Genomic DNA, 915,951 nt, shown 5'->3' with positions numbered 1-915,951 from the left:
GTTCTGGAAATACTGGCGCGGCGCCTTCGAGCGCGACGCGGGTCTCAGGATCGATCATGTCCTCCTCAACCCGGCTGCAGCCAAGCTGCTGGTGGCGGCCGAGGTGGACCGACGAGCACGCGGCTGGGAAAAGACCAGTGATCATGCGCCGGTATGGATCCAGCTCACCGATAAGCCCGTTCGCAGGACTCGGCGCAAAGCTTAGGAGCATCCCATCAACCCGGAGAAATTCCTGCTCGCCCCCAATGACTGGTTGCCCAACAATCAAGGATTGCCGGTACTGATCTACCGAAGCGTGGAAAGCGGTGCGCCGCAACAAATCGCCGACGCCTTCGAAAAGCGCTTCGCAGAGCATGGTTGGCCGCCGAAATGGCGGGACACCATATTCGACTATCATCACTATCACTCGACCGCCCACGAGGCATTGGGCGTCGCGAGCGGCCGCGCCTCCCCGATATTGGGCGGGCCAGGCGCGCTGATCGTGAACGTAGTAGCGGGCGACGCACTCGTATTGCCGGTCGGCACCGGCCATTGCCTGATCGAGGCCAGCGAAGATTTCCTGGTCGTGGGGGCCTACCCTGAGGGACAGGATTGGACCATTTGCCAGGGCCCGCCATCGAAGGATGCGCTCGAGCGCATCCAGACGATGCTCGCAGCAAAACACGATCCCGTTATTGGCGGTTGATAGCGAAGCGGCACTAACAGCAATCGTCCGGCTTCAGTTCTGCAGGTCCCGATTTTTACAGGTCGGGTAGAATCTGGTCGGCGCGGCCCCAATGAGCGAGATTCTTCGACGCCGCGCGCTTCACCATCTCGGCGCCGTCGCCGATATGCCAGCGCGAAGGACTGTCGATGTCGCGCAGTTCCTCCCAGGTCACCGGCACGGCGATCGGCGCAAATTCGCGGCTTCGGGCGCTATAGGGCATGACCGCTGTCGCGCCGCGCTGATTGCGCAAGTAGTCGATAAATATCCTTCCCGTACGCTTGGCTTTTGCAAGGGCGGCGGTGAAGCGTTCGGGGTCTGCCTGGGAAAGCGCCAGGGCAAAGCGGTGGGCGAAGTCTTTCACCTCGGGCCATTCGGCCGAGGGAGTGAGCGGAGCGATGACATGGACGCCCTTCCCGCCCGTGACAATCGGAAAGGTGGTCAGCCCCATCTGGGCAAGCAAGTCCCGGACGTGAAATGCGGCTGAAACGACGTCCTTGAAATCCAGCCCCTCGTCGGGATCGAGATCGAATACGAGCCTATCGGCTTTTTCGATATCCTCGATCCGCGCGCCCCAGCCATGAAACTCGATCGTACCCATCTGAACACAGGTGAGAAGCCCCGCCGGCGTATCGACAAACAGGTACGCCTCTTCGTGCCCGTCTTTCTCGCGAATACCGATCTGCTTGACCTCGCTACCAAAGCTTCCGGCATCATGTTTCTGGAAAAAGCACTTCTTGGCTCGGCCCTGCGGACAGCGGACCAGGCTTATTGGCCTGCTTCCCGCCCATGGCAGCATGATTGGCGCGACGATCTCATAATAATCCGCAAGCTGGCCTTTGGTGAGCTTTCCCTCCGGGAAAATCACACGCTCCCGGTTGCTGATGCGCACGGCGTCTGTCGCCGGAGCGATCGCGGCGGCCACCGGCGCCTCGGTCTCGAGAACGATCGCTTCGGGCTTCTTGTCTTCGCGCAGGCCGAGATAGCTTGGATGGCGAAGGACGCCTTCATCGGTAAACTCGATATAGGCGATTTCGGCCACCAGCTTCGGCTCGATCCAGTGAGCGGAACGAACGGCGGCGCGCGGCGCTTTGACCGTTGCCTCCTTGCGCTCGAGGGGTGCCATGATCTCCATCAATCGGTCGATCTCATCGCCGGTGAAGCCGGTGCCGACCTTGCCGGCGTATCGCAACTTGCCGTTTTCATTGACGCCCAGCAGAAGCGAGCGAAATCCGCGCTGTTTGTCGGACGGCGTCCAACCCACGATCACGAACTCCTGACGGCGAATGCACTTGGTCTTGACCCAGCTGCCGCTGCGCGAGCCGCTGTAGCGCGTGTCGATGCGCTTCGAGATTACGCCTTCGAGCCCTGCGCTGCAGAAGCTGGCAAGAAGCTTCTCGCCATTACCGACGATATGATCCGAATAGCGAAGTCGGCCTCCGCCCTTGCCGATCAGCGCAGCGAGCTTCTCCTTGCGTTCAATGAGCGGGAGACCGGTCAGATCCTCGCCATCGAGTTCGAGAAGATCGAACGCGAAATAATCGATGGCCTCGGGGTTTGCCTTGAGTGCCGCTTGCAGGGCCTGAAAGCTGGTGCGCCCGTCGGGAAGGGTGACGACCGCCTCGCCGTCTATGAGCGCGCTGCGGGCTCCAAGCTTCTGCGCCTCGGCAATGAGCGCTGCGAAACGGTCCGACCAATCGAGACCCGATCGAGTATACGCTCGTCCTTCACCCCCGCCGAGGGCGAGAAGCGTGCGGTAGCCGTCGTATTTAAGTTCATGAAGCCAGCGGCCGCCGGGTGGGACACGGTCGACCAGGGCGGCGAGTTGCACGGGTTGGAAGGGTGGGGGCGAGCTCGCTTTCCTGCCTCGGCCCGGCCCGGCACGATCCCGATTGGGAGCCGCAACGGATTTCCGGTTTTTCGCGTTACGCTTCGGGCCGGCTTTGCCCGCAGCTATCTCCTCCATGGTGCGGCCGGTATCCATGCTGGTGAGGTGGGTGCCGGTCAGGTCATCCGACCCGCCTGCAAATTCATCCTGCACCTTGCGCAATATCCAGTTTTCTCCCTTCTCCTTGCCGCGCGGCTTGAGGCGGAAAAGGATCCATTCGCCCTGCATGCGGCGGCCATGCAGGACGAAATGGAGGTGGCCTTCGGGCAGGGTCTCGCGGGGATCCTTGCCTGGAATCGTTTCCCAAGTGCCATTGTCCCACAGCATCACGGTGCCGCCGCCATACTCGCCTTTGGGGATCGTTCCTTCGAAGCGCGCGTAATCGAGCGGATGGTCCTCGGTGCGGACTGCGAGACGCTTGTCGTCGGGATTGGTGCTCGGCCCCCGCGTAACCGCCCAACTTACCAGCACGCCGTCCAGTTCGAGCCGGAAGTCAAAGTGAAGGCGCGATGCCGCGTGTTTTTGAACGACAAAACCGTTGCCGCTTGTGGGGCCAGTCGCCCCGGAAGGCTCTGCGGTACGCGAAAAATCACGTTTCTCGCGATATTTTCCGAGACGCTCCTCCGCCTGCGTATGCTTTGTCTTGAGGGCTCGTGCCATGTCGGTTCCGATCGATATGCCAGTTAATCGATGCGGAGCCGAACTCGTTCCCTCGCTGCCCTTCCCTATTCGTCGAGGTCGCGGACAAAACGATAGCTTGTTTGTTCAAAGCCGAGCGAGCGAAAGAAATTGTGACTGTTATTGATCGCGATATCGCTAAGCGCCTCGACCTGCTTGCATCCAGCCTTCGCCAGCGCTTTCTGCGCCGCGGCCAGCATGGCCGTTGCAATGCCCCGCCGCCGATGCGCTTTATCGACGACAAGGACGGTCAGGCGGCCCAGCGCACCGCGATGGACAGAGGGAATGATTGACCACTGGCAGAAGCCGATCACCTTGCCGAGCTCGGCGACGATCAACCCGGCCTTCGCCTTTCGGACCATGGCCAGATTTGCTTCCACCTCGCTTGGCTCAATCGCCACCCCGGAAAGCTGATTGAGCAGCGCCGCCAGTTCCTCGCTATCGGCGGTGGCAGCTAAACGCACAACCAGCACTGGGTCGGGTACGGGTACAGGTGAGGACTCGTTCCTTGATCTGGGCTTTTCGGTGGGACGGGATAGTTTCTCTTGCGCCGGTCCGGATTGGGGAACTAGCCTCAAAGCCGGTTTTGGGCGGGTTCCACCTGCTAGGTCCTTTTTGCCAGGCGGCGGATTATCCGCACCAGACGCCGCCCGCCGGCGCAGGCGCTGCCCGGAGCGCCGCCGAACAGGTGCATCTTCATCGTCGGGCTCGGGTTTCGGAGGCTTTTTCGGCGGTCGTGGGCGCTGCTGCGTCGTCTCAGCGGATTGCTTCCATGTGCCAAACTCGCTTTCGCGCAGGAAGTCCTCGATATCCTGCGCGCTCGCGGTTAGCCCGTTTTCGCCGAAACCAAGAAGGGCATTTCCACTTTCATCAGCCAGCCCATACTTCCCGTAGTCACCGACGCCGGGTTTGCGCCGCCGGGAGCGCAGCAGCTTCAGCCCGCGATGCTGCGCCATCGCGCGCAGCTGATCGTCGCTTGCCGACGCCATTTACTGGAAATCCGCGGCGACTAGCCCGAAGTAGGATTTTTGCCGACTTTCGAACTCAGCATTGGCCGTCTTCCCGGCAATGCAGTCGGATCGTGGCTGAGCCGGGAACGAGCCGCTGCCCCGTGCGCTCGGTATGATATGCGCACGCATTGTTTTTCTCAGTCCTCGATCATCGATCAAATCGCCTACGACGACGAGGCAGGGACCCTCAGGATCTCGTTCTACCAGACCGGCGATTATCTTTATTACGACGTGCCTGCATCGCTCTTTGAGGCGTTCTGCGGAGCGCCCTCTGCGGGGACATTCTTCAACGCGCGTATCAAGGACCATTTCCGGCACCTGCGAAATCCCGGGCGCAAGCGCTTCGGGCCAAATGGCTGAGCGATCAGGCTTCACCGAGTGCACGATAAACCGACATCAGATGCCGCGATGCCACCGCGCGGGCGCGCGGCGAGCGGATGGTCTCCTCATTTGCCTCGTGCAGCATGGCAAGCATGTCGAGCACCTCCTGTCTCGGCATGCCTGTCTCGCGAAGATGCGTGCCGATCAGTGTCAGGAGGTTGGCCCAAAGCGTTATCGCCCCTTCGGCAAAAGCGGCATCATCGTCCCCAAGCGCAGGGGCGGGATGGTCGAGGCTTTCCGTCACGGCTCAGGCCCGCTTGCGCGTCGATGGCTTCGCAGCCGATTTGGTGGCCGGTTTCTTGGAGGCGGCCTTCGCAGTTTTCTTAGCGGCTGGCTTCTTGGCAGTCGTTTTGGTCGCCGCCCTGCCCGTGCTGCCGAGCGAGTTTTTGAGCGCCGCCATCAGATCGACGACGTTCGAGCCGCGCGGATCCTTGCCGCTGTCGTCGGAATCGATGTTGAGCGTCTTGCCCTTCTTTTTTCGCTCGATGAGCTCTTTCAGGGCATCGGCATAGCGATCGTGAAATTCGGCTGCGTCGAATTTGCCGGTTTTCTTGTCGATCAGCGTCGTGGCCAGGTCGAGTAACTCCTCGTCGGGATCCGTATCGCCGATGTCGCGAAAATAGCTCGTCGCCTTGTTGACCTCGTCGGCGTAGCGCAGCGTCTCCATCACCATGCCGCGTCCGCAGGCCTTGATGCTGACGACGTACTCCCGGCCGCGCATGGCGAGTTGGCCCAGCCCTATCTTACGGGTGCGCCGCAGCGCTTCGCGAAGGACGATGAACGCCTCCTCCGCCAGATCGTCGGCCGGCACGACGTAATAGGGCTTTTCGAAATAGATCATATCGACGTCATGCGCATCGACGAACTGAGTCAGCTCAAGCGTCTTCTTGCTCTCGAGCTTGACGCCCTCGATCTCCTTCTCGTCAAGCAGGACATACTCTCCCTTGGCATACTCAAACCCTTTGACGATGTCCTCGACGTCCACAGGACCGATGCCGGGCACGACCTTTTCATATTTGATACGCTGTCCCGACGGCTCGTGGATTTGATTGAAGGCAATTGTAGCGCCGCTCTTTGTTGCGGAGTAAATCTCAACAGGGATCGAAACGAGCGCCAGGCGGATCTGGCCTTTCCAGTATGGACGTGCAGCCATCTGTCCTCTCCTTCGGGCAGACTCCTTTAATTCGCGGGCCGCCGCGTCGTTCCGGAGGTTTCGAGAGTGGAATACCGCATCTGCTTCCTCGCCTCGGCATTGCCTGGAGAAATAGAAGCTTATCTTCCACCCGAGAGGGTTATCGGGTGCTGAGCCGGCGACCATTCATTTTCGTTGGTCGCATTTCAGGCGCGTAAACCGCGGAAAATAGATGGTCCGGACAGAAGTCATCTGGCTCTGGACGTTGCTTTCGACTTGGTTGCATCGTCATTGGGGCGATTTGCATCGTTCGGAACGCCTCTTGCGCTCGGCGCTGATGCCATTAGCCGAGGTATTACAGTCAACAGTTCGCGGGCGAGGTAGCCCACCGGCCCGGTCGCCTCCGCACAGTGTCGGCCGGCCTCTCCATGAACCCAGACTGCCCAGAGCGCGGCTTCCAGCGGGGGCAGGCCCCGAGAAAGCAACGCGCCTGCAATTCCTGCCAGCACATCGCCGGATCCGCCGGTCGCAAGCCCGACATTCCCGCCGCTGTACACGAAACATGGGCCTGCCGGGTCCACGATCAGCGTGGTGGCGCCCTTCAGTACGACGACGGCATTGAAGCGAGCCGCTGCCTCGCGTGTGGCGGCGACCCTGTCACGCTCGACATTGGCAGCTTCGCGCTCCAGTAGGGCCGCCATCTCGCCGATGTGCGGCGTGATCACGCTCGGTGTCGCGCGTTCCCGCAAGCTCACTTCGTGATCGCCCAGCGTCATGAGGGCTGAGGCATCGATCACCAGCCCCCCTTCCCCGGCAATCGAACCCGAGCCGGCCCGGCAATCCGCCATCGCATCGAGCACTGCCTCCAGCAGACGCGAGGCATGGCGCTCGCATGTCATCGCCGGCCCGACGACGACCGCGTCGCAGCGCGTCAGATGAGGTGCGAGCACATCGGCTTTGACGTCAATCTCGCCGGTCAATCCCTCGGGTAGCGACAACATGGCAGCTTCGGGAAACATCGTGCCGATGGGAATGACGGCAGACGCTATGGTGGCAATTCGCACCTTGCCCGCGCCCGCCCGCAAGGCCGCCTCCGCCGTCAACCGAATGCCGCCCGGAACCTGCAGGCAGCCGCCTATAACTAGCACTCGCCCACGCGCGTTCTTGTCGACGCCGTCTGAGGGCATCGGCACGGGATGCGCCCGCAGCCAGGGGGCGTCGAGCGGGGCGCACTTCGCCTCTTCTTCGACCGGCTCAGCCACGGGCTGCAATCATGGGATCAGGCTCATGCGTGGCCTGGGTGCCTTCGCGCTCCAGCGGGGCGACGACATTATAGCGTTCCAGCACGAGCCGCCCGGCCTGCGGATCGAAACGGTATTGGGTGACGCTGCAATTGGCCACGTCCCCTTCCGCATCGATCGCGAGGATTTCCTTTTCGCTCAGGTTCTCCAAAACATAGCGCAAGCACAGCACCACCACTTGGTGGGCAATGATCATGACCCGCTGCCCGGCATAGTGCAGCGAAACCGTATCCAGAAGTGCACGAAGGCGGAAAATCACGTCTACCCAACTCTCGCCGCCGGGCGGACGGTGGTAGAACTTGCCCAGCACCTTGCGGAAATTCGCCTGCTCCGGCTGCAATTCGCGAATGCCGACAGTGGTGAGCCCGTCGAGTATCCCGAATTCCTTTTCCCGCAGCCGCTCGTCAAGACAGATCCTGAGCTCGGATCCGCAGCCCCCCGCCTCGCGGAAGATTTCGCCGGTCTGAAGCGCGCGCAAGTAAGGGCTCGAGAGGATCACTTCTGGACGCAGGCCCTCCTCGCCTTGCGCAAACCAATGCCCCAACGCTCGCGCCTGATCCATGCCAAGAGGGGAGAGGGGCACATCGACATCCCGATGATCGAGCGCGATGCGCGGCATTCCGTTCGCATGTGCCATATCGCGCGCGACATTGCCGGCACTCTGGCCATGGCGAATAAGCCAGAGCGCGCTGGGCCAACGCTGGGATTGTCGTGCCGGGCTGTCCATCATCGATAAACGGAGGCCTTTCAGGGTAGTTCCACATTGAGCCCTATCTTGTGGCAAAGCTTCGGCCATGTGCCGTGGCAGCGTGTGGCGGAGCTTGCGCAAAATGGCTTTGTCCCACTCTTCCACGCTCGTGGGTCCCCGCAACGCATCAAACGACGTTCCCGCCCGATCGGCCACCGAACCTGAGTTAATTATCGCGCCGCTGAAATAAAATCCAAAGCGTCGCCAAGATGTTCTCTCCAAAGCGATGAGAAACCTGCACAGCTTAGTTACATCGAGATCGGTAATGACGGCACTGGAAAGCTGACGCAAAGGCGCACTTAATTTTCCTGCTGGGAACGAGTCTGCCCGCGACGGACTTACCTAGGCATTCAGGCAACGGAGAATCCCATGACTCAGTTCACCGATGCAATTGCCTTGTTGAAAGCCGACCATCGGACTGTCGAAGAACTGTTCGAAAAATTCGAAGGAGCCCGCTCGGCTTCCCAGAAGAAATCCATTGCGCACCAGATCTGCGTAGAACTCAAGATCCATACGGCCATTGAAGAAGAAATTTTCTATCCGAGCTTTCGAGGCAAGATCGAGGACGACACTCTCGACGAGGCCTATGTCGAACACGATGGTGCGAAAATTCTGATCAATGACATCGAGGCCGCCGCGCCGGACGACAGCTTCTTTGCAGCCAAGGTCAAGGTGCTGTCGGAAGAGATCAAGCACCATGTCCACGAGGAGGAAATGCCCTCCGAAGGCATGTTCGCGCAGTGTCGCAAAACAGACGTCGATCTCGTTGAACTGCGGGACCGTATGTTGGCACGCAAAACCGAACTCTTGGCGATGGCGAAATCGGGCGGATTGCCGGCAGCCAAGCCCACTGCCGTCAATCTTGTCACCGCATGAAGGAGTGACCTGATGGACGATAACGCCAGCAAGCGGGGCCCCTTGGGCGATGCCCGTCCCGACGCAGTCGATCCCCGTCGCCAGGAAGAAGGTCCGCTCAAGCCCGAAAAGGTGGAAGACCGACCAAACGTGGGAGCAGTCAAGCCTGAGGACTACCCGGAAGACCAGCGCGCCAAAGTCGCTGACAAGCCATGAAGAAGCCCGATCAACCGAGCGAGCGGCGGCTGGGCCGTGCGGGCATTTTCGTGGTCGCGGTTATCCTCGCGGTCATCGTCCTGGTTTTTGCCGGTCGCAACATCTGGCACGCAGAAAAGCTCGGCCAGGATCAGGAAACTGGCGTCAAGGAACAGAATGGCCTCAACTGAGGGTATCGCCGCTCCCTCCGCTTCCAGATCAATTCCCGGTCTTGGCGTGGGGAGCGGCGACAGGTTTCGATTCCTGGGACTCCCGCTGGTGCAGATAGATAGACAGCACCACCAGCACCGCAGTCGAGAAAAACTCGCTTTGTCAGTTCTGGAACAATTCGAACCACAGCTGCGGATCGAAAAGATATTCGAGGAGTGTGGACGGCGCTTGGCCATGGGATAGCGCCTCCTCTGCGGCCACGTGCGCGCTTTGGGTCGAGTGGATCACGAAAGGGATCACGAACAACGCTCCAGAGCCATCCCCCGAGAACGGGCGTAAAGCGCACGCCAGACGTGGCCCCATGTGAGGATCTCGGGCGCACCGGACGTGTTGCCCAGTAGGGCCAGCTCGGCACCGTGCGGCGACTCATCCGAATCTTTCGATTCCGCTGATCACTTCTGAACAAGAAATGCAGTGAGAATAACGCAGGCCTGTATTTGCAGGTATCCGCTCTCCCAGTTCTCGAATACCGACGAGAGAAACTGCGGGCTGCGAGCATAGCCCCAAATATTGTCCGCATGCTGCCCGTGGCGCATCGCTTCTTCGATCGCCACCCTCCAGCCGGTAAGCCACCGACCCAGAATGCTGAATGCAAAGAGCACCAGCAAAACGAACGTAAGGCCGATATTCTTCAGAAAGGCAGGCATTACGCGATCTCACTCCCACCAATGATTGTAAGTGGGGACGAAACCTTGGATTGCTGGCCCAATACAGATGGCATGGAGGAATATTACGCCATTCGTACCGGCTGCGAACCGAATAGAAGTACCGTCTCAGCAGCGGCTTCACGCTGGTTCTCATCTGATATGCGGCAAAAATGCCCTGCGGGCTCAGAATCGACGCGCTAGCCTCGGCGATTTGTGCGCCAACGGCATGATCCAGCGTCGAGAATGGAAGTCCTGAGACAACGCAATCCACTTGCGAAAGGCCGTGATCGCTCAATATTTTTGCAACGTCCTGGGCGAGGCCGCGCACTACGGAAAGGCGCGGGTCACGTATGGAACTTTGCAAGTGTTCCACGAATTCGCCGCCTGGCTCGATCGCGATCAGGCGAGACCCGCGGCGCATCCGCACCAGGGCCGCTGAGGTAAAACGTCCGGTTCCGGGGCCGAACTCCACCAGAACCCCTATCCTCGGCCAGTTTAGCGGCTCGAATACCCGGTCGACCAGACGTACCGTTGCAGGGAACGCCGATCCGACCTTCGCAGGATCCCGAATAAATTCGGCAAACGCGATCCGTGCGCTGCTTTTCGCTGAAGGCCATGGCTTGGTCGGCATCGGCTTTCCTCTTCAGCCACATGCGATTTCAACCGGCGGCAAGGCCTTGCGGTTCCAAAGGCTGACGGCCTTCACAAACCGGGATGGTGCGAGTTCTGCCGCCCAATTTGCCGCGAACCCATCAGCCAGCCAGACGTTGGACTATCAACAGCGACTTTTTGCGGGATGTCGCCTCCAAGGAGAACGTCGATGGCGCTCAAGGCTCTGGCTATCAATTGCACGCTGAAATCCAATCCGGATGAAGCATCATCAAGCGACGCGATGATCTCGGTTCTCAAGAGGGCCTTCGCCGAACAACAGGTGACCATCACCGAAACCGTCCGTGTCACCGCACTCAACATCCTGCCCGGCGTCACCTCCGACGAGGGAGAAGGTGACGACTGGCCCGCGCTTCGCGAGAAGATCCTCGCGCATGATATTCTGATTTTCGGCGGACCGATCTGGATGGGACAGATCGGCAGCATTGCCAAACGCGTGCTCGAACGCATGGATGCGTTTCTCGATGAAACTGACGAGGCCGGACGTATGCCGAGCTATGGCAAAGTCGCAGTCGCGGCAATCGTCGGAAACGAGGACGGCGCGCATTTTTCCTCCGCCCAGCTTTTCCAGGCACTCAACGATGTCGGTTGGACAATCCCTGCGGTAGCCGCATGCTATTGGGTGGGCGAAGCGATGGGCTCCACCGACTTCAAGGACCTGGAAGACACACCTGAAATGGTCGCGAAGACAGCGAAAATGGTGGCCGGGAATGCAGCCCACCTTGCAGGACTTTTAAAGGCTGCCCCCTACCCCGGATAGCGAATGGAAGCTTTGAAGTCCGCAAGGCTTGGGCGCGAAAGGACTTTCCATATGACGGATAGCAAGGACAAGGATGTCGCGGCAGGCATCGGCGCAATCGTCAAGGGCTATGCGAACGGCTTGCCGGAGAAATTGTTCCCCGCCCCGATCTCGTCGTTGAGGGAGAAAAGGAGTAGACTGAGGGCCTGCGTCACATCCGCCGGTCGCGGCAGAAAACAGCGGAACAAAAACCTGACTCACTTCGCGGATGAGCCAAGCAGTGCCCGATCCCTTGCCCGAACAGCGAACCGGAGTGCATATGGAACACCCTGCGACAGGTACCGCCCTGTTGATCATGGACATGATCAACTGCTTCGACTTTCGGGGTGCGGAAACACTCGTGCTCGGGCAAGGACAATCGTACCGGCCATCGGAGGCCTCATCGGGCAATGCAATGCGCTCGATTATCTGGTCATCTATGTGAACGACAATTTCGGTGAATGGCATTCGGACCGTTCCGCGTTGATTGATCGCGCATTGGAACGACACAATCCGATCGCCAAAAAATCTCCGCCCACGGGACAAGGATTATTTCATCCTCAAACCGCAGTTCTCCGGGTTTTACGCGACGAACCTGCTCGTGTCGCTGCCCAAGCTCGGCGTCACGCGCTTGGTGCTGACCGGGATCGCGACAGATATCTGCATTTTGATCACCGCTGCTGACGCCCATATGAGAGATTACACCCTGTGGATTCCGGCCGATGCGGTCGCGGGCGAAGGCGACAACCGGCAAAAATGGGCGCTGGAGATCGCCAAAGTCTCCCGGCATGGGCACTTGCCTGCCATTGGAACGACGTTAAAATCGGAGCAATCGGGCGCGCTCGTGGAGTTATTTTTGGTCAGCGAAAGTCGATGATACAAGAATCGCCAGGTGATGACGAACGACACACCGTGTCCGCCGAGGTCCAGCGCCTGAGGCTGTTCAGCAGCATCGCGCAAACGGTCGCAGGAGATTTTGATCTGGAGGACTTGGTCCAAAAGGTCACCGATGCAGCCACTCAGGCGTCCGGCGGCAAGTTCGGTGCGTTCTTCTACAACCAGATTGACGACCAGGGCGAGATATACAGCCTTTACACACTTTCGGGCGTTTCTCGGTCTCACTTTGCCGGCTTTCCAATGCCGCGCAATACGGCGGTCTTCGCCCCGACTTTTGATGGAACCGGCGTGGTGCGGTCACAAGATATTCGCGCGGACCCGCGGTTTGGGTTTAATAGCCCGTACTTCGGAATGCCGAAGGGGCATCTGCCTGTAGTTAGCTATCTCGCTGTCCCGGTGATTTCCAGAAAGGGCGTCGTCCACGGCGGCCTCTTCATTGCACATGACAAGCCGGCTGTGTTCGATGAAGAAGCAGAGGAAGTCGTGAAGGCGATTGCCGCCCATGCCGCAATCGCCATCGACAACGCCGCACTTATTGCCGAAGCAAGAAAAGAAGCTGAGTTTCGCCGGGTCGCCCAGCACGCCAGCGCAAAACTCGCCGCGATCGTCGACAGTTCGGAAGACGCGATCGTCAGCAAATCGCTCGACGGCACGATCATGAGCTGGAATCAAAGTGCCCAGCGCCTCTTCGGATACACGGCTGACGAGGTGATTGGGCAGCCGATTACGTTGCTCATACCTGAGGATCGACTTCACGAAGAGAACGAGATTCTTGCCCGCATTCGCGTTGGCGAAAGAACCGAACATTTCGAGACTGTGCGCAGGCGAAAGGACGGATCGCCGATCCACGTTTCCCTTACTATTTCCCCCATCCGGGACGACGAAGGCAACGTCATCGGGGCGTCAAAGATAGCCCGTGACATCGGAGAGCGCGTCGAATCACAATCGCGACAGCGGCTGCTGATGGGGGAGATGGACCATCGCATCAAAAACCTGTTCGCGCTGGTTGGCAGCCTCGTTGCCATGAGCGCACGCAGTGCGGAGTCTGCCGACGAATTGGCTCGAACACTCCGCGAGCGCGTGTCTGCATTGGCACAAGCGCACAGCTTGACCATGCATTTTGAGGCGGATGCACCTGCACCGTCGATGGCCAGCCTCGCCGAACTGCTGCGTGCTATTTTGGCCCCGTATCGCTCCTCGCAATCTATTGAAGTGGTGGAAGCGGGTGAAGAAGTCTTGGTTGAAGGCCAGATGTTGAACACTCTGGCCCTCCTCCTCCACGAATATGCCACGAACGCTGCAAAATACGGCGCACTGTCTACGCCGTCGGGCGTTCTCAAGATTGACGTTGAAAGTTCCGATCAGGCGGTCCGTGTGACATGGCGCGAGCAAGGCGGTCCGGCCGTCTTGGAGGCGCCGATACGATCTGGTTTCGGCAGCAAACTCGAGGCAGCGAGCCTCGCGAGCCTCAATGCAACAGTTTCGAAATCATGGCACGCAGATGGGCTCTTCCTGGTGATGACAATTCCAGCCCAGCAAGGCCTGACGGCGTAGCGGACCGCCGCCGTACCGGGCCGCTACGTCATTACTCAGGCGATGCCGGCGCCGCCCGTGACGCCATAGACTTCTCCAGTAATGTAGCTGCCTTCCTGCGAGGCGAGGAGCACATAGACCGGCGCGATTTCAACAGGCTGCCCAGGACGGCCGAATTGGCTTTGCTCGCCGAATTTGGCGACCCTTTCCTTAGGCTGGCCGCCACTCGCCTGAAGCACGGTCCAGAACGGCCCTGGCGCAACCACATTGGCACGGATGCCCTTCTCGATCAGCTGTTTTGCTAGTGCCTTGGTGTAGGCAACGATGCCGGCCTTGGTTGTGGCGTAGTCCAGGAGGATATCCGAAGGCTCGTAGGCCTGCACCGAAGCGGTGGTGATGACGGATGCACCCGCCGGCAGGTGCGGAACGGCGGCCTGCGCGATCCAATGAAGCGCGTAAAGGTTGGTTTTGAGGGTCTTGTCGAAATCTTCAGAGCTGACCGCCCCGATGTCCTCTCGAAACTGCTGGCGCCCGGCGTTGATGACCAGAATGTCGAGCCCGCCAAGACCGTTCACTGCGTCTTCGACCAGCTGCCTGCTCCAGGCTTCGTTGGTGATGTCGCCGGGAAGAGCTACGGCAGTTCGGCCGTCCGCCTCGATGAGGCCAATGACTTCCTGAGCGTCCTGTTCTTCGCTCGGTAGATAGGCGATCGCGACATCGGCACCTTCACGGGCATAAGCAATCGCCGCTGCACGCCCGATCCCGGAATCACCGCCGGTGACGAGAGCCTTGCGGCCCTTGAGTTTGCCCGCGCCCACATAGCTTTCTTCCCCGTGGTCGGGCTTTGGATCCAACTTCGCGGCAATACCGGGCACCGGTTGCGGTTGCTCTGGGAACGGCGGCTTCGGGTACTGGGTGCGAGGATCTTGAACTGTGAGGCGGTCGGTCATCAAAGCTCCTGTCAGTCCAGTTAGGGCCGCTTTTTGAAAGCCGGCAGACAGGAAGCTAAGTTTGGAACGGCGTTTCGGTTCCAAGCCAGGGGGGAAACTCAAGGGGGGTGAGGCGGTTGGGTTCTAGATCAGGATGGGCTGACATTTCTCGTGACCCGGCCGCTACAGTCATACCTACTCGTGCTGCATTTTTCGCTTTAAGAGTTGGTAACGCGTGTCCCACAGCATTGGCGCCACCAGTCTAAACTCCCAACGCTTGCTGCATCCGTTTACAAAAAGCCCTATTGATATTTACGCAAGCCCTCTGCGCCAACTGAGTATTTCGCGGTTTCATGGACGGCAATCGCTATCCAAGCTCTTCATGAAAGCCAGCGAGGTTCACGAGCAATCGCCAAATCGCCCCGCGCGAACGGCAAGGTACCCGGAAACGAGTTGCGTGTCGTGATCCGGACTGACAGTCTCGTCGGCGACTGTCCACGGATACCCTTCGTACCGGTTGGAGCCCTGGATCAGGAGAAATCACCGATGCCGATAGAACGTGCAGCTAGGGCACTTGTGCATTCAGAAAGCGGGCACGATGACTGGGATTGCCTTGGCGCTGACCTAAAGGACGAGCTTTGCGAAAATGTTTGCGCTACGTTTGCCGCCGTGCGGGAAGCTACGCCGAAAATGCTCCTCGCGGGTCAGAACTGTCTTCGCAGACAGCTCGGCTGCAGCATCAGTCAGGACGACCTGCAAAAAGTCTGGTCAGCCATGGTTGATGCCCTGCTCGCAAGCCGGCCCAATCAAACACGACATTGAAGCGAGGGGGTACGAAAAGGCGGCTGGGGGGCATTCCCCGCAGAAAGTAGATACGCGTATGCTTCGCACCTTCGTCAGCCCCCATGAAGGCCCGGTTAGGGTGAACTTAACCGGGAAAACTGGTGGACAAACTAATAGGGCATAGCTCACGGCCGATGGAGATGTCCTAGTCGGCTACCGCCCCAATCCGGACGTTTGACGGCTCGCCCAGCAATCTTGGAACCTGCCGTACGCTAGAGATGGAAATCGGCCACCTCGATGGCGAAAGAGCCCAACAACCTGCAAAATATCTACCGACAACATGATTGATCCGTCGTCAGCGAGTTCCGCTGTGAGACACGGTGGAGCGGTTAGCATCCTGTGCGCGAAGGCCCCTGAGTGCGCGCGGCGACGAAAGCCGTCCGTTGAGGTCGAACTTCTCTCGAAGCTGCGCGGTTGTTACGCAGGATCGGGCAAACCCTAAGGCTGCCCGATCCTCTCCCGTCAGTCGTAAAGGCGGCCAGCCCCATCGGGGGTATCATGCTCGGGATCGGCGAAGATGTAGCCGCCCGGCGATTTCACCACCTTGCGCGGATCGTAGGTGCCTTCGAGCTTGTCGATCACATGGCGGGCGATCTTGCGCACGCCGCGATGATCCTCCTTGGCGGAACGGCGGATCGCGGGCAGGATCGGGCGGGCCTTCTCGCCGCAATATTCGATGGCGGCCAGAGCCTGAAGCCGCAGCGGTCCGTCGTCCTCGACATCAATGATGGTCCCGAGCGTAACCAGCGCATCATGGTCGTTCGCCTGACGGACCAGTGCTTCGCAGAGGACGATGCGCGTCGCCACCGAGGGATCGCCGAGCATCGCCGCCTTGATCGCGACCATGTGCGGCGCGGCGCGTTCCCCAGCGATCAGCAGGCCCATTGCTGCCCAATAGCGCATGACTTCGTTCTCGTGCCCGAGGCCTTCGAGGAACAGCTCCAGCGCCGGACTGCGGGATGCGGCAAGCGCCGCCATCTTCATTGCCTCGCGGATCGGGTAGACGCCCGGCGCCCGGCTGTTGACATAGCCCTCGGCCGCACAGGCTTCGGGGATCAGGCCATTGTCGTTGATCGCCAGCATCTGGGCGTCGAGCGCGCCGCGCAGTTCGTCGAGCTTGGCCAGATGCACTGCCTCTCCGACCAAGTTCGCAACCATGTGCGGATCGGTCGCCACGTCGTAGAGTTCTTCATAGGGTTTTTCGCCCCAGAAGCGATCCTGTACCGGGTTCAGCTTGCCTTCGAGATGCATGGCCTCCCAGTCCTGATATCCGGCCGCCTGCATCATGAATTCTACATGCTGCCCCCAGGGCCGATGCGGATTGTAGTTGCGGATATAGCGGAAGCGCGTGTCGGTGACGGTGCGGGTGAGGTCGTAGCGCTCATCCATGCGATCGCGCCCGCCGAAAGCGTATTGCTGTCGCTCACCCCGATGCGGCCCGAACAGCGCGCGGCCATGGACATGCGCGGGCGGCTGGATGCCGACCATCGACAGCACCGTGGGCATGAGATCGTTGAAGGTGACCGGATCGGTGACCTTGGTGCCCGGTTTCCATGGCGACAGATGCTGCCATTTGGGCGGCACGTAGACCACCAGGGCGCAGCGCAGGCCAAGGTCATAGCAGAAGCGTTTGCCGCGCGGCGTGATGCCGCCGTTGTCGGAATAGTAGAAGACGATGGTATCGTCGGCTAGGCCGGCGTCCTCGATTTCCTTGAGACGGGCAGCGAATTCACCGTCCATCTTCTCCATCGCATTGTAGAACGTCGTGAAATCGCGGCGGACGCCGGGGCTGTCGGGCAAGTATGGCGGGATTTTCTGGCCGACCATCTCGGGTGTGATCTTGCCGTCGAGCGGACGGAACAGGCAGCTTTCGTGCGTGGTGAAAGTGTTGAAGACTGAAAAGAACGGTTGACCAGGCCGCCGCTTGTTCCAGTGGGCTTTTTCACTGGATTCGTCCCACATATCCATCACGTAGTCGAACTGGGAGTTGTAGTTCTTCTTCTGGTTATTCGCGGTGTAATAGCCGAGATCCTTGAAGTACTCCGGATAGCCGCGCACGTAGCGGGGGAGCACCTCGTCGGTCGAGCCGAAATCCTCGGCGGAGCCGCAAGCGGCGGGATTCATTCCCGTCAGGATCGAAAAGCGCGACGGCCCGCACACCGGCGAAACGCAGTACGCCCGGTCGAACAGCACTCCCCTGCTCGCCAGCATGTCTATCGTCGGTGTGCGGGCCAGCGTATCGCCGTAGGCGCCGATGATCGGGAAATTGTCCTCGCTGGTGAACCACAGGAAATTGGGCATCTCGCCCTGCGCGGGCTTTTTTGCGGCTGCGGAAAGCGGGCCAGCAGCGGCCGCCGCTGCGCCGAGGGCGCCGGTGCGTAGGAGGGAGCGTCGGTCAAATGTCATGTCATGGCCTCTTATACAGGCAGAACGATAGGAAGCGGGAAAGCACCGCCACTCACTCGGTCAGCCGTTCGAGATGCTCGCAGCCCTCGGGCATCGGGTAACGGCCGAGCGGCGGCTTGGGCGTCTGCGGATCAGACAAAGTTTTCTTCCCGCGCTTTTCGACCGGGCCTTGCGGCAGCCGGGCGCTGAGCAGAGCAGCGGTAGATGCATAGCGAGGATCATCTGCCAGGTTATGCTGCTCGCGCGGATCACGGAGGTGGTCGTAGAGCTCGCGGCCGCTGCGCCCGCCTTCCCACTCGGTATAACGCCAGCGCTCGGTACGGATCGAGCGACCGCCGAGGATCTGGGAATAGGCCGCGCCGTTCCAGTCCCGCCGAGCCGGATCGTGCAGCAACGGTGCGAGGCTGCGCCCTTCGTTGCGCGGGTTGGCGGGAAGGCCGGCAAGATGAGCAATGGTCGGATAGAGGTCCAGCATCTCGACTGGCTGACGCGCAACGCCGCCTGCCCGCTCGCCCGGCGCACGCACGATCATCGGCACGCGCGTCGACTCTTCCCAAAGCAGTGACTTCTGCCACTGTCCGTGCTCCCCCAGCATATAGCCATGGTCACCGATCAGCACGACCACGGTGTTGCGATCGAGTCTGAGGCGCTTCAGCTCATCAAGCACGCGGCCCACTTGGGCATCCACAAAGCTGGTACTCGCGTGGTAGGCAGCGATCATCTGGCGCTGCTGATCCGCGGTCATGCCCAGGTTCATTATATCGCTGTTGGTGGCGACGGGCAGAACGCGGGAGAGCGTTTCGGGCGTCTCCTTGGCCAGCTTCATTTTCTCTAACGGATAGCGGTTGAAATACTTGGCCGGCGCGATTTCGGGTACGTGTGGGCGATAGAAGCCGACTGCGAGGAAAAATGACTTTGCGGCGTTGGCCTGAAGCATCGCGATGGCGCCGTCTGCGACCTTGCCGTCGGTAAATTCGCCATCCGGCGCATCATGGGCCAGCCACGCATTGGCGCGGCCTAGGCCGGGAATACCCGGCGTCAGGTTGTGCACCTGCCCTTCGAGATCCTTGTCGACTCCGCGCGGATTGACCACCTGATCCCACGACTGTGTATCGTCATCGCCCGAGGTGCCGATGTCCTTCGGCACACCCTGATGGAAGATTTTTCCGACGCGGCCCGCGAAGTAACCGTTTTGGCGGAAGTATTGCGGCAGCGTCACTACATCGGGCAGCGTGCAGCGGAAGCGCTCGAAGACGGCGCCGAGGCCGATGGTGTTGGGCCGCAGTCCGGTCAGGAACGAGGCGCGCGTGGGGCCGCATATCGGGAACTGCGTATAGGCATGTTCGAAACGCACGCCCTCGCGGGCCAGCCGATCGATATTGGGCGTGCTGACAGGAGCGCCATAGCTTCCCAAGTCGATGTTCTGATCGTCCATGATCAGCAACAGGACATTGCGCCGGGTATGCGCCTGCGGAGCCGCCGTGGGCAGTAGCGATGCGGTGTCGGGACCGGGACCGCGGGCGGCGACCGGTGCAGCTGGAAGGTAGGCTACCGCTGCACCGAGAAGGATTGCGGCCAAGCGCATCCTGGGTGTCGTTGTGATCATGCTAGGTCCCTTTAGAAACGATCGAGATCGCGGGCGGCGGTGACGGGGCCGGTGAAGCGGGTGCGAACGCCGGCTTCGTAAGGCGCGACCGATGTTTCGCCGTCGAAACCTGGGAACAAGTGGGTCAGGATCACCCTGCCGACACCGGCGCGGGCGGCCAGTTCGCCGACTTGCGCCGGTGTCAGGTGATCCTCTTCCATGTGCCGCATGAAGGCTTCCGGATCGCCCAACAGCCCCTTGCCGTCGCCCTTGCGCGCCGCGACCTTGCGCATGGCGATCGGATCCATGACCTCCGAAACAAGCACGTCTACCCCTTTGCCCAGTCGCTCGACCGCAGGACATGGGCCGGTATCGCCGGTGTAGACATAGGAGCGATGCGCGGTTTCTACCCGGTAGGCATAGGAGCGCGATTGCAGGGCGGGCAGAGAGCCGGCAGGAAAGTTGTAATGGCAATTCACGACCGCCAGCACTCGCAGGTTGCCGTCACGGTAGACTTCCACTGGATCGGGTGTGGCAAGCGGCAGACCCTTGGCTTGCATCATTGCCGAAAGAGGTGGTTTTTCGCGGGCTTCCTGCACGACTGGGCTCAGTTCGACCGCGCGATTGGCGGCAACGATTCCAGACAGCATGACAATAGTTCCAGGCGGTCCGATCAGGTCCATGCCCGCGCCGCGCCCGTTGATCCAGCGGTGCATGAGGAGGGGCGCCAAACCTGCGTCATGATCGACATGGTGATGCGACACGAACGCCGCACGCACGCTGTCTAGACCGATACCGGCTGCGGCCAGTTGGCGCGTGGTACCTTCGCCCAGGTCGAAGAGATAGGCCTTTCCGTCTATGACCAGCACATTGGCCGGCTCCGAACGCTGCGTGCGGATCAGCGGCCCGCCGCCGGTGCCAAGTGTGATCCACACCGGCTCGGATTGGGCCTGAGCGGGTACTTGTGCATGTCCTGCCACGGGTAGTGCCAGTGCCAGCAGCCCAGCCACTAATTTGCCTGTCATCCTCATCCCTCGCGTCCGAACGGACCGGAGGGTAACTCCCTCCGGCCCGTTTCATCGTCAGAAGTCCATCGAAGCCTGAAGGCCAACCTGCCGCAGACCGGCAGAAGTGTTGAACACACCGTACACGTTGGCTGGAACCCGCGAGCCGTCTTCATTCACGAGCGCAGAAAACTGCTGCGGAGCCGTGTGATCAAACAAATTCTGGACATAGACAGCCACGCGCCAGCGATCGTCGACCTTGGCACCGATCCGCGCGCCGACGGTGGCATAGCCGCCGTAGACGAAGTAGTTCGAAGCGCTGAGATCGGACAGTCGCTCCTTGGTCTTGTAGGACACATCGAAGCCGACGAAGCCGTCGATCTTGTCAGTCAGAGTGAAATCGTAGTCGGAATAGATCGAGGCCGAAAACTTGGGCGCATTGGCAAGTTGCATGCCTCCAAGGTTCGAGCCGTCCTGCGCGAGGAAACCGCCCGGATACTTGACGATGTTGTAGATGAAGTTTGCATTGACCCTGAGATTTGTGCCGATCCGGCCGAAGATATCCCCCTCAATCCCCTTCGAGATCACCTTGGGAATGTTGAAGGGTGTGCAGGTCGTGGCCTGGCTTACATCGATCGCGCACTTCGAGCCCTGATAATCCTTTACACGCGTATAGAACCCGCTGAGGTTGGCCAGCAGCCTGCCTCCCAGCCATGTCGACTTGACGCCCGCTTCGTAGGACGTCGGGATTTCGGGCAAGACGATGGCAGGATTGTCGTTGTTCTGGAGCGGAGCGATCTGCGCATTCTTGTATCCGCGCGAGACCGTCGCGTAGAGCAGAAGGTCTCGGTTGGGCTTATATTCGGCGCCAGCACGCCATGAGAAATCGGTATCGGTGTAACCAAGAGACGCGGTGCGCTCTGTCCCGCCTGCCGAAAGATTCACCGTTTGTCCGTGATGACGCACATCCGAGTAATTCAGGCGGCCGCCCGCGAACACAGTGAAAGCGCCGGTATTGTAGCGAGCCTCGCCGAAGCCAGAGAGGTTCTCGGTCCGCCAATCCTGGAAATTGTTGAACGCACCCGGCGTGATGTAGACGTCACAGAGTGCGCTGGTGGAGACAGGGAAGCAGCTCGCAATCGGCAGGGATCCCTTGCGTGTATAGACCTTGGTCGATGCACCCGCAGCGGGGCCGGCAATGCTGGATACGTTATTGCGGTACCAGAACCCCCCGACTGTGAAAGAGAAGGGCCGCTTGGCATCGGAGGCGAGGCGGATTTCCTGGGTCAGCTGGTTGTAATCTGCTGACTGGCCGGACTGGACACTGGTCAGCGCAAGCGCTTCGGGAATGTTGTCGATGTCGTTGTTAATGGTGCTGGTCAGTTTGCGCCACGCGGTAATCGAAGTGAAGGTCATAAGGTCGTTCAATGCGACATCAAACTGCCCGGAATACCCTTGCGTCTTGTAGGTCTGAAGATCCAACGCATCGCTGCAGCTTTGGAAATTGTTGATACTTGGCTTGAGGCCGCATGCCGTGACACGATCATACGATCCTTGCCCTGCCCCCTGCTTCACGAAGGCTCCGGGCACATAATAGCCGGTGCTGGCATCGTAGGTGAGCGGGATGTAGCCGGTGTCCCGGACCGTCAGGAAATAGCCGTTGCCACGCTTTTCGTCATTGTACTCTGCCGACAGGTTGAGCGTGAAGTCGCCTGCGGTGAGCTTGTAACGCCCGCGGACGCCCCATTCCTTGCGGTAGTCGTCATTACCCTTGAAGATGTTCTCGGTGACGCCCTGGGTCCAGGATCCATAGCCGGTCACCCGTAGTGCCGAATTCTCCGTGACCGGCAGGTTCACCGCTGCGCGCAGGACTTGCTTGCCGAAATTGGAGCCAGCAAAGTCATCGGCGCTAAGGTCGGCTGATACCCTTCCGGAAAAGTGCGATGGATCTGGTGCCACGGTGGTCATGTTAATCACGCCCGCCGAAACCGACTGCCCGAACAGGGTTCCCTGAGGACCACGCAGCACTTCCACACGGGCAATGTCCGATAGGTTGCGGACGTTCGTCAGGCCCTGCACCACGCCGTCGACAACGATACCGACAGAGGGCTCTGCTGCGCGGGAACGCGAAAAGGTCCCAATGCCGCGGATATATCCACCGCCACCCGAGCCACCGGGCTGTTCGGCCAGTTTCAGGGACGAGGCCGTCTTACCCAGATCGCCAATTTCCTGAATGCCCTGCGCCTGGAGCTGGGCTGCGCCAACGACAGTGACCGGGATCGGCACGTCCTGAACGCTTTCCGCGCGGCGCTGGGCGGTAACCATAATTTCGGCCGGAGCAACTTCCGATCCCGACTGCTCGCCGGAGCCGACGTCCTGCGCATAACTGGCGCTGGAAATTGAGACAGCGCTGACAGACAGCAGCAGTGCGCAATGAAACTTCACGAATCGTCCTCCCCAATGCCATTTTCGTGCACTTCAACGTGCATCGACGCGATCAGCATATATCAGAACCACAATTCTAGTTCTAGCATTTTCTTGCATCAAGCGGCAGAGCCATGCATCAAACGACTATCGTTGTCATTCTGACGCACTTTAGATCAATCGAAAATGACAAGGCGTTCGGTAAGTCAGACAGTCGATAACCGCGGAAAACAACCGTTTGGAAGGCGGAATTTGGGGAAGTATGGTGCAATCTATGTTGCGCGAGGCGCGCCAGCTCCGCAGTTCGCAGACACAAAAGCGCGCACTGCTCACCGTAGTCCGTTTGCTGCAAACCAAGCCCGCGCGAGACATCACCTTCGCCGATATCAGCGCCCGGAGCGGTGTGTCGGTGGGCGCCATCACCTTCCGATTCGGCACTCGCGAGGCTTTGATCTCGCAGGCCCTGTCTTCCATCGCCGCCAGCACATCTCGCATAATTGCGCGCAAATGCAGTGCTGCCGCCACAATTCAATCAACCGATACTGCGGTCTCCGCTATCGTCGCGGAACTGTTTTCCGTGTTCCAGCGACATCGCCACCCCCTGCACGACGAGACTGCGGCCGACTTCCGCGATACGTTGCTTGCCCAGGCCACGGCAATGCTCGAACGGCTCCTAGTCCAGCGCTGTCTCAACGAGCAGCCAGATGCCAATTTAACCCACATCCGCCCGCTGGCGCGGATGCTGGTGGAAACGCTGGCGAACCGCCCCAGCGAAGACGATTTGCCGCATTTCGCGGCGCTATGTTCAAGCTACCTGAGGAACACTCTCAATGCCCGTTAAGCCAAATCGGCGGCTGCACGCCCGCCTGAGCGGAATCTCGTTGGTGCTCGCCTGCGCCATGTTTCAGGTGTGGACCTCCCCTGCAGCCGCGTCATCACCACCATCTCGGTCTGCTCAATGGGTAACCCTGGGCACCAGCGGCGGCCCGCAGATACAGGCAATCCGCTCACAGATAGCCAACGCCCTCATCGTCAATGGCGACGTCTACCTTTTCGATGTCGGCGATGGTACTCAGCGCCAGATGGCCAGAGCCGGCATTTCCGAACGGAATATCCGCGCCATCTTCATCAGTCACCATCATCCCGATCATAACGCCAGCCTTGGCTCGTTGATGATGACGCATTGGACCTTCCATCCGGGTGACCTCCCGGTGATCGGGCCCGCGGGCACCAAACACTTGGTGGTCGGCCTCGCTGATGCGAACGCGCCGAGCGTTCTGGCGAGCTATCCCACAGCCGGACCTGCCAAGCCCTCACTTGCCGGCATGTTCATGGCGCGAGATCTGCCGGATCATCTGAACCAGCCCACTCTCGTTTTCGAGGATGCCAATGTGAAAGTCTGGGCGATCGGCGTGGACCATTACCAATCCAAACCTTCGATCATGCTGGAACACATGCCAGACAGCGTCGCCTATCGCGTGGAGGCATCCGGTCGCACTTTCGTTTTCACCGGAGACACTGGCCCTTCGGCGCGGATGGAAGTCCTGGCGAAGGGTGCCGATGTCCTCATCAGCGAAATCGTGGAACCGCAGGCCATTGCCGAGCGCATCCGTGCGACCGCACCTGACACACCGGCCCCGGTACGCGAGGCGATCATTGCCGGAATGTCCCGCAACCATCTGACACCTGCAGAGGTGGGCAAACTGGCCGAAAACGCGCAAGTCGGCGAAGTGGTTTTGACCCATTTCGTCCCTTCGCCCGAAGAGGCGGCGGATCGGGCCGCTTACACCCGTGCCATTTCCGCGCGCTATAAGGGCAAGGTGGTTATGGCGTCAGACCTCGACCGGTTCTAAGCCCGATCAGTCCGTGTCCGCGCAGAAATCGCGGCTGCCGGTAGTCGAGCCGCGCAGCCGCAATTCTTGCCGGAATTCTACGATGCGATCTTCGCCGGCGATGGCCGCATCGACAGCCGCGCGCGCGATCTCGCGAATTGGCTGACGCACTGTGCTGAGCGGGGGAAATACCATGCGACTTTCGGGAGAATCGTCGAAGCCGGCGATCGCGATATCGCCGGGAACTGCGTAACCGAGGCGCGCAGCCACGGCCATGGCCGCCAAAGCCATTCGATCACTGGCCGCGAAGATGGCCGTCGGGCGTTGAGGTAACGCGAAAAGCTGGGTCGCTGCCTGGATGCCCGAGTTGAAATCGAAGCCACCGCGAACCAGCAAGTTCGGCTCGCAATCAATCCCCGCCGCTACCAGTGCGTCACGCCAACCATCCACGCGGGCCTCCGCTGGCTTGCTTGGATTAGGTGGACCGATCATCCCTATGCGGCGGTGGCGGGATTCAATCAGATGCTCGACCATCTCGCGCGCCGATGCCCGGTCCTGCATGACTAAGCGACTTCCGTAGCCTTCCATCGCAGAGCCTATCCGAACCGCAGGTATTTCCTCGCCTTCCAGAAAACCAAGGATGCGCGGATCGTCCGGGAACGGTGGCACAAGTATTACACTGTCCGGCTTTACCAGGAATTGGAGGCGTAGCCCTTCCGGCGCTTGCCAATCCTGCGGTTCCAGCACTTCGGTGGCAAGGTGATATCCTGCGGCGCGGCAATTCGCCGCGATCTCGACCATCAAGCTCGTTACGAAACCGAGAGCCTGCCGAGGGACAACGAGCCCTATCAGGAAATTCCGCTGCCCCGCCAGTTGGCGGGCAGCAAGGCTGGGGCGGTAATTGAGCTGCGCTATCGCGACCTGGACACGCTCGCGCAAATCGGGCGCGACGCTGGCCACGCCGTTGGCCACGCGCGAGACTGTTTTGGTCGATACGCCCGCCAAACGCGCGACGTCTTCAATTTTCGCCAAGGCCACCGCCTCGTCCATGAGGTGCTGCAGCGTCACTCGTCATAGAGATTGGGTCCCAGTTCGCGGTCGCCCGAAGTCGACCCCCGAATGATGAGGTTATGCCGGAAAGCCATGTCTGGCTCTTCGCCCAGAATTGCAACCTGCACAATTGCCCGCGCAATGTCCTCGATCGGGTAGTTCACCGATGTCAACGGAGGGTAAACCGCGCGCGCCACGGGCGAATCCTCGAAACCCGCGATGGCAAGGTCTTCTGGGATCCGGTAGCCCAGCTTCTGAGCCATGGCCTGCACGCCGACAGCAATCGTGTCGCTGCCGGCAAAGATCGCGGTAGGTCGCATTCGTCCGGCCATCATGGCCGCGAGGGCGTCTCCGCCTTCCCGAGACGTATAGCCTGGAGTGGCTACGAATTCGGTTGCCTCGACGATCTCTGCCCGGACCATTGCCTTTCGATAACCGGCCAACCGTTGGTGGGCCATCGGGTTCTGCAAAGGCATGCCGATGTAACCGACGCGCGAATGACCAAGATCAAGCAGGTGCTGAACCATCTGCTGCGCGATTGCCTCGTCCGAGGCAACTATGGCCCTTCCATACCCTTGCGGATGCCCGGCTATACGAACCAGCGGAATTCGCAAGTCCTCGAAATACGCCAAAATCGCCGGGTCATTGCTGAAGCGTGGTGCCGTAACCACGACGTCGGGGGGCAGTGGCGATTGGCGGAAAGCATCCGAGGGCCCCGCATGGTCAACTGCTTCTGTGACCAACTGGTATCCATGGTTCCGGCAAGCCCAGGACAATGCAACAACCAGACGAGGTATGAATCCGACCGCACCGCGCGGCACGATGAGTCCGATAATATAGGATCGCCCCGCTCTTAGCTGCCTCGCTGCAAGGTTGGGCCGATAGCCGAGCTGCTCGACGGCTTGCTCCACCTTCTCACGCGAGGATTTGCGCACCCCCGGATCACGGTTAAGTACCCGCGAGACCGTCTTCAGCGAAACGCCTGCCGATGCGGCTACATCCTTGATCGTCGTCACGCCTGATCGCCCTCCGAAGCGCGGCATAACCGGCTAATGGATTAACAGGAAGACTGGATCGCAGGATGCACAATTTGCCGACCAGGAAAGGCAGCTTTCCTATGGCAGCCTCCCCGAAGCTGCCAGTCTCCTGACGGCCAGACTCAGCTATTCCAACAAATAAAATCGACAACCGCCAAACAGCTTGCGCTCACCGAAGAGCTCACCAGTTATCCACAGGCAGCTCAACCCGCCGCTCGCATAAACCAGTTTGTCGACTTTTGGAAAATCTCGTCCCAATAGGTCCCACTGCAGCCCAATCGATGTTGGCCGGATTTGTTGGCCGCTTCGCATGGCATCAGAAAATGTATAATAGATTCAACAATATGAACTAACCAGGCCAGATCTGTCTCCGCCGACCATTTTCGCAGAAACCGCAGAAATCCGCCATTCTTGAACCGCTAAAAAGCGTCAATTTTGCGGTATTGTTGGCCGAAGTGTTGGCCAATGAAGCTGGAACAAGGCTGGTTCCGGATGGCTTTCCAAAGAGATTGATAGACTTAGAGGTGAAACTCGAATGAGCAGCTACCTCTGTCGTACAACCGGAAGCTGTAACGATTAGCCAATCAAGGAAATTTCCCTTTAAATTCCAAGCGTTGCGCCTTATCGATCCCAAAAATGGAGCTTAGTCCGCACTGAACTTACGACGCTCGGTACCACCACACGGAAACTAAGACATTTCGAAGACCAGCCAGTGGATTACCCGCCCCCAATAAAGACATACGGGGGCTATTCTGGCGAACCTGAAAGGAGACGATCAAGTGTCTGGCGGAATGGCTGGTCGGAGCCAGGAGCCAACGAGCAGCCATGGGCGCGACGCTTAGTAACCTGAAGCGGCGGCCAACCCGCAGCGATCTAACGATGCTTGATCGAAGTTTATCTAGCGATTTCAACCATCAACGATATTTGGAGCGGTTTTCGACCGTTCTGAATCGGCGTGGGATTCCCTTCGGGCGAGATTTCTGATTCAGAAACCGTGCTGGTGAAGGAGGCCGGCATGGATGGCTCTTTCGATGGATTTGCGCACTCGGCTTTTGGCAGCGGTAGATAGTGGATCGAGTTGCCGTGCTGCAGCGGACCGGTTCGGTGTAGCACCATCAACGGCGGTCCGCTGGCGAGCCCGGCAGCGCGAGACGGGTGACATAGCCCCAAAACCGCGCGGCGGGGATATGCGCTCGCGGCGGATGGAAGAGCGGGCAGCGGACATTCTGGCCATTTGGGAGGAGCGCAGGGACATCACCCTCGAAGAACTGCGTCTGGCGCTTGCGGACAAGGGCATGGACGTTTCCGTTGCCGGACTACATCGCTTTTTTGTTCGCCGTGGCCTGACGCGCAAAAAAAGACAGGCCATGCGATAGAGCAAGATCGACCAGACGTCCTGAAACAGCGTCAGGACTGGTTCGAGGGGCAACTCGATCTCGAACCGGAGCGCCTGGTCTTCATCGACGAAACCTGGACCGCGACCAATATGACCCGCAGCCACGGACGTTGCCCGAAAGGCGAGCGGTTGCGGATGGGCTTCCCGCACGGCCACCGCAAAACCACCACCCTGGTCGCCGGCCTGCGCATGACTGGCATGGTTGCACTCATGGTGCTCGATGGGCCGATCAACGGCGCCTGGTTCGAAGCCTATGTCGCTCAGGTCCTCCTCCCCGAACTGCGGCCCGGCGACGTCGTCATCATGGACAACCTGTCGAGCCATAAGCGCGCATCGGTGCAGGTGCTCATCGAGGCTGCAGGCGCAACCCTGCGTTTTCTCCCGCCCTACAGTCCAGACTTCAACCCGATCGAGAAAGCGTTCTCCCGCCTGAAGGCCATGCTCCGTAAAGCGGGCGAGCGAACGGTTAGCGGCCTGTGGAACTTGATCGGCAATCTCGTCGATATCTTCCAGCCTCAAGAATGCGCCAACTACTTCAGATCATGTGGCTACGAACCAGAATGATCGAAAACCGCTCTAAACGCAAAACATGTAAATGTATATCTTGGACTATATATTTATGATTTCTTCTTGAGTCATCATGCAATTTGATATGAATTAAGGCATTGTTTGTTGGCTAACAAGGCTATTAAATACCCAATTAAGTGTAGGTATAAATTCCAAAATAAATCAGCGCCCTCCCGATGAATTAAAATATTTTATCCGTCAGTATTTTTCGCCTCTGCTACGCGAGGCGCCATTGGCAACATTGCACTGCGTCGTCCGCCCGCGGGATGGGAACTTGGGAGACGTTCGATGCAAACCTACGCCAAAAGCTATCGCCTTTGCCTGCTGACGAGCTCCGCCGCTGTTGCCGCAGTCAGTTTGATTTTTCTATCGCAGCCTGCGGCGGCACAATTCATTTGCATGGGGAACGCGACCGGGACGCCCTTTGACAATGCAACGGGCGACGGCGCCACAGCTGCGTCGAATGGTGTAGCTTGCGGAACGACGAGCCAAGCAACTGGCACCGACAGCACCGCTTTGGGATTGAACAGCCAGGCAACCAACGAAGGCGCAACCGCCGCTGGCGCGAATAGCGTCGCGAGTGGCGCTTCATCGACTGCAATTGGCGCAGGTGCGCAGGCTACAGGTGCTAATTCGATAGCAGTTGGCGCGGGTAATATCGTCACAGGCTCGGGAAGCGGAGCGATGGGTGACCCCAATATTGTTAACGGCAATAACAGCTATGCAGTCGGTAACGACAACCTGATCGATGCCAACAATGCTTTCGTGCTCGGCAATAATGTTACCATTGCTGCCGGGCTCGATGGAGCGATCGCTCTTGGCGATGGATCGGCCGTGGCCGCGCCCGTTGCCACTCCTGCCACCATCATTAATGGCACTGCCTATAATTTCGCAGGCACCAATCCGCTGAGCACTGTCAGTGTCGGTGCCCCGAATGCGGAGCGGACCATTACCAACGTGGCAGCGGGACAGATCGATCCGTCGAGTACCGATGGGATCAATGGCTCTCAACTGTTTGCGACGAATAGCGCATTGGAGGACCTGAGCGACAATGCAGTGCTGTACGAGGATGCCAGCAAGAATCGCGTTGTTCTTGGTGGATCCGGAGGCACACTTGTCACCAATGTTGCGGCGGGCTCCATTAATTTCTCGTCAACCGACGCAGTCAACGGTTCCCAGCTTTATGGGCTGTCCGCATCTGTGGCGAACATGGCAGGCGGCGGCACTACCGTCAATGCGGACGGCACAATCACGGCGCCCAACTATTTCGTTCAAGGCTTCACATATAGTGACGTGGGTAGCGCGCTTGGCGCAATCGACGCACAGGTCGCAACTAACACGACCAATATCAACGCATTCAGCAATGGCACGGTCGGTCCGGTGCAGCGCACCGGCACGGATCAACTGTCGCTGATTGCTGCGGGCGGCGATGCATCGGCTCCCGGTGCGGCACAAGTGTTGACCAACGTCGCAAGCGGCGCGGTCAATGTAAGCTCCGTCGATGCCATCAACGGCTCCCAGCTTTACGCTACCGCCAGTCCGATCGCCAGTGCGCTGGGCGGTGGCACTACCGTCAATGCGGACGGCACGATCACAGCGCCCAGCTATACCGTGCAGGGCTCAACATATAACGACGTCGGCAGCGCTCTGGGCGCGGTTGATATCGCGATCAACAACGGCTCGATCGGCCCTGTGCAGCGAACCGGCACCGATCAGCTCTCGCTGATTGCCTCAGGTGGGGACGCAACGGCTCCCGGCGCGGCCCAAATCTTGACCAATGTCGCTGCGGGCGCGGTCAATGCAACCTCGGTCGACGCGGTCAACGGCTCGCAGCTCTATGGTACCGCCAATTCCACCGCCAGTGCACTCGGGGGTGGCTCGACGGTCAACGCGGACGGATCGATCGGCGCGCCGACCTATAATGTTGGCGGGAATGTTTACAATAACGTGGGCGATTCTCTTACCAACCTCGACAATCGCACGACAACCCTCGAGACCAACATCACCGGCATCACCAACGGCACAGTTGGCCTCGTGCAGCAGGCCACTGCCGGTGCCAATCTGACGGTGGGTAAGGACACCGATGGCGCGGCGGTTGACCTTGCAGGTACGGCAGGCGGACGAAAGCTAATCAACGTAGCTGATGGCGCGGTGGCTGCCAGTTCCAACGAAGGCGTGAATGGCGGTCAGCTTTTTGGAGCGTCACAGAGCACGGCCACCGCATTGGGAGGCGGTACTGTCGTAAATCCTGACGGGTCAATTTCCGCGCCCAGCTACACCGTGCAGGGATCCACCTATAACGACGTCGGCGGTGCCCTTGGAGCTATCGACACTCAGGTGGCAACAAATACGAACAATATCACAAACCTTGACCGGCGAGTGGCGACCAACACCACCGACATCGTCAACCTTAACGGCCAAGTTGCAGCCAACACGACCAACATCACCAGTCTCATCGACGGGAAGCTGGGACTGGTTCAACAAGCTGCGCCCGGCGGCGACATCACGGTCGGCGCGGCCACGGACGGCAACCAGGTCAACTTTGCCGGAACCGCAGGCGACCGGAAACTGACCAGCGTGGCGGATGGCACGCTGAGCACCACTTCCTCTGATGCGGTTAACGGTAGCCAACTCAACGCTACCAACGAAGCAGTGCTGGCGGTCACTAATCTAGTCACGGGCGTGAAGGCCGGCGCGTTCGCTTCGGACAATACATCTGCGGGAGTTGCGCCGGAAGCCACGGGAGCCGACGCCTCCGCCGGCGGTAATGGTTCGCGTGCATCGGGCTCTCACTCGCTTGCCGCAGGCAACTACTCGACTGCGTCGGGCTCGACGTCCACGGCGCTTGGCTATGCAGCCCAATCCACTGGTGCCAATTCGGTAGCTCTTGGGGCGGGATCAACCGATGGCGGTGTCGCGAATGTCGTGTCTGTAGGTTCTGTGGGCGGCGAGCGTCGCATCACAAACGTCGCCGCGGGGACGAGCGCTACAGATGCAGTCAACGTGGCTCAGCTCAATTCCGGTCTGAACAAGACGTTGGCGCAGGCAAATTCCTACACCGATACGCAACTCGCGAGCATACGCTTTGACCTGGACGACGTGCGCAAGCGCATCGATTCGGGCGATGCGCGAAATGCGGCACTTGGAGGAATTCCGCAGGCCTTTGAACCCGGACAAGGGCTTGTCGGGGTCGGCGTAGGAGGAACAGGTAGCAGAGTTGCAGTCGCCGTGGGCGCATCCAAGGCGTTTGACGAGCACATCGTGGCGAAAGCCGGTCTGAGCTATGAAGGCTATCAGGACCGCGTAACCTGGCAGGTGGGAGCTGGGTTTGCGTTTTAAAGGCCGGTAAGGGACAGGCGCGACGGGAGCAAATCCAAGCCTTTGCCTCCGTTGCGACCTGCCCGTCACCTGCATTATGGCCATTATCCCACGATGAGGAGTTGGCAATCGACTGCTCAAAGAATTCAGATTATGGGACAACAGGTCGCTGGCCGTCGCTGGTTCCTCTCCGGAGAGATGCCAGCAACGCCACGACAGCTGCGTTCACATTCCAGTCCAAACTCATTCAGGCAGGAAGAGGCCGGAACTGATGGATAAATCGCAGTACGGCCAGCAGATCTGCAACCGCTAGCTTTGCCACCGTTCGATCACCCCATGGCCAATCGCGAATGCGACCGCGCTAATGGTGTGCCGCGAGCCAGCACCGTGTCAGCGAAGCTACGGCGCCAGCCCTAGGAATGAAGCTGCACCGACCTCGGGTTTCCCCCAATCGCCACGGCTAAATTGTCGTCATAGCCTCCACCATGCAGACCTCGATCCCGCACAAGGTCATGCATCCGATCATCGAGGGTGGTCTCTCAAGAGGATGGTACTCTTATGGCTTCTGCGCAATCCAACGCAGCATCCGAATTTCTCCCGGATTCGGCAGTCAGTGATGCCTACATCTATTTGCTCGGCAGGCTGTTGATCACCAGGCAGCAGCAGGCCGACTTTGACGAGGAAGGGTTTGTCTGGAACCAATTGCTCCATCGCAAGCCGGGCCAGGTCGACTGGCCCAACCCCAATCTCGACGTCGCCTATTCCGAGGCATGGGTAACGATTGACGAAGCGAGCACGCTGCTCGTGACCGTGCCCGAGATCACCGGCCGTTACTATACGGTGGAGTTCATCAATGGATGGGGCGAAACGCTGGCCAACCTCAACGAACGTTGCCACCCCGATCATCCGAGCGGGCTGTTCGCCATTTGCTTCCAGGGCAGCAAAGTGGAGGTTCCTAGCGGCGCCTTGCGGGTGGATGTGCCGGCGAAAACCATGCGCGTGCTGCTTCGCGTCGAACTCGGGGCGAATTGGGATGAGGCCATCGCCCTCCAGCACCAGTTCAAATTCGAGATCCAGGGAAACCCGCCGGCGCCTGAAATCCCCCGTACCGTCATGTTCGACATGGCTCATTTACCGGGCGTCGAAGCGTTTGATTCCGCTGAGCTTGCGATGCAGGAAAAGGACCTCAGCCCCTTGGACGACATGCAGGGGAAGGTTCGCGCCGTAGTCAGCGAGATTGCCGATCCTACGCGCCGTGCCGAAGTCGACGAGGTAATTCGGTCGAAAGCGCAGGCCGACTTTGCGGCCGCCGCGCCTTACATCGGGCGGGGCTGGATCCGCAACGGATGGGCCCGGGAAAGCTGTTGCGGGCATTGGGGCACGGATTGGTTGACCCGTACGACCGTTAACTACGGCGGAATCTGGGCCAACGTGATGGACGAAGTGGTCTACTACCGCGGGGCCTTGGACAAGACCCTGAGCTGGGTGGAAGCCGACGGTACCTACTCGCTCACGTTTCCGGCGGATGCACTGCCCGAAAAATTCGCGCGGTATTTCTGGTCGATTATCGCGGTCGATCGGCAGTTCCGCCACGTGCTTCCCAACCCACTCGAACGCTATCTGCTCAACAAGGAGTCCGGCGTCGTTAAAAGCGGCGATGGTTCGCTCACCTTATATTTCGGCCCGGCCAAGCCGGAGGGTGCTCCCGATGCCAACTGGCTGCCTACGGGAGCCGGGAAGCCCTGGAGCCTGACATTTCGTTTCTATGGTCCGCAAGGCGGCGTTGCTGACGGAACTTACTATCCCCCGCCGCTGGTTCGATTGGCATGATGCGGCGGAGCAGGAGCACCAGTTGGGTTATACCTGGTCGCAAATCCCGTAAGCAGCCATAAGCGACTTGCCTGTGGCATCGGCCCGTGCCTTTGCCGTACCTACAGACATTACCACCCATCACATCGGTAGGAGTCTGGGTGTTAACAGCGACGCGCATCGTCATAATCAGGCTATGGACACCACAGTCGATATCGTCGCTACAGCAGCAGCGCTCTCGTTGGAACTGATGGCCATCGTCATCGTCCTGATTGGAGGTGTCGAAGCGCTCTGGCATGTGGCGAACCGACTGATCCGAGGACCGGATTGCGCCTGGTCCCGCCGTACCATTTGGCTTGGCTTTGCCTCCTGGATTCTCCTAGCGCTGGAGTTCGCTTTGGGTGCGGATATCGTCCGAACGGCGGTCGCACCGAGCTGGGACGATATCGGCAAGCTGGCCGCGATCGCGGCGATACGGACAGGTCTGAGTTTCTTCCTCGAACGGGACATTGGGGGCATGAACGAAGACCCGGGCCCTTTGCGCAAGGCTCCAGACAGGGGGTAGGTTTTCACCGCCACGCTAACGAACCCGGTTGACCTCCGGCAGCACATAGCTTCCATTCAAAATCGGTTCGGTCGGCACATAAGCGCGCAATAGCAAGGCGAACTGGTCATCGGGAGCGGGCAGCCAGTTCGCCTTGCCTTCGGCATCGGCAGGCTCCTCATGAGAGAGCACCAGCGTCAACGAGCCGTCAGCGCCGAACGCCAATTCGTTTGCGTCCAGGTTCACGGTGCCGATGTTGTGCCGGCCATTGGGGCTGGTGGGCATCATGAAATAGTCGCGATCGTACATGGTCAGGGACCAGAAGCCGCCTTTGGCCGGATCGATCGGGGGCAGTTGCCCTTTCTCGAAGCGCATCGTGTAGCGGTAGCGGCCTTGCAGGAGCGCCCCTTCGGCATCCGTTCCGCGGATCAGGTAGGTCGCTTCGCGGTAGTGGTTGACGTAGATGTAGATCACCGCCGCAAGTGCCCGCCCGTACCAATCCGTACCCCAGTCGCCGCCATTTTCCTGCCGCTGCCAGCCATTACCGGCATCGGTGCCCACCTGATCGTACCGCGCGCCCTCGTAGAGTTCGGCATCGGCGGTCAGCGCAGCGCGGTCCAACAGCGCTTTCCAGCGCGGATCGCTCTGGCGCAATCCCAGCAGAGTCCGCGCCTGAGCCGCCATGGCCGCATCGTTCACGCCCACCTTGGGATTAGCGTCCAGAGCCTTTTCCAGATCGTCCCAGAAGCTCGCACCGTGGACCGGCCGGATACGCAGCAGATCCGGATCGGCGGCCAGCATCTCAGCGGTCAGCCCAGCGGGGTAGACCTTGTTGCGCGCGCTTGCCTCGCAATCGAACTTGCGCCGGCCCGGCGCATCCGCGCTTAGCGGATAAGCCCCCATCTGGTTGAGCACCGCCCGCGCCCTGGCCTTCCCCTCCGGCGTGCGCGCGGCAAAGCTACGCGCCATGGCCACACCGATGTTCGTCGGCGAGCGCAGCACATCCACGAACCCTTCGGGTGTACTGCCCTGCCAATCGGGCCCTACCCATAGGTACTTACCCGCCGGCGTCGCCGATGCCGAGCCCAATTGGTGCGTCACCGTGGTGAAGGCATCGACGATCTGGATCGTCCAGTAATGCCCCTGGGGCACGTCGTCCGGCGTCTGGATAACCACCGGCTCATCGCCCAGATCGGCGAAGCAGGCGCCGTAGATCGTGTCATTATTGGGCGTCACCACTTTGCGCTGGGCAGCGGGCAGATAGTCGTCGACATAGCCCATCCAGTTCTTGGGGCAGCCGGGAAACAGCCCCATCGCCATACCGGGCCCATGCCCTTCCATAAGCGCCCAAGTGCTGGTCCGCCCCACGGTGTTCACCAGTGGATGCCCCCAGACATAAACGACGCGGGCCAGCGCTTCGACATAGTGCTCGCTGGTCAGGCTGGCGGGCACGCCGGCACCGTTGGCCAGCCCCGGATTGGCCGGCGTGAACTGGCGGACGAGGTATGGTGCCTTTGAACGGGGCGAGGTATCGACCATGACGGAAATCTCCTGGCAATCGCTCGCCGGAGCCTACCCGCCTTCGTTCACACCAATCATTGGGATGAACCCGCAAAACAGGGCGTAATGTCGTGTAGGAAACAGGCAAAGGCGCAAGCTTGTCCCATACTAATTCGCAGACGGCAAAGCGCCTCGGTGCCGAAAAGGGCAATCGTGGAACTCACCTAAACGCGCTGGACCTGGCGGGAGCTGCCGTTGCCGCCGGGTAGCAAACCTTCCTGATCTCGGTACTATCACCAATGGCAGTAGATCCGGTCCGCCCTAGTGTTCTCCGCGGTTCGGAGGATATCGATGACGACAAGCTGGTGGAAAACGAGCGCATTTTTTGGGAAGTGCGTGGTCGTAGCAGTTGGTGGTACTTGCCTCGTTGAACCAAGCCATGCCTCCGAAGGGGGCGCCTCGTTCTATTTACTCGGAGGAAGCGGTCCCGAAGCGGCAATCATGCCACCGGTTGAAGGCGTGTTCTTCGACGACACGATCTACGTTTACGATGGCAAAGCGAAAGCCGATCGGCAGTTTGTGATCGGCGGCAACGTCGTGGCCGGTGCGCATGCAACGCTCGTCGCGGATTTTGGAACAGTCATGTGGGTACCCACCACCAATTTCCTGGGTGGAACATTGGCAATCAGCGGCTCGCTTCCAGTTGGCGCCCCAATGGTCAACGTGAGCGCCGTGGTTACTGGTCCGGCAGGTGGAAGCGCATCCGTTAGCCGACGCGATTCCGCGCTATTGGTAGGCGATCCTGTTGGCGCCATTCTGTTGGGATGGAAAGCAAACAAGCTTCATGCCCAAGTGTCCGCCACCGTAAATGTGCCGGTCGGCAATTACCGCGAAGGGCAACTTGCCAACGTCTCCTTCAATCGCTGGGTCGTCGATACATCGCTCGCAACCACATGGAACGACCCGAAGACGGGATGGGACATTTCTGCTAAGGCGGGCTTCACCTTCAACGGTAAAAATTCTGCGACCGACTATAAGACCGGCACTGAGTTTCACGTTGAAGGCTCGCTGGAAAAGACTTTGTCGCCGGCTTTTTCCGCCGGAGTTCAGAGCTATTACTTCCAGCAGGTGAGTGGTGACAGCGGTGCAGGTGCGATCCTTGGCCCTTTCAAGGGGGAGGTCGCCGCGATCGGCGCTACCATGGCGCTGAACGTCAACATGGCGGGGTTACCAGCGACTTTTCGCGTTCGTGCGTTCAAGGAATTCGACGTAACCAATCGATTGAAGGGCGAAGCATATTTCCTCAGTCTAAGCCTACCCCTGCACATGGTAATGCCTGCCAGCGAAGGGAAATGAGGAAAGGCTTCAACAGAGGCAGCAGCTTGCCGATGAGGCGCCGTATCACCGTGCCTTTGGAGGTACGTACGGATCAGGCGTTCCTGGCGCGATCGGGGGGTAGCGCTTCAGGCTCGCTTCGAAGTCCGCGACGATCTTCATCATCGGGCCGCCGACCCAGGCATTTGGTGTCAGGGTCGCCCCATATTCCTCCTTAGGGTCGTTGAGCAGGTCATAAATCTTGGGGACCCCGAGCTTGATCGGCGAAGACCACCAATCTCGCTCCTGCTCGTAGAAGGCCATCTTCCAGTTGTGCCATTTGACGGCTTCCAACCGGTCGGCGACGAAGACGGGGAAGCCGTCCCTTGCGGAATGATCCGTTCGACCGAACAGAAATGCGCTTTGATCGACACCGTCAATCGCCCGGTCCCCAGGAACCTTTGCGCCGGTTATGCTCGCAAAAGTTGTGAAGGTGTCGACCGAATGGACGATCTCGTTGCTGACGCGCCCTGCCGGCACATTGCCCGGCCATCGGATAATGAAGGGAGTACGGAGCGAACCTTCCATATGCGTGAAATAATACCCGCTCCAGGGGCCGGACGTGCCCTGTGATGGAAACGTGGGATCTGGACCATTGTCGCTGGTAAAGACGACGATCGTGTTCTCCCGAATGCCAAGTTGGTCGATTGTATCAAGCAGCTTTCCAAAATTCGCGTCCATCTCGGCGAGGCAGTCGGCGAAATCTCCATTGCCCGTGCGGCCGGCAAATTCCTGGCTTGGCAAGGCGGGAACATGAACCAGCGTGAAGGGAACGTAGGCGTAGAAAGGCTTCCCTGACTGCGCGGCGCGCTGCATGAAATCAGTGGTCCGCTTGACGATCTCCTGATCGATCCCGCGTCGTTGATCGAGGTCGTAGATGCCCAGCTCTCGGCTTGGCTCGCCCTTGCGGCCCTCCATGACATGCATGAATGGAATGCCTGCAGCGCGCGCGCCGGGCTGTGACGGAAACATCGACTCATCGGTGGTACGCGGAATACCGTACCATTCATCGAAGCCCTGCGCATTGGGCAGCCTTCCCTGTGAACTGCCCAGATGCCACTTGCCGAACGCGCCGGTCATGTACCCTGCGTTCGACAGGGTCTCGGCCAGCGTCACTTCCCATTGCGTCAGCCCGTCCAGCAATCCCGGCAGAGGCACCGAATGCGTGCCAGAGCGGATAGCGAAACGCCCCGTCAAGATGGCGGACCGGCTAGGCGTGCATTGCGCCTCCACATTGAAGTTGGTGAGACGCATGCCTTCGGCGGCCAACCCGTCAATACGCGGTGTCGGGGCCCCCCGCAGCTCGCCTCCGCCATAAACCCCGAGCTCGCCATAACCAAGGTTATCCATGAGCACGAACAGGATGTTCGGCCTGCTTCGAGGCGGTTGCGCGAAACCCTTTTTAGAAAGCGATACGGCCGCGAATGCCCCCAACATTCCGAGAGCACTTCGACGATCTGCTTCCATCCTCGGTTCTCCCTGAAATGATCCCGCAATCATTGCTCGGCAGGCGAGGTGCAGCCATTGGGGATTACCCCAAAGATGAAGCATGATGCCCGCGACTGCAGCTTCTACAACTGCTGGTATTGCTCGCCCATCGGCTCAAGCCTGCCCGTCTCTTCAACGCCAGATCTGGCCGCTTAAGCTTTAGCGAACTGCGAGCTGTGAACATCGGCCTTCGAAAATATCTTGAGCTCACTTTCACCATGATGGCTTTCGATCTGCGATAATCCGAATATTATTCCAATTGCAACCAAGCGGATTATCGAGGGTATTTCACTAGGTATTACCCCCCGGTTGTGGGCTAACGCATCAAACTGGCAGGCTTGATTGAGACGCGACTGGGAGCCGTTGATGCTCGAATGGTGCGAATTCTCAAATCGAACAGATGCGATCTCGACGCGCAAGCAAGCGAGGATCCGTCACGCCTGCCTGCTGCTAAGCACCTCGACGTTGGCGGCGAGCGCGGGGCTTGGAATTCCGCTTTCGCCTATTGCAGCGCAAACATGTCCTACCCCGATTTCGGTTACCGGTACGTCCTGCACCTTGCCTGCTGGGACGACCGTTACAGTGTCGACAGCCAATTCGACCGGAATCGCTGTAGGCGGCGCAACCGGCCGGATCGACGGAGATACCGTAACGATCAATCTTGGAGCAGCAGGAACCACCGGTGAGGCCGCCACAGCCCATGGAACGATCATTCTGACCGGTAGCACGGTAAAGACATCGTCGACGACCGCAGCAGCCAGCTTGGGGCAGACCGGCCTCGTTTCAACCGGCGCGGGAAGCCAGCTGAGCTTTCTAACCGGTACCGTCGCCATGGGGACGCAGACCGGGGCCACAATCATCAACAATCTACTGGCGGTGCACGCCGTCGACGGCGGACTGGTGACACTGACAAGCAGTGCCATATCCACGCGCGGCGGGGCGACCGGCACCGGCAACGATGCCCTTGTTGCGACAGGGCAAGACAGCGTGATCGACATGTCGGGCGGGTCGGCCAGCACGCTGTCGCGCAGTTCGACCGTGGCCCGTGCCGAAGTTGGCGGAGAAATCCGGCTGAACAATGCGGCAGTTTCCACCGCTGCCAGCGCCAACGGTCAGCGCGGGCTGTGGGCCACCGGAAGTGACGCCGCCGCCGTCGCCAGCAAGATCACCATGACCGGCGGATCGCTGACGCTGGGCTTGGGCACAACGGCCGCCAGCGACATGGTGGCGGCTTATGCCGGCGACGGGGGAGACATAACGCTCTCCGGCACAACGGTCCTAGTCCAGGGCGGCAATAGCGGGACAACCAGCTTTTCCGACCACGCCCTCGTTGCGGCGGGAGGCGGCAGTTCCATCACCATGGCCGGCGGATCGGTTACAACCACCTCCCGCGCATCCTTCGGTGCCCGGGCCGAGAATGGCGCACTGGTCTCCATCAGCGGCGGTGCCACCATCGCCACGACCGGGACCACATCATCGGTGGCACCGCTGGCGCCCAACACGGGGAGCTATGCCCTGTCATCAAGCGGAGCTGGCAGCCTCATTGAAGTGCAAGACTCCTCGGTAACGACCGCTGGCGCATTTGCCGATGCCGCGCGCGCGGAAAATGCGGGCTCGATCTCGCTGACGCGGGTGATTCTAGGCAGTAGCGGGAGCACGGCGCAAGGTCTGCTTGCGCTTGGCAGCGGAAGCGCCATCACGGGTTCGGCGGTTACCATCACGACCACGGGCGCTGCAGCAAGCGCGGCGCGAGCAGAAGGCGGTGCCACCATCACTCTAATCGACGGCAGCGGTCTCAACACAGCAGCGGGGGCAAGTCACGGCCTTATCGCTACAGGATCGGGCAGCCGGATCGAGGGTACGGGAACGACAATCGTCGCCGCCGGCACGTCAAGCAACGCAGTGCGCGCCGAGGACGGAGCCAGCGTGTCGCTGACCGGAGGATCGCTTCGCACTACCGGCGCGGGGCCCTCCGAAGCACTCAACACGGCCGCCGCCGACGTGCGGTCGGGCGGCATGCTGGATCTCTCCGGGATTACGATCACGACAACGGGCGCCAGGGCTGATGGGCTACATGCAGAAGGCGCGGGATCGCAAATCCACGGCAGCGATCTTATCGTCTCGACAAGCTGGACCCAAGGCAATGCCGCCGCCAATGCCGTCGATGTGCAGAATGGCGGGACCGTCATTCTGGAACGCAGCCAACTGACTTCGGTCGTCACGGCCGTCAACGTCGGTCTGGCGGCCGATGTGACGCCCGCAACTTTCACCGCAACTGATACGATCATCGTGGCAACCGGGCCGACAGCGCCGGGCCTCAACGCCACTGGAGGAGGGACGGCCCGGCTCACGGGAGGCTCAGTCACCTCCAACGGCATCAACTCGCCCGCGTTGCAAGCAGGAGGCGCTACCATATTCGCAACGGATGTTGCGATCAGGACCACTGGGAATGGTCGCTCCTACGGCGTCCTTTCCGCGGGCAACAGCAACGTGACCGTTGTCGGCGGTTCGATCGCGACCACAGGCGAGCCCGAAAACCCTTTCACCGCAAACGCGCGCAGGCCGGAAGCCTTGGTCGCCACCAATCCCGGTGGCCTGTTGAGCGCGTCGGGCGTCTCTGTCACGACCAGTGGTGTCGAGGGGTTCGGTATAGTGGCCGATGACGGCGGCATCATCACGTTGACAGACAATCACATTGCGACATCAGGGCTGGCGGCGATCGGTCTCTACGCCGGTATCGATCAGGACGGCGCACAATTCCTGGTAAGCGTCACCGGTACCGATCAGGTTGTCGAAACCCAGGGCGAGCGCGCTTATGGCGCCTATGTTTCTCGGGATTTTCTGAGCGGAACGGCTACCATGGATCTCACCGGCGGTTCGATTACGACCGGAGGAGACAATGCAACCGGCCTCAGAGCGATAGGCGGAGGCGTGCTCTCCGCCCGGCAGGGCAGCGTTACCACCAGCGGAGCGCGCGCCTATGGGGTGCAGGCGCGCTACTTCGTTGATGCGATAGTCGCGGATTCTCGAAACGAACCCACCTCGGTATCCCTTGCCGATATGGTGATTCGCACGAGCGGAGCTTCTGCGCACGGCGCCCTTGTCCAGAACGGCGCCTTGCTTGCCGGCACAAACGTCGACATCTCCGCCAGCGGTGCATCGGCGATGGCGCTCTACTCGATTGGCGAACTTGCCGGCACGTCGATCGATTTTGCTGACAGCCGCCTGATCAATGCCGAGGGGCCAACAATTGGGGTAGCAGGTGTCAGCCGGATATCGTTGGTCAGGTCAGTCGTCGGACGGCCACTGGCAGACGGCGGCAATGCCCAATGGCTGCTGGTGGGTGCAACGGCAGACTTTCCCGCTTTGCTCGCCGAACCGCCCATTCGGGGAGATTCAGACGACGATCCAGCTATAACCGCCTTTACTCTCGCGAGCAGTTCGTTGCCGGCTGCGCTCGCATTGCCGGGAACCGCTGACATCGAGATCTATGCCTCTACGCTAACCGGCGCGGCGACTACTCTGCCGGGCAGCACATCGAACGTCACGTTGAACGAACACAGTCACTGGGACATGACCGGCAGTTCGAACGTCACCAATCTGTCAAACATCCAGAGCGGCATTTTCTACACCGCGCCAATCGGCGATCCAACCAGCAGCGCTAGCTACAAGACGCTGAATACCGTGAATTATTCAGGTGGCAACGGACTGATCGGCCTTCACACCTACCTTGCCGGCGACGGTTCGCCCTCGGACCTGCTGGTGATCGATGGAGGTGCAGGCTCGGGTTCGAGCAGGCTGCAAATATCGAACTCCGGGGGGGCTGGCGCCCTGACGGAGGGGAACGGGATCCTCGTCGTCGATGCGATCAATGCGGCGACCACCACAGGCGGGGCCTTCGCGCTAGCCAGCCCCGTGATCGCCGGACCGTACGAATACAATCTGTATCGCGGGAGTGTGGACGCCTCGGCGCCGGAGAGCTGGTTCTTGCGGAATACGCTGCCGACGCCGACGCCCACGCCCACGCCCACGCCCACGCCCACGCCCACGCCCACGCCAACTCCAACGCCGACCCCAACGCCAACTCCTACGCCGACCCCAACGCCAACTCCTACGCCCACGCCAACGCCAACTCCAACGCCGACCCCAACGCCAACTCCTACGCCGACCCCAACGCCAACTCCTACGCCGACCCCAACGCCAACTCCTACGCCGACCCCAACGCCGACCCCAACGCCGACCCCAACGCCGCCTCCTGCACCCCGGCCATATTATCGGCAGGAAACCTCAGTCTACTCGGCGGTGCCAGCGATGCTCGCAATCTACGGCAGGCAAATTCTCGATACGTTGCATGAACGTGTCGGCAACGAGGAGCAGATCCGCGGGAATCCGGCACTCGCCGATTCAAACAAATGGGCTAACGGCATCTGGGGCCGCACGATTCTCCGGCATGGGCACACGAGCGGCGACACGCTTGGGATTTATGGCAATGATGGCCCTTCCTACAAATCGGACTTGATTGCTTTCCAGGCTGGGCTGGACGTCTATCGCCGTACGGAAAAGCGCGACGATGGTACCGAGGGAGACCGCGACCATGCCGGTATCATCGGCAGTTGGGGGACAATGGACGCCGAAATTGATCACAATCTGATCGATTTCAAATTCCGGGCCGGCAAAGTCGATATGCAGAGTTGGTCGCTTGGCGCGTTCTGGACGCATTTCGAACCGAACGGCGCCTATCTGGATCTGGTTGGCCAAGTCACTTGGCACGACATCCGAATGCGTTCGCTCCGGTTTGAGAGGGTCAAGACGAATGGGTTTGGCTTAGCCCTTTCAGCCGAAGGAGGCTATCCGGTGCCGCTCGACGAAGATTGGAAACTGGAGCCGCAAGTCCAGCTGATCTACCAATCTTTTGACATCGACAGCTTCGACGACCCCGCCGCCCATGTCCGCTTCCGCGATCTCGATTCGCTAACCGGACGCGCCGGTTTCCGGCTGGCACATGTGGGTGATCTCGAAGGATGGCTGCGCGGCAATATCTGGCACGAGTTTTTAGGCGGCTTCAGTACCGAATTCTCGTCAGCAGACGGTTATGTCCCGTTTGAAACAAAACCGCCCGTAACGTGGTGGCAAGTGGGCGCAGGCATCAGTTTCCTGCTTCACCCGCAACTCACTTTGTTCGGTCAGGGCAGTTACGAGGAGGCATTTAATGCCGACAGTCACGCCTGGACTGCGAAGATCGGAGTTCGCGTAAATTGGCGATAGCACTGCCTGCGAAATAAACAGAAGACTCTTTGATGGACGATAATCCATTGTTTATAGCGGCATATGCATTGGACCATCCCCATCCTATATTCTACTAGACCGGGAATTTAACGTTTGCAAAAATTTAACCAATGACAATCCTTTAATAGGATTACTTTGGCATAAATTGCTCGCGATGTAATCGCAGTTCAGAAATTGCGGCACTCGAACAACGAGGGAGAGTAAGTCCATGCCACTGATTGAACGCGCTGCACGTGCGCTTGCTGAATCAGAATGCGGTAAAGACGCTTGGCGCAACCTCGACCTCGAACTGAGAGAAGAACTGAAAGAAAATGTGCGTGCCGTAATTAAAGCAATGCGCGTTCCTACGCTGCGCATGTGCATGGCAGGCCACGAATTATTTGAACAAGAGGGGGCAGTAAGGGATTCCGAAAGCATGCAGGATGCGTGGCAAGCTATGATCGACGCAGCCCTTCGGGACCCCATGATTTCTGAAAATGGGGTGTGATCACGTCCTGACAGGGAAAGTAGTTCGGCAGAAAAGCGGCCACAGGTTACCAGCGCCAAGGGGCGAACTAGCACCCGTTCCGGGACCACCGTGGGGATACGATTACCAATTCCGTCACGCAGGCGGGACGTTCTAACTCGAATAGGGCATGGCGGCAATGTCGGCTTTAGTTGGCCGGTTCTCCAAACCGGTCAGGCTACAAACGGCCAGACTCAGCTATTCCAACAAATAAAATCGACAACCGCCAAACAGCTTGCGCTCACCGAAGAGCTCACCAGTTATCCACAGGCAGCTCAACCCGCCGCTCGCATAAACCAGTTTGTCGACTTTTGGAAAATCTCGTCCCAATAGGTCCCACTGCAGCCCAATCGATGTTGGCCGGATTTGTTGGCCGCTTCGCATGGCATCAGAAAATGTATAATAGATTCAACAATATGAACTAACCAGGCCAGATCTGTCTCCCCGACCAACTTCGCAAAGAACCGCAGAAATCCGCCATTTTTGAACCGCCAAAAAGCGCCAATTTAGCGCTATTGTTGGCCGAAGTGTTGGCCAATAAAGCTGAACCAAGGCTGGCTTCGGATGGCTTTCCAAAGAGATTGAAAGACTTAGAGACCAAACTCGAATGCGTAGCACGTCTCCATGGTGACCGGAGGCTGTATGCATCAGGTCGCACACGAAGAATTTCCTTAAAATTCTGAACGTTGTGTTGATAGACGCCACAAATGCGAATTTATAAGAACCTAGCGCTCGACATTCGCCCCTTCCCTTTCGAATTCCTGACCTGTTTCCACAAAAGTTCTCGGCCGCCCCGTCGAACGGGAATGAGCCATTTCGGCGTTAGCGAACGGTCGATATGCGCCCGATTCGAGACGCTCAATGGCTCCTAAAACGATCCCGAAAGCTGACCTTCGGCTTCGCTTACGACCAAACCCGCCCACGCCTGCCGCTGACCGACAAGGAGTGGAGCATGGTCCGGGGCAACATCGCCTCTTACATTGCAGCCCGCCTACTATGAGGCAGTTTAGGTCAAGACATCCTGCTCACGAGCCTTCCTACTTGCGGAAGACGCTTCCCGCGTACCAGACCGGCCGCGATGGCGCGTTAGCAATGTCCAGCGAAAGGGCGACTGCATAGTCATCCAGCCTGACCGCCTCTGCCGGCATGATACCCGGCTGGTCGATATCATCGCCAGGTGCGTGATAGCGACTGGCACGCCAGTCATGCTCCAGCCGGAAAGCTTCGGTGCCCGGCGAGAAGCCGAATTTAAGCGCCAGCGCGGGAATACCCACGCGCACGAAGCTGTACTGGTCGGTGCGCACGAAGCTGTTGCGGTTCGGCAGTGGATCGGGAACCAGTTCCAGCCCCTGCCGCGCAGCGACGGCACGGGCCATGTCGCCAAGGCTGCTTTCGCCATCCCCTTGCGCCAGCACGCTGGTCAGGCGCCAGAGCGGCAATAGCGTATCGAAATTGAGATCTGCCACAAGGCTCTGCTCCGGCACTGTGGGCCTGTGCGCAAACCAGGTCGAGCCGAGCAGGCCGGGTTCTTCCGCCGTAACGATCAGAAACAGGATCGATCGCTTCGGCCTGGCCCCCTTGCCAAGCTGGCTGGCCATATCGAGCACTGTCGCCACGCCGGAACCGTCGTCGATCGCCCCATTGTAAATCGCGTCGCCCGCGATCTTCGGACCGATCCCGACATGGTCCAGATGCGCGGATACCACCAGATATTCGTTGCGCAGCACAGGATCGCTGCCTTCCAGCCGCGCGACCAGATTGGGCGACGTCAGCGGCCGACGCTGCGTTACCAGCGTCGCTTTCAGGCGGAACGGCAGGGCGAAGGTCGGCATCGGCGCCGATGCATCGGAGGCCGCCGCCAAAGCCGCAAAGCTGTGGCCACTGCCGGCGAACAGCCGTTCGCTCGCCGCCGGATCGATGGTGGCGACGAAGAAGCCATCGGGCATGTCGCGTAGCGCGCGATCGGCCAGATACATCTCGCTCTGCCGCGCGAGCAGCTTCTGGCGCTCCCACGGAATTTCGATCTGATTGGGCGCCGTCAGCGTGATGAGGCCGACTGCACCGGCCTGCGCCAGTTGCGCCGCCCGCAGCTTGCGCGCATTGGCCTTGATCGGCCCGGAAATTCCGGAGGGGCCACCGCCTATGACCACGGCAATCTTGCCGCGCAAATCCAGCCCCGCGAAGTCGTCATGCCCCTGCGCCGGCAAATGCAGACCATAGCCAAGGAACACCAAGGGAGCGTCCAGCGCCTGCGGGCGCGGACCTCCCCACGCGGCGACAAGCATTTCGCTGCCAAGCGCAATCGGCGACGCACTGCCGTCCGCCTCGATCAGCGATGCCCTGGACGCCGACTGGTCGACCGTCTGCTCCTCAAGCGGCACTTGCTGGCGGAAAGTGCCGCCCTCACCCGCCGGGACCAGACCGATCTCGAGAAACCGCCGTTCCACATAGTCGGCAGCGCGCAAGTGGCCGGCCGATCCGGTTCGCCGTCCCTGATTGGCGTCGCTGGCGATTTCCTTGATGTCTCCCCACCACTTTTCCGCGCGGGAATTCTCCTGAGCGATCGCGGTCGTCATCGTAACAGACGACGACAACAGCAACATCGCGGCCACTCCTGCGCGCGCCGGGCGGATGGATTTCATGGTCGTGCCTTTCACGCTCGCCCGCCGCCCCAGACGGCTTCCGGGCAGTGGATCAAGCCGGCCTCGTAGATGACGCCGGGAACGGAATCGGATTGCAGGAAAATGGGCCCGTCCAGATCGACGATCCCGCAATATTGGCCAAGCAGGAAAGCCGGCGCCATCGCTAGCGACGTGCCGATCATGTTGCCCACCATCACTTCCAGCCCCAGCGCCCCTGCGCGCTGCGCCATGCGCAGCCCCTCCGTCAGCCCGCCGCACTTGTCGAGCTTGATGTTCACCGCCTGATAGTACGGCACGAGCCGGTCGAGATCCGCGAGGGTCTGGATGCTCTCATCCGCAGCGACAGGAATGGGTAGCTCCAGCCCAGCCAGTTGCGCATCGCTGCCGACTGGAAACGGCTGTTCGAGAAGCCGAACGTCCGCCTCAACCAGGACGGGCAGCAACCGCGCCAGCGACGAGGACGAAAGGCTGCGATTGGCATCGACGCCCAGCCACGCATCGGGCCGCGCGCCGCGGACGGCGCGGACGCGTCCGCTGTCCTCACCGTCATTGCCCAGCTTGATCTTGATCGCCTTTGCCCCGGCATAAGCCAGCGCTTTTTCGGCCATGGCGGAAGGCGCGTCCTTGCCGATCGTGTAGGTCGTCAGCAGCGGCTGCGGCGGCGCCATGCCCAGCAGGCGCCACACCGGCGTCCCCACGCGCTTCGCCTGCAGGTCCCAAAGCGCGCAATCGAGCGCATTTCGCGCGCCACCGGGCGGCATTCTTTCGGCAAGAAGCGAGTGATCGAGGCCCTGCCCGATCCAAGCCTGCGCCTCCGCCAGCTGGAGCAGCATCGCCTCCGGCTCATCGCCGAGATAGAAGACCCCCGCCGCCTCCCCCCGGCCGACATGCCCGTCCGCCTTGAGTTGGATGACCACGCATTCGATATGCTCGAAGAGGTGATCGCTGATCCGGAACGGTTCGCGCAAGGGCAAGCGAACCAGCCGCGCCTCTATTACGGGACGGGAGGGTGGCAGCGCCTTGATGGCGGCATCGATGTCGATCGGCGTCATGCCCAAGGCGTAAGTAGGGACAGTTTTTCTGTCTATGTCAGAATAACTCTCAAAACTAGCATTTCACGACCGTCAATCGAAGCGGGGTTTGGGCGGTTGATGGCCAACATAACCGGTGAAAGACTGATGCAGCCCGGTAAGGCGTTCCAGTCGTTTCTCCACTTTGGGTCCGATCGTCTTGATGACATCATTCACCATCAAGTTCACCGCGCAGACCAGCGCCACCGGCGAACTCCAGAACATCCCGGTCTGCGTCGGCACGGCAAGGACGTGCGGCGTGAAGCGGGCCGCCCAGTCGCAGAACAGGTCGGTCAGCACGATGAGCGGAATGCCCTGCTCGCGCGCCTGTTCGGCGATCAGGTAGGACTGACGCGAATAGCGGCGAATGTCGATCACCACGAGGCAAGCATCCTTCTCCTCGCTGGCGAAGACATCAGCATAGTTGCCCGCGCTCAGATCGACCAACCGCACCCCATCGCGCATGAATTGCAGATGGTTCGCCAGCAGCATCGCAATGCCGCGCTCGGTTTGGAAACCGGCGACATGCACCACACGCGACCGGGCAAGCAGGTCGACAGCCGCCGCCCAGCCGGGACTTTCCGCCAATCGGTAGACCGCCATCAGCGCATTCATTTCGCGCTGCCGGTTACCGTCGCGCCCACTGGGCTGGTCCGGCGCATCCACGAATTCCGCCAGTTCCGCCCCGATCAGCCAGGGCATGGCCTGAACGCTGTTGTCCTTTAGTTCGTTCTTCAGCGCCTTGAAGTTGCGGAAACCCAGCTTGCGCGCGAAACGGCCGATGGTGATTTCGCTGACGCCGACTTTGCCCGCCAGCGTGTCCGCAGTCTCGAACACCAGACTGGCATAATGGGTCAGGATGTGCGCCGCCACTGCCCGCTCGGCCGCCGTGTACCCATCCAGTTCCGCCTGCAAGCGCCGCAGCAGGGGCACATTGGGGATCGTCGAAGGTGCAGCGCCACTATCGGGCACGGCCGGAATATTCGTCATCTCATGTCGTCCTTTCGGCTCGCAATTCCACCACGTAATGACAGTTTTTCAAGCTAAACTATCTATTGACAGAAATATGTCAAACCCAGCTTATGAATGCCATCGGCGGCGCCCGGAAGCGCGCTGCACGATCAGCGACAGCCGGAGCGGCAGTCATGAAGGCATTCAATGTTCAACGGGGGTCGCCACAGATGAAGAGCGGGACAAGACATGCAGCACGACTGGCCGCGCTACTGGCCGGCAGCCTGCCAATCTGGGCGGTCACGGTTCATGCACAAACCGCCACGCAGCCGCCTGCCGAGCCTTCCGCCGGCGATATCATCGTCACCGGCTATCGCTATCTCAGTGAAGATACCAGCGGCACCACCGGCCTGCCCCTGCCCATCGAGGAAGTCCCTCAATCGATCACGCTGGTAAACCAGGACTTCCTGAAAGCCACCGATGTGAAGACGCTGGGCGACGTGGCGCAGTACACCCCGGGCGCGATTTTTGACGGTAACCCGGGCGGAACCGCATCGGTAGTCAAGCTGCGCGGGTTTTCGGCGGGCAATGCCATCGACGGCCTGAATGTCGGCGCGCTGGACTACGAGCCGGACTTCGCCACGCTGGACCGGCTGGAAATCGTCAAAGGCCCGACATCGGTGGTCTATGGCGCGGCCAATCCAGGCGGCATCATCAACCAGGTGACCAAAAGCGCACGGGCGGATACCCCGTCCTACCTGCAGGTCCTTGGCGGATCATGGGGCCGCTGGCGCGTCGAGGGGCAGGTTGCCGGTGCACTCAACGCCGCCGGCACGATCCGCGCCATCGGCGTTGCCGCGCACGAGGAGGCGGACAGCTTCATGAAGCGCGTCGATTCCAGCAAGACGGTGCTCTACGCCGGGTTGGACGCGGATCTTGCGGGCGGCCTTAGCGGCTATGTCCACGGCGGCTATGAGCGCTATCGCCGCACGTCGTTCGACGGGATTCCAACGCTGCCGGACGGTTCGCCCGCACCCGTGGGCCGCTCGTTCTTCATCGGATCAGGCGATTTCGACATGACCACCCCGGTTGCCCGCGTCGATGGCGGGCTGGACTGGCAGGCAACCTCCGCCCTCTCGATCAGCCTGAAGCTCAACTATCTCCATTCGAACACCACGGGAGAGAGCGGCTACGGCTACGATCTTCAGGCGAATGGCGATTTCTTCCTTGCGATCAATGACGTGACGAAAAGCACGCAGGACGCGTTCAGCGCCGGCCTCTCGACGCTCTACAAGCTGGATGAGCTCGGGCTTGCCGAAAGCTTCGTCACCGTGGCCGCGAACTATCAGCGCTATGACACGAAGCAGGCCGGCACCATCCCGGACATGCCCGAAGGCGACGTTGCCAACATCTTCGACGGCGTTTCGGCGATCGAGGACATGTTCAACACGCGGACCTATCCCGGCGTCTACGACTACAGCCTCAACCGGCGGCTGCGTTACCTGACGATTTCCGGGCAGGCTAATATCAAGGTGGCCGAACCGCTGACGCTGCTGGGCGGTATTTCCTGGGCGAAGCCCGATGTGAGCAAGCAATCCGCCGCCGGCGCCTGGCAGGACTTCAGCGGAGACAGCCAGACCAGCCTGCGCCTTGCCGCCACGCTGGAGCCGATCAAGGGCCTCAATGCCTATATCTCCTATAGCGAGAGCTTCCAGCCGCAACTCTACATCGATACCGATGGCAACGTGCTGCCTCCGCTTACCGGCGAACAGTACGAGGTAGGCGTCAAGTACGTCTCGCCCGATCGGCGCATCCTGCTGACCGGCGCGCTGTTCGATGTGCGCCAGTCCAATCAGGCCACGTACGCCGACACCATCGACATGATCGACCGATACCGTGCAGTGGGCAAAGTCCGCCATCGCGGCCTTGAACTGCAGGCCATGGGCGAGATCGTGAAGGGCTGGCAGGTGAACGCCGGCTTCGCCCTGCTAGAACCCAAGATCCGAGAGGATGAGGATCCTGCGCTCGTCGGCAAGACCGTTACCTTCCTGCCGAAGACCACCGCTAGCCTCTATACCAGCTACAGCTTCGACAACGGCCTGCTGCTGGGCGGCGGCGTGCGATACGTGGGATCGGTCAAGACATCCTACGATGCGTCGACGCGCGACATCGCCTCCTACACGCTCGTAGATGCATCGGCAGGTTACACCATCGACAAGTGGCGGCTCCAGCTGAACCTCAAGAACCTGTTCGACAAACACTATTTCGTGAACAACTATCAGACGCTGTTCTACGGCAATGTGGTGGGCGAACCGCGCAGCGTAACCCTGTCGCTGCGGCGGGATTTCTGAGGGTCGGCACGAAGATGCGAATGAAGCAGATTGCCGTGCTGACGGCCGCGACTCTGGCTGTCAGCGGACCCGTCTCTGCCCAGCCTCTCACCCACGACGTCGTCTATATCGGCGCGCGGGTCATCGATCCGGAAACCGGGCTGGACGCGGTGCGCAACATCGCCGTGGACGGAAGCCGGATCGCCGAAGTGACCGCGAAGCCGCTGAAAGGCCATCGGGAGATCGATGCTGATGGCCTGATTGCCGCCCCCGGCTTCATCGACCTGCATTCGCACGCCACCAATGCGGAAACGGCTGGCTATCAGGCGAAGGACGGAGTCACCACCCGGCTGGAACTGGAGATTGGCGCCTTTCCGGTGCGTGATTGGTATGCGCGCCGCGAAGGCAAGGAACTGCTGAACTACGGCACCAGCGTCGGCCATACGCCGATCCGTTATTACCTGCAGAAGGGCGGCGGCGCGGCAGGTCTGGCGGCGTTGACCGCAAAGCCCGAAGCCTACTTTTCCGGCGACGAGATCGACAGTCCCATTCCGGACGCGGCCTACCCGCAACTCGCCCCGCTGCTGGAGCAAGGCCTGCGCGAAGGGGCAATCGGCATCGGCAGCGGCACGCAATATGCCCCCGGCATCACCCACAAGGAGATGCTGGACGTAACCCGCGTCGCCGGCCGGATGAAGACCTGCGTCTTCACCCACGTCCGCTACGGCAGTCTAGTGGAGCCGGACAGCACTCTGGAATCGGTGCAGGAAAGCATCGCCAATGCCGCGATGACCGGTGCCTGCGTCCATGTCGTCCACATCAACAGCATGGCGATGTCGGACTCGCCGCTGATGGTGGACCTGATGCGAAGTGCCCGCGCACGCGGCATCGATGTGTCTACCGAGATCTATCCGTGGGACGGATCGGTGGATGCCATCCGCAGCGTGATCTTCGATCCTGGCTGGGAGAAGCGCTGGGGCGTGACGGTGGGCGACCTGCAATCGCGCAGCACCGGAAAGCGGCTGACACAGGCGGAATTCGATGCCCTGCGCAGCGGCACTGGCGACGACGGCGTGATCATGCACATGAACACGGAAGCCACGATCACCGCCCTGCTGCGCGATCCGCTGGTGATCGTCGCCAGCGACGGCGGCGATATTGCAGGGCCAAACAGCCATCCCCGGTCGGCCGGCAATTTCGCGCGCGTGCTGGGCCACTATGTGCGCGAAGTTCACGCGATCGACTGGAGCGAGGCAATCCGCAAGATGGCACTGATGCCCGCCCAGCGGCTGGAAGCATTCGTTCCCGCGATGCGCCACAAGGGACGGATCCAGCCGGGTGCCGACGCCGATATCGTGGTGTTCGATCCCGCCACGGTGGGCACGCGGGCGACATACGGCGATGCCGCCCGCTATTCGGACGGGTTTCGCTACGTGATGGTGAATGGCGTGCTGGTAGTGGACGGCGGCGCGCTGGTGTCCGGGGTCCATCCCGGCAAGCCGGTCTATTCGGAGTTCAGGAAATGACAGCGGTGATCGACAAGCCCCTCGCGATCGCACCTATCGATCTGCCGCGCCCCTATCTGCTGTTCCTTGGCGATGCCGACGATACCGCCTTCCTCAAGACCGGGCTTGGCCTGCGCGACTGGGCGGCGAACCTGTGCATCGGTGAATATGGCTGCGACGGCGCGCGCGCCACGCTCGGCCTGCCGCGCATGTCCCCGCAAGAGGCCCATGCCGCCGGCGCGCGGGCGCTGGTGCTGGCCGCCGCCTCCATCGGCGGATCGATCCGCCCGGCCTGGATCGACTATCTGCTGGAAGCGCTGGAAGCCGGGCTGGACATCGTCAGCGGCGCGCATGACCGGCTGGCCGCCGATCCGCGTCTCGGCAGCGCCGCGCAGCGGCTGGGTCGCAAGCTGATCGACGTGCGAACGCCGCCGGTCGGCTTGCCCGTCGCCACCGGCCGCCGACGCACCGGCAAGCGCCTGCTGACCGTGGGCACCGACTGCGCGCTGGGCAAGAAATACACCGCCCTCGCCCTCACCCAGGCCTTGCGCGCCTGCGGACTCGCCGCCGATTTCCGGGCCACCGGGCAGACTGGGATCATGATCGCGGGATCGGGCATTCCCATCGATTCGGTCGTCAGCGATTTCGTGGCGGGTGCGGCGGAAGTGCTGAGCCCGGACGCTGCCCCCGGCCATTGGGACGTGATCGAGGGGCAGGGATCGATTTTCCATCCCTCCTACGCCGGCGTGTCTCTGGGCCTGATGCATGGTTCGCAGCCCGACGTACTGGTGCTCTGCCATCAGCACGGCCGGGAGCAGATCGTCGGACTGGAAGGCTATCCCCTGCCATCCATAACCGAAGCGATCGACCTGACCGTCCGCCTTGCCCGGCTTACCAATGCCGATGCGCGCTGTGCGGGCGTCTCGTTAAACACGTCCGGGTTGTCCGATGCCCAGGCGGTCGCGCTGATAGCGCGCCGGACGGAAGAGTGGGGCATTCCGGTCGCGGATCCGATGCGACCCGGCGCGCAGTTCGAAAGGCTGGTCGCAGCATGCATCGCCTGACGCACGTCCTACCCGCGATCTTGCTGGCACTGTCCTTCACCACCGAGGCGCAGGCAGAGCCCGACACGCGTTTCGAAGCGGCGATGGCAGAAGTCCGCACGATGGTCGCCTCCGCGCCCGAAGACTGGGGCCTTTCCGTTACCGTCACCGATCGCGATCATACGTTGATGACGGCAACGCATGGCTATGCCGATATCAACAGGCATGTCCCGATTACCGAAGACACCCGCTTCGCCATCGGATCGATCTCCAAGTCCTTCGCGGCGCTGGTGCTGATGCAGATGGCGGACGAGGGCCGTTTCGATTCCGCCGCACCGATCGCCCGATACCTTCCGGATTTCCACCCGAACTCCAGATTTTCGCCGATCACCGGAGCCAGCCTGCTGACGCACACCTCTGGCCTGCCCAACTACCTCTATAACGCCGCATCGATGCGATACGCCATTGCCGCGCTGAACGAGATCGAGCCGGCCTACGCCCCCGGCACGCACTTCTGGTATTCGAACACCGGGTATCAATTGTTGGGCTATGTGGCCGAGCGGATCGACGGTGCACCCTACCCGCTTATCCTGCAACGCCGCATGTTGGACCGACTGGGCATGGCCGCCAGCTCGCCGCAGATCGATGAGCGGCAGCGCGGTGTCATGGCCCGAAGCTATACCCGCGCTGCCGATGGCAGCCGGCACGAAGCGCCATGGTTCCCCTATCTCTCCGCCGATGGCGGCATCGTCTCCACTGCCAGCGACATGAGCCGCTATGCACGCATGTTGCTGGCACGCGGTGCAACGCCTTCGGGCCGACTGGTCTCGCCCCGCTCATTCGCACAGTTCTCGACGCCGGCACTCGACGATTACGGCTATGGGCTGGAAGTGTTCGACCATGGCGGGGTGCTGGCGCATAGCGGGACCATCGCCGGGTTTCAGGCCTATCTGAACGCCGATCTCGCGCACGGCTTTGCCGTGATCTTCCTCGCCAATGGCCCTCTGGACCGCGTGATGCGAGATCGGATCATTGCCCGCCTGACCGAAGCTGCAGGCGGGCAAGCGCGCTCAATCGCCGCGCCGCTGCGCCCCTTCGCCAAAGCGGCCAGCTTCACCGGCCACTTTCTCGACGCAAGCGGCGCCGCCCTGACTTTCGAGGCGGTCGGTCCCGACGGACTGGCCCTGACCGAGAAGGACGGACGGCAGCCGCTGACCCGACTGGGCCGGGATGTGTGGGCCGCCTACCTCACGCCGCATGGCCCGCGCACCTTCGTGTTCTTCCGCGATGCATCGGGCACTGTCACCGATGTGTCGGAAGGCGCATCGAACTACGCGATGGGCACTGCCACGACCGCGTCGCCCGCTTCATGGCGTGCACTCACGGGCCGCTATCTGGCGCATGGCGAGGAAGGACCAGGTCTGCGCATCTTCGCCCGCAACGGCCGATTGATGATGGCCTATGCCGATTCCAATGCCCCGCCGATCCCTCTGGCGGAGGAACGTCCCAACCGCTTCCGCTTCGCGGAGCCGGACTGGGCGCCCGAGCATCTCGTTTTCGACAGTCCACTTGACGGCAAAACACAGCGCCTGACCCTGAGCGGAGTACCGCTCTATCGGATCGACCTGCCGTGACCGGCTGGCGCTGGCTCCTCCCCGCGTCGGCCTTTCTCCTGCCAGCACCCGCTCACGGGCAATCGTCGGACGCCTTCGTGGACTGGGGCAGTCGGCATACCCTCCCGCTTCCGTCCTGCTCGGCTCAATCCGACACAGCGGCTATGCAAGTCATAGTTCCCATCGTCGACGATGCCCGCGTCGTAGCTCTGGGTGAACCAGCCCACGGCGCGCACGAGCCGCTCGCGCTGCGCAACTGCCTGCTGCGTTATCTCGTGGAACACCAGAGGTTTACCGCGATCGCCATCGAATCCGGCCTCCATGAATCGCGCGGATTGCAGGACTATGTGGCTGGTGGCTCCGGCGATGCCCGGCAATTGGTGCAAAGCAGCCTGACATGGGGCTTCTGGCGCTTCGCGGAAAATGTCGAACTGGTCGAATGGCTACATGCCTACAACGCCAACCCGGCTCACCCGCGTAAAATCCATTTCTACGGCATCGACATGAGCGGCGGAGAGAGTTCCGGCGAATGGCGCAACGCCCGGATCACCCTGGATACCAGCCTGTCGTTTCTGGAGCGATTTGCGCCAGAGGCATCGCGTTCGGTGCGCGCCGCTCTTGCTCGATATCAGGACAGCTTCACCGCGTCCGCCTATTTGACTCTACCCAGCGCCGACCGTGGAAGGCTGGAATCGGCGATCCACCAACTGATCGCCTTTTTCGATCATCATCGTACGTCACTCATATCGGCATCGAACCAAGACGATTTCGCATGGGCACAGCGGAATGCCGTCCTCGCCGCCCAACTCGAAGCAACGTTTCGCGTCTCCCGTCCTGCTGTTTCCGGGCAGGACCTCACCCCCGACGATTATCGCGCCGAAGAAGTGCGCGATGCAGCCATGGCGGACAACCTGCGCTGGGTTATCGGGCGCGAAGGCTCTCTGGGCCGCATCCTGCTGTTTGCCCATAATGGTCATGTCGTGAATGCGCCGGGGCGAGGCGGTATCTGGGCGATCTATCGCAAGCCGCCTCGATCCATGGGCCAGCATCTGCGCGCGGGGCTCGGGCGAAGGCTGCGCATCATTGCAACGAGCGCCACGTTTATCGATCCGCGCCTCCCGACAGACGGACAGCCCTCCGGCTCGATCGATCAGGCTCTGGCCGAAATCTCAGATCGAGCCGGCAAAGCGCCATTTGCTATCGATCTGCGCTCCCCCGACAAGGAAATGGCCAACCAATGGCTGATGCGCGATCAATCGCTGCGAGCCAGTTTTTCCACGCAAAGTATCCTGGTTCCGAAAATCGCGATGGATGCGATCATCTACCTGCCTCAACTGACACAACATCGATAGCGGAGCCGGATTATCATCGGACCTGCGGCAGCTTAGCATTCGCCATATTGATTTCCAACTCGAGCGGTTTGCGACGAACGGCAAGGAACCGTTCGGCCACTTTTGACGTATGCCGCCGGTCGGCAACCGCCCCTTTTCAGTCATTGCCGGATACACTGCATCTCCCTGAAAGCGGTCGCTTATCAGCAGTCAACGCATAGCAGAGAATTCATCACGCTCGCCTCGGCTTAAACAATGAAGAGCCGCGCCAGTCCGACGACAGAGCAAAGCCCAAGGATGGCAAATGTGCCGAAGCGAAACCGGGTAATGGCGACCAACGCAGCGAGGGATAACAGCAAGGCAAACCAGTCGACGGAGGCAAGGTCCGGCACCGGAAGCGTCAGGATGCCAATGCGATGCTCCGCGACATTCCCGAACCAGTAATGGAGGGCGAACCAAAGCGCGAGGTTGAGAATGACGCCGACGACAGCCGCCGTGATTGCCGAAAGCGCTGCAGCAAGGGCACGGTTCGTCCGCAAACGCTCGATGAATGGCGCTCCTGCGAATATCCAGAGGAAGCAGGGAACGAAGGTGACCCACGTGGTCAGCAATCCGCCAAGGGTTCCAGCAAGCAGCGGCGACAGCATCCCCGGCTGGCGATAGGTTGCCAGAAAACCAACGTACTGGGTGACCATGATCAGTGGGCCAGGTGTGCTCTCCGCAAGGCCCAGCCCATCGAGCATCTCCGGCGGCGTAAGCCAGTGATAGTGATCGACGGCGGCCTGCCCGACCCAGGCCAGCACCGCATATGCACCACCGAAGGTGAGCATCGCCATCTTGGAAAAGAACGTGCCGACCTCTGCGAAGGCACTGTCTGCAGGCGCGAAGGCGATCACCGCCAATAGTGGCAGGAACCAGGCAGCGAGCAGCGCGGCGGAAACCCCGAGGATCGATCCAAAACCGGACCTTGCATGATCGGGGATTTCCGCTCCGAGCGCGCTGTCTTCGTCACGCAGCGATCCGGCCTTTGCATGACCGTGCCCGCCGCCCTGAAATGCCTGAACACCGAGCCGACTGGCGCTCCATCCGACTATACCGGCGGCAAGGATGACGATCGGAAACGGCACCTTGAGGAAGAACAGCAATCCGAAAGATGCCACCGCGATGGCCCAGCGCGTTCGATTGGCCAGCGCCCGCGAGCCGATCCTCAGCACCGCCTGGAAAACGATCGCGACGACTGCAGCCTTCAGCCCAAAAAACAGCGCCGCAACCGGCGCAACCTTGCCGAGCAGCACGTAGATCCAAGAAAGGGCCATGATCGACAGCGCGCCAGGCAGCACGAAGAGCACGCCGGCAACGAGACCGCCTTTGACCCGGTGCAACAGCCACCCGATATAGATCGCCAGCTGCTGCGCTTCGGGTCCAGGCAGCAGCATGCAGAAGTTGAGAGCGTGCAGAAAGCGCTCCTCACCGATCCACTTCTTCTCGTCGATCAGGATCCGATGCATCACTGCAATTTGTCCGGCGGGGCCGCCGAAGCTGAGCAAAGCAATCCGCGCCCATACGCGCACGGCCTCGCCAAACGAAATGCCGTGCGGCATCTCGGAAGTACGAGTGTTCTGTGTGGTGAGAGCAATCGTCATGGTGCAGAGGTCCTGACCTTGTCGAGCGCGCCGCGCAGCGCCTTTGCCAGCTTCAGGGCATCGTCATTGGCCCAGAAGTGCATGAAGAAGAGGCGGGGCTCGTCATTGAGCATGTGGTTGTGAAGAGCGGTGATCTCGATCCCTCCCGACTGAAGCGGGCGGATAACGGGATTGACCTCATCGGCGGTCAGCACGAAATCGCCGGTGATCGCGGCCTTGCCGCCGCCGGTGGGCTGGAAGTTGATGGCGATTGCCGATCCCATCGGGTTTGGAAGGGCCATGCCGGCCGAGGTCGGAACTTCCTTACGCGCGATACCGAATTGATAAACACCGCCAGTCGGATTGCCCTTGGCGCACATGATCGCGTCGATCCCAGCAGTATCCAGGTCGAGCGCAGGCATCGGAGTCGAAGAGGCCGGAGGCGTGAATGGCGTTTTGCTGAGACGGAGCGCGACCTGAATCGCTGCTGCCAGCTTCACTGGGTCGCCGTGCCCTTCGATATGCATGTACATCGTCGCCGGACTTGAGCGCAGCAGGTGATTGTGAAGCGCGGTGATCTCCAGACCGCTATCTTCCAGCGCACGCATCACCGGGTTCACTTCGTCATGCGTGAGGACGAGATCGCCCATGACCATGGCCTGATCGCCCATCTCGTGAAAGTCGACCCACGATCCCAGCGCCAGAGCCGGCTTGATCGCGACGCCGTCGAGCGTGACTTTCAGGTCGGACCGAGGAAACGCCACCCGGTAGACGCCGCCGGCCTGGACAGATCCCGGCTTGCCGATCGCCGCGCCCACGGCGTTCCAGTCCGGCGCAGCAAGTGCCGGTGCTGTAAACGACTGTGTAGCGGCTGCCAGGGCCAGGCTGGCCAATCCAATGCGAAAGCGGGACGCAGACACCGATACTCTCCATCTGTCAGGACATCGCAGATGGCTAAATCCGGGGCATTGTCCGTTCAACCTTCCCGGCCGAGGCAGGCCAAGATACGATCGTATCATGACCGCCCATGACATGACCGACTCTGCACATTGGCTCGTTCTGGCCATGCAGCTTCCCTCTCAACCCGCCTATACGCGGGTCAAAATCTGGCGGCGGCTGCGCGAGGCAGGCGCCGTCTCGCTTGCAAGCGGCGCGCACTTGCTGCCTGACGAGCCGAGACACCGCGAAACCTTCGCAGCAGCACTTCGCGAAGTCGTTGCCGGCGGCGGTCAGGCGACGATCGTATCGGGCGCCATCGTCGATGGTAGCGAGGATCCGGAGGCGCTGTTCCGGTCAGCCAGAACCGCCGATTTCGAAAGCTGGGCCGATGAAGCCGCCCAGTTGCTGACAGGCGAAGTAAAGGCGGCCTCCGTGACGCGCATGCGCCGGCGCCTCGACGCCATTCTCGCCATCGAATTCGTCGGCACCGGGTGGCAGGACCGAGCGGAGCAGATCATGCAATCCCTGCTCGATGCCTCGCTACGCCACCCCGACGTCAGCCGTGCCGACCCCGGCCACGCCTACCGCGTAAAAGAACTCCATGGACGCACCTGGGTGACGCGGCGAGGCCTGGGCGTCGACAGGATCGCATCGGCGTGGCTGATCCGCCGTTTTATCGATCCCCGGCCCCACTTCCGGTTCGTCGACGCTGACCGTTATGCGCATCAGCAGCGCGAATTGCGCTTCGACATGGCCGAGGGCGAGTTCACGCATGAAGGCGAAAACTGCTCCTTCGAAACGCTGCTAAATCACAGCGGAATCGCGGCCGATCACGGCCTGATCGAAATCGGAAAGATTATCCACCAACTCGATATTGATGATGGCAAGTACGACTGCCCGGGCACCCCGGACTTCTCAGAGGCCATCGGCCGTATTTGCGCGCTCCATGCCGAGGACGATCACCGACTTGCCGCAGCATCAGCGCTGCTGGACGGCATGTACGAAGCCGCTGCCGTGGTCGGCTGAGGCTTTGGGATCGACGCCTGCCCGCAGGTCGGATATGGGGCCGCTTTGTCGATGGACGGCGCAATCGCCTGACGGCAGCGCATCCGCGGAGACATTTCGGTGAGTATCAAAAACCCCTGCATATCGGTCTGCAAATTCGACGGCCGAACGGGGTGGTGCCGGGGATGCGCCCGCACGCTCGACGAAGTGCGCAAATGGCGCAAGATGCAGCCGCATGGCCGCAAAACCATCGAACGTGAACTGCAGCGACGCCTTCAACGCCTTGGCGCACGCGACGAAAAATAACACTTCCGCACCGTATTAGACCTCTGCCAAGCGGCTCTCACCAGGAGCTCTTATTTGCACTTCAGGGCCCGGAAGCGGCCTGACGGTGATCGGCCCGGACCGGGAGGAACCGGTCGCTTCGGCATCCGTGAGACGGCAATCGCCCTCATCTCGGTAGTTCAGCACAGGGAGGGGAGAACCTGAAAGCCGCCGACCGAGAAGCGGCCGCTAAATCCGGCGCCAGAAAGTGTATTCCCGTTATGCTTCCCTCAAGGAACCTAGTTGAGCCATTGTGCCATCCGGGGCCGCGAGCTTGATGAGGCGAGACAGCAGCTCGATCGCATCTTCATTTTCCTGCCGATGCGGGAGATAGCGCTCGGCAATCGATAAACCGCGCACGGACCACACCATCAGCCTCATGACCGAGCGCGCCAACATCTCGTCACCGCCGAATGCTCCCCGCATCACGACAAGAGCGGATTTCTCTACCTCTTCCTGCATCGGCACAACCAGGGCAGCCAATTCGGCATCGCTGCGCGTAGCTTGAAGAATTTCCAGCACGGCCAGTCCCGAAGGCCGATTCAAAACTGCCCAAAGCACCTTGGGCCAATCATCGAGGCGATCCCCGAGTCCGGTCGCGATCCGGGTTTCCTCGTACTCCGCCATTTCGCGTTCGAAGACGTGCCGCACCACGTCCGCCATAAGCGCCGCACGCGTGCCGAAATGATGCAGCATCGCGCCGCGCGAAACCCCTGCACGCTCGGAGATGATGGCGGTGACCGCACCGGTGTAACCCAGATCGTGAATGGTTGCGATCGCAGCCTCAATTAGCGCGAGGCGCGTCTGCGCCGTGCGCTCTTCCTGAGTGCGCCGTGATTTGGCGATGCGTGTCATCAGCTTTCGTGTTCGCCTTGCATTCCTGCCTCTCCAGCTTCGAGGGGGTATCCAACCGCGAAACCGATAGCCAGTGATTAAAAACATTCATGCTTGACTGTTTGTATGATCGATCCTTATCCCGAGCGTCAAGCGCCGTCCAATCGGCGCATCCGTTGGGAGGGATTTTGGATGAGTAAGGCAGCACTGTTCGTGGGCGTCAGCCTGATCGCGGCAGCAACCCCGGCATGGGCCCAATCCGCGCGTGACAACGCGGCTGCGGTGCAGGATGGCGGTGTTCCCGAAATCGTCGTCAGCGCACAGCGCCGCACGGAACGGCTTCAGGATGTTCCGGTCAGCGTCACCGCACTGAGCGCCGACACGCTGCGCTCCCGCAACGTCAACGATCTGACGCAAGTCGCATTGGCGGCACCCAGCCTTCAGGTGGGCAGCGACAACACCTTTGCCGTTCGCGGGGTCGGCACCCAGGCTTTCGCGACCACTATCGATTCCAGCGTCGCCACCTCTCTCGACGAGGTCAATCTCGGCCGGCCTTTCCTCGCGCAAGGCCTGTTCAACGATGTCGAGCGCGTAGAAGTGCTCAACGGCCCGCAGGGGCTGCTGTTCGGCAAGAATGCCTCCGCCGGCCTGCTCAATGTCGTGTCCGTCCGACCAAAGCTGGGACTGCTGGAGAGCGAGACCAGCCTGGAGCTGGACAACCGTGAAACCCCCGGAAGCGATGCAGCTTCCTGGTCGGCGATTGCGCGCCAGACGATCAATGTGCCCGTCGGCGAGAGCGGCGCCCTGCGCATTAACGGTACTTATTCGCACGAAGAGCCCGGCACCACTTTCGTTGGCCTGCGCGGGGTTCGCAACGATCTTGATCGCGAACAGTACGGCGTACGGGCCAAGTACCTGCAAGAAATCACCCCCTCGCTCGAACTCTACGTGATCGGCGACTATGCGGAATCCCATGGAATCGCCGGAATCTACGACCGGACTTACCGTTCGCTCGGAACCGGCAGCGCAAACGCTGCTCCATTGGCTGCTTCAGGCATCGTGCCGGGCGACGACAACTTCACATTTGCGGGCGATGGAGGGTTCTGGCGCGATCTCAAGCTCGGCGGCGCACAGGCTTCGCTGGCATGGACCAGCCCTAGCGGGGTCGTCATCAGCGACATCGCGGCGTGGAAATTCTACAACTACGATGCCCAGCTGGACACGGACTTCACCAGCAGCAACGGCGCCAGCCGCAACTGGTCTCACGCCGATTACGACCAGTTCTCCAACGAACTGCGCGTTGCCCTGCCGGCCAACAACCCACTCTCCGGGCAGGCCGGCCTCTATTACTTCCATTCGACCATCGATCAGCAGGGCCAGATCGCGGGCAACAACTATCTGCCCGACTTCCTTCTGCCCAGTTTCCCATTCTGTGTGGGAGGAAGTGCGGCGACGGGCTGCGCGACGAGCAACAGCTATTTTCTCGGCCGCGACAACAGCTATCGCATGACGACGGACAGCTACGCGGCGTTCGGGCAACTGACTTATGCCGTTACGGACGCGCTCAAGGTCTTCGCCGGCGGCCGCGTCACACGTGACGAGATATCGATCGATCTCGTCCAGATCCAGGATGCCTACTTCGTGCCTCTGGGCGTTCCGGGCAGTTTCGCCCAGGACTATGGTCATACGAACTTCAGCTGGCGCGCCGGGGGCCAATTCGAGGTGACCCGAGACGCAATGGTCTATGCGTCCTACGGTCGCGGCTACAAGGGGCCGGGCTTCAACGATACGGCGGCCTCATCCGATGCGGATCTGCTGGTTCGCGGCGAAACGTCCGACACGGCCGAAATCGGCTTCAAGACCAGCTGGTTCCAGCGCAAGCTGGTGTTCAACGTCTCGGCATTCCACACCAAGTTCAAGAACTACCAGGTGCAGTCGCTCGATACGGCGCTGCAGGCTTTCGTGGTTCAAAACGCGGCCTCGGTCACCAGTAAGGGCATTGAGGCGACCATCAATGCGGCCCCGCTGCCTGGCCTGACAGTCAATGCCTCGGCAACGCTGCTCGATTCCAAATTCGGCGATTTTGCCGGCGCCGAATGCTATCCGGGCCAGAGCGATGCCAGCTGCGCGGCAACGGGATCGTTCAACGCCAAGGGCTACCGCACGCCCACCGCGCCGAAATTCACCTCCTCGCTTCAAGGTATGTACGAGTTCCAGACTTCGGGCAGCTGGCACCCCTTTATCGAGGCGAACTGGTACCACCGTTCATCGATCAACTACCTGATCAATCGCGCGCCCGGCGCCAGCGTGCCCACACTTGACCTGATCGGTGCCAGCGCTGGCGTCCGCCTTGATAATGGCATGCGGATCTCGGTGTTCTGCAAGAACTGCACAAGCCGATACAACCCGAACTTCATCGGGCTCGATTCCGGAGATTCCGTCGCAGGCATAGCGACTTATCAGCAGCAGTTCGGTTTTGATTCCGTGCGCACAATCGGCGCCTCCATCCAGTTCCGGTTCTGAGGGGAGGGCCGCGTGATCGATCGCATGTCGCGCCGAAGCGTGTTGCAATCCGCCGGCGCAGGGGTGGTTGCCGCCACTGCCTCGCCCCTACTTGGCGCCTCAATAAGCCGCGGGCGCTTGCCTCCCGATTTTCTCTGGGGGGCGGCCACGGCGGGGCACCAGGTCGAGGGCGGCAACGTCAATTCGGACAGTTGGGTTTCGGAGCACCTCACGCCCAGCGCTTTCGCCGAACCATCGGGCGATGCCTGCGATAGTTGGAACCGCTGGCGAGAGGATATCGATATCGTCAAGCGCATCGGCCTCAACACCTATCGCTTCGGTATCGAATGGTCGCGGATAGAGCCCGAACGCGGAGAATGGTCACTCGCCGCGCTCGCGCACTATCGCCGGATGCTGGATTATTGCGCGCAGCTCGGCCTGCGCGCGATAGTCACCTATTCGCATTTCACTGTCCCCCGCTGGTTTGCCGCGGCCGGCGGCTGGGAAGAGCCCGCGAACGTCGATCTTTTCGTCCGGTTCTGCGAGAAAGCGGCGCGAGCGCTGGGCCCAGGGTATAGCCACGCCCTGACGTTCAACGAACCCAACCTTGCCGCGCAGCTTTCCTGGCAACCCGATTTCCGCCAGGCCATGTCGCTATTCGCGATGGGCAATGCGGCTGCTGCAAAACAGGTGGGATCCGATCGTTTTTCTTCGACGCTGACTGCCGCCCCGGCGCGCGTCGTTCCCAATCAGATTGCCGCACATCAACGCGCTGCGGAGGCGATCAAGTCGATCCGGCCTGACCTGCAATTGGGGTTGAGCCTCGCCATGGCGGACGAGCAGGCGGCGTCTGGTAACAGCGCGTTGCAGCGCAAGATCGCCGAAGTCTACGCGCCCTGGTTCGCCGCCGTCGTGAACGACGACTTCGTCGGCGTGCAGACTTATGGCCGCAATATCGTTGGGCGCGACGCCGATGTTCCGCCGCCGGCCGATGTCGAACGCACCCAGACCGGGATGGCGTTCTACCCCGAAGCACTGGAAGCCACGGTGAAATGGGTTGCCAAGGCAACGGGGCGCCCCGTCATCGTCACCGAAAACGGCGTCGCCACCGACGACGACAGCCGCCGCGTCGTCTACATCGATCGCGCCCTGGCCGGTCTCGGCCGGGCAATGGCGGCCGGCGCCGATGTGCGCGGATACATCCATTGGTCGCTGCTCGACAATTTCGAATGGAACCGCGCTTATACCGCGCACTTTGGCCTCGTCGCCGTCGATCGCAAGAGCTTTGCCCGAACCGTCAAGCCCAGCGCCTTGCATCTGGGAAGGTACGCGACGGACAACCGGCTCTGAGGCGTTCGCATACGAGACGGCACCCGCGCGCGATGGGGCGGGTGCCGGTTCTCATCATGCGTCTTCTTCCTCTCGCAGTAGGCGGGCGATGAACTGCCGCGTGTGCCGGCCGCCGGTATCGCTGGCGATATCGATCATCGCATGCCCCGGATCGGCGGAAATTCGCAGTTGCTGCAATTCCAGCACGTCCTGGTCTTCACGGAACGTGCGCGCAGTTTGTTCGAACACCTCGTCAGGGATCCCGTCGCGCAGGATGTTGGTGGCCATCGACCAAAAATAGTGCGTGGTCGTGGCGGTCTCTGGGGTGATCCCGTGAAACCCGCGCATGGAGAACCCGTGTTCGCGCCTGCCCTCGAACGCGCCGGTACCGGCATCGCAGGCACCAGTATGGATGCGGATCAGCACCGGCTCGAACTCGATTTCCTGCCAGCGATCGATGCGCCCCGCAAAGCCTGCGGCATCGACATACGTGGGCGGAGGATCCGAATCCGGCATGTGACGCGTCACCCGGACGCCGTTGGCGAGCTTTTCGGAATGGGTTCTGGTCTTGAAGTGAAGCTCCGGATTTCCGCCAATCGTGTTGGCGTGGATGTAGGGCAAGTGGGAAAGATCCATCAGGTTGTCGACCAGCAGTTGCCAGTTGCCATTCACCGGGAAATGGGCGCTGCGCCACGCGTAATCCGGGTCTTCATGGATCGGATAGTTGGGAACGGGCACGGATAGGGCCTGCTCGGCGTCGCCCATCCATATCCACAGTAGGCCCTGTTGCTCCACCAGCGGATAGGCCCTGACCCGGGCCGTATCGGGAATCCTGTCCTGCGCCGGGATGCGCGAGCAGCGACCGTCTCCGGCGAATTCGAGCCCGTGATAGGGGCATCGCAGGATGGTCCCATCCACTACGCCCGCCGACAGCGGCATGGCGCGATGTATGCAGCGATCTTCCAGCGCCGAGGCAACACCGTCTGCAGCCCGCCAAAGCACCACCGGCCGTTCGAGAAAGGTGCGGCCAATGCGACCGCCCGGCGGAAGCTCACTGCTCCAGCCCGCCACATACCAGGCATTTTCAATGTAAAGCCTCTCGCCCATCCGGCCTCTCCTTATCTTCGTTGTCGACACAAAGTATCGCGGACCAGCTTGATCGGCAGGAGTGTTTATTGTGATATGGCTTATCAGAAATAGGAATATGCTGGCGTGGACTACCGTCGTTTCGACCTGAACCTTCTGGTCGTCCTGGATGCGCTGCTTGACGAGCGCGGCGTCAATGCAACCGCGCGCCGTTTGGGGATGAGCCAACCCAATGTCAGCTTTGCGCTCAGCAAATTGCGAGCGCAATTCGACGACGAACTGCTGGTTCGCAGCGGCAACATCATGCAGCCTACCGCTCTCGGCGCGGCCTTGCGAAACCCGATCCGGCAGATGCTTTCGAGCATCGAAGGAGAGATTTTCGCGACCCGCAGTTTCGATCCATCGACGGCCAAGCGCCGGTTCGTCATCAGCACATCGGATATCGGCGAACTGGTTTTTCTTCCTAGGCTGATGGCCGAATTGGCGAGCCGCGCACCGGGCGTAACGCTTGAATCGCGCTCGATGAGTCCTGACGAATTGGCAGCGGCTATGACCGATGGCGCTGTCGACCTGGCACTGGGATATTTCCCCGATCTAGTCGGAAGCAATTTCCTGACCCAGAAACTGTTCGATCATCCCTTCACCTGCATCTCGCGGGACGGCCATCCGCAGGCTTGCAGCGGGTGGTCACTGGACACTTTCCTGGGGCTCGGGCACATTGTCGTGGCGCAGCGCGGACGCAGCCAGGAGCTGTTCGAGGCGCGTCTCGCTGAGATGGGCCTTTCCCGGCGCGTTCAATTGCAATCGCCCCATTTCATGAGCGTGCCGCTGCTGGTGGCGGGATCCGACCTTATCAGTACGGTACCCGCTGCCGTCGGCGCCATCTTCGCAACGATGGCACCTTTGCGTCTGATCGCGCCGCCGCTGCCGCTTCCCGTAATCAGCTTGCAGCAATTCTGGCACCGCCGGGTCCATGACGATCCGGGCGTGCGATGGTTCCGCGGTCTTATCGCCGATCTGTTTCTCGGTCGAGATCCGTCACCGCAGGCATAATCAATGGCCAATCGCCGCGGAGCAATTCATAGCAGCTCCCGCCCGATTAAAACCGTTCGACAGCGATTTTGCCGCGCTTGGAGGCGGACACTCAGATTTTGACTGAGTCTAGGATCATTGCGGATGGCCCGCTAACAGTAAGGAACTGCCGAGGCACTGCCTGTCAGCTCTGTATCCGCCCCAGCCATCCGATAATCTCGTTGAGCGTTCGCCGCTCCTGATCGGCCTCCATGACGAAGGCAGGCTCTATGTGGGATCGGGGTGCGTGACTGGCGATGACGTCCGGCGCACTTCCAACACCATAGCCGCCATGGGTGATGAAGGGGCGGAGCCTTTTGCCGGCCAGGTCATGTGCTTTGAGAAACGAACGGATCGGCGCCGGTGCGGTGGTTCCCCAGATCGGCAGCCCGAGGAAAATCTCGTCATATGTCGCGATATCCTCGACCCTTGCCGCGAGCGGAGGTTCGACACCAGCTTGTCGTTCGCGTTCCGCCTGGGCAACATGCTGTTCGTAGTCGGCAGGATAGGGGTGCGCCGGCCTGATCTCGAACAGCGTCGCCCCCAGCTTGCGCTGAAGCGTCTCGGCGATCACCCGCGTGTTGCCCGACCGTGTCAGATAGGCGACGAGCGTCCTGCTTCCCGTCATCTTCGTTGATCCTGCTTCCTGTGCGCAGGCGCCAGTGCCGGCAAACGCAAGCACCATCGGCGCGGCTAGCAGTGTGCGACGCGAGAAATCGTCAGACACACTCATGACGGTTCTGGTGGCCCGCATACGGCCGCGTTCATCAACGCTCATTGCTGCCGGTACCTGCTTTCACCGGCCGGAGCAGATGCGAAAATGTAAGCTGGGCCAAGCGCCATTTGCCAGACTGCTTCGAATAGACCTCCGTCACCATGAAGGCATTGGTGACGGTGCGAGGACCGACGACAGCCTCAAGGTCCATGTCCTCCAGAACGATCGCGGTGTCGCCGAACATGCGCACGTCGACCGCATGGATCGACGCCTTCTTGTACCAGATACCGCCGCTTTTGATCGTGGCGAGTTCCTGGGCCTTGCCCCAGGTTCCCCCCATGTGCGTGAACATGGCCCGATCATCAAAGAGCGTCGCCAGGGTGTCGACGTTCTTGTCCGCCATCCAGTCCCACTTGCTGTTCGACAGGTCGATGATCTGCTGCTCGGTCGGCGTGTGGGAGGCGGCGGTCTTGATCGTCTCCGTCGGGGGCGCCGGCGTTTGTTGCGCCAGCAAGGGCTGCATAGGCAGCATCGATAATGTGAGACCGATAGCCAGCTTTCGCATGTAACTCTCCTTTTGAATTCTCGACGTTCAAACGGACCGATCGGTCCGAGCCTCCTCGGTGCCTATGACCCTCGGCTTGGCGCCTCGACGCCAGAGAAGGACAGGACTTGCGGGGGAAGCCGAGCGCCCTGCACCTCGATGGCGCGCACTGCCGCGTTCAGCTCCACGATCTCCTCCGGCGAGAAGCGCACCTGTGCTGCGGCGCTGTTCTCGGTCATGTGCGCCATCTGGGTCGTGCCCGGGATCGGCACGATCCACGGGCGCTGCGCGAGGAGCCAGGCAAGCGCGATCTGACCGGGCGCCGCGTTTTTTCGGGCCGCCCACCGCTTCACGAGTTCGACCAGAGCGAGGTTCTGGGGCACATTCTCAGGGGTGAACCGCCCTTCACCGCCCCTGATGTCGCCCGGGGCGAACCGGGTCTGCGCATCGATCGCGCCATTCAGGAAACCGACCCCTAGCGGGCTCCAGCATACGAAACCGATGCCGAGCTGTTCGCACAGGGGCAGCACCTCGGCCTCGGGGCCGCGCCACAGCATCGAATATTCGTTCTGAACAGCGCTCACCGGCAGCGCGGCGTGGGCGCGACGCAGCGTGCCGAGCCCCATTTCACTCAGGCCCCAGTGGCGGACCTTACCCTGACGCATGAGGTCGCCGACCGCACCGGCGACGTCCTCGATCGGCACCGCAGGGTCGACGCGGTGCTGATACACGAGATCGAGATAGTCGGTGCGAAGCCGCTTGAGCGACCCTTCCACCGCCCGTTTGATGTGATCGGGTCGGCTGTTGAGCGGGTCACCCGTAACGCGCTTGCCGTCGGGATCGATATTCCACCCGAACTTGGAGGTGATCACCACATCCTTGCGGAAGGGCTGCACGGCCTCGCCGAGGATGCGTTCGTCCTCGAACGGGCCGTAAGCCTCCGCTGTGTCGAACAGGGTGATGCCGCGCTCATAAGCCGCGCGTATGATGCGGCTCATCTCCGCCCGGTTTGGAATGGTCGTCTGATAGGTCCGGTGCATATTCTGGACACCGAGACCGACGGCTGAGACCTCAAGTGAACCCAGTTTGCGACGATCGCCAACCTGGACCGCCTTGCCTGTTGGCGTCGCTGCGGTGGCGCTGCTCGCACCGCCTATGCCCGTTCCGAGTGCTGCGACAGCGACGCCCGTACTGGCCAGGCCCAGCAGGCCGCGCCGACTGACATGCCCTGATGCTGCTTCATCTGACATGGTTTTGCCTCTCGATCAGAGCTTGCGGGTGCCGAGCCATTTCACCATCGCCGGATCGCGATGGTCGAAGAAGCTGCTGGCCTTCTGGTCGAGCGTGGCGATCGCGGCGATGTCCTCGTCGTCCAGGGCAAAGTCGAAGATCGCGAAATTCTCGGCCATGCGCTCCTTGCGAACCGACTTGGGGATCGCGACGATACCGCGCTGGTTCAGCCAGCGCAGGACGACCTGGGCGACGCTCTTGCCGTGCTTGGCGCCAATTGAGGCGAGCAATTCGTTGCTGAAGAGCCCGTTCTTGCCTTCGGCAAAAGGCCCCCAAGCTTCCGCCTGAACCTTGTATTCCTCGAGCAGGGCTTGAGCATCGTCCTGCTGGTGGAAGGGATGGATCTCGATCTGGTTGACGGCAGGCGCGATCTCGTTGTGCAGCACGAAATCCAGAAGGCGGTCGGGATAGAAGTTGCTCACGCCGATGGCCCGGATGCGGCCATCGCGATGGAGCTCCTGCATCGCCCGCCATGCGCCATACACGTCACCGTAAGGCTGATGGATCAGCCAGAGGTCGAGATAGTCGAGCTGCAGCTTGTTGAGCGATCGCTCGAAGGCCGCCTTCGCGCCGTCATAGCTGGGGTCCTCGATCCACAGCTTGGTCGTGACGAACAACTCGCTGCGGTCAATGCCGTGTTTGCGGATCGCATGGCCGACGGCTTCCTCGTTTCCGTAGGAGGTGGCGGTATCGAGCAGGCGGTAGCCAACATCGATGGCGTCTTGCACGCTGCGTTCGCATTCTGCCGGGTCGGGAACCTGGAAGACGCCGAAGCCGAGGCTTGGCATTGCGACGCCGTTGTTCAGGGTGACGGTGGGAACGGACTGGGACATGGGAGATCCTTCGGTTCAGATCAGCGATTGACGAGGCTCTGGTTGGCAGCGGAATAGCGCTCGCCCACCAGTTCGATGGCAGTCAGTGCCATGCGAATACGGGCCAGGTCCGGCTCGGTCAGTTCGACCGCCACAGCGCCGAGGTTTTCTTCAAGCCGGTGCAGCTTGGTTGTGCCGGGGATCGGCACGATCGAGGGGCTCTGTGCCAGCAGCCAGGCCAGCGCGACCTGTGCAGGGGTTGCGTTCTTCTCGGCCGCGAGGGTCATCACCAGATCGACGAGAGCCTGGTTGGCATTGAGCGCATCGATCTGGAAGCGAGGAACCGTGCTGCGGAAATCATCCTTGGCGAACACCGTATCGGCGCTCATCTTGCCCGTCAGGAAGCCTTTGCCCAGCGGCGCGAAGGGGACGAAGCCGATACCGAGTTCATCGAGAACCGGAAGGAGTGCGTTCTCCGGCTCACGCCAGAACATCGAATATTCGCTCTGCAGCGCGGCGACCGGCTGCACGGCATGAGCACGGCGGATCGCATCGATGCCGGCTTCGGACATCCCGAAATGCTTGACCTTGCCCTCTGCGATCAGATCTTTGACGGTGCCTGCCACGTCCTCGATCGGCACGTTGGGATCGACGCGGTGCTGATAAAACAGGTCGATGCGATCGGTGCGCAGGCGCGTCAGCGCTTCGTCGGCAACCTGGCGGATACGCTCAGGGCGGCTGTCGAGGCCCTGCGCCGGTACGCCGTTCACGAATCCAAACTTGGTGGCGATTACCACCTCGTCGCGGATTGGCTCGAGAGCTTCGCCTACCACTTCTTCATTCAAACCGGGGCCATAGGCTTCCGCCGTGTCGAAGAAGGTCACACCTAGCTCATGGGCATTGCGGATCAACGCTACCGCCGCGCTGCGCTCCATCGGCGGCCCGTAGCCGAAGCTGAGCCCCATGCAGCCAAAGCCGATTTCCGAAACTTCGAGGCCAGTACGGCCGAGTTCGCGAGTGTTCATGGCGGTGTCCTTTGTTCAAGCGGCGCGCGCGGCGCCCAAGGGTCTCGTGTGCGAAACTTTGTCCGGTGCAACGATCGTGGTCACAGACAGCGGAGGGAATTGTCGGATTGGATATAGCCCGCGCACCTGAATGCGATTAGACGCCATAATCAGCATGTCGCTATAAGGTGATCTAATCAATGGCGGGCGAGAACTACAACGAGCTAGCGGCCTTCGTGATGGTGGCTCGTGAGCGGAGCTTCACTCGCGCGGCGGCTCAGCTGGGTGTTTCGCAGTCGGCGCTCAGCCAGACGATTAGGGGTCTCGAGGAACGACTGGGCCTGCGTCTGCTGACCCGGACGACCCGCAGCGTCTCACCAACCGAGGCAGGGCATCGCCTGTTCGACACGGTGGCGCCACGTTTTGAGGAGATCGCACAGGAACTGGCCTCGCTCAGTCTGCTGCGCGACAAGCCTTCGGGCAAGATCCGCATCAACGCCGGAGAGCATGCGGCTATTTCCGTCCTGCAACCAGCTCTGCGTAAGCTCCTGCCCGACAATCCAGACGTTAGCGTTGAGATCGTCGTCGATCATGGCCTGATCGATATTGTCGCCCAAGGCTATGATGCAGGTGTGCGCCTGGGCGATCAGGTGGCCAAGGACATGATCGCGGTGCGCATCGGGCCAGACTTGCGCATGGCTGTCGTCGGCTCGCCCGACTATTTTACCCGCTATCCCGTGCCACGTTCGCCGCAAGATCTGACCGGTCACAACTGCATCGGCATTCGGCTGCCTACCTATGGCGGCATCTTCCCATGGGATCTCGACAAGGACGGCCATGAGGTCAACGTCCGGATCGAAGGGCAGCTGGTCTTCAACAATTTCAGCCTGCGATTGAACTCGGCCCTGGATGGGCTGGGCCTCACCTATCTCCCGGAAGATCAAGTGCTACCATATATCGAAACTGGCCAGCTGATCCGGGTAATGGACGACTGGTGCGGCCCTTTCCCGGGCTACCACCTCTACTATCCCAGCCGTCGGCATGCATCTCCGGCCTTCGCGATGTTCGTGGAGACCTTGCGTTATCGCGGTTGATGGCCGACCGCGTCCGCGTATTGCGCATCGCTGACAAGTTCCTCCCACGCCACGGACTGGCCATTGCTGCTCTCCGCCAGCGCCACGTGGGTCATTGCTTCGTCGGGCCCTGCGCCGTGCCAATGCTTGATGCCAGGGCCGATCCAGACGACGTCGCCCGGTCCGAAGCGCTCAGCCGGCTGCCCCCATTGCTGTACGAATCCGTGACCGCGCGTGACCACGAGGGTCTGGCCAAGCGGATGCGTGTGCCATGCGGTATGCGCGCCGGGAGCGAAAGTTACAGTCCCGCCACCGACACGCGCCGGCGCCTCGCGCTGGAAGCGGCCCTCGACTTGCGCGGTCCCGGTGAAGTTGGCGGCCGCGCCGGTGGATTTCTCGGTGGAGCCTTCCCGGATCACCGAGACGCCCGGTGCCGTGCTGTGGTCGTCACCTGCCACGGCAGGGATCGGCAAACATGCCGCGCCGATCGTCATCGCCGCCTTGCTCAGTCCGCGCATCACTCAGCCTCGCTCTTGGGATGGAACACCTCGCGGGCGACGCCGACGGCGGTGATCGCGTTGGGCCAGCCCGAATAGAAGGCAAGCTGGGTGATTGCCTCCACGATTTCGGTCTCGGTGACCCCGTTTGTTCGCGCAAGCTGCATGTGCGATCGTAGCTGTTCGGGGCGGTTGAGCGCGATCAGCGCGGCGACAGTGATCAGGCTGCGGTCTCGCTTGGCCAAGCCCGGCCGTTCCCACACGTCACCGAGCAGGACCTCGTCCGTCAGCTCCGCCAGCTTGGGGTCGATGTCTCCCATCAGCTGCTGCGCGCGCGACGGCGCGCTGGCGGTGTTCGCTGCGGGTGTCTGAGCCTGGACCAGACCCGGCATTCCTGAGCCCAGCATTGTACCTGAAACGAGGATGAGGCTGCGCGTGATCGTCTTCATAGCGGTAATCCTATCCTTCTCGAAAATGACGGTGCCCTAGGCAGGAATGCGGGCTGCCGACCGCGACCCTTCAGGCGCCCAACGTGCGTGAAAAGAACGGCACCAGCTTGCCGAGCGCGATCTCGACGTATTCGGGCACCCAATAGGTCTCGATGTGCCGCGCGCCGGGGATCTTGAAGAATTCCTTGTCGCTGGTGCCGGTTGCCTTCGGGAAGGCGTCCTCGGTCATGTAAAGGGTATCTGCCTCGCGGCCCGCCATCATCAGCAGCGGCACGTCGATCAACCCGATCTCGTCGGTCGCATCCCAGCGCATCAGGTCCATCAGGCTGCTCGTGGTGTATTTGAAGGTCGAACCCGGATGGGCATTGGTGCGCCAGTAATAGTGGTAGCCCTGGCGATAAAGATCGAAGGGCAGCGCCGCGATCTGAGCATCGGTCAAGTCCGCATCGCCCGAATAGAGCACGGCGCCCCCTCTCGCCTCCTGCGCGCGTGCAGCCGAAGCCTGCGTGAGACGCTCCTGAATCGTGGCGATCTGGGTGTCATGGAAGCCATTGCGGCGCACGCGGCCCGAGTTGAACATGCTCAGGGTGGCGACCGCCTTGAAACGCTTGTCCGTCTTGGCCGCCGCCAGCGAATACCCGCCCCCACCGCAGATGCCGTAGAGCCCGAGGCGTTCGGCATCGACGCCCGGGAAGCCGGAGATGAAGTCCGCAGCACCGTGGATGTCCTCGATGCGGTGCGTAGGCTTGTCGACGCTACGCGGGGCACCGCCGCTGCCGCCCTGATAGGCCGCATCCATAGCGATGGCGATGAACCCGCGCTCGGCCAGATGCTGGGCATATAAGCCGGCGGTCTGTTCCTTCACCCCTCCGTTGGGGTGAGCGACCACGATCGCCGCATAAGACCGCGCCGGATCGTATCCCGCAGGCGTGTAGACGTTGGCAACAATGTCGAGCCCGTGCAGCTTGTAGCTGGAGGGATGGATATGGACCTTGCCAGGCTCGTTCTTCGTGAGCGCACCGTCATAGACCAGCGTGAAGGGATTATCGCGGTAGTCCAGCGGCTTTGCCGTGGGCGGCGTGGCGGCTTCGCTCATGGTGGGCACTCCTGTCAGTGCGGTTGCGAGGAACAGCGCGGAAGTTCCAAGGAACTCGCGCCGGCTGCGATGTGAAAGATGGTCGGGCATTTCGGGCATTTCGGGCATTCCTGCTCAGTCGAGGTGCTTCTCGGCGAGGAAACGAGAGACCTGATCGGCGATGGCGACGTTGTTGAGGTCGGACATCATGAAATGGGTGTTCCCGCGAATGCCGATCTCGGGGAGATGAACCAGCCTGGCATCGCCCCCATGGCGGTTGACCGCAGCAACCCAGAGCTTGGCCATGGCCAGCCGAACGCGCCAGTTGTCCTTGCCGCGTTCTGGCGTCGGTTCAGTCGGGATATTGTCACCGTAGTAAATGGCGATCGGAAGCCGAGTGAGCCTAGCGAAGTCACTCGGTGCGATTTCGACAGCCTTGAGTGTGCCAGCGGCACTCGGCATGTCTGCCGGTGCCTCACCTTTGGGGAACACGAAGCCACTACCCGGCTCGAACGCGACTACGGCCTTGACGTTGGGGCTGCGGATGGCTGTCAGCCAACCGGGTTCGCCGCCCTGCGAGTGCGTGAACAGGATTGCGGGGCCGGTCCGTTCGAGCAAGGCGGTCATCGCCGAGGAGATGACGCTGGCATCATAAGGACCGGTGTTCGGCGTTACCGACCGGAAGAACTGATCCAGCGCCTCGGGATCGCGATCGAACTGTACGCCATCGAAAAAGTCCGGCCACGCGCCAAGTCGGAACTGGTCGAAGAACAGCTGGTCGTTGGGTGCGGGATCAATCGTCGCGGCAACGGTGCTGTTGCCCGCGCGGCCACGTCGGGGCTGGTCGACGATGTAGGTCGTGAATTGCCGGCGCAAGAACAGGGTCTGGAAGCCCTCGCGCCCATCCGGTGTCGTTTCCCAGCTACGCCCAGACTGATAGGCACCGTGAAGCATCACTATTGGTAAGCGGCGCGGCTTCTCCGGTACTTGGTAAAAGGCGTAGAGATGATCGCCATGCAGGCTCTGGCCTTGGGAGGTTGGAGCATTATTGGTATAAGTGCCGGGCGTCTTCTGGACCGTCCCGCCGGCTGCAAAACTTCCTTGCTCTACGATGACGAGGGGTTTCTGCTCCCTCTCGGCACCAAACACGGGCGATGCCAGCATCGCCGCGGTTACCGCGAGGGTCGGTAGTAATGATCTGAAACGCACCATGGCCGTCCTCCTGCTTCCAGGCGGAGATTAGCGCGGCGCGGTCTTTGCGATTAGACAGCTAAATATGCATGTCGCGATAAGCTGAGCTAATTAAATGGCCTGAGTTGGCCAGCAGCGCCGTCCGCCATTTTGCGGGCGGTAAAGGCGGCTATCCTCTCTGCATCGCCCGACACCTGCCGGTCTCCTTACGGCCAGACCCAGCCATTCCAATGAGCGAATCGACAAATGGCGGACTGCGTACTCGTGCCAACGACACGATAACTTATCCACAGGCACCTCGACCCACCGCTCACACGAGCCAGTTTGTCGACTTTTTGGAACTCTCGTCCCAAAAGGTCCCATTGCAGCCCAATGGATGTTGGCCGGATTTGTTGGCCAATTTGCATGGGCTGGAAAAATGTAATGCAGATTCAATAGCATGATCTGAGTCGGCCGGATCTGTCTCCCCGACCAACTTCGCAAAGAACCGCAGAAATCCGCCCTTTTTGAACCGCTAAAAAGCGCCAATTTAGCGCTATTGTTGGCCGAAGTGTTGGCCAATAAAGCTGAACCAAGGCTGGCTTCGGATGGCTTTCCAAAGAGATTGAAAGACTTAGAGACCAAACTCGAATGCGTACCACGTCTCCATGGTGACCGGAGGCTGTATGCATCACGTCGCACACGAAGAATTTCCTTAAAATTCTGAATGTTGTGTTGATAGACGCCACGAAGGCGAATTTATCAGAACCTAGCGCTCGACATTTCGCCACTTCCCTTTCGAATTCCCTGACCTGTTTCCACGAAAGTTCTGGGCCGCCCCGTCGAACGGGAGTGAGCCTTCGGCGTCAGCGAACGGTCGATATCCGCCCAATGTCGCCGTGGAGCACTCAGATCGCATAGAACTCCGTATTGAATTACCAGGGCCCTCTGGCCCGATGGAAGGGAAATCGCCTCACAGGCCCCTTCACGAGGTGGCTCTTCAACTTTACACGCATCAGTTCGGCGCCTTCCTCCCGAACGCACACCAAGTGCGTCCCTCCGGCTGGAAGGGGTTCAGTGACGCTGATGGTAACGGCAAATTTCTCGCAAAGAGCCACTACTTCGGCTTCGCCGAGGGTCAGATTCATAGCTCGGCTCATCGTGGCAGTCTCCAAATTGTGATAGGATACAGTAATAGGCAAAGCATTGAGGTGCTCCTCACGGCAAACAGCAGCTTGTTGAAACTCTCAGCCGAAGACGCGCACAAATCCTCGGGCGCCGATCTCCCGGTGAGAGTGGCCATAGAGTCTAAGATCGCTTTTCAGGCAGAAGCGAAATTGGGCCCTTTGCGGACGGGTTCGATGCGTTCGGCTTAGGGGGAGCAGGCTTCTTGGGCTTGCGGATTTCCCTGCCGCTCTTTTTTTGGCTCTTTGCCATTTATTGATCCTTTGAGATCGGATGAGACGCCTGTAGTGGGCGCGGGGGGAGAAGCGATGCGGCTCGCAGTGCAGTCCAACTGCACGCGGCGGCTGCACCTAGCCTGAGCTGGTAGTTTTCGATCAGGTTTCCCCGGTTTTGAGCGGATTGCAGGTATCTCGGCCGCACTGCAGCACCGATCCAAGTGTCTGATCACGTCGATGCAAGCTGGTGCTGAAAGTCGGCCGATTGAGGTCCAAATAATCGCTCCACGTCGTAAGCGGGAGCGCAATTGGTCTCTCAGTCGCGGGTGCCTACAGAGAATCCATCCGCGATGAATGTTAGATAGGCACGCAGCCCAGATATTATAAGGGGCCAGGAGTGATGCCAAAAAAACTTTGGTGACACACCAGAGCAGGCATGTCCTGAATATGATCGTCGGTTGAATCGGCGTTCCGCCTCCTCAAGACGTCGTGGAAGCGACCAGGCTGATCTCAATCCATTATTGTTGATAAGAGGCAGCTAGCAGTCCGAAGTCTGCCAGTTCGCAATCAGCGAGAGCCAGGCGCAATTTCACGCATTCGTGAAAGGTTGGCTCAGTGTAAGGCGCCGATGGGCAGAAGTGTCCGCAATCTGGCCGATTGAGGATAACAAGGTGGCCTTCAGAGCCATGGTGTTCAAATTGGCGGTGTTTGGCCCTGTAGGGCTTTCTCAGGCTAAAAGCGCAGCATCGACTGGAAATAAACCGGCCTTCAACGACCAGCCCCTATGACCTCTTGATATTAGTTACCAGTTTGAGCCATGAATCCATGCCGGTGATGATGACGATATGACGAGATTTGGAATAAAATCATTGCTTCTGATGGACTCGACACCAGCGGGCTGCATATGTAAGTGCGACATCAACAGCTCGCCGCTCTTCAAGATACTTCACGTCGTTGGCAAAGAGTGCCCGAGCTTGGCTCTGCCTTGCCTCCATGAGCTGAGCCATGCTTTCGAGAACCATTATTCGGTGATGCGCAAATGCCTGGACATATGCGTTAGCATCCCGGTGTCCTCCGCGGACTAATTCAACAGACCACAACAATCCGGCGCATTCAGAAAGGCGGATTGCCGCATCGCGATCCATCTGGTTTGGCAGCACCAAGGCGCTCGTCATTGCGGAAACTCCGCAGTCAATACCTCTCTTCGCAATGTCTCCACCGCCTGAGTACACGCGGCGCGGCTCTTGTAACCGCCGCAATCCAGAAGGACCCGTCCTGCAGAAATCAGGCGCCAATGCCAATCTCCGCCGCCGGAATGCACTGAAGTGAAGCTCACCCATTCAGCACAGTAGACGTCGAAATACGCGTTTTCGCAAGGCGCATGTTGCTCGCAGGCCAATGCCGCGCGGTCGCTATCGCCACCATGCGCGCCATATCGATAACCCAAATCGCTGCGGTCTTCCAAGATGACATTTCGGAGGGTCATTATTGTTCTCTCACTTGCCTGAGGAGGTACGCTGTCTCAGCCCGGACTAGGTCGGCGATAGAAGCGGAATCGACCAACTGCCCCCTGAATGACATATTCAGCAAACTTTGATCGAAACGCGATAGCGCCCTCCATGGTCGTGCAAACCAAGTGAGTTCCGCCTGAAGGCAAAGGCTCAATTGCGCTTATGGAGATCCCTGACTTCATGCACTGCCGTTGCACATAAGCCTCGGGGAGATGGAGATTCATCGCGCGTGTCATGGCTCAATCCCCACAAGGAGACGAATCCATGCAGGATACTGGGAAACGCCCAGAAACCGCCGCTTGGCTTCGATTTGTTGTCGGCAATCGCGGACATCGTCAATCAACCGATCTCTGCGCGACTGACCTGTTGCTTCGGCCAAGCGCATAAGAGCGATCTGGTGTCGAAACAGGAGCTGGTTGAGGTCCATGAATTTTCTCCCATGAGCGGGAGCACGATGGTCTCTCAGCCGACAAACGCTAAATATATTTAGGTCGGTAAAATCAACAATAACGTCACAACTAAGTTTGTCAAATTAAATTTAAATTTCGTTGATTTTGCTGTATTTTGTTAAAAAACATTATCATGAATCACATTCTTACAGATTATTTTCATTTTATTTTTCAACAGTCGATGCAACGGCCTGCTTCTTGTCTTGAAAATCATGAGAACATCACCATGTGAAATTCATCGCCTCCCCAATTTTGAGCACAGGACGACTGAGAGTTGAATGCTCCCGCTCAAGCGGTGAAGCCAATGTCACATAAATCTTTCAAACGAAGACGCTGCTTCTCCGCGTTCCCCTCGGCAGCGGAAGAGGCTCGATGGCTTCCGGGCGCCCCCAGTTCGGCAGAAAACGCGCCATCCGACTTAGGTTGGCACGGTGCGAATACCACGCCTCGAGAGGTTACCATACTTGAGCGACGAGTGCTCGCTCATGAACGCATCCTCCAGGCGCTGATCAGCCATCTCGCCGATGATGATCCCATAATATTTGAGCAGCTAAATGCCTGCTTTGGGTCGGGACATGAACTTGGGGCCCACGAACAGGACCATGCAACGACAGGCAATTATTGCGACCTTTTCCTCGGGAATATTAAACAACAAATTGCAGCGCGGCGCGCGATAAATTCCAAATCAGCACTTGCCCGCGGAGGTCAAAACGGCGCGCCATTGGGCGCGCCTGCAGCAAAACAAACCGAGGTAGACTGGGCCCCCTGCCAAGCGTGGGAAAACGAAGGTGGTTCCTTCGTAATTCCTCTTGCGCCGCCAGAATCTGCGCATTTCCAGATATTTCGGGCCCAAAACGTCATGTTAACCTCGACGCGGCTCGCGGGTGGTGATTGGCAGTGGCAACTTCACGCAAGCACTGGCGCATTGATAGCCGGAGGTTATGGATTTCGCACCGAAATGGAGTGCCTTACAGCAGTAAACGTCGTAAAAAATCTCAGCCAAGGCGCAAGAATATTTGCCGAATGAAACACAACTGCCAATTCTTTGGGAAATTTCTTTATTTGATGATTGGTGACCGATATGAACATTGATCATATAAATTATCTCTACCGGATCGCACTCATCAACAGCAGGCGACCGTCTCCGCCAAGGCGGCAGGCCGCTTACGCAAAATTGGCGGAATATTACGCAAGCAAGATTCGAACCTACAGGAAGAGACATGGGATAGATGACAAGCCGATTAAAATACATTGATCGATTATCAATTGAGGCAATGCCAAAATTGATGAATTGACATCTTTGAAGGGAGATGATTTTGGAACAGGCCAATTTAAATCGCCATTTCGGTACGACCAGCGAAAGACACATCCTTGCGCTTGAGATGATCGCGGACAAGCTGGCGCTGATTACCGAAGCCTTATCTACTCTGGTCCCCTTATCCGGTTCGGTCCATACGGCCGAAACGGGACGCTTGGACCGGGAAGAACATGAAAATTGGGAAAACGAAGGAGGTCACCTTGTGAACGAAATCATCGTCCCCGGCTTCCCCCAAATTAAGCGCATTTCTGTCGAATATTTTCTGGTTGGCAAGTTCAGATACACCGACCTGACGCAGGCCAAAGAGCAAGTTCGCAGGCAAGCGAACCGAATCCAGACAGGCTTTTAACGATTTTATATAGGGCACACCTAAAGATGACAGTCTTTCTTCACTCCCTCTGATCCGGACGGGCCGCGAAGTTATTCCGGCAATGGTGCCGGAGGGAGCAGCTTTTGCCGGGCTGAGGCGCCCACCTGGACGCCGACAGTTGCCGTGAGCAGGCCCGAGGCGAATAAGCGACTGCCGCTCAAAGTCCTTTCCGTCGATCTGTAATGTCGCCCGTCGAACCGCAATTGCCGGGCCGGTCAATCCACTTCACCTCCGCCCCGTAAATGGGGAGAGTGGAATGGATCGACGTCAAGTTCTGGGGCTGACTGGTGCAGCCGTTTCGGCGATGGCCCTGGGGCACCGGGCGGCAATGGCAGCGATCACCACCACTGCGCAAACGCCTTCCGCTGGGCTCGTGATCGACGGCAACCTGGTGCCTCCCATCGATTCTTCGGCGCCCCTCGACAGCGAGACGGCCGCGATCGTTCGGTCATCCGGCCTCACCGCTTTCAAGATGACGCTCGGAGGCAGCGGGAATCGCAGCAAGGCAGAAACCGACGTGGAAATCGCCGACATTGCCAAGGCCATCGCCATGAACCCGGCCGTCTTCGAACGCGTTTTCACGCCTGCCGATCTCATCGCAGCCAAGCGAAGCGGCAAAATCGGGATCGTCTTTTCCTTCGAGGCGGGCGAGATGCTAGAGGGCAAGCTCGACAATATCGACCATTTCCGAAAGGCCGGAGTGCTCGTCATGGGCCTCACCTACAACCGCGAAACACCTTTCGGCTCCGGCGTTCTGGCAAAGAAGTCTATCGGCCTCACGCCGCTTGGAAGCGAAGCGGTCCGCCGCATGAACAGGCTTGGGGTTTCGGTCGACATCAGCCACTGCGACGAGCCAACCAGCCTCGCCGCTATCGCCGCATCCACACGGCCGGTTCTGGTCACACATGCGGGCTGTGCCGCCGTCTACGAGCATCCCAGAAACAAGTCCGACAAGCTGCTGCGCGCGCTCGCCAGAAAGGGTGGTATCGTCGGGATCTACGAGTTGAGCTTCCTGGTTCCCTACCCGAACCAACCCGATCTCGACGCCTATCTGGCGCACCTCGACCATGCGTTGCGGGTCTGCGGCGAGGATCATGTCGGGATCGGAACGGATGGACTGCTGACGCCGTTCGACACATCGCCGGAGAGTATGACGCAATGGAACGCCGACATCGAACGGCGCAAGAAGGCGGGTGTCTCGGCTCCCGGCGAAGGGCCGCCTCCTTTCGTCACGGGACTAAATCGGCCGGATCGCTACGCAGTGATTGCCAATGCCATGGCCGCGAAAGGCTACAAATCCCGGACAATCGAAAAAGTACTTGGCGAAAACTTCGCTCGGGTCTTCGCGGATACCTGGGCCCCATAGCCCACACGCGGCAACTCTACCTTTTCAGCGCGCTCTGCCTCATCGTTGCGGCAATCGCAGCTTACGATCGGCGAACCTTGGGAACAAGCGTTTGGCAGCCCCAACTTTAGCTAGGGCTGGTGGAGATCGACCGCAGAAATCTTCCCGTTTCGTGCAACCAGCACGGCATAACCGATGCGCTGGTTGAGCCTCAGACTCTCCAGACCGGCTGCCGCCACCGACTCGACGCGGACGAAGCAGTCTGCCCCGCCGTCATCGGGACTTATGAAACCGTAACCCTTTAATTCATTGATGAATGCGACCCTGCCTGTCGGCATGGTTAACTCTCCCCGATATCCCATCATCCAAAGGGTCTCACAGACTATCCCAAAGGGTCAATCTGCGCTTTCGCTTCGTTCCTTTCCGGGACTGTCCAACACGCCGAAATGCCGAATTACTGCCGTTTCTCGGCGTAGTCAGAGTTCTCTGTCCGGGCATGGGAAATGGTTAACCAACCGAACGCCACGGGCGTAATCGACCGCGATCACATGGGCGATTGTCTCGAAATTGACCCAGCACAACGCTAGGGACCCCCATCGCAGCAAGGGCGTTCAAACGACCGGCGCGATGGAGGAGCCTGAATGAACATCTACACGCTGAAGTTTCCGGGGGACGGGAATGCGGGCGCGTTGCGCCTCGACTTCGATGCGGAGGACGCCGCCGAAGCATTGGTGATGGCCCACCGCAAGGCATCGGATGTCAGAAGCGGACGAGCCGCAGAACTTTGGCAGGGAGCCCGCAAGCTCTGCACTATTCGGCACAGCGGGCCTTCTTCCAACGGCGGGCATTCGCCACGCTACCAGACGGCGTAATGCCCTAGCAACGCGGGCGATCAGCCACTCACGGTGCTTGCCGTCTAAAAGGACCGCCTCGGGGCGAGATGGTCCTTCCGTTTGGTTGCGACCCGGACAAAAAGGGGGGAGCCAAGCCGCGAGGCAGCCGCTGCCGCCATCGCCGGGCCGCTCGAGGAAAAAGGCGTCAGCACCGCGACCAAAGTGTCCCAGTCGCTCGGCCATGCGGCGACGGTTCAACTTAAGGCCGGCGAAGAATACCATGCGGGCGGACGTTACCTCAGAGCTTGGGCCGTTTCGGTGAAGGCAGCTGCAGACGAAGCAAGTGGACCCAAGCGGCACTGACGCCAAATCCGGCAGGCGTGGAGCGACCCTGCGCCATGTGACGCCGCCTGCAATAGATGTCGCAGGAGACGACAGTGTATCGGCCGCAGAATTCTGCCGATTTCGACAGGAACCGTTCAGGGGGAATGCTCTCGATAAGCCGCGCGGGACACGGCGCATATCGAAGGAGCATCCTAATATGATATCGATTTTTCTGAGAAGCCTGCGCTGCCGGTTCGACCGGCATCGCCCCGAGGCCGGAAAGGTCTTCTGGGACGGCCTTTGCTACGTCGGAAGGTGCAGGAATTGCCGTGCGGCAATCCGCCGGGCGAGCAAGACGCGCTGGCACCGGGACGCTCTGGGGAATGGCCCCGGCCTCGCGTGAGTTTGGGCTTGAGATTTAGCCTGAGACACGCCCCAAAACGCTATCCATCGTGAAGAGCGGTCCTGTGACGGCGCTTCAATGACGCTTTGTGACGAGGCGAATTTCTCCGCACAGACTGCATGTGGCTTTCCTGCGTTCGAAGCCGTTCGAACCTGCCAGCTCGCGCGCCGCATGGTCGGCGTTTTCAAGCGGCGAAAGGCCAAGCGTCTGGGTGATGCGGTCGTCGCAGACCGGCTCCGGCGAGAACCGGGTGACGAGCTTTTCGATGGAATGTAGTTCGGTGATGGCCCTGCCCCTCATAGTATCGTTATCATGTTCGCGAAGCGGGCCGGGTCGGCCAGCGGCAGGCAACGAACTCTTAGTGTTAGCGGCGGGGTAGCGCCTTTCAGGGCGCGGCCCCGCCGCAGAAATTTCAGCACCCTCAGTAAGGAATAGACCAGAGGCGGAAGGTTCCGGCGATTTGCCGTCCGTCGCCTCCACCTCACCTGAATCCGCCTCAGGCGCCCCGAACCCGGCAACATCGCTGGCTTGTTTGCCTGACTCCGCAGCCTCGGTTTCGGGCCCAGTTTCGGTGCCGCCCTCGATTTCGGGCCCGCCTACCGCTTCGCCTTCGGCTCCGGTCTCGTCTTCCGCCTCGCTCTCGTTCTCTGCCGGGCCTTCGCGTTCAAGAGCGGCGAAAGCCATTGCATGGGCCGCGACCGTGCCGACCCCGCAGCGCGCCGTGTAGTTGGATGGCGGGAAGGCCATCCAACGCGGCACCAAGCCCTCGCGCCGGGCACGCCCGCCCTTGCACTTGGCGATCATGCTCCCACGCATGGAAATGCGTACGCCGGGAGGGAGGATAACGGCATCGGCCCAGCCCTGTTCGAGATAGGCGAGATCCCATGGCAAAGTCTCATGGGGCCTCGGTGCCCTCCGCGTGGGATTAAGGGCGGTCAGCCCATCCGACGCGGGGCATAGAGCGCGGTCCCTCCCATGCGGGAGGCGCCAAATCAATCCTCGATCAGATCGGATCGTCCTTACGCCTCGTCGCCGCGAACGCTTCCACTTCCTCCGGCATTTCCAGCCTCCCGGGCACTTTCCTCTTGCCGACACTGCCGGCCTGGGCGGCCTGAGCGCGGCTACGCTCCAGTAATGGCAGGACACGGCTCCATTCCATGAGGACAGCTCTCTTCACGGGCAGCGCAGTCAAGTCCGCCAGCCGCCTCCCGAGATAGCCCCGGCGCTCCGCCTTCTCCATGATCGAACGCACTTCGCTTTCGCTCCAGCTCGTCCATTCGCCGGCAGGAGCAATCAGATTGGGCGCAAAGGCCGGCAAGACCTCTTCGACAAGGATGCGCTCAAGCTCTGGGATTTCGTAGGGCGCACGGGCCAGAAGGTCGGCAACCCGAACGATGTCGCCTAGCGAAAGCTCGGTATCGAGGAAAAGCTGACTGAGCGCTGTCCAGACCGGCAGCCTCTCATCAATGGGACTGCACAGGTTCATGACACAACCATGCCCGTATCCTGCTCCACACGCCAGCGCGATCTCGGCCCGCAATAACCTCGGCTAATCCCTTTGGCTCATTGCCCAAACTGCCAGGGGGTCCATGGTGACATTCTTCGGTGAAGGTGGAGGGCCAACTTCAGCGAAGAGAAAGGGGCTGGGGCGTGCGACCCGACCCAGCAACGGCGGCCGGCTTAATCTTACCCCTGGGCCCGCCGCCGGCCCTGACTTTCCCGGTCATATCGCCTCCGACAGTCGCATGACCACGCCGGATCGGCGACATCGCCTTGTGTTTCAGCCGTCTTTTGCAAGAATGCTGCGATGCACAATTCGACACGGTCAGCACTGACGCTGGGCTGCCCCCTCCTCTTTGCGGCGTGCGGCGCGATCGGCCGCTTCACCTTACAGATGGTGGAGACACGCTACCAGATCCTGACATTCTGCCTGCTGGCAGCACTCCTGGAATTGTCGGTTTCGTCGAGAGATCCTGCCCCCGCGGTCTGGCGGATCATGGTGAACTCCACTGCGGCGGCTGTAGCGATCATCGCCGTAAAATGGCACCTCGAGGGCATTTCGCCGCTATTGCTGCAGGTCCTGAGCTAACGCTAGGAAGATCGTTCCGCCCGGAAGGCCGTAATCAGCCCCCCGGACGGATGCAATTCGTCAGAAGTCGGTCCAGTAACCATCGTCCTGAGCCGAAACCCGCGACGCGACAGCCCGTAGAGGCGGCCCTGACCGACGAGACGACGCTGCAAGCGCCGACAACCTGCGGACGGAAGCCAGCAGAGCCGGCGCCGATCTTGAAGTCAGTTGCATGCTCGGAGAGCATGGAAATCTCGCTGGAAAGATTGCGCGCAGCGGCCGAGGTTTCTTCGACCATGGCCGTATTCTGCTGCGTGGACTGGTCCATGGCACCAATGGCTGCGCTGATTTCAATAGTCGCCGTCGATTGCGCCGTTATCCGCCGCCCTGGTGCGGAGCAGGCCGTGGACTTCGCCGAGATCGGCGGCGATGGCCTCGAGCGTCCGGTCATCCTCGGGAAGCAGGCTCAACTCAGATGGCAGCTATCTTGTTGGTGCCTGTCAGAACCACACAAACTGGAAGCGGCCAACGAAAGGTACTCCTCGATAGTTTTCCCTTCGGCCACCACCGGCCACAGGAGAAAATCGATGGGAATGTCTGAATATGATCCCCGCGCGGAAGCGCGCAAGGCGTGGAATGCTGGACGTAAGCTTGGCGCAAAACGGCCGCTGAAGCCCAAACAGGTTTGGGCGATCCGCTTCTTCTTGGATCAGCACGGACGCGTTCGGACCGCGCGTTGTTCGATCTCGCGATCGACAGTAAATTGCGAGGCTGCGATGTGGTTAAAATCAAGATCGGCGAGCTCGTCGTGGGCGGACAAATCCGAACACGGGCTATCGTAATCCAACAGAAAACGGGACGACCGGTCCAGTTCGAACTGACCGCCGATGCTCGCGGCAGCCTTGAGTTTTGGCTGGATCGTCGAGGCGGCACTCTTGACGATTTCGCGTTTCCAAGCCGCATAGATCACGCCGCCCATCTGAGCACACGGCAATATGCTCGCCTTGTCGACGAGTGGGTGACCCGCATCGGCCTTCGCCGCGAAGAATATGGTACGCACTCGCTGCGACGTACGAAGGCGTCGATCATCTACAAGGCGACGGGTAACCTGCGGGCGGTTCAGATCCTTCTTGGACACACGAAGATCGAAAACACTGTGCGCTATCTCGGCGTTGATGTGGAGGACGCCCTTGCCCTGGCAGAAGGTACGGAAATCTGAGCGACTGGCTCCTCGTCCTGACGAGGAGCCAGATCAACAGCGATCGCCTAAGTCAAAACGTGCAGCATCCTTTTCGGCGATTTCAAGCTGACGGTCGGCTTTGTAGCTGCGGTCGCCCCCCGCAAAGTTGAGTTACGGTACAGGTCGGATAAACATTCTTTTGAGATCAAACCGATCTGATTGATTGGATATGGAGAGCCACGCGATCAAAGTGTGCATGACCGCAATCGCCGGATTTGCGTCGGCGCTGGCAGCGCAAATCGCCCTCGCGCAGCCGCCGTCCGGGCTGGCCGATCTTATTGGGGCGCGGGCCGCAGGCGGTGAAACGCAAATGAAGGCACACGGCTACCAATTCGTGAAGGGTGAGAAAGGCGACGATCGAAGCTATACGACATGGTGGAATCCCGAAACGCGTCAGTGCGTCACGGTGGCGACGATGAACGGTCGCTATGATTCGATCGCCGAGACGTTGCCTGGCGATTGCGGACAAAGCGCTCGGCGCGCCGGTTCCGACGCACGCCATGATGATCTTGATCATGGCTATCATCCTGACATCGGTTATGGCGCATCATCGGGCGGACAGCGCCAGTCGCCAAGTTTCGTTGAGGATCGTGACCGCTATCAGGTGAACAACCGCTACGTCGACCTTGGCTTGGTATGTTTCGGTGACGGCCAGAGGGCCGGAGTATCCACCACGTATGGCTGGTCTTGGAACGCGCAGACCGACCGGTACGATTATGGTAATCGCACCGAGATGACGGGACAGCAGTTCGATGCCTCTTTGATGCTTCAGTTCTGGGAAGGCGGCGGTCGCATCCGGCTACCCAAGAAGCTGGTTCCGCCAATCAACAGTCGAGGCAATGACGGCTGGTGGGATCTCTATGATGTAGAAATGGGGCCTGACATCATCCGCGCAAAATACCGGCTGAATGGCCTAAACAAACCGTCGGTGACGATTGACCGCCGCAGCGGCCAGATCAGCGTCCAGGGGATGGCGCCTTACGCATTCCGTGGCACTTGTGACCTGATCGACGGTCGGGAGCATCGCCGTTTCTGAGGGGGCCCAACTGCCCATTTACAAAACCCCCGGTCGCGAGCGCCTCGTTTCAGGCACTCAATAGTCGGCTTCCCCTCCCCGTAAGCCGCCACAACCAGCCCGCCTCCTGATCCGAGTTGACCACACACATTCCAGGGCGATGACCTCGACCGAATTTGCTGCATCGGCCGGGGTTAAGACCGACCGATGAAGTGCCTGATCCCTTGTTCTGGCCCGCGTTAAAACCGGACCAGGGTCAAGAGGACGAGATCAGTCGACCATGGTGGCAACTAAGCGCCGAAGGTTGTCTCGGCTAAGAAGGCCGGACGATTTTTGGGCCAAAATGTCGCGCCCTATGAGCTGATGGTATGTGGCATTTTCAGGACGCTTCTGCGCGCCCGAGGTGATGATTTGCATGGTATCCTACGGTGCGGAATTTGTTCCGCCTTTTATCTTCTGAAACCGCCGCGCCGCTTGGGCGGCCCTCCGGCCTGTCCGGGCGTTCTCTCGCGAAATACGATCCGACCTTTGGTCAGATCGTAAGGCGTCATCTCGACATGCACACGGTCGCCGACCACTGACCGGATGCGGTATTTTCGCATCTTGCCTGCCGTGTAGGCGATAATCTTGTGCTCATTGTCGAGCATGACTGCGAAACGTCCATCGGGGAGGATTTCCTCGATGTAACCTTCCATCGTCAGCAATTCTTCCTTGGCCAATCCATGATGTCCCGAATACGAGCGCGCCGGCCGTCATGCATGCGCAAAACGGCGATCATGAAAGGCAAGCTAATGCTTGAGGAAAAGCCCGCATAATATGCAGGTGAGCGCTCGCCAAATACGACGCAGCGATGTTCATATACACGTAAAAATCGATTTTTCAACGGCTGAGCGAAATTTTAATATTTTCCCCGATTTCCGGAATACGCTCGCTGAATCACTGAAAATCGCGTATAAGAATTTTATTGTCGACAATTTTAGCACGTCGACGACTGAGAGACCGAGCGCGCTCCCGCAAAAGGAGAGGCCGCATGGATCTTAATCAGCTACTTTTTCATCATCAGGTTGCACTCATCGACTACGCTATGCGCGACAAAAGTGATGAGCACCGTGGGTCGCGTTTTGATCTGGTAAGACATTACGAGACGCGGATCGCGCGGCTGCGTCATGACATGGGTGTCCCGACATATCCGCGCTGGTCATGAATTGGCCACCGCCAAATTCCTCTGCGTGCCTTCGTTCCCGGCCGACTGGGGTGGCTCCATGCGGGCGGCTTTGGAGTCATAGGTCTAGAGCCGATCGATCTTTGCAGCGACGCAGTGAGATAGTCGGCCTTGCCTTCGCATTGCTTGGCGGTCGCTTAGCTGCGCGGAATTTTCTTTTCAGCCCCGGCCCCGATCTTGGGCAAACAATGCTTGAAACAGCCATCGCTTCTGAAATCGGTCAAATCCAGATCACCTCTCTGCTCTGGAAGTTCGCCGCGCACCGGATGCGGCCCTATCAATAAGGACACCGAAAGTGGACAACCAAGACAAGCCTGCCCCACCGGCGAGGCCGAAAGCGCGTTGGTCGGATAGTACAAAGCTGGCACCTGATGCGGCGAGGCGGCAAGGTCAGGTGACGAAGCTCGCGTTCGAAACTCTCGGTGGGCGAGACGCGGCTATTGCCTATCTCAACACCCCGTGCAGCACGTTGGGCGGCCGTCCGCTCGATCTTGCGATTGGGTCAGCCGATGGCCTGGACCGAGTGGGGCGCGCTCTTTCAAGCTTTAAGCGAGCAAGCTGATCGACCATCGAGTGTTGGGTCGCGTTTATCTGCGTCAAAATGCGGGATGCCGAGTTTTTGGAACCCTCATCGCAGTTGATCTCATTGAAATTGATCGCCTGTGATTAGACGTATGTTTGAACGGGATTTATGGTTTTGCGCATCATATCGATGCGATATTTTGGATCAAAGTCGTAAAGATATCTCGAATATACCTATCTAATTTTCTCTCATGCGCGTAGAAGGGATGGGCTGACACGTCGCCTGCGACGGATATCGGGCCGCCAAGGCTCCCCTTTGTCCCTTACTAGCCTCACGAAGCCGGGATGCGCCAACGTTGGCGCATGCCCGTCATACCTGTATTGGGCAAAGGATTCCCAGATGATTACCGGCACCGTCAAGTTCTTCAACGCCGACAAGGGCTATGGCTTCATCGCTCCAGAAGATGGCAGCGGCGACGCTTTTGTTCACATCAGCGCCGTTGAACGTGCAGGGATGAGCACCCTCACCAAGGACCAGCGTGTTTCTTACGAACTCGAAACGGATCCTCGCGGCAAGACCTCGGCAGTGAACCTCCAGTCGGCCTGATCCAGCATGACCGGCGGGCCCTTTCCAAGGCCCGCCGATTTTAGCCATCAATGCCGGGAGTATTCGAGATGTCATCGCTAACATTCTATCGTGAACAAGCCGAATTCCAGATGATTGCGGCCGATGCAGCAAGCTTGCCGCAAGTACGAGGTCGCTGCCTGAGCGCGGCTTCCGCATGGACAGAACTGGCTGACCGTGCTCAGAGACTTGAAGAAGCCCGCAAGGTGAAGGCCGCGCAAGAGCAACTTCGCCTTAGCGAATTGGCTGGGATGAATTGAGCAGGAACGGCTTTGGGCCTTCGAAATCTCTAACGGCAGCCTGCTTGGCCAGGCATCTGCGCGAACTGGGGCAAACCGGGATCGTCGTCCTGCCAGTTGGCTGACCCCAAGATCGGCCCGTTGATGGCGTATTTGACGCCGCCACAGAGGCAGCTTCCTCTGATTTCTGACATCTTTTACCTCTCAGCGAATACGTTCGACGTTTGGCAGAACATAGCTTCCGCTAAGTATCGCCTCGTTTGGTACGTAAGTGCGCAATAGCAAGGCGAACTGGTCATCGGGAGCGGGGAGCCAATTCGCCCTGCCCTCCGCATCGGCGGGCTCCTCATGCGACAACACCAGCGTCAGCGACCCATCGGCGCCGAACGCCAATTCGTTTGCGTCCAGGTTCACGGTGCCGATGTTGTGCCGCCCGTTGGGGCTGGCGGGCATCATGAAATAGTCGCGATCGTACATGGTCAGGGACCAGAAGCCGCCTTTGGCCGTATCGATCGGCGGCAGTTGCCCTTTCTCGAAGCGCATCGTGTAGCGGTAGCGGCCTTGCAGCAGCGCCCCTTCGGCATCCGTTCCGCGGATCAGGTAGACCGCTTCGCGGTAGTGGTTGACATAGATGTAGATCACCGCCGCCAGTGCCCGCCCGTACCAGTCTGTACCCCAGTCGCCGCCATTTTCCTGCCGCTGCCAGCCATTACCGGCATCGGTGCCCACCTGATCGTACCGCGCCCCCTCGTAGAGTTCGGCATCGGCGGTCAGCGCAGCGCGGTCCAACAGCGCTTTCCAGCGTGGATCGCTCTGGCGCAATCCTAAGAGGGTCCGCGCCTGATCCGCCATGGCTGTATCGTTCAGGCCAACCTTGGGATTAGCGTCCAGAGCCTTTTCCAGATCGTCCCAGAAGCTCGCACCGTGGACCGGGCGGATACGCAGCAGATCCGGGTCAGCCGCCAGCATCTCAGCGGTCAGCCCAGCGGGGTAGACCTTGTTACGCGCGCTTGCCTCACAATCGAACTTGCGCCGGCCCGGCGCATCCGCACTTAGCGGATAAGCCCCCATCTGGTTGAGCACCGCCCGCGCCCTGGCCTTACCCTCCGGCGTGTGCGCGGCAAAGCTGCGCGCCATGGCCACGCCGATGTTCGTAGGGGAGCGCAGTACATCCACGAACCCTTCGGGTGTACTGCCCTGCCAATCGGGCCCCACCCACAGGTACTTGCCCGCCGGCGTCGCCGATGCGGAGCCCAGTTGGTGCGTCACCGTGGTGAAGGCATCGACGATCTGGATCGTCCAGTAATGGCCTTGGGGAACATCGTCCGGCGTCTGGATGACCACCGGCTCATCGCCCAGATCGGCGAAGCAGGCACCGTAGATCGTATCGTTATTGGGCGTTACCACTTTGCGCTGGGCAGCGGGCAGGTAGTCGTCGACATAGCCCATCCAGTTCTTGGGACAGCCGGGAAACAGCCCCATCGCCATTCCGGGCCCGTGCCCTTCCATAAGCGCCCAAGTGCTGGTCCGCCCCACCGTGTTCACCAGTGGATGACCCCAGACATAGACCACGCGGGCCAGCGCTTCGATATAGTGCTCGCTGGTCAGGCTGGCGGGCACGCCGGCACCGTTGGCCAGCCCAGGATTGGCCGGCGTGAACTGGCGGACGAGGTATGGCGTCTTTGAACGGGGCGAGGTGTCGACCATGACGGAAATCTCCTGGCAGTCGCTCGCCGGAACCTACCCGCCTTCATTCGAACCAATCATTGGGATCAACCCGCAAAACGGGGCAAAATGTCGTGTAGGAGACAGGCAAATGCACAAGCCTGCCCCGTGCTGATAGCCAGACGGCAAGGTGACAAACTCCGGGTGAGGAAAGCCAAGGACTGCGCTTCCCGATATCCAGCGATGTTTGCGTTTCTCGTCACGGCAACGCCTGGGCCGTGAGCACGCTTCTCGAACCGCAGCCTTCCCGGCAATGACAATCCAAAGCCTCACCATGGGGAGACGCCTCCATCCGGCCGGAGGTTTTACCCGATGTTTTTCGGGTCGGCAGCGAGGGAAACAAGGCCGAACGCAGGAGAATGTGATGGCCGCTGATTCCACCCGTCCGAACATCGTCGCGATCATGATCGATGACATGGCTCCCATGGACCTATCCGCCTACCACCGCGGCCTCGGCGCCGTGAGCACGCCCAACATGGACCGTCTGGCCCGAGATGGCATGATGGTTTCCGACTACTACGCGCAGCCCAGTTGTACCGCCGGGCGCGCGGCTTTCCTGACGGGTCAGTATCCGATCCGTACCGGTCTCACCTCGGTCGGTCAGCCCGGTGCCAAAGTCGGCCTTCAGGACGGAGACGTGACGCTGGCCGCGCTGCTCAAGGATCTGGGCTATGCCACGGCCCTGTTCGGCAAGAGCCACGTGGGCGATCGCAACGAATTCCTGCCCACGGTCCACGGCTTCGATGAGTTTCGCGGCTTTCTCTATCGCCTCAACATGATGGAGATGCCCGAGCAGCCTGATTTTCCCAAAGACCCGAATTTTGCCGGCCGCCCGCGCAACATGATCCACGCCCGCGCGAGCGATAACGACGATCCGACGGAAGATCCGCGCTGGGGCCGTGTCGGCAAGCAGACGATCGAGGATCTTGGCCCCCTCACCACCGATCGGATGGGCACGATCGATGACGAATTCACCGATGCTTCAATCGAATATATCAAGGCGCAGAAGGGGGCCGGAAATCCGTTCTTCCTCTGGTACTGCCCATCCCGAATGCACCAGCAAATCCACGTGTCACCCGAATGGCTCGGCAAGAGCGGGCATACCCCCTATTTCGATGCGGTGCTGCAGCTCGACAGTCTGGTGGGCAAGCTGCTCGATACCCTCGACGCGGAAGGGCTGGCGGATAACACTATCGTGCTGCTGACTTCCGATAATGGGATCAATCTGGCGCACTGGCCAATGGCCGGCACCGCATCGTTCCGCGGCGAGAAAGGAACGACGTGGGATGGCGGCTTCCGCGTTCCCATGCTGATCCGCTGGCCGGGCAAGATCGCGGCGAACAGCTGGACCGGCGAGTTCATGACCAGCGAGGATTGGGTGCCGACTTTGCTGGCCGCCGTGGGCGAGCCGGATGTGAAGGAGCAACTCGTCGCGGGCAAGAGCATCGGCGGGACCGACTACAAGGTTCATCTGGATGGCTACAACCAGATCGACATGCTGACCAAGCCCGATGGCAAATCGCAACGCCGCGAATTCTTCTTCTTCGCGGAAACCGAACCGACCGCAGTGCGCATCGACGATTGGAAGATCCACATCGCGATCAAGGACAAGTGGCTCGACGCAGCAACCAAGATTCCGGGCGGCCTGGTGATCGACATCAAGGCCGATCCGTTCGAACGCAGCCCTGATACCGGCGGGCAGTTCCTCTGGATGAAAGAGAAGAGCTGGATCATGCCCGAACTGACCGAACCCATCGCCCGGTTCGTACAGAGCTTGCATGACTTCCCGCCATCGCAGAAGGGAACCGGCATCGGCATGGCCGCGGTTCTTGCGGGGATGAAGGAACAAGCGCCAACCGACTGAAGACGCGCAAGAGCGGGGCTCTGGCCAAGGCCAAGCCCCGCCGTCAGGTCAGGTCGAAATCTAAAAAGCAAAGCGTGGTCCGTTCATCCTGAACCGGACCACGCTTTGCTTTTGTCGTCGCGTAGTGCACTGGCAAACTTGAGCCAGCGCTAAACCTCGCTCTTGTGCAACCGCTTGAGAAACGGGATCGCGATCAGCGTATTGACCACCGCCGCCAGGATAATCGCGGCAGGGGCCAGCTTTGCCTCCGGGAAGCTTGTCGTCGCGATGCCGATCGCGACGCCAGGGTGACGGGCAGCGGAAGCCAGCGCCAGCACGATCTGATTGTCCCGATCGTCTCCAGCCAGAAACCAGCCAGCGGCCAGACCGACCAGGCTCATTGCAACCAGCGCCACAATCGTTCCATCACCCAGCAATTTGCCCACCGCCGGCGCCAGCGCGACCAGCAGAGCCAGCACGCTGACCGCAAACAGGACGTTTGCGACTTTGCTGAGCGGCCCCGAGACCGCCGCGGCCCTCGCGTCACCCAGCACGCGCTGGCCAAGCACGCCCAGCAGCAGCGGCAAGGCGATGGTCAGCCCCAGCGTGGTCGCCATGCCGCTGCGGGAGACCTGCGTTTCCACGCCGTAGATCGCTCCTGTCACCGAGAGCCCGATCGGCGCCAGCACCAGCGATGCCAACGCCGCAGCGACCAGAAGACCGGTGATATACGATGCGTCTCCGCCCGCCTTGGCCTGCTTCCTGGGCAAGAGAGGCGGAACCGGCGAGAAGGCCAACGCCACCAGCGCAACTTTCACCGGGCCCTTCAAGTCGAAGACATTCGCCATGAGAATCGCAATAGCTGGCACGACGATGAACATCGCGACCACTGCACGCAAACCAAGGCGCCATTCGCGGAACAGATACAGGAAATCCCCCGCCCTCGCCCGCAACGCGAGGGAAAGGACGGTGAGCATCACGCTCAGCAGCACGAGCAATTTCATGGCCTGCACGAGAGTCATGTCGATCTCCGATCCGGCCCGAAATCGGGTGCGCCGGAATGATTGCCTTTGCGCGTTCCGAAAGCTCACTCGATATGCTGGGCGAAGGACAGATAGCGTTCGTGCAGTTCGTCTTCCTCGCTCTGGCTGAGGTTCCGGGCCGCGAGCTTGATATCCACCCGCTCGATCTTGCCGCCCTTGAAGGCGAACGGCGGCTTGTAAGCGTCCGACACCGGCGATCCGCTGTCCGCGCCGACTCCGAAAGTATCGATCCCGAATCTGCCGGCGACGGTCTGTTCGATGCGGCCCCGACCTACTTCCTCGCCATTGAGCAACAGCACGGCCTCGCCGCCCTTGCCCAGCCCCCCGCCGTCATAGGCGAAGGCCACTTCGATGGTCGACTTGCCCTTGGGAAGCGGTTTGCTCGACACGACGTTCAGCCGGTCCTTTTCGAAGAAGTTGTAATGATACACCGGCTTGCCATCGAGAATGTAGATCGCATACCCGGCCGAACCTCCACCTGCCGCCAGCAGCACGCCTTCGGCTTTGCCGGAGTCGTTATCCACGGCCACCTTGATCGAGTGCGAGCGGTTCTTGGTATTGGGCGATGCCGTTTCCGGCAGGCGCGCAGCCCCCTCGTAATAGGTGAAGTCGGTGCGGTTCGGATCCGCGCCGCCCGGTGACGGCTTGGGTTCGGCCAGACGGCCGGACCCGCGATCGTCGAGCGGGTAGACGTTGTATTTCTCCGCTTCCTCGTCGAAGATCCGCTTCAGTTCCTCCACCTTGTCCGGGTGCTCGGCAGCCAGATTCTTGGCCTCGCTGAAGTCCTCGTCGATGTTGTAGAGTTCCCAGGTGTCGTTTTCCCAGTGGCCCGGCGCGAAGTCCTGCCGCCACGGGAACGTGTGCTGGGCGCAGGCGATCCAGCCCTTGTCGTAGATCGCCCGGTTGGAGAAGACCTCGAAATACTGCCGCTCACGAACCGCATGGGCATCGGCGCTGGCAAACGTCGACTGAATGGAAACGCCGTCCATCGGCTTCTGCTCGACGCCGTTGACGTAATCCGGCGCGGGAATGCCCGCAGCGTCCAGCAGGGTCGGCACGATATCGATCAGGTGGCAGAACTGCGGCCGCATCCCGCCCTTGTCCTTGATCTTGTCCGGCCACGAAATCACCATCGGATTGCGCGATCCGCCGAAGTGGGAGGCCACCTGCTTCACCCACTGGAACGGCGCGTTGCCGCACCACGCCCAGCCCAGCGGATAGTGCGGCTCGGTATCCGGGCCGCCGATCTCGTCATAAGCGGCCAGATTGTCCTCGATCGACGAGGGGATGCCGTTGAGGTTCATCACCTCGTTCACGGTCCCGGTCATGCCGCCTTCGGAACTCGCGCCGTTATCGCCGACGATATAGATGATGATCGTGTTGTCCGCGTCCGGCAGTCCGTGCACGGCGTCGATCAGACGGCCGCATTCGTGATCGGCAAAGGAGAGATAGCCTGCAAAGTTCTCCATGAACCGCGCGAACAGCTTCTTCTCATCGGCCGAGAGGCTGTCCCAGTCCTGCACCCAGTCCGGCTTCGCCGTCAGTTCGGTGTCCGGCGGGATGATGCCGGCGGCGAGCTGCCGCTGGTAGGTTTCCTCGCGGACCTTTTGCCAGCCCTGATCGAACTGGCCCTTGAACTTGTCCCGCCACTCGGCAGGCGCGTGATGCGGCGCGTGGGCCGCGCCCGGCGCGAAGTAGCAGAAATAGGGCTTATCGGGCGCGACCGACTTCGAATAGCGGATCCAGTTGATCGCGCGGTCGGTCATGTCGGTCTGAAAATGGTAGCCTTCCTCGGGCGACTTGTCGGGCTCCACGGCGACGGTGTTCTCGAAGAGGACCGGGTAGTACTGGTGGGTTTCCCCAGCGATGAAGCCGTAGAAATAGTCGAAACCCATGCCGGTGGGCCAACGGTCGAACGGGCCGGCGACGCTGCTCTCCCAATCAGGCGTATTGTGGTTCTTGCCGAACCAGCTGGTGGCGTAGCCGTTTTCCTTCAGGATGCGCCCGACCGTAGAGGTCGATTGCGGAATCATGTTGTTGTAGCTGGGGAAGCCCGTTGCCCATTCCGAAAGGAACCCGGTGCCGCAATTGTGGTGGTTACGCCCTGTAATCAGTGCCGCGCGCGAGGGTCCGCAGATCGCCGTCGTGTGAAACCGGGTATAGCGCAAGCCGCCGCCCGCCAGCTTGTCCAGAGCAGGCGTTGGCACCGGCCCGCCAAACGAACTCGTCTGTCCGAAGCCCACATCGTCGAGCAATATGAGCAGGACGTTGGGCGCACCCTTTGGAGGCTTGGGCAGTTCCGGCCACTGGCTTTCGGAATCCTGGTAGGTCTTGCCGATCTTGCCAGTGAACGGCGGCCGTGGAAGCGGAAGGCGGCTGCGATCGATGATCGTGTCCCAGGACGTGGTGTAGCTGAAGGCTGAGGTGGTCACCGTGATTTTCGGGTAGGTTTGGGTTGCGAAGCTCAAACTTGACGGAAGGAATCACGATGACCGATCCGATGATGCACTTGCGTTCGCTGGTAGAGAAGACCCCGGATGCAGATATTCTGCGCGAGATGATCTCGTTTGCCGCCGAGCGGCTGATGGAGATGGAAGTCGGCAACCTGACCGGTGCCGGCCATGGCGAGAAATCTGCGGCGAGGCTGGTCCAGCGCAACGGCTACCGCGAGCGCGACTGGCAGACGCGAGCAGGGACGGTCGAACTGCGCATCCCCAAGCTCAGGAAGGGAAGCTACTTCCCCGGCTTCCTCGAACCCCGTCGCATGGCCGAGCGGGCGCTGACCGCGGTGATCCAGGAAGCGTATATCCAGGGCATCTCCACCCGCTCGGTAGATGACCTGGTGAAGGCGCTGGGTATGGATGGGATCTCGAAAAGCCAGGTCAGCCGGCTTTGCGAGGAACTCGACGAGAAAGTCGGTGCCTTCCTCGAACGCCCAATCGAAGGCGACTGGCCGTACCTATGGATTGACGCCACCTACGTGAAAGTGCGGCAGAACGGGCGTATCGTCTCGGTGGCGGTGATCGTCGCGGTGGGCGTCAACAGCGATGGCCGCCGCGAGGTGCTAGGTATGGATATCGGTCCTTCCGAGGCCGAGCCGTTCTGGACCGCTTTCCTGCGCAAACTGACGCGCCGAGGACTGCGTGGCGTCAAGCTGGTCATCTCCGATGCGCACGAAGGCATTAAGGCGGCGGTCTCCAAGCTGCTGTGCGCGACCTGGCAGCGCTGCCGCGTCCACTTCATGCGCAATGCACTCGCCCATGCCGGCAAGAGCGGCAGGCGCGTGGTCTCCGCGTTCATCGCCACCGCCTTCGCCCAGGAAACCCCAGAAGCTGCGAGCCAGCAGTGGCGCTCGATCGCCGACCAAGTGCGGCCCAAACTGCCCAAGCTAGCCACGCTGATGGACGACGCTGAGCCCGATGTGTTGGCCTACATGACATTCCCGCGCGAGCATCGCGCCAAACTACACAGCACAAACCCCATCGAGCGCCTCAATGGCGAAATCAAACGGCGGACCGAGGTCGTTGGGATCTTCCCAAACGAAGCCGCCATCACCCGTCTCGTCGGAGCCATCCTCATGGAACAGTCCGACGAATGGGCCGTCCAGCGCGCACGTTACATGACGCTTGAAACGATGGCCCCGCTCAGCGACAATCCTATTGTCATGCTGTCGGCAGTACCTGGCTCATGATCGGCTCAGGCTGAAGCCGAAAAGCAAGGTGGTCCAGAAAAGCTACACCACCTCTGGGGACACGATCCGATCGATGTCGGGCATGGGGCTACTCACATCCTTGGGAAAGAAGACGCATCATGGCGCATTTGACCTTCGCAGGTATCAGGGATGTCCCTAGTGACGTCAGGTACAAGACCTGAAAGCGGTTACTCGCCAACGCGCTCAGAAGGACTCATACGCCCAGTCAAAAATCCAAGCCTTCCCCCTAACCGTAGCAATGGTAACTATTCTCTATAGTTATCCGTACCAGGCAGGAGTCAGCCAATTTCCGACCAACCGCCACCTCAAAATGCCGATTGAGCTGGGATCCTGCCATTGGGAATATCCCAGAGAAAATATCACAAGAGAGGGGCAGCAGAACGGCAGCTATTCCCATGTCGGCATCCAAAAGCTGCCAGACCGTTTACGGCCAGACTCAGCCATTCCGACGAACGAAATCGGCAAACGCCAAACAGCTTGCGCTCGCCGAAGATCTCGCCAGTTATCCACAGACGACTCAACCCGTCGCTCGCATGGACCAGTTTGTCGGCTTTTGGGAAAACTCGTCCCAATAGGTCCCACTGCAGCCCAATCAATGTTGGCCGAATTTGTTGGCCACTTCGCATGGCACCAGAAAATGTATAGTAGATTCAATATGATGGGCAGACACGGCCAGATCTGTCTCCCCGACCAACTTCGCAAAAAACCGCAGAAATCCGCCATTTTTGAACCGCCAAAAAGCGCCAATCCTTGGGAGGTCGTGTGCTGAGCGTTGAGGTGGTCACCGTGATTTTCGCATAGGTTTGGGTTGCGACGCTCGAACCCGTCGGACGGAAACAAGATGACCGATCCGATGGTGCCCCCCGAGCGGAGGGCAATGGAAGCACGATGGTCTCACATTTTGGACAGGATCGCGGCGATACCGTCGCGGGCGCATTTTTCTTCTTCGTAGGCGCTAGCACCGCTGGTTGCGATTGCGCCGAGGAACCGGCCTTCCTTAAAAATTGGCACTCCTCCCGGGAGGAGTGACATGTCGGGCGTTACACGCGCGATCAGGGATGGATCCTTCTCGATCCTGCCCCGAAGTTCGAGAGTCGACATTTTGAACCCGACGACGGTCGCGGTCTTGTGCATGGCCATGTAAATTCCGTTGTCGCGCGTCCCGTCGGCCGCAAGAGCCACCTTGAGATTTCCTGCGGCGTCGGCGACAGCGACTGTCACCGCATAACCATCACGTGCGCACGATTGTTCGGCAACTTGCGCAGCGATTGCAGCGAGCTTCAGGCCGATACCGTGTTCGGGTTCTGTTGGCCGATGATCCGCTTGCTTGTTTGGCCCGGGAGGCGGGCCCAGCGGCACCTTGAGCTGCGCGCTTTGTGGAATGTCAAAATAATCGCCAGCCATCGATTGGGGGCTTGGCGGCGTGGTGTTGCGCTGAACATGAACATCCTGCCCTTCCGCTCCGTTCGAGGCCAGCAGAAGGGCGACGCCCGATAGCACACCAGCCAACGGACAGAGGGTGCGAGCGTTGAATAAAGAAGGCATGGAACTCTCCAGAAACCCCGCCCAACACGCTTGTGCCACGACGGAGTATGATCGGACGTGCAATCGAGTGTGAACGGGATCAGATACCGCCACTCGACGCTGCTGCGAAAAGACGGATGTTCAATGTCGGAAAAAGAAGCCCCGCCGGTCCGGGAGATGCGGGCCGGCGGGGAGTTCGCTCCAACTGGGAGGTCGGGAGCGTTCAGAAGCGCACGCCGAGGCGGACGCCGTAAGTGCGGGGATCGGCGATGCGGGCGAAGACCTGATCGTCATTGCCGGTGCCCATGCCGTTGGGCGCGCCGACAAGCTGGAGCTTGTTCTCCACGTTGCGCACGAAGGCGGTGACATCGAGCTTGCCGTTCTCGGACGTATAGCCCAGCGTCAGGTCGGTACGGGTGAAGCCGCCCTGGCGGTACTGCTGCGGCAGAGTGGTGTATTCGCCGGTGAACGGATTGCCCTGACCGCCAAGGTCGGAGAGGTAATAGCCGTTGGAGAACTTGGTCCCCGCGCGGGCCTTGATGTAACCGCCGCTCGCCAGCGGGAAGCGGTGTTCCCATGAGGCGGTGCCGGAAAATGTCGCCAGACTGTCCGGCCGCTTGCCCGACCAGTCGATGCGGTTGGAATAGATGAAGCCGACATTGGCGCCCTTGCCGAACTCGCCGTCCGCCAGGGCGAAAGTCAGGTTGAGGTCATCGTTGCGGGTCGGCCGCCACTCGATCTCGTTCTCCCAGCCGTAGAACTTGGCAGGCGGGTTGGTGGTATAGATCAGCACTACCGGGGCGCCGCCGGTGACGCTGGGCGTCAGGAAGGTCGATCCGGTAAGCTGGTACTTGGCGTAATCGTAGTAATAGACCGCCGTGTTGTATTGCAGATTGGAGGCGATGCGGCCCTTGTAGCCGATCTCATAGGCGGTCAGCGATTCTGGCCCATACTTGCCGACGCCGCCGTTCACCGGATCGACGTCGTTGAAGCCGCCCTGCTTGTAGCCGGTGGCGATCGAGGCGTAGATCAGCTGGTCCGGCGCCGGGCGGAAATCGATGCCGAGGCGCCAGGTGAACTTGCTGCTCGATTGCTTGCCGCGGCTGTCCGAGCCATTGACGCAGTAGTTGGGCGGGCCGCAGAGGTTGCCGTTCTGGTCCAGCCACCCGCCCGGAGGAGCATCGCCCGCCGCGATCGTGTAGGTCCGGGCGACGGAATCGTCCGAATAGCGGCCGCCGGCGGTAAGCCGGATCAGGTCGGTCACATCGTAGCTCGCCTGCCCGAACACGCCCATGCTTTCATGCTTGGTGGTACCGACGATGCCGGGATTGGGCACGTAGCAGGCCGGATCGAGCGTCGGCTGCGGGCAACCGTCCTTGATCAGCACCTGCCAGTTCATGTCCTTTTCGGGAATGTCCTCCGCATAATAGTTCATGCCCGCAACCCAGGTGAGCCGGCCCGGGGTTGAGTTGGAAAAGCGGATCTCATGGGAATCGCTGCGGATTTTCGCGCGGTAGTCGGTCCACAAGTAGGACGGATTGCCGTTCGATCCGTAAGGATCGGTAACCGAAGGGTTGTAGACGTCCTGCGCGTCGAACTTGATGCGCGACCCTTCGTACGTCATCAGTACAGGCCCGACGTCGACATGCAGGATGCCGGTGATGTTGTAGAAATCGTCGTCCGAACTACCGATATAAGGATTATAGAAGACCTTGAGCGCATCCTTGGTGCTCATGTCCTTCACCCGGTACCAAAGGGCGCTGCTGGTGGCGTTGTTGCCGCCGATGTGGCCGAAGGTGCCGGCCAGGATGAAGTCGGACCCACCGCCAAAGTCCAGCCTGCCGGTGATGCGCGCGGTCCAGTTGTCCTCATCGTCGAGATCACGCGCGGGTTTCAGCGTGCCCGGATTGCCCAGTACGGGCTTGATAAAGCCATCGCGGCTGTTGAAGGCGGCAGCGGCGCGAACCGCGAAGAAGTCGGTGACCGGCACATTGATCATCGCCTCGCCGCGGCGGGTGTTGTAATTGCCCAGTTCGAAGCTGGCGGATGCTTCCAGTTCGTCCTTCGGCTTGGCAGTGACGAGATTGATCGCGCCGCCCGTGCTGCTCTTGCCGTAAAGCGTGCCCTGCGGCCCGCGCAGCACTTCCACGCGTTCCAGATCGAGAAACGCGAGGCTCATAAGCTGCGGGCGGCCGATCGGCACGCCGTCGATATTGAAGCTGACGCCCTGCGTGCCCTTGCTGGTGGTGTCGGTCGAACCGACGCCGCGAATGGTGATGTTGGCGCCGTGCGCGGCGCTGCCGACATTGAGTGAAGGCGCGATGTTCTGAAGGTCGGCCGCGCCGTGGACGCCCTGTTCGGCCAGTTGCGTGCTGCCGATGACGCTGAGCGCGATCGGTGTGTCGTTGGCCGATGTTGCGGACTTCGTGGCGGTGACGATGATTTCCTGGATCGTCTGGTCGGCATCGGGCTGGCCGCTGGCCGCCTCCTGCGCGCGAGCAGCCGAGGGCAGCGCGAGCGCCATGGCGAGAGCGCAGCCTGCAGCCGAATGAAATAGCCTGTTCTTCATGTCCCCTCCTGTATCGTTTTGCCCGGCATGGCCGGGCGCGTCCATCGGGCGCGCGCCATGGCGACGGCGCCTCCCGATTGCGGGCGCCGCTGGCCCCGGCAGTGCCGGGTTCGCGCAAATTCTTTCGATGATCTCCGCCGCGCGCAGGTCTGCGGGCAGTCCGGCGGGGCCGAACGCCAGCGCGTGTCCTGTGCCGTCTTCGATGTTACGACGGCAATCTCTGCGCTAGCGGGCGCACACCGTGCTTTCCGTCATCATTCCAGCCTCTCCCGTTTTGGCCTGGATCGGTAGGTGTCCCTTTGGTCCGGCCCTTGTTTTCGTGGCTAGGGGACATACCCAAACCGAACCTGAACCATTCGCGCTCGGGCTTGGCTGGGGGCATAAGAACCGCGCACAGACCGATAAAAGTCAGGGCCCTAGAGAGTCCTGCAATCATCGCGATTCGGGATACCGTTACGCGCCGGCCTTGCTGCGATATTCGCCTGGCCCTCACCTCCATCTTTTCCGACGAGGTGAAATACTTCCCCGAATCCGGGCGCCTGCGCCGAGCCAAGGGGGGTGAGATCGGACAGCCCCCCGCACCCGCTCCTCGTTCATTTTCGGTTTGGGCAGACCACCTAACAGGTCGGGCAATCGATGCGCGGCCCGCTCACAATCGGGAACGCGTCAATACATCCCCGAACGATAATGGAGGGCAAAGGGAGATGACTGCCGCGCGCCAGCCGCATAGACGCCCTCGAACAATTTCGCCGGGCGCACGATTACTAGCCCCATTGGCACTTACGCTGCTGCTCACTGCGGCAGCTCATGCGGAACCTGACAATCCCCCGGTCAACGCCAGACCGGCGCCCGATCCGAACACCGCTCCCAGCCTGACGCTTGCGAGCGAGGGTATGGAGGTTCGCATTGCCCTGCCCGATAGCCGCAACGGCTTCTATCGAGGCACCCGGTTCGACTGGTCGGGTATGGTTACGCAAGTCACCATGGAGGGTTCCCGCTTCTACGGACCATGGTTCGACGCCGTATCGCCCGAAATACACGATTTCCTCGACCTGCCGGGCGGCATCGTGGTCAATCCGCTCAACGCGGCTACCGGTCCTGTCGAAGAGTTCGCCAACCGCGACGGGGAGACTGTGCCCGGCTACAATGCAGCGCCCGCCGGAGGCACTTTCATCAAGATCGGTGTGGGGCGCCTGCGCAAGCCCGATCTTGAGCGCTACGATCATTTCCGCCCCTACGCGATCGTCGACGGTGGCCAGTGGAAAGTGCGGCCCGCGAAGAACCGGGTCACGTTCGTCCAGCGCCTTCAACCCGACGCTGAAGGGTTCGGCTACGAATACGAAAAGACGATCAGCGTCTCACCCGGCGGGATCATGACCATTGCGCATAGACTGCGCAACATCGGATCCAAGCCGATAGATACACAGGTCTACAACCACAATATCGCGCGGTTCGACGATGCCGAAACCGGGCCGGGCGTGCGCGTGCATTTTCCGTTCTCCATCGCCGGACCGATCTCGGCCCCCACGCTCGCCCGCATCGATACGGACACGCTCCAATATACCGGTGTGCTGAAGCCGGGAGACCGCGTGCAACTGCCCGCCCAGCCCGGCGACGCAAAAACACCGCCCGGGCCGTTCCGCGTCACCGGCGCCAACGGCGCAAGCATTACCATGCAGACCGATACCCCCTTGGTCCGCACCGTTCTGTGGTCGATCCGCCATGCCGTCGCGGTGGAGCCTTTCACCGCGATCCACGTGCCCCCCGGCGGGCAGCAACGCTGGTCCTGGCGCTACACATTCACGCCGGCAAACGCCGCGCGATAAGCAATCGATGGGAGAGATGACAATGAAGTTTCGGCCGAAATTCGGTCTCGGGGCGATTCTAGGCGCGGCACCCATGTTGCTGCTGCTCGCCCAGGCCGCTCATTCGGATCAATCCTCGCCCGCGGCGGCGAGGCCCCCGATTGCCAAGCCTTTGGACCTGGCAATCGTGAAGCCTTTGGTGGATTGCTCTGCCTTGCTCTCCACCGACGTTTCCCACGCGGTTGGCGCCGAGACGCACGTCGATTCCGCCAGCCTTGTCGACGATCACCAGACCAGCCCCTATTGCTCGATCAAGGTCTCGGTCGACAATTACGCCCACTTCGAACTCCATCTGCCGACCACCGGATGGACCCAGCGCCTGCTGTTCGGCGGAGGTCCGGGGGCGCAGACCGCATCCGGCATGAAGCTGGACGGTTTCGCGACGGTCTCCTGGCAAGATCTGGGCCGCCGCGAAAACGAAGACGTCCTGGCAAATGATTATCGCGGCGAGGTCAACGCCGGCTATCGCGGCATGCACCTCCAAGTCCTGGCGACCAAGGCTTTGATCGCAAAGTTCTACGGACAGGCACCCCGGTTTTCCTATTACAACGCCTGTTCGAACCCGGCGCGCGAAGGGATGATCGAGGCGCAACGCTTCCCGCTGGACTTCGACGGTATCGGCGCCGGCTGTCCGCCGATCAACACCACCGTCAACAACGGGCTGTTCACCGCCTGGAACGTCATGACCAACACCGGCCCCAACGGCGAACCGATCCTGACGGCTGACAAACTACCGATCTTGCACAAGGCAGTGCTGGATCAGTGCGACGCAGCTGACGGCGCGAAGGACGGTATCGTCTCGCTGCCTTACGCCTGCCACCCCGACATTACCCTGATCGAATGCAAGCCCGGGCAGGATCCGGCGACTTGCCTGACACCGGCCCAGATCCACGTCGCGCAGGAGATCTACCGCGGCGCGCACGACAAGGAAGGGAACAGGCTGACGCCCGGCGGCGTTCTGCCCGGCTCTGAACTGGCCTGGACCGCGACGATCGTTCCCGGCAATGGCCCGTTCAACGGCCAGGAGGAGGCCCGCAAGGGCACGGAAAAGGCCATCCGCTCACACTACAGCCTGCCCGCGCTACCCGCATCCTGGAAACTGAAGGATCTGACCTTCGATCACGCGACCTTCGAGGCTACCACCAAGTACAGTTACCTCCACGACGGCACCAATCCCGACCTTTCCGCTTATGCAAAGGCAGGCCACAAGCTGATCCTCTGGATGGCGCTGGCCGACACCAATGTCATGGCGCACCAGTCGGTACTGTATTACGAGGCGCTGCAAGCCCAGATGGGCATGAAAACGGTCGATGGCTTTGCGCGGTTTTACGTCCTGCCCGGTGTCTATCACTGCGGAGGCGGCGACGGTCCGGTGATCAGCGACCTGCTGGAGCCGTTGATGCTCTGGGTCGAACGGGGCATCGCGCCGGGAGCGCTGGCAGGTGTGCATCGTCCGCGCGGAGCGGGCATGGAGCAAGGTGCCGGTCCACAAGGCGCCGCCCTCGCCGCCGACCTGACCCGCCCGATCTATCCCTATCCCTATATCGCTCGCTACACTGGCCAAGGTGACGTGAGGGACGCGGCCAGCTTCTTGAAAGGCGCTGCCCACCCGGCGCCGGCCGACCTTGGCAACTGGCCCGGCGCCAGGTTCTACAAGCCCGGCTACATGCGGTGGTGCACGGCAACGGCCAGTTCCATCGATTGCACGACCACCCATCCGTGATTCGAGACGCGAACCCTGCGCAGCGCATCCCTTTGGCGCGCTGCGCAGGGGCAAGGAAAGTGAACCCTGTGCCTGACCTCCATCAAGCAGCCCCGGTGCCGCCCCCCAGGAACCCCACCCCTTCCGCCGCAAAGCGAAAGGGACGCCCCATTGAAATGCGCACCGTGCACCGGGTGCTTTCGCTCATTGCCTGCCTGTTCCTGCTTTATATCGGGATCACCGGCACACTGATCCAGACGCTCGACCTCACCGCGATCTTCAGCGGCAAGCCGGAGAGCGATCCAACCATGCAGTCGATCAACGAGGGCAAGTTCGGCAACGGATTTTACTCCGCCGTCACCCACGCCGACTGGAGCGCGGCCGCGCTGCCGGCCAATGTCGATGTCGCCAAAGCTTTCTCCGTCACGCTTGCCCGGTTTCGTGAGATCCGGCCCGATCTGACGCCGGCCTTCGTCGAACTGCGCATGGTCAACGGCCGGGTCGTCGGCCAGGTGGCCTTCGCCGATCCCAGCGCTCCGCCCGACCCGCGCCGGATGGGCACGCCGGTCTCGGCGCTTGCGTTCGACGTTGGCTCAAGCCGGCAAGTCCCGGCCATCGATGTGCGCGGTGCCTACCCTGCCCCGTCCCTACGTCAGACACTGAAGCAATGGCACCGCTTCTGGGGGCCAAATTTCTTTGGTCTGCGCGATGTGCCCGGCGTTTACGTCGAGCTCCTGTCCGGATTGGCAATGACAGCGCTGATCGTGAGCGGCCTCATCATGTACTTCCGCCTGCTCAAGCAGCGGCGCAAGATCAAGCGCCCCAACATGTTCTGGATGACCTCCGACACGTGGCGATCGTTGCATCGCGGGGTATCAGTCGCCGCCTCGGTGCTTCTTGTCCTGGTCGCTTTAAGCGGCACCTGGATCGGCTTTGAAAGTTCCTACGCCACTTTCAATCGCCACAAGCCCCCCCGCGAGACTCTGGCGATCACCGATAGACAGGCCGCCGCCGTCGCCCACGGCGCAATGGTCGCCTTTCGCGCCGAGGAGCCGGATACGCCGATCCGCGCGATCCGGGCGAGGGTCTGGTTCGGGCAACTCGAGGGCGCCATCGTCACAGCCACCAAGCCGACACGCCAGCGCGTCTTCAATGCCGTAAGCGGTCAGGAACAAAGCCTTAGCTCGCCGCTCTATCCCAAGTCGCCCTTCCCTCTCGGTACCGATGTCCACGAATGGATGAAGCACTTCCATTCGGGCGAGCTGTTTGGGCTGCCCGCGCGGATGCTCAACCTGCTGGCGGGACTGTCGCTCGTTTTCCTCTCCGCCTCGGGGCTCTGGATGTACGTCGATCTCTGGAGGAAGCGCGCGAGGTCGGGGCGAAAAGAACTGTTCTGGAAATAGGAAAACGGCCGCGAAGCACTCACGGCCCGCGCAGGACTGCTCAACCCGGGGAGAGAAAACATGAAATCCCGAAGCGCCAGGACAACAGCCAAGAGGTGAAATGGTGATACGCACTGTCGCAACCGCCTCGCTCGTCATTTTCATCTACGGCATGATGGCCTCGATGCTGGGAACGATCGTTCCTTCACTGGGCCTGAGGCTTGGCCTTGGCACACAGGAACTGACATGGCTGGCCCTGGCGCAAGGACTGGGCCTGGCAGTGACCTCGGTCTGGGCCGGCGCCCTGATGGACAGGCGGGGCAAGAAACCCGGCATCGCAGCAGGCCTGGTGTCGAGCCTTGCCGGCCTCGGCTTGCTCGCCCATCCGAGTGGGCTGGTATCCGCCATGATAGCCATGGGTCTGCTTGGGATCGGCGGCAGCTTGGTCATCGTCGGTGCCAATGCCCTCGTGAACGACGCCAGCGCGCGCAACAAGGCCTCGGCCCTCAACATTCTCAACCTCTTCGTCGGATTGGGAGGCATGGCAACCCCGTGGGTCGCTGCAAACCTGCTGCATTCCGATCCGGTCTCCGTGGCATGGGCCGCCGCCGGCATGGCCGCGTTCGCCCTGCTGGTGACGCTGTCGACCCCGATTGCGCATGCTCCGCCGATTCAAGGCAAGACATTAGAGGAATCCGTGTTCACCTCGCCCGCGCTCTATGTGCTTGCCGGCGTCACGTTCCTGTACACCGCCAGCGAGTTCGCAATGTGGAACTGGCTGCCCAAATTTCTCATCGGGGCCGGGCTGGACCCCACTGACGCCCTAAACCTGCTGTCGCTCGGGTTCGCGGCCGGCATGCTGATCGGCCGCCTCGTCGCAGCGACCGTATTGAGCCGCCTGCCGCCGGTCATGGTCGTGCTGGTGTGCGAGATTGCGGCCGCCCTCACCTCCGGCGCGACGCTGCTCCTGGGCGGCGGCTCCGGAACCGGCGCATTGGTCTTCGCCACCGGCCTCGCCATGGCGCCGGTGTTTCCCACCAGCATCGCGATCATCGGCACGCTGTTTCCGCGCGGTGCCGGAACCGCGATCGGGTTTGCGATCACCTGCGGCTTCAGCGGCCTGGTGGTCAGTTCTCCGATCATCGGCATGATCGCAGGGGACAGCGCGCAGGGCATCGGCCAAGCACTCTGGCTGATCCCCTCGCTTTCTGCCGCAATCGCTCTGCTGGTGCTCGGAAACTGCAAGCGCCTTTCGCTTCCAATTCAAGCACAGGACCAAGACTGATGGACATGATCATCGCAGGGCGGCCGGCCGCATCCCGCAGCGGCGCCTGGATCGAAATACGTAACCCGGAGACAGGCGAGACGATCGACCGGGTTCCGCAAGCGAACGCGGACGACGTCGAACTGGCTATCGAAAGCGCCATTCGCGGGCGTGCCGTTATGCGTGCCCTCCCCCTTCATCGTCGCAGCGAAATTCTCCGCACCGCTGCCGACATCATCGAGGGCCGGCACGAAGAATTGAGCCAGCTGCTGGTGCGGGAAAATGGCAAGACCATCCGCCAATGCCGCGCCGAAATGACCGCGACCGCCCGCCTGTTCCGGGATTTTTCCGAGGAAGCCAAGCGTATCGGTGGCCGCTCGATCCCGATGGATGCGATCCCCGGCCTCGAACACATGATCGCTTACACTTTCCGGCAACCGCTCGGGATCGTCACCGGGATTGTCCCGTTCAACTACCCTGCGGAGCTTTTCGCGCACAAGATTCCCGGAGCGCTCGCTGCCGGCAACGCAGTCATCGTCAAACTACCGGAACAATGCCCGCTCACGGTGCTGGAACTGGGCCGCATCCTGCTGGAGGCTGGACTGCCGGCAGATGCCTTGCAGATGATCACAGGCTATCCTCATGAACTCGGCGATCGCCTTGTGACGCATCCCGAGATTGCGATGGTCAGCTTCACCGGCGGTAGCGTCGCAGCGAAGATCATCGCCGGACAGGCTGCCGCCTCCCTCAAGCGAACAGCCTTCGAACTCGGCGGGGTCGACGCCATGATCGTGCTGGACGATGCCGACATCGGCAAGGCGGCTACCGCAGTGGTGAACGGCCGCCTCACCAATGGAGCGGGACAGATTTCCTGCGCCGTAAAGCAGGTTTGGGTGGCAGGCGCCGTTTACGACGATTTCGTCGAGGAATTACTCCAGCAAGTCGGCAAAATCAGGATGGGCTCGCCCCTTGACGAACATACCGACCTTGGCCCGTTGATTTCGGAAGCGGCAGCGGCGCAAGTAGCCCGCGAGGTTGAGCAATGCATCTCCATGGGGGCTCGCGTCATAGCGGGTGGCAATCGGGTGGGACGCCAATTCTTCGAACCCACGATTCTCACCGGCGTCGCCGCGGATATGCCGTGCATTGTCGGAGAGATTTTCGGCCCGGTGGTTCCGCTCCTACCCTTTGACGACTTGGAGCAAGCGATTTCGGCTGTAAACGGTTCTCCGTTCGGCTTGCAGGCCAGCGTTTTCTCTCAAAGCATTCACAATGCCCTTGATCTTGCGCATCGGCTTGAAGTTGGGGGAGTGGTTGTCAATGGGCCGGGCTCATTCCGCCCGGGGAACCTCCCTTTTGGCGGTGTGAAGCAAAGTGGCATCGGCACGGAAAGCATCGCGGATACCATTCGCGAAATGTCGCATGAGACCGCGATTGCAATCAACTAGAGCATTTTCCAATCAGATGGAATCATCTGACGACTCGGAAAATGCGTGAAACCAGAAGCTTAGAGCAGTTGATCCGATGCAATCGGATCGGAAACTGCTCTAAGTTGGAACTGTCACTTAACTTCTGAAAACCTCGATGCCTTCATAGTCCTTCGCTCCTCCCAGCCAGGGGCGATTGCGGCGAAAAACTCTGACCAGCTGACATAGCCGTCATGATGCTCCCTGAGCATGGAGGGCGAACACCGTTCGATGGGCCGTGGTTTTGAAGCCCGTTCTCCACTCCAGCTTTTGACCCAAACGGAACTTCGCCTGCCTGACGCGGCAAACTTCACCAGTCAACTTGACAGATGTGTGACAGATACCAACCAATCGGTTGGTCCGTACAACTGTTCCAAAAGCACTCTCGAATGCGACCGACATAGCGGGGGCGGGACGGTCGTTCCGACACAAAACAAAAGATAGAAAACAGGAGAGGATATGAACATTCAGCTTTTGCGACTGAAGTCCTGCGCGCTGGCGAGCGTGGCCGTCATGGCTCTGCTGCCAACTCTCGCCTCAGCCCAGTCGACAGACGATGCACAAAAGGATGAGAGTGCCGCCCCGTCGCGTGAAACCGAAATCGTCGTTACCGGCACGCTTATCCGCGGCATAGCACCTGCGGGTTCGAACGTGATCGGCATCAGCGGAGACGATGCCAAGACGACAGGCGCCGTATCAACCAACCAGTTGCTTGCCAGCCTCCCGACCGTAGGCAACTTCTTCAACGCCGCACCATCGGGCGTTTCGCCGACGCCGGGATCCAACGGCAGCGCACCGATCGCCCGCCCGAACCTGCGCAACCTGCCCGGCGCCAATACCAGTGGCGGCGCACAGACACTCGTTCTTCTCGATGGCCATCGCGTTACGCCACTTGGCATAGGACAGCTTGCCGTTGACCCGGATTTCATCGCCCCGCTTGTGATAGACCGCGTGGAAGCCATGACCGATGGCGGTTCGGCCGTCTACGGCTCGGACGCGCTGGGCGGTGTGATCAATTTCATGACGCGCGACCGGTATGACGGTGTTCAGGTCGATGCCAAGGTCGGCATTGCCGACAACTACACATCGTACCAGGCCGGCGGCATCGCCGGCAAGGACTGGGGCACGGGCTCGATCTATATCGCCTACCGATACTCCAGAAACGACGCGCTTTTTGGCTCCGACCGGGACTACGTGCATCGCATCGATCCGGTGACCGGAATTCCCACCGGTCGCAATTGCGCCGAAGGTGTCAACGTTTCGGCCGGCTCTGGCGCGAACGCGCGTTCCTATGTGCTGAACGGCTCCAGCCTTGTGGCTGGTGGGCCTGTCACCTGCGATTACGCGCAGGACGTGGCGATCTATCCCAGCATCAAGATGCACAACGTCTTCGCCAGCCTGATGCAGGACCTGAACGACAGGCTTCGTGTTGACCTGAAGGTCTATTATGCCCGGCGAGAGGTGCAGGGGAACAACGGCACGCTTGGCAATGGCCAGCTCGGCACCGGTTCGGAATCGGTCGTCACGCTTTCCCCCACCAACCCGAACTACCGGCCGCTGCCCGCCGGCGATCCCAATTTCGGTCTGGCCCAGACCGTCAACTTCAGCCTGGCCGACGCACTTGGCGCGCGATCCGCGAAGCAGGAGACCAACCTCGAGACCTGGAACGTCACGCCGCAGCTGACCTGGAAAATGGGCAGCGACTGGCAGATGCGCGCTCTGGCCAACTACGGCCGGGGCACGGTGGACTATCGCAACGTTCAACTGGTGAACACCCGTGCGCTTCCGTGGTTACAGAACGCCGTGAACAATGGCTCGCTCAATCCCTATAATGCCGGCGCGACCAGCCAGTCGGTACTCGACGGCCTTCTTGCCGACGATGTCGGCATCGGTCGCAACGAATATGCCGATTTCCGCGCCATCTTCGACGGCCCGATCGTGTCCCTGCCGGCCGGTGAAGTGCGCGCGGCATTCGGTGCGGAATATTCGACCGATACGATGACCCAGCGCACGACAAGCGCATCCACGTATGCGCTGCTCTCGCCCAAGTCCTACACGCAGACGGTCAAATCGCTTTTCGGCGAACTGCAGGTCCCGGTGCTTGGCGGCGGTGACGATGGCATGTCGCTGGTCCTCGCGGCGTCGGGCCGGTACGACAAGTACAATGACTTCGGCGATACCTTCAATCCGAAGATCGGCGTTACGTTCCAGCCGTTCAGCAGCCTCACCCTGCGTGCGAACTGGGGCAAGTCGTTCAACGCGGCCACGCCGGCCGACCAGTTGGGCGTCTACTCCTCCGTCGCACAGCAGATCCCGGGTGCCTTCCTGCAGTTCCCGCCGTCAACGCCGGGTGTATGCGGCGTTACCGGTCTTCCGGCCTGTTCCGCCTCCGGGGTCGCCGGGATTTACCTGAATGGCGCCGTTCCTGATCTGAAACCACAGAAGGCGACCAACTGGTCGGCCGGGTTCGACTTCACGCCGGTCGATCAGATCAAACTCAGCGCCAGCTACTACAACATCGACCTGAAGGGCACGATCGGCCGCCCGGTTTCCGGTTCGTTGTTGACGGACTTCTATGTCGGCTATCCCGACCTCTGGCTGTTCCAGCCCTCCGGCCAGCAGGTCGCGGCGATCCTGGCGACGGTGCCCAGCAGCGGCGTCGGCGTTGCCCTTGCGAACCCGACGTCGACCGGTCAGGCAATGCTTCTGGGCGCCGGCGGGACGATGACGCCGGTTCAGGTGCTGCTCGATACACGTGTCCAGAACCTAGGCCGCACGAAGCTTTCCGGCATCGACTTCTCGGCGAACTTCACGTTCGATACCAGCTGGGGTTCGATCGACGGGCGCGTTTCGGGCAACTATCGCCTTGAGCAGAAGACCCAGTCCCGCGCGGGAATGGCATGGTTCGATGCGCTGAAGGACAATACATCCAGGTACCAGCTTTCCACCATGGTCGGCACGACGATCGACAAGTTCCGGGCGCAGGTCACCTGGAACCGCACGCCCGGATATTCCCGCACCGAGAATGTTGCCGGCCAGAAGCGGGTTGGGGACTTCAACATCGTCAACCTCTACTTCGGGTATGACTTCAAGGGAGAAGGCGTCACCCGCGACCTGACGCTGTCCCTGAACCTCGACAACGTCTTCGATGAGGATCCGCCAGCCTATCTCGACGCCGGCCAGCCCGGTTACAATCCGGGCAATACCTTCACGCTCGGTCGCATGGTCCAACTGGGCTTGACGAAGAAGTTCTAAGAGTTCGCTTAAAAAATGCCCGCAGGGGCATTTTTGAGGCGGCACCGGCCCTCTCCCGTTCCGAAGAACACGAAAAGGTCCGGGGGACCTTTTCGCTGAGGGGGCCTACCACCCATCGGTAGTATCCTGCGGGTGGTAGGGTGGGGGAGAGGGCCGGTGCCGCAAAATTCGCATTTCGCGAATTTTCAAACGGTCTCTAAGCTCCTGCAATAACAGGGCCACGAAGGGTCTGTCCGGCGCATGCGCGGGGGCAGACCCTTCCAATTCGCCGGGGTACGATGAAGACGAAATCGGATCGCAAGCCAGTGCGCGTGGACGGTGAGAGGCGCCGGGCGCAGATCATGGACGAGGCCCAGCGCCTGATCGGCGAACGCGGCTACAATGGCTTTACCTTGCAGGATCTTGCCGATCGCTGCGAACTCACCAAGGCGGGCCTGTTGCACCATTTCAGCAGCAAGGAACAGATACTCATCGACTTGCTGCAGGACCGCGACGACCGGCACCAACTCGACGTGAAGCAATGGATCGCCCGCCGCACACAGGCCGCACCTGGTCGGCACAGCCGCGATGCCTTCGTGGAATCGCTCCGGATGGTGGTGGAGCGCGACATCGCCGATATCGAAATCATGAAACTGCACACCATGCTGCAGGCAGAGGCGCTTAACGCCGGCCACCCTGCCCATGCCTATTTCGCCACGCGGGAAGCCATGCGGCAGGAGAAACTGGCCTTCGCACTGGAGCCCTTCTGCCGAACGCCGGAAGCCACCGCGCGCATCGTCTTGGCCCTGATGGACGGATTGGAAGCACGGTGGCTGCGTGAAGAGCGAAGTTTCGACCTTGCCGGCCAATTCGTGGCCGCCATCAAATGCCAGCTCGCCGCGATTTAGGCCCGACGCCGAGCATCGCTCAATCGCCTTGGTGAAATCTTCCAGCTGAACGTCAATTAAGCCCCAAGCAGAGTCTTTGGCCGTGCGCGAGGCAAAGAAGAGTAAGCTGATCGCGGCTAATAGCCATTTGGTCGAAGATACGCGGCCATCCGGACCACTCCCATTCGTTCGACCTTCACGCTGGGGTACCTTCCCCTGCGCGCCGGATCGGCGCGATTCGGTGCGGACAATCTGCGCGGATACAATGGGCGTGAACAGGGAGCCCCGGCATGACTCAGGAACAGGTCACGGTCGTCGTGCCCGCGTTTCGCGCGTCGCAGACCATCGAGCGTGCCGTGCGTTCGGTGTTCGGGCAGCCGAAAGTGCAGGTCCGCGTGATCGTCGTTGTCGACGATGACGAAGGCACGACCGAGGCCGCGCTGTCAGATCTTGCGTCCCGCCCGCTCGACGTTCTGACCAATCCCGGCAACATCGGCGCGCAGAAGTCTCGCAATCGCGGGCTGGCGCAAGTCGAGAGCGAATACGTCATGTTTCTGGACAGCGACGATTTCGTGATGGGGGATCTGCTCCACGGCCTTGCCGTGGCGCTGGCGGAGCAAGGCGGCGCGGACATCGCCTTCGGCCCCTGGCTTTTCTATGACGAGGGGCGGAATCAGGCCAGTCGCCGCAAGCCAGGCTATGCCGACGCCGAAGACTTGCTGGACCGCTGGCTGGTTCGCCGGCAGTGGACGCCGCCCTGCGCCCTGCTCTGGCGGACGGAGTTCCTGCGCGGCATCGGCGGGTGGAACGAAGATGTACGCCGCAATCAGGATGGCGAGGTGGTCTGCCGCGGCGTGCTGGCCGGTGCGCGCATCGCCCATTCCTCACTCGGCTGCGGGGTCTATGTGCAGCACGATTCACCGTTTCGGATTTCCGGCAACCGTTCCACGTTCGGCGATCTGATGGCTGTGGCGGATTCGCTGCTGCGCCAGCCGACCGAGGCGGTGACGGAGGACGCGCGCCGCAAGATCATGGGCGACTATTTCTACTGGCTGGCGGACAGCGCCTTTCGCCGGGGCGACCGCGAACAGGGGCGTGAAGCACTGAAACGCGGAGCCGACCTGGGCGGCGAACTCCGCCTGGATGCCCGGATCCCCCGGCTTGGCGCGGCGGTACTGGGCCTGGAGACCTATCGCGGCGTCACGTCATGGGTGCGCGGCGCAAACGACTGAAGAGACGGCCTCCCTCCCCTTTCGGGTGCCTCCTTTCGGGTGATTGCGCCGGACCGGAAAGAATGTTCGGTTCGCCCCTCCGCCATGCAAAGGTTTGCGATGTCGACGTCTTCCTCTCGCGAACATCATTGGGACGCCGTCAGGGGCGGGCTGATGCTGCTTGGTATTCCCTATCATGTCGCCCTTGCCTATCGCCCGGGACGGGCCTGGATGGTGCCGGTGATGGAGGGTGATCCGCTGATGACGGACCTTGCCCATGTGATCCACATCTTCCGGATGCCGGCGTTCTTCCTGATCGCGGGATACTTCAGCGCGCTGTTGCTGGCGCGGCGTGATGCGCGCGAATGGCTGAGCGGGCGGCTGGTGCGCATCGGCGTGCCTCTCACGGTTTCGCTGGTCACCATCGTTCCGGTGTTGAACCTGATCGCCGCGTCCGTGCGCGTGACCGATCCCTGGAGCATTCACGCACTCTATCCGTCGACCGGCACGGTCCTGCGGCACCTGTGGTTTCTGGCAGTTTTGCTGTACCTGCAGTCGCTTACGGCTTTGGGCTGCATGATCTGGCCGGGCTTGCGCACCATGTCGTTGGCCGGCCGATGGGATGACATGGCCGCGCGGCGGTTCATGCCCGTCTTCATCGCGACCGGCATCGCCGTTGCGGGCTATGGTGCGCTGGTGCTTGGAGTGATGCGCTCGACGACGGGCGAGGCGGACATCGTTCAGGGACTGCTTCGGTTGGCGGACTTCGTAGCCGCATTGCCGTTCTACGTCATCGGCATGGCGCTTCACCGCGCGCCCGCGGTTCGCACGGCGTTCGACCGGCCGCGTTGGACCGTTGTGGTGCTGACGCTGATCGCCACCGCCGTCGCCATCCATGCGGACCATCACCGCATCTGGGTAATGGAGCGGTCCTTCGCGGGCTTCGCGGCGCTGGGCTGGTCGCAGACATTGATCGCGCTGGGCCGGACTTTCTTTCACCGCCAGAGTCAGGCGATCCGTACTCTCGTCGATTCTTCGTTAGTGGTTTACTTGTTCCACTTGCCGATCGCGATTGCCCTTACCATTGCGGGATACCGGGTGCAGTGGGGCGTCTGGGTGGAGTGGTCGCTGATCAGCGCCGCCACGTTCCTTGCGGCATTCTCGATCTGGCTGGTTGTGCGGCGCGTTCCGCTGCTCAACTTCCTCTACGCCGGCCTGCGTCCGCCGACGCAGGCAGCGGAGCCCAGCCGCAAACCGGCTGAGGATCCCGCCTAGCCGCTGCCCAGCGGCCTCTGGCGAAACCGTTCGGGCAGCAGGTTGGCGGCCTGTCGCAGCATTTCCGCCATCGCCGCGCGGCCGCCCGGTGTGCAGGCCTGTGCCGCCGCCGCGCCGATGTAACTGGCCGCCACAGCTATCGCGAGCACTGCGATGGTGGGCAGGTTTCCGCCCGCAAGCGACACCACGCCCCAGGCGAACAGTCCGCCCGCCAGCGATGGCAACTGGACCGCGTACATGAAACGCTGCGGCACCGGCGTGCCCAGCGTGGCGTACCAGTAGAGGAAGGGCGATGTGGCGACTTGCCCGATGAAATAGGCGCAGGCCACGCCCACGGCGCCCCAATGGACGCCGATGGTGAAGCTGACGATGCTGACGGCGCTGGAAAAGATGCCCCAGTACATCATGCGCCGCGTGTTGCCGGTGCTGATGTAGAGCCACGCCGCCGTGTTGGGCACGCATTGGACGATCGCGGTCAGGCTGAGCCAGAAGAAGATCGGGCTGGCCGCCGCCCAGCGCTCGCCCAGCAGGAACGGGATCAGCCGGTCGCTGCAGATCGCGGCGGCGAGAATGCCCGGCATAGATCCCAGCGCCAGCGCCCGCAAAGCCAGTTCGTAGACGCGACGATAGCGCTCCGGCTCGTCCCGCACGCGGCTGAGCACCGGCAGCATGATCCGCGCCAGCGGCTGGTTGATGTTCTGGAGCGGGAACAGCATCAGCTTGTAGCTGCGATCGTAGAGGCCCACCGCATCGGCCCCCTCCACTTTGGCGATGATCACATTGTCCAGATTGCGCGCGAAGAAGTTGACCAGGTTGAACCCGGTCAGATTGGCGCCGAACACCACCAGCTTGCGCACGCCGGCGAACGAGGCACCCAGACGCGGGCGCCACCGGCAGGCCTGCCACATCATGGCGGTGCTGACCACGGCATTGAGGAAGATGCCCAGCCAGATCGCCCAGTAATTCCGCAGGATCAGCGCCGCCGCGGTCGTCAGGACCAAGGTCATGATCGAGACGACGATGTCGTTGATGCTCAGCGCATGAAACCGCATCTCGCGATTGAGCAGCGCCTGATGCTGCAGCTTCAATCCGGTGACGAGGATGGTCAGGCCGGTCGCCGCCGTCACGTATCCGGCCCGCGCATCGCCGTAGAACGCACCGGCCAGCGGCGCCACCGCTACCATGGCCAGCGCCGCGACGATGGAGACCACGACGTTCAGCCAGAACAGCGCATTGGAATGTTCGAAATCCAGTTCCCGTGTCTGCACCACGGCCTGGGTGAAACCCAGGTTCTGGAAGGTCAGCACCAGCCCGGTCAGCGGCGCGACCATGGCGGCGACGCCATAGTCGGACGGCGACAGGATCCGCGCGACGACGATGGTGGTTGCCATCGTTCCGAAAACCTTGACGAATTGCGCCAGAGCGGTGGACGCCAGCCCCCTGGTCGCGTGCCGGCCGATGCCCTTTTCTTGCGCCATCGGCCGGCTAGGCCCGCAATGGATCGGGGCGATACATGCCCGGAAAAGCGTCTCGCCGGTCCCCTGCGGGCAGCGGCGGTGACAAGGCGTTCAAGATGGCCACACTCCGAATCTGCGTCCGTGGCGGCGGAGGCCGGCCCGTGCAACCGCATGATAATCATGCGCTTGCACGGGCGCTATCACCCCAAAGAGCTTGGATCGCGGCCTATCGATACTTCGTTCGAATGATCGGCCGTCCTGATGATCGACGGCCAGCGGCGCAAAAAAGGGAGAGCCCGCAGGCCCTCCCTCGATCGCCGCATCGAATGACGGGTCAGGTCAATCCATCGCCCGGTTCGGAAAGCGCCGAACTCTGCGAGCCAATCACCGCCGGCCCCACGCGCAAGTTGTTCTGCACATGGCGCGCGCCGGATACATCGTCGGCCAGATCCTCTGCCCGGCGCTTCTGCGCCCGGCTGTCCACCGTGCCGTCCAGCGTGACTTCGCCGTCCGACACCGTGACCCGGATGCGGCTGGCATCGACGTGCCAGTCGTTGGTCAGGCTATCGTTCACATCCTCACGGATGCGCTCGTCGGACCGCGTATAGTCGCTGGGGCCTCGGCCGCGATGGTCCAGTTCGCGGCGGTGCGCGGCATCCTCATCCCCGAACCAGCTGGCGATTTCGTCACCCGCCCGCTTCAGGAAGCCCCGGCGTTCGCCATAGGCGCGCCAGTCGCCGTAATCTTCCCGGCTGTAATAGTCGCTGCGCGAAAAGCCGAATGTCGGGCGATAGGTGTCGCTGGGATGCATACCTCCACTCACGCCGCCGCTTGGCGGTGAGCGGTCGCGGCCACCATAATCCTCGCTGGTAAAGCTGGAGAAGGTATCGCCATAGGCGGCGTCGTAATTGTGAATGGGATATTCGCCTTCCCTTTCCGCACGCTCGCGCCGGGCCCAGCCGGCCCGCAGGCGCGGGTCGCTGCGATAGTCGGATCCCCGGCCAAGACGGTCCGAAAGCGAACCGCCCTCACTGCGAGAATCGGACGCATACCGTCCTTCGCGTTCCGAACGCCGTGCACGGATCAGGGACTCTTCATTCGGGTCGCGATAGCCGCCGGCCTGCCGCGCCGGGCCATCCTGCCACTGGCCGGCCTGTCGCGGCATATCCCAGCGGTCATCGTCCTGATAGCCACCCGGCTGCTGGCTGCGGGGGTTCGAATCGCGTCGGTTCATCGCTGCTCTCCTAGATGTCGTTTTCGGCGCGAGGTTCGCGGCCGGGGCATCTGCCCAAGGCCGCGAACCTCGCTCCATCTAGGAAACGAAGCAGACCCGTCCTCTATCCACTGTCCACCGCGAACAGAGGCAATTCCATCGCAAGCTTTCGTCCGGCCGCGATTGGGCGCGGCCTGAACCGGGTAAATCAGAAGCCGACCGTGGCCATCACTGCCAGCCGGGTATCCTTGTCCTTGGCGAACGGCGCCTTTTGCAGTTGGCGGCCCAGATCGACCTCCAGATCGAGGTAGCGGCCCAGCGTATAGTGCACCTTGCCGCCAACACTGGCGAGTTCGGCATTCTTGGGCGAATCCGGGAAACGCCGACGCTGCCAGACCTTGCCGTAATCGACGAAGACACCGAACTGGATCTGGTCGGCAAAGTCCCCGCTGGACGCGATCAGATGGAAGGCCGGCGAATTGAGTTCGGTCTTCAGCAGCACGCCCTCGCTGCCCAAAGCGGCGTTGGGATCATAGCCGCGCACGCTGCCAAGGCCGCCGGCCGAAAGCTGCTCGCTATACGGCAGGTTGCTGGTGGCGAACTGCGCCATGCCGCGCACCACCCAGTTGATCCCGTGCGGGAAGTAGGTGGTGCGGGTGATCGAGATCCGGTCATAGGCATAAGTCGCCTTGGCATAAGGCACCAATTGCTGGAGATCGGCATCGGTATTGTGGTTGGTCAGCCCGCCGGGGGAGATCACGGTCTGGTTCTCCAGCACGGTCTGCCCATGGCGATCGTCGATGGTGCCGGTAAAGATCACCGGGAACTGGAACACTTCCACGGCGGTATCGAGCAGGCGGAAGCCCAGGAATTCAAGATTGCTGTCGGCCCGCTTGTAATCCATGCCGAACTGAATGCTGGTCCGCACCGTGCCGGGGCCCCGCATGTTGTGCACGAAGCGCCCGCTGACCTGGCCGGAATGGCCGGTACTGTCGAACAGGTCGGAAAAGTCCGGCTTCTGGGTGGAATAGGCCCCGAAGAAGATCAGCCGGTCATGCGGCGACAGCGGAATGACATCGCTGGCCGAATGCGAGGTATAGGCCCCCTCGAAACTGCGGGTGTACTGGTAGGACAGGATCTGCCCGGTCCCCAGCACATTGCCCCAGTTGAAACCCACGAACCATTCGTCGCGCCCCAGCGTGGGCACGCCCTGATTGTCATAGCCGCCATAGATGCGCACCGGGAACCTGTCCTTCGCCTGCAGCACAAGGTCGGTGGTTCCGGTCTCCTGCCCCGGCCGCACGACGCCGTCCACGGTCAGGAACGGGTTCTGGTTGTAATCGTCCAGCGCGCCGCGCAGGCGCGGCAGGGTCAGGACGTCCCCCGACTTCAGATCGCTCATGCCCTTGATCAGCGGGGTGGAGAAATGCCGGTTCCCGGTAACTTCGATGGCGCCCACGCGGAATTCGGTGACGACGATCTGCACCACGCCGCTCTGCACGTTCTGCGGCGGCGCGCCCACGTCCACGAACGGATGCTCGCCGGCCCGATAGCTGTTCTGGACGATGCGGATGATGGCGTTGAGGTCCCCGCGCGTCAGCGGGCGGCCGAGGTAGGGGCGCACTGCCGCATCGAAGGCAGGATTGGCCAGCATCGGCAGGCCGCGCACCTCCACGCCATTGCCCACGGCATCCGCTGCGATGCCTGCTGGCTGCAAGCCGCCGTTCACGAAGACCAGCCCACGCAGTTCCGGCAAGATCTGCGCGGCATCGTCGGGCGATGCGGTTTCCGGCGGCGGGGTGGGAACTTCGGGTGGCGGCTGGTTCGGTGGCTGCTTGGGCAGGCGTCGTTCGAAATCCTGCGCATGGGCCTGCTCCGGAGCAAGCCCCGGGCCCATCGCAAGCATTCCCATCCCGGCCGCGACCAGCGCGGCCTTCAGTTGTTCTGCCTTCATCATTCTCCCCCGACCGGCCCGCCTGCCGCGTTGCTTTCCGTCGCGGTCAACGGCCCGATTGGCGGAAGCGGCGGGTCATACTGGATCTGGATCTGCATGCTGCCTCCACCCCGGTTCAGGATCTGTTCGGCCGAATTGAGCACCGCGCTGCGCTTGCGGATGGTCCAGCCGTTTGCCGTCCGGTCCACGCCGCCCGCCTCAAGGATGCTCGGCATCGCCGCCATGCCCTGCGTATAGCCCTGATAGCGGGGGAAGACGCTGGGGTAGACTATGTAGAACCGCCCGAAAATTCCTCCAGCCACCTTGCCTTGCAGGTCCGGCAGATCGGGCAGGCACTCCACGATGGAGGCGCAAGGATAGGCATAGAGGATCGTGCCCGGCCCGGTGGCGACGCTGGACAGGTTGTAGTTGTCCAGCAGCGTGCCCTGGTTGGCCTGATAGTCGGACGGCGAAAGCCCCACGGTCACTTCATGCTGGCCGGGATCGGCCGAGGCGTACGTGCCGTGCGTCTGGGTGATGGTGGCGCCTTCACCGGGGACGAAGCCGGTGATCGTGTAATCGCCCGGCTTCAGCGTGGCGTCGGTATTGCCATCCTTCTGCTTGGTGGGATTGCCGGTGATGGAAACGGTGAGATCGGCCTTGGTGATGGTGCCGTCTCCCATCGCGCTGGTGGGCAAAATGTAATTGCTCAGCAGCGTGCCGGAATTGGCGACGAAGTCCGAACCGTCCAGCGCGGCGGTTTCGGTGTGCGCGCCGGCATTGGGGCCGTCATAGATCGCCGAAGTCTCGGTTACGCTTGCCCCCTGTCCGGCGACGAAGCCCGTCAGCACATAGTTCGCGCTGGTCAGCGTGGCGCGGCTGTTGCCGTCATAGGTCTTGGTGGGATTGCCGATGATGCTGGCCTGCAGCACCGCGCGATCGATCGTGCCCGCGCCGCTGGCCGTGGTCGGCAGGATGTAGTTCGACAGCAGCGTTCCCGAATTGGCCGTGAAATCGGCGGCGCCAAGGGCCGCCGTCACCGTCCGCGATCCGGCATTGGGGCTGTCGTAGAGGCCCGATGTCTGCGAGACCGCGGCCCCTTCGCCCGGCGCGAAGCCGGTCAACTGGTAGTTGCCGCCCGTCAGCGTTGCCGAGGTGGTGCTGTCGTAGGTCTTCGTCGGGTTGCCGATGATCGAGGCGGTCAACACCGCGCGGGTGATCGTTCCCGGCCCGAAGACGCGGGTGGGCAGAATGTAGTTGGACAGGAGCGTGGTGCCGGTGGGCGTGTAGTCGGACGGATCGAGCAGCGCCGTGATCAGGTGAAGGCCTACATCCTTGCCGGAATAGGTGCCCACGGTCTGCGTGATGATGGCGCCATCGTTGCCGACCCAGCCCGTCAGTTCGTAATTGGCGGGCGTTAGCGTGGCGACGGTGTTACCGTCATAGACCTTGGTGGGATTGCCGATGATCGCCCCGTCGATCGCGCGACCGTCCAGCGGACGCTGGTTGATCGTGCCTGCTCCGGATGCGCTGGTCGGCAGGACGTAGTTGGAGAGCAAGGTGCCGCTATCGGCCGTAAAATCGCCGCTGCCCAGGCCGGCGGTGACGGTGCGTGCGCCTGCATTGGGGCTGTCATAGGCCCCCACGGTCTGGGTGACAGTGGCGCCTTGCCCGCCGATGAAGCCGGTCAGCGTGTAATTGGCGCTGGTCAGCGTGGCGACGGTGGTGCCGTCATAGGTCTTGGTGGGATTGCCGACGATCGCGGCGGTCAGGATCGCCTGCATGATCGTGCCCAGCCCGCTGGCGCTGGTCGGCAGGATATAGTTGCTGAGCAGCGTGCCGCTGTTGGCGACGAAATCCCCACTGGCAAGGTTCGCCGTCACCGTGCGGATACCGGCATTGGGATCGCCATAGAGGCCGGCGGTCTGCGTGATCGTAGCCCCCTCTCCCGGCGCGAAGCCGAGAAGGCCGAAGTTGGCGCTCGTGAGCGTGGCCGTGGTGGTGCCGTCGTACGTCTTGGTGGGATTATTGATGATTGCCGCGATCAATTGCGCCTGCGTGATCGTGCCGACCCCGATGGCGCTGGTCGGCAGCACGTAGTTCGACAGCAGAGTGCCGCTGTTGGCCACGAAATCGCCGCTGGCGAGGCTTGCGGTGACGCCGTGCAGCCCGACATTGCGATCTGCGTAAGTGCCAAACGTCTGGGTAACGCTGGCCCCCTCACCCGCGATGAAGCCGGTGAGCGTGTAGTTGGCACTGGTCAGAGTGGCATTGGTGTTGCCGTCATAGACCTTGGTCGGATTGCCGACGATCGCCGCCAGCAACGTCGCCTGCGTGATCGTGCCCGCGCCGGTGGCGCTGGCGGGCAGCACGTAATTGGTCAGCAGCGTGCCGGAATTGGCCACGAAATCGGCGCTTCCCAACATCGCGGTAACCGTGCGCGCACCGGCATTGGCACTGTCGTAAGTGCCGGCGGTCTCGGTAATCGTAGCCCCATCGCTGCCGACGAAGCCGGTCAGGCTGTAGCTGGCGCTGGTCAGCACGGCGCTGGTGTTGCCGTCATAGACCTTGGTCGGGTTGTCGATGATGGTGGCGTTCAGCACCGCGCGCAGGATCAGCCCAAAGCCGCGCGCCTCGGTGGGCAGGATGTAGTTGGAAAGCAGCGTGCCGCTGTTCGCCACGAAGTCCCCGCTGCCCAGCGTGGAGACAACCGTCCGGATGCCGGCGTTGGGGGAAGTGGTGAAGCCTTCCGTCTTGGTGATGGTGGCGCCTTCGCCGGCGGCGAACCCGTCGATCGCAAAGTTCGCCGATGTCAGCGGCATCAGCAGGGTGCCGTCATAGGTCTTGGTGGGAACGCCGACGATCGAGGCCAAAAGCGCGGCCTGGGTGATCGTGCCGGTGCCGCTGGCCGTGGTCGGCAGGACGTAGTTGGATAGCAGGGTGCCCGAATTGGCCGTGAAATCCCCGCTGCCCAGCAGCGCCGAGACCGAGTGCGCCCCGGCATTGGGGCCGTCGTAAAGTCCGCGCGTCTGCGTCACCGCGGCGCCTTCACTGCCGATGAAGCCGGTCAGCTGGAAATTCGTGCCCGTCAGGAAAGCGATGGCGGTGCCGTCATAGACCTTGGTGGGGTTATTGACGATCGCGGCCGTCAGCACGGCCTGCGTGATCGTGCCCGCGCCGCTCGCCGTCGTCGGCAGGATATAGTTCGACAGCAGCGTGCCCGAACCGGCCGTGAAATTACCGCCGGCCAAAGCGGCCGTTACGGTGCGCGGTCCGGCATTGGCGCTGTCGTACAAGCCGGCCGTCTGCGTCACCGTCGCGCTATCACTGCCTATGAAGCCGATCAGCTGGTAATTGCCGCTGACAAGCGCGGCCGCAGTGTTGCCGTCGTAAACCTTGGTCGGGTTGTTGATGATGACGGCGGTAAGCGCCGCCTGGCCGATCGTGCCGGCGCCGCTGGCGCTGATCGGCAGGACATAGTTCGACAGCAGCGTGCCCGAATTGGCCGTAAAGTCCCCGCTGCCAAGGCTGGCGGTTACAGTGCGCGGTCCGGCATTGGCGCTATCGTAAAGGCCCGCGGTCTGCGTCACCGTCGCCCCCTCACCCGTGACGAAACCGGTGAGCTGGTAGTTGCCGCTAGCCAGCGTGGCATTGGCGTTGCCGTCATAGGTCTTGGTGGGATTGCCCACGATCGCCGCCGTCAGCACTGCCTGATCGATCGTGCCCGCGCCGCTGGCCGTGGTCGGCAGGATATAGTTCGACAGCAGCGTGCCCGAACCGGCCAGGAAATCGGTGTCGACAAGGCTGGCAGTGACCGTGCGCGGTCCGGCGTTGGCATTGTCGTAGAGCCCGGCCGTTTGCGTAACGGTGGCGCTTTCGCTGCCGATGAAGCCGGTCAGCTGGAAGTTGCCGCTTGTCAGCACGGCAGCGGTATTGCCGTCATAGGTCTTGGTGGGATCGCCGACGATCGCCGCCAGCAGGGTAGCCTGCGTGATCGTGCCACTGCCCGAAGCACCGGTCGCCAGAACATAGTTGTTGAGGTCCGTCCCCACGTTCGCAGCATAGTTGCTCGCCGCCAGCACGGCCGTGACGGTACGCGCCCCGGCGTTGGCGCTGTCATAGGCACCGACCGTCTGGTTGATCGTCGCCCCTTCCCCGCCCATGAAGCCGGTCAGCTGGTAATTGGTGCTGGCAAGGGTGGCAGCCGTGTTGCCGTCGTAAACCTTGGTGGGATTGCCGATGATCACCGCGTTCAGCGTAGCCGGCGTGATCACGCCGATGGGCTGAGCGGTGACGATGCTCGAAATGCTGTAGTTTCCGGCATCCGCGCCGCTGATCGCCAGCCCGTTCAGTGACACGTTGATGGTGTTGCCCACGTTCTTGTCGGCATAGGACCCCGAGATGCCGGTGGTATCGACGCTGACATCATCGCCCGCAACCACCCCGCCCAGCGTATAGGCGGAGGACAGCGTCGGCAGGTTGGTCGTGGCGTCGTAGACCTTGGTCACTCTGGCCAGTTGGATCAACAACTGGGTGATATCCGCGAACAGGCCGGTGGGCTGCTCCAGCACGTAATTGCCCAAAGTGTTGTTATCCAGCGTGTAGCCGGCCGCCGTCACCGGAATATTGGTGCCAACGTTCCTGGTCGCGAAAGTGCCGAACGCACCGGAGGAATTGAGCGCCACGGTATCGCCGCTGACGACATTGTTCAGTGCGGCGGCCGTGCTGTTCAGCGTGGCCGCGGTGGTGCCGTCATAAACCTTGTTGTTCGCCGTTACCCCGGAGACCGTCAGCAGGCGCGCCGTGATGGTGCCCTGACCGGTCGCACTGGTCGGCAGCACATAGTTCGACAGCAGCGTGCCCGAATTGGCCGTGAAGTCGGTATCGAGCAGCCCGGTCGTTACGGTCAGCGCATCGACGTTCGGGCTGTTGTACGTGCCCGTCGTCTTGGTGACGGTGGCACCCTCACCCGTCACGAAGCCGGTCAGCTGGAAGTTGCCGCTGGTCAGCGTGGCATCGGTGGTGCCGTCATAGACCTTGGTGGGATTGCCGATTATCGCAGCGCTCAGAATGGCCTGCGTGATCGTGCCGATAGTGGCGCCGGTTACCGGCTGAACGAAGTAATTGCCCGCCTGCGCGCCGGAGAGGCCAAGGCTGCTGACCGTCACCGGCTTGCCTGTGCCCACGTTCGGATTGCCGCCGTCATATTGACCCACGGCAGCGCCGGCATTGGCCGTGACATCGTCGCCCGCAAGAATGCCGCCAAAGGTATAGCCGGTGGAGGCGGTGGGCAGCACGACGGTGCCGTCATAGACCTTGGTGACCGAGAGCAATGATATGCCCAGCGGGGTGATCGTCGCCTGCAAGCCCTGCGGCTGAACCAATGTGTAGTTCGCCGCATCGGTGCCGGAAATGGAATAGGCGGTCGTCAGCACGTTCCAGGTGCCCGCGTTGGGCGTGGGATTGCCCGAACCGTCCACGAAAGTCCCCGTGGTGGCGTTGGCCAGAACCACGTTGTCGCCGGAATACAAACCGCTCAGCGTCGTGCCGCTGTTGTTGATCTGGGCGATCGAGTTCTGGTCGTACGTCTTGTTCTGCGCCAGCGCGCCGATCACGTTCAGCGTCGCCGGGGTGATCGTGCCGATCGCTTCATTCGTGACGCTGGAAGCGATCGTATAGTTGGCCGCATCCGCGCCGCTGATGGCAAGCCCGGTCAGCGTCACCAGCTTGCCGGTGCCGACGTTCTTGTTGTCATAGGCGCCGGTTATGCCGCCGGCCTCTACATTCACGGTATCGCCCGCGACGACGCCGGACAGAGTGTAGGCGCTGCCCACGGTGGGCAGATTGACGGTGGAATCGTAAACCTTGGTGACGGAGGCAAGCCGCAGCGTCGCCTCGGTAATGTCCGCCGCAAGGCCGGTCGGCTGCAGCACGATGTAGTTGGGCGCGTCCGTTCCCGATGTCGTGTAGCCGGTCGCCGTAACCGGAATGTTCACGCCCACATTCTTGGTGGCGAACTGACCGGTCGCGCCAGTGGAGACGAGGGTGACGGTATCACCGGCGAACACGCCGGAAAGCGAGCCGCCCGAGCTGTTGAGCGTCGCCAGCGTCGTTCCGTCATAGACTTTGTCGTTGGCGGTGATGCCGATCACCTGCAGCGTCGCCTGCGTGATCGTGCCAAGACCGCTTGCGCTGGTAGGCAGCACGTAATTGGCCAGGGTCGTACCCGCCCCTGCCGTGAAATCGCCCGCGCCGAGCGTGGCCGTTACCGTGCGGGAACCCACGTTCTTGCTGTCGTACGTGCCCACCGTCTGCGTGACGTCGGCGCTTTCGCCGGATACGAAGCCGCTCAGCTGGAAATTGGCAGGCGTCAGCGTGGCGGCGGTGGTGGCGTCGTAGACCTTGGTGGGATTGCCCACGATCGCCGCGCTCAGCATGGCCTGCGTGATCGTACCGGGGCCGGAAATGCTGGTGGGCAGTACGTAGTTGGACAGCAATGTCCCGGCGTTGGCCGTAAAGTCGGATACGACCACCGTGGCGGTTACCGTCCGCGCGCCGGCATTCGGGCTGTCATAGGCGGCACCGGCCGACTGGGTGAGCGCGCCGCCCTCTCCCGCAACGAAGCCGGAAATCTGGTAGTTCGCCGCCGTCAGCGAAACCTGCGTGGTGCCGTCATAAGTCTTGGTGGGATTGCCGATAATGCTGCCGGTCAGTGGCAGCGGGTTGATGTCCGCCGTCAGGCCCGAAGGCTGCGACAGCGAGTAATTGCCTGCCTGCGCGCCGGAAATGGCATAGCCGCCGACATCGACGCGCAAGTCGGTGCCCACGTTCACCTGACGGAAAGCGGCTGACGATCCAGAGCCGCTCAGCACCACATCGTCGCCCGAAAGCACGCCGGTCAGCGTGGCGGTGCCAGACAGCGTGGCGGCGGCGGTCCCGTCGTAGAACTTGTCCAGCGCCGTCAGGTTGGCGATGGTGAGGCCGCGCGGCGTGATGTTGGCGGTAAGCCCGGTCGGCTGGGACAGCTGGTAATTGGCAATGTCCGTGCCGGTCACCGTATAGCCCGAAACGATGACCGATATGCCGTTGCCGACATTCGGCGTCACGAAATTGCCGGTGGAGGCGCTGGGATCCAGCGTAACGTCGTCCCCGCTGACAAGGCCGAACAGGGACGGCGTTCCGGCAAGCTGTGCCAGCGTGGTCTGATCGTAGACCTTGTTCTGCGCGGTCATGCCCAGAATCACCAGCGGCGCGGGCGTTATCGTGCCCGGCCCGGCTGCATCCACGGGCAGGACATAGTTGGTCAGCAGCGTATTGGCACCCGCCGTGAAGACCGACGTACCCGGCAGCGCGGCGGTGACCACGCGGCTGCCGGCGTTGCGGCTATCGAAATCACCGGTGCCCACGCCGGTTACGGTCATGGATTCGCCCGCGACAAGGCCGGAAATCTCGAAGTTGGCCGATGTCAGGCCGACACGCGTGGCCCCGTTGTAGACGCGGGTGGGGTTGCCGATGATCGTGGCCGTAAGCGGCGCGCGCAGGATCGTGCCGATGCCCGTCGCTTCGGTGGGCAGCGTGTAGTTGTCCAGATTGGTGTTGGGGTAGGGATCGAAATCGGTGGGTGCCAGTTGGGCGGTCACCGTCCGCAGTCCGGCATCCTTGTTGCCGTAGACGCCCACCGTCTGCGTGATTGTCGCGCCTTCGCCGGTGATGAAGCCGCTCAGCGTGTAATCCGACGGTGTCAGCGTAGCGACGGTGTTGCCGTCATAGACCTTGGTGGGATTGCCGGTGATGTCGACATTGATGACGCCCGGCCCAAGGTTGCGCCGGATGATCGTGCCCAGCCCGGTGACGGGCGAAGGGATGATATAGTTCGACATCAACGTGTTCGAATTGGGATCGAAATTGCTGACGGTCAGATCGGCCGAAACCGTCCAGATGCCGGCGTTGGAAGACGCGTAAGTCCCCTGCGTCTGGTTGATCGTGGCTCCTTCGCCCGTGACGAAGCCGTCCACGAAGAAGTTGGATGGGCCGAGCGAGGCATTGGCATTGCCGTCGTAAACCTTGGTCGGATTGCCGACGATGACGATGGTCAGCGGCGCGGGCGTGATCTCGCCCTGGATCGTGCCGACGGTGGGCAGGATGTAGTTCGACAGCAGCGTGTTCGGCCCGGCCACATAGTCCGACGGGTTGAGGGCCACGTTGATGTCCCAGATGCCGACGTTCTTGGACGCGTAATTGAGCCCGGACGCCTGCGTAACGCCGATGGATTCGCCAGCCACGACGTTGCCGAACGCAACCTGATCGCTGGAGACGATCGCATTGGTGGTGCCGTCATAGAGCTTGGTCGGCATTCCGCTGCCGGTGAGCGTCAACGGCCGGGGCGTGATCGCCGCGGTGAGCGAGGACGAGAAGCTGAGGTTGTAGTTGCCCGCGTCGGTGCCGCTCAGCACAATCCCGCTGATGGTCACGGGAATGTTTTGCCCCACGTCCTTCTGCGCGAAGGCAATCTGCGCGCCGGGCGTGGATACAGGCTCCACGAAATCACCTGAATAAAGCCCGGAAACCTGCAGACCCGCCGTGTTCACGGCCGCGAAAAAGGTGCCGTCATAGACCTTGTCGTTCGCGGTGATCCCGGTCACGACCAGTGGTGCCACGGTGATGTTGGCGGAAAGCCCACTGGGCTGCGCAACCACGTAGTTGCCTGCAGCCGCGCCGCTTAGCGTGATACCGGCGGCGGTAACCGGGATGTTCGTCCCCACGTTCTTGGTCGCGAAGACACCGGTCGCACCCGAAAAGTTCAGCGTGACGTCGTCGCTGCCCACCACACCGAAGATCGAGGCCGACGAGGTATCGATCTGGGCGACGGTGGTGCTGTCGTAAACCTTGTCCTGCGCGACGATGCCGCTGATCAGGATGGAGGCCGGATCGATCGTGCCCGCGCCGGTTGCGGCTGTCGGCAGGATATAGTTGGAAAGGCTGGTCCCCGCCCCCGCGCTGAAGTTGGGTGTCGTGAAGGTTGCATTGACGGTCCGCGCGCCGGCATTGGGCGAATCGTAGGCCGCCGTCGCCGCATTGCCCACGGTGATGGTTTCACCGGCGGCTACGCCCGTCAGTTGGAAATTCCCCGATGTCAGCGAGACGGCCGTGGTGGCGTTGTAGGTCTTGGTGGGATTGCCGATGATCGCCGCGGTCAGCGCCATCGGGTTTATCGTACCGACCGTGTCGGTCACGCTGGGTGTCGTTACGGTATAGCCAAAGACCGGGATGCCGTTGTGCGTCGCCTGGAAATTGGTTGCGGTTACGGCAATGCCGGTGCCGGCGTTCTTGTCGGCATAGGTGCCGTCCAGCGTCCACGGATCGCTGTTGATGATGCCCGTCATGGTGACGTTGCTGTCGTTCAGCGTGGCCGTGGTGGTGCCATCGTAATCCTTGATCACCGGCCCCAAAGTAAAGCTCACACTGGGCGCCACGCGGTAGAACCGGCCATTTCCGGGGGCGGGGAAAGCCGTTACGTTGTTGTAATCATAGGCGTAATAGTCCGGCGTCAGGCCGCCATCGTTATCCGCGGCGGGATCGTTCGAAGCGACGAACCAATTCCCGCCGCTGGAGGTAAGCGCACTCGCCCCCGCATTGTTGATGAACGTGCCCGTTTCCAGGCCAATATTGCCCGTCGCGCTGATCGAGCTTCCGGCCGCCAAAGTAAGCGTTCCCGACACCAGAAACAGGCTCTGCGCCACCGAAATCGGCGCACTGACGGTAACGTCCCGCCCCGCGTCGATCTCCAGTTCGCCCGCGCCGGAGATCATCTGGCCGACGATGACGTCGCGATAGGCATTCAGCGTCAGGTTGCCGCTGCCGGTCCAGACGATCGGTGCGGCAACGGTGATGTCCCCTACGCCGCCGGTGCCGCCGGCCGTGGTCTGCTGGGTGACGTTGGAATTGGCGTTCAGCGCGGCAACGATCGTCGATGCCGCAGTGGCATCGATAAGCAGGTCATCCGGGTCGATCAGCCAGGTGCCGCCGGTTCCTGCCGAAATGCTGGCCGCGCCAACGTCGAAGCTATGGCCGGACGTTTCGATCAGGCCGCCACCCTGGGCGCCGCCCGCCGAAATCCGGGCGCCATCGGCAATCACTGTGGACTGGGCGAGGTCGGCCCCGCTGGCATAGCCCGAAGTGCCGACCAGCACTTCGCCCCCGCTGGTTCCGGTCGCCCGAATATCGGCGCTTCCGGCAAGGTGGACTTGCGCACCATTGACGCCGACCGTGCCGCCGGTGCCATCCGCGCGAGTAGCCGCAAGCGTTCCGCCGACCTCCACCGTTCCGGAGGGCGCCGTCAGCCAGAGCTGTCCGTCGACAGTCGCCGTACCGGTGGCTTTCACCAGCCCGTCGCGATTGCCCGCCAGCGCGAAGATATTGCCGTTTGCCGCCTTCAGCGCGGCTGCAGCGGCTTCGATCCGGCCGGTCTGGGTGATGTCGCCTCCGCCGGCGCCGTAGGATACGTAGATGCCATCGGCCTTGCCATCGGTGGTCGCCAGCAGCACGTCATCGGCCGCCGCCAGTGTCACCCGGCCTTGCGCGGCGCTGATCAGGCCGCTGTTGGCGACCGAGCGCGCGATCAGCACCACGCTGCCGTTCTCGGCGCTGATGGTGCCCTGGTTCTCGATGTTGCCCGCCGAGTGGCCGGTGGCTCGCATAGCCCCGCCGGCCATGAACGCTGCGGAATCGATCTGGCGGGTCGATGCGACGAAGTTGCCGCCGGTCAGCACTTTGCCGCCCGGGCCCACGATCATCCCGTTGGGATTCATCAGATAGACCGAGCCAGTTGCCGAAAGCGCGCCGTCGATCCGCGAAAGCTGCCCGCCCATGACGCGATTCAGCGTCGCACCGGCCGCATTGTTGATCTGTACGGTGCGATCCGCCCCGATCGAGAAGTCCGTCCAGTCGATCACCGCGCGCGTCGATCCCTGCGCGATCGTCATGGTGGTGCCGGACGTGGTGATCGTGCCCGATCCGCCGGCAAATACCCCGCCGCTCGGAAGGGTCGCCGTTTGCGCCAGGCAGGGTGTTGCCAAGGAGAACAGCAATGGTGCCGCCATCATTGCGACAGGCCAGCGGCATCCTGCGGACGGCAAACGCAGGCCGCCACGGTGGCGGGGCGGAACCGCCCCAAGCGTCGTCGTGCTCAGCATCGCAGGGCGAATACGTGCAGATCGCATAATTAAGACCTCGCTGCCCGCCGCCGGACTCGCAGATCCCAGAGAGAAGACATAGAGGTTTCCGCGTAATGTCAATACTTAACACGACGCAGAGCATCATTCTGTCGATTCATAGAATGTGCAAAATTCAACATATAACCATTGCATCTCGACTTCCAGATCAACTAATTTTGTTGATTTTCGGTCCACACGCCATGCCGTTGTTCTTTCGATCGAGGCATCGATCCGGCGAAAAATGACGCGAGGCCACATCTTGCGATCCGCCGTTGCCGGACTGACGAAACAGGCTTGCCGCGGCTCTTGCATACCTTGGCGACTCCCCCTTTCAAGGCGCCCACGACCGAATGCAGGCAGTGCTTCGGCCGTCCCTCGCACACCCACTGCCCGCATATCCCGTCGCTCTTGCGGGAAGCATCGCGACTCATTATGCTACGTATCGTACATTTTAACTACCGCCTCCAAGAGAAGAGGCGATCTCCACCTAAAAAGCGGGACTGATGCCATGACGTTCAAACTGGATCGGCGCACAAGGCGGGACGAAGACCGACGCGAAAGCGTATCCCCGCAGAATTTCTTCGCGGACGAGCTGCCCGCCCGGCTCGCCCTTCATGGCGCGATCGCTGGCACAGCCGCCGCGCACTTTGCGGTAAAGCCGCTGACCATCAAAACGCCGGACGGAGTCTGGTCGCTCGCCCCCGATGGACATGAAATCGCGATCGTGCCGGGGCCGATCGAGGACGCGCTGACGGTGACCCTTTCCGATGGCCAGTTCACCGACTGGGTCCAGAACCAGTTGACGTTCAACGGCATGATGGTCGCCCGTGACTTCACCTTTCGGGGCGGAACGCTGCGCGACGTTTCGATCTGGGATTCGCTGTGGATCGCCATTCTGGAAGGCTGGCCGGTCGTCGATCCCACGCTGACGTTCCGCGATGCCACAGGCCAGCCCATGGACCTGCACCGCGCCTTCACCCCGGATGACGACGCGAAAGAGATCGCCCACTTCCTGCGAGAGGCCGGGTTCGTTCACTTGCGGGGCTGGATCGATCCCGATCTTGTCACGGCGATCTCGCAAGAGATGGATGCCGCACGCGAAGACTATGTCGAAGGCGACGGCAAATCATGGTGGGCGGAAACGGCGGACGGCGCGCGGGTGTGCGTGCGCCTTCAGGAATTCGTCGAAAGATCGCCTTCCACCGCGACCCTGCTGGGCGGCGAGACCTGGGAACGGCTGATCAGCATTCTGGAAGGCAACGAGGAACTGGCCCGAAAGCCGGTGGAAGGCCGGATTATCGAGGCGCTGTTCAAACCCGTCGGCATTGTGTCGGGACCATCGGACCTGCCGTTCCACCGCGATTGCCACCTGGGACGGCACAGTTACGCTTGCGCGCGAATGACCGTCGGCATTGCCGTAACCCCTTCGAACGAAAGCAATGGGCAATTGCGGGTGATCGCCGGTTCTCACCGCCTCGCCATGCCGGTGGAGATCGCGAAGACGGAGCCCTACCTGCCGCGCGTTGCGCTTTCCACCGAACCTGGCGATCTGACAGTGCACCTGTCCTGCACGCTCCACGAAGCGACGGCGCCGGTCTCGTCCGAGCGGCGCGTAATGTACACCGAAATCCCGCTCGCCGGCCGCCCGATCGACACCTCGGTGGGCGAACTGCGCGAACGGGTGAACGATCTGCTTCGCGAGGCAGGGACTTAAACTTGCCGCTTGAAGCCGGTTCGCTATGGGAAAGCACCGGCCACAGGAAAAAATGTGTGACACCAGCAGAAGCGCGCGACACCGCCCCCCGCAAGGATCAGCGGCCGACCGGACGGGGACGCCCTTCCCGCGAACAATCTGCGGCGATTACCGAAGCGATCATCGATGCCGCGGCGGAAATGTTTCTGGCAGACGGGTTTGACGGAACCGCGATGGAGTCCATCGCGGCAGCCGTCCATATCCCCAAGACGACACTGTACAAGCGCTATCCCGACAAGATGGCGCTGCTCCATGCAGTGCTGCAGGATCGCGTCGCCCGGTGGTCGCGGATAACCACGCCGGAGACGGAGAAGCTGGAACCGGATCTGCGCAAGCGGTTGATCCACCATACGGCAACTCTGTTCGAATGGACCACGAAACCCGAAATCCGGGTCTACAGGCGCCTGATACTCAGCGCTGCGGGTCGCGGCCCATCCGAAATGAGTGCCGAGTTCTTCGGCTATCGGGAAATGGTGGACCTGATCGCGGGGGATATCCTCACTTACGGCCCCGCCGCAGGAATACATGCAAAGGATCCGGAAGCGATCGCGCAGGTGGTCATGTCGACGATTTCGGGATGGCGGGATATCCGCGGCCCTGCGGCGCCGCTCAGCCGGACAGAGGCGCATTCCCAAGCGGAATATATCATCGACCTTCTGCTGAGCGGTTCGCGGGCTTGGTAGTGCCCGCATCAAAGGACCAACCAATTCGCGCTAGCCGAGTGACGATCCACGATGCGTGAAACGTCAAGTGATTAAGATAAAGGTATTTTTAAAGACGCCGAGGCACCGTAACGTAATTCCACTTGCCGGCCATTCGCCTCCTGCCACCTCGCTCTCCACGCAGCCGTCACAGCGGCCGACCAAGGAGACAAGAGATGACCGCCACCCAGTTCCGCCCCATCGCCCTTGCAGGCCTACTGGCCGTCAGCGCACACATCGTCGCCTTCGCGATCGCGCTTTCGTGATCGACGCGTGATGTTCAAGCCTTTCATCAGCGGTGAACATGCCCTTACGCTCTGGCTCTGGGCATTCGTGGCGGCAGGAATTGCCGCGGGCGTACTGTCCGGCTTCTTCAAGGCCAGAAAGATTCAGCCACGCGGATTCAAGCTCAAGACCTTCCGCAACGAGGCGATCGTCGCCGTCATCACTCTGGCCATTTCCGGCAAGATCATCGGATCGGCAAGCGCGTGGCTTTCTGCCCATGGGTGGATCGCGTTTCATCGCGAACCCGCCGCCTGGTGGACCATCGCACTGGAATTCGGGGCCTATTTCCTGCTGTTCGATACCTATTTCTATTGGCTCCACCGGGCCATGCACAAGGAACCGTTCTACAGCTGGGTCCACAAGCTGCATCACAAGTCCACCTCGCCCAACCTGCTGACGACGCTTTCGGTCAACCCGCTGGAATCGATGATCAATGGCGGTTTCGTTCCGCTCTTTCTTTCGGTCTTCACGGTTCACGAAGCGACGATGGCGCTGATCCTGCCCACCAACATCATCATGGGCCTCTACGTCCATTCGGGTTACGAGTTCCTGCCCCGCTGGTGGAACCGCAGCTGGGCAACGAAGTGGTTCATCACCGCCACCTTCCATGACCAGCATCATCGTTACTTCAACGGCAACTACGGCGGGTACACCACGATCTGGGACTATCTGTGCGGCACAGTGCGCAAGAAATACGAAAGCGATTTCGTAGCGGTGAAGGATCGTGCGGCTGCCCCAGGGCGCGGCGCAATGCCTACACCCACAGAGGGATTGGCAGCCGAAGCGGCGGAATAACGCGGAAACAGGCAGGTTGGCCGCCCCTCCAGCAAGGAACAGCGGCCAACCTGCAACCTGTCGTCAGGGCATGGCCAGCTTGACGACGAAGCGGACGTTGCGGCCCGGCATGACCACGTCGTCCCTGTTGAGAGCGGCCGCGTCGCGCTGCACATCGTTCGTCAGGTTCTGGCCGACTACGGCGAATTCGATGCCCTGATGGTCCGTGAACGGACGCCATGCGATCTGCGCGCCAAGGTCGTAGTAGCTGGGCGTCGCCGTATCGAATTCGCCGAACTTGTCCTGACGCCCCACGTACTTGAGCATCATTCCGGCATCGAGACGCTTGCTCGTCCAGTCGAATCCGGCGCCGATCCGGTAAGGCGGGATGCGCGGCACGTTGCTGCTGTCATCCAGCGTGGCGCGCACATAGTCCGCCATGGTCTTGAACGTGAAGGTGCCCGAAGCGTCATCGACGATATCGTAACTGGCCTGCCCTTCCACGCCGCGGAAGTGCGCATCCTGCTGGCGATAGAACAGCTCCTTCAGTTCGCCGCCGTCGCCATCCGCGCAGACGCCGTCATCGTCGCAAGTTCTTCCGGTCAGGTCGCCGTAGATGAAGTTGTTGAACCAGGTGCTGTAGACGCTGCCTTCGAACCGGAAACGGCCGCTGTGAACGCGAAGGCTGGCTTCCAGCGAATTGGCGCGTTCGATCTTCAGGTTCGGATCGCCCGTTTCGTAAGTGTTCGGACCGTCGTGCCCGCCACGCGCGAAGAGTTCGGTCTGCGCGGGTGCGCGGCCGGTGCTGGAGAAAGTGAGGCCCAGCTTGATCGCGTCCGATGCCGTCCACAGCGCGCCGATTGCCCCGCTGACCGGCGTGAACGAAGTGCTGGTATGGATATCGTCGGCAGGCGTTCCGGTCACGTCGACATGCTCGATACGGCCGCTGGCCTGAAGCTTGATGGCGTCCGTCACCGGCAGTTCGGTGAACAGGTATCCCGCCTCGTTCTCGGTTCTGGTCGGGAAGAGGTAGGCAGCATCATCGCCGATCGCGGAGAACTTGCGATGGCCATACTCGAAACCGAGCGCCGTGTTTGACAGCGGCCCGATCGGCCCCAGCTTCAGTTCGGCGCGGCCGTCGAATTCCTTGTTCTTGAACGTGGTGTCGACGGTGCCGTCCTGCTCCACTTCGCTGTGCTGGTAATCGACATAGCCCGCATCGACGGTGAGCGAGCGGAGCAGGCCATCGCCAAGGTCGAAGACGTTGCGCGTCAAATACTTGGTCTGCTTCATGACGATATGGGTATCGTCGCTGGGGATGCCGTAGCTGGCGTTGTACTGGTCGATGGCGCCGCCGACATGGCTGTCGCCGAAGAAGTAGGACAGGCCGCCGGATGCACCGTGGCCATGGAACCACGAGTTGTCCTGCGTACCCAGCGGGGTGTCGTAGTCGTCGGCATGGCGATAGAAGGCATCGGCGTGAATGGCGAAATTGCCCACCCGCGCGTCTACCAGGCCCGAAGTCTCGGCCACATTCGCTGCGGTGCTGTAGCCGCCAGTCAGTTCGCCGGTAACCGGCGCATCGGGCAACGTCATCGGCACGCGATTGTTAAGGACGTTGACCACGCCGCCGATCGCCTGGCTGCCGTAGCGCAGCGTGCCCGCGCCGCGCACCACTTCGATGTCGCGAGCGGCCAGCGGGTCGATGGGGACACCGTGATCGGGGCCGATGTCGGAAACGTCGGCGCTGCTGATGCCGTCCTCAAGGATGCGCACGCGCGTTGAATCCATGCCGCGAATGATCGGTCTGCTGGCGCCGGCGGCAAAGCCGGTGGCAGAAATGCCGGGGACGTCCTTCAGCGAATCCGCGATGCTGGCGCCGCCCGTCAGCAGCACTTCCTGCCGCCCGACCTTGGCGGCGATCGCCGGCGTATCGTCGATACGGGAATCGAACGGCGATGCCGTCACGACAATCTGCGTGGGCGCCTTGGTGGAGGCACTGGCCTTGGCATTCGCCGGTGGAGCATCCGCATCGGCGGTCTGCGCGGTGGCGAGCGAGGGTGCGATAGCGGCAACGGCCGCCCCCGCGAGAAGGAGGGTACGCATGATATTGGCTCCGTGAACCTTGTGTCGACCGGGCGCGACCGTGCCCGCCATCGACGTTCGAAATTGGCTATGATTGGTAGGGGTTCAGGCGGAGAAAGCGGGCGGGCCACGTATGCGGAAGCGGGTGATCGGCACCGGCCGGGACAAGGCGGCCGGCATCCTGCGAACCACTATGTCCGGGTATTGCGAAACCGTTGCCAATTCCGGCGCATTGGGCGTGACATAGTGCCCGAAGAACGTGTCCTCCTGGCAGAGCGGGCACGTGGCATCATCATGGCCGGCGCCACGGTGCGGTGTGGTAAGGTGCCGTGCATCGCTGCGAAATGCCCAGGCCGCACGGCCATGCTCGATCGCGTGGATGCGTACGGCCTCACCCTGCCCCAGCAGCAAGGCCATGAGCAGCAGAACAGTGGAAGAGGCAAGGACACGCAGCCGCGAAAGCAGCCTTGCGTTCCGCCATGGACGGGCGGAACTGCGCGTCACCGGCTATCGACCCGGCGGCATTTCAGCCAATGATCCAGAGCGTCGATCACAAGGTGCCCCATCACGGAATCCGGCGCGGCGCCCCGGAATGCGCGCGCTTCGCCGTCAGCTTTGCGATAGGCGTACAGCGCCTCGATACGCGACTGTGCCCCGGCGCCACGTTCGATAATCAGTTCGATCTCGCCAGGACCCCGGTTCGACATTCGGTAATGACATTCGCTAGTGAAGACGGCGGCCGCTATACCCCGTAACAGTGATGATACAACATTTCATTTTCGTAATGTTTCGCCAGCGAGGCCGTCACAAGTACCTGATTCGGGGCGCGGATTCGGCCCCCGGATTCGGGTTGGCCGCGTGATCGCGCCGCAGCAAAGCTTCCGGCTGGTCGACCGCACCATCGCATAACTGTGGCACTTTTGTCGCACATTTTAGACAATCCGTGCGGATATGCGGCGCGGCGACGATGAAATGTTGTACCATCACAAAAGGGCCGTAGGTGTGGTCGCACCATTCGCCGTGACCTGCTCTGCGCGGTAGCGAATTGAGATGTTACAACATTCAGTACAAGGTTTCGTACCCATGAAATTCCATCTTCTGTCAGGCTGTGCGCTGGCCGTTGTCGCATGTCCGATGATCGCAAAGGCGCAATCGACCGAGGAGACGGCATCCGACACCTATCACCAGCCGGCAAGTTCACAGATCGTCATCACCGGCCTGCTCCCCACGAAGCGTGAAGACATGCTATCCAGCGTCGCGGTGGTGGAAGGCAAGGATCTGGCACAGGCAGTCCGCCCCTCGATCGGCGAAACGCTGGCACATCAGCCGGGCGTCTCGGCCACCTCTTTTGGTCCCAGCGCTTCGCGCCCCGTCCTGCGCGGCCTTCAGGGTGAGCGCGTGCGCATGCTGACCAACGGCCTTGGCTCGATCGACGTATCGAATACCTCGGTCGACCATGCTGCGGTGGTGAACCCGTTGCTGGCGGAACGCATCGAAGTGCTGCGCGGCCCACAGTCGCTGCTTTACGGTTCCTCCGCCATCGGCGGCGTCGTCAACGTGATCGACAAGCGCATCCCGACGTCGGTCCCCGACGAGCCGGTCCATATCGATGCCATGGGCACTTACGGTTCGGCGGCCAATGAACGCTCCGGCGCGGGATCGATCGACGTGCCGCTCTCCGGCGGCTGGGTCGCCCATGCCGACGGAAGCTACCTCAAGAGCGACAACATGCGGATCGGCGGCCACGCCCTCACCCGCACGCTGCGCGACGAGGCGCTGGCCAGCAGCCTGCTTCCCGCCGAGCCGGTCGATGACGGCGAGGAACCCATCGATTTCGCCGCCAACGCCGCGGTCAAGGGCAAGCTGCCCAACTCGGCGTCCAAGACCTGGACCGCCGGCGCCGGCCTTGCCTACATCGGCAGCGGCGGCAACATGGGCTTTTCGTACAGCCATTACGACAGCCTCTACGGCGTGCCGATCCGCTTCGCGACGCAGCCGGGCCAGGAACAGGAAGCCCCGCGCCTCAGCCTGAAGCAGGACCGCATCGACATGCGCGCCGAACTGAACGGCGACGGCAATGTGCTGGACAAAGTCTCGCTGCGCCTCGGCTATGCCGACTACACGCATGCAGAGCTTGAGGAAGACGGCTCGGTCGGCACCGCGTTCTACAACAAGGGCATGGAAGGCCGCCTGGAATTCGCCCAGGCCAAGCACGGCGCATGGCGCGGCGTGACCGGCGTGCAGTTCTATAACCGCGACTTCAACGTGATTGGGGAGGAAGCCTTCCTGCCCAAGAACACGACCACCCAAGTCGGCCTGTTCACCCTTCAGCAGCTCGATTACGGCGCGCTGAAGTTCGAAGCCGGCGGCCGTTACGAGCACACGTATCTGTCGTCCAGCCCCGGCAGCGATCAGGACCAGTTCTTCGACGGTTCGCGTAACTTCAATGCTTTCTCGGGGTCGCTCGGTGCCTCTTATGGTCTGGGCGAAAACTGGCGCATCGGGCTCAACTTCTCGCACACCGAGCGCGCTCCGGCGGCCGAGGAACTCTTCGCCAACGGACCGCACGCCGGCACGCAGGCGTTCGAAGTGGGTGATGAGAACTTCAAGCTGGAAAAGGCGAACAGCATCGAAGCCATCCTGCGCGGCAGCGGCGAGAACTACACTTTCGAAGCCTCGGCCTATCACACCTGGTTCTCCAACTTCATCTACGAAGACCTGACCGGCGCGGAAGAGGACGGCCTGCCCGTCTACGCTTTCCGCCAGGCCGATGCCCGGTACTACGGCTTCGAAGCGCAGGGATCGCTCACACTCGCCCGCTTCGGCGACGGCAAGGTGGTGGCGGACGTGCTGGGCGATTATGTCCACGCGCAAGTCAAGAGCGTTGGTCCGGCGCCGCGTATCCCGCCGCTGCGCGTGCTGGGCGGCCTCAGCTACCAGGCCACCAAGTTCGACATTCGCGGCGAAGTGGAACACGCCACCAAGCAGGACCGCGTTGCCGAGTTCGAGACCACGACGTCCAGCTACACGCTGGTCAACGCCGAGGTGAATATCCGCCCCTGGGGCAACGACCGTCCGCTCAGCTTCGCACTGTCGGCGAACAATATCTTCGACGTCGTTGCACGCCGGGCATCGTCGTTCCTCAAGGACTACGCCCCCCTCTCCGGCCGCGACATCCGCGTCACCGCGCGCGTCAGCTTCTAAACGAGACGGCATCCGGGGTGGCCGCAAGCCACCCCGGATTTGCAAAAGTGTCTATTCCCATGGCGCATCGACTATGAAGCGCGGGTCGTCCAATTCCTCGACGTCCAGGTGAAGCATTTATTCCGACGCCCCCATGTTGTGCAACCCTGAACGCTGGGCTTCGCAGTCGTTCTATCGTCGTCAGACCCGCACATGGCATCGTTGCCATCAGTTTGATATTCGCTGTTGTGATCGACGCCGGAGCCACTGATCACCCTGCCTCTTGTGACGACCGACGAGCGCGGGGATCAGCCCGGCCGCGGCCAATCCGGCAGTCGCAACCGCCACTCGCCTGCCGCTCTTTCGCAATTGCCGGGCGCAACACTCTGATGCTCGACCATCGTCGACGGAAGAGCAATGTCTCCCGATGGAGCGCCCAGCCATATTGGCGCGCTTCCATCATCAACCGGCGAAAGTGTAGGAAGGGTATGGTAGCGGAGGAGGGACTCGAACCCCCGACACGCGGATTATGATTCCGCTGCTCTAACCAGCTGAGCTACTCCGCCATACCAAGGCCACCGCGTGGGTGGCTCTGCATGGTGCCTGGGGGAGCGCCCCGGGCAGGTGGCGTCCTCTAGGGTGAAGGCTCGCCCCGGTCAACACCCAAAAAGCACTTCAACCACGAAATTTTACCAGCCGGATATCGCGCCACAATCCGTCTTCCCAGGCATAGAGCCCGAAGCCCCTAAATCGGAAGTTCACGGGTGTTAGACGCTGGCTCAATTCCACTTGCAAGGCACGCGCCTCTGCGGCGGGGACCTTGTTCTGGATCGTTACGTGGAGGCGCAGCGGGCGATTGTCCTGATCGGTGAGCAGGCCGTGCATCCTATCGGCGATTCGTCCGCGCAGTTCGGCCATCGCCGGGCTCTCCACCGCCAGCGCGGTGCCGTTGCCCAGCTTCATCAGGCCTGCGATTCGTGCGGGTGGCGGTACCGCGCGGGCAAGGTCGGCCAGAACATCGATCAATTCCGCCTCCACCGATGGAGGTAGCGCATGGAACAAAGTGACATGCGCCCGCAAGCGGTTGCGCTCAGGAGGATAGTTTGCGCGTCGCAGGGCGTCGGCCCAGCCGAGCACGTCAGGCGGCAGTTCTGCCGTCACCAACAGCGGCGCGCCGGGTTTGCGCGGCCCCGTCAGCGCTTCTCCTTCACGATTCACGCACTCTCCTGCCTCGTTGCGGGACATGCCGCCCATTCACCCGGACGCCCAATTGCGCCGCTCGCGGGCCTGCGACACCATAGCCGCATTATCGGTGGTGCGCCGAGGGAGAAGATCATGCGCACGTTCTGGATTATTGCCACGCTCATCCTCTTGTGGAACCTGCTGGGCGATGCCGCCTATCTGATGCAGGCCAGCGCCGACCTCGACGCACTGGCAAAAAGCGATCCTGTCAGCGCGCGCGCCTTCATGCAGATGCCGGCCTGGGCCTGGGGCGCTTATGCCGTGGCGGTGTGGAGCGGCACGTTCGGCGCCATCCTGCTGCTGATGCGGCGCGGCTGGGCCTGGGCGTTCTTCGCGCTTTCGCTGACTGCCGTGGTGGTCCAGTTCGGCTGGACCTTCCTGGATTTCGGGTTGCTGGGCGCCAAGGGCCCGTCTTCCGCGATCTTCCCGCTGGTGATCGTCGGGATCGCCATCGCCTCGCTGATCTATGCGAGGCGCAAGAAGGCCGACGGCACGCTGCACTGAGGCGGGCGGAGGCTTAGCCCCCTGCCCGCACCCTCAAGCTCAGATTTCGCCGCGGGCGCGGCGGATCGCGAACCACTTCTTCACGTTCTCGTTATGCTCGGCCAGCGTCGAGGCGAAGGCATGGCCGCCGGTCCCGTCCGCCACCATGTAGAGCGCGCCGGTCTTGGCCGGATGCAGCACCGCCTCGATCGAGGCCTTGCCCGGATTGGTGATCGGATACTTCGGCAGCCCGGCCATCGAATAGGTGTTGTAGTCGTTGACCGCGTGGATCTCCGACTGGAGGATGCGGCGGCCGAGCGGCTTGCCCCTGGTGATCGGGTAGATGATCGTTGGATCGGCCTGAAGCGGCATGCCGATGCGCAGACGGTTCGAATAGAGTCCTGCTACCATGCGGCGTTCCGAAGGCTTGCCGGTTTCCTTCTCGACGATCGAGGCGAGGACGAGCGCCTGTTCGGGCGTCTTCACCACCAGCCCGTCGTCCCGCTTATCCCACAGTTCGGCCAGAGTGCGGGTCATAGCCGCCTGCATGCGGCGCAGCACGTCTTCGCGGCTCTCGCCATTGCCGAACGAATAACTGTCCGGCAGCACCGAGCCTTCATCGGGCACGGCGATTTCGCCGGTCAGCTGCGTTTGGGCCATCAGCCGTTCCTGCACCATGATCGAGGGCATGCCCTCCGGCACGGTGACGAAGCGGCGGATCACATCGTCGCTGGAGATGATCGCCATCACGCGTGAGGCGCTGGCGTGGGCGGGGATCGCGAACTCGCCCGCCTTGATGTCGCTGCCGACGCCGAAGACGCGGGCGCGCATCGTGAAGCCGGTGGCGGAGCGGATCACGCCCTGCTTTTCCAGCCGCTGTGCCACGGTGGAAAGGCTCGCCCCGTTGGGAACGATGAAGTGAGAGTCCTTCGCGAGCGGGCCGGAACCGTACCAGCCGCCCACGAAGGACCATAGGACGATCACCGCCGTAAGGCCGATGGCCGCGACGAGAAACCAGTTGCGCCGCGACACCATCGCCCTTCAGCCTTTCGCGATCAGTCGATCTTGCGCATCACCAGGCTGGCGTTGGTACCGCCAAAGCCGAACGAGTTGTTCAGCACGGCGCGCACCTCACGCTTCTTCGCAACGTGCGGCACCAGGTCCACACCCTCGCAGCCCTCGTCGGGGTTATCGAGGTTCAGCGTCGGCGGAACGATCTGGTCACGCATCGCCAGGATGCAGAAGATCGATTCGACCGCACCGGCGCCGCCCAGAAGGTGGCCGATGGCCGACTTGGTAGAGCTCATCGAGACAGTGCCGATGGCATCGCCGAACAGGCGGCGCACGGCGCCGAGTTCGATGGTGTCGGCCATGGTCGAAGTGCCGTGGGCGTTGATGTAGTCGATGTCGGCCGGGGTCATACCCGCCTTCTTCAGCGCCATCTGCATCGAGCGGTAGGCACCGTCACCAGTGGGCTCCGGAGCCGTCACGTGGAAGGCATCGCCCGACAGGCCATAGCCGATCACTTCGCAGTAGATCTTCGCACCGCGGGCCTTGGCATGTTCGTACTCCTCGAGGACGAGAACGCCGGCGCCCTCGCCCATGACGAAGCCGTCACGATCCTTGTCGTAAGGGCGGCTCGCCTGTTCCGGACGATCGTTGAAGCTGCTGTTCAGGGCGCGGGCCTGTGCGAAGCCGGCAATGCCGATTGGGCAGACGGTCGATTCGGCGCCGCCGGCCAGCATGATGTCGGCATCGCCGTCCTTGATCATACGCGCAGCGTCGCCGATCGAGTGCGCGCCGGTCGAACAGGCAGTGACGACCGCGTGGTTCGGACCCTTGAGGCCGTACTTGATCGAGACCTGACCCGAGATCAGGTTGATCAGGCGGCCGTGGACGAAGTGCGGCGAGACGCGGCCCGGGCCCTTTTCGGCCAGCACCAGCGATTCGCTTTCGATGCCCGGCAGGCCGCCGATGCCCGAACCGATCGAGCAGCCGGCCATCAGCTTGTCTTCCTCGCTCATGTCGGTGAGGCCGGCGTCTTCAAGCGCCTGCCCTGCGGCATCGATGCCGAAAACGATGAACGGATCGACCTGACGCTGGATCTTGTGATCGACGCGCTTGTTCGCATCGAAGCCATATTCGTGATCGGCGGGCTTAACCTCGCAGGCGATCTGGCACTTCTGGTCCGAAGCATCGAACTTGGTGATCGGACCCGCACCGCTCTTGCTAGCAAGGATGTTGGCCCAGGTGGTCTCGACATCAGCCCCAAGCGGGGTGACCAGACCAAGACCGGTTACGACGACGCGACGCATTCACGCTCTCCAAAACTCAAACATGCCGAACTTCGTGCCATCAGGTAATACCATCGGCAGAAACGGCAACAGGCCCGCCCCCTTAGAGGTCGAGCCTGTCGATTTCAATCCGTGAGTGATCGTGCAGCGTTCCGACCGAAGTCGGAAACGCCATGACGACCGAAGGGCGGATCAGCCCTTGTTCTCTTCGATGTACTTGATCGCATCGGAAACGGTGCTGATCTTTTCAGCCGCATCGTCCGGGATCTCGACGCCGAATTCTTCTTCGAAGGCCATGACCAGCTCGACGATGTCGAGCGAGTCAGCACCCAGATCGTCGATGAAGCTTGCTTCTTCGGTGACCTTGTCGGCTTCCACGCCGAGGTGCTCGACGACGATCTTCTTAACCCGATCGGCGGTATCGCTCATGTGAATAGACCCCTTCAAAAATCGGTCAGTATTGTATCTCGCCAGCCGCCCTAATGATTGGGCGGGGCGCTGGCAAGCCTCGCGCGCAAGTTGGTGCCGTCGCGCAAGGCATCGCAGGCGTCCTTATCGACCCATCGGGCGCAATTCCAGTCCCTATCGACGGGACTGTGCCGTCAGGACCGAATTCTCCACGATCATCGAAACGCCATATAACCGCAAAGACCCGAAACGGAAAAAGGCTCCGGCGAACCGGAGCCTTTTCCTTATCCGTCCGGAGCAGAACCTCAGTTCTGAGCCGGGGTTGCGGCTGCCGCCTGCGCCGCAGGCTGCGTCGTGGGCTTCTGGGGCTCCACCACACGCATGTGCAGTTCGCGAAGCTGCTTGGGCTCGGCCGGGGTCGGCGCCCCCATCAGCAGATCTTCGGCGCGCTGGTTCATCGGGAACAGCGCCACTTCGCGCAAGTTCTGCGCACCGCAGAGCAGCATCACGATGCGGTCCACACCGGCCGCCATGCCGCCGTGCGGCGGGGCGCCGTACTGGAACGCGCGGTAGAGGCCGCCGAAACGCTCTTCGACGTCGGCCTTGCTCAGACCGACCATCTCGAACGCCTTGACCATCAGTTCGGGCGACTGGTTACGGATCGAGCCCGAGGCGATTTCGAAGCCGTTACAGACGAGGTCGTACTGATAGGCCTTGATCGTCAGCGGATCCTGGCCCTCCAGCGCTTCCATGCCGCCCTGCGGCATCGAGAACGGGTTGTGCGCGAAATCGACCTTCTTGTTGTCTTCATCCCATTCGTAGAACGGGAAGTCGACGATCCAGCACAGCTCGAAGCGGTCCTTGTCGATCAGGTCCAGCTGCTCGCCGGTGCGGATGCGGGCGAGACCGGCCAGCTTGGCAGCCTGCTCTTCCTTGCCGGCGGCGAAGAACACGCCGTCGTTCGGGCCAAGACCCAGCGCTTCGATCAGCGCGGCGGTCTTTTCCTCACCGTGGTTCTTGGCGATCGGGCCGCCGGGGACGCCGTCCTTGATGTTGATGTAGCCAAGGCCGGAGTAGCCTTCGCCGCGTGCCCAGACGTTCATGTCGTCGAAGAACTTGCGGCTGCCTGCACCGGCACCCGGAGCCGGAATCGCGCGGATCACGCCGCCACCAGCAACGATGCCGGCGAAGATGCCGAAGCCCGATTCGACGAAGTGCTCAGTCACGTCCTTGATGATCAGCGGGTTGCGCAGGTCAGGCTTGTCCGAACCGTAATCCAGCATGGACTGGGCATGCGGAATGCGGCGAAACTCACCGGCCGGCGTGACCGGCTTGCCTTCGGCGAAATCGGCGAACACGCTCTGGAGCACCGGCTCCATGGTTTCCCAGATCTCTTCCTGCGTCACGAAGCTCATTTCGAGGTCGAGCTGGTAGAACTCGCCCGGCAGACGGTCTGCGCGCGGGTCTTCGTCGCGGAAGCAGGGGGCGATCTGGAAGTAGCGGTCGAAACCGGCGACCATCAGCAGCTGCTTGTACTGCTGCGGCGCCTGCGGCAGCGCGTAGAACTTGCCCGCGTGGATGCGGCTGGGCACCAGGAAGTCGCGCGCGCCTTCGGGCGACGAAGCGGTCAGGATCGGCGTCGCGTATTCGGTGAAGCCGATGCCTTCCATCTTGCGGCGCATGTCCGAAATGATCTTGGTGCGCTTCACGATGTTGGCGTGCAACGTCTCGCGGCGCAGGTCGAGGAAGCGATAGCGCAGGCGGATATCCTCGGGATATTCCTGCTCGCCGGCGACCGGCATCGGTAGTTCTTCCGCCTTCGACTGGACGGTGACGGCGCGGGCATAGACCTCGATCTCGCCGGTCGGCAGGTTCGGGTTCACGGTGGAGGCACTGCGGGCCTTCACTTCGCCCTCGATGGTCACCACCGATTCGACGCGCAGCGAATCGAGCAGGGCCAGTGCCGGGCTGTCGCTGTCGGTCACGATCTGGGTGATGCCGTAGTGATCGCGCAGATCGACGAAGAGCACGCCGCCGTGATCGCGCTTGCGATGCACCCAGCCCGAGAGGCGGACGGTCTGGCCGACCTCGGCAGCGGTCAGGGCGCCGCAGGTGTGGGAGCGATAGGGATGAGTCATGGCGGGCTCGCGCTTCTCTTCGTCTGAAACAGGTTGCAAGCCGAGCCCCCTAGTCGAGTGGCCGGATTATTTCCAGACATGGAATTGCCGGAACAGGTCACGCCCGCACATTCGCCGCGCTTTTGCGCCGCCGCCTCGCGCCTGCCTTCTGTATCAAAGAGCACATTAACGAACGTGAAGGACTGCACGGTAACGCGGCATCAACCATTGCAGCCTATGCCGGGCCCAAAGGGTCATACGGAGAACGACAATGCTGGCGGACGTCACGATCGACGGCAGGACGGAGAGCCAGTTCCGTCTCGCGATCGAGGCCATGTTGCGCGACGGCGGCGCTGACGAGGCTGCGCGGCTTCTGAAAAGCGAACTGGCGTGGCTGGCCGGCGAAGACCACCCCCTGCCCGGCGCGTTCCGGACCATTTCCGCCGAAGAGCTAGAAGTCACCGGATGGGACAGCCTGATCGCCCGGATCGCTGAACTGGACAGTCCAGGCGATCCGATCACCGCGATCGGCATCGATGTGTGCGGGATGCAGGCCGGCCTTGGCGCCACGCCCGTTCTCGCCTTCGAGACGACCTATTACACCGATCAGGCCTGGGGCTTTTCCCATGCCGATCCCGACGGCATCTGTTCCGGCTATCACGGCACCACCAATGCCTGGCAAGGCGCTGGCGAGGATGTCGACGACGCCTTGCGCGTGGCCGGTCTGGACGACCTGAACGCCGTCATCGCCGCGCTGGAACACCTCTGCCGCGGCGGAGAGGCCAACATCGACGAATGCCGCGCTTTCGTTGTGGGCGCCTGCTATCTTGCGGTGCTGATCCATCAGGCCGTGCGCGACAAGGCCATCAAGGAAGGCCTGCCCAGGCCCATGGCCATACTGGTGGGCAGCAACGAGGCCTATCCCTGGTTCGAGGCGCCCGCAGTCACTGCGCGCAGCGACACTCTCGCACAGGCACCTCGCCGTGAACGCGCCATTCAACCCAGCACGATCGAACAGGCCATGAACCGCACCGCCGCGGCGCCAGCACCACCAATTGCGTTCGGCCAGCAACCGAACCCGCACCGCCGGCCGCTTGACCTCAGCACCCACACACCCGACCTGCCCAAGCCGCTGTTCGAAAGCGAGCGACCGCCTTTCGCGCCGCCCGCCACCCTCGATCCGGCGCCGGTCGATCCCGCATCTTTCGATTCCGCTGCGCATGATCCGGCGCCCTTTATCGCGCAGTCGCCTTTCGCGCCGTCCGCCCTCGCGGGCTACAACGATTCGGACGACGCCGAGGAAGCGGACCCGGCGCCGACCTATATCCAGTTTCCCGACGCCCCTTACGCGGATTCCGGCGACTGGACGGCCGAGGATGATGCTTTTCGCAACGCCGGCTTCCACGAAGCCGAACCCGAGGAAAGCGAGGACGACGCTCCGGTTCAGCAGGATTACGCCGCGCTCAATACGCTTCACTTGCCTCCGCAAGCGCCTGCTGCCGGCAACGGGTCTGCGGATGACGAGGAAGCGCTTCACCTGCCGCCACCCGGCATTCACGTTACCGGCACGCAATTGCGCCGCCGCTTCGTGGACCGCGAAACGATCGCCATCGAGGACGAACGCCGTCCGGGGCTGATCGAACGCCTGTTCCGCCGAAAATAACCACACCTGTCGTAATTCTCCGACAAAACTTGGGGCCCGGGCGGGCTGGGGAGATTGATCCCCTGCCCCGTTCGGCGTAACGCCGCTGTCGCAATGATCATTCACCCGCTTATTACAAAGACGGAAGAGCTCGCCGCTCTGTGCGAACGCCTCGCGAAATCGGATTTCGTGACGGTCGATACCGAGTTCATGCGCGAGAACACCTATTGGCCTGAGCTGTGCCTCGTCCAGATCGCCAATACGGAGGAAGCTGCCGCCGTCGACCCCAAGGCTGAAGGCCTTGATTTGTCTCCGCTTCTCGATCTGCTGACAGACAATGAGGACGTCCTCAAAGTCTTCCACGCAGGTGGGCAGGATGTGGAGATCATCTACAACTTCACCGGCCGCACGCCGCATCCGATCTTCGATACGCAGATCGCGATGATGGCGATCAGCCAGTCCGAACAGATCGGCTATTCCAACCTCGTCGAATCGTGGCAGGGCCTGACGATCGACAAGGGCGCCCGCTTTACCGATTGGTCGCGCCGCCCACTAACCGAACGCCAGATCGAATATGCGATCGGCGACGTGACCCATCTGGCCAAAATCTTCCCGAAGATCCTCAAGCGCCTGATGAAGACCGGGCGCGGCGCGTGGCTCGATCAGGAAATGGAAAAGCTGGCCGATCCGGCCAACTACCGCAACGATCCCACCGAAGCGTGGAAGCGCATCAAGGCCGCCGGCCGCAATGCCGCCATGCTCGGCCGCCTGAAGGGCATCGCCGAATGGCGCGAGATCGAGGCGCAGGGCAAGAACATCCCGCGCGGCCGCATCGCCCGTGACGAAACGCTGGCCGATATCGCCAGCCACCCGCCCAAGCAGCAGTCGGACCTCGCCAAAGTGCGCGGCCTTTCGCAGGGCTGGAAGGACAATGACATCGGCAAGCGCCTGATGGCCACCATCGCCAAGTCCCAGCCGCTGACCGAGGACGAAATGCCGCCGCGCGCACCGCGCGGCGCCCCGCTCGGCAAGGAAGGCTCGCTGGTGGCGGACCTGCTCAAGCTGCTGCTGAAGATCCGCGCGCGTGAGATCGACGTTGCCGCCCGCCTGCTAGCGCGCAGCGAGGATCTGGAACTGCTCGCCGCCGGGGTCCGCAAGAACCTGCCGATTCTGGAAGGCTGGCGCTACGAAGTGTTCGGCCACGACGCGCTTGACCTTGTGGAAGGCAAGCTGGCCTTCGCGGTGGTCGACGGCAAGCTGAAGATGACCCGTGTCGAGGATGCCGAGGACGTGGAGGAAGCGCCCGCCGGCGAATAATTCCCGCTTCTTCAGGAATATCCGCAGGAACCTGCGTTTGCGAAAGGGCGGATCGGCAATGGCCGGTCCGCCCTTTCGCATAGCGGCAACCCTGCGGCGGTTCTTGCGACCCATCGCGAAGGGCCAGGCGAAGCAAACGGTTGGCGAAGCAGGCCTCTTCGTGCGATAGCCCGCGCGTGACCGTCTATCAGCCCACGCTCAAGCAGCTCCAGTATCTCGTCGCGCTTCACGAGCATGGCCACTTCGGCCGTGCCGCGGATGCCTGCTTCGTCTCGCAGTCCACGCTTTCGGCGGGCCTGCGCGATCTGGAGGCGCTGTTGGGCGTTACACTGGTCGAACGCACCAAGCGCGCCGTGCGCTTCACCCCGCTGGGCAATGCCGTGGTCGAAAAGGCCCACCGCATCCTGCGCGAGACGGAGGAACTGTCCGACCTCGTACAGTCCAGCGGCAAGCCGCTTTCCGGCGAAGTGCGGATGAGCGTGATCCCGACGATCGCGCCGTTCCTGCTGCCCCGGATGCTGCCGCGCCTGCGCCGCGAACGCCCGAACCTGCGGCTGTTCCTGCGCGAGGAGCCCAGCCAGGCGGCGATCGAATCGCTTCACCACGGCCGCGCGGACTGCGTGTTGCTCGCCCTGCCCTATGCGACCGGGGAGGTGGAGAAGGAAACCATCGAGCTGGACGCTTTCTTCGTCGCCTTCCCCAACGACGATCCGCGCAATCCGCCCGAGGAAGTCGGCCCCGACATCATCGACGAGCATCGCCTGCTGCTGCTGGAAGACGGACATTGCCTGAAAGACCACGCGCTGGCGGCCTGCAACCGGCCGGAACTGCGCGCCTCTGCGACGATGATCGGCACCAGCCTGCATACGCTGGTGCAGATGGTCGATAACGGACTGGGGCTGACGATGCTGCCGGAAATGGCGATCGACGCGGGTATTCTCAACGGCACCAATGTCGTGGCGCGGCCGCTGATCTCTCCCCATGCCAATCGCGAAATCGCGCTGGTATGGCGCAAAAACTCACCCCGTTCGGAAGAATTCCGGCTGCTGGCGGACGAGCTGCGCGCGGGCTGACCGGGACTGGCTGATCAGGCCCGGCGGCGCAGCCCCTGAAGCGCCATGCCGATCGAGGCGATGGCGATGCCCAGCATGGTCACGCCGGTCCAGCCCCAGTGGTGCCACACCACCGTCGCCGCCCCCGAACTGGCGGCACCGGCCAGGAACATCGATGACATGTAGACGGTGTTGATGCGCGAACGCGCCTCGGGCCGCAGGGCGTAGATGATGCTCTGGTTCGAAATCTGGCTGGCCTGGATCGCGAAATCGAGCAGCAGCACGCCCACCACCAGCCCGACGATCGACGTCCAGAAGGCAAAGACCAGCCAGGACACCAGCGTCAGCGCGCTCGCCGCCACGATCACCATATGAGGGCCGCGACGGTCTGCGATGCGGCCGGCTACCGGCGCCGCCAGCACGCCCGCCGCGCCCAGCACGCCGAACAGCCCCGCCACTTCCGAACCGAGGCCGAAGCGCGGCTCCTGCAGGTGCAGCGCCAGAATGGTCCAGAACACGCTGAACACGCCGAACTGGGTGCACTGGGTGAAAGTGGCAAGGCGCAGCGCGGGAAACTCGCGCCACAGGCCCCAGAGCGAGGCCAGCAGCCCGCCATAGCCCATGCCCGCCGGCTTGGGCTGGCTGCGCGGCAATTGCCATGCCATCAGGCCGGCCGTGCCCAAAGCCAGCGGCACCGCCAGCCAGAACATCGCCCGCCAGCCGAACTGCGCGCCGACGAATCCCGCCAGCGTGCGGCTGAGGAGGATACCGCAGAGCAGCCCCGCCATCACCGTGCCGACCACCGCGCCGCGCTTGTCCTCCGGCGCAAGATTGGCAGCCAGCGGCACGATCTGCTGTGCGACGGAGGCAAGCAGGCCCACCACCAGCGAGGCGGCGAGCACGGTGCCCCCGGTCGGTGCCAGAGCCACCAGCGCCAGACCCACCGCCAGTGCCAGACACTGCAACACGATCAGCCGCTTGCGTTCGAGAAGGTCCCCCAGCGGCACCAACAGCAGCAGGCCGGCGGCATAGCCCAGCTGCGTCGCGGTGGGCACATACGTGATTGCCGCGCCCGGAACCTCGCGCTCCATCAGGCCCAGCATCGGCTGGCCATAATAGATGTTGGCGACGGTCAGCCCTGCCGACGCGGCCAGCGCGAAAACCAGCGCCCGACCGAACCCGCGCGGCTTTGCGGCACGCGGCTTGGGATTGCGGAACTGGGCGGCAAGCAGGCAGAGAGAGGCGGTAATGGGATTCATCCTTACGATTGCATCCCCCCGGATTCACAACAGCCCCTGACGCGCGAGCCCGCTTGAGCCAAACGCAACAAGCTCATGATCGATGGCGTATTTTGCAAGACAGCTCGATTCCAGGCGCTTGGCCGGCGCTCAAGCCGGGATTCTCGACCCCGCCAAGCATGATCCTGCCAAGTTTGAACCTGCCGGCCTCAATTCCGGCAGCTCATCAATCCATGTGCTTGAGGCCGACGCGCAGATAGTCCCAGCCGGTAATCAGCGTCAGCACCGCCGCGCCCCACAGCGTAGTGAGGCCCACGGTGTGCGGCACGTTGACCTCCAGTGCGCCCAGATCGACATTCCACCACGGCATCGCCGCGCCGAGAATCAGCGCGCCGAGCGAGATCAGCTGGAACGTCGTCTTCCACTTGGCCAGTCGGCTGACCGGCACGGAAACCTGCAATCCGCCCAGGAATTCGCGCAGGCCGGACACGGCAATCTCGCGCACCAGAATGATCAGCCCGGCGATGACATGCATGTCGCCCACATAGGGCCCGGTCAGGATTCCCTGCGCCGTCAGCACCAGAATCACCGCCGCGACCATGATCTTGTCGGCGATCGGATCGAGGAAAACCCCCAGCTTTGAAACCGTTCCGCTCGACCGGGCGAGGTAGCCGTCGAAATAATCGGTAATGCCCATCAGGCAGTAGAGCCCGAAGGCCAAGGCATAGCCAAATTCCCACTTCGGCCACCACAGCAGAAAGGCCAGCAGCGGCATGGCGAAGATGCGGGAAAGCGTGAGAATATTCGGCAGAGTCAGCATCGCGCTACAGGCCATAGCCGCGATAGACGCGTTTGAGAATGCAGGAGTGAAACTTCTGGTCCTATTCCCCGATAAGACCCAACAAAACGCCGTTCAGGTTCCGATCAGGGGTTGTGCCCGCGCCTCACAACATTAAGTGTCCCCGCACGAGAGAGCCGAGGCCGCCGATTTTTCCTACGACATGACAACGACGTCCCAACTCATCCGCGCGAAGCGCTTCCTGCCGCTGTTCGTGACTCAGCTGTTAGGCGCGTTCAACGACAACCTGTTCAAGAACGCGATGGTGCTTTTCGTCGTCTACGGGGTCTACAACTCCGAAGCCGCGGAAGCCCGTTTCAGTGCGCTGGCATCCGGCATCTTCGTGATCCCCTTCTTCCTGCTTTCCGCGCTGGCCGGGCAACTTGCCGACATGCGCGACAAGGCAAAGATCATCCGCGTCATCAAGTTCTGCGAAATCCTGATCATGCTGGTGGGCGGCGCGGGGCTTGCGCTGGCCTGGCAGCATATCGCACTGCACACGCTGGCAATTCCGCTGATGCTGGTGGCGCTGTTCGCAATGGGCATCCATTCGACGTTCTTCGGCCCGATCAAGTACGCGATCCTGCCGCAGCACTTGCGCGAAGGCGAAGTGCTGTCCGGCACCGGCCTTGTCGAGGCCGGCACCTATATCGCGGTTCTGGCCGGCACGATCGTGGCGGGCTGGATCAGCGTGGACCATGCCGCGATCCTGGTCGTGATCGTGGCCTGCATCGGCTACCTAGCCGGTCGCAAGGTTCCGCCCGCGCCGCCGATGTGCACGCCGGAACCGCTCGATTTCCACGTGCTGCGCGCCTCTATCCACCTCGTCCGCACGACGATGAGCGATCGGCGCGTGTTCCTCGCCGTCTGCTCGATCAGCTTCTTCTGGGCGATCGGCACCGTGCTGTTCATCCAGTTCCCGCCGCTGACCAAGAACATCCTGATGGCCAGCAAGGAAGTGGCCAGCCTGTTCCTGGTGATCTTCTCGGTGGGCGTGGCGATCGGCTCCATGGCGATCAATGCCCTGCTGAAGGGCACGGTTTCGGCGCGATGGTCGCCCCTGTCGGTGATCGGCATGGGCGGCTTCCTGATCGCCTTCCAGGAAGTCTGTTCGATCTGGCCGCGTCACCACGGCCCCGAAAAGCTGATGAACGTTGCCACTTTCGTGGTCCAGCCGCTGGCGATCCCGCTGCTGGGCACCCTGCTGGGCATCGCGGTTTGCGGGGGCATGTTCGTGGTGCCGCTCTACGCCTTCCTCACCACTTTCGTCGACAAGTCGCAGACGGCGCGCACGATCGCGGCGAACAACATCGTCAATTCGGGGGCGATGGTGGTTGGCGCGGCATTCACCGGCGCGATGACATATCTGGGCCTGCCTGTGGTGCGGCAGATGGTGGTGGTGGCGCTGGCTTGCGGCGCCTCGGCATGGCTCGGCTATCTGCTGTTCCGCGCGGAACGGGCCGCGCGCTCGGCATAAGGGCCTGCTCTCCCCCTCTTGGCGAGGTGGAGCCCCTCTAAATCAGGTGATGAACACCGCGATTGCCGCCAGCGACGCGCAGTAGGCCGAAAGGAAACCGCGCCAGTCGCTGCCGGTCATGCGCCAGGTTCGGCGCGCCTCGGCATTGTCGGCGGCTTCGACGTCGGCCGGGAACGGCGCGGCGAAAGCATGGGGTGGAAGCGAGCGCCGGAACGGATGTCCGGCGGCCTCGCTGGTGAGGACGAGCGCTCGACGTTTGTGCATCATGGATGCGAGATTAAGATTTTGTTTACTTTCATTCCAGCGCCCGAATTGGCACATCCCAAAACGGGACGGACAGGCAGAGCCGCAACCTTTCAAACCTTTAACAACGCTGGAAAACCCAGCGAAAAGGGCCGCCCAATGGACGGCCCTTCACGAGACATCGCCAGCGCTGAGCGAATGCCTCACCTCTCTTTAGAGGGATCGCTTTGGAGTAACGATCAGATCCGGTCGCCTAGGGCGCCCTTGACCTTGCCGATTCCCTGCTGAAGTTCGCCCTTCTTTTCCTGCGCCTTGCCTTCGGCCTGCTGCACCGGATCATTGCGAATCTTGCCCGCAGCCTGCTTGGCATTGCCGGCAATTTCGTTGCCGAGGCCCTTTGCGGTGTCCTTGAGCTGACCCATGTCCATTCTCCTTGGTCGTGCGCGGCTGAACTGCCGCTGCATTCACATCCGAAGAACCGGAGAGGCCTGCTTTCAGTTGCCGCGGCTGCGCCGAAGCGTGCCGCTGCGGCGATACGAGGAGATCAGCCCCCGGCCAGCGAGAGGATGTAATCCCACTCCTCGGGCGTGATCACCGCAACCGACAGGCGCGAGAACTTGACCAGTTCCATGTCGGCCAGCTTCGGATCGGCCTTGACCTGCGCCAGCGTGACCGGACGCTTCAGCTTGCGCACCGGCTTCACTTTCACCGCCGCCCACTTGCCTTCGGGATCGCTGGGGTCGGTGAGGCCCGACTGGCTGACCGCGGCGATGCCGACGATCTCCTTGCCGATGTTCGAATGGTAGAAGAACACCTCGTCCCCCACCTGCATCGCACGCAGGTTGTTGGCCGCGCGGTGGTTGCGCACGCCGTCCCAGGTGCCCTCCCCCTCCGCCACGAGGTCATCCCAACTGTAGGCATCCGGTTCGGATTTCATCAGCCAATAGCGCTTAGCCATGTCGAGCCTTTCGAATTTCGATTTGGGACGGAAACTTCTATGGGGGCGCATAGCGATTCAATCGGCGGAGACAATATCGGTGATTCGGCACCTGCCGATCGCCGTCAGTTTCCCTTGGGCCTTGGCCCCATGTTTGCCGATCCCTGTTTGGAAGATCACGATGAACCTTGCCCAGATTCCCGTCCTCAGCCTTGAATCCGATCGCGCCGAATTTGCGCAGCGGATCGGCGATAGCTTTCGCACTTTCGGTTTCGCCATGGTGCGCGACCACGGCATCGATCAGGACCTGATCGACCGCGCCTGGGCGCTGACCGAACAGTTCTTTGCGCTGCCGGACGATGTGAAGCGCCAGTACTTCATTGCCGGCCAGGGCGGCGCGCGTGGCTACACGCCATTCCGCACCGAAGTCGCCAAGGGTGCGAAGGAAAAGGACCTGAAGGAATTCTGGCACGTCGGCCGCGACCTGCCCGCCGGCTCGCCGCTGGCCGGCTCGATGCCGCCCAACGTCTGGCCCACCGAGATCGAGGGCTTCCAGGAAACCTTCACCGAACTCTACGCCCAGTTCGACAAGGCCGGCGCCGAAATTCTTTCGGCCATCGCCGTGCACCTTGGGATGGACCCGCGCTGGTTCGATCCTGCGATCGATGACGGTAATTCGGTCATGCGCCTGCTGCATTACCCGCCGGTTGGCGAAGGTGCCGGCGGTGCGATCCGTGCGGGCGCGCATGAGGACATCAACCTCATCACCCTGCTGCTGGGCGCGCAGGAGGCCGGCCTTGAACTGCTGGGCAAGAACGGTGAATGGCTTACGGTCGCCCCGCCCGAAGGTGCCGTGGTGATCAATATCGGCGACATGCTGCAGCGCCTGACCAACCACGTGCTGCCGTCCACCACCCACCGCGTCCGCAATCCGGAAGGCGATCGCGCCGCGCACAGCCGCTATTCGATGCCGTTCTTCCTGCACTTGCGTAGCGATTTCCCGTTCAAGACGCTGGAACAGTGCATCACGGATGAAAATCCGGACCGCTATCCCGTCAGCATCACGGCGGACGACTATCTTCAGGAACGCCTGCGAGAAATCGGCCTTAAGGCCTGATTTTACTTATCTTTCTTGAAATATTCAGCCCGGCGCGAAAGTCCCTACGACTTTAGTCTGATCGCGCCGGGTTGAAAAACTTAACCAAAATTTCAGCCCCTCCCGCTATCTGCCCCAGATGGGTAGCCGTTCTGGGGGGACATATCCCGTGAAGATTGCATTGGTCGCACAGCCGGAAAACGCCGGCGATGATTTCGATGGCGACCGCCAGATCGACATCATCGCGCTGGGCATCGTCACGGCCGCGATCCTGCTCTTCATCGCCACCGGCAGCGAAGTCGGCCCGGATGTCGTGAAGTCGCTGCTGGGCCACGGGCCCGGGCCGGACAACTTCATTCTCAACGCCTTCCTGCTGAACGTCGCCATCATCATCTTCGGGTGGAGCCGCTATCGCCAGCTTTGCGAGGAAATCCAGCTTCGCAAGCAGGCCGAACGTCAGGCCCGCCGCCTGGCGGAAACCGATCCGCTGACCGGATTCCTCAACCGCCGCAGCTTCAACGATGCGGTGAACATGATGGTGCATGACGCTGCCGCCTCCGGCGACCGCGCGGTGACGCTGATCATGATCGACCTCGACAATTTCAAGCAGGTCAACGACTTCAACGGCCACAACACGGGGGACCGGCTGCTGCAGGAATGTGCCAAGCGCATCACCGCCTGTCTGCCGGCCCAGGCCCTGGTCAGCCGTATCGGCGGTGATGAGTTCGCCGTGGCCGTGGAGTTCGACCGCAACCGGCCGGACCGGATCGACGGCATCGCCGCATCGCTGGTTGAAGCCATCGCCCAGAGCGCGACGATCAACACCATCAGCATCGAAGTCACCGCCTCGATCGGGCTTGCCCGCAGCGACAGCCACGCCAAGAACGGCACTCCGCCGGATGCCCGCGCACTGCTGGAGATGGCGGATATCGCCATGTACCATTCCAAGCGTCAGGGACGGAACAGCTACTTCTGGTTCGAAGCCCCGATGGCGGACGAGATGCGCTTCCGCAACGAGCTGGAATACGGCATCCGCAAGGGCATCGCGCGAGGTGAGTTCGTACCTTTCTACGAGCAACAGATCGACCTTCAGACCGCCGAACTGACGGGCTTCGAAATGTTGGCCCGCTGGGATTCGCCCCAGTTCGGCATCGTTTCTCCCGATATCTTCATCCCGATTGCCGAAGAAATCGGCGTGATCGCCGAACTTTCGGAAAGCGTGATCGCGCAGGCCCTTGAAGACGCCAAGGCGTGGGATCCGAAGCTGACGCTGGCCGTCAACATCTCTCCGGTGCAGCTGCGCGATCCGTGGTTTGCGCAAAAGCTGCTGAAGATCCTGCTGGAAGCCAATTTCCCGCCGCACCGGCTGGAAATCGAGATCACCGAATCCTGCCTGCACCAGAACATGGCGCAAGTCCGTTCGCTGATCACCAGCCTGAAGAATCAGGGCATCACGATCAGCCTGGACGATTTCGGCACCGGCTACAGCTCGCTGGCGCAGCTGCGCAGCCTGCCGTTCGACCGGATCAAGATCGACCGTTCATTCGTCTCCAGCATTGCCGAGAACAAGGACAGCGCGGCCATCGTCCACGCCATCGCCATGTTGGGCAAGGGCATGGACCTGCCGATCACGGCCGAAGGCATCGAGACCGGCGACGTGCTGGAACAGCTGCTGAAGTACGACAAGATCAAGGGCCAGGGCTATCTCTACGGCCGCCCGCGCCCGGCCAGCGAACTGACCGAATGGCTGGGCAAGATCGGCATCGTCGCCAGCGGCGAAGTGGCCGAGGAAGTGCTCGCGATCACCCAGCACGCCAATGGCGCGGCCAAGGCCAGCCACGGATAACGCAGACTGGACCTGAGGGCGCCGAACGCATACATCGCGCCCATGCGGATCGACTTCACCAAGATGCATGGGCTCGGCAACGATTTCGTCGTGCTCGATGGGCGCACCGGCGCGCTGCCGCCGATTGACGCGACCTTCGCCGCCGCGCTGGCGGACCGCCACACCGGCATCGGCTGCGATCAGTTGATCGTGCTGACCCCGTCCGATCTGGGCGATTTCCAGATGCTGATCTTCAACGCCGATGGCAGTCAGGTGGAAGCCTGCGGCAATGCCACGCGCGCCGTGGGGCTGCTCTATGGCCGCCCCGCCACGATCGAGACGCTGGGCGGTATCGTCTCCACCACGCCCACCGATGCCGGCATTTCCGTGGAAATGGGCAAGCCGCGTTTCGGCTGGCAGGAAATCCCGCTGGGCTACGCGATGGACACGCACGCCATGCCGGTCGCGTGGGAAGAGCTGGTCAACCCCATCGCCGTCAATGTTGGCAATCCGCACGCGATCTTCTTCGTCGACGATCCCTACCGCATCGACATGGCCCGCCTCGGCCCGCTGATCGAGAACGATCCGATCTTCCCCGAGCGGGTGAACGTGAACGTCGCTGCCGTCACCGCGCGCGACGCAATCACCCTGCGCGTGTGGGAGCGCGGCGCCGGCCTTACCCGCGCCTGCGGCACCGGCGCCTGCGCCACGGCCATCGGCGCGATGAAGCGCGGCCTTGTCGACCGCAAGGTCACCGTCACCCTGCCCGGCGGCCCGCTGTCCATCGAATGGCGCGCGGACGACGTGATCGTGATGACCGGGCCGGCCACCGAATCCTTCCGCGGTTCGTTCGAGACTGCCGACTACGGAATTCGAGACAAGGTCCCCGCTTGACCGTCGAAGTCCACTCGCTCGGCTGCCGCCTCAATATCTCCGAAAGCGTAACCCTGCGCGGCCTGCTTGGCGGCGCAGAAGATCTCGTTGTCGTCAATTCCTGCGCGGTTACGGCAGAGGCCGTTCGCCAGACCCGGCAGGCGATCCGCCGCGCCCGCAAGGAGCGCCCGGACGCCCGCCTGATCGTCACCGGCTGCGCGGCGGAAGTCGAGCGCGAGATGCTGGCGGCCATGCCCGAAGTGGACGGCCTGGTCCCCAACACCGTCAAGCTGGACAAGCGCGCCTGGAACGTGCCTGCCGCACCGGTTGTCCGCGAAAACCGCGCCTATACGCGCGGCTTCGTGCAAGTGCAAAACGGTTGCGACCACGCCTGCACTTTCTGCGTGATCCCGCAAGGTCGCGGGCCCAGCCGCTCCTGCTCCATTGCAGAGGTACTGACCGACGTTGCCGTTCATGCGGACAAGGGCGTGCAGGAAATCGTGCTCACCGGCGTCGACCTCACCTCATGGGGCGGCGACCTCGATGGCTCTCCGCGCCTCGGTGCGTTGTGCGAAGCGATCCTCGCCCGCTTCCCCGCCCTGCCCCGCGTGCGGCTGTCCTCGATAGACGGTGCGGAAGTGGACGACAGGCTGTTCGAACTGCTGGCCGATGAAGCGCGCCTGATGCCGCACATCCACCTTTCGCTCCAGCATGGCGACGATCTGATCCTCAAACGCATGAAGCGCCGCCACAGCCGCGCAGATGCAGTGCGGCTGGTCAGCGACCTCAAGGCCCGTCGTTCTGAAATCGCCGTGGGTGCAGACCTTATCGCCGGCTTCCCGACCGAGAGCGAGGAAGCCCACGTCGCCAATCTCTCCATCGTGCGTGAACTGGACGTGGTGCACGGCCACGTGTTCCCCTATTCGCCGCGCCCCGGCACCCCCGCCGCGCGGATGCCGGCGGTGGACGGCACGACGATCCGCCGCCGCGCCGCCGAATTGCGCGATGCGATTGCCGAAACCCGCGCGCGCTGGCTGACCGGCCTGATCGGCCAGCCGCTATCGGTGCTTGCCGAAAGAGGCGGCACCGGCCATGCGCAGAACTACGCGAAAGTCCGCGTGCCCGAGTCTGTTCCGGCCGGCACGCTGGTCCGCGTCACGCCCGCAAGGGTAGTCGAAGGAATACTGGAAGCATGAGTACCGACAGCCAGCAGGCTGAGCGCGACTGGTCAGACCGCCTGTTCGGCGGCTTTCGCAAGACCACCGAACGCCTGAGCGAGAACCTTTCCGGCATCGTCGGCAAGACCACGCTTGAAGAAGCGCAGCTCGACGATATCGAGGATGCGCTGATCATGTCGGACCTCGGCCCCCGCGCCGCCGCCCGCATCCGTGCGCGCCTTGCCAGTGAACGCTTCGAACGCGACGCGGACGAGCGCGCGATCATGGAAGTGGTCGCCCGCGAGATCGCCGAAATCCTGCGCCCGGTGGCCAAGCCGCTGGATGTCGTGGCCTTCCCGCGCCCGCAAGTGATCCTCGTGATCGGGGTCAACGGATCGGGCAAGACGACGACCATCGCCAAGCTGGCGCATCTGTTCCAGGAGCAGGACTATTCGGTCATGCTCGCCGCCGGCGACACCTTCCGCGCGGCAGCCATCGGTCAGCTCGGCGTCTGGGCCGACCGTCTGGGCATTCCATTGGTCAAAGGCCCCGAAGGCGGCGATCCGGCTTCGATCGTGTTCGACGCGGTCAAGGCCGCCACCGAACAGGGCATCGATGCACTGATCGTCGACACCGCCGGCCGCCTGCAGAACAAGCGTGAGCTGATGGACGAACTATCCAAGATCCGCCGCGTGCTCGGCCGCCTCAATCCGGAGGCGCCACATGATGTCGTCCTGGTTCTGGACGCCACCAATGGCCAGAACGCGCTCTCGCAGATCGAGATATTCAAGGAAGTGGCGGGCGTTTCGGGCCTGATCATGACCAAGCTGGACGGCACCGCGCGCGGCGGCGTCCTTGTCGCGGCGGCAGAGCAGTACGGCCTGCCCATCCATGCCATCGGCGTGGGCGAGAAGATCGACGACTTGCGCCCCTTCAACCCGGACCTGCTGGCCCGCGTGATTGCAGGGATCGCCTGATGAACACCGAAGCGACCGCCCCCCAGAAGCCGAAATCGAGCTGGATCAACCTCGTCGTCGATTTCGGCCCGCTGCTGGTCTTCTTCCTGGCTTACAAGCACTTCTCACCGGCGGGCGAAAGCAATCCGATGGCGACCGTCGCTGCCGTCATCCAGGGCACCATTGCCTTCATGGTGGCGACCGTCATCGCGCTGGGCCTGTCCAAGTGGCGGCTGGGCCATATCTCGCCGATGCTCTGGCTGACCACGGTGCTGATTGTGGGCTTCGGCGCGCTCACCGTGATCTTCCACGATGCCTTCTGGATCCAGATCAAGCCCACCGCCGTCTATCTGATGTTCGCGGGCGTGCTGTTCGTCGGCCTCTGGCGCGGCAAGCCCATGCTGAAATACCTGCTGCAGTCCGCGTTCGAAGGACTTAGCGACGAAGGCTGGCTGAAGCTTTCCCGCAATTGGGCGTGGTTCTTCCTGTTTCTGGCCGTGCTGAACACGCTGCTGGTCTTCACCGTCAGCTTCGATGCATGGCTTCAGGCCAAGCTCTGGGGCTTCACCGTGCTGTCCTTCGTCTTCACTTTCTCGCAGCTGCCCATGGTGCTGAAGCACGGCATGGGCGAGGCCTGGAAGGAAGAAGTGATCGAGAACCCGCCGCACGATTGAGCGGCGGGGTTTTTCAAGCGGGATCGGAAAAGACCCGGGCCCAATCCCGCTTCATACTGACGAGCTGAAATCCCAGTTCGTCAGCCCTGTCCAGCGCTTCGGACAGCGGGCTGAGGTGAAATTCCCGGTCGTACGCAAATTCGCGTTCGGCATCGTCATGATGAAGCAGCAGAGCCAGTCGTCTGCCCGGGCCGCTGCGCGCATAGCTGAGCATGGCCAGATCCCCGTCCGAATTGCCGAAGGCCAGCACCGGCCGGCGACCGATATGCAGCGCGATATTCTGCGGCTTCACTTCCCTGTCGTCGAAACTCTGCAATTCCGCGATCTTGACGAGTTCCGATACCCCGTCACGCTGCTCCAACCTTGTCTTCACGGACGACCCGATCACTTGTGAGCGCGGAATTCCATACACCTCCTCTGAAAATCCCCGCATCAAATCGAGGCCTCCGCCCGAAACGATGAAAATCCGGAACTCGTTTGTTCGCAGATAGTTGAGCAATTCGAGTTGCGGCTGATAGACCAATTCGGTGAACAGGCGCCCCAGCTTGGGATGGCGGGCCGTTGCCAACCATTCCCTGGCGAACGCCGCGAATTCGTCCTCCGTCATGCCCGCATGGGCGCTAGCGCCAGCCTCAAGAATGCCGCGCTTGCCCAGCGCCATAATTTCCTGCCGGTCATGATCGAAGAAAGCCTTGAACGGCTGCCGCGTGCGAAGGCCGGGATCCTTTTCTTCAAGCCGCTGCAGCAGCGTGTTGGCGAAAAAGAACTGAACTTGAAGCGGTTGTTCGCACCACAGCGTCCCGTCATTGTCGAAGGTCGCGATACGCTCCGCAGGCGGCAGGAAATCACCGCCGCCCTCCTGGGTTATCGCTTCCACGAAGGAAACGATGGCCCGTTTGGCCGCGCCTTCGCGCCAACTCGGCAGCGGATCTGTCATGCGCTACTCCCTTCAGGTGGTCCTGACCGGGACATTAGCCATACCGGCACATTACCGGCATCAGGCCCATCAGCGATATCTCAGGAATTTTCCTGTAGTCAGCCGGGCTATTCGGCCAGATCACCCGCGGAAGGGGCCAATGCATCGTCCGCTCCGCCATCGGCCGGCATGACGAACTTCATCCGTTCGACACAGCCGCTGGCCCCTTGCGCAGAAGGCGCGAATTTTGCCGTTCGCAGGTTTTGCACAGCCTGAATGCCGAACTGCTCCGAAGGCTGCGCGGCAAGCACGGCAACGTTGCCGATCTCACCCCAGGGTGCGACATCGTAACGAACGACCGCCCAGCCTTCGATCCTTCGGCGGCTATAGGCATCGGGATACCGCCTGAGGGGCGGCGTCGCCCATTTGCGATCCTCCGGGCAGGCAGCGCCATCGGCATCCAGACCGGTCTTGGCCGGCATCATCGGCGCCGGAAGGTTCAGCGGCGCCCGCCAGTAGGGAAACGAGCACCCCGTCCGTTGCCCGCCCGAGAAGCGCGAATCGCTTACCGCCCTCATCGCGGCACGCTCCAGCGCGGCATTGCCGTTGCTCTGATACGGACGGACATGAATCGGCTTGCCGTTCGCATCGTTATCGTAAGCGATGCTGACCCAATCCCTCACTCCAGGGGTTCCCGCCATATTCCGAAAGTCGGGATAGGCCCGCAGCAGCGGCTGCGGCCGGGGCGCTTCTGCGCAATTCCCGTCCAACCGAATGCGCGCCCAGCCTTCGGCCGGCAAAGGGCCGGAAATCGGCGAGATCGAATAGGAGACAAGGTCGGCAACGGCCGCTTCATCCACCGCGTGGGCCGTCCCGGTGTAGGTAATCGAACATCCTCGCTGCGCCGCCGCCGGGAATTTACTGGCCGCAAGGGCTGGACCGAAATCCCCGAACGCGCCCTTGTCGCGGATCGAAATCGCACGGCCGGTCGGATCTATATCGAATTGCAGCGTCACCGAACCGGAAGCGGCAGGAGGATCGACCCGCGCGCCCCAGGTCAGGGTGTTTAGCGGCCTGCGAACAGGATCGCCCGCGACGGTCACGCCCCCATCGCACCTGACCGGGCCCGGCATCCACGTCGTCAAAAGGCGCCGGGTCCCGGGTGCCGAATCGACGACGGGCGCCGGCGGTATCGCTTGAGCCATCGACGCCGCCGCCGAAAGGCCCAGCATCAATACCGACGACAACCAACCTCGAACCGCCATGCAAGCCACTCCTGCTGCCTTGGCGCGAAGCTAACAGGTCGGAAAGGCAGGACAAAGTCGAATAAGGAACGGCTTTGCCCGCCGCCTCAAATTTCCAGCTGGCTGCCCAGTTCCACCACGCGGTTGGTCGGCAGGCGGAAGAATTCCATGGCGCTGGCCGCATTGCGCATCATCCACGCGAACAGCTTTTCGCGCCAGATCGCCATGCCCGGCTTGGCCGAGGGAACCAGCGTCTGGCGAGAGAGGAAGAAGCTGGTCTTCATCATCTCGAACGGGCCACCGCAGACTTCGTAATGGGCCAAAGCGGCGGGAACGTCGGTCTCTTCCATAAAGCCATAGCGCAGCGTCATGCGGTAAAAGCCCTGCCCCAGATCGGTCATCGAATAGCGCTCTGCCGGCTCCACATAGGGCACGTCCTGCACTTCGACCGTCAGCACCACCACACGCTCATGCAGCACCTTGTTGTGCTTGATGTTGTGCAGCAGCGCGGAAGGCACGCCGGCATTGGTGGAGGCCATGAAGATTGCCGTGCCGGGCACGCGCGCGGCCGAACCGTGCGCGCTCTTGGCGAAGACGTTGAGCGGCAGCGCAGCTTCGGTCATGCGTTCGCGCATGAGGCGGCGCCCCTTGTTCCACGTCGTCAGCAGAGTGAAGGCGATGCCGCCGATCATCAGCGGGAACCAGCCACCGTCCTTGATCTTCGTAGCGTTGGCCGCGAAGTAGGCGCCGTCCACCACGAAGAACGTGACGATCACCGGGATCGCCTGCCACGGCTTCCACTTCCACAGCACGAACAGCAGCACCGTCATCAAACAGGTGTCGATCAGCATCGCCCCCGTAACCGCAATGCCGTAGGCCGAGGCGAGGTTGGACGAGTTCTGGAACACCAGAACCAGCACGATCACGCCGGTCATCAGCGCCCAGTTGACGAAGGGGATGTAGATCTGCCCGACTTCGTGCTCGCTGGTGTGGCGGGTCGAAAGACGGGGGATGAAGCCCAGCTGCATCGCCTGATGAGTGATCGAGAACGCGCCGGAGATCACCGCCTGGCTGGCGATGAACGTGGCGCAGGTCGCCAGGATCACCAGCGGCAGGCGCAGGCTTTCGGGGGCGAGGTGGAAGAACGGGTTCTCCATCGCCTCTGCCGCCGCGGCATCGTCCAGGCCGAGGATCATCGCCGCCTGGCCGAAATAGTTGATCAGCAGGCACGGCATCACGAAGCCGAACCACGAAAGGCGCAGCGGGCCACGACCGAAATGGCCCATGTCCGAATAGAGCGCCTCGGCCCCGGTCACGGCCAGCACGACCGAGCCCAGCGCCAGGAAGCCCAGCATCTTGTCAGTCATGAAGAACTGGACCGCGTACCACGGATTCAGCGCCACCAGCACGTGCGGCATCTGCACGAGGTGATAGATGCCCAACACCGCCAGCACGGTGAAATAGGTCACCATCACCGGCGCGAACACCGCGCCCACTTTGGCCGTGCCGCTCTTCTGGATCATGAACAGCGCCACGAGCAGCACCAGCGCGATCGGCAGGACCAGCGGCGACAGGCGCGATTCGACGACCGTCAGACCCTCAACCGCCGAAAGCACCGAAACGGCCGGCGTGATCATCGAATCGCCATAGAACAGCGACGTGGCGAACACGCCCAGCAGCACGACCAGCGGGCCATAGCGCGACTTGCGGATCGCGCCCGAAATCAGCGCCACCAGCGCAAGGCTGCCGCCTTGCCCCTTGTTGTCCGCACGCATCAGGATGCCGACGTACTGGACCGAGACGACCAGCGTCATCGACCAGAAGATCAGGCTGACCACGCCCAGGACGTGCAGTTCGTCGATCGCCAGCGGATGCGGGCCGACGAAGGTTTCGCGGAAAGCGTAAAGCGGGCTGGTGCCGATATCGCCGAAAACGACACCGACGGCGCCCAGCGCCAGCTTCGTGATATTACCGGACCCATGCCCCCCGACAGGCGTTTTCCGGCCTGTGGCCGGATCGATCACTGTCGGGACCTCAGCGGTATCCGAACTTGCATCACTCATTCCAGCGCCCCGTAATGGCCTTGTCGGACCATGTTTTCATGCCGCGACAAGCGCCCGCCGTTAGCAGCATGGCTTGGGGCAGGCAACGATACTTAGTGGGTGGATCATCGCGTTGACAGCGCTGTCCCCAAATCTGATCGCGTCACCGCCCCGACGCATTTCGCTTCATCGAGCGGACTCGGCGGGCGATCCGCCCTGGGTCGCGATAAAGGCGTCGAGCCGACCGATCTGCTGTTCCAGCACCGGCCGCCAGCGGGCATCCTTGGGTGCACGCGCCAGCAGCTTGGCCCAGATTTCCCGGCCTTCGGAAAGGCGCCCGGACTGTGCCAGCGCCAGCCCCATGAAGAACGGCGGGCCGGCCGCCGTCGGATCGGAACGTTCGGCGCGGCGATAGGCATAGGCCGCCGCCGGGGTCAGCTGCCCTTCGGCATGGGCCACCAACGCATTGCCCAGCGAAAGCCACGCGTCCGATCGATAGGCGCGGATATCCGGATCGTTCGAGGGTTCGGCCGGCTCGTTCTCCACCGTTCCGCGCAGGACTTCGGCGGCATCGGCATACTCGCCGTGGCGGGCCAGGCCGTCGGCGATCACAACCCAGCGGTCGCTCGGCGGAATGCCGCTTTCGCTGAACGTGGCGCGCGCCTGCGCGAAGAATTCACCCATTTCGCCCGAACGGCCCTGTTCGGCATCCTTGGGCGCGCCGGGCTGTGCGGGCGTGCCTTGCGCGGCATAGCCGGCGATGCCCAGCGCCAGCGCCGCCGCAACCGCCTCGCGCCCGCCCTTCGGCACCTTGAACACGAAGACCACCAGCGCGAAGACGATCAGCGCCAGCAGGATCACGAAAATCCAGGTCATGCCTGCCCTCCCCGCCGGAAACGCTTGCGCAGCAGCAGGAAGGCCAGCGTCAGCAGCGCCAGCGGCACCGCGAACAACGGCCAGGTCAGCGTCGTTACGCGCGGTGCATAGCTGACGTAATCGCCATAGCGTTCGACCAGCCAACCGCGAATCGCCTCGGGCTCTTCACCCGCGGCGATCCGTTCGCGCACGAGGCTACGCATCGAACCGGCAATCGGTGCGTCCGAATCGGCGATCGACTGCCCCTGACATTGCAGGCAGCGCAGCGTCTCCATCAACGCCTCCGCCTTCTGTTCCTTGGCCGGATCGTCCAACTGGCGATAGGCGTAGGGCGCGGTGGACTGTTCCTCCTGCGCGAACACAGGCGCTATCGCCCACAGACCCAGCAAGGCCACAAGCGCGGCAAAAACGCCCCTCACTGGGCCGCCTCCGCCAGCTTTTCGAGGATCATCGGCACCTGATCCGCCCGGATCTCGCCAATGTGCTGGTAGCGAATCACGCCCTTGCCATCGATCACGTAGGTTTCCGGCACACCCGAGGATCCGAGCGCCAGCTGCACCTTGCCATCGTCATCGGCACCGATGCGGCGGTAGGGATCGCCGTTGATCTTCAGGAAGGTCTGAAGATCTTCCGTCTTGTCGCGCACCGAAATGCCTTCGATGGGGACACCCGCCTTGGCCAGCGCACCAAGCTGGGGCGCTTCCACGCCGCAAGGCACGCACCACGAGGCGAAGATGTTCACCAGATGCGGCTTGCCGTCGGCAAAGGCCTTGCTGTCCAGACCGGGGCGCCCCGGCAGAGCGGGCGGCAGGTTGAACGCCGGCATTGGCTTGCCGATCAACGTACTCGCCACATTGGTATCGGCGGGATTGCGAAGCTGCACCGTCACCAGCACCACGAAGGCGGCGAACAGCACCAGCGGTAGCCAGATGGCCCAACGCGGCGCTTTGGCGCGTGCCTCAGGAGACGAATCGGTGCTCACGAGTACCTTCCTGATCTGCCCTGCCGTTCGCGGCGGTATTCGATCTTGTCCTTGGCAATGATGCGGCGCAGGTCTGCGGCGACGCGGCCGATCAGGGCAAGCAGCCCGCCCAGCGCGATCATCAGCCCGCCCAGCCAGATCAGCGTGACGAAAGGCTTCCACCACAGACGCAGCTGCCAGCGGCCGCCCCCGTTATTGGCGTCCGCCTCGCCGCCCAGCACCGTGTAGAGCTGGCCGTTCCAGCGCGTGAGCAGCGCCGATTCGCTGGTCTGCTGCGGCGGTGCCCAGAAGCTGCGCGATTGCGGGGAAAGCTGGATGACGCGGCCGTCATCGCCATAACGCACCAGCAGGCGGGCTTCCAATGCAGTCCAGTTCGGGCCGGCGACGGGAACCACGGCGTCCAGCTTGATCTGCCATGGGCCTACTTCAGTCGCCTCGCCCGGGCGGATCGCCACCAGCTTCTCGACCGAAAAGGCGCTCTCGCTGCTCATGCCCAGCAGCGATACGGCAATGCCGCAGTGCGCGATCACCATGCCCCAGATCGGCAGCGGCGTGCGACGGAGATTGCGGCCCTTCAGCGGGAGCACACTCGCCCAGATCAGACCCAGACCCAGCGCGAAACCAATCGTCGACAACAGCGATGCGCCGCCCAGCATCACCATCGCGGCCACGCCCACCACCGCCAGCATCGCCGGAATCACCAGCGCCTTGCCCACGCGGCCAAAGCTGTCACGCCGCCAGCGCAGCAGCGGGCCGACTGCCAGCACCATCAGCATCGGCACTGCGAACAGCGCGCTCATCGGATTGAAGTAGGGCGGGCCTACCGAGACTTTGGCCCCCATCGCCTCCGCCAAGAGCGGATAGAGCGTGCCGAACAGCACGATGCCCAGAATGGCCGAGAGCATGACGTTGTTGAACACCAGCGCGCCTTCACGGCTGGTGACGGCAAAGCGCTCGCCCTCGCTCACGGTCGCCGCGCGCAGGCCGAACAGGGTGAGCGCGCCGCCGATGTTGATCGCCAGCAGCGCCAGAATGAACGTCCCGCGCTCCGGATCCACCGCGAAGGCATGGACGCTGGTAAGAATGCCCGAGCGGACGAGGAACGTGCCGATCATCGACATGGAGAAAGCCACCACGCCCAGCATCACCGTCCATGTCCGCAAGGCATCGCGCGATGCCAGCACGCTGACCGAATGGAGCAGCGCCGTCGCCGCCAGCCATGGCATCAGCGAGGCATTCTCAACCGGATCCCAGAACCACCAACCGCCCCAGCCCAATTCGTAATAGGCCCAGTAGGAACCGGCGGTGATGCCCACGGTCAGAAAGATCCACGCGCCCAGCACCCAAGGGCGCATGGCCTTGGCGAAAGCGGGGCCGACCTCGCGCGTCACCAGCGCGCCAATCGCGAAGCTGAAGGCTACCGACAGGCCAACGTAGCCTAGGTAGAGTGTAGGTGGATGGAAGGCGAGGCCAAGGTCCTGCAACAGCGGGTTAAGGCCATTGCCCTCCTGCGGAACGGGCGAAAGCCGCTCGAACGGGTTGGAGGCGATCAGCAGGAAGGCATAGAAGCCAAGGCTGACGAAAGCCTGTCCGGCCAGCGTCGCCAGCATGGTCGGCTCCGGCAGGCGGCGCTCCACCAGCGCGACGAGCCCGCCGGCCAGCCCCATCACCGTGACCCACAGCAGCATGGAGCCTTCGTGATTGCCCCAAGTCCCGGCAACGCGGAAAATCAGCGGCTTCAGCGAATGCGAATTCATCGCCACCAGCTTCACCGAGAGATCGGTGACGGCGAAAAGGTAGATCAGCGCCAGAAACGCCATGAGCGCCAGCAGCCCCTGCAACGCCGCCACCGGCCGCACGATCCCGGCCAGCGAGGCGCCGCGCGATGTCAGCGCCAGCGCGCCCGCCACCAGTTGCAATCCGGCCAGCGCGGCGGCGAGCCACAGCGCGGCAAGTCCCAGTTCCGCGATCATTTCGTTTCGCGCATCACTTGCTGGGCCTGTTCCTTGCTCATGTCCTGCATCTCGCGCGGGACGTAATTCTCATCATGCTTGGCCAGCAGATTGTCGGCCACGAACGTGCCGTCTACGCCCATGTGCCCTTCGGCAACCACGCCCGACCCCTCGACAAAGAGCGACGGAACGATGCCCTTGAAGATGACCGGCACGCGCGCTTTGCCGTCGCCCACGACGAAGGCGATGGTCACGCCGTCCGCCTCGGTCCGCAGCGATCCGCGTTCCACCATGCCGCCAAGGCGCACGCCCCGGTCGGCCTCGGGCGGGTTCGCCATGATCTCGCTCGGCACGTAGAAATAGCTGGCCTGATTACGCAGCGCCCATGCGGCCAGCAGCGCCGCCGCCAGCAGCACCACCAGCGCGATGACCAGCAGCACGAGCCGCTGATGCTTGGCCTTGATTCGCGTTCCCTCCGCCACGATCAGCGCTTCCTCGCCTCGTCCCGGCGCTTTTCGGCGCGCCTCATCGTCAACAGCGACCAGCCGACCATCGCCAGCGCCGCCCCCACACCCACGACATAGGCGGCGACCACGAAGGTCCAGGGGTCCATCGCCTCGCGCATGAAATCAGTATCCTTCCGAGAGCGCCTTGCGCCGCAGCCGCGCCTCGGCCTGCTGGTTGGCCAGGATCGCACGCATGCGGGCCAGCACCACGCCGGCAAACAGCAGCGTGAAGCCCAGCATCGAAAACAGTAGCGGATAGAGGAACGCCCCCGCCATGGCCGACTTGCCCATCGTGATCGAGGGCGCCTGATGCTGGCTCTGCCACCAGATCACCGAATAGTGGATGATCGGAATGTTCACCGCCCCCACCAGGCCGAAGATCGCAGGCGCCTTGTTCTGCCCGCCGTCCGCCGCCTCGCTCGCCTGCGAAAGCGCCATCCAGCCGAAATAGAGGAACAGCAGCACCAGCATGGAGGTCAGCCGGCCGTCCCACACCCACCAGGTGCCCCAGGCCGGACGGCCCCAAAGCGAACCGGTGATCAGGCATACGGCCGTGAACACCGCGCCGGGCACCGCGGCCGCGCGCGCGGCGATGCCGGCAAGCGGATGACGCCAGACCAGTTCGGTGAAGCTTGCCCCGGCGATCGCCATCCAGCCCGCCATGCCCAGCCAGGCGGCGGGAACGTGAAGATAGACGATGCGCACGGTTTCGCCCTGCAGCCGCTCGGCAGGCCCGAAGAACAGCCCCCAGCCCAGCGCGACCGCCGCGATCACCGCGCCGGCACCCATGCAGAGCGGCATCAGCCAGCGGGCGATGCGCAGGAAGCGGGCAGGATTTGCAAAGCCATGCATGACAGTGGCGCTTCTATAGAGCGCGTCAAAAGGAACAAGGGGACTTGATCGTGGACCGGGGCTTATCACCCACCGGATCATTCACTCCACCGGACATCGCTTGGCGGTCCATCGCTGAGAGGAATTTCGATCTGGAAGAAATGGGGCGATTGATGGGGTTCGAACCCACGACCTCCGGTACCACAAACCGGCGCTCTAACCAACTGAGCTACAATCGCCACACTGGGAAGCCAGCTTTTCGGCTGCACTTCGAAGATACCGACCGGAGCGCTGTGCGGCAACCGGTGCGGAGGCGCGCCATTTGCACAAGCTGCGCCTCCTTGCAAAGCAAAAATGCATGAAGGGCGGGAAAAAATCCGAGCACCGCGCAAGTCCTGCAATTTTCCGGAGCGATTGCCGCCGCTAGGGTCCCGCCCATGAAGGCTCCCGGCGAATCATCTCCCGACATCCTGCTGGCCGTTCCCGGCATCCAGCGGTTCCCGTCATCGCGGCTCGACCTGTTCGTGAAGCGCGAATTCCTTTCCGCCACCGAATGCGACGAACTGGTCGCCATGATCGAGACGCAGCATCGCCCCTCTACGATCGCGAACTACAACGGGGACGATGTGTTTCGCACCAGCTCAACCTGCGACCTCGATTCGCAAGCACCAGCGGTGGCCGCGCTGGCCGGGAAGATGGCCGAACTGTCCGGCATCGCCCCTCCCCATGCCGAGCCGCTGCAGGGGCAGCGCTACGAAGTCGGGCAGGAGTTCAAGGCGCATACCGACTATTTCGAGCCGAACAATTCCGATTTCCAGAAGTACTGCGCGGTGGCCGGCCAGCGCACCTGGACCTTCATGGTCTACCTCAACGATGTGGAGGCGGGCGGCGCCACGCGCTTCAAGGTGATCGACAAACTGATCCAGCCGGAACGCGGCAAGCTGGTCGCCTGGAACAATCGCCGGGCGGACGGCAGCCTCAACGCGGCGACGCTCCACCATGCGATGAAAGTGCGCAAGGGCCGCAAGTACGTGATCACGCAGTGGTACCGCGAACGGCCCTGGGGTTAGGAATTTGGGGGAGCGCTACGCCCTCCCCCGAATCAGGATCACTTCGGCGCGCTGAGCACCGCGCAGGCGATTCGGCCACCGGCATTACCGGCTGGCTGGCTGGTGTAGTCGTCGGGATCGGCGTGGATCACCAGCGCCGTGCCATCGGCATCGACGATCGACTTGGCACCCGGCGTAATGGTCACGCCGGTATTCAGCACCTGAGTCTTGAGCACGCCATCGGGGCCGACATGCTGGTTGGGCATGTCACCGCCGTGCGGGCCGCCCATCGACATCAGCCCGTGCACCGGATCGCCCGCGGTGAAGTGGCCGCCGGCCGTCGTGAACTTGGCAGCCGAATCGCACAGTCCCTTTTCATGGAAATGGAACCCGTGATCGCCTTCGGGCAGGCCCTTCAGATCGGTGGTCACCAGAACGCCGGCAGGGGTCTGCTGAACCGTCACAGTGCCCAGCGCTTTCCCGTCGAGGCCGACGACCTGCGCCTGAATCGGCGAGTTGGCAGCCGGCGCGTCGGCAGCCATTGCCGGGCCGGCGGCGAGCGCGGCAAGACCCAGCGCGACAGGAAGGCGGAATGATCGATTGGGGGATCGGTGCATGGCAATTCTCCGTTGCGGCCCACAAGGGCCCTTCTCCCGGCCGGACGCCAACCACGGCCCGCGCCCCTCTGCCGTTGCCACGCAGACTAACCCCCGGGACGTGAAAGGCAATTGCCTGCGAGCCGTTCGCAACAGACAAAATCGGGCGCGACAGCGCACACCGATATCGAGCGGAACTCCGCAGTGATCCGAAGTTAACGATCGCGTGCCACAATGCCGTATCGGAAAGCCGGTCGCCCCAGAAGAACGGTCATCAAGGACGAAACTGCATGAATGCCCCGCTCGCCAGACTCTACTCGAGCGCCCAGATGCGTCAGGAAATCGCCGCGGACGAAAGACGCCGTGAACACCGTCACGCCGTACGCAATAGGGCCAGGATCGAATCGTCGCGCGGCGAGAGCGCCGAAGCCGCCCTGGCCGACGTTTCTCTGCATGGCTGCTGCGTTTCGAGCAGTGCCGATTGGCTGCGACAAGGCGCATTCGTCAGCATCGGCATGGCGGGTGGCCCCGCACTGAAGGCTGTGGTTCGCTGGGTGCGCGGCGATCTGGCGGGGATGGAGTTTCTGCACGCCGTTCCGGCCGATGCCCGCGAATGGCACGCCCTGATGGACATCGCCGGCTAAGCCCTCAGCGCTGATGAAAGGCCGGCACTGCTCCGGCCGACATCGCCCTTCCCATTCGGACAAACAAAAAAGGCGGCCCGTTGGGGCCGCCTTCTTCGTGTTCGTGAAGCTTGCTTCGCGCTCAGTTCTTCTTGAGCGAGAGGCCGCCGAAACGCTTGTTGAACTGGGCCACGCGGCCGCCGTCCTGAAGCTGGGCCTTGCCGCCGGTCCAGGCCGGGTGCGAGGTCGGATCGATGTCCAGAACCAGCGTGTCGCCTTCCGAACCCCAGGTCGAGCGGGTCTGGAAAGTGGTGCCGTCGGTCATCTGAACGGTGATCATGTGGTAGTCGGGATGCGTATCGGCCTTCATGTCGTATCTCTCTTCGCATATGGCCGGTTCCGACCGGCCTGCTTGGGAAAGCGGCGCCCTTACACGGATACCCCCAAAAACGCAAGGGTTCCGGAAAACGGCAATGGAGGGAAGAAGCGCGCTTCTTCCCCGTCCCGTCAGGCGTCGGCGATCATGGCGGTGAAGTTGACCTCACAGGTCACCTTGTCGCCGATCGCAGCCTTGCCCCAGAACTTGCAGACGCGCGAGCGCTTCTGAACGAAGCCGGCACGCAGGTCGAGCAAGTTGCCCGGGGTTACCGGATTGCGGAACTTCGCTTCCTCGATCGCCATGAAATAGACGAGCTTGCCGCTACCGGCGAGCCCGAGCGATTCGATCGCCAGGATCCCCGCCGCCTGCGCCAGCGCTTCGATCTGAAGCACGCCGGGCATGATCGGACGGCCGGGAAAGTGGCCCTGGAAGAAGTCCTCGTTGAAGCTCACGGCCTTGACCGCGTGGATCTCGTTCTCATCGAACGAGACCACACGGTCGACCAGCAGCATCGGGTAGCGATGCGGCAGCGCCGCCAGGATCTTCGCGGTGTCGTACACGAATTCAGCCGGTTCGCTCATCGCCTGCCCGTCCTGCCCTTAACGGCCCGAAGGGGCCGGCTGCTGCGGCGCCTGCTGGGCGGCCGGAGCAGTGGTGTTGATCGTGGTCAGCGCGCCGTTGAGCGCGGTCAGCACGTCGGTGGTGATGTCGAGGGCCGGGTCATAGGCCAGCGTCTGGCCGACTTCGACAAGCACGTTGGCGCCGCGCTTGGTCATCGCCGGCTTGTACAGGCCCTGCAGCTGCTGCTGGATCTGCTGGCCGACATAGGCCTGGTTGCGCTGGATCTGAACCTGCTGGCCCTGCAGTTCCTGACCGGCCTGCTGTTCCTTCTGCTGGTATGCCTGGATGCGGCCCTGCAGCGCGGCGTCGGGCTGCTTGCCGTTCAGTGCCTTCACAGCGGTTTCCAGGCCCTGCGCTTCAGGCTGAAGCTGGGTCGAAAGCTGGTTGCGGCGGGCTTCGAAAGCCTGGATCTGGCCCTGCAGCTGCTGGTTGGCAGTCTTGCAGGCGTTGCATTCCTTGGCGATGCGATCGAGGTCGACGACAGCGACCTTCGATGCCGGAACGGCCTGCGCGAAAGCCGGCGTGGCAAGAGCGGCAAGAGCCAGGCCCGAGGCCAGTGCGGCGGACTTGAGAATCTTGGTCATCAGAATTGCGTTCCCACGTTGAAAGTGAAGGTCTTGGTATCATCGCCGTCCTCCTTGAGGAGGACCTTCGAAATATCGATGCGGAACGGCCCGAAGGGCGAGTTCCAGTTTACGCCGAAACCGACAGCGACGCGCGGATGCCAGGAGTCGCCCACGAAGGTTTCGGAGAAGTGGTACAGGTAATCGCCTGTTGCAACGTTCGCCTGACCGGTAAGCGTATTGGTCGGATCCGTAACGATCGTGGTCGTACCATCGGCCGCGGTCTGCGTATAAGTCGGGATACAGCCCGCCTTACAGTCGTAGAGATCGGGCTTCTTGACCCCCCACACGGCACCTGCGTCGACGAAGATGGAGGGGCGCAGGCCCATTTCACGGGCACCCGAGCCCAGCGGAATCTCCAGTTCGGCGCGGCTCATGTAGTAATAGTTGCCGCCCAGCGCGTCATCGGTCTTGCTGGTCTGATCGGTGTACACGCCGTCACCGTCGTTGTCCGCCAGATAACGACGGATAACGCGCGGGCCGACGCCGCGGATACCGAAGCCGCGAATCTGCGGCTCACCCAGGAAGAAGCGATCGGTCAGGCGGACATCGTCGCCACCCCAACCCTTGATGATCCCGCCTTCGCCCGAAAGCGAGAAGATGAAGCCCTTGCCCAGCGGCCAGTACTTCGCGGCGTTGGCGCGCAGGCGCGCATACTTCACATCGCCGCCCAGACCGGCGATGTCGAAGTTGATAGCGGCGGTCTGACCGCGTGTTGGGCGAACGCGATTGTCGAGAGTGTCGAAAATCAGCGATCCGCCGAGGATCGAACTCAGGCGCTTGCCGATGGCATCGCACAAGTAGCGGCTCGCCTTGATCGGATCGCAGGTGTACGTGCCATCGGAGTTGTAGGTGTAGAACTGCGACTTATCGAGCGACACGTCATCATAGTTGAGCGTGTAGCGGCCGATCGCGGTCAGGTATTCGGTCAGCGGTACGCCGGCGCGAACCTGGAAACCGGTCGTCGTCTGCTCGTAGTTCGTATTGCGATCGGAATTGACGTAATTGAAGTTGTTGTAGTCGCGGCGATAGATGTCCACGCCCAGCGACACGTTCTTGTCGAACAGGTACGGCTCGACGAAGTTGGCTTCTACCGACTTCGAATAGGACGAATAACTGCCCGAGATGCCCACCGTCTGGCCGCGACCGCGGAAGTTGCGCTGCTGGATCGAGGCCTGGAAGATGAAGCGTTCAAGGCTGGAGAAACCGGCCGAAAGCTGAAGCTGTCCGGTGGGCTTTTCTTCCACGTTCGCTTCCAGGATGATGCGGTCATCCGCACTGCCCGGCTTCTGCTCGACCTCGAACTTCTCCTGGAAGTAGCCGAGCGACTTGATGCGGTTGGTGGAGCGCTTGACCTGCAGCGAGTTGAACGCATCGCCTTCGGCAATACGGAATTCGCGGCGGATGACCTTGTCCTGCGTCAGCGTGTTGCCGTTGATGTCGATCCGCTCGACATAGACGCGCGGCGCTTCCTGGATCACGAAGGTCAGCCCCATGGTGAGGTTGTCCTTGTCGCGATCGTACTGTGGACGCACGTCGGCAAAGGCGTAGCCGAAGGCGCCGGCAGTGTCGTTCAAGCCGTCGATGGTGTCTTCGACCGCCTTGGCGTTGTACCAGTCGCCCTTGTGGATCGTCAGGTTCTTCGCCAGCTTGTCGCCGTCGAAGTCGCGCAGCTGGCTCTCGACCTTCACGTCGCCGAACTTGTAGCGCTTACCTTCCTCCACCACATAGGTGATGATGAAGTCCTTCTTGTCCGGCGTCAGCTCGGCCACGGCCGAAACCACGCGGAAGTCGGCATAGCCCTGCGTCAGGTAGAACTGGCGCATCTTCTGCTGGTCGAACGCCATGCGATCGGGATCGTAGGTGGTGTTAGAGCTGAACAGGCGGCTGAAACGCGCCTGCTTGGTCACCATCTGCGCGCGCAGTTCGCCGTCGGAAAACTGCTCGTTGCCCAGAATGTTGATCTGGCGGACCTTGGACTTGTCGCCCTCGGTAATCTCGAAGACGATGTCGACGCGGTTCTGGTCCAGCATGACCATCTTCGGCTCGACCGTCGCGGCGTAGCGGCCCTGACGCTTGTAAAGCTCGATGATGCGGGCCACGTCGGCGCGGATTTTCGAACGCGTGAAGATCTGGCGCGGGGCGACCTTGATCTCCGGCAGAATCTTGTCGTCCTTGATGCGCTTGTTGCCTTCAAGGATGATGCGGTTGACGACCGGGTTTTCCTTCACCGTGATGGTGACGACGCCGTTGTCGTTGGCGATCTGCGCGTCGGCAAAAAGCTCAGTCGCGTAAAGATCCTTCAGCGCGGCGTCCGCGGCAGCCTTGGTGTAGGACTGGCCGACGCGCAGCTGGATGTACGAAAGCACCGTCTGCGGCTCCAGACGTTCCGCGCCGACCACCTGGATCGTCTGGATCGTCTCACCCACTTCGGCCACTGCCGGAGCGGCCACCGGCGTTGCCGGAGCAGCGGCCGCCTTGGGCGCGCTGACAGCCTTCGGCGCGCTGGCCGCCTTCTGCGCGAAAGCGACCGTGGGCACGCCTGCAAGGATCGTGGTTCCCAGCAGCATGGCAGCAAGCTGCGGCGCGCGGCGAGCGTCAAAGCTGCGACCCATTTCCCATCCCATCATTCAAGCAAGTTCCCGTATGCGCTTACGCGAGGCTCTACAGAGTGATCCGCCAGGCACCTGCCTCCCCGGCAGGCAATCGCGCCCGTCTGCCCGATGGACGGCGTCCGATCAAGCAGTCAATCCCGGCAGAAATGTGATCTTGGAAGATTTCTCCAGGCTATCCCCCGAAAATCGGAAGCGAAGCCAGATCGTTGACCGTGACGAACAGCATCAAGGCCAGCACGAATGCCACCCCGGTGCGGATCGCCCATTCCTGACTGCGCACGTCCAGCGGCTTGCGACGCACCAATTCGGCTGCGTAGAAAGCCAGGTGCCCGCCGTCCAGGCCCGGGATTGGCAGGAGATTGATGAATGCCAAGTTAATCGAGATCATGGCCGCAAAGAAGGTGAAAGCGCCCCATCCCAGGCTGAACTGCTCGCCCGAATAGCGGGCGATCTTGATCGGGCCGCCCAGTTCACGAACAGACCGATCACCCGTGAAAATCTGCCGAATTCCGGTGATCATGTTGCCCATGATCATGAAGCTGCGATCCACGCCCAGGCCAAGGGCTTCCACCGGGCCGACCTTTTCAAGCCGACCGATGCCCGACTGGACGCCGATGCGCCCAACGGTCTGATTCACGCCTTTCTCGCCCACCACCGTCTGGCTGGCGACGGTCAATGGCAAAACATGCGCTTCGTCCCCGCGCATCACGGTGACCGTGATCGCCTTGCCGGGGATGCCGACGATAAGGTCCTGGACTTGTCGGAAACTGGTAACGCCGGTCTCTCCGACCGCGACGATGCGATCGCCCACTTGCACGCCGGCCGATCGGGCGGGCGAATCGCCGCCGAAAAAGCCGCTGACTACCGGAGCGGCGAAATCGATGCCGAGATCGCCCAGCGTTGCCTTGTTTCCGAATTCATCACTGACTTCCTGTGATGCCAGCTTGACCGGGAAGGTCAGCGTCGCGCCATCGCGCAGCACGGCCACCTTCACCGTCTTGCCGGGATAGAAATCGGTATGCTGGCCGATATCCGACGCGCTTTCGATCGCCGCCCCGTTGATGGTCACGATGCGGTCCCCCACCTCGACGCCTGCCGCCTGCGCGGCCGAATGCGACGAGAAGCCCGCGACTTCGGGATCGGCGACAAGCTTGCCATTCGCCCATGCGAAAGCTGCCAGGATCAGCACGCAGACCAGGAAATTGGTCAGCGGCCCGGCGAAGACGATCAGCGCGCGCTGCCACAGCGGCTTCACATGGAAAGTCTGCGCCCGCTCCGCCGGCGTCAGCCCGTCATCCGCCGCGCTCGGCGCCGAGGCAGGGTTCATGTCGCCAGCGAACTGGACATAGCCGCCCAAGGGCACGGCGGAGAGCTTCCAGCGCGTACCGCGCCGGTCGGTCCACCCGAACAACTCCTTGCCGAACCCGATCGAGAAGGCATTGGCCTTCACGCCGAACAGGCGGCCTACAAGGTAGTGGCCCAGTTCGTGCACCAGTACCAGCGGGCCGAGCAGCAACAGGAATGCGAAGATCGTCGTCAGCAGATTGGGCGATCCGGTCAAGTCAGGCAAACTCCATCGGACCCGAGCCAACTGGCTACCGATTACCGGCTCAAGCGGGTCCCGCTACCATGCTTGCCCTCGCGCGGGCCTCCGCGTCAACCGCCAGTACGTCGTCAAGGCAGGTAGGCGCGGGCGGTGCATAGGCGCCGAGCACATCCTCCACTTGTGCGGCGATCCGCGTGAACGGGATCTGACCGGCAAGGAATGCGGCCACGGCAACTTCGTTGGCGGCATTGAGCACGGCCGGGATCGCTCCGCCCGCCTCTGCCGCCGCCCGGGCAATACGCGTTGCCGGGAAACGATTTTCGTCGGGCTGGCGGAAAGTGAGTTCGCCGATCGCGGCAAGGTCCAGCGGTGCGCAAGGGGTATCCATGCGCGCGGGCCAGGCCAGTGCCGAGGCAATAGGCACGCGCATGTCGGACGGGCCCAACTGCGCCAGAGTCGACCCATCGCGATATTCGACCATCGAATGCACGACCGACTGCGGATGGACGATAATGCGCAGACGATCGAGCCCGACGGGGAAAAGATGGTACGCCTCGATCAGTTCGAGGCCCTTGTTGAACATGGTCGCCGAATCGACGCTGATCTTCGCGCCCATGTCCCAGTTGGGGTGCTTCACCGCCTCGGCCGGGGTCGCGGCCTGAAGCCGTTCCCAGCTCCATTCGCGGAACGGGCCACCGCTGGCCGTCAGGGTGATGGAGCGGACTTGTGCGATGTCGTTGCCCTGCAGGCACTGGAAGATCGCGTTGTGTTCCGAATCGATGGGCAGCAGCGTCGCGCCATGGCGGGCGACGGCGGCCATCATAACTTCGCCGGCAGAGACCAGCGCTTCCTTGTTGGCAAGCGCGATCGCCTTGCCCTGCTCGATCGCGGCCATGGTCGGCGCAAGGCCCGCGCAGCCGACGATGGCGGCCACGGTCATGTCCGCTCCGCGGGCGGCTGCTTCCACCAGCGCCTGCGGTCCGCCCGCCGTGGCGATCCCGGTTCCGGACAGCGCCTCGCGCAGCGCGGGCAGCCGCGCCTCATCGGCCACGACCGCAAGGTCGATGGCAAATTCGCGCGCCAGCTTCGCCAGCTCGTCCACGTTGGAATGGGCGGTCAGCACACTGACGTGCCACGCAGCCGGGTTCCGCCGCACAAGGTCCAGCGTGGACGCGCCGACGGAGCCGGTGGCGCCAAGAATGCAGATGGTGCGCTGGGTCGTCATCGCACGCTTACCTCGGCTGCAGCAGGATCATGAGCGCCAACAGGAACAGCACTGCCAGCAGCCCGTCCACGCGATCGAAGAAGCCGCCGTGGCCGGGAATGAAATTGCCCGAATCCTTCACGCCCGCGCGGCGCTTCAGCCAGCTTTCGAAAAAGTCGCCCGCCTGCGCGCAGACGGCCACGAACAGCCCGGTCAGCAGGCAGGAGGCAAACAGCGGAAGCGGGTCGGCAGTCAGATACCAGCACGGCTGGGATCCCATGCAGTTCGGGGCGTCGGCCGCATTGCCCTGCACCAGAATGGAGGTCAGGCCTTCCTGCCAGAAGCGCGCCGCGCCGAACAGCACCAGCGTCGCACCCAGCACGCCGCCCAGCAGGCCCGACCAGGTCTTGGACGGACTGATGGCGGGCGCGATCTTCGGGCCACCCAAGGTGCGACCGGTGAAATAGGCACCGACGTCGACGCCGATCACCGTGGCTACCACGGTCAGGACCGGCCCCAGGCTGAAAGCCGGATTGCGCAGGAACAGCAGCATCGCCGCGCCGACGCCGACATAGAACATGCCGGCAAAGTTCATCAGGCCGCGATGCATCGGATCGCGCATCGCGCTGCGCGACAGGCGAACCCATTCCCACAGCACGCCCAACGATACCGCGCAGACGAAGGCCGTCCACACCGCGCCGCCCAGCCAGAGCGCGCCGCCGGCAACCGCCAGCATGACCACGGCCGAAACCGTGCGCACGCCCAGGTCGGACTTCTTGCCGGACTGCCCCGTGGTCGGATCACCGTCCGCCATAGCGACGCTCCCGCTGCGCGAATTCTTCCAGCGCATCGCGCAAATGGTCGACATTGAAGTCCGGCCACAGCACGTCAGTGAACAGCATCTCGGCATAGGCCGCCTGCCACAGCAGGAAGTTGGAAAGGCGCACTTCGCCCGAGGTGCGGATCAGCAGATCGAGCGGCGGCAAGTCCGCCGTGTCCAGCTCGGCTGCGATGGTTTCCGGCGTGATCTGGCCCTTCGCTGCCGCCTTGGTGGCGGCGCGGGCGATCTCGTCCTGCGAACCGTAGTTCAGCGCTACTGCCAGCGTCGTACCGGTATTGCCCGCCGTGCGCGCCACCGCGCCTTCCACCAGTTCGACGACATCCGGCTTGAAGGCCTTGTAATCGCCGATGATCTTCAGCCGCACGCCGGCAGAAGCGAACTCATCCAGGTCGGAAAGAATGAAGCGCTTCATCAGGCTCATGAGGTCGGAAACCTCTTCCTCCGGGCGGCGCCAGTTTTCCGTGGAGAAGGCGTAGAGCGTCAGCGCTTCCAGACCCAGTTCGCGGGCCCCGCGCACGACGCGGCGCACCGCCTCCACGCCGCGCTGGTGACCCAGCGCGCGTGGAAGGTGACGCTTCTTCGCCCAGCGGCCGTTGCCATCCATGATGATGGCAACGTGGCGCACGCGTGCCGGTTCACTCTTGGCCATCAGACATTCCCCCAAGCGCGGCCGAACAGCCTCACTTGCCGAGGATTTCCTTCTCCTTGCGGCCGAATTCCTCGTCAAGCTGCTTGATCAGATCGTCGGTCAGCTTCTGGACTTCGGTTTCGCCGCGCTTGCGCTCGTCTTCCGAGATTTCCTTCTTCTTCTCGTCCGCCTTCAGGTTCTCGATCCCGTCGCGGCGTACGTTGCGCACGGCGACGCGGGCCTTTTCGGCATAGGAGCTGGCCAGCTTGGCCAGTTCCTTGCGACGTTCCTCGGTCAGGTCGGGGATCGGCAGACGCAGCGTGTTGCCGTCATTGATCGGGTTCAGGCCGAGCCCGGCCGAACGGATCGCCTTTTCGACGGGGCCGATGTTCGACTTGTCCCATACCTGCACCGAAAGCATGCGCGGTTCGGGTGCCGAAATCGTGGCGACCTGTGTGATCGGCGTGTTGGCACCATAGACGGTGACCATGATCGGCTCCAGCAGCGCGGTGTTGGCGCGGCCGGTGCGCAGGCCCGAAAGATCGTGCTTCAGCGCATCGATCGCGCCCTTCATGCGGCGTTCGAGATCCGCCTTGTCATACTTCGCCATGGTTCAGGCTCCTTTCTGCACGATCGTCTTGGTTCCGCCCCCGGCGAGAACCGTGGCAAGATTGCCCTTCTCGCGGATCGAGAACACGACGATCGGAATATTGTTGTCGCGACAGAGCGCAACGGCGGATGCGTCCATTACCTGCAGGTTATCTGCAAGAACGGTGTCGTAATCGACGGTATCGTAACGCTTGGCGTCCGGGTTCTTCTTCGGGTCACTGTCGTAGACGCCGTCGACGCTGGTGCCCTTCAGCAGCGCATCGCACTGCATTTCGGCGGCACGCAGCGCGGCGCCCGAATCGGTGGTGAAGTAAGGCGCGCCCACGCCGGCAGCGAAGATCACCACGCGGCCCTTTTCCAGATGGCGCTCTGCGCGGCGGCGGATCACCGGCTCGCAGACCTGATCCATCTGCACGGCGGACTGCACGCGGGTATGAACGCCAAGCTGTTCGAGCGCGTTCTGCATGGCCAGCGCGTTCATGACGGTGGCCAGCATGCCCATGTAATCGGCCTGCGCACGGTCCATGCCGCGCGCAGCGCCGGCCATGCCGCGGAAGATATTGCCGCCACCGATGACGAGGCAGATCTCAAGGCCGGTTTCCTTCGCGGCCTTCACTTCCTTGGCCAGTTCCGCAACGAAATCGGAATCGATCCCGAATTGCTGGTTCCCCATCAAGACTTCGCCCGACAGTTTGAGGAGGACGCGCTTGTAGGGGGATGAACTCATGGCCGCACTTCTCCTCGGGGGCTGGATGGCCCCGGCTTTAGGAGCGCGCGCCGAAATTGCCAAGGGGTTGGCTTGTGGATGAGCGTGGATCGGCGCAACGAAGGCTCCATCGAACGCCCGCCGAAAACGCGGTCAATTCCAGATGCCAGCCAATTCCCGCTCTCGCGCATCGTAAATCCGCTGCGCCTGCGCCACCGCGCCCATGCGCGCTTCGGCCCAGTCGATCATCGCCTGCAAGGCCCCCAGCAATTCGCTGCCCAGCGGGCTGATCGCATAGCTGACCGTCACCGGCACGGTCGGCACCACATGCCGCAAGACCAGCCCATCGCGCTCCAGCGAACGCAGAGTCTGGCTAAGCATCTTTTGCGAAATCCCGTCGATCCGTCGCTTCAGCGCATTGAAGCGCGTTTCGCCCTTGCCGAGCGTCAAGAGGATCAGCACGCTCCACTTGTCGGCCACGCGGTCGAGCAATTGCCGCGTTGGGCAATTGGCGGCGTAGACGTCCGGCGCGCGCGGCTCGGAAGTGTCGGTGGTTTCCTCGGCGTAACCCGGTGCGATCAAGGTGCCTTCTTGCATGGCCACATTCGATAACACACTTGGTCACCATTGGATACCTAGTGGAGAATCGATATGAAGATTGCAGTCCTCGGCGCCAGCGGCCGCGCCGGATCGGAAATCGCCAAGGAAGCAGCGGCGCGCGGCCACGAAGTGCTGGCCATCGCGCGCAATCCGGAAAAGATCGCCGTGACCGACGGTGTTGCCGCCAAGGCTGGCGACGCCTCCGATCCCGAAGCACTCGCCGCACTGATTGCCGGTAGCGACGCCGTTATCAGCGCCCTGCACTTCGACGTGCCCGCCGAAACGCTGCTTGCTGCCCTCCGCAAAGCCGGCGTACCTCGCCTGCTCGTCACCGGCGGTGCCGCCAGTCTTGAAGTCGCGCCGGGCGTGCGCGTGATCGACACGCCGGACTTCCCTGAAGCTTGGAAAGGCGCCGCAATGGGCGGGATCACGTTCCTGGACGCGCTGAAGCAGGTCGACGACGTGGACTGGACGTTCTTCTCCCCCGCGGCGCTTATCTTCGAAGGGCCGCGCACCGGCACCTACCGCCCGGGCACCGACCAGCTCGTCACCGACGAGGCGGGCGAGAGCAAGATCAGCTTCGCCGATTACGCCATCGCCATGGTCGACGAACTGGAAGCCCACAAGCACAGCCGCGCACGGTTTACGGCGGCCTACTGATCTACCGAACGGGCAAAGAAAAAGGGCCGGGAAGCCAAAGCTCCCCGGCCCTTTTCATGTTCGGTGTCCCGAAAGATCAGCCTGCGACAGCAGCAGCCACTTCGGCTGCGAAGTCGGTGACTTCCTTCTCGATGCCTTCGCCGAGCTGGAAGCGGACGTAGTCCTTCAGCACGATCTTGGCACCGGCGTCCTTGCCGGCCTGATCGACGACCTGCTGGATCGGCGTCTTGTTGTCCATGACGAAGACCTGCGAAAGCAGAGCGTTTTCCTTGGCGTACTTGGCGATCGCGCCATCGACCATCTTGGCCTGCACGGCTTCGGGCTTGCCCGATTCGGCGGCCTTTTCTTCGGCGATCTTGCGCTCGCGAGCGATCAGCTCGGCGTCGAGATCGTCGGCGTTGAGGGCCAGCGGGAAGGCAGCGGCGATGTGCATCGCGATCTGCTTGCCGAGGGCTTCCAGAACGTCAGCCGAGGCTTCCGATTCGAGAGCGACGAGAACGCCGATCTTGCCGAGGCCAGGAGCAGCAGCGTTGTGCATGTAGGGAACGACGAGGCCCTGAGCGACTTCGACGGTCTTCATGCGGCGAACCTGCTGGTTCTCACCGATGGTCGCAACGTTGTTGGTCAGCGCGTCGCCAACGGTGCCGCCGCCCGGATAGGCAGCAGCCTTGAGGGCTTCCACGTCGTCACCGGCAACGCCGAGAGCGACTTCGGTGGTCTTGCGGACGAAGTCCTGGAACTGGTCGTTCTTCGCAACGAAGTCCGTTTCCGAGTTCACTTCGACGGCAACGCCCTTGGTGCCGGTGACGGCAACGCCGACCAGACCTTCAGCAGCCGTACGGCTGGACTTCTTGGCGGCAGCGGCCAGACCGCGAGCGCGCAGCGCGTCGACAGCGGCTTCGAGATCGCCACCGGTTTCGTCCAGGGCCTTCTTGCAGTCCATCATGCCGGCGCCAGTGCGCTCGCGCAGGTTCTTCACGTCAGCGGCGGTGTAAGCCATCGCTCAAATCCTCTTGCTTGGGTCGAACCACATTGCTGTGGCCTAAAAATGGATGCGCGCCAGGCCCATTGGACCCGGCGCGCGACAATTCCATGACGAAAAAGTCGTCGCCGGACCTATCAGGCCTCGACAGCTTCCTCGACCGGCACGTCCATGGCGCCGATGTCGGCACCGCTCTGGACGAGCGCGTCACGACCGCCCTTGGTGGCAGCCTGAGCGATCGCGTCGCAGTACAGACGCACGGCGCGGCTGGCGTCGTCGTTGCCCGGGATCGGGAACGCGATGCCGTTCGGGTCGACGTTGGTGTCGAGCACGGCGATGACAGGGATGCCGAGGACGTTGGCTTCCTTGATCGCCAGCGCTTCCTTGTTGGCATCGATCACGAACATCACGTCCGGGATGCCGCCCATGTCGCGGATACCGCCGAGCGACAGCTCAAGCTTGTCACGCTCGCGGGTCAGCTGAAGGACTTCCTTCTTGGTGAGACCGGCGGTGTCACCCGAAAGCTGTTCTTCAAGAGCCTTGAAGCGCTTGATCGAACCCGAGATGGTCTTCCAGTTGGTGAGCATGCCGCCCAGCCAGCGGTGGTTGACGTAGTGCTGACCGCAAGCGCGGGCGGCCTGAGCGATCGGCTCCTGAGCCTGGCGCTTGGTGCCGACGAACAGCACCTTGCCACCGGCCTGAACAGTGGCCTGCACGAACTCGAGAGCGCGCGCGAAGAGCGGCACGGTCTGCGAAAGGTCGATGATGTGGATGCCGTTGCGCGCGCCGAAGATGTACGGCTTCATGCGCGGGTTCCAGCGGTGGGTCTGGTGGCCGAAGTGAGCGCCGGCTTCGATGAGCTGCTGCATGGTGACGACAGGTGCCGCCATAAGGTAATTCCTTCCGGTTTGACCTCTGGGAAGCTGGAACCAAGCGGAAGTCCGTAGACTCTGGCCGCCAAAGGCACCGGTATGTGTGCTTCCCATGTGGATTGCCCGAATCGCGAGAGACCGCGAATTCGATCCCTGCTTCAAGCGGGGCCGCCCTTAGTCCCGTTCGCCCGCGAAATCCAGCCCCAATCGCATCGTTCCGCCGAACGCAGCCCGCGACCGGGCCGTCGCACCCCGGTGATCCCGGTGAAACCACATGCTTCTCACAGCTTTTCCACAGAGAAGCCCACATGCGACCGGCACATCGCCGGCGCACCAAGGCAACCCGCAAATTCCGACGCACATTCCGACAAGGCCCTGAACGCCAGAGATTGAAGCCCTGCCCCCGTGCACCTTCGGGACCATCGGCGCGTGGGCTCATGAAGGGAACGAAATGGATCCCGCCATCAGCAATCCGGGAAGGAAGGCCGACCCCTTCCCTGAGAACTCACAAACGGCGTCGCAGCGCAAAACTGACCCATTATGACACACTATTGGTCAATTTTTGCCGCCCTGGCCGGAAAGCCCCGGCAACGCCCTAAAAAGCACCGTGCTTACAGCCGCTTAGCGGTTCGGCATTTTCGTCTTGACAGCGATCGAACAAAAAGAGAACAAATACCTAGACGGAACATTGATAGAACAAGAGTCGGTTTTCCACAAGCCGGGACTCCCGCCGCATCGGCGTCGACGGCTCGAAAGGATTGATCATGACTGCATTTGCTGCCTGCCTCTTCGCCATCACCGCGCTGGCCTCGGCACTGGCGATCATGGCGACGCTTCGCCGCTACGGGCACAGCGCGCTCGCGCTTCCGGCCCGGCTTGCCGCCTGCCCGGAAACGCTGACGATTCATTGGGCCATGGTGGAACGCGTAACGGTGCCGACGCTCGGCACTCTGCGCCGCGATCGCGTTACGCGTCGCCGTGCGCAGACGGTGCAGCGTCCGGGGCTGGACTGGCCGTGCGGGGAACTCGCCGCCTGACCTTCAGGTAAGTCGAGATCCCGATCGGAATCAGCGCGAGATAGACGATGGTGATCACGCCCAGCGTCCACCACGGCTCAAGCCAGAGCGCCGCCACGGTCATGCCGATCAGGGCTATGACGACCAGGCGCAAGCTTGCCGGCGGCCGCATCCGCGACCAGCTGAGCGTCGGCAGGTTGGAAATCATCAGGAAAGCCATCAGCACCATCCACACGCCAACCAGAACCGGATTGGCGAAGATGGGTTCGCCGCTGGCGATCCACAGATAGAGCGGCAGGAAACCGAGCCCCGCGCCAAGCGGTGCGGGAACGCCGGTCAGGAAGCCAGCCTGCTTGTGCGGCTGGTCCAGCATATCCATCCGCGAATTGAAGCGGGCAAGCCGCAGAACGCAGCAGATCGCGAACGCGAGCGCGGCGATCCAGCCAAGGCTGGGAAGCTGATGCAGCGACCAGAGATAGACGATCAGCGCCGGTGCGACGCCGAACGAAATGGAATCGGCCAGACTGTCCAGTTCGGCACCGAAGCGCGTCTGCGCCTTCAGCATGCGCGCCGCGCGGCCATCGATCCCGTCCAGCACACCTGCCAGGATAACCGCGTAGACCGCCCGCTCATAATCGTTGCCGATCGCGAAACGAATGCCGGTCAGGCCCGAGCACAGCGCCGCAGCCGTAATCGCGTTGGGCACGAAAGCCCGCACCGAAAGCCCGGCGCCAAGGCGGCCGCGGCGTTGCAACCGGGCCATCCTGAGGTCGCCGGACTCGTCGATCACTGCGAAATACCCTCGATCACCGGTGCCGCGCCGATTTCGGCAAGCACGGTTTCGCCGGCGACGATGCGCTGGCCCATCAGCACCTTGGGCTCGGTACCAGCAGGCAGATAAACGTCGACGCGGCTGCCAAAGCGGATCAGGCCGATGCGCTGGCCGGCGGCGATGATGTCGCCCGGCTTCACGAATGGCACGATGCGGCGCGCCACCAGCCCTGCGATCTGCGTGAAGCAGATGCGCTGGCCGTCGCCACGTTCGATCAGGATGTGCTGGCGCTCGTTCTCTTCGCTCGCCTTGTCGAGATCGGCATTCATGAAGCGGCCAGGGATGTAGATCACCCGGCGCACCGTGCCGCCGATTGGCGCACGATTGATGTGCACATCGAACACGCTCATGAAGATCGAGATGCGCGTTACCGGCTCGGTCGACATCGGCTGCGATCCGCTGCCGTCCTCCACGGTCAGTTCGCGCGGCGGCGGCACTTTGCCGATCAGCGTGACCAGACCGTCCGCCGGTGCGACGACGAATCGGTCGTCCTGCGGCGTCACGCGCACGGGATCGCGGAAGAAGGCCAGCACGCAGAGCGTCAGTACCGCGAGCGGCCAACCGACCCACGGGCCGACCAGCAACCACGCGACGAGCGCGACTACGCCGGCGATGGCGCCGAACTTGCGACCCTCGGGATGAATAGAGGGCCAGTTCCAGGACGCTTCACCGCGTCCCTGATTATCAAGAATGTCTCCGGGCATCGCCTTCCTCTAATGACAGTGCACCGCTCCCGCAATGCCGGGGGACCGCGATCCGTTCCCGGCCGGGGAAAGATACGGGCAAGAATGTCAGCGCACTCTCAAGGAGTTCGTGTAACTTGACCGACGATGGAGGGTGGCCCCGAAGGGAAGGCTCTTACCGAGAGAGCAGCTGGTGGTGGACAGGGCTGGATTCGAACCAGCGTACGCTTGCACGGGCAGATTTACAGTCTGCTGCCTTTAACCACTCGGCCACCTGTCCACACCAGTTGCTGGCGGCGGAAAACCGACCCCGAAGGAGCGGAACCCGCAGTGTTTCGAAGCGCTGTTGCCAGTGCCTCGCTGCCGAGGAGGGCGCCTATGTAGAACCTGGCCTTGCCTGTCAATGGGGGTACTGGCAGGAGCGGCACAGATTTTTCGAAAAGGATATTTTTCATGAGCAATCGTAGCGACCGGGACGGCGGAAAGCCCGGAAAGGCGCTGCGCGGGCGCGCCGGCCGTATGAAGAACGGGCGCGGCAGCGGTCGTGCCAGCACGGGAATGGTGCGCCTTTGGGGCCGTCACGCCGTGGAAGCGGCGCTGAAGAACCCCGATCGTACCCATAGAAAGCTGTGGGCAACTCGCGAGGGAGTCGAATCTCTTGATGGCGAACTGCCCTCGGACTTCCCCGTAGAGTGGGCACAGCCCGCCGACCTGGCCCGACTCGTCGCGCGCGATGCGCCGCATCAGGGCCTCGTCCTCGAATGCGAACCGCTGGACGACATCTTTATCGACGACGTTCTCGATGGCGATCCCTCGCGCCCGGTGGTCGTACTCGATCAGGTCACGGACCCGCACAATGTCGGCGCCATCATGCGCTCCGCCGTTGCCTTCAATGCCTGCGCCATCGTCACGCAGGACCGTCACGCCCCGCCCGAATCGGGCACGCTGGCGAAAAGCGCATCGGGTGCGCTGGAAATCCTGCCTTGGGTACGCGTGGTGAACCTTGCGCGCGCGCTCGAAGAGATTGCCGAGGCCGGCTACTGGCGCATCGGCCTGGACGGGAACACGGAAACGACGCTGGGCGACGCCCTGCCCGCCGGCCCGGTCGCGCTCGTCCTCGGTGCCGAAGGCGATGGCATGCGTCACAATATCGCCCAGCACTGCGACGCCATCGCCAAGCTGCCCATCAACGAGGCGATGGAGAGCCTGAACGTCTCCAACGCCGCCGCCATCTCGCTCTACGCCGTGGCCACCAGACCCGGCGACTGATTCGAGGGGCCGCAACTATCGGCAGGAGGGAGCATCGCGCGATGCTCCCTCCCCGGCATCGCCAAGGACAATCGCCTGCGATCATCGCAAGCACACAGGGCAAGTGCACAGGGCAAGTACAGGGGGGCAACGACATGACATCGACCGAACGGCGCAATCCGCAACGACGCTTGCTGGCCGGCCTTGCCGTAACGGCACTGGCGATGCTGGCCGCCGCCTGCATTTTCGTGCCCGGCAAGTTTTCCTCCCAGTTGGACCTCAGGAGCGATCGCAGCTTCCGCTTCGCCTATACGGGGGAGATCGTGATGATCCCCCTGCAAAAGTCCAAGGAGACCGCGTTCGAGCCCGAAGCCTGCCATGACGACAACTATGACGAGCGCGCCTGCACCAAGGACGAACTCGCCGACCAGAAGAAGTCATGGGAGGAATCGCGCGCGCAAAAGGCAAAGAGCGATGCAGAGGCCGCCAAGGCGCTGCTCGGCGGAATCGACCCCAACGATCCCCGCGCGGGCGAGGAACTGGCCGCCAAGCTGCGGCGTCAGGTCGGCTGGACCAAGGCGGTCTACAAGGGCGACGGCCGCTTCGATGTCGATTTCGCGCTGCAGGGCAAGCTGGACCACGATTTCGCCTTCCCGACCATAGAGGGCCTCCCGATGGCCAATGCCTTCGTCCAGCTCTCGCTGCGGCAGGATGGCAGCGTGCGGGTGGATGCCCCCGCATTCGGCCCGTCCAAGGGATCGGGCAACATGATGGGATCGATGCTGTCCGGCTTGGCGAGCGCCAGCGATGCAGCGGATGCCGACACTACGGCCGAAGCGGACGGCACATTCGCGATCACCACCGATGGCCAGATCCTGGCCAACAATACCGATGAAGGCCCGCAGAGCGGCCCCAAAGGCCACGTGCTCACCTGGGCAGTCAATGCCCGCACGCCTGCCGCGCCCACGGCGCTGATCAAGCTGAAGCCCTGATCCGATCCAACGGGGCGTCGATCGGGCGCCCCTTCCCATTTCCAGACGCAAAAACGCCGCGCCAACCCTTGTTGATTGGCGCGGCGTAATTACTTCAGCCTGCGAGGCGTGACAGGCCGCCGGAACAGCTGCTTAGTTGACAGCGTCCTTCAGGCCCTTGCCGGCCTTGAACTTCGGCTGAGCCGAAGCCTTGATTTCCATCGGTTCGCCGGTGCGCGGGTTGCGACCGGTCGAAGCCTTGCGCTTGGCAACCGAGAAGGTGCCGAAACCGACCAGGCGAACTTCATCGCCCTTCTTCAGCGCGCCCGAAATGGCTTCGAAAACGCTTTCCACTGCCTTGGTGGCGTCGCTGCGGGTAAGGCCACTCGAGTCTGCGACCGCGCCGATGAGATCGTTCTTGTTCATTATTGGGTACCCCCTAACCTTTCAGTGGAAACAGGATGTGATGGGATAATTTAGGATTCGCCTCTGAGCGGCACGGAATTGAGCGGTTTTTGCCGACGCTGTCAAAGCCTAAACAAGGCCGAAACGCGCAGTTTATCGTGTTTTTCCGCCACTCAGATGACGTTTTCGACAATTGCGATGCCTAGATACCCGGCGGAGAACCGGCCCACAGGCTCAAGCGCCCGGTCAGGGCAGGCTTTCCCCTGTGATTCCAGAGTGCTCCACGCACTATTTGCGCTGATTCGCCTCATGAAATGAGAGGGGTGAATTTTCCGAATGGTGATAGTCGCATTGCCTGCAGACGCAAAAAAGGCGGTTCGATAAATCGAACCGCCTTTCTGGCTGCCCCGCCCTTTCAGGCGGAGCGATCGGCCAAAGCTTACGCCTTGACTTCGTTGACGCGGCGCTCGGCGATGCGGGCGCGCTTGCCGGTACGACCACGCAGGTAGTACAGCTTCGCACGACGCACGACGCCGCGGCGGACAACGGTGATCGAATCGATGTTCGGCGAGTAAAGCGGGAATACGCGCTCCACGCCTTCACCGAAGCTCATCTTGCGAACGGTGAAGTTCGAACCCATGCCACGGTTCGAACGCGCGATGCACACGCCCTCGTAAGCCTGGACGCGGGTACGGGTGCCTTCAACCACCTTCACGCCGACGCGGACGGTGTCGCCCGGACGGAAGGTAGGGATATCCTTGGCGGCCTTGGCAATTTCCTCGGCCTCGATCTGCTGAATCAGGTTCATGAACCTAAGTCCTCGTTTTTGCGCCGCGCACCAGAGGCAGACTGGCCCCGAACGTCACTGCGACGTTCCCAAAGGTCCGGCCTGCGTGACCGTGTATCTTCCTCCGCCTGTCGTTTCCGCCAGGCGGCGATCTTCGCATGATCCCCCGATCGCAGCACTTCAGGGATCGTGCGCCCTTCCCACTCGGTGGGCCGGGTAAACTGCGGGTATTCGAGAAGACCGTCCTCGAACGATTCCTCGGTCCCGCTGGAAGCCGCGCCCATTACGCCGGGAAGCAGCCGAATGCAAGCGTCTAACAGCAGGATTGCCGCGGGTTCGCCGCCCGAAAGCACCGCATCGCCGACCGACATCTCTTCCACTTGGCGGCCTTCGAAGATGCGCTCGTCAAAACCTTCGAACCGGCCGCAGAGAATGGTGACGCCGGGGCCGTCCGCCAGTTCGCGCACGCGCTGCTGCGAAATCGGCTTGCCGCGCGGGGTCATGGCGATGATCGGGGCGTCGGGGTTGATCGAGCGGGCGTGGTCGATCGCCGCGGCCAGAACGTCCACCTTCAGCACCATGCCGGCGCCGCCGCCGGCGGGCGTGTCGTCCACGGTGCGGTGCTTGTCAGTGGTGAAATCGCGGATGTGGACGGGGTTCATGGCCCACTTACCCTCGGCCAGCGCCCTGCCCGCCAGGCTGATACCGAGCGAGCCGGGAAACATCTCCGGATAGAGGGTGAGGACGGTGGCGTTGAAAGTCATGCCCCCGCGCAAAGCCCAATTCGGCGGTTGCGGCAAGAGGAAAGCGCCGGATTTACGCCCTTCAGAGCGGTTCCCATACCTCGGCCGGCAGGAAACCACGGTCGGCGGCGACCTCCTCTCGCAGCCATTCGCGCAGGCGCTCGATCTTGCGCACGCCCACGCGGCTTTCCGAATGGATCAGCCATTGCGCCGGGCCGGGATAGTAGAGCGTGTCGAAAGGCTGGACGAGCCGCCCCGCTTCCAGATCGGCGCGCCAGAATAGAGGAGACATCAACGCGATGCCGAACCCTTCGCGCATCGCCGTCGCTTCCTGAAGCTGGTTGTCGAACACGATGCCGGTGCGCGGCGGTGGCGGTGTGCCAATCCCGGCGGCGGCAAACCAGCCTGCCCACCAACGGTCGTTCGGCGCGAAGCGCTCCACTGCCAGGAGGTCTTCCGGCTTTTCGATGCGATTCTTTTCGAGGAAGACGGGCGCACAGATCGGAGAGAAGTGCTGGCGGAAGAGAAATTCTGCGCGGAGCCCATCCCACTTGCCGTAGCCGACGCGGATCGCCGCATCGTAGGGTGAGGTCGCCAGATCGACGACTTCGTTGCTGAGCGACATGCGCACCGCCAGATCGGGATGGCGCAGTTGGAACCGGCCGATCCGCTCGCTGATCCACGTCGCGCCGATGGAGACCGAGGCATTGAGCGAAAGCACGTCCTCATCTTCGCTCCACACCGCTGCGAAGGCGTCGGTCATCGACGCGAAGGCGCCGGTCAGGGAGGGCAGCAGGCGGCGCCCGACATCGGAGAGATGCACCCTGCCCTTTTCGCGTACGAACAGCGGCTTGCCGACGCGGTCCTCCAACTGGCGGATCTGGTAGGAGACCGCCGCCTGCGTCATCCCCAGTTCCTCCGCCGCGCGCGAGAAATTCTCGTGGCGGCCGGCAGCCTCGAAAGCGCGGATGGCGGTCAGGGGCGGCAGGCGATCCATGCCGAGATGATAAGCCAGCCTTATAACCCTTGCCAGAGGCTTTGTTGGCGAAATGACGCCCGATCAAGCAGATTCCTTCTCATCCGATGGAGGAACCGGACAATGCAGGATCAACACTTCATGCAGCAGTGGAATGCCGGCCATGGCCGGTTTTCCGAAGATTTCGATAGCCTGGCCCGCAAGCTTTTCGCCGCCATTGGCAGTGGCCTGCGCGGCGGGCAGCGCAAGGACCCAGACGACAAGAACCGGCACCCTGCCCCGCAGGAATGCCCTTTGGCACGCAGGGCGCGGCTGACAGGGATCGGCATCCTCGCCGGCGTTCTGGCGGGGTCAACGCTGGCTATGGTGGCGCCGCTCGTAACCGCGCTGGATTGCCCGCAGCAGGCCAACCAGATCTGCATCAGGGCGGCGCTCGCCTGAAACTTCACAAGAACCTGAAAGCAGAAAGGCCGCCCCGAAGGGCGGCCTTTCCTTTATTCTTCCGCGAAGGCGGCGTTGATGACCAAGCGTTCGTGATCCCACTCGGGGACGGCGGCGGAGGTCATCGGCACCATGAAGCGGCGCCGTTTCCCATCCTCGCCCACCGGACGCTCGATCTCGATCACGTCACCGGCACCGAAGTTTTCGACCCCGATGCAGATGCCGAGTTCGTCACCCGCGTCGGAGACGGCGCGCAGGCCCAGCAGGTCGGCGTGATAGTACTCGCCTTCCTCCAGTTCCGGCATCGACGCGCGCGGAACGGTGAGCGCGGTGCCGCGCAGCTTCTCGGCAGCCGTGCGATCCGGCACTTCCTCGAAACGCGCAATCGCGCCGCCCTTGCCATCATCGCGCAGCTTGGCGAGCGTCAGAGTGGAATCGTTGCCCATTGACTCGTTGAAGGCGCGGTAGCGCTTGAGCGCCGCCACGCCTTCACCGAACAGCTTGAGGCGAACCTCGCCCGTCACGCCGTGCGCGCCGGTAACGGCAGCAAGCGTGACGGGGCGGTCTTGACCAGCCATCTGGATCGAACCTGAAGCTTAGGCTTCGGTCGATTCCTCGGCAGCTGCTTCAGCCGGAGCTTCTTCAGCGGCCGGAGCGGCAGCAGCAGCGGCGGCAGCTTCTTCAGCTTCGCGCAGCTTCTCGGCCTTTTCCTCGGCGCGGTCCTTGGCCTTCTGGCCCGGCTCGCCCTTCTTGGCGTTCACGGTAGCGGCGCGCTCCTTGATACCGGCCTTGTCGAGCAGGCGGGCAACGCGGTCGGTCGGCTGGGCGCCAACGCCGAGCCAGTAGCGCACGCGGTCTTCGACCAGACGGACGCGGTTTTCGTCGTCCTTGGCGAGGATCGGGTTGTAGGTGCCGACCTGCTCAAGATACTTGCCGTCACGCGGAGCGCGCGAGTTGGAGACGACGATCTTGTAGTAAGGACGCTTCTTCGCGCCACCACGCGACAGACGGATCGAAACGGACATTGTTCTACCTTTCCTTCAAATCTTCAAAAATTACTTCTTAAGAAACTTGCTGAGATCGGGACCACCGAGGCCCGGCATACCGCCGCCACCAAGACCGCCGCCCAGTCCGGGCATGGCAGCATCGAGGCCGCCCTTGCCGAACATCGCGGCCAGCCCCTTGAGGCCGCCCATCTTCTTGATCTGCTTCATGGCCTTGGACATCTCCATGTGCATTTTCAGCAGCTTGTTGACGTCCTGAACCTGGGTACCCGAACCGTTGGCGACGCGGATCTTGCGCTTGGCATTCAGCAACGCGGGATTGGCGCGCTCCTTCGGCGTCATCGAGCCGATGATCGCATCCATGCGCAGCAGCACGCGGTCGTCCATACCGGACGCCTGCATTGCCGCCTTGGCCTTCTTCATGCCCGGCATCATGCCGGCCAGAGCGCCAAGGCCGCCCATCTTCTGCATCTGGCTGAGCTGGGTGCGCAGGTCGTTCATGTCGAACTTGCCCTGCTCCATGCGCTTGGCCAGCGCTTCGGCTTCCTCGACCTTGACCGCTTCGGCCGCCTTTTCGACGATCGAGACGATATCGCCCATGCCAAGGATGCGGTTGGCGACACGGCTGGGGTGGAAGACCTCAAGGGCCTCCATCTTTTCGCCGGTGCCCGCGAACTTGATCGGCTTGCCGGTAACGGCCCGCATCGACAGTGCCGCGCCGCCGCGCGCATCACCGTCCATACGGGTGAGCACGACGCCGGTAAGATCGACTTCGCCGGCGAACGACTGCGCGACGTTGACCGCGTCCTGACCCGTCAGCGAGTCGACCACGAGCAGCGTTTCACGGGGGTTCGAGATGGCGGCAACCGCCTTCATCTCGTCCATCAGCTGCGTATCGACGTGGAGACGGCCGGCGGTGTCGAGCAGCAGCACGTCCACGGCCTGAAGGCGGGCGGACTGCATCGCACGGGTGGCGATCTCGGTCGGCTGCTGGCCGGCGATGATCGGCAAGGTGGCAACGCCCACCTGCTCACCCAGAACGCGAAGCTGTTCCTGCGCGGCCGGACGGTTGACGTCCAGCGAGGCCATCAGAACCTTCTTGCCCTGCTTCTCCCTCAGGAGGCGGGCAATTTTGGCCGTGCTGGTGGTCTTACCCGAACCCTGCAGACCGACCATCATGATGACGACCGGCGGAACCGCCTCCAGATCGAGTTCGGCGGTCTGGTCACCACCGAGCATGTCGATCAGTGCGTCATTGACGATCTTGACGACCTGCTGGCCGGGCGTGACCGACTTCAGGACCGACTGGCCAACAGCCTTTTCGGTGACCTGATCGACGAAGCGGCGCACGACGGGGAGCGCGACATCGGCTTCGAGCAGCGCGATGCGCACTTCGCGCATGGCATCGCGAACGTCCTGCTCCTTGAGCGCGCCGCGGCCACGCAGCTTGTCGAAAACGCCACCAAGACGATCCGAAAGGCTGTCGAACATGCCTAACTCCACTTTTGGCCGACCATTGGGCCAGCCAGAACGCCAAAAACGCCGGTGGGCGAAACCTCGCTGACCGGCGTGACGGAAACCTTATGCGAAAAACGCCGGCGGACGAAACCTCGTCGGCCAGCGTATCGCGTTTCCGCGAAACTGATATGTCGAAATAACCGTCTTCGAACAATCTTGGAAGGCTATTTCGGTGAAATGGTGGAGCCTAGCGGGATCGAACCGCTGACCTCCTGCATGCCATGCAGGCGCTCTCCCAGCTGAGCTAAGGCCCCAATCATTTCATCGGATCGACCTGGGAGGTTCGATCCGTTTCCCGTCTTTCGGCCAGTCGCTATGACTTGCCTCCGCTTGGGAGGCCGCCCTCTAGATGGGGTTATCCAGACTGGCAAGAGGAAATTTTCACGGACCTGTCATTTTTCGGATGAGGGGTGGAAAAGTGCTCCACTGCCCCTCCCCATCCACCCCCGCTCATCCTGAGCTTGTCGAAGGATGGAGGTCTGGCGCCACGACGCAGGGGGCTTCGACAAGCTCAGCCTGAGCGGGATTGAGAGCGATTGGCCCACGAGGGTGCGCCTGCCGCAAAAAGAAAGGGCGCGGCCACCGAAGCGCCGCGCCCTTTCCCTTGATGGATGCGTACCGAGACTTACTCGTCGCGATCGCCGTCGTCGTCGCCGCCGCCGATGCCGAGATCGTCGTCACCGCCGAGGTCGACGTCGTTGTCCGGCGAATCGCCGTCCTCATCGATGTCCAGATCCTCTTCGGCGAGATCCGAATCCTCGGTCTCGACGACTTCCTTCTTCTGGATTTCCTCATAGGGAATCGGCTGCTTGGACTTCAGCACCGGCTCCGGGTGCCACGAATGGCCGCACTCGATGCAGGTGACCGGGTCGTCCTTGCCCAGGTCGTAGAAGCGGGTGCCGCATTTCGGGCAGCCGTGCTTGGCGCCCCACTCAGGCTTTGCCATGAAATGTCCTCATACTGCGCGCCCGAAGAGTACGGGCGAGAATTCCGTGTCTTGATGGGAGGGCCGGCGCGCAAAATCAAGCGCCCCGGCACCATCAGGGCGCGCGCCTTGCCATAGGCCGCACCCGCTGTCAAAAGCCCCGCGATTTTGCGCCCCTCCAGTATCGAGAGAAGCACGCCCGTGAGCCACGACACCACCACCCCCATGCGCCCCCGCCGTTTTCTGCCCGCAGGTCCGCTGAAGGGCAGGATTCGCGTGCCGGGCGACAAGTCGATCAGCCACCGCTCGATCATGCTGGGCGCGCTGGCCGTGGGCGAAACCCGCGTGACCGGCCTGCTGGAAGGTGAGGACGTGCTGGCCACCGCCGCCGCCATGCGCGCCATGGGCGCCAGCGTCGAACGCGTCGGAGACGGCGAATGGCGGGTGAACGGCGTGGGTGTCGGCGCCCTGCTCCAGCCCGAAGGCCCGGTGGACATGGGCAATTCCGGCACGTCTACCCGCCTGCTGATGGGCCTTGTCGCCAGCCATCCGATCAATGTCAGCTTCACTGGCGACGCCTCGCTCTCCAAGCGCCCGATGGGCCGCGTGATCGATCCGCTTTCGGAAATGGGCGCCAGCTTCGAAGCCAGCGAGGGAGGCCGCCTGCCGCTGATCGTGCGCGGCGCCTCTCCGGCCGTGCCGATCACTTACCGCCTGCCGGTCGCCTCCGCTCAGGTAAAAAGCGCCATCCTGCTCGCCGGCCTCAACACGCCGGGCGAGACCACCGTGATCGAGCCGGTGCCGACCCGCGATCACTCCGAACGCATGCTCAAGGGCTTCGGCGCCGACCTTTCCGTCACCGTGGAAGCCGATGGCACCCGCGTCATCACCATCAAGGGTGAAGCCGAACTCAAGCCGCAAGTTATCGACGTGCCGGGCGACCCCTCCTCGGCCGCCTTCTTCATCGTGGCCGCACTGGTGACGCCGGGCAGCGAAGTCGTGATCGAGAATGTCGGCCTCAACCCCACCCGCGCCGGCCTTGTCGAAGTGCTGCGCCAGATGGGCGGCCAGATCGAGTTCCTGAACGAACGCGAGGTCGGCGGCGAGCCGGTGGCGGACCTGCTGGTCAAGCACTCGGCGCTCAAGGGCATCGAAGTCGATCCCGCCATCGCGCCGGCCATGATCGACGAATTCCCCGTGCTCTTCGTAGCCGCCTCGCTGGCCGAGGGCGTCACCGTCACCAGCGGTCTGGACGAACTGCGCGTGAAGGAATCGGACCGCCTCTCCGCCATGGCCGCCGCACTGACGCTGGCCGGCGCGCAGATCGAGGAGCGCGAGGATGGCCTGGTCATCACCGGCACCGGCGGCACGCCGCTGCCGGGGACGGCCGGCGACGCGCAAGTCACCACCCACCTCGACCACCGCATCGCCATGTCGATGGCGGTTGCCGGTCTGGTCAGCAGCGGCGGCGTGGAAGTGGACGACACCCGCCCGATCGCCACCAGCTTCCCCAATTTCGAGGACTTGCTGGCCAGCCTCGCCGGATAAGGGCATTCTCGCAGCGGGCAGCTCCGTCCCGGACGCCGCCCGCTGACGGGAGCCCGCATGATCCTCGACCTGCCGGAATGGCTCAGCAACACCCTTGGCTTCACCGGCACGGCGTTCTGCATCATCGCCTATGCCTACATCACCTATGAGGACAACCCGAACCGCTACCTCCAGCACGGGCTGAACTTCGTAGGCGCAGTGCTGCTGCTGATTTCGCTGATGGTGAACGTGAACCTGCCCTCGATCGCGATGGAAGGGCTATGGGCCATCGTGGCCGGCTGGGGGCTGATGAAGGCCTTCCTTTCGCGCCGCGAAAGCACGTGAAACGGCGCATCCCGATTCATCCGGTTACCTTTCGACAAGGATCATGGGCATAGCCTCCGGCGTGAAAGGAGGCTGTCATGGAATCGAATCGGGCGCCCAGCTTGCGCCGATATCTGGGCGCGCTGCCCCTGCCCCTGCTGGCCACGCTTACCCTGATCCTGCCGCTGATCGGCGCCAGCCTTGGCGTCGCGGTGGTGATGGTGGCTTGGCTGGCCCGCGATTCCGGGCGTTTCGAGCAGGAACTGATCGAGATCTATGGTGCGGACAGCCCCGAACTCACCACCCCGGAAGCCTGACCGCCACTTGCCTAGCCCGGCCTGAGGGGCCATGAGCCCCGGATGATTATCGCCGTAGACGGACCTACCGCTTCGGGCAAAGGCACGATTGCCAAGGCCCTCGCCCACCATTTCGGACTGCCTCACCTCGACACCGGCCTTCTCTATCGCGCTGTCGGCCGTCAGTGCTTCCTCGATGGCGGCAATCCCGACGATCCCGTGGACGCCCTTGCCGCCTGCGCCTTCCCCGAAGGCCTTCTGGAAGACCCTGAACTGCGCTCCGAAGCCAGCGGCGGGCTGGCAAGCCGCGTCTCGATCCACCCCACGGTGCGACAGGCGCTCTACGAACGCCAGCACGCCTTCGTCACCCAGCCCGGCGGCGCGGTGCTGGACGGCCGCGACATCGGCACGGTGATCGCGCCGGAGGCAGAGGCCAAGCTGTTCGTCGTCGCCTCGGTCGAAGCACGCGCCCAGCGCCGCTTCCTCGAAATGCAGGCCCATGGCCGCGAGGTCACCCTGGAAGAGATCACCGCCGACCTTGCCGCGCGGGACGAGCGCGACCGCAATCGCAAGGACGCTCCGTTGATGGCTGCCCCTGATGCCATCGAGATCGACACCTCGGAACTGAAGCGCGAGGAAGCGATCGCCGCCGCCATCGCCGCGGTGGATGCGCTGAAGCAGGATTGACCGGCCGAAGAATGCGACGAAACCGCGTCGCATCGGCCTATTTCCTTGCATTTCGCCCCTCATGCGCGTAGGGGCCGCCGGTCTGGAGAACCGCAAGGCTTGAAGGACGCCGTGGACGGCATTCGGCCCCCACGGCGGTCGGCCCTTTTGGCCCGGGTTTCGCAATGGTGCGAAGCGCGGAGGAAAGACCGGCGGATCAAACCGCCAGGCCGGAAAAAACTAAACAGGAATCAACCTTTAATGGCTACTTCTGCCAATCCCACCCGCGACGATTTCGCGAAGATGCTTGACGACCAGCTCGGCGGCGTTGCCGACGACGGTTTCGAAGGCCGCGTCGTCAAGGGTACCGTCACCGCCATCGAAAACGACAAGGCCGTCATCGACGTGGGTCTGAAGAGCGAGGGCCGCGTTGCCCTGCGCGAATTCGCCCGTGGCGAAGGTGAGCATGGTCTCAAGGTCGGTGACGAAGTCGAAGTTTACGTCGACCGCGTCGAGAACGCCGACGGTGAAGCGATGCTGTCGCGCGACCGCGCACGCCGCGAAGCCGCCTGGGACAAGCTCGAAAACGAATTCGGTGAAGGCAAGCGCGTCGAAGGCGTGATCTTCGGCCGCGTCAAGGGCGGCTTCACCGTCGACCTCGACGGCGCCGTTGCGTTCCTCCCCGGCTCGCAGGTCGACATCCGCCCCGTGCGCGACGTCACCCCGCTGATGGATGTGCCGCAGCCCTTCCAGATCCTGAAGATGGACCGTCGCCGCGGCAACATCGTCGTGTCGCGTCGCGCCGTCCTCGAAGAAACGCGCGCCGAACAGCGCAGCGAGCTGATCGACAAGCTGAGCGAAGGCCAGGTTATCGAAGGCGTCGTCAAGAACATCACCGACTACGGTGCGTTCGTTGATCTCGGCGGCATCGACGGCCTGCTCCATGTCACCGACATGAGCTACAAGCGCGTCAACCACCCGAGCGAAGTGATCGCCATCGGCGACACCGTGAAGGTGCAGATCATCCGCATCAACCAGGACACCCAGCGCATCAGCCTCGGCATGAAGCAGCTGGAAAGCGATCCGTGGGAAGGCGCAGCCGTCAAGTACCCCGTGGGCGCCAAGCTCACCGGCACCGTCACCAACATCACCGAATACGGTGCGTTCGTGGAACTGGAAGCCGGCATCGAGGGCCTTGTCCACGTTTCGGAAATGTCCTGGACCAAGAAGAACGTCCACCCCGGCAAGATCGTCTCGACCTCGCAGGAAGTCGAAGTGGTCGTTCTCGAAGTCGATTCGGACAAGCGCCGCATCTCGCTCGGCCTCAAGCAGGCTCAGCAGAACCCCTGGGAAGCCTTCGCTGAGAAGCACCCCGTTGGTTCGACCGTCGAAGGCGAAGTCAAGAACGCGACCGAATTCGGTCTGTTCATCGGCCTCGACGGCGACGTGGACGGCATGGTTCACATGTCGGACATCGCCTGGGGCATCTCGGGCGAAGACGCGCTGGCTCTGCACCGCAAGGGCGAGCAGGTTTCGGCCGTGGTTCTCGACGTCGACGTCGAGAAGGAACGCATCAGCCTCGGCATGAAGCAGCTTGAGCGTGGCGCTCCGGCCGCTGGCGGCGTTGCCTCTTCGACCGGTGGTAGCTCGCTGCGCCGCAACGAAGTCGTCACCGTCACCGTTCTCGAAGTTCGCGACGGCGGCCTGGAAGTCCAGGCTGGCGACGATGGCGCCACCGGCTTCATCAAGCGTTCGGACCTCGGCCGCGACCGCGACGAACAGCGCCCCGACCGCTTCCAGGTCGGCCAGAAGCTGGACGCCATGGTCACCGGTTTCGACCGTTCGAAGAAGCCGACCTTCTCGGTCAAGGCTCGCCAGCTTCACGAAGAAAAGGAAGCTGTCGAACAGTACGGTTCGTCGGACTCGGGCGCTTCGCTCGGCGACATCCTCGGCGAGGCTCTCAAGAACCGTTCGTAAGAACGTTCTGGGCTTCACCGCGAGGTGAAACAGTAAAGGCCCGTCCGGAGCGATCCGGGCGGGCTTTTGCTTTTAGGGGTTCGCGCGGAGTGCGCGGAGAAAGTGAAAAAGGAAGATTCGCGCAAAGGCGCGAAGGCGCAAAGAGGTTCTGCTTTGCCGAAGGCATTCGTCCCGTCGAAAGGTGCGGCATAGGCCCGGCAACAAGACGAAAGCGGCTTCGCCGAAAACGTGCTCCCTTTGCGCCTTCGCGCCTTTGCGCGAATTCTTGATCTCTTCTCCGCGAACTCCGCGCCTCCGCGCGAACCCGTCCCCTCCTGCCCTTTCCCCAACAGCCCCGAGGGTCTACATCCCGCGTCAAGGAGAGACCCCATGCTCGAAGTCCACCAGTTCCCCTGCCTCAGCGACAACTACGGCTATCTGCTGCACGATTCCGCCAGCGGCGAGACCGTGTGCATCGATACTCCGGATGCCGATGAATATCTGAAGCAGGCTGCCGCCAAGGGCTGGCAGATCACCCAGATCTGGAACACCCACTGGCACCCGGACCACGCCGGCGGCAATGGCGCCATCAAGGCGGCGACCGGCTGCACGGTGACCGCGCCCGAAGGCGATGCCGGCAAGATCGCAGGCGTCGACCGCCGTGTCGATCAGGGCGATTCGGTGAAGATCGGCGACTGGACCGCACAAGTCCTCGACGTCGGCGGCCACACGCTGGGCCACTGCGCCTACTGGCTGCCCGAAGCGCAAATCGCTTTCGTGGGCGACTCGGTCTTCGCGCTCGGCTGCGGCCGCATGTTCGAAGGCACTGCGCCGCAGTTCTGGGAAAGCCTCCAGCGGATCAAGGCGCTGCCGGCTGATACCATGCTTTACTGCGCGCACGAGTACACCGCGTCGAACGCAAAGTTTGCGCTGCACGCCGATCCGGACAATGCCGAACTCGCCGCCTATGCCGAGGACATCACCCGCGCCCGCGCCGCCGGCATTCCCACCGTGCCCGCCAAACTCGGCCGCGAACTGCTGACCAACCCGTTCCTGCGCGCCGACGATCCAGCCCTGCAGGCGCGCTGGGGCGGCCATGACGCGGTGGAAACCTTCGCCGCGCTGCGCGAAGCCAAGAACACGTTCTGAGACCGATTAGCCCCCGATGACCTTTCGCAAGTTCGCCCCCCTCCTCGCGCTCGCCACCCTGCTGACGAACGCTGCTCCAGCCATGGCATCGAGCACGATCGTCACCTCTCCGCAGGCCCTGCCCGCCACGCACGACGTGCCGCGCGTGTTCCTGGGCGGCAGCATCGACATGGGCAGCGCCACCGACTGGCAGGCCGATCTGATCAAGGCCCTGTCGAACGAGAACGTGGTGATCCTCAACCCGCGCCGACCGGACTGGAACGCGGCGTGGAAACCCGAGGCGAGCGAGCCGGAATTCCGCCGTCAGGTCGAATGGGAATTGGCCGCGCTGGACAGCGCCGACGTGATCGTCATGTACCTCGCGCCCGGCACGCAGAGCCCGGTGAGCCTGCTCGAACTCGGCCTTCATGCCCGCGACGGCAAGCTGGTGGTGCTCTGCCCCGATGGCTTCTGGCGCAAGGGCAACGTCGACATCACCGCCGCGCGCTATGGCGTCACGCAAGTGGCGACGATGGAGGAACTGCTGGCAACGGTGCGCCAGCGGGTTCACGGCTGGAAAAAGTAAACTCTCACCCTCGTCCTAAAACCCCGTCGCCCCCGCGAAGGCGGGGACCCCGCTTGTTCTTGCGGGCGTGGCGAAAAGGAAGCGGGGCCCCCGCCTTCGCGGGGGCGACGATACAGTTTATCGTCAAGGGCAGGGTTTGGTCGTTGGCGGGAGGTTTGCCCTCTCACCTCACTTGTAAACGATCCGCACCTTGCCCGCTGCCTCAGCCGCAACCCGGCGCGCCGTATCGGTGTCCCCGGCCAGCGCCAGTGCAACGCCCATACGGCGATAGGGGCGCGTTACAGGCTTGGCGAAGACGCGCAGGCCTACTTGAGCACCCGGCGTCGCCAAGGCATCGGAAAGCCCCTCGTAGGCGAAGGAATCGCTATCCCGATCGGCGAGGATCACCGCCGAGGCGCTGGGGCCATGGAGCGTGACTTCCGGAATCGGCAGCCCAAGGATAGCCCGCGCATGGAGGTCGAATTCGGACAGGTTCTGCGAGATCAGCGTGACCATGCCCGTATCGTGCGGACGCGGCGAAAGTTCGGAGAAGATCACCTCCTCACCCTTCACGAAGAACTCGACGCCGAACAGGCCGTAGCCGCCCAGATCGTCCACCACCTTGCGCGCCATGTCCTGCGCGGCAGCAATGGCAGCGGGCGCCATCGGCGTCGGCTGCCACGATTCCTGATAGTCGCCCCGCTCCTGCCGGTGGCCGATGGCCGGGCAGAACGACACGCCCTCACGGCTGCGCACGGTCAGCAGCGTGATCTCGTAATCGAAAGCGACGAATTCCTCGACGATCACCCGCTTGCGGTCGCCGCGCATGTTGGCGACGGCGTAGTCCCACGCCTTCTCCAGATCGGCGGCATCGCGCACCGTGCTCTGGCCCTTGCCCGATGAGGACATCACCGGCTTGATCACGCAGGGCAGCCCGGTGTGCTCGGCACCCGCCAGCACTTCGTCCAGGCTTTCGGCATAGCGATAGCGCGAGGTGCGCAGGCCCAGTTCGACGGCGGCCACTTCGCGGATGGCATCGCGGTTCATGGTCATCTGCGTGGCGCGCGCGGACGGCACGACGCAGAAGCCTTCCGCCTCCACTTCGGCCAGCACTTCGGTGCGGATCGCCTCGACCTCGGGCACGATGAAGTCCGGCTTGTGCTTCTCGATCGCGGCGCGCAGGCGGTCGCCGTCTAGCATCGAGAAGACCTCGAAGCCGTCCGCCATCTGCATCGCCGGCGCGCCTTCATAGGCGTCACAGGCGATGACTTCGCAGCCCAAGCGCTTGGCCGAAATGACGAATTCGCGCCCCAGCTCGCCCGAGCCGAGCAGCAGGATCTTCGCGGTATATGCCATGGCGGCCGTTCCTTTCGGTTGGGGGTATTCCGGAACGCTAGAGCAGCGTCCCGGAGAGAATGGCAAGCGCAATGCTGAAATAGATCACCAGCCCCGTAACATCGACCAGCGTCGCCACGAACGGTGCAGAGGCGCTGGCCGGGTCGAATCCGAGCCGTTGTAGCGCAAACGGCAGCATCGAACCCGCCAGCGACCCGAAGGTGACGATGCCCACCAGCCCCGCCGAAACGGTCGTGGCGATCAGTACCCAGTGCTCGCCATAGTCGTAGAAACCAAGCTGTTGCCACAGCGCAATCCGCGCGAAGCCGACCACGCCCAGAATTCCGCCCAGCACCATGCCGGCGGGCAATTCGCGCAGCGCCACGCGCCACCAGTCGCGCAGGCGCACCTGCCCGACGGCGAGCGCACGGATGATCAGCGAGGTCGCCTGGCTGCCGCTGTTGCCGCCCGAACTCATGATCAGCGGGATGAACAGCGTCAGCACCACGGCGCGCGCCAGCTCGTCCTCGAAATGCTGCATGGCACTGGCGGTGAGCATCTCGGACAGGAACAGCACGCTGAGCCACCCGGCCCGCTTGCGGATCATCGCGAAGAAGCCGGTTTCGAGGTAGGGCTTGTCCAGCGCCTCCACGCCGCCGAACTTCTGCACATCCTCGGTATGCTCCTCGACCAGCGCGTCGAGCACGTCGTCCACGGTGACGATGCCAAGCGGACGCCCCTCCTCGTCCACCACGGGCAGCGCCAGAAGGTCGTGACGGCGGATCAGGTGCGCCACTTCCTCGCGATCGGTATCGGGCGCGACGACCACGGGTTCGCGGTCGCGTCCGAGATCGAGCGCGGGATCGTCAGGCTCTGCGGCAATCAGGCGGCGCAGCGAGATCGTCGATTCGAGCCGCCCCGCCTTGTCGACGAGAAACACCGAATAGACCGTCTCGCGGCTCCGCTCGACCGTGCGGATCAGGCGCAGCACATCGCCCACGGTGGCATCAGCGGGTGCAGCGACGAACTCGGTCGTCATCATGCCGCCGGCGCTATCCTCCGGCCATGCCAGCAGCTTGGAGAGCGAAGTCCGCACATCGGGCGCCAGCGCGGCAAGGAAGCGCGCAGCGACGTCCTCATCCATTTCCGCCAGCACGTCGGCCGCGCGGTCTTCCGCCATCTGCGAGACAAGCCGCACCGCGCGCGGGAACGGCAGCAGTTCCAGCACCTCTGGCGCGCAGGAGAATTCCGGCCGGTCGAGCGCCGCCACGGCGCGCACGTCCGCCATGCGGCCCAGCTTGGCAGCAGCCTCTGCGGGAGACAGCGCCTCCAGCATCTCGACGATATCGGCAATGTAGAGCCCGCGCTTCACGGGCCGGGGGCCGGCCATCACGCCGGCGAGCAGGTCGTTCACCATCATTCAAACCTTTCGTCCGCACGACCCGGGCGGACGATGGCCAGCGAGAACTAGCCAGCGCCCTAGGGGCGTGCGGTCCTACTGGAACTGTCGCTTGACATGTCCTCGCTTCCTGAAACTTGCGCGGCACGAGTGGCCGTGCGGGCGCCCCTCTGATCCCAAAGTGCGCCAAGGTCAACCTCGATTGCACATGACTGCGACACGTTCCCGTTACGGCACGAAAAAGGCCTCCGCGCAGCTGCGCGGAGGCCCTCTCGATCCGACCCGGATCAACCGGGTCGATCCTTCGTCACTGCACGGTGAAATCGAAGATACGCGCGGTCATCGCACCCGAGGAACCGCCGCCGGCCAGCGAGTAGATGAAGCCATATTCGCCGGGCTCAAGCGGCTGCGCGAGTTCGACCTTGTAGACGCCGGGACGCACCAGTTCGTGGCGGAACTCGATGCGATCCTTGTCCATCACGCCGGACTTGGCACCCGCGATGTTCATGCTGCCCACGCGGGCTTCGCGGCGCCCGTCCTTGCGGGTAAGGCGAACCAGCGTCAGTTCGGCCGGCGATGCGACCACAGTGTTGGTGCCGCTGGCCCATGCGCTGGCATCGCTGCCGTTCGATTCAGCCGAGAAGAAGTAGAAGCGCGGCTGGCGCGACACCGGCACGATCGAAGTCTCTTTCTGGATCGCCGCCTTCACGCTCATCGAGGCGATGCCGCCGGTGAGCGCGTAGCCCAGGATGCCCCCTGTCTTGGCCTGATTGGTGACGGTCGGCTCCATCCGCTTCATGTGCGGGCCGCCGATGTCCTGAAGCGCATAGAGCCCGGCCGGATGCGGCACGCGGGGATCGGGCGAATCGAGCGAAAGCTCCGCCTTAGCCTCATAACGGTTGGCGATCATGGACGCGATCACGGCAGACGAAACGCCCTGCTTGCGAAGCGCGATCATGTCGTCGGTCGAAAGATCGAAGTCCACCTTGTCGGCATTGATCTTGGCGACGATGGCGTCGTCTCCCAGCCCGAGCTGGGTCAGTTGCAGCGCGTCCTGCTTGGTCAGCGGATGCGTGGCGGCAAGCACCGGTGTTGCGACCAACATCAAGCCGGCCGCGATAGTCGCAGCAATTTTCATGGTTCCCCCTTGTTGCAAGCCCGATGGGCCTGCCTTCGCTCAATAAGGAGGCGGGGTAATTGTCAACTTAACGGGATCCTGCACTTGCCGCGATTACATCAATTTCATCGCCCCGGATGGCGTCAGACCGACATGAAAAAAGCCCCCGTGCGAACACGAGGGCTTTTGCTTTTCCGGTTACCGGCAAGCGGCGGGATCAGATCCCGGCGATCGCCTTGTCAACCAGTGCCTTGTCGGCATCGGCCGAGTGGTTGGCCTTGATCAGATCGCCGGCGGCCAGTGCAGCAGCAGCAGCGGCCTTGCGGCGCAGATCGGTGATCGTGGCCAATTCCAGCGCCGAGATCTTCTCTTCCACCATCTTGTGGCGGCGGGCGATCAGTTCGGTGGTGTCGGCTTCCGCCTTGGCGACGATCGCTTCGGCTTCATGCTGAGCGTGCTCAAGCATGGCCGCGGCGTCCTTTTCGGCGTTCGCGATCTTGTCGGCATATTCCTTGCGCAGGGCTTCCGCCTCGGCACGCAGGGTCTTGGCCTCTTCGAGGTGCGCCTTGATCTGAGCGATCCGCGAATCCAGACCACCCGAAATCAGCTTGGGCACGCCCTTCCAGATCATGATCAGGATGAGCACCAGCATCGAAGTGCTGACGACGGCAACCGGCGGGGCAACGCCCAGCAGCGCGGGTTCCGCGTGCTCGACGGCGGTGTGCGCCTGATTGCCGGCGGCTTCGTGAGCGACCGGTGCGGCGCCCGCTTCAGCGCCCGTTTCAGCTGCAGTGTTCTCAGCCATGAGCGAGGCTCTCCTTCACGGCGCTGCGCACGGCGGTCTCGTCCAGCGAGAGGCCGGCAACGCGGCTGACGATATCACGCGCGGCGTCGGCGGCAACGCTCTCGATCTCGGCAGCGGCCGAACGGCGCGCCTCGTCGATGCGCTTTTCGGCGGCGGCCAGATCGGCGTCGATGCCGACTTGCGCGGCGTTCAGACGGTCCGCGGTGGCGGCGCCGGCCTTGGCACGGGCCGCGGCGATGAGGCCCTGGGCCTCGGCGCGGTTCGCGTTTTCACGCGTGCGCCAGGCTTCCTCTTCCGCGTCGGCGCTTTCGCGCAGCTTTTCGGCGGTGGCGAGGTCCTCGGCAATCTGCTTGTCGCGCGATGCGACGGTATCCATCACCTTGGGCACCATGCCGCGTCCAACGACGAAGAAGGTGATGGCGAAGAAGATCAGCATCCAGAAGATCTGGCTGGCGTAATATTCGCCTAGCTGTGCGATCTGAGGCATGTGTCAGCCCTGTCCCGAGGTAGCCGGTAAAAATCTTGCATCCGGTGGCCCGGCCGCGGCACCAAAGGGTTCGCGCGGCCGGATCGGATCAGTGCGCTGGATCAGGCGAAGATCAGCAGCGCGGCAACGACGAACGAGAGCAGGCCGAGAAGTTCGGCGCCCGCGAAGCCGATGAAGAGACGGCCCTGCTGGGCGTCGGCAGCGCCGGGGTTGCGCAGCGCGCCTTCGAGGAACTTCGCGAAAACGTTACCCACGCCGATCGAGGCGAGGCCGCAACCGATCGCAGCAAGACCGGCACCAAGCAGCTTTGCAGCATCTGCTTCCATTACAAAAACTCCCTTTGGAAAAGTCTAATAAGAGACTGAAAATCAGTGAAGGTTCTCGGCGTCGTTCAGATAGACGCAGGTGAGAAGAGCGAAAACGTAGGCCTGGATACCGGCAACCAGCAGCTCAAGCGCGCAGATGCCGATCATCAGGATGAAGCTGGGCAGACCGGCGATGGCGAACAGGCCGATACCGGCGTTGCCAGAGCTGATCACGAAGCTCGAAAGCACTTCAAGAAGCACGTGGCCGGCCATCATCGCAACGAAGAGACGAAGGCCAAGGCTGAACGGACGCACGAGGAAGGAGATCAGCTCGACCACGAAGATCAGCGGGATCATCACCACCGGCGTACCGTGCGGCACGAACAGCGAGAAGAAGTGCAGCTTGTGCTTGGCAAAGCCCACGATGAGGACGATCGCGAACGAAAGCACCGCCAGAACACCGGTGGCCGAGAAGTGGCTGGTGAACGTGAAAGCGTGCATGCCCAGGACGCCGAGCGGCAGCAGGCCCAGGAAGTTCGCGAAGAGAATGAACATGAACAGCGAGAAGATGTACGGAACGTACTTCTTGCCGCCGGGGCCGACGTTGGCGGCCAGCATGCCGTCGATGAAGCCGGTGAAGGTTTCCACCGCCATCTGCCAGCGGCCGGGCACCAGCTGGCGCTTCATGCCGCCGGCAACGAACACCATCAGCACCACGGTTGCGATCGCCATCCACAGCGCACTGTTGGTGAAGGCGATGTTGTATCCGGCAATGTTCCAATTCGCACCGGCCAGCGTTTCCAGCTGGAACTGGTGCATCGGATCGAGCTTAGCTTCGGCAGCCACGCGAATATCCCTGTCGCCAATGAACGACAGCGCCCTAATCCACCCCCCTTTGGGTCAATCCGGGCGCTGGTTCGAATTCCGTATGATATTCCTGAAGGCGACGAATATTCCAAGGAACAACATCACCATCAGACCCCAGGGCGATGTTCCGGCGAAGTGATCTATCACCCAGCCGATGAACAGGCCGCCGATGACCCCGCCGAGAAGATCGGCCAGAACACGGTTACCGGCGCGATAGGAATCGTCCGTTTCCGTGCCTGCGTTGGGCTTGTTGCGCTGCTCTTCGCGGCCACGAAGGGCTTTCAGCCTTTCGTCGAGCCGTTCCAGGCGCGCATCCTCGCCAACGGGATCCCGTGCAGAAGGCTCGTCGTTCATGTCAGGTCCTCCTCCATCAAAGGACGATTGACGCGTTCAACGGCTCCCTGCCGAGGGCGCCGCCCCCTTAGGGTGGGGCTTATCCCGAGTCAACCTTGGCCGGGCGCTGCCGGCGCCTCTTGTTCACACGCATTCCCGCGCAATAAGCCTTTGGCCCAAGTGCCCGTGCCGACACAGCATTCGCCAGGAAAAGGAAAAGCGCAAGGGCGATGCGTGGTGCCGTTCGTCAACGACGATTTGCGAATCATGCTGTCAGAGCCCTGTCACAACCCTGTCGAAAGAGTGAAGGAATGTCCCGCCGGCGAGACGGGAGGCGCAGATCACAGCGCTGCCCTCTGCGCGGCACCGGCCCACTCGTCATGGATGTAACGCGCGCACCCGACAAATAACTCGGGCCGGCACCACCTCTTGTGATACCGGCCCGAAAACGGGTCGAGACTGCAGGAGCGACGTTACGGGCAGCGCGGATCGCGCTGGGGCGGCGCGGCCGTGCGGGTCTGCCACGAACCATCGGGGGCCTGATACTTCTCCCCCGGGCTGGTCTGCGAGATCAGACGGCAGGCCGTGGCGAAGGCATATTCCTCGATCGTGCCCTTGCCGGCTGCCTTATCGGTATAGATCGCGCGGCGCTTGTTGTTCAGGTCACGCACCATCGCCTGCACGGCGGCTGACTGGCCGCCGACGACGCCAAGGTAACCATCGCGCTGTTCACCCACCTGCCCGGCGGCGCGCGCGGCGGCATAGGCCGGGTCGCGGGCTTCCTGGGCCACGGCGACACCTGCTGCGCCGAGAACCAGCGCGACTGCACCCATCAGGGCGACGGAATTGCTGAAACGGATCTTGGTCATCAGAATACGCCTTCGTTGTCCTTGATCGTCTTTTCCGCGTCTGCGGAAAGCTGATAGATCACTTCCTGACGGATGTTGACATTGAGTTCGATCACGATCGGCTTGTCGGGCGCCGTAACCTGAATGCAGCCCGCCAGCATCGGGACGAAAATCGCCACCATCCCCGCGGCGCGAACGGCGCGCCTGCCGGACCGGGGGGCGGAATGCTGCGAAAACGATTGGGCGATAGACTTCATCGCCGGGCTTGTCGCAGCCGGAACGCTTCCGGTCAATTGCGGGCCGATCATGGTTTTTTCTCGCTGTCTGAAGGCTGAATGGTGTGTTGCGTGGGATCAACCGTGGTTTTGGCCGCTGCCGCGGCTGCAGCGGCCTTCGCTTTCACCTGCATCGCCGCCTCGACGCTGAGCAGGCGCGGGTCCTTGATGTAAGTGGCGTCGTAGAGAGAGCGCATGTTGCCGAACAGGCTCATGAACGGCGCCTTGATATTGACGATGAAGTGGATCGGCAGCTTCGCCACTTGCTTGGTGATGAAGTTCTTCGACGCCTCCGCCCCCTGGCTGAGCCCGTCGAAACTGATCCGCGTGAGAATGTCGCCGGAGAGCGAACCGTCGAGACCGATCTCCATCTGCTTGTAATCGACCGACTTCAGCGCGCCGAAGGCGAAGTTGCCCATCGCCGACAGGTCCTTGTAGGTCAGCGCACCGATATAGCTGACATTGCCGCCCGGCGCGCGTGAGCGCAGGTAGCCATTGTCGATCCGGCCGCCGTTCTCATCGAACACCAGCGGCAGTTCGCCATCGAACACGCCGGTGGCGTTGACATTGCCCACTTCCAGATGCTGCACGAACGTCGCGGCGTTCAGGCCCTTGACGGTCAGCTTGTAACGCCGCGTTTCCGACGCGCCGATGGTCATCGTCGCGGGTTCCAGCGTCAACTGCCCGTCCATGAACGGCCATTGCGCGCCATTGATGCGGAGCAGGTATTTCGGCTCCATCTGGAACGAGAGCACGCCGTCCGTCACCTCGATACCCGGATTCAGGGAGGCGATCTTCAGCTTCTGGTCCGCCGCGGTGACCATGCCCAGCAGATCGGTGAAGACCACATCGCCGGACAGCCCCTTCACCGGCCCGAACGGCGCGGCGAAGGCCAGTGCATCGGTGGAGAAACGGCCGTGGCTGGTGACCCTGTCCCCATTCCAGTCGATCCGGCCAGTGCCGCGCACCGTGCCGTCGAGGTTGGAGACGATGCCCAGCAGCATCGGCGAAAGCGTTTCGGCCTGCACCTTGTTGTCGAACACGATGCCATCCACCGCGAGGTCGGCATGCCCCTTTGCGGCATTGAGGTCGTGAACGATATCGGCGCGCACGATCCCGCGGTCGCTGGTCGGCTCCCGCAGCAGGGCCTGCGCGGTGATCGTGCCGTTCTGGAGCCGCAAAGTGGCGTCCCGCGCGATCATCGGCTGGAAACGCGGGGCCTGCTGGCGGTCGACCAGCGTGAAGTGCGCATCGTCGACGGTCAGGACGCCGCCGGCATAGCGCCAGCGCCCGGCGGTCTGATGCAGATCAAGCGGCACGGCGGCCAGCATCACATCGCCCTCGTCGAAGGCTCCGCCGATCTCCTTGCCGATGGTTGCGTCGAGGTGGGCGATGCGGAAGCGCGACGGTGCATCCGCCGCACCCAGTTCCACCGCGACGCCCTTGGCCGTCAGCGCGCCCGGCTTTCCGGGGAACTGCGCATAGCCCAGCGGGCCGCTCGCCACGCGGATGCGCGTGCCGCCCATGCGCCCCGCGATGTCCAGCGCGGGAAAACCGGCGGTGACCGAAAGCCCGCGCGCGTCGCTCGCGATGATCGGCCTGCCCTTGGCCGGGCAGACTGACAGCTTACGCCTGTCGATGGTCACATTGGCAAGCGCCAGCCGATCGAACGCGACAGTGGTGCATCGCGGCCAGAGCAGCACTGCCCCGTCCGCCGCCCAGCGCCCCTCGACGGGAAGCGCCAGCCCGTCGGCCCGGCCGCCCGGCAAGGCACCCGAAAGGCGTGCCTCTCCCGCGAAAGTGATCGCGCCATCGGCGGACTGGAGCAGCGAGAGTTGCGGCAGCGCAAGCCGCGCATCGCCAGCCCGGTACTCGGGCATCGAGACGCTGAGCGCGAGGCGACCGTTCGCGCCCGTTTCCATCCGGCCGGAAACGCGTGGCAGCCCTTCCCCGCCGCTGGCGAAGTTGCCGGTGATGACCGGCCGCCCTTTTCCAAATACCGCCTGCACGCGTGAGAGAGTCAGCAGCGAGGCCCCGCTCGTCCCCCGCCAGTTTCCGCGCGGCACCACCAGACTCCAGCGGCCCGCATCGCGGCGCAGGATCACATTGGCATCGAGCTTCGACCCCCGCGCCTCGCGCGCCAGTGCCGAGCGGATGCCGTTCGCCAGCGGAGCAGCCAGCGTCCCCTCCCCGCTCCTGGCCAGATCGGCCAGCGCGCGGTCGGCCATGGCGCCGGGGATCAGGCCGCCGCCAGTGGCGTCACCCTCTATATCGATGTTCGCGAAGCCGGGATCGGTGCGCACCTGCCCGTCGAAGCCCAGCACCGCTGCCGCCGCCTGCGGCGTGGCGACGCCGCGCGCGGCCAGCTTGTAGGTGGCGGTCAGCGCCTGCTTGCGGAAGGTGAAGCGGCTGGAAGCGGTAAGCCCTTCCACGCGGTTCCCGGCCAGCCGCGCCGCGCCGCCTGCAAAGCCCAGCCGGCCTTCCACCCCGTCCAGCCTGCGGTCGACCGTCAGATCCAGCTGCGCAGCCGACTTGCCGACGCGCAAACCCTGCCCTTGGGCCTGCGACGGGCAATCGAGCGCATCCATCCGCAGCGGCCCGGTGAACCTGGGCTTTTCGCCCTCCACGCGCAGTCTGCCGTAAAGCGTGGTGTGCGCCGCCTTGCAGCCCTGATAGGCCACTGCCGGCGACACTGCCGCCAGCACGCCATCGAACCCGCCGCGCAAGCCCCCGACCCCGTCGATCTTCGCGGCGATGCGGCCGTAGTCGCTCTCGATCAGCGCACGGCCGTCAACCAGCGCCACGTCGTAATCGGGCAGCGGGTGATCCTTGTCGCCCCCACCCGATTCGAGCACTTTGTCCAGCGCGCCAAGGCTCAGCTTGCCATTGTGCAGGCTGCCGTAGAGGCGCGGACGCACCAGCGTGATCCGGCCGATGCCGGGGATGCCCCAGGCCAGCCGCGTCGCCACGCGCACTTCCTCTATCGTCAGGTCCGGCCGCCGGGGATCGCCCACCACCACGTTGCGGATCACTTCTTCCGAGGGCGAGATCTTCACGATCTTGTAGCGTGCGGGTAGGCCCAGCTTGTTCAGCTGATCGGCAATCAGGTTGTCGGCAATATGCTCGCGCATCGTCCAGGCCGCGCCCAGAGAGAGCGCGAAGAGGCCCAGCACGCCCAACGCGCTCCCGGCCGCCACGCGGCGACGGGCGCTGGAAGGGCGGTCTTGCTCCGCCGGGGCTTCGGACTGGTCTTGCACCTCAGACATTCAGATCGTTCACTTGCGCGCCCGCGCCGGGAAAGGCAATTGTCCGTGCAGCTTATGCCCGATCAGGACAGTCTCTTCGATGAACCGCCCGCGCCCAGCGCCGGAATTTCCGCGCCGGACGATGGCGCCACGCGGTCGGAAACGGGCAACGACCCCAGCGGCCACCGCGCGCGACTGCGCAAGCGGCTGATCGATGGCGGAACGGAAGCGCTGGCAGATCATGAAGTGATCGAACTCCTGCTGATGCAGGCCGTTCCCCGGCGCGACATGAAACCGCTGGCCCGCAGCCTGATCCAGCGATTCGGCTCCCTCGCGGCGGTTCTGCAAACCGATCCGCGCACTCTGGCCGCCCATCCCGACATGGGCGAGGCGACGGCGGCCGCGCTCAGGATCGTCACCGTCGCCGCCACCCGCCTCGCCCGCCAGCACGTGCGCGAAAAGCCGGTGATCGGATCGTGGCAGATGCTGATCGACTATCTGACCATCGATATGGCGCACCTGACGCGCGAACGCGTGCGCGTACTCTATCTCAATGCCAGAAACATGCTGCTGCTGGACGAGATGGTGGGCGAAGGATCGATAGACGAGGCCGCGATCCATCCGCGCGAAGTGATCCGCCGCGCGCTGGACCTTGGCGCCACCGGGTTGATCCTGGTCCATAACCACCCCTCCGGCTCGCCGGAACCCAGCCGCGCGGATATCGAGATGACGCACCGCATCGCCGCCGCCGGCCGTATCCTTGGCGTGGAGGTTCACGACCATGTGGTGATCGGCCGCGAGGGCCATGTCAGCATGCGCGCGAAAGGCATGCTCTGATGTGCGTCGCCGCCGTCGCCTGGCAGGCGCATCTCGACTGGCCGCTGGTCGTCGCCGGCAATCGCGACGAGTTCCACGCGCGCGCCTCCGCCCCGCTGTCGCATTGGGACGACGGTTCGGGCGTGATTGCCGGGCGCGATCTTGTCGGCCACGGCACGTGGATGGGCCTGACCGAGGGCGGCCGCTTCGTCCTGGTCACCAATTACCGCGTGCCCGAAGGCGCCCAGCCGGGCCGCCCCTCACGCGGCATACTCGTCACCGACCTGCTGGAAGGCCGCACACCGGAGCCGGTGGAGACGATGAACCCGTTCAATCTGGTGGAAGTGGCGGGCGGTGCCGCGCGTTTCCTCACCAATTGCCCGCATACCGAGGCCCGCACCCTCAACCCCGGCATCCATGGCCTGTCCAACGGCGGCTTCGACTTGCCCTGGCCCAAGACGCGCGCGGTCGAACAGGCGGTGGCGAACTGGCTGGAGGCCGGCAGCGAAAACCTCTCCCCAATGCTGGACGCCCTGCGCGTGGAGAAGCCCGACCGGCGAACAGCGCGCCCGGAAGACGGCCCCGAACCGCGCTTCGCCCCGGTGTTCATCCGCGACTTCGTCTATGGCACCCGGTGCAGCACCGTGCTTGCCCTGCATCGCTCCGGCCGGGGCCGGATAGTCGAGCGCAGCTTCGCATCGGACGGCAGCGTGAGCGGAGAAATCTCGATCGATTTCGCATGGCCCCGGGCCACCTTGCCCTGAAGCGCGGACCAGTGGCTGGCTGGCGGCTGGACGATCCGGCACGACGCAATCGCCTGGGCAATGGGATTCGCCATGCTCTCCAACTGGTTCTTCGTGCCATTGCTGAGCGCCCTTATCGACCGCAGCTTCAGATGGGTGAAATAGGCAGCCACCGGCCCAGCCTGCCACCACCGCCGGAACCTGCTTCCGCCCTCCTATAATGAAGGCAAATGCCTTCCAATGGGGATGACCTTTGACCGTTCAGGATGAAACCATCACGGCCGACGACGCCTCTCTCGTCGACGGCACCGTCGCGGCCCATCAGGCCTGCGACCTGATGCTGGATATGCTGAACGACGCGCTGGACCATCCCGAGCTTTGGCCGCTGGTCCCGTCGCTGTTTTCCGAAAACCCGCTTATCGCTGCCGAACTGCGCGACCGGGAAGCCCGCGAAACCAATCAGACGATCCGCATCCGGATTCAGCTGTTGCTCGCGATCTGCCGGCTTGGCATCGAGGATGCCGGAACCGTGCTGGCCGCGCTGCTGCCCTTGACGATCCGCCACAGCCAGAACGTGCAGGTGCAGGGCGCCGCGTTCCATGTCGAAGCGCTGATCGATCCGGAAAACCCGAAGTTCGCCCTGAATGGCAAGGTCTGCCTGGTGCCGTTCACCCAGCTCGACGTTTTGGAAACGTCCACCCACTTGTGCTGTGCAAGCTGGTTGCCGACTTCGGCGGGCAATCTCACTTATGCACCCAGCGAAGCGGTGTGGAACGGGCAGAAGGCCCAGGCCATCCGCGAAAGCGTGCTCGACGGGTCCTACCGTCACTGCAACAAGCGCTCCTGCCCCGTCATACAGAGCAACGACCTGAAGAAAGCGGAGGACCTGACGGCGCAACCCAAATGGCATGACATCGTCACGTCGCGCCAAACGGCAATGCCGCGCGGGCCGGAAACGGTAAACCTCGCCTACGACCGCACCTGCAATCTTTCCTGTCCGTCCTGCCGCACCTCCCGCTACGCAGCGGACGATGCAACCCGCGCGCGCTATCAGGACATGCAGGACAACCGGATCCTGCCGCTGCTGGAAAACGCCCGCTATGTGCATATCACCGGGTCGGGCGATCCCTTTGCCAGCAAGAACTTTCGCCGGCTCATCGAACAGCTGAATGCGGACGACTATCCGGACCTGAAATTCATCGTGATGACCAACGGGATGCTGTTCACGCCCCAGCAGTGGGCGGCCTTCCCCAGCCTGCACGGGCGCGTGGCATCGTTGCGGATCAGTCTGGACGCCGCCACCGGGCCGACGCACGAACTCCTGCGCCGCGGCGCGAAATGGTCGGTCATGCAGGAAAACCTGAAGTTCGCGGGCGAATTGAGAGCGGCCGGCCTGGTCTCCCATTTCACCATCCCCTTCACCGTACAGACCGAAAACTATCGCGAGATGGGCGACGCGGTGGACCTTGCGCGCGAGATCGGGGCGGATCACGTCTTCTTCGCGCGCATGACGAACTGGGGCACATTCAGCGCAGAGGAATATGAGGCCAAGGCCGTTTTCGCAGCCGCCCATCCTGAATACGACGATTTCCTTCAAGCCTGCCGCGACCCGCGCCTTCGCGACCCCATCGTACAGCCCTGCGACCTCAGCGAATTCTTTCACGCCTAAAGCAGTTTCCGATCCGATTGCATCGGATCAACTGCTCTAAGCTTCTGGTTTGACGCATTTTCCGAGTCATCAGATGATTCCATCTGATTGGAAAATGCTCTAGACTGCCGCGAAAGCTGCAGGTTTCGCGGGAAAGCGATCGTTAGTATTTGGCGAATAACCAGGAACGATGAAAAACGTCCCTGGCCTTGCAAGATTACTTGCTTCGATGGTGCTGATTGCCGGAATTTCCGGATGCGCGCGATTTCAACAGGAGGCGGGCGTCGGGCAGGTCAGGCTGACGCCCGCCTGTCCGCTGAAACGCGCGCCTGCTGTGGCCGATTACGGCAAGGCAGGCGTACCGGGCGCCTATCAATTTGTCACACAGGACGCATCCGACAGCGACATGGCGGCTTTCCTGAAGGCAAGCCGTTCCGCCGGTCTCGATGTCATGCTGCTTACCGTGAACATGAACGGCAAGGACACGGTGTTCGCAACCGGCCGCAAAGCTCTGAAAACCCAGGCTGAGGTCGATCATGAATTCGCCGTCGCCTGCGCGCTCGGTCGAGGGAATATCTACCTTACCAATGCCCGCTACAACGAACCGGACGCCGCCGGGACGCGCGTCCGCTAAGGCCCGACCGCTTTCCATTACCGCGCCGAATTTGTAACGGCTTGGCACGAGAGAGCGCCTCACGCATAAGTGACACCTCGCCCCCACCAGCAGGAATACGCCACGCCGGCATGATCGGTCTTCCCCCGTCCCGCCTTTTCGCCGGCCTTGCCGTGCTGCTTGCCACCGGTTGCTCCACGCTTCCTCCGCCGCGCGCCTATGTGAGTTGTGCGGAAACGGCGCCGCCAGCCATCGAATATTCGGCCGACGGCACCATTGCCTCCACGCGGCTGAAAGTGCTGACATACAATATCGAAGGGCTCGGCTGGCCGGCGCGCAGCGGGCGCGCAAAGTATCTGGAGCAGATCGGCGAGCGGCTTTCCACGATGCGCGCGGCCGGAACAGGGCCGGACATCGTGCTGTTCCAGGAAATGTTCAGCGATGCCGCCAAGCAGGCGGTGAAAAGCACCGGCTATCCGGCGATCTATTCGGGCCCGCGTCGCACCACCCGCGCCAAGGGCGCCACCCGCGACCACCTGCCCGGCCATTCCAGCCTGACGCGCGGAGAGATCGGCATCCATCTCTTCGGCAGCGGGCTTGCCATCGCATCGCGCTATTCGATCATCGACTATGCCCGCACCGCCTATGGCCGGCGGTCCTGTGCGGGCTTCGATTGCCTTTCCAACAAGGGCATCGCGCTGGCCCGCATCGAAATTCCGGGCGTCCCCTCGCTGATCGACGTCTATGACACGCACATGAATTCGCGCGGGGCTTCGGGCGCCCCGGCGTCGCGAAATCTTTCCGCGCACGCACGCCAGGCGGGCGAAGCTTCGCGCTTCATCGACGATACGCATGATGACGAGAACCCGCTGATCTTCGGCGGGGATTTCAATATGCGCCGGTCAGAGCCGCGCTGGGAGAATTTCACCCGCTATCAGGCGCTCGATCTGGTGCACCGGATCTGCATGACGCCGACGTCGGGCTGCGACGTGAAGATGTCGTGGGACGGGGACGAGCCGTGGATGGACACGCAGGACCTGCAGTTCCTGTGGACCGGCGAGGACGTGCGCGTCCGCCCGGTGCGGGTGGAGGCGATGTTCGACGGCAGCCCGGGCAGCCCGATGCTGTCCGATCACGATGGCTTCATGGTGACGTACGAATTGCGCTGGAAGGCCGGCCTTACGCGCACGCCGGCCTGCGGGAAGATGGCGGGCCGGGACCGCCGCCCACGCTTTCCTGCCACGCACACCCCCGTCATAAGCTCGAAATGAGGCCGGTTTTCGCGTCGCTTGCCCGGCCCGGAAAACGCCATCGGTCCGCAGTTCGGCAAGGTCCACGCCTCTCGCGCCGCGCCTTCCCCCTTGCCATTGGGCCCCTGCCCGCCTAGCGGCACCCGCGTCAGCCATAGGAGTCGAACATGGTCCCCCGCTACGCCCGCCCCGCGATGACCGCGATCTGGGAGCCCGAAGCCCGTTACCGCATCTGGTTCGAGATCGAGGCCCACGCCGCTGTGAAGATGGGCGAGATGGGCACCGTGCCCGCCAGCGCCGGCCAGGCCCTCTGGGACTGGTGGGCGACCAGCCCGACGATCGACGTTGCCGCGATCGACGCGATCGAAGCCGTGACCAAGCACGACGTCATCGCCTTCCTCGACTGGGTTGCCCAGCAGGTCGGCCCCGAAGCGCGCTTCATGCACCAGGGCATGACCAGCTCCGACGTGCTGGACACCACGCTGAACGTCCAGCTCGTCAAGGCTGCCGACATCCTGCTGGAAGACCTTGATGCCCTGCTCGCCGCGATCAAGCGCCGCGCCGAAGAGCACAAGTACACCCCCACCATCGGCCGCAGCCACGGCATCCATGCCGAACCGGTGACCTTCGGCCTGAAGATGGCCGAAGCCTATGCCGAATTCTCGCGCTGCAAGAAGCGCCTGATCGCCGCTCGCGAAGAAGTCGCCACGTGCGCGATCTCCGGCGCTGTGGGCACGTTCGCCAACGTCGATCCGGCAGTGGAACAGTACGTCGCCGACAAGATGGGCCTGGAAGTGGAGCCGGTCTCCACGCAGGTGATCCCGCGCGACCGTCACGCCATGTTCTTCGCGGTGCTGGGCGTGATCGCCAGCTCGATCGAACGCCTCGCCATCGAAGTGCGCCACCTGCAGCGCACCGAAGTGCTTGAGGCGGAGGAATACTTCTCGCCCGGCCAGAAGGGTTCGTCGGCGATGCCGCACAAGCGCAACCCGGTGCTGACCGAAAACCTGACCGGCCTTGCCCGCGTCGTCCGCTCGTCGGTGACCCCGGCGATGGAAAACGTGGCGCTATGGCATGAGCGTGATATCTCGCATTCCTCGGTCGAACGCTTCATCGGCCCGGACGCGACGATCACGCTCGACTTCGCGCTGGCCCGCCTTACCGGCGTGGTCGACAAGCTGCTCGTCTATCCCGAGCGCATGCAGAAGAACCTCGATCGCATGGGCGGCCTCGTCCACTCGCAGCGCGTGCTGCTGGCGCTGACGCAGGCAGGCCTGACGCGCGACCAGTCGTACCGTCTGGTCCAGCGCAATGCGATGAAGGTGTGGGAATCGGACGGTCAGCTCTCGCTGCTCGAACTTCTCAAGGCCGATCCCGAAGTCACCGCCGCGCTGCCCGTCGAAGTGATCGAGGACAAGTTCAACCTCGACTACCACTTCAAGCAGGTCGATACGATCTTCGCGCGCGTTTTCGGGAACTAAGCACCCCGCCGACACTTCCCATGGCCGCCAATCGCGCTTAGCATCGCGCGCGATTGGCGGACCTACTTGCAGAGCCAACTGCAGGAATTGCCGGAGGAAGCATGAATATCATCCGCACCGTGCTGTGGATTGCGATCACCGCGATCCTCGTCGCTTTCATCGCCATGAACTGGTCCAAGGTGCCGGTGAACTTCTGGCCGCTGGACGACGGCAACTACATCCACTTCGAATGGCCGGTCGGCGTCGTCGCCCTGCTGTTCTTCGGCCTCGGCATGTTGCCGGTGTGGCTCTACCTGCGCGCGGTGCGCTGGCGGCTCAATCGCCGCATCGCCACGCTGGAGAACTCGCTGCGCGCCAGTTCGATGCCGTCGATGACCGCGCCCGCGCCCGAAGCCGCCTCCCCCACCCTAGAACCCTCCCCGGAAGTCTGATCCCATGAACAACAATCCCGTCTATCTCGCCCTCGACCTGCCCCGCCTCGACGCTGCCGAGGCGCTGGCCCGCAAGGTCGCCGGGCATATCGGCGGGATCAAGCTGGGGCTGGAGTTCTTCTGCGCCCACGGCCACCACGGCGTGCACGAACTGCACAAGCTGGGCCTGCCGATCTTCCTCGACCTGAAGCTGCACGACATTCCGAACACCGTGGCCGGCGCGATGCAGGCCATCCACGTGCTGCAGCCCTCGATCGTCACCATCCATGCCGCCGGTGGCCGCGCGATGATGGAAGATGCCAAGGCCGCCGCGGGTGAGAATACCAAGGTGGTGGCCGTCACCGTGCTCACCAGCCTTGACGGGGACGACCTTGCCGCCATCGGCGTGAACGACGAACCCCATGCACAGGCCCTGCGCCTTGCCGAACTGGCGCACTCCGCCGGGCTGGACGGCATCGTCTGCTCGGGCCACGAAGTCGGTGCGGTGCACAAGCAGTGGAAGGACGGCTACTTCGTCGTCCCTGGCCTGCGCCCGGATAACGGAACGAACGGCGACCAGAAGCGCATCGTCACCCCGCGTCAGGCGCGCGATGATGGCGCCAGCGTGCTGGTGATCGGCCGCCCGATCAGCCGCGCCGAAGACCCCCTCGCCGCCGCCCGCGCCATCGAGGCCACGCTCTGACGCAAATGTGGCGCTGGAGCCAAGGCTGACGCGCCACGGCTCCGTCTCTCCGTTCATCCCCCGGAAATGCACGGTTCAGCGCCGGGCAACCTCCGGGGATACAGACCGTTGTTCCGGTCCTGATGGATGGAGAGTGCGACTATATGAAATCCCCCCGACTGCTTACCGCTGCCGCGTTCACCGCTTTGGCGCTGGCTTCCGCCCCAGCCGCGATGGCGCAGCAGACCGTCCCCGCCATCGAGGCCGGGCACACCCTGCTGACCGTCAGCGCCGAAGGCTCCACCACCCGCACGCCGGACATGGCCAGCTATTCGGCCGGCGTCACCACGCAAGGCAAGACCGCCAGCGAAGCGATGGGCGCCAACTCGCAGGCGATGGCCCGCGTGATCGCCGCGCTGAAGAAGGCCGGCGTGGCGGACAAGGACATCCAGACCACCAATCTCAGCCTCAACCCGGTCTATGCCGAACCCAAGCGCCAGCCGGACGGCAGCTTCTCCGGCGAACCGCGTGAGATCGTCGGCTATCAGGCGACAAACACCGTGAACGTGCGCCAGCGCAAGCTGGCCGATACCGGCAAGGTGATCGACGCGCTGGTGACGGCGGGCGCCAATCAGGTAAACGGTCCGGACTTCACCCTGTCGCAGCCCGACGCCGCGCAGGACGAAGCCCGCATGGACGCGATCAAGACCGCCCGCGCCCGCGCTGATCTCTACGCCCGCGCCGCCGGCCTGCGCGTGGTGCGCATCGTCTCGATCAGCGAGAGCGGCGGCTTTTCGCCGATGCCGGTGATGTATGCCCGCAAGGCCTCGATGGACATGGCGGCCGCCGCGCCGCCGGTCGCTGCCGGTGAACTGCAGATGTCGGTGAACGTGACGGTCCAGTTCGAACTGGCGCAGTAAGATAGAATAACGGGTTCGCGCAAAGGCACGAAGGCGCGAAGGAGTCGTTCGGCACCGCAGGTGCCCTTCTCCTTCGCAGGCTTTGCGGCATTCGTTGTCGTGGAACGGCAGAAGGCTTCGCCGACAGAGCAAGCCCTTTGCGCCTCTGCGTCTTTGCGCGAATCAAAAATCCCGAAGCCCCTGCAAAAGTGGCGCAACAGATCAGTTCAGCATCATGTCCTGAGACTGGATGTTGTACCCCACCAGCGCCATGTGCCCGCCGTCGCCCTTGCGATAGACGAACTGCTCGACGCCCGATCCGCGTTCGAAGGTCGTCTCCATCGTCAGCGTCACGAATGTGCCGCCCGTAGTGGCATTGGCGTTCCACCCGGTCTGTTTGCTCGCGCGCACTTTGCCCAGCTTGCCATGAACCGCATCGATCAGCTTTGTGAACTGCGCCTGCTGGGTCGCGCCGCGGAACTGAGGATCGGCGCTGTTCCAGATTTCCTGCGCCCGCCCCGCGTCGAGCGCGCGATGGAACTTGGCCACTTCCACCCCCGCATCCTCGAACGACTCCTTCATGCCGCAGCCGGCCAGCATTGCAGCGGCGGCAAATGGCATTAGATAGCGCCCAAATCGGTTCATCATCGGTCCCCTAAGCTTCGGGACCGCAATCTAGGCCAGAAAAACCCAATGCCAACAGCGGCGATCAAGATCTGCGGGATAAGCACGGCCGACGCGCTGGAAGCCGCGATCCGCGCGCGCGCCGATCATGCCGGCTTCGTGTTCTTCCCCAAGAGCCCGCGCAACGTCACCCCGGCTGAGGCTGCTCAGCTTGCCGAGCGCGCGCAAGGCCGCATCGGCCGCGTGGGTCTGTTCGTCGATGCCGATGACGCGACGATTGCAGAGGCCGTGGCAAGCGCCCGTCTCGACGCGTTCCAGCTTCACGGCAGCGAGAGCCCGGAACGGGCGGCGCAGCTGCGCGCGCGTTATGGTGTGGCCGTGTGGAAGGCCCTCTCCGTCGCCACGGCGGAAGACGCCGCCAAAGCTGCCGCCTATGCCGGCGCGGTCGATCTGGTGCTGTTCGATGCCAAGACGCCCAAGGGCACGCTGCCGGGCGGCATGGGCCTCAGTTTCGACTGGAAGCTGGTCGCGGGCTGGAAAGGCCCGGTGGCATGGGGCCTTGCGGGCGGATTGACGCCTGACAACGTGGCCGAAGCCGTGCGGCTGACCGGCACGCCGCTGGTGGACACTTCTTCGGGCGTGGAAAGCGCTCCGGGCATCAAGGACCTCGACCGGATCGACGCCTTCGCGCGTGCCGTGCGCAGCGGCTGAGTTAGAGAACCCGGCCCAAGCTGGTGTAATCATCAACCTGAACCACAATTCGTCATTGCGAGCGCAGCGAAGCAATCCAGGGCGGTTTACGCGACTCTGGATTGCTTCGCTGCGCTCGCAATGACGAAGGCGGTTATAGTCACCCCGCCAGTCCCATCGGCCTCAAGGCGATACAAACAAGAAAGGGCGGTCCCCTCATGGGCCGCCCTTTCCTGGCTTACGCTCGCAAGCGAGCGATTCCGCTCAGATGCTCCCGGTCCGCAGCCTCGGTGGCAATCGCGGACCGGAAGCAGCCAAATCAGAACTTCACGCCAACGCCAACCAGGCCGACGTCTGCGTCGGGGGTGTTGTCGCCGACGAGCAGGTGCTTGTACTCAGCCTTGGCGTAGAAACGGTCGTTGAGGCCCTGCTCAACACCACCGCCAACAGCAACGGCGCTGTTCCCGTACTTGCTGAACTTCGACTGCCAGGTCGAGTTGGCATAGAGCTTGGTGGTCGGGGTGACCTTGTAGCCAACGCGGCCACCGGCGCCCCACGAAACGCGGGTGTCGTCGGTCAGGATCTTGTCTGCCGAACCTTCGACGCCTGCGAAGAACTTGCTGCCCAGGTCGTAGTCGTAGCCGACTGCGACGCCTGCAACTGCTTCGCTGTCGCTGCCGTCCCAGATGATGCCGGTGCGGGCTTCGATGCGCGCTTCATTGGCCAGAGCGGGGGTGGCAACGGCTGCAGCAACGGCGGCGAGCGAAACGAGTGCGATACGCATTGTATTTTCTCCAGTATTTTCCCCGGCCCTCACCGGGGAGCCGCCCGCTGCGCCTCCTTTCCTTTCGCTCAGATGAACGAAATAATTCATTATTACCTAAAAACGTCATGAAACTACCATTTACAGACACTATATTGCCATTAACGTTTGCGCATTTGCATACTTTGCAATTGAATTCGGCCGGGTCGTCCCCATGCAAACGTTTATCGGCGAAGGCGCTGGACTTGGCCGCCCCGCTCTGCCAATCGCCCCGATCATGACCACGCACGCGCCTGTGAACAGCTTCCGCGCCCTGCCCGACGAGACCGGCCACTTCGGCCAGTTCGGCGGTCGCTACGTCGCCGAAACGCTGATGCCGCTGATCCTCGATCTTGAGAAGGAATACCGCAAGGCACAGCAGGACCCCGCGTTCTGGGCGGAATTCGATGCGCTGATGAAGGACTTCGTCGGCCGCCCCAGCCCGCTCTACTACGCCCCGCGTATGACGGACTATTTCCGCGCCCTCGCCCCCGAAGGCAAAGGCCCGAAAATCTACTTCAAGCGCGAAGAGCTGAACCACACCGGCGCGCACAAGATCAACAACTGCATCGGCCAGATCCTGCTGGCCATCCGCATGGGCAAGACCAAGATCATCGCCGAAACCGGCGCCGGCCAGCACGGAGTCGCCACGGCCACCGTCGCCGCGCGCTTCGGCCTGCCCTGCAAGATCTTCATGGGCGCCAAGGATATCGAGCGCCAGAAGCCCAACGTGTTCCGCATGAAGCTGCTGGGCGCCGAAGTGATCTCTTGCGAGAGCGGATCGCAGTCCCTCAAGGACTCGATGAACGACGCGCTGCGCTACTGGGTCGCGAACGTCCACGACACGTTCTACATCATCGGCACCGCCGCCGGCCCGCACCCCTATCCGGAACTGGTGCGCGATTTCCAGTCGATCATCGGCAAGGAAACGCGCGAACAGATGCTGGAGAAGGAAGGCCGCCTGCCCGATATGCTGGTGGCGGCCGTGGGCGGCGGATCGAACGCGATCGGCCTGTTCCACCCCTTCCTTGACGATCCCGAAGTGCAGATGACCGGTATCGAGGCTGCGGGCCACGGCATCGATACGGACAAGCACGCCGCATCGCTGACCGGCGGCAAGCCCGGCATTCTCCACGGCAACAAGACCTATCTGCTGCAGGACGAGGACGGCCAGATTACCGAGGCGCACTCGATCTCGGCCGGTCTCGACTATCCGGGGCTTGGGCCGGAACACTCCTGGCTGCATGAGAGCGGGCGCGTGAACTACGTGCCGATCACCGATACGCAGGCCCTCGACGCGTTCCAGCTCTGCTGCGAACTGGAAGGCATCATCCCGGCGCTCGAAAGCTCGCACGCGCTGGCCGCGCTGCCGCAGCTGACGGCGGAGATAGACGAGGACAAGCTGCTCGTCGTCAACGTCTCGGGCCGCGGCGACAAGGACATCTTCACCGTCGCCGAAGCGCTGGGCGTGGAGCTTTAATCAATGACCCGCTTCGAAACCGCATTCGCCAAGGGTCCCGCGCTCGTCTGCTTCATCACCGGGGGTGACGGCGACACGGCCGCCAATCTCGACGCGCTGGTCGAAGGCGGTGCCGACGTGATCGAACTCGGCATGCCCTTCACCGATCCGATGGCCGACGGCCCGGCGATCCAGGAAGCGAACATCCGCAGCCTCGACGCCGGCACCAAGACCTCCGACATCTTCCGCATGGCAAGCGAATTCCGCGCCCGCCACAGCCAGGTGCCGCTGGTGCTGATGGGCTATGCCAATCCGATGATCGCCCGAGGTGCCGACTGGTTCGCGGACGAATGTGCCAACGCCGGAGTCGACGGCGTGATCTGCGTGGACATCCCGCCTGAGGAAGATGCCGAACTCGGTCCGGCACTGCGCGACAAGAACGTCTCGCTGATCCGCCTTGCCACACCCACAACCGACGCCACGCGCCTTCCGGCCGTTCTCAGTGGCTCCTCGGGGTTTCTCTACTATGTCTCTGTCGCCGGTGTGACCGGCATGCAGCAGGCGGCGCAGGGCTCGATCGAGGATGCCGTAGCCAAGCTCAAGGCGGCCAGTTCGATCCCCGTAGCCGTCGGCTTCGGCGTGCGCACGCCGCAGCAGGCCAGCGCGATCGCCAAAGTGGCGGACGGCGTGGTCGTCGGCTCGGCGCTGGTCGATCTGGTCAAGCAGCACGGCGCCGATGCCCCCGCGCATCTGCGCGAACTGACCGCCGCGCTGGCCCAGGCAGTTCACGCCGCGCGCTGATCAAGCCAAATTTCGTCCCCAATTTCGTTATTGCGAAACGCGCGATGACGACGCAATCCCATGCATCGCGGCGGCCGCCAAGGCTTGCCGCGATGTGCCTTTCCGGACGGGTGCCATGAAAGACTTCGCCGTTTCCGAAGACCCGCGCGTTCAGGCCCAGCTTGACCGCCTTGCCGCGCTCTCGATCCCGCAGGGCCGCCTTGGGCTGGAAACGATCCACCTGCTGCTCCAACGGCTGGGCGATCCGCACAAGCGCCTGCCGCCGACGTTCCATGTCGCCGGCACCAACGGCAAGGGATCGACCTGCACTTATCTGCGCTTCATGCTGGAGGCACAGGGCCTGAAGGTCCATTCCGCCACCAAGCCGCATCTGGTGCGCTACAACGAGCGCATCCGGCTGGGCGGCAAGCTGATCTCGGACGAAATGCTGGCCGACCTGCTCGCCGAAGTGCTCGACGCGGGCGAGGACCTTGGCCCCAGCTTCTTCGAAGTGACCACGGCGGCGATCTTCCTCGCCTTTGCGCGCGAACCGGCCGACGCCTGCGTGATCGAGGTGGGCCTTGGCGGCCGCCTCGACGCCACCAATGTCATCGATCATCCGGCCGCCTGCGGCATTGTCACGCTCGGCATCGATCACGAAGCCTTCCTGCTGCGCCCCGAGGAAGGTGCGCCGGAAGAGCCACTGGCCCGCATCGCTTTCGAGAAAGCCGGTATCGTCCGCGGCCCCGCGCCGGTGGTCACGCTGGCCTATCCGGAAAGCGCCACGCTCGAAATCGAGCGCGCCGCCATGACTGCCGGTGCCCCGCTGCACATGCGCGGGCGTGACTGGGACGCGGCCGTGGGCGACGTGATCGAATATTCCGACCGTCACGGCGAACTTGCACTGCCGCTGCCCACCCTGCCCGGCACCCATCAGGCGGAGAATGCCGCGCTGGCCGTGGCTATCCTGCGCCATCAGGACCGGGTTGCGGTTTCGCCGGAAGCCATGGCCGAAGGCCTTACCGCCGCACGCTGGCCCGCACGCCTCCAGCATCTTTCCAAAGGCCCGCTGACTCGGCACGCCGGCATGCGCGAGGTCTGGCTGGACGGCGGCCACAACCCCGACGCCGGCCTTGCCATCGCACGCCATTTTGCTGGTCAACGCCTGCACCTCGTCATCGGCATGCTGGCGAACAAGGATCCCCGCGCACTGACCGCGCCGCTGGCGCAGAGCATCGCCAGCATTCGTGCCGTGCCGGTTCCGGGTCATGACTGCCACGGCCCGGAGAGCTTTGGACCTGCTGCCCTCTCCGCCGAAAGCGTAGCGGACGCGCTTTCGGCGCTGCCGGACGATGGCCTGCCGGTACTGATCGCGGGATCGCTCTATCTTTCCGGCGTCGTGCTCAAGGCCAACGCGGAAATTCCCGACTAGAGCGGTTTCCGATCCGATTGCATCGACTCGGCCGCTCTAAGCTTTTGGTTTTAGGTGAGCTTACCAAAGGGCAGCAGCTTCAGCGCCAGCGCCGCCGCGGCCTTCCCGTCGTTGGCACGCAGCGCGGGTAGAATGGCCAGAGCCGCACGCTTTAGCGTGGCGTCCAGAGGTGTCGACGCCTGCGCCGTCGCAGCGGCCTCGGCAAACTTGCGGGCCTGCGCCACCGAACCGTGGTCGCTGCGAATCTGCAGTAACGCTGCAAGCCCCGGATAGAACGCCTGATTGCCACCAAGATCGACCGCACGGGTCATCGCCGCCAGTCCCTGGTCCTTGCGCGCGCCCAGCGCGGTGCGGGCGAGGAAGCCCCCCAGTTCGTCCACGGCGCCAAGGTGCCACGCCGCAATCGCCATCTGCACTTCGGGATCGCGCGGGTTTTGCGCCAGCAGGCGCTGGAAGACATCGAGCGACGCCTTCACGTCGCTGCGGCTGTGCTGCAGCTTCCCGCGATAGCCGATGGCCACGCCGCGCTGGAGGGCGGCCTCCCGGTCGCCGGGGCGCGCGGCGAGCGCACGGTCGGCATTGGCGATGGCTTGCGCGATCAGTTGCAGCGCCCTGGCCTTGTCGTCCGTCTTGAACGCCGCCGTCGTCAGCAGATCCCGTGAACTCTGCGCCATGGCAGGGAGCGGCGCCGTCAGCGCCAGCCCGCAGGCCGCAACGGTGATGGGGCCGCGGATATTCGCCATTGCAAGGAAGACGGTCTTCAGCAGCATCGTTCCGGTATCTCCCCAAAGCAAAGTCCTGCGCCCACAGCCAACGGCCGAATTCCCGGCAGGTTCCTGCCGCGAAAGGCTGCGATCAGTTCACCGCCTCCGCCTCAAGCTCCGCAACATCTTCGCCCGCGGTGCCCATCGCCTGATCGACCAGCCCGGTGCGGCACATCCACCAGAACAGCACGATACCCGGCAGCGAGGCGACGGTGGTGAGGAGGTAGAAGTTCACATAGCCCAATGTCTCGATCAGTGCGCCGGCCGTGGTGCCGGTGAGGAAGCGCCCGACCACGCTGGCACCGGCAGAAATCAGCGCATATTGTGCGGCGGTGTAGCGCAAGTCGCAAAGCGCGGAGAAGTAGGCGATCACCACCACGCCGCCGAAGCCCGAAGCGATGTTCTCGAACCCGATCGCGCCGGCCATGCCCCAGTTACTGTGCCCAGCCGCCGCCAGCGCGGCGAAGCTGAGGTTGGAGGCGCCCATCAGGATCAGCGAAACCATGACCGAGCGCTTGAGGCCCATCTTGGCGAAAGCCACGCCGCCGATGAACACGCCGATCAGGTAAGCCCAGAAGCCGAGGCCGACGTCGTAGAGTGCGATTTCGTCATTGGAGAATTTCAAATCGTCGAACAACAGGCGGAACGTCAGGTTCGCCAGCGTATCGCCGATCTTGTGGACCAGGATGAAAGTCAGCACGAGCCAGGCGCCATTGCGGCGGAAGAACTCGGCGAAAGGTCCGGCGATGGAGTTCCACACTTCCACCACGCCGCGCTTTTCAACCACGACCTTGCGACGTTCCGGCTCCCCCAGCAGGGCCGCCGTCACCATCGCTGGCAGTGCGAAGAAAGCGCATGCCGCATAGCCCGCCGCCCAGCCATAGCGGGCCGAAAGCACCAGTGCCAACGCGCCGGCGCCGGCGGAACCGATGCGCCAGCCATATTGGCTCATGCCCGAACCCGTGCCCAACTGGTAAGGCTTCAGCGTTTCGATGCGATAGGCGTCGATCACGATGTCGAAGCTGGCGCCGGCAACGCCCACCAATACGGCAGCGATGACAGTGGCGCTGATGTCGGCAGCGGGGTTCACGAAAGCCAGGTTCAGCACCGCCGCGATCACGAACAGGCCGCAGACCATCATCCACGATACCCGCTGGCCCATGCTGCCGATAATCGGCAGGCGCACGCCATCGATGATCCAGGCCCAGAAAACTTTGAGGTTGTAGACCAGGAAGGCCAGCGTGAACGCGGTGACGGTCTTCTTGTCGATCCCGTCCTGCGCCAGACGCGTGGTGAGCGTCGCGCCGATCATCGCATAGGGAAAGCCGGAGGACAGCCCCAATGCGAAGGCGGCCAGCGATTCTTTCTCGAAATAGGGTTTTACCGCATCCCAGACGCCGCGACGTTGTTCGATACTTTGGGCGTCCACGCAGTGATCTCCGGTTTCGACACGCGAATATGCTGATTTGCCGCACCCTAACGCGGCCTTGGCGCAAGGGAAGGCTGGATGAAGCGACGATCAACAGGTATGGGCGGGCAAATGTCCAAACCTCCTTTTAAATCCGGCGGCCCGAAGCGTGGCGGCGGCGGTTCGCGCGATGGCTCCTTCCGGGACGGCCCGCGCGGCGGTGGCCCCCGTGACAACAACCAGCGCGGCAACCAGCGCGGCGATGCTCCACGCGGCCACGGCGATGCCCGGCGCGGCGACGATCCCGGCAATTCGCGCCGCGACGACAGGCCCACTTACTCGCGCGGCCCGCGCAAGGCCGATGAAGGCAAATCCTTCGGCGGCCGTCCTTGTGGCGAGCGCAAATCCGGCGATTACCGCAGCGACGATCGCCCCCGCGGCGACCGCAATCGACCAGACTCCAATCACCCAAGCCACAATCGCGATGAGCGCAGCGGCGGTTCACGCGACGGGCAGCGCAATGACCGGCCCGCATACGGCCGGGGTCCGCGCAAGGCCGATGCCGGCAAGCCCTTCGGCGACCGCCCCTATGGCGAGCGCAAATCCGGCGAATACCGCGGCGACGACCGCCCCCGCAGCGACCGCAATCGCCCAGACCGCAATCGAGATGAGCGCGGCGGCGGCCAGCGCGACGACCGGCGCGACGGGCCTACTTACAGCCGTGGTCCGCGCCGCGCCGAGGATGGTAGATCCTTCGGCAGCCGCCCCTACGCCGGCCGGTCAGAGCGTGACGGCGGCGAACGCCCCCGTGGCGAGCGTTTTCGCGACGAGCGCCCCTCTGGCGCCAGCCGCTATGAAGACCGTCGCCATGAAGAGCGGCGCCCCCGCCCGGTCCGCACCGCGCCGCGCGCCGCCGCCCCCACGGCCAAGACGCCCGGAATGCCGGTGCGCGAAGGCGAACGAATCGCCAAGCTGCTGGCCCGCGCCGGTGTCGCCAGTCGCCGCGAGGCGGAACGCCTGATCATCGAAGGCCGTGTGCGCCTGGGTGAGGATGTGATCGAAACGCCCTCCACCGTGCTCCCCAATCTGCGCGGCGTGACTGTCGACGGTAATCCGGTGCGAGAGGCGGAGGAAACCCGCCTCTTCATCTTCCACAAGCCTTCAGGCCTGATCACGGCGGAGCGGGACCCGATGGGCCGCCCGACCATCTACACCGCGCTGGACAATGCCCTGCCCGAAGGCGCCGGCCGTGTGATGCCGATCGGCCGTCTCGACCTCAATACCGAGGGTCTGCTGCTGCTGACCAACGACGGTGAGTTCAAGCGCCAGCTGGAACTGCCCGCCACCGGCGTGCCGCGCACCTATCGCGCGCGCACTTTCGGAGACATCACGCAGAGCCAGCTTGAAGACCTGATCGAAGGCATCGAGATCGAGGGCGTGATCTACGGCAAGATCGACGCCAACATGGAGCGTCGCACCGGGCGCAACCAGTGGATCGAAATGACCCTGACCGAAGGCAAGAACCGCGAAGTGCGCCGCGTGCTCGAACATCTGGGTCTGCAAGTCAGCCGCTTGATCCGCATTTCCTATGGGCCCTTCCGCCTGCTGGACCTGCCCAAGGGTCTGGTCGTCGAAGTCAGCGAGCGCGAACTGGAGAACTTCCGCCGCACGCTGGCCCAGAACAACGCGAAAAACGCCCCGAAGGACAGTCCCAAGGACGGAGACGCCAGGGACGGAGACGAGGCATGAAGCCGGCCAATGCGCGGACCGGCCTGCGCATCGTTGCGGGCGAATGGCGCGGACGCAAGCTGGCGACGCCGGAGGGCGACACCACGCGCCCGACGGCAGACCGCACGCGCGAGACGCTGTTCTCTATGCTGGCGAGCCGCCTTGGCACGCTTGAGGGTCTGAAAGTCGCCGATCTCTTTGCGGGATCGGGAGCACTTGGGCTTGAGGCGCTGTCACGCGGCGCCGCGCACTGCCTGTTCGTCGATCAGGACCCCGGTGCAATCCGGGCGATCCGCACCAATATCGCCAATTTGCGCGCCCAGGGGCAGGCCGACGTGCGGGCAAGTTCGGTGATGTCGCTCGGACAGGCGAAGGAGACCTTGGACCTCGTCCTGCTGGATCCGCCCTACGATACCGGCGCTGGTGCCGTGGCGGTCGACAAGCTGAACCGGCTGGGCTGGATCGGCGAGCAGACGTGGGTCAGCCTCGAAACCGGGCGCGACGAAAGCGTGTCGATCCGCGGTTTCGAGGTCGAGTCCACGCGGGACGTCGGCAAGGCACGGCTGCACATCCTGCGCCGCGTCCCGGACTGATCGCCCGCTACTGATCGGAGTCGATTACTTCTTCTTGTGGCTGGACTTCTTCGGCGCACTGCGCTGCACGCCGATCTGGCTGGGATTGATGCAGCTGTCCTTGATCGTTGCCGAACAGACCTTGTAGGTCTGACCATCGATGGAAACCTCGGTCGGCCGGCCACGGCTGTCACGCGCGGTTACGTCGGCCTTCTGCGGCGCGGCGTCCTGTGCGATGGCAGCGGCTCCAAGCGGGGCCGCGACGGCGGCAGCAGCAAGTATAAGCAAGTAGCGGGACATCCGGATTTCTCCATATGATGAAACGAACCCCGCACGGTGAAATACACTGCGCGGGGTTCGGTTCCAACTATACTTTTACAACGACAATCAGACTCCGCCGCGATTGCGGCAATTGTCCGTCACCGTCTTGCTGCACTTCGGATAGGTCTTGTCCATCGCCGTTGCCGGCGGCGGCGTCAGCGCGCCCTTGTAGGGGCCGCCCTGATAGCTCTGGTCCGCTGGCATCGCGGGGGGCACCGATTGTGCCGCCATCTTGGGATCGGGTACGCCCGTGGTCGGCATCCCCTCCCCCGGCGGATTGGCCTGCCCGGCCGGGGTCGACGGCTTCTGGCCGTTGAGTTGCTGGGCAACCGCGTTCCAGGCGATCTGCTGCTGTTCCGGACTCATCTTGTAGATCTGGCCGCGCTGGTCGGGCGTCAGCGCCCAATAGCCGCGCTGCTGCTCACCCGTGAGGTTCCAGAAATAGGCTTTGTATTCCGGCGTCCACGTATCGTAGTCGGCCTTCATATCGGCGGGCCACGAATCGTACGTCGCCTTCTGCTCGGCCGTCATCGCGCCGGAATCCGAGGGCGCGGCTGGAGCCGGCGGAGCTTCGGGAGTTGGTGCAGGGTCGCCCACGGTGCTTTGGGCAAGGATGGGGCCGGACAGGGCGGCCAGCGAAAGTGCGGCAGCGCCGGCCAGAAGTTTCACACGCATGGCATCTCTCTCCATGTCTATCGCTATGCAAAGGCGACGCCCGGTGCCGGGGATTGTTCCGAAGATGCGACGAAGCGGCCTTGCACCGCGATGCCCCGTTCCCTAGATGTTCACGGGTGAACGATCTGCAATCCTCTCAGCCTGATGCCTCTTCCGACCCGTTGATCGAGGGGCTGAATCCTCCCCAGCGCGAGGCGGTGCTGACTACCGAAGGCCCGGTGCTGATGCTGGCAGGGGCCGGCACGGGGAAGACGGCGGCGCTCACCCGCAGGCTGGCGCACCTCGTCCGCAGCCGCCTGGCCTGGCCCAGCGAGATCCTCTGCGTCACGTTCACCAACAAGGCCGCACGCGAAATGCGCGAGCGTGTGGGCCACCTGATCGGCCCCGCCGTCGAAGGGATGCCCTGGCTCGGCACCTTCCACGCGATCGCCGCCAAGATGCTGCGCCGCCATGCCGAACTGGTGGGGCTGCAACCCAACTTCACGATCATCGATACCGACGATCAGCTTCGCGTCCTGAAGCAGTTGATTCAGGCCGAAGGGCTGGATGAAAAGCGCTGGCCCGCCCGGCAACTGGCCGGTTGCATCGATCGCTGGAAGAACCGCGGGCTCAACCCCGCCGATCTCGATGCCGGCGAAAGCGAAGCCTATGCCAATGGCCGCGGACAGAAGTTCTACCAGCTCTATCAGGATCGCCTGAAGACGCTGAACGCCTGCGATTTCGGCGATCTGCTGCTCCACATGCTCAACATCCTGCGCACCAATCGCGATGTGCTGCAGCAGTACCAGCAGCGCTTCAAATACGTGATGGTGGACGAATATCAGGACACCAATCAGGTCCAGTACCTGTGGCTCCGCCTGATCGCGCAGGAACGCAAGAACATCTGCGTGGTGGGGGATGATGACCAGTCGATCTACTCCTGGCGCGGCGCGGAAGTGGCCAATATCCTGAAGTTCGAGAAGGACTTTCCCGGCGCGAAAGTGATCCGGCTGGAGCAGAACTATCGCTCCACCCCGCAGATCCTCGCCGCCGCCTCTGGCCTGATCGGCGAGAACACGCAGCGCCTGGGCAAGACGCTGTGGACCGAGCGCCATCCCGGCGAAAAGGTGCGCGTGATCGGCGTGTGGGACGCGCCGGAGGAAGCGCGCCGCGTGGGGGACGAGATCGAGCGGTTGGAACGCGAAGGCGCCCCGCTCGACCAGATCGCCATCCTTGTGCGCGCGCAGTACCAGACGCGCGAGTTCGAAGACCGGTTTATCTCGATCGGCATGAAGTACCGCATCGTCGGCGGCTTCCGTTTCTATGAGCGCGCCGAAATCCGCGACGCCCTCGCCTATCTGCGCGTCATCGCGCAGCCGTCGGACGACCTTGCGTTCGAGCGTATCTACAACGCCCCGAAGCGGGGCCTTGGCGCCAAGGCGCTGGAGGCACTGCACACCCTCGCCCGCCGCCGGGGCATTCCGCTCGCGATGGCCGCGATAGAGATTGCCGATACCGACGAACTGCCCGCCCGCGCGCGCAATACGTTCCTGTCGCTGATGCGCGATTTCGCCCGCTGGCGCGACCTGTCGGGCACCGAGAACCCGGCCGATCTCATGCGCACCGTGCTGGACGAAAGCGGCTATACCGACGCGCTGCAGGCCGAAAAGACGCCAGAAGCGGCGGGCCGCCTCGAAAACCTCGTCGAACTCGCGCGCGCCATGGAGGAATATGAAAGCCTCGGCGATTTCCTCGAACACGTCAGCCTCGTGATGGACAACGATGCCGCCGCGGACGAGGAAAAGGTCACGATCATGACCATGCACGCGGCCAAAGGGCTGGAGTTCGACAATGTGTTCCTGCCCGGCTGGGAGGAAGGCGTGTTCCCCTCGCAGCGGGCGATGGACGAAGGCGGGCTTGCCAGCCTGGAGGAGGAACGCCGCCTCGCCTACGTCGCCATCACCCGCGCGCGGCGCAAGTGCACGATCCTTCATGCCGCGAACCGCCGCATCTATGGCCAGTGGACCAGCTCCATCCCGTCACGCTTCATTGCGGAGCTGCCGGACGATCATGTGGATGCGGAAACCACGCTATCCGGCGGCGCCTCGCTCTGGCGGGCGCAGTGGACGGAAATGGCCGATCCTTTCGCCGAAGTGGCCCGCGCGCAGCCGGCTCGCACCTTGACGCGCGGCCCCGGTTGGCAGCGCGCGGCGGCGCAGGAATACGATCCCAAGCCGCGCCGCATTGCCGAATCGACGCGTAGTGCCGCCAGCTTCGCCTCGAAGCCGCGCACCGATATCGCAATCGGTGCGCGCGTGTTCCATGAGAAGTTCGGCTACGGCAAAGTCACCGGCCAGGAAGGCAACAAGCTGGAGATCGATTTCGAACAGGCCGGCGCCAAGCGCGTGCTGGACAGCTTCGTGAAACCCGCCAGCGACGTCTGAGCGGGTTTCCGGCGCCCCTTAGAGCAGGCCGGGAATCAGTCGCGAACGCACTTTCGCTGCGTATTCACGGTAGCCGGGATCGACGTTGAGCATCTTCTCTTCCTCGTCCATGCGCATCCACAGCAGAATCCAGGTCAGCGCATAGATCGCGACGTTCCAGATCGAGAGATAGAGCAGCAGGTATCCGATGTGGTTGACGATATAGGCCATGTACATAGGATGGCGAACGATCCGGTAAAGCCCGCCGCTCTTCACCCCGCGATTGGCCGCAACCAGCCCGAAACTGCGGCGCAGCGAAAGCTTGGCGATGATCGACAAGGCCACGCCGCCGAGGATGAAAGTGGTCGAAACGAAGTCCGGCGCCAGTTGCACGCCGTTCGGCACGATCAGCAGCGCCACGCCGGTGCCGCCGAAGCCCACCAGCACCGGCTTGATGCCCGTGGCCACGTCTCCCGGCCGCTGAAGAATGATCAGCACAACGCCCAGCAACTCGGCGATCAGGAAAACCACAAGTTGCGGATGCTGCGGCACCGCAGGCAGCAGCCGGTTGATCACCAGATAGGCAAGCAGCAGCAGAAACGCGCATTCGGCAAAATGGATCAGGCGAGCCAGCGTCATCGATGTCCCCCGCCCCGCCAAAGCGGCCGGGGCATGCAATCCTTTTAATCAGGAACTGGTAAACAGCCGTTTAAGCGACTTTGGCGATCATCCGAAGGAACGAGTGTTTAGGTTCGGGAAACCATCATGGGCCTAAGGCAGCGTCGATAGGATTTTTTGTCGCAGGCCTGCCCAGATGCATGAAATCACCGTGATCCTGCGCCCGCTGCTGCTGGTTGCGCTCTTCCTGATCCCACTGGAGCGCCTGCTGCCCGCGCGGGGCAGCACCCGCCGCACCCGCGCGGGGCTGGTTGCCGACCTGCTCCACGCCACGATCGGCGCGCTGGTCATCCGCTTCGGCGCCGTCGTCCTGTTGACATGGATTGCCCCGGCCGCGCCACCAGTCAGCCTGATCGGCACCGTGCCGGTATGGCTGCAGGCCATCGTGCTGCTGCTGGTGAGCGACCTGATCATCTGGTGCGTACATCGCAGCTTTCACGCCGTACCGTTCCTCTGGCGCTTTCACCGCATCCACCATTCCAGCCCACATCTCGACTGGCTGGCCACGGCCCGCGTCCATCCGGTGGAGCAAGTGATCTTTGCAACGGCCACGGCGCTACCGATGTGTCTGGTGGCGTTCTCTCCGCTGGCGGTGGCGATCTATCTCGCCTTCTACACGATCCACGCCAACCTGCTGCACGCCGACACGCGCCTGTCGTTCGGCCCGCTGGAAGCGATTTTCACCCCCCCTCGCATCCATCACTGGCACCATGCCGACGAGGTGGAAGCCTACGACACAAACTTCGGTTCGCAACTGGTGATCTGGGACAAGCTGTTCGGCACCGCCTATCGCCCCGAAGCGGAGCGCCCTGCCCGCTTCGGCGTAGATTCGGCGCCGTCCGAAGACTTTGCCGATCATCTGATCGCTCCGTTCCGCAAACAGCCCGACAGCTCGCCCTCGAGCAGGCAGGCCCTGGAAAGCTCTCCGTCCGCCTAGCGGCCCCTCACTCGCACCTACTTACCCTGCGAAGCCGCCTCGATCTGCGACAGCAAGGGATCCGGCACAAAGGCCGCAGCCCCATCGGGCGTTAATTCCAGGATCGCCTCACCCTGCCTTGACCGTGCCTTCCATACCGGCAGACCCGGCCCGTTGGGATCACCGGTCTTGGCGAAGTTCACGATATAACCGCTGGCGATCCTGCCCATCTGGTTGTCCCGCTCACTCGTCCCCTCGCCGTACTTGATCGCCTGGGTGGCCAGGAAGAACGGGATGTCGGTGGCATGACCGGCCCCCTTTCCATCAGCGGCAATCGAACTGGCGACGTAGCCGAAGCGATATTCCCAGACCGGAACACCCTGATCGGCAACCAGCCCGGCGATCTGCCGCGCGCCGGCAATCATGCTGCCCGTCACGCCGCCGATATCGTCACTGGTGGCGCCGATGATCATCGGCACCTGACGGAACTCTGCCGAAGTATAGGCCTTGCGCTGGTCCACCGCGATACGCCCATCGGGGAACGGACTAGCAAAGGTACGCGGTGCATCCGAAGGCGCGAAAAGCGCAGTAAGGTTCAGCCCATCCACCACATCGTCGGCGGAGAGCGCACGCAGCTTGGCCAGTGCCTCGGGATCGTCCTGCGCGATGCCCTTGCCCTCGGCAAACCGCAGGCCGGTGGCCTCTGCCGAGGCAAGATCCTGACCGAGCAGCATCTGGCCGTCGCCGCCGGACATGACGACCGCCTTGTCGAACAATCCGTTGGCCATCGGCGAAGTGACAAGGTTGTGCACCGACATGCCGCCGGCGCTTTCGCCGATGATCGTCACATTATCGGGATCACCACCAAACGCCGCGATATTGCGCTGAACCCAGGTCAGCGCCGCGATCTGGTCCAGATAGCCGTAATTGCCCAGCAGGCCGGCGTCGGCATCTGCGGCGGTCAGCGCGGGATGCGCGAAAGTGCCGAAACGGCCGATGCGATAGTTGAAGCTGAAGAACAGCACGCCCTGCTTCGCCAGCTCGGCACCGGAATAGGTCGGGGGCGAGGCGCCGCCATTGACGAAGCCGCCGCCGTAGATCCACACGACCACCGGCAGCTTGCCGGCCGCCTTCTCGGGCCGCCAGACATTGGCATAGAGGCAATCCTCGGCCGGCGGGGTGCCAAGCGGCGCGGCATCGCCGTCGAACGGCTTCTGCATACAATCATGGCCATATTCGGTCGCCTTGCGGACGCCGTCCCAATCCGCCGCCGATTGCGGCGCACGCCAGCGCAAGTCTCCAACCGGCGGGGCGGCGAAGGGAATGCCCTTCCAGCTCAGGACGCCATCCGTCTCGCTGCCCTCCAGGCTGCCATTCTCAACCTGCACGACGGTTTCCGGGTCGGCGTGCGCCGCACAGGCCGCGCCGAGGCAGAGCGATAGCGCCAGAGCCAGTCTTGCCCCTCTGCCTGCCGCCCATCGCATAAGCCAACTCCTTGTCTTGAAAGACCTAGCTCTGACACAGGCCGACGACGCCCAGCAAGCAAGATGCCGGGAAAAGCGCACCAGAAAAGCAAACGGGGAGCCGTTGGGCTCCCCGCAGACTTGATCAGGATGGCTCGCGATGCGAGCTTCAGGCCAGGGCCGAAACGCCGAGGAATTCCGGGATCGGGCCGTTCCAGCCCATATCCGCCGGTTCTTGGTCACGATGGCGATTGCGGCGGTTGTCGTTGCGCGGTGCCTTTGCAGGCGCCTTCGCCTCGCGTTCCAGAGCGCTTTCGCGCGGGGCCGGAACACTTTCGCGAATGGCCGGTGCGCGTTCGCGGGCTGGGCGACGTGCCGACCGGTCTTCACGATCTTCACGAGCGCGGGGCTCGGGCCGTTCTTCGCGACGTTCGGTACGCTCACGCTTTTCGCGGCGCGGCTTTTCCTCACGCTCGGCAGAACGCGTCGCGGAGCGTGCGGGCGCGGCGTCCTCAAGCGCAACCTCGAACACCGGGATCTTGCCGCCGGTCAGCTTCTCCACGCCCTCGATCGCCTCGGCATCTTCCGGGGCTACCAGCGTGAAGGCACGGCCCGTGGCGCCGCCACGGCCGGTGCGGCCGATACGGTGGACATAGTCGTCCGGATGCCAGGGCGTGTCGAAGTTGAAAACGTGGCTCACGCCCTTCACGTCAAGCCCGCGTGCGGCGACGTCGGAGGCGACCAGGATGTTGATCGCACCGTCCTTGAAGCTCTGCAATTCGGCCAGACGCGCGGGCTGATCCATGTCGCCATGAATTTCGCCGGCGGCAAAACCGTGGCTCTTCAGGCTCTTCGCCAGTTCGCGCACCGTGGTCTTGCGATTGGCGAAGATGATCGCCGTGGTCACATTGTCCGTCCGCAGCAGGTGGCGCAGCACCTCCCGCTTCTTCCTGGACTGCACCGCGACCTTGTGCTGGACGATATTGATGTTGGCGGACGCGGGCCGCGCGACCTCAATGTACTTGGGGTTCGACAGGAAGCGGTCCGCCAGCTTCTTGATCGGCGGCGGCATCGTTGCCGAAAACAACAGGGTCTGCCGGTTGGTCGGCAGCTTCGAACAGATGCTTTCGATGTCCGGAATGAAGCCCATGTCGAGCATGCGGTCGGCTTCGTCGATCACCAGCAGTTCGCAGCCGGTCAGCAGGATCTTGCCGCGTTCGAACAAGTCCATCAGGCGGCCCGGCGTGGCGATCAGCACGTCCACGCCTTCCTGCAGCGCCTTGACCTGATCGCCCATCTGCACGCCGCCGATCAGCAGCGCCATCTTCAGGTCGTGGTTCTTGCCGTACTTCTCGAAATTCTCGGCAACCTGCGCGGCCAGTTCGCGCGTCGGTTCGAGAATCAGCGAGCGCGGCATCAGCGCGCGGCGGCGGCCGTGGGCCAGAATATCGATCATCGGCAGCACGAAGCTGGCCGTCTTCCCGGTACCCGTCTGCGCAATGCCGATAAGGTCCTTCATCATCAGGACCGGAGGAATGGCTTGTGCCTGGATCGGAGTCGGTTCGCTGTAACCCGCGGTTTCCACCGCGTGCAGCAATTCGTCAGACAGGCCGAGATCGGCAAAGCTCATAGGCAGACTGGTTTATCCGAAGTTCAGGGAAGCAAGGGTATTCGCCGATGTAGCCATCAAAGGCATCGCAACGCGTTCAGGCCGGGGCCTTTCGTGCGTACCGAACGTACACCTGCGCGGCCCCTTTGCGCGAACTGCCCCGAAAGTCAAGGAAATCCGCGATGAGGGCGATTCTCTCCCGCCGCGTCAGTGCCCTGTGGCCACCAATTGGCGCAGCCGTGTAAGCTTGCAGTTCGATCCGCTGCGCGAAAGCAGCGTGTCCCGATCCACGCAAAGCTGCCCGTCTGCAGAGCGGGAAAGCAAAAATCCCGAATAGAACGCACCGGCGCGGCAGGCCTTTTCCAGTTCGGCGCTGATGATCCGGCGGTCGCGCATGAAAAGCAGCAGGTTGCGCTGCCCTTCGGGCTGAACCCCGGCGATTCCCGCTATCGGCAGGCACTTGCCGATCTTGCGTTCCGCATAGCGCGGCGGACCAGGGCTGTCGGCGAGCGATTCCGGGCCGTCGGGATCCGGCAACGGCGCGCGGGGAGAAATGCGAATGGTCATGCGCTGTTCGATTCGGATCTGCCATGCCTCATCCGAATCGGGACGCGGAAAGGCGAAGACCGCGATCGGGTGAGCGCCGGCCGAATCGGACCAGTCCGCCGGCCAACCGCCCGGTCCCTCTCCTTCGGGCATGACATAGCGCGGCGAATCGGGCCGCACCGTTTCCGCAGGGTGCGCCGAATCGCTTTTGCCCCGATCGCTTCCGCCTGCCGCCGGGAACAGCAGCATGAGCGGGTAGAGCAGGACTGACGCAAGATTCATGAAAAGAGCTGATCCCCGAACGGCCCGGAGCGCGACAAGACCGTGCCACACCCCCTTAGCCCAGGAGCTTGAACCACCGCTTAACCCAAACGGCAAGTCATCCCGGCAGCAAACCACGTGAAACCGATAAGCGGCTGTGCCATATCGCACGGATGACTACGACCGACAGCCCCGCCGCCGATGTCCGTTCAGCCGATGTCCGCTCCGCCGACGCTTTCCTGACCGAGGCCGAAGCGCTGCTAGGTCCGCGCGGCCTCACCACCGATGCCGACCTGCTGGCCCCCTGGCTGACCGACTGGCGCGGCCGATTCACCGGCAAGGCGCTCGCCATGGCCTCCCCCGCCACCACCGAAGAGCTTTCGGCGCTGGCCCGCCTTTGCACCCGCCACGGCATCGCCATCGTCCCGCAAGGCGGCAACAGCGGCATGTCCGGCGGCGCGACGCCCGACGAAAGCGGCCACGCCCTTCTGCTTTCGCTGCGCCGCATGAGCGCGGTCCGCCATTTCGACGTCGAAGCCCGCCAGATCACCTGCGAGGCTGGCGTCGTCCTCCAGAACCTGCATGAACTGGCCGAAGCGCACGGCCTGCGCTTCCCACTCTCGCTGGGCGGCAAGGGCTCGGCCACGGTCGGCGGCCTGATCTCCACCAATGCCGGCGGCACCCAGGTGCTGCGCCACGGATCGATGCGCGCGCTGGTCTTGGGGCTGGAGGCGGTACTGGCCGATGGGCAGGTCTATTCGATGCTGACGCCGCTGAAGAAGGACAATCGCGGCTTCGACCTCAAGCAGCTTTTCATCGGCTCCGAAGGCACGATGGGCATGGTCACCGCCGCCACGCTGAAGCTGTCGCCTGCCGTGGCGGAGCGGGTGGTGATCTGGGCCGGCGTGCCCACGCTGGGCGCCGCGCGCAAGCTGCTGCTCCATTGCGAAGATGCGGCAGGAGACGCGCTGGAGGGATTCGAGGTAATGCCGCAGGCCTGCCTCGACGCCGTGCTGGAACACCTGCCCGATGCCCGCGCACCGTTGGAAGGCCGCCATGGCTGGCACGTGCTGATCGAAGTCGTGGCCGACCGCACGAGCGCCGACACCCTGCGCGACCGGTGCGAGACGATGATGGCCGACGCTTTCGAGGCCGAACTGCTGGAAGACGCCGCGATGTCCGCCAGCGAGGCACAGGCGGAAGCGATGTGGCTGCTGCGCGAATCGGTCGCCCCGGCAGAGCGCGCGCGCGGCCCGGCCGTGCAGCACGACATTTCCGTGCCCGTGGAGAAGATGCCGGACTTCGTGGAAACCACTGCCCCGATGATCGAGGCGAAGTGGCCCGGCACCGAAGCGGTGGCCTTCGGGCACCTGGGCGACGGCAACGTGCATTACCACGTGATCGCCCCCAGCGTGACCGACGGAGCCGCCTGGCAGATCAAGGAAGGCAAGGAAATCAGCCGTTACGTGCACGACCTCGTCACCGAATGGGGCGGTTCGATCTCGGCCGAGCATGGCATCGGCCAGCTGAAGCGCGACGAACTGGCGCGCCTTGGCGATCCCGTGGCGCTTTCGATCCTGCATTCGGTCAAGCAGGCGCTCGACCCGCAGGGCCTGCTGAACCCAGGCAAGCTGATCTAGGCGACAGGTACACCGACTCGCCGGATATCCCCGTTTCGGCCCGGGAGCGTGCTTGCGTGCGCCCCCTTGGCCTTCTAAAGCCACGCTCTTGGAAATTTCCCAGACTTGCGGAGAGTATCGCAATGGCCACCGCGCCGCAGAATCCTGCCCTGCCCCTGTTCTACAAGGACCTCGTGCCGCTGAATTCCCAGCAGCACGCCAGCTGGAAGACCCGTTCGACCGACAAGGCCACCTGGCTGGTCGGCGTCAATTCGGTGCCGCTGACCGTTGAGGAATTTCCGCAGGCCCAGCGCCACTTCCCGATCATCTTCACCTCGGGCGAGAACCCGGTGCCGCTGATCCTGATGGGCATGAACGAAGGCGTGAACGTTTTCGTGAACGACGAAGGCCTGGTCACCGAACAGGTCTATGTGCCTGCTTATGCGCGCCGCTACCCCTTCATGCTGGCCCGCCTGCGCCCGGACAGCGAAGAGCTGTCGCTGTGCATCGACCCGTCGAGCGACCTCGTCGGCGAGATGGAAGAAGGCGAAGCGCTGTTCAACGAAGGCGAACCGACCGACGCCACGAAGAACATGCTCAAGTTCTGCGAGAACTTCGAGATCGCCGGCACCAAGACCGCCAACTTCATGGCCGAACTGGCCAAGCACAACCTGCTGATGGAAGGCGAGCTGAACATCGACATCGGCACCGGCCAGCCCTTCACCTATCGCGGCTTCCAGATGGTGGACGAAACCAAGCTGCGCGAAATGCGCGGTGACGTGCTGCGCCAGTGGAACCAGAACGGCATGCTGCCGCTGATCTACGCGCACCTCTTCTCGCTCGACCTGGTTCGCGAAATCTTCGGCCGCCAGGTTTCGCAGGGCAAGGGCCCGCAGATCCCGGTCAACGCCTGATCTTTCGGCCGCGCGCGGCCACCGAACTCAATGATGGGGTGGGATTTTTGACATTTTTGTCACAGTCGCACCCCATTCTGCATCAGGTTTTCGACGCAAGCTTGCAATCGGGATGCGGCTTGCTTCATTCTAAGGGTTGAATGTCGCCGAAGGCTTGCTATGTTGGCAATGCCTGATCGGCGCTACCCTCATGGCCCGGTCAGGTTGGTGCACATCGTGCACCTCCTCCCTGAACCTTGGCCACCTCGCGCATCGCGCGAGGTGGTTTTTTAATGTCTTCAGCAAATTAGCGGATTTTGGCGGAAGCTCTGCACGGCTTCTGCCCGCTCCAAGGCATGGCTCGGCGCGAATCGTTTGCGCTACCAGCCGATCACTCGGCGGCCTGCGCCCATTCCTTGCCACCCAGTTCGCTGACACCCGCGGCCAGTCGGCGCACCAGCCCGACCAGAAGCTCGATCGTCCCCGGCAGGCCGGAGCCCGGCTCCGACAAGTGCGAATCGAGATAACAGCTGCGGTCCACCTCAAGCTGCATGGCGTGAATGCCCCCAGCAGGCCCGGCGTGACGTTCCAGCACATAGCCGCCCGCATAAGGTCGATTGTGCGCAGCAACCTGCCCATTGGCGGCAAACCAGGAAAAGGCGCTAGCAATCAGGCTGCCGTGGCAGGTGGCGCCGAAACGGTCCCCCACCACGAATCGCGGCGCTTCGCCGCCCAGCCGGGCCGGTAACGGAGGCATCGAATGCAGGTCGAGCAGCAGCGCTGCCCCCCACCGCTGACGCAGATCGATCAGGCGCTTCCCCAGCGCCTCATGATAGGGCTGGTGGATACCGTCGATGCGCGCAGCAAGGTCGGCGCGCTCATGCCGCCGGCGCCACAATTCGCCCACGCCGGGCAGACGCCGGGGAATCAGCCCCAGCCCGCTTCGCGCGCGCCGGCTTGGCATGCCGGGCGATTCGGGGCGGGCGGAGCGGCCGAACATTTCCCAATCGATGTCATCGGGTGCGCGGTTGAGATCGATCATCGCGCGCGGCGCATGGGCCAGCAGCAGCCCTGCCCCAGTCTCCCGCGCGACCGCTTGGGCGATCCTGTCGACATAGCGATCCTCCAGCCGCAGCGCGACCGAATCGGGATGCCGCAAATCGTCCAGCAAAGCGCGTGGATAGGCGCGGCCCGCATGGGGAACCGCGATCAGAACGGGCAAGACGGAAGGATCTGCCCCCTCGAACGTGAAGGCTGGAATGCCTGGAGCGCCGGGAATCCAGCCGCCCGCCAGTTTCTGCGAATCACTCTCGCCCGAAGCCGATACCATGCCCGAAGGCTGGCGCTTTGGCCCGCGCAAGTCAAAGCGTCCCGTAACCGGTCACCCGCTTTTTCCGGACGAGAATTTTAACCGGTTAAGCGCTATGCCTATGGCCTTAACCAGCGCGACGCGCTGCGCGCGAACGATTCAGGACAGAAAGCCGATGATCCGCATCCTGCTTGCCGAAGACGACCAGGCCATGCGCACCTACCTTGCCAGGGCACTGCAGAACGCCGGATACGACATTACCGCCGTCGATCGCGGCACCGCCGCCTTACCCCTGTTGGAGAGCGAACATTTCGACCTACTCCTCTCCGACATCGTCATGCCCGAAATGGACGGCATCGAACTGGCGCAGCGCTGCGCCGACGTTTCGCCGACCACGAAAGTCATGTTCATCACCGGCTTCGCCGCCGTCACCCTGCGCGCCAGCCGCGAAGCGCCGCATGCCAAGGTGCTGTCGAAGCCCTTCCACTTGCGCGACATCGTGATGGAAGTGCAGCGCGTCTTCGGCCTTTCCGAGCACGCGCAGCTTTAATTCCTTTCATCCACAGGTCATCCACAGCCTGAAAAATCGGGCGGCAAACTTTTTTGCAGAATCAGGTTGCCAACCCCTGAGGTCACCGTTAGAGGGCCACTCCACCGAGCGGCACTACGGCGTCGCAACGGACCAACCGAATGGTGTGGGCGTATAGCTCAGTGGTAGAGCACTATGTTGACATCGTAGGGGTCGCAAGTTCAATCCTTGCTACGCCCACCATTCGAGAAACCCCGGAAATCCTCGGATTTCGCGGGGTTTTTCTTTGCCCATCGCACAGCCACCCGGCGTAAGCCGCAACTGCACCGCCGCTTTTCGCGCTTGCCCGCCGGCTCCCCAGACGGAACATCGACGGGAACGCCAATCGCACGGGGCAGCGGCAGCCATGTTCGACGAGATTCGGAGCGAGATGGCTCGGCGCAGCCGGCCCGAACGCGCCAGCCTGACCGCAGAGATGCACAGCCGCAAGCTGCCGCCGTTCTCCGCCCCTGCCCGCCTGATGCAGTTGGTGCTGCTGGCCTGCGATGCCGAACTGGAAGCCGCCGCAGTTCATTTCGACGCCGGCCGCCTCAATGCCAGCGGCGCCCGCCATGCCGTGATCGATCTGGGCGGCGCGACGCTCGTCTGGGAACGCCACAGCGAGTTCGCCACATACAACTTCATCATCCCCGGCGCATTCGATGCTCCGTTCGATGAGGAAGCCTTCGCCCGCTTCGTCGCGCCATGGCTGGGACGGATGCCGGGCGCGATCATCCGCGCCAGCTTTCTGGCGATCTGCCGCACCGGCGATCCCGGCCGCCTGCCCCAGCAGTGGGAGCAATGGTTCCACGCCGACGATCTGGTCGTCTGCGACGTGCATGACGGCCATGCGCGCATCTGGTCCGACTTTCGCCTTCACGGCGGCTTCGGACGCATGTTCGTGGCCGTGCGCGACGACGATCCCCGCCGCATTCCCGCGCTCGCCCAATCGCTGCTGGAGCTTGGCAACTATCGCAAGCTCGCCCTGCTCGGCCTGCCCGCCGCGCAGGAGCATGGCCCGGAACTGCGCCGGATCGAGGAAGACCTTGCCCAGCTAAGCGGCGATATCGACCGGGAGGCGCGCCCTCGCGAGGAACTGCTCCATGCGATCGGGGGGCTTGGCTCGCGGCTTGCCCAGATCACCGCCGCCACCCGCTATCGCATGAGCGCCACGGCCGCCTATGCCGCGATCTGCGACGATCGCGTGCAATCGCTGGCGGTCAGCGCTGTGGGCGGCGGGCAGACGCTGGTGGGCTTCACACAGCGCCGCCTGCACCCGGCCGTGCAGACTTGCGCCAGCTTCGTGCAGCGGCTCGACGATCTGGCCGGGCGCGTCACCTGGACCGCCGAACTGCTGCGCACACGCATCGATACCGAGATCGCCGCGCAGAATCGCGACCTGCTCGCCTCGCTCGACCGGCGAAATGCCATGCAATTACGTCTTCAGCAGACGGTGGAGGGCCTCTCCGTCGCGGCGATCTCCTACTACTCGGTCAGCCTCGTCGGCTATCTGGCAAAGGCATCGCACGCGGCATGGCATTGGCCGGATTACGAACTGGCCACCGGGATCAGCGTGCCCTTCGTGGTCGCCTTCGTCGCCTGGACCACGCACCGGCTGCGCAAGGCCCACAGCGATCACTAAATCCCGCCAAGGGTTCCTCGGCACAATCGATACCACCGTCGATGCCGTGCCACGCAAGCGCACTGCCGCGCATTGCGCGTCGCCGGGCCGATACCTGCCTTGCTAAGCGCCGCGCCGCTGCCTAAGAGACCGGCAAATCTCATCCCCAGGGGAGTTTTCTGGAATGGCGAAAATCAAGGTCAAGAACCCCATCGTCGAGATGGACGGCGATGAAATGACGCGGATCATCTGGGAATGGATCCGTGAACGACTGATCCTCCCCTACCTCGACGTCGACCTCAAGTACTACGACCTCTCGGTCGAGAAGCGTGACGAGACGAGCGACCAGATCACCGTCGACGCCGCCAACGCCACCAAGGAATATGGCGTTGCCGTGAAGTGCGCGACGATCACTCCTGACGAAGCACGCGTCACCGAATTCAACCTCAAGAAGATGTGGAAGTCGCCCAACGGCACGATCCGCAACATCCTGGGCGGCGTCGTGTTCCGTGAGCCGATCGTGATCTCGAACGTTCCCCGCCTGGTTCCGGGCTGGACCGACCCGATCGTCGTCGGCCGTCACGCTTTCGGCGACCAGTACAAGGCCACCGACACCCTGATCCCGGGCGCCGGCAAGCTGCGCCTGGTGTGGGACGGTGAGAACGGCGAGAAGATCGACCTCGACGTGTTCGACTTCCCGGCTCCGGGCGTCGCCATGGCGATGTACAACCTGGACGAATCGATCCGCGACTTCGCGCGCGCCTCGTTCAACTACGGCCTCAACCTCCGCTGGCCGGTTTACCTGTCGACCAAGAACACCATCCTCAAGGCCTATGACGGCCGCTTCAAGGATCTGTTCCAGGAAGTGTTCGACAACGAAGGCTTCGCCGAGAAGTTCAAGGCTGCCGGCATCCACTACGAACACCGCCTGATCGACGACATGGTCGCCTCGGCGCTCAAGTGGTCGGGCAAGTTCGTCTGGGCCTGCAAGAACTACGATGGCGACGTGCAATCGGACACCGTTGCACAGGGCTTCGGCTCGCTGGGCCTGATGACCTCGGTCCTGCTCTCGCCCGACGGCAAGACCGTCGAAGCAGAAGCCGCCCACGGCACCGTGACCCGTCACTACCGCCAGCACCAGCAGGGCAAGGCGACCTCGACCAACCCGATCGCCTCAATCTTCGCCTGGACGCGCGGCATCGCCTATCGCGGCAAGTTCGACGAGACGCCGGAAGTGGTGAAGTTCGCCGAGACGCTGGAGCAGGTCTGCATCGAAACCGTCGAAAGCGGCAAGATGACCAAGGACCTCGCACTGCTGATCGGTCCGGACCAGAACTGGATGACCACCGAGCAGTTCTTCGAGGCGATCGTGCAGAACCTCGAAGCCAAGATGGCGGCTTGGGGCTGAGCCTTTTCGCCTGACTGGACTTTAGTTCAAGGAAGACCCTCCGCCGCAAGGCGGGGGGTTTTTCTTTGGCCCGAGGTCGGTCCCGGTAGATCGAGGCGCGCGCGGCTTCAGCAACCCGAACTCGTCGCCCCCGCGAAGGCGGGGGCCCCGCTTTTTTTATGTTTTACGCAGAGGGCGCGCGCGGGAACTGAGCCCTCTGCGTCTCCGCGTCTCCGCGTGCTCTAAAGAAAAAGCGGGATCCCCGCCTTCGCGGGGATGACGGAGTTGTTGGAGCTAGGGCGCTATTGGATGGCCTTACGCCGCTCCACCCCATCAACACGCCATCAGGCGAAGGCTTCCTCGCCCTCCAGCTTGGTGCGGTGCATCAGGCGACCGCTGTTGGCCGGATACCAAGTGGCGCGGTGCATGGTGCCGGTGTTGTCCCAGATCACCGTCTCGCCCAGCGACCACTTGTGGCGATAGACGAAGCGCGGCTGCGTCGCCCAGTCGCGCAGGCGCACCAGCAGTTCCTCGCTCTTGGCCCAGTCCATGCCGACCACCTGCTGCGCGGTATTGCCCAGCACCAGCGACTTGCGGCCCGATTCGTGGGTCCAGACCAGCGGCAGCGTGTTCTCCCCGCGCGACTTCCAGCCCATCAGCAGCTCGTAGCTGGGCTCTGGCTGGTGATAGAGTTGCGAGCGCCAGAGCGAGTGGACCACTTGCAGCCCCTCGATCGCGGCCTTGTCCTCATCGGAAAGCGCATCGTAAGCGGCGTAAGTATTGCAGAACTCGGTGTCCCCGCCCTCTTCGGAAAGCTTGCGGCTTGACAGGATCGAGGCGCGGATCGGCACTTGCGACATGGTGCCGTCGATATGCCAGAAGAACGCGCCCTTCAGGTAATCGGCATTGGGATTGATCCGCGTGTCCAGCGTGATCGGATAGACGTTGTCACCGTCTTTGCCCGCCTGCTCATGCACTTCATGCGCGAAAGTACCCAGCGTCTTGGTGAAGGCGATCTGCTCTTCATCGGTGAAGTGCGCATCCTGAAAGACCAGCACGCCGCGCGCTTCCAGCAGATCGCGGATTTCCGCCGCGCGGGCGCCGGACAGAAGCGTCTCCTTGTCCGCCCGGATCACCGCGCCGATCGCGGGCGCGGCATCGGAAACGCTCCAGTGGGTGGATGGAATCGAAGTCGTTGCCATCGAATACTCTCCCAGACGCTCTGTGGCGCTCATTGCTGAACATTCGTACAGCACGCGCGCAAGTAGCGTCAAGAACGACGGCATCCCCTCCCGAACGCAATAAGAAGCCCGCCGGACCTGAGTCCGGCGGGCCGCAAAGGATGACTGGAGGCGCCCCCCAGCGCCTTGATCCCAGCCTTATTCGAAAGGCTCTTCGCCTTCGAGCTTGGTACGGTGCATCATGCGGCCGCAAGTCGGGTCATAGGCCTCGGCACGGTGCATGGTGCCGGTGTTGTCCCACATGACCAGATCGCCGACTTCCCATTCGTGGCTGTAGGTGAACTCTTCACCCGTCGCCCATTCGCGCAGACCGTGAATGATCATCGCGCTTTCCAGCGCCGACTTGCCGACCACCTGCGCGGACGTGCAACCGATCACCAGGCTCTTGCGGCCGGACTTGTGCTTCCACACCAGCGGCAGCTCCTGCTCGCCGATCTGGGCATAGCCCTGCAGCTTGGCCAGGCTGGGTTCCGGCTCGTAATAGAACAGGCTGGCCCAGGGGCCATGCACCACGCGGTACTGTTCGTATTCGGCCTGCTTGTCGGCGGGCAGATCCTCGAACGCAGCGTAAGTATTGGCGAAACCGGTGTTGCCGGTGCCGCGCGGGCTGGGCACGCGGCACGAAAGCAGCGAGGCGAGAATCGGCACGTCGTTGCGGGTGCCGTCGATGTGCCAATAGAGCGAGCCCTTCAAGTACTCGGCGCTCATCGGGTTTTCCTTGGCGTCGAGCGTGATCTTCGAGATCACTTCCTCACCGCCCTTGCGCTCCGGCGCGAACGTGCCCAGCGTCTTGGTGAAGGCGATCTGCTCTTCGTCGCTGAAGTTCACTTGCGGGAACACCAGCACGCCGCGCGCTTCCAGCAGGTCGCGGATTTCCGCCGCGATCTCGCCCGAAAGCAGTTCTTCCCTGGTATTGAGGACGCGGCTGCCGATCTTCGGCTTGAGCGCCTCTGCCTTCAGCTGGGTCTTGGTGGCGACCGACATCGTGCAAACTCTCCAATTGCTTCACGCGCCGCGCGGGGCGGCGGTTCAGGAGAGTAATATCATGCCCTGAACGCCTGTTCAAACAGACGTGGATTGCCGCTGCAATCAATCGCCGACGCGCGTTTGTGCTATTTCGTTTCCAGAAGCTCAGGATTTGGTGTCAGGGCCCAGTGTCAGGGCTTGGCCTCAAGCCGGCTCAACCACGATTCCACGGTCGCCCGCGCCTGCGCGTGGCCGGCAGTGACGCCCAGCCCTTCCTCCATCACGATACAGCGGCCGATCCCTGCCAGCATCACCGCAAGGCCTGCCGGATCGAAGCCCTCCACCGCTTTCAACCGGTCGCCGAACAGATGTTCGATGATTTCCACCTGGCGCGCCCGCATGGCTACGCTGTGCTCCGCCATCTTCTCGCGCACGGCGGGGCGGTGGTTGGCCAGCGCCATGAATTCCAGCGACATCGCGGTGCGACTGGTATCGACGAAAAAGCCCCAGAGCGCACGCACCGGGTCCGGGCTGGCCAATGCATCCTCGATCATGCCGTCGCTGTCCGCAGCACCCTGGCGGCAGACTTCGAGCAGCAGGTCATCGGTGGTGGGGAAGTAATAGTGCACCAGCGACGGCTTCAGCCCAGCGCGTGCGGCCACGCGGCGGGTGCTGGCAGCGGCGTAGCCTTCGTCCCGGATCAGGTCGACCGCCGCTTCCACGATCCGCGCCCGCGTAGCCGAGGTTTCGGCCCCGATCCTGCGCGCCACCGATTTCTGCGGCACCTCCGACTTCTGCTGCCCCCCTGCCATCTGAACTCCTCTGAAGATCGCCATGGCCTAGGGCGGCTGACACGCAAGATCAACCAAGCCCGACCCACTTGCTTTTTGTTCTTGTTATGTTCACAATGTTGGAATGCGAGTCCACAAGGGCAGAGGCGCCGTCTCCGGACAGGCCAGCACGCGCTTCAACCTTCCCCAGCGGGAGGCGGATGGAGATTGGCTGGACGCGTCGGTCGACATTGATGGGGAGCCACCGCCGCTACGCACCACGGTCACCGAACTGACGCCGCGCACGATCCTGTCCTTCAACAAGTCCCCCGACGTGCCGTTCGACCGCTCGATCAATGCTTACAACGGCTGCGAACACGGCTGCATCTATTGCTTCGCCCGGCCCACCCATGCCTATCACGACCTTTCCCCCGGCCTCGATTTCGAAACGAAGCTGTTCGTGAAGCCGCAGGCTGTCCAACTCTTGCGCGAAACGCTGGCCAAACCCGGCTATCGCCCTGCCCCCATCGCCATGGGCACCAATACCGATCCCTACCAGCCGATCGAGGCGCGCTACCGGATTACGCGGCAAGTGCTGGAACTCTGCCTGGAGGTGCGCCATCCGGTGACGATCACCACCAAGTCGGACCGGGTGGTGCGCGATCTGGATATCCTGTCTGAACTGGCGCGGCACAACCTGACCCATGTCGCGGTATCGGTAACGAGCATGGACCCGGCCCTCTCGCGCCTGTTGGAACCGCGCGCCGCCGCGCCGGCGAAGCGCCTTGCTGCACTGGGCAAGCTGGCAGAGGCCGGCGTGCCCACGCATGTATCGGTGGCGCCGGTAATCCCGGCAATCACCGACACCTATATCGAAGGCATCCTGGAAGCGGCGGCCGAGCGTGGGATTCGCAGCGCCTCGTGGATCATCGTGCGCCTGCCCCACGAAGTCGCCCCGCTGTTCCGCGAGTGGTTGAACACGCATTTTCCGGATCGCGCGGGCAAAGTCATGGCCACGATCCAGTCGATGCGCGAAGGGCGCGACAACGATCCGCAGTTCTTCTCCCGCATGCGGCCGGACGGCGTGTGGGCGCAAGTGTTCCGGCAGCGCTTTGCCATTGCGATGCGCCGCCTCGGCTTCGGCAAGCCGCAGCTCTCGCTCGACTGCTCGCAATTCCGGCCGCCCAGCCGCGACGGGCAACTCGCTCTGTTCTAGACAAAAGCACTTTCCCCTGCGGTCGTGTCGGCGCCCGGCCCGCCCGCCTAGGTCTTGCCCTGAAGCAAGGGAGAAGCGCCGATGTCCGATACCGCCATCACCACGGAGCCCATCGCCATCGAAACGCGCGGGAGCGTGGAAATTGTCACTCTGAACCGCGCCGACGTGCTCAACACGTTCGACGAAGGCATGACGTTCGCGCTGCGCGAATACTTCGCTGCCCTGCCCGACCGGCAAGACGTGCGCGTGGTCGTATTGCGCGCCGATGGCCGCCATTTCAGCGCCGGGCTCGATCTGGCCAGTTGGGACAACGACCGTTCCCGCGGCGCCTTACAGCATTGCTGGCATCTCCAGCGCTCGATCGCCGGGTTGCTGGAACTGATGCGCGCCTGCCCGCAACCGATCATCGGACTTGGCCACGGCGCGGCCTGCGGGGCCGGCTTCTCCCTGCTGCTGGCCTGCGACATTCGCTATGGCACGCCGGACCTGCGGATGAATGCGGCCTATATCAAGGTGGGTCTTGGCGGCTGCGATCTGGGGTGCAGCTATTTCCTGCCGCGTATGGTCGGCGCCTCTGTGGCGGCCGAATACATGCTGACCGGGCGCTTCATGGAGGCGGAGACCGCGCTGCGCCACGGGCTGCTGGGCCTGATCGCCCCGCGTGAAGACTTGCTGGACCGGGCGATGGCCGTCGCGGACGAGATGCTGGCCAATGCGCCGATGGGCCTTCGGCTCACCAAGGATGCGATCAACCGCAACCTCGACGCGCGATCGCTTTCCGACGCGATGGCGCTGGAAGACCGGCAGCAAGTGATGATGCTGATGAGCGAGGACTTCGCCGAGGGTGTCTCCGCCTTCCGCGCCCGCCGCGCGCCCGAATACCGGGATCGCTGAAACCGGACGCAGGCTCAGGTGTTCTCTCCTCCATCGAAAGGGACAGGACAGGAGCCCCAAATGGAGGAACGGATCGTAGAGACCGAGCGCGCATCCGAAGCGCCGGTCCATAACACCACCATCATCCGCGAACGCTCATCGGGCGGCACGGGGATCGTCATGGCGCTCGTGCTGCTGGTTGCGGTGGTGGGCGGCATCTATCTCTTCAGCCGCCAGACGGAGAGCCAGAACGCCCGCGACAACGCCGTGGCCAATGCCGCGCAGGATGTCGGCGACGCCGCGAACAAGGTGGGCGACGCGGCGCAGGATGCCGCGAACAACCTTAACCACAAGGATTAAGGACAAAACCCTAAGCCGGCAGCGTGTAATCTGCATAGAGGCGCCGGAGCGCCTTCTTGTCCAACTTACCGCTGCCGGTATGTGGCAGTTCCTCGACAAATTCGATGGCATCGGGCAGCCACCATCGTGCCACTTTGCTGGCGAGATAAGCCTGCAATTCTGACGCGGCGAGCGTAACGCCAGGTCTCCGTATCACTGCCAGCAACGGCCGCTCGTCCCACTTCGGATGCGGAATGCCGATCGCAGCCGCCTCCAGCACATCGGGATGGCCCACGGCGGCGTTTTCCAATTCCACCGAGCTGATCCATTCCCCGCCGGACTTGATCAGGTCCTTGGTCCGGTCAGTCAGATGCAGCGTGCCGTCCGGCGCGATCGTCGCGACATCGCCGGTGCCGAACCACTGATCGTTGTCGACCACGTCGTCTTCCGCGCGGAAATAGCGCTGCACGGTCCAGGGCCCTCGCACCTGCAAGGCGCCCGATGACGTGCCATCATGGGAAAGCTCCCGCGTAGGATCGTCCAGCGCCGTCACGCGGACCTCGGCACCGTAGAGCGGCCGGCCCTGGCTGGACTTCACCGCCACCTGCTGCTCGAAGGTCATTCCATCCCAATCTGCCGGCTCATAGGTGACCGTGGCGATGGGCGAAGTCTCGGTCATCCCCCAGGCCTGCACCACCCGCACGCCGGCGCGCATCAACCGCTCGACCACGCTGGCCGGCACGGATGCACCGCCGGACAGCGCCTGCCGGATCGGCGGCATCTCCCCCCCCGTCCGCTCAAGATGTTCGAACATGGAGAACCACACGGTGGGCACGCCGGCCACGTGCGTGACACCCTCCTCTCGCATCAGCGCGCACAGCGCCTCGGCATCGTTGTTCTGGCTCCAGACCATTTTCGCCCCGGTTGCGGCAGAGGCCCAGGGCAGGCCCCAGTTGTTGGCATGAAACATCGGCACGATCGGCAGCACCACGGATCGCGGAGACAGATCGAGCGCGGAGGGTGCGATCATCGCCAGCGTGTGCAGCACTTGCGAACGGTGCGTATAGACCACGCCCTTCGGCTGCCCGGTGGTGCCGCTGGTGTAGCACAACATGCAGGGCGACCGTTCGCAGCCGGTCGTCCAGTGCGCCTCGCCATCCTCGCAGGCGATCCAGCCTGCGAAATCCATGCCCCATTCGGCCGAATCGAAGCAGATCGCATGTTCCAGCTTCGGGCAGAGCGGCAGCAGCTTCTCGACCATCGGCCGGAAGGCGGCATCGTAGAACAGCACGCGGTCTTCGGCATGGTTGACGATCCAGGCCAGTTGATCGTCGAACAGGCGCGGATTGACGGTGTGGAGCACGCAGCCCGCGCCGGTGATCCCGAACCACGCGGCGAGATGGCGGCCGTGGTTCATGGCCAGAGTGGCGACCCGTTCGCCGGGGTAGATGTCGATCCGGCGCAGCGCCTGCACCAGCTTCAACGCATCATGGCGGATCCCGGCCCAATTCGTGCGCGTGACGGAGCCATCCGCCCACCGCGTGACGATTTCGCGATTGCCGTGCTCCCGCGCGGCATGATCGATCAGACCCGATACGCGCAGGTCCCAGTCCTGCATGTCCCCCGGCATAGCCTTCTCCCGCTATGCCGCCGATTTTATGAGGTCTCATGCCGGTGAGGCAAGACACTCGTTCCACGGCCCGTCGCAAAGTCCCGACACTGTTGTTTCAATTTGGGATTTTTGGGACCTGTTTGGAATTTCGCGGCACCGGCCTGCTCCCCCACCCGGCCTCCCATCAGGACACTCTCGTGGGAGGTCGGGTGGGGGAGCGGGCCGGTGCCGCTCGAAAAATGCCCGCATGGGCATTTTTCAAACTCAAGCCGCCCGGCGCAGTCCTTCCGGCCCCCGCCGCGCGATCAGCGAAACGTTGGACAACCCTTCCACACTCTGCAGTTGCTCGGCAAATTCACCGTCCAGCGCGAAGTCGCGGCCAAGTCGCACTTTCTGCGTCTGCCCGCCGCCAAGATGAAGCGTGGCCATCACCTCGCCCGAACCGGCCGGACCGGGGCGCATCAGCAGCGCCAGTTCCTGCACCGCCTCCACCCGGTGGATGTCGAGCGTCAGGAACATGCGCGCGTCCGCCTTCACTTCGGCCAGAGGGCGCGCACCGCGCACGGTGACGCGCGGCGGCTCATCGGCGTTGGGGCTGTCGAGTTCGACATTGAGCAGCACGCAGGCGCCTTCCTTGCCCCACTTCACGAAGCTTTCGACCATGCTCTCCTCGAAGCAGCATGCCGAGAAGTTGCCCGACGAATCGGAGTAGTCGACCATCACGAAGTCCTTGCCGCGCTTGGTCTTTCGCTTCTGCACGTTCTCCACCATCGCCGCCATGACCGCGCCCGCGCGCCCGCCGCCGCTGCCGCCCGCCATCAGGCTGGAGAACGTACGCGCACCGTTGGCTGATGCCACCGCGCGGTACTGCTCCACCGGATGCGCTGCGAAGTAGAAGCCGAAATTCTCGCGCTCCTTGGCCATCTGGTCGGCGCGGCTCCACGGCTCGGCATCGAACAGGCGCAGGCCCTGCTCCACGTGATCGTCGCCGCCGAACAGGCTGTTCTGATCCGAATTGCGCTCACGCGAGGAACGATCGGCCTCGGCCAGCAACGTGTCCGCGTTGGCGAGGACTTTGGCGCGGTTAGGCTCCAGCCCATCGAATCCGCCCGCCGCGGCAAGGCTTTCCAGCTGGCGGCGGTTCATCGATCCGGCCGGGGCGCGGCGGAACACGTCATCCAGGCTTTCGAACTTGCCGTTCGCCTCACGCTCGGCAACCAGCGCTTCCATCGCCTTTTCACCGACGTTGCGGATGCCCGCCAGGGCATAGCGCACGGCGTGGCTGTCCGGCGTTTCCTCCACACAGAACTCGGCTTCGGACATGTTGATGTCCGGCGGAGCCAGTTCGATGCCGTTGCGTCGCGCATCGTCCACGAAGATTGCCAGCTTTTCCGACTGGTGCATATCGAAGCACATCGATGCGGCGTAGAATTCGTGCGGGTAATGCGCCTTGAACCACGCGGTATGGTAGGCGAGCAGTGCGTAAGCGGCGGCGTGCGACTTGTTGAAGCCGTAGCCGGCGAACTTGTCGATCAAGTCGAACAGCTCGTTGGCCTTGGCCGCATCGATGTTCGACACTTCCTTGCAGCCATCGACGAAGCGCTGGCGCTGCTTGTCCATTTCCGCCTGGACTTTCTTGCCCATCGCGCGGCGCAGAAGGTCAGCGTCACCCAGCGAGTAGCCCGCCAGGATCTGCGCGGCCTGCATGACCTGTTCCTGATAGACGAAGATGCCGTACGTCTCGCTCAGGATGCCCGAGAGCTTGTCGTGCGGATATTCGATCGACTCCAGCCCGTTCTTGCGCCTGCCGAACAGCGGAATGTTGTCCATCGGACCTGGACGGTAGAGCGAGACGAGCGCGATGATGTCGCCGAAATTGGTCGGCTTCACCGCCGCCAGCGTGCGGCGCATGCCTTCCGATTCCAGCTGGAACACGCCGACCGTATCGCCGCGCTTCAGCAGTTCGTATACCGCCGCATCGTCCCATGCCAGGGTCGAAAGGTTGATCGTGATGCCGCGCCGTTCCAGCAGGTCGCAGGCCTTCTTCAGCACCGACAGCGTCTTCAGGCCAAGGAAGTCGAACTTGACGAGGCCGGTGTCTTCCACCGACTTCATATCGAACTGCGTCACCGGCATGTCCGAACGCGGATCGCGGTAGAGCGGCACCAGCTGCGCCAGCGGACGGTCGCCGATCACCACGCCGGCGGCGTGGGTGGACGAGTTGCGCGGCAGGCCTTCCAGCTGCACGGCCAGGTCCACAAGGCGCTTCACCTCATGGTCTACATCGTATTCGCGGCGGAATTCGGCCACCGGCGGATCGGACGTGACGCCGTGCTTCTTGCGGCCGTGCAGTGCCTCGGTCAGCGTCCAGGGGTCGGTCGGATGGTTGGGCACCATCTTGCAGAGGCCGTCGACGCGGCCGTAGCCCATCTGGAGAATACGTCCGCAGTCGCGCAGCACCGCGCGGGCCTTCATCTTACCGAAGGTGATGATCTGGGCGACGTGATCGTGCCCATACTTGCGCTGGACGTAGCGGATCACCTCGCCGCGACGGGTTTCGCAGAAGTCGATATCGAAGTCCGGCATCGAGACGCGTTCGGGATTCAGGAAGCGCTCGAACAGCAGGCCCAGCTTGAGCGGGTCGAGGTCGGTAACGGTCAGCGCCCAGGCCACCAGCGATCCTGCGCCCGAACCACGGCCCGGCCCCACCGGAATATCGTTGTCCTTCGCCCACTTGATGAAGTCGGCAACGATTAGGAAGTAGCCGGGGAAGCCCATACCGACGATGATCTGCACCTCGAAATCGAGGCGCTTGGCATAGTCGAGGAAATCCTCGGTCACGCCGCGTTCGGCCAGTTCCTTGTAGGCAGCCTCGCGCTCCTCGCCCTGAAGGGCCATGGCGGCGTCGAGTTCGTCCTCGGTGACTTCAGGCCAATAAGGCGCAAGGCGTCGGGCGAGGCCGGCGCGCGAATTGTCCGCCAGCATCCGCGCCTCGCCCTCAAGGTCACCCGCAAGGCTGGGCAGCAGCGGCTTGCGGCGCGGCGGCATGTAGGCGCAGCGCTGCGCGACGACGAGCGTGTTGGCCAGCGCCTCTGGCAGGTCCGCGAACAGCTCCTGCATCATTTCGACCGGTTTCACCCAGCGTTCGGATGAGGAGCGCGGACGTTCCGGCGCATCGACTTGCGTGGAGTTGGCGATGCAGAGCATCGCGTCATGCGCGGGGTGGAACTTCGCCTCGGCATATTGCGCGGGGTTGGTGCCGACCAGCGGGATATCGCGTTCGTAGGCGAGCGCGATCAGGTCTTCCTCGCTCTCCTCCTCCACATCCTCACCGGTGCGGGTGATCTCGATATAGAGCCGGTCGCCGAACAGCGATTGCAGCGTGTCGCAATAGCTTTCCGCCGCCTCCACCTTGCCCGCCGCGTAGAGACGGGCAAGCGCGCCCTCCCCGCCGCCGGTCAGGCAGATCAGGCCATCGGTATGGCCGCGCAGGCTGTCCAGTTCGACATGGGCGTCCAGTTCCAGCGGCCGGTCAAGGTGCGCGCGGCTGACAAGATCGCACAAGTTGAGCCAGCCCGCCTCGTTCTGCGCGAACAGGGCCAGCCAGTCGATGGCGCGGTCCTGCCCCTGCGCAACGGCGCCGGGGCGGCCGATGGCCAGGAACGTGCCGACGATCGGCTGCACGCCCGCGCCCTTGCAGGCCTGCGCGTAAGTGGGGGCACCATAGAGGCCATTGCGGTCGCAGATCGCGGCGGCGGGAAACTTGCGCTCCTTCGCCAGCTTGGCCGCGGCCTTGGGATCGATTGCCCCGTCCAGCATCGTGAAACTCGAAAAGATGCGCAGCGGGACAAAGGGAGCATGGGCCATCGAGGGAATTTAGGCGTTGCCCCCCCGCGCGATCAAGACCCCCGCGCGATCAGGCCGAGGGCTGGGGATAAGCCGGGGGATAGCGATAAACCGGACACTCCGACCGAGAGCGGCCAGTGGGCGGTAAAGCGACATAGACGCCCCCTAGAAGGCCTTGAAAGCCACCTAAAACAAGAGCATCGTCCGCTTTCAAGCTTCATCGAGTCCGGCTTGCCTGAATTGCCGCCCCCCATTTCCGGAAGATCGGCCACGGTTCCCGCAAGTCCCATTCATGTTCCCGGCGGCGCGCATTTCGCGCTTTCGCCTTTCGTCCATTTTCGTGGCCGTACTGGAGAGCTTTGAATGAAGTACGCCTATCTTGCGCTGATCCCCCTCTTGCTTGCGCCCGATGGCCTGTTGCCCGACGAGTTCGCCGCCATGGCGCAGCAGAAGCCGCCGGGCCAATCGCAAGGCGCGCGGCCGCCGAGCGGCGGTGGCGGCAATGCGACGCGGCCCCCAAGCGGCGGCGGTAACGTCACCCGGCCGCCCAGCGGTGGCGGCAATGCCACGCGGCCGCCAAGCGGAGGCGGTAACGCGACACGTCCGCCAAGCGGCGGCGGCAACGCCACCCGGCCGCCCAGTGGTGGTGGCAATGCAACGCGGCCCCCAAGTGGAGGCGGCAACGCAACACGCCCGCCAAGCGGCGGCGGCAACAACTATCGGCCGCCGAACAACAACCGCCCACCCGTGGTCAACCAGCCGCACCGTCCGGGCATGGGCCGCCCGCCGACGTTCCGGCCGATGCACGCTCCGCCGTTCCGCTATCCGCACGGCTATTCCTATCGCCGTTGGCGGACGAGCATGATCCTGCCTGCGATTTTCCTGTCGTCGGCCTACCTGTTCCAGGATTACGCCATGATCGGCGTCGGGCCGCCGCCGGCCGGTTACTACTGGGTGCGCTATGGCCCCGACCTGCTGCTGGTCAATCGCTACAACCGCGCGGTCGTCGATGTGATCTACGGCGCCTTCTATTGAGCAAACGAAAGGGGCGCTGCCATCGTGGCAGCGCCCCTTTCCTGTCCGGCTCCGCAGCGCGCTCAGAGCAGCGCGGCGATATCCTTTTCAATCGCTTCGGGCTTGTCGGTAGGCGCATAGCGGCGCACCACCTTGCCATCGCGGCCGATCAGGAACTTGGTGAAGTTCCATTTGATCGACTTGCTGCCCAGCACACCCGGCGCTTCCGCCTTCAGCCACTGCCAGAGCGGCGGCGCATTGTCGCCATTGACCTCCACCTTGCCCATCAGCGGGAAGGAGAGGCCGAAGTTCACCTCGCAGAAGCTGGCGATCTCGTCGGCTTCGCCAGGTTCCTGACCGCCGAACTGGTTGCAGGGGAAGGCGATCACCTCGAAACCCTGCGCGCCATGCTGGCGCCAGAGATCCTCCAGCCCCTTGTACTGCGGCGTGAACCCGCACTTGCTGGCGGTATTGACGACAAGCAACACCTTGCCCGCCCGGTCGGCGAGACTGATCTTCTCGCCATTGGGCAGGCTCGCCGTGAAGTCGGCGATGGTGCGGGGATCGCTGCTCACGCGCTCTTGCTGGGAAAGTCGTCGCGACGGGACAAGGCGCGGATTTCGCCGATGCGGAAGGTGCGATCGCCGTCCTTCTGGATCGCGTAATCGTCCTGCTCGTTTTCCGGCAACGACATGACAAAGCGGATCAGATCGCCCACGCTGCCACGGCGGATGACCTTGAGGTTGTGAAACAGGCCGCCGCCGTCCGCGCACTTGTGAAGCTCTGCCGAGTCTTCCCAGTGAAACCGGTCCGGTCCGGCGCTTTCAGCCCGGATGGTGGACGGAATGTCGCTCATATTCTGCGATCCTTCTGTGCGCTTGTATTCTAATCGTATCTGGTATGCGAAATAGCCGAATTCAACGCGAGTTCCGCTTTCGCTTGCAGGATACCCACAAGGGTAATGTCCCTGACGCGGCAATACCCTCCGGGCGATCTCGTTTGGCTCGGGCCCGTTTGGCTCAGGCCCATTTGACTCAGGTCAGCACGCCTTCGTGAAGGCGCACCACCCGGTCCATCGCCGCCGCCAGCCGCTCGTTATGCGTGGCGACCAGCGCGGCACTGCCCTGCCCGCGCACGAGTTCGAGGAACTGGGCAAAGACCTTGTCCGCCGTCGCCTCATCCAGGTTGCCGGTGGGCTCGTCCGCCAGCACCAGACGCGGCCGGTTCGCCAGCGCGCGGGCGACCGCCACGCGCTGCTGTTCGCCGCCCGAAAGCTTGCTGGGCCGGTGTTCGAGGCGCTGGCCAAGGCCCAGCGCGCCGAGAAGTTCCTTCGCCCGATCCTCACACTCACCGCGCGGCTTGCCGGTAATGAGCTGCGGCAGCACCACGTTCTCGATCGCGTTGAAATCGGGCAGCAGGTGATGGAACTGATAGACGAAGCCGATGTGATCGCGCCGCACCGCCGCGCGGCGGTCCTTGCCCAGCTTCGAGGCATCGATTCCGGCAATCTCGATCACGCCGCCGAAACCGCCTTCCAGCAAGCCGATGGCCTGCAGCATGGTGGACTTGCCCGAGCCCGAGGGGCCCAGCAGCGCCACGATCTCTCCGGGCTGCACGTCCAGATCAACGCCGCGCAGCACATCGATAGTGACGCCGCCCTGTTCGAAGCTGCGTGTGAGCGCCTTCAGGCGAACGACGGGATCACTCATAGCGCAGCACCTGCACGGGATCGGTGCTCGCCGCCTTGTAGGCCGGGTAGAGCGTGGCAAGGAAACTGAAGATCAGCGACATCACGCAGATGACCGCAATCTCCACGGGGTCGGAGCGGGAGGGCAGCTCGGTCAGGAAGCGGATCGACGGATCCCAAAGGTTCTGGCCGGTCACGATCTCCACCGCATGAACGATGGGCTGGCGGAAATAGAGGAAGATGAAGCCGATCACCACGCCGGCCACCGTACCCAATGCCCCGATGCAGAAGCCGGTGGTCACGAAAACCTTCAGCAGCGAGCGCCGCGTGGCGCCCATCGTGCGCAGGATCGCGATGTCGCGCGTCTTGGCGCGCACCAGCATGATCAGCGAGGACAGGATGTTGAACACCGCCACCAGCACGATGATGGAGAGCACCACGAACATCGCCACGCGCTCCACCGCCAGCGCCTCGAACAGGGAGGCGTTGATGGTCTTCCAGTCGGTGACGACGGCGCGGCCGGCCAGCTTGCGCTGGACGGGGGCAAGGATCGTCCCCACGCGATCGGGATCGGTCGTCGTAACCTCGATCATGCCGATGGTATCGCCGGTCAACAGCAGCGTCTGCGCATCCTGCATCGGCATGATGACGAACATATTGTCATAGTCGTAGACGCCGATCTCGAAGATCGCGCCCACCTTGTAGGCTACCTGACGCGGCACGGTGCCGAACGGCGTCGAACGGCCAAGCGGGTTGATCAGCGTGATCGAGTCTCCGACCTGAGCGCCAAGGTTTTTCGCCAGTTCTGAGCCGATCGCAACCGTGCTGCTTCCCGGCACCAGCGAGGCAAGGTTTCCGCTCTTCAGCTTGTTTTGCAGCCGGGCAATATCCTGAGAGGTATTCCCCCGCACCGACACGCCTTCAACACGGCCGTTGAACGTGGTCATTAACGGCTGCTCGATCAGCGGCGACGCCCGAACGACACCCGGTGTATTCTGAACGTCCTTGAGGACGCCCTGCCAGTCGTCGATCCGCCCGCCATAGGCCTGGATGATCGCATGGCCGTTCAGCCCCACGATCTTGTCAAAGAGTTCGGCGCGGAAACCGTTCATGACGCTCATGACGATAACCAGCGCGGCGACGCCGAGCATGACGGCAACAAGGCTGATGCCGGCGACCAATGCGATAAAGCGCTCACCCTTTCCGGGCAGCATGTAGCGCTTTGCAATGGTCCATTCGAAAGGGGACAGGATCAAGCGACGGGTCCGTCTGAGATCGTTGGATGGGGCGGCATTAAGGCTATGCAACAAGACTGGCAAGCACGACCGCGAGCGGCATCTACGGGTGAATTTGCGTGGCTGAACAATACGTGAAGCACTGAACTGTTCCCGGCGCCACCCCCGCCGCCGCGATTCGGGCGGAGATCATGCTTTCGCCCCCTCATCAGACCTGTAATCAGACGGTCATCTGACAGGCGCAGAGGCGGCGCAGAACCCCGTCATACCGGCGCCTTGCCGCGACCCGCGCCATGCCGAGGGCTTCTCCCCTTGCAATTCGGGCCGATCCGATCCAAATGCGCGCCAGATATTGACGCGCCAACGGGCCGGAAAAAACACCCATGAACCTGACTAACCCCTTCCTTGACGCCGACGGGGACAAGCTGCGCGAAGAGTGCGGCATCTTCGGCGTAATCGGCGCTCGTGAGGCCGCGAATATCGCCGCCGCCGGGCTTCACTCCCTGCAGCATCGCGGGCAGGAAGCGGTGGGCATCACCAGCTTCAGCGGATCGGAGTTCCACTCCTACCGCGGCCTTGGCCATGTGGCGCAGGTGTTCTCCCAGCGTGAGCTGGACACCCTGCCCGGCACCATGGCTTCCGGCCACGTCCGCTATGCCACCACCGGCGGTTCGGGCCTGCGCAACGTGCAGCCGCTGTTCGCCGATCTGGCCGACGGCGGCTTCTCGATCGCCCACAACGGCAACATTTCCAATGCGATGACGCTGAAGCGCGATCTCGTGTCGAAGGGTTCGATCTTCCAGTCGACCTCCGATACCGAGGTGATCATCCACCTCGTCGCCACCAGCCGCTATCCCACCCTGCTCGACCGTTTCGTCGATGCGCTGCGCATGGTGGAAGGCGCCTACTCGCTGATCTGCATGACCGCAGAAGGCATGATCGCCTGCCGCGATCCGCTGGGCATCCGTCCCCTCGTGATGGGCCGCATCGGCGACGCCACCGTGTTCGCTTCGGAAACCGTGGCGTTCGACGTGATCGGCGCCGAATTCATCCGCTCGATCGAGCCGGGCGAAATGGTTCAGGTGGACCACAAGGGCACGATCTCCAGCCATCGCCCCTTCGGCAATCCGGCACCGCGCCCCTGCATCTTCGAGCACGTCTACTTCAGCCGTCCCGACTCGGTGATGGACGGTCGCTCGGTCTACGGCGTGCGCAAGCAGATCGGCACGGAACTGGCCAAGGAAGCGCCCGCCGCTGCCGACGTCGTGATCCCCGTTCCGGACAGCGGCGTGCCCGCCGCCATCGGCTATGCCCAGCAGTCGGGCATTCCCTTCGAACTGGGCATCATCCGCTCGCACTATGTCGGCCGCACCTTCATCCAGCCGGGTGACGCGGCCCGCAATGCCGACGTAAAGCGCAAGCACAACGCCAACCGCGCCGTCGTGGAAGGCAAGCGGATCATCCTGATCGACGATTCGATCGTGCGCGGCACCACCTCGCTCAAGATCGTCGAGATGATGCGCGATGCCGGCGCTGCCGAAGTGCACATGCGCATCGCCAGCCCGCCGACCGAGCATTCGTGCTTCTACGGCGTCGACACGCCCGAGCGTTCGAAGCTGCTGGCCGCCAACATGGACATCCAGGCCATGGCGGACTTCATCAAGGCCGACAGCCTGGCCTTCGTTTCGATCGACGGTCTCTACCGCGCGGTTGGCGAGGAAAAGCGCATCAAGAAGTGCCCGCAGTTCTGCGACGCCTGCTTCTCGGGCGAATATCCGACCAAGCTGACCGATTTCACCGACCGCTTTTCGACCGAGCTGACCGCAGCGTGAGCGATACGGCGGGGGAGAAGCCCTTCGACGGGCAGGTGGCGCTTGTCACCGGTTCGAGTCGCGGCATCGGCGCGGCAACGGCCATCGCGCTGGCGCAAGCCGGCGCGCATGTGCTGCTGACCGGGCGCGACACCAAGGCGCTGGAAGCGATCGAGGAACAGATCTACCAGTCGGGCGGCGCGGCCACGATCGCGCCGGTCGATCTGGTGGAGCCGGACGGCATCGCCCGCCTTGCCACCGCCGTCTCGCAGCGGTGGGGCAAGCTGGACATCATGGTCGTCAACGCGGCGATCCTGCCCGAACTGACCAGCGTGGCCGATATCGACCAGCGTGCCTTCAACAAGGCGCTGACCACCAACGTCCTTGCCACGCAGGCGCTGATCGCCAATTTCGATCCGCTGCTGCGCAAGAGCGACGATGCCCGCGTGATCGGCATGACCAGTACGGTGGCCGAAAAGCCCCGCGCGTTCTGGGGCGCCTATGCCGCCAGCAAGGCCGCTGCCGACGTGCTGCTGGATTGCTACGCCGAAGAGACCCGCAACACATCGAAAGTGCGTGTGGCCGTGGTCAATCCCGGCGCCACCCGCACCGCCATGCGCGCCCGCGCCTATCCGGGCGAAGCGCCCGCATCGGTGAAGCCGCCCGAAGTGGTGGCCGATCGGATCGTGGCGCTGCTGGGTGAACAGTTCGAGACGCGGCACCGCGAAACCGTTAACCAGCCTTCGTAACGCGCTGGTAACTGCATTCGGCGATCCTTCGTCCGGACGGCGCCGTGATCCCCGCGCCGTCCAAAACGGGACAGGTATCGGGCCGATGATCAAGACTGAACCGCCGCACCGCTACGAACTGGCTGCGCAGGAAGACCGCAGCGCGCCGCGCGTGCGCATTTCGATTCCGGCCAGCTTTCGCGCGTCTGGCGCGAAGGGATTCCAGACGGCGGTGCGCGACCTTTCGCTCTCCGGCTTTTCCACCACCGCGATCAGCCGCATCCATCCCGGCACTTATTGCTGGCTGACCCTGCCCGGCATGGAAGCCCTGCCCTCCCGCGTGATCTGGTGGCAGGACGGCCTTGTCGGCTGCGCCTTCGAACAGCTGCTGAGCCCGATCATCCTCGAATCGATCCTGGCCCGCTGGAGCGGCGCGGGCGGCTGACGCCCTACCCCCACTCGCCTGCCACCACTCGCCTGCGTCCGCATGTCATTCGTCCGACGCAGTGGCACGTTCGCAGATTAAGCGTCGATCTTTCAGCCATTTGAAGAAGATACGCCTCCCCAAGATGCCGGAGCAATCCGCAACGACAGGGAGACCATGGTGGATCAGCGCGAGGCCGAGGAACTGGCCCGGACCCTGGAAATGTGGGCGTCGCTGGCGGGTTCCGGATCCGCAGACCCTGCCACCGAGGTGATCATGCTGCAGGCCGCTGCCGTGATCCGCGAACAGGCCGCCGTCATCGCCACGCTGCGCGCCACCAACCGCCGCGACAAGCCCGCGACCTGCTGCTGACTGGCAACGAGGCTGAAGCCATCAGTTTAAGAATCGGTTCGCGTGGAGGCGCGGAAGCGCAAAGAAGTCGTTCCTGCGGTAAAGCCGTCCTTCTTTTAAACGCTGCAATTTCCGCTACGCTGAAAGAAGAAAATGGTGTGCTGCGCCATCCAACCCCTTTGCGCCTTCGCGCCTCCGCGCGAACCCTTTCTTTTCTTCCGCCTGATTGCTCCCACATTCAACCTTTCCACCCGCTCAGGCTGAGCTTGTCGAAGCCCCCTGCGGCGCGGCACTCCGGGCCAGTTGGCTGACCAACATCCAGTTCCCTTCTCGGCCGGACTCCAACCCTTGAGTTTGCGTTCCACCGCAAAGGTCTCATCGCGGGCCTGTGGAAGGCCTTGGGGCAGCAAATCTGGTGTTGCGGGCGGGCTTCGACAAGCTCAGCCTGAGCGGGGTGGGCAAGCGCAACGCCCGCGCCGCTACGCCTTCACCAGCGTCACTTGCGCCACGTCGATGCCACCGCCCAGAAAGCCGCCTTCGCAGTACATCAGGTAAAAACGCCAGAGGCGGATGAAGCGTTCGTCGAAGCCGGGGGGTAGCCGTCCGCCTTCCACCGCCGCGTCGAAATTCTCACGCCAGGCGTGCAGCGTGCGGGCATAGTCCTGCCCGAAGCCCTTGCGGTCTTCCCAGGTGAGGCTGCGTTCCTCCGCCAGAGCGCGGAATTCCGGCTCGTTGATCAGCATGCCGCCGGGGAACACGAAAGTCTGGATGAAATCGGCGCTGCGGGCGTAGGATTCGAAAATCCGTTCATCCATCGAGATGTACTGGATCGCCGCGCGGGCCCCGGGCTTCAGGTTCTGCGCCACGCAATCGAGGAAATCGGGCCAGTATTGGCGCCCCACCGCCTCCACCATCTCTACCGAGGCAATGCCGTCGTAGAGCGCGCCGCCGTTCGCAGTGGCAACGTCGCGATAGTCCTGCTTGCGGAAGTCCACCGTCCCGGTCTGCGGCTTCCAGCGCTGGCGCGCATAGGCAAGCTGTTCGTCGGAGAGGCTGATCGCATCTACCGCGACTTGCTCGCAATCGGCCAAGAAGGCCGCCAGCGTGCCCCAGCCGCAGCCGATTTCCAGCACCCGCCCACCGGGCTGCAGCGCCAGACGGCGCGCGATAGCCACGATCTTGTTCGATTGCGCGGCGTCCAGCGGGGTGACGAACTGCGCCAGCGCATTGGGCCCGCTGCCGGGCTTGGTGTAGATCGCGCTGGAATACAGCATGGTGTCGCCCAGCCACGCCTCATAGAAATCGTTGCCCAGATCGTAGTGCGCGTGAATGTTGCGCAGCGAACCGGCGCGGCTGTTGCGGCGCAGCCAGTGCATCAGCCGGGTCGCCAGCCGCCATGGGCCGCGTGCCCGCGCTGTGTCGCCCAGGCTGCGGGCATTGTCCATGAACAGCGCGAACAAAGGCACCGGATCGGGGCTGTCCCACTCGCCCGCTTCCCACGCCTGATACCAGCCGACCGAGCCCGACGTCGCCAGCCGCAGCAAAGCGCGCCAGCTTTTCAGATGCACCACCGCGTCGAATCCGGGCTGCCGGCCGCCCAGCATCCGCGTCTCACCCGAAGGCAGCGTTGCCTCTATCGATCCGCGAATGAGGCCCGCGTCGATCCGGTCGAGAATCTTCGCCACGCCGCCCGACCACAACTTTGCCAGCCATTGCGGACCAACGCCGATCGCCCGTCCGCCATCGACCAGTTCTTCGCCTCTCCCGGGTGCATGCGCGTTCATGGTTCCGGATATGATCCCGTTCTCGGCCGAGGGCAATTGCCTATACTGCCTAGTTGTTTGTCTTAAGCTTCTGCCACGCCGCAAGAGCCCGTTCGCGCCCGTCGCGATGCTCAACCAGCTTGGCGGGATAGCCCTTTGGACGGACCATGGGCGAAGGATCATGGATCTCCGGTTCGGGCAGATCGGCCAGCTCGGGTACCCATTCGCGGATATAGGCGGCAGCGTCGAATTTCTCCGACTGGCTGAGCGGCGCCATGATCCGCACGAACATCTGCGCATCCACGCCGGAGCCGGCGCTCCACTGCCAGTTCACCGCGTTGGAGCCATAGTCGGCATCCACCAGCGTATCCCAGAACCACTGCTCTCCTTCGCGCCAGTCGATCAGAAGATGCTTGATCAGGAAGCTGGCGGCGATCATCCGCACGCGGTTGTGCATCCAGCCCGTGTGCCAGAGCTGGCGCATCCCGGCATCGACGATGGGATAACCGGTCATGCCGCGTTGCCATGCCTTCAGGTCCGCCTCGGCGCCCTTGCCGCTGCGCCAGTGAAGGTGCGCGAAGTCCTCCTTGGCGGAATGGCTGCCATAGTCGGGCAGCGCCAGGATCACGTTCTGCGCATAGTCGCGCCAGCCCAGCTCCCCCAGAAACACGTCCACCGAACCGCCGGCATCAGCCACTGCATGCCAGACCTGCGCGGGCGAAATCTCTCCGAAATGCAGGTGAGGCGAAAGGAACGAGGTGCCCTCCACGGAAGGCAGGTTGCGCTGCGCTTCATAGCGCGCTGCTTCTTCGGCGAAGTCATGGAGGCGCTTCTTCGCGCCCTCCTCGCCCGGCTGCCACATATCGCGCATGCCGCCGGCCCAGTCGGGCTTGCTGGGCAACAGGTTCCAATCCTCCAGCCGGTCGGAGTTCGGCCACATGTGCGGCGCATCGATCTTCTGCGGGCGACGTAGCGGTTCGTGCGGCGGCATCCGCTCGTTCAGCGCCCGCCAGAACGGGGTGTAGATGCGGTAGGGATTGCCCGATCCGTTCAGCACCGAGCCCGGCGGGGCGAGGTAATTGCCGTGGTGGAGGTGCAGGTCCACCGCCTTGCCCACCGCCCTTTCGGCATTGCGCCACCAGGGTTCGTAGTGGTGCAGCGCATGAACTTCCTGTGCGCCGGTCTCCTTGATGAGATCGGCCAGCACATCCTCGCACTTGCCCCGCCGCAGGATCAGGCGTGATCCCTTCTCGCGCAGGCTCTCATCCAGGCTGGCGAGCGAATGGTGCAGCCACCAGCGGGACGCCGCGCCCATGCGCCGGTGGCGGGGCGTCTCGTCGTCCAACACGTAGACCGGGATAACCGGCCCTTTGCTTGCGGCCTCGACAATGGCAGGCTGGTCCGACAGGCGCAGGTCGCGCCGCAGCCAGACGATCACGGGAATTTTCATGGTGCCGGAACGCTTCGTAGTCATCACGGTTTCCTAGCGCCATGAACCCTTTGCCCAAAGCCCCGATCCTGCCCCGCCACCGCATCGATCCGCGCAAGGCGGCGATTGCCGCTGCCGTCTGCTGGGCAGGGTTCGCCGCATTCGTATGGGCCGTTCCCACCGGCCGCACGCAGCACTTCGACCAGTTAGGCCTGCTGTTCTGGCGCGCGGGAGACTTGCGGCCGCTCGGCCCGGTAAAGCTGTTGGAATGGGTGCGCGATCTTACCGCGATGGGCGGATCGCTGCTGATCACGCTGTTCACGACAATCGCGGTGGTCGCGCTGTTCTGGCTGCGCTGCCGCAGGGAGGCGGTGCTGCTGGCGCTGACGGTGCTGACCGGCAGTGTGGTCAACACCCTGCTGAAGGCGCTGTTCGGCCGACCTCGCCCCGAAATCGTGCCCCACCTGACCGAAGCGGGCGGGGCCAGCTTTCCCAGCGGACACAGCTTCAATTCGGCCTCGACCTACATCGCGCTGGCCCTCGCCTTCGCGGCGCTCAACGCGCGGGCGGGCGTGCGGCACACGCTAATCGCCGCCGCCGTGCTGCTCAGCCTGTGCATCGCGTGGAGCCGGGTCTGGCTGGGCGTCCATTGGCCCAGCGACGTGATGGCCGGCTGGCTGGGCGGAGCGGCCTGGGCCTTCACCGCCAGCGCCACGCTCTATCGCCCGGCAAAAGCCGTGGCGGATATCACCGAGGCGGACAGCCCGGAGCACCCGTAGGCACATCGACGGCGACGTTGAAATTGCGTCGCACGGCCGGCCCGGTGTAGCGCGCATCGCCGAAGGTCACCGTAGCAGTGCAGCCATGCCGTTCGATCCGCGCCATCGGCATTTGCGACCAGGCCAGGAACTTCTCCGCTGCCGGAGTGGCCCGGCCCGCCTTTGCCGCCAACGGATCGCCCATATTGTCCGCAATCGGCGCGGTGCTTTCCGTCAACGTGGTGAGATTGCGGAAAGGATCGTAGCGGCCGAAAGCAATCTGCCCCTGCTGCCGCCAGATGACGTCACGGCGCCAGAACGCCAGCGGCTCCGGCGAAGCGAAAACCCGGCCGGGCTGGGCATGAGGCTCGCCCACGGAAGGCGCACGCCATGCGAGAGCGGAGAGGCCGATGTTGAAGATAATGAAGCTCAGTACGCCCGCCAGAGCTGCCAGCGCAGGCCGCCCGGCGTTAGCCCTTCCCCGCTTCGCCCGCCGCCGGCTTCCCCAAATCCCGACGCCCAGCATCGCCAGCAGCCAGGGCGACACGATGAAAAGGCCATCGGTGTGGAACCAATCCCCCCGCATCGGGGAGAGCAACTGGATCGCATAGACATTCTGCAGGTCCAGCATGGGATGGGTCAGCGCGCCCAGATAGGAGAGCGTCAGCAGCCAGCCGAAATGCATCGGCAATCCGCTGCGAAACACTACGCCGCGTCGCTCCTGCCAGCGGTCGAGCAGCCAGAGCAGCCCCGCCAGCAGTGGCGGCATGACCAGCACTCCGCCGACCAGCCCGTGCGTAAATCCGCGATGCATCGCCAGCGGCGCCCATGGCGACCAGCCGAAGAACACATCGATATCCGGCATGTTCGCCGCCAGCACCAAGGCCGCCAGCCCTTTACGCGTGCGGCGCTTCAGCCCGGTTTCGCCGAGTGCCCAGCCGACCAAGCTGTGGGTGAGATTATCCATGGGGAGCAGTGTCTTGCATCGAAGGCGGGATATTGGGCGCGATCGTCGCTTCGGCAAGGGCGCGATGCGCAACCCTCACTCTATCATCAACTTAACCGTCGCCCCCGCGGAGGCGGGGGCCCCACTTTTTGGATTCACGCAGAAGAAGAAAGCGGGATCCCCGCCTTCGCGGGGATGACGGAGTGGGAGGGGGTTATGGTCGTGGGTAATAGGCTGCGCGGATGCGCGCACTTCCGACTTTATCCCGCCTTTTCCTCGACTACCCAGGTCTGGCCCTTGCCCAGCAGCTTGCCGAGATCGGCCGTCTTGCCCGTGATCAGCCTCGCCCGTTCCTCGACCACGGCGCTTTCGAACGTCGGCGCGGGATCGTCGTAGATCACGCCCAGCGCCATGGGGAATGGCCCGAACGGCATTTCCACCAGCATATGCGCCAGCCCCCGATTGCGGACGTTGTGCACGGCCACACCCGCGGCCTGCCAGTCGCCCTCCACGACATCGACGACTTTGAGCGACAGCGTATCAAGATCGAGCGCCAGTCCCTTGGTGTCCTTGGCGAACAACAGGGGCTCGCCATCGCGCACCTGAATCTGGTTGTCCGCCGCCACGGCCTTGGCGGTGAAGTCGTCGAAGCGGTCCTTGTTGTAGACGATGCAGTTCTGGAAGATCTCGATAAACGCCGCGCCGCGATGCTCGTAGGCGGCTTTCAACACATCGGGCAGATCCTTGGAGACGTCATAGCCGCGCGCCACGAAGCGGGCGCCGGCCCCCAGCGCAAAAGCACAGGGCAGCGCGGGGCGGTCCACCGACCCGACCGGCGACGTGGGTGAAGGCGTACCAACGCGGCTCGTGGGTGAATACTGGCCTTTGGTCAGGCCGTAGATCTCGTTGTTGAACAGCAGGATCTGGCAATCGAGATTGCGGCGCAGCACGTGCATCGTGTGGTTGCCGCCGATCGACATGCCATCCCCGTCACCGGTCACCAGCCAGATATCGAGGTGCGGATTGGCCAGCTTGATCCCGGTGGCGACCGCCGGCGCGCGGCCGTGGATCGTGTGGAAGCCATAGCTCTCCACGTAGTAGGGAAAGCGGCTGGAACAGCCGATGCCCGAAACGAACACGGTATTCTTCGGATCCGCGCCCACCATCGGCAGTGTGCGCTGCACCGCCTTCAGGATCGCATAGTCGCCGCAACCGGGACACCAGCGCACTTCCTGATCGGTTTCCCAGTCTTTCAGCGTGGTCACGGGGGTCATGTCATTCATGATCGTCTCCAGGCTTCGTGCCAAGAATCAGGGCTGTTCTATTTCCGGTGCGGGAAGCTGGGTCTCGTTCACCGCGACCTCTCCACCCTCATTCTCCGGCACGCCGTCGAAGAACCGACCTATCGCCGCTTCCAGTTCGGCAATGGCGAAAGGCTGGCCGCTGGTCTTGGAAAGCGGCACTGCGTCGATCAGGAACTGGTCGCGCAGCACCGTCTTGAACTGCCCGGTGTTCATTTCGGGCACGAGAACGTTGTCGTAACCGGCCAGCAATTCACCAAGGTTCGCCGGCAGCGGCCAGATATGGCGCACGTGGATATGGCTGACGTCCAGCCCCTTCTTCCGCGCCCGGCGCACCGCCTGATGGATCGGCCCGAAAGTCGACCCCCAGCCGACAACGGCCAGCTTCCCGCCCGCGTTGCCAAGGCAGACCTCCTGCGCGGGAATGGTCTGCGCCACCCCGTCGATCTTCGCCTTGCGGGCGTCGGTCTGGTGCTGGTGGACATCGGGCGCATAATCGATGTTGCCGGTGTCCACCGCCTTCTCGATCCCGCCGATGCGGTGCATCAGGCCGGGCGTGCCGGGCTTGATCCAAGGTCGCACGCCCCGTTCGTCACGCTTGTAGGGCAGCACTTTGCCTTCGGGATCGTTGCTCTCACCCAGGAACGTGACGGGAAACGGCGCGAAAGTGGCCGGATCGGGCACCTTCCACGGCTCCGACGCATTGCCGATATAGCCGTCCGTCAGCAGGATCACCGGAGTCATGTACTGCGTGGCGATGCGGCAGGCTTCTATCGCGCATTCGAACGCATCGGCGGGGGACCGCGCGGCGACCACCGGCAGCGGCGCATCGCCATTGCGGCCATAGACGGCCTGATAAAGGTCCGACTGCTCGGTCTTGGTGGGCAGCCCGGTGGAAGGCCCACCGCGCTGCGAATTGACGATGACGAGCGGCAGCTCGGTCATGATCGCCAGCCCCATCGCCTCTCCCTTGAGGGCAATGCCGGGGCCGGAGGACGAAGTGACGCCAAGATGCCCGGCGTAACTCGCGCCGATGGCGGCGCAGATCGCGGCGATCTCATCCTCCGCCTGGAAGGTGGTGACGCCGAACTCCTTCATCTTCACCAGATTGTGCAGCACCGCCGATGCCGGCGTGATCGGATAGCCGCCGAAGAACATCGGCAGGCCCGCCAGTTGCGCGCCGGCCACCAGCCCCAGCGAGACCGCCTCGGCCCCGGTGATCGTGCGGTAGAGGCCGGGCTGCGAAGGCACCGGATCGATATGCTGCTTGTGCAGCGGGCCGGCCAGTTCCGCCGTCTCGCCATAGGCATGGCCGGCGTTGAGCGCGGCCACGTTGGCCTCCGCCAGCACCGGGTTCTTGGCGAACTTGGCGGTCAGCCAGTCCACCAGCGGTTGCCGGTCCCGGTCGAACATCCAGAGCGCCAGCCCCAGCGTCCACATGTTCTTGCAGCGCAGCGCTTCCTTGTTGCCAAGGCCAAACGGCTTCACCGCCTCCATCGTCAGCGCTGAAATATCGAAGGCCAGCACGTCCCACTTGGCGAGGCTGCCGTCCTCCACCGGGTTGGTTTCGTACTTCGCCTTTTCCAGGTTGCGCTTGTTGAACTCGCCAGTGTCGACGATCACCAGCCCGCCGGGCTTCAGCGCCTGCACATTGGTCTTCAGCGCGGCCGGGTTCATCGCCACCAACACATCGGGCGCATCGCCCGCCGTGGTGATCTCGCTGGAGCCGAAATTGATCTGGAAGGCGGAAACCCCGAACAGCGTGCCCTGCGGCGCGCGGATTTCGGCAGGGAAGTCCGGAAACGTCGCCAGATCGTTGCCGGCGAGCGCGGTGGACAGGGTGAACTGCCCGCCCGTCAACTGCATGCCATCGCCAGAGTCCCCGGCGAAACGAACGACGACGGCCTCTACGGGGCCACTCTGTGGGGATGCGTCCTGATTCGACGCGCTTTGATTCGACGGGCCTTGATCCGACAACACTGTCGCCATCATCGTCCTCCTCCGGGAGTACCGTTCTGATGCCGGCCGAATTGTCTCCCGCGCCCAGACTATGCCTGCTTACTACCGGTGCAAAACAGAAAAACTCTCAAGGTCGAAATCCCGACCCTGCCTGAATCGTTCCCCAACCCGAAACGTTTCCGGAAGGGTTACCGGGGATGGAACGATAAATCGCGCTGGCTTTGCGCGTGGGCTTGGGCCATTGTGCCCGGCATGCGCTCCGACACAGCGATCCACAAGCAGATCCCGGCGACGAGCCTTCCCCTCACAATCTGGATTTCTCTCCGACGATGAATGATTTCGCGTCCCTTCCCTACCGTCCCTGCGTCGGTGTCATGCTGGTCAATTCCGATGGAAAGGTCTTCGTCGGCAAGCGAATCGACACCAAGGAAGGCGACTGGTGGCAAATGCCCCAGGGCGGCGTCGATGATGGCGAAGACCTGAAGGACGCGGCGCTGCGCGAACTTTGGGAAGAAACCGGCGTGACCGAGCGGGATGTGACCGTCCTGTCCCGCACGCGCGAGGAACTGCTGTACGATCTGCCGGACGAACTGATCGGCAAGCTGTGGAAGGGCAAGTACCGCGGCCAGCGCCAGACCTGGTTCCTGCTGCGCTTCGAGGGCAGCGACGACAATGTCGATCTGGACGCCCACAAACCGGCCGAATTCAACGACTGGAAATGGGTTGAGGCCGAACAGCTGCCCGACCTGATCATCCCCTTCAAGAAGCGCGTCTATCGTGCCGTGCTGGAAGAGTTCCGCGCGCTGATCTGAGGCGTGCTTGCGCCAAGCCCTTCGACAAGCTCAGGGCGAGCGGGGCTTGGCAATACTTCGCAGCTCAGGATGAGCGGATTACACAACATCCGCTCATCCTGAGCTTGTCGAAGGATCGAAGGATCAGTTTTCCGAAACCACCGGCTTGGGCGCAACCGCATCGGCGCTGACCATGCGCGGCGTGCCGATCTTGGAAATCTCGGCCGCAAGCTGCTGCGTTTCCGCGCAATCCTTGCCGCAAAGCGTCAGCAGGCGGGCAAGATTGCGGCCGGCCTTGTCGGTCGCGCCCTTTTCGGCGAGCGCGATCCCTTCGCCGGCGATCGCTTCCAGATTGCGCGGGTCCGAAACCAGCGCCACGCGGTAATAGTGCAAAGCCTTGCCCTGCAGGCCCTGGCGGCGCGTGGCGTCTGCCAGCGCGAGCAGAACCGACACATTGCCGGGGGCGATCGTCAGCGCCGCTTCATAAGAGTCGATAGCCGCATTGATGTCGCCCGAAGCAACGGCGGCATGACCTTCGCCCAGCAGATTGGCCGCGCGCGGATCCATCGGCGCGACAGGCTGCGAGAGGATCGCGCTGGAAGAGACGGCAACAACGAGAGAAAGGGCAATGGCAACAGGCGTGTAACGCATCAACAGGTCCTTGGCCGAGGGCTTGGTCCTCATCATAACGCCCGACGCTATCACAGCCGATGAAAGCGTGCGACGAAAAAGCCGTCGGTCCCATCGTGCCAAGGCGAAAGGCGCAGTCCCTCCCCGCGCGGCGTTCCAGCGGGCAGCACCGGCGTTTCCGCGCCCCAGTCGGAATGGCGGCGCAGGAACCCCGCCGCCTGATCGGCGCCTTCTTCGTCCAGCAACGAACAGGTGACGAAAACCAGCCGTCCGCCCGGTCGCACCAGTTCCGCCGCCACGTCCAGCAGGCGCGACTGGATTGCCGCATAGCGTGCCAATTGCGCTTCGGTCAGCCGCCAGCGCGCCTCCGGATTGCGGCGCCAGGTGCCGGTGCCCGAACAGGGCGCATCGACCAGCACAGCGTCCGCCGCCCCGGCAAAGCGCTGCAGCGCCTGCGCTTCCTTGTTGGGATTGAGCAACACGGTTTCGATTGCCGTGGCCCCGGCGCGCTCCGCTCGCGGCGCAAGGCGCGAAAGGCGCGCACGGTCGGTATCGGCGGCGATCAGCGTGCCGCTGTTTTCCATCGCCGCTGCCAGCGCGAGCGTCTTGCCCCCTGCCCCGGCGCAAAGGTCTATCACCGTCTCGCCCGGCCGTGCGGCCACGGCTTCGCAGGTCAGCTGCGATCCGGTGTCCTGCACTTCGATCGCGCCGTGAACATAGGCGTCAGACTGTTCGATGCTGGTTTCGGGCGGATAGCGCCAGCCATGCGCGGCCACGGACCGCTCACCGCCCTCGGGCAGGTCGAGCCGTCCGGTACGCAGGGTGTTGACGCGAATGTCCAGCGGGGCGCGGTCCAGCAGCGCCATGGCATCGGTTTCGGAAACCGCGCTGGCCGCGAAACGCTCGACCAGCCAATGCGGGGCAAGGCCAGCCTCCGCCACCGGCTCACCGGGAACGATCGTCGCGGGAGAGTGCCCGGTGCCGTCGAACAGCGCGGCAAGCTCCGGATCTTCGGCGGCGATGCGCAGCATGGCCGCACGGCCGGTTTCCGGCACTTCGCCGCAGGCCCGGATCGCGCGATAGGTCAGTTCACGAACCGCGCGCCGGTCTTTGCTGCCGGCGAAGCGGCGGGTGCGGAACCAGTCCCCGATCAGCCGGTCGGCAGGCGCACCATTGGCGCGCGCCGCCGCGATCACCAGGTCCAGAACCTCGATCGCCGCCTGTACGCGCGCACCCGGCGTCATGCCCCTGCCCTACCCGCGTGCGATCAGCGCGAGGGGTAGTTCGGTGCCTCACGCGTGATGGTCACGTCGTGGACATGGCTCTCGCGCAGGCCGGCATTGGTGATGCGCACGAACTGCGCGCCCTTGCGCAGATCCTCGATCGTGGCCGAACCGGTATAGCCCATGGCCGCCTTCACACCGCCGACAAGCTGGTGGATGACGTCCTTGGCCGGGCCCTTGTAAGCGACCTGACCTTCGATGCCTTCGGGAACCAGCTTCATCTGGTCCTTGATGTCGCCCTGGAAGTAGCGGTCGGCCGAACCCCGGCCCATCGCACCCACCGAGCCCATGCCGCGGTACGACTTGTAGGCGCGGCCCTGGTAGAGGAAGGTCTCGCCCGGCGCTTCTTCGGTACCGGCCAGCATCGATCCGACCATGATCGTCGATGCACCGGCGGCCAGCGCCTTGGCAGCGTCGCCCGAAGTGCGCAGACCGCCATCGGCGATCACCGGCACGCCCGACTTGTCGGCCTCTTCGGCAGCTTCCATGATGGCGGTCAGCTGCGGCACGCCGACGCCGGCGACGATGCGCGTGGTGCAGATCGAGCCCGGCCCGATGCCCACCTTCACGCAATCCGCACCCGCATCGATCAGCGCGCGCGCCGCTTCGGCGGTGGCGATGTTGCCGGCAATGACTTGTGCCGAGTTCGACAGCTTCTTCACGCGCTCGACCGCGAGCGCCACGTCCTTGTTGTGGCCGTGGGCGGTATCGATGACGACGACGTCGCACTCGGCAGCCAGCAGCGCCTCGGTACGGGCGAAGCCCTTGTCGCCCACGGTGGTCGCGGCGGCGACGCGCAGGCGGCCGGCGGCGTCCTTGGTGGCGTCCGGATAAGTGACGGCCTTTTCGATGTCCTTCACGGTGATCAGGCCGACGCAGCGGAAATCGTTATCGACCACCAGCAGCTTCTCGATCCGGCGGGCGTGCAGCAGGCGGCGCGCCTCTTCCTGATCGACGCCCAGCTTCACGGTGGCCAGGTTTTCATGCGTCATCAGCTCACGCACCGGCTGCGCCGGGTTGGCAGCGAAGCGCACGTCACGGTTGGTGAGGATGCCGACCAGCTTGCCCGAATTCTCAACCACCGGGATGCCGCTGATCTTGTTGGCCAGCATGATCGCCTGCGCCTCACCCAGCGTGGCGTCCGGGCTGATCGTGATCGGGTTGACCACCATGCCGCTTTCGAAGCGCTTCACGGCGCGGACAGCGGCACACTGTTCCTCGATCGTGAGGTTGCGGTGCAGGACGCCGATGCCGCCCAGCTGGGCCATGACGATCGCCATGTCCGCTTCGGTCACGGTATCCATGGCCGAGGAGATGACCGGGATGTTGAGGGAAATGTCGCGCGTAAGGCGCGTGCGGGTATCGGCCTGGGTGGGGACGATATCGGACTTGGCGGGACGCAGCAGTACGTCGTCGAAAGTAAGTCCGAGGGGAATGTCCATGTGCGCCACCATTATCTTGTCGGGGGAGAATCGTGGCGGCCCATGTAATCAAAGGGTGGCGCCAGTGCTAGCCCCCAATTTGCCCGCCGCGCCTCATTTTCCGGTCGGTGGAACCGGGCTGGATGCCGGCGCCGGCACGGGTGGCGCGGTGCCCTTCGGCAGACTGCTGACGGCGCTGGCCGGCACCTTGCGCAGATCGGCAAACCAGCGGCCAAGTGTCGAAAGAAGCTTAACATCGTCCACCGCGCCGCCCAGTTCCAGCGGATGTGCCATGTGCACCAGATCGTCGCTGGGCCGGTGGTAGTCACTATCGAAAAAGGCGCGCATCCGCGTCATGTCGCCGTAAGCGGTAGACACGAGCACCGCCGGAATATCGTGCTGCGCCAGTGCCCAACCGTCCTGCCGGCGCACGTAATCGTTCGCCTCGTCACTGTTGACCACCTTGAACTTCTCGGCCTTGGCGACTTTGACGATCGCGGCGTCCAGCCCCGTCATCCCGCGCCCGACGATGGCGAACGGCGTGCCGTGCGGGGCGATGGCATTCGAATCAATGTTGAAGGCCGCCACGATCTGCCGCAACGGCAGCGGCGGGTTCTCCGCAAAGGCATGGGCGCCCAGCAGGCCCAGTTCCTCCCCGGTGGTGGCAAGGAAATAGACGTCGCGGTCCAACTGCGGCCCGCGCGAGAGGCGGCGGGCGACTTCGGTGAGCGAGGCGACGCCGCTGGCATTGTCTATCGCGCCGTTGCAGATCACGTCCTCAGCCGGCGGCGCGCCGCACTCTCCGAAATGGTCCCAGTGCGCCAGGAACAGCACCGCGCCGGTTTCCGGGCGGCGGCCGGGCAGCTTGCCGATCAGGTTGTGGGTGCGGATCGTGGTTTCGCGGGTGGTCGCCTCCATCGAGGCGGTCAGGTCCAGCGGGACCGGCGCGAAATCGGGCTTCTCGGCCAGCTTCTCCAAACCGACCAGCGTCTGCCCGGTGCCCTTCAGCAACACGGTCATCGCATCGCGGGTGATGAAGGCTTCCAGATCGCCGCCCAGCGAATCGTTGGACAGCGCATAGCCCGAACGCTTCCGCCGCGCCGCTACCTGATCAAGGCTACGATCACCGTCCAGCACCGTCAGCACGGCAGAGGCGCCCATTTCCAGAAGCTGGTTCTGGCGTTCGCTATCCGGCGTGTTCCCGTCCAGCACCACGGCGATGCGGCCTGCGAGTTCGGTGCGCGAATAGTCGCGACCCCTGCCCTTGCCCACGAACAACAGCGGCACGCTGCGCACCAGACTGCGCTTGCCGGACGTGAGCACCAGTACGTCCTTGGGCGTCACCACTCTTCCCTTGCGCTGGAACTGCGCGGAAGATGTTGCCGGTTCGCGCGCGACCAGGGTTACGGGCGCAAACCATTCATGGCCGGGATCGTTGGTGCCGGACGTCAGCCCGATGTCGAACCACTGCTTGCCCAGATAGCGCAAGGTCTTCGCCTCGCCATCGGTGCCGGGTTCGCGGCCGTCGAAATCGTCGCTGGCTAGCACCGCGATCTGGGCGCGCAGACGGGCGGCGATTTCCTGATCCGCGCGGGACGCCGATGCCGAATGGGCGATTCCGGCGCCAAGCAGGGCGGCAGCCAAAGCCCCACCCAAAGCCACCGCTCCGGCCGTACGGGCCATGCTCGCCTTGAAACCCCTGTTCATCGTTCCGCACCCTATACGCGGGAATTGCCCGGGCGGTTAGCGAATCTCGCCCAGCCATCGGAAGCCACGCGATTTTTCCGGCCAGCGTGCCACAGGAACAACACGGTGCCTTTTCCATTGAACAGGACCGGGGCGGGCGATTACGCTCCCGCCTTGAGGGATCAGACACGAAGGGACACCGGACGGATGCGGCTCGACAGGTTCAACCCCGACAACATCCGCGTAACCCAAGGCGGCAGCCGCTTCCCCGGCGGTGGTGGCGGCAAGCTGGGATGCGGCACGCTGGTGATCGTGCTGATCGGCATGTTCGTCTTCGGCGTAGACCCCCAGCAGATGCTGGGCACGATCGAAAACGTGCAGCAGCAGAGCCCTCAACAGGGCACGCCTGTCCAGCAGGGCGAACAGCAAGACCCGGTCAAGATCTGCGGCCAGAACGAGTATGCCCTGGAAGCCTGCAACGCGCTCAGTTCGCTGAACCAGACGTGGGAACCGCTGTTCAAGCAGGCCAACATCACCTTCGATCAGCCCGAACTCCACTTCTACAACGGCACCGACCGTTCCGGTTGCGGCGCTGCCCAGGCCGCAATGGGGCCGTTCTATTGCCCGGCCGATCAGGGCATTTACATCGACACCAGCTTCTATGACGAACTGGAGCGCAAGCTGGGCGCCAAGGGTGATTTCGCCCGCTATTACGTGGTCGCGCATGAATACGGGCACCATGTGCAGCACCTGCTCGGCCTCGATTCCAAGGTTCGGCAGGCGCAGCAGCAGAACCCGTCTCAGGCCAATGCCTTGCAAGTGCGGATGGAGCTTCAGGCAGACTGCTATGCCGGCGTCTGGGCAGGCAAGAACAAGGCAAGGATCGAGCCGGGCGACATGGAAGAAGGCATGACCGCCGCCAGCGCCATCGGCGACGATACGCTGATGAAGAATGCCGGTCAGCGCGTCAGCCCCGAAAGCTTCACCCACGGTTCCAGCGCCCAGCGCATGAAATGGCTGAAGCGCGGTCTGGACTCAGGGAACGAGGACGCATGCGATACGTTCTCCGACCTGTAAGCATCAGATATTCGGGCGGGTGCGACCGTTCGGGCGCCAGTCATGCGGTGCACTTCGCATGACGGGGTGAGGCACGCCTTCACGCTCTCGCGCACCTCTCCCGCATTCAGGAGATCATCATGCGCCGACTTTGGACTGCCGCTATCTTGACCGGCCTGCTGGCCGCCCCGCTGGCCACTGCGCCCGTCTCGGCAAAGCAGCGCCCGATCACCGATTCGGAGCCCAATGCCGTGGACATCGCCAAGACCCCGGCGACCGACCTGAACCTCGACAAGACCAAGATCCCGCCACTGCTGCAGGCGGCGACGCAGGAACCCTATACGCTGGTCGGCATCAAGACCTGCGCCCAGATATCCTCTGCCGTGCTGGCGCTGGACGATGTGCTGGGGCCGGACGCCGATCTGCCATCGGATCCCGGTGGTTCGATCAGCGCCGGACGCGTGGCAAAATGGGCCGTCGGCTCGCTGGTCCCGTTCCGCGGCCTGATCCGCGAGATATCGGGCGCCAACGCGCAAGACCGTGCCGTGCTCGCCGCGGTGCGCGCGGGCATAGCGCGGCGATCGTTCCTCAAGGGCGTGGGCCATGCCAAGGGCTGCAAGTATCCCGCATCGCCCGCAACGCCTGCGATCATCAAGGCGCACCTGCAGAGCTTACAGGAAAAGGATGGCAAGCGGGACGACAAGCCGCAGGAAAAGGACGGAAGCACCGCCTCCGTCCCCACCACGTCTACCCCCGTGGTCCAGAAAGTGCCCTGACCGCACTGACCGGCGGGCCTTAGAGTCCGTTTGAAAAATGCCCGCAGGGGCATTTTTGAGGCGGCACCGGCCCTCTCCCCCACCCTACCACCCGCAGGATACTACCGATGGGTGGTAGGGTGGGGGCGAGGGCCGGTGCCGCAAAATTCGCGTTTCGCGAATTTTCAAACGGTCTCTTACAGCCCCGCCCAAATCAGTCGTTCCAGGAATTGTCCACTTCGGCGCGGGCCCGATCGGCCTCGGCGCGCGCACGGTCGGCCTCGGCACGGGCCTTCACCATCTCCGCATCGAGGTCCGCCATGATCTCATTGCGCAGTTCGGCCGAGAGGTGACGATTCGCCGCAACCGCGGTGCGGGCGTCAGCCACGGCCCGCACGGATGCTTCGATCGCCTCCTTCGGCACCCCGGTGCAGATCACCGTGGATGTGCCGCTCCTGCCAGAACGCTCCTCGCTGCGAGCGCGGTCCGCCGGACAACGGCTGTCTATCCGCATTTCGCGGTAGCTGCGCGATCCATCCGCGTCACGGGTAACGATGCGGATCGTCTGAACCTTGCCGTCGGCTGAGGTGCTCTGCTTCACTTCGGGCACGCCGCGCATCGCCTGCGCGACGCTGGCCTGGACGCTGCGGGCAATCGCGCGATTGAGCGAGACCGATGCAGGCGGCTCGGGCGGTTGCGGCGGGGCCGGCGGCACGGGCGCTGCGGCGACCTGCGGCGCAGCCGGAGCCTCCGGCGCTGCCGGAGCCGGGGGCGCCATCGGTGCGCCCTGGGCCGCATCGGGCCAGGCCGTATCAGGATCAGTCGCATCGGGATCCACCGCACGGATCGCCGGAACCGCAGGCGCGGCGGGCACGGCCGGGCCGGAAGGGACCGCCGGCACGTTCGGCGCTTCGGGTGCCTCCTCCATGGCGGCATAGGTAACGGTGGCGGTAAACGGCACCGAGACGACGGCCAGCGCGAACAGGCTCCGCGCGGCAACCCGGCGGGCAGGCGAGACTTCGGCGCGGCCCAGCGCCTTCAACCGCTGGATGATCGGCTTGTCCCCCGCCAGGGTGCCCGCCATCGGCGCGGCCAGCGTCAGCCGCGTGCTGGCCGCAAAGCTGGCGATCAGCCGGCCGTAACGGGCCCGCATCTCGCGCCCGCAGCCCGCCATGACGCGTGCGTCGCAAGCGGCCTCCTGATCGGCTCGCAGCGCGCGCCAGGCGGCCCAGCCCAGCGGGTTGAACCAGTGCAGCGCGAACAGCGGCTGCAGCGCCATGATCGCCAGCAGATCGTTGCCGGCATGGTGCTCCAACTCGTGCGCGATGGCGAAATCGGACGATTCGGAGTCCACCGTGGCCAGGAAGCCTTCGGGCAGTGCCACGCACTTCTCGAACACACCGAAGGCCAGCGGCGCAGCGGCCGCCGGGCTTTCGTAGATGCGCACCTCTCCGGAGCGGGCGACAAGCCGCGCATCGCGCAGGATCTCGCGCCGCATCAGTTGATAGTTCCAGGTGCGCCACGCCAGGAAAACCACCGCGCCGCCCAGCCAGACCGCCACCAGCAGCGCCATCCACGGAACGTGCGCGAAGAGGCCCGGATCGGCGAGCGCAGGCACGCTATCGGCCGCCACCGGTATGGCGGCGTCATGCGCGGCGAGTGGAACTTCGCCGACCGCCTGCGCCGGCATCGTCAGCGGCACCGCGGCGGCGGTGATCGGCTCCACATCGAAGGAAAACTCGGGAACCACCCCGCGCGGCAGGGCCAGCGGGGGAAGGATCAGCCGGATCATCGGCAGCGCCCAAAGCGCATAGGCCGCCGCCGGGCCGAACATGCGGGCCACCGGGCGGCGAACGAAGAGGATCAGCGTCATCAGCACGCCCGTCATCACAAGCGTATCGGCAAGCCACTCGATCATGACCTCAACTCCTTCAGGAGGGCCTCGATTTCGGCAATGTCATCTTCGGTCAGCGCATCGGACTCGGCAAGATGCGCGAAAAGCGGCGCGGCGCGGCCACCGAACAGACGGTCGACCAGACGGCGGCTTTCGGTGCCGACATAGGATTCGCGGGCGATGCGCGGGGTATAGAGGAAGCGCTTGCCGTCGGGCTCGGTGGCGACCGCCTGCTTGGCGACCAGACGCGAGAGCAGCGTCTTTACGGTGGCGAGGCTCCAGCCGCGCGGTTCGCAAACCTTTTCGCAGACTTCGGCGGCGGTGAGCGGGCTACGCTCCCACAAAGCCTCCATCACGGCATGTTCCGCTTCCGAAATCCGTTCCGGCGTGTCGGGCTCTTCGGCCACGGCTTCCTCCATCGTTTACACACGTAATCGACTACGTTTGTAAACATGAACGCCAGATGAATGCAATCACGTGCCTTCGGTCAGGATGCCGATCATCACGGCGGCGCCTAGCAGCACCAGAAAGGCATTGAACGTGACCAGAAGCGCAGCGGGCAGACGCGGCGTATCCGTCTCCGGCGGCGGCGCGACCGGCCGCAACTGGCGCCAGATACCAGCGATGAAACTGAACTCTGCAAACAGCAGCAGCATCATCGTCGTCACCATCACCAGCCACTCGCTGACCAGTCCCTGCAACAAGGCGCGCGCGCCGATGCCGGAAGCCAGCGCGCCCAACCCGGTGCGCACCCAGGCCGCGTAAGTGCGTTCTGCGGCCAGGATCGTGCGGTCGGCCGCCAGTACCGTGCGCCGGTCCGCCGTGTCCGCCTGTTTCTCGACATTCTCGGCAACGCGGCGCGCATCCTTGGCGATTTCGCCGGCAAGCGCGCGCTTGCCCTCGTCCTGCCCGCCGTCCTTTTGATCGGGATCCTCGCTCATCGTCGATCTCCCGCTCCGTGTGGATCAGCCGCCCGCCTTGCCCAGCTTGCGCAGGTCCAGCGCGACGGCAATCATGAACACGCCGCGCATGAAGAAGCTGATCGCCACGATGATCGCCAGAAAGCCGGTGGCGGTCGGTACGCTGGAGGTCAGCAGAAGCACGCCCAGCACCACGTCCAGCACGCCCATGAACAGGCGCCAGGCCTTGTCGTTCCGCGCCTTCAGCGCAAAGGCGATCTCGAACCCGCCGGAGATCAGCAGCCATGCGCCGATCGCCCAGACCAGCGTGACCGCCCCGGCGAGCGGGTTGAACAGCACGTAGAGCCCGGCGATCAGCCCGATGGCGCCCAGCAGGATTTCCGTCCAGCGCGCGCGCTTCGACATAGAGTGGAAACCGGCGGCGATCCCGGCCACGCCATAGACGCACAGCATGAAGCCGATCATGAACCCGGTGGCGAAAGTGGCGACCAGCGGGTTGGCGATGACGATGACCGCAACCGCGATGAGCAGCAGCCCATAAGCCAGCACCCAGCCCCAGGCGAGCGGCGGCGTGCCGAGATAAGGAGGGGCCAGAGGATCGGCAAAAGCACTTGGGTCGGTGTGTGAGGTCGTCATGCAATCGACTCCTGTTCCCGTGCAATGTTGCCCAAGTAATGCGACGGAGCGGTTTCGGTTGCAATGCAATTGGTTGGAAGGCCGTCTAGGGATTTTCCCGGTGACATCCCCCTGAAACGAAGAAGGGCGGCACATCGCATTGATGCACCGCCCTTCCCGTTATTTATGCCGAAGCCGTATCAGTACACGCGCGCCTTGGGCTTGATATACTGCGCATCATCGGTGAGCGTGTATTCGTGAACCGGGCGGTAATCGAGACGGATTTCGCCGCCCTTGCCGCCCCAGCCGTTGAACCAGCCCACGGTGTGCTTCATCCAGTTCGCATCGTCGCGGTTCGGGAAATCCTCGTGCGCATGGGCGCCGCGGCTTTCCTTGCGCGCCTGGGCGCCGTGCAGCGTGACCGAGGCCTGCGAGATCAGGTTGTCCAGCTCCATGGTCTCGACCAGGTCCGAGTTCCAGATCAGGCCGCGGTCGGTAACCTTGACGTCCTGGAAGCGCTCGTAGGTCTTGGCGAGCTTTTCCTTGCCTTCGACCATGAGTTCATCGGTGCGGAACACGGCGGCGTGGGCCGACATGGTGCGCTGCATCTCGGTGCGGACTTCGGCCGTCGGCGTGCTGCCGTTGGCGTTGCGGAAGTGGTCGAGGCGGGTCAGCGCGAGGTCGGCCGAATCCTTCGGCAGTTCCTGCTGCGCCGCGCCCGGCTTGACGATTTCCTTGAGGCGGTGGCCGGTCGCGCGGCCGAACACCACGAGGTCGATCAGCGAGTTCGAGCCAAGGCGGTTGGCGCCGTGGACCGAGACGCAAGCCGCCTCACCCACCGCGAACAGGCCCGGCACCACAGTGTCCGGATTGCCATCCGGGCCGATGGTGACGACTTCGCCGTGATAGTTACAGGGGATGCCGCCCATGTTGTAGTGCACGGTCGGGACGACCGGCAGCGGCTGGCGGGTAAGGTCCACGCCGGCGAAGATCTTGCCGCTTTCGGTGATGCCCGGCAGACGCTCGCCCAGCACCTTGGGATCGATGTGATCGAGGTGCAGGTAGATGTGGTCCTTGTGCGGGCCAACGCCGCGGCCTTCGCGGATTTCCAGCGCCATCGAGCGCGAGACGACGTCGCGGCTTGCAAGGTCCTTCGCGGAAGGCGCGTAACGCTCCATGAAGCGCTCGCCCTCGGAGTTGGTGAGGTAGCCGCCCTCGCCGCGCGCGCCTTCGGTGATCAGCACGCCCGCGCCGTAGATGCCGGTGGGGTGGAACTGCACGAATTCCATGTCCTGCAGGGGCAGGCCGGCGCGCAGGACCATGCCGCCGCCGTCGCCGGTGCAGGTATGGGCCGAAGTGGCGGTGAAGTAGCTGCGGCCATAGCCGCCGGTCGCCAGCACCACGGCCTGCGAGCGGAAGCGGTGGATCGAACCGTCATCCATGCAGAGCGCGATCACGCCGACGCACTTGCCGCCGTCCATGATCAGGTCGATGGCGAAGTATTCGATGAAGAAGTCCGCGTCGTACTTCAGCGACTGCTGGTAGAGCGCGTGCAGCATGGCGTGGCCGGTACGGTCCGCGGCGGCGCAAGTGCGCTGCACCGGCGGGCCTTCGCCCATGTTCTGCATGTGGCCGCCGAACGGGCGCTGATAGATCGTACCGTCGGCATTGCGGCTGAAGGGCACGCCGGCGTGCTCCAGCTCGTAAACCGCCGCCGGGGCTTCGCGCACCATGTATTCGATGGCGTCCTGATCGCCCAGCCAGTCCGACCCCTTGACGGTGTCGTACATGTGCCAGGTCCAGTGGTCCGGCGTGTTGTTGCACAGCGAGGCGGCGATGCCGCCCTGCGCCGCGACGGTGTGCGAGCGGGTGGGGAAGACCTTGGTGATGCACGCGGTCTTCAGACCGGCTTCGGCCGAGCCCATGGTGGCGCGCAGACCCGAGCCACCGGCGCCGACGACGACGGTGTCATAGGTATGATCGATAATCTTGTAGGCAGGGGCGGACATTATGCGTGTGCTCCCAGCGCGAGGCGAACGATGCAGAAGACGCCGAAGGCGATGCCACCGCAGGCGGCAAGGTTCAGCGCCGCGATGCAGGCGAACTTGTTGGCATGTTCGTGCACATAGTCCTCGACCAGCACCTGCAGGCCGATGCGGGCGTGCCAGAACGTGGTGACGACCAGCAGGATCATCGCCACGGCCGGAACCGGGCGGACCAGCCATTCGACGACCGAGGCATAGCTCAGGTCAGGCAGGAAAAGGAGCGAGACGGCGAGGAAGATGCCGGTCAGCAGGTTGCCGATCGCGGTGAAGCGCTGCAGCAGCCAGTGATGAACGCCGGTCTTGGCAGAGCCGAGGCCGCGCACGCGGCCGATGGAAGTTCCGTTACCCATGTTCCGTCCCTCAGCGAAGCAGCAGGATCGCCCAAAAGGCGACAGTGACGAGCACACCCATGACCGGGGCGAGGATCGAGAAGGTCTTGTTGGCCTTCAGTTCGAAACCGGCACCGATATCGAGCACGAAGTGGCGCAGGCCGCTCATCATGTGCGTAAAGAACGCCCAGGAAATGCCGACCAGCACGACATAACCCGGAATCGAGGTCATGCACTTGGTGAGCTGCGCGTAAGCTGCGGGTCCGCTGGCCAGCGCCCCGAGCCACCACAGCAGCAGGCCCAGGCCGGCGAATGCCATGCCATCGCCCGTCACGCGGTGCAGAATCGAGACGAACATGTGTGGGCCCCAACGCCAGATCTGGAGATGGGGCGAAAGCGGACGGTTCCTGGTGCCGTCTTTGGCCATGGCTCTTTCGAATCCCTTTTGCCTTTTAGCAGCCCCTGAGGCTGCCCCTGTCGAGAAGTCCCCTTAGACAAATCGCGGCTTGGCGCAAGTTCCGCGAAGCACATCGCGAATGCATCGCACACAAGCGTCTTTTCGGTCGATACATCGGTCGGGTCGCCCGGACCGTCCTGCGCGTGCCCGGGTCAGGGCCCCGTGCCACTGGCCTTGGCGGCGCGCCCGGCCTAAAGCGCAGCCTTATGAATCGCCTGCCGAACATCCTCGCCCCGGCCCTGCTGCTGGCCGCCTGCTCCGCCGCACCCGGTGCCGCGGCCCCGTCGCCAGAAAGCGCCAGCGAAGCGGGCCAGCCTGCGCCCGGCCCCGATGCGGCGCGACTCGTCACTGCCTGCAAGGGGCGCGACGGCTGGGCGGACGCCGCACCGCCCGCGCGGCTTTTCGGCAATACCTGGTATGTCGGCACTTGCGGCATCACCGCGATCCTGATTACCGGCAAACAGGGCCATGTGCTGATCGACGGCGGCGTACCGGCAGCCGCGCCGCTGGTTCTGGCCAATATCAAGGCGGCGGGCTTCAACCCCAAGGACGTGCGCTGGATCCTTTCCACGCATGAGCATTTCGACCATGCCGGCGCCCTCGCCGCGATCCAGCGCGAAACCGGCGCGCGCGTCGCCGCCATGCCCGCCGCCGCACAAGTGCTGGAAAGCGGCAAGGCCGATGCCGCCGATCCGCAGTTCGGCCAGCTCGACGCCTTCCCGCCCGTCCATGTCGACAAGCGGCTGACCGATGGCGAGACGCTGACGCTGGGCGCGATCACCCTCACCGCGCACTCCACCCCGGCCCATGCCGCCGGATCGACAAGCTGGACATGGCGATCCTGCGACGATGCAGGCAAGTGCCTGACCATCGCCTATGCCGACAGCGTCAGCGCGATCTCGGTCAAGGGCTACCGCTTCACCGACCATCCCGAGCGCATCGCCGCCGTCCGCAAGGGCTATGCGCGAATCGCCGATCTTCCCTGCGACCTGCTGGTCTCCCCGCATCCCGGCGCGAGCGATCTTTTCGCGCGCCTTGCGGGCACGGCCCCGCTGGTCGACCCCACCGCGTGCCGCACATATACGGCCGCCGCCACCACCCGCTTCGACCAGCGCCTTGCCGAAGAGGCCGCGCCCGAAGCGAAGGAGACCCATTCGTGAGCTGGAAAATTACCGCCTTCGCCCCGCGCGCCGTGATCGAGGGCGCGCTCGTCGCCCATGAGGACGCTTTCGACTGGGATCCGGAGATCGTCATTTCCGGCAGCGAGATCGCCGAGGACAAACCGGACGACTGGCAACTGGAAGCCTGGATGGAGCAAAAGCCGGGCGAGGCGGAGAAGGACGCCCTCACCGCGCTGTTCACCGGCGACGTGCCCACCTTCGTGATCGAGGAACTGCCCGAGACCGACTGGCTCGTCACCAGCCAGGAAGGCCTTGAGCCGATCCGCGCCGGGCGCTTCTACGTCCATACGCCGGAATACCCGCCGCTGAACGAACCGGGCGTGACCGACTTCGTGATCCCCGCCAGCCAGGCCTTCGGCACCGGCCAGCACGCCACCACGGCGGGCTGCCTGGAAATGCTGACCTACATGAAGTCGCGCGGGATCATCATCCGCAACCATGCCGATATCGGCACCGGCACCGGGTTGCTGGCCTTCGCGGCGATGACGCTCTGGCCACGCGCCCGCGCCACGGCGAGCGACATCGACGCGGTCTGCGCCACGGTGGTGGCCGACAATGCCGATGCCAACGGCGTGCCGCTGGGCGGCCGCCCCGGCGAACTGGTGATGACCATCGCCGATGGCATGGACGCGCCTTTGCTCGACGTGCGCGGGCCTTATGACCTGATCATGGCGAACATTCTGGCCGGGCCGCTCGTCAGTCTGGCGCCGGATTTCGCCAAGTCTTTGACGCCGGGCGGCCATCTGTTGCTGGCGGGGCTGCTGGAAACGCAGGAAGCATCGGTGCGCCGCGCCTGCCGCCGGGCAGGGCTGCGGCTGGTCGCGCGGCTGGTCAAGGGCGACTGGTCGATCCTCTGGATGCGCGCGCGCCGGTTCTGAGAGTCTGTTTGGAAATTCGCGGAGGGCGAATTTCACGGCACCGGCCCACTCCGAAGATGCCCTCATTGGCATCTTCCAAACCGTCTCTGAATTTTGTTATCTCTTGCCGGGTCGCTCAGGCTGGCCCGGCAAGCCTCTCAGGCGCGGCGCAGTTCCAGCCCCGGGCCTTGCGGGCCAAGCCGCATGATCCCCATCAGGTCCGCCGCGATCGGCGCGTCGAATGCGAAGCCGGCGCGATCCTCCACCACCCAGCGCACCGTCCCGGTCACGCGCGGACTGCCGGCCAGCGACAGCACCAGCCGCACGCCCTTTTCCAGCAGATTGCGCTCGACGACGAGCTGGCACCCCTCTGGCGAGACGTGCTTCGCAAGTGCAATCGCATAGGGGGAAAGCCCGAGGGCCACGTTCACTTCTCCATGCCGAACGGCTCGAACCGCTTGATAGGGAAGTGTAATTAAGAGAGGTAAACGCCTCGTTAATATCTGTGCAACTTTTCTGACGTAAAAATACTCAATTCTTACAGTAACTTACCTAGAATCGTCGAATTGAAAATTAACCATGTTCAGTAAGTCGGAATTAGGGATTACAAACAAGAATTAGACCTCAAGGGGGGCTGGTAACAACAGCTCATGAGGCCAAACATGCTTCGTACCGAACTCGACCGCCCTGCGGTTGTCGTGGGACCCCTGGGTGAAGCTCTCGACCGCAAGAGCCTGCCGCCGCGCGATACCCTACGCTGGGTTGCGCGCCGAAAGGCTGAGGTCGTTGCTGCCGTCAATGGGGGCCTGTTGACGATCGCCGAGGCCTGCGAACGCTACGATCTCACGCTCGAGGAACTTGCCTCGTGGCAACGCGCTGTGGAGCGCGAAGGAATGGCAGGGCTGCGCGCCACCCGCGTGCAGCACTACCGACAGGTGCACGAACGCCAGTCCCGTTTCTCCTGAGCGGGCTGGTGCTGCGGCACCCTCGCCGGAAGGACAGGTGTGTCCCCTCCCGGCGTTGACCAATGGGCCCGGTCCGAGAACCGGCGGCCGATACTGCGACCCGTCAGCCGGCGGCTTCGACGATCCGGGCCCATTCAGCTTCATCGATGACCCTGATGCCAAGGTCCGCCGCCTTCTTCAGCTTCGAACCGGCACCCGGCCCGGCAACCAGAATGTCGGTCTTGGCCGAGATCGAGCCCGCAGCCTTGGCGCCCAACCGCTCGGCCTGCGCCTTGGCCTCGTCGCGGCTCATCGTTTCCAGCTTGCCGGTGAAGACCACGGTCTTGCCCGCGACCTCGCTCTCCACCGTTTCCACCACGTAAGGCGGCGGCGCGACTTCCGAGAGGATGTCGTCCCACACCGCGCGGTTGTGGTCTTCATGGAAAAAGTCGCCCAGCGCCTCCACCACGGCCGGGCCGATGCCGTCGATCGACAGCAATTCCTGAAGAGATAACTCGTCGCCTCCACGCGCCTCCTGAGCACACTTTCGCAGCGCGCCCATATCCTCGAACCGCTTCAGCAGATCGCGCGCGGTCACCGCGCCGACATGACGGATGCCAAGCCCGAACAGCAGGCGCGCGGCATCGGGCTGGCGCTTGTTTTCCACCGCTGCCAACAGATTATCCACAGACTTGTCTTTCCACCCGTCCAGCGCGAGGATTTCCTCTCGGCGCTTGCGCAGGCGGAAGATATCGGCCGGGCTTTCCAGCCAGCCCTTGGCGAAGAATTCGTCGATGGTCTTCTCACCCAGCCCCTCGATATCGAGGGCGGCGCGGCTTACGAAGTGCTTCAGGCGCTCGGTCCGCTGCGCCGGGCAGATCAGCCCGCCGGTGCAGCGCACATCGACCTCGCCCTCCTCGGCCACGGCTTCGGAGCCGCATTCCGGGCAGTGATCGGGGAACGCGAAGGCATCGCGCTCCACTTCACGGCTCAGGTTGTCGACGATCTGCGGGATTACGTCGCCCGCGCGCTGCAGCACCACGGTATCGCCGGGACGCACGCCCAGACGGCCGATCTCGTCGCGGTTGTGCAGCGTGACGTTGGTGACGGTGACGCCGCCCACCAGAACCGGCTTCAGGCGCCCCACCGGCGTCAGCTTGCCGGTGCGGCCGACCTGAATGTCGATCGATTCCAGCGTCGTTTCCGCCCGCTCGGCCGGGAACTTGTGCGCCAAGCCCCAGCGCGGTGCCTTGGCCACGAAGCCGAGACGCTGCTGCCAGTCGAGCCGGTCGATCTTGTAGACCACGCCATCGATCTCGAACGGCAGATCGGGCCGCCCATCGCGGATCGCGCGGTAGGCCGTGAGCATTTCCTCGACCGAATGGCAGAGCCGGAACTGCGGCGAGACCGGCAGGCCCCAGCTTTCGATGCGGCGGATCACTTCGTGCTGGCTCGCCCCCGGCACGTGACTGGCCGCGCCCCAGCCATGCGCCCAGAAGCGCAGCGGACGCTTGGCCGTGACCGCCGCGTCCTTCTGGCGCAGCGATCCGGCCGCGGCATTGCGCGGGTTGGCGAACTGGCGAACTTTGCTCTCGTCGAACGCCTCGCCCTTCTCCTCGGCCAAAGCACGCGCTTCGGCCATCAAAGTCTCGTTGAGCGCGTGGAAGGCGCCCTTCTCCATGTAGACTTCGCCGCGCACCTCGAAGACCTCGGGGATATCCTCGCCCTTCAGCTCCTGCACGATGTCGGCAATGTGAGCGACGTTCGGCGTCACGTCCTCACCCACCTGCCCGTCGCCGCGCGTGGCGGCGCGCACCAGCTTGCCGTTCTCGTAGCGCAGCGAGCAGGAGAGACCGTCGATCTTGTCCTCCGCCGTCACCATCACGGGCTCCTCGGCGGAGAGCGACAGAAAACGGCGCACGCGGCCGACGAAGTCTGCCACTTCCTCATCGCTGAACGCGTTGTCGAGGCTCATCATCCGAACCTCGTGCCGCACTTTCCCCAGCGGCGAGGCGGCGACATCGTGGCCAACCTTGTTGGTGGGCGAATCGGGGCGGATCAGATGCGGGAACGCCGCTTCCAGTTCGGCATTGCGGCGCACCAGCGCGTCGTATTCGGCATCCGCGATCTCCGGCGCGTCCTCGGCATGGTAGAGCCGGTTGGCGCGGTTGATCTGGCGCGCCAGACGCATGAGTTCATTGGCGGCTTCGGCCTCATTCGGAAACAGATCGGGAGTGTCGGTCATGGGTTCAGCCTATGCCGCAAGCGCCCGCCAGACGGCAAGGCGGGGCGATCGGGACAGCTTACACGGTCCACCGGAAAAGCCGCCACAAGAAGCCTTCGCTTGACTCATTTCGACGTTTAGCTAATCATCGCATCATGAGTCAGGTGTTCAAAGCCCTCTCCGATCCTACCCGCCGCCGCGTGCTGCAATTGCTGCGCAAGGGGCCGATGAGCGCGGGCGAGATCAGCAATCAGTTCGACGTTTCCAAGCCCACCATGTCCGCACACTTCACGGTGCTGAAGGAAGCCGATCTGGTCCATGCCGAAAAGTCCGGCAAATCGGTGATCTATCACCTCAAGCTCTCGGTACTGGAAGAAGCGCTGCTGGGCTTCGTCCATTCCTTCGGCGGCAACGTCGAAGCGCCGGAAATCCGAAAGGAAGCCGCACGATGACACGCGATGGGAAAGTGGATCTCTACGGCAACCTCGCCTGGGGCGGCCTGATCCTTGCGCTGGCCCTCGGCGCCAGTCTTGCCCGCAAGCTGGGCTATTTGGATGCGGACACCGTCACCCGCCTGGTGATCGGCGCCAATGGGCTGATGATCGCCTGGAACGGCAACCGGATGCCCAAGACATTCGTCCCCCACGCGCAGGCGCGGCAAGCCCGGCGAGTGGCGGGCTGGTCGCTGGCGCTGAGCGGGCTGATCTACTCTGGCCTGTTCATCTTCGCGCCGATCCGGGTGGCGGCATGGGGCGGTGCCGCTGCCGTCGTGACCGGGATCATCGTAACGCTGGGCTATTGCCTTTCGCTGCGCGGCAAGGGCCAGACGAACAACCGCACGAGCGGCTAGAGCGTTTTCTAATCAGGTGGAATCACCTGATGACGCGGAAAACGCGGAAAACCACAAACTTAGAGCAGCTGATCCGATGCAATCGGATCGGAAACTGCTCTAGCGATCGGGGCGCGCACCGCCCGACGGTGCGCGCCCACAACCGTCATTCGCTCACAGTCACATCCACGCGGCGCGCTTGCGCATTGGTGTCACCGGTGCCGGTGGTATCGGCCGGCTTGATCATCTTGATCGACGCAGCCGGGATTCCGGTATCCACCAGCGCCTTGCTGACTTCCTCGGCGCGCCGCTTCGATAGCGCGGCATTGGCAGCGGGATCGCCGGTAGGGTCGTTATATCCCGATACGGCCACGTAGGAACCGGGGTGCGTATCGATATAATCCTTCACGCTGCCGGCCGCAGTGGACAGGTCCTTGGTAACGTCGGACTTGCCCACGGCGAAGAACACCCGCAGCACCGGACGGCCGTTCGCCACTTCGCTGACCATGCCGGAACCCGTGGGGATTTCCACTGCCGGCGTGGGTTCGACCATCGCCGTCGTCGGTTCGGTAACGACGGTTGTCGCTTCCTTGTGGGCGCAGGAGCGCAAGGCCCAGATCAGCGCCAGAATGGCCAGCAAGATCAGCAGGAGCGGCCACCACTTGGCCATCCCGCCGGACGCGGCGCGCACCGGCTCCTCGTAATGCGGCGTTGCCGTTTGCGGACCCAGCAGACCCGATACGCCCGGCGGCAAGGCAGCGGCGATCGACGCCCTCTCTCCATTCAGCAGCGTGGTCACTTCCGGCAGCGACGGCGTGGAGCCCAGCATCTTGCCGATCCCGCCCGCCGCGAACAGTCCGCCGACGCCCAGCAGCGAGCGTACGCTCTGCGGAGCAATCGCGAAGCGATCCGCCAGCGTGTTCACCACACCGCCGAAGTTGGAACCGAACAGATCCACAAAGCCACCGGCATGTTGGGCCAGCGAGGTATCCGCACTCAATCGATCGGTGACGGAGGCCTGATTGTCCAGCGGGTTGCCGCCGACAAGCGCGGTCTTGATCATGCTGAGCACGCCGCCGCCACTCCCGGCAGCGATGCGACCTGACATTGCCGCGAGGATCACGGGAACGATCCCGCCCAGGGCGCTGCTGGTGGCCTGTGGGCTTTCACCCAGTTTCGCCGCCAGATTATCGACAGTGCCGGGCGCAATGGCCCCGCGAATGGTGTCGAGTAGAGACATTTCCTTCTCCTCTTTCGGCACCCCCCATTCCAAGAACCACAGACGTCAGACCGACAAATAACCCATGGCACTAAGTGGGAATATCTATCGGCGCCAATTGAGCAATTGGTAGTTATACCGATCAGAGACGATCTTTATGTGCAAAATTACACACTTTCATTTAAAACAATGAACCGAAGATCTGGAAATTTAACCTGTATCGCGAACTACATAACGCGATATTCCCGCCGTCTTTGACGACCAGGAATTCAAGTCAAACAAAACCGGCGGTTACGCGCGTTCCAGTAGCCGGTTCGCTTGCGCCCTTGCCTCTTCAGTCACTTCCGCGCCGGAGAGCATGCGGGCGATCTCTTCCTGCCGTTCCGCATTGCTGAGCGGCGTCACCGAGGTGCGCGTCACCGTGCCTTGCGAGGATTTGGCGATCATGAAGTGCCGATCCCCGCGCGCGGCGACTTGCGGGCTGTGGGTCACGGCAAGCAATTGGCCGCCCTGCCCGCTGCCATTCGCCAGCCTTGCAAGGCGTTCGCCGATGGCATCCGCCACCGCGCCGCCGACGCCGCGGTCGATTTCGTCGAAAATCACCGTCGCCGCGCCGCCCTCTTCCGCCAGCGCCACCTTGAGCGCGAGGATGAAGCGCGACAATTCGCCGCCCGAGGCGATCTTGGCGAGCGGCGCGAAGTCTGCGCCGGGGTTGGTGCTGATGAGAAATTCCACCAAATCCATGCCGTGCGCGCCCCAGCGTTCCTCCGGCAGTTTCAACACCGAAGTTTGGAACCGCGCGGCATCCAGCTTCAGCGGCGCGAGTTCGGCGGCAACGGCCTTGTCCAGCCGCTTGGCGGCGGAGCGGCGCAAATCATGCAGCGCCTCTGCCTGCTGGCGATAGACCAGCGCCGCCTTCTGCGCAGTGGCCTCCAGCGCGGCGACATGCCCTTCGCCGCCCTCGATCGCGTCCAGCGCCTCGCGCATTTCGCGCATCTTTTCGGGCAGATCGTCGACCGCGCACATGTGCTTGCGGGCGGCGGCGCGCAAATCGAACAGGCGGGTTTCGATGCGGTCCAGTTCGTTGGGATCGAAAGCCAGCGCCTCGGCCGCGCGTTCCAGCTTTTCCTCGGCCTCTCCCGCCTCGATCAGCGCGCGGTCGAGCGCGCCCAGGGCGTCGGCCAGCAGCGGATGCTCGCCGGCGATGCGGTCCAGCCGGCGCGCTGCGCCGCGCAGGTTCGCCAGCGCCGAATCGGATCCGGTCCAGAGGTGTTGCAGGGCCGAAAGATCATCGGCCAGCTTCTCGCCCTTCTGCATGTCCGCGCGGGCATGGGCGAGTTGCTCTTCCTCACCCTCTTCCGGCGACAGGGCGCTGAGTTCGGCCAGATGCGCAAGCAGCAGGTCCTGATCCTCGGCCGCCTTGGCCACTTGCGCGCGGGCGGCGTCCAGCGCGCTCTGCGCCGTGCGCCAGGTCTTCCATGCGGCCTCCACACCGGCCACGTCGCCACCGGCGAAACGGTCCAGCAGCGCGCGGTGGCCCTTGGGGTTCACCAGCCCGCGATCATCGTGCTGACCGTGGATTTCGACGAGAACCGGCGCGATTTCGCGCAGTAGAGAGACGCTGACCGGCTGATCGTTCAGAAACGCGCGGCTGCCGCCATCGGCGCGCAGTTGACGTTTCAGGATCAGCGGTTCGCCGGGTTCGATCTCAAGATCGGCCTCGTCCAGCACCGTGCGCACGGTGGAGGGCAGCGCCGAAAACTCGAAACTGGCGGTGACGCTGGCGCGATCTTCGCCCGCGCGGACGAGTCCGCTGTCGGCGCGGTTGCCGATGACGAGGCCCAGCGCGTCCAGCAGGATCGACTTGCCCGCGCCGGTTTCACCGGTGAGGACGCCGAGCCCACGCGCGAAATCGAGATCCAGCGCCTCGATCAGGACGATATTGCGGATGGCGAGCCGTGTCAGCATGTTCGCGTTGCGTTCTAGCGAAAAGATTTTCGCCCGTCACGCCCTATCGCACACGTATCCAACGAAAACGCCGGCCGGCCACAAGGCCGACCGGCGTTGAATTTCGTTCGAACGCGCTGGATTAGGCCGCGACGTTCTTCGGGGCGTAGCGCGACATCAGCTTGTAGGCGCGCTGATACCACTTGGAATTGGGGTAGTTGGTTTCCAGCACGGCGGCGGCCTTTTGCGCTTCCAGTGGGATACCGAGCGAAAGGTAGCCTTCCACAAGACGGAACAGCGCTTCGGGCGCGTGGCTGGTGGTCTGGAAATTGTCCACCACGTTACGGAAGCGCAGGGTGGCAGCCAGCCACTTGCCGCTGCGTTCGTACGAGCGGCCGATAGTCATTTCCTTGCCGGCCAGGTGATCGTTCACCAGGTCGATCTTCAGCTTGGCGTCGGCCGCGTAGGGCGAATTGGGATAGCGGCGCATCACGTCGGTCAGCGCCTGCTTGGCCTGCTCGGTGGTCTTCTGGTCGCGCGTAACGTCGCTGATCTGCTCGTAGTACGAGATCGCGATCAGGTAGTACGCGTAAGGCGCGTCCTTGTTGCCCGGGTGGATCGAGAGGAAGCGCTGCGCCGACTGGATCGCCTTGTTGTAATCGCGGGCGGCGTAATAGCTGAACGCGCTCATCAACTGGGCGCGGCGGGCCCACGGCGAATAGGGGTGCTGGCGCTCCACTTCATCGAACAGCGCGGCGGCGGCCTTGGTCTGGCCCTTGTTCAGGCGATCCTGCGCCGCTGCATACAGCGTATCGACGTCACGCGCGACATAGGCGGTATCCTTGTTCTTGTTGCCCCGCCCGGCACAGCCGGCGGTGAGAACGAGGGCCCCGGTAGCGGCGGCAAGGAGAGCGATCTTGAAGCGCGAGCGTTCGAACATGGGGCCGGTCTATAGACAGCGCTTTGCTGAACGCCAAGTGAAGTTACACACGCTTACACAGTGATCTGCGTTCGGTGCGTAAATCGAGCGCCCGGCCGGATTTCACGGCGCCTCCCCGCCCCGACCGGCCCCCGCCGGAAGTTTGCCGCAATCGCGCGGTTTGGCACGGAAATGGGCCGATCCCGTCCTAAAATACACCTATCATGCATTTTCAAACAGAGACTTGGCGGATCAACGGGCAGTTCGCCATTGTCTGCCCCGCCCGCGCTGCCATAGTGGCCTGACATGGCCGGCACCAACGCACTTTCCTCCCCCGTCATGTCCGATGCCCTTGTGATCCTGGGCGCTGCGGGCATCGTCATCCCCGTGTTCAACCGATACCGCATCACCCCGGTGATCGGTTTCATTCTGGTGGGCCTGCTGGTCGGCCCGTTCGGCCTTGGCCGGCTGGTGTTCGATCATCCATGGCTTTCCTGGGTGACCATCACCGATCCGGACGGGCTAGAGATATTCGCCGAATTCGGCATCATCCTGCTGCTGTTCTCGATCGGGCTGGAACTCTCTTTCGCGCGCCTCTGGGCGATGCGCCGCTTCGTGTTCGGGCTGGGTTCGCTGGAACTTCTGCTGATCGGCGGATCAATGACTTTCATCTTCGCCACGCTGGGCCAAAGCCTAACCGGCGCGATGGCGCTGGGCCTTGCGCTGGCGCTGTCCTCCACCGCGCTGGTGCTGAAAATCACCGATACCGGCGGGCCGGTGGGACGGGCGGCGCTGTCCATGCTGCTGTTCGAGGATATTGCGCTGGTCCCCATCGTATTCCTGCTGGGTGCGCTGGCGCCCCATGCCAAGGGCGCGGGGATGGACGGGCTGATCCATACGCTCGTCTGGGGCACCGGAGTGGTGATCCTGCTGCTGCTGGCCGGGCGTTACCTGCTGCCGCCGCTGTTCGCGCAGGCGGCCCGCACCAAGAGCCCGGAACTGTTCCTCAGCGCCAGTCTGCTGGTGGTGATCCTTGCCTCCCTGGCAACGGCGGCAACCGGGCTTTCGCCCATCGTCGGCGCGCTGGTGGCCGGCCTGCTGATCGCCGAGACCGAATACCACACCGAAGTCGAAGAGATCACCGAGCCGTTCAAGGGACTGGCGCTCGGGGTGTTCCTGATCACCGTCGGCATGCGGATCGACTTGCGCGTGGTGTGGGAGAATCTGGGCCCGATCCTGGTCGCAACGGTGGGCGTGATCGTGCTGAAGGCGGTCGTCACCAGCCTGCTGCTGCGCCTGATGGGCGCGCGGCGCGGCACCGCGGCGGAAACCGGGATCCTGATGGCCAGCCCTTCGGAAACGACGCTGATCGTGCTGAGCGCGGCCGGCGCAGCGCAACTGATCCAGCCCGGCACCGCGATGTTCTGGCAGATCGTTACCGCGCTGGGCCTGACCATCACCCCCGCGCTGGCCCGAATCGGCAAGATCCTGGCGCGCCGGGTGGAAGGCGTGGAGCACCCCCACCAGCCTGCCGAGGCGAGCGACAAGCCGCCCACGCTGATCGTCGGCTTCGGCCGCGTGGGTCATCTGGTGGCGGACATGCTGACACGCCACGGCCGCCCCTATCTGGCGGTGGACAGCAATTCGGACCTTGTCACCGAAGGCCGCCGGCTAGGCTACACGGTGGCTTTCGCCGATGCCGCGCGCGGCGATGCCCTGCTGCGCCTTGGCGTATCGAGCGCGGCGGCCGTGATCCTGACGATGGACGAGCCCGTCTCCGCCCAACGCATCGTGCGCAAACTGCGCGCGGATTTCCCGGACATGCCGATCATCGCGCGCGCGCGCGATACCGTCCACGCCGGCGTGCTCTACCGCGCCGGAGCGACCCATGCGGTGCCGGAGACGCTGGAAAGCTCTCTCCAACTGTCCGAGGCAGCGCTGGTCGAGATCGGCGTGGCAATGGGCCCGGTAATCGCCTCCATCCACGAAAAGCGCGACGAATTCCGCGAACAGATCATGGAACAGGGCGGCCTTTCGCAGAAGCCGGCGCTTAAATCCGGCCAGCTTCGTCAGGCGGAGAAGACCTGAGGCCGGGGCCGCGGCCTATTGCACCAGCGCATGCAAATACTTGGAGGTATCCATAGGCGACGCCGTTAAAATCAGCGATTACGAAATCGTCGAAGCACATCGCCTCGATAATGGCAAAACACTAATATTATTTACATCTTGCCCTGAAAGCGGAGAAGTTCACGACTCCATTCTGAGTAAAGAAATTTTTCTGTTTGACAAACATGATTGCCCGATATGGCAAATCAATCCGGAACCGGGATCCACAGTCGGATATAGTAGAGTTTTCGACCATTCCAGCACCGACGTTTTCGATTTCGTACATATCTCACACGAAGATGGATTGTATTTCACTGAAAAATACAATGGCGACGTATTTGAGATAGACCTCAACGACGGTTCCGCGAAATTCACCTATTGGAAAAAGACTTAATGAAAGACGACGATCAATCACTGGGGCAATCACTGGGCAGAACGCAAAGACGCCTGCTGCGGCGGGTGTTCAATGGGCGGACTGTGCCCATCGTAGTCAATGAAAAGCCATTCCTCACCTACAAGGAGGCCGCACGCTATCTGCTGTCGCTGCCGGCCGAAGAGCGCGATGCCGCTTATGATGCGATGAAGGTTTTCCCCGATCGGAAGGGCGAAAGTCAGGCGGATTGAGTGCCTATTGCAGGCAGGACTCGATCTGGCGCCACTGTGCCAGCTTGGCGGCCCGCGACATGGCGGCATGGGCGCCGCTGGAAGATGGCAGGTCGATCAGGGTCCAGCGCGCCTCCTGCCCTGCCAGCTGCCGGCGCCCGTCCCGCGCTGCCTTGCCGCCGTTAAAGGCGATTGCGCGCAGCTCTGGCAGCGTGCACGCGAAAGCGGCGAGGTCGCGGTGGGTGGCTTCGCGAATCGCGGTGTCCAGACTGCCCTGCCGGCGGGCGCTCTCGATCACGTCCCACAGGCCGATGCGTTGGCGCAGCAGTGTGTGCAGGCGCTGATCGTAAGGCCTTGATCGCAGGTCGCTTTCGCCCATGACTTCGCCGATCAGCCACCAGAAGGCATTGCCCGGATTGGCGTAGTACTCGCCTGCCGCCAGCGACCTTTCACCGGGCAGCGTGCCCAGCAGCAGAACGCGCGTGCGCGCATCGACGATGGGCGCGAAACTGGTCTTCAAGGGCGCGTCGCGCGGCGCGGCCACGTTCACAGATCGCCGTAGCGCGGCTCGAACACCGACCATCCGGTGCGCTGGACAAGCCGCTCCAGCGCGATCTGGCCAAGCTGCGAATTGCCGCTGGCGTTCAGGCCGGGGGACCATACGGCGATGCTGGCGATGCCCGGCGCCACCGCCAGAATGCCGCCGCCCACGCCGGACTTGCCCGGCAGGCCGATGCGATAGGCGAAATCGCCCGAATTGTCGTAATGCCCGCAGGACATCATCACCGCATTGATGCGCCGCGCGCGCTTGGCGGTGATCACCCGGTGGCCGCCTGATCGGCCGCCGTCCATCAGGTAGCGCCCGGCCAGCGCCAGCTGGTGGCAGCTCATGGCCAGTGCGCAATAGTGGAAGTAAGTGCCCAGCACGAGGTCGACGTCGCCCTGGATATTGCCGAAGGCGCGCATGTAGTTGGCCAGCGCCTTGTTGCGGAAGCCCGTCTCCTGCTCGGCGCGGGCCACTTCCTCGTCGATGGAGATAGTGTCATCGCCCGTCAGTTCGCGCACGAAGCGCAGCATCTGGCCGATCGCCTCCCGCGGCTGGTGGTGGCCCAGCAGCATGTCGGCCACCACGATGGCGCCGGCATTGATGAACGGATTGCGCGGGATGCCATGTTCGTTTTCCAGCTGGACGATCGAGTTGAAAGCGCTGCCCGAAGGCTCCCGCCCCACGCGGTTCCAAAGCTGATCCCCCACCGCGCCCAGTGCCAGCGTCAGCGCGAAAACCTTGGAAATCGACTGGATCGAAAAGGCTTCCTCCGCATCGCCGGCCAGATGGACGGCGCCTTTCGCAGTGACCACGGCGAGGCCGAACTTGTCGACCGGCACTTGCGCCAGCGGGCGGATGTAGTCCGCCACTTTGCCGCGATGCGTCATTCCCCGCATCTCTTCGGCAATGTCAGCCAGGATGCGGTCAAGGCTGTCCATGGTCGATTTTCCCCGCATCGAAAGGATGGCCGGCGGCGGCCATTCGGATCCCTCTGCCGCATGCGGATGCTGCGGGCAAGCGCCAGGGGGCAAAGGAGCTACCTCTAATTGCAGCCGAAATTGCCATGCCGATCCCGTTCGGGATTCCGCCCGGCACGCGGCCATGACCTTCGGGATTATAAGGTCCTGTAGATACTGCCGCCCCCCGAATGCCCGTAGACTTGGCCCTTGAAATGGGAATGTGGGGAGCCGTCCCGCGTGGCGACACAGCTATCGACGACCAGTGATACCCGGCCGGAAACGGCATCGGCCAAGACCAGACGGGACCGCAGGCCCCGGATCGACCTGCTGACGCTTGGCCAGAGCCTGGCGCTGGACGAGGCGACCGTCGTGGATCTCCACGCCGCCCATCTCGACAGATATGCCCTGCAGCTGCGCGATGCGCTGGGCCTGCGCACGATGGACATAGACTGCGCGCAAGGCTGCGAGATCGTGCTGCGCGACGGGCGCCGGGTGCTCGACTTCTCGGGCGGTTTCGGCGCGCTGGGGCTGGGCCACAACCATCCGCGCGTGATCGCGGCGGAGCGTCGCTGCCACGACGATCTGGTGCTGGATTGCATCAAGATCGCCCCGCACAAGCTGCAAGGCGCGCTGGCCTACAACATCGCCCGCTTCCTGCCCGAGCCGCTGGGTGTCTCGTTCCTCGCCGTCTCCGGCAACGAGGCGAACGAGGCAGCGATGAAACTGTGCGAGCGCGTGCAGACGCCCAAGGGCAAGAGCAAGTTCCTCTTCCTGCGGGGCGAAGGCGATGCGGAAGGCAGCGCGCAGCCCGGTTTCCTGATGGGTGTCCCCCAGGACAATGTGATCCACGCGCGCTATGGCGACATCGCCTCGCTGAACGCCGCAATCGAGCGAGAGGGCGGCACGAAAAACGCGATCATTGCGGTGATCGTGGAACCGCTGCGCAGCGGCACCTGCGAATCGCCGCCGCTGGGCTATCTTTCCGATCTGGTAGAGGCCTGCCGCGCCGCGGATATCCTGACCGTCTTCGACGAGACCCGGGTGGGCCTTGGACGCACCGGCCTGTTCTGCGCGTTTCAGCATGAGGATGCCGTGCCCGACGCTGTGACGCTGGCCCGCACGCTGGCCGGCGGCAAGCGTGAGATGGGGGCCATGGTCACTTCCCAGGCTCTGTTCGACAAGGCCTATGGCAACACGCAGGACTGCAACCTCCACAGTTCAAGCTTCTCAGGCATGGGAGAGACCTGCGCCGTCGCGATAGAGGCGCTGAACGTGCTGGCCGAGGAAGGCCTGATGGATCGGGCCGCCGCAATGGGCGCGCACTTGCGCACCGGGCTGGAACGGCTGCGCGCGAAGCATCCCCGCTGCATCGCCTCGCTGCGCGGCAAGGGCTGTTTCCAGGCGGTGGAATTTGCCTTTGGCGCCACCGAGGCCTCGCGGGTCGCGGCTATCGCACGCGAACTCTACGAGCGCCACGGCATTCTGGCCCACTACCTGCCGGATGCCCCCGGCGTCCTCCACTTCATGCCCCCCCTGATCGTGACCGAGGCGCAGATCGACCGGCTGCTGGCCGCGCTCGACGCCGTGCTGGCGGGCATCGAAGGGGCTTCGGCGGAAAGGTTGCTGCACTGATGGACATGACGACATCCGCCGCCGCGATGGAAGGCGCGGCGCGTTTCCGCCGTGATGGAGAGGCTGGCCAATCCGCGCTTCAGGCCGCGATCGCCTGCGCCCTGCTACTGGCGGTGGCGCTGGTGACGTTCGCCCTGAACGTCCATCAGGGTATCGGCGTCTATCCGGACTCCACGCGCTACATGGGCATCAGCCCGGTGCCCTATGACGCGCCGGTCTATCACTGGATGCTGGTGGGCGGCCACGCGCTGGGGCCTTCCCTGTTGGCCGTAGCAATGACGCTGGCGGTGGTGTTCCTGTGCACCAACGTCCTGCTGATCTTCGCGCTGGTGCGGCGCGGCAGTGGGGACTGGCGCATCGCCGCCGTCGCCACCGCGCTGATCATCATGGCCCCGCAGTTCGTCACCCTGCACGCGGGCGCCATGTCCGAAGCGCCGTTCATGACGTTCATGATGGCGACCATGTGGTTCGCCCTGAACTACTTCGAAACGGGCCGCCGGGGGCACCTGCTGCTGGCCTCGCTCCTGCTCGGCGTGGCGACGCTGACGCGCTTTACCGGCCCGCCGCTGGGCCTTGCCATCGCATTGGTGATCCTCGCCCGCCCCGGCGTCCCGTTCGGCCGCCGCATCGCCGATTGCGTGCTGCTGGCGGTGCCCGGTGCTGCGCTGTTCTTCGGCTGGGTGGCATGGAGCACCGAAACCGTGGGCCATTCGATCGGCCGCGATCTGGTGTTCTACGGCAACATGGGGCCGCAGCAGTGGCGCAACAATCTGGAGACGCTTGCCGCCTGGCTGTTCCCCGATCAGGTGCCGCTGCCGCTGCGCGTGGCGGTGCTGCTGGCAGTGCTGGGCTTTGCCGGCTGGCAGACCCTGCGCCAATGGCAGCGCTGGCGCGCGCCGGCCACACCGGCCGGCGTTGCCGCGCCGTTCGACGTGCGGGCCGCGTTTTCGCTGATGCTGGCGATCTTCGTGATCGCCTACCTCGCCTTCGTGTGGCTTTCCACCTCGCTAGAGGCGAACCTTTCGCTCAACGGCCGCTACGCGCTGCCCGCCTATTTCGCCTTCGTGATGCTGCTGGGCGTGCAGGCCGGCGCGCTTGACCGCACCCGCAAGGGCGAAGGCATCGTGCTGGCCGCGCTGGCGGCACTGGCGGTTGTGGTGCTGGGTTCGCACACCATGCGATCGGCCGTGCGCACGCACGAGGTCTATGCCAGCGGTTTCGGCTACAACGCCCGCCTCTGGCATGAATCGCCGACGATCGCGGCGGTACGCACGCTGCCCGCCAACGCGGTGATCGTATCCAACGGCCCAGACTTGATCGCCTTTCTGGACGATCGCCCTGCCCTTCTTTGGCCGCAGGACCGCGAACTGCGCACCGATTTGCCGGATCCGCGCAATCCGGTGAGTAACCAGATCGCTGCCATCGCCGCGCGCGCCGCAGTAGGGGACGTGCCGGTCTACCTGGTGTTCTTCGACAAGGTCGATTGGCGCTTCTACCTCGCGTCAGAGGGCAAGGTGGTGCGAGCGCTGCCTGCCGCCCCCGCCGCCGCGCAGGCGGACGGGCGCATCTACCTCGTCTCGCCATCCGCAGCTGCGCGCGAAAGCCGCCCGTGAAACCCGCGCGGGACCACCGGGCCGATCCCGCTCCGCCGCCCCTTTCGCCCGAAATATCGCCCGAGCCAGCAACCGAAGCCATTCCTCAGGAGACCTCGCAGATGCCCGCTTCCGTGACCCTGGAAAGTCGCACCGCCCGCCTGCGCGACTATCTGAGCCTTGCGCGGTTCGATCACATCTCGAAGCATGTTTTCATCATCCCGGGGCTGATCCTGGCCTATGCCCTGCGCGAACCCTCGCTGCTGGATGCGCCGCAGCGGGTGGTAGTGGGCTTCGTCGTCGCCATCGCGATCGCATCGGCCAACTATGTGATCAACGAATGGCTGGACCGCGAATTCGACGCGCACCACCCGTCCAAGCACCACCGCAAGGCCGTGTCGCTGCAGCTTTCGCCCGCGCTGGTCTATCTGGAATATGCCGCCTTCGCAGCGGCGGGCCTGTTGCTGGCCTACTGGATCGGCGGCGCATTCTTCATCTGCGCGCTGGTGTTCCTGCTGTCCGGCCTCATCTACAACGTGCAGCCGATCCGGTCGAAGGACCGCCCGTTTCTGGACGTGATCTCGGAATCGGTGAACAATCCCATCCGCCTGACGCTGGGCTGGCTGATGCTGGACCCCAGCAGCATGCCGCCGGCCAGCCTGCTGCTGGCCTACTGGACCGGCGGCGCATTCCTGATGGGATCCAAGCGCCTGTCGGAATATCGCGACATCACCGCCAGCGTCGGGATCGAGACGCTGAAGCGCTATCGCAAGTCGTTCGGCGGCTACACCGCGGAAAGCCTGATCGTCAGCTGCCTGACTTACGCGATGCTGTCGTCGTTCTTCCTGGGCGTGTTCCTGATCAAGTACCGGATCGAATACGTGCTGGCCTTCCCGTTCATCACCGGACTGTTCGGCTGCTACCTCTGGCTGTCGATGCTGCCAGATTCCATCGCGCAGCGCCCTGAACGCATGTTTCGTTCGCGCCGCCTGATGACGATGCTGGCCGTGAACATCTGCGTGTTATTGCTGGTGACGTTCATGGACGTGCCAAGCCTTGGAGCGCTTACGGATCGCAGCTTTACCCCGGTAGACATGCTCCATGGATCGGGCAAATAACATGAAGCGGCCTGCTTCCGCTCCGCCCTCATCCTCGGCTTTTGCCCGTGTGATCACCCCTCTGGTGGACCGGCTGGTGGATGACCAGTGCCCCGCCATGCACCCGGCGGAGCGGGTGCAGGTACAGGGCTATGTCCTCGCCACGGTCGCGGGGATGCCGGACTTCTTCCGGCTGGGCTTTCACATGCTGGCATGGCTGTTCGAATATGCGCCGGTGCTGCGCGGGGAACGCCGCTTTTCCCGCCTCGCCGCCCCGCGCCAGAGCCTGCACGTGCTGCGCTGGCGCCGCTCCGCGATCGGCCCGCTGCGATCGATGATCGCGTTCTACGCCAACTTCTCCGCCTATGGCCTCTATTCGGTGGCCTATCCGGGCGGCGAGAGCGAAAGGGGCAGGATCGCCGCATGATCGGGGTGGGGGGCGAAACGATCGACGTTCTGGTAATCGGCTCCGGCCCCGGCGGCGCCGTCAGCGCAACCGAACTGGCCCGCGCCGGCCACGCCGTGCTGATGGTGGAGGAAGGCGGCAACGTCTCCCTTTCCGACGTTCCGCATTTCTCGCGCGAGGAAATGCTGGCGAAGTACCGCAATGCCGGCGTCAGCGTGGCGATGGGCGGCAGCAAGCTGGCCTGGGTGGAAGGCCGCTGCGTGGGCGGCGGCAGCGAGGTCAATCGCGGGCTCTACCACCGCACGCCGGACTATATCCTTGACGACTGGCGCCGCCGCTTCGGCGTGGACGACCTGGACCTTGCCGGGATGACCCCGCATTTCGAGGCGTGCGAACAGGTCGCGCTGGTCGAATATGTGGCCGGGCGGCCGTCCGAAATGTCGCAGATGCTTCACCGCGGCGCGACTGCGAACGGTTGGCACGCGATCGAAACGCCGCGCCTGATCCACTACCGCGGCGATGGCGGCGGGGGTGAGCGCCAGTCGATGTCCGCCACGTTCGTGCCGCGCTTTCTGGCGGCAGGCGGGCAGCTTTCGCCGGCGACGCGGATCGACCGGCTGCGGCGCGAAAACGGGTTGTGGGTCGCGGAGGGAAGCCGCGTCGATGCCGCCGGCATCCGCCATGCCGTCACGTTCCGCGCGCCGGTGGTGATCGCCGCCTGCGGGGCCGTGCAGACCCCTGCCCTGCTGCGCCGATCCGGCCTCACCCGCAATATCGGCAATTCGCTGCGCTTCCACCCGATGGTGAAAGTCGTCGCCGAATTCGACCACGAAGTGAACCGCCCGAACGATGCCGATCCCGTCCACCAGATCAAGGAGTTCGAACCCCGCTTCGGCATGGGCTGCTCGATCAGCAATCCGGCCATGCTGGGCATGGCGCTTACTGGTACATTGCCGGGCGGCGAGGACACCTGGGACCTGATCGCGGAGCGCTGGCGCAACATGGGCATCTACTATGTCCAGAGCGGGGTCGGCACCGCGTCGGTGCGCAATATTCCCGGATTCCGCGATCCGTTCGTGCGGATCCGCTTTGCGCAGGACGAACTGCGCGTTCTGGCGGAGGGTCTGGCACGGCTGGCGCAGGCGCTGTTTGCGGCGGGCGCGCTGCGCGTGCACCCCTGCGTCGCCGGCTATCCCACGCTTCATTCGCCTGCCGACATCGCGCGGCTGCCCGATACTCTGGCCGCGGCGGATGGGGCGCTGACCTCGGTCCACGTCTTCTCTTCCTGCCCGATGGGGGAGGACGAGAGCCGCTGCGCCACTGATTCCCATGGCCGCGTGCATGGCGCCGAAGGGCTCTATATCAACGACGCCTCGCTGCTCTGCACGCCCACGATGGTCAATCCGCAAGGCACCGTCATGGCCGTGGCGCATCGCAATGTGCAGGCGATGATGGCGCGGCGGTTTCACTGATGCTGCACCTGATCACCGGTGGATCCGGCTTTATCGGCGCGCGCCTTGCATTCCGCCTGCGCGCACGCGGCGAACGCGTGCGCGTGCTGGACATGGCGGACGATCCCGCGCGCCCGGTAGAAGTGGAATTCGTGCCCGGCAGCGTCACCGATCCGGCCGCCGTGGCGGCGGCGATGCAGGGCGTGGACGTGGTGCACCACAATGCCGCGCTGGTTGCCCAGTCGGCGGCGGGGCGCGACTATTACCGCGTGAACGAGGGCGGATCGCGCCTTGTCGCCGAAGCCGCCGCGCGCGCAGAGGTGCGGATGGTCATGCATCTCAGCACCACCGCAGTCTATGGCTTGCCGCCCCAAGGCCCGGTCACCGCAGCCACCGAACCGCGCCCGATCGAGGACTATGGCCGATCCAAACTGGCGGGCGAGCGGGCGATGCAGACGATCTGCGACGCAGCGGGCATTCCCGTCGTCACCATCCGCCCGCGCGTGACGCTGGGCGCGGGACGGCTGGGCATCTTCGCCATCCTGTTCGACTGGATCCGCGCCGGCCGCCGGGTCTACGTGATCGGAAACGGCAACCAGCGGCAGCAGTTCATCCATGTCGACGATCTGCTGGACTTTCACCTCCACGCGCTCGACCGCGGGCAGCCCGGTACATGGAACGTGGGCACCGACCGTTTCGGCACCTTGCGGGAGGATCTGGACGCGCTGATCGCCCACGCCAGTTCGCGCTCGCGCGTAACCGGACTGCCGGTGCGGCCGGCGATGGCCCTGCTCCACGCCCTGCACAGCCTCGGCCTCTCGCCCCTGACGGCATGGCACTACCGCACCTACCACCGGGACTGCTATTTCGATGTCGCCCCGCTGCTGGCGACCGGCTGGCGCCCGCGCTACTCGAATTTCGACATGCTGGAAGAGAGCTACGACTGGTTTCTCTCACAAAGCACAACCCAGGGCGACCGCTTCGCCGCCCCCCACCGCCGCATGCTGGAACAGCGGGCGCTGCGAGTGCTGAAAGCCTTTTCCTGAAACGGAAAAGGGCGCCGGCACGGTGTGCTGACGCCCTTTCGAATTATCTGCCTTAAGCGGATCAGCCCGCCAGCACGGCCTTCACGGCCGCGATGGCATCAGCCGCCTTGTCGCCGTCCGGACCGCCACCCTGCGCCATGTCGGCGCGGCCACCGCCGCCCTTGCCGCCCAGCGTTTCCACGCCCTTGCGGACCAGATCGACGGCGCTGATCGTGCCGGTGAGGTCTTCGGTGACGGCAGCGGCGATGCTCGCCTTGCCCTCGTTCACCGCGACGATCGCGGCGACGCCCGAACCCATGCGCTGCTTCGCCTGATCGAGCAACCCGCGCAGTTCCTTGGGATCGAGCCCCTCAAGCACCTGACCTGAGAACTTGACGCCGTTCACTTCCTCGTCGGCCGCTTCGGCCTTGCCCGAACCACCTCCGAGAGCCAGCGCCTTCTTCGCTTCGGCCAGTTCACGCTCCAGCTTCTTACGCTCGTCCATCAGCGCGGTGACGCGGGCTTCGACGTCTTCCGGCGTCGTGCGCAGCACGCTGGCGGTGCTCTTCAGCGCTTCCTCGCGGGCGACAAGCCACTGGCGCGCGCCTTCGCCGGTCAGTGCCTCGACACGGCGCACGCCGGACGAAACCGCGCTTTCCGAAACGATGCGGAACACGCCGATGTCACCGGTGGCGCGCACGTGGGTGCCGCCGCAGAGTTCGACCGAGTAAGTATGCTCGCCCGATGCGTCCTTCGACGAGGTGCCCATCGACAGCACGCGCACTTCGTCGCCGTACTTCTCGCCGAACAGCGCCATGGCGCCGGCCTCGATGGCGTCTTCCGGCGTCATCAGGCGGGTGAGAACCGGGTCGTTGGCGCGGATCTCGGCGTTCACTTCGGCCTCGATCGCGGCAATGTCCTCGGCCGAAAGCGCGGTCGGGTGCGAGAAGTCGAAGCGCAGACGCTCGGCCGCAACCAGCGAGCCCTTCTGGGTGACGTGGCCGCCCAGACGGTTGCGCAGCGCGGCATGCAGCAGGTGCGTGGCCGAGTGGTTGGCGCGCACGGCATCGCGGCGCGCGACGTCCACGGTCAGGTTGACGGCATCGCCCACCTTGATCGTGCCCGCCTCAACCTTGCCGATCATCGCATGCAGACGACCAAGCGGCTTGGCGGTGTCGAGCACGGCGATCTTCAGGCCGGCATTGGTCGTGATCGTGCCGGCATCGCCGACCTGACCGCCCGATTCGCCGTAGAACGGCGTCTGGTTGGTCAGCACGGTCACTTCCTCACCGGCAGCGGCCGATGCGACTTCCTTGCCATCGCGCACCAGCGCCACCACCTGGCCTTCGCCCACGGTTGAGGTGTAGCCGGTGAACTCGCTGGCGCCTTCGCGCTCGGCGATGTCGAACCAGACTTCACTATCGGCCGCGGCGCCCGAACCCTTCCACGCAGCGCGCGCGGCAGCCTTCTGCTGCGCCATCGCGGCCTGGAAGCCAACGTCGTTCACGGTGATGCCGCGCGGACGCAGGGCATCGACGGTGAGGTCGTAAGGGAAGCCGTAGGTGTCGTAGAGCTTGAACGCGGTTTCGCCCGGAAGCTCGCCGCCCTCGCCCATCTGGGCGGTGGCTTCGTCCAGCAGCTTCAGGCCGTTGGCCAGCGTGCGGCGGAACTGCACTTCCTCGCGCTGCAGCGTTTCTTCGATCAGCGGCTGCGCGCGGCCGAGTTCCGGATAGGCCTGGCCCATTTCGGCCACCAGCGACGGCACCAGACGGTGCATCAGGGGCTCCTTGGCGCCCAGCAGGTGCGCGTGGCGCATGGCGCGACGCATGATGCGGCGCAGGACGTAGCCACGGCCCTCGTTCGACGGCAGCACCCCGTCAGCCAGCAGGAAGCTGGTCGAACGCAAGTGGTCCGCAATCACGCGGTGGCTGGCGCGCTGCTCACCCTGCGCGGCAACGCCGGTCAGGCTTTCCGACGCGGCGATCAGCGCCTTGAAGGTGTCGATATCGTAGTTGTCATGCACGCCCTGCATGACCGCCGAGATGCGCTCAAGGCCCATGCCGGTGTCGATCGAGGGCTTCGGCAGGTTACCGACGATTTCGCCGGCCGACTGCTCGAACTGCATGAACACGAGGTTCCAGATTTCGATGAAGCGGTCGCCGTCTTCCTCCGGCGATCCCGGAGGGCCGCCCCAGATGTGGTCGCCGTGGTCGAAGAAGATTTCCGAGCACGGACCGCACGGGCCTTCGTCGCCCATCGCCCAGAAGTTGTCCTTCGTGGGAATGCGGATGATCTTCGATTCCGGCAGGCCGGCGATCTTCTTCCACAGGTCGAAGGCTTCGTCGTCCGTGTGGTACACGGTGACCAGCAGCTTCTCGACCGGAAGGCCCCACTCCTTGGTCAGCAGGGTCCAGGCGTGGGTGATCGCCTGTTCCTTGAAATAGTCGCCGAACGAGAAGTTGCCCAGCATCTCGAAGAAAGTGTGGTGGCGCGCGGTGTAGCCAACGTTGTCGAGATCGTTGTGCTTGCCGCCGGCGCGGACGCACTTCTGCGAGGACGTGGCGCGCGGCGCGAAGGGCGCTTCAAGACCCGTGAACACGTTCTTGAACGGCACCATGCCGGCATTCACGAACATCAGCGTCGGGTCGTTGTACGGCACGAGCGGTGCTGACGGAACGGCCTCATGGCCGTTCTTGGCGAAGTAGTCGAGGAAGGACCGGCGGATCTCGTTGGTCGTGTGCATGAACGCGCCGATAATGCAGCCGCGCGGCGGCGGCAAGCGGGTTGCAACGGTCAGACTGTTCGGGAATTGCGATATCTCGCCCGCCGTGGCGGGAACGCCACCCCGAAAACGCCGGGGAACGCCACCCCGAAAACACCGGGAACGCCACCCCGAAGGCGCCGGGAACGCCACCCCGAAGGCGCCGGGAACGACACCGTATTGGCGCAGGATTGCCTTTCCCCCGGCACCACGCCTAGGCTGGCCGCGACAAGGGTCGCACCACAGTCAAGACACGCCTTTAAAGGGGAAATTTCATGGATCGCCGCTCGTTCCTGGGTCAGGCCAGCGTGGCCGCGGTGGCTGCCGGGCTTCCGTCCGCCGTCTTCGCCGCCACTGCCGCCAAACCCGCAGATCAGAAGCTGAGAACGCTGCTGGATACGATCTTCACCGATCGCCTTGCGGAAAATCCCGAGGGGGCAACACGCCTTGGCCTCGATACCGGCAAGAACGCCGCGCTGAAATCGCAGCTTTCGGGCCGCAGCGCTGCCGATGCCGCGAAGGACCTTGCCCGCTCGCGCACGGAACTGGCCTCTATCAAGGCGATCGGCCGCGCCGGACTGGGCGAGGATGCGGCGCTCGATTACGATGTCGTGACCTATCAGCTGGAACGCTCGATCGCCGGGCAGGAAACGTTCACTTACGGTTCCAGCGGCGGCCGTTTCTCGCCTTATCTGATCAGCCAGCTGACCGGCGCCTATCAGGACGTGCCGGACTTTCTGGACACCCAGCACCGGGTGAGCGACGCCGCCGATGCCGATGCCTATGTGGCGCGTCTTGGCGCTTTCGCGACGGTGCTGGATCAGGAGACCGAGTGCCAGCGCACCGATGCCGCGCGCGGCGTGTTTGCCCCGGACTATATTCTGGATACGACGCTGAAGCAGTTCGCGGCGCTCCGCGACAAGCCGGCGGCCGAGACCGGCCTTGTTACCGGGTTTGCCGCCAAGCTGACCAAGGCGGGCCTGCCGGCGGATCGGGCCAACGAGGCTGTGAAAGTGGTGGTAGAAAAGGTGTTTCCGGCACTCGACCGCCAGCGCGCGCTTGTCACCGAGCTGCGCGGCAAGGCCACGCATGAGGCTGGCGTATGGCGCCTGCCCGATGGCGATGCCTATTACGCATCGGCTGCCGAAGCGGCGACGACGGTGCGCCTCAGCGGCGACGAGATCCACCAGATGGGCCTCGATCAGGTGGCGCAGATCGGCGGGCGGATCGACGGTATCCTGAAGGCGCAGGGCATGACGCAGGGCACCGTGGGCGAGCGGCTTGTCGCGCTCAACCAGCGGCCCGACCAGCTCTTCCCCAATACCGACGAAGGCCGCGCCGCACTGCTGGCCGAACTCAACGCCCAGATCCTCAAGATGCAGCCCCGTCTGCCCGAACAGTTCGCCACGCTCCCCAAGGCCCCGGTGGAAGTGCGCCGCGTGCCGCCCGCCATTCAGGCTGGCGCCCCAGGTGGCTATTATCAGAACGCCTCACTCGATGGCTCACGCCCGGCGATCTACTACATCAATCTTCGCGATACTTTCGACCGCCCGAAGTTCGGGCTTGCCACACTGACCCATCACGAGGCGGTGCCGGGGCATCACCTGCAGGTCATGCTCGCGCTCGAATCGCAGGACATTCCGATGATTCGCCGTCGCGGCGGGTTCAGTGGCTATAGCGAAGGCTGGGCGCTCTATTCGGAGCAGCTGGCCGACGAAATGGGCATGTACGAGGGCGATCCGCTGGGTCAGGTCGGTTACCTGCAATCGCTGCTGTTCCGGGCGACTCGCCTCGTCGTCGATTCGGGGATGCATGCCAAACGCTGGAGCCGCGAGAAGGCAACCGACTACCTGATTGCCACCACCGGCATCGCGCGCGGCCGCAGCCAGGGCGAGATCGACCGCTACACCGTCTGGCCGGGTCAGGCCTGTAGCTACAAGATCGGCCACACCATGTGGGTGAAGCTGCGCGACGAGGCCCGTACCAAGGCCGGGGCCAAGTGGGATCCCAAGGCGTTCCACTCGGTGCTGCTGAAGGGCGCCCTGCCCCTTGCCGTGTTGGAGAAGCTGGTGCGGTCGCGTTACGCTTGAGTTCTGGCCCTGCTTTCTTCGGCGATGTCGCGGAAGGAAGCGGGGCCCCCGCCTTCGCGGGGGCGACGAGTTTTTTTTCGTTCGGACTGGCAGCTCACAGCTCAGTTTTCATCGGACGCGCTGAAAGCAAAGAAAAACCCCGGCCCTTACAGGACCGGGGTTTTTTCATGCCGGAGAATATCGCCGAACTTATTCGACGTCGTCGTCCTCCGAAGGGCCGACCATCATTTCTTCGGCCAGGCCGTCGGTCTTGGCGCGGATGGCCTTTTCCAGACGGTCGCAGACTTCGGGGTTCTGCTTGAGGTAGGTCTTCGCGTTCTCACGACCCTGACCGATGCGGATCGAGTCGTAAGAGAACCACGCGCCCGACTTCTCGACGATGCCGGCCTTCACACCGAGGTCGAGAATTTCGCCAATCTTCGAGACGCCTTCGCCATACATGATGTCGAATTCGACCTGCTTGAACGGCGGGGCCACCTTATTCTTCACGATCTTCACGCGGGTGGCGTTGCCGACGACTTCGTCGCGGTCCTTGATCGCGCCGGTGCGGCGAATGTCGAGGCGAACCGACGCATAGAACTTCAGCGCGTTACCACCGGTGGTCGTTTCCGGGTTACCGTACATGACACCGATCTTCATGCGCAGCTGGTTGATGAAGATCACCATGCAGCGCGAACGGCTGATCGAACCGGTCAGCTTGCGGAGCGACTGGCTCATCAGGCGTGCCTGAAGACCCACGTGGCTATCGCCCATCTCGCCTTCGATTTCGGCGCGGGGAACCAGGGCGGCAACCGAGTCGACCACCAGCACGTCGATCGCGTTCGAACGGACCAGCGTATCGGTGATTTCCAGCGCCTGTTCGCCGGTATCCGGCTGCGAGACGATCAGTTCGTCGATGTTGACGCCCAGCTTCTTGGCATAGACCGGATCGAGCGCGTGTTCGGCGTCGATGAACGCGGCGGTGCCGCCGGTCTTCTGCGCTTCGGCGATGCAGTGCAGCGCCAGCGTCGTCTTGCCCGAGCTTTCCGGCCCGTAGATCTCGATCACGCGGCCGCGCGGCAGGCCGCCGACGCCAAGGGCAATGTCGAGGCCGAGCGAACCAGTGGAGATCGCTTCGACCTGCATAGTCTCCTTGGAGCCCAGCTTCATCGCGCTGCCCTTGCCGAACGCGCGGTCGATCTGCGCGAGAGCGGCTTCCAGCGCCTTCTGACGGTCCATCGCTTCCTTTTCCTTGCCTTCCTGGATCAGCTTGAGCTGAGCAGCCATTTCACTTCCCCTTTGCTACCGGCCTGACCGGAAAGGTCAACGTCACGGGGAACGATGTATCGCCTTTGTTCTCATAGAACAAGAGGGGAACGATGGCTAATTTCCGTTTTTTAATGCCGCGCTGTGCGCGCCAGAACATCCCCGACTTTTTCCGACAGCTGCTGAACGGAGAACGGCTTGGGCATGAACCACGCATTGGCGATGCCGATTTCCTTGCGCAGCTGCTCCTCGGCATAGCCGGACATGAACAGCACCGGCAGGCCCGGGGCGATGCGGCGGATCTCTCGCGCCATCGCCGGGCCGTCCATCGTCGGCATCACCACATCGGACACGACAAGATCGAACTGGCCGCCGGCCTGCACCAGTTCCAGCCCTTCCTCTCCATCGCGGGCGGAGGTGACCTGATAGCCCTGCCGGGTGAGCGCGCGCTCGGCAACGACGCGTACAGGATCCTCATCTTCCACCAGCAGGATCGATCCGCCACCGGCCCACTGACTGGGCGGTGCCTCATCCTTGGCCGCGGGAATCGCGGTCTCTCCAGGCGCCATGTGGTGGACCGGCAGATAGACCACGAAGCGCGTGCCCAGCCCCATCTCGCTTTCCGCGAAGATGAACCCGCCCGACTGCTTGACGATACCGTAAACGGTAGAGAGGCCGAGGCCGGTGCCCTTGCCCTGTTCCTTGGTGGTGAAGAACGGTTCGAAGATCTTGCCGAGGTGCTCGGGCGGGATGCCGCTGCCGGTGTCCTGCACGATCAGCGCGGTATAGTCGCCCGCCGGAATGATCTCGCTGCGCATGGCCCGCACGTCGGTGGTGGTGACGCGGTGGGTGGCGAGCGTCAGCGTGCCGGAACCGTCCGAGCCCTTCTTCATCTGCATCGCATCGCGGGCATTGACCGCGAGATTGACGATCACCTGTTCCAGCTGCGTCGGGTCGGCGCGGACCGGGCCGAGATCGCGGTCATGCGTGACGACCAGCTGGATCTTCTCACCGATCAGGCGGCGCAGCATCTGCGAGACGTCCGCCACCACGTCCGGCAATTGCAGCACTTCGGGCCGCAACGTCTGCTGGCGCGAGAACGCCAGAAGCTGGCGCGTCAGCGAGGCGGCACGGTTCGAATTCGCGCGGATCTGCTGGATGTCGTCATAGTCCGAATCGCCCGGAGTGTGCCGCATCAGCATGAGGTCGCAGGTGCCCAGAATCGCGGTCAGCACATTGTTGAAGTCATGCGCGACGCCGCCCGCGAGCTGCCCCACCGCCTGCATCTTGGTGGCCTGCGCGACCTGCCGTTTCAGGCGGGTTTCCTCGGACGTGTCGGTCAGGCCCAGCAGCACAGCCGCCTCACCCAGCCCGCGCACGCCGGCAAGACTGAGCGACACCGGATCGTCCGGCAGTTCGGCCAGCCGCACGGCAATGTCGCCCGCAGCCGAAGGGCCCTGCGCGAACCGGCGGATCGCTTCGGACAGCGCGCGCTTGTCCTCCCGCGTGACGAGGTCGGTCGGGTAAGTCGGCGGCATGTGCCCTTCACGGCCGGCCGCGCGCATGAAGGCGGGATTGGCGAAAAGCAGGCGCCCATCGCGATCGGCCATGGCAAGCCCCAACGGCAACTGGCTGAGCAGCGCCTCCAGATGCGGCGCGGCGGTGCCGCTGCTGCTGCCCGAACCGATGCCCTGCCCGGCCTCCACCACCAGCATCAGCGAGGGCGTGGTATTGGGATCGGGATCGCCCGGCAGATCGGGATCGGCCACCGGCACGTGATAGAGCACCAGGGGGCCGCCGCGTCCGCCCTCACGCGCCCAGCCGATCCGCTCCCCCTCTTCCTGGCTGAGCAGCGCCACGAAATCGAGCCCGGTGGTGTCCGCCAGCGCATCGCCGGTGGCGCGCTGGGCGAAGCCGGCGCTGGCGGCGCGGATGGTGCCGTCCGGATCGACCAGCGCTGCGGAAATGCCGGATCGCGCCAGCCCCCTGCCCAGCTTGCCGTCCACCTGCTTGACCAGATCGCCCACCAGATCGACCGCGCTGACCGGCTGGATGCGCCAGACCAGAAAGTCCTCGCCCCGCCCTGCGCGGCGTACTTCGATACGCCAGTCGGTTTCCACCCCGTCATTGCCGCCACCGTGCCCGATCGCCGCGCGCAGCTGCGCCACGCCCTGCCCATCGCGCCAGACGGAGCGGACGAGCTCGGCGATATGTTCATGCGCGGCATCGCCCATCGGCAGGCGTGCGGGATCGTTGCCAACGCCGAACCAGTTTTCGTAGCTGGCATTGGCACACGTGAGGCGGCCGGCGCGATCGGTCAGCGCAATGGCCATATCCTCACGATCGATCGCGGCGACCGTAACCGACCAGTCCGGCAATGCGAATTCGGCTTCGGCGATATCCACGCGGCGATTGGAGATCATCCAGGCAAGGCCGGCGAAAACCAGCAGCGTGCCGGCCAGAATGGCCACCAGCAAACCGTCACCGCTTACCAGCCAGACCAGCGCGACGCTCACCGCCAGGGCCAGCCCGATCACTCCCGCTTCGGACAACCTGCCGGTGTGCTGCTGGCCTGCGTTCATGCGATCCCTTCCCTGTCGGCAACCTCTTCTTCAACTTCCGCAGGCGGCGCTGCGCGTAACGGCGTGCGATTGCGGCGCGCGCGGTGCTTGCGGCCAATCCAGTAGCGCCAAAACCAGACAGTGAGGAAATAGCTGACCACGGCGGCGATCACCGACTGGATGAACAGTCCGATCACCACGGCCGGCGCCGTATCGGAAAGCATCCAGTTACGCCACTGCGCCAGGTTTGCCCCCTCCCGCACCATCGCCTCCACCGTCGCGATATCGGCGTGATAGCCGAAGCTGTTGCCGATCGCCACGGCCACCGGAAGGATGATCAGCAGCGTCGTCACCGGATTGGAGATGAACGTGATCGCGGCGGCGAGCGGAATATTGCCGCGCACCGGCACGCACATCAGCGCCGCGCCGACGATCTGCACGCCGGGAATCAGTGCGAAGATTCCGATGAACATGCCAACGGCAACGCCGCGCGGCACCGAGCGGCGGGTGAAGCGGAACAATTCCGGCCGGCGCGTGAACGGCGCGGTGAAGCGGTTCGCCTCCAGCTGCGCATGTGTGGGCATCTGGCCGTGCAGCCACGCGCCCAGCCGGTGGAGCAGCCCGCTCACCCGTGTTCGCGCAGGATGCGGCCCTGCTCCCGCTTCCAGTCGCGCTCCTTGATCGTATTGCGCTTGTCCGCCGCGTTCTTGCCCTTGGCCAGCGCCAGTTCCACCTTGGCCCGCCCGCGGCCGTTGAAATAGACGGACAGTGGCACCAGCGTCATGCCCTTGCGCTCTACAGAGCCTTGCAGGCGCGAAATCTCACGCTCCTTCAGCAGCAACTTGCGCGGGCGCTTCGGCGTGTGGTTGAAGCGGTTGCCGTGGCTGAATTCGGGCACGTTGGAATTGACCAGCCAACATTCGCCGTTCCTGATCTCGGCATAGGCTTCGGCGATCGAGCCCTCGCCAAAGCGCAGCGATTTCACCTCCGTGCCGGTCAGGACGATGCCGGCCTCGAAGGTTTCGTCGATGTGATATTCGAAGCGTGCCCTACGGTTTTCGGCGACGGTCTTCTTCTTGTCGAATGTCGTGTGCTGCGGACGTGCCATATCGAAGCGGCATTTAGGGATTCGCGCGCGAAAAGGAAACGCCCGTTTAAGCGATTTGCGACCGTATGGGCGCAATGATGCATGGAGCGTGGCGGCAAACGGGCGAAATCGGTGATGAAAAAGTCCGTCATCCACCCTCAACTTGGCAAAAGGCCGAGGATAACAAGTATTTAATCATGGCACCCTAGCCGCGCCCTCTTGCCGTTTCACCGGAGCAGCGAAATACCGGCAGAATCGAAGGGGGAATTTTCGAAAATGAAATCACGGAGTGCCTGGGCGCTGACTGCGCTCACTTCGGTCGTGTGCCCGATTCTGGCCGGGCAAGCGGCGATCGCCGCCACGGTGGAACAGCCGGCCGCCGCGCCGCCGGCGGTGGTGGCGGGTCCGCCGCCGCTCGATGCCTATGGCGAGTTGCCGCGCGTGGAAGACGCCGCGATCTCGCCCGATGGCCGCAACATCGCCAGCATCTCCCGCATCGATGGCGATCGCCGCCTCGTCGTCGTGGACGATCAGGGCAAGTTCCTGCGCAACGCCTCGACCGGAGACGGCAAAGTCCGCGCCATCGAATGGGCCGACAACGAGACCATGCTGCTCACCACCAGCGCCACCGTGTCGATGTTCGGATTCGCGGCATCGAAGTACGAGATGAGCGGCACCTTCATCGTACCCGCTGCCGGCGGTACGGCCGAACTCGTCTTCAGCAAGACCAAGGCCGTGGCCGATACCACGCGCGGCCGCTACGGCATCCGTACCATCGAGGGCAAGACCGTCGGCTTCTTCGGCGGCATCGCGCTCGACACCTCCGGACCGGAGCCCGAGTTTACTCATGGCCGCACCACGCTCTACGCCGTGGACATCAAGACCAATCGCCCACGCACCGTCGCCGCCGCCCCGGCCGAGGATCACTGGCGCGACTGGCTGATCGACGGCAACGGGCAAGTCACCGTCGTGCTCGATATCGAAGAGAACAAGGGCTTCTGGAAGATCACCGTGCCCAAGGGCGCCGAACTGGCGCGCGGCATCGCCCCCACCGGGCAGGTCAGCCTGATCTGCTTCGGCAAGGACGGCACCACCGTGATTTACGCCATCAACGACAGCGAAGGCGGCACGCGCTGGTTCGAAGTGCCGCTGACCGGCGGCGAAGCCCAGGAAGTCCTTCCGGGCGACAAGATCGAACGCATTTTCGTCGACCATGCCACCGGCAATCTGCTCGGCTACCGGATCGATGCCGAAAAGCCGAAAACGGTGATGTTCGATCCGGCCAAGCAGACCGCGCTGGACAAGATCTTCAAGGCCTTCGCCGGCCGCGATCCGCACCTGATCGACTGGACGCCGGACTTTTCGAAAGTGCTGCTGAGCACCAGCGGCAACAAGGACAGCGGCACCTGGTACCTCGTCGACGTGCGCGGACGACACGCCGATCCGATCGGCGAGGAACGGCCCGACATCGCGCCCGAACAGGTCGGTGCGATCTCGATGGTCGACTACAAGGCGGCGGACGGGCTGGAGATGGACGGCGTGCTCACCCTGCCGCCGGGCCGGGAAGCGAAGAACCTGCCTATCGTCGTGCTGCCGCACGGCGGCCCGGCTGCCGAGGACAAGCCGGAGTTCGACTGGTGGGCGCAAGCCTTCGCCTCACGCGGCTACGCGGTGTTCCAACCCAATTTCCGCGGCTCCACCGGCCGCACCGATACATTCCAGCATGCAGGTGATGGCCAGTGGGGCCGCAAGATGCAGACCGACATCTCGGACGGGCTGGCCGAACTGGTAAAGCGCGGCGTGGCCGATCCCAAGCGCGCCTGCATCGTCGGCGCCAGCTATGGCGGCTATGCCGCGCTGGCCGGCGTGACGTTGCAACAGGGCCTCTACAAGTGCGCCGTTTCGGTGGCGGGCATCGGCGACGTGAAGCTGATGTACGAAACTGACATCCGGGAAGACGGCGATTCGCAGATGACCCGCAAGGTGCTGCGCAAGCAGTTGGGCGATCCGTCCGGTTACGACGGGATCTCCCCCCGCCGCTTCGCCGCCAAGGCCGATGCGCCGATCATGCTGATCCACGGCAAGGACGATACCGTGGTCGCCTATCGCCAGAGCACGATCATGGCCGATGCGTTGAAGGACGCCGGCAAGCCCTACGAGATGGTGACTCTGGCCAGCGAGGACCACTGGCTTTCGCGTGAGGAGACGAGGAAGCGCATGCTCTCCGAAACGATGCGCTTCGTGCAGAAGTACAACCCGGCGGATTGAGGATTGCGAGCGAGAGAGTCCGCTTCCTGCAATTGCCGAGTGGTAAGCGGACTTTCCGGATACGCCGACATTGCGGACAATTGGCTGTAACTATGCTATTCAAATACCATTCCTACGACGCAGCCTGCTGTCGCAGCCTATAATATTGTGCATCAAGAGATCGTGGCGGGGTTAAATGACTAGAGATTTGGAAATACAGGGGGATATCGCACGTTTGTTAATCGACAAGGCGCCGCATGGAGCCAGATTAATCACGTGTTCCGCTGCAATGCTGGATGGCAATGCGGCGTGCAAACTTCAATATATTTCGAAGTATTCGTCCGGAGAAGAGGTGTATTTTACCGGAGGAGGGAAGTTTAGTGGCGAAATTCACGACCTACTAAACCAACATAGCGACTATTTTGTGCTTCAAGGCCAGCCTCGCTGGACGAGTTGCGCGTTGACAGTCGATCTGGACCGCGAAAAAGTCTCCATGGACTTGAAGTACGATTGAGCCACCTCAGGGCTTTATCCTGAACGATGACATGCGATTTTTCGCGTTTCTCGATCAAGACTATTAGCCTTAGCCTTGGGGTATGTTGTCAATTTTAATACGGCGGCTATCCCCGACCTTGCAGGCACTCCGTCATCCAAACAGATAGCCCCCAAACGGCCGTTCGCGTTTCCAACGGCCGAAGGCTCTTCCCCTTTGCCCCGCCATGGGCGCGCAACGCTTAGGCTTGGCACGAGGTAGGCGCTCCGAGGGTCCGGGGGATCATCTCCCGGGAGTTCTCCTTTTCTGCCCCTTCCCTTCCGAACCGCTCCACGCACACGCAAAGCGATCCCAGCTTGCGCTGGGATGACGATCGCGCGTGAAAAAGGGCGCCGGTTCGCACCGGCGCCCTTTCCTTATCCTGAAAGGCGAACCGCTCAGACCAGCCCGGCGTGAACCAGCGCGTCGTCCACGGCCTTGCGGGCCTTGTCGCCGCAGGGGACCAGCGGCAGGCGCAGTTCGTTCTCGATCCAGTCGTGCACTTGCGCCAGCGCGTACTTGCACGGGCCCGGCGAGCTGTCCTCGAACATCGCGTAGTGCAGCGGGTAGAGCAGGTCGTTGAGGCGGCGCGCTTCCTCAAGGTCGTTGGCCGCGCAGGCCGCCTGGAATTCGGCGCAGAGCTTCGGCGCCACGTTCGCGGTCACCGAAATGCATCCGACGCCACCGGCCGCGTTGAACGGCAGAGCCAGTTCATCGTCACCCGAAAGCTGGCAGAAATCCTTGCCGATGCCCATGCGGTGATCGGTTACGCGGGAAAGGTCGCCGCTGGCGTCCTTGATGGCGACGAAACGGTCCGGATAGCGGCGCGCCAGTTCGATCACCGTTTCGGGCAGCAGGTCGGTCACGGTGCGCCCCGGCACGTTGTAGAGCACGATCGGCAGGTCGTTATGCTCGGCAAGGTAGCTGAAGTGGGCCAGCAGGCCCTCCTGGCTGGGACGGTTGTAGTAGGGCGCCACCAGCAGCGCGGCCGATGCGCCGCACTTCTTGGAGAAGTTCATGTGCAGCAGCGCGTTCATCGTGTCGTTGCTGCCGCAGCCGGCGATCACGGGCACGCGGCCGGCGGCCTGTTCCACGCAAAGTTCGATCACCCGGTGGTGTTCGGCGTTCGACAAAGTCGAGTTTTCACCCGTGGTGCCGCAGGGCACAAGGGCCGACGAACCCGAATCAATCTGCCAGTCCACCAGCCGCCGAAAAGCCTGCTCATCGAACGCTCCGTCGCGAAACGGTGTAACAAGAGCAGGAATAGAGCCGGAGAACATGGACTTTACCTCAGCTGGTGTTCATTCATCGGGTGATCGGTCCCGACGTTCAGCGCCTGATAAGGAGCCTTTTCCCCAAATGTCCAGCATGCAGCGTGCCGCCCCCCTCATCCTGCTTGCTTCGACGTTCCTTTCCACGGCCCCTGCGTTGGCGCAGGACGGCCGGGAATGGGACATCGCCAAGGCCCAGCAGATGCAATCGCACGACATGAGCGTGCACCAGTCCATCGACCGCTGGCGGCAGCTTACCGCCAGCGATCAGCTCGATTTCGGGACTTATGCGAACTTCCTGATGACCTACCCCGGTTATCCGCTGGAAGAACGGGTTCGCCGTTATGCCGAGGGGGCGCTGCTGCGTTATCCGGCGGATGCGAACACCACGGTCGCCTTCTTCACGAAATTTCCGCCACTGACGAGCGAGGCCGCCGGACGCTACGCCGTAGCGCTATCGACGTTGCAACGCTCCGACGCGGCGCAGAAGGCGCTGGCCGCGTGGCGCGGCGGCAGTCTGGCGCCGGACGACGAGGCGCGGCTGCTGTCTATGTACGGATCGCGTTTCTCGCAGGCCGATCACGACGCGCGCATGGATGAACTGCTCTGGCAGGGCCAGACCTCTCAGGCAGAGCGGCAGATTTCCTTCGTCTCCACGACCAATCGCCCGCTGTTCATGGAACGGCTGTCGATGCTGCAGGGCTCCGCGCCCGGCACCATGGGGCTGACCTTGACGCCGCAGATGAATGCGGACCCCGGCTATATCTATGCCCGCGCCGTGCAGGCGCGGAAGTCTGGCAACCTGCCGGGTGAGATTTCGCTGCTTGCGAACCGCCCGCCTCTGTCGAAACCCGTGCCGGAGCCGGAAAAGTGGGTGCGCGAACTGCTGAACGCCGCGCGCAGCGCCGGTTCGGATTCGGCGGTGCGCATCGCCGGTTCGATCGACGACGCCTTCCCGCCGGGCACGGACATCTCGAAGATGTCCTACCGCCTGCGCGACGATTACACGACGCTGGTCTGGCTGGGCGGGACCAAAGCGCTGTGGTCGCTGGGCGATCCGCGCCGCGCGGCACCGCTGTTCTATCGCTATGGCGCCGCCGCGCAGACGCCGGGCACGCGGTCGAAGGGCTTTTACTGGGCGGGTCGCGCACTGTCGCAGGCGGGCGATTCCGCTGGCGCGAACCGCTATTTCGAAATGGCCGCCGCCTATCCGCAGTACTTCTACGGCCAGTTGGCGCTGGAACGGCTGGGCCGCCCTCTGCCCGATCTGGACACAAAGCCGCGCGGGATGCCGACTTCCGCCGAGCGCAGCGCCTTCATGGCCAAGCCGATCACCAAGGCCGTGCGCGATGTTGCCCGCGATGCCGACTGGAAGACCGGCGTGCAGTTCTTTAAGGAAATCTCCGATCAGGCGCAGAGCGAGGCGGATCACGTCCTCGTCGCCGATCTGGCGCGGGAAATCGGCCGCCGCGATCTGGCCGTGATCCTGGGCCAGAGCGCCCATGCCGATGGCTATGGCGACTTCGGCCAGATCGCCTATCCGATGATCCCTACGCCCCCGGGCGCGGATTGGACCATGGTCCATGCGCTGACCCGTCAGGAAAGCCAGTTCGCCCAGAATGCGCTCAGCCATGCCGGCGCGCGCGGGCTGATGCAGCTGATGCCCACCACCGCGCGCGAGCAGGCGGGCAAGCTGGGCCTTTCCTATGACGACAGCCGGCTGGTAAGCGATCCCACCTACAACATCCAACTGGGCGACGCCTATTTCGCGCGGATGCGCAATTATTTCGGCGGGTCGTACCCGCTCGCCATCGGCGCCTACAATGCCGGTGCGGGCAATGTGAACAAGTGGCTGGCCGCCAATGGCGATCCGCGCATGGGATCGGTCGACTGGGTGACCTGGATCGAGCAGATTCCGATCTACGAGACCAAGAACTACATCCAGCGCGTGCTGGAAAACGCCGTGGTCTATCAGGCGATGCATCCTGAAAAGGTAGGCGTGCGCAGCAATACGCCATTGAGCCGGTTGATGGGGAAGAACACGCCGGGTTGAGGGCCGCGCTCGCTCCCTCCACCGCATCACAAAATCTCGTCGCCCCCGCGAAGGCGGGGGCCCCGCTTTTCTTGGATTCCCGCAGAGACGCAGAGGGGCTGTGCGGTATTGTGCCGCCCCTCTGCGTGCTCAAAAAAGAACAAGCGGGATCCCCGCCTTCGCGGGGATGACGGGGATTGGTTAGCCAAATGTCGTGTGTGCTCCGTGGCGTGGCGTAGCCTAACCTAACCGCTTGAGACGAATTACGCCGGCTTTACCCGATACAGCGCCGAAGCATGCGAGCGCAGCTTGGCGCTGACGCGGCCCTCGCTCACGCCAAGGTCTTCGCCCTTCCACAGATCGCGCACCGCCGCGCGCTGGAGGCCCAGTTCGCGCAGCGGCACTGCAACCTCCAGCGGCGCATCGCCAGTGTTGAACAGCGCCAGATAGCGGTCCTCGCTCCCCTCCCCGCGGGCCGACCAGACGCGGGTGTTGTCGGCCAGGAAATGCGGGCGGTTGCCGGTGCTGTGCTGGTTCACCGCCAGCACCTCGCGATTGGTCAGCAGCGCCATGGTCGCCGCGTCGACCCCACGCAGATCGCCGCCCATGATCAGCGGCGAGCGGGCGATGGACCATAGCGTCATCAGGGTCTGCTGCTCGTCCGGCGTGAAGCGGCTGCTACGCTCACCAAGCGCGATGCGGCCGAGTGGCAGCATGTCGGCATCGGGCCAGGAGCCGGGCCCGACGAAGGGAGACCAGTTCTCCAGCCGCGTGAACTGCGCGGCAAGCTGCGGCCATTCGTCCCAGAAATCGTCGGAAATACGCCACATCTGCGCATGCTTGCGCACTTCGGCCCCGCGCGGCACCGGGGTTTCGCCGGGCGAGAGGCTGAGCACGATCGGCCGACCGCAGCGCGAGATGGCCCTGGCCGCGGCCTCGATCTCCGGCGCGTGGGCGTCGTAAGGCCGGCTCATGTCGTCCATCTTCACGAAGTCCACGCCCCACGAGGCATAGAGGCGGAAAATGCTGTCGTAGTATTCCTGCGCGCCGGGTTTGGTCATGTCGACGCCGTACATGTCCGGGTTCCACGGGCAGATGCTGTTCGTGTCGGCAATGTCCTGCGCGCGATAGGCCGTGCCCAGGATCGGCAGGTTCTTCTCGACCGCCAGCCGCGCGATGCCGCGCATGACGTGGATGCCGAACTTCATGCCCATCGCGTGGACCTTGGCCGCCAGCGGCGCGAAGCCCTTCCCGCCCTTGGACGAAGGGAAGCGGTTGGGCGCGGGCACCAGCCGTCCGTTCGCGTCCAGCGCGGGCACCGGGTGGGCGTTGTAGGTATAACTACTCGCCTCGGGCTCGTACCACTGGATGTCGACGGTGAAGACGTCGTAGCCGAAGGGCAGCAGCTTATCCCGCATGATCGCGGCGGTTTCGAGCGCCTGCCCCTCGGTAATGGTGCCGGCGAAGCTGTTCCACGAATTCCAGCCCATCGGCGGACGCGGCGCCAACGTCGCGCCGGGAGCGGCCGGAAGCGCGCCCGAAGCTTCAGCCGCAACGGCGCGCGCGGCCATTCCGGCAAGCGGCGCGGCGGCAGCGGCGATGAGCGCGGAGCGGCGTGAGAGTTCCATGATTTCCTCGATCCCTGATAGATTTGCCCTCTTTTGTCGGACTAATAGATGCAGCGCAAGGTCGTGGAGAAGCGGCCCTGCCCCTTGGCCACGCGAAGCGCGCCGGATAAGGCTCACTCGATGAAACCCGCAGGTCCCCCGATCACGCCCGCCGGAATGGCGAAATTGCGCGCCCGCTACGACCATCTGCTCGGCAAGGAGCGGCCGGAGATCGTCGAGATCGTCTCCTGGGCGGCGGGCAATGGCGATCGTTCGGAAAACGGCGACTATCTCTATGGCCGCAAGCGCATGCGGGAAATCGACCGGGAACTGGCCTTCCTAGCACGCCGCATGAAGGCGCTGCGCGTGGTCGATCCGCGCGAACAGACCGAACGCGCCAAAGTCTTCTTCGGCGCCACCGTCACGATCGCGGACGAGGACGACAACCACAAGACCGTCACCATCGTCGGCGATGACGAGCAGGACGCTGCCAAGGGCCTGATCGGCTGGAGCGCGCCCATCGCCCGCGCCCTGCGTGGTGCGGCCATCGGCGATCTGCGCATGGTGCGCCTGCCTTCCGGCGAGAAGGAATGGGAAGTGATGGAGATCGCCTACCCGACTGCCTGAGGCGGCAAGCGCGGCAAATTCCGCTTGGCCCCGGCGCAAAGGCCATGGCACCATGCTCAGCAAGCTTAGGATCGCGCCGACACGTATCGGCGCGGCCAAAGAGGAGCATGACATGGCTGGCATCGGCATTGAAAACCTTCGGGAAGACCTGAGCTTCGGCGCGCGGGTTTCGGGCGTGACGTTCGAAACGCTGGAGGACGAGTCGGTCCGCCAGCAATTGCGCGATCTGTTCGTGGCGCGCGGCGTCATCGTCTTCACAGACATGGAGCCCAGCTCGAAAATGCAGGTGGCGCTGAGCCGCGTGTTCGGCCCGCTGAAGGACCATCCCACCAAGACCACCAAGCGCGATGACGAGACCGGCGACCAAGCCGAGGGCATGATTGACATGCATTACAAGCCCAGCGACGAGATCGCGCGCGGCGAAGGGCTGGTGGAGATCGACGGGCAGATCGTGGCCCGCTTCTCACCCTGGCATTTCGACCACTGCTACAACGACGAGCTGAACTACGCAGGCGTGCTGCGCGCGCCGGTCAATGCGCCCGAAGGCGGGCGCACCGGGTTCATGGACGGCGTGGAACTTTACCGCCAGTTCCCCGAAGGCCTGCGCCGCCGACTGGAAGGGCACAATGTGGTCTACACGCTGGACACCCGGCTTTCGACGATGAAGTACGGCGTCGATTTCACGCCGCTGACCGAACACAGTTCGACGCCGCAATTGCTGCAGGAAGCCGCGCGCTTTCCGCGCGCGATGCACCCGGCGGTGTGGAAGCGCCAGACCGGGGAGAAAGTGCTGCACTTCGGCCCATGGATGGCCGTGGCGCTGGAGCACCACGAAGATGCGGAGGGCGACGCCCTGCTCGACGAAGCGGCACAGGCGATCAACCGGCTCGGAACGGGAACCAGCGCCTATTGGCACGATTGGAAGCCCACGGACATGGTGATCTGGGACAATCACCGCATGCTCCACGCGGTGGAGGGCTGCGACGCGCGCTATGAACGCCGCACTCTGCGCACCACGATCAAGGGCGACTATGGCCTGGGCTATTTCGAGGACGGCAAGAAGGTCGGCGAGGTTCTGCGCGAAATAGCCTGATCGGCTTGACGCGCAGGAACATGCGCGGCCAGAACCGCGGCATGGGGGTTCGTCCGATACTTGTCGCGCTATGCGGCGCTTCGCTCTTCTTCACCGGGTGCAAGCCGCAGTCCGCGGCCGCATCTGCAGAAGCTGCGACAACGACCTCGCCTGTCGGCAAGGATTTGCGCCTTCAAGGTTACGTCAACGACACAGCCCACATCCTGTCGCCCGATAGCAAAGCCCGTCTTTCGGCAAGCCTGAAGTCATTTGAACAGCGAACGCATCACCAGATGGTTGTCGCCACGACCCCATCGCTGGGCGGCGAGGACATTGCGATTTATGCTCGTGCCTTGGGCAATCGCTGGGGGATTGGCCGCAAGGGTTTGAACGATGGCGTGATCGTCCTTGTTGCCCCGAACGAGCGCAAAGTGCGTATTGCTGTTGGTGATGGCCTGATTGCCCAATTGCCCGACGATCGGAGCCGGACGATCATCGATCATGACATGCTACCCAGCTTCAAGGCGGGGGATTTTGGCGCGGGGATCGAAAAAGGCGTCGCCGCAATCTCCAGCCAACTCCACTGACGTCTTCGCATCCGCCGGAAACCATGCCATGAGCCCGCCTCGATGAAATGCATGTCCGGTCGCACGTTCCGCCTCATCGCCCTGCTCGCAGCTTGCATTGCCGGTGCCGTGCCGGCGCTCGCCCGTGAGAGTCTGGGCCTTTACGCCACTTGGGGCGCATTCCGCGATCCCGTGGTGCCGCGCTGCTACGCCATTGCCATGGCGGAGCCCAATCTGGCCGCGCGCGAATACCAGCCCTTTGTCGCCATCGGTAGCTGGCCGCGCCGTGGTGCGCGCGGGCAGTTCCACATGCGCCTATCCCGCCGGATCGCCCCGCAGTCCACGATCACGGTGAACGTCGGCGGCCGGCGCTGGCAACTGACCGGCGGCGGCGGCGATGCCTGGGCCCGCAACGAGGGCGACAATTCAGCCATCGTCGCTGCCATGCGCTCCGCCCCGCGCATGACCGTCACCGCCACGGACATGAAGGGCAATCGCTTCGTCAACGCGTGGCCGCTGGCGGGCGCCGCCTCTGCCATGGATGCCGCGCTGATCGGCTGCGCGAAGGGGCAGTAAGCAAAGAAAAAGGCGGGAGCCGCAGCCCCCGCCCTTCCCCGCCTCAAGCGAAAATCAGAAGCGCACGCCTACGCCTGCCATGATCTGATGGCGATCGAGGTCGAGGTCGAAGCGCTGGCCGTCCGGAATGTCGTCGCGGTAGTCCAGTTCGCCCTTTTCGTAGTTCGAATAGCGGTATTCGAGCTTCACGAAGGCGTTGTTGCTGATCGCCTGCTCCACACCGGCGCCGATCCGCCAGCCGTCGGCATCGAGGTCGGTCTTGGTATCGACCGTGCCCACCGCGTTGCGCACGTCGAACTTGGCATTGGTGTAGCCGCCCTTCAGGTAGACCATCGTCGTCGGCGCGACGACATAGCCGACGCGCGCACCGACGTAGAGGTCACGGTTGGTCTTCACGTTGCCGATGCCGAAGCCTTCGAAATCACCGTCATCGAACTTGGTCTTGGCGGTGGACCACGTCACTTCCGCTTCGGGGCCGATGACGAAGTTGTTCATCCGCACATCGTAACCGGCGCCCACGCCGAAGGCGAAGCCGTCGATCGACTGGTCGTTGTCGATGTTGGAATCGTCGTCGACGCTGCTGCCGGCCTTGGTCACGTCATAACCGGCCAGCGCTTCGACGTGGAAGCCGTTGAAAGGCTGCGCCGAGGCCGAATCCTGGGCCATGGCGGGGGCCGCGACAAGGGCCGAAACAAGTGCGACGCCGGTACCGAGGCCAAAGAGAGCCTTCTTCATGTGTTCACTCCAATCCGTATTCTTGAGCAGGTCTTGCCTGCCGGGACTGGTCAAATGCCTGTCGCAAAGGCTCGGTTTCCTGAACCTAAGATAACGAAATCATTGATGTTTTTCAGCAACACTAATGCGATGGCCAGAGCGTATCGCACGCCGACCAGGGGGAACCGACAACGCCTTGGAAGTGTTCGCGTACACGCCTGCCCATGCGGGTGCGCATCCGCGTCGCGCGGATGATGATGCGCTGCATCTTCCGTTTTTGGGCGGATTGCCCTATATGGCGCCCCAATCATGACAGACACCATTACCAGCTCTGCCGGGGCCGGCCCGATGCCGATCCCCGGGCACATCGATCCCGTTCCGGTGCCGCGCCCCGGCATCGTCGAAGGCGTGACCCCGCGCGAGGACGGCCGCGTGGACCTGATGGGCCTGCCCAAGAAGCGCATTGCCGACTTGTTCGAAAGCGCCGGGCTGGACCTGAAGGCGGCGAAGCTGCGCGCCAAGCAGGTCTATCACTGGATCTACCACCGCGGCGTCACCGATTTCGAGGCGATGACCGACATCGCCAAGACCATGCGCCCCTGGCTGACCGAACGCTTCGTGATCGGCCGCCCGGAAATCGTCGAGGCCCAGCACTCCAGCGACGGCACCCGCAAGTGGCTGCTGCGCACGGCGGACGCGCACGATTTCGAAATGGTGTTCATCCCCGATGCCGATCGCGGCACGCTCTGCGTGTCTTCACAAGTCGGCTGCACGCTCAACTGCCGCTTCTGCCACACCGGCACGATGCGCCTCGTCCGCAACCTGACGGTGGGCGAGATCGTCGGCCAGGTCATGCTCGCCCGCGACGCACTGGGCGAATGGCCCAAGGGTCGCATGGACTTTGCCTTCGGTGACGGCGTTGATGGTGCCGAGACCGACGACGACGAAGGCGGCTACTCCGCTGACGGCCGCCTGCTCACCAACATCGTGATGATGGGCATGGGTGAGCCGCTCTACAATTTCGACAATGTGCGCGATGCGCTGAAGCTGGTGATGGACGGCGAGGGCCTTGCCCTGTCGAAGCGCCGCATCACCCTCTCCACCTCGGGCGTGATCCCGCAGATGGCCCGCTGCGGCGAGGAAATCGGCGTGAACCTTGCCGTCTCGCTCCACGCGGTGACCAAGGACGTGCGTGACGAGATCGTGCCGATCAACAAGAAGTACGGCATCGAGGATCTGCTGCAGGCCTGTGCCGACTATCCGGGCGCATCGAACGCCCGCCGCATCACCTTCGAATACGTGATGCTGAAGGACAAGAACGACAGCGACGAGGACGCGCGCGAACTGGTGCGCCTGCTCAAGCAGTTCAACCTGCCTGCCAAGGTCAACCTGATCCCGTTCAACCCCTGGCCGGGCGCGCAGTACGAATGCTCGACGCCGGAGCGGATCAGGTCGTTCTCGAACATCGTGTTCGAAGGCGGCATCTCGGCCCCGGTGCGCACCCCGCGCGGGCGCGACATCGATGCGGCCTGCGGCCAGCTCAAGACCGCCGCCGAGAAGAAGAGCCGCGCCGAACTTGAGCGGCTGTATGCCGAGAAGGAAGTCGCGCTCGGCTAAGTCCCTGCCTTCTCAGTTCTTCGTTTAGGGCTGCAAAGAAAATACGCGTTTGGCGTGAGTTCGATGCAGCCCTAAACCGGATGCGATATCCGACAAGAGGACTGCAATGACCGACCCCCTGACCCAAGGCAGCGAAGCCCTGCTCGGCATGATCCACGTGCCCGGCGGCACCTTCACCATGGGGTCTGAGCGCTTCTACCCGGAAGAGGCACCGCTGCGCCGCGTTGCGGTCGATGCCTTCTGGATCGACGAAACCCCGGTGACCAACCGCCAGTTTGCCCGCTTCGTGGAGGAAACCGGCTACGTCACCGTGGCGGAGATCGCGCCCGATCCGAAGGACTATCCCGGCATGCCGCCCGAGATGGCGCAGCCCGGCGCGCTGGTGTTCCACAAGAGCGCGACACCGGTGGACACGTCCAATCCCGGCAACTGGTGGCGTTTCGATTTCGGCGCATCATGGCGGCACCCCTATGGTCCCGGCAGCGATATCGACGCGCTGGACCTTTGGGATCATCCCGTCGTGCAGGTCAGCCACGCCGATGCAGAGGCCTATGCCAGGTGGGCGGGCAAGGACCTGCCAACGGAAGCCGAGTGGGAATATGCCGCGCGCGGCGGTCTGGAAGGCGTGGAATATGCCTGGGGAGACGAACTGGCTCCCGGTGGACAGATGCTGGCGAATTACTGGCAGGGCCTGTTCCCCTTCGCCAACCAGTGCCTGGACGGTTGGGAGCGCACCTCCCCCGTGCGCAGCTTCCCGGCCAACGGCTATGGCCTTCACGACATGATCGGCAACACCTGGGAATGGACGCGCGATTGGTGGTCCGAAAAGCCCGAGGTGAAAAAAGGCGGCGGATCGTGCTGCGCGATCAGCAATCCGAAAGGCGGCAAGCTGAAAGACAGCTTCGACCCCGCCCAGCCGCAAGTGCGCATCGGCCGCAAGGTGATCAAGGGCGGATCGCATCTTTGCGCGGCGAATTACTGCCAGCGCTATCGCCCGGCCGCGCGCCATCCCGAGATGATCGATACGGCCACCAGCCATATCGGCTTTCGCTGCGTAGTCCGCCACCCAGCCTGAAGGCCGGCGACGGAAAGTTCGAACGAACCCCAAAACGCGTCGGCGCGACAGGACGGACCTGCCGCGCCGATAAGCCCCGATAGAGACCCCTGTTGTATATTAGCGCGCGAACGCCAGAGTGGCCGGCCGCGCGATTTCTTCCACGGCGGGAACATAGTCTGCCGCTTCGCGGAAATCGCCGCCTTGGGTGACGAGACCCTGGTTGACTGCCCAGATCGCCGCTTGAGTGCGGTTCTGAACCATCAGCTTGCGCAGGATAGCCTTTACGTGAACCTTCACAGTGGCTTCGCTGATGTCCAGCCGATAGGCGATAACCTTGTTCGGATAGCCCATCACCAGGCAACGCAGCGTATCGATTTCACGGTCAGACAGCAGTTCGCTGAGCTGGACCTGCACATCGGCCTGGCCTTCGGAAATCGCCTGCTTTTGCGGAAGATGCTGCAGCAGCGCGCTGGGCAGGACCTTTTCACCCTGGTTAACCAGTCGCAGCGACTCGATCAGCGGTTCGGCGCCGATTTCCTTCAGTAGATAGGCATGAGCGCCCAGCTGGAAGGCATCGACCATCTGGCCAAATTCGAACTCGTCGGCCAGCAGGACTGCCCGCATGTAGGAATGACGATCCTTCAGCGTGGACAGGCAGCCCAGCAGATCGTCGCAATGTCCCATGTCGAAAATGGTCAGCCCCAGGTTCGCACCGGCACTTTCGGCCAGCAATTCGTCGCAATCCCTGTAAAAGCGGCTGCAACGAAATTCGCATTTATCGAGGATCTTGCAGATCCCCTCACGAACCAGCGAATTGAATCCCACAATGGAGACACATACTTCATCAAATTGCGCCATCGTCTTTATCTCCTGAATCCTGGAAATAGGACGACCCAATGTATGCTTGTTACATTCGGCGATCTTGGCCGCCGACACTCATACAGGGGGAAGGTACGAACGGACTGAACGCCCGACGTAGCCGGAAGAAGACAAAATAGACATTCGGCGGATAACCAGACGGAACTGGTGCCCCCCTCCAATGCCCCTTCATACCCCACAGCATTAGGTGCATTTCCTTAAAACATATCCGGGAGTTCAAGTCGAGGGCTGACGAAGCGCCACAGGACAACAATGCCGGATTGGGACACAACATAAAAAATGCTATCTTTCAGCACCTTAGTTAGTCATTTCAACAAGTTCACTGGCACTAATGCTTGAAATCACGCATTTTTCGGGAGCCCTCTACCTCTAAATAGGTATATGGACGGAAAATGCGTTCTGCATCATAGGTTTACGCTTGTTTGTGCAATTGCGCACACAAGCCGACCGGGTTAGATTGGTGCCCAATTGTGGCTTTTGGGCAACCATTCGCGCCGCTCCTCCCATCCAATCCCGCGAATTCCGGATCGCGAATCGATCCTTCGGACGCTGCCCCTGAGTCCATATGGACGCGAGGCCGATCGCCTTTTCTCCATAAACCCATGAATTGTTTAGACTTATACGCGGATCTCGAAATCGCCGGTTTAAGCAGCGCTGCCATGGCCAACCCGCGACTATCGTTGGGATCGAGGCGATTCCGAGCGCCTGCGCACCGGTCGAGCGGACATTACGCCCCTGCAAAGGCGGAGATCGGCACCCGCGCCATCAGCTAACGGACCGAAATTTTCGTTGCATTGCACAATGTTGAGTGTGCATCGCAGCATCCAACCGAATGCCTCAGGATCGACGCGACCCGCCTTCCCTGGCACCCCGACCGCGGCGGGCCAGAAAGTATTCGACGCGATTTTTAAATGGAAAATTGAGTAACGGTCCGTTTTTCATAAATGCGCCCTACCCCGCCCGGACGATGCCCGGCCGCCGGGTCATCAGCGCTCGATCATGCGCACCAGCATGAAAGCTTCCGCAGCCTCGGCAAACACGGTGGAGCCACGCAAGCGGGCCAAGGCCTCGATCGTCATGATGGAGCGTTCGTCGGGAAACGCCTTCACCTGGCTTTCAAACATCCCGAACGCTTCAAGCTTGCGCGCCAGCGTTCCGGCAATGTCGATATGGACGTTGGGCACGAAGGCCGGTGTCATCGGCGCCGCATACCAGTTGGTTTCGGACAGCGTCTCGTAACACAGGATGCGGGTGGGGACGCGCCGGTCGCGCGGGCGCGCGGCCACCATCGCGGCCAGAAAGGCCAATTGGTGGTCGGCATGGATGTCGCCCAGGAACGGCAGGAACAGTGTGTCAGGGCGCACTTCGCGCACCAGTTGGCCGACGGTGGCATTAAGCTCCGCCGCTGAAAGCGTATCCAGCGCGGCGGCCGGCAGGCCCAGCATGTGCACCTGGCTTACGCCAAGATGCGCATGCGCCCGCCGCATCTCCGCCTGGACTTGCGCCACCGACTCCTCAATGAACTGGGGCGGGCGGCCGCTGGTGACCACGGCCACCTGCACGTCCAGCCCCTCCTCCGCCATGCGCGCCATGGTGCCGCCGCAACCGAGCACTTCGTCGTCCGGATGCGGCGCGATTACCAGCACCTTGCCATAGTGTTGCAGGCCCGCGCCCGCACGCGTGGCCATCGCTATCCCTCCAGTATCGCGTGCAAGGCGGGGCTCGTGCCCTCGATCTCCCAATCGACGAGATCCAGCAGCCCATCGCCGGTCTGCACGGTCAACACATGGCCCTGCCGCGCGACGATCTGGCCCGGCATGGCATGATGACGCTCCGCCCCCGGCATGGGCCGGGATGACCAGACGGTGATGCGGCGATCGCCCTGCCGCGTGAAGGCGCCCGGATAAGGGCGGCCCACCGCGCGCACCAGACGGTCAATCTCAGTGGCGGACCGCCGCCAATCGATCGCGCCATCGGCAGGCGTGCGCCGGGTGGCCCATGTGGCGTAGCGTTCGTCCTGCACGGTGCGCGGCTGCTCCCCGGCGGCAAGCTTCGGCAGCACGTCGCGCAGCATCTCCCGCAGCGCGTCCATGTGCTTGTCGTAAAGCCCCTGCGCCGTCTCGTCCCGCGCAACATGGAAATAGCGCTGCGCCAGGATGTCGCCATCGTCGGTTCCCGCACCGATCCAGAACAGGCTGGAGGCGGAGATCGGCTCGTCCAGCAGGATCGTCCAGGGAATCGCGGCCCGCCCGCGCAGGCGCGGCAGCGGTGCCGGATGGTATCCGATCGAACCCTTCGCGCCGATGCCCAGAAAGTCCGGTCCGCACAACTGGGACCAACCGACCACGAAGACGTAGTCCGGCCGGGCCGCGCGGATCAGTAGCAAGGTTTCGGGATCGTTGGTGCGCGCCACTGCCGCCATCCGCGCGCCCGCGCGCGCCGCATGGGGCCGCAAGTCGACAAGGTCAGAGTGCCGCTTGAACAGTTCTTCGGGCAAAGTCACCACCAGCGGCACTTCCCAGCCCGCGGCGGCGGCAAGTTCCTCCACCAGCACGGCGGTGCTACCCACCGCGCCGACGACGACGGCCCGCAAAACATCTGTAGCCATGTTCGCGCCTTAACCCGTTGCGACCTGGGACGGGCTGGACGCCTTGGCGGCAGCCGTGGTCACTGCGCCGATCTCGGCCGCGAGGTCCCCGCCGGTGCGGCCGGGCACGGCGTCGGAACGGATCCATGGCTCTCGCAACAAATCCATCTCGTCCAGAAGTTGCTGGTTCACCTTGCGCACGTCATAGACCTTTTCCGCCAGATCGCGGGAGCGCATGCCCATCCGCGCGACCAGTTCCGGATTGTCGATGAAGCGCTGCATCGCCGCGCGCAGGCTGCCGGCATCGCGCGGGGCGACGAGGAAGCCGTTCTCCCCTTCGACGATCGGATCGCGGCAGCCGGGCATGTCGGTGGTGATCACCGGGCGGCCAGTGGCCATGGCCTCCAGAATCGTGCGCGGTAGTCCCTCGCGATAATAGGACGGCAGCACGAAGACCGAACAACTGGCCAGATAGGGCCGCACGTCGGACGTGCCGGGAATGAATTGCACCGGGTATTGGCGCGAAAGGCGCGCGCATTCCACTTCATCGATGCCGGTGGGATTGGCATGTTCGTAGTGGCCCAGGATGCAGAATTCGACGTCCGGGTGATCGCGGCGGATCACGGCGGCGGCCTCCAGAAATTCGTGGATGCCCTTGTCGCGCATCAGCCGTCCGACCAGCAGAAACCGCATCCGCCCGCGCGGCAGCGGAGCCAGCGTGAAGCGGTCGAGGTCCACGCCCGATCCCGGCACCCGCACCACGTTGTGCCGGTCGTTGACGATGCCCAGGTCGATCATGTCCTTCCGGTCGTCCGCATTGAACACGAAGACCCCGCGCGAACGACGAACCGCCTCGCGGTAGAGCCGGGCCACCGAACCGCGCAGCAGGCGGCGATGCGCGCTTGCCTCGCTGAATACATAGCCCAGGCCGGACATCATCGCGAAGAAGCGCGGCACGCACATCAAGCGCGCGGCGATGCCGCCGTAGATGATCGGCTTTTGTGTGTAGGCCAGCACCAGATCCGGCTTTTCCGCCACCATCAGCCGCGTATAGGCCGCCAGCAGCGCCATATCCTTGACGATGCTGGTGCCGGTGCGGTCCATCGGCACGACACGGAAGGTGACGCCCCAGCTTGCAAGGTCCGCTTCCACCGCCGCATTGCCATCGGGCGCCACGGCAACGACATGGTGCCCGTTGGCTTTCAGATCACGCAGCAACGCCCCCCGGAAATTGGTGAGCGAATAGGCGAGACTGGACAGGACGAGAACTTTCATGACGATTTTCAATCCCCCCTAGGGTGACTGATCAGTATGAAACGCAAGGCCAATTTTCCGGCCATTCCGAATGCCCCAATCGATCCCCACGATCGCCCCAATGATGGGCGCGACCAGGCCGGCAGCAAAGCATCTAATCGGCTGATAGCCCTTAGAGATGAGTTCCGGCGATTTAGGGGGGAGTTGTACCCGGTCCGTCGGAACCATTTGGAACCTGCCAAATGCCCGCAAGTCGAACCCACCCCCTATTCCTGCGATTTTCGGCAATTCCGGCTGATGACTTCATGAATACATGCAGGCGCATCGGTTCACCGGTAGACAATCGGGACCTGCGAACCGGTTCGGCATAGCCTTTCCCGCCGACGCCGTTTCGCCACGAGAAACACCAGACACTCGCGAAGGCCGATGTCATGAATCAAACCGTCGCAGGAAGTACTGTCTCAAAACTGACCGGTGGATCGTCGAACACGTTCCTGCGCGTACGCAAGCTGGGATCCAGCAATCCGCGTTCGCGTTCGTCCATCGCCCAGTTCAGCCTGCGCCGGACCTTTCGCAACACGCTGCTGATGCTGGTGGACTTCACGATTCTGGCATCGACGCTGGCGCTGTCCTTCACTTTGATCGGCCGCACCGGCTTTCCCAAGTCCGACGGGCATCTGGCCGCCGTGCTGGCCTTCGCCGCACTGGCGATCGGCTGCTTCTACACCACCGGGCTCTATCGCCGCAGCTGGCGCTATTTCAGCTTCTCCCATGCGATGCAGCTGGCATTGCTGACGATTCCGGCCTTCGGGCTGGGCTGGGCGGCGATCCTGCTGGTGCCCGGCGTGCAGGCGGAGCGACCGCAACTGGCCGCCATCGCACTGGCTCAGTGGCTGTTCGCGATCAGCGCCCTGCTGGCCGCACGCGGTTCGCGGCGCGCCCTGCGCGAAAAGCTGTCCGAAACCGCGAAGTCCCAACCTGCTTCCGCACAGGGCCGCGACTTGCGCCGGGCGGTTCTGGTGGGCTCGCCCGACTGGGCACTGTCGATCATCGATGTGCTCAAGCGCGAATCGACGCCCACGCTTTCCGTCGTCGGCATTCTGCTGCCCGCCGCCAACGACACTCTGCTGCAGATCGCCAAGGTGCCCGTACTGGGCACGCATGAAGACCTTGCCCATGCGGTGGACGAACTGGAACTGCAGGGCCGCCGCCCCTCGCTGGTGATCGCCTGCGACGACGGGACCGACCTTTCCAACCGCGAGATGGCGCGCCTTACCTCCCGCTCCCGCCAGATGGGGCTGGAACTGTCGCGCATCCGCGACGGCTGGAGCCACATCCTGCAGCGCGGCCACGGCGCCGCGCCGGACGAGCTATCGGTAAAGGACCTGCTGGGCCGCAGCGAGTTCACGCTGGAGGGGGAGCAGATCACCAGCCAGATCACCGGCAAGTGCGTGCTGGTGACGGGCGCCGGCGGCACCATCGGCGGTGAGCTTTGCTGGCAGCTGGCCAGCTTCCGCCCCTCGCGCCTGGTCCTGCTCGAACATAGTGAATTTCACCTTTACGCGATCGAGATGAAGCTGCGCGAGCAGTACCCCGATCTCGACGTCCAGCCGGAGCTTTGCAACATTCGCGAGCGGGACGACGTGCGCCGCGTGTTCGAAAAGCACCGGCCGACGATCGTCTATCACGCCGCCGCGCTGAAGCATGTGCCGATCGTCGAGACCAACCCCTGCGCCGGGGTGCACACCAATATCATCGGCACGCGCATCGTGGCCGACGCGGTATGCGAATTCTCGGTGAAGGCGATGGTCCAGGTCTCCACCGACAAGGCGGTGAACCCGGTGGGCATGATGGGCGCGACCAAGCGCGTGGGCGAACTCTATGCGCAGGCGCTGGACATGTGCGGCGTGGACGACAGCGAAGCGCCCCGTTTCATGACCGTGCGCTTCGGCAATGTGCTGGGATCGAGCGGCTCCATCGTGCCGCTGTTCCACCGGCAGTTGCGCGAAGGCCGCCCGCTCACCGTCACCCACCCGGATATCGAACGCTTCTTCATGACCGTGCGTGAGGCGGTGCAGTTGATCCTGCAGAGCAGTTCGGCGGCGCTGGCGCAGAACACGCGGCGCGGCACGATCTTCGTGCTCGACATGGGCAAGCCGGTGCGCATCGTCGACCTCGCCTACCGCATGATCCGCCTCTACGGCCTCCAGCCCGAGATCGACGTGCCCGTCGAATTCGTGGGCCTGCGCCCCGGCGAGAAGCTGTTCGAGGAACTGTTCGACATCTGCGAGGAGCAGCTCGCCTCCGGCATCAAGGGCATTTTCGAGGCGCAGTCGAAGCCGATCCCCCTGCCCTTCATCTCGCGCTCGATCGACCGGCTCGCCCGCGCGGTGGAGCTGGGCGACCACGTTGAGGCGCGGCGCATCACCCATACGCTGGTCAAAGTGCCGAGCGGCAGCGCCGGTTTCGAACTGATCCAGAACGAGGCGATGACCGGCCCGCGCGGCTCCGGCGAACCCGTAAAAGTCTGACATTTCCGAGGGAGGCACCATGAGTCTGGCCGATACCGGCGCCGCAACCGGCGCTTTCGCGGCGACGCAGATCGACGTTCGCGAACGCGATCAGGAAGCCCCGCTGCGCAGCCTCTGGCCACGTCACGAGCCGGACGAGATCGAGGCGGTGGTCGCGGTGCTGCGTTCGGGCAAGGTCAATGCGCTGGTGCATGGCGAACACAACCGCGCCTTCGCCGCCGAATTCGCCCGCTATGTCGATGAACGTGCACCACCGGAAGCGCTCTGCATCGCCAACGGCACGCTGACGCTGGAAGTGGCCTTGCGCGCGCTGGGGGTCGGCCCCGGCGACGAGGTGATCGTGCCGGCCCGCAGTTTCTTCGCGACGGCCAGCTGCGTGCTGGCGGTGGGCGCGCTGCCCGTCTTTGCGGACATCGATCCGGTCACCCAGAACATCGATCCCGCCTCGGTCGAACGCATGATCGGCCCGGCGACCCGCGCGGTGATCTGCGTCCATCTGGCCGGCTGGCCTTGCGACATGGACGCGCTGGAATCGCTCTGCACCCGCCATGGACTGAAACTGATCGAGGATTGCGCACAAGCCCACGGCGCGGCGTGGCGCGGGCGGCGCCTGGGATCGTTCGGCGACGCTGCCTCGTTCTCGTTCTGCACGGACAAGATCATGTCCACCGGTGGCGAAGGCGGACTTCTGCTGTTTCGGGGCCGTGACGCCTGGGAACGCGGCTGGGCGATCAAGGACCATGGCAAGGACTATCGCAAGGTGTCCGAGGGCGGCGGCGCGCCCGGCGCGTTCCGCCATATCCACGATCACCTCGGCTCCAATTACCGCATGACCGAGATGCAGGCCGCATTGGGCCGCCGTCAGCTTGGGAAGCTGCCGCTCTGGCTGGCTGCCCGCGCGCGCAATGCCCGGTTGCTGTGCGATGCGCTGGCCGGCCTGCCGGGCCTGCTGCTGCCGGAACCGCCCGACCACGCGCGCCATGCCTGGTACAAGTTCTATGTGCAATTGACCGATGATGCGGCAGACAAGCGCGACCGGGTGCTGCAGCGCATGATCGCAATGGGGCTGCCCGCGGCTACCGGATCCTGCCCGGACATGAGCCGGGAGGGAGCGCTGAATGGCCTGACGATCCGCCGCGACGGCACGCTGGAACAGGCCGCGCGGCTGGGCCGGCGCACGCTGATGTTCCCGGTGGACCATACGCTGGGTGAGGACGCGATGCGCCGCATCGCCGCCGGCCTGCGCACCGCAATGGCGGAGGAAGCATGATCGACCGCACCTGGCGCCCGCAGTTCATCGTCATCGGCGCAGTCAAGGCCGCCACCACCTGGATCCAGGCCCGCCTTGTCGAGAATCCTGCGATCTTCATGCCGCCCCCAGAGCCGCACTACTTCAGCAGCGAGTTCGAACGCGGTGAAGACTGGTACCGCGGCTTCTTCGAAGACCGGCCCGGCGCCGCGCATGTGATCGGCGAAAAGTCGGCCGATTACCTTGCCCATCCGCTGGCCGCCCGGCGCATCGCCGCCACTCTGCCCGATGTGAAGCTGGTGCTGCAGCTGCGCAACCCGATCGAGCGCGCCTATTCGGACTACAAGATGCTCTACCGCCGCGGCACCGTGAAGGGCCCTCCGGAGGAATACCTGGGCAGCACGGACAATGCCTTCCCGCGCTTTCTGGAAGATGGGCTCTATGCGCGCCATCTGGCGCGGTGGTTCGATCTGTTCCCGCGCGAACAGATGCTGATCTACCTCTACGACGATGTGATCTCTCACCCCCATGGCATCATAGAGGCGGTCTCTCGCCATATCGGGGCCGAACCGGTGCTGGAAAACACCGACCGCTCCGCCCGGGAGAACAACAGCCGATCCGCGCTGCTGCCGCTGCCGCTGCGCAAGGCGCTGGCCCCGCTGAAAAGCAGCGTACGCCCGCTGCGCGGCAATCCGGTGTTCGAAGGCGTGCGATCGCTGTTGGCGCGCGAAGTGGCCTATCCGCCGCTTTCCCCGGCCTTGCGCGAAAGGATGTGCGACTTCTATGCGCGCGACATGGAAAGCCTGGAGGCGATGTCCGGTCTGGACCTGACGCGCTGGAAATCCCCCACGCGCGCCGTACCCGCTGCCTGAACGGCTGTTTCAAGCCATCCGGTCAGCTACGCAGATCATCCTAGTGGCCTCTGCCTAGCCCTTAATAACCAAGGAAATTTGACGTATCTTCCGTAATCTGGATGCGATGATTCTGGTCGGACCTGAGGGAGGACCGATCGTTCCAAGGGTGTCGGGGAGCGTTTCATGGCAACACTTCGCAGTCGTCCGCGTTCATGGCAGGCCGCCGTCGCGATTCCGCTGATCTGCTGTCTGGTTCCGGCATCGATGCTGGGCGGCTGTTCGTCGCCCACGTCTTCGATGCCTACGCTCGCATCCACTCCGGCAGGTCCCTACCGGGTGGGTGCGGGCGACAAGCTGCATATCGTCGTGCAGGATCTGGACGCCGCCAATGGCGACTACACGGTGGAAGACACCGGCGCGATCTCGCTGCCTTACGTCAAGCAGATCAACGTCGCAGGCATGACCTATCGCGAAATCGAACAGGGCATCACTGCCGCCCTGCTGCAGCAGGGCATCATGAGCGGCAGCCCGGTGGTCAACGTCGGCGCGGTGGAACTGCGTCCGTTCTACGTCACCGGCGAAGTCAACAAGCCCGGGCAGTTCGCCTATCGTCAGGGGATGACGGTGCTTTCGGCGCTTTCGGCCGCCGGTGGGTACACCTATCGCGCCAAGACCGGCGAAGTGTCGATCACCCGCACGGTGGACGGCAAGGAAATGACCGCGAAGGCGGGCGAAACCACGCCGGTACTGCCGGGCGATACCATCCGCGTCTACGAACGCTGGTTCTAGGCGCGTGAAGCCCCGCACACTTGCGCTCGCCGCTCCGGTGCCGCTGCTGTTCGCGGTTCCGCAGCACGCCTGGGCCCAATCCAACCAGATCGGCTCTACCGCGCCGGCGGTCTATCCGAACGACAAGGACTATCGCGCTCTGCCGCTTCATCTCGGTTCGCTGGATGTGACGCTGGGCGGTGAAGCCAGCGTCCTCTACGACAGCAACATCTACGCCGCGCCCACCAATGCCCGCGACGATGTGCGCTTCGACATTTCACCCCGACTGGGCATCCAGACCGCCCCGGCGCCGGTGACGTTCGAACTCAACGCCAGCGGCTCGATCCGCCGTTTTGTCAACAATCCGACGGAAAATGCCGAAGCCTGGCTGGTGGATGGCGGTGTGAGCTGGCAGACCGGGCAGAATTCCAGCCTTACCGGCAGCGTCTTTTCGCGCCGGGCGATAGAGGATCGCTCCGATCCGGAAGCGCGACGCAATCCCAATTCCGGCCCGCGCCTGATCAACAGCCTGGGCGGCGTCGTTTCGTACCACCGCGTCGCTACCCGCACGCTGCTGGACGTGCAGGCGGACGTGACGAAGTTCAATGCGCTGTCCAGCATCGATGCGGATCGCGATTTCTCCGCCTATTCCGGCCAGGCCACATTCGGTCTGCGGGTGACCGGCCGCGCCTATGCCACGGCCACCGCATTCGTCGCCCGCCGCGACTTCCGGCTGGAATACACGGTGAGCGGAAACAAGCGCAACACGACGACGTATGGCGGCCGACTGGGCATCAATTTCCAGCCCGGCGGCGTGCTGGAGGGCGGCCTGTCCGTCGGTGTGTTCCGCCACGATCCGGATGATCCGTCAACACCGGGCCACACCGGCCTGTCTGTGGCGGGCAATCTCACCTACCATCCATCGCGCCGCACGGCGATCCTGCTCGATGCCTTCAATGGCGACGTCGCGACTTTCCGCGTCGGCGCCACACAGCGTACCGACACGATCACCAAGCTGAGCGTGCAGCAGGAAATCCGCCACAACCTCTATGCCACCGTGTCGGCCGGATACCGCAAGACCAAATATACCGGGTCCGGCATTCGCGAGGAGACGTGGACCGGTGGGGGTGAAGTGGAATACCTGTTCAATCGCCACATGTCGGTCGCCGCCACAGCCAGCTACGGCACGCGCAACAGCGACAGCTCGATACTGCAGTTCGACCGTTTCCGCGGCGGCGTGGCCCTGCGCGTCCGGTTCTGACATTCGGTTCGGACAACGCGGAACTCAACGACGATAAGCGCCCGTTTCCGATGAAACGGGCGCTTATCGCTCGCATATCGTTCAGGTCAGTTCTTCGTATATCGTGCGGATCGCGTCGACATGGCGCGCCTGGGAGAAGCGGCCGCGCGCCGCTACCGTGGCATCCTGTCGCATCGTTCGCGCCCATGTGGGGTCTGCCAGCAGGCCAGCCGCCGCGCGGGCCATTGCTGTCGGATCATCGGGAGGGCACAGCACCCCGCAGCCCTGACGCAGCGCCTCCGGATTGCCGCCGGAATCGGCCGCCACCACCAGCGTGCCCACCAGCATCGCCTCAACCAGCGTGCGCCCCAGTGGCTCGTCCACCGCAGGCACCAGCAGCAGATCGCATCCGGCAAGCCAGGCATGACCCGGCGAGCGATAGCCCATCCGCGTGACGCGCGCGGGCGCCCTCACCGCTGCGATCCGGTCTTCAAGCTGACGATCCAGCGCACTGTCACGGGATTCGCCGAACATCACGCCCAGCACCGGCCGATCGACCAACCGGCCAAGTGCCTCCACCGCCTCTACGAATGCCAGCGGCCGCTTGCGATCGACGAAGCTGCCGAAATAGCCGCAGACCACCGTATCGGGCGGGCTGGCGGTCTCTTCCAATATGCGCGCGTGCATCGCCTCGCGATCGGCGGTGATCGAAACGTCGAAGGGACTGTGGATCACCCGCGCCGTGCGTGCCGCCCCATGGCGTCCGCGCGGCAGCGCGAAGGCAGAGACGGCAACGATCCGATCCGCCAGCACCGGCGCCACATAGCGAAGGCCACGCGCGCCGGGATCGCCGCGATGGTGCCAGACCAGCCGCGCGCCCGCCAGCCGCGCCGCCAATGCCCAACTGGCATGGCTGCGCCCGTCATTGGTGTGAACGATGTCTACCCCGCGCTGCTTCAGGAAGCGTACCCGCCGTGGCAGCCCAGCCAAAGTGCCCAACAGCTTGGCGATGCCGATGCTGCGCCCCGGCACGAAAGGCCGCGTGGGGCGCGCCGGATCCGGGCACTGCTCGATACCGGCGAAGAACGCCGCCAGCCGTCCGTCGGGGACTTCCGGCACCACGATCACCTCGATCTGCGCCGGGTCGAGCCCGTCGATCAGTCCCCGAAGCGAGACATGGCTGCCGCCCAGCGCATCACCGGCAAGCGGATAGCACACCGTGGGCCGCCCCGACCGTTTGGCAACCGGCGCGGCGGCACCAGATGCGGGGCCTTCATGCAGCGCGGATGACGCATCCAACGCCTTCACAGACCCAGCACCTTGTTGCGATAGGCCAGGAACTCCTCGAAGTTGGGAACGCCATTCTTGTTGGCATCCGCCCAGGCGTCAGACACCTTCGGATTGGCGCCCACGCTGACTTCCCAATTGTCGTCCATGCCGTCCTTGTCGGCATCGGGATAGGGTTGGCCGGCGGTCTGCGCGGGCATTACCGGCGCAGGCTGACCGATACGCCCCGTACCGTGCTCCACATCGTAGACGACCTGATCGTCGATCGAATCGCGCGGAAACGCACCGGACTTCTGGAGCACGAGGTTATAGGCATTGGTCGATGAAAGCGGATTGAGCGTCAGCGCGCAGGGCGGCTTGTTGACCAGGACCTGTTCCGCCTCCTGGTTCATGTCCTGAAACGCACCCACGAACCGGTTGTCCCATGCATAGATGATGGCCGCCCCGCCCTTCGACGTGCTGGTATCGCGCGCGATGCCGACCGTCAGGTTGGTGGTGTTCGGCCCGCCGATGAAGCTGTTGCCCACGAACGAGACCGGGGTGCCGCCGAACAGTTCCCACACTTCGGCAAAGCGGGACTGCGCGTTGTAGAACACGTTGTCGACCACTTCGAGGCAGGAATTGCGCGGGAAGTTCACGTCCGGCATGCGATCGCCATTGTGCGCGCACAAGTTGTTGATGAAGCTGAAGTGCTGGGCATCGACCGGGTCGCTGGCCAACAGCGCGCACTTGTCATGCGGGGGGGTGCCCCAGGCGAAGATCGAATTGCTGACGGTGATGTAGTCGTTGTCCGCATAACCGTTGATCAACTCGTCCCGCGCCCACGATGCACTGACGTGATCGACCAGCACGCGGGTCGCATGTTCGATGGTGATGCTATCTTCGGAACCGCGACTGCCTCCGGGACGATCCGCCCGGATCCGGATATTGCGCACGACGACATCGTGCGTGTTCTTGATCACCAACGGCGTGCGGCCGGCCGGCGGCCCCGCATGGGCCAGGACGATACCGCTGCCCGGTGCCGTCTGCCCGGCAATGGTAAGGTAGGGCTGTTCGATGATCGGCGGTGTCGTCGCGAAGCGGATCACGCCGGCCACGCGGAATACACAGACGCGCGGACCAGTGGCGGTGACGCAGGCGCGATAGGATCCGGCCCCGGAATCGGCCAATGTGGTTACATAGATGATCCGTCCGTTGCGCCCACCCACGCTGGATGCGCCCCATCCGACCGCGCCGGGAAAGGACTTTGTGCCGGACGGAGTGGCAACCGTCGGCGGCTGGGCGGCTTCCAGCCGCGCGCCGTCGGTCGGCACCAGTGCATAGGCGATCAACAGAACGATGCCGAGTATCACGATCGGCAAGACCAGCTTGCGAGATGGGCCTGATCCTGGGCCTGCCCCGGCCTTTCCCTTGCGAAATGCCGTCATCTGCCTGCTCCTATGCCCTTGGTTTCGACCAGACCCTTATTTTCGACAAGACTGGGGCGAGAGGACTGTGCCGGGCGGTCTTCCATGCCCGTGCCCGCGTTCGGCGCGTATCCATAGCGCCGCAGCAGCGGCCCGGTGATCCACGATACCAGCCGGCGCGGCTGCTGCGGCATCTGGCGTTGCCACGCGTGATCCTCGCGGATCACCAGACTGTCCTGCATCCGATGGCGGCTGCCCGCAACCTGATGACCGGGCCGCAAGTCGTCGGGCGGAAGCGCGGCGGCGCGACGAGAGGCCAGGTCGGCGGCCAAGTCCGGGGCGCAACGCGTTCGGATCGCCTCCAGCACGGCGGGGGGATCGGCCACGAAGTCTTCATAGCGCACGCGGATCGTCCGCCCCGGGCCGAGCTTTCGGCACAGCCATTCGCAGGCCAGGTTCACCAAGGTCCAGCGCAGCGCGACATAGGCAAAAGGCTTGGGCCGCAACTCGCGCTGCACCCCGGCCTCTATCTGTTTGCGATACGGGCGGGACATCGACCAGGCAACGGCGCGCGGATCGCGTACGAGATGGATGACGCGCAGGTCGATCTCCGGCATCGATGCGAGTGCCAGGCCGCGGCCGGGCAGCTTGCTGGAATCGAGCACATAGACGGGGCCGCTCCCGCCCGCATCGCCGCTCTCTTCCGCGACCGCGCGGAACAGGCGGCGATTGGCCTGGTGATAGCGATCGCGCGTACCCGGCAGGAAGCGCGCCAGCACACGCCGCCAGGATAGCAACGATTCCATGCTTTGTTGCAACCCTGCCAATTCGGCCAGCGCGGCCGAGGCATCCACGTCCGGACCGCCGCCTTCTTGCTCCCCGGCGCGCTTCATCACCGCGCCCCAGAACGGACATGCGCTGACCGTGGCGCCGCAGGCGCAATATTCGCCATTCTTCCAGGCATGGCGGGCAAGCGCGGTGAGTTCCCCGGCGCCGAATACGTCCGGCCGCATTCCAAGGGCGATGTCCAGCAGCGTCGAGCCGCTGCGACCGTAACCGGCGAGATAGATGACCCTAAGCTTGGTCTGGTCGGACGGGTGCTCTGACAAGCCGGCCTCTCGACAATGATGCACACGGGTGGAAGCAGAAGATTGCGACGTTACCGGTGGGTCCAACGGATTCATGCGGTCCGGAAAAGACGCACCTCTTCCCGGCCGCGCCGAAGGATACCGCGCCGCATCGCGCGCTGCTCATGGCCAGAGTATCGATCTGCGGCGCCCCCAGGCAAGTTACCAATTCGGGTTGCCGCACCCGCCGGATGCCCCCGCGGGGGTACCAACTTTGCGCAGGTGCCTGACCATACTTGTCTTTGCCTCCACCGCGCACGCCTACCATCATCATGGCATGGCTATTCCGGTCCCGAACCAGCTGCCTTCCCTGCCGGCACGTGCAGTGCTGGAAGGAACCGGCACGCGCCGTATCCCGCAGTTCGCCACCCGGTGGCTGCCGAGTCTCCTCACGCTGGGGATCACGCTTGCCGCGCTGACCCTGCCGTGGCGCGTGCTGCGGCCGCCGATCGCCAACGTCACCCTTTCCGATGTGCTGCTGGCGGGCTGCACGGCCTTGCTGCTCTTCAAGGGCCGGCTGCGGCTGACGATGCTGGGGCCCTACACCGCCATGTGGATAATGGGGCTGACCATGATGCTGGCGGCGCTGCTGTTCTGCTCGCTCTATCACAGCGAATTCGTCCGCTGGCCGATCGTGGGCTTCCAGTACATCTTCGCGCTGATGATCGTGCCGATGACGTTTTCCAGCTTCAGCAGCAGGGTCCTTCATCGTTGCATCATCGCCTTCATTGCGGGCGTGGCGATCTCGCAAGTGATCGGCTTCTTCACGATGGCGAATTTCGCGCGCTCCACGCTCGATTCGGTGATGGGCGTCGGTTACGTCACCGGCAATGGCCGGCTTGGCGCGATGTCCGGCGAACCCAATCCCAACGGTGCGCAGTGTGCCTATGCCTTGGTGATGATGATCCATGCGGTGATCGCCCGGCGGCTGCACTGGGGCTGGGCTCTCGTCATGCTGGCGCCGATCGGCTGGGGCCTGCTGGCCAGTGCCAGTTTCACCGCCTTCACGGCTGCCGCAATGGGCGTGATGTGCTTTCTGGCGCTGTCGCGCCTGTCGAACCTGATCCGCTTCGGCCTGCCCGTCATTCTTGTCGCCGCTGCCTATTTCAGCTTGGGCGGCCCGGTTCCCGCGATTTTCGAGAAGCGGGTGGGCGATGCGCTGGTCACCGGCAATGCCGACAAGGCCGGCACGTTCGTCGGCCGTGCCGCGCTGATCAAGGAAGCCTGGGGCCTGGCCAATGACAACATGCTGATCGGTCTGGGAACGGACCGTTATCGCAAGGCCAGCGCCTTTTCCGCCCCGGTGCACCAGCTGCACCTCCTTGTCCTGAACGAAGGCGGCATCATCGCCCTGCTGGGGCTGTGGACCCTGCTGGGCGCCCTGGTGATGACGGCGATCATGATCTTGCGCGAAGACCCGCTGGATGGCGGCGCCGCTCTGGCCCAGGTGGCGATCCTGCTGCTCTACACCACCGCGCTGCCCCACATGTACACCCGCGTCTGGTTCACGCCGATGCTGATCTTTCTGGCCTACGCCCTCGCCCACCGATCGGAATCGCGTGAGCGGCGGCGCTTCTTCCCTGGAACGCTGGCACGGACATGAGCGAACATCGGCATGAAGCCGCGGAGGTTGCGCTGAAACTGCCCCTCGCCGCCCGGCTGTGGCAATCCTGGTCCGCGTCCACGCTGGTCCGGCCGCGCATCATCAGCCTGTTCCATTTGCTTTCGGGCAACTTCGGTTCCGGAATGCTGATGGTTGTGGCGCTGTCGCTGGCCACCCATGGGCTGGGCAAGGCGGATTTCGGTGTCATGGTGGTCGTGCTGTCCATCGGCCGCGTTTGCGAACGGCTGGTCCGCTTCGAATCCTGGCAACCGCTGGTCCGCTTCGTCGCCGCGGAGGAGCAGAACGGATCGGCGGAGCGGCTGGCGCAGCTCTACGCCTATGGCCTTAAGCTCGATCTGGCCAGCGCCCTGATCGCCGGCCTGATGGCGATCGCCCTTGCCAAGTTGGCGGGTGCCGCCTTCGGGCTGGGTGAAGGCCACGTCGGGCTGGTGGCGATCTATGCCGTCGCCATCGTCTGCAACCCGCGCGGCATGGCCAGCGCCGCGCTGCGGCTGGGCGGCCGGTTCCGCACACTGGCCTATGTCCAGTTGGCCTCCAGTCTGTTCCGGCTGGGTTTTTCGGTCGTGCTGCTGCACGCCCATGCCGGGCTTACCGCTTTCGTGGTGCTATGGACTCTGGCCCAGGTGCTCGATTCGCTGCTGTTCAACGTGCTGGGCTTCCAGGCACTGCGCAAATCGGGCATCCCCAGCCCGTTCGGGGTCAGTTGGCGCGGCCTTGGCCGTGAGTTTCCCGGCTTCCTGCGATTTGCGATTTCCACCAACGTCTCCTCCACGCTGCGCACACTGACGCACGAGGTGGACACCCTGATGGTCGGCTATTTCGCGGGTGCCAGCGCCGCCGGCCTCTATTACCTGTCACGCCGCATCGCGAAGTTCGCGCAGACTGCGGGGGACATGATCCAGACGGTGATCTATCCGGACCTCGCCCGGATCTGGGCGCGGCTGGATCGCAAGGCCCTGGAACGGCTGGTGCGTATCCTGCAAACGGCGCTGGCCGGCATGGGGCTGGCTTTCATCCTGATCTGCATGGCAATCGGCCGGCCGGCGCTGGTGCTGTTCTTCGGCGACGATTTTACCGACGTCTATCCGATGCTGTTCACCCAGCTTTTCGCCGTCGCGCTGACGCTGCACGCGGCGCCTTCGCGTTCGGGGCTGCTGGCGATGAACCGGCCCACTTACGTGCTGGCGGTGGCGATGTTCTCCACCGTGCTGTTCTTCGCGGTCGCCCTGACGCTGATGCCAAGCCAGGGTGCGATCGCCGCCAACTACGCCCATGTCGTCTTCGGTCTGGCGACGGCGGTGGCCCTGGACGTGGGGTTATGGCGCGGGCTTGCGCGCCAGCGCCGCCTGGAGGCCGGAGAAGATGCGGGAGAAAATGCCCCGGCCGATATCGAAGGGAGGCGCCGCGCATGACGTCGCTGGCCTGTCTTCCAGACGACACGCCGGGCGAGACGGGCGAAAGCGTGTCGGCCGCTGCATCCTCGGACACCCCAAATCCGGTGCCGCGCCTGAAAGTCTGGTCGATCCTCAACAGCCTGACCTCCGGCGGGGCGGAGATGCTGGTGGCCAGCCTCCATGCCAATTTCCCGGCGCAGGGCGCGTCCTCTACGGTCGTCGCGCTGTGCGACGCGCCGACGCTGGGCAACTCGGCACAGACCGAGGCGCGGCTGGCGCAGGAAATCGATGCGAAGGGGCGCTTCGTCTCGCTCGGGCTGGACCACCACCGCCGCCTTTCGGCCGGCGCGTGGGCGTTGCGCCGGCTGCTTCGCCAGGACCGACCCGATGTAATCCACGCCCACACTGCCAGAGCCCTGCCGATGATTGCGCTGGCCGGCTATCGCGGAGCGGTGGTGCTGACCCATCACAACAGCCGCCTGTCGTTTTCGCCGCGCCTGTTTCGCCTGTTCGACCGGGTGGTGACGCATTACGTGGCGATCAGCCCCGAAGTGGCGGACATCTACCGCCGGCATTCGCGGCGTCCGTTCACGCTGATCGCCAATGCGCCCGCCGCCGCCTTCGCCGTTTCCGCCCCGCGCCAGGCAGCAGCCAACCCGCTGCGCATCCTCAGCGTCGGTGCGATTTCGGACCAGAAGAACTACCCCCTTCTCGTCGAAACCGCGCGTACCCTGCGCGAACAGGTGCGCCAGCGCCATGGCGGGTATCCGGACGCCAATCACGCGATGCCGCGTTTTCGCATTGCCGGCGGTGGCAGCGAACTGGCGGAAATGCGCGCGCTGGTCCTGCGTGAAGGGCTGGAGGACGTGGTCGATTTCCTGGGCGAGCGCGACGATGTGCGCATGTTGCTGGCGGACAGCGACGTATTCCTAAACACTTCCAGGTACGAAGGAATGTCCGTTGCCATCCTGGAGGCTTTTGCTTCCGCCCTGCCGGTCATCGCCACCGACGTGCCGGGCAACCGCGATCTGGTGGAGGCGCATCGCAACGGCCTTGTCGCGCCCGAGCGGGCCCATCACCTTGCCGCCGCGATCCTGCGCCTGATGGATATCCCGGGCCTGCACGAGCGGCTGTCCCAAGGCGCTTTGGCTACCAGCCGCGACTACACGATAGAGGCCGCGACCAGCCGCCACGTCGGTCTTTATGCAGCCCTTCTGCCGCAAAACCGGGCCTGAGGCGCTCCAAAGGTATTAGCCTGATTGCCCCGCGCACCCGTCCGATGCGCTTTTTGTTTCACCAGCGCCGGGGGTCATACTCAAATCAATCTGCCGTGGGGGGCGTTCCCCGGGCGTTGCCTATTCGGAGGGCCAATATGACTTCCGCACTCGTTCCCGATGTGCCGCAATACGGCCGGATAAGGCGTCCTCTACCCTACGGCCGATCAAGGAACGATCAGGGCACGGCCCCGGATGGTCAGGTGACGCTGCGCGACCTGCTGCGCATCATCCAGCGCTACCGCACGATGATCCTGGTGATTGTTGGAGTCACGACGCTGGCGGTCGTGGTCCAGCAGATGCTGTCCCCCACGCTCTATCGGTCGAGCACCAACGTACAGGTCGAACTGATCGACCAGGTGGGCACCAACCAGGCGGACGTCAATTCACGCAACGCCGAACGCGTGGCCAACGCCGTGCGCCTGCATCGGTCCGGATCGGCAGCCGAACAGGTGATCAAGGATCTGAACCTGCTGCACAATCCCGATTTCCTGAAGGAAATGGGCAATCCGCAACTGACCGGAAAGCCGCTGCTGCAGGCCGGCATCAACAAGCTCACCTCGATGATCACGATCGATTCCGAAGCCGGATCGGACCTGATCGAAATCGCCGTCGTCGCCCGCTCTCCCGAACTGGCGGCCGACATCGCCAACGAGATTCCGCCGGCCGTCCGCGCGCTGCGCGGTGCCAAGTCGAACGAGCGGCGCGGCGAACTGCTCGCCTCGCTAGAACAGGAACAGCAGGCCCGTGGCCGCACGGCGCAGGCATCGGCCCAACTGGTGGCCGATTTCCGCACGCGCAACCACATGCTGGCCGGCGCCGGCACCGATGAGGATCTGAACCAGATCAACCGAATCGCCGTGCAGAGCGCCGCTGCCACCGCCGCGCGCGATGGTGCTGCCGCCCGCAGCGCCGGCATTGCCCGCGCCGCCGCGATCCAAAGCACCGCAACTGCGACCTCCGCCGCTCTCAACGCGCTGGAACAACGCCGAGGCGAACTGGTGGGCGAAGCCTCGAAACTCAGCACCAGCCTTGGCCCCAACCATCCCGATGTGAAGCGCGTCAATTCGCAGCTTGCGGCCGTTGACCAGAGCATCGCACAGGAACGCAACACCGTTCAGGCCGCCGCCGCAGCAGATGCCGGCGCCAAGGGCGCGCAGATGGCGCAGATCGCCCGTAGCGAGGCCGATGGCGATTCCGCGCAGGCGTCGCGCCTGGAAGGCATCGTCGCCGGCCTCAGTTCGATGGCCTACAAGAACACCGTAAACCGCGTGGAACTGGACAAGCTGCTGCGTCAGGCCGAGCTGGACGACGATGCCTTCAAGTCGATCTCCGCCCGCATCGAACAGGTCCGCGCGCAGATGCAGATGGAAGGCGTGTCCTCCTCCGTCGTTTCGCCGGCCGTGCCCAATTACGATCCGATTGCACCCACCCCGCTCAAGCTGGGTCTTACCGCCTTCGTCGGGTCCGCCATTCTGGCGCTGATGATCGCCTACCTGCGTGACTTCCTGGACGATCGCCTGCGGACCAACGCGCAGATCCGCCGCCAGTTCGGCCTGCCCACGCTGGGCATGCTGCCGCTGCTGCCGCGCGACCTGCCCGTCGATCCCAAGGAAAGCCCGGTCATCACCGAGCCGCAGTCCCTTTTCGCCGAAGTGGCCCGCTCCACTTATACCGAAGTGCGCGGGCTGCAGCGAAGGGCCGGGGTGCAAGTGGTGCTCGTCACCTCGCCCCTGCCGGGCGATGGCAAGTCCACCGTCTCTCTCACGCTTGCCGCCGCCGGCATCGCCCTTGGCGAAAGGACGGTGGTGCTGGACCTCGACTTGCGCAAGCGCGGCGCCCTGCAGCAGTTGCAGAACGAAACCACCGCGCCCGATCTGGTGGATATCGTCTGCGGCCGCGCAGAGCTGGACAGCCTGGCAATCCCGCAGAAGGGCAATCCCTACGATTCGCCCGAAGCGAGCATGTCCGGCGAAAGCGTCGCCAACCAGATCGTGCTGCTCAGCGCCAAGGAACCCGTGGCCGAACCGGCGGTACTGCTCTCTTCCAACCGCCTGCGGACGCTGCTTTCGCAGCTTCGCGAACGGTTCGATCTGGTGATCATCAACGCCCCGGCAACGCTGGCCGTGCGCGATGCCCGCGCCATGTGCAACTTCGCCGACCAGACGGTAATGGTGGCCCGCTGGGGCGTGACCACGGGCGATCAGATGCGGGCCGCGCTGGAATCGCTGGACGACAGCGTCGGCGGCGTGATCTTCGATCAAGTCGACTATGCCGAACATGCCCGCCGCCGTTATGGCGACTCCGTGCAGTACTATGCGGATTCGGCGACCTACTACTCCTCACCGGTTCCCGTGCACGAAGCCTGGGCCGCCCGCGTCCGCCGCTTCTTCCGCGGCCACTCCTGGCGTCCCTCCGAAGTGTGAACGCCCAGGCAAAGTACCGACCCGGAAAGGAACTCGACTCTTATGCGACGCCTCGCGATCCGGGCGCTGGGCGCCGCGCTGCTGATCCCTACCCTGCCACTTCTGGCCTGCCTGGCACTGGGCGTTCGCCTCTCCATGGGCAAGCCGGTGCTGTTCCGCCAGCAGCGCGCGGGTCTGGATGGAAAGCCGTTCACCCTGTTCAAGCTACGCTCCATGCGGGACGCGAACGGGCCGGACGGTCACCCGCTTCCCGATGAGGCACGCGTAACCGGCTTCGGACGGTTTCTACGCCGCAGCCGGTTGGACGAGCTGCCGGGGCTGTGGAACGTCGCGCGCGGAGACATGACTTTCGTCGGCCCCCGCCCGCTGCTGCCCGAAACCATCGCCGGGCTGGGATCAAGGGGCGTGGCACGCGGCAGGGTCCGCCCCGGACTGACCGGTTGGGCTCAGGTGAATGGCAATACCCTGCTCTCGCTGGACGAGAAGATCGCGCTCGATCTCTGGTACGTCGAGCGTGCTTCGGCATGGCTGGACTTGCGGATTCTTGCCCGCACGGTTTGGGTGATGATCGGCGGAGAGCGGCGGCAGCCGGCGATTGCGCTAGCTTCAGGTGCCCCAACTGCGGAGTGATCGGGCCGGCCCGGCTCCCCGTTGCATCCCATCCAGTTCGATCGCATCCAGCGTATCCACCACGGCATCGGCGGCATGGGCGGCGGTAGGCGGATCGCCGCGATGGATGCGCCCTTCCCGCAGAATCTGCACCGTGCGCCACCCGCGCGCACGGGGCCCGACGAAATCCTTGGCCCCGTTGTCGGCGATATAGACATGGTCCTGCGGTGCCCGGCCGGACCATCGCTCCACCAGTGCGAACGGCATCGGGTGCGGCTTTCCGCAACCGGGCGGCAACATGCCGGTCAGCACCAGTCGGCCCAGCCGCGCGGCAATGCCCAGCGCGCCGACCTTGCCGGCCTGCATCCGCGCCGGTCCGTCGGTAATCAGCCCACCCGATCGCCCGTCGATACGATCCAGCAGCCGGGCGGCATCGGGGGCAAGCGTAATTTTCGGCCGATGGCGGCGATAGAGTTCGACCAGATCGGCAATCGCAATTCCAGCGCCTGCGGCGTCCAACGCGGCCAGCGCGTGATCGAAAATGGAACCGCGCACGCCTTCGTCCAGCAACCGCGCGCATTCTTCCGCAAAGCCGGTGATCCCATGCCGCGATTCCAGCCGGCGGCCCACCGCCGCAAATCCGCTCAGCGCGAAATCCCGTTCCAGGTAGAGCGTATCGTCCAGATCGAAAACCACGACGCAATCGCCCGGAAGGACGACGTCAGCCACGGAACACGGCCGCGTCGTAGCGCACCATGGTCACGTCCTCGCGCCAGTCCTGCGTCGCGCATTCGGGGCCGCCCGTCAGGCTGGCCAGCAGGCTTTCGGCATAACGGCCACCGGCGTGATCGGCCAAGGGATAGCCGCCGCCAAAGCGGGCATTGATCTCGAACACGCATGGGCCGCGCTGAGGGTCATCGATCAACTGGAAGCACAGCACGCCCCGCGCCCCGGGCAGCGCTGCCGCCACGCCTTCGGCAATCGCGCCGAACCGGTCATCGCGCGTGGTCACGCCTTTCTCCACTTCCCCGCCGCGCACCGAAAGCCGGCGATGGGGAATGGCTGAAAGCATGCGCCCGGCCGCATCGATGTACATGTTGACCGTATATTCGGGCCCTCGCAGCAGCTCCTGCACCAGCATCGGTTCGGGATAAGCGGCGGCAATATCCTGCGGTCCTTCCAGCACGCCGATGCCCCGGCTGGCACTGCCGCCCACCGGCTTGGCAAAGGCCGGCCAGCGCCATTCGTGGGGCACAGCGCGCACCTCGTCCATCGGCGCGGTGCGCGGCACCGGCACGCCCGCCGCTGCCAGCACATCGATGGTCCGCTGCTTGTCGCGCACCACCGCCACCGTTTCCGGGTTGCTGACATGCACCTGCGTGCCCAGTTCGGCGAAAAGCGCTTTCGCGCCGGCAAGCGCCTCCAGCTCGGTATCGATCGTGGGCACCAGAAGGTCGATCCCCTCCCGCGCGCAATAGCCCAGCAGGTGATCGACGTAAGTAGGATCGGTGCAGCGCGGCACCGCGAAGGCCGCATCGGCATCCATGCAGGCGGCGCTCAGCTCGGGCACGAAATCGCAGGCATGGATGTGCGCGCGCAGCCCCAGCGCGTCGGCCGCGCGGCGGAAGCAGCGCGTGAGTTCGACCCGCCGCCCGGCGGAGGTGAACAGAATGCGGATGTGCCGCGCGGACGTGGTCATCGGCGTGCCTCCGCCGCTCTGCCGGCGACCTGCAGATGTCCCGGGTTCCTGCGCCAGGCCTTGCCCGATGTCGCCACCGCGCCCAGCAACTGATCCCACCGCCCCAGCACGCGTTCGGGCGCGAAACGCGCCATCGCCTCCGCCGCGGCCATGCCCATCCGCTCCCGCGCGGCACGGTCCTCGATCATCTCGCAAATGGCAGCGGCCAATGCCTGCGAATCGTCCGGCGTAACCAGCAGGCCGGTACGTCCGTGCTCCATCATGTCCGCCGGGCCGAAATCGCAGTTGGACGAAACCACCGGCAACCCGGCCGCCATCGCTTCGGCCAGCACATTGGGAAATCCTTCATAACGGGACGAAAGCACGAAGAGGTCACATTCGGCCACCCAACCGCGCGGAACCGGGCTCAGCCCCGGCAGCCGTACGCGTCCTTCCAGCGACAATGTGGCAATGGCCGCTTCCAGGGCCGCGCGATCGGGCCCCTCTCCCCGGATCGTCAGTGTCCATGCAGGATGGCGTGGAGCGATTGCCGCGAAGGCACGCAGCAGCACATCGAATCCCTTCTGATGCGCGAGCCGACCGACCGCGCAGATCCGCCGCGCATCACCAGGCGAAGGAAAGACGTCGGGCGGGGCGACGGGATTGGGAATCGTCACCAGCCTGCGGCGGACCGCCACCGGAAAGCAGCGGCGCACCGACTCGGTCTGGCAAACGATGGCATCCGCGCGGCGATAGAGCAGATCCAGCCCGCGAGTCCAAAGCGGGTGCATGTCCTGCCGTTCGGGATTGTTGCGCTCCGCACAGATCAGGCGCGTGGCGGTGCCCATCGTCGCCAGTGCGGCGATCAGGTTGTTCTTGGTCAGGAAGGAACAGAGGACCGACGGGGCCGATTCCTCCAGCTCCCGGCGCAGCGCCAAGACACGGCCGGCCACCCCCATGGCGCCCCTGCCTCCGCCCAGGCGGCGCACAGCCGCTTCGCGCGGAAGCTGGTGATAGACCGGCACGCCCGGCTGGTCGAAGGCGATTACCGTGACGCGATGCCCCACCGCGCACCAATGCCGCGCGAGCTGGGCGATGACTTGCTCCGCCCCTCCTGCCCCCAACCCGGAAGCAAGGATCGCAACGTGCATCGGTTCGTTCTCTTGCACCAAGTTTGGGCCTGCGCGCTTTGCTTCTGACCGGTCGAAATTAACCCAAGGGCGAGAGGGCGAAATCAGGTCATGCGGTCTAACCCTTTATTGGCGAAGGGAACTCGGCCCCTTCCCGGCATCGGAGGGGATCGTCATCCAGAGTGATTACGCCCTAATCGCGCTCGCCGCGGGCACGGGGGGGAGACAGAATTGGGTGGGATCGAATGTCCGCGGGGAACCCGATGATGCTGGACGAAACGCGCGAAATGCTCGGCGATGACGAGCGGCTGACCGGCCGAAGCCGGGACGCGCAGCCCCCGTTTCCCTCGCTGGCGGGCTTCGCCTTGCTGGCATTTCTGCTGGCCTGCGTGCTGGGCCGCATGATGTCCATGCCGCTGGGACGGGACGAGAACCTGTTCATCGCCGTATCGGCGCTATCCAGCGGGGCCGACATCTACCGGGACCTCGGCTACAATCACCTGCCGCTGCTGCCCTGGCTGCTGGGTGCGCTCTACTGGATCACCGGCGCCGCGCGGTACCTGTTGATGGGGCGCCTGCTGGTTTTCGTCGGGTGGATCGCGGCTCTTTTCGCCCTCTGGTTCGTGGCCCGGGTGACGCGCGCGGGCGCCTGGGGCTTTCTGGCCGCCGCCGTTCTGCTGCTGTGCAATGTCTTGCTGCTGGGCGCGCCGGGCATGCTGGCAACCAACAATTTCCTGCCGGTTCCGCTGACCCTGTTCGCCATCGGTTTCCTGATCCTGGGATTGGACCGCGACCGCCCCTCCGCCCTGTCCTGCCTGGTCGCGGGGATCTTGGCGACGGGCGCCATCGCGCTGAAGGTGAACTACATCTTCCTTGCCCCCTTCCTGGCGCTGGCCACGGTACTGGCCCCCAGTTCGCGCCCGCTCGGCCAGAGGCTGATGCAGGGCACGCTGCCTCTGGCGCTGGGCGGGCTCTTCGCGGGGATGCCGGTATTGCTGGCAATGGCCAGCGACCCGCAGGCATTCTTTGCCCACACGCTGCGCTATTTCACCCAGGTGCAGCCCGAATATTGGGCCATTTCCACAGAACCTAAAGTGATGACCACGGCACAGAAAGTGCTGCTTGGAGAAGACATCTGGACCGCCAACGCCACGTTGCTGACATTGGCGGGCATCGCGATCCTTGCCGCGCTGCCATTCCTGCGCAGCGGCGTGCAGGCCGGGATCGCCACCTTGTTCTCCTGGCCCGTTGTGCTGACGGCATCTCTGGGCGCGATGGGCTTCGTGATCGCCTTCGTCCCCTCACCCTCCTTTCCGCAATACTTCGTGCCGCCGATCCCGTTCCTGCTGTTGCTGCTGCTGCTGCTGCGCGCACGCACGGCGCCGATCGACCGGCCGGCCGCCGATGGCGTGTTGCTGGCGCTGATGCTGGTCGCGCTGCTCTGCGCCCTGTCTCGATTGGGGCCCGGGCTCGTCTCATTGGCCCGGCCGGCACGCTGGGAGCCGGTCTCGCTCCACCGGGACGCGCGCGCCCTGGCGCGCGAGGCAGGATTTCCCGGCGGCGAAGCGGCAGTCACGCTGTCCCCGGCGATCGCACTGGAAGGCGGCTTCACGGTTCCTCGCGAATTCGCTGCCGGCCAATTCGTCTACCGCGTGGGCGACCTGATCGCGCCGACGGACCGCCAATACTATACCACCACGTCGCCGACGCGGCTGGTGGCATTCCTCGACTCTGCGCCCCCGCCGGCAATCCTGGTGAACGGGGACGAGCCGCTGGAGCAGGCCTTTGCCGACTATGCCCGCGCGCGCGGCTATGCCGAGTTCGTCAGCCAGGGCAAACACAAGGAACTGCGCCTGTTCCGCCGACCGGCCCCCAATACCGTGGCGGTGCGATAGGCCCCATCGCAACGGCGCCAAATGCCGCTTCCGACGATTATGGATGCGCGCGCCGTCCGACAATTCCCGACACACCGCCTATCTGGCCAACCCATGTGGTCAGCCCATGTGGACGACCTGCGAACCTCCGGGTCGCCCAGAGTGCCGTTATCGTGCCGTCGCCGCGCAAAAATGCCCTTGGGGGCATTTGCCAAACAGCTTCTTAGCCCTTTGGTGCCCCTGCTGGCTAAAGCTGCCTACCCCCGATGCCCATTTCATCGGACGCGCGCTCTGCCCTTAACCTTGGCCTCATCCAGCGGACAATTTCCTCTGAAATTTCCGTGTCCGGAGAGACTGTTATGAAAGTCGTCCTGCTTGCCGGCGGCCTTGGCTCACGCCTCGCCGAAGAAACGGTTCGGATCCCGAAGCCCATGGTCGAAGTGGCCGGGCGCCCGATCATGCTCCACGTCATGGATATCTACGACCATTGGGGCCATAACGACTTCATCGTCGCCTGTGGCTACAAGGCCATGGCGATAAAGAGTTTCTTCCAGGATCTTCACCTGATGTCGAACGACTTCACGGTGGGCATCGGCAATGGCGAGATGGCGCTGCGGCCCACATCCAAGGTCGATTGGCGGGTCTCCGTGGTGGACACGGGCCTGGCAACCATGACCGGCGGGCGCATCCGCCGGCTGAAATCCTGGCTGGATGACGAGACTTTCATGGTCACCTACTCCGACGGGGTGGGCAACGTGGATATTACCGCGCTGCTGGAATACCACCGCGCGCACGGCAAGCTGGCCACCGTCACCGCCGTGCAGCCGCCCGCGCGCTTCGGCAATCTTGAGCTGGGCGAATGCGCCGGCAAGGGCGGCCAGGTCGTCGAATTCACCGAAAAGGTGGTGAAGTACGAAACCTGGATCAACGGCGGCTTCTTCGTCTTCGAACCGGGCGTGCTGGATTACCTGGTCGGCGACGAGGAACCGCTGGAACAGGCCCCGCTCACCCGCCTTGCCCACGACGGCCAGTTGATGGCCTTCAAGCACAAGGGCTTCTGGCACCCGATGGACACCGTGCGCGATCGCGACACGCTGGAAAAGCTGGCCACCCAGACGCTGCCGCCGTGGATGGATTTCGAAAACGGGCAGCCGGTGCTGAGCACCGATGGCCCCAAACTGCAACATGCCTGACGAAGGCTCTCCGGATCAGGCGCTTGCAGCGGTATACCGTGGCAAGCGGATTCTGGTGACCGGCCATACCGGCTTCAAGGGTGGCTGGCTGTGCCTCCTGCTCAGGCGACTGGGCGCTGAGGTTTCTGGGATCGCCTTGCAACGCCCCCCGCAAGGTCCTGACTTTTTTCACGCGGTCGACCTTGAGGGGCTGGTCGACCACCGAGTGTCGGACATTCGCGACGCCGCCGCCTACCGCGCGGCCTGCGACGGGCTGGCGCCGGACCTTGTGTTCCACTTGGCCGCGCAGGCGCTGGTGCGCCCGTCCTACGACGATCCGGTGGAGACTTTCGCCACCAACGTCACCGGTACCGCCGTCGTGCTCGATACGGTGCGGCGGATGGACACGGTGCGCGGCGTCGTCGTCGTCACCAGCGACAAGTGCTATGACAACCGCGAATGGGAATGGCCCTATCGCGAGAGCGACGCTTTGGGCGGGGCCGATCCCTACAGCGCGTCGAAAGGCTGCACCGAACTGGTGGCCGCCGCGTTCCGCCGTTCGTACTTCGCCGATCCCTACCGCTGCCAGATCGCCACCGCCCGTGCGGGCAACGTGATCGGCGGGGGAGACATGTCGGTGGACCGGCTACTGCCCGACATCGTGCGCGCCACCATGGATGGGGCCGCCGTGACGATCCGCAACCCGGCCAGCGTGCGCCCGTGGCAGCATGTGCTGGAACCGCTCACCGGATACCTGATGCTGGGCGCAAAGCTGCTGGGCGGCGATGCCCTCCGCTACGCCGAAGCGTTCAACTTCGGCCCCAGTGCAGAGGGTTTCATCGACGTGGAGGCACTGGCCCGCCGCTTCCAGCATGCCTGGGGGCCGGGGGTTGCGCAGATCGCTTTCGGCCACCGGCCCGACGATCCGCACGAGGCCGGAATGCTGACGCTCGATTCCAGCAAGGCGCATGCCCGCCTTGGCTGGCGGCCGCGCCTGACGACCGAGCAGGCCGTGGCGATGACGGCCGAATGGTACCGCGCCGCCACCCGCAGCGGACCCGACATGCGCGCCTTCACCGAGGCGCAGATCGCCCGATATTTCGGCACTTTTGCCCGAACCGACCAGCACGAAACCCATCCTCAGGGAGGATCAGCAACGATATGCGCGTGAACTATGGCCAGACCGTCCATGGCGAGGAAGAGATCGCCGCCGTCGTCGAAGTGCTGCGGACGTCGACCCAGATGGGCCCGAAAGTGCGCGCCATGCAGGAACAGGTGGCCGCGCTCTTCGCCAAGGGCCACGGGATCATGGTCAATTCCGGATCCTCGGCAAACTACCTTGCGGTGGAGCTGCTGAACCTGCCCGAAGGCAGCGAAGTGATCACCCCCGCCCTCACCTTCGCGACCACGGTGGCCCCGATCGTCCGTTCGCGGCTGGTGCCGGCCTTCGTGGATTCGGCAGTGGGCACCTACAACATCGATGTCGACCGGATAGAGGCGATGATCGGGCCGAACACCAAGGCGATGATGATCCCCTCGCTGATCGGCAATCTGCCCGACTGGGACCGCATCCGTGCGATTGCCGATGCCCATGGCCTGATCGTGGTGGAGGACAGCGCCGATACGCTGGGCGCCACCTTGCGCGGCACCAGCACCGGCACGCGTTCGCATATCTCCACCACCAGCTTCTACGGATCGCACGTGATCAACGCGGGCGGCAACGGCGGCATGATCTGTGTTTCGGACGAGGATCTGGCCCGCCGCGCGCTGCTGCTGCGCTCTTGGGGGCGGACGAGTTCGCTGCACGTCGATTCCGAAAGCATCGACAAGCGCTTCAACGTCGCGCTCGACGGCATCGACTACGACGCCAAGTTCCTGTTCGACGAACTGGGCTTCAATGTGGAGCCTTCGGAAATGGGCGCGGCCTTCGGTCTGGTCCAGCTGAAGAAGCTGGAAACCAACATCGCCGCGCGCGAACACAATTTCCGCCGCCAGTTCGATTTCTTCAAGACCTATGAGGACTGGTTCGAACTGCCCCGGCAATTGCCGGAATCGCGCACCGGCTGGCTCGCCTTCCCGCTGACCATCCGCGCGAACGCGCCGTTCACGCGCACGCAGATGCAAATCTGGCTCGAACAGCGCGACATCCAGACGCGCCCGGTCTTCACCGGCAATATTCTGCGCCAGCCGGCCATGCAGGGCGTTACCGTCAAGGCCGCGCCCGAGGGTTATCCGGTGGCCGACGCGGTGATGATGGGCGGCATCCTGCTGGCCTGCCACCACGGCCTGACGGAGGCACACATCGATTACATGCACGAATGTTTCGAAGGCTTCGTCGCCTCCCTTTCGTCATCCCCCCGTTTCGAGGAGGCAGCCGATGCTTGAACAACTCCACCGCGCCGATGTCGATGGCAGCGTGCTGCACACCTGCCGGGCCTGTCTGGCGCCCGATCCCTACCTGTTCCTGCCGCTGGGCGATCACGCGCCGGGCCAGATGCTGATCGCACCGGAAGATCTCGACAAGCCGCAGCCGGCCTTCCCGCTGAACACGCAGGTCTGCCTGCAATGCGGGCTGATCGAGATTGCCGATCAGGTTCCGGCCGACTTCTTCCGCCACTACCTCTACGTCCCTTCGGGCGCCACGCGGATGCACAGCCATTTCGCCGGACTGGCCGAAGTGCTGGCAGAGCGCGCCGGTGGCGGGCTGATCGTCGACATCGGCAGCAACGACGGGCTACTGCTTTCCGGCTGCAATGCGCTGGGCTGCCGCACGTTGGGCTTCGACCCGGCCGAGAACATCGCCGCGATGGCGGCCGAGCGCGGAGTGGAGACCTTCGTCGATTACTTCCACCCGCAGTCCGCCGCGCAAGTGCTGGAAGAACGCGGACCGGCCAAGGTGATCGTCACCACCAATACCTTCAATCACATCGGCGACTTGCACCGGTTCATGCAGGCGATCGGCGTGCTGCTGGCCGAAGACGGCACGTTCGTCATCGAAGTGCCACGCGCGATGGAATACATCGATCACACCGAATTCGATAATATCTATCACGAGCATGTGTCCGAATTCAGCCTGCTCTCCATCGCGAAGCTGGCCGGGTTCTTCGACCTTGAAGTGACCCACGCGCAGTCCCTGCCCGATATCCACGGCGGTTCCATGCGCATCTTCATCAACCGCAAGGCGATGGGCCTTGGCCCCAGCGACGAGGCGCAGGCGATGCTGGCGGACGAAGTCGCCGGCGGGATGCTGCTGCGCGAAACCTACGACGAACTGGCCGGGCGCGTCGCGGCGATGGGCACCGACGTGATCGCCATGCTGGACGAAATGAAGGCAAAGGGCCTGAAGATCGCAGGCTACGGCGCCAGCGCGCGCGGCAACACGTTGATCACCCACTACGGGATCGACACGAAGTATCTGGATTTTCTGGTCGACAAGAACCCGCTGAAGCACGGGCTCTATTCGCCGAATACGCGCATCCCGATCCGTCCCGTCGAAGCGATCGAGGAGGAACAGCCCGACGTGCTCTTCGTGCTCGCCTGGAATTTCTTCGACGAGATCTTCGAACAGCAGGCCGCTTTCCGCGCCCGCGGCGGACGGTTCCTGGTGCCGCTGCCGGTGCCGAGGATCGTTGCCTGACGGGAAAGAAAGAACTGCCCGCCACGTTTCCGGGAACGAATGGGCTGGACGGAAAGGGTACCGAGGTGAGCAAATCAGTCTCGCTGGTTACAGGTGCAGCCGGCTTCATCGGCTCGCACCTTTCCGCGCGCCTGTTGGCGGAAGGAGACGAAGTCCACGTCTTCCAGCGCCCAGCCTCCTCCCTGACACGGCTTTCCGCGATCGCGGACAACCTTGTGATCCACCGCCTGGACCTTTCGGACAAGGCCGCCGTGGCCGAGCGCGTGGCCGCGATCCTGCCCGACCGCGTATTCCACCTTGCCGCCGAAACCCGCCTTTCGACCGAGCCGAACTTCGCCAACGCGCGTGAGGCGATCGGGCTTTATGTCGATCCCGCGCTCAATCTGGTGGAAGCGCTGGCCGATCTGCCCGATCCGCCTTCAGTGGTGATCCGCGGCGGCACCATCGCCGAATATGGCCGTGTGGCGCTGCCCTACAGCGAAACCGGCCGGGCCAGTCCGCTGACGCCCTATGGCATGGGAATGCTGGCGGCGACCAACTGCCTGGGAATGCTGGCCCCCGCGCTGCCCTTTCCGGTTATCACCGCAAGGCTGGCGCTGTGCTATGGCCCCCGCCAGTCCTGCAATTTCCTTGTGCCGGCGCTGATCGACGCGGTACTTGCCCAGCGCCAGATCACCGTCCGGCGGCCCGACGACCGGCGCGATTTGCTGCATGTGTCCGACGCGGTCACCGCGTTGGTGCGGATCGCGGAACTGGCCCCCAACGACTGCACGGTCGTCAACGTCAGTTCCGACATGGCGCCGACGATGCGCGAAGTGGCCCGGCGCATAGTCGAGCTGACCGACTGCGATCCCGCACTGATAGCGATGCACCGCGCACTGCCCGGCGAAAGCCCGATGGAACTGCGCTGCTCGGCCGAACTGGCACGCGTGCGCTTTGGCTGGGAACGGCAGATCGGGCTTGAGGAAGGGCTGCGGCAGACGATCGCGGCCGAACAGCGAATGCGCAGCATGGCGGGGTCGGAACGGTGAGCGGAGAACCAAAGACCCTGATATCGATCCTGGTGCCCGCGCTGAACGAGGAACAGAACGTCGTGCGCTGCTACGAGACGATCGTGCGCGTCTTCGAAAAGCTGCCCGAATACAGTTACGAGATCATCGTTACCGACAATCATTCGACCGATCGAACCTTCGAACTGCTTGAAGAACTGGCTGCCAAGGATCGCGGGCTGAAGGTCATCCGCTTTTCGCGCAATTACGGTTATCAACGATCGCTGCTCTGCGCCTACAAGGCGGCAACCGGCGCCTGCTCCATCCAGCTTGACTGCGATCTGCAGGATCCGCCCGAACTGATCCCGGAAATGCTGCAGCTCTGGCGGCTGGGCCATCAGGTCGTCTACGGCATACGCCGCAGCCTGCAGGACAATTTCTTCGTCGCGACCGCGCGGCGCGCTTTCTACCGGTTCATCACCTGGATCAGCGACGACGAACTGCCGGTAAACGCGGGCGAATTCCGGCTGGTCGACCGGCGGATTCTGGTGGAACTGCACAAGGTGGACGATGCCTCCCCCTACCTGCGCGGATTGATCAGTGCGATGGGCTTTTCGCAAATCGGGCTGGAGTACGACCGCGCCGACCGCGCGGCGGGCGAAAGCAAGTTCCCGCTGAAATCGATGATCTCGCTGGCGGTGGACGGCGTGCTCAACCATTCGCTGCTGCCGCTGCGCTTCGCCTCCATCTCAGGCATCCTGATCGGCGCGCTGACGCTGTTGCTGACTTTCGTCTATCTGATCGGCCGGGTGTTTCTGGGCCAGCACTGGCCCGCCGGTTTCGCCACCACCACGATCCTGCTGCTGATGTCGATCGCCATAAATTCGATCTTCATGGGCATCTTGGGCGAATATGTCGGCCGCCTGTTCCTTCAGGCCAAGAGCGCCTCGAATCCCATCGTGGAAAGCCGGCTGAACTTTCCCGAAGTGGTCACGCTGGTCGCCCGCGAAACACGATAAGGCGCGTCAGCACGAACAGCACCGCGGCATACGTGCACACTGCCAGCCCCTGCAACAGCGCCGGCTGCGCCGCGGCGCCGGACGATCCCAATCCGGCCGCTCGGCCCAGCACGATCACGGCAAGGTTGGCGCCATAGGCAGTAAGAAACGCCAGCACATAGCGCACCAGTTCGCCGCCATCCGGCCGGTGCCGCGCGCGAAAGGTCAGCCTGCGGTGCAGCGCCCAGGAAATCGGCAGCCCCATCGCAAAGCCCGCGACATTGGCGGCATAATCGCCCAGCCCGGCGTAGAGCCAGCACAGGATCAGGGCATAGCCGATCGCGGTATTGGCCGCCCCCACCAGCACGAAACGGATCAGCGTGGCCAGTTCGCCGCGCCATGTCGTCGCAGGCGGCAGGCCCTGTCTCATTCGGCTGCGAGCGATGATGGCTCGACCTCGCCGGCCTCGACCTCGCCGCCCCCGACCTCGCTGCCATAAAACCCGCGATACCAGTCGGCAAAGCGCTGGAGCCCTTCCTCCAGCATGACTTGCGGGTGATAGCCGGTCAGCGCGTTGAGGCGGCTGACATCGGCATATGTGGCGGTAACGTCGCCCGGCTGCATCGGCCGCATGATCTTGACTGCATCGCGGCCCAGCGCCGCTTCCAGCGCGGCGATCATGTCCATCAGTCCCACCGGCCGACTGTCCCCGATGTTGAGCACGCGGTGCAGCGGATCGTAGTCTCCACCGCCCGGCGGATTGTCCAGCGCGCCGATCACGCCGTCGACGATGTCGTCGATATACGTGAAGTCGCGCGCCATCTTGCCCTCACCGTAGACCTCGATGGGCTCGCCCGCCATGATCTTTCCGGTGAAGCTGAAATAGGCCATGTCCGGCCGGCCCCAGGGGCCATAGACGGTGAAGAACCGCAGCCCGGTCTGCGCGAAGTGGTAGAGCCCGGCATAGGCGTGGCTCATCAACTCGCACGAACGCTTGGTGGCCGCGTAGAGCGAGACGGGCGAAACGGTGGCGTCATCCTCCGAAAATCCCTGCCCGTTCAGCGGCCGGTCGCCATAGACCGAGCTGGAAGAGGCATAGACCAGATGCTCGAACCCCGGCGCGTGGCGGCAGGCTTCCAGCACCGAAAGATGACCCGCTAGGTTCGAATGCTGATAGGCGAAAGGATGCGAAAGGCTGTAGCGCACGCCTGCCTGCGCGGCCAGATGCACCACCCGCCGCACCCCCGCCTTGCGCATCAGCGCCGCAAACGCATCGGCGTCGGCCACGTCCATACGGTGGAAAGTGAAGCCGGGGTGCCCATCGAACGTCGCCAGCCGCGCTTCCTTCAGCGCGGGGTCGTAGTAGTCGTTGACGATATCGACGCCGATCACCCGCTCGCCGCGCGCCAGCAGCCGGTGCGCAACGGCATGGCCGATAAAGCCGGCTGCACCGGTGACAAGGACAGGGGCCGGTCCCGGCGCGTGTCCGGCGCCTGAGCCAAGGGCAGAGACGGCGTTGTCGAGGCTGGCGTTCACTGGACTGGCTCCCTTCGGCAGCGACGCGGCGCGACTGTGGCACAGGCGCCTGACACTATGCGAAAAGTGCGGGGCGATGCGCGGACGGGCAATCCCTCCTAAGGCGATGGCGACGTGTCATTGGGGAGCGGCCACCATCTCCTTCGGCGTAAGACCCCGTTGGGAGGATGCCCCACGGCGGTTCAAAGCTCACAGGCCCAAAGGACACTGTTCCAGAATCGTCGCCGGGCCCGCCATGGCGGAGGCGTTGGCGCCCTTACGCCGCGCCGATGCCTTGCAGCTTCATGTGCAGGGTGTGGTGATCGAAGGGCTTGATCACATATTCGTCCGCACCCGCTTCGATGCCCTTGCGGATATCGCCGTTTTCGGAGTTGGTGGTGCAGAACACGACCTTGGGCCGGTGCGTGCCCTGCATCCCGCGCAGCGCAGTCACGAATTCCAAGCCGCCCATCAGCGGCATGTTCCAGTCCAGCAGGATCAGATCGGGCATCGCGGCCACGCACTTGCTGAGTGCTTCCTCGCCGTTTTCCGCCTCCGACACGGTATAGCCCAGCGCCTCCAGTATCCGGCGCGACACTTTGCGGATCACGCGCGAATCGTCCACGATCAGACCGCGCCGGCCGCGCGGCGCTTCCGGTGCGGCGGTGGGCGCCGGTTGAGGTACTTGCACGGGCGCAGCCTCGGCCGTGGGACGCGCGGGCGCCTGAGAGCGCTTGATCAGACCTTCAAGAATGACACTTACTCCCTTGCTCACGCGTTCTCGTTGGCCTGAAGGACATTGTCGTGGGACTGGAGGATCTTGGCGACCTTCTTGGCCGTCTCGATCACTTCCTGCTTGTCCTCGGCCACCGGCTCGGGCCGGGGCAGCGATTCGACGTTGAGTTCCGACGGCGTCATGCGGACGTGGATGTAGGGCATCCAGATCTCGCCGAATTCGGCCTTCTGGTACCACAAGTCCACGACATCGTAGGAAACCCAGAATCCGCTGGGATCCTGCAGCCTCACGCCCTCGCCGATGCGGGGCACGGCGGCGAACCGCACGGTCTCCTGCGTCTGGCGCGTCTCGTTCTGGACTTCGATCTCGATCACCGCACGGTCTCCCTCGCTTGCCCGACAGGCTAGGGGGAAATCCTTGCTGAAAAGGAAATTTTACCAAACTTGCGCGCAGAGATCATCGCGAAGCGGCAAAGCGCCGGTTTCCGGTCTCCGCGAATGCGCCCGCCTATACTCTTGGTTAATTTATTGCGCCGCATAAGCCCCCGGGACTGCCTGGGGCGCAGCCTTGGGTTTGGGGGCTCTTTAATGGACGAATTGCTCGAAGACTTCGTCGCCGAAATCCGCGAAATGCTGGAAGCGCTGGGGGGCGAACTGATTTCCTGGGAGGAAGACCCGGGCGATCGCGCGCGCCTCGATTCGATCTTCCGCTTCCTCCACACCGTGAAGGGCAATTGCGGTTTCGTGGACCTGCCGCGCCTGGAAGCGCTCAGCCATGCGGCAGAGGATGCGCTGGCCGATGTGCGCGCCGGGCGCCGCACTGCCGATGCCGCGCTCGTCAGCGGCGTGCTGGCGGTGATCGACCGCGTGGGCGACATGGTGGACGCCATCGAGGCGGGCGAGACATTCCCCGAAGGCGGTGACGAGGCATTGACCGCCGCGCTGCAACCCGCCGCCTCCCCAGTGACCGCGCTGGCGGCGCCTGCTGCTCCGGCCGCCTTGGCCGGATCGCGCACCGCCCAGCCGCAGCGCACGATCCGCATCCCGGTCGAACTGCTGGACAAGGTGATGAGCGGCGTGTCCGACATGGTGCTCGCCCGCAACGAACTCTCCCGCCACTTGCGCGAGAGCCAGGTGGAACCGCAAGTCCACGAGCCGTTCGACCGCCTCTCCGCGATCATCGCCGACGTGCGCGACGCGATGACGCGCACGCGCATGCAGCGGATCGAAAGCCTGTTTTCCGGCCTGCCCCGCATGGTGCGCGATCTGGCCGCCGAACTGGGCAAGCAAGTGCACGTGGAAATCGCCGGCAACGACGTGGAGCTGGACCGCGAGATGGTGGAGATCATCCGCGACCCGCTGACCCACATCGTGCGCAACGCCATCGACCACGGCATCGAAGTCGTGCCGCTGCGCCGTGCCGCGGGCAAGCCGGAAGTCGGCCGCCTGACCGTCTCTGCCCGCCAGACCGGCAACAAGATCCTGATCGACATCGTCGACGACGGACGCGGCATCAACGAAGCACGCCTGATCGAAAAGGCCGTAACTGCCGGAATCATCGGCGCGGAAGAGGCCGCCTGCCTCACCCGCGCCGAAGCCTTCGAACTGATGTTCGAGGCCGGGCTCTCCACGGCCGAGACGGTCACCGCGATATCGGGTCGCGGCGTCGGCATGGATGTGGTGCGCGCCAATATCGAACGCATCGGCGGCTCGATCGAGATCGATTCGACGCCCGGCATGGGCACCCGCGTCACCCTGCGCGTGCCGCTGACGCTGACGATCATTCCCGCCGTCACCCTTGGCATCAGCGGCCAGCGCTTCGCCATCCCGCGCAGTTCGGTGGAGGAGATCGTCCACCTGACCGAAGGCACGCTGGAGATCGACGAAGTGGGCGGCGCCATGCTGGCGCGCATTCGCGATCGCCGCCTGCCCTGCCTCTCGGCCGGGCGCGTGCTGCGCCTGTCGGACGATGCCTGCGACGCATCGCGCCCGGTCATCGTGCTACGTCACGCCGGCGGCGGCTATTTCGCGCTGATGGTGGACGAGGTTTTCGGGCACGAGGAACTCGTCATCAAACCCGCCGCGCCCGCGATCATCGCCACCGGGCTCTACGCCGGCACCACGCTGACCGACGACGGCCATCCGATCCTGCTGCTGGAAGTGAGCGGCATGGCGCGCGCCGGCGGCCTTGGCGTCGACGCCCTGGAACGCCGCGCGCGCCTGCCCGACCTTGGCCCCGCCCTGCCCCGCCGCACGATGCAGGTTCTGCTGTTCGACGCGCTGGACGGCACCCGCCGCGCCATGCCGGTGGGCGTGCTGGACCGGCTGGAGGAAGTCTCCCCCAATGCGATCACCCTGGAGGGCGACCGCAAGCTGGTGGTGATCCGCGAAAGCATCCTGCCGCTGGATGGCCTTACCGCGCTGAGCGAAGTGGGCGAAACCCTGCGCCTGCTGCGCCTGACCGACGGGCGCGGCGCCGACGAGCGGCGCGAGATCGCTTATGCCGTGACCGAAGCGCTGGAAATCCGCGATGTCGATGCCGCCGTGATCGCATCCGGCGGTGCGGAGGATGAAGATCCCATCGTCCTGATCGACGGCGTGGCAACGCGGATCGTGGCGCCCTACCAGCTTTTCGCGCGCCATTCGCGCTCGCCTTCGCGGGTGGTCCGGCCGGTGTGCCGCCTGCCTGCCGACGATGCCTGGATCCAGAATTTCGTGCGCCCGATGGTGGAAGCGGCCGGCTACCGCGTGATCGCGGCAGACACGCCGGACGAAGCCGATCTGGCCATTCTTGCGCACGATCACGGGCTCGACGCCAAACCTGCGCGCGAAGTGATCCGCCTGCGCACGGACCCCGGGGAGACGGGCGATTCCAGCATCTACCGCTACGATCAGGCCGCGCTGATGGGCGCCCTGCGACGCCACGCCGGGAGAGCCTGAGCATGCAAGAGCTTCTCGTCATCGTCACGCTGGCCGGCCGCCGCATTGCGCTGCGTTCGCGCGATGTGCAGTCGGTCATCACGCTGGAAGTCATGACGCCGGTGCCTTGCGCACCGCCGCATATCGCCGGGCTTTCCGGCCTGCGCAGCCGCGTGCTGACCGTGATCGACGGCCGCCGCGCGCTCGATCTGGGCGATAGCGACCGGCGCGGAGCCGGCGCCCCGGCCGCCGTCATCGTCCACGAGGGGCATTCCTATGCCCTGCTGCTGGACGAAGTGGAGGACGTGACCGAGGCTTGGAGCCAGCCGGAACCGGTCCGCGCGCGGATGGACGGCAACTGGGCGGCCATGTCGCACGGTCTTGTCGAAACCGCGCTGGGCCCGCTGTTGGTGGCAAATGTCGCCGCACTGATTGCGGGTCCGGAATATGAAATTCTCGAGTCTTTGTGAGAATGCCAATTGGCATTCTCAGAACGGCACCGGCCCACTCCCCCACCCGACCGCCCACGAGTGTATCCTGATGGGTGGTCGGGTGGTGGAGTGGGCTGGTGCCGCTCAAAATGCGCCTTCAGCGCATTTTTAAATAAAGTCCCGCTTAAACTCTTGGTTACGTAAAACGACTAGTATCGGGCTCTGGGGATAAGGAAGCGTACTATGAAAACCTGCCTGATCGTCGACGACTCGCGGTTGATCCGCAAGTTCTCGCGGCAATCGATGGAGGCGCTGGGCTTCACGGTCAGCGAGGCCTGCGATGGGCAGCAGGCGATGCTCAGCTGCGAAGTGGCCATGCCCGACGTGATCCTGCTGGACTGGAACATGCCGGTGATGAGCGGCATCGAATTCCTGCGCCTGCTGCGCCAGACCGGCCATTCCAATCAGCCCAAGGTGGTGTTCTGCACCACCGAAAGCGATTCCGCGCATATCGAAGCGGCCATTGCCGCCGGTGCCGACGAATATGTGATGAAGCCCTTCGATCACGATACGCTGCACATGAAACTGCAACTGGTCGGCGTCGCCTAAGCGCTGGCGAGAACCGATGCCCCTGCCTTCGCTGCGCCGGCGCAACGCCCGCGTAACGCTGTTGCCGCCCGTGCGGCTGATGATCATCGACGATTCGCTGGTGGCCCGCACCGCGCTGAAGCGCATGGTGGAAGGGGCCGACGGCCTTGAAGTCACCGCCATCGCCAGCAATGCCGAAGCCGCGCTGGACGTGCTGCGCGAAAGCCGCGTCGATGTGATCCTGCTCGATCTGGACATGCCCGGCATGGGTGGGCTGGAGGCACTGCCCCGTTTGATCGAACGCGCGCGCGGGGCCCGCATTCTGGTCGTCTCCTCGCTCACCATCGATGGTGCGGCGGACACGCTTTCCGCATTGGCGCTGGGCGCGGCGGATACCATTCCCAAGCCCGTCGCGCGCGGCTTTCACGGCGATTACCGCGATCTGCTGCTCGGCAAGATCCGCGAACTGGGCCACGCCGCCACCCCCGCGCCCCACACGCTGCGGCGCGAAACACCGCCGCCTGCCAGGCTGCGTAAACCCCTTGGCAGTCCGGCGCACAAACCTGCTGAAGTGCTGGCCATCGGTGCCTCCACCGGCGGCGTCCACGCGCTGGCCAGCCTGTTCGCGGCGCTGCCCCGGCAACTGGGCGTACCCGTGGTCATCACCCAGCACCTGCCGCCGGCGATCATTCCCTATTTCGCGCGCCAGATTCGCACCGCCTCCGGCTGCGAGACCGTGCTGGCCGAAGACGACATGCCGCTGGAACCGAACCGCGTGCTGATCGCGCCCGGCGATGCGCACATGGCGTTCCGCCGCAAGGGCGAAGCGCTGGTCGTGCGGCTGGATCGCACACCGGCCCCCAGCGGCTGCCTGCCTTCTCTGGACGTCATGTTCGCCTCTCTCGCGGAAGAAATGGGTGACTGCACGCTGGGCGTCGTGCTTTCCGGCATGGGCCGCGATGGGGTACTGGGTGCGGCACGCGTGGTCGCAGCCGGCGGCGCGATCCTGGCGCAGGACGAGGCCAGCTCCGCCGTCTGGGGAATGCCGCGCGCGGTGGCGGAAGCCGGGCTTGCCAGCGCCGTGCTGCCACCCGAACAACTGGCCCAGCGCGTGATCGGCGGAATCGGAGCGCTGTCATGCAAGTGAGCCTCGCTTCCGAACGCCTGCTGGCCGATCTGCTGAAGGCGCGCACCGGGCAGGAACTGCCCGACAACCGCCGCTGGCGCATCGGCTCGGCGCTTTCCGGCCTCTGCCGCGAATACGGCATCACCAGCATCGATCAGTTGATCGCCACCTTCTCGCCCACGCGCCAGACCACACTGGCGCGGCAGATGGTGGAAGCGCTGCTGAACAACGAGACCTATTTCTACCGCGACCGCGCGTTCTTCGATTATCTTACCGGCCAAGTCCTGCCCTCGCTGGCCGAAACGCGGGCGGAGACCCGCACTTTGACGATCTGGTCGGTGGGCTGCTCCACCGGGCAGGAGGCACTGACGCTGGCAATGATCTTCGCCAGTCAGGAAGCGCGCTGGGCCGGCTGGACGATTTCCATCCTGGGCACCGACGTTTCCGGATCGGTGATCGAAGTGGCGCGCAAGGGCGTCTACACCCCGTTCCAGATCCAGCGCGGCCTTGCCATGGGCGAGATGATCAAGTGGTTCGAGGAAACGCCGCAAGGCTGGCGCGTGCGCGAACGTCTGCGCCGCATGACGCGGTTTGAGGAGCACAACCTGCTCGATCCCCTGCCCCCGCTGCCCGGCGGCCAATCACCCACATTCGACATCGTGCTGTGTCGCAACGTGCTGCTCTATTTCGATGCCGCCACGCGCGAGCGCGCCTTTGCACGCGTGGCCAATGCGCTGGCGCCCGATGGCTGGCTGATGCTGGGCGCGGGCGAGACGACGCACGGGCTCACCGACCGCCTTGCCCCCGAACGCGGTGCCCCCGGCTTCTTCCGCCATGCGAAGATCGCGCGCCGCACCCGCGCGGCTTAAGTCTTATTTAAGCGTAATTCCCTAGGCACTTGCTCCATAGTTTGCCGCTGTCTTCTAAAGCAGTTTTCGACCCGGCTGCGCCGGATCGACTGCTCTAGGTTTTTGGTTTGACGCATTTTCCGAGTCATCAGGTGATCCCACCTGATTAGAAAATGCTCTAGGGGGAAGAGTGCAATGACCGAAATGGCTGCCGCGCCCAAGCGCGACTGGTTCTGGCGCCGGTCCATCGTCACCAAGATTCGCATTATCATCGGCATTTTCCTCGTCATGTCGGTGACGATCGCCACCGTCGCCTCGATCGCGCTGACCAAGGTGAAGGACGATGCCGCGCTGACCGCGAAACTGCACGGATCCGCACTCAGCGCCGCCGATGCCTGGACCGACGTTGCACAAGCCATGCAGCAGTTGGACAGGGCCCGCGCGAAGGATTCCGGCGTGGACGCCGCGCAGATCGTCGCCACCCGTGCGCTGATCAAGTCCGCTACAGACAAGCTGGGCAAGGCGCGCATCGCGCTGGACAATGCCGATCCCGGCATCGACCTGTTGTTCGATCACCTGACCCCGGCGCTCTCCGGCTTCGACGCGCAACTCGCTGCCAGCCAAGCGCAGGACGCCGCTACCTCGGATCCCTCGGTGGCGATGGCCGACATTTCCGGACAGGTGGCGCAGATCAAGGACGTGCTGGCGCAGCGCACCCAGTCGCTTGAAGGCAGCCGGGACAGCTTTATCGGCTGGAGCGAACTGCTGATGTTCGTCTTCGCCGTGGTCGCCGCGCTGAACGGCGTGTTCGCGCTGATCGTCACCCGCCGCAACATCACCGGCCCGCTGGCCGACATGGCCGACGCCATGGTGAAACTGGCCGAAGGCGACCGCGAGATCGACGTGCCCGGCACCGATCAGGTGAACGAGATCGGCGACATGGCCCGATCGCTGGAAACCTTCCGCCGTGGCTACTTGCGCCTCGACAAGATGCGCAAGGAAGCCGCCGCCGCCGCCGAAGTCGAGATCGCCCGTCAGGAAGACTTGCGCCGCGAGCGTGAGATGGCGCGCGACCAGCGCAAGAAGATCGTGCTCGATCTGGCCGAGAAGTTCGAACAGAGCGTGGGTGAGATCGTCAGCGGCGTCGCCTCCGCCTCCAGCCAGTTGCAGTCCACCGCGACCTCAATGGCGAAGTCGGCCGAACACGCCGCCTCCACCACCAGCGAAGTATCGACCGCGATGGGCGAAGCGTCGGCCGGCGTCACCGCCGCCGCTGCCGCCAGTGACGAGTTCGCCATGTCGATCCACGAGATCAGCCGTCAGGCCGCGACGTCCGCCGAACTGGCGCGGCAGGCCAGCGAGACGACGGCCAATGCCGATGCCACCATCGCCAAGCTGGCCGTCTCCGCCGAGCAGGTGGGGCAGATCGTCAAGCTGATCCATTCGATCGCCCAGCGCACCAACCTGCTGGCGCTCAATGCCTCGATCGAGGCCGCGCGCGGTGGTGAAGCCGGTCGCGGCTTTGCGGTCGTGGCTGCGGAGGTCAAGGAACTGGCCGCGCAGACCAGCAAGGCCACCGACGAAGTGGCCGCGCAGATCGGCGAGATTCAGGCATCGACCACCGGCAGCGTCGCGGCTCTCCGCGCCATTGCCGAGGACGTCGCGCAGCTTGAGGCCACTTCGGTTTCGATCGCCGCCGCCGTCGATCAGCAGTCGGTCGCGGGTCAGGACCTTGCCCGCAGCATTGACCTTGCCGCGCGCAGCACCGACGATGTGACCGGGCGCGTGGAAGACGTGCGTGAAACCTCGCTGGCGACCGGCGCGGCAGCATCGCAAGTGTTGTCTTCCTCCACCGAACTGCAGCTTCAGGCCGCGATCCTGAAGAATCAGGTGGAACGCTTCCTCGGCTCCATCCGCAGCCCGGAAATGCCGGAGGATCGCATTCCTTCCTATCCCGTCCAGCACGACTGGGAACGCGAAGTGGAAGCGGCGGAATAAGCGCCGAAAACGGACCGACGCCGGGCGGGGTCAATGGCCTTGCCCGGCCGGCTTTCGGGCGATAGCTGGAAGCCATGCCGATCACTTCCCCCGCTTTCCGCGCCGCCCTTTTCCTCACCGCTCTGGCATCGCCTATCGCTGCCCATGCTGCCCCTAACGAGATGGCGCGCTGGAAGGCGCAGGCCGCGCGCGTCACCGTGACCCGCGACGACTGGGGCATCGCCCACGTCCACGGCAAGAGCGACGCCGACGCCGTGTTTGGCGCGATCTATACGCAGGCGGAGGACGACTTTCCCCGTATCGAGGCGAACTACCTCACCGCCCTTGGCCGCACCGCGGAAGCCGATGGCGAGAAGGCGATCTGGCAGGACTTGCGTCAGCGCCTCTTCGTCGATCCGGAAGAGCTGAAGGCGCAGTATCGCCAGAGCCCGCAATGGCTGCGCGCGCTGATGGACAGCTGGGCGGACGGGCTGAACTACTACCTGGCCACCCATCCCACCACGAAGCCCAAGGTGCTCACCCGGTTCGAGCCGTGGATGGCGCTTTCCTTTACCGAAGGCAGCATCGGCGGCGATATCGAGCAGGTTTCGTTGACGAAGCTACAGGGCTTTTACGAACACCGCCGCATTCCGCCCACCGCGCTGGAAACCGGCGCGCTGATGAAAGAGCCCAGCGGCTCCAACGGCATCGCCGTTGCGCCCGCCAATACAGCGAATGGCCATGCACTGCTGCTGATCAACCCGCACACCAGCTTCTACTTCCGCGCCGAACTGCAGATGACCAGCGATGCCGGCCTCAACGCCTATGGCGCGTCCACCTGGGGCCAGTTCTTCATCTATCAGGGCTTCAACCCCCAGATCGGCTGGATGCACACCTCCTCCACCGTCGACAATATCGACCAGTTCGCGGAGAGCATCGAGAGCAAGGACGGCCGCACCGTCTACCGCTACGGCAACGAACTTCGCCCCGTGGAAACGCGTGAGATCGCCCTCTCCTTCCGCCAGCCGGACGGCACGATGGCTTCGCGCAGCTTCACCACTTATCGCACCCATCACGGCCCCATCGTCGCCGAAGATGGCGGCAAATGGATTGCCGAGGCGTTGATGTGGAAGCCGATCCCGGCGCTTCAGCAAAGCTGGCTGCGCACCAAGACCAGCGATCTTGCCTCCTACATGAAGGTTGCCAGCGCGCAGGCCAATTCGTCCAACGATACGCTGCTGGCCGATGCCAAGGGGGAGATCGCCTACCTCCACCCGCAATTCGTGCCGCTGCGCGACAATCGCTTCGACTATCGCGATCCGGTGGACGGCGCCGATCCGGCGACCGACTGGAAGGGCCTGCACGCGGTGGATACCCTGCCCAATGTGCTCAATCCCAAAGTCGGCTGGGCCCACAACACCAACGACTGGCCGTGGGACGCCGCCGGGCCGGACAGCCCCAAGGCCGCCGACTTCCCTCGCTACATGGATCAGGTGGGCGCCAACTATCGCGGTGTCCATGCCGACGAAGTGCTGACCGGTAAGAATGATTTCACGCCCGAACGCCTGATCGCGGCCGCTTATGACAGCCACTTGCCCGCCTTCGCCGTGCTGCTGCCCCAGCTTGCCGCCGATTACGACGCCCTGCCCGCCACCGATCCGCTGAAAGCGAAGCTTGCCGCGCCGCTTGCCCTGCTGCGGGGATGGGATTGCCGCTGGGGCTATCCGTCGAAGGAGACGACGCTGGCGGTGTTCTGGGGCGATACGCTGGGCGGCCAGTTCAATGCCGATGCCAAGAAGGCGCGGCTGAACCTGCCGGACTTCATCGCCAAACGCACCACTCCCGCCCAGCGCCTTGCCGCCCTGTCCGAAGCGGTGGACCGGCTGACGCGCGACTTCGGCAGCTGGCAAGTGGCATGGGGAGAGGTCAATCGCTTCCAGCGGCTGGATGCGGCCATCACGCCGCATTTCGACGATGCCCAGCCCTCGCTTCCCGTGCCGTTCACATCGGCGATCTGGGGCTCGCTCGCCTCGTTCGGGGCCAAGCCTTACCCGAATACCACCAAGTACTACGGTACCAGCGGCAACAGCTTCGTCGCCGTGGTGGAGTTCGGACCGAAAGTGCGCGCCTGGGCGGTGAGCGCCGGCGGCCAGAGCGGCGATCCGTCCTCGCCCCATTTCCGCGATCAGGCGCAGCGCTATGCCGATGGCGCGCTGCGGGCGGTGTACTTCTATCCCGAGGATCTGGCCGGGCATGTAACGCGGACGTACCGGCCGGGGGAGTAACCTCGCGCCCGGACCGCTCCCCCTCGTCCCACACCTCGTCGCCCCCGCGAAGGTGGGGGCCCCGCTTTTCTTGAGTTCACGCGGAGGCACGGAGAGACGGCGCAGCAAACCACCTCTCCGCGCCTCCGCGCGCCAAGAAAGGAAGCGGGATCCCCGCCTCCGCGGGGATGACGAGGGTTGTTGTTAGATGACGGAATAGTCGGCGGAGGGCGGCAAATAGAAAGGCCCGCGGATCATAGGATCCGCGGGCCTTTGCTTTACCCGAAGGCTGGAACGGTAACCGTCAGGCCACGTAGGCTAGTCGTGCCGAACCGCGCATATCGCCCGTGTCGAAACGCGCCGCCTGATCATTGAGCGAGGTCGCCTCGGTCGTCAGGTTGCGTGCAGCGGCGGAGGTTTCCTCCACCATCGCAGCGTTCTGCTGGGTCGAGTGGTCCATGGTCGAAACCGCCACGCTGATCTGGCTGATCGCGGTGGATTGCGCCTGGTTGTCCTCCGCCATCTGGCCGAGCAGCTTGTGCACTTCGCCCACGCCGCCCGAGATATGCTCGAACGCACCGTCCACGCGCTGCACGGCGTCGACGGCGGTGACGATGTCGGTCTGGGTCACCGTCAGCTGGTCACGCGCGCGCTTGGCCTCTTCCTCGGCCCGCATGGCGAGCGCGGAGACGAGATCGGCAACCACGGCAAACCCGCGACCGGCATCGCCCGCACGGCCAGCCTCGACTGCCGCGTTCATGGCAAGAACGCGGGTCTGGAAGGCGATCTTGTCGACGCCCTCGATCACCTGATCGATGCCCTTAGCGCTCTGGCTGACGCGGTCCATCGCCGCGACCGCTTCCCCTGCAACCGCGCGGCCGCTGGAAACGGTGGTGAGCGCGTCATCGGCGCGGGTGACGGTCTGCGCTGCGGCAGAAGCCGAAGCCCGGATCCGCTGATCGATCTGCACCAGCGCAGCCGAAGTTTCCTCAAGGCTGGCGGCATTGGCTTCGGTACGGCGGGCAAGGTCTTCCGATGCCTGCGCGATTTCCATCGAGCCCGAACGGATGCCCCCGGCGCTGAGCGCGACGGCACCAATCATCCGGCGCAATTCGCCAAGGGCCGCGTTGAAGTTGTCCTTCAGCGCGGCGTAGCCTGCCGGGAATGGCACCTTGATCTCGGCCGTCAGGTCGCCGCGCGTCAGTGCGTCGAGCCCTGCGCCCACGGCGCTGGTGACGATCTTCTGCTCCTCGGCAGCGCGGTGATCCGCTTCGGCACGGTCGGCCGCAGCCTGACGGAACACGTCGGCGGCGCGGGCCATGGTGCCGATTTCGTCCTCACGGTCGAGTTCGGGGATCGCGCAGTTCTCACCCTTGGCAAGACGGTCCACGGCGTCGCTCAGCTTGGCCATGGGACGGCCGATGATGCCGCCCGCGGCAAAGAACAGGCTGGCGAGAACCGCGCCGACGATGACCAGGCCGCCGATCACCAGCTGCCAGCCGATCGAGCGTGCGGGGGCAGAAACGGTCGCTTCGGGAACGTCGAGCACCAGCGCCCAGGTGGCGTTGAGGTTGTCGAGCGCGATCGGCAGGATCACGCGGCGCGTCGCCACGCCGCCGATTTCCAGATCGGGCAGAACCTTGGTCTGGCCGGTGGAGAGTGCCGCCTTGACATCGTCAAGGCCGGGTTCGGCATAAGTCTTGCCCAGCACGGCGGCGTCGGGGTTCGCCACCCAGGTCGCGGAGGAGGACAGCAGCATGACGCGGCCGGTGCCGAACGGCTTCAGCGCGCCAAGGCGCTGCGAGATCGTGCCCAGTTCCATGTCCACACCGACCACGCCGATCACCTTGTCGCCCGAACGGACCGGCTGGGTGATGGAGGTCATCAGCACCTGCTTGCCGTCCAGATCGTAGGCATAGGGATCGACCAGCGCGCCCTTGCCGCTGTCGAACGCCTGGCGGAAATACGGCTTTTCGAAAGCGCCCGCCTCGTTGTTGGGCTGCATGGTGAGGACGCCGTTGCTCTTCACCCAGTAGGGCGAGAAATTGCCGTTCGGCGCAGAGCCCGGCAGGTTGCCCTTGCCCGCTTCGGGACCGTCCCACTGGCCGGGGGTGATCATCACCCAGCTGCCCAGCGCGGCCTTCGATTCCAGCAGATCGGTCTTCAGCACCGTCACCGCCACGCCGCGATCGCGCGTGCCGCTGGCGTGCATCTTGCCGAGCGCAGAGCTCATGGCGCGGGCCGTGGCTTCGAAAGTGGCGAAGTCGGCCTTCACCTGATTACCTTCGGCTGTGGCCTGGGCGACGGCAGCGTCGTCGGACAGTTTGCCGACGGCGTTGCCCGTCTCGAAGACGACGGCGGAAAAGCCGAGCAGCAGCAGCAGCGCGATCGCCAGCCCGGCGACCGTCATCAGCTTGCCCGCTATGTGCATGCGGCGGAACAGGTCAGTCATTGTTCTAGCTCCTGCAAAACGGAGAATCAGAAGCCGGCGCTGAGGGAAACCAGCGCGGCGCCATCGGCCTGATTGCCGTGGCTGAGGTTGGTATCGATGTAGGAAAGGCCCAAGGTGAGCTTGTCGAACGTAACGTCCGCGCCCAGCGACCAGTCGTAATAGCCGCCCGGCTTGGGGCTGATCGCACCCTTGCTGCGGCCGCCATGGGCCTTTAGCGTGATGGGGGTTCCGGGAACCGGCGCGGCCGCTTCGCCGAACAGGTAGAGGTGGTCGCCGCCCAGCGCGGCCTGATCCCAGCTGTACCCGCTGCCCACCGTCGTGCGGACCGGGCCGAAGTCGTAAGACAGGCGCGTCGTGGTTTCGAAATACTCGATCTTCGCGGCGCCCTGCCCGCCGCGCTTGCCGCCGGGATAGCTGTAATAGGCCACGGTCACGTCAAGACTGGTGCGCTTGGCGATCGTGCCCGCCCAGCCGCCGTAGAGGTCCACCTCGGTCGGGCCATAGCGGTCGCCCAGCCCCAGCGAGGAACCCCAGGTGCCCACATAGAGCCCGCTCTTGTGCGCGAAGTTGATGGTACCCTGGATGGCCGGGTCCTTGCCCGTGAGCGAGATGCCGCGAAAGCGGTAATCACTGATGAGCGTGACACCGCCGGAAACGGTGATGGCGGGGGTTTCTTCCTGAGCGTGAACGGGGGGAGACATCAGAACTACGATCGGGGCGAGCCCCGAAAGAATGGCAAAACGCATGAAGTCCTCTTCTCGGGACGTTGGCAGACTTTGCCATTATAGGATGACATCGTCGGTCATCGGGCTGCGGCGCACCGGAATCCCACGGGTCTGTCCAAAGTTCCAGCGATTACAGGGATATAGGAGATTGATGCGGGATCGCCGCCGGAAGGCCCGGCGGCACTTCCGATGACGGACCCGGCCAATGGCGAATTCTGCCGATTCGAACGCCGGTCCGACGGCCCGGCAACGGCTGCGAACGGCAATGCGGGCATCTTTGCCAACCGCACATCGATTTACGCAGATGGCGTGCAGAAATGCGCACTTTCCGAGCACTTCCCAATGAACTCTTGGGAGTAAATCGAAAGGATGATCCTTACCGAAAAATGCCCCTCAATCCATTGAATGGATTGCGAATCATATATCAGATGACGGACGCGGCGACAAATGCGTAGAGCCCCGCATTTTCACCACTTATTTTCCACCATAACTCATTTGAGACGCAGAAAGTCCGAAAGGATAAAAATCCGACAAATACTTTTATCAATCGAAACCTCTATTGTATTTTTTTGGTAAATACCGATAGAAGACACATGGTGAATGCACCGAAATTTGGAAAAATTTTGGCATAATTGAAGTGGAGAAGAGGTAGCCTGATCGCGTGACTTCGATTGTCGCAACCACGACAGTCGGCGGCTGCCATCGCGCGCCTTTCCCCAGCATGGAGTGCTTTCCAATCAGACGGAATCATCCGATGACGGAAAACATCCTGAAACAGCAACTTAGGTCGGTTGACCCGATGCAACTGGATCGGGAGCCGCTTTGGTCGGAAGGAAACACACCGTGGTGCGATCCTCGGCAACGCAGTGGGACCAGCTGGCGATCGACAGCCTGTTCGATCTGGTCACCCGGCACCTGGATTGCCCCATGGCCGTGGTAACGCTGCACAAGGCCGAAAGCGAACACCCCGAAATCATGGCTCTTTCGCAGATGGCGGACAGCCTGGCCCACGGAATCGCCCATTCGATCCAGCAGGCGGCGGCCTATGATGACTGGCGATCCGAAACCACCACACTGCGCTGCGGGCACTTCGATATCGAGAATGTGCTCCTGCCCGATCGCGTCCGCAGCGCAAGGCGCATCACGTTTTCCTGCCCGGTCGATCCGGCGTCCTTCCTGGCACTATCCGTCTGCCGCTTCGACACCGACGAGTGGGCGATGCGCGCCCTTGCCGCGCAAGGAATCCACGGCTGGGTAGAGGCCTATCTCCGCCTGTTCTGGGAAGCGAAGCTGCATCGCGGCCGCGCCGGCGCTCTGGCCGAAGGGCTGGACCTGTTCGATTTCGGCACTTTCCTGCTGGACGTGGACGGCAACATCATGTTCGCCAATGTCCGCGCGCTGCAATTGCTGGAACTTGGCAATGGCCTGCGCCGGGCGGGCCAATCGGTGACCGCCACCGATTTCGACAACGCGGTGCGCCTGCAGACCGCCATCCATCACCTTGCCCATGACCGCCACAGCCGCCCGGCAGAGATCGACGAAACCTCGCTGATCCTCATAAAGCGCATGAATGCCCGGCCGCTCGTCGCCGTGGTTGCACGGTTGCCGGAAGCGCTGCCCGGCCACGGCCCCGGCCATGGCGGCGCCGCCATGGCGCTCTACGTCCTCGATCCCGATATCGACGCCCGTCCGCTGGCGACGGCACTGTGCCGGGCCCATGGCCTGACAGTATCGGAAACCGAACTGGTCATGCGTCTGGTAAAGGGCCTTACCATCGATGCCGCCGCGCACGACATGCATATCCAGCCGCAGACCGCCCGCGCCTATCTGAAACAGATCTTCGCCAAGACCGATACCCACCGGCAGACCGATCTTGTCCGGATGATCCTGCGCGGGGTGGTGCATATCCGCCCGTTTGCCGCGCCGCCCTCAAATGGGGGTAAGGATTCTACTCATTTGAGGGCGGAGCAAGCACCTGTCTGGGGCTAAGCCGCCCAATCGCTTCGGGTTATATCGCCAAGGCACGGCGTCTTGCGGAAAAGGTGTCGTCTCGATGGCTGGGAGCAGCCGTTCAACGCGAAAGGATTAGCCATGAGATATGCCCTGTTACTGACGGCATCGGCCGGCGTATTCGCCTTGGCTGCAAGCCCAACATTTGCCCAGACAGCCGGTAGTGGCGGCAGTCTTGCGAATGCAACCCGGGGTTCGACTGCAACGTCAACCGACAGTTCGACGAACACCAACACCAATACCACGACGAGCACCCCCACCACTACGACGACGAATACCAACACGCAGACGAGCACCCCCACGGACAATTCGAATTCCAGCGATTCGTCCGGGCTTGGGTCAGCCAATAACGGCGGCACGTCGGCCATTACGACCGACGCGCATGACGCCAGCAACAGCAGCGATTCCAGCGGCGCGAACTCCGCCAACAACGGCAGTTCATCCAGCCTCTCGGTCGCCGCGGCCGGCGCAGGCAGCGATTCCAGTGGCGCGAATTCGGCCAACAATGGCGGAACGTCGAACCTGGCGCTCGACGCCCACGATGCCAGCAACAACAGCGACTCCAGCGGTGCGAACTCCGCCAACAACGGCGGAACGTCGAACCTGGCCGTCGATGCCCATGATGCCAGCAACAACAGCGATTCCAGCGGCCTCGGCTCCGCCAACAACGGCGGCACGTCCAATCTGGCGGTGGATGCCTCCGGCGCGGGCAGCGACTCCAGCGGCGTGGGCTCTGCGAACAATGGCGGCACCTCGACCAGCACTTATACCACCCAAACCACCTATTCGGCTCTGGCCGGCACGGTAACGGGCGGCGAAGTCACCTTCTGGCAGCCCTCCGAAGGCGGCTCCGGCGGCGGCGGCGGCAATGCCAATGCCGGCAACCGTACCGGCGGCGACGGCGGCACCGGTGGCGCTGGCGGCACCAGCGGCAATGGTGGATCGCCAACGATGACCTGGAACGCATCGTTCGATAACGGCGCGTTCTCCAACTTTGCAGGTCTGAATGCGATGAACGTGAACACCGGCGTGTTCGCATCGCAAAACGCCAGCATCAACGTGGGCGCCACCATCGGTACGCTCAGCCTCGGTCAATAAGCAGTGCATGAAAGACCGGCCGCCCGCCCGGGCGGCCGGTCCCCCTCTGGTGCAGTTCCATTCGAAGGAGGCCCTCCTTTGGTCCGCGCTCACACCCTCATCGCCGGCATCATCGCCCCCGGCCTGCTTTACGCTGCACCCGCATTTGCCCTGGACGAGGCCGTCCCGTTAAGCCCGGCCCTATTAAACCCGGCCCCATTAAACCCGACAGCGCCCGCTGACGCGCGTTCGGGGCCCGCGATCCCGTCGCCTGCCTCCCAGCATGACGCGGTCTCTCCCAACACACCGCTGCCGCAGCCGCAGTTCGCAAACGACGCGCCGTTCGCCGATGCCTCCGTCGTTGACGAAACCCGGCTTGCGGACATTACCGGCATGGCCGACGTGAAAGTCATCGAACAAGCGGCGAATGCCGCCAATACCAGCACCATTTCGGGCAACATCATCAACGGCGACCCGACGACCGGGACGATATCGTTCGACGGCGGCGCGTTCGGCGCCTTCAACGGTCTGGCGCTGATCAACACGAACACAGGCAACAACGTGTCCATCAATTCCGCGATGAACGTTAATGTCGCGATCCAATAACGGGACCAGCAAGAGGGCCGGCAATCGCGCTGCCGGCCCTCTTCTGGCGCCCCCCCTAATGATCGTCTTTGCGCTACTCACAGGCTGCGCCAGCCCCGTGCCGCCGACTGGCTCCATGCTCAGTCTTTCCGCCGGCGACTATGCCCTGCCGGTCAAGAGCATGGCGGAACGGCGCTTTCTTACCGTGGTCCGCCAGCGATACGATTTCAGCTGCGGCTCGGCCGCACTCGCTACTCTGCTGCGATACCACTACGGCGACCTGCAGAGCGAACAGAGCATCTTCGTCGGCATGTGGGGCGAAGGCGACCGCGAACAGATCAAGCGGCTCGGCTTTTCCCTGCTGGACATGAAGCGCTACCTCGACGCGCGCGGGATCAAGGCAAATGGCTACATCGTCACGTTGGACGATATACGGCGCACCGGCGTCCCCGGCATCGCCCTGATCAATCTGAAGGGATACAAGCACTTCGTCGTCGTCAAGGGCATAGAGGACGGCAAGGTGCTTGTCGGCGATCCCTCTCTGGGCATCCGTCTGATCGATGCGAAGCAGTTCACCGCGATGTGGAACGGCATCCTCTTCGCGCTGGCGGACGGGCTGGATCGCGGCAAGAGCAGCTTTGGCCGTCAGGAGGAATGGGCCCTGGTCCCGCGAAGCCGGGTGACGCTGATGATGGAACCGGCCAGCCTTCAGGCCCTGGAACTCACCCGAGCCCAGCCATACCCGTTCGTGATGTAGGAGGGCGTGATGGTATCATGGCGCGCAGGCAGTTGGTGGATCGCAGGCGGTCTGCTGCTGGCCGGCGCTGCCAGCCCCTGCCTGGCGGCGACCGAGGGGAATTCCATGCCTCTGTCCGCCTCACCTCCCGTTCGCGATGGCGCGGGCCTGACATCCGCGGCTTATGAAGTAAGCCCGCTGTTCGGCACATCGGCCACGCTGTCCGACCAGCAGCTCGACGCGCTGCGCGGCGGTTTCGAACTGCCCAACGGCATGGACGTGGTCGTCGGCGTGGACATCCAGACCCTTGTGAACGGCACGCTGGCGCTGCGCAGCGTGCTCAATACCGACACCGGCAACCCGGTCGTGTTCGTCGGCGATGGCAGCGGCATTGCCGGTTCGTCGGGCTCCACCGCCGGCGGCGTCGTCGTCCACGTCGGAGGCACAACGACGGCGATCCAGGCAGGGGCCGGGCAGCAGCAGGTCACGCTCACGCCGAACGGCCCGGCGGTCTCGACCCCATCGGGATCGGTGCAACTGGTGCAGGACGGCAGCGGATCGCAAGTAGTCCTGAATGGAAATTCACTTGAATTGCGTCAAATGATAGGTAGCCTCACCGGAAGTATTGTTGCAAATACAGCGAACGACAGAACCATTGACACCGTAGTAACCGTTAATGTCGATGTGCAGAATTCGGGACTGCTCGCCGGCAATGCGGTGCTTCGCGCAAATTCGATTGCTCTTGATACAGCGGGTCGCGGCATCCGTTAGAGACATGCGATTGTGGGGAGGATGGATGAGAGGCTTCCTGGCAAGCACAGTAGTGCTGTTCGCAATACTGCCCCGGCCGGCCTGGGCGCAGGCTGATCCGGAAGGCGCCACGGCCGATGCCGCCAAGCGCACGGCGCCCGATCTCGCAAAGCTGCAGGCCCAGATAGACGCCCAGCGCCGCGCCATCGAGGAACAGCGCCACGTTCTGGACACACAGGAACTGCAGCTTCGCCAGCTTCAGGACTCGTTGCTGGAAGCCATGCGCGGAACCGGCATTCCCGGCCCGCAATACGGCCGATCTCCGCTCTCCTCCTCTTCCGCCTCGTCGCCCAGCCCTGCCACGGCATCGCTGGCCGCTGTGCCGCAATCGAGCGCGCCCCCTGCCCAGCCCGGCGCGCAATCGCCCGATAGCCTGACCAGCGTGGGCGAGAAGCCGACCGAGCGCCCCCGGCCGCAGGAAGTCGCCGTGCTGGCCGCGCAAGGCAGCGTCCTGACCAGAGCCGGCCGCCTGACGCTGGAGCCGACGTTCCAGTACGCCCGCGATGACCGCAATCGCTTCGTGTTCCGCGGCATCGAAATCCCGCAATCCGTACTCGTGGGCGTGTTCGATATCAACGAGAGCCGGCAGGACGTGCTGACGGCGGCAGCCACGGTGCGCTATGGCCTGACCAACCGGATCGAGCTGGGCGTCCAGGTGCCGTGGATCTATCGGGACGACACCGCAGTCCTGGTGCCGCTGGTTCAGAACCCGCCGCAATCGGGCACCGGCACGGTAAACACCTCAGCCCATTCGACGGGGCTTGGCGACATCCAGTTGCTGGGACGATACCAGATCAACAACGGCACGGGCGGCTGGCCGTTCCTGACGGCCAATGTCCAGGTCGTGATGCCCACCGGCACCGATCCCTATGGGGTTCCCCGCGATGTGCTGGGCAACGCCACCAAGGCGGCAACCGGCTTCGGCTTCTGGGGCGTGCAGCCCAGCGTTACGGTCATCATGCCGTCCGACCCGGCCACGATCTTCGGCGTCCTGGGCTATACCCAGAACTTCGGCAAGGACGTGAACACCCGGATCAGCGACGCGCAGATCGATCACGTAAAGCCGGGCTCCGGCCCCAACATGACGCTGGGCGTCGGCCTTGCCCTCAACGAACGGGCATCGATCAGCTTTGCCTATGCGCACAACTGGCTGTTCGGCACCAAGAGCCGGATCCGCCCGATCGAGACCCAGAATGGAATCGAGACGTACGGCGACCCCATCGTCACCTCCACTCGCGACCTCCAGATCGGCCGCTTCCTGTTCGGCATCAGCTACCGCGTGAACCAGCGCACGACGATCAACTGGACGGTAGAAATGGGCGTGACGGACGACGCGACCGACATGCTGACCAGCCTCCGCATCCCGATCACGTTTTTCCGGTAGAAGGCAGCTAAATCCGGCGTTGCGGACCGCCAAAACGGGCAGTTTACCCGCGGCTCGAATCTCGCCGCAATTCAATCAAGCTGGATTTGTTATCAGTGGACGCAGCCCAGCTATTTGGGCGCGATGAGTTCCGCGAACTTTTTGGATATTTCAGGAACCCAACCTGCGTGCATCGCCTGAGCTGCTGACGGAGGTATTAGCGATGTAGAAGATGCCACCGCCGCAAGCAGTTGAAGCGCCACAACACCCGAACCCACCTTTACCGCTGTCTGCACGCCTTTGTTCATAGATCCAAACAGCTCGATACCTGCGCCAAAGACTTTGCTAGTGAGGTTTTCAAGTGCCGTCCAAGCGCCGTAGAGCGCCCGCTTGGATGCCAACTTTGGATCTCTAATGGCCTCAAATAACCAATTGAGCGTCTTAGGAACTTCGGGATCAACGTTCGGGCCCGCCTTCTCCAAAGCCGTTATAAGCGCCCTGCCTGCGTGGTAGACTTGCCTGACGTCGACTGGATTGATGTCCGCTATGGCAGCATGCTCGGTGAACTTTTGCCAATCTGGGTACATCGAAACGTACAGACCTACTGCCGATGAGTATGTTTGGAGCTTAGCAAAGAGAACAGCCGGCGACTCTTCTTTGAACTCGTGAAGCGTCGTTTCGAGCACCATGCGCTTCAGGCCACAGCGGATTATTCCTTCCTCGCTGCCAACTGCCTCTTGAAGCTCAGTCACCAAGCTGGCGACCCGCTGATCCATGTTGGACTCGTGAAAATGTTCGAGGATTTCTTCCCCTATTTCCAAGACCGCTATCCTAGATTGGTCGGCAACCCTTCTGTCGTCAACGAGCGCATCCGCTGGCTCCCGCTGGATCCGCAACACGCCATCCTCTATGGTAAACTTGACAGGTGCAATCTTCTGCTCCGGCAGCGCTTTACGGATAGCCTGGGTGGTTTCAGCTGCAATTGCAGCTTCTTGAAAATCGCGGAAGCTAGCGTATTCATCGAGGACGGACACGAGTTCGTTAGCGAGAAAGTCGCGCCCTCCCCGCTTCCCGCCAAGCCGCCTGCTTCCTAAATGTGTTTGAAAGAACGGGTTGTTGCCAATCGCGACGAACTGCCCGATCGCGTAGTCCAATTCGCCAAACACGATCTTCAATGCGCGGACCGGCTGCGGGCCATCCAGCCTGCGCGTGATGTTTTCAGTCGCCGCCTTCACCGCTCGCCCTTCGCCGCTCGCTGGCCACTTCGAGAGGAGCTCGACAGATTCGGCACCAATCTCGTGGGCGAGCGTCCTCAGTTTGCGACGCGTTATCCGCGTCCAAGTCTGTACATTCGTCTGAGGGCTGGTGGCCACGTCCCGAGTTCCCGCTGTCATCCCGATGCGTGAATCGCGCTCGGATCCAGCCTACTATCACGCCCCTCCACGGCAAGTGGAGCCCATTAACTATGTCGGTCCGAGGCGCGTAATTTGTTCTGGATCTTGGAAAGTGGTGAGCCCTGCTGGGTTCGAACCAGCGACCTACTGATTAAAAGTCAGTTGCTCTACCGACTGAGCTAAGGGCCCCCGTTGCCGGGCGCTGTCGTGAACGGCAGCGGAAGGGGTCACCTAGGGGCAGGTCGGGCCTTGGTCAAGCGGGCATGAAGGTGGTTTATCGTCAGACCTGTCAATGGATCGCGCCAGGTGCCCACAATCCGGCGCGCAGGGCCGAGTACGAAGTCGCGCGAGCGGAATGCAGGATGGGGGATAACCAGGCTTTCATCGCCCTCTCCCGCTGCCCACGGACCGCCGTTCCACAGCACGATATCGAGGTCCAGCACGCGTGAGCCCCAGGCGGCGCCCATGCGGCGGCGGCCGAACTTGTGTTCGATCTTGTGCAGCTTGCGCAGCATCTCGTCCGGCTCTCGCTTGCTGCGCACCAGCGCCACGGCGTTGGCATAGCGCCGGCGCGACGGACCAAGCGGCGCGCTCTCGATCACCGGTGAGGCGGCCAGCACCTCGTACTTGCCCTTGTCCAGCGCATCCAGCGCGGCGGCGAGCACCTTGCGCGGCCCGCCGTGACGCGGATGGCGCATGTTGGAGCCGAGCGCGACAAGATACTTGTGCTTCGCCAAAGTGCCCGGCTCCCCCGTGTTTTGTTCAGATGTCTTGCGCGATGCGCGTGTAGAGCTGCGGCCGGCGATCACGGAAGAAGCCCATGCCGGCGCGGTGCTTGGCCGCACGGGCAAGGTCGAGCGTGGAGACCAGCACGCCGGTTTCGTCCTTGCCGAACTCCGCGACGTAATCCCCCCATTCGTCGGTGATGAACGAGTGGCCGTAGAAGGTCTGCTCCGTCCCGCATTCCGATTCGACGCCGATGCGGTTGGCGGCGATCACCGGCATGCAGTTCGATACCGAGTGGCCCACCATCGCGCGGCGCCACATGCGGCTGGTGTCCAGCGTGGCGTCGTAGGGCTCCGAGCCGATGGCGGTGGGATAGAACAGCAGTTCCGCGCCCATCAGCGCCATCACGCGCGCGCATTCCGGGTACCACTGATCCCAGCACACGCCCACGCCGACCTTGGTGCCGAGCACGTCCCACACCTTGAACCCGTCGTTGCCGGGGCGGAAGTAGTACTTCTCTTCGTAGCCGGGGCCGTCGGGGATGTGGCTCTTGCGATAGGTCCCGATGATCTCGCCATCGGTGCCGATCATCGCCAGCGTGTTGTAGTAGTGGTGGCCGTCGCGTTCGAAGAAGCTGGTGGGGATCACCACCTTCAGCTTCGCCGCCAGCGCCTTCATCGCAATGACAGAGGGATGCTCGGCCGTCGGGCGGGCGATCGCGAAGAGTTCCTCTTCCTCGGTCTTGCAGAAGTAGGGGCCGGAGAACAGTTCGGGCGGCAGAACGATCTGCGCGCCCTTGGCGGCGGCTTCCTCTACCAGCGAGGAGACGGCGGCGATGTTCTCGCCCTCGTCGGCGGAATTGAGCGCGAGCTGGAGCGCGGCAACGGTGATCTGGGTCATTTGCGGGCCCCTATCAGCCTCGCTTGCGGAACAGAAGCGTCATCCGGTCGCTCTCGCCGATGGAGACGTACTTGGCGCGGTCCTGATCCTTCAGCGCCAGCGTGGGCGGCAGCGTCCAGACGCCGTCGGGCCAGTTGGCCGAGTCCTTCGGATTGGCGCTGGTTTCCGACTGGCCGACCAGATCGAAGCCCTGCGCCTCCATGAACTTGATCACGTCCGCCTGCTTCAGATAGCCCTTCGATCCATCCGCATAGGCATCGGGCGCATCTGCCTTGGCACGGTGCTGTTCGATGCCGATCAGCCCGCCGGGCTTCAGCAGATCGCGCATCGCGGCGAATTCGCTGGTGGCGATGTTCCAGCGCAGCAGGTTGTGCAGCATGCGCGGTACGATGATGACGTCGAACGTGCCCTTCTCACCCGCCGGGATCGATCCGGTGGTATAGGCTGCGAAGCGATCCGCCGGCAGGCCGGTGAACTTCGCCACGTCCGCCGCGTATTCGTCCGCGTCCTTGCGGATCTTCGCCTGCGTCTCCGGCTTGAAGGCCGGGCTGTCGGGATTGTAGTAGAGCCCCACCAGATGGCCCTGCTTGCCAAGGTAAAGCCCCAGCAGGCGCGAATACCACTCACCGCCGGGCGCATATTCGCCCACCTTCATCGTCGGGCCCACGCGGAAGAAGCTGAGCGTTTCCACCGGATGGCGATACTTGTCACGCGCGCGGTCCGCCTCGCGCAGTGGATTGGCGGCAGCCAGTTCCAGCAGCGCCTCACACCCCTTGCAGGCCTGCGCCTGCGTCTTTTCGTCCGCAGCGCTGGCGGCAACGGGGGCGGAAATCGGCGCGGCAAGCACGCCAAGGAACGTCGAAAGGGCGATCAAGGCGCGGCGCATGGCGAGTCTCCGGAATGTGAGGCTGAATGTCAGGCGTATCGTTGCCGCGAAGGTAGTTCGCCTTCGCCCAATGACAAGCCATCAAAGTGTACCTATCTAGCGACCAAACTCCCCCTCATGAGGATCAAGGTTACAATGGAAACGGCAATCGTTGCAGGCGGATGCTTCTGGTGCACCGAAGCGGTGTTCCGCGATGTCATCGGCGTGGACTCGGTCGAAAGCGGCTATATCGGCGGCACTGTCGCCAATCCCACCTACAAGCAGGTCTGCGAAGGCACCACCGGCCACGCCGAAGCGATCCGCGTGAATTACGATCCCTCGGTGCTGTCTTACGGCGACCTGCTGGACGTGTTCATGGGCACGCATGACCCGACGCAGCTGAACCGCCAGGGCAACGACGTGGGCACGCAGTACCGCTCCGCCATCTTCCCGCTGGACGATGCGCAGGCCGCCGAGGCCAAGGCAGCCCTCGCCCGTTCGAACGAGGACAACGGCGGCAAGGTCGTCACCACCATCGAAGGCTTCGCCGACGGCAAGCAGAACGATGCATGGTACCCGGCCGAGGACTACCATCAGGAATACTGGGACGGCGAAGGCCAGCGTAACCCCTACTGCCTGGCGGTGATCCCGCCCAAGCTGATGAAGCTGCGCAAGAGCTTCCAGAACAAGGTCAAGGGCTGAGGGTGTGGGGGCTGGTGGGGAGCGCCGCACGGTGTCCCATCGGCCCCTCACTTCGTCATTGCGAGCGTAGCGAAGCAATCCAGGGCCGTCTTGAGCCGCTCTGGATTGCTTCGTCGGCTTCGCCTCCTCGCAATGACGATGCAGAATTGAATGTGCGTGAGATCGCCCACGAGGCCTCAAAACGCCCCCGTCACCGCACCTTCACCCCCCGACTAACAACCTAAAACCCCGTCATCCCCGCGAAGGCGGGGATCCCGCTTCTTCTCCTTGGCGAGCGGGGCGCGAAGAAAGCGGGGCCCCCGCCTTCGCGGGGGCGACGGAGTTTGGTGCTTGCGCTCCTAGAACTATGTTCCCCACCGCTTGCGCACCCCCACCCATCCCCGCAATTAACCCCGCGTTAGCTATCCCCATCCGCCCTGTCTCATCGCGAGACACGGCCAAACACACGGTTTCCAAAGTATTAGGAAACGGTAGGTAGTTCGCTAAACGAACTTACCATTGGCGAATCCCCCAGATGTCTTCCTTCCGCGCACTCACTGGCAAACTTTCCCTCTCCGTCGCTATCGCCGCGGTCGCATTCGCGGCCACGCCAGCGATCGCCTCGTCCGACATTGCCGGGATCGACGTGCTGAAGACCTGGAACCTGGTGGTGCTGGGTGACCTTACCTCGTCCTCCGAAGTGGAAGGCCGCACCTTCGTCGGCGGCAATCTGGACGGCAATGCCTCCAACTACCAGATCACCGCCCTGCCCGCCTCCAGCACCGGCACGCCGGGGCTGACCGTGGTGGGCGACGTCAATGGCGGCTACAAGAACCTGAACAACGGTTCGGGCGCCGTGGTCGGCGGCAACGTCAACAGCGGCCTCAACCTCAACGGCGCGGCGCAGACGGTGCAGGTGGGCGGCACGATCAGCAACACCAACGTCAACAACAACACCGTCACCTCGGGCCTTGCCGCCAGCAATCCGCAGTTCGTGCAGGACCTGACGCAGCAGAAGAGCCTGATCTCCACCTCGATGGAGAGCCTCAGCCATTCGATGAGCACGCAGGCCGCCAACAGCCAGCTGTCGATCAGCGGCAACACCGGCACCTTCACCGCCCAGCCCGACTCCAGCGGCGTGGCCGTGTTCAACATCTCCGCCGCCGACCTCGACAAGATCGGGGAGATCAAGTTCAACCTCAACGGCGCGGATACCGCGATCGTCAATGTCTCCGGCACCTCGATCAAGCTGAACGACAACTTCCTGGGCGGCACCCAGAACCTTGGCGAGCACGTCATCTGGAACTTCTACGAGGCGGACGACCTCTCGCTGACCACTGCTTGGGGCGGATCGGTTCTGGCCCCCGGCGCGGCGGCCACCACGTCGAACTACATCCAGGGTTCGGCGGTGTTCGGCAGCCTTGTCCAGAATGGCGAGATGCACGTCGGCACCTATACCGGCGGCTATACCCCTCCCAGCGATCCGGGCACGCCCTCGACCTCCGGCGGCAGCACTTCGGTGCCGGAACCCGGCATGCTGTCGCTTTTCGCACTGGGTCTGGGCGCGCTGGTGTTCCGCCGCCAGCTTGGCAGCCGTCTGGCACGCCTGCGCAAGGTGGGCTGACCGCGCTAGAGTCGATCGGCTCTAGAGTTGTAGCCAGTCCCGCCGCCAGGCGCCTTGGCCTTCCCGCCGCACGCCGCTGCCGCAACGATGGCAGTTGCCGACGAAATGGGCGCCGTCCCACGTCACATGGTCGTGGACGGGTTCATGGCGATTGAACAGACAACGGAAATTGGCGTGTAACCACTGCACCATCGCGATTACTCCTCTGGAGCGTTCACGTTTCACCGCGTGGCAATTCTGCAGCGCGGAGCAAGCCACCCCAAGCCCACACCGGCTGCATTGATGACAGACTCCGGCGAGTCGGCGCAATCCCCATTCTGGACCCAATTTACGGATCGATGCGTAAATCAACGCGCGCATTGAATAGGGGGGAAGCGGCGGCGGCGATCTCTCGCCGCCGCGCGCCTATGCGCTTCGGGCGTGTTTAGAGCGTTTTCTAATCAGGTGGAATCACCTGATGACTCGGAAAACGCGTAAAACAAAAATCCTAGAGCAGTTGATCCGATGCAATCGGATCAACTGCTCTAGTCCCGCTGCCAGCGCGCCACGAAAAAGCCGTCGAGCCCGCCGTCATCCGCCAGCATGGCCGGATCGGTGCGCAGCCAGCCCTCCGCCGTGGGGGCAAGCCCGGCCGGCAATTCGTCCGCGCCGATCGGCACCGGCGTCAGCGCAACTTTCGCGGCCTGCGCCTCACCCTCTTCAGGTTCCATCGAACAGACCGCGTAAACCAGCGTGCCGCCGGGCTTCAGCCAGCCCGCCGCGCGTTCCAGCATGGCGGTCTGGATTTCGGTCATGTCCGCAATCTGGCGCGGGCCGATGCGGTGCAACACGTCCGGATGACGGCGCGCGGTGCCGGTGGCGGTGCACGGCGCGTCGATCAGGATCGCGTCGAACTTTTCCTCAGGCTCCCACTTCAGCGCATCGGCCTGCACCACTTCGGCAGTGAGGTCGGTGCGCTTCAGATTATCGCGCAGGCGTTCGAGGCGGCGCTTGGACAAGTCCAGCGCAGTCACGTCCCAACCGGCAGCGGCCAGTTGCAGCGTCTTGCCGCCGGGCGCGGCGCAGAGGTCCAGCGCCTTGCGGCCTTCACCGGCCCCCAGCAGGCGCGCAGGCAAGCTGGCGGCAAGATCCTGCACCCACCAGGCACCGTCGCGGAAGCCTTCGAGATGCTCGACCGCGGTGCCGCGCGACAGGCGGACGTGGCCGGGCATCAGCGACTTGCCGCCCAATCGTTCGGCCCATTCCTGCGTCTCGGCCGGATCGCGCAGGGCAAGGTCCAGCGGCGGCGGCTCGGCCAGACCGGCGGCCACGGCCACGCCATGCTCGCCCCAGCGCTCCATCACCGCCTCGGGCAGTGTCGGTGCTTCCGGGAGCGCGATCTCGCGCTTGGTCAAGGTGGAGAACACGCCGTGGGCAAGACGGCGCGGGCCGCCCATCAGCAGCGGCAGGCCGGTGGCGATCACCGCGTGGGCGGGCGTTTCCAGCCGCAGCACTTGCACCAGCATGATTTCCAGCACCGCGCGCGCCTTGGCATCGTCGGCCAGCGGCAGTCGGGTGGCGGAATCGATCAGTTCGTCCAGATCGGTGCGCCAGCGCAGGACCTCGCCCGCGATGGCGCGGGCCAGTGCCCGGTCAGCATCGCCGCTGACGCGGGCAAGCGCAGAGCCCGCCGCCTGATCGAGCGTTTCGCCACGCCGCAGCACGGCATCGATAAGGTTGAGCGCGGCACGGCGCGCGGGAAGGCCGGGAATGTCCATCGATGGCCCCTATAACGGATTGCGTTTTTGCGCCACCCACACCACATGGGCCGAATGACCGAACGCGCCACAAAACGTCCCGAAGGCTTCAAGAAGCCCGCCCACTGGACGAACGACCCCGCGCCCCAGCCCTCCCCGCAAGAGGCAGCCAACGTGGATGAGGAAGATCCCGACGGAATCTCCCCCACCCGTTACGGTGACTGGGTACGCAACGGGATCGCCGTCGATTTCTGAAGCGGGCTGAAGTTACGGGTGTGATTACCGGTGCGTGAGGCTCCGGCTCACCAATTGCGCGCCATCGGCGGCAGGCGCTCCACTAGAAAATCGATCCACGCGCGCGTTTTCGCGGCCGGTCGCCGGGTGCGATGGGTAACGGCATGGACCGCACCCAGATCGATCAGCTCCGCGCCCAGATCCAGTTCGATCAGCCGCCCATCGGCAATCGCGCAATCGACGAAGAAACGCGGGCCGTAGACCAGCCCCATCCCCGCCACCGCCGCTTTCGCCAAGACTTGCCCGTTGTTGGCATGAAGCGATCCGCGCACCGCCACCGGACGGCTGCCATCGGCGCCGAAACCCCAGCGTGTGGTGCCGGTCTCCCCGCTCAGCGTGTAGCCAAGGCAATCGTGCGCGGCCAGATCGTCCACCGAAACCGGCGTGCCCCGCCGCGCCAGATAGGCCGGCGAAGCGCAAATGCACATGCGCACGGGCGCCAGCTTGCGCGCGACAAGGTTGCTGTCCGCCAACCTGCCGATCCGCACGGCAACATCCCACCGCTCCTCCAGCAGATCGACGACGCGGTCGTTGAGGCCCAGTTCGATGGTCACTTGCGGGTAGAGCGCGTGGAAGTCCGTCACGAGATCGACCAGATAGGCATTGCCGAACGCGGCCGGTCCGGAAACGCGCAAGAGCCCCTCGACGGAGGCGGATTGCGCCATGGCCTCGGCGTCCGCATCCTCCAGTTCGGCGAGTACCCGCTCGGCCTTGTCGAGATAGGCCGCGCCTGCCTCGGTCAGGGCGAGCCGCCGCGTGGTTCTGTTCGCCAATGTCGCGCCAAGGCGCTGTTCAAGGGCGTTTAGGTGCTTTGCAGCCATGGCGGGCGACATGGAAAGTTCGCGCGCGGCGGCGGAAAGCCCGCCCAGCCGGATGGCCCGCACGAAAACCTCGATCCCTTTCAGGCGGTCCATTCAACACTCTCGGTTCAAAGTCATTCAATGAAAGGCCATATTATCACCGTAAGGGCGAAGGTCTAGATCGGTGGGCGAAAGGAAAGCCCCCCATGACAACCACTTCCCCGAACACGGCACCCTACGGCGCTCTGGTTCTGCGCGTAACGCTCGGCGCGCTGTTTCTGGCGCATTTCGGCCTGAAGCTCTTCGTCTTCACACCCGCCGGAACTGCTGCCTTCTTCGGCAGTCTCGGCCTTCCGCCTGCCCTTGCCTACGTGACAATGGCGGCCGAATTCCTTGGTGGTCTGGCCCTCATCACCGGTTTCAAGGCGCGCATCGTGGCGCTGGCCTTGATCCCGCTGCTGCTCGGCACGATCCTCACGGTTCACGGAGCCAACGGCTTCTTCTTCGATTCCAAGGGCGGCGGCTGGGAATATCCCGCATTCTGGTCGATCGCTCTCTTCGTTCAGGCCCTGATCGGTGACGGCGCCTTCGCGCTCTCGCCGACCTTCCGCAAGGCTTGAAACAACGCCCGCAAAAGGATTTGATCCCATGACCCGCCAACCCAGTTTCTTCATCCCCCACGGCGGCGGCCCCTGCTTCTTCATGCCCGATCCGCAGGGCAACTGGACGACGATGGCCGGGTTCCTGCAATCGCTGCCCGCCCGCCTGCCCGAACCGCCCAAGGCGATCCTGGTCGTATCCGGCCACTGGGAAACCGAAGGCTTCGCCTTCACGGGCGCGCAGAACCCGGCGCTGCTGTTCGACTATTACGGCTTCCCGCAGCACACCTACGAACTGCGCTTCGATGCCCCCGGCGCACCGGAACTGGCTGCCCGCGCGACCGAACTGCTGCAAGGCGCCGGCTTCACCGCCGGTATCGATACGCAGCGCGGCTATGACCACGGCGTGTTCATCCCGCTGAAGGTGGCATGGCCGGAGGCAGACGTGCCCGTGGTGGAGATGTCGCTGGACCGCTCGCTCGATCCCGCCATGCATATCGCCGCCGGCAAGGCACTGGCCCCGCTGCGCGACGAAGGCGTGCTGATCGTCGGTTCGGGCATGAGCTTCCACAACATGCGCGGTTACGGCAACCCGCAGTCCACCGTGCCGTCGCAAGCCTTCGACGAATGGCTGACCGCTGCCGCAACCGCCGATGCCGATACCCGCGCCGAAGCGCTCTCCCATTGGGCCGAAGCTCCGGGCGGCCGCTTCTCTCACCCGCGTGAGGAACACCTGCTGCCGCTGATGGTCGCCGCAGGCACATCGGAAGCGGCGGGCGAGAAGGTCTGGTCGGACCTCGTGCTCAAGACCGCGATTTCCGCGTTCCGGTTCGATTGATGTGAAGAGAGGGCGGGCTTCGGCCTGCCCTCTTCTTGTCAGTGCAGCATCTCGCAGCGGTTCCGCCCACCGCGCTTGGCCGCATAGAGCGGGCCATCGGCGGCAGCGATCCACTCTTCCACCGTGGCGATCTCATCCGAAAGCGGCGCAATGCCGAAGCTGGCGGTAATGTGGATCACCCGGCCGTCCGGCAGAGGAATCGCCAGACCAGCCAGCGTTTCGCGGAACCGCTCGACCGCCAGCAGAGCCTCGGCAGCTTCGGTTTCCGGCAGGAGAACGGCAAACTCCTCACCGCCAAGGCGGCCCAGCAGATCGACCGGCCGCGACGCGCCGACGACACTCGCCACCATCTCGCGCAGCACCGCATCACCGGCCGGATGACCATAAGTATCGTTCACCGCCTTGAAGTGATCGATATCGACCAGCGCGAGGCAGCAGGGCCGATGATAGCGGCGGAAGCGGGCGATTTCCTGCTCCGCCTTCTCGATGAAACCGCGCCGCGTCAGCGCGCCGGTCAGCTGGTCCCGCTCGGCAATGTGGCGCAGTTGCAGCTCATTCATGACGATCCGCGCGAAGTTGGAGAGAATATCCACTTCGGACGATGAGAACGTGCGCACCTTGTCGTCGATCGCGCAGAGCACGCCGACGTTGTAACCATCGGGCGTCAGCAGCGGGATGCCGGCATAGCTGCGCACATTGGGATCGCCGGTGACGAAGGGATTTTCGGCAAAGCGCGCATCGAGCCGTGCATCGTCGATCAGGAACGGTTCCGACTGGCGGATAGCATGGGTGCAGAACGAGACGTTGCGCGGCGTTTCGCTTACGCCAAGGCCGCTACGCGCCTTGAACCACTGGCGATCCTCGTCGATCAGCGTCACCGCGGCCATCGGCACGCCCAGCACCGTGCGGACGAGCGAGACGACATTCTCGAACGGTTCTTCGGGCGCGGTATCCAGCACCTCAAGACGCCGCAGCGCCGCCAGCCGTCCGGGCTCGTCGTTCAGTTTCGCATCATGCAGCATCGCAGTCCCGATCGCCTCCTGGACCCGACTCCCAGGGGAAACGTCGTCCCCGCAAATTCCCCTACCCCATCCTTAAAAATCTGAAAACACCCGGCTTGCGCCATCGCAATAAGGTTTTGCGATTTCATGGTTTCCCGCAATCGTCAGGGAAGAATTTCAATGGATGTGCCGTCGCCAACCGATTCCCACAACATCTCGATTTCGGCATTGGACACGGCAATGCAGCCATCGGTCCAGTCGCCCGCCGCGCGGCCGGAAATGCCGTTGGGTTGACCGTGGATCATGATCATGCCGCCGGGCGAGCGCCCGCGCTGCGCGGCATAGGCGCTGTCGGCCTCGTTCGGGTAGGAGATGTGGAGCGAGAGGTGATAGGCGCTGGCGGGGTTGCCCCAGTCGATAACGTAACGCCCTTCCGGCGTGCGCTCGTCACCTTCGAAGCGCTTGGGGCCGGCGGGCTGATCGCCCAACTGGATATGTTCGATCACGCGAAACCGCTGCCCGCCGGACCAAAGCTCCATGCGCCGGTCCGCCTTGTGGACGCGGATCAGATCGATTTGTGGAAGTACAGGAAGCGGCTCGGCTTGGGCACCGCCGATGCCAAGCAAAAGCAAAAGCGGCGCGAGAATGATCCCGCGCCGCATTCGATCAGTCCAGGAAAGGATCGCGAACGAGGATTGTGTCCTCGCGCTCGGGGCTGGTCGAAACCAGCGCCACCGGGGTTTCGATCAGTTCCTGCACGCGCTGGATGTACTTGATCGCCTGCGCGGGCAGATCTGCCCAGGAACGGGCGCCGGCGGTGGTGCCCTGCCAGCCGTCCATTTCCTCGTAGATCGGCTCGACATTGGCCTGATCGGCGGCGTGGCTGGGGAAATAGTCCAGCACCTTGCCGTTGAGGCGGTAACCGGTGCAGATCTTCACCTTCTCGAACCCGTCGAGAACGTCCAGCTTGGTCAGCGCAATGCCGGTCACGCCGGAGATCGCGCAGGACTGGCGGGTCAGCACGGCGTCGAACCAGCCGCAGCGGCGCTTGCGGCCGGTGACGGTGCCGAATTCATGACCCCGCTCGCCCAGACGCTGGCCGGTCTCGTCCTCCAGCTCGGTCGGGAACGGGCCCGAACCGACGCGGGTGGTGTAGGCCTTGACTATGCCCAGCACGAAGCCGGTAGCCGAGGGGCCGAGGCCCGAACCCGAAGCCGCCGTGCCCGAAACCGTGTTCGAGCTGGTGACGAAAGGATAAGTGCCGTGATCGACATCGAGCAGCACGCCCTGCGCGCCTTCGAACAGGATACGGGCACCGGCCTTGCGCACCTTGTTCAGGCGCTTCCACACCGGCTGGGCGAACTGGAGCACGAAGGGCGCGATCTCGCGCAGTTCGTTGATCAGCGCCTCACGGTCGACCGGCGGCTGGCCGAAGCCGGCGCGCAGCGCGTCGTGGTGAGCGCAGAGACGGTCCAGCTGCGAATCCAGCGCGTCGAGGTGGGCCAGATCGCAGACGCGGATGGCGCGGCGGCCGACCTTGTCTTCGTAAGCCGGGCCGATCCCGCGGCCGGTGGTGCCGATCTTGCCCGAACCGGCAGCCGTTTCGCGCAGACCGTCAAGGTCGCGGTGAAGCGGCAGGATCAGCGGGCAATTGTCCGCGATCGCGAAGTTCTCGGGATTGATCTCCACGCCCTGGCCGCGAAGCTTCTCGACTTCGGACTTCAGGTGCCAGGGATCGAGCACCACGCCGTTGCCGATGATCGACAGCGTGCCGGTGACGATGCCCGAGGGCAGCAGGGAAAGCTTGTAGACCTGCTCGCCGACGACGAGCGTGTGGCCGGCATTGTGGCCGCCCTGGAAACGGACGACGGCGTCAGCCCGGCTTGCCAGCCAGTCGACGATCTTGCCCTTGCCCTCATCGCCCCACTGGGCGCCGATCACGGTTACGTTGGCCATGGATATACTCCTCCACCCTGCCACGGTGGATCCAATAACGCCCTTCGACAGGACTCGGCGATATGGATTTTTGGAGGGGCAATGGCGCCCCGGCTTTTCGTGGGCGCCCTAAGAGGAAGGCGGGGCGCTAGTCAAGGCCCCGTCGTCCAGCCGTCTCCCACGGATGCCATTCGTTCATGACCAATCATTACACTGGATCGCCGACTCCGCCGAGCCGCGATGGAGCGTCTGCATGCAAGATAATGGAAGTGCGCAACCATGATGAAACCACGGATGCCTGCCCTTTGGCTGATTGGTGCGCTGTTGCTGGCGACGGCAAGCACCGCCCCCGCACAGCAACAGCCTAGGTCCGTCAGCTATGGCGGCGATTCCCTGCAGAATCTCGATTTCTGGCCGGCGGCCCGCAAGGGACCGGCTCCGCTGGTCGTCTTCGTCCACGGCGGCGGATGGAAACGCGGGGACAAGGACAATGCCACCGGCCCGTACAAAGCGGCGCACTTCACCGGACAGGGTTACGCCTTCGCCAGCGTCAACTACCGCCTCGTGCCGGACGCCACAGTGGAGCAGCAGGTGCAGGACATCGCCGACGCGCTGGCCGCCTTGCTCAAGCGCGCCGACGCTCTGGGAATCTCGCGCGGCAAGGTCGTGCTGATGGGGCATAGCGCCGGCGCGCAACTGGTCGCGCTGGTCGGCACCGATCCCCGATATCTGCAAAAAGCGGGACTATCCTACAAGGACTTGCGCGGCGTCATCCCGATCGACGGGGCCGCCTATGACGTGCCCGCGCAGATGGCGGACGGGCCGCGCATCATGCAGGGCACTTACGCGCAGGCCTTTGGCACCGATCCGGCCAGGCAGCGCGCGCTGTCTCCCACCGCACAGGCCGCAGCGCCGAACGCGCCGGCTTTCCTGCTGCTCCATGTCCAGCGCCCGGACGGTGTGCGTCAGGCCGCAGCGCTGGAAGCGGCGCTGCGCAAGGCGGGCACGCCGGTCGAGCGCAAGGGCTTCCCCGGCGAAGGGCTTCGCGGGCACATGGAGATCAATCGCAGCCTGGGCGATCCCGCCTATCCGGCGACCGCCGCCGTCGACCAATGGCTATCACAGGTCTTCGGGAAATAGCCCCTCAGACCGCCACGGCCTCGCCGCCCTGCAGTACGTGCGAGCAGCCGAGTGCCACCGGATCGTCGCTTTCCGAAAGCGCCGCCACCGTCACCCAGCCTACCGCACGCTGGCGCGCAGCGAGCGCGACATCGTGGTCCAGCGGCAGGAACAGGCGCTGCGGCGCCTCGGCCTTAGCGGCCAGCAGGTCCATCAACGGATCGGGATAGAGGGAGAAGCCGGTCGCCGATTCCGGATGATGGCCGGTCTGGCCGAGAATGCGATACGTGCCGCCACGGCCAAGACCGCCGGCAATACCCTCGGCATAGATCGTGAAACCGAACCACGACTGGTACTCGAAGCCATGACGCTCCGAAGGATCGAGCGTGAGGCGGGCCTTGCCGCCAACGCGCGCGGCAATCTCGCGCAGGCCGGCAATGCGGCTGGCCAGCGCGCCGCCGGCGTCGAACGCTGCGAGGCGCTCGATCGCGGTCTCGAACGGGCCCACGGCGTAAAGCAGCGGCAGGTAGGCTTCGCCGCCCACGTCGACCAGACCGCCCGCATCCTTGGCGTCGAGCATCTGGCGCACCGCCTCGATGCTGGCGGCAGGCAGCGGCAGCGCTTCAGCCGAAAGGGTATCGACCAGATCGGGCATGGTGAAATCGACCGAGATGCCGGTGGCCCCGGCGGCGGTCAGCGTCTCGATGGCGAGTTCGACGATCTCGGCCGCGGCAGCGACCGAATCGGTGCCGATCAGTTCCGCGCCAAGCTGAAGCCGTTCACGGCGCGGATCGAGGCCATCGCCCTTGATGGTGCAAACCTGCCCGGAATAGGAGAGGCGCAGCGGGCGCGGCGTCTCCGCTAGGCCGGTGGCCGCAATGCGCGCGACTTGCGCGGTCATGTCCGAACGCAGCGCCAGCATCCGCATCGATACGGGATCGACGAAGCGGAACATGCGGCGCACCTGCACGCCCGCCATGCGGTGCGCGAGGGCCTTCTCGAATTCGATCAACGGCGTTTCAACGCGCTCGTAGCCGTGGCTGGCCAGCACGTCATGCGCGGCACGGCGCACGGTTTGCGAGGCCCAGGCCTGCTGCTGAAGACGGTCGCCCAGTCCTTCGGGCAAGAGATCGCGGTCGTTATCCTGCATAGCGTGGGCGCCCTTAGCCCGAAGGGCACGGAATGTCGAATGCGCGCTGCGATTGTCGCACCGAAACGAATAGCTGCGACAATTTACGTGAAATTTCCTGTCAACATTGGCGGTCCATCGCGTTATTCCCTCCGCCATCGTCTGGCGGGACGAACATTCTAATTCACAGCCCCATCCATTGCCGGGGCCGGACCGTCAGGCGTGCCTGCGGCTCTTTTGCGAGCCGGCTCCGCCTTGCGCCCTGCCCCTTGCCAACATCGGTAGAGCCTGATGCGCAAGATTTCCCTGATTGTCCTTCCGCTGTTGCTGTTGCAGGCGCCCGTTGCCCACGCCCAGATGGGCGGCGACATGGGAGGCATGGGTGGAATGGGCGGCATGGGTGGAGGCGGCGAAGAAGGCGGCCCCGGTGGCGGTGGCGGACATCACGGCGGCGGCCCGGGCGGCCCCGGTGGTGGCGGCGCGCCACGCATGCCCAAGCCGATCTCGCGCGAACATTACGACAAAGTCGTCACCGCGATGTTCAAGGAAGCCGATACCGACCGCAACGGCATCGTGACGCTCGACGAATTCCACGCCTATATCGACGCGCGCCGCGATGCCGCGATCAAGGCACGCTTCACCAAGATCGACGCCAATAGCGACGGCACGATCTCCATGGCGGAATTCACCGCCTGGCAAAAGCAGATGGGCTCTGCCGCCTCGGACGAGCGCAGCGCTTTCGGTGACGGCAACGACCAGATCGCGGACGCCATCTCGCCGCGCTTCGGCAAGGACGACGACGACCGGATGCTCGCCAGCTTGATCGAGCCGATAACGGGGACGGTGATCGCCAAGGCCAACACCAACTACGACGCCGGTGTCTCGCTGGAGGAACTGCTGGCCTACGAGGGCGCGAAGTTCGAGGCGGCGGATACCGACAAGGACGGCTACCTGTCGATGCAGGAACTGCGCCCGCGCGGGCCGCGTGGCGGACCGGGTGGAATGCCCCCGCGTGGCGGGATGCCGCCGATGGGATCGCCGCCCCAGCAGTAAGCCCGGTGAGCAGTGCCGGCGCCACTCCCGCAATTGACCGAAAGCATCAACTGCGGACGGGGCTTCGGACAGTCAGAAGCACCGTAAAGTCGGGATTTTCGACAAGTTCATCCGCATCGGACAGCTGGTAGACGCCGGGCTCCCCTGGCTGGATGGCGTCCAGAATAGGGGCAATCGTGACCGGCTCGTTGCTGGATCGGCAACGCACAGCAATGCCATTGTTCCTGTCGACGGCTTCAACCTTTCCGAAGATCTGCCGCCGCTGGATCAATTGGTCGTCGTGATCGACGTAAGTCAGGCCTACCAGAAGAGTGCAGCCGACGAGATCGTCGGCGAATTGCTCATCCCAGTCATCGTCGCCATCGAGATTTTCGAATTCTGCCATCCGGCGGGAATGCCTGACCGTCAGCAGGTCGGCAAGGCGCATCTCCAATACGAAAAGGGGCCGGCACCCGAAGATACCGGCCCCTTCCGTTGGGAGCTGTAAATCCGTCCGATCAGACGAACTTGAGCGCCTTGACCGTCTTCACGCCCGGGAGCGCGGTGGCCGCCTTAAGGACGTCCTCCGGCACGGCGCTGTCGACCGAGAGCAGCAGCACCGCCTCGCCGCCGGCATCGCGGCGACCGAGGTTGAAGGTGCCGATGTTGATCGCGTTTTCACCCAGCAGGGTGCCGATGCGGCCGATGAAGCCCGGTGCGTCCTCGTTGACGATGTACATCATGTCACCGGCGAGTTCCGCTTCGACCTTGATGCCGAACAGTTCGACCAGACGCGGCTCGACGTTGTTGAACAGCGTGCCGGCCACCGAACGCTCACCCGCTTCGGTCTTCACCGAAACGCGTACCAGCGTGTGGTAGTCGCCTTCACGCTCGGTCTTCACTTCGCGCACTTCAAGGCCGCGCTCCTTGGCGAGGAACGGCGCGTTGACCATGTTCACGGTGTCCGACTGGACGCGCATGAAACCGGCCAGCACGGCAGCGGTGATCGGCTTCTGGTTCAGTTCGGCGGCTGCGCCCTCGACGTGGATCGAGATGCGGGGAACCGAATCGCGGGTCAGCTGGCCGACCATCGAGCCCAGCATTTCGGCGAGCTTCATGTAAGGCTTCAGCTTCGGCGCTTCCTCGGCCGAGAGCGAGGGCATGTTCAGCGCGTTGGTGACGCCGCCGTTGACCAGGAAGTCGGCCAGCTGCTCGGCAACCTGCAGCGCCACGTTGACCTGCGCTTCGGTGGTCGATGCGCCGAGGTGCGGGGTGCAGATGAAGTTCGGCGTGCCGAACAGCGGCGAGTCCTTGGCGGGCTCGGTCTGGAACACGTCGAGCGCGGCACCGGCGACATGGCCGTTGTCGAGCATGGTCTTCAGCGCGGCTTCGTCGATCAACCCGCCACGCGCGCAGTTGACGATGCGCACGCCCTTCTTGGTCTTGGCCAGGTTCTCGGCCGAGAGGATGTTGCGGGTCTGGTCGGTCAGCGGCGTGTGCAGCGTGATGAAGTCCGCCTTCTCGAGCAGGGTGTCGAGATCGGCCTTCTCCACGCCCATTTCCACAGCGCGTTCCGGGGTCAGGAACGGGTCGAACGCAACGACCTTCATCTTCAGGCCCAGCGCGCGGCTGGCGACGATCGAGCCGATGTTGCCGGCGCCGATCAGGCCGAGGGTCTTGCCGGTGACTTCAACGCCCATGAAACCGTTCTTCGGCCACAGGCCCTGCTGGGTCTGGGCATTGGCTTCGGGGATCTGGCGAGCCAGCGCGAAAATCATGGCGATGGCGTGTTCGGCGGTGGTGATCGAGTTGCCGAACGGCGTGTTCATCACGACGACGCCCTGGGCCGAAGCGGCCGGGATATCGACGTTGTCGACGCCGATACCGGCGCGGCCGATCACCTTCAGGTTCTTCGCGGCGGCGAGGATTTCCTTGGTGACCTTGGTCGACGAACGGATCGCGAGGCCGTCATAATCGCCGATGCGGGCGATCAGCTGCTCGGGGGTTTCGCCGGTGATGACGTCTACGTCGCAGCCGCGGATCTCGAAGATACGGGCGGCGTTGGGGTCCATTTTGTCCGAAATGAGGACGCGGGGCTTGGTCATGACGAATCTTCCTATTCGTCATCCTGACGAAAGTCAGGATCGCTGGCGGTTTACGCGAGGTAAGTATCAGCTTGCCAGCGATCCCAGCTTTCGCTGGGATGACGGTTAAACTCAGGGTTCAGATCAGGCAGCAGCCTTGACGGTGGCGTAGGCCCAGTCGAGCCACGGTCCCAGCGCCTCGATATCGGCCGTATCGACGGTCGCGCCGCACCAGATGCGCAGGCCCGGAGGGGCATCGCGATATCCGGCGACGTCGTAAGCCGCGCCTTCCTTTTCGAGGACGGCTGCGAACTTCTTGATGAAGTCGGCATCGGCACCCTCGACGGAGAGGCAGACCGAGGTCTTGGAGCGAGTGCCGCTGTCGATTGCGAGGTGCGAAAGCCAGTCACGCTCGGCAACGATCTTGTCCAGCGCGTGGGCATTGGCGTTCGAACGGGCCTTCAGCCCTTCGAGACCGCCCAGACCCTTGGCCCATTCCAGAGCGAAAATCGCATCCTCGACGGCCAGCATCGAGGGGGTGTTGATGGTTTCGCCCTTGAACACGCCCTCTGCCAGCTTGCCCTTCGACACAAGGCGGAACACCTTGGGAAGCGGCCAGCTGGGGGTGTAGTTTTCCAGACGCTCTACCGCGCGGGGGCCGAGGATCAGCACGCCGTGGCCGCCCTCGCCGCCCAGAACCTTCTGCCAGGAGAAGGTGGCAACGTCGATCTTGGACCAGTCGATGTCGTAGGCGAAGACCGCCGAAGTGGCGTCTGCGAAGGACAGGCCTTCACGGTCTGCCGGGATCCAGTTGGCATCCGGAACGCGCACGCCCGAGGTGGTGCCGTTCCAGGTGAAGAGCACGTCGTCGGACCAGTCGATCTTGTCGAGGTCGGGCAGCTGGCCGTAGTCGGCGCGGAACACGGTGGGTTCCAGCTTCAGCTGCTTGACGGCGTCGGTAACCCAGCCCTCACCGAAGCTTTCCCAGGCCAGCGCGGTCACGCCGCGGGCACCAAGCATGGTCCACATGGCCATCTCGAAGGCGCCGGTATCCGAACCGGGGACGATACCGATGCGATGCGTGTCGGGCAGCTGCAGAACTTCGCGCATCAGATCGATGCAGTACGCAAGGCGCGTCTTGCCGATCTTGGCGCGGTGCGAGCGGCCGAGGGCTTCGGTATTCAGTTTTTCGGGGGCATATCCGGGCGGCTTGGCGCAGGGACCGGAAGAGAAGTGCGGACGCGCAGGTTTGCGCGCGGGAACGCTAATAATATCAGTCATTTCTGACTCTCCTTACAGAGAGCACGCGCGGCGTTGGGACCGCGTGGCCCGGAGCCGCGTCTAAAGAGGCCCGGAAATTTGTCAAACGATTCTCCCGGCGCTTGCGATAGATCGTTGCGCCAGATCGCCATAGCGTAGCGGTTTCGCGCGAGAATCCGCCGGTTCCGCGACTTTCCGGCCGGAACAATCGTCGGTGGAAAACTCGACTCACCCGATTCCGGCGGCGCCCAAGGGCGGGCTAATCTGAGGTTCACCAAAGGATCGGATGCTAGGCGGGACCATGAAAGCCCTTCCCAGACTGATACTTGCGCTGCCGTTGATCGCAGTGATCGCCGGCTGCGTCGGCTCGTCCGATAAACCTGAGCGGCGCGGATCGCGTCCGTCGCAAACGTCGGCGCGGCCGGCAACGCCGATGCCCTCGCCCGAGGCGCGGCAGTGCATGGCGATGCTGGGCAGCCAGCACGCGGTCTTTTCTCCGGTGACGGATCGCTATTACGGCAACGGCTGTTCGACGGTGGGCACCGTGAAGCTTTCCGCGCTGAATACCGATAACTCGACGGTCACCGTCACCAACCTCGGCCCGGTTACCTGCACGACGGCAACGCCTTTCGCGGCATGGGCCCGTTTCGGGGTAGACCGTGCGGCGCAGCAGATTCTCGGCAGCCGGATCATCAGCATCGAGACTTACGGCAGCTACAACTGCCGCAACGTCGCCGGAACCGCGCGGCGTTCCGGCCATGCCACCGCCAATGCCATCGACGTGTCCGGCTTCGTGCTGGCCGATGGCCGCCGCGTGACTGTTCTTGAAGACTGGAACGGCGGCACCCCGGCTGAGCGGCGCTTCCTGCGCGTGGTGCATGACAGCGCCTGCAAGCGCTTCGGCACTACGCTGGGGCCGGACTACAATTCCGCCCACGCCAACCACTTCCATCTGGAAGGGGACGGCAAGAGTTTCTGCCGCTAATTCAATCCGCTATTTCGGAGCATCGGGCTGGTCGTCTGGATGGGCAGCGATGAAGGCCGGCACATCGGAGCAAGCATTGTCGATACGCACGAGGCGGGGATAGGCCGAAAGATCGAGCGAGAACCGCCGCGCATTGTAGAACTGCGGCACCAGCACGCATTCGAACAGACCCGGCGCATCGAACAGGAAATCGCCCGCGCCGCGCTGGGCGAGCCGCGCTTCAAGCCCCGCGAACGTGCGGGCCAGCCAGTGGCGATACCAGGCGTCCACCCGATCCTGCGAATGGCCGAGATCGTGCTTGAGGTATTGCAGCACCGGCAGATTGAGCGGGGCGTGAAGCTCGGTGGCGATCGCCGTGGCCAGTTCGCGCGAAACGAAGCGATCCTCGGTATCGCGCGGCAGCAGCGGGCGATCCGGAAAGCGCTCGTCCAGCCATTCCAGTATCGCCATTGACTGGGCGTAAGTGCGCCCATCGAACTCCAGCAGGGGAACACCGCCGAAGGGGTTCAGGCGGCGATATTCGTCCGATCGCTGCTCCGCGCCCAGCAGGTTCACGGAAACCTGCTCGTATTCCAGCCCCTTCAGGTTCAGCGCGATGCGCAGGCGGTAGCTGGTGGAACTGCGCCAGTAGCCGTGGAGGCGCATCGCCTCAGGACTCCGCCGCGATCTTCTCGTGCAGCCAGGCCGCGTGGCGGGGTGCCCGCTTGGTGCGCGACCATTCTTCCAGCATATCGTCGGCCACAGCCTTCAACTGCGCCATCTGGCTGGATGTGCCGAACTGCCACGCCAGTTCGAGGCGGTGGCCGTTGGGATCGAAGAAGTAGATCGACTTGAACACGCCGTGGTGGATCGGGCCGATCACTTGCAGCCCGCGCGCTTCGGCGCGTTCCTTGGCGGCCAGCAGGCCCTCTTCGCTCTCCACCTTGAAGGCGATGTGCTGCACCCATGCCGGCGTTGCCTCGTCACGGCCCATGTCGGGTGAGTTCGGCAGCTCGAAGAAAGCCAGCACGTTGCCGCCGCCGCAGTCGAGGAACACGTGCATGTAGGGATCGGGCGCGCCGGTGGAGGGCACCTTGTCCTCGGCAATGGCCAGCATGAAATCCATGCCCATGACATCGCGATAGAACTCCACGGTCTCCTTGGCGTCGCGGCAGCGATAGGCGACGTGGTGGATTCCGCCGAGTTTCGGGCCCACTTGTGGAGTCTGTTCAATCATCTTCACTCTCCCGGGATTTGGGGGCAGGCCTGCGTGGACCCGCCCCTCTCTCCCAACCTGATTATTCCGCTGGTTCTTCCACCCCTTCGACAGGGCTCAGGGCAGGCTTCAGCACGCCGCGACGGATCTGGTCGCGCTCCATGCTTTCGAACAGCGCCTTGAAGTTTCCGTTCCCGAAACCGTCGTCGCCCTTGCGCTGGATGAATTCGAAGAACACCGGGCCGACGCGCGCTTCGGCGAAGATCTGCAGCAGCAGGCGCGGCTGGCCACCATCGGTCGTACCGTCAAGCAGGATGCCGCGCATCTTCAGCTCGTCGGCCGGTTCGCCGTGGCCGGGCAGACGCTCATCGAGCATCTCGTAATAGGTTTCCGGCGGCGCGGTCATGAAAGGCACGCCGAGCGCTTGCAGCTTGTCCCACGCGGCGACGAGATCGTTGCAGATCAGCGCGATATGCTGGATGCCCTCACCATTGAAGGCGCGCAGGAATTCATCGATCTGGCCCTTGCCGCCTTCGGCCTCTTCGTTGAGCGGGATGCGGATCTTGCCGTCCGGCGCGGTCAGCGCCTTGGAGGTCAGGCCGGTATATTCGCCCTTGATGTCAAAGAAGCGGATTTCGCGGAAGTTGAACAGCTTCTCGTAATAATCCGCCCAATAGGCCATGCGGCCGCCGTAAACGTTGTGGGTCAGGTGATCGATCAGATCGAAGCCCGCGCCGACCGGGTGACGGTCCACGCCCGGCAGATATTCGAAGTCGATATCGTAGATGGTGAGCGCACCGTCGCCATCGCGCTCGTAGCGGTCGATCAGGTAGATGATCGAATTGCCGATGCCGCGAATGCCGGGAAGGTGCAGTTCCATCGGGCCGGTCGCCACCTGCACCGGTTCGGCCGAGCGGGCGAGCAGTTCGGCATAAGCCGCGCGGGCGTCCTTCACGCGGAAACCCATGCCGCAAGCCGAGGGGCCATGCTCGCGGCTGAAGAACCACGCCGGGCTGTGCGGCTCGTAATTGGTGATGAAGTTGATGCCGCCCTGGCGCCACAGCTCCACGTCCTTCGAACGGTGGCGGGCGATCTTCGTGAAGCCCATCGCTTCGAACACGGGTTCCAGCACGCCCTTTTCGGGGGCAGAGAACTCGACGAACTCGAAACCGTCAAGGCCGATGGGATTGTCGAAGATATCGGTCATGGAATCATTTCTCCGAAGGGGGCTTCGCCGGCGAGCAGTGCTCCGGCGGGGATCGGCGTCTCAGCGCGCCAGTTTTCGTAGACCGGGCCAAAATCGAGCCCGACAAGGTCCTCGATCAGCTGCGGCAGGCTTTCGAGGACGAAATAAGTCTTCTGGAACGAGTCGATCATGTAGCCGGTGCGCATCACCCGCTCGGCATCGAACGGCAGGCGCAGCACATCGCGATCTTCCAGCGAGTAACGCGTTTCGCCCGAAGAAGAGATGATCCCCGCGCCGAATACGCGCAGACCACCATCCTCACGCACAAGGCCGAATTCGATCGTGTACCAGTAGATCCGCGCCAGCATCGGCAGCGCATCCATCGCCATCGCCCGCTCTCCGGCCTTGCCGTAAAGCTCCAGGAAATCGGCGATCGTCGGGTCCAGCAGCATAGGCACATGGCCGAAGAAATCGTGGAAGATGTCGGGCTCGACCAGATAGTCCAGCTCGTGCTCTTCACGCAGCCAGCGCGTCACCGGGAAGCGGCGATGGGCGAGGTGATCGAAGAACACCGCATCGGGAATGAAGCCGGGCACGCCCACCAGCGTCCAACCCGTCGCCGGCCCAAGGATCGCATTGGCATCCTCGAACCGGGGGATACCGTCCGCGCAGTCCAGCCGCTTCAGCCCTTCGCGGAAGGCCGCGCAAGCGTGGGTTTCGACCAATGCCGACTGGCGCGCATAAAGCCGGCGCCAGCGGTCGTGCATCTCCGGGGTATAGGCATGCCAATGCTGGCCGACGGTGTAGTCGTCAGCCGCGCCTTCGTACTCTCCCCGAAGGCCGCTAGTCGATGTTTCGGTGCACGGCGTCTTCATGTGCTGGAAGAATAGCACGGGGCGCGCGTCAGTTCCGTGCGATTGCGCCCGCGATTTACAGTGCTATTGGTGACTTTCACTAAAAACATAAGGCCTGAGAGGCGATTCATGCAGATCGACGAATTTGACCGCAGGATCATCGCTGCCTTGCTGGAAGATGCGCGCATGCCCGTCGCCCAGGTCGCCGAGCGCGCCGCGCTGTCCGCCACGCCCGTCAGCCGCCGGATCAAACGGCTGGAGGACGAAGGCGTGATCCGTGGCTACGTGCCGGTGCTGGACCCGCGCAAGCTGGGGTTCGAACTGGAAGCCTATGTGCTGATCAACCTCAACGCCCATGTCGATGAGATCATCCAGCGCTTCGAACAGGCGATCCGCGAGCATCCTTATGTTATTGCGTGCAATGCGGTGACGGGGGACATGGACTATCTGGTCCATGTCGTCGCCCGGAACGTCGATCACCTGTCGCAGATCACGCTCAAGACGCTGCTGCGCATCCCCGGCGTGCGCGATGTGAAATCGATCATCGTGCTGGAGGCTGTGAAGGAATCGCACGCGCTGCCCTTGGAGTAATGCCTTTGCCTGGACTGAACCCAGCCGCCCGCCCTGCCCCGCTGCGCTGGCTGCTGCTGTTCGCACTCTCCGTGGTCTTTGCGGGCGGGCTGGAGTGGCTGGGGCTACCCGCCGGGCAATTGCTGGGGCCGATGCTGGCGGCGATCATCTTCGCCACCAGAGGCGTGCCGCTGTCCACGCCTTCCGCCGTGTTCAACGCATCGCAATCGCTGATCGGCTGCCTGATCGCCTCTTCGTTCGGGCCGGACCTGCTGCCCCGGTTCGTGGCGGAATGGCCGATCTTTGTTTTCGTATCAGTAGCCACGCTGTTCGTCGCCTATGGCGCTGGCTTCCTGCTGGCGCGGCTGAAAGTGCTGCCGGGCGCGGTGGCGGTCTGGGGATCGGCACCGGGGCTGGCCACCGCGATGGTCATCATGGCGCGTGACTATGGCGAGGATCATCGCCTCGTCGCCTTCATGACCTATCTGCGCGTGCTGATGGTGGCGGTGGGCGCATCGGCGCTGGCCATGCTGCTCGGTTCCGGCAGTGGCGGACATGCGATCCGGCCGGGAATGAGCTGGTTCGCGGCGGTCGACTTGCATGGGCTCGCCACGACCTTGGTGGTCGCCGTCGTCGGTGCGGTTGGCGGGCGGCTGGTGCGCCTGCCCGCGCCCAATATCCTTGGCCCGATGGTGGTGGGCTGCATCCTGCAAGCCAGCGGCCTTGTCAGCGGCTTCGAGTTTCCGCCTCTGTTGATGGCAGCCGCCTACATGATCGTCGGCTGGGGCATCGGCATGCGCTTCACGCGCGAGACGGAGGAGCGTGCCCGCCGTGCCCTGCCCGCTGTGGTCGCCTCGATCGCGGCGATGATGACGGCCTGTTTCCTGCTGGCCCTGCTGCTGACGCGGATCGCCCATGTCAGCCTTGCCACCGCCTATCTGGCAACCAGCCCGGGCGGCATGGATTCCATCGCGATCATCGCCGCGAACTCACCGGTAGACATGGGCTTCGTGATGACGATGCAGACGATGCGCATGTTCGCGATCCTGCTGCTGGGCCCAACGATCGCCCGCACCGTGGCCCGCCGCGTGGCGCCGCCGGTCGGGTAAGGCCCGTTTCCCTCGTCATTGCGAGCGTAGCGAAGCAATCCAAGGCAGTCCTGAACCGCTCTGGATTGCTTCGCTACGCTCGCAATGACGAGATGGTCGGAAAAAAGAGGGAGCCCGAAGGCTCCCTCTCCATTCATTAGCGGCCCAAATTACCGGCCTAGCAGGTTCCGCGCCTGGCTGGCGATCTGTGCCAGCATCGCCGGGGTCAGCGGCACGGTCTTTTCCGCGCGCTGGACCATGCCACGGAAGGTGCGGATCGCGGCCGTGTGGGTGCGGCCCCATTCCTCGGCAGCGGCGGCGGGATCGGCCTTGCCGGTTTCCGTGCGCGCCAGGGTCTTGAGGAAGTCCAGACGCATCTGCTGGAAATCGCGGGCAAGGCCGGCGACCAGCAGGCGCTCCCACGGGTCCGACGGGTTCATCGTCGCCGCATTGGCCTGCGCCCAGTCGAGCCCCAGCCCCGCACCGATGCGCGAGAAGGCCCCGACCAGACGGCGCGCGTCGATCCCGGTTTCAGCGGCGAGGTCGGCAATGCCGACGGCCCCGTCCAGGTCGTAGAGACCCGCGACCATGACCGCCTCCGCCTCGGGCGCGCCCAGTTCCAGCAGGCCGTCACGCAGGCGATGCGAGTGCTGGGCCACGCGTTCGCCCAGCAGTTCCTCGGTATCCACCGAAAGCGCGGCGACTTGCTTGCCGATCCGGGCGATCAGCTCGGTCGGGGCGATACGGCCGGCACCGGCGCGCAGCAGGTCCGCCATGTGGCTGCGCACGGCGACCGCCACCTTGGCGAACAGCGCAATGCGAGCGCCCTCACTCATCGGCGCGGTTTCAAGGCGCGACCACAGCGTATCGAGATCGAACAGTTGCACCGCCAGCGCGAAGGCTGCCGCCACTTGCGCCAGTTCCGCGCCTTCTTCCTCGGCCAGTTCGAAGGGATGGACGATGCCCAGACGGTTGACGATGCGGTTCGCCAGCTTGGTGGCGATGATCTCTCCGGCAAGGCGGTGCCCTTCGATGAAGGAAGCGAAACGCTCCTGCATCGGCTTCGGGAACGAGGCGAGCAGCAGCGCCTGAAGGCTCTGGTCGGCGGCAAGGTCGCTCTTTTCGATCGCATCCTGCAGCACCAGCTTGCCGCTGGAGAGCAGCACCGCCAGCTCCGGCCGTGTCAGCCCGCGCCCGTCCTGCGCACGGCGGGCGAGCACTTCGTTGTCGGCAAGGCCTTCGGTGCGGCGATCCAGATTGCCGCCTTCCTCCAGCGTTTCGATCAGGCGCACTTGCGCCGGCATGGCAGAGGCACCGCCGCGTTCAGCGATGGAGAGCGCCAATGCCTGCAGGCGGTTGTCCTCCAGCACCAGATGCGCGACTTCGTCGGTCATCTGCGCCAGCAGTTCGACGCGCTGCGGCTCGGTCAGCGCCCCGGCCCGCTTGGCGGCGGCAAGGGCGATCTTGATGTTCACCTCATTGTCCGAGCAGTCGACGCCCGCCGAATTGTCGATGAAGTCGGCATTGATGCGCCCGCCGCGCGCGGCGAACTCAATGCGGCCGGCCTGGGTAACGCCAAGGTTCGCGCCTTCGCCGATCACCCGCGCGCCCACTTCGTTGGCACTGACGCGCAGCGTGTCGTTGGCGGGATCGCCGACGACCGCGTTGTTCTCGCTCGACGCCTTCACATAGGTACCGATGCCGCCGAACCACAGCAGGTCCACCTTGGCCCAGAGGATCGCCGAAATCAGCGAATCCGGATCGAGTTCGGTGGCGGAAATACCCAGCGCCTCACGCACTTCGGGCGTCAGCGGGATCGACTTCGACTTGCGCGAGAACACGCCGCCGCCCTGCGAGATCAGCGACTTGTCATAGTCGTCCCAGCTGGAATGCGACAAGTCGAACAGGCGCTTGCGCTCTGCCCAGCTCGCCGCCGGATCGGGATTGGGGTCAAGGAAGATGTGGCGGTGATCGAAAGCGGCAACGATCTTCAGCACTTTCGACAGCAACATGCCGTTGCCGAAGACGTCGCCCGACATGTCTCCGCAGCCGACGACGCGCACCGGATCGACCTGCACGTCCACGCCCTGCTCAAGGAAGTGGCGCTGGACCGAGAGCCACGCGCCCTTGGCGGTGATGCCCATGGCCTTGTGATCGTACCCGTTCGAGCCGCCGCTGGCGAACGCATCGTCCAGCCAGAAGCCGTGCGATTCCGCAATGCCATTGGCCACGTCGGAGAACTTGGCCGTGCCCTTGTCCGCCGCGACGACGAAGTAGGGATCCTCGCCATCAAGGATCACCACGCCCTCCGGATGGATGACGGTGGTGTCGTCAATATTGTCGGTGATCGACAGCAGCGTGGAGATGAAGATCTCGTAGCTGGCCTGACCCTCGGCCGCCCAGCCCGCGCGGTCCAGCGCGGCATCGGGAAGCTGCTTGGGATAGAAGCCGCCCTTGGCGCCGGTCGGCACGATCACCGCGTTCTTCACGCGCTGCGCCTTCATCAGGCCCAGGATTTCGGTGCGATAGTCGTCGCGGCGGTCGGACCAGCGCAGGCCGCCACGCGCGACCGGGCCGGCGCGCAAGTGGATGCCTTCCACGCGGTGCGAATAGACGAAGATCTCGCGCCACGGCAGCGGCTTCGGCAGGCCCGGCACGAGCGCCGAATCCAGCTTGAAAGCAAGCGCCAGCTGGCCCGCCGGCACGAAGGCATTGGTACGCAGCATCGCGCCGACAAGGTCGCGATAGGCGCGCAGCAGGCGGTCGTCGTTGATCGCGCTGACGCCGGCCAGCCCTTCGCGGATCGCTTCCTGCGCGGCCGCCTTGGCGACGTTGCGATCGCCCTTGAACTCCGGATCGTGGATCGCGCGGAACAGGTCGATCAGGCCCAGCGACACGCGAGGCGCGCTCTGCAGCGCATCGACCACGGTGCCGATGCCATAATTGCTGCCGGCCTGACGCAGATAGCGATACCAGGCGCGCAGCCAGTTCGCCTCCCGCTTGGAGAGGCCAAGGCCGGGGACGAGGCGGTTGAACGGGTCGTCCTCACCCTGCCCATTGAGCACGCCGCCCAGCGCATCCTCGATCATCGCCGAAAGCTTGAGCACGTCCGCCGCGTCACGCCCGGCGGGCAGTTCCAGCGTGAAATCGTGGATGGTGCCGATGCGGCCCTTTTCCAGCGGCGTGGGGATTTCGGAGATCACGCGGAAGCCGAAATTTTCCAGCGCCGGCACCGCGTCGGACAATTGCAGGCTGCCCTCCGCCTGATAGATCTTCAGGCGCAGCTGGCCCTCACCGTCGCTGTCATGCGCATAGAGGCGCACGTCGCGGTGGCCCTGAAAGCGCTCCGCCTCGGCCGCTTCGCCGATCACGATCTTGCGCATGTGGGCGATGTCGATCGCGGCTTCGGCCGGGCCGTAATCGCTGCGATAGGCCATCGGGAAGGCATCGGCATAGCGGGCGGCGATAGCGGCGGCACGTGCGGGTTCCAGCGTCTGGCCCAGCGCGGCTTCCACCGCCTCTCCCCAACCGCGCAGCATGACTTGCAGGCGGTTGTCCAGCGCGGTTTCGTCAAGGTCCTGCGCGCCGTCGCGAATGTCCAGCGTGTAGCGCATCATCACCAGATTGCCGGCCTCGACCGTCAGCGCCCAGTCCAGCGTAGGCGCCTGCGCGGCGTCTTCGATCACCGTCTGGATACGCTTGCGCATCTGCGTCGAAAGCGTGTCGCGGGTGATCCACACGAAGGCGAACAAGTGGCGCGACAGCGGCGAACTGGTGACGATCAGGCGCGGGCGCGGCCGATCGACCAGACTGCTCATCGTCGTCGCCAGACGTTCCACGTCGGCTTCGTCCAGACCGAGCACCAAGTCGTGCGGCAGGCTGGTCAGCGCATGGGCCAGCGCCTTGCCGGTGTGGCCGGTGGGATCCAGCCCCAGCTTGGCACCCATGCCCGCCAGCAGCGTGCGCAGGCGCGGAACGCGGTCCGGCGTGGCGGCCAGCGCGGCGCTGGTCCAGATGCCGGCATGGACCGAAAGCGCGGCAACCTTGCCGTCTTCCAGCACCGGAACCAGGAACAGGTCCATCGGCACGCGGCGGTGAACGGTCGCCATCCGGTTGGCCTTGATGACCATCGGCGCGCGAATGTCGTTGGCGGCAAGCTGCGCGTCGAAAGCATCGAACGCGCGCTGATAGCTGGCTTCGGACAGCAGATCGCGCTCGCCCCGGCGGCAGACGCCCAGCAGGTCGGAATGCGTACCGTCACGACGGCGGGTGACGTGGCCCAGCTGGGTCAACATGCCGGTGGCGAACCAGCGCAGCAATTCCGCGCCTTCCACATCGCTGACTTGTGCGGAATCGGCCGTCATCGCCGCAACCATCTGCGGCCAGTCGGCAACGGCGGCGCGAACGTCCTTCAGAGTCTCTTCAAGCCGGCGATGCAGTTCACCGCGCTGGCGAGCGTCCACGCGCTCGGTCTCGATATAGATCATCGATTCGCGCATCGCGCCTTCGGTGCCGACATCGGGCAGCGCGATCAGGCTGCCCTCGTCATCGCGCTCCACCGAAATGACCGGGTGGGCAAGGCGGTCGATCACCAGGCCCGCCTCGGCAATCGCGGAGGCGACCGAATCGACCAGGAACGGCATGTCGTCGTTGATCAGGGCAATGCGCAAATAGCGACGCTCATCGCTGGTCGATGCCATTTCGATCACGGCAGTACCGGGCTTGCGCCGCGCGGCAGCGGTCAGCAGCACCCCGGCAGCCCCTTCCACCCAGCCGAAATCGCCATCGGCCTCTGCCGGCAACAGCGAGTCGCGGATGCGCGAGACGATCGCTGCTTGAAGCGCCGCTCCCCCCGGTCCTTCGTCCGACCGGGCTTGTGCTGCGACCTTCACTTCGTCTGCGCTCATGACATACTCCCGCAATCCATAAGGCTTGCGGCGCGTGCGCCCGATGAGGCGCGCAGCGCCTGCCTCGTCAATATAGGACCGGTCGTGAATTCAGGCATCCACCTTGCTCCGGAATTTCACGCGGAGGAAAGTGCAACCTTTTCAACGATACCGAAGCATCGCTAGCCCCCGAGCGACCGGCTCGAGCCCGTGGGCGTGACGCAGCTTTGTAACGAGGTTTCCCGAACGCGCAACATTCGATTAGCCTCGCGAAATTGCATAATTTACACCCCGACAAATGGCGCGCGCAGCCCAGCCGATTTGGCGGTCAGAGCGCGCCCGAGCCCACGATGAGCGCACCCATTGGCCCGGCATCGTCTCCCAGTGCGGGAGGCACGCAGATCCTTGCCAGCGTCCCCGGCGTGCAGTCCCGCAAATAGCCGCCCAGAAGGTCGGGCAGGCGCGCCACGGCGGCAGGCAACACATGCGGCTGCCGATTGGCGACGCCCCCGCCCACGACGATCCGCTGCGCCGAAAGCGTCAGCAGCAGGGCAGCCAGCAATTGCGCCAGATCCTGCGAAACGGCTTCCCATACCGGATCATCCGCCGCGACAGTGGACGGATGCCGGCCAAATCGCGTGGCAAGCGCCGGGCCGCTCAGCAGGCCCTCCACGCAGTCGCCATGGAACGGGCAGGCCCCGGCAAAGTCATCCCCGGCCGCCCGGCGCAGGCGCACGTGCCCCACTTCCGGATGCATCAGGCCATGCACCGGCGCGCCATTGGCCAGAACGCCCACGCCCACCCCGGTGCCGACCGTGATATAGGCCATCGTCGGGCAGTCTTTCGCCGCGCCGAAACGGTGCTCTGCCAGCGCCGCGGCATTGACGTCGGTATCGAGCCCCAGCGGGCAGCCTAATTCCGCTTTCAGCCTGCCGGCAACGTCTGCCCCCGCCCAACCGGGCTTGGGGGTATCGAGCATCACACCAAAGTCCGCAGCCGCGCGGTCCACGCGAATGGGGCCGAAGCTGGCTACGCCGACGGCCACCGGCGCACCGGCTCCACCCTGCCATGCACGGACCGTGGCGATCGCGCGAGAGAGCGTTTCGTCGGGCGTGGTAGTGGGAAACTCCTCCCGCGCCTCGATAGCGCCGGGATGTCCCAGCACGACGACGGTCTTGGTGCCGCCCAGTTCAATACCCGCAATGCCTGCCATGCGCTTGTCCCTGCCACCCGCACGCGCGGGCCGCAAGCGCCGAACCATACACCGCAGATATCCCTAAGGTCGGCGGAGCAGCGTGATGACGAATTTGCGCCAGAAACGGGAGATGACCGCTTTCTTGCTTCGGGAACCTTGAGACGCGAACCGGCACCAGCCTCTCCACAAAACCAATCGTCCCCACGCGCAATCGATTTCATCGCAACCACGCGCAAGATCAAACCGTTGATGGAGATCGCCCGGTACGATGGGGAAACGGTGTCGCGCCCATGAAGCCAAAGTTGCCCTTCCTCCGGATTCTAGAGATGAACCTGGGGTTCTTCGGCCTGCAGTTCAGCTTCGGGCTGCAGCAGGCCAACATGGCGCCGATCTACGCATACCTGGGCGCCAGCGAGGCAATCATGCCGCTGCTCTGGCTGGCCGGCCCCGTTACCGGGCTGGTCGTGCAGCCATTGGTGGGAGCGCTAAGCGATCGCACCCGCTCCCGCCTCGGTCGGCGCAGTCCATGGTTCCTGGCGGGCGCGCTGGTCTGTTCCGCCTGCCTTCTGGCCATGCCGCTCAGCCCCACCCTGTGGATGGCGGCGGGGCTGCTCTGGGTGCTGGATGCGGCCAACAACGTGACGATGGAGCCGTACCGCGCCTATGTCGCAGACCGATTGCCGCGCGACCAGCACGCGCTGGGTTTTCTTACGCAAAGCGCGTTTACCGGGCTGGCGCAGACATTATCGTACCTCGCGCCCTCCCTGCTGGCGGCGGTGATCGCGCGGGACCTGCTGGACGCCAACGGCATTCCCGTGGTGGTACGCGCGGCATTCGTCATCGGCGCGATCCTCTCGCTCTCCACCGTGGTCTGGTCCATCCTCCGCGTGCCGGAGCTTCCGCCCGCCGATGATGAACCCCCGCCACCCCGCAGGATGCTGCTCCGCGAGGTGGCGCAGGCCATCGTCGAGATGCCACGGCCAATGCGCCGGCTTGCCCCCGCAATGCTGTGCCAATGGTATGCGATGTTCGTCTATTGGCAGTACGTCGCCTTCGCGCTGGCGCGATCGCTCCACGGCACCTCGGATCCGCATGGCCCGGCCTTCCGGGCGGCGGTCATGACGGCGCAGCAACTGGGTGCGCTTTACAACCTTGTGGCCTTCTTCGCGGCACTCGCACTGGTACCGGCGGTGCGCCGGATCGGGGCGCCTCGCGCCCATGCGATCTGCCTTGCGGCCGCCGGGATCGGCATGGCCGCGCTGCCGCTGATCACGCCGCAAATCGCCTCCCCCTGGCTGCTGGCATTGCCGATGCTGGGAATCGGCCTGGGCTGGGCCGGCATGATGGGCAATCCCTACGTCATGCTGGCCGCCGCGATACCGCCCGAAAGGACCGGAATCTACATGGGACTTTTCAATATTTTAATCGTGGTACCCATGCTGCTCGAAACCCTGACCATGCCCCTCATCTACACCCCCTTGCTGGGAGGCGATCCGCGCGGCGCATTGGCTCTGGCCGGGCTTCTTCTGCTGGTTGGCGCCCTGTTGACACTGTTGGTCGAAAGGCATCCCCTATTGGTTGAAAACCCCGTTTCCTGACCGACTTGCCCCGCCCACAAGGCGCTTCCGCCCGGCTGTTCATACTGTTAATGCCGGCACGACGAATGGGGGGGCCATGGTCATCAAACGCGAACAGGACAAGCCGTTGCTGCACACCGGCGCCGATACGGGCGCCGATACGGGCGAAGTGCGCACGCTTGCCGATATTGCACGTATAGCCGGCGTCTCCGCGGGCACCGTTTCACGTGCGCTTGCGGGCAAGTCGCTGGTTAATGCCGAAACCCGCGAACGCATTCGCGCCATTGCCCGGCAGCACGGCTTTCGTCCCAATCAGATGGCCAGCCGCCTGCGGTCCCGCCGCACCGGCGTCGTTGGCGTGGTGATCCCCCTGGGGCATGAAAAGCGCCAGCACATTTCCGATCCGTTCTTCCTCACGCTGCTGGGGCACCTGGCGGACGAGCTGACCGAGAGCGGCTACGACCTGATGCTCAGCCGCGCCATTCCCGATGGGACGGGCGACTGGCTGGAACGCATGACCGGATCGGGCATGGTCGACGGCGTGATCGTCATCGGCCAGTCCAACCAGTTCGACGTGATCGAGCAGGTTGCGGCCACCTATCGCCCGATGGTGGTGTGGGGCCATTGCCGCCCCGGCCAGACGCATTGCGCTGTGGGTACCGATAACGAGGCTGGCGGCCGCTTGGCGGCCCGCCACCTGATCGACGCCGGCGCGCGCCGGCTGGTATTCCTGGGCGATACGTCCGGACTGGAAATCGCCATGCGCTTTCGCGGGGCGGCAGACGAGGCGCAGGCCGCGCGCGTTCCGCTTTCGCACCTTTCCGCCGGCCTTGCCGGAGAGGACATGGGCCCCGGCATCCGCAGCGTCCTTTCGGAAATGGACATGGGCGTGGACGGCATCGTTGCCGCCACCGATCTGATCGCCATGTCCGCCCTGCGCACGCTGCACGAAATCGGCCGCCGCGTGCCCGATCAGGTGCAGATCGTCGGCTTCGACGATCTGCCGCTGGCCGCGCAGACCATGCCGCCGCTCACCACGATCCGGCAGGAAATCGCCGCAGGGGCCAAGGCCATGGTCGAACGGTTACGCGCGCGGATCGAAGGAGAAGGCACCAGCAGTCTGGTCATGGCGCCGCAGCTGATCCGCAGGGGCAGCACGCGCACTTGATCCCCGTCCGCGGATGCAAGCGAACGCCGCCGCCCATACATCCATAAACACGCACTTCGCCCTTTCGATCGCCCGTGCTTGCCGCTAAGCACGGGCGCCGAGGGCGAACCGGCGGACGGTATCGCCGGATTCAGCCGATCGGATGCGACTGCCTGGCAGCAATCGGGTGGCTGCAGTCGGACGAAGAGTTTTAGGGAAGGGCCAGCGTGACTCGGGACCTTGGCGGCGGGGCGCTATGCTGATCGGCATCGATCTCGGGACGACCAACAGTGCAGTGGCCATCTGGCGGGATGGCGCGGCCGAACTCGTCCCCAATGCTCTGGGCGAACTGCTGACCCCGTCGGCCGTCAGCATCGCTCGCGACGGGCAAGTGTGGATCGGGCGCCCCGCGCTGGACCGGCTGGCTACGCATCCGCAGGACACCGCCACCAGCTTCAAGCGCCGCATGGGCACCGCAGCGACCACCAAACTGGGCGGCAAGGAATACAAGGCCGAAGACCTTTCGGCACTGGTGCTGCAGGCACTGGTAAAGGATGTGGAGGCCCTGACCGGCGAGACGCCGACCGAGGCCGTCATCACCGTCCCCGCCTATTTCAACGACCGCCAGCGCAAAGCCACGCGCCGCGCGGGCGAGCTGGCGGGCCTGACCGTGCGCCGCCTGATCAACGAGCCGACCGCCGCCGCGCTGGCTTTCGGGCTGCAGGATCAGGGCGACCGTGAGGCGTTTCTTGTTTTCGACCTTGGCGGCGGCACGTTCGACGTTTCGATCGTCGAAATGTTCGAGGGCATCGTGGAAGTGCGCGCCTCCGCCGGCGACAACCGGCTTGGCGGGGATGATTTCGACGATGTGCTGGCCGCGCTGATGGCGCCGCGTATCGATCCCGAGAACCTACTGGCCGCCCTGCCCGCCGAACGGCGCGACGCCTTGCTGAAGCGCGCCGCCGAAAGCTGCCGCCGCGCGCTGTCCAACGCTTCGGAAGCCGAATTCGCGGTGGTGGTTGAGGAAACGCGCCTGGCCGCCACGGTGACCGATGCCGAGTTCGAGACCGCGTGCGACACCCTGCTGCGCCGCCTGCGCGAACCGGTAGTGCGCGCGCTGCGCGACTGCGCGATCGATGCCGCCGAACTTTCGGACGTGGTGCTGGTGGGCGGCGCCACGCGGATGCCGGTCGTCCGCCGGGCGATCACGCGCCTGTTCGGCCGTTTTCCCAATTCCACCGTCCATCCCGATCACGCCGTGGCGCTGGGCGCGGCGATTCAGGCCGGGCTCGCGGGCCGCGATGCCGCACTGGAAGAGATCCGCATCACCGACGTCTGCCCCTTTACGCTAGGCATCGAAGTGGCCGAGCGGGACGGCTACGGCGGGCTTCAGCGCGGGCTGTTTTCCCCGATCATCGACCGTAACACGCCGGTGCCGGTCAGCCGCGTAAACACCTATTCCACTCTGGCGGACAACCAGAAGAAGCTGGAATTCGGCATCTATCAGGGCGAGGCCCGCGAAGTGCGCGGGAACGTGAAGCTGGGCGACATGACCGTGCCCGTCCCGCCGCGCGCCGCGGGCGAGATCTCGGTAGAGGTCCGCTTTTCGTACGACAGTTCGGGTCTGCTGGAGATCGACGTCCACGTTCCCGAAAGCGGTGCAAGCCGCAATCTGGTGATCGTGGACGAGGAGGATCGACCCGACCGCAAGCAGATCGAGCAGCGCCGTGCTGCGCTTGCCCAGCTGAAGCACCACCCGCGTGAGGATGCGGGCAATGTCGCGCTGATGGCCCGGGCGGAGCGGTGCTACGAAGACCACATTGGCGAATTGCGCCAGATGATCGGCCACTGGATCACGCACTTCGTCGGCGCGCTGGACAGTCAGGACCCGCGCCGCATCGCCGATGCCCGCGCAATGCTTTCGGCAAGGCTGAACGATGTCGAAAGCGTAAGCCCGCTATGAGCCGTCATCCCTGGTCGCTGCTGGGCATCGAGCCCACGGCCGAGACCTCCGCGATCCGCAAGGCCTATGCGGAACAGCTCAAGGCAATGAATGTCGACCGCGACGTTGCCGGCTTTGCCCGGCTGCGTCAGGCGCGAGACCTTGCCTTGCGACTGGCGCGAACGATGGAGGAAAGCGATCCGGATGGCGCGGCAGAGGCCGTCGCCGCCCCGGACGCTGCGGAGCCCGAAACCTTCGAACCCGAAACGCCGGCCGCGACACCTGCCGCACCCCCGCGCTGGACCTTCGCCGCGCCGGAACTGCCGGGCGAATGGCAGGATTTCGAGGATCCCGCCGCCCGCCCGCTGGCAACCCGCCCGGGCGAGCCGGATGCATCCACCATGCTCGAACGCATGGCCTGGGCCGCCGCCGCCGCGCGTGAGGCAGGCCAGGGCGGCGTCAGCGGCGCCGGTATTCCGCTCACCACCATCGACCCCTTCACCGCGCCGTTGCTGTCGGGCAGCCTTGTCGGCGACGATGCGTTGGGCCTGCGGCCCGGAGAAACCCCGGCCGAGCGCCTGACGATCCTGCTCGATCCCGAACGCGACAATGCCGGCGATCCGCTGACCGAGGCGGAAACCCGGCAGGCGACACGGGCCTTGCGCACGATCCTGGACGAAGTGGCGCAATCGCATGTCTCCCGCCAGCAGCAGATCGAGGATTGGCTGGCGGAAATCCTTGCCCGCGGCTGGCCCCGCTCCGCCCCGCTGCTGGAAGACGCTAGCCGTGCCTTTGGCTGGGAACGCGAATGGAGCGCCCACGATGCCCGTCCGGCCGTGCAGTTCCTGGGCGCGCGCCTGCGCGGCTATCGTTTCCAGCAGAACGCGCTGCAGCCCGATCACCGGTTCCACAAGGCATGGAACGAACTGGCGAAGCCCGGCAAGGCCGGTCCGCTACGATTCGTGGGTGGGCCGGCGCAGAGCGACGTCGACGCCCTGCTGCGCGGTGTCCGCAAGCATTTCCCGGAATTGGAATCGCACTTCGCCGCCGAGCGCGTGGCATCGTGGGAAGGCGGCAATCCGGTTCTGACCGGGTTGCTGGTGCTGCTGGGCATCATCGCTTTCGCCATTATCGTCACGATTGCCAATTCATCCTCCCCGCCACCGCCGCAGCCGTCCTCTGCAAACTCCTACGAAGCCGCCCCCTCGGGAGAAGTCTCACAGGTGATGAACGGGGCCGCGAAGGAGGCCTTCGGCGAAGGCCACGATGCCGACTGGCTGTGGAAGGTGCAGCCCGATCTGGCCCGGACGATCAACGCCAATGTCTCCCGCGGCGTACGCGCGGGCGAGGATCAGGGGGCATTGATCGACAAGGCCGTGGCGATCGTCCGCATGCGCAGCTACCTCAACGGGCGCGAGCTTTCGGGCGGTCTGTTCGAAACCGCCATGCAACTGCGCCTCGCCCAGCTTCGCGCCGGGCGCAGCCACAGCGTCGGGGCCTGCCAGCAATTGGGCAATTCCGGCTGGTTCGACGGCCCCCTGCCACTCTCGCCCGACGATCGCGCGCGGGAGCGGGATTTCGCCCTCCGCCTTGCACAGCAGAATGCGCTGGGCCAACCCAAGGGCATGGGCGATCACAGCGCGATGGTCCCCGGCGAACTCATCGGCAAAGTGATCAAGGCCACAAAGCTGAGCCAAAAGGATGTGTTGGCCGCTATGCAAGGCAAAGGCAGCGATGCCGATCGTTGCGCCGTCACCATCGCCCTGCTGGAGCAGACGCTAGACTGGCAGGGCAGCAACCGCCGCGAGATCCTGATGACGCTTTGAACGGCGTTGTAACCATAGAGCGGAGCGGCGCGAATTCCCTTTCACGAGCGATACGGGAGTGTCCGCGATGCCCATCCGCCCTGTTTCCTTTGCCATGCTGGCAACCGCCGGCCTTGCCGCAGTGACCCTAGCCCTGACCGGCCCGCGTGGAGAGCCCGCGAACGCTGCCGCCCTGCCCCCGCCCCCTGCGGAAACGGTGCGGCCGTCCGGCCAGCAAGTCGCCATTCTCGCGGGTGGATGTTTCTGGGGCATGGAAGGCGTGTTCGAGCATGTGCGCGGCGTTGCCTCGGTAACCTCGGGCTATGCGGGCGGCACGCGCACGAATGCCAATTACGAGGCCGTATCCAGCGAGACCACCGGCCACGCCGAAGCGGTGCGGATCGTCTACGATCCCGCCAAGGTCTCTTACGGCCAGATCCTGCAGGTCTACTTCGGGGCCGCACACGATCCCACGCAAGTGGACGGCCAGTATCCGGATCGCGGGCCCAGCTACCGCTCGGCGATCTTTCCGCAGAATGCCGCGCAGAAGCAGCTGGCAGGCGCCTATATCGCCCAGCTGAACAAGGCCCATGCCTTCGCCAAGCCGATCGCGACGAAGATCGAGACCGGCGCGTTCTTCCCCGCCGAAGCCTACCATCAGGACTTCATGCGCAGGAACCCGAACAACGGTTATATCCAGCGCTGGGACAAGCCCCGGCTGGCTCGCTTCAAGGCCGAATTCCCGCAGCTCTACGTCGGGTAGAATTAGGTGGGGCTAGATCGCCAGCCCCGCCGCGCGGGCGCTGGCCCAGGCCCACTGGAAGTTATAGCCGCCTAGCCAGCCGGTAACGTCCACCGCTTCGCCGATGGCATAGAGCCCCGGCACCTTGCGCGCCTCCATGGACTTGGACGAGAGTCCGCCGGTATCGATGCCGCCCGCCGTCACTTCCGCCTTGGCAAAGCCTTCGGAGCCATCGGGCACGAATGGCCAGCGGGCCAGCTTCGCCTCGGCAGCGGCCAGCGCCTTGTCCGACATCGCGCCAAGTTCGCCATTGAGCCCCAAGCGTTCGCCAAGCACGTCCACAAGACGTTCCGGCAGGCCTTCGCCCAGCACCTTGCGCAAAGTGGCGCGCGGGCGTTCGCGCTTGGCATCCTTTAGCCAGCCCTCGGCCCGATCGGGAAGGAACTGCGTCGTCACCGTCTGGCCGCGCTGCCAATAGCTGGAAATCTGCAGGATCGCCGGGCCGGAAAGGCCGCGATGGGTGAACAGCGCCGCCTCGCGGAACGCCGCCTTGCCGCATCTTACGATCACTTCGGTGGAGACGCCGGAAAGCTCGCGGAACAACGCCTCGTCCCCCGAAAGCGTCAGCGGCACCAGCGCCGGGCGCGGCTGCACGACCTTCAGGCCGAACTTGCGTGCAAGGTCATAGGCAAAGCCGGTGGCGCCCATCTTGGGAATCGAAGGCCCGCCGGTGGCGATCACCAGCGCCGGCGCGGTGGCCACACGGTTGCCGAAAGCGACACGGTACTGGCCGTCGGCATGGTCGATCTCGCCCAGCGCATCGCCGCAGTTCAGCTCGACGCCGCCCTTGGCGCATTCCTCCAGCAGCATGGCGACAATCTGCTTGGCCGATCCGTCGCAGAACAATTGCCCCAAGGTCTTTTCATGCCAGGCGATGCCATAGACCTCGACCATTTCCAGAAAATCCGCAGCCGTGTAGCGGCTCAGCGCCGACTTCGCGAAGTGCGGGTTGCTGGAAAGATAGCGGTCCGGCGCGGTGTGGATATTCGTGAAGTTGCAGCGCCCGCCGCCGGAGATCAGGATCTTCTTGCCCGGTTGATCGGCATGGTCGAGCAGCAGCACTCGCTTGCCGCGCTGCCCGGCGGTGGCGGCGCAGAACAGCCCGGCGGCACCCGCGCCGAGCACGATGGCATCGTAGGCGTCGCTCACGATTGGACCGGAGCCAGTTCCAAGGCCAGCGCCTCTGCCACGCGAATACCGTCGACCGCGGCCGAGAGAATGCCGCCGGCATAGCCCGCGCCCTCACCCGCCGGATAAAGCCCGCGCGTATTGAGGCTCTGGAAATCCTTGCCGCGCGTGATGCGCACGGGCGAGGATGTGCGCGTTTCCACCCCGGTCATCACCACATCCGGATGGTCGTAACCCGGCACCTGTCGGCCGAATACCGGCAGAGCCTCTCGAATCGCGTCCACCACGAAGTCCGGCAGGCACTGCTTCAGTTCGGTCAGGTGCACGCCCGGCTGATAGCTGGGGATCACTTCGCCGAACTCGGTCGAGGGACGGTCCGCCAGGAAATCGCCCAGCTTCTGCCCCGGCGCCTTGTAGTTCGATCCGCCGGCCTTGAAGGCCAGTTCCTCGAACTTGCGCTGGAATGCCACGCCCGCCAGCGGATCGCCGGGGTAGTCCTCTTCCGGATTGATATCGACGACAAGGCCGGAGTTGGCGTTGAATTCGGCGCGCGAATACTGGCTCATGCCGTTGGTGACGACGCGGCCCTCCTCGCTGGCCGCCGCCACCACGCGCCCGCCTGGGCACATGCAGAAGCTGTAGACGGTGCGCCCGTTCGAAGCCTTGTGCGCGATCGAATAGGCCGCCGCGCCCAGAATCTTGTTGCCCGCATTGGGACCGTACCGCGCCGTGTCGATCCAGCTTTGCGGATGTTCGATGCGCACGCCGATGGCGAAGGGCTTGGCCTCCATGAAGACGCCGCGATCATGCAGCACCTGAAAGGTATCGCGGGCAGAGTGGCCGACTGCCATGATCACGTGGCTGGCGGGCAGGAACTCGCCGGTGGACAAGTGCAGGCCGATAAGGCGGCGGTTGCCCTCGGCATCTTCCTCCACCTCGAAATCGTCGACGCGGGTGCTGAAGCGGTATTCGCCGCCAAGCCGCTCGATCGTTTCGCGCATGGACATCACCATGGTAACAAGGCGGAACGTGCCGATGTGCGGGTGCGCTTCGGTCAGGATATCGTCCGGCGCGCCGGCCTTCACGAATTCGGTCAGAACCTTGCGCCCCAAATGACGCGAGTCCTTGATGCGGCTGTAGAGCTTGCCGTCGGAAAACGTGCCCGCGCCGCCTTCGCCGTATTGCACATTGCTTTCCGGATCGAGCACGGAACGACGCCACAGGCCCCAGGTATCCTTGGTGCGTTCGCGCACGGCCTTGCCGCGCTCGACGATGATCGGCCTGAAGCCCATCTGCGCCAGAATCAGCGCGGCCAGCAGCCCGCAGGGCCCAGTGCCGATCACCACCGGGCGCTGGCCGGACCAGCCCTCCGGCGCATGGGTGACGAACTTGTAGCTGGTGTCGGGCGTGGGGCGCACGTGCTGGTCGTCATGAAAACGCGCCAGCAGTTCGGCTTCGTCCTTCACGTCCAGATCGAGGGTGTAGACCAGCTTGATCGCGGTCTTGCGGCGCGCGTCGTTCCCGCGGCGCACCACGGTCAGGCGTTCGATCTGGTCGGGCGCGATACCAAGGCGTTCGCAGACGGCAGCCTCAAGGGCGGCCGGGGCGTGGTCTAGCGGCAGAGCAAGGTCGGAAAGGCGGATCATCCGCGCGCCCTTATACCCGATCGGCCGGTAAAGCCACGGTCGATGCCGCCGGCTGCGAGTTTACGGGCTATCCCGCTTCGCGCGGGTATACCCCCGCCAGCACGCGGTCGAAATGATTGCGCACTTGCGCATTGCACGAACAGGCCTTGCTCGCCAGCCCGCCGCGATCGAGCACGGTGATGCCGCCGCGCCGCGTGCGCAACAGGCCGTCGCGCTTGAAACGCTGCAGTACGCGGCTGGCGTAACTGCGGCCGATGCCCATCATCGATGCAAGCTGCTCCTGCGTCATCGTCACATCATCGCACCCGATGCGGTCCACGGCGGCACCCAGCCAGCGCGCGGCGCGCTGTTCGATGGTGTGCACCGCATTGCAGGCGATCGACTGGAACACCTGAGCCATCACGCAATCGGCATAGCGCGCGAATAGGTTGGCCACGGCGGGCGATCGGTCCTTGATCTCTTCCAGCTGGCGCGTGGGAATGCGCCAGAACCGCCCGGCATGGAGCACACCGGAACGGGCATAGGCCGGAAGGTGGCCCATGCTCACCACCCCGCCAAGCGCCCCTTCGCGGCCGACGAGAATGGTTTCCACCTCGATCCCGTTGTCCAGTTCGATGAAGTAGGAACAGACCGCGGCCCCGCGCGGGAGGTAGCAATATTCCACCTGATCACCCGGCCGGTAGATCACTTCTCCAGCCGCCATCCTGACGTCGACGAGGTGGGGGTCCAGCAGCCCCCGGTCCCCCGGACGAAGCGCCCGGAGTAGATCGCTGTCTTCCTGAACGATCTGCACATCCATTCGTGAAATCCCGAAATCTGTTCACCGGACCGCGCTTCTGGCTACTTTTGCCAGCCGCCGGCCCCTCACGAGCCAGACAACCCCACAAAACCGCTCCGGTTCCGTGCACATGTGAACAGACGGTTCCACTTCGGATTGCTAAGACCGTATTTCGCCGCGGCAGGTGGTCCGAACCAGGCGCGGTTTCGATGTGCGGCCAATGTGTGGGCCGATTGCCGAACACGTGTTAATCGGGAACACAGGGTCGTGGGGAGAGTTGACAGGCGCTGGAGGGGCGGTGTCTGGAATGGCCGAAGCGCTCCGATATATATTATTGTGAATCAGAGCCTTCCGCCCCAGAGCGAGTAGCCGATGCGAACCGAGGACAAGATGACCGGACACGCCAGTTTCACGATGCCTGGGCTCACCGATGCCGGGCGGGATGACAGAACGCACCTTGATGGCTGACGGCGGCGAAATGTCCGGCAACACGGTCAGTCTGGACACCTGCGCGCTGGAACCGATCCACGTGATCGGCAGAATCCAGAGCTTTGGCTGGCTCGTCTCGTTTTCCAGCGACTGGATCGTCAACCACGTCTCGCTCAACTGCGCCGACCTGTTCGGGCAGGACCCGCATGCGATGATCGGGATGCCTGCCGTCCAGTTCCTTTCGCCCAGCGCCATGCATGACGTCCGCTCCCGCGTGCAGGTGCTGGGCGGCGGTGCCGGCGTCGAGCGCGTGTTCGAGGTGGACCTTGTCGGCGATGGACGGCTGTTCGACCTGGCGCTCCACGTTTCCGGCCGATCCTATGTGCTGGAGATCGAACCGCGCGAGGCAGGCCGCCGGCGCGATTTCGTCAGCTATGTACGGCCGATGATAGAGCGCCTGCGCGAAGCGCCATCGCTGGAAAAGCTCTGCGCCAGCGCCGCGCGGCACTTGCGTGCGTTGACCGGGTTCGACCGGGTCATGATCTACCGATTCGATGCCGATGGCGCGGGCGAGGTGATCGCCGAAAGCCTGAACGGCATGGTGGACAGTTTCCAGGGCCTGCATTTCCCCGCCTCTGACATTCCGGCACAGGCACGCCGCCTCTATTCGCGCAACTTGCTGCGCATCATTTCGGATATCGACGATCCTACCGTGCCGATCTACCCGGCTACGGGCCCCAGCGGCGATCCGCTGGATCTTTCGATGTCCGGCCTCCGCGCGGTTTCGCCGATCCATATCGAATACTTGCGCAACATGGGGGTGAAGGCCTCCATGTCGGTTTCGATCATGCGCCGGGGCAAGTTGTGGGGCCTGATGGCATGCCATCATTATGCGCCGCTTACCCTCTCCTATTCCGCACGCACGGCCAGCGAACTGTTCGGCGAGTTCTTCGCCTATCTGCTGGAGCAGAAGGAAACCGATTTCACGCTGGCCCGCCGATCCGCTTCGGTGCGTTTGCATGACGAGATCATGGCGCGCGTCGCCGGCGGCGGATCGCTGCTTGAGGCGTTCGAAGATTTCGGAGAGGCGATCGGCCGCGTCATCCCCTTCGACGGCGTCATCGGCTGGGTGGACGGGCGTTTCGTTTCCCGCGGGGCCACGCCGGATGAAGCGCAGTTTCGGGAACTTGCAAGGTTTCTCAACACCGCAGGCGCCAGCACGATCTGGTCTACCGACACGATTGCCCGCCTGTTCGAACCAGCCGACGAATGGGCGGACAAGGCGGCCGGCCTGTTGGCCCTGCCCGTCAGCCGTACGCCAAGGGACTACATCGTGCTGTTCCGGCGGGAACAGCTGCGCGAGGTCAACTGGGCGGGAAATCCGGAAAAGGCGATGGAACTCGGCCCCAATGGCCCGCGCCTCACGCCCCGCAAAAGTTTCGAGATCTGGAAGGAAGAGCGCCGCGGCCAGTGCCGAGCGTGGAGCGCGGACGAGATCCAAGCCGCGGAATCGCTGCGCGTCACCCTGCTGGAGGTGGTCCTGCGGCTGGCCGATGCCGCCCATGCAGAACGCGAGAGAGCCAATCGCCAGCAGGACATGCTGATCGCCGAGCTGAACCACCGGGTGCGCAACATCCTCAATCTTATTCGCGGGCTGGTGACGCAAAGCCGCGAAGGGGCGCACTCCATCGACGAATTTGCCGATATCGTCGGCAGCCGCATCCATGCGCTGGCTCGCGCCCACGATCAGGTTACGCTGAAGGACTGGACGCCATCCTCGCTCTATGAACTGATCCGGACCGAGGCCGCCGCCTATGCCGGCCCCGACAGCGGCAGCAGCATGGATAGAATAGTGATCGAAGGCCCTGACGCACTGATCGCGCCCGGGGCATTCACCACGCTGGCCCTGGTGTTCCATGAACTGACGACCAACTCGGTAAAATATGGCGCACTGTCCGTGCCGCGCGGAACCGTGATGGTCAAACTTCGCCGGGATGACGACGGCGCACTGGAAATAGACTGGCGCGAAACGGATGGCCCTGAGGTGGCGCCGCCCACCCGACGCGGTTTCGGATCGACGATCATCGAACGCACGATCCCGCACGAATTGTCAGGATCGGCGACGGTGGAGTTCCCGGAATCAGGTCTCTGCGCAAGGTTCCTGCTACCTGCCGAACATATTGCCGCGTTCGAAAAACCGACGCAGGCCACCGGCCGCCCGCGTGTCGAAACCGTACATGCCGCCAAGTTCGATGCCGCCGTGCACAACGGCGCCGCGCTGGTGGTGGAGGATAATGTAATTATCGCCATGGAAGCGGAAGACGCGCTGCGCGAACTGGGCTTCGATGATTGCCGGATTGCTGGCACCGTGGCCGATGCGCTGGCCCTCGTGGCGACAGGAGAGATTTCCTTCGCGATGCTTGACGTCAATCTGGGCAAGCACACCAGCGAGGACGTTGCCCATGCGCTGCGCGACAGGAAAACACCCTTCATCTTCGCCAGCGGCTATGGCGAACGATCGGCGCTGGCGGAAACCTTTGCCGATGTGCCGATCGTGACCAAACCTTACGGCCTGCGCGACATCAAGGCCGCACTGGCGCAGCTGGCGGAACGATAGTCCGCCGGTTCGCATCCAGCTTCGGGAGGCCCGCCTATCCCCAACTGGCGGCCGGTGGAGCGCCCTCCAGGAAAGCGATCAGGCCCCGCTCCTCACGCGTCAGCCATTGGGTCCGCCGGGGTAGCCTTGCGGGCAGTTCGGGCACAGGATCGTCCTTGCGCACGAAGGCGATCAAGGCCGGGTGGACGTAAGACTTGCGCGCAATCGCGGGGGTGTTGCCAAGCCGATCGGCCACTTCTTCCAGCACCGTTTTCAGATTCGATCCCGGCTGCTCCCACAGGCGGGCAAAAGCGATCGCGCTGGCCGCGAAAGTGCGGAAATCCTTGGCGGAGAATTCCTCCCCCATCGTTTCGTGCAAGTAGGCGTTCACATCCTGCGATCCGACCGGGATCGCGCAGCCTTCGTCATCAAGGTACTGGAACAAGTGCTGGCCCGGCAGGTCCTGCATACGCCGCACGCAGGACACCAGCGCACGATCGGCACTGACCACTTCACGCAGCTTGCCATGCTTGCCACGAAACCGCAGGCGCAGCTTGCGGCCCTGAAGCGTGGCATGGCGCGTGCGAAGCGTGGTCGCGCCGAAACTCTTGTTGGTCGCGGCATAGCATTCGTTGCCGATGCGGATCGCCTCGGCATCCAGCAATGCCACGATCGAGGCTACGGCGCGTTCGCGGCACAGGCCATGCCCCGCCAGATCGCGGGCGACGCGTTCCCGCAGCGCCGGCAAGGCGCGCCCGAACGGTGCGCAGCGATCGAACTTGCGCGCATCGCGGTCCGCGCGCCAATCGGGGTGGTAACGATACTGCTTTCGCCCGCGCGCATCGAATCCGGTCGCCAGCAGATGCACTTCGGCCAGAGGCGAGAACCAGCAATCGACATAGGCGGGCGGCAGCGCGATGCGGTTCAGGCGGTCGATTTCGTCCCGGTCGGTGATCCGCGCGCCGTCGGGGCCAAAATAGGCCCATTTCCCCGCTCGCGTGCGACTGCGCGTAATTCCGGGCGTGTCGGGATCGGCAAAGCTGAGGCGCGGCATCGGCGTGATCGTGCTTTCTTGTCGTTTGCCTGCAAACGCACCAGTCGCCCCGTGGTTGTCTCCGATCCGGAAACCTTGCGGCGTGCCCGCCCGTTTCACCGCCATACGCAGCATCCGAAGGATAGAGACACATGGCCGATGCCCGCATCTTCAAGGTTCTGAAGCAGGATCACGACCGCCAGCGCCAGATGCTGGAGCAATTGGGTGAAACCCATGGCGACAGTCCCGAACGCCGCGCCCAGTTCGAGGCGCTACGCCGCGAACTTCAGGCCCATGCGGCGGCCGAGGAAGAGACTCTCTACGCCACGATGCTGGCCAAGCCGGATCTTCGCGACGATGCACGCCATTCGGTTTCCGAACACAAGGAAATCGACGATTTCCTGGGCGAACTGGTTCAAACCGAAATGAGTTCGCCCGGCTGGCTGGTGAAGTTCAAGGAGATGCGCCACCGCTACCTCCACCACATCGACGAGGAGGAGGAAGACATGTTCCCCACCGCCGCAAAGGCCCTTTCGGCTGAGGAGGAACGCCACATGGCCAAGCAGTTCGCAACCCGCAAGCCACGCGAACTGGAAGCCGCGGTTACCGAACTGCCCGGCGACGCACGCGAATAAAAAAGGCCTGCCGCCTGACAAACAGAAGTCTACGCCGGCTTTCCACGTTTGACGCGCGGGGAATTACCATGACCTTTTCTTCCCGGCCCCCTGTAATCCGGGAACGCCCCTAGTCTTCGCGGCGTTTGATCTATGACCGAGAGGAGACCGTCATGGACCACAATGTGCGCGAGACGTTCTGGAAAGCTTTTGCAATCAGCCCAGTAGCCATGATCCGGCTGGAAAATTCCCCCGGACATGCTGAACCGATGACGGCCCTGCTCGACAAGGAAGCCCATCACGCGGTCTGGTTCGTTTGCCGGCGAGACAACCGCATCGGCAAAGGCGGCCGCGCCATGGCCCAGGTCGTTACGCTGGGCCACGAAGTTTTCGCCTGTGTGGCCGGCACGCTGGTCCCCGAAACCGACCCCGCTGCGCGCGAGAAGCATTGGAACAACGCGGTAGAAAGCTGGTTTCCTGGCGGCAGACACGACCCCAACGTGGTCATGCTGCGTTTCGAGGTGGATGATGCGGAAGTCTGGACCATGGACATCGGCTTGAAGGGCCTGTTCAGGCTGGCCACCGGCGGCACGATCGATCCAGCCAGAGTGGGCGAACACGAAACCGGCGTGGTCTGAACGCGCCTATCCCGTTATTTCCAAACCAGATCGACTTGCACAAAGAGACCGTCCGGAAATTCGCGCCTTGCAAATTTCCGGAAGGTTTCTGATTTGGCACGGGTTTCTAGAGCAGCGACTTGGACTGCTTCAACACCATGTCGCAGGCCTTCTGGCGAACCTGCTTCGGCGCCTTGTCCAGCGAGAAAGTCTTGCCGTCGCTGCCGAGAATATTGCCAGCGGCGCCCGAGGTGTAGCTTGGACTATCCTGTGCAACATCGGGCTTCTTGCTGAGCGCGGAATAGACCGAATTGCCCTGCACCTGATCGGTGAGCTTGTTCTTCACGCAGTAGGACAGGACGCCCGCTGCATTACTGCCCCCGATAGAGGAGACGTCTGGCAAGGCTGAAGACATGCCAGGAATTTGACCCGAACTTTGTGTGGCTGTGGCCATCGCCATGACGGCCACAAGGGAAATCGGAATAAGCGCGATAGCGCGACGATTTTTGAACGGCTTCATGAGCAACTCCCGTCACGGAAGTGGAAAGCCCCCCACAATCTTTGCTATCAAGGCATCGACAGGCAATGGCAACCATTTCTCGACGCCAGACGCACTGGGTCAGCTGCAATGAGCCCGCCTTTCAGACTCGCTGCTGCAATGGCTCCAGTTCGCGTGGCCGCCCTGCTTCGGGACAACCCGCCAGCGCATAGGCTACCGCATTGAGTATCGCCTCGCGTGAGAACGGCTTCTGCACCACACCCACCGCTGTGGGTGCCGGACTATCGATCTGTCCGGGGTTCGCAGTGACATAAATCACCCGAGACCCGAACTTCACTGCGATCTCCCTGGCAATCGCCGGACCTGTCAATCCGTCGCGCAAGTTGAGATCGATCAGTGCGACGTCCGGAGCCACCCCCAGCGATGCAATCGAAGCTGCATCGGGATAAGTGCCCAGCACATCGTGCCCGCCATCGGAAAGGATGTCTTCCAGTTGCAGCGCCACCAGAAATTCATCCTCTACGATGAGAACTTTGGCTGCCCCCGTGACTTCCAACGCAGCCCCCCCTGAAATCATCTGGCCCAAGACACGGCATTCCTTGTCATGCGGCGAGTTCGGCATCCTCGTCGACGTTGGCGATCCTGACCAGCTCTTCGAAGAAGGCATCCACGGCGTCTCCGGTCAAGACAAAATTGTGACGGAAATCCGGGAGCTGTCCGGATTCGAGAACTTTGGCCAGCATGGCGCGGGCCCGGCAGATGCGGCTCTTCACCGTACCAAGCGCAATGCCGCAGATCCGTGCGATTTCCTCATAGGAAAGGTTGCCGGCGGCCACCAGGATCAGGGCCTCCCGATAAGTCTCGGGAATGGTGGTCAGCGCGCGCAGCACATCGGCCAGTTCCACGCTGCTTTCCTGGCTGGCTTCGGCGCAAAGGATGCGTTCAGCCGCAACCTCATCATAATCGCCATGGAAGCGGGCGCGGCGCGCCTCGCTATAGAAATGATTGCGCAGGATCGTGAACGTCCAGGCCTTGAAATTGGTGCCGGCCGCGTAGCGATCGCGTGCAGCCCAGGCGCGCAGCATGGTTTCCTGCGCAAGATCGTCCGCGCGATCGCGGCAGCCGCACAAACCGCGCGCAAATGCACGCAGGTGCGGCGCCACTTCTGCGAGCGCACGCTTGAAGTCGCGGTCGTTGAGGCGAGCCACCGGAGCAGCCTTTACCGACGCCTCGTGATGCGTCTCGGTTTCGGCCCCTGCTTCGATCGTTCCAGCCATCGCGATACCCTCCATTTTATCCGCCCACCCCGGACCAAGCCGGGATCAGTGACGGGGTAACGCAGCCAACTTGCGGAAAGTTCCCGGAAAGACGCAAATGCAAGCCACCCTGTCGCACAAGAGCACCGGACCGACGCACCGGCGGCGCCGAGCCGAAAAGGCAGATATGCGAAAAAATACGCAGAGCGTGGGAACAAGCATGCCGCAAAACGATTGAGGCCTCCGTTCACTTCTTTCGGTGAACGGAGGCCTTCGGGATCGGATCACCACCGGTTTGCGGGGGGTGGGGGAGCCAGTGGTGATGTCCGTGAAACGTGCAAACGTTTGGTTGGTTCCCGTCACGAAGCGCCGCGCGAAAAAAATTTTGATGTTGCCCTGCCCTCCCGCGGTTGCCAGACATTGCAACGTGGTCGGGGTGCAAAACCGGTTTCGCCGGGTAAGAATACAACGGGAACCATTGTTCCAGGAGCCGAGGAATTTCGATGTCCGTCTCTGACCAGATCGCATCCCAACTGCCCTACCTGCGCCGCTACGCGCGTGCGCTGACCGGCTCTCAGCATTCGGGCGACGCCTATGTCCGCACCACGCTGGAGGCCGCGCTTGCGGACCGCGCGCTGCGCGAGGAGATCGCCCAGAGCCGCGCCGCACTCTACGCCAGCTTCACCCGCATCTGGGCGACCGGGCATGTCGAGGATCCCTCACCGCTGCTTTCCGCCGATGTGGAAGGCGCCGAACAGGCGGCCCAGACGCGGCTCGCCCGCGTTGCGCCGACGCATCGGCAGGCCCTGCTGCTGACCACCGTGGAAGAATTCTCTCGCGAAGAGACGGCCGCCATCCTGGGCGTCACGCCGGAAGAGGTGGATGCGCTGGTCATGCAGGCGGTGATCGAAATCGAAAGCGAAAGCACGACCGACGTGCTGATCATCGAGGATGAGCCGCTGATTTCGATGCAGCTGGAAGGCCTGGTGACCGAGCTTGGCCACAATGTGGTCGGCACCGCTGCCACGCACGCCCAGGCGCTGCAGATCTTCGAGCGGAGCCCTGCCGGGCTGGTGCTGGCCGATATCCAGCTGGCCGACGGCAGTTCGGGGATCGATGCGGTGGAAGATCTGCTGCGCTTCGGCGACGTGCCGGTGATCTTCATCACCGCCTATCCGGAACGCCTGCTGACCGGTGAACGGCCGGAGCCGACCTACCTCGTCACCAAGCCGTTCCAGGAAGCCACGGTGCGGGCGGCGATCAGCCAGGCGCTGTTCTTCGCGCCGGGCCGCACTTTGGCCTGACATCCCCGGGGCCTGACATCCATCGGCGGCCTGACATCCATCGGGAAATCCGTCGCTTGCGGATTTCCCGATCTTTTCAGTACAGCGCCGGGCGTTCACCCGCGTCGATCGGGGGCAGCACCCTGCCGAACCGGTCACGCGGAGCCTGCGCCTCAAAATCGAGTTCGGGCGGATTGAAGCCCAGATGGCGGACCACCGCTTCATGAAGCGGCGTATCGAAGCGAACGCCGGCGCAGCCGTCGTGAGCCCATACCACCAAACCGCTGCTCCGCTGAATGCCGCCGAAGGAAACTTCGACCGCGTCCCCCACCGTCATCGGCAGTTGCGCGACGTCGAGCATCCCACCGCCGACCGAGAGGTTGTAGAGGAAAACGCTGCCGATCCGCTCCCCGACGCGGCACTCTACCTTCTTTTCCACGATATGCCGGTTCCAGGCACGCGAATCCATGATTTGACCCCCCGAAGAACTCGTTCGGGGACGGATTACAGGCCGTTCACTTAAATAAGAGTGAAATAATACGAAAGAACGAGCCCCACAAAACCGCGTAGCATTGCTCTATTGCGGGCACCGGGCGCCTCGTTATCGGCGCTCATTGCGAAGCGCGAATTCGCGACTGGAACGAACCGGCACTTTCAGACGGCACTCCACGCCGGCGGGCAGGAATGCCAAGTCTACTTCCGCCTTCAACTCGTGCGCCACGATCTTTTCGATCAGGTCGCGGCCGAAGCCGCGCTTTGCGGGCTCGCTCACCACCGGTCCACCTTCTTCGCGCCAGTGAACCACCGCGAGTTCCGGCGTCACGATCGACCAGTTGACGTGGATCCGCCCCTCGGCCCGCGTCAGCGCGCCGTACTTGGCGGCGTTGGTGGCCAGTTCATGGATCGCCAGCCCCAGCGACATCGCATCGTTGGGGGCCAGCTTGATGTCGGGGCCCGACATTTCGACATGCCGCTCGCTGCCTTCCATGTAGGGAGCAAGCTCGGAGCGGACCACATCGCCCAGCGCCGCGTGCCGCCAATCCGACTGCGAAAGCAGGTCGTGCGTGGCCGACAGGGCGCGAATACGCGCGGTCAGGCTGTCGGTGAAATCGTCGATATCGGTTGCCCGCCGCCGCGTGAGCGCGGCGATCGACAGAACGTTGGCCAGCGTGTTCTTCACCCGGTGGTTGAGTTCGCGGGTCAACGAATTGCGGATCGCCGCCTGCCCCTGCAGCCATTCCAGCACGCGCCGGTCCTCCGCCGCGCGGCGTGTGATGAAGCGTCCGATCGCCATGACCATCAGCGAGGTGAGCGCCCCGAAGAACAGCGTGATGCGCGATGCGGTGGACAGCAGCCCCACTTTGCGATCGCTGATCGCCACCACCCAGACATGGCTTCCCACGTCGATCTTGCGCTCCATCGCCGGCCCGGTCAGCCCATCGGTCTGCCGCTCCGCCAACAGGTTCTCTGGTGCTACCGAACCGTCGTAGACCGCCACGTCGATCTGATCGTTGCGATAGAGTTCGGATGCCGATGTCAGGAACTGTTCGGCACGGAACGGGCTATAGACGAAACCCTTCACCTGCCGGTGGCCGGCACCGCCGACTATGATCGGCATGTAGATCAGGAACCCCGCCGTCGCCGGCTTGCCCATGTCCTGTACAAGCTGCACCTTGCCGGAAGCCACCGGCTTGCCCAGCGCCATTGCCCGCTCCATCGCCGCCCTGCGCGTGGGATCGGAGAACATGTCATAGGCCATCGCCGTCCGGTTGGCAGTGTCCTGCGGTTCGAGATAGACGATCGGCGTCGCATATTCCTGCCCGACGCCGGGACGCGGATGGACCAGCCAATCGGGGTCTCGCCTCTCCTGGATGGCCACTTCCAGTTCGGAAAGATGGTCCACCGGCACCAGCGGAGCCCAGCCCATACCCAACGAACCGTAAAGATTGCCCTTGCCCTGCAGATCCTGAGCAAAGGCGCGGAACTGCTCCTCGCTGACATCCTGCTGGCTGGCGAACAAGGCGCCGCCCGCCCGCAGCAGGGCGATATTCTCGGTCACCCGGCGCTCCAGCGCTGATGCGATCTCGGTAAGGTTGCGGTCCAGTTCCACGCGGCGGGTCTGGCGATCCGCCCGCTCGATGGCCATAACCGATACCGCCGTCGTGATCGACGCGATCACGAAGAGCAGGAAGGGCCACCCGCGCGGATACTTGTGAAACCACGCTTGCTTCTGGACCCTGTCCAGCAGAGCCTGGTCAATCACCCGGAAATCCCCGCAGTTTCAAATCCGGTTCCCGATAAGCGTGCGCGGCGCAAACGACAATGTGAAAGGAATACCCGGGGGCGCATCTGGCAAGTCATCGCATGTCAGGGAACCATGAGCGGGGCGGTTTGTTCCAGCCAAAACGATGCTTGCCCTTCATGATCCGTTCACGACGTTCAGATTTGCGGAAATGCCATCGTCTCGCCCGGACCGCGCTTCGGCTGGCGAGACGTCCCGCATCCTCGGTTCGGCGCGCAGGACGGACCGATCATGCCCGGCAAGCAGTTTTCCAGGCCGGCAGGCGGGAAAGCGGTCTTGACCGCATACCGCTCTGCACGCAAGTGCGCAGTTCGAAAGGGAGTTTGCATTGAATCAGCCTCCAGAACAAGGCAAGCCGGACGAGCCCGGAATGCCACCGGAAACCGCCCCCGATGCGCCGCGCGCCATCGGTCTTGGCGCCGAAGGTGGCATGACCGGCAGCGTCGGCGGAACCGCCCCGGCCGGAGCCGGGCCGGGCGAGCCTGGCTGGGCCAAGGGGCTGAGAAAGCTGTACAACTCCGTGGTTGAAGAGCCGCTTCCGGACAGCTTTACGGATCTCCTCCGAAAGCTCGATGGAAGCGACGATGACTGACCGGCTGCGCGTCTCGCCCGCCGAGCAGGCCTTTCGCACTGAATTGCTGGGCGTGCTGCCGCACTTGCGCGCCTTTGCCCGCGGGCTTTCGGGCAGGCCCGATTTTGCCGACGATCTGGTGCAGGAAGCGCTGATCAAGGCGTGGACGGCGCGCGATCGCTATACGCCCGGCACCAATATGCGGGCCTGGACTTTCGCCATCCTGCGCAATCATTACCTGTCGGAACTGCGCAAGAGCCGCCGCCAGACCGACCTGGACGAGGGCACGGCCGAGCGCCTGCTGGTGATGGAGGCCGATCAGGAAAGCCCCCTGCACCTTGGCGATATGGAAACGGCCCTGCAAAAGCTGGCGCCGGAGCGGCGCGAAGCCGTGCTTCTGGTCGGTGCTTCGGGTTTCAGCTATGAGGAAGCCGCCGATATTGCTGGCTGCCCGATCGGCACGATGAAAAGCCGCGTCGCCCGCGCGCGCGGCGATCTGGCGCGACTGTTGGACGGTGATCCCGAACAAATCGCGAAAGCGCGCCGGCCGGAATAACGCGCCCCGCAGCAGTCGATCGAACTGCTGCGGCGCGCCATTCGATTTTTGCAGTGGCTCTTTCCCGCGCTTGCCCGCACCTACCCGCCCGACTAGGCCGCCAGCCTAAGCCGAGCGCCTGACATCGGGGAGAAGAGCATGGATCTCGGCATATCGGGACGCAAGGCGATCGTCTGCGCATCCTCACGTGGGCTGGGGCTTGCCTGTGCCACCTCGCTGGCGCGCGAGGGTGTGGAAGTATGGATCAACGGCCGCGATGCAGGGCGGCTGGACGAAGCCGCCGATCACATCGCCGCCGCCACCGGCGCGCAGGTCCATCGCGTGCTCGGGGACATGAGCCGTGCCGAAGGCCGCGCCGCCCTGCTCGCCGCCTGTCCCGATCCCGACATTCTGGTCAACAACAACCACGGCCCCCGCTCGGGCCGGCTCGCGGATCTGGAACCGGCCGACTGGGAGGCCGCGGTTGCCGCCAACATGATCGCGCCGATCGAAATGATGCGCGCGGTGCTGCCCGGCATGCGCGCGCGTCGCTTCGGGCGAGTGGTCAACATCACTTCCGCCCAAGTGAAATCGCCGACGGTAGACATGGGCCTGTCGGTCGCCGCGCGCGCCGGGCTTATGGCGATGACCAAGTCCGCGCAGGCCGAATGCGTGGCGGACAACGTCACGATCAACAACCTGCTGCCCGGCCCCTTCCGCACCGATCGGCTGATGGAACTGGCCCGGCGCCGTTCCGCCGCCGAAGGAATCGATATCGAGGAAGCCTTTGCCCGGATCGGCCGACGCGGCCCGGCAGGGCGCATCGGCGATCCAAGCGAGTTCGGAGATGCCTGCGCCTTCCTGTGCGCGGCGCAGGCCGGATTCATCTCCGGCCAGCACCTGGCACTGGACGGCGGCGCCTACACCGGACTGATCTGAGCGATCATCCCTTGGCCTGTTCGATCGTGAAATCCGCCATCGAGGCCCAGTCACGCGCGGCATAGCCGCCCTCCACCGTCGCACCCATCTGGGCATGCACGGCATCAAGCATCGGCAGGTGGCCTTGCGTGCCCGGCGCCGTCTCGGCCGCGAGTTCCTTGGCAAGACGCAAGTCCTTCAGGCCCAGGGTCGCCTTGAAGCCGGGCTCGTACTTGCCCTCTGCAATGATGCCCGAATAGTTCTGGTAGATGCGACCGCCGAACAGCGTACCGGTCAGCAGGTCGAACAGCGCTTCACGCTCCACGCCCAGCCCCTCGGTCAGCACAACGGCCTCGGCCATGCCTTCGATGGCCATGGTGATCAGCATGTTGCAGGCAATCTTGGCAGCATTGGCGCGCGGCGCTTCCTCGCCCATGTCCCACACTTTGCCGGCGATTGCCGCGAACACGGGATCGAGCCCGCCGCGAAGGGCAGAGGGGCCGCCAAGGATCACGTTGAGCTGCCCCGCCGCCGCCACGTCCGGCCGGCCAAGCACCGGGGCCGACAGGTACCCCACGCCCGCCGCTTCGTGCCGCTCGACCAGTTCACGCGCGAAGGCGACCGAGATGGTCGAGCAGACGAGATGGACCACGCCCTGCGGCGCCCCGTCCAGCACGCCGCTGTCCAGCAGGACGTCACGGATCGCGCCGTCTTCCGAAAGCATCGTCAACACCACATCGCTGGCGAAGGCTTCGGCCGGGGTGGAAACCATCTCCACACCCTCCACCGTGCCGCCCGAACGGTTCCACGCACGCACACGGTGCCCTGCCTTCGCCAGATTGCGCGCCATCGCGCTACCCATCGCGCCCAGCCCGATGAATCCGATATCCATGTCAGAAATGTCCTTTTGAGGGGAAGCAAGCGATGAGCGCAGGATCGCCCCTGCCCTCACCGCTTAATCCGGAAAATGCGAAAGGGCCGGACCGCCCGTGGCGACCCGACCCTTTCATAAACCTGCGACGAGGCTTGGCTTACGCCGGGTAGGTCCAGGCCGTGCCACGGTCGAAGTTTTCGCCCGCGAAGTCCCAGTTGATCAGGTTCTCAAGCACGGCCTTCACATAGGCCGGGCGCTTGTTCATCTGGTCGATGTAGTAGGCGTGCTCCCACACGTCGATGGTGAGCAGCGGGTTCACATCGGTGGTGATCGGGCAGCCGGCGTCATGGGTCGAGATGACCTTGAGCGTGCCGCCGTCGACGACCAGCCAGGCCCAGCCCGAAGCGAAGTGGTTCACCGCTTCGTTCGAAAGCGCTTCCAGCAGCGCGTCGAGCGAACCGAAGTCCTTTTCGATAGCAGCGGCCAGCGCACCGCTCGGCGCGGTCTTGGTCGGGCTCATCGAGTACCAGTAGAAACCGTGGTTCCAGATCTGCGCCGCGTTGTTGAACATCGGGCCCGATGCCGACTTGGTGATTTCCTCAACCGACTTGTCGGCGTTGGGCGTGCCTTCGATGGCAGCGTTCAGCTTGTCGACATAGGTCTTGTGGTGGGCGCCGTGGTGGATTTCCAGCGTCTTGGCCGAGATATGCGGTTCGAGAGCGTCCTGCGCATAGGGCAGCGGCATCAGGGAAATGGTCATGGCTGTCTTCCTGTTTCGGTTATCGAGAACGTGGTTCAGATCATCTGGCCGTCCCCCGCGCGCCGACAAACGGCGGTGGACTCATCAAACGGGTCGCGGGCTATGTCTGTCTTATTGCCCGACAATTCAAGCACGGATTGTCGGGCAAAACGAAGGCACCGTGCAAAGCCCCCGTTGTACCGCGAAAACGACAAAGGATGGCGGCATGGCCGCCATCCTTTCCTTTGCCCATTTGGCCCGATGCTTCCGATGGAAGCCCAGCGCCCGGCACCAGCGCAATCGCTTTTATTGCGGGTGCTGGGCAGTCTCGTTGTCCGCCTTGTTTTCCAGCGCATCGGACTTGGCCTCACCCGCCTTTTCGACGGCATCCGCCTTGGCGTCCATGGCATCGGCGGCGGCGCCGGTCATCTGGTCGGCCTGGTCGTGCATGGCGTCGGCCGCGTTGTCGGACGACTGCTCGACCGCGTCGGCCTGCTTCTCGGTAGCGTCGTCCGCCTTGTTGTTGCAGGCGGCAAGGCCAAGCGAGGCGGCGGCAATCGCCGCAACGGCGGCGGTCATACGGATCGGTTTCATAGGCTTTGCATCCTTTCCCTGTTTATCGCTCCGGAGAGGGTTCGCTCCTGAGAGCCGGGCCCTCTCCGGTCACCGTTGGACTCAGCGGATTGAGCCGCGGCGGAAGAGGTTGACGATCGCCAGCAGGATCACCGCACCCAGGAACGAGGCGAACAGCGACATGATATCGAACGCGCCGCTGGTAATCGGTGCGCCGCCGATCAGCGGGGTGATCAGAACGCCTGCAATCAGCGCGCCCACGACGCCGACGACGACGTTGAGGAAAAGCCCTTGCTGCGCATCGGTGCGCATCAGGATCGAAGCGAGCCAGCCGATTACGCCGCCGACCACCAGAATGAGAAGAAGAGTCATTGTTGCATCTCCGTAATGGGTCGTAGTGATCAGGATAACGGGCTGGCGAAGCGGCGGTTCCTGCACGCCTGCAACATTTTGTCGTATTCAGACCGACTTCAGCAATTGGCGAACCCAGCGAAACCAATTGGGTCGGCAACTTGTTCCATGGGACATGAGGCAGCCGTACGACAGATCGCATAACCCCCTTGCGGCCTTGGCATCGGCGGCGGTCGTGGCGGCGGGATTCGTGGGTTTGCTGCATGGGCTTACCCTGCGAATGCCCCCCGTCGGCGCCGATGCCGCGCTGGTGGCGATCGTTACCGTGCCGGAAGCCTCTCCGCCGCCACCTCCACCACCTCCTCCTCCTCCTGTGCCAGCACCAGCCCGGCATAACGGATCCAAAGCAGCCTCGGCCCCATCGGCCCCTGTGGGTGCCAGGGGCGCCCCGGTCGTCGCCCCCGCAGCGCCCCTTGTGCTGGCTCCTTCGCCGCCCATCACGACCGCGCCCGTGGCCGGTACCGGCGGCACGGGATCAACGGGCACGGGAAGCGGCGCCGGGGGCAGCGGCCATGGATCGGGCGGGGGCGGGGGCGGGGGCGGTGGCGATGGCGGCGGTGCAGGCGGAGGCGGCGTCAACGCCGGCGTCGCCACCCAGCCTCGGCAGGTTTCGGGACGCATGCTCTATTCGGACTTGCCCCCGGACTTGCGCAAGGCCCGGGCGGGCGCCGAGATCACCGTGCGTTATCGCATTGGCGTCGATGGGCTGGTCAGCGGTTGCACGGTGATCACCTCCAGCGGCCGACCCGATCTCGACGCCGCCACTTGCGACCATATTTCCCGCCGGTTTCGCTTCCGTCCGGCCCGTGATGCATCGGGGCATCCGATCCCCTTCGTCATGACCGAGACGCAAGGATGGAATAACACGGCGCAACAATCTGATTGAATGGCCGTGACCTTGCCCAATCCAGCGGCTACAGACGCTGCACGAATAATCGCGAAAGAGAGGAAACCCATGCCCCCCGTCGACCGCACCCACGCGCCCGCGCTGCGTTCTTGGGTGGAAAGCGCCAACAGCCATCGCGATTTCCCGATCCAGAACCTGCCGCTGGGCGTGTTTTCCCGTCCCGATGAAACCCCACGCGGCGGCATGGCGATTGGCGACTGGATTCTCGACCTCGCCGCCCTGGCGCAAACCGGCCTGCTTGAGGGCGAGGCGCTCGCCGCGGCGCAGGCGGCATCGGGCGATAGCCTGAACCCGCTGCTGGCGATGGGCTCCGACCCGCGCATGGCACTGCGCCACCGCGTTTCGGCATTGCTCGCAGAAGGCGCGGTCGAGCGTGAGGCCGTGGAGCCGCTGCTGGTGCCGATGCACCAAACCACACTGCACTTGCCCGCCCGCATTGGCGACTACACGGACTTCTACGTGGGCATCCACCACGCGACCAATATCGGCACGCTGTTCCGGCCCGACAATCCACTGCTGCCCAATTACAAGCACGTGCCCATCGGCTATCACGGCCGTGCTTCCACCGTGCGCCCCAGCGGTGCGCCGGTGATCCGTCCGCAGGGCCAGACCAAGGCGCCGGACGCCGAGGGGCCCTCGTTCGGACCGATCAAGCGGCTCGACTACGAGTTGGAAGTGGGCGTGTGGATGGGCTCGGGCAACGAACTGGGCCAGCCGATCCCGATCGCGCAGGCACTGGACCATGTGGCCGGCCTGACCCTGCTCAACGACTGGTCCGCCCGCGATGTGCAGGCCTGGGAATACCAGCCGCTCGGGCCGTTCCTGTCCAAAAGCTTCCTCACCACCGTTTCCCCCTGGCTGGTGACGATGGAGGCCCTCGCCCCGTTCCGCACCGCGCAGCCGCCGCGCCCGGCCGGCGATCCCCGGCCGCTGCCCTATCTTTGGGATGACGCGGATCAGGCAGAGGGCGCGTTTTCGCTGGAACTGGAAGTTTTCCTCTCCACCGCCCAAATGCGCCAAGCCGGCATGCCCCCGGTGCGCCTGAGCCACGGCCCTGCCGCGAACATGTACTGGACCGTCGCCCAGATGGTGACCCATCACGCATCGAACGGCTGTGCGATGAATACGGGGGACCTGCTGGGCACCGGCACGATCTCCGGCCCCGAAGACGGCACGCAGGGCAGCCTGATGGAGATCACCCGCGCCGGTCGCCAGCCCATCACGCTGCCTACGGGCGAGACCCGCACCTTCCTGGAAGATGGCGACGAACTGACCCTCGCCGGCCGCTTCAATGCCGAAGGTGCGGTGTCGATCGGGTTCGGTCCCTGCATCGGCGTGATCCAGGGATAGGGCGGAAAAGCCCTAGAGCATTTTCTAATCAGGTGGAAACACCTGATGACTCGGAAAATGCGCCAAACCAAAACCTTAGAGCAGTCCATCCGACGCAGTCGGGTGGGTACTGCTCTAGAACTCCGACCAATCAGCCTCGTCGGACGGCGCAAGCGCCGCTGGCGAGGCTGATGGAGGGGGCAGGACGGCACGCGGCATCGGTTTCGATTGCGGGGTGGACGCCGGAAGGGCACGACCCGCAAGCGCCCGGCGCGGCGCGGCGAACGCCACCACGCTGCCCTCGCCGATCCGGAACCCGTCCACCAGATCGGCCAGCCTGTCCGCCTCCGCAGCAAGACTGCGCGCAGCGGCCGTCGCCTGCTCTACCATAGCGGCGTTCTGCTGGGTCACCACGTCCATCTGGCCGACGGTATTTTCCGTCTGGCGCAAGCGCTCGGCCTGCACGGAGGAGTCCTGCGCAATTCGGGTGACGACATCGGTCGCGGTATCGATCCGGGCAATGATCGCGTCCAGCGCCTGCCCCGTCCGCCGCACCATGTCGGCTCCGGCGGAAACTTGTGCGGAACTCGCCTCTATCAACCGACGAATGTCCTTCGCGGCATCGGCCGATCGCTGCGCCAGAGCGCGAACCTCCGTCGCCACCACGGCAAAGCCCTTGCCCGCCTCCCCCGCACGCGCGGCCTCCACGCCGGCGTTAAGCGCCAGCAGGTTGGTCTGGAAGGCAATGGCGTCGATCACCGCGATAATGCTGCCGATCTCCGCCGTAGACCCTTCGATCTGCGCCATTGCGCCCACCGCCTGCCCTACCACTGCGCCGCCCCGCCGGGCCTCGCTGACCGCCGCATCGACGCCGCGCCGGGCCTCTGCCGCGCCGTCTGCCGTCACTTGCAGCGCTTGCGACAATTCGCGCACGGCCTGGGCAGTCGTGCCGATCTCTGTGGCATGGAGTTCGGTACGGCGCGCCAAGTCGTCCGACGCATGGCTGATTTCCCCTGCCCCGGCGCGGATCGTCTGGGTCGACGCGGCCACCGACTGCATCGCCTGCCGAAGCCGCGACGCGGTGACGTTGAAATCGTCCCGCAACCCGCAATAGGCCGGGGCCAGTGGTGGCAGTTCAACGGTGAGATCGCCGCCCGCCATGCCTTTCAGCCGATCGCCAACCAGTTCGATCATCTCCCCCGTCTCGGCATTGGCCTGCGCCCGCGCCGCCAGTGCTTCACGCAACCGCGCAGCGGCCCGGGCGAGATCGCCGATCTCGTCGTCCCGCTCGCGATAGGGAATGTGCAGATCGAACTGGCCCGCCTCGATATCGGCGATGGTCCGGCACAGGCTGCCCAGTTCCTCGCTGATGCTGGATCGGATTGCACGGGCGAACAGATAGGAAATCACGCCAGAGGCCACCGCCAGGCCGACCGTGATCGCCATGATCCGCAGTAGCACCGCACGCTGGTCCGCCGCGATCGTGTCGCTACGCGCAATGGCCGGGGTGCGGATCTTCTCGATGGCATCGTCGACCTCGTTGCCATGCGCGATGATCCCGGCGAGCACCTGTGGCGACGGCTTCGGCCCGGCAAAGGCGGCCGCAACGGTTTCGTCATAGCCCTTCGCCAGCCCGGACATTCGCTCGAACGGCGCGATCTCGTCCGGTTCCAACCGCTTACGGGTCTGCGCCATCGACGAAGCCAGATCGCGGGCATTGCCCTTCCAGCCCTGCTCGGTCGCCGTAGTGCCGATCAGGGCATGGCGAAACACATCGCGTTCGAGCGAGGCGAAGTCCTTTTCCAGCAGAACGGCATAGAGCGCCTGATCCGATGTCCTGTCGTCCAAGGCGTTGATGCGCAGCGATTCCACCGAACCGACGACCGCCGTCGCCACCAGGCACAGCCCCAAGGCAACCGCGACCATCGCCTGTATCGACAGCCGGCGCCTGATCGATTGCCGCCGCAGCCAGCCGCTGCCCTGCCCGGACGCGAAATCCATCCCTGAACCCTTTCACTGCCACCGCCTGCGGTAGAGGCGCAACGTGAAGATCGGGATGCAGGTGGACTAAGCGTTGCTCCGGATCAGAGCATTGTCCAATCAGGCGGAATCACCCGATGACTCGGAAAATGCGGCAAACCAGAAGCTTGCAGCGGTTGATCCGATGCAATCGGATCGCAAGCCGCTCTAGAGCCAGCCTTCGCCGCGATACCATTCGGCGGTGGCGCGCAGCCCGTCCTCGGTGGCGATCCGGGGCTGCCACAAGGTTTCGGGCACGCGCGCCTCTGCACCCACCACCCAGTCAGGGTGGCTGAAATAGGAAGCGCGATCGGGCGTCATCTTGGCATTGGCGCCGCGCAGGAAGTTGTCCGCCTTGGCCACCATCATCAGCACGCCGCGCGAAAGGCCGACGACGCGCACGCGCTTGCCCACGGCGATACCGATGGCGCGTGCCGTTTCGGCATGGCTCCAGCCGTTCGGGCGGCCATCGTCGGGCTCCACGATGCGGCCGGTGACAGGCTCGCCCGCCGGCACCAGCGCCACCAGCAGCCGCGCCAGATCCTCGACATGGATCATCGACGCACGGCCATGCCCGGGCACCGGCACCACGCCCCAGCGGGCGGCGCGAAACAGTTCGAACATTTCCTTGTCGCGCGGGCCATAGATCGCCGGCGGACGCACGATCGTCCACTCCAGCGGGCTCGCCATAACCAGCTTTTCCGCCCGCGCCTTGGAGGCGCCATAGGCCGAAAGCTGCGGCTCCCGCGCGGAGAGCGACGAAACGTAGATGAACCGGGCAATGCCCTTCACCACCGCCGTCTCGATCAGGTTCAGCGTGCCGGCGACGTTGCCCGCCTCGAACCCGGCGGCATCGGGCGCGTTGACCACGCCGGCGACATGGACGATCGCCTCCGCCCCGCGCGTCAGTAGCGAGAGCGATGCGGTATCGCGCAGTTCGCCGCGCACCCAGGTGACATGCGGATCGAGCAGCGGGTTCGGCCCCTGCTCGCGCCGGGTAAGCGCGCGCACGTGATAGCCGGCGCGCACCGCCTCCTCGATCACGGATTGGCCGACGAAGCCGGTGGCGCCGGTAAGCGCGATTACGGGACGGTCGCTCTGGTTCATGCTCTTTCCGGTCGGGCCTTCAGTACCATCTGGTCGCGGTGGACCACGGACGAGCGCGGGGCATAGCCAAGCACGGCTGCCTGTTCGCTCGAATGAAGCCCCTTGATCGCCGCGCATTCCCCCGCGGCATATTCGGACAGGCCGTGCGCGATCACGTGGCCGCGCGCGTCGGTAACGGCAATGGCGTCGCCGCGATCGAACGCGCCGTCCACGGCGGTAACGCCCTTGGCCAGCAGGCTGGAGCCGCGCAGCAGCGCCGCCACCGCGCCGTCGTCCACGTGGATCGTGCCGGTAAGCCGCAGGCGCCCGCCCAGCCAGGCCTTACGTGCGCCGGCTTTACCCAGCGGCAGGAACAGCGTGCCGACGTTGCCGGCAACGATCCGTTCGATCGGCCGCTCCACCTGTCCATTGCCGATCACCATGGCGATTCCGGCCAGTTCGGCAATCTCGGCCGCCTGAAGCTTGGAAATCATCCCGCCCGAACCCATGCCGGAATTCGATTCCGCGCTGGCCATGGCGCGCACTGCCGGGGTGATGCCTTCCACTACCGGGATCATCGCCGCGCCGGACAGCTTGGGATGGCGATCGTAAAGCCCGTCGATATCGGAAAGCAGCACCACTGCGTTCGCCTGCGCCGCCTGGGCGACGCGCGCAGCAAGGCGATCGTTGTCGCCGAAGCGGATTTCCTCGGTCGCCACCGAATCGTTTTCGTTGATCACCGGCACCGCGCCCGCATCGAGCAGGCGGCCGAGCGTGGCGGTTACGTTCAGGTAACGACGGCGCTCCTCCAGATCCTCCAGCGTCAGCAGCATCTGCGCGGCGGTAAGGCCATGCGTGCCAAGCAGCTCGGCCCAGAGGCCGGACAGCGCGATCTGCCCCACGGCGGCGCTGGCCTGCGCATCGGCCAGCGATCCGCGCCCGCCCTTTTCCAGCCCCAAAGTCGCCGCCCCCAGCGCGATCGCGCCGGATGAGACAACGATGACCTGCTGCCCGCGTCCACGCGCGGCGGCGATCTCTTCCACCAGAGCCGTCAGCCAGGCGCGGCGAACGCCGCCGGTTCCCACAAGCAAGGCGGAGCCCACCTTGACGACAAGGCGGGGGCACAAGCTGGGATCGGCAAGGTCTGTCAAGCGTGCGATGGGCATTTGCGGCTAGCCTCTAGGAGAAATGCCGCGCGCTGAAAAGCGCTCGCTTGCGAAACAGTCCGCGCCCTGTCCCGCGATAGGAACGATGGGCCGAATGCGAGGGCGATAGACAGGCGCGTCAGCCGGTTACGGCACGTCGCGCCTTGCGCGCGCGGAACATCTCGTGGCCGCTGACCAGCAGGATTCCGGCAATCACCATGACCGCACCGGCGATGAAGGCCGGCTCCAGCCGCTCGCCCAGCAGCACCACGCCGAAAGCCACGCCGAACAGGGGCGTCATGAACGAAAGCACGCCCAGACGCGACGCCAGATAGACGCGCAACATGCCGAACCACACCAGCAGGCTCACCAGCGAGACGCCGATAGTCTGAAACGCAAAGCTCACCCCCAGCAGCGGCGTGATCGTGACATGCGTCTGTCCGGTCGCCAGCGCCAGAACCGCCAGCAGCACGAAAGCGCCCAGAAGCTGGTAGAGCGTCGTCACCGTGCTCGGCGCGTGGGAGAGCTTGGAAAAGCGCAGCGTCAACGTCGTCGCGCCCCAGGATGCGCCGGCACCGACGCCCATGAGATCGCCGATCCAGGCCGAACCGTGCTGCGGCCCGCCACTCGCACCGCCCAGAAAGGACACTGCCACCCCGGCAAAGGCCGTGGCGATGCCCAGCCACTGCAACGAGCTCAGCCGCTCTTCAGGCAAGCGAAAATGCAGCCCCAGCGCGGTGAAGATCGGGGCGGTGTAGAGAAATATGCCCATGTGCGAGGCACTGGTGAAACGCAGCCCTTCACCCATGAACAAGTATTCGAGCGCAAACAGCACGCCGATCGCAAGACCCGCCTTCCACGTGCCGCCACGCAGCGCATGGGCCTCGCCGCGCAGGAATACCAGCGCAGCGATCACCACGGCAGCAAGCCCCGAACGCAGCGAGATCTGCAATACCGGCGCCATGTCCGGCGCGGCCGCCTTCAGCGCCGTCTGCTGCATCCCCCAGATCGCACAGAGCCCGACCATCATCATGGCCGCGCGCCCGTCCACGGGCCTGCGCTGGTTTACGTTCGAATCCGTCATGGCCGGTGCCTTAAATCTGCCATTTCACGCGATCCATCTGGATCGCGGACATCCCGCGCGCCTGACCAAGCGCCGCTGTCAGGGTGGACCTGCCGCTGTTGGACGGCCCCGATAATGCAGATGCGCAACCCCAGATCGTCAAGCGCCATGGCCGCGCTTTCGCCGGTCAGATCGGCGACCAGGGCTTCTCGTCCGCCTCTTCCTGCTCGCCTTCCGGACGTTCGGTTACGGTGGCGGCGGGCAGGTAGTCGATCACCGCATCGAGCAGCTTCGACATGCCCTTTCCGGTTGCGCCGGAAATCGGGAACACTTCGTGGGCGCCTGCCTTCAGAAGTTCCTTGGCATATTCGGCGGCAAGGGCGTCATCGACAAGGTCGATCTTGTTGAGCGCGACCAGGCGCGGCTTGCCTTCCAAACCGCCGCCATAGGCTTCCAGCTCTTCCTCGACGATGTGCATCGCCTCGACAGGATCGGTGTTGGAGATATCGATCAGGTGCACCAGCACGCGGCAGCGCTCGATATGGCCCAGGAAACGGTCGCCGATGCCGGCGCCGTCCGCCGCACCGGCGATCAGGCCGGGAATGTCCGCCAGCACGAACTCGCGGTTCTTGTGGGTGACGACGCCCAGCTGCGGGCGCAGCGTGGTGAAGGCATAGTCGCCCACCTTCGCCTTCGCGTTCGACAGCTTGTTGATGAAAGTGGATTTGCCCGCGTTCGGCATGCCGACCAGGCCAACGTCAGCCAGCAGCTTCAGCCGCAGCCAGACCCACATTTCCTGCGCGGGAATGCCCGGCTGGTGCTGGCGCGGGGCGCGGTTGGTGCTGGTCTTGTAGCTGGCATTGCCGCGGCCGCCCATGCCGCCTTCCATCAGCGTCACGCGCTGGCCGGCTTCGGTAAGATCGGCCAGAACCGTTTCGCGGTCCTCGTCATCGACGATCTGGGTGCCGACCGGAACCTTGATGACAAGATCCTTGCCCGCCGCACCATTGCGGTTCTTGCCCATGCCGTGGCCGCCGCGCGGGGCCTTGAAGTGCTGGGTGTAGCGGAAATCGATCAGGGTGTTCAGGCCGGCCACCGCTTCGAACACGATGTCCGCGCCCTTGCCGCCGTTGCCGCCGTCCGGGCCGCCGTACTCCACGTACTTCTCGCGACGGAACGAGACCGCGCCCGGGCCGCCGGCGCCGGAACGGATATAGATTTTCGCCTGATCAAGAAAGTGCATGGGTTCGGTCCAGCGGATTCAAAGACGGCCACGGGCGATGCTGCGACACGCGCGGCACCTCTGGCCAGATAAACAAAAAACCCGACCTTGTCGCGCATCCACGCCTCGGGCCGGGGTAGAACCGGTTCATCCGGCTCAGGTCAGACATGTAAGGATTGGTGGAGCCGAGGGGGATCGAACCCCTGACCTCGTCATTGCGAACGACGCGCTCTCCCATCTGAGCTACGGCCCCGTTCCAGTCCTTTCCCAAGGCGAGTTACCGCATCGGGAGCGCTCCCTTAGCGAGAAGGAACGCCCGTTGAAAGAGCAAAAGTGGCGGCGCCGGAATTTTCGCCCGCGCCAAGCGAACGGTCGCGCCGGTTACCCGGTCCGCTGAAACGACAGAGCCGGCGCCCCGCTCTGGCGGGGCACCGGCTTCTGCAAAGACTGATCGGCAGACTTACTGCGCGTAAGCCTGCTGCTGCGGCTTGGTGGCCGGTGCCGTCGCCACCGGAGTGACGCCTGCCGGGCTGCCCGCCTGCGGTGCCGCCAGCATCGGAGCCGGCTGGCCCGCGCCATAGCGCGCATTCCAGGCGGTCAGATCGGCGCGATACTGGTCGTAGCTGTTGAAGAACTCCATGTAGGGAGCCTCCGCCTTGGCCAGGCCGCTCACCGCATAGGCATTCAGCTGGCTGGCCGGAACCGCCTGCATTTCGGCGGCAAGGCCGATCATGGCGTTGCACAGCGCGGGAACCACCGGCGGCAGCGCGAAGAAATTGTAGACCTGCGTCTGATATGTCTCGCGCGCCTTGGTCCCGCCCTTGCCGTACTTGGCGGCAAATTCCTTATCGACCGCCTTGTTCGTGGCGGTCAGTTCCTTTGCATGGCGTACAAGGAAGTCCTTGTAGCCGGCCAGGATCGGCCCGTGATCCGGCCCCATGCAGTTCAGCGCGGCCACGTTGTAGGCCGAACGCAGGTTCCACAGCGTCTGGGCCTGCGAAATGCCCGAATTCACCGTGGTACGCGAACCGTTCACGGCCAGCGCCGGGATCACCATGTTGGTCTGCGCGCCCATCGGCGGCATCGGCCGCGGCGGGATCACGACCGCTGCCGGCGGCGGCGGCGGCGCAACGGCCACCTTCTCCGGCCCGCAGCCAGCCAAAGTCACGGCGAGCGAACCTGCTGCCAGCGAAAGGCCCCATGCCAGGCCGCGATTCTTCAGGTTTACCACCCCGATCACTCCAAATTTCCTCGATCTTTACTAACTACAGCGACCGGGCAGCAAAGAAAATGCCCGGTGCGACGAATCGAACCGGGCATAGCAACCGTCAAATGTGGAAAACGGTGGATTACCTGCGATCGCCCAGGAAGCTCAGCAGGAACTGGAACATGTTGATGAAGTCCAGATAGAGCCGCAGAGCACCCATGACCACGGCCTTGCCCACGAACTCGGTACCGCGAACGCTGTAATACTGGTTCTTCAGCGCCTGGGTATCGTAAGCCGTCAGGCCCGCGAAGATCAGCACGCCCAGGATCGAGATCCCCAGCTGCAGCGCCGTGGACTGGACGAACATGCCGATCAGCATGGCGATCAGAATGCCGAACAGGCCCATCGTCAGGAACGTGCCGAAGCCCGAAAGATCCTTCTTGGTGGTGTAGCCCACCAGGCTGAGGCCCGCGAAGGCGGCGGCGGTCGCGAAGAAAGTCGTCGCGATCGAGGCGCCGGTGAAGACCAGGAAGATCGAGGCCATCGACAGGCCCATGATCACGCAGAAGCCCCAGTAGAGCATTTGCAGGGTGGAGGTCTTCATCCGCTGGAAGCCGAAGCTCATCGCCATCACGAAACCGAGCGGCGCCAGCATGACCAGCCAGCGCAGCGGGCTGCTCAGCACCTGCACGGCAAGGCCCGAAGTCGCAAAGCCCAGCGCCACGACGCCCGAGAGCAGAACGCCCGAGGCCATGTAGTTGTAGATCGACAGCATGTAGCGACGCAGGCCCGTATCGTACGCGACCTTGCCGCCAGTCCTGCTATCGAGGCTCGGAGACGCTCCGAAGCCCGTACCGGGCTGGGGGTCGTTCCAATTCGCCATGTCACACTCCCTTAGACGGGCTCGCCGCCAAACGCGGGAACCCGGACCAACCGAATATCGCCTTCGCCGCACCGCTTTTCAAGGAAAACCGGCTCCGGCTCTTTGTGTCAAAGTGTAAAAGGAACCGAAATTACCAATCGGGCGGATCGGCATTCCGGCCCGATCAGCCGCGGCGGGCCTCTGCCGCCATCTCCGCATTGCGATCGTTGGAGGCCTTCATGGTGGCGGCGATCAGCGACGCCAGCGCGCCATCGGCATCCAGCACGTTCATGCCCGCACGCGTCGATCCGCCCGGGCTGGCTACCTTGTCGGCCAGTTCGCCGGGCGAAAACGGCGAGGCTGCCGCCAGTTGCGAGGCGCCCTCCACCATCGCCACTGCAAGGCGTTGCGCCTGCGCCGGCTCGATCCCCAGCGCCACACCGCCTGCTGCCAGAGCATCGATAAAGCGATAGACGAAAGCCGGCCCGCAACCGGTCAGCGCGGTCACCGCGTCGAACTGGCCTTCGTTGTCCAGCCACTCGGGGGTGCCGAGGTGATCCATCAGCGCCGTCACGTCGGCGCGGCCATCATCGTCCAGCCCACGCGAATCGAGCGCCACCGGCGACTTGCCGATCGCCACCGCCAGATTGGGCATGATGCGCAGCATCGCGCCGGCTTCGGGGAAGCGCGCGGCCAGGCTGTCGAATTCCACGCCGGCAAGGATGGAGAACAGCACGGTGTGCCGCCCCACCAGCGGCGCGATCGCCGGTGCCGCACCGTCCAACCCCTGCGGCTTGATGCCCAACATGACGGCATCGAAGCGGCCCTCTGCCGGCAGGTCCTGCAGCAGCGTCACGCCTTCGGGAACGGATTCGCGCTTGGGATCGACCACGGTGAAGCGCGACGCGGGAACACCGCCCTTCAGCCAACCTTCCAGCATGGACCCGGCCATGTTGCCGCAGCCGACGAGAAGGATGTTCTGAAAGCGGTCCATGTCATTTCCTCAAGCCGTAACGCGCCGCATCATGCAGCAAACGCGGGCGGCTTAGGGCACCCCTTAATGCGTGCCAAGACCCCAGCACGCAATCTCGAACCGGGCTCGAACCGGGCCAGCGGCTGCCAGCCCGGCAATCATGTATTCAAATCCGGATCACGCCTCGCCAGCGGCGTCGATCAGAGCAGCGGCCAGCGCTTCCGTGGGGGTCTTGTCGCCCCAGAGGATGAACTGGAAAACCGGATAGAAACGATCGCATTCCTCGATCGCGGCTTCCACCACGGTCTGCGCCTGGTCGAGGCCAAGCAGCCCGTCCTCGCCCAGCATCAGGCCGTGGCGATAAAGCACCACGCCGCCGTTCGACCAGACATCGAAATGGCCGACCCAAAGCTGTTCGTTGATAAGCGCCAACGCTTCGTACACGGCCGAGCGCTTCGCATCGGTGATGCGCACGTCCGGCAGGCAGAGCAACTGGAGCACCCGGTCTTCGGGACGCCAGATGGCCTGGAATTGATAGGTAGCCCAGGCGCCCTTTACCTCGCCCGAAAGCTCATCCTCGCTGGCAAGTTCAAAGGGCCAGTCACGCGCCTCGAAAAGTGCGGCCAGCATCTCCACGGGAGCGCTGTCCTCTTCGTCTCGGCCGATATCGTCCTGAACCGTTCTCATGATCTCCGACATTCGACCTCCGCAACGCTTGGCCGCATGGATGCTTTGCCTTGCCCCTCCTGCACAACCCGGACGCCACGATCGCCTGCGCAAAACTGCACTGGGCTGTTAACAGCGTGTGGATAAGATCAGGCGGGCGGCAGCACCACCGCGGCTTCGGACGGTTACTTGGCCGAAAGCGGGTCGACTACCTGGCCTGCCGGACTTGTCCAGGGCAGAGCATCGTCAAAGCCTTGCTTCTTGGCGTCGGCAATAAACGCATTGGCGGCCTTTTGGGTTTCGAACGGCCCCACAAGCACGCGATTGGTGCGCCCCATGTCGCTCACGTAAGGCTGGCGCCCCTTGAGCAACGTGGGAGACTGCTTGAGGTAGCGGCGCCAATCGAAGGCGATGGCATCCTTGTCACGCCCCACGCCGATCTGCACCCAGATGCGGCTTGGATGGGCGGGAGCGGCAGGCTTCTTGCCCTTGGCGGGCGCATCGGCCTTGGTGCCCGGCTTGCCCTCGGCCTTGGGATCGGCCTTCGGATCGCCCTTCCCTGGGCCCTTGGCCTCAGGCTTACCTGTCTTGGGGTCAATTCTGCCCGCCTTGGGATCAGGCTTCGTAGTGCCCTTGGCGTCGGGCTTACCTTCCACGACATCGTCGGGCTTGACCTCGGGCTTCGCGGAGACCTTGGGCGCCGGCGGCGGTGCCGGACGAGCGGGCTCGATCTGGCGAATATCCACGGCGCCGGCGGTGGGGACGATCTGCATCCCCGGCTTGCCGAGGTCCGCGAATATCTCGGCCAGCGACGGCTGGTGTGCGCTAGGCTCGGGCGGCGCTTCCGCGACAGGGCGCGCTGGCGGCGCAGTGATCGGAGCAGTTGCCGGCGCCGCTGCTGTCGGCGGGGTCTGCACGCGCGAAATGTTGAACCCCTGCCCGCTTGCAGTCGCGGCCGAGGACGGCAGCGTGGGCGGCGTCGGCGGAATCGAAGTCCGGGGAGCCGAAGTTGGCGGAACGGAAGTCGCGGCCATCGAAGTTGGGGGCGCCGTAACGGGCGGCGTAGTGCGGGTGACGGTCGGCGCCAGTGCAGAAGGAGCAGGCGCAGCCGCCTTGCCGCCTACGGCCGGCAGCTCGCCCGAGGCATCGCGTTCGATGGTGGGCATGGGCTCGGGCGGAGCGACGCGCGCCGGCTGGGTCGGCACCGAGGTATGCGACATGTTGCCGGCCGAGGCGAGATGCGTTGACGTGCCGCTGGAAAGCGGTGCGGTCTGCGCCACCGTAGCCGGCGCCGGGAGCGATGGCGCCGCGGCGGACGATGTCTTGCGACCGCCGCGCGTGCCTGACTTGCCGGCGGCCGGCGGGTTCGCCGCAATGCGCGCCTGCGACGCCATGGCCGCCTCGGTCGCGGCAAGTTGCGTTGCGTAGGCCGAGATGCGCGGATCGTCGTGGCCGATTTCGGACGCACGCGGGAACTTGCCCAGATTGGCGGCCGCCGCCTGCTGCGCCCGCGTCAGGCGCGGCATGTAACGCAAGTAGGGGGCGATATTCTGCGCCAGTTGCGGCGGCAGGATCGAGTTCGATACTTCCACCGCCTGCTGCGTGTCTCCGCCGATCGCCAATGCGAAGGCCCGGGTACGCCAGCCCGGCTTGTCCTGCTTTTGCAGCAGCGGCATCAGTGTGGCCTGCGCTGCCGCACCGTCACCGGCGATCGCCTGGCTGACGGCAAGACGCATCCGCGCGTCCTCATCCGCCGCGCCGCCAAGTGCCGCCGCATAGTAATGCTGGGCCGTCGCGTTCGCGCCCACGAGATCGTAAGCCAACCCGCGATCTGCCGCGATCTGGCTGGGCGTGGCCCCGGCCTTCTCGGCCTCTGCGAACAGCGGAATGGCCGATACCGGGTCGCCGCTCAACGCCAGGGCGCCAGCGAGGCCCGCCTTGATATGCGCATTGCCCGGCGTGATTTCGTCGGCGCGGCGGTAGAAGCCGATGGCAGCGTCATAATCGGCCAGCGACTTGGCCGCATCGGCCGCGTCGACAAGCGCCGCCGCATCGCGCGGATTGCGCCCGAGACGCGCCAGTGCGGCGCTCAGCCGCTGCGACTGCGCCCCCGGCAGCGCCTGAACCACCGGCCGTGCGACAACGGGAGCATTCTGCGCGGCAGACACCTGCGGCACCAGCAATGCAGGCAACACCAGCGTGACCGACGCAAGCATGGGAAAACCAAGCGAAGCCCGAACGCCATGAACGGCCCGCGGCTTGATGCCCGATTGCTTCTGCCTCACCGCCACTGCTGCGATATCCTTGCTATCCGGCGCGCGGGTCGGGCCATGCAGGCCTGACCGTTCCATTCGCGCCACTGATCTTGTCCGGCGGGCCTATGGCGCCCAACACCTGAACCTCGGGCTAACACACGCTAGCATGATGCGCGCGGGCCGTTCCGAAAATAGCGACGGGGCGGGCGGCCCGAAAGCCGCCCGCCCCGTCCGATACCGAATTACTGGTTGTTCTGGCGGCCGAGGAAACGCGGGATCGAGATCGATGCCGAGTCCTCGTCGTCGGCCGACGGCTCGGGAGCCGCTGCCTTCGGACGCGAAAGACTGGTCATGCGTTCGAACAGCGTGCTGCCGCCGCCAACCGGACGGGCCGGAGCCGCCGTCGGAGCAGGTTCTGCCGGGCGACGCTGACGCAGCGGCGAGTTCGGCACGGTCTGCCCGCCATCCAGCAGCAATTCGTCCTGCGGTACACCCGGTGCTTCGAGACCGCCCGACAGGTCGAGCGGCGCACGCTGGCCGTGCAGGCCGGTCAGGCTGCCGTAGGCGTCATTGGCCGGTTCGTCGACATGCGCTTCCAACTCTTCACCCGCACCCAGTTCGAGTTCGAACGGCTCGGCCTCAGGCGCGGCGGCGTGAACCGGCGCGGGTTCTGGGGCCGGGGACGACAGATCGAGCGGCGCCGGGGCTGCGGCCGGTTGGGGAGTAAAGGCCGACGGCGTCTGGATCGCCGGACGCGAAGGCGCATGATGCTCCACCGGGGCCGGACGCGAAACCATCGGGCGAACAGGGCCCCGTCCGGCACTCAGCGACACCGGACGCGCGGCGATTTCAGCCATTTCGCTGGTCTGCTCGATACCCGTGGCGACTACCGAGACACGAATCTTGCCCTGCAGGTCCGGGTTGAACGCCGAACCCCAGATGATGTTCGCATCGGGATCGACCAGTTCGCGAATGTGGTTAGCCGCTTCGTCGACTTCCAGCAGCTTCATGTCGTCGCCGCCGATGATCGAGATGATCACGCCCTTGGCGCCCTGCATCGAGACGCCGTCGAGCAGCGGGTTCGCTATGGCGCGTTCGGCCGCTTCGAGCGCGCGGTTCGGGCCTTCGCCCTCGCCCGTGCCCATCATCGCCTTGCCCATCTCGCCCATGACCGAGCGGACGTCCGCGAAGTCGAGGTTGATGAGGCCCGGCATGATCATCAGGTCGGTGATCGAACGCACGCCCTGCTGAAGCACTTCGTCGGCCAGCGAGAACGCTTCCTTGAAAGTGGTGTCCGCCTTGGCGACCAGGAACAGGTTCTGGTTCGGGATGACGATCAGCGTATCGACGTGCTTCTGCAGCTCTTCGATGCCCGCATCGGCAGAGCGCATGCGGCGCGTGCCTTCGAACATGAACGGCTTGGAAACCACGCCCACCGTCAGCACGCCCTTGGCGCGTGCGGCCTGCGCGATGATCGGCGCGGCGCCAGTGCCGGTGCCGCCGCCCATGCCGGCGGCGATGAAGACCATGTGCACGCCATCGAGCAGACGCTCGATGTCAGGCAGGGTTTCCTCTGCCGCCGCGCGGCCCACTTCGGGGCGAGCGCCGGCGCCGAGGCCCTGCGTGATATCGGGCCCCAGCTGAATGCGGGTTTCCGCGATCGAATTGTTCAGCGCCTGCGCGTCGGTATTGGCGACGACGAAGTCGACACCCTCGATCTGCGCCTGGATCATGTTGGCGATGGCGTTTCCGCCCGCCCCGCCAACGCCGATGACGACGATGCGCGGACGAAGCTCTTCGATTGCCGGCGGTCCGATGTTGATGCTCATTTCGTTCTCCTGGCAGGCCCGTGCGCGAAGAAATTTACCTTGACTAGTTTGATTGCACGCTTCGCTTCATCGAGGCAAAGCGTGCCGGCTCTTTGTCCACAGCAGAAACCGCCGTTTGCGGCCAATCGTGCCGGTTTTGCCATGGCCCCAATGGACCCGGCACCCTGTCGGCACGACTGGTCAGAAGTATTCCCTCAGTGCTCTATAGACGCGATTGATCACGCCCAGGCCCGAATAACTTATTGTCTGCTGCCGGTTCTTTCCGAAGCTGCGAATATCCACGGGGTCCGCGCCAGCGTAGAGAACCAGGCCGGCAAGCGTGGAAAATCCGGGTTTCACGTGCGCCTCGGCCAATCCGGTCAAGTGCGGCACGCTGCCCACGCGCACCGGCTTGCCCAGCGCGGCCTGCGCATAATCGGCGAGTCCCACCAATTCCGCGCCGCCGCCAGTAAACACCACCTGTTTGCCGCGCTGCGCATTGAAACGCATGGCCTTCAAGGCCTTGTTTATTTCTTCCATCAGCACGCCCAACTGGCCGGTGATGACGCCGATCAGCTCGGCACGCGGGATGCGATTCTTGTCATCGGCATGGCGGGCGACAGGGCCGGCATGTTCCTCCCCCGGCGCGTTGACCGGGATCATCTCGCGGTGATCGTGCGGGCTGGCGATTGCCGATCCGTTCACGCATTTCAGGCGTTCGGCCTGGAAGCGGCGGATGCCGAAAGCCGAAGCGATCGCGTCGGTGATATCGGCAGAGCCCATCGGGATCGAGATCATGTCGATCAGCAAGCCGTGCGAATAGACGGCCACATTCGTCACTTCCGCGCCGAATTCGACCAGCGCCACGCCCAGATCGCGCTCTTCCGGCGAAAGGCACGCCTGCCCCGCCGCGATGGGCGATCCGACGATCGCCTCCACCTCAAGATGCGCGCTCTGCACCGCCTCGGTCAGATTGCGGATCGGCGCGCCGTCGGCCAGCATGATGTGGATGTCCACGCCCAGGCGCTCGGCATGAAGACCCTTGGGATTGCCCACGCCATGCGCACCGTCGAGCCGATACTGCGCGGGCTGCGCGTGCAGCACCATGCGCCCGTCCGGCTGGATCACCTCCCGCGCGGAAACGAGGAGCTGATCGATATCCTCCTGCTCGATCCGTCGGCCGCCGATCTCGGCATCGAACTGGTCGATCCGGCTGGCGAGCCCCGCGCCGGAGCAGCCGATCCAGACCTTGGAGACGCTGGTATCGGCCATCTTCTCGGCCCGGTCGATGGCATCGCGCACGGCATAAGTCGCGGCGGCCATGTCGGTGACGTAGCCGCGCTTGATACCCTGGCTGGCACGGTGGCCGGAGCCGAGCACGATCATGTCGCCCATTTCGGACATGCCGGCGACGATCGCGGAAATGCGGAAGGAACCGATGTTGACGGCGCCGAATACGCGGGTGATCCGGGGGCCTGCCATCACTGCTCCTCCGCGTCGGCGGGTACTAAAGTCTTGGGCGCCTTGTCGGCGGCATCGGCGGCGGTCTGTCCATGCGGCACGGCGCCGGCGCTGGAGGCGATCTCCTGCCCTTCGCCTTCCGGCACGCGCATATAGATGCGATCCGGCGCACGCATGTCGAAGGCCATGACTTTGCCGCCCAGCAGGCGATTGGTGCCATCGAGCCGCGCGAAAGTGACCAGCGCGCCGGCGGCTTCCTTGTCGCCTTCCGGCAGGGCCAGCACTTGTCCGGTGCGGAAAGTCAGGTTCCAGCGGCGGTTGCCGATCCATTCGGCCTCCTGCACGCCGGGCTGCAACGCGGGCGCTGCCTGCAGCAGATTGGCCAGCTCCGTCACTTGCTGGCCTGCACCGGGCCCGGAGACGATCAGCTTGCCGCCGGTATCCTTGCGGCTGACCTGTTCCAGCTCATGCCCGGTCTCGTCGATCAGCACGAACTGATCGTCCTTGCGCAGCACCGCATGGGCCTCGCGCTCGACGATATCGATCACCAGCGTATCGGGAAGCTGGCGCGATACGCGCGCATCCTTGACCCAAGAGAGGCCCAGCAATTCGGCGCGCAGCGCATCGAGGTCGACCTCGGTCATCGCCCGGTCCCGCTCGGCCAGCGCCTTTTCGTAGACCTTCAACTCATTCAGGTGCTTCACGCCGCGCACTTCCACGCGTTTCACCTCGAAACCAGCATCGGCCGAAACCCGGGCGAATTGGGCGTTCGCCAACATCGGCACGCCAGCGGCATTGGCCACCACGCAGGCAAGCCCCACCGCGCCGCCGAGAATGGTGACGAGGAAGATCTTGTGCAGCTGCTCTTCGGTGAACGGCAGCCACGACATCGCCGCGTCGAGCGTCGATCCCGTGGTCGCCTTCGCCTTGCGAACCTTGGCCTTGGTGCCTTGCCGGGCGGCGACTTTCCTTGCGCTCTTCGGCTTGCGCCGGATCGTCTGGCTCATCCGCCCTCCTTGGCCGCCTTGCGGGCGCGCGCATCTTCGAGCGCTTCGGCAATAATCGCCTCGACCAGATCGGGGTATTCCATGCCGCAGGCGCGGGCCTGTTCGGGCACGAGGCTGAGCGGGGTCATGCCCGGCTGGGTGTTCACTTCCAACAGGAACAGCCCTTCGACGCCCTGCGTATCATCCCAGCGGAAGTCCGAACGGCTGGTGCCCTTGCAGCCCAGCAACTGGTGCGCGCGCAGGGCCAGATCCTTGCACGCCGCCGTGATCTCGTCGGGGATTTCGGCCGGGCAGATGTGCTGCGTCATGCCGTCGGTGTACTTGGAATCGAAGTCGTAGAAGCCGGACTTGGGCCTCAGCTCGGTAACCAGCAGAGCGCGGTCGCCGATCACGGCGGTGGTCAGTTCAAGTCCGCGAATATAGGGTTCGGCCAGAAGGCGGTCGAAATGCTGCCAGGGGCCTTCGGTCTCGCGGCCGATCGGATTGCCGTAATTGCCATCGGCCGTGACGATGGCGACGCCGACGGACGACCCTTCGTTGACCGGCTTCAGCACATAGGGGCGCGGCAGCGGATCGCGCTCGAAAATCTCGGCGCTTTCGACGATGCGGCCGCCGGGCATCGGAATGCCGTGCGGGACCAGCGCCTGCTTGGTCAGTTCCTTGTCGATGGCGATCACCGAAGTGGCAAGGCCCGAATGGGTGTACGTGAGGCCCATCAGGTCCATCATGCCCTGCACCGTGCCATCCTCGCCCGGCGCGCCGTGGAGTGCGTTGAACACCACGTCCGGCTTCGCTTCCGCAAGACGCAGCGCGACATCGCGGTCCATGTCGATGCGGGTGACCTTGTGCCCCTTGGACTCGAGCGCCTTGGCCACGCCCTCACCGCTCATCAGCGAGACCGGCCGCTCGTTCGACCAACCGCCCATCAGGACTGCGACGTGGAGTTTGGGAAGGGTCACTTCTGAATACCTACTCGTTCTTGATCTGGCGCTCCGGCAAACATGCCTACGCGCTGGATTTCCCATTCGAGCGTGACGCCCGACTTTTCCTTGACCCGGCGGCGCACTTCTTCGCCCAAGGCCTCGATATCGCTGCTGGTGGCGTCGGCCACGTTGAGCAGGAAATTGGTGTGCTTCTCGCTCACTTGCGCGCCGCCGATGGTCAGGCCCCGGCAGCCGGCTTCGTCCACCAGAGCCCAGGCCTTGTGACCTTCGGGGTTCTTGAAGGTCGAACCGCCGGTCTTGCTGCGCAGCGGCTGGCTGGCCTCGCGGCTGGCGGAGATGCGGTCCATCTCGGCCTGGATCGCCGCTGGATCGCCGGGCTGACCTTTGAATCGGGCGGAAACGACCACCGCGCCCTCGGGCAGTTCCGAATGGCGGTAAGTGTAGCCAAGGTCGGCATTGACCAGCGTGACCAGTTCGCCGGAGCGCAGGACGACATCGCAATCGACCAGCACGTCCTTGACCTCACCGCCATAAGCGCCGCCGTTCATCCGCACGAAGCCCCCCACAGTGCCGGGGATGGAGCGCAGGAACTCGACGCCGGCAATGCCGTTGTCGCGCGCGGTGGAGGAAACGAGGATGCCGCTGGCGCCGCCGCCGCATTCCAGCGTCACGTCGTCCACTTTCGTCACTTTGGCGAAAGGCTTGCCAAGCCGGATCACCACGCCGGGAACGCCGCCGTCGCGCACGATCATGTTGGAGCCCAGGCCCAGCGCCATGACCGGCACGGCGGGATCGAGATCGCGCAGGAATGCCTGCAAGTCGGCCAGGTCCTTCGGCTCGAACAGCCACTGCGCCGCACCGCCGGACTTGAACCAGACGAGCGGGGCCAGCGGCGCATCAGCCGTCAGCTTGCCGCGCGTTTCCGGGAGGAGAGGTTGCGCCACGTCCATCATCCTTCGACAGGCTCAGGATGAGCGGTCTTGAAGTGACCGAGGATATAAAATCCCGCTCGTGCTGAGCTTGTCGAAGCACTAGGGTGAGGCGCGGGATAGCCAGTCACGCAGCCCTCCGCTTGGCCACGGCATCCGCCAGACCGGCCGCCCACTTGGTGATGTCCCCCGCGCCCAGGCAGACGACCATGTCGCCCGGCTGGATCGAGGTTGCCAGCGCATCGGCCAGCGCGTCCGGCCCGGCGATCACTTGCGCGGAACGGTGCCCGCGCGCCTTCATGCCCGAAACCATGTGATCGGAATCGACGCCTTCGATCGGCTGCTCGCCCGCCGCATAGACCGGCGCGGCATAGACCACGTCGGCATCGTTGAACGCGCCTTCGAAGTCTTCCATGTGATCGCGCAGGCGCGTGAAGCGGTGCGGCTGGACCACGGCGATGACGCGGCCCTTCACGCCTTCACGCGCGGCGGCCAGCACCGCGCGAATTTCCACCGGATGGTGGCCGTAGTCGTCGATCACCGTCACGCTACCGCCCTCGACCGCGATCTCGCCCACCTTGGTGAAGCGGCGCTTAACGCCGCCGAACTTGGAAAAGCCGGTCTGGATGCAGGCGTCCGAGCAGCCCATCTCCACCGCGACGCCGATGGCGGCGAGCGCATTCTGGACGTTGTGACGGCCCGGCATCGGCAATTCGATACCCTCGATCCGGCGGAACGAGCCGTCCCGCTGGCGCAGCGCCACATCGAAACGGTTGCCGCCCGGAACCGGCGTCACATTCTCGCCGCGAATGTCCGCCTGCGCGGAGAAACCGTATGTCACCACGCGGCGGTCGCGCACCTTGGGGATCACCGCCTGCACTTCGGGGTGATCGATGCAGAGCAGCGCGCAGCCGTAGAACGGCACGTTTTCGATGAATTCGACAAAGGCGTCCTTCACCTTGTCGAACGAACCGTAGTGATCGAGATGCTCGGGATCGATGTTCGTGACGACGGCGATGGTGCCGTCCAGACGCAGGAACGAACCATCGCTCTCGTCCGCTTCCACGACCATCCAGTCGCTCTCGCCAAGTCGCGCGTTGGAGCCGTAGGCATTGATGATGCCGCCGTTGATCACGGTGGGATCGACCCCACCCGCGTCGAGCAGCGCCGCGACCATCGACGTCGTGGTGGTCTTGCCGTGCGTGCCCGCCACCGCGACGGTGTTCTTCAGGCGCATCAGTTCGGCCAGCATCTCGGCGCGGCGCACAACGGGGATGCGGTGTTCGAGCGCGTAGACCACTTCCGGGTTCTCACGCTTCACGGCTGTGGAGGTGACGACCACGGCCGCGCCCTCGACGTTCTCCGCCGCATGACCGATCGAGACCTTGATGCCCCGCTTGCGCAGGCCTTCAACCACATAGCCCTCGGCAATGTCGGAACCCTGCACGGCGTAGCCAAGGTTGTGCATCACCTCGGCAATGCCGGACATGCCGATGCCGCCGATGCCGACGAAGTGGATCGTGCCGATTTCAGTGCCGACGCCCTTCATGCGGCCGTACCCTTGCGTGCGAGGGCTTCGCCGCCCTTGGCGGGCACGGTCTTGTCCATTCGAATTACGTCCATGATCGGGCTGGCGCCGAAGCTTTCTACAAGGTCGGCAAGGTCAGCCGCGGCATTGGGATAGCCGCAGTTCCACGAGGCATGCGCGGCATTGGCCAGCGTCTCCGGATGGAGCGCCATGGCCTGAATCTGCTTGGCCAGCGTGGATGCGGTGAAGCTTTCCTGACGGATCGCACGCGCGCCGCCGGCGGCCACGATCTCCCGCGTGTTGGCGGCCTGATGGTCGTCGGTGGCGATCGGCAGCGGGATCAGGATCGCCGGGCGGCCCACATCGGTCAGTTCGGCAATCGTCGAAGCGCCAGAGCGGCCGATGAAGAGGTGCGCACCGGCCAGACGCTCGGCCATGTCCTCGAAATAGGTCGCCAGTTCGGCCGGGATGCCGTGGCTGGCATAGCGGGCGCGAACCGCCTCGATATCCTCGGGACGGCACTGCTGGATCACCTGAAGGCGGGAACGCAGCGCGGGGGGCAGCATGGCAAGGCCATCGGGCACCACTTCGGAGAGCACGCGCGCGCCCTGGCTGCCGCCGGTGACGAGGATGCGCAGCAGGCTGTCCTCGGTGAATTCGGGGAACGGCGCATCGCGCAGCGCCAGCACTTCGTCCCGCACCGGATTGCCGACCAGCGTGACCTTGCCGGAGAGCTTGGGGTCGAGCCGGTCGACCTGCTCGAAAGCGGTGGCGATGGCATCGACCTTGCCCGCAAAGTAACGGTTCACGCGGCCTAATACCGAGTTCTGCTCATGCAGGATCGTCGGAATACGGGCCGAACGCGCGGCGAGCATCGTCGGCAGCGCCGGATAGCCGCCGAAGCCGATCACGGCGGTGGGCTGGAAGCTTTCGAACAGGCGCAGCGCCATGCGCTTGCCTTCCAGAATGCCGCGCAGGCCCTTCAGCCAGTTCAGCGGATTCTTGCCCGCGATGCGCCCCTGCGGCAGCACATGCGCGGGCAGATAGTCAGGCTTGCCCGGAATCGCGGCGCCGCGCTCATCGGTGATGAGCGCGACGTGATGCCCGCGGCGGTCCAGTTCGGCAGCAAGCGCGAAGGCGGGGATGAGGTGTCCGCCCGTCCCGCCCGCGGCAAGAACGTAATGACGGCTGACCAGACTCATGAAGAAACGTCTCCGATGGCGCGCAGCGAGAAGCCCTCGCGCTTGATGAAGGGATTGCGCCGCGTGATTGCGAGGAGAAGGCCGACCGTCAAGCACATGGCGACAGTCGACGAGCCGCCGTAGCTGATCAGCGGCAAGGTCATGCCCTTCGAGGGGAAGAGCTGCAGGTTGACGAGGATGTTGATGAACGCCTGCCCGCCGAACTGGGAGGCGATTCCCGAGGCGGCGAGCACCGTGAACAGGTCCTCCTCCTCGGTCAGGCGCAGCATCACCCGCACCAGCAGCGCAAGGTAGAGACCCACGATCACCATGCAGGCGATCAGGCCGAATTCCTCACCGATGACGGAGAAGATGTAGTCGGTATGCGCTTCGGGCAGCGCCATCTTGCGAATGCCCATCCAGAAGCCCTGCCCGAACCAGCCGCCGTTCAGCAGCGTACGCTGGGCAAGGTCCACCTGATCGAAGGCATTGCCGCCGGACAGGAACGAATCGATGCGATTCCGGCCGTTGGCATAGGTGAAATACATCAGGACGATGCCGGCCACGCCCGCGCCGGCGAACATGCCGATGCGCTTCAGCGGAATGCCCGCCAGCAGGATCATCACGAAGAAGGTGCCGGAAAACAGCATGGTCGATCCGAAGTCCGGCTGCGCCATCAGCAGAGCGCCGATCAGGCCCATCAGGCAGAAGCACAGCGCCACCACCGGAATGTTGGGATCGCGTGCACGCCACGAGAGGATCCATGCCAGCAGGATCGGGAAGCCGGTGCCCAGGAACTGAGAGGGCTGGAGCGAAATGCCGAAGTGCAGCCAGCGCTTGGCGCCGTTCACTTCCGAACCCACCACCGGCACCAGCAGCAGGCCAAAGATCATCATGCCCGCAATCAGGATGCCCAGTCGCCGTGCGCTGTCTTTCGACAGGCTGGAGGCCCAGAACATCGCGCAGAGCCCCACGAACTGCCAGCGCAAGTGCAGCCAGAAGAAGTAGAGCGATGGCAGATGTTCCTGCGAGGTCGACAGGCGGCGCGCACTCGCCGGGGAGCCGGCCGCAACAGCAATCGCGCCGATCCCCATCAGGATCAGCACGAGGGCCAGAAACGTACGGTCAATCTCCTGCCACCAGATCGCCAGCTGACCGCGACGGTTGCGGTTGTAGCGCGTATTGGCGGGCGATGCCCCCGGCGCGGCGGTTGCCATCCTAGTGCTTCTCCCCTGCGGCCGCCGCTTCGCCCTGCGTTTCCAGCAGAGCCTCGACGATCTGACGGAAGGCCAGCCCGCGCGCTTCGTAATCGCGGAACTGGTCGAAGCTGGCGCAGGCGGGGGAGAGCATGACGATATCGCCGGGGACGGCTTCGGCCATGGCTTCGCGGATGGCCTCTGCCATCATCTCGCTGCGGTGGACGCGCGTGTAGGGCGCAAGGATTTCGGCAAAGCGCGGGCCGGCATCGCCAATGGTGTAGGCGGCGGCGATATTGCCGAAGAACGGAGCACACTCGTCAAGGTCGTCGCCCTTGGGCAGACCGCCGAGGATCCAGTGGATGCGCGGGTTCGGATCGGGCGGAAACGCAGCAATGGCCGGCGCGGCCGAGGCGGGGTTGGTGGCCTTGGAATCGTTGATGTAGACGACACCGTTCGCCTCCGCCACGCGCTCCATGCGGTGCGGCAGGCCCCGGAACTTGCGCAGCGCGGGCTTCCACTTGGCGGCCGGAATGCCCAGCGCCTCGACAATGGCGACAGCAACGGCAGCGTTCTGCAGATTGTGCGGGCCTTGCAGCGAGGGCCAGTTCTTCTGCAGCGCCGCAAGTTCATGCCCGTCCACCTCGCGCACGACACCGGGTTCGCGGCGCGCGGTCTCGACGGCGGCGATATCGGCGGTCTCGACATCGCCCTTGCCGAACACGGCGGGGCGGTTCGCGCTTTGCATTTCGAACAGCCGCGCCTTGGAGGCAGCATAGGCGGCAAAGTTCTCGTACCGATCGAGGTGATCGGGGGTGATGTTCAGCAGCGCGGCCACATCGCAGTCTAGGCTGCGGGTGAGGTCGATCTGGTAGCTCGACAGTTCGAGCACATAGACGCCGCCCTCCGGCAGCGGTTTGGCGGAAAGCACCGGCACGCCGATGTTGCCGCCGACACGTGCCTCGACACCGGCCGACTTCAGCAGGTGCTGGACCAGCGAGGTCGTTGTCGACTTGCCGTTGGTGCCGGTGATGCCCACCACGCGGTGCGCGGGCAGGCTTTCGCGGGCCAGCGCGAAGAGCTCGATATCGCCGATCACAGGAACGCCATAGCGGCGCGCGGCTTCGGCGATGGGATGGGTGTTGAGCGGAACGCCGGGCGAGACGATCACACCGTCATAGCCGGTGAGATCGGCGGTCACCGGATCGGCCAGTTCCACGCGGCCGGCCATCTGCTGGCGCGGCTCATCGCGCGAATCCCAGGCCATGACGTGCGCGCCGCTGGCGAGCAGCGTTTCCACGGCAGCAAGGCCCGAGCGCGCAAGGCCGAGGACCGCGTAACGCTTTCCGGCGAAGGCGGGAGAGACGATCACGCGCTTATCGCAGCTTGAGCGTGGACAGCCCGATCACCGCAAGGACGATCGAGATAATCCAGAAGCGGATGACGACGGTCGATTCCTTCCAGCCCTTCTGTTCGAAGTGGTGATGGATCGGCGCCATGCGGAACACACGGCGCCCGGTACGTTTGAACCAAAAAACCTGAATGATGACCGATGCCGCTTCCAGCACGAAGAGGCCGCCAACGATGGCCAGCACGATTTCATGATGCGCGGCAACGGCGATGCAACCGAGTGCGCCGCCGAGCGCGAGGCTGCCGGTATCGCCCATGAATACGGCGGCGGGCGGCGCGTTGAACCACAGGAAGGCCAGGCAGGCGCCGATGATGCCCGCGCAGAACACCGCAAGCTCACCCGCGCGCGGCACGTGGGGAATGCCCAGATAGTTGGCGTAGTCGACGCGGCCGGCGAGGTAGCAGATGATCGCGAATGTGCCCGCCGCGATGATGACCGGCATCGTCGCCAGCCCGTCCAAACCGTCGGTCAGGTTCACTGCGTTGCCCGCGCCCACGATCACGAAGGCAGCGAAGACGTAGTAGAACGGCCCGAGCGGAATGTAGCGGCCCGAAAGGAAAGGCACGTAGAGGTTCGTGTTGAGCTGGCTGACGATGATGTAGGCGGCGATGCCCGCCACCACGAACTCCAGCCCCAGCCGCAGCTTGCTGGAAAGCCCGGCGGTGCTGCGCTTGGAAACCTTGTCGTAATCGTCGAGGAAACCGATGATTCCGAAGCCCACGGTAACGGCGATGCAGGCCCAGACGAACGGGTTGGTCACATCCATGAACAGGATCATCGACGCGACCAGCGCGGTCAGGATCATCAACCCGCCCATGGTCGGCGTGCCGCGCTTGGCCAGATGGCTCTGCGGGCCGTCCTCGCGGATCGGCTGTCCTTTGCCCTGGCGCACGCGCAGCATGTTGATGAAGCGCGGCCCGATCAGCAGGCCGATGCCCAGCGCCGTCATCAGCGCAGCGCCGGAACGGAAGGATTGGTAGCGGAAGAGGTTGGACAGTCCCTCGAAGTGGAACCATTCTGCGATCAGATACAGCATCTTGCGGGGGAGCCCCCCTACCCTTCCTGTTTACCGAGTTCCGTTACCAGAGAAGCCAAGCCAACCGAGTTCGAGCCCTTGACCAGGATCACATCGCCCTGCTCCAGCCCGAACGCGCGCAGCGCATCGACGGCTTCCCGCACAGTCAGGCAATGCGCGAAGGGCACGCGCTTGCCAAGCGGAACGCTGCCCGTTTTCCCCGATCCCGGGGATTCCGACGCATTCGCAAGCACATCGACCAGCGGGCTCATCTCGTCACCCACCAGAACCGCGTAATCTACCTTGGCGGCGGCGAGCGGCGCGGCCAGTTCGGCGTGGAAGGCGGGACCATGCGCGCCCAGTTCCTTCATCGAACCCAGCACCGCGATCCGGCGCGTGGCGGCGGTGCGGCCAAGCTGTTCCAGCGTTGCCCGCATGGAAGCGGGGTTGGCATTATAACTTTCGTCAATGAGCAAGGCGCGGCGGCGGCCCTCGGCGTCGGGCTCCCCACCCGGAACGTCGATCTGGAGCCGCGCGCCGCGTCCCGGCAACCCGCCCATTTCGGCGAGCGCCACGCCAGCGGCGCCGAGGTCCCCCTTGACCGCGCGCACCGCGGCCATGACCGCGAGAGAATTGATCACGTGATGCTCGCCCGGCGCGGCCACAGTGTAGCAGACGCGCCGATCGCGCATGTCCACCGTCACCAGCGAACCGCCGCCGATGGCCGGCACGGTATCGAGCAGGCGCACCCCGGCATCGGCCGCCTTGCCGAACGAGACGACTTCGAAGCCCAGCGCCTCGGCCGCTTCCTTCAGGCGATGGAAATAGGGGCTGTCCGCCGGAATCACAGCCACGCCGCCGGGTTCGAGCCCCTCGAAAATCTCGGCCTTGGCGTCGGCGATGGCCTCCATCGATCCCAGCATCTCGATATGCGCGGGCGCGATGGTGGTGATGACGGCAACGTTCGGCCGCACCTGACGGGTCAGCGCGGCGATCTCGCCAGCGTGGTTCATACCCATCTCGAAAATGCCGAAACGCGCGCGAGAGGGCATACGCGCAAGGCTGAGCGGCACGCCGACGTGGTTGTTGTAGCTCTTCACCGATCGGTGCGCATCGCCGCGGCTCGCACGGTCCAGCGCGTCGAAGATCGCTTCCTTTACGCCGGTCTTGCCCACCGATCCGGTAACGCCGATGATCGGGCCGCGCGCACGGGCCCGCGATGCCGCGCCCAGCCGCTCCAGCGCCTCGGTCGTGTTCTCGACCAGGATGTGCGGGCCATCGATCGGACGATCCACCACGACGGCGGCGGCGCCCTTGGCGAATGCGCCTTCCACGAAGCGATGGCCGTCCATCGCCTCACCCTTCAGGGCAAAGAACAAGTCGCCGGGCTGGACGTCGCGGCTGTCGATCTCGACGCCGGACACGGTGAAGTCACCACTTGCCTTGCCCTGCATCACCCGCGCGAGTGTGGCCGAATCCCACAATGCTTGGGTCAAGTCCTCGGCGGCGTCAGCGGGCCATTCGAGAATCCGGGCGTGAGCGTTCATGGCATTCCTACCTTCCAACCGTACCGGCCATTTCCCTGGCAACGGTAACGTCGTCGAATGGCAGCACGCGAACGCTGTCGCCGCTGCCGATGATTTGCCCCTGTTCGTGCCCCTTGCCGGCGACGAGGACGATGTCCCCGCGCTTGGCTTCGGCCACCGCCGCGCGGATAGCCTCGCGCCGGTCGCCGATTTCGCGTCCCTTTCCGTCCATGCCGGCAAGCACCATGGCACGGATCGCGGCGGGGTCTTCGCCGCGCGGGTTGTCGTCGGTGACGATGGCGAGGTCTGCCCCCTCTGCCGCCACCTTGCCCATTTCGGGGCGCTTGCCCTGATCGCGATCGCCACCGGCGCCGAACACCACGATCAGGCGTCCTTCAACATGCGGCCGAAGCGCGGCAATCGCCGCCTCCAGCGCATCGGGTGTGTGCGCATAGTCGACATAGACCGGCGCGCCAACCGGAGAGATTGCCGCGCGCTCAAGCCGTCCGCGCACGGTAACAAGGCGCTTCAGCGCATCGAAAGTCGTGTGGGCATCGCCGCCCGTCGCCAGCACCAGCCCTGCCGCGACCAACGCGTTGGCTGCCTGATAGGCCCCGATAAGCGGCAGCTCGAGCACGCGGGATTTCCCGTCATGCTCGAGCTCCAGCTTCTGGCCGAGTCCGCCCGGCGTGCGACCCGAGAGGCGGATGCTGGTGCCATTGGCACCCACGGTGAAAGTCTTGAGCCCGCGCTTTTCGGCTTGGGCAATCGCCTTGGCCGACCATTCATCGTCGGCCCAGATCACGGCGGTGCCGCCATCAACGACCACTTCGTCGAACAGGCGCATCTTGGCCGCGAAATAGTCGTCCATGTCGGCATGGTAATCGAGGTGATCGCGCGACAGGTTGGTGAAGGCACCCGCCGCCACGCGCGGCCCTTCGATGCGGAATTGCGAAAGGCCGTGGCTCGACGCTTCATAGGCCACATGAGTCACGCCTTCGCGCGCCAAACCGGTCAGGTTCGCCAGGAACGTGACGATATCGGGCGTGGTCAGGCCGGTCGAAACCGTCTCGTCGCTGGTGGTGACGCCCAAGGTGCCGATGGAGGCGGCGCGCTGGCCGGCCATGCGCCAAATCTGGCGGGTCAGTTCGACGGTAGAGGTCTTGCCGTTGGTGCCGGTGACGGCCACCAGCGTTTCGGGCACCGGCTGATAGAACGGCGCGGCAAGGCGCGCGAACAAGTGGCGCGGCTCGTCGGCGGCGAAGTGGACAGCGCCTTCTACTTTGGCATCAGGGCTGGCGACGATGGCCACGGCGCCAGCCTCGATCGCAGCAGCGATGTAGTCCTCGCCATTGAACTTCGCGCCCTTGAAGGCGCCGAACACGGTTCCCGGCGCGACCTTGCGGTGATCGATGGCAAATCCGGTCACGTTCACATCCGCGCCTGCCGGGGCAGCAATGTCAGCAGCAGCGCAGAGGGCATTCAGCTTCATTCGTCAGGGCTCACTCTTCAGCACCACCAGCCGGAATCAGCGGCTTGAGGTCGGAAACGTCGATATCGCGGGTCTCGTCCGGCATGATGCCGAGCAGAGGCCCGATACGGGGGATCACGCGCGCAATCACCGGCGCGGCGTTCCAGGCGGCGGTGCGCTGGAACGAGGTCGCCTCGGTCGCCTGCGGCTCGTCCATCATGGAAATGACGACGTAGCGCGGGCGGTCCATCGGGAAGGCGGCGGCAAAGGTGGCAATCAGCGAGTGGTGGCGATAACCACCCGCACCCGGCTTTTCGGCCGAGCCGGTCTTGCCGCCCACGCGAAAACCGGGCGCGTCGGCCTTGCGACCGGTGCCGTAGGATACGATCATGCGCAGAAGCTGGCGGATACGCGCGCTGGTGGCGGCGGTGAACACGCGGCGCCCTTGCGGAACCTGCGATGCGTCCAGCTTCTTCAGCGTCGCCGGGCGCCAGATGCCGCCATTGACCAGCGCCGCATAGGCCGAGGCAAGGTGCAGAGGCGTCACCGCGATGCCGTGGCCGTAGGACACCGTCATCGTGCGCAGGCGCGGCCATTCGCCACGCGGCCAGAGCGGGAAACCGCGCGCCGGCAGCTCGACATAAGGACGCTCGTTCATGCCGAGCGATTCCATCGTCTTCTTCAGCCGCACGCCGCCCAGTTCGTCGGCAATCTGCGCGGTGACGACGTTCGATGAGTGGATCAGCGTTTCCAGCACGTTCAGCGAACTGCCGTAGTTGTGCAGGTCGTGGATCGTGAAGCCCGCCACATGCAGCGGCGATGCCGGCCAGCGGCGACGCAGATCGGTGATCGTGCCTGCATCGAGCGCGGCGGCGACGGTGATCGGCTTGAAGGTCGAACCCAGTTCGTAGACCTGGTTGGTCACGCGGTTGAAGCCGTGCGGCACATCGCCCTGCGCGGCCTGTTCCGGCGTGATCATCAGGTCCGAAGGCTGGACATGATTGGGATCGAACGAGGGCAGCGATGCCAGCGCGAGGATCTCACCCGAATCGACATCGAGGATGACGCCCGCCGCGCCCTTCGCCTTGCTGAGCGCCATGCCGCGCGCCAGTTCGTCTTCCAGCGCGCTCTGCACGCGGAAGTCGATCGACAGGACGGAGGGTTGTGCGCGGCCTTCGGGGCTCGTCAATTGCTTGTCGAACGCCTCTTCCATGCCGACCTGGCCCTTGCCGAAGGTATCGACATAGCCCAGCACCGATGCCGCCATCGACCCTTGCGGGTAATAGCGGGTGGCCTCCATCGGATATTCCAGCGCCGGCTCACCCAGCGCATGAACCTTGTTGGCGTCTTCCGGCAGGATCGACTTGCGCAGATAGCCGGGCTTGTCGGAGGACAGCTTGCCGATCAGTTCGGCGCGATTGAGATCGGGGAAGATGCGGATCAGCCCGTCCGCCACCTGCTGCGGCGTGTGGATCAGGGCAGAGCCTTCGCTCATCGCCTTGGGGTTGAACCACAGCGAATAGGTATTGAACTCACGCGCCAGCGGCACGCCGTTACGGTCCACGATTTCGCCGCGGTTCGGCACCAGCAGGCCGGACAGGTCGCCATCGCGGCCGCCCGGTCCGGTAACGCCCAGCCAGCAGATACGCGTCAGTGCCAGCATCCCCACCAGCGCGAAAACCCCAAGAATCCACAGCGTGCGCAGCTTGGCGACGATCAGCGAGCGCTGTCGTACGTTCACCAGCTTGCGCCGCCCGGTGGATACCGTGGTGGGGATCGCGCCCATGGGGAAGGCGGGAGCGTTCACTGCTGGGCAGCCTCCGCCACTTCGACGCGCGCCAGACGCTTGCCGAGACCGGCGGCATCACGCAGCATTTCCTCGCGCTCCGGATCGCGGTTCTTCGCGCCCGCGCCCGAAGTGGCCGAAGGCGTTGCCGCGTGCGCGGGATCGACCGGCGAGACCATCGCCAGCAAGCCGGTGCCCTGCTTCTCCTCAGCCGCGTCGCTGCCGCCCTGCTCTGCATTGGCATAGCGGATCGGCTGCGGCGCGCCCGGCCCCATCGGCTTGCCCAGCGCGGCAAGCTGGCGCTCGCCTTCGATATACTGGCCGGCGGATGGCGCCTTGTAGCCGAACTCCAGTTCGTTGAGCTGGTTCAGCGCCTGCTGGTTGGAGCGGGTCTGGAACTCGGTCTCAAGGAAGTTGATCGACTGCTGCACGCGCACGATGCGGTTCTCGGTCGAGTGGACCTCGCTTTTCACCGCGTTGACCCGAAGCGTGAGCGCAAGCGTGGCCGCGCCGCAAACCAGCAGCACGGAAATCCACCCGATCGAATGGACGCGATCGCGCGTGAGGTTCATGCCGGACTCCTGTCTTTTTGCCGCTTCTGCGTTCTGGGGGGGGCTTGGGTACGCACGGCGCTGCGAAGCGTGGCAGAGCGCGAACGGGGGTTGGCCTCCAGCTCGGCCTCGCCGGGGCGGATGGCCTTGGAAAGCTTTTCGAATGTCGGCTGCACGCCGCCGATTTGCGGCAGGTGGCGCGAGGTCGTACCCCCCTGCCCCGCCGCATCGCGCAGGAAACGCTTGGCCATGCGGTCTTCCAGACTGTGGAATGTGACGATGGCAAGCCGGCCGCCTTCGCGCAGCACGGTTTCGGAGCCGGCCATGCATTCTTCCAGCTCGTCCAGTTCGCCGTTCACATGGATGCGGATCGCCTGGAAGGTGCGGATCGCCGGGTCCTTCGGCGCATTGCTGCCCTTGTAGGCCGGGTTGTAGCCGATGGCCTTGCGCACCACACGGGCCAGATCGCCGGTGGTTTCCAGCGGACGCGCGGCCACGATGGCGCGGGCGACGCGGCGCGACTGGCGCTCTTCGCCATACTGGAACAGCACGTCGGCGATTTCGGCTTCGTCCCCCTCGTTCACGAAATCCGCGGCCGAACGGCCGTCCTGGCTCATGCGCATGTCCAGCGGCCCGTCGGCACCGAACGAGAAGCCTCGCTCCGCCTGATCGAGCTGCATGGAGGATACGCCGATATCCATGACGACGCCGTCCACGCTGGTGACTCCGGCTTCTTCAAGGCCTGCGACGATTTCGGAGAACCGGCGGGCGTGCAACACGAGACGCGGCGGGCTGAGGTCCAGCTCCGGCCATTTTCCCCGGTTTTCCTCGATCGCGGCAATCGCGTCGGGATCGCGGTCGAACGCATGGACGGTGGCACCCGCGTCGAGCAGGCGGCGTGTATAGCCGCCCGCGCCCAGCGTGCAGTCGACGATGACGTCGCCGCCCTGGGGGTTCAGGGCGGCGACGACCTCCTCAAGGAGCACGGGCACGTGGGGCACGCCCACTGGAATGGTGCGCGATCCGGTCATTTGCGGCCTGCTTTCGCCAGATCCTTGGCGGCAAGGCTCTTGCAGGCGGTCTGCGCCGCCTTCCAGCTATCATCCATTTCGTTCAGGCTCTCGGGCGACCAGACGGTGAAGAACCGTCCGTTGCCGCGGAAATAAAGTTGGTCGGTCACGCCGGCGAGCGCGGCCAGGTCTTCAGGCAGGACGAAGCGGCCCGAACCGTCGAACGGCACTTCGTAGGAGGCGTAGATGTCGCTGGCGCGCTTGTCGGCATCGAATTCCTTGCCGGCGCGGATGGCGAGGTCCTGCTGTTCCTTGAGTTCGTCCTCGAACTCCTCGATGCGCGAAAGGCCGAAGCCCACGAGGCAGGGCCAGCGATCGTGGGTGGTCAGGCAGAGCAGATCCTTGCCGCTCGATTCGCGCACGGTGGGGCGGAAGGCATTGGGCAGCACGAACCGGTTCTTGTCGCGCAGAAGCGAGAAGCCCTGTCCGTTGTATATGTATGGCCGCCCCGCCATGACGATGCCGCCTGCCCCTTCTTGCCCTGTTGCAGCCGCTCTGCGGCCACTCGCCCCGGAACGTCCGGATCCGCCCGGCATGACCGATAGCGCCCCCGCCGCAGCAAATGCCGCAGGGTCCGGCCCCCTCCTGCGGGAGCACGGCAAGACTCAGCCATTCCGATTGCCTTCCTATGTATAGTGGGAAGACGGGGGATTAAAGGGAAATTTGGGGATCGATGGGAAGAATTCGCGGAATTCTCTCCGATTTGGGGCACGGCTCACCCACGGGGATCCGGGGATTAACCTGGTATTAACTCCATAAGTGATTGAAATTAAATAGATTATACTCAGGGAAATTACGTATCCCGGATCGTCCCCAAAACGCCCCGCTCAATCCCCACTTTTCAGCCGGGCCCCACTTTTCAGCCGGGAAAGCAGCGCGGTCAGCGCCTTGCGGCGCGGAACAGGGCCGGCGGGGCCGCCCGGATCCTCAAATAGCGCCGCATCGGCCACAGCCAGCACCCTGCCGCGCCCGATGCGGCAACCGGCAAGGATTTCCGCCGATTCCAGCGCACAGGATGCGGAACCGCCACCGGAATTCCCCAAGGATCCCGGATTGCGGCCCATCCCGCGATTTCCCCGATCGGATGTTCCATCCCCGGAAATCCCCAATAGGCGGAAATGCCCCGGCAGGTTCAACGGCAGAGCCAATTCCTCTGGCCCGGCCTTGAACGCGACATCCCGCTCTCCGGCCTGCTCAGCCGGGTCGAACCACAGTTCCAGCCCCCAATGGGCAAGGATCGGGGACAGCATGGCCATGTCCTGCGGCCGCCGCGGATCGCCCAGCGGATAGCGCGAGGGCTGGGTGAGCATCGGATCGACGAACAGCAGCAAACGCCCACCCGCGCGCACCCAGGTATCGAGCGCCAGGTTCTCCTGCGGCGTCAGCGGGCGTGGCTGCGCCATCACCAGCACTGCATCCGTCGGCAGCGGCAGGCGCCCTTGCGCATCGGCAAGACTGTCCAGAGGCTGGATTTCGCCCTGCTCCGCCAGAGCCCCGGCCGCCCACGAACGCGGCGCGCCGTCCGCCAGCAATTCGCGCGGATCGTCGCTCTCGCCCCAGAGGATGGGAAGACTGGTGCTGAGCCCGATCCGCTGCGCCCGCAGCGATGGATCGTCCCCGCGATGGCAGGCGGCCAGCAGCGCAAGCAGCACACAGGATACGGCCAACCATACGCCGGCCAACCACACGCCAGCAAGCCGCGCGGCGGCCCGCCTCACGCCAATGGCCCGCTTACTGCGCTTCCGGCGGCGCAGTTCCGGTGCTGTCCGTGGCGTCGCCAGTGGCGCTGGGGGTCGGTGAGGGATCGGCGGCCGGCACAACGCCGATATCCGCCAAGGGATCGGCCACCTGCCGCTTGGGCTTGGCATCGGCGGCGACGACCTGCTGGATCGGATCGGCCGCGTCCACCAGCCGCGCACGATCCATGATGATGTTCGCCAGCCCCACGATCAGCAGCATCGCGCAGAGGCCGAACAGGCCGACCTGCAGCCGATGCACCGCCTGCGCGCGCAGTTCGCGCGTGGAAGGCGGCACGAAATGCTGAGGAGCAGCGGCCGGCTCTATCAGATCGGGCGGAATGTTCCCTGCCATCGGCAGACCGTTTACCTCAGCTTGCCAGCCAAGGGAAGACGGGCAGACCTTTCGCTTCCAGCCATTCGCGATTGAAGAGCGAGGAGAGGTAGCGGAAACCCGTATCGCACAGGATGGTCGCCACGCGAACGTCGCGCTTTCCTTCGGCCACCAGCTTGCGGCCCAGTTCCACCGCGCCGGCCACATTGATACCGGATGACAGGCCAAGGCACAGCCCCTCTTCCGACAACAGGCGGCGGACCCATTCAAGGCCCTCCTCGTCGGAAATGCGGAACTGGGTATCGATCGGCGCCCCGTCCAGATTGGCGGTGATGCGGCCCTGCCCGATGCCCTCGGCCACCGAATTGCCTTCGGCCTTCAACTCGCCATGCGCGTAATAGTTGTACAGCGCGGCGCCGTAGGGATCGGTGAGCGCGATCGTGATGCCCTCATCGAACGCCTTCAGCCCCATGCCGGTGCCGGCGATCGTGCCGCCAGTACCCGCCGCGCAAGTGAAGCCGTCGATCCGGCCGTCCATCTGCTGCCAGATTTCCGGCGCGGTGCTTTCGATGTGCGACTTGCGGTTGGCGATATTGTCGAACTGGTTGGCCCAGATCGCCCCTCCCGTCTCGGCCGCCAGGCGGCGCGAAGTGTGGACGAAGTGGTTGGGGTCCGAGAACTTCGTGGGCGGCACCGTCACCAGCTGGGCGCCGAGCGCGCGCAGCGTGTCCATCTTTTCCTTGGACTGGTTATCCGGCATGACGATCACGGACTTGTAGCCGAGCGCGTTGCAGACCAGCGCAATGCCGATGCCGGTGTTGCCCGCAGTTCCTTCGATCACCGTGCCGCCGGGCTTCAGCTCGCCGCGTGCTTCTGCATCGCGCACGATCCACAGGGCCGCGCGGTCCTTCACCGATGCGCCGGGATTGGCGAATTCGCACTTGCCCCAGATCTCGCAACCCGCAGCTTCGCTAGGGCCCTTGAGCAGGACGAGCGGAGTATTGCCGATAAGGTCGAGGGTGGAGCGCTGGGGTGCAGGAGCTGTCATGCCCGCACAACTAGGAACGCGAAGGCCCCGGCGCAAATGATTTGCGCTTTGGATCGCTAAAGTCGGCGTGAATTTTCACCTCCAACACATGGTCCGGACACGAGAACGGCAGGTTTGCGCGATCCGCAAACCTGCCGTTCTCGTGTCCGCCCGAAGGCGGAAAATTCACGGGAGCTCAGTCTTCCTGCGCGATCGTGACCTTGCAGCCTTCCAGCGCATCGGTGATCGGCACCTGGCACGACAGGCGCGAATATTCGTTGCGGTGGTCGGAACTGTCGAGCAGGTCGTTCTCGTCCTCGCTCATCGCCGGCAGCTTGTCCGCGAAGGAGGGATCGATGTGGACGTGGCAGGTCGCGCAGGAGCAGCAACCGCCGCACAGTGCCAGAAGTTCATCAAAGCCGCTGTCACGAATCGTTTCCATCAGCGTGCGGCCCACTGTGGCCTCGACGGTCGATTCTTCACCCGACTGGTTGACGACAATAATCTGCGGCATTCCCGTCCATCCTTTTTCTGATCCAGCATGTATCATAACATGCCCATTCCGGCCTTTGCCTGCGGCTGCTAAAGGCTGCAACCCCCTTTGGCAAGAAAGACGCATGATGGGCTTGAGCGCCGACGCACTGAAATTTGGGCTGGACGAAATCGCCGCGCGCGAACCGGCCATGGCGCGCGCACTGGAACGCGCCGGCTATCCTGAGCCGCGAATCCGCGCGACCGGCTATGCCACGCTGCTGCGCACGATCGTCGGCCAACAGGTTTCAGTGGCGGCGGCAGCTTCGGTATGGGCGCGGATGGAGGCATTGCTGGGCACCGGCATCGCGCCGGAGACCTTGCTCGCCGCCGATTTCGACGCGCTGCGCGCCTGCGGCCTTTCGCGGCAGAAGCAGGGCTATGCCCGCTCGCTATGCGAACTGGTGGTGGCCGGGACGCTGGACCTTGAAAACCTGCCCAAGGACGATGAGGAAGCGATCGCCCAGCTGGTGCAGATCAAGGGCATCGGCCGCTGGTCCGCGGAAATTTACCTGCTCTTTGCGGAGGGGCGGCCGGACATCTGGCCCGCCGGCGATCTGGCCGTGCAGGCGGGTATTCACAAGATCCTGGCGCTGGATGCGCGGCCCAGCGAACAGGAAGCCCGCGAACTGGCGGAACAGTGGCGCCCGCATCGCGGCGCGGCGGCGATCTTCACCTGGCACTGCTACAACAATCCGGCGCTCTAGAGCGTAGATTCAGGCGCCCCGCTCTTCCGTTTTGCCGGCCGCCGGTGCGAACATCCGCGCTTCCATCCAGCGCCGCAGCCGGGGCGACTGGCGCTCGGTCAGCAGCGAGATCAGGGCGCTGGCAGCCACCACCAGCCCCAGCAGCGCCACGAAGGCCGCCGGGCTGCGCCCCGCGACCAGCCCGTGGGAGCGGGCCAGTTGCAGCAGCGGCCAGTGGAACAGATAGAGCGTGAAGGAGAACCCGGCGAGCAGGCCGGCCATGTCCTTTAGCCGCATCATCGGTTGCGCAAAGCGCTCCGCCAACGGTCGCAGCGCCGTCAGCGCAAGGACCATGATCAGCCCCATCGCAAAGTCCGCGAAGGCCCATTGCGACCACTGCGCCTTCCCCGGCCACCATGCCTTGAGCAGCGGATTGAGCACCGCGCGGTCCACCTCGAACAGCGCAAGCGCCAGCCCCAGGCAGGCCGCCAGAACCACCGGCGCGGCCACGGACGGCAGGCGGCGGGCCACCGGCGCATGGGTCAGCGCCACGCCCATCAGCCATACCGGCATCAGCAGCAGGATCGCCCCACCAGCAGTGAAACAGGCCACCGCGACGGTCGCCACCCGCGCCCAGCCGCGCAGGAACACCGCCAGCGCGAAGATCGCATAGAACCAGACTTCATAGCAGAGCGACCAATACGGCGGATTCCACACCGGCGCGGGCATTCCCGGCCAGGCACTGACGAACGCCATCGGCGGCAGCAGACGCGTCGCCACTTCCAGCGGATCATCGGGGCTGTTGTCGATATAGACGCGCATGGGCCCGGCGAAGACATAGGCCGCCAGCACCGCGAACAGCAGCGCCGGGATCGCAACCGGCAGAATGCGGGAGACGCGCGCGACGAAATAGCGTGGTAGGCTGGACCGTCCGCCCAGCACTGAGGTGCTGATCACAAGGCCGGAAAGCACGAAGAACACGATCACGCAGTAATGCTGCATCCGCAGGCCGAACGGGAACGGCCCGCGATAGATGCCCAGTTGCACCGCATGGCCCACCGCCACCAGCAGCGCGGCGCCAAAACGCGCGAAATCGAGCACGACCGAAAGCGGCCGCGTGAGGAACCGGTCCTCACCCACGATCAGGCGGCCGGGGCGACGCCGTCGATAAAGCGGGCCAGTGCGACGTCGCGCTGGCTCAGCCCTCCGGCATCGTGGGTGGTCAGAGTGATTTCAACGCGATTGTAGACGTTGAACCATTCGGGATGGTGATCGCGCTTTTCCGCCTCGATGGCGACGCGCGCCATGAAGCCGAACGCTTCGTTGAAATCATGGAATTTCAATGTGCGCACGATGGCCAGGCCATCCTCGCGCAAGGTCCAACCGGGCAAAGTGCCCAGTACCGCGGTGCACTCTGCATCGGTGAGGCGGGCGATCGACATTGTGTGCTCCTCTGCCCTGTTTAAGCCGGCTTCGGCCCTGTTTTGACTTCGCTTGGCAGTCCCGCGCCTTTCCACTATCGCCGGGCCTCATGCAAGGGGCATCCATCGCTATCGAAGATCTCGCGTGCCGGCGTGGCGACAGGGTGCTGTTCCGCGGCCTATCGCTGCGTCTCGACGGCGGAGAGGCGCTGCACGTCACCGGCAGCAACGGGATCGGCAAATCCAGCCTTCTGCGCATCGTCGCCGGCCTTGCCCCCGCATTCGCCGGACGCGTGGAGACCAACGGCCTGATCGGCCTTGTCGATGAACGGCACGCACTGGATCACGCCCTGCCGCTTGGCCGCGCGCTGGAGTTCTGGCGCAAGCTGGATCGCGCGGCTGACGGCGAACTGGATCGGCTTGGCCTGACCGCCCTGCTGGACGTGCCGGTGCGTTATCTGTCCACCGGCCAGAAGAAACGTGCCGCCCTCGCCCGCCTGATCCGCCAGCGCGCGGCGATCTGGCTTCTAGATGAGCCGCTGAACGGGCTGGACGGCGATGCGGCTGCATTGGCCGAAGCGCTCGTGGCCGATCATTGCGCCGCTGGCGGGATTGCCCTGATCGCCTCCCACCAGCCCTTCACACTCACGCACAAGCGCACGCTGGCCCTTGGCGAGCACGCGGCATGAGCGGACGTCTCGTTATCCTGCTCAAGCGCGATCTCGCCCGCCTGCTGCTGGGCGGACGCGGGGGCGGTGCGGCCATGCCGGTGCTGTTCTTCCTTTCGGTGGCGATGCTCTATCCTTTTGCCGTTGGCCCCGACGCGCCTCTGCTGGCGCGAACCGGCGGCGGCGTGATCTGGGTGGCCGCGCTGCTGGCGGCGATCCTGCCGCTCGACCGGCTTGTCGAGCCGGACATCGAGGGCGGGCTGTTCGATCAATGGGCGCTGCGCGGCATTTCGGAGGAGATGGTGCTGGCGGTGCGTGTGCTGGCCCACTGGCTCAGCTTCGGCCCGCCCCTCATGCTCGCCGCCCTGCCCGCCGCCGCACTGCTGGGGATCGACGGAGCGACACTGAGAACCGTGGAACTGGGCCTGCTGGCGGGAACGCCCGGCCTTGCCGCGCTGGGCGTGACGGTGGCCGCACTCACGGCGGGCCTGCGCGGCGGCGCTGCCTTGGGCGGACTGCTGGTGATCCCGCTGGCCGTGCCGGTCCTGATCTTCGGCGCGGGAAGCCTTGGCTCCGGCGGGCCGAGCGGGTTGGCGCTGGCGGCTGCATCCAGCCTTGTCCTGCTGGCCATCGCTCCGTTCGCGGGCGGCGCAGCCGTGCGCGCCGCGCGGGGATAGCCCTTTCCATCATCGCCCCGGCGGTTGGCACGCTCCCCTCCCGGCCCGCATAGTCGCTCGCGGAACGATCCGGCCAAAGCCGGGCACCCGATGTTGGGGATGAGCGATGCAGGACCACAGGGAACTGATCGAGGAAGCGCAACGCCAGACCGGCCTGACCGACTTCGGCCCGGACGGCTTCCGCGAAGGGCTGGAAATTCTGGCCGACTCGCTGGAACGCGAGGCCCGGCTCAATGCCGTGGGCGAACGCGCGCTGACCGAACGCATCGTGCTGCACCTGAAGCAGCGCCTGCTGGTGGAGGACTGGTACCGCCGCCATCCGGAGATCGACGAGGAAGAGATCGTCGCCCCCCTGTTCGGCGTCAGCCTGCCGCGCACCGGGTCTTCGGCGCTTTCCTTCCTGCTCGCGAGCGATCCGGCGATCCGGTACTTGCGCGTCTGGGAAAGCTCGCAGCCCTGCCCGCCGCCTTCGACAGTGGAAGGCCCCGATCCGCGCCGCGGCGTCGCCGTCACCAGCGGCGACGAATTGCTGAAGAACGGCAAGCGCACCCCATCGGGAATCGACGGCGCGATGGAGTGCCAGGACCTGATGGCGCTCGATTTCAAGAGCCAGATCTTCCAGGCCTTCGCGCAGATCCCGCGCTATTCGGACTGGCTGCTGAACGCCGATCTTTCCGCCACTTACGCTTATGAAAAGCGGGTGCTGAAGCTGCTGCAATGGGGTGCCCCGGCACGGCCATGGCGCCTGAAAGCGCCCACGCACATGCTCTATCTCGATGCGCTGACATCGGCCTTCCCGGGCGCGCGCTTCGTGATGACGCACCGCGATCCGGCCGACGTGATCCTGTCGGTGGCGACCGTCTATGCCGACATCATCGGCAAGTTCAGCGACCATGTGGACATGGCCTACCTTGGCGCGCTCAACTTGCGCTGCTGGTCGGAAGCGATGAACCGCGCCATCGCCTTTCGCGAAAAGGGCAACGACCACCGCTTCTTCGACATCCATTTTCGAGCCATGCACAAGGACCCGTTGGGCGAAGTGCGCGCGCTCTACGAATGGCTGGGCGAAGTCGTCTCGCCGCCTTTCGCGCAGGCCATGGCGGACTGGTGGGAAAGCAACAGCAGCGCCGAACGCATGAGCAAGCCCGATCCAGCCCATTTCGGCCTCGATCCGGCAGCAGTGCGCCAGCGCTTCACCCCCTACCTTGAGCGCATGGAGCGCTGGGCCCCGTTCGACGCGGCGGCATGACCCTTTCCCAACATACAGGTGAGCGAAGATGAGTAAGGCGAACAGCGGCCGGGTGGAATTCGATGAGGCCGCACGCATGGCACAGACGGTGGAAAGCGGCCCCCGCTATGCCCCGCTGCGGCTGAACGAAGTCAGCCCGGAGGGTCAGGAGCAGGTCGATGCGATTCGCGCCGCCTTCCATATTCCCGAAAGCCGCCCCTTCCCCGATGTCAGCCTGATCACGCTGCGCCATCCCGGCATGTTCAAGGGGCAGATGGTGCTGGGCATCGAACTGGCCGCGCGCGGGGCGATTCCGGGGCGCGAGCGCGAACTGATGATCCTGCGCCTGGCCCGCCTTGCCGGCGCGCCGTTCGAATGGTGCGAGCATGTCGATATCGGCAAGGCCTTCGGCATCACGGTCGAGGAAATCGAACGCGTGCTGGAAGGATCCGCCGCCGCCGGATGGACCGAGCACGAATCGGCGATGCTGCGCGCGGTGGAGGAACTGGTTGCCGATCACTGCATGGCCGATTCGACCTGGGACACGCTGGCGAAGACCTGGGACGAGAAACAGATGCTGGAAGTGCCCATGCTGGTCGGTTCTTACCTGATGACGGCGCTTCAGCAGAACACGCTGAAAATCCAGCCGAAGGGCGGTTTCGACTACCGCTGAGGGCCGTCCCGCCCACCGCTTTTTACTCGAATCGCTGAAAATCGAACGCGCGCTGCCCCATGGGCGGCGCGCGTTGACATGTCTGTGGACAAGTCCTGCACAAATTCGGGAAACAATGGGGATCGGCGGTGCACGATCTGTGCATTCCAGCGGGACATCCCTGTGGATGATCCTGACGAAATCTGCCGGATAACTGCGGGAAAGGCCGGAAAAAAATGGGCCGGACGGATCTCTGCAAAAGCGAAATACGGTCCGGCCCAGTTGGACAGGAAGGGCAGTCTCGGCGCCCCATGACAAGCGCCGAACCTGGGTCCTCGGGTGCAGGCTTGACGGCCAGGACAAGCTGCGTATCAATGGCTAATGATAATCATTCGCAAGTTCAAGCCCCTTTTCACGTAACCCTGATTTCGCCACCTGGAGACCCTGCCATGTACCAGTATGTCGACCGCCCCCTGAGCACCCTTGATGAGGGCTGCCGCTTCCTCGTCTGGTCGATGCGCGCCTGGGTTACCACGCTGGCTCAGCGCCGCTGCCCGGCCGAGGCACTGGCCCCTGCCTTCGCGCGCTGGCGGATGATCGGCGGCCTTCAGCCCTTCCACCGGGCTATGCTGATCTTCAACCGCGACGCACTGGAAACCTTCGCTTTCTGCCCGATGGCCTGCGACCATGTTTCAGAGCACGAGGCAGTGATCCTCGAACTCGTTACCTCGCTGCGCGACCGCGGCGCGCAGGAAACGCGGGGAACGCTGGAGCTGGTGGTGCAGGAAGACGCCGTGGGTGACGTGCTGGAAACCCTGTCCAAGCTGGGCGCGGCGCTGGCGATCGCGGGCATCTTCCCCGGCCAGCCGGTGGCCGCACGCGGGGCGCACGACTGCGGCTGAGCTGCGAATCGCTACCAGTACCGCGATGGGCGTTTCAGGGGGCGCCCATCGCCCAGAACGCAGCGCCGGCCAATGCCAGGCACTGAAGGCACAGGATGGCGCGCAGGTAATTCACGAAGGGCTGCTTGCGGGTCTTGTGCCGGAACAGGCTGCGCGCCAGCAGCGCACCGGGCGACCCGCCTATGGCAGCGAGCGTCAGCAGGCGACGCTCCGGCACACGCCCGCCACCCCGCCGGGACTGCGCCTTGTCATAGCCATAGACGGCGAAAGTCCAGAGATTGATCGCGGCGAGGACAGCGGCGGCAATGAGCGGCGTATTCATGCGCCGCACCTAGAGTGCGAGAGCGCTGGTTTGAACCGCAAAACCAATGCTGGCCCCGGCCCCATGCAACCTTTCCCGTCATCCCCGCGAAGGCGGGGATCCCGCTTGTTCTTCGCGAGCGTGACAAAAGGAAGCGGGGCCCCCGCCTTCGCGGGGGCGACGAATGTGGTTTTCGCTACCGGTACGCCTTTGGCGGCATCTTGAGGTACGGCCTCAAGCATCCACCACAGCTCAATCCAGCGGCGCCACATCCACCGAAAACAACATCTTCTGCTGCGAGGAACCGCGAAACGTACCGTCCAGCGGGGCGACGTCCGAATAATCCCGTCCCATGCCGATGAAGATATGGTCGGTATCGGCCAGCATGTCGTTGGTGGGATCGAAGCCGATCCAGCCCAGATCGTCGCCGCACCACAAGTTGACCCAGGCGTGCATGGCATCCGCCCCCACCAGCCGTGCCTGCCCCGGTGGCGGCAATGTGCGCAGATAACCACTGACATAGGCGGCCGGAATGCCATGCGCGCGCGCCGCGATGATCATGATATGGCTGAAATCCTGACAGACGCCATGCCGCGCGCGGAACGCCTCGATCGGCGGCGTATCGGCAACGGTCGCGCCCGATTCGTAGGCGAACTGCTCATGGATCGCCGCCATCAGCCGCCGCCCCGCCTCCACCACCGGCGTCGATTCGCTGAGGAACCCGCTGGCCCACATGGCAATGTCGCGCTCCGGCGCGGCGATAGGCGAGGCAAAGCTGTACGACGCCGGACCAAGCGCCGAAAGGTCCGGCTTCTGCATGGCCCGTTCACGCAAATCAGCAAGGCCCGGTCCGCTGGAGTCGGTGACGAAGAACGGCAACGGCTCCTTCTGCACGGTGAATCGGCTCTCTATCTGAAGCTGCGAGATCGGCTCTCGCAGGGAAAACCGCGCTTCGTTGACGTAGTACCCCCCCTCGCGCTCGGCCACGGTGGCGGGCTGGGGGTCGACCGTCAGGGCATAATCGCTGAGCTTCTGCCCCGGCCAGGCCATGGGCCGCAGGCGCGCGTTGAATTGTGCCAACCGCACGGGCGCGGCATATTCCAACGTGGTGATATGGCTGATCGAATAGCGCATCACAGCAGCGCAGTCCGCCGCTCGGCCTGTTCCGGATCGAACTGGAGGAAGTAGCGCGCCGAAACCGAGTCGGAGAGGCTGTAGAGTTCCTGCTCGATCTCGGCCAGCGCCAGACTGGTCATGTCCTGCGCCACGGCCGCCTGGAGCCGGCCCAGCAGCGCGCGAGCGAGCCTGAGCGGCGGTTCGGGCAGATTGTCATCACGTCCGCTCGGCAACGCGGCCAGATGCTCGACGATACCCGCGATCTGGAACACCAGCGCGCGCGGATTGTCGGGATCGAGCAGCAGAAGGTCGCGCACAGGCCCTGCCATCGGCCCGGTAAGATAGCGCGTGCGGTAGATGATCTGGCTGTCGCACAAGTCCAGCAGCACACCCAGCGCGCCGCCATCATGCCCGATACCATCCCCGTCCGGCGCATTCGTCAGCGTGGCATCGCCCAACTGGCGCACCATGCGGCAGATGCCCTGCGCGCGTTCGATCCGCTGGCCAATTTCCAGGAAACGCCATGCCGCGGAACGCACCATGTTTTCGGAAACGAGCCCGGCCAAGGCGCTGAAGTGCTCGGTCAGCCGACGCACCGCGCCCAGCAGGGTGGCCGGGCGGTGAGCGTCCACTTGCGGCACGCCCTGACTAACCAGGCGCCAGAAATCGCGCGCGAACCGCTCGCGCAAGCCAAGGCCCACCGCCTGCCGCCGCCGCATCAGCGCGGTGATGCCGCCGGGCAGCGTAGCCTCAGCCAGGACCGCCGCGCAGATAGCATGTACATCCGCCGCCTCGTCGGGCGCTTCCTCAAGCGTTGCAATGCTGCCGGATTCGCCCAGCAGGCCGACCAGCGCCTGGACCACACCATCCTGATCCGCCGGCCCACCGTCGATCTCCACCGATCCGTCAAGCAACGCCCGCAGCACGCGGGTGACCAGTTGCGCACGCTCGTTGTAGCGGCCGAACCAGTAGAGGTTGTCCGCCGCCTGACTGGCCAGGATGCCGCCCCCGCGCGAGATCGGCGGCTCGGCGAGCGTGCGCACGGTGAACTGCGCGGCGCTGGGCGCTTCATCGACCACCCAGACGTCGGCGGAAATCTCGCCCTCGCCCATAAGCGAGGTCGGCAGCGCCTGACTGGCGGCAAGGCGGGCGAAACCGCCGGGCATGACGGTCCAGTTGCCATCGGCATCGCGGGCGACGAAAGCGCGCACGGTGAAGGGGCGCGGCACGACCTCTCCCTCGACGATGGCAGGTGCGGTGGAAAGGTGAACGATCTCCTGCCCGCAATAGTCCATGGGGCGGCGTGCCAGCGCATCGAGCAAGGCAGACCGCTGCGCCCCGTCCAGATCGGCCCCGGCCACCGGCTCGCGCCGTTCCAGTGCCTCCACCGCCTGACCGAAGGCCGGCAGCACCGCCAGATCGGAAAGCCGCGCAGCAACGGTCGCGCTTTCGGCGGCCTGCCCGCACCACCATGTGGCCACATTGGGCAGGACCGGATCCTCGCCGAGCAGGACTTTGCAAAGGCGCGGCATGAAGGCGGCGAAGGCCGGGCTTTCCAGCACTTCGGTGCCCGGCCAGTTGATCATGCCGACACCGCCACGCGCCCATGCCTCGAACAGATTGGCGACGCCCAGTTGCGAGCGGGCATCGAAGGCCAGCGGATCGAGCGAGGTGGTATTGATCCAGCGCCAGATCGAATCGACCCGCTTGGGTCCGGCGATGGTGCCAACCCACAGGCGATCGTCCACCACCGAAAGGTCGCGCCCCTCCACAAGTGGAAAGCCAAGGTAGCGCGCAAGGTGGGCCTGTTCGGCGTAAGTCTGGTTGAAGCGTCCCGGCGTCAGCAGGGCGATGCGCGGCGCCTCGCGCCCGCAGGCGGCGATCATGCCTTCACGCATGACCGAGAAGAAATCGACGATGCGGCGAACCTGCTGGTCGGCCAGCAGATGACCGGCAAGGCGCGTCATCGCCAGTCGGTTTTCCAGCGCATAGCCGATGCCGGCGGCGATGCGCACGCGGTCCTGCAGGACACGCCATTGCCCGCGCGGCCCGCGCGCGAGGTCGGCCGAATAGACCTGGATGAAGTGCGGGTGTGCCTGCTCCGCCCCCAGCCGCCGCGCCGGATCGAGCATCTTGCGGGCAAAGAACGGGCTTCCGGCGATGACGGCGGCCGGCAGATGCCCCTCCCGCACCATCCGCTGGTCGCCGTAGATATCGGCCGCGAGGTGTTCGAACAGTTCCGCGCGCTGGATCAACCCACGCTCGATCGTCGCCCATTCGCCGGCACCGATTACCACCGGCATGGCGTTGAGCGGCCACGCGCGTTCCTCCTCCTCGCCCGTGACGCGGAACGTCAGGCCAAGATCGGCGGCATTGCGCGTGGCGGCTTCCTGCAAGCCGATCGGATCGCCCTCGGACAGTGCGGCGAGGCCCGCGGCGACCGCCCGCCAGCGTGCGGCGACGGGATCGGCAGCATCGCCGAACAGATCGCCGCCAGACACCGCAACCGGATAGGCATCGAGCCAGCGCCCAAAAGTTTCGGAGGGCGCGCTTTCGGTCAGTCCAGGAGGCGGAACGGCAGCCATGGCATCAGATTGTGCCCGTTGGGCGCCGCAAGTCGAGCGAATAAGGAAATTCACCCGGAACTTCTTCGGGCGGGGTCTGCATCGGCCCCGGCGAATGACCGTGGGGCTGGAACCGCGCCTTGCGCCGCGCCTCAGCCTCGTAACCGTTGATCGGCACATCGTCGTAATGGCGGCCGCCCGGATGGGCGACGTGATAGACGCAGCCGCCCAGCGAACGGCCGTTCCACAAGTCCATGATATCGAACGTCAACGGCGCATTGGCGGCCAGCATGGGGTGAAGACACTCGGCCGGGGCCCAGGCCTTGTAGCGCACACCACCGACGCCTTCGGAAGGGCCGGTCATCGTCAGCGGCACACGCCGGCCGTTGCAGGAGATGACATGGCGGCCTGAGACCAGCCCGCTGGCCCTGATCTGCAAACGCTCGGTCGAACTGTCGACATAACGCACGGTGCCGCCGATCGCGCCGGTTTCACCCAGCACGTTCCATGGCTCCAGCGCATGGCTGATCTCCAGCGCGACGCCCCCGCCCTCGACTTCGCCATGGACGGGGAAGCGGAACATGCGCTGCGCCTCGAACCACGCGGGATCGAAGTGGTATCCCGCGCGGCCCAGATCGGCGAGCACGTCCAGAAAATCCGCCCAGACGAAGTGGCCAAGCATGAACTTGTCGTGCAGTTGCGTGCCCCAGCGCACCAGCCCGCCGCCCTGCGGTTCCTTCCAGAACCACGCCGTAAGCGCGCGCAACAGCAGTTGCTGGGCCAGGCTCATCTTCGCATCCGGCGGCATCTCGAAACCCCGGAACTCCACAAGGCCCAGTCGGCCCGTCGGCCCGTCGGGGCTGAACAGCTTGTCGATGCAGATTTCGGTGCGGTGCGTATTGCCCGTCACGTCCACCAGCAAGTTACGGAACAGGCGGTCCACCACCCACGGCGCGGGCTGGTCATGCTCCGGACCCGCAACTTGCGAGAGCGCAATCTCCAACTCGTAAAGCGCATCATGCCGCGCCTCGTCGATGCGCGGGGCCTGACTGGTCGGGCCGATGAACAGCCCGGAGAACAAATAGCTGAGCGAGGGATGCCGCTGCCAGTACGTGACGAAGCTTTTCAGCAGGTCCGCCCGGCGAATGAACGGGCTTTCCAGCAGGCTGGGCCCGCCCAGCACGATATGATTGCCCCCGCCGGTGCCGATCGAGCGGCCATCGACCATGAACTTGTCCGCCGTAAGCCCCACTTCGCGGGCCACGTCGTAGAGCGTCTCGGTGATCTCCACGGTTTCGCGCCAGGAAGCGGAGGGGTGGATGTTCACTTCGATCACGCCGGGATCGGGGGTGACTTTCAGCACTTGCAGGCGGGGGTCCGGCGGCGGCGGATAGCCCTCTATCCGTACCGGCACGCGCTGCTTTTCCGCCACCGCCTCGATCGCGGAAACGAGTTCGAGATAATCTTCCAGACGCTCGGTGGGCGGGATGAACACCGCCAGATAGTCTCCGCGCGGCTCAACGGTCACCGCCGTACGCACCGCGCCTTCGATCAAGTGCTGCTCCACGCGCTCACCCGCCGATCCGACCTGCGGTTGGGCGACAAGTTCCACCCGCTGCGCCTCGCTGCTGGCGGCAAGCCGCGCCTGCGTGCCCGGCGCAGGCGCCTGCTCGCGATAATCGGCCAGCGGCTCGCGCGGCTCGGCGGTGTCGCGCGGGTGGATATAGGGATAATCCGATGGCGGCACATAAGGCAGCGATCCCAGCGGCAGCCGGTATCCCAGCGCCGAATCCCCGGACACGGCGGTAAGGAGCCCGCGCCGCACCTGCCATACCTCGCTCTTCCAGCGCGGCGCCTGCTGCACGGAAGCGTTCCAGCGCTGCACCGGCAGCACGAACCCGGTCGGCCGCTCCAGCCCGCGCCGGTAAGTGCGGCGAAAGCGGCGGGCCAGTTCCTCATCGTCCAGATGCGACTCTTCGGGCGTGGTGTTGATCGGAAGCTCTGCCTCGCGAAACGCCCACCAGTCCTTGTCCTCGAATACGGGCTGCACGAAATCGCTGCCAAGCCCCAGCGCAACCGCCGCTTCGCGCAGCAGGTGTTCGGCGGCGGTGGGATCGATGCTGGGCACCGGATCGGGATCGCCGCCCTTTTCCAGCGGCTTTTCACCGGCGATCAGGCTCTCGTCGCGCCAGATCGGCACGCCGTCCTTGCGCCAATAGATCGAATAGCCCCAGCGCGGCAGCGTCTCGCCCGGATACCACTTGCCCTGCCCGTGATGCAGCAGCGATCCGGGCGCGAATTTCTGCCGCAGCAGGCGAATCAGCCGATCCGCATAGGCCGCCTTGGTGGGGCCGACTGCCGCCCCGTTCCATTCGGGCGCCTCGAAATCGTCATCGGCAATGAAGGTCGGCTCGCCGCCCATCGTCAGGTTCGCGCCCCCCGCGTCGAGATCGGCGTCCACCCGGTCGCCCAGTTCCAGCAGCGCCTGCCAGCGATCCTCGGTAAAGGGCTTGGTGATCCGCACCGCTTCGGCAATGCGGGAAACGCTCATCTCGAACTCGAAATCGACTTCGGCCGGCTCGGCCATACCCTCGATCGGCGTTGCGGAGCGATAGTGCGGTGCAGCACAGAGCGGGATATGCCCTTCCCCCGCGAACATGCCGGAAGTGGCGTCGAGCGCGATCCAGCCGGCGCCGGGCACGTAAGCCTCTGCCCAGGCGTGGAGATCGGTCACATCTTCCAGCACGCCCTTGGGGCCTTCCTTGGGGGTGACGTCCGCCACCAGTTGGATCGAATACCCCGAAACGAACCGCGCCGCGAAGCCCAGCCGGCGTAGCAGCTGGACCAGTAGCCAGGCCGAATCGCGGCACGACCCGATGCCCACGTCCAGCGTCTCTTCCGGGCTCATCACCCCGGTCTCCATGCGGATCACATAGCCGATGCGCTGTTGCAGGCGGCTGTTGATATCGACCAGGAAATCGACCGTACGGCCTTCGTATCCGGCATGTTCGGCCACCAGCGCCTCGAACAGCGGGCCCTGTTCCTCCAGTTCGAAATAGGCGGCCAGATCGGATTGCATCGCGTCCGAATAGGCGAAGGGATAAGTCTCGGCCTCCGGCTCCACGAAGAAGTCGAACGGGTTGATGACGGCGAGTTCCGCCAGCAGGTCCACCTCGATGGAAAAGTGATCGACCGGATCGGGAAACACCACCCGCGCCTGCCAGTTGCCGTGCGGATCCTGCTGCCAATTCAGGAAATGCTCCGGCGGGCTGATCTTCAGCGAATAGTTGGGAACCGCCGTGCGACTGTGCGGTGCCGGACGCAGCCGTATGACTTGGGGACCGAGGCGCACCCGCCGGGAATAACGGTAGCGCGTGAGATGGTGGAGAGCCGCCTTGATCATCGGCCATGACTGTGCGCGAATCTATGCTGCACTGCAATGATCTTCCATTGGTCTTGCATCCAGAACTTGATAGATTGCGCGAAACACCGTCACGATTGCAGCAAAACTGTCATCGTGGCATGCAAGGGGGTCCAACGAAGGTTCGTGCGGAACTCTCCCCCACTCGCTCATATGAAGACGTAGGACATGCTGGACATTCACGAAGACACGCCCGCCGGTGAAAACAGCCCGGTGACCGATGTCGCCACGCTGCCCAATCGCTACTTCAACCGCGAGCAGAGCTGGCTGGCCTTCAACGAGCGTGTGCTCGCCGAAGCGACCAATCCCAATTATCCGCTGCTGGAACGGCTGCGCTTCCTGTCGATCTCGGGCAGCAATATCGACGAGTTCCTGATGGTGCGCGTCGCCGGCATCGCCGGGCAGGTGCGTCGCCAGATCGAGGAAATCTCGATAGACGGCCTCACCCCCACGCAGGCAATCGCCGTCACCCACGAAAAGGTGCTGGAACTCGAAGCTATCCAGCAGGAAACCTGGGCGGGTCTGAAGGTCCAGCTGGCCGAGGAAGGCATCCGCGTGGTGGGCGAGGAACCGCTGGATGCGGAGCGGCAGGACTGGCTGCGCAACTATTTCCTCGAACATGTGATGCCGGTGATCACCCCGCAGGCGATCGATCCGGCGCACCCGTTCCCCTTCGTGGCCAACCAGGGCATCGGCATCCTGTTCTCGCTGACCCGCGTGGCGGACGACGCCCCGGTCATGGAAATGGTGCTGATCCCCGCCCCCCTCCCGCGTTTCGTGCGCATTCCGGGTGAGGAAGCGGCGTGGATCTCCATGGAGGACCTGATCTGCCGCAACGTGGACGAGCTGTTCCCCGGCTTCGTGCCCCACGGCCACGGCGTGTTCCGCATCCTGCGCGACAGCGATATCGAGATCGAGGAAGATGCTGAGGATCTGGTGCGTTACTACCGCACCGCGATCCAGCGCCGCCGCCGCGGCCTGGTCATCGTGCTGCAATTGCAGGGCAAGTTCGACCCGGCGGCAGAAGAACTGCTGCGCAACCAGCTTGGCCTCGACAAGGCGCTGATCATGAAGACCGAGGGGTTGATCGGCTTCTCCGGCCTGTCGACGATCTGCGACGAGGATCGCCCCGAACTGAAGTTCGAGCCCTATACCCCGCGCTATCCCGAACGCATTCTGGAGCACGATGGCGACATTTTCGCGGCGATCCGCGAGAAGGACATCGTCGTCCAGCACCCCTACGAAAGCTTCGAGGTGGTGATCGACTTCCTGCGCCAGGCCGCGCGCGATCCGGACGTGATCGCGATCAAGCAGACGCTCTACCGCGCCGGCAAGCAGTCCGCAATCATCTCCGCGCTCATCGGCGCGGCGGAACAGGGCAAGTCGGTAACGGCGGTGGTCGAGCTGAAGGCCCGCTTCGACGAGGAGCAGAACCTGCTCTGGGCCAGCCAGCTGGAACGCGCGGGCGTTCAGGTGATCTACGGCTTCGTGGACTGGAAGACCCACGCCAAGACATCGATGATCGTGCGCCGCGAAGGGGATGGCTACCGCACCTACTGCCACTTCGGCACCGGCAACTATCACCCGGTCACCGCGCGCATCTATACCGACTTGTCCTACTTCACCGCCGATCCGGCGATGGGGCGCGATGTGGGCCGCCTGTTCAACTTCATCACCGGCTATGTCGAGCCCAAGGGCACCGAGTGCCTGTCGATCTCGCCCATCTCGCTGCGCTCCACCCTCTATGCGAATATAGAGGGCGAGATCGCCAATGCCCGCGCCGGCAAGCCCGCGCAGATCTGGGCGAAGATGAACTCGCTGACCGACCCCGACCTGATCGACAAGCTCTATGCCGCCAGCGAGGCGGGCGTGGACATCGAACTGGTGGTGCGCGGCATCTGCTGCCTGCGCCCCGGCATCACCGGGCTGTCGGAGAACATCACGGTGAAGTCGGTGATCGGCCGCTTCCTCGAACATTGCCGCATCTGGACCTTCGCCAACGGTTCCGAACTGCCCAACCGCAAGGCCAAGGTCTACATCACCTCTGCCGACGCGATGAGCCGCAATCTGGACCGCCGCGTCGAGGTCATGGTGCCGATCACCAACAAGACCGTGCACGATCAGGTGCTGGATCAGGTGATGCTGGCCAATCTGCTGGACACCGAACAATCCTGGGTGCTGCATCCGGACGGCAGCTACGATCGGGTGGGCGAAGTGGACAACCCCTTCAATCTCCACCGCTATTTCATGACCAACCCGTCGCTCTCCGGGCGCGGTGCGTCACTTGCCAGTGGACGGAAGGTGCCAAAGCTCTCGCTAAGACGCGGCAACATCTGACATAAGGGGGCGTACCGCCCGAGTCTCGGGCCGAGAGGCAATCGACCAAAGACCCCCTATGATCGGCATCAGCCTGGTTTTCTTATGATCGGCATCAGCCTCAGGAGCGAAAAGCGCGCGATCATCGACATCGGTTCGAACACCGTGCGTCTGGTGATCTACAACGGGCCACCCCGTGCGCCCGTTGTCGTGCTCAATGAAAAAGTCAGCGCGCGCCTTGGCCGCGATCTCGGCAAGACCGGGGCGATTGCCGACAAGGCGATGCGCAGCGCCCTGGTTGCGCTTGGCCGCTTTGCCGGCCTGCTGCGGCTGTTCGAGGTGAAGAACGTCGAATGCGTGGCCACTGCCGCCGCGCGCGACGCCACCAACGGGCCGGAATTCCTGGACGCGGTGCGCGCGCTGGGCCTTCGCCCGCGCCTCCTCACCGGTGAGGAGGAAGCCCGCGCCAGCGCCACCGGCGTGATCGCCGCCTTCCCCGGCGCGCGCGGCGTCGCCGCCGACCTTGGCGGCGGCAGCCTCGAACTCGTGGAGATTGCCGACGGCGAAAGCTGGCACGGCATCACCCTGCCCTTCGGCACCCTGCGCCTGCCCGACTTGCGGGCGGAAGGCGTGACCGAATTCTCCGAAACCGTGCGTGACGGGCTGAGGCGCGCGGGATGGGAACAGGGCCGCGGCCTGCCGCTCTACATCGTCGGCGGATCGTGGCGCGCGCTGGCGCTGCAGGCAATGCGCGTGCTCGATTGGCCAGTGGACGATCCGCACGGCTTCGAACTGCCCGCCTCCGAAGCGCTGCACCTCGCCCGCGATTTCGCCAAGGGAAAGCTGGGCGAGATCGATGGACGTATCTCGGCCTCCCGCCTGGCCTCGCTGCCCGATGCGGCGGCACTGATGGTGGAGGTAATCACCCGCATCAAGCCGTCCAAGCTGGTGTTCTCCTCCTGGGGCCTTCGTGAAGGCCTGCTCCACGCCCAACTCGACGCCGATGTGCAGGCGGAAGACCCGATGCTGGCCAGCGTCGCCGGCTTCTCCGCCAGCGCGCGGGTCACGGCCGACGATGCCGTCGAACTGGCCAAGTGGACAACGCCGGTCTGCCGCGAGGAACCGCAGGACCGCCAGTTGCGTCAAGCCTCCGGCCTGCTTGCCCTTGCCGCCATGCGGACCGAGCCGAACCTGCGGACCGAGGAAGCGATGACCTGGGCCCTGCGCAAGCGCTGGATCGGGCTGGACATGCATGGCCGCGCGATGATGGCGATGACCGTCTTCGCCAATTCCGGCCAAACTGCCGTGCCCGATGCCTTCGCCCGCCTCGCCTCCAAGGAGGATCTGGACCGCGCGATTGGCTGGGGCCTTGCCGTGCGCCTGTGCCGCCGCCTGACCGGCTGCGCCGAAAGCGGCCTGTCGCAAACCTCGATCCGGATCGAGAAGGGCACGCTGATGCTCACACTGTCGGAAGCGATGCGCCCGCTCTACAGCCCCGGCGTCGCCAAGGATCACAAGGCGCTGGCCGACTGGCTGGGGCTGGATTGTCAGGTCCGCGATCCAGCGGGACTGGCCATCGTCGATTAGGGAACAGGGATAAAGCAGGGAGCCCTTGGGGGAAGCTCAGGACCTCGCCCCCTCCCCCAGAATCCCTTGTCTTCTACCCTACCAGCGTCGCGCTCTCGGCAATCTGGCTGATCCCGCGCTTGCCGTCCCGGCGGTCCAGCTGCACGACGATGTCGATCACCGATGCTGCATATTCCAGCGTTTCCGCGCGGGTCAGCCCGATCCCGGTCTGCATAGACATCAGCGCGATCTGCTCCAGCGCACCGCGCGGCGTATTGGCGTGAACGGTCGAGAACGAGCCGGGATGGCCGGTGTTGATCGCGCGGAGGAAGGACACGGTCTCGCTGCCGCGCAATTCGCCCAGCACGATACGGTCCGGACGCAGGCGCAGCGCGGCCTGAAGCAGATCGTTGGCGGAAACCTTGGCCTCGCCCAGTTCGCCCTTCACCGCGATCAGGCCCACGCCGTTGGCGCCGGGCAAGTGCAGTTCGGCGGTATCCTCCACCAGCACCACACGTTCCTGCACCGGGATTTCGCCCAGCATGGCATTGAGGAAGGTGGTCTTTCCGGTCGAAGTGCCGCCCGAAATCAGGATCGTGCGGCGTCGGCGAATGGCATCGCGCAGAAAGGCGATGGGTTCGGCCATCGGATCGGGCGTCGGCTCTTCCACCGGCGGTGTGATCGGCCCGCGATCGTAAGCGTCCAGCGGCAGTTCAAGCAGGCGATGCCGACGGATCGCCATCGCCCAATCCGAACGCGTGGCCGGCGGGCCGACCAGCTGGATACGCGCGCCACCTCCATTATGCCCCCCGTTCTGGCCTCCATAACCGGACAGCGTGGCGGAGAGCAGCGGGTGTTCGCGGTTGATGCCCTGATGGCTGATCCGCGCCACCTGCTCGGCAAGGCGCTGCAGCAGCCGGTTGTCCAGCGTGGGCAGCGCCACGCGCTGCATGCCTGAAAGCGCGGCATCCTCGATCCAGACCTCACCCGGCCGATTGACGAGGATTTCGGTCACCGTCTCCTTGTCGAGCCAGGGACGCAGCGGCGCGAGATAGGCGTCGAGGTAGACGCTGCGCGCCGCACCCTGCTGTTGCTCGCCATCACTCACCGGCGTGCCCGCCGGCCCGCCTTGCAGGGAAAGAACGTCCGCCATCGTCTCACTGGGCCTGGCTGAAATCGAGGTCCTTGGCGGTGAACACGCGGATCGGTTCGCCCTGCCGCACGCGGATCGTCGGGCCGACGCTGCCGCTCTGCTGGATCGCTGCCGCCGCTGCCGACTGGCCGCCGCCAACCACCACGCTCGCCCCGCTGGATGCGATGGTGGAAAGGCCGCCGACGACCGAAAGCAGCATGGCCGATCCGAAGCGTTCGAAGAAGTGCGTGTTCACCTTGCCCGGCAGGCCCGTCTCGCCGCCGAAGGCGATGGCGGGGGAGCCGAGGTTCACCGAAACCCCGTCCGGCCGGATCAGGCGGCTCCAGATCACATAGGCGCGCTTTTGTCCGGCGGTCAGTCCGCTCTTGTACTGGCCGATCAGGCGCGAGGAGCGCGGGATCAGCACGCGCTTGCCGTCAAAGCTGCGCACGTCGGCCGAAACGATGGCGCGCACATAGCCGGGCACGTCGGTATCGATCGCGGTTTCCAGCACCGCCGGGATCAAGGTGCCCTGCGTGACCGTGGTGGCCGGATCGAAATTGCGCGTGGCCGCCGCCGTGGAGCCGGTGCCGCCGATGCGGGCGGCGAAATCGTCGTTGCCATTGCCACTCGCCTTGGCCTCGCCCGCCGGACCCACCAGCGGGGCCACGCCGGTGGCGCCACCGACATCGAAGACCACGGTGGGGCTGGCATAGGGATTGGCCGCAGGCGCCGCCGCCGTGCCGGGGGCGGCCGCCAGAACCGGCGCCGGCGCGGGCGCGGGCAGCGGCGTGGGGCTGCCTTCGGGTTGCGGAACCTGTTGCGGCACGGTGATCGCGACAGCCGGAACCGCCGGGGCCGCTGCCGGCTGCGGCGCGGGCTGGAGGTTGGCGGCCGACTCGTTACGGGACGAATCCATGGTCCAGAGCGTCAGCCCGCCCAGCGCCATCACGAAGACGATGCCGGCGGCAAGACCCAGCCCGTCCGCCTTCTTGCGCTGGGTAACCTGCGGAAGGACATTGCGGGTGGTAAGGTCGATAACCTCTGCGCCCTGCCCATCACGCGGATCGGTAGCGGCGGCGGGTGCGATCCGTTCACGCAGCGATGAATTGGGCGCCATGTGTCAGTTCCCCTGTGAAGCAGCAGCGGCGGGAGCGGTGCCGACCGTATTGGCCGCAACGGCGGCCGGCGGCGGCGCGACGGCAGGCGCCGGGCTGGCGGCAGCGGCGCCGGCCGGGCGGTTGTTCTCCAGCGTGGCGCTGGCCTTGCCCGAGCGCAGGATGATCAGCCGGGGCACTTCGGCCACGACGATGGTCTGGCCGCGCACGGCATAGTTCACCGGGCCTTCCTCTCCCTTCTCGTTCTGCACGAGGATGGCGGGAACGGCGGTGTTTTCGGGCCAGAGGAGGTACGTGGACAGGCCATCGTCATAGACCCGCGCCGGCAGCAGCTTGGGCGCGCCGGCCGTCTTCCAGGAGAAATTCAGTGCTGCCGCATCCGACGGCATGGCCAGCGGATCGCCCTCTGCAATCGCCCGCTCCGACGCGTCCAGCGAAGCCAGCGCCGCCCCCGCGGGAACCGCATTGGGCGCCGCCGCTGGCTCGTCCTTGTAGGTGAAGCGCAGCATGTAGAGCGGCCGCGCCTTGGACGAGGCGACAAGATCGAAGAAATAGGTGTGGCGGTTGGTCACCACCGTCATGTTGGTGCGCGCGGACGGCTCCAGCGGCTTCACGAACAGCAGGTCCGCCCGCTTGTTCGGGGTGATTTGCCAGGTCTGGGAATCGCCCACCGCCACGTTCTCGATCGATTCACCCTTGCCGAAGGCGATCGTCGCCTGAACACCGGCGTGACCGTCGATCCGCACGACCTCGTTCTCGGAAAAGAGGTGGCTGACAAGGCGCTCATCCGCCTGGGCGGGAGCGGCGATTGCCACCAGCGCCGGGGTAACGGTCGCTGCCAGGGCAAGAACCTTGCGGCGGATCATCACGAATTCTCCTTCGCCGGCCGTGAGCCGGTATGTCCGGACGCGGAGCGCCCGCTATCGTTGGAAGCACTGCGGAACCGGCTGCCGATGCCGCGCGCGCGCGATGCCGCGCTCTGGCCCATCGGCTCCAGACCGCCGCCCGAAACTTGCGTCACCACGGTGCGTCGTTCGCTGGAATGGGTTGCCGAAGCACCTTCGCCCGAGGGGGCGGCCGCCATGGCCGCTGCGCTCGCGACCGAAACCGCCGGTGCGCGGGAGGCAGCCTGCGCCGGCACGAAGGGCTGCACCTGCACCGAAGCCGGCGGCGGCGCGGCGGCCTGCGAGGCTCCATCACCCCGGCCGCGCGAACGTTCCGTATCGGCCAGCCCAAAGACCCGCCAGCCGGAAACCAGCGTGCCCGCAACCTTGAGCACCATGCCCATCAGCGCCAGATGCACGGCGGCAACGACGAACAGCGCCATCGCGGCGCGCCCGTCGATCTCGCCCATCTGCGCCCCTTGCACCAGCGCGGAGACGATGGGCACCAGCAGTTCCAGCGTGATCCCGCCGCCCAGCACCACGAACAGCGGGGTAATCGCCGTCAACACCACGCCGCGCAGCCAGCCGGCGGTCAATCCGCGCGTGCCGCCGAAAAGGCCCATGACGACGAAGATCGGCCCCAGCGCGACCAGCACGCCCAGCGCAATCCGCGCGGTCAGCAGCACGCCCACCGTGCCGAGCAGCAGCATCAATGCGCCCATCCACATCACGCTGTCGGGCGAGAAAAGTCCCGCACCGCCTGCCGACGCCGCCGCCTTGATGCCGGTTCCAGCAGCCGCGCCGGCGGCTCCAGCCTGTGCGGCACCGTCAGCCGCGCCTTGCGCCGCGTCACCCGCCTGCCCGCTGGCCGCCTGAGAGGCTTCGGCTATGGCATTGAACACGATATCGATCCGGTCGCCGAAGATCTGCGTGGCCGATCCCTTCGCGCCCATCAGCACGCCCGCAATCCAGTCCGGCCCGCCGATGGCCAAGTTCCAGACCACGCTCTGGTAGGCGATCCAGCTGGTGGCGAAAGTCAGCACGAAGCCGATCGTCAACATGCGCGGCGTCAGTGCCGATACGCTCAGGCTCGACCGGCCCGAAAGGAGCGAGAAGCCAAGGAAAGCGATATAGAGCGTCAGGACAAGGATCAGCACCGGGGCCATCGCCCCGTTGGCGCCGAACAGGCGGCCGAACGCAGCCGCCGCCATCTCGTTGGAAACGCAATCGACCGCGCGCAGCGCCGGCGCGACGCCCGAGGAGGCCAGTTCGGTAAGCTGTTCGCAGGCGGCGCTCATCCGCCCTACTCCGCCGCCTGGCCCCAGGCGGCATCTTCGTCATGCTCGCCGTCTTCGAATTCGCCGGGCCATTGGAAGCCGGTCAGCACGGGATACCAGGCCGAGGGTTCGTCGCCATAGCGTTCGCGCAGCTGGTCAAGCTTGCGCACGGTGCTCTCGCGGCCCGAAAGCACGGTGAGCACCTCTGGCATGCCCGAAAGGTCGAGGCGGACCACTACCGAGGCGTCGGACTGGCGGATCAGGAAGCAGCGCGAATGCGCGGGCAGCGTCTTGATGACGTCCAGCTCGTGCTGGGAAAGGCCGAAGCCCTCGCAATAATCCTCGTACCGGGCGCGGGCGTTGGGCATGAACACCATCGTCGCGGTCTGTTCGACCAGCGCGGTGGCGATCTTGCTGTCCAGCGCGTCGCGGGCGGACTGGGTGGCGAAACCGACCAGCGCGTTGCGCTTGCGCAGCGTCTTCAGCCAGTCGCGAATGCGCGCTGCGAAGACTTCGTCGTCCAGTGCCTTCCAGCCCTCGTCGATCAGGATCATCGTCGGTTCGCCATCGAGGCGCTCGTCGATGCGGTGGAACAGATACATCATGACCGGCGTGCGCAGCCGCGGGCTTTCCAGCAGCGCGGTCATGTCGAAGCCCAGCACGCGGGCCGAAAGGTCGAGCCGATCCTGCTGGTTATCGAACAGCCAGCCATGCTCGCCACCCTGAATCCACGCATCGAGACGGCTCGCAAGGTCGCCCGGCTCCGGACGGCGTGCGCCTGCCAGCAATTCGCGGAAGTGCGAGAGGCGGCGCAGCGAGGGATCGTTGTGATAGGCCGCATCGACCGCGCTTGCGATCGTCGCCAGTTCCTCCGGCCCCTTGGCTTCCAGTAACACGCCCAGCCAGTCGCGCAGAAACGCACGGTTGGCGGCCGTGTCGGGCAGCGAGAGCGGGTTGAACCCGGTCGGGTGCCCGGCGGCGACGCGGCTGTACATGCCGCCGATGCCGCGCAGGAAAACTTCGGCGCCGCGATCCTTGTCGAACAGCACGGTGCGGGGGCTGAACTTCTGCGCCTGCGCGGCCAGGAAGTTCATGACCACGGTCTTGCCGGAACCCGACGGACCGATGACGGTGAAGTTACCGAGATCGCCCTGATGGAAGTTGAAGAAGAACGGCGTCGAGCTGGTGGTGGCCAGCAGCGTGACCGCATCGCCCCAGTGGTTGCCGCTGGCCTGCCCCATCGCGAAGCCGTGGAGCGAGCCGAAACAGGCCATGTTGGCGCTGGAAATCAGCGCGCGCCGGACGATGTAGGCCTCGTTCCCGGGGAACTGGCCCCAGAAGCCGGGCTCCATGTTCACGTCCTCGCGCACCGCGACGGCGCCGGCATCGGCCAGCGCGGCGGCGCAGGAGGCGGTGACTTCGTCCAGCCCTTCCAGCGAAGGCGCACGGACAAGCACCGAAAGATGATGATCGCCGAAGCCGACGGCGCCGGTGCCCAGCGCATCGCGCGCGGCGCTCATTTCGCGTCGTTCGGCCATCGCCTCTTCGTCTGCCGAGCGCAGGCGGCGGATGGCAAGATCGATACGCTCACGGGCGATCTGGCGGTCGCACGGGGCATAAGTCTCGGTCAGGACCAGCTCGGTCGGCAGGCGCAGCAACGCGTCGGTCAGGCCCGGCGAAGTCGAATCCGGATAGTCCTTCAGGCTCACCAGCGAGGCGAAGCTGGAGCCTTCGGCGCCGCGCAGTTCCAGCGCATCCATGCCGAAGCTCACGCGGCGGTACGGCAGCATGTGGCCAAGGTCGGTGCCCTCCACCGGGCGCCGCACCGGGCGCATCTCGCCATTGTAGAGCGCGGAGATCAGCTCCAGCACTTCGGAACAGTTGCCCGCGCCGCCCTCGTAATCGCCAAGGATGCGGGCACCGTAGGAGCCGAGCGAGGCCACCATCGCCGTCGCCGCGGCGCGCAGGGCGCGCACGTCGGACACATCGGCTTCGGCCGGCGTCTTGCCGTTGTTCTTCATGAAGCGGGCAAGCTTGTCTGCCCAGCCCGCCTTGCCGCGCGCGGGGCGGCGAACCAGCGTGATGAACTGGTCGTTGACGAACAGCGCGCCCGATCCGGTGCGCGCCTTCCAGCGCGCATCGATATGCGCGGCCAGCGGATCGTCGAACTGGCCGTCCATCGCGATTTCGACGCGGCGGCGGATCACATGGTGATAGAGCACGAAACGCGCATCGAGCGAGGAGCGCAGCAGCACTTCGCGGGTGGCGACGTGGGCGTTCAGTTCCTCGCTATCGGCCGTCTCGAACGCAAGGCCGGGCACGACGAGCGAGAGCATGACCGAACCGTCGCGCAGCAGCACGACGTTCTCGTCGACGAAAGACTGGTAGGGCAGCCGGTCTCCGACCAGCGTTTCCTTGCCTCCCCAACCCTTCAGCACCGATTTCCTGTTCGCCGACATCGTACCCATTCCCCCGGGTAGCCCACTCAGGGCGAGTAGCTGTTGCAGCCCCAGCGCTGCCAGTTCGGCACGCGCGGGCACTTGCTGACCTTGGCGAGCCAGAGGTCGAAGATTCTCGGTTCACGCAGGCAGGCGACGTAGCCGATGCCGTGCACCAGCAGCGCCACCGGCAAAGCCCAGAAGCTCTTGGTGATGAGGAACGCTTCCGTCGTCACCAGGCCATTGATGATGAAGAACGTGAACGTCACCCCCGCGAACATCTGCGGGCGGGTGAGCGCGCGATGGACCGGGAAGCGAGCGAGGCTCATCAGCCTGCTGCCGACTGAATGCCGGACACGATCGCGCCCGCACCGAACAGCACGAAGCAGCCGATGATGACGGTCGCGCCGAAGCGCCAGTTCATGCGGCCGGTCAGCATCATGAAGCCCACGGCGGCGACGGCCATCACCGCGACGGCGGTGGCGACATGTCCCAGCAGCGTGCCCTGCAGCCATCCAAGAGCCGCCACAATCGGGCCGGAGCCGGCGGGATCCGCCCGCGTCACTTGCTGCGCCTGCGCCGCTGTGGCTGCCAAGCTGCCGAAAACACCAGCAAAAACCGAAAGAAGACCCCGCATCGCGCGGGTCCGAATCTGAGTGTGTCGAATCACCATGCCCTCCGTATGACGGCCCAGTGCGCCACCCAGATGACAGAAGTGTGACGAAGAGACGACCTATTCCGGAATCAACCGGGTTGCCCGATCTCCCTGTTGCCCCGCGCAAGGGGCTCCTGTCTCCGTCCGGCACACAGGCCGCATCCCCTCCGCGAATGGAGAGGACGGCCGCAATCACACGGCTGGCAGCATGCCGCCAACCCAGCGATCCAGGTGCCCGATCTACCGCAGGGGTGGGGCCTTATACGCTATTCCGCCCCGTTATGGCCACAAGTGATCTTCCTGCACCGCCGGCCACTCAGCGTGACGCCTGCGCGGTGGCGCGCATCATCTTCTGCATGGCCATCCGCGCGGCATCGCGCGAGTCAGCCCAAGTGCCGTCGGCAAGCTGCAGATCGTAGCGATCCTGGCTATTGATGGCGGCGCGATAGGCCAGCAAAGCCTTATCGCTGCGGCCCGTGGCGGCGTAAGCGGCAGCCAGATTGATCAGCGTTGCCGGGTCGCTCGACCGGGCGGCACCGTTCGCTTCCAGCTTGCGTAGAGCCTCTTCGGCACGGCCGGCGGAAAGATCCTGATAGGCCACGTCCACGGTATCACGCGCAGGCACGTCCACGGCCAGCGCGGCGGGCGTCTGAGCAAGGAGGACCGATGCGAATACGGCGGTGAGCGACATGATTTTTCTCCCGGACAAGATGCTGTTGATTGCCTGCAACATCCGCCGGAATTTCGTCGCCCGCAAGAAAATGACGAGAGTGTCATAAAACTGCAATTTACCTGTGAACCGCCCGCAATCTGACGAGTCGAGCGACGGAGCGAACCTCCGCCGCAGGGTTTCGTCATATTACGGTTATAAAACCGTACATTTCTGTCATGGTTTCGCCAACAAACTGTCACCCCCTCCCCCTAGACGCCCCTGACAGCGAAGGCGGACTCGCCGTCTCGTACCGACCTGTCCAACGGGGGAAATCACGTGAAGACTATCCATGGCATGATGCTGCTCGGCTGCAGCGCTCTTGCACTTGCCGGTTGCGGCGCCGACGACATCTCCTCGCCTGGCGCGGGCAGCATCGTGATCAACAATCCGACGCCGACCCCCACGCCGACGCCGACCCCGACTTCGGGCACCGTCGTCGCGGCGGCCAGCTGCCCCAGCTTCAACGCCACCGGCGGCCTGACCAACAGCGGCACCATCAGCGGCCCCGAAGGCACCTGGCGCGTCTGCACGCTGCCGGCGCTGGTTGACGTCAGCTCCAGCCTGCCCAAGGTTGCCGGCGTGCTCTATCGCCTGAACGGCCGTGTCGACGTCGGCTGTGATGGCGGCTTCGCGGCTCCGACCGCGACTTCGACCTTCACCACCACCACCGCCAGCTGCAACAGCAAGGTTCTCTCGGCCGACACCAACGTCACGCTGACGATCGATCCGGGCGTGATCCTCTACGGTGAAAACGGCGCCGAGCCGGCCTGGCTCGCCGTGAACCGCGGCAACAAGATCAACGCCACCGGCACCGCCGCGCTGCCGATCATCTTCACCAGCCGCGACAACGTCGTCGGCACCAACAACGACAGCTCGCAGGGCCAGTGGGGCGGCGTCGTGCTGCTCGGCCGTGGCCAGGTGACGGACTGCAACTACGGCGCGGCGCCGACCGTTGCCGGCGGTTCCACCACTTGCGAACGCGACACCGAAGGCGCGGTCAACAAGGCCGTCTTCGGCGGCAGCGACAACACCTACAACGCCGGCACGATGAAGTACGTGCAGATCCGTTATTCGGGCTACGTGCTCAGCAACGGCAAGGAACTGCAGTCGCTGACCACCGAAGGCACCGGCACCGGCACCACGCTGGAATACTTCCAGTCGGTCAACAGCTCGGACGACGGCGCCGAATTCTTCGGCGGCGCGGTGAACTTCAAGCACTACATCGCCGTCAACGCCGACGATGACAGCCTTGACGTCGACACCGGCCTGCAGGGCAACTTCCAGTACGTCCTCCTGCTCCAGCGCAGCGGCGGCGGCGATGCCATGGTCGAAGCCGACTCGAACGGCGCCGAAGACCAGTTCCCGCGCCAGAAGACCAACATCGCGAACTTCACGATGGTCCAGCCGGCCGTCAGCTCGAACAACGAAGCCAACGACCTTGCTTCGCTGCTGATCCGCGGCAATGCCGACGTCACCCTTGCCAACGGCATCATCAACACGCCGAACAACGAATGCCTTCGTCTGAACGGCAGCGGCACCGTGCCGGCGACGCTGACGGCCTATTCGGTGGTGATGAGCTGCAACTCGGCCAAGTACCTGGGCTCGGGCAGCTACACCGCCACCAACACCCAGTCGCAGTTCGCTGCAGGCACGAACAACAACGACGCCTTCACCTCGACGCTGACGAGCACTTTCGTCAACGGCACGAACGAGGCGGCGGTTCCGGCCTATGCCAGCATCACCTCGCTTTCGAGCTACTTCGACAACGTCGCCTACATCGGCGCCGTCAAGGACGCTTCGGACACCTGGTACAAGGGCTGGACCTGCAACAACGCGACTGCCGCGTTCGGTTCGGCCACCAGCTGCACCGCGCTGCCGACCACCTGAACGGGCCGCCCGTGACTTCGGGGGGGCGGCCCATCGCGGCCGCTCCCCCTTTGTCACGCTTCGGGCCCGAACCGAGGGTCAAGAAATGAAATTCGTGTTCCAGGGGGACCAATCATGACCAAGCCGCGGCTCGCCTCGCTGCTGCTGCTTTCCACGTCGATCCTCACGCCGGCCATGGCGTGGGCGCAGGACAGCACCACTTCTACCGCTTCTGACGACAGCGCCCCGCCGGCTGACGCCGCTGAGGAGCCTGCGGCGCCCGAGATTTCGGTGCCCGGCGGCGCCATCATCGTGACCGGCCAGCGCAGCCGCAACGCCATGCGCACCGCCCCGGAAGTGATCTCGGTCCTTTCCAGCGAGGAAATCGCCCGCACCGGCGAAGGCGACATTGCCGGCGCGCTGGGCCGCGTCACCGGTCTTTCGGTGGTGGGCAACGGTTACGTCTACGTGCGCGGCCTGGGCGATCGCTATTCGCTGGCCCTGCTCAACGGCTCCCCCCTGCCCAGCCCCGAACCGCTCAAGCGCGTGGTTCCGCTGGACCTGTTCCCCACCAGCATCGTCGCGTCGTCGATGGTGCAGAAGAGCTATTCGGCCAACTTCCCCGGTGAATTCGGCGGCGGCGTGATCAACCTCACGACCAAGGCGATCCCGGCGGAAAGCTTCATCGAATTCGGCGGCGGCATCGGCTGGGATACCGAGAGCACCAACCAGCTGAGCTACACCTACTACGGTTCGAAGACGGACTGGACGGGCTGGGACAACGGCAACAGGTCGATACCGTCGGACCTGCAGGCCTATTTCAACAGCGATCAGGTGATCAACCCGACCAGCGAGCTGGCCAAGCAATTGGGCGGGCTGCTGGTGAACAGCCGCAACGCGGTGGTCCAGAAGGACAACCACACGCAGCCGAACTGGTCCGCCGATTTCTCCGCGGGCACCAAGTTCGAATTCGATGGAGCCACGCTGGGCGTGATCGCCGCCGCCGGCTATTCGAACAAGACGCAGACCAAGCAGATCACGCAGCAGCGCGCCCAAGGCGTTACCGCCGATCCGGACCAGCTGTTCGAGAACTTTACCGCGGTCAACACCGACAACCGCATCGTCGGCAATGCACTGCTGGGCCTTGGTTTGGAGTGGGGCGAGAACTCGATCCGCTGGACCAACGTCTACATCCACGACACCGACAAGCACACCGGCCTGCGCCTGGGTAAGCGGGAAAACAACCCGAATGCCGATTACATGGAGCAGACCACCGCGTGGTACGAGCGCCAGCTGATCGACACCCAGTTCGTGGGCGAATTCAAGCCGGCCGACAACACCACGATCGACTTGCGAGCCGGTTACGCAAACTCCAAGCGCCTCGCCCCGTTCGAGATCAACGCCGAGTACTTGCGCACTAACACCGCTTCCGACCAGTACGGCGACGATTTCGTCAACCGCCTGGGCAACGGCAACCAGGATCCGACCACAGTCACCTTCTCACGCCTGAACGAGGATGTCTGGTCGGCCGGTGCCGACGTCAGCCACCTTTTCGCGCCGGGCTGGACGGGCACGGTGGGCTATGCCTACCAGATCAACTCGCGCACCAACTCGCGCCGTTCCTTCGCGATCTACGCCAATGGCGACCAGACCCAGATCTCGAACTTCGGCCTGCTGCGGCTTGACGTGCTGCTGCAGCCGGGCAGCTGGTACCTGTCGGACAACGGCGTCAACTACGGCCTCGAACTGCGTGAGCCGGATGCCTCCACGGCGATCTTCGACTCGCGCCTGCTGAACCACGCGTTCTACGGCAAGGTCGATGGCCAGATTACCGATGCGCTGTCGTTCGACCTTGGCGTGCGCTGGGAATATGCCAAGGAATCGACGATCCTGCGCCCGATCGGCCAGCCTGCGACCAAGGCGACCGACCTGAAGAACGAATACTTCCTGCCCGCGCTGACGCTCACTTACGAGATTCAGCCCGGCATGCAGCTGCGTGCGAGCGCGTCGAAGACGATCGCCCGCCCGCAGTTCCGCGAACTGCTGTACCAACCCTACTTCGATCCGGACACCAACCGCACCTATCAGGGCAACCCGTTCCTTGTGGACAGCCAGCTCTACAACGCCGAAGCGCGCTGGGAATGGTACTTCGCGCCGGAACAGCGCATTGCCTTGGGCGGCTTCTACAAGCGGCTGAACAATCCGATCGAATCGTACCTGACCGGCACCGAGACGTTCGTCACGTCTTACGCCAACGCGCCCAGGGCGAACCTTTATGGTTTCGAACTGGAAGCGCAGAAGTACGTGCCCCTCGATAGCATGGGCAAGTTCTTCGAAACGCGCCGCCTGCTGCTGGTGGGCAACTACACCTTCACCAAGTCCGAACTGAAGGTCTCCGATACCGATACCGTGCGCATCTACGGCGCCGGCACCGGCACTTCGCTTGCCACCGACTACTTCACGAACGGCGCGCCGCTGACCGGTCAGTCGAAGCATATCGGCAACGTGCAGATCGGGCTTGAGGATACCGACGGCCTCTCGCAGCAGACGATCCTGTTCAACTATGCCAGCAAACGCGCGGTCAGCCGCGGTCTTGCCAACTCCGGCCAGCCGGACGTGGTCGAGAACCCCGGCCTGACCATCGATCTGGTGATCCGCCAGGGCTTCAAGCTGTCCGACAGCAAGGAAATCGAGCTGAAGTTCGAAGGCCGCAACCTCACCGGCCGCGGCCATCAGGAATACCAGCAAATGGAAGACGGCCGGGTGGACTACAACACCTACGATCTGGGCCGCGTCTTCACGATTTCCGGTTCGATCAAGTTCTAACTTTTCCTCACCCCGGGGGCCCTGACCCCCGGCTCATCCTTGAAGGGCCCGGCCGCGACCACGCAGCCGGGCTCTCTTTTTGTTTGCCGGGCCGGATGGCCTGCGGTATGGGCCGCGCGTCATCTGGGGAGTAGCCGCCCGCAACCCCTGCGGGATCCGTCGTCAACACACTTGGCCGAGAGGCCGTGGCGCACGGAAGGACGGAGCACCGTTCGGGCGAGACCAATGGCGTTGCAGCTCCGTCCGGCCGGGTGGGTTCTGCCACGCTATTGTCTTGTCTGTCGCCCGGCCCGGAGAATTCGCCTTGGAAGCCTTGCTTACATCGACTGCCGTGGTCGCCCTTGCCGAGATCGGCGACAAGACCCAGCTTCTCGCCATCGTCCTGGCCACCCGCTTCAAGCGCCCCTGGCCGATCGTCGGCGGCATCTTCGTGGCGACGCTGGCCAACCACTTCCTGGCTGCGCTGGTGGGCGAGCAGGCCTCCGCCTTCCTCAGCGGCCAGTGGTTCCGCTACCTGATCGCCTTCAGTTTCATCGCCATGGCCGCCTGGACGCTGATTCCGGACAAGTTCGACGATGACGATGCGCCCAAGCCCAGCCGCTTCGGCCCCTTCGTCGCCACCGCCATCGCCTTCTTCCTGGTGGAAATGGGCGACAAGACGCAGCTTGCCACCATCGCGCTGGGCGCCCGTTTCCAGAGCGTGCTGCCGGTCATGGCGGGCACCACCATCGGCATGATGATCGCCAACGTCCCGGCCGTGTTCCTGGGCGATGCGCTGATCAAGCGGGTGCCGCTGACCGTGGTGCGCACCGTGGCCGCGCTGCTGTTCCTCGTGATCGGCCTATGGCTGCTGGCCCAGACCGCCGGCTGGCTGGGCTGACGGCTGAAAACCACCGCAAGGTGACAGTTCGGTTGACACAGTTGACACGGTCCAGGGCAAAAACCGTCACCTTGCGCCGGAGTGTCACCTTGCACCGAATGCGTCACCTTGCGGGCTGATTGAGCGAATGGGATGGAACGTCCTGTCATCCCGCCAGATCTATTCCATCGGCACCGGGTAGGAAAACGCAGCCATCCGCCTTCGGCTCGGTTATTGACGCATCGCCCATTTGCCCCAAGTATTTACGGCGCGCTTTTGCGCCCGGGCTGGAGAGAGAGTCGCGCATGAATTCCGCAAAGCTGGCCTGCATCGCTGCCGCCGCGCCCTTGGCACTCCTGCCCGTCGCTGCCGACGCGGGGTTCTACACCGGCAACGATCTCTATGAGATCTGCACGGTGCAGAAGGGCGAGAAGGAGTATCTTGAGCGCTCCTACGAATGCATCGCCTACATCACCGGCGCGGTCGACGCCCTGAACACCACGCGCGAAGCCGCCAAGCTTAAAAGCTGCATCCCCTCCGGCGTGACGATCAGCCAGTTGAAGGACGTGACGGTCGGCTACCTGCGTGACAATCCGGAAACCCGCAACGATGCGGCCTCATCCCTCGTCTTCGCCGCAACCCGCAAGGCGTGGTCGTGCCCGCCCGCACCGGCAGCGCCGAAACCAGCGGTGAAGAAGAAGCGTTAAGGCTCAAATTACCCCGCGCCGAAAAGATCGGCGTACAGGCCACCCCCCGATAGGCCGATAGCGGCCGCTTGCCCGCCAAGGAGACCTGCCATGACCGCTCTAGCCCAAGCCGGTACGTTTCAGCTTGCCGACCGTATCGTCAATCGCATGGGCTATGGCGCGATGCAGCTTGCGGGCCCAGGCGTCTTCGGCCCACCCCGCGATCGCGAGGCTGCCCTCGCGGTGCTGCGCGCGGCCGTGGAAGCCGGGGTCAATCATATCGACACCAGCGATTTCTACGGCCCGCACGTGACCAACCAGATCATCCGCGAGGCGCTCCATCCCTATGCGGACGACCTCGTCATCGTCACCAAAGTGGGTGCCTTGCGCGGCGAGGACGGCTCCTGGCTGCCCGCGCAGAGCGCCGAGGATCTGACCCGTGCCGTGCATGACAACTTGCGCAATCTGGGTCTCGACCGCCTGGAAGTCGTCAACTTGCGCCTGATGGGCGACATTCACGCCCCCAGCGAAGGCTCGCTGGAACCGCAGTTCTCCGCCCTTGCCGAGTTGCGAGAGCAGGGTCTGATCCGTCATCTGGGCCTCAGCAATGTGACAGCAAGGCAAGTGGCGCAGGCGCAGGCCATCGCCCCGGTCGCCTGCGTGCAGAACCAGTACAATCTGGTTCACCGGCACGACGATGCGCTGGTCGATTCGCTCGCCGCGCAGGGCATCGCCTACGTTCCATTCTTCCCGCTGGGCGGTTTCAGCCCGATCCAATCGGATGCCTTGTCCGACATCGCGGCCGGTATCGGGGCCACGCCGATGCAGGTGGCCTTGGCCTGGCTGCTGGCGCGATCGCCCAACCTCCTGCTGATTCCGGGAACATCGAGCACCGCGCATCTGGCCGAAAACCTTGCCGCGGCGACGCTGGACCTGCCGCCCCCGGTCAAGGCCCGGCTGGACGCCATCGCCGGGGCCTAGGCCGCCACCCAACGCGGCTTGATTTCCCCAATTCCCGCACCATGTTACGGGCATGCAGCCCCATACTCGCGCGATGATCGCCGCCACCGCCTATGCCTTCATCACCGGCAGGAAAGTCGCCGGCGTCTTCGATCATTCTGCCGTGCGGGAACTGCTGATCGCAGCCGAAGCGCGGGAAAACCGGTTGAAGGGCTTCGACGGCAACCGTCAGGCGGAGTTCGGCGGCACGCTTCCCGATCTTTATGACGCCGGTGCCAAGGCGGTATTCTCGGTGGAGATCGAGGGCGCCGAAGTGCGCGGCTACGACCGGGGCTCGTCACACCACTACACGGCCAAAGTCACCGACCAGCTCGTGCAGGTCTATGACCACGGGCAAGGCGCATGGTTTGCCTTCGACATTCGCGACGAACAGACCGCCTTCGATTCGCGCGCCGGCGTCGACGCCAGCAACTGAAATTCAGGCAGCCACCTGCCTGACCAGCGCCGTGTCGGCGAACTGGACGAAAGACTGGATCTTGCCCTGATCGTTCAGCGTGATCAGGTCGAAAAGCTGGGTGTTCACCGGGTTCTTGCCTTCGGTGGCCACCGTCACTTTCCAGTGCGCGGCGATCTTGTCACCTTCGACCACGGCATCCAGAAGTTCCAGATCGCTGAATTGAAAGCGATCCATCAACTTGCCGATACCTTCCATACAGGAATCGGCAGCCAGACCCACGGAATGCAATAGAGCCGACTCACCCACGAATTCGAAACGGGCATCCTCCGCCCAATACTGTGCCACGTCTTCCTTGTTACCCGACACGCGGGCGGCGTAGACTTCCCGAACCGTTTGCAATGCAGCGTCGCGGTCAAGCATGTTCACCTCCAAAGGGCAGTGAGGAGGACCGGACCATACTGCAAAACCGCGCCGCACGCGACGGACATCGGCGGCGCTACCGCGCTTGGAGTCCGTTTGAAAAATGCCCGCAGGGGCATTTTTGAGGCGGCACCAGCCCTCTCCCCCACCCTACCACCCGCAGGATACTACCGATGGGTGGTAGGGTGGGGGAGAGGGCTGGTGCCGCAAAATTCGCATTTTGCGAATTTTCAAACGGTCTCTTACGCCGTGTCGAAAACGTACCCCAGCGATCGCACGGTACGCAGCGGATTGCCCGCGCCCACGCCCTTCAGCGCGCGGCGCAGGCGGCCGATCCACACGTCCACCGTGCGTTCGTCCACCGCCGGTTCCTGCTTGCCCAGCGCGGCGATCAGCTGCGTGCGGGTGAACACGCGGCCGGGATGTTCGATGAAATAGCGTAGCAGGCGCAGTTCGTTGGGCATCAGCGAGATCGGCTTGCCCTGCCAGCGTGCCTGGAATGCGGCGACGTCCACGGTTAATTCGCCCTGTGCCAGCACACGCAGCCCGGTCGCTTCCTGTTCGCCGATATTCGCGCCCAGCACCCGGTCCAGCAGCGCGGCGCGGGTCAGCGGGCCGACGATATAGTCGTCCGCGCCCATGCGCAGCGCGCGCTTGCGGTCTTCCTGGTTGTCTTCCTCAAGCACCATCGTCACGTGCGCATTCTGCGTCAGCGCGTCGGCGCGCAGGCGGCGGCACAGTTCCAGGCCGGACATTTCGGGCATCACCCAGTCGATGAAGATCCAGAGCGCGCCTTCGATCAGCGGAAGCTCGGCAAAGTCGCTCCAGCGGTGCAGCACGACGTCGAAATCGTCATGCCGGAAGGCGGCAATCCCTCCGGAAAGCTCGCTGGTGAGGAAGATGTCGATCCGCTGCATGGCCCCCTGACCCTGATAACCTGCGCGGCTACTTGCCGCCCCAGTGTGACGAACAGGTGACATATCGATGACATCGCGGGGTTTTGGTTCAAGAAATTGACTCGCGGATGGAATCGGCCCGGCCCGCTGCCGCCAGTGTCATCGAAGTGACCCGCAACCGTCACGGCCGCGCAACGCGACAATGCGAAATATGACAGGAGCAAAACGGGGGTTCGGACCGATGCGGAACGACATGCAGGCTCTTCTCGAACGCGCGACTGGCAGCGATATCGGCGGCAATATTCCGGCCTGGCTGGACTTGCCCGATCCCAAGGGCTTTCGCCCCAAACGCAAATACGAAACCGTGTGGATCTCCGACGTCCACCTGGGCACGCGCGGCTGCAATGCCGAAATGCTGGTCGATTTCCTGCGCTCCATCGAGTGCAAGACGCTCTATCTGGTGGGCGACATCGTCGACGGCTGGCGGCTTTCCAAGGGCTGGTACTGGCCGGACGCGCACAACGAAGTGATCCGCCGCATCCTGAAGATGGCGCATCGCGGCACCCGCGTGGTCTTCGTCGCCGGCAATCATGACGAGATGCTGCGCGATTACGCCGGCCTCACCTTCGGCGGCGTGGAACTGGTGCTGGAAGCGGTGCACGAAACCAAGGACGGCCGCCGCCTGCTGGTAACGCATGGCGACGCGTTCGACGGCGTGGTGCTCTACGCCAAGTGGCTCGCCTTCCTGGGCGACAAGGCCTACGGCGCGCTGCTGCGGGCAAACATCGTGTTCAACGCGGTGCGGCGCAAGCTGAAGATGCCGTACTGGTCGCTCTCGGCCTACATGAAGAAGAAGGTCAAGAACGCCGTCCAGTACGTCTGCAGCTACGAGGAAGCCGTGGCGAACGAGGCGATCTCGCGCGGGTTCGACGGCGTGGTCTGCGGCCACATCCACTGCGCGGAAATCCGCCAGTTCGGCGGCATCACCTACTATAACGACGGCGACTGGGTGGAAAGCTGCACCGCACTGGTGGAAGACGCGGCGGGCGACATCACTATCATCGACTGGATCGCCGAGACCGGCGGCCACACCGTCGGCGCGGATACGGCGGCCGCCATGGCAGAGGCCGCCGAGTGAAGCTTACTCTGGCGACCGACGCCTGGCTTCCCCAAGTCAACGGCGTCGTCCGTTCGCTCTCGGCCACGCTAGAGGAACTGACCCGGCGCGGCCATCAGGTGGATACGCTGACGCCGGACCAGTTCCTGACCGTGCCGATGCCCGGCTATGCCTCGATCCGCCTCGCCATGGCCCCCCGTTTCGGGGTGCGCCGGATGCTCGACCGGACCCGGCCGGAGATCGTCCACATCGCCACCGAAGGGCCGATCGGCTGGGCCGCGCGCGGCTGGTGCCTCGCTCGCGGCGTGCCGTTCACGTCCGCCTTCCACACGCGCTTTCCCGAATATGCCTCGGTGCGAACCGGGATCAGCGCCGAACGCTTCTGGCCGATCATGCAGCGCTTCCACGCGCCCAGTCAGGCCGTGCTGGTGTCCACCGCCAGCCTTTCCGAGGAACTGGCGGGGCGCAGCATCGGCCATACGCGGCGCTGGAGCCGGGGCATCGATCATGGCCTGTTCCGTCCCGAAGGCCCGCGCCATCCGGCGATGGCGGCGCTGCCGGGCCCGGTGCTGCTGAACGTCGGCCGCGTCGCGCCCGAAAAGAACCTTGAGGCGTTCCTCGATGCCGATGTGCCCGGCAGCAAGGTGGTGGTGGGAGACGGCCCGGCGTTGGAAACGCTGAAGCGACGCTATCCGCAAGTGCTGTTCCTCGGCGCGCTGGGCGGCGAGGAACTGGCCAGCGCCTATCGCGCGGCGGATTGCTTCGTGTTTCCCAGCCTCACCGATACGTTCGGCCTCGTCGTGATCGAGGCGCTGGCCTGCGGCACGCCGGTGGCGGCGTTCCCGGTCACCGGCCCGGTCGACATTCTGGGCCGCGACGGATGCGGGGTGGAAGATCGCCTGCGGCATCCGGCGGGGGCGGTGGACGACGATCTGGCCGTGGCGATCCGCACCGCCCTGCGCATCGAACGCGCGGATGCAGCGGCGCTTGGTGCGCTGTTCTCGTGGGAACGGGCGACCGACCAGTTCCTCGCGGCATTGACCGCCGCTCTGGAAGGCGATCGCGGGCTGCTCAGCGCGGCGTAAGGCCTGTCCTCCCCGGCACGGGGAGGGGGACCGCCCGAAAGGGTGGTGGAGGGGAGTCTCGGCCTGCCGCGACATTGCTTGAGGACGCCAGCCCCCTCCGTCAGCCCTGCGGGCCGCCACCTCCCCTTGCAGGGGAGGATAGTCCGTTATCGGAACCCCAGACTGCGCGAAATCAGTGCCGCTTCCGCCACCACCAGCTCCGCCAGTTCCGCCAGCCGATCCCGAGCCCGAGCAGTCGGCGCCGCAATCACCAGCGCGCCGACGACCTGCCCCGCCGCATCGCGGATCACCGCCGCCGTGCCGGTAACGCCCTCGGCGGCCTGATCGACGGTCTGCGCATAGCCCTGCTCGCGCGCGGCCTCGATCTCTGCCCGCAGCCCGGCCCGGTCAACCAGCGTGGTCGGCGCAAGGCGCTGGGCGTTGAGGCGCTTCAGATAGCTGTCCACCGCCTCGGCCGAGCATGTCGCCAGCAGTGCCCGGCCGCCTGCCGTGGCGTAGAACGGCCGGCGATCTCCGATCGAGACCAGATAGCGCACCACATGCGCGCTCTCCACCAGATCGACGTAGGTCATGCTCTCGCCCTGCGTGTCACCCACGCCCAGCAACACCGTCTCGCCGCTGGCTGCGCTGAGGCGGCGCATGCCGTCGCGGATCAGGTCCGAACTCTGGAGCCGCCGCCGCGCCTCGGTCAGCGCGCTGCCCAGCCCGAAGGCACCGGGGCCGAGCCGCCACGCACCGTCCGTGCCGATCACGAAGCCCTCGTCCGCCAGCCCGCGCAGCAATGCCGCAAGGCTGCTCTTCGGCGTGGCAAGGCGGCGACTGAGATCCGCCAGCGAAACCGGCTCGCTGCTGGCGCACAGCACCTCCAGCAGCCGGATCACCCGCGTTACCGACTGCGGCGAGGCCGCCCGCCGTTCACTGATCTGCGCACCCTGCTCCAAGCTCTGGTCCTGCCCTACCGAAACGCGGGAATGACTTCGTCCGCGAAAACCTTGGCATAGGCAAGGAAACGCTCGGCCGGAAGCCCGGGCGGCTTCATCATCGTCACATGCTCTATCGGCGCCTTGTCCCGCAGGCGCCGGAAATGGTCGATCGCCTCGTCCGGGGTGAGAATGCGCAGCGCGCCGCTGGCCTTGAAGGTATCGAGATCCATCGCCTTCATCGCCGGATCGTCGATGCCGATCGCGCTGTCCTCCGCCATCCACGCCGCATAGGAATTGCTGACATGGAGGAAGTGGGGTGCCAGTTCCTCCATTGCCGCCGCCTTGTCATGCGCGACCACCAGCATCAGTTCCTGAATCCAGACTTTCGCCGCCGCCGGATCCTTGCCCTGTTCCTCCAGCTTTTGCCGGTAGAGCGGCCAGACCTCCGTATTGCCGAAATAGCCATCGCCATACCGGGCCACGCGCTCCATCGCCTTGGGCGCGAATCCGCCGATATAGAGCGGCACCTGCCCCCGGCTCGACAATGCCGAAACCCGCGCACCTTCCAGCCGGAAATGATCGCCCGCGAAATCGACCGTCTCGCCGGCCCAGAGCCGCCGCACCACGTCCAGAAACTCGTCGAAGCGCGCACCGCGCTTGCGGAAATCCAGCCCGTGCGCCGCATATTCCCGCGCGCGATAGCCAATGGCGAGCCCCATCCGCAGCCGCCCGCCAGACAGTGCATCCAGCACCGCACAATCTTCCGCAAAGCGCAGCGGCTCATAGAGCGGCGCCAGCGCGATGCCCGATCCGATCGCCATCCGCTTCGTGCGCGCGGCGATCGCCGCCAGCATGACCATGGGCGAGGTCATGTAGCCGTCCTCTGCCAGATGGTGCTCGGGCACCCAGGCGCCATCGAAGCCCAAGGCCTCGGTCTCGGCAATCACATCCAGCACTTCGGCCTGCAGCGCCTCGGGCGACTGCCGCCAAGGCGCCGGATTGCGCATGTCGTAAAGATAGCCGAAGCCCAATTCGCCCACTGCCTGCCTCTCCTTCCCGGTTCAGCGAAACCCTAACCGGGCGAGGGCAGGCGGCATACCGGGCGACGAGGCGCCGGGGCGATCATATCGTTCTGGTGGCTTGATCCCGGACGGGTTGCCGCGGGGGTGTGCCCCCTGCCCCCCATTGCCATCCGTCGTCGACCCCCGCCCGGAAATACTCCCCTCAGTCGAGGTACATCGCGCGCAGCTTTACGATCTGCGCCTGATCCATGCCCATTTCGGTCTTGAAGTAGCCCATCGCGCCGCCCGGATAGGCGTCCAGCTTGTTCAGCGCCGCCTCGATGTAACTGCGATCGGCGCGCATGAAGGCGCCCTGCACGGCCTGCGGCAGCGACAGGAAAGCCTGGCCGGTGGCGGCGTTCGGGCTGGTCTTCGCCTTGGCCATCGCGGCCGGCAGGTAGGTGTTGGTCAGCAGGTAGTCCTGGATTACCGTCTCACGCGGAACGCCCAGCGCGGTCAGCAACAGCGCCGCCGAAACGCCGGTGCGGTCCTTGCCGGCCGAGCAGTTGAACGCCAGCGGTGCGTTGCCGGCGAGCAGCTGCGCGAACATGCGCTTGAACTGCGGCGCGAAAGTCTTGAGCATCATCGGATAGCTGGTGGCCATCATCGCGGTCGCCTGTTCCGGGGTGATCTTGCCCAGATCCTTCGGCATCAGGCCGATCGCCATGCCGTCGTAATCGTCGGCAAAGACGCTGGGGCCGGTGCCGGCGGCCCAGGGCATCGGTTCCGCCTTGCGCTCGTTCTTGTCGCGATAGTCGCACACGGTCTTCAGGCCCAGCTTGTTCAGGTAGGCCAGGTCAGCGGCGGTCAAGTCCACCATCGAGCCCGAGCGGAACAGCAGCCCCCACTTCGTCGTGTGGCCGTCAGCGGTGCGATAGCCGCCAAGGTCTCGGAAATTGCGGCCGCCTTCCAGCGGCAGCAGGCGCTGGTGCGCGGGCGCCGCAACCGCAGCGGGTGCCTCGTTCGCCGCTTGCGCGGCGAAGAAGGCGGGGGTGGACAGCGCGACGACGACACCGCCGAGCATGGCGATCTGACGGAACTTCATGTTTTTATCCTTTGTCCGGGCCGATCAGAACTTGACGGTGGCCGAGCCGCCGAACGTGCGCGGATCGTTGAAGATGCCGTAGTAGCCGAGCGACGATCCGCCGTTCGCCTTCACGAAAGTATAGGCTTCGTTGAACAAGTTGCGGGCCCAGACCGAGAGTTCCAGCTTGGCGCCGGTGGCGGGCATGGCGATATCGGCCAGCGCGATGCGGCCGTTGACGATGAAGGACGAACCGGTCTTGGTCGGATCGCTGGCCATCGAATACTGGCTGCCGGCGTAGTTCCCGTCGATGTGGAAGCGCAGGGTGGCGTCGGCCACCGGCAGTTCGTAATCGATCGCACCGCTGGCGGCATGGCCGGGCGTGTAGACCGTGTAGACCTGCACCAGCGCGTTGTTCTGGAACGGGTTCGGCGCGGGCGGCAGGTGCACGTCGGTATAGGCGTAGGATCCGGTCAGCGTCAGGCCCTGCAGCGGGGTGACGGTCAGATCGGCCTCGATGCCCTTGATGCGGCCGTTACCATCGGCGTTCGTGGTTTCCAGCGTGGTGCGCGTGGTGTTCAGGACCGGCGCGATGAAGTCGATCTGCATGTCCTTGTAGGCGGACGTATAGGCGGCCACGTTGAAGCGGGCATGGTTGTCGAAGAATTCGGTCTTGGCGCCGATTTCGAAGGTCGAGACCGATTCCGGATTGAACTTGCGGTAGGTGAGCGAACGGCTGTTGGCGCCGCCCGCCTTGTAGCCGGTGCTCCACTTGCCATAGACGTGGACGTCGTGCGTCACGTCGACCGCAAGGTTCACCATCGGGTCGAACCGGTTCCACGAGGCATCCAGCGTGTAATCGGTGGAAACGCCGTTCACCTTGTCCAACCCGCCGGTCTTGGCGTCATGCGTAAAGCGGCCGCCGGCGGTGAGGTGGACGATCTCGTTCAGCATCTCGGGCGTCCAGGTGGCCTGGCCGAACACGCCGATGCTCTCGGTCTTGGCGTGGCTGGCGCGGTCCGGGAACGGGATCGACGACGTGGGCGTGGCAAGAATGGTGTAGCTGGTGCCGTCCGCGTTCCACTTGTTGGTGTACGGCGTCCAGGCGTTGTCGTTCACCTTCTCGTGATAATAGAAGCCGCCGACGACGAAGTTCACCTGCTTCATCGTGCCGATCAACTGGACTTCCTGGCTGTACTGCTTCTGCCACGTGTCGGCGAGGCTGAAGCGGCTGAAGTTGGTGTTGTTGCTGTAGCCCGGGATGAACACGCCCAGATTGCTGGAGCCGTTATCGTTCTGGGTCTGGCTCAGCTGGCGGTACGAAGTGATCGACTTCACTTCCAGTTCGGGCGCGACGTTCCAGTCCAGCGTCAGCAGGTGGCCGTGCGTCTTGCCGACGGCCCAGGGCTGCGGCACGCCGATATTGGCGGTCTTGGCGCGGTCGTCCTGCATCTGCAGCAGCGGGCCGGTGGTCTTGGTCAGCAGCTGGAGGTAGTAGGGCGTGCTCTCATCGCGCGAGATGTCGAACGAATAGAGCGCGCTGAAGTTGCTGCTCGGCTGCCACAGCACGCCGGCGTGGAAGCCCTTCTTGTTGTAGGCATTGAAGTCGTGCTGACCGGCCAGCGGGTTGTCCACGGTGCCGTCACGCGTGGTGATCAACCCGTCCAACTTGACCGAGATGTTGGCGAAGCTGGGCAGGTCCAGGTGCACGCTGGCTTCGCGCGAACCGTAGTTGCCAAGGCCGACGCTGGCGCTGCCGCCGAATTCGCCGCTGGGCTTCTTGGTCACGATGCTGATCGCGCCGCCTTCGGTGTTGCGGCCGAACAACGTGCCCTGCGGGCCCTTCAGCACTTCGATGCGCTCGACGTCATAGAGCGCCGAGCCCAGGCCCTGTGCGCGGCCCATGAACACGCCGTCGATATAGACGCCCACGCCTTGGTCGCGGGCGGGCTGGTTGGCATCGCCCAGGGTGCCGACGCCGCGCATGCCCACCGTGAGGGCTGAACTGCGCGAGAACATCGGCGCAATGCGCAGCGAGGGGATCGAACCGTCGCCCAGCGATTCCAGGCTGACGACGTGGCGGTTGGCAAGGTCCTGAGCGCCGACGACCGAGATCGAGATCGGCGTGGACTGCAGGTTGGTCTCGCGCTTCTGGGCGGTCACGACGATATCGGTCAGGCCCGAACCGCCGTCGGCAGCGCCGTCCGCAACGGGATCGGCGGCGGCAGCAGGTTCAGCGGCGACGGGCTCGGCGGCATGCGCAACACCGGCGACAGTAAGCGCGACAAGCGCAGTGCCGGCAAGCGCGGCGGTACGGACGGAATCGGCGATACGAACGAACATGGGCAACCCCTGTGATGTCTTCGGGGCGCCGACTAAAACGCTTGTATGGCATGCTTGTTACGTTTGTATGGAAGTTCAAAGACAGTGTGATCGTCGTAATTGTCATAACTCCGTCGTCCATGGCATGCTAAGCCCCAGGCAACATGGCGGGGATGCAGGAACAGGTCTTTTGGCGTGATGGATGCAAATTTTCAGGACTTTTCTACGCAGGAGCGTTTAATCGGAACGGTCCTGGACCTTTGGGCGACGCAGGGGCATGCGGCGATTTCCGCGCGCCTGCTCAGCCGCATGACCGGCGTGCCGACATCCAGCATCTATCATCACTTCGGATCGATGGAACACTTGTTCCATTCCGCGCAAACCCATGCCCTGGAAGTGGCGCAGACATGGTGCGCCGATCGGCTGGCCGATCTGGTCGACTGGCCCGAGGATGACGGCGCCGCCGCCCTTGCGCCGGTTCTGGCCACGCTGATCGATGACTGGGCCACAGGGGCCCGCACGCTAGCCTTCGCATGGGCACAGTGCCATCTGCTGGCGCTGCGCGATCCCACGTATGTCTCCGCGCTGGACGGCTGGCGCGACTTGTGGAGCGGGTTCTGGCGTGCGGTCTGCACCCGCGCCGGGCTGGGCCAGTTCGCGCAGGCCACGGCCCATGTCTTCGACGGCACCGTGCCGCTGCACCTGATCCGTTGGCGCCGATCGATAGACCGTGCCGCGCTGGACGATCTGTGCCGGGGCTGGAGCCGCTGGCTGGACGGCGATCTGGCCGGCGAAGGTTTATGGCGGCGCCTTGCCCACGGCATCGCGCTGGGCGCCGAACCGCCGCGCCAGAGCCGCAACAATATCGTCGACGCCATCGCCCATGCCGCTGCCGGGGTGGTGGAGGATGGCGGGATCGCCGCCCTCACCCACCGCGCCGTCGCCGCGCGCGCCGGGGTAACGCTGGGCGTCGTCTCCTACAACGTGCGAACCAGCGCCGAGCTGGCCGAACTGGCGTTCGAGACGATCTACCGCAACATTACCGCGCCCTCGCGCGATTCCGCCCGGCCGGTGCCGGGGCTGGATGAGGCGCTGGTCGCGCTGCGCGATTTCCCTTCGCAGCCCAGTGCCATGGTGGCGATGGAGGAGCTGACGCTGGCCGTGGCGCGCGATCCGGCGCTGGCCGCCTTCGGGCCGCAGTTGCGCTATCTGCGCGGGCGGACCAGCGGGCTGCATCTGGCCGCCCTGCTGGGGCCGGACGTGCCGCTCTCCCCGCTCGACACCGCGATCTACTCAAGCCTCGTCAGCGGGCAGCGGCGCGCATTGATCGGGCGCGATCCGGCCGAGATCCGCGCCAGCCTGGAAGAGACCGACCGCGTGGTTGCCGGACTGCGACGCAGCTAGAGCGGTTTCCGATCCGCAAAACGATCCGGACAGCAAAAAGGCAGCGTTTCCGCTGCCTTCGTGCTTTCGGTATGTTCGAACCGGCCGATCAGAACGGGATATCGTCGTCCAGATCGTCGCCGAAGCCGCCGCCCGAGGACGAGGGCGTGCGGCCCCATTCGTCGCCGCCGCCCGAGGACGAACCACCCGACGATCCGCCCGAACGGCCCCAGTCGCCGCCGCCCGACGCGCCACCGCCCGAACGGCCACCGCCGCTGAAGCCGCCGCCCGAGGAACCGCCTTCGTTCCAGCCACCGCCGGAACCGCCACGGGCTCCGCCGCCGCCACCGCCGCCCTGCGCGCCGTCGAGCATCGTCAGCACGCCGCCGACGCCGCCGACCGAGACTTCGGTGGTGTAGCGGTCGTTACCGTTCTGGTCCTGCCACTTGCGCGTGCGCAGCTGGCCTTCGATGTAGATCTTCGAACCCTTGCGCAGGAACCGTTCGACCACGCCGACCAGACCTTCGCTCTGGATCACGACCGAGTGCCACTCGGTGCGTTCCTTGCGCTCGCCCGTGGCGCGGTCCTTCCAGTTTTCCGAGGTCGCGATGCGCAGGTTTGCGATGCGGCCGCCGTTCTGGAACGACTTCACCTCGGGATCGGCACCCAGGTTGCCGATCAGAATGACCTTGTTGACACTGCCTGCCATGATGGAATCGCTTTCTTCTGAATCTTGGCGAATGGGGTAGCGAATGGGGGCCGGCGATGCCAGTTGAAGTTCCGTGGATTTCCCCAGCGCGCTGCTCATACTTCGACAGGCTCAGCATGGGCGGGAAAGGAAAGCTTCGCATCCCGGTCATCCTGAGCTTGTCGAAGGGCTTGGCTACAACCCCGCGCTCACCGCGATCCAATACGTCGCGCCCGCCGCGATGTAGGCAAGGCCGAACAGGTAGGCGAGCATGAAGATCGGCCACTTCCAGCCGTTGGTCTCACGCCGGGTCACGGCGATGGTGGACATGCACTGCGGCGCGAAGACGAACCATGCCAGGAACGCCAGCGCCATCGGCAGGGTCCAGCGGCCCTTCAGACGGTCACCCAGTTCGACGGACTGCCGATCCTCATCATCGCCGGCGTCCACTGCATAAGTCGTCGCCAGCGAGGAGACGGCCACTTCGCGCGCGGCCATGGCCGGGATGAGCGCCAGCGCCATGTCGCGGTTGAAGCCGATCGGTTCCACCACCACGGCCAGGCCATTGGCGATCTTGCCGGCGATCGAGGCATCGACCTGGCTCTCGCCCGGCTTGGCCTGCGGGAAGTTCAGCAGGACCCACAGTACCACGGTGACGGTGAAAATGATCGTGCCGGCGCGGCGCAGGAAGATCCACGCGCGCTGCCACAGGCCGATCGCCATGTCCTTCAGCCGGGGCATCTGGTATTTCGGCAGCTCCATGATGAAGCCCGAGGCCGCGCCCTTGGTCACCGAATGGCGCAGCACCAGCGCCACGACCATGGCGCCGACGATGCCCGCGACATAGAGCGCGAAGAGCACGAGGCCCTGCAGATGCACGCCCCAGCCGATGTCGTTGTTGGGGATGAAGGCGCCGATGATCACGGCATAGACCGGCAGGCGGGCCGAACAGGTCATCATCGGCGCGATCAGGATCGTGGTCAGCCGGTCCTTGGGATCGGTGATCGAGCGCGTGGCCATGATGCCGGGAATGGCGCAGGCGAAGCTGGAGAGCAGCGGGATGAAGCTGCGGCCCGAAAGCCCGACGAACGACATCAGCCGGTCCATCAGGAAGGCCGCGCGGGCCATGTAGCCGGAGGCTTCCAGCGCCAGGATGAAGGCGAAGAGGATGACGATCTGCGGCAGGAACACGATCACCGCGCCGACGCCGGAGATCACACCGTCAGTCAGCAGACCGCGCAGCAGGCTGGGCGCCATCGCCCCCTTCACGGTATCGTGCAGGTACCCGGCGCTGGCATCCAGCGCATCGGCGAAAGGCGCCGCCCAGGCGAAGACCGCCTGGAACATCACGAAGAACACGCCCATCATGATCAGGAAGCCGAGCCAGGGGTGCAGCAGCACCTTGTCCAGCCGCGCATGCAGGCGGTGTCGCTTCGATTCGGACAGGATCGCCGCATCGGCCATGGCATGGGCGGCGACGCGGCGCTCGGTCGGCCCCAGTGCGGTCAGCCCCGGCCCCGGATGACGGGTTTCGGCAGAGGCGATGGCTTCGGCCAGCTCGACAAGCCCGCGCCGGCGCACGGCGACAGTGGAGATCACCCGCACGCCCAGTTCTTCCTCCAGCACCGCGGGATCGAGCACCAGCCCGTCCCGCTCGGCAAGATCGACCATGTTGAGCGCGACGACGGTGGGCTTGCCCAGCGCCAGCACTTCCTGCGCGAAGACCAAGTGCTGTTCGAGGTTGGAAGCATCCAGCACCACCACCAGAACGTCCGGCGCGGCCTCTCCTGTAAAGTGGCCGGCGATGACCTTGGCGGTCACTTCCTCGTCCGGGCTGGTCGCGTCCAGGCTGTAGGCGCCCGGAAGGTCGGTCATTTCCACGGGCTCGCCCGTCGGCAGCACCATGCGGCCTGACTTGCGCTCCACGGTGACGCCCGGATAGTTCGCGATCTTCTGGCGTGCGCCGGTCAGCGCGTTGAACAACGCGCTCTTGCCCGCATTGGGATTGCCGACGAGGGCGACTTTACGCTGGCGGCTCATGCGGCGATCCCCGGATTACCAGAGTTTTCGGCACGCTTTTCGTCGTCCTTCTCGGCCGACTCGCCCTTCACCCCGCCGTTCTCGATCACTTCTACATGCATGGCCGAGGCATGGGCGCGGCGCACGGCCACGGTCATGCGGCCTATGGCGATGGCGATAGGATCGCGCCCCACGAAAACGCCGCGATGCGCGACCGAGACTCGCGCCCCTTCCTCAAGGCCGAGCGCGCGCAACCGGCGCGCTTCTTCTTCCACGAGGGCATTCCAGTCCACGGAAACAATGCGCGCAGACTGGCCGATAGGGAGCTTGTCGAGAGTCATGAGGGCTGCGCTGCCAGATATGACCATCGATTGCAACTGGTTCGCAATAGCCCGGCGATTCCCGTAAGATAACGAAGGCGTTTACCGTGCAAAGCCGCAGGGAGCGGCTTATCTTGCCGGATAGCGCAGGCGGCCCATCAGGCGAACGAGGCTGATCCGCTCATCACGCGGGCGGAACAGCTGCGCCTTGGTCTTTTCGAACCGCATGATCCCTTCGATCCGGCGATCGAGAAAGGCGCGAGTCTCTGCCTTGGGGCCGGTCGCATCCTCGCTGGTATCGGCCGCGAAGACCTTCAGCGTGGCGGCGTAGATCGCCCCCAGAGTGGCACGCTTGGTATAGTGGTTGTAATCGGTCGCGGTATCGCCGGCCAAGCGCCACATGGCATCGGCGCTGCGCCAGCCCAGCCGGGTGGCGGCCAGCACATTGCGCGGCATCGCCATCACGGCGAGCGCGCGGCTCAGCGCTTCCTCGCGCCCGGCCACGGCATCGAGGCGGGCCATGACAAGGCGGCGAATTCGTTCGCGGATCGGCAGGCCGGCCAGCGAGGATGCCGGCGTGGTGCGGGCCATTTCGGCGTCGACATGGGCGATCCACGCCTCGATCATCGCCATCTGGGCGCTGTGCGCGGAATCGGCGCGGAAGGCATAGCTGGCAAGCTCCGGGTCGACGCCGGCAAGGCGCGCGGCTTCGGCCACGGCCTTGGGACTCCACCCGTCGAACGCCGCCGCCTCCGCGATGGCGGGGGCAAGCTGGCGACGCAGCGCTTCCAGCGTCTGGGGCTCTTCCATATCCATACCTTTCCGCAGCCGCTTCCTGCCTTACAGCACCGGACCGTAGACGGCCTTGGCCTTGCCGCCCTTCACGCCGTAAGTCTCCACGGTCTGTGCCAGCTGGCTACCCTTGCCACCTTCGGTATTGGCATAGTCGCGCGCGCTGCGGCCGGAATTGTCCGCCCGGTCGGCATTGGCGCCGGCCTGAAGCAGCGCCTTCACCATATCGATATCCTTGCGGTGCACCGCGAAGATCAGCGGGGTTTCGCCGGCATCGTTGGAAACGTCGGTATTGGCCTTGGCGTCCAGCAGGATCAGCAGGCCGTCGCGCCAGCCCAGGCTGACCGCCATCTGCAGCGGTGTGCGGCCGTGATCGTCGGCCAGATTGACGTTGGCGCCCTTGCCGATCAGGAAGTTCAGCCAGGTGGCATCGCGGCGCTGGGTAACGATCATCAGCGCGGTTTCACCAGTCGTCACGTCCTTCGCGTTGACGATCTGGCTGTTGTCCATCAGCTGCTTCTCGACCTTGTCGCCTTCCTTCTTCTTCACCGATTCGAGGAACTTGTAGCCTTCGGAATAGTCGGCATAGGCGGGTGACGCGATCGTCATGCCGGCCGCCAGTGCGGCCAGACCCGACGCGAGGATCCGGCGCGAAAACCTGCTGGCGTTCCCGGAGATCGTCTTCGACACGTTTGAATTTCCTTCCAGACGCTGATCGTCATTACTGGGCCTTCGGCGCCATCCGGGCGGCCCGTCCGTCTCCGACGCCTGCCCCGATGCGCCGTGTAAATCGCACCCTTGCACGCGCGGCTCTAGCAGAGCATGAAGCGCGGCGCCATGACCTACCTTGCCAAGTTCCGCCGCCCGTTTGCACTCGCCGCAATTGCGCTGGCCATCTCCATGCCGCTTGCCTCCTGCGGGAAGTCCGGCGGGGAAGCACCGCCACTGGAAGGGGCGGAGATCGGCGGGCCGTTCACGCTGGTGGACAAGGCCGGGAAGGCCCACACCTGGGATTCGTTCAAGGGCCAGTGGCGCATCGTCTACTTCGGCTACACCTTCTGCCCCGACGCCTGCCCGATGGACGTTCAGGCGATGATGCGCGGCTTCTCCCTGTTCGAGAAGGAGCACACCAAGGCGGCCGAAAAGGTGCAGCCGATCTTCATCACCATCGATCCCGCGCGCGACACGCCGGAAATCGTCGGCCAGTGGACCGCCGCCTTCGGCCCGCGCCTGCTGGGGCTGACCGGCAGCGCCGCGCAAGTGAAGCAGGCGGCCGATGCCTTCGCCGTCTATTACAAGAAGGGTGAGAACACGCCCGGCGGCTATCTGATGGACCACAGCCGCATTGCCTTCCTGATGGACCCGGATGGAGAGCCGATCGCGATGCTTCCGGTGGACAAGGGGCCGGAAGCCGTCGCCGCCGAACTCGCCAAATGGGTAAGCTGACGTTAGAATTGCCGACATCGTGACGAAGGAAAGGCCCTTCTGGGAGCGGCCGCTCCACACCCTGAACCGTACCGAGTGGGAAGCCCTCTGTGACGGCTGCGGACAGTGCTGCCTGCACAAGGTGGAAGATGCCGACACCGGCGAGATCTATCACACCAATGTCGCCTGCAAGCTGCTGAACCTGAAGACGGCGCAGTGCAGCGACTACCCCAACCGCCGCAAGTTCGTGCCCGATTGCCTGAAGCTGACACCGGCAACGGCGGGCAACCTTTCGTGGCTGCCGCCCAGCTGCGCCTATCGCCTGCGCGCGGACGGCGATCCGCTGCCCGAATGGCACTACCTCGTCTGCGGCGATCGCAATGCGGTGCATGAGGCAGGCATGTCCGTGGCGGGCAAGGCGATCAGCGAGACGGTGGCTGGCCCGCTCGAAAACCATATCGTCTGGCCCTATGGCGAGGACGAGATGGAAGACTGGGAGATCGAGGCCGAGGGGCCCGCGCCCTGGGCCAGCGAGCGGGAGAGCGAATAGGCGTGCTCGATTGGCTGCGCCGCGCTCCCGATGAAGACCCGGCGATAGAGATCGCCGGCAGGCAAGTGCCCATCCTGATCCGCCGCCTGTCCAACGCGCGGCGCATGACCATGCGGCTGGCGCCCGACGGCAGCGAGATCCGCATCTCTGTCCCGCGCTGGACAAGGACCGAGGATGCGGTTGCCTTCGCCCGCTCCAAGCAATCCTGGCTGGCAATCCAGATCGAGGCGCTGCCCGAGGCGAAGCCGCTGGCGGACGGCACCACGCTCTCTTTCCGGGGCGAAACCTTGGTGGTGCGCCACGATCCCTCCTATCCCCGCCGTCCGGTGCCCGACGATGGCGAACTGCTGCTGGGCGGGCCGGAATCCTCGCTACCCGCGCGGCTCAAGCGCTGGCTGGAGGCCGAGGCGCGCACTTTGCTGGCGGACGATCTGGAGCACTACTGCGCGGTGGCCGGGCAGGCGGTGCCGGGGCTCGGCCTGTCGAGCGCGAAACGCCGTTGGGGCTCCTGCGCGCCGGACGGGTCTATCCGCATCAACTGGCGGCTGATCATGGCCCCCGATTCGGTGCGCCGCTCGGTGGTGGCGCATGAGGTGGCGCACTTGGTGCACTTCGATCACTCGCCGGCGTTCCATGCCTTTCTGGCAAAAATCTTCGAGGGCAGCGTGCCTTCGGCCAATCGCTGGCTGAAAGAGAACGGTAGGTCACTCTATGTGCCGTTCGGGTAGCGTTCTGGGTAAATTTGTTTGATGCGCTCGTCACATCCGTGACGAGCTTGCGGCACCGGCCCACTCCCCACCCGACCACCCATCAGGATACACTCGTGGGTGGTCGGGTGGGGGAGTGGGCCGGTGCCGCTAAAATCCGCCCACGGCGGATTTTCAAATTGACCAATAACGCCTACATAGCGGCCCATGGGTCTATTAAAGCGCACCGGATACTGGAAAGACGTCAATCCCGTCGGCATGATCGCGGATTTCCGCGAGGTGTGGAAGCAGGCCGGGCACAACCGCTGGCGCATCGCCGCGGTTTCCGCCGCCTGTACTTTCGGCGTGTTCTTTCTGATGGTCCATCAGGAGGCCAAGGGCCCGCACCTGCCGCCCAAAGTGACGTGGATCACCGTGCTACCCGAACATCGCAGTGATGCGGAGATCATGGATTCCAACCTTGCCAACCAGAAGCGCAAGGAAGCCTGGGCCGCCGAACTCGCCCGCCGGGACAAGGACGTGCGCGAGATGTACAAGGTGATCGGTCGCTATTCCGGCATGGACGTGGACAAGATCGCCCGCGAGGCGGAGGCCGACGATGCCGCCCGCAAGGCCGCAGAGGCCAAGCGCATCGGCGCGCCGAAGTTGCCCGAAGGCGTGACGATGCCGAAGTACGACGATCAGCCGGCATCGCCCGGCACTTCGGCACAATCCCAGACCCAACAACAGCAGTGAGCGACGCCCGCTGGCTCGCGGCGGCGGCGGCGCTGGCCGCGCGGGCGCGCCCGATGAGCCGCCCCAATCCCGGCGTCGGTGCGATTCTGGTGAAGCAGGGCAAAGTCATCGCCCGCGGCTGGACCCAGCCCGGCGGCCGCCCCCATGCCGAAGCCGTGGCACTCGCCGCCGCCGGGGAGGCAGCACACGGCGCCACGCTCTACGTCACGCTGGAACCCTGCGCCCATCGGTCCGCGCGCGGGCCCGCCTGTGCCGACCTCGTCTGCGCCTCCGGCGTGGCGCGGGTGGTGATCGGCTGCATGGACCCCGATCTGCGCACCTCCGGCGAAGGCCTTGCCCGCATCCGCGCGGCCGGGATCGACGGGGAATACCTGCCCTCCCCCGTCTGCGACCGCAGCCTGTCCGGCTACCTCATTTCAAAGCGCCTCGGCCGGCCCGAAGTGACGCTGAAGCTGGCGCTCTCGCTCGACGGCTGCATGGCCATGGCGAATGGCGAGAGCCAATGGATCACCGGCGCTGAGGCCCGCGCCCACACCCACGCCATGCGCGCCCAGGCGGACGCCATCCTTGTCGGCGGTGGCACCTTGCGCGCCGACAACCCGCGCCTCGACGTGCGCCTGCCCGGCCTTGCCGAGCGCAGCCCCGAACGCTGGGTGCTGACCCACGGCGCCGCCCCCGAAGGCTGGCGCGCCCTGCCCTCGCCCGAGGCGATTTCCGCGATGGAAGGCGTGCAGTACCTCTTCGTCGAAGGCGGCGCGGTCACGGCCACCGCCTTTCTTGCCGCCGGACTGGTCGATCGCCTGCTGCTCTACCGCGCACCCATCCTCGTCGGCGGCCGCCCGGCTTTGGGCGACTACGGCCTTGCCCGCCTTGCCGATGCCCACAACCGCTGGCGCCTGACCGAGCGGCGCCAGCTTGGCAGCGACACACTCGAAGTCTACGAGAGCACCCTATGTTTACCGGAATAGTCACCGCCGTCGGCGAAATCCGCGAAGCGCGCCAGTCGGGCGACCTGCGCGCCGTCATCACTTGCCCCTGGGATCCCGCCGGGATCGCCATGGGCGCCTCGATCGCCTGCTCGGGCGTGTGCCTCACTGTCGTCGACAAGGGCGGCGCGGCGGGCGATGCGTGGTTCGCGGTCGACATTTCGGCCGAATCGGTCTCCCGCACCGTCAACGGCCGCTGGGCCGAGGGTACGCCGCTCAATCTGGAACAGGCATTGAAGCTGGGCGACGAACTGGGCGGGCACATCGTCACCGGCCATGTCGACGGCGTCGGTACCGTGGTCAGCATCACCCCGGAAGGCGATTCGCTGCGCTTCGTGATCGCCGCGCCGGCGGAACTGGCCCCCTACCTCGCCCCCAAGGGATCGATCACGGTGGACGGCGTCTCGCTGACCGTGAACGACGTGGCCGACCAGAGCGATGGCACCTGCCACTTCATGCTCAACATCATCCCCCACACCGCCGAAGTGACCACCATCGGCGCGCTCAAGGCCGGGTCCGGGGTGAATCTGGAGATCGACGTGCTGGCGCGGTATCTGCAGCGGATGCAGTCGCTGCGGGGTTGATTGGGTCGCGCAAAGGCGCGGAGGCGCAAAGGGGTCGCGTCAGGCCGCCCCGGGGCGCCCAAATCGCCACCCTTAAACCATCAAACTCGTCGCCCCCGCGAAGGCGGGGGCCCCGCTTCCTTCCGCCACGCCCTCCAAGAAAAAGCGGGATCCCCGCCTTCGCGAGGATGACGAAGTCTGTTGAATAACGGACAAAGTTAGGGAGATGAGCACTTCCGGGCCGATTACGCGCCCCCTTTGCGCCTTCGCGCCTTCGCGCCTTCGCGCCTTTGCGCGAATCCCTATTCCGTCACCAGAGGCCCCGTCGCGAAACTCTCGCGCGTAATCTCGAACAGCACATGCGGCACGATCACGCCGCACATCTCCCGCTGGAAGGTACGATCGGTCAACCGCCCGCCGATATGCCCCATGGCTTTGCGGGAAATCACATTATCCGCGCCAACCATGAAGACCACGCGATCGAAATGCGCGAGGGCGTGCGCCAGCATCAGGCGCTTCATCTCGGCATTGAAGCCGCCGCCCCAGTAAGCGCGGGCCAGGAAAGTCCAGCCGATCTCGATCTCGTCGCCCTCGGGCGGGCCATAGCGGCTGGAGCCGATCACGGCGCCGCTCTGCTTTTCGACTATGGCTAAAGCGCCGCCGCCTTCCAGCGCGTCGGCGAAAAACTGGCGGAACACAGGCTCCTGCCAGCGATCGTGGGCGGGATGAGCCGCCCAGATCTCGCGGTCCGAAGCGACCGCGTAGAGTTCTTCCCAATCGTCCGCACGAAGCGGGCGGAGGACCAGCCGGTCCCCTTCGAGGACCGGCTGACGATCCATCAGGCCGTCACGTCCGCAACGGCGGCGATGAACTTGTCGATGTTGCCCATCGTCAGGCCCGCCACGTTGATGCGGCCCGAACCGGCCATGTAGACGCCGTGCTTGGTGCGCATGGCAAGGACCTGGTCCTTGTTCAGCGGCACGATCGAGAACAGGCCGTTCTGGCCGCCCATCGGCGTCAGGTCGGCCGAACCGGCGGTACCGGCAGCAGCCAGCTTGGCGCGGACTTCGCGCATACGGTCGCGCATCTCATCCAGCTCGGCGAGCCAGTCGGCGGTTAGTGCTTCGTCTTCGAGGACGAGGCGGACAGCGGCGCCGCCGTGATCTGGCGGCTGCGACCAGTTGGCGCGGGCAAGGTTGTGGCCGTTCGACATGACCTTGGCGAGGTCGGCCGGATCGGCAACCATCGCGTAGAGCGCGCCGACGCGGTCACGATAGAGGCCGAAGTTCTTGTCGCACGAATAGCAGATCAGCGCTTCCGGCACGACAGCGAGCACGCGGCGCAGGCCATAGGCGTCTTCTTCCATGCCCTTGCCCAGGCCCTGGTAGGCGAGGTCGAGGATGGGCAGGATCTTCGAAGCGGCGATCAGGCCGGCGATCTCGTCCCACTCGGCGTTGCTGTAATCGATGCCGGTGGGGTTGTGGCAGCAGCCGTGCAGCAGGATGGCGTCGCCGTCCTGGGCATTGGCAATGGCGCCGCGCAGCGCGTCCATATCGGTGGTGCCGGAAGCGAGCGCGTGTTTGAATTCAACGACTTCAAGGCCGAGGTCGGCACAGATCTGGGCGTGGTTGGGCCAGCTGGGGACGCCGACGATGATGCGCTTGTAACCAGCGCGCTTCACCATGGCGAGCGCGAGGCGCAGCGAGCCGGTGCCGCCGGGGGTCTGCATGCCTTCGATGCGGCCGCCCATCGAGGGGTCGGCCTTGCCGAACACGTAGGGCATCAGCGCTTCGACGAAGCCCATGTCACCCTCGGGCCCGAGGTAGGCTTTCGAATCCTGCTCGGCGACGAGTTTGGCCTCTGCGGCCTTGATCGAGCGGAACACAGGCGTGTCGCCCTCACCGGTGCGGTACACGCCGACACCAAGGTCGATCTTGTCCGCGCGCGGATCGTCGTTGTGGAGCTTGATCAGCGCAAGAAGCGCGTCGGCGGGCTGTTGCTGAAGGTTCGTAAGCATGGCGGGCGGGCCTTACTCCGGCCTGCCCCGCCGCGCAACCGGGATTGACAGGGAATTACCGCAAGTGCCGCGCGGAGTGTTGCAACGGCCACAAAACCTATGGCTTGAAGCAATTTTCTTGGTGCAAGAGAGGGCTTTGCCCGCCCCTTCAAAGCGAGAAGGCAGGACACAAGTTAAACCGCTCCGCTATTCCCAGCCTACTCATTCGTCATCCCCGCAAAGGCGGGGATCCCGCTTTTCTTGCGGCACACGAGAGGTTGCAGAAGGAAGCGGGGCCCCCGCCTGCGCGGGGGCGACGATGGATTAATGCAGGCCGTATGTCTTACGAACACGTCCCTGAAACGGAACGCCTATATTCTTAGAACGGCAGCCAGTTCTGCTTGTGCGAGAACTTCATGTAGCCGATGTTCGCACCCAAACGCAGACCGGCGCCGGCACGAACCGGGATCAGAACCACGTTGCCGCGGCGCAGATAGCTGACGGTGAACCCGCCCACGAGATAGGCCTGCCCCTCACCCGCGCCGAAGCGATGGTAAAGGTCTTCGCTGTCATAGAGGTTGTACACCAGCACGAAGGCATTGCCCGCATTCGCGCCCGCATCGAAGCCCAGCGACGGGCCGGTCCAGTAGACCGGCTGTTCGCCCTCCACTTTGTGATAGAGCGTGCCCGAACCATAACGCAGGCCCACGGCGAAAGCGCCGCCCGCCTCTCGGCCGACGATATAGCCGTTGGGCTCGCCCTGCTTCTTGAGCAGATCCTGGATCAGCCCGGCCAGACCCTTGGCGCCCTTGCCGAACACGCCTTCGGCAGCACCGATCAGATCGTCCTGATGATAGGTATCCGAACTGCTGGCAGGCCCCGGCGCGGTGACAGGCGCGGCCGGCGCGGTACGCCCTTGATCCACCGGCATGCCGTTGCCCTGCGGTTCCACCGGCGTCTGTTCCGGCACCTGCTGCGTCTGCGAATAGGTGGTCGGCGGCGTGCCGATATCGGAATCGATCGCCGCGTCGGGATCGACCGTGGTCACTTGCGCCATGGCCGATCCGAGCGGCGCGGCGAGCCCCGCCACCATCATGGCGATCCCCACGGCGACGCGCATGCGGCGTCCTTCTGCTGGCGTTTTGACTGGCATTTCCCTCGCTCCCCTGAATATGCGAACCCGGCACGCAAGCACCGGGGGCGGCGCATTGCGGCAGCTCACAAGAGAATCCACCCCGCCTGACCCTGCAATGAACGGGCGGCAGGGCGAGTCCAAATCACGGCAGACCGAATCGGCGCACTGGCGCGCGGAAACAATCCGCCGCCGCAAACAGTCCACAGGCATTTGGCCAAGCATTTCGGGAAATGCGCAAATACGGCAAAAGCCCCCCTTGCCCGACCGAAATCCCCTCGTTATAGGGCGCCTCCTAGCCGCATCACGGAGACGTGGGTGAGTGGCTGAAACCAGCGGTTTGCTAAACCGTCGTACCCTTAAGGGGGTACCGAGGGTTCGAATCCCTCCGTCTCCGCCATGCGGCATTCGGTTTCAGCCTTTTCCCTTCATACAGACAGCGTAAGACAACCCCTCCCGGGGGAAGCGAAAAATCCCGCTCGCGCAAGTGTGTTGCTGAACTGTTTCTGATAGTTTCGCGCCAGCAATGCTTCGTTACAAACGGGTACGAAGCAAGACACGCGCCTCCCCCACATTCAGGCCCATCGCACGTCTTTGGAGACCTGAAAAGTGACCAAGTTCCCCGTTTTCGCCGCTATTGCCGCTCTCTCGCTCGCCCTGCCGGGCGCTGCGATTGCCAATGAGACCGTTGCCCATCTGAAGGGCAACCTTGCCGTTCCCGCCCCCAAGGCGAAGACCACCTCTTCGGCGCCCGCCGCCTGCCATCCGGAACCCAGCAAGGGCCGCGATTGCCGCCACCGCACTGCGCAGGCCAATGCCAAGGCCGAAGCGCTGGCCCAGACCGAGGCCGCCGCCGGTACCCAGACACTGGCCGCCAACGAGCGCGCCCGGTGATTTCGCTCCGCGCGGGCATAACCGGCATTCTGGGCGTGCCCGCGCTTTTCCTCGCGGGACAGGCCACCGCACGTGACGTCGTGACGCCGAATGCGCAGGACTTTGCCGCGCAGGCCGCGGTCATCGACGATCCCGCCCTGCCCCACGTGCTGGCCAGCACCCATCGGCCCGGCAAGCCCGGCCACGGCTGGGCGGCATCACGCTCGGTGGAAGTCGGCCCCGCCCATCTGCGCGCCCATGTCGACCGCGAAAGCGGCACGGTGCGCTGGCAGCTCTGGCAGGAAATGACGCACGCGGGCCTTGCCCGGTCGCTGACCGGGCTTGCCTTCGAAGTGGACGGCACGCCGGCCGAAGCCACGCTCGCCCATGTCGAGCGTCAGCCGGAACGCTGCCCCGCGCAGGACGCGCTGGTCACGGCCTGCACCACCCGCGTGCACTATGCCTTCGACGTGCCGACCGACGCCGTTGCGCGCATGGCCGAAAGCACCACTCCGGTGCCGCTGGCCTTCCGCGACAGCATCGGCCGCACGTTCCACGCCTCCATCCACCCGGCCGAGTTTGCCGGTCTCTCCTCCGTGGTAGAGACGCTGCAACCCCGGCCCGCCTTACTGGCAAATGGCGGGGAAGCGGTTCGCTGACCGTTTCCCACGCCGTTGGATTTGCCAATCGTCGCCCCTCCCCCTACAGTCATCAGACGACGAGATCATGACCCAGAGTGTCGCCCCGATTTACCGCCACCTCGACGAAGCACCCATGTCCACCCCCACGATCCTGCTAGTCGAGGACGACGGCCCGCTGCGGACCCTGACCGCTCGCGCGCTGCGGCAGACCGGCTTCAACGTCCTCACCGCCGCCACCGGCGCCGAAATGTGGGTCACGCTGCGCGAAGGCCCCGTCAGCCTTGTAGTGCTGGACGTCATGCTGCCCGGCACCAGCGGCTTTGACCTGTTCCGCCGCCTGCGCCGCGAAAGCGATGTCCCCGTGATCTTCGTCAGCGCCCGTGGCAGCGAAGAAGACCGCGTGCTGGGCCTTGAACTGGGCGCGGACGATTACCTTGCCAAGCCGTTCAGCACCCGCGAACTGGCGGCACGTGTCAGCGCCGTGCTGCGACGCGGCGGCAACAATACCGGTATGGACGCCCCGACCGCCGATGGCGTGGCCGACGGCCGCATGCCCGAAGCAATTTACTTCGATGGCTGGACGCTCTCCATGGCGCGGCGCGAATTGCGTTCGCCCACCGGCGCGATGGTCGACCTGACCGGCGCGGAGTTCGACCTGCTGGCCACTTTCCTGGCCTATCCGCAGCGCGTGCTGGGCCGTGAGCGTCTGATCGAACTCTCCCGCGCGCGTCTGGGCGACAGTTCGGACCGTAGCGTGGACGTGTTGGTCAGCCGCCTGCGCCGCAAGCTGCAGGCCGACGGCGCCGAACCGCCGATCGTCACCGTGCGCGGCGTCGGCTACATGTTCAAGGCCGAGGTCACGCGCGCCTGATGAATAAGCCCGGATCACGCCGTTTCGGGCGATTCGGGCTGGTCGAGCGCCTGATCGCGGTCCTGCTGCTGGTCGTCGCGGTCGATTTCATCGCCAATACCGTGCTGTTCGAGCGGGCCAGCTCGTTCGAACTGCACCGTGACGACGCGGAGCGTATTGCCGAAAACCTTGTCCTCGCCCGCCGCGCCATAGAGCGTGCGCCGGGCAGCGAGCGCGCCCATGTGACGCAAGCGCTCTCCACCAAGCGCTTCGTGCTGGAATGGTCGGCCCCGTCGCAGCGCCATCGCGGATCGCTGGGGCTGGCGAACTTGCGCGCGCAAGTCGTCGCCATCCAGCCCGAGCTGGCCCACGCAGACCTTGAACTGCATCTCGAAACCATTCCGGGGCGCGGCAATATCGGCGGATCGCTGCGGCTCAACGACGACAGCCTCGTCTCGTTCCGCACCCATGCCCGCGCCGCCTGGACGCTGACCGCCGGCCGCATGGCCAGCCTGCTGGTGCCGACGCTGCTGCTGATCTCGCTCGCCTGGCTGCTGCTGCGCGCCGCGCTCAATCCGCTGCGCTCACTGGTGCGCGCCACCCGCCATCTCGGCGCCGGACCGCCCAAGCTGGTGCCGGAGCACGGGCCTGAGGAAATGCGCGAGCTGATCCGGGCGATGAACGAGATGCAGGAGCGCATCCACCAATCCCTGCAGGACCGCACGCATACGATGCTGGCGATCGGGCATGACCTGAAGACCCCGCTCGCCCGTATGCGGCTGCGGCTGGACGACGGCGATGTCGATCCCGAAGTGCGCGAAGGACTGGACCACGATATCGAGGAGATGCGTCTGCTGCTCGATTCGATTCAGGCCTATGTCGATACCGGCGGCGCCAATATCCCGGCCGAGCGCATCGACCTTGCGGTCATGGCCGAAACGCTGGTCGACACCGCCGCCGATCGCGGCGCGGACGCGACCTATTCGGGCCTGCCCAGCCTTGAGATCATGGCCCGCCCGGTCTCGATTCGCCGCGCGCTGTCCAACCTGATCGAGAATGCGCTGCATTACGGCGGCAACGTCCGCGTCTCGCTGCGGCGCGACGGCGGAGCGGCCGAGATCACCGTAGAGGATGACGGCCCCGGCATTCCCGAGGACCGCATTCCCGACGCGCTGCAACCTTTCGTCCGCCTCGACACTGCCCGCGCCCGCGACACTGCCGGCATGGGCCTCGGCCTGCCGATCGTGCGCAAGGCGGTGCGGCTGGAAGGAGGCACGCTGGACTTGCGCAACCGCGCCGAAGGCGGGTTGAGAGCGACGATCAGGTTGCCGCTGGAGGCGGCTTAGCCCCGTGTAAGCGAAGCGCGATCACCAACTTCGCCAGAATGATTACTCAGCGTTCGTAATGGCCCCATGAACCGGCCAGTTGTCAGCGAGGTGTATCTGGCATAACGAACGGACTCGGAAAAACGAGCGATTCAGCCCTGTCCGCTTCCGCCACGGGATAAGACGCCCATACCCGCTCATCCCCATCAGGGTCCTTCCAAAAATAGATCACCCATAGCTCCCCGACTTTGGCGATGGGGTGCCAATCGTCGCAATCGGTCAACTCGTCATGAAAGCGAACAGTCTTCGCCGGATACGAACCCTTGCGATGTTTTTCGACCGTTGCAGTGGCGACCCACGGCCCGACTTCCCCGACAACATCCCCCGTATATGTTGCCTCAGTGACGCGAACGAGTACGACCGAAGAAACTGCGCCAGTTCGATAAGCGTTAGCCAAGCGTTCTTCCGGCTGCAACTTATAGCGACAAGCCCCAGCTGGTACGGCAAGCGCCGTCAGCCCACCCATGAGTATTATGGCTATAGGCCTGAACTTCATCCGCCCACGGTACGGTGCGCTCAAATAATTACAATGGTGTCGGCATTCGCAAGCCCGAGGTCCAAGCCGCCCTCCCCGCACGACGAACCCGCTCCTGCTGCACCGCAGCAACATTTCCTGACAAACGCGCACGATGGCCGAAAACGACCATCCATACCTTTCCTACAAGCTTCGCGCGCGTCTCCACCCCCTTCGATGCGCGCGGGGCGCCCTGTCTGGAAAGGTAACGAGAGTGAACGAGCTGATTGGCCGCGTCTTCCATTTCGAGAAGACCATTTTCCCCGCGAGCAGCGAGCTGTTCGGCAAGCTGACCACGCACGGTCAGGAGCCGAAGGCGCTGATGATCTCCTGCGCCGATTCGCGAATCGTGCCCGAGCAGATCATGCAGGCGCAGCCCGGTGACTTGTTCGTCTGCCGCAACGCCGGCAACATGGTCCCGCCCTATGCCACGCAGAATGGCGGCGTCACCTCGACGGTGGAATATGCCGTTGCGGCGCTGGGCGTGCGTGACATCATCATCAGCGGCCACTCGGGCTGCGGCGCGATGAAGGCGCTGAGCGATCCGACCGGCCTGGAAGCCATGCCGAACGTCGCCGCCTGGCTGAAGCACGGCGCCGCTGCCGAGCACATCGTGAGCACCTGCCACGGCCACCTCGACGGCGAAGAGCGCGCGCGCGCCATCAGCCTTGAGAACATCATTGCCCAGATCGCGCACCTGCGCACCCACCCCTCGGTCGCCGCTGCCATCGCCCGCGGCGAAATGACGCTGCACGGCTGGTTCGTGGACATCCACGCCGGTCAGGTCCTTGGCCTCGACGGTGACACCGGCCAGTTCGTGCCGCTGCGCGAAGGCAGCCCGCTGCCGGTCGCGCTGGCTGCCAAGACCCGCACCGCCACCGAATTCGCAGAGGCGGCAGAGTGAACTCCGCCGCCACCACGGAACGGAGTGGGCTTTTCGCCCACTTCGGCCGGGACTTCACCGCGTCCATCGTGGTGTTCCTGGTCGCGATGCCGCTCTGCATGGGCATCGCCATCGCCTCTGGCGTGCCGCCTGAAAAGGGCCTCGTCACCGGCATCATCGGCGGCCTTGTGGTCGGCCTTCTGGCCGGCTCGCCGCTTCAGGTCAGCGGCCCCGCCGCTGGCCTTGCCGTCATTGTCTTCGAATTCGTGCGTGAGCACGGCCTCGAAGCGCTCGGCCCCGTGCTGCTGCTGGCCGGCGTGTTGCAGATCGTTGCCGGCGTCCTGCGCTTGGGCGGCCTGTTCCGCGCGATCAGCCCGGCAGTGGTCCACGGCATGCTTGCCGGTATCGGCGCGCTGATCGTGATCGGCCAGTTTCACATCCTCTTCGACCAGAAGCCGATGTCGAGCGGGCTGGAAAACATCGCGATGATGCCTGCACGCGTCCTCGGCCTCGATCCCACCAACATCGCTTCCACCGAACTGGCCTTGATGCTCGGCCTGCTGACCATCGGCGTGATGATCGGCTGGGAAAAGCTGCGCCCGAAGAACCTCGGCCTCGTCCCCGGCGCGCTGTTGGGCGTGATGGCGGCAACGCTCGTTGCCTGGGGCCTTGGCCTCAACGTCGCACGCATCGCCGTGCCCGAATCGATCGGCGCCGCTTTCGCGCTGCCCACCAGCACCGCGTGGTTCGCCCCGCTCGCGCAGCCCGCGCTGATCGTGGCGGCCCTTGCCATCGCCTTCATCGCCAGCGCCGAAACGCTGCTTTCGGCCGCCGCGGTTGACCGGATGCACGATGGTGAGCGCACCAAGTATGACAAGGAACTGCGCGCACAGGGCATCGGCAACCTGCTCTGCGGCATTTTCGGCGCCCTGCCGATGACCGGCGTGATCGTCCGCAGCTCCGCCAACGTACAGGCCGGCGCGAAGACCCGTCTTTCGACGATTCTTCACGGCGTCTGGATCCTCGCCTTCGTCGCGCTGCTGCCCTGGCTGCTGCGCGAAGTGCCGATGGCGGCGCTGGGCGGCGTGCTGGTCGTCACCGGCTGGAAGCTCGTGAACCTCACCCACGTGCGTCACTTGTTCCACTCCTACGGCGCATTCCCCGCCGTGATCTGGGCCGTGACTTTCGTGCTGGTGGTGACGACCGACCTGCTCACCGGCGTTCTCGCGGGCCTTGCCCTGACGCTGGTGGAACTGCTGCCCCATGCCAAGAACCTGCGCCTGAAGGTGCAGGAGCATGACAGCGACGAGCAGACCCGCCTTGAACTGGGCGGCGGCGCGACGTTCCTGGGCCTTACCCGCCTGAACAACGTGCTGGAGAAGATGCCGCACCACAAGCCGGTCCACCTCGACCTGCATCAGGTGAAGGTGATGGACCACACGACGGCGGAAACCATCCGCGAATGGCTCGGCCGCCGTCGCCAGAGTGGACAGGCCGATACAGTGACCGGGCCCGAGGCCATCCTGCGGCCGCTGCCGATCGCGGCGTGATGCGCTGATGGCCTGACGGCCCGACCAGACAGACCGGTGGAGACCCTCACTCTCCACTACTCCTTACCGGGCGGCCTTTCCCATTCGGGCCGTCCGGTTTTTTTGCGCCCTCCGCACCCGTCTCACAGCCCGGCCATCAGCAATACTTTGTCACGAAACGGCAAGCCGCCGGACACCCCCCGCCGGTAAGCAGCAATTTCCGGCACGAAACGGGCCCGCCACGCATGCGCGGTCCGGCTGCCGGACGCAGGAAGGAACGCGACCAAATCGAAACATGAGGGCGTTCCGATTATGAATTACCGTCTTGCCACCGGCCTGCTGGGCCTGTTGGGCGCCGCTTGCGCCACCCCCGCTTTCGCGCAGGAAGAAGCACCCAAGGCGATCACCGTCTCGGGCAGCGCCGCGCTCGTCACCGATTACCGCTTCCGCGGCGTCTCGCAGACGGACAAGGAAATGGCCGTGCAGGCCGGCGCCACCGTCACCCATGAAAGCGGCATCTACGTCGGCACCTGGGGTTCGAACCTTTCGGGCTGGGGCACCTTCGGCGGTTCCAACATGGAACTGGACCTGATCGCCGGTTACTCGACCGAGGTGATGAGCGGCCTGAAGGTGGACGTGGGCCTCACCTGGTACATGTATCCGGGCGGCGCCAGCAAGACGGACTTCGCAGAGCCTTACGTGAAGCTTTCCGGCGATCTGGGCCCGGCCAGCGTGCTGGTGGGTGTGGCCTATGCGCCCAAGCAGGAAGCGCTGGGCAAAGTCTACGCCAGCGGGGCGGACTATGCGGACGGTATCGGCAACCCCGGCGCCAAGTCGGACAACTTCTACATGTGGGCAGACGCCAGCGCCGGCATTCCGGACACGCCGCTGACCGTGAAGGGCCACTTCGGCTATTCCAACGGCAACTCAGGCCTTGGCCCCAACGGCACCAGCGTGGCGCCCACGGGCGAGTATCTGGACTGGCTGATCGGCGCCGACCTGGCGCTGGGCCCGGTAACGCTGGGCGTGGCCTATGTCGATACCGACATCTCGAAGTCGGAAAGCGCGTACCTCTACCCCAACTTCTCCTCGACCAAGAACGGATCGTCGATCGCCGGATCGACCGTGTTGTTCTCGGCCACCGCGGCCTTCTGAGGCGCGGCTATCGGCGGGTGATCGGGGCTTCGCGCCCCGTCACTCTCCCCGCTGCTTCGCGCCAGCCATGCCGCGAAACCGGCATGGCACCTTTCCGCGCCGAAATGATCTACGACAACTTGCCGCGCCGCATCGGCTAACGCCTGCCGCGCCGCCGGATCGCCGTCCAGCGCGATCACTGCCGCGGCGAACTGTTCCGGCGTATCGGCCACGCGCACCGCGCCTGAACAGATCGCCTCCACCCCCTCCAGAGTCACCGGCGTGGCGACTATCGCCTTGCCCTGAGCCATCGCCTCCACCAGCTTGATCTTCAGCCCGGAACCGAAGGTAAGTGGCGAAATCACGACCGCAGCGCGCGCATAGAGCGGGCCAAGATCGTCCACCAGCCCCAAAAGGCGCACGCCTTCCGGCACAAGGCCCGTGACCCCGCGTGCCACCGTACCGGCGACATTCAACACCGCGCCCGGTCGTGCAGCCCTGACTTGCGGCCAGACATGCCGGCAGAACCATTCCAGCCCGACCACGTTCGGCGCGGTGTTGCTGCCCACGAACAACAAGTGCCCGCTTTCGCCGGGCGCTCCCACCGGTACCGGCCGCGCGGCCATTGGGGTCAGGATGGTTTCGATACCGGGCAGGTTGCGTCGCAGGAATTCCGCCTCGCTCGCCTGTATCGCCAGCACCGCCTCGGCACGCGCCAGCAGCGCAATTTCGACCTCCCTATCGACAATCGGTACGGAATCCGTCGTTCCGCCGGTTCGGGCGTGAAACAGGTCGTGCATAACGATTGCGGTAGGCACGCCGGGCACATCGCCGAAGCCTTCCGTGCAGAACATGTAGTCGGCAATGGCAAGGTGCGGCCCCGCGCCATTGCCCACCTTCCGGGCCGCGCCGCGCAGCCAGCGATGGTCGGCCATGGTCCATGGCTGGGCGATGGCATAGGGCATAGGCCGATCGGTGGTCCAGCCGGCATCGACTCCCAACATGCGCGCCAGCCGCCGCAACAGAGCCAGCGCGATCACCAGATAAACACCCGGCTGCAATACCGCGAAATGGCGTCCCACGCGCGCCAGCCCGCGGATGCGATGACTTTCGAACACCGCCATCTCCGGCCGCATCGACAGCACCGGCCAGCGCCCCGCCACACCGGGCGACGGCTGAAGCAGGTGCGGCACCATGCCCGCCTTGCGCACTGCCCGGGCCAGGTCCAGCAGATACGTGGAACTGCCGTTGGTCGCCCCGACAATGCGCTGGCGACTGATGAAAACGACATGCCTGTCCCTCATCGCTTTTCGCTGATCCTCCACGACACGAGCCGGAGATGCCCGCCACCATGCGCGCAATGTGCCCGGGATCGGCGGCATTGCGCTGGACAATGCCTCCGATCCGGAGGTTTTCGCGTCTTCCACCCTTCGCTATCCTTCCCACGCCAATCCGCCCTCTGAGCACGCACCGGCACTCCGATCCGCATGGATCGGTATCGCCCACGGCGATGCGCGGGTCCCATGCCTTGGCGCGACAGTCCCGGTTCCCCGCCACAACGGACTCAGTCGCCCGCACGCGGCATCCCGCGCCGCCTATCATCGCCCCACGAGAGCGATGGAGGCCGCCGACCATGAACAATCCCGCCTTGGCCGCACCCTGCCCCTTCACCGACATATCTCTTGCCGCGGCTATCGATGCGCCAGAGCCGGACGAGGTGCCACTGACCTACATCGTCCACGACCTTGGCGATGCAGCCGTCCGGCGCCGTATCGACCTGTTGCGTTCGGCCGGTGCGGCCGTTCGGCTGGCGGGCTTCCATCGGGTCCGAAAACCTCCCGCCGACGTGGAGGGGTTGGCGGCGGAGCCGCTAGGCCACACGCGCGACGGCGCCTTGCTGGCGCGATTGTGCAGCGTCCTGCGTCAATGGCTGACCCCGGCCCGATTGCGGCGGGTGACAACCGACGCGCATGTAATCGTTGCCCGCAATCTGGAAACGCTGGTGCTTGCGGCGCGGGTCAGGCGGCCGGATCAGCGGCTCGTCTACGAATGCCTGGACATTCACCGGTTGCTGCTGGGGCACGGCCCGGCTTCGCGTCTGCTGCGCAGCGTGGAGGGCTGGGCGATGCGCGGCGTCGATCTGGTAGTTGTCAGCGCACCGGCCTTCCGCGACCGCTATTTTCGCGAACGGCGTGGCTGGACGGGGGAGATCGCCCTCGTCGAAAACCTTGTCCCCTGCGGATTGCCCGCATCGGGCCGGACAGCCGAACCGACTGCCATACCGGCGGCGATGGGCCCGCCATGGCGAATCGGCTGGTTCGGGATGCTCCGCTGCCGCCGTTCGCTCGATTTGCTCCGCGCAATTGCGTCCGCCTGCCCCGGAACAGTGGAAGTGTTGATCGCCGGTCGCCCCTCCCCGGATATATTCCACGACTTCGCGGCCGAAATCGCGGGCGCGCCGGGGGTCTCCTTCCTTGGGGGCTACCGCGCGGAGGATCTGCCGGGCCTTTATGGGCAGGTCCATTTTGCATGGTCGATCGATTATTTCGAGGAGGGGCTAAATTCCGCCTGGCTTCTGCCGAACCGACTTTACGAAAGCCTCGCCCACGGTGCCGTGCCCATCGCGCTGGCGAACGTGGCCACGGGCGAATGGCTGGCCCGGCATGACGCGGGAGTCCTGACCAAGGCGCCGGAACGCGAACTGCCCGATTGGTTGGCCAGTCTCTCTGCAGAGGGCTTCGCCCGTCTGCGCGAGACGGCGGCACGGATCCCGCGCCAGGCCGTGGTCATGGATGACGCGCAGGCCCGCGCCATCGGCAAAACCGTTCTGGGGGTGGCATGATGGGTGTTCTGATCGTCATCCCGTGCCTCAACGAAGAAGATCATCTGCCTGCGCTGCTGGACACTCTTCTGCGCGAGAACCCGGGCGCCACGGTGATCGTCGCCGATGGCGGCAGCACCGATGCCAGCCGTGCGATCGTGGCCCGCCATGCTGCCACCCACACGAACCTTATCCTGCTGGACAATCCTGGACGTGTGCAAAGTGCAGGAATGAATCTGGCGGCCGCGCGCCATTCCGCCGGGCACCGATGGCTGGTGCGGATCGATGCGCATTGTATTTACCCCTCCGGCTACGTTGCCGGCCTGATCGATACCGCGCTGCGGCAGGGCGCCGCATCGGTCGTCGTGCCGATGGTCACACAGGGCAGCGGATGCTTCCAGAAGGCGGCGGCGGCGGCGCAGAATTCGGTGCTGGGCAACGGCGGTTCGGCGCATCGCAGGATCGGGGCGGGCCGTTTCGTCGATCATGGTCATCACGCCCTCGTCGACCTTGCACTGTTCCGGCAGATCGGCGGTTACGACGAGAGCTTTTCACACAATGAGGATGCCGAATTCGATTTGCGCCTTGCCGCGACAGGCGGACGGATCTGGCTGGAGCCCTCGCTGGCGCTGGGGTACTGGCCGCGCGGAACGCCTGTCGCGCTGTTCCGCCAATATCGCGGCTATGGCCGGGGACGGGCGATGACGCTGACACGCCACGCCGTGTCCATCAAACCGCGACAGGCCATCCCGATCGGTATTGCTCCGATCGTGCTGCTCGGCCTTGTCGGCCTGTGCCTTGCCCCGATCCTGCCGCTGGCGGCGATACTGGCGATCCCCATGGGGATCTGGGCCGCACTCTGCCTGGGCTACGGACTGACGCTGGGCCTCTTGCAGCGGTGTTTCTGTTCGGCTGGGGCCGGGTTGGCAGCCATGGTGATGCACCTTGCCTGGTCGATCGGCTTTCTCCGCCAACGGTTGATCGGCCCTCGCCCCGGCCAACCTCCGCGCGCGATCGAGGCATTGACCCAGCCCCGCCCCGTCAGTTCATGAACGCGCCATCGGATTTACGGCCCGGGCTGGGGGGGTAGGGGCATGGCGGGCCCCAGCGCCGTCTCCGCCGCGGCATCCCGCACGGCGCGCTCCCCCCGCAAATTGCCATTGGGGAAAGAATCCAGTCCGGCAAGGATCGGCGTTATCAGCGGAATATCCCCCTGATCGCGCACGCGCTCGAAATGAGCATCCGCATCGTAGGGCGCAATGTCCACGACCAGCCGTGGGCCTTCCAGCAATCCCGCCGCCGCCAGCAGGTTGGCGCGCGTGATCAGCTCATCGGCCTGGGTGACGTTGTAGCTGTTGCGCAATGTCAGCAGATCGCGCGCCAGGTCCAGTACGTCGAGAGTGTTGAGATCACCGGTCTTCTGCTGGATCAACGCCCCCTGATAGGCTTCTTCCGCCGCCGTGATCGCCAGACCGTACCTGACAAGTGCCGCGCGCAACGATGCCAGCTGATCCCAGGAGGAACCCACGGCCTCCCGCGTGTCACGATAGGCGGAATCGAGCAGACGCCAGTCCGCCTGATTGGCCTCCTGCGCGGCGCGGGTCCGTGCATGGCGCAGGCCGCTGTCGAACAGCGTCTGGCGCACCACCACCTGCCCAACGAACTCGCTGTACCGCAATTCATCGTTGTATGGCGACTGCGAGGCATAAGCGAACGTGCCCTGCAGCCCGACGCTTGGGCCATATTCCGCCTTTTCCGCCGTGGCCTGTGCCCGCGAAATCCGCTCCTTCGCGCGCGCCGCGCCGATTACGCCGCTGTTGACCTCTGCATAGGCATAGGCGTCTTCAAGCGAAGCGAAGCCGATCTCCAGCGCATCGGGTGCAGCCAGTTCGCCCGGCGGCGCCCCCACATATTGCAGGAACTGCTTTTGCGAGAGGCCAAGTTGCCCCTGCGCCTGCAGCAGCTGGGCACGCCCCAGCTCAAGCCGAGTGCGCGTCTGATCCAGTTCGGTCAACGTCAGATCGCGGACGCCAAAGCGGGCCCGATTTTCTTCCAGTTGCTGTTCCAGCAGCTGCAAATTCTCATGCGCGATCGTCACCGACTGGGTATCGCGCCGTACCGCCACGTAGGCGGAAACGACATTTCCCAGCACTTGCGCTTCCGTCAGCCGCAGGGCCTCGCGCCGGTACTGCGACGTTGCCAGCGCCGCCTCCTGCCCGGCGGCGAGACGGCCCGAGCTCCAGATCGGTTGCGACAGCACCAGATTCGCGCCGCTGGCCCATCCTTGCGCGCCCCTGAAGGGCCCGGACGCCGTCTCTTCACGCAACCGGGTGAAGGCATAGTTGGCGGAGGCGGACAACACCGGCCCGAAGGCGGAACGCGCCTGCGCAAAGCCATAATCCGCTGATCGCGCTTCCGCCCGTGCGGCAAGAAGCTGCGGGTTGGTTGCATAAGCCAACGCAACCGCCGCACGCAGCGTGGTGACTTGAGCGGGAATCTCCGGCTGCGCCGCGCCCCCATCGAGCCGGTAAAGGGGTGCGGGATAGAGGCCAGGCGATTGCGGCGCGGGAACAGCGATGGTCGTGGCGGCGGTGCCGGTGGCGCCGGCCGGCATAGCGGGATCGGCCGATCTCGCGCCCGATGCTTCCCCCGATGCTTTCATCGCTTCAACTATCGCGTCGGGGCGTACTGTTCGCACTGTCCCGAATGTCGCCCCGGAACGGATCGGGTTAGGCGAACTGGCCGATGCCTGCGTAGATGCCTCGGGCGATGGTCCATGCAGCGCGCATGGCGATGCCGTCGACAGGCAAGTGGCCACCCCCGCCGTGCAAACCCGCAGGATCGGCCTGATGGCCATGATCGTCACGCCGCTTCCCCCCAGAAAGTCTTTGCGCCCCGACACGGCCCGAGGACGTGAGGACACACGGAAAATAACTTTCACGTGTATATCCGGTCACCGGCTCGATTTCAGGGAACATGCTGAAACGGGCTCACGAATAGCCCGCCACTACGCGAAGACATCAAGCATCGACCAACTAACGGCAAGAAATGTTAGCTTCAAAATCGACCAATCAATTTGTCGATTCATAGACTATATTTGGCGCGGACGGCGCGCGACCGCCATCGATTCCCACGACCCAGCGCCCTACGTTCTTTCCGGACGGCGCCATCGAGGCGGAATTTCCGCCGCCGCGTGCTTCCCGCGATGCGTCGCCCGGCCGCGCACTTTGCCCAACGATCTCACCGGCCTGGTCCAGAACGGGGCGTGCACCACTGCCTGCATCGGCAAGCGGGGCAGGCAGGATCGCCGCATCGTCCATACCCGCCAGCGCGGCGGCCATTCCGAAGGCCTCATGCGGCTCCGCTTGCGCATAGCGCGACACGAAGGCGGCAGGACGCCCATAGCCTTCAGGCATCCGGTAAAATGCATGCTGGCCGATCACCGCGGTCTTGACCAGCATCGCGGACCAATAAGGGACGACATAGTCGGCATGGTAATGTGTCGACAGTCCGGCTTCGGGCACGACCCATCCGGCAAGCGCCCGTTGCGCCACGGCGCGCGCGCGCGCCCAGACGGCGGGAACCGGTGCCCTCGCCAACGAACCGTCGCAAGTGAACGTGAACTGGCACCCGGTGGCGCGCTCCGCCCCCTGGAACACGACGCCGCAGACCGTATGCGGATAGAGTGGATGGCGCACGCGATTGAGCACGACTTGTGCCACCGCGCGCTGCCCGTCGACGGGCTCATAGGCGGCCTCGTAATAGACCGCAGCAGTCAGGCAAGCGAGTGCGCGAGCATAACCGGGCGCATCGCCGGCCAGAATGAATGCCCGCGCGGGCGGATTGGGCAGTGTGGAAACCGGTCGCGCGGCGTTCAGCCCAAGCGCCTGCGACCGGGTCAATGCCTCGATCTGGGCGGGATCGGCCACGATCAGGCCTTCGGGATCGAGCGGTCGCACTGCTTGCAGAGCGCGCACGACCGGCTTGCCCTTTACCGGCGCATCCCCCGGCCAGAACCCGCCCGAAACCGTAAGCATCGCCCCTAACAGACCCAGCGCCAGCAGCAACGCCATCGCCAGTGCCGGCGCCAACTCCAGTCGGGCCCTACGGAATGCGCGTCCCACTGGCGGCGCCGCAGCATCAGCGATATTCAGCGATCCGACGTGGTACAAGGCCAAGCCTCCTTCATCGCCACCACCGCGACCGAGGAGGCCAGACCATCGCGATATTCCGGATGCGCCGCCACGAATGCCAGGAAGGCGTTACCAAGATCGCGCTGCTTGACGGCCTGCGGCGCGCAGAACTCGCGCTGGCCCAGCCATTGCTCATAAGCACGCATGGAATCATGCACACCGGCCAGAAAGGCCAGACAATAGGTGATCGAGAAGGCCGTCCCCTCGCGGCATTGGCGGGCCAGCTGATCGGCCGTCAGAAATCCGATCGACGCTGCATCATGCGAACCCGAGGTGGCATCCGCCGCCACAGCCGGTACCGCAAGCGCCTGCGCCCCGGCGCCGTTGCCCAGCAACAGGCCAATGACTCCAAGCGACAGGCCAAGGGCCCGGATCATACGGCCTCCGCATCGGACAGACGCCCGTGCGACGACATTTTCCCCCTGCGATCCGCCATTGCAGCCTCCGTTTCCATGGCGATGAGCCGCCTGGACCGTCGGGAACGCTTCCCGGGCAGCCCCCGCCTGTATCGGCAGGTCCGCCCCTTGCGACAACCGTATGACTCGTTCGAATCAGGGCATTCTTAGGCCGTTTCGGATCAATTGCCCGGCCCGGCCCGAGCCGGCGCCTGGATGCACGGGGCGTGCTTTTCCGTGCCGGACGACTGGCGCCGGGCCACCATTCCGGCAGCGCGAGCCAACCCGCAGCAAAGCCGATCCATGCAGAGATACGGAAAGGTGCGTTTCCGATCCTTCAACGGTAACCGCGCTTGGCGCCCATCCCTATGCAACACATCGGGAAGCCGCGCATCGCCGCCTGCAAGGGGCGATGCGCGGCCCGGAACGGGGATCTGGAACTTATGCGGCGACGGGGCTGGTTCAGCATATTTGCGTTTTTGGTTCCGGCCACCTCCGCATTCGGTCAATCCGCGTTCGGTCAATCCACCTCAGGCCATGCCGCAATCTTGCCGGAAGGCACCAGCGTGGCCGATCGCCTTCGTCCCGAATATGCACCGATCGGTGGGCGGATCGGCTCTTTCTTCGTCTACCCCGAATTCGGTTTGGCCACCGAAGCTACCGACAACGTACTGGCCACCGGTGAGGATCGGCGATCCGATCTTGCCGCATTGCTGACGTCGAAAGTCTCCCTGCGGTCCGGCTTTACCCGCCACGCGCTGGGCCTTTCGGCGCATTACGACCAGTCTCTCCACCTGCGGCAGACATCGGAAGACGTCTCGCGCTATGGCGCGCGGCTGGAGGGGCGATACGACATTGCCGCCGACAGCTGGATCGCCGGATCGGGCACCGCAGATCGAGAAGCGGAACCGCGTGCCAGCTTCAACAGCCCGACGGGCGCATCGGAGCCGTCCCGCTTCACGCGCGAAGGGGTAACGCTGAATGCGCAGCGAACCGCCGGTCGCCTTACACTGGGCGTGGGTGGATCGATCACGGCCCTGCGCTTCTCCTCGGTGGCTTATCCGGACGGGCAAAGCCTGTCGCAACGCTATCGCGACAGCAACGACTACGCCGGCAACCTTCTGATCGGCTACGAATTCCGGCCCGGCATACGTGCCATCGCGCGCGCGGCATTGGGGCGGATCGACTACACGCTGGCGGCCGGCGATCCGCGCCAGCCTACCCATCTTGACCGGGATTCCCGCGGCCTTCGCGTGGAAGGCGGGCTGCGCTTCGAACTGACCAGCCTGCTGACCGGAGAAGCGCGCATCGGCTATCTGCGGCGCAACTACAGATCCCCCCAGCTGCGCGACACTTCGGGCCTTTCCTTCGGTGCGGACCTGCTATGGAACCTCACCAGCCTGACATCGCTGCGCTTCAGCGCCGACAGGCGGGTGGACGAAGCCGCTTCAACCACGATTGCCGGCAACCGCATCACCGAGTTCAGCCTGGGCGCAGACCACGAATATCGCCGCAATCTGATCCTTTCCGCCGGAGCCCGTCACCTGACCATCGCGCCCCTCGGCCCCTCCCCTTCCAGCCGAGAGATCCGCGCGGAAGCGGGCGCACGCCTGCTGGTGAGCCGCCGCCTCTCTGTTCGGGTGGGTTATCGGTTCAGCGACAGAACCTCTTCCGAGGCAGAACACGTCTATCGCGAAAACCGCGTCACTATCGCCGCGCTGGTCACGCTCTGAATGGCATCCCATGGCGGTTGGTGCGGCGCCAACGGGAATCGGACGCGGAAATCGGCCCGGATGCCCCGCCACCGAACACGGCAAAGGCGATCAGCACGACCGCGATCGTGCCGTAGGCATAGAACGGCTGGAAAAACGTCTCTCCGAACGAGCGGATGACAAGGCTGGCCACCGATACTGCCAGAAATATGTCGGGCACCTCGCAAAAGCGGACAGCGCGATTGAGGGCGGCGATCAATCCCGTCGCCAGCGTTGCCGCCACGATCACCAGTCCGCCCAATCCCAGATCCAGCCAGGCCTCCAGATAAGTCTGGTGAAGGCTGAACGTGCGCGGATCCGCGATCCCCTGCGATCGCAAGAGACCGATGGAATCTGCCGATCCACTCATCCAGAATGCCTTGTAGCCATACCCTTGCAACGGCCGTTCAGCGATCTTCTGCCAGGCCACCGTCCAAAGATAGGCACGGCCGGTAAGCCCCTTGTCCTTGTTGAAAGTCTTGAGCGTTACCTCTTCGGCCCGCTCCGCCACCCGTCCCGCGACGGTACCACTCGCCACGGTGCCGAGCAGCAGTACCGCCATCAGAAAGGGGCGGATCTTTGCCGGACACGAATGCAGGGCCACCACGCCGATGCACAGCAAAGGCATCGCCAAAGTCAAAATCTTGATCGTGGCAGCCTGCGTGATCGCCACGATCCATCCGCCCAGCGGCAGGCCCAATGCGCCGGCCATGCGCCATAAGGCCGGCTGCCGCGGGTCCATCGCCACGGCAAGACCACAGAACACCAGGCATTGGCCTGCCGCGGCCATGGCATTCTTGCTTCCGGTAATGCCCACCAACACCGGCCCCGCCATCGAAGGACCGGTCTGCCCCGCGGCCAGCGATACCAGGCAAATCGCCAGCGACGCCGTGAACAATTGCCGGATGAAGCCGCGCAAATCGGTCGACAGCCAGACGGAAACGGCGCCCAGCACCGTGACCGCCAGTTGCGTGGAATAATAGAGCGTCACCATGGGCGTGCGGGACCAAGCCGTCGACGCCAGCGCGAAGCAGGGCAGAAGCAAAAGCCAGCCGAACGGCAGCAGCCGCCGATCGATGCGGTTTCTCAGCAACAGCAATATCGCCAGCGACGCACAGAGCGAAATCACCGGAACCGCCGGCCCCAACGCGCTGCCCATATGGGCGAAGAGGATGAGTGCCGCCAGAATGGAGGATATGGCCTTGGCCGCGACGCCTTCTTCAAGACTAACCTCGGTTGCAGGGACGGACTGGCCGCAGTCTGGGGTATCTGTTCCGCGCATCGTCATCCGGATCGAGGGAGCGCGTCGCGAAATGCGCCGCCTTGCCGAATTCGTACAGCATCGCCGAACAGTCAGGGGATCGGAATGGACCGTAATGGTGCCAAACACGGCAGCCGGAATCATAGCATAGACCTGCTGCGCGCCGTTCTGGTGTTGGGCGTGATGGCATTCCACTACACCATCCGCTGGGCCCCCCCCGATTTTCCTTACGACATTCTGCACTACGACACGCTCTGGTCGCGCGACTGGGCGATCGGCAGCTTCGGCGTGCACATGTTCTTCGTGATATCGGGCTATGTCATCACCTTGAGCGTACTGCGCGCCGGATCGGCAACGCGATTTGCCATTAGCCGGTTCCTCCGCATCTACCCTGCGTTCCTGATCGCCGCCGTGGGCGCGTTCATCGTGCCGCTGGTGTTCGGGCCATGGCAATTGCACTCGTCTCCGCGCGATCTGCTGCTGACGCTGCTGCTGGTACCGACCGAATTCGGCGCGCGCTATACGGACGGGGCGTTCTGGACGCTCAGCGTGGAAGCCAAGTTCTATTTCTATGTCGCGGTCGGCTATCTGATCGCCCGCGAACGGTTCTGGATCGCGCTGGCGGCGCTGGGTGTGCTGGGGCCGCTGGTATATCCAGCGGCACCGGGCCTGGGCGACAAGCTGATGATCTCACCCTACATCGGCTTCTTCCTGGTAGGCATGGCCGCCTGGTACGCGATGAACGCGCGCGAACGCGTTCCGGCCCTGGTGCTTGGCGTCAGCGGCATTTTCGCCTGGATCATGAATTTCGGGACCATCGCCTATGATGGCAAAACCTCCGTCCTCACTCACGGCCTGCTGGCGCTGGGAACGGTCGCAGTGTTCGCGCTGGCGTATTTCAACCCCAGGCTGAGGCTGCCGCCGCTGGGCTTCATCGGCAGCATTTCCTATGAACTCTACCTGGTACACCAAGTGCCGGGGATCAGCCTGATTGCCCGGATCAAGGCCGCGACGGGCCTGCCTGACGCGGCGTGCATAGTGCTGGCGGGCTTAACGATGATCGGAATTGCACTGATGCTGCAGCGCTGGGCAAGCCCGCCTGTCCGCAGCGCCTTCGCCGCCGGTCTGCGAAAGCTTGCAGATCGGGTCGCTACCTGGAAACCACGATCGGTGGCGTTCCAATCCTTGCCTTCCGATGTGACCTGAGCGGATGTGAACCCGCGGCTGCCTTTTACAGGCGGTCGGCAATGCCATAGCGGGCAAGCAGCCGATTGGGCGCCATGCGCGCCCAGCGGTGCCTGAATTCCTGCAGGACATCCGCTTGCATCCTGACATTCGATCCCGAACGACCGATGCTGAGCCCTTCTTGCGAATCGCGCTTGTAGGTCGCGGCCAGCGCATGTTTCTGGGGTTCCGAAATGTCCAAATCCGCGCCCACGGCCCGCAGGAGGGTGGCGGGATCGCGCAGCATGTCTTCATACCATATCAGATGTGGCCGCCGGCCAGCGCGGGTGAGCGCGTCGAAAATCTTGATGGCGTTGGCATAGCGCCATGCCAGTTCGTCAGGCCGATTGTCCGGCCATTGCCCGAAGGCCCGATAGGTGGATAGGGCCCAAGGTTCCAGCGCGCGCAGAATCATGGCGCAGCGCCCCTGAGTGACCGCCGCGATCTCCGGCGCCACTATGGTACACTGCGCGCGCAGTTTCACCGCCAATGGCGCACCGAAGAAGGCGCAGAGGGCCTGCGTGGTCGCGCGGATCACCCGCGCCCGGTCGCGACGGTTCAGCCACGAGCGGCGATGCCCTTCCACCAACTGTTCGTAGACGCCGGGTTCGGATACGCCGGAAATGTCCACGGCACCCAGAAGATCCGCCGCCAGCGTGGAACCGCACCGCCCCACCGAAAACAGAAACGTGGCCTTCGCGGGCGCGGCCGAGGCCGGAAACAAAGCGTCCAACGCATCGAAGGAAATCAGCACTCCCTGCCGCGCCTGCTCACGCTGCGCCTGATAGAGGAAGGCATATCCTGCCGCGAAGTCGTTCGATGGGTGCAGCGTGAAAAGCATCCGCCGCCGCCGCCAATCCACGGCATAGGGCACCATTGATTCGCGCCAGGCCTGATCGTGCGGGGCTTCGATTCGCGAGGGGGCCCCGGATGGCGCGCCCGAAATCGAAAAATCATTCATGGAAACAAAAGCATAGGCGTCCGCATCGGGGCGAAGGACCAAGTCTACCAATTCGGTCTGGCGGGAGTGGAGCCCCATTCTGAACCTCTCGAACGCGCGCGCGAATCGCTGCTAAAGTCCGCCCAAGCCTATGAAAAAAATGGATTGCGGCAAATGGAGCGGCCGCAAATGACCGCCATTACCACCTCCATAGTGGTTCATCTTCCGTCATTTCCGGTCGCAGTGCCCGCAACGCATGCAGGTGCACATTTTTTTTGGAGGCACCACGGAAAGGATCGCGCGGTCCGTCCGGCAAAGACGGCAATCCTTTGCAATAAAGCCGCCCTCCACTCCCACTTCGCGTAATAAAAATACGCGACCAAGCGTGCGGCTCTCAAGCGCTCAAGGCAAGAACCTCAAAATAAAACTCGGAACAATAGACACTTATTCGCCGCAATAAGGATCAACACATAAAACAAGTAAAATACATTATTATCATTTCTAACAGGTTAAAATTGTTACCACGCCGGAAACCAAAGGCGTTGCAGGTTCGATTAATTCGACCGGCTATTTCCATGATCACACCGAGCCGCTGGCTCTTTGATCAGGAATAAATGCCATGGGTATTCAGACTTCCTATTTGAACGCTTTTGGACTGAGCATCGGCAATCAGGCCGCAAGCAATTCTTCGATCTACGGCACCACTGCCGCCGATGTACTGACCGGTTCTGCCAAGAATGACTGGTTTTTCGGCAACGATGGTGCCGACAAGATGGCCGGCGGCCTGGGCGACGATACCTATCAGGTCTACAGCAAGAATAGCGTGATCACCGAACTGGCCGGTGGCGGCACCGACATGATCCGCTCCACCGTCAGCTATGTCCTGCCCGACAATGTTGAAATTCTCTCGCTTTCGCTCACCAACACCTCCGCCTTTGGCAATTCGCTCGACAACGTGCTGATCGGCCAGACCGGCCACCAGACGCTGAACGGCATGGCCGGCAACGACGTGCTGGTGGGTGGCGACGGTGACGACATCTTCGTCATGTCCAGGGGCGGCGGCACCGATGTCGTCGTCGATTTCCAGAACGGCGTGGACACTGCGCGCCTCGACGGCTTCGGCCTTACGTCGTTCGATCAGGTTCGCTCGCTGCTCACCCAGGTCGGCAGCGACGTGAAGCTGACGCTGGCCAGCGGTGAAGCCCTGCTGTTCCGCAACCACTCGGTCGGCGATTTCACCGCCAACGATTTCCAGCTGCAGATCGACACCGCCAAGATGAAGCTGACGTTCGATGACGAATTCAACAGCCTCTCGCTGAAATCGGCCGGCGGCCTTTGGAACACCAATTTCGGCTATGCGGGCCTTGCCAAGTACACGCTGACCTCCAATCAGGAACGGCAGCTTTACGTCGATGCCGATTTCAAGGGATCGAGCAGCACCTCGCTGGGCCTGAACCCCTTCAAGATCCACGACGGCGTGCTGGATATCACCGCCGCACCGGTAAGCAGCGATCAGGCCAATTCGATGTGGGGTTACAACTACGCTTCGGGCCTGCTGACCACCAAGGGTACTTTCTCGCAGCTTTATGGTTATTTTGAAGTAAACGCCAAGCTACCGGCTGGCCAGGGCCTGTGGCCTGCCTTCTGGCTGCTGCCGGAAGACGGTTCGTGGCCGCCCGAACTCGACGTGTTCGAACAGCTGGGCCGTGATCCCACGGCGCTGTGGATGAGCACGGTTTCCAAGGCGACCGGCCCTGCGACCTACACGCACAACATCATCGACGTGCCCACTGCCACCACCGAATTCCACAAGTACGGCGTGTTGTGGGACAAGGATCATCTGACGTTCTACATCGACGGTGTGGAAGTTGGTCAGGTGGCAACCCCGGCCGACATGAACAAGCCGATGTACATGCTGCTCAACCTTGCGGTCGGCGGCAGCTGGGCGGGCGCGCCGTCCGCCGGCATGACCGGCACCTATTCGATCGACTATGTCCACGCCTATTCGCTGGATCAGGCTGCCACCGCGATCAGCGCTGGCGGGTCGACCGGCTCCACCGGCGGCGCGACGGCAGGTACTGGTACTGGGACTGGAACGGGGACGGCCACCGGAACAACCCCTGACACCGCGGCCCCCACGCCGACCGCTACGTTGAAGCTGGGCACCGATGGCGCCGACTCGCTCAGCGGATTGGGCGGCGAGTTCAAGATGGTGGGCGGACTGGGCAACGACTTCTACCGCGTGGACAGCGCCGGCGATGTCGTGGTCGAACAGCTCAATCAAGGCACCGACACGGCCTGCGCCAGCATCTCCTATGCCTTGACCGCTAATGTCGAGAACCTGTCCCTGGCGGGAACTGCAGCCATCAATGGCACCGGCAACGAACTGGCCAACGTGATCACCGGCAATGCCGCCAACAACGTGCTTTCCGGCCTCGACGGCAATGACAACATCAATGCCGGCGCCGGGGACGACACGATCGTCGGCGGCAAGGGCAACGATTTCCTGCTCGGCGCCGCCGGCAACGACACCTTCGTGTTCGATGCCAGCGACATCGGCGCGGACAACAAGACGCTGGACCGCATCTATGACTTCGAAGGCGCCGGCGCGGCCGGTGGCGACATGCTGCGCTTCGAAGGGTTCGGCGCCGGCTCCACGCTGACGCTGGACACTAGCACCTACAAGAACGGCACTTATCTCGATGGCGCCGGGCACAGCGTGTTCGTCTACAAGCTTTATGACGCGGCCAGCCAGCGCTTCGAAACGGTTCACCTTACCTCGATGTCGGGCGCTCCGCTCAGCAGCGGCGATTACACCTTCGTCGACCGCACCGTCGCCTCCACGGCCGTGAAGACCGGCACCGATGGCGCCGACTCGCTCAGCGGATTGGGCGGCGAGTTCAAGATGGTGGGCGGACTGGGCAACGACTTCTACCGCGTGGACAGCGCCGGCGATGCGGTGGTCGAACAGCTCAATCAAGGCACCGACACCGCCTGCGCCAGCATCTCCTACACCTTGACTGCCAATGTCGAGAACCTGTCCCTGGCGGGAACTGCAGCCATCAACGGCACCGGCAACGAACTGGCCAACGTGATCACCGGCAATGCCGCCAACAACGTGCTTTTCGGCCTCGACGGCAATGACAACATCAATGCCGGCGCCGGGGACGACACGATCGTCGGCGGCAAGGGCAATGACTTCCTGCTCGGCGATGCAGGTAACGACATGTTCAAGTTCGCGGCAGGCGACATCGGCGCGGACAACAAGACCGTGGATCGCATCTACGACTTCGAAGGCGCCGGCAAGGCTGGCGGCGACGTACTGCGCTTCGAAGGCTTCGGCGCCGGTTCCACGCTGACGCTGGACACCAGCACCTACAAGAACGGGGCCTATCTCGACGGGGCCGGGCACAGCGTGTTCGTCTACAAGCTCTTCGACACCACCACCCAGCACTACGAAACGCTGCATGTGACTTCCATGTCCGGATCGGCGCTTTCTTCGGATGACTTCAGCTTCTTCGGCTGATCCAAGAACGTCCGGGACGAATGCTCGGGGCTCCCGCAAGGGGGCCCCGCTTCATTTGCCGACACTTGCTTTGGTCTCAGCCCCATGTCTTCGGAATCTTCACCGGAATCGCCTTCGACACCCCAGGTCTCTTTGCTGATGGTGGCGCGCAACACCGCCCCATTCATCGGCGCAGCCTTGCGTTCGGCCTGCGCGCAGAGTTTCGCCGATATCGAAGTCATCGTCGTCGATGACGGATCGACCGACGAGACCCGCGCCATCGCCCTTTCCCATGCGGCCAGCGACCCGCGCATTCGCGTGATCGACGGCCCCCGCGCAGGACTTTCCGCTGTGCGCAACACCAGCCTTGCCGCCGCGCGCGGACGTTGGGCGGCGATTCTGGACAGCGACGACCTGCTCCATTTCCGTCATATCGAAAGACTGGTGGCGCATGGCCAGGAAAGCGGCGCCGAGATCGTCGCCACCAACATGATCGGCTTTTCCATCGCGCAGGGTATCGCCCGAACCACGCTTTTCGCCGACACCCCGGCATGGCGGACGGCGCGGCAGATCGGGCTGGCCGAATATGTGCGCGCAAACAGCGCGTTCGGCGATCCGGTCTGCGCGGGCTATCTCAAACCTCTGCTGGATCTGGAATTCCTGCGCCTTCACAACCTGACTTACGATTCCCGCCTGCGTATTGCCGAGGATTACGATCTTGTCGCCCGAATGATGGCGCGCGGCGCACGATACGCCTATCTTCCGCGGCCGACTTATTTCTACCGCCGGCATGAGGCGTCCACGTCCCATCGCCAGAGCGAGGCCGACCTTTCGGCAATGCTGGCCGCGGCCGACGCCATTCTCGACCATGACAGCGCGGCGGAGGTCCGCTCCGCCGTCCGGCGAAGAACAGCCGGCATCCGGACCTCGCTTCGCCACACCCGCGCGATCGGCCACATCAAGGCGCGGCGCCCGGCCCCTGCTCTTCGCGCATTGGGTGGCGACTGGCGCGCATGGTGGTTGCTTGCGACCTCGGCCCGGGAAGGCGCTGGTCGCAGGCTGCGATCGCGGCGCGATCCGCATGTCGGATCAGAGCCGGTCGCCCTGGTAATCGGCACGATTGAGCCGAATTCGGCACTTCATGCACAAGTCGCGCGGCTGGCCGCCACCGGCACGCAAATCGTTACGCGCCCCGCACCTGCGGACGATGTCGCGCGGGCCACATTGACCGATGGGCTACCTGCACTCACCGCCACGTTCATCGCTCCACCTGCGTCCGCCGACGATGGCGGATATGCCATCGTTCATGCGGGCGTTCAGGCGGGCGCGGCGACAGGAGCCCCAAAGGCGGACGTTTCCCCGGCGTCGGCGGCCCTCTCCCGGATGGCCATCGCTGCCCAGGCATTGTCGCCAGGACCATGACCGCGAGACCGGTTCCGGTGCACGGGCCCTCTTGGCGAAGCAAGGCAGTGGCGGCTGCCGGCCGCCATCCCCGAACACTGCAATTGGCCAGCGGGTTGCTGGTCTGCTTGTCGGTGCTGGCATTGTTGCTGGTGCTGGTGCCCGATCTTGTGCCGCCCCCTGCAACCGGGCCAATCGACGTTGCCCCCCCGTCCGGCGCCCTGCCGATAGATCGCGACCACCCATCCTTCGCGGAAGAGTTCGACCAGCTACGTCTGCAAGACCAGGGCGGGCCTTGGCGCACCAGCTTCGACTACGCCGGCGTCGCTGCCTTCACGCTTCCCACGAATGGTGAAAAGCAACTCTACGTCGATCGCGATTTCCGCGGGACAGCATCGCAACCGCTGGGCCTGAATCCCTTCCGGATCGCGCGCGGGATGCTGACGATCACCGCGGCCCCCGTCTCCGACACACAAGCGGGCAGAATGTGGGGCTATCGCTATGCTTCGGGCCTGCTGACCACCCGGCACAGTTTCGCCCAGCGCTACGGCTACTTCGAAATCCGCGCGCGATTGACCGATAGCGCATCCCTATGGCCCGCGTTCTGGCTGCTTCCCGCAGACGGGTCGTGGCCACCGGAAATAGACATATTCGAACAATTGGGCCGGGATCCCACGAAGATTACCATGAGCACCGTCTCCCACACGTCCGCGTCCGGTGAGAAGCCGCGCGCCTATACGCATGCCGTTGCCACCGTGCCCACGGCAGCCCGCACATTCCATGATTACGGCCTGCTATGGACCCCGCAGATGATTGCCTTTTATGTGGACGGTCGCGAAATAGACCGCACGCCCACGCCCGCAGACATGCACAAGCCGATGTACCTGCTGGTAAACCTTGCCGTAGGCGGACCTTGGGCACACGACCCCGACCCGGCACATCCACCCAGCGGCACTATCGGCATCGATTATATACGCGTTTACCCGCTTCTACTTGGAAAATCGCCGAACAATTCTTCACATCACCTCTGAAGGAAGCCGGACTGATCGAATTCGGATCGGGTTATTCTTTCCGCGAAACCGTCGGCAGCTTATGCGCAAGGCTCGACCGACGCGTTAACCGCATGCTTTACCTAATGCGGCACCCTTCACTGCAAGGCGCTGGAGAGATGGGAAATCTGAATACGGATACGCAACCCGACGATTTCGTGGCACTGGCGCGCCACGAAGCGCGTTGCATGGAAAACGCCGTTGCCCACGCGGCGAACGATGCCTGCGTATCCATACCTGCCCATCAGTTCCGCAAACTGGCCCTGCTGATCGATGCTTTGTCGGCGCGGTTGGAACAGTGCGATTGCGCCGAAGGCCAGCTGGGCGATCCGCGCTATTGGGTCCCGCTGCAAAGCTTCGAGGATTTGCGGATGCGATATAATCGGATCCGCTCGATGATCTCGGCCAACACTCACGATTTTCTTGAATTTCATAATCCCGCAGCGTGAACTCGCCACGCAGGCGCCCCATCCTGGGGCGCCACAAACGATGTAATGATCGGGTCTCCCCATAAAAAAACGCGACGCTGAACGCAGACATTCGAGGTTATCGAACAACTGCTTCTGTGAGCGCAATTCTACAGCCACGTAATAATACGCTGGCCAATGATCACCCGAATATAAATTCAATCAGTTAGCAAACAATATTAAAATGTTAACCATCCAAAATCGTGAGCGACCTGAACAGGGGGTCTGAACGATCAACTTCAGAATGGAGCTATACAATGGCAGACAATATCTACGCCACCGGTAGCAAGTTTTACGTCGTCGGCACCACCGGCAACGATGTTCTCGTGGCGCTGGCAGGAGGTAGCCAACTCGACGGCGGAGCGGGCAAGGACAATCTGAACGGCAGTTCCGGCCATGACGTGCTGACGGGCGGCAAGGGTAATGACTTCCTGTGGGGCGGGGGCGGCAACGACACTTTCCTATGGCATGCGTCGGATCTCAGTGCCGATAATGCGACTGTCGACATGGTCTATGATTTCGCGGGGGCCGGCGCGGCCGGCGGCGATGATCTGGTGTTCTACGGCATGGGTGAGGGATCGACATTCACGGCCGACCCGCGTGGGCAGGTCCTGCCGGATGGACGGGGCACGATCTACAAGTACACCTTGCATGATGCGGCAACGGGCTACTCGGAAACCATCTACGTTACGTCAACCAATGGTAGCCTACTGACCACGGACGATTTTCACTTCTATTCGTCAGTGCCGGTCAGCGTCTGAACGGATCTCGGTAGGGCCCGCATGTCGCGGGCTCTACCCTTCCACGTCCGCCTGCTCAGAAGAGCAAAAATCTGGCGGCGGCGTAGAACAAGGCCCACGAGCCGAGTGCGCCGGAAAGCAAAAGGGCAAGGCGTACCGAACCCGGCCATCTCGTCACCTGCGGTTCCGGCGCCTGGCTTGTACCAGCGGGCACCTTCCCGCGCGTGCCCCGGGCATGACTGAAGGCACTGGCCATGCGATCACGCGGCAACGGGGTCAGAAACTCACATCCGTAGATGGCGCCCGACCGCCAGACGACGGCCGCCTTTTGCAATCCCGCACCATCCAGGCCAACGCTGACCACCGTGCCAACTTCAAGATCACAGCGGCGCGATGCGAAGCGAAATCCCCGTGAAGAGAAGTTCTCTATCCGGATATCTACCGCTTCACCGTCGGGTTTGCGCAGCGTTCCGTCGTGATCGACGGGAATCCGCGTATCATTCTGGCTGCGCCGATCATCTTCATCGGTATCGTGACAGACCTTGATCGTCGCATTGAGCATCGTAATTCTCCAGTCACGCGACGATTAGGTCGGCCGAAGTATATAAGTCGTTATATTTTGATCCATTTACGGTCGCAGTAATTCTTGCCGGGGCCAACGCCGGGCCAGTCGCCAAAAGCTTTGTTCCAGCACGCCTCGGCATGGTTCGAACAAAATGGCAGACAGGTGCAAACCACCCTTCCATCCCGCTCTCGAGCCGGTTTTGCGCATGTTTCCCGTGCATTATCGCCGATCTCATGGCTCCGCGAGATAATAGCAAGGGCAACACGCAGGAAAAATGCCGCAGGATGGAAACTCCGCCTCTCACCATGACGCGTGCAGAATCGCCACGTCTTAACCAATCGTCGGACAGAAATAACATCCGAATTGGCAGCAACAGTCGATCGGCAATAATACTTACCACCTGCTCGGGAAATAGTGCTCGGCAAATTCCCTGAAAGGCCCCGGCCCACTCGGACAAAACGCGAAGTACACGCATGGCCGCCAGACGGCGGAGTGGGATTCGCGCCCGATTGTGAAACGCATCGCGCTGCCGCGTATCAGCGGGAAGCGCCTGCCCCCATCCCTATCCAAAGCTTGAAATTTCCCAGCGCCGCCGCGTCAAGCCATGCCCCAACGGGCGATCAGGCTATCATCGCCAGGTCCCGCTGCGCCGCAAGGATTGACCGGTTGAGGACAAGCGCCAGCATCGCGCCGCCGCTCGCGCAGAAAGCGCCCACGGCAACCAGCGGAATGCCGGTCGCTCCGGACACCTCGCGAAATGCGGCCAGAGCGGCCATCGAAAAGGCCGCCGCAACCAGCGTCAGCACGACCATGCCCAGATAGGTGCGTTGCGGCAAGGGAAGCACATCCCGTAGCGAAAGGACCATCAGGGGGCCGCCGATAAGGTATGCGCATCCAGTGCCAGCGGCGATGCCCACCGCCCCCCCCAACGCACCCACTGCCGCGAAGATCACCCAGAGCAGAGTAAGTTGCATGGTCTGCCGTAACTGCCGGTCGGGCCGCCCAAGCGCGACGAGGCATGGCATGACCAGGAAGACGACTGCCTGAATCGCCGCGCCGGGTACGAGCGCGGCATAGACGATCCCCGCCCCGCGCCATCTTTCAGACAGCATCACGGCAAAGATATCCGGCGCGATCAGGGCCGCACAGGCCGTGGTCGGCACGACCAGCGCCGCCATCACGGTGGAAACTTTGACCAGCATCGCCGCCACCTGCTCCGGGCTGTCCTTGATCCGCACGAGATGCGACAGGAATACGCCTTGAAATGGCCCGAGGATAACGTTGGCCGGCAGCCGCGCGACCTGCAGCGCCATCGCATAGAGCCCTACCTGGACACTGTCCCGAACCACGCCCAGCAACACGACGTCGAGCGAGCGTGTGGCGAAATTGACAAGGTTCACTTTCAACACCGACCAGCCGAACGCCAGATCCTGCGCAATGAGGCTGAAATCGTAATACCGCTGGGGCCGCCAGCGCGCCAGAATCGTCACGCTGCCGATCCGCAGCAGCCAGTACGTCAGTTGCTGAGCCACCAGCGACCATGCCCCCGCGCCGTGCAGCGCAAAGGCGAAAGTGGTCGCCACGCTCGCCAGAGTTGCGCAGATTTCCACCAAGCTGAGACTTCGAAAATCCTGCGCCTTTTGCAGGCGCGCGGCAGGCACGGCGCCCAGCCCTTGCAGCACCAGCGTGGAAGCCAGCGCCATCACTACTGGCGCCAGGTCCGGCTGGCCGCACAGCCATGCCAGGGGAACCGCCGCCATCACCACCAGCAATGCCAGCCCCAATCCGCTGGCGCATATCGTCCAGTGCGCGGTGGCCCAGACCCTCTCATCATCTTCCGACCGCCGCATCAAAGGCGCGGGCAGACCGCCATCGCACAGGACCATGGACAGGATGACGATCGGCATGGCCAAGGCCACCAATCCGTATTCGTGTGGCCCGAGTATGCGGGCAAGGATCGGCAAGACCAGCGTCTGCAGTCCCACGCGGACGATTCCAGCGATCGACATCGCCGCCGCCCCGCCCAGCAACCGCTTTTCGCTCATGCGTCGAAGCCGCCAGGAGACTGCAAGTAATACGCGAAAGTTCCGGACGGCATCCCGAACCGCAATAGCGCAGCCCGCAGCTTGTCTCCGGCGATCGCCCCGGCAACATCCCAGCCCTGCCGCCCCGGCAGCGACAGCGCGCCCGCTACACCGGAAAGCACACCCTGCTGCTGCCGAAGCGCCAGCGTCCTCATATGGTTGGCCTTGCAGCGCGTTTCCCGCAATCGCCGTGCGAATGCCCTTTCCGCGCCATCGCCCCGTGGACAGTCGCGCGACAAGCGCTCTTCTGCGGCGAGCAAGCGTTCGACATCGGCAAGGCTGTGGACCGCACTGAGTGAATTCGATCGCTCTATCGCCACGTAGCCACAGCGGCGAGTGAAGCGGAACCGGGCGCCGGCCATAAGAAGGCCCAGCACGAGCACGAAGTCCTCGCCCAGCCGCAGCTCCTCGTCGTACCGCGCGCCGCAAGCGCGGAAAAAGTCCGTGCCGAACACCGGCTTGCAAAAGCCGAGCTGATGCCGCCGCTGCAGAAAGTTGCCGAGATTGCCCAGCAGAAAGCGTTCAAGATCGATGGCTTCGCCTTCGGCACGAGCTTTCGCCGTGCCAGGGGCGCCTGTCAGCCGATCCGGCCGATCGGTGAACAGGATATTATCGGCCCAAAGATCGAAATCACATGTCGCCGGCATGGCTTCAAAGCGCTCCGGCAGAAAGAAATCGTCACTGTCCAGGATCGCGAACCACGGTGCTTCCACCCGATCGATCGCCCGGTTGCGAGCCCGGGCAGGCCCCGCATTGCATTCCGCCCGCAGCACGATCACCGAAGCGTTGCACCGATAGTGACGCTCCACGAGATCGGCAGTACCGTCATTCGAAGCATCGTCCGCCACGATCACGGATCGCACTTGCGGGCAGATCAGCGCGGAATCGATAGCCCGCACTATTGTGGCGGCAGCATCGTGGCAGGCGATGATGACGTCGATCGACGCCGGCGCGATCCCCATGGCTCAGAAGAACCGCTCAGGAATGGTGATGGTGTCGCCCGGCTCGATCGAGAGGCCACCGATATCCTCTATGGAGACGAGTTGATCCTGCGGCGCACCGTCATGGCGAACATGCACTTTCGACTTGCGCGCGCGATAGGTGTAGCCGCCCGCCGTCGCCACCGCCTGCCCCAGCGTGAGGCCGGCGGTGAACGGATAGGCGCCGGGGCGGTTCACTTCGCCCAGAATGAAGAAAGTGCGATACTCCAGCAAGTCTATCGCAACGCGGGGGTCGTTCAGATAGCCATCCAGCAGGCGCTTGCGAATGTTCTGCCCCACCTCGTCCAACGTATGGCCGCGTGCGTCCACGGTTCCGATCAGCGGGAACGATATCTCCCCATTCGGTGCCACGGCATAATCGCCCGTCATCGCCGCTTCGCCAAACACTGTGATCCGCACCTTGTCGCCAGCACCCAGCTTGTACCGATCGTCCCGCCGGGCGATTGCCGTTGCAGCCGCGCCGGGGGCAGTACTGTCCAGTGGTGCGGACGCCAGTGGCAAAGTGGCCGCGAGCGACGGCGCCGATTGCGCCCACGCGCCGTTCGGCACAGCGCTTGCCATCAGGATTGCCATCAGAATTACCGGGGCCATCGCGAAGGTCGGCAATCGGCAATGGGTTCTCACCGGGCAACAGGTCGTCATCATTCGATCCTTTCCACCGATGGGCGGCGCGTTCGATCGCAGGGTTTGCGCTGAATCGGCCGAGCCCCCCGGCAACGGCACTTTTCTGTTGGCAAGCTAACACGGATTATCGGCCGGTCCCGTCATCCCCCCATTTCGGACGAAACTTTCCGCCCCGTCCCGGCACGCTCAATCTGCCAGGGCGGACGCGATGGTCCTGCGGCCGGCCAACGGCTCGATGATCGGCCTTTGAGCAATGCCGAAATTGCAATCGGCGGCGGAAGCCGGCTGCCCTGCCCTGCCCAGCCCCGGCGCGCCGGCCATCCGGCGCGAAAGCACCTCCCCCAGCCGCCGGGATACCGCGGCCGCGCCCCGGGCATTGAGGTGATGGACATCGTGCCAATAGTCGCGGTGGGCCAGCAGATCGTTCAGCGCCAACATCGGCCGCCTGCCGTAGTAGCTCATGTCATAGGGGCGATCCGGCTTGCCGTAGCCCGGCAGGTACAGCAGATAGACGGGCACACCGCGCCGGTCGGCAAGGTCCAGAATGGCGGCGACATAGCGCCTGGGCATCGCGTATTCGTAATCTTCCAGCACTTTCGGCAGGTAATTGAGGCGCTTGTCCGCTCGCAATGCGGCGGCATCCGCTTGCAGCTTGGCGGAATCGATCGCTGTATCGAGCGGCGGTGTAAGCGCGCGACCGTTGACATTGACCACGCGCGTATTGTCCACGGTGGATCCGTCGTAATTCGCGGGATCGAAACGGGGCCTGAGCCCGAACTCGGCCGGAACAAGGCTCTCTATCCCCAGCACCACCTGGCGATATGGCAGTCGCGCAAGGTCCGACAGGTAGTTCACATTGCCGATGCGCGGCGCATCGATCAGATCCGCCGTTCCGGCGATGTGCGAATAGAGCGGATGGGCCTTGCGCGTCTCGTTCTCCAGCACTTCCAGTACGATGGCGCGCGGCTTGCGGGTGGAGAGCAACTCGCGTGCCAGCAGGTAGTGGAGATTGCGCCCGTAATTGGGGATCGCAAGGTTCGTCACCGTCAGACACCGCCCGCCGGCATCGCGCAAGCCGCTGGCCGCCATTGTCTGCGCAACTGCCAGGCCGTCGATCCCGTTCATGGTGTGAGAGGTGCCGATCAGCGCAATGTCGAGCGGCGCAGGATCGTCGTGAATGCGTTCGTAAGACCAGCCCAGCCGGGCATAGGCTTCGGTTTGCACCGATTGCCAGCGAATGTAGTCGCTGTGCGGCAGCGCCACCATCAGTGCCAGCGTGGCGACGAACGTCGCCAGCCCGATCGCGAAAAGCGGGATGGTTCTGGGGCCGGTTTGGTCGGGTCCGGTCATCTCTGTCAGGCTCCGCGCGCTAGAGCATTTTCGAGTTGACCGATTGCGGACAAGGCCTCGGAAAATGCGGAAAAAGGGGCCGAGCATCTTCGCTCAACGCGATGACGCTCTAGAAGTTGAAGTAAAGGAACACGCCCGGATCGGGCAGGCGGGCGAAGGCCAGCGCCGCCACCGCGCCCAAAGCAGCGGCCGCCGCCCAGGGCCGCGTCTGACGTCGCACGGGGACGATGCCGTCATGCTCGATCGGCAGGCCCGGCGTGGATTGCGGATAGCGCGCCAGTTCCAGCACACTTGGCAATCGAGTGACGACGATCCAGCCAGCGATCACGGCCGCCCAACCCAGTGGCCGCGCGAACAGGAACCCGTCCACTGTACCCGTCCCGTGCCACCCGCCCATGCTCAGCAGAACCGATGCCGCACCGGCGAACGATTCCGCACGGAACAGCACCCAGGCAACCACTACCGCCAACATCGTCAAGCACCAGCCCAGCGCGCGCGACGTTACGGTTCCCGATCGTCGGGGCATCGCCGCGTTCCAGGCGTGATTGACGATCAGATAGAGGCCATGCAGCGTGCCCCAAAGCACGAACGTCCAACTCGCCCCATGCCACAACCCGCCAAGCGCCATCGTCGCCAGGAGGTTGCCATAACGGCGCACCGTCCCGTGCCGATTTCCGCCCAGCGGGATGTAGAGATAGTTCCGCAGAAAGCGCGAGAGCGAGATGTGCCAGCGCCGCCAGAACTCGACCACGCTGGTGGACTTGTATGGCGATGCGAAATTGACGGGGAGCAGGATGCCGAACATCAGCCCCAGGCCGATCGCCATGTCCGAATAGCCCGAAAAATCGAAGTAGAGCTGCAAGGTATAGCCCAAGGCCCCCAGCCAGGCGTCCGCCGTACCGAGCACCGCGCCGTCGCGAACCGCGTTGAACGCCGGATCCGCCAACAGCGCGAAGCCGTCCGCCATCAGCACTTTCTTGGCGAGGCCGAGAACAAAGATCGTGGTTCCGATCCGCACATAAGACGCCGGCAGGCGTCCGCGGCCAGCCACCGCGAATTGCGGCAGCATCTCCTTGTGATGGGTGATCGGTCCCGCAATCAGGTGCGGAAAGAAAAGGACGAAAAGCGCGTAATCGACGAAGCTGTCGGCCGCTTTTCCATCCCGCCGGCTTTCGACGAGATAAGCGATCTGCTGAAAGGTGTAGAAGCTGATCGCCAGGGGCAACACGATCCGCCCCACCTGCCATTCCAGCCCGGTCAGCCTATCGACCGCCTGAACGAAAAAGTTCGCATACTTGTAATAGCCCAGCAGCAACAGGTTGCCCGCAACCCCCGCGCCCAGCATCCAGCGACCGTGCGGATGCCGTTCCATGACCCGGCTCCACTGGAAGTTGGCGATTATGGAAATGCCGACCAGCAACAGATAACGCCAATCCCACCAACCGTAGAATACCAGCGAGCAGGCCACCATCCAGGCCTTCGCTCCGCCCTGCCGGCCGGACAGGCGCAAGGCGTGATAACCCAGCAGCGCCACCGGCAGGAACGCGAAGATGAAAACGAGCGATCCGAATAACATCGCGTCTTGTCACTCCTGGGACGATTGGCGAGAGGACGGCAGACAAGCTTGGGAAAAACGGCGATGCCGCCGCGTGCACCGACGGCGCGCTCAGTGCTCCCGGCCGCTGCGCCACAGCACCTGGTTGAGCGGCTCGACAAGATACTGCATCAGCGTGCGCTTCTTCAGCGGCACCAGCACCAGCGCGGGCAAGCCGGGCTTGATGCCGTCCGCGCTGCCCTTGATATCCCGCAAGACGTGCAAGGCCTCCACCGGCACCGTCACTTCGCCGGTGTAGTAGCGCGCGCCAGTATGCTCATCGGTAAAACTATCCGCCGAAAAGCGGGTCACCGTCCCCTCGAAAACGGGAATGTCGCGCTCGTGCATAGTAGTGAACCGGATTTCCGCAGTCTGTCCGACATGGACATCGTCGGCATCATTAGGACTGAAGCGCGCCTCTATCACCAGCGGCGCGGCATCGGGCACGATCTCCATCAGGCTCTGCCCCGCGGGCACTACGCCGCCCACGGTGAAGACTTTCAACCCGACTACCTGCCCGGTGGCCGGCGCGCGGATCAGCGTCTGATCGCGTTGGCGGCGCAGGGCCTGCCACTTGGGCAATGCTTCGCCCAGCTGCTGCTCGTTCTCGCGCAAAGCCTGCGACACGTCCTGAAGCGTCCTGGCGTCTATCGTCAGCGCCTGCATCCGCAACTCACCGATCTGTTCGCGCGCGCCAGCGCTGGATGAGGCCAGGTTGGCCCGGTCGCTGGCGACATTGGCGCGGGCGCGCTCCAGCTCGCGCACGCGGTTGATGCTGGCGTATCCTTTCTCGACAAGCAGATTCATGCCTTCCAGCTGATCGTCGAACAGCACGCTCTGCTTGCGGTTTTCGACCAACTGGTTGCCGATGCCAGAAATTCGCTCGCGCAGTTGCGCCGCCTGCTGGCCCAGTACGTCCTTCTGCGCCACCACCGAACGCCGTTGACTGCCCAGCAACCCGGTCTGAAGGCGCATCGCCTCGTCCGCCAGCAATCTGTCCTCCCCCGCCAGCGAGCGAAATTCCACAGGCTCGGCCACGGTCTGCGCGCCGGCACGCTGCGCCAGCAGCCGAGCACGCTCCGCCTGAAGGTTGATTGCCTGCGAAGCCGCTGCCCGTTCGTTGGCGGCCACTTCCGCGCCGGCCAGCTCGATCAGCACATCGCCCGCCTTCACGTGCTGCCCCTCATGCACATGAAGCGCCGCCACCACGCCGCCATCGCGGTGCTGCACCGCCTGCCGACTGCCCGCCACGCTGACCATCGCATCGGCATAGGCCGCCGCATCCAGCCTGACGACCAGGGCAAAGCCCATGAACACGCCGAAGAAAAGCACTACCACGATCCAGCCCAGCCGGCTGTCACGCGCCTCGCCGTCCTCCAGCGGCGCGGTTGAAGCCGCATTCCATGGCACCAAGCCGCCATCGATCGTCGCAACATGGCTAGCCATGCTCCATCCCCTCCGTTTCGACCGGGCGCGATGCTGCGTTGCCCCTGCCGTCCTTTTGCTCATCGCTTTCCGGTTGCTTGCCCTGATGCGCCGGCGGCGCCACGAACGGGCGCGCCCCGGCGCCCGCCACCTCTTCCGCAGCAGCGCGCGCTTTCGGCGCGTTCAGATGGGCCACCACTTCGTTGCGCTCTCCGAATATCTCGACGCGCCCGCCGCGCAGCACCAGCAGTTTGTCCGCGCTCTGCAGGATGCCCGCGCGATGGGCGATCACCACCAGCGTCACGCCTTTCTGCCTGAGGCTGTCCAGCGCCTGCCCCAGGCGCATCTCCCCCTCGGCATCGAGTGCGGCGTTGGGCTCATCCAGCACGACCAGTACCGGATCGCCGAACAGGGCACGCGCCAAAGCGATGCGCTGGGCCTGGCCCACGGAAAGTCCCCCGCCGGCCCAACCCAATTCGGTATCGTAGCCTTGAGGCAGACGGACGATGAAGTCATGCGCCCCACAAAGCTGCGCGGCCTGAATCACCCGTTCGTCCAGCGCGCCGGCAGCGACGCCTTCGGTGGCGAAACGCGCGATGTTTTCCTTGATCGTGCCGCGAAACAGCACCGGTTCCTGCGGAACGTAGCCGATCGCTTGCCCCAGTTGCCCCTCCGGCCAGTTGCGCAAGTCCGATCCATCCAGCCGTACCGCACCTTGCGCGGGCGGGAGGATACCTACCAACGCCCGTGCCAGCGTGGATTTTCCCGCGCCACTCGGGCCGATCACGCCAAGCAACTCACCCGGATCAAGCACGAAACTGACGCCGCCGATCAGCAAACGGTCCCGGCTGGGCGCGGCAATGCCGAGGTTTTCGGCGGAAATCGCACCGCTCGGCGAGGGTAGCGCGGTCGCCGTGTGGTTATCGCCGCGCTGGCCGAACAGCTCGACGATGTGGGCATAGGCAGCCCGCGCCTGGAGCAGGTTCTTCCAGGCCCCATTCACCAGTTCGATCGGCTGCAAGGCCCGCGCGATCAAGAGCGAGGACGCGAAGATCGCGCCGCCCGAAATCTGCTGTTCGATGGCCAGCAAGGCCCCCATACCCAGCGCCAGCGATTGCAACAGCAAGCGCGCCGCCTTGATAGTCGCGCTGTATCGCGTCGCTGCCAGTCCGGCGCGGTTCACCATGCCATTGGCTTCGAGCCGTTCGCGCAGATGCCGTTGCACCATCGCATCGCGCATTCCCAGCGCGCCGATCATGCCCGACGCGCCCAACGAGAGTTCGAGACTGGAATAGGCCGACTGTTCGTGCCGAACCGCCTCCTTCATCGGTGCGCTGCTGCTGCGTTCGCTCAGCCAGCTCAAAAGCGACAGGGCCAGTGCGCCACCGATGCAGAGAAGCCCGATGGCCGGACGGATCAGAAAGCAGACGAGGATATAGATCGGCGCCCAGGGTGCATCGAACAGCGCCAACACGCCGACGCCGGTGATCGTCTGCCGCAGTACGTCGAACTCCCGTAGGGTCGCCGCGTTGACCTGCCCCCCTCTCTCGGCGGAAACTTCCAGCAGCGCCGCCATGATCGGGCCTGCCAGCTGCCGATCCAGCCGGGTACTCGCCCGCAACAGCAGCCGGCTGCGCACCAGGTCAAGCAATCCCACCGACAGGATCGCCACGATGAAGATCAGCGTCAGCCCCGCCAACGTCAACACGCCGCGCGTGGGCACGACCCGGTCGTAGACCTGAAGCATGTAGATCGACGGCGCGAGGTAAAGCACGTTCAGGAAGGCGCTGAACAGACCGGCGTTTATGAAGTGTCGCCGGCATTGCGCGATCGCGTGCCGGATCGGCCGGGCTTCAGGCGTGTCGGGAAAGGCGATCATGTGATTTCTCCCTGCGCTCTGCGCCATCAGCTCACGTAGTAGCCGGCGAATTTCTGCTGATAGCCATAGACATCGTTGTGCCCGGCACTGGCGTATTGGCGGATGTTCACCTGGGAAAGGCTGACAGCCAGCGTTCGCACGCCGGCCTGATCGAGAATGTCGATGGCGGCCTGGGCAGCCCGGATCGCAGTCTTTCGCCAGCGGCATAGCATTATCGTGGCATCGGCATGGGTCGCCAACCGGCGCGTATCGACGACGCCGAGCGCTGGTGCGGTATCGACAATCACCACTTCGAAGCGTTCGCGCAGCGCGGCGTATAGCGCCTGGACACGCTCGTCGGTCAGGTAGTCTTCGGTCCCTGTGGGGCCGGACGTCGGCAGGATCATCAACGGCACCAGCGGATCGCGGACCAGCGCTTCGTCCAGCGGCAACTTTCCTTCGAGCACCGAAAGCAGTCGTTCGTCCTCACCCAGTTCGGGCAGCAACGCGGCGGTGACCGAATGGCGCCGCAAGTCTCCATCCACCAACACCACCCTGCGCCCACCCGCCGCCAGAATCCGGGCCAGGCAGATGGAAAAGGTGGTCTTGCCCTCACGCGGGAGAGCGGACGTCACCGCGATCACCTGGCCGCCCCGCCCCGTCGGCCTGACGACCGCGGCACCGGCCGCACGCACCGCTTCTGCAAAGATCGAGAACGGCCGCTCCAGAATGTAGAGGTGCGGCGCAGTCTGGCGGTATTCGCGTCCGACCGAGGTCTTGAGATCCGGCAGGGCACCGGCATACGTCGCCCCCAGTTGGCCCTCAACATCCTCACGCGTCACGATGCTGCCGTCGAGATATTCGGCAAGACCCACCGCCAGCAGGCCAAGCGCGATCGCCGCCACGGCGCCCAAGGCCAGCCCAAGCCGGTAGTTCGGCCAGGCGGGATAGTCGGGCAGCCGCGCCAGTGATGAGATGCTGGCATCCGCCTGCGGCAGGTTGGCCGCCGCCGAGGTTTCTTTCGCCCGTTGCAGAAAAGCGGAATAGATCGCACGGCTGGCTTCCGCCTTGCGCTGCAGTTCCAGCAGGCCGACTTGCGCGGTGCCATTCGTCGCCAGCGCCCCGCGTGCCCGCGATCGGCTGGCCAGCAGCGATTCAAGCCCGCTCTGGGCAACCTGTACATTGGCCTGCAAGGTGGAGATGATGCGTTCCTGTTCGGCGCCGATCTGGCCGCGAATGTCCGCCAGGTTCTGGCGGCCACGTTTCATCTCCGGGTGACTTTCGCCATAATGGGACGCGAGAGAGGCCACTTCCGCGCTGGCGACGGCCTCTTGCGAACGCAGCGCCCGGATCGTTTCCGACGCAAGGACGGCCCCGATATCCGAACCGCCGCCCCGGCTGAGTTGCGCGCGGGCGGCGGCAAGCTTGCCGCGCTCTTGCGCCAAAGTGGCCTGAGCCTGCGTGATCTGCTGGTTCAGCTGCGATGCCTCCTGCTCGGCCATGGTGGCGCCTTCGGCGCTCATCAGGTTGTGCGCGATCATGTAGTTCTGCACCGCTGCATCGTCGGTCACCGCCTGCTGGCGTAGTTCCTCCGCCCGGCGAGTCACGAATTGCGATGCCTGTTCGGTCATGCCGGCGCGGTGTGCGGCCTGCATCGCGATATATTGCGACGCATAGGCATTGGCGATGTTCGTCGCCCGTCGCGGATCGCCCGATCGCGCGGCGATATCGATCACGTAGGTCAAGCCTTGTCGCCGCACCGTAACGATCTTTTGCAGGATGGCGGACGCGCGCCGTTCGGCAGCAGTCATTGTTTGGTCGGCGTTCCGGTTCGAAACCGCCCCCTCTGCGGGCGGACCTTTTGACCCGCCACGCAGCCCCGCGTCGCCGTTGAAGCCAGGTTCCCGATCGAGGTGAAGCTGGCGTACCACCGCCAGCGCCGTCGCGGGCGAGGCCATGATCTGCGTCTGCGTATCGACCACGTTGGTATCGGCGGGAAGTCCCTGCACCACCGATTGCAGATCGATCGTGTCCGCCTTGCGCGGTTCGATCAGCACGCTGGCCGTGGCGATGTAGACCGGTCGCGCCAGCAGCACGGCAACGGCGACGGCCGAAAAGGCAAGGCAAGCGACGGCGGCAAACAGCCATTGCCGACGTCGGAACACCATCCACACGTGCAGGGGATCGGGCAGCAGGCGCGCGCGCCTGGTTTCAATCGAGGCACGATTGAAACCCATACCGTCACCGGACGCGATGCTTGCCATCAAAAATCCCTCAACAATCCATCGGGCGATCAGGGATCCAACGCAGTGGTACCGACGGAAATGCGTTTCCCGTCACCCCGGCGCTTCATCCCCACATCCGCATTGCAACAAGTAACGGTCAGATGATCAAGTTATGTATTATTCCGATTTCATTCATTTTGTTGAGATTTACGTCTGCATCGGATGTTGTTTTTGGTAAATTCAAAGAAAAATGAGCAATCCTGTGAAAATATCAGTCCAATACGGAACACCATCCGGCAAATTCGCCTGGTTCCGGTTTTAGTGGCCCAGTGCTCTCGATCGGTTTTGAGGCAAGTTCTGAGTGGGTTCTGGGTCGCCAACCTGCGATGAACCACTCAAGAATGATCCGATATTGCGTCAACTTGGCCCAAAATTCGCAATACTCCACCGATTCCGAGAAGTTCCATTTCGAACGCTCCGAAATGGAAAAAACGAATTTTCTAAAAAAGCAGGAATCAAGCCGCATCGACGAAAAAAGTAAATGATCAAGACACATTTTACATGCAATATGGATCATTTATCCATGATGCGTCGCAACATGGAAGTATTGACGACCATACAACTTCATTTACGATGACACCATCAAAACAAGTCGGTCGCTTCCCAAAACTGTTTCTTCTTCAGTTGGATGGATCGATGGACGCCATATCTTCCCGAACAGACTTGCCCCTTTCCGAAACACGCGGCACCCGCTGTGCAATTCCTTTGCTGCCGAAGGAATCCGCACCGGACGAAGCGGTGTGGATCGATACACATTCAAGCCGGCCAGCCCCCGCGCCACCACGCAGGGCTCCAACCGACACGGTCGCTACCGGAACCCCGCTCGTCGCGCCGCCGGACCGCGCGCGATCAGCCCGCTTTGGCCACCCGCCGGACGTCACCGACGCGCCCAGAGGGCATATCCCGGCACCGCCGCTGGCACCCTCCGCGGCCGAACGCGCGTTGATCCAGCTGTCGCAGGCCCCGGCTTTCGACGAAACACCATCTCATGAGCGCCCCTCCCCGATTTGCCGTAGTTTCGACATCATGGGCTCGGCGCTGGCACTGTTGGCGCTTCTGCCGATGATTCTGCTCGTCGCGCTTCTGGTGCGGCTGTCCAGCCGGGGTCCGGTGCTGTTCGTGCAGCAACGCGTCGGCCACGGCGGCCGCCTTTTTCCCTGTTTCAAGTTCCGCAGCATGGTCTGCAACGCACAGGAAGTACTGGAAAGGCTACTGGCGGAATCACAGGATGCGCGTGACGAATGGGCACGTGACCAGAAGCTGCGGCGCGACCCGCGTATCACGGCCGTCGGTCGGTTCCTGCGCAAGAGCAGCCTCGACGAGCTGCCGCAACTGTTCAACGTGCTGTTGGGCCATATGAGCATTGTCGGCCCGCGCCCGATCGTGGCGGCGGAGATCGATCGCTATGGGCGGCGCTTCGATGCCTATTGCTCCGTGCGCCCCGGATTGACGGGCCTGTGGCAGGTCAGCGGCCGCAACGAAGTGTCTTACGAGGCGCGCGTTCGCCTTGACGCAAGGTATGCTCAACGCAAGTCGCTTTACTACGATCTGGCGATCTGCCTCCGTACCGTTCCCGCCGTGCTGGGTTCACGCGGCTGTTATTGAACGGATTTTCGAAGAGCGTAAGCCACGATGACAATGTTTGAAGATGACGGAACGCACTCCCGCGCCTTGCGCACCGCCGTCCACCTTGCCCGCAAGTTGCGACTGGCCACATTGGCGCGAGAAGGCGAGCAACCACGCCGAAAGCGCACGGCAGCCGTGGATGCTCGCAAGCCCTGCTGACGTTCAGGCGGTTGGCGGTCGTACCGTTACGATGACTTGCCGACACTCGCGATCGATCTGCACCTCCAACGGCGCCGCAGGATCTGAATCGGACCAGCCCAGCCAGTCCTCGCCCGGACGTTCCCAGGCGGCCACGGTCATGCTCTGACCATCGCGGGCGCACCACGTGCTAAGATCGTCGAAACGCTGGAATCGGATCAGGTTCTTTGAACGCAGTTCGGCAAGCATCGCCACATGGGCTTCCAACTCGCGATCGCGGTGGTCCCAGTCCACCCAGCCGATCGCATTGTCCTGACAATAGGCGTTGTTGTTGCCGTGCTGGGTGCGGCCGAACTCGTCGCCCGCGGTCAGCATGATCGTGCCGGTGGAGGCGAAGAGCGTGCCCAGCATGGCCTTCAGATCGGCCTTACGGGCGGCGAGGATTTGGGGGTCGTCCGTCGCGCCCTCCACGCCGTGGTTCCAGCTGAAGTTTTCGCCATGGCCGTCCCGATTGTTCTCGCCATTGGCCCAGTTGTGGCGGTTTTCGTAGGACACCGTATCCGCCAGAGTGAAACCGTCGTGCGCGGCAAGGAAGTTGACCGAGCGGCACGCGGCGCCGGGCTGCACCGGGCCGAACACGTCGGACGATCCGGCCAGCCGGGTTGCCAACCTGCCGATGCCCTCATCCCCGCGCCAGAACCGGCGCACGTCGTCGCGGAAGCGGTCGTTCCATTCCAGCCAGTTCACCGGAAAGTTGCCCAGTTGATAGCCGCCGGGGCCGACGTCCCACGGCTCGGCAATCATGACGCGGGTGGAGAGCACCGGGTCGGCCGCGATCTCCGCAAAGATCGGGGCGGCCGGATCGAAGCCGGGGCCGCGCGCCAGCACCGGTGCCAGATCGAAGCGGAAGCCGTCTACTCCGCACGCCGTCACGAAGTGCCGCATCGCATCCAGCGCCAGATCGCGCACCGCCAGATTGGCGAAATCGAGCGTATTGCCGCAGCCGGTGTCGTTGATCAGCGTGCCGTCGGGCGCGTGAGCGTAGGCGGCATTGTCCAACCCGCGCAACGAAACCACGCCGCCCTGCACGTCGCTTTCGCCCGTATGGTTGAACACCAGATCGAGCAGCACGCCGATCCCTTCGGCATGGAGCGCCGCCACCGTCGCGCGCAATTCCGCCACGCCGCCAGGGCACAGGCCGGGGTCGAGCGCCATCATCGCCACCGGGTTGTAGCCCCAGGCATTGACGAGGCCGAGCGGCGGCAGGTGCCGCTCATCGATCCAGGCCACGATGGGCATCAGTTCGACGGCGGAGACATGCAGCTTCTTCAGGTGCGCGAGGACCGCCGGGTGGGCGAGCGCGGCGACGGTGCCGCGCATCTCATCGGGCACATCGGGGTGCAGTTTCGTGAAGGCGCGGACGTTGATTTCGTAGACCAGGCCGCCGGGCGCGAAATGCGCGGGTCCCGGCAGCACCGGCTCCTGCAGCGCGGGCGCCACGGCGCGGGGCACGATGTCGGCGGTATCCTCCCCGAACCGGGCCAGTCGGGGATCCTGCACGAAGCGGCGGTCGAGTTCGACGGCGTAGGGGTCTACCAGCAGCTTGGCCGGATCGAACCACAGCCCGCGCGCCGGATCCCATTCGCCGGCAGCGCGGTAGCCATAATGCAGCCCGGTCAGGTCGCCCGGCAGCACCACGGTCCAATCGGGCCCGTTGCGGGCCATGGGATGGCGCGTTTCACCGCTGTCGTCGAAGCAGCAAAGCCAGACCATGTCGGCCAGCGGCGAACGCACCGTGAAGCGCGTTCCGTCCGGCCCGATCGCGACGCCCAAAGCGCTCATCCTGCAATCTTGTGGTAGAGCCGTGCGTAAGCCGCGCCGCTGGCCGTCCATGAAAAGTCGGCCTTCATGGCATTGCGTTGCAGCGTGCTCCACGTGGCCTGATCCTGCCATAGCTCCAGCGTGCGAGTGAGTGCGGCGGCCATCGCGTCGTAATGCACTCCGTCGAACTGCACGCCGGTGGCCACGCCCGCCGCCAGCGCGGCCGGGTTGGCGTCGATCACCGTATCGGCCAGCCCGCCAGTCCGCGCCACCACGGGGATGCAACCATAGGCAAGGCCGTATAGCTGCGTCAGCCCGCAGGGTTCGAAGCGGGAGGGGATCAGGATCGCATCGCCGCCGCCCTGCATCCGGTGCGACAGATCCTCGTCATAGCCGAAGCGCAGGCCGATCCGCCCCGGATGGCGGGCGGCGCCTTCGCGCAATTGGCGTTCGATGGCGCGGTCTCCGGCACCGAGCAGCGCCAGCCTGCCGCCGATACCGGCAAGATGGTCCAGCACTTCGGGCAGCACGTCCATGCCCTTCTGCCAGGTGAGGCGGCTGACGGCGATGAACAGCGGTCCGTCGTCCTCGTCCAGCCCGAACTCCGCCTCCAGCGCGCGCTTGTTGGCCTTGCGCTTGTCCAGCGTGCGGGCGGAGTAACGCGCGGCGAGTGCGGGGTCCGTCGCGGGGTTCCACAGTTCGGTGTCGATGCCGTTGAGAATGCCGCTGACGGCATTTCCCCGCGCGATCACCAGCCCTTCCAGCCCCATGCCGAAGTTCGAGGAGCGGATTTCGCGCGCATATGTGGGGCTGACGGTGGTGACGGCATCGGCGCAGGCCAGCCCCGCCTTCAACATGCCAAGGCCGCCGTGGTATTCCACGCCGTCCATCGTCCACGCCGCTGTCGGCAGGCCGACGCTGGGGAATATCTCGGCGCCAAACCAGCCCTGAAACGCCATGTTGTGCACCGTGACCACCGAGGGCACCCGACCGCTTTCGCCGCCCAACGGAGCGAAACGCAGATAGGCGCAGGCCATGGCCGCCTGCCAGTCATGCGCATGGAGCACGTCATAGCGAACCGGCTTGCCCCGGCTGGCGACCACCCCGCCCGCGATATCGGCAGCGGCCCGGCCGAAGGCGGAGAAGCGCCGCCAATTGTCGCCCCAGTCGCGACCGGCTCCGTCGGTGTAGGGCGCGCCGTCGCGGGTGAAGAGTGCCGGCGCATCGAGCACCAGCAGCGGATAACCGTCGATCTTTGCCGAGAGCAGCCGCGCCGGCACGCCCAACAGCGATTCCCACGCGTGCACCGCCTTGGCCCGGCCGATCGCCTTCAGCACCGAGGGATAGCCCGGCAGCAGCGTGGTCACTTCCACCCCATTGGGTGCGAGCGCGGCGGGGAGAGCCCCGGCAACGTCAGCCAAACCGCCAGTCTTGATCAGGGGAACCGCTTCGGATGCGACCGACAGAACCTTCAATTGCTTACCCTTTTTCGGCCGATCACAGTTCCAAACGCTCGATCATGCGCTTGGTGATCAAGCATACGCCATTGTCGGTGCGGCGAAAACGCTGCCCGTCCAGAACGGGGTCTTCTCCCACCACCAGCCCTTCGGGAATGCGCACGCCGGAATCGATGATGACACGGCTCAGCCGCGCGTGGCGGCCGATGTTGCAGTAAGGCAGGATCACCGCTTCGTTGACGGAGGAGTAACTACCCATCTTCACCCCCGTGAACAGCAGCGAGCGCCGCGCCAGCGATCCGGAGACGATGCAGTCCTGACTGATCAGCGACGAGATCGCCTCGCCCCGCCGGCCTTCCTCGTCGTGCACGAACTTGGCGGGCGCGGCGACGACGGTGTCGGTCCAGATCGGCCAGTCGCGATCGTACATGTTGAGCTTGGGCACGGTGTCGGTGAGGTCGAGATTGGCGTCGAAATAGGCGTCCACAGTGCCGACGTCGCGCCAGTATTCCTCGATCTCTTCCGCCGCGCGGATGCAGGAGTTGGTGAAGCGGTGGGCCTGCGCCTTCCCGTGCTTGACGATGTAGGGGATGATGTCGCCCCCGAAATCGCGCTTGGAATCGGGTTCGGCGGCATCGCGGCGGAGTTGTTCGAACAGGAACTCCGTATCGAAGACGTAGATGCCCATGGAGGCCAGGCAATTGTCCGGATCGCCGGGGATCGTCGGCGGATCCTTCGGCTTTTCCAGGAACGAGGTGATCACGTCGTCCTTGTCGACATGCATCACGCCGAACGCGGTCGCCTCCTTCTTGGGGACGACGAGACAGCCCACCGTCACATCCGCGCCGGAATTGACGTGCTGCTGCAGCATCAACTCGTAATCCATCTTGTAGATGTGGTCGCCCGCCAGGATCACCATGTATTTCGGGCTGTAGGAGGCGATGATGTCGATGTTCTGGAACACCGCGTCCGCCGTGCCTTCGTACCACAGCATTTCGGAAATGCGCTGGCTGGCGGGCAGGATGTCGAAGCTTTCGTTGCGTTCCGGCCGCATGAAGTTCCACGCACGGTTCATGTGGCGGATCAGGCTATGCGCCTTGTACTGCGTGGCCACGCCGATGCGGCGGATGCCCGAATTGATCGCGTTGGACAGCGCGAAATCGATGATGCGGCTCATGCCCCCGAAATAGACCGCCGGCTTGGCCCGATTGTCGGTCAGTTCGGCAAGGCGGCTGCCCCTCCCCCCCGCGAGCACATAGGCCATAGCGTCGCGTGCAAGCGGCGATCCGGAGGTACGCATCTAAATCTCTCTCCCTTGCAGATCGCGGGCCCGAACAGGAGCCCGCGCGGTCAGTCTTCGAATTCCAGCATGATCGTGGCCAATGGCGGCAGCGTAACCGTGGCATGACCATCAACCGCCATGACCTGTCCAAGGTTGCCCTTGCCGCTGCCGCCATAGGCCAGCGCATCGGTGTTCAACACTTCGTTCCATGTGCCCGCCAGCGGCAGCGGCAGGCGATAGCCGGTCAGCAGCGCCGGGGTCATGTTGGAGATCACCGCGATGGGCTTCGCATCAGGCGCTTTCCGCAGCCACGCGAAGACCGAGTTCTCCGCATCGTCCACCACCAGCCATTCGAACCCATTGCCATCGCAATCGCCGGCGTGGAGCGCAGGCCGGGCGCGGTAGAGCGCGTTCAGGTCCTTCACCAGATTACGCACGCCTTCGTGCGCCGGAGCCTCGCGCAGTTCCCAATCGAGCGCGCGTTCCTCGCTCCATTCGCGGCGCTGGGCGAATTCCTGGCCCATGAACAGCAGCTTCTTGCCGGGATAGCCCCACATCATCCCGTAATAGGCACGCAAGTTGGCGAACTGCTGCCAATCGTCGCCGCTCATCTTGCCCAGCAGCGAGCCCTTGCCGTGAACCACTTCGTCATGGCTGAGCGGCAGCACATAGTTCTCGCTGAACGCATACGTCAGCCCGAAGGTGATGTCGTTGTGGTGATAGCGGCGATGCACCGGATCGCGGCCCATGTAGCGCAGCGTATCGTGCATGAAGCCCATGTTCCACTTGAAGCCGAAGCCTAGCGAACTTGCGCGCTTCCCGTCGTCCACTTCGTAAGCCGGCTGGGTGACGCCGGGCCATGCCGTCGATTCCTCGGCAATGGTGATGACGCCGGGATGCTGGCCATAGATCGCGCGGTTGACGGCGCGCAGGAAGTCCACCGCCTCCCAGTTCTCTCGCCCGCCCTGCGCATTGGGGACCCACTCGCCCTCCTTGCGCGAATAGTCGCGGTATAGCATCGAGGCGACGGCATCCACGCGCAGCCCGTCCAAGTGATAACGGTCCGCCCAGAACAGCGCGTTGTTGACCAGGAAGCTCACCACCTCACGCCGGCCGAAGTTATAGATCAGCGTGTTCCAGTCCGGCTGGAATCCCATGCGCGGATCGGCATGTTCGTAAAGCGCCGTGCCGTCGAAGCGGACGAGGCCATGCTGGTCGGTGGGGAAGTGCGCCGGCACCCAATCGAGAATGACGCCGATCCCGGCCCGATGCGCGCCATCGACGAAGCGCGCGAAGCCTGCCGGTTCGCCGAAGCGGGCGCTGGGCGCATAGAGCCCGGTGGTCTGGTATCCCCATGACGGATCGTAGGGATGCTCGCTAATCGGCAGGAACTCGATATGGGTGAAGCCCATCTCCACCACATAGGGGATCAGCCGGTCGGCCAGATCATCCCAATTGAGGAACCAGTTCCAGCGGTCGCGCTGCCACGATCCTGCGTGAACCTCGTAGATCGAGACCGGCACCTTGCGCGGATCGATGGAAGCCCAGTGCGCGCGGTGCGCATCATCCCCCCAGTCCAGCTTGGCCGGGTGCGCGGTCATCGAGGCGGTGGCCGGGCGGATTTCCGACATGAAGGCGAAAGGATCGGCCTTCAGCGGCTGCTCCGCGCCGTCCGCGCCGATGATGTGGTACTTGTAGGCGCGGTAGTCGGCGATGTCGGGGATGAAGATCTCCCACACGCCGATGTCCTTTCGATCGCGCATGACATGGCGGCGCGGATCCCAATCGTTGAAATCGCCGACGACGCTGACCAACCGGGCATTCGGTGCCCAGACTGCGAAGTGGACGCCGCCCGCGCCCTCATGCGTGATGATGTGGGCGCCCAGCTTGTCGAACAGGCGAAAATGCGTGCCCTGCGCGATCAGCAGATCGTCGAGCGGCCCCAGCACCGGCCCGAAGGTGTAGGGGTCGGTCACCAGCCATTGATGATGGCCGTCCGAACAGCGGTAGCGGATCGGCTGCGGCTTGGCGATCAGCCGCCCCTCGAACAGGCCGCGATCGTCCACTTTGCCCAGCACGCCCAGCCGCCGCCCGTCCAGGCTGAACGCCTCTACCTCCTCAGCGCCGGGCAGGATGGCGCGCACGAACGTGCCGTCTGGCCCGGGCAGCACGCCCAGAAGCGAGAACGGGTCGGCATGAACGCCTTGTAGGAGAGCCTCTATCGCACTTTCCGGTGGTTTCAGACTGTCCCTTGGCGTCACAGAACCTTCCAGATCTCTCTCGCATATTCGGCGATCGTCCGGTCGGACGAAAACCACCCGACATTCGCAATATTGCGTATCGTCGCCGCACGCCAGCGCGAAGTATCTTCCCACCACGCATCAACCGAACGCTGCGCAGCGGCATAACCGTCGAAGTCGGCCGCGCACATGAACCAGTCATGGTCATAGATGCCGCCGATCAGATCCTTGTAACGGTTCGGATCGTCGGGCGAGAATACGCCGGAGGAAATTGCCGTCAGCGCCTGGCTCAATTCGCGCGAGCATTCGATCACTTCGCGGGGATTGTAGCCATTGGCGCGCTTGTGGGCGACTTCCTCCGCCGTCAGGCCGAAGATCACGATATTGTCGCTGCCCACATGATCGCGGATCTCGACATTGGCGCCATCGAGCGTGCCGATGGTGAGCGCGCCATTCATCGCGAACTTCATGTTGCCGGTGCCGGATGCCTCCATGCCCGCCGTGGAGATCTGTTCGGACAAGTCCGCCGCCGGGAAGATCCGCTCACCTAGACTGACGTTGTAGTTGGGCACGAAGACGACCTTCAGCAGCCCGCCCACCGAAGGATCGGCATTGACGCGCCGGGCGATGTCGTTGGCCAGTTTGATGATGAGCTTGGCGTTGTGATAGCTGGGCGCGGCCTTGCCCGCGAAGATCTTCACGCGCGGCACCCAGTTCCGCTCCGGATGGCTGCGGATCTGGTCGTAGAGCGCCACCGTCTCGATCAGGTTGAGCAACTGGCGCTTGTATTCGTGGATGCGCTTGATCTGCACGTCGAACAGCGCATCGGGATCGAGCCGCACGCCCATCGTCTTCTTGATGTAGTCCGCCAGCGCCACCTTGTTGGCGCGCTTCACTTCGGCCACGCGCTCGCCCAGTTGCTTGTCGTCGGCATGGGCGTTGAGATCCGAGAGCTTTTCCGCGTCGTCCAGAAAGCCATCGCCGATGGCGTCGCGGATCACGCGGGTCAGGCCCGGATTGCACTGCTGCAGCCAGCGGCGCGGCGTGACGCCGTTGGTCTTGTTGTTGATCCGCGTCGGATAGAGGCGGTGGAGATCGGCGAAGACCGTCTCCTTCATCAGTTCCGTGTGCAGCGCGGCCACGCCGTTCACCGAATGCGACCCCACGAAGGCGAGGTTCGCCATGCGCACGCGGCGCTCGCCGCCCTCATCGATCAGCGAGATCGCCGCGATCTGCGCATCGTCGCAGCCCGCTTTGCGCGCTTCGCGCAGCACGCGGCTGTTGATCGCGTAGATGATCTGCATGTGGCGCGGCAGCATCCGCTCGAACAGCGGCAGCGGCCAGGATTCCAGCGCTTCGGGCAGCAGGGTGTGATTGGTGTAGGACACCGTCTGGCGGCAGATGTCCCAGGCTTCGTTGAACTCCAGCCCCAGCGTATCGACCAGCAGACGCATCAGTTCGGCCACCGCGACCGAAGGATGCGTGTCGTTCAGCTGGATCGCCACCTTCTCGGGCAAAGTGCGGATATCGCCTTCGTACTGGACGTGGCGGCGCACGATGTCTTGGATCGAGGCGGCGGTGAAGAAATACTCCTGCCGCAGCCGCAGTTCCTGACCGGCCGGGCTGGAATCGGCGGGGTAGAGCACGCGCACGAGGCTATCCGCCCGCACTTGCTCCGCCAGCGCGCCGAAGTGGTCGCCCGCGTTGAAGGCATCCAGCTTGATCGGATCGAGCGGGCTGGCCGTCCACAGCCGCAGCGTGTTCACGCGCTTGCCGCGCCAGCCGACGATCGGGGTGTCGATGGCGGTCGCCTCGACCTGCTCGGCCGGGTGCCAGAACACGCCTTCACCTTCTGCCACCACTTCGCCGCCGAAGCCGATGCGATAGGTGCTTTCCACCCGCTCGAACTCCCACGGGTTGCCGTGGGCCAACCATGTCTCGGGCAGTTCGACCTGCCAGCCATCGTCGACGCGCTGGCGGAACATGCCGTTCTTGTAGCGGATGCCATAGCCGTAGGCCGGGATGTCCAGCGTGGCGAGGCTCTCCATGAAGCACGCCGCCAGACGGCCGAGCCCGCCATTGCCCAGCGCCGCGTCGGGCTCAAGCTCTTCCAGCGCGGCAAGGTCCAGCCCGTGCGCGGCCAGCGCCTTCTCGAACTCGCGCGTCATGCCCATGTTCGAAAGCGCGTCGCGCAGCAGGCGACCGATCAGGAACTCCATCGAGAGGTAATAGACCCGCTTGCCGCCCGTATCGTACGTGCGGCGCGTGGATTCGAACCAGCTGTCGATGATCTTGTCGCGCAGTGCGTAGATCGAGGCGGTGTACCAGTCGTACTGCTTGGCCGCGCGCTCATCCTTGCCGACGCGGTTACGCAGCACGCGAACGATGTGCTGATCCATTTCGGACGGGGTTTGCACGGACGCCAGCGGAGAAGTGTCTGACACAGGATCGGTAGCCACGGGCACACTCCTGAACGGGCCGACCGCTGGATCCAGAAAATCGCCCAGCGCCAGCGGTTTACGCCATTGTCAGGATGCCTGCCTGCGCGGGGCATCCCCATCCCTTCCCGACTTCCTTCCCCATGGCTAGCACAGCGTTGCAGAGCGGCAAGAGCCATTGTGCGCTGCCGCAAAAAATTCGCCAGCCCGTCCCGCCGATGCTATAGCGGCACGCTCCGCCAGCCTTCGCGAAAGGTGCGCATGACCCTGGACCATACCCCTGCGGATACCCCTCTGGGCGAGCCTGCCGAAACATCGCCGGACTCGCCTGCCCGCCCGTGGTGGCAGGGCGCGGCGATCTATCAGATCTATCCCCGCAGCTTTCAGGACAGCGATGGAGACGGCGTGGGCGATCTGGCCGGGATCACCCGCCGGCTGGACTATGTGGCAGCGCTGGGCGTCGATGCGATCTGGATATCGCCCTTCTTCACATCCCCGATGCGCGATTTCGGCTATGACGTGGCCGATTACTGCGGGATCGATCCGGTGTTCGGCACGATGGCGGACTTCGACGCGCTGGTCGCCCGCGCGCACGAACTGGGCCTGAAAGTGCTGATCGATCAGGTCTACGCCCATACCTCAGACCTGCACGCATGGTTTGCGGAGAGCCGCCAGAATCGCGATAATCCGAAGGCCGACTGGTACGTCTGGCACGATCCCAATGAAGACGGCACCCCGCCCAACAACTGGCAATCGGTGTTCGGCGGCCCGGCCTGGACATGGGACGCGCGGCGGCGGCAATACTACATGCACACGTTCCTGAAGGAGCAGCCGCAACTCAATATGCACAATCTGGAAGTGCAGGACGCGATCATGGGCGTCGCCCGTTTCTGGCTGGAACGCGGGGTAGACGGCTTCCGGCTAGACGCGCTGAACCACGCGATGCACGATCCCGAACTGCGCGACAATCCGCCCGCGCCGGAAGACGGCCGCACGCGCAGCCGACCGTTCGACTATCAGATCAAGAAGTACAGCCAGTCCCACCCCGGCATGGTCGCCGTGGTCGAAAAACTGCGCGCGGTCTGCGATGCCTTTCCCGGCATCCACACCGTGGCCGAGATCGGCGGCGACCACCCGCAGGCCGACCGCCGCGCCTATACGGCGGGCGACCACCGGCTGAACAGCGCCTATGGCTTCGACTTCCTCTATGCCCCGGCCCTGACCGCGGATTTCGTGGCAGAAGTGCTGCAACGCTGGGAACTCCAACCCGGAGAGACCGGCGGCTGGCCGAGCTGGGCCTTCGAGAATCACGACGCCCCCCGCGCCGTCTCCCGCTGGTCCGCCCCCGAAGACCGTGCCGCCTTCGCCCGCGTGAAGATGGCCCTGCTCACGGCACTGCGCGGCAACGTGATCGTCTATCAGGGCGAGGAACTGGGGCTGGTGCAGGACGATATTCCCTACGAACAGCTTCAGGACCCGGAAGCCATCGCCAACTGGCCGCTCACCCTCTCTCGCGACGGCGTGCGCACGCCCTTCCCGTGGGACGCCGTGCCGCTGGGCGGTTTCACCACCGGCACACCATGGCTGCCAATGTCGGACGAAAACCTCTCGCGCGCGGCGGGCGCGCAGGAGGCGGACAGCACTTCGCTGCTGCACTTCACCCGCCACGTCCTCTCGCTGCGCAAGGCGATCCCGGCCCTGCACCACGGCAGCCTGATCGATTGCAAGGCGGAGGGCGCGCTGCTCACCTTCGAGCGCGACGCCGGCACCGCTCGCGTACGCTGCCTGTTCAACCTCTCGCCCGAGCCTATCGACCTTGATGAATCTGCCGAGGGTATGGTGATCCTATCCGTAAACGACGCCGATCATGAGCGGCTGCCAGCCTATGGGGCGCTGTGGCTGGGGGTTTAGGCGGCGATCGCACAACTTCGACGCAAACGGTGCAATTCGATCGGATTCCCGAACAGGCAAGCAGACTGTCCACATCCGCCGACATTGCTGCCATCAGGAAACGCGCTTAGGAAGTAATCAGCCGAGACTGAGGGAGTGTTCGCCGTGGAGAAGCAGGCCCGTAGTGTACCCCTTCCGCCTGAGATGCAGGGGCACTGGGTAGATGTGGACGAGTCCACCTCCGAACTATTCATAACTGGAAGCGAGGTCATGTTCGGCGGGCAAGTAGTGAATTACGATCACAAGGTGATTGATATCGTCGATGGTGCGATTGCCGTTAGCCTCAAGGTGGACGACGAGGCGCATGAAGACAGCTTTCAACGCTCCAACATCACCGAATTAGTCATTACGCCCGAGGGTGAATTCCACGCTTACAACACAAGATTTGCAAGCCAGTTCACGCGAGTTGGCGGTTAGCGATGCGACCATAACGTCCGCCCCCCTAACATTCCAGACATTCATCCTCGGCGCCCAAATCCCAACAAACCCGTTGATCCATCACGCTTGAATGTCCCCGCCGCCGCGCTAGGCTGACAGCCATGCGCACGTTCCCCCCGTTCGCCCCGGCCCTTTCGCCGGCCGGAGTATCGCCCGCATGACCGGCGACACGCCTCCATCCGCAGAGCCGGACAACGCCGCCGCCGTCCGCCGCACCGCGCCGCCGTGGCTGCGCGCGCGGCTCCACCGCCTACGCACGCGCTTCGTTCATGCCGTGCTGCTGCCCGAACTGACGCCCGATCAGGCCTTCGACTTGCGCCAGACCGTGCGCAAGGAGGGCGAGCTGACCAACGGCTATATGCTGATGTGCACGCTGGCGGCGGGGATCGCCATTCTGGGCCTGCTGCAATCGTCCACCGCTGTGGTGATCGGGGCGATGCTGGTCTCTCCGCTGATGAGCCCGATCGCTGCGCTGGGCATCGGCTTCGCCTCTCTGGACGGCCAGCGCATTCGTGAAGCGGCGCGCGTGGTGGCGGTGGGCGCGGCCATCGGCATCATCACCGGACTGTTGCTGACGCTGCTTTCCCCGATCCGCAATGCCACGCCCGAAATCCTGGCGCGCACCGAGCCGACCCTGCTGGACCTTGCCGTCGCGCTGTTTTCCGGGGTTGCGGGCGGCTATGCCACCGTCACCGGTAAGGGCGGAACCGCCATCGGCGTGGCCATCGCCACCGCATTGATGCCGCCGCTGACCGTCGTCGGCTATGGCATCGCCGTGTTGCAGCCGATGTTCGCGCTGGGCGCGCTGCTGCTGTTCTTCACCAACCTTGCCGCCATCACGTTCAGCGTCGCGCTGGTCACACGGCTGTCCCGCGCGGCGCGGCCGCTGGGGAAAGTGGAGTGGACCCCGCGCTACGTGGTGGCATTGGTCGTGGCCTTCCTGGTGCTGGCCACGCCGCTGTCGATGACGCTGACGCGGCTTTCGCAGGAAGGCCGCGTGCGCCTTGCCGCGCGATCGGCGGTTCTGGCGGCTGCCGGCGACGGCTCGACCATCGCCCAGCTCGATGTGCAATCGGCCCTGTTCGGGGAGCCTTCGGTGAAGGCCGTGGTGGTAACGCCCAGTTATGCCGCCAATGCCCAGGCCAATGCCGAAACCCGGCTGCAGCAGGCTTTGGGCGAGCATGTGGGCGTCACCCTTCAACAAGTGCTCGCCGCCGATGTGCAGGCGCAGACGCGCGCCATGGTCGATGCGGCGATGGAGCGCACCGCTGCCGGCATCGCCGCCGATGTGCCGCCCTACAACGCGATCCGCACCGCCATCGGCCTGCCGACGCGCAGCCTGTGGGCCGATCGGGCGCAGCGGCAGGTCTATCTGGAGCCCGTGACCCTGCCCGGATGGTCGCTGGCCGACTATCGCGCCACCGAGGCACGCGTGAGCGGATCGACGCAGGGCTGGACCGTGCGACTGGTGCCGCCCGCGCAACCGGTGCTGGCGGTCTGGACCGGCACGGACGGCACCGGCCGGCCCGCCGATGCGATTGCGCCGGACCTTGCGCTGTGGGCGCTGCAACGCTGGGGCATGGCGAGAGTCACGCTCTCGGGCGAAGACCCGCAGGCGCTGGCGGCAGTGGCCCGCCAGTTCACCGACGCCGGAATTTCGGCGCAATACCAGCCGCCTGCTCCGGCGCCCGAACCCTCCACCAGCCCCACCCCGACGAGCGAGGCGACCGTGCCGCTCGTCACCGTGCAGGTCTATCCGGCCAGCCCCTCCGCCCAACAGCCCTGACGGATTTAACCTGCGCTGTCCTCCGGTTACCGGCCGCTACCCTCTATAATACGGTAACATACGGATCCCCCCGCGAACGCCAGCACAGCCATGTTCACGTTATCGCGAGAGGGGGCTTCTCCAGATCGCGGGTTCGGCATGGTTCTCAAGCGCATATCTCCATCGCAGGTGGAAATGGGGATGTTCATCCAGTCCTTTCATGGCAACTGGCTGCGCCATCCCTTCTGGCGCGCGCAGTTCCTGATCGAGGATCGGGAGCGGCTGGTCGCCGTGCGCAACAGCGATCTGGAAGCGGTGGTGATCGATACCGAACGCGGCGGCGACCTGCCGAACGGCGGGGCCGATGCGGCGCAAGTTGCACCTCCTGTCACCCAGTTGCGAACAGCAACGCAACGATCGGCCCAACACCATCCGATCCAACAGCACACCCTACCCCACCCGCCCCCTTTCCGCAGGCCGATCATCGCCAATGGCGCTTCGCTACGCTCCGGCCCGATCCCGATCAGCCGCGAATTCGGCAATGCCCGGCTGGTGGCGGGCAAGGCGCGCAAGGCGGTGTCCAAGGTCTTTCTGGAAGCGCGACTGGGCAAGGCCCCGCGGGTGGTGGAAGTGGCCCCGGTGGTGGACGATATCCACGCCTCCATCGAGCGCAACCCTTACGCTTTTTCGGGCCTGATGCGCTGCAAGTCGGACAGCGAGCCGGTCTATCGCCACATGCTGGCGACCAGCGCTCTGATGGTCTCGCTTGCCCGGCAGATGCGCCTTCCGCCGGCGGAATCGCGGGTTGCGGGCATGGCCGGGCTGCTGCTGGACGTCGGCGTCAGCCATCTGGACGTGGAGATCGCAGAGGAAGCCGGCGGCGTCGGGCGGCTCGATCCCAAACTGTGGGACCGCCACACCTTCATCGGCCGCGATCTGCTGGAAGCGGCGGGCGACATGCCCGAAGAGGTGCTGCGCGCCGTGTCCCGCCATCACGAAGCGCTGGACGGTTCCGGTCGGCCGCTGGGGCTGAAAGGACAGGACATCGACCTGTTCTCCCGCATGGCGGCGATTTGCGACTTCTACGATCTGGCCTGCTGCGGCGCGTTGACCGGGCATGTGCAAGACCCCTCCAGCGTGCTCACCCAGCTGATCGATCAGCCGGACCGCTACGATGCGGAGATCGTCGGCCGCTTCGTCGAGGCCATGGGCGTCTATCCGATCGGCTCCTTCGTGCTGCTGCGCTCCGGCCGGATCGCCATGGTGGTCGATCAGGATCCGGAAGAGCCCGAATTGCCGACCGTGCATGCCTTCTATTCCACCGAGACCGAGCGCCACATCGGCGGCCACACGATCCCCCTGGCGCACTGCTTCGGGGAGGATGCGATTCTCGGCGTGGCGCGGCTGGAAAGCTATGCCCTGCCGCCTGCCAGCAGCCTGCGCGAACGGATCGCCGCGCAGATTTCGCGGATGGTATAGGGCGGCGGCGGGCTGTGCTCTCCGCTCTCCCTGCCCGAACTCAGACGCCCGAAGCACTCCGTCGCCGCCGCGAAGGCGGGGGCCCCGCTTCTTTCGTGGCAGGCCGCAAGAACAAGCGGGATCCCCGCCTTCGCGGGGATGACGGGAGAATTTGCGGTGGGTACTACCAGCTTCGGTGCGCCCGCCTCACCTTGCCTGCTTACCCCGCCCGCCTCACCCCGCCTGCTGGGTCCACTCTACGCGGTAGAGGTCGAAGCGGCGGTCCTTCAGGTTCTGCACCGCGCCGGACTGGCGCGCGGTCAACAGCGCATCCAGGCTGAGGTCGGCAATCGCGATCGTCTCGGTATTGGGTGCGGTATCCGCCGCCACGCCGTCACGCGCGAAGGGGAAGTCCGAAGGCGTCAGGATCGCGCTTTCGGCGTAGTGCACGTCCATGTTCTCCACGTTCGGCAGGTTCCCAACCACGCCGGAAGTGACGACGTAGCACTGGTTCTCCACCGCGCGGGCCTGGCAGCAATAGCGCACGCGCAGGAAGCCGCGCCGCTCGTCGGTGCAGAACGGCACGAACAGCATCAGCGCGCCCTGATTGACGAGGTGGCGGGAAAGTTCCGGAAACTCGCTGTCGTAACAGATCATCACCCCGATCGGCCCGCAGTCGGTGGGGATCACGTTGGCGCCGTAGCCGCCCTTGATGTTCCACCACTTCCGTTCGGACGGGGTGGGGTGCAGCTTCTGCGTCTCATGAACCGCGCCGTCGCGCAGGAAGGTATAGGCGATGTTGCGGATCTCGCTCTTGCCGCCGCCCAGCTTCACGCGCGTGGGATGCGAGCCGCCGATCACGTTGATGTTGTAGCTGACCGCCATGCGCTGCATGAATTCGACGAAGCGCTCGGTATAGTCGGCAATCTTCTCGATCGCTTGTGCCGGTTCCAGCTTGGTTTCCTCGATCGAGAGCAGTTCCAGCGTGAACAGTTCGGGGAACACCACGAAGTCGCTCTCGTAATCCGAGGCGACGTCGATCCAGTATTCCACCTGTTCCTCGAACTGGTCGATGGTCTCGATCTTGCGCATCATGAACTGCACGGTGGCGACGCGCACGCTGGAGGGCACGCGCTCCTTGAAGCCGGGAATGGCCTTCCCCGTATCGCGCGGGGCCAGCGGATTGGTCCAGTACATGATCACGGCGTTGCCGCCGCTTTCCTTGTCGTTCGGGATATAGTCCGGCAGGATTCCGCGCGGCTCGTACCCCTCGTTCATCTGGAACTGAATGACGGTATCGCGAACCTTCTTGTTCTTCACCGCCTCCAGATAGTCCGCCGGGTTCGGATACTGCCGCTTGCGCCGCGAATAGCCGGGCATGCGACCGGCGAAGGCAATGCCCTTCAGCTCGAAATACTGGCAGACTTCCTTGCGCTTGCGATAGAGGCGCTGGCCGATGCGCAGGCGGCGATAGTCGGGATCGACGCAGACCTCGAAGCCATAGAGCACGTCGCCATCGTCGGCCGGCGGGCGGCCGTAACCGCCGTTGCTGATCTCTTCCCAGGTATGCGGGCGAAAGGCCTGATCGGCGGTGACGATCATCGTCGCGCAGTGGCCCACCACTTTGCCTTCGTATTCCGCCACGAACTGGCCTTCGGGGAAGTTGATCACCTGCCCCCGGATCTCGGCGCGGGTAAAGCCGTCTGCCTTGCCATAGACCTTGGTGGAAAGCCGGGCGATCGCGGGCGCATCGGCGACGGTGGCGGGACGGATGATGAGCTTGGCTTTGATCTTGTCCATAAGCGTTGCTTTACGCTTGGGACGGCGGGAGGTTCCAGCCCCGAAACGGACTCTTTTTTCGCCACTTGGCGGGATATTTCCGGCAGTTCGCCCGTTGTATGGGGCGAAAGGAGAGAGACTTGAGCGTCACCCTCATCGCCCTTGCCCTGTTCGGCTGCAGCGACGACGGCACTGCATGCCAGCGCCTTTCCACCCCCGTGCAGACTTATCAGAGCCGCGAGGCATGCGCCGCGCGGCTTGAAGATGCGCTGGGATCGCAGGCTGCGCTCGGTGCCGATGCGCCCACGGTGCAGGCCCAGTGCCTGACCACGCGCCAGCTGGCGGCGATGGGCAATCGCCCGGTCAATCTCACGAAAATCGCGGCAATACGCTGACTGGAACTTGGGAGAGAGGATCCAAGGCAAACGTCACCCGACGCGGACTTCCGGGGAAACGGCCGAAAAGGTCGTCTGGAGGGAAAGTTCGGGGATACGGGAGCGCCGGGACGGACCCGGCGCTCCTGTTTCATTTTCAGGGCCAAATCCTCCCCTGCAAGGGGAGGGGGACCACCCCCGCTCATCCTGAGCTTGTCGAAGGAAGGGTGGTGGAGGGGTGTCAGCCCCTCGATAGAGCGCCTCGCCGACAGCGAGATACCCCTCCGTCAGCACTTCGTGCTGCCACCTCCCCTTGCAGGGGAGGGTTTCTTTGGCCTCAACCGCGGCCGCGGTAGCCGGGTACGCCCTGATCGGGCACCCACAGGCCTTCCGGCGCCGCGCCGGACTGCCAGAACACGTCGATGGGAATGCCGCCGCGCGGGTACCAATAGCCGCCGATGCGCAGCCAACGGGGCTTCATCTCGTCGAACAGGCGCTGGCCGATGCCGACGGTGACGTCCTCGTGAAAACCGTTGTGGTTGCGGAACGAGCCGAGAAACAGCTTCAGGCTCTTCGATTCGACGATGGTCGCTTCCGGCGCATAGTCGATCACCAGATGCGCGAAATCGGGCTGGCCGGTCACCGGGCAGAGCGAGGTGAATTCAGGCGCGGCGAAGCGCACCAGATAGAGGCTGCCCTGGCGCGGATTGGGAACGTAATCCAGCACGGCCGCTTCGGGCGAAGTCGGCAGCGGCACGTTCTGCCCCAGATGCAGGGGGGAATGGGAAGTATCGGTCATGCCCGCCTTGATAAGTGGCCTGCCCCCTTCCTTCAAGCTTTCCCCTTCCTTCAAGCTTTCCGGGCCCTTCCCGCTTTCCACGGGTTCAAGGGCAGCGGTGTTTCGGCTATGATCGCTTTCAATTCGTCGCGGTGACGACCTATATTAAGACAAGGTTCAGCGCGTGCCCGCTTTCCGCGCTGAGGGATGATGCGGGGCGATATGACCAGAACACGAATTCTTTTTGCAACCACGGCGCTGGCGGGCGCCCTTATCGGCACGGGCGCGGCAGTGCCGGCGATGGCACAGGAGACCTGGAGCCTCCCGCCGGGCGCCGACAGCACGCAGGCGCAGCGCCCCTCCGGCCCGGTGGACGCGCAGAATCCTGTCGTCTCACACCCAAGCAATGCGCCAGACGATGCGCCCAGCCCGCAAGTTACGCTGCCCGCCGCCCCGCCTCCCACGGTGAAGGCCCCAGTGGTCAAGGCCCCGGCCGAAAAGGCGCCCGAGGCTACCGCCCCTGCGGCCCGCCCCACGGCGACGCCCGCACAAGCTGCGCCGCGCGCGGCGGCTACGCCGACACCGGCCGCCTCTTCACCCGCTGCCGCCAGCCCGGTTCCGCAGCCTGCGGCCTCGCAGGCTCCCACCGCCGTTGTACCCGCGCCTGAGGCATCGAGCGCGGCGCCTGTCGCGCCGGCCGCCCCCGCAACCACGGCCAGCCATTGGCCCGAATGGTGGCTGGCGATTCCGGTTGCACTGCTGCTGGCCGCACTGGGCGTGTTCGCCCTACTCCGCCGCCGCGCCGCGCCCGCCACGGCATGGGAAGAAGCCGGTCTGGAACCGGAGCCCGAGGACGAGGACGACGTGCCCGAAGCGGTACAGCCCGTCGCGCCCCCGCGCCCGGTCGTTACCGCCGTGCCGACGCCTTCCGCAACTCCTGCAGTCGCCCGCACGCCTGTCACCCCGCCCCCCAGCCCACCCGCGCCGAAACCGCTGGTGTCACCGATCGCCAGCCCGCGCCCTGCCCCGATCGCAGTCGAGCGCGCGGAAGTCGTCTTCGAACCCATGCTGATGCGCCAGTCGCTCGTCTATGCCACGCTGGTTTACCGCATGACGCTGACCGCGCCGGTGGAAGGCCTGCCCGATGGCGCGGTGATCGCGGCCGACATGATCTCCGCCCACGCCTCGCTCTCGCAGGCCGAACAGCTTGCACCGGATCCGACCTCGGTGCCGCCGCGTCACCGCTTCGAAACGATGGCGCCGGGCGAAACCCGCGAAGTGAAGGGCGAAATCCAGCTTCCGCTCAACGCCATCCGCCCGGTGCGGCAGGGCAATGCCATGCTGTTCGTGCCGCTGCTGCGCCTGTTCCTGGCGCTGCCGGACGGCTCGATCGAGCGGCGCGTGTTCTCGCTCGGCCTGCCGGGCGACGGTGCCGGGCTCGCCCCGGTCCGCATCGACACCGGCCCGCGCGATCATGCACCGATCCAGGCGCGCGAGATCGACGGAGCCCGCTCCTACAGCGGCCCGCACGTTCCGCAGGCTGCGGAGTAACACTGCCTCTCGACCGGCAATCGCCGCACGACTAGGGTTCGTCGCAAGACCGAGCGGCACCGGCCCGCTCCCCCACCCGACTTCCCAACGGGATATACTCTGGGAGGTCGGGTGGGGGAGCGGGCCGGTGCCGCTGAAATTCGGCCTCCGGCCGGATTTCCAAACGGACAACTGGAGATTCCCTTGAGCGATTTCGAAAATATCGACGACCTTTCCCCCGCCACCAAGCTGGTTGCCGGGGGGCGGCGCAAGGACTGGACTGGCGCGGTCGTCAATCCGCCGGTCTGGCGCGCCAGCACGCATCTCTACGAGAATACCGCCGCACTGGCCGAAGGGCCGCGCCATAACGAGGATGGCCGCTTCTTCTACGGCCGCCGCGGCGCGCCGACGCAGTGGGCGCTCTGCGATGCCCTCACCCAGCTGGAACCCGGCGCCGCGGGCACGGTGATCTATCCTTCGGGCGTGGCCGCCATTGTCGGCGTCATGCTGACGCTGCTGCGCCCCGGCGACGAACTATTGATCACCGACAATGCCTATGACCCGACCCGATCGATGGGCCTTGGCTTGCTGACCGACTTCGGCGTGACCACCAGGTTCTTCGATCCGCTCAACCTTCCCGCCTATGAGGCGCTGTTCACCGAACGCACCCGCGCGGTGATGCTGGAAGTGCCGGGCAGCCTGTCGATGGAAGTCTGCGATGTGCCGGCGCTGACCCGGATCGCCCGCGAAAAGGGCGCGATCTCGGTTCTGGACAATACCTGGGCCAGCCCGCTCGGCTTCCACGGGCTGACCAAGGGCGCGGACGTGGTGGTGATGGCGCTGACCAAGCATGTCGGCGGCCATTCGGACCTGATGATGGGCTCTGCCAGTGCCGGGGCGGACCTCTACGCCAAGCTGCGTAACCGCGCGCAGCAGCTGGGCAATATCGTCTCTCCCGACGACGCGGCGCTGGCGCTGCGCGGCCTGCGTACACTGGGCGTCCGTTTGAAGCAGGGCACCGAGACGGCGCTGAAGATCGCCCAATTCCTCTCCGACCGGCCAGAGGTGGCGCAAGTGCTCTGCCCGATGCTGCCGGAGGCGCCGGGCCATGACTTGTGGCAGCGCGATTTCATCGGCGGCAGCGGGCTGATGAGCGTGGTGTTCAAGGACGTGACGATGGCCCAGCGCAATCGCTTCGTCGACGCGCTGAAGCTGTTCGGGATCGGCTATTCGTGGGGCGGCTTCGAAAGCCTGTGCATCCCGATCACGCCGAGCTGCTATCGTTCGATCATGCCCTGGCCGCCGGAAGCGGAGAACCCTGCCGACATCTACGGCGTGCGCTTCTCCATCGGCCTGGAAGACGCGGGCGACCTGATCGCGGACATCGAGCAGGCGCTGGATGCAATGACGGCGGGTTAAATCCCGCCAGAGAAAGTCACGCCGCCACGCGGCGTGGCTTCTCCATCTCAAGCCGGTTACGGCCCTTGGCCTTGGCGAAGAACAACGCCAGCTCCGCGCGCTCGATCGTGCTGTCCAGACTGTCGGCAATTTGGGCGACGCTGCCGCTGGCGGTGATCGCCATGCGGCTTTCGCCCACGGTCTGGCGCAAGTCTGCCAGCGTCGCCACCACACGGCTGCAGATCGCCTGCGCCTGCGAGGGGCTGGTGCGGGGCAGCAGCACGGCGAACCGTTCCGAGCCGATGCGAGAGATCAGGTCATCACTCCGCAGCATCTCGCGCAGCAGGTCGGCAAAGACGCGCAGCACATCGTCGCCGGTGTTCTGGCCGTATTTCATGTTGATGGTGCGGAAGAAGTCGATGGAGAACATCGCCAGGCACCCATCCATCTGCGCATCCACCATGTGTTCCAGCATGGAGATGAAAGCGGCGCGATTGGTCAGGCGGGTCAGCGGATCAGTGTAGGTCGCGGCGAAAAGCTGGTCTTTCAGCACGCGCTTTTCATCGATGCTGCGCATCACCGCCAGCGCGCCGTAAACCGTGCCCTGCTCATCGCGCAGCGCGCGCGCCTGCAGTTCGAACCAGGTATCGCGCTCGTCGGTCGAGACGGCGGGGAACTCCACCCAGCGTCCTGTTTGCCCCTCCGCGTCCCGGCCCGAAAGCGCTGCGTCCAGTTCGCCCGCCACAGCGGCGCGGGCGCTTTCGGACACGAGATCGAGCAGGCGCGGCGCCGCCGCGATCCGCACGCCCAGCCGCTCTATCGCGGGCGAGGCATGCACGATCACACCCTCAAGATCCGTCTTGAGGATGATGTCCGACGTGGTCTCCGCAAGAAGACCGTACAACGTGCAAGATTCGCGGAATGTGAATTCCATTCCCATGCTCATAGTGCCCCGGTGCCGATGGATCGCGAGACGATCCCAAGGAACAAGTGGCCACTCGAACTTGCCGGTTAGCAGACGCGCACCCACGCAAATGAGTAAACGCAGCCACCAACCAAACGCACTCAAAGCGACCCAAACAATTATTCAACCGCAAAGAAAGTTAGCCCTGTTACCTAACCTGCTTTGTATTAAGTAATTGTTATTCCTGCATTTACCATTTGATTACCGAGTCGCAAAGACGATTCTCGAAAACAGCCGATCTTGAAATTTGCGACCCCAAACGGGATCACAATTCGATCATGATCTTGATCTTGTCCGGCGTGGTCTCGACCGCCGATGCGATCTGTTCGCGGCAGCGGGCGATCAGTTCCGGCAGGCCGGCAACCGTGCGTCCCGGACGAAGCTCCGTCGTGGCGACACCCAGTTCGCGGGCGATCGCCTCCAGCCGGTCCTCGATCGGACGCGCGCGCCCCTGCTCCCAGGCCCAGACGGTCGGCTTGCTGACGCCCAGACGCGATGCCAGTTCGCCCTGCGTCAGCCCGCGCTCCTTGCGCAGCCGGTGCAGGCGTTCACCCAGGCTTTCGCCGCCGATCGCGGCAGGCGCATTACCACCTGCAGGCGCATCCGAAGCACTCCGGCCGGCTGCCGGCAGATCGATCCCCGGCTGCGAAACACCGCGCAGCTGCGCTGCACTCAGCGCCGCCTTGGGCAACATCCGGTCGAACGCGCAGCCGTAAAGGTTGCCGCTGGACCAGACCACGCGCGCGGGCGTCAGGCCGGCCTGCGGTAAATCCAGTTCGATCGTTTCGTCGATCGTCAGCAGCGCCGTGCTTTCCAGAAGCAGCCCGGATTCGGAAAAATTGTGAACCAGTACAGGCAGATCCACCCCGCCGGCGTTCGATCCCTGCGTCTCGAACATCAGTTTGCGGCGCGGTGCGCGTACACGGTCGCTGCCATAGGTGACAGCTTCGGGGTTTACTTCGAAATGTGCCTCGATGGGCATTGCGCGATCTCCAAGAGGATCAAAAGTCACCTCCTTGGGTTAAGATTTGGTTAGCGCACCGGTTAGTCGTCACCCAACTGCGGCAACCACTTACCCCACCCGTCTACCTGCGATCGCAGCTTTAACACCCACAATTCACTTATAGACAGAACAGATAAGCAGGAACAGCGTCTTGCGACCACTTGCACGGCACTTGCGCCAGATTAATTGACATCAATTGACGATTACTTTGCGACACTCATCCTGTTTTATTACTAATATATATCTACCATCACCCGAAATTGCATCGCTATATCAACGCGTTAACCCGCCGCGCATCCAAAATATCCATCGATTTCAAAACCATGGCGCAAGCCATCGCTCTTAAATCGCGTCAGGACGCCACCTAAACAGCAACGACCTCTTTTTCCTTTATGGGACATTCGGCATGCGCGCGCGCATTTCTTGTCGAATTTGCGACGACCTGAGCGCTTGCATGGGGAATGCCCCAATCAGGACATTTTCGTGCGGATCGGCCTGAGAGACCGTTTGAAAATTCGCGTAATGCGAATTTTGCGGCACCGGCCCTCTCCCCCCTAAAGTCGCCCTTGCCCCCTGCAAAGCCATTCTGGCTGGTATCCCCGGTCCTGCGGTATCATGTGCGCCACCATGCAACCGAATCCCGCCTCCATTGGCCGAGTCTTTCTGGTCGGCGCCGGTCCCGGCGATCCGGACCTGCTGACCCTGCGCGCCGCGCGGCTGGTGATGAACGCCGCGCTGATCGTGCATGACGGGCTCGTCGATCCGGCGATCCTCTCCATGGCGCGTCCGTCGGCACGCCTGATCTCGGTGGCGAAGGCCCGTTCGCGCCACACCATGAAGCAGGAGGAGATCAACGCCCTCCTCGTGCGTGAGGCACTGGCCGGCAACGACGTCGTGCGCCTGAAGGGCGGCGATCCCTTCGTGTTCGGCCGCGGGGGCGAGGAAGCCGAAGCCTGCCGCGCCGCCGGGGTTCCGGTGGAAGTGGTGCCCGGCATCTCGTCCGCGCTGGGCGCTGCCGCCGCCGCGCAAATCCCGCTGACGCACCGCGACCATGCCTCGATCGTCACGTTCGTGGCCGGCCAGTGCAAGGGCCTGACCGACCAGGACTGGTCCGGCCTTGCCGGCAAGGGCCGGACCTTGGTGATCTTCATGGGCCTTGCGACTGCCGCCCAGATCACCGAAAAGCTGATCGCGGACGGCCTGACGCCCGACGTTCCCGTCGCGGTGATCGAAAAGGCGACGCGAAGCGACATGCGCGTGCTGCGCGCGTCGCTTGCGGGACTTGCAGAGCTTGTTGAGCGGGAACGGGTGGCCAGCCCCGCGCTCATCGTCATCGGTGCTGTTACCGCGCAGCCCGATACCATCGTAAGCGCAACAGCGCTGGAGGCAGTACAACAGTGAAGATCCTGACGGGCAACGACCTCAAGACCGGGGCGGTCATCTGGTGGACCGGCGTAAGCTGGTCGCTGGATGTCAACGATTCCGCCGACGTCGGCGACCATGGCGCCGCCCTTGCCGCGCGCGAGGAAGGCGCCCGCAACGTCGTCGGCGCCTATATCGTCGATGGCGCGAAGACCGATGAAGGCGTTCGTCCCGCCCATATCAAGGAGCGTATCCGCGCGCTTGGGCCGACCGTCCGCCTGGACCTGACGCTGAAGCCGTCCGACCCCGCAGCCGCAGACTGGGTGATCTGATGTACAAGTATGACGAATACGACCAGCAGATGGTCGATACCCGCGTCGCGGAATTCCGCGATCAGGTGCGCCGCCGCCTTGCCGGCGACCTTACCGAGGACCAGTTCAAGCCGCTGCGCCTGCAGAACGGCCTCTACCTCCAGCTGCATGCCTACATGCTGCGCGTCGCGGTGCCCTATGGCACGCTGAATTCCGCGCAGATGACGCTGCTGGGCGATATCGCGGACAAGTACGACCGCGGCTACGGCCACTTCACCACGCGCCAGAACATCCAGTACAACTGGATCAAGCTGGAAGACACGCCCGACATCCTGGCCGAACTGGCCAAGGTGGAAATGCATGCCATCCAGACCAGCGGCAACTGCATCCGCAACATCTCGTCCGACCAGTATGCGGGCGCGGCTGCGGAAGAAATCGTCGATCCGCGTCCCTACGCCGAACTGCTGCGCCAGTGGTCCAGCTTCCACCCGGAATTCCTGGTGCTGCCGCGCAAGTTCAAGATCGCCGTCATCGCGTCGGAAACCGACCGCGCGGCGATGCGCCTGCACGACATCGGCATCAAGATGGTGCGTAACGACGCGGGCGAGATCGGCGCCCAGTTCTACGCCGGTGGCGGCATGGGCCGTACCCCGATGATCGCCCCGCTGATCCGCGACTTCGTGCCGCTGGACCAGCTGATTACGTATGCCGAAGCCTGCCTGCGCGTGTACAACCGCTATGGCCGCCGCGACAACAAGTACAAGGCGCGCATCAAGATCCTCGTCCACGAACTGGGCCGTGACGAATACGTCCGCCAGGTGGAGGAAGAGTTCGCGCACCTGCTGACCCAGCCGATCGAGCCGCCGCTGGCCGAGCTGGAGCGGATCAAGACGCACTTCGTCGATCCCGGCTTCGATCCCGGCGCCCCGGACGATCTGGACCTGACCGATCCCGACTTCCGCCTTTGGGTGGAGCGCAACACGCATGCCCACAAGCAATCGGGCTATGTGATCGCCACGGTTTCGCTGAAGCCCGTGGGCGGCATCCCCGGTGACGCCACCGCCGACCAGATCCGCCTGATGGCAAAGCTGGCGAAGGACTACAGCTTCGACGAACTGCGCGTGACCCACGCCCAGAACATCGTCTTCCCGCACGTGAAGAAGGCCGACCTCTACACCGTGTGGCAGGCGCTGGACGAAGCGGGCCTTGCCACTGCCAATCTCGACACCGTGGGCGACATCATCGCCTGCCCGGGCCTCGACTATTGCGCGCTGGCCAATGCCCGTTCGATCCCGGTGGCGCAGAAGATCTCCGAACGTTTCGGCAGCGCCGAGCGTCAGGCCGAGATCGGCGAGTTGAAGCTGAAGATCTCCGGCTGCATCAATGCCTGCGGGCACCACCACGCGGGCCACATCGGCATCCTCGGCGTCGACAAGAAGGGTCTGGAAAACTACCAGCTCCTGCTGGGCGGCAGCGAGGGCGCGGATACCTCGCTCGGCCAGATCACCGGCCCCGGCTTTACCGAGGACGGCGTGGTCGATGCCATCGAAAAGGCCACCGAAGTCTATCTCGCCAACAAGCAGGGCGAGGAACGCTTCCTCGACACCTATCGCCGTATCGGCATGGCTCCGTTCAAGGAAGCGATCTATGGTTGAAGTCCAATTCCGCTTTCGTGAAGACGAAGCGGTCAACGATCCGGCGGTGACCGTCGATTCCTTCGGCGAGCAGACCAATGCCAGCGCCGTCCGCATCGAACCGGGCGACGACGCGCGCGACCTGCTGCCGCATCTCGACCGTCTCTCGCTGGTGGAAGTCAGCTTCCCGGCCTGGACCGACGGACGCGGCTATTCCTCCGCCCGTATCCTGCGCGAAGCGGGCTACGACGGCGAGATGCGTGCGGTGGGCGATCTGGTGATCGACATGCTCCACCACCTGCGGCGCTGCGGCTTCGATGCCTTCGCGCCCGACAAGGCCCTCAACGAACAGGACGCGCAGACCGCGTTCGACCGTTGGGAAAACGTCTACCAGGCCACCGTCGTCGACGGTCGCCAGGCGATCTGGGCCAAGCGCCACGGCTGATTTCCGCCTCGATAACCGGAAAATCGCCGTCAAAAGGGACCACCCGATGACCCGTACCGAAGTGACTCGCATTCGCGACCTGATCGACACCGGCCCTCGTTTCGACGAGGCCGATGCCGTACGCCTGAACCGCCTGTTCCGCGGCACCGATACGAACGAAATGCTCGAAACGGTGCTCAAGGAAGGCATGGCCGGCGATATCGCGATCGTGTCCAGCTTCGGTGCGGAATCGGCGGTTCTGCTGCATCTGGTCGCCTCGGTCGATCCTTCGGTGGCGGTGCTGTTCCTGGAAACGGGCAAGCACTTCCCCGAAACGCTGGCCTATCGCGACCAGCTGGCCGATCGGCTGGGCCTGACCAACCTGATCAACCTGCTGCCCGATGCGGAGGAACTGGCGAAGAAGGACGAGAGCGGGCTGCGCTGGTCCTACGACCCGGACGGCTGCTGCGAGATCCGCAAAGTGAAGCCGCTGGAAAAGGCGCTGCTGAACTACGATGCCTCCTTCACCGGCCGCAAAGCGTTCCAGAACTCGACCCGCGCCACCCTGCCGCGCTTCGAGATCGACACGACCGACGCGCAGGGGCGCCTGAAGATCAACCCGCTGATCGACTGGAACCCGGACCGCATCGCCGCCTATATCGCCGAGCACGACCTGCCCCCGCACCCGCTGGTGGCGCAGGGCTATCCGTCGATCGGCTGCATGCCCTGCACCAGCAAGGTGGCGGCAGGCGAAGACCCCCGCTCCGGCCGCTGGCGCGGGTGGGACAAGACCGAATGCGGCATCCACGTCGCCCATCCCACCTCCGACCACACCGACCAGAACGCGCCCGAGTTCGGCCTGGATCTGTAAGATTTGGTTTTCAGGCAGCCGGTCAATTTGATCCCGGCTGCCTGGCAACTTTCATCTTGTCGGGAAGGATATAGGCTGCATCTGCGACAACTTGGCCGGCACACCACGAGACTGCCTCCTGCAAGCCGGAATTGTCGATCCGATAGCGCTTTTGCTGCCACCCCTCAGGCAATTGGTTTGCGGGCTCGTTCCTGTCTACGACTTTCCAGTCTCGCGACTTGAACCCCCAGGCAACATCTTTTGCAGTGATGAGGCGATCGTAGAACAGCTTGAGATTCAACCATGGCTGGCTCTCGTCTTTCCGAACCGCCTCAATTCCCCGCCAGATCGGAATGATGATCCCATCCTGTTTCAGGACTGGGTATCCAACATTCGTAAACTCCCACGAATGCTTCGGAATATGCGCGTATTCCCACCGTTCTCCATCGATATACAGCCACAGATGGTCGCCCAGAGCCGTGATGAATTCGAGATCCGATCCGTCGGCGGCGTCAGAGAGAAAATCCACGCGCAGAAAAGTTACTTGCGCGGATTCATCCATCGAAAATGAGATCTGGCGGCTGCGGCCCTTGCATTCCACACCCTCAACGATGGGCCTTTGAAGCGTTGGGTGCCATCGGACGCTCGTGGAGGCGGCAGCGTCCCATGTTTCCGTGTGGAGCTTGGCAAAATCAAAACTGCCAGCGCTTTGCCCCCACGATGACGACGGCATTCCAAGCGAGATGCAGCCAAGCAACCAATGCACGATTGCCCGTGCTCTCATTGCCTGCCCCCCATCCGATCCACCACCCACCACTTCGGCAGATAAGGCCGCTCCACCAGTTTCTCGGCGGCGTAGGGCCACCAGCCCGGGCCGAAGGGCCAGTAAAGCCGCACCGGCACGCCGAGTTCGCCGGCCACTCGGCTGCTGCGCTTCATGGGAAGGCCGCGCAACTGCTCCAGTTCGCAGGGAGTGCCTGAGGCCCTCAGGATCTCCAGCGCCGCGCGGGCGAGTGCCGGGTCGTGCGTGGCCACGCCCACCGGCGCGGAGCGGCCGGCGAGCAGGTGCACTAGTTCGAGAAACGCCTCCGAAAGGTCGCCCGCATCACCTTCCGGATCGGCCCACTCACCCTTGACCAGACGGATGCGCACGGGGGCGTCGCGCAGGCGGTCGGCATCGGCCGTGCTTCGTCGCCAGCGGGCGGGGAGCGCGGTGCCGCTTGTGCCGTATTCACCGGCCAGCCACTCGACCAGATCGAGCGTCGGCCCCGCCTGTGCGTGGGTCAGCGCGTCGAACACCACGGTCATGCCCGCCCCGCGCGCCGGGCCGGCCACGGCGCGCAGCAGGTCCTTGTCGAAGTACAGCGGGGAGGCCTTGATCGCCAGACAGGTGCCCGGAACCGCGCCGTTCAAGGTGCGAGACAGGGCCTCACAGGCAGTCACGATGCCATCCGGCACGCCATCCCATGCTGGGAAATAACTGAGCGTCGCCGCCATGCCCTGTTCGCGCAGGGAAAGCGCCGCCCGTGCTGCCGCCGCCGCGTCCGGCGCGGGGGCCACAGCCTCGACGGTGCGCGAAAGAGCCACGCGCAGCTTCGTGCCGACGCCTGCACTCATGCCTGCACCGCCCGCCCTTGCGCCATCCATCCCGGTCGCCGCTGCCACAGCCAGTTGGCCGCCTCCACCGCCAGCGCGGCAAGGCCATGGAGGTTGAACGGATAGGTCTGCAGCCGCACGCAGGCCATCGCCTCCCGCGTCCAGACATCCATGATCCACGGCTCCACTTCGCCCAGCAATTCGATGCCCAGCAGCCCGCGCCCGGTGGCATCGGCCAGCGCATGAAGCATCAGCAGATTACCCGGAGACACCCGCGAAAAGGCCGTGTCGAACCCGATCTTGAACAGCCAGTAGCGGCGCTGGAATTCCACCGCGAGTTGCATCGCCACCGCCTTGCCGCCGATCCGCATGAAGGCGATGCGGCAGGCCCCTTCCCCACTCGCGCGGCCGAGGAAATCGCGGAAGAATGCAGCCTTCACCGGATCGCAGCCCAGCGCGGAGCCGGTCTCTCCCTTCCAGCCGCGTCGTTCGATCTCCACCGCTTCGTCGAACAGGGTGTCGAATTCCTCCCGACACGGGGCGTGCATCTCGAACGTCACCGCGCCTTCGGCCTCGGCCCGGCGGCGGGCGCGGCGGAAATCCGAACGCCGGCCGGAATTGAAGCGCGCCTCGGGATCGGTGGCGCCGGGGTCGATGGCGATGGTCGGGCAACCGGTGGCCGGCCGCACGACCAGCAGCCCCCGCCGCCGCATAGCCCTGCGCAGCCCCCGCACCAGTGGCGAATCCGCCGGGACCCGCTCCAGCCGCAAGGGGCGCTTCAGCCGCGCCAGATCGCCCGCCAGCGCGGTGGCCGCCGCATCGTCGCGGCAGAGGGCATCAACCGGCTCGTAGACCTGCCGCTCCCCGGCAGCGTGCCAGCGCCCCAGCCAGCCCTTGCGACGGCAAAGCGGCAGCAGCGCGATCACGCGCCCCATCTCCCGCACCGCCACCAGCCGCTGCACCCGGCCGGCCAGCATCGTTGCAGCCAGCGCACCGTGGAACGCCAGCATCTGCGACGGCAATCGCGCCTGCGATTCCAGATCGCGCCACTCGCTTTCGGCTATCTCTCCGGACGGCTGCCGACTGCGCGCGCGCCGGTTCGACGCGGGCCCAGCAGGCCCGGCGGCGCGTTCCACCATCGGTGCTTCATGGCGCAAGGCCGATTCCCTTCACGACGCAACTGTCGTCCCCGCGCGAGTGAATAGCCGAAATCTGCTTATTCGAAGTTAAAAGGCAGTCAGTTAGACCGACATCGATGTCTGCAAGTTGCGCGGCATGAATTTTTACATGCAAAAAACACACCCATCATAGGCCTTGGCTTTGCGCCGTGGGGTACTAAGTGCCAAATGCCCCCAATATTGCAGTGCAACATGAACCCGAACCAGAAACACACCCACCCTGCCCTCGTCACGCTTGCGCTGGCTATGGGCGCTTTCGCGATCGGCACCACCGAATTCGCGGCGATGAGCCTCGTGCCCTATTTCGCGCGCGACCTTCATCTGACGGAGCCGCAGGCGGGCCACGCCATCAGCGCCTATGCATTGGGCGTCTTCGTCGGCGCGCCGGTGATCGCGGTGCTGGCGGCGAAAGTGGGGCGGCGAGCGCTGCTGATCGGGCTGATGGCAATGTTCGCACTGGGCAACGGGCTTTCGGCCATGGCGCCCAGCTATCCGCTGCTGATCCTGTTCCGCTTCCTTTCCGGCCTGCCGCATGGCGCCTATTTCGGCGTGGCGGCGCTGGTGGCGGCATCGATGGTGCCGGAAAACCGGCGCGCGCAGGCCGTGGCCATGGTGATGTCGGGGCTGACCGTCGCCACGATCATCGGCGTTCCCGCCGCCAACTGGCTGGGGCAGGCGCTGGGCTGGCGCGCGGGCTTTGCCGTGGTTTCGGTGCTGGCGCTGATGACCATGGCCTCCGTCGCGCTGTTCGCGCCGCACCAGCCGCCGTCGGAAGGCGCCAGCGCCGCGCGGGAACTGAGCGCCCTGCGCCGCCCGCAAGTGCTGCTGACGCTGCTGACCGGCGCCATCGGTTTTGGCGGCCTCTTCGCGGTCTATACCTACGTCGCCTCCACGATGATCGAAGTGACCAAGGTGTCCGAAGGGCTGGTGCCGGTGGTGCTGGCGGTGTTCGGCGTGGGCATGACCGTAGGCAACTTGTTCTGGGCCTGGGCCGCCGACCGCGCGCAGAGCCGCGCGGCGATCGGCGCGCTGCTGTTCAGCGCCTTTTCGCTCGCCCTGTTCCCCTTCGCGGCGGGCAATATCTGGACGCTGGTTCCGGTGATCCTGATGGTGGGCTTCTCCGGCGGCCTGGGCACGATCCTGCAGACGCGCCTGATGGACGTTGCGGGCGAGGCGCAGGCACTGGCCGCCGCCGCGCACCACAGCGCCTTCAACTTCGCCAATGCGCTGGGCCCGTGGCTGGGCGGTCTGGCCATCTCGGCCGGCTGGGGCCTCACCTCCACCGGCTGGATCGGCGCAGCACTGTCGCTGGGCGGTCTGGCGGTGTTCCTGCTGACCCTGGCCCATCACAAGCGCGGCGTGGAACTGGAAGCGGTGCCGGTCTGCGCCTGAGGCGCTCGGTACACTACCTGCCCCCAAATTCCTCGTCATCCCCGCGTAGGCGGGGATCCCGCTTCCATTTAAAGCACGCGGAGACGCGGAGACGCAGAGGGGGCAGCTTCGGCACGCCCCATCTGCGTCTCCGCGTCTCTGCGTGAACCACAAAAAGCGGGGCCCCCGCCTTCGCGGGGGCGACGAAGTGGTTTTACGATAGGGAAAAAGCAGCCAACACCCAGCCTAGTTCTGATCCCGCCGCTCCAGCCGCATGTGCACGGCGCTGGGCGTGTTCTCCATCTCGGAAACGAAATAGTCCTCGAACGGCATGTCGTCATCGAACAGCGGCGCGCCCTTGCCCAGCGCGCGCGACATCACGCGCAGCCAGATCTCGTCCGCCTTGCCGGTGCTGAGCGCGGCGCTGACCGTCCGGGCCCCGCCAATCACCAGCACTGCCTTGTCGCCCGCCACTTTCTGGGCAGCGGAAAAGGCAGAGGCAAAATCGGCGTGGAAGTGGAAGTGCAGCCGCGCATTCTCCCGCGGGGCGGGAACGGGCGCATGATCGGTGACGACGAAGATCGGCACCTGAAGCTCGTAATTGTCGGCATACCAGTCCGGATCGCCGCCTGCCGCAAAGGCCTTGGCGCTCATCACCACGGCGCCGCAGGTATCGGCCAGCCGCGCAACCATCTTGGCGCGCCGCGCGTCATCGACCGGGAAAACGGTCACGCCATCGGCATCGGTCCAATATCCGTCGATGCTCGTGGCAGCCTCTACGATCATCCTGCCCATGGGTGTTTCTCCACCTGACAACTTACACCTGTGCCGCTCGGTCGCAAAGATGTGAAGAACACCGCGATGAGGGAGTTTCCCGAAAGCGGACGAGCCGGGCTTCTGCCGGGACGCGGCGACTGTTTCCGGCCTGTTTCGTTTTCCTACAAGCGTGCGATTTGAGACTCTTGCGCCATGAATGGGGGCGCGACTCGAAATGCAGGCAGGATCAGCGACTTGGCCTCACGAGGCGCCACAAGGTGACACTCGCGCGTTTTTCACTGGACCGTGTCAACTGTGTCAACCGACCTGTCACCTTGTGCGCAAACGGCAGCGGGCCGCCCCCACGAGGGGGACGGCCCGCCCGAGTCGCAGCGATGACGGCCGCGATGATGAAGCCTGCGTCAGCCGATCATCATCAGGCTGGCATTGCCGCCTGCCGCAGTGGTGTTGATCGAGGTGGAAACCTCTTCCAGCAGCCAGGCGCCATTCGGCCCCGCACTGACGTGCACGGGCACGATCGGGCCGGACATGCCCGCCACCGCCTCGCAAGCCGCGCGCACGGCGGCGGCGTCACCCTCGACCAGGCAGGCCGCGAAAGCCTCCCCGGCGTGCGGGTGGAAGCGCGCCTCGATCTCGGCAGGCAGACCGCCGGGGACCGCCATGCCCTCGACAGTCGCGGTATTGCCGGTAGCCAGCACCGCCGCCATCTGCGCGAAGAGGCCGGCGCGGGTCGCCGGGCGCAGCAGCACGCGGCCACGCGGATGCAGCGCGTAGAGGTTGCGCTCGCCCACCGGGCCGGTCAGTTCGGTCTCGGTGCCGAGCGCCGATGCCGCCCCGATCTTGCGCGCCTGGGCAGCCGCGCTCGCCTCGCCCACGCTCTCCAGCCATGCGGCAAAGGCTTCCACGAGCGGCGCGCCGTGCCCGGCCGGGCCGAGCACTTCGGGTGCCTTGGTGACCAGACGGCCAAGGTAGAGCGGGCCGCCCGCCTTGGGGCCGGTGCCCGAAAGCCCGCGCCCGCCAAACGGCTGCACGCCGACGACGGCGCCGATGGTGTTGCGGTTGACGTAAAGGTTGCCCGCCTTCACCGCCGCAGTCACGCGCTCCACCGTGGCGTCGAGGCGGGTGTGCAGGCCGAAGGTCAGGCCATAGCCGGTGCCGTTGATCGCATCGATCAGGCCCGGCAGATCGTCGCGGCGGAAGCGGACGACATGGAGCACGGGGCCGAAGACCTCACGGCCAAGCTGGGCGATGCTGTCGATCTCGACGATGGTGGGTGCCACGAACGTACCACGCGCGCAGTCGGCGGGGATCGCCACCTGTTCCACCTTGCAGCCGCGTGCCTTCATCGTCTCGATATGCGCGGAAATATTGGTCTGCGCCTCTGCGGTGATGACCGGACCGATGTCCGTCGCCAGCGTCTGGGTATTGCCGACGGAGAGTTCGGCCAGCGCGCCCTTCAGCATCTTCAAGGTGCGGTCGGCCACGTCTTCCTGCAGACACAGCACGCGCAGTGCCGAGCAGCGCTGGCCGGCGGAGTCGAAGGCAGAGGCGATGACGTCTGCCACCACTTGCTCAGCAAGCGCGGAGGAGTCGACTATCATCGCGTTCTGGCCGCCGGTCTCGGCAATCAGCGGAATGGCGCGGCCATCCGCCGAGGTGCGACCCGCAAGCTGCTTCTGGATCAGGCGGGCGACTTCGGTGGAGCCCGTGAACATCACGGCGGCCACTTGCGGCGCGGCCACCAGCGCGGCGCCGACCTTGCCGTCGCCCGGAACCAGCTGCAGCGCGTCGGCCGGAACGCCGGCCTCATGCAGGATGCGCACGGCTTCGGCGGCGATCAGCGGGGTCTCTTCGGCGGGCTTGGCCAACACGGTGTTGCCGGCGACAAGCGCGGCGGCGACTTGCCCGGCGAAGATCGCCAGCGGGAAGTTCCACGGGCTGATGCAGACCACCGGGCCGAGGGCGACTTGCTCCGCACCGAACGTCGCGCGGGCCTGCTGCGCGTAATAGCGCAGGAAGTCGATCGCCTCGCGCACTTCAGCAATGGCGTTGGCGGCGGACTTGCCGGCTTCGCGGATGACAAGACCCATCAGCTCGCCGATCCGCGCCTGCATGGCGTCGGCGGCGGCATCGAGCATGGCGGCACGGTCGGCCACCGGCGTACCGCCCCAGCGGCTGATCGCGGCGCGCGCGACCATGACTGCGGCGGCTTCGGGTGCCACTTCCATCACCTTGCCCACCACGTCGCGGTGGTCGGCGGGGTTCAGCACGTCGCGCACCTTGCCCTGCGCATTGGCAGGCATGGCGAACCACTCACGCGTCACGGAGGCCTGCAGCGCGGCGGTGAGCGCGGTCAGCGCGGTCTCGTCGGCCAGATCGATACCGGCGGAGTTGCGGCGACCGGTGTAGAGGCCGGCAGGTGCGGCAATCTCGCTGTGGCGCGCGCCGGGGTCCGGCATGGCGCGGACGATATCGACCGGATCGGCAACCATCTCGTCCACCGGCACCGCCGGATCGGCAATGCGGTTCACGAACGAAGAGTTCGCGCCGTTCTCCAGCAGGCGGCGCACGAGGTAGGCCAGCAGCGTCTCATGCGTGCCGACCGGTGCGTAGATGCGGCAGGGACGGTCCAGCTTGTCGGCACCGACGACCTGCGAATAGAGCGGCTCACCCATGCCGTGCAGGCACTGGAATTCGTACTTGCCGATGGCGAAGTCCGGCCCGGCAAGCTGGTAGATTGTCGCCAGCGTCTGCGCGTTGTGGGTGGCGAACTGCGGGAACACCGCGTCCGGCGCGGCCAGCAGCTTCTGCGCGCAGGCGACGTAGGACACGTCGGTATGGACCTTGCGCGTGAACACCGGGAAATCGGCGAGGCCATCGACTTGCGCGCGCTTGATCTCGGCATCCCAGTAGGCGCCCTTGACCAGACGCACCATCATGCGGCGGCCGGCGCGGCGGGCCAGATCGATGATCCAGTCCAGCACATAGGGGCAGCGCTTGCCGTAGGCCTGCACCACGAAGCCAAGGCCATCCCAGCCCGCCAGATCGGGATCGAGCGCCAGGCTTTCCAGCAGATCGAGCGAGAGTTCGAGGCGGTCCGCTTCCTCGGCATCGATGTTGAGGCCGATGTCGTAGCCCTTGGCGATCACCGCCAGCGCCTTCACGCGCGGCAGCAGTTCGCCCATCACCCGGTCCGCCTGCGCGCGAACATAGCGCGGGTGCAGCGCGGAAAGCTTGATCGAGATGCCCGGCCCGCCATAGACGCCGCGCCCGGCGCTGGCCTTACCGATGGCGTGGATGGCGTTGACGTAATCGGTGTTGTAGCGGTCCGCGTCGGCCGCCGTGGTGGCCGCCTCGCCTAGCATGTCGTAGCTGTACTGGAAGCCCTGCGCTTCCAGTTCGCGGGCGCGCTTCACCGCTTCGTCGATGGTTTCGCCGGTGACGAACTGTTCGCCCATCAGGCGCATCGCCATGTCGACACCGCGACGGATCACCGGTTCACCGGCGCGGGCGACAAGGCGCGTCAGCGCAGCGCCAAGGCCCTTGTCATCGACGCTGCCGACCAGCTTGCCGGTAACGACAAGGCCCCAGGTGGCGGCATTGACGAACAGCGACTTGCCGTTGCCCAAGTGTGCGCCCCAGTCGCCGCCGGCGATCTTGTCGCGGATCAGCGCATCGCGGGTTGCATCGTCGGGAATGCGCAGCAGCGCCTCGGCCAGACACATGAGCGCGACGCCCTCCTCGCTCGACAGCGAGTATTCCTGCACCAGACCCTCGACGCCGGTGCCCTTGTGGTTGGCGCGCAGCGTGGTGACGAGGTTGCTGGCGGTGGCGCGGACGGCGGCGCGGGTGGCGTCGGGCAGCGTCGCGGCGGCCAGCAGCGGGGCCATGCATTCGGCCTCATCGCGGCGGAAGGCATCGGTGATGGCGCTGCGAAGCGCGGTCGGCTCGCTGACGGCGGGGGCGAAAGCGGCGAATGGCGGGGTCTGGGTCATGCGCGCACAATATCGCGGGCCCGCGTGGCGATCCGCCTTATCATGGCGCCAAAACAGGCCATATGGACTTATGTTGTGGCCATACCTAGTCTGTTCGGATGGCCAAACTGATCAAATCAGTCGATCTGGACGAACATGACCGCAAGATCGTCGCAGCCCTCAGAAATGACGGGCGAATGAGCGTCACCGAACTGGCGCGCGTTGTCGGCCTGTCCAAGACGCCCTGCCAGGTGCGGCTGCGGCGGCTGATCGATTCGGGAGTGATCCGGGGCTTTCACGCGGCGGTCGATCCGGCCGCGCTGGGGCTGGATCACGTGGCCTTCACAGAAGTGAAACTGTCCGACACGCGCGAACAGGCGCTGAAGGAATTCAACGCGGCGGTGCGCCGCATTCCCGAAGTCGAGGAGTGCCACATGCTGGCCAGCCACTTCGACTATCTGCTGAAAGTGCGCACCCGCGATATCCGCCGCTATCGCGAGGTGCTGGGGGAAAAGCTGTCCAACCTGCCGCATGTTGCCAGCACATCGACTTACGTGGCGATGGAGACGGTGAAGGATACGGGGAACGTGTGAGGTTGGACTCGGCTTGAGCTTGAGCCGAGCATCCACCAACCCTGCCCAAAACACCCCGTCGTTCCCGCGAAGGCGGTAACCCCGCTTTTCTTGAGGCGTGGCGAGAAGGAAGCGGGGCCCCCGCCTTCGCGGGGGCGACGGATTGTTTGATTGGTCGGTCTGCGGAGGATCGAGAGGCCGGTCGGTGATCGGAACTTGAAGCGGCCCCTCAGGCCGCGCGAAGGCCCGGTTTGCGCCCTTCCTCGATCTGGAACAGGCCCGCCTGCGCCGCCAACGCGGTGGCATCGGACGAGAGCGAGCGCGTCGCTGCCGAAGTCTGCTCCACCATGGCCGCGTTCTGCTGGGTCGAACGGTCCATCATGCCGACCGTGGTGTTGATCTCACTGATGGCGATGGCCTGCGCATCGTTGTCGCGCGCCATGGAGCCGACCAGCTTGTGCACGCGGTCCACCTCGCCCGCGATCCGTTCCAGTTCCTGATCGACGCGCATAACGGCCGAAGCCGCTTCCTCGATCTCGTTGCGGGTGGCCGAAAGCCCGTCGCGCGCGCGGCGTGCCTCTTCCTCGGACCGCATGGCCAGCGAGCTGACGAGATCGGCCACGACCGCGAAACCGCGCCCCGCCTCACCCGCGCGGCCGGCTTCCACCGCCGCGTTCATGGCCAGAACCCGGGTCTGGAAGGCGATCTTGTCCAGCCCCTCGATCACGCCGTCGATCCCGCGCGCGCTTTCCAGCACGGTGCGCATGGCCTGCACGGCATCCACCGCGACATTGCGCCCATCGGTCACCGCCTCCAACGCGCCGCCGGCAATTTCCAGCGTTTCCTGCGCGCCGCCGGCGGTTACCTTCACACGGTCTTCCACCTGCTGCAGCGTTGCTGCCGCCTGCTCCAGACTGGCGGCATTGCTCTCGGTACGGCGGGCCAGATCCTCGGAAGCGCGCGCGATCTCGCCCGCGCCGCCCTGGATGGCGCTGGAGGTCTGCACCACCGAACCGATCGTTCCGCGCAAGTTGGCAAGGCTCTTGTTGTAGGACTGGGTGAGCGAAATGTAGGTGTGCGGCAGATCGTCGATGTCATGCACCAGATCGCCAGCCGCCAGCCGCGACATCGCTCGGTCCAGCGCCCCGATGGCCTGCGTACGCTCAGCCTCGGCCTCGCGGAAATAGATCGAGATGGACAGATCCATGTCCAGCATCGCCGCCTTCACCAGCGCGCGGCTGATCTTGCCGGCATCGGCGCCGGGCCGGAACAGACGGCGCCAGGGGCTGGCGGTGCGCTCCACGGCGGCCATGATCTCTTCCAGAATCATCGCATAGCCGCCGATGTACCAGCGCGGTTCCAGTCCGATGGTCGCGTGGACTTTGCCGATGCGCGAAACGGCGTCGTAGTAATCCTGATCGAACTTGCCGGTGGCGATCCGCATCCAGTGGCCCACCTGCGCGGACTTGGCGGAATCGATATGGCTGTCACCCCGGAACATGCGCGCCATTTCGGGCGTCGCGCGGACACGGGCATAAAAACGGTCGAGAGCGGGGCCGATGCACTTGCGCAGGAGCGGCTGGGCAGACGCGAGCACACGGCGCTGCGCAGCATTGAACTCAAGGAACGCGAGCCGTTCCTCGATGGTCTTGATGGTCAACTTCATCTCCTTCGCGGGCGGCCGCTCAGACCGGATTACAAATCCCCCACGAAGGCTATCTTAGGACGAAAACGCGCCTTTCCGGCGGCGACGGCCGGGAATATTTGGCGGAACTGCGGTGGGTTAAACGATTGCAGCAGGCTTCAGAAAAAAGCGATGCGGGCAATCACTCGCCCTTGGGAAGTACCTTGGCCCACCGCGCGTCCAGGCCGGCCTGCGCAACCGCGCCCTTGCCGCGCGATACGAGCGAGACACCGCGCAGGGTAACGCTATGGCCGCTCAGCCAATGGCCCGAAATGCTGTAGCCGATGTCGTAGAGCGCGGCATCCTCATGCACGTCCCCATCGACCAGAAAGCGGGTCCTGATCACCACCGGCAGCCGCTCGTCCCCCCGGCTGTCATCGGGCAGCTTCGCCGCGCTGCGGGCCTTTTCCAGTTCGCGTTCGAACCACTTGGCCTCGATCCTCGGCTCCCCGGTGGTTTCGGCCGGTGCCACGCCCAGCGCAGTGGGGAACACCACCGTCTGGCTCTGCACCGACTGTTCGGGAGAGGCGGGCTTCAGGATCAGCGTCTGACTGCCGGAACCGCTCGCCACCAGCACCAGCGTCGCCGCGCGGGTGGAGGCGCGCCGGGCGTCAGCCTGCTTCACCGCATCGCTGTCACTGCGTTCGGACCAGTTGTTCCACAGGGTCAGCGCGGAAATCACCACCGCGACCACCGCCAAGACTTCGCCCAGCGTGATCCATCGCCGCCGGATCGCCGCCGCCTCCGCCGCGCGCGCTTCGGCCTTTGCCTCGGCTTTGGCCCCGGGTTTGGCCCCGAGTTTGGGTTGAGAAGGTGATTCCGGGCGGGGGGTATCGTCGCTCACGCGCCCGTTCCATCATTTTCGCCGGCCATGGTCAAGCGGAAGCGAAATGGCGCACGGGTTGCCGAGACACGGCTTGCCGATGCACAGTTCCTCCGCCACAGCGCCACCCGACAGTATTCGCCGACACACCGGAGCCCGACGCCATGACCGCCCCCGTTTCCGCCCCCACTGGCACTCTGGCCGGCAAGCAATCCATCGGTCGGGACACGCAGCTGTGCATGTCGCTCTCCGGCCGGCCCGGCAATGCCGGATCGCGCCTGCACAACACGCTCTATGGGCGGCTGGGGCTGGACTATGTCTACAAGTCCTTCACCACCACCGACCTGCCCGCCGCGATCGGCGGCATCCGCGCACTGGGCATTCGCGGCTGCGCGATCTCCATGCCGTTCAAGGAAGCGGTGATCCCCCTGCTCGACGGTCTTGAAGATTCGGCCCGCGCGATCGACAGCGTGAACACCATCGTCAACGACGACGGCGTGCTGACCGGGTACAACACCGATTACACCGCCGTGCGCGATCTCGTCGCCCGGCGCGACATCGATCCCGCCACGCCCTTCGTGCTGCGCGGCAGCGGCGGCATGGCCAAGGCGGTCGTCGCCGCGCTGCGCGACCTTGGCTTCCGCGACGGTACCGTGGTCGCCCGCAATGCCGCGGCCGGCCCCGCCCTCGCCCAGCAGTACGGCTACCGCTGGCTGCCCGAACTGCCCGAACAGGGCGCGCCGATGCTGATCAACGTGACGCCGCTGGGCATGGAAGGCCCGCAGGCGGACGAACTGGCCTTCCCCGCCGAACAGATCGCCGCGTGCCAGATCGCCTTCGACGTGGTGGCCCAGCCCGCCGAAACGCCCTTCATCAAGGCCGCGCTGGCCGCCGGCAAGACCGTCATCTCCGGTGCGGAAGTGATCGTGCTTCAGGCGGTGGAGCAATTCGTGCTCTATACCGGCATTCGCCCGGACGCCGATGCCATCATGGATGCCGCCACCTTTGCCCACGGCCCCAACGTCGCTGCGCGCCTGCGCGATGCCGTTTGAGCCGGCTGCCCCAGAAACTCCATCCAGCTTCACCATAGTTGCCCGATCTTCGGTAAGGACCCTGTCATGACAAGAACCACGCTCACGCGCTTCCTCCTTGAAAAGCAACGCGAACCGAACTCCACTTGCCCGGCCGAACTGCGCCTGCTGATCGAAACGGTGGCGCGCGCGTGCAAGGCGATCAACCACGCCATCGGCAAGGGCGCGCTGGGCGATGTGCTGGGCAGCCTCGACACGGAAAACATCCAGGGCGAAGTCCAGAAGAAGCTGGACGTTCTGGCCAACGAACTGCTGGTGGACGCCAACGAATGGGGCGGCCACCTTGCCGGCATGGCGTCGGAAGAAATGGACACGATCCATCCGATCCCGAACCGCTATCCCAAGGGCGAATATCTGCTGGTCTACGATCCGATCGACGGATCCAGCAACGTGGACGTGAACCTTTCGGTGGGCACGATCTTCTCCGTCCTGCGTGCACCCGCGAACAGTTCGGGCCGCGAAGTGCGGGAGGAAGACTTCCTCCAGCCCGGAACCGCGCAGGCCGCCGCCGGCTATGCGATCTACGGCCCACAAACGCTGCTGGTGCTGACGATCGGCTCGGGCGTCTACGAATTCACGCTGGACCGCGAACTGGGCGCCTGGGTGATGACCGACGGGCCGATGCAGATCCCCACGGGCACGTGCGAGATCGCGATCAACATGGCGCGCCGCCCGCAGTGGTCCCCCGCCGTAACCCGCTATATCGACGAGCGCCTGACCGCCGGCGAAGGGCCCTGCGGCCGCCCCTACAACATGCGCTGGACCGCATCGATGGTGGCGGACGTCCACCGCATCCTGAAGCGCGGCGGCGTGTTCCTCTACCCGGCAGACAGCCGCACGACAGGCAAGGCACGCCTGCGCCTGCTCTACGAAGCCAACCCGATGAGCTTTCTGATCGAACAGGCCGGCGGTGTCTCGATCGACGGGTACAGCCGCGTGATGGACGTGCAGCCGGTCGGCCTGCACCAGCGTATCGGCCTGATCCTGGGCGACCCCGAAGAGGTGGCGGCGCTGCAGGAAACTGCGACGGCCTGACGAAAACGGCTGCGGGGCTGTCGAAAACATCGGCCTGCCCCGCAGGCCCAGCGCCCTCATTCGCGATCGGATGGCGCGCTACAAAATCGCATCCTCTCCCCGGGGTGATGCTGCCCCGACAAGTGCGCGGCGGGTGCCGGAGGGCCGCCAGCCGAGAGCGGCGATGCTCTGCCCGGCGGCATAGTCCCGCGCAGACAGAAGCGGGGCATCAAAGACAGGCTGGAAGAGGACAGCCTATTGATCTTCCACTGTAACTGGAAGAATTCTGGACAGAAATCTGCGAGTTGATTGCAGCGCCAGATCGGATCAAATCGTCATTGGGTGCACGTCAAGGGCCGCCTTGTAGAAGGATTCGGCATGTCGAAGACTCTGTCTGAGAAAATCTTGAACCGCTTGGGTGACAAACCGGCACAATTTGCATTTAATTTATCGAATACTCCGCTGATCCGTCGTCGAATGGGGCGGCGTTACATCAAAGCTCTCGACCGGCATCGGCCCTCGCTGCCGCTGCTTGACGGCTTGGACCGCGAAATCGTGGCTGGTCTCGAACGCGACGGGGTCTACGTCACCTCGCTGGAGGCGTTGGGGCTGCCGGGCTCTGCGCAGATGCTGCGTGCGGCCCAAAAGGTCGCGCAGGAATGCGCCGAAAGCGCCCGGCGCGACGCGAGCGCCGGCCGTGAATTCATCAGCGCGCCAGCCTCCGCAACGGTGGACAATCCGGAGATATTCCACTGGGGTCTTAACGAGCGCCTGCTCGACATTGCAGAGGCTTATATCGGCCTGCCGGCTGCCTATGACGGCATGGCGCTGCTCTACACGGTGGCGGACGGAAACGAACTCGGCACCCGCAAGTGGCATCGCGACCGCGAAGATCGCAAGATGATCAAGATCGCCGTCTACTGCAACGACGTGACCGACCAAGGCGGGCCGTTCGAACTGATCAGCCGGGTAGACAAATCGCAGGGCGTGGATGACCTCTATTGCTTCGAATTCGGTACCGATGACGTGCTGCAAAAGCGTCTTGGCGCCGAGTATTCGCGTGACATCGTAAGCTGCACGGGCCCTACCGGCACAGTGGTATTCGCCGATACCGCCCGGTTTTTCCATCGCGGCGCACCGGCTTACGACAAAGACCGCGCGGCGTTGTTCTACGGCTATTTCGCCAACCAAACGCGGCACCCCTATTTCTGCGAGCGATCGGGTTTGAAACGGCGGGAGATCGCTGGTTTGGCGCAAGGCCTGTCGCCACGTCAGCGTGCAAGCGCGCTGTGGTATCAGCGCTTGCCGGCCTTGCTGCGGCTGATTCCGCCAGCTCCGGTTTGAAGCGCCGTCCTCTTTTCCGGGCGTGGGAGCACAAGTGCATGTCCCAAGGAAGCGGACGCCAATAAGCCGGATGCCAAAGAATTGGATGATTGCCCGATGTCGAACATTCAGACTGCGGCCATCGATCGGGATCTCCCACTGGACGCGGCTGTCGGCATTGTGGTGATCGGGCGCAATGAAGGCGAAAGATTGCGGCCTTCCCTGCAGTCGGCATCACGGGACAGCCACCGCGTCATCTACGTGGATTCCGGTTCGAAGGACGGCAGCGCCGATCTGGCACGCAGTTTCGGCATCGAAGTGATCGAACTCGATTCCACCTTGCCCTTCACAGCAGCACGGGGCCGCAATGCAGGGTTTGAGCGCATAATAGCGCTTTGGCCCGATACGCAGTTCGTCCAGTTCGTCGATGGCGACTGCGAACTCTCCTCCGGATGGATAGAGGCCGCATTGGCGCAAATTGCAGATGCCCCGCGCACGGCCATCGTTTTCGGCAGGCGGCGCGAACGTCATCCGGACAAGACCTACTTCAACTACGTCTGTGATATCGAGTGGGATGGCGTCGCGGGGCCCGCCGAAGAATGCGGTGGAGATGCACTTGTACGGGTCGAGGCCATGCGGGCGATCGGCGGCTATGACCCAGGGCTTATCGCCGGCGAGGATCACGATCTATGCCTCCGGATCCGGCTCCGCCAATGGCAGATCATCCGCCTGCCCGATGAGATGACCCTGCACGATGTGGCCATGACCTCATGGTGGCAATGGTGGCAGAGAAACCGGCGGAGCGGCCACGCCGGGGCAGAGGCATGGCACCGTCGCGGCAGGGAGGACCCGACGCTCATCAAGCACGTACTAAGCAATCTTCTATGGGGATTGCCGCCCTTCTGGCTCCTTTGGCCCGTGCTGTGGTGGCGGGTCTATCGCCGCTTCGACGCGATCTACGCGACGCATATCGTATTGGGCAAAGTGCCCCACTGTGCCGGGCAACTCGGCTTTTGGTGGAGCATTCTTAGCGCACACAAGAAAGTGCTGATCGAATACAAATAGCCACGAAGCCGTGCATGACGCGCGCGGCGATAAGCAACCTGCTCAACCGCAATACAGTTCAAGGCATAAACCAAGGAAATCCTTGGGTTTATGAGACTTAATCGTGATGTGGTGGGATAGTCCCTTGGCGGAGAGGGTGGGATTCGAACCCACGGTACGGTTGCCCGTACACTGCATTTCGAGTGCAGCGCATTCGACCACTCTGCCACCTCTCCGCTAGAGATGCGATAGCGATGGAAGGTCTCCATCGGGTCGGGAAGCGCGCCTCTAGCTGGCACAATCGCACTTGCCAAGCCCTCTTTTTGCAAAATGTGGGGAACAATCCACAGGCCAGCTTGTGAGCCCCCGGCTCCAAACCTATATTGAGCACATGAACAGGGCATCGTTCTTCTCACCACAGGCCGGCCGCATCATCGATGCACCGCGCCAGACCCGGGCTCGTTTCGCCATTGGCGATGTGGTCCGCCACCGTAATCACGACTTTCGCGGTGTCGTCTTCGATATCGATCCCGTCTTCGCCAATAGTGAGGAATGGTACGAATCGATTCCCGTCGACGTGCGGCCGAAGCGAGACCAGCCTTATTACCACCTCCTCGCCGAGAATGAGGATTCCAGCTACGTCGCCTACGTCAGCCAGCAGAACCTGATGGAAGACGCCGACGGCGGGCCGGTGGAGCACCCTTCCGTGCCGCAGCTGTTCGAAGCGTTCCACGATGGGCACTACCGCCTGAGGCGCGGCCTGGCGCACTGAGCTACCGCCTCCTCAGGAAGGCAACAAAAAAGCCGGCGGGGTTGGACCCACGCCGGCTTTTCCATGTCGTTCGTTCGGGAAATCAGCCCTTCAGCTTCCAGCCCGAGCGCAGCACCAGATAGACCACCAGCGCGAAGGCCGCGTTCAGCAGGCCAAGGCCGAGGGCGCTGTGCAGCACGGCCAGATTGGAATTGCCGATGTCGCTCTGGCCCAGGAAGCCGAAGCGGAAGCCGGAGATCACGTAGAAGAACGGGTTGAACCGGCTGACCGTCTGGAACGCCGGCGCAAGGTTGTCGATCACGTAGAACGTGCCCGACAGCAGCGAGAGCGGCGCGATCACGAAGTTGGTGACGGCGGCGTTGTGGTCGAACTTCTCCGCCCAGATCGACGAGAGCAGGCCGAGCAGAGAGAGGAACACCGATCCGTTCAGGCCGAACCACACCACCGCCCAGGGATGGTGCACGGTCAGGTCGACGCCGGGCCACAGCAGCATCGCGGCGGAGAGGGCCAGGCCCACCAGCAGCGCGCGGGTAACGGCGGCGCCGGTCATCGCCAGCATCAGTTCGCCCTCGCTCAGCGGCGGCATCAGATAGTCGATGATGGTGCCCTGGATCTTGCCGGCCAGGAACGAGAAACTGGAATTGGCGAAAGCGTTCTGCATCATCCCCATGACGATCAGGCCCGGCGCGACGAAGGTGGCGAAGTTCACGCCCAGCACTTCGCGACCGCCGCGGCCCAGCGCCACGGTAAAGATCACCAGAAACAGCATCGTGGTGATCGCCGGTGCCCAGATCGTCTGGGTCTGGACCTTGAAGAAGCGCTTCACCTCCTTCATATAAAGGGTCTTGAGCCCCAGCCAGTTCACCTGGTGGATCAGGGGCTCTCCCTTTGCCGGGAAGTGGCGGGGCTGCACGATCCGCTCGGGGGACTGCAGAGCGGTCGAATTCGTTTGATCGGCCATGCCCCCGCGAGTATCGGCTGCGGCTTTCCAAGGCAAGCCGTGCAACGGAATTTCGGGGCGATTCTCTGTCGAATCGCTCCCTGCAAGAAGATGGAACTGGAATGAGCTGGACGGACGAGCGGATCGAGAAGCTGACCAAGATGTGGGAGGGCGGTGCCACCGCCAGCCAGATCGCGGACGAGCTTGGCGGCGTCAGCCGCAACGCGGTGATCGGCAAGGCCCATCGCCTCGGCCTCAAGGCACGCCCCTCTCCCGTGAAGGCGAATGAGAAGCCGGCGCGCCCGGCTCCCGCGCCGAAGAAGGCCAAGCCGGCCGAGGAACGGCCCGCCGCGCCCGCACCGCAGGCGGCTGAGGCCCCTGTCGCGCGCCCCGCGCCGACGCCGCCCGCCGCCCCGGCCCCGCGCGCGCCCGAACCCGCCGCGCCGCCGTTTGCGGCCGATGACGAAGCGCCCGTGGCGCCCAAGGGTCCGCGCGTGGTTTCGGTCGGCCCCGGCGGCTTCCTGCGTCAGGGCCCCGGCGATCAGCAGCAGCCGATCCCGCCCGCTCCGCCGCGCCGCCTGGTGCCCGCCAAGCCGAGCGCGGAAATCGCCGACAAGACCAGCCTGCTGGACCTGAACGACCGCGTCTGCCGCTGGCCGATGGGCCACCCGGGCGAGCCGGACTTCCACTTCTGCGGTGACAAGGTGAACCCCGGCTTCCCGTACTGCGTCGAGCATTGCGGCCGGGCCTATCAGGCCCAGCTGCCGCGCGGCGCCCGCCGTCCCCCTCCGCCGCTGCCCTTCGGCGGACCGCGGGTTCGCTGATCCGATGACTATCGCGGCACGACAAGGCGTTCAGCGCAGCTGGCGCTTTGCCGTGCCGTTGCTTTCCAGCGTGGCTCTGGCCCTTACGGCCTTTCCGGCCTCGGCCCAGCAGGCACCCGCCGTGCCCCCTGCCGCTGCTCCGGCCGCCCCGGCCCCGGCGGCGGTCCCGGTCGAATATGTCTATGTGGCGATGACCACTACCGAAGGCACGATCGTCTTCGCTCTCGACAAGACGCACGCGCCGCTGACCACCGCCAATTTCCTGAAGTACGTGGACGCGAAGAAGCTGGACGGCACCACGTTCTACCGCGCCATGCATCTGGACTGGGGCGACACGCCCAGCGGCCTGCTGCAAGGCGGCCTGCAGGGCATCAAGGTGCTGCCGCCGGTCGCCCATGAGCCGACCAGCCAGACCGGGCTGCATCACACGTCCGGTACGATCTCCATGGCGCGCTATGCGCCGGGCACCGCCACGGCGGACTTCACGATCATGATCGGCGACGTAACCTCGCTGGACGCCAACCCCGCCTCCGACAATCCCGAGTTCAAGGCCGGCTTTGCCGCCTTCGGCCATGTCGTTTCCGGCATGGACGTGGTTCGCAAGATCTGGGACGCACCGCGCTCGGCCACCAAGGGCGAAGGCGTGATGCGTGGGCAGATGCTGGAGCCGCCAGTGAAGATTCTCACCGCCCGGCGCACCACCGCCCCGGCGCAATAGCGCTTCCCGCACCGACAAAATCGTCATCCCCGATTCGGTCGGCGCCGCCTGAAATGGCGTGCGCGCCTTGGCTGTGCGCCCGCGATTCAGGTCGGTCGCGACAGCTAACCCGGCCAACGCTGAGTAACACCGTGGTTAACAGAAGTACTCGCAAATCCTTCGACACCAGCTTGATAATTATGATTTTGTAATCGGTTTGCGCCGGTTACGAGAGTTACCGTTTCTTAGTGAATCCTACCTAGGTTCTTTCCAAATCGAACCTGGATGAACAATGGTGCAGCACGAAAGTATCCTGTCGCCAAACAGAACGGTCACTTTCGTCCGTCGCGTTGTCGTGCACGTCATCCAGGCGATCTGCACCGTCTGTGCTCTGGCGGCGATGTTCGCCGAGGGTACCACGGCCCGCTCGCTCGCCACCGTGGCCGCCGCCTGCGCCCTGTTCACGCTCTTCGTCGGCGTGCTGTTCGGCCGCCGCGCCGTTGCCGAACTGGGCGACCACATCCGCCTGATCGATGAGGCACGCGATGCCCGCGGACAGGTGGAAGAACTTTTCGCCATGACCGACATGCTGCAGGCGGCCGAGGATCACGACGACGCCGGCGCCATCCTGATGGCGACCGCGCAACGCCTGTTGCCGGACTTCGGCGGCGCGCTCTACGTCTTCAACAACTCGCGCGACCGGCTGGACCTTGCCAAGTCCTGGGGCCGCTCACCCTCGTTCGAGCCGGCCGGCACCCTGCTGCCCGGCAATTGCTGGGCCCTGAAGCGCGGCAAGCCGCATACCAACGATCCGGAGAGCGGCGGCCTGTGCTGCATGCACCAGATCGGCGAAGGCACCACCATCGAAGTGCCGATGATGGCGCGGGGGCAGGTGTTCGGGCTGCTGCTGCTGGCAAGCGATGTAGACGCCGGCCCGGTACAATTGACCGACATTCGCCGCACCGCGCAGGCGCTGGCCGATTCGATGTCCCTGGCGCTTTCCAACATCGCCCTGCGCGAAAAGTTGCGCACGCAGTCGCTGCGCGATCCGCTGACCGGGCTCTACAACCGCCGCTACATGGAAGATGCGCTGGAACGCTATATCAGCCTGGCCGAGCGGACCGGCACCGCCACATCGGTGCTGATGGTGGACCTCGACAACTTCAAGCGCATCAACGACGAATTCGGCCATGCCAAGGGTGACGCCGTGCTGCGCGACGTGGCCGCGCAACTGGTCGGCACCCTGCGCCCCTCCGACGTCGTGGCGCGCTACGGCGGTGAGGAACTGGTCGTCATCATGCCCAAGTGCGGGCTCGACAACGCCGCCGCCAAGGCGGAAATCCTCCGCAAGCGGATCGAGAGCCTGTCCGAAGCGCACGGCGCGGCGATCAGCGCCTCGTTCGGCGTGGCCACCGTGCCCGAAACCGCCACCAATGCCGCCGACGTCGTGCCCGGTGCCGACAGCGCGCTCTATGCCGCCAAGCAAAGCGGCAAGAACCGGGTGATCCTCTGCGAGCGTCGCTCCAAGCGGGACGACAAGCAGGCACCCCGGCTGGCGGTTACGGGCTGATTTCTGGCCCCTTGCTGAGGATCGGGCGCTTGCCTAATCCCTTCCCACGCTCGCAATGACGAACGTGGGGGTTCTTGCCGGTCCACTCACTCACCAACTTCGTCGCCCCCGCGCAGGCGGGGGCCCCGCTTCCTTCCTGCCAAGCGCGCAAGGACAAGCGGGATCCCCGGCTTCGCGGGGATGACGGGGTTCTGGAGTCCATATCCGCGCACAAAAAGAAAAGGAGCCGCATCGCTGCGGCCCCTTCTCATTTCAGCTCATGCGAACCCTGAAGAATCAGTCTTCCTTCAGGCCGCTGATCGCTATGCGATCAGTCCTCCTTGAGGAACGCCGGCATGTGGTCGGGGTCACCGCCACCGTTGCCGCCGTCACGCGGGCCGCGCGGACCACGGTCGCCACGGGGACCACGGTCGTTGCCGCCACGGCCGCCGTCACGGCGGGGCCCCCGACGGTCGCCGCCGCGGTCACCACCACGATCGCCGCGCGGTTCGCGCGGTTCGCGGGCCGGACGGGTGTCTTCCAGCTCGGCGCCGGTTTCCTGGTCGACGACGCGCATCGACAGGCGAACCTTGCCGCGCGGATCGATCTCGAGGACCTTGACCTTAACTTCCTGGCCTTCCTTGACGACATCGGTCGGCTTTTCGACGCGCTCGTTCTTCATTTCGGAGACGTGGACGAGGCCGTCCTTGCCGCCCATGAAGTTCACGAAGGCACCGAAATCGACGATGTTGACGACCTTGCCGGTGTAGATCTTGCCGACTTCCGCTTCCTCGACGATGCCGAGGATCCACTTCTTGGCGGCTTCGATCTGGTTCACGTCCGAGGACGAGATCTTGATCACGCCTTCGTCGTCGATGTCGACCTTGGCGCCGGTTTCGGCCACGATCTCGCGGATCACCTTGCCGCCGGTGCCGATGACGTCACGGATCTTCGACTTGTCGATCTGGATCGTCTCGATACGCGGTGCGTGGGCCGAAAGTTCGGTACGGGCCGAACCCAGGGCCTTGTTCATCTCACCCAGGATGTGCGCACGGCCGGCCTTCGCCTGCTCCAGCGCCTTGCCCATGATTTCCTTGGTGATGCCGGCGATCTTGATGTCCATCTGCATCGTGGTGATGCCGAGTTCGGTGCCAGCCACCTTGAAGTCCATGTCGCCGAGGTGATCCTCGTCACCCAGGATGTCCGAGAGGACCGCGAACTCGTCGCCTTCCAGGATCAGGCCCATGGCGATGCCCGAAACCGGACGGGCCAGCGGCACGCCGGCGTCCATCATCGAAAGGCAGCCGCCGCAGATCGTCGCCATCGAGGACGAGCCGTTGGACTCGGTGATGTCCGACAGGATGCGGATGGTGTAGGGGAAGTCTTCCTTGGCGGGCAGCACCGGGTGCAGCGCGCGCCATGCCAGCTTGCCGTGGCCGATCTCGCGGCGGCCCGGAGCGCCGAAACGACCCACTTCGCCGACCGAGTAGGGCGGGAAGTTGTAGTGCAGCATGAACGACGAGTACGACAGGCCTTCCAGGCCGTCGATCATCTGCTCGGCGTCCTTGGTGCCCAGCGTGGTGGTGCAGATCGCCTGCGTTTCACCGCGGGTGAACAGCGCCGAACCGTGGGTGCGCGGCAGGAAGCCGACCATCGATTCGATCGGGCGAACCTGATCGAGCTTGCGGCCGTCGATGCGCTTGCCGTCCTTGAGGATGGCGCCGCGAACGATTTCCGCTTCCAGCTTCTTCATGGTCTTGATGGCGACCATCTGCAGCTGCGGGGTTTCGCCGGCGAAAGCTTCCTTGGCCTTGGCGCGGGCAGCGTTCAGCGCGTTCGAGCGGGCCGACTTGTCGGTCAGCTTGTAGGCAGCGGTAACGTCCTTGCCGACGGCCTTCTTTAGCTTCGCCTTGATGTCGGCCGTGTTGTCCGACAGGTCGATTTCCCAGGGATCCTTGGCAGCCTGCTCGGCCAGGTCGATCACGAGGTTCACGACCTTGCGGCATTCGTCATGCGCGAACATGACGGCGCCCAGCATCTCTTCCTCGGTCAGCTCCTTGGCTTCCGATTCCACCATCATCACGGCATCGCCGGTGGCGGCGACGACGAGATCGAGGCGGCCATCGGTGAGCGCAGCGGTCTGCTTCGGGTTCAGCGTGTATTCGCCATCGACGAAGCCGACGCGGCAAGCGCCGATCGGGCCCATGAACGGCACGCCCGAGATGGTGAGCGCGGCCGAAGCGGCGATCATCGCAACGATGTCGGCCTCGGTCTCGCCGTCAAAGCTCAGGACCTGGGCGATGACGTTGATTTCGTTGTAGAAACCTTCGGGGAACAGCGGACGGACCGGACGGTCGATCAGGCGGCTGGTCAGCGTTTCCTTTTCGGTGGCGCCGCGTTCACGCTTGAAGAAGCCACCCGGAATGCGGCCGGCGGCCGAAAACTTTTCCTGGTAGTGCACGGTCAGCGGGAAGAAGTCCTGGCCTTCCTTCACCGACTTGGCGGCGGTAACCGCGCAGAGCACGACCGTTTCGCCATAGGTGGCAAGGACGGCGCCGTCGGCCTGACGGGCCACGCGGCCGGTTTCGAGAGTGAGCGTCTTGCCGCCCCACTCCATGCTTACGGTTTTGACGTCGAACATAAGAGGTTTTCCTCAGCCCACCGGCCCTATTGCGCGGCGGGGTTTACTGCCGGGTATGCCGTCCCGGTCCGGTGCGGAGCCGCTTCGGGCCCCTGGGTCTGCCGCCGGATTGCGGACCGACCCCTGATGCAAGAAGCGGCCCGCTGAGGGGCCGCTTCCCGTTAAGTCTTACTTACGCAGACCCAGCTTCTGGATCAGTGCGTTGTACCGCGCGACGTCCTTCTTCTTAAGGTAGTCGAGCAGCGAGCGGCGCTTGTTGACCATGGCCAGCAGACCGCGACGCGAGTGGTTGTCCTTGTGGTGAGCCTTGAAGTGCTCGGTCAGGTTGCGGATGCGCTCGGTGAGGATCGCGACCTGAACTTCCGGGCTGCCCGTGTCGCCAGCGACGCGTGCGTTGTCCGAAATGATGTCCTGCTTCTTTTCAGCGGTAACCGACATAGTACTTTACTCCGCGACATCCGATAGATTGAATCCCCTGACGACGCGGGCTTCTCCGCCCGAAAGCTCCATCAGCGCGACGGGAGTGTTTCCCTCTCGCGCCCAGTAGAGCCCGTCTTCATGGGGCAGTTCGGTCAGAACGCGGCCCTGTCGGACCGCTCTTGCCTGCTCCGAACCGAGATCGATGGCCGGGATGTCGTCCAGCCCCACCTCTAGTGGCAAGAGTATCTGTTCAAGCGGTGCGCCCTTGCCGATTTCGTTCAATTTGTCCAGCGAAATCGCGTGAGACAGGTCGAACGGACCCGCCTTTACGCGGCGCAGCATGGTGACTGTTCCGCAAGTTCCAAGGGCATGCGCGATGTCACGTGCGAGCGAGCGGATATAGGTGCCCTTGGAGACGTGGGCCCGCAAAGTCGCCCCCTCCTCCGCATCGAATCGCTCGAGGCTCAGTTCATGGATCGTCACGCTGCGCGACTTCAGTTCGACCTCCTGCCCGGCCCGCGCCAGATCGTAGGCGCGCTCGCCATCGACCTTCAGCGCCGAATAGATCGGCGGCACCTGCTCGATCGGGCCGGTGAAGCGCGGCAGCACGGCGGCCACTTCGTCCTGCGAGGGGCGCACGTCGCTGGCGGCGATGACTTTGCCTTCAAGGTCCAGCGTATCGGTCTCTTCGCCGAAGCGCACGGAGAAGAGGTAGGTCTTGCTGGCATCGAGCATGCGGCCGGTCAGCTTGGTCGCCTCCCCCAGCGCGACGGGCAGGATGCCGGTGGCCAGCGGATCGAGCGTGCCGCCGTGGCCGACCTTGACCTTCTTGCCATACCCGGCCTCGCGCAAGTTACGCTTCACGGCGGCGACGGCCTGCGTCGAGCCAAGGCCCAGCGGCTTGTCGAGGATGATCCAGCCATGGGGCGCCGGGCGGGTTGCGGGAGTGGAAGTCATGCCCTCCCCCAAGTCGCGCCGCGCCGATTTGTCAACTTTGCAGGATCAGACGCCCGCCACCGCGTTCGCCAGCATTTCGTAGTGACCGAGCATCCACAGCGCCGGCGGCACGACCACGCGGCCCACGATCCCCAGTTCCGGCGAGATCCACGGCAGCACCACAACAATCAGCAGGATCAGCGGGAAACCGTAAGGGCGAAGACGCGAATACTGGCGCGCCATATTATCCGGCAACAACCCCTCGACGATTTGCGATCCATCGAAAGGCGGAATCGGCAGGAGGTTGAACAGGGCCAGAAACACATTGATCATGATGAAGAAGCCAAGGCTCATCGTCGCAAACGACACCACCCCACCCGTGCTGTCCCCGGCAATGCGCATCATCAAGCCCCACAAGATCGCCCCGATCGCGGCCAGGACCAGATTGGTGAGCGGGCCGGCCGCCGCCACCACCATCATGCCCGCGCGCGGGTTGCGCAGCCGCCAGTGGCTTACCGGAACCGGCTTCGCCCAGCCCAGCACCGGTGCACCGGAAAGCGCCAGGAAGCCGGGCAGGATCAGCGTACCGAACGGATCGACATGCCGCAGCGGATTGAGCGACAACCGCCGCTGCTCCTTCGCGGTCGGATCGCCGAGTGCGAGAGCGGTCCAACCGTGCGCCACCTCGTGAAAGACGATGGCCAGGATCAGGGGAATGATGAGCGCCGCGGCTTGCAGCAGGGTCTGGTTCATTCCGCCGATCTAGGAAGCGGAACGGCTTACCGCAATGAGATGGGCCCGAATCCACGCAAACGCACGGCAACGGATGCCTCATCATCACCATCCCTCGTCATGGCGAGCGTAGCGTAGCGTAGCGAAGCAAACCAGAGCAGCGCAAACCGCCGCTGGATTGCTTCGCTACGCTCGCAATGACGAAAGGCAGGTCAGGCCTTCAGACCGGGTAACCCAGTTCCGCCAGCGGCAGGTCGCGCAAGTCCATCAGCCGCCGGTTGCTCTCCGGATAGTGCTCGGCGATGCGGTCGCGCAGACGGGGAGAGAGGCGCGCGGGGCGATCGTTGAGCACCGGCATCCGCCCGGCCAGCCACTTGGCACCGTGGCGCAGCACCTGTCCGCCCGGCAGGTCGACGATATGGTCCTTGTTGATCACCGACTGGCGCGTGAACAGGTTCACACCGCGCATCATCGCCAGTCCCGCGGTTCCCAGCGAGGTATTCGCGCGAGACTCTTCGGGCGGCAGATCCTCGATCGAGAGGCCCAGGTCCTGCTGCATCCGCTCGATCAGGGCGCTCCGTTCGCGCAGCCACTCGTAAGGATAGACGTGGACATGCTCGCGCCCGAACAGATCGTCGTAATGGGCGACGAGGCGGTCGTATTCGAAATGCTCGAACTCGAACACCGGCGCCTTCCACGGCCGCGTCAGCGCGCCGTGGACCATGCGCGCGGTCTCGAAATAGCGCTGCTGGCCCCAGGTTCCCCCGCCCGAGACGTACTGCGCATATGTCGCGCGGCAGACCTCGAACTGATTGCGGATGAAGATCACGATATGCGCGTCCGGCAGCACCGCCTTGATGCGCCGCGCGACTTCGGGGGCAAGGAAGCCGTGGAGGCCGCCGTTGTGGAGATAGCCGGAAAGGTTTTCCTCGCTCAGCAGCACCGGCCGGTTGCGGCCGCGCAGCGACAGCACCTCGCTCGCCTGCTTGGGGCAGAAGTGCATGCCGGCCGGCTTGAGGAACGCGTCCTGCACGGTCTGCCGGGGAATGTAGTCGTGGCTGGTGGCGTTAGGGAACAACTGTTGCTGCAGCCAGGTCGTGGCCGTCTTGTGGTAGCCCAGATGTACTATCGCATTCTGCATTTCTACCCGTCTGCACCCGTTGTCGCACTGCCAACGAGGGGACGATGGAAAAGTTGCCTACCAATATCGCGCAGTTTGCGCCCAAATGACAGGTTGCAGCGAGGAAGTGCCCGGCGGGCGGGATGGTTGGAGGAAGGGAATATTGAGCAAGCCGTCCCGGCTGCCCCAATCAACACCTACCTAATTTTGCGCGGGCGAAATGCATATCCAAGCCCAACCAGAATTACCCAAGGCACTTCAACCAACGTCGCAATGAATGCCACTTCAGCCAGGTCGTTCCAAAAAAGCCGGGAATAACCGGCACGCCAGATCCGAGCGAAATCCAGGCAAGAGGCGAAGAAAAAGTACATGCTCGGCACGCAGCAACTCAGCAGAAGTGCGAGACGACGGGCACGAGGGTTTATGACCACGCCCGAAACCCACCCAAGGATTAGCGGCGCCACGACTTCCAAAGACAACATCGAATCGCCCCCTCTGCCAAACGACGTTTGCTTATGCCCGCGCCGACATTGGGACGTCCGTTACATCCTATTCATCGATCGGAGCGCCACCCGAGGCGATGCACCGTGGCTCAGCCCCCGCCCCTTCGCCGTACAAATGCTGTAGAGGCGCGAAATCGCCTGCCCCTAAAACCCCAGCGATTCCGAGAAATGCCGGCGGCACAGCGCCACGTAGCGGTCGTTGCCGCCGATCTCGGTCTGCTGCCCCTCCCGCACGCCCGCGCCGGAGGCATCGACGCGCAAGTTCATCGTCGCCTTGCGGCCGCAGTGGCACACCGCCTTCAACTCGATCAAAGCATCGGCAATTCCCAGCAGTACCGCAGAACCGGGGAACAGTTCGCCCCGAAAGTCCGTGCGCAGGCCATAGCAGACCACCGGAATGTCGTGCCGGTCAGCGATCCGCGCGCATTGCCAGACTTGTTCGGGGGTGAGGAACTGCGCCTCGTCGATCAGCACGCAGGCGAGTGGCTCCACCGCATGGACGGCGGCGACCCGGGCGACAAGATCGGTTTCCGGCACGAAACGATGCGCGGCGGCATGAAGGCCGATGCGGCTTTCGATCGCATGATCGTCCCCGCCCTCACCGCTGCTGCGGTCGTCCAGCGCGGCGGTCCACAGCATCGTGCGCATGCCGCGTTCGTGATAGTTGAAGTTCGCCTGAAGCAGGGTCGCCGACTTTCCGGCGTTCATGCTGGCATAGTAAAAATAGAGTTTCGCCATCAAACTGGGGATAACATGCCCACTTGCCCTCCGCACGGGCATGAACTGCATTTGTCCCCGCTTGAATGGACGCGATCAAGGTATTCTAACGAAGCATGGCGACAACTCGAAGCTGACGGTGGCCGAGGCCGGGTTGGCCCATGCTGGAGGTGGTGATGAGGAGATGGATCGCCGTCTTCGCGGTCTTTGCACTGGCCGCGATCGTTGCTGGCTACGCCGCATTGTTTCCATTCGCATCGCAGGGCTCCGCAGCGCTGCGCCCCACGCTCGAACGGCTGGATGAAACCGCCGCGCGCGCCGTGGCGCTGGGCGGACGCGGGCCTGCCGTGATCGTACCGCTGGCGACAGGCGCCGTGCTCGCCTTGCTGGTGGCGGTGGTGGGCCGCAGCGGCGACCGTGCCGGGCTCGTCCCCGCCGATGGCAGACCCTCGGCCCCGCGCGACACCTCGCGGCCCGGCGCATCGCGGCAGGGCCGCCGGCGCAAGCTGGTGCATCCCGATCCCGAACTCGTGTGGCGCCCCGAACCCGATCCGGTGGCGCCGGACATGGACCATGTGCCCGGCCTGCTGCGCGAGCGGGACGTACCGCCGGTGGAAGAGTTCCCCGCGGACACGGCCGAAGACTACGCCGATGCCACCGTCTTCGCGCCCGAAGACGTCGGGCCCTTGCGATACCCGCTGCTCCCCTCGGTGGTGCTGGTGCGCCACCCGCGCGAGCGCGGCACCGACGAACAGAGCTGGTTCGACAGCGCCAGCTGGCTGGGCGGCCTGCCGCGCCTGGGCGACCGCATCTGGCCGCACGACGAATATGGCGCCCTGCCCTTCGCGGCGCAGATCGATCTGGCCGAACTGGCCGCCGCCTTCCCCGAAAGCCCGCTGCCGCTGTCCGGCACGCTGGCCTTCTTCCTGGGCAGCGGGGCAGTGATCGAAGTGCCCGAGGCGAACAACCCGTTCACCGCCCCGCCGGCGGACCTGCCGCCGGCCTTCGACGAAGGCGGCCATCCGCTGCCTGCCCATGCCTCGCGCCTGTCGCGCCCCTACTTCCCGTTCTGGCCGGTCAGTCCGCTGCCCTCCAACGCCAACGAGCCGATCGACGAGCCATCGGCCGATGCGGACGAGAATGCCTGGCTTGATACGCGCATCGCCCGGCGCAACGAAGGCTATGCCGCGAAGGAGCCGGTTACCCGGCTGTGGTGGCATGGCGCCATGCATCTTGCCGATTGCCTGCACATCGCTCTGGACGGTGCGGCACATCTGGTGGCGACCGAGCAGGACCGCCTGCACCATGCACGGGCGCGCCTTGCAGCCTTGGCGGAAAATCCCCACGCTACCGCCGCCGACCATGACGAGGCGCACGCGGCACTGGCCGCCAGCGAAGCCGAAATCCCCGCGCTGGAGGCCGAGCAGGCGGAACTGGGCCGCATGATAGAGGCCATGGAAGGTTTCGTCTCCGGCCGCGACCCCTGGGCCCCGCTGAGCGAGGACGAGGTCGAAGTGATGGGAGAAGTGCTGGCCCAGGTCCATCACGACTGTGCGCGGCTGGTGCGGTTCTGCGTGCCGCAGTCGCTGGAGGCCTTGGCCACCGTCTCACTGCGCGCGATGGTGACCGGCGATCTCGGCGCCTTCGCGCAAGTGCCGCAGACGGAGCTGGACCGGATCAATTCCGCCAACCTGCTGGCGATCGGCGATCAGCACCAGCTGTTCGGTACCGGGGCGAACCATGCGGACCGGCCGGACGACATCCTGCTGCTGCAACTGGCGAACGACGATCTGGTCGAATGGAATTGGGGCGAGGGCGGCGTGTTCCAGTTCCGGATCGCGCCCGAAGACCTTGCAGCCGCCCGTTGGGACCGCGTGACGCTGACGTTCGAAGCGGCCTGACGATCGGCGATCGGGCGATCCCGGTTGAACCGGAATCGCCCGCATATTCATTGACCGTCAGATCAGTCGTCGGTCAGATCGATATCCTGATCGTCGAGATCGCGCTTCACGCGCGGATCGTTGAGCAGCGCGTCGATGCGGCCTGCCTCGTCGAACGTCTCGTCGGAGCGGAAGCGGATCTTGGCCGCGAACCTCAGCTTCAGACGCTGGGCCACCTCGCGCTGGAAGAACGCGGTATTGGTGCGCAGCGCCTTCAGCACGGCCTCCTCATCCTCGCCCAGCAGCGGCTTCACATAGACCGTGGCCTGGCGCAGATCCGGCGACATGCGCACTTCGGTGACGGAAACCGAGTGCGCAGTCAGCGTGGCATCGTGCACTTGCTGGCGCGTGAGAATCTCGGAAATGACGTGGCGCACCTGCTCACCCACCTTGAGAAGGCGGACGGATTGCTGCTCGGGAGTGATCTGCTGACGGGACATGATGATCCCCATGTGGGCCAGACGCGACAATTTGCAACAATTGATTATGGCACCATTCATCCGCCCTTTGGTTAAGGCAGGGTTCCCCCCACGCTTCAAGGAGCTGAAAGAATGCGCAAGTTTACCGCCACCCTGCTCGCCGCCACGCTTGTCGTGCCTGCTTTCGCGGCGCCCGCTCTCGCCCAACAGGGCCATCCGCAGCAGGGACATGCGCAGCAGAATCACGGCCCCAGCAAGAAGCCGGCCCCCAGCCCGCATCGCTTCCAGAAGGGCGAGAAGTTCGACCGCAGCCGCGCCACGAACTACCAGACGGTCGATTACCGCAAGTATCGCAACGTGAAGGCGCCGCCGCGCGGCTATCACTACGTGCGTTCGGGCAATGACCTGCTGCTGGTCGGCATCACCAGCGGCATCGTCGCTGCCATTACCATGAACATGTTCCACTGATCACTCAGCGGATCTGAAAATCGAGAAAGGGCGGCGCGCTTGGCGGAGCGTCGCCCTTTTTTTTACATCTTGGCGAGAATCCGCGCCAGCGAGCGTACGTTGCGCACCGTGCCCCGACAGCCAAGCCGTTTCGCCATGAACTCACCCGTCAGCAGGCTTTCCGCCGGCGGCCGCGCGTAATCGACGAACAGGCACCGCGTCCCCAACGCCAGACGCTCGCCCCCATGCGGGCCGTGATCGGCGACGAGCCGGTCGAACTGCTGCTGGGTCGGCTGCTTTTCCAGCAGCACGGTGTGGACGAAGCTGTCCCCGCTCTCTCCCGCAAACGGGTTTTCCTCCACCGCCGCGCGGATCTCCTCGCGCGTGCGCACGGCCACGAAGGCGGTCAGGTCGAAACGATCGCGCATCAGGTAGGCCAGCAGATCCTCCAGCCCCTCGCTCGGCCGAGCCTCGTAATCGAACAGGACATTGCCGCTGGAGATCACCGTTTCGGCATTCTCCAGTTCCTCACGGTCGAAGGCATAGCGCAAGTCCGCCATCGACAGGCGATCGCCGCGAACGGTCAGCGATTCGAAAAAGGCGCAGTAGCGAGTCATCGCAGTATCATCAGTCCCATTGGCAGCAGCGTCAAACCGGCCAGAATCCAGAAGCATCCGATCACTTCGAACGCCGTTTCACCCAGACAGCCCCGCGCCAGATTCGCATCTTCCGAGCGGCGCTGGATCGTTTCGTCGTTTGGTTCCTGACCGCCCATAGCCCCCTCTTCGGGCAAGCCGCTACCGCAGCGCTCCGAAAAAGCAAACACCGCAAATACTGAGCGACGCCATCGTCCCCCGGCAGTCGCAACCGGCGCGCGTTGCCGCTTCGTCGATCAATGCATGCACGAAAGTCCGTCCTGCTCCGAAACGGCGACGGCCACCGCCGGGCTTTTCGCCCGACGATGGCCGTACTTGACCTTTCGGCCGGCGCCCGCACGAAACGGGCGCCTGCTATCAGCCCAGCGTACGCTCGCGGTGGCTGACTTCGAAGACTTCCAGGTGGTCGCCCGCCTTGATGTCGTTCGTGTCGGCCAGCACCACGCCGCATTCCAGACCGGCGCGCACTTCGTCCACGTCGTCCTTGAACCGGCGCAGCGAGGAGATCGTCGTTGCCGAAACGATGACGTCGTTGCGGGTGAGACGGGCGCTGAGACCCTTGCGGATGAAGCCTTCGACCACCAGCAGGCCTGCCGCCTTGTCGCGCTTGCCGGCCGGGAAGACCTGCTTGACTTCGGCGCGGCCGACGACGGTTTCGATCCGTTCGGGGCCCCAGATACCGGCCATCTGCTTCGCGACCTCTGCGGTCAGCTCGTAGATGACGTCGTAGTACATCATCGGCGTCTTGGTCTTCTCGATCTGCTCGCGCGCCTTGGCGTTCGGGCGGACGTTGAAGCCCACGATCGGCGCACCCGAGGCAGAAGCCAGCGCAACGTCGGATTCGGTGATGGCACCGACGCCCGAGTTGAGGATGCGAACCTTGATCTCGTCGTTCGAGAGGTTGTGCAGCGCCGCGTTGATCGCTTCGACGGAACCCTGCACGTCCGCCTTGACCACCACCGGGTACTCGATGACGTTCTGCTTGGCAGCCAGTGCCGAGAACATCGTGTCGAGGCTGGCGGGTGCCATGGCGGTACGCTTGGCGGTCGCCTGTTCCTGACGGTAGGCCGAAACCTCGCGGGCACGCTGTTCGCTTTCGACGACGGTCAGCTTGTCACCGGCCATCGGCACGCCGCCGATACCCAGGACTTCCACCGGCATCGAAGGCGGAGCCGCCTTCACCTGACGGCCCTTGTCGTCCAGCATGGCGCGCACGCGGCCGCTTTCGGTGCCGACGACGAGGATGTCGCCGACCTTCAGCGTGCCGCGGTTCACCAGCACGGTCGCCAGCGGGCCCTTGCCCTTGTCCAGCTTGGCCTCGATCACGGTCGCCTCGGCTTCGCGGTCGGGGTTGGCCTTCAGTTCCATCAGTTCGGCCTGGAGCAGGATCTTCTCGATCAGTTCGTCCAGACCGGCACCGGTCTTGGCCGAGACTTCCACGTCCTGCACGTCGCCCGACATGGCTTCCACGACGATCTCATGCTCCAGCAGGCGCTCACGCACGCGCTGGGGATTGGCTTCGTGCTTGTCCATCTTGTTGATGGCCACGATCATGGGAACGCCGGCAGCCTTGGTGTGATTGATGGCTTCGATCGTCTGCGGCATGATGCCGTCGTCGGCCGCAACCACCAGGATCACGATGTCGGTCACGTTGGCACCGCGCATACGCATCTGCGTGAAGGCGGCGTGGCCCGGCGTATCAAGGAAGGTGACGAGATCGCCGCCCTTGGTCTTGATCTGATAGGCGCCCATGTGCTGCGTGATGCCGCCGGCTTCGCCCTTCACCACGTCGGTGCCGCGCAGGGCATCGAGCAGCGAGGTCTTGCCGTGATCGACGTGGCCCATGATGGCGACGACGGGCGGACGCGGCTTCAGGGTTTCGGGTGCATCGACGTCGGTCGAGGTATCGATGTCGACATCGCTTTCCGAAACGCGCTGGATGTTGTGACCGAATTCGGTGACGAGCAGTTCGGCGGTATCCTGGTCGATCGTCTGGTTGACGGTGACCATCATGCCCATCTTGAACATCGCCTTCACCAGGTCGGCGCCCTTTTCGGCCATGCGGTTCGCCAGTTCCTGCACAGTGATCGCCTCGGGGACGATCACGTCGCGGACCTGCTTTTCACGCTGCTGGTTGTGGCCGGAGAAGTGCGCGCGGCGCTCCTTCTCGCGGGCACGCTTCAGCGCGGCCAGCGAACGGGCGCGTGCGCCCTCGTCGTCGTTCAGCGCACGGTTGACCGTGAGCTTGCCCGACTGGCGACGATCGCCGCCCTTGCGGTCGCGATCGGCATTGGGGCGGGCGGGCGGCGGAGCGGCACTCTTCTTGGCGCCGGCCGGAGCCTTGGGCGCGCTGGACGAAGGGGCCGAGGCACCGGCGTTGTTGCTGCTGGCAGCGGCTTCCGGACGGCGCACCGGTTCGGGACGCTGGACCGGGGTGAAGCGGCGCGGCGCGGGGGCCGGAGCGGCGGCAGCGGCCGGCGCAGGCGCAGCGGCCGGAGCAGGGGTCGGGGCAGCGACGGGCGCCTTGGCGACCGGCGCGGCAGCGGGTTCCGCAGCGGCAGGCTCGGCCGCGACCGGTTCAGCGGCGGCAGCTTCGGGTTGGGCCGCGGGCGCCGAAGCCGGTTCGGCCGGTGCGGCAGCCGCTTCCTCGGCCGCGCGGGCCTTGGCAGCTTCTTCCTCGGCGCGCTTGCTTTCCTGGGCGCGATTGTCGTCGGCGCGGCGCTTTTCTTCCTCGATCGCGCGCAGCTTTTCTTCCTGCTCGCGGCGGTTGGCTTCTTCAAGCGCGGCAAAACGGGCAGCCTCGGCCTCGCGCTGGAGGCGGGCAACGCGCTCCTGCGGGGTTTCGCCGGGGATGATCGTCGGCTTGGGCGCGGGCGGCGGCGGAGCAGCGCGCTGCGGCGCGGGCGCGGCGGCCTGCGGTGCGGGCGCAGCCTGCGGCGCCGGAGCGGCCTGCTCGTGCCCACCTTCGACGGCGCCTTCGGACCCGGGCTTGCCGATCAGCTTCTTACGCTTCACCTCGACCACCACCTTGTTGGTGCGGCCGTGGCTGAAGGTCTGCTTGACCTCACCCGTCTCCACCGAGCGCTTAAGCCCAAGCGGCTTGCGGCCCAGGGTCGGTTTGTTGTCGGTCTCGCTCATATCTCTCGTTTTGCCCTTCGGTCTCAATTCGTCGTCGCGGGCGCGGCAGCATGTGCCGGCCCGTCGCGATCATCCATACCACCCCCGGCCTGATCGGCGTGGGGTTGCCCCTGGAAATGCAGGAGGCGCTGCAACTGCGCCGCGACTCGGTTGGCCGAGCCGCGATCGTTGAGCGCCAGGTGAACGACGTTGTCGCGGCCCAATGCCACAGACAGCGTCTCCCGGTCCAGTGGCAAGCGTGTGCCCTTGAGACCGCTTCCTTCCGCCTCGCTCCCGACTCTCCAGGCCTGGTCGAGCTTGCGCGAGCCGTCTTCGCTCGCATCGGCGGAATGGGCAAGCCACGTGACCCGGCCCTCACGCGCGTTCTGCGCGATGCGGTCCGAGCCCATGAGCAACCTGCCCGATTTCAGTTCGAGGCCCAGCCGGTCGGTCAGCGCGCGAATCAGCGCCTGTTCGATCCTGTCGGCAAGGTCGTCCGGAATGGTGAGTGTCGCGCCTTTATAAGCGCGCGCCATCGCTCCCTTTAATTTGCCCTTCGTCAGGGCATTTTCAAGGGTCGTGCGCGAAACGCCGATCCACGCGCCGCGCCCGGGGGCACGCGCGTGGACGTCGGGAAGGACCAGACCGTCCGGCGAAATAGCCAGACGGATGAAGTCTTCACGCGCACCGGTCTCGCCGGAGAGGATGCAGGTCCTCTCCGGGCCGGAGCCGTCGATGTCGGAGCTTACGCGCTCATTGCGAGGATTCCGCATCGGCGGCCTCCTCAGTTTGCTGGCCGGCTTCGGGTTCGTCATCGAACCAGTGGGCACGAGCAGCCATGATGATCTCGTTGCCCTGTTCTTCGTTCAGGCCGTATTCGCCGAGCACGCCGCCCTTGTCTTCGTCGCGGGCGCGCTTGTTCACCGAACCGTCGCGGCGACGCTGTTCGGTGCGCTTCTTGGCGATCAGCTCGTCGGTGGCGAGGTCCGCCAGATCGTCGAGCGTCTTGATCCCGGCCTTGCCGAGCACGACCAACATCGCTTCGGTCAGGTGCGGCAGTTCGGCCAGTGCGTCCTCGACGCCAAGGCCACGGCGTTCCTCGCGGCTCGCTTCCTCGCGGCGCTCAAGCGCTTCCTGGGCGCGGCTCTGGAGTTCTTCACCCAGTTCCTCGTCGAAGCCTTCGATCGCGGCCAGTTCGGCCAGATCGATGTAGGCGACTTCTTCCAGTTCGCTGAAGCCTTCGGCCACCAGCAGCTGCGAAAGCGTTTCGTCGACGTCCAGCTCTTCCTCGAACATCTTCGAGCGCTCGGTGAATTCCTTCTGGCGCTTCTCCGAGGCTTCGGCCTCGGTCATGATGTCGATCTGCGAGCCGGTCAGCTGCGAGGCAAGGCGCACGTTCTGGCCGCGACGGCCGATCGCCAGCGAAAGCTGGTCATCGGGCACGACGACTTCGATGCGGCTTTCTTCCTCGTCGATGACGACGCGGCTGACGGTCGCGGGCTGCAGCGCGTTGACCACGAACGTCGCGGTGTCTTCGCTCCAGGGAATGATGTCGATCTTCTCGCCCTGCATTTCCTGCACGACGGCCTGCACGCGGCTGCCCTTCATGCCGACGCAGGCGCCGACCGGGTCGATCGAGTGATCGTGGCTGATCACGCCGATCTTCGCGCGCGAGCCCGGATCGCGGGCAGCGGCCTTGATCTCGATCACGCCGTCGTAGATTTCGGGCACTTCCTGCGCGAACAGCTTCTTCATGAAGTCCGGATGCGCACGGCTGAGGAAGATCTGCGGACCGCGGTTCTGGCGCTCCACGCGCAGGACCAGCGCCCGCACGCGCTCACCGACGCGGGCGGCTTCGCGGGGGATCTGCTGATCGCGGCGGATCACGCCCTCGGCGCGGCCGAGGTTGACGATCACGTGGCCGAATTCGACCGACTTGATCACGCCGGTGATGATCTCACCCACGCGGTCCTTGAATTCTTCGTACTGACGGTCACGCTCGGCATCGCGGACCTTCTGGAAGATCACCTGCTTGGCCGACTGCGCATCGATGCGGCCGAGGTCCACCGGGGGCAGCGGGTCGACGATGAAGTCGCCGATCGCGGCGCCCTTCTGCAGCTTTTCGGCCTGCTTGAGATCGACTTGCTTGAAGTAGTCCTCAACATGCTCGACCACCTCGACGACGCGCCACAGGCGCAGGTCGCCGGTCCGCGGATCGAGCTTGGCGCGAATGTCGTTCTCGGCGCCGTAACGGTTACGGGCCGACTTCTGGATGGCTTCCTCCATCGCCTCGATGACGATCGACTTGTCGATCATCTTCTCCGAAGCGACGGAATTCGCGATTGCAAGCAGCTCGGCGCGGTTGGCGGAAATCGCACTGGCCATGGCTTAGTCTTCCTGTTCCTCGACGATCTCGTCGGCCCCGCTGACATCCAGCGGGCGGGTTGCGGCGATCAGCTTGTCCGTCAGGACCAGCCTTGCGGAATGAATATTGCCCAGCGGGAACGAGACCCGGCCGGATTTCTTGTCATCGACCGTGACCTGATCGCCGTCGATGCCGACGAGTTCACCGGTCAGCCCCTTGCGGTTGCCGTCCACCGGCTCCGTCAGGTTCACCTTGACCTCATGGCCGGCCCAGTTGGCAAAGTCCTTCGGGCGGGTCAGCGGACGATCGATGCCGGGCGAGCTGACTTCGAGACGATAGGCTTCCTCGATCAGCACGTCGCCGGCTTCTTCAAGCGCGTCCATGCGATCGGAAATGCGGTGCGAGAGCTTCACGCAGTCTTCGATCACGAGCTGGCCCGTCGCCGGATTTTCGGCCATGATCTGCAGCGCGATCTCATCGTCGCCCACTTCGCTCTTGCCGAAAATCCGCACGCGCACGAGATCGAAGCCGAGGGCGGTGACCTCCGGTTCGATGACTTCGGTAATGCGTGCGATGTCGGCCAAGCCCTGTCCTTCCGAATCGATTCGTGTCTGTGCAACCGAACACTGGAGCAACGCAGTTTCGCGCCGGCCCCTTCCGGCGCCAGCCCGAACCTTGTTTCACCAATGTCGGGATGAGGCGCAGATAAGCGCATTGCCGGAAAAAGGCAAGGGGTCCCGCGCGAGAGTTCGATGGTGCTCGAACCGCCTGCCGCACGAATATGCATGACGACGAATATTTAGTCGGGTGCCTCTCTGACATCTGCCGAACGCTCGCAACAGAGTCTTTTATCCGGACTGACGTCCGGAAGCGGCACCAGCCCACTCCCCCACCCGACCACCCATCAGGATACACTCGTGGGCGGTCGGGTGGGGGAGTGGGCTGGTGCCGCAAGCCTTCGACGGATGTCGAAGGCGCACCCAACAAAGACTCGGGCTGGTGCCGCGCAAAACGGGCGGATGCCCGTTTTGCCAGACCGCCCGGTCACAAAAACAGTGCAGGCCGGGCGGGATAGTGTGGGGGGGGTGGGGCCCACCCGGCCTGCGTTCGACAGCGGAGGGAGTGCCGCCGAACCTCGTCGTCGGTGATACGAACGGACCGATCAGGCAGGCTGGGCTTGTGCCGTTCCCGCGATCAGTCCGGCATGGCGCATACTCGCAACGCTGCGCCCGCCGATCACCAGATGGTCGAACAATTCCAGGTCTACCGCCCGACACACCGCCGCCAGTTGTCTGGTCGCGAGCACATCGGCCCTGCTAGGCCGGTGGCTGCCGGAAGGATGGTTATGCGCAAGTACGATGCCCACCGCGTCGCGTTCCAACGCGCGCTGGACAAGCATCCGGTAACTGCCGCTGATCGAATCGACGCCGCCGGTGATGCACACCGCCTCTCCGGCAAGCCGACCGTCGCGGTCGAAAGGCAATTCCACCAGAATCTCGCGGCCAAGGCGGCCCAGCTGGATTACCAGTGTCTCGAGAAGCTGGCGCGAAAGGGGTCTGACCCGGCAGTATCCCGGGACCAATCCTGCCAGGAGCGATCGCTGCCATGGCGACGCTGCCGGCGCAGGTGGAGTATCGTCCCGAAGATCAACGCCAGCAGCGCGAAGGCCGTGGGCGTTCCACGCATCACTGCGTAGACCAGCGGCGGGATGCCCAGGTCCGCCCATCGCGCAAAATGTGCGCTCAGGCTCAGCAGTTGCAGGGAGGTTGCCCATAGCGGCCAGATCCTAAGCGCCTGGATGGCAAGCCAGCCGAAGCCCAGCGTGCCGACAAGATCGGTGAGCAGCGAGAAGGGATCGACCCGCCTGAAGCCGCTGGGAAGCACAACTTCCGCCAGAGCTTCGATGCCGAGCATGGCCAGAAGGACGACGGCGCCCCACCTTTCGGGAGCACCGCCCTTCCAAAGCGCCAGCCCGATCGAGACGATCAGGAGCAGGAAGAACACCACCTGTTCGGTATTGATCACGCCTGCTCCCTCCGCTGGGATCACGCAGCGATTGCTGCCTCCGCCGTCGCCGGTTCATCGGCCACACGAGCCTGATCGGGGCAACGGATCGGAATGTCCATAGTTTCGGCAACCTTCGTCAGGTCGCGGTGCGCCTTCACCAGTTCAAGGCGGGCATCCATCAGCGTGCGCTGCACGTTGGCGACGCGGGCCATCGGCTGGTGCACCAGACGGGCGGCCTCTTCGGTGGCGACACGGGCGCGGGCGATTTCCGCCAGCAGCTCGCCGGCCTTGGCCAGCAGTTCGTCCATGTCGTCCTCAACCGAACGGATGCTACGGGTAATGCGCAGGCCGGCAATTTCTGGTGTCATCGCTTCGATTCCCTGTTGCGCCCCGATCTGCGGGATGCGCTGAGTGCGGACCGAAGGCTTCGCAGCGATAAACCGGACCGGCGCGCCGCTAGATCAAACGCCCCAGGGCATCGGCGATGGAGAGTGCTGCAGCCAGTGTCAGCGCCATCATCAATGCCAGGGCGATCACTGCGACCAAGCGCCCGGCACGGCCGAACTTCGCATCGAAAGCCTCCAGGCCTGCCATTGCCGAAGGTCGCATCTCCGCCCATTCCGAATGCCCGACCAAGGGGCGTGCATCCGAGAGAACGAAGACCGGATCGACCGGCAGGTCCTGATCGACTTCTTCCGTCTGCTCGGCCCGATCGTCGACACGGGAAAACTCATATGGGGGTTTGCCACATAGCTCCACCAGCCGACCGTAGAGGCGGGCGGTGTCCTTGCGGTTGATCGTGCCCCACTTGTCGCGCACGCCGGTAATGCGCTGATCGACGGTATTCGGGGCGATCGCCAGCTCTCGCGCGATCTCCTTGGTCGTGCGATGCAGCACAAGCCGGTCGAGAACCTCGACTTGCTTGTCGGTCAGGCTGTCCAGCATGGCCCTGGCCTGTGCAATGTCGGTCACGTGGTACACGCCGGCCCTCTAAAACAACAACTGGCAAGGACTATAACAAACCAGCCCGCTGCGCGAGCAGCCCCTAAAGCAAAATTTCTTGTCGAATTGAAGTCGGCACCCGCAGACTTTCGACAATCACGGCGTTTACGGCACTGCATTTTCAGGACGATATTTCGAATCGTCGGCCGCAAAGGCTGCCGGAAAAACGATTGCGCGGGTTGTGAGCGGGCACATCGCACATCCGCCCCGCCGATTCGAAGTGCGGTGATTCGAATCATCGCACAACATCGATCGAGACAGAATCGGGAAGCCCCGAAGCCGCAGACAGGCAATGCCGCTTCATCGCATGGCGCAACTGGTCGTAGGTCAGCCCCAGCGCGGCGGCGGCACGGCGCTGGTTCCAGCGATGCCGCTGCAGCACTTCGGTCATCAGCCGCCGCTCGAAACCATCCACCGCCGCGCGCAGACTGCCACCGGCAAGCGGATCGTCGTTATCGGCTGCCGCAGGAATCGAAGCCGCTGCCATCGCAGCCGGAGCCCCAGCCGGCACCGATTTGGACTCCGACGCCTTGCGCCACGGATAATCGAACGGATCGAAGACGATTCGCCCGATCGGCTCCTCGGCAAATCCCCAGCGATAGACCGCCCGCTCCACCACATTGCGCAATTCGCGCACGTTGCCCGGCCAGTCGTGCGCCTCCAGCGCCGCCATGGCCTCCGCCGAGAAGCCCGGCCAGCGATCCCATTCCAGTTCGCTTGCCATGCGCCGGCCGTAATAGTCGGCCAGTTCGAACACGTCCCCTTCCCGCGCGCGCAGCGGCGGCAGGTTGATCACCTCGAAGCTCAGCCGGTCCAGCAAGTCGGCGCGGAAAGCGCCTTCCTCCACCATGCGCGGAAGATCGGCATTGGTGGCGCCGACGATGCGCACATCCACCTGCACCGGGCGAGAGGCGCCGATCCGGGCCACTTCACCATATTCGATCACCCGCAGCAGCCGCTCCTGCGCGGCCATGGACAAGGTGCCGAGTTCGTCGAGGAACAGCGTGCCGCGATCGGCCTCCTCGAACCGCCCTGCCCTGGCCCGCACCGCACCGGTGAAAGCGCCCGCCTCGTGCCCGAAGAGTTCGGCCTCGATCAGCGTTTCCGGCAGCGCCGCGCAATTGAGCGTGATCAGCGGCTCCCCCCAGCGCGGCGAAAGGTGGTGCAGGCGCTGGGCGATCAGTTCCTTGCCGGTGCCCCGCTCGCCGATGACGAGCACCGGACGGCGGACGGCAGCGGCGCGGCTGGCCCGCTCAACCGCGTCGAGAAAGGGACTCGATTGCCCGATGAATTGGACTTCGCGCTCCATTCCCAAATATTAGCGTAATTTCCCATTCATTGGCAATTCATATTTCGAGCGCGGTTCCGCCAAACCGCTGAAATCGCGCAATTCCGCCATTCGTGCAATTTGGCACACCCCTTGCGGAGCATTGGTCAATCACACCGAATACCAACCGAAGGACCGATGCCATGCCGTTCCATGAAGCTCCCGCAGCCAACAGCGCCTCCGGCCTCTCCGCCGGCCGCGCCCCGGTTCGCAGCAAGCTCGACTGGGCGATCCTCATCAGCATCCTGGCGATGGGCACGCTGAACCTTGTCGCGATGAGCGACCAGTTCGCGACCAAGGCCTATGCCGCCGCCCCCGTCTGCACGGGAGCACATCTGCAATGAGCAGGCTCGACGCGGAGATCGAAATTCTCCAGACTTCTGCTAACGGCACCGGCCAGGGCTTCGCAGGCCGCGCCCGCCCCTTCGATCCGTCCACCCTGGGCTTCGAAGGCGCGGCGCGCCCCCGCCAGTTCTCCAGCTTCGGTACGGCCAGCACCAAAGGAATGACCACGATGGGTATCTTCTCCCGCACCCGCGACATCATCGCCGCCAACTTCAACGACATGCTCGACAAGGCCGAGGATCCGGCCAAGATGATCCGCCTGATCATCCTCGAGATGGAAGAGACGCTGGTGGAAGTGCGCACCAGCAGCGCGCGGACCATTGCGGACCAGAAGGAACTGCGCCGCCACGTCGGCAAGCTGGACAAGCTGCAGGCCGACTGGGGCGACAAGGCGCAGCTGGCGCTCAGCAAGAACCGCGAGGATCTGGCCCGCGCCGCGCTTCTGGAAAAGAAGAAGGCCGCCGACATGGGCGAACAGCTCAATGCCGAGATCGCCGTGCTCGACGATGCGCTGCGCGCCTATGAGGAAGACATCGAGAAGCTGCAGAGCCGCCTGCGCGAAGCCCGCAGCCGCCAGTCTTCGATTGCCGCCCGCTTGCAGAGCGCCGAAAATCGCGTCAAACTGCGCACCTTGCTGTCGAACGAGCGGGTGGACGAGGCGCTAGTGCGCTTCGAACAGCTCGAACGCCGCGTCGACTATGCCGAAGGCCGCGCCGAGGCGATGAGCCTGGCCGACAAGCGCCAGCCGACGCTCGCCGAAGAGATCGCCGCTCTTGCCGATGGCGACACGATCGAGGCCGAACTTGCCGAGATGAAGCGCGCGATGGGCACGCCTGCCCCCGCCGCTGCCGCCCCGGCAACCAAGACCCCGGAAGGCGACCAGTTCTAATCCTGTCGGCGCGCGCCTGGCCTCCCGGCATGTGCGCGCCGCCCGGCCCCTTCCACGGGGCGTGTGACCGGGAGCGGAGGCCCCTCGCCTCCAACAGTTTCAGGGGAAGGAAACGACAGTGTCACGCGGACATTTCTATATCGACAAGTCGAACGCCAAGGTTTCCGGCGTCTGCGCCGGGATCGCCGAATACACCGGGGTCGACGCTTTCTGGGTGCGCCTTGCCGCCGTGCTGCTCACCTGCTTCGGCTTCTATCTGACGATCCCGATCTACATCGCGCTGGCCTGGCTGGCCGACAAGAAGCCGATGTACATCTATTCGGAGGAAGAGGAGGATCGCCTGCTGCGCCGCATGGAACGCCGCCGGGTGCGCCAGGGGCGCGGCCTTGACCGCGGGCTCGGCCTGGGCGGCTTCGGCACCGATCGCCGCTCCACCCGCTTGCGTTCGGACATTTCGGATATCGACCGCCGCGTCGCCGAGATGGAAGAGCACTACAAGAGCAGCAATTCGCGCCTCGCCGCCGAAATCGACAGCCTGCGCTGATCGCCGAAGAACCGGGACAAGACATCATGGACAACGGCTCTATCGCCCTCCTCATCCCGCTGGCCCCGTTCATCGTCGGCGGTATCGCGATCTGGACGCGCCACCAGCACAAGATGGCCGAACTGCAGATCAAGGCGACTGCCGAGAAGGCCGCCCAATACGCGTCCAACTCGCGCGAGCTGGAAGAACGCGTGCGCGTGCTGGAACGCATCATCACCGATGGCGGCTATGACACCGCGCTGCAGATCGAGGCGCTCCGTGATACGCGTTTGGGCGATCAGCGCGCGGTGGAGGAAACCACCAGCGAGAAGGAAACCCGCCAGTGAGCTTCGGAGACGTCATGGGCCTTGCGGCCGTGATGGGCGCAATGATCGCCATCGTCGCGATCCTGGCAGGCGTTTACAAGCGCCGCCTTGCCTATCTGGAGCGCAAGCTGGAACTGACCGCCGGCATCGCCGCGAAGACCGCCGCCGAAAAGGCCGCGCAATACGCGACGCACAATGCCGAAATGGAAAACCGCCTGCGCGCGCTGGAAACCATCGTCACCGACGGCGCCTGGGACACCGCCCGCCAGATCGAAACGCTGCGCGATACCGATCCGCGCGCGAACTGAACCATTCCACTTAAGGACTCCACCCTCATGGCCGTAGACTTCGTCATGATCGAAGCCCTTGCCCCCGTGATCATTTCCGCAACGGCAGTGATCACCGTCGGCTGGGTGGTCAACAACTGGCTGCGCATGCGCAACGGCTATCCGCTGGAGAATTCCTGGGGCAAGGCCGTCTACCCCAAGGACAACGGCGAAGCGCAGGCCCGCGTGCAATTGCTGACGCAGGAAAACGCCCAGCTGCGCGCCGAAGTGGGCGCGATCAAGGACCGTCTCGCCAGCGTCGAACGGATTGTCACCGACCAGGGTTATGATGTAGCCCGCCAGATCGAAGGCCTGCGGGAAGCGCGACATGAGGCCCGGCACGAGGTAACGCAACAATGAGCTTCTGGACTGCCATAGTCGTCATGTTCGCGATCGCCTGCGGCGTCTGGCTGCGCGCGCAGAAGTTGCGCGGCGAACGACTGGGCTTCGGCGAAGACGGCCACGGCCAGCGCGAACACGAGCTTGAGGCCGAAGTGGAGAACCTGCGCAAGCGCATCGCCGTGCTGGAACGCATCGCCACCGACGACAAGCGCGGCGTGGAACTCGCCCGCCAGATCGAAGCCCTGCGCGACTGACCCGTCTGGCCGGAACGCCACCGGCCAGACGCCCCCCCCCAACCAGCCGCACTCTTAGGCAGCGACCCCGCTTCATCCCACAGCTCAATTGCGAACCGGCGCGATCGCTCCCGCAATAGTTCGAAAAGCCGAATCCTCCCCGGCGGGATTTTGGACTATTCTCCCATCATGGGAGAGGAAAGGCGCACCCGATCGGGCGCCGCTCACCTGAAAGAAAGCGGGCCATGGCTATTGGCGGCGGCGGACATTGGCACATGCGTGACCTGATCGTGCTTGGCGGCGCGCTGGCGCTGAGCCTTGCCACGGCCTTCGCCTGCCCCGGCGCCTCCGCGCATGGTGAGGATATCGCCACGCTGCGCAATGTCAGCAGCCTGCTGTTCGGCATTCTGGCAGGCTTCTTCGTCGCCTTCCTGCTCAACCGCTTCACCGCGATCCGATCCCTGCTCTCACGCGAGAGTTCGATGCTGATGGAACTCTACCGGCTGTCGCAGCCGTTCGGCCCGGAGTTCACGGCCAGAACCGTGGACCTGATCGACACCTACCTGATCGATCGCTTCGATGGAGACAATTACTTCAGCTTCACCATGCGCGGCCGCGATTCCCTGTTCGGCCTGTTCGACAATCTCGACACGCTGCCGCCGCTGACATCGCAGAACCTCACATCGATGCACCGCAATTTCGTGGCATCGCTGCGGGAAACGATCGCCCTGCGGCGCGAGACCATCGTCACCGGCAAGATCACCGTCAGCCTGCTGCAGTGGCTGCCCCTGCTGCTGCTGGCGACGATCCTGATCACCAGCATTCTGGCGCTGAAATCGGACACCGTGCTGTCGTCATTCCTCAGCGGGATGCTGGTCTTCACGATCTTCACCGTGCTTTACGTGATCAAGGACCTCAGCGACCTCAACCTCGGCGGCGAATTCCTGAAGTTCGAAACGATCGAGCGCGTCTTCGATTTCATGGGGCGGCCGCGATACTACCCCCTCTGCCACGTCCGCGAGGGCCTGGTGCCGCCGGGCGTCGAGCGATTCCGGCTGGGCATAGGCAAAGGGCGGATCTATTCGACCCACATCGTGGAAGTATCGCGCGAACAGGCACTGCGGCAGGCGCGGGGTATTCCGGAGGCGGCCACTCCTATCTAGCATCAATGTCCAAAGCCAGGAGGATAGCCGGTGTTCTCTGGCAGGCAGGAACCACGAGTTCCGCGGGAGAGCAGACCATGTTGAGGCTTGCTGGGCCTTAACCACGCCGCTCAGGCTGAGCCTGTCGAAGCCCGCCCGCAACGCTGGTCAACCAACTGGCCCGCAGCGCCACGCCGCAGGGGGCTTCGACAAGCTCAGCCTGAGCGGGGTTGGAAGGACGGCTTTGGGTGGTTTGCAGTCATTGCCGCAATCGGGAACGAAGGTCTGCAATGCGAGATTTCGGTTCAAAAGCAGCCTTTCCGGTACGCCGACATTGCGGACAGCCACTATTGGCTGCAAACTCGCAGTATGAAACTCATTGTCGCTTCAATGCTATTTATCGCATTAACAGGTGCCACTACAGTGCCGGTATCCGAACAGCAGGCTCTAATGGTACGGATTGAGAGCAGCGTGAAATTGCCCGTGGGAGCAAGTTCCATCGATCAATATTCGCGGAATTATGCTTTGAGACCGGACGGGAAGGTTGTCGCGGTCTTTGTCATTCCTCCGGAGCCAACGTGGAATGATAGCGAAGGTTTCGGCTGCGAAGTAATGCTTGAAGACCTTACCAGCCGGCCTTGTACCGAGGAAGAAATAGCCGAAAGTAAGCAGCAGGACGCAGCCACTGCGGCGAGGTTTGGTGCCGCCGATGAGGCTCGTTGGTTTGATGATTATCGCGAGCTGCCGATTATCTTAGACGGCGGCTGCATGCAGGTTGAAATTATCTTCGATCCGCGCTCAAAACAGATCGAACGTGCCGAATGCAACGGATTTGCTTAGGCCCGCTCACCCCGATATTGATGCCATAGCCCTCGAAGCTGGGACGGCTTGAAAGCCGCCGTTCATTCCCTACGAGTTGAATGACCGACTTGGGGGGTAAAACGGACGATCCGGTTCCATTTTCCTACACGAACCCGCGCACTTAAATTAGCCCGCGTGACCGCCCGCCCCACCTCTCGCATATTCCATGCAAGTGTCACCTTGTGACACCGCAAGGTGACACTCCGCCGTGCAAGGTGACACTTTCACGCTCAAAACCGTCACCTTGCACCCGCAAGGCGACGGTTTTTTCCTCTGGACGGTGTCAACTGTGTCAACCGCCGCTTCAGCGGATCGGCACGCGGGTTTCCAGTTCCGCCAGCCACACCGCCGCGCTCGCGTCGGACGGCGCGCGCCAGTCACCGCGCGGGCTGAGCGCGCCGCCCGAAGAGACCTTCGGCCCGTTCGGCACGGCGGAGCGCTTGAACTGGCTGAAGGCGAAGAAGCGCCGCAGGAACTTCTCCAGCCACGAACGGATCGTGGCGAGGTCGTACTCGTTCTTGCGATCTTCCGGGAAGCCCGCGGGCCACGTGCCTACCGCCGCATCGCGCCAGGCATGGAGCGCGAGGAAGGCGACTTTCGACGGCTTCTGCCCGAAGCGCATGACGTGATGGAGGAAGAAGTCGTTGAGTTCGTAAGGCCCGATCTTCGCCTCGGTGCTCTGAATCGCGCCGTCCGCGCCGGCGGGCACCAGTTCGGGCGAGATCTCGGTGCCGAGGATGGCGAGCAGCACCTCCTCGGTCTCGGCGCCGAACTGGTCGGTCGTCGCGCACCAGCGGATCAGGTACTGGATCAGCGTCTTGGGCACACCGGCGTTGACCGTGTAGTGGCTCATCTGATCGCCGACGCCGTATGTGCACCAGCCGAGGGCAAGTTCGGACAAGTCGCCGGTGCCGATCACGAAACCGTCGTGCTGGTTGGCCAGGCGGAACAGGTAATCGGTGCGCAGGCCGGCCTGCACGTTCTCGAAGGTCACGTCATAGACGGGCTCTCCGTTCGAGAAGGCGTGGCCGATGTTCTGGAGCATCGTCGTCGCCGTGGGACGAATGTCGATCTCTTCGGCGGTGATGCCGACGGCGTTCATCAACTTCCAGGCGTTGGACTTGGTGCCGTCGCTGGTGGCGAAACCGGGCATCGTGTAGCCGCGAATGAACGTGCGCGGCAGGCCCAGCCGATCGCAGGCGCGGGCGGCGACGATCAGGGCGTGGGTCGAATCAAGCCCGCCCGAAATGCCGATCACCATCGACTTCGCCCCGGTCGCCTCGATGCGGCGCATCAGGCCGTCGACCTGGATATTGAAGGCCTCGTAACAGTCGGCATCGAGCTTGTCCGCGCGAGAGGGCACGAAGGGGAAGCGCGAGACCGGGCGGATCAGGCCGATGTCGCCCCCCGCCGGGGCATGGCGGAAGCGCACGGTGCGGAAGGTTTCGTCGGGATTGCCCGCCACTTCGGCCGCGTCGTTGAAAGTCGGCACGCGCATCCGGTCGTTGACGATGCGGTCCACATCGACGTCGGCGATGCAGAGTTCCGCTTCCAGCGAAAAGCGCTCGCTCTCCGCCAGCAGGTCGCCCAGTTCGTAGACGATGCCCTGCCCGTCCCACGCAAGGTCGGTCGTGCTCTCGCCATGGCCGGCGGCGGAGTAGATGTAGGCCGCCGTGGCGCGGGCGGACTGCGAGCGGCAGAGCAAGTGCCGTTCGTCCGACTTGCCGATGACGATGTTGGAGGCGGAAAGGTTGCACAGGATCGTCGCCCCGGCGAGCGCGCCGTGCGAGCTGGGCGGGGTGGCGGCCCAGATATCCTCGCAGATCTCGATGAAGAAGCGGAAGTTCGGCAACACTTCGGAGGCGAAGACCAGATCGACGCCGAAGGGCACGTCCTGCCCGTTCACGCGGATGGTCTGGCCCTTCAGCGTCTTGCCGCTGGCGAACCAGCGCTTTTCGTAGAACTCGCGGTAGTTGGGCAGGTAGGACTTGGGCACCACGCCCAGCAGCCGCCCATGCGCGATGGCGAGCGCACAGTTGTAGAGCCGCCCCTTGTGCGGCAGTGCCGCGCCGACCAGCAGCACGGGCGAGAGATCGGCGCTGACGTGGACGATTTCCGCCACCGCGGCTTCAACCGCCTCGATCATCGCCGCCTGCAAGTGCAGATCGTCGATCGCGTAGGAGGAGAGGCACAGTTCGGGGAAGACCAAGAGGTCCACATGCGCCTCATGCGCGCGCTGCGCCTCTGCCAGCACGGCGTCGCGATTGAAGGCGACATCGGCAGTGCGAACCTTGGGCGTGGACGTGGCGACGCGCACGAAGCCGTGTTCGTGCATGGAGAAAAAGGGATGTGCACTCATGGGCAAATCCCTGACAGGAACGAGAGCGAGAGGCAACTTCCCCTTGCCCTCCCCCGTGTCGCGCTTAAATGGCAGGTCATGCGCAGCCTCGACGACATCCGCGAAGAATACGAGTTTTCCGAAGGCGATGAACGCTATCGCCTGTTGATCGGCCTCGGTTTCGAACTCGATCCCATGCCTGACGCGCTGAAGACGGACGCGACCAAGGTGCGCGGCTGCTCGGCCAGCGTCTGGGTCTATCCGATGGCGCGCGAAGACGGCACGCTGCACTTTCTGGCGGACAGCAACGCGGCGATCACCAAGGGTATCGTCTCGCTGGTGATCTCCGCCGTGCAGGACCGCCCTGCCGCCGAAGTGGCCGAAACCGACATCGCCGCCGCGCTGGAGCCGTTCGATCTGAAGAACCAGCTTTCGTCCAACCGCACGCAGGGTGTGCCGAACATGATCGCGCTGATCCGCGAGACGGCGGCGCGTTATGCGCAAGATGCAGGAAGCGCGAGCACCGCATGAAGCACGTCAGCCGCCATGCATGGATGGCGGGGGGGCTGTTCTTCGTGGCCCTTGGCACGATCGGCATCTTCCTGCCGGTGATGCCCACGGTGGTGTTCTATCTTCTTGCGGCGTGGTGCTTCGGCAAAAGCCACCCGGAATGGGCGGAGCGGCTCTATAATCACCCGCATTACGGCCACAACTTGCGCGAATGGCGCGACCGGCGGGCGATCAGCCGCAAGGGCAAGATCTCCGCGATTCTGGCGATGAGCGCCTCGATCCCGTTCACCTGGCTCACGGTGGGCTGGCCCTGGGTGCTGGTCCCGGCGGGCGTGCTGGCGGTGATCGGCCCGTGGATCTGGACGCGGGCGGAGTAGGACTAGACCGTTTCGCGCAGGCGCGCCGCACCGCTTTCCAGCTGCCGGCGCAATTCCCGGCTCAACACCGCCGGATCGCGCGCGACAAGAAAGCCGAAGCTGACACCGCCCTCACGGCCCAATGTCGCATGATGCAGCCGGTGCGCCTGTACCAGACGCTTGGCATAACCGCGTCGGGGCACCCAGGTGAAATAGCGCTGGTGGACCAAGCCGTCGTGGATCAGCGTATAAATCACCCCATAGATCAGCACGCCAAGGCCCATCCAGGTTCCTGCCTCCCATGCGCTGGCCCCCATGATCATCGGCGAACCCGAGGCGAAAAGCGCGATGCTCAGCGCGGCGCCGAACAGCGCGAAGCGGTCGTTCTTTTCCAGCAGCCGGTCATGCGGTTCGTGGTGATCGCGGTGCCAGCCCCAGGCGAAGCCATGCATGATGTATTTGTGGCTGGCCCAGGCCACCCACTCCATCGCCGCGACGGTGGCAAGTACGATAAGGATGATGGCGATCACGGACATGCCGCCCAATCTATCCGCCCCGGCCGCGTTTGTCAGCGCCCGGAAATATTCCGCATCTGCGGCATCACGTGTGCGACAGGCAAAAAAAGGGCCGGTCGCTAGGACCGGCCTTTGGAAAGTTTTTGGGAGAGGATGCCTGAAAGGCCCGATCCTTTTGCGTCATGTTGCGCCGCGGCACAAATGAGCAGAACGAATGGGGTGTTGCATAACATGCAACATACTCGCACGCACTTCCTGCAACTCCCGGCCATTGCCTTGAAAACCAGGGAAACGGCAGCGGTTTTTCGGGAAAATGGATCGATCGAATGCAGAGGCAGCCGGGCCCACGTCAGGGGGGCACGGCTGCGCCTGCATTCTCATTCCTTCCGGCACCCTCTCCCGTGGGTCGCGATGCCACCGTACCCAAGCACACCTGCGACACTTAGTTACAAATGCCGACAGGACTGTGACCTTTCAGTCGTCTGGCGTTCAGGTTCATCGAACTAAATCTGAATGCACCGGGCAAGTTCCGGAAAAGACGAGACGAAAAGAAGGAAACGTCCTCATGCGCAAGATCGCCCGCATCATCGCCCCCGCCCTGGTCGCCACGTTGGGTATCTCGGCCATCGCCCCCGGCATTGCCGAGGCCGCCGCGCCCCATCGCGAGGCCGCCCGCATCACGCCGAACCGCGAAGCCTCGATCCGTGCGGACATCGCCGGCCTGCGCGGCCAGATCGATCGCGCCGCCGCCCGCCGCACGATCAGCCAGCGCGAAGCCACCGGCCTGCGCCGCGATGCCGCCGATATCCAGCGCATGCACACCGCCTATGCCCGCGGCGGCCTGAACGCCCGTGAGATGCAGACGCTGCAGAGCCGCATCGACAAGGTCCACTTCGCCCTGCGGGCCGAGCGTAACGACCGCAACGGCCATCGCGGCTAAAGCTAGCGGCCGCCGGAATGCGCCAACCGGCGGATTCCGGCGGCAGGCATCGCTCTGCCTATCAAGGCAAACAAATAAAGTTGCGCCAAAAGCCGCGCCGAACCCCCTTGAATTGCCGGACGGCCACGCCTAATCGCCCTTTCATCATGACCAAACAGCCGCGCACCCTCTACCAGAAGATCTGGGATGCCCACGTTATCGACACGCGCGATGACGGCACCAGCCTCATTTATATCGACCGGCACCTCGTTCACGAGGTTACCAGCCCGCAGGCCTTTGAAAGCCTTCGCGTTGCCGGCCGCCCGGTGCGCCGCCCCGACCTTACGCTTGCGGTGCCGGACCACAACCTGCCCACCACCGCGCGCAAAGATGCCGCAGGGCACATCCTGCCCATCGCGGATCCCGAAAGCGCCCAGCAGCTGGCCGCGCTGAAGAAGAACGCGCCGGAATTCGGCATCCGCTACATCGATTCGACCGATGCCGAACAGGGCATCGTCCACGTCGTCGGCCCGGAACAGGGCTTCTCGCTCCCCGGCGCGACGATCGTCTGTGGTGACAGCCATACCGCCTGCCACGGCGGCCTGGGCGCACTCGCCTTCGGCATCGGCACCAGCGAGGTGGAGCACGTGCTCGCCACGCAGACCCTGCTGCTGAAGCGTTCGAAGACCATGGAAGTGCGCGTGGAAGGCCAGCTTGGCGCCGGCGTCACGTCCAAGGACGTGGTCCTCCACGTGATCGGCGTGATCGGCACCGCCGGCGGCACCGGCCACGTGATCGAATTCTGCGGCAACGTCTTCGAGGAAATGACCGTCGAAGGCCGCCTGACCGTCTGCAACATGGCCATCGAGGGCGGCGCCCGCGCCGGCCTGATCGCGCCGGACGAGACGACTTTCGCCTATGTGCAGGGCCGCCCCTATGCGCCCACCGGCGAGGACTGGGACAAGGCCCTGGCCTGGTGGAAGAGCCTGGCGACCGACGAAGGCGCCACGTTCGACAAGTCCGTCCACATTCGTGCCGAAGACATCCAGCCCACCGTCACCTGGGGCACCAGCCCCGAGGATACATCGGCGATCGGCGGCATCGTGCCCGCGCCGGACGACTTCGCCGACGCTTCCAAGCGCGAAGCGGTGAAGGTGAGCCTGGACTACATGGGCCTGACGCCCGGCACCCGGCTGACCGACGTGGAAGTGCAGAACGTCTTCATCGGTTCGTGCACCAACAGCCGGATCGAAGACATCCGCGCCGCCGCCGAAGTGCTGAAGGGCCGCCACAAGGCGGACAACGTGAAGTGGGCGATCGTCGTCCCCGGATCGGGCCTGGTGAAAGCGCAGGCGGAAGCCGAAGGTCTCGACAAGATCATCATCGACGCCGGCCTCGAATGGCGCGAACCGGGCTGTTCGGCCTGCCTCGCCATGAACCCGGACAAGGTGCCGGCGGGCGAACGCTGCGCCTCTACCAGCAATCGTAACTTTACCGGCCGCCAGGGGCCCGGTAGCCGTACTCACCTGATGAGCCCCGCCATGGCCGCCGCTGCCGCGGTAACCGGCAAGCTCACCGACGTACGCGAACTGATGGGATAAGCACGACATGACTGACGAAACCAAGGATCTGGCCGGCAAGGCTGCCATCGCTGCCGGTGCCGCCATCGGTTCGGCCGCCATTGCCGCTGCATTGCTTTTCGTGAAGCGCCGTAAGGCCCGCGCCAACGACAAGCCGCTCCACCCCGAGAAGGCCGCCGAGACCGATTGATGGAACCGATTTCCCACGTCGCCGGGCGGGCCATCCCGTTCGGCCGCAAGAACGTCGACACCGACGTCGTGATCCCGGCCCACTGGCTGAAGACGATCACCCGCGAAGGCCTTGGCAAAGGCGCGTTCGAAGCGGTGAAGAAAGAGCCGGGCAACGTCTTCACCGATCCCGAATATGCGGGCGCCCCGATCCTGATCGCGGGTGACAACTTCGGCTGCGGATCGAGCCGCGAGCACGCCGCATGGGCGCTGCTCGACATGGGCGTATCCTGCGTGATCGCGCCCAGCTTCTCCGACATCTTCTCCGGCAATGCGTTCAAGAACGGCATCCTTACCGTGGCGCTTCCGCAGGAGGCGATCGACCGCCTGATGGAAGTTGCGCGCGAACAGCCGATCGACGTGGACCTTGAAACCCAGTCGGTAACGACGCCGTTTCAGGACCGCTGGACGTTCGAGATTGACGCTTTCCGCAAGCACTGCCTGCTCGAAGGACTGGACGAAGTCGGCCTGACGATGGCGCAGGATACGGCGATTGCGGGCTATGAGGCGAAGGCGAAAGCGGATCTGCCGTTCCTGGCGAAGACGCCGGCAACGGCGGCCTGAACCACGCGCCGCGAACCGACAATATCGGCTCGCCCTTCCAACGGAGGGCGGGCCGATATCGTTTCGGGCCTCCGCGCAGAACCGTAGCAGCGGGGCGCTTTTGCGACTCATTCTGCGAAACAGGATTGAACCGGATCCATCCGCGCCCTATCGGCACGTGCTAATCCGTGCGGCCCGGTGTATTGACTGGGTATTGACAGAGGGTGCTTGATGACGACTTTCCAGGATCGCGAGCGGGCTGAGGAGGCCAAATTCGTGCATGACGCCGATATCCAGTTCCGCATCCAGGCTCGCCGCAACCGTCTGTTGGGCGAATGGGCGGCAGAGCGCATGGCGCTTTCCCATGCCGAGACCGAGGCTTATGCCAAGGCCGTTGTCCAGGCCGACTTCGAGGAAGCCGGTGACGAGGACGTAATCCGCAAGCTGATCGGCGACCTTACCGCCGCCGGAGTGGACACCAGCGAAGCCGAAGTGCGCGCCGCGCTTGAGGCCAAGCAGGTCGAAGCTCGCCGCGCTTTTCTGGGCTGAGGATTTAATACGATGGCCATGTCCGCCCCCGAAATCGAGGCTCTCATCCGGGAGGCCCTGCCCGACGCCTTGGTCGAAATTACCGACCTTGCCGGCGACGGCGATCACTACGCCGCGCGCGTGACCAGCGCTGCCTTTGCCGGCAAGCCGCGTGTCGCGCAGCACAAGATGGTCTACGAAGCACTGGGCGGCCGCATGGGCGGCGTGCTCCATGCCTTGCAACTCACCACCGCCGTTCCCAACTGAGGTCGGTACGTTTCTGAAGGTTTCTAAAAATGTCCGACGTCAACGCCCGCATCGGCGAGATTGTAAACAATAACGACATCGTCCTTTTCATGAAAGGCACGCCGCTGTTCCCGCAGTGCGGTTTCTCCAGCCGCGCGGTCGCCATTCTTGAGCGCCTTGGCGCGCCTTACGAGAGCGTCGACGTGCTGCAGGACATGGAAATCCGCCAAGGCATCAAGGGCTTTTCGGATTGGCCGACGATCCCGCAGCTCTATGTGAAGGGCGAATTCGTCGGCGGCAGCGATATCATGATGGAGATGTACGAGGCCGGCGAACTCTCGCAGCTGTTCATCGACGCAGGCCTCGCAACCCAGGGCTGAGTAGGCAGGGCTAAGCCCGCCAGCGCTACGAATTCGGAACGCCCGGTGGGAAACCGCCGGGCGTTTTCGCATGCGCGCGGCAAAGCTTTGCCCTGTGCGGCTGACGGAATTTTGCGATTTTCGGGGAGGAGAGAGGCTCGGGGAGGCGGGGCCGGGAGACATTCGGCCCCGCCTCAGTCGAGACTACTCGGGGGTACGAAAATATATAAGCACGAGGCGTGCCAAACTTGAAATAATACCGAAATCTGCCGTTCCCGCCCAATCGCCCCGCGCCCCATTCTGCGTGAGTGTAAAGTCAGCCGACACCACGATCGCATGGGCTTGCCGGATAGGGTTGCCGCCACGGCGGCGAATTGCCGGTTTGCCGGCCGGGGCACGTAATTCGGCTTGCCACCCCGCCCTGCCCGCGCAAGATCGGGTGATGAGCACGACACCGCCCAGCGATCAGCCGATGCCGGCCGATGGCCCCAAGGTCATCCCGGCAGCCACTCTCGTCATTTTCCGCACGGCCGCAACGGGCGGTCCGCCCGAACTGCTGATGGTCCAGCGCGCCAAGGAAATGCGCTTTGCCGGCGGCGCGGCGGTGTTTCCCGGTGGCCGCGTGGACGAAGCCGATCGCGAACTCGCCCGCGCGATCCTGCCGAACGAGGCGGAAGAAATCGCTGCTGCCCGCGTGGCCGCCATTCGCGAGACGCTGGAGGAAACCGGCCTGATGGTCGCCACTGCCGAGCCGGTCTCCGCCGCACAGGCGGCCGAGGCGCGGCGGATGCTGCTGGAAGACGGCAAGCTGGCACCGGTGCTGTCGCACTTCGGCTGGCATCTCATGCCCGAACGACTGGCGCTCTACGCACACTGGTGCCCGCCATGGGAAGGCGCGTTCGATACGCGGTTCTTCGTGATTGATCTTGGTACTGGCGCGGTCGATATCGAGGTGGACGCGACCGAGAACACCCGCCTGTTCTGGGCCAGCGCGACCGAAGCTCTGGCGATGGCGGATCGCGGGGAGATTTCGGTGATCTTCCCGACGCGGCGCAATCTTGAACGCCTCGCCCGCTTCGGCAGCCATGCAGAGGCGGTGGAGGACATCGCCCGCCACCCGGTCCGCCGCATTCATCCCCGGATAGAGATTCGCGACGGGGCCGAATGGCTGACGATCCCGGCCGACCTTGGCTACCCGGTAGACGGGCAGCCAAGAGCGACAGCGCAGCGCGGATAATTAAGCGGGCGCTGCTTCCGCCGGGTCAGGGTGCGCGATGCGCCCTCCGGCGGCGTAGAGGCCCAGCAGCATGGCCACTACGAAGAATGCCGCCATCGTGGTGATGGCGCCGTCATAGCTGTGCGTCTGCGTGTAGACTTTGGCCGATCCAATCACCGAAATCGCGATGAACGGCAGGCCGATGAGGGTATTGAGCCCGAAACCGCGGCTATAGCTCGCCTGCCCGAAGGCGTCCGAAAGCCCGCGGCCCAGCGTCGGGATCGCGCCCGCCCCATGCAGGCCGATCAGTCCGATCACCACGGCAGTCACCGCGAACGGCGGATGAAGCAGCAGCACGGCCCAGAGCACCGCACAGTCGAAGCCGATCAGCGCCAGCGAGCGCCCGCCGCCCAGTTTGTCCGCCACCCAGCCGAACAACACCGAACCGGCAATGCCGACCAGCGACATCATCGACTGCAGCAACGCCGATTCCGCGCGGGTGAAGCCCCAGGACTGGCCCATCGGCACCAGCAGCGATCCCAGCATGACCGAACTGGCCATGCTGGCAACGGCGGCGATGCACAGCGCCCAGAAGCGCGGGCGGGCCAACAGTTGTGCAACGCTGAGCGAACCGTCCGCCGTGCGCTTTTCCGTGCCGACCGGCGCCTTGCTTTCGCCGCCCGGCGGATGGTCGATCGCCATAAGGCAGGCCGGGACCAGCACCAGCGCGATCACCGCGCCGATGGTAAGGTAGATCGTCGAGGGCGAGAACACCCGCAGCCCGCGTTCGGCCAGCCACGGCGTGATCGCGATCACCACCGGCAGGTGGACAAGGCCAAGGGCCAGCCCGCGATTGCGCACGAACCAGCGCGTGACCAGCGTTGCCGGGGCGATCGAACCCGCCAGGCTCAGCGCCGGCCCCAACAGCAGACCATAGGCGACCAGATAGAGCGCATAGCTCTGCGTCAGCCCGAGCATGACGAAGCCGCCCGCCGCCAGCAGCGCGCCAATCAGCATCAGCAGCCGCAGCGATACTTTGGCGATCAGCACGCCCACGAAAGGTGCCAGCACGGACGATCCCACCAGCACCAGCGGAATGCCTGCGGCGGCCGCCTCGGCGCTGACGCCCAGACGCTGCTCGGCGGGGGCCAGCATGATGCTGAAAGCCCCCATGATCGTGCCGATCACGAAGTTATGCGAAAGCCCCGCGATAACGCCCATGCGCTTCGCCAGGGGGTTGTTTGGCGCCATGTCGGCGGGGGAGCCCCCGGCGTTGTCGGCAGCAAATGCCATCTCTCTCTCCCGACTCGCCGGCCGTTTGCCGGACTTCTTGCCTTGGAAGCGGAGAGCCTAGGCGCTGATCGGGGAGTGGCGAGCATGTTCGGGCGGGCGGCAGCAAATACCGCCATAGCGAAGCAACAGTGTTGATCATATCTTTGGCCGGACCGCAGAAAGGCGCGGTTCGTGGGCGCGTGGGCTGGGGGGCCCTAGTCGAGCACCCATTCGACGGTGGTGAGGCCGTGCAAGCGGATCAGGTGATCGACCACCGGCTGATAGATGGCCCGGTCGAACTCCACGCCGGCAAAGTCGCCATCGACCCAGCGTACGACGCCGGTCAGCCCTTCCAACCCCTGCGGACGCACCACGACGCGGGTGCCGACGCGGAAGAGCAAGCCGCGCACACGCAGACAGCAGCCTTGGGCCGAGATGTCGGAAATTCGCCCTGATCGCGGAGCCCGTTCTGCGTGCGACACTGTGCCGTCAGCGAGACGGAACGCCGATATACCTGCCGGGGGACGTCTGAGCGGGACATGGCCCGAACACTAACCCTGCCGCAGTTTAACAAGCGTTAAATTGCGGAATTTCTTCAGTATTCCGGATAGCGATTACTTGCCACCGAGACAACAAATTGAATGAAAAGACAAATTCCAGATTGCGTTCACAAGTGAACGGTCTGGCCGTTATTGTCCAAGCGGCCGCCGAGCATACCAACCGAACAGACCGATCACGGCATAGCACATCGCCGGCAGGGCCAGGGCCAGCGAAAGACTTCCCGAAGAGTCGGCCAGCAGGCCCGTCAACGGCGGGATCACCGCGCCGCCCACCACCATCGTACAGAGCACGCCCGATCCATCGGGCGCCCGTTCGCCCAGCCCTTCGCAGGCAAGGCTGAAGATCGTGGGGTACATGATCGCGTTCGCCAGCCCCACCGCCAGAAAGGCGACGCCGGCCATGGTGCCTGCGCTCCAGACCGCCAGGGCCAGCAGCAACATGGCCGCCACCGCCACGCTAGCCAGCGCCTTGCCGGGGCTCACCTTACGCAGCACCCAGGATCCCACGAAGCGCCCCACCAGCGCGCCGCCCCAGTACCAGGGCAGCAACTTGCCGGCGGTCATCTCGTCCAGCCCCAGCACGCGCGGCTGCACCATCCAGCTGACCACCAGCGATGCCATGGCGTTTTCGACGCCCACGTAGAGGAAGATGCACAGCGCGCCGAAGGCGAAGCGCGGGCGCAGCAGCAAGTTGAAGCTGCGGAAGATCGGCCCGCCTTCGCGCTTTTAGCCGGCGATGCGGTTGCGATTGAACCACACCACCGCCACGATCACTGCCAATGCGGCGGCGACCATAAGGTAGCCGTGGGCGATCGCCTGCGTCGAGGCCGAGCGATAGCCTTCCAGCGCCGCGCCGGACAGCGCGCCTTCGATCACATCGGCAAGTCCGCCCAGCATCAGCATTGCGCCGAAGTGCGGGAAAAGCGTGGCGCCCAGCGCATTGAAGCCTTGCGCGAACGTCAGGCGCGAGGATGCCGTACGCTCCGGCCCCAATAGCGAGATCAGCGGATTCGCCACCACCTGGATCAGCGTCACCCCGCTCGCCAACACGAACAGCGCGAGCAGGAACATGGCGAACGTCGCACCGGTGGCCGCCGGCACGAACAGCAGGCATCCGGCCAGCATCGCGAACAGCCCCAGCGCCGCCCCGCGCATATAGCCGATGCGTTTGACCAGCGCCGCGCCGGGCACGCTCAGCACTGCATAAGCGGCGAAGAACGCCGTGTTGACCAGCATCGCCTCTGCATAGTCGAGCGCGAAGATCGCCTTCAGCTTGGGCATCAGCACGCCGTTGAGCGCGGTGACGCCGCCGAAGATGAAGAACAGCGCGAAGACGAAGACCTGAAGCCCAGGTGCGTCGATATGGACGGATGTGGCGACGGCCGTGTCCGAAGCGGGCTCCGGATCGGTGCTGGTCGGAACCATGTCCTTCACATCCATCGGTGCCTGCCTCGAATTGGGGGATTCGTCTCAGAACTCCTGTGTGATCATTTCCGGAACGGGGGGCAAGTCGGGGCGGTCCGCATCATTGCGCCCTCCCCTGCCCCATACTCTTCGTCGCCCCCGCGCAGGCGGGGGCCCCGCTTTACTTCTGCAACCTCTCGTATGCCGCAAGATAAGCGGGATCCCCGCCTGCGCGGGGATGACGGGATTGAGGTGGCGAGTTGAAATGACAGCCCCCACCCTCCCCGCTCATCCTGAGCTTGTCGAAGGATGGAAGGCCTCCCGCCCCGTTTCAAGGGGCTTCGACAAGCTCAGCCTGAGCGGGATTGGAGGGTTGAGCGGGATCGGCTGAGACCGTATGCGCTTTGGCTTGAGCCTCCGCCTGCGCCGCCAACCTGCGCGCAAGCACGGCGCAGACCATCAACTGAATCTGGTGGAAGAACATCAGCGGCAGGATGATCGCCCCCACTTGTGCCGGCGGGAACAGCACGCCCGCCAGCGGCACCCCGGTCGCGAGGCTCTTCTTCGATCCACAGAACAGGATGACGATCCGGTCCTGATGATTGAACCCCAGCACCCGGCCCAGCACATTGCCCACCACCATGATCACCGCCAGAATCCCCAGCGAGAGCGCCGCAATCAGGCCCAGTTCGGCCACCGTCACCTTATGCCACAGCCCCTCCAGCACGGCCGCGCCGAAGGCGGTGTAGACCACCAGCAGAATCGATCCCCGGTCGGTATAGCCCAGCAGCTTCTTGTGGCGGCTGACGAAGCCGCCGATCCACGGCCGCAGCAAGTGCCCGGCGATGAACGGCAGCAGCAATTGCACGGCAATCGCGATGATCGGATCGGTGGAGAAGCCCTGCGTCTTGCCGGTGATGAACAGCGCGGTCAGCACCGGGGTGATGAAAATGCCGGCAAGATTGGAGAACGAGGCACTGCATACCGCCGCTGCCACATTGCCCCCGGCAATCGCCGTGAAGGCGATGGACGACTGCACCGTCGAAGGCAGTAGGGTCAGATAGAGCACGCCCATCGCCAGCGAGGGCTCCAGCCCCGGAATGGCCGCAACGCCAAGACCGACGATCGGGAACAGCACGAAAGTCAGGCAAGCGACCGTCAGGTGCAGCTTCCACGCCTTCGCGCCGTCGACGATCGCCTCGCGCGAGAGTTTGGCGCCGTGGAGGAAGAACAGCAGCGCAATGCCCGCATCCGCCACCCCGCCGGCAATCCCCGCCCAGGCCCCGCGCGCCGGGAACAGCGAGGCGAGCCCCACGGTCGAGACCAGCAGCAAGAGGTAGGGATCGATGTTCAGGCGGGCGAGAAGGCGGTTCATGCCCGCACCTCTAGGCCCATCCGGCCGCCGGCAAAAGCCCCTGCTTTCGGGGCTTTGCCATTGCCCCCTTTGCCATGTATCCTGCCGGTCCCCCGCCACCCCAAGATGGCGGTGTCTTCACGGATCCAAGACCGGGAGAACGACATGCGGCCCAAGGCTCGACTGGATCACCCCGCTTTCCTGAGGTCGGGAGACGGCGAGAGCGGCTAGGCGTGCGCCGCCCTCGATCCCTGCCTGCGTTCTTTGCTGCGTGGACGACACTTGCCCGGCTAGGGACGCTTCGGACCTTTGCTCCATCGCCTTCACCCTTTCCCCCGGGGGGTCATGCCATGCCGACAGATTCGGGCTTTCACATCGGTCCGCGCGCTCTGGTGCTCCTCGGCGCATGGGCGCTTGCCGCGTGCGGCGGTGAGAAACAGCAGGGCGAGATGCCGCCCGTGCCGGTGGAATCGATGGTGATCCGCGCCCAGCCCGTGCCCAACATCGCCGAACTGCCCGGCCGCATCGAAGCCGTGCGCTCCGCCGAAGTACGCGCGCGGACGGACGGGATCGTGCTGCGCCGGCTCTATGACGAAGGCGCGTTCGTGAACGCCGGCACGCCGCTGTTCCAGATCGATCCGCGCGACTATCAGGCGCAGGTCAAGTCGGCGTCCGCCTCGCTCCAGCGCGCGATCGCGGCGGAGCAGAACGCCCGCTCCATCGTCACCCGCTATGGCCCCCTGATTCAGGAACGTGCGGTTTCCGCGCAGGAATACGATTCCGCCCAGTCGGATTATCGGCAGGCCAGCGCGCAAGTGGCCGAAGCCCGCGCCGCGCTGGACCGCGCCAAGCTGCAATTGAGCTACACCACCGTCGATGCGCCGATCGCTGGCCGCGTCGCCGCTGCCGAAGTGACCGAGGGCGCGCTGGTCAGCGGCGCGTCGGGCACGCTGATGACGCGGGTGGACCAGACCAGCCCAGTCTACGCGGTGTTCTCCGCCTCCAACGCCTCCATCCTCGACCTGTTCGCCAAGCGGCGCAGCGGCGAACTCAACCTGCCCGCGCTGGAGAAGATCGAAGTCAGGCTGGTGCTGGAAAACGGGCAGGAATACGGGCCGGTTGGCCATCTCGATTTCGCCAGCCCCGTGGTCGCGCCCGAAACCGGTAGTCAGACGGTGCGCGCGACCTTCGTGAACAATTCACAGGGGTTGCTGTTCCCCGGCCAGTTCGTGCGCGGGCGGCTGGAACTGGGCACGCTGGAAGGCGGCATCGTCGTCCCCGCGCGCGCCATCCAGTTCAAAGGCGATGACGCGCAAGTCTCGATCATGGCCAAGGACGGCACGGTGACCACCCGCACCGTCCGGCTGGGCACCCTGCTGGGCAAGAACTGGATCGTGACATCCGGCCTGAAACCGGGCGAGCGCATCGTCGTCGACGGCTGGGCCAAGCTGCGCCCGGGCCAGAAGGCCGTGGACGCGGCGGAGATGAAGGAACAGGCGGCTCAACAGCCCCAAACCCAGCCTCAAACCCAACAGGGGCGCTGAGGCATGGACCGCTTCTTCGTCTACCGGCCGGTGTTCGGCTGGGTCATCGCCGCATTCATCGCGCTGGGCGGCCTCATCGCCCTGCTCAACCTGCCGATCGAGCAATACCCTTCGGTGGCGCCGCCCGCGCTGAACTTGTCGTACACCTATACCGGCGCCGATTCCGAGACGCTGGACAAGAACGTCACGTCGGTGATCGAGCGTGAGATGAACGGCATCGACGGGTTCCTCTACATGAACTCCGCCAGCCGTTCGAACGGCACCGGGCAGATCACGCTTACCTTCAAGTCGGGCACCGACCTCAACGCCGCGCGCGTGGAAGTGCAGGACCGGCTGAACCGCGCCGAATCCCGCCTGCCCGCCGAAGTGCGCGCGCTGGGCATTCAGGTGACCGACAATACCGCCGGCTTCCTGATGGTGCTGGGCGTGTCTTCCGATGACGGTTCGCTCAGCCCGCTAGAGATCGGCAACTACACCAACAACAACATCGTCAACGAGATCCGCCGCGTATCGGGCGTGGGCGATGTGCAGCTGTTCGGTTCGCAATATGCGATGCGCATCTGGCTCGATCCCGCCAAGCTGACGTCCTATTCGCTGACGCCGGGCGAAGTGCTGAACGCGGTGCAGGAACAGAACAGCCAAGTGGCCGGCGGCGGCATCGGTGAACAGCCGATCACGCAGGATACCGAATTCACCGCCAAGATCGTCACCCGTGGCCGCTTCTCCACCCCCAGCCAATTTGAGGAGATCATCGTCAAGTCCAACCAGGACGGATCCACCGTGCGCCTGGGCGACGTGGCCCGCGTTGAGCTGGGCGCGGAGAACTACACCTTCAAGGCGCGGCTCAACGGCAAGGAAATCGCCGGCATGGGCGTGCAACTGGCCTCCGGCGCGAATGCCGTTGCCACCGCGACCGCCGTGCGCGAACGCATGAAGCAGCTGCAGGCGAACTTCCCGCCGGGCATGGAATGGCACGTCGCCTTCGATTCCACGCCGTTTATCAACGCCTCGATCGAATCGGTGATGCACACCCTGGTTGAGGCCATGGTGCTGGTTTTCCTGGTGATGTACCTGTTCCTGCAATCTTGGCGGGCGACGATCATCCCCGCCGTGGTGGTGCCGATCGCGCTGCTGGGCGCCTGCCTTGGCCTGCTGCTGTTCGGGTTTTCCATCAACACCCTCTCGCTGTTCGCCATGGTGGTGGCGATCGGTATCCTGGTGGATGACGCCATCGTCGTGGTCGAAAACGTCGAACGCATCATGACCGAGGAACACCTTCCCCCCCGGCTCGCCACGATCAAGGCGATGGGGCAGATCCGCGGCGCGATCATCGGCATCACGCTGGTGCTGATCGCGGTGTTCATTCCGATGGCGTTCTTCCCGGGATCGACCGGCGGCATCTACCGCCAGTTCTCGGTAACGCTGGCAGTCTCCATCTTCTGTTCGGCGCTGCTGGCGCTGACGTTCACCCCCGCGCTCTGCGCCACGCTGCTGAAGCACCGGACGGAGGCGGAGCACCGCGCCTCGCCTCCGCCGGGCTGGCGCGGCGCCCTGCCCCGCTTCTTCCGCTGGTTCAACGATCGCTTCGGCCGCGCGACCGACAGCTATACCCACCGCGTGGACGGCATGATGCGCGCACCGGTGCGCTGGCTGGCGGTCTTCGCGGTGATGGCGGTGTTGACCGTTCTGCTGTTCACCCGCCTGCCCGGCGGCTTCCTGCCGGACGAGGATCAGGGCTACTTCATGATCAATTTCGACGCCCCCGTCGGTGCCACCATGCAGCGCACGCAGGCGGTGGTGGAAGAGACCGAGGCGTTCCTGAAGAAGCAGCCGCAAGTGCGCGGCGTCGTCTCGCTGATCGGCTTCAACTTCTATGGCCAGAGCCAGGGCGCGGCGCTGTCCTTCGTCGACCTCAAGCCATGGGAAGATCGCAAGGATTCCGCCGACAAGGTGACCACGCTGATCGGCAAGACCCAGCAGTTCGTCTCCGGCCTGACCGGGGCGACCGTCTTCGCGCTGAACCCGCCCGCGATTCAGGCGCTGGGGAATGCCACCGGCTTTTCGATGAAGATCGAGGACCGTTCGGGCACGGACCGCGCCGGGCTGGTTGCCGCACGCGATGCGATCATTGCCGAGGCGGCGCAGAACAAGGTTCTGGCACAAGTCCGCCCCGATGGTCAGGGCGACGCGCCCGAACTCTACGTCGATATCGACCGGGTGAAGGCGCGCGCCATGGGCCTTTCGATCAACGACGTGAACCAGACTTTGGCGATCAGCTTCGGCTCCTACTACGCCAACGACTTCACGCGCGACGGCAATACCCTGCGCGTCTATTTGCAGGCCGATGCCGATGCGCGCATGACGCCGGACGACATCATGGCCCTGCAAGTGCGCGGCAGCGATGGGCAGATGGTGCCGTTCAGCGCCTTTGCCCGCGCCGCATGGGAATCGGGCCCGATTCAGGTGGAACGCTACAACGGCTACCCCTCGCTGACGATCTCCGGCACCGCCGCCCCCGGCCAGTCTTCGGGCAAGGCGCTGGAAGTGATGGAGGAGATCGCGGGCCGGCACCTTTCCGGCAATTTCAGCTTCGAATGGACCGGCACCGCCTATGAGGAAAAGCAGGCGGGCGGGCAGGTCGGCGCGCTGCTGGGGCTTTCGGTGATCGTCGTGTTCCTGCTGCTGGCAGCGCTCTACAACTCGTGGGGCATTCCGGTGTCAGTGCTGATGGTGGTGCCGTTCGGCATTCTGGGTGCGGTGGTCTTTACCTTGCTGCGGGGGCTCTCGGCAGACGTCTACTTCAACATCGGCATGATCACGATCATCGGGCTTGCCGCCAAGAACGCGATCCTGATCGTCGAATTCGCGATCGAGGATGAGGACGCGGGCAGTTCGCCCGATCAGGCCACTGTGGAAGCGGCCCGCCAGCGCCTGCGGCCGATCCTGATGACCAGCCTGGCCTTTATCCTGGGCATGGTGCCACTGGTGATCGCCAGCGGCGCCGGCGCGGCCAGCCGTCAGGCGGTGGGAACCGGCGTAATGGGCGGCATGATCGCGGCCACGCTGCTGGGCGTGTTTTTCACCCCGGTGTTCTACAACTTCGCGCGCAAGCACCTGAGCAAGCGGCGCGATCCCGCAGGGGAAGACGCGATCTGGCTGGAACAGCGCGAGCGCGAGGGAGGCGACCATGCGTAAGCGCGCGCTTCTCCTGACCGCTGCCGCTGTAGCCACGTTGGCAGGCTGCAATTTCGCGCCGCAGTACCACCAGCCGGTCGCCCCGATTTCGGACGCCTTTCCCAATGCCCCGTCGAGCGAGGAACTGACCCCGCTCGCCACCGAACTGGGTTGGCGGGAGTTCTTTCGCGATCCCCGCCTGCAGGCGCTGATCGCGGCATCGCTGCAACGCAATCGCGATCTGGCGCAGTCCTATGCCCGCATCGAACAAGCGCGCGCGCAGTACCGCATTCAGGCGGCGGATCGCCTTCCCGCGATCGACGCCAGTGGATCCGCGACGCGGCGGCGCACGCCGACATCGGTATTGGGCGCCACCGGGCAGACCACCGGTGCGGACCTGCCCGACGGTATCGACTATTCCGAATACGGCGCCAACATTGGCGTCACTTCGTTCGAACTCGACCTGTGGGGCCGGGTGCGCAACCTGACCGAAGCGCAGCGCCAGTCCTGGCTGGCCTCGGTGGAAGGGGCGCGGGCGTTCCGCATCTCTCTGATCGCACAAGTGGCTGCCACTTACTTCGACATCCGCAGCGGAGAGGACCGGATCGACCTTGCCCGCCGCAGCATAGAAGTTCGCCGCGAAGGCGCGCGCATTGCCAAGCTGCGACTGGATGCGGGCGTCACCTCCACGGTCGATTACGATCAGGCGGTGCTGCTGCAGACGCAGGCGGAAAGCGAACTGGCCGACATCCAGCGCACCACCGAACAAGCGCAGAACCTGCTGGACGTGCTGGTCGGCGGGCCGATCGCCACCCCACTGCCGACCGGGCTTGCCCTTTCGGACCAATTGCTGCCGATCGCGCCGGGGCTGCCATCCGCCCTGCTGCTGAACCGGCCGGACGTGCTTCAGGCCGAGCACAACTTGCGCGGGGCCAACGCCAATATCGGCGCGGCGCGGGCAGCGTTCTTCCCCACGATTTCCTTGACCGCAGCGTTCGGCTTCGGCTCCACCGCGCTGTCCGAACTGTTCAAGGGCGCGAACCAGAGCTGGAGTTATGGTGGGGCGATCGACCTGCCGATCTTCAACTGGGGCAAGCGCGAAGCCCAGCTTAAGCTGAGCAAGGCTCAGGCCGAGGAACTGACCGCCGCCTACCAGAAGACGGTGCAGACCGCCTTTCGCGAAGTGGCCGACGGCCTGGTCGGTCGCCAGCGCTATGCCGAACAGATCGAGACGCAACAACGCACGGTGGAGGCGCAGCAGCGCCTCGCTCACACCGCCCGGCTGCGGTACGACAACGGCATTTCGATCTACCTTGAAGTGCTGGATGCCGAACGCAACTTGTTCTCGGCCAACCAGACGCTGATCCAATTGCGGGCGACCGAATTGCAGAACGCCGTCAGCCTCTATGCCGCATTGGGTGGCGGCCAGGAGGAAATGGTCCAGAGCGTGCCAAGCGACACCCCGTAACCGGGCAGGACCACGCCCGCACAAGTTGACGCTTTGGTTGACACAGTTGACACGGTTCAGGGCATGAACCGTCACCTTGTGCAAAAGTGTCACCTTACCCTGCAAAACCGTCACCTTGCCGCCGCCGCTGTCGCAAGGCGCCGCCGACCTCTCTCCAGAACGACGATAGGCTTCAAAAGCAAGGATATCCGCGCGATTCATGCCGCACGGTACGCCCAATTGCCCGGTGTAGGAAAATGCGCCCCGCCCGCTGCGGCCACAAATCCGCCTCAATCCGGGGCCGGCCATGACGAGCCTGTCACATTTGTGAACGCCGACACACCGCGCCATTAATTTTGAGTACACCCTTGCTCTACCATAGCAAATTCCATCCAAGGCGTTGCTCGATAAACATATCACCCCCCGAAATGCCCGAGCAACACGACAGACATGATTGCCGCAACGCACGATAAATCGAAATAATATCGATTTATTGAACGATGAACGTCACCTTGGTGGATTTATATTTATAATATATAGTTTCAGATGAGGACTATTATGAAGTACATCGTTCTTTCGGCTGCTGCCGCTCTCGCTGCTTCGGCTTCGGTTCCTGCCTTCGCGCAGGACGGTGAGCCTTTCACGGGCCCGCGCGCCGGAATCACCATGGGTTTCGACAAGATCCAAGGCGATGAAGGCTTCTCGTATGGCGTGAACGCCGGTTACGACATCGGCGTGGCCCCGCGCATCACCATCGGCCCCGAAGTGACCCTGGGCGATTCCACCGCCGACAGCGCGACCACCGACGTCAGCCGTGACCTCACCGCCTCGCTGCGCGCCGGTTACGTGGTGACGCCGAAGGTCCTCGCCTTCGCCAAGGTGGGCTACACCAACACCCGCTTCGAGCCCAATGCCGGCGGCAACTACTCGCTGGAAGGCGTGCGCTACGGCGGCGGTCTTGAGTATGCAGTGACGCCGAAGACCTACATCTCGGCCGAATACCAGCGCACCGAATATGAAGCCAACTTCGGCGGCCGCGACGCCGGCGTGGTCGGCATCGGCTACCGCTTCTAAGGCTTCCAACCCGCCACCGAGACGGGAAGGCTGAAATGACGGGGAGGGTTGTCCTGCGGGATGGCCCTCCCCGTTTCGTTTCGGCAGAGCGTGGAACACCGGAACACGCTCTGCTAGAGCAGTTTTCAACCCGACTGCGTCGGATCGACTGCTCTAAGTTTTTGGTTTGTAGCATTTTCCGAGTCATCAGGTGATTCCACCTGATTAGAAAATGCTATAAAAAAAGGGCCCGGCACGCTCCGTCCTGAACGCACCGGGCCCTCCCCTGTCGCCCATCCGCCCGCTGCGGCCGGCCAAGCCCCCTCAAGCCGGCGCGGCAGGTGTGTTCGCGATCAGGCCATCAGCACTTTGTCCAGCGCCAGACGGAACTTCTGCATGTCTTCCGCCGAGCCCACCGTCACGCGCGACATCGAGGGATAGGCGCTCCACGAGCGGCCGATCTGCACGTTCTGAGCGAGCAGTGCTTCCATCATCGCCTTGGGCGCCTTGCCGCCCCAATCGACCATGAACATGTTCGCGTGGCTGCCGGGAAGGACCTTCAGCCCGCGCTTCTCGATATGGGCGATGGTTGCCTCACGCGCGGCGATCATCTGGTCGCGGCGGGCCTTGATCTGATCGGCCAAGGTCAGCGAGGCAGTGCCGCAGGCCACGGCGGTCATCGGCAGCATCGCAGTGACCTGCCCGCCGTCGTAGCGCATCATCTTTTCGTGCAGCGCCTTGGAACCGAGGGTCAGGCCAAGGCGCATGCCGGCCATGCCGAACAGCTTGGAGAACGTGCGCATCACCAGCACATCGTCGCGCGAAGCGGCCAGTTTCGCGGCGTTTTCGGTGCCGGCGAAGTGGATATAGGCCTCATCCACCAGCAGGATCGCGTCCTTGGGCTTGTTCTCGGCCAGCCAGGTGATGTCGGCAATCGGGGTCAGCGTGCCGGTGGGGTTGTTGGGCGAGCAGATGTAGTAGAGCCCGGCATTGGGATCGGCCGCCAGCATCGCCTTCACGTCGTGGCGATAGTCCGAGGTGAGCGGCACTTTGGTTACCTTTGCGCCGATCCATGCGCCGGTGCGCCAGATCGCTTCGTAGGTCGGGTCCGCCGTCACGATCCCGCGCGAGGGCGAGGCGAAAGTGATCGCGGTGCGGCTGAGCGGATCGCTCGATCCCGGCCAAGCGACCACCCGGTCCTGCGGAATGCCTTCGACCTGAGCGACGGCGGCGAACAACTTCTCATGTTCGCCATTCGGTTCGTAGCGGTTGCCTTCGGTGACGATGGCCATGGCGGCCTGCGCGCCGGCGGGCAGCGGGCCTGTCCAGCACTCGTTGGCGCCGATGCGCACGGCGCCGGCCACGGCCTTGGCCGCCTGCTGGGCCCCGGCCGGCATCGCTTGTGCCACCGCCATGCCGCCGCCCAGCAGCGCCGCGATCTTGCCCAGGTTGCGGCGCGAATAGCCGCGCGCCAGCAGGTCCTGCGTTACCTCTTCACCGCCGATACGCTCGGCCAGCATCTCTTGCTCAAGCTGCATCTTTCAAACTCCTTCTCGAAACAGGTGGTTGGCAGTTTTCCGGGATTTCATCAGATTTTCAGGGCCCTAGATTTTCAGAGCATTGTGGAACATCACCATGGAGATCACGATCAGGTAGATGCCGAAGACGCGCTTCAGCATGCGAGGCTCCAGCCAGTGCGCGGCGGCGACGCCCAGCGGCGCGGTGAGGATCGACATCGAGGCGATAGCCAGCGTCGCGGGCATGTTCACGAAGCCGAGCGAGCCCCAGGGCAGGCCCTTTTCGTGCATCCCGATGATCGCGAAACCGATGGCGCTGGGGATGGCGATCAGCGTGCCCACGCCCGAAGCGGTGCCTACCGCGCGGTGGATGGAACGGCCGCAGAGCGTCATCACCATGATCGCGATGGTGCCGCCGCCGATGCCGAGCAGCGAGGAAAACGTGCCAAGCCCGCCGGCGATGCCCACGCGCAGCATGCCGGTGGGCATCTGGTCGGTGATCACCTTGTCACCCACGCGCGGCAGCAGGAAGTTCAGGCTCATCAGCAGCACGCCGGAGGCGAAGACCATGGTCAGCACTTTGCCGTCGACATGGCTGGCGAGCACGACGCCCACGCCGTCGCCCAGTATCACCCAGGGCGCCCAGGATTTGAGGATTTCGAAGTCCACCGATCCACGCTTGGCATGGCTCATGACCGATCGGATCGAGGTGACGATGATGGTCGCCGCCGAAGTGCCGATGGCGACATGCGCGTATTGCGCATGGTCGCCGCCCAGCAGCGGCAGCATCAGCAGCAAAGCGGGCACGACGATGAAACCGCCGCCAATCCCGAAGACGCCGCCGGCGAAACCGGCGACGAGGCCGGCCACCAGCAGCCCGACTGCGGGGATCAGCCAGCCCATTTCAGATAGCATCACTATCGCAACTCCCTGAAAAATCAAATAAACGGCACTGCTTCCGTATTTCTGCGGAAGCAGTGCCAGGACTTTATCGATCAGAACTTCACGGTGACGCGGCCGTAGTAGTATCCACCATTGATACCGTAAGGCGAAATGGTGGGATATACGTTGGACGCATAAGAACTTGAGCCTGACGCCAATTGCGCGGCACGGATATTCTCGTAGGACCGCTTGGTCGGATACTTGTTGAACAGGTTGTTCGCGCCGATCGAGAGCTTGATGTTCTCGGTAGCCTTCAGTCCCAGTTCCAGATCGGTGATGAAGGCGGACTTGACCGGCACCTTCAGGTCCTGCCCGGCGATGGGGCTGCCGCCCGGCGCGGTTTCCAGCGCGTAGACCTTCGAATAGAAGCTTTCCCGCAAGTTCACGCTGAACAGGCTCGATTCCCAATAGCCGCCCAGCGTCGCGCGGAATTTCGGCGTGCTGTGCTCCAGCGTGACGACGTTGTACTTGCTGATCAGCGCCGACTTCGAAGGATCGACCGTGCTGGTGTAGAGCGCGTCGGGCAGATCGGCGATCTTCTTCACCTTGTTGTCGTTGTAGTTCGCCGAAAGCGTCCAGTTGATCTCGCCAATGCCGGTGGGCATGTCGTAACTGGCCATGAAGTCCACGCCGCGCGTGCGCATATCGGCGCCGTTGACGAAGGTCTGCACCGCCACGGTGCCGCTGGTGTTGCGCGCGCCGTTCACGTCCGTCAGCACATAACTTGGGATCTCGCCGCCCAGCGCGCTGGCGACCGCGTCGTAGACCGCCTGCTGGTTGTAGAGGTTGTAGTTGTCCGAAGTGTAGGGAACGCAGCTAGCGGCGCTCGATCCTGCATAGCCGGCCGGACAGTATTGACCGTAGAAGCCGTAGAACGAGCTGGAGATCATGATGCGATCGCGGATCTCGATCCAGTAGGCATCGATAGTGACGCTGACGCGCGGGCTGGGCGTGAAGACGATGCCGGCGCTGAAGTTGGTGGACTTTTCAGGCTTCAACCCACCGAATCCGAGCGAGGCCGCCGCCGGGGAGTTGGCGGGAAGCACGCCCGAAACCGAGCTGGGGCCGACGTTGATGCCCGAATAGAACCCTTCCGCCAGCGTCGGCGCGCGGAAGCCGGTGGACACCGTGCCGCGCACCGCGAACATCTCCGAAATGTCGTAGCGCGATGTCAGCTTGAACACGGTGGTGTCGCCGAAATCGCTGTAGTGTTCGTGGCGGACCGCGCCATCGACCAGCCATGCCTCGACCGGCTTCAGCGAAATGTCGAGGTATTGCGAGAAGTTGGTGCGGTGATAGTTGCCCGCGTCGTTCGGGCTATAGCCGAAGAACGACTGCGCGCCGCTGCCGTAGTACGAGGCCGGATCGCCGGCAACGATGCCGTACGTCTCGCGCCGCCATTCCAGACCGCCGGCGATGTTCATCGGTTCCGCCAGCCCGATGTCGACCGGGTAGGTCAGGTCGAGCGTGTTGCTCCACTGCGATGCCTTGAAATCGCCGTTGTGGAATTCGGTCGGCGTGAAGCCGGTGGCCTTGTAGAGCGCGGCATTGGCCGAATTCTCGACATAGACCTTCACCAGATCGTTGCCGTAGGTGGAGGCAAGGTCGAAATCGAGATCGCCGAACTTGCCCTTTACCCCGCCAGACACCGAGTAATCGGTCTCGCGCACGGCTTCCAGCGGCGCGAAACCGGTGGGGAACAGCGGCACGCCCGCTGCCGAAACGACGATGCCCGGCGTGCGGTAATTCTCGTAAGCGCGGGCGTACTTGTGGCCGTAGCTGCCGAAGCTGTAGAGTTCGAAATCGCCCGAGGTCCAACCGGCATTGTACATCGCGGTGGTCTGTTCGATCTGCGGATCGCCAGCGATGCGGTTGACGTAAGGATAGTTGTCGGCGTTGACCACGTCGGGATACCTGGCAAGGTTGCCCCGGGCCACCGCATTGTCGCCATAGACGCGCGGATCGATGTCGCCGCGGAAGCTGAAGCCCTTCTTCTTCTTCTGGACGGTCAGATTGACGTAGGAATCCTCGATCGGGGCGAAGCCGACATTGCCCGATACGCTGTAGGTGTCGCCGCCCTCATCCATGTATTGACCGGCGGTGCCGCTGATCAGGCCGCCGTGGTCGTTGTCCTTGAGGATGATGTTGATGACGCCGGCGATGGCATCGGTGCCATATTGCGCGGCGGCGCCGTCCTGAAGAACTTCGATGTGGCCGATCGCATCGTTCGGAATGAAGCTCATGTCCGGCGCGGCGCTGCCGCCGTAAGGGCCGCCGGCGACCGAGACGTTGGCGGTGCCGTGGCGGCGCTTGCCGTTGATCAGGATCAGCGTGTGGTTGGGCGAAAGGCCGCGCAGCTTCATCTGCAGGTTGTGCGCCTGAAGATCGCTGCCGAAGGCCTGCGCCTGGATCGAAGGCAGGTTCTGGGCAAGGCTCTGGATCAGGTCCGGTTGGCCGGTTCGCGCCAGAACTTCCGCGCTCATCAGCTGGATCGGCGCCGGGCTTTCGGTGGCCTTCATGCCGATCGTGCGCGTGCCGGTGACGATGATCGCGCCGCCGGAACCGTCTGCCGCCGCCTCTGCCGCGGCCGGTTCGGCGGGCTCATCCGCCCGTGCCGAAACCGATCCCAATAAAAGCGCTGCCCCCAGCGCGCCTGTCGATACGGATACCCTGTATTTCATCTAGGCCCCCTTGCCTGGTTTTCATCCACGGTTGCGGCCTCTCCCTGGATTCTCGCGATCGTCGGCGCCTGCGCACGGTGCAGGCATGCGCTTCCCCGTCCGGCACGCCGTCATGGGTGGCGGCCGGCAAGCGGCTGTGAGCCGCTTTGGAACAGGCGTGCGCGCGAACACTCCCCAGCCCACCCCCCCGGCGACTGGAAATGCATGTGCCCGGGCAGCAACGCCGCGAGTTTCAGTTCATTTGGGAAACGGTGCGACCCGCAGGCGATCCTTGCGCACAGCGATGCGCAAGAGCGGCTTGGCGGCGATCACATTACCTGCAGGATCCTGACGCGCAGGACACACCCGAGCAGCGTCGGCCAAAGCCGGCAACTCTATTGCCGGGGTGACAAACCCCGCCCCGCAGACACACTAAAATGCGACCACGTTTCCAAAATTAAAATTCTGTAGGATTAAAATGCACCAAGAAACGATTTAGAGAATGCGTTCTTCGGATCACAACAGGTACGCGAATGCATTTTGAACATCGACCAGCCCCCTCATAAGTTGGTCTAACGCGTTCCTATCGGACACCGCCCCCGGAAATTATGTTTCGTTTCTGTTACACGACCGTATTTGAATTCATCCCGGTGTCAACGCCGCCTCGTGCGATTTTCGCACGCTCAAGTTTATGTGCGCCGTTCGTCAATTTTGCATCTCGCGCATGAGGTGGGCGGCAATGGCGGAAATCCGCCCAATCCCTATTTTGGACTGGATAGTTCGTCTCATGAATGGGACAGTCGTCCCGCGTGAAGGACTCGTTCCGCATTGCGTCCACCCCCGCCGGTCACAGCTTCGGCAGGCCGGCAACGGACGAGACGGGCCTTCAAGGCAGCAGGATTCGTACCGGCGGAGAGGACGATGACGATGGCCAGCGACAAGCTGACGCATAGCGACCGGGTCTTGAATACCGTGCAGCAGGGCAATGCCGCAGCCACATCCTCGCTGGCGGCGTCCTGGTGCCGTTCGGCCTTGCACCACGGCCTCGATCCCGCCGCCTCGCGCAAGCAGGAGCGGCTGGGTGCCGCCTCTCTGGCGGGTCTGCGCGAAAGCAATGGCGAGTTGATCGCCGCCGCCGCGCCGGTGCTGGACCAGCTGTTCGGCAATGTCGGCCGCACCGGCTGCTGCGTGATCCTGTCCGATATCGACGGCGTAGTGCTGGAGGCGCGATCGACCGCCGGCGATTCACCGCTGTTCGATGCCATCGGGCTGGTTCCGGGCGGTCGCTGGGGCGAATCGGCGGAAGGCACCAACGGCATCGGCACCTGTCTTGTCGAACAGCGCCCGGTAACGATCCTGCGCGGCGAACATTTCGCCAGCCGCAACATCGGCGTCAGTTGCATGGACGCTCCGGTGTTCGATCCCGAAGGGCGGCTGGTCGCCGCGCTGGACGTGTCGAGCGCGCGCGCCGAACATGGCGAAGCGCTGGCCGCGCTGGTCGCCGCGTTGGTGCAGGACGCCGCCCGCCAGATCGAGCGGGACTTCTTCTGCATGCGCTATGCCGATGCGCGGATCGTCTATAGCCCGGATCGGCCGGACAGCCAGCGACGCGGACGCGGCGTGGCCTTGCTGGCCGTCGACCGCGACGATCTGGTGATCGGCGCCACCCGCGCCGCACGGCTGAACTTTGGGCTGGGCAATCGCCCCTTCGACCGGCCGCGCCCGCTGGCCGATGTGATCGGCGACGGTTCCAGCAGCTTCGACGACAGCGAGCGCGCGATCCTGCGGCAGGCATTGGCCCGGTCCGGCGGCAACGTGACGCAGGCCGCTCGCGAACTGGGGATCGGCCGAGCGACGATGTACCGGCGCATGGAGCGCGTGGGGATGTCTCCGGGGCAATAGGCGGACTTTCGCGGTAGAGGACGTTACCCCTCCTTCGTCATTGCGAGCGCAGCGAAGCAATCCAGGGGCGGTGAGCGCCGCTCTGGATTGCTTCGCTGCGCTCGCAATGACGAAGGGTGGGGTTTGAGGATCGCTCAGAGCAAGACCCTTCCGCGATGCCCCGGCAGCGGCCGAATATGCCCAGCGCAATTCCCATGTCTCACCTTCGAGACACTGGACGCGGCGGCTTGCGCCCTCCCACTGTCGGACCGGCTCCGGCGCTGACACCTTGATCCCAAGGCCGGGCATCCCGCCGGACCATAGAGAGAGGATCACGCCATGTCGGAAGCACAAGTCACTGAACGCCCCTCGGTGCTGGTGGCACCCTTCGCCAAGAGCTATGACAACTTCATCGGCGGCAAGTGGGTCGCCCCCGTCGCTGGCCGCTATTTCGACAATGTCAGTCCGATCACCGGCCTGCCCGTCTGCCGCGTCGCCCGTTCGGATGCGGACGATATCGAACTCGCGCTCGATGCCGCCCATGCAGCGAAGGACGGCTGGGGCCGCACGCCGGCCGCAGAACGCTCGCTGATCCTGCTGCGCATTGCCGACCGGATGGAGCAGAACCTCGCCAAGCTGGCCACGGCCGAGACGTGGGACAACGGCAAGCCGATCCGCGAGACGACCGCCGCCGACATTCCGCTGGCCATCGATCACTTCCGCTATTTCGCCGGCTGCATCCGCGCGCAGGAAGGCTCCATCGGCGAGATCGACGATGACACCATGGCTTATCACATCCACGAGCCGCTGGGCGTGGTCGGCCAGATCATCCCGTGGAACTTCCCGATCCTGATGGCCGCGTGGAAGCTGGCCCCCGCGCTGGCCGCCGGCAACTGCGTGGTGCTGAAGCCGGCCGAACAGACCCCGGCATCGATCCTCGTCCTGGCCGAATTGATCGCCGATATCCTGCCGCCGGGCGTGCTCAACATCGTCAACGGCTTTGGCATCGAGGCAGGCAAGCCGCTCGCCAGTTCGAAGCGTATCGCCAAGATCGCCTTCACCGGCGAAACCTCCACCGGCCGCCTTATCATGCAATACGCCAGCGAGAATCTGATCCCGGTCTCTCTGGAGCTGGGCGGCAAGAGCCCGAACATCTTCTTTGCCGACGTCTGCGCGGAAGATGACGATTTCCTCGACAAGGCGATCGAGGGCTTCGTGATGTTCGCGCTCAATCAGGGGGAAGTCTGCACTTGCCCCAGCCGCGCGCTGATCCAGGAATCGATCTACGACAAGTTCATGGAAAAGGCGCTGAAGCGCGTCGCCGCGATCCGGCAGGGCAGCCCGCTGGAAATGGAGACGATGATCGGCGCGCAGGCATCGCAGGAACAGCAGGAAAAGATCCTGCGCTACCTCGACATCGGGCGCGACGAAGGGGCCGAGGTGCTGATCGGCGGCGCGGCGGCGCAACTGGGCGGCGATCTTTCGGGCGGCTTCTATGTCCAGCCCACGGTGTTCAAGGGCCACAACAAGATGCGCATCTTCCAGGAGGAGATCTTCGGCCCGGTCGTCTCCACCACCACTTTCCGCACGCAGGAAGAGGCGCTGGAGATCGCCAATGACACGATGTTCGGCCTGGGCGCGGGCGTGTGGAGCCGTGACATCAACACCTGCTACCGTTTCGGCCGCGCCATTCAGGCCGGGCGCGTCTGGACCAATTGCTATCACGCCTATCCCGCGCATGCGGCCTTCGGCGGCTACAAGCAATCCGGCATCGGGCGGGAGACGCACAAGATGATGCTCGATCACTATCAGCAGACCAAGAACCTGCTTGTCTCGTATAGCCCGAAGAAGCTTGGCTTCTTTTAAGGGTCGCACCCGTCCGGCGCGCGGCGATTGCCCGCGCCGGACGGCAAACCTTCAGGGGCGCCTTCAGGGGCGTGGATCGAGCAAAGGCGGAGCCGCAACGTGGACCGGCTGCGTCCTGACGCGGGAGCGGACGCTGCGTGCCAGCCGGTGCGAAGGCCGCTCCACCGTCCAGTAAAGCACCCAGGCGCCGGCGATGCACACGACCATGATCAGGCCCAGGCAGGCGAAATCCGCCATCAGCCCCTGCCCGGCCAGCCGGTGCACGACGAAGTCCGCCCCCTGCATCAGCGGCACATGGATCAGGTAGAGGCTGTAGGAAATGGTGCCCAGGAACTGCAGCCAGCGCCAGTTGAGGCCCGTCTCCGCCCAGCCCGTCCACGCCGCGCCGAACAGCAGCAGCGCCACCAGCGCGGGCATCTTTTCGAAGCCCGTGCCCGTCATCAAGGCCAACACCAGCACGATAAGCCCCAGCAGCGCGACTTCCGAATCCAGGGCCCGGCGCGCCATGACGCCGACGTAGAACACCGCCCAGTGTTCCACGAAAAGGCCGTGCCACCCGCTGCCCACCAACCTCAGTGCCGAAGCCATCGCCAGTGCCCAGGCCGCCACGGCCATCCACCGCGCGGGCACCGTCAGGATCAGCGCGAAGACGAGGTAGAACTGGAACTCGTAAGTCAGCGTCCAGTAGACGATGTTGATTTCCGGAACGCGCAGGATTTCCTGCAGGTAGAATACATGCGCCAGCACATCGCCCACCGAGGGGGGATTGAACGGCCGATGGTGGTAAAGCGCGGTCAGCAGCACGAAAGCGATCGTCGCCAACATCGATGCCCAGTAGGCCGGATCGAGCCGGATCGACCGCCCCAGCATGAACATGCCCACTTTGCCCGGCGTCATCGTCACCCCGGCAAGCCCGTGCGCGATGACGAAGCCGCTCAGCGTGAAGAACACCGATACCGCGAAATAGTCGTTGAACATCGAAAACGGCATCGCGGCCAGGATACTGGGGACATGGCCGCCCTGAATGGCGTGGAACAGCAGCACTGCGATCGACGTAAGTCCCCGCAGTCCTTGGACAATGGTATAATTCACCCGTTTTTCCGCCATCTCGCCATCATGACAGCGCGGCCATGCCAAGCGCAACGAAGCGGACCGAGGACGTTGATCGCGGACCTGAAAAATCGCCATCCACCGCAATGCGCGGCCGGAGGAGTCTCGGCCTGCCGCAGCTAACTGGCCGGATCGTACATGAATTCGCGCAGTTCCTGCGCACATCGGCACGCCACCGCAATCCTGCGCGCCCACTCCACCGCCGCTTCGCGCGTGGGCAGTTCCAGTACTGTGAAACCGCCCTTCAGATGGCTGCCCGGATAGATCTGCGACGAAACCGATCCATTGGCCGAAACCAGCACCGGATCGACGCTTTCCTCGATCCCGCCGCCGAAGACATAGACGCCGGCGGACTTCGCCTCCTCGATCACTGCACGCGCTGCCGCCGCGACGATCGGGAATTCCTCATCCGTCAGCACCATGGCTTCGCTGGGAAAGGAGATGAGGTACTTGGTCATCCCGTGATTATGCGCCCGCTCCCGAATGCCAACAAGAGGACGGCGATGCGGTGATTTTCGGGGAAATTGGCGCGCCCGACAGGGTTCGAACCTGTGACCCCAAGCTTAGAAGGCTCGTGCTCTATCCAGCTGAGCTACGGGCGCGCGCCGCGTCCCCATAGCGCGGTTCTCCGCACACGCAAACCGGGCATCGGAATGATCCCCGCACAACTTGTGCTTTGCCGAACGATCCCGGCAGGTTACGCATGGCCCCCGATGAGCGAAGTAGACCTTACAGGACGGGGCCTTTCCCGTATCGACGGCATGGCCGGCGCCCGGCGCCATTTCCGCTATTTCGACTATGTGATGGTCGCCTTCGTGGTGATCCTGCTGCTCTCCAACCTGATCGGCGCGGCGAAGCAGGCGGAAGTGAATTTCCCCGTGTTCGGCCCCATCACCTTCGGCGCGGGCGTGCTGTTCTTCCCGGTATCCTACATCATCGGCGACGTGCTGACCGAGGTTTACGGCTACGCGAACGCCCGCCGCTGCATCTGGGTGGGCTTCTTCGCGCTGCTGTTCATGGTGCTGATGAGCGTGGTGGTGGTGAACATCCCCGCCAATGCCGAATGGGCCCTAGCCTCCTCGACCTACATCGTGGAGGGCAAGCAGGTGACGGCGCCGAACCAGGCCGCCTATTACTCGATCTTCGGCCAGACGCCGCGCATCGTCTTCGCCTCCGTCTGCGCGTTCTGGGCGGGTGAGTTCGTCAACTCCTTCGTCCTTGCCCGCATGAAGATCATGACGCAGGGCAAGCACTTGTGGACGCGCACCATCGGTTCGACGATCTTCGGCGAAGGCGTGGACAGCGCGCTGTTCTACCCCCTCGCCTTCCTGGGCGTGGCAGGCTTCACGCCGCATTCGATCGTGCTGCTGGCGCTGACGCAGTGGGCGATCAAGACCGGCTGGGAAGTGGTGCTGACCCCGGTGACGTATGTGGTGGTCGGCTGGCTGAAGAAGCGCGAAGGCGTGGACGTGTTCGACAGCAATGTGGACTTCTCCCCCTTCGCCAAGGCGCGCAAGGCGGCTGCTGCAACCACCGAATAAGCCGCGCGCGCGACTTGGCATCACCGGTTGGCCCCGGTAGGTCCGCCGCAGCCATGCTCGACCGCATCCTCCTGTCCCGTTTCCGCAACCACCGTGAGACCGCGGTGGAAGGCACGGCGCAGTTCAACCTGCTGGTGGGCGAAAACGGCGCGGGCAAGACCAATGTGCTGGAGGCGATCTCACTGCTTTCGCCCGGCCGCGGCCTCCGCCGCGCCGCGCTGGCGGACATGCCAGGCCAGCAATTCGACGGCGGCTTCGCGGTCAGCGCATCGCTGATCGTGCCCGGCAGCGAACCCGTCCGCCTCGGCACCGGCGTCGCGCCCGAACGGCCCGGACGGCGGCTGGTGCAAGTAAACGGCGCGGAGGCCCCGGCCGTGCGGCTGGCCGAATGGCTCTCGATCGGCTGGCTGACCCCGGCGATGGACCGGCTCTTCGTGGAAGGCGCCGGCGCAAGGCGGCGCTTCCTCGACCGGATGGTCATGGCGGTGCGCCCCGATCACGCCAGCCACGCCACCCGCCTCGAAAACGCCCTGCGCGAACGCAACCGCCTGCTCTCGGACGAGTACGCCCCCGATCCGCGCTGGCTGGACGCCATCGAGACCCAGCTTGCCGAAAGCGGCGCGATGGTCGCCGCCGCCCGCGCCGAACTGGTGGAGCGACTGGAAACGACGCTGGCCGCGCTACCGGACTCTCCCTTCGCACGCCCCTCGCTGGCCTATCAGGCAGGCGGGCCGATCGAAGCCGAAGCCCTCGCTCGCGCCCTGCGCGATGGCCGCCCGCGCGAACGCGCCGCCCAGCGCACGCTCACCGGCCCGCACCGCGACGAAGTGCTGGTGACGATGGCGGGCAAGCGCCAGCCTGCCGCCGAATGCTCGACCGGCGAGCAGAAGGCGATGCTGATCGCGATCACGCTGGCGCACTCGCAATTGCTGGAGGGCGACACCGAACAACGCCCGCGCCTGCTGCTGCTGGACGAAGTGGCCGCCCACCTCGACCCGCTGCGCCGCGAAGCCCTGTTTGACCGCCTGCGCGCCGGATCGGCGCAAGTCTGGCTGACCGGCACCGAACTGGCCCCGTTCGACGCCATCGCGAAAGAAGCGGCAATATGGGAAGTCAGCGCGGGCGCGGTGCGGCGGCTGGGTTAACATTCAGTCGTACTAGCCTCGCAAGGTATTCCCTCGCTTGACGCCGCGCTGCCGATCTTGGCAGAGGAAGGTCGACTTTTTAGGGGGTTAACTTGCGTTATAAATTCCTGATCCTCGCGGCGACTGCCGCGTGGAGCGTTTCTGCTTCGGCTCAAGCGGCGCCGGCCGGCATCACCTACGACTGCGACACGGCGGCAGATCACTATTCCGAACTCGTGCTTCCCGCGCCGGCAGGGCAGTTCGTTGTAAAGGGGAAGGTCAAAATTCTTACGACTGAGAAGAACACGACTTTCGTTCCGCAGACCCGGCTCGTCATCGGCAATCCGCCGGCCAGTCCCGGCTCTGCATCCACCACCAGCGCCGGCTTTTCGCTGACCGCACTTCCGGCGAAGGCGCTGGGCATCAAGACCGCTGCCAAGGACGCGATTGTCCAGTTCACTCAGCTGGAAAACACGCGAGACGGCAAGCGGACCGAAGCCGACCCGACCGGCATGGGCGCGCCTGCGGAAATTCCATTCGCTGTGACTTATGACGGGGCCGCAGTCACCACCAAGGCTTCCGAGAATTCAGGCGCAACCCCGCTGCAACTGGGCGGCGCAGTCGTGCGGATCACCTGCTCCACGGGCGAATTTCTCTACACCGATCTCGTGATCGAAGCCCTTCCCGCAAAGGCGGGCTGATCCCGCTAGAGAGCGGCGGGCGGAGGATGACTTCCGACCGCCGCTTTTGCCGCGTGACCACCTTCCAATCCCGCTCAGGCTGAGCTTGTCGAAGCCCCCTGAGCCGTGGCGCAACATCATCATGCTTCGACAGGCTCAGCATGAGCGGCAGTGAAAGAGCCAAATTCGCTTAATCACACGCTCATTTCCTCCCATCCCCGCGAAGGCGAGCGACGGAATTGGAAGCTGGCTTATTGCGGCTATCCCGCCGACTATTTCGCCCCCGCCGTCTTCGGCAGTGCGTCCGCCACATCGTCAACCGTTGCCGTCACGATCTCCTCGACGCCGATGGCAGTGGGATGCACGTGATCCTTCTGCAGCAGGTCCGGCTTGTCGATCACCGGCTGGAGGAAGAACGGCACCAGCACCGCGCCGTATTTCTGCGCGAGCTGCGGATAGATCGGGTTGAACTGCGCGGCATAGTCCTTGCCCAGATTGGGCGCGGCCATCATGCCCAGCAGCACCACGCGAATGCCGTCGCCCTTGAGCCGCTTGAGGATCGCCTCAAGGTTCTGGCGCGTCTGTTCGGGCGGGAGGGAGCGCAGCATGTCATTGCCGCCAAGGCTGACGATCGCCAGTTCGGGCTTTACCGGCTGGCTTTTCAGCGTGAAGTCCAGCCGCTCCAGCCCGGCCGCGGTAGTGTCTCCCGAGACGCCGGCATTGGTGATCCGGGCATTGATCCCCTTCGCGCGCAGGGCGTTTTCCAGCCGCGCGGGATAGCTCTCGCCGTCTTCCAGACCGTAGCCTGCCAGCAGCGAATCCCCGAAGGCCAGGATCGGCCGCTCCGGCCCCATCACCGGGATCGGCGGCGGCGCGTCGAGCGCACTGGTGCTCTGTTCGGAGGCCGGCGGCGCGGCCTTGTCGCAGGCGGCCAGGGCCAGCGGCAGGATCAGGGAAGCCCCGAGGAGGACGATCGCTTTGGCGCGCAAGGGTTTCTCCGGTGAAATGACTTGTGGAACGGCAAGCTGCACACCCATATGGGGCACGTGACCGATCCTGCCCAGCCCCGCATCGCCCTTTCCGTCCACGCGCAAGACCTGCGGCTCACGCTGGGAAGCGGCGAGAGCGCGGTGGAAATCCTGAAGGGCATCGACCTGGCCGTGCCGCAGGGGCAGACGCTGGCGCTGCTGGGGCCGTCCGGATCGGGCAAATCCTCGCTGATGTCCGTGCTTTCCGGGCTGGAGCGGGCCTCGTCCGGCGCGCTGCATGTCGCGGATCAGGACTTTTCGGCAATGGACGAGGATGCGCTGGCCCGTTCGCGGCGCGGCCGGATCGGCGTGGTGCTGCAGGCCTTCCACCTGCTGCCGACGATGACCGCGCTGGAAAACGTGATGACCCCGCTGGAACTCGCCGGGATCGACGGCGCGCGCGAGCGAGCGGAGGCGGAACTGGCCGCCGTTGGCCTTGGCCACCGCCTCCACCATTACCCGGCGCAGCTTTCGGGCGGCGAGCAGCAGCGCGTGGCGATTGCCCGCGCGCTCGCGCCGCGCCCCTCGCTGGTCTTTGCCGACGAGCCGACCGGCAATCTGGACGCCGCGACCGGCCACACGATCATCGATCTGCTGTTTGCTCGCCGTGCGGAGGCCGGCGCGACGCTGCTGATCATCACTCACGACGAAAGCCTCGCCCACCGCTGCGAGCGTGTGGTGACTTTGGCCGATGGCCGGATCGCGAGCGACACCCTTGCGGCCTGAGCGCACGATTTCATGGCGGACCGCGTGGACGCTGGCCCGGCGTGACCTGTCGGCCCGCTTCAAGGGCCTGCGTCTGCTGCTGGTCTGTCTGTTCCTGGGCGTTGGCGCTCTGGCCGCCATCGGCAGCCTGACCGGATCGATCGAGCACGAACTGGTCGCGCGCGGGCGGCAGGTGCTGGGTGGCGATCTGGAATTGCGGACGTGGCAGCGGACGCTGTCCGACGCGGAACTGAAGGCGCTCGGCACTTACGGCACGGTGTCGCGGGGCTATCGCCTGCAAGCCATCGTCCGCAAGGGCGAGCTGACCGCGCCGGTCGCACTGAAATCGGTGGACGCGAATTGGCCGCTCTATGGCCGCCTGACCTTGAAGGATGGGCGCCAAGTCGGCGCTCCGCCGGAAGGGACGATCTGGCTGGCCGAAGGCACCGCAGCGCGGCTCGAAGTGAAGCCGGGCGACACCGTGACGGTGGCCGAAGTGCCGCAGAAAGTCGGCGGGATCATCGATTCCGACCCCGAAACGCTGTCGGAGGGCTTCTCCTTCGGCGACACTGCGATCACCACGCTTTACCTGCCCGACCGCGCCGGGCTGACTACTACGGGCGCGATGTATCGCGGCGCGGTGCGCGTGAAGTTCGCCGATCCCGCGCGCGATCCCGACGCGGTTTTCGATGCGATGAAGCGCAAGTTCGGCGAATCCACGTTCGACGCCCGCACCCGCAAGGCCGCCTCTCCTTCCACGCAGCGTTTCGTCAGCCGGATGGGGCAGTTCCTCTCACTGGTCGGGCTTGCCGCACTGGCAATTGCCGGGATCGGTATCGGCGGCGGGGTGTCGTCCTACCTCGAAGCGCGGCGCACCAGCATAGCCACGCTGAAGGTTCTCGGCGCAACGAGCCGTGACATTGCGCGGGTCTACCTGCTCCAGGTGGGCGCGGCGGCGCTGGCGGGCAGCCTTGCCGGCCTGCTGGTGGGCGTGGCGGTGACACCCTTGCTCGCCCATGCGCTGGGCACTCTGCTGCCGGTGGAGGCGGGCTTCACGCTCTCCCCCTTCGCGCTGCTGACCGCTGCAGCCTATGGCCTGCTGGTGGCGCTGGTCTTCGCCGCCCCGCCGCTGGCCCGCGCGCGGAGTTTCCCGGCGATGGCGCTGATGCGCGCCCGCGTTTCGCCGCTGGCCGCCCGCCGCAGGGCATGGGTGATCCCTGTCGGGCTCGGCCTTGCCGCCATCGTCGCGCTGGCCATGCTCAATGCCACGCAGCCACTGGTGACGGCGGGGTTCCTTGGCGGCGCGGCGCTGATGCTTGGCCTGCTGGCGCTGCTGGGCACCGGCATTCGCTCGCTTGCCGCCCGCCTGCCGCGTCCGCGCAATCCGCTGTTGCGCTCCGGGCTCGCCAATCTCCACCGCCCCGGCGCGCAGACCGGCGCACTGGTGACGGCGCTGGGCTTCGGGCTTTCGGCTTTCGTGCTGATCGCCGGCGTGCAGACCAGCCTGGACGCCAATATCCGCAAAACCGTGCCGGACCGCGCGCCCGACTACTTCGTGCTCGATATCCCGCAGGACGGCGCGCAGGCCTTTCACGATCTGGTCGCGCAGGAAATTCCCGGCGCGACCTCGCACATCGTCCCCAACTTGCGCGGCCGCATCCTCGCCTATGGGCCGAAGGACCACATGACGCGCGTGGCCGATCTGAAGGACATTCCCGATGAGGCCTGGGCGCTGAAGGGCGAGCGCGGGCTCACCTACTCCGCCTACCTTCCCGAAGGCAGCACCGTCACCTCCGGCCAATGGTGGCCGGCGATCTGGCGCGGTGAACCGCTGGTTTCGCTGGACGAGAAGTTCGCCCAATCGGTCGGCCTGAAAGTGGGCGACTATGTGACCGTCAGCCTGCTCGGGGTGGAGCGCACCGCGAAAGTGGCCGCGCTGCGCAGGATCGACTGGGACACGATGGGACTGAACTTCGTGCTGGTGTTCTCCCCCAACACGCTGGCCGATGCCCCGCACAAGCTGGCCGCGACCATTCAGGCGCCGCCGGGACACGCGAACACGAAACTGCTGCCGCGCCTTGCCCGCATGTTCCCGTCAAGCTCGGTGATCGAGACCGGCACCGTGCTCAGCGAAGCGCGCGACCTGCTCGATCAGATGAGCGTGGCGATCCTTGCCACCGCATCGGTCGCGGTGCTGGCAGGCCTCGCCGTGCTGCTGGGCGCCATCGCCGCCGCGCGGGCCAGCCGGACTTACGACAATGTGATCCTGCGCGTGCTGGGCGCGAGCCGGGGGCAGTTGCTGACGATCCAGTTGGTCGAATACGGTGTGTTGTCAGTGGTGCTGGCAGCGGTCGCGCTCGCTCTTGGCAGCGCGATGGCCTGGGCGGTGATCGTCAAGCTGTTCGAATTCGACTGGCTGCCCGACTGGCCGCGCGTGTTCGCGGTGCTGGGCGCCGGCCTTGTGCTGGTGCTGGCCTTCGCCCTCGCCGGATCGCTGCCGCTGTTGCGGGCGAAACCGGCAAGGGCGCTCAGGGAGCTTTAGGCGAACACGCCTTCGTCGACATGCTGTGCTTCGCGCGGATCGCGCGTCTTGTAGACGAGTGTGCTGGCAATGACGTCGTGCAGGCCCTGCTTGCGTTCGGTGACGCCCACCATGATGTAGCCGATGAAGAGGATCAGGCCGGACAGGATCTTGGCGAAGTAACGACCCGTGGCGCGCAGGAAGCTGATCCGGTTTCCGTGCAGGTCGGTAACCACCAGCCCGACCGCCAGCTTGCCAATCGTGCCTTGCCATGGCGAGCTTTCGAGCCCGGCAAAGTAGAGCCACTGTAGGACCAACGATACGGACAAATTGAGCATCAGGATACCGAACATGGCGCCCGGATTGCTTTCCAGGGCCATCATCGAAGCCATGCCAAAACCGAAGATCGCCGATATCACATTCGTCACGATCGACAGGACCACGACATCGATCACGTAGGCGAGCACTCGCCACCAGAAGCCGCCGAAAGGTACCACGATTTCCCCCTTTGAAATTTCGGAGGCACAATAACGCCCGGTTGCGGGACCGCAACCGCCAGTGGTTTCAGAAAAAGCCAACTCTGCAGAGCACGATACGGCCAATAAAATGGGGCGCGCATTGCTGCGCGCCCCTTGCCAGTTTGCAATCCTCCGCGTCTCCTCCCCGCCGCGTAAGGACCGCTTTCACGTTCCGGACTTGCGCCGGTAGCGTGCCGCCACGTCCTGCAACGCGGCTGGTTCCTCCTGATGTTCGCAAGCCTGAAGAATAACCGCCGCGAAGAATCCGACTCCATCGGACAATTCGTTCGGTGGGAAACCCCAGTCTTCCTCTCAACCGGCGCCCGGAACTTTTTCGCTGTTCCGATCCGCCCTTAACTCTGCACCGGAGCTTAGCGGATTGCATAGCAGTTACAATGACTCGAAAGTGTGATTGCGCGACATTCCATCCTCTGTGTCGGGAATGTCACAAATCGCGTGATCGTCGTTGCGCTTGCCGCAAAGCATGGTTTCGGGTAAGGGCGCCCCAATTTTGCGGTGCAGCATGTACCGCTCGCCAACTCCTCGAACCGATAGGCAAAGCATGTCCGCCCCGCTTCCCTTGCGCAATATCGCAATTATTGCGCACGTCGACCATGGCAAGACCACCCTCGTCGACCAGCTTTTCCGCCAGTCCGGCACCTTCCGTGACAACCAGCGCATCGAAGAACGCGCGATGGACTCGAACGACCTCGAAAAGGAACGCGGGATCACCATCCTTGCGAAGCCGACTTCGATCGAGTGGAACGGCCACCGCATCAACATCGTCGACACGCCGGGTCACGCCGACTTCGGCGCCGAAGTGGAACGCATCCTCTCGATGGTCGACGGCGTCGTCCTGCTGGTCGACAGCTCTGAAGGCGCGATGCCGCAGACCAAGTTCGTCACCGGCAAGGCGCTGGGCCTCGGCCTGAAGCCGATCGTCGTCGTCAACAAGATCGACCGTCCCGACGGCCGCCACGCCGAAGTGCTGGACGAAGTGTTCGACCTGTTCGTCAGCCTCGACGCCAACGACGAACAGCTGGACTTCCCCGTGCTCTACGCTTCGGGCCGTAACGGCTACGCCAGCTACGATCCGGACCTGCGCGAAGGCACGCTGACGCCGCTGTTCGAAAAGATCGTCGAGCACGTTCCCGCGCCGAACCTCGACGTCGACGCGCCGTTCTCGTTCCTCGCCACCCTGCTTGACCGCGACAACTTCATGGGCCGCGTCCTCACCGGCCGCGTCCAGTCGGGCACGCTGAAGGTGAACGACCCGATCCGCGCCATCGACGCCGAAGGCAAGGTCATCGAAGTCGGCCGCGCCTCCAAGGTGCTGTCGTTCCGCGGCCTGGACCGCGTTCCGGTGGAAGAAGCCCGCGCCGGTGACATCATCGCGCTGGCCGGCCTGGAAAAGGCCACCGTGTCGAACACCATCGCTTCGCCCGAAGTGACCGTGCCGATCAAGGCCCAGCCGATCGATCCGCCGACCCTGGCGATGCGCTTTGCCGTGAACGACTCGCCGCTGGCGGGCCGTGAAGGCGACAAGGTGACCAGCCGCATGATCCGCGACCGCCTGATGCGCGAAGCGGAAACCAACGTTGCCATCCGCGTCACCGAATCGGCTGACCGTGACAGCTTCGAAGTGGCCGGTCGCGGCGAACTTCAGCTGGGCGTCGTGATCGAAACGATGCGCCGCGAAGGCTTCGAGCTGGGCATCAGCCGCCCGCGCGTGCTGTTCGGCAAGGACGAAAACGGTGGCCGCACCGAACCGTACGAAACCGTCGTGATCGACGTGGACGACGAATTCTCGGGCACCGTCGTCGAGAAGATGCAGCGCCGCAAGGCAGAGCTTACCGACATGCGTCCTTCGGGCGCCGGCAAGACCCGCATCACCTTCTCGGCCCCTTCGCGCGGCCTGATCGGCTACCACGGCGAGTTCCTTTCGGACACCCGCGGCACCGGCATCATGAACCGCCTGTTCGAGAAGTACGACAGCCACAAGGGTCCGATCGAAGGCCGCCTGAACGGCGTGCTGATCTCGAACGGCACCGGCGAAGCCGTCGGCTACGCGCTGAACAGCCTTGAAGATCGCGGCATCCTGTTCGTGAAGCCGCAGGAAAAGATCTACGAGGGCATGATCATCGGCGAAAACGCCAAGCCCGACGATCTTGAAGTGAACCCGATGAAGTCGAAGCAGCTGACGAACTTCCGTTCGACCGGCAAGGACGACGCCATCCGCCTCACGCCGCCGAAGGTGATGACGCTGGAACAGGCGATCGCCTATATCGACGACGACGAAATGGTCGAAGTGACGCCGCAGTCGATCCGTCTGCGCAAGGCGATCCTCGATCCGAACGAGCGCAAGAAGGCCAGCCGCAAGAAGGACGTGGCCTGATTGAAGACCCCGCCGCAGCGATGCGGCGGGGTTTTTCGTTTGGGGGAGTGTCTTTCGTTCGCCTCCTGCGACGGAGGCTCTCCGGTTACAGCCCTCCCCTCCCTCGTCATTGCGAGCGTAGCGAAGCAATCCAGAGCGGCGTGGTGCTGCCCTGGATTGCTTCGCTACGCTCGCAATGACGAAAGGGGTGTTAGCGCCTCACGGCGTCGCAACGGCAAAGCACCGCGCCAAACGGGCACCCGCAACCGGCCTAAAGCCGCGTGCCGCCCTTCACCCAGCCCTGCGCCACTTCGCGCAGCATGTCGCTGTCGCGCGGCAGGTGCGAGGTATCGTCCAGATCGCGCGTGGCGATCAGCACCGGCGGCGCGATCATGTCGAAGAACGAGATCCCGCAATATTGGCCGCGGATCCACACGACTTCGCCGAACGCCTCGAACTTGCCCCATTCCAGCACCACTTCGCCGCCCAGCTTCAGTTCGGCAGTGGTGGAGACCTTGGCCCCGGTCAGCGACAGATCGGCAAGGATGGCCTGCGCCGTCTGCGTGCGGGTGATGATCCGTGCCGGAAGGCGCACGCGCAGGCGGCTGCGGCCGCGTCTGCCGGCATTTGCGCTGTCCGAACCCGAAGGACTGTTCATTTCTATTCCTTGCGACCATGCTGCCTACCGTGCTTGCGCGGGGCGCGGCGCACTCGCCTGGGCAACGCGGACTTCTGCCCTGCGGTTCGCCCGAAAACGGTCGGCAATTCATTATAAAGGATGATGTGCCCGGCCGGTTGCACGCACCCGGGAAAAAATGTGCGGTGAGAGGCGCTTCCATCCCGCCGGGGAACCGCTAGACCTTGTGCTTTCGGGTGCAAGCAAGGCCGTGAAGATGATCGAATATTGGCCGCTGGCCGGCATCCTGGTGGTGATCGCGGGCTTCGCGTTGCGGTTCAATCCGCTGCTGGTGGTGGCCGCCGCCGCGCTGGCGACCGGGTTGCTGGGGCACATGGGCTTGGTCCAGATCATCTCGCTGCTGGGCAAGGGCTTCAACGATAACCGCTTTATTACCGTCGTTTACATCGTCCTTCCGGTGATCGGCCTGCTCGAACGCTTCGGCCTGCAGCAGCGGGCGCGCACGATGATCGAGGAAATGCGCGGGGCGACCGTGGGGCGCCTGCTCACCGCCTATCTCGCGTTCCGGCAGATCATGGCCGCGCTGGGCCTCACGTCCATCGCCGGACACCCGCAAACCGTGCGCCCGCTGGTCGCGCCGATGGCCGAAGCCGCCGCGCGCAAGCAGAACCCTAACGTCACAGAAGATGACGTTGAAGCCACCAAGGCCATGGCTGCCGCCACGGACAATGTCGGCGTGTTCTTCGGGGAAGACGTGTTCATCGCCATCGGTTCGATCCTGCTGATCCAGGGCGTGCTGAAGGGCGAAGGGATCGACATCGCGCCGATCCACCTTTCGCTCTGGGCGATCCCGACCGCGATCTGCGCCTTCCTGATCCACGCCTTCCGGCTATGGCGGTTCGACCGCCGGTTGCGCGCCAAAGGAGCACCCACGGCATGATCGGCATCGGCACCATCTATGCCCTCGCCGGCATCCTGTTCGCCGCCTTCGCCGTGGCAACCGCGCGGGACCGGGCCAATCCCAAGCGCTGGGGCAGCGCCCTGTTCTGGGGGCTGATCGCCGTCAGCTTCCTGGCCGGCGACCGACTGGGGGACTTCGGCAACGGGCTGCTCGTCCTCGCCTTGGTCACGATTGCCGGCACCCGCCTGCTGGGCCAGGGCAAGCCGCGCACCACCGACACTGCCGAGCGGGAGGCGTTCGCCCGCAAGCTCGGCTCCCGCCTGTTCCTGCCCGCGCTGGTGATCCCGGTCACCGCGTTCTGCGGCACGCTGCTGTTCAGCTATGCCGGGCTGGAGCGGCTTGGCCTTGTCGATCCGCGCTGGATCACGCTGGTGCTGCTGGCGCTGGGGGTGATCATCGCGCTGGCCGCGACAATGCTCTGGCTGAAGCCGCCGCTTGCCGCCCCGGTGGAGGAAGGCCGCAGGCTGATGGATGCGATCGGCTGGGTCGTGCTGCTGCCGCAAATGCTCGCCGCGTTGGGCGTGGTCTTCGGTGCGGCCGGCGTCGGCACCGCGGTGGGCGCCATCGCGCAGGGCCTGCTGCCGGAGGGCAACGTGTTCATGGCGGTGGTCGTCTTCGCGCTGGGCATGGCGCTGTTCACCGTGGTGATGGGCAATGCCTTCGCCGCCTTCCCGGTGATGGCCGGCGCAGTGGGCGTGCCGATCCTGATCCGCCTGCACGGCGGCGACCCTGCCGTGGTCGGCGCAGTCGGCATGCTCTCCGGCTTCTGCGGCACGCTGCTCACGCCGATGGCCGCCAATTTCAACATGCTCCCCGCCGCCCTGCTCGAACTGAAGGATGAGCACGCGGTGATCCGCCGTCAGGTCGGCACGGCCCTGCCGCTGCTCGCCTGCAACATCCTGATCCTCTACATCGCCGGATTCCTGCTGTGACCCCATCTGCCGAGACCGCTACCCAGTTCATCCGCATCGCGCTTGGCCATGTCGGCCGTGAATACCCGCACAAGCTGGACCATGTGATGTCGTCCGACGCGGACGTGCTGCCCCCGCGCGTGCTGCACCCCGCCTTCCACGGCAGCTTCGACTGGCATTCCTGCGTCCACGGCTGGTGGACCGCGCTGACCCTCACGCGCCTTCACCCCGCCCTTCCCGAAGCGGCCGAGGCCGTGGCGCGCGCCAACGAAACCTTCACCGAGGAAAAGCTGGCCGCCGAACTGGCCTATCTGGACCGGCCGCTGTCGGGCGGGTTCGAACGCCCCTATGGCTGGGGCTGGCTGCTCTACCTCCACCTCGAAGCCAGCCGCCATGCGGACCAGCCCTGGGCCGCGCGTCTGGAGCCGCTGGCCCGCGCCTTCGCGGCGCGGCTCGCGCATTACCTGTCGATCCTGACGTACCCGATCCGCACCGGCACCCATTTCAACAGCGCCTTTGCCCTCGCGCTCTCGCTGGAATGGGCCGAGACTTTCGATACTGCGCTGGCAGACCAGATTCGCGGCAAGGCCGTAAACTGGTTCGCCGGCGATGCCGACTGTCAGGCCTGGGAGCCGGGCGGGGACGAATTCCTCTCCTCCGCGCTCAGCGAGGCGCTGCTGATGCGCCGCGCGCTGGATGGCGCCGCGTTCACGGACTGGTTCAGCCGCTTCCTGCCGCATCTGACGCAGCGCCGCCCAGCCTCACTGTTCACGCCCGCACATGTCAGTGACCGCAGCGACGGCAAGATCGCGCATCTGGACGGGCTGAACCTCAGCCGTGCCTGGGCCTGGCGTGAAATCGCCTCGGCCACGCCGGAACTGTCGCAGATCGCGGGGGAGGCTGCCGAAGCCCACCTCGCCGCCGCGCTCGACCATGTCGAGGGCGACTATATGGGCGAACACTGGCTGGCCAGCTTCGCCCTGCTGGCGATGCTGGCGCAGTAAGCGGAAAGACCGCGCCCGTTAGCGCATGGCTAACGGGTGGTGGCCATATATTGAATTGAAATGTGGCGGAAAATCGTTCCGCCGTGCCGAAATCGGCCGGTCAGCTCAGCCAGGCGGTGACGTCGGAACAGCCGATCACCGCAGCAATGGTGACGCCCCAGAAGAACACGCTACCCATGACGATCGACATGTCGAGCTTGCCGCCTTCCTTGCCGTTTTCGGCGACGGAAGCGACGCTTTCGCTATAGGGAATCATCTGGCATCCTCGTTCGTCTTTTGTTGTCGCCGCAACGGGATATGCCCGGCGAACCCGTGAGGCAAGCCTTAGTAACTAATTATTAATCATTCCATTTTGGATGCGATCGAATGTGCGCCGGGCAAGCCGGGCCGAACGTAATGGGCGCTGCCTGGAGAATGAGCCGGGATACGGGGAGCACTCGCGGGCCCGCTTGGGGCGACGGGCAAGGAATGGTGCCGGCTACAGGATTCGAACCCGTGGCCCCCTGATTACAAATCAGGTGCTCTACCAACTGAGCTAAGCCGGCACTCGCCGTGGCAAGTCCGGCGCCCTTACAGCGTGGCAGGGGCGCCGGTCCAGCATTTTAATCAGAACACCGCGTGCGGTGCGTCTTCCTTCATCATCGCTTGGCGAACCAGCGGGATCGGCGGGCCGCCGTAGCTGAGGAATTCATCGTGGAATGCCTTCCAGCCGGCGCGGCCGCCGCGTGTGGCGGTCCAGTCGTCGCGCAGCTTGCGGATCATCAGCTTACCCAGCGTGTAGTTGAGGTAGGCCGGATCGTAGGTGCCGCGCGCGGCCTGTTGTTCGGCGGTGCCTTCGTCCTGATAGCACTCGGTCATGAACATCTGCTTCGACTGCTGCTGCGTCATGCCGCGCGCGTGCAGGCCGATGGCCGAGAGATAGCGGCAATTGCGCAGCAGCGCGTTGGACAGCTGGCCGACGTGGACGCCCGCGTCTCCGTTGCCGACGCCCGCATCCCACATCATTTCCTCGGCATAGTGGGCCCAGCCCTCGGCAAAGGCGTAGCCGACGAAGAGGCGGCCCACCCATGAGGGCGATCGGTTCGAATGCAGGAACTGCAGGAAGTGGCCCGGCATCACCTCGTGCACGGACGTGAACAGCAGGTCGTTCTTCCCGGGAATATAGTCCTGCTGCATCTGCTGCGACCACGCCGGATCGGGCGGCGAGATATAGTAGACCGAGGCGATGCCCTTATCGAGCGGGCCGGCCGGATCGATATAGGCCGAATTCTGGCGGTTGTAGGGCGGGCTTTCCTCCACCTTCGCCTGTTCGGTGCCGGGGATCGTCACGATGTCATGCTGGCGCACGAAGGCGGTAAGATCGGGGATCTCCTTGCGCGCCTCTACCACCGGGCCGCCATCGGGCTTGTCGCTGCGCATCTTGTCGAAGCAGCCCTGGATATCCTTGCCCGGCGCATATTCGGCGCAGGCGGCCTTCAGCAGATCCTGATTGCGCTTCAGGTCGGCGCGGCCGACGGCTTCGAGTTCGTCGAGCGGAGCGTCGACTGCCTCGGTCGCCGCCACCATGCGTGAGAAGCGCTCCGCCCCCATCGCGAAGTCCTGCGTCGGCGTCGCCTTGGATAGCCAATCGGCAAGGCCCTGCATGGACGTGGCGGCTGCTTCGGAACTCGCCTTGAATTCGGCCTGCAGCTTGGCGTCCTTCACATCGGCGAAGGCGGCGCGGGCATCGCCGCGGTAGTATTCGGCAAAGCCCGAGAACCCGGCGACGCCCAGCTTGATGAAGCTGGCGGGCATCGCGGTCTTCAAGTTACCGCGGATCTGGGTGGCGGCGGTCGGCACGGCCTTGAAGAACGCGATCATCGCCTTCATCCGCGTCGGCTTGTCGGCATAATCGCGGCTGACGTAGACGTTGGGGTCCAGGCCGTTCTCGATGTAGTAGCCGGGATTGTTGTGCGGCTTGTCGGCATCGACCAACCAGAACAGCTGGCCCTTCGCGACTTGCACCAGATAGTCACGCTCGAACCGGTCGGCGGCGGAAAGGTCGGTGAACTTGCCCGCGTCCGCGATCACCCCGCGCAGGAAATCGGCACGGGCCTTGAGGCCGGCGGCGCTCCAATCGGGCAGGCGGCCATCGAACTGGTGCGCGCCCTGATAGATTGCGAAGGACGGATCCTGCGCCATCCACGCGTCCAGCGTCTTGCCGACATAGGCCTTCCACGGCGTGGCGGGCGTGCCCATCGCGGCGCTTACTGGAGTCGGATTGGCGGGCGCCTTCGTCGGCGCGGCGCCCGCGCCAACGGCGAGAGCGAGGCAGGCCATGCCTGCCAGCAGCGTGTGTTTCATATGGTCTTGCGATCCCTGTCCCTTGAAGGCGCTGCCCGGCCGGGCGCGCCGCGATGGGCAAGGTTGTGCGTCAGACCGCGCCGAAGGTCCAGCCCTCGGTACGGGCCAGTTCGGGGGTCATTTCAGCGGGTTTCCACAAGTCTGCGCGCGGCGCGGCAGTGCGCAACCAGGCGGCAGTGAGCAAGGCATCGGCGCTGTGATCGTCGATGGGCCCTTCTCCTGCCACCGGTGGCGATCCCAGGACGGAGAGCGCCGCATTGAGCGCCGCGTAATCGGTCATCTTCGCGCGCCCGGCCGAGCGTCCGGCGGCCACGGCGGCGAGCGTGGTGTAGATCTCTGTCACCACCGATCCGCTTTCGGGCAGCGGGTCGATCGGCCAGACCGAGACGGCCCCGCCCAGCCGGTGCAGCAGGCGCATGCCGGTGAGGCTGGACTTGCCGACTTGCGCCGCGCCGACGAGGTTGAAGTTGGAGTAAGGCTTGCACCCGGCGCGCGCCTGCGCCTCCTCCGTCACGCGCATCCGGCCGCGCCGGTGCAGGGCTTCCGGCAGATGAAACCGCGTCCCCTCGCGGCCGCCGTGGCGGCGAAAGTAGGCGCTGAGCTGCGGGTGATCGACGAAGCTCGCGGCGGAAAGGTGCTGGTCCCCGGCGCAAATGCCGTCGATCAATGCCCAGAGCGCGCGGGCATCGGCCGGGCTCTGCGCCCAGCCGGGAAAGAATGCCCCGGCATCGGCGAAAGGCAGCGAGATGCCGAGATCGAGCCCGACCAGCGTGTCCTGCGGCAAGCCGTCGCGCAGCAGGCGGAGCACATCCTCACGCGACCAGTGCGCATGGCCTTCGGGGCGCAGCAGTTCCGGCGCGCCTTCAAGGCCGCAGAGCGCGACGGCGATCCCCTTCTGGCGCGGGCCGAGCGCGCCGGACCAGTCGATCGCCATGAAGTGCCGGAAACGCGGGATCACTTCTTCGGTCGTGCGGGCTTGCGCGCTGCCGCCTGATCGCGGGCCAGCGCAATCATCGCCGCCACGCGCTCAGGATCGGCGGGGGCGAAGCGCACCAGCACGGCGGGCCAGCCCTGATAGTGCGGCGTCTGCCAATAGGTTTCCGGCTCGGTCGCCATCAGTATCTCGGCGGTATCAAGGTCGACCTGAAGCACGAACGAAGTATCCGGCTCATGCCCCAGGGCCAGAAACGAGCGGCCGTTCGCCGCCACTTTCACCGCCGGTTTGCCATAACTGGTGGCGAGCACCGTGCCCTCCAGCGTCAGCGCATGGGCGACGACCGCGTCCCAGTCGGCAAAGGCGCTCACTCTTCCCGCCGTTCCGCGCGCTTTCGGTCCCACCACTCGATGCGCTTGCGCAAGTCGCGCTCGAACCCGCGTTCGACCGGCTCGTAGAAAGTCTGCGGCGGCATGCCTTCGGGCCAGTAGTTGTCGCCGGAAAAACCGTCCGGCGCATCGTGATCGTAGGCATAGTCCTTGCCGTAGCCGATGTCCTTCATCAGCTTGGTCGGCGCGTTCAGGATGTTGGCGGGGGGCGGCAGCGAACCGGTTTCCTTCGCGCTCTGCCACGCGGCCTTCTGCGCCATGTAGGCGGCGTTCGATTTGGGCGCGGTGGCGAGGTAGAGGCAGGCCTGCACGATCGCGCCCTCCCCTTCCGGGCTGCCCAGGAACTCATAGGTCTGCTTGGCGGCAATGCACTGGAGCAGCGCCTGCGGATCGGCGAGGCCGATGTCCTCACTCGCCATGCGCGTCAGGCGGCGGAGCAGGTAGAGCGGCTCCTCCCCCGCCGTCAGCATGCGCGCGAGGTAATAGAGCGCGGCCTGCGGGTCCGACCCGCGCACCGATTTGTGCAGGGCGGAGATCAGGTTGTAATGGCCGTCGCGATCCTTGTCGTAGACCGCGACGCGGCGCTGGAGGAAGGCCCCCAGCCCCGCCGGATCGAGCGGCTCCGGGATTTTCGCGGCATAGAGCGTCTCTGCCTGATTGAGCAGGAAGCGCCCATCGCCATCGGCCGAAGCGACCAGCGCGGCGCGGGCATCGGCGTTCAGCGGCAGCGGGCCTTCCAGCGCCTCCGCCTTGTCCAGCAAGGTCTCCAGCGCGTCCGGGCCCAGCCGGTGAAGGATCAGCACTTGCGCACGGCTGAGCAGCGCCGCGTTGAGCGCGAAACTGGGGTTCTCCGTCGTCGCACCCACCAAGGTTACGGTGCCGCGTTCGACGAAGGGCAAGAAACCATCCTGCTGCGCGCGGTTGAAGCGGTGGATCTCGTCCACGAACAGCAAGGTGCGCTGACCGGCGCGCGCCGCAAGGTCCGCCTCGGCAAAAGCCTTCTTGAGATCGGCCACACCCGAGAATACGGCGGAGATCGCCGCGAAACGCATGCCCACAGCATCGGCGAGCAATCGCGCGGTACTGGTCTTGCCGGTGCCCGGCGGGCCCCAGAGGATCATCGAGGACAAGCGCCCCGCCGCCACCATGCGCCCGATCGCGCCTTCGGGGCCGGTCAGGTGCTCCTGCCCCACCACATCGGCCAGGGTGCGCGGGCGCAGCCGGTCGGCCAGCGGGGCATCCTCACCCGGCAGATCGGGGGCGTTGGAGAGCGGAAGATCGTCGGCAAAAAGGTCGGCCATGGGCGCTATCTAGCGACTATGGCGCACAATTGCATCGGTTCCGCGCCGGGAGTAGCCTTGGGCCCGCAAGAAATCGGAGTGGGAGCAAGGGCATGATCGGAACCACGCTGGGCCGGGTGGCCCGGCATCTGTGGCTGGTAGGCATTGTCGCGCTGCTGTGGAACGCCTTTGGCTGCGTGGACTTTTCGATGACCGTCACGCGCAATCCCGTATGGATGGCGCCGCTTTCGCCGCAAGTGATCGACTGGCTGGACGAGGCGCCGGGCTGGGCCGTGGTCGCCTGGGCCATGGGCGTCTGGGGCGGATTGCTGGGTGCGCTGTTGCTGCTTCTGCGATCCCGCTGGGCAGTTGCCGCTTTCGCGCTGTCACTGCTGGGGCTGGCGATCAACCAGACTTATCAGGTTCTGGTACCGATGCCGAATGGCGGGGTGAACACCGCCACTATCGCGCTGACCGCGACGATCTGGATCGTGGCGCTGTTCCTGCTCTTCTACGCGATCCGGATGCGCAAGCGCCGCGTCCTACGCTGAGGGGAACCGGCGATGGACTGGAATCTGGTCATCCACGCACTGGATGAACTGCGGGATGGGCCGCGGCCACTGCTCGAATTCGCGAACATCGCATCCCGCCACGATCGCGCCGCCTGCCTGCAGACCGCGCAGTATCTCACCGACCGGGAGCTGGTTGCCCTGTCGGCGGTCCAGTATCCTTTCACCTCCGTGGCCAGAGAGGAATGGCCGGAACGGCTGCGCGCCGCCTTTGCGGGCCAAGGCGGCGATCCCGTGCTCGCCGCGAACACCGCCATCGACCTGACCGAACAGGGCAGGCAGGTGCTTCAACTCTTCGGCATCGGCTATCCTTAGCGAAAAGCCGCATCCTGTCTGCGTACTTGCCCTTCGCGCACGCTCGCCATATGGATCATATATGATTCGTATATTCGAGATAGCGTAATGGGCATCGTCAATATCGAGGACGAGCTGCACGAGCAGCTGCGCAAGGCCAGCAAGGCCTCCTATCGATCGATCAATGCCCAGGCGGCGTTCTGGATCCGGATCGGCATGCTCTGCGAATTGAGCCCGGGGCTGACCTTTCAGGAGATCGTGATCCGCGAATTGCGCGATGCGGGCGTAAATCCGGGGGTGGATCCCGGCGGGGTCGAACCGGCAGCTTTGGACATGCCCGCAAAATGATCAAGACGCCCGAAGAAATCGAACTGATGGCCGAATCCGGCCGTCTTCTCGCCTCCGTGTTCACCCATCTCGACACGCTGCCGCTGGCCGGCCGGTCAACGATGGAGATCAACGATCTGGTGGAAGACCTGATCGTCCGCCAGTTGCACGCGCGCCCGGCCAGCAAGGGGCAGTACGGCTATGGCTTCGTGCTGAACTGTTCGCCCAATCAGGTGGTGTGCCACGGCGTCCCTTCTGTCGACGCGATCCTGCGCGATGGCGACATCGTCAATTTCGACATCACGCTGGAAAAGAACGGGTTCATCGCCGATTCCAGCAAGACCTACATGATCGGCGAAGTGGCGCCGGCCGCGCGGCGGCTGGTGCAGACGACTTATGAGGCGATGTGGAAGGGCATCCGCACCGTGCGCCCCGGCGCGCGGCTGGGCGACATTGGCCATGCCATCGAAAGCCATGCCAAGCGCGCCGGCTATTCGATCGTGCGCGACTACTGCGGCCACGGCATCGGCCGCGAAATGCACGAGGCGCCCGAAGTGCTGCACTTCGGCAAACCGGGCACCGGCCTTGTGCTGAAAGAAGGCATGGTCTTCACCATCGAACCGATGGTGAACCAGGGCCGCCGCATGGTGGAGACGGAGGATGACGGCTGGACCGTCGTGACCGTGGACGGCAAGCTATCCGCCCAGTTCGAACATACCGTGGCGGTTACCGCCAATGGCGTGCGCGTGCTCACCCTGCGGCCGGACGAAATGCCGGCCCGCCGCTGAGCCCGCACAGGAATGTGCACTTTCATTCATACAACTTTGTACAAACCTGAACCGAATCTGCCAGTCCCGCTTCGATCCGGTTCAGCCACGCTCCTGTAGAACCGGTTTCAACGATGGCGGAAATGCTCCGGATAACCGGGTGCTTCCGCCGCTACAGGAGCACTAACCATGACCATCATGCGCAAGATCGGCCTTACCGGCGCGCTCGCTGCGACGGCGCTTGCCGCCGCGAGCCCGGCCATGGCCCAGGACTATCGCGGCTATCACCGTGGCGGCGACAATACCGCGGCCGTTGCCATCGGCGCCGGCGTCGTCGGCCTGGCACTCGGCGCGATCATCGCGTCGAACAACAACGACCGCTATCGCGACAGTTATCCCGGTTACTACACCAGCGGCTGGGAATATCGCGACGGCTGGTACTGGGACCGTGACGGCGGCCGCCACAGCCGCGACGAATATGCCCGTTACCACCGCGACAATCGCGGCGACTACCGTAACGATTATCGGGGCGGCAGCTACGGTGCAGACCGGGTCGACTACCGTCGCGGTTACGACCGCAACCGGGATGACTTCCGCCGCGGTTACTGACGCCATCAAGAGCCACCGAGTGGCGGGATAAACCCCTCTCCCGCCGCAACGAGACGCCCGGCCCCTCCTCCTTGGCCGGGCGTCTTTTCGTGTTCGTTGGAGGCCGCCGAATAATGCCCCTCGCATCGTCGTCGCGCCGCCTCCGATCACCGCAAACACAGCATTTCCAAACGGATCACAACGGGAAGTTCACAGGCGGTTCAGTGGAAACATTGCAGAAATGTTGCACGTGCCCGCTGGAACCGCCGTTGACTGGTTGGCCCGGAAAGGGAGTTCAATCGAGATGAATATCAGGATCAGGAATTTCGCCCTGGGCGCAGCGCTTGCGGCCTGCGCCGTCACCGCTTCGTCACCGGCGATGGCGCGTGGCGGCTATGGCGACGACACGGCAGCCGTGGCCATCGGCGCCGGCGTCATCGGGCTTGCCCTGGGTGCGGCGATCGCCGACCGGGGCGACCGCTACTACTACGATCGCGGCTATTACGGGTCGCGCCGCTACGTCACCGTGCGCGGCCGGCCGGGGTATTATTACTACTACGACGGCTATCCCAACCGGTACTATCAGGACCGCTATTACGATCGCTACTACGCGCCGTATTACCGCGAACACTATGGCCGTCCCGGCTGGGGCCGCCCTGGCTATGGCCGACCGGTTTATGGCCGTCCGGGCTATGCCCCGGGCCCCAACCGCTGGAACGATCATCGCGGCTGGGATGACCGGCGCGATTATGGGCACCGCGACTACGGCCGTCATGACGACCGTGGACGCCACGACAACGGGCACCGCGATAACGGTCGCCACGACGATCACGGGCGCGGCTGGCGCCGCTAAGCGGCGAACGGATACGACCGAACCATATCGTACCTGAAATCACAGGGCGGCGATCGAGCTTCGATCGCCGCCCTGTGCACGTCCGGTTCCGTCATCCGCACTCGCCAAGCCCTGCATGGGCGGCTATGGGGCGCCCATCATGGATATCGCCGACCTTCGGATCGCCCTGTTTTCGGGCAACTACAATTACGTGCGCGACGGCGCCAATCAGGCCCTCAATCGTCTGGTGGGATACCTGTTGAAGCAAGGCGCCCAAGTGCGCGTCTATGCGCCGGTGGTGGCCGAGCCCGCCTTTGCGCCGACCGGCGATCTGGTGGGCGTGTGCGCGGTGCCGATTCCAGGGCGTCCCGAATACCGCATTCCGCTTTCGATCGGCGCCAAGGCGCGCCGCGATCTCAATGCCTTCGCCCCCAACGTCATCCACCTTTCCTCCCCCGATCCGGTGGGGCATCAGGCGCTGAAGTGGGCGCGCAGCCGCAACCTGCCGGTGCTGTCCTCCGTCCACACGCGTTTCGAAACCTATCTGCGCTATTACAACATGGCCTGGGGCGAGCCGGTGATCGAGGCGATCCTGCGACGGTTCTACCGCCGCTGCGACGCGCTGGTGGCGCCGTCCGAATCGATGGCCCAGCTGCTGCGCGAACAGCGCATGAACTATGACGTGTCGATCTGGTCGCGCGGCGTCGATCGTGAGATCTTCCACCCGGACCGGCGCGATCTGGACTGGCGCCGCGCCCATGGCATCGCCGACAACGAGGTGACGATCGGCTTCCTCGGCCGTCTGGTGATGGAAAAGGGGCTGGACGTCTTTTCGGACACTCTGGACGAACTGACGCGGCGCGGCGTTGCCCACCGCGTGCTGGTGGTGGGCGAAGGCCCGGCCCGCGAATGGTTCGAGGAACGCCTGCCGCAGGCCGTCTTCGTCGGTTTCCAGCAGGGTGCCGACCTTGCCCGCGCAGTCGCCAGCATGGACATATTGTTCAACCCCTCGGTCACCGAAACGTTCGGCAACGTCACGCTGGAGGCGATGGCCTGCCGCCTGCCCGTGGTCGCCGCCGCCGCCACCGGCAGCCAGAGCCTTGTCGACGATCGCCAGTCCGGACGGCTGCTGCCGCCGGGCGCGATCCACCAGTTCGCCGAGGCGCTGAAGGCCTACATCGAAAATCCCGCCCTGCGCGAAGCGCACGGCGCCGCCGGGGAAGAGCGTGCGCTGGAATTCAGCTGGGATCGCATCAACAAGGAAGTGGCCGATACTTACGTGCGACTGGTACGCCGGAAGACCCGCGCCTGAAGCCGCCTCACACCTGAATCCGCTTCATACCGGCGCCGGCTCGGCAAGGCCCACCTCGTCAAAGTAGCGGCCCAAAGCGTCCACCGCCTTGTCGGTCAATTCGATGAAGGCGCGCCGGCGGTCGCTGTCGTCGCATACGCGGCGGAACAGCCCGCCGGTGACCATCTGGCCGATCCAGCGCAAGGCGGTCGTCGGCGGCACCGCCGCGGCGATGCAGAGCGAGGTGACAGAAACCTGTTTGCCCTCCTCACGCGCGGCGGCAAGGTCCAGCAGCATGTCCCAGGCCGGATCGGCAAACAGATCGCCCTCGATATAGCGCGCGCGCAGCTGTCGCTGGCGCAGGATCTTGCGCACCAGCCGCGGTTCCGGGAGGGCCATCGACGCCAGGCGCGAGGGCGCGACGGCCGGTTCGGCGGGGCGTTCGCGCGGTTCCGGCTCGCCGGTCGGTGCCAGCCGCTCGATCCGCCCGGCGATCTGGCCCACCTGTTCGGTCAGACGCAGGATCATCAGCCGATCGTCTTCCGACAGTTCGCGCACGCGGCTCTGCGGCAGCCCCGCCAGCACCCGCCCCAAGGCCACCAGCCGCTCCGCCGGCGTAGGATCGACCAGCAGCAGCGGATCCGAACTGTCCATGCAGGCGAAGACATCGTCGAGAGCGTCGACACTGGTCGAAACGATCAGCCGCACGCCTGACCGTGCGGCACGCAAGTCCAGCCGCGTCAGTGCGGCAATGGTCCCCAGGTCGGCAGTCGGGCAATCGACCAGTACGATTTCACCCAGCAGCAGATCCTGCGCGCTGGCATCGTCATCCAGCAGATCCGCCAGCGATCCGGCCCTGACGCGGAGCCCCGCTGCAACCGCGTCCTCGCGCATGGCGGCGTGGACGTGGGGACGCTCGGCAAAGATCGTGGCCAGAACCGATGGCCCCTGCGACGCTACCCCGCCGCGCCGATCCCCGCCGTAATTGAAATTCATCTCATCCATGCGCTCGCCTTCCGCATTTTCACGTGCGTGTAGAGAACATGGTCCACCGGAAAACCGGGCGTTAAATCCTTGTTAAGTGTAAGCCGCGTGGTTCCAGAGGCTCTCTCACCAGCCCGACAGTTCGCGGCGGACCAGTGCCTCCAGCATGTCGATCCCTGCAGGCGTGTCATTGAGGCAGGACAGCACCGCGAAATCGCTGCCGCCCGCACCCTCGAACACTTCGCGCGCGCGGATCGCCAGTTCCTCCAGCGTTTCCACGCAGTCGGCCGAAAAGCCCGGCGCGGCGATGGCGATGCGGCGGGTGCCTGCCTTCGCCTCGGTTTCGAGCAAGTGCTCGGTCGACGGCTCCAGCCACTTGGCGCGGCCGAAGCGGGACTGGAAGCTGGTTTCGATGCGCAGCGCCGGGAAACGCGGCTGCAGCCGTTCGACCAGCAGATGCGATGTCTCGCGGCAATGCCAGTAGTAGGGATCGCCAAGGTCGGTCGTACGCTGCGGCATGCCGTGGAACGACAGCACCAGCACTTCGGGCACGAAGGCCAGCGCTTCCAGCTGCCGGGAAAGATCGGTTTCCAGAGCGTCGATATGCACGCGATCGGCGTAGTAGGGCGGTAGAGTGCGCAGCGTCGGTTGCGCGCGCATGGCCGCCATCGCCTGCCCCACCTTGTCCGCCACCGACGCCGTCGTCGCGCCCGAATATTGCGGATAGAGCGGTGCGATCAGGATGCGGTCGCAGCCCGCCGCCTTCATCGCGGCAAGACGCGCGGGGATGGCGGGATTACCATAGCGCATTGCCCAGTCGACCGTGATGTCCGCCCCCAACCGCTGCTGCAGCTTTTCCGCCTGCGCGGCGGTGATGGCGGCCAAGGGAGAGCCCTTGTCGGTCCAGACTTGTCCATAGGCATGGGCGGACTTCGCCGGCCGCGTGCGCAGGATCACCCCGTGAAGGATCGGCTTCCACGCGATCGCCGGGATTTCCACCACGCGCGGGTCGGACAGGAATTCCGCCAGATAGCGGCGCACCGCCGGCGCGGTAGGGGCATCGGGGGTGCCAAGGTTCACCAGCAGCACGCCGATGCGCGGATCGGAAGTGGCCATCAGAACTCCTCGGCAAACAGGGGAAGGCGACGGAAGCGGAGCCCGGTCGCCGAGTAAAGCGCATTGGCGACGGCGGGAGCGACGGCGGCGGTGCCCAGTTCGCCGGGGTCGGCCGGATCGGCCTTGCTCTCGATGAAGTCCACTTCGATGCGCGGGCAATCGGCCAGCGCGGGCAGCGCCATGTCGCCCAGCCGGTCGCTGTCCGGCCGCCCGCCGACATAGCGCGGCGCGCAGCCCAGGGTCAGGCCCAGCCCGAACACCAGACCGCCCTCGATCTGCTGGCGGGCGATGTCGTAATTGACGATCCGGCCGATGTCGGCAACCGCGCTCAGCCGGTCCACCCGCACACCGTTCTCGTCCCGCCGGGCGCTGGCGATCACCGCGATGCGCCCCGCGCCGATCACGTGGCAGGCGATGCCCTGCCCGCTGTTGTCTCCCCCGCCGCCCCATTCGGCCAGCGCCGCCACCCGCTGCAGGCATTCGGCCAGACGCGGATCGCCGCCCAGCATCGCCATGCGATAGGACAGCGGCTCCCGCCCGGCGCGATGGGCCAATTCGTCCACGAAGCTCTCGTTGAAGAACGCGGTATAGCCATGCGCATTGCCGCGCATCCGCGCCGTCGGCAGGTCGATGGTCGCGGTGATGTGGTCGACGGCGAGCGCGGGGATGGCATAGGCGGGAACCGCACCCTCCAGCGCCATCGGATCGGCCTTGCCCGCCACGGCGGCTATCGCGTCTCCGGCGCTGTCCCCGTCGAAGAAGCGGCGGCCAAATTCGCGGGCGCTGGCCGGCACGGCGATGCGCGCGCGCCAGCCGGCGATGCCGCCTTCGGCATTGGGGCGCGCGGCCATTACCGCCACTGCAGGCGTGCGCGGGAAAGCGGCGCGGAATTCTTCTCCGCGCGGCCAGGTCAGTTGCACCGGCCGTTCCATCGTCTTCGCCAGCTGTGCGACTTGCGCGGCGTGCTGGCATTCCAGCCGCAAGTCGAAGCTGCCGCCCAGCGCCACGGGATAGAGCACGACCGCGCGCGGGCCGATGCCCACGGCCTCTGCCGCCGCTGCGCGCACCGCTTCGGGGGCCTGCGTGCCGATCCAGAGTTCCAGCTTGCCGTCCGCGAAGCGCGCCGTGGCGCTGGCAGTTTCTATCGTCGCATGGGTGGCCGGCGCGACTTCGTAGCGGACCTGGAACGGCAGCAAGCCGTCCACGGTAGCCTCATCGCCGGTCCGGTGAATCCGCTCCCCCGCGCCGGTGCGCATCGCCGCGTCCAGCGCGTTGTCCACCACGTCGCTATCCAGCGCGCCGATCACGCGGTAGCGCGGCCGGGCGCGGACCAGTGCCGTCTCCGCGCTCCACCAGTCATCCGCAACGGCGGCGACCCAGCCGGGCCCGTGCACGAACCGATGGAACCCGCGCACGGACTTGCCCGCCTGCTCGTCCAGCGCGGAGACTTCGGCCATCGCCCCTTTGCCGCCGACCAGCGGGGCATGGCGGATGGAGGCACGCAACATGTCCGGCAGGCGGACGTCGCCGGCGAATATCCACGATCCATCGACCTTGGAAGGCAGGTCCAGCCGGGGATAGTGCAGCTTCGCGCCGGGCGGGAACTCGCCGGGCTTTTCTGCGGGAAAATCGGGCCGCAGCGGCGGCGGATTGGGCGGCGAGAGTGCCGCCGCCTCCGCTGCCAACACGCCGAAAGGCAGCACTTTGCCGGCATGGTGGACCAGCCCCGCGCCCACTTCGCATTCCTCTGCAGCGATGCCCCAGCGCGCGGCGGCGGCCTGCGCCAGCAGGGCCCGCGCCGAAGCCGCTGCGGCGCGCGCCGGCTCCTCATAGGCGGCCAGCGCAGTGCCGTTCGCGGTCACATTGAAACGATGGTCCTGCGCCCAGCGGCGAGTGACGAACGCGTCGGGGGCTTCGGCCAGCGAGGGCGCCAGCGGCATCCACAGCGGCGCCCATTCGGCCGCCAGCACGGTGTTCGCATAAAGCCCGCTGACCGGCGCGGGCTCCACCGCCACCTGCCGCCAGTCCGCGCCCAGTTCCCAGGCGACCACTTGCGGCAGCAGCGTGGTCACGCCCTGCCCCATCTCCACTTGCGGCACTGCGACGCTGACCACGCCGTCCGCGCCGATCTTGATCCAGGCACCGAAAGCATATTCGTCCGGCCCGGGTTCCAGCGGCAGCGCAAAGCGATGCGGGCGCAGCAGATAACCGACGGCAAGGCCGCCGCCCGCCAGCGCACCGATCAGGACGCCGCGCCGCGAAACCTGCATCAGATCTGGTCCAGCCAATCCGATATGCGGCGGCCCAGCGCCACGAAAGCTTCCGCCTGCGGGCCGGTTCCGGCGGCCGGCGGGGTGCCGGCATCGCTGTCCCGCCGGATCGCGATGTCCAGCGGAATGCGGCCCAGGAAGTCCAGCCCCATCGTTCGCGCCGCTGCCTCCGCGCCGCCCACGCCGAAGGGATCGCTCACTTCGCCGCAGTGCGGGCAGGCATAGCCGGCCATGTTCTCCACCACGCCGACCACCGGCACGCCGCTCTTTTCGAACAGAGACACCGCGCGGGCGGCGTCCATCAGCGCCAGATCCTGCGGGGTGGAGACGATCACCGCACCGGCCGGCTTGAACTTCTGCAGCATGGTCAGTTGCACGTCGCCGGTGCCGGGCGGCAGATCGACCACGATGACTTCCGCATTTTCCCAGTGCGCCTCAAGAAACTGGGTGACCGCGCCCGCCACCATCGATCCGCGCCAGGCAATCGCCTGACCGGGTTCGGACAGTTGCGCCATCGACAGCACCGGCACGCCCCACTGGCTGGCCACCGGCACGAGCCGGCTTTCATGCGCGACCGGGCGCTGCCCCTCGGTGCCGAGCAGCCGCGCCTGCGACGGGCCGGAAATATCCGCGTCCACCAGACCGACCCGGCGGCCCAGCCGGGCCAGCGCCACCGCCAGATTGGCCGCCAGCGTGGACTTGCCGACGCCGCCCTTGCCCGATCCCACCGCCAGGATGTGCTGGCGCGGCTTTTCGCCCATGACTGCGACGTGGACTTCGCCGACACCTTCCGCCGTTTTCAGCGCCGCCGTCACCGCCGGTTCGATCGCGGCCTGTTCCTGCACGGACAGGCCGGTGCCGTCGATCACCACGACCGCGCGCCCATCGGTCAGCCGCAACGATCGCACGCGCGGCGCCAAGTCCGGCGAAATCAGCGATTTCAGGCGATCGGCATCGTGGCCGGAAGCATCGGGGGTAGTCATGAAGTCCTGCAAAGAATGTGGGGAGAATGGGGCATGAACAGGGTTCAGGTGGCCCAGTCGAGGAAAAAGGGCAAGAGAGGCACTGTTTTTGATGAAAAAGGCTTCCTATAGATGGGGACATGACAGCATTCGGTGACGCCATCTCACGCGCCGGCCTTGGTGCCGCACAAGATACAGGCTCCGGCGGAGCACTCGCCATGACCGGCCGCAAGAGCCCTTGGGGTTCAGGCGGCGATGGAGACGGTCAGGGCGGGGACGATGGACACGGTTCCGGGAACCCCGGTGCTGACGGCGGTGCTGAAGGCGGCTCTGATGCCCCCGGCCCGGAAGGCGCCGCGCCGGGTGGACCCGATGGCAATGCCCCCGGCAACAGCGAAGGCGCGAAGGGCGGATCGGCTCCCACTGGAAAGGGCGGCGACAGGCCTGACGACAGGCCTGGCCCCAACGATCCGCGCGGGCCGCGCAATCCCTGGCTGCCCAGCGGCGGCACGCCGCCGCGCCGCTCCGCCAGCATCGAAGACATTTTCCGCCCGCGCGATCCGCGCCGCGGCGGCGGCGGTTCCGGCGGTGGCGGCCTGGGCGGCGGTTTCCCCAACCTGCCGCGCCGCGCCGATGGCACCTCGTGGCTGCCGCTGGGCATCGGCGTGGCGGTATTGGGCGTAGTGCTCCTGTCCTGCATCCACTCGCTCAGCCCGCAGGAACAGGGCGTTGTCACGCGCTTCGGCCATTTCTCGCGCGTGATCGATTCCGGCGTCTCGCTGACCTTGCCCTGGCCGATCGAGCAGGTGGACAAGACCGACGTGCGCTCTTTCGCGGTGGACACGATCCCCGACGGAGAGAGCGAGAAGCTGATGCTGACCAGCGACAAGAACCTTGTCGACCTCAGCTATCTGGTCCGCTGGAACATCAAGGACCTGACGGACTATTCCTATCGCCTGATCGATCCCAAGGACACCGTGCGCGAAGTGGCGGAGGCCGCCATGCGCGCCTCCATCGCCCAAGTGTCTCTGAACGAGGCGCTGTCCGGCGCCGGCCGCGCGAGCGTGGAACGCGACGTGCGCGAGCGGACGCAGCGCATCCTCGATTACTATCGTTCCGGCGTGTCGATCCAGGGCATAGAGATCAAAAAGGCGGACCCGCCATCGAAGACCCGCGCGGCGTTCGATCAGGTCAACGTCGCCCAGCAGGAAGCCGATCGCGACCGTTCCAACGCACGCGCCAACGCGCAGCAGACGCTGGCGATCGCACAAGGTGAGGCTGCCGCGTTCGACAAGGTTTACGAGGAATACAAGCTGGCACCCGAAGTGACGCGGCGGCGCATGTATTACGAGACGATGGAGCGCGTGATCTCCCAGAACGATACGGTCGTGGCCGAACCCAAGAACATGACGAGCTACCTGCCGCTTCCGGAAATGAAGCGCCGCATCGATCCCGCGCCGGGCGACATCACCGTCACCGCCGGCCCGGCCGCCACGCAGGGAGGCCAGTGATGGGCGTGTGGCAGAACTACAAGGCCGCCTGGATCGCCGGGGGCGTCGTCGCCGTCGCGGTGCTGATGAGCGTCATCGTGGTGCCGGAGACCGAACAGGTCGTGGTCGTGCGCACCGGCCGGCCCGACCGCGTGTACAACGGCTATGTTCCCGGCGCACCGTTCGGCGCCACCGATGCCGGCATCCACTGGCGCATCCCCGGTCTTGAGCGCGCCGTGCGCATCGACAAGCGTCTGCTTTCGGTGGACATGCAGCAGGAACAGGTACTCTCCACCGATCAGCTTCGCCTGAACGTGGATGCATTCGCCCGCTACCGGATCATCGATCCGGTAAAGATGGTACAGACGGCGCGAACCACCGAGAACGTGACCGAGCAGCTTCAGCCCATCCTCTCCTCCGTCGTGCGGCAGGAACTGGGCAAGCGCACCTTCCAGTCGCTGCTGACGGCGGAACGGGGCGAGGCCATGGCCCATATCCGTGACGGGCTGGACCGCGAGGCCCGCGAATATGGCGCGCAAGTGGTTGACGTACGGATCAAGCGGGCGGACCTGCCAGAAGGCGCGCTGGAAAGCGCTTTCGCCCGCATGCAGGCCACGCGCCAGGAAGAAGCCAAGACGATCGCCGCGCAGGGCAACAAGGATGCGCAGATCATCCGCGCCGATGCCGAGGCGCAGGCCGCGCGCATCTATGCCGAAGCTTTTGGCAAGGATCCCAAGTTCTACGACTTCTACCGCGCGATGAAGAGCTATTCGATCTCGTTCGCCAAGGGCGAGTCCGGCAAGACCATTCTGCTTTCGCCCGACAACGCCTATCTTCAGCATTTCCGGGAACCGTAAGGCTTTCCGAACGATCAACGGATCGGCGCGCGTTTGCACCGGCCCGACGCGAGAGCGCCATTCAAATCCGGTTAAGCTCGCGGAGCGTCAACCGGGGGCGATGACGACAGGATGTGACCCTGCACCGCCAGGACGGAGGAATCAAAGGACGTGAAGCCCGTGCGATACGCTTATGGATTGACCACAGCGCTCCTGCTGGGAGGCGCGACCGCCACTCTGCTCGCCGGCTATCCGGCTGGCGCCCAGGTCGCCCAGAACGAAGCCAGCCAGATGGCCCGCGTGGTGCCCCGATCGGGCGCCCCGGCAAGCTTCGCGGACCTGACCGAGCAGCTGGCGCCCTCCGTGGTCAACATCTCCACCCGCCAGCGCGTGCAAGTGCAAGGCGGCGGCGCCAATCCCTTCGCGGGCACGCCCTTCGAGGGCCTGTTCGGCGGTGGCGGCGGCGGCTCCGGCCCGCAGACGCGTGAGGCGCAGTCGCTCGGTTCGGGCTTCATCGTCTCGGCCGACGGCTACATCGTCACCAACAACCACGTGATCACCGCAGAGGGCAAGGGCGAGGTCGAATCGATCACCGTCATCATGCCCGATGGTACCGAGTATCCGGCCAAGCTGATCGGCAAGGACGCTGCTTCGGACCTTGCGGTGCTGAAGATCACCGCCCCCAAGGCGCTGCCCTTCGTGAAGTTCGGAGACAGCTCCAAGGCGCGCGTGGGTGACTGGGTGGTGGCCATCGGCAACCCCTTCGGCCTGGGCGGCACGGTCACCGCGGGCATCGTTTCCGCCGTGTACCGCAACACCGGTGCCGGCGGTGCCTACGACCGCTATCTCCAGACCGACGCCTCGATCAACCGCGGCAACTCGGGCGGCCCGATGTTCGACATGAGCGGGCAGGTGATCGGCATCAACAACGCCATCTTCTCCCCCACCGGCGGCAGCGTCGGCATCGGCTTTGCGATTCCTTCGGAAATCGCCTCGCCCATCGTCGAGAAACTGATCAAGGGTGAAAAGATCCAGCGCGGCTATCTGGGCGTGCAGATCCAGGCGCTGAACGAAGATCTGGCGGATTCGCTTGGCCTTGAACACAACAAGGGCGAATTCATCCAGAGCGTCGTCGCCGATGGCGCCGCCGCCAAGGCCGGCATCCAGGCTGGTGACGTGGTGGTGAAGGTCGCCGGCAAGGAAGTGACGCGCGACCAGAGCCTCTCGTTCATCGTCGCCAATACGACGCCGGGCACCAAGGTTCCGGTCGAACTGATCCGCAACGGCCGCCGCATGACGGTGACCGCCACGGTAGCCCAGCGCCCGAGCGAGGACGATCTGGCCCAAAGCTTCGACAGCAGCGGCGACGATCAGGACACCGACGCCTTCAACAACCCGCCGGCGCAGCAGGAGCAGGGCGTGATCGAAAAGGCCACCGGCCTTTCGGTGACCCCGCTGACCTCTACGATCGCCCGCCAGCTGGGCGCGGCGGAAGGTACCAAGGGCCTGGTCATCATCTCGGTCGATCCCAGCTCGGACGCCGGCCAGAAGGGCTTTGCCCGCGGCTTCATCATCCTTTCGGCAAACAACCAGCCGGTGACGTCGAAGGCCGATTTCGAAAACGTGATCAAGGCGGCCAAGGCCGACAATCGCGCCGCGATCCTACTGCGCGTTCAGCCGCGTGGCCAGCCCGCCGCCTTCGTGCCGGTGCGCCTGCGTTAAGAGCGTTGTTTGGGAAATGCCCGAAAGGGCATTTCCTAAGCGGCACCGACCCTCTCCCCCACCCGACCACCCACTAGTGTACCCTGATGGGTGGTCGGGTGGGGGAGAGGGCCGGTGCCGCCAAAATCCGCCTGCGGCGGATTTTCAAACGAACCCTGAATCGAAGCGCCCGCCGGGAAACCCGCGGGCGTTTTCGCATCTGGAGCCTGTCGGTCGCCTCGCTATAACGGGCCCATGTCATCGGCCGATCATGAACGCGAAGAGGAAGCGGACGGCCTGCGCAAGATAATCCATGTCGACATGGATGCCTTCTACGCCAGCGTCGAACAGCGCGACGAGCCTTCGCTGAAGGGCCAGCCGGTCGCCGTGGGCGGATCCTCCCAGCGCGGCGTGGTGGCCGCCGCCAGTTACGAGGCGCGCAAGTTCGGCGTGCGGTCCGCCATGCCATCGGCCCGGGCAATACGGCTCTGCCCGGACCTGATCTTCCGCAAGCCCCGCTTCGACGTCTACCGCCAGGTGAGCGATCAGATCCGCGCGATCTTCCTGGACTACACCCCCCACGTGGAGCCGCTCTCGCTGGACGAGGCCTATCTGGACGTCACGGCGGACCTCAAGGGCATCGGCTCCGCCACCCGCATTGCCGAGGAGATCCGCCGCCGCATCAAGGCGGAGACCGGCCTTACCGCCAGCGCGGGCGTCTCCTACAACAAGTTCCTGGCAAAACTGGCCAGCGACCAGAACAAGCCCGACGGGCTCTGCGTGATCCGCCCGGGCGAAGGCGCGCAGTTCGTGGCAGGGCTGCCGGTGCGGCGCTTTCACGGCGTGGGCCCGCGCGGGGCGGAGAAGATGGCGCGGCTGGGGATCGAGACCGGCGCAGACCTCGTCGCCAAGGATCTGGCCTTCCTGCGCGCCAACTTCGGCAGTTTCGCCGAGTACCTGTTCCGTGCCGCGCGGGGCGTGGACTTGCGCCAGGTCCGCGCCGACCGGCCGCGAAAGTCCGTTGGCGGGGAACGCACCTTTTTCGAGAATATCGCGGGTGCCGACACCCTGCGCGCGACGATGGACGAGATCGTCGAGATCGTCTGGGCCCGCATCGAACGCGCCGATACGCGGGGGCGCACGGTGACGCTGAAGCTGCGCTATGCCGATTTCACCACGCTGACGCGCGCGCGATCGCTCCACCATTTCGTGGCGGACAAGGCGGAATTCTCCGCCATCGGCCATGCCCTGCTGGACGATCTTATGCCCCTGCCCCAGCCGATCCGGCTGATGGGCTTGACGCTATCGGCACTGGAACGGGGCGAGGACGAGGTACGCCCCGCGAAGGACGGGCAACTTACCCTTCTCTAACCCGCGTTCATGCGCTCCACCCATTCGCCGATCTTGCGGGCGAGCCCCGTCGGCATCGCTTCCGGCAGGGCATCGAGCGGGAACAGCGCGATCTCCACGATCTCTCGCCCATCCCACCGGGGTGTACCCTCCACCCGGCCGACGACCATGTGCACGCGGTTGCTGGCGCCCTGCAGATCCTCATCCACCGCCAGCAGTTCGCGGCCGTTCAGCAGCGGGCGGCCGGTCTCTTCCTCGAACTCGCGCATTCCGGCGGCCAGCGCGCTTTCGGCGCGGTTCATGCCGCCGCCGGGCGGCATCCACTTGCCCGATCCGTAGGAGTGGCGCAGCAGCAGCAATCGTCCCTCCGGATCGAAAGCCAAGACCCGCACGCCTTCAAGCTTCGGGCGCCGCACCCGCCAGACCGCCATGCGCACGCGGTGGGCGATGCGGTAGAGGGCCCGGTGCAGGCTGGCGGGCAGAAGGTTCAGCAGAAGCACGTCACCTTGTGGCGGGCCGCGCGCAGCAGGCGGGCGATGGGCAGGTCATGCTCGCCCTTCGTCGCCGCCTCGAAGATCGCGCGCTTGTCCTCGCCGCGGATCACGAAAACGATCTCGTCGCTGTCTACCAGTGCCGGGATGGTCAGGCTCACGCGGTCGAACGGCGCTTCGGGCGGCAGCGGATCGGGCGTCAGGCGGCGGACCGGATAAGGATCGTCCGCCTGCGGATCGGTGTTGGGGAATAGAGAGGCGATGTGCCCGTCGCCGCCCATGCCCATCCAGGCGATGGCGAAGTGCGGCGGCTGCGCATCTTCGGTCAACGGCACGATCTGCGCGCCCACCGGCTCCAGCCGGGCGCGGATCTTGCCCACGTTGCTGGCGGGGTGATCCTCATCGACGATGCGGTCGTCCCCCGGCCAGACCGCGATGCGGTGCCAGGGCAGGTCTTCCTTCGCCAGCAGGTCGAAGATCGGGAACGGCGTGGAGCCGCCGGGAACGGTGATCGCGATATCGTCCGGACTGGTGGCAAGCGCGGCCTTCAGGCGCGCGGCGAACCACTGGGCGATGGCGGCGTTATCGGCGTTTTCGATGATTTCCAGCTTGGGCATGGAGGGAGCATTAGCACTCCCGCCCGCCCAAGAGCCAGTAGCAGAGTTGGTTTAAAATTCGCCTCAGGCGAAATTGGCGGCACCGGCCCGCTCCCCCGCCCGATCTCCCCTACCGGGTAGAATCTGGGAGGTCGGGCGGGGGAGCGGGCCGGTGCCGCCGGGAAAATGCCCTTGCGGGCATTTTCCTCAAACCAATACCTTATGCGAGAATTTCGCGCAGGAACCAGGCACGCTGTTCGGCCTGGTCGGTCCAGTCGTCGATGATGCCGTCGGTGGCATTGTCGCCCGCGTCGCCGGCCAGTTCCTTGGTCGCCTTCAGCGAGGCGACGTAGGAGGAATTGTCCTCGAACAGTTCCTTCACCATCGCCATCGCGTCCAGCGAGGTCTTGTCCTGATCGGCGATCGAGGTCTTGGCGCCGATCGAACCGATCGAGGTAAGCGTGGTGCCGCCCAGCTTGCGCACGCGTTCGGCGATCAGGTCGGTCAGGCCGAAGATTTCCGTCGCCTGCGTATCGAACAGCAGGTGCAGGTCGTGGAACTGCGGGCCCTTGACGTGCCAATGGAAGTTCTTGGTCTTCACATAGAGCGCGAAGGTATCGGCCAGCAGCCCGTTAAGGCTATCGATCAGCGCTGCCTTCGAATTGTCGTTCTTGGAAGTCATGCCTTGGTTCCTTGATTGGACAGTCATGGGGGGATGTCGGGGTGAAGTGTAGAGTGGTGAACGGATGAATTGAAGACTGGTTCGAATGCGAAATTTCGATCAGACTAGTGAGAATTCCCGAAGGAACAGCACCGCTGCCGCCAGCAGGAGCAGCAGGCCGATCAGCCGCCGGCCCCAGCGCAGCCATGGCCGCTGGAACATCTCTGGCGCCGCCCAGGCCGCCCCCGCCAGCACCGCGCCGCCCAATGCACCGCCAGCCCCGGCCGCAAAGGGTGCCGCCAGTCCTACGCCCAGCCCGAAGACCAGAAAGCGCGCGGCGTCGGTCAGTTCCTGGGCGAAAAGCACAAGCGCCAGTGCGCCCAGCGAATTGGTCGGCTCTTTCGGCGCGCGGCGCGGCACCAGCACCATCAGTTCGGCGCCCGCCAGCGCCAGCGCAATTCCCGCGAAAATCGCGCGCGCCGGCAGCGGCAGTTGTACCAGCAAGAGACTGGCCGCCCATGCGGCCACGCCTGCGGTCAGCACCGCGCAGGCCAGCGCCACCAGCAGCACACCCGGCCGTGCGCCCTGACGCCGGGACAGCCCCGCCACGGTCGCCTGATCGCGCGCGCCGAACCCGGCCAGCAGCACCGCGATCCATGTCAGGTAAAAGGCGGACATCGGGGCCTTCCAGGAAATTCCACTTGTTACCGGCTAGTTAGACCAGTTTCCCGAAATTGTCTTGCGCAAGCTCACCGTGTGTCTGCCCGCGCAATCAGCGCGTCCAGCGCGGCGCGGCCCTGCCGCAGCTCGGTCAGGATCTTGCCCAGTTCGTGCCGGGTAATCCGCTTGCCGCCCTCGCTATCCACCGCCTGCGCCTCTACCAGCCGGTGCAGCGCCTCCACCAGTGCCAGGATGGGGTCGACGCCCAGCATCCGTTCGGGCAAGGCCACCGCGCGGACTTGCGCCAGCCCAAGGCAACGGTCTATGGCTCCGGGGCCGAAGATCCTTTCGATGCCCAGCAGCATCATCGGATCCAGGCTGGTCGCTTCGGACTTCGCATTGCGAATCGTTCCCGGCGAACATCCCAGCCTTTCGGCGAGCTGGCGATCATTGAGGGCCTGGCTCTTCTGGATCTGTCGGATAATTGCCGAAACTGCCTTGCGATACTCATCGCTGGTGGGTGCGCCGGAGCGGGTTGCAGTCATGCGGAACGCTTTCCTGACGATGAACGCGAATACAGCACGTTGTGACGATTTATGAGAATCACTCCAAGACCTTGTCGACGAATCTGCCCTAATGGGGCGACGATATGAATTTCAGCCGACGTAACTTCATTGTCGCCGCGACGGCATTTGCGGCGAGTTCCTCGACTGCGGCCAGCGCCATTTCCTCCTCGCCCTTCGGCGTGGGCGGCGTGCTGCCCGAACTGCCGCGCGCACCGCTGCCCGGCCCCGGCGTGGCGCCCACCGCTCCGGCGGCGCTGCCCGCCGTGCGTGCCGGGGTGAACCCCGCGCTGTTCGATGCCGCGATGGCTGCGCTGGACCGCCATGGCGGCCGGGTGATGCGGGATCGAATCGGCATCGTCGATTTCTCCTCCTCCTCGTCCGACCCGCGTCTGCACCTCGTGGACCTGGTGGGAGGCACCACCTCCACGCTGCATGTCGCCCATGGCAGCGGTTCGGATCCGAGCCACACCGGATGGTTGCAACGCTTCTCCAACAGCCCCGGTTCCAACGCGACCAGTGAAGGCGCCTATCTGACGTCCGATTACTACTTCGGCCGCCACGGCCGTTCGCAGCGACTGATCGGGCTGGACGCCAGCAACAGCAACGCGCTGGAACGTGCCATCGTGATCCACGGGGCCTGGTATGCGGAACCGTCGATGATCGCGGTGCACGGCAAGCTGGGCCGTAGCCAAGGCTGCCTTGCGGTAGGCGACAGCCTGCTGAACCGCGCGTTCGACCACCTCGGTTCGGGCCGGATGATCTACGCCGCCAAGGTGGCCTGAGGTTTGAGCCGACCTTGGGGTTGGCTACGAAATCTTCAGGGATACTGCGCCCGGATCGCGCACGCCGGGATCGACCAGCGCCGCCGGGCGAGACCACTTGCCCGCGCCGCGCCGGCCGGTGACGCGCACGTCACGCACCGATCCCGCCGCCACTACCCCGGCCCGCGCGCCGAGGCCTAGGCCATCGATCTCCAGGTCCGATACAGTCACCCCCTGCGTGGAGCAGGCGATGGCGTCCGCACCGGCGCGTTGCACGCTGCAATCGGGCCGGCCCTGGATATGCACCGCGCCCTGATTGATGCCCTTGCGCGTCACGCAGTCCACCAGCGTCACGCGCTGGGCGGTAATGCGCGCATTGCCGAAGGTGCCGTAGCTACGCTCCGAATTGAGGTAGAGCCCCGCACAGGCTGAGCGCACCACGCGCACGTCGGACACGGTTACGTCCGCACCGCCCACCACCGCCACGCCGCGCGCATGGCCGTCGGTGATCGTCAGCCGGCTCGCCCGGACGTTGGTGACGCGGCGGCCCTTCTGGTTCGGCCGGTCATAGCTGACCACGGCAAAGCCATCGTCGCCGGTATTGATCGCCTGATAGTCGCTCACCGCGATGTCCGACGATCCGTTGGTGATATGCAGCCCGTCCGCCATCGTATCGCGCACCAGAATGCGGCGCAGCGTGCCGCCATGCGCATCGTCCAGCGCAATGCCCGCCGTCGCCGCGCCGCGCACGGTCACATTGGTCAACGTGAAGCCATGCGCCGCCTGCACCAGCAGGCCGAAGCCCGAATAGGCCTGAATGCGCTTGGTCGCCGGGGAGGTCAGCGTCAGGTCGCTGACCCGCGCGCCGCTGCCGGTTAGGCGCAGACGGCCCTTGTTGGGGTCGAGCGCCTTAAGGGTCGCGCCCATGCCCTCGATCGCGCCGCCGTCGAGGGCGAGCATGTCCGAATGGCAATAAGTGCCGCCCTTCTCCAGCCGCAGCACGCCCTTCGCCTGCGAGCACCAGTCCAGCGCACGCTGGAGTGCGGCCTGCTGGTCGCGTGCCGGGTCGGAAATCGCGCCAAACTCGCGAATGTCGCGCACCGGTGCGGCCGCTGCGGCGCGCGCCGCGACCGGCAGCAGGGCCAGCGCGGCAACCATGGCGCGGCGGGAGAGGACGGGTCTGGTCATCGGATCACTCCGGCTCCAGCGAAAGGTTTCGCGTATCGAGTACGGGCGCCCGCCCGGCGCCCTCGCGCAAGTGCAGCAGCACCAGCTTCGAGACGACGACGCCGATCGTCACGCTCAGCACCAGATTCTGCAGCAGCACCGCCACGGCCACGGTCTGCGCCGCGCCCAGCAGCGGCGCCAGCATCAGTGTGGCCGCGAAGCTGGCTACACCGAGGAAGCCGCCGATCACCCACCACTTCTCGCTATTGAGCGCCGCCACCGCCATGCCGAACGGCGCGGCGACGCACGTGACGAAGGCGCTGGCGAACAGCGGCAGGGCAAGGTCGAACGAAACGCTGGCATGGATCCAGCCGAGCCGGCCGAGGATCAGCACCGCCGCCACCGCCAACGGCAGGTAGACGGCTGCGAAAGCCACCGAAAGCTGCGTGTTGCGCCAGATCGTGCCGCGTACGGCGGTCCAGTCCTGCTCGGCCGCTGCCTTTATCAGCCGCGGGGCGAAGGCGATCGACAGGCCATGGAGGAACACCGAGACGGCGGAGGACAGCTTGCGCACCAGTTCGAAGGTCGCCACCGCCTGCGGCACGCCCAGCGCGGTCAGCGCCAGGGTGGGCAGGCTTTCGGTGGCGGACATGACAATGCCGCTGACCAGAAACGTGCGGCTCTCGCTCCACAGCAGGCGCACGTGTTCCATCCGCATCGGCTGCATGGTCAGCGCCGCCAGTCCCCGGCGCAACGCGATCGACAGCAGCGAGGGCACCATATAGGCGGCGGACATCGCCAGCGAGATCGCCATCCAGTCTGGATGCAGCGCGAAGAACCACGATGCCGCGAACAGCAGTGTCAGCATCACCGGCGGCACCACGTAGAACAGGCATACCGCCAGCAATTGCCGGTCCAGCGCAACCTGCCGCACTTCCTCGATCCGCGCGATTGCCAGCGAGCACACTGCCACGAAGATCGCCGCCAGCGCCATCAGGGGCACGCCCATGGCGACATGGCTGACCGCCATGCCCGTCGTGACCAGCGCGAGAAACACCAGCAGGATGTGCCAGGCCGAAATGTCCGGCCGGTCCGGCAGCAGGATCGATCGCAGATAGCCCTGCTTGGCATACTGGGCGACCGGGCCGATCACCAGCATCCCCACCGCGAAGGAACTGGCGCCCAGCCCGTATTGCAACCCGTCCAGCAGCGATGCCGCCACCAGCGGGGGCAGGAAGCCCACTCCGCCCGCCATCAGGCGCGCCAGCAGCAGCCAGGAAAGCTTCATGCGGAGGCTCCTGCCGAGGGCGCCAGCATCTCGTCCACCACGCGGTCCCAGGTGCGCGGGGCCGCCAGCGCGGCTTTGGGCGCATCCAGCGCGGCGCGCATGGCCGCGACGATGGAGGCCGGATCGCCGACGCGGTAGCCGTGCCGCGTGGGCTTGCCGCCTTGCACGAAGTCCGGGCAGACCGCCGGAAGCCCCGCCGCCTCGAACTGCAGCAGCTTCATGGAGGTATCGATCAGATAGTCCGACGCCAGCGCAGAGCGATAAGGCGCGATTCCCAGGGTGGCGTGGCGGATATAGGGAATGGTGTCGCGGAACGGCATTTCCGGCAGCCAGTGCAGATTGGCGCGGTCGGTGCCCTGATGCCCCGATCCGATCACGGTGAACTGCAGATCGGGAAAGGCCTGCGCGGCGACGTCGAACACTTGCGGATCGAACAGCATCGATCCCACCGAAACCGCCGCCCGCGCGCCTTCATAGGGATCGGGCAGGGAACCGGCGAAGAACGCATCGTCCAGCCCATGCGCGATCACGCGGTGCTCGGCGATGCTGCGGTGATCGGGGATCATCAACGCGGAGGGCAACCGGGCGTAAGCGATGGCGGGCGCCGCTTCCGCAAGCTGATCGTCGTAATAGCGGCTGAGGCCGATGGTCCCCAGCGTGTCCGACGCGTTGTAGATCACTTTCGCCGCCGGGTTCAGGCGGCGGATTTCCGAGAGCAGCGCCACTGCACTGCCGGACTCGACGACGATGGTGGCGGCCTTGCGGATCATGGCGCGCACGATTGGCGGCATCCGCCGGCGGTAGACCGCGCTCGCCAGTGGGTTCCACACGCGCCCCGCTGCCGAGGCCACGTTCACCGGGTGCAGCAGCGAGTGCCAGAGGTAGCAGGAAACGCCATTGGCGGTCAGCCCCATCTCCGGAAACTGCCGATGCCGGGTATCGCGCCCTTTCAGCTTCGACAGCGCGCTGGAATGGGTGCTGAGGAACATCGTCTCACCGCGCGCGGCCAGCGCGTCGGTGATGAAATGAATATTGGCGCGCTTCTTCGAACGATAATCGTGCGCGGAACTGATCACCAGATAGGGGGCCGGAAAGGCGCTCATGCCCGCAGGCTCCGCTTCAGGTCGGCAAGATAGGCGGCGTGGCGCGCGACGACGGCGGCCTTGGCACTGGCGGCGGCATGGCGTCGGCGAATGCTCACGTGATCGGGGCGCGGTTCCTGCCGCAATTGCCGGATCATCGCATCCGCCAGCGCATCGGGATCGCCGGGTTCGGCCAAGATGCCCAGTTCGGGGGCGACGATCAGGTCCTCCGGCCCGAAATCGCACTTGGCGGCCACCACCGGCAGGCCCACGCTAAGCGCCTCGACAATGGCGACGCCGAAGCCTTCCCAGCGCGACGCGGTAACGAAGGCGCGCGCGGCGGAGAGTTCGGCCGACGGATCCGCCACCATGCCGGCAAGGCGCACATTGTCCTGCAATCCCAGCCGTTCGATCAGCGCCTCCAGCTTGGGACGTTCCGGCCCCTCGCCCACGATCGTCAGCCGAGCATCGGGAAATTCATCGACCACGCGGCGGAAGGCGGTGATCGCGATATCGTGCCCCTTCTGATAGGCCAGCCGCGCCACCGTGACGAAGTTTCGGCTGGCCAGCGCGGTTTCGCCCACCTGCACATGGTCGCCCAACTGGCGGACCGGGTTGGGCATGTGCTCCACCGCTACCCCGCCGCCCATCATCGCAGCGGCATGGCGCGCCAATCCCGGAGAAACCGCGATTACGCCCGCGAACCGGGGCGCGGCCGGTTTCAGGAAGGCAAACAGCACCCGCGATTTCAGCGATACGGCGCGCTCGATCTCCGGATTGCCGTGCAGGTGAAGCACGATGTTCGTCCGCCGCCCGCGCAGGCGATCCTGCAGCAGGCAGAGGAAGGCGATTTCGAACTGGGGGACCACGACGATGTCGAAACCCTGCCGGTCCAGCACGCGCTGGACGGCGGCGGGAATGTGCCGCGTGCGCTCGGCCTCCCCGCGAATGACCGCATAGGCGGGGTCGACGACTTCGGGATAGTCGCGAAAATAGAGCACACTGACATCGAAACGTGGGTTTTCGAAAGTCGCGAGCGCCGATGCGATCTCGTCGGTCACCCGCTCGATCCCCGCGAACTGCTTTGACGGCGGGACCACATAGAGCACCCTAAGCGGCATCCGATCCGCTGCCATATCCGTCATCTGCCTGTCGCTTTGATCCATGCCGAATTGTCCTAGATAGTCGCGGGCGGGCGGCCGGGCGGCGATCACGCCGCAGCCAGATCGCGATAAAGCCCCAGCAGTTCCTCGTTCATCCGTTCCGCGCGGAACCGCGTTTCGAAGTGCTCGCGCGCGGCAATGCCCATGCGGCGGAACTCGGCGACCCCGTAGCGTTCGAGCACGGCGGCCAGGAAATCCGGATCCGCATTGTCCACCAGCACCCCGGTCACGCCGTCGGCCACCAGATGCGGAAAAGCGCCGCCATTGGTGGCGATCAGCGCGCGGCCGGCGCGCATCGTTTCCAGTGCGACCAGCGGCAGACCCTCCCAGCGGCTGGGCATGACCACCGCATCCGCCTCCACGATCGCCTGCGCCACGCTTTCGCGCGGCAGCCAGCCTTTGAACTCGATAGGCAACCCTTCCGCGCTGGGCCGCCGGTCGCCGCGTACGACGTCGCCCACCACGGTCAATTTCGCCTTGCCCTGCGGCAGACGCGCGCAGGCGTCCAGCAGCAGATCGAAGCCCTTTTGATGGTCCAGCCGCCCGATGAACAGCAGGTGGACAGGCCCCCCGGGCGCCTCGGCTGGCCGTAGCGGCGGCGCGGCGGGCAAATCGCCGATGCCGGAGACGACAAGGCCCAGCTTGTCCTCCGGAAACCCGCTATGGCGCAGGAAGTCCGCCTCATGCGGGGAGATATTGACGATCCGATCGGTGACGTGGCTGAGCGAACGCTCGATCGCGGCGACCACCGATCGGCCGGTCAGCGGCTTGTCCGGATCGATCATCCAGCCATGCGCGCAATAGACCGTCTTGGGGCGCGGACGCGTGCCGATCACCGCCAGCCGCCCGATGGCGCCGGCCAGAGTGCTGTGCAGATGCACGACATCGGGGCGATAGCGCTGGACGATCCGCCGCACGGCGCTGGCCAGCCGCAAGGTGGCGGGCACGGTACGCTGCTGCTGTTCGTAGGAGAATGCCAGCAGGCCCGGGCTGTCCGGCAGCAAGTGCATCTGGCTCTGCGGCACCAGGATAGCCACCTTGCGCTTGCCCAACTGGCTGATCTGCGCGGGCAGCACTTCCTGCAGATAGCTGGCCGGCCCGCCGGGCAGGCATTCGCACACGTGCAGGACCTTGATGTCCAGATCGGTCATGCGGCGATATCCTTGAGCGCGGCGTTCTTGCGTGCGGCGTTCTTGACGCTGGCGTCCTTCAACAGGGCGACCATGGTGCGGGCAGAGTGCTCCCAACTGTAGCGGGCCGCGCGTTCGTGGCCCTTGCGGACCAGTTCGTCCCGCAGGCCCGGCTCGTCCCGGATGCGCAGGATCGCGTCCAGCCATTGCCGGGCATCGGTGGGATCGGCCAGAATCGCCGCATCGCCCACCACCTCGGGCAGCGCCGAAGTGTTGGAAACGATCGCCGGGCAGGCCATCTGCATCGCCTCCACCGCCGGCACACCGAACCCTTCGAAGAACGACGGGAAGACGAAAGCCAGCGCGCGAGCATAAAGCGCCTTCAACTGGCCGTCGGACACGCGGCCAAGATCGACGACATCGCCGCCATAGCCGTCGCGCGAACCGAAGATGCTGCTGATTCCGCCGCCGGCCACGACAACGGCAATGCCGTGAGAACGCAGTTCGTCCGCCAGCCCCGCGATCAGCCCGATGTTCTTGTTGGCCGACTGGCTGCCCAGGCACAGCACGAAACTTCCGCGCACCGCATCGGGCAGGCCGTCCAGACTTTCGGGCGCGATCGCCGCAAAATTGTCCGCCGCGTTGTAAGTGATCGCATCGGGCGGGCGCCGCGCGATCTTCAGGTCCTGCAATTTCTGCGCGGAGAATTGGGAAACCGTGGTCCAGCGGGCACTGCGCCGCAGCACCAGCGGGATCATCAGATCGTACCAGCGGCGAAACGCGGCGGAAAAATTCTCCGGCATCAGCCAGGGATGCGCATCGTGCACGCAAGTCACCTGCGCGCGGGCAAGCAACGGCGCCATGTTGCACAAGTTCAGGATCGCGGCGCCACCGGCGATGCGGGGCAAGGTGGTCTGTTCCCACACCACCCCGCGCGACGGACCGCCCCGCACTTCGGGAATGGCGCTGGTGAAGGCAGCGGCATCGGACTGCGGGCGGGCGACGACGAACTGCATCCCCCGCACCTGTGGATCGTCCGCCGCGACCATCCCGTCGATAGCCCGCACGATTTCGCGGGCATAGCGCTCGACCCCGGTGGTGGCCTTGTCGAGAAAGCGGCCATTGATGACTACGCGCATGTTGGGATCCTTAGACGCGGGAGGCCGCGTTCAGCGCGACGGCGCGTGGCGGCATCGGGCCGGTCGCTTTGGTCTTTCGCGGAATTTTCGGATTGGCCGGCACCCATTTGCCCCAGACCACGGCGCAGACGATGATGCCGATCAGCACCGAGACGGCGCGCCCATCGTAGATGTAGCCGATCCGTGTCATTTCGAGCATCGAATAGAGAAACACCGGATAGATATAGCGCATCGGCCCTAATCCGCTTTTCAATGACGAATAGGATATTCCGGCAATCGCGCCGTAGATGATCATCAGAAATATCGCGAGAACCCAGCCCCAGTCATAGATCACGGTCAGAATACCGGTGGTATTATTGTATTCCGGCGTGGCGTAAACCGACAGGAAGCTGAGGAACCACGATCCATCCTTGGTCGCGGGCCGCGTCGGCAGCAATTGGCCGATCACCGGAAACTTGTAGAGCCAGTTGAGCGTCCATTCCCCGCGAAACGTGGGATTGGGCGAATAGCGCAGCAGTGCGCAGATATTGTTGATTGACGTTGCGTAGTAGAGCGCGAAACGATCGGCAATGAAGTGCCAGAAGTTATCGTAGATGTTCACGTAGTGATTGATCCACGACCGCGGGTATTCGAAAATCGCGAAGAATATCGGCGCCCCGGCGTAGAGAAGGTAAGGGAAGAACCGGAAACCCAGATCGGTCACCCGCGCGCGCGGCGCCTTGGACGTGGCATAGACGGCGAACAGCGGCACCACGAGTTCGACAATGGCGATGCGTTCCGAAAACACTATTGCCCGGAACACGGCCAAGCCGATGATGCCCCAGAGCATCCGGTGATAACGGCGCGGAATCTTCTGCCCGTCCTGAAACACCTTCATCCCGTAGATGATTGCATAGGCGATGCCGAACTGGGTGGCGGTGGTGATGCCCGAGATATTCGGCGCTGACTCACGCACTTCGTACATGGCCCCGCGAGAGGCGGACATCGTCGCCATGATCACATCGGGATGCAGGACGATGAGCGGGCCGAACCAGATCAGGTAGGCAGCCAGCGTCATGAAGAACAGGAAGTCCAGCGCGCGGTTGCGGATCACCAGCTTGCGCCGGAACGGAAACCGTTCGGTCAGCACCGCGCCGACCATCAGCGCCAGCAGCAGCGAAACGCCCTGCACCAGGTTCTCGAACGTGACGTAGACCCGGTGCGACTGCAGCACAGGCGCGGTGCGGATCACGGCCGGCGTCACCAGAGCCAGCAGGATAAAGAAAGGCATGACGAAAAAAGCGGTCAGCGCAGCGGGCGAATGCCACCACCTGATGCCTTTGAGCCTTGCCAAGGAACTCGCAACCATTACCGCGCCTCGCCAATATTCATTGTTATGAACAGCGCTTTTTGAATACGCGACAATATTCAAAATTATTCATGGACTGGCAGTATTGAAACCGACCCGAGCCAATCCATGAACATCAAAATCAGTCAGACCCGAACAAGTCGCGGGTAAATACCTTGTCCACCACGTCCTCGATCTCTGCCGTCATGCGATTGGCGATGATCACGTCCGCCTCCTGCTTGAAGACATCCAGATCGCGCACCACGCGGGAGTTGTAGAATTCGTTCTCGACCATGGCCGGTTCGTAGATCACGACCTCGATACCCTTGGCCTTGATCCGCTTCATGATGCCCTGGATGGAAGACTGGCGGAAATTGTCCGACCCCGCCTTCATCACCAGGCGGAACACGCCCACCTTGCGCGGGCGCCGCGCGATGATCTGGTCCGACAGGAAATCCTTGCGCGTGCGGTTCGCATCCACGATCGCGCGGATCAGGTTCTGCGGAACCTCCGAATAGTTCGCCAACAGCTGCTTGGTGTCCTTCGGCAGGCAATAGCCGCCGTAGCCGAAGCTGGGGTTGTTGTAGTGCATGCCGATGCGCGGATCGAGGCCGACGCCTTCGATGATCTGGCGCGTGTCCATGCCGCCGGCGATGGCGTAGCTATCCAGTTCGTTGAAGAAGGCGACGCGCATTGCAAGGTAGGTGTTGGCGAAAAGCTTGATCGCCTCCGCCTCGCGCGTGTCGGTGAAGAGGATTTCGACGTCCTTCTTCTCCGCGCCGCCCAGCAGCAGGTCCGCGAACACGCGCGCGCGTTCCGACTGCTCGCCCACGATGATGCGCGAAGGATGGAGGTTGTCGTAGAGTGCACGGCCTTCGCGCAGGAATTCGGGGCTGAAGATCACGTTTTCGGTGCGATAGCGTAGCCGCACATCGTCCACGAAGCCGACCGGGATCGTAGATTTCACCACGATCGTCGCCGCAGGATTGAGCTGCGTGGCAAGCTGGATCACCGTTTCCACCGAGGACGTGTCGAACTTGTCGGTGTTCACATCGTAGTTGGTGGGCGTCGCCACGATGACGTAGTCAGCCCCTGCCAGCGCCTCGGCCGGGTCCAGCGTGGCAGTGAGATCGAGATCGCGCGTCGCCAGGAAAGTTTCCAGCTCCGCATCGACGATCGGAGACTTGCGCGCCTCCAGCAAGGCCACCCGGTCCGCCGAAATGTCCACCGCGAAAACCGTGTTGTGCTGCGCCAGAAGCACCGCGTTGGAAAGGCCAACGTAACCCAGTCCGAAAACGGCGATCTTCATAAACTCGCTCTCATGCTAAACGATGTATCCAGCCGTAACTATGCGGCTTTCTGCTGCAGTCGCAATCTACTCCGAAGGCGACGATCGGACCCATTCGGCTACCCCGTGGCTAAGTCTATTGAGGGCCCGAGCGACGCCGTCAAACGAGATCGTGCTGCAACTGCACATAACGGGATAAACTGAATGATTTCAGCTGATGAAACGAATTTCGGATTCGTATAAATCGGCTGACGGAAAGCTATCGGGACGGATTGCCAGTAAAGAGCCCCTTCTCTGGCAATCCGTCGAATCCGAAACGCTAATATTAATAGGTCGTTCATCAACCAGATGACCCCGCCTAATAGGCGAGGCCAATTCACGGTAATGCCGCCTTACTTCTGGCAGGCGACGATAGCGTCGATCACGTTCAGGGTATCGGCCGGATCGCGTACGCAGATCGTGTCTAGACCCATCGCCTTTGCCGGATAGTCGTTGCCGCCCGGGAAAATGGCGTCCCCGATGAACAGCATGTCCTCATGCGCGAAGTTGCCGCGTTCGGACAGGCGCTGCAGGCCCCAGGCCTTGTCCACGCCCGGTTGCGTCACGTCCACCGAAGTGGCGCCGCCCAGATTGACCGACACGCCCGGCAGGCGCGCCATCAGGTCGGCCTGGATCACCTTGCGCTTGGCGAAATCCGGATCCCAGACTTCCTTGGCCTCCAGCGGCGCTTCCTGGCCGAGCGCGGAGAACGTGATCTGGCTGCCGCGATCCTCGATCCGCTCACCCCAGGTTTCCTCGGGCGTGAAGCCGGTGGCCGCCAGCGCGGCGTCGAAAGCGTCGAGGATTTCGCGCTTCTGCGCGTCGGTGAAAAGCTCGGCATAGACGGCGTTCCAGCCGCCATCGCCGTGGACATAGAGCTTGGCGCCGCTGGTGGGCATCAGCCACAGGCGCGAGCGGTCGGCATGGGCGGGCAGCCGGCTGGCCACCTGCTTGTCGAACTGCGGCCAGTCCCCGCCGGAGATCACCGCCACGTCGGCAACCGTCAGCAGCCGGGCAATAGCCTCTGCCATCTCTTCGGTCATCGGCTGCTTACTCTTGGCCAGCGTACCGTCGAGATCGAAGGCAACGAGTTTCTTCATGTCCGGTCAATCCCTGCAATCACATCGAAATGGTGCGCGCCCTGCCACCGGGCGCATGACTTGGAAATCCCCCCTGCCGCCGCATCCGTGGCAATCCGGGGACAACGAGCGCTTGCAGGCGCTATTGATTTGCGGCGCCGTGAAGCTTTCCGACCTTCTGCACGCCTTGGGCCGTAGTGACCAGCACCTCGTTCCCGTCCACCACAACTATGACGTCGGAAAGCCCGATTACCGAGACGCGCGGCCCGTCGCTGTCGACCAGCACATTGCTGCAATCGACGAGTTCCGCCGCGCCCGGCCCGCGTACCGAATTGCCGGTTTCGTCACGCTCCAGCGCGTCGTGCAGGGCCTGCCAGTTGCCGATGTCGGACCAGTCCATGTCCGCCGGCACCATGGCCGCGCGACTGGTGTTCTCCATCACCGCATAGTCCACCGAATCGCTGGGCACTGCGGCAAACGTCGCGGCATCGGGGTGGAAGCGGCGGCCATCCTCGGCGCCCTTCACCACCGCCTCACGCACTTTGGCGGCGATCTCGGGACGGTGGGCGGCGAGTTCGGCCATGAAGTCACCGACGCGGAAGGCGAAGATGCCGCCGTTCCAGGCATAACCGCCGTTTTCAAGGAAGCTCTTGGCGCGCTCAAGGTCCGGCTTCTCGACGAACTGCGCAGTGCGATAGCCGGGGGTGCCGTCGATCGCCTCGCCGCGCTTCAGGTAACCGAAGCCGGTTTCCGGTCCGGTCGCCTCGATACCGAAGGAGACCAGCCAGCCATCGGTCGCCAGTGCGGCAGCGGCGCAGGCGGCTTCGGCGAAGACTTCGGGGCGGCCGATGTGATGGTCGCTGGGGCAGACGAGCATCACCGCATCCTCGGGCAGCCGGCAGGCGGCCAGCGCGATGGCGGCGGCGGTGTTGCGCGCGGCAGGTTCGACGATGACGCTGGCACCGGGGGCGCCGGAAAGCTGCGCCTCGACATGGTCGAGATGCATGGCGCCGGTCACCACCACCGGCGCGGCAAAGCCCAGATGCGCCGGGCAGCGGGCAAGACTTGCCTCGAACAGCGTGCTGTCACCCACCAGCGGCAGGAACGGCTTGGGCCGGGCCGCACGACTGCGCGGCCACAGCCGCGTGCCGCTGCCGCCGCACAGGATTACCGGAACTATCGTGGGCATGGGGCGCGATGAACTCGTCGAAGTCTTCGGATATGTCCTAAGGTGATACTTGCTGCCTTGCTTGTTGCAACCGCGAATTGGCGCGAATGGCGCCGCTTGTCGCACGTGGATGTAGACGGAACCTATTCCGGTTCAGCGCGTTGCCCCTGCATGGCCTCCCCCACGCCTCCCTGCTTCTCATCCGTCCCCGTCGGGGCTGGTGTTCGCTGCTGCAAAGTGCAAGACTGATCGCAATGACCGGCCCGAGCGAACGCATTCCTCCGGCGGAACATGGCGCCTCCGTGCGCGATCTGCCGCCGCCGCCGCCCTTGCGTCCTGCCCGCTTCGGTGAACAGGCGCGCATCGGCGAACCGCCGCCCGCGCTCTTTCTCGATTTCGACGGCACACTGGTTGAGATCGCCGATCATCCCGATGCGGTAGTCGTGCCGGGCACTCTGCCCGGCCTGATCGCGCGCCTGTCCGATCAGTTGGACGGGCGGCTGGCGCTGGTGACCGGCCGTTCGATCGCCGCGCTGGAAGCACTGGTCGGCCCGCTCGGCGTGGCGGTGGCCGGATCGCATGGCGGCGAGTTCCGTCCGGCAGGCCATGCCACGGCGCAAGCTCTGGCCGATCCACTGCCTTCGGTGGCGATCGCCCGGCTGACGACTTTCGCGAAGGACAACGGCGGCCTGCTGGTGGAGCCCAAGCCCTTTTCCATCGCCGTCCATTACCGCCGCCATCCCGAAGCGCTGACCGGCCTGATCGCCTGTGCCGAGGGGGTTCGGCAGGAACTGGGTCTGGCACTGAAGCACGGCAAGCAAGTGATCGAACTGGCCATGCCCGGCTCTGACAAGGGCAGCGCCGTCACCCGCTTCATGGAAATGGAGCCTTTCGCCGGTTCGCGGCCCTTCTTCATCGGCGACGACGTGACCGACGAGGATGCCTTTGCCGCCATCACGCGGCTGGGCGGAGACGGCGTTCTGGTGGGCCCGATGCGCAAGACCGCGGCCCGCTGGCGGCTGGAGTCCGTCGCATCCGTCCATCGCTGGCTTGAACAGGCGCTTGCCGCCGCAAACGAGGAGTCCCGCCCGGCATGAGCACGCTTGAACTCTGGCCCATCGGCAATTGTCAGGTTTCCGGCCTGATCGACCGTTCCGGCGCGATCGTCTGGGGCTGTGTGCCGCGTGTCGACGGCGATCCCACCTTCTGCGCGCTGCTGCGCGGGGCGGATGGTCAGGATGCCGGAACCTGGCGTTTCGAGCTGGAGAACCAGACGACGGTGCACCAGTCCTACATGCGCAACACGCCGATCCTGGTCACCCGGCTGGAGGATGCGACCGGCGGCGCGGTGGAAATCTACGACTTTTGCCCGCGCCACGAACGACTGGGCCGCATGTACCGCCCGGTCGCCTATGCGCGCATCGTCCGCCCCGTGGCCGGATCGCCGCGCATCCGCTGCGTGCTGACGCCGATGAGCGGCTATGGCGCACAGCTCGCCGCCACCACGCGCGGCTCCAACCACATCCGCTATCTTGTCGAGCGCAACACTCTGCGCCTCACCACCAATGCGCCGATCGGCTATGTGTTCGACGAGCGGTTCTTCCGCCTTGAAACATCGCTGCACTTCTTCCTCGGCCCGGACGAGCCTTTCGACGGCGAGGTGGAGCACCGGCTGGAAGCCATGCTGCGCCATACCTGCGAATACTGGCGCCTGTGGGTGCGCGGCCTTGCCACCCCGCTGGACTGGCAGGACGCGGTGATCCGGGCGGCGATCACGCTGAAGCTGTGCCAGCATGAGGAAACCGGCGCCATCGTCGCCGCGCTCACCACCTCGATCCCCGAAGCGGCGGGTAGCCAACGCAACTGGGACTATCGCTACTGCTGGATCCGCGACGCCTATTACACGGTGCAGGCGCTGAACCATCTGGGCGCGCTGGACGTGCTGGAAAAGTACCTCGCCTATCTGCGCAACATCGTGGACGATGCGGAAGGCGGCGCGATCCAGCCGCTCTATGCCGTCAGCGGCGGGCGCGAGATCATCGAGTGGGAAGCGCCCGACCTGCCCGGCTATCGCGGCATGGGGCCTGTGCGCGTGGGCAATGCCGCCTATTATCAGGTGCAGAACGACTGCTATGGCCAGATCGTCCTGCCCTCTATCCAGGCCTTTTCCGACCAGCGCCTGCTGCGCATGGCCTCGGCCGAGGATTTCACCAGCCTTGAGCAAGTGGGCGAACTGGCCTGGCAGACGCACGACCAGCCCGACGCCGGCCTGTGGGAACTGCGCACGCGCACTGCGGTACATACTTATTCCAGCGTGATGAGCTGGGCCGCCTGCGACCGCCTGGCCAATGCCGCCGAGCATCTTGGCCTGCACGACCGCGCCGCGCTCTGGCGCGAACGGGCCGACACGGTGCGCGCCAGAATCGATGCCGAGGCTTGGCACGCGATCGAGGGGGCCGATTTCGACGATGGCGGCGCTGGCGGCCACTATGCCGCATCGTTCGGCGGCAACCAGCTGGATGCCAGCCTGCTGCAGATGGTGGAGCTGCGCTTCGTGGAGGCAGACGATCCGCGCTTCAAGGCCACGCTCGCCGCCGTGCAGAAAGCGCTGCGGCGGGGCGAACACATGCTGCGCTATGACAGCGAGGACGACTTCGGCCTGCCCGAAACCGCGTTCAACATCTGCACCTTCTGGCTGATCGAGGCGCTGCACCGATCCGGCCAGGACGAGGAGGCGCGGCGGCTGTTCGCCGCCATGCTGGCCCACCGCACGCAATCGGGCCTGCTGTCCGAAGACATGGATTTCGAGACCGGCGAGTTGTGGGGGAACTTTCCGCAGACCTATTCGCTGGTGGGTATCATCAACTGCGCCGGGCAGCTGTCCCGGTCATGGCGGGACTGGCGCTGAGCGTCCGTTCCGCAAAACGCGCGTCAGGAGGCGCGCCACAGGGGAATTTGAATGGGTAGATTGATCGTCATCTCGAACCGGGTCTCGGTGCCCAAGGCGGCCGGTGCCGCCGGCGCGCAAGGCGGACTGGCGGTGGCGCTCAATTCCGCGCTGCGCGAACACGGCGGCATCTGGTTCGGCTGGTCCGGGCAGGAAACCGAGGAGTTCACCGGCCATCTGGACATGCAGCGCAACGAAGGCGTCACAACTGCGACCATCGACCTGGAACCGCAGGACATCGAGGAATACTACAACGGCTATGCCAACCGCACGCTCTGGCCGCTGTTCCACTATCGCATCGACCTGACCGAGTACGATCGCAATTTCGGCGAAGGCTACGAACGCGTGAACGAGCGTTTCGCCGATTCCGTGCTGCCGCTGATCGAGCGGGACGATCTGGTCTGGGTGCACGACTATCACCTGCTGCCGCTGGGTTCGATGCTGCGGCAGAAGGGCGTGAAAAACCGCATGGGCCTGTTCCTGCACACACCCTGGCCGCCGACGCGCCTGCTGGTCTCGCTGCCGCTGCATGAGCGGCTGGTCGCCTCCATGCTGGAATACGACGTGCTCGGCTTCCAGAACGCCGAATGGCTGGAGAGCTTTCTGCATTACGTGCAGAAGGAAATGGGCCTGAAGGTCAACGCCGACAATTCGATCGATTACGAGGGCCGCCGCGTCGTCGCCCGCGCCTTCCCCATCGGCATCGACTACGAAGAATTCACCGAGGCTTCCGGCGGCGCCGAAGCCCGCGCCGCACATGACCGGCTGAAGCAGAGCGTGCGCGGCCGCAAGATCCTGATCGGCGTGGACCGGCTGGACTATTCCAAAGGTCTTGGCGAACGGTTCGAGGCCTATGGCCGCTTTCTGGCGGACAATCCCGAACTGGCGGCACGGGCGGTCCTGCTGCAGATCGCCCCGCCTTCGCGCGAGGATGTCGCCAGCTACCAGCAGATCCGCGAGGATCTGGAACGCAAGACCGGGCATATCAACGGCGCCCACGCCGATGTCGCCTTCGTACCGATCCGCTATGTCAACCGCGGCTATCCGCGTGCGCAACTGGCCGGATTCTACCGCGCGGCGGATATCGGCCTGGTCACCCCGCTGCGCGACGGCATGAACCTTGTCGCCAAGGAATATGTCGCCGCGCAGGATCCGGAAGACCCCGGCGTGCTGATCCTGTCGCAGTTTGCCGGCGCGGCGGACCAGTTGAAGGATGCGCTGCTGGTGAACCCGCACTCGATCGAACATGTGAGCGAGGCGATCAAGCGCGCGCTGGAAATGCCGCTGGAGGAACGCCGCGAGCGCCATGGCAAGCTGCTTGCCTCGGTCCGCGACCACGATGTGCGGCGCTGGCGGGAGGATTTCGTCACCGCCCTGTTCGGCCCGTCCGAGGAGCAGGAAGCCGGGGAAGCGAGTGGCACGCCGAAAAGCGCCCCGGCCGACGAAACGGCATGACGCAGGCGGGATTTGCAACCCGTCCTACGCGGACGGGTAATCAACCGGAAATTCCGGATCGTTCGCAAATCGTCACTCGCCTGCAACCAATCTGACCTCTAAGGCAGGTAATCAGAGGATGTGGACGGCGGAGACTCGCCCTTCGCGGCAGAAGAGGCTCCGTACCGTCCTATAATAGTACACTGGAAAGCCCGGATAACCGGGCGACAGGGTGAGTTGATGAGCCAAGTTCTTTACGGCGAATGCGTTCGCTCCGGCGAAGCCATGGCCGTGCGCATTCTGGACCTTGCACGCATTGGCTGCGCGGTCGAAACGGATGCAACCGCCATGGATCTGGAAGGCGAACTGACAGTGTGGATCGGTGCCATGGGGCCGTTTGCCGCCACCGCGACACGCAGCGACGACCGGCATCATTCGCTGCGTTTCACGCAGCCGCTGGACGATCAGATCGTCCACCATTTCGCGCCTGACGGGGCCTGACCGGCCCCGTCATCGCCCTTTATTGCGCAACGATGCTCACCCGGCGGATGCGGCCCTCGCCCCGTCCGGTCAGCAGCGCCAGATCCTGGGTCCGGCACTCGTCGGCGGGGATGGCGAATTCGCCAGCTTCCGCCGGCGCTTCTGCACCCGATACGGTTCGCGCGCCGGTGCCGATCGCGATGTCGGCCAGCCGGTGCTCCTCCCCGCGCGCGGAATAGCAGGTGATCCGCAGCAGTAGCGGCCTGACGCCTGCCTCGCCTTCGGTGTCGGCATCGGCGGCAGCAGTGTAGCGGCCCGCCGCCAGCACTGCACTGCGCCGGGCGATCGGGCTGCGCACTGCCGTGCGGTTGGAATAGACGATGACGGTGCCGCCTTTATCAAACGTCCGTTCGATCCCTTCGACTTCCGGGTATTGCCAGTCGAACGGGCCGGGCAGCCTGCCATCGGCCATCGGCTGGAACCGGAAATCATCGGGCGCGGTCATCCGTCCGCCCGCGCAGAGTTCGCCCCATAGCACGCCCGCCGCAGCCGGACGGCCTGACCGAACAAGCGCCGGAAGCCGCGTCGCCAGCGCGGCGCAGTCCACCCGCGCACCGTGGCGGGCCATGGCCCCCACCGTGCGCTGCAGCGCATCCTGCTCCAGCGTCGCCCCGGCCCAGGCGATGAACCCGTTCGACCAGTACTTTTCCTGCCCCAGTTGTCCGGCAAAGGCCGCCGCGCCCTGCGGCTGCTCCAGCAGGTGTTCGGTCATCGCCTTCAGCCGGTCATCGCCCAGCCCCACGCGCCACAGCGCGACGAGGCGCTGCGCGGCGACGTTCCAGTCCTGCGCCTGGAACGCCATGACCACCAGCATGTCCTGCGTGAAGCGGTTGCGCCAGCCGCGCTGCCCGGCAAGCAGCAGCGAATGGACGGCGGCATCCTCGTCCCCCCGCTGCACCTGACCATAGGCCATCAGCGCCAGCCCATCCGAAGGGATCGGCCGGCGGCGGACATATTCGCGCGAAAGGGCCAAGCCCTGCTCGTCGTCCTGCCGCGCGTAAGCCTGCTCGATCAGCGGCTCCAGCGCGAAGTATCGGAACGGCGCCGGCACCAGCGCGACGACCGTATCGTCGCGCCGCGCCTGCCGGTCCAGTTCCATGCCCACCACCGGCACCGCGATCACGGCGGCAAGTGCGAACCAGGCGGCCTTTCCGATCACCGACGGCATCGCCCCTTACCCCTGCTTGCTGCCATAGCTGTAGTAGTCGTTGGTGTAATAGCTGTAGTCTTCCCCGCCCACGCGCGGATCGAAGCGGTTCAGCACCACGCCAAGCACGTTGGCCTTGATCAGCGCCAGACGGCGCAACGCGGACTTCACCGCGCCGCGATGGAATTCGGACGCATCGATCACGAACAGCACGCCGTCCGCATGGTTCGCCAGCAGCGCCGCGTCCGACAGGCCCAGCAGCGGCGGACAGTCGATCACCACGATATCGAACCGCTGCCGCGCCTGCTCCACGAAGCCTGCCATCCCCTCGCCCGCCAGGATCAGCGCCGGATCGGGCGGCACCGGCAGTGCGGACATGTAGCTGAGCGTTTCCAAGTCGCTGCCATGGACCGCCTCTTCGAAGGCCTTCTGCCCGGTCAGCACATCGGTCAGGCCGGTCGCCTTCTGGTTCTTCATCAGGCGGTGCAAGGTGGGGCGGCGCAAGTCGGCATCGACCAGCAGCACGCGCTTGCCCAGAAGCGCGATGTCGTTCGCCACGGCCCGCGCGGTGGTGGACTTGCCTTCGGATTCGCGCGAACTCGTCACCATCAGCACATGCGGCAGGCCCGATGCGGTGGAATAGCGCAAGTTGGTGACCAGCGACCGGAACGCCTCGCTGACTTTGGAGCGATGGTCGCTGAAGTGGTTCTGGACGTCGCCGTCCTTCTCCAGCGGGATCAGCCCCAGCAGCGGCATGCCCAGCTTGCGTTCGACATCCTCGGGCGAGCGGATCGTGTCATCGAACAGTTCGCGCAGGAACACCACGCCGGCGGCGACGATGAGGCCGATCACCAACGCGATGATGATGTTCACCAGAAGGCGCGGCGAATAAGGCTTGGTGGGCACTTCCGCCCGGTCCACCAGCGTCAGGTTGTTGGACGAGGCGCCGGCCGCCGCGTTGAGCTGGTTATAGCGTGACAGCAATGTGTCGTAGAGCGTGCGATTGGTATCCGCCACACGCTTCAGCACGGCGTACTGCACACCCCGGTCCTGTTCCTTCAGCGCATCGCCGCGCAGCCCGCCGACCCGTGCGGTCAGCGACTTTTCCTGCTCCAGCGCGGCCTGATATTCCAGATAGGCCGTCTTCTTCAGCGATTGCGCGATCGTATCGATCCGGCGGTCGTACTCCGCGACTTCGGCCTTCTTCGACTTCACCGTGACGAAATCGTCCAGATGGCGGGATTGTTCTTCGGCCAGATCGGCCTCCACTTTGGCCTTTTCGCTCAGCAGCGTGGAGATCGCCGGATTGCCGTTGACTTCGGGAATCGAAAGCGGGTCCTGCTTCGCCAGCGTGCGCCAGCGGTCTTCCGCCGCGATGCGCGTGGCGGTCGCCTTGGAGGCCGCGTCGGTCAGCTGGACCAGCGTGCTGTTGGTGACGGACAGCACCGATTCCGAATCGCCGTTCTCGCCCTGACTTGTCACGCGGATCAGCCCGGCGGCGCGGGCGTATTGGTTGAGGTCGCGCTCCGACTGGGTGACCTTGTCGCGCGCTTCGTCAAGCTGATCGGAAAGGAAGCGGCGCGCGTAAGAGGAACTGTTGTACTTCTGGTCCAGATTGCGATCGATGAAGCGTTCGCCGTAAAGCTGGGCCAGCTTCGCCGAATAGCTGGGGCTGCGGCTGGAAACGCTGATCGAGACGATGCGGCTATCCGGCGGCAAGTCCACGCTGACATTTTCCAGCAGCGCCTCGATCGCGGCATCCTTGCGGACCTGATCCAGCGTCTTGCCGCCGCCCAGGTCGGACACGGTATCCGCCGTGGGCATGTCCTGCCCCATCGCATCGAAGAACGCCGCGTCACGGTCCAGCTTGCCGCTTTCCACCACACTCTGCGCCAGCGAGCGGCTCTGGATGATGCCCACCTGCGTCTGCAGGAAGCGATCGGTATCCTGCACGTTGTTGACCTTCTGCAGGTCCGTACCCTCGATGATCTGGTCGGCCTGATCCTCGATCAGCACGCGCACTTGCGCGCGGTATTTCGGCGCGACCAGCAAGGTCATGGCCACGCCCAGCAGCACGATCCCGCCGACGATTCCGGCGATCAGCGCCCAGTTGCGGCGCACGGCGCCCACCACGGCCTTGACCATGGCGGATAGATCGGGGCCGCTTTCCTCCACGGCGGAGTAACCCTCCATATCGTCCCGTTCCAAATATGCGTCGTTCAAGGTTTCATCCCGCCATGTTGTCCGACCCGGTCGAAACCCGGGCCGCAGCCATTGTTCCCGTCAGCAGGTCGATCACGCGCAATGCCCCGCCTTCCGGGCCCTGCGCAGTGCCTGCCGCCGACGCGGACGGTTCCGTCCGCACCGTGGCAGGATTCGAATTTCAATCGCGATGCGACCCGCTGCCGTGTTGCGCCCTGTTGTGTTCCCGTTCTGCCTTTCCCGTTCCGATCAGCAGCGCCAGCACCAGTGCGGCAACGCACAGCAAGGTCTGGCTCCGCAAGGGATAGTCGGTGATGGACTGGAGCGCGATGAGCGCGAAGATGCCCAGCGCCGCAAGGCCGATTGCGCCATGCCGCCCCTGGTGGCGGGCGGCCCGCACGGTGCGCAGGCCCAGCATGGCCACGGCCACCGCCCAACCCGCCACCAGCGCGATCCCGGCCAGGCCGGATTCGAGTGCGATCTCCAGAAAATCGTTATGCGCGCGGCCCGCGCGGCCATAGCTGAGGTTCTCCAGCGCCTCGTCCACCTGGAACACTTCGTCGAAAGAACCCACGCCGCTGCCCACCGGCCAATAGCGGCCGACGGCCTCCATGGTATCCTTCCAGATGATCGGGCGCTGTTCGTCCTCCACGGAATGGAAGCGCGCCATGCTCTGCTGAATGCGGTGGTTGCCGCTGAGCAGGGCGCCGCCTGCCACAAGCGCCAGCAAGGCGCCCGCCAGGATCAACGCAGCCTTCCTGCGATTGCGGCCAAAACCATGTGCGCTCCACCCCATCCCCACGGCAAGCAAGACCGGCACGGCCAGCAGCATCATGCCCGAGCGGGAGCGAGTCAACACTACGCCCGTCACCAGCAGGATCGCCACCGCTACGGCGCCCAGCTTCCACGAGGGCGAGACCCGGCGCCACGGTACCGCGCCGATCAGCGCAACCAGGGCGATATCCAGCATCAGCGCGCCGCTGTTGCGGTTGGAGAAGGTGCCCTGCAAGTCGGCAGATCCGGCGACTTCTTCGTAGAATACGAAAAGCCGGTTGCCGCTGGCCAGCTGCTGCGCACCCACAATCGCAAGGATCACCCCGCCCGCTGCCACTGCCAGCAGCAGCATCCGCCGGTCGCGCTCCCCAAGGTCCCACGCAAGGGTCAGGATGGCGAGCGGGGCCAGCAGGGAAAAGAATGCGATCGCGGTGCGGGCCGCGCTGAGGGTGAACGGTTGCCAGACGCCCTTCACCCCGATCAGGTCGAAGGACTGGACAACCAGATCGCGCCCGGGCAGTGCCTGCCAGATCGCTGGCGGCAGCGGCACCAGTTGCAGCAGCGGCAGCGCAAGCGTGGCCGCCACCAGCACGACCGGCAGGCGCGGCGCTCTCACGAAGAAGTCGAACACCGCGTCGCGATGGAATGCCAGCACGGCCAGCCCCGCCAGTTGCACGACCATGTTGGCCAGCCCGGCGCCGGATCCTCCGCCACCGAACACAAGGCCGACAAGCAGCAGAGAAGCGGCAACGCCCGCCCGGCCGCGCAGCGCCGCACCGAACCCGGCACGGGTACCGTGCGGCCCCTGCCCGCGCGATGCGGGCCGCCGGCTCAGAATTTCAGCCCGCAATATAAGGCGATCCTGTTACAGAAAATCCATTCACGGGCACGACCTTTATATATGACGCCTGCAGCAGCTACGAAGCCGTTTACATCCTTTGGATTCATGGGCGCGCCTGAACAGTGGAAGACTTGGCCCAATGGAATGGAAAACGACCGTAGAATGCACGGCATTCGTATTTCTGTATTTTTCCGATGGTTAGCGCGATCTTTCCGCAGCGCAACCCGACTCGCCGGAACTTGCGGCTTCTCGTCGCAATTCCTGCGCTGCCTGGCGCATTAGCTTTTTATACCGCCCGGTCGGGTTGTTGCAGTGCAGCGAGGCTTTTTATTCTACCCTAAGGGAAACACCGCATAGTCAACCGCGCGCAAATGAGATCAAGCGAGAGCAGCAAGCTTGGAACCGATTTTCAGAGTATTGCACAGGCCTTTCCGCCCGATTACCCCCTCGAATTACCGGACAATTCCTCATTATCTTACTGGTCAGGGAGACACTTGAAGGTGCGCAGATCGAACAAGACCCCTGCCCTTTTCCGTCTGATTACCGGCGCGTTGCTTGCCGGAACCGCACTCGCCGGCTGCACATCGACCACGCATAATCCGAACCTGCCCACCGGCGCCGCAGCATATCAGGTGGTCCCGCCCACAGTGCCCGCCCCCAGCGTCTACGCCATCACTCCGCGCGACGTGCTGCAAGTGCGCGTCTACGGCGAGCCTGACCTTTCGGTGGAGAAGGCGGTGGTTGACGATGCCGGCTTCGTTCAGCTTCCCATGGCCGGCCCGGTCAAGGTGGCGGGGCTCAGCGCGGCGGAGGCGACCACGCAAGTGGCAACGCTGCTGGGCAACAAATACCTGCGCGATCCGCAAGTGGCGGTTTCGGTGGACGTTCCGGCGCCGCGCTACGTCTCGGTCGAAGGCGAAGTGAAGATGCCGGGGGTCTACGAACTGACCTCCAACATGACGCTGCTGGGCGCGCTGGCCAAGGCGCAGAGCCCGTCGGTGACCGCCAAGCTGGACGAGATCGTGATCTTCCGCACCATCGACGGCAAACGCATGGCCGCGCGCTTCAACGTGAAGGACATCCGCACCGGCGTCAGCCCCGATCCCGTGATCATGGACGGCGACATCGTGATGGTGGGCTATTCGCGGATCAGGGGCCTGTGGCAGGACTTCCTGAAGATGGCGCCGATCTTCAACATCTTCGCGGTGATCAGCACGAACAGTTGAGTTTGGAAAATGCTCATCCGGGCATTTTCAAACATCACATATGGTAAGCGCGGTACCATTCCACGAAGCGCGGTATGCCCACCTCGATAGGCGTACTGGGCGCGTAGCCGGTATCGCGCGTCAGCGCGGTGATGTCCGCATACGTCGCCGGAACGTCGCCCGGCTGCATCGGCAGCAGGGTGAGTTCCGCCTTCACGCCGCAGGCTTCTTCCAGCACCTCGATCATGCGCAGCAGGCGTTCGCTACGGTTGTTGCCGATGTTGTAAAGCGCATGCGGCTTCACGCTGCCACCCGCCTTGGCCTGCCCGTCGTCGGCCGGCGGCCGGTCCAGACAGGCCAGCACGCCGGCGACGATATCATCGATATACGTGAAGTCCCGGTACATATCGCCGTGGTTGTAGACTTCGATCGGGCGGCCCGAGAGCATGCGCTCGGTAAACTTCCAAAGCGCCATGTCCGGGCGGCCCCAGGGCCCATAGACCGTGAAGAACCGCAGTCCCGTCAGCGGAATCCGAAACAGGTGCGCATAAGTCTCGCTCATCAGTTCGTCCGCCTTCTTGGTGGCGGCGTAGAGCGAGACGGGGTGATCGACGCGGTCCTCCACGGCGAAGGGCAGCTTCTCGTTGCCGCCGTAGACCGAGCTGGAGCTGGCATAGACCATGTGCGCCACCTGCCGCGCGCGGGCGATTTCCAACATGTTGACGTGGCCCGCCAGATTGGACGACACATAGGCCTGCGGGTTCTCCAGCGAATAGCGCACCCCGGCCTGCGCGCCGAGATGGACGATCGTGTCGAACCGGTGCGACTCCAATGCCATGGTCAGCGCCGCCATGTCCGCGAAGTCCAGCCGGTGGAATGTGAACAGGTTGCCGTGCCGCGCGGTAAGCCCGTCCAGCCGTGCCTGCTTGAGCGCGACGGGGTAATAGTCGTTCATGCTGTCGATGCCGATCACCGGCGTTCCGCGCGCCATCAGCGCCTCTGCCACGGCAGCGCCGATGAAACCGGCGGCACCGGTGACGAGAACGGGGTGCGGCGACGGGGAATGGGGCACGCTAGATATCTCCGGTCTGGTGCCATTGTGGACGTGACAGCCTTTGCGCCACGCATCATGGTGCAGCAAGACTTAGCTTTGTGACAACAGCGGTTAGCGGCAAATGCTTGCGATCGGTTGCCTTTTTATGGCGGCGGAAGCGTTTGACGCCTTGCGGCAAGACCCATATCGCGGAGCCCCTGACGACCGGGCTTCAGACCCGGCCCGACCGAGCGGAGACCCATGACCACCAAGCTTCCCGTCCTCGTCACCGGCGGTGCCGGTTACATCGGCAGCCACGCCGTGCTCGCGCTGAAAGACGCGGGCTGGCCCGTCACCGTCATCGACAATCTGACCACCGGCTTCCGCTTCGCAATTCCCGAAGGCGTGCCACTTTACGAAGGCGATATCGAGGATCCGGACCTGCTCGCCCGCGTATTCGCCGAACAGGGCATCCGCGCGGTGATGCATTTCGCCGGGTCGATCATCGTGCCGGAATCGGTCGAAAATCCCCTGAAATATTATCACAACAACACCGCCAAGAGCCGCGCCCTGATCGAGGCGGCGGTCAAGGCGGGGGTTTCCCACTTCATCTTCAGCTCGACGGCGGCGACTTACGGCATTCCCGAAGTCTCGCCGGTGACCGAGGACAGCCCCAAGCTGCCGATCAATCCCTACGGCATGTCGAAGCTGATGACCGAGATCATGCTGGGCGACGTGGCAAAGGCCCATCCGCTCAACTTCTGCGCGCTGCGCTATTTCAACGTGGCGGGCGCCGATCCGCAGGCGCGCACCGGCCAATCGACGGCGGGGGCAACGCACCTGATCAAGGTCGCGGTCGAGGCGGCGCTTGGCAAGCGCAGCCATGTCGGCGTGTTCGGCACCGATTTCGACACGCCGGACGGCACCGGCGTGCGCGATTACATCCATGTGTCGGACCTTGCCGCCGCGCACGTGCTGGCGCTGGAGGCGCTGATCGCCGATCCCGCCCGATCGCTGACGATGAACTGCGGCTATGGCCAGGGCTTCTCCGTGCTGGACGTGCTGGACGCGGTGGACCGCGTGACCAACCGTACCATCGAGCGCCGCCTGGAAGGGCGCCGCGCGGGCGATCCGGATTCTCTCATCTCCGACAATCGCCGCATCAAGGCGACTTTGCCGTGGGAACCGAAATACGCGGACCTGCCCACCATCGTGCAGCACGCCCTCGCCTGGGAGCGCAAGCTGGGCGACATTCGCGGCGTGTAACGAAAAAGGCGTGGCCGGACCGAAATCCGACCACGCCCCATCGATCAGGCTATGATGCCAATCGTCAGAACGCGACGCTGAGCGAGGCGCGGGCCGACAGATCGGTAGACCAGGTGGTCTGCTCCGCACGGGCGGAGATCTTCCAGGTGAAGTCGTAACCACCCGCCAGCATCGAAACTTCGCCGATCCACGCACCCTTCAGGCTTTCCGGTGCGATCGTGAAGCTGGAACCCGCGTCGTACGTATCGCCGCCGTTGAAGTAGGCAGTGGTGTCGCCCAACTGGCCAGAGATCACCTCGCGGCGGCCGGCTTCCAGCTGGAAGGTCAGCGGGCGCCAGTCGGGCGAGATCGTGCCCAGCGAATAGGCCGCCGTCAGCGTTGGCGTAAGGGTGGTTTCCTTGCTCGTGCGGCTGGCGACGGTCAGCGCGATGGCTTCGCTGGTGCCGGTTTCGCTGTAGCCGTCTTCCTTCAGCCAGTACTGCTGCAGTTCGACCTTCGGCTTCAGGCTGAAGCGGCGCGAGGCCTGATACTTGTAGGAAGCGCCGGCCAGGCCCGAAAGCAGCCAGCCATCCCACTTGCCGCTGGCGGTATAGGTGAAATCGGTATCGTCGACCGTGCCGGTGAAAGTACGCTTCGAATCGACCGAGATGCGCGAGGCGCCGATCCGCGCCCAGGCCATGAACGGCCCCTTCGCGGTGCGCCAGAATGCGCCGAAGTCATGCTGGCCGACGTCGAGGTCACCCGTGCCGCCATTGTCCTTCACGTTGCCCTTGAGCCATGCGTAGGACACACCGAAGTAGCCAAGATCGGTGTGCCGTTCGAACCCGGCGGAAAGGCCCCAGCCGCTGGTCTTGTAGCTGGCGGTGCTGCCCGCATCCTTGCTGGTGCGCCAGTAGATCGGTTCGAACCAGCCGCCGACGTCGGAAATGTCGAACATCGTCGTTTCGTCCGACAAGTGCTGCGATGCCAGACGATCGGCCGTGGTCACCGCATCGAACACGCCGCCGGCGTGATCGGGCAGCAGGCCGGAAACCTGCGACTTCAGCGTGCTGGAATCGGTGACCTGCAGCAGGCTCTCGGTCAGCGAGGTATCGTTCTGCGCGGTGGCATAGACCGCATCCCAGGCGGATGCCTGGCTGCGCGTCAGGCCCAGTTCGTCGGTCGTCTTGCGCGCGATCGTCAGGTATACGTTGTTGGCATCGTTGCTGACTTCGCCGTTGTAGATGAACGGCAGGTCGGTATCGCTGGAATCCAGCGTGCCTTCGACGTTCAGGTTGGCGGCGGTCAGCACGGTATAGGTGCCTTCCGCATCGCCCAGCGAGGTGACCGTGGCGGTGACTTTCGCACCCGATTCCAGCGTGGCATTGGCCACGTTGAACAGCGAACTCGTGCCTGCCGAAGTATCGATATAGACACCCAGCGAACCACCGGACTTCACGGTGAGCGAGCCGAAGTCGATCGTCTCGGCCGCCTGCGCGGTCAGCTTCGAACCGCTGTTCACGGTGACTGCAAGATTGTCTGCATTGGTGAAGTTGCCGGTATAGACCGACGATCCGGACAACGTCAGCGTTCCCGCCTCACCCGCGAAGTCCATCGTGCCGGTGAACGCCGCGGTGTCCGCCAGCGATGCGGTGGCAAGGCCGGTGCCGAAGTAGACATCGCCCTTGTAGACCGTGTTGCCCGACAGCGTCAGCGTATCGTCGCCCGCGCCGAACAGCGTGTTGCCGCTGATCGTGCCGGTCGACGCGTTCAGCGTATCATTGCCCGATCCCAGCAGGATATTGCCGGAAATGCTGGCATAGACCGTCGGGTCGGTATCGACGTCGTTCTCATCCAGATAGTTGGCGCTGGTCTTGATGTCGTCCGAATTGAGGTACTGGTTGATGGTGACGCCAGTGGTATTCGCCGAAAGGTCGATGGCGGAAAGCGTGTCCGTGCTCGACCCCGATGCGGTGATATAGCCGGTGTTGTTGATCGTCGTCAGCGTGCCGGAAAGATCCTGGATCGCCGTGGCCACCCCCTCGCCCGGGGAGGAAATCACCGCCGAAATCGTGCCCGAGTTGTAAAGGCTGCTGACCGTGCTGCCGGCATTGATGACAAGGCCGTAGGCGGCCGTGTCGTAAGTCGTCGCGCGCAGCGTGCCGGTTACGCCGATCCCGTCGGTCAGCGTCACGTTGCCGCCCTGCCCGCCGATCACCACGCCATAGGCATTGGTGTTCGAGTAATAGGCGTTGGAGGTGACGGTGCCGTCGATCGCCAGCGAATAGGTGCCCGAATTGCTGGAGACGCCGCCCACGGTGATGTCACTGGTGCCGCCGATCTGGATCGCCGGCGAATTGCCGTAAGCAGTGACGATGCCGGTGCCTTCATCCGAATCGGTGACGCCGTCGCCATCCTCGTCGGAGTTGGAGCTGTCCTCGTCCACCGGCGGGGCGGCGATATAGATGCCGCCCGCGACGTTGCCGGTGATCTCCACCGCCGCCTTGCCGGTGCGAAGCGCCGTGCGCGACAGGACGATCGTGGCGCTGTCGTCGTCGGTGTAGGACGCCGCCTGCGCGACGGTGCCCTGGATGGTAACCGTGCCAGACACGTCGCCAGCCACCACCAGCCCTTGCGCGCCGGCGCCCACCGTGGTGACGGTGCCTTCCACCGTCACGTCGCCGTCTACCGCCTGAGTCTTGATGCCTACCGAACCGTCGCCGATCACCTTGATCGTCCCGGTGTTGGTGATGTTGCCGGTGTAGTTCGAATCGACGACGATGCCGCCCGAATTGAGCCCTTCTACCGTGATCGCGCCCGCGTTCGAGATTGAGCCGCTGGTGGCCGCGCCCGAAAGCACGTGGATGCCGTAACGGTTGCTGGCCGATGCGATGGCGCCATCGGCAATGCCGTTGGCGTCCGCGTCGGTCGGCACGTAGCTTTCGGTGACCGAGATCGTCGCATCCTCACCCACCGTGACGGTGGAACTGGTTCCCGCATTGACGACCACGCCCGCCGCGTCGTTCGCCCCGCCAACGGCAATGCCGCCTTCCACGTCCACGCCGTTGGCGCTGTCCACCGTCACCGCCTTGCCGCTGGACAACGTGATGGTGCCGGCGGTGCTGACCGTAACGTCGCCCGCAGTGGAGGTGACCAGCGGCGTGGTCGTGGCGGTGGAAACGGTGGTTGCTGCGAAAACGGGGCTGGCAGCCAGAGCCAGAGCCAACGCGCCCGCGCTGGCTGACGAATGCAGAGATTTCATGAGTTATCGCACTCTTTTGAAAAGGAAGACGGGGGCGCGGGAATGCCGCGGCGTCAGCCGGCGATGCCGATCAGGGCAGAGCCGGTGTAGCCGGAGGTAACCGTGCCGGTGAGGCTGGGGGTCATCTGCGCGATCTGCGCGGATGTGTTGTCGCCGAACACGTTGTCGGACGAGAGGGTGATCGCGTTGTAGTTCGCGATGCTGGCGGTGTAGCGGCTGTCGCCGGTGAACACCGCGGTGTTGGTGGCCGCCGGCATCGCCAATTGCGAGATCAGGCTGGCGGTGCGGCCGGTGCTGGCGGAGGTAAGCCCGTCCAGAAACACCTCGAAATGAATGTGCGGCCAGCGCCCCGAATAGCAGGCGGGGTAGATCGTCGTGAAAGTGACCTTGCCCTCGCTGTCGGTAACCTGCACGCCGCGCAGGTAGCTTTCGGTGGTCACCCCGCTGGAATAGAGCGAGTAGCGGCCATAGGCATCGCAGTGCCACACATAGATCGCTGCCCCGGCAATTGCCGCGCAGCCATTGTTGACGTCCACCAGTTGCAGCGTGATTTCCAGCGGGACGCCGGTTGCCGTGGTGGTCGAGCCGATGAAGCTGGCGGTGATGTCCGAACGCACCACGCCGCTGACGGTCAGCACGTTGGAGGTCGATCCGCTGGCGCTGTTGGTGCCGTCCGCCGGATAGGGTCCGTTGGTCTCGGTAGGATCGGCGATGCAGCTGGCGCTGGACGATCCGCCCGATGTCGAGCTGGTGGTCGACGATGTGCTGGACGACGTGGAGGAAGTCGTGCCGCCCGATGTCGTCGTACTGCTGGAGGACGATGTGGTGGACCCGGTCGATCCGGTCGAGGAATCGTCGCCCCCGCAGGCCGCCACCGTCACAGCAGTTCCGGCACTGGCTAGGAAGGCCAGCGCGCGGCGGCGCCCCATCAACCGTTCGGCGATCACGCCCAGATCGTGGTTCAAACCGCGATCGTGGTCGTCGTCATCCCGGTGATGAAGGTCCATGGCAGTCTCCCTCGCACTCGCACCGCCCCGGCCGTTTGGCGGCGGGTACGGGAGTTCAGGGCTGCAGGACTGGAAGCCCGCGTTTGCAGCGGGATTTCAGATCGATTTCAGGGTTGTAGCCGATTGTTGCAGAAGATCGCAGCGCCTCAGGCAACGACCGAAGGCACGAACAGATAGCCTTCGTTGCGCACCGTGCGGATGATATCGCCGCCCCCGTCACCGTCGGACAGCTTGCGACGCAGGCGAGAGAGCTGGACGTCGATCGCCCGGTCGTAGAGTTCGCTGTCCTCTCCGCGCGACCAGTCGAGCAATTGATCGCGCGTGAGCACGCGACGCGGATGCTGGGCAAAGGCGCGCAGCAGGCGGAATTCGCCATCGGACAGGGAAATCAGCCGGTTTTGCGGATCGAACAGTAGGCGCAGACCCAGATCCATGCGCCAGCCGGCGAAGCGCAGCACTTCGCCCGATTGCACGTCCCCGTCCGACAAGGGCTGTTCCACCGGCAGCGAAACCACCGTACCGCCCGCGACCGGCGCGGCAGCCACCGCCGCGCGGCGGCGCAGCACGGTGCGGATGCGGGCCAGCAGTTCGCGCGGATTGCAAGGCTTGGCCAGATAGTCGTCGGCGCCCATTTCCAGCCCGACGATCCGGTCGACATCGCTGCCTACTGCCGAAAGCATGATGACCGGCGGGGCATCCGGACCAAGCTGGCGCAGCGCCGTCAGCCCGTCCTCGCGCGGCATCATCACGTCCAGCACGATCAGATCGAACCGTTGCTGCGCCAACAAGGCGCGCATGGCGTCCGGATCGGCCGCCGTCTCGGTGGCATAACCGTGCTTGCCAAGGAATTCGCCGATCAGCGAACGAATACCCTCGTCGTCGTCGACGATGAGAATGCGGGTCTGCAGGTCCATCGCGGGATGTTCTAGGATCATTGACGCCCGATAGAAAGCCCGTGTTCCGCGCACATTTCAGCAAGGCGCCTCATTTCCGATTTATTGCAACATGGCCGCAAACTCCGCGAAATCGCCCCGCAAACTCGGACGCCGACCTAGCCGTTCATGAACAGTCGAGTTCGCCAGGTTCTGCCAAGGGCGACAGGCGGCTTCGGTCCCATGGCATCCCCCGCCCGGATCGAAAGCCGATTCCCTGTACCCGTGGTGGCCGGCAACGCCGTCCGTTACGCTACCGCCAAGGCGCCGGACGGTGCCGGGGCCATCGGCGCCGCAGGTCACGTAGTCGCACCCGCCCTGCCCGCCGATGGTCCCGGATCATCAGATCCCGAGACGCCGGTCACACAGCGTTCAGCTTCGCGCCGGCACCAATCTGCCTGTGCCGCCGGTCCGCCAGGCGGTCCGCGAAATGTCACACACGGCTGCTACCCGGCAGCGCAAGACGACTCCGCTTTCTTAGGGTACACTGCGTGCTCTGGTCGAAAGCGACTCAGAGATTTCCTTCCAGCCCCGGATCAGGGGACACGGCTGCTGGACAGGACCCGGGGTGACCGTCTCCGCCGAACGGCTTCGTGCCGCGCGGTGGGGACGCGGAGCGGGTTCGGAAGAGCAGTGTCCCTCTCTTTCGAGCCCGCTCCGCAATATTCGGCCCATGCCTTCGATCGCGTTTCGCCCGCCCGCTGTTTCCGCGGCGCCGCGATGCCTCGAATTCGCCGCGGAATCGTGGCAAGGGCGCTGCCATGACGCCGCCCCGCCTTACCAACCGAATCGGCATGCCCCTGGCGATCCAGATGATCGCCATCCTTGTCTGCGCACTGATCGGCGCCCAGCTGGTGACGCTGGCCCTGACCGTCGTCCTGCCACCCAGCCCGGCTGCGCGCTGGAACATGGACGAAGTCGCTGCCGCGCTCAGCGGCAGCGAAGGCGGAGACCGGAGCGAGCGGCTGGAACGCAAGACGATGATCGGCCCGCCCGACGTTACCGGACAAGGCTGGCTGGTCTCCGAATCCTCACGCGAGGCACTGGCCACCCGCCTTGGCCGTGCCCGCACGGACGTGGTGCTGGCCTTCTATACCCAGCTTCCTGTCGGCGGCGTTGCCGTGCCGAGCGGATCGCGCTCCCCACTGGCGCTGCGCGACAATCCGGCCGCGCCTTCCGCGCTTTCGACCATGCTGGTGGGCAAGGCCGATGCCCAGTCGATCCCCGGCGGCCCGCCCGCAGGTGGCATGCCCGGCCCGTCCGGAATGCCCGGCGGCCATTTCCCCGGCGGGCAATTCCCCGGCGGACGCCCCGGCGGCCAGATGCCGGGCGGACACATTCCCGGCGGCCGAATGCCCGGCGTCCATGTTCCCGGTGGCCAAGGCCCGGGCGGACACGCCGGCGGCCAGCCCGGCAATCCTGGTGCCGGCCGTCCCGGCGGTAACCAACCGGGCGCTCCGTCTGGCGGAACCGGCGGGTCCACTTCGCCGGGAACGGGCGCGGGAGCCGGAACAGGAACCGGCACCGGAACCGGAACCGGCGGCAATTGGGGCAGCGGCACTCCGGGCTCGCTTCCCGGCCAGGGCGTAGGCCAGGGCACCGGCCAGCCCGGCGGGATCGAGGGCATCCGCCCCGGCGGCAACGCCGGCTTCGGCGGCGCATTCGGACGCCCGGGCGGCCAGATTCCGCTGTTCCCGGCCATGAACGACCTCCCCCGCATCACTTTGCCGCCACAGGCGACGGCAACGCCGGTGGCCGCCCCCAGCCCCGCCGAAACGGCAACCGTCCCGCGCACCGTTTCGATGCCGACGCAAGCCCCCATCGCCATCGCGATCCCTACGCCCACGCCGCAAGTGACGCTCTCGCCCGCCGCACCGGCGGCCGCGACGGTGGCTCCGCTGCCGGCCGTGCCGGGCACGCCGCAGCCGATCCCGTTCCGCCATGCCACCGGCAACATCTTCGCGCTGACTTCCCCTCCGTTCATTGAGGGCGACTTCGTGGCAGCCCTGCGGCGGAGCGACGGCCAATGGGTCGCCGTGGCCCCCCGCGCCGAACCGTTCCCCAATGCCTGGCAGAAGCGGGTGATGCTGTGGTTCGCCTTGAGCCTGGCGATCATCAGCCCGTTCGCCTGGCTGTTCGCGCGGCGTATCGTGGTTCCCTTGCGCGACTTCGCCCATGCGGCGGAGCAGCTGGGCCGCGATCCTTCGGCCACGATCCTGCCGCTTTCCGGCCCGGCCGAGATCGGCCGCGCCGCCAATGCCTTCAACCAGATGCGCAACCGCCTGCGCGCCTTCGTGGACGATCGCACCGCCATGGTCGGCGCGATCAGCCATGACTTGCGCACACCGCTGACGCGCCTGCGCTTCCGGATCGAGGACGTGCCCGACGAACAGCGCGACGGGCTGCTGAAGGAAGTGACCGAGATGGAAGCGATGATCAGTCAGGTCATCGGCTTCATCCGCGACGCCTCCACCCCCGGCCCGCGCGAACGGACGGACTTTGCCGAACTGATCGCCAGCAGCGTGGCCGATGCCCGCCTGGTCGGCGGTGACGTAACGATCGAACGCAACACCCATATCCCGGTGGACGTGGACCCAGTGGGCATCCGCCGCCTGCTCGACAACCTGCTGGAAAACGCCGTGAAGTACGGCGAATGCGCGAAGGTGCGCGTCAGCCTGAACGAGGGCGAGGCGGTGGCCGAAATCGTCGACACCGGCCCGGGCATTCCCGAGGAAGAATACGATCGCGCATTCGAACCGTTCTACCGCACCGATTCCGCCCGCAAATCCGGCCAGCGCGGATCGGGGCTGGGCCTCGCGGTATGCCGCTCGATCGCGCGTGCGCATGGCGGCGATGTCAGCTTTGCCCATGCGGGCGACGGCTTCGTCGTGCGCCTTGCCGTCCCCGCCGCCTACGACCAGAGCCTCAAGGCCGTAGCCTGATGAACCCAACTTTTGCGGCACGCCCGCTGCTGGCGGGCATGGCGGCGGCATTCGTGATGGCGGGCCCTGCGTTGGCGCAGGACGAGACGGCTCCCGTGGTGACGACGACGATCGGCGATACCGCGCAGAAGGCGGATGCAGCGGCGCCCGACGCGCAGGCCTCCCCCGCTACTTCCACCGCCGACACCGCACCGAAGCTCTGGAGCCTGGCCGCCGCCGCCGGCATCAGCAATCGCGATGATGGGCCCAACGGATCGTGGCAATCGCTGGCGCTGACCCGGCAGATCGGGCGCGGCTATCTGCGCGGATCGCTGATGCGCTATCACGGCACCCTACTGCAGGCCGATACCGCGCTGCCGTCCGACTATCTGGTCGGCACGATCGGCGGCGGCGGCAATTTCGACAATTGGGTGGTGGATGGCTGGGCCAGCTATGGCTGGCAGGACTATGGCCGCATCAGCACCGATGCCGGCAAGCGCGCCAGCACCGGTGCCAAGGGCAGCCCCTACTATTCGCTGGGCGGCGATTTCGGCCGGGTTCTGCCGCTGGGCAACCGCCTGTTCGCGACGCCCACGATGACGATGTCCTATGCCCACGGCCGGCTGCTTCACCCCGCGCCCGAGGAAGCCGGCGTCGTCGATCTGGAAACCAACGAGCCCACCTGGAACGCGGCCGCGACGATGCGCATCGATCATGCCTTCGGCCGCGAAGGCAAACAATACGTCGGGCTTTCGATCGCCCGCGCCTGGACCAGCAATGCAGTGTCCGAAGTGCTGGTGCGCAGCCGGGAAGATGCGATCAAAGCGGAACTCACCGGCGTGATGCCCGCGCGGCATATCGACGATGGCTGGTGGGAAGTGGGCGCCACCGCCAACATGCGGATCACCGACAGTCTGGGCCTGGATATCTACGCCACGCGCAGCTTCGACGCGCTGGCCGGCAATACGACCTCCGCAGGCATTTCACTGCGGCAGTCTTTTTAGAGCAAATTCCGATCCGACTGCGTCGGCTCGGCTGCTCTAAATTATTGGTTGGACGCGTTTTCCGAGTCATCAGGTGATTCCACCTGATTAGAAAACGCTCTAGACATGCCTGGAAATTCTTTGCGCGCGCACGCACGCCGCGCTCGCTGCGTAGATCCATCGCGACCAAAAGAGGACTACTTGCACATCGCAAGGAACGTTGCGGTGACATAAAATCGCTCACCAGGAAGCACAGGCCTTTCGGCAGCAAACCGGGACCGAAACCGTAGCCACGGCGAGGGGCGCGTTTTTTGCGGATTTCTGGGATCTTGCGACCCGATTATCGGCACCAAACCGTAGCAGAATGAGTTTGGGGGACCATCTTGCGATGATCCCCCAACATTCTCAATCGCTTGAGAAGCGATGACGCCTAAAATAAAACTCGAAAAAATCACTATCTTAATTATATTTATCTAACCTGTCGCCACATAGACAAATCAGCATCATTATTGATGCCAAAATGTTTTCACATATAAGTTAAAATTCTAGAAGGAGATTTCCGAAATCCAGAACGTTATTTCGACTATCCCATAATTACTAAAACTTCAAGATTGATAGGCCTTCAATCATGCTAGAAATCTGATCCTCAGCATACAGCCGTGGATCAGCGCGGAGCACGGCGGACGATCCAGCGGCTCTCTCCAGCCAAGCTCTCGCCAACTGCGACCATCCAGCTTTGCCTATCCGAATGTGAGCTGATGGCGCCCACAGTCACCCAGCTTCAGCGAAATCCGGGTGTCCAGAAAACGCTGGGCGATTTCAATTGCCGTCAACAGATGGCCGCTTGGTTTCACGGTCGTGAAGGTTCCCCCGCCCGCAAGGGCAAACGGGAGGAGCAACTGATCAGCAAGGTATGGCCCTGCGAATGCGCCCGACGCGACGTAGCCTTTGAGCCGCCGCGCCGCCGTCTTTGCCAGACGCTCTGCGGGAACGCCGAGTTGTCCGAATCCGCTGGCGATTTCGGTCACCGCGTCCTTGCGCGCCTCGATCATCAGAATGATCCCCGGCCCCTGATCGGCCGGCAGCTCGCGCAGTGAGAAGGCTTCCTCCGGCCAATCCGGAAAATCCTTGCGGAGCCGCGCCATCATTCGCAGGGCGATTTCGCCGGGCAGACCCGCGAACACCACCTGAGCCGAGGCATTGCTCAAATCACCGGATTCAAGGCACTCGATCGGGCCAAGTGGGCCAGGCGTGATATCCACTTCGATACGGCCGCCGCCGCGCGGGTAGAAACCATGCCGCACCAGCCGGGCCGCCACCTTGGGCCCCATTCGGTTGATGACCGGCAGGAAGGTTCGCTCGATGAAATCGAACGGCGGTGCGAGCATGTTGTGGGTGCCGCCTTCCAGCACCAGCCGCGAAGGCCGGTCGGCCATAACCAGAGGCATCAGCACGGTCTGGAGGACCAGACCGGTGCTGCCCGCCGTGCCCACCGAGAAATGGTATTCGCCCGGCTCGACCCGGCCCGGCCGGAACTCGATTTCTTGCGAGCCGACCTCAAGGCCCTGCACATCGGCATTGCCGATCCGCGCCGCAGCGTCGATCGCGGTTACATGTTGGCGCATCAGGCCGGGCTTCGAGCGATTTCCGCGCACCTTGGTGATGCGGAAAGGCTTTCCGGTGACGAGCGAGAGCGCGCAGGAATTGCGCACGACCTGCCCGCCACCCTCGCCTTCGGATCCATCGATTTCGATCATGAGTTTACTAAGTCCAGAAAAATGTCTTCCGCCGTCCGGAATGCGTCGGACGGCATGGGTCGCTCGGGCAATTCGCCCCCGCGCCCCAGCTCGTCGCGGATCAGAGCGTCGAGTTCGGGATAGCGCCGGGCATTGCCCTGCTCTCGCGTTTCGCGCTTGGCTGCGACGAGATCCTCGATCATCGCCACAGTGGCGAATGAAAGATCGGTCACCGCCATGAGCTGCTGGAGATTCATCGGCGGCCGCCGCGACGGATCAAGCCGCAAGGCACGGATCGCGAGCGCCGGACGAAGCGCATAAAAATAGCGCTTCACGGGCACCGGCGCCTCGTCTTCGGGCCAACGATCCACCGCATTGCGGCCAAGACTGGCATAGTGCCGGGCAACGCCGCGCGGGTCGAAAACCATGTCTGCTAAGGCCGCCACCCGCGTCATCGCCGGATGGTCCGCGCGATAGCGGATTGGCGATTGCAGCCACTCACTGCCAGTCGCGTTCGACTTCAGCATCAGACCAAGCAGCTTGCGCAGATCCCAGCCGTTGACGTCGATCTCGTCGACGATGGGCCGCTCGACCACGTCGCGCGGCGGCCGCAGCGCCAAATAGGCATCGCGGGCCCGCACATAGACAAAGCGCACATCGTAGTCGCTGTCGGGCGAGGGAAAGCCCCAGGCCCGCGAGCCCGATTCCACCGCCAGCAACAGGTGCGCACCGTCGTCCGCCTCGATTGCGGCAAGGCGCCGGTCGATTTCAGCCTTTACGGTCGGGTCGATTGGCCCGGTCACGGTATTCACTCCATTCGATTTCGGGTGCGTTGGCCCGCGTGAAGGGATCACCCCTTCACGCAGACCACCTGCTTCAAGGTATGGACGATCTCGACGAGGTCGGCCTGGGCCGCCATCACCGCCTCGATCGGCTTGTAGGCGCGCGGCGTCTCATCGATGACGCCCGCATCCTTGCGGCATTCGACGCCGGCCGTGTCAGCCACATGCTCGGCCAGTGACACTTGCCGCTTGGCCTCGTTGCGGCTCATCACCCGCCCAGCCCCGTGCGAGCAGCTGTGGAAGCTCTCCGGGTTGCCGAGCCCGCGCACGATGAAGCTCTTCGCGCCCATCGAACCCGGGATGATCCCCAAGGTGCCCTTGGCGGCCCGCACCGCACCCTTGCGGGTAACCAGCACGTTTTCACCGAAGTGGTTTTCCCGCGTCACATAGTTGTGATGGCAGTTCACAGCCTCCAGTTCGGCATCGAAAGGCTTGGCGATCTTCAGACGCAGCGCGGCGATGACTTGCGCCATCATCATGCGCCGGTTGAGCGCCGCGAAGTCCTGCGCCCATTCCACCGCCTCGACATAGTCGTCGAAGTGATCGGTTCCTTCCGGAAAGTAGGCAAGGTCCTCGTCCGGCAGGTTGATATGCCACTTGCGCATATCCTGCTTGGCCAGTTCGATGAAGAACGTGCCGATGGCGTTGCCGACCCCGCGCGAGCCCGAATGCAGCATAATCCAGACCCGCGCCTCCTCGTCGAGGCAAAGCTCGATGAAGTGGTTGCCCGTCCCCAGCGTGCCGAGATGCGTGAGGTTGTTGGTGTTCTTCAGACGCGGGTGCTTGTCGCACAGCCGTTCGAAACGCACGGCAAGCGTCGCCCAGGCCTCGACAATGGCGGGCGGCGGAGAACCCCACGAACCGTGGTCGCGCTTGCCGCGCCCAACTACGCGCCCGTGCGGCACCGCCTGCTCGATGGCCGAACGGATGCCGTCCAGACTGTCCGGCAGGTCATGCGCCATCAGCGAAGTACGCGCGGCCATCATGCCGCAGCCGATGTCAACGCCGACAGCCGCCGGGATCACTGCCCCTTTGGTCGGGATAACCGATCCCACGGTGGCGCCAATACCGACATGCACGTCGGGCATGGCCGCCACATGGCGGAAGATGAACGGCATCTTCGAGGCGGCGGCAAGCTGGTCCTTCGCCTTCTCGTCCACGGGCACGCCGCGGGTCCACATCTTGATGGGCACGCCGCCTTCGACCTGCCGGAATTCGAAACTGGTGTCGGTCATGGCCGATCTCCTTGAAAATACGTCATAGGTGCCGGCGACGAGGTTTGGCGAGACATCCCGGTGAAATCCTTTCGGCTTCATCCGGGGCGGAATCGAACCGCTCGGCCTTTCGGCCTTTACCGATGTAGTCCCGCCGGCATTCGCCAGCGTTGGATTGGGTCACGGCGACGAGGATTGGGAAGGACATTGCCCACAAGGGGCGCCGCTCTACCGCTAAGCTACAGGCCCGCCGAATGGTGGACCTGGCGGGATTCGAACCCGCGCCTGCATCGTGACAGGATGTAGTCCTTGCCCGGCATTCGCCGTGAAAAATGGGTCGGCCGTGGCGACGAGAAATGGCGAGACGCGGTCCTTAAGCTACATGGCAAGGCGGGATTCGAACCCGCATCTCCCTTCTCCATCCCATCGCGAAGAAGGGACGGATCGGGGCGCTTTACTCGTCGGACCTATGTGTGGAGCCAATGTAGTCCCACCGGCATTCGCCACGGCCTGAAGGGATGCATCCCGGCGACGAGGTATGGCAAAGACCGCTCTACCAGCTGAGCTACCGTCCGTTTCCGAACGGGCAGGAGTCGAACCTGCGACACGTGTAGTCCTTGCCGCATTCGCCGAGAATGCAATCGCTTCGTTTCTTCAAACCTCCGTTTCGTTCACGATTTCGACCCAGTCGCGCGTCTGCCCGGAGGCGAAACGCGCCATTGCGTCGAAGACCGCATCGGTGAAGCCGCCGACATTCAGGATGTCCGCCCGGCTTTTTGCCTGCGTGGTGCCGTAAGGCGCGATGTCGATGCAGATCAGCTTCGCGCCCGGGTTGCGGGCCTTCAGCCGGCTCCACTCGTCCATCGTCGCCGTGGCGCCGTGCCGTGAGGGATCGACCCAGGACTCGTTATCCGAGACGATCACCACGGTATCGACCTTCGCCCGCTCACGATTGAGCAGAGCCAGCGGTGCCGAGACATTGGTGCCGCCCCCGCAAATCCCGGCCAGCTTCGCGGCATTCACCGCGACGCGGGCCTTAGGATCGAGCTTCAGCGAAACCACGTTGAACTCGAAAGGCAGTACGCGGGCCTGACGGTTGCCGCGCAGCATCGCCGCCGCGACCAGCGCCGCAACATCGATACACCGCACTTTCGAACTCGCGCCCTTGCGATAGCCGGTGACCGGCGACGACATCGAGCCCGAGACGTCGGGACAGACCACGACATTGCCGGCAAGGACCGGAACCTTCGCAAGCGAAGCTTCCAGCGCCTTTTCCAGCGCCGCCTGCACCTCCAGCGGCACGCCATCCCCTACCTGCCCCATGGCGACCATGAGTTGGTATGGCATGACCCGCGCACGGGAGAGCGCCTCGACATCGCCGAGCCGGCTGGCCACCGCCTCGCTCACCCCCGGCACCGTGAAGGCGCCGTTGCGGGCAAGCGTGTTCAGGTTCATGCGCAGCGCCTGCCAGCCCATCCGTCCGGCCAATTCGCCCCACTGCTCCGCAGAGAGCGAGTGCGCGGTCAGCCATTCGAACGGCACCGGGGGCAGCGGCAGCGAGGTATCCCGCTTCCACGCCTCGAACGCGGTGATTTCGGCCGGCAGCGCGGCGGTGTCGTAGGGCTTGCCGATCAGCCAGCCGTAAAACGCGCGCCGCTCTGCCGACGCCGGCGCCGGGTGAACCATCTTGACGATATCCGCCAGAGAGGGGTCGTTGCCAGTTGCCGCCGCCATCAGGCGCTGCATCGATGCTGCCTCCAGCCACTCGCGCACGAGCCGCTTGGGACGCGAACCCAGCGAACGCCGCCCGACCTGCCCGGAGCGCATGATCTGCACAAAAGTGCGCAGCATGCGGCCGTTGTCGATCACGCGCCCGAAAACGCGGGGCGCAAGATCGGGATCGGCCGTGGTCAGGTAGGCCGTCAGCAAAGCCGGCATATCCTTCATCGCGCCGGACTTGCGGGCATAGACCGCAGCCTTCGCCACAAACTCGGGCGAAATGTCCGCAGCGGCAGCCAGCACATCGGCAAGCTGCGCTTCGGCGCCGGAGTAGAACCCGTCGGACAGCGAACCGGTGGCGGCCAGCTGAGCGAGCTTCGCTTCGGGACCATAGGCATAAGCCACGCCGCCTGCATGGTTCACCACATCGGCGCGCGGCAGAAACCGCGAAGCGGTGCCAGCAAAGAGGCGCTTGAGAGCCATGGTTGCAATTCCTTGTTCCGGGAGTGGAGGCAGCCGGCCCATTCCGGCCGCCCCGCTTTCCCGCTTCATCGTGCCGGAGTGTTCGACCGCTCCGACGGAACAGTAATTGCAGGCACCGTGCCAAATTCGATTTTGCGCCGAAGAAAAATTTGAAAATCCCGGAAATCTGCCAAATTTCCAGAGTCCGTCGCCGCTCCTGCCTGATATTGCCAAAAGATGGCGACCTAGATTTGTATCTATTTATATAAACTGATATCCAATCATATATGCGATCAACTACCGTCATCGGTTTCCTCGGCTCCACGCTTGATGCGTCCAAGTTCGGCCCCTCGCGCTGGATGAAGTGGCGCCCCTCGGTGGCGCTGGCCATGCATGAAGACTTGCGCGTCGACCGCTTCGTGATGATGCACGGCACGGGGCACAGCCGCCTTGCCGACTATGTCAGCGAGGATATCGCCTCCGTCTCACCCGAAACCACGGTCGAGCGCCACGTCGTCGATTTTCAGGACCCCTGGGATTTCGAGGAAGTCTACGGGAAGCTGCTGGATTTCACCCGCACCCTGAAGATCGACCCCGAAGCGGAAGACCTGCTGGTCCACATCACCACCGGCACCCACGTTGCGCAAATCTGCCTGTTCTTGCTGACCGAGGCACATTACCTGCCCGGCCGCCTGCTCCAGACACAGCCCAGCCGGCGCGAGGGCGGCACCGCACCGGGCACTTGGAGCGTGATCGATCTCGACCTGTCGCGCTATGATTCCATCGCCACCCGCTTCGCCGAAGACAGCCGGGAAAGCGCGTCATTCCTGAAGTCGGGAATCGAAACCCGCAACGCTGCCTTCAACGCGATGATCGAGGAAATCGAACAGGTCGCATCGCGTACCCGCGCGCCGATCCTGCTGATGGGACCGACCGGCGCCGGCAAGAGCCAGCTCGCCCGCCGCATCCACGACCTCAAGAAAGTGAAGCGGCAGGTCTCCGGTCCTTTCGTGGAGGTAAACTGCGCCACCTTGCGCGGCGACAGCGCAATGTCGGCCCTGTTCGGTCACAAGAAGGGCGCCTTCACCGGCGCCGCAGCCGACCGCGCCGGCCTGCTCCGCAGCGCCGATGGCGGGATGCTGTTCCTTGACGAGATCGGCGAACTCGGGCTGGACGAACAGGCGATGATCCTGCGCGCGATCGAGGACAAGCGCTTCCTGCCCGTGGGCGCCGACAGCGAGGCGTCCAGCGACTTTCAGCTTATCGCCGGCACCAACCGCGATCTGGCACGCTGCGTGGCGGACGGAACCTTTCGCGAGGACCTGTTTGCGCGTCTCAACCTCTGGACGTTCTCGCTGCCCGGCCTCGCCGACCGGCGCGAGGATATCGCCCCCAATCTGGACTACGAACTGGATCGCCACGCCGAGCGCGAAGGCGAAAGGATTTCGTTCAACAAGGAAGCGCGCGGCCGCTATCTGACCTTTGCGATGTCCCGAGAGGCACAATGGAACGGCAACTTCCGCGACCTCGCCGCGAGCGTCACGCGGATGGCAACTTTTGCGCCGAAAGGCCGCATCGATCTGGCGACGGTCGACAACGAAGTCGCCAGACTTGGGCGCCTCTGGTCAGGCAACACCGCCAACAGGGAGGTCGGACTGGCAACAGTCCTCGACGCGGCAAGACTGGACGAGATCGATCCCTTTGACCGCGTTCAGCTGGCCTACGTCGTGGAGACTTGCCGCGAGAGCACGTCGCTATCCGAGGCCGGACGACGCCTTTTCTCCGCCTCTCGCGCGCGCCGCAACAGCACCAATGATGCCGACCGGCTCAAGAAGTATCTAGCTCGCTTCGGGTTGGATTTCGCTACGCTGTAATGGACGATATTTGCGCACGCCGCATTCATCCTCGGAGCACGATAGACGATCAAACGCCCAATGGCGCAACTTGACCGTTAAGCAAGTGTCCAGTTCTGAAGCGCGAGGCTGGGATAGCCGCAACTCCCACGGCGGCGGCCGCGAGCAACTCTCGCCGTTCCGGCGAAGACCTCAAGGTCAACCAGACGGTGCGGCGCAAAGGCGGGTATCGAGGCATGAGCCTCGGCATCTGCCTCGTCTCAAACCGCATCCGTGGGATCATTCTCGGGCGAGAGCCCCTGCCTTTTCGAGTTGGTTGAGAGAACGCCTGCGCCGGAGGTGTGGATAAGGATCGGCGTCGTCCCCGTGCTGCTGGCGCGCTAAGACAAGCCGCGAACGATCGCAGCTGCGCTTGGTTGATGGTCGCAGTTTGCATTGTTCAGCACGACGTGCGCCGCTGCGGCTTCCCGGGAGATCAATTCGGTGTCGTCGAGACTGCCCAGCACCGGATTAATTCCCAGAGCGCACATAGCATCTGCATCTGCCCAGCGGCGAACAAGTACGGTGATGTCGAACCGGGCAAGGTAGCCACGTTCCAACATCAGATGGATGATGGATCCGGCGATGTACCCGGTGCCGCCGGTGACGAAAATCTTGACCTTGTCGGATTGGCCAGTTGTCATTGCCAACTCTCCGCTTGAGCGGCGTAGGACGCCGCCTACCAATGTCAAATAGTCGCACCCCGGTTCGGGAAGCGTAGGACGAAGATTGGGTTCAGCCGATCAACTGAAAACGGCAGGTCATGCCTGCTTCACGATCGGCAAGCGCTGCCTGATAGGCTGGCGAATTGCACCAAGCGAGCACCTGCTCGCGATCAGGAAAGCCGATGATCGCGCCGTTCTTCAATCCTGGCTCCCCCGCCAGCTGATGCCACGCGCCACTGGCAATGAATTCGCCGCAAAATTCTTTGATGGCCGGGCCGGCCTGCTTGGAGTAGCGATCCTTTGCGTCCGGATCCTTCACTTCCATTTCGACATTGACATAGGCTGCCATGATGATTTCTCCGGCACTACCGAAAATGGGGGCGTCATTTCTAACGACTTTCGGTTTCGGTAGGGGAATTTACATGTCGCCAAGTCGATGATGAAGGCATCGACTTCAAATCACACTGTTATTCGGTCGGCTAACAATACACTCCCGATTGTCGCTCAAAGCTGACGGAGCCGAGGAAGTTTGCGGCGATCTTGTCGTATCGTGTGGCGATGCGCCGCCATTACTTGAGCTTTGCAAAGAAGCCTTCGATACCCTAACGCTGTTTGTAGGCGATGAGGTCGTGCAGGCTGTCGGCATCATAGGCGCGATCGGCCAGCACCTTGCCGGCCGGGATGCCCCGGATCAGGTCGCAGGCCGGCGCCATGTCGTTTTGCTGGCCAGGGCCGAGGATGAAGCGGATCGGCAGGCCGAGGGCATCGACTACGGCGTGGATTTTGGTTCCGAACCCGCCTCTGGACCGGCCGAGCGCGCCAGCCACAGCAACGCATCGAGAAAACGCCTGCCGTCGCTACCCGGCCCCCGCTTGCCCTTACGCCCGCCAGGTACAAACTCCCGCGGCCGATCCCACTGATCATCCCGAAGAACCCCGCCTTCCACACCAGCCTCCAAAAGCCGGTGTTGAATCAGATACTCGAACTCATGTGAATCCCTAAAATGTCACTACGGCCTAGTGTAAGGTTACAAACTCTGGAATGAGCACGGTATTCATACTCCAGCACGAACCTCCTGAAACTGAAAGCATGATGGAGGACGTAAAATTCACCGGCGCCTACTCATCACGGGCAGCCGCACAGGCAGCAATTGAGCGCCTTCGAACCCAACCGGGATTTTGTGACGATCCTGAAGACTTCAGCATTGACGAGTATGAAATCGACAAAGACCATTGGAGAGACGGGTTTATATTCTGCTCGGAGTGATATCCGCTCCCTCCCACAGCCCGGCCGTAATGACGGTTTGCCCCTGGTTCACGAAACCGGAATGGCAAAATTGCAATATTTTCATCCGAAATCTGCCCGCCACTACCACCGCCATAGCGGACTGGTCGGCTTAAGCGTAAAGCGATAACATGCAGCCACAGACGAACGATAAATCCCGCATCTGCCTAAACTTCGCCGAGGATGGGTTGACGGCATACTGCAATCGAGAGGCCCTTATCGATCTTCGCAATCAATTGGATTGGCTTATTTCGTCGCCACCCGAAAAGTATTACCACTGCCACGTCCTGATGGCCCTTGAAAATGATGCCAGCAAGTTTGACGGCAAAAGGCCCCGGAATGCAGGCGTGAAGTTCTCGGAGGGTGTCGAACGGATGAAGGATAAGGATCTTGCAGGCGGAGAATGCGTGGATTTGACTTTCGTGGTCGTTCCCGAAGAGGCTCTCGACGACATGCAGCAGCATCAAGAGCCAGGCTTCGAATTCCGCAGCTAACCCCGCCCCGAACTAATTGAGGGCCTTCCCTCAAGCCTGAAACACCACCTTGGTCCCTGCCGAAACCATCTGCGCCAGCCTTGCCGCATCCCAATTGGTCAAGCGCACGCAGCCGTGGCTTTCGGTCTTGCCGATGTTCTGCGGTTCCGGCGTGCCGTGGATGCCGTAGTGCTCCTTGGACAAGTCCAGCCAGACCACGCCCACCGGCCCATTCGGCCCCGGCGGCAGCAGCTTGTCCTTGGCGTTCTTCTTGGCATCCCAGAACAAGTCCGGATTGAAGTGATAGTCGGGATTGCGCGCCTCTCCCACGATCTTCCAGGCGCCGAGCGGCAGCGGATCGTGGCCGCTGCCGGTGGTGACGGGGAACTGCGCGATCAGGCGGTTCTGCGCGTCGTAGGCACGGAGCGCGCCGTCGGACTTGTCGACGACCAGATGATCGGCGCGCGGCTGGTCGCCGGCGATGCCCAGACGCACCAGCGTGTCGGACCAGCCGGTCTTGTCGTCCGGAATCGAAACCGGCGCAGCATCGGGGATGTCGGGCACGCGGATCGCCCTGCCCGCACCCAGCACAGTGCCGGGGCCGTTGAGTTCCAGCAGCATTTCGGGCGAGGTGTGGAACCGTTCGGCCAGAGCCTCGCTCATGCTGCGATAGCCGAGATGGTCGAACTTGGCCTGCCCGGCCATGTCCTTGGGCAGATCGGGATAGAACGGCCCGCGCGCGAAGGCGATGGGGATCAGTACCTTACGCGTGCCGGATCCGCCCAGCCCGGCGAACAGCGCCTGCTGCGTGGCGGGATCGAGCTTGCCGCTTTCGGGCAAGTCGCGGGCCTGCTGGAATCCCCGCAGCGCCAGCGCATAGGCGGCGCTCTGCTTGCCGTCGATCACGCCGGGCGAAAAGCCGCGCCGGTCCAGCGCGACTTGCGCGCGCAACACGGGATTGTTCGGCGCCCCTTTGTCATCGCCCGCATCGGCGAAAGCCAAGGGGGCGGCAGCGGATGCGGAGGCCGTCTGCGACGGCGCGGCATCCGTCTCGCGCCGCTCCGATCCGCAGGCGGACAGCAGGGTAAGGATGGTCAGCGAGACGGGGAGAAAAGGCTTCAAGCGACACCGTGATTTTGCTGGTTCGGGTGATGGCTAAACGCCCGAACGGCCTTACGGCTGCAAAATACACCTCGGTCAGAGGTGAAACCTTTTCGGATTGGAAAGCGCCGGCGAGGCCCGCTGCGGGGGGATGGGAGAGAGGTACAGGCCTCGCCAGCGCCTGAGCTTCACCGAGACGGCGGAGGGAGGAGGCCCCGGAGAAGCTGCAATGCCAAACTATGATTCGTCCGGCGGAGGGGCAAGGGGAGCGCGGTGCCCGATCGGCAAACCTGTCTCGCCAGCGGGACAGGTTTGGTCGATTCCGGACCGATCAGGCGGTGAGCCCCACCCGGTCCATCCGGCGATAGAACGTCGCGCGGCCGATTCCCAGCAGCCGGGCTGCAGCGGAGACATTGCCTCCAGCCCGCGCCAGCGCCTGACGCAGCACGGTGCGGTCGCCATCGTCGAACCCGCCCGCGGCCGGCTGGCCCAGAATGTCGCCCAGCGGCCGTGGATCCAGCGCGCCGCCGATCTCAAGCCGCAACCTTCGCCGCGCCGCGCGGGTGGCGCCGATCACCAGATCATCCCGGTCCACGGCCAGCAGCGCCGGGCCGCTGCCCGCGCGCTCTCCGGGGGCCAGCACGATCCGCGCATCGGCAAAGCGGTGGCAGAACACCTCGCGCTCGATCGAACGGGCGGCATCCTGCACCAGCGCGGCCACCAGCAACGCCATCGGCTCGTCCAGATCGCGGCGCGCGCTGGAAACGTTCAGCGCGGCCATGACCTGCCCGTCCGGATCGAAGACCGGCGCCGCCATGCAGGAAACCCCGGTGTTGCGGCTGGCAAAGTGCTCGTCACGCCGGATCGTCACCGCGCGCTGTTCCACCAGACAGGTACCGATGCCGTTAGTGCCCTGCCGCGCCTCGCTCCATCCCGCGCCGATCGCCAGACCGTGGGCCACGAAAACGTCCTGCTCCGCATCGCTGGCCCGCATGTCCAGCACCACGCCATCGCCATTGGCCAGCAGCAGACAGGCTCCGCTCCGCCCGACGCTGCCGAACAGCGCATCGATCACGGGTTTGGCGATCAAGGGAAGCTCTCCGCTGGCTTCGCGGATCATCGCTATCGACGCCGCGCCCAATCGCTCCGCAGCACGCAAGTTATCGGGATCCAGCCCATAGTGCAGCGCGGAGCGGCACCAGGATGCCGCCACAGGCGACAGGGCGGCCGCGGTTTCGGACCGCACCGTGCGAAGGACAATTTCACCGTGACGGAAACCCTCTGCCGCCATCGCTTTCCCCTGTTCCGGACGTGGAATCTACCTGCATTTCAACGCCCCGTCGATCATCCAATTGATCGGGAAAAACACTGAGATACGCGTCAGTTGGGAAGATTCTCGCGGAGGGGGTGCTGCGGCGGATCGCCTTTCCCGCAAGGCGCGCTTCGGCGGCGGCCATGCGATCGCCCATTGTCTCGGCCGGCCGCTTGCCATACCGGCGAGCGCGATGAAGAGGCTCGATTCCTTCCTCGCAGCGTCACTGGCGCGGATCGACGGCGCTGGGCAGCGGCGCGTGCTGCGCCCCGCCGCGCTTGCCGCCGCCGGGCGCATCCGGCGTGACGGACGCGAACTCGTCGATTTTTCCAGCAACGACTATCTCGGCCTGGCGAGTCATCCGCTGCTGGCGGAGCGTGCCGGCGAATGGGCACGCGACCACGGCGCGGGTTCCGGCGCATCGCGGCTGGTGACGGGCACCAGCCCGGCGCACCTTGCCCTGGAGGCGCGGATAGCCCGGTTCAAGCATGCGGAAGCCGCGCTGGTCTTCGCCAGCGGCTGGCAGGCCAATGCGGCGACTATCCCGGCGCTTATCGCCGCCATGCCCGGCGTCGCGGTGTTCGCGGACCGGCTGATCCATGCGAGCATGCATGCCGGCATCGCCATGTCCGGCGCGCGGCAGCATCGGTTCCGGCACAACGACCTCGACCATCTCGAACAGTTGCTCGCCAGCAAGGGCGTGGAAGCACCGGCGCGGCTGATCCTGACCGAGAGCGTGTTCTCGATGGACGGCGACCGTGCCGATGTGGTCCGCCTTGCCCAGATCGCCGAGAAGTACGACGCCGTGCTCTACATCGACGAGGCCCATGCGACCGGCGTGCTGGGCCCGGACGGCGCGGGCCTTTCCGCGCTCGCGCCGGGCAAGGTGGATGTGATCATGGGCACGTTCAGCAAGGCGCTGGGCGGGTTCGGCGCCTATATCGCCGGATCGCAAGTGCTGATCGACTACCTCGTCAACGCGGCGAGCGGGATGATCTTCACCACCGCGCCGCCGCCCGCCGTGCTGGGCGCGGTCGATGCCGCGCTGGATCTGGTGCCGACGATGGAGGCCGAGCGCGCGCACCTTTCCGCGCTGGGCGACCGGTTGCGTGCGGGGCTGGCAAAGCTGGGCTTGGATCACGGCGAGTCCTCTACCCAGATCGTGCCCGCCGTGATCGGCGCGGAAGCCGATGCCATGGCGCTCTCCCGCAAGCTGGAGGACGCGGGCTTCCTCGCCTCCGCGATCCGGCCGCCGACAGTGCCGCCCGGCACCAGCCGGTTACGCATCGCCCTACGCGCGACGCATTCCGAAAGCGATATCGACGCCCTGATCGCCGCTATCGAGGCGCATCGGTGAAGTTGCTTTACGCCCATGGCTGGGGTTTCGATCGAAGCTTCTGGCAGCCGCTCGCCGCACTGCTGGCCGATTTCGACAGCGTGATCGACGATCGCGGCTACTTCGGCGCGCCTTTGGCACCTGAAGTAGACGGCCCCTGCATCGCGGTGACGCACAGCTTCGGCACGATCCGCGTACTCAGCGATCCGCCGCCGAGCCTTGTGGGCGTGGTCGCCATCAACGGGTTCGCGCGCTTCACCGCGCCGCTCGGCCAGGCGGGCGTGCCGGTGCGCGTGGTCGAGCACATGATCCGCCGTTTCGGACAGATGCCGGCGGGCGTGCTCGCCAGCTTCCACCAGCAGATCGGCGGCACCGTGCCCGAGGGAAAGATCGACGCCGAGCTGCTCCGCCGCGACCTGCTGCGCCTGCGCGATGCCCGCGCGCCGCTGCCCAAGGTTCCGGTGATCTCGCTGCAAGGCGGTCAGGATCCGCTGCTGCCCGGCCGGATGCGCGCCACCACCTTCGAAGGCGGCGACGTCCGCCGGATCGAGAGTGAGGCAGGCGGCCATCTCCTGCCGATCCAGGACCCCGAACTCTGCGCCGAAGCGGTGCGCGGGCTGGCAGCCATGGTAACACCGGGCCTGCTGGCATGAACGTCCCGCGCGAGAAAGTCCGCCGCGCCTTCGCCGCCGCGCCCGACTATGACGGTCATGCCCGCGTGCAGCGCGAAGTGGCCGAAGCACTGGCCGCGCGGATCGCCACGCTGGACCTGCCTGAAGCGCCCCGCGTTTTGGAAATCGGCTGCGGCACCGGCTTTCTCACCGAGGCGCTGGGCAATGTCGGCATCGGCGGCGGCTGGCTGATTACCGACCTCGCGCCCGAGATGCTGGAGCGCTGCCGCGCCCGCCTTGGAGAGAATGCGCACCGCCGCTTCGCTGTGCTCGACGGCGAATATGGCGCCCCTGAAGGCGGGCCGTTCGACCTGATCTGTTCCAGCCTTGCCGTGCAGTGGTTCGACGATGCGCCCGCCGCGCTTGCCCGCATGGCCGGATGGCTGGCGCCCGGCGGACACCTGATGGTCACCACGCTCGGCCCCGGCAGCTTTGCCGAATGGCGCGCCGCCCATGCGGCCGAGGGGCTGAGCGCCGGAACCCCCGCTTTCGCGCCGGTCGAAGCGTTCACAGACTGCACCGTCACGGTCGAAAATCACGTGGAGCGCCACGAAGACCCTCTGGCCTTCCTACGCGGCCTCAAGGCCATCGGCGCGCAGGCGGCGGACGCCAATCACCGCCCGCTGACGCCGGGACAATTGCGCCGCACGCTGGGTCGATTTGCCCAAAGCGGATGCGAAGTGACTTACGAGGTCGTGACCTGTCACGTATGCCGCGCTAGTTGAGCGGCTTATGAGCACCATCATCGTAACCGGCACCGATACCGAAATCGGCAAGACCGTCTTCGCCGCCGCCCTCGCAGGCGCGCTGGGCGCGTATTACTGGAAGCCGGTGCAGGCCGGGCTGGAAGAAGACGGCGGTGATGCCGACCGCGTCGCCCGCCTCTCCGGCCTGCCGCGCGAAAAGGTGCTGGCGGAAGCCTATCGCCTCACCACCCCCTGCTCGCCCCATCGCGCAGCCGAGATCGATGGGGTGGAAATTGACCCCGCCCGCCTCGCCCTGCCGCGCGTCGATGGCCCGTTGGTGGTCGAAGGCGCAGGCGGCGCGCTGGTGCCGCTTTCGCGCAGCATGACCTATTCCGATCAGTTCGCGCGCTGGAACGCGCCGGTGATCGTGGTGGCGCGCACGGTGCTAGGCACGATCAACCACTCGCTACTGACCATCGAAGCGCTGCGCGCGCGCGGCGTCGAAGTGCTGGGCGTGGCCTTCGTCGGCGAGGCTCAGGAAGACAGCGAGGCGACGATCTGCGCGATGGGCAAAGTCCGCCGCCTGGGCCGCCTCCCACATGTCTCGCCGCTGACGCCCGAGGCGCTGCGCGAGGCGTTCGCCGCGAATTTCGACCTCAACGATTTCGTCGCGCAAACGGGGGCAGCATGACCTCTTCGATCTGGCATCCCTTCACCCAGCACGGCCTTCAGGAGCCAGTGCCGCTGGTCACCCGATCCGAAGGCGCGCTGTTGCACACGGCGGACGGGCGCGCGGTGGTGGACGCGATCTCCTCCTGGTGGGTGACGACGCACGGCCACTGCCACCCGCGCATCATGGGCGCGATTGCCGAGCAGGCGGGCAAGCTGGACCAGCTGATCTTCGCGGGCTGGACGCACGAACCCGCCGAGCAGGTCGCCGCGGGCCTGCGCGCGCTGATGCCCGAGAGCCTGACGCGCGTGTTCTTCTCGGATTCGGGCTCCACCAGTGTCGAAGTGGCGCTGAAGATGGCGCTCGGCTTCTGGCACTGGCGCGGCGAAAACCGCCACCGCATCGTGGTGATGGACCATTCCTACCACGGCGACACCATCGGCGCGATGTCCGTGGGCGCGCGCGGCGTGTTCAACCGGCCCTACGACCCGCTGCTGTTCGACGTGGGCCGCATCCCCTTCCCCGCCGCCGGTGCCGAGCAGGAAACGCTGGACGCGCTGGAGGCGCTCTGCCGCCAGCCGGATACCGCCGCGCTGATCGTCGAGCCGCTGGTGCTCGGATCCGGCGGGATGCTGTTCTACGGGCCGGAAACGCTCGCGGCGATGCGAGACATTTGCGCCAAGTACGGCGTGCTGTTCATCGCCGACGAAGTGATGACCGCATGGGGCCGCACCGGCACCTTGCTCGCCTGCGAACAGGCGGGCGTGGTGCCCGATATCCTCTGCCTGTCGAAAGGCCTGACCGGCGGCGCGATCCCGCTGGCGGTGACGATGGCCAGCGAGCCGATCTTCGAGGCGCATTACTCGACCGACCGGGCGCGGATGTTCTTCCATTCCTCCAGCTACACCGCCAACCCGATCGCTTGCGCGGCGGCGGCAGCGAACCTTGCCATCTGGCGCGAGGAGCCGGTGCTGGAACGCGTGAAGGCACTGGCTGAAAAGCAGGTGGCGTGGATCGAGAAGCTGGGCCGGTTCTGCCACTTCGACAATCCGCGCACGCTTGGCACCCTGGCCGCGCTGGACCTCAAGACCAGCGGCGAAACCGGGTACATGAGCGACCTTGCACCGCGCCTGATGGCCTTCTTCCGGGAACGCGACGTGCTTCTGCGTCCGCTGGGCAACACGGTCTACGTCATGCCGCCCTACTGCATCACCGACGACGAACTGGCCCGTGTATGGGATGCCATCGGTGAAGCGGTGATCTCCTTCTAACGCGGCAAACCAAAAAAGCCCCGCCTCGTCGCCCATTCGGGCGACCTAGATGAAGAAGTGTTCACCACTGCACAAAAGGTTCTGTCCAGCTTCCGACGAATCGGATACTCACTCGCGCGAATAATGCTTCTCGAATTCGACGTTTCACTTGTTCGGGAAGCACCAAGGTCTTCCCGACGCCGAGAGGAAAGACCGCGATGACGCTCCGCATCAATTCCGAAGCCCCCAATTTCAGGGCAGAGACCACCGAGGGTCCGATCAATTTCCACGAATGGATCGGGGATAGCTGGGCGATCCTGTTTTCGCACCCCAAGGACTTCACGCCGGTCTGCACTACCGAGCTGGGCTACATGGCCAGCCTGAAGCCCGAATTCGACAAGCGCAACACCAAGGTGATCGGCCTCAGCGTCGATCCCGTCGACAACCACGCGCGCTGGGCGCAGGACATCGCGGAAACGCAGGGTACCGGGCCGAACTTCCCGATGATCGCCGACACCGAACTGACCGTCGCCAAGCTCTACAACATGCTGCCCGAAGCGATCGAGGGCGGCGCCGAGGGGCGTACGGCCGCCGATAACGCCACCGTGCGCACCGTCTTCGTGATCGGCCCGGACAAGCGGATCAAGCTGATGATCAGCTATCCCATGACCACCGGCCGCAACTTCGACGAGATCCTGCGCGTGCTCGATTCGATGCAGCTCACCGCCCGCCACCGCGTGGCGACGCCGGTGAACTGGCAGGACGGCGAGAAGGTGATCATCGTTCCCGCCGTTTCCGATGACGAAGCCGCGAAGATCTATCCGGACGGTTGGGAGACGCTGAAGCCCTACCTGCGACTGGTAGCGCAGCCGGAGTAAGCCGTCTCAAGATCCTCCCCCACCGGGGGAGGTGGCAGCGCGAAGCGCTGACGGAGGGGGCTTTCGGCAGCACTGCGCCATTCCCCCTCCACCACCCTTCGGGCGGTCCCCCTCCCCCGGTGGGGGAGGATCGCTTGGCCGCGATCAAACCGCCTCGATCGTCACCGTATCGATGGTGAACGAGCCATCCGCCTCGATCCCGAACCACGCCGCCACTTCCGCCGGAGCGACCGCCTGAAGCCCCCGGATCGTCGCCACCCGCTCAGGCGGCGTGCGCATGCGGGCGGTCCAGGTCGCGAAGTCCATCCGCAAGCGCCCGGTTCGCACCTCTCGCGCCGCAAACCCGGCCCGATCCAGCATCGCGATCCACTGCGCCACCGTGTAATCGCGCACGTGGCTGACATCCCGCAGCAGTTCCACTGCCTGCAGATGCGTGTCCGCCGAAGCATCGCCCGGCGCCACCACATCCACGAAGATCGCCGGCGATCCCGCCTTCAGCACCCGCCGAGCCTCGCGCAGACCGGCCTCGGCATCGCGCCAGTGGTGTGTGGAGAAACGGCAGGCGAGGAAATCGAACGCGTCGTCCGCAAACGGCAGCGCTTCGGCTGGCGCAGCTTCCACGGCGATGTTCGCAAGGCCTCGCCGCGCTGCCTCGGCGGCAACCTGCTCCAGCATCTCCGGTGACAGATCGCAGGCCATCACCTGCTCCGCATGCGGCGCCATCGCATAAGCGACATGCCCGCCCCCCGCGCCGAGATCGATCGCATGGCGCGGCGCGGCGACGAGTGCGCGCGCGGCGATGGTTTCGAGATCCGCGCCAGAGGCGTGGACGGCGCTGGTCACATAAGCAGCGGACATTTCGCCGAACTGGCTTTGCGCCAGCCCATGCTGCGTGGGGGCATATTGTGTCTGATCGGTCATGGTCGATCTCCTTTCGGCGCTCCACATGAACGCAATTTAGCCTGTTACAATGGACATAATTATCCTGTTATAAATGCTGCCATGTCCACCGAGGAACAACGCCGCCTGCTGGGCGCCTTCGTCCGCGCCCGCCGCGAAGGACTCGCCCCCGAAGGTCATGCCCGTCGTCGCCGCACGCCCGGCTTGCGACGTGAGGAACTGGCTGCGCGCGCCGCCATTGGCTCCACATGGGTCGCCTGGATCGAACAGGGCCGCGAGGTGCGCCCTTCCGCCGAAACGCTCGGCCGCCTTGCCGGTGCCCTCAGCCTGTCACCGGCCGAGCGCGACTACCTCTTTTCCCTCGCCGAACGCCGCGACCCCGCCGATCCCTTCGCCGCTTCGCGCGAGGCCGCGCCGCCCGCAATCACCGCGGCCGTGGCCGCGCTGCCCTTCCCGGCCTATGCGCTGGATCCCGCATGGTCGGTCTGCGCCGCCAATCCCGCCGCGCGGCGCTTGTTCACCGGGCTGTTCGACAGCGAGAGCGCGCCCAATCTGCTGCGTTACGTCTTCACCTACCCCGCCGCGCGCACGCTACTGCCCGACTGGCACACCCGCGCCATGCGTCTGCTCGCCGAGTTCCGCCGCGACTACGGCCGCGTGATGAGCGATCCGCGCGTGGGCGCCGTGGTGGAATGGCTCCAGAACGAGAGCCCGGAATTCCGAGAGGGATGGGAGAGCCAGTCGGTGCTCGCGCGCGAAGGCGGAGCGCGCGATTTCCTGCACCCGGAGGACGGGTTGCTGCACTTCACCCAGCACACTCTGGCGGATGTAGAGCGAGAGGATTTTCGCTTGGTGTTTCTGGAACCGGCTGCCGCGACCGAGCCCTGAGCTAAGCACCAATCAGACCTGCTGCGATTGTCGCAGCCACACACACTCCGTCGCCCCCGCGAAGGCGGGGGCCCGCTGCCTTCGCGCTACGCTTCAAGAAAGCGGGGTCCCCGCCTTCGCGGGGACGACGGGGGGTATTGATCTGGACTAGCTCTTGGTCGGCCCGAGCGGCGCGGTTTAGCCAACCGCGCGTTGCCGCGCCCTAAAGCTCCATCACACTCGGCTTGCTCGACCGCTCGATCATGCCGGTCGTCCGCTCGCCATCCCAGGTGTAGAAAGCATGGCTCTGCTGCACGAGCGGGAAGTCCTTCGGCCAGTCCGGCGGCAGCACATGCCCGCCACGAGAGCGGGTGTTGGTGAAAGTCTCGCCCGCGATCTCCACACGGCGGCCGTCGATGGTTTCGAGCACGAAGGACACGTCCTCTCCCCCGGTCAGGAAGCGGCGCAGCCACGGCACCTGCACCGGACGCGCCGGGGTGCGCGTGCCGTCGGCATCGATGATCCAGCCCTCGGCATAGTTGAGGCCGCCATCTTCTCTCGGGGGGTAGATATTGAACCCGAAGGCGCGGCCGCTGGGGAAAGTGGCGGATTGCCAGCAGTGGCCCCAGAACCCGGCGAAAGCGCGGAAACCGGTGCGACGGATGCGCAACCCGTTGGCCTTGAACGGACGGCTCTCGCCATTGACGGTCAGCGTGCCGGCGCAACGGAAAAGCTGTTCGTAGCGCGGGCTCATGAAACTGCCCTGCTCGCCGCCCAGCGCCTCGGCCGCTTCGGGGAGCAGCGATCCCGGCACCCACGGCGGCGCGGCCATTTCCATGTCGACGGCGATTTCAAGGTCGGCCCAGGCCGTTTCCTCGAAGCCGGGGTTGTCGATGATTTCCTGCGCCGTGGTTTCGGCGACCTGGCCCTTGTAGGTCGCGGTCCAGCGGCGGAACGGTTCCACGCATTCGAAGCGGACAGGCCCGGTGCCGCGCACGGTGGGGCGGCCGTCGGCCCCGTAAGGCGCGTGCGTCTCGCCATCGCCGCGCTTGGAGAGCAGGCGGCCGTCGGCAAAGGCAACGTCCAGCCAGAACTCGTGACGATCCCAGTGCGATCCCACCGCCTCGACGCCGATGCGCATGGCGAAGAGGCCGTTTTCTTCCTCGATCCAGACGTTTACCGCATCGCGCAGGCCGTTATCTGGCTTTTCGGCAACGACGAATTCGCGATCTTCAGGAACGCCGCCGGTCAGGTCCATCGCTGTGGTGGCCATGGCAATCTCTCCCTCGTTTTGCCGGGGAGGCTGTCATGGCCTGCGCGTCAGGTCACGCCCCGGCACATGCGCCGGGGCGATATCCTGCCTGCCTTAATCGGTTTTTTGAAAATGCGCAGAAAGCGCATTTTACGCGGCACCAGCCCACTCCCCCACCCGACCTCCCATCAGGATACACTCGTGGGAGGTCGGGTGGGGGAGTGGGCTGGTGCCGCAAATCCGGCCTACGGCCGGATTTCAATCAAGCGTAAGGGGGCTTGTGCAGGCCCTTGAGACTCGTGGTGAAGATCTCGCAGCCGGTCTCGGTGATACCGATCGAGTGCTCGAACTGGGCCGAAAGCGACTTGTCGCGCGTTACCGCCGTCCAGCCGTCCGACAGCAGCTTCACCGGCGGCTTGCCGAGGTTGATCATCGGTTCGATGGTCATGAACATGCCGGGCTTCAGCAGCGGACCGGTGCCGGGGCGGCCGGCATGCACCACTTCGGGCGCATCATGGAACAGGCGGCCGAGGCCGTGGCCGCAGAACTCCCGCACGACGCCGTAGCGGAACGACTCGGCATAGGCCTGAATGGCCGCGCCGATGTCACCCACGCGGTTGCCGGGCTTGGCCTGCTCGATGCCGATCATCAGGCATTCGTAAGTCACGTCGACAAGGCGGCGGGCCTTCAGCGAGACGTCGCCGGCCAGGTACATGCGGCTGGTGTCGCCGTGCCAGCCATCGAGCAGCGGGGTCACGTCGATATTGACGATATCGCCGTCCTTGATCGTCTTGTCGGACGGAATGCCGTGGCAGACCACGTGGTTGATCGAGATACAGCACGAATGCGCATAGCCGCGATAGCCCAGCGTGGCGGGCACCGCGCCGCCGTCCAGCGTCAGTTCGCGCACCTTGTCGTCGATCTCGGCGGTCGACACGCCGGGCTGCACCATCGGCGCGATCTCGTCGAGAATCGAAGCGGCAAGGCGGCCGGCCTTGCGCATGCCTTCGAAGCCCTCAGGGCCGTGCAGCTTGATGGTGCCGTCGCGCAGGACGGTTTCACTTCCGGGTTCTACGGTCTGGTATTCGGTCATGGCGACAAGATAGCGAGCATGGATTGAAAATGCGAATCAGGACTGCGCAGGTGCGGTTGCGTTTCCTCGATGCATCACTTTCCAAGCGAGAAACTGGCCCGATATTGGGGCTTCAACGCCGCCGTCACGGCGCCCGTCACCGGCAAGGTGATCTCATAGCTGCCCTCTGCATAGGGCCCGGCATTGTACGGCGGCACCAGCACGCCGATGCGGTCGAACGTCTGCCCGTTGGTGGAGCCCAGGATCACCACCTGATCGAGCGGATCGATGCATTCGGAGAACATCTCGTCGCTCTTGTCGATGGGGCCGCCCCGGCGCTTGACCCGCTCCTTGTCGAGCGCGGCGCAGAACGGCGTGCGCAGGGCCTTGGACAAGGCCGCCTTGCTGACGAAAAGATCGACCGGCTTACGGACGGTCTCTGCATGCCGGTCCCAGAGCAGCGTGTCCGATCCGCTCATGCCATGCGCGCCGCCGGAGTACGTGTAGAATTCAGAGGAGATCGACAGCCAGCCGGGCAGACTGGCGACGACCTTCCAGTCTTCCTGATAGCTGTGCGCGTGGTAGGGGAAATCGTTCTTCTTGGCCTCGGCGCGGTCGTCCTTGGCGGAGCCGATCAGTTCCGTCCGCTGCTGGTCGAGTTGCTTGTCCAGTTCAGCCTTCAGGCCCGGAATCGCGCCCGCCGCATCAGGGTAGGAATAGTCGAACTCATAGAGATCGTTCGCCACCTTTTCCTTGCGGGCCCCACCCACGGGCACGGCGCTGGCATCGTCGGTGGGGGTGCCGGCATCCTCGGTAGCCACTGCCTGCACGGGCGCTTCGGAAGCGGTTGCGCTGGGCGAAGGCGCGGGATCGCCCTTGCAGCCCGCCAGCATAAGCATCGCTGTTGCAACGGACGCCATCAACCAACCACGATTTCGCATCATTTTCCTCTCGGCTACCGCTCTCAGGAAGGCTAGAGAATCTGGCCATGAGCGACAAGAACGCATTGATTCAGCCCGACCGTGGCCAGAAGGCCGTGACCATCCACCTTGTGAACAAGGATGGACTGGACCAATTCCTCAAGTGCCTTTCGGTTCCGCAGCGCGCCGCACTGGATGCGCAGAAATTCGCGGGCGACGCGGGCACCCATGCGATCTTTGCCGAGGGCGATGGCTGGGCAGTTGTGGCCGGAGTTGCCGATCCCGCGGCGCTGACCAGCTGGTGCCTCGGCAAGCTGGCCGATGTGCTGCCTGAAGGCACCTACCGTTGCTCAGGCGGGCCCTCTGAATCTTGGGGGCCGGGCAAGGCGCTGCTGGGCTGGGTCACCGGACAGTACCGGTTCGACCGCTATCGCTCCGACCCTTCCGACGAAGGCCCGCGCATTCTCCTCACCAGCGAGGTCAAGGCCATCGACGCGATGATCGCCGCGGCCGAGGCGACCGAACTCGTGCGCGATCTGGTCAATACGCCGGCAGAAGACATGGGGCCGGGTCAGCTTGAGGCGGAGGCCGAAGGCCTGGCCAAGGCGTTCCGTGCGGAAATCCATGTGACGCGCGGCGAAATGCTGGAACGCGAATATCCGATGGTCCACGCCGTCGGCCGCGCGGCGGGCCGTTCCCACGTCCCGCGCCTGATCGAGCTGGAATGGGGCGACCCCAAGCACCCGAAGATCGCTGTGATCGGCAAGGGCGTCTGCTTCGATTCGGGCGGGCTGGACATCAAGCCCGGTGCCGGGATGCTGCTGATGAAGAAGGACATGGGCGGCGCCGCGCATGCCCTCGCCCTCGCCCGCCTGATCATGGGCGCGAAGCTGCCGGTGCGCCTGCACCTGCTGATCCCGGCGGTGGAGAACGCCATCGCCGGCAACTCCTTCCGCCCCGGAGACGTGCTCAAGAGCCGCGCCGGGATCACCGTCGAGATTGGCAATACCGATGCCGAGGGCCGTCTGGTGCTGGGCGATGCCCTCACCCGCGCGGGCGAGAAGGAGCCGGAACTGGTGATCGACTTCGCCACCCTGACCGGCGCCGCGCGCGTCGCCGTTGGCCCGGACCTTCCGGCGCTGTTCACGCGGCAGGACGGCACCGCGCAGGAGATTCTCGATGCCGGCCTCGCCGTGGACGATCCGTGCTGGCGCCTGCCGCTCTACGACGGGTACCGCGAATATCTGAAGTCCGACATTGCCGACATCAACAATGCCGGATCGAGCGGCTTTGCCGGGTCGAGCACTGCCGCACTGTTCCTCGATCGCTTCGTGCCGGCCGGAACCGACTGGATTCACTTCGACACTTTCGCATGGCGCCCCGCCACCAAGCCGGGCCGTCCCAAGGGCGGCGACGCGCTGGGGCTGCGTGCCGCGTGGCACGTGTTGCAGCAGCGCTACACCCCGTCTGGCGGCTAATGTTGCGAAATGGGCGAAGCACCGCTAAGCGCGCGCATCTTTGCTTTTGGAGATTCCCCCGCGTTGGCCACTGAGGATTCCTATACCCGCCCCCAGACGGAAGGCACGCTTGCCGGAAAGCAGCTTGCCATGACGGGGCCGAGCGTGACCGCGGATCCCGGCTGCCTGCCCGTTCGCGGCGACCTTGCGCATATCAAGCTCGCCGGTCGCTACTTCGTGCCGCACTATGCGGTGCCGATGCCGCACAAGGTTCTGGACGGCGCCGTGCTGCGCACCTTCGGACGTGACGAGGCAGAGGCGATTCGCGAGTTGCCCGTGGGCGAGACGTTCAACGTGCTGGACATCGCCGGTCAGTGGGCCTGGGGCCAGCTGGGCGAAGACGGCCAGGTCGGCTATGTTTCGCTGAGCCAGATCGAGGCTCTGAAGTGATGGCAAAGAGCGTCTTCATCGACGGTGCCGCCGGCACCACCGGGCTTGAAATCGCCGAACGGCTTGCCGGCCGCAGCGAATTCGAACTGATCGTCCTCGACGAAGCCCGTCGCAAGGACGATGCCGCCCGCGCCGAAGCGCTCAATGCCGCAGACTTCGTGATCCTCTGCCTGCCCGACGATGCCGCCAAGGCCGCCGTCAGCATGATCCGCAACGACACCACCCGCGTGATCGATGCCTCTTCCGCGCACCGCGTTGCGCCGGACTGGACTTACGGCTTCCCCGAAGTGGTGGGGCGTGAGACCGTGGCCGCCGCGCGGTTCGTCAGCAATCCGGGCTGCTATCCCACCGGCTTCATCGCACTGGTCGCGCCGCTGGTGCGCGCCGGGTTGCTGCCGGCCGACTGGCCTTATGTGTGCCATGCCGTCTCCGGCTATTCGGGCGGCGGCAAAGCCCTGATCGCCCGCTTCGAGGAAGACCGCGACATCGCCTTCCGCGCCTATGGCCTGGCGATGGGCCACAAGCACGTGCCGGAAATGACCGCGCATGTCGGCCTGACCCACGCACCGATTTTCGCCCCCGCCGTGGTGCCCGCGCATCGCGGCATGCTGGTCGAAGTGCCGCTGCATCTTTCGATGATGCCCAAGGCCGGCACTGCCGCCGACCTGCGCGCCGCGCTGGCCGAGTTCTATGCAGGCAGCGAAATCGTCACCGTGGTTGACGATCAGCCTGACGAACTGCTGCTGCGCGCCTCGATGGAGCCGGTCGATACGCTGACGCTGCGTGTTCTCGGCGCCCAGGACGGATCGCAGGCCCGCATGGTCGCCATGCTCGACAATCTCGGCAAGGGTGCGAGCGGCGCGGCGGTGCAGAACCTCAATCTGATGGCGGGCCTTCCGGAGACCGCAGGTTTGCGCCTCTAAGAGTCTGATTGAAAAATGCGCGAAAGCGCATTTTCGTAGCGGCCCCAGCCCTCTCCCCCACCCGACCACCCATGAAAGTACCCTGTCGGGTGGTCGGGTGGGGGAGAGGGCTGGGGCCGCGAAATCCGCCCACGGCGGATTTCCAAACAGCTAGACAAACACCTTCCTCTCAACGAACATGAGCGCCGCAGATCGCCAACCGGATCCGCGGCGTTTTTCGTTTACCCTCAGGAGCGGTGTTAACCACGCCGCTAACGACAGCGCCCTGCCGCCTTGTTCGCAGGCAGCACTTGCACAATTTTCAGGCACCCCCTGCCCACTTCTTGAACAGATGTTGTGCCTCCTCCGGCATTGACCCTTATAAGACTGCTTAACGGCTATCGAAAAGGTGCAATTCCGGGCTTTTCGCGCCTGCACACTTCGCCTAGGACTTTCGCAACCGCATTGGCACGATTCTTGATGGGAGTCGCGCGCGAGGCAGCTGGTTCCCGGGACCGGACTCCTCATCGGAAGAAGCCGGGAAACAAGCGCAGGGGTCTAGACAGGCGTGAAGAAAATCGAAGCGATCATCAAGCCGTTCAAACTCGACGAAGTGAAGGAAGCGCTGCATGAAGTGGGCGTCTCGGGCATCACGGTTACCGAGGCGAAGGGCTTCGGCCGCCAGAAGGGCCACACGGAACTCTATCGCGGCGCCGAGTACGTGGTCGACTTCCTGCCCAAGGTGAAGCTTGAGGTGGTAGTTCCTGATGCCCTGGCCGAACGCGTTGTCGAAGCGATCGCCGACGCCGCGCAGACCGGCCGCATCGGCGACGGCAAGATTTTCGTCGTGCCGATCGAGACCGCCGTCCGCATCCGCACCGGCGAGCGTGACGACGACGCGCTCTAAGGCGCGACCGATTTGATAGGAGGGGTCGTCCGTCGCCTGACGGGCACGCCTTCCCGCACAGAGATTTTCCGGGCCCGTCCCCTAGCGGAGACTGGACCGGATCGGGAATGGACGGTCGGGGGGCCGTCCATTCCCGAAAGACACGAAATGCCCAAACTCAAAGTCTCTTTCGGGATCGGAAGAGCATCACTGGAGAACCAAGATAATGGCTAGTGCAAAGGACGTCCTCAAGAAGATCAAGGACGAGGAAATCGAGTGGGTTGATCTGCGTTTCACCGACCCGAAGGGCAAGTGGCAGCACCTCACCATGGTTTCTTCGGTCCTGGGTGAGGACGAGCTGGAAGACGGCCTGATGTTCGACGGTTCGTCGATCGAAGGCTGGAAGGCCATCAACGAGTCGGACATGATCCTCAAGCCCGACCTCGACGCCGTCTACGTCGATCCGTTCTCGGCCACGCCGATGCTGATCCTGTTCTGCGACATCGTCGAACCCTCGACCGGCGAACTCTATGCCCGCGACCCGCGCTCGACCGCGAAGCGCGCTGAATCGTTCGTGAAGTCGGCCGGCTTCGGCGACACCGTCTACGTCGGCCCCGAAGCCGAATTCTTCATGTTCGACGACGTGAAGTTCTACGACGGTTACGAAGGCAACGGCTTCAAGATCGACGACATCGAACTGCCCGGCAACTCGGACAAGTCGTACGACCAGGGCAACCTGGGCCACCGTCCGCGCGCCAAGGGCGGCTACTTCCCGGTCGCTCCGGTCGACTCGGCTGTCGACATCCGCGCCGAGATGGTCACCACCATGCTCGAAATGGGCCTGCCCTGCGACAAGCACCACCACGAAGTGGCGGCTGCCCAGCACGAACTCGGCCTGACCTTCGGCACGCTGGTCACCACCGCCGACCGCATGCAGATCTACAAGTACGTCGTGCACATGGTCGCGCAGGCTTACGGCAAGACCGCCACGTTCATGCCGAAGCCGATCATGAAGGACAACGGATCGGGCATGCACACGCATATCTCGATCTGGGACAAGGGCAGCCCGCTGTTCGCCGGTAACGGCTATGCCGGTCTCTCCGACATGTGCCTGTACTTCATCGGCGGCGTCATCAAGCACGCCAAGGCCCTCAACGCCTTCACCAACCCGACCACCAACAGCTACAAGCGTCTGGTGCCGGGCTACGAAGCCCCCGTGCTGCTCGCCTACTCGGCGCGCAACCGTTCGGCTTCGTGCCGCATCCCCTACGGTGCGGGCGACAAGGCAAAGCGCGTGGAATTCCGCTTCCCCGACGCGATGGCCAACCCGTACCTGTGCTACGCCTCGCTGCTGATGGCTGGCCTGGACGGCATCAAGAACAAGATCCACCCTGGCGACGCCATGGACAAGAACCTCTACGATCTGCCGCCGGCCGAACTCGCCGAAGTGCCGACCGTTTGCGGTTCGCTCCGTGAAGCGCTCGACTCGCTGGCCGCCGACCACGACTTCCTTCTCGAAGGCGGCGTGTTCACCAAGGACCAGATCGAAGCCTATCTCGAACTCAAGTGGCCGGAAGTGCTGCGCTGGGAAACCACGCCGTCGGCCGTCGAATTCGACATGTACTACAGCGCCTAACCCGCGCTGCCTCTCGCGGGGAGAGGGTATCTCGGTTCACCGAGTGGGGCCTCCGGACTTGTCCGGGGGCCCTTTTTCTTTACCCTCCCCACCGGCCGCCCTCTCGCCCCTGTTTGCCCAACTATGTGGCCGTTGCGACCATTGGCGACATGACGGGGGGAACAGCGGCCGGTATGCAACCGTTGCCTTTTCCCGAAGGAGACCCTGCATGGCCCGCACGCGCAGCACATTGACCAAGGCAACCGCCCCCCTTGCCCTGCTGGCGCTTTCGGCTTCCGTCAGCGCGCAACAACCCGGCCACGATCAGGGCCCGCAGCAGGGTGGCGACCGGCCCGGACAACCTTCCGCCCCCCGCGATACCGGTCGGCCCAATCCGTCCGGCGATCGCCCGCAAGTCCATCCCGAAGCGGGGCAAACCCGGCCCGATGCGCCGGAACGCAATGCGCAGCGTGCGAATGCCCCCCGCGATCAGGGACCGCCTGAGCAGGGATCTCACCAGCAGGGCCCTCATGAACAGAACCCCCGTGATCCGGGGCCCGATAATTCAAGACCGCGCGATCCCGGCCGCGACACCGGTCGCGATCCCCGCCCGGATGGCGACCGTCCCGCGCCGAAAGATGCCGGCCCCGGCAGAGGCCCAGGCCAACCCCCGCAGCAGGAAGCATCCCGTCGCCGCGAACAGGAGCAGCAATGGCAGCAGCAATGGCAGCAGCAACGCGGCCAACAGCAGCGCCCGATCCGCGACGATGTGCGCGACATCGCGCATCGTGATCCGCAGGGCCGGTCGTTCGAGGTGCCCACCAACGACCGGGTGAATATCGTCACCGCCTCCGGCCATTCCTATTGGGCCGCGCAGCCCCCGCGCCAAAGCTTCGGCGGCTGCCCGCCCGGCATCGCCAAGCGCTATGCGAACTGTGCCCCGCCAGCCCTGAGCGAGCCTGCGCCCAACCGCTGGAAACTGCCGGGCTGGTACGGGGACTACACCCGCGACGCCGGATACCGCTACACGGAAGGCTATCTGCTCCGCCTTGGCCCGGACAGCGCGGTCGCCAGCTATATCCCCCTGCTCGGCGGTGCACTGGCGGTGGGTCAGGTATGGCCGGCAACCTATGGCGCCGCGCCGCTGCCCGATTACTATTCGCGCTATTACGACCTCGGCCCGGCCAGCGGCTATCGCTATTACGACGATGTGATCTACCGCATCGATCCCGACGATGCCGCCATTACCGCCGTGGCCGCGCTGTTGACCGGGAACGCGATCGAGGTCGGCGGCACGATGCCTGCCGGCTATGACGTCTACAATGTGCCCTACCGCTATCGAGACCAGTATTTCGATGGGCCCAAGGCGTTATACCGCTATTCAGATGGCACGATCTACCAGATCGATCCCGCCACGCGCCTGGTGCAGGCGGCCATCGAACTGCTCGCCTGATCCGTACCGCCACCTGATCCACCCTCTGCCCCGCCAGCTACCACGGAAAACCGCCGCCATGCGCAAAGCCATCCTAGCCGCACCGCTGCTTGCCACCGCGCTGATCCTTGCCGCCTGCTCCGGCAAGTCCCCCTCGGCAGATGCCTCCAGCGAGATCGCCGCGGTTACGCCCGCCAGCGAGACCCTGCCCGAAATGCTGGACGATGCGGACGGGATGCAGACGATGGCCGAGGCGCTGAAGACCACCGGGATCGAAGGCGCCTTCAACGACCGGGGCAGCTACACCCTGCTGGCCCCGGAAGACGATGCCTTCGATGCGCTGGGAGACAAGGCCAAGGCACTCGTCACCGCCAACGATCACGCCGCCCTCGCCGCGCTGGTCCGCAACCACATGTTGACCGGCTACATGACGCCGGAGGACATTTCCTCCGCCATCGCCGCCAGCAAGACCGGCAAAGTGGCGATGCCCACGCTGGGCGGCGGTTCGGTGACGTTCACCAAGGCGGGCGACGCGATCACGGTTACCGCCGACGATGGCTCTCAGGCGACGCTGGAGGACAATCCCGTGGCCGGCGGCGCCAGCATCGCCATTCCGATCAGCGGCGTGCTGCGCAAGCTCTGACGCCTGCCGCCTGGCGCCGGCTGCGCACAAACCATTTTCCTACCGGCCCGCATCCGGCTTACTTGATCGGCCTTCCCGCCATTACGGAGAGGCCTGATGCTGGATCGCAAGCCGATTTTCGATGAAGTCCGCCACCTGATCGGACGCAGTTTCACCCCGCAGGACGTCACCCGTCTCGACAGCGCGATAGACCTTGCGCTCGGCATCGCGCCGGTTCCGGCACATACGCTGGGCGACGCCGGCAAGGCGCTGATCAAGACCTGGGAAGGTTGCGGCAGGAAGCGCCCCGATGGCCGCTTCGGCGCCTATCCCGATCCGGGCAGCCGCGACGGGCTCCCCTGGACGATCGGCTGGGGATCGACCGGCGCGGACATCGGGCCGGGTACGGTCTGGACGCAGGCGGAATGCGATGCCCGTTTCGATCGCGACGTGCAGCGCTATGTCGATGCGGTCGCAAGGTTCCTGGGCTCGGCCGCGACCACGCCCAACCAGTTCGATGCGCTGGTCTCGTTCCACTACAACACCGGGGCCATCGCCAGTTCCACGCTGGGCAAGCTGCACCTGCAGGGCCGGTTTGCCGAGGCGCAGCAGGAATTCGGCAAATGGATCCGCAACGACGGCAAAGTGCTGGAAGGCCTGGAGAAACGCCGCGCGGAGGAAGCGCGGCTCTACGCGGCGCCCTGACCTGTCATACTCAGCCGGGTGGCGGAATGACGACGCCGGTGTCCACCTTCACCCGGTCGAGCGCGATCAGCGAGCCGTAGCTGGCGATGCAGTCGTTCTCTGCGAACAGTTCGCGGGTCAGCGCTTCGTAGGCGCGCATGTCGCTGGTGACGATGACCAGCACGAAACTGACGCCGCCGGTGACATAGTAACACTGCTGCACTTCCGGTCGCGCCCGAAACAGCGCCTTCGCGGCATCGACCGTGGGCGCGCGTTCGTCGCGCAGATTCACCTGCACGATCGAGGTGATGTCCTGCCCCAATGCCGCGGGATCGACCAGCGCGACGTTGCGGGTGATCACCCCCGCTGCCTCCATCGCCGCGATGCGCCGCTGCACCGCCGCCGCCGAAAGGTTCACTGCCTCTGCAATGCGGCGCTGCGGCGTGCGCGCGTCCTGCTGGACGATGCGCAGGATCGCGCGATCGAACGAATCGAGTCGGGGAGAGGTGCGGGGCGAAGATTTGCTGCTGGATCGGGTCACGCTGAGAGCTTTTGTTGCGTTCAGGGGGCAAATCAAGAGCGCATGCCTCATTCACATGATGATATGTCCCGCCTGACTGGCACGATGGAGCGCGAAGATGGAATTGGCGGGAAGCATGACGGCGGGCACCGCGGGCACGCGGACGACGCTGCTGGGTGTGCTTTGCGGGGCCGGGGCGGGCGCGCTCTGGGGCCTCGTCTTCCTTGCCCCGGAACTGGTGCGCGCCTTCGGTCCGCTGGAACTGACGATCGGGCGCTATGTCAGCTATGGCCTCATTTCCGCGCTGCTGCTGGCGCCGCGCTGGAAATCCATCACCGCCCATCTGCCGCGAGACGCGTGGATCGCGCTCTGCTGGCTCGCGCTGACGGGCAACACGCTCTACTTCGTGCTGCTGGTAAACGCCGTGCATATCGGCGGGATCGCCATGACCTCGATCATCGTCGGCTTCCTGCCGGTGACCGTCACCCTCGTCGGCAGCCGCGACCATGGCGCCGTGCCGCTGATCAGGCTGGCGCCGTCGCTGCTGCTCTGCGCGGCGGGCGTGCTGTGCATCGGCTGGCAGGCGATTGCCGCGCCCGGCACGGCGCCGATGGCCTCCCGCCTTGTCGGCTTGGCCTGCGCCGTGGGCGCGCTTGCTTCATGGAGCGCCTTTGCCGTGGGCAATAGCCGTTGGCTCGCCCGGCTCGATGCGGTTTCATCTCACGACTGGAACCTGCTGCTGGGGGTCGTGACCGGCCTGCAAGGTGCGGCGCTGATCCCGCTGGCGATCTGGCAGGCCGACGCGGTGCGCACGACCAACCAGTGGACCGGCTTCCTGACCGTCTCGGTCGGCATCGCCCTGCTGGCCTCGATCGCTGGCAATGCGCTGTGGAACCGGGCCAGCCGCCTGCTGCCGCTGACGCTGGTGGGCCAGATGATCCTGTTCGAAACGCTGTTCGCGCTGGCCTATGCGCTGATCTGGGAGCACCGCCTGCCCACCGTGTTCGAGATCGCCGCCTTCGGGCTGCTGGTGGCGGCGGTGCTGACCTGCCTGGCCGCGCATCGCAAGCCGGCGGACGAGGATCTGGCGGCGCTCAACGAAGGCGCCGCGCACTAGAAACGCGCTGCCTCAAGGAACGTCCAAGGTAGATTATTCCGCCGGCGGCTCCCACAGCTCAACGGGATTACCCTCCGGATCATGGATGCGGGCGAACCTGCCCGTCTCGGGCGTGTCCCAATCGGGATTGGTGATCACCTCGATCCCCGCATCATGAAGGCGGGCGAGCAAGGCATCCAGCCCGGTCACGCGGAAATTGATCATCCACTGCCGGTCGGCCGGAAAATAGTCCGTGTCCTGCGAAAACGGCATGAACACCGTGGGCCCGGCCTGCTGCATCCACTGATAGGGATCGTCCGCCGCAATGCCGAGGTGGGTGCGATACCAGGCCTGCAGAGCCTCCGGTTCTCGCGCCCGGAAGAAGACACCGCCGATACCCACCGCAGACATGCCGTTCTCCCGAATAGTATGCCGGAGGCTTCCTCAGCCGGTGATCGAGGGGACGCCGTCCTTGCGGCCCTTGCCGCCAAGGTCGTCGGGCCCGCGCGGATTGGCCACGGCAGAGGCGATCAGGCGCTCCTGCTCTTCGCTGCTGAAGCGTTCCCAGCCGGCGCGGCCCAGCTTTTCCATCGGCCGGAAGCGCACCTTGTACTGCATCCGCGGCGATCCTTCGACCCAGTAGCCGAGGTAGACGTAGGACAGGTCCATCTCGCGCGCGCGGCTGATGTGGTCCAGAATGATGTAGGTGCCCAGCCCCTGCCGCTCATGATGCGGATCATAGAAGCTGTAGATCATCGAAAGACCGTCGCACTGGCGGTCGGTCAGGCAGGCGCCGACGAGGCGGCCCGGCGTCACGCCGTCCGCCGAAGGCTCCCGATATTCGACGACGTAGCTGGTGACCGGGGTGTGCTCCACCATGTCGGCAAAATCCACCTCGTCCATCGAGGTCATGCCGCCTTCGGGATGGCGCACGGCCAGATAGCGCTGCAGCAGTTCGAACTGCTCACTGGTCGACCACGGACGGCAGACGGTGGCGACGAGATCGCTGTTGCGCTTGATCAGTCGCTTCTGCGTGCCCGATGGAACGAATTCGTCCGCCACCACGCGCACGGAGATGCAGGCGCTACAATCGAGGCAGGAGGGGCGATAGGCCACCGTCTGGCTGCGGCGAAAACCGATGCGGCCCAGCGCATCGTTCAGCGAATCGGCGTGGGGGCCCTTCAGCTCAGTAAAGACCTTCCGCTCGCTGCGGCCCGGCAGATAGGGGCACGGCGCCGGGCTGGTCACGAAAAACCGGGGAAAGCGAACGGGTGCCGTCACGGGCGCAATCTATCCTCTGGCTGGCGGAGAGGCGGCGCTTTGTTAAGCGACCTATCCGTGTCTGCCCTGAATATGCATACGGCTTGGCAACGTTGAAAGCGTTTTAACCACAAATCTGGACCTGTCGGCAACGGAATCGGACGAAGGGGCCCGAGTTAACCCTTTATTGTCCCGGAACGGGCCGAGTCCGCGGCCGATGATTTTTTTGAAAGCGGTAGATCGTCGGTCGTAAAAATGCCTTTCGGCATTTTCCTGCGGCACCGGCCCACTCCTTCACCCTACCACCCGATGGTAGTATCTTGCGGGTGGTAGGGTGAGGGAGTGGGCCGGTGCCGCAAAATCCGCCTGCGGCGGATTTCAAACGACTCTTAGAGCATTTTCTAATCAGGTGGAATCACCTGATGACTCGGAAAATGCGCCAAACCAAAAGCTTAGAGCAGTCGATCCGACCCAGTCGGGTCGAAAACTGCTCTAATCGGTTTCCACCTGACGCACTTCGTACCCTTCGCGGCGCAGCGCGGAGACCAGGGCGTCCAGTTGTTCCTTGTCGCGCGCCTCGCACTCGATCTCGGTGACGAGGCCCTTGGCCGGCAGATGGGTGAAGATGCGCTGATGGAACACCTCGATGATGTTCACATTGTGCTCTTGGAACACCTTGGCCACCTTGAACAGCGCGCCGGCGCGGTCCTGCAGCCCGATCTTCAGGCGTGCGAGGCGGCCGGAGCGAGCAAGATCGCGCAGCAGCACATTCGCCAGCAGGCGCGTGTCGATATTGCCGCCGGACAGCACGATGCCCACCTTGCGGCCCGCGAACAGTTCGCGATTGGCCATGACGGCGGCCAGCCCGGTCGCGCCGGCGCCCTCCACCAGCGTCTTCTCGATCTGGAGAAGCAGCGCCAGCGCGCTTTCGATCCCCGATTCGCTGACCAGCAGGAACTCGTCGAGCAACCCGCGCAGCACGGTGGAGGTCATCTGCCCCGGCGCGAAGACGGCAATGCCCTCGGCCAGCGTATCGCCGCCGATCGGCAGGCTGGTGCCCTTCAGCAGGTTGTACATCGAAGGATAGAGCTGCGCCTCCACGCCAACCAGGCGGATGTCCGGATTGATCGCGCGCGCCGCGGTGCCCATGCCGGTGGCAAGGCCGCCGCCGCCGATCGGCAGCACCAGGGTATCGAGATCCGGCACGTCCTCCAGCATTTCCAGCGCGACCGTGCCCTGCCCGGCAGCGACGTGCGGATCGTCGAAGGGGTGGATGAAGGTCAGCCCCAGCTCACCTTCCAGCTTGCGCGCGTGGGCATAGGCCTCATCAAAGCTTTCGCCTTCCAGCACGACCTTGCCGCCCACGCTTTCGGTCTGCATGACCTTCACCGTCGGCGTGGTGCGCGGCATGACGATGGTCACCGGCACGCCAAGGCGGGTGCCGTGGTAGGACAGGCCCTGCGCATGGTTGCCCGCCGAAGCGGCGATCACGCCGCGCGACTTGCGTTCTTCATCCAGCAGCAAAAGGGCATTGAGCGCGCCGCGTTCCTTGTAGGCGGCGGTGAATTGAAGGTTTTCGAACTTGAGCCAGATGTCGGCGCCGGTGATCGCGCTCAGCGTGGTAGACCGGAGCGTGGGCGTGCGGACCACCTTGCCAATAATCCGCCCCGCCGCCGCGCGAACGTCTTCGGCAGTCAGGAGCGCGCGTTCGGGCTCCTCGGCGATCTTGAGCATTGGCTGTTCCATAGAGGGCCGCGCCTAACGGAATGCGGTGCGATTGGGAAGGCTCGTGTCATGAAAAAGCGCAAGAAGCCGCATCATGGCAATTTTATTGCAGAAACATGGTTGCAAACGTTGCACCTTGTCCTGCCTCAGGCGACTGCAAAGCGCGGCGTAATGCGCGGGATAAGCGCTCCGGCGTGGTTTGCTTTCGTGCAAAACGCGCTAGAAAGAACACCATGAGCGAGCGACGCAAGGTTACCTTCATCGGCCTCGGCGTAATGGGCGGCGCGATCGCGCGGCACATTGCGCTCGCGGGCCACGAACTCACCATCTACAACCGTTCGCCGGAGCGGGCGCGGAAATGGGCGGACGACAACCCCGGCCTGGCCCACCGCATCGCCGCCAATCCGGCGCATGCGGCGCAAGATGCCGAAGTGGTGATCACCTGCGTCGGCAATGACGACGACCTTTCCGAAGTGGTGCTGGGCCCCAACGGCGTGTTCCGCATGCTGAAGAAGGGCGCCACCTTCATCGATCACACCACCGTCTCCGCCCGCATCGCCCGGCAGATCTCGGTAGAGGCGCGGGACCTGCGCATTCACTGCGTGGACGCACCGATGACCGGATCGCAGATCGGCGCCGAACAGGGCACGCTCACGCTGATGTGCGGCGGGCGGGACGAAGCGATAGAGGCGGCGCGCCCGGTGATGGAGGCGTACTCCGCCCGCATCGTCCACGTCGGCAAGGCAGGCTCCGGCCAGATCGCCAAGATGGCCAACCAGATCTGCATCGCCGGCAACGTTGCCGCGCTGGCAGAAGCGGTGCGCTTCGCGCAGGCCTCCCATCTCGACATGGACAAGGTCTATGAGGCGATCTCCGGCGGGGCCGCGCAATCGTGGCAGATGGACAACCGCTGGCACTCGATGAATGCGGACGATTTCGATTTCGGCTTCGCGATCGACTGGATGCGCAAGGACCTTGGCCTCAGCCTCGACGAAGGGCGTGGGCTTGGCGTCTCGCTGCCGGTGGCGGCGCTGATCGACCAGTTCTTCGCCGACATCCAGGCACAGGGCGGCGGCCGGCTCGATACCAGCGCTATCATCAAGCGCCTGCCGAAAAAGGGTAATCCGTGAATTTCAGGAACGGCGCAGGACTTGCCCTGCTGCTCGCATCGACCGTGCTCGCCCAGCCGGCGCTGGCCGACGTGCTGGTCGACAACGTCAACGGCGTCACCGGAGACGGCAAGGGCGGCGTGGAGCATTTCGAAGGCTTCCTAATCGACGATCAGGGCCGCATCGCGCAAGTCTTCCACCACGGTGAAAAGCGGCCGAAGAAGGTCGCCTATCAGGTGGACGGCAAGGGCCGCAACGTGGTGCCCGGCATGATCGACGCGCACGGCCACGTCATGGCGACGGGCTTTGCGAAGATGACGCTGGACCTCTCGATGGCGAAGACGCTGGACGAGGCACTGTCGCGCATCACTGCGTGGTCCGCCGCGCATCCGGACCTGCCGTGGATCCTGGGCTCGGGCTGGAACCAGATGCAGTGGGGGCTGGATCGCATGCCCACCGCAGCCGAACTGGACCGCGCCACCGGCGGCAAGCCTGCGTGGCTCAGCCGCGTGGACGGCCATGCCGGTTGGGCCAATTCCGCCGCCATCGCCGCTGCCGGGGTGACCGCCGCGACGGCCGACCCCAAGGGCGGCGAGATCGTGCGCAGCGCCGGCTCCAAGGCGCCTGCAGGCGTGTTCGTGGACGGTGCGATGGCGCTGATCGAGGCGAAAGTACCCAAGCCCCGGCCTGAGGACCGCGACACCGCCTTTGGCGAGGCGCAACTCGCGCTGCTGGCGCAAGGCGTCACCGCGATTGCCGACATGGGCACCTCGATCGAGGACTGGCAGGCTTTCCGCCGCGCCGCCGACCTTGGCAACATGCGCATCCGCGTGGTCTCTTACGCCGATAGCATCGACAACATGGTGCTGATCGGCGGCCCGCACCCGACACCGTGGCTCTATGCGGACCGGCTGAAGATGAACGGGCTGAAGCTCTTTCTCGACGGCGCGCTGGGTTCGCGCGGCGCTTGGCTGAAGGCGCCTTATGCCGATGCGCCGGGCACCAAGGGCCTGCCGCGCATGGACCAGACGCAGCTTGGCAACCTGATGAGCCGCGCCGCGATCGACAACTTCCAGATCGCCGTCCACGCCATCGGTGACGAGGCCAACGCCACCGTGCTCGATTCGATTGCCGAGCTTTCCGCCACCTACAAGGGTGATCGGCGCTGGCGTATCGAGCACGCGCAGATCGTCGATCCTGCCGACATTCCGCGCTTCGGCCAGTTCGGCACGATCGCCTCCATGCAGCCGCAGCACGAAGCCTCCGACCGGACGATGGCGGAAGCCCGACTCGGCCCGCAGCGGCTTGCCGGGGCCTATGCGTGGAAATCGATCGCCGCGACGGGGGCGAAGCTGGCCTTCGGGTCGGACACGCCGGTAGAGCCTTCCGAGCCCTTCGTGGGCATGGCAGTTGCCATCTCGCGCCAAGGTGCGGATGGGCAGCCGTTCAATGGCTGGCAGCCGCAGGAGATCATCTCACGCGAGGCGGCGCTCAACGCCTATACGACCGGCGCTGCCTACGCGATGTTCGCCGAGGACCGCCTTGGCCGCATCGCCAAGGGATACCGCGCGGACTTCCTGTTCGTTGATGTGGACCCCATGCTGGCAACGCCGCAGCAGCTGCGCGCGACCAAGGTGATGGAGACCTGGATCGGCGGGCAGATGGCCTGGTCCGCCGCGAAGGATCGGGTGATTCCGGAGAAGAAGGTGGATAGTGAGGCCGGGCGGTAAGGCAGAAGTCTTCCGCCCCGGTCTCGCCATGCGTCGCCAGCGTTTGCGACGTTACCGGCACTGGCCACCGACCAAACTTTGCCAAAGTCCGTCATCCCCGCGAAGGCGGGGATCCCGCTTGTTCTTGCGGCATACGAGAGGTTGCAGGAGAAAGCGGGGGCCCCGCCTTCGCGGGGGCGACGAGGGTTGGGATTAACGGGGGTTTGAGAACGCGGGGGCGGTGGCACAAACGGCGGCCCAAGCGCCAGCCCCTCTCAGCTTCCTCGCTTACTCAGCAACGACCTCGATCGGCGCTTCCGCCTCGGCTTTGGCCTTCTCACGCTCGGCGGAGCGTTCGGTGAACCACATCAGCACCAGCGTGCCCTCGTAGAGCGCCAGCAGCGGCACCGCGAGCAGAAGCTGCGAAACCACGTCCGGCGGGGTGGCCACGGCGGCGATGATGAAGATGCCGACGATGGCATAGCGACGCGCGCCCACGCACTGCTTGCGGGTGATGATCCCCGCGCGGTTGAGCAGCATCAGCAGCACCGGCAGCAGGAACGAGATGCCGAAAGCGAGGATGAACTGCATGACGAGCGCGAGGTAATCGCCCGTGCCCGGCAGCGCTTCCAGCTTCAGACCGCCCTTCTCGCCCTCGAACTGGAGGAAGAAGTGGAACGCGGTGGGCATCACCACGTAATAGGCCAGCGCCGCACCCATCGTGAACAGGATCGGCGTTGCGACCAGGAACGGCAGGAACGCCTTCTTTTCCTTGGCGTAGAGGCCTGGCGCCACGAAAGCCCAGATCTGGTTGGCGATCACCGGGAACGAGACGAAGAACGCTGCGAACAGCGCGATCTTCACTTCCACGAAGAAAGCTTCGTACAGCTTGGTGTAGATCAGCTTGCCCTGCCCCGGCGGGAACGCTTCGGTCAGCGGCCGCACCAGGAAGGCGAAGATGTCGCCCGAGAAGTAGAAACACACACCGAACGCCACCGCGAACGCCAGGAAGGCGCGCAGCAGGCGGGCGCGCAACTCGATCAGGTGATCGAGCAGCGGCGCCTGGGTGTCGTCGATATCGGAGATGCGGAAAGGCTGCATGCGGGCGGCTTTACAACAGAGTGCCGGGAAACGGTGGGCCGAAAATCATGGCGGCGGCGGCGGCAGATGGAATTCCGCCTGCTGGGCGCTTTTCTGCTCGGCCACCACCGGCTCCGCACCGTCCGTGACGACCGCCGGCTTGTCTTCCGAAAGGATGTCGGCCGGGGTTACCCGCGCGGGCGGCGGCAGCATTTCCTCGGCCGTGGGCAGAACGGGATTGGCCTTCATGATGGCCTCGTTCTGCTCACGCCATTTGCGCTCCATCTCCTCCAGCTCGGCCTCGCGCACCATGGCGTCGATACCGGCGCGGAAGTGCCCGGAGACCTTGCGCATCTTGCCGATCCACCGGCCGGCCGTGCGCATCGCCAAGGGCATATCCTTGGGGCCGATGACCACGACCGCCACGATGACGATCATCAGAAGTTCGGATGCACCGACGTCGAACATGGCGGCGCCCTACCTTGCGCTCAGACCTGTTCGGACTTGTTCTCGGTGGGCGCCGGTGTGACCGGAGCATCCTGAGTCGCCGTGATCTGCGGGGCGGGAGCAGCCGGGGTCGACGCCTTCTTGGCCTCGTCCTCGTTCATGCCTTCCTTGAAGCTCTTGATGCCCTTGCCGAAGTCACCCATGATTTCGGACACGCGGCCGCGACCGAACAGCACGAGCACGATGACCAGCACGATCATCCAGTGCCAGATCGAGAAGCTACCCATAACCTCAACTCCAAAAACCCTGGCCTGATCGGCGCCAATAGCCGTTGGCCGATTCAGACCCTATCGATCCCATCTAGGGACTTTCATCCCAAGTTGCCAGCCTGTCATCGTCCTGACCCGCGCCGGTCGTCTATTCGTCGCAGTCGGCCGTGTCGTCATCTTCCGGCGGCTCGTCTGAAGTGCCGACCGGCTGAGGCCGCAGCGCAGATTCGATCATCTCGTCATCCACCGGATCGAGCAACCCCGCCGCGCGCAATTCGTCTATCCCCGGCAGTTCCTTCAAGGAGCCGAGCCCGAAATGGGCAAGGAAGTCGGGCGTGGTCGCATAGATCACCGGACGGCCCGGCACTTCGCGGCGCCCGGCGACACGCACCCAGCCCGCCTCCATCAGCACGTCCAGCGTACCCTTGGCGGTCTGCACGCCGCGGATCGCCTCGATCTCGTTGCGGCTCACCGGTTCGTGATAGGCGATGATGGCCAGCACTTCGGTCGCGGCACGGGTCAGCCGGCGCGCCTCTTCCTTTTCCCGCCGTAGGAGGTGCGCAAGATCGGGCGCGGTTTCGAAGTGCCAGCGCTTGCCCCGCTCCACCAGATGGATGCCGCGCCCTTGGTAATGCCCGGCCAGTTCGGCCAGCGCGGCGCGGACCTCCGCTTTGCCGAGGTGATTGGAAATCTGATCGACGGTCAGCGGCTCCTCGGCCGCGAACAGCGTCGCCTCCACGGCGCGGACGAGATCATCTGGCCCCTGCTCATCCTGAAGAGTCACGAGCGCATCGCCTTCAGGCGCAGCGGGCCAAAAGTCTCTTCCTGCGCGATTTCCGCCTTGCCGGTGCGTGCCAGTTCCAGCGCGGCCACGAAGCTGGAGGCCAGCGCCGAGCGGCGCAGTTGCGGATTGGCCCAGGCCTCATGCGCGGGCGGCAGAAAGTCCCGCAAGTCCATCCAGTCCAGCGAGACGCCCAGCATCGAGGAGACGCGGGCGATGGCGCTGTCCAGCGTCATTACCATGCGTTCGCGCACCATGTGTACCACTGGCTGGCTGCGCACTTTCACGTCGCCATAAGCACGCACGAGATCGTACCACGAACATTGCCAGAGCGCCTTGCGCTCCACCCGCAGCCCTTCGGGTGCGCCGCGCAGGAACACGTCGCGGCCGAGGCGGTCGCGCGCCATCAGCCGCGCCGCCGCTTCCCGCATCGCGCCCAGCCGCTGGAGCCGAAATTGCAGGCGTAGCGCCAGTTCCTCGGGGCTGGGATCGGGCTGCTCTTCCTTCGGCAGCAGCAGCGCGGACTTGAGGTAGGCCAGCCAGGCGGCCATCACCAGATAGTCCGCCGCCAGTTCCAGCCGCAGCGCCTCTGCCTCCTCGACATACGTCAGATAGGCGTCGACCAGTTCGAGGATGGAGATCCGGCGCAAGTCGATCTTCTGCCGGCGCGCAAGGTCCAGCAGCAGGTCGAGCGGGCCTTCCCAGCCGTCGATTTCCAGATGCAGCGTTTCCTTGCGGGCTTCGGCACGGTCCTCGCCGTCCCACGCGTCGCCCTCATCGGCCGGAATGTCTGCCGGAAGATCGGCAGGCAGGTCCATCGGTTCAGGCCGCCAGCGCCAGCAGCGCGTCGCGCCGGGCGACGAGTTCGCCGTGGGTGCCGGTGCCTGCCACGCCATCGACGGAAGCCAGCGCCCGCTCCAGCCGTGCCGCCGCTTCGCCGCCCAGCGCGGGCAGCAGATTGGCGATGCCGACCATGTCGTTCATCTTCGCCCAGCAGTTCAGCGCGATGTCGCAGCCCGCCGCGATGGCCTGCGCGGCAAGGTCCGGCACGCTGCCCGAAAGTGCCTGCATGTCGAGGTCATCGCTCAGCAGCAGCCCGGTAAAGCCGATGCGCTGGCGGATCACCTCTTCGATCACGAAGGGCGAAAGTGTGCCCGGATTCTCGGCATCCCACGCGGTGTAGCGCACATGCGCGGTCATGCCGATCGGCGTGTCGTTGAGCGTGCGGAACGGCTCGATATCGAGTTCCAGTTCTTCCTCGCTGGCGGTGACAGTCGGCAGTTCCTTGTGGCTGTCCGCCATCGCGCGGCCATGGCCGGGAATATGCTTGATGCATCCGACCACACCGGCGCGGGCAAGGCCCTGCAAGGTCGCGCGGCCAAGCGCGGCGACGCGCATCGGTTCGAAGCCGAAGGCGCGATCGCCGATCACATCGTGCGCGCCCTTCTGGCGCACATCGAGCGTCGGGTGGCAATCGACGGTGATGCCCACTTCGGCCAGGTCCTGCCCCAGCGCTTCCGCATTGTCGCGCGCCGCTTCGATGGCGCTGGCGGGGGCGAGGTCATAGAGCCGGTCGAACGCCTCGCCCGGCGGGTAGGCCTGCCATACCGGCGGCTTCATCCGGGCGACGCGGCCGCCTTCCTGGTCGATGCTGATCAGCAGCCGATCGCGCCCGTGGATCGCACGCAGATCGTCGGTCAGCGCGCGGATCTGGTCGCGGCTTTCGACATTGCGGCCGAACAGGATGTAGCCGGCGGGATCGGCCTCTTTGAAGAAGGCGCGCTCGTCGTCGCTGAGGGTCAGCCCGGAAAGGCCGAAGATCGCGGGTGTCATGCCGGTTTGCTCGCAAAGTTCGGGCCCGTTCGCAAGGAAAGGCCGATCGGAAATGTGGAAAGGGCGGCCTCTGGAGCCGCCCTTTCCGGTATCGTCACTGCTTGACCTGGCACCCCAGCCCGGCCGACTTCATGCCGGAGCACAAGGCCTTCGCCGCCGCGAGATCGCCGGGAACGGCCTGAAGGCGGAAGACCTTGCCGATATCGGCCTGCCCTTCGACCACGCGGTGGCTGACGCCCGAAAGCGCCGGATACTGCACCTTCAGCGTGGCCCAGCCGGCCTCTGCCGCGGCCTTGTTGGCATAAGCGCCGACCTGCACGCCCACGCCGGAAACGACCGGCTCCGGCTTGGCGGCCGGGGTGGCGGTCGCGGCAGGCTTGGCGCTGGCCTTATCGGCAGGCTTGTCCGCAGCGGCCGGCGCCTTGGCGGCCGAATCGAAGCCCGGTGCCGGCGCGTCAGGCTGGCCCTGGCCGATCTGCGGCGTGCGGCTCTGCCCTTCGGCAACCGCAAAGCTGGTGTCTCCGGTACCGGCAACGACATCGCCGCCCGGATTTTCGGGACGGACCTTGTACGGTTCCTTCGGCGCCTCGATCACGCCGCCGCTGGCGACCAGCGGCTCTTCGCCCTTGTGCCGCGTGGCCCAGAACACGCCGCCGACGATGGCGCCGATGGCGACAAGCGCCAGCACCACCAGCAGCGCCGTCTGGCTGGTGCCGCCGCCCCGCTGCGGTTCGAACTCCTCGTCCTCGCCTTCCAGCCAGGGCAGGCGCACGTCCTCGTCGCCCAGGTTGAGCTGCGCCGGCCGCTCATAGCTCTGCGCGGCGGAACGGGACGCATCGCGTTCACCTTCACCGAAGGCGCCCTCACCGGCATTGCCGCGCGGTTCGTCCCGATCGTCACCCCAACCCATCATCGATTACATTTCCTCCACGGCTTCGACGCCAAGCAGCGCCAGACCGTTGCGCACAATTTGCCCGATCTGCGCGGCCAGGAATAGCCGCGCGGAGGTCAGGTTACCATCTTCGGCGTTAATAAAGCGCTTTTCCACGCGGTCATTGCCCAGGTTCCAGTAACCATGGAACGCGGCCGCCATGTCGCCCAGGAAGAAGGCGATGCGGTGCGGTTCGCGCGCGGCGGCGGCGGCTTCGACGATGCGCGGGAACTGCGCGGCCAGCTTGACCAGCTCCAGCTCTTCCTCGCCCAGCGCTTCGAGATGATCCGAACCGGGTGCGAAACCTTCACCGGCGCCCTTGCGCAGCGTCGAATGGACGCGGGCATTGGCGTACTGCACGTAGAACACCGGGTTGTCCTTCGACGCTTCCACCACCTTGGCGAAGTCGAAGTCCATCTGCGCTTCCGGCTTGCGGGTCAGCATGGTGAAGCGCACCACGTCCTTGCCCACTTCGGTAACGACTTCGGCCAGCGTGACGAAGTTGCCCGAACGCTTGGACATCTTCACCGGCTCGCCATCGCGCAGCAGCTGAACCATCTGGACCAGCTTGATCTCGAACGTAGTCGGCTCGCCATCGGCGCCGGTCATGGCGGCAACGGCGGCCTTGATGCGCTTGACGGTGCCCGCGTGGTCCGCGCCCCAGATGTCGACGAGCGCGTCGGCGGTCTGGGCCTTCTGAAAGTGGTAGGCAAGGTCGGCACCGAAGTAGGTCCAGGTGCCGTCGGACTTCTTGATCGGGCGGTCCTGATCGTCGCCGAATGCGGTCGACTTGAACAGCGGCAGCTCCACCGGCTCCCAGTCCTCGGGCGTCTTGCCCTTGGGCGCTTCGAGCACGCCGTCATAGACCAGCCCCTTCGCGCGCAGCCACGCCTCGGCCTCGTCCGGCTTGCCCGAAGCTTGAAGTTCGGCTTCCGAAGAGAACAGGTCGTGGTGGATGCCCAGCAGGCCAAGGTCCTGCTTGATCATCACCAGCATGGCGGCGACGGCCTTTTCGCGGAACAGCGTCAGCCATTCCGATTCGGGAGCCTTGGCATACTTGTCGCCGAATTCGGCCGCGAGCTGCTGACCCACCGGCACCAGATAGTCGCCCGGGTACAGCCCCTCAGGGATCGCGCCGACGTCTTCGCCCAGCGCTTCGCGGTAACGGACATGCGCCGAACGGGCGAGCACCTGCACCTGCGCGCCAGCGTCGTTGACGTAGTATTCCTTGATGACCTTGTGGCCGGCGTATTCGAGCAGCGTCGCCAGCGCATCGCCGACCACCGCGCCGCGGCAGTGGCCCATGTGCATCGGGCCGGTCGGGTTGGCCGAGACATATTCGATGTTCACGGTCGTGCCGCCGCCGACGGTCGAGCGGCCATAGTCCGCGCCCAGCGCCGCGATGGCGCGCAGTTCGGCCAGCCATGCCGCGGCCGAGAGGCGCAAGTTGATAAAGCCGGGCCCGGCGATCTCTGCCGAAGTCACCGAATCGAGCTTCGACAGTTCCGCCACCAGCGCTTCGGCCAGATCGCGCGGCTTCAGGCCGGCCGGCTTGGACAGGACCATCGCCGCATTGGTCGAGAGGTCACCGTGCGAGGCATCGCGCGGCGGCTCGACCGTGATCGCGCTTCGCTTCAGCCCACCGGGCAGCGTGCCGGCTGCTTCAAGCGCATCGAGCGCGGCGTTGAGGTGGCCTGCGAAGGCGGCGTAAAGGGTCTGGTTATCGCTCATGACGCGCGCGGATAGCCGAAGTGCGGCAAAAGGGAAACAGGCTGCAAGGTGACAGGCCGGTTGACACAGTTGACACGGTCCAGGGCAAAAACCGTCACCTTGCGGCGAAGTGTCACCTTATCGGCCCTCAAGTGTCACCTTGCGCGTCGCAGCCAGATGCTGCGCTTCATCCCAAACCTCGGCAAAACCCTCCCCCAGCCGCTCGCGCAGGCGATAGGCCGATTGCCGGCTCATCCCCACCTCCCGCGCCGCCGCCGCGACCGAGCGGCCATCACGCAGGGCGTAGAGAAAGGCGAGCGCCTTGTATCGGGTCCAGCGATACTGGGAATTGGGGCGACGGGTGCGGGGTTGGGTCATGACGCGCAGGGTATCGCGGCAGCGCGGGTGTAGGAAATGGTTGGGCGGAAAGAAAGCGGACTTTCCAGTGCCGCCCGCATGCCGCCGTTCGCTTCGTCAGGAGTAAATGAGGTTCGCGCAAAGGCGCGGAGGCGCAAAGAGGGCATTCTTGCGGCAAAGCCGCTTATCCTATCGACGCCGCGACTTGCGCAACGCCTGAACGGGGAAAGGGGTGGCGCCCTTACGCAACACCTTTGCGCCTCCGCGCCTCTGCGCGAACCTCCTTATTTCTTCTGTCACTCAAAGCTGCCCCCGCCACCCGCTCAGGCTGAGCTTGTCGAAGCCCCCAAAGACGTGGCGCAAGGCCTCCCATCCTTCGACAAGCTCAGGATGAGCGGGGCGGGTGGGGCGATGCCCGCTTCCCCTCGCTTCCTGCCGTGAAACACCCGATGGCGCGCGATTGCAGAGTTTTAATCCCAACGCACTCCCGTAGATCGCGGCCATTCCCGGCATTGCCCTGCCGCTCCGGATACAAAACGCAGCAAACCTGGATCGCCGCGACAACAATTCCTTAGCCAATTCCCGCGAGTTGCCATAACCGGACGGGGATCGGGGGAATTGGGCACTTACATGAATCGGAAACTGTGGAAGCGGATCGCGTCTGTTCTGGCGCTGTCGGCGGGTAGCCTTGGTGGGCCGGGGGTGGCACACGCCGCATGGATCGAAGCATCGAGCGACCATTTCGTCATCTACGCGGACGATAATGCAAGCGAAATCCGGCGGTTTGCCGGGCAACTGGAAAGCTATCAGGCTGCCATGGCGCTGGCGCTGGGATCGAACGCGCCGGTGCCCAGTCCATCCAACCGGGTCACGGTTTACGTCGTGCGCAATGAGACTGCCGTAAGGGCACTCTATCGCAGCGACGGGGACACGAAAGCCAGCCGCAACGTTGCCGGCTTCTACTTCCCCAATGCCGGTGGTTCGGTGGCAGTCGTGTCCAGCATCCAGACGAGCAATGGCCAGCTCGACTTTTCGATGATCGCGCTCCTGCACGAATATGCGCATCATTTCCTGATCTCGTCGAACGCCTCGTCACGGCCGCGCTGGTTCAACGAAGGGGCCGCCGAATTCTTCGCATCAAGTCGGTTCGATACGGATGGCAGCGTTTGGCTGGGCCGGCCCGCGCAACACCGCGCGGCCGAGCTGTATGAGGCTATGGACGTGCGGGCGTCCGAACTTCTCGATCCGGCCGAATACGACAAGCGCAAGCATGACGGGTTTGACGCCTTCTACGGCAAGAGCTGGCTTCTCTACCACTACCTGACCTTCGAGCCTTCACGCAAAGGTCAGCTTGAAAAATACCTGACCCTGCTCGACGCGGGCAAGGGCCAGCGTGAGGCCGGGCTGGAAGCCTTCGGCGATTTCAAGGAGCTGGAGCGCGGGCTCGACCGCTATCTGGCGGCCAACAAGATGTCGACGCTGAAATTCCCCGCGTCCCTGCTGAAGATCGGCACCGTGAACCTGCGTCCGCTCACGGCGGGCGAAGCTGCGATAATGCCCGCGCTTGTCCGTTCCAAGCGCGGTATCCATTCGCCCGAGGAAGCCGATATGGTGGTGGCTATGGCCCGCCCCCTTGCGGCCCAATATCCGCGTGACGCCATGGTGCTTTCCGAACTGGCCGAGGCCGAATACGACGCCGGGCATGACAAGGAAGCGATCGCCGCCGCCGACGCGGCCCTCGCGGTCGATCCGCGGCGGGTGAACGCCTATGTCCAGAAAGGCTATGCGCTGTTCCGCATGGCAAAGGATGCGGATGATCAGCAGGCGGCCTTTGCCAAGGCCGTGACTCCCTTCATCAAGCTCAACCGGATCGAAAACGACAATCCGATCCCGCTGATCTACTTTTACCGCAGCTTTGTAGAGCAGGGTAAGAAGCCCACCGATCTGGCGCTGTCCGGTCTGATCCGGGCGATGGAACTGGCACCGTTCGACATGGGCCTGCGCATGAATCTGGGACAGGCCTTTCTGGCACGTGGCCAGATGGCCGACGCGCGGATCGTCCTGCTGCCGGTGGCAAACGACCCGCACGAGAGCGGCATGAGCAAGGCTGCCCGCGCCGTCGTCGCCCGGATAGATGCCGACCCGAACTGGAAGGGCGACGGGGCGGCCGCCGTCATGGCGGGCGCGGACTGACCCTGCTTATTCCGCGCGGGACAGCACTTCTCCCGCGCGGATTGTCATCGCCACTTTTGCGAAGGCTGCGGCGTCCACCGCCGGATCGCCGTCGAGCAGCACCATGTCGGCGGCGAATCCGCGCGCGATGCGGCCGCGCTGGGCGGACTGGCCGAAGCGGCGGGCGGGGGTGGTGGTGAGCGCAGCCAGCACGTGGCGCCAGTCCATCGCCTGCGCCATCAGCCGATATTCGGCGCTGGGATCGAACACATCCATGAAGCCGGCGTCGGTGCCGAACAGGACATCGCCGCCTCCGTCGCTCAGCGCGCGGACCTGCTGGACCACGCCGGACACCGGCGTGGCCTCCGCCGGATAGACCTCGAACAGCATCATCGTCGGCACCAGCGCGACATGCTTCTTCACCAGCTTGCGGACTTGCGCGGCATCCCAGGGGCCGGCGAGCGGCGCGCTGTGGGCGAGCACGTCGACGCCGTTCTCCACCGCCGCGTCCAGCCCCGCACGATTGGTGGGATGGGCGAAGACCGGCAGATGGTGGCGGTGCGCCTCCGCCGTCAGCGCGCGGATCTGGTCGGCGGGCATGACCATGACTTCGTCTTCGCCCAGGATCGCGCCGGTGAACAGTTTCACGCCGTCCACGCCTTCCCGCGCCTGCCGGTCCAGCCGCGCAACGGCTTCGGGGGTCGAGCGGATTTCGGGGATGGCGATATGCTCCGCCTCATAGACCGGGCGGGCGTAGACCGGAGTGCCGTCCTTCGGGAAGAACGGATCGCCCACGGTCAGGATCTGCGGCCCGGCGAACTTGCCCTCCCCGATCATCCGCCGCAGTGTGGTGGCGCTGGCAGTGCTCGAGGCAAGGTCGAACACGGTGGTGAAGCCCCAGCGCGTGAACATGTCGCGCAGCTGCCCCTCCAGCTTGGCAGGATCGGCCGCCTCCGGGTGGAGCAGGTCGTGCGTCATCAGATGGACATGGCTGTTCCAGAACCCGGCGACGAGCGTGCGTCCGGTGCCTGAAACCTGGCGCATGCCCTGCGGCACCACGACTTTCGCGCGCGGCCCCACGGCGGCGATGCGGCCATCGCGCACGATCACGACGCTATCGTCCAGCGCCTTCGCCTGCGGATCGGCGTAGACCCTCGCGCCGACGATGGCGAAATCGTCTGCAACAGCCGGTTCGCCCAAACCCATCGCAGCCAGACACGCCGCGACCACTGCCAGCCTTTTCATGCACACCCCCTTCAGTCGCCGCACCGCGACCGGCGCGCAATGGAGCGCAATGCGCAGCCCGGCGCAAGGGCCGCGCCCTCCCCCTTCAAAACCGCCCGAAACGCGTGTATCGGGCCGGTCATGCGCTCCACCCAGATTCCCAAGACCTACCGCGTCAAGAGCTTCGGCTGCCAGATGAACGTCTATGATGGCGAGCGTATGGCCGAACTTCTGGCCGAGCAGGGCATCACCGCCGCGCCGGAAGGCGAGGAGGCCGATCTTGTCGTGCTCAACACCTGCCATATCCGTGAAAAGGCAGCGGAAAAGGTCTATTCCGACATCGGCCGCCTGCGGCGTGAGGACGGCTCCTCACCGCTGATCGCCGTCGCCGGTTGCGTCGCGCAGGCGGAAGGGGACGAGATCATGGCCCGTGCCCCGGCGGTGAAGATGGTCGTGGGCCCGCAGGCCTATCACCGCCTGCCGGACATGATCCGCGAGGCGACCGAGGGCAAGCGCGTCACCGATACCGATATGCCGGCGGAGACCAAGTTCGACGCGCTCCCCCGCCGTCGCCGCTCCGGCCCGGCCGCCTTCCTCACCGTGCAGGAAGGCTGCGACAAGTTCTGCACATATTGCGTCGTGCCCTATACGCGCGGCGCCGAGGTTTCGCGCCCGCATGCCGATCTGATCGACGAGGCCAAGCGGCTGGTCGATGCCGGCGCGCGGGAGATCACGCTGCTGGGGCAGAATGTGAATGCCTGGTATGGCGAGGATGCCAGGGGCCGCAAGGTCGGCCTGGACGGGCTGATCCGCGAACTGGCGGAAATTCCTGATCTCGCCCGTATCCGCTACACCACCAGCCACCCCAACGACATGACCGAGGGGCTGATCGCCGCGCATGGCGACGTGGCCAAACTGATGCCATTCCTCCATCTGCCGGTGCAGGCGGGCAATGACCGCGTGCTGAAGGCGATGAACCGCAGCCACACGGCCGAAAGCTATCTGAAGATCCTGGACCGCGTACGCGCGGTGCGGCCTGACATCGCGCTTTCGGGCGACTTCATCGTCGGCTTCCCCGGCGAAACCGATGCCGAGTTCGAGGATACGCTCAAGCTGGTCGATACGGTCGGCTACGCGCAGTGCTTCAGCTTCAAGTACAGCCCCCGCGCCGGCACGCCCGCCGCGACGATGGCGGACCAGATCCCCGTCGCCGTGATGGACGAGCGGCTCCAGCGCCTTCAGGCCGCGCTGCTGCGCGATCAGTTCGCCTTCAACACGGCTTCGGTGGGCAAGACCTGCGAAGTGCTGGTGGAGCGCAAGGGCAAGCATCCGGGGCAATGGGTCGGCAAGTCGCCCTGGCTGCAATCGGTTCACTTCACTGGTGAGGTGGCGATCGGCGATCTGGTCACCGTCGAACTGAGCGAGGCCATCGCCAACTCGATCTCCGCGCGATTGCTGAGCCCGGTCGCGGCGTGAGCGACCGGCAAGCGCTGGTTCTCGTCCCGGGACTGTCCTGCGACCGCCACGTCTGGCAGGCGCAAGTCGCCGGGCTGGCGGACATCGCGGACATCACCATCGGCGATACGCTGAAGGACGATTCGATCGCGCTGATGGCCAGCCGCGTGCTGGACGCCGCGCCGGAACGGTTCGCGATCGCCGGCTTCTCGATGGGCGGCTATGTCGCGATGGAAGTGTGGCGCCGCGCGCCGGAGCGGGTGATCCGCCTCGCCCTCGTCGATACCAATGCCCGCGCCGATACCGAGGAACAGGCCGCGCTGCGCCGCGCCGCCATCGCCACCGCCCGCTCGCGCGGGTTCGAGCATGTGCTGCGCGGATCGCTGCGCCAGCTGGTCGCGCCGGACTGTCCCGAGCCGCTGTTCGAGGACGTGGTGCAGATGGCCCTGCGCGTCGGTTTCGGCACCTACATGGACCAGCAGGCCGCCATCATCGACCGCGAAGATTCGCTGGAGACTTTGGGCACGGTGACGGTCCCCACGATGGTCATGGTGGGCGACGTGGACGCCCTCACCCCGCCTCGTCTTGCCGAAGAAATGGTGCAGGCGTTACCTGGAGCGATCTACGAACTGATCGCCGACGCCGGGCACATGGCGCCGATGGAGCAGCCGGAGGCGGTCAATGCCGCCTTCCGGCGCTGGCTGGCTCGCTGAGCTGGAGCATTTTCTAATCAGGTGGAATCACCTGATGACTCGGAAAATGCGCCAAACTTAAAACCGACGAAGTCGTGTCGAAAACTGCTCTATTCGAACGGCTTGAGGTCGTCGGCGGAGATCAGTTCCTTGCCGATCGTGTCCGAATCGCTGGCGGGCTGCACGGTGGCGTTTTCGGGATAGACCTTGCCGTCGAACGGCAGCCGCTTCGTGCCTTCGGGCATGCCGCCGCCGGATACGGTGACCGCCAGATCGCGCCAGCCGTGGCTCTTGCTGTCCAGCACGCCGACGGGAAGCTGCACCACGCTGACTTCGCCGACCTTCTTGAAGCCGCCGTTATCGCGCTTCAGCACCAGCAGGTTGCAGCCGCCGGTGCCGCACATCATCGGCCCGCCCAGATAGGCCAGCGTTTCGGGCGTGCCGTCGCCGTCCAGATCGACTTCGGCAGTGGCATATTGCAGCGTGCCCAGATCGCTGGAGACCGCATCCTTGTAATTGGTGCGGATCCAGTCCTCCACGCTCATCTCCGCCACTTCGGTCGCTTCCGAAGTCTCGCTGGCGGTGGCGGCCACTTCGGGCGGAGCCGCGTCCTTCTTGCAGGCGGCGAGCGAAAGCGCGAGGGCGGCGACAGCCAGCACGGCCGGAGCAGTGCGCAGCGCCTTGACGGAATCAGACCCGGTGGAAGCACGTTTTGTCATAGGGATAGGCTAGCCGCAGTGGCGCAGTGCCCGCAAGATCGGCCTGTCGCATAGGTGGCGGTACCCATCTTGCGCCGACGTGATCCGTATGGACGAGACGAAAGAGGCACATGTGAAGAGGGGTTCCGGCGCCTCACGCTCCGGAACCCCTCCCGCGACCCGCCGGGCGGCGGGGGCTATCTCCTGTTGGGGTCGACCCTTACCAGAAGAAGCCATTGAAGACGGTGGCGACGCGGCCGCTCCGCATGTTCACCATGACGACGTCATTGCCGTAACGGACCCAGCGGTGACCGGCGTTCGGCGCCGGCAGGCGATAGCGGGCGTAGTCGTTCACCCAGTAACGGTTGTTGTAATAGGCCGGCTGGAAGCGGTAGCCGACGGCGACCGGGCGATAGGCGTAGCCACGCGGGCCCTGATAGGCCGGGCGGTGATAGTCGTTGCGGTGCGCGCGGCGATAGTCGCGCCAATCCTCGTTACGCTCGCGGCGATCCTCGCGCGCCTCGCGGTAGTCGCCGCGGCGCACGTCGCGATTGATCTCGCGCTGATCCTGCCGCACTTCACGCATGGACTGGGCCGACGCCATGGTGGGGATAGCCACGCTGGGAACTGCAACGCTTGCCGCCAGCACTGCCATGATGATCTTGCGCATTCTATTTCTCCTTGATTCGGCTCACCTTCTTCCGGGCGACCCGAGTGGCCCTTGGGGTGAGTTCATGTTTGAACCCCCGTGGCTGAACGGGGTTGCAATAAGTCCTTCAGGAATCGGTCAGAAGTGTCGCCGGCTTGCGACAAACCGTTCAAACCGCGCCGGAAAGCCGGATTATCCACCGTGAAGCGGGCAACTTTCGCATAGGCCCGCCTTGCGCGGCGCGATGTGCGGAGCCATCTTCAAGGCAGGACGAAAGAAGCATCCTCACCTGAAAGGAGCGCATGGCCCGTAAAGCAGCCCGTGCCGGAGATCCGGCGCAGTTCCGCCCCGAAAGCCAACGTCGGGCGCGTACCGAAGTCGAGTTCGACGAACAGACGCTGCTGGGAGCCGTGTTCGGCCAATTCGATTCCAATCTCGTACAGGTCGAAAACAGGCTCGGCGTCTATATCTCGGCGCGCGGCAACCGTATCCAGATCGAAGGACCGGAAGACGCCGTGGCCCGCGCACGCGACACTCTCAAAGGCATGTATCATCGCTTGGAAATGGGCCAGGACCTCGATTCCGGCGCCATCGAATCGCTGATCGCGATGTCTTCCGAACCGACGCTGGAAGGCATCATCAGCGGCGATGCCGGCACGCCGCCGATCATGATCCGCACCCGCCGCAAGACGATCGTGCCGCGCTCCCCCACGCAGATCGAATATATGCGTGCGCTGGCCCGTTCGGACGTGATCTTTGCCCTCGGCCCGGCAGGCACTGGCAAGACTTATCTTGCGGTGGCGCAGGCGGTTTCGCAGCTGATGACCGGTTCGGTCCAGCGCCTGATCCTCTCCCGCCCGGCCGTGGAAGCGGGCGAGAAGCTGGGCTTCCTGCCCGGCGACATGAAGGACAAGGTCGACCCCTATCTGCGCCCGCTCTACGACGCGCTTTACGACTGCATGCCGCCCGAACAGGTGGAACGCCGTCTGGCCAGCGGCGAGATCGAGATCGCGCCCATCGCCTTCATGCGCGGCCGTACGCTGGCCGACGCTTTCGTCATCCTCGACGAAGCGCAGAACACCACGCGCGAACAGATGAAGATGTTTCTTACCCGCTTCGGCCAGAACAGCCGCATGGTCGTCTGCGGCGACCCCCGGCAGGTCGACATCCCCGGCGGCGACCGCATGAGCGGGTTGGCCGACGCGGTAAATCGGCTGGAAGGCGTGGACGGCATCGACGTGACGCGGTTCACCGTGGCCGACGTGGTGCGCCACCCGATCGTCGGGCGGATCGTCGAGGCTTACGAGGGGCCGCTTAGCCAGTACGAGGCTGGGTGAGAAGGAATTAAGCGGGGTCCCCGCCTTCGCGGGGACGACGGGGGTTTGTTGGGCTGGCCTTATTCTGTGACGCTCTCGCTTTCAAACGAGAGATCTCCAAATAAGACACCGTCGCCCCCGCGAAGGCGGGGGCCCCGCTGTTCTTGCGTCATAGCACCCCGCCCAGCCGATCGAACATGTCCTCCCAATCCGGATTCAGCGTTTCGATCAGCCGGATCTTCCACTCCCGCCGCCATTTCTTGACCGCTTTTTCGCGGCGTATGGCGTCCTCGATTTCATCGTACCGTTCGGCGTAGACCAGCCGCGTAAAGCCGTATTCGCGCACGAAAGCGGAGCCTATACCTTCGCGATGTTGCCAGATGCGACGCTGGAGATGTGCGGTTACGCCGGTGTAGATGCCGCCGCGATAGCGGTCGCTGGTCATGTAGAGCCAGCCGCCTTTCTCCATGTCGATGGCTCCGAAAGAAAAGCGGGGCCCCCGCCTTCGCGGGGGCGACGAGGTTTGGGGTTGAGGGATTGGGGTAAGACGTCAATCGATTGCCAGTTAACTTCCGTCCAACCCACTCCGTCATCCCCGCGAAGGCGGGGATCCCGCTTCCTTTTTCTCCCACCTCCCGGCTCGACCCCGCCCGCAACCCGGCGTAAAGCGCCCCGATGGATCTCGAAATCGACATCGAAGCCCCTTGGCCCGCCGAAACCGACTGGGCCGATCTTGCCGAACGCGCGCTGGAAGCGTTGGTCGAGGTAGCGCCGGAGCTGGACAATCCCCGCCTGATCACCAGCCTGCTGTTTACTTCGGACGAGGAAGTCCACGTGCTCAACCGCGAATGGCGGGCCAAGGACAAGCCGACCAACGTGCTCTCCTTCCCGATGTTGGAGCGCGCCGACCTGCTGGCGCTTGCCGAAGACGGGCCGCCGGAGATGCTGGGCGACCTTGCCCTCGCCGCCGAGACTTGCACGCGCGAGGCGGCCGAAAAGGGCATTTCGGTGGAGAACCACGCCACCCACCTGATCATCCACGGCCTGCTCCATCTGGCCGGACACGATCACGAAATCTCCGACGCCGATGCGGAGGCGATGGAAGCGCTGGAAACAAAGGCTCTTGCCCTGATCGGCATTCCCGACCCATATGGGGACCGCACTTAAACCTCAGGGGTAACCAAGCACGATGGCCGACAATGGCCGCCACACCGAGTCCGGCTCGGGAGATGGGGACAGTACCGGCACGCTATGGCGTGTAATCCGGCGACTTTTCCAGAACGACGTCGATCAATCCCTGCGCGCGCAGATCGAAGGCGTCATCAACGAACACGAAGGCGACGCCGATGAGGCGAGCGCCGCGAACGGCGACCTTTCGCCGCTGGAACGGCAGATGCTGCGCAATCTGCTGCACTTCAGCGAGCACGATGCGGACGACGTGGCAGTGCCGCGCAGCGAGATCGTGGCGATTCCCGCATCGGCCAAATGGGCCGACGTGGTGGAGGCCTTTGCCGAGCATGGCCACAGCCGCATGCCGGTTTACGGGGACTCGCTGGACGCCATCAAGGGCATGATCCACATCAAGGACGTGTTCCCGATCCTGGCGCGCGGCGAACAGCCGCCCGAGGATTGGTGCACCCTGCTGCGCCAGCCGCTCTACGTGCCGCAAGCGCGCGGCGCGCTGGACGTGCTGGTCGACATGCGCGCCCAGCGCACGCACCTGGCCGTGGTGATCGACGAGTATTCCGGCACCGACGGGATCATCACGATCGAGGATCTGGTCGAGGAAATCGTGGGCAACATCGAGGATGAGCACGACGATGCCCCCGAAGAGTTGCTAATTTCGCAAGAGGGCGGTATCTGGGACGCCGACGCCCGTGTCGAGCTTGAGGATGTGGCGGAACGGATCGACCCGCGCCTCGCCGAAGTCGAGGAAGCGGTGGATACGCTGGGCGGGCTTGCCTTCGTGCTGGCCGGCGGCGTTCCCGAAGTTGGCACCATCCTTGAGCATGACAGCGGCTGGCGGATCGAGGTCACCGACGGCGACGAACGGCGCGTGACGAGGCTTCGGCTCCACCCGCCATCCGAACAGGCGGAAGACCAACCCGAGTAGCTTCCGGCGCCGCCATTCCGGCCACGTCGTACTCAAAAAAGAAAAGACTTGGACATTGCCAGTACGCCGTCTCCCCCCGCTGCGCGCACTTGAAGCCTTCGTCCGCGTCGTCCGCCTTGGTTCTGCCAAGGCGGCGGCGAACGAACTGGCGCTTTCCCCCTCCGCCCTCTCGCGCCGCGTCGCCGCGCTGGAGGATTTCACCGGCAAGCGCCTGTTCACGCGCCAGCACCAGTCGATGAAGCTGACCGACGAGGGCATGGCCTTCTACAACGTGGTCGGCCCGAAGCTGGAAGAACTGGCGGAAGCGGTGGAATCGCAGATCGATCGCGGGCAGGTGCTGCGCCTGCACCTTGGCGTGCCTTCGCTGTTCGGCGGTCAGCGCCTGTTCCCGCGCCTGCCCGAACTGCGCAAGCTGCACCCGCGCCTGCATATCGACATCGATACCGGCACGCATCTTGAAGACCGCGTGGGCGACACGCTGGACGCCGCCATCATCCTGGCGAAGGAGCCGGACCCGGCCTATTACCGGATCCAGCTGGACCACAACAAGGTCTATGCCATCACCTCCAAGGAGATGGCGGCCGAGATCGGCAATGTCCCGGACGAGGGGATCCTGTCCAAGCAGACCTTCCTGATCCATCAGGACCTGCCCGAAAGCCTGGACGCCTGGAAGCAGGCGATGGGCATGACCAAGCTGGAGCCGGCCTCGGTAGACCGCTTCGATTCCGGCCAGCTGGTGCTGGAAGCGGCGGCGCAGGGCCTTGGCATCGCCATCATGCACGACGATCACTTCCGCCGCAGCCACGACAACCGTCTGGCCCGGCTGTTCGACGTCGATGTCGAAAGCCCCTACCGCTACTGGTTCGTGTGTAAGCCCAAGGCGCTGGAAAGCCGCCCGGTGCGCATCTTCCACGAGTGGCTGCTGCAGGCGGGGCTCTAAGAGACCGTTTGAAAATTCGCGAAATGCGAATTTTGCGGCACCGGCCCTCTCCCCCACCCTACCACCCGCAGGATACTACCGATGGGTGGTAGGGTGGGGGAGAGGGCCGGTGCCGCCTCAAAAATGCCCCTGCGGGCATTTTTCAAAACGGGCTCTAAAAACTCACTTCCGTGCAGGATGGGCCGCCAGCCACGCCAGCGCTTCGGCGGCGGCGGCCCTTGTGGATGCCCCCAACAGGGGCGTCGCGCCGATAATGTGAACCGAGCCGCCAAGGTCCAACTTGCCGGCTCGGGTCAACTGGTCCGCCAGCGCCGGGCCTACGCCGCTCAGGTAGAGCGCCCCGCCGGCCCCGGCGATCTCGTCGGCATAGCGGTCCAGCACTTCGATGAAGGTCGCCCCGGCCGGGCTGTAGCCGCGCAGCCGCAGGATCGCCACGGGCGCGATCGATTGCGCGGGATCGGGCAGCTTTTCGCCCAGCGTGCGCGCGCCGGCGAAGAACAGGCTGCCGCGCACTTCCAGTATGGTGACAGCGTGCGATGGCAGACGCGCCGGCGGGGCATCCTCGCGAATGCCGCCGTCGCTCTGGTGGGTCAGCGCGGCAAGCGAGATGTCCGACGCGGCGGAGAGCAGGAAAGTCACCACCGTCACCGCCACGCCTACCGCCACGGCATTGGGGATCGAGGTGAGCAGGGTTGCCGCGAAAGTCACCACGATGGCCCAGCGCGCGCCGCCGCCCACGCGCCAGACGCTCAGCGCCTCGCGCCAGTTGAGCGCGCCGATCCCCGCCACTACCATCAAAGCGGCCAGCACCGGCATCGGCACTTTCGCCACCAGATGCGGGATCAGCACCACGAAGACCAGCATCCATAGGCCGGAGAATATCGCCGCCCAACGGCTGCGCGCGCCAAGGCTGATATTGAGCGCGGTCTGCCCCACCGATCCGCCGGCGGGAATCGTGCCGAACAGGCTGCCGGCGAGATTGGCGGCGCCTTGCGCGATCATGTCACGCGAGACGTTCGGCTTCGAACCGTCAAGATTGAACGCCCCCTGGCTTACGCCCGCCCCCTGCACCGCGATCACCAGCGCTATCGCCAGCGCCGTTCCGGCAAGCTGCGGGGTCACGATGGCAAGATGCGGGATCTGCGGCAGCGGCAAGCCGCTCTCCCCTTGCGGGCCCACCGTCGCCACATCGCTCCAGCCTAGCCAGGCCAGCAGCACCGTGGGCACCAGCAGCGCGATCAGCGGCGCCCAGTTGCCCAGCCGCGTGGGGCGGAGCAACAGCAGGATCGCCAGTGCCAGTCCGCCGATCGCCGCCGCCTTCGGCACGATGGCATCGAGATGGGCAAACAGCGCCACCGTCTGCATCACCAGATTGCCCGGCGGCGGATGATAGCCCAGCAGTTGCGGCAACTGGTCCAGCACCAGCGCCGCCGCCACGCCGAGCAGAAAGCCGGTCATCACCGCGTGCGAGACGAAGCGCACCAGCCGCCCGGCCCGCAGCAGCCCCAGCAAGACCAGAAATCCGCCGATCAGCAGCACCAGCGCGGTCAATGCCTGCGCCCGCATCGCAGCGGGATAGGCGGACAGCGCCTCTGCCGCGGCAATGGCGGACGCGCTGGTGGCGCTGATCAGCAGGCGCTGGGTGCTGACAAACGCGCCGCCCACGGCCGGCGCGATGGCACCGGTATAGAGCCCCAGCACCGGATTGACCCCGACCATCGCCGCCGCCGCCAGACCATCGGGAATGGCCACGACCGCCGCAATCAGGCCCGCGATCGGTTCACGCCCCAGCCGCCGCCAATTCCCGCGCGATCCGCTGTCGTCTGGAGAAGGCCCCGCGCTCATGCTCAATGAATGCGCTGTGCCGGCGACGATGGATATACAGACTATCCCCGGTTCGGCAGGGCGACGGCCCCGGACGCAAAAAGGGCGGCCCCTTGCGGAGCCGCCCTTTCGTATTGTCAGGCGTCCGGAAAGGATCAGCCTTCCGAAATGGTCGCCTTCACGATCTTGCCCGGCTCACGCGGCGGCTCACCCTTGGGCAGCGCGTCGACGTTTTCCATGCCTTCGACCACCTGGCCCCACACGGTGTACTGCTTGTCCAGGAAGCGCGCATCGTCGAAGCAGATGAAGAACTGGCTGTTGGCCGAGTGCGGATAGCTGGTGCGGGCCATCGAGCAGACGCCGCGCACGTGCGGTTCGGCGTTGAATTCGGCCTGCAGGTCCGGCTTGTCCGAACCGCCCATGCCGGTGCCGTTGGGGCAGCCGCCCTGCGCCATGAAGCCGGGGATTACGCGGTGGAACTTGATGCCGTCGTAAAAGCCCTCGCCCACCAGTTCCTTGATGCGCTCAACGTGGCCGGGGGCCAGATCGGGACGCAGCTTGATCTTGACGTCGCCGCCTTCGCCGTTGCCGGTGTCCAGAGTGAGGGTCAGAAATTCGTCGGCCATCGATAGTCTCCTGTTGTCCGCCACCATTCTTTTGCATCCGGCGGAACTGGCTTGGCCCCCGATATAGGGCAGATCATGGCAAAGTCACGCGCCGGGCATCGGAAGGGGCGCTGTAACCATCATTTTTCGCGCCGAGCTTTGCCCCTGCCGCTTGCCCCTGTTGCAATTGCGAAATTGGCGCGTAGACCGGCCATCATGACGGAACCGGATATCGACGAAGAGCTGAAGGATCGCGCGTTCGACGCGCCGGACGGCGCTTCCGATTCCGAGAGCGAAAGCCACAAGGATTCGGGCAAAGATTCCGGCAAGGAATCCGGAAGCCTGGACGAGGACAACCACCTGAAGTCCGAATTCGTGCGCAGCGTGAAGGATGCGCTGCACGATGAGGATTTCGAGCGGGTCTACGACCTTGTCGAGCCGCTCCACCCGGCCGACATCGCCGACCTTTTCGAGCTGTTCGACGAACGCGAACGCCTGGACCTTGCCCGCGCCATCCGCGACCTGATGAGCGTCGAGGTGATCGCGGAACTCAACGACTGGGTGCGCGAGGCGCTGATGGAGGCGCTGCCCGCCGAAGTCGTCGCCGAAATCGCCGAGCAGCTGGACACCGACGACGCCGTCGCCATGCTGGAAGACCTCGACGAGGAGGACCAGCAGGCCGTTCTGGCCGAGATGGAGCCGGAAGACCGCGCCGCCATCGAATCGGCGCTGTCCTACCCCGAGGAATCCGCCGGCCGCCTGATGAGCCGCGATTTCGTCGCGGTGCCCGAGTCGATGACGGTGGGCGACCTCATCGATTTCCTGCGCGAACATCGCGAGCTGCCCACCGAGTTCTGGGAAGTGTTCATCGTCGATCCGATGCACCGCCCGATCGGCACTTGCGCGCTCTCGTGGATCCTGCGCACCCCGCGCAACATCCCGCTCTACGATGTGATGTCGCGCGACCAGACGCTGATCCCGGTGGACATGGATCAGGAAGAAGTCGCACTGCGCTTCCAGAAATACGCGCTGATCTCCGCCGCCGTGGTGGACGACGCCGGACGGCTGATCGGCCAGATCACCGTCGACGATATCGTCCACATCATTCAGGAAGAGGCGAGCGAGGATATCCTGCGCCTGTCCGGCGCCGGCGATGGAGACATCAACGAGCCGATCCTGGTCACCGTGCGCACGCGTCTGGCGTGGCTGGTGGTGAACCTGGGCACGGCGATGATCGCGTCATCGGTGGTCGGGCTGTTCCAGGGCGCGATCGCCAAGTTCGCGATCCTGGCGGTGCTGATGCCGATCGTTTCGGGCATGGGCGGCAATGCCGGCACCCAGACGCTGGCCGTGGTGGTGCGCGCCATCGCCACCAACCAGCTGACCGATTCCAACACCGTGCGCATGATCTTCCGCGAATTGCGCATCGCCCTGACCAACGGCTTTGCGCTCGGCGCGCTGATCGGCACGGGCACGTGGCTGCTGTTCCAGAACCCCCTGCTGGGCGCGGTGATCGCGACGGCCATGGTGGTGAACAACCTGACTGCGGGCCTTGCCGGCATCCTCGTCCCCGTCACGCTCGACCGCTTCCGTATCGACCCCGCCGTCTCTTCGGCCGTGTTCGTGACGACGGCGACGGATACGATGGGCTTCTTCTCGTTCCTCGGCCTCGCGGTACTGACCGGGCTGGCCTGAGGCTGGCCTACCCGTCAATCCTCCCCTGCAAGGGGAGGTGGCATCGCGCAGCGATGACGGAGGGGTGTCATGCTATCGAGAGGGCGATACCCCTCCACCGCCTGCGGCGGTCCCCCTCCCCTTGCAGGGGAGGATCGAAAGCAGTTTAGAGAATATGCCCCGTGCGATCCCGCTTGGTATCGAGATAGCGGGCGTTGTGCGGGTTCGGCGGCAGCTTATGCGGCACGCGCTCTGCCACGGTCACGCCCACGCCTTCCAGCGCGGCGACTTTGGCCGGGTTGTTGGTCATCAGCCGGATCGCGTGGACGCCCAGCAGCTGCAGCATCCGCGCCGCCACCGGGAAGTCGCGCGCCTCGGTCGGCAGGCCAAGGCGGTTGTTGGCGTCCACCGTGTCGAAGCCCTGATCCTGCAACTGATAGGCGCGCAGCTTGTTGACGAGGCCGATGCCGCGCCCTTCCTGCCGCAGATAGAGCAGCACGCCCCAGCCGCCGTTCGCCGCCTCATCCGCCATCGCCCGCAGCGCCGCGTCCAGTTGCGGGCCGCAGTCGCACTTCAGGCTGCCGAGGATGTCGCCGGTCAGGCATTCGGAGTGGAGCCGCACCAGCGGCGCGCGGTCGCCGTCCTGCGTGCCGATCACCAGCGCGACATGTTCGCGCAAATCGTCCAGCGCGCGGAAGGCGACGATCTCCGCATCCTCCGCCGCCGCGACGGGCAGCCGCGCGCGGGACGCGATCACGAGATTGCCCACTTCCTTCCACGCGGCCAGATCTTCGGCCGAAACCTGCTGCGCCTCGCCCACCGGCTGCGGCGCGACGAGGAAAGCCGGCAGGATGCCGGCGAGCCGCGCCAGTTCCATGGCCGTGCGCGCCGCCTCTCCATCGTCGATATGTTCGGCCGCGAAAGGGCCTTTCATCGGATGGACCAGATCGAGCGCGGGATCGGCAATGGCGCGCGCGGCGGCCAGATCGAAAGGCTCTGCCGCGCGGATCAGCACCGGCGCTTCCGGCACGGCCGCCTCGCGCTGGTTGGCCAGCTTCAGCGTCACCGCGCGCGCGGCGGAGATCAGCATGCGCGGGGCGGTCACGCCGGGAGCAAAGCCGGTCTCGGCGGGCAGGAGTATGGAATGCTCGCCCACCCGGATCGGCCAACCATGACGCAGCGCATCGAGCGCCAGCGCCACGCGGCGGGAGGAGCCCTGCCCGCTCAGAGTTCGAACTCGGAGATCAGCGGAATGTGGTCGCTCGGCTGCTCCCAGCGCCGCGTTTCCTCCACGAAGCTATGCGCGCGCGCCTGCTTGGCAAGGTCGGGGGAGGCCCACATGTGGTCCAGACGGCGCCCCTGGTCCTTCTGGCGCCAGTAGCTGCGGTAGGACCACCAGGAGTAATTGCGCTCCGGCGCGGGGATGAACTGGCGGCCAAGGTCAACCCAGCCATGCGCGTCCTGAAAGCGGGTGAGCGTCTCCACCTCGATCGGGGTGTGGCTGACGACCTTGAGCAGCGCCTTGTGGTCGTAGACGTCCGATGCCAGCGGGGCAATGTTGAAGTCGCCGACGATCAGCGTGGGGCGGTCGATCTTGTCCGCCCAGCGCGTCATGCGCTCCAGAAAGTCCAGCTTCTGGCCGAACTTGGGATTGACCGTGCGATCGGCAATGTCGCCGCCGGCGGGGATGTAGACGTTTTCGAGGATCAGGCCCTGCCCTGCGCCTTGCAGTTCGACGCCGACATGGCGAGCCTCGCCATTGTCCTGCCAGTCGTGGCGGCTGAATTCGGTGAAGGGCACTTTCGAGACGGTGGCGACGCCGTGATAGCCCTTCTGCCCATGGATCGCGCGGTGCGTGTAGCCAAGGCGTTCGAACATCTCATGCGGGAAGAGATGCTCGGCAACCTTGATCTCCTGAAGGCAGAGGACGTCGGGGGCCTGCTCGGTAAGGAAACGCTCTACCTGATCGAGACGCAGGCGGACCGAATTGATGTTCCAGGTGGCAATTTTCATGGCCCTGGCTTTAGGGACGCCACCCGCGAATTGCCAGAGGTGCGCATGACGCGCGGGCGGTTGGGCGAAGAAAAAAGGAAGCGGGGCCCCCGCCTTCGCGGGGGCGACGGTGGATTTTGATTCGATCGGGTCGTTGTCAAATGTGCGGAATGGCGCAGCGCTTGTGTGGCTGTGGTTTGGCTCAGGCCGGAGCGAGAATGGTGCCGGTCGAGAACCGGAGCGGAGCGGCCTTTCTGGCCGTGAGCACCGGAAGCGCAGAACGGTGCCGTTCGCAGCCCGGCATGGGCCGAACCACAGCCACACAAACAAAAACCCTCGGTCCGGGGGCAGAGGACCGAGGGTTCCTGTAAGCGTTCGTCACGCTAATATCAGAGCGGTTCACTCAGGAGGCGTGGGCAACAGGGGGGAAACCCGCCTCGAACCGTTCTGACCATTCCTATCTAGGTGCTCTTGGCTTTCTGCCAAGTGAACGGGCTGAAAGAAACTGTCACAGTTTGTCGCTAAGGACGGTCAAAACTCGGCCAAGCGTTTTCCCGTATAGATGAAATACACCAAGCCTTTCCGACTCGGTTCAGCGACGATTGCGCGGACGGGGATCGTTGAAGCGGAAATCGTTATCCGTCACCGGAACGCCGTACCGGTGGTTCGAAAGCGCGATAGTAGTGCGCTGATTCTGCGAATCGAGCGCCACCCAGTAGGACAGCTCCAGCCCGCCGGGGGCAGAGGCCTTGCGCGTGAAGATCAGGGTGATCACGCCGTATTCGGGGTGCGACCGATCGCGCACTTCCACCGAGATCACGTTGGGATTGCCGGTGGGGCGCACGGTGCCGAACCTGGCCACGTCGCGCTTGGGGTCGAGCAGCGCGCCCAGCGGGCTGTTACCGATCGGCCAGCGCTGCACCTGGTTCACGGCATAGTCGATCATCGTCAGCGCCTTGCCGTCGCCAACGATGAGCATGCGCGCGCTCTTCTCGTACTGGAAGCGGATCCGCCCCGGACGGGCGAGCGTGAGCTGGCCGCTGACCGACTGGCCATTGCGGTCGGTCTGCACGAAATCGGCCTTCAGCGTGGTGATCGCGCGCAGCGCGGCCACGGCGGAATCGAGCTGCTGCTGCTCTGCGGGCGATGCCGCGAGCGCAGGGCTGGCCGGAAGGAGGGCAGGAACGGAAAGCGCGGCCAAAGTGGCCGCGCCTACGCAAGAGCGAAAGATCTTGAAGGTGCGGGTCATAAGCCTCCCATTGGGTTCACAGCCTTGAACCGCACCTGAAGCGCTTCGGTTCCGATTCGCATCGGAACCAGCGAATTACTTGATCTTGGCTTCCTTGAACTCGACGTGCTTGCGCACGACCGGGTCGTACTTGCGGAAGGTCATCTTCTCGGTCGTGTTGCGCGGGTTCTTCTTGGTGACGTAGAAGAAGCCGGTGTCGGCGGTCGAGACAAGACGGATCTTGACGGTTGCGGGCTTCGCCATGGCGGTTTCCTAATTCTCTCGTTTCAGCCGCCCTGGCAGGCCGGCATCGTTGAAAAAGCATAGAGGCGGTACGAGACCGCCCCTCAAGGCTGGGCCCCATGCTTTAGATGTCGGCCAGAGTCAAGGCCAACGAGCGATTCGGGGCTGCAAGTTTGGACCGTTCGGGGCAGCCGGAAGCCCCGCGCGCGGTGATCGCGTCAATCGACGTCGAAGTCCTTGATCGGCTTCAGCACGCCGTATTTCTCGTTGTAGGGGGCGTGCGCCAGCCGCTCCATGCGAATCGCTGCAGGATCCACCTTGGTATCGGGCAACCGGTCCAGCAGATCGCGCACGAGTGTGAGGCGGCCCAGGCGCTGATCGTTGAAGTCCACCAGCGTCCACGGCGCATGCTTCTTGTGCGTGGCCTTCAGCATGTCCTCGCGCGCCTTGGTGTAATCCTCGTACTTCTCGCGCGCGGCGACGTCGATCGGGGAGAGCTTCCAGCGCTTCAGCGGATCGATCAGCCGTTCGTTCAGCCGTTCCTCCTGCTTGTCCTGATCGCAGGTCAGCCAGTACTTGAACAGCAGGATGCCGTCGTCGACCAGCATCCGTTCGAACACCGGAACCTGCTCCAGGAAGCGCTTCACCTCGCCGGCAGTGGCGAAGCCCATGACTTTCTCCACGCCGGCGCGGTTGTACCAGCTGCGATCGAACAGCACGATCTCTCCGCGGCTGGGCAGGTGTTCGACATAGCGCTGGAAATACCACTGCCCGCGCTCGCGCTCGCTGGGGGCACCCAGAGCGACCGTGCGGCACTGACGGGGATTGAGCTGGCCGGACACCGCCTTGATCGCCCCGCCCTTGCCCGCAGTGTCGCGCCCTTCGAACAGCACGACGAGCCGCGCGCCGGTGGTCGAGGCCCAGCGGGCCATGCCCACCAGTTCCTCGAGCATCGGCTCCAGCAGGTTTTCGTAGGGCTTGCGGCCGAGTTTCTTTTGCTTGTCCTCGGCCATGGTCGTTCAGCCTTTCTCAGACCCGCGAAAGCAGGAACAGCGCCAATGCGCCAGCAACGATACGATACCACGCAAAAGGCGCAAAGCCCGAACGGCTTACGAAAGCCATGAACGCCTTGATGACGACCAGCGCCACCACGAAGGCGACCGCGAAGCCAATGCCGATCTCGCCCCAGCCCACCGGGCCGGTGCCCGCCATCAGTTCATGGCGCGCGCCCAGCAGTTCCAGCGTGGTGGCGCCCAGCATCGTCGGCACGGCCAGGAAGAAGCTGAATTCGGCCGCCGTGCGGCGCTCCACGCCCATCGCCAGCGCCCCCATGATCGTCGCGCCGGAGCGGCTCACACCCGGCACCATCGCCAGGCACTGCGCCAGGCCGACGCCGAGGCAGGTCTTGACCGGAAGCTGGGCGACACCGCTGGGGGCACCGGGCTTGGCCACCTTCTCGATGCCGAGGATGGCAATGCCGCCGACGATCAGCGCCCAGGCCACCACCATCGGCTGGCCGAGCAGACCCTCGATATAGTGCTTCAGCAGCAGGCCCAGCACGGCAGAGGGCAGGAACGCCAGCAGAATGTTGCGCACGAAGCGGACGGAAACCGGATCCAGCCGCAGCAGGCCCGCGCCCACCGCCGTGAATGTGCGCCAGAACTGCACGATCACCGCCAGGATCGCGCCCAGCTGGATGACGATATTGAACGTCGCCCATTGCGACGCATCGTATCCGAACAGCTCGGTGGCCAGGATGAGGTGCCCGGTCGAGGAGACCGGCAGAAACTCGGTGACGCCCTCGACGATGCCGAGGAGGATTGCGGTAAGGGTAAGGTCCATCGGCGCAAGGTCATGCCGCACGGGCGAGCCAAGTCAAGCCGGTGCGGGGGAAGCGAGCCTCTATAATCGCTGGAAAAACGCGGCTTGGCGTATTTTCCCCTAAAGGAGGACCTTGCGCAGCGATTTCTCGATCTGCCCGCCGCAATAGCCATCGCCATAGTCCCGCCGGGAATCGCGGGCGAGCGCGGCCAGCGGCGGCATATCCTGCATCCGCCGCACCAGTGCCGCCACATGCGGCGCCGCCTCTTCCAGCAGGGAAGCGATGGGGGCGAAGCGATCAGCCATCGTCGACCAGAGAATGGCCGTGACGATATCGGCGACGCCGGGCGTTTCGGTGCCCAGCATCGTGCCGCCCTCGTCCGTCAGACCATGGGCGCTTCCGGTCGCCTCCCAGATCTCCATCCAGCGACGCAGACGCGGCGTGAAATCGCGCCATTTCTCGGCCGTCCACATCTCGCGCCCGCCGTCGAGTGTGATCTCATCGATCACATCGTTGGCATCGTTGACCACCTTCAGCGAAAGCGCACGGCCTTCGGGAGAGGACGGCAAGAGCTTCAGCCGCTCACCCAGATAGAGCGCGATCGCCGGCATTTCGGCCACGGCAAAGCCGCTGGCGCCGTCGATCAGCACTGGCGGGCCCATGAAGGGCACGGGCTGGTCGGCCGGCGCCTTCGCCATCAGTGCGCCGATCTCGTCGCTGTCATGCTCGGCCCAGGTCTTGCCCGCGAAGGCCAGGATGCCGCGGATGAACTGCCCGCGAAAAGGAACGGGCCAATAATAGAGATCGAAGTCGGGCAACGGGTTACTCCTCGCGGCGGGTCGCGTAGGGAAAGCGCCGCGCCGGGCAGTCGTTCCCGAGGGCTCAAACGGAGGCGGCCCAAACGGAAGCGGCCCGACCCGGATGGTTCCGGATCGGGCCGCGTCTGTCGTTCAGGCCGTAGCGGCTTACCAGATGCGCACGCGGTCCGCAGGCGCCTGATAGAGCTTGTCGCCCGGCTTCACGTCGAAGGCCTTGTACCACTCGTCGAAGTTACGGACGAGGCCGTTGATGCGGTAGTGTGCGGGCGAGTGCGGGTCGGTCTTCAGCTGCTGGCGCACCGCTTCCTCGCGGTACTTGCTGCGCCACACTTGCGCCCAGGCCATGAAGAAGCGCTGGTCGCCGGTCAGGCCGTCGATCACCGGGGCTTCCTTGCCGTTTAGCGACAGCTTGTAGGCACGGTAGGCGAGGCTGAGGCCGCCGAGGTCGCCGATGTTCTCACCCATGGTCAGCTTGCCGTTCACGCAGGTCTTGCCGTCGTCGAACGGGCAGAAGCTATTGTACTGGGCTTCCAAACGGTCCTGCAGCTTCTGGAAGTTGGCCTTGTCGGCCGCGGTCCACCAGTCGCGCAAGTTGCCCTGACCGTCGAACTTGGCGCCCTGATCGTCGAAGCCATGGCCCATTTCGTGGCCGATCACCGCGCCGATACCGCCGTAGTTGACCGCAGGGTCGGCCGAGACGTTGAAGAACGGCGGCTGCAGGATCGCGGCGGGGAAGACGATCTCGTTGAACGAAGGGTTGTAGTAGGCGTTGATCGTCTGCGGCAGCATGAACCATTCGGCACGGTCCACCGGCTGGCCGAGACGGCGCATCTGGTCACCGTTTTCCCACTTTTCGGAGGCCATCATGTTGCCCAGCGGATCGGTGGCGGAGAACGCCAGCCCTTCGTATTCCTTGAACTTGGCCGGCTGGCCGATCTTTGGCGTGAAGGCGTCCAGCTTGGCCACGGCGGCCTTGCGGGTATCGGCGCTCATCCACGAAAGGTCGGCCAGATTGGCGGCCATCGCCTTGCGCAGGTTGCCGACAAGCGCTTCCATCGCCGCCTTGGCTTCGGGCGGATAGTACTTTTCGGCGTAGATCTTGCCGAGCAGTTCGCCCGACATGCCTTCCACCGCCGCGATGCCGCGCTTCCAGCGGGCGCGCTGTTCGGGCTGGCCGCTCATCACCTTGCCGTAGAAGGCGAAGTTGGCGTCATCGATGTCGCTGGGCAGGACGGCGGCGTGGGTGCGCAGGAACTGCGCGGCCAGCCAGGCCTGCCAGGTGGCGATCGGCACGCTTTCGATCAGCTTGGCCGCTTCGGGCACGCCGCCACCAAACCAGGCAGCCGCCTGCGCCGCGTCGATGCGCGCGTCCTTCAGTTCCTCGGCCGAAGGCGGCATCTGGTCGACCAGCACGTAGCCGGCCTTGCTGGCGCCCATGGTGTCGACGAAGGTCTTCATCAGGCCGGGCGAGGCCAGCCCTTCGAACTCGGCGAGCGAGAGCTTGTTGTAGGTCAGGTCCGGGTTGCGGCTGGCAGCGCGATCCCAGTCGGCCTGCGCCAGACGGGTTTCCAGCGAGAGCACGGCCTTGGCCGAAGCCGCCGGATCGGTGTAGCCCGCCTTGCCGAGCAGGAAGGTCAGGTAATCGAGGTACTTGGCGCGGATTTCCTGCGAACGGGCATCGCTCTTCAGGTAGTAATCGCGGTCGGGCAGACCAAGGCCGCCGAGGCCCACCTGAAAGGCGTTGACGTCGCTGGCCTTGGCGTCGGGCGAGATATAGGCGCCCAGCGGCGAGGCATATCCCGGCGAAGCGAACAGCTTCATCAGGTCATCCGGCGTCTGCGCGGCGTAGATGCGCTGAAGGTAGGGCTGTGCGGGAGCGAGACCGGCCTTGTTGATCGCGTCCACGTCCATGAAGGCGCGATAGGCATCGGCCACGCGCGCCGCGTCGCTGCCCGGTGCCGGGTTCGAGGCGAGCAGTTCGTCCATGATGCCGTGCAGGCGCTGTTCGGAAAGATCGCGCAGCGCGGTGAACGAGCCCCAGTTGGTGCGATCGCTGGGCAGCACCACGGCGTCGGACCACTTGCCGCTGACATAGCGGTCGAAGTCGTCACCCGGCTTCACGCTCTTGTCTTCCCACTGCGTCTGGATGCCCGCACCGCCCCACGAGACCTTGGCGGGATCGACTTCCATCGGGTTCGACGTGGCGGCGGCGGGCGCCGCCTGCTGGGCGAAAGCCGGGACCGAAAGAACGGTTGCAGAGACGAGCGCCGTGGTGGCGAGCGCCCTCAAAAGGGTGCGAGGCATGAGCAAGCCTTTCCGAATTTTGTAACACGCATGGAATACGGAACGGGTCAGGACGACCCGCATATGGCGCAACATAATTGCCAGCGCGGGCAACGCCAGCCCCTCGTTGCAGTTCGTCGGCGCCTGTCAGCCGTTCGTCGATTGCGACGAATCGAGAAAATGCCCATCCGGGCATTTTCGTGCGGCACCAGCCCGCTCCCCCACCCGGCCTCCCATCGAGGATACACTTGTGGGAGGCCGGGTGGGGGAGCGGGCTGGTGCCGCCAAAATCCGCCTGCGGCGGATTTTCAAACAGATCCGATCACCATGTCGAACTGCAGCGCTGCAAGCCTTGCATAGAGACCGCCGGCGCGCGTCAGGCTCTCGTGATTGCCCTCTTCGACGATACGGCCACCATCCATCACGATGATACGATCCGCCTGCCGCACGGTGGCAAGGCGATGCGCGATCACCAGCGTGGTGCGGCTGGCCATCAGTTTGTCCAGCGCATCCTGCACCAGACGTTCGCTTTCGGCATCGAGCGCGCTGGTCGCCTCGTCCAGCAGCAGGATCGGCGCATCGCGCAGCAGCGCGCGGGCAATGGCAAGGCGCTGGCGCTGGCCGCCGGACAGGCGCGCGCCGTCTTCGCCCAGGAACGTGTCGAGCCCCTCGGGAAGCGCAAGCAGGAACTGTTCGGCATTGGCGGCGCGGGCGGCGTCCCAGATCGCGGCGTCATTGGCATTGGGGTTGCCATAGCGGAGGTTGTCGCGTGCGGAGGCGGCGAACAGCACACCCTCCTGCGGCACCAGCGCAATGCGGCGGCGAATTTCGGAAGGATCGGCGGACGTCAGCTGCACGCCGTCGATCTTCACGACGCCGCTCTGCGGATCGTAGAAACGCTCGGCCAGCTGAAACAGCGTGGACTTGCCCGCGCCGGAGGGGCCGACGATGGCGACGGTCTCGCCCGGCTCCACGGTCAGGCTGAAATCGTGCAGCGCGGCAGTGTCCGGCCGGGCAGGATAGCGGAAAGTCACGCGTTCGAAGGCGATCTTGCCGCGCGCCGGCTGCGGCAGCACTTGCGGACGCGTCGGCGCGGTGATCGCGGGCCGCTCGCCCAGCAGTTCGGCCAGACGGCTGGCCGCCCCTGCCCCGCGCACTAGATCGCCGTAGACCTCAGTGAGCGAGCCGAAGGCGCCGGCCACGATGCCCGCCGTCACCACGAATGCAGCGATAGTGCCGCCGCTGATCGTGCCTTCGGCCACGGCGATGGCACCGCGCCAGAGGATCACGGTGATCGCCCCGAACACCAGGAACATGATCACCGCCGTCATCGCCGCGCGCAGGATGATGCGGTGCTTGCCGGTTTCGAACGTGCGCTCCACCGTGGCGGCGAAGCGGTTCATTTCGTGGCCTTCCTGATTGAACGCCTGCACCACGCGCAGCGCGCCGAAGACCTCGCTGGTCATCGCGCCGATATCCGCCACGCGGTCCTGACTCGATCGGGCGACCGCGCGCAAACGGCGGCCGAAGGCGGCGATCGGCAGGATCACCACGGGAATCGCGATGACGAGGCCCAGCGTCAGATGCGGGGCCAGCATGAACAGGTAGATCACCCCGCCCACCGCCATGATCGCGTTGCGCAGCGCGACCGAGACGGTGGTGCCGACCACCGTTTCGATGATCGCGGTATCTGCGGTCATGCGTGAGGCAATCTCCTTCGGGCTGTTTTCCTCGAAGAAGCTGGGGGACAGGGTGACGAGGTGGCGCTGCACGCGCAGGCGAATGTCGGCCACCACGCGCTCACCCAGCCAGGACACCGAGTAGAAGCGGATCGCGGTGGCGACGGAGAGCACGGTGACGACGCCCATCAGCATCGCGAACCACCAGCGGATCGCCGAAGGATCGGCCCCTTGCGCGAAGCCCTGATCGACGATCTGGCGGAAACCATAGGGAATCGCGAGAGTGGAGGTGGCGGTGGTCACCAGCGCGGCGCCAGCGATCCCCATCCGGCCGGGGTAATGGAACAGCTCTCGCCAGACCATGGCCAGCGCGCCTAGGCTCTTGCCCCGGCTGCTCCGGCTTTCCTTCATCGCGGCGCCGATTTCCTGCGCCTCATTCTGATCCACATCGGCTTGCATGGCCGTGCGCATTATCGTGTTGCAGGCTCCGGGAAAAGGCCCGCCACGCCGGCCTACCGATGGATGTTCCGGATAGTATGATCGGGGTTTTTACGCGGTGCAAAACGGGACGACCCACTAATGCCGCATTGCACAAGTAGGTTTGCAGGCCCAAATGGGATCCGCAAACCCACGAAAGAACGGCCCAAAAAGAGGCCGTCGGGCACGTCGCGCAGGAGAATTCGCTTGCTTTACAACGCTTATGAACTGCAGCGCACCATGCTGAGCGGCGCCGCCGCCTGGGCATCGGTGGGCGCAGAAATGCTGACGAATCCGTCGATGCCGTTCAGCCATTTCGGATTCGGCCCGGTCATGGCCTCCGCGCTCGACGTTTTCGCGCATGCCACGATGTCGCGCGGCAAGCCGGAGTTCGACATCGAGGAAACGACGGTCGGCGGCAAGACCTACCCCGTCACCGAAGCGATCGTGATGCACCGCCCTTACGGCAACCTGCTGCGCTTCGATCACCCCGGCCTGCCCAAGAACGCGCCGAAGCTGTTGATCGTCGCGCCGATGAGCGGCCACTTCGCCACGCTGCTGCGCGGCACCGTGGCGCGCATGGTGGAAAGCTGCGAGGTCTACATCACCGACTGGGCCGATGCGAAGATGGTGCCGCAGAGCGCCGGCCGCTTCGATCTGGATGACTATATCGACTACCTGATCGCCTTCCTTGAGCACATCGGCCCCGGCACGCACATGCTGGCGGTGTGCCAGCCCTCGGTCCCCGCTTTCGCCGCCGCCGCGATCATGGGCAAGCAGGGCAACCCCTGCCGCCCCGCTACGCTCACGATGATGGGCGGCCCGATCGACACGCGTGAGGCGCCCACCAGCGTCAACGACGTGGCGATGAACCAGCCGCTTTCGTGGTTCGAGCATAATGTCGTCGCCACCGTGCCGCTCACTTATCCGGGCGGCGGCCGCAAGGTCTATCCCGGTTTCCTGCAGCTGGCGGGCTTCATGGCGATGAACCTGGGCAGCCACGTGATGAGCCACTACGGCATGTTCAAGCATCTGGTGGAAGGCGACGACGAGAGCGCCGCCTCCACCAAGGCGTTCTACGACGAATACCGCGCCGTCTGCGACATGACCGCGGAATACTATCTCCAGACCGTGGAGCACGTGTTCCAGAAGCACTCGCTGCCCAACGGCGAATTCGTCCACCGCGGCGAGCGCATCGATCTGGGCGCGATCCGCGACACCGCGCTGCTCTCGGTAGAAGGCGAGCGCGACGATATCTCGGGCATTGGGCAGACCAAGGCGGCGCTGCACCTTGCCACCAACCTGCCCGAGGATCGCAAGAAGTACCTGCTCGCCGAAGGCGTGGGCCACTATGGCATCTTCAACGGCAGCAAGTGGCGCAATCGGATCGCGCCGGTGGTGGAAGACTGGATCCGCCAGCACCAGCACAAGCCGCTGAAGGTGGTTGCCTGAATGAGACTCGCGGCATCGGGGGCTTCGTCCGCCGATGCCGCTGGCCTCCGGGCCGAGCCGCAAACTGCGCGCAGCTGCGCCATCACGGGCCATTCCACTTTTCCCTTGCCCTCGGACCCGCCGGGCTGAACGCGCCCGCCAACTGTTTTCCACCGCAATCCTTCCCCAAGAGATCCAAGCTTTTCAGTTCGTTAACTCCAACGGCGCGCCGCAGCGCGACGAACCGTTTTCCATGCGCGATAACCTGACGTTTCTCCGAAATTCGACGGAGTGGTTCGTATGGCGCCGTTAACCGAAATCGGTTAATCTACGGGCATGGAACACACGTTGGGTCGGCGTGCTGTCCTCATGGGTGGACTGGCGGCGGGGGCAAGCCTCGCGCTTCCAACCCGCGTGCTGGCAGCAGGGAACACTTCAGTTGACGGGGCATCCTCCGGGGTGACGGCGGGGTACGGCGTGGGCACATATGTCCGCACGCCTTACGAGCGCCGGATTCTGGACGTTGCCGCGCGGCAGGTTGGCCGCGTGGGCAATACGCTGTGGCGCACCGATCTGGTTGGCATCGCCGACTTCTCGCAACCCTCATGGAAGCCGCGCCTGCATTTCGCCAATCTGGAAAGCGGCACCGTCCGCTCCTTCCTGCTGGCGCATGGGCGCGGGTCGGACCCGATGCACAGCGGCTGGCTGCAGAGCTTTTCCAACCTGCCGGGATCCGAAGCCACCTCGCGCGGGGCCTTCCTCACGTGCGAATGGTATCAGGGCAAGTACGGCACCTCGATCCGGCTCAAGGGGCTGGACGCAGACAATTCGGCCGCGCTGGAACGTGCCATCGTCATGCATCCGGCGTGGTACGTCGATGCGACGATGATCGCCAAGTGGGGCAAGATCGGCCGCAGCGAAGGCTGCTTCGCGATGAGCCCTGAGGATTTCAACGAGGCGCTGATCCACTTGTCCGGCGGCCGCCTGCTGTTTTCGGATCGCATCGGCGAAGGGTGAACGCGCCGCCCGCCAATCGCGGGCGATAATTAGACACCGCCGCGACAGGGTGTTACGGAACAGTCATGGATGGTCATCTCGCGGGGTTCAGGAAAGACGCGCCCACCGATGCGCGGCAAGTGCGTTCGCGCAAGGCGCTGAACGCAACCATGCTTGCGCTGCTGGAAGAACGCCCGTTCGACCAGATCACCATTCGCGAAATCGCCGCCCATGCCGGGATCGGCTATGCCACCTTCTTCCGTCATTATCCCACCAAGGAAGCGCTGCTGGGCGATGTCGCCTCGGAAGAGATCGCCGGGCTGCTGGCGATGACCATTCCGGTGCTGCGCGATGCCGACAGCTTCGAATCTACGCTGGCGCTGTGCCGCTATGTCGATGGGCATCGGGGCCTGTGGTCTGCCCTGCTGGCGGGCGGGGCCGCCGCCATCGTGCGGGACGAGTTCATTCGCCAGGCGCGCGGACTTGTCGGCCAGGTGGAAAATCCGGTGCAATGGCTGCCCTCCGATCTCGGCGTCGTCCACGGGACCGGCGCCACCTTCGACATTCTTGCCTGGTGGCTGGGCCACGGCCCGGACATGCCGCCAGAGGAAATCGCGCCGATCCTGCATCGGTTGGTGATCGCGCCGGTGCTGGGTGCAAGCGATGCCGCCCACGATGCCGACCGCCCGCTGACCAAGGCCCCCGCCACGGCGGTCTGACATGGTTACGGCCGAAATCCTCGGCGAAATCGCGAATGCGGACTGGCCGCTGTTCGGCTGGATCGACGATATCCGCGCCCCGCTGGCCGCTGCCCGTGCCGCCGGACTGCCTTGCGCGCTGGCCACGCTGCACCGCGTGGAAGGCAGCGCGCCGCGCGGGCCCGGCGCGCAGATGCTGTTCACCGCATCGGCGGACGGCACGATCGAGGCGAGCGGCTATTTCTCCGGCGACTGCATAGAGGGCGACGTTGCCCACCACGCCGCGCAAGTGCTGGCGGACGGCCATCCGCGCCAGCTTCACTATGGCATGGGCAGCCCGTGGATCGATATCCGCCTGCGCTGCGGCGGCGCGCTTTACGTGATGGTGGAGCGGGTGCCGGCGGACTGCCCGGCCGTCGCCGAACTCCTGCGCCATGGCGCGGAGCGTCGCCCCTGCCGCTGGCACAGCGATGGCACCAGCCGCCGCGTCACGACTGAAGACGGCCCATTGCTCGAAACCACGGCAGAGCCCTTTTCGCTCACCCGCCGTTTCGATCCGCTGCGCCGGCTGATTGTTTCCGGCGGCGATCCGGGCGCTTTGGCGGCGGCGCAATTGGCAGCGCTGGCTCGTTTCGAAACCGTGCTGGTGCGGCCTGACGGACCGCACTCTCCGCCGCCCTTCCCGCTCGCCCGCTACATCCGGGCGCAGCCGGCAAACGCCGTGGCCGAACTCGGCATCGATCGCTGGACCGCCTACCTCGGCGCCACGCATGAGGATCATCACGATCTTGGCGGCTGTCTGGCCGCGCTGCGCGGCGGCGCCGCGTGGGTGGGCATGATCGGCGCGAAATCGCGGACGGAGGGGCGCATGGCGGCGCTCCGCACGCTGGGTGCAGGCGAGGACGAACTGGCGCGGCTTCACCTCTCTCCCGGTGTGACCGGGCTGGGCAAATCGCCGTTCGAAGTCGCGACCGGCATTATCGCCCAGATCATGCAGGCCATGAACCCGGCGGCGGAGCGCGCGTGACCTACGCCGCGCTGGTGCTGGCCGCGGGACGTGCCAGCCGGTTCGGCAGCGACAAGCTTTCGGCCCTGCTCGACGGCGAACCGCTGCTGTTCCACGCCATCCGCGCTGCGCGGGCCGCGCCGGTCTCACGCGTGATCGTGGTGACGAAGCCCGGCATCGATATCGGCGCATGGCCGGGCGAACCGGTGGTGGAGGTGCTGCGGATCGACAGCGCGGCGTTGTCGCAATCGTTGCAGGCCGGGATCGCTGCGGCGGATGGGGCGGAGGGGGTCTTCGTCTTCCTGGGCGATATGCCGCGCGTGCCGGATGGGGTGGCTGCCGAATTGGCGGCGATTATCGGGGACGGCATCGCCGCCCTGCCCCGCTGCGCCGGACGGCCGGGCCATCCGGCGCTGCTGTCCGCGCGGCTGTTTGCGGAGATCGCGACGCTTTCGGGCGATGAAGGCGCCGGGCGACTGCTTAGGTCGCGGAACGATGTGGTGTTTTGCGAGGTAGATGATCCGGCGATCCTGCTGGACGTCGATCGGCCCGAAGACTTGCAGGCCCTTCAGAACCAAACGCTGTCCTGACTTGCCGCTCTCAAAATAACCCCGTCGCCCCCGCGAAGGCGGGGGTCCCGCTTTCTTGAGCGGTATCGCCCCGTATCGAGGAACAAGCGGGATCCCCGCCTTCGCGGGGATGACGAGGATAGGAGGTCAACCAAATGTATGCGGGTTAGGATAGGCGGCCCGTCACGCCCGCCCCGTCTCGCTCGCCAGTAGCGAGGGATCGATCCCCTCCGCCCGCCACGTCGCGCTCCAGCGGGCATCGACCGGAGTGTCGAACAGGATCTCGGGATGCGGATCGGCGGCGTACCAGCCGTGGTGGCGCATCTCGCCTTCCAACTGCCCCGCGCCCCAACCGGCATAGCCCAGCGCCATCAGCCAGCGGCTGGGCCCGCGCCCTTCGGCAATGGCGCGCAGCACGTCCATGGAGGCGGACAGCGCGCAGAGCGGGTGAACCTGCAAGGTATCCGTGCCGCCCCAATCGGTGGAATGGAGGATGAAGCCGCGCCCCGGCTCCACCGGACCGCCTTCGTGCACTTCGCAATTCGGGGCCTTGCCCGGATCGATATCGAGTTCTTCCAGGATATCGTGGAAGCGAACGCCTTCGCGCAATCGGCCGATGCCGATGCCCAGCGCGCCGTTCTCGTCATGCACGCACATCACGCTTACCGTGCGTTCGAAGCGGGGGTCGAACATGCCGGGCATCGCCAGCAGCAACCTCCCGGCAAGGTATTGTTTCTCGGTCACGCCGCGATTGTAGGCGCTTGGGCCGTAACGGCAATACGCTTGCGCCTTTTCGCGCCGGTCCGAGCGCTCTATGCGGTGGCGAAACCACTGGAGACATTCGATCGTGAGCCTGCTTTTCGAACTGCCCGCAACGCCATCGGTCCCCGTGGTCGGTGAGGAAGCCCGCTATCCCGTGCGCCGCATTTTCTGCGTGGGCCGCAACTATGCCGCGCACGCCCGCGAACTGGGCAACGCGGTCGACCGCGAGGCGCCGATCTGGTTCAACAAGGCCCCTGCCGCACTCTGCAATTCTCCCGCGTCGATCCCCTATCCGCCGGGCACGCAGGATTGCCATTACGAGATGGAACTGGTGATCGCCCTGGGTGGCGAGGGCTTCCAAGTCTCCACCGATACGGCGATGAGCCTGGTCTACGGCTATGCCTGCGGGATCGATCTGACCCGCCGCGACCTGCAGAACGCATCGAAGGCCAAGGGCTACCCCTGGGACACCGGCAAGGATTTCGAAAACGCCGCAATCATCGCCCCGATCACCCGCGCTGCCGATTTCGGCACGCCCGGCACCCAGCGCATCGCGCTTTCGCAGAACGGCAGGGTAAAACAGGACGCACCGCTGGACGAGATGATCTGGTCGATCCCCGAACTGATCGCGGACCTTTCGCGCATGTACCACCTTGCCCCCGGCGACCTGATCTACACAGGCACCCCCGCCGGCGTCGGCCCGATCGCGCCCGGCGACAGACTGGAAGGCACCGTGGAAGGGCTGGAGCCGCTGGTTCTGGACATCGCGGCTGCCTGATCCCATGCGCAAGACTCTCAAGATTGCCCTGCTGGCGAGCGTCTCCTTCGCCACCCCCGCATTAGCCGGCGAACCAGCCAGTCCGATCATCGTCAGCGGCCACGGCCTCGACGATGGCCCGGCCACACCTGCCTACGACGTGCAGATCATCGACCGCGATGCGGTGACCGCCAGCGCATCGGGCCGGATCGAGGATGTGCTGTCCTCCGTCGCCGGCTTCTCGCAGTTCCGCCGGTCGGACAGCCGCTCCGCCAATCCATCGGCCCAGAGCGCGAACTTGCGCGCGCTTGGCGGCAATGCGGCCAGCCGCACACTCGTGCTGCTGGACGGCGTGCCGGTCGCCAACCCGTTCTTCGGCTACATCCCCTACAGCGCCATCGCGCCCGAGCGGATCGGCTCCGTGCGCGTGACGCGCGGCGGCGGTTCCGGTGCGTTCGGATCGGGCGCGGTGGCCGGTACGATCGAGATGAGCAGCGCCGGGCCGGACCAGATCGGGCTGCTGCAGGGTGAGGCTCTGGTGGATGACCGGGGCGAAACGCAGGCCTCGCTCACCGCCGCGCCGAAGCTGGGCAGCGGCTTCCTGGTCGCCAGCGTGCAGTGGGACCGGGGCGACGGCTTCTGGACGACCCCGAAGGACCAGCGCGTCGCCGCCTCCGCCCGCGCCGCGTTCGAAACGCTGTCGGGTTCCTTGCGCGCCGTCGCGCCGATTTCGGAGGATATCGAAGTGCAGGCTGCTGTGCTTGCCTACGACGATTCGCGCACCTTGCGCTTCAAGGGCGCGGATTCGACCTCCGAGGGCCAGCAGGCCTCGCTGCGCTTCGTCGGCCGGAGCAAGTGGCAGTTCGATGTGCTGGGCTATGTGCAGGCGCAGGACTTCTCCAACGTGGTCATCAGCTCGACGAGCTACAAGAAGACGCTCGACCAGCACCGCACGCCGACGACCGCAATCGGTGGCAAGGCCGAACTGCGCCCTCCTGTGGGCAGCGATCATGTGCTGCGGATCGGCACCGACGTGAAGCTGGCCTCCGGCCACTTGCTGGAATTGCCCTATTCCGCCGTAACCGGCCGCGCCACCGCGGTGCGCCACGCGGGCGGCGACCAGTCCGACCTAGGCTTCTACGTCCAGGACGACTGGACCATCGGCAACGTCGTGCTCACCGCCGGGGGCCGGGCCGACCGCTGGACGATCCGCAACGGCTTCTACACCTCCGCCACGCCTGGCACCGGCGCGGTGACGCAGGATGACAGCTATGCCAATCGCTCCGGCTGGGAAGGCAATGCCCGCGGCGGGATCGTCTGGAAGGCAAGCCAGGCGATCAGCCTGCGCGCCGCCGCCTATACCGGCATGCGCCTGCCGACGCTGAACGAACTCTACCGCCCCTACGTGGTCTTCCCGGTGACGACCAATGCCAATCCGAACCTCAAGCCCGAACGTCTGCGCGGGTATGAGGCCGGCATCGATGTCACCCCGATTGCCCCGCTGACGCTCTCGCTCACCGCCTTCGACAACCGCCTGAAGGACGCCATCGCCAACGTCACCGTGGCCACCAATGTCCAGCAGCGCCAGAACGTCGATGCAATCCGTGCGAAAGGCATCGAGGCGAGCGCCGCCCTCGATCTGGGCACGGTCAAGCTCGACGGATCGCTGGCATGGACCGATTCCAAAGTGAAGGCGGAAGGTCTGGCGCTGGACGGGATGCGCCCGGCGCAAGTGCCCAAGCTCTCCGCCACTGCGACGCTGGCGTGGCTGCCGCGCGAAGGCTGGCGCTTTGCCGCGACGGTCAGCCACACCGGTGCGCAGTTCGAGGACGATCTGGAGCAATACGTGCTGCCTGCCGCCACGACGCTGGACGCCTATGTGCAAATGCCCGTCGCCGGCCCCGTATCGCTGGTGCTGCGCGGCGAGAATCTGACCGACGAGACGATCGTCACGCGCAATCAGGCCGGGTCGATGGACCTTGGCGTGCCGCGCACGGTCTGGGCCGGTGTAAAGGTCATGCTCTGATGCAGATCGCCGTCGTCTCCGACATCCACGGCAACTTGCGCGCGCTGGACGCGGTGCTGGCGGATGCGGAGCGGCGCGGGATCGGGCGGATCGTCAATCTGGGCGACATTCTCAGCGGCCCGCTTGATCCGGCGGGCACGGCGGACCGGCTGATGGCGCTCGGCCTCGAAACCATTCGCGGCAATCATGAGCGACAACTGCTCGATCTGCCCCCCGAGCGGATGGGCCTTTCCGACGCCGCCACCATCGGCCGGCTGGAACCGCGCCACCTTACGTGGCTGGCCGCCCTGCCCGAGACCTTGTGGCTGGAGAGCGACCTCTACGCCTGCCACGGCTCGCCGGGATCAGACCTCGAATATCTGCTGGAAACGGTCGAGCCCGACGGGTGCCGCCCGGCGCGGGAGGAGGAAGTTGTCGAGCGGCTTGGCGATATCCGCGCGCCGATGATCCTTTGCGGTCATACCCATCAGCCGCGCCATGTGCAGCTCGGCGACGGGCGGCAGGTGGTCAATCCCGGCTCGGTCGGCCTGCCCGCCTATGCCGACGACCATCCTTTCCCGCATGTGATGGAGACCGGCGCGCCGCACGCGCGCTACGCCGTGATCGAGCGCGGGGCGGAAGGCTGGAGCGCCGAACTGATCGCCGTCACCTACGACTGGCAGGCCGCCGCAGCCGATGCCGCCGTCGGACGCGACGACTGGGCCCGCGCGCTTGCCACCGGCTTCGCATGACCGTGGACAGCTTGTTGTTGCCGCACTGGAATCCCGCCCGCACCATGGTTAAGGAAAGCCGATGGCGCGCCTGACCCTTAACGACCACCCGGTCGAGATCCGCATGGATCCGCAGACACCGCTGCTCTGGGCCCTGCGTGAAGGCGCTAATCTTACCGGCACCAAGTATGGCTGCGGCACCGGCGATTGCGGGGCCTGCACGGTGATGGTCGATGGCGCCGCGCTGCGATCCTGCCTCGTCACCTTGGGCGAGTGCGAAGGGCGCTTCGTCACCACGATCGAAGGGCTGTCGCAGGATCGCTCGCACCCGGTGCAGCAGGCCATGGTGGCAGAGCAGGCGATCCAGTGCGGGTTCTGCACGCCGGGCATCGTCCTTTCCGCCGCCGCGCTGCTGGCGCGCAATGCCAACCCGAGCGAGGCAGAGATCGGCGCCGCCATTCCGAACCTCTGCCGCTGCGGCGTGCAGCCGCGCCTGCTTGCCGCCGTGCAACGCGCCGGGCGGGTGCTGCGGCGAGAGGAAACCATCAGCGCCGCCCCTGCCCCCGGCATCGCCCCGCAGGATGCGGCACGGGCGGTTCCGGCGCTGAATCCGAATCCATCCGGTTCCAATCCATCAGGCCGGGAACCCGCAGCGGGTCTGACCGCTTCACCTGAATAAAGAGGACAAGGCCATGAAGGCGACCATCTGGCACAACCCCAAGTGCGGCACATCGCGCAATACGCTTGCCGCGCTGGAGGAAGCGCCCGGCGTGGAGGTTACCGTGATCGAATACCTCAAGACCCCGCCCAGCGCCGAAAAGCTGGCGCAGCTTTATAAGGATGCGGGAATCACGCCGCAGCAGGGCCTCCGCATGCGCGGCACCGACGCGGCGGAGCGCGGGCTTCCCGATGCGGACGATGCCACGGTTCTGGCCGCGATGGCCGCAGAGCCGATCCTGATCGAACGCCCGCTGGTTGAGACGGACAAGGGCGTGCGCCTGTGCCGTCCGATGGAAAAGGTCCACGAGATTTTGTAATCGCTCTGCAACATTGCGCAGCGGCTTGCTTGCAATGTGCACCTTGATCTGCCACGCCTTCGCCCTTCGCAGGACGACAACAACGCGAGAGTCTTCGCCAGCATGACCAGTACCGAGCTTGCCCGAGAGGCGCTCCCCCAGCGAATCAAGCGAAAGATCAAGCACAGCCTCGGACCCTGGGGCGTGTTCATCGAGGGGTTCCTGCGCAACCCGGTGATGGTCGGTTCGATCGTCCCCTCGTCGCGCTTCACGATCAATCGCATGTTGGCGCCCGTCGATTGGGCGAACACCAAGCTTTTCGTCGAATACGGCCCCGGCGTCGGCACCTTCTGCCGCCCGGTGCTGGATCGCCTTGGCCGCGACGGACAGCTGATCGTGATCGACACGAACCCGCTGTTCATCGACTACCTTCGCCGCACGATCACCGACAGCCGCTTCATCGCGGTGCTCGGTTCGGCCGCGGACGTGGAAGAGATCGTGCGCGCGCACGGGCATGAGAAGGCGGACTATGTGCTTTCGGGCCTGCCCTTCTCCACCCTGCCCGACGGTGTCGGCCCGGCCATCGCCGCCGCCACCTACCGCGTGATCCGCAAGGGCGGCGCGTTCCTGGTCTACCAGTTCACGCCCAAGGCCAAGAGCTTCATGGCCCGCCACTTCAAGCGGATCGACGATGCGATCGAGCCGATCAACGTTCCCCCCTGCTTCATGTGGTGGGGCTGGAAGGACGAGGATTGAAAAGTCCCGCCATCGGCAAAACAAAAAAGGCCGGCGTTGCGAACGCCGGCCTTTTTTGTTTGCGGGTCAGAGGGGAAACTCCCCCCGTATCGTCATTGGTTCAGGCCGATGCCATCACGCTCTGGGTGAAGCCCGTCACTCGAACGGGCTGGTGAGCGTTTCCGCCGAAGCGCCGGAAAGCTGGCGGTGGACCTGCCCGATCACCGCCACGAAATAGAGCGCCATGATCGCGGCCAGCATCGATTCGATCACCGCGCCGATCAGCCCGGCAATGTGCTTCGGCGCCAGCAGCCCGATCGGCAGCGTAACGACATTGGCCAGGATCATCAGCGCCATCATTGCCAGGAACAGCAGCGCATAGAAGCCGAAGATCCGCGCCGTATGCCCGTGCGTCAGCCGCCAGGAACGCACCAGCGCACCGATCGGATTGCGCAGCTTGTCCACCGCGATCACCGGCCCCACCAGCGAGAGTCGCACGCCCACCGGGATCACCAGGAACAGGCCCACGGCAAGGCCGATCACCGCCCCCACCATGCCGCCCGCCGCTGCGAACAGGGTCGCCGCCGCAAGGCCGATGGTCATCAGCCCGAAGCCCATCAGGATCTGCGCGAGGAGGTAAGCCAGCAGACCCTTGAGACCATTGCCGATCGCTTCTCCCACGGTGGGGCGGCGGTCGGTATCCAGCACGCTCAGCAACGACAGCGTGCCCAGCGCCTGACACAGCGCCACGGGAATCATCACCGGCAGAATCGAGGCGTAATAGGCGCTCACCGCGTCCATCACTTGTTTCTCGCTCAGCCCCGTGCCCATTTCCGGGGCCGGGAAGAAGAAGGTGAAGATCAGCTGCGGCAGCAGGAAAAAGACCCCCGCGATGGCGAGAACCACTTCCTTGTTGGCGGAAACCGCGCGGCTTGCCTCGTTCCAGGCCCGATTGCTGTCGAACGTCATTGCTGCTCCTGGCACCGCCATGAAGGGGCGGTCAACTCAAAGTGGCTTGATAACCGCAGGGAATGACGCCACGCAACGCAACATGACTTTCCCTACGACTTTGGCCGGTGATATCGAACTGCGCATCAGCAGCGAACCGGTCCCCTACCGCGCCGCCCTTGAGGAAATGACCACCCGCAACGCCGCCATCGCCGCGGGCGAGGCGCGCGAGTTGATCTGGCTGCTGGAACATCCGCCCGTCTACACCGCCGGTACCAGTGCCGATCTGACCGAACTGCTCGATCCGCGCTTCGAAGTGGTCGAGGCCGGGCGCGGCGGGCGCTATACCTACCACGGCCCCGGCCAGCGCATCGGCTATGTCCTGCTGGACTTGCGCAAGCGCGCGCGCGACGCGCGCGGCTTCGTCCATGGCCTCGAAGGCTGGGTGATGGATACGCTCAAGGACTTCGGCGTGGACAGCTTCCGCAGCGAAGGCCGCATCGGCATCTGGACCAAGGACGTCGACGGGCGCGAGGCGAAGATCGGCGCGATCGGCGTGCGCATCCGCAAGTGGGTGACGATGCACGGCTTTTCGGTGAACATTCACCCGGATCTGGGCCATTTCACCGGCATCGTCCCTTGCGGGATCGACGAATTCGGCGTCACCAGCCTGAAGCGGCTGGGCCACGATACCGACTATGCCCGCTGGGACGAGGCGCTGCTGGCCCATGCCGATGCCTTCCTGTCCGCACTGGACCGTCCATGCCCGCCCGTAACGCCCCCGGAGACTTCTGCATGAGCCTGCCGTTCCGCCCCGCTGCCGCGCTGCTGCCTGCTCTGGCGGTGCTGGCCCTTGCAGGCTGCAACAAGCAGGAGCCGACTAACAACAAGGCCGCTGCCGGTGCCGCGCTGCTGCCACGTTCGGTGAGCGACGACATGCCGCCTTACGATACCGTGCGTTCGCAGAACGACCATGCCGCGCCGGAGGCCGATCTGCCTTCGCGGCGTGACAGCGGGCGCGGCTCTGCCAGCCAGGCGGCGGTCGATGCCGATGCGGACGCTGCGGCGGCTGCGGCCGCCGATGTCGAGGAAGCCGCAGGAACCGCCCCGGTCAAGCCGGCCGGAGAATAGCGCCCCGCTTGGCATCCTCGCCCAGGGGACCGGGAATGGTCCCGCCGCCGGGAATTCGTTCGAGAGGCGCGTGGCCCGGAACCGCCGCGTTTTGGGCCAGAGCGTGGCGTGCCAGCGTGTTCTGCGCCAGCGCCAGATCGGCGCGATCCACCATGCGGCCGGCGACCGCCAGCGAACCGAGATGCGGGCTGGCGGCGAAGGCGGCAACCACCTCGCGCGCGTCGTCCAGTTCATCCGCCCCTAGCGCGAAGGCCCGGTTGATCACCGCGACTTGCGCCGGGTGGACGGCGAACATGCCGGTGAAACCTTCGGCCCGCGCGCGCAGTGCGGCGCGTTCCAGCCCGACTTCATCCTCGAAATGATCGAACGGTGCTTCCACCGCGCGGATGCCGCCGGCATGGGCGGTGAGCAGGACCTGTGCGCGCACGAAGCTGCAGGGATCACCCCAGCCGCCCTGCCCGTCCCGGCGGAGCCGAACGCCCAGCGCCGCGCTCAGTCCGCCCGCACCCCATGCCAGGCCGTCCAGCCGCTGGTGCGCCGATTCGAGGTAGCGAGGAATCTGCAGCGCGGCAGTGGCCGTTTCCCCCGCGACCGGCATGATCCGGGTGGCCCCGGCGACGATGCCGTTGCGTTCCTCATGATTGTAAATCTCGCTGGCGAGTTCGCGCACTGCGTCCGGCCCGGTCGCCTTCGGCAGGATCACCCCTTCCGGCGCGGAGGGCATGACGGCGGCCAGATCGTCGCGCCACAGACCCGATTCGAAGCTGTTGATCCGCACCCAGCGCGCGCTGTGCCGGGCACCGCCCGCCGCGCGGCTGGCGGCCAGCCATTGCCCGGCCAGCCGGCAGCCCATCTCCCGCCCTTCGCGGGGGATGGTGTCCGACAGGTCCACCACCACGACATCAGCCCCGACGCCCTGCGTCATGGCCAGTCGCTTCTCGTTGTTGCCGGGCACGATCAGCCAGGATCGATACTTCATCGCGCGCCCTCTTCCTTCCTTTCCGGAAAGCCTAGGGGGCGAGCGATTAAGAAAATGCTGTGCGGTGCCGGGCGCGACGGTGAAAATACGTTCACGGAGGAGCGGCACACCGGCAGTACCAAGAGCCGCCACAAGCCACTACCCGTCATCCCCGCGACGGCGGGGATCCCGCTTCCTCATCCAACGGCAGAGCTGTAGCGGTAGGTGACGGAAGCTCGCCGCACCTACCGCTTGACCGTTCTCAGAGCGCCTTTTCGTAAACCGCGTATTCGCGGTTGATCTTGCTGTCGATGGCGTCGGCGATGGCGACCATCCCCTGGTTGTCGTCCAGAATCCAGCCGATCTCCCCGCGCTTGGCGCCGAACTTGGCGGTGGCGGAGCGGCGGATGTATTCGATCATCATGAAGGCCAGCTGGCTGGCGAGGCGCGAGGATTGCAGCTTCTTGCGCACGCCCATCAGCGGCACGCGCATGTCCGCCGGGTTCGGCTTGCGCAGCCACAACAGCAGCTTGATCAGGCCGAACAGGCCCGGCTTGCCCTTGGGCCCGTTGAACCGCTTCTGCGCCTGGTTGAGATCGGGCCAGGTCATCATGAAGGCCACCGGCTCGCCCTCGTACTCGGCGATGCGGATCAGGCTGGGGTGGACCAGCGGCTTCAGCGCCTTGCCGGTATATTCGATTTCCTTCTCGGTGAAGGGCACGAAGCCCCAGTTGTCCGACCAGGCATCGTTCAGGATGTCGCAGATCAGCGCCGCTTCCTCGTCGAAGCGCTTGGGATCGACTTCGCGGATGCGGATCTTGGCATTCTTCTCGCCCGAGGAAACGATGCGCTGGACCAGCGGCGGGAACTGCTTCGTAACGTCGAGATCGTAGGTGTAGAGCGTCTTCACCCGATCGTACCCGGCGCCTTCGATCCACGGCTGGTAGGCCGAATCGTGGTGCGCCATCATCACCATCGGCGCATGGTCGAACCCGCGCACCTGCAGGCCCGGCTCTTCCCAGACGGACAGGTTCATCGGCGCCAGCACGCGCGTCATGCCCTGCCCGCGCAGCCAGTCCTCGGCCGTGGCGATCAGCGCCTTGGCGACGTCCTCGTCCTCCGCCTCGATCGCGCCCCAGTTGCCGGTGCCCGGGCCCATGCCCTGCTCCAGCGGCTGTTTCAGCGCCAGTTCATCGATGTGCGCGGATATGCGGCCGACAACCTCACCCCCGCGCTTTGCCAGGAAAAGCTGGCCGCGCGCGTGATCCCAGAACGGGTTCTTGCCCGGGGTGAACTTGGAGATTTCCTCCGAGCGGAGGTTCGCGACCCAGTTTTGATCTGACGCATTGTGCCGATAAGCGTAATCGACAAAGGCAGCGCGGTCGGCCTTGCTGGAAACGGGTGTGATGACTAGTTCGGCTTTGGCCACGATCCTGCCTTTGTTCCGCATTATGGGGAAAATCAGGATCGCGACCTGCGGCCGCACCCGCCACCTTGTCAAGCGGATGCAAGCGCAGGCACTCGCAAAACCCGTACCCGGCCGGATTTATGCCCGGAGACTATGGAACCAGACGTATGATTGCCCAGGATGCCACCACCCTGTCCCCCGCTGCACCACGTGACGTGGCCGGACACGTGCGCTCGTCCGAAATCCCCGACGACAAGGAGATGCTGCGCGCCGCCGTCGAGCTGACGCGCGACATCGCCAAGGCCCGTCCGGAAATCTATTGGCCCGACATGCTGGCCTCCACCGTGGTCGGCTATGCCGCGCTGGCGGGCGCCATTCTGGCGAGCAATCCCTGGGTTGCCGTGGCCTGCGGCCTGCTTTCGGCGCTCACCCTCTACCGCGCGCTGCTGTTCATTCATGAGTTGACGCACATCCACCGCGATGCGCTGCCCGGCTTCCGCTTCGCGTGGAACCTGCTGGTGGGCATCCCGATGCTGATCCCCTCGCTGATGTATGAAGGCGTGCACACGATCCACCACACCCGCACCCGCTACGGCACCGTGGAAGACCCGGAATACCTGCCGCTGGCGCTGATGAAGCCGTGGAGCCTGCCGGTCTTCGCGCTCACCGCGATCCTGCTGCCGGTGGCGCTGCTGATCCGTTCCGCCGTGCTGGTGCCGCTAGGCGTGATCGTGCCGCCGCTGCGCAAGCTGGTGTGGGAACGCGCCTCCGCCCTCGCCATCAACCCGCAGTTCGGCCGCCGCCCGCCCGAGGGCAAGTTCGCGCGCATGGTGTTCTGGCAGGAACTGGGCTGCTCGGTCTGGGCGATCGCCGTGCTGGCCGCCAGCTACGCCTACGGCTGGCGCCCGCTGCTCATCGCGATCTGCGTGATGTCGCTCACCGCCTTCCTCAATCAGGTCCGCACGCTGGTCGCGCACCTTTGGGAGAACGACGGCGATCCGATGACCGTCACCGCGCAGTACCTCGATTCGGTGAACGTGCCGCCGCCGGCGAAGTATTCCGAACTCTGGGCGCCGGTGGGCCTGCGTTACCACGCGCTGCATCACCTGCTGCCCTCGATGCCCTATCACTCGCTGGCAGAGGCGCACCGCCGTCTGGCCAAGCAGTTCGGTTCGGGATCGACCTATTCCAAGGCGAACTACCCCGGCCTGATGCCGCTGCTGGAACGGCTCGCCAAGAGCACCATGAAGGCGCACTGATCGGCGCTGGATATGAAAAAGGCCTCGCGGAATGCGGGGCCTTTTTTTGTTTCGGGGAAGGAAGAAGAGAAGTCCTGGGGGATGATCCCCCAGACCCTCGAAATGTCTGCGTCGCGCCCCGTCTATCCGTAGTGCGCTCCTTGCGGTGCAGCCAATCGGTCTCCCCGACGCTGTTGGCCTGCGCGACCTTTTTCTACTCTTCCGTCCGTATCAGCACCGTCTCACCGATCAGCGCAAAGAGCACGAAAGGCGCCCAGGCGGCGATCAGCGGCGGGTAGCCACCGAAATTCCCCATGGCCAAGGCGGCATTGTCGATCACGAAATAGGCGAAGCCCAGCGCCATGCCGATCACGGCACGGATCAGCAGCTGGCCGGAGCGGGCAAGGCCGAACGCGGTCACCGCGCCGAGCAGCGGCATCAGCACGGAGGAGAACGGCCCGGAAAGCTTGTGCCACCATGCAGCCTCAAGCTCGCTGGTGCGCCGGCCGGCAATCTTCATCGCCTCTATCGAGCGGGTCAGTTCGATGATGTTCTGCGAATCGGCATCGACCTTGGAGATCAGAATCTTCGCCGGCGTGATCCCCGGCGCCAGAGTGACCGAGGCTACGCGAGTTACCGTCGTGCGCGGCACGTCGAAAACCGTGGGGTTCTCAAAGCGCCAGCCCGGATTGGCGAAAGTCGCCCGGTCGGCGCGGACCATCTCGGTGATGATCCCCGCGTCGTCGCGGCGGTAGAAGGTGATGTTGTGCAGCACCATGCCGTTGTCCGGCCCGTCGATACTGCCCGCCATCATCAGGTCGCGCCCATCGGCCAGATAGAGGTTGGCCCTGCCCCCCGGATCCTTCGGGATCGGCCCGTATTTCACCCCCTGCCATGCATTCAGCATCGCGCTGGCGCGGGTCACCACGCGTTCGTTGAAGGCCAGGCTGCCCGTCGAAATGATGAAAGCGGCCAGAATCAGCGGCGCCAGCACCTGATGGGCGGAAAGTCCCGCCGCCTTCATCGAAATGACTTCGCTGTTCTGGTTCAGCGTGGCCAAGGTGATGATCGTCGCCAGCAGCACCGAATAAGGCAGGAAACGTGCCACCAGCTGCGGCACGCGCAGGGTGACGTAGTAGAACAACTGCGCCTGACCATTGCCGGGATAGGCCAGAATGTCCCCGCTCTCGCCCAGCAGGTCCAGCACCTGAAGCACCAGCACCAGCATCAGCAGCACCGCGAAAATGCGGGTGACGAACAGGCGCGCAAGGTACCAGGTCAGTGTGCGCGAAGGGAAAAATTCCATCTGCATCCCAGGTCAGGCCCCGCTTTCCGAGGCGGGTTCGGGCAGGATCGGGCCTTGCCGGTGGCGCTTGAGCAGCGACTTGAGCCGCTTGATGACGATGTCCGAACCCTTTTCGAGCCAGCCCAGCGGCTGCCCGCCCGGCACGTAGGCGACGCGCCAGTACATCCACACGATCAGTGCGGCAAACAGCGCAAACGGGCCCCACAGGCCGATGATCGGGTTCATCTTGCCCAGCGAGGCAACGTCGGCCGCGTACTGGTTGACCTTGTGATAGGCCACCACCATCACGATCGAGACGAACAGGCCGAGCGCCGATGTCGATCGCTTGGGGGGGATCGCCAGCGCCACCGCCAGCAAAGGCAGCAGCAGCATCATGATCACTTCGACCATGCGATAGTTGAAGTTTGCCTGGCTGGAGACGCGCTCTTCCTTCGGAAGGCTGTTGTTCCAGCCCAGCTTCATCAGTTCGGGCAGCAGGTATTCGCGATCCTGCCCGCCGCGCTGGCGGAATTTTTCCACCTGCGGCAGCTCGATCGGCAAATCATGCCGCGTGAAGGTCAGCACGCGCGGGTCCTTGCCCGGCATGTCCTGGATGATCTGGCCGTTGTCCAGCCGCAGGATGATCGTATCGGGCGCGCCCTTCAGCGCCAGGAACTGCCCCTCGCGCGCGGAGATCGATAGCACCTGTCCCTTGTCGTTGGCCACGCGCGCGAAGATACCGTTCAGCCGGCGGCCGTCGTCGCGGCTTTGATCGATGCGCAGGGCGATGCGATCCTTCAGCGCGGTGAACTCTCCCACCTTGATCGAGGCGCCCAGCGCACCCGACTTCAGCTCGTAATTGAGTTCCTCGTAATAATAGCGCGCCAGCGGCTGCAGGTAGCCGACGATGGCGAAGTTCACGCCCGCCAGCAGGATCGCCAGTATATAAGGCACGCGCAGCAGCCGCGTGTAGCTGAGCCCAACGGCGCGCATCACGTCCAGTTCGCTGGACGTGGCCAGTTTGCGGAAGGCCAGCAGGATGCCCAGCATCAGCCCCAGCGGAATCGCCAGGCTGGCATATTCGGGCAGCAGATTCGCCAGCATCTTGAAGACGACGCCGATCGGGCCGCCCTCCGTCGCGACGAAGTCGAACAGCCGCAGCATCTTGTCGAGCACGAGCAGAGAGGCCGCCAGCAGGAAGATGCCAAGCATGGGCATCACCACCAGGCGGAGGATGTATCGATCGATGGCGCTGAGGAATTTCACGCTGAAGGGTTCACCGGAATGTCGTCACAAAACCGTGCATCTGAGGCCCTTAAACGCTTGCCGCAGGTGGGCAAAGCGAATTGTCCACGATGATGTGAAGAACGCGGCGGCGCGAGACCCCAAAGCGGCGGAAGGCGGCACCCGCGCGCCGGGCGGAGAACACGGGGAACGGCGCCGGACGGCGGTTTTCCAAATTCCGCCAAGTCACGGCAATTGCTGGATTTCACCGTTAAACGGGATCGTTTCACGATTGCGCGCGGAGGCCAAGTCTCGAACAGCGGCCGGCGAATTGGCCGATCTCGCAAATCGCAGGCGGCACTCCCCTTCCTCCATTTTGTTAACATGGATCCCCCGCCATGCTGCCCGACCACTTCGATACCCGCGTCTTCTTCATGGCCGATGACATCCTGCGCACCGATGCCTTGGGCTTTGCGCAGGACCTGGAACGCTTCGCCCAGCGCGCCGAAGCGGCCGAACGCGCGCAGGCAGGCATCATCGTGCTGGAGGCGCTGGTGGTGTTCGGCGAAGCGGGACGGCGCATCGATGAAGCCGGCTGGACCTTGCTCTCCACCGGCATTGCCGCATCGGTTCGCAAGGGTGAGGAGGAGAACGCGGCGCGGTTGCTGATCCCCCACGGTGCGCTGGCGATCATCGATACGCTGTCGCCCACGGCTGAAAGCGTCCGGATCGTGAAGGAAGACGCGGCGATCGATTCGGAAGCCGTCGCACGGTCGCGCTGCGCAGCCATTGTGGCTGCCCTGTTCCGCGCCCTGTCGCAGCACTTCGAGGACGAGGTTGTTCCAACCGATGACGTGGAGCCGGAACACGCCGAAGAGACTGCGGCGGGGACCGCCGGCTAGGCCGTAATCGCGGGTATCGCGTAAAGGGGCCTCAGCCGAGACCCCGAAAAGCCCGAATCAGGCCTTTTCCAGCGTGCACTGAAGCGGGTGCTGGTTCTGCCGGGCGAAATCCATCACCTGGTTCACCTTGGTTTCGGCGATCTCGTAAGGGAAGATGCCGCAGACGCCCACGCCCTTCTGGTGAACGTGGAGCATCACCCGCGTCGCCTGCTCCAGATCCATATGGAAGAAACGCTTGAGGACCATCACCACGAATTCCATCGGGGTGTAATCGTCGTTCAGCATCAAGACCTTGAACTGGCTAGGCTTCTTCGGCTTGGCGCGGGTCTTGGTGGCGATGCCGACCTGTTCGCTACCGTCACCGTCATGGCCGTCCGAATCGGGGCCGGCTTTCACACGACCGGCGATTCCCTCCATCCCCACTGAACCATCGTCCCGGAAATCGGCACGCAGGGTTTCAGGGCACAGGCATTCAGCGCGCAGAGGCGCCGGAAAGCTCGGAAAGGAATCGAAATTCGGGGAGTACATGGCAGCAGAATATCGTATCGACCGCCCGGGAAACAAGGTCTGCGTCGAACATTGTCGCGCCGGAGCGGCTACAGGCCGCAACACGGCCCCGCAGGAACCACCCGAAAGACCGCCAATTATCGGCCGGTGACCGGACATCGGCCGGGTGAACCGCTCCACCCGGCCGACGGATCGACCTCTCTCAGGACTGTCCGGGAGATCTGCCGGCGCCCGAACCGGGCGCGGGCAAAAGATCAAACAGCCGCGTGACGGGCCTTTTCCATGGCGATGCTGACGCGGCCCGAAATCGGGGCGGCCACATCGCTGAACAGCTTCAGCATGGTTTCGCTGTTCTTCGAGCTGTAGGCGACGGCCGTGTCGAAGTTCTTGCGCAGGATGTCGCCCTGCAGCTTGAAGAAGTCGGTCGGCGACTTCACGGCAGCCAGTTCCTTGATGTCGCCGGTCATGGTCGCGAACGAGCTACGGCCTTCCGTAACCAGTTCCGAACCCAGGCCCTGCAGGCCTTCGGCGAGGATCTTGCCCGATTCAACCACGGCTTCAACGTTGCCCTTGGTGAAATCGCCCAGCTCGCCGAACAGGCTGGAGCTCTTTTCGAAGGCAGCCTTGGCCTTGGTCTGGGCTTCCGTCACGGCATCCTGAAAAGCAGAGAAATTAGCGCTCATGTCCATCGTCGTATCCTCGAGCATGAAGTTGGATATCAGTCCTGCGAAGCTTGTTTTTGAAGCGCCCGTCTTCGCTGCGGGGCCTGTCTTTGCGGCGCTGGCGGGTGCGGCTTTCGCCGTGCCCGTTCCGGCCGCGAGGGCCGGCTTGAGAACGGCAGGCGCGCGCGCAGCGACTGCCGGTTTGGTAATGGTCTTCCGGGCCGCCGCCACCTTGAGAGCGGTGGCAGGAGCAGTGGGCTTGGGTGCGGACTTGGCGGCAACCTTCGGCGCCACCACTTTCGCTGCCACTGCAGGCTTGGCCGCAGGTTTCGGCGCGATCTTTGCCGCCGGCTTGGCCGCAACTTTCGCAGCCACCTTGACCGGAGCCTTCGCCTTCGCGGCCACCTTCGCCTTCGCGGGCTTGGCTACCGGCTTCGGGGCAACCTTGATCGCGGGCTTGGCAACCACCGGTTCCGGCTTCGCGGCAACGACCGGGGCCGAAACCACCGGAGCCGAAACCACCGGCTTCGGTGTGGCGGCAGGCGCAGGCGCCGCCTTCGCCTCTTCCTTCGCTTCTGCGGCAGGAGCGGCTGTCGGCACGGCCTTCACCGCATCACCAACGGGTCCTGAGACCGCATCGGCCTTGGCAGTCGCCGCCTTCGCAGGCGCAACTTTGCCGGTTTCAGTCTTGTTCGTTGCGGAAGGTATCACGGGTTTGCTTTCAGCCGCTGCCGCGTAGGCCTTTTCGGCGAGGGCGTCATCCTTGTCTTCGTTGCCGGCCATCTGACTGTTCCTGCGTTCCTGGCGAGAATCGTAGCGATAGACGATGTTCGAGCCATTCGTGCCGCAGGACCGTCAAAGCGATCCGCCGACCCTTCAGGCTCTCCGTAAAACCAAGTCTGGAAATTCCTGCGATTCGTAGAATTCTTTTGCTGCGTTGCACAATATGCGGTCACAGCATCGAAGTCAATCGGGTCTTGCTGCACCGCATCATGAAAATGTTGCACTGCAACATGTACGCGCGCGAACAAGCCCGCGACACCACCGGCGGAATGCTCCGTTAAGGCGCGCGGCCTCGGAAGCCCAGACGTAAGGCATTGAAGTCAGGTGTATAGTACGACTGCATCGGAAATGGACCGCAGCGGCCTATGTTCCCGCGGGCGCCGGCAGAATGGCACATCGATCCCGTGCGCACCGGCCAGGAACGGCAGCCGGCTGCGTTTTAACCGCTGGATCTCGAAAGAGATTGCGCCGGAAACTTTGGAGCAACTTCGGTGTACCGGTGGCGGCGCAGGCCAAAGCGTTGGCCCGCCACCCCACTCAGCGCGTCATGACGTAGCGGCCCGGCGCATCCTCGATCACCTTGTCACCACGGCCGCCGGGACGGCGCTTGCCGCGTGCCGGCACTTCGGTTCCGTCCAGCCCGCGCAGCCAGTCGATCCAGTGCGGCCACCAGCTGCCCTGATGCGCCTCCGCCCCGTCCACGAAGCTTTCCAGCGTGTCGGCCTTCGCCGGATTGGTCCAGTACTGATACTTGTTCGCGGACGGCGGATTGACGACGCCGGCGATATGGCCGGAACCTGCCAGCACGAACGTCCACGGCCCGGCCAGATAATGCGTCAGCTTCCACACGCTGCCGGGCGGGGCGATGTGATCCTCTCGCCCGGCCTGGATATAAGTGGGCGTGGCAATCCGGTGCAGGTCGATCGGCACGCCGCAAGCCTGCAGCGAATCCGCCACTACCAGCCGGTTGTCGCGATAGAGATCGCGCAGATAGCTGCGGTGCCACTTCGCCGGCAGGTTGGTGACGTCGCCATTCCAGTGCAGCAGGTCGAAGGCGGGATACTGCTCGCCCATCAGGTAGTTCTTTTCGACCGTGCTCCAGATCAGATCGTTGCCGCGCAGGATATTGAAGGTGGCGGCAAGGTAGCGCCCGTCCAGATAGCCTTCGGGGGACAGCTTGCCGATCGTCTCGATCTGCTGGTCGTCCACGAAGGCCTTGAGGTCGCCCGCATCCTCGAAATCGACTTGCGCGGTAAAGAAGGTGGCGCTGGCCACTTTGTCCGCCTCCCCCTTGCGCGCCAGCACGGCCAGCGTGGCGGCCAGCGTGGTACCGGCAACGCAATAACCGATGGTGTGGACCGAAGGCACATCCAGCCGATCGCGCACCACGTCGATCGCCTGGACCTGCGCGGCGATATAGTCGTCCCACGCAAGGTCGGCCATCGAGGCATCGGCCGACTTCCAGGAGACCATGAACACTGTCGTGCCCTGCTCCACCGCCCAGCGCACGAAGCTCTTCTTCGCGTTCAGGTCCAGAATGTAGAAGCGGTTGATCCACGGCGGGAAGATCAGCAGCGGCGTCTTCAGCACATCGTCCGTGGTCGGCGTGTACTGGATCAGCTGATAGAGCGGCGTTTCGAACACCACCTTGCCCGGCGTCACCGCGATATTCTCACCCAGCACGAAGGCGCCGGGGCGAACGTGGGTCAGCTGGCCCTTGCGCATATCGTCCAGCAGGTTCTCGAACCCGCGGATCAGGCTTTCGCCCTGAGACCGGCGCGCAGCCTCCAGCGCGACCGGGTTGGTCATCGGGAAGTTGGCCGGGCTCAGCCCGTCGACGATCGCGCGGGTGGCGAAGATCAGTTGCGCCTTGCGGGCCGCTTCCAGCCCTTCGGCCTTTTCCGCCATGCCGACGATTTGCTCGGCCAGCATCAGGTAAAGCTGGTGCAGCACCGCGAAGAACGGCTGGCGACGCCATTCGGGATCGGCAAAGCGGCCGTCCGATCGCGGCAGCGCGGGGTCTGCTTCCGCCTTGCCCGCTTCCTTCGCGTCCGGCCCCAGCCCGTATTGCGCCAGCACCCCGTTGATCAGCCCGGCCGCGTCGTTCCACAGCCGCTGCTGCACTTCAGGATCGGAGAGCGGAAGCTGGCGCGCCACGGATTCGGCGGTGGCGATCCATTTCAGCGGGTCCGACCAGTGCCCCTGCCCGTCCTTCGCCTTGCCGATCTGCTCCACCTGAAAATCGGTCCAGATCGAATGCATGCGGCTGGCGATTTCCGCCCAGTGCACCGCGCTTTCGGCCTCCGGCGTGCCTTCCTTGGGGACTAGCCCGCCGAACAGGCCGGTTACCTGGCTGGCGTGATCCTGAAAAAGCTTGGCCATAAGGTCGGTGGCGTCGGTCGCCATGTGCGGTCGAACTCCGAAGGGAAGGATCCGATGCGAATCCCCTCGATCACTTTCCTATCGAGTGCCCCGCCCGCCGCCAACTGGCAAAGCCGATCGGACAAAACTTGCGCATGTCCCCCGCTTTCCCGTCACACGATTGCGCATCGGCCATTTGCGCGAGGGCTTTATTCCCCTACAGGGACCGGCGCGGCACTTTTCGCCGCGTGTTTTATGGATTCACAGAGGTCATGGAAGACGAGTTCTACCGCATCAAGCGACTGCCGCCCTACGTTATCGCCGAAGTCAACGCGATGCGTCATGCGGCACGCCAGGCGGGCAAGGACATCATCGACCTCGGCATGGGCAATCCGGACCTGCCGCCGCCCGCCCACGTGATCGACAAGCTGTGCGAAGTGGCCCGCAAGGAAGACGCCCACGGCTACTCGGCTTCGTCGGGCATTCCCGGCCTGCGCAAGGCCCAGGCCAACTATTACGGCCGCCGCTTCAACGTCGATCTCGATCCCGAGACCGAAGTGGTGATGACGATGGGTTCCAAGGAAGGCCTCGCCAGCCTCGCCACCGCGATCACCGCGCCGGGCGACGTGGTGCTGGCCCCCAACCCCAGCTACCCGATCCACACGTTCGGCTTCATCATCGCCGGCGCGACGATCCGTTCGGTGCCGACCACGCCGGACGAACGCTATTGGGAATCGCTCAACCGCGCGATGGCCTTCACGGTGCCGCGCCCGTCGATCCTGATCGTCAACTACCCCTCGAACCCCACGGCTGAGACGGTGGATCTCGCGTTCTACGAGCGCCTGGTCGCCTGGGCGAAGGAGAACAAGGTCTGGATCCTGTCCGACCTTGCCTATTCGGAACTCTATTTCGACGGCAACCCGACGCGTTCGATCCTCGAAGTGCCGGGCGCCAAGGACGTGGCGGTGGAATTCACCTCGATGTCGAAGACGTTCTCGATGGCCGGCTGGCGCGTCGGCTTCGCGGTGGGCAACCCGAAGCTGATCGCCGCGCTGAAGCGCGTGAAGTCCTACCTCGACTACGGCGCCTTCACGCCGATCCAGGCGGCGGCCTGCGCCGCGCTGAACGGCCCGCAGGACATCGTCGAGAAGAACCGCAACCTCTACCAGAAGCGCCGCGACGTGATGGTGGAGGCGTTCGGCCGCGCCGGTTGGGAAATCCCCAGCCCCAAGGCATCGATGTTCGCCTGGGCTCCGCTGCCGCCGGCCCTGAAGGAAATGGGCAGCCTGGAATTCTCCAAGCAGCTGCTCACCCATGCCGAAGTCGCGGTGGCGCCGGGCGTCGGTTATGGCGAGGACGGCGAAGGCTTCGTCCGTATCGCCATGGTGGAGAACGAACAGCGCCTTCGCCAGGCGGCGCGCAACATCAAGCGCTATCTCACGTCGATGGGCGTCAACACGCCGGCGGCCTGAGAGTCCGTTTGGAAAATGCCCGCAGGGGCATTTTTGAGGCGGCACCGGCCCTCTCCTCCGCACGCGAATCCGGCTGCGGCCGGATTCGCGGCATGGGGCCGCTGCCTCACTACGAATCGTTGATGGCCTCGCCCGCCTCCAAACCGTCAGGCGATGGGCCGGCCGATGACTATGGGAAAAACCCTATAGGGATTTTTCCAACTGCCTGATACCAGTCGAAAATCAACGCTATAGTAGTTTAGGCGCGGAAAACTGGGGAATTTTACCCTGGCATTACCTCGTACTGTAAAAATATACGTATTGTTCCGCGGCCGACATCCGCCCAAGGATACCGGTTACCGGACCACCATCAATCTTGCAGAATAGGGGGGGGAATGACCTATCTGGGCAAGAGCGAATGTCACGCACCACGTTTTCGCTGGCTAACGCAACATACAATACCCTCGCAGCTGGACCTGCGCCGCTGCGGCTGGATACTCGAACCCGAGCATGAGGCCTCGATCGACTGCGTCGGGATGATCGACGCGCTCGGCCTGGATGCCGGGCAATGGCTGGCGCTGCTGGAAACACTGCCGCAGGACCAGCGCCGCACCGTGCTGGTCACGGGTGTCAGTACCGCGTGCGAGCGCGCTTCACTGCTCCATGTCGGTTTTGGCGATGTCGTCACCGACGCCATCGAGCTGGAAGAACTGGACGCCCGCGCCAGCCGCCTGTCGCAACTGGCGCAGTGCCTGCCGCGTCGCCGCCGCCTGGGCCGCCTGACGCTGGACCTTCTGGCGCGGGAGGCGTTCGGCGATGGCGAACCGCTCAATCTCAACCCCCGCGAATTCGCGCTGATCTGGCGCTTGGCCGATTCGGTTAACACCACGGTGAGCAAGGAAACGCTGATCTACGACGTGTGGCGGATGGGCTTCGTGCCCGAAACCAACAGCGTTGCCGTCCACATGTCGCGCCTCCGCCGCAAGCTGGCCTTCGTGGGCCTTGCCGGCGTGATCGAGACTTCGTCGAACGGCGGCTACCGGCTGATCATGCCCGCCGAAGTTCCACCGGTTGAGCGGTCCGTCCGCGCCAAAGCCGAAACGCTGTCACACTGAACCACGCCCCCGCGGCTATCGTCGTTCCACAAGGGCGGCGAGATCGGCGGGGGTGTTGATATTGGCGATCGGCGCCAGCAGTTCGATCGCCCGCGCGCCCACCAATTCCGCAAAACGCCGCATCGAATGGCTTTCTTCGCTGTGGAGCAGGGTTTCCAACGTGGCGGTCGCGGATACGGGCCAGATGCCGATGATCGGCTGCACCGCCACGCAGGCCGGCGCATCGCCCAACCGTTCTAGCAGATCGTCGGGCAGCAGCCCGCCATCGACGCCGCAGGACAGGACCTGGGTGTAGCCCTCATCCTGCGCCAGCCGCATCGCGGCAGCCAGCCCACCCAGCGGCCCCATGTCGGCATGCGGCCAATCCGGCAGGGTAGAGGCCGGCGCGGTTTCCCGCCCGGTGACCACGACCTGCTCGCACCAGCCCGACAGCGCATCCACGGCCAGCGACAGCAGGGTATGACCGCCAAGCTCCGCCAATGCCTTGTCGCTGCCGAACCGGCTAGACCGCCCGCCTGCTAGAACCGCTCCGAGAATCATGGCCAGGCTCCATCGCAGGGGAGTGGGATCGTACCGGTAATGCTACCGCACTCCGGCGCGGATACAAACGGATCCGCCCTGAACCCGGTTCCCGCCCCGGTCCCGCGCGCACGAAGCTGTCGATGAAATTCACCGGAAACGTGAATCCCGGTTGCGCCCGAGCGAATCCGTTGATAGTGGCCCACTCCACCACACCGGATGGCCCGATGGCGGAGTGGTTACGCACCGGACTGCAAATCCGTTTACGCCGGTTCGATTCCGGCTCGGGCCTCCACCTTCCTACATCGCAAAGCGCTGCAATCGCCCTTCCGGGCGGCAGATTTGCCCGCGTCAGCGCCGCCGTGCCTTCCTTTCGGGAAAACGCGGGGCCGTATTCAGGTCGTCGATATCGAACGGGGCCCCGGCCGCCTCGCGGAAGCGGCCGATGAACTGTCTTCCTCGCGGATTCACGTGACCCTGCTGTGCTTCATGCCGACCTTTCCGTCGTGAGCGGCGCCTATCGTTTCTCGAATGCAAGGAAGGTCAGGCGGCTGTCGCGACCCGTGTTCCAGGGGGCGCAATTGTAGTGCTCGTACTCGTGCTTGGCGTAATCGACGAGGTTGAAGCCCAGCTGCTGCATCAGGTGGATGTAGATTTCGGGATCGCGATTGAAGACCGGCGGATTGCCCTCGCGGCGCCACCGCTGGTCCATGAGTTCGGCGATGACCACCCGTTCGCGGCCCTTCGTCGCCTCCACCATCATCGGCACCAGCGCATTGTCTGCCACGTGCAGCAGCACCGTGTAGATCAGCACCGTCGGCGCGGCCGGGTAGGTGTAGCCGTGGTCGTGGATGCGAAAGTTGTGATCGGGCAGCGCCGCGCGGGCCTGCCGCAGCGAGTTCGGGTTCACGTCGACGCCGATATAGCCCTCCGGCGTGAACAGCGAGGCGATACGGCCGACACCGCAGCCGATCTCCAGAACCGGAAAGCGCGTGCCCAGCGCCTTGCCGAGGGCGGCGCCAACGTCGAAGCCTTCGGGGAACTGATAGCCGTTGCTGGGGATGATGTGGTCGACGCCTTCCTTGATCCAGAAGGCCTCTTCAGGCGTCCTCCAGAGGCGATTTTCCGCCCGATCACGCACACCGTCCTCGGTCACCTGCTGCGGTTCCGCAATGATCTTGCGTCCGTCCGCCTTGGCCTGACGCGATGCCTGCCAGTGGCGGATCACCGCGGTTTCCGCACCGGGCGCGCCATCGATATGCAGATAATCGCGCGGCAGCCACGTCGTCTTGAGCGGCCGGATGCTGGCGATATCACACCATGCAGAGGAGAGATGGACCTGATCCCAGGTCAGCGGATCCGCCTGGCAGCGCAGCACCCATTGGCGCAGCAGTTCGCCGGCCAGCTCGGTCTTGCCGAAATAGAGCGTGCCGGAGCAGAACTCCCAGCCGCGATCCTGCTCGGCATGGTTCCAGGTCCACTTGTGCAGGGCCACATCCGCGTCCAGTGCCGAAAACAGATCCGGCGTGGCCTCCACCGTGGCATCGGCATCGAGCCAGACGATGGGCCGATCGGAAATCAGCCATTGTTCGTAGATGAATTGCGCCTTGTAGGCGCAGTTCATCTCCCAGCCGCCGACGCTGTCGATCGGCTGCAGCACATGATCGATCCCGAACCCATCCAGCGTCGCGCGCAGACGGGCGGCGTGATCGGCATATTCGTTGTCGGCGGTGAAGAACGACACCACGCGGAACGGATGCGCGCCGGGCGCAAGAACGTCGGCCGTGCCGCGCGGCTCCATGCCTCGGTCGAGGTCGCGGCCGATGAAGCTCTTCACGGCAAAGTCGGCGGTGCTGGCGGCACGCGGTACGGCGGTCTGGAGATTCATCGCAGGCGATCCATCGAAGAGGCCGCCGCCGGACCGAAACCGACGCGCGGACGAGGCGAACAGGAGCAGAGCGTCGGCGCGCCCGGCGGTTATGGCATTATAGAATGGCCGGACCGGCCGGCGTGGCAGCGGCGCAATTGCCCACTTAGGGGCGCAACAGGTCGTAGCTCTGGATCATCCCGACCAGCCGCCCTTCCCGGTCCACCACCGGAACCACCGAAAGCGGGCGTCCCGCGTCCTGCATCAGCAGCAGCACATCGGCGACCACCGCGCTGTCCGGCGCGACGATCGGCCCCGTCTTCATCACATCGGCCGTGCGGATCGCGTAAATGTCGTGCCGGGATTCGATCAGCCGGCGCACGTCGCCGTCCACCACCAGTCCCTGCAGACGCCCCGCCGCATCGGTCACGCAAGCTGCGCCCATGCGCCCGGCAGAGATCACCGCGATCATCTCCGCCACGCTGGCATCGGCCCCCACCGTGGGAAGGTCGGCGCCCTTGCGCATCAGGTGGCGGATCGGAATCATGTGCCGGCCCAGCAGGCCCGCCGGGTGATGCCGCAGGAAATCCTCCCGCGTGAAACCGCGTGCGCGGCTGACGGCGACCGCAAGGGCATCGCCGATCGCCATCTGCAAGGTCGTGCTGGAGGTCGGCGCCATGCCGATATGATCGGCCTCCCTGGCGATATCCATCAGGATGCAATGTTCGACCACATGCGCCAGCGGCGATTCCGCTCGGCCGATCACCCCGATCAGGCGGCACTTGCGCGCCTTCAGGATCGGCAGGATGCGCATGATCTCCTCGGTCGATCCGCTGTTCGAGAACAGCAGCACCACGTTCTCGGTCTGCACCGCGCCAAGGTCGCCATGCGCGGCCTCCGCCGCGTTGAGGAAGAAGGCCGAGGTGCCCAGGCTGGAAAAGGTCGCCGCCACTTTCGCCGCGACCAGCCCGGACTTGCCGATGCCCAGACACACGATCGGCCGTTCCTGCGCCGCGATCAGCGATACGGCGGCAGGGATCGCGCTGTGGGCGCCCTGCAGGAATCCGTCCAACGCGTCGCGCTCGGCCGCCAGAACATCGCGAAACCAGCGGGTTTCCCGCTCGTCCTGCTCCTGAAACCGCGCGACCTTGTAATTCAGCATTCGATGACTCCGGCTATTCCATTCATGCGGGATGTCAGGCCTGCGCTGCCCGCAACTCGCGGTTTTCCCGCTCCAGATCGAGGTTCCATGTCGCCAGGCCGAACCGGCGCACATCCACCTGCTGCCAGAACAGTCCGGGATCGCGTTCGAGCAGGTGGAACTTGGCCAGCGCGCTCGCGCACTGCGATCCCATGTCGATCACTTCGGCCAGTTCGGTAAGATAGAAGGGGACCGGCCGTTCGGGATCGCCCATATGATCGCGATGGGCGCAGGCCGCCGCACGCAAGGCGATGTCGACCCCTTGCTGGAACGCCCCCCGCGCCGCCGCGTGATTGCCGCCCGCGATATGCAGTCGCGCCGCGTAGAATGCCGCCGCGACCGATTTGGTGGCCAGGATCGGCGCGAAAGCCTGCCAGTCCGCCGCTGCCGTGGCGCTGTACCAGCGCAGCGCGCCGGCGTGATCGCCAGCCATCTCACACAGCCGCCCCGCCAGGAACGCGTGCGAGATCTTCCACCGCGCCACATGCGCGGGCGGATTGTCGCCCGCCGCGATGGCATAGCCCTGGATCGCGTCCAGCAAGCCCGGCACTGCCGCGCGCTCCCGCGCCTCCAGCGCGCGGTAGCCATAGACGGTAAGCGCCGCGCCCTGATCGGCCGATCCCAGTCGCGCATTGCCGATCACATATTCGGCAAGGCGGCACAGCGTATCCTCGTTGCCCAGCCGTTCCCCCATCTGGACCATCGTGCGATAGAGCCAGGGATTGTCATAGGCCCCGAAATCGGCGAGCGCGGGAAGGCTTTCCGCTGCCCCCGCGAAGGCGGGATGAGCATAGGCTGCGGTGTCCGATGCCCCTGCCAGCGGATTGGCGGAAACCACCGCCAGCAGCCACGGCCCTTCCGCTTCCCCGTCCAGCACGGCGGGAATGATATGGCGCGCGCCCATCGGATCCCGCGTGAGAGGAAGTTGCTCGTAACGGCATTCCACCAGAAAGCGGCTGGAAAGCGCTTCGTTCAGCGCCGCCCAACTGGCCGGCAACGAAGCATCCCCTGGCTCCGCTTGGCGGAGGGCAAGGATCAGGCGGCCGTCGCACTTCAGCACCCGCACGTAATCGTCCAGCCGCGCCTGCCAGCCGCCCGGCATCGCCGGCTGGAACGCCACGAGCGTATCGAGCGAACGGTCCGCGATCTCAGCCAACGGCAGGTTGGCGCGGACCGAGGCAGCCTGCGACAGTGCCCCAACGATGCTGGCCCCGTCGGCGGCAAAGGCACCCTCTATCAGTACGGCATCACCCGGGCGCACATGGCTGGCCGCCAGCGCATAGCGCGCGATCGCGGCATCGGCGTCCACCCCGCCGCTTGCAAGAAGCCCCTCATGCAGTTCGGCCTGCGATCCGGCTGGGGCACGGCGATAGAAGCTGAGCGGCGGCATCGCCCGGCCATTCCACTGCGGATAGTCGTAATGCGTCATGCCGCCGGGATGGCGGATCCAGCCTGCAGCAAACAGATCGGCTTCGATCGTCTCGCGCGGTCTGCCAAGGGATTGCAGCGCCAGCACGCCGGCGCCGGCATAAGGCCGGATCGCCTCCGCCAGCGTTTCGGCCCCGCCGACGCGGGGCCATTGGAGGTAAGCGGCGGCGCCGCCCTTGCCCGGTCCATCGTGCGGCCGGCAGCCCAGCAGCGCCAGTTCCTGCGCCAGTCGGCCATGGGCAGCGAGATCCATCGCGATCCGGCAGGGGCCCAGCCGCCTGACGATGGCGGCGGCGTCATGAATGCTCATGGAAGGCTGATTTCCCGCTTGTAGTTTGATGCAGGCTACGCCCGCCGTGCCGTACAATTATAGGATAACGGCACCCCATCCGAACGGCCGACGGGGAAAATTTTGCCGGGGGTGGGTACCGCCGCCGGATGGCTTCGCTTCCCCTCTATATTGGGCACATGGCCGTAGCCCGGCTGCCTGAAAACCTGCGTTTCGCCATTTCCCGAGGGATGCCATGTCCAAGACCTCCATCCGTACCGCAGCCCTTCCCGATTTCCTGGGCGCGCTGCCTGCGGAGTTGAAGATCGACACTCTCTCGCTGGACTGTTTCGATACGCTGATCTGGCGCAACACGCAGGCCCCCTATGACCTGTTCGCCGATCTGCCGGTAACCGGCGGAGCCCTGTACCCGCGCCGCCACGCCGAAAGCAACGCGCGGCTCAACGCCCCGCACCGTCAGCGCCGTTTCGAAGTGACGCTGGACGAAATCCACGCCGAACTGCTGCCCCACCAGGGCGACGCCGAACGGGCGGCCATGGTTCAAGCCGAACTGGATGCGGAAGCACGCCACTGCTTCGCCTTTGCGCCCACCCGCGACCTGATCCTGGATGCCAAGCGTCGCGGCATGAAGGTCGTCATCGTTTCCGACACCTACCTGTCCGAACCGCGCCTACGTAATCTGATCGCGGATGTCGCCGGGGAAGAGCTGGCCGGCATGATCGATCGCATCTTCTGCTCGTGCGAATACGGCATCGGCAAGGCGGGCGGCCTGTTCAAGCTGGTGCTGAAGGAACTGGGCATCAAGCCGCAGCAGATGGTGCATCTGGGCGACAATATCGTCGCCGACATGCAGGCCCCGCGCATGCTGGGCATTCCCAGCATGCACATCACGCAGTTCGACACCGCGGCCACGCAGCGCCTGCGCATGGAGGCTGCCGCGGCCAGCATGATCGATCCGGCCACGCGCATTTCCGTGCCGGTCTATCAGCCGCACCGCGCACAGATTTCGCTGCGCACCAACGACGATCCGACATTCGCTTTCGGCCACGACGTACTTGGCCCGCTGATGCACGGCTTCGCCACATGGATCCGCGAGGAGGCCGAAGCGCTTGAACGGGCCACCGGCCGCCGCGCGAAGCTGCTGTTCCTGCAGCGCGACGGGCATCTGCCCGCCCGCGCCTTCGCCGCGCTCTATCCCGAATGGGCGGATCGCGTCACCGAACCGGCAATCAGCCGCGTCATCGCCGTCGCCGCCAGCTTCGTCGACAAGGAAGCCATCCGCAAGCACATGGCGCCCTGGCTGTCGCCGAACATCGAGAAGACGCTGACCAAGGCCCGCATCTGCGCCCGCCAGTTGCTGTTCGACGAGCGCGAGACGGCAAAGCTGCTGGAAGGCGGCGACCTGGAAGGCTTCGGTGCGCGGGTGATGAAGCCCGGCAATGTCGAAAAAATCCTGCGCCGTTCGGCCAGGATGGGTGAGCGTCTGTTCCGCCAGCTGCGCAATCTCGGCGTCGAACAGGGCGACGCGGTCATGCTGATCGATCTTGGCTACAACGGATCGGTGCAGAACGCGGTGGAAGCACGCCTGCGCGCGGGCATGGATCTGGATGTGGCCGGCCGCTATCTGCTGCTGCGCGAAGTGCTGCCCTCCGGCCTCGACAAGCGCGGCTATTTCGATACCCGCAATTACGACTACAACGTGTTGTCGACCATTTTCAGCTCGATCGCGGTGGTGGAACAGTTCTGCACGATGGCGATCGGCTCCGCAGTCGACATTGCCGAGGACGGAACGCCGATCCGCGAGGCCGTCGGCGTCGAAAACGCCCAGAGCGACGTTCGCGAAGCGGCGCAGGCCGCCTGCCTGGAATTCCTGAGCGCCGTCGGCAGCGCCTTCGTGCGCACGCCCCGTTCGGACGATGTCGAAACCCGTCGCCGCGCGGCGATGGGCGTGCTCGCCCGCCTGCTGATGATGCCGATCGACCAGGAAGTGCAGATGCTGCAGCACTTCAACCACGATGCGAACTTCGGCGTGAAGGACATGATCCAGATGTCCGATCTGGAATCCGCCCAGCACAGCATCAAGCGGCGCGGCTTCTTCTACGTCCGCAATGCCGAACGCATGTACCTGCCGGGCGAACTTCAGCAGTTCGGCCTGCCGCTGAACCTGTCGGTCTTCAGCATGCGCCGCTTCAATCTGGATTTCGCGAAGGGTGACGTCGATATCGAGACGCTGCAGTTGCCGATCCAGGTCTATGGCGACGGCCAATCCACGGCCCGAACGGTGGGCGCGCATCGCACCGCGGATGGCTATTACCGCGCGATCGTGCCGGTCGGCACCGGCCAGTTTTCGATCGGCCTGTTCCTCGGCCGCCTGTTCGAATATGTGCAGGTCGAGGAAATCAGCGTGCAGCCCCTCACCACCGTGACCGGTGAGGATGCCACCCCCGCGCAAGTGGTGACCGACGGTATGGAGGAAGTGGCGCCCGGCCTGTACCGGATCGACGGCCCGCAGGGCTTCATGGTCGTTCCCGCCGTGCCGAGCGACGAGCAGATGCTGCTCAGCATCGTCCTGCGCCCCATCGTGGCCCGCAACCAGACCGTGGCAGAGGCGAACCGCGCGGCGGCCTGACCCGCCCCCCGCTGCACGAAGAGCGACCACCAGGCCGGGGCGCGTTCCCGAAGGACGCTTCCCGGCCCTGCCCCGCTGCGCGCGGGTGAGGTGTTCCAGCAATAGACGGACATCGTACAGCAATGGGCAAGACGCTGCCGCCTGCGCTATTCCGGCGCTACCTTTGACGATCACTGCGATTGGCTGCGATTGCTCCCGCCAGACTTGATCGATTGGTATATCGTTTCAATGTGGCACGCATTTTACGATCATACATCTGTTTCACTGCCCCGGCGCCCCGCAAGCGGCCCTGCCGGGCCGGGCACCGGCGCGACTATGGCCGAAAGCAGTTTTCAGCCCCCGATTCGCGACTAGGAAAAATCCCCATACGGCCTTTGTAATCAGCTGAAATCAGGGGTTTTTTCCGAACCCCCATTCCCGCGAAAAACCCATACGGGAAATCCCTTAGTTGGTAGCTTAGTATACGAAAGCCATTGGTCGTCAGGTGAACATTTCCCGCGTCCTGGGGCGCGGACACATCAAGCAATGCGGGCAGTATTCTTGAGAGTTCGATGACGGAAAATTTACCTTTGGGTCGCGCGGAAAAGATCGACAGACATGCAATGTCGCAGACTGAATACAGCTTCTCTCTCAAACTGAGGGTGGATTCACCTGGCAAGCTCTGGCAGGCGGCGGCTCTCCGCTGCCTGGCGCAACCGGGGATTTGCGAGGATGACGTCGCCGAGATGATCGGCCCGTTCGACGATCCCTCGATCGTCGACTGCCTCATGGTGCTGGCCCTGCCCGATCACATGCCCGGCTGCACGCGGCTGGATGTGTCATTGGGGAACCACGGGCCGGACTATTCCGCGGACCTCGCGGCGATCCTGGCCGGATGCCATAGCGCCAGCCGCAACTGAAACACGCCGGCGCGATCGCGCGCCGGGTTTCGCGCCCATTGCCGCCCTGCGAGCGGCCGGCGCCCGCTTTTCCCTATTCAGTTTCGGGCAGGCGCATCGGGCCATCAAGGCCGCCGCAGTGTCCCAAAACGCAGGCACCCGAAACAAAAGCGGCGGCGGGGCCCGCCAACCCCGCCGCCGCTGCCGCTCTCACAGGAAGTGCGTTCAGATTTCGCTGTCGGTGGCTGCCAGCGCGACCAGCCCGTCCACCGACATGCGGATGCCGTTGACACCCAGCATGATCGTCGAGCCGTCGGTGACGACGTCCGAAACCTTCGCTACCGAATTGATCGTGGTGTCCAACTCGTTGCCGGCCGCGTCCGTCGCCGTGATCGCCATGGTATAGGCGCCGCTGGCGGCCGTGGTGCCATCCGCCTGGGTGCCGTCCCACTTGTATTCGCCCTGCGAGGTGGGATCGAGCTCCACCGTCTGCACGACCTTGCCATTGGCGTCGGTGATCGTCGCGGTGACAGACGCGGGCGTGCCGTCCACGTAGTAGGTCCAGTGCGCCGGGTCGCTGCCGAGGCCGGCCACCGGGGAGTCGAAGCGCGCTTCCTTGCCGATGAAGCTGGAATACTGCGACATCTGCGAGGAGGTGAGCTGCGACAGGATATCGCTGAGCGTGCCGTTCTGCTGGATCTGCTGTTCCACCTGCGAATACTGCACCAGCTGCTGGGTGTATTCCGAGGTATCGGTGGGGTTGAGCGGATCCTGGTTCGTCATCTGCGTGGTCAGCAGCTTGAGGAACAGGTTGTAGTCCGACAGCAGGCTGGTGGTGGCCGCCGAAGTGCCGTCACTCGACGTGGACGACGAGGACGAAGTACCGGAAACTGTAGTCATGTGCTGCTGGTGTCCTATGCCATGAGATCGACGTGGCCGCTGCTTCCAAGCGACCGGTAGACCGGGTCGTCGCCCCCGCTGAAATCGTCTGTACTGGCCTGCTGGCCCTGCCAGCGCTGCCCGCCCTGACTGCCCTGGCCGCCATTGCCCTGCCCGGCTCCCTGACCACCGGCGCGCGTATCGAAACGCAGCGACTGGCCATCCGCGCGGATGCCGGCATCGGCCAGCGCGCGATTGAGATCGGTGCTTTCGCGGCGCAGCAGATCGGCCGCGGTCGAGCTGTCCGCCGACATCACCGCGCGCAGGACGCCGTCGTGATCGAACGACAGGCGCACGTCGATGCGGCCCATGTGCTGGGGATCGAGCTTGATGAGCAGGTCGCCCGCACCCTTGTCGAGCGCGCGGGCGATCTGGACGCCGATGTCGTTGCCGAACTGGCCTTCCTGCACCGAAACCGTGGCGGTCGGCGTGGTGGCAGCGGCAGTGGCGTAAGGCAGTGCCGCCGGCCGCATGGCCGTGGTGGCAAAAGTCTGCGTCAACACCGGGCTGGACAGCGTGGAGTCATCCGCGCCCGTCGAGGCCGGGTCGGAAGTGGTCAGCGCAGCGTCATGCGTGGCTGAGCCCTCCCCTGCGGCGTGGGCCCCACCGCTCGATGCGGTGCTTTCGGCGGCCGGGGTGAAGGCGGTGTGCTTGCCGGCGCCGCCGCGCGTCGAAGCGGCGGCGGCGAAGGTTGCCGTGCCGCTGGCTGCGGCCTGCCCCTTGCTGTCGACGCGGGTCGCCGCATCCGCCTTGGCATTTTCGCCGGTGGCGCCTTCGGTGGTGGCCTGCGCGCCAGCCAGGGCCACTTGCGCCGTCGCGGCGGGCGTGGCCGCCGGCGTAGCGGGCGTAGCGGCCTGCTGGATCGGGAGCGGCACGGCCTGATCGTCCGCATCGGCGGTACGCTCCCGGTCGCTTGCCTTGGCGGGTTCGCCGGTCGCGGCGGGGTCGGCCTCGGTCGTCGCAGCGGTGTCGCCCGGCGTCGCCTTCGCAGTGTCGGCGGCGGCAGCTGGCAATGCAGTCTTGCCCGCGCCATCCGCCTTGTTCGCGGCGAGGTGCGAGGCAAGGTTCATCGGCTTGGCGGGCACCGGCACAGGCAGCGTTTCCGCCACGGGTGCCGTCACTGCCTGCGCGGCGTCGGTGACCGATGCGGGATCGGCATCGACGGGCGGAAGCGCATCCGCCAGCGCGTCGGTGGCAGAATCAACGGCGGTCTCGGCGGCAGTCTCGGCCGTCGCCTGGGCGTCGCCCTGACCGTTGGCGGCATCGGTGGCCGGCGTTTCGGCCGCGCTCGCGTCTTCGGCGGTGTTGGCCTGCCCCTTGTCCGTCGGTGCCTTGTCGGTCTTGTCGGCCTGAGTCTTGTGAGAGGCCGTCCTATCAGCCGTGCCATCGCTGGCCTTGCCCGACGGGCTCTTGGCCGACTGGTCTCTGCCGGACGGGCTCTGCGGCCTCTCCGCGCGCGTGCCGGCTGCGTCGTCGACCATCGACCCGAAGGACGAAGCCCCGCCGTCATCACTGCCAAATGCACTCGCCGCCGGCGAACTTGCGGCAGGCGCCGCCATCGGAAGCACGGCATTGATGGAAACTGTCATGTATCGCTACCCTCTCCGGGGTTTACCCGGCCACATCCTATCATAGAGCGATTTGCGCCTTCCCGGTCTCGCCCCGCTTCACCTCATCCGCGCCCTCACCCGATCGCGCCAAGGCTGCGCAGCCGTGCGCGTGGGTGGATCTCGTTCTGCGAAAGCACCACCGTCGCCGGGCGCACGCGCTCGATGATGGAGCGCACGTAGGGCCGCAGCGGCGGGCTGGTGAGCAGGCACGGGATCTCACCCTGCGCGGCAAAGCGGTCATACGTCTCACGCACCGAGGCGATGAACTGCTGCAGATTGGACGGCGCCATCGCCAGATGGCGGTCATCGCCCTGCCCGACGATCGCCTCGTTGAAGGCTTCGTCCCAGTCGCCGCTGAGCGTGACGATGGGAATCGTGCCGTCGAAAGTCTGCTGCGCCGAAATCTGGCGGGCCAGTCGCGCACGCACATGCTCGGTCACCAGCGTCAGGTTGTTGGTCATCGCGGTGGCTTCGGCGATGCCCTCCAGGATCGTCGGCACGTCGCGGATCGAAACGCCTTCGGACAGCAGGTTCTGCAGGATGCGCTGCACGCCGGAGATCGAGATCTTTGCCGGAATCAGGTCGCCGATCAGCTTTTCGGTGTCCTTGTGGACTTCGCTCAGCAGCTTCTGCGTCTCGGTGTAGGAGAGCAGATCGGCGATGTTGTCCTTGACGATCTCGGTCAGGTGGGTGGTGACGACGGTGCCGCAGTCCACCACGGTCAACCCGCGGAAGCCCGCTTCCTCACGCATTTCACGGTCGATCCACAGCGCCGGCAGCTGGAACACCGGCTCCTTGGTGGGCTCTCCGCGCAGACCGGTCTCGCCGCCGGCGGCATTGATCAGCAGCAGCTTGCCGATGCGCAGTTCGCCGCGCGCGATCTCGGTCTCCTTGACGAAGACGATGTACTCGTTGGGCTGCAGCGCCATGTTGTCGAGGATGCGGACGGCGGGCAGCACGAAGCCGAAGTCGATCGCCATCTGCCGGCGCAGCGCCTTGACCTGATCGTCCAGACGCGGCTCGGCCGTGGCATCGTTGATCAGCGGCAGCAGGCCATAGCCCAGTTCGATGCGCAGCGCGTCGATGGCCAGCGTGCGGGCGATCGGCTCTTCCGCCGTCGCCGCCTCGCGCTGCTTGGCCTGCGCGGCCGCGGTGCGTTCGCGGATGACTTCGGCCTCGGCCTTCTTGGTCATCGTCCACGCCGCCCAGCCGCAAAGGCCGCCCAGCGAGGCAAAGGGGATGAACGGCAGGCCGGGCACCAGCGAGAGCAGGCCCATCAGCACCGCGACGATGCCGAACGCCTTCGGGTAACGGCCCAGCTGCTCGCCCAGCGCCGCACCGGTCTTGCCGGAAATACCGCCCTTGGAGACCAGCAGGCCCGCCGCGGTGGAGACGATCAGCGCCGGAATCTGGCTGACCAGACCATCGCCCACGGTGAGGATCGTGTAGGTCTTGAACGCTTCGCCAAACGGCACGCCATGGATGGCGACGCCGATGATCAGGCCGACGACCACGTTGATCCCGGTGATCAGCAGGCCGGCGACCGCATCGCCCTTCACGAACTTCGAGGCACCGTCCATGGCGCCGTAGAAGCCGCTTTCGGCCTCGATCTCGGCACGGCGTTCGCGCGCCTCGGCTTCGGTGATGGTGCCGGCGTTAAGGTCAGCGTCGATCGCCATCTGCTTGCCGGGCATGGCGTCAAGGCTGAAGCGCGCCGCCACTTCGGCGATACGGCCGGCACCCTTGGTGATGACGACGAAGTTGATGACGATCAGGATTGCGAAGATGGTAAGGCCGATGACGGTCTCACCGCCCATCAGGAACTCGCCGAAGGCCGCGATCACGCCGCCTGCCGCGTGATGCCCCTCATGCCCGTGACCGAGGATCAGGCGGGTGGAGGCGAGGTTCAGGCCCAGACGCAGCATCGTGACGATCAGCAGGATCGTTGGGAAGCTGGACAGCTGCAGCGGCTTTTCGATGAACAGCGCCGTCATCAGGATCAGCACCGAAGCGGTGATCGACAGCGCCAGGCCCATGTCCAGCATCCAGCCGGGCATCGGCAGGATGAGCATGGCGATGATCGCGGTGACGCCCAGTGCCAGCGCAAGGTCGCGGCTGGGCCCAAGCCGGGTCAGGAACTGGTTCAGCCTGGGAGCGGCCCCGGCAAAGGTTGGAGCATTCATCGCGTCATCCGAAATCTGTTACGGCGTTCGAAGGCGTATTCGGCGCATCGGCCCGGGCTATCCGCCCCTCGGCGGGCCGATAGCCCGGCACCATCAGTGGCGCAGAAGGCCCGGCGGCAGTACCTGCCCGTCGGACAGGAAAGTGCGCAGCTTGTTGCGCATGGTCCGCACGGAAATGCCCAGCATCGACGCTGCGCTGGTGCGGTTGCCCGAACAGCGCTCCAGCGTCTGCAGGATCAGCTCACGCTCGACATGATCGAGACTGTGGCCGACCAGCCCGCTGACCGCGCGGCGGAACGTGAGCTTGCCGCTGCGCTCGCCGCGCAGGCGGGCGATCACATCGGGCATGTCTACGGCGATTTCCACCACCGCGACTTCGCCGCCGCAACGCCAGGTCTCGCGGATCGCGCCGCCGGCAGTGCCGACCGCGATGCTGGCGGCGGAACCGCGCACCATCTCCACCGCCAGCCCCATCGCCGGGCCCAGTTCGCCCACCAGCATCAGCCGTGTGGCATCGGGCTGCGTGCCGTCCTCGATCCCCATCCCTGCCGCGACCGGTGCATCGATGCCCCTTCCAATTGCGGGTTCGATCCTCGGCTCGATGCCCGGTTCGATGCCTGCCTCTCGCCCCGGCTCCGGGCCGGCTTTGGGTTTGCCGACGGGGATCATCCCTCCTGCCTCACGATTTCGGTCAGGGTCACGCCCAGCGTGCTGTCGATCAGCACCACTTCGCCGCGCGCGATCAGACGGTTGTTGACGAAGATGTCCACCGGCTCGCCGACGCGGCGATCCAGTTCGACCACCATGCCCGGCTTCAGGCGCAGCAGGTCGCCGATGTCCATGCGCGAGCGGCCCAGCACGGCCTGGACCTTCACCGGCACGTCGAACACGGCCTGAAGATCGTCGGGCGTGGGCGGCGTGGTCGGGCGCGGCGACCAGGGGCGCGCTTCGGAATCGTCCAGCGGCTCGTCGTCGTTCAGGAACGCCGGGGCAAGCTGGCGGGGTTCGAGTTCGTCGCTCATCTGGGGGCCTTTCAAGAGTTCATCCATTGACGGATCACCGATGCGGATTCGGCAGGACTGGAGGAGATGGCATCACCGATGCGCCGCAGGGCGGAGAGTTTGATGCGGCCATCGACCTGGGCCAGCGCGATTTCCTGGTCGAGCAGCGGCTCGCCATTCTCGCCGCGCAGCTGTTCGAGGCGGCGCATGGCTTCCTCGTCGCCATCGGCGGCACGCTCGCCCAGCGCCAGCATCTCGCTATCCAGCGCAGACTTTTCCACCACGCCTTCCAGCAGCTGCGGCGCCGGGGCCGGCAGCGCCAGCTTGGGCTTCAACATGCGCAGGCCGATCAGGGCGATACCGCCGACGAGCACGATCTTCAGCACGTCGAACAGACGGTCCCAGGTCAGGCCGAACGGCAGGCCGGCAGAGGCGCCGTCGATATCCGCCGGGGCGCTGAACGTCATGTTCTCGACCACGACGCTGTCACCGCGGGCGGCATCGAAGCCCACTGCGTTTTCGACCAGGCGCTGGAGGCGCTGCACTTGCGGAGCAGGCAGGCCCTGCGGGCCGCCGTCCACCATCACCGCCACGGTCAGGCGCTTGACCTGGCCGGGCGTGCGCACCGCCACCTTGTTGGTGCGGCTGTTCTGGTAGGTGGTGTCTTCGGAGGTTTCGTTGCGGGCGGAGCGACGGCTGTCGCCACCGGTGCCGTTGACGTTCCCCTGATTGTCGGGAAGCTGCGTGGCGACCGAAGCGCCGCGTGCACCGGCGGCGTTTTCATCGTTCTGGTCGTTCGATTCCACCGTCACCTGATGGGCGACGACTTGCGTATCGGGATCGTAGACTTCCGATTCCTCGCGCACCTGATCGCGTTCCAGCACGGCGGCCACTTCGGCGCGGACCTTGCCCTGGCCGACGATCGGTTCGATCATGGCCTCGATCTCGTCGCGCAGGCGCGCTTCCATCGCCGACTGGCGATCCTCGATATCGCCCGAACCACCGGCCCCGCCGTCACCCGCGCGCGCCAGCAGCGCGCCGGTCTGATCGACGATGGAAACCGCTTCGGGCGCCAGATCGGGCACCGAGGAGGATACGAGGTAGCGGATCGCCTGCACCGTCTCGTTCGGCAGGCGGCCGGCCGTCTTCACGGTGACGGCGGCGCTGGCCTTGCGCGGTTCGGTTTCGAACATCGCGCGCTCAGGCATGACGATGTGGACGCGCGCCTTGCTGACCTTTTCCAGCGTCTCGATCGAGCGGGCGAGTTCGCCTTCGATCGCGCGGGTCTCGTTCAGCTTCGCGCGTGAGGAGGACACGCCGAAGGGCTCTTCCGCATCCAGCACTTCGTAGCCGATCTTGCCGCCCAGCTGCTCGCCGGCCAGCGACATGCGCAGTTCGGCCAGCTTGTCGACCGGGGCCATGACCGCCGTGCCGTCCGGCGAGATCTGATACGGCACGTTCTGCGCCTTCAGCTTCTCGGTGATGGACTGCGCGGCAGCAGGATCGAGATCGGAGTAGAGGTAGCCCATCTCGCTGGCAGGTGTGCGGAACGCCACCCAGGCGAGGGCTCCCAGCATGGCGAGGGCCACACCGCCCATCAGCAGGGCACGGCGCGCGCCGATCTGCTCGATAAAGTTGCGCAACGCGTTCAAGATCGCCTCTTATTCCGGACGAGACCCCCCTGGTCTCGCTCGGGTCCATTATAGGATAAGAGACTAGGCAACTCTTGCCGGTCGCCGGAAAAGTTTACGCTGCGGCGGTAAGCCCGGTTTCCGGCCGCATTTCGGCATCCTCGGCACGTGCTTCGATGACGTCGGAAGCCCCATCGCGTGCCACATCAATGGCTTCCAATACAGGAGAAGCCATGGGCGCTTCCGCCTCCTGCGGACTGGCCAGCAGGCCTGCGAGTTCCGCCAGCACCGCGGTACGGCGCGCCTCTGCACTCACGCCCAGGCCGCCTTCGGCCCAGCCGATGCGGGCATCGGCGGGCGGCATGGCCGGATCGTCCATGACGACGATCGACAGCGTCCGGCGTTCGCTGGCCTGACGCGCGGCAACGACGCCTTCCAGCGCCTCCCGCATGGTCGGATGGACGCGCACGGTGATGCGGGTGCCGCGGGCAACCTGATCCAGCGCACGCGACAGCGCCTCCTCGATGGCGCGCGCGGGCTCCAGCGCGACGGCGTGGCCGGCCAGCATTTCCGCCGCCAGCAGAGCCACTGATCCGGCTTCGCAGGCGACCAGATCGGCCATGTCCTCGAAACGGCGGGCAATATCGTCAAGCCCGGCGTGCAGGGCGTCTGTGGCGGCCAGCAGCGCGGCATCGCGTTCGTGCCGCGCCTGCTCCAGTCCTGCGTCGAAACCGTCTGCACGGGCGCGGACCAGTTCGGCCGCGTGTTCCTCACGCAGACGCTCGATCCGTGCCTCCAGTGCGGCAAGCTGTTCATGTACGGCATCGCCGCCGGTCTTCTCCTCCGCCTCTGCCGAGGCAAAGCGGAAGACCCGATCGAAACCGAAAGGCTCAATGGCCATGGTTGTCTCCATTTGCGCGCACCCTGGGTTCGTCTACCGCCCTAGACCGTCCAAGTCTCAGTAAATCATCGCATCGTCGCTCTTGGGATCGACCAGCATGATTTCGCCCCGATCGCCCAGCGACTTGGCAAGGCGCACCAGCGCGGTCTGCGCTTCCTCGCACTCGCGCGCACGGACCGGGCCCATCGCGGCCATGTCGTCGCGCATCAGCTTGGCCGCACGCTCGGTCATGGCGTTGAAGAACACCTTCTTCATGTCGTCCGGCGCGCCCTTCAGGGCCAGCGCCAGTTCGCGCTTGTTGCAATTGCGCACGATCGTCTGGATCGCGCCCGGCAGCAGGTTGGCCAGATCCTCGAAGGTGAACATCAGCGCGCGGATGCGTTCGGCCGATTCCGGGGCCTTGTCGTCCAGCGCGTCCAGCATCGCTTCCTCGGTCGAGCGGTCCAGCGCGTTGAACAGTTCGGCCATCGTCTCGTGGGGATCGCGGCGCTGCGCGCGCGAGAGATTGGTCATGAACTCGCTCTTCAGCGTCTGCTCCACCTGGACCAGCACGTCCTTCTGCACCGTGTCCATCCGCAACATGCGCATCACGACGTCGGTGGCGAAATCGCGCGGCAGTTCGGACAGCACGCGCGCGGCGTGATCGGGCCGCAGCTTGTGCAGGATCACCGCCACCGTCTGCGGATATTCGTTCTTGAGGTAGCCCGCGAGCACCGCCTCGCTGACGTTGGACAGCTTATCCCACATCGTGCGACCGGAAGGACCGCGGATATCCTCCATGATTTCCTTGACCTTGTCGGACGGCATGATGCCTTCCAGCAGGCGCTCGGTCGTCTCGTAAGAGCCGTGGAGCGTCGCCATGCTGGAGACTTCGCCCGAGAACTGCACCAGCAGATATTCGACCACCACCGACGGCACGCGGCCGAGCTGGGCGATCGTGGCGGACAGTTCCTTTATTTCCTCGGTCGTGAGCTGATCCCAGATCGGGCCGCCCTGCTCGTGGCCGAGCGAGAGCATCAACGCGGCAGCGCGTTGCATTCCCGAAAATTTCTTAAGCTCGGGCGGTTCGCCCACCGCGGCCATCATCGTCACGTCTTTCATCCCCAAAAAAGTCCGCGATGCCGACCTGTCGGCGCCTGCGACCGTCTATCTTATAGGATGATAGCGGGCGGGTGCGAAGCCCGGGAGGCAGATTTGACGATAAACTACAGCAGCGGGCTCATCGGACTGTCGATTCTTGGCGGGACCAGCGCTTACTCCAGCGCCATTTCGACGAGCACGTCCACCGACAGCGCCGCGGTCACCGCGGCGAAGAAGGCTTTCACCATGCCGGCGACCACGCCGCCGTGGAAGCTGGCGGACACCGATACCTCGTCGACCAGCTCGCAGGTGTCGGCGATCAAGAAGATGCTGTCGGTCATCGACAATTCGTACAGCCGCGACAGCTCGCTGGACGATCTGCCCGACGTGAAGGCCACCTTCACGATCTACAAGGCGCTCACCCGCCTGCAGACCCTGGCCGAAAGCGCCGCCAAGTCCGGCACATCGGCCACCGAGCGCGCGGCGCTGGAAAAGGCCTTCGCCAAGGGGCTGTCCGATATTCAGTCCTATATCGGTTCGACAGATACCGATCTGCTGACGTTGAACTTCGGCACCTCGGCCAGCCGCGTGCAGACCGTTGCGGTAGACAAGCCGGATGTCACCGGCGCCATTACCGGCGAGACCGTCTCCACCAAGGAGGGTGACGCGATTTCGGGCCTGACCGGCAGCGAAGTGTTCCAGATCACCCTGGCCAAAGGCACGACCACGCAGACGGTCAATGTCGACCTGTCGCAATCGACCCAGCCGCCCACGCTCGATTCCGTTGCCGCCGCGCTGAATGCCGCAATTTCGGCGCAGCCGCAGCTCGACGCCAACGGCGATCCCGTGCTCGATGCCGATGGCAACCCCGTCAGCGAGTGGAAATCCAAGTTCACGGTGGCTTACGACAGCGATGCCGAGAAGTGGGGGCTGGTATTCAAGCCCTCCGGCATCGAGAAAGTCTCGCTGGAACAGGTGGATGCCGGCGATGCGATCATGGTCGCCAGCGGCGAGACCCGCACCGATTCCACCACCGATGCGGAAATCTACAAGTTCGGCGACATTGCCGGTTCGCTGACCTGGGAACGCCTGAGTTCGATCAACGGCGTGGACGCCACCGCCACCGCGCAGGCCGTGGCAGCGGCCGACGACGATGACGACGAGGATACCGACTATACCGTCGATGCCAGCACCAGCGCCCGCGCCATGGTGACGGATTCCGATGGTTTCAGCTATATCGTCGGCACCACCGACGGCGATCTGGGCAGCCAGGTTTCGGACGGATCGAACGATCTTTTCCTTACCAAGGTCGATTCCGAGGGGAATGTGGTCTGGAAGCGCAATCTGGGCGCGGCCGGATCCGCATCGGGCTCCGCGATCAGCCTTGCACCCAATGGCGACATCGTCGTCGCCGGTTCGGTCAGCGGCGAATTCAACAACAGCGATCCGGACCAGACCGACCTGCTGGTGGCGCGCTTCAGCGCCGCGGGTGAGGAACTTTCGGCCACCGCGATCCGCCAGGTCGGCAACGAGACCGCCAGCGCGGTGACGGTGGGCAACGACGGCAGCATCTATGTCGCCGGGCGCGCCTCCACCGGCGGCGGCGATGCGGTGATCGTCAAGCTCGATTCCAGCGGCCAGTTCGTGGAACGCCGGACGATCGACAGCGGCAGCAACGACCTTGTCAACTCGCTCGCCATCGACGGTTCGGGCAACCTGCTGGCCCTGACCAACGAGGGCGGCGTCGCCAAGCTGCGCCAGATCGATGCCAGTTCGCTGTCCAACGATCTCGGCTCGATCACCCTGGGCAGCAATGTCGAAGCGCGCGCCATTGCGGTTTCGGACAGCGGAGAGATCGCCGTAGTCGGTGCCGCCAGCAGCGCGGTTGCCGGCGATCAGGTCAATTCCATCACCGGATCCCGCGACGCCTTCGTCACCCGGATCGACGCCGGCCTGACCTCCGCCAGCACCACCTATATCGGCACTTCCGACGACGACCAGGGCGACAGCGTTACCTGGCTGGGCAACACGCTCTATGTCGGCGGCCGCACCGCCGGCACGCTGGAAGGCACCAAGGCCGGCACCGTGGACGGCTTCATCGCCCGCGTCGACGGCGATACCGGCGAAGTGCAGACGGTCTCGCAATGGGGCCTCGTCGCAACCACCGTGGAGCCGGTGCGCATCACCACCCTGTCGGGCGGCGACAATGCGCTGGACGCGCTGGGCCTGCACAGCGGCCTGCTGAACCCGACCACCTCGGCCACGCTGGTTTCGCAGACCAGCCTGCGCGCGGGCGACGAATTCTCGATCGCGGTCGATGGCGAGGATGCGCGCAAGATCACGATCGACAAGAACGAGACGATGACCACGCTGGCGGCCAAGATCAAGAAGATCACCGGCACCGACGCCACCGTCACCACCTCGCTGGTCGATGGGCAGACGACGCTGAAAATCACCGTCGCCGCCGGTCACACTTTGGTTCTGAGCGCCGGCGGAGACGGCAAGGACGCACTGGCCAAGCTGGGGCTCACGCCGGTAAAGCTCAGCACGCCCAAGGTGAAAGGCAAGAACGATCCCAAGGTCACGCCCGGCGGATCCTACAGCCTTTCGCTCAGCAATGCGCTGAGCCTGTCCACCAAGGCTGCGGCGACCGAGGCGCTGACCAAGATCAAGTCCGCCGCATCGATGATCCAGAGCGCCTATCGCTCGCTCTACTGGGATTCGACGAAGACTGCGCTGGTGGACGGCGTCACGTCGTCCAACGGCGGCTCGGCGTACCAGAAGGCACAGCTTGCCAACTATCAGGCCGCGCTGTCGCGCCTGACCGGTTCTTCCTGATCCTTCCTTCCCGAAAGGAACATTCGATGTCTTCGCTTCCCCCGCTGCTGGACGGCATGGCCGCCTCGATGAAGGCGATGGCCGAACATCAGCGCGTCATTTCCGAGAATATCGCCAACAGCGAGACGCCCGGATACAAGGCGCGCACCGTTTCCGCGCCGGACTTCTCATCGCTCGTCTCGCAATATGGCGAGGCGACCGGCGCCCCGCACGTCGCCCGCCCGCAAGTGGCGCTATCCGCTTCGATGACGGCGCTTGGCGCCCGTCCTCCGCAGGCCGGCGGCCGCATCGTGCTGGATAGCGACACCAGCGAGACCAAGCCGGACGGCAACAACGTCACCCTGGAAGACCAGCTGATGTCGCTGGGCCAGGTCCAGGCCGACTACACGGCGATGACCAATATCTACAAGAAGCAGATCGGCCTGCTGAAGCTTGCGCTTGGCCGCAACTGATCATGCGGTCCGCGCCGAATCGACGGCCTTGGCCACCGAACACCCCCGTCCAAGCATCCCCAGATAGAATCGGACGGGAATAGACTGGGCGCGCGCTTTCGGGTGCGCGCCTTCCTTTTGCCGAATCGCCTTGTTCGCCAGCAATACAGGAACCCTACGCCGTTTCAGGCGTTTATCCCGGAACATGCGGGATTTCCAGAAATCGCCTCGATATCCGAACGGTCTCCGGCCACGCTGGCAGCGACCGAAAAGCCGTTACCTGCGGTTTCCCGATATGCAATTATCCTGAAATTTTGTGATTAATTTCAATATTTTGCAAAATCTCAGCTATTCCCGAAAACCTGCACCGCGGCAGCGTTACATGTCCCAGGTAACGGTTAAAAACCTGCAATCGGGGCGATACAATGCTCATTCATCGTTAAGCAATCATAATAAAGAGAGAACCCGGGTTTCCGGATAGCCATCCAGTTCTGACCCGTTTTGGACCATCATCCCAAGTGCGATATTGACCACCTCGGTGCTTCATGAAACATCTTGGGCATTGCAATGAAATTCGAGCTTCGATGACAGAAAAACCAGTTCGATCCGGCAGGCGGGCAAGGAAGGCGACTGCCTCCGGTTTCGCAGCCCTTCAGATCGACGCCTGCCGCAGCCTGGTATTTCCAAACGGGATAAGGAAGTTTCGCAAGCAACGAAATATAGGTTCACTGCTGGAACTGGCCGAACAGCTTCCCGACATTACCTATATTCGACTTTCCAAGATCGAACGGGGCGAAGTATTTGCCCGCGCCGCAGAGATGCGCGCGATCGCCGCCGCACTCCACGTCGATCCGCTGGACCTGCTTGTCGACATCGACGATCCCGCTTTCGATATCGAGGCCTGGGCAGAGCCGATCCTGGGTGCCGACCGCACCGATCCCGAAGCGGACCGCCTGGCCGTGGTGATCGCCGCTGCCGTGCGCGCGCGCCGTGCCGCCGACGATACGCTGACGATCGCCGTGCTGGAGGATGAATACGCGATCGCGCCCGTCATCCTCTCGCGCATCGAAAACGCCCACAAGCCTCTCGATCGCTGGAACGAGGAAGTGCGTGCCTCGCTGCGCCGGCTGTTCGGCGCGGCGGACGATGCGGCGCTGGCAGCACTCGCCACCGATGCCTGCGATCGCGGCGAACTGGATGCCTTCCTGCCGATGATCGCCAACCCGCAACTGCGCATCGCCAAGACCCGCGCCCGCACCGCGGCACTGCGCGCGGAACTGAGCGGACCCTCCCCGGCTGCCGCGCCGGCGCCTGCAAATACCCGCACGGTGCGCGAAAAGGCCGCCCGCCCCTCGCTGGAGACTTCCGTGCTCGAACGCCCCGTTCCCGTGCTGGACGCTCCTACGCCGCGCACTTTCGCGGCAGAAGATATCGCTGCCGACGCCTGCGCCACGGCCACCGTGCGGCTGGTGCCGGTCTTCGGATCGCCGCTGCCCGGCGGGCTGCTGGCGCGCACGCCGACCGATACCCATGTCGAAGCGCCGCGCAGTGCCGGCCCGCGTTCCTATGGCCTGCGGATCGGCCGCTCCACGCTGGGAGCCGGCCTGCCCGGCCGCGCGGTGCTGGTGGTCGATCCCGATCGCTTCCCCTCGGCCGGCGGCCTTGCCGTGGTCGAACTGGACGAAGGCCTGCGGGTTATCGCCATTACTTTCGATCGCCAGGGCCAGACGCTGGGCTTTTGCCTCAATCCCGAGTTCGAAGTCGCAATCGATGCGATCGATCCCGCGCGCGTCGCCACGGTATTGTCGGCCGTATTCGAATAGTCGGCAATTTGCAGGACTTTCGGGGCCGCTCTTCACTCCAATCCGATATAATGGGATATAGGAGAAGAGCGGACCGACAATGCGCAGCGCTGGCCAGTTAGAATCGATTGCAGGGCAACTATTGCGGCCGGCGAGCGATGCCGATTCCAGCGACCTTTCGCTCAAAGGGCACGAACCGCCACTGCGCGGGGTTGAACGCGCTGTGGCCTCGCTGCGCGGCAGCGACGGGCCGCCTCAGCCCCTGTCCCTGCTGATCCTCGACCTCGACCGTTTCAAGCTGATCAACGATTTGTGCGGTCACGCCGCCGGGGACGAAGTGATCGCCATCGCCGCCGATCGCTGCTCCCGCATCGCTGCGCGTTTTTCAGGCCGCGTGGTTCATGTGGGCGGGGACGAATTCGCCTGCGTGCTGCCCTTCGTCGATGGCGCCGATGTGTCCGACGGGGTCGCCACCAGCCTGCTGGACGTCCTGGCCTCTCCCATCATGCTCGGCCGGCACATGATCCACCTTACCGCTTCGATCGGGATTGCCAGTGATTCAACCGGCATCGAGGCGCCCGAACGGCTGCTGCGCGCCGCCTCGATCGCCATGTCACGCGCCAAGGCCTCCGGCGGAGCCGCCTTGCGCCGCTTCACGCCGGACATGCTGGCCAGCCTGACCGACCGCGCGGCATTGGAGGAGGCGTTGCGCTCCGGCCTTCTGCGCGGAGAGCTGGTGCCTTACTACCAACCCATCGTCACCCTGCCCTCGCGCCGGATCGCGCGCTTCGAGGTGCTGGCGCGCTGGCAGCACCCCGATCGCGGGCTATTGGGCCCCGACCTGTTCCTGCAACTAAGCGAAGACCTGCGCCTGATCGACGAGATGCTGTTCGCGCTGCTGCGTCAGGCCTGCCGCGACGCGCGCGACTGGCCGGACGATGTCGGCCTTGCCGTCAACATGTCCCCCCGGCAGGTCTGCGACCCGGGCCTGGCCGGCCGGCTGCTGCAGATCGTCTTCGCCTGCGGCTTGCCGCCAGAGCGGCTGACGGTGGAAATTACCGAGAACGCCATGATGAACAGTCTGGCCGATGCGCGCGCGACCATCGATTCCCTGCGCCGGGCCGGAGCAAGGATCGCGCTGGACGATTTCGGCACCGGCTACGCCAGCCTGGCACGGCTGTGTCACCTGCCGCTCGACACCATCAAGATCGACCGCACCCTGATCCAGGCACTGGATCACGACGCCGGACGCAAGCTGGTGAACACGGTGCTGGACCTTGGCCGCAGTCTGGCGATGCCGGTGACGGCCGAAGGGATCGAGACCGAGGAGCAGGCACGCTTCCTGATCGAGCGGGACTGTGCCTTCGGTCAGGGCTTCCTGTTCGGCCGCCCGGCCCCCGCTTCCGTCGCGGCCGAGCTTGTAAGAGACGATGCCAAGCCGCGCGCGGACAGCGACGGCTGAGAGGCCGCCCGAAATTCGCCCAGAGCGATTTAGCGGCACCGATCCCGCCTGCCGCAATCGGCCGTGCGCCGCACCACGGGATCGCCATTCTATAATGCCGATAACGCGAACGAATTACTGGAGAGCCTTGTGGGAAATCATCTGTCCGATGATGAAATCGCCAAATGTCGATATCATAACGTCGCGATAGATCCGCTGTCGCAGATTGGCTTCGGCCCCAAAAAATCGATGTTGATCGAACACAATGTGGAACTTCGAAAAAGGTGTCTACGACATCGATTTCATCGGAGCCTACACGTTCCTGGGCGGACGGGACACGTTCATAAGGCACGTTTCATCGATCGGCCGGTTCTGCTCCATCGCAAGCAATATCGTGGCGGGTGAAATTGAACACCCGACGGACTTTATCTCCGCCGCCCCTCTGTTCACCGGATCGCCCTTGCCCGCTGCAACCCCCGGCGAGCGATGCGAATTCGGCGAAGCCAACCGGCCCATGCTGGACAAGTCGGCATGCGCGCTGGAAGCCTCGCTGGCCGGACGGGTATCCAAGATCACGATCGGAAACGATGTCTGGATCGGGGAAGGCGTCTTTATCCGGCGCGGAGTCACGATCGGCGATGGCGCCGTGGTGGCAGCCCGATCGGTTGTGACGCGCGATGTTCCACCTTACGCCATCGTCGGTGGGGCGCCCGCAAAAATCATTCGCTACCGGTTCGAACCCGCCATCGTCGACGATTTGCTGAGCCTGCAATGGTGGAAATATGGGTTGAGCGCCGTGAACGGTGCCGATTTCACTGACATCGGCTCATGCCTCGACACGATCGCGAGCAATATTGCATCGGGCCAGGCGCAAATTCACAATGGGACATTGATGTCCATTGATGAGGATCTGGTCGCAACGCCGGTTCGGTATGACGCCTCAAGCAACATGTTTGAGCTCGTTTAACAGCGGCCCCCAAGGGCCCAAGCACCGCAGGGGCGGTGCCATGCCGGAAATGCCCGCTAAAGGCAATTCCGGCATGGCACCGGCCCTGCTTTCATTCTCAATTCGCTCAGTATTCGCCGTTGAACGAGATCGGCGTCGCGGCGTCCACGCGGGCCAGATCGCCACTGGCGACGTAAGTATAGGACCGGTTGCCGCTGAGGCGCTTCGCCTCGTCGGCGATGGCGGTCATCATTTCCATCGACAGCTCGATCTGGCGTTCCAGCAGCGCGGCATTGGCGATCGAGGCGGCGCGCAGCTCGGCAAGGCATTCGGTCAGCCGCTCGCGCGTCTCTTCGTTCATCGCCGCCTGCCATTCCGGCTCGCGGCGATTGCGGCGGGCCAGCACTTCCTCAAGCTGCGCGACCAGACGCGCCTTGGCCGCCGCCAGCGCGGCAAGATCCAGCACGCGTTCACGCCGCTGCAGCCGCTCGGTCTCTTCCCGCATGACCAGCGAGAGCGAGGTCATGATCTCGATCATTTCATTCGGCATCGCCGCTATCCCCTTGGTCGTAACCGGCCTGCGCGGCGATCGCTTCTGCCGCCGCCGCCTGCCTGGCCGCTGTCTGTGTCGCACCACTTTGAACGGTGTTGGGCTGCGTATTCCCTGCGCCGCCACTGGCCGGACGGGCCATCGCGGTCTGGGGGTTGCCCCCCTGCATCCGGATGATCTGCGCCTCCACGGCGGAGGCGATGCCGAGGCCCTTGCCCTTGGCGATCTGATTGCCGATCTGCTCGGCCATCATGCCGCGGAACATCTCCTCGCCATGGCCGCCGCCGAATTTCTCGTCCACATCGACGGTCTCCAGCATGATCTTGGCGATCTGGCCGGCGAACACGCCTTCGAACTGGCGGGCGACAGCGGCAGGAGACTTGTCCTGCGCGGTCACCGTCTGGCGCGCGGGCTGCGAAGTGATGGCGGAGGCGGTTGTGGTATCGGTCATCGCCGCGCCCTTACTGAACGGTGATCTCGGCCTGGAGCGCGCCGGCGCTCTGCAGGGCCTGGAGGATGGTGATCAGGTCACGCGGGCTGACGCCCAGCGAGTTGAGGCCCGAAACCAGCGTGCGCAGCGAGGTACCCTCGGTCAGCATCGCCAACGACGCACCGTTGCCGTCGTTCGCCTCGACCCGCGTGCGCGGCACGGTGGTGGTCTGGCCGTTGGAGAACGGCGCCGGCTGCGAGACGACCGGGCTTTCGGTAACGCTGATGGTCAACCCGCCCTGCGCGATGGCCACGGGGCTGACGCGCACGTCCGCGCCCATGACCACGGTGCCCGCCGCCTCGTTGATGACGATCCGCGCCGGCTGGTCGACCGGGACGGTCAGGTTCTCGATCCGGGTGACCATCTCGATCACGTTGCCGCCGCGCGGGGTGATCTGCACGGTGGCGGGATCGAGCACTTCGGCGGAGCCCGAGCCTTCATCGTTGATCCGTGCGGCGATCCGCTGCGCCGTGGTGAAATCGGGGTTTTTCAGGGCAAGTTTCAGGTTCTGGGCGGTGCGCAGATCATAAGGCACTTCCCGCTCGACGATGCCGCCGCCGGCGATGCGCGCGGTGGTCATCACGCCGCGGCTCAGCTTGGCCGCCGCGCCCTGCGCCTTGAAGCCCGATACCGCGACCGGGCCCTGCGCCACGGCATAGATCTCGCCATCCAGCGCGCGCAGCGAGGAGACGAGCAGGATGCCGCCCTGCAGGCTGGTGGCGTCGCCCAGGGCGGATACCTGCACGTCGATGGTGGAGCCGGAGCGCGCGAAGGGTGGCATCGTCGCCGTCACCGTCACCGCCGCCACGTTCTGGGTCAGCATCTGGTCGCCGCGAATGTTGACGCCCATGCGTTCGAGCATCGCCTGCAGCGTTTCCTCGGTGAAGGGCACGTTGCGGATGCGGTCTCCGGTGCCCTGCAGGCCGACCACCAGGCCATAGCCCACCAATTGGTTCGGGCGCACGTTCTCGACATCGACGATGTCCTTGATACGTGGCTGCGCGTCCGCAAGGGCGGTGCCGGGCACGGCCAGCGCCAGCATCGCCGCAAGGGCGACCAGCGGCGTGCGCTTCCTCGATTTCAGGGGCATCTTCATCACTGTCCTTATAGGAAGGTGGAACGGCGCCTTGGCGCGGGCCGTCGGCCTTTTTGCCGTCAGCAGCTCCGTCATCGGGCGCCTCGCTTGGCAAGGCGCATGACGTAGCCGATGATCTCGGCCACGGCGGCGTAGTGTTCGATCGGGATGGGCCGGTCGATCTCGACCGAGGCAAACAGCGCGCGGGCCAGCGGCGGGCTTTCGACGATGGGCACGTTCGCCTCTTTCGCGATCTCCCGGATCCGCAGCGCGATGGCGTCCACGCCCTTGGCGACGACCAGCGGCGCGGCCATCTGCCCGTGATCGTACTTCAGCGCCACGGCATAGTGCGTGGGGTTGGTGACGATCACGCTGGCAGTGGGCACCGCCGCCATCATGCGCTGGCGCGAACGCTGCCTCTGGATCTGGCGGATCTTGCCCTTGATCTTGGGATCGCCCTCGCTCTGCTTGTGCTCGTCCTTCACTTCCTGAAGCGACATGCGCATGCGCTGGAAGAAGGACCGGCGCTGGTAGAAGAAGTCGGCCATGGCCAGCACCGCCACGGATAGCGCCGCGGCACGCACCGCCTCGAACACCAGCGTGCCGGCTGCATGGGCCAGCGCGCCGGGGGTGTAGCCAACCAGTTGGTCCAGCCCCACCATGCGCGGACGCAGCACCGTCATCACCACGAAGGCGATGCCGGCGAACTTCGCCAGCGTCTTGCTGAATTCCACCAGCGATCGCTTGCCGAAGATGCGGCCCAGACCGGACATCGGATTGAACTTGGACCACTTGGGCGCCAGACGGTGCCAGCTGATCGTGAAGCGGCCCTGCAGGAAACCGATGCCCAGCGCGCAGCCCACCAGCACGGCCAGCACCGGCAGCAGCGACCAGAAGAAATGCAGCGCCAGCCCGGTCATCAGGTTCTGCGCGCCATCGGGATCCATGCGGAAATCATCCGCATTGCCCCAGAGGCGCACCAGCATCGTGCTCAGGCCCGCGAAAGCGCTGGCGCCCAGCCCGCCAGTGACGATCAGGCCGCCCAGCAGCATCGCCGCGTGGCGCATTTCGGGCGACATCGCCACTTCGCCGCGCTTGCGCGCTTCATCGAGGCGCTTGGGCGTAGCCTCGTGTGTACGTTGGTCCTTGTCGGTATCGGCCATGGCGTCAGAACTTCCATCCGTCCTGCATGAACGAGGTCATGGCGGTGGCGAAGGCGGTGAGCATGCTGCCCAGCACCACGCTGAAGACCGAGATGCCCAGCATCAGGTTCAGCGGCTGGGTGATGAAGAAAACCTGGATCTGCGGTGCCACGCGCGCCGAAAGGCCCAGCGCCAGATTGAACAGCGCACCGTAGAGGATCAGCGGCGCGGCCAGACTGATGCCCAGTGACATGGCCTGACCGGTCACATGCACGGCCAGCTGCGCGAAGTCCGCCGCCGGCGGCAGCCCGCCAACCGGGAAGGTGGAGTAGGACTGCACGATGCCGCCGATCCACAAGTGATGGACGCCCAGCGACATACAGACGATCAGCGCCGCCAACCCGAACAGCCGCGCCAGCAGCGGCGACTGTCCGCCCATGGACGGGTCGTTCACCAGGGCCGAGGACAGGCCCACTTGCTGCGTGACCATCGAACCGGCGATGGCGGCGGCGCTGAACATGATCTTGATGATGGTGCCGAAGGCCAGCCCCACCAGCATTTCGGAAATGACCAGGATCGGCAGGTCCGCCCCGCCCTTCACCGCCGGCGCCACATGCGGCGCCAGCAGGCCGTAGAGGCCCAGCGTCATGCCCAGCGCCATGACCAGGCGGATCTGCATCGGCACCGAATCCTCCGAAAAGGCCGGCAGCAGTATGATCACCGCCCCCACGCGCGTGAACACGATCAGGAAGGTCGCCACATCGATCGGCAACGCGGCAAGAACGGCGGCGTCCATCGCGGGCTATCCGGTCACGATGATGTCGGCAATGCGCTCCATGAACGCGGCAAGCGCATGGCCGATCATCGGCAGGGAGAGCAGCAGGACAGTGCCCAGCACCAGCAGCTTCGGCACGAAAGTCAGCGTCATTTCCTGCACTTGCGTCAGGGCCTGAAGCAAGCCGACGGTGACGCCGACGATCAGCCCGGCGATCAGCATGGGCCCGGCGATGGTCAGCACCAGCACCATTGCGGCGCGGGTCAGCTCGATGGCGGAAGCCGCATCCATGGCGCCCCCTCCCCTTTCTGGACTAGATCTGCATCCGCATGATTTCGGAATAGGCGTTGACCACCTTATCCCGCACCGAAACCACGGTATCCAGCGCCGTTTCGGCCGCGCCGATGGCGGTGACGACGTCGATCAGGTCACCCTTGCCGGCCACTTGCTTGGCGCTTTCGCTCTCCGCCGTGCGCAGCGCGCCGGCCGCGTTGCCGACCATCGATTCCACCATCGATCCAAAGCTGCTGCCGCCGCCGGCCGCGCCGGTGATCGAGGTGGAGGAATCGTCCGAAGCGCCCGACGAGGGCGCAGTGGTCTTGATCGCGCGGCCATAGGCGGCCGCGGCGTCGAGGGCTCCGATTGCCATGGAGAGTGTTCCTTACTTGAGCAGGTCGATCGTGCGCATGGTCATGCCGCGCGCGGATTCGATGGCGTTGAGATTGGCTTCGTAGGACCGCTGCGCCGCCTTCATGTCGGCCGCTTCGATCAGCGGGTTGACGTTGGGCTGCTCGATATAGCCGGCCGCATCCGCCGCCGGGCTGTTCGGCTGGTAGACGCGGGTGAACTGGCTCTGGTCGCCCTCAATCGATTTGACGCCCACTTTGGTGGCGCCAGTGGCGCGATCGACTTCGGCCGCGAACGTGGCGACGCGGCGGCGATAGGGATCGCCGCCCGGCGTGGTGGCCACCGAGTCCGAGTTGGCGAGGTTTTCCGCGATCACGCGCATACGCAGCGACTGTGCGCGCAGGCCCGAGGCCGAAACGTCGATCGAGTCTTGCAATTCCATCGTCTTAGCTCCCCTGTCCGCAGGTCCACCTGCGGTGCAGACAGCTTCCTTATAGGCATTTTTTGCCTAGTTCGGATCACTCCTATATTTTTCTTTCCTATAACGAGGGCGAAAGGAGACGCACTGCGATGTCCGTCCTCGAAGGAATTCCCATCGACCTGCAGATCGTGCTGGGTTCAACCAGCATTCCCATCCGTCAGGTGCTGAAAATGAGCCGTGGCGCGATGATCCCGCTGGACTGCGGGCACAGCGATCCCACCCGCGTCTATGTGAACGACGAACTGGTGGCCGAAGGCAAGATCCTGGTGAATGGAGAGCATATGTCGCTCGAAATCACCAAGGTCGTCCAGCGCGAGCGCTGAGCGGTGGAGATCCTCGCCGTATTGCGCACGCTGGGGGCGCTGGGCGTTGTGCTGGGCATCCTGGTCGGCGCGCTCTGGGTGGTGCGCCGCTATGATCTGCGCCTGCCGCAGAAGTGGCTGGCCAATCTGGGCGACAAGGACACCCCGCGCCGGCTGGAACTGGTGGAGCGCCTGTCGCTCGATCCGCGCCGCCAGATCGTGATGATCCGCCGCGACTACAAGGAAATCAGCCTGCTGATTGCGCCTGAGGGCGTGATCATGCTGGATTCGGCACCGTGCAGCGGTTCCGTGCGAACAAAGGATATCGCTGAATGAACCGGCGTTTCGCTCTTGCCGCGGCGCTGGGCTGCGCCGCGATCGTTGCCCTGGTGCCCGAACTGGCGATGGCCAAGGCAGCCGCCGCCGCGCCCGACGCGCTGGGCGGTCTTGGTGGCGCCAGCGGCGGTGCGGTGTCGGGCCGGGTGATCCAGCTGGTCCTGCTGATGACGGTGCTGAGCCTTGCGCCCGGCATCCTGATGACGATCACCTCGTTCACCCGCATCGTCGTTGCGCTCTCGCTGCTGCGTTCGGGCCTTGGCGCGCAGGGCGTGCCGCCGAACCCGGTGATCATCAGCCTGGCGCTGTTCCTCAGCTTCTTCGTCATGGCGCCGACTTTCGACGCCGCGTGGAAGGATGCCATGGTCCCGTACAACCAGGGCCGCATCAACGAGACGCAGGCACTGGAAGCAGGCTCCAAGCCGTTCCACACCTTCATGCTGAAGCAAGTGCGGGACGAGGACGTGAAGCTGTTCGTCTCGCTCTCCGGCAAAGTCCCCGCCTCTCGCGAGGCGCTGCCGATGTCGACCCTGATGCCGGCGTTCATGATCTCCGAACTGCGCCGCGCGTTCGAGATCGGCTTCCTGCTGCTGCTCCCGTTCCTGGTCATCGACCTTGCCGTGGCGGCCGTGCTGATGGCCATGGGCATGATGATGTTGCCGCCGGCGACCATATCCCTGCCGATGAAGATCATCTTCTTCGTGCTGGTGGATGGCTGGGCACTGGTGGCGGGTTCCCTGGTCAAAAGCTTCGGTGGCCCGGGTTAAAACCGAGGTGCGCCTTCGACATTCGTCGAAGGCTTGCGCCACCGGCCCACTCCCCCACCCGATCTGCCACAACAGTGTATCCTGGATGGGAGGTCGGGTGGGGGAGTGGGCCGGTGCCGCATTCGGCCATCAGGCCGACGTACCGAAACGCGCACGCATATCGAGGAGCCAAGGGCCAAGGTCGGCAAAGGAGATGGGTTCGAGGAACACGAGCCCGCAGGAATCCTCGCCGACCCAGCGCACCGCAGCCTCGCGCTCGCCAAGGCCGGGGATGGAAACGCCCAGCAACTGGTCACGCGGCATGGCGCTGGCAACGGTGACGCGGGCCCCGCCCTGCGAGATGTCGACCAGACGGGCCGGATGGCGATAGCCGACCACCAGCAGCGCCACCGGGCAATCGGTGGTAAAGCGCGGGCCACGCGCGATGCCCTCGATGCCGGTGCGCATCGCCGCGTGGGCCAGCAGTTCGGGCACGTCGACGCGGCCGTCGAACGCCACGCCGATCCGTCCGGCGCGGTTCCAGCGCACGGTTCCGGCCAGCGTATCGCCGGCTTTCAGCGTCACCTCCACCGCTTCGTCGACGATGAAAGTGCCGTGGACTTCGGCCATCATGCCGGTTTCGGAGATGTTGCGCACACGGCACAGCGTCTCGCGGTTGCCCGCGGCCAGCTTGCCGATCAGCAGGATCGTGGTGACGCGCGGGGCGCGGGCGACCAGATCGCGGGACGTCAGTTCGGGGCCGGAAGGGTCGAACGACGGCGATGCCTCTAGCCCGCCGGACAATTCGCCGGCGGCACCAAGGCGGTAGGAAGGCGGCAACGACATGGGGGCTCGTTTCCTTGGTGCTTGCAGGTCAGATCGGCGCGGCCTGGGTGATCACGGCGCGGCGCACGATGTCTGGTCCGTAGACTTCGCGCGCGGCGTCCATCATCACCCGGCGAAACAGGTCCAGATTGGGGATCATCCCATCCGGCCCGCTGGCCAGCGGTTGGCGATAGCTGCGCATGTTGACCGCGTTCAGCAGCACCGGCAGTTGCTGCGTCACTTCCGCGGCCTTGCCCTGCGGCACTTCCAGCTGGCATTCGAAAGAGACATAGCCGGAAAGGCGGCCATCCGCGAATGTAACTGGCGCCAGAATGGTTCCGGTTGCCACGAATTCGCTGGCCTCGCGCGGCTTGGGAATGCCGGGCAGCAATTGCGGCGCGAAATGCACCACGGCGAAGGCCGCGCCGCCGCCGATGGCCGTTCCGCCAACCAGCGCCGCGGCCGCGATCATGATCTTTCTGATCACCTGATGCTCCAAATCTGCATGTGTCTGCCCCGGTTCATCATCAGAACTGGAAGCTCGCGTCCTGCGGCAGAGCCGAAGGCTCGGCCATCACGACGATGGTGATGCGGCGGTTCTCGGGCCGCTCGGGATGGTCGGGGTAGACCGGCTCGGTTCCCGCCTTGGCCACCACTTCGGCGAAGCGGTCTGCCGGCAGGCCTGCGTCCACCATCGCCGCGCGCGCGGCCAGCCCGCGCTGGGCGGAAAGCGACCAGTTGGCCTCGCTCTGCCCGCCGGTGGAATCGGTATGCCCTTCGATGGCGATCTGCGCCCCGGTGCCCGCCAGCTTGCGGGCGATGCGCACCAGCATGTCGCGCGCATAGGCGTTGAGCTGGGCAGTGCCGCCCTTGAACATCGAACGGTCTGCCGTGTCGACCAGGTGGATGCGCATCCCGTCGCGCGAGGGTTCGACATCGACGTTGCGCTTGCCCTGCGTGGGATCGACCGGCTGCTCCAGCGAAAGCTGCATTTCCTGCGCCATCACCCGCAGCGCCGCTTCCGGCACATTGGCCGTGCCGCCGCGCGCCGCGCCCTTGACGCCGGCTTCGGCGGACGGTTCGCCCACGGCCTTTTCATCTTCCGACTGCGCCTTGCGGCTGTGGCCGCCAAGGCCCGGCTGCGGACCGGGATTCTGGGTCAGCGCCGAAGGCACGGCATCGCGATCGGCGGCGGGCGAGAAGTATTCGGCCAGCCCCTTCAGCTGCTGCTTGTCCGGATTGGCGAGGAGCCAGAGCAGCATGAAGAAGGCCATCATCGCGGTCACGAAGTCGGCATAGGCCACCTTCCACGCGCCGCCGTGGTGCGCGTGCTTGGCATGTTTCTTGACCTTGCGGATGACGATCGTCGCATCGCCGTGCCCCTGCGCCACCGGCCGCTCCTCAGTCGAAAGCGGCGCGAAGCCGCTCTTGCATCACGTTGAGCCGCACTTGCCCCAACGCCTCGCCCAGCGCCGATCCACCGGCCATCCGGTCGAGCAGCGCCGCGCTCTCGTCCACGTGCTGGACGATGAGGTCGAAGGCCTGAAGCTGGTCGAGATAGTCGGTCACGAACCGCTCGTCGGACACCAGCACGCCGGCCAGTTCCTCCAGCAGTTCGCGCGCCACGCGCATCTCCTGCGCGATCGCCTGGCACAGCGAGGCTCCGTGGCCTTCCAACATCATCGTCACTTGGTCGCTTCCCCTGTAGTCGTTTTGTGCCCCGACATGGTCAGAACAGTTCGAGTTCGCCGGTGCGCTGCGGCGCCGCGACCGGTGCCGGCCTGACGATCACCGGCAATGGCTCGTCCTTGACCGTCTTCGCCCGCACGCGGCCCTCGAAAGGCATGAATTCCACCTTGCGCGCCTGCGTGCCGCCAAGATCGCAGTGGTCGAGAGGGATGCTCTCGGTCCGCAGGAAATTGCGCGCAAATTCGCCGTTCTTGGTGCCGATGCCGCCAAGCCCGGCGACGATGTTCGCGCCGCCGTAAAGGTGGCAGCGCAGCCGCGAACGCTGGGCCCCGCGCTGCATCAGCGCATTGATCAAAAGCTCCATCGCGTGAATGCCGTAGCGCTGCATTTCCGTGGGCGAGACCGGGCTGTCGGCGCCCGGCTCCCCCAGCAGGAAATGGTTCATGCCGCCCACGCGCGCCACCGGGTCCTGCAGGCAGGCGGCGACGCACGATCCCAGCAGCGTGGAGATGACCACGCCCTGCTGGTTGGCGACATGATATTCGCCCTGAACGATGGCGACCCGGCGCATCGGTTCAGACGAGCTCGCCGAAGACGCGCTCGATCTTTTCCTTCAGCGCGGCCGGCGCGAAAGGCTTGACCACGTAGTTGTTGACGCCCAGCGCGGCCGCCTTCTGGACCACTTCCTTGTCGGCCGATCCCGTGAGCATGATGAACACGGTCTTCCCGATCACCGGATCCTGTCGCACCGCTTCCAGGAACTCCAGCCCGTCCATTTCGGGCATGTTGTAGTCCGAGATGATCAGATGGACCCGGTCCGCCTTGACCGCGGCCAGAGCCTCGGTCGCGGCGCCCTTGTCGCGAATGTCCTTGAAACCCAGATCCTGCAGGGCGCGACGGATCATCGCGCGCATGCTCGTCTGGTCGTCGACCACCATTACCTTGATTGCAGCCGCTGCCGGCATTTGACCCGCTCCAAATTACCGCCGGCAGGCCCCGAGGATCGCCTCGGGGAGTGCCGACAAATTCACTTCCTTCTCGACCGCGCCCAGCTCGAAAGCCGCGCGCGGCATGCCGTAGACCACGCAGGTCTCCCGGCTCTGGCCCAGCGTGCGCGCACCAGCTGCGCGCATTGCCGCCAGTCCCGCGGCCCCGTCCGAACCCATGCCGGTGAGGATGACCCCCACCGCGCGCGAGCCCATCTTGGAAACCGAGTGGAACAGCACATCCACCGAAGGCCGATGGCCGCCGACGGGATCGCTCTCGATCAGCCGCACATGGCCGCTGGTCCCGCCAACGAGTTCCATGTGGTGGCTGCCGCCGGGCGCGAGGTAGACGGTGCCGCGCTTCAGCTGCATGCCGTCCTTCGCCTCGACCACGGTGACGCGCGCCTCACGGTCCAGCCTTGCAGCGAAACCGCCGGTGAAGATCGCCGGCATGTGCTGGACAACCAGCACTGGCGGGCAATCGACCGGCAAGGCGCCGATGATCGAAAACAGGGCTTCGACGCCGCCGGTGGAGGCGCCGATGGCGATGACCACGTCGCGCATCGGCCCCGCAGAGGGCGCCGGTGCCGGCGCGGCCTGTCCGGGGCGCGGCGCCGCCGGACGGGCAACCGCCGCGCGGACCGACGATCTTGCCGCCGTGCGCACCATCTTGCGCAGCAGCGCACCGTCCTGCGCGATCTCCAGCGGATTGCCCGAAGGCTTGGCGATGCAGTCCACCGCGCCCAGGCGCAGCGCCTCGATCGTGGCTTCGGTGCCCCGCGCGGTCAGCGTGGAGCACATGACCACCGGCATCGGCCGCAGGCGCATGATGCGTTCCAGGAACGATAGCCCGTCCATCCCGGGCATCTCCACGTCGAGCGTGACGACATCGGGGTTGAGCGCCTTGATCATTTCCCGCGCCGCGTGCGGTTCGGGGGCCTGGCCGACCACCTCGATCATCGGATCGTGATTGAGCAGCTTGGTCAGCAGCGCCCGCATCGCCGCGCTGTCGTCGACGACGACGACGCGGACCTTCTCGTTCGTAGCGTCCGTCATGCCGCACCTGCCCCGTCGATCCGCGCATAGGCGGTCTGGGCGACCGGCTTCATGCGGGTGGCAGCGGGGCCGATCAGGCGTTCGGAATGGCCGATGTAGAGCGTGCCGCCGGGGTGCAGCATCTCCACGAGACGCGCCTCCAGCTCGGCCTTGGCGGTATCGTCGAAATAGATCATCACGTTACGGCAGAAAATCACATCGTACTTCTGGCGCATGGGCCACTTGTCGAAGAGGTTGAGCACGCGCGCGGCCACCAGCTTGCGCAGCGGTTCGGCCACCACGTTGTATCCGGTGCCCGCCGGCTTCAGCCAACGCTGGCGGTAGGCGGCCGGAATCGGCTCCACCGCACTGTCCGGATAAGTCGCCAGCGAGACCGCCTCCACCACCGGGGGCGAGATGTCGGTCGCCAGCAGACGCACGTCGCCCTGTTCCAGCCACGCCGCGCTCGCCTGGCTTTCGCCGGCAAGGCACATGGCGATGGTGTAGACTTCCTCGCCGCTGGAACAGCCGGCCGACCAGATGCGCACTTTCTCGCCCCGGCGCGCACGCTCCTGCAGCTGCGGCAGCACGTGGCTGCGCAGATGATCGAAGTGATGCGCCTCGCGGAAGAAGTGCGTGTGGTTGGTGGTCAGCGCCACCACCATGGCATGCCGCTCCTGCGCATCGCGCTGCACCAGCGAGACATAGTCGGCAAAGCTGCTCAAACCGTGTTCGCGCAGGCGACGGCTGAGGCGCGAATGCACCAGCGTCGTCTTCGCCTCTACCAGATGGATGCGTGCCTCCCGCTGCATGATCGCGGCGATCTCGCGGAACTGCGCGGGGCGCAGCTCCGCGTTCGCCGTGAGCGTGCCGGCAGAGGCCAGTTCGGTGCTCACGCAGCCAGTTCCGGGATATGGCGCGTCAGGCTCAGCGCTTCGAGGTCGAGCAGCAGGCACATGGCTTCGGGGTTCGAGGCATCAGAGGTGCGACGCTCGATCTTCACCAGACCGGCAATGGCGCTCTGTTCGTTGACTTCGGTATCCGGCGCGGGCTGGATCTCGCTGCCCTTGATCGAGACGATGTCCTGCACTTCGTCCACCAGGAAGCCGGCATTGCGGCCGCCGATGGTGACGACCAGCACGCAGGAACGGGCATGAAGCACGCTCGGCTCCCAGCCCAGACGTTCGGACAGGCCGACGATCGGGATCACCGAACCGCGCAAGTTGGCAACGCCCAGCACATAGGACGGCACGCTGGGCAGCGGCGTCGGCGCTTCCCACTCGCGGATCTCGATCAGCGAGGCCATCTCGATGCCGAAAAGCTGGTTGCCCAGCGTGAAAGTCACGATCTTGCGTTCGTCGTTAGCAATCGCGTCGGTGCTCATGCCGCCAGTCCTTTCAGTGCAAATTTGGAAGCGCCGCCGGTCGCGACCAGCGCGTCGATGTCGAGGATCAGCGCGATGGCGCCGTCGCCCAGGATGGTTGCGCCGCCCAGGCCCCGGATCGGGTGGAGGTTGTCCTCCAGGCTCTTGATCACGACTTCGCGGCGGTTATCGATCGTATCGACCATCAGGCCGACATGGCCCGCCGTCTCGCTTTCGACGATGATGACCAGCGAGTCCTCGGGCGGACGGGTGGAGCGCGCGCCGAACATCTCGCCCACGCGGCGTACCGGCAGGTACTGGCCGCGCAGCTCGATCACTTCGGAGGTGGGCGACGTGGCCTGAACCTGCCCCGGTTCGGGCTGGACGGTCTCGATCACATTGGCCAGCGGCAGCACGAAGCGCTGGTCGCCCAGGCGCACGATCATGCCGTCCAGAATGGCCAAGGTCAGCGGCAGCGCCATCGAGAAGGTGGTCCCCTCGCCCGGCACCGAGGTGATTTCCAGTCGGCCGCCCAGCGCCTCGACGTTGGAACGCACCACGTCCATGCCGACGCCGCGGCCGGAAATGTTCGAGATGGTTTCCGCCGTGGAGAAGCCCGGCGCGCAGATCAGGCTGTCGATCTCTTCGTCCGAAAGCTGCGCGTCGGCGGCGATGATGCCGCGCTGCACGGCGATGGAACGCACGCGTTCGCGATTGATGCCGCGGCCGTCGTCACGCACCTTCACCAGGATGCGGCCGCCCTTCTGCTCGGCGGACAAGTGGATCGTGCCTTCGGCGGACTTGCCGGCGGCAAGGCGATCCTCGGGCATTTCGATGCCGTGATCGACCGCGTTGCGGATCATGTGCGTCAGCGGATCGCCGATCTTCTCGATCACGCCCTTGTCGACTTCGGTCATCTCGCCGATCGTCTCAAGCACGACCTTCTTGCCGGTTTCGGCGGCCAGATCGCGGAGCATACGCGGCACGCGCGAGAACGCCTGCTTGATCGGCTGCGCACGCAGCGACATCACATTGTCCTGAATCTGACGCGTGAGGCGCGAGAGTTCGGGCAGTTCGACGCGTTCCTGATCGGCGGGCGAAAGGCGGTCCGACAGGATCGAGCCGCGGATCACCAGTTCGCCGACAAGGTTCAGAAGCTGGTCCAGCTTGCCCAGATCGACGCGGATCGTCTGCGCGACTTCGACTGCCTGTTTCGGTTCGGACTTGGGTGCCTCCGCCTTCTTCGGCGCTGCCGCCACGGGCGCAGCGACCGGCGCGAGGATAGGTGCCGGCTCGACCGGCAGCGGCAGTTCCGCCACCATGTCGTCCAGCACGACCGCGATCGGCTCGAACCCGAAGGGATCGGCCTCGGCAACAACCTCAGCCACGACAGGCGTTTCGGGCACCACCGGCGCGACCGCTTCGGCCTGCGTAACCTCGATCAGCGAATCCGGCGCCACGAAATCGAAGCAGTCGCGAATGTCGCGTTCGTCCACGCTGGCGGGAAGCGTCAGCGTCCAGATGAAGTAGCTGTCCTCGGGATCGAGTTCGGCCAGTGGCGGCAATGCATCGGCATCGATGCCGACGACTTCGCCGCCCATCGATTCCAGCTCGCGGATCACCAGCAGCGGTTCGCCGCCATTGGCCATGGCCGCGCGCGAGGGGCCGAAACGCACGGTCCAGCCTGCCGGTTCGGCCGGGGCTGCGGGCGCATCGAAATCGTCGAGCACAACGGCCACTGGCTCGAAGCCGAAAGGATCGAAGTCCGCGTCCAGATCGACGATCGGCGCGGCCACCGGCACGAAGCCGAATTCGTCTTCCGCTGCGGCGACGGGTTCCGGCACCGCGACAGGTTCAGGCGCAGCGGCCGGTGCGGCACCAGCGCCGCCATTGGCCAGGATCGCGTCGAGTTGTTCCAGCATGTGCCCGTCGGCCGGCGTATCGCCGCCGGTCTGTGCAGCGGAAACGTGGTCCGACAGAATATCGAAGGCACCCAGCAGGCACTGGGTCACCTCGGGCGTCGGCGCGATGCGGCCGGCGCGCACTTCGTCCAGCACGTTCTCGAACCGGTGCGAAAAGCCCAGCAGCGCGGTGTGCCCGAACGCGCCCGATCCACCCTTGATCGAGTGGACGGCGCGGAACACGCCGGCGATCACGCCCGCCGAAGTATCGCCGGCGGCCATGGCGGACAGGCCTTCCTCGGCCATCGCCAGACCTTCGGCGCACTCCTCGAAGAAGATCGCCTGGATTTCGTCGAGTTCGTCGCTCACGGGCAGACGCGGCGGATCGCCGCCCCCAGACGGTCTGCGTCGAAGGGCTTGGTGATCCAGCCGGTGGCCCCGGCCTCACGGGCGCGGGTCTTCTTCTCGTCCGAGAATTCGGTCGAGAGCACCAGGATCGGCGTGCCCTTGAACTCGCTGGTCTTGCGCACGGCCTCGATCAGTTCGAACCCGTCCATCTTGGGCATATTGATGTCGGTGATCAGCAGGTCCGGCTTGACCTCATGCATGCGCTCCAGCCCGTGTTCGCCGTCATTGGCGCTTTCGATGCGGAAGCCCTGCGCGCTCAGCGATGCCTTCAGCAGCATGCGGATCGTGGCGGAATCGTCGACAGTCAGGATGAGTTTGCTCACGCGGGAAATTCCTCTTCAACAAGCCCCAGCGGCGCCGCCAGTCCGCAAGCGCGGACGCGGTCCACGAAGGGCCGGCTGGGATTGACGATGGCGAACGGACGGCCGCCGGCCTCCGCTTCGTTCCGGGCGGCGAGAAGCAGCTGGAGCACAGCCTGCCCCACCGATTCCACGTTTCCGGCATCGATCTGGATGGTGCCGACGGCGGCGACCAGACGGTCGCGCAAGTCTTCGGCGGTAACGGTGGATGCGTGCGTCGGCAGCGCCAGCACGCCTTCTTCAGTTGCGACTTCAGGCTGGCTTGGCATTAAGCTGGTCCTTCACTTCGTCGAGCGCGGTTTCGAGCTGGGTGAACGTGGGCGCATAGGGCGACGGCGTCATGCGGCGCGCCAGTTCGATCGCCACTTCGGTGGGCTGACCCTGCGCGTGGCCGATGATCGCGGTCTTCACGATCAGGTAGGGCTTGAAGTCCTCATCGATCACCTGATGCAGCTTCTGCGCGATCGGGCCGACCAGGCAGTAGGCCAGCAGAACGCCCAGGAACGTGCCGACCAGCGCGCCGCCGATCATCGCGCCCAGGATTTCCGTGGGCTGGTCGATCGAGCTCATGGTCTTGATCACGCCCAGAACGGCGGCGACGATGCCCAGCGCGGGCAGGCCGTCGGCCATCATCTGCAAGGCGGTTTGCGGGGCCAGTTCCTCGGCATGGTGGCGTTCGATATCGCCTTCCATCGCTTCGGCCAGCTGGTGCGGATCCTCGAAGTTGACGGTCATCATGCGCAAGTAGTCGCAGATGAATTCGACCAGGCCCTTGTCCGCCAACAGGTTCGGATAACGCTTGAACAGCTCGCTCTCTTCCGGCTGGTCAAGGTGCGGTTCGATGGCGTTGGCGCCGCTCTTGCGGAAGGTCGCCAGCAGGGTGAACAGCAGCGCCAGCAGATCGCGGAAGTCGGTTTCCTTCCAGTGCGATCCCTTGAACACGCGGATCACGCCCTTCCAGGCCTTCTTGCACGTCTCTACCGAGTTGCCGAGGATGAAGGCGCCGATGGCGGCGCCGGCGATCGCCATCATTTCATGCGGCAGGGCATGGAAGATGACCATGATATTGCCGCCCGACATCAGGAAGCTGCCGAAGACGCACAGCAGGATGACGACAAGGCCGATGGCGTTGAGCATGAATGGATCCGCGAATGGTGAATGGCGTAAGGCCGTATGCCGTGATTATAGGAAAAAGATCGCAGCCCCCGGATGCGGCGCACCGCTTTTTGCAGGAGAGGCCCCTCAACATGGCATCGGGAGAGCATGACGCGACCGTTCGCGGCAATTCCGTCCTATATTTGAGGGGCGCCCATCGGCGCGGACGATTTCGTTGGAGCCACCATGTCGATCAATGCCTATCGCCGTGTGCAGGAGGTCGCCGCCTCGCCGCGGAGCACCGAGTACCGGTTGATGACCCAGGTCACCGCGGAAATGATCGCGGCACGCGACGCGGGCCTGAAGGGTTCGCAACTGATGCCCGCCCTGCACCGCAACCGCGTGGTCTGGAGCACTTTCGCAAACCTTTGTGCAATACCGGGAAATCGCCTTCCCGACGACTTGCGGGCCACGATCATCTCGATCGGCCTGTGGGTCGGCAAGCATACGTCGGGGGTGATGAGCGGGCGATCCGCCATCGACGATCTGATCGAGGTGAACCGCGCGATTCTCGACGGCCTTTCGAACGAGAACGGGCGCGTCGGCCAGGCTGCCGTCCTGCGCTGAAAATCGGCGGCCTTAGTCACAGTTTTTAGAAACTGATTTTCAACCGGTTATCCGCAATGCGGGGGTCATGCCTTGGCTCCCGCGCACCCTGTCTATTTACAATCACGCACGAAGCGATAATGCGACCCTCGCCTTCGAGCCTGAGTTTCTAGGCACAGACAGCGGACCCGGATGCAGGAATTGAATCCACCGCCGCCGCACCCGGGCGGGTCGCCTCCAGCCAACTTGGCATCGACCATTCCAGCCCTTGTCGCGGTGGCGCAAGTCATCGGCGCGATTGTCCTTTTGGGCTGGTTCTCGGGGAACCTGGGCCTGACCGGACAGCCGGCCACCGGCTATCTCATGCAGCCGCTGACGGCGGTTTCCTGCATGGCGATCGGCATGGCCGTATGGGCAACCGCGCGCGGCCACCGTTCCGCTGCCCGCGCCATTCTGGCGATTCCGGTGCTTATAGGACTGGTCGCGCTGATAGAGGAGGCCTGCGGCCGCAACCTCGGGCTGGACCTGCTGCTGTTTCCCGATGCCGTCGGCATGCAGCCGCGCCATGCGCCGGGCCGCCCCGGCGTATTGCCCGCTGTGGCCATTCTGTTGCTTGCCATGGGCACTTACTCGGTGGCTGCGCCCTACCGCGCGGTGCGCCGCATCACCGTGACCTTCGCCTGCGTCGCCATCGCCGTGGCGGGCATCGCCGGCACCCTGCTGCCGGCCGGCGTCAGTCTTCCGGACATGGAAACGCGCCACGCACTGATGTCGGTGCCGACGATGCTTTCGGTCGGCGCGCTGGCACTGGCCATCATCCTGCTCCGCCGCGAATATGCCTGGCCGGTGAAGCCGCTGTGCGGTTTCAGCGCCTCCACGCTGCAATGGACGCTGGGGCTGTCGGTGGCGCTGCCGGTATCCTCTGCGATCATCCAGTTCTGGGCACGCAAGCACACCGGCCTTGCGCCGGAAACCGTGGTGATCTTTCTGGCGGCGCTACAAGTGACGGCATCCTGCGCGCTGATCGCCTGGGCGTGGCTGCGCATCGGCCGCGAAAGCAACGCGCGCTGGGCGATCAATGTCGCGCTCGATTCCGCGCCGATCGCCATCACCGACCTGGAAGGGCGGATCCTGCGCTGGTCGGACGGCGCAGCCCGGCTCTATGGCTGGACCGCCGAACAGGCAATGGGGCTGGACAAGCACGCGCTGACCGGCGCCACCAAAGTCGCCGGCCGCGATTACGAACGCACCCACGCCCTGGCTCCGGAAGAGACCGAACTGGACGAAATGCGCAGCGACGGCACCCGCCTGCGCGTGTTCGAGACGCGCCAAGTGGTGCAGCCGCGCAGCGACCTGCCGCCGATGGTCGTCCTGTCGATGACCGACGTCACCGCGCGCCAGCGGGCCGAACAGGCGATGCTGGCCAGCGAGGCCCGGCTGGCGCTGGCGGTGGACCTCCACGGGCTGGGCATCTTCGAATGGTCCAGCGAGGACGACCGCTTCTGCTTCCACGGTCAGGCCGAAACGCTGTTCGGCATCGCGCCGGGCACGTTCCCCGGCGGCGTCGAGGACTGGCGCCGGCATCTGGCCGACGCCTTCGACCGCAAGGTGGGCCCGCCGACGGAATGGCTGCCCGGGCGCTATGCCTTCCGCCTGCAGGCCCGCGATGCCGACCAGCCGCGCGTGATCGAAGGTACCGTGCTGATCCACAGCGACACGGCCACCGGCGCGCTGGGGATGATCGGCATCGTCATGGACGCCACCGAGCGCGAACAGCGCGCCGAAATGCTGGAATCGCGCGAATCCGAACTGCGCTCGATCCTGGAAACCGTGCCGGAAGCGATGATCACCATCGACGAGCATGGCCAGGTTCGCAGCTTTTCGGCCACTGCCGAAGCCCTGTTCGGCTATGCCGCCGGTGAAGTGCTGGGCGAAGATATCCGCCTGGTCCTGCCGCAATACTTCCATCAGGCGGCCGAGCCGGACGCCCAGCCCAACAAGGCGGAGCGCTGGCAGAACCGTCCGACGCGCACGCGCATCACCGCAGGGATCGACCGCGCCGGCAATCAGGTGCCGGTCGAACTGGCCGTGGGCGCCGCCAATATCGGCAACGAGCAGATTTCCATCGCCTTCGTGCGCAACTTGCGCGAGCAGTTGGATACCGAGGCACGCATCCACGAACTGCGCGAACAGTTCCTCCACGCCTCCCGCGTCAGCGCCATGGGCGAAATGAGCGCGGGCCTTGCGCACGAATTGAACCAGCCGCTGACCGCCACGTCGAACTTCCTCGGCGCGATCGAACTGCAATTGCAGCGCGAATGGCGGCAGGACCAGCTGCGCCGCCTGCTGCGCCTCGCCAGCCAGGAAGTGCTGCGCGCGGGCGATATCATCCGCCGCATGCGCGCCTTCGTCTCCAAGGGGGAGATGGACATTCGCGCCGAGCCGCTGGACGATCTGGTCGCCGATACGCTGCAACTGACCCGCGCGCGCAGCCGCGCGCCGGGGGTGCGGCTGGACTATCGGCCCAGCGTCGCCACCTCCGGCGCTTCTCCGCTGGTGCTGGCGGACCGCATTCATATCCAGCAGGTGCTCGTCAACCTGATCAACAATGCCTTCGACGCGCTGGAAGCGCACGAGGTGCCGACGCCGGCCGTGACCATCACTACCCAACGGGCGGGCGGGCAGGCTGGTGAGAGCCTGATCACCATCCGCGTCGTGGACAATGGCCCGGGCTTTCCCGAGCAGGTCATCAATCGTCCGTTCGAGGCTTTTGCCTCGACCAAGGCCAACGGCATGGGCTTGGGCCTGTCGATCTGCCGCCGTATCGTGGAAACGCATGGCGGCACCCTGTCGCTGCGCAACATCGAAGGCGGCGGCGCGGCGATCGAGTTCACCTTGCCGACTTACTGCGAGCAGGAGATGAAGGCCGGATGACCACGCGGCGGATCTATATCGTCGATGACGATTACGCGGTGCGCACTTCGCTGGAGTACCTGCTGTCGTTGATCGTCGACAGCCGCATCACCTGCTTCGAATCCGGCGACGCCTTTCTGGAGGCCGCTCCCTCGCTGGAACCCGGCTGCCTGCTTCTCGACTTGCACATGCCCGGCACGCCCGGCCTGCAAGTGCTGGCCGCGATCGGCGACGCCCCCTCGCGCTTCGTGCCGATCGTGCTGACCGGCGAAGGTGACGTTTCGGTGGCGGTGCAGGCGATGAAGCTGGGCGCGGCGGACTTCATCGAAAAGCCCTGCGATCACCTGAAGCTGATCGCCGCGCTGGAAGCCGCGTTCTCGCACCAGGCCGCGTCGCGCGCGGCGGCGCAGCGCAAGGAACAGGCGATCACCATGCTGGAGCAATTGTCTCCGCGGGAACGCGATGTGCTGATGGGGCTGATCGAAGGGCAATCGAACAAGGTGATCGCGCACGATCTGGATATCAGCCCGCGCACGGTGGAGATCTATCGCGCCAAGCTGATGGAAAAGCTGGGCGTGCGCAGCCTGTCCGAAGCGCTGCGCATCGCCTTTGCCGCCGGTCTGGTACCGATGGACTGAGTATTCGGGAGCGGCCCGGAATTCTGGCAACCGCTCCCGCTATCTTCAAAAATCGAAATACATGTCGAAGTAGCCGTACTTCGTGTCGCCCGTCTGCGGCGCATTGGGCGCGTCGTTCAGGAACCGGCCCTTGTCGAGATAGGCGACGCCGGTATCGAAGTGCAGCACGTTCGGCACCAGCGTGCGGCGGTAGCGGAAATCGAACTGGTTGCCGGCGAAGCGACCGCTCTCGCCGCTCGCATCCTTCACGCTGGTGGACGCGAATGTATCGGTGCGCGAGGCCAGCCATAGCGCGCGATAGGTGAACATCACGTCCGACTTCTTATCAGGCTTGGCCTCTGCCCGCACGCCGCCCGAAAGCAGGTTGGAGCGTCCCACCGGACCATAGAGCGCGGTCGGCCCGAAATCGAACCGGCGCGCGCCGTAAAGCGTATCGAAGCGGTTGTAGGTCTTCGATCCGGCCTGATCGCCGCTGGCAAGGTCGAACAGGGCCGAAAGGCGCGGCTGCCAACCAGTCTTGAAGGTCTTCCCCGCTTCCGCGTGGATCAGGTAGGCAGAGACCTGCACGTCCTTCAGGTCGGTGGCCGCCGTGGTCAAGCGGGTCGATCCGAACTGGTAGGCCCCCTCCAGATCGTAATCGAGCTTCCCGGCCTTGGGCTTGCGGTAGAAGCGCATGCCGGGGGTGAACAGGTGGCGGTTTCGGGTCAGCACATCGGGGCTGTCGCGTTCATCCAGGCCGAAGCCGTAGAATTCCATCACGCCGCCGAATACGCCCGCCTTGGTGAAGTGCGCGCCCCAGAGCTGGAGATCGGTGCTCTCCCGGTCCCACACCACCTTGTTGTCGTGGATGCCGTCCGGATCGTCGGGCAGGCGCTGTTGCGGCATCGACCAGAGCGCGATCAGCTGGTCGCCATTGCCGCCCTTCCACACGAAGTTCACGCCGGTATAGGCATTGGTCGAATTGCGGAACTGCTGGCGGGCGACCAGACGGCGCGAACCGATGTTCATCGTGAAGCGGCCCGCCGTCAGCTTCGCCTCGCCCCTGGTGCCGGTCTTGAAATCCAGCCCGACATAGGCCTGCACCAGTTCCATTGCGTTGACTTCGGTGGTGCCGGCCGATGAATTGTCATGCTCGCCATAGGCGCGCGCGTCCCACAGTTCGCCGCCGATGCGGAAAGGGCCGCCATCGTATTCGACCGCCAGCGTGGTCTTCAGCGAGAACATCACGTCGTCCTCCGCCACCTTCGGGCGGAACTGGCCGTCGATCCCCTCGACACGCGCGCGCACGCCGCCGGTGATGGTCAGGCCGTCCGGCCCGCCGATCGCCTGCTTCAGCAGACCGTCATCGCCGTCTGCGGCAAGGGCGGTGCCGGAAGTGCCGGCCAGCAGCGCCGCCGCGCCGATCAGAGCGCCCGCTCCGCATGCGGCGCGGCGCAGACGCCGTTTCGCAGTCGGAACGATCGCCGGGGTTGTCCCGTAGGCGATGGCCGGGTGGCCGCTAGAACGGATCATGATTACGTTGAAACTCCCTCACTCGCGTCCGGCACCAGTTGTCTGGTTTCGCGCCGGGCTAACCGCAATCTAGCATCGATTGCAGAGGTTCGAACGAACATCGGGGAATTTTCGGAGATTTTGCGGCGAAAATCGCCAGCGGGAAAATTCCGCGCGCAAACGCAAACGGGAGAAGACGCCGCGGCATCTTCTCCCGGAAGCCTCGCATAAGGCTGCGGCGAAACGCCGGCCTGCGAGGTGGTGCGACCCGATTGCCCCGCCCAAGAGAGCGGGCGGAGCAGGCGAGTTTCCTTGTAATCTTAGTGGGCGGAGAGCAGTTGGCCGTATTCCGCCATCATCGCAAAGCGCGGATCGAGCCCGGCCAGTTCGCACATCGTGCGCGCGGCACGCTTGGCGATCTGCCGCGCACGTTCGCGCAGCAGGCCCGTCTCGTCGTCGAACAGGTCCCCCGGCACCAGATCGAACAGGCGGTTTTCAACCACCTGGCGATTGTGGCGCAGGCGTTCTTCCAGTTCGGCGAGGTCGGCCGGATCGATCGGCGCGCTCTCGGCGCGCCATACGCGGCGGGCCTGGCGGTCGGCCGGCGTCGCCTCGGCCACGTCGCCGCCTTCGACCACGGCCTTGCGGCCCTTCTTCGGCCGGGCCTGACGGCGCAGGCGATCCATCCCGATCTTGCGCAGATGCTCGATATAGGTGTCGGTCAGCGAGAGCATGGCTTCGCGGGCCAGATAGTCCGACGCTGCCGATTCCGTGCGCGGCAGGGCGTCCTCGTCCTCGATCGAGGCGACGATGGAAATTTCCTCGCCATCCTCGCCCATGCCGACCGCGTCTAGCGAGACGGTCACCGCCTCCACCTTCTTCGCCGAGGGCCGCTGGTCGGTCATCAGGCGAAAGCGCAGGCTCTGCAGCTCACCGCGGATCTGCCAGTTCACGAAGGTGGTGAACTGCGCCTTCTCCGGATCGTAAGCCTGAATGGCGCGATGAACGGCAATGGCGCAGGCCTGTTCGGCATCGTCCCAGTGGGCGGCAAGGCCATACTGGCGAATGAAGTGCCGGATGCGCGGTGCGATCAGGCGCAGGATATGCGCGAAGGCGCGGTCCACCTCGGCACGCTGACGTGCGCTAGGCGACTTGCCTTCGACAGGTGTATTGGCCTTCACGCCGGCCACGGCGGATTCCAGAGCAATAGTGATCTTCGACATGTTGAGCCCCCAAGCACCGGACGGACCGCACCCCTGCAGCCGCCGTCCTTCAACCAGTCCAATCTGTGCCCGGCATTCTTAACGCGTCATCAATCCTATAACAAGAAATCTTTTATCCTATATTTTTTGAAAGTTCCGCGACAGTCCGGAAAGCCTCGGCCAGTCGCGCGTAGAGCCCGTCAGGCCGCGAAAACCGCGGGTTTTATGGTGCGACCGACATAGTCCATCAACCACGAACGGTGCGCGGCAACCGCACTTCCGGCCGCTTCGATGCGACGATTCGCCTGTGCCGAGCCGATCTGCGCGTCGAGCAAGCGGCGCGCGCGCACCGGGTCCAGATTGCCGGTCAGGAAGCGCACAGCGTCTCCGCGCCCCAGGTGGTGGCCGATATAGGCGGTCTTCGCCAGATCCTCCACGCCCTCACCAATGCGCACGCCAGCGCGGCGCAGGCCGTCCAGATTGGCGCGGGCATAGTCGGCGGTGGTCTCGATGGCGGCCTGCGGGTCATAGCGCAGCGACAGCAGCTCCGCGCGGGCATCGCCGCGCACGTGGCCGCGATCGTCCAGCCAGCCATTGGCGCGGGCCGTGGCGTTGAGCCAGGTGCCTTCGCGTTCGGCCTCGCCTTCCCAGGTGCCGGAAAGAAACTGGCCAAGGCCGGCCGCGCTGGAACGCGGGTTACGCGAATAGGGCATCCAGCGACCCTCGCCGTCCTTTGCCGCTTCGGCATGGACGATCGTCGCCAGTACCGGCGCGGGAAGCCCGGTGCGCGAAGCGGCGGCGCTCAGCATCGGCGCGTAGCGAGCATTGGGCCCGTTGCCGAGCGAGAGCGAACCGACGCTCTCATTCGATCCATCGCCCTGCGAGCCGTCGCGCCGCTTGCCGTCGCCGGCATCGCTGGACATGTCGGACTGCCCATGTGCGTGCGGCACGATTGGCGCGGTCGGATTCTTGTCGCCTTCCAGCATGCCGATCAGCGCTTCAAGGCTGAAAGGCAGCCCGTGCCGGTCGGTGCCACGCGCGCCATCCGTCTGGGCATTGCCGTCGGAACTGCCGTCGCCCAGCGCCGCGCGCCAGAGCCGGTCGGACATCTCGCTGCGCGCCTGCGCATAGATCACGCGGGCCTTCTGCGCCGCGTCCAGCCCGCGCATCTGCGACGGCGTATGGGAAACCTGCCCGACCGGATCGCTCATGTGCGGTCCTCGCTCTGACCGGCTGCAGCCTGCGCGGCGCGGCGGGCCTTGATGAAGGCCAGCGCGGCGAGATCGTCGATCCCCGCCTGTTCGGCATTGGCCAGTGCCCGCTCGGCCTCCTGCCGGAAGGAGTCAGCGGCGCTTTCGATGGCGCGGAACGTGCCGAAGGCCTCCACCGCCTCTGCCCGCAGCGTTTCAAGCCGCGCGCTCAGCTCGGTCTGCAGGCCGGTAAGCTGGCGCCGCTCCGCCCTCAGGCGCGCGAAATAGCCATGAGAGGAATAGCCGAGATCAGCCCCCGCCAGATCGGCCTCGCGGCGCAAGGCCGCGCCGGTATCCGCCTGCGCCTGCTCCACGGCGGCGAGCACGCCCGCCTCGCGGCTGATGGCAACGCTCATCTCGTCGATCTCGCGCTGCTGCACGCGCAGCGCGGCGTCATACGGTGTCTGCACTGGAAGCCTCCATTTCCGGCTCCGCCTGAACCGGCGCCGTCGGTGCCGGTTCGCCCATGATTTCCGCCAGCGCCGCGAAACTCTCGTCCGCGTGGCCGCGCTCGTTCTTGCCCTGTTTCAACAGTTCCTCGATCCGGGGCGCGAGGGTGACGGCACGGTCCACCTGCTCGCTCGATCCGGCGCGATAAGCGCCAAGGCGGACCATTTCCTCCATGTCGCCGAACGTCGAAAGCTCCCGCCGCGCAGCAAGGCGCAGGTGGTTCTCGTCATCGCCCAAGGCATGGGGCAATGTGCGGGAGACGGACTTGAGCACGTCGATCGCCGGATAGCGGCCACGTTCGGCAATCTTGCGGGTGATCACCACGTGCCCGTCCAGAATGCCGCGCACGGCGTCGGCCACGGGTTCGTTGTGATCGTCACCATCCACCAGCACGGTGAACAGCCCGGTGATCGTCCCCTGCCCCGGCAGCCCCGGCCCCGCACGCTCCAACAGGCGCGGCAGTTCGGCGAAGACGGTGGGGGTGTAGCCCTTGGTGGCAGGCGGCTCGCCGCTGGCCAGGCCAATCTCGCGCTGCGCCATGGCAAAGCGCGTCACCGAGTCCATCAGGCACAGCACATTGAGCCCCTGATCGCGGAAATGCTCGGCCACGCTGAGCGTGGTCCAGGCCGCCTGACGACGCATCAGCGCCGGCTCGTCAGAGGTGGCGACGACGACGACGCTGCGGGCAAGGCCCTCCTCGCCCAGATCGTCCTGCACGAATTCCTGCACCTCGCGCCCGCGCTCACCGATCAGGCCGATCACCGCGACATCGCATTCGGTCCAGCGCGCCAGCATCGAAAGCAGCACCGACTTGCCGACGCCCGAACCGGCGAACAGGCCCAGTCGCTGCCCCTTGCAGAGCGGCGCGAAGATATCGAGCGCGCGCACGCCGGTGGAGAGGCAAGTGCCGACACGCGCCCGCGCCGATGCGGAGGGCGGAGAGGCCTTGATCTTGCGCAGGATCGCGCCCTGCGGCAGTGGCCCCTTGCCGTCCACCGGGCGGCCGAGGCCATCGACCATGCGGCCCAGCCACCCTTCGGATGGACGCAGGCCGAACTGGCTGGCGGAGAGATGGGCGCGAGAGCCGGTGGCGATGCCCTGCGGATCGCTGAACGGCAGGCAGTGGGCGATCCCGCGATCGAGGCCGGTGACTTCGGCCTCCACGGTCTCCGCACCGATGCCGCCGCCCTGCGCCTGAAGGCTGACGCGCGACCCGATCTGGGCGGCCCCGGCCAGCCCTTCCACCTCGATCAGCGCGCCGCGCACCGCGACCACGCGGCCATGCCGCTGGTCGGGTGTCAGCAGGCGCAAGCCTGCGGCAGCGGCAGCAAGACTGGCCATCGCGGCAGCTCAGGCGGCGGAAACGGGTTCGGCAGGCCTGCCGGCGGCCACCGCATCGGCGGCTTCACCAGCGGCTTCACCATCGGGCGCGAAGCGGGCCAGCGCATCGCTTTCGTAGGCGATCAGCCAGCGGCAATCAGCCAGCGCGGCGTAGAACTGGCCCACTGCGATCTTCTGGGCGAAGCGGATGCAGACGGCCTTGGCCTCATGCGATTCCAGCGCGACCATCAGCGCTTCCAGTCGTTCCAGAACGGTCTGCTGGTGGCGGGTGAGATCGGCCTCATCGATATAGGCCATCATGCAGGCGAAATAGAGCGCGCGTGCCGGGGTCACGGCTTCTTCGGGCTTCATCACTTCGCGGCCGCGCAGGATCGTGGCGGTGTTTTCCACCACCAGATCGGTGCGCGACTGCGCGCGCAAAACCGCGCCGTTGACGATCACCGGCTCGCCCTTCTTGAGCGAAATGCGAAGAGTCATGTGTGCAGCCCCCGAGACACTTTCCGAAATTATAGGATGAAGGATGTCATCCCGGTGACGGCGCTGCGGGTTTTTTCACGCACATCCGCACGGTTGAGGGTCGCTTTCATCCTACAATGGCTTGTCCATATGCCGGAACCGCCATTTTCCGGCCCGGACGCACAGGAGAATGACATGAGCCTCTATTCAGCTCTATACGCTGGCGTGTCCGGCCTCGGCGCTCAAGCGAGCGCGATGGCGACCGTCGCGGACAACATCACCAACGTCAACACCGTCGGCTACAAGGGCGTTTCGGCGCAGTTCCAGACCCTCGTCACCGACG

At 64.5% G+C, this 915,951-nt stretch carries 815 protein-coding genes, 12 tRNA genes, 6 pseudogenes and 1 riboswitch (2 of these 834 only partly in view); of the genes and pseudogenes, 373 read left to right on the top strand and 460 right to left on the bottom strand.

What is annotated here, in order from left to right; genetic code table 11:
- Positions 1–205 carry the 3' portion of an exodeoxyribonuclease III gene (gene xth / locus ACZ1JV_RS15735; RefSeq protein WP_465152292.1) on the top strand. The gene continues 599 nt to the left of window position 1, outside the view, so 205 of the gene's 804 nt are visible here — the last part of the coding sequence; the start codon falls outside the window, past its left edge; its stop codon occupies positions 203–205.
- 66 nt (positions 206–271) lie between these two features.
- On the top strand, positions 272–685 hold the full coding sequence (locus ACZ1JV_RS15730) for a cupin (RefSeq protein WP_465152291.1): 414 nt from the start codon (positions 272–274) through the stop codon (positions 683–685).
- 55 nt (positions 686–740) lie between these two features.
- Here the strand turns inward: ACZ1JV_RS15730 and ligD are convergent, their stop codons facing one another.
- Together ligD and ACZ1JV_RS15720 are read right to left on the bottom strand one after the other, a co-directional pair.
- Positions 741–3,251: a DNA ligase D gene (ligD, locus tag ACZ1JV_RS15725; RefSeq protein ID WP_465152290.1), complete on the bottom strand. Its 2,511-nt coding sequence runs from the start codon at positions 3,249–3,251 to the stop codon at positions 741–743.
- 65 nt (positions 3,252–3,316) lie between these two features.
- A complete protein-coding gene (locus ACZ1JV_RS15720) occupies positions 3,317–4,258 on the bottom strand; it encodes an N-acetyltransferase family protein (protein ID WP_465152289.1) in 942 nt (313 codons plus the stop codon).
- 39 nt (positions 4,259–4,297) lie between these two features.
- Here ACZ1JV_RS15720 and ACZ1JV_RS15715 point away from each other — a divergent pair, with 39 nt between their 5' ends.
- Complete coding sequence (locus ACZ1JV_RS15715) at positions 4,298–4,639, top strand: KTSC domain-containing protein (RefSeq protein ID WP_465152288.1); 342 nt, start codon at positions 4,298–4,300, stop codon at positions 4,637–4,639.
- A gap of 4 nt (positions 4,640–4,643) precedes the next feature.
- On the opposite strand, the gene ACZ1JV_RS15710 is transcribed toward ACZ1JV_RS15715, so the two are convergent.
- The 4 genes from ACZ1JV_RS15710 to ACZ1JV_RS15695 form a co-directional block, all read right to left on the bottom strand.
- Entirely contained in the window at positions 4,644–4,904 is a 261-nt protein-coding gene (locus ACZ1JV_RS15710; RefSeq protein ID WP_465138035.1) for a hypothetical protein, read from the bottom strand.
- A 3-nt stretch (positions 4,905–4,907) separates the two neighbouring features.
- The gene (gene ku / locus ACZ1JV_RS15705; protein WP_465152287.1) at positions 4,908–5,813 is read right to left on the bottom strand and encodes a non-homologous end joining protein Ku; all 906 of its coding nucleotides are present in this window, start codon (positions 5,811–5,813) and stop codon (positions 4,908–4,910) included.
- Positions 5,814–6,040: 227 nt separating this feature from the next.
- A complete protein-coding gene (locus ACZ1JV_RS15700; protein WP_465152286.1) occupies positions 6,041–7,054 on the bottom strand; it encodes an NAD(P)H-hydrate dehydratase in 1,014 nt (337 codons plus the stop codon).
- The gene (locus ACZ1JV_RS15695) at positions 7,047–8,132 is read right to left on the bottom strand and encodes a histidine phosphatase family protein (protein ID WP_465152285.1); all 1,086 of its coding nucleotides are present in this window, start codon (positions 8,130–8,132) and stop codon (positions 7,047–7,049) included. Before ACZ1JV_RS15695 ends, ACZ1JV_RS15700 begins: the two co-directional genes overlap by 8 nt.
- Before the next feature lie 78 nt (positions 8,133–8,210).
- Between ACZ1JV_RS15695 and ACZ1JV_RS15690 the strand changes: the two genes are divergently transcribed.
- Genes ACZ1JV_RS15690 through ACZ1JV_RS15680 form a run of 3 tightly spaced genes read left to right on the top strand, consistent with a single transcriptional unit; the run spans position 8,211 to position 9,082 of the window.
- Complete coding sequence (locus ACZ1JV_RS15690) at positions 8,211–8,717, top strand: hemerythrin domain-containing protein (RefSeq protein ID WP_465152284.1); 507 nt, start codon at positions 8,211–8,213, stop codon at positions 8,715–8,717.
- 12 nt (positions 8,718–8,729) lie between these two features.
- Entirely contained in the window at positions 8,730–8,912 is a 183-nt protein-coding gene (locus tag ACZ1JV_RS15685) for a hypothetical protein (RefSeq protein ID WP_465152283.1), read from the top strand.
- Positions 8,909–9,082 carry a hypothetical protein gene (locus tag ACZ1JV_RS15680; protein WP_465152282.1) on the top strand — a complete coding sequence of 58 codons (174 nt, stop codon included), beginning with the start codon at positions 8,909–8,911 and terminating at the stop codon, positions 9,080–9,082. Before ACZ1JV_RS15685 ends, ACZ1JV_RS15680 begins: the two co-directional genes overlap by 4 nt.
- Positions 9,083–9,110: 28 nt before the next feature.
- Here the strand turns inward: ACZ1JV_RS15680 and ACZ1JV_RS15675 are convergent.
- Positions 9,111–9,425, bottom strand: a pseudogene (locus tag ACZ1JV_RS15675) (DUF6766 family protein).
- 63 nt (positions 9,426–9,488) lie between these two features.
- Positions 9,489–10,400, bottom strand: a complete 912-nt coding sequence (locus ACZ1JV_RS15670; protein ID WP_465152281.1) for a class I SAM-dependent methyltransferase — start codon at positions 10,398–10,400, stop codon at positions 9,489–9,491.
- Between the two features lie 189 nt (positions 10,401–10,589).
- Between ACZ1JV_RS15670 and ACZ1JV_RS15665 the strand changes: the two genes are divergently transcribed.
- The 3 genes from ACZ1JV_RS15665 (at position 10,590) to ACZ1JV_RS15655 (ending at position 13,667) form a co-directional block, all read left to right on the top strand.
- Positions 10,590–11,198 (top strand): flavodoxin family protein, encoded by a 609-nt coding sequence (locus tag ACZ1JV_RS15665; protein WP_465152280.1) that lies wholly within the window; start codon positions 10,590–10,592, stop codon positions 11,196–11,198.
- A gap of 505 nt (positions 11,199–11,703) precedes the next feature.
- Entirely contained in the window at positions 11,704–12,093 is a 390-nt protein-coding gene (locus tag ACZ1JV_RS15660; RefSeq protein ID WP_465152279.1) for a cysteine hydrolase family protein, read from the top strand.
- The gene (locus tag ACZ1JV_RS15655; RefSeq protein WP_465152278.1) at positions 12,090–13,667 is read left to right on the top strand and encodes a PAS domain S-box protein; all 1,578 of its coding nucleotides are present in this window, start codon (positions 12,090–12,092) and stop codon (positions 13,665–13,667) included. The genes ACZ1JV_RS15660 and ACZ1JV_RS15655 overlap by 4 nt, the downstream gene beginning before the upstream one ends.
- Positions 13,668–13,702: 35 nt before the next feature.
- On the opposite strand, the gene ACZ1JV_RS15650 is transcribed toward ACZ1JV_RS15655, so the two are convergent.
- The 5 genes from ACZ1JV_RS15650 to ACZ1JV_RS15630 all read right to left on the bottom strand — a co-directional run bounded on the left by ACZ1JV_RS15650 (position 13,703) and on the right by ACZ1JV_RS15630 (position 22,858).
- On the bottom strand, positions 13,703–14,596 hold the full coding sequence (locus tag ACZ1JV_RS15650) for an SDR family oxidoreductase (RefSeq protein WP_465152277.1): 894 nt from the start codon (positions 14,594–14,596) through the stop codon (positions 13,703–13,705).
- Between the two features lie 1,284 nt (positions 14,597–15,880).
- The gene (locus ACZ1JV_RS15645; RefSeq protein WP_465152276.1) at positions 15,881–17,824 is read right to left on the bottom strand and encodes a sulfatase-like hydrolase/transferase; all 1,944 of its coding nucleotides are present in this window, start codon (positions 17,822–17,824) and stop codon (positions 15,881–15,883) included.
- Between the two features lie 52 nt (positions 17,825–17,876).
- Positions 17,877–19,268 carry a sulfatase gene (locus ACZ1JV_RS15640; protein WP_465152275.1) on the bottom strand — a complete coding sequence of 464 codons (1,392 nt, stop codon included), beginning with the start codon at positions 19,266–19,268 and terminating at the stop codon, positions 17,877–17,879.
- Positions 19,269–19,441: 173 nt separating this feature from the next.
- On the bottom strand, positions 19,442–20,434 hold the full coding sequence (locus ACZ1JV_RS15635) for an MBL fold metallo-hydrolase (protein WP_465152274.1): 993 nt from the start codon (positions 20,432–20,434) through the stop codon (positions 19,442–19,444).
- 57 nt (positions 20,435–20,491) lie between these two features.
- Positions 20,492–22,858, bottom strand: coding sequence for a TonB-dependent receptor (locus ACZ1JV_RS15630; protein WP_465152273.1), 2,367 nt, complete (start codon positions 22,856–22,858; stop codon positions 20,492–20,494).
- Positions 22,859–23,099: 241 nt separating this feature from the next.
- Between ACZ1JV_RS15630 and ACZ1JV_RS15625 the strand changes: the two genes are divergently transcribed.
- Together ACZ1JV_RS15625 and ACZ1JV_RS15620 are read left to right on the top strand one after the other, a co-directional pair.
- A complete protein-coding gene (locus ACZ1JV_RS15625; protein WP_465152272.1) occupies positions 23,100–23,678 on the top strand; it encodes a TetR/AcrR family transcriptional regulator in 579 nt (192 codons plus the stop codon).
- Positions 23,668–24,690, top strand: coding sequence for an MBL fold metallo-hydrolase (locus ACZ1JV_RS15620; protein ID WP_465152271.1), 1,023 nt, complete (start codon positions 23,668–23,670; stop codon positions 24,688–24,690). The genes ACZ1JV_RS15625 and ACZ1JV_RS15620 overlap by 11 nt, the downstream gene beginning before the upstream one ends.
- Before the next feature lie 6 nt (positions 24,691–24,696).
- Here ACZ1JV_RS15620 and ACZ1JV_RS15615 read toward each other — a convergent pair whose 3' ends face one another.
- Complete coding sequence (locus tag ACZ1JV_RS15615; protein ID WP_465152270.1) at positions 24,697–25,719, bottom strand: LacI family DNA-binding transcriptional regulator; 1,023 nt, start codon at positions 25,717–25,719, stop codon at positions 24,697–24,699.
- A 14-nt stretch (positions 25,720–25,733) separates the two neighbouring features.
- Positions 25,734–26,735 carry a LacI family DNA-binding transcriptional regulator gene (locus ACZ1JV_RS15610; RefSeq protein ID WP_465152269.1) on the bottom strand — a complete coding sequence of 334 codons (1,002 nt, stop codon included), beginning with the start codon at positions 26,733–26,735 and terminating at the stop codon, positions 25,734–25,736.
- Positions 26,736–27,775: 1,040 nt separating this feature from the next.
- Between ACZ1JV_RS15610 and ACZ1JV_RS15605 the strand changes: the two genes are divergently transcribed.
- The 4 genes from ACZ1JV_RS15605 to ACZ1JV_RS15590 all read left to right on the top strand — a co-directional run bounded on the left by ACZ1JV_RS15605 (position 27,776) and on the right by ACZ1JV_RS15590 (position 34,411).
- Positions 27,776–28,716 (top strand): IS630 family transposase gene (locus tag ACZ1JV_RS15605; RefSeq protein ID WP_465152268.1). Its coding sequence is split into 2 segments (ribosomal slippage): positions 27,776–28,121 and positions 28,121–28,716, totalling 942 coding nucleotides; the frame shifts between segments, so codons are not numbered across the junction.
- A 291-nt stretch (positions 28,717–29,007) separates the two neighbouring features.
- Positions 29,008–32,058: a beta strand repeat-containing protein gene (locus ACZ1JV_RS15600; RefSeq protein ID WP_465152267.1), complete on the top strand. Its 3,051-nt coding sequence runs from the start codon at positions 29,008–29,010 to the stop codon at positions 32,056–32,058.
- Positions 32,059–32,595: 537 nt separating this feature from the next.
- Positions 32,596–33,867 (top strand): DUF1214 domain-containing protein, encoded by a 1,272-nt coding sequence (locus tag ACZ1JV_RS15595; protein ID WP_465152266.1) that lies wholly within the window; start codon positions 32,596–32,598, stop codon positions 33,865–33,867.
- A 175-nt stretch (positions 33,868–34,042) separates the two neighbouring features.
- Complete coding sequence (locus ACZ1JV_RS15590) at positions 34,043–34,411, top strand: DUF1622 domain-containing protein (RefSeq protein WP_465152265.1); 369 nt, start codon at positions 34,043–34,045, stop codon at positions 34,409–34,411.
- 15 nt (positions 34,412–34,426) lie between these two features.
- Here the strand turns inward: ACZ1JV_RS15590 and ACZ1JV_RS15585 are convergent, their stop codons facing one another.
- Positions 34,427–35,929, bottom strand: a complete 1,503-nt coding sequence (locus tag ACZ1JV_RS15585) for a DUF1254 domain-containing protein (protein ID WP_465152264.1) — start codon at positions 35,927–35,929, stop codon at positions 34,427–34,429.
- 312 nt (positions 35,930–36,241) lie between these two features.
- On the opposite strand from ACZ1JV_RS15585, the gene ACZ1JV_RS15580 reads away from it, so the two are divergent.
- On the top strand, positions 36,242–37,246 hold the full coding sequence (locus tag ACZ1JV_RS15580) for a SphA family protein (protein WP_465152263.1): 1,005 nt from the start codon (positions 36,242–36,244) through the stop codon (positions 37,244–37,246).
- A gap of 45 nt (positions 37,247–37,291) precedes the next feature.
- Here the strand turns inward: ACZ1JV_RS15580 and ACZ1JV_RS15575 are convergent, their stop codons facing one another.
- Positions 37,292–38,731: an arylsulfatase gene (locus ACZ1JV_RS15575; protein WP_465152262.1), complete on the bottom strand. Its 1,440-nt coding sequence runs from the start codon at positions 38,729–38,731 to the stop codon at positions 37,292–37,294.
- Positions 38,732–39,118: 387 nt separating this feature from the next.
- Here ACZ1JV_RS15575 and ACZ1JV_RS15570 point away from each other — a divergent pair, with 387 nt between their 5' ends.
- Positions 39,119–44,017 (top strand): autotransporter outer membrane beta-barrel domain-containing protein, encoded by a 4,899-nt coding sequence (locus tag ACZ1JV_RS15570; RefSeq protein WP_465152261.1) that lies wholly within the window; start codon positions 39,119–39,121, stop codon positions 44,015–44,017.
- Between the two features lie 229 nt (positions 44,018–44,246).
- Positions 44,247–44,525: a hypothetical protein gene (locus ACZ1JV_RS15565; protein WP_465152260.1), complete on the top strand. Its 279-nt coding sequence runs from the start codon at positions 44,247–44,249 to the stop codon at positions 44,523–44,525.
- 1,055 nt (positions 44,526–45,580) lie between these two features.
- Here ACZ1JV_RS15565 and ACZ1JV_RS15560 read toward each other — a convergent pair.
- The 3 genes from ACZ1JV_RS15560 to ACZ1JV_RS15550 all read right to left on the bottom strand — a co-directional run bounded on the left by ACZ1JV_RS15560 (position 45,581) and on the right by ACZ1JV_RS15550 (position 49,245).
- The gene (locus ACZ1JV_RS15560) at positions 45,581–47,146 is read right to left on the bottom strand and encodes a M28 family metallopeptidase (RefSeq protein WP_465152259.1); all 1,566 of its coding nucleotides are present in this window, start codon (positions 47,144–47,146) and stop codon (positions 45,581–45,583) included.
- Positions 47,147–47,196: 50 nt separating this feature from the next.
- The gene (locus ACZ1JV_RS15555) at positions 47,197–48,237 is read right to left on the bottom strand and encodes a dipeptide epimerase (protein ID WP_465152258.1); all 1,041 of its coding nucleotides are present in this window, start codon (positions 48,235–48,237) and stop codon (positions 47,197–47,199) included.
- A gap of 72 nt (positions 48,238–48,309) precedes the next feature.
- Complete coding sequence (locus ACZ1JV_RS15550; protein ID WP_465152257.1) at positions 48,310–49,245, bottom strand: MurR/RpiR family transcriptional regulator; 936 nt, start codon at positions 49,243–49,245, stop codon at positions 48,310–48,312.
- Positions 49,246–49,436: 191 nt separating this feature from the next.
- On the opposite strand from ACZ1JV_RS15550, the gene ACZ1JV_RS15545 reads away from it, so the two are divergent.
- The 5 genes from ACZ1JV_RS15545 to ACZ1JV_RS15525 all read left to right on the top strand — a co-directional run bounded on the left by ACZ1JV_RS15545 (position 49,437) and on the right by ACZ1JV_RS15525 (position 57,049).
- Positions 49,437–51,557, top strand: a complete 2,121-nt coding sequence (locus tag ACZ1JV_RS15545; protein WP_465152256.1) for a TonB-dependent siderophore receptor — start codon at positions 49,437–49,439, stop codon at positions 51,555–51,557.
- A gap of 20 nt (positions 51,558–51,577) precedes the next feature.
- Complete coding sequence (locus ACZ1JV_RS15540; protein ID WP_465152255.1) at positions 51,578–53,062, top strand: amidohydrolase family protein; 1,485 nt, start codon at positions 51,578–51,580, stop codon at positions 53,060–53,062.
- 5 nt (positions 53,063–53,067) lie between these two features.
- Positions 53,068–54,105 carry a DUF1611 domain-containing protein gene (locus ACZ1JV_RS15535; RefSeq protein ID WP_465152254.1) on the top strand — a complete coding sequence of 346 codons (1,038 nt, stop codon included), beginning with the start codon at positions 53,068–53,070 and terminating at the stop codon, positions 54,103–54,105.
- Complete coding sequence (locus ACZ1JV_RS15530) at positions 54,093–55,718, top strand: serine hydrolase domain-containing protein (protein ID WP_465152253.1); 1,626 nt, start codon at positions 54,093–54,095, stop codon at positions 55,716–55,718. The genes ACZ1JV_RS15535 and ACZ1JV_RS15530 overlap by 13 nt, the downstream gene beginning before the upstream one ends.
- 143 nt (positions 55,719–55,861) lie before the next feature.
- The gene (locus ACZ1JV_RS15525; protein WP_465152252.1) at positions 55,862–57,049 is read left to right on the top strand and encodes an erythromycin esterase family protein; all 1,188 of its coding nucleotides are present in this window, start codon (positions 55,862–55,864) and stop codon (positions 57,047–57,049) included.
- A gap of 227 nt (positions 57,050–57,276) precedes the next feature.
- Here ACZ1JV_RS15525 and chrA read toward each other — a convergent pair whose 3' ends face one another.
- Positions 57,277–58,671 (bottom strand): chromate efflux transporter, encoded by a 1,395-nt coding sequence (gene chrA, locus ACZ1JV_RS15520; RefSeq protein ID WP_465152251.1) that lies wholly within the window; start codon positions 58,669–58,671, stop codon positions 57,277–57,279.
- On the bottom strand, positions 58,668–59,570 hold the full coding sequence (locus ACZ1JV_RS15515) for a DUF1259 domain-containing protein (RefSeq protein WP_465152250.1): 903 nt from the start codon (positions 59,568–59,570) through the stop codon (positions 58,668–58,670). Before ACZ1JV_RS15515 ends, chrA begins: the two co-directional genes overlap by 4 nt.
- A gap of 97 nt (positions 59,571–59,667) precedes the next feature.
- On the opposite strand from ACZ1JV_RS15515, the gene ACZ1JV_RS15510 reads away from it, so the two are divergent.
- On the top strand, positions 59,668–60,615 hold the full coding sequence (locus tag ACZ1JV_RS15510; protein ID WP_465152249.1) for a chromate resistance protein ChrB domain-containing protein: 948 nt from the start codon (positions 59,668–59,670) through the stop codon (positions 60,613–60,615).
- A gap of 99 nt (positions 60,616–60,714) precedes the next feature.
- The gene (locus tag ACZ1JV_RS15505; protein ID WP_465152248.1) at positions 60,715–60,900 is read left to right on the top strand and encodes a DUF1289 domain-containing protein; all 186 of its coding nucleotides are present in this window, start codon (positions 60,715–60,717) and stop codon (positions 60,898–60,900) included.
- Positions 60,901–61,137: 237 nt separating this feature from the next.
- On the opposite strand, the gene ACZ1JV_RS15500 is transcribed toward ACZ1JV_RS15505, so the two are convergent.
- Positions 61,138–61,773, bottom strand: coding sequence for a TetR/AcrR family transcriptional regulator (locus ACZ1JV_RS15500; protein ID WP_465152247.1), 636 nt, complete (start codon positions 61,771–61,773; stop codon positions 61,138–61,140).
- 171 nt (positions 61,774–61,944) lie between these two features.
- Here ACZ1JV_RS15500 and ACZ1JV_RS15495 point away from each other — a divergent pair, with 171 nt between their 5' ends.
- Complete coding sequence (locus tag ACZ1JV_RS15495) at positions 61,945–64,275, top strand: TonB-dependent receptor (protein WP_465152246.1); 2,331 nt, start codon at positions 61,945–61,947, stop codon at positions 64,273–64,275.
- A 12-nt stretch (positions 64,276–64,287) separates the two neighbouring features.
- Positions 64,288–65,604, top strand: a complete 1,317-nt coding sequence (locus ACZ1JV_RS15490; protein ID WP_465152245.1) for a glycoside hydrolase family 1 protein — start codon at positions 64,288–64,290, stop codon at positions 65,602–65,604.
- A gap of 54 nt (positions 65,605–65,658) precedes the next feature.
- On the opposite strand, the gene ACZ1JV_RS15485 is transcribed toward ACZ1JV_RS15490, so the two are convergent.
- On the bottom strand, positions 65,659–66,690 hold the full coding sequence (locus tag ACZ1JV_RS15485; protein WP_465152244.1) for a Rieske 2Fe-2S domain-containing protein: 1,032 nt from the start codon (positions 66,688–66,690) through the stop codon (positions 65,659–65,661).
- Positions 66,691–66,795: 105 nt separating this feature from the next.
- On the opposite strand from ACZ1JV_RS15485, the gene ACZ1JV_RS15480 reads away from it, so the two are divergent.
- Positions 66,796–67,722, top strand: coding sequence for a LysR family transcriptional regulator (locus tag ACZ1JV_RS15480; RefSeq protein ID WP_465152243.1), 927 nt, complete (start codon positions 66,796–66,798; stop codon positions 67,720–67,722).
- Between the two features lie 163 nt (positions 67,723–67,885).
- Here ACZ1JV_RS15480 and ACZ1JV_RS15475 read toward each other — a convergent pair whose 3' ends face one another.
- The 5 genes from ACZ1JV_RS15475 to ACZ1JV_RS15455 form a co-directional block, all read right to left on the bottom strand.
- Positions 67,886–68,518 (bottom strand): flavodoxin, encoded by a 633-nt coding sequence (locus tag ACZ1JV_RS15475; RefSeq protein ID WP_465152242.1) that lies wholly within the window; start codon positions 68,516–68,518, stop codon positions 67,886–67,888.
- Positions 68,508–69,020 carry a nuclear transport factor 2 family protein gene (locus ACZ1JV_RS15470; RefSeq protein WP_465152241.1) on the bottom strand — a complete coding sequence of 171 codons (513 nt, stop codon included), beginning with the start codon at positions 69,018–69,020 and terminating at the stop codon, positions 68,508–68,510. Before ACZ1JV_RS15470 ends, ACZ1JV_RS15475 begins: the two co-directional genes overlap by 11 nt.
- A 62-nt stretch (positions 69,021–69,082) precedes the next feature.
- The gene (locus ACZ1JV_RS15465) at positions 69,083–70,249 is read right to left on the bottom strand and encodes an aldo/keto reductase (protein ID WP_465152240.1); all 1,167 of its coding nucleotides are present in this window, start codon (positions 70,247–70,249) and stop codon (positions 69,083–69,085) included.
- A gap of 15 nt (positions 70,250–70,264) precedes the next feature.
- Positions 70,265–71,122 (bottom strand): aldo/keto reductase, encoded by an 858-nt coding sequence (locus ACZ1JV_RS15460; RefSeq protein WP_465152239.1) that lies wholly within the window; start codon positions 71,120–71,122, stop codon positions 70,265–70,267.
- A gap of 20 nt (positions 71,123–71,142) precedes the next feature.
- On the bottom strand, positions 71,143–72,126 hold the full coding sequence (locus ACZ1JV_RS15455) for an aldo/keto reductase (protein ID WP_465152238.1): 984 nt from the start codon (positions 72,124–72,126) through the stop codon (positions 71,143–71,145).
- Between the two features lie 179 nt (positions 72,127–72,305).
- Between ACZ1JV_RS15455 and ACZ1JV_RS15450 the strand changes: the two genes are divergently transcribed.
- Positions 72,306–73,199, top strand: a complete 894-nt coding sequence (locus tag ACZ1JV_RS15450) for a LysR family transcriptional regulator (RefSeq protein ID WP_465152237.1) — start codon at positions 72,306–72,308, stop codon at positions 73,197–73,199.
- On the opposite strand, the gene ACZ1JV_RS15445 is transcribed toward ACZ1JV_RS15450, so the two are convergent.
- The 7 genes from ACZ1JV_RS15445 to ACZ1JV_RS15415 all read right to left on the bottom strand — a co-directional run bounded on the left by ACZ1JV_RS15445 (position 73,187) and on the right by ACZ1JV_RS15415 (position 79,707).
- Positions 73,187–73,696 carry a (R)-mandelonitrile lyase gene (locus ACZ1JV_RS15445; RefSeq protein WP_465152236.1) on the bottom strand — a complete coding sequence of 170 codons (510 nt, stop codon included), beginning with the start codon at positions 73,694–73,696 and terminating at the stop codon, positions 73,187–73,189. The genes ACZ1JV_RS15450 and ACZ1JV_RS15445 overlap by 13 nt on opposite strands.
- Positions 73,696–74,124: a carboxymuconolactone decarboxylase family protein gene (locus ACZ1JV_RS15440; RefSeq protein WP_465152235.1), complete on the bottom strand. Its 429-nt coding sequence runs from the start codon at positions 74,122–74,124 to the stop codon at positions 73,696–73,698. Before ACZ1JV_RS15440 ends, ACZ1JV_RS15445 begins: the two co-directional genes overlap by 1 nt.
- 70 nt (positions 74,125–74,194) lie before the next feature.
- Positions 74,195–75,220 (bottom strand): alpha/beta hydrolase, encoded by a 1,026-nt coding sequence (locus ACZ1JV_RS15435; protein WP_465152234.1) that lies wholly within the window; start codon positions 75,218–75,220, stop codon positions 74,195–74,197.
- Between the two features lie 114 nt (positions 75,221–75,334).
- A complete protein-coding gene (locus tag ACZ1JV_RS15430; protein ID WP_465152233.1) occupies positions 75,335–76,411 on the bottom strand; it encodes an alpha/beta hydrolase in 1,077 nt (358 codons plus the stop codon).
- A gap of 2,224 nt (positions 76,412–78,635) precedes the next feature.
- Positions 78,636–78,944, bottom strand: a complete 309-nt coding sequence (locus ACZ1JV_RS15425) for a P-loop NTPase family protein (RefSeq protein WP_465152232.1) — start codon at positions 78,942–78,944, stop codon at positions 78,636–78,638.
- Positions 78,941–79,255, bottom strand: a complete 315-nt coding sequence (locus ACZ1JV_RS15420; RefSeq protein WP_465152231.1) for a YegP family protein — start codon at positions 79,253–79,255, stop codon at positions 78,941–78,943. The genes ACZ1JV_RS15425 and ACZ1JV_RS15420 overlap by 4 nt, the downstream gene beginning before the upstream one ends.
- A 257-nt stretch (positions 79,256–79,512) precedes the next feature.
- A complete protein-coding gene (locus ACZ1JV_RS15415; RefSeq protein WP_465152230.1) occupies positions 79,513–79,707 on the bottom strand; it encodes a hypothetical protein in 195 nt (64 codons plus the stop codon).
- A 497-nt stretch (positions 79,708–80,204) separates the two neighbouring features.
- Here ACZ1JV_RS15415 and ACZ1JV_RS15410 point away from each other — a divergent pair, with 497 nt between their 5' ends.
- The 3 genes from ACZ1JV_RS15410 (at position 80,205) to ACZ1JV_RS15400 (ending at position 82,783) form a co-directional block, all read left to right on the top strand.
- Positions 80,205–80,756: a hypothetical protein gene (locus ACZ1JV_RS15410; RefSeq protein ID WP_465152229.1), complete on the top strand. Its 552-nt coding sequence runs from the start codon at positions 80,205–80,207 to the stop codon at positions 80,754–80,756.
- A gap of 289 nt (positions 80,757–81,045) precedes the next feature.
- Positions 81,046–81,396 carry a hypothetical protein gene (locus ACZ1JV_RS15405; protein WP_465152228.1) on the top strand — a complete coding sequence of 117 codons (351 nt, stop codon included), beginning with the start codon at positions 81,046–81,048 and terminating at the stop codon, positions 81,394–81,396.
- Positions 81,397–81,673: 277 nt separating this feature from the next.
- Positions 81,674–82,783 carry a dipeptidase gene (locus ACZ1JV_RS15400; protein WP_465152227.1) on the top strand — a complete coding sequence of 370 codons (1,110 nt, stop codon included), beginning with the start codon at positions 81,674–81,676 and terminating at the stop codon, positions 82,781–82,783.
- Between the two features lie 110 nt (positions 82,784–82,893).
- Here the strand turns inward: ACZ1JV_RS15400 and ACZ1JV_RS15395 are convergent, their stop codons facing one another.
- The gene (locus ACZ1JV_RS15395) at positions 82,894–83,100 is read right to left on the bottom strand and encodes a cold-shock protein (protein WP_465152226.1); all 207 of its coding nucleotides are present in this window, start codon (positions 83,098–83,100) and stop codon (positions 82,894–82,896) included.
- Positions 83,101–83,403: 303 nt separating this feature from the next.
- On the opposite strand from ACZ1JV_RS15395, the gene ACZ1JV_RS15390 reads away from it, so the two are divergent.
- Complete coding sequence (locus ACZ1JV_RS15390) at positions 83,404–83,634, top strand: hypothetical protein (protein WP_465152225.1); 231 nt, start codon at positions 83,404–83,406, stop codon at positions 83,632–83,634.
- Positions 83,635–84,397: 763 nt separating this feature from the next.
- Here the strand turns inward: ACZ1JV_RS15390 and ACZ1JV_RS15385 are convergent.
- Positions 84,398–85,213, bottom strand: a complete 816-nt coding sequence (locus ACZ1JV_RS15385; protein ID WP_465152224.1) for a hypothetical protein — start codon at positions 85,211–85,213, stop codon at positions 84,398–84,400.
- Positions 85,214–85,325: 112 nt separating this feature from the next.
- Positions 85,326–85,862: a DUF7079 family protein gene (locus ACZ1JV_RS15380; protein ID WP_465152223.1), complete on the bottom strand. Its 537-nt coding sequence runs from the start codon at positions 85,860–85,862 to the stop codon at positions 85,326–85,328.
- A gap of 267 nt (positions 85,863–86,129) precedes the next feature.
- Between ACZ1JV_RS15380 and ACZ1JV_RS15375 the strand changes: the two genes are divergently transcribed.
- Positions 86,130–86,411: a hypothetical protein gene (locus tag ACZ1JV_RS15375; protein WP_465152222.1), complete on the top strand. Its 282-nt coding sequence runs from the start codon at positions 86,130–86,132 to the stop codon at positions 86,409–86,411.
- Between the two features lie 34 nt (positions 86,412–86,445).
- Here ACZ1JV_RS15375 and ACZ1JV_RS15370 read toward each other — a convergent pair whose 3' ends face one another.
- Entirely contained in the window at positions 86,446–86,688 is a 243-nt protein-coding gene (locus tag ACZ1JV_RS15370) for a hypothetical protein (protein ID WP_465152662.1), read from the bottom strand.
- A gap of 289 nt (positions 86,689–86,977) precedes the next feature.
- Here ACZ1JV_RS15370 and ACZ1JV_RS15365 point away from each other — a divergent pair.
- Positions 86,978–87,609 (top strand): annotated as a pseudogene (locus tag ACZ1JV_RS15365) (tyrosine-type recombinase/integrase).
- A gap of 217 nt (positions 87,610–87,826) precedes the next feature.
- Positions 87,827–88,666 carry a hypothetical protein gene (locus ACZ1JV_RS15360; protein WP_465152221.1) on the top strand — a complete coding sequence of 280 codons (840 nt, stop codon included), beginning with the start codon at positions 87,827–87,829 and terminating at the stop codon, positions 88,664–88,666.
- Positions 88,667–88,915: 249 nt separating this feature from the next.
- On the opposite strand, the gene ACZ1JV_RS15355 is transcribed toward ACZ1JV_RS15360, so the two are convergent.
- Together ACZ1JV_RS15355 and infA are read right to left on the bottom strand one after the other, a co-directional pair.
- Positions 88,916–89,062, bottom strand: a complete 147-nt coding sequence (locus ACZ1JV_RS15355; protein WP_465152220.1) for a hypothetical protein — start codon at positions 89,060–89,062, stop codon at positions 88,916–88,918.
- Between the two features lie 32 nt (positions 89,063–89,094).
- Positions 89,095–89,364 (bottom strand): translation initiation factor IF-1, encoded by a 270-nt coding sequence (infA, locus tag ACZ1JV_RS15350; protein WP_465152219.1) that lies wholly within the window; start codon positions 89,362–89,364, stop codon positions 89,095–89,097.
- Positions 89,365–89,675: 311 nt separating this feature from the next.
- Here infA and ACZ1JV_RS15345 point away from each other — a divergent pair, with 311 nt between their 5' ends.
- The 4 genes from ACZ1JV_RS15345 to ACZ1JV_RS15330 all read left to right on the top strand — a co-directional run bounded on the left by ACZ1JV_RS15345 (position 89,676) and on the right by ACZ1JV_RS15330 (position 91,274).
- Positions 89,676–89,849: a hypothetical protein gene (locus tag ACZ1JV_RS15345; protein WP_465152218.1), complete on the top strand. Its 174-nt coding sequence runs from the start codon at positions 89,676–89,678 to the stop codon at positions 89,847–89,849.
- Between the two features lie 313 nt (positions 89,850–90,162).
- Entirely contained in the window at positions 90,163–90,429 is a 267-nt protein-coding gene (locus tag ACZ1JV_RS15340; protein ID WP_465152217.1) for an antitoxin Xre/MbcA/ParS toxin-binding domain-containing protein, read from the top strand.
- Positions 90,430–90,789: 360 nt separating this feature from the next.
- Positions 90,790–90,996 carry a cold-shock protein gene (locus ACZ1JV_RS15335; protein WP_465139686.1) on the top strand — a complete coding sequence of 69 codons (207 nt, stop codon included), beginning with the start codon at positions 90,790–90,792 and terminating at the stop codon, positions 90,994–90,996.
- A gap of 68 nt (positions 90,997–91,064) precedes the next feature.
- A complete protein-coding gene (locus ACZ1JV_RS15330) occupies positions 91,065–91,274 on the top strand; it encodes a hypothetical protein (protein ID WP_465152216.1) in 210 nt (69 codons plus the stop codon).
- Positions 91,275–91,457: 183 nt separating this feature from the next.
- Here ACZ1JV_RS15330 and ACZ1JV_RS15325 read toward each other — a convergent pair whose 3' ends face one another.
- Positions 91,458–92,960 carry a DUF1254 domain-containing protein gene (locus tag ACZ1JV_RS15325; RefSeq protein WP_465152215.1) on the bottom strand — a complete coding sequence of 501 codons (1,503 nt, stop codon included), beginning with the start codon at positions 92,958–92,960 and terminating at the stop codon, positions 91,458–91,460.
- Positions 92,961–93,342: 382 nt separating this feature from the next.
- Here ACZ1JV_RS15325 and ACZ1JV_RS15320 point away from each other — a divergent pair, with 382 nt between their 5' ends.
- On the top strand, positions 93,343–94,842 hold the full coding sequence (locus tag ACZ1JV_RS15320; RefSeq protein WP_465152214.1) for an arylsulfatase: 1,500 nt from the start codon (positions 93,343–93,345) through the stop codon (positions 94,840–94,842).
- 149 nt (positions 94,843–94,991) lie between these two features.
- Here ACZ1JV_RS15320 and ACZ1JV_RS15315 read toward each other — a convergent pair whose 3' ends face one another.
- Both ACZ1JV_RS15315 and ACZ1JV_RS15310 read right to left on the bottom strand, forming a co-directional pair.
- Entirely contained in the window at positions 94,992–95,843 is an 852-nt protein-coding gene (locus ACZ1JV_RS15315) for a hypothetical protein (RefSeq protein ID WP_465152213.1), read from the bottom strand.
- A gap of 65 nt (positions 95,844–95,908) precedes the next feature.
- On the bottom strand, positions 95,909–98,296 hold the full coding sequence (locus ACZ1JV_RS15310; RefSeq protein ID WP_465152212.1) for an arylsulfatase: 2,388 nt from the start codon (positions 98,294–98,296) through the stop codon (positions 95,909–95,911).
- A 56-nt stretch (positions 98,297–98,352) separates the two neighbouring features.
- Between ACZ1JV_RS15310 and ACZ1JV_RS15305 the strand changes: the two genes are divergently transcribed.
- A complete protein-coding gene (locus ACZ1JV_RS15305) occupies positions 98,353–99,555 on the top strand; it encodes an IS256 family transposase (RefSeq protein ID WP_465149753.1) in 1,203 nt (400 codons plus the stop codon).
- Between the two features lie 915 nt (positions 99,556–100,470).
- Here the strand turns inward: ACZ1JV_RS15305 and ACZ1JV_RS15300 are convergent.
- Together ACZ1JV_RS15300 and ACZ1JV_RS15295 are read right to left on the bottom strand one after the other, a co-directional pair.
- Entirely contained in the window at positions 100,471–101,121 is a 651-nt protein-coding gene (locus ACZ1JV_RS15300) for a GlcG/HbpS family heme-binding protein (RefSeq protein WP_465137952.1), read from the bottom strand.
- Positions 101,122–101,323: 202 nt separating this feature from the next.
- Positions 101,324–103,669: a TonB-dependent receptor gene (locus tag ACZ1JV_RS15295; RefSeq protein WP_465152211.1), complete on the bottom strand. Its 2,346-nt coding sequence runs from the start codon at positions 103,667–103,669 to the stop codon at positions 101,324–101,326.
- Between the two features lie 773 nt (positions 103,670–104,442).
- Here ACZ1JV_RS15295 and ACZ1JV_RS15290 point away from each other — a divergent pair.
- The 9 genes from ACZ1JV_RS15290 (at position 104,443) to ACZ1JV_RS15250 (ending at position 117,955) form a co-directional block, all read left to right on the top strand.
- Positions 104,443–105,495, top strand: a complete 1,053-nt coding sequence (locus tag ACZ1JV_RS15290; RefSeq protein WP_465152210.1) for a hypothetical protein — start codon at positions 104,443–104,445, stop codon at positions 105,493–105,495.
- A 166-nt stretch (positions 105,496–105,661) separates the two neighbouring features.
- Positions 105,662–107,257, top strand: coding sequence for a tannase/feruloyl esterase family alpha/beta hydrolase (locus tag ACZ1JV_RS15285; protein WP_465152209.1), 1,596 nt, complete (start codon positions 105,662–105,664; stop codon positions 107,255–107,257).
- Positions 107,258–107,412: 155 nt separating this feature from the next.
- Positions 107,413–108,639 carry a PepSY-associated TM helix domain-containing protein gene (locus tag ACZ1JV_RS15280; RefSeq protein WP_465152208.1) on the top strand — a complete coding sequence of 409 codons (1,227 nt, stop codon included), beginning with the start codon at positions 107,413–107,415 and terminating at the stop codon, positions 108,637–108,639.
- Between the two features lie 100 nt (positions 108,640–108,739).
- The gene (locus ACZ1JV_RS15275) at positions 108,740–109,903 is read left to right on the top strand and encodes an MFS transporter (protein WP_465152207.1); all 1,164 of its coding nucleotides are present in this window, start codon (positions 108,740–108,742) and stop codon (positions 109,901–109,903) included.
- Positions 109,903–111,330 (top strand): aldehyde dehydrogenase family protein, encoded by a 1,428-nt coding sequence (locus ACZ1JV_RS15270; RefSeq protein ID WP_465152206.1) that lies wholly within the window; start codon positions 109,903–109,905, stop codon positions 111,328–111,330. Before ACZ1JV_RS15275 ends, ACZ1JV_RS15270 begins: the two co-directional genes overlap by 1 nt.
- A gap of 477 nt (positions 111,331–111,807) precedes the next feature.
- The gene (locus tag ACZ1JV_RS15265; RefSeq protein ID WP_465152205.1) at positions 111,808–114,603 is read left to right on the top strand and encodes a TonB-dependent receptor domain-containing protein; all 2,796 of its coding nucleotides are present in this window, start codon (positions 111,808–111,810) and stop codon (positions 114,601–114,603) included.
- Positions 114,604–114,881: 278 nt separating this feature from the next.
- The gene (locus tag ACZ1JV_RS15260; RefSeq protein WP_465152204.1) at positions 114,882–115,490 is read left to right on the top strand and encodes a TetR/AcrR family transcriptional regulator; all 609 of its coding nucleotides are present in this window, start codon (positions 114,882–114,884) and stop codon (positions 115,488–115,490) included.
- A 269-nt stretch (positions 115,491–115,759) separates the two neighbouring features.
- On the top strand, positions 115,760–116,701 hold the full coding sequence (locus ACZ1JV_RS15255) for a glycosyltransferase family 2 protein (RefSeq protein WP_465152203.1): 942 nt from the start codon (positions 115,760–115,762) through the stop codon (positions 116,699–116,701).
- A gap of 84 nt (positions 116,702–116,785) precedes the next feature.
- On the top strand, positions 116,786–117,955 hold the full coding sequence (locus tag ACZ1JV_RS15250) for an acyltransferase family protein (protein WP_465152202.1): 1,170 nt from the start codon (positions 116,786–116,788) through the stop codon (positions 117,953–117,955).
- Here the strand turns inward: ACZ1JV_RS15250 and ACZ1JV_RS15245 are convergent.
- The 4 genes from ACZ1JV_RS15245 to ACZ1JV_RS15230 all read right to left on the bottom strand — a co-directional run bounded on the left by ACZ1JV_RS15245 (position 117,952) and on the right by ACZ1JV_RS15230 (position 133,633).
- Positions 117,952–119,433, bottom strand: coding sequence for a lipopolysaccharide biosynthesis protein (locus ACZ1JV_RS15245; RefSeq protein WP_465152201.1), 1,482 nt, complete (start codon positions 119,431–119,433; stop codon positions 117,952–117,954). The two genes, ACZ1JV_RS15250 and ACZ1JV_RS15245, sit on opposite strands and share 4 nt — an antisense overlap.
- Positions 119,434–119,746: 313 nt before the next feature.
- Positions 119,747–120,646, bottom strand: coding sequence for a BON domain-containing protein (locus tag ACZ1JV_RS15240; RefSeq protein ID WP_465152200.1), 900 nt, complete (start codon positions 120,644–120,646; stop codon positions 119,747–119,749).
- 187 nt (positions 120,647–120,833) lie between these two features.
- Complete coding sequence (locus ACZ1JV_RS15235; RefSeq protein WP_465152199.1) at positions 120,834–122,582, bottom strand: ShlB/FhaC/HecB family hemolysin secretion/activation protein; 1,749 nt, start codon at positions 122,580–122,582, stop codon at positions 120,834–120,836.
- Positions 122,579–133,633, bottom strand: coding sequence for a YDG domain-containing protein (locus ACZ1JV_RS15230; RefSeq protein WP_465152198.1), 11,055 nt, complete (start codon positions 133,631–133,633; stop codon positions 122,579–122,581). The genes ACZ1JV_RS15235 and ACZ1JV_RS15230 overlap by 4 nt, the downstream gene beginning before the upstream one ends.
- A gap of 646 nt (positions 133,634–134,279) precedes the next feature.
- On the opposite strand from ACZ1JV_RS15230, the gene ACZ1JV_RS15225 reads away from it, so the two are divergent.
- From ACZ1JV_RS15225 to ACZ1JV_RS15215, 3 genes are all read left to right on the top strand, one after another.
- Positions 134,280–135,485, top strand: a complete 1,206-nt coding sequence (locus tag ACZ1JV_RS15225; protein WP_465152197.1) for a phytanoyl-CoA dioxygenase family protein — start codon at positions 134,280–134,282, stop codon at positions 135,483–135,485.
- Between the two features lie 56 nt (positions 135,486–135,541).
- The gene (locus ACZ1JV_RS15220) at positions 135,542–136,207 is read left to right on the top strand and encodes a TetR/AcrR family transcriptional regulator (RefSeq protein ID WP_465152196.1); all 666 of its coding nucleotides are present in this window, start codon (positions 135,542–135,544) and stop codon (positions 136,205–136,207) included.
- A 294-nt stretch (positions 136,208–136,501) separates the two neighbouring features.
- Positions 136,502–137,305, top strand: a complete 804-nt coding sequence (locus tag ACZ1JV_RS15215; protein WP_465152580.1) for a sterol desaturase family protein — start codon at positions 136,502–136,504, stop codon at positions 137,303–137,305.
- Between the two features lie 63 nt (positions 137,306–137,368).
- On the opposite strand, the gene ACZ1JV_RS15210 is transcribed toward ACZ1JV_RS15215, so the two are convergent.
- The 3 genes from ACZ1JV_RS15210 to ACZ1JV_RS15200 form a co-directional block, all read right to left on the bottom strand.
- Entirely contained in the window at positions 137,369–139,390 is a 2,022-nt protein-coding gene (locus tag ACZ1JV_RS15210) for a TonB-dependent receptor (protein ID WP_465152195.1), read from the bottom strand.
- Between the two features lie 84 nt (positions 139,391–139,474).
- Positions 139,475–139,873, bottom strand: coding sequence for a hypothetical protein (locus ACZ1JV_RS15205; protein ID WP_465137933.1), 399 nt, complete (start codon positions 139,871–139,873; stop codon positions 139,475–139,477).
- The gene (locus ACZ1JV_RS15200; RefSeq protein ID WP_465137932.1) at positions 139,870–140,076 is read right to left on the bottom strand and encodes a hypothetical protein; all 207 of its coding nucleotides are present in this window, start codon (positions 140,074–140,076) and stop codon (positions 139,870–139,872) included. Before ACZ1JV_RS15200 ends, ACZ1JV_RS15205 begins: the two co-directional genes overlap by 4 nt.
- A gap of 376 nt (positions 140,077–140,452) precedes the next feature.
- Here ACZ1JV_RS15200 and ACZ1JV_RS15195 point away from each other — a divergent pair, with 376 nt between their 5' ends.
- Positions 140,453–142,573 (top strand): TonB-dependent receptor, encoded by a 2,121-nt coding sequence (locus ACZ1JV_RS15195; protein WP_465152194.1) that lies wholly within the window; start codon positions 140,453–140,455, stop codon positions 142,571–142,573.
- Positions 142,574–143,041: 468 nt separating this feature from the next.
- Here the strand turns inward: ACZ1JV_RS15195 and ACZ1JV_RS15190 are convergent.
- A tRNA-Met gene (locus tag ACZ1JV_RS15190) sits at positions 143,042–143,118 on the bottom strand.
- Positions 143,119–143,227: 109 nt separating this feature from the next.
- Positions 143,228–143,770 carry a 2'-5' RNA ligase family protein gene (locus tag ACZ1JV_RS15185; RefSeq protein ID WP_465152193.1) on the bottom strand — a complete coding sequence of 181 codons (543 nt, stop codon included), beginning with the start codon at positions 143,768–143,770 and terminating at the stop codon, positions 143,228–143,230.
- Positions 143,771–143,887: 117 nt separating this feature from the next.
- Between ACZ1JV_RS15185 and ACZ1JV_RS15180 the strand changes: the two genes are divergently transcribed.
- Positions 143,888–144,298, top strand: a complete 411-nt coding sequence (locus tag ACZ1JV_RS15180) for a sugar transporter (RefSeq protein WP_465137930.1) — start codon at positions 143,888–143,890, stop codon at positions 144,296–144,298.
- A gap of 39 nt (positions 144,299–144,337) precedes the next feature.
- Here the strand turns inward: ACZ1JV_RS15180 and mltG are convergent, their stop codons facing one another.
- The 4 genes from mltG to aspS form a co-directional block, all read right to left on the bottom strand.
- Positions 144,338–145,312, bottom strand: a complete 975-nt coding sequence (mltG, locus tag ACZ1JV_RS15175) for an endolytic transglycosylase MltG (protein ID WP_465152192.1) — start codon at positions 145,310–145,312, stop codon at positions 144,338–144,340.
- A gap of 20 nt (positions 145,313–145,332) precedes the next feature.
- Positions 145,333–146,592, bottom strand: coding sequence for a beta-ketoacyl-ACP synthase II (gene fabF, locus ACZ1JV_RS15170; protein ID WP_465152191.1), 1,260 nt, complete (start codon positions 146,590–146,592; stop codon positions 145,333–145,335).
- Positions 146,593–146,763: 171 nt separating this feature from the next.
- Positions 146,764–147,000 (bottom strand): acyl carrier protein, encoded by a 237-nt coding sequence (locus ACZ1JV_RS15165; protein WP_007013838.1) that lies wholly within the window; start codon positions 146,998–147,000, stop codon positions 146,764–146,766.
- A gap of 284 nt (positions 147,001–147,284) precedes the next feature.
- Positions 147,285–149,117, bottom strand: coding sequence for an aspartate--tRNA ligase (gene aspS, locus ACZ1JV_RS15160; protein WP_465152190.1), 1,833 nt, complete (start codon positions 149,115–149,117; stop codon positions 147,285–147,287).
- Between the two features lie 250 nt (positions 149,118–149,367).
- Between aspS and ACZ1JV_RS15155 the strand changes: the two genes are divergently transcribed.
- From ACZ1JV_RS15155 to ACZ1JV_RS15145, 3 genes are all read left to right on the top strand, one after another.
- Entirely contained in the window at positions 149,368–150,759 is a 1,392-nt protein-coding gene (locus tag ACZ1JV_RS15155; protein WP_465152189.1) for a hypothetical protein, read from the top strand.
- Between the two features lie 93 nt (positions 150,760–150,852).
- Positions 150,853–152,055: a ribonuclease D gene (gene rnd / locus ACZ1JV_RS15150; RefSeq protein WP_465152188.1), complete on the top strand. Its 1,203-nt coding sequence runs from the start codon at positions 150,853–150,855 to the stop codon at positions 152,053–152,055.
- Positions 152,056–152,231: 176 nt separating this feature from the next.
- Entirely contained in the window at positions 152,232–153,128 is an 897-nt protein-coding gene (locus tag ACZ1JV_RS15145; RefSeq protein WP_465137924.1) for a hydrogen peroxide-inducible genes activator, read from the top strand.
- A 14-nt stretch (positions 153,129–153,142) separates the two neighbouring features.
- On the opposite strand, the gene ACZ1JV_RS15140 is transcribed toward ACZ1JV_RS15145, so the two are convergent.
- Complete coding sequence (locus ACZ1JV_RS15140) at positions 153,143–154,366, bottom strand: MFS transporter (protein WP_465152187.1); 1,224 nt, start codon at positions 154,364–154,366, stop codon at positions 153,143–153,145.
- A gap of 205 nt (positions 154,367–154,571) precedes the next feature.
- Positions 154,572–155,165, bottom strand: coding sequence for a CDP-diacylglycerol--glycerol-3-phosphate 3-phosphatidyltransferase (gene pgsA / locus ACZ1JV_RS15135; protein ID WP_395327028.1), 594 nt, complete (start codon positions 155,163–155,165; stop codon positions 154,572–154,574).
- Between the two features lie 181 nt (positions 155,166–155,346).
- Between pgsA and ACZ1JV_RS15130 the strand changes: the two genes are divergently transcribed.
- Positions 155,347–156,660, top strand: a complete 1,314-nt coding sequence (locus tag ACZ1JV_RS15130) for an MFS transporter (protein ID WP_465152186.1) — start codon at positions 155,347–155,349, stop codon at positions 156,658–156,660.
- A gap of 42 nt (positions 156,661–156,702) precedes the next feature.
- Here ACZ1JV_RS15130 and ACZ1JV_RS15125 read toward each other — a convergent pair whose 3' ends face one another.
- From ACZ1JV_RS15125 to ACZ1JV_RS15115, 3 genes are all read right to left on the bottom strand, one after another.
- A complete protein-coding gene (locus ACZ1JV_RS15125; RefSeq protein ID WP_465152185.1) occupies positions 156,703–156,927 on the bottom strand; it encodes a hypothetical protein in 225 nt (74 codons plus the stop codon).
- Between the two features lie 215 nt (positions 156,928–157,142).
- Positions 157,143–157,325, bottom strand: coding sequence for a CsbD family protein (locus tag ACZ1JV_RS15120; RefSeq protein ID WP_465137920.1), 183 nt, complete (start codon positions 157,323–157,325; stop codon positions 157,143–157,145).
- Between the two features lie 122 nt (positions 157,326–157,447).
- Entirely contained in the window at positions 157,448–157,861 is a 414-nt protein-coding gene (locus ACZ1JV_RS15115; RefSeq protein WP_465152184.1) for an EVE domain-containing protein, read from the bottom strand.
- Between the two features lie 160 nt (positions 157,862–158,021).
- Here ACZ1JV_RS15115 and ACZ1JV_RS15110 point away from each other — a divergent pair, with 160 nt between their 5' ends.
- The 6 genes from ACZ1JV_RS15110 (at position 158,022) to ACZ1JV_RS15085 (ending at position 164,421) form a co-directional block, all read left to right on the top strand.
- Positions 158,022–158,957 carry an isopenicillin N synthase family dioxygenase gene (locus ACZ1JV_RS15110; protein WP_465152183.1) on the top strand — a complete coding sequence of 312 codons (936 nt, stop codon included), beginning with the start codon at positions 158,022–158,024 and terminating at the stop codon, positions 158,955–158,957.
- A gap of 148 nt (positions 158,958–159,105) precedes the next feature.
- Positions 159,106–160,782 (top strand): putative bifunctional diguanylate cyclase/phosphodiesterase, encoded by a 1,677-nt coding sequence (locus tag ACZ1JV_RS15105; protein ID WP_465137917.1) that lies wholly within the window; start codon positions 159,106–159,108, stop codon positions 160,780–160,782.
- Positions 160,783–160,824: 42 nt separating this feature from the next.
- The gene (dapF, locus tag ACZ1JV_RS15100; RefSeq protein WP_465137916.1) at positions 160,825–161,655 is read left to right on the top strand and encodes a diaminopimelate epimerase; all 831 of its coding nucleotides are present in this window, start codon (positions 160,825–160,827) and stop codon (positions 161,653–161,655) included.
- Positions 161,652–162,830 (top strand): MiaB/RimO family radical SAM methylthiotransferase, encoded by a 1,179-nt coding sequence (locus ACZ1JV_RS15095; RefSeq protein WP_465152182.1) that lies wholly within the window; start codon positions 161,652–161,654, stop codon positions 162,828–162,830. Before dapF ends, ACZ1JV_RS15095 begins: the two co-directional genes overlap by 4 nt.
- The gene (ftsY, locus tag ACZ1JV_RS15090) at positions 162,827–163,768 is read left to right on the top strand and encodes a signal recognition particle-docking protein FtsY (protein ID WP_465137914.1); all 942 of its coding nucleotides are present in this window, start codon (positions 162,827–162,829) and stop codon (positions 163,766–163,768) included. The genes ACZ1JV_RS15095 and ftsY overlap by 4 nt, the downstream gene beginning before the upstream one ends.
- Positions 163,768–164,421, top strand: a complete 654-nt coding sequence (locus ACZ1JV_RS15085; RefSeq protein WP_465137913.1) for an inner membrane-spanning protein YciB — start codon at positions 163,768–163,770, stop codon at positions 164,419–164,421. The genes ftsY and ACZ1JV_RS15085 overlap by 1 nt, the downstream gene beginning before the upstream one ends.
- Before the next feature lie 13 nt (positions 164,422–164,434).
- Here the strand turns inward: ACZ1JV_RS15085 and ACZ1JV_RS15080 are convergent, their stop codons facing one another.
- The 11 genes from ACZ1JV_RS15080 to ACZ1JV_RS15030 all read right to left on the bottom strand — a co-directional run bounded on the left by ACZ1JV_RS15080 (position 164,435) and on the right by ACZ1JV_RS15030 (position 174,009).
- Positions 164,435–165,358 (bottom strand): HAD family hydrolase, encoded by a 924-nt coding sequence (locus ACZ1JV_RS15080; RefSeq protein ID WP_465152181.1) that lies wholly within the window; start codon positions 165,356–165,358, stop codon positions 164,435–164,437.
- Positions 165,359–165,465: 107 nt separating this feature from the next.
- A complete protein-coding gene (locus tag ACZ1JV_RS15075; RefSeq protein ID WP_465152180.1) occupies positions 165,466–166,440 on the bottom strand; it encodes a TonB family protein in 975 nt (324 codons plus the stop codon).
- 248 nt (positions 166,441–166,688) lie between these two features.
- Positions 166,689–168,644 carry a potassium transporter Kup gene (locus ACZ1JV_RS15070; RefSeq protein ID WP_465137910.1) on the bottom strand — a complete coding sequence of 652 codons (1,956 nt, stop codon included), beginning with the start codon at positions 168,642–168,644 and terminating at the stop codon, positions 166,689–166,691.
- Positions 168,645–168,809: 165 nt separating this feature from the next.
- Positions 168,810–169,499, bottom strand: a complete 690-nt coding sequence (locus tag ACZ1JV_RS15065; RefSeq protein WP_465152179.1) for a tetratricopeptide repeat protein — start codon at positions 169,497–169,499, stop codon at positions 168,810–168,812.
- Complete coding sequence (locus tag ACZ1JV_RS15060; protein WP_465152178.1) at positions 169,496–169,918, bottom strand: cytochrome c-type biogenesis protein; 423 nt, start codon at positions 169,916–169,918, stop codon at positions 169,496–169,498. The genes ACZ1JV_RS15065 and ACZ1JV_RS15060 overlap by 4 nt, the downstream gene beginning before the upstream one ends.
- A complete protein-coding gene (locus ACZ1JV_RS15055) occupies positions 169,915–170,481 on the bottom strand; it encodes a DsbE family thiol:disulfide interchange protein (protein WP_465152177.1) in 567 nt (188 codons plus the stop codon). The genes ACZ1JV_RS15060 and ACZ1JV_RS15055 overlap by 4 nt, the downstream gene beginning before the upstream one ends.
- Complete coding sequence (locus tag ACZ1JV_RS15050; protein WP_465152176.1) at positions 170,478–172,454, bottom strand: heme lyase CcmF/NrfE family subunit; 1,977 nt, start codon at positions 172,452–172,454, stop codon at positions 170,478–170,480. The genes ACZ1JV_RS15055 and ACZ1JV_RS15050 overlap by 4 nt, the downstream gene beginning before the upstream one ends.
- Entirely contained in the window at positions 172,451–172,918 is a 468-nt protein-coding gene (ccmE, locus tag ACZ1JV_RS15045) for a cytochrome c maturation protein CcmE (RefSeq protein ID WP_465152579.1), read from the bottom strand. The genes ACZ1JV_RS15050 and ccmE overlap by 4 nt, the downstream gene beginning before the upstream one ends.
- Entirely contained in the window at positions 172,918–173,058 is a 141-nt protein-coding gene (locus ACZ1JV_RS15040; protein WP_465152175.1) for a hypothetical protein, read from the bottom strand. Before ACZ1JV_RS15040 ends, ccmE begins: the two co-directional genes overlap by 1 nt.
- 4 nt (positions 173,059–173,062) lie before the next feature.
- Entirely contained in the window at positions 173,063–173,791 is a 729-nt protein-coding gene (gene ccmC, locus ACZ1JV_RS15035) for a heme ABC transporter permease CcmC (protein ID WP_465137904.1), read from the bottom strand.
- 141 nt (positions 173,792–173,932) lie between these two features.
- A tRNA-His gene (locus tag ACZ1JV_RS15030) sits at positions 173,933–174,009 on the bottom strand.
- Between the two features lie 198 nt (positions 174,010–174,207).
- On the opposite strand from ACZ1JV_RS15030, the gene ACZ1JV_RS15025 reads away from it, so the two are divergent.
- Positions 174,208–174,840, top strand: coding sequence for a prolyl hydroxylase family protein (locus ACZ1JV_RS15025; protein WP_465152174.1), 633 nt, complete (start codon positions 174,208–174,210; stop codon positions 174,838–174,840).
- Positions 174,841–174,878: 38 nt separating this feature from the next.
- Here the strand turns inward: ACZ1JV_RS15025 and ACZ1JV_RS15020 are convergent, their stop codons facing one another.
- Complete coding sequence (locus tag ACZ1JV_RS15020) at positions 174,879–175,436, bottom strand: superoxide dismutase family protein (protein WP_465152173.1); 558 nt, start codon at positions 175,434–175,436, stop codon at positions 174,879–174,881.
- Between the two features lie 269 nt (positions 175,437–175,705).
- Here ACZ1JV_RS15020 and ACZ1JV_RS15015 point away from each other — a divergent pair, with 269 nt between their 5' ends.
- A complete protein-coding gene (locus ACZ1JV_RS15015) occupies positions 175,706–176,059 on the top strand; it encodes a PilZ domain-containing protein (RefSeq protein ID WP_465137901.1) in 354 nt (117 codons plus the stop codon).
- Between the two features lie 121 nt (positions 176,060–176,180).
- Here the strand turns inward: ACZ1JV_RS15015 and rpmE are convergent, their stop codons facing one another.
- The 11 genes from rpmE to ACZ1JV_RS14960 form a co-directional block, all read right to left on the bottom strand.
- Positions 176,181–176,408 carry a 50S ribosomal protein L31 gene (gene rpmE, locus ACZ1JV_RS15010; RefSeq protein WP_353983239.1) on the bottom strand — a complete coding sequence of 76 codons (228 nt, stop codon included), beginning with the start codon at positions 176,406–176,408 and terminating at the stop codon, positions 176,181–176,183.
- A 137-nt stretch (positions 176,409–176,545) separates the two neighbouring features.
- Positions 176,546–176,998: a 3-hydroxyacyl-ACP dehydratase FabZ gene (fabZ, locus tag ACZ1JV_RS15005; protein WP_465152172.1), complete on the bottom strand. Its 453-nt coding sequence runs from the start codon at positions 176,996–176,998 to the stop codon at positions 176,546–176,548.
- Positions 176,999–177,016: 18 nt separating this feature from the next.
- A complete protein-coding gene (locus tag ACZ1JV_RS15000) occupies positions 177,017–177,622 on the bottom strand; it encodes an OmpH/Skp family outer membrane protein (RefSeq protein WP_465137899.1) in 606 nt (201 codons plus the stop codon).
- Positions 177,622–180,276, bottom strand: a complete 2,655-nt coding sequence (gene bamA / locus ACZ1JV_RS14995; protein ID WP_465152171.1) for an outer membrane protein assembly factor BamA — start codon at positions 180,274–180,276, stop codon at positions 177,622–177,624. Before bamA ends, ACZ1JV_RS15000 begins: the two co-directional genes overlap by 1 nt.
- Positions 180,277–180,448: 172 nt before the next feature.
- Complete coding sequence (rseP, locus tag ACZ1JV_RS14990) at positions 180,449–181,837, bottom strand: RIP metalloprotease RseP (protein ID WP_465152170.1); 1,389 nt, start codon at positions 181,835–181,837, stop codon at positions 180,449–180,451.
- A 49-nt stretch (positions 181,838–181,886) separates the two neighbouring features.
- The gene (locus ACZ1JV_RS14985; protein ID WP_465152169.1) at positions 181,887–183,047 is read right to left on the bottom strand and encodes a 1-deoxy-D-xylulose-5-phosphate reductoisomerase; all 1,161 of its coding nucleotides are present in this window, start codon (positions 183,045–183,047) and stop codon (positions 181,887–181,889) included.
- A 7-nt stretch (positions 183,048–183,054) separates the two neighbouring features.
- A complete protein-coding gene (locus ACZ1JV_RS14980) occupies positions 183,055–183,840 on the bottom strand; it encodes a phosphatidate cytidylyltransferase (RefSeq protein ID WP_465152168.1) in 786 nt (261 codons plus the stop codon).
- Positions 183,827–184,516 carry a polyprenyl diphosphate synthase gene (gene uppS / locus ACZ1JV_RS14975; protein ID WP_465152167.1) on the bottom strand — a complete coding sequence of 230 codons (690 nt, stop codon included), beginning with the start codon at positions 184,514–184,516 and terminating at the stop codon, positions 183,827–183,829. Before uppS ends, ACZ1JV_RS14980 begins: the two co-directional genes overlap by 14 nt.
- 31 nt (positions 184,517–184,547) lie before the next feature.
- Entirely contained in the window at positions 184,548–185,105 is a 558-nt protein-coding gene (gene frr / locus ACZ1JV_RS14970) for a ribosome recycling factor (RefSeq protein ID WP_465152166.1), read from the bottom strand.
- Positions 185,106–185,108: 3 nt separating this feature from the next.
- Entirely contained in the window at positions 185,109–185,831 is a 723-nt protein-coding gene (gene pyrH, locus ACZ1JV_RS14965) for a UMP kinase (RefSeq protein WP_395327081.1), read from the bottom strand.
- Between the two features lie 132 nt (positions 185,832–185,963).
- Positions 185,964–186,407: a winged helix-turn-helix transcriptional regulator gene (locus tag ACZ1JV_RS14960; RefSeq protein WP_465152165.1), complete on the bottom strand. Its 444-nt coding sequence runs from the start codon at positions 186,405–186,407 to the stop codon at positions 185,964–185,966.
- 54 nt (positions 186,408–186,461) lie between these two features.
- On the opposite strand from ACZ1JV_RS14960, the gene ACZ1JV_RS14955 reads away from it, so the two are divergent.
- Positions 186,462–187,070, top strand: coding sequence for an NAD(P)-dependent oxidoreductase (locus ACZ1JV_RS14955; protein WP_465152164.1), 609 nt, complete (start codon positions 186,462–186,464; stop codon positions 187,068–187,070).
- Between the two features lie 76 nt (positions 187,071–187,146).
- Here ACZ1JV_RS14955 and tsf read toward each other — a convergent pair whose 3' ends face one another.
- Positions 187,147–188,070 carry a translation elongation factor Ts gene (tsf, locus tag ACZ1JV_RS14950; protein WP_465137890.1) on the bottom strand — a complete coding sequence of 308 codons (924 nt, stop codon included), beginning with the start codon at positions 188,068–188,070 and terminating at the stop codon, positions 187,147–187,149.
- 119 nt (positions 188,071–188,189) lie between these two features.
- Complete coding sequence (rpsB, locus tag ACZ1JV_RS14945; RefSeq protein WP_142632790.1) at positions 188,190–188,942, bottom strand: 30S ribosomal protein S2; 753 nt, start codon at positions 188,940–188,942, stop codon at positions 188,190–188,192.
- 746 nt (positions 188,943–189,688) lie between these two features.
- Here rpsB and ACZ1JV_RS14940 point away from each other — a divergent pair.
- A complete protein-coding gene (locus tag ACZ1JV_RS14940; protein ID WP_465152163.1) occupies positions 189,689–189,961 on the top strand; it encodes a hypothetical protein in 273 nt (90 codons plus the stop codon).
- On the opposite strand, the gene ACZ1JV_RS14935 is transcribed toward ACZ1JV_RS14940, so the two are convergent.
- The 3 genes from ACZ1JV_RS14935 to ACZ1JV_RS14925 all read right to left on the bottom strand — a co-directional run bounded on the left by ACZ1JV_RS14935 (position 189,891) and on the right by ACZ1JV_RS14925 (position 191,735).
- On the bottom strand, positions 189,891–190,730 hold the full coding sequence (locus tag ACZ1JV_RS14935) for a CDP-alcohol phosphatidyltransferase family protein (RefSeq protein ID WP_465152162.1): 840 nt from the start codon (positions 190,728–190,730) through the stop codon (positions 189,891–189,893). The genes ACZ1JV_RS14940 and ACZ1JV_RS14935 overlap by 71 nt on opposite strands.
- Positions 190,727–191,476 (bottom strand): phosphatidylserine decarboxylase, encoded by a 750-nt coding sequence (locus ACZ1JV_RS14930; RefSeq protein WP_395394313.1) that lies wholly within the window; start codon positions 191,474–191,476, stop codon positions 190,727–190,729. Before ACZ1JV_RS14930 ends, ACZ1JV_RS14935 begins: the two co-directional genes overlap by 4 nt.
- A 173-nt stretch (positions 191,477–191,649) precedes the next feature.
- A tRNA-Tyr gene (locus tag ACZ1JV_RS14925) sits at positions 191,650–191,735 on the bottom strand.
- Between the two features lie 173 nt (positions 191,736–191,908).
- On the opposite strand from ACZ1JV_RS14925, the gene ACZ1JV_RS14920 reads away from it, so the two are divergent.
- The gene (locus tag ACZ1JV_RS14920; protein WP_465137887.1) at positions 191,909–192,724 is read left to right on the top strand and encodes a TrmH family RNA methyltransferase; all 816 of its coding nucleotides are present in this window, start codon (positions 191,909–191,911) and stop codon (positions 192,722–192,724) included.
- A gap of 134 nt (positions 192,725–192,858) precedes the next feature.
- Complete coding sequence (locus tag ACZ1JV_RS14915) at positions 192,859–193,695, top strand: hypothetical protein (RefSeq protein ID WP_465152161.1); 837 nt, start codon at positions 192,859–192,861, stop codon at positions 193,693–193,695.
- Between the two features lie 132 nt (positions 193,696–193,827).
- Here the strand turns inward: ACZ1JV_RS14915 and ACZ1JV_RS14910 are convergent, their stop codons facing one another.
- From ACZ1JV_RS14910 to ACZ1JV_RS14895, 4 genes are all read right to left on the bottom strand, one after another.
- A complete protein-coding gene (locus ACZ1JV_RS14910) occupies positions 193,828–194,100 on the bottom strand; it encodes an HU family DNA-binding protein (RefSeq protein WP_465137885.1) in 273 nt (90 codons plus the stop codon).
- A 418-nt stretch (positions 194,101–194,518) separates the two neighbouring features.
- A complete protein-coding gene (rplS, locus tag ACZ1JV_RS14905) occupies positions 194,519–194,887 on the bottom strand; it encodes a 50S ribosomal protein L19 (protein WP_465137884.1) in 369 nt (122 codons plus the stop codon).
- The gene (gene trmD / locus ACZ1JV_RS14900) at positions 194,884–195,630 is read right to left on the bottom strand and encodes a tRNA (guanosine(37)-N1)-methyltransferase TrmD (RefSeq protein ID WP_465152160.1); all 747 of its coding nucleotides are present in this window, start codon (positions 195,628–195,630) and stop codon (positions 194,884–194,886) included. Before trmD ends, rplS begins: the two co-directional genes overlap by 4 nt.
- A 61-nt stretch (positions 195,631–195,691) precedes the next feature.
- Positions 195,692–196,606: a LysR substrate-binding domain-containing protein gene (locus tag ACZ1JV_RS14895; protein ID WP_465152159.1), complete on the bottom strand. Its 915-nt coding sequence runs from the start codon at positions 196,604–196,606 to the stop codon at positions 195,692–195,694.
- A 102-nt stretch (positions 196,607–196,708) separates the two neighbouring features.
- Between ACZ1JV_RS14895 and ACZ1JV_RS14890 the strand changes: the two genes are divergently transcribed.
- A complete protein-coding gene (locus tag ACZ1JV_RS14890; RefSeq protein WP_465152158.1) occupies positions 196,709–197,026 on the top strand; it encodes a hypothetical protein in 318 nt (105 codons plus the stop codon).
- A 53-nt stretch (positions 197,027–197,079) separates the two neighbouring features.
- Here ACZ1JV_RS14890 and rimM read toward each other — a convergent pair whose 3' ends face one another.
- The 5 genes from rimM to ACZ1JV_RS14865 form a co-directional block, all read right to left on the bottom strand.
- A complete protein-coding gene (gene rimM, locus ACZ1JV_RS14885; protein WP_465152157.1) occupies positions 197,080–197,604 on the bottom strand; it encodes a ribosome maturation factor RimM in 525 nt (174 codons plus the stop codon).
- An 18-nt stretch (positions 197,605–197,622) separates the two neighbouring features.
- A complete protein-coding gene (rpsP, locus tag ACZ1JV_RS14880; RefSeq protein WP_086493416.1) occupies positions 197,623–198,051 on the bottom strand; it encodes a 30S ribosomal protein S16 in 429 nt (142 codons plus the stop codon).
- Between the two features lie 30 nt (positions 198,052–198,081).
- Complete coding sequence (gene ffh / locus ACZ1JV_RS14875) at positions 198,082–199,521, bottom strand: signal recognition particle protein (protein ID WP_465152156.1); 1,440 nt, start codon at positions 199,519–199,521, stop codon at positions 198,082–198,084.
- A 205-nt stretch (positions 199,522–199,726) separates the two neighbouring features.
- Positions 199,727–199,802, bottom strand: a tRNA-Ala gene (locus ACZ1JV_RS14870).
- A gap of 371 nt (positions 199,803–200,173) precedes the next feature.
- Positions 200,174–200,494, bottom strand: coding sequence for a TIGR02300 family protein (locus tag ACZ1JV_RS14865; protein WP_465137878.1), 321 nt, complete (start codon positions 200,492–200,494; stop codon positions 200,174–200,176).
- Positions 200,495–200,698: 204 nt separating this feature from the next.
- On the opposite strand from ACZ1JV_RS14865, the gene aroA reads away from it, so the two are divergent.
- The 7 genes from aroA (at position 200,699) to ACZ1JV_RS14830 (ending at position 206,956) form a co-directional block, all read left to right on the top strand.
- On the top strand, positions 200,699–202,021 hold the full coding sequence (gene aroA / locus ACZ1JV_RS14860; protein WP_465152578.1) for a 3-phosphoshikimate 1-carboxyvinyltransferase: 1,323 nt from the start codon (positions 200,699–200,701) through the stop codon (positions 202,019–202,021).
- Positions 202,022–202,078: 57 nt separating this feature from the next.
- Complete coding sequence (locus ACZ1JV_RS14855) at positions 202,079–202,345, top strand: CBU_0592 family membrane protein (RefSeq protein WP_465137877.1); 267 nt, start codon at positions 202,079–202,081, stop codon at positions 202,343–202,345.
- A 77-nt stretch (positions 202,346–202,422) separates the two neighbouring features.
- Entirely contained in the window at positions 202,423–202,641 is a 219-nt protein-coding gene (locus tag ACZ1JV_RS14850) for a hypothetical protein (protein WP_465152155.1), read from the top strand.
- Positions 202,642–202,683: 42 nt separating this feature from the next.
- Positions 202,684–203,307, top strand: a complete 624-nt coding sequence (locus tag ACZ1JV_RS14845; RefSeq protein ID WP_465152154.1) for a (d)CMP kinase — start codon at positions 202,684–202,686, stop codon at positions 203,305–203,307.
- A 240-nt stretch (positions 203,308–203,547) separates the two neighbouring features.
- A complete protein-coding gene (rpsA, locus tag ACZ1JV_RS14840; RefSeq protein ID WP_465137874.1) occupies positions 203,548–205,263 on the top strand; it encodes a 30S ribosomal protein S1 in 1,716 nt (571 codons plus the stop codon).
- Between the two features lie 369 nt (positions 205,264–205,632).
- Entirely contained in the window at positions 205,633–206,391 is a 759-nt protein-coding gene (gloB, locus tag ACZ1JV_RS14835) for a hydroxyacylglutathione hydrolase (RefSeq protein WP_465137873.1), read from the top strand.
- 16 nt (positions 206,392–206,407) lie between these two features.
- On the top strand, positions 206,408–206,956 hold the full coding sequence (locus ACZ1JV_RS14830; protein ID WP_465152153.1) for a nucleoside 2-deoxyribosyltransferase domain-containing protein: 549 nt from the start codon (positions 206,408–206,410) through the stop codon (positions 206,954–206,956).
- 168 nt (positions 206,957–207,124) lie between these two features.
- Here the strand turns inward: ACZ1JV_RS14830 and purT are convergent, their stop codons facing one another.
- From purT to ACZ1JV_RS14775, 11 genes are all read right to left on the bottom strand, one after another.
- A complete protein-coding gene (gene purT, locus ACZ1JV_RS14825; protein ID WP_465152152.1) occupies positions 207,125–208,291 on the bottom strand; it encodes a formate-dependent phosphoribosylglycinamide formyltransferase in 1,167 nt (388 codons plus the stop codon).
- Between the two features lie 37 nt (positions 208,292–208,328).
- Positions 208,329–209,690: a magnesium transporter gene (mgtE, locus tag ACZ1JV_RS14820; RefSeq protein WP_465152151.1), complete on the bottom strand. Its 1,362-nt coding sequence runs from the start codon at positions 209,688–209,690 to the stop codon at positions 208,329–208,331.
- A 286-nt stretch (positions 209,691–209,976) separates the two neighbouring features.
- Positions 209,977–210,807, bottom strand: coding sequence for a hypothetical protein (locus ACZ1JV_RS14815; RefSeq protein WP_465152150.1), 831 nt, complete (start codon positions 210,805–210,807; stop codon positions 209,977–209,979).
- A gap of 196 nt (positions 210,808–211,003) precedes the next feature.
- Entirely contained in the window at positions 211,004–211,591 is a 588-nt protein-coding gene (locus ACZ1JV_RS14810) for a F0F1 ATP synthase subunit B family protein (RefSeq protein WP_465152149.1), read from the bottom strand.
- Entirely contained in the window at positions 211,584–212,078 is a 495-nt protein-coding gene (locus ACZ1JV_RS14805) for a F0F1 ATP synthase subunit B family protein (protein ID WP_465152148.1), read from the bottom strand. The genes ACZ1JV_RS14810 and ACZ1JV_RS14805 overlap by 8 nt, the downstream gene beginning before the upstream one ends.
- 101 nt (positions 212,079–212,179) lie before the next feature.
- The gene (locus ACZ1JV_RS14800; RefSeq protein WP_142632765.1) at positions 212,180–212,404 is read right to left on the bottom strand and encodes a F0F1 ATP synthase subunit C; all 225 of its coding nucleotides are present in this window, start codon (positions 212,402–212,404) and stop codon (positions 212,180–212,182) included.
- 42 nt (positions 212,405–212,446) lie between these two features.
- Positions 212,447–213,229, bottom strand: coding sequence for a F0F1 ATP synthase subunit A (locus tag ACZ1JV_RS14795; RefSeq protein WP_465137866.1), 783 nt, complete (start codon positions 213,227–213,229; stop codon positions 212,447–212,449).
- Between the two features lie 54 nt (positions 213,230–213,283).
- A complete protein-coding gene (locus tag ACZ1JV_RS14790; protein ID WP_465152147.1) occupies positions 213,284–213,604 on the bottom strand; it encodes an AtpZ/AtpI family protein in 321 nt (106 codons plus the stop codon).
- Between the two features lie 452 nt (positions 213,605–214,056).
- On the bottom strand, positions 214,057–214,452 hold the full coding sequence (locus ACZ1JV_RS14785; protein ID WP_465152146.1) for a YdbL family probable chaperone protein: 396 nt from the start codon (positions 214,450–214,452) through the stop codon (positions 214,057–214,059).
- Positions 214,452–214,739 carry a YnbE family lipoprotein gene (locus tag ACZ1JV_RS14780; RefSeq protein ID WP_465152145.1) on the bottom strand — a complete coding sequence of 96 codons (288 nt, stop codon included), beginning with the start codon at positions 214,737–214,739 and terminating at the stop codon, positions 214,452–214,454. Before ACZ1JV_RS14780 ends, ACZ1JV_RS14785 begins: the two co-directional genes overlap by 1 nt.
- The gene (locus ACZ1JV_RS14775) at positions 214,736–217,972 is read right to left on the bottom strand and encodes an intermembrane phospholipid transport YdbH family protein (RefSeq protein ID WP_465152144.1); all 3,237 of its coding nucleotides are present in this window, start codon (positions 217,970–217,972) and stop codon (positions 214,736–214,738) included. The genes ACZ1JV_RS14780 and ACZ1JV_RS14775 overlap by 4 nt, the downstream gene beginning before the upstream one ends.
- A gap of 54 nt (positions 217,973–218,026) precedes the next feature.
- On the opposite strand from ACZ1JV_RS14775, the gene radC reads away from it, so the two are divergent.
- From radC to ACZ1JV_RS14730, 9 genes are all read left to right on the top strand, one after another.
- Entirely contained in the window at positions 218,027–218,788 is a 762-nt protein-coding gene (radC, locus tag ACZ1JV_RS14770; RefSeq protein WP_465152577.1) for a RadC family protein, read from the top strand.
- On the top strand, positions 218,788–219,531 hold the full coding sequence (locus ACZ1JV_RS14765; RefSeq protein WP_465152143.1) for an NRDE family protein: 744 nt from the start codon (positions 218,788–218,790) through the stop codon (positions 219,529–219,531). The genes radC and ACZ1JV_RS14765 overlap by 1 nt, the downstream gene beginning before the upstream one ends.
- A gap of 232 nt (positions 219,532–219,763) precedes the next feature.
- On the top strand, positions 219,764–221,179 hold the full coding sequence (locus ACZ1JV_RS14760; RefSeq protein ID WP_465152142.1) for a radical SAM/SPASM domain-containing protein: 1,416 nt from the start codon (positions 219,764–219,766) through the stop codon (positions 221,177–221,179).
- Positions 221,180–221,387: 208 nt separating this feature from the next.
- Positions 221,388–221,792 (top strand): hypothetical protein, encoded by a 405-nt coding sequence (locus tag ACZ1JV_RS14755; protein ID WP_465152141.1) that lies wholly within the window; start codon positions 221,388–221,390, stop codon positions 221,790–221,792.
- Between the two features lie 110 nt (positions 221,793–221,902).
- A complete protein-coding gene (locus tag ACZ1JV_RS14750; protein ID WP_465152140.1) occupies positions 221,903–223,042 on the top strand; it encodes an endonuclease/exonuclease/phosphatase family protein in 1,140 nt (379 codons plus the stop codon).
- A gap of 146 nt (positions 223,043–223,188) precedes the next feature.
- Positions 223,189–224,502 (top strand): adenylosuccinate lyase, encoded by a 1,314-nt coding sequence (gene purB / locus ACZ1JV_RS14745; RefSeq protein WP_465152139.1) that lies wholly within the window; start codon positions 223,189–223,191, stop codon positions 224,500–224,502.
- A gap of 101 nt (positions 224,503–224,603) precedes the next feature.
- Positions 224,604–224,933, top strand: a complete 330-nt coding sequence (locus tag ACZ1JV_RS14740; RefSeq protein WP_465152138.1) for a LapA family protein — start codon at positions 224,604–224,606, stop codon at positions 224,931–224,933.
- 4 nt (positions 224,934–224,937) lie between these two features.
- Positions 224,938–225,615, top strand: a complete 678-nt coding sequence (gene pyrF / locus ACZ1JV_RS14735; RefSeq protein ID WP_465152137.1) for an orotidine-5'-phosphate decarboxylase — start codon at positions 224,938–224,940, stop codon at positions 225,613–225,615.
- Positions 225,616–225,758: 143 nt separating this feature from the next.
- Positions 225,759–226,514 carry an SIMPL domain-containing protein gene (locus tag ACZ1JV_RS14730; RefSeq protein ID WP_465152136.1) on the top strand — a complete coding sequence of 252 codons (756 nt, stop codon included), beginning with the start codon at positions 225,759–225,761 and terminating at the stop codon, positions 226,512–226,514.
- Between the two features lie 201 nt (positions 226,515–226,715).
- Here the strand turns inward: ACZ1JV_RS14730 and ACZ1JV_RS14725 are convergent, their stop codons facing one another.
- Complete coding sequence (locus tag ACZ1JV_RS14725) at positions 226,716–227,114, bottom strand: DUF4019 domain-containing protein (protein WP_465152135.1); 399 nt, start codon at positions 227,112–227,114, stop codon at positions 226,716–226,718.
- A gap of 72 nt (positions 227,115–227,186) precedes the next feature.
- Here ACZ1JV_RS14725 and ACZ1JV_RS14720 point away from each other — a divergent pair, with 72 nt between their 5' ends.
- The gene (locus ACZ1JV_RS14720) at positions 227,187–227,828 is read left to right on the top strand and encodes a phosphoribosylanthranilate isomerase (RefSeq protein ID WP_465152134.1); all 642 of its coding nucleotides are present in this window, start codon (positions 227,187–227,189) and stop codon (positions 227,826–227,828) included.
- A gap of 298 nt (positions 227,829–228,126) precedes the next feature.
- On the opposite strand, the gene ACZ1JV_RS14715 is transcribed toward ACZ1JV_RS14720, so the two are convergent.
- The gene (locus tag ACZ1JV_RS14715; RefSeq protein ID WP_465137851.1) at positions 228,127–228,591 is read right to left on the bottom strand and encodes an outer membrane protein; all 465 of its coding nucleotides are present in this window, start codon (positions 228,589–228,591) and stop codon (positions 228,127–228,129) included.
- A gap of 256 nt (positions 228,592–228,847) precedes the next feature.
- Between ACZ1JV_RS14715 and trpB the strand changes: the two genes are divergently transcribed.
- From trpB to ACZ1JV_RS14700, 3 genes are all read left to right on the top strand, one after another.
- Positions 228,848–230,089, top strand: a complete 1,242-nt coding sequence (gene trpB, locus ACZ1JV_RS14710; RefSeq protein ID WP_465152576.1) for a tryptophan synthase subunit beta — start codon at positions 228,848–228,850, stop codon at positions 230,087–230,089.
- A 3-nt stretch (positions 230,090–230,092) separates the two neighbouring features.
- The gene (gene trpA / locus ACZ1JV_RS14705) at positions 230,093–230,869 is read left to right on the top strand and encodes a tryptophan synthase subunit alpha (protein WP_465152133.1); all 777 of its coding nucleotides are present in this window, start codon (positions 230,093–230,095) and stop codon (positions 230,867–230,869) included.
- A gap of 115 nt (positions 230,870–230,984) precedes the next feature.
- A complete protein-coding gene (locus tag ACZ1JV_RS14700) occupies positions 230,985–232,280 on the top strand; it encodes a bifunctional folylpolyglutamate synthase/dihydrofolate synthase (protein ID WP_465152132.1) in 1,296 nt (431 codons plus the stop codon).
- Between the two features lie 50 nt (positions 232,281–232,330).
- Here ACZ1JV_RS14700 and ACZ1JV_RS14695 read toward each other — a convergent pair whose 3' ends face one another.
- Together ACZ1JV_RS14695 and ACZ1JV_RS14690 are read right to left on the bottom strand one after the other, a co-directional pair.
- Positions 232,331–233,050, bottom strand: a complete 720-nt coding sequence (locus ACZ1JV_RS14695; protein WP_465152131.1) for a hypothetical protein — start codon at positions 233,048–233,050, stop codon at positions 232,331–232,333.
- Positions 233,051–233,135: 85 nt separating this feature from the next.
- Positions 233,136–234,473 carry an MFS transporter gene (locus tag ACZ1JV_RS14690; RefSeq protein WP_465152130.1) on the bottom strand — a complete coding sequence of 446 codons (1,338 nt, stop codon included), beginning with the start codon at positions 234,471–234,473 and terminating at the stop codon, positions 233,136–233,138.
- A 111-nt stretch (positions 234,474–234,584) separates the two neighbouring features.
- Here ACZ1JV_RS14690 and ACZ1JV_RS14685 point away from each other — a divergent pair, with 111 nt between their 5' ends.
- Both ACZ1JV_RS14685 and rsmD read left to right on the top strand, forming a co-directional pair.
- Complete coding sequence (locus ACZ1JV_RS14685) at positions 234,585–236,201, top strand: pseudouridine synthase (protein WP_465152129.1); 1,617 nt, start codon at positions 234,585–234,587, stop codon at positions 236,199–236,201.
- Positions 236,198–236,773: a 16S rRNA (guanine(966)-N(2))-methyltransferase RsmD gene (rsmD, locus tag ACZ1JV_RS14680; protein ID WP_465152128.1), complete on the top strand. Its 576-nt coding sequence runs from the start codon at positions 236,198–236,200 to the stop codon at positions 236,771–236,773. Before ACZ1JV_RS14685 ends, rsmD begins: the two co-directional genes overlap by 4 nt.
- 24 nt (positions 236,774–236,797) lie before the next feature.
- Here rsmD and ACZ1JV_RS14675 read toward each other — a convergent pair whose 3' ends face one another.
- Positions 236,798–237,052: a hypothetical protein gene (locus tag ACZ1JV_RS14675; protein WP_465137844.1), complete on the bottom strand. Its 255-nt coding sequence runs from the start codon at positions 237,050–237,052 to the stop codon at positions 236,798–236,800.
- A gap of 87 nt (positions 237,053–237,139) precedes the next feature.
- Positions 237,140–237,748, bottom strand: coding sequence for a hypothetical protein (locus tag ACZ1JV_RS14670; RefSeq protein WP_465152127.1), 609 nt, complete (start codon positions 237,746–237,748; stop codon positions 237,140–237,142).
- A 116-nt stretch (positions 237,749–237,864) separates the two neighbouring features.
- On the opposite strand from ACZ1JV_RS14670, the gene ACZ1JV_RS14665 reads away from it, so the two are divergent.
- Positions 237,865–240,171, top strand: coding sequence for an ATP-dependent helicase (locus tag ACZ1JV_RS14665; protein WP_465152126.1), 2,307 nt, complete (start codon positions 237,865–237,867; stop codon positions 240,169–240,171).
- Between the two features lie 18 nt (positions 240,172–240,189).
- Here the strand turns inward: ACZ1JV_RS14665 and ACZ1JV_RS14660 are convergent, their stop codons facing one another.
- Complete coding sequence (locus tag ACZ1JV_RS14660) at positions 240,190–240,789, bottom strand: methyltransferase family protein (RefSeq protein WP_465152125.1); 600 nt, start codon at positions 240,787–240,789, stop codon at positions 240,190–240,192.
- A gap of 175 nt (positions 240,790–240,964) precedes the next feature.
- Here ACZ1JV_RS14660 and ACZ1JV_RS14655 point away from each other — a divergent pair, with 175 nt between their 5' ends.
- On the top strand, positions 240,965–241,765 hold the full coding sequence (locus tag ACZ1JV_RS14655) for a sterol desaturase family protein (RefSeq protein WP_465152124.1): 801 nt from the start codon (positions 240,965–240,967) through the stop codon (positions 241,763–241,765).
- Positions 241,766–241,782: 17 nt separating this feature from the next.
- Here ACZ1JV_RS14655 and ACZ1JV_RS14650 read toward each other — a convergent pair whose 3' ends face one another.
- The 3 genes from ACZ1JV_RS14650 to ACZ1JV_RS14640 all read right to left on the bottom strand — a co-directional run bounded on the left by ACZ1JV_RS14650 (position 241,783) and on the right by ACZ1JV_RS14640 (position 245,644).
- Positions 241,783–243,228: a carboxylesterase/lipase family protein gene (locus tag ACZ1JV_RS14650; protein WP_465152123.1), complete on the bottom strand. Its 1,446-nt coding sequence runs from the start codon at positions 243,226–243,228 to the stop codon at positions 241,783–241,785.
- A gap of 148 nt (positions 243,229–243,376) precedes the next feature.
- The gene (locus ACZ1JV_RS14645) at positions 243,377–244,837 is read right to left on the bottom strand and encodes a DEAD/DEAH box helicase (protein ID WP_465152122.1); all 1,461 of its coding nucleotides are present in this window, start codon (positions 244,835–244,837) and stop codon (positions 243,377–243,379) included.
- Positions 244,838–245,023: 186 nt separating this feature from the next.
- A complete protein-coding gene (locus ACZ1JV_RS14640; RefSeq protein WP_465152121.1) occupies positions 245,024–245,644 on the bottom strand; it encodes a hypothetical protein in 621 nt (206 codons plus the stop codon).
- Between the two features lie 152 nt (positions 245,645–245,796).
- Between ACZ1JV_RS14640 and ACZ1JV_RS14635 the strand changes: the two genes are divergently transcribed.
- Both ACZ1JV_RS14635 and ACZ1JV_RS14630 read left to right on the top strand, forming a co-directional pair.
- Positions 245,797–247,263, top strand: a complete 1,467-nt coding sequence (locus ACZ1JV_RS14635; protein ID WP_465152120.1) for an FAD-binding oxidoreductase — start codon at positions 245,797–245,799, stop codon at positions 247,261–247,263.
- A gap of 122 nt (positions 247,264–247,385) precedes the next feature.
- On the top strand, positions 247,386–248,156 hold the full coding sequence (locus ACZ1JV_RS14630) for a SapC family protein (protein WP_465137835.1): 771 nt from the start codon (positions 247,386–247,388) through the stop codon (positions 248,154–248,156).
- Between the two features lie 370 nt (positions 248,157–248,526).
- Here the strand turns inward: ACZ1JV_RS14630 and ACZ1JV_RS14625 are convergent, their stop codons facing one another.
- Complete coding sequence (locus ACZ1JV_RS14625) at positions 248,527–249,465, bottom strand: N-formylglutamate amidohydrolase (protein ID WP_465152575.1); 939 nt, start codon at positions 249,463–249,465, stop codon at positions 248,527–248,529.
- A gap of 154 nt (positions 249,466–249,619) precedes the next feature.
- Here ACZ1JV_RS14625 and cpdR point away from each other — a divergent pair, with 154 nt between their 5' ends.
- The 4 genes from cpdR to ACZ1JV_RS14605 all read left to right on the top strand — a co-directional run bounded on the left by cpdR (position 249,620) and on the right by ACZ1JV_RS14605 (position 253,041).
- A complete protein-coding gene (gene cpdR, locus ACZ1JV_RS14620; RefSeq protein WP_465137833.1) occupies positions 249,620–249,994 on the top strand; it encodes a cell cycle two-component system response regulator CpdR in 375 nt (124 codons plus the stop codon).
- Between the two features lie 147 nt (positions 249,995–250,141).
- A tRNA-Val gene (locus tag ACZ1JV_RS14615) sits at positions 250,142–250,216 on the top strand.
- Positions 250,217–250,379: 163 nt separating this feature from the next.
- Positions 250,380–251,654 (top strand): DUF3422 family protein, encoded by a 1,275-nt coding sequence (locus tag ACZ1JV_RS14610; protein WP_465152119.1) that lies wholly within the window; start codon positions 250,380–250,382, stop codon positions 251,652–251,654.
- Positions 251,655–251,817: 163 nt separating this feature from the next.
- Entirely contained in the window at positions 251,818–253,041 is a 1,224-nt protein-coding gene (locus ACZ1JV_RS14605; protein ID WP_465152118.1) for an NADP-dependent isocitrate dehydrogenase, read from the top strand.
- 323 nt (positions 253,042–253,364) lie between these two features.
- Here ACZ1JV_RS14605 and ACZ1JV_RS14600 read toward each other — a convergent pair whose 3' ends face one another.
- The 3 genes from ACZ1JV_RS14600 to ACZ1JV_RS14590 form a co-directional block, all read right to left on the bottom strand.
- Positions 253,365–254,222, bottom strand: coding sequence for a TauD/TfdA dioxygenase family protein (locus ACZ1JV_RS14600; RefSeq protein WP_465137830.1), 858 nt, complete (start codon positions 254,220–254,222; stop codon positions 253,365–253,367).
- Positions 254,223–254,399: 177 nt separating this feature from the next.
- The gene (locus ACZ1JV_RS14595; protein ID WP_395327191.1) at positions 254,400–255,245 is read right to left on the bottom strand and encodes a TauD/TfdA dioxygenase family protein; all 846 of its coding nucleotides are present in this window, start codon (positions 255,243–255,245) and stop codon (positions 254,400–254,402) included.
- Between the two features lie 173 nt (positions 255,246–255,418).
- Complete coding sequence (locus ACZ1JV_RS14590; protein ID WP_465152117.1) at positions 255,419–256,039, bottom strand: TetR/AcrR family transcriptional regulator; 621 nt, start codon at positions 256,037–256,039, stop codon at positions 255,419–255,421.
- 103 nt (positions 256,040–256,142) lie between these two features.
- Here ACZ1JV_RS14590 and ACZ1JV_RS14585 point away from each other — a divergent pair, with 103 nt between their 5' ends.
- The 3 genes from ACZ1JV_RS14585 (at position 256,143) to ACZ1JV_RS14575 (ending at position 258,446) form a co-directional block, all read left to right on the top strand.
- Positions 256,143–257,213, top strand: a complete 1,071-nt coding sequence (locus ACZ1JV_RS14585; protein ID WP_465152116.1) for a PA0069 family radical SAM protein — start codon at positions 256,143–256,145, stop codon at positions 257,211–257,213.
- Positions 257,214–257,294: 81 nt separating this feature from the next.
- Positions 257,295–258,107, top strand: a complete 813-nt coding sequence (locus ACZ1JV_RS14580; RefSeq protein ID WP_465152115.1) for an enoyl-CoA hydratase/isomerase family protein — start codon at positions 257,295–257,297, stop codon at positions 258,105–258,107.
- Between the two features lie 60 nt (positions 258,108–258,167).
- A complete protein-coding gene (locus ACZ1JV_RS14575) occupies positions 258,168–258,446 on the top strand; it encodes a hypothetical protein (protein ID WP_465152114.1) in 279 nt (92 codons plus the stop codon).
- A gap of 10 nt (positions 258,447–258,456) precedes the next feature.
- Here the strand turns inward: ACZ1JV_RS14575 and ACZ1JV_RS14570 are convergent, their stop codons facing one another.
- Positions 258,457–260,055, bottom strand: a complete 1,599-nt coding sequence (locus tag ACZ1JV_RS14570; RefSeq protein ID WP_465152113.1) for a long-chain fatty acid--CoA ligase — start codon at positions 260,053–260,055, stop codon at positions 258,457–258,459.
- A gap of 246 nt (positions 260,056–260,301) precedes the next feature.
- Positions 260,302–263,904: a DNA polymerase III subunit alpha gene (gene dnaE, locus ACZ1JV_RS14565; RefSeq protein WP_465152112.1), complete on the bottom strand. Its 3,603-nt coding sequence runs from the start codon at positions 263,902–263,904 to the stop codon at positions 260,302–260,304.
- Between the two features lie 342 nt (positions 263,905–264,246).
- Here dnaE and ACZ1JV_RS14560 point away from each other — a divergent pair, with 342 nt between their 5' ends.
- Positions 264,247–264,918 (top strand): RcnB family protein, encoded by a 672-nt coding sequence (locus tag ACZ1JV_RS14560; RefSeq protein WP_465152111.1) that lies wholly within the window; start codon positions 264,247–264,249, stop codon positions 264,916–264,918.
- A gap of 62 nt (positions 264,919–264,980) precedes the next feature.
- On the opposite strand, the gene ACZ1JV_RS14555 is transcribed toward ACZ1JV_RS14560, so the two are convergent.
- From ACZ1JV_RS14555 to ACZ1JV_RS14540, 4 genes are all read right to left on the bottom strand, one after another.
- Positions 264,981–265,472, bottom strand: a complete 492-nt coding sequence (locus ACZ1JV_RS14555) for a glutathione peroxidase (RefSeq protein WP_465137822.1) — start codon at positions 265,470–265,472, stop codon at positions 264,981–264,983.
- Positions 265,469–265,753: a hypothetical protein gene (locus tag ACZ1JV_RS14550; RefSeq protein ID WP_465152110.1), complete on the bottom strand. Its 285-nt coding sequence runs from the start codon at positions 265,751–265,753 to the stop codon at positions 265,469–265,471. Before ACZ1JV_RS14550 ends, ACZ1JV_RS14555 begins: the two co-directional genes overlap by 4 nt.
- A 178-nt stretch (positions 265,754–265,931) precedes the next feature.
- Positions 265,932–266,606, bottom strand: coding sequence for an ABC transporter ATP-binding protein (locus tag ACZ1JV_RS14545; protein ID WP_465152109.1), 675 nt, complete (start codon positions 266,604–266,606; stop codon positions 265,932–265,934).
- Positions 266,599–267,840 (bottom strand): lipoprotein-releasing ABC transporter permease subunit, encoded by a 1,242-nt coding sequence (locus tag ACZ1JV_RS14540; RefSeq protein WP_465152108.1) that lies wholly within the window; start codon positions 267,838–267,840, stop codon positions 266,599–266,601. Before ACZ1JV_RS14540 ends, ACZ1JV_RS14545 begins: the two co-directional genes overlap by 8 nt.
- 362 nt (positions 267,841–268,202) lie before the next feature.
- Here ACZ1JV_RS14540 and purF point away from each other — a divergent pair, with 362 nt between their 5' ends.
- The 4 genes from purF (at position 268,203) to ACZ1JV_RS14520 (ending at position 271,154) form a co-directional block, all read left to right on the top strand.
- A complete protein-coding gene (gene purF, locus ACZ1JV_RS14535) occupies positions 268,203–269,651 on the top strand; it encodes an amidophosphoribosyltransferase (RefSeq protein WP_465152107.1) in 1,449 nt (482 codons plus the stop codon).
- Complete coding sequence (locus tag ACZ1JV_RS14530) at positions 269,648–270,379, top strand: SDR family NAD(P)-dependent oxidoreductase (protein WP_465152106.1); 732 nt, start codon at positions 269,648–269,650, stop codon at positions 270,377–270,379. The genes purF and ACZ1JV_RS14530 overlap by 4 nt, the downstream gene beginning before the upstream one ends.
- Before the next feature lie 85 nt (positions 270,380–270,464).
- Positions 270,465–270,803, top strand: coding sequence for a PilZ domain-containing protein (locus ACZ1JV_RS14525; RefSeq protein ID WP_465152105.1), 339 nt, complete (start codon positions 270,465–270,467; stop codon positions 270,801–270,803).
- A 156-nt stretch (positions 270,804–270,959) separates the two neighbouring features.
- On the top strand, positions 270,960–271,154 hold the full coding sequence (locus ACZ1JV_RS14520) for a hypothetical protein (RefSeq protein WP_465152104.1): 195 nt from the start codon (positions 270,960–270,962) through the stop codon (positions 271,152–271,154).
- A 458-nt stretch (positions 271,155–271,612) separates the two neighbouring features.
- Here the strand turns inward: ACZ1JV_RS14520 and ACZ1JV_RS14515 are convergent, their stop codons facing one another.
- Both ACZ1JV_RS14515 and ACZ1JV_RS14510 read right to left on the bottom strand, forming a co-directional pair.
- Positions 271,613–272,917, bottom strand: a complete 1,305-nt coding sequence (locus ACZ1JV_RS14515; RefSeq protein ID WP_465152103.1) for a class I SAM-dependent methyltransferase — start codon at positions 272,915–272,917, stop codon at positions 271,613–271,615.
- Between the two features lie 49 nt (positions 272,918–272,966).
- Complete coding sequence (locus tag ACZ1JV_RS14510) at positions 272,967–274,346, bottom strand: cryptochrome/photolyase family protein (RefSeq protein ID WP_465152574.1); 1,380 nt, start codon at positions 274,344–274,346, stop codon at positions 272,967–272,969.
- A 41-nt stretch (positions 274,347–274,387) separates the two neighbouring features.
- On the opposite strand from ACZ1JV_RS14510, the gene ACZ1JV_RS14505 reads away from it, so the two are divergent.
- Positions 274,388–275,104: a phosphatase PAP2 family protein gene (locus ACZ1JV_RS14505; protein WP_465152102.1), complete on the top strand. Its 717-nt coding sequence runs from the start codon at positions 274,388–274,390 to the stop codon at positions 275,102–275,104.
- Here ACZ1JV_RS14505 and ACZ1JV_RS14500 read toward each other — a convergent pair.
- The 3 genes from ACZ1JV_RS14500 to ACZ1JV_RS14490 form a co-directional block, all read right to left on the bottom strand.
- Positions 275,073–276,050: a metal-dependent hydrolase gene (locus ACZ1JV_RS14500; protein ID WP_465152101.1), complete on the bottom strand. Its 978-nt coding sequence runs from the start codon at positions 276,048–276,050 to the stop codon at positions 275,073–275,075. The two genes, ACZ1JV_RS14505 and ACZ1JV_RS14500, sit on opposite strands and share 32 nt — an antisense overlap.
- A gap of 239 nt (positions 276,051–276,289) precedes the next feature.
- Entirely contained in the window at positions 276,290–277,312 is a 1,023-nt protein-coding gene (locus ACZ1JV_RS14495) for a 2-oxoacid:ferredoxin oxidoreductase subunit beta (RefSeq protein WP_465152100.1), read from the bottom strand.
- A gap of 27 nt (positions 277,313–277,339) precedes the next feature.
- Positions 277,340–279,319: a 2-oxoacid:acceptor oxidoreductase subunit alpha gene (locus ACZ1JV_RS14490; protein WP_465152099.1), complete on the bottom strand. Its 1,980-nt coding sequence runs from the start codon at positions 279,317–279,319 to the stop codon at positions 277,340–277,342.
- Positions 279,320–279,618: 299 nt separating this feature from the next.
- On the opposite strand from ACZ1JV_RS14490, the gene ACZ1JV_RS14485 reads away from it, so the two are divergent.
- Positions 279,619–280,101 (top strand): RNA pyrophosphohydrolase, encoded by a 483-nt coding sequence (locus ACZ1JV_RS14485; protein ID WP_465152098.1) that lies wholly within the window; start codon positions 279,619–279,621, stop codon positions 280,099–280,101.
- 123 nt (positions 280,102–280,224) lie between these two features.
- Here ACZ1JV_RS14485 and ACZ1JV_RS14480 read toward each other — a convergent pair whose 3' ends face one another.
- From ACZ1JV_RS14480 to ACZ1JV_RS14465, 4 genes are all read right to left on the bottom strand, one after another.
- Positions 280,225–280,767 carry a tetratricopeptide repeat protein gene (locus tag ACZ1JV_RS14480; protein WP_465152097.1) on the bottom strand — a complete coding sequence of 181 codons (543 nt, stop codon included), beginning with the start codon at positions 280,765–280,767 and terminating at the stop codon, positions 280,225–280,227.
- Between the two features lie 14 nt (positions 280,768–280,781).
- The gene (locus ACZ1JV_RS14475) at positions 280,782–281,954 is read right to left on the bottom strand and encodes an RsmB/NOP family class I SAM-dependent RNA methyltransferase (RefSeq protein WP_465152096.1); all 1,173 of its coding nucleotides are present in this window, start codon (positions 281,952–281,954) and stop codon (positions 280,782–280,784) included.
- Between the two features lie 23 nt (positions 281,955–281,977).
- The gene (gene guaB, locus ACZ1JV_RS14470; RefSeq protein WP_465137807.1) at positions 281,978–283,435 is read right to left on the bottom strand and encodes an IMP dehydrogenase; all 1,458 of its coding nucleotides are present in this window, start codon (positions 283,433–283,435) and stop codon (positions 281,978–281,980) included.
- A 93-nt stretch (positions 283,436–283,528) separates the two neighbouring features.
- Positions 283,529–285,121: a M28 family peptidase gene (locus ACZ1JV_RS14465; protein WP_465152095.1), complete on the bottom strand. Its 1,593-nt coding sequence runs from the start codon at positions 285,119–285,121 to the stop codon at positions 283,529–283,531.
- A gap of 186 nt (positions 285,122–285,307) precedes the next feature.
- Here ACZ1JV_RS14465 and ypfJ point away from each other — a divergent pair, with 186 nt between their 5' ends.
- Positions 285,308–286,177 carry a KPN_02809 family neutral zinc metallopeptidase gene (ypfJ, locus tag ACZ1JV_RS14460; protein ID WP_465137805.1) on the top strand — a complete coding sequence of 290 codons (870 nt, stop codon included), beginning with the start codon at positions 285,308–285,310 and terminating at the stop codon, positions 286,175–286,177.
- 119 nt (positions 286,178–286,296) lie between these two features.
- The gene (locus ACZ1JV_RS14455; RefSeq protein WP_465137804.1) at positions 286,297–286,932 is read left to right on the top strand and encodes a hypothetical protein; all 636 of its coding nucleotides are present in this window, start codon (positions 286,297–286,299) and stop codon (positions 286,930–286,932) included.
- Positions 286,933–287,125: 193 nt separating this feature from the next.
- On the opposite strand, the gene ACZ1JV_RS14450 is transcribed toward ACZ1JV_RS14455, so the two are convergent.
- The 7 genes from ACZ1JV_RS14450 to sdhC all read right to left on the bottom strand — a co-directional run bounded on the left by ACZ1JV_RS14450 (position 287,126) and on the right by sdhC (position 293,141).
- The gene (locus ACZ1JV_RS14450) at positions 287,126–288,829 is read right to left on the bottom strand and encodes a M56 family metallopeptidase (protein ID WP_465152094.1); all 1,704 of its coding nucleotides are present in this window, start codon (positions 288,827–288,829) and stop codon (positions 287,126–287,128) included.
- The gene (locus ACZ1JV_RS14445; RefSeq protein ID WP_465137802.1) at positions 288,826–289,224 is read right to left on the bottom strand and encodes a BlaI/MecI/CopY family transcriptional regulator; all 399 of its coding nucleotides are present in this window, start codon (positions 289,222–289,224) and stop codon (positions 288,826–288,828) included. Before ACZ1JV_RS14445 ends, ACZ1JV_RS14450 begins: the two co-directional genes overlap by 4 nt.
- Positions 289,225–289,278: 54 nt before the next feature.
- Positions 289,279–289,746 (bottom strand): YidH family protein, encoded by a 468-nt coding sequence (locus ACZ1JV_RS14440; RefSeq protein ID WP_465152093.1) that lies wholly within the window; start codon positions 289,744–289,746, stop codon positions 289,279–289,281.
- A 24-nt stretch (positions 289,747–289,770) separates the two neighbouring features.
- On the bottom strand, positions 289,771–290,361 hold the full coding sequence (locus ACZ1JV_RS14435) for an HdeD family acid-resistance protein (RefSeq protein ID WP_465152092.1): 591 nt from the start codon (positions 290,359–290,361) through the stop codon (positions 289,771–289,773).
- Positions 290,362–290,540: 179 nt separating this feature from the next.
- Positions 290,541–292,349, bottom strand: a complete 1,809-nt coding sequence (sdhA, locus tag ACZ1JV_RS14430; RefSeq protein WP_465137799.1) for a succinate dehydrogenase flavoprotein subunit — start codon at positions 292,347–292,349, stop codon at positions 290,541–290,543.
- Positions 292,349–292,735: a succinate dehydrogenase, hydrophobic membrane anchor protein gene (gene sdhD, locus ACZ1JV_RS14425; protein ID WP_465137798.1), complete on the bottom strand. Its 387-nt coding sequence runs from the start codon at positions 292,733–292,735 to the stop codon at positions 292,349–292,351. The genes sdhA and sdhD overlap by 1 nt, the downstream gene beginning before the upstream one ends.
- Positions 292,736–292,745: 10 nt before the next feature.
- Positions 292,746–293,141, bottom strand: coding sequence for a succinate dehydrogenase, cytochrome b556 subunit (gene sdhC, locus ACZ1JV_RS14420; RefSeq protein WP_465137797.1), 396 nt, complete (start codon positions 293,139–293,141; stop codon positions 292,746–292,748).
- Positions 293,142–293,377: 236 nt separating this feature from the next.
- Between sdhC and bla the strand changes: the two genes are divergently transcribed.
- Both bla and ACZ1JV_RS14410 read left to right on the top strand, forming a co-directional pair.
- Positions 293,378–294,331: a subclass B3 metallo-beta-lactamase gene (bla, locus tag ACZ1JV_RS14415; protein ID WP_465152091.1), complete on the top strand. Its 954-nt coding sequence runs from the start codon at positions 293,378–293,380 to the stop codon at positions 294,329–294,331.
- Complete coding sequence (locus tag ACZ1JV_RS14410; RefSeq protein WP_465152090.1) at positions 294,328–295,230, top strand: 50S ribosomal protein L11 methyltransferase; 903 nt, start codon at positions 294,328–294,330, stop codon at positions 295,228–295,230. The genes bla and ACZ1JV_RS14410 overlap by 4 nt, the downstream gene beginning before the upstream one ends.
- A 137-nt stretch (positions 295,231–295,367) precedes the next feature.
- Here ACZ1JV_RS14410 and ACZ1JV_RS14405 read toward each other — a convergent pair whose 3' ends face one another.
- The gene (locus ACZ1JV_RS14405; protein ID WP_465137794.1) at positions 295,368–295,634 is read right to left on the bottom strand and encodes a PilZ domain-containing protein; all 267 of its coding nucleotides are present in this window, start codon (positions 295,632–295,634) and stop codon (positions 295,368–295,370) included.
- Between the two features lie 237 nt (positions 295,635–295,871).
- Here ACZ1JV_RS14405 and sciP point away from each other — a divergent pair, with 237 nt between their 5' ends.
- A complete protein-coding gene (sciP, locus tag ACZ1JV_RS14400; protein WP_465152089.1) occupies positions 295,872–296,174 on the top strand; it encodes a CtrA inhibitor SciP in 303 nt (100 codons plus the stop codon).
- Positions 296,175–296,277: 103 nt separating this feature from the next.
- Here the strand turns inward: sciP and ligA are convergent, their stop codons facing one another.
- A complete protein-coding gene (gene ligA / locus ACZ1JV_RS14395) occupies positions 296,278–298,398 on the bottom strand; it encodes an NAD-dependent DNA ligase LigA (RefSeq protein WP_465152088.1) in 2,121 nt (706 codons plus the stop codon).
- Between the two features lie 134 nt (positions 298,399–298,532).
- Here ligA and ACZ1JV_RS14390 point away from each other — a divergent pair, with 134 nt between their 5' ends.
- Together ACZ1JV_RS14390 and ACZ1JV_RS14385 are read left to right on the top strand one after the other, a co-directional pair.
- Positions 298,533–298,829 (top strand): autorepressor SdpR family transcription factor, encoded by a 297-nt coding sequence (locus ACZ1JV_RS14390; protein ID WP_465152087.1) that lies wholly within the window; start codon positions 298,533–298,535, stop codon positions 298,827–298,829.
- Positions 298,826–299,227 carry an ammonium transporter gene (locus ACZ1JV_RS14385; RefSeq protein ID WP_465152086.1) on the top strand — a complete coding sequence of 134 codons (402 nt, stop codon included), beginning with the start codon at positions 298,826–298,828 and terminating at the stop codon, positions 299,225–299,227. Before ACZ1JV_RS14390 ends, ACZ1JV_RS14385 begins: the two co-directional genes overlap by 4 nt.
- 145 nt (positions 299,228–299,372) lie before the next feature.
- Here ACZ1JV_RS14385 and ACZ1JV_RS14380 read toward each other — a convergent pair whose 3' ends face one another.
- The 3 genes from ACZ1JV_RS14380 to ACZ1JV_RS14370 form a co-directional block, all read right to left on the bottom strand.
- The gene (locus ACZ1JV_RS14380; protein WP_465152085.1) at positions 299,373–300,446 is read right to left on the bottom strand and encodes an OmpA family protein; all 1,074 of its coding nucleotides are present in this window, start codon (positions 300,444–300,446) and stop codon (positions 299,373–299,375) included.
- A gap of 270 nt (positions 300,447–300,716) precedes the next feature.
- Positions 300,717–302,393, bottom strand: coding sequence for a DNA repair protein RecN (gene recN / locus ACZ1JV_RS14375; RefSeq protein WP_465152084.1), 1,677 nt, complete (start codon positions 302,391–302,393; stop codon positions 300,717–300,719).
- A 121-nt stretch (positions 302,394–302,514) separates the two neighbouring features.
- Complete coding sequence (locus tag ACZ1JV_RS14370) at positions 302,515–303,312, bottom strand: outer membrane protein assembly factor BamD (RefSeq protein ID WP_465152083.1); 798 nt, start codon at positions 303,310–303,312, stop codon at positions 302,515–302,517.
- 285 nt (positions 303,313–303,597) lie between these two features.
- Here ACZ1JV_RS14370 and ACZ1JV_RS14365 point away from each other — a divergent pair, with 285 nt between their 5' ends.
- Positions 303,598–305,379, top strand: a complete 1,782-nt coding sequence (locus ACZ1JV_RS14365) for a cation:proton antiporter domain-containing protein (protein WP_465137787.1) — start codon at positions 303,598–303,600, stop codon at positions 305,377–305,379.
- Positions 305,380–305,790: 411 nt separating this feature from the next.
- On the top strand, positions 305,791–306,021 hold the full coding sequence (locus tag ACZ1JV_RS14360; protein ID WP_465152082.1) for a hypothetical protein: 231 nt from the start codon (positions 305,791–305,793) through the stop codon (positions 306,019–306,021).
- Between the two features lie 4 nt (positions 306,022–306,025).
- Here ACZ1JV_RS14360 and ACZ1JV_RS14355 read toward each other — a convergent pair whose 3' ends face one another.
- Together ACZ1JV_RS14355 and ACZ1JV_RS14350 are read right to left on the bottom strand one after the other, a co-directional pair.
- Entirely contained in the window at positions 306,026–306,544 is a 519-nt protein-coding gene (locus ACZ1JV_RS14355; RefSeq protein WP_465152081.1) for a DNA-deoxyinosine glycosylase, read from the bottom strand.
- 2 nt (positions 306,545–306,546) lie between these two features.
- A complete protein-coding gene (locus ACZ1JV_RS14350; RefSeq protein ID WP_465152080.1) occupies positions 306,547–307,485 on the bottom strand; it encodes a glutaminase in 939 nt (312 codons plus the stop codon).
- A gap of 258 nt (positions 307,486–307,743) precedes the next feature.
- Here ACZ1JV_RS14350 and ACZ1JV_RS14345 point away from each other — a divergent pair, with 258 nt between their 5' ends.
- The 6 genes from ACZ1JV_RS14345 (at position 307,744) to ACZ1JV_RS14320 (ending at position 314,730) form a co-directional block, all read left to right on the top strand.
- Positions 307,744–309,138 (top strand): aminotransferase class III-fold pyridoxal phosphate-dependent enzyme, encoded by a 1,395-nt coding sequence (locus ACZ1JV_RS14345; RefSeq protein ID WP_465152079.1) that lies wholly within the window; start codon positions 307,744–307,746, stop codon positions 309,136–309,138.
- Positions 309,138–310,751, top strand: a complete 1,614-nt coding sequence (locus ACZ1JV_RS14340; protein WP_465152078.1) for an ArnT family glycosyltransferase — start codon at positions 309,138–309,140, stop codon at positions 310,749–310,751. Before ACZ1JV_RS14345 ends, ACZ1JV_RS14340 begins: the two co-directional genes overlap by 1 nt.
- Before the next feature lie 101 nt (positions 310,752–310,852).
- Positions 310,853–311,848 carry a UbiA family prenyltransferase gene (locus tag ACZ1JV_RS14335; protein ID WP_465152077.1) on the top strand — a complete coding sequence of 332 codons (996 nt, stop codon included), beginning with the start codon at positions 310,853–310,855 and terminating at the stop codon, positions 311,846–311,848.
- A 1-nt stretch (position 311,849) separates the two neighbouring features.
- On the top strand, positions 311,850–312,254 hold the full coding sequence (locus ACZ1JV_RS14330) for a hypothetical protein (protein ID WP_465152076.1): 405 nt from the start codon (positions 311,850–311,852) through the stop codon (positions 312,252–312,254).
- Positions 312,251–313,705 carry a GMC family oxidoreductase N-terminal domain-containing protein gene (locus tag ACZ1JV_RS14325; RefSeq protein WP_465152075.1) on the top strand — a complete coding sequence of 485 codons (1,455 nt, stop codon included), beginning with the start codon at positions 312,251–312,253 and terminating at the stop codon, positions 313,703–313,705. Before ACZ1JV_RS14330 ends, ACZ1JV_RS14325 begins: the two co-directional genes overlap by 4 nt.
- Positions 313,705–314,730: an NAD-dependent epimerase/dehydratase family protein gene (locus tag ACZ1JV_RS14320; RefSeq protein WP_465152074.1), complete on the top strand. Its 1,026-nt coding sequence runs from the start codon at positions 313,705–313,707 to the stop codon at positions 314,728–314,730. The genes ACZ1JV_RS14325 and ACZ1JV_RS14320 overlap by 1 nt, the downstream gene beginning before the upstream one ends.
- 61 nt (positions 314,731–314,791) lie before the next feature.
- Here the strand turns inward: ACZ1JV_RS14320 and alaS are convergent, their stop codons facing one another.
- Positions 314,792–317,452 carry an alanine--tRNA ligase gene (gene alaS / locus ACZ1JV_RS14315; protein ID WP_465152073.1) on the bottom strand — a complete coding sequence of 887 codons (2,661 nt, stop codon included), beginning with the start codon at positions 317,450–317,452 and terminating at the stop codon, positions 314,792–314,794.
- 293 nt (positions 317,453–317,745) lie between these two features.
- Here alaS and ACZ1JV_RS14310 point away from each other — a divergent pair, with 293 nt between their 5' ends.
- Positions 317,746–319,560 carry a DUF885 domain-containing protein gene (locus tag ACZ1JV_RS14310; protein ID WP_465152072.1) on the top strand — a complete coding sequence of 605 codons (1,815 nt, stop codon included), beginning with the start codon at positions 317,746–317,748 and terminating at the stop codon, positions 319,558–319,560.
- Between the two features lie 189 nt (positions 319,561–319,749).
- Here the strand turns inward: ACZ1JV_RS14310 and recA are convergent, their stop codons facing one another.
- The 4 genes from recA to smpB form a co-directional block, all read right to left on the bottom strand.
- On the bottom strand, positions 319,750–320,826 hold the full coding sequence (gene recA / locus ACZ1JV_RS14305) for a recombinase RecA (protein WP_395327290.1): 1,077 nt from the start codon (positions 320,824–320,826) through the stop codon (positions 319,750–319,752).
- Between the two features lie 110 nt (positions 320,827–320,936).
- Positions 320,937–323,387 carry a hybrid sensor histidine kinase/response regulator gene (locus ACZ1JV_RS14300; RefSeq protein ID WP_465152071.1) on the bottom strand — a complete coding sequence of 817 codons (2,451 nt, stop codon included), beginning with the start codon at positions 323,385–323,387 and terminating at the stop codon, positions 320,937–320,939.
- Positions 323,384–323,995: a DUF2062 domain-containing protein gene (locus ACZ1JV_RS14295; protein WP_465152070.1), complete on the bottom strand. Its 612-nt coding sequence runs from the start codon at positions 323,993–323,995 to the stop codon at positions 323,384–323,386. The genes ACZ1JV_RS14300 and ACZ1JV_RS14295 overlap by 4 nt, the downstream gene beginning before the upstream one ends.
- Complete coding sequence (gene smpB, locus ACZ1JV_RS14290) at positions 323,992–324,474, bottom strand: SsrA-binding protein SmpB (protein ID WP_465152069.1); 483 nt, start codon at positions 324,472–324,474, stop codon at positions 323,992–323,994. The genes ACZ1JV_RS14295 and smpB overlap by 4 nt, the downstream gene beginning before the upstream one ends.
- A 255-nt stretch (positions 324,475–324,729) precedes the next feature.
- Between smpB and ACZ1JV_RS14285 the strand changes: the two genes are divergently transcribed.
- The gene (locus tag ACZ1JV_RS14285) at positions 324,730–326,721 is read left to right on the top strand and encodes a S9 family peptidase (protein WP_465152068.1); all 1,992 of its coding nucleotides are present in this window, start codon (positions 324,730–324,732) and stop codon (positions 326,719–326,721) included.
- Positions 326,722–326,896: 175 nt separating this feature from the next.
- Positions 326,897–327,214, top strand: a complete 318-nt coding sequence (locus tag ACZ1JV_RS14280; protein WP_465152067.1) for a hypothetical protein — start codon at positions 326,897–326,899, stop codon at positions 327,212–327,214.
- A gap of 416 nt (positions 327,215–327,630) precedes the next feature.
- On the opposite strand, the gene dapA is transcribed toward ACZ1JV_RS14280, so the two are convergent.
- Complete coding sequence (gene dapA / locus ACZ1JV_RS14275) at positions 327,631–328,512, bottom strand: 4-hydroxy-tetrahydrodipicolinate synthase (RefSeq protein WP_395327300.1); 882 nt, start codon at positions 328,510–328,512, stop codon at positions 327,631–327,633.
- Positions 328,513–328,591: 79 nt separating this feature from the next.
- Here dapA and ACZ1JV_RS14270 point away from each other — a divergent pair, with 79 nt between their 5' ends.
- A complete protein-coding gene (locus ACZ1JV_RS14270) occupies positions 328,592–330,556 on the top strand; it encodes a lytic transglycosylase domain-containing protein (protein WP_465152066.1) in 1,965 nt (654 codons plus the stop codon).
- 242 nt (positions 330,557–330,798) lie between these two features.
- Here the strand turns inward: ACZ1JV_RS14270 and ACZ1JV_RS14265 are convergent, their stop codons facing one another.
- The gene (locus ACZ1JV_RS14265; protein WP_465152065.1) at positions 330,799–332,163 is read right to left on the bottom strand and encodes a glycoside hydrolase family 27 protein; all 1,365 of its coding nucleotides are present in this window, start codon (positions 332,161–332,163) and stop codon (positions 330,799–330,801) included.
- A gap of 120 nt (positions 332,164–332,283) precedes the next feature.
- Between ACZ1JV_RS14265 and greB the strand changes: the two genes are divergently transcribed.
- Genes greB through ACZ1JV_RS14245 form a run of 4 tightly spaced genes read left to right on the top strand, consistent with a single transcriptional unit; the run spans position 332,284 to position 334,983 of the window.
- A complete protein-coding gene (greB, locus tag ACZ1JV_RS14260; RefSeq protein ID WP_132384748.1) occupies positions 332,284–332,769 on the top strand; it encodes a transcription elongation factor GreB in 486 nt (161 codons plus the stop codon).
- A gap of 52 nt (positions 332,770–332,821) precedes the next feature.
- Positions 332,822–333,862, top strand: coding sequence for a TauD/TfdA dioxygenase family protein (locus tag ACZ1JV_RS14255; protein ID WP_465152064.1), 1,041 nt, complete (start codon positions 332,822–332,824; stop codon positions 333,860–333,862).
- A 20-nt stretch (positions 333,863–333,882) separates the two neighbouring features.
- Complete coding sequence (locus tag ACZ1JV_RS14250; protein WP_465152063.1) at positions 333,883–334,428, top strand: TPM domain-containing protein; 546 nt, start codon at positions 333,883–333,885, stop codon at positions 334,426–334,428.
- Between the two features lie 51 nt (positions 334,429–334,479).
- On the top strand, positions 334,480–334,983 hold the full coding sequence (locus ACZ1JV_RS14245) for a hypothetical protein (protein ID WP_465152062.1): 504 nt from the start codon (positions 334,480–334,482) through the stop codon (positions 334,981–334,983).
- A 54-nt stretch (positions 334,984–335,037) separates the two neighbouring features.
- Here ACZ1JV_RS14245 and ACZ1JV_RS14240 read toward each other — a convergent pair whose 3' ends face one another.
- The gene (locus ACZ1JV_RS14240) at positions 335,038–335,718 is read right to left on the bottom strand and encodes an outer membrane protein (RefSeq protein WP_465152061.1); all 681 of its coding nucleotides are present in this window, start codon (positions 335,716–335,718) and stop codon (positions 335,038–335,040) included.
- A gap of 288 nt (positions 335,719–336,006) precedes the next feature.
- Here ACZ1JV_RS14240 and rlmN point away from each other — a divergent pair, with 288 nt between their 5' ends.
- A complete protein-coding gene (rlmN, locus tag ACZ1JV_RS14235) occupies positions 336,007–337,314 on the top strand; it encodes a 23S rRNA (adenine(2503)-C(2))-methyltransferase RlmN (protein WP_465152060.1) in 1,308 nt (435 codons plus the stop codon).
- A gap of 148 nt (positions 337,315–337,462) precedes the next feature.
- Positions 337,463–338,389, top strand: coding sequence for a formylglycine-generating enzyme family protein (locus ACZ1JV_RS14230; RefSeq protein ID WP_465152573.1), 927 nt, complete (start codon positions 337,463–337,465; stop codon positions 338,387–338,389).
- Between the two features lie 99 nt (positions 338,390–338,488).
- Here the strand turns inward: ACZ1JV_RS14230 and ACZ1JV_RS14225 are convergent, their stop codons facing one another.
- From ACZ1JV_RS14225 to ACZ1JV_RS14210, 4 genes are all read right to left on the bottom strand, one after another.
- Positions 338,489–339,268 (bottom strand): LuxR C-terminal-related transcriptional regulator, encoded by a 780-nt coding sequence (locus ACZ1JV_RS14225; RefSeq protein ID WP_465152059.1) that lies wholly within the window; start codon positions 339,266–339,268, stop codon positions 338,489–338,491.
- 968 nt (positions 339,269–340,236) lie between these two features.
- On the bottom strand, positions 340,237–340,938 hold the full coding sequence (locus ACZ1JV_RS14220) for a PIG-L deacetylase family protein (RefSeq protein WP_465137759.1): 702 nt from the start codon (positions 340,936–340,938) through the stop codon (positions 340,237–340,239).
- Between the two features lie 2 nt (positions 340,939–340,940).
- A complete protein-coding gene (locus tag ACZ1JV_RS14215) occupies positions 340,941–341,858 on the bottom strand; it encodes a methionyl-tRNA formyltransferase (protein ID WP_465152058.1) in 918 nt (305 codons plus the stop codon).
- A gap of 9 nt (positions 341,859–341,867) precedes the next feature.
- On the bottom strand, positions 341,868–343,112 hold the full coding sequence (locus ACZ1JV_RS14210) for a glycosyltransferase family 4 protein (protein WP_465152057.1): 1,245 nt from the start codon (positions 343,110–343,112) through the stop codon (positions 341,868–341,870).
- A 410-nt stretch (positions 343,113–343,522) separates the two neighbouring features.
- On the opposite strand from ACZ1JV_RS14210, the gene ACZ1JV_RS14205 reads away from it, so the two are divergent.
- The 5 genes from ACZ1JV_RS14205 (at position 343,523) to ACZ1JV_RS14185 (ending at position 349,754) form a co-directional block, all read left to right on the top strand.
- Positions 343,523–345,622 carry a polysaccharide biosynthesis protein gene (locus ACZ1JV_RS14205; protein ID WP_465152056.1) on the top strand — a complete coding sequence of 700 codons (2,100 nt, stop codon included), beginning with the start codon at positions 343,523–343,525 and terminating at the stop codon, positions 345,620–345,622.
- Between the two features lie 19 nt (positions 345,623–345,641).
- Positions 345,642–346,892 carry a DegT/DnrJ/EryC1/StrS family aminotransferase gene (locus ACZ1JV_RS14200; RefSeq protein ID WP_465152055.1) on the top strand — a complete coding sequence of 417 codons (1,251 nt, stop codon included), beginning with the start codon at positions 345,642–345,644 and terminating at the stop codon, positions 346,890–346,892.
- Complete coding sequence (locus tag ACZ1JV_RS14195) at positions 346,889–347,743, top strand: sulfotransferase family protein (protein ID WP_465152054.1); 855 nt, start codon at positions 346,889–346,891, stop codon at positions 347,741–347,743. Before ACZ1JV_RS14200 ends, ACZ1JV_RS14195 begins: the two co-directional genes overlap by 4 nt.
- A 165-nt stretch (positions 347,744–347,908) precedes the next feature.
- Positions 347,909–348,514: a polysaccharide biosynthesis/export family protein gene (locus ACZ1JV_RS14190; RefSeq protein ID WP_465137753.1), complete on the top strand. Its 606-nt coding sequence runs from the start codon at positions 347,909–347,911 to the stop codon at positions 348,512–348,514.
- A 4-nt stretch (positions 348,515–348,518) separates the two neighbouring features.
- Complete coding sequence (locus ACZ1JV_RS14185) at positions 348,519–349,754, top strand: outer membrane beta-barrel protein (protein WP_465152053.1); 1,236 nt, start codon at positions 348,519–348,521, stop codon at positions 349,752–349,754.
- 81 nt (positions 349,755–349,835) lie between these two features.
- Here ACZ1JV_RS14185 and ACZ1JV_RS14180 read toward each other — a convergent pair whose 3' ends face one another.
- Genes ACZ1JV_RS14180 through ACZ1JV_RS14170 form a run of 3 tightly spaced genes read right to left on the bottom strand, consistent with a single transcriptional unit; the run spans position 349,836 to position 353,535 of the window.
- Entirely contained in the window at positions 349,836–351,041 is a 1,206-nt protein-coding gene (locus ACZ1JV_RS14180) for a glycosyltransferase family 4 protein (RefSeq protein ID WP_465152052.1), read from the bottom strand.
- Positions 351,038–352,447, bottom strand: a complete 1,410-nt coding sequence (locus ACZ1JV_RS14175) for a pectate lyase family protein (protein ID WP_465152051.1) — start codon at positions 352,445–352,447, stop codon at positions 351,038–351,040. Before ACZ1JV_RS14175 ends, ACZ1JV_RS14180 begins: the two co-directional genes overlap by 4 nt.
- Positions 352,444–353,535: a sulfotransferase family protein gene (locus ACZ1JV_RS14170; protein WP_465152050.1), complete on the bottom strand. Its 1,092-nt coding sequence runs from the start codon at positions 353,533–353,535 to the stop codon at positions 352,444–352,446. Before ACZ1JV_RS14170 ends, ACZ1JV_RS14175 begins: the two co-directional genes overlap by 4 nt.
- Positions 353,536–353,830: 295 nt before the next feature.
- Between ACZ1JV_RS14170 and ACZ1JV_RS14165 the strand changes: the two genes are divergently transcribed.
- From ACZ1JV_RS14165 to ACZ1JV_RS14145, 5 genes are all read left to right on the top strand, one after another.
- Positions 353,831–355,156, top strand: a complete 1,326-nt coding sequence (locus tag ACZ1JV_RS14165; protein ID WP_465152049.1) for a hypothetical protein — start codon at positions 353,831–353,833, stop codon at positions 355,154–355,156.
- Entirely contained in the window at positions 355,153–356,589 is a 1,437-nt protein-coding gene (locus ACZ1JV_RS14160; protein ID WP_465152048.1) for a lipopolysaccharide biosynthesis protein, read from the top strand. The genes ACZ1JV_RS14165 and ACZ1JV_RS14160 overlap by 4 nt, the downstream gene beginning before the upstream one ends.
- On the top strand, positions 356,586–357,806 hold the full coding sequence (locus ACZ1JV_RS14155) for a glycosyltransferase (protein WP_465152047.1): 1,221 nt from the start codon (positions 356,586–356,588) through the stop codon (positions 357,804–357,806). Before ACZ1JV_RS14160 ends, ACZ1JV_RS14155 begins: the two co-directional genes overlap by 4 nt.
- A gap of 137 nt (positions 357,807–357,943) precedes the next feature.
- Entirely contained in the window at positions 357,944–360,271 is a 2,328-nt protein-coding gene (locus tag ACZ1JV_RS14150) for a GumC family protein (RefSeq protein WP_465152046.1), read from the top strand.
- 42 nt (positions 360,272–360,313) lie between these two features.
- On the top strand, positions 360,314–360,901 hold the full coding sequence (locus ACZ1JV_RS14145; RefSeq protein WP_465152045.1) for a sugar transferase: 588 nt from the start codon (positions 360,314–360,316) through the stop codon (positions 360,899–360,901).
- Here ACZ1JV_RS14145 and ACZ1JV_RS14140 read toward each other — a convergent pair.
- From ACZ1JV_RS14140 to ACZ1JV_RS14130, 3 genes are read right to left on the bottom strand one after another with little or no spacing between them, the layout of a single operon-like run.
- The gene (locus ACZ1JV_RS14140; RefSeq protein ID WP_465152044.1) at positions 360,878–361,609 is read right to left on the bottom strand and encodes an HAD family hydrolase; all 732 of its coding nucleotides are present in this window, start codon (positions 361,607–361,609) and stop codon (positions 360,878–360,880) included. The genes ACZ1JV_RS14145 and ACZ1JV_RS14140 overlap by 24 nt on opposite strands.
- Positions 361,602–362,579, bottom strand: coding sequence for an ATP-grasp domain-containing protein (locus ACZ1JV_RS14135; RefSeq protein ID WP_465152043.1), 978 nt, complete (start codon positions 362,577–362,579; stop codon positions 361,602–361,604). Before ACZ1JV_RS14135 ends, ACZ1JV_RS14140 begins: the two co-directional genes overlap by 8 nt.
- A complete protein-coding gene (locus ACZ1JV_RS14130) occupies positions 362,576–363,709 on the bottom strand; it encodes a glycosyltransferase family 4 protein (protein WP_465152042.1) in 1,134 nt (377 codons plus the stop codon). The genes ACZ1JV_RS14135 and ACZ1JV_RS14130 overlap by 4 nt, the downstream gene beginning before the upstream one ends.
- A 224-nt stretch (positions 363,710–363,933) precedes the next feature.
- Here ACZ1JV_RS14130 and ACZ1JV_RS14125 point away from each other — a divergent pair, with 224 nt between their 5' ends.
- From ACZ1JV_RS14125 to ACZ1JV_RS14095, 7 genes are all read left to right on the top strand, one after another.
- The gene (locus ACZ1JV_RS14125) at positions 363,934–365,583 is read left to right on the top strand and encodes a glycosyltransferase family protein (protein ID WP_465152041.1); all 1,650 of its coding nucleotides are present in this window, start codon (positions 363,934–363,936) and stop codon (positions 365,581–365,583) included.
- Between the two features lie 338 nt (positions 365,584–365,921).
- A complete protein-coding gene (gene rfbF, locus ACZ1JV_RS14120) occupies positions 365,922–366,755 on the top strand; it encodes a glucose-1-phosphate cytidylyltransferase (RefSeq protein WP_465152040.1) in 834 nt (277 codons plus the stop codon).
- Entirely contained in the window at positions 366,748–367,905 is a 1,158-nt protein-coding gene (rfbG, locus tag ACZ1JV_RS14115; RefSeq protein WP_465152039.1) for a CDP-glucose 4,6-dehydratase, read from the top strand. The genes rfbF and rfbG overlap by 8 nt, the downstream gene beginning before the upstream one ends.
- The gene (locus tag ACZ1JV_RS14110) at positions 367,896–369,119 is read left to right on the top strand and encodes a DegT/DnrJ/EryC1/StrS family aminotransferase (protein WP_465152038.1); all 1,224 of its coding nucleotides are present in this window, start codon (positions 367,896–367,898) and stop codon (positions 369,117–369,119) included. The genes rfbG and ACZ1JV_RS14110 overlap by 10 nt, the downstream gene beginning before the upstream one ends.
- Positions 369,112–370,371 (top strand): class I SAM-dependent methyltransferase, encoded by a 1,260-nt coding sequence (locus ACZ1JV_RS14105; RefSeq protein WP_465152037.1) that lies wholly within the window; start codon positions 369,112–369,114, stop codon positions 370,369–370,371. Before ACZ1JV_RS14110 ends, ACZ1JV_RS14105 begins: the two co-directional genes overlap by 8 nt.
- 65 nt (positions 370,372–370,436) lie before the next feature.
- On the top strand, positions 370,437–371,402 hold the full coding sequence (locus tag ACZ1JV_RS14100) for an NAD-dependent epimerase/dehydratase family protein (RefSeq protein WP_465152036.1): 966 nt from the start codon (positions 370,437–370,439) through the stop codon (positions 371,400–371,402).
- Positions 371,399–372,379, top strand: coding sequence for a glycosyltransferase family 2 protein (locus tag ACZ1JV_RS14095; protein WP_465152035.1), 981 nt, complete (start codon positions 371,399–371,401; stop codon positions 372,377–372,379). The genes ACZ1JV_RS14100 and ACZ1JV_RS14095 overlap by 4 nt, the downstream gene beginning before the upstream one ends.
- On the opposite strand, the gene ACZ1JV_RS14090 is transcribed toward ACZ1JV_RS14095, so the two are convergent.
- The 4 genes from ACZ1JV_RS14090 to ACZ1JV_RS14075 all read right to left on the bottom strand — a co-directional run bounded on the left by ACZ1JV_RS14090 (position 372,351) and on the right by ACZ1JV_RS14075 (position 374,983).
- Complete coding sequence (locus tag ACZ1JV_RS14090; protein WP_465152034.1) at positions 372,351–372,788, bottom strand: GtrA family protein; 438 nt, start codon at positions 372,786–372,788, stop codon at positions 372,351–372,353. The genes ACZ1JV_RS14095 and ACZ1JV_RS14090 overlap by 29 nt on opposite strands.
- A complete protein-coding gene (locus ACZ1JV_RS14085) occupies positions 372,785–373,894 on the bottom strand; it encodes an SDR family NAD(P)-dependent oxidoreductase (protein WP_465152033.1) in 1,110 nt (369 codons plus the stop codon). The genes ACZ1JV_RS14090 and ACZ1JV_RS14085 overlap by 4 nt, the downstream gene beginning before the upstream one ends.
- Before the next feature lie 256 nt (positions 373,895–374,150).
- Positions 374,151–374,564 (bottom strand): response regulator, encoded by a 414-nt coding sequence (locus ACZ1JV_RS14080; protein WP_465138503.1) that lies wholly within the window; start codon positions 374,562–374,564, stop codon positions 374,151–374,153.
- A gap of 80 nt (positions 374,565–374,644) precedes the next feature.
- Positions 374,645–374,983, bottom strand: coding sequence for a hypothetical protein (locus ACZ1JV_RS14075; RefSeq protein ID WP_465137732.1), 339 nt, complete (start codon positions 374,981–374,983; stop codon positions 374,645–374,647).
- 213 nt (positions 374,984–375,196) lie between these two features.
- Here ACZ1JV_RS14075 and ACZ1JV_RS14070 point away from each other — a divergent pair, with 213 nt between their 5' ends.
- From ACZ1JV_RS14070 to ACZ1JV_RS14040, 7 genes are all read left to right on the top strand, one after another.
- Positions 375,197–377,548, top strand: coding sequence for a chemotaxis protein CheA (locus ACZ1JV_RS14070; protein ID WP_465152032.1), 2,352 nt, complete (start codon positions 375,197–375,199; stop codon positions 377,546–377,548).
- Positions 377,549–377,550: 2 nt separating this feature from the next.
- The gene (locus tag ACZ1JV_RS14065; protein ID WP_465152031.1) at positions 377,551–377,997 is read left to right on the top strand and encodes a chemotaxis protein CheW; all 447 of its coding nucleotides are present in this window, start codon (positions 377,551–377,553) and stop codon (positions 377,995–377,997) included.
- Between the two features lie 204 nt (positions 377,998–378,201).
- Positions 378,202–378,567, top strand: coding sequence for a response regulator (locus tag ACZ1JV_RS14060; RefSeq protein ID WP_395327372.1), 366 nt, complete (start codon positions 378,202–378,204; stop codon positions 378,565–378,567).
- Positions 378,568–378,583: 16 nt separating this feature from the next.
- Positions 378,584–379,693 carry a chemotaxis-specific protein-glutamate methyltransferase CheB gene (gene cheB / locus ACZ1JV_RS14055; protein WP_465152030.1) on the top strand — a complete coding sequence of 370 codons (1,110 nt, stop codon included), beginning with the start codon at positions 378,584–378,586 and terminating at the stop codon, positions 379,691–379,693.
- Positions 379,684–380,541 carry a CheR family methyltransferase gene (locus ACZ1JV_RS14050; protein WP_465152029.1) on the top strand — a complete coding sequence of 286 codons (858 nt, stop codon included), beginning with the start codon at positions 379,684–379,686 and terminating at the stop codon, positions 380,539–380,541. Before cheB ends, ACZ1JV_RS14050 begins: the two co-directional genes overlap by 10 nt.
- Positions 380,542–380,715: 174 nt before the next feature.
- Entirely contained in the window at positions 380,716–382,518 is a 1,803-nt protein-coding gene (locus tag ACZ1JV_RS14045) for a methyl-accepting chemotaxis protein (RefSeq protein ID WP_465152028.1), read from the top strand.
- Between the two features lie 74 nt (positions 382,519–382,592).
- Complete coding sequence (locus ACZ1JV_RS14040) at positions 382,593–384,782, top strand: penicillin acylase family protein (RefSeq protein WP_465152027.1); 2,190 nt, start codon at positions 382,593–382,595, stop codon at positions 384,780–384,782.
- A gap of 283 nt (positions 384,783–385,065) precedes the next feature.
- Here ACZ1JV_RS14040 and ACZ1JV_RS14035 read toward each other — a convergent pair whose 3' ends face one another.
- Together ACZ1JV_RS14035 and ACZ1JV_RS14030 are read right to left on the bottom strand one after the other, a co-directional pair.
- The gene (locus tag ACZ1JV_RS14035) at positions 385,066–387,213 is read right to left on the bottom strand and encodes a methyl-accepting chemotaxis protein (RefSeq protein WP_465152026.1); all 2,148 of its coding nucleotides are present in this window, start codon (positions 387,211–387,213) and stop codon (positions 385,066–385,068) included.
- Positions 387,214–387,239: 26 nt separating this feature from the next.
- On the bottom strand, positions 387,240–387,959 hold the full coding sequence (locus tag ACZ1JV_RS14030) for a TorF family putative porin (RefSeq protein ID WP_465152025.1): 720 nt from the start codon (positions 387,957–387,959) through the stop codon (positions 387,240–387,242).
- Positions 387,960–388,781: 822 nt separating this feature from the next.
- Here ACZ1JV_RS14030 and ACZ1JV_RS14025 point away from each other — a divergent pair.
- From ACZ1JV_RS14025 to ACZ1JV_RS14000, 6 genes are all read left to right on the top strand, one after another.
- A complete protein-coding gene (locus tag ACZ1JV_RS14025) occupies positions 388,782–389,927 on the top strand; it encodes a helix-turn-helix transcriptional regulator (protein ID WP_465152024.1) in 1,146 nt (381 codons plus the stop codon).
- A 102-nt stretch (positions 389,928–390,029) separates the two neighbouring features.
- Positions 390,030–391,046, top strand: a complete 1,017-nt coding sequence (locus ACZ1JV_RS14020) for a hypothetical protein (protein ID WP_465152023.1) — start codon at positions 390,030–390,032, stop codon at positions 391,044–391,046.
- Between the two features lie 78 nt (positions 391,047–391,124).
- Entirely contained in the window at positions 391,125–391,631 is a 507-nt protein-coding gene (locus ACZ1JV_RS14015; RefSeq protein ID WP_465152022.1) for a hypothetical protein, read from the top strand.
- A gap of 115 nt (positions 391,632–391,746) precedes the next feature.
- Positions 391,747–392,367 carry a C39 family peptidase gene (locus ACZ1JV_RS14010; protein WP_465152021.1) on the top strand — a complete coding sequence of 207 codons (621 nt, stop codon included), beginning with the start codon at positions 391,747–391,749 and terminating at the stop codon, positions 392,365–392,367.
- A 9-nt stretch (positions 392,368–392,376) separates the two neighbouring features.
- Complete coding sequence (locus ACZ1JV_RS14005) at positions 392,377–393,117, top strand: hypothetical protein (RefSeq protein ID WP_465152020.1); 741 nt, start codon at positions 392,377–392,379, stop codon at positions 393,115–393,117.
- A 25-nt stretch (positions 393,118–393,142) separates the two neighbouring features.
- Positions 393,143–394,540: a transporter gene (locus ACZ1JV_RS14000; protein ID WP_465152019.1), complete on the top strand. Its 1,398-nt coding sequence runs from the start codon at positions 393,143–393,145 to the stop codon at positions 394,538–394,540.
- 110 nt (positions 394,541–394,650) lie between these two features.
- Here the strand turns inward: ACZ1JV_RS14000 and ACZ1JV_RS13995 are convergent, their stop codons facing one another.
- The 5 genes from ACZ1JV_RS13995 to ACZ1JV_RS13975 all read right to left on the bottom strand — a co-directional run bounded on the left by ACZ1JV_RS13995 (position 394,651) and on the right by ACZ1JV_RS13975 (position 398,425).
- Complete coding sequence (locus ACZ1JV_RS13995) at positions 394,651–395,892, bottom strand: hypothetical protein (protein ID WP_465152018.1); 1,242 nt, start codon at positions 395,890–395,892, stop codon at positions 394,651–394,653.
- A gap of 134 nt (positions 395,893–396,026) precedes the next feature.
- Positions 396,027–396,102 (bottom strand) — tRNA-Lys (locus ACZ1JV_RS13990).
- A gap of 38 nt (positions 396,103–396,140) precedes the next feature.
- Positions 396,141–396,650 (bottom strand): 2-amino-4-hydroxy-6-hydroxymethyldihydropteridine diphosphokinase, encoded by a 510-nt coding sequence (gene folK / locus ACZ1JV_RS13985; RefSeq protein WP_465152017.1) that lies wholly within the window; start codon positions 396,648–396,650, stop codon positions 396,141–396,143.
- Positions 396,651–396,675: 25 nt separating this feature from the next.
- Positions 396,676–397,539 carry an N-carbamoylputrescine amidase gene (gene aguB, locus ACZ1JV_RS13980; protein WP_465152016.1) on the bottom strand — a complete coding sequence of 288 codons (864 nt, stop codon included), beginning with the start codon at positions 397,537–397,539 and terminating at the stop codon, positions 396,676–396,678.
- Positions 397,540–397,552: 13 nt separating this feature from the next.
- On the bottom strand, positions 397,553–398,425 hold the full coding sequence (locus ACZ1JV_RS13975; RefSeq protein ID WP_465152015.1) for a class I SAM-dependent methyltransferase: 873 nt from the start codon (positions 398,423–398,425) through the stop codon (positions 397,553–397,555).
- A gap of 135 nt (positions 398,426–398,560) precedes the next feature.
- On the opposite strand from ACZ1JV_RS13975, the gene msrA (ACZ1JV_RS13970) reads away from it, so the two are divergent.
- On the top strand, positions 398,561–399,106 hold the full coding sequence (gene msrA, locus ACZ1JV_RS13970) for a peptide-methionine (S)-S-oxide reductase MsrA (RefSeq protein ID WP_465152014.1): 546 nt from the start codon (positions 398,561–398,563) through the stop codon (positions 399,104–399,106).
- 514 nt (positions 399,107–399,620) lie between these two features.
- The gene (locus ACZ1JV_RS13965) at positions 399,621–400,709 is read left to right on the top strand and encodes a choice-of-anchor A family protein (protein WP_465152013.1); all 1,089 of its coding nucleotides are present in this window, start codon (positions 399,621–399,623) and stop codon (positions 400,707–400,709) included.
- 524 nt (positions 400,710–401,233) lie between these two features.
- Here the strand turns inward: ACZ1JV_RS13965 and ACZ1JV_RS13960 are convergent.
- Positions 401,234–402,466 (bottom strand): RsmB/NOP family class I SAM-dependent RNA methyltransferase, encoded by a 1,233-nt coding sequence (locus ACZ1JV_RS13960; RefSeq protein ID WP_465152012.1) that lies wholly within the window; start codon positions 402,464–402,466, stop codon positions 401,234–401,236.
- A gap of 54 nt (positions 402,467–402,520) precedes the next feature.
- On the opposite strand from ACZ1JV_RS13960, the gene ACZ1JV_RS13955 reads away from it, so the two are divergent.
- Positions 402,521–402,700, top strand: a complete 180-nt coding sequence (locus ACZ1JV_RS13955; protein WP_465138502.1) for a DUF1674 domain-containing protein — start codon at positions 402,521–402,523, stop codon at positions 402,698–402,700.
- 47 nt (positions 402,701–402,747) lie between these two features.
- Here ACZ1JV_RS13955 and ACZ1JV_RS13950 read toward each other — a convergent pair whose 3' ends face one another.
- Positions 402,748–403,653, bottom strand: a complete 906-nt coding sequence (locus ACZ1JV_RS13950) for a LysR family transcriptional regulator (protein ID WP_465152011.1) — start codon at positions 403,651–403,653, stop codon at positions 402,748–402,750.
- Between the two features lie 92 nt (positions 403,654–403,745).
- On the opposite strand from ACZ1JV_RS13950, the gene ACZ1JV_RS13945 reads away from it, so the two are divergent.
- Positions 403,746–404,159 (top strand): DoxX family protein, encoded by a 414-nt coding sequence (locus ACZ1JV_RS13945; protein WP_465152010.1) that lies wholly within the window; start codon positions 403,746–403,748, stop codon positions 404,157–404,159.
- Between the two features lie 28 nt (positions 404,160–404,187).
- Positions 404,188–404,976, top strand: a complete 789-nt coding sequence (locus ACZ1JV_RS13940; protein WP_465152009.1) for a DODA-type extradiol aromatic ring-opening family dioxygenase — start codon at positions 404,188–404,190, stop codon at positions 404,974–404,976.
- Positions 404,977–405,014: 38 nt separating this feature from the next.
- Here the strand turns inward: ACZ1JV_RS13940 and ACZ1JV_RS13935 are convergent, their stop codons facing one another.
- The 3 genes from ACZ1JV_RS13935 to ACZ1JV_RS13925 all read right to left on the bottom strand — a co-directional run bounded on the left by ACZ1JV_RS13935 (position 405,015) and on the right by ACZ1JV_RS13925 (position 407,933).
- Complete coding sequence (locus tag ACZ1JV_RS13935) at positions 405,015–405,995, bottom strand: GGDEF domain-containing protein (protein ID WP_465152572.1); 981 nt, start codon at positions 405,993–405,995, stop codon at positions 405,015–405,017.
- A 146-nt stretch (positions 405,996–406,141) separates the two neighbouring features.
- Positions 406,142–406,639, bottom strand: coding sequence for a L,D-transpeptidase family protein (locus tag ACZ1JV_RS13930; protein ID WP_465152008.1), 498 nt, complete (start codon positions 406,637–406,639; stop codon positions 406,142–406,144).
- A gap of 4 nt (positions 406,640–406,643) precedes the next feature.
- Positions 406,644–407,933 carry an adenylosuccinate synthase gene (locus tag ACZ1JV_RS13925; protein ID WP_465152007.1) on the bottom strand — a complete coding sequence of 430 codons (1,290 nt, stop codon included), beginning with the start codon at positions 407,931–407,933 and terminating at the stop codon, positions 406,644–406,646.
- A 273-nt stretch (positions 407,934–408,206) separates the two neighbouring features.
- Here ACZ1JV_RS13925 and ACZ1JV_RS13920 point away from each other — a divergent pair, with 273 nt between their 5' ends.
- Positions 408,207–409,052: an alpha/beta hydrolase gene (locus ACZ1JV_RS13920; RefSeq protein WP_465152006.1), complete on the top strand. Its 846-nt coding sequence runs from the start codon at positions 408,207–408,209 to the stop codon at positions 409,050–409,052.
- A gap of 4 nt (positions 409,053–409,056) precedes the next feature.
- Here ACZ1JV_RS13920 and ACZ1JV_RS13915 read toward each other — a convergent pair whose 3' ends face one another.
- Positions 409,057–410,181, bottom strand: coding sequence for an ATP phosphoribosyltransferase regulatory subunit (locus ACZ1JV_RS13915; RefSeq protein WP_465152005.1), 1,125 nt, complete (start codon positions 410,179–410,181; stop codon positions 409,057–409,059).
- A 270-nt stretch (positions 410,182–410,451) separates the two neighbouring features.
- Here ACZ1JV_RS13915 and ACZ1JV_RS13910 point away from each other — a divergent pair, with 270 nt between their 5' ends.
- The gene (locus ACZ1JV_RS13910; protein ID WP_465152004.1) at positions 410,452–411,213 is read left to right on the top strand and encodes an EF-hand domain-containing protein; all 762 of its coding nucleotides are present in this window, start codon (positions 410,452–410,454) and stop codon (positions 411,211–411,213) included.
- 46 nt (positions 411,214–411,259) lie between these two features.
- Here the strand turns inward: ACZ1JV_RS13910 and ACZ1JV_RS13905 are convergent, their stop codons facing one another.
- The 3 genes from ACZ1JV_RS13905 to ACZ1JV_RS13895 form a co-directional block, all read right to left on the bottom strand.
- Entirely contained in the window at positions 411,260–411,640 is a 381-nt protein-coding gene (locus ACZ1JV_RS13905) for a hypothetical protein (RefSeq protein WP_465152003.1), read from the bottom strand.
- A 70-nt stretch (positions 411,641–411,710) separates the two neighbouring features.
- A complete protein-coding gene (serA, locus tag ACZ1JV_RS13900) occupies positions 411,711–413,297 on the bottom strand; it encodes a phosphoglycerate dehydrogenase (protein ID WP_465137702.1) in 1,587 nt (528 codons plus the stop codon).
- A gap of 123 nt (positions 413,298–413,420) precedes the next feature.
- Entirely contained in the window at positions 413,421–414,557 is a 1,137-nt protein-coding gene (locus tag ACZ1JV_RS13895) for a phosphoserine transaminase (RefSeq protein ID WP_465152002.1), read from the bottom strand.
- A gap of 280 nt (positions 414,558–414,837) precedes the next feature.
- On the opposite strand from ACZ1JV_RS13895, the gene ACZ1JV_RS13890 reads away from it, so the two are divergent.
- Positions 414,838–415,521 carry an extensin-like domain-containing protein gene (locus tag ACZ1JV_RS13890; protein ID WP_465152001.1) on the top strand — a complete coding sequence of 228 codons (684 nt, stop codon included), beginning with the start codon at positions 414,838–414,840 and terminating at the stop codon, positions 415,519–415,521.
- 9 nt (positions 415,522–415,530) lie between these two features.
- On the opposite strand, the gene maiA is transcribed toward ACZ1JV_RS13890, so the two are convergent.
- From maiA to phhA, 4 genes are all read right to left on the bottom strand, one after another.
- Positions 415,531–416,166 (bottom strand): maleylacetoacetate isomerase, encoded by a 636-nt coding sequence (gene maiA, locus ACZ1JV_RS13885; protein ID WP_465152000.1) that lies wholly within the window; start codon positions 416,164–416,166, stop codon positions 415,531–415,533.
- A gap of 4 nt (positions 416,167–416,170) precedes the next feature.
- Complete coding sequence (locus ACZ1JV_RS13880) at positions 416,171–416,737, bottom strand: VOC family protein (protein WP_465151999.1); 567 nt, start codon at positions 416,735–416,737, stop codon at positions 416,171–416,173.
- Between the two features lie 61 nt (positions 416,738–416,798).
- Positions 416,799–417,923, bottom strand: coding sequence for a 4-hydroxyphenylpyruvate dioxygenase (gene hppD, locus ACZ1JV_RS13875; protein WP_465151998.1), 1,125 nt, complete (start codon positions 417,921–417,923; stop codon positions 416,799–416,801).
- On the bottom strand, positions 417,920–418,777 hold the full coding sequence (gene phhA / locus ACZ1JV_RS13870; protein ID WP_465137696.1) for a phenylalanine 4-monooxygenase: 858 nt from the start codon (positions 418,775–418,777) through the stop codon (positions 417,920–417,922). The genes hppD and phhA overlap by 4 nt, the downstream gene beginning before the upstream one ends.
- Before the next feature lie 108 nt (positions 418,778–418,885).
- On the opposite strand from phhA, the gene ACZ1JV_RS13865 reads away from it, so the two are divergent.
- Both ACZ1JV_RS13865 and ACZ1JV_RS13860 read left to right on the top strand, forming a co-directional pair.
- A complete protein-coding gene (locus ACZ1JV_RS13865; RefSeq protein ID WP_465137695.1) occupies positions 418,886–419,347 on the top strand; it encodes an Lrp/AsnC family transcriptional regulator in 462 nt (153 codons plus the stop codon).
- A 5-nt stretch (positions 419,348–419,352) separates the two neighbouring features.
- On the top strand, positions 419,353–420,435 hold the full coding sequence (locus ACZ1JV_RS13860; RefSeq protein WP_465151997.1) for an AbrB family transcriptional regulator: 1,083 nt from the start codon (positions 419,353–419,355) through the stop codon (positions 420,433–420,435).
- 149 nt (positions 420,436–420,584) lie between these two features.
- On the opposite strand, the gene ACZ1JV_RS13855 is transcribed toward ACZ1JV_RS13860, so the two are convergent.
- Positions 420,585–425,321, bottom strand: coding sequence for an NAD-glutamate dehydrogenase domain-containing protein (locus ACZ1JV_RS13855; RefSeq protein WP_465151996.1), 4,737 nt, complete (start codon positions 425,319–425,321; stop codon positions 420,585–420,587).
- 307 nt (positions 425,322–425,628) lie between these two features.
- Positions 425,629–426,513: an ROK family protein gene (locus ACZ1JV_RS13850; protein WP_465151995.1), complete on the bottom strand. Its 885-nt coding sequence runs from the start codon at positions 426,511–426,513 to the stop codon at positions 425,629–425,631.
- A 308-nt stretch (positions 426,514–426,821) separates the two neighbouring features.
- On the opposite strand from ACZ1JV_RS13850, the gene ACZ1JV_RS13845 reads away from it, so the two are divergent.
- The 5 genes from ACZ1JV_RS13845 to msrA (ACZ1JV_RS13825) all read left to right on the top strand — a co-directional run bounded on the left by ACZ1JV_RS13845 (position 426,822) and on the right by msrA (ACZ1JV_RS13825) (position 433,729).
- A complete protein-coding gene (locus tag ACZ1JV_RS13845) occupies positions 426,822–428,093 on the top strand; it encodes an MFS transporter (RefSeq protein WP_465151994.1) in 1,272 nt (423 codons plus the stop codon).
- A gap of 76 nt (positions 428,094–428,169) precedes the next feature.
- Positions 428,170–429,240: a LacI family DNA-binding transcriptional regulator gene (locus ACZ1JV_RS13840; RefSeq protein WP_465151993.1), complete on the top strand. Its 1,071-nt coding sequence runs from the start codon at positions 428,170–428,172 to the stop codon at positions 429,238–429,240.
- Positions 429,241–429,475: 235 nt separating this feature from the next.
- Entirely contained in the window at positions 429,476–431,182 is a 1,707-nt protein-coding gene (locus ACZ1JV_RS13835) for an Hsp70 family protein (RefSeq protein ID WP_465151992.1), read from the top strand.
- Positions 431,179–432,987 carry a hypothetical protein gene (locus ACZ1JV_RS13830; RefSeq protein WP_465151991.1) on the top strand — a complete coding sequence of 603 codons (1,809 nt, stop codon included), beginning with the start codon at positions 431,179–431,181 and terminating at the stop codon, positions 432,985–432,987. The genes ACZ1JV_RS13835 and ACZ1JV_RS13830 overlap by 4 nt, the downstream gene beginning before the upstream one ends.
- A 67-nt stretch (positions 432,988–433,054) precedes the next feature.
- Positions 433,055–433,729 (top strand): peptide-methionine (S)-S-oxide reductase MsrA, encoded by a 675-nt coding sequence (gene msrA / locus ACZ1JV_RS13825; RefSeq protein ID WP_465151990.1) that lies wholly within the window; start codon positions 433,055–433,057, stop codon positions 433,727–433,729.
- Positions 433,730–433,741: 12 nt separating this feature from the next.
- Here the strand turns inward: msrA (ACZ1JV_RS13825) and ACZ1JV_RS13820 are convergent, their stop codons facing one another.
- From ACZ1JV_RS13820 to ACZ1JV_RS13810, 3 genes are all read right to left on the bottom strand, one after another.
- Positions 433,742–434,917, bottom strand: a complete 1,176-nt coding sequence (locus ACZ1JV_RS13820; protein WP_465151989.1) for a BaiN/RdsA family NAD(P)/FAD-dependent oxidoreductase — start codon at positions 434,915–434,917, stop codon at positions 433,742–433,744.
- Positions 434,914–436,542, bottom strand: a complete 1,629-nt coding sequence (locus tag ACZ1JV_RS13815) for an NAD(P)/FAD-dependent oxidoreductase (protein ID WP_465151988.1) — start codon at positions 436,540–436,542, stop codon at positions 434,914–434,916. The genes ACZ1JV_RS13820 and ACZ1JV_RS13815 overlap by 4 nt, the downstream gene beginning before the upstream one ends.
- Positions 436,543–436,609: 67 nt before the next feature.
- Positions 436,610–437,341 carry a Crp/Fnr family transcriptional regulator gene (locus ACZ1JV_RS13810; RefSeq protein ID WP_465137684.1) on the bottom strand — a complete coding sequence of 244 codons (732 nt, stop codon included), beginning with the start codon at positions 437,339–437,341 and terminating at the stop codon, positions 436,610–436,612.
- A gap of 421 nt (positions 437,342–437,762) precedes the next feature.
- Between ACZ1JV_RS13810 and ACZ1JV_RS13805 the strand changes: the two genes are divergently transcribed.
- Positions 437,763–440,366 (top strand): HWE histidine kinase domain-containing protein, encoded by a 2,604-nt coding sequence (locus ACZ1JV_RS13805; RefSeq protein ID WP_465151987.1) that lies wholly within the window; start codon positions 437,763–437,765, stop codon positions 440,364–440,366.
- Between the two features lie 34 nt (positions 440,367–440,400).
- Here ACZ1JV_RS13805 and ACZ1JV_RS13800 read toward each other — a convergent pair whose 3' ends face one another.
- A complete protein-coding gene (locus ACZ1JV_RS13800) occupies positions 440,401–441,399 on the bottom strand; it encodes a DNA topoisomerase IB (RefSeq protein WP_465152571.1) in 999 nt (332 codons plus the stop codon).
- Between the two features lie 131 nt (positions 441,400–441,530).
- Between ACZ1JV_RS13800 and ACZ1JV_RS13795 the strand changes: the two genes are divergently transcribed.
- Together ACZ1JV_RS13795 and ACZ1JV_RS13790 are read left to right on the top strand one after the other, a co-directional pair.
- Complete coding sequence (locus tag ACZ1JV_RS13795; protein WP_465137682.1) at positions 441,531–442,013, top strand: hemerythrin domain-containing protein; 483 nt, start codon at positions 441,531–441,533, stop codon at positions 442,011–442,013.
- Between the two features lie 152 nt (positions 442,014–442,165).
- A complete protein-coding gene (locus ACZ1JV_RS13790; protein ID WP_465137681.1) occupies positions 442,166–442,630 on the top strand; it encodes a pyridoxamine 5'-phosphate oxidase family protein in 465 nt (154 codons plus the stop codon).
- Positions 442,631–442,736: 106 nt separating this feature from the next.
- Here the strand turns inward: ACZ1JV_RS13790 and ACZ1JV_RS13785 are convergent, their stop codons facing one another.
- From ACZ1JV_RS13785 to ACZ1JV_RS13775, 3 genes are all read right to left on the bottom strand, one after another.
- Positions 442,737–443,129 carry a DUF2501 domain-containing protein gene (locus ACZ1JV_RS13785; protein ID WP_465151986.1) on the bottom strand — a complete coding sequence of 131 codons (393 nt, stop codon included), beginning with the start codon at positions 443,127–443,129 and terminating at the stop codon, positions 442,737–442,739.
- Positions 443,130–443,250: 121 nt separating this feature from the next.
- On the bottom strand, positions 443,251–443,685 hold the full coding sequence (locus ACZ1JV_RS13780) for a response regulator (protein WP_465152570.1): 435 nt from the start codon (positions 443,683–443,685) through the stop codon (positions 443,251–443,253).
- 25 nt (positions 443,686–443,710) lie between these two features.
- Positions 443,711–444,385, bottom strand: a complete 675-nt coding sequence (locus ACZ1JV_RS13775; RefSeq protein WP_465137679.1) for a sigma-70 family RNA polymerase sigma factor — start codon at positions 444,383–444,385, stop codon at positions 443,711–443,713.
- Positions 444,386–444,867: 482 nt separating this feature from the next.
- Between ACZ1JV_RS13775 and ACZ1JV_RS13770 the strand changes: the two genes are divergently transcribed.
- Positions 444,868–445,668 carry a response regulator gene (locus tag ACZ1JV_RS13770; RefSeq protein WP_465151985.1) on the top strand — a complete coding sequence of 267 codons (801 nt, stop codon included), beginning with the start codon at positions 444,868–444,870 and terminating at the stop codon, positions 445,666–445,668.
- 76 nt (positions 445,669–445,744) lie between these two features.
- On the opposite strand, the gene ACZ1JV_RS13765 is transcribed toward ACZ1JV_RS13770, so the two are convergent.
- Together ACZ1JV_RS13765 and ACZ1JV_RS13760 are read right to left on the bottom strand one after the other, a co-directional pair.
- Positions 445,745–446,116 carry a PilZ domain-containing protein gene (locus ACZ1JV_RS13765; protein ID WP_465137677.1) on the bottom strand — a complete coding sequence of 124 codons (372 nt, stop codon included), beginning with the start codon at positions 446,114–446,116 and terminating at the stop codon, positions 445,745–445,747.
- Positions 446,117–446,248: 132 nt separating this feature from the next.
- Complete coding sequence (locus tag ACZ1JV_RS13760) at positions 446,249–447,910, bottom strand: CHASE domain-containing protein (protein WP_465151984.1); 1,662 nt, start codon at positions 447,908–447,910, stop codon at positions 446,249–446,251.
- A gap of 367 nt (positions 447,911–448,277) precedes the next feature.
- On the opposite strand from ACZ1JV_RS13760, the gene ACZ1JV_RS13755 reads away from it, so the two are divergent.
- From ACZ1JV_RS13755 to ACZ1JV_RS13745, 3 genes are all read left to right on the top strand, one after another.
- Entirely contained in the window at positions 448,278–448,541 is a 264-nt protein-coding gene (locus tag ACZ1JV_RS13755; RefSeq protein ID WP_465137675.1) for a NepR family anti-sigma factor, read from the top strand.
- Positions 448,534–449,076, top strand: a complete 543-nt coding sequence (locus tag ACZ1JV_RS13750; RefSeq protein ID WP_465151983.1) for a sigma-70 family RNA polymerase sigma factor — start codon at positions 448,534–448,536, stop codon at positions 449,074–449,076. The genes ACZ1JV_RS13755 and ACZ1JV_RS13750 overlap by 8 nt, the downstream gene beginning before the upstream one ends.
- A gap of 138 nt (positions 449,077–449,214) precedes the next feature.
- Positions 449,215–449,994 carry an SDR family oxidoreductase gene (locus tag ACZ1JV_RS13745; RefSeq protein ID WP_465151982.1) on the top strand — a complete coding sequence of 260 codons (780 nt, stop codon included), beginning with the start codon at positions 449,215–449,217 and terminating at the stop codon, positions 449,992–449,994.
- A gap of 4 nt (positions 449,995–449,998) precedes the next feature.
- Here ACZ1JV_RS13745 and ACZ1JV_RS13740 read toward each other — a convergent pair whose 3' ends face one another.
- The 4 genes from ACZ1JV_RS13740 to ACZ1JV_RS13725 all read right to left on the bottom strand — a co-directional run bounded on the left by ACZ1JV_RS13740 (position 449,999) and on the right by ACZ1JV_RS13725 (position 452,531).
- The gene (locus ACZ1JV_RS13740; protein WP_465151981.1) at positions 449,999–450,925 is read right to left on the bottom strand and encodes an NAD(P)-dependent oxidoreductase; all 927 of its coding nucleotides are present in this window, start codon (positions 450,923–450,925) and stop codon (positions 449,999–450,001) included.
- Positions 450,926–451,004: 79 nt separating this feature from the next.
- Complete coding sequence (locus ACZ1JV_RS13735) at positions 451,005–451,607, bottom strand: superoxide dismutase (protein WP_465137671.1); 603 nt, start codon at positions 451,605–451,607, stop codon at positions 451,005–451,007.
- Positions 451,608–451,892: 285 nt separating this feature from the next.
- On the bottom strand, positions 451,893–452,180 hold the full coding sequence (locus tag ACZ1JV_RS13730) for a hypothetical protein (protein ID WP_465137670.1): 288 nt from the start codon (positions 452,178–452,180) through the stop codon (positions 451,893–451,895).
- 81 nt (positions 452,181–452,261) lie between these two features.
- The gene (locus ACZ1JV_RS13725) at positions 452,262–452,531 is read right to left on the bottom strand and encodes a GlsB/YeaQ/YmgE family stress response membrane protein (protein ID WP_395394026.1); all 270 of its coding nucleotides are present in this window, start codon (positions 452,529–452,531) and stop codon (positions 452,262–452,264) included.
- Between the two features lie 454 nt (positions 452,532–452,985).
- Between ACZ1JV_RS13725 and ACZ1JV_RS13720 the strand changes: the two genes are divergently transcribed.
- Both ACZ1JV_RS13720 and fahA read left to right on the top strand, forming a co-directional pair.
- Positions 452,986–453,456, top strand: coding sequence for a TonB family protein (locus ACZ1JV_RS13720; RefSeq protein WP_465151980.1), 471 nt, complete (start codon positions 452,986–452,988; stop codon positions 453,454–453,456).
- A gap of 69 nt (positions 453,457–453,525) precedes the next feature.
- On the top strand, positions 453,526–454,827 hold the full coding sequence (fahA, locus tag ACZ1JV_RS13715; protein ID WP_465151979.1) for a fumarylacetoacetase: 1,302 nt from the start codon (positions 453,526–453,528) through the stop codon (positions 454,825–454,827).
- Positions 454,828–454,941: 114 nt separating this feature from the next.
- Here the strand turns inward: fahA and ACZ1JV_RS13710 are convergent, their stop codons facing one another.
- The 31 genes from ACZ1JV_RS13710 to ACZ1JV_RS13560 form a co-directional block, all read right to left on the bottom strand.
- The gene (locus tag ACZ1JV_RS13710; RefSeq protein WP_465151978.1) at positions 454,942–456,807 is read right to left on the bottom strand and encodes a methyl-accepting chemotaxis protein; all 1,866 of its coding nucleotides are present in this window, start codon (positions 456,805–456,807) and stop codon (positions 454,942–454,944) included.
- A gap of 186 nt (positions 456,808–456,993) precedes the next feature.
- On the bottom strand, positions 456,994–457,932 hold the full coding sequence (locus ACZ1JV_RS13705) for an NAD-dependent epimerase/dehydratase family protein (RefSeq protein ID WP_465137666.1): 939 nt from the start codon (positions 457,930–457,932) through the stop codon (positions 456,994–456,996).
- Complete coding sequence (gene proB / locus ACZ1JV_RS13700) at positions 457,929–459,077, bottom strand: glutamate 5-kinase (protein WP_465151977.1); 1,149 nt, start codon at positions 459,075–459,077, stop codon at positions 457,929–457,931. Before proB ends, ACZ1JV_RS13705 begins: the two co-directional genes overlap by 4 nt.
- 118 nt (positions 459,078–459,195) lie before the next feature.
- On the bottom strand, positions 459,196–460,140 hold the full coding sequence (locus ACZ1JV_RS13695) for a DMT family transporter (protein WP_465151976.1): 945 nt from the start codon (positions 460,138–460,140) through the stop codon (positions 459,196–459,198).
- 166 nt (positions 460,141–460,306) lie between these two features.
- The gene (gene obgE / locus ACZ1JV_RS13690) at positions 460,307–461,362 is read right to left on the bottom strand and encodes a GTPase ObgE (RefSeq protein ID WP_465137662.1); all 1,056 of its coding nucleotides are present in this window, start codon (positions 461,360–461,362) and stop codon (positions 460,307–460,309) included.
- A gap of 156 nt (positions 461,363–461,518) precedes the next feature.
- A tRNA-Ala gene (locus ACZ1JV_RS13685) sits at positions 461,519–461,594 on the bottom strand.
- A gap of 207 nt (positions 461,595–461,801) precedes the next feature.
- Entirely contained in the window at positions 461,802–462,581 is a 780-nt protein-coding gene (locus ACZ1JV_RS13680) for a hypothetical protein (RefSeq protein WP_465151975.1), read from the bottom strand.
- Between the two features lie 109 nt (positions 462,582–462,690).
- Positions 462,691–463,431 (bottom strand): Bax inhibitor-1/YccA family protein, encoded by a 741-nt coding sequence (locus tag ACZ1JV_RS13675; RefSeq protein WP_465137660.1) that lies wholly within the window; start codon positions 463,429–463,431, stop codon positions 462,691–462,693.
- 163 nt (positions 463,432–463,594) lie between these two features.
- On the bottom strand, positions 463,595–464,404 hold the full coding sequence (locus ACZ1JV_RS13670; RefSeq protein ID WP_465151974.1) for a pyrroline-5-carboxylate reductase family protein: 810 nt from the start codon (positions 464,402–464,404) through the stop codon (positions 463,595–463,597).
- A gap of 156 nt (positions 464,405–464,560) precedes the next feature.
- Entirely contained in the window at positions 464,561–465,070 is a 510-nt protein-coding gene (locus ACZ1JV_RS13665; RefSeq protein ID WP_465137658.1) for a type III secretion system chaperone family protein, read from the bottom strand.
- A 164-nt stretch (positions 465,071–465,234) separates the two neighbouring features.
- Positions 465,235–467,265 carry an SPOR domain-containing protein gene (locus ACZ1JV_RS13660; protein ID WP_465151973.1) on the bottom strand — a complete coding sequence of 677 codons (2,031 nt, stop codon included), beginning with the start codon at positions 467,263–467,265 and terminating at the stop codon, positions 465,235–465,237.
- 281 nt (positions 467,266–467,546) lie between these two features.
- On the bottom strand, positions 467,547–469,133 hold the full coding sequence (gene ftsZ, locus ACZ1JV_RS13655) for a cell division protein FtsZ (protein ID WP_465151972.1): 1,587 nt from the start codon (positions 469,131–469,133) through the stop codon (positions 467,547–467,549).
- Positions 469,134–469,313: 180 nt separating this feature from the next.
- Positions 469,314–470,594: a cell division protein FtsA gene (gene ftsA, locus ACZ1JV_RS13650; protein WP_465151971.1), complete on the bottom strand. Its 1,281-nt coding sequence runs from the start codon at positions 470,592–470,594 to the stop codon at positions 469,314–469,316.
- Positions 470,594–471,580 (bottom strand): cell division protein FtsQ/DivIB, encoded by a 987-nt coding sequence (locus ACZ1JV_RS13645; RefSeq protein WP_465151970.1) that lies wholly within the window; start codon positions 471,578–471,580, stop codon positions 470,594–470,596. Before ACZ1JV_RS13645 ends, ftsA begins: the two co-directional genes overlap by 1 nt.
- A complete protein-coding gene (locus tag ACZ1JV_RS13640) occupies positions 471,577–472,539 on the bottom strand; it encodes a D-alanine--D-alanine ligase (protein ID WP_465151969.1) in 963 nt (320 codons plus the stop codon). The genes ACZ1JV_RS13645 and ACZ1JV_RS13640 overlap by 4 nt, the downstream gene beginning before the upstream one ends.
- Positions 472,536–473,468, bottom strand: a complete 933-nt coding sequence (gene murB, locus ACZ1JV_RS13635) for a UDP-N-acetylmuramate dehydrogenase (RefSeq protein WP_465151968.1) — start codon at positions 473,466–473,468, stop codon at positions 472,536–472,538. The genes ACZ1JV_RS13640 and murB overlap by 4 nt, the downstream gene beginning before the upstream one ends.
- A 112-nt stretch (positions 473,469–473,580) precedes the next feature.
- Positions 473,581–475,002 (bottom strand): UDP-N-acetylmuramate--L-alanine ligase, encoded by a 1,422-nt coding sequence (murC, locus tag ACZ1JV_RS13630; RefSeq protein ID WP_465151967.1) that lies wholly within the window; start codon positions 475,000–475,002, stop codon positions 473,581–473,583.
- Entirely contained in the window at positions 474,999–476,183 is a 1,185-nt protein-coding gene (gene murG / locus ACZ1JV_RS13625) for an undecaprenyldiphospho-muramoylpentapeptide beta-N-acetylglucosaminyltransferase (RefSeq protein ID WP_465151966.1), read from the bottom strand. Before murG ends, murC begins: the two co-directional genes overlap by 4 nt.
- Positions 476,180–477,379 carry an FtsW/RodA/SpoVE family cell cycle protein gene (locus ACZ1JV_RS13620; protein WP_465151965.1) on the bottom strand — a complete coding sequence of 400 codons (1,200 nt, stop codon included), beginning with the start codon at positions 477,377–477,379 and terminating at the stop codon, positions 476,180–476,182. The genes murG and ACZ1JV_RS13620 overlap by 4 nt, the downstream gene beginning before the upstream one ends.
- A 1-nt stretch (position 477,380) precedes the next feature.
- Positions 477,381–478,730 carry a UDP-N-acetylmuramoyl-L-alanine--D-glutamate ligase gene (gene murD, locus ACZ1JV_RS13615; RefSeq protein ID WP_465151964.1) on the bottom strand — a complete coding sequence of 450 codons (1,350 nt, stop codon included), beginning with the start codon at positions 478,728–478,730 and terminating at the stop codon, positions 477,381–477,383.
- 4 nt (positions 478,731–478,734) lie between these two features.
- Positions 478,735–479,805: a phospho-N-acetylmuramoyl-pentapeptide-transferase gene (gene mraY / locus ACZ1JV_RS13610; RefSeq protein ID WP_465151963.1), complete on the bottom strand. Its 1,071-nt coding sequence runs from the start codon at positions 479,803–479,805 to the stop codon at positions 478,735–478,737.
- Between the two features lie 17 nt (positions 479,806–479,822).
- Positions 479,823–481,331, bottom strand: a complete 1,509-nt coding sequence (locus tag ACZ1JV_RS13605) for a UDP-N-acetylmuramoyl-tripeptide--D-alanyl-D-alanine ligase (RefSeq protein WP_465151962.1) — start codon at positions 481,329–481,331, stop codon at positions 479,823–479,825.
- A 7-nt stretch (positions 481,332–481,338) separates the two neighbouring features.
- Positions 481,339–482,802 (bottom strand): UDP-N-acetylmuramoyl-L-alanyl-D-glutamate--2,6-diaminopimelate ligase, encoded by a 1,464-nt coding sequence (locus ACZ1JV_RS13600; protein ID WP_465151961.1) that lies wholly within the window; start codon positions 482,800–482,802, stop codon positions 481,339–481,341.
- Positions 482,803–482,812: 10 nt separating this feature from the next.
- A complete protein-coding gene (locus ACZ1JV_RS13595; RefSeq protein WP_465152569.1) occupies positions 482,813–484,567 on the bottom strand; it encodes a peptidoglycan D,D-transpeptidase FtsI family protein in 1,755 nt (584 codons plus the stop codon).
- A 17-nt stretch (positions 484,568–484,584) separates the two neighbouring features.
- Complete coding sequence (locus ACZ1JV_RS13590; protein ID WP_465151960.1) at positions 484,585–485,139, bottom strand: hypothetical protein; 555 nt, start codon at positions 485,137–485,139, stop codon at positions 484,585–484,587.
- Positions 485,136–486,149: a 16S rRNA (cytosine(1402)-N(4))-methyltransferase RsmH gene (rsmH, locus tag ACZ1JV_RS13585; RefSeq protein ID WP_465151959.1), complete on the bottom strand. Its 1,014-nt coding sequence runs from the start codon at positions 486,147–486,149 to the stop codon at positions 485,136–485,138. Before rsmH ends, ACZ1JV_RS13590 begins: the two co-directional genes overlap by 4 nt.
- On the bottom strand, positions 486,146–486,643 hold the full coding sequence (locus ACZ1JV_RS13580; RefSeq protein WP_465137642.1) for a division/cell wall cluster transcriptional repressor MraZ: 498 nt from the start codon (positions 486,641–486,643) through the stop codon (positions 486,146–486,148). The genes rsmH and ACZ1JV_RS13580 overlap by 4 nt, the downstream gene beginning before the upstream one ends.
- A gap of 372 nt (positions 486,644–487,015) precedes the next feature.
- The gene (locus tag ACZ1JV_RS13575) at positions 487,016–487,906 is read right to left on the bottom strand and encodes a Gldg family protein (RefSeq protein ID WP_465151958.1); all 891 of its coding nucleotides are present in this window, start codon (positions 487,904–487,906) and stop codon (positions 487,016–487,018) included.
- A 13-nt stretch (positions 487,907–487,919) separates the two neighbouring features.
- Complete coding sequence (locus ACZ1JV_RS13570) at positions 487,920–488,279, bottom strand: hypothetical protein (protein ID WP_465151957.1); 360 nt, start codon at positions 488,277–488,279, stop codon at positions 487,920–487,922.
- A 16-nt stretch (positions 488,280–488,295) separates the two neighbouring features.
- Positions 488,296–489,306, bottom strand: a complete 1,011-nt coding sequence (locus ACZ1JV_RS13565) for a cysteine synthase A (RefSeq protein ID WP_465151956.1) — start codon at positions 489,304–489,306, stop codon at positions 488,296–488,298.
- A 175-nt stretch (positions 489,307–489,481) separates the two neighbouring features.
- Complete coding sequence (locus ACZ1JV_RS13560; RefSeq protein ID WP_465137638.1) at positions 489,482–489,799, bottom strand: 2Fe-2S iron-sulfur cluster-binding protein; 318 nt, start codon at positions 489,797–489,799, stop codon at positions 489,482–489,484.
- A 106-nt stretch (positions 489,800–489,905) separates the two neighbouring features.
- Between ACZ1JV_RS13560 and ACZ1JV_RS13555 the strand changes: the two genes are divergently transcribed.
- Entirely contained in the window at positions 489,906–490,523 is a 618-nt protein-coding gene (locus ACZ1JV_RS13555) for a DNA-3-methyladenine glycosylase family protein (RefSeq protein ID WP_465152568.1), read from the top strand.
- Positions 490,524–490,532: 9 nt separating this feature from the next.
- Here the strand turns inward: ACZ1JV_RS13555 and ACZ1JV_RS13550 are convergent, their stop codons facing one another.
- Together ACZ1JV_RS13550 and ACZ1JV_RS13545 are read right to left on the bottom strand one after the other, a co-directional pair.
- Positions 490,533–491,642 (bottom strand): acyltransferase family protein, encoded by a 1,110-nt coding sequence (locus ACZ1JV_RS13550; RefSeq protein ID WP_465151955.1) that lies wholly within the window; start codon positions 491,640–491,642, stop codon positions 490,533–490,535.
- Between the two features lie 2 nt (positions 491,643–491,644).
- Positions 491,645–491,953 (bottom strand): annotated as a pseudogene (locus tag ACZ1JV_RS13545) (4a-hydroxytetrahydrobiopterin dehydratase); the annotation flags it as partial.
- Between the two features lie 80 nt (positions 491,954–492,033).
- On the opposite strand from ACZ1JV_RS13545, the gene ccmA reads away from it, so the two are divergent.
- From ccmA to ACZ1JV_RS13520, 5 genes are all read left to right on the top strand, one after another.
- On the top strand, positions 492,034–492,612 hold the full coding sequence (ccmA, locus tag ACZ1JV_RS13540; RefSeq protein ID WP_465151954.1) for a heme ABC exporter ATP-binding protein CcmA: 579 nt from the start codon (positions 492,034–492,036) through the stop codon (positions 492,610–492,612).
- Positions 492,609–493,268: a heme exporter protein CcmB gene (locus ACZ1JV_RS13535; protein ID WP_465151953.1), complete on the top strand. Its 660-nt coding sequence runs from the start codon at positions 492,609–492,611 to the stop codon at positions 493,266–493,268. The genes ccmA and ACZ1JV_RS13535 overlap by 4 nt, the downstream gene beginning before the upstream one ends.
- Before the next feature lie 106 nt (positions 493,269–493,374).
- Positions 493,375–494,517 (top strand): sulfotransferase family protein, encoded by a 1,143-nt coding sequence (locus ACZ1JV_RS13530; RefSeq protein ID WP_465151952.1) that lies wholly within the window; start codon positions 493,375–493,377, stop codon positions 494,515–494,517.
- Positions 494,518–494,545: 28 nt separating this feature from the next.
- A complete protein-coding gene (locus tag ACZ1JV_RS13525) occupies positions 494,546–495,169 on the top strand; it encodes a carboxymuconolactone decarboxylase family protein (RefSeq protein WP_465151951.1) in 624 nt (207 codons plus the stop codon).
- A gap of 428 nt (positions 495,170–495,597) precedes the next feature.
- A complete protein-coding gene (locus tag ACZ1JV_RS13520) occupies positions 495,598–496,050 on the top strand; it encodes a hypothetical protein (protein ID WP_465151950.1) in 453 nt (150 codons plus the stop codon).
- Between the two features lie 34 nt (positions 496,051–496,084).
- Here ACZ1JV_RS13520 and ACZ1JV_RS13515 read toward each other — a convergent pair whose 3' ends face one another.
- The 4 genes from ACZ1JV_RS13515 to ACZ1JV_RS13500 form a co-directional block, all read right to left on the bottom strand.
- A complete protein-coding gene (locus ACZ1JV_RS13515) occupies positions 496,085–496,372 on the bottom strand; it encodes a DUF1294 domain-containing protein (protein WP_465151949.1) in 288 nt (95 codons plus the stop codon).
- 231 nt (positions 496,373–496,603) lie between these two features.
- On the bottom strand, positions 496,604–497,485 hold the full coding sequence (locus ACZ1JV_RS13510; RefSeq protein ID WP_465152567.1) for a transglutaminase family protein: 882 nt from the start codon (positions 497,483–497,485) through the stop codon (positions 496,604–496,606).
- Positions 497,485–500,052, bottom strand: coding sequence for a circularly permuted type 2 ATP-grasp protein (locus tag ACZ1JV_RS13505; RefSeq protein WP_465151948.1), 2,568 nt, complete (start codon positions 500,050–500,052; stop codon positions 497,485–497,487). The genes ACZ1JV_RS13510 and ACZ1JV_RS13505 overlap by 1 nt, the downstream gene beginning before the upstream one ends.
- Positions 500,053–500,056: 4 nt before the next feature.
- On the bottom strand, positions 500,057–503,434 hold the full coding sequence (locus ACZ1JV_RS13500) for a transglutaminase family protein (protein WP_465151947.1): 3,378 nt from the start codon (positions 503,432–503,434) through the stop codon (positions 500,057–500,059).
- A gap of 186 nt (positions 503,435–503,620) precedes the next feature.
- On the opposite strand from ACZ1JV_RS13500, the gene ACZ1JV_RS13495 reads away from it, so the two are divergent.
- Entirely contained in the window at positions 503,621–505,789 is a 2,169-nt protein-coding gene (locus ACZ1JV_RS13495; protein WP_465151946.1) for an RNA degradosome polyphosphate kinase, read from the top strand.
- A gap of 84 nt (positions 505,790–505,873) precedes the next feature.
- A complete protein-coding gene (locus ACZ1JV_RS13490; RefSeq protein ID WP_465151945.1) occupies positions 505,874–507,355 on the top strand; it encodes a Ppx/GppA phosphatase family protein in 1,482 nt (493 codons plus the stop codon).
- 73 nt (positions 507,356–507,428) lie between these two features.
- On the opposite strand, the gene virB11 is transcribed toward ACZ1JV_RS13490, so the two are convergent.
- The 8 genes from virB11 to ACZ1JV_RS13450 form a co-directional block, all read right to left on the bottom strand.
- Entirely contained in the window at positions 507,429–508,487 is a 1,059-nt protein-coding gene (gene virB11 / locus ACZ1JV_RS13485; RefSeq protein WP_465151944.1) for a P-type DNA transfer ATPase VirB11, read from the bottom strand.
- Between the two features lie 4 nt (positions 508,488–508,491).
- Positions 508,492–509,586 carry a TrbI/VirB10 family protein gene (locus ACZ1JV_RS13480; protein WP_465151943.1) on the bottom strand — a complete coding sequence of 365 codons (1,095 nt, stop codon included), beginning with the start codon at positions 509,584–509,586 and terminating at the stop codon, positions 508,492–508,494.
- A gap of 3 nt (positions 509,587–509,589) precedes the next feature.
- Positions 509,590–510,450, bottom strand: coding sequence for a TrbG/VirB9 family P-type conjugative transfer protein (locus tag ACZ1JV_RS13475; RefSeq protein WP_465137623.1), 861 nt, complete (start codon positions 510,448–510,450; stop codon positions 509,590–509,592).
- Positions 510,450–511,766: a TrbL/VirB6 family protein gene (locus tag ACZ1JV_RS13470; protein WP_465151942.1), complete on the bottom strand. Its 1,317-nt coding sequence runs from the start codon at positions 511,764–511,766 to the stop codon at positions 510,450–510,452. Before ACZ1JV_RS13470 ends, ACZ1JV_RS13475 begins: the two co-directional genes overlap by 1 nt.
- A 5-nt stretch (positions 511,767–511,771) precedes the next feature.
- Positions 511,772–514,204: a VirB4 family type IV secretion/conjugal transfer ATPase gene (locus tag ACZ1JV_RS13465; RefSeq protein WP_465151941.1), complete on the bottom strand. Its 2,433-nt coding sequence runs from the start codon at positions 514,202–514,204 to the stop codon at positions 511,772–511,774.
- A gap of 26 nt (positions 514,205–514,230) precedes the next feature.
- The gene (locus ACZ1JV_RS13460; protein ID WP_142632556.1) at positions 514,231–514,512 is read right to left on the bottom strand and encodes a VirB3 family type IV secretion system protein; all 282 of its coding nucleotides are present in this window, start codon (positions 514,510–514,512) and stop codon (positions 514,231–514,233) included.
- Complete coding sequence (locus ACZ1JV_RS13455) at positions 514,512–514,820, bottom strand: TrbC/VirB2 family protein (RefSeq protein ID WP_465151940.1); 309 nt, start codon at positions 514,818–514,820, stop codon at positions 514,512–514,514. The genes ACZ1JV_RS13460 and ACZ1JV_RS13455 overlap by 1 nt, the downstream gene beginning before the upstream one ends.
- A 334-nt stretch (positions 514,821–515,154) precedes the next feature.
- Positions 515,155–515,529 (bottom strand): hypothetical protein, encoded by a 375-nt coding sequence (locus tag ACZ1JV_RS13450; RefSeq protein ID WP_465151939.1) that lies wholly within the window; start codon positions 515,527–515,529, stop codon positions 515,155–515,157.
- A 297-nt stretch (positions 515,530–515,826) separates the two neighbouring features.
- Between ACZ1JV_RS13450 and ACZ1JV_RS13445 the strand changes: the two genes are divergently transcribed.
- The 6 genes from ACZ1JV_RS13445 to ACZ1JV_RS13420 all read left to right on the top strand — a co-directional run bounded on the left by ACZ1JV_RS13445 (position 515,827) and on the right by ACZ1JV_RS13420 (position 523,222).
- Positions 515,827–517,437: a hypothetical protein gene (locus ACZ1JV_RS13445; protein WP_465151938.1), complete on the top strand. Its 1,611-nt coding sequence runs from the start codon at positions 515,827–515,829 to the stop codon at positions 517,435–517,437.
- A 114-nt stretch (positions 517,438–517,551) separates the two neighbouring features.
- Positions 517,552–520,242 (top strand): TonB-dependent receptor domain-containing protein, encoded by a 2,691-nt coding sequence (locus ACZ1JV_RS13440; protein ID WP_465151937.1) that lies wholly within the window; start codon positions 517,552–517,554, stop codon positions 520,240–520,242.
- Positions 520,243–520,354: 112 nt separating this feature from the next.
- A riboswitch (yybP-ykoY riboswitch) is annotated at positions 520,355–520,487 on the top strand.
- A gap of 59 nt (positions 520,488–520,546) precedes the next feature.
- Positions 520,547–521,122, top strand: a complete 576-nt coding sequence (locus ACZ1JV_RS13435; protein WP_465151936.1) for a TMEM165/GDT1 family protein — start codon at positions 520,547–520,549, stop codon at positions 521,120–521,122.
- Positions 521,123–521,406: 284 nt separating this feature from the next.
- Positions 521,407–521,808, top strand: a complete 402-nt coding sequence (locus ACZ1JV_RS13430) for a Rap1a/Tai family immunity protein (protein WP_465137615.1) — start codon at positions 521,407–521,409, stop codon at positions 521,806–521,808.
- A 90-nt stretch (positions 521,809–521,898) separates the two neighbouring features.
- Positions 521,899–522,768 carry an aldo/keto reductase family oxidoreductase gene (locus tag ACZ1JV_RS13425; RefSeq protein WP_465151935.1) on the top strand — a complete coding sequence of 290 codons (870 nt, stop codon included), beginning with the start codon at positions 521,899–521,901 and terminating at the stop codon, positions 522,766–522,768.
- Positions 522,769–522,820: 52 nt separating this feature from the next.
- The gene (locus ACZ1JV_RS13420; RefSeq protein ID WP_465151934.1) at positions 522,821–523,222 is read left to right on the top strand and encodes a hypothetical protein; all 402 of its coding nucleotides are present in this window, start codon (positions 522,821–522,823) and stop codon (positions 523,220–523,222) included.
- Between the two features lie 3 nt (positions 523,223–523,225).
- On the opposite strand, the gene ACZ1JV_RS13415 is transcribed toward ACZ1JV_RS13420, so the two are convergent.
- Both ACZ1JV_RS13415 and ACZ1JV_RS13410 read right to left on the bottom strand, forming a co-directional pair.
- Positions 523,226–523,624 carry a nuclear transport factor 2 family protein gene (locus ACZ1JV_RS13415; protein WP_465137612.1) on the bottom strand — a complete coding sequence of 133 codons (399 nt, stop codon included), beginning with the start codon at positions 523,622–523,624 and terminating at the stop codon, positions 523,226–523,228.
- A gap of 242 nt (positions 523,625–523,866) precedes the next feature.
- Positions 523,867–524,541: a response regulator transcription factor gene (locus tag ACZ1JV_RS13410; protein ID WP_465137611.1), complete on the bottom strand. Its 675-nt coding sequence runs from the start codon at positions 524,539–524,541 to the stop codon at positions 523,867–523,869.
- 220 nt (positions 524,542–524,761) lie between these two features.
- Between ACZ1JV_RS13410 and ACZ1JV_RS13405 the strand changes: the two genes are divergently transcribed.
- Both ACZ1JV_RS13405 and ACZ1JV_RS13400 read left to right on the top strand, forming a co-directional pair.
- Positions 524,762–525,658 (top strand): UDP-2,3-diacylglucosamine diphosphatase, encoded by an 897-nt coding sequence (locus ACZ1JV_RS13405; protein ID WP_465137610.1) that lies wholly within the window; start codon positions 524,762–524,764, stop codon positions 525,656–525,658.
- On the top strand, positions 525,655–526,722 hold the full coding sequence (locus ACZ1JV_RS13400) for a glycosyltransferase family 4 protein (protein ID WP_465151933.1): 1,068 nt from the start codon (positions 525,655–525,657) through the stop codon (positions 526,720–526,722). Before ACZ1JV_RS13405 ends, ACZ1JV_RS13400 begins: the two co-directional genes overlap by 4 nt.
- A gap of 146 nt (positions 526,723–526,868) precedes the next feature.
- On the opposite strand, the gene ACZ1JV_RS13395 is transcribed toward ACZ1JV_RS13400, so the two are convergent.
- From ACZ1JV_RS13395 to ACZ1JV_RS13380, 4 genes are all read right to left on the bottom strand, one after another.
- Complete coding sequence (locus tag ACZ1JV_RS13395; protein ID WP_465151932.1) at positions 526,869–527,663, bottom strand: IclR family transcriptional regulator; 795 nt, start codon at positions 527,661–527,663, stop codon at positions 526,869–526,871.
- Positions 527,664–527,677: 14 nt separating this feature from the next.
- Entirely contained in the window at positions 527,678–528,685 is a 1,008-nt protein-coding gene (locus ACZ1JV_RS13390) for an LLM class flavin-dependent oxidoreductase (RefSeq protein WP_465151931.1), read from the bottom strand.
- 184 nt (positions 528,686–528,869) lie between these two features.
- Complete coding sequence (locus ACZ1JV_RS13385; RefSeq protein ID WP_465151930.1) at positions 528,870–529,751, bottom strand: tyrosine-protein phosphatase; 882 nt, start codon at positions 529,749–529,751, stop codon at positions 528,870–528,872.
- 24 nt (positions 529,752–529,775) lie between these two features.
- Positions 529,776–532,073, bottom strand: a complete 2,298-nt coding sequence (locus ACZ1JV_RS13380) for a TonB-dependent receptor (protein WP_465151929.1) — start codon at positions 532,071–532,073, stop codon at positions 529,776–529,778.
- Between the two features lie 177 nt (positions 532,074–532,250).
- On the opposite strand from ACZ1JV_RS13380, the gene ACZ1JV_RS13375 reads away from it, so the two are divergent.
- Positions 532,251–533,456, top strand: a complete 1,206-nt coding sequence (locus tag ACZ1JV_RS13375) for a TetR/AcrR family transcriptional regulator (protein WP_465152566.1) — start codon at positions 532,251–532,253, stop codon at positions 533,454–533,456.
- Between the two features lie 88 nt (positions 533,457–533,544).
- Here ACZ1JV_RS13375 and ssb read toward each other — a convergent pair whose 3' ends face one another.
- The 5 genes and pseudogenes from ssb to ACZ1JV_RS13350 all read right to left on the bottom strand — a co-directional run bounded on the left by ssb (position 533,545) and on the right by ACZ1JV_RS13350 (position 537,944).
- The gene (gene ssb, locus ACZ1JV_RS13370) at positions 533,545–534,144 is read right to left on the bottom strand and encodes a single-stranded DNA-binding protein (protein WP_465151928.1); all 600 of its coding nucleotides are present in this window, start codon (positions 534,142–534,144) and stop codon (positions 533,545–533,547) included.
- 174 nt (positions 534,145–534,318) lie between these two features.
- The gene (gene feoB, locus ACZ1JV_RS13365; RefSeq protein WP_465151927.1) at positions 534,319–536,163 is read right to left on the bottom strand and encodes a ferrous iron transporter B; all 1,845 of its coding nucleotides are present in this window, start codon (positions 536,161–536,163) and stop codon (positions 534,319–534,321) included.
- Between the two features lie 83 nt (positions 536,164–536,246).
- A pseudogene (locus tag ACZ1JV_RS13360) lies at positions 536,247–536,483 on the bottom strand (FeoA family protein); the annotation flags it as partial.
- Positions 536,484–536,591: 108 nt separating this feature from the next.
- Complete coding sequence (locus ACZ1JV_RS13355) at positions 536,592–537,272, bottom strand: COQ9 family protein (RefSeq protein WP_465137600.1); 681 nt, start codon at positions 537,270–537,272, stop codon at positions 536,592–536,594.
- Positions 537,273–537,302: 30 nt separating this feature from the next.
- Positions 537,303–537,944, bottom strand: coding sequence for an ankyrin repeat domain-containing protein (locus ACZ1JV_RS13350; protein ID WP_465151926.1), 642 nt, complete (start codon positions 537,942–537,944; stop codon positions 537,303–537,305).
- Between the two features lie 132 nt (positions 537,945–538,076).
- On the opposite strand from ACZ1JV_RS13350, the gene ACZ1JV_RS13345 reads away from it, so the two are divergent.
- The 6 genes from ACZ1JV_RS13345 (at position 538,077) to ACZ1JV_RS13320 (ending at position 542,241) form a co-directional block, all read left to right on the top strand.
- Positions 538,077–538,700 carry an SCO family protein gene (locus ACZ1JV_RS13345; protein WP_465151925.1) on the top strand — a complete coding sequence of 208 codons (624 nt, stop codon included), beginning with the start codon at positions 538,077–538,079 and terminating at the stop codon, positions 538,698–538,700.
- A 19-nt stretch (positions 538,701–538,719) separates the two neighbouring features.
- Entirely contained in the window at positions 538,720–539,229 is a 510-nt protein-coding gene (locus ACZ1JV_RS13340; RefSeq protein ID WP_465151924.1) for a YcgN family cysteine cluster protein, read from the top strand.
- Positions 539,230–539,231: 2 nt separating this feature from the next.
- Positions 539,232–539,957: a M48 family metallopeptidase gene (locus ACZ1JV_RS13335; protein WP_465151923.1), complete on the top strand. Its 726-nt coding sequence runs from the start codon at positions 539,232–539,234 to the stop codon at positions 539,955–539,957.
- Positions 539,958–540,143: 186 nt separating this feature from the next.
- Entirely contained in the window at positions 540,144–540,671 is a 528-nt protein-coding gene (locus tag ACZ1JV_RS13330) for a hypothetical protein (protein WP_465151922.1), read from the top strand.
- Positions 540,668–541,639 (top strand): bifunctional diaminohydroxyphosphoribosylaminopyrimidine deaminase/5-amino-6-(5-phosphoribosylamino)uracil reductase RibD, encoded by a 972-nt coding sequence (gene ribD / locus ACZ1JV_RS13325; protein WP_465151921.1) that lies wholly within the window; start codon positions 540,668–540,670, stop codon positions 541,637–541,639. The genes ACZ1JV_RS13330 and ribD overlap by 4 nt, the downstream gene beginning before the upstream one ends.
- Positions 541,624–542,241: a riboflavin synthase gene (locus ACZ1JV_RS13320; RefSeq protein WP_465151920.1), complete on the top strand. Its 618-nt coding sequence runs from the start codon at positions 541,624–541,626 to the stop codon at positions 542,239–542,241. The genes ribD and ACZ1JV_RS13320 overlap by 16 nt, the downstream gene beginning before the upstream one ends.
- Positions 542,242–542,522: 281 nt before the next feature.
- Here the strand turns inward: ACZ1JV_RS13320 and ACZ1JV_RS13315 are convergent, their stop codons facing one another.
- The 3 genes from ACZ1JV_RS13315 to ACZ1JV_RS13305 form a co-directional block, all read right to left on the bottom strand.
- A complete protein-coding gene (locus tag ACZ1JV_RS13315) occupies positions 542,523–543,059 on the bottom strand; it encodes a GNAT family N-acetyltransferase (protein ID WP_465151919.1) in 537 nt (178 codons plus the stop codon).
- Positions 543,059–544,237, bottom strand: a complete 1,179-nt coding sequence (locus tag ACZ1JV_RS13310; protein ID WP_465151918.1) for an amino acid aminotransferase — start codon at positions 544,235–544,237, stop codon at positions 543,059–543,061. The genes ACZ1JV_RS13315 and ACZ1JV_RS13310 overlap by 1 nt, the downstream gene beginning before the upstream one ends.
- Before the next feature lie 358 nt (positions 544,238–544,595).
- On the bottom strand, positions 544,596–545,336 hold the full coding sequence (locus tag ACZ1JV_RS13305) for a DUF1134 domain-containing protein (RefSeq protein ID WP_465137592.1): 741 nt from the start codon (positions 545,334–545,336) through the stop codon (positions 544,596–544,598).
- A gap of 320 nt (positions 545,337–545,656) precedes the next feature.
- On the opposite strand from ACZ1JV_RS13305, the gene ACZ1JV_RS13300 reads away from it, so the two are divergent.
- The 8 genes from ACZ1JV_RS13300 to ACZ1JV_RS13265 all read left to right on the top strand — a co-directional run bounded on the left by ACZ1JV_RS13300 (position 545,657) and on the right by ACZ1JV_RS13265 (position 553,178).
- Positions 545,657–545,748: transfer RNA gene (locus tag ACZ1JV_RS13300), tRNA-Ser, on the top strand.
- A 209-nt stretch (positions 545,749–545,957) separates the two neighbouring features.
- Positions 545,958–546,242, top strand: a complete 285-nt coding sequence (locus ACZ1JV_RS13295) for a hypothetical protein (RefSeq protein ID WP_465151917.1) — start codon at positions 545,958–545,960, stop codon at positions 546,240–546,242.
- Positions 546,239–546,880, top strand: a complete 642-nt coding sequence (locus ACZ1JV_RS13290) for a hypothetical protein (protein WP_465151916.1) — start codon at positions 546,239–546,241, stop codon at positions 546,878–546,880. Before ACZ1JV_RS13295 ends, ACZ1JV_RS13290 begins: the two co-directional genes overlap by 4 nt.
- Before the next feature lie 115 nt (positions 546,881–546,995).
- On the top strand, positions 546,996–547,733 hold the full coding sequence (locus tag ACZ1JV_RS13285) for a response regulator transcription factor (protein WP_465152565.1): 738 nt from the start codon (positions 546,996–546,998) through the stop codon (positions 547,731–547,733).
- Entirely contained in the window at positions 547,733–549,058 is a 1,326-nt protein-coding gene (locus ACZ1JV_RS13280) for an ATP-binding protein (RefSeq protein ID WP_465151915.1), read from the top strand. The genes ACZ1JV_RS13285 and ACZ1JV_RS13280 overlap by 1 nt, the downstream gene beginning before the upstream one ends.
- A 767-nt stretch (positions 549,059–549,825) precedes the next feature.
- On the top strand, positions 549,826–550,515 hold the full coding sequence (locus ACZ1JV_RS13275) for a carbonic anhydrase (protein WP_465151914.1): 690 nt from the start codon (positions 549,826–549,828) through the stop codon (positions 550,513–550,515).
- Positions 550,512–552,044: a SulP family inorganic anion transporter gene (locus ACZ1JV_RS13270; protein WP_465151913.1), complete on the top strand. Its 1,533-nt coding sequence runs from the start codon at positions 550,512–550,514 to the stop codon at positions 552,042–552,044. The genes ACZ1JV_RS13275 and ACZ1JV_RS13270 overlap by 4 nt, the downstream gene beginning before the upstream one ends.
- A 291-nt stretch (positions 552,045–552,335) precedes the next feature.
- Positions 552,336–553,178, top strand: a complete 843-nt coding sequence (locus tag ACZ1JV_RS13265) for a TorF family putative porin (protein WP_465151912.1) — start codon at positions 552,336–552,338, stop codon at positions 553,176–553,178.
- Here ACZ1JV_RS13265 and ACZ1JV_RS13260 read toward each other — a convergent pair.
- A complete protein-coding gene (locus ACZ1JV_RS13260; protein WP_465151911.1) occupies positions 553,097–554,461 on the bottom strand; it encodes a glycosyltransferase in 1,365 nt (454 codons plus the stop codon). The genes ACZ1JV_RS13265 and ACZ1JV_RS13260 overlap by 82 nt on opposite strands.
- Before the next feature lie 329 nt (positions 554,462–554,790).
- On the opposite strand from ACZ1JV_RS13260, the gene ACZ1JV_RS13255 reads away from it, so the two are divergent.
- Together ACZ1JV_RS13255 and ACZ1JV_RS13250 are read left to right on the top strand one after the other, a co-directional pair.
- Positions 554,791–555,999, top strand: coding sequence for a glycosyltransferase family protein (locus ACZ1JV_RS13255; protein WP_465151910.1), 1,209 nt, complete (start codon positions 554,791–554,793; stop codon positions 555,997–555,999).
- Positions 555,996–557,030, top strand: coding sequence for a glycosyltransferase family 2 protein (locus tag ACZ1JV_RS13250; RefSeq protein WP_465151909.1), 1,035 nt, complete (start codon positions 555,996–555,998; stop codon positions 557,028–557,030). The genes ACZ1JV_RS13255 and ACZ1JV_RS13250 overlap by 4 nt, the downstream gene beginning before the upstream one ends.
- 14 nt (positions 557,031–557,044) lie before the next feature.
- Here ACZ1JV_RS13250 and ACZ1JV_RS13245 read toward each other — a convergent pair whose 3' ends face one another.
- The 3 genes from ACZ1JV_RS13245 to ACZ1JV_RS13235 form a co-directional block, all read right to left on the bottom strand.
- Positions 557,045–558,640, bottom strand: a complete 1,596-nt coding sequence (locus tag ACZ1JV_RS13245; RefSeq protein ID WP_465151908.1) for a TolC family protein — start codon at positions 558,638–558,640, stop codon at positions 557,045–557,047.
- A gap of 409 nt (positions 558,641–559,049) precedes the next feature.
- Positions 559,050–560,150 carry a cell wall hydrolase gene (locus ACZ1JV_RS13240; protein WP_465151907.1) on the bottom strand — a complete coding sequence of 367 codons (1,101 nt, stop codon included), beginning with the start codon at positions 560,148–560,150 and terminating at the stop codon, positions 559,050–559,052.
- The gene (locus tag ACZ1JV_RS13235; protein WP_465151906.1) at positions 560,129–560,548 is read right to left on the bottom strand and encodes a Rap1a/Tai family immunity protein; all 420 of its coding nucleotides are present in this window, start codon (positions 560,546–560,548) and stop codon (positions 560,129–560,131) included. Before ACZ1JV_RS13235 ends, ACZ1JV_RS13240 begins: the two co-directional genes overlap by 22 nt.
- A gap of 584 nt (positions 560,549–561,132) precedes the next feature.
- Between ACZ1JV_RS13235 and ACZ1JV_RS13230 the strand changes: the two genes are divergently transcribed.
- Positions 561,133–562,299 carry an outer membrane beta-barrel protein gene (locus ACZ1JV_RS13230; RefSeq protein WP_465151905.1) on the top strand — a complete coding sequence of 389 codons (1,167 nt, stop codon included), beginning with the start codon at positions 561,133–561,135 and terminating at the stop codon, positions 562,297–562,299.
- On the opposite strand, the gene ACZ1JV_RS13225 is transcribed toward ACZ1JV_RS13230, so the two are convergent.
- Entirely contained in the window at positions 562,289–563,599 is a 1,311-nt protein-coding gene (locus ACZ1JV_RS13225; protein ID WP_465151904.1) for an O-antigen ligase family protein, read from the bottom strand. The two genes, ACZ1JV_RS13230 and ACZ1JV_RS13225, sit on opposite strands and share 11 nt — an antisense overlap.
- Positions 563,600–563,683: 84 nt before the next feature.
- On the opposite strand from ACZ1JV_RS13225, the gene ACZ1JV_RS13220 reads away from it, so the two are divergent.
- Positions 563,684–564,784, top strand: a complete 1,101-nt coding sequence (locus ACZ1JV_RS13220) for an acyltransferase family protein (protein WP_465151903.1) — start codon at positions 563,684–563,686, stop codon at positions 564,782–564,784.
- Positions 564,785–564,809: 25 nt separating this feature from the next.
- Here ACZ1JV_RS13220 and ACZ1JV_RS13215 read toward each other — a convergent pair whose 3' ends face one another.
- Positions 564,810–565,643: a hypothetical protein gene (locus ACZ1JV_RS13215; protein WP_465151902.1), complete on the bottom strand. Its 834-nt coding sequence runs from the start codon at positions 565,641–565,643 to the stop codon at positions 564,810–564,812.
- 718 nt (positions 565,644–566,361) lie between these two features.
- Here ACZ1JV_RS13215 and ACZ1JV_RS13210 point away from each other — a divergent pair.
- The 5 genes from ACZ1JV_RS13210 (at position 566,362) to ACZ1JV_RS13190 (ending at position 572,925) form a co-directional block, all read left to right on the top strand.
- Positions 566,362–569,268 (top strand): family 16 glycosylhydrolase, encoded by a 2,907-nt coding sequence (locus ACZ1JV_RS13210; RefSeq protein ID WP_465151901.1) that lies wholly within the window; start codon positions 566,362–566,364, stop codon positions 569,266–569,268.
- A gap of 84 nt (positions 569,269–569,352) precedes the next feature.
- On the top strand, positions 569,353–570,669 hold the full coding sequence (locus tag ACZ1JV_RS13205) for a glycosyltransferase family 2 protein (protein WP_465151900.1): 1,317 nt from the start codon (positions 569,353–569,355) through the stop codon (positions 570,667–570,669).
- 47 nt (positions 570,670–570,716) lie between these two features.
- Complete coding sequence (locus tag ACZ1JV_RS13200) at positions 570,717–571,679, top strand: glycoside hydrolase family 16 protein (protein WP_465151899.1); 963 nt, start codon at positions 570,717–570,719, stop codon at positions 571,677–571,679.
- 206 nt (positions 571,680–571,885) lie between these two features.
- The gene (locus ACZ1JV_RS13195) at positions 571,886–572,146 is read left to right on the top strand and encodes a hypothetical protein (protein ID WP_465151898.1); all 261 of its coding nucleotides are present in this window, start codon (positions 571,886–571,888) and stop codon (positions 572,144–572,146) included.
- Between the two features lie 275 nt (positions 572,147–572,421).
- Positions 572,422–572,925, top strand: coding sequence for a hypothetical protein (locus ACZ1JV_RS13190; protein WP_465137569.1), 504 nt, complete (start codon positions 572,422–572,424; stop codon positions 572,923–572,925).
- 55 nt (positions 572,926–572,980) lie between these two features.
- Here the strand turns inward: ACZ1JV_RS13190 and ACZ1JV_RS13185 are convergent, their stop codons facing one another.
- The 9 genes from ACZ1JV_RS13185 to ACZ1JV_RS13145 form a co-directional block, all read right to left on the bottom strand.
- Positions 572,981–573,466 (bottom strand): PilZ domain-containing protein, encoded by a 486-nt coding sequence (locus ACZ1JV_RS13185; RefSeq protein WP_465137568.1) that lies wholly within the window; start codon positions 573,464–573,466, stop codon positions 572,981–572,983.
- 623 nt (positions 573,467–574,089) lie between these two features.
- Positions 574,090–575,514: a lipopolysaccharide biosynthesis protein gene (locus ACZ1JV_RS13180; protein WP_465151897.1), complete on the bottom strand. Its 1,425-nt coding sequence runs from the start codon at positions 575,512–575,514 to the stop codon at positions 574,090–574,092.
- Positions 575,511–576,515, bottom strand: a complete 1,005-nt coding sequence (locus tag ACZ1JV_RS13175) for a glycosyltransferase family 2 protein (protein ID WP_465151896.1) — start codon at positions 576,513–576,515, stop codon at positions 575,511–575,513. The genes ACZ1JV_RS13180 and ACZ1JV_RS13175 overlap by 4 nt, the downstream gene beginning before the upstream one ends.
- Positions 576,516–576,518: 3 nt before the next feature.
- Entirely contained in the window at positions 576,519–577,115 is a 597-nt protein-coding gene (locus ACZ1JV_RS13170; RefSeq protein ID WP_465151895.1) for a polysaccharide biosynthesis/export family protein, read from the bottom strand.
- 249 nt (positions 577,116–577,364) lie between these two features.
- Positions 577,365–578,528 (bottom strand): hypothetical protein, encoded by a 1,164-nt coding sequence (locus ACZ1JV_RS13165; RefSeq protein WP_465151894.1) that lies wholly within the window; start codon positions 578,526–578,528, stop codon positions 577,365–577,367.
- Positions 578,529–578,637: 109 nt separating this feature from the next.
- Entirely contained in the window at positions 578,638–580,104 is a 1,467-nt protein-coding gene (locus tag ACZ1JV_RS13160) for an MBOAT family O-acyltransferase (protein ID WP_465151893.1), read from the bottom strand.
- A gap of 90 nt (positions 580,105–580,194) precedes the next feature.
- Positions 580,195–581,568, bottom strand: coding sequence for an HlyD family type I secretion periplasmic adaptor subunit (locus tag ACZ1JV_RS13155; RefSeq protein ID WP_465151892.1), 1,374 nt, complete (start codon positions 581,566–581,568; stop codon positions 580,195–580,197).
- On the bottom strand, positions 581,561–583,426 hold the full coding sequence (locus ACZ1JV_RS13150; RefSeq protein WP_465151891.1) for a type I secretion system permease/ATPase: 1,866 nt from the start codon (positions 583,424–583,426) through the stop codon (positions 581,561–581,563). The genes ACZ1JV_RS13155 and ACZ1JV_RS13150 overlap by 8 nt, the downstream gene beginning before the upstream one ends.
- A gap of 26 nt (positions 583,427–583,452) precedes the next feature.
- A complete protein-coding gene (locus tag ACZ1JV_RS13145) occupies positions 583,453–585,669 on the bottom strand; it encodes a GumC family protein (RefSeq protein WP_465151890.1) in 2,217 nt (738 codons plus the stop codon).
- 522 nt (positions 585,670–586,191) lie between these two features.
- Here ACZ1JV_RS13145 and ACZ1JV_RS13140 point away from each other — a divergent pair.
- The gene (locus ACZ1JV_RS13140; protein ID WP_465151889.1) at positions 586,192–587,295 is read left to right on the top strand and encodes a sugar transferase; all 1,104 of its coding nucleotides are present in this window, start codon (positions 586,192–586,194) and stop codon (positions 587,293–587,295) included.
- 183 nt (positions 587,296–587,478) lie between these two features.
- Here the strand turns inward: ACZ1JV_RS13140 and glgX are convergent, their stop codons facing one another.
- From glgX to ACZ1JV_RS13115, 5 genes are read right to left on the bottom strand one after another with little or no spacing between them, the layout of a single operon-like run.
- Positions 587,479–589,296 carry a glycogen debranching protein GlgX gene (gene glgX, locus ACZ1JV_RS13135; RefSeq protein WP_465151888.1) on the bottom strand — a complete coding sequence of 606 codons (1,818 nt, stop codon included), beginning with the start codon at positions 589,294–589,296 and terminating at the stop codon, positions 587,479–587,481.
- A complete protein-coding gene (gene glgA / locus ACZ1JV_RS13130) occupies positions 589,293–590,750 on the bottom strand; it encodes a glycogen synthase GlgA (protein ID WP_465151887.1) in 1,458 nt (485 codons plus the stop codon). Before glgA ends, glgX begins: the two co-directional genes overlap by 4 nt.
- Before the next feature lie 22 nt (positions 590,751–590,772).
- Positions 590,773–592,032 (bottom strand): glucose-1-phosphate adenylyltransferase, encoded by a 1,260-nt coding sequence (gene glgC, locus ACZ1JV_RS13125; protein WP_465137556.1) that lies wholly within the window; start codon positions 592,030–592,032, stop codon positions 590,773–590,775.
- Between the two features lie 50 nt (positions 592,033–592,082).
- A complete protein-coding gene (gene glgB / locus ACZ1JV_RS13120) occupies positions 592,083–594,257 on the bottom strand; it encodes a 1,4-alpha-glucan branching protein GlgB (protein WP_465152564.1) in 2,175 nt (724 codons plus the stop codon).
- Positions 594,258–594,271: 14 nt separating this feature from the next.
- Positions 594,272–596,653 carry a glycogen/starch/alpha-glucan phosphorylase gene (locus ACZ1JV_RS13115; protein WP_465152563.1) on the bottom strand — a complete coding sequence of 794 codons (2,382 nt, stop codon included), beginning with the start codon at positions 596,651–596,653 and terminating at the stop codon, positions 594,272–594,274.
- A 300-nt stretch (positions 596,654–596,953) separates the two neighbouring features.
- Between ACZ1JV_RS13115 and ACZ1JV_RS13110 the strand changes: the two genes are divergently transcribed.
- From ACZ1JV_RS13110 to ACZ1JV_RS13095, 4 genes are all read left to right on the top strand, one after another.
- The gene (locus tag ACZ1JV_RS13110) at positions 596,954–598,603 is read left to right on the top strand and encodes an alpha-amylase family glycosyl hydrolase (RefSeq protein ID WP_465151886.1); all 1,650 of its coding nucleotides are present in this window, start codon (positions 596,954–596,956) and stop codon (positions 598,601–598,603) included.
- Between the two features lie 144 nt (positions 598,604–598,747).
- A complete protein-coding gene (locus ACZ1JV_RS13105; protein ID WP_465151885.1) occupies positions 598,748–599,059 on the top strand; it encodes a hypothetical protein in 312 nt (103 codons plus the stop codon).
- Between the two features lie 178 nt (positions 599,060–599,237).
- Positions 599,238–600,866, top strand: a complete 1,629-nt coding sequence (locus tag ACZ1JV_RS13100) for a DUF389 domain-containing protein (protein ID WP_465151884.1) — start codon at positions 599,238–599,240, stop codon at positions 600,864–600,866.
- Between the two features lie 90 nt (positions 600,867–600,956).
- Positions 600,957–602,324: an HD-GYP domain-containing protein gene (locus ACZ1JV_RS13095; protein ID WP_465151883.1), complete on the top strand. Its 1,368-nt coding sequence runs from the start codon at positions 600,957–600,959 to the stop codon at positions 602,322–602,324.
- 213 nt (positions 602,325–602,537) lie between these two features.
- Here the strand turns inward: ACZ1JV_RS13095 and ACZ1JV_RS13090 are convergent, their stop codons facing one another.
- Positions 602,538–604,103 carry a GNAT family N-acetyltransferase gene (locus tag ACZ1JV_RS13090; RefSeq protein ID WP_465137551.1) on the bottom strand — a complete coding sequence of 522 codons (1,566 nt, stop codon included), beginning with the start codon at positions 604,101–604,103 and terminating at the stop codon, positions 602,538–602,540.
- Positions 604,104–604,222: 119 nt separating this feature from the next.
- Between ACZ1JV_RS13090 and ACZ1JV_RS13085 the strand changes: the two genes are divergently transcribed.
- Positions 604,223–604,477 carry a hypothetical protein gene (locus ACZ1JV_RS13085; RefSeq protein ID WP_465137550.1) on the top strand — a complete coding sequence of 85 codons (255 nt, stop codon included), beginning with the start codon at positions 604,223–604,225 and terminating at the stop codon, positions 604,475–604,477.
- Between the two features lie 316 nt (positions 604,478–604,793).
- On the opposite strand, the gene queF is transcribed toward ACZ1JV_RS13085, so the two are convergent.
- Positions 604,794–605,255: a preQ(1) synthase gene (gene queF / locus ACZ1JV_RS13080; protein ID WP_465137549.1), complete on the bottom strand. Its 462-nt coding sequence runs from the start codon at positions 605,253–605,255 to the stop codon at positions 604,794–604,796.
- Positions 605,256–605,456: 201 nt separating this feature from the next.
- Between queF and ACZ1JV_RS13075 the strand changes: the two genes are divergently transcribed.
- Together ACZ1JV_RS13075 and metC are read left to right on the top strand one after the other, a co-directional pair.
- Positions 605,457–606,785, top strand: coding sequence for a hypothetical protein (locus ACZ1JV_RS13075; protein ID WP_465151882.1), 1,329 nt, complete (start codon positions 605,457–605,459; stop codon positions 606,783–606,785).
- Between the two features lie 177 nt (positions 606,786–606,962).
- The gene (metC, locus tag ACZ1JV_RS13070) at positions 606,963–608,183 is read left to right on the top strand and encodes a cystathionine beta-lyase (RefSeq protein WP_465152562.1); all 1,221 of its coding nucleotides are present in this window, start codon (positions 606,963–606,965) and stop codon (positions 608,181–608,183) included.
- 16 nt (positions 608,184–608,199) lie between these two features.
- Here metC and ACZ1JV_RS13065 read toward each other — a convergent pair whose 3' ends face one another.
- Complete coding sequence (locus tag ACZ1JV_RS13065; protein WP_465151881.1) at positions 608,200–609,066, bottom strand: GGDEF domain-containing protein; 867 nt, start codon at positions 609,064–609,066, stop codon at positions 608,200–608,202.
- A 325-nt stretch (positions 609,067–609,391) separates the two neighbouring features.
- On the bottom strand, positions 609,392–610,108 hold the full coding sequence (locus tag ACZ1JV_RS13060) for a helix-turn-helix domain-containing protein (protein WP_465151880.1): 717 nt from the start codon (positions 610,106–610,108) through the stop codon (positions 609,392–609,394).
- Positions 610,109–610,756: 648 nt separating this feature from the next.
- Here ACZ1JV_RS13060 and cobA point away from each other — a divergent pair.
- From cobA to ACZ1JV_RS13035, 5 genes are read left to right on the top strand one after another with little or no spacing between them, the layout of a single operon-like run.
- A complete protein-coding gene (cobA, locus tag ACZ1JV_RS13055) occupies positions 610,757–611,530 on the top strand; it encodes a uroporphyrinogen-III C-methyltransferase (RefSeq protein ID WP_465151879.1) in 774 nt (257 codons plus the stop codon).
- A complete protein-coding gene (locus ACZ1JV_RS13050) occupies positions 611,527–611,823 on the top strand; it encodes a DUF2849 domain-containing protein (protein WP_465151878.1) in 297 nt (98 codons plus the stop codon). Before cobA ends, ACZ1JV_RS13050 begins: the two co-directional genes overlap by 4 nt.
- Positions 611,823–613,457, top strand: coding sequence for a nitrite/sulfite reductase (locus tag ACZ1JV_RS13045; RefSeq protein ID WP_465151877.1), 1,635 nt, complete (start codon positions 611,823–611,825; stop codon positions 613,455–613,457). The genes ACZ1JV_RS13050 and ACZ1JV_RS13045 overlap by 1 nt, the downstream gene beginning before the upstream one ends.
- Entirely contained in the window at positions 613,450–613,881 is a 432-nt protein-coding gene (locus ACZ1JV_RS13040; RefSeq protein WP_465151876.1) for a DUF934 domain-containing protein, read from the top strand. The genes ACZ1JV_RS13045 and ACZ1JV_RS13040 overlap by 8 nt, the downstream gene beginning before the upstream one ends.
- A gap of 46 nt (positions 613,882–613,927) precedes the next feature.
- On the top strand, positions 613,928–614,731 hold the full coding sequence (locus ACZ1JV_RS13035; RefSeq protein WP_465137540.1) for a phosphoadenylyl-sulfate reductase: 804 nt from the start codon (positions 613,928–613,930) through the stop codon (positions 614,729–614,731).
- 22 nt (positions 614,732–614,753) lie between these two features.
- Here ACZ1JV_RS13035 and ACZ1JV_RS13030 read toward each other — a convergent pair whose 3' ends face one another.
- From ACZ1JV_RS13030 to ACZ1JV_RS13020, 3 genes are read right to left on the bottom strand one after another with little or no spacing between them, the layout of a single operon-like run.
- The gene (locus ACZ1JV_RS13030) at positions 614,754–615,494 is read right to left on the bottom strand and encodes a hypothetical protein (RefSeq protein ID WP_465151875.1); all 741 of its coding nucleotides are present in this window, start codon (positions 615,492–615,494) and stop codon (positions 614,754–614,756) included.
- Positions 615,491–616,327, bottom strand: coding sequence for a proline dehydrogenase (locus tag ACZ1JV_RS13025; protein ID WP_465151874.1), 837 nt, complete (start codon positions 616,325–616,327; stop codon positions 615,491–615,493). The genes ACZ1JV_RS13030 and ACZ1JV_RS13025 overlap by 4 nt, the downstream gene beginning before the upstream one ends.
- The gene (locus ACZ1JV_RS13020; protein WP_465151873.1) at positions 616,324–617,463 is read right to left on the bottom strand and encodes a GNAT family N-acetyltransferase; all 1,140 of its coding nucleotides are present in this window, start codon (positions 617,461–617,463) and stop codon (positions 616,324–616,326) included. The genes ACZ1JV_RS13025 and ACZ1JV_RS13020 overlap by 4 nt, the downstream gene beginning before the upstream one ends.
- Before the next feature lie 213 nt (positions 617,464–617,676).
- Here ACZ1JV_RS13020 and ACZ1JV_RS13015 point away from each other — a divergent pair, with 213 nt between their 5' ends.
- The gene (locus ACZ1JV_RS13015; RefSeq protein ID WP_465151872.1) at positions 617,677–618,876 is read left to right on the top strand and encodes an MFS transporter; all 1,200 of its coding nucleotides are present in this window, start codon (positions 617,677–617,679) and stop codon (positions 618,874–618,876) included.
- 225 nt (positions 618,877–619,101) lie between these two features.
- On the opposite strand, the gene ACZ1JV_RS13010 is transcribed toward ACZ1JV_RS13015, so the two are convergent.
- Positions 619,102–619,650: a dihydrofolate reductase family protein gene (locus ACZ1JV_RS13010; protein ID WP_465137535.1), complete on the bottom strand. Its 549-nt coding sequence runs from the start codon at positions 619,648–619,650 to the stop codon at positions 619,102–619,104.
- Between the two features lie 383 nt (positions 619,651–620,033).
- On the bottom strand, positions 620,034–623,627 hold the full coding sequence (gene putA / locus ACZ1JV_RS13005; protein ID WP_465151871.1) for a trifunctional transcriptional regulator/proline dehydrogenase/L-glutamate gamma-semialdehyde dehydrogenase: 3,594 nt from the start codon (positions 623,625–623,627) through the stop codon (positions 620,034–620,036).
- Positions 623,628–623,725: 98 nt separating this feature from the next.
- Between putA and ACZ1JV_RS13000 the strand changes: the two genes are divergently transcribed.
- On the top strand, positions 623,726–624,199 hold the full coding sequence (locus ACZ1JV_RS13000; protein WP_465151870.1) for an Lrp/AsnC family transcriptional regulator: 474 nt from the start codon (positions 623,726–623,728) through the stop codon (positions 624,197–624,199).
- Positions 624,200–624,407: 208 nt separating this feature from the next.
- Here the strand turns inward: ACZ1JV_RS13000 and ACZ1JV_RS12995 are convergent, their stop codons facing one another.
- Together ACZ1JV_RS12995 and ACZ1JV_RS12990 are read right to left on the bottom strand one after the other, a co-directional pair.
- Complete coding sequence (locus ACZ1JV_RS12995) at positions 624,408–625,838, bottom strand: protoglobin domain-containing protein (protein ID WP_465151869.1); 1,431 nt, start codon at positions 625,836–625,838, stop codon at positions 624,408–624,410.
- A gap of 166 nt (positions 625,839–626,004) precedes the next feature.
- Positions 626,005–626,706, bottom strand: a complete 702-nt coding sequence (locus ACZ1JV_RS12990) for a hypothetical protein (RefSeq protein ID WP_465151868.1) — start codon at positions 626,704–626,706, stop codon at positions 626,005–626,007.
- 143 nt (positions 626,707–626,849) lie between these two features.
- Between ACZ1JV_RS12990 and ACZ1JV_RS12985 the strand changes: the two genes are divergently transcribed.
- The 4 genes from ACZ1JV_RS12985 to ACZ1JV_RS12970 all read left to right on the top strand — a co-directional run bounded on the left by ACZ1JV_RS12985 (position 626,850) and on the right by ACZ1JV_RS12970 (position 631,178).
- Positions 626,850–627,737, top strand: a complete 888-nt coding sequence (locus ACZ1JV_RS12985) for a shikimate 5-dehydrogenase (protein WP_465151867.1) — start codon at positions 626,850–626,852, stop codon at positions 627,735–627,737.
- A gap of 66 nt (positions 627,738–627,803) precedes the next feature.
- Complete coding sequence (locus tag ACZ1JV_RS12980; protein ID WP_465151866.1) at positions 627,804–628,811, top strand: class 1 fructose-bisphosphatase; 1,008 nt, start codon at positions 627,804–627,806, stop codon at positions 628,809–628,811.
- A 357-nt stretch (positions 628,812–629,168) separates the two neighbouring features.
- The gene (locus ACZ1JV_RS12975; protein WP_465151865.1) at positions 629,169–630,134 is read left to right on the top strand and encodes a hypothetical protein; all 966 of its coding nucleotides are present in this window, start codon (positions 629,169–629,171) and stop codon (positions 630,132–630,134) included.
- A 96-nt stretch (positions 630,135–630,230) separates the two neighbouring features.
- Complete coding sequence (locus ACZ1JV_RS12970; RefSeq protein WP_465151864.1) at positions 630,231–631,178, top strand: glycosyltransferase family 2 protein; 948 nt, start codon at positions 630,231–630,233, stop codon at positions 631,176–631,178.
- A gap of 125 nt (positions 631,179–631,303) precedes the next feature.
- Here ACZ1JV_RS12970 and ACZ1JV_RS12965 read toward each other — a convergent pair.
- Positions 631,304–631,393: transfer RNA gene (locus ACZ1JV_RS12965), tRNA-Ser, on the bottom strand.
- 155 nt (positions 631,394–631,548) lie between these two features.
- Between ACZ1JV_RS12965 and hspQ the strand changes: the two genes are divergently transcribed.
- The gene (hspQ, locus tag ACZ1JV_RS12960; protein ID WP_465151863.1) at positions 631,549–631,929 is read left to right on the top strand and encodes a heat shock protein HspQ; all 381 of its coding nucleotides are present in this window, start codon (positions 631,549–631,551) and stop codon (positions 631,927–631,929) included.
- Between the two features lie 82 nt (positions 631,930–632,011).
- Here hspQ and ACZ1JV_RS12955 read toward each other — a convergent pair whose 3' ends face one another.
- On the bottom strand, positions 632,012–632,890 hold the full coding sequence (locus ACZ1JV_RS12955) for an ABC transporter permease (protein WP_465151862.1): 879 nt from the start codon (positions 632,888–632,890) through the stop codon (positions 632,012–632,014).
- 101 nt (positions 632,891–632,991) lie between these two features.
- On the opposite strand from ACZ1JV_RS12955, the gene ACZ1JV_RS12950 reads away from it, so the two are divergent.
- The 3 genes from ACZ1JV_RS12950 to ACZ1JV_RS12940 all read left to right on the top strand — a co-directional run bounded on the left by ACZ1JV_RS12950 (position 632,992) and on the right by ACZ1JV_RS12940 (position 635,960).
- Positions 632,992–633,693, top strand: a complete 702-nt coding sequence (locus ACZ1JV_RS12950; RefSeq protein WP_465151861.1) for a GcrA family cell cycle regulator — start codon at positions 632,992–632,994, stop codon at positions 633,691–633,693.
- 4 nt (positions 633,694–633,697) lie between these two features.
- Positions 633,698–634,411 carry a peptidylprolyl isomerase gene (locus tag ACZ1JV_RS12945; RefSeq protein WP_465151860.1) on the top strand — a complete coding sequence of 238 codons (714 nt, stop codon included), beginning with the start codon at positions 633,698–633,700 and terminating at the stop codon, positions 634,409–634,411.
- A gap of 271 nt (positions 634,412–634,682) precedes the next feature.
- Positions 634,683–635,960 carry a sensor domain-containing diguanylate cyclase gene (locus ACZ1JV_RS12940; protein WP_465151859.1) on the top strand — a complete coding sequence of 426 codons (1,278 nt, stop codon included), beginning with the start codon at positions 634,683–634,685 and terminating at the stop codon, positions 635,958–635,960.
- 310 nt (positions 635,961–636,270) lie between these two features.
- Here ACZ1JV_RS12940 and pnp read toward each other — a convergent pair whose 3' ends face one another.
- From pnp to ACZ1JV_RS12910, 6 genes are all read right to left on the bottom strand, one after another.
- Positions 636,271–638,580 carry a polyribonucleotide nucleotidyltransferase gene (gene pnp / locus ACZ1JV_RS12935; RefSeq protein ID WP_465151858.1) on the bottom strand — a complete coding sequence of 770 codons (2,310 nt, stop codon included), beginning with the start codon at positions 638,578–638,580 and terminating at the stop codon, positions 636,271–636,273.
- 168 nt (positions 638,581–638,748) lie between these two features.
- The gene (gene rpsO / locus ACZ1JV_RS12930; protein ID WP_021232261.1) at positions 638,749–639,018 is read right to left on the bottom strand and encodes a 30S ribosomal protein S15; all 270 of its coding nucleotides are present in this window, start codon (positions 639,016–639,018) and stop codon (positions 638,749–638,751) included.
- A gap of 6 nt (positions 639,019–639,024) precedes the next feature.
- Complete coding sequence (gene truB / locus ACZ1JV_RS12925; RefSeq protein ID WP_465151857.1) at positions 639,025–639,957, bottom strand: tRNA pseudouridine(55) synthase TruB; 933 nt, start codon at positions 639,955–639,957, stop codon at positions 639,025–639,027.
- A gap of 45 nt (positions 639,958–640,002) precedes the next feature.
- Positions 640,003–640,689: a site-2 protease family protein gene (locus ACZ1JV_RS12920; RefSeq protein WP_465151856.1), complete on the bottom strand. Its 687-nt coding sequence runs from the start codon at positions 640,687–640,689 to the stop codon at positions 640,003–640,005.
- 199 nt (positions 640,690–640,888) lie between these two features.
- Positions 640,889–641,809: a hypothetical protein gene (locus tag ACZ1JV_RS12915; protein ID WP_465151855.1), complete on the bottom strand. Its 921-nt coding sequence runs from the start codon at positions 641,807–641,809 to the stop codon at positions 640,889–640,891.
- Between the two features lie 626 nt (positions 641,810–642,435).
- Complete coding sequence (locus ACZ1JV_RS12910; protein WP_465137481.1) at positions 642,436–643,029, bottom strand: thymidine kinase; 594 nt, start codon at positions 643,027–643,029, stop codon at positions 642,436–642,438.
- A 155-nt stretch (positions 643,030–643,184) separates the two neighbouring features.
- Here ACZ1JV_RS12910 and ACZ1JV_RS12905 point away from each other — a divergent pair, with 155 nt between their 5' ends.
- On the top strand, positions 643,185–644,909 hold the full coding sequence (locus ACZ1JV_RS12905) for a DUF1963 domain-containing protein (protein WP_465151854.1): 1,725 nt from the start codon (positions 643,185–643,187) through the stop codon (positions 644,907–644,909).
- 62 nt (positions 644,910–644,971) lie between these two features.
- On the opposite strand, the gene rbfA is transcribed toward ACZ1JV_RS12905, so the two are convergent.
- Positions 644,972–645,388 carry a 30S ribosome-binding factor RbfA gene (gene rbfA, locus ACZ1JV_RS12900; protein WP_465137479.1) on the bottom strand — a complete coding sequence of 139 codons (417 nt, stop codon included), beginning with the start codon at positions 645,386–645,388 and terminating at the stop codon, positions 644,972–644,974.
- 111 nt (positions 645,389–645,499) lie between these two features.
- Here rbfA and ACZ1JV_RS12895 point away from each other — a divergent pair, with 111 nt between their 5' ends.
- On the top strand, positions 645,500–645,835 hold the full coding sequence (locus tag ACZ1JV_RS12895; protein ID WP_465151853.1) for an RcnB family protein: 336 nt from the start codon (positions 645,500–645,502) through the stop codon (positions 645,833–645,835).
- A 62-nt stretch (positions 645,836–645,897) separates the two neighbouring features.
- Here the strand turns inward: ACZ1JV_RS12895 and ACZ1JV_RS12890 are convergent, their stop codons facing one another.
- The 11 genes from ACZ1JV_RS12890 to pspF all read right to left on the bottom strand — a co-directional run bounded on the left by ACZ1JV_RS12890 (position 645,898) and on the right by pspF (position 656,270).
- On the bottom strand, positions 645,898–646,431 hold the full coding sequence (locus ACZ1JV_RS12890; protein WP_465151852.1) for a DUF1697 domain-containing protein: 534 nt from the start codon (positions 646,429–646,431) through the stop codon (positions 645,898–645,900).
- A complete protein-coding gene (locus tag ACZ1JV_RS12885) occupies positions 646,428–646,589 on the bottom strand; it encodes a hypothetical protein (RefSeq protein ID WP_465151851.1) in 162 nt (53 codons plus the stop codon). The genes ACZ1JV_RS12890 and ACZ1JV_RS12885 overlap by 4 nt, the downstream gene beginning before the upstream one ends.
- A 238-nt stretch (positions 646,590–646,827) precedes the next feature.
- Positions 646,828–649,608: a translation initiation factor IF-2 gene (gene infB, locus ACZ1JV_RS12880; RefSeq protein ID WP_465151850.1), complete on the bottom strand. Its 2,781-nt coding sequence runs from the start codon at positions 649,606–649,608 to the stop codon at positions 646,828–646,830.
- Positions 649,609–649,631: 23 nt separating this feature from the next.
- The gene (locus ACZ1JV_RS12875; RefSeq protein WP_465151849.1) at positions 649,632–650,360 is read right to left on the bottom strand and encodes a DUF448 domain-containing protein; all 729 of its coding nucleotides are present in this window, start codon (positions 650,358–650,360) and stop codon (positions 649,632–649,634) included.
- Entirely contained in the window at positions 650,341–651,972 is a 1,632-nt protein-coding gene (gene nusA / locus ACZ1JV_RS12870) for a transcription termination factor NusA (RefSeq protein ID WP_465137473.1), read from the bottom strand. Before nusA ends, ACZ1JV_RS12875 begins: the two co-directional genes overlap by 20 nt.
- Before the next feature lie 3 nt (positions 651,973–651,975).
- Positions 651,976–652,536: a ribosome maturation protein RimP gene (gene rimP / locus ACZ1JV_RS12865; protein ID WP_465151848.1), complete on the bottom strand. Its 561-nt coding sequence runs from the start codon at positions 652,534–652,536 to the stop codon at positions 651,976–651,978.
- A gap of 578 nt (positions 652,537–653,114) precedes the next feature.
- A complete protein-coding gene (locus tag ACZ1JV_RS12860) occupies positions 653,115–653,441 on the bottom strand; it encodes a JAB domain-containing protein (RefSeq protein ID WP_465137471.1) in 327 nt (108 codons plus the stop codon).
- Between the two features lie 32 nt (positions 653,442–653,473).
- Entirely contained in the window at positions 653,474–653,977 is a 504-nt protein-coding gene (locus ACZ1JV_RS12855; protein WP_465137470.1) for a hypothetical protein, read from the bottom strand.
- A 20-nt stretch (positions 653,978–653,997) separates the two neighbouring features.
- The gene (locus ACZ1JV_RS12850) at positions 653,998–654,327 is read right to left on the bottom strand and encodes a hypothetical protein (RefSeq protein WP_395330999.1); all 330 of its coding nucleotides are present in this window, start codon (positions 654,325–654,327) and stop codon (positions 653,998–654,000) included.
- An 88-nt stretch (positions 654,328–654,415) separates the two neighbouring features.
- Positions 654,416–654,931: a LuxR C-terminal-related transcriptional regulator gene (locus ACZ1JV_RS12845; RefSeq protein ID WP_465137469.1), complete on the bottom strand. Its 516-nt coding sequence runs from the start codon at positions 654,929–654,931 to the stop codon at positions 654,416–654,418.
- Between the two features lie 265 nt (positions 654,932–655,196).
- On the bottom strand, positions 655,197–656,270 hold the full coding sequence (pspF, locus tag ACZ1JV_RS12840; protein WP_465151847.1) for a phage shock protein operon transcriptional activator: 1,074 nt from the start codon (positions 656,268–656,270) through the stop codon (positions 655,197–655,199).
- Positions 656,271–656,431: 161 nt separating this feature from the next.
- Here pspF and ACZ1JV_RS12835 point away from each other — a divergent pair, with 161 nt between their 5' ends.
- The 9 genes from ACZ1JV_RS12835 to ACZ1JV_RS12795 all read left to right on the top strand — a co-directional run bounded on the left by ACZ1JV_RS12835 (position 656,432) and on the right by ACZ1JV_RS12795 (position 661,254).
- Entirely contained in the window at positions 656,432–656,632 is a 201-nt protein-coding gene (locus tag ACZ1JV_RS12835) for a hypothetical protein (RefSeq protein WP_465137467.1), read from the top strand.
- Positions 656,629–657,522: a phage shock protein PspA gene (gene pspA / locus ACZ1JV_RS12830; protein ID WP_465137466.1), complete on the top strand. Its 894-nt coding sequence runs from the start codon at positions 656,629–656,631 to the stop codon at positions 657,520–657,522. Before ACZ1JV_RS12835 ends, pspA begins: the two co-directional genes overlap by 4 nt.
- 118 nt (positions 657,523–657,640) lie before the next feature.
- Positions 657,641–658,066 carry a PspC domain-containing protein gene (locus tag ACZ1JV_RS12825; protein WP_465151846.1) on the top strand — a complete coding sequence of 142 codons (426 nt, stop codon included), beginning with the start codon at positions 657,641–657,643 and terminating at the stop codon, positions 658,064–658,066.
- A 26-nt stretch (positions 658,067–658,092) separates the two neighbouring features.
- On the top strand, positions 658,093–658,392 hold the full coding sequence (locus ACZ1JV_RS12820) for a hypothetical protein (RefSeq protein WP_465151845.1): 300 nt from the start codon (positions 658,093–658,095) through the stop codon (positions 658,390–658,392).
- Complete coding sequence (locus ACZ1JV_RS12815; protein ID WP_465137463.1) at positions 658,389–658,679, top strand: hypothetical protein; 291 nt, start codon at positions 658,389–658,391, stop codon at positions 658,677–658,679. Before ACZ1JV_RS12820 ends, ACZ1JV_RS12815 begins: the two co-directional genes overlap by 4 nt.
- A 27-nt stretch (positions 658,680–658,706) precedes the next feature.
- Positions 658,707–659,057, top strand: a complete 351-nt coding sequence (locus ACZ1JV_RS12810) for a hypothetical protein (protein WP_465137462.1) — start codon at positions 658,707–658,709, stop codon at positions 659,055–659,057.
- Positions 659,054–659,293 carry a hypothetical protein gene (locus ACZ1JV_RS12805; protein WP_465137461.1) on the top strand — a complete coding sequence of 80 codons (240 nt, stop codon included), beginning with the start codon at positions 659,054–659,056 and terminating at the stop codon, positions 659,291–659,293. Before ACZ1JV_RS12810 ends, ACZ1JV_RS12805 begins: the two co-directional genes overlap by 4 nt.
- Before the next feature lie 224 nt (positions 659,294–659,517).
- Positions 659,518–660,435 carry a bestrophin-like domain gene (locus tag ACZ1JV_RS12800; RefSeq protein ID WP_465151844.1) on the top strand — a complete coding sequence of 306 codons (918 nt, stop codon included), beginning with the start codon at positions 659,518–659,520 and terminating at the stop codon, positions 660,433–660,435.
- Positions 660,436–660,522: 87 nt separating this feature from the next.
- Positions 660,523–661,254, top strand: coding sequence for a hypothetical protein (locus ACZ1JV_RS12795; protein WP_465151843.1), 732 nt, complete (start codon positions 660,523–660,525; stop codon positions 661,252–661,254).
- Positions 661,255–661,579: 325 nt separating this feature from the next.
- Here ACZ1JV_RS12795 and ACZ1JV_RS12790 read toward each other — a convergent pair whose 3' ends face one another.
- Entirely contained in the window at positions 661,580–663,634 is a 2,055-nt protein-coding gene (locus tag ACZ1JV_RS12790) for an NAD(+) synthase (protein ID WP_465151842.1), read from the bottom strand.
- Between the two features lie 78 nt (positions 663,635–663,712).
- On the opposite strand from ACZ1JV_RS12790, the gene ACZ1JV_RS12785 reads away from it, so the two are divergent.
- Together ACZ1JV_RS12785 and ACZ1JV_RS12780 are read left to right on the top strand one after the other, a co-directional pair.
- The gene (locus ACZ1JV_RS12785; RefSeq protein WP_465151841.1) at positions 663,713–664,144 is read left to right on the top strand and encodes a SufE family protein; all 432 of its coding nucleotides are present in this window, start codon (positions 663,713–663,715) and stop codon (positions 664,142–664,144) included.
- Positions 664,141–664,500: a YbaN family protein gene (locus ACZ1JV_RS12780; RefSeq protein ID WP_465151840.1), complete on the top strand. Its 360-nt coding sequence runs from the start codon at positions 664,141–664,143 to the stop codon at positions 664,498–664,500. The genes ACZ1JV_RS12785 and ACZ1JV_RS12780 overlap by 4 nt, the downstream gene beginning before the upstream one ends.
- Before the next feature lie 2 nt (positions 664,501–664,502).
- On the opposite strand, the gene ACZ1JV_RS12775 is transcribed toward ACZ1JV_RS12780, so the two are convergent.
- Entirely contained in the window at positions 664,503–665,015 is a 513-nt protein-coding gene (locus ACZ1JV_RS12775; RefSeq protein WP_465151839.1) for a sterol desaturase family protein, read from the bottom strand.
- A 544-nt stretch (positions 665,016–665,559) separates the two neighbouring features.
- Between ACZ1JV_RS12775 and ACZ1JV_RS12770 the strand changes: the two genes are divergently transcribed.
- From ACZ1JV_RS12770 to ACZ1JV_RS12735, 8 genes are all read left to right on the top strand, one after another.
- A complete protein-coding gene (locus ACZ1JV_RS12770) occupies positions 665,560–665,934 on the top strand; it encodes a hypothetical protein (protein ID WP_465151838.1) in 375 nt (124 codons plus the stop codon).
- 146 nt (positions 665,935–666,080) lie between these two features.
- Positions 666,081–667,514 (top strand): 3-isopropylmalate dehydratase large subunit, encoded by a 1,434-nt coding sequence (gene leuC / locus ACZ1JV_RS12765; RefSeq protein ID WP_465151837.1) that lies wholly within the window; start codon positions 666,081–666,083, stop codon positions 667,512–667,514.
- 7 nt (positions 667,515–667,521) lie between these two features.
- A complete protein-coding gene (locus ACZ1JV_RS12760) occupies positions 667,522–667,683 on the top strand; it encodes a hypothetical protein (protein ID WP_465135999.1) in 162 nt (53 codons plus the stop codon).
- Entirely contained in the window at positions 667,683–668,285 is a 603-nt protein-coding gene (leuD, locus tag ACZ1JV_RS12755; protein WP_465151836.1) for a 3-isopropylmalate dehydratase small subunit, read from the top strand. Before ACZ1JV_RS12760 ends, leuD begins: the two co-directional genes overlap by 1 nt.
- Before the next feature lie 210 nt (positions 668,286–668,495).
- Positions 668,496–668,813, top strand: a complete 318-nt coding sequence (locus ACZ1JV_RS12750) for a DUF1476 domain-containing protein (RefSeq protein ID WP_395330959.1) — start codon at positions 668,496–668,498, stop codon at positions 668,811–668,813.
- A gap of 12 nt (positions 668,814–668,825) precedes the next feature.
- Positions 668,826–669,059 carry a BolA/IbaG family iron-sulfur metabolism protein gene (locus tag ACZ1JV_RS12745; RefSeq protein WP_465136001.1) on the top strand — a complete coding sequence of 78 codons (234 nt, stop codon included), beginning with the start codon at positions 668,826–668,828 and terminating at the stop codon, positions 669,057–669,059.
- A 29-nt stretch (positions 669,060–669,088) separates the two neighbouring features.
- Positions 669,089–669,418 (top strand): Grx4 family monothiol glutaredoxin, encoded by a 330-nt coding sequence (grxD, locus tag ACZ1JV_RS12740; protein ID WP_395330955.1) that lies wholly within the window; start codon positions 669,089–669,091, stop codon positions 669,416–669,418.
- 421 nt (positions 669,419–669,839) lie between these two features.
- On the top strand, positions 669,840–670,634 hold the full coding sequence (locus ACZ1JV_RS12735) for an NUDIX hydrolase (RefSeq protein ID WP_465151835.1): 795 nt from the start codon (positions 669,840–669,842) through the stop codon (positions 670,632–670,634).
- On the opposite strand, the gene ACZ1JV_RS12730 is transcribed toward ACZ1JV_RS12735, so the two are convergent.
- The 4 genes and pseudogenes from ACZ1JV_RS12730 to ACZ1JV_RS12715 all read right to left on the bottom strand — a co-directional run bounded on the left by ACZ1JV_RS12730 (position 670,635) and on the right by ACZ1JV_RS12715 (position 675,224).
- A complete protein-coding gene (locus ACZ1JV_RS12730) occupies positions 670,635–671,906 on the bottom strand; it encodes an MFS transporter (protein WP_465151834.1) in 1,272 nt (423 codons plus the stop codon).
- Positions 671,907–672,100: 194 nt separating this feature from the next.
- Complete coding sequence (locus tag ACZ1JV_RS12725) at positions 672,101–672,367, bottom strand: PilZ domain-containing protein (RefSeq protein WP_465151833.1); 267 nt, start codon at positions 672,365–672,367, stop codon at positions 672,101–672,103.
- Between the two features lie 207 nt (positions 672,368–672,574).
- Positions 672,575–673,870 (bottom strand): annotated as a pseudogene (locus tag ACZ1JV_RS12720) (sugar MFS transporter).
- Between the two features lie 310 nt (positions 673,871–674,180).
- On the bottom strand, positions 674,181–675,224 hold the full coding sequence (locus ACZ1JV_RS12715) for a bile acid:sodium symporter family protein (RefSeq protein ID WP_465151832.1): 1,044 nt from the start codon (positions 675,222–675,224) through the stop codon (positions 674,181–674,183).
- 329 nt (positions 675,225–675,553) lie between these two features.
- Here ACZ1JV_RS12715 and ACZ1JV_RS12710 point away from each other — a divergent pair, with 329 nt between their 5' ends.
- From ACZ1JV_RS12710 to ACZ1JV_RS12695, 4 genes are all read left to right on the top strand, one after another.
- Positions 675,554–676,747, top strand: a complete 1,194-nt coding sequence (locus tag ACZ1JV_RS12710; RefSeq protein WP_465151831.1) for an efflux RND transporter periplasmic adaptor subunit — start codon at positions 675,554–675,556, stop codon at positions 676,745–676,747.
- A 3-nt stretch (positions 676,748–676,750) separates the two neighbouring features.
- On the top strand, positions 676,751–679,942 hold the full coding sequence (locus tag ACZ1JV_RS12705) for a multidrug efflux RND transporter permease subunit (RefSeq protein WP_465136008.1): 3,192 nt from the start codon (positions 676,751–676,753) through the stop codon (positions 679,940–679,942).
- Positions 679,935–681,389 carry an efflux transporter outer membrane subunit gene (locus tag ACZ1JV_RS12700; RefSeq protein ID WP_465151830.1) on the top strand — a complete coding sequence of 485 codons (1,455 nt, stop codon included), beginning with the start codon at positions 679,935–679,937 and terminating at the stop codon, positions 681,387–681,389. The genes ACZ1JV_RS12705 and ACZ1JV_RS12700 overlap by 8 nt, the downstream gene beginning before the upstream one ends.
- 537 nt (positions 681,390–681,926) lie before the next feature.
- A complete protein-coding gene (locus ACZ1JV_RS12695; RefSeq protein WP_465151829.1) occupies positions 681,927–682,442 on the top strand; it encodes a porin family protein in 516 nt (171 codons plus the stop codon).
- A gap of 332 nt (positions 682,443–682,774) precedes the next feature.
- On the opposite strand, the gene ACZ1JV_RS12690 is transcribed toward ACZ1JV_RS12695, so the two are convergent.
- The 3 genes from ACZ1JV_RS12690 to ACZ1JV_RS12680 form a co-directional block, all read right to left on the bottom strand.
- On the bottom strand, positions 682,775–683,959 hold the full coding sequence (locus ACZ1JV_RS12690) for a pyridoxal phosphate-dependent aminotransferase (protein ID WP_465151828.1): 1,185 nt from the start codon (positions 683,957–683,959) through the stop codon (positions 682,775–682,777).
- A gap of 66 nt (positions 683,960–684,025) precedes the next feature.
- Positions 684,026–684,853: a sulfite exporter TauE/SafE family protein gene (locus ACZ1JV_RS12685; RefSeq protein ID WP_465138579.1), complete on the bottom strand. Its 828-nt coding sequence runs from the start codon at positions 684,851–684,853 to the stop codon at positions 684,026–684,028.
- Positions 684,854–684,933: 80 nt separating this feature from the next.
- Positions 684,934–687,561 (bottom strand): TonB-dependent receptor plug domain-containing protein, encoded by a 2,628-nt coding sequence (locus tag ACZ1JV_RS12680; RefSeq protein WP_465151827.1) that lies wholly within the window; start codon positions 687,559–687,561, stop codon positions 684,934–684,936.
- A 900-nt stretch (positions 687,562–688,461) separates the two neighbouring features.
- On the opposite strand from ACZ1JV_RS12680, the gene ACZ1JV_RS12675 reads away from it, so the two are divergent.
- Entirely contained in the window at positions 688,462–689,442 is a 981-nt protein-coding gene (locus tag ACZ1JV_RS12675; RefSeq protein ID WP_465151826.1) for a helix-turn-helix domain-containing protein, read from the top strand.
- A gap of 318 nt (positions 689,443–689,760) precedes the next feature.
- Positions 689,761–691,287, top strand: coding sequence for an aldehyde dehydrogenase (gene adh / locus ACZ1JV_RS12670; protein ID WP_465151825.1), 1,527 nt, complete (start codon positions 689,761–689,763; stop codon positions 691,285–691,287).
- Between the two features lie 63 nt (positions 691,288–691,350).
- Here the strand turns inward: adh and ACZ1JV_RS12665 are convergent, their stop codons facing one another.
- The 3 genes from ACZ1JV_RS12665 to ACZ1JV_RS12655 form a co-directional block, all read right to left on the bottom strand.
- Positions 691,351–692,379, bottom strand: coding sequence for an acyltransferase family protein (locus tag ACZ1JV_RS12665; RefSeq protein ID WP_465151824.1), 1,029 nt, complete (start codon positions 692,377–692,379; stop codon positions 691,351–691,353).
- A gap of 137 nt (positions 692,380–692,516) precedes the next feature.
- Positions 692,517–692,855: a YciI family protein gene (locus tag ACZ1JV_RS12660; protein ID WP_465151823.1), complete on the bottom strand. Its 339-nt coding sequence runs from the start codon at positions 692,853–692,855 to the stop codon at positions 692,517–692,519.
- 67 nt (positions 692,856–692,922) lie between these two features.
- Positions 692,923–692,999 (bottom strand) — tRNA-Arg (locus ACZ1JV_RS12655).
- A gap of 111 nt (positions 693,000–693,110) precedes the next feature.
- Between ACZ1JV_RS12655 and ACZ1JV_RS12650 the strand changes: the two genes are divergently transcribed.
- The 3 genes from ACZ1JV_RS12650 to ACZ1JV_RS12640 all read left to right on the top strand — a co-directional run bounded on the left by ACZ1JV_RS12650 (position 693,111) and on the right by ACZ1JV_RS12640 (position 695,763).
- Positions 693,111–693,938, top strand: a complete 828-nt coding sequence (locus ACZ1JV_RS12650) for a queuosine precursor transporter (protein WP_465151822.1) — start codon at positions 693,111–693,113, stop codon at positions 693,936–693,938.
- A gap of 53 nt (positions 693,939–693,991) precedes the next feature.
- Positions 693,992–695,083 carry a DNA replication/repair protein RecF gene (gene recF / locus ACZ1JV_RS12645; protein ID WP_465151821.1) on the top strand — a complete coding sequence of 364 codons (1,092 nt, stop codon included), beginning with the start codon at positions 693,992–693,994 and terminating at the stop codon, positions 695,081–695,083.
- Positions 695,084–695,175: 92 nt separating this feature from the next.
- Positions 695,176–695,763 (top strand): hypothetical protein, encoded by a 588-nt coding sequence (locus ACZ1JV_RS12640; protein ID WP_465151820.1) that lies wholly within the window; start codon positions 695,176–695,178, stop codon positions 695,761–695,763.
- Between the two features lie 251 nt (positions 695,764–696,014).
- On the opposite strand, the gene ACZ1JV_RS12635 is transcribed toward ACZ1JV_RS12640, so the two are convergent.
- Positions 696,015–696,779, bottom strand: a complete 765-nt coding sequence (locus ACZ1JV_RS12635) for an arylesterase (RefSeq protein ID WP_465152561.1) — start codon at positions 696,777–696,779, stop codon at positions 696,015–696,017.
- On the opposite strand from ACZ1JV_RS12635, the gene ACZ1JV_RS12630 reads away from it, so the two are divergent.
- Both ACZ1JV_RS12630 and ACZ1JV_RS12625 read left to right on the top strand, forming a co-directional pair.
- Positions 696,780–697,496, top strand: a complete 717-nt coding sequence (locus tag ACZ1JV_RS12630; RefSeq protein WP_465151819.1) for an ABC transporter ATP-binding protein — start codon at positions 696,780–696,782, stop codon at positions 697,494–697,496.
- A complete protein-coding gene (locus tag ACZ1JV_RS12625; protein ID WP_465151818.1) occupies positions 697,462–700,017 on the top strand; it encodes an ABC transporter permease in 2,556 nt (851 codons plus the stop codon). Before ACZ1JV_RS12630 ends, ACZ1JV_RS12625 begins: the two co-directional genes overlap by 35 nt.
- Here ACZ1JV_RS12625 and ACZ1JV_RS12620 read toward each other — a convergent pair.
- The gene (locus ACZ1JV_RS12620; RefSeq protein ID WP_465151817.1) at positions 700,014–700,493 is read right to left on the bottom strand and encodes an RDD family protein; all 480 of its coding nucleotides are present in this window, start codon (positions 700,491–700,493) and stop codon (positions 700,014–700,016) included. The genes ACZ1JV_RS12625 and ACZ1JV_RS12620 overlap by 4 nt on opposite strands.
- A gap of 583 nt (positions 700,494–701,076) precedes the next feature.
- Here ACZ1JV_RS12620 and typA point away from each other — a divergent pair.
- On the top strand, positions 701,077–702,909 hold the full coding sequence (typA, locus tag ACZ1JV_RS12615) for a translational GTPase TypA (RefSeq protein ID WP_465151816.1): 1,833 nt from the start codon (positions 701,077–701,079) through the stop codon (positions 702,907–702,909).
- 250 nt (positions 702,910–703,159) lie between these two features.
- On the opposite strand, the gene ACZ1JV_RS12610 is transcribed toward typA, so the two are convergent.
- Positions 703,160–703,546 (bottom strand): PilZ domain-containing protein, encoded by a 387-nt coding sequence (locus ACZ1JV_RS12610; RefSeq protein WP_465136024.1) that lies wholly within the window; start codon positions 703,544–703,546, stop codon positions 703,160–703,162.
- Positions 703,547–703,781: 235 nt separating this feature from the next.
- Between ACZ1JV_RS12610 and ACZ1JV_RS12605 the strand changes: the two genes are divergently transcribed.
- Genes ACZ1JV_RS12605 through ACZ1JV_RS12595 form a run of 3 tightly spaced genes read left to right on the top strand, consistent with a single transcriptional unit; the run spans position 703,782 to position 706,401 of the window.
- Positions 703,782–704,465 carry a DUF969 domain-containing protein gene (locus ACZ1JV_RS12605; protein WP_465152560.1) on the top strand — a complete coding sequence of 228 codons (684 nt, stop codon included), beginning with the start codon at positions 703,782–703,784 and terminating at the stop codon, positions 704,463–704,465.
- Positions 704,462–705,418 carry a DUF979 domain-containing protein gene (locus ACZ1JV_RS12600; protein ID WP_465151815.1) on the top strand — a complete coding sequence of 319 codons (957 nt, stop codon included), beginning with the start codon at positions 704,462–704,464 and terminating at the stop codon, positions 705,416–705,418. The genes ACZ1JV_RS12605 and ACZ1JV_RS12600 overlap by 4 nt, the downstream gene beginning before the upstream one ends.
- A complete protein-coding gene (locus ACZ1JV_RS12595; RefSeq protein WP_465152559.1) occupies positions 705,406–706,401 on the top strand; it encodes a DUF2891 domain-containing protein in 996 nt (331 codons plus the stop codon). The genes ACZ1JV_RS12600 and ACZ1JV_RS12595 overlap by 13 nt, the downstream gene beginning before the upstream one ends.
- 100 nt (positions 706,402–706,501) lie before the next feature.
- On the opposite strand, the gene ACZ1JV_RS12590 is transcribed toward ACZ1JV_RS12595, so the two are convergent.
- From ACZ1JV_RS12590 to ACZ1JV_RS12565, 6 genes are all read right to left on the bottom strand, one after another.
- Complete coding sequence (locus ACZ1JV_RS12590; protein WP_465151814.1) at positions 706,502–706,657, bottom strand: hypothetical protein; 156 nt, start codon at positions 706,655–706,657, stop codon at positions 706,502–706,504.
- Positions 706,658–706,870: 213 nt separating this feature from the next.
- Positions 706,871–706,946 (bottom strand) — tRNA-Thr (locus ACZ1JV_RS12585).
- A gap of 61 nt (positions 706,947–707,007) precedes the next feature.
- Positions 707,008–708,744 carry a DUF885 domain-containing protein gene (locus ACZ1JV_RS12580; RefSeq protein ID WP_465151813.1) on the bottom strand — a complete coding sequence of 579 codons (1,737 nt, stop codon included), beginning with the start codon at positions 708,742–708,744 and terminating at the stop codon, positions 707,008–707,010.
- Positions 708,745–708,814: 70 nt separating this feature from the next.
- A complete protein-coding gene (locus ACZ1JV_RS12575; RefSeq protein ID WP_465152558.1) occupies positions 708,815–709,678 on the bottom strand; it encodes a hypothetical protein in 864 nt (287 codons plus the stop codon).
- A 20-nt stretch (positions 709,679–709,698) separates the two neighbouring features.
- Entirely contained in the window at positions 709,699–710,049 is a 351-nt protein-coding gene (locus tag ACZ1JV_RS12570; RefSeq protein WP_465151812.1) for an MmcQ/YjbR family DNA-binding protein, read from the bottom strand.
- The gene (locus tag ACZ1JV_RS12565) at positions 710,046–711,368 is read right to left on the bottom strand and encodes a replication-associated recombination protein A (RefSeq protein ID WP_465151811.1); all 1,323 of its coding nucleotides are present in this window, start codon (positions 711,366–711,368) and stop codon (positions 710,046–710,048) included. Before ACZ1JV_RS12565 ends, ACZ1JV_RS12570 begins: the two co-directional genes overlap by 4 nt.
- 92 nt (positions 711,369–711,460) lie before the next feature.
- Between ACZ1JV_RS12565 and ACZ1JV_RS12560 the strand changes: the two genes are divergently transcribed.
- The 7 genes from ACZ1JV_RS12560 (at position 711,461) to ACZ1JV_RS12530 (ending at position 716,036) form a co-directional block, all read left to right on the top strand.
- Positions 711,461–711,898, top strand: coding sequence for a hypothetical protein (locus tag ACZ1JV_RS12560; protein ID WP_465151810.1), 438 nt, complete (start codon positions 711,461–711,463; stop codon positions 711,896–711,898).
- Between the two features lie 12 nt (positions 711,899–711,910).
- Positions 711,911–712,231 (top strand): hypothetical protein, encoded by a 321-nt coding sequence (locus ACZ1JV_RS12555; RefSeq protein ID WP_465151809.1) that lies wholly within the window; start codon positions 711,911–711,913, stop codon positions 712,229–712,231.
- An 87-nt stretch (positions 712,232–712,318) separates the two neighbouring features.
- The gene (locus ACZ1JV_RS12550) at positions 712,319–712,558 is read left to right on the top strand and encodes a ParD-like family protein (RefSeq protein ID WP_465136050.1); all 240 of its coding nucleotides are present in this window, start codon (positions 712,319–712,321) and stop codon (positions 712,556–712,558) included.
- Complete coding sequence (map, locus tag ACZ1JV_RS12545; protein ID WP_465151808.1) at positions 712,555–713,325, top strand: type I methionyl aminopeptidase; 771 nt, start codon at positions 712,555–712,557, stop codon at positions 713,323–713,325. The genes ACZ1JV_RS12550 and map (ACZ1JV_RS12545) overlap by 4 nt, the downstream gene beginning before the upstream one ends.
- 168 nt (positions 713,326–713,493) lie before the next feature.
- Entirely contained in the window at positions 713,494–713,913 is a 420-nt protein-coding gene (locus tag ACZ1JV_RS12540; RefSeq protein ID WP_465151807.1) for a hypothetical protein, read from the top strand.
- 283 nt (positions 713,914–714,196) lie between these two features.
- Positions 714,197–714,745, top strand: a complete 549-nt coding sequence (locus ACZ1JV_RS12535; RefSeq protein WP_465151806.1) for a hypothetical protein — start codon at positions 714,197–714,199, stop codon at positions 714,743–714,745.
- 139 nt (positions 714,746–714,884) lie between these two features.
- Positions 714,885–716,036, top strand: a complete 1,152-nt coding sequence (locus ACZ1JV_RS12530) for a glycosyltransferase family 4 protein (RefSeq protein WP_465136054.1) — start codon at positions 714,885–714,887, stop codon at positions 716,034–716,036.
- 24 nt (positions 716,037–716,060) lie between these two features.
- On the opposite strand, the gene ACZ1JV_RS12525 is transcribed toward ACZ1JV_RS12530, so the two are convergent.
- The 4 genes from ACZ1JV_RS12525 to ACZ1JV_RS12510 form a co-directional block, all read right to left on the bottom strand.
- A complete protein-coding gene (locus tag ACZ1JV_RS12525) occupies positions 716,061–717,011 on the bottom strand; it encodes a MarR family transcriptional regulator (protein ID WP_465152557.1) in 951 nt (316 codons plus the stop codon).
- Between the two features lie 114 nt (positions 717,012–717,125).
- On the bottom strand, positions 717,126–718,115 hold the full coding sequence (gene hemH / locus ACZ1JV_RS12520; protein ID WP_465151805.1) for a ferrochelatase: 990 nt from the start codon (positions 718,113–718,115) through the stop codon (positions 717,126–717,128).
- Positions 718,115–720,385 (bottom strand): molybdopterin cofactor-binding domain-containing protein, encoded by a 2,271-nt coding sequence (locus ACZ1JV_RS12515; protein WP_465152556.1) that lies wholly within the window; start codon positions 720,383–720,385, stop codon positions 718,115–718,117. Before ACZ1JV_RS12515 ends, hemH begins: the two co-directional genes overlap by 1 nt.
- Complete coding sequence (locus ACZ1JV_RS12510) at positions 720,385–721,368, bottom strand: P-loop NTPase (RefSeq protein ID WP_465151804.1); 984 nt, start codon at positions 721,366–721,368, stop codon at positions 720,385–720,387. Before ACZ1JV_RS12510 ends, ACZ1JV_RS12515 begins: the two co-directional genes overlap by 1 nt.
- Before the next feature lie 197 nt (positions 721,369–721,565).
- Here ACZ1JV_RS12510 and hflK point away from each other — a divergent pair, with 197 nt between their 5' ends.
- From hflK to dinB, 4 genes are all read left to right on the top strand, one after another.
- Positions 721,566–722,858: a protease modulator HflK gene (hflK, locus tag ACZ1JV_RS12505; protein ID WP_465152555.1), complete on the top strand. Its 1,293-nt coding sequence runs from the start codon at positions 721,566–721,568 to the stop codon at positions 722,856–722,858.
- The gene (hflC, locus tag ACZ1JV_RS12500; protein WP_465151803.1) at positions 722,858–723,694 is read left to right on the top strand and encodes a protease modulator HflC; all 837 of its coding nucleotides are present in this window, start codon (positions 722,858–722,860) and stop codon (positions 723,692–723,694) included. Before hflK ends, hflC begins: the two co-directional genes overlap by 1 nt.
- Positions 723,695–723,853: 159 nt before the next feature.
- On the top strand, positions 723,854–725,395 hold the full coding sequence (locus tag ACZ1JV_RS12495; protein WP_465152554.1) for a Do family serine endopeptidase: 1,542 nt from the start codon (positions 723,854–723,856) through the stop codon (positions 725,393–725,395).
- A 234-nt stretch (positions 725,396–725,629) separates the two neighbouring features.
- Positions 725,630–726,745: a DNA polymerase IV gene (gene dinB, locus ACZ1JV_RS12490; protein WP_465151802.1), complete on the top strand. Its 1,116-nt coding sequence runs from the start codon at positions 725,630–725,632 to the stop codon at positions 726,743–726,745.
- On the opposite strand, the gene ACZ1JV_RS12485 is transcribed toward dinB, so the two are convergent.
- The 5 genes from ACZ1JV_RS12485 to ACZ1JV_RS12465 all read right to left on the bottom strand — a co-directional run bounded on the left by ACZ1JV_RS12485 (position 726,742) and on the right by ACZ1JV_RS12465 (position 729,677).
- Positions 726,742–727,224 carry an NUDIX domain-containing protein gene (locus tag ACZ1JV_RS12485; RefSeq protein ID WP_465151801.1) on the bottom strand — a complete coding sequence of 161 codons (483 nt, stop codon included), beginning with the start codon at positions 727,222–727,224 and terminating at the stop codon, positions 726,742–726,744. The two genes, dinB and ACZ1JV_RS12485, sit on opposite strands and share 4 nt — an antisense overlap.
- Positions 727,212–727,832 carry a 6-phosphogluconolactonase gene (locus ACZ1JV_RS12480; RefSeq protein ID WP_465151800.1) on the bottom strand — a complete coding sequence of 207 codons (621 nt, stop codon included), beginning with the start codon at positions 727,830–727,832 and terminating at the stop codon, positions 727,212–727,214. The genes ACZ1JV_RS12485 and ACZ1JV_RS12480 overlap by 13 nt, the downstream gene beginning before the upstream one ends.
- A 199-nt stretch (positions 727,833–728,031) precedes the next feature.
- Positions 728,032–728,493 (bottom strand): Dps family protein, encoded by a 462-nt coding sequence (locus tag ACZ1JV_RS12475; protein WP_465136063.1) that lies wholly within the window; start codon positions 728,491–728,493, stop codon positions 728,032–728,034.
- Positions 728,494–728,592: 99 nt separating this feature from the next.
- Positions 728,593–729,150, bottom strand: coding sequence for a hypothetical protein (locus ACZ1JV_RS12470; protein ID WP_465151799.1), 558 nt, complete (start codon positions 729,148–729,150; stop codon positions 728,593–728,595).
- Positions 729,151–729,221: 71 nt separating this feature from the next.
- Positions 729,222–729,677, bottom strand: coding sequence for an XRE family transcriptional regulator (locus ACZ1JV_RS12465; RefSeq protein ID WP_465136065.1), 456 nt, complete (start codon positions 729,675–729,677; stop codon positions 729,222–729,224).
- Between the two features lie 104 nt (positions 729,678–729,781).
- On the opposite strand from ACZ1JV_RS12465, the gene ACZ1JV_RS12460 reads away from it, so the two are divergent.
- Positions 729,782–730,480, top strand: a complete 699-nt coding sequence (locus tag ACZ1JV_RS12460) for a murein L,D-transpeptidase catalytic domain family protein (RefSeq protein WP_465136066.1) — start codon at positions 729,782–729,784, stop codon at positions 730,478–730,480.
- Between the two features lie 24 nt (positions 730,481–730,504).
- On the opposite strand, the gene ACZ1JV_RS12455 is transcribed toward ACZ1JV_RS12460, so the two are convergent.
- From ACZ1JV_RS12455 to ACZ1JV_RS12410, 10 genes are all read right to left on the bottom strand, one after another.
- Entirely contained in the window at positions 730,505–731,647 is a 1,143-nt protein-coding gene (locus tag ACZ1JV_RS12455) for a glycosyl hydrolase family 28 protein (RefSeq protein WP_465151798.1), read from the bottom strand.
- A gap of 4 nt (positions 731,648–731,651) precedes the next feature.
- Positions 731,652–732,914 carry a polysaccharide biosynthesis protein gene (locus tag ACZ1JV_RS12450; RefSeq protein WP_465151797.1) on the bottom strand — a complete coding sequence of 421 codons (1,263 nt, stop codon included), beginning with the start codon at positions 732,912–732,914 and terminating at the stop codon, positions 731,652–731,654.
- Positions 732,911–734,017, bottom strand: a complete 1,107-nt coding sequence (locus tag ACZ1JV_RS12445) for a GumK N-terminal domain-containing glycosyltransferase (protein ID WP_465151796.1) — start codon at positions 734,015–734,017, stop codon at positions 732,911–732,913. The genes ACZ1JV_RS12450 and ACZ1JV_RS12445 overlap by 4 nt, the downstream gene beginning before the upstream one ends.
- Positions 734,014–735,141: a glycosyltransferase gene (locus tag ACZ1JV_RS12440; protein ID WP_465151795.1), complete on the bottom strand. Its 1,128-nt coding sequence runs from the start codon at positions 735,139–735,141 to the stop codon at positions 734,014–734,016. The genes ACZ1JV_RS12445 and ACZ1JV_RS12440 overlap by 4 nt, the downstream gene beginning before the upstream one ends.
- A 65-nt stretch (positions 735,142–735,206) precedes the next feature.
- Positions 735,207–736,310 carry a glycosyltransferase gene (locus ACZ1JV_RS12435; protein WP_465151794.1) on the bottom strand — a complete coding sequence of 368 codons (1,104 nt, stop codon included), beginning with the start codon at positions 736,308–736,310 and terminating at the stop codon, positions 735,207–735,209.
- Complete coding sequence (locus ACZ1JV_RS12430; protein ID WP_465151793.1) at positions 736,307–737,428, bottom strand: glycosyltransferase family 4 protein; 1,122 nt, start codon at positions 737,426–737,428, stop codon at positions 736,307–736,309. The genes ACZ1JV_RS12435 and ACZ1JV_RS12430 overlap by 4 nt, the downstream gene beginning before the upstream one ends.
- A 10-nt stretch (positions 737,429–737,438) precedes the next feature.
- Positions 737,439–738,698, bottom strand: coding sequence for an oligosaccharide repeat unit polymerase (locus tag ACZ1JV_RS12425; protein ID WP_465151792.1), 1,260 nt, complete (start codon positions 738,696–738,698; stop codon positions 737,439–737,441).
- 199 nt (positions 738,699–738,897) lie between these two features.
- The gene (locus ACZ1JV_RS12420; RefSeq protein ID WP_465151791.1) at positions 738,898–740,064 is read right to left on the bottom strand and encodes a nucleotide sugar dehydrogenase; all 1,167 of its coding nucleotides are present in this window, start codon (positions 740,062–740,064) and stop codon (positions 738,898–738,900) included.
- Positions 740,065–740,435: 371 nt separating this feature from the next.
- Entirely contained in the window at positions 740,436–741,182 is a 747-nt protein-coding gene (locus ACZ1JV_RS12415; RefSeq protein ID WP_465151790.1) for an HAD-IIB family hydrolase, read from the bottom strand.
- A 121-nt stretch (positions 741,183–741,303) separates the two neighbouring features.
- Positions 741,304–742,350, bottom strand: a complete 1,047-nt coding sequence (locus tag ACZ1JV_RS12410) for a mannose-1-phosphate guanylyltransferase (RefSeq protein ID WP_465151789.1) — start codon at positions 742,348–742,350, stop codon at positions 741,304–741,306.
- Between the two features lie 233 nt (positions 742,351–742,583).
- Here ACZ1JV_RS12410 and otsB point away from each other — a divergent pair, with 233 nt between their 5' ends.
- The 4 genes from otsB to ACZ1JV_RS12390 all read left to right on the top strand — a co-directional run bounded on the left by otsB (position 742,584) and on the right by ACZ1JV_RS12390 (position 747,211).
- Positions 742,584–743,426, top strand: a complete 843-nt coding sequence (gene otsB, locus ACZ1JV_RS12405) for a trehalose-phosphatase (protein ID WP_465151788.1) — start codon at positions 742,584–742,586, stop codon at positions 743,424–743,426.
- Positions 743,423–745,237, top strand: a complete 1,815-nt coding sequence (locus ACZ1JV_RS12400) for a glycoside hydrolase family 15 protein (RefSeq protein ID WP_465151787.1) — start codon at positions 743,423–743,425, stop codon at positions 745,235–745,237. Before otsB ends, ACZ1JV_RS12400 begins: the two co-directional genes overlap by 4 nt.
- A 51-nt stretch (positions 745,238–745,288) precedes the next feature.
- Complete coding sequence (gene otsA, locus ACZ1JV_RS12395) at positions 745,289–746,731, top strand: alpha,alpha-trehalose-phosphate synthase (UDP-forming) (protein WP_465151786.1); 1,443 nt, start codon at positions 745,289–745,291, stop codon at positions 746,729–746,731.
- A gap of 219 nt (positions 746,732–746,950) precedes the next feature.
- The gene (locus ACZ1JV_RS12390; RefSeq protein WP_465151785.1) at positions 746,951–747,211 is read left to right on the top strand and encodes a hypothetical protein; all 261 of its coding nucleotides are present in this window, start codon (positions 746,951–746,953) and stop codon (positions 747,209–747,211) included.
- A 19-nt stretch (positions 747,212–747,230) separates the two neighbouring features.
- Here the strand turns inward: ACZ1JV_RS12390 and ACZ1JV_RS12385 are convergent, their stop codons facing one another.
- From ACZ1JV_RS12385 to ACZ1JV_RS12375, 3 genes are all read right to left on the bottom strand, one after another.
- Complete coding sequence (locus ACZ1JV_RS12385) at positions 747,231–748,409, bottom strand: hypothetical protein (protein WP_465151784.1); 1,179 nt, start codon at positions 748,407–748,409, stop codon at positions 747,231–747,233.
- Positions 748,410–748,424: 15 nt separating this feature from the next.
- Positions 748,425–750,620 (bottom strand): GumC family protein, encoded by a 2,196-nt coding sequence (locus ACZ1JV_RS12380; RefSeq protein WP_465151783.1) that lies wholly within the window; start codon positions 750,618–750,620, stop codon positions 748,425–748,427.
- 160 nt (positions 750,621–750,780) lie between these two features.
- Positions 750,781–752,223 (bottom strand): O-antigen ligase family protein, encoded by a 1,443-nt coding sequence (locus ACZ1JV_RS12375; RefSeq protein ID WP_465151782.1) that lies wholly within the window; start codon positions 752,221–752,223, stop codon positions 750,781–750,783.
- Positions 752,224–752,714: 491 nt separating this feature from the next.
- Between ACZ1JV_RS12375 and ACZ1JV_RS12370 the strand changes: the two genes are divergently transcribed.
- Positions 752,715–753,440: a polysaccharide biosynthesis/export family protein gene (locus ACZ1JV_RS12370; RefSeq protein WP_465151781.1), complete on the top strand. Its 726-nt coding sequence runs from the start codon at positions 752,715–752,717 to the stop codon at positions 753,438–753,440.
- 34 nt (positions 753,441–753,474) lie between these two features.
- Here ACZ1JV_RS12370 and ACZ1JV_RS12365 read toward each other — a convergent pair whose 3' ends face one another.
- On the bottom strand, positions 753,475–754,491 hold the full coding sequence (locus tag ACZ1JV_RS12365; RefSeq protein ID WP_465151780.1) for an NAD-dependent epimerase/dehydratase family protein: 1,017 nt from the start codon (positions 754,489–754,491) through the stop codon (positions 753,475–753,477).
- 222 nt (positions 754,492–754,713) lie between these two features.
- Between ACZ1JV_RS12365 and galE the strand changes: the two genes are divergently transcribed.
- Positions 754,714–755,718, top strand: coding sequence for a UDP-glucose 4-epimerase GalE (gene galE / locus ACZ1JV_RS12360; protein ID WP_465151779.1), 1,005 nt, complete (start codon positions 754,714–754,716; stop codon positions 755,716–755,718).
- A gap of 64 nt (positions 755,719–755,782) precedes the next feature.
- On the opposite strand, the gene ACZ1JV_RS12355 is transcribed toward galE, so the two are convergent.
- From ACZ1JV_RS12355 to ACZ1JV_RS12345, 3 genes are all read right to left on the bottom strand, one after another.
- A complete protein-coding gene (locus tag ACZ1JV_RS12355; protein WP_465151778.1) occupies positions 755,783–758,959 on the bottom strand; it encodes an autotransporter domain-containing protein in 3,177 nt (1,058 codons plus the stop codon).
- Positions 758,960–759,012: 53 nt separating this feature from the next.
- On the bottom strand, positions 759,013–759,966 hold the full coding sequence (locus ACZ1JV_RS12350; RefSeq protein WP_465151777.1) for a dioxygenase family protein: 954 nt from the start codon (positions 759,964–759,966) through the stop codon (positions 759,013–759,015).
- A gap of 146 nt (positions 759,967–760,112) precedes the next feature.
- On the bottom strand, positions 760,113–760,880 hold the full coding sequence (locus ACZ1JV_RS12345; RefSeq protein ID WP_465151776.1) for a response regulator: 768 nt from the start codon (positions 760,878–760,880) through the stop codon (positions 760,113–760,115).
- 779 nt (positions 760,881–761,659) lie between these two features.
- Between ACZ1JV_RS12345 and ACZ1JV_RS12340 the strand changes: the two genes are divergently transcribed.
- Together ACZ1JV_RS12340 and ACZ1JV_RS12335 are read left to right on the top strand one after the other, a co-directional pair.
- Positions 761,660–763,840 carry an ATP-binding protein gene (locus ACZ1JV_RS12340; protein ID WP_465136089.1) on the top strand — a complete coding sequence of 727 codons (2,181 nt, stop codon included), beginning with the start codon at positions 761,660–761,662 and terminating at the stop codon, positions 763,838–763,840.
- On the top strand, positions 763,840–764,823 hold the full coding sequence (locus ACZ1JV_RS12335) for an autotransporter domain-containing protein (protein WP_465151775.1): 984 nt from the start codon (positions 763,840–763,842) through the stop codon (positions 764,821–764,823). The genes ACZ1JV_RS12340 and ACZ1JV_RS12335 overlap by 1 nt, the downstream gene beginning before the upstream one ends.
- Positions 764,824–765,542: 719 nt before the next feature.
- Here the strand turns inward: ACZ1JV_RS12335 and rtcA are convergent.
- From rtcA to ACZ1JV_RS12315, 4 genes are all read right to left on the bottom strand, one after another.
- On the bottom strand, positions 765,543–766,559 hold the full coding sequence (rtcA, locus tag ACZ1JV_RS12330) for an RNA 3'-terminal phosphate cyclase (RefSeq protein WP_465151774.1): 1,017 nt from the start codon (positions 766,557–766,559) through the stop codon (positions 765,543–765,545).
- A complete protein-coding gene (locus tag ACZ1JV_RS12325; RefSeq protein ID WP_465151773.1) occupies positions 766,556–767,341 on the bottom strand; it encodes a nucleotidyltransferase domain-containing protein in 786 nt (261 codons plus the stop codon). The genes rtcA and ACZ1JV_RS12325 overlap by 4 nt, the downstream gene beginning before the upstream one ends.
- A 47-nt stretch (positions 767,342–767,388) precedes the next feature.
- On the bottom strand, positions 767,389–768,615 hold the full coding sequence (locus ACZ1JV_RS12320) for an RtcB family protein (protein ID WP_465151772.1): 1,227 nt from the start codon (positions 768,613–768,615) through the stop codon (positions 767,389–767,391).
- A 633-nt stretch (positions 768,616–769,248) separates the two neighbouring features.
- Positions 769,249–770,796 (bottom strand): vWA domain-containing protein, encoded by a 1,548-nt coding sequence (locus ACZ1JV_RS12315; RefSeq protein ID WP_465151771.1) that lies wholly within the window; start codon positions 770,794–770,796, stop codon positions 769,249–769,251.
- A 266-nt stretch (positions 770,797–771,062) separates the two neighbouring features.
- On the opposite strand from ACZ1JV_RS12315, the gene rtcR reads away from it, so the two are divergent.
- Entirely contained in the window at positions 771,063–772,649 is a 1,587-nt protein-coding gene (gene rtcR, locus ACZ1JV_RS12310) for an RNA repair transcriptional activator RtcR (RefSeq protein WP_465151770.1), read from the top strand.
- A 359-nt stretch (positions 772,650–773,008) separates the two neighbouring features.
- Here rtcR and ACZ1JV_RS12305 read toward each other — a convergent pair whose 3' ends face one another.
- The 3 genes and pseudogenes from ACZ1JV_RS12305 to ACZ1JV_RS12295 all read right to left on the bottom strand — a co-directional run bounded on the left by ACZ1JV_RS12305 (position 773,009) and on the right by ACZ1JV_RS12295 (position 774,278).
- A complete protein-coding gene (locus tag ACZ1JV_RS12305) occupies positions 773,009–773,311 on the bottom strand; it encodes an NmrA family NAD(P)-binding protein (RefSeq protein ID WP_465151769.1) in 303 nt (100 codons plus the stop codon).
- A gap of 91 nt (positions 773,312–773,402) precedes the next feature.
- The gene (locus ACZ1JV_RS12300; protein WP_465151768.1) at positions 773,403–773,681 is read right to left on the bottom strand and encodes a DUF1330 domain-containing protein; all 279 of its coding nucleotides are present in this window, start codon (positions 773,679–773,681) and stop codon (positions 773,403–773,405) included.
- A gap of 130 nt (positions 773,682–773,811) precedes the next feature.
- A pseudogene (locus ACZ1JV_RS12295) lies at positions 773,812–774,278 on the bottom strand (transposase).
- A 95-nt stretch (positions 774,279–774,373) separates the two neighbouring features.
- Between ACZ1JV_RS12295 and ACZ1JV_RS12290 the strand changes: the two are divergent.
- Positions 774,374–774,598 carry a DUF7336 domain-containing protein gene (locus ACZ1JV_RS12290; protein WP_465151767.1) on the top strand — a complete coding sequence of 75 codons (225 nt, stop codon included), beginning with the start codon at positions 774,374–774,376 and terminating at the stop codon, positions 774,596–774,598.
- Between the two features lie 149 nt (positions 774,599–774,747).
- The gene (locus ACZ1JV_RS12285; protein WP_465151766.1) at positions 774,748–775,110 is read left to right on the top strand and encodes a hypothetical protein; all 363 of its coding nucleotides are present in this window, start codon (positions 774,748–774,750) and stop codon (positions 775,108–775,110) included.
- Between the two features lie 30 nt (positions 775,111–775,140).
- Here the strand turns inward: ACZ1JV_RS12285 and ACZ1JV_RS12280 are convergent, their stop codons facing one another.
- Together ACZ1JV_RS12280 and ACZ1JV_RS12275 are read right to left on the bottom strand one after the other, a co-directional pair.
- A complete protein-coding gene (locus tag ACZ1JV_RS12280; protein ID WP_465151765.1) occupies positions 775,141–776,211 on the bottom strand; it encodes a L,D-transpeptidase family protein in 1,071 nt (356 codons plus the stop codon).
- Between the two features lie 310 nt (positions 776,212–776,521).
- Positions 776,522–777,481, bottom strand: coding sequence for a GAF domain-containing protein (locus ACZ1JV_RS12275; protein ID WP_465151764.1), 960 nt, complete (start codon positions 777,479–777,481; stop codon positions 776,522–776,524).
- Positions 777,482–777,695: 214 nt separating this feature from the next.
- On the opposite strand from ACZ1JV_RS12275, the gene bioF reads away from it, so the two are divergent.
- The 6 genes from bioF (at position 777,696) to ACZ1JV_RS12245 (ending at position 782,993) form a co-directional block, all read left to right on the top strand.
- A complete protein-coding gene (gene bioF, locus ACZ1JV_RS12270; RefSeq protein ID WP_465151763.1) occupies positions 777,696–778,859 on the top strand; it encodes an 8-amino-7-oxononanoate synthase in 1,164 nt (387 codons plus the stop codon).
- Positions 778,856–779,491 carry an alpha/beta fold hydrolase gene (locus tag ACZ1JV_RS12265; RefSeq protein ID WP_465151762.1) on the top strand — a complete coding sequence of 212 codons (636 nt, stop codon included), beginning with the start codon at positions 778,856–778,858 and terminating at the stop codon, positions 779,489–779,491. Before bioF ends, ACZ1JV_RS12265 begins: the two co-directional genes overlap by 4 nt.
- On the top strand, positions 779,488–780,234 hold the full coding sequence (locus ACZ1JV_RS12260) for a methyltransferase domain-containing protein (RefSeq protein WP_465151761.1): 747 nt from the start codon (positions 779,488–779,490) through the stop codon (positions 780,232–780,234). The genes ACZ1JV_RS12265 and ACZ1JV_RS12260 overlap by 4 nt, the downstream gene beginning before the upstream one ends.
- Before the next feature lie 7 nt (positions 780,235–780,241).
- Complete coding sequence (gene bioD, locus ACZ1JV_RS12255; protein ID WP_465151760.1) at positions 780,242–780,886, top strand: dethiobiotin synthase; 645 nt, start codon at positions 780,242–780,244, stop codon at positions 780,884–780,886.
- Entirely contained in the window at positions 780,883–782,136 is a 1,254-nt protein-coding gene (locus ACZ1JV_RS12250; protein WP_465151759.1) for an adenosylmethionine--8-amino-7-oxononanoate transaminase, read from the top strand. Before bioD ends, ACZ1JV_RS12250 begins: the two co-directional genes overlap by 4 nt.
- A gap of 197 nt (positions 782,137–782,333) precedes the next feature.
- On the top strand, positions 782,334–782,993 hold the full coding sequence (locus tag ACZ1JV_RS12245; protein WP_465151758.1) for a peroxiredoxin: 660 nt from the start codon (positions 782,334–782,336) through the stop codon (positions 782,991–782,993).
- Between the two features lie 144 nt (positions 782,994–783,137).
- Here ACZ1JV_RS12245 and ACZ1JV_RS12240 read toward each other — a convergent pair whose 3' ends face one another.
- The gene (locus tag ACZ1JV_RS12240) at positions 783,138–783,914 is read right to left on the bottom strand and encodes a class I SAM-dependent methyltransferase (RefSeq protein WP_465151757.1); all 777 of its coding nucleotides are present in this window, start codon (positions 783,912–783,914) and stop codon (positions 783,138–783,140) included.
- Between the two features lie 81 nt (positions 783,915–783,995).
- Here ACZ1JV_RS12240 and ACZ1JV_RS12235 point away from each other — a divergent pair, with 81 nt between their 5' ends.
- On the top strand, positions 783,996–784,781 hold the full coding sequence (locus ACZ1JV_RS12235) for a helix-turn-helix domain-containing protein (RefSeq protein WP_465151756.1): 786 nt from the start codon (positions 783,996–783,998) through the stop codon (positions 784,779–784,781).
- A gap of 202 nt (positions 784,782–784,983) precedes the next feature.
- On the opposite strand, the gene ACZ1JV_RS12230 is transcribed toward ACZ1JV_RS12235, so the two are convergent.
- The 3 genes from ACZ1JV_RS12230 to ACZ1JV_RS12220 form a co-directional block, all read right to left on the bottom strand.
- Entirely contained in the window at positions 784,984–786,033 is a 1,050-nt protein-coding gene (locus tag ACZ1JV_RS12230) for a hypothetical protein (RefSeq protein ID WP_465151755.1), read from the bottom strand.
- 241 nt (positions 786,034–786,274) lie between these two features.
- Complete coding sequence (gene map, locus ACZ1JV_RS12225) at positions 786,275–787,105, bottom strand: type I methionyl aminopeptidase (protein WP_465136112.1); 831 nt, start codon at positions 787,103–787,105, stop codon at positions 786,275–786,277.
- Between the two features lie 74 nt (positions 787,106–787,179).
- Complete coding sequence (locus ACZ1JV_RS12220) at positions 787,180–787,983, bottom strand: DUF4163 domain-containing protein (RefSeq protein WP_465151754.1); 804 nt, start codon at positions 787,981–787,983, stop codon at positions 787,180–787,182.
- Positions 787,984–788,072: 89 nt separating this feature from the next.
- Here ACZ1JV_RS12220 and ACZ1JV_RS12215 point away from each other — a divergent pair, with 89 nt between their 5' ends.
- The 8 genes from ACZ1JV_RS12215 (at position 788,073) to ACZ1JV_RS12180 (ending at position 796,073) form a co-directional block, all read left to right on the top strand.
- On the top strand, positions 788,073–789,482 hold the full coding sequence (locus tag ACZ1JV_RS12215; RefSeq protein ID WP_465151753.1) for a leucyl aminopeptidase family protein: 1,410 nt from the start codon (positions 788,073–788,075) through the stop codon (positions 789,480–789,482).
- Positions 789,483–789,611: 129 nt separating this feature from the next.
- Complete coding sequence (locus ACZ1JV_RS12210) at positions 789,612–789,911, top strand: SH3 domain-containing protein (RefSeq protein WP_465152553.1); 300 nt, start codon at positions 789,612–789,614, stop codon at positions 789,909–789,911.
- Positions 789,911–790,834: an N-acetyl-gamma-glutamyl-phosphate reductase gene (argC, locus tag ACZ1JV_RS12205; protein WP_465151752.1), complete on the top strand. Its 924-nt coding sequence runs from the start codon at positions 789,911–789,913 to the stop codon at positions 790,832–790,834. The genes ACZ1JV_RS12210 and argC overlap by 1 nt, the downstream gene beginning before the upstream one ends.
- Positions 790,835–791,381: 547 nt before the next feature.
- Positions 791,382–791,720 (top strand): P-II family nitrogen regulator, encoded by a 339-nt coding sequence (locus ACZ1JV_RS12200; protein WP_021233466.1) that lies wholly within the window; start codon positions 791,382–791,384, stop codon positions 791,718–791,720.
- 205 nt (positions 791,721–791,925) lie between these two features.
- Positions 791,926–793,335, top strand: a complete 1,410-nt coding sequence (gene glnA, locus ACZ1JV_RS12195; protein WP_465136116.1) for a type I glutamate--ammonia ligase — start codon at positions 791,926–791,928, stop codon at positions 793,333–793,335.
- A gap of 208 nt (positions 793,336–793,543) precedes the next feature.
- On the top strand, positions 793,544–794,767 hold the full coding sequence (locus ACZ1JV_RS12190) for a hypothetical protein (RefSeq protein WP_465151751.1): 1,224 nt from the start codon (positions 793,544–793,546) through the stop codon (positions 794,765–794,767).
- A gap of 58 nt (positions 794,768–794,825) precedes the next feature.
- Positions 794,826–795,389 (top strand): fasciclin domain-containing protein, encoded by a 564-nt coding sequence (locus tag ACZ1JV_RS12185; protein WP_465136118.1) that lies wholly within the window; start codon positions 794,826–794,828, stop codon positions 795,387–795,389.
- 96 nt (positions 795,390–795,485) lie between these two features.
- A complete protein-coding gene (locus tag ACZ1JV_RS12180) occupies positions 795,486–796,073 on the top strand; it encodes a lysozyme (RefSeq protein WP_465151750.1) in 588 nt (195 codons plus the stop codon).
- 10 nt (positions 796,074–796,083) lie between these two features.
- Here ACZ1JV_RS12180 and ACZ1JV_RS12175 read toward each other — a convergent pair whose 3' ends face one another.
- Positions 796,084–796,593: an Lrp/AsnC family transcriptional regulator gene (locus ACZ1JV_RS12175; protein WP_465136120.1), complete on the bottom strand. Its 510-nt coding sequence runs from the start codon at positions 796,591–796,593 to the stop codon at positions 796,084–796,086.
- 97 nt (positions 796,594–796,690) lie between these two features.
- Here ACZ1JV_RS12175 and ACZ1JV_RS12170 point away from each other — a divergent pair, with 97 nt between their 5' ends.
- Positions 796,691–797,689 carry a DMT family transporter gene (locus ACZ1JV_RS12170; RefSeq protein ID WP_465151749.1) on the top strand — a complete coding sequence of 333 codons (999 nt, stop codon included), beginning with the start codon at positions 796,691–796,693 and terminating at the stop codon, positions 797,687–797,689.
- A gap of 33 nt (positions 797,690–797,722) precedes the next feature.
- Here ACZ1JV_RS12170 and ACZ1JV_RS12165 read toward each other — a convergent pair whose 3' ends face one another.
- From ACZ1JV_RS12165 to ACZ1JV_RS12155, 3 genes are all read right to left on the bottom strand, one after another.
- Complete coding sequence (locus ACZ1JV_RS12165) at positions 797,723–798,079, bottom strand: VOC family protein (RefSeq protein ID WP_465151748.1); 357 nt, start codon at positions 798,077–798,079, stop codon at positions 797,723–797,725.
- A gap of 33 nt (positions 798,080–798,112) precedes the next feature.
- Positions 798,113–798,949 (bottom strand): arginyltransferase, encoded by an 837-nt coding sequence (locus ACZ1JV_RS12160; protein ID WP_465136123.1) that lies wholly within the window; start codon positions 798,947–798,949, stop codon positions 798,113–798,115.
- A 471-nt stretch (positions 798,950–799,420) separates the two neighbouring features.
- Positions 799,421–800,674 (bottom strand): threonine ammonia-lyase, encoded by a 1,254-nt coding sequence (locus ACZ1JV_RS12155; RefSeq protein WP_465151747.1) that lies wholly within the window; start codon positions 800,672–800,674, stop codon positions 799,421–799,423.
- A gap of 48 nt (positions 800,675–800,722) precedes the next feature.
- Here ACZ1JV_RS12155 and ACZ1JV_RS12150 point away from each other — a divergent pair, with 48 nt between their 5' ends.
- From ACZ1JV_RS12150 to ACZ1JV_RS12140, 3 genes are read left to right on the top strand one after another with little or no spacing between them, the layout of a single operon-like run.
- Positions 800,723–800,890, top strand: a complete 168-nt coding sequence (locus ACZ1JV_RS12150; protein WP_465151746.1) for a hypothetical protein — start codon at positions 800,723–800,725, stop codon at positions 800,888–800,890.
- Positions 800,887–801,783 (top strand): NAD(P)-dependent oxidoreductase, encoded by an 897-nt coding sequence (locus ACZ1JV_RS12145; protein ID WP_395328111.1) that lies wholly within the window; start codon positions 800,887–800,889, stop codon positions 801,781–801,783. Before ACZ1JV_RS12150 ends, ACZ1JV_RS12145 begins: the two co-directional genes overlap by 4 nt.
- A complete protein-coding gene (locus tag ACZ1JV_RS12140) occupies positions 801,780–803,492 on the top strand; it encodes an amidohydrolase (protein ID WP_465151745.1) in 1,713 nt (570 codons plus the stop codon). Before ACZ1JV_RS12145 ends, ACZ1JV_RS12140 begins: the two co-directional genes overlap by 4 nt.
- A gap of 267 nt (positions 803,493–803,759) precedes the next feature.
- Here the strand turns inward: ACZ1JV_RS12140 and tatC are convergent, their stop codons facing one another.
- The 9 genes from tatC to ACZ1JV_RS12095 all read right to left on the bottom strand — a co-directional run bounded on the left by tatC (position 803,760) and on the right by ACZ1JV_RS12095 (position 810,900).
- A complete protein-coding gene (gene tatC / locus ACZ1JV_RS12135; protein WP_465151744.1) occupies positions 803,760–804,572 on the bottom strand; it encodes a twin-arginine translocase subunit TatC in 813 nt (270 codons plus the stop codon).
- A 45-nt stretch (positions 804,573–804,617) separates the two neighbouring features.
- Entirely contained in the window at positions 804,618–805,019 is a 402-nt protein-coding gene (gene tatB / locus ACZ1JV_RS12130; protein WP_465151743.1) for a Sec-independent protein translocase protein TatB, read from the bottom strand.
- Between the two features lie 20 nt (positions 805,020–805,039).
- A complete protein-coding gene (locus ACZ1JV_RS12125; RefSeq protein ID WP_465136128.1) occupies positions 805,040–805,285 on the bottom strand; it encodes a twin-arginine translocase TatA/TatE family subunit in 246 nt (81 codons plus the stop codon).
- A gap of 130 nt (positions 805,286–805,415) precedes the next feature.
- Positions 805,416–806,051 (bottom strand): SMC-Scp complex subunit ScpB, encoded by a 636-nt coding sequence (scpB, locus tag ACZ1JV_RS12120; protein ID WP_465151742.1) that lies wholly within the window; start codon positions 806,049–806,051, stop codon positions 805,416–805,418.
- On the bottom strand, positions 806,048–806,866 hold the full coding sequence (locus tag ACZ1JV_RS12115; RefSeq protein WP_465151741.1) for a segregation and condensation protein A: 819 nt from the start codon (positions 806,864–806,866) through the stop codon (positions 806,048–806,050). The genes scpB and ACZ1JV_RS12115 overlap by 4 nt, the downstream gene beginning before the upstream one ends.
- Positions 806,867–806,870: 4 nt before the next feature.
- Positions 806,871–807,881, bottom strand: coding sequence for a beta-N-acetylhexosaminidase (gene nagZ, locus ACZ1JV_RS12110; RefSeq protein ID WP_465151740.1), 1,011 nt, complete (start codon positions 807,879–807,881; stop codon positions 806,871–806,873).
- A gap of 94 nt (positions 807,882–807,975) precedes the next feature.
- Complete coding sequence (locus ACZ1JV_RS12105; protein WP_465151739.1) at positions 807,976–808,794, bottom strand: SPOR domain-containing protein; 819 nt, start codon at positions 808,792–808,794, stop codon at positions 807,976–807,978.
- A gap of 3 nt (positions 808,795–808,797) precedes the next feature.
- Positions 808,798–810,543, bottom strand: coding sequence for an arginine--tRNA ligase (gene argS, locus ACZ1JV_RS12100; RefSeq protein ID WP_465151738.1), 1,746 nt, complete (start codon positions 810,541–810,543; stop codon positions 808,798–808,800).
- A 117-nt stretch (positions 810,544–810,660) separates the two neighbouring features.
- Positions 810,661–810,900, bottom strand: coding sequence for a helix-turn-helix domain-containing protein (locus ACZ1JV_RS12095; protein WP_465151737.1), 240 nt, complete (start codon positions 810,898–810,900; stop codon positions 810,661–810,663).
- 609 nt (positions 810,901–811,509) lie between these two features.
- Between ACZ1JV_RS12095 and ACZ1JV_RS12090 the strand changes: the two genes are divergently transcribed.
- Positions 811,510–813,072: a DUF1570 domain-containing protein gene (locus ACZ1JV_RS12090; protein WP_465151736.1), complete on the top strand. Its 1,563-nt coding sequence runs from the start codon at positions 811,510–811,512 to the stop codon at positions 813,070–813,072.
- Positions 813,073–813,078: 6 nt separating this feature from the next.
- Here the strand turns inward: ACZ1JV_RS12090 and ACZ1JV_RS12085 are convergent, their stop codons facing one another.
- On the bottom strand, positions 813,079–814,296 hold the full coding sequence (locus tag ACZ1JV_RS12085) for an amidohydrolase family protein (RefSeq protein WP_465151735.1): 1,218 nt from the start codon (positions 814,294–814,296) through the stop codon (positions 813,079–813,081).
- 120 nt (positions 814,297–814,416) lie between these two features.
- On the opposite strand from ACZ1JV_RS12085, the gene miaB reads away from it, so the two are divergent.
- Together miaB and ACZ1JV_RS12075 are read left to right on the top strand one after the other, a co-directional pair.
- Positions 814,417–815,751, top strand: coding sequence for a tRNA (N6-isopentenyl adenosine(37)-C2)-methylthiotransferase MiaB (gene miaB / locus ACZ1JV_RS12080; RefSeq protein WP_465151734.1), 1,335 nt, complete (start codon positions 814,417–814,419; stop codon positions 815,749–815,751).
- The gene (locus tag ACZ1JV_RS12075; protein ID WP_465151733.1) at positions 815,748–816,443 is read left to right on the top strand and encodes an alpha/beta fold hydrolase; all 696 of its coding nucleotides are present in this window, start codon (positions 815,748–815,750) and stop codon (positions 816,441–816,443) included. Before miaB ends, ACZ1JV_RS12075 begins: the two co-directional genes overlap by 4 nt.
- Before the next feature lie 89 nt (positions 816,444–816,532).
- On the opposite strand, the gene ACZ1JV_RS12070 is transcribed toward ACZ1JV_RS12075, so the two are convergent.
- Positions 816,533–817,141, bottom strand: a complete 609-nt coding sequence (locus ACZ1JV_RS12070) for a hypothetical protein (protein WP_465151732.1) — start codon at positions 817,139–817,141, stop codon at positions 816,533–816,535.
- Between the two features lie 199 nt (positions 817,142–817,340).
- Positions 817,341–817,790: an RcnB family protein gene (locus tag ACZ1JV_RS12065; RefSeq protein ID WP_465136140.1), complete on the bottom strand. Its 450-nt coding sequence runs from the start codon at positions 817,788–817,790 to the stop codon at positions 817,341–817,343.
- Between the two features lie 281 nt (positions 817,791–818,071).
- Between ACZ1JV_RS12065 and ACZ1JV_RS12060 the strand changes: the two genes are divergently transcribed.
- Positions 818,072–819,106 (top strand): PhoH family protein, encoded by a 1,035-nt coding sequence (locus tag ACZ1JV_RS12060; RefSeq protein WP_465136141.1) that lies wholly within the window; start codon positions 818,072–818,074, stop codon positions 819,104–819,106.
- 148 nt (positions 819,107–819,254) lie between these two features.
- Here ACZ1JV_RS12060 and ACZ1JV_RS12055 read toward each other — a convergent pair whose 3' ends face one another.
- Positions 819,255–819,554, bottom strand: a complete 300-nt coding sequence (locus ACZ1JV_RS12055; protein WP_465151731.1) for a GIY-YIG nuclease family protein — start codon at positions 819,552–819,554, stop codon at positions 819,255–819,257.
- 206 nt (positions 819,555–819,760) lie between these two features.
- Here ACZ1JV_RS12055 and ybeY point away from each other — a divergent pair, with 206 nt between their 5' ends.
- The 3 genes from ybeY to ACZ1JV_RS12040 are packed head-to-tail and all read left to right on the top strand — an operon-like array spanning position 819,761 to position 822,138.
- Positions 819,761–820,252, top strand: a complete 492-nt coding sequence (gene ybeY / locus ACZ1JV_RS12050) for an rRNA maturation RNase YbeY (RefSeq protein WP_465151730.1) — start codon at positions 819,761–819,763, stop codon at positions 820,250–820,252.
- 22 nt (positions 820,253–820,274) lie between these two features.
- Positions 820,275–821,198 (top strand): hemolysin family protein, encoded by a 924-nt coding sequence (locus ACZ1JV_RS12045; protein WP_465136144.1) that lies wholly within the window; start codon positions 820,275–820,277, stop codon positions 821,196–821,198.
- A gap of 55 nt (positions 821,199–821,253) precedes the next feature.
- Positions 821,254–822,138, top strand: coding sequence for a LysR substrate-binding domain-containing protein (locus ACZ1JV_RS12040; protein WP_465151729.1), 885 nt, complete (start codon positions 821,254–821,256; stop codon positions 822,136–822,138).
- Positions 822,139–822,300: 162 nt separating this feature from the next.
- On the opposite strand, the gene ACZ1JV_RS12035 is transcribed toward ACZ1JV_RS12040, so the two are convergent.
- Together ACZ1JV_RS12035 and ACZ1JV_RS12030 are read right to left on the bottom strand one after the other, a co-directional pair.
- Positions 822,301–823,983 (bottom strand): SulP family inorganic anion transporter, encoded by a 1,683-nt coding sequence (locus tag ACZ1JV_RS12035; RefSeq protein ID WP_465151728.1) that lies wholly within the window; start codon positions 823,981–823,983, stop codon positions 822,301–822,303.
- Between the two features lie 134 nt (positions 823,984–824,117).
- A complete protein-coding gene (locus ACZ1JV_RS12030; RefSeq protein ID WP_465151727.1) occupies positions 824,118–824,588 on the bottom strand; it encodes a peptidylprolyl isomerase in 471 nt (156 codons plus the stop codon).
- A 195-nt stretch (positions 824,589–824,783) separates the two neighbouring features.
- On the opposite strand from ACZ1JV_RS12030, the gene mgtE (ACZ1JV_RS12025) reads away from it, so the two are divergent.
- Positions 824,784–826,262 carry a magnesium transporter gene (gene mgtE, locus ACZ1JV_RS12025; RefSeq protein ID WP_465151726.1) on the top strand — a complete coding sequence of 493 codons (1,479 nt, stop codon included), beginning with the start codon at positions 824,784–824,786 and terminating at the stop codon, positions 826,260–826,262.
- Positions 826,263–826,407: 145 nt separating this feature from the next.
- Here mgtE (ACZ1JV_RS12025) and ribA read toward each other — a convergent pair whose 3' ends face one another.
- The 9 genes from ribA to ACZ1JV_RS11980 form a co-directional block, all read right to left on the bottom strand.
- A complete protein-coding gene (gene ribA / locus ACZ1JV_RS12020; protein WP_465151725.1) occupies positions 826,408–827,442 on the bottom strand; it encodes a GTP cyclohydrolase II in 1,035 nt (344 codons plus the stop codon).
- Positions 827,443–827,465: 23 nt separating this feature from the next.
- The gene (gene xth / locus ACZ1JV_RS12015; protein WP_465136151.1) at positions 827,466–828,254 is read right to left on the bottom strand and encodes an exodeoxyribonuclease III; all 789 of its coding nucleotides are present in this window, start codon (positions 828,252–828,254) and stop codon (positions 827,466–827,468) included.
- A 571-nt stretch (positions 828,255–828,825) separates the two neighbouring features.
- Entirely contained in the window at positions 828,826–829,482 is a 657-nt protein-coding gene (locus tag ACZ1JV_RS12010) for a LolA family protein (RefSeq protein WP_465151724.1), read from the bottom strand.
- Positions 829,483–829,557: 75 nt separating this feature from the next.
- Positions 829,558–829,725, bottom strand: coding sequence for a 50S ribosomal protein L33 (gene rpmG / locus ACZ1JV_RS12005; protein ID WP_086490179.1), 168 nt, complete (start codon positions 829,723–829,725; stop codon positions 829,558–829,560).
- 197 nt (positions 829,726–829,922) lie between these two features.
- The gene (gene ppk2 / locus ACZ1JV_RS12000) at positions 829,923–830,717 is read right to left on the bottom strand and encodes a polyphosphate kinase 2 (RefSeq protein ID WP_465151723.1); all 795 of its coding nucleotides are present in this window, start codon (positions 830,715–830,717) and stop codon (positions 829,923–829,925) included.
- A gap of 16 nt (positions 830,718–830,733) precedes the next feature.
- Positions 830,734–831,546, bottom strand: a complete 813-nt coding sequence (locus ACZ1JV_RS11995; RefSeq protein ID WP_465151722.1) for an undecaprenyl-diphosphate phosphatase — start codon at positions 831,544–831,546, stop codon at positions 830,734–830,736.
- A gap of 99 nt (positions 831,547–831,645) precedes the next feature.
- Positions 831,646–832,344 carry a glutathione S-transferase gene (locus ACZ1JV_RS11990; RefSeq protein WP_465151721.1) on the bottom strand — a complete coding sequence of 233 codons (699 nt, stop codon included), beginning with the start codon at positions 832,342–832,344 and terminating at the stop codon, positions 831,646–831,648.
- 147 nt (positions 832,345–832,491) lie between these two features.
- Entirely contained in the window at positions 832,492–834,648 is a 2,157-nt protein-coding gene (locus tag ACZ1JV_RS11985; RefSeq protein ID WP_465151720.1) for a M13 family metallopeptidase, read from the bottom strand.
- A gap of 287 nt (positions 834,649–834,935) precedes the next feature.
- Positions 834,936–836,717 (bottom strand): ABC transporter transmembrane domain-containing protein, encoded by a 1,782-nt coding sequence (locus tag ACZ1JV_RS11980; RefSeq protein ID WP_465152552.1) that lies wholly within the window; start codon positions 836,715–836,717, stop codon positions 834,936–834,938.
- A gap of 273 nt (positions 836,718–836,990) precedes the next feature.
- Here ACZ1JV_RS11980 and ACZ1JV_RS11975 point away from each other — a divergent pair, with 273 nt between their 5' ends.
- The 5 genes from ACZ1JV_RS11975 (at position 836,991) to ACZ1JV_RS11955 (ending at position 841,504) form a co-directional block, all read left to right on the top strand.
- Positions 836,991–838,235 (top strand): polyhydroxyalkanoate depolymerase, encoded by a 1,245-nt coding sequence (locus ACZ1JV_RS11975; protein WP_465136157.1) that lies wholly within the window; start codon positions 836,991–836,993, stop codon positions 838,233–838,235.
- Between the two features lie 315 nt (positions 838,236–838,550).
- Entirely contained in the window at positions 838,551–839,231 is a 681-nt protein-coding gene (locus tag ACZ1JV_RS11970; RefSeq protein WP_465136158.1) for a murein L,D-transpeptidase catalytic domain-containing protein, read from the top strand.
- A gap of 65 nt (positions 839,232–839,296) precedes the next feature.
- Positions 839,297–839,929: a TetR/AcrR family transcriptional regulator gene (locus ACZ1JV_RS11965; protein WP_465136159.1), complete on the top strand. Its 633-nt coding sequence runs from the start codon at positions 839,297–839,299 to the stop codon at positions 839,927–839,929.
- A gap of 1 nt (position 839,930) precedes the next feature.
- Entirely contained in the window at positions 839,931–840,935 is a 1,005-nt protein-coding gene (locus tag ACZ1JV_RS11960) for an XdhC family protein (protein WP_465151719.1), read from the top strand.
- Positions 840,932–841,504, top strand: a complete 573-nt coding sequence (locus tag ACZ1JV_RS11955) for a nucleotidyltransferase family protein (protein ID WP_465151718.1) — start codon at positions 840,932–840,934, stop codon at positions 841,502–841,504. The genes ACZ1JV_RS11960 and ACZ1JV_RS11955 overlap by 4 nt, the downstream gene beginning before the upstream one ends.
- Before the next feature lie 162 nt (positions 841,505–841,666).
- On the opposite strand, the gene ACZ1JV_RS11950 is transcribed toward ACZ1JV_RS11955, so the two are convergent.
- Positions 841,667–842,176 carry a YqgE/AlgH family protein gene (locus tag ACZ1JV_RS11950; protein ID WP_465138590.1) on the bottom strand — a complete coding sequence of 170 codons (510 nt, stop codon included), beginning with the start codon at positions 842,174–842,176 and terminating at the stop codon, positions 841,667–841,669.
- Positions 842,177–842,330: 154 nt separating this feature from the next.
- On the opposite strand from ACZ1JV_RS11950, the gene ACZ1JV_RS11945 reads away from it, so the two are divergent.
- The 6 genes from ACZ1JV_RS11945 (at position 842,331) to ACZ1JV_RS11920 (ending at position 847,510) form a co-directional block, all read left to right on the top strand.
- Complete coding sequence (locus tag ACZ1JV_RS11945; RefSeq protein ID WP_465151717.1) at positions 842,331–843,023, top strand: fumarylacetoacetate hydrolase family protein; 693 nt, start codon at positions 842,331–842,333, stop codon at positions 843,021–843,023.
- 4 nt (positions 843,024–843,027) lie between these two features.
- Positions 843,028–845,028: a TonB-dependent receptor gene (locus ACZ1JV_RS11940; RefSeq protein ID WP_465151716.1), complete on the top strand. Its 2,001-nt coding sequence runs from the start codon at positions 843,028–843,030 to the stop codon at positions 845,026–845,028.
- A complete protein-coding gene (locus tag ACZ1JV_RS11935; protein WP_465151715.1) occupies positions 845,028–845,759 on the top strand; it encodes a metallophosphoesterase family protein in 732 nt (243 codons plus the stop codon). Before ACZ1JV_RS11940 ends, ACZ1JV_RS11935 begins: the two co-directional genes overlap by 1 nt.
- Positions 845,760–845,820: 61 nt before the next feature.
- Complete coding sequence (locus ACZ1JV_RS11930; RefSeq protein ID WP_465136165.1) at positions 845,821–846,417, top strand: (2Fe-2S)-binding protein; 597 nt, start codon at positions 845,821–845,823, stop codon at positions 846,415–846,417.
- A 13-nt stretch (positions 846,418–846,430) separates the two neighbouring features.
- Positions 846,431–846,775 (top strand): arsenate reductase (glutaredoxin), encoded by a 345-nt coding sequence (arsC, locus tag ACZ1JV_RS11925; RefSeq protein ID WP_465136166.1) that lies wholly within the window; start codon positions 846,431–846,433, stop codon positions 846,773–846,775.
- Between the two features lie 102 nt (positions 846,776–846,877).
- On the top strand, positions 846,878–847,510 hold the full coding sequence (locus tag ACZ1JV_RS11920; protein ID WP_465151714.1) for a class I SAM-dependent methyltransferase: 633 nt from the start codon (positions 846,878–846,880) through the stop codon (positions 847,508–847,510).
- A 135-nt stretch (positions 847,511–847,645) separates the two neighbouring features.
- On the opposite strand, the gene ACZ1JV_RS11915 is transcribed toward ACZ1JV_RS11920, so the two are convergent.
- On the bottom strand, positions 847,646–848,458 hold the full coding sequence (locus ACZ1JV_RS11915; protein WP_465136168.1) for a DUF7847 domain-containing protein: 813 nt from the start codon (positions 848,456–848,458) through the stop codon (positions 847,646–847,648).
- 82 nt (positions 848,459–848,540) lie between these two features.
- Here ACZ1JV_RS11915 and lipB point away from each other — a divergent pair, with 82 nt between their 5' ends.
- Positions 848,541–849,236 carry a lipoyl(octanoyl) transferase LipB gene (gene lipB / locus ACZ1JV_RS11910; protein ID WP_465151713.1) on the top strand — a complete coding sequence of 232 codons (696 nt, stop codon included), beginning with the start codon at positions 848,541–848,543 and terminating at the stop codon, positions 849,234–849,236.
- On the top strand, positions 849,233–849,568 hold the full coding sequence (locus tag ACZ1JV_RS11905) for a hypothetical protein (protein WP_465151712.1): 336 nt from the start codon (positions 849,233–849,235) through the stop codon (positions 849,566–849,568). Before lipB ends, ACZ1JV_RS11905 begins: the two co-directional genes overlap by 4 nt.
- On the opposite strand, the gene ACZ1JV_RS11900 is transcribed toward ACZ1JV_RS11905, so the two are convergent.
- Both ACZ1JV_RS11900 and ACZ1JV_RS11895 read right to left on the bottom strand, forming a co-directional pair.
- Entirely contained in the window at positions 849,549–850,547 is a 999-nt protein-coding gene (locus ACZ1JV_RS11900; protein WP_465151711.1) for an HpcH/HpaI aldolase/citrate lyase family protein, read from the bottom strand. The genes ACZ1JV_RS11905 and ACZ1JV_RS11900 overlap by 20 nt on opposite strands.
- A gap of 241 nt (positions 850,548–850,788) precedes the next feature.
- Positions 850,789–851,955: a GNAT family protein gene (locus ACZ1JV_RS11895; RefSeq protein ID WP_465151710.1), complete on the bottom strand. Its 1,167-nt coding sequence runs from the start codon at positions 851,953–851,955 to the stop codon at positions 850,789–850,791.
- A 146-nt stretch (positions 851,956–852,101) separates the two neighbouring features.
- Here ACZ1JV_RS11895 and ACZ1JV_RS11890 point away from each other — a divergent pair, with 146 nt between their 5' ends.
- Positions 852,102–853,193 carry a fatty acid desaturase family protein gene (locus ACZ1JV_RS11890; protein ID WP_465151709.1) on the top strand — a complete coding sequence of 364 codons (1,092 nt, stop codon included), beginning with the start codon at positions 852,102–852,104 and terminating at the stop codon, positions 853,191–853,193.
- A gap of 193 nt (positions 853,194–853,386) precedes the next feature.
- Here ACZ1JV_RS11890 and lptG read toward each other — a convergent pair whose 3' ends face one another.
- Both lptG and lptF read right to left on the bottom strand, forming a co-directional pair.
- Positions 853,387–854,484, bottom strand: coding sequence for an LPS export ABC transporter permease LptG (gene lptG / locus ACZ1JV_RS11885; RefSeq protein ID WP_465151708.1), 1,098 nt, complete (start codon positions 854,482–854,484; stop codon positions 853,387–853,389).
- 6 nt (positions 854,485–854,490) lie between these two features.
- Complete coding sequence (gene lptF, locus ACZ1JV_RS11880; RefSeq protein WP_465136175.1) at positions 854,491–855,723, bottom strand: LPS export ABC transporter permease LptF; 1,233 nt, start codon at positions 855,721–855,723, stop codon at positions 854,491–854,493.
- Between the two features lie 356 nt (positions 855,724–856,079).
- Between lptF and ACZ1JV_RS11875 the strand changes: the two genes are divergently transcribed.
- Entirely contained in the window at positions 856,080–856,583 is a 504-nt protein-coding gene (locus ACZ1JV_RS11875) for a hypothetical protein (RefSeq protein ID WP_465151707.1), read from the top strand.
- Positions 856,584–856,640: 57 nt separating this feature from the next.
- Here the strand turns inward: ACZ1JV_RS11875 and clpS are convergent, their stop codons facing one another.
- The 3 genes from clpS to ACZ1JV_RS11860 all read right to left on the bottom strand — a co-directional run bounded on the left by clpS (position 856,641) and on the right by ACZ1JV_RS11860 (position 860,941).
- Complete coding sequence (gene clpS, locus ACZ1JV_RS11870) at positions 856,641–856,979, bottom strand: ATP-dependent Clp protease adapter ClpS (protein ID WP_465151706.1); 339 nt, start codon at positions 856,977–856,979, stop codon at positions 856,641–856,643.
- Between the two features lie 365 nt (positions 856,980–857,344).
- Entirely contained in the window at positions 857,345–858,535 is a 1,191-nt protein-coding gene (locus ACZ1JV_RS11865; protein WP_465151705.1) for a phasin family protein, read from the bottom strand.
- A gap of 537 nt (positions 858,536–859,072) precedes the next feature.
- A complete protein-coding gene (locus ACZ1JV_RS11860; protein WP_465151704.1) occupies positions 859,073–860,941 on the bottom strand; it encodes a PHA/PHB synthase family protein in 1,869 nt (622 codons plus the stop codon).
- Between the two features lie 227 nt (positions 860,942–861,168).
- Between ACZ1JV_RS11860 and ACZ1JV_RS11855 the strand changes: the two genes are divergently transcribed.
- Entirely contained in the window at positions 861,169–862,368 is a 1,200-nt protein-coding gene (locus tag ACZ1JV_RS11855) for an LL-diaminopimelate aminotransferase (RefSeq protein ID WP_465151703.1), read from the top strand.
- 374 nt (positions 862,369–862,742) lie between these two features.
- A complete protein-coding gene (locus ACZ1JV_RS11850; RefSeq protein ID WP_465136181.1) occupies positions 862,743–863,462 on the top strand; it encodes a winged helix-turn-helix domain-containing protein in 720 nt (239 codons plus the stop codon).
- Positions 863,463–863,477: 15 nt separating this feature from the next.
- Here the strand turns inward: ACZ1JV_RS11850 and ACZ1JV_RS11845 are convergent, their stop codons facing one another.
- The gene (locus ACZ1JV_RS11845) at positions 863,478–864,002 is read right to left on the bottom strand and encodes a molybdenum cofactor guanylyltransferase (protein WP_465151702.1); all 525 of its coding nucleotides are present in this window, start codon (positions 864,000–864,002) and stop codon (positions 863,478–863,480) included.
- A 200-nt stretch (positions 864,003–864,202) separates the two neighbouring features.
- Between ACZ1JV_RS11845 and ACZ1JV_RS11840 the strand changes: the two genes are divergently transcribed.
- Positions 864,203–864,276, top strand: a tRNA-Cys gene (locus ACZ1JV_RS11840).
- A gap of 222 nt (positions 864,277–864,498) precedes the next feature.
- On the opposite strand, the gene ACZ1JV_RS11835 is transcribed toward ACZ1JV_RS11840, so the two are convergent.
- The 3 genes from ACZ1JV_RS11835 to ACZ1JV_RS11825 all read right to left on the bottom strand — a co-directional run bounded on the left by ACZ1JV_RS11835 (position 864,499) and on the right by ACZ1JV_RS11825 (position 868,787).
- Positions 864,499–865,869: a class I SAM-dependent methyltransferase gene (locus tag ACZ1JV_RS11835; RefSeq protein WP_465151701.1), complete on the bottom strand. Its 1,371-nt coding sequence runs from the start codon at positions 865,867–865,869 to the stop codon at positions 864,499–864,501.
- A gap of 145 nt (positions 865,870–866,014) precedes the next feature.
- Positions 866,015–867,010, bottom strand: a complete 996-nt coding sequence (locus tag ACZ1JV_RS11830; protein WP_465151700.1) for a KpsF/GutQ family sugar-phosphate isomerase — start codon at positions 867,008–867,010, stop codon at positions 866,015–866,017.
- 34 nt (positions 867,011–867,044) lie between these two features.
- The gene (locus tag ACZ1JV_RS11825; RefSeq protein WP_465151699.1) at positions 867,045–868,787 is read right to left on the bottom strand and encodes a hypothetical protein; all 1,743 of its coding nucleotides are present in this window, start codon (positions 868,785–868,787) and stop codon (positions 867,045–867,047) included.
- A gap of 214 nt (positions 868,788–869,001) precedes the next feature.
- On the opposite strand from ACZ1JV_RS11825, the gene ACZ1JV_RS11820 reads away from it, so the two are divergent.
- On the top strand, positions 869,002–871,395 hold the full coding sequence (locus ACZ1JV_RS11820; protein ID WP_465151698.1) for an HAD family hydrolase: 2,394 nt from the start codon (positions 869,002–869,004) through the stop codon (positions 871,393–871,395).
- Between the two features lie 602 nt (positions 871,396–871,997).
- Positions 871,998–872,294: a hypothetical protein gene (locus tag ACZ1JV_RS11815; protein ID WP_465136187.1), complete on the top strand. Its 297-nt coding sequence runs from the start codon at positions 871,998–872,000 to the stop codon at positions 872,292–872,294.
- Between the two features lie 204 nt (positions 872,295–872,498).
- Here the strand turns inward: ACZ1JV_RS11815 and ACZ1JV_RS11810 are convergent, their stop codons facing one another.
- From ACZ1JV_RS11810 to ACZ1JV_RS11770, 9 genes are all read right to left on the bottom strand, one after another.
- Positions 872,499–873,173, bottom strand: a complete 675-nt coding sequence (locus tag ACZ1JV_RS11810) for a flagellar hook assembly protein FlgD (protein ID WP_465151697.1) — start codon at positions 873,171–873,173, stop codon at positions 872,499–872,501.
- Positions 873,174–873,187: 14 nt separating this feature from the next.
- Positions 873,188–874,801 carry a flagellar hook-length control protein FliK gene (locus ACZ1JV_RS11805; RefSeq protein WP_465151696.1) on the bottom strand — a complete coding sequence of 538 codons (1,614 nt, stop codon included), beginning with the start codon at positions 874,799–874,801 and terminating at the stop codon, positions 873,188–873,190.
- Positions 874,802–874,896: 95 nt separating this feature from the next.
- Positions 874,897–877,005, bottom strand: a complete 2,109-nt coding sequence (gene flhA / locus ACZ1JV_RS11800; protein ID WP_465136190.1) for a flagellar biosynthesis protein FlhA — start codon at positions 877,003–877,005, stop codon at positions 874,897–874,899.
- A 93-nt stretch (positions 877,006–877,098) separates the two neighbouring features.
- The gene (locus tag ACZ1JV_RS11795; RefSeq protein WP_465151695.1) at positions 877,099–877,674 is read right to left on the bottom strand and encodes a helix-turn-helix domain-containing protein; all 576 of its coding nucleotides are present in this window, start codon (positions 877,672–877,674) and stop codon (positions 877,099–877,101) included.
- A complete protein-coding gene (fliN, locus tag ACZ1JV_RS11790) occupies positions 877,671–878,027 on the bottom strand; it encodes a flagellar motor switch protein FliN (protein WP_465136192.1) in 357 nt (118 codons plus the stop codon). Before fliN ends, ACZ1JV_RS11795 begins: the two co-directional genes overlap by 4 nt.
- A gap of 11 nt (positions 878,028–878,038) precedes the next feature.
- Complete coding sequence (gene fliF, locus ACZ1JV_RS11785) at positions 878,039–879,658, bottom strand: flagellar basal-body MS-ring/collar protein FliF (RefSeq protein WP_465136193.1); 1,620 nt, start codon at positions 879,656–879,658, stop codon at positions 878,039–878,041.
- Positions 879,659–879,752: 94 nt separating this feature from the next.
- Positions 879,753–880,538, bottom strand: coding sequence for a FliH/SctL family protein (locus ACZ1JV_RS11780; RefSeq protein ID WP_465151694.1), 786 nt, complete (start codon positions 880,536–880,538; stop codon positions 879,753–879,755).
- 57 nt (positions 880,539–880,595) lie between these two features.
- Positions 880,596–881,624 (bottom strand): flagellar motor switch protein FliG, encoded by a 1,029-nt coding sequence (gene fliG, locus ACZ1JV_RS11775; RefSeq protein WP_465138591.1) that lies wholly within the window; start codon positions 881,622–881,624, stop codon positions 880,596–880,598.
- 167 nt (positions 881,625–881,791) lie between these two features.
- Complete coding sequence (locus ACZ1JV_RS11770; protein ID WP_465136195.1) at positions 881,792–881,959, bottom strand: hypothetical protein; 168 nt, start codon at positions 881,957–881,959, stop codon at positions 881,792–881,794.
- On the opposite strand from ACZ1JV_RS11770, the gene ACZ1JV_RS11765 reads away from it, so the two are divergent.
- The 5 genes from ACZ1JV_RS11765 to ACZ1JV_RS11745 all read left to right on the top strand — a co-directional run bounded on the left by ACZ1JV_RS11765 (position 881,946) and on the right by ACZ1JV_RS11745 (position 889,097).
- Complete coding sequence (locus ACZ1JV_RS11765; RefSeq protein ID WP_465151693.1) at positions 881,946–884,456, top strand: SBBP repeat-containing protein; 2,511 nt, start codon at positions 881,946–881,948, stop codon at positions 884,454–884,456. The two genes, ACZ1JV_RS11770 and ACZ1JV_RS11765, sit on opposite strands and share 14 nt — an antisense overlap.
- A 26-nt stretch (positions 884,457–884,482) precedes the next feature.
- Positions 884,483–884,908, top strand: coding sequence for a flagellar basal body protein (locus ACZ1JV_RS11760; RefSeq protein WP_465136197.1), 426 nt, complete (start codon positions 884,483–884,485; stop codon positions 884,906–884,908).
- 797 nt (positions 884,909–885,705) lie between these two features.
- Positions 885,706–886,710, top strand: coding sequence for an XRE family transcriptional regulator (locus ACZ1JV_RS11755; RefSeq protein WP_465151692.1), 1,005 nt, complete (start codon positions 885,706–885,708; stop codon positions 886,708–886,710).
- A 79-nt stretch (positions 886,711–886,789) separates the two neighbouring features.
- Positions 886,790–888,151, top strand: a complete 1,362-nt coding sequence (locus tag ACZ1JV_RS11750; protein ID WP_465151691.1) for a putative bifunctional diguanylate cyclase/phosphodiesterase — start codon at positions 886,790–886,792, stop codon at positions 888,149–888,151.
- A 244-nt stretch (positions 888,152–888,395) separates the two neighbouring features.
- Positions 888,396–889,097, top strand: coding sequence for a CatB-related O-acetyltransferase (locus ACZ1JV_RS11745; RefSeq protein WP_465151690.1), 702 nt, complete (start codon positions 888,396–888,398; stop codon positions 889,095–889,097).
- A gap of 106 nt (positions 889,098–889,203) precedes the next feature.
- On the opposite strand, the gene ACZ1JV_RS11740 is transcribed toward ACZ1JV_RS11745, so the two are convergent.
- The 8 genes from ACZ1JV_RS11740 to flgC form a co-directional block, all read right to left on the bottom strand.
- Positions 889,204–889,626: a flagellar biosynthesis protein FlgN gene (locus ACZ1JV_RS11740; protein WP_465136201.1), complete on the bottom strand. Its 423-nt coding sequence runs from the start codon at positions 889,624–889,626 to the stop codon at positions 889,204–889,206.
- On the bottom strand, positions 889,616–890,077 hold the full coding sequence (locus ACZ1JV_RS11735) for a rod-binding protein (protein WP_465151689.1): 462 nt from the start codon (positions 890,075–890,077) through the stop codon (positions 889,616–889,618). The genes ACZ1JV_RS11740 and ACZ1JV_RS11735 overlap by 11 nt, the downstream gene beginning before the upstream one ends.
- Positions 890,078–890,087: 10 nt before the next feature.
- Positions 890,088–891,158, bottom strand: a complete 1,071-nt coding sequence (locus tag ACZ1JV_RS11730; protein ID WP_465152551.1) for a flagellar basal body P-ring protein FlgI — start codon at positions 891,156–891,158, stop codon at positions 890,088–890,090.
- A 125-nt stretch (positions 891,159–891,283) separates the two neighbouring features.
- Entirely contained in the window at positions 891,284–892,354 is a 1,071-nt protein-coding gene (gene flhB, locus ACZ1JV_RS11725) for a flagellar biosynthesis protein FlhB (RefSeq protein ID WP_465136203.1), read from the bottom strand.
- 4 nt (positions 892,355–892,358) lie between these two features.
- Positions 892,359–893,129, bottom strand: coding sequence for a flagellar biosynthetic protein FliR (gene fliR / locus ACZ1JV_RS11720; RefSeq protein WP_465151688.1), 771 nt, complete (start codon positions 893,127–893,129; stop codon positions 892,359–892,361).
- A 6-nt stretch (positions 893,130–893,135) separates the two neighbouring features.
- Positions 893,136–893,399, bottom strand: a complete 264-nt coding sequence (locus tag ACZ1JV_RS11715; RefSeq protein ID WP_465136205.1) for a flagellar biosynthetic protein FliQ — start codon at positions 893,397–893,399, stop codon at positions 893,136–893,138.
- A gap of 22 nt (positions 893,400–893,421) precedes the next feature.
- Complete coding sequence (locus ACZ1JV_RS11710; protein WP_465136206.1) at positions 893,422–893,757, bottom strand: flagellar hook-basal body complex protein FliE; 336 nt, start codon at positions 893,755–893,757, stop codon at positions 893,422–893,424.
- A 12-nt stretch (positions 893,758–893,769) separates the two neighbouring features.
- Positions 893,770–894,177 (bottom strand): flagellar basal body rod protein FlgC, encoded by a 408-nt coding sequence (flgC, locus tag ACZ1JV_RS11705; protein WP_465136207.1) that lies wholly within the window; start codon positions 894,175–894,177, stop codon positions 893,770–893,772.
- A gap of 128 nt (positions 894,178–894,305) precedes the next feature.
- Here flgC and ACZ1JV_RS11700 point away from each other — a divergent pair, with 128 nt between their 5' ends.
- The 3 genes from ACZ1JV_RS11700 to fliP are packed head-to-tail and all read left to right on the top strand — an operon-like array spanning position 894,306 to position 895,621.
- Positions 894,306–894,539, top strand: coding sequence for a FliM/FliN family flagellar motor switch protein (locus ACZ1JV_RS11700; protein WP_395328355.1), 234 nt, complete (start codon positions 894,306–894,308; stop codon positions 894,537–894,539).
- A 3-nt stretch (positions 894,540–894,542) separates the two neighbouring features.
- The gene (locus ACZ1JV_RS11695; RefSeq protein WP_465151687.1) at positions 894,543–894,854 is read left to right on the top strand and encodes a flagellar biosynthetic protein FliO; all 312 of its coding nucleotides are present in this window, start codon (positions 894,543–894,545) and stop codon (positions 894,852–894,854) included.
- Positions 894,851–895,621, top strand: a complete 771-nt coding sequence (fliP, locus tag ACZ1JV_RS11690) for a flagellar type III secretion system pore protein FliP (protein WP_465151686.1) — start codon at positions 894,851–894,853, stop codon at positions 895,619–895,621. Before ACZ1JV_RS11695 ends, fliP begins: the two co-directional genes overlap by 4 nt.
- Before the next feature lie 129 nt (positions 895,622–895,750).
- On the opposite strand, the gene ACZ1JV_RS11685 is transcribed toward fliP, so the two are convergent.
- Genes ACZ1JV_RS11685 through motA form a run of 13 tightly spaced genes read right to left on the bottom strand, consistent with a single transcriptional unit; the run spans position 895,751 to position 905,303 of the window.
- On the bottom strand, positions 895,751–896,446 hold the full coding sequence (locus tag ACZ1JV_RS11685) for a PilZ domain-containing protein (RefSeq protein ID WP_465136210.1): 696 nt from the start codon (positions 896,444–896,446) through the stop codon (positions 895,751–895,753).
- A 28-nt stretch (positions 896,447–896,474) separates the two neighbouring features.
- Positions 896,475–896,912, bottom strand: a complete 438-nt coding sequence (locus tag ACZ1JV_RS11680; RefSeq protein WP_465136211.1) for a hypothetical protein — start codon at positions 896,910–896,912, stop codon at positions 896,475–896,477.
- 40 nt (positions 896,913–896,952) lie between these two features.
- Entirely contained in the window at positions 896,953–897,816 is an 864-nt protein-coding gene (locus ACZ1JV_RS11675; RefSeq protein WP_465151685.1) for a flagellar motor protein MotB, read from the bottom strand.
- A gap of 10 nt (positions 897,817–897,826) precedes the next feature.
- Positions 897,827–898,108: a hypothetical protein gene (locus ACZ1JV_RS11670; protein WP_465138593.1), complete on the bottom strand. Its 282-nt coding sequence runs from the start codon at positions 898,106–898,108 to the stop codon at positions 897,827–897,829.
- A 46-nt stretch (positions 898,109–898,154) separates the two neighbouring features.
- A complete protein-coding gene (locus tag ACZ1JV_RS11665) occupies positions 898,155–898,685 on the bottom strand; it encodes a chemotaxis protein CheD (protein WP_465151684.1) in 531 nt (176 codons plus the stop codon).
- Between the two features lie 4 nt (positions 898,686–898,689).
- Positions 898,690–899,079, bottom strand: a complete 390-nt coding sequence (locus ACZ1JV_RS11660) for a response regulator (protein ID WP_465136214.1) — start codon at positions 899,077–899,079, stop codon at positions 898,690–898,692.
- 15 nt (positions 899,080–899,094) lie between these two features.
- Positions 899,095–900,156: a protein-glutamate methylesterase/protein-glutamine glutaminase gene (locus ACZ1JV_RS11655; RefSeq protein WP_465151683.1), complete on the bottom strand. Its 1,062-nt coding sequence runs from the start codon at positions 900,154–900,156 to the stop codon at positions 899,095–899,097.
- Complete coding sequence (locus ACZ1JV_RS11650; RefSeq protein WP_465151682.1) at positions 900,153–901,031, bottom strand: CheR family methyltransferase; 879 nt, start codon at positions 901,029–901,031, stop codon at positions 900,153–900,155. The genes ACZ1JV_RS11655 and ACZ1JV_RS11650 overlap by 4 nt, the downstream gene beginning before the upstream one ends.
- A complete protein-coding gene (locus ACZ1JV_RS11645) occupies positions 901,028–901,519 on the bottom strand; it encodes a chemotaxis protein CheW (RefSeq protein ID WP_465136217.1) in 492 nt (163 codons plus the stop codon). Before ACZ1JV_RS11645 ends, ACZ1JV_RS11650 begins: the two co-directional genes overlap by 4 nt.
- A complete protein-coding gene (locus ACZ1JV_RS11640) occupies positions 901,516–903,768 on the bottom strand; it encodes a chemotaxis protein CheA (protein WP_465151681.1) in 2,253 nt (750 codons plus the stop codon). The genes ACZ1JV_RS11645 and ACZ1JV_RS11640 overlap by 4 nt, the downstream gene beginning before the upstream one ends.
- Entirely contained in the window at positions 903,765–904,130 is a 366-nt protein-coding gene (locus tag ACZ1JV_RS11635) for a response regulator (RefSeq protein WP_395328388.1), read from the bottom strand. The genes ACZ1JV_RS11640 and ACZ1JV_RS11635 overlap by 4 nt, the downstream gene beginning before the upstream one ends.
- A complete protein-coding gene (locus ACZ1JV_RS11630) occupies positions 904,127–904,435 on the bottom strand; it encodes an STAS domain-containing protein (protein ID WP_465151680.1) in 309 nt (102 codons plus the stop codon). Before ACZ1JV_RS11630 ends, ACZ1JV_RS11635 begins: the two co-directional genes overlap by 4 nt.
- The gene (gene motA, locus ACZ1JV_RS11625) at positions 904,419–905,303 is read right to left on the bottom strand and encodes a flagellar motor stator protein MotA (protein WP_395328393.1); all 885 of its coding nucleotides are present in this window, start codon (positions 905,301–905,303) and stop codon (positions 904,419–904,421) included. The genes ACZ1JV_RS11630 and motA overlap by 17 nt, the downstream gene beginning before the upstream one ends.
- 204 nt (positions 905,304–905,507) lie before the next feature.
- Between motA and flaF the strand changes: the two genes are divergently transcribed.
- The 3 genes from flaF to ACZ1JV_RS11610 all read left to right on the top strand — a co-directional run bounded on the left by flaF (position 905,508) and on the right by ACZ1JV_RS11610 (position 909,418).
- A complete protein-coding gene (gene flaF, locus ACZ1JV_RS11620; RefSeq protein ID WP_465136220.1) occupies positions 905,508–905,888 on the top strand; it encodes a flagellar biosynthesis regulator FlaF in 381 nt (126 codons plus the stop codon).
- Positions 905,889–906,113: 225 nt separating this feature from the next.
- Positions 906,114–908,801, top strand: coding sequence for a PAS domain-containing sensor histidine kinase (locus ACZ1JV_RS11615; protein ID WP_465151679.1), 2,688 nt, complete (start codon positions 906,114–906,116; stop codon positions 908,799–908,801).
- Positions 908,798–909,418, top strand: a complete 621-nt coding sequence (locus tag ACZ1JV_RS11610) for a response regulator transcription factor (protein ID WP_465151678.1) — start codon at positions 908,798–908,800, stop codon at positions 909,416–909,418. The genes ACZ1JV_RS11615 and ACZ1JV_RS11610 overlap by 4 nt, the downstream gene beginning before the upstream one ends.
- Positions 909,419–909,463: 45 nt before the next feature.
- On the opposite strand, the gene ACZ1JV_RS11605 is transcribed toward ACZ1JV_RS11610, so the two are convergent.
- The 6 genes from ACZ1JV_RS11605 to ACZ1JV_RS11580 all read right to left on the bottom strand — a co-directional run bounded on the left by ACZ1JV_RS11605 (position 909,464) and on the right by ACZ1JV_RS11580 (position 915,629).
- Positions 909,464–910,930, bottom strand: coding sequence for an alginate export family protein (locus ACZ1JV_RS11605; protein WP_465151677.1), 1,467 nt, complete (start codon positions 910,928–910,930; stop codon positions 909,464–909,466).
- A gap of 299 nt (positions 910,931–911,229) precedes the next feature.
- Complete coding sequence (locus tag ACZ1JV_RS11600; protein ID WP_465136224.1) at positions 911,230–912,132, bottom strand: sigma-70 family RNA polymerase sigma factor; 903 nt, start codon at positions 912,130–912,132, stop codon at positions 911,230–911,232.
- Positions 912,133–912,311: 179 nt separating this feature from the next.
- Positions 912,312–913,322, bottom strand: coding sequence for a peptidoglycan-binding protein (locus ACZ1JV_RS11595; protein ID WP_465151676.1), 1,011 nt, complete (start codon positions 913,320–913,322; stop codon positions 912,312–912,314).
- On the bottom strand, positions 913,319–913,771 hold the full coding sequence (locus tag ACZ1JV_RS11590) for a hypothetical protein (RefSeq protein WP_465151675.1): 453 nt from the start codon (positions 913,769–913,771) through the stop codon (positions 913,319–913,321). The genes ACZ1JV_RS11595 and ACZ1JV_RS11590 overlap by 4 nt, the downstream gene beginning before the upstream one ends.
- Complete coding sequence (gene fliI / locus ACZ1JV_RS11585; RefSeq protein ID WP_465151674.1) at positions 913,755–915,152, bottom strand: flagellar protein export ATPase FliI; 1,398 nt, start codon at positions 915,150–915,152, stop codon at positions 913,755–913,757. Before fliI ends, ACZ1JV_RS11590 begins: the two co-directional genes overlap by 17 nt.
- A gap of 9 nt (positions 915,153–915,161) precedes the next feature.
- A complete protein-coding gene (locus ACZ1JV_RS11580; RefSeq protein ID WP_465151673.1) occupies positions 915,162–915,629 on the bottom strand; it encodes a flagellar biosynthesis repressor FlbT in 468 nt (155 codons plus the stop codon).
- A 174-nt stretch (positions 915,630–915,803) separates the two neighbouring features.
- Between ACZ1JV_RS11580 and flgE the strand changes: the two genes are divergently transcribed.
- Positions 915,804–915,951, top strand: partial view of a flagellar hook protein FlgE gene (flgE, locus tag ACZ1JV_RS11575; RefSeq protein ID WP_465151672.1) — the 5' portion only. It continues 1,166 nt past the right edge of the window; the window shows 148 of its 1,314 coding nt (coding positions 1–148); the start codon lies at positions 915,804–915,806; its stop codon lies off the right edge, out of view.

The sequence above is a fragment of the Novosphingobium sp. BL-S-19 genome (genome assembly GCF_055521675.1).
The sequence above is the reverse complement of the archived record's forward strand: the minus strand, read 5'-3'. Positions and strand labels throughout refer to the sequence as shown.

Excerpts from the sequence above, each read along its gene's own strand:
- ligD (WP_465152290.1), bottom strand. The coding sequence starts at position 3,251 with ATGGCACGAGCCCTCAAGACAAAGCATACGCAGGCGGAGGAGCGTCTC.
- ACZ1JV_RS15720 (WP_465152289.1), bottom strand. The coding sequence starts at position 4,258 with ATGGCGTCGGCAAGCGACGATCAGCTGCGCGCGATGGCGCAGCATCGC.
- ku (WP_465152287.1), bottom strand. The coding sequence starts at position 5,813 with ATGGCTGCACGTCCATACTGGAAAGGCCAGATCCGCCTGGCGCTCGTT.
- ACZ1JV_RS15690 (WP_465152284.1), top strand. The coding sequence starts at position 8,211 with ATGACTCAGTTCACCGATGCAATTGCCTTGTTGAAAGCCGACCATCGG.
- ACZ1JV_RS15685 (WP_465152283.1), top strand. The coding sequence starts at position 8,730 with ATGGACGATAACGCCAGCAAGCGGGGCCCCTTGGGCGATGCCCGTCCC.
- ACZ1JV_RS15680 (WP_465152282.1), top strand. The coding sequence starts at position 8,909 with ATGAAGAAGCCCGATCAACCGAGCGAGCGGCGGCTGGGCCGTGCGGGC.
- ACZ1JV_RS15670 (WP_465152281.1), bottom strand. The coding sequence starts at position 10,400 with ATGCCGACCAAGCCATGGCCTTCAGCGAAAAGCAGCGCACGGATCGCG.
- ACZ1JV_RS15665 (WP_465152280.1), top strand. The coding sequence starts at position 10,590 with ATGGCGCTCAAGGCTCTGGCTATCAATTGCACGCTGAAATCCAATCCG.
- ACZ1JV_RS15655 (WP_465152278.1), top strand. The coding sequence starts at position 12,090 with ATGATACAAGAATCGCCAGGTGATGACGAACGACACACCGTGTCCGCC.
- ACZ1JV_RS15650 (WP_465152277.1), bottom strand. The coding sequence starts at position 14,596 with ATGACCGACCGCCTCACAGTTCAAGATCCTCGCACCCAGTACCCGAAG.
- ACZ1JV_RS15645 (WP_465152276.1), bottom strand. The coding sequence starts at position 17,824 with ATGACATTTGACCGACGCTCCCTCCTACGCACCGGCGCCCTCGGCGCA.
- ACZ1JV_RS15635 (WP_465152274.1), bottom strand. The coding sequence starts at position 20,434 with ATGACAGGCAAATTAGTGGCTGGGCTGCTGGCACTGGCACTACCCGTG.
- ACZ1JV_RS15625 (WP_465152272.1), top strand. The coding sequence starts at position 23,100 with ATGGTGCAATCTATGTTGCGCGAGGCGCGCCAGCTCCGCAGTTCGCAG.
- ACZ1JV_RS15620 (WP_465152271.1), top strand. The coding sequence starts at position 23,668 with ATGCCCGTTAAGCCAAATCGGCGGCTGCACGCCCGCCTGAGCGGAATC.
- ACZ1JV_RS15615 (WP_465152270.1), bottom strand. The coding sequence starts at position 25,719 with ATGGACGAGGCGGTGGCCTTGGCGAAAATTGAAGACGTCGCGCGTTTG.
- ACZ1JV_RS15600 (WP_465152267.1), top strand. The coding sequence starts at position 29,008 with ATGCAAACCTACGCCAAAAGCTATCGCCTTTGCCTGCTGACGAGCTCC.
- ACZ1JV_RS15595 (WP_465152266.1), top strand. The coding sequence starts at position 32,596 with ATGGCTTCTGCGCAATCCAACGCAGCATCCGAATTTCTCCCGGATTCG.
- ACZ1JV_RS15590 (WP_465152265.1), top strand. The coding sequence starts at position 34,043 with ATGGACACCACAGTCGATATCGTCGCTACAGCAGCAGCGCTCTCGTTG.
- ACZ1JV_RS15585 (WP_465152264.1), bottom strand. The coding sequence starts at position 35,929 with ATGGTCGATACCTCGCCCCGTTCAAAGGCACCATACCTCGTCCGCCAG.
- ACZ1JV_RS15580 (WP_465152263.1), top strand. The coding sequence starts at position 36,242 with ATGACGACAAGCTGGTGGAAAACGAGCGCATTTTTTGGGAAGTGCGTG.
- ACZ1JV_RS15575 (WP_465152262.1), bottom strand. The coding sequence starts at position 38,731 with ATGGAAGCAGATCGTCGAAGTGCTCTCGGAATGTTGGGGGCATTCGCG.
- ACZ1JV_RS15570 (WP_465152261.1), top strand. The coding sequence starts at position 39,119 with ATGCTCGAATGGTGCGAATTCTCAAATCGAACAGATGCGATCTCGACG.
- ACZ1JV_RS15565 (WP_465152260.1), top strand. The coding sequence starts at position 44,247 with ATGCCACTGATTGAACGCGCTGCACGTGCGCTTGCTGAATCAGAATGC.
- ACZ1JV_RS15560 (WP_465152259.1), bottom strand. The coding sequence starts at position 47,146 with ATGTTGCTGTTGTCGTCGTCTGTTACGATGACGACCGCGATCGCTCAG.
- ACZ1JV_RS15555 (WP_465152258.1), bottom strand. The coding sequence starts at position 48,237 with ATGACGCCGATCGACATCGATGCCGCCATCAAGGCGCTGCCACCCTCC.
- ACZ1JV_RS15550 (WP_465152257.1), bottom strand. The coding sequence starts at position 49,245 with ATGACGAATATTCCGGCCGTGCCCGATAGTGGCGCTGCACCTTCGACG.
- ACZ1JV_RS15545 (WP_465152256.1), top strand. The coding sequence starts at position 49,437 with ATGAAGAGCGGGACAAGACATGCAGCACGACTGGCCGCGCTACTGGCC.
- ACZ1JV_RS15540 (WP_465152255.1), top strand. The coding sequence starts at position 51,578 with ATGAAGCAGATTGCCGTGCTGACGGCCGCGACTCTGGCTGTCAGCGGA.
- ACZ1JV_RS15530 (WP_465152253.1), top strand. The coding sequence starts at position 54,093 with ATGCATCGCCTGACGCACGTCCTACCCGCGATCTTGCTGGCACTGTCC.
- ACZ1JV_RS15525 (WP_465152252.1), top strand. The coding sequence starts at position 55,862 with ATGCAAGTCATAGTTCCCATCGTCGACGATGCCCGCGTCGTAGCTCTG.
- chrA (WP_465152251.1), bottom strand. The coding sequence starts at position 58,671 with ATGACGATTGCTCTCACCACACAGAACACTCGTACTTCCGAGATGCCG.
- ACZ1JV_RS15510 (WP_465152249.1), top strand. The coding sequence starts at position 59,668 with ATGACCGCCCATGACATGACCGACTCTGCACATTGGCTCGTTCTGGCC.
- ACZ1JV_RS15500 (WP_465152247.1), bottom strand. The coding sequence starts at position 61,773 with ATGACACGCATCGCCAAATCACGGCGCACTCAGGAAGAGCGCACGGCG.
- ACZ1JV_RS15495 (WP_465152246.1), top strand. The coding sequence starts at position 61,945 with ATGAGTAAGGCAGCACTGTTCGTGGGCGTCAGCCTGATCGCGGCAGCA.
- ACZ1JV_RS15485 (WP_465152244.1), bottom strand. The coding sequence starts at position 66,690 with ATGGGCGAGAGGCTTTACATTGAAAATGCCTGGTATGTGGCGGGCTGG.
- ACZ1JV_RS15475 (WP_465152242.1), bottom strand. The coding sequence starts at position 68,518 with ATGAGCGTTGATGAACGCGGCCGTATGCGGGCCACCAGAACCGTCATG.
- ACZ1JV_RS15470 (WP_465152241.1), bottom strand. The coding sequence starts at position 69,020 with ATGCGAAAGCTGGCTATCGGTCTCACATTATCGATGCTGCCTATGCAG.
- ACZ1JV_RS15465 (WP_465152240.1), bottom strand. The coding sequence starts at position 70,249 with ATGTCAGATGAAGCAGCATCAGGGCATGTCAGTCGGCGCGGCCTGCTG.
- ACZ1JV_RS15460 (WP_465152239.1), bottom strand. The coding sequence starts at position 71,122 with ATGTCCCAGTCCGTTCCCACCGTCACCCTGAACAACGGCGTCGCAATG.
- ACZ1JV_RS15455 (WP_465152238.1), bottom strand. The coding sequence starts at position 72,126 with ATGAACACTCGCGAACTCGGCCGTACTGGCCTCGAAGTTTCGGAAATC.
- ACZ1JV_RS15450 (WP_465152237.1), top strand. The coding sequence starts at position 72,306 with ATGGCGGGCGAGAACTACAACGAGCTAGCGGCCTTCGTGATGGTGGCT.
- ACZ1JV_RS15445 (WP_465152236.1), bottom strand. The coding sequence starts at position 73,696 with ATGCGCGGACTGAGCAAGGCGGCGATGACGATCGGCGCGGCATGTTTG.
- ACZ1JV_RS15440 (WP_465152235.1), bottom strand. The coding sequence starts at position 74,124 with ATGAAGACGATCACGCGCAGCCTCATCCTCGTTTCAGGTACAATGCTG.
- ACZ1JV_RS15435 (WP_465152234.1), bottom strand. The coding sequence starts at position 75,220 with ATGAGCGAAGCCGCCACGCCGCCCACGGCAAAGCCGCTGGACTACCGC.
- ACZ1JV_RS15430 (WP_465152233.1), bottom strand. The coding sequence starts at position 76,411 with ATGGTGCGTTTCAGATCATTACTACCGACCCTCGCGGTAACCGCGGCG.
- ACZ1JV_RS15425 (WP_465152232.1), bottom strand. The coding sequence starts at position 78,944 with ATGACGAGCGCCTTGGTGCTGCCAAACCAGATGGATCGCGATGCGGCA.
- ACZ1JV_RS15420 (WP_465152231.1), bottom strand. The coding sequence starts at position 79,255 with ATGACCCTCCGAAATGTCATCTTGGAAGACCGCAGCGATTTGGGTTAT.
- ACZ1JV_RS15415 (WP_465152230.1), bottom strand. The coding sequence starts at position 79,707 with ATGGACCTCAACCAGCTCCTGTTTCGACACCAGATCGCTCTTATGCGC.
- ACZ1JV_RS15400 (WP_465152227.1), top strand. The coding sequence starts at position 81,674 with ATGGATCGACGTCAAGTTCTGGGGCTGACTGGTGCAGCCGTTTCGGCG.
- ACZ1JV_RS15395 (WP_465152226.1), bottom strand. The coding sequence starts at position 83,100 with ATGCCGACAGGCAGGGTCGCATTCATCAATGAATTAAAGGGTTACGGT.
- ACZ1JV_RS15390 (WP_465152225.1), top strand. The coding sequence starts at position 83,404 with ATGAACATCTACACGCTGAAGTTTCCGGGGGACGGGAATGCGGGCGCG.
- ACZ1JV_RS15375 (WP_465152222.1), top strand. The coding sequence starts at position 86,130 with ATGCACAATTCGACACGGTCAGCACTGACGCTGGGCTGCCCCCTCCTC.
- ACZ1JV_RS15370 (WP_465152662.1), bottom strand. The coding sequence starts at position 86,688 with ATGGTCGAAGAAACCTCGGCCGCTGCGCGCAATCTTTCCAGCGAGATT.
- ACZ1JV_RS15360 (WP_465152221.1), top strand. The coding sequence starts at position 87,827 with ATGACCGCAATCGCCGGATTTGCGTCGGCGCTGGCAGCGCAAATCGCC.
- ACZ1JV_RS15355 (WP_465152220.1), bottom strand. The coding sequence starts at position 89,062 with ATGCAAATCATCACCTCGGGCGCGCAGAAGCGTCCTGAAAATGCCACA.
- ACZ1JV_RS15345 (WP_465152218.1), top strand. The coding sequence starts at position 89,676 with ATGGATCTTAATCAGCTACTTTTTCATCATCAGGTTGCACTCATCGAC.
- ACZ1JV_RS15335 (WP_465139686.1), top strand. The coding sequence starts at position 90,790 with ATGATTACCGGCACCGTCAAGTTCTTCAACGCCGACAAGGGCTATGGC.
- ACZ1JV_RS15330 (WP_465152216.1), top strand. The coding sequence starts at position 91,065 with ATGTCATCGCTAACATTCTATCGTGAACAAGCCGAATTCCAGATGATT.
- ACZ1JV_RS15325 (WP_465152215.1), bottom strand. The coding sequence starts at position 92,960 with ATGGTCGACACCTCGCCCCGTTCAAAGACGCCATACCTCGTCCGCCAG.
- ACZ1JV_RS15320 (WP_465152214.1), top strand. The coding sequence starts at position 93,343 with ATGGCCGCTGATTCCACCCGTCCGAACATCGTCGCGATCATGATCGAT.
- ACZ1JV_RS15315 (WP_465152213.1), bottom strand. The coding sequence starts at position 95,843 with ATGACTCTCGTGCAGGCCATGAAATTGCTCGTGCTGCTGAGCGTGATG.
- ACZ1JV_RS15305 (WP_465149753.1), top strand. The coding sequence starts at position 98,353 with ATGACCGATCCGATGATGCACTTGCGTTCGCTGGTAGAGAAGACCCCG.
- ACZ1JV_RS15300 (WP_465137952.1), bottom strand. The coding sequence starts at position 101,121 with ATGCCTTCTTTATTCAACGCTCGCACCCTCTGTCCGTTGGCTGGTGTG.
- ACZ1JV_RS15295 (WP_465152211.1), bottom strand. The coding sequence starts at position 103,669 with ATGAAGAACAGGCTATTTCATTCGGCTGCAGGCTGCGCTCTCGCCATG.
- ACZ1JV_RS15280 (WP_465152208.1), top strand. The coding sequence starts at position 107,413 with ATGCGCACCGTGCACCGGGTGCTTTCGCTCATTGCCTGCCTGTTCCTG.
- ACZ1JV_RS15275 (WP_465152207.1), top strand. The coding sequence starts at position 108,740 with ATGGTGATACGCACTGTCGCAACCGCCTCGCTCGTCATTTTCATCTAC.
- ACZ1JV_RS15270 (WP_465152206.1), top strand. The coding sequence starts at position 109,903 with ATGGACATGATCATCGCAGGGCGGCCGGCCGCATCCCGCAGCGGCGCC.
- ACZ1JV_RS15265 (WP_465152205.1), top strand. The coding sequence starts at position 111,808 with ATGAACATTCAGCTTTTGCGACTGAAGTCCTGCGCGCTGGCGAGCGTG.
- ACZ1JV_RS15260 (WP_465152204.1), top strand. The coding sequence starts at position 114,882 with ATGAAGACGAAATCGGATCGCAAGCCAGTGCGCGTGGACGGTGAGAGG.
- ACZ1JV_RS15255 (WP_465152203.1), top strand. The coding sequence starts at position 115,760 with ATGACTCAGGAACAGGTCACGGTCGTCGTGCCCGCGTTTCGCGCGTCG.
- ACZ1JV_RS15250 (WP_465152202.1), top strand. The coding sequence starts at position 116,786 with ATGCAAAGGTTTGCGATGTCGACGTCTTCCTCTCGCGAACATCATTGG.
- ACZ1JV_RS15245 (WP_465152201.1), bottom strand. The coding sequence starts at position 119,433 with ATGGCGCAAGAAAAGGGCATCGGCCGGCACGCGACCAGGGGGCTGGCG.
- ACZ1JV_RS15240 (WP_465152200.1), bottom strand. The coding sequence starts at position 120,646 with ATGAACCGACGCGATTCGAACCCCCGCAGCCAGCAGCCGGGTGGCTAT.
- ACZ1JV_RS15235 (WP_465152199.1), bottom strand. The coding sequence starts at position 122,582 with ATGATGAAGGCAGAACAACTGAAGGCCGCGCTGGTCGCGGCCGGGATG.
- ACZ1JV_RS15225 (WP_465152197.1), top strand. The coding sequence starts at position 134,280 with ATGACGTTCAAACTGGATCGGCGCACAAGGCGGGACGAAGACCGACGC.
- ACZ1JV_RS15215 (WP_465152580.1), top strand. The coding sequence starts at position 136,502 with ATGTTCAAGCCTTTCATCAGCGGTGAACATGCCCTTACGCTCTGGCTC.
- ACZ1JV_RS15210 (WP_465152195.1), bottom strand. The coding sequence starts at position 139,390 with ATGCGTACCCTCCTTCTCGCGGGGGCGGCCGTTGCCGCTATCGCACCC.
- ACZ1JV_RS15200 (WP_465137932.1), bottom strand. The coding sequence starts at position 140,076 with ATGTCGAACCGGGGTCCTGGCGAGATCGAACTGATTATCGAACGTGGC.
- ACZ1JV_RS15195 (WP_465152194.1), top strand. The coding sequence starts at position 140,453 with ATGAAATTCCATCTTCTGTCAGGCTGTGCGCTGGCCGTTGTCGCATGT.
- ACZ1JV_RS15180 (WP_465137930.1), top strand. The coding sequence starts at position 143,888 with ATGCGCACGTTCTGGATTATTGCCACGCTCATCCTCTTGTGGAACCTG.
- mltG (WP_465152192.1), bottom strand. The coding sequence starts at position 145,312 with ATGGTGTCGCGGCGCAACTGGTTTCTCGTCGCGGCCATCGGCCTTACG.
- fabF (WP_465152191.1), bottom strand. The coding sequence starts at position 146,592 with ATGCGTCGCGTCGTCGTAACCGGTCTTGGTCTGGTCACCCCGCTTGGG.
- ACZ1JV_RS15165 (WP_007013838.1), bottom strand. The coding sequence starts at position 147,000 with ATGAGCGATACCGCCGATCGGGTTAAGAAGATCGTCGTCGAGCACCTC.
- aspS (WP_465152190.1), bottom strand. The coding sequence starts at position 149,117 with ATGACTCATCCCTATCGCTCCCACACCTGCGGCGCCCTGACCGCTGCC.
- ACZ1JV_RS15155 (WP_465152189.1), top strand. The coding sequence starts at position 149,368 with ATGCTGGCGGACGTCACGATCGACGGCAGGACGGAGAGCCAGTTCCGT.
- rnd (WP_465152188.1), top strand. The coding sequence starts at position 150,853 with ATGATCATTCACCCGCTTATTACAAAGACGGAAGAGCTCGCCGCTCTG.
- ACZ1JV_RS15140 (WP_465152187.1), bottom strand. The coding sequence starts at position 154,366 with ATGAATCCCATTACCGCCTCTCTCTGCCTGCTTGCCGCCCAGTTCCGC.
- pgsA (WP_395327028.1), bottom strand. The coding sequence starts at position 155,165 with ATGCTGACTCTGCCGAATATTCTCACGCTTTCCCGCATCTTCGCCATG.
- ACZ1JV_RS15130 (WP_465152186.1), top strand. The coding sequence starts at position 155,347 with ATGACAACGACGTCCCAACTCATCCGCGCGAAGCGCTTCCTGCCGCTG.
- ACZ1JV_RS15125 (WP_465152185.1), bottom strand. The coding sequence starts at position 156,927 with ATGATGCACAAACGTCGAGCGCTCGTCCTCACCAGCGAGGCCGCCGGA.
- ACZ1JV_RS15120 (WP_465137920.1), bottom strand. The coding sequence starts at position 157,325 with ATGGGTCAGCTCAAGGACACCGCAAAGGGCCTCGGCAACGAAATTGCC.
- ACZ1JV_RS15115 (WP_465152184.1), bottom strand. The coding sequence starts at position 157,861 with ATGGCTAAGCGCTATTGGCTGATGAAATCCGAACCGGATGCCTACAGT.
- ACZ1JV_RS15110 (WP_465152183.1), top strand. The coding sequence starts at position 158,022 with ATGAACCTTGCCCAGATTCCCGTCCTCAGCCTTGAATCCGATCGCGCC.
- dapF (WP_465137916.1), top strand. The coding sequence starts at position 160,825 with ATGCGGATCGACTTCACCAAGATGCATGGGCTCGGCAACGATTTCGTC.
- ftsY (WP_465137914.1), top strand. The coding sequence starts at position 162,827 with ATGAGTACCGACAGCCAGCAGGCTGAGCGCGACTGGTCAGACCGCCTG.
- ACZ1JV_RS15085 (WP_465137913.1), top strand. The coding sequence starts at position 163,768 with ATGAACACCGAAGCGACCGCCCCCCAGAAGCCGAAATCGAGCTGGATC.
- ACZ1JV_RS15080 (WP_465152181.1), bottom strand. The coding sequence starts at position 165,358 with ATGACAGATCCGCTGCCGAGTTGGCGCGAAGGCGCGGCCAAACGGGCC.
- ACZ1JV_RS15070 (WP_465137910.1), bottom strand. The coding sequence starts at position 168,644 with ATGAGTGATGCAAGTTCGGATACCGCTGAGGTCCCGACAGTGATCGAT.
- ACZ1JV_RS15065 (WP_465152179.1), bottom strand. The coding sequence starts at position 169,499 with ATGACCTGGATTTTCGTGATCCTGCTGGCGCTGATCGTCTTCGCGCTG.
- ACZ1JV_RS15050 (WP_465152176.1), bottom strand. The coding sequence starts at position 172,454 with ATGATCGCGGAACTGGGACTTGCCGCGCTGTGGCTCGCCGCCGCGCTG.
- ACZ1JV_RS15040 (WP_465152175.1), bottom strand. The coding sequence starts at position 173,058 with ATGCGCGAGGCGATGGACCCCTGGACCTTCGTGGTCGCCGCCTATGTC.
- ccmC (WP_465137904.1), bottom strand. The coding sequence starts at position 173,791 with ATGCATGGCTTTGCAAATCCTGCCCGCTTCCTGCGCATCGCCCGCTGG.
- ACZ1JV_RS15025 (WP_465152174.1), top strand. The coding sequence starts at position 174,208 with ATGAAGGCTCCCGGCGAATCATCTCCCGACATCCTGCTGGCCGTTCCC.
- ACZ1JV_RS15020 (WP_465152173.1), bottom strand. The coding sequence starts at position 175,436 with ATGCACCGATCCCCCAATCGATCATTCCGCCTTCCTGTCGCGCTGGGT.
- ACZ1JV_RS15015 (WP_465137901.1), top strand. The coding sequence starts at position 175,706 with ATGAATGCCCCGCTCGCCAGACTCTACTCGAGCGCCCAGATGCGTCAG.
- rpmE (WP_353983239.1), bottom strand. The coding sequence starts at position 176,408 with ATGAAGGCCGATACGCATCCCGACTACCACATGATCACCGTTCAGATG.
- fabZ (WP_465152172.1), bottom strand. The coding sequence starts at position 176,998 with ATGAGCGAACCGGCTGAATTCGTGTACGACACCGCGAAGATCCTGGCG.
- ACZ1JV_RS15000 (WP_465137899.1), bottom strand. The coding sequence starts at position 177,622 with ATGACCAAGATTCTCAAGTCCGCCGCACTGGCCTCGGGCCTGGCTCTT.
- bamA (WP_465152171.1), bottom strand. The coding sequence starts at position 180,276 with ATGGGTCGCAGCTTTGACGCTCGCCGCGCGCCGCAGCTTGCTGCCATG.
- ACZ1JV_RS14985 (WP_465152169.1), bottom strand. The coding sequence starts at position 183,047 with ATGACGACCCAGCGCACCATCTGCATTCTTGGCGCCACCGGCTCCGTC.
- ACZ1JV_RS14980 (WP_465152168.1), bottom strand. The coding sequence starts at position 183,840 with ATGGCGGACGGTGATCCGACCACGGGGCAGTCCGGCAAGAAGTCCGAC.
- uppS (WP_465152167.1), bottom strand. The coding sequence starts at position 184,516 with ATGGCCAAGAGTGAACCGGCACGCGTGCGCCACGTTGCCATCATCATG.
- frr (WP_465152166.1), bottom strand. The coding sequence starts at position 185,105 with ATGGCGAAGTATGACAAGGCGGATCTCGAACGCCGCATGAAGGGCGCG.
- pyrH (WP_395327081.1), bottom strand. The coding sequence starts at position 185,831 with ATGAGTTCATCCCCCTACAAGCGCGTCCTCCTCAAACTGTCGGGCGAA.
- ACZ1JV_RS14960 (WP_465152165.1), bottom strand. The coding sequence starts at position 186,407 with ATGCAAGAAGGCACCTTGATCGCACCGGGTTACGCCGAGGAAACCACC.
- ACZ1JV_RS14955 (WP_465152164.1), top strand. The coding sequence starts at position 186,462 with ATGAAGATTGCAGTCCTCGGCGCCAGCGGCCGCGCCGGATCGGAAATC.
- tsf (WP_465137890.1), bottom strand. The coding sequence starts at position 188,070 with ATGGCTTACACCGCCGCTGACGTGAAGAACCTGCGCGAGCGCACTGGC.
- rpsB (WP_142632790.1), bottom strand. The coding sequence starts at position 188,942 with ATGGCGGCACCTGTCGTCACCATGCAGCAGCTCATCGAAGCCGGCGCT.
- ACZ1JV_RS14940 (WP_465152163.1), top strand. The coding sequence starts at position 189,689 with ATGACTGCATTTGCTGCCTGCCTCTTCGCCATCACCGCGCTGGCCTCG.
- ACZ1JV_RS14930 (WP_395394313.1), bottom strand. The coding sequence starts at position 191,476 with ATGCCCGGAGACATTCTTGATAATCAGGGACGCGGTGAAGCGTCCTGG.
- ACZ1JV_RS14920 (WP_465137887.1), top strand. The coding sequence starts at position 191,909 with ATGAGCAATCGTAGCGACCGGGACGGCGGAAAGCCCGGAAAGGCGCTG.
- ACZ1JV_RS14915 (WP_465152161.1), top strand. The coding sequence starts at position 192,859 with ATGACATCGACCGAACGGCGCAATCCGCAACGACGCTTGCTGGCCGGC.
- ACZ1JV_RS14910 (WP_465137885.1), bottom strand. The coding sequence starts at position 194,100 with ATGAACAAGAACGATCTCATCGGCGCGGTCGCAGACTCGAGTGGCCTT.
- rplS (WP_465137884.1), bottom strand. The coding sequence starts at position 194,887 with ATGAACCTGATTCAGCAGATCGAGGCCGAGGAAATTGCCAAGGCCGCC.
- trmD (WP_465152160.1), bottom strand. The coding sequence starts at position 195,630 with ATGACTTTCAACGCCACCGTCCTCACCCTCTATCCGGAGATGTTTCCC.
- ACZ1JV_RS14895 (WP_465152159.1), bottom strand. The coding sequence starts at position 196,606 with ATGGATCGCCTGCCGCCCCTGACCGCCATCCGCGCTTTCGAGGCTGCC.
- ACZ1JV_RS14890 (WP_465152158.1), top strand. The coding sequence starts at position 196,709 with ATGCAGGATCAACACTTCATGCAGCAGTGGAATGCCGGCCATGGCCGG.
- rimM (WP_465152157.1), bottom strand. The coding sequence starts at position 197,604 with ATGGCTGGTCAAGACCGCCCCGTCACGCTTGCTGCCGTTACCGGCGCG.
- rpsP (WP_086493416.1), bottom strand. The coding sequence starts at position 198,051 with ATGTCCGTTTCGATCCGTCTGTCGCGTGGTGGCGCGAAGAAGCGTCCT.
- ffh (WP_465152156.1), bottom strand. The coding sequence starts at position 199,521 with ATGTTCGACAGCCTTTCGGATCGTCTTGGTGGCGTTTTCGACAAGCTG.
- ACZ1JV_RS14865 (WP_465137878.1), bottom strand. The coding sequence starts at position 200,494 with ATGGCAAAGCCTGAGTGGGGCGCCAAGCACGGCTGCCCGAAATGCGGC.
- aroA (WP_465152578.1), top strand. The coding sequence starts at position 200,699 with ATGCGCCCCCGCCGTTTTCTGCCCGCAGGTCCGCTGAAGGGCAGGATT.
- ACZ1JV_RS14855 (WP_465137877.1), top strand. The coding sequence starts at position 202,079 with ATGATCCTCGACCTGCCGGAATGGCTCAGCAACACCCTTGGCTTCACC.
- ACZ1JV_RS14850 (WP_465152155.1), top strand. The coding sequence starts at position 202,423 with ATGGAATCGAATCGGGCGCCCAGCTTGCGCCGATATCTGGGCGCGCTG.
- ACZ1JV_RS14845 (WP_465152154.1), top strand. The coding sequence starts at position 202,684 with ATGATTATCGCCGTAGACGGACCTACCGCTTCGGGCAAAGGCACGATT.
- rpsA (WP_465137874.1), top strand. The coding sequence starts at position 203,548 with ATGGCTACTTCTGCCAATCCCACCCGCGACGATTTCGCGAAGATGCTT.
- gloB (WP_465137873.1), top strand. The coding sequence starts at position 205,633 with ATGCTCGAAGTCCACCAGTTCCCCTGCCTCAGCGACAACTACGGCTAT.
- ACZ1JV_RS14830 (WP_465152153.1), top strand. The coding sequence starts at position 206,408 with ATGACCTTTCGCAAGTTCGCCCCCCTCCTCGCGCTCGCCACCCTGCTG.
- purT (WP_465152152.1), bottom strand. The coding sequence starts at position 208,291 with ATGGCATATACCGCGAAGATCCTGCTGCTCGGCTCGGGCGAGCTGGGG.
- mgtE (WP_465152151.1), bottom strand. The coding sequence starts at position 209,690 with ATGATGGTGAACGACCTGCTCGCCGGCGTGATGGCCGGCCCCCGGCCC.
- ACZ1JV_RS14815 (WP_465152150.1), bottom strand. The coding sequence starts at position 210,807 with ATGAAAATTGCTGCGACTATCGCGGCCGGCTTGATGTTGGTCGCAACA.
- ACZ1JV_RS14810 (WP_465152149.1), bottom strand. The coding sequence starts at position 211,591 with ATGGCTGAGAACACTGCAGCTGAAACGGGCGCTGAAGCGGGCGCCGCA.
- ACZ1JV_RS14805 (WP_465152148.1), bottom strand. The coding sequence starts at position 212,078 with ATGCCTCAGATCGCACAGCTAGGCGAATATTACGCCAGCCAGATCTTC.
- ACZ1JV_RS14800 (WP_142632765.1), bottom strand. The coding sequence starts at position 212,404 with ATGGAAGCAGATGCTGCAAAGCTGCTTGGTGCCGGTCTTGCTGCGATC.
- ACZ1JV_RS14790 (WP_465152147.1), bottom strand. The coding sequence starts at position 213,604 with ATGAACGACGAGCCTTCTGCACGGGATCCCGTTGGCGAGGATGCGCGC.
- ACZ1JV_RS14785 (WP_465152146.1), bottom strand. The coding sequence starts at position 214,452 with ATGACCAAGATCCGTTTCAGCAATTCCGTCGCCCTGATGGGTGCAGTC.
- ACZ1JV_RS14780 (WP_465152145.1), bottom strand. The coding sequence starts at position 214,739 with ATGATCGGCCCGCAATTGACCGGAAGCGTTCCGGCTGCGACAAGCCCG.
- ACZ1JV_RS14775 (WP_465152144.1), bottom strand. The coding sequence starts at position 217,972 with ATGTCTGAGGTGCAAGACCAGTCCGAAGCCCCGGCGGAGCAAGACCGC.
- radC (WP_465152577.1), top strand. The coding sequence starts at position 218,027 with ATGCCCGATCAGGACAGTCTCTTCGATGAACCGCCCGCGCCCAGCGCC.
- ACZ1JV_RS14765 (WP_465152143.1), top strand. The coding sequence starts at position 218,788 with ATGTGCGTCGCCGCCGTCGCCTGGCAGGCGCATCTCGACTGGCCGCTG.
- ACZ1JV_RS14755 (WP_465152141.1), top strand. The coding sequence starts at position 221,388 with ATGGTGCTGATTGCCGGAATTTCCGGATGCGCGCGATTTCAACAGGAG.
- ACZ1JV_RS14750 (WP_465152140.1), top strand. The coding sequence starts at position 221,903 with ATGATCGGTCTTCCCCCGTCCCGCCTTTTCGCCGGCCTTGCCGTGCTG.
- purB (WP_465152139.1), top strand. The coding sequence starts at position 223,189 with ATGGTCCCCCGCTACGCCCGCCCCGCGATGACCGCGATCTGGGAGCCC.
- ACZ1JV_RS14740 (WP_465152138.1), top strand. The coding sequence starts at position 224,604 with ATGAATATCATCCGCACCGTGCTGTGGATTGCGATCACCGCGATCCTC.
- pyrF (WP_465152137.1), top strand. The coding sequence starts at position 224,938 with ATGAACAACAATCCCGTCTATCTCGCCCTCGACCTGCCCCGCCTCGAC.
- ACZ1JV_RS14730 (WP_465152136.1), top strand. The coding sequence starts at position 225,759 with ATGAAATCCCCCCGACTGCTTACCGCTGCCGCGTTCACCGCTTTGGCG.
- ACZ1JV_RS14725 (WP_465152135.1), bottom strand. The coding sequence starts at position 227,114 with ATGCCATTTGCCGCCGCTGCAATGCTGGCCGGCTGCGGCATGAAGGAG.
- ACZ1JV_RS14720 (WP_465152134.1), top strand. The coding sequence starts at position 227,187 with ATGCCAACAGCGGCGATCAAGATCTGCGGGATAAGCACGGCCGACGCG.
- ACZ1JV_RS14715 (WP_465137851.1), bottom strand. The coding sequence starts at position 228,591 with ATGCGTATCGCACTCGTTTCGCTCGCCGCCGTTGCTGCAGCCGTTGCC.
- trpB (WP_465152576.1), top strand. The coding sequence starts at position 228,848 with ATGACCACGCACGCGCCTGTGAACAGCTTCCGCGCCCTGCCCGACGAG.
- trpA (WP_465152133.1), top strand. The coding sequence starts at position 230,093 with ATGACCCGCTTCGAAACCGCATTCGCCAAGGGTCCCGCGCTCGTCTGC.
- ACZ1JV_RS14700 (WP_465152132.1), top strand. The coding sequence starts at position 230,985 with ATGAAAGACTTCGCCGTTTCCGAAGACCCGCGCGTTCAGGCCCAGCTT.
- ACZ1JV_RS14695 (WP_465152131.1), bottom strand. The coding sequence starts at position 233,050 with ATGCTGCTGAAGACCGTCTTCCTTGCAATGGCGAATATCCGCGGCCCC.
- ACZ1JV_RS14685 (WP_465152129.1), top strand. The coding sequence starts at position 234,585 with ATGTCCAAACCTCCTTTTAAATCCGGCGGCCCGAAGCGTGGCGGCGGC.
- rsmD (WP_465152128.1), top strand. The coding sequence starts at position 236,198 with ATGAAGCCGGCCAATGCGCGGACCGGCCTGCGCATCGTTGCGGGCGAA.
- ACZ1JV_RS14675 (WP_465137844.1), bottom strand. The coding sequence starts at position 237,052 with ATGTCCCGCTACTTGCTTATACTTGCTGCTGCCGCCGTCGCGGCCCCG.
- ACZ1JV_RS14670 (WP_465152127.1), bottom strand. The coding sequence starts at position 237,748 with ATGCGTGTGAAACTTCTGGCCGGCGCTGCCGCACTTTCGCTGGCCGCC.
- ACZ1JV_RS14660 (WP_465152125.1), bottom strand. The coding sequence starts at position 240,789 with ATGACGCTGGCTCGCCTGATCCATTTTGCCGAATGCGCGTTTCTGCTG.
- ACZ1JV_RS14655 (WP_465152124.1), top strand. The coding sequence starts at position 240,965 with ATGCATGAAATCACCGTGATCCTGCGCCCGCTGCTGCTGGTTGCGCTC.
- ACZ1JV_RS14650 (WP_465152123.1), bottom strand. The coding sequence starts at position 243,228 with ATGCGATGGGCGGCAGGCAGAGGGGCAAGACTGGCTCTGGCGCTATCG.
- ACZ1JV_RS14645 (WP_465152122.1), bottom strand. The coding sequence starts at position 244,837 with ATGAGCTTTGCCGATCTCGGCCTGTCTGACGAATTGCTGCACGCGGTG.
- ACZ1JV_RS14640 (WP_465152121.1), bottom strand. The coding sequence starts at position 245,644 with ATGAATCTTGCGTCAGTCCTGCTCTACCCGCTCATGCTGCTGTTCCCG.
- ACZ1JV_RS14635 (WP_465152120.1), top strand. The coding sequence starts at position 245,797 with ATGACTACGACCGACAGCCCCGCCGCCGATGTCCGTTCAGCCGATGTC.
- ACZ1JV_RS14630 (WP_465137835.1), top strand. The coding sequence starts at position 247,386 with ATGGCCACCGCGCCGCAGAATCCTGCCCTGCCCCTGTTCTACAAGGAC.
- ACZ1JV_RS14625 (WP_465152575.1), bottom strand. The coding sequence starts at position 249,465 with ATGGTATCGGCTTCGGGCGAGAGTGATTCGCAGAAACTGGCGGGCGGC.
- cpdR (WP_465137833.1), top strand. The coding sequence starts at position 249,620 with ATGATCCGCATCCTGCTTGCCGAAGACGACCAGGCCATGCGCACCTAC.
- ACZ1JV_RS14610 (WP_465152119.1), top strand. The coding sequence starts at position 250,380 with ATGTTCGACGAGATTCGGAGCGAGATGGCTCGGCGCAGCCGGCCCGAA.
- ACZ1JV_RS14605 (WP_465152118.1), top strand. The coding sequence starts at position 251,818 with ATGGCGAAAATCAAGGTCAAGAACCCCATCGTCGAGATGGACGGCGAT.
- ACZ1JV_RS14600 (WP_465137830.1), bottom strand. The coding sequence starts at position 254,222 with ATGGCAACGACTTCGATTCCATCCACCCACTGGAGCGTTTCCGATGCC.
- ACZ1JV_RS14595 (WP_395327191.1), bottom strand. The coding sequence starts at position 255,245 with ATGTCGGTCGCCACCAAGACCCAGCTGAAGGCAGAGGCGCTCAAGCCG.
- ACZ1JV_RS14590 (WP_465152117.1), bottom strand. The coding sequence starts at position 256,039 with ATGGCAGGGGGGCAGCAGAAGTCGGAGGTGCCGCAGAAATCGGTGGCG.
- ACZ1JV_RS14585 (WP_465152116.1), top strand. The coding sequence starts at position 256,143 with ATGCGAGTCCACAAGGGCAGAGGCGCCGTCTCCGGACAGGCCAGCACG.
- ACZ1JV_RS14580 (WP_465152115.1), top strand. The coding sequence starts at position 257,295 with ATGTCCGATACCGCCATCACCACGGAGCCCATCGCCATCGAAACGCGC.
- ACZ1JV_RS14575 (WP_465152114.1), top strand. The coding sequence starts at position 258,168 with ATGGAGGAACGGATCGTAGAGACCGAGCGCGCATCCGAAGCGCCGGTC.
- ACZ1JV_RS14570 (WP_465152113.1), bottom strand. The coding sequence starts at position 260,055 with ATGCCGGGGGACATGCAGGACTGGGACCTGCGCGTATCGGGTCTGATC.
- dnaE (WP_465152112.1), bottom strand. The coding sequence starts at position 263,904 with ATGGCCCATGCTCCCTTTGTCCCGCTGCGCATCTTTTCGAGTTTCACG.
- ACZ1JV_RS14560 (WP_465152111.1), top strand. The coding sequence starts at position 264,247 with ATGAAGTACGCCTATCTTGCGCTGATCCCCCTCTTGCTTGCGCCCGAT.
- ACZ1JV_RS14550 (WP_465152110.1), bottom strand. The coding sequence starts at position 265,753 with ATGAGCGACATTCCGTCCACCATCCGGGCTGAAAGCGCCGGACCGGAC.
- ACZ1JV_RS14545 (WP_465152109.1), bottom strand. The coding sequence starts at position 266,606 with ATGAGTGATCCCGTCGTTCGCCTGAAGGCGCTCACACGCAGCTTCGAA.
- purF (WP_465152107.1), top strand. The coding sequence starts at position 268,203 with ATGAACCTGACTAACCCCTTCCTTGACGCCGACGGGGACAAGCTGCGC.
- ACZ1JV_RS14525 (WP_465152105.1), top strand. The coding sequence starts at position 270,465 with ATGATCAAGACTGAACCGCCGCACCGCTACGAACTGGCTGCGCAGGAA.
- ACZ1JV_RS14520 (WP_465152104.1), top strand. The coding sequence starts at position 270,960 with ATGGTGGATCAGCGCGAGGCCGAGGAACTGGCCCGGACCCTGGAAATG.
- ACZ1JV_RS14515 (WP_465152103.1), bottom strand. The coding sequence starts at position 272,917 with ATGAACGCGCATGCACCCGGGAGAGGCGAAGAACTGGTCGATGGCGGA.
- ACZ1JV_RS14510 (WP_465152574.1), bottom strand. The coding sequence starts at position 274,346 with ATGAAAATTCCCGTGATCGTCTGGCTGCGGCGCGACCTGCGCCTGTCG.
- ACZ1JV_RS14505 (WP_465152102.1), top strand. The coding sequence starts at position 274,388 with ATGAACCCTTTGCCCAAAGCCCCGATCCTGCCCCGCCACCGCATCGAT.
- ACZ1JV_RS14500 (WP_465152101.1), bottom strand. The coding sequence starts at position 276,050 with ATGGATAATCTCACCCACAGCTTGGTCGGCTGGGCACTCGGCGAAACC.
- ACZ1JV_RS14495 (WP_465152100.1), bottom strand. The coding sequence starts at position 277,312 with ATGAATGACATGACCCCCGTGACCACGCTGAAAGACTGGGAAACCGAT.
- ACZ1JV_RS14490 (WP_465152099.1), bottom strand. The coding sequence starts at position 279,319 with ATGGCGACAGTGTTGTCGGATCAAGGCCCGTCGAATCAAAGCGCGTCG.
- ACZ1JV_RS14485 (WP_465152098.1), top strand. The coding sequence starts at position 279,619 with ATGAATGATTTCGCGTCCCTTCCCTACCGTCCCTGCGTCGGTGTCATG.
- ACZ1JV_RS14480 (WP_465152097.1), bottom strand. The coding sequence starts at position 280,767 with ATGATGAGGACCAAGCCCTCGGCCAAGGACCTGTTGATGCGTTACACG.
- ACZ1JV_RS14475 (WP_465152096.1), bottom strand. The coding sequence starts at position 281,954 with ATGACGCCGGGTGCGCGCGTACAGGCGGCGATCGAGGTTCTGGACCTG.
- guaB (WP_465137807.1), bottom strand. The coding sequence starts at position 283,435 with ATGGACATTCCCCTCGGACTTACTTTCGACGACGTACTGCTGCGTCCC.
- ACZ1JV_RS14465 (WP_465152095.1), bottom strand. The coding sequence starts at position 285,121 with ATGAACAGGGGTTTCAAGGCGAGCATGGCCCGTACGGCCGGAGCGGTG.
- ypfJ (WP_465137805.1), top strand. The coding sequence starts at position 285,308 with ATGCGGCTCGACAGGTTCAACCCCGACAACATCCGCGTAACCCAAGGC.
- ACZ1JV_RS14455 (WP_465137804.1), top strand. The coding sequence starts at position 286,297 with ATGCGCCGACTTTGGACTGCCGCTATCTTGACCGGCCTGCTGGCCGCC.
- ACZ1JV_RS14450 (WP_465152094.1), bottom strand. The coding sequence starts at position 288,829 with ATGATCGAGTGGCTTGCCGATACGCTTGTGATGACGGGCGTGCTGATG.
- ACZ1JV_RS14445 (WP_465137802.1), bottom strand. The coding sequence starts at position 289,224 with ATGGAGGAAGCCGTGGCCGAAGAGCCCGACACGCCGGAACGGATTTCG.
- ACZ1JV_RS14440 (WP_465152093.1), bottom strand. The coding sequence starts at position 289,746 with ATGAGCGAGGATCCCGATCAAAAGGACGGCGGGCAGGACGAGGGCAAG.
- ACZ1JV_RS14435 (WP_465152092.1), bottom strand. The coding sequence starts at position 290,361 with ATGACGACCTCACACACCGACCCAAGTGCTTTTGCCGATCCTCTGGCC.
- sdhA (WP_465137799.1), bottom strand. The coding sequence starts at position 292,349 with ATGTCCGCCCCTGCCTACAAGATTATCGATCATACCTATGACACCGTC.
- sdhD (WP_465137798.1), bottom strand. The coding sequence starts at position 292,735 with ATGGGTAACGGAACTTCCATCGGCCGCGTGCGCGGCCTCGGCTCTGCC.
- sdhC (WP_465137797.1), bottom strand. The coding sequence starts at position 293,141 with ATGGCCAAAGACGGCACCAGGAACCGTCCGCTTTCGCCCCATCTCCAG.
- bla (WP_465152091.1), top strand. The coding sequence starts at position 293,378 with ATGAATCGCCTGCCGAACATCCTCGCCCCGGCCCTGCTGCTGGCCGCC.
- sciP (WP_465152089.1), top strand. The coding sequence starts at position 295,872 with ATGCTTCGTACCGAACTCGACCGCCCTGCGGTTGTCGTGGGACCCCTG.
- ligA (WP_465152088.1), bottom strand. The coding sequence starts at position 298,398 with ATGACCGACACTCCCGATCTGTTTCCGAATGAGGCCGAAGCCGCCAAT.
- ACZ1JV_RS14390 (WP_465152087.1), top strand. The coding sequence starts at position 298,533 with ATGAGTCAGGTGTTCAAAGCCCTCTCCGATCCTACCCGCCGCCGCGTG.
- ACZ1JV_RS14385 (WP_465152086.1), top strand. The coding sequence starts at position 298,826 with ATGACACGCGATGGGAAAGTGGATCTCTACGGCAACCTCGCCTGGGGC.
- ACZ1JV_RS14380 (WP_465152085.1), bottom strand. The coding sequence starts at position 300,446 with ATGTCTCTACTCGACACCATTCGCGGGGCCATTGCGCCCGGCACTGTC.
- recN (WP_465152084.1), bottom strand. The coding sequence starts at position 302,393 with ATGCTGACACGGCTCGCCATCCGCAATATCGTCCTGATCGAGGCGCTG.
- ACZ1JV_RS14370 (WP_465152083.1), bottom strand. The coding sequence starts at position 303,312 with ATGTTCGAACGCTCGCGCTTCAAGATCGCTCTCCTTGCCGCCGCTACC.
- ACZ1JV_RS14365 (WP_465137787.1), top strand. The coding sequence starts at position 303,598 with ATGGCCGGCACCAACGCACTTTCCTCCCCCGTCATGTCCGATGCCCTT.
- ACZ1JV_RS14360 (WP_465152082.1), top strand. The coding sequence starts at position 305,791 with ATGAAAGACGACGATCAATCACTGGGGCAATCACTGGGCAGAACGCAA.
- ACZ1JV_RS14350 (WP_465152080.1), bottom strand. The coding sequence starts at position 307,485 with ATGGACAGCCTTGACCGCATCCTGGCTGACATTGCCGAAGAGATGCGG.
- ACZ1JV_RS14340 (WP_465152078.1), top strand. The coding sequence starts at position 309,138 with ATGGACATGACGACATCCGCCGCCGCGATGGAAGGCGCGGCGCGTTTC.
- ACZ1JV_RS14335 (WP_465152077.1), top strand. The coding sequence starts at position 310,853 with ATGCCCGCTTCCGTGACCCTGGAAAGTCGCACCGCCCGCCTGCGCGAC.
- ACZ1JV_RS14330 (WP_465152076.1), top strand. The coding sequence starts at position 311,850 with ATGAAGCGGCCTGCTTCCGCTCCGCCCTCATCCTCGGCTTTTGCCCGT.
- ACZ1JV_RS14325 (WP_465152075.1), top strand. The coding sequence starts at position 312,251 with ATGATCGGGGTGGGGGGCGAAACGATCGACGTTCTGGTAATCGGCTCC.
- ACZ1JV_RS14320 (WP_465152074.1), top strand. The coding sequence starts at position 313,705 with ATGCTGCACCTGATCACCGGTGGATCCGGCTTTATCGGCGCGCGCCTT.
- alaS (WP_465152073.1), bottom strand. The coding sequence starts at position 317,452 with ATGCACACGACCAACGAGATCCGCCGGTCCTTCCTCGACTACTTCGCC.
- ACZ1JV_RS14310 (WP_465152072.1), top strand. The coding sequence starts at position 317,746 with ATGGATCGCCGCTCGTTCCTGGGTCAGGCCAGCGTGGCCGCGGTGGCT.
- recA (WP_395327290.1), bottom strand. The coding sequence starts at position 320,826 with ATGGCTGCTCAGCTCAAGCTGATCCAGGAAGGCAAGGAAAAGGAAGCG.
- ACZ1JV_RS14300 (WP_465152071.1), bottom strand. The coding sequence starts at position 323,387 with ATGAACGCAGGCCAGCAGCACACCGGCAGGTTGTCCGAAGCGGGAGTG.
- smpB (WP_465152069.1), bottom strand. The coding sequence starts at position 324,474 with ATGGCACGTCCGCAGCACACGACATTCGACAAGAAGAAGACCGTCGCC.
- ACZ1JV_RS14285 (WP_465152068.1), top strand. The coding sequence starts at position 324,730 with ATGAAATCACGGAGTGCCTGGGCGCTGACTGCGCTCACTTCGGTCGTG.
- ACZ1JV_RS14280 (WP_465152067.1), top strand. The coding sequence starts at position 326,897 with ATGACTAGAGATTTGGAAATACAGGGGGATATCGCACGTTTGTTAATC.
- dapA (WP_395327300.1), bottom strand. The coding sequence starts at position 328,512 with ATGTTCTCCGGCTCTATTCCTGCTCTTGTTACACCGTTTCGCGACGGA.
- ACZ1JV_RS14270 (WP_465152066.1), top strand. The coding sequence starts at position 328,592 with ATGTCCAGCATGCAGCGTGCCGCCCCCCTCATCCTGCTTGCTTCGACG.
- ACZ1JV_RS14265 (WP_465152065.1), bottom strand. The coding sequence starts at position 332,163 with ATGGAACTCTCACGCCGCTCCGCGCTCATCGCCGCTGCCGCCGCGCCG.
- greB (WP_132384748.1), top strand. The coding sequence starts at position 332,284 with ATGAAACCCGCAGGTCCCCCGATCACGCCCGCCGGAATGGCGAAATTG.
- ACZ1JV_RS14255 (WP_465152064.1), top strand. The coding sequence starts at position 332,822 with ATGCTCAGCAAGCTTAGGATCGCGCCGACACGTATCGGCGCGGCCAAA.
- ACZ1JV_RS14250 (WP_465152063.1), top strand. The coding sequence starts at position 333,883 with ATGCGCGGCCAGAACCGCGGCATGGGGGTTCGTCCGATACTTGTCGCG.
- ACZ1JV_RS14245 (WP_465152062.1), top strand. The coding sequence starts at position 334,480 with ATGTCCGGTCGCACGTTCCGCCTCATCGCCCTGCTCGCAGCTTGCATT.
- ACZ1JV_RS14240 (WP_465152061.1), bottom strand. The coding sequence starts at position 335,718 with ATGAAGAAGGCTCTCTTTGGCCTCGGTACCGGCGTCGCACTTGTTTCG.
- rlmN (WP_465152060.1), top strand. The coding sequence starts at position 336,007 with ATGACAGACACCATTACCAGCTCTGCCGGGGCCGGCCCGATGCCGATC.
- ACZ1JV_RS14230 (WP_465152573.1), top strand. The coding sequence starts at position 337,463 with ATGATCCACGTGCCCGGCGGCACCTTCACCATGGGGTCTGAGCGCTTC.
- ACZ1JV_RS14220 (WP_465137759.1), bottom strand. The coding sequence starts at position 340,938 with ATGGCCACGCGTGCGGGCGCGGGCCTGCAACACTATGGCAAGGTGCTG.
- ACZ1JV_RS14215 (WP_465152058.1), bottom strand. The coding sequence starts at position 341,858 with ATGGCTACAGATGTTTTGCGGGCCGTCGTCGTCGGCGCGGTGGGTAGC.
- ACZ1JV_RS14210 (WP_465152057.1), bottom strand. The coding sequence starts at position 343,112 with ATGAAAGTTCTCGTCCTGTCCAGTCTCGCCTATTCGCTCACCAATTTC.
- ACZ1JV_RS14205 (WP_465152056.1), top strand. The coding sequence starts at position 343,523 with ATGAATCAAACCGTCGCAGGAAGTACTGTCTCAAAACTGACCGGTGGA.
- ACZ1JV_RS14200 (WP_465152055.1), top strand. The coding sequence starts at position 345,642 with ATGAGTCTGGCCGATACCGGCGCCGCAACCGGCGCTTTCGCGGCGACG.
- ACZ1JV_RS14195 (WP_465152054.1), top strand. The coding sequence starts at position 346,889 with ATGATCGACCGCACCTGGCGCCCGCAGTTCATCGTCATCGGCGCAGTC.
- ACZ1JV_RS14190 (WP_465137753.1), top strand. The coding sequence starts at position 347,909 with ATGGCAACACTTCGCAGTCGTCCGCGTTCATGGCAGGCCGCCGTCGCG.
- ACZ1JV_RS14175 (WP_465152051.1), bottom strand. The coding sequence starts at position 352,447 with ATGACGGCATTTCGCAAGGGAAAGGCCGGGGCAGGCCCAGGATCAGGC.
- ACZ1JV_RS14165 (WP_465152049.1), top strand. The coding sequence starts at position 353,831 with ATGGCTATTCCGGTCCCGAACCAGCTGCCTTCCCTGCCGGCACGTGCA.
- ACZ1JV_RS14160 (WP_465152048.1), top strand. The coding sequence starts at position 355,153 with ATGAGCGAACATCGGCATGAAGCCGCGGAGGTTGCGCTGAAACTGCCC.
- ACZ1JV_RS14155 (WP_465152047.1), top strand. The coding sequence starts at position 356,586 with ATGACGTCGCTGGCCTGTCTTCCAGACGACACGCCGGGCGAGACGGGC.
- ACZ1JV_RS14150 (WP_465152046.1), top strand. The coding sequence starts at position 357,944 with ATGACTTCCGCACTCGTTCCCGATGTGCCGCAATACGGCCGGATAAGG.
- ACZ1JV_RS14145 (WP_465152045.1), top strand. The coding sequence starts at position 360,314 with ATGCGACGCCTCGCGATCCGGGCGCTGGGCGCCGCGCTGCTGATCCCT.
- ACZ1JV_RS14135 (WP_465152043.1), bottom strand. The coding sequence starts at position 362,579 with ATGACCACGTCCGCGCGGCACATCCGCATTCTGTTCACCTCCGCCGGG.
- ACZ1JV_RS14130 (WP_465152042.1), bottom strand. The coding sequence starts at position 363,709 with ATGCACGTTGCGATCCTTGCTTCCGGGTTGGGGGCAGGAGGGGCGGAG.
- ACZ1JV_RS14125 (WP_465152041.1), top strand. The coding sequence starts at position 363,934 with ATGTCCGCGGGGAACCCGATGATGCTGGACGAAACGCGCGAAATGCTC.
- rfbF (WP_465152040.1), top strand. The coding sequence starts at position 365,922 with ATGAAAGTCGTCCTGCTTGCCGGCGGCCTTGGCTCACGCCTCGCCGAA.
- rfbG (WP_465152039.1), top strand. The coding sequence starts at position 366,748 with ATGCCTGACGAAGGCTCTCCGGATCAGGCGCTTGCAGCGGTATACCGT.
- ACZ1JV_RS14110 (WP_465152038.1), top strand. The coding sequence starts at position 367,896 with ATGCGCGTGAACTATGGCCAGACCGTCCATGGCGAGGAAGAGATCGCC.
- ACZ1JV_RS14105 (WP_465152037.1), top strand. The coding sequence starts at position 369,112 with ATGCTTGAACAACTCCACCGCGCCGATGTCGATGGCAGCGTGCTGCAC.
- ACZ1JV_RS14090 (WP_465152034.1), bottom strand. The coding sequence starts at position 372,788 with ATGAGACAGGGCCTGCCGCCTGCGACGACATGGCGCGGCGAACTGGCC.
- ACZ1JV_RS14070 (WP_465152032.1), top strand. The coding sequence starts at position 375,197 with ATGGACGAATTGCTCGAAGACTTCGTCGCCGAAATCCGCGAAATGCTG.
- ACZ1JV_RS14065 (WP_465152031.1), top strand. The coding sequence starts at position 377,551 with ATGCAAGAGCTTCTCGTCATCGTCACGCTGGCCGGCCGCCGCATTGCG.
- ACZ1JV_RS14060 (WP_395327372.1), top strand. The coding sequence starts at position 378,202 with ATGAAAACCTGCCTGATCGTCGACGACTCGCGGTTGATCCGCAAGTTC.
- cheB (WP_465152030.1), top strand. The coding sequence starts at position 378,584 with ATGCCCCTGCCTTCGCTGCGCCGGCGCAACGCCCGCGTAACGCTGTTG.
- ACZ1JV_RS14050 (WP_465152029.1), top strand. The coding sequence starts at position 379,684 with ATGCAAGTGAGCCTCGCTTCCGAACGCCTGCTGGCCGATCTGCTGAAG.
- ACZ1JV_RS14045 (WP_465152028.1), top strand. The coding sequence starts at position 380,716 with ATGACCGAAATGGCTGCCGCGCCCAAGCGCGACTGGTTCTGGCGCCGG.
- ACZ1JV_RS14040 (WP_465152027.1), top strand. The coding sequence starts at position 382,593 with ATGCCGATCACTTCCCCCGCTTTCCGCGCCGCCCTTTTCCTCACCGCT.
- ACZ1JV_RS14035 (WP_465152026.1), bottom strand. The coding sequence starts at position 387,213 with ATGACTGACCTGTTCCGCCGCATGCACATAGCGGGCAAGCTGATGACG.
- ACZ1JV_RS14030 (WP_465152025.1), bottom strand. The coding sequence starts at position 387,959 with ATGCGTTTTGCCATTCTTTCGGGGCTCGCCCCGATCGTAGTTCTGATG.
- ACZ1JV_RS14020 (WP_465152023.1), top strand. The coding sequence starts at position 390,030 with ATGAGATATGCCCTGTTACTGACGGCATCGGCCGGCGTATTCGCCTTG.
- ACZ1JV_RS14010 (WP_465152021.1), top strand. The coding sequence starts at position 391,747 with ATGCTCAGTCTTTCCGCCGGCGACTATGCCCTGCCGGTCAAGAGCATG.
- ACZ1JV_RS14005 (WP_465152020.1), top strand. The coding sequence starts at position 392,377 with ATGGTATCATGGCGCGCAGGCAGTTGGTGGATCGCAGGCGGTCTGCTG.
- ACZ1JV_RS14000 (WP_465152019.1), top strand. The coding sequence starts at position 393,143 with ATGAGAGGCTTCCTGGCAAGCACAGTAGTGCTGTTCGCAATACTGCCC.
- aguB (WP_465152016.1), bottom strand. The coding sequence starts at position 397,539 with ATGACCCAGATCACCGTTGCCGCGCTCCAGCTCGCGCTCAATTCCGCC.
- ACZ1JV_RS13975 (WP_465152015.1), bottom strand. The coding sequence starts at position 398,425 with ATGCGCCGCGCCTTGATCGCCCTTTCGACGTTCCTTGGCGTGCTTGCC.
- msrA (WP_465152014.1), top strand. The coding sequence starts at position 398,561 with ATGGAAACGGCAATCGTTGCAGGCGGATGCTTCTGGTGCACCGAAGCG.
- ACZ1JV_RS13965 (WP_465152013.1), top strand. The coding sequence starts at position 399,621 with ATGTCTTCCTTCCGCGCACTCACTGGCAAACTTTCCCTCTCCGTCGCT.
- ACZ1JV_RS13960 (WP_465152012.1), bottom strand. The coding sequence starts at position 402,466 with ATGGACATTCCCGGCCTTCCCGCGCGCCGTGCCGCGCTCAACCTTATC.
- ACZ1JV_RS13955 (WP_465138502.1), top strand. The coding sequence starts at position 402,521 with ATGACCGAACGCGCCACAAAACGTCCCGAAGGCTTCAAGAAGCCCGCC.
- ACZ1JV_RS13950 (WP_465152011.1), bottom strand. The coding sequence starts at position 403,653 with ATGGACCGCCTGAAAGGGATCGAGGTTTTCGTGCGGGCCATCCGGCTG.
- ACZ1JV_RS13945 (WP_465152010.1), top strand. The coding sequence starts at position 403,746 with ATGACAACCACTTCCCCGAACACGGCACCCTACGGCGCTCTGGTTCTG.
- ACZ1JV_RS13940 (WP_465152009.1), top strand. The coding sequence starts at position 404,188 with ATGACCCGCCAACCCAGTTTCTTCATCCCCCACGGCGGCGGCCCCTGC.
- ACZ1JV_RS13930 (WP_465152008.1), bottom strand. The coding sequence starts at position 406,639 with ATGCGGCGCGGGATCATTCTCGCGCCGCTTTTGCTTTTGCTTGGCATC.
- ACZ1JV_RS13925 (WP_465152007.1), bottom strand. The coding sequence starts at position 407,933 with ATGGCCAACGTAACCGTGATCGGCGCCCAGTGGGGCGATGAGGGCAAG.
- ACZ1JV_RS13920 (WP_465152006.1), top strand. The coding sequence starts at position 408,207 with ATGCCTGCCCTTTGGCTGATTGGTGCGCTGTTGCTGGCGACGGCAAGC.
- ACZ1JV_RS13915 (WP_465152005.1), bottom strand. The coding sequence starts at position 410,181 with ATGCAGGATAACGACCGCGATCTCTTGCCCGAAGGACTGGGCGACCGT.
- ACZ1JV_RS13910 (WP_465152004.1), top strand. The coding sequence starts at position 410,452 with ATGCGCAAGATTTCCCTGATTGTCCTTCCGCTGTTGCTGTTGCAGGCG.
- ACZ1JV_RS13905 (WP_465152003.1), bottom strand. The coding sequence starts at position 411,640 with ATGCGCCTTGCCGACCTGCTGACGGTCAGGCATTCCCGCCGGATGGCA.
- serA (WP_465137702.1), bottom strand. The coding sequence starts at position 413,297 with ATGACCAAGCCCCGCGTCCTCATTTCGGACAAAATGGACCCCAACGCC.
- ACZ1JV_RS13895 (WP_465152002.1), bottom strand. The coding sequence starts at position 414,557 with ATGACTGATATTATTAGCGTTCCCGCGCGCAAACCTGCGCGTCCGCAC.
- ACZ1JV_RS13890 (WP_465152001.1), top strand. The coding sequence starts at position 414,838 with ATGAAAGCCCTTCCCAGACTGATACTTGCGCTGCCGTTGATCGCAGTG.
- maiA (WP_465152000.1), bottom strand. The coding sequence starts at position 416,166 with ATGCGCCTCCACGGCTACTGGCGCAGTTCCACCAGCTACCGCCTGCGC.
- ACZ1JV_RS13880 (WP_465151999.1), bottom strand. The coding sequence starts at position 416,737 with ATGATTGAACAGACTCCACAAGTGGGCCCGAAACTCGGCGGAATCCAC.
- hppD (WP_465151998.1), bottom strand. The coding sequence starts at position 417,923 with ATGACCGATATCTTCGACAATCCCATCGGCCTTGACGGTTTCGAGTTC.
- phhA (WP_465137696.1), bottom strand. The coding sequence starts at position 418,777 with ATGAAGACGCCGTGCACCGAAACATCGACTAGCGGCCTTCGGGGAGAG.
- ACZ1JV_RS13865 (WP_465137695.1), top strand. The coding sequence starts at position 418,886 with ATGCAGATCGACGAATTTGACCGCAGGATCATCGCTGCCTTGCTGGAA.
- ACZ1JV_RS13855 (WP_465151996.1), bottom strand. The coding sequence starts at position 425,321 with ATGAGCGCAGACGAAGTGAAGGTCGCAGCACAAGCCCGGTCGGACGAA.
- ACZ1JV_RS13850 (WP_465151995.1), bottom strand. The coding sequence starts at position 426,513 with ATGGCAGGCATTGCGGGTATTGAACTGGGCGGCACCAAGACCGTCGTC.
- ACZ1JV_RS13845 (WP_465151994.1), top strand. The coding sequence starts at position 426,822 with ATGAACCTGGGGTTCTTCGGCCTGCAGTTCAGCTTCGGGCTGCAGCAG.
- ACZ1JV_RS13840 (WP_465151993.1), top strand. The coding sequence starts at position 428,170 with ATGGTCATCAAACGCGAACAGGACAAGCCGTTGCTGCACACCGGCGCC.
- ACZ1JV_RS13835 (WP_465151992.1), top strand. The coding sequence starts at position 429,476 with ATGCTGATCGGCATCGATCTCGGGACGACCAACAGTGCAGTGGCCATC.
- ACZ1JV_RS13830 (WP_465151991.1), top strand. The coding sequence starts at position 431,179 with ATGAGCCGTCATCCCTGGTCGCTGCTGGGCATCGAGCCCACGGCCGAG.
- msrA (WP_465151990.1), top strand. The coding sequence starts at position 433,055 with ATGCCCATCCGCCCTGTTTCCTTTGCCATGCTGGCAACCGCCGGCCTT.
- ACZ1JV_RS13815 (WP_465151988.1), bottom strand. The coding sequence starts at position 436,542 with ATGATCCGCCTTTCCGACCTTGCTCTGCCGCTAGACCACGCCCCGGCC.
- ACZ1JV_RS13810 (WP_465137684.1), bottom strand. The coding sequence starts at position 437,341 with ATGGATGTGCAGATCGTTCAGGAAGACAGCGATCTACTCCGGGCGCTT.
- ACZ1JV_RS13805 (WP_465151987.1), top strand. The coding sequence starts at position 437,763 with ATGACAGAACGCACCTTGATGGCTGACGGCGGCGAAATGTCCGGCAAC.
- ACZ1JV_RS13800 (WP_465152571.1), bottom strand. The coding sequence starts at position 441,399 with ATGCCGCGCCTCAGCTTTGCCGATCCCGACACGCCCGGAATTACGCGC.
- ACZ1JV_RS13795 (WP_465137682.1), top strand. The coding sequence starts at position 441,531 with ATGGCCGATGCCCGCATCTTCAAGGTTCTGAAGCAGGATCACGACCGC.
- ACZ1JV_RS13790 (WP_465137681.1), top strand. The coding sequence starts at position 442,166 with ATGGACCACAATGTGCGCGAGACGTTCTGGAAAGCTTTTGCAATCAGC.
- ACZ1JV_RS13785 (WP_465151986.1), bottom strand. The coding sequence starts at position 443,129 with ATGAAGCCGTTCAAAAATCGTCGCGCTATCGCGCTTATTCCGATTTCC.
- ACZ1JV_RS13780 (WP_465152570.1), bottom strand. The coding sequence starts at position 443,685 with ATGATTTCAGGGGGGGCTGCGTTGGAAGTCACGGGGGCAGCCAAAGTT.
- ACZ1JV_RS13775 (WP_465137679.1), bottom strand. The coding sequence starts at position 444,385 with ATGGCTGGAACGATCGAAGCAGGGGCCGAAACCGAGACGCATCACGAG.
- ACZ1JV_RS13770 (WP_465151985.1), top strand. The coding sequence starts at position 444,868 with ATGTCCGTCTCTGACCAGATCGCATCCCAACTGCCCTACCTGCGCCGC.
- ACZ1JV_RS13765 (WP_465137677.1), bottom strand. The coding sequence starts at position 446,116 with ATGGATTCGCGTGCCTGGAACCGGCATATCGTGGAAAAGAAGGTAGAG.
- ACZ1JV_RS13750 (WP_465151983.1), top strand. The coding sequence starts at position 448,534 with ATGACTGACCGGCTGCGCGTCTCGCCCGCCGAGCAGGCCTTTCGCACT.
- ACZ1JV_RS13745 (WP_465151982.1), top strand. The coding sequence starts at position 449,215 with ATGGATCTCGGCATATCGGGACGCAAGGCGATCGTCTGCGCATCCTCA.
- ACZ1JV_RS13735 (WP_465137671.1), bottom strand. The coding sequence starts at position 451,607 with ATGACCATTTCCCTGATGCCGCTGCCCTATGCGCAGGACGCTCTCGAA.
- ACZ1JV_RS13730 (WP_465137670.1), bottom strand. The coding sequence starts at position 452,180 with ATGAAACCGATCCGTATGACCGCCGCCGTTGCGGCGATTGCCGCCGCC.
- ACZ1JV_RS13725 (WP_395394026.1), bottom strand. The coding sequence starts at position 452,531 with ATGACTCTTCTTCTCATTCTGGTGGTCGGCGGCGTAATCGGCTGGCTC.
- fahA (WP_465151979.1), top strand. The coding sequence starts at position 453,526 with ATGCCCCCCGTCGACCGCACCCACGCGCCCGCGCTGCGTTCTTGGGTG.
- ACZ1JV_RS13710 (WP_465151978.1), bottom strand. The coding sequence starts at position 456,807 with ATGGATTTCGCGTCCGGGCAGGGCAGCGGCTGGCTGCGGCGGCAATCG.
- ACZ1JV_RS13705 (WP_465137666.1), bottom strand. The coding sequence starts at position 457,932 with ATGAACCAGAGCGACCGTCCCGTAATCGCGCTTACCGGCGCCACCGGC.
- proB (WP_465151977.1), bottom strand. The coding sequence starts at position 459,077 with ATGCCCATCGCACGCTTGACAGACCTTGCCGATCCCAGCTTGTGCCCC.
- ACZ1JV_RS13695 (WP_465151976.1), bottom strand. The coding sequence starts at position 460,140 with ATGACGGATTCGAACGTAAACCAGCGCAGGCCCGTGGACGGGCGCGCG.
- obgE (WP_465137662.1), bottom strand. The coding sequence starts at position 461,362 with ATGCACTTTCTTGATCAGGCGAAAATCTATATCCGTTCCGGCGCCGGC.
- ACZ1JV_RS13675 (WP_465137660.1), bottom strand. The coding sequence starts at position 463,431 with ATGGCGAATTGGAACGACCCCCAGCCCGGTACGGGCTTCGGAGCGTCT.
- ACZ1JV_RS13670 (WP_465151974.1), bottom strand. The coding sequence starts at position 464,404 with ATGGACCGCTTTCAGAACATCCTTCTCGTCGGCTGCGGCAACATGGCC.
- ACZ1JV_RS13665 (WP_465137658.1), bottom strand. The coding sequence starts at position 465,070 with ATGAGAACGGTTCAGGACGATATCGGCCGAGACGAAGAGGACAGCGCT.
- ACZ1JV_RS13660 (WP_465151973.1), bottom strand. The coding sequence starts at position 467,265 with ATGCTTGCGTCGGTCACGCTGGTGTTGCCTGCATTGCTGGTGCCGCAG.
- ftsZ (WP_465151972.1), bottom strand. The coding sequence starts at position 469,133 with ATGAGCATCAACATCGGACCGCCGGCAATCGAAGAGCTTCGTCCGCGC.
- ftsA (WP_465151971.1), bottom strand. The coding sequence starts at position 470,594 with ATGGCAGGCCCCCGGATCACCCGCGTATTCGGCGCCGTCAACATCGGT.
- ACZ1JV_RS13645 (WP_465151970.1), bottom strand. The coding sequence starts at position 471,580 with ATGAGCCAGACGATCCGGCGCAAGCCGAAGAGCGCAAGGAAAGTCGCC.
- murC (WP_465151967.1), bottom strand. The coding sequence starts at position 475,002 with ATGAAGGGCGTCGGCACTGAAATCGGCACGATCCACTTCGTCGGCATC.
- murG (WP_465151966.1), bottom strand. The coding sequence starts at position 476,183 with ATGAGTCTGGTCAGCCGTCATTACGTTCTTGCCGCGGGCGGGACGGGC.
- ACZ1JV_RS13620 (WP_465151965.1), bottom strand. The coding sequence starts at position 477,379 with ATGGCAACCGCCGCGCCGGGGGCATCGCCCGCCAATACGCGCTACAAC.
- mraY (WP_465151963.1), bottom strand. The coding sequence starts at position 479,805 with ATGCTGTATCTGATCGCAGAATGGTTCCACTTCGAGGGACTGTCCAAC.
- ACZ1JV_RS13605 (WP_465151962.1), bottom strand. The coding sequence starts at position 481,331 with ATGAACGCTCACGCCCGGATTCTCGAATGGCCCGCTGACGCCGCCGAG.
- ACZ1JV_RS13600 (WP_465151961.1), bottom strand. The coding sequence starts at position 482,802 with ATGAAGCTGAATGCCCTCTGCGCTGCTGCTGACATTGCTGCCCCGGCA.
- ACZ1JV_RS13595 (WP_465152569.1), bottom strand. The coding sequence starts at position 484,567 with ATGGGCGCGATCCCCACCACGGTATCCACCGGGCGGCGCAAGCTGGTG.
- ACZ1JV_RS13590 (WP_465151960.1), bottom strand. The coding sequence starts at position 485,139 with ATGAACCTCACGCGCGATCGCGTCCATTCGATCGGGTGGATTTCCGTG.
- rsmH (WP_465151959.1), bottom strand. The coding sequence starts at position 486,149 with ATGACCGGATCGCGCACCATTCCAGTGGGCGTGCCCCACGTGCCCGTG.
- ACZ1JV_RS13580 (WP_465137642.1), bottom strand. The coding sequence starts at position 486,643 with ATGGCGGGGCGGCCATACATATACAACGGACAGGGCTTCTCGCTTCTG.
- ACZ1JV_RS13570 (WP_465151957.1), bottom strand. The coding sequence starts at position 488,279 with ATGGCAGGGAACATTCCGCCCGATCTGATAGAGCCGGCCGCTGCTCCT.
- ACZ1JV_RS13565 (WP_465151956.1), bottom strand. The coding sequence starts at position 489,306 with ATGACAGCTCCTGCACCCCAGCGCTCCACCCTCGACCTTATCGGCAAT.
- ACZ1JV_RS13560 (WP_465137638.1), bottom strand. The coding sequence starts at position 489,799 with ATGCCGCAGATTATTGTCGTCAACCAGTCGGGTGAAGAATCGACCGTC.
- ACZ1JV_RS13555 (WP_465152568.1), top strand. The coding sequence starts at position 489,906 with ATGGGCTTGAGCGCCGACGCACTGAAATTTGGGCTGGACGAAATCGCC.
- ccmA (WP_465151954.1), top strand. The coding sequence starts at position 492,034 with ATGCAAGGGGCATCCATCGCTATCGAAGATCTCGCGTGCCGGCGTGGC.
- ACZ1JV_RS13535 (WP_465151953.1), top strand. The coding sequence starts at position 492,609 with ATGAGCGGACGTCTCGTTATCCTGCTCAAGCGCGATCTCGCCCGCCTG.
- ACZ1JV_RS13530 (WP_465151952.1), top strand. The coding sequence starts at position 493,375 with ATGCAGGACCACAGGGAACTGATCGAGGAAGCGCAACGCCAGACCGGC.
- ACZ1JV_RS13525 (WP_465151951.1), top strand. The coding sequence starts at position 494,546 with ATGAGTAAGGCGAACAGCGGCCGGGTGGAATTCGATGAGGCCGCACGC.
- ACZ1JV_RS13520 (WP_465151950.1), top strand. The coding sequence starts at position 495,598 with ATGTACCAGTATGTCGACCGCCCCCTGAGCACCCTTGATGAGGGCTGC.
- ACZ1JV_RS13515 (WP_465151949.1), bottom strand. The coding sequence starts at position 496,372 with ATGAATACGCCGCTCATTGCCGCCGCTGTCCTCGCCGCGATCAATCTC.
- ACZ1JV_RS13510 (WP_465152567.1), bottom strand. The coding sequence starts at position 497,485 with ATGCGCTATTCGATCAGCCATATCACCACGTTGGAATATGCCGCGCCC.
- ACZ1JV_RS13505 (WP_465151948.1), bottom strand. The coding sequence starts at position 500,052 with ATGGCTGCCGTTCCGCCTCCTGGACTGACCGAAAGCGCGCCCTCCGAA.
- ACZ1JV_RS13500 (WP_465151947.1), bottom strand. The coding sequence starts at position 503,434 with ATGATCAAGGCGGCTCTCCACCATCTCACGCGCTACCGTTATTCCCGG.
- ACZ1JV_RS13495 (WP_465151946.1), top strand. The coding sequence starts at position 503,621 with ATGCTGGACATTCACGAAGACACGCCCGCCGGTGAAAACAGCCCGGTG.
- ACZ1JV_RS13490 (WP_465151945.1), top strand. The coding sequence starts at position 505,874 with ATGATCGGCATCAGCCTCAGGAGCGAAAAGCGCGCGATCATCGACATC.
- virB11 (WP_465151944.1), bottom strand. The coding sequence starts at position 508,487 with ATGGCGGACGTTCTTTCCCTGCAAGGCGGGCCGGCGGGCACGCCGGTG.
- ACZ1JV_RS13480 (WP_465151943.1), bottom strand. The coding sequence starts at position 509,586 with ATGGCGCCCAATTCATCGCTGCGTGAACGGATCGCACCCGCCGCCGCT.
- ACZ1JV_RS13475 (WP_465137623.1), bottom strand. The coding sequence starts at position 510,450 with ATGATCCGCCGCAAGGTTCTTGCCCTGGCAGCGACCGTTACCCCGGCG.
- ACZ1JV_RS13470 (WP_465151942.1), bottom strand. The coding sequence starts at position 511,766 with ATGAGCGCCGCCTGCGAACAGCTTACCGAACTGGCCTCCTCGGGCGTC.
- ACZ1JV_RS13465 (WP_465151941.1), bottom strand. The coding sequence starts at position 514,204 with ATGTCGGCGAACAGGAAATCGGTGCTGAAGGGTTGGGGAGGCAAGGAA.
- ACZ1JV_RS13460 (WP_142632556.1), bottom strand. The coding sequence starts at position 514,512 with ATGAGCCTCGCTCGCTTCCCGGTCCATCGCGCGCTCACCCGCCCGCAG.
- ACZ1JV_RS13455 (WP_465151940.1), bottom strand. The coding sequence starts at position 514,820 with ATGCGGGGTCTTCTTTCGGTTTTTGCTGGTGTTTTCGGCAGCTTGGCA.
- ACZ1JV_RS13450 (WP_465151939.1), bottom strand. The coding sequence starts at position 515,529 with ATGTCGCTCACCGCCGTATTCGCATCGGTCCTCCTTGCTCAGACGCCC.
- ACZ1JV_RS13440 (WP_465151937.1), top strand. The coding sequence starts at position 517,552 with ATGACCAAGCCGCGGCTCGCCTCGCTGCTGCTGCTTTCCACGTCGATC.
- ACZ1JV_RS13430 (WP_465137615.1), top strand. The coding sequence starts at position 521,407 with ATGAATTCCGCAAAGCTGGCCTGCATCGCTGCCGCCGCGCCCTTGGCA.
- ACZ1JV_RS13425 (WP_465151935.1), top strand. The coding sequence starts at position 521,899 with ATGACCGCTCTAGCCCAAGCCGGTACGTTTCAGCTTGCCGACCGTATC.
- ACZ1JV_RS13420 (WP_465151934.1), top strand. The coding sequence starts at position 522,821 with ATGCAGCCCCATACTCGCGCGATGATCGCCGCCACCGCCTATGCCTTC.
- ACZ1JV_RS13415 (WP_465137612.1), bottom strand. The coding sequence starts at position 523,624 with ATGCTTGACCGCGACGCTGCATTGCAAACGGTTCGGGAAGTCTACGCC.
- ACZ1JV_RS13410 (WP_465137611.1), bottom strand. The coding sequence starts at position 524,541 with ATGCAGCGGATCGACATCTTCCTCACCAGCGAGCTTTCCGGAGGGATT.
- ACZ1JV_RS13405 (WP_465137610.1), top strand. The coding sequence starts at position 524,762 with ATGCGGAACGACATGCAGGCTCTTCTCGAACGCGCGACTGGCAGCGAT.
- ACZ1JV_RS13385 (WP_465151930.1), bottom strand. The coding sequence starts at position 529,751 with ATGAAGTTCCGTCAGATCGCCATGCTCGGCGGTGTCGTCGTCGCGCTG.
- ACZ1JV_RS13380 (WP_465151929.1), bottom strand. The coding sequence starts at position 532,073 with ATGTTCGTTCGTATCGCCGATTCCGTCCGTACCGCCGCGCTTGCCGGC.
- ACZ1JV_RS13375 (WP_465152566.1), top strand. The coding sequence starts at position 532,251 with ATGGATGCAAATTTTCAGGACTTTTCTACGCAGGAGCGTTTAATCGGA.
- ssb (WP_465151928.1), bottom strand. The coding sequence starts at position 534,144 with ATGGCAGGCAGTGTCAACAAGGTCATTCTGATCGGCAACCTGGGTGCC.
- feoB (WP_465151927.1), bottom strand. The coding sequence starts at position 536,163 with ATGAGCCGCCAGCGTAAAGTCGCCCTCGTCGGCAATCCCAATGCGGGC.
- ACZ1JV_RS13355 (WP_465137600.1), bottom strand. The coding sequence starts at position 537,272 with ATGGAAGAGCCCCAGACGCTGGAAGCGCTGCGTCGCCAGCTTGCCCCC.
- ACZ1JV_RS13345 (WP_465151925.1), top strand. The coding sequence starts at position 538,077 with ATGAAGCGCGGCGCCATGACCTACCTTGCCAAGTTCCGCCGCCCGTTT.
- ACZ1JV_RS13330 (WP_465151922.1), top strand. The coding sequence starts at position 540,144 with ATGGGTCTATTAAAGCGCACCGGATACTGGAAAGACGTCAATCCCGTC.
- ACZ1JV_RS13320 (WP_465151920.1), top strand. The coding sequence starts at position 541,624 with ATGTTTACCGGAATAGTCACCGCCGTCGGCGAAATCCGCGAAGCGCGC.
- ACZ1JV_RS13315 (WP_465151919.1), bottom strand. The coding sequence starts at position 543,059 with ATGGATCGTCAGCCGGTCCTCGAAGGGGACCGGCTGGTCCTCCGCCCG.
- ACZ1JV_RS13310 (WP_465151918.1), bottom strand. The coding sequence starts at position 544,237 with ATGCTTACGAACCTTCAGCAACAGCCCGCCGACGCGCTTCTTGCGCTG.
- ACZ1JV_RS13305 (WP_465137592.1), bottom strand. The coding sequence starts at position 545,336 with ATGCGCGTCGCCGTGGGGATCGCCATGATGGTGGCGGGGCTCGCCGCG.
- ACZ1JV_RS13285 (WP_465152565.1), top strand. The coding sequence starts at position 546,996 with ATGTCCACCCCCACGATCCTGCTAGTCGAGGACGACGGCCCGCTGCGG.
- ACZ1JV_RS13280 (WP_465151915.1), top strand. The coding sequence starts at position 547,733 with ATGAATAAGCCCGGATCACGCCGTTTCGGGCGATTCGGGCTGGTCGAG.
- ACZ1JV_RS13265 (WP_465151912.1), top strand. The coding sequence starts at position 552,336 with ATGAATTACCGTCTTGCCACCGGCCTGCTGGGCCTGTTGGGCGCCGCT.
- ACZ1JV_RS13260 (WP_465151911.1), bottom strand. The coding sequence starts at position 554,461 with ATGAGGGACAGGCATGTCGTTTTCATCAGTCGCCAGCGCATTGTCGGG.
- ACZ1JV_RS13255 (WP_465151910.1), top strand. The coding sequence starts at position 554,791 with ATGAACAATCCCGCCTTGGCCGCACCCTGCCCCTTCACCGACATATCT.
- ACZ1JV_RS13250 (WP_465151909.1), top strand. The coding sequence starts at position 555,996 with ATGATGGGTGTTCTGATCGTCATCCCGTGCCTCAACGAAGAAGATCAT.
- ACZ1JV_RS13245 (WP_465151908.1), bottom strand. The coding sequence starts at position 558,640 with ATGAAAGCATCGGGGGAAGCATCGGGCGCGAGATCGGCCGATCCCGCT.
- ACZ1JV_RS13235 (WP_465151906.1), bottom strand. The coding sequence starts at position 560,548 with ATGATCCGGGCCCTTGGCCTGTCGCTTGGAGTCATTGGCCTGTTGCTG.
- ACZ1JV_RS13225 (WP_465151904.1), bottom strand. The coding sequence starts at position 563,599 with ATGCGCGGAACAGATACCCCAGACTGCGGCCAGTCCGTCCCTGCAACC.
- ACZ1JV_RS13220 (WP_465151903.1), top strand. The coding sequence starts at position 563,684 with ATGGACCGTAATGGTGCCAAACACGGCAGCCGGAATCATAGCATAGAC.
- ACZ1JV_RS13215 (WP_465151902.1), bottom strand. The coding sequence starts at position 565,643 with ATGCTTTTCACGCTGCACCCATCGAACGACTTCGCGGCAGGATATGCC.
- ACZ1JV_RS13210 (WP_465151901.1), top strand. The coding sequence starts at position 566,362 with ATGGGTATTCAGACTTCCTATTTGAACGCTTTTGGACTGAGCATCGGC.
- ACZ1JV_RS13205 (WP_465151900.1), top strand. The coding sequence starts at position 569,353 with ATGTCTTCGGAATCTTCACCGGAATCGCCTTCGACACCCCAGGTCTCT.
- ACZ1JV_RS13195 (WP_465151898.1), top strand. The coding sequence starts at position 571,886 with ATGGAAAACGCCGTTGCCCACGCGGCGAACGATGCCTGCGTATCCATA.
- ACZ1JV_RS13190 (WP_465137569.1), top strand. The coding sequence starts at position 572,422 with ATGGCAGACAATATCTACGCCACCGGTAGCAAGTTTTACGTCGTCGGC.
- ACZ1JV_RS13185 (WP_465137568.1), bottom strand. The coding sequence starts at position 573,466 with ATGCTCAATGCGACGATCAAGGTCTGTCACGATACCGATGAAGATGAT.
- ACZ1JV_RS13180 (WP_465151897.1), bottom strand. The coding sequence starts at position 575,514 with ATGAGCGAAAAGCGGTTGCTGGGCGGGGCGGCGGCGATGTCGATCGCT.
- ACZ1JV_RS13175 (WP_465151896.1), bottom strand. The coding sequence starts at position 576,515 with ATGGGGATCGCGCCGGCGTCGATCGACGTCATCATCGCCTGCCACGAT.
- ACZ1JV_RS13170 (WP_465151895.1), bottom strand. The coding sequence starts at position 577,115 with ATGGCAAGCGCTGTGCCGAACGGCGCGTGGGCGCAATCGGCGCCGTCG.
- ACZ1JV_RS13165 (WP_465151894.1), bottom strand. The coding sequence starts at position 578,528 with ATGACCGGACCCGACCAAACCGGCCCCAGAACCATCCCGCTTTTCGCG.
- ACZ1JV_RS13160 (WP_465151893.1), bottom strand. The coding sequence starts at position 580,104 with ATGTTATTCGGATCGCTCGTTTTCATCTTCGCGTTCCTGCCGGTGGCG.
- ACZ1JV_RS13155 (WP_465151892.1), bottom strand. The coding sequence starts at position 581,568 with ATGGCTAGCCATGTTGCGACGATCGATGGCGGCTTGGTGCCATGGAAT.
- ACZ1JV_RS13150 (WP_465151891.1), bottom strand. The coding sequence starts at position 583,426 with ATGATCGCCTTTCCCGACACGCCTGAAGCCCGGCCGATCCGGCACGCG.
- ACZ1JV_RS13145 (WP_465151890.1), bottom strand. The coding sequence starts at position 585,669 with ATGGCAAGCATCGCGTCCGGTGACGGTATGGGTTTCAATCGTGCCTCG.
- ACZ1JV_RS13140 (WP_465151889.1), top strand. The coding sequence starts at position 586,192 with ATGCAATATGGATCATTTATCCATGATGCGTCGCAACATGGAAGTATT.
- glgX (WP_465151888.1), bottom strand. The coding sequence starts at position 589,296 with ATGAGCGCTTTGGGCGTCGCGATCGGGCCGGACGGAACGCGCTTCACG.
- glgC (WP_465137556.1), bottom strand. The coding sequence starts at position 592,032 with ATGCGTACCTCCGGATCGCCGCTTGCACGCGACGCTATGGCCTATGTG.
- ACZ1JV_RS13115 (WP_465152563.1), bottom strand. The coding sequence starts at position 596,653 with ATGGATCAGCACATCGTTCGCGTGCTGCGTAACCGCGTCGGCAAGGAT.
- ACZ1JV_RS13110 (WP_465151886.1), top strand. The coding sequence starts at position 596,954 with ATGACCCTGGACCATACCCCTGCGGATACCCCTCTGGGCGAGCCTGCC.
- ACZ1JV_RS13100 (WP_465151884.1), top strand. The coding sequence starts at position 599,238 with ATGACCGGCGACACGCCTCCATCCGCAGAGCCGGACAACGCCGCCGCC.
- ACZ1JV_RS13095 (WP_465151883.1), top strand. The coding sequence starts at position 600,957 with ATGTTCACGTTATCGCGAGAGGGGGCTTCTCCAGATCGCGGGTTCGGC.
- ACZ1JV_RS13090 (WP_465137551.1), bottom strand. The coding sequence starts at position 604,103 with ATGGACAAGATCAAAGCCAAGCTCATCATCCGTCCCGCCACCGTCGCC.
- queF (WP_465137549.1), bottom strand. The coding sequence starts at position 605,255 with ATGACCGATACTTCCCATTCCCCCCTGCATCTGGGGCAGAACGTGCCG.
- ACZ1JV_RS13075 (WP_465151882.1), top strand. The coding sequence starts at position 605,457 with ATGACCAGAACACGAATTCTTTTTGCAACCACGGCGCTGGCGGGCGCC.
- ACZ1JV_RS13060 (WP_465151880.1), bottom strand. The coding sequence starts at position 610,108 with ATGCCCATCGAGGCACATTTCGAAGTAAACCCCGAAGCTGTCACCTAT.
- cobA (WP_465151879.1), top strand. The coding sequence starts at position 610,757 with ATGCAACCGAATCCCGCCTCCATTGGCCGAGTCTTTCTGGTCGGCGCC.
- ACZ1JV_RS13045 (WP_465151877.1), top strand. The coding sequence starts at position 611,823 with ATGTACAAGTATGACGAATACGACCAGCAGATGGTCGATACCCGCGTC.
- ACZ1JV_RS13040 (WP_465151876.1), top strand. The coding sequence starts at position 613,450 with ATGGTTGAAGTCCAATTCCGCTTTCGTGAAGACGAAGCGGTCAACGAT.
- ACZ1JV_RS13035 (WP_465137540.1), top strand. The coding sequence starts at position 613,928 with ATGACCCGTACCGAAGTGACTCGCATTCGCGACCTGATCGACACCGGC.
- ACZ1JV_RS13030 (WP_465151875.1), bottom strand. The coding sequence starts at position 615,494 with ATGAGAGCACGGGCAATCGTGCATTGGTTGCTTGGCTGCATCTCGCTT.
- ACZ1JV_RS13025 (WP_465151874.1), bottom strand. The coding sequence starts at position 616,327 with ATGAGTGCAGGCGTCGGCACGAAGCTGCGCGTGGCTCTTTCGCGCACC.
- ACZ1JV_RS13015 (WP_465151872.1), top strand. The coding sequence starts at position 617,677 with ATGAACCCGAACCAGAAACACACCCACCCTGCCCTCGTCACGCTTGCG.
- ACZ1JV_RS13010 (WP_465137535.1), bottom strand. The coding sequence starts at position 619,650 with ATGGGCAGGATGATCGTAGAGGCTGCCACGAGCATCGACGGATATTGG.
- putA (WP_465151871.1), bottom strand. The coding sequence starts at position 623,627 with ATGACCCAGACCCCGCCATTCGCCGCTTTCGCCCCCGCCGTCAGCGAG.
- ACZ1JV_RS13000 (WP_465151870.1), top strand. The coding sequence starts at position 623,726 with ATGGCCAAACTGATCAAATCAGTCGATCTGGACGAACATGACCGCAAG.
- ACZ1JV_RS12985 (WP_465151867.1), top strand. The coding sequence starts at position 626,850 with ATGACCGCCCCCGTTTCCGCCCCCACTGGCACTCTGGCCGGCAAGCAA.
- ACZ1JV_RS12980 (WP_465151866.1), top strand. The coding sequence starts at position 627,804 with ATGACAAGAACCACGCTCACGCGCTTCCTCCTTGAAAAGCAACGCGAA.
- ACZ1JV_RS12975 (WP_465151865.1), top strand. The coding sequence starts at position 629,169 with ATGTCGAAGACTCTGTCTGAGAAAATCTTGAACCGCTTGGGTGACAAA.
- ACZ1JV_RS12970 (WP_465151864.1), top strand. The coding sequence starts at position 630,231 with ATGTCGAACATTCAGACTGCGGCCATCGATCGGGATCTCCCACTGGAC.
- hspQ (WP_465151863.1), top strand. The coding sequence starts at position 631,549 with ATGAACAGGGCATCGTTCTTCTCACCACAGGCCGGCCGCATCATCGAT.
- ACZ1JV_RS12955 (WP_465151862.1), bottom strand. The coding sequence starts at position 632,890 with ATGGCCGATCAAACGAATTCGACCGCTCTGCAGTCCCCCGAGCGGATC.
- ACZ1JV_RS12950 (WP_465151861.1), top strand. The coding sequence starts at position 632,992 with ATGAGCTGGACGGACGAGCGGATCGAGAAGCTGACCAAGATGTGGGAG.
- ACZ1JV_RS12945 (WP_465151860.1), top strand. The coding sequence starts at position 633,698 with ATGACTATCGCGGCACGACAAGGCGTTCAGCGCAGCTGGCGCTTTGCC.
- ACZ1JV_RS12940 (WP_465151859.1), top strand. The coding sequence starts at position 634,683 with ATGGTGCAGCACGAAAGTATCCTGTCGCCAAACAGAACGGTCACTTTC.
- pnp (WP_465151858.1), bottom strand. The coding sequence starts at position 638,580 with ATGTTCGACGTCAAAACCGTAAGCATGGAGTGGGGCGGCAAGACGCTC.
- rpsO (WP_021232261.1), bottom strand. The coding sequence starts at position 639,018 with ATGTCGGTTACCGCTGAAAAGAAGCAGGACATCATTTCGGACAACGCA.
- truB (WP_465151857.1), bottom strand. The coding sequence starts at position 639,957 with ATGACTTCCACTCCCGCAACCCGCCCGGCGCCCCATGGCTGGATCATC.
- ACZ1JV_RS12920 (WP_465151856.1), bottom strand. The coding sequence starts at position 640,689 with ATGAACCAGACCCTGCTGCAAGCCGCGGCGCTCATCATTCCCCTGATC.
- ACZ1JV_RS12915 (WP_465151855.1), bottom strand. The coding sequence starts at position 641,809 with ATGCAGAATGCGATAGTACATCTGGGCTACCACAAGACGGCCACGACC.
- ACZ1JV_RS12910 (WP_465137481.1), bottom strand. The coding sequence starts at position 643,029 with ATGGCGAAACTCTATTTTTACTATGCCAGCATGAACGCCGGAAAGTCG.
- ACZ1JV_RS12905 (WP_465151854.1), top strand. The coding sequence starts at position 643,185 with ATGAGGAGATGGATCGCCGTCTTCGCGGTCTTTGCACTGGCCGCGATC.
- rbfA (WP_465137479.1), bottom strand. The coding sequence starts at position 645,388 with ATGTCCCGTCAGCAGATCACTCCCGAGCAGCAATCCGTCCGCCTTCTC.
- ACZ1JV_RS12895 (WP_465151853.1), top strand. The coding sequence starts at position 645,500 with ATGCGCAAGTTTACCGCCACCCTGCTCGCCGCCACGCTTGTCGTGCCT.
- ACZ1JV_RS12890 (WP_465151852.1), bottom strand. The coding sequence starts at position 646,431 with ATGACTCGCTACTGCGCCTTTTTCGAATCGCTGACCGTTCGCGGCGAT.
- ACZ1JV_RS12885 (WP_465151851.1), bottom strand. The coding sequence starts at position 646,589 with ATGGGCGGTCAGGAACCAAACGACGAAACGATCCAGCGCCGCTCGGAA.
- infB (WP_465151850.1), bottom strand. The coding sequence starts at position 649,608 with ATGAGCGAGACCGACAACAAACCGACCCTGGGCCGCAAGCCGCTTGGG.
- ACZ1JV_RS12875 (WP_465151849.1), bottom strand. The coding sequence starts at position 650,360 with ATGCGGAATCCTCGCAATGAGCGCGTAAGCTCCGACATCGACGGCTCC.
- nusA (WP_465137473.1), bottom strand. The coding sequence starts at position 651,972 with ATGGCCAGTGCGATTTCCGCCAACCGCGCCGAGCTGCTTGCAATCGCG.
- ACZ1JV_RS12850 (WP_395330999.1), bottom strand. The coding sequence starts at position 654,327 with ATGACACCAGAAATTGCCGGCCTGCGCATTACCCGTAGCATCCGTTCG.
- pspF (WP_465151847.1), bottom strand. The coding sequence starts at position 656,270 with ATGGAGCGCGAAGTCCAATTCATCGGGCAATCGAGTCCCTTTCTCGAC.
- ACZ1JV_RS12835 (WP_465137467.1), top strand. The coding sequence starts at position 656,432 with ATGCCGTTCCATGAAGCTCCCGCAGCCAACAGCGCCTCCGGCCTCTCC.
- pspA (WP_465137466.1), top strand. The coding sequence starts at position 656,629 with ATGAGCAGGCTCGACGCGGAGATCGAAATTCTCCAGACTTCTGCTAAC.
- ACZ1JV_RS12820 (WP_465151845.1), top strand. The coding sequence starts at position 658,093 with ATGGACAACGGCTCTATCGCCCTCCTCATCCCGCTGGCCCCGTTCATC.
- ACZ1JV_RS12810 (WP_465137462.1), top strand. The coding sequence starts at position 658,707 with ATGGCCGTAGACTTCGTCATGATCGAAGCCCTTGCCCCCGTGATCATT.
- ACZ1JV_RS12805 (WP_465137461.1), top strand. The coding sequence starts at position 659,054 with ATGAGCTTCTGGACTGCCATAGTCGTCATGTTCGCGATCGCCTGCGGC.
- ACZ1JV_RS12800 (WP_465151844.1), top strand. The coding sequence starts at position 659,518 with ATGGCTATTGGCGGCGGCGGACATTGGCACATGCGTGACCTGATCGTG.
- ACZ1JV_RS12790 (WP_465151842.1), bottom strand. The coding sequence starts at position 663,634 with ATGAGTGCACATCCCTTTTTCTCCATGCACGAACACGGCTTCGTGCGC.
- ACZ1JV_RS12785 (WP_465151841.1), top strand. The coding sequence starts at position 663,713 with ATGCGCAGCCTCGACGACATCCGCGAAGAATACGAGTTTTCCGAAGGC.
- ACZ1JV_RS12780 (WP_465151840.1), top strand. The coding sequence starts at position 664,141 with ATGAAGCACGTCAGCCGCCATGCATGGATGGCGGGGGGGCTGTTCTTC.
- ACZ1JV_RS12775 (WP_465151839.1), bottom strand. The coding sequence starts at position 665,015 with ATGTCCGTGATCGCCATCATCCTTATCGTACTTGCCACCGTCGCGGCG.
- ACZ1JV_RS12770 (WP_465151838.1), top strand. The coding sequence starts at position 665,560 with ATGCGCAAGATCGCCCGCATCATCGCCCCCGCCCTGGTCGCCACGTTG.
- leuC (WP_465151837.1), top strand. The coding sequence starts at position 666,081 with ATGACCAAACAGCCGCGCACCCTCTACCAGAAGATCTGGGATGCCCAC.
- ACZ1JV_RS12760 (WP_465135999.1), top strand. The coding sequence starts at position 667,522 with ATGACTGACGAAACCAAGGATCTGGCCGGCAAGGCTGCCATCGCTGCC.
- leuD (WP_465151836.1), top strand. The coding sequence starts at position 667,683 with ATGGAACCGATTTCCCACGTCGCCGGGCGGGCCATCCCGTTCGGCCGC.
- ACZ1JV_RS12750 (WP_395330959.1), top strand. The coding sequence starts at position 668,496 with ATGACGACTTTCCAGGATCGCGAGCGGGCTGAGGAGGCCAAATTCGTG.
- ACZ1JV_RS12745 (WP_465136001.1), top strand. The coding sequence starts at position 668,826 with ATGGCCATGTCCGCCCCCGAAATCGAGGCTCTCATCCGGGAGGCCCTG.
- grxD (WP_395330955.1), top strand. The coding sequence starts at position 669,089 with ATGTCCGACGTCAACGCCCGCATCGGCGAGATTGTAAACAATAACGAC.
- ACZ1JV_RS12735 (WP_465151835.1), top strand. The coding sequence starts at position 669,840 with ATGAGCACGACACCGCCCAGCGATCAGCCGATGCCGGCCGATGGCCCC.
- ACZ1JV_RS12730 (WP_465151834.1), bottom strand. The coding sequence starts at position 671,906 with ATGGCATTTGCTGCCGACAACGCCGGGGGCTCCCCCGCCGACATGGCG.
- ACZ1JV_RS12715 (WP_465151832.1), bottom strand. The coding sequence starts at position 675,224 with ATGAACCGCCTTCTCGCCCGCCTGAACATCGATCCCTACCTCTTGCTG.
- ACZ1JV_RS12710 (WP_465151831.1), top strand. The coding sequence starts at position 675,554 with ATGCCGACAGATTCGGGCTTTCACATCGGTCCGCGCGCTCTGGTGCTC.
- ACZ1JV_RS12705 (WP_465136008.1), top strand. The coding sequence starts at position 676,751 with ATGGACCGCTTCTTCGTCTACCGGCCGGTGTTCGGCTGGGTCATCGCC.
- ACZ1JV_RS12700 (WP_465151830.1), top strand. The coding sequence starts at position 679,935 with ATGCGTAAGCGCGCGCTTCTCCTGACCGCTGCCGCTGTAGCCACGTTG.
- ACZ1JV_RS12695 (WP_465151829.1), top strand. The coding sequence starts at position 681,927 with ATGAAGTACATCGTTCTTTCGGCTGCTGCCGCTCTCGCTGCTTCGGCT.
- ACZ1JV_RS12690 (WP_465151828.1), bottom strand. The coding sequence starts at position 683,959 with ATGCAGCTTGAGCAAGAGATGCTGGCCGAGCGTATCGGCGGTGAAGAG.
- ACZ1JV_RS12685 (WP_465138579.1), bottom strand. The coding sequence starts at position 684,853 with ATGCTATCTGAAATGGGCTGGCTGATCCCCGCAGTCGGGCTGCTGGTG.
- ACZ1JV_RS12680 (WP_465151827.1), bottom strand. The coding sequence starts at position 687,561 with ATGAAATACAGGGTATCCGTATCGACAGGCGCGCTGGGGGCAGCGCTT.
- ACZ1JV_RS12675 (WP_465151826.1), top strand. The coding sequence starts at position 688,462 with ATGACGATGGCCAGCGACAAGCTGACGCATAGCGACCGGGTCTTGAAT.
- adh (WP_465151825.1), top strand. The coding sequence starts at position 689,761 with ATGTCGGAAGCACAAGTCACTGAACGCCCCTCGGTGCTGGTGGCACCC.
- ACZ1JV_RS12660 (WP_465151823.1), bottom strand. The coding sequence starts at position 692,855 with ATGACCAAGTACCTCATCTCCTTTCCCAGCGAAGCCATGGTGCTGACG.
- ACZ1JV_RS12650 (WP_465151822.1), top strand. The coding sequence starts at position 693,111 with ATGAGCGAAGTAGACCTTACAGGACGGGGCCTTTCCCGTATCGACGGC.
- recF (WP_465151821.1), top strand. The coding sequence starts at position 693,992 with ATGCTCGACCGCATCCTCCTGTCCCGTTTCCGCAACCACCGTGAGACC.
- ACZ1JV_RS12635 (WP_465152561.1), bottom strand. The coding sequence starts at position 696,779 with ATGGGTGTGCAGCTTGCCGTTCCACAAGTCATTTCACCGGAGAAACCC.
- ACZ1JV_RS12630 (WP_465151819.1), top strand. The coding sequence starts at position 696,780 with ATGGGGCACGTGACCGATCCTGCCCAGCCCCGCATCGCCCTTTCCGTC.
- ACZ1JV_RS12625 (WP_465151818.1), top strand. The coding sequence starts at position 697,462 with ATGGCCGGATCGCGAGCGACACCCTTGCGGCCTGAGCGCACGATTTCA.
- typA (WP_465151816.1), top strand. The coding sequence starts at position 701,077 with ATGTCCGCCCCGCTTCCCTTGCGCAATATCGCAATTATTGCGCACGTC.
- ACZ1JV_RS12610 (WP_465136024.1), bottom strand. The coding sequence starts at position 703,546 with ATGAACAGTCCTTCGGGTTCGGACAGCGCAAATGCCGGCAGACGCGGC.
- ACZ1JV_RS12605 (WP_465152560.1), top strand. The coding sequence starts at position 703,782 with ATGATCGAATATTGGCCGCTGGCCGGCATCCTGGTGGTGATCGCGGGC.
- ACZ1JV_RS12600 (WP_465151815.1), top strand. The coding sequence starts at position 704,462 with ATGATCGGCATCGGCACCATCTATGCCCTCGCCGGCATCCTGTTCGCC.
- ACZ1JV_RS12590 (WP_465151814.1), bottom strand. The coding sequence starts at position 706,657 with ATGATTCCCTATAGCGAAAGCGTCGCTTCCGTCGCCGAAAACGGCAAG.
- ACZ1JV_RS12580 (WP_465151813.1), bottom strand. The coding sequence starts at position 708,744 with ATGAAACACACGCTGCTGGCAGGCATGGCCTGCCTCGCTCTCGCCGTT.
- ACZ1JV_RS12575 (WP_465152558.1), bottom strand. The coding sequence starts at position 709,678 with ATGGCGATCGACTGGTCCGGCGCGCTCGGCCCGCGCCAGAAGGGGATC.
- ACZ1JV_RS12565 (WP_465151811.1), bottom strand. The coding sequence starts at position 711,368 with ATGGCCGACCTTTTTGCCGACGATCTTCCGCTCTCCAACGCCCCCGAT.
- ACZ1JV_RS12560 (WP_465151810.1), top strand. The coding sequence starts at position 711,461 with ATGATCGGAACCACGCTGGGCCGGGTGGCCCGGCATCTGTGGCTGGTA.
- ACZ1JV_RS12555 (WP_465151809.1), top strand. The coding sequence starts at position 711,911 with ATGGACTGGAATCTGGTCATCCACGCACTGGATGAACTGCGGGATGGG.
- ACZ1JV_RS12550 (WP_465136050.1), top strand. The coding sequence starts at position 712,319 with ATGGGCATCGTCAATATCGAGGACGAGCTGCACGAGCAGCTGCGCAAG.
- map (WP_465151808.1), top strand. The coding sequence starts at position 712,555 with ATGATCAAGACGCCCGAAGAAATCGAACTGATGGCCGAATCCGGCCGT.
- ACZ1JV_RS12540 (WP_465151807.1), top strand. The coding sequence starts at position 713,494 with ATGACCATCATGCGCAAGATCGGCCTTACCGGCGCGCTCGCTGCGACG.
- ACZ1JV_RS12535 (WP_465151806.1), top strand. The coding sequence starts at position 714,197 with ATGAATATCAGGATCAGGAATTTCGCCCTGGGCGCAGCGCTTGCGGCC.
- ACZ1JV_RS12530 (WP_465136054.1), top strand. The coding sequence starts at position 714,885 with ATGGATATCGCCGACCTTCGGATCGCCCTGTTTTCGGGCAACTACAAT.
- ACZ1JV_RS12525 (WP_465152557.1), bottom strand. The coding sequence starts at position 717,011 with ATGAATTTCAATTACGGCGGGGATCGGCGCGGCGGGGTAGCGTCGCAG.
- hemH (WP_465151805.1), bottom strand. The coding sequence starts at position 718,115 with ATGGCCACTTCCGATCCGCGCATCGGCGTGCTGCTGGTGAACCTTGGC.
- ACZ1JV_RS12515 (WP_465152556.1), bottom strand. The coding sequence starts at position 720,385 with ATGCAGGTTTCGCGGCGCGGCGTCCTGATCGGTGCGCTGGCGGGCGGC.
- ACZ1JV_RS12510 (WP_465151804.1), bottom strand. The coding sequence starts at position 721,368 with ATGACTACCCCCGATGCTTCCGGCCACGATGCCGATCGCCTGAAATCG.
- hflK (WP_465152555.1), top strand. The coding sequence starts at position 721,566 with ATGACCGGCCGCAAGAGCCCTTGGGGTTCAGGCGGCGATGGAGACGGT.
- hflC (WP_465151803.1), top strand. The coding sequence starts at position 722,858 with ATGGGCGTGTGGCAGAACTACAAGGCCGCCTGGATCGCCGGGGGCGTC.
- dinB (WP_465151802.1), top strand. The coding sequence starts at position 725,630 with ATGTCATCGGCCGATCATGAACGCGAAGAGGAAGCGGACGGCCTGCGC.
- ACZ1JV_RS12480 (WP_465151800.1), bottom strand. The coding sequence starts at position 727,832 with ATGCCCAAGCTGGAAATCATCGAAAACGCCGATAACGCCGCCATCGCC.
- ACZ1JV_RS12475 (WP_465136063.1), bottom strand. The coding sequence starts at position 728,493 with ATGACTTCCAAGAACGACAATTCGAAGGCAGCGCTGATCGATAGCCTT.
- ACZ1JV_RS12470 (WP_465151799.1), bottom strand. The coding sequence starts at position 729,150 with ATGTCCGCCTTTTACCTGACATGGATCGCGGTGCTGCTGGCCGGGTTC.
- ACZ1JV_RS12465 (WP_465136065.1), bottom strand. The coding sequence starts at position 729,677 with ATGACTGCAACCCGCTCCGGCGCACCCACCAGCGATGAGTATCGCAAG.
- ACZ1JV_RS12460 (WP_465136066.1), top strand. The coding sequence starts at position 729,782 with ATGAATTTCAGCCGACGTAACTTCATTGTCGCCGCGACGGCATTTGCG.
- ACZ1JV_RS12455 (WP_465151798.1), bottom strand. The coding sequence starts at position 731,647 with ATGACCAGACCCGTCCTCTCCCGCCGCGCCATGGTTGCCGCGCTGGCC.
- ACZ1JV_RS12450 (WP_465151797.1), bottom strand. The coding sequence starts at position 732,914 with ATGAAGCTTTCCTGGCTGCTGCTGGCGCGCCTGATGGCGGGCGGAGTG.
- ACZ1JV_RS12445 (WP_465151796.1), bottom strand. The coding sequence starts at position 734,017 with ATGAGCGCCTTTCCGGCCCCCTATCTGGTGATCAGTTCCGCGCACGAT.
- ACZ1JV_RS12440 (WP_465151795.1), bottom strand. The coding sequence starts at position 735,141 with ATGACGGATATGGCAGCGGATCGGATGCCGCTTAGGGTGCTCTATGTG.
- ACZ1JV_RS12435 (WP_465151794.1), bottom strand. The coding sequence starts at position 736,310 with ATGACCGATCTGGACATCAAGGTCCTGCACGTGTGCGAATGCCTGCCC.
- ACZ1JV_RS12430 (WP_465151793.1), bottom strand. The coding sequence starts at position 737,428 with ATGCGCGTAGTCATCAATGGCCGCTTTCTCGACAAGGCCACCACCGGG.
- ACZ1JV_RS12425 (WP_465151792.1), bottom strand. The coding sequence starts at position 738,698 with ATGCCTTTCTTTATCCTGCTGGCTCTGGTGACGCCGGCCGTGATCCGC.
- ACZ1JV_RS12420 (WP_465151791.1), bottom strand. The coding sequence starts at position 740,064 with ATGAAGATCGCCGTTTTCGGACTGGGTTACGTTGGCCTTTCCAACGCG.
- ACZ1JV_RS12415 (WP_465151790.1), bottom strand. The coding sequence starts at position 741,182 with ATGAAGAAACTCGTTGCCTTCGATCTCGACGGTACGCTGGCCAAGAGT.
- ACZ1JV_RS12410 (WP_465151789.1), bottom strand. The coding sequence starts at position 742,350 with ATGCCCACGATAGTTCCGGTAATCCTGTGCGGCGGCAGCGGCACGCGG.
- otsB (WP_465151788.1), top strand. The coding sequence starts at position 742,584 with ATGACCGGCCCGAGCGAACGCATTCCTCCGGCGGAACATGGCGCCTCC.
- ACZ1JV_RS12400 (WP_465151787.1), top strand. The coding sequence starts at position 743,423 with ATGAGCACGCTTGAACTCTGGCCCATCGGCAATTGTCAGGTTTCCGGC.
- otsA (WP_465151786.1), top strand. The coding sequence starts at position 745,289 with ATGGGTAGATTGATCGTCATCTCGAACCGGGTCTCGGTGCCCAAGGCG.
- ACZ1JV_RS12390 (WP_465151785.1), top strand. The coding sequence starts at position 746,951 with ATGAGCCAAGTTCTTTACGGCGAATGCGTTCGCTCCGGCGAAGCCATG.
- galE (WP_465151779.1), top strand. The coding sequence starts at position 754,714 with ATGACCACCAAGCTTCCCGTCCTCGTCACCGGCGGTGCCGGTTACATC.
- ACZ1JV_RS12355 (WP_465151778.1), bottom strand. The coding sequence starts at position 758,959 with ATGAAATCTCTGCATTCGTCAGCCAGCGCGGGCGCGTTGGCTCTGGCT.
- ACZ1JV_RS12350 (WP_465151777.1), bottom strand. The coding sequence starts at position 759,966 with ATGGACCTTCATCACCGGGATGACGACGACCACGATCGCGGTTTGAAC.
- ACZ1JV_RS12345 (WP_465151776.1), bottom strand. The coding sequence starts at position 760,880 with ATGGACCTGCAGACCCGCATTCTCATCGTCGACGACGACGAGGGTATT.
- ACZ1JV_RS12340 (WP_465136089.1), top strand. The coding sequence starts at position 761,660 with ATGACGCCGCCCCGCCTTACCAACCGAATCGGCATGCCCCTGGCGATC.
- ACZ1JV_RS12335 (WP_465151775.1), top strand. The coding sequence starts at position 763,840 with ATGAACCCAACTTTTGCGGCACGCCCGCTGCTGGCGGGCATGGCGGCG.
- rtcA (WP_465151774.1), bottom strand. The coding sequence starts at position 766,559 with ATGATCGAAATCGATGGATCCGAAGGCGAGGGTGGCGGGCAGGTCGTG.
- ACZ1JV_RS12320 (WP_465151772.1), bottom strand. The coding sequence starts at position 768,615 with ATGACCGACACCAGTTTCGAATTCCGGCAGGTCGAAGGCGGCGTGCCC.
- ACZ1JV_RS12315 (WP_465151771.1), bottom strand. The coding sequence starts at position 770,796 with ATGGCTCTCAAGCGCCTCTTTGCTGGCACCGCTTCGCGGTTTCTGCCG.
- rtcR (WP_465151770.1), top strand. The coding sequence starts at position 771,063 with ATGCGATCAACTACCGTCATCGGTTTCCTCGGCTCCACGCTTGATGCG.
- ACZ1JV_RS12305 (WP_465151769.1), bottom strand. The coding sequence starts at position 773,311 with ATGACAACTGGCCAATCCGACAAGGTCAAGATTTTCGTCACCGGCGGC.
- ACZ1JV_RS12300 (WP_465151768.1), bottom strand. The coding sequence starts at position 773,681 with ATGGCAGCCTATGTCAATGTCGAAATGGAAGTGAAGGATCCGGACGCA.
- ACZ1JV_RS12290 (WP_465151767.1), top strand. The coding sequence starts at position 774,374 with ATGAGCACGGTATTCATACTCCAGCACGAACCTCCTGAAACTGAAAGC.
- ACZ1JV_RS12285 (WP_465151766.1), top strand. The coding sequence starts at position 774,748 with ATGCAGCCACAGACGAACGATAAATCCCGCATCTGCCTAAACTTCGCC.
- ACZ1JV_RS12275 (WP_465151764.1), bottom strand. The coding sequence starts at position 777,481 with ATGGCGGCAGAGGGTTTCCGTCACGGTGAAATTGTCCTTCGCACGGTG.
- bioF (WP_465151763.1), top strand. The coding sequence starts at position 777,696 with ATGAAGAGGCTCGATTCCTTCCTCGCAGCGTCACTGGCGCGGATCGAC.
- ACZ1JV_RS12260 (WP_465151761.1), top strand. The coding sequence starts at position 779,488 with ATGAACGTCCCGCGCGAGAAAGTCCGCCGCGCCTTCGCCGCCGCGCCC.
- bioD (WP_465151760.1), top strand. The coding sequence starts at position 780,242 with ATGAGCACCATCATCGTAACCGGCACCGATACCGAAATCGGCAAGACC.
- ACZ1JV_RS12250 (WP_465151759.1), top strand. The coding sequence starts at position 780,883 with ATGACCTCTTCGATCTGGCATCCCTTCACCCAGCACGGCCTTCAGGAG.
- ACZ1JV_RS12245 (WP_465151758.1), top strand. The coding sequence starts at position 782,334 with ATGACGCTCCGCATCAATTCCGAAGCCCCCAATTTCAGGGCAGAGACC.
- ACZ1JV_RS12240 (WP_465151757.1), bottom strand. The coding sequence starts at position 783,914 with ATGACCGATCAGACACAATATGCCCCCACGCAGCATGGGCTGGCGCAA.
- ACZ1JV_RS12235 (WP_465151756.1), top strand. The coding sequence starts at position 783,996 with ATGTCCACCGAGGAACAACGCCGCCTGCTGGGCGCCTTCGTCCGCGCC.
- ACZ1JV_RS12230 (WP_465151755.1), bottom strand. The coding sequence starts at position 786,033 with ATGGCCACCACAGCGATGGACCTGACCGGCGGCGTTCCTGAAGATCGC.
- map (WP_465136112.1), bottom strand. The coding sequence starts at position 787,105 with ATGACCGAATACCAGACCGTAGAACCCGGAAGTGAAACCGTCCTGCGC.
- ACZ1JV_RS12220 (WP_465151754.1), bottom strand. The coding sequence starts at position 787,983 with ATGCTTATGCTGGCGGGCTGCAAGGGCGATCCCGCGCCTTCGCCCAGC.
- ACZ1JV_RS12215 (WP_465151753.1), top strand. The coding sequence starts at position 788,073 with ATGAGCGACAAGAACGCATTGATTCAGCCCGACCGTGGCCAGAAGGCC.
- ACZ1JV_RS12210 (WP_465152553.1), top strand. The coding sequence starts at position 789,612 with ATGACGGGGCCGAGCGTGACCGCGGATCCCGGCTGCCTGCCCGTTCGC.
- argC (WP_465151752.1), top strand. The coding sequence starts at position 789,911 with ATGGCAAAGAGCGTCTTCATCGACGGTGCCGCCGGCACCACCGGGCTT.
- glnA (WP_465136116.1), top strand. The coding sequence starts at position 791,926 with ATGGCTAGTGCAAAGGACGTCCTCAAGAAGATCAAGGACGAGGAAATC.
- ACZ1JV_RS12190 (WP_465151751.1), top strand. The coding sequence starts at position 793,544 with ATGGCCCGCACGCGCAGCACATTGACCAAGGCAACCGCCCCCCTTGCC.
- ACZ1JV_RS12185 (WP_465136118.1), top strand. The coding sequence starts at position 794,826 with ATGCGCAAAGCCATCCTAGCCGCACCGCTGCTTGCCACCGCGCTGATC.
- ACZ1JV_RS12180 (WP_465151750.1), top strand. The coding sequence starts at position 795,486 with ATGCTGGATCGCAAGCCGATTTTCGATGAAGTCCGCCACCTGATCGGA.
- ACZ1JV_RS12170 (WP_465151749.1), top strand. The coding sequence starts at position 796,691 with ATGGAATTGGCGGGAAGCATGACGGCGGGCACCGCGGGCACGCGGACG.
- ACZ1JV_RS12165 (WP_465151748.1), bottom strand. The coding sequence starts at position 798,079 with ATGTCTGCGGTGGGTATCGGCGGTGTCTTCTTCCGGGCGCGAGAACCG.
- ACZ1JV_RS12155 (WP_465151747.1), bottom strand. The coding sequence starts at position 800,674 with ATGGAACAGCCAATGCTCAAGATCGCCGAGGAGCCCGAACGCGCGCTC.
- ACZ1JV_RS12150 (WP_465151746.1), top strand. The coding sequence starts at position 800,723 with ATGAAAAAGCGCAAGAAGCCGCATCATGGCAATTTTATTGCAGAAACA.
- ACZ1JV_RS12145 (WP_395328111.1), top strand. The coding sequence starts at position 800,887 with ATGAGCGAGCGACGCAAGGTTACCTTCATCGGCCTCGGCGTAATGGGC.
- tatC (WP_465151744.1), bottom strand. The coding sequence starts at position 804,572 with ATGCAGCCTTTCCGCATCTCCGATATCGACGACACCCAGGCGCCGCTG.
- tatB (WP_465151743.1), bottom strand. The coding sequence starts at position 805,019 with ATGTTCGACGTCGGTGCATCCGAACTTCTGATGATCGTCATCGTGGCG.
- ACZ1JV_RS12125 (WP_465136128.1), bottom strand. The coding sequence starts at position 805,285 with ATGGGTAGCTTCTCGATCTGGCACTGGATGATCGTGCTGGTCATCGTG.
- ACZ1JV_RS12115 (WP_465151741.1), bottom strand. The coding sequence starts at position 806,866 with ATGGACCTGCCTGCCGATCTTCCGGCAGACATTCCGGCCGATGAGGGC.
- nagZ (WP_465151740.1), bottom strand. The coding sequence starts at position 807,881 with ATGACACCCGCGATCTTCGGCCTTTCCGGGCTGACCCTCAGCGACGAC.
- ACZ1JV_RS12105 (WP_465151739.1), bottom strand. The coding sequence starts at position 808,794 with ATGATGGGTTGGGGTGACGATCGGGACGAACCGCGCGGCAATGCCGGT.
- argS (WP_465151738.1), bottom strand. The coding sequence starts at position 810,543 with ATGAGCGATAACCAGACCCTTTACGCCGCCTTCGCAGGCCACCTCAAC.
- ACZ1JV_RS12095 (WP_465151737.1), bottom strand. The coding sequence starts at position 810,900 with ATGACCCAACCCCGCACCCGTCGCCCCAATTCCCAGTATCGCTGGACC.
- ACZ1JV_RS12090 (WP_465151736.1), top strand. The coding sequence starts at position 811,510 with ATGAATCGGAAACTGTGGAAGCGGATCGCGTCTGTTCTGGCGCTGTCG.
- ACZ1JV_RS12085 (WP_465151735.1), bottom strand. The coding sequence starts at position 814,296 with ATGAAAAGGCTGGCAGTGGTCGCGGCGTGTCTGGCTGCGATGGGTTTG.
- miaB (WP_465151734.1), top strand. The coding sequence starts at position 814,417 with ATGCGCTCCACCCAGATTCCCAAGACCTACCGCGTCAAGAGCTTCGGC.
- ACZ1JV_RS12070 (WP_465151732.1), bottom strand. The coding sequence starts at position 817,141 with ATGACAAAACGTGCTTCCACCGGGTCTGATTCCGTCAAGGCGCTGCGC.
- ACZ1JV_RS12065 (WP_465136140.1), bottom strand. The coding sequence starts at position 817,790 with ATGCGCAAGATCATCATGGCAGTGCTGGCGGCAAGCGTTGCAGTTCCC.
- ACZ1JV_RS12060 (WP_465136141.1), top strand. The coding sequence starts at position 818,072 with ATGGCCCGTAAAGCAGCCCGTGCCGGAGATCCGGCGCAGTTCCGCCCC.
- ACZ1JV_RS12055 (WP_465151731.1), bottom strand. The coding sequence starts at position 819,554 with ATGGAGAAAGGCGGCTGGCTCTACATGACCAGCGACCGCTATCGCGGC.
- ybeY (WP_465151730.1), top strand. The coding sequence starts at position 819,761 with ATGGATCTCGAAATCGACATCGAAGCCCCTTGGCCCGCCGAAACCGAC.
- ACZ1JV_RS12045 (WP_465136144.1), top strand. The coding sequence starts at position 820,275 with ATGGCCGACAATGGCCGCCACACCGAGTCCGGCTCGGGAGATGGGGAC.
- ACZ1JV_RS12035 (WP_465151728.1), bottom strand. The coding sequence starts at position 823,983 with ATGAGCGCGGGGCCTTCTCCAGACGACAGCGGATCGCGCGGGAATTGG.
- ACZ1JV_RS12030 (WP_465151727.1), bottom strand. The coding sequence starts at position 824,588 with ATGGCCGACGAATTTCTGACCCTCACTCTGGACACCGGCAACGGCGAA.
- mgtE (WP_465151726.1), top strand. The coding sequence starts at position 824,784 with ATGACGGAACCGGATATCGACGAAGAGCTGAAGGATCGCGCGTTCGAC.
- xth (WP_465136151.1), bottom strand. The coding sequence starts at position 828,254 with ATGAAAATTGCCACCTGGAACATCAATTCGGTCCGCCTGCGTCTCGAT.
- ACZ1JV_RS12010 (WP_465151724.1), bottom strand. The coding sequence starts at position 829,482 with ATGACCCGCACCTTCAAGATCTTTCGCTCTTGCGTAGGCGCGGCCACT.
- rpmG (WP_086490179.1), bottom strand. The coding sequence starts at position 829,725 with ATGGCGAAGCCCGCAACCGTCAAGATCCGTCTTGTCTCGACCGCCGAC.
- ppk2 (WP_465151723.1), bottom strand. The coding sequence starts at position 830,717 with ATGGCCGAGGACAAGCAAAAGAAACTCGGCCGCAAGCCCTACGAAAAC.
- ACZ1JV_RS11995 (WP_465151722.1), bottom strand. The coding sequence starts at position 831,546 with ATGGACCTTACCCTTACCGCAATCCTCCTCGGCATCGTCGAGGGCGTC.
- ACZ1JV_RS11985 (WP_465151720.1), bottom strand. The coding sequence starts at position 834,648 with ATGCCTCGCACCCTTTTGAGGGCGCTCGCCACCACGGCGCTCGTCTCT.
- ACZ1JV_RS11980 (WP_465152552.1), bottom strand. The coding sequence starts at position 836,717 with ATGAAGGAAAGCCGGAGCAGCCGGGGCAAGAGCCTAGGCGCGCTGGCC.
- ACZ1JV_RS11970 (WP_465136158.1), top strand. The coding sequence starts at position 838,551 with ATGGAACACACGTTGGGTCGGCGTGCTGTCCTCATGGGTGGACTGGCG.
- ACZ1JV_RS11965 (WP_465136159.1), top strand. The coding sequence starts at position 839,297 with ATGGATGGTCATCTCGCGGGGTTCAGGAAAGACGCGCCCACCGATGCG.
- ACZ1JV_RS11960 (WP_465151719.1), top strand. The coding sequence starts at position 839,931 with ATGGTTACGGCCGAAATCCTCGGCGAAATCGCGAATGCGGACTGGCCG.
- ACZ1JV_RS11950 (WP_465138590.1), bottom strand. The coding sequence starts at position 842,176 with ATGTTCGACCCCCGCTTCGAACGCACGGTAAGCGTGATGTGCGTGCAT.
- ACZ1JV_RS11940 (WP_465151716.1), top strand. The coding sequence starts at position 843,028 with ATGCGCAAGACTCTCAAGATTGCCCTGCTGGCGAGCGTCTCCTTCGCC.
- ACZ1JV_RS11935 (WP_465151715.1), top strand. The coding sequence starts at position 845,028 with ATGCAGATCGCCGTCGTCTCCGACATCCACGGCAACTTGCGCGCGCTG.
- ACZ1JV_RS11930 (WP_465136165.1), top strand. The coding sequence starts at position 845,821 with ATGGCGCGCCTGACCCTTAACGACCACCCGGTCGAGATCCGCATGGAT.
- arsC (WP_465136166.1), top strand. The coding sequence starts at position 846,431 with ATGAAGGCGACCATCTGGCACAACCCCAAGTGCGGCACATCGCGCAAT.
- ACZ1JV_RS11920 (WP_465151714.1), top strand. The coding sequence starts at position 846,878 with ATGACCAGTACCGAGCTTGCCCGAGAGGCGCTCCCCCAGCGAATCAAG.
- ACZ1JV_RS11915 (WP_465136168.1), bottom strand. The coding sequence starts at position 848,458 with ATGACGTTCGACAGCAATCGGGCCTGGAACGAGGCAAGCCGCGCGGTT.
- lipB (WP_465151713.1), top strand. The coding sequence starts at position 848,541 with ATGACTTTCCCTACGACTTTGGCCGGTGATATCGAACTGCGCATCAGC.
- ACZ1JV_RS11905 (WP_465151712.1), top strand. The coding sequence starts at position 849,233 with ATGAGCCTGCCGTTCCGCCCCGCTGCCGCGCTGCTGCCTGCTCTGGCG.
- ACZ1JV_RS11900 (WP_465151711.1), bottom strand. The coding sequence starts at position 850,547 with ATGAAGTATCGATCCTGGCTGATCGTGCCCGGCAACAACGAGAAGCGA.
- ACZ1JV_RS11890 (WP_465151709.1), top strand. The coding sequence starts at position 852,102 with ATGATTGCCCAGGATGCCACCACCCTGTCCCCCGCTGCACCACGTGAC.
- lptG (WP_465151708.1), bottom strand. The coding sequence starts at position 854,484 with ATGCAGATGGAATTTTTCCCTTCGCGCACACTGACCTGGTACCTTGCG.
- ACZ1JV_RS11875 (WP_465151707.1), top strand. The coding sequence starts at position 856,080 with ATGCTGCCCGACCACTTCGATACCCGCGTCTTCTTCATGGCCGATGAC.
- ACZ1JV_RS11865 (WP_465151705.1), bottom strand. The coding sequence starts at position 858,535 with ATGGCCGGCAACGAAGACAAGGATGACGCCCTCGCCGAAAAGGCCTAC.
- ACZ1JV_RS11860 (WP_465151704.1), bottom strand. The coding sequence starts at position 860,941 with ATGGCGACCGACGCCACCGACCTTATGGCCAAGCTTTTTCAGGATCAC.
- ACZ1JV_RS11855 (WP_465151703.1), top strand. The coding sequence starts at position 861,169 with ATGGAAGACGAGTTCTACCGCATCAAGCGACTGCCGCCCTACGTTATC.
- ACZ1JV_RS11850 (WP_465136181.1), top strand. The coding sequence starts at position 862,743 with ATGACCTATCTGGGCAAGAGCGAATGTCACGCACCACGTTTTCGCTGG.
- ACZ1JV_RS11845 (WP_465151702.1), bottom strand. The coding sequence starts at position 864,002 with ATGATTCTCGGAGCGGTTCTAGCAGGCGGGCGGTCTAGCCGGTTCGGC.
- ACZ1JV_RS11835 (WP_465151701.1), bottom strand. The coding sequence starts at position 865,869 with ATGAATCTCCAGACCGCCGTACCGCGTGCCGCCAGCACCGCCGACTTT.
- ACZ1JV_RS11830 (WP_465151700.1), bottom strand. The coding sequence starts at position 867,010 with ATGCTGAATTACAAGGTCGCGCGGTTTCAGGAGCAGGACGAGCGGGAA.
- ACZ1JV_RS11825 (WP_465151699.1), bottom strand. The coding sequence starts at position 868,787 with ATGAGCATTCATGACGCCGCCGCCATCGTCAGGCGGCTGGGCCCCTGC.
- ACZ1JV_RS11820 (WP_465151698.1), top strand. The coding sequence starts at position 869,002 with ATGTCCAAGACCTCCATCCGTACCGCAGCCCTTCCCGATTTCCTGGGC.
- ACZ1JV_RS11815 (WP_465136187.1), top strand. The coding sequence starts at position 871,998 with ATGTCGCAGACTGAATACAGCTTCTCTCTCAAACTGAGGGTGGATTCA.
- ACZ1JV_RS11810 (WP_465151697.1), bottom strand. The coding sequence starts at position 873,173 with ATGACTACAGTTTCCGGTACTTCGTCCTCGTCGTCCACGTCGAGTGAC.
- ACZ1JV_RS11805 (WP_465151696.1), bottom strand. The coding sequence starts at position 874,801 with ATGACAGTTTCCATCAATGCCGTGCTTCCGATGGCGGCGCCTGCCGCA.
- flhA (WP_465136190.1), bottom strand. The coding sequence starts at position 877,005 with ATGAATGCTCCAACCTTTGCCGGGGCCGCTCCCAGGCTGAACCAGTTC.
- ACZ1JV_RS11795 (WP_465151695.1), bottom strand. The coding sequence starts at position 877,674 with ATGATCCCCGTCGGCAAACCCAAAGCCGGCCCGGAGCCGGGGCGAGAG.
- fliN (WP_465136192.1), bottom strand. The coding sequence starts at position 878,027 with ATGAGCGACGAACTCGAACCCCGCCAGCTTGCCCCGGCGTTCCTGAAC.
- ACZ1JV_RS11780 (WP_465151694.1), bottom strand. The coding sequence starts at position 880,538 with ATGGCCATTGAGCCTTTCGGTTTCGATCGGGTCTTCCGCTTTGCCTCG.
- fliG (WP_465138591.1), bottom strand. The coding sequence starts at position 881,624 with ATGATGGCCGCGGTGGGCGAACCGCCCGAGCTTAAGAAATTTTCGGGA.
- ACZ1JV_RS11765 (WP_465151693.1), top strand. The coding sequence starts at position 881,946 with ATGCTGTCGGTCATCGACAATTCGTACAGCCGCGACAGCTCGCTGGAC.
- ACZ1JV_RS11770 (WP_465136195.1), bottom strand. The coding sequence starts at position 881,959 with ATGACCGACAGCATCTTCTTGATCGCCGACACCTGCGAGCTGGTCGAC.
- ACZ1JV_RS11760 (WP_465136197.1), top strand. The coding sequence starts at position 884,483 with ATGTCTTCGCTTCCCCCGCTGCTGGACGGCATGGCCGCCTCGATGAAG.
- ACZ1JV_RS11755 (WP_465151692.1), top strand. The coding sequence starts at position 885,706 with ATGCGCGCGATCGCCGCCGCACTCCACGTCGATCCGCTGGACCTGCTT.
- ACZ1JV_RS11750 (WP_465151691.1), top strand. The coding sequence starts at position 886,790 with ATGCGCAGCGCTGGCCAGTTAGAATCGATTGCAGGGCAACTATTGCGG.
- ACZ1JV_RS11745 (WP_465151690.1), top strand. The coding sequence starts at position 888,396 with ATGTGGAACTTCGAAAAAGGTGTCTACGACATCGATTTCATCGGAGCC.
- ACZ1JV_RS11740 (WP_465136201.1), bottom strand. The coding sequence starts at position 889,626 with ATGCCGAATGAAATGATCGAGATCATGACCTCGCTCTCGCTGGTCATG.
- ACZ1JV_RS11735 (WP_465151689.1), bottom strand. The coding sequence starts at position 890,077 with ATGACCGATACCACAACCGCCTCCGCCATCACTTCGCAGCCCGCGCGC.
- ACZ1JV_RS11730 (WP_465152551.1), bottom strand. The coding sequence starts at position 891,158 with ATGCTGGCGCTGGCCGTGCCCGGCACCGCCCTTGCGGACGCGCAGCCA.
- flhB (WP_465136203.1), bottom strand. The coding sequence starts at position 892,354 with ATGGCCGATACCGACAAGGACCAACGTACACACGAGGCTACGCCCAAG.
- fliR (WP_465151688.1), bottom strand. The coding sequence starts at position 893,129 with ATGGACGCCGCCGTTCTTGCCGCGTTGCCGATCGATGTGGCGACCTTC.
- ACZ1JV_RS11715 (WP_465136205.1), bottom strand. The coding sequence starts at position 893,399 with ATGGATGCGGCTTCCGCCATCGAGCTGACCCGCGCCGCAATGGTGCTG.
- ACZ1JV_RS11710 (WP_465136206.1), bottom strand. The coding sequence starts at position 893,757 with ATGGCAATCGGAGCCCTCGACGCCGCGGCCGCCTATGGCCGCGCGATC.
- flgC (WP_465136207.1), bottom strand. The coding sequence starts at position 894,177 with ATGGAATTGCAAGACTCGATCGACGTTTCGGCCTCGGGCCTGCGCGCA.
- ACZ1JV_RS11700 (WP_395328355.1), top strand. The coding sequence starts at position 894,306 with ATGTCCGTCCTCGAAGGAATTCCCATCGACCTGCAGATCGTGCTGGGT.
- fliP (WP_465151686.1), top strand. The coding sequence starts at position 894,851 with ATGAACCGGCGTTTCGCTCTTGCCGCGGCGCTGGGCTGCGCCGCGATC.
- ACZ1JV_RS11685 (WP_465136210.1), bottom strand. The coding sequence starts at position 896,446 with ATGTCGTTGCCGCCTTCCTACCGCCTTGGTGCCGCCGGCGAATTGTCC.
- ACZ1JV_RS11670 (WP_465138593.1), bottom strand. The coding sequence starts at position 898,108 with ATGATGTTGGAAGGCCACGGAGCCTCGCTGTGCCAGGCGATCGCGCAG.
- ACZ1JV_RS11665 (WP_465151684.1), bottom strand. The coding sequence starts at position 898,685 with ATGCGCCGGGTCGCCATCGTTCAGGGCGAATATCATGTCGCCAACCAG.
- ACZ1JV_RS11660 (WP_465136214.1), bottom strand. The coding sequence starts at position 899,079 with ATGCCGGCAGCGGCTGCAATCAAGGTAATGGTGGTCGACGACCAGACG.
- ACZ1JV_RS11655 (WP_465151683.1), bottom strand. The coding sequence starts at position 900,156 with ATGACGGACGCTACGAACGAGAAGGTCCGCGTCGTCGTCGTCGACGAC.
- ACZ1JV_RS11645 (WP_465136217.1), bottom strand. The coding sequence starts at position 901,519 with ATGAGCACCGACGCGATTGCTAACGACGAACGCAAGATCGTGACTTTC.
- ACZ1JV_RS11630 (WP_465151680.1), bottom strand. The coding sequence starts at position 904,435 with ATGCCAAGCCAGCCTGAAGTCGCAACTGAAGAAGGCGTGCTGGCGCTG.
- motA (WP_395328393.1), bottom strand. The coding sequence starts at position 905,303 with ATGCTCAACGCCATCGGCCTTGTCGTCATCCTGCTGTGCGTCTTCGGC.
- flaF (WP_465136220.1), top strand. The coding sequence starts at position 905,508 with ATGTCGATCAATGCCTATCGCCGTGTGCAGGAGGTCGCCGCCTCGCCG.
- ACZ1JV_RS11610 (WP_465151678.1), top strand. The coding sequence starts at position 908,798 with ATGACCACGCGGCGGATCTATATCGTCGATGACGATTACGCGGTGCGC.
- ACZ1JV_RS11605 (WP_465151677.1), bottom strand. The coding sequence starts at position 910,930 with ATGATCCGTTCTAGCGGCCACCCGGCCATCGCCTACGGGACAACCCCG.
- ACZ1JV_RS11600 (WP_465136224.1), bottom strand. The coding sequence starts at position 912,132 with ATGTCGAAGATCACTATTGCTCTGGAATCCGCCGTGGCCGGCGTGAAG.
- ACZ1JV_RS11595 (WP_465151676.1), bottom strand. The coding sequence starts at position 913,322 with ATGAGCGATCCGGTCGGGCAGGTTTCCCATACGCCGTCGCAGATGCGC.
- fliI (WP_465151674.1), bottom strand. The coding sequence starts at position 915,152 with ATGGCCAGTCTTGCTGCCGCTGCCGCAGGCTTGCGCCTGCTGACACCC.
- ACZ1JV_RS11580 (WP_465151673.1), bottom strand. The coding sequence starts at position 915,629 with ATGACTCTTCGCATTTCGCTCAAGAAGGGCGAGCCGGTGATCGTCAAC.